Origin of the sequence: Campylobacter jejuni (assembly GCF_001457695.1) — a bacterium.
GTDB classification, from domain to species: Bacteria; Campylobacterota; Campylobacteria; order Campylobacterales; family Campylobacteraceae; genus Campylobacter_D; species Campylobacter_D jejuni.
On sequence record NZ_LN831025.1, the window covers coordinates 921,430 to 1,766,442 of the forward strand.

The 845,013-nt window shown below is 29.9% G+C and carries 801 protein-coding genes, 19 tRNA genes, 1 other RNA gene and 42 pseudogenes (1 of these 863 only partly in view); 374 read left to right on the top strand and 489 right to left on the bottom strand.

Annotated elements, in window-relative coordinates; all coding sequences use genetic code 11:
* The 3 genes in view from AT682_RS04795 to hemB are tightly spaced (each overlapping or abutting the next) and all read right to left on the bottom strand, a layout consistent with a single transcriptional unit that may run on beyond the window.
* On the bottom strand, nt 1-428 hold the 5' portion of the coding sequence (locus tag AT682_RS04795; protein ID WP_002883674.1) for a DUF2603 domain-containing protein. The gene continues 64 nt to the left of window position 1, outside the view; only the first 428 of its 492 coding nucleotides appear in the window; it begins with the start codon at nt 426-428; the stop codon falls past the left edge of the window.
* The gene (gene argF, locus AT682_RS04800; RefSeq protein WP_002883673.1) at nt 425-1,345 is read right to left on the bottom strand and encodes an ornithine carbamoyltransferase; all 921 of its coding nucleotides are present in this window, start codon (nt 1,343-1,345) and stop codon (nt 425-427) included. The genes AT682_RS04795 and argF overlap by 4 nt, the downstream gene beginning before the upstream one ends.
* Complete coding sequence (gene hemB, locus AT682_RS04805; protein ID WP_002853477.1) at nt 1,342-2,325, bottom strand: porphobilinogen synthase; 984 nt, start codon at nt 2,323-2,325, stop codon at nt 1,342-1,344. The genes argF and hemB overlap by 4 nt, the downstream gene beginning before the upstream one ends.
* 57 nt (nt 2,326-2,382) lie before the next feature.
* Here hemB and ribA point away from each other — a divergent pair, with 57 nt between their 5' ends.
* Both ribA and rsmG read left to right on the top strand, forming a co-directional pair.
* Nucleotides 2,383-2,943 (top strand): GTP cyclohydrolase II, encoded by a 561-nt coding sequence (gene ribA / locus AT682_RS04810; protein WP_002855920.1) that lies wholly within the window; start codon nt 2,383-2,385, stop codon nt 2,941-2,943.
* Nucleotides 2,944-3,510, top strand: coding sequence for a 16S rRNA (guanine(527)-N(7))-methyltransferase RsmG (gene rsmG / locus AT682_RS04815; RefSeq protein WP_002883670.1), 567 nt, complete (start codon nt 2,944-2,946; stop codon nt 3,508-3,510).
* 15 nt (nt 3,511-3,525) lie between these two features.
* Here rsmG and AT682_RS04820 read toward each other — a convergent pair whose 3' ends face one another.
* Both AT682_RS04820 and AT682_RS04825 read right to left on the bottom strand, forming a co-directional pair.
* The gene (locus AT682_RS04820) at nt 3,526-4,098 is read right to left on the bottom strand and encodes a hypothetical protein (protein WP_002883668.1); all 573 of its coding nucleotides are present in this window, start codon (nt 4,096-4,098) and stop codon (nt 3,526-3,528) included.
* Nucleotides 4,099-4,192: 94 nt separating this feature from the next.
* On the bottom strand, nt 4,193-5,290 hold the full coding sequence (locus AT682_RS04825) for a YeiH family protein (protein WP_002856085.1): 1,098 nt from the start codon (nt 5,288-5,290) through the stop codon (nt 4,193-4,195).
* A 112-nt stretch (nt 5,291-5,402) separates the two neighbouring features.
* Here AT682_RS04825 and AT682_RS04830 point away from each other — a divergent pair, with 112 nt between their 5' ends.
* Both AT682_RS04830 and rpoD read left to right on the top strand, forming a co-directional pair.
* Nucleotides 5,403-6,284 (top strand): LysR family transcriptional regulator, encoded by an 882-nt coding sequence (locus AT682_RS04830; RefSeq protein ID WP_002883007.1) that lies wholly within the window; start codon nt 5,403-5,405, stop codon nt 6,282-6,284.
* 79 nt (nt 6,285-6,363) lie between these two features.
* A complete protein-coding gene (gene rpoD, locus AT682_RS04835) occupies nt 6,364-8,232 on the top strand; it encodes an RNA polymerase sigma factor RpoD (protein WP_002883008.1) in 1,869 nt (622 codons plus the stop codon).
* Between the two features lie 14 nt (nt 8,233-8,246).
* On the opposite strand, the gene AT682_RS04840 is transcribed toward rpoD, so the two are convergent.
* Together AT682_RS04840 and AT682_RS04845 are read right to left on the bottom strand one after the other, a co-directional pair.
* Entirely contained in the window at nt 8,247-8,759 is a 513-nt protein-coding gene (locus AT682_RS04840; RefSeq protein WP_002883010.1) for a SixA phosphatase family protein, read from the bottom strand.
* Entirely contained in the window at nt 8,756-9,274 is a 519-nt protein-coding gene (locus AT682_RS04845; RefSeq protein WP_002883012.1) for a rhomboid family intramembrane serine protease, read from the bottom strand. Before AT682_RS04845 ends, AT682_RS04840 begins: the two co-directional genes overlap by 4 nt.
* Nucleotides 9,275-9,371: 97 nt before the next feature.
* On the opposite strand from AT682_RS04845, the gene AT682_RS04850 reads away from it, so the two are divergent.
* On the top strand, nt 9,372-9,788 hold the full coding sequence (locus AT682_RS04850; RefSeq protein WP_002856369.1) for a PepSY-like domain-containing protein: 417 nt from the start codon (nt 9,372-9,374) through the stop codon (nt 9,786-9,788).
* 7 nt (nt 9,789-9,795) lie between these two features.
* On the opposite strand, the gene AT682_RS04855 is transcribed toward AT682_RS04850, so the two are convergent.
* From AT682_RS04855 to AT682_RS04875, 5 genes are read right to left on the bottom strand one after another with little or no spacing between them, the layout of a single operon-like run.
* A complete protein-coding gene (locus AT682_RS04855) occupies nt 9,796-11,412 on the bottom strand; it encodes an AAA family ATPase (RefSeq protein ID WP_002856307.1) in 1,617 nt (538 codons plus the stop codon).
* Between the two features lie 3 nt (nt 11,413-11,415).
* The gene (gene mtaB / locus AT682_RS04860) at nt 11,416-12,666 is read right to left on the bottom strand and encodes a tRNA (N(6)-L-threonylcarbamoyladenosine(37)-C(2))-methylthiotransferase MtaB (protein ID WP_002856047.1); all 1,251 of its coding nucleotides are present in this window, start codon (nt 12,664-12,666) and stop codon (nt 11,416-11,418) included.
* Nucleotides 12,663-14,234: a mechanosensitive ion channel family protein gene (locus AT682_RS04865; RefSeq protein WP_002856191.1), complete on the bottom strand. Its 1,572-nt coding sequence runs from the start codon at nt 14,232-14,234 to the stop codon at nt 12,663-12,665. The genes mtaB and AT682_RS04865 overlap by 4 nt, the downstream gene beginning before the upstream one ends.
* On the bottom strand, nt 14,231-15,286 hold the full coding sequence (gene aroB, locus AT682_RS04870; RefSeq protein WP_002883017.1) for a 3-dehydroquinate synthase: 1,056 nt from the start codon (nt 15,284-15,286) through the stop codon (nt 14,231-14,233). Before aroB ends, AT682_RS04865 begins: the two co-directional genes overlap by 4 nt.
* 45 nt (nt 15,287-15,331) lie before the next feature.
* The gene (locus AT682_RS04875) at nt 15,332-16,732 is read right to left on the bottom strand and encodes a COG3400 family protein (protein WP_002883019.1); all 1,401 of its coding nucleotides are present in this window, start codon (nt 16,730-16,732) and stop codon (nt 15,332-15,334) included.
* Nucleotides 16,733-16,761: 29 nt separating this feature from the next.
* On the opposite strand from AT682_RS04875, the gene tgt reads away from it, so the two are divergent.
* The 7 genes and pseudogenes from tgt (at nt 16,762) to AT682_RS10005 (ending at nt 20,518) form a co-directional block, all read left to right on the top strand.
* On the top strand, nt 16,762-17,883 hold the full coding sequence (tgt, locus tag AT682_RS04880) for a tRNA guanosine(34) transglycosylase Tgt (protein WP_002883020.1): 1,122 nt from the start codon (nt 16,762-16,764) through the stop codon (nt 17,881-17,883).
* Nucleotide 17,884: 1 nt separating this feature from the next.
* Entirely contained in the window at nt 17,885-18,652 is a 768-nt protein-coding gene (locus AT682_RS04885) for a magnesium transporter CorA family protein (RefSeq protein WP_002883022.1), read from the top strand.
* A 52-nt stretch (nt 18,653-18,704) separates the two neighbouring features.
* Nucleotides 18,705-18,781 (top strand) — tRNA-Arg (locus tag AT682_RS04890).
* 335 nt (nt 18,782-19,116) lie between these two features.
* A pseudogene (locus tag AT682_RS09800) lies at nt 19,117-19,161 on the top strand (hypothetical protein); the annotation flags it as partial.
* 18 nt (nt 19,162-19,179) lie between these two features.
* A complete protein-coding gene (locus tag AT682_RS09805) occupies nt 19,180-19,476 on the top strand; it encodes a tyrosine-type recombinase/integrase (protein WP_002882488.1) in 297 nt (98 codons plus the stop codon).
* A gap of 41 nt (nt 19,477-19,517) precedes the next feature.
* A complete protein-coding gene (locus tag AT682_RS09810) occupies nt 19,518-20,144 on the top strand; it encodes a tyrosine-type recombinase/integrase (protein ID WP_002882487.1) in 627 nt (208 codons plus the stop codon).
* Nucleotides 20,141-20,518: pseudogene (locus AT682_RS10005) on the top strand (hypothetical protein). Before AT682_RS09810 ends, AT682_RS10005 begins: the two are co-directional and overlap by 4 nt.
* A gap of 42 nt (nt 20,519-20,560) precedes the next feature.
* Here the strand turns inward: AT682_RS10005 and AT682_RS04900 are convergent.
* Entirely contained in the window at nt 20,561-21,499 is a 939-nt protein-coding gene (locus AT682_RS04900) for a tyrosine-type recombinase/integrase (protein ID WP_002882485.1), read from the bottom strand.
* A gap of 159 nt (nt 21,500-21,658) precedes the next feature.
* Between AT682_RS04900 and AT682_RS04905 the strand changes: the two genes are divergently transcribed.
* Both AT682_RS04905 and AT682_RS04910 read left to right on the top strand, forming a co-directional pair.
* Entirely contained in the window at nt 21,659-21,889 is a 231-nt protein-coding gene (locus tag AT682_RS04905; protein ID WP_002834760.1) for a hypothetical protein, read from the top strand.
* Nucleotides 21,890-21,900: 11 nt separating this feature from the next.
* Nucleotides 21,901-22,125 (top strand): hypothetical protein, encoded by a 225-nt coding sequence (locus AT682_RS04910; protein ID WP_002884009.1) that lies wholly within the window; start codon nt 21,901-21,903, stop codon nt 22,123-22,125.
* Between the two features lie 8 nt (nt 22,126-22,133).
* Here the strand turns inward: AT682_RS04910 and AT682_RS04915 are convergent, their stop codons facing one another.
* From AT682_RS04915 to AT682_RS09815, 3 genes are all read right to left on the bottom strand, one after another.
* A complete protein-coding gene (locus AT682_RS04915; RefSeq protein ID WP_016818169.1) occupies nt 22,134-22,379 on the bottom strand; it encodes a hypothetical protein in 246 nt (81 codons plus the stop codon).
* A gap of 190 nt (nt 22,380-22,569) precedes the next feature.
* Nucleotides 22,570-22,713 carry a hypothetical protein gene (locus AT682_RS09545; RefSeq protein ID WP_002883096.1) on the bottom strand — a complete coding sequence of 48 codons (144 nt, stop codon included), beginning with the start codon at nt 22,711-22,713 and terminating at the stop codon, nt 22,570-22,572.
* A gap of 43 nt (nt 22,714-22,756) precedes the next feature.
* On the bottom strand, nt 22,757-22,891 hold the full coding sequence (locus tag AT682_RS09815; RefSeq protein WP_002883097.1) for a hypothetical protein: 135 nt from the start codon (nt 22,889-22,891) through the stop codon (nt 22,757-22,759).
* A gap of 694 nt (nt 22,892-23,585) precedes the next feature.
* Here AT682_RS09815 and AT682_RS04920 point away from each other — a divergent pair.
* Nucleotides 23,586-23,933: a hypothetical protein gene (locus AT682_RS04920; protein WP_002883098.1), complete on the top strand. Its 348-nt coding sequence runs from the start codon at nt 23,586-23,588 to the stop codon at nt 23,931-23,933.
* Between the two features lie 648 nt (nt 23,934-24,581).
* Here the strand turns inward: AT682_RS04920 and AT682_RS09820 are convergent.
* Genes AT682_RS09820 through AT682_RS09555 form a run of 4 tightly spaced genes read right to left on the bottom strand, consistent with a single transcriptional unit; the run spans nt 24,582 to nt 25,455 of the window.
* On the bottom strand, nt 24,582-24,731 hold the full coding sequence (locus tag AT682_RS09820) for a hypothetical protein (protein ID WP_016818168.1): 150 nt from the start codon (nt 24,729-24,731) through the stop codon (nt 24,582-24,584).
* Nucleotides 24,732-24,786: 55 nt separating this feature from the next.
* Nucleotides 24,787-25,077 carry a hypothetical protein gene (locus AT682_RS04930; RefSeq protein WP_002883101.1) on the bottom strand — a complete coding sequence of 97 codons (291 nt, stop codon included), beginning with the start codon at nt 25,075-25,077 and terminating at the stop codon, nt 24,787-24,789.
* A gap of 34 nt (nt 25,078-25,111) precedes the next feature.
* Complete coding sequence (locus AT682_RS04935) at nt 25,112-25,246, bottom strand: helix-turn-helix transcriptional regulator (protein WP_002813602.1); 135 nt, start codon at nt 25,244-25,246, stop codon at nt 25,112-25,114.
* A 47-nt stretch (nt 25,247-25,293) separates the two neighbouring features.
* Nucleotides 25,294-25,455 (bottom strand): hypothetical protein, encoded by a 162-nt coding sequence (locus AT682_RS09555; protein ID WP_002883106.1) that lies wholly within the window; start codon nt 25,453-25,455, stop codon nt 25,294-25,296.
* 994 nt (nt 25,456-26,449) lie between these two features.
* Between AT682_RS09555 and AT682_RS09825 the strand changes: the two genes are divergently transcribed.
* The 5 genes from AT682_RS09825 to AT682_RS04955 all read left to right on the top strand — a co-directional run bounded on the left by AT682_RS09825 (nt 26,450) and on the right by AT682_RS04955 (nt 31,427).
* Nucleotides 26,450-27,127, top strand: coding sequence for a Y-family DNA polymerase (locus AT682_RS09825; protein WP_224397708.1), 678 nt, complete (start codon nt 26,450-26,452; stop codon nt 27,125-27,127).
* Nucleotides 27,128-27,190: 63 nt separating this feature from the next.
* Nucleotides 27,191-27,694 (top strand): DinB/UmuC family translesion DNA polymerase, encoded by a 504-nt coding sequence (locus tag AT682_RS09830; protein WP_107702118.1) that lies wholly within the window; start codon nt 27,191-27,193, stop codon nt 27,692-27,694.
* A gap of 182 nt (nt 27,695-27,876) precedes the next feature.
* Nucleotides 27,877-28,068 (top strand): hypothetical protein, encoded by a 192-nt coding sequence (locus tag AT682_RS04945; RefSeq protein ID WP_002883107.1) that lies wholly within the window; start codon nt 27,877-27,879, stop codon nt 28,066-28,068.
* A 907-nt stretch (nt 28,069-28,975) separates the two neighbouring features.
* Nucleotides 28,976-29,407, top strand: a complete 432-nt coding sequence (locus tag AT682_RS04950; RefSeq protein ID WP_002883811.1) for a TNF domain-containing protein — start codon at nt 28,976-28,978, stop codon at nt 29,405-29,407.
* Nucleotides 29,408-30,419: 1,012 nt separating this feature from the next.
* On the top strand, nt 30,420-31,427 hold the full coding sequence (locus AT682_RS04955) for a DUF3825 domain-containing protein (protein ID WP_002883804.1): 1,008 nt from the start codon (nt 30,420-30,422) through the stop codon (nt 31,425-31,427).
* A gap of 364 nt (nt 31,428-31,791) precedes the next feature.
* Here the strand turns inward: AT682_RS04955 and AT682_RS04960 are convergent, their stop codons facing one another.
* Nucleotides 31,792-32,688: a DUF6685 family protein gene (locus AT682_RS04960; protein ID WP_002883326.1), complete on the bottom strand. Its 897-nt coding sequence runs from the start codon at nt 32,686-32,688 to the stop codon at nt 31,792-31,794.
* 659 nt (nt 32,689-33,347) lie between these two features.
* Here AT682_RS04960 and AT682_RS04965 point away from each other — a divergent pair.
* The 3 genes from AT682_RS04965 to AT682_RS04975 all read left to right on the top strand — a co-directional run bounded on the left by AT682_RS04965 (nt 33,348) and on the right by AT682_RS04975 (nt 34,264).
* The gene (locus tag AT682_RS04965) at nt 33,348-33,581 is read left to right on the top strand and encodes a hypothetical protein (protein ID WP_002883553.1); all 234 of its coding nucleotides are present in this window, start codon (nt 33,348-33,350) and stop codon (nt 33,579-33,581) included.
* Nucleotides 33,582-33,863, top strand: coding sequence for a type II toxin-antitoxin system RelE/ParE family toxin (locus AT682_RS04970; RefSeq protein ID WP_002883551.1), 282 nt, complete (start codon nt 33,582-33,584; stop codon nt 33,861-33,863).
* Between the two features lie 125 nt (nt 33,864-33,988).
* Complete coding sequence (locus tag AT682_RS04975; protein WP_002883305.1) at nt 33,989-34,264, top strand: hypothetical protein; 276 nt, start codon at nt 33,989-33,991, stop codon at nt 34,262-34,264.
* A 29-nt stretch (nt 34,265-34,293) separates the two neighbouring features.
* Here the strand turns inward: AT682_RS04975 and AT682_RS04980 are convergent.
* From AT682_RS04980 to AT682_RS05115, 26 genes and pseudogenes are all read right to left on the bottom strand, one after another.
* Nucleotides 34,294-36,939: pseudogene (locus tag AT682_RS04980) on the bottom strand (conjugal transfer protein TraG N-terminal domain-containing protein).
* A 671-nt stretch (nt 36,940-37,610) separates the two neighbouring features.
* Nucleotides 37,611-38,414 (bottom strand): hypothetical protein, encoded by an 804-nt coding sequence (locus AT682_RS04985; protein ID WP_002883137.1) that lies wholly within the window; start codon nt 38,412-38,414, stop codon nt 37,611-37,613.
* Nucleotides 38,415-38,436: 22 nt separating this feature from the next.
* Entirely contained in the window at nt 38,437-39,720 is a 1,284-nt protein-coding gene (locus AT682_RS04990; protein WP_058207852.1) for a hypothetical protein, read from the bottom strand.
* 10 nt (nt 39,721-39,730) lie between these two features.
* Nucleotides 39,731-43,228: pseudogene (locus AT682_RS10010) on the bottom strand (hypothetical protein).
* A complete protein-coding gene (locus AT682_RS05000) occupies nt 43,225-44,598 on the bottom strand; it encodes a hypothetical protein (protein ID WP_079754349.1) in 1,374 nt (457 codons plus the stop codon). The pseudogene AT682_RS10010 and the gene AT682_RS05000 overlap by 4 nt, the downstream one beginning before the upstream one ends.
* Nucleotides 44,588-45,886 carry a hypothetical protein gene (locus tag AT682_RS09850; RefSeq protein WP_002868010.1) on the bottom strand — a complete coding sequence of 433 codons (1,299 nt, stop codon included), beginning with the start codon at nt 45,884-45,886 and terminating at the stop codon, nt 44,588-44,590. The genes AT682_RS05000 and AT682_RS09850 overlap by 11 nt, the downstream gene beginning before the upstream one ends.
* 1,027 nt (nt 45,887-46,913) lie before the next feature.
* On the bottom strand, nt 46,914-48,143 hold the full coding sequence (locus AT682_RS05015) for a DUF5710 domain-containing protein (protein ID WP_002883461.1): 1,230 nt from the start codon (nt 48,141-48,143) through the stop codon (nt 46,914-46,916).
* A 118-nt stretch (nt 48,144-48,261) separates the two neighbouring features.
* Nucleotides 48,262-48,930 (bottom strand): hypothetical protein, encoded by a 669-nt coding sequence (locus AT682_RS10015; RefSeq protein WP_050552837.1) that lies wholly within the window; start codon nt 48,928-48,930, stop codon nt 48,262-48,264.
* A 114-nt stretch (nt 48,931-49,044) separates the two neighbouring features.
* Complete coding sequence (locus tag AT682_RS05025; RefSeq protein ID WP_002883459.1) at nt 49,045-49,458, bottom strand: type II toxin-antitoxin system VapC family toxin; 414 nt, start codon at nt 49,456-49,458, stop codon at nt 49,045-49,047.
* Entirely contained in the window at nt 49,455-50,327 is an 873-nt protein-coding gene (locus tag AT682_RS05030) for a replication/maintenance protein RepL (RefSeq protein WP_002883458.1), read from the bottom strand. The genes AT682_RS05025 and AT682_RS05030 overlap by 4 nt, the downstream gene beginning before the upstream one ends.
* 978 nt (nt 50,328-51,305) lie before the next feature.
* Nucleotides 51,306-52,109, bottom strand: coding sequence for a hypothetical protein (locus AT682_RS05035; RefSeq protein ID WP_052854253.1), 804 nt, complete (start codon nt 52,107-52,109; stop codon nt 51,306-51,308).
* A 22-nt stretch (nt 52,110-52,131) separates the two neighbouring features.
* Complete coding sequence (locus tag AT682_RS05040) at nt 52,132-53,418, bottom strand: hypothetical protein (RefSeq protein ID WP_058207853.1); 1,287 nt, start codon at nt 53,416-53,418, stop codon at nt 52,132-52,134.
* Between the two features lie 18 nt (nt 53,419-53,436).
* Nucleotides 53,437-57,351, bottom strand: coding sequence for a hypothetical protein (locus AT682_RS05045; protein ID WP_002883509.1), 3,915 nt, complete (start codon nt 57,349-57,351; stop codon nt 53,437-53,439).
* Between the two features lie 37 nt (nt 57,352-57,388).
* A complete protein-coding gene (locus AT682_RS05050; protein WP_052802512.1) occupies nt 57,389-58,144 on the bottom strand; it encodes a hypothetical protein in 756 nt (251 codons plus the stop codon).
* The gene (locus AT682_RS05055) at nt 58,134-59,729 is read right to left on the bottom strand and encodes a hypothetical protein (RefSeq protein WP_058207868.1); all 1,596 of its coding nucleotides are present in this window, start codon (nt 59,727-59,729) and stop codon (nt 58,134-58,136) included. Before AT682_RS05055 ends, AT682_RS05050 begins: the two co-directional genes overlap by 11 nt.
* A gap of 436 nt (nt 59,730-60,165) precedes the next feature.
* On the bottom strand, nt 60,166-60,579 hold the full coding sequence (locus AT682_RS05060; protein WP_002883939.1) for a hypothetical protein: 414 nt from the start codon (nt 60,577-60,579) through the stop codon (nt 60,166-60,168).
* 62 nt (nt 60,580-60,641) lie between these two features.
* Nucleotides 60,642-61,145, bottom strand: a complete 504-nt coding sequence (locus tag AT682_RS05065; RefSeq protein WP_016818324.1) for a hypothetical protein — start codon at nt 61,143-61,145, stop codon at nt 60,642-60,644.
* Entirely contained in the window at nt 61,146-61,277 is a 132-nt protein-coding gene (locus tag AT682_RS09860) for a hypothetical protein (protein ID WP_016818323.1), read from the bottom strand.
* The gene (locus tag AT682_RS05070) at nt 61,264-61,773 is read right to left on the bottom strand and encodes a hypothetical protein (protein WP_052854259.1); all 510 of its coding nucleotides are present in this window, start codon (nt 61,771-61,773) and stop codon (nt 61,264-61,266) included. The genes AT682_RS09860 and AT682_RS05070 overlap by 14 nt, the downstream gene beginning before the upstream one ends.
* Nucleotides 61,774-61,905, bottom strand: a complete 132-nt coding sequence (locus AT682_RS09865) for a hypothetical protein (RefSeq protein ID WP_016818322.1) — start codon at nt 61,903-61,905, stop codon at nt 61,774-61,776.
* On the bottom strand, nt 61,892-62,395 hold the full coding sequence (locus tag AT682_RS05075; protein ID WP_016818321.1) for a hypothetical protein: 504 nt from the start codon (nt 62,393-62,395) through the stop codon (nt 61,892-61,894). The genes AT682_RS09865 and AT682_RS05075 overlap by 14 nt, the downstream gene beginning before the upstream one ends.
* On the bottom strand, nt 62,396-63,928 hold the full coding sequence (locus tag AT682_RS05080) for a DUF6402 family protein (RefSeq protein WP_016818320.1): 1,533 nt from the start codon (nt 63,926-63,928) through the stop codon (nt 62,396-62,398).
* 144 nt (nt 63,929-64,072) lie between these two features.
* A complete protein-coding gene (locus tag AT682_RS05085; protein WP_016818319.1) occupies nt 64,073-64,390 on the bottom strand; it encodes a hypothetical protein in 318 nt (105 codons plus the stop codon).
* A gap of 7 nt (nt 64,391-64,397) precedes the next feature.
* A complete protein-coding gene (locus tag AT682_RS09405) occupies nt 64,398-65,921 on the bottom strand; it encodes an alpha/beta hydrolase family protein (RefSeq protein WP_002883539.1) in 1,524 nt (507 codons plus the stop codon).
* Nucleotides 65,922-66,177: 256 nt separating this feature from the next.
* On the bottom strand, nt 66,178-66,627 hold the full coding sequence (locus AT682_RS05100) for a hypothetical protein (protein ID WP_002883537.1): 450 nt from the start codon (nt 66,625-66,627) through the stop codon (nt 66,178-66,180).
* A gap of 851 nt (nt 66,628-67,478) precedes the next feature.
* Nucleotides 67,479-68,111, bottom strand: a complete 633-nt coding sequence (locus AT682_RS05115; protein WP_004307518.1) for a lipase family protein — start codon at nt 68,109-68,111, stop codon at nt 67,479-67,481.
* 493 nt (nt 68,112-68,604) lie between these two features.
* On the opposite strand from AT682_RS05115, the gene AT682_RS05120 reads away from it, so the two are divergent.
* The 4 genes from AT682_RS05120 to AT682_RS05135 all read left to right on the top strand — a co-directional run bounded on the left by AT682_RS05120 (nt 68,605) and on the right by AT682_RS05135 (nt 75,055).
* Nucleotides 68,605-69,186 (top strand): lysozyme, encoded by a 582-nt coding sequence (locus AT682_RS05120; RefSeq protein ID WP_197634167.1) that lies wholly within the window; start codon nt 68,605-68,607, stop codon nt 69,184-69,186.
* 28 nt (nt 69,187-69,214) lie between these two features.
* Nucleotides 69,215-69,574 (top strand): hypothetical protein, encoded by a 360-nt coding sequence (locus tag AT682_RS05125; RefSeq protein ID WP_002779560.1) that lies wholly within the window; start codon nt 69,215-69,217, stop codon nt 69,572-69,574.
* Between the two features lie 267 nt (nt 69,575-69,841).
* Nucleotides 69,842-73,756: a hypothetical protein gene (locus AT682_RS05130; protein WP_002883509.1), complete on the top strand. Its 3,915-nt coding sequence runs from the start codon at nt 69,842-69,844 to the stop codon at nt 73,754-73,756.
* Nucleotides 73,757-73,774: 18 nt separating this feature from the next.
* Complete coding sequence (locus tag AT682_RS05135) at nt 73,775-75,055, top strand: hypothetical protein (protein ID WP_058207854.1); 1,281 nt, start codon at nt 73,775-73,777, stop codon at nt 75,053-75,055.
* A gap of 3 nt (nt 75,056-75,058) precedes the next feature.
* On the opposite strand, the gene AT682_RS05140 is transcribed toward AT682_RS05135, so the two are convergent.
* Nucleotides 75,059-75,958 carry an FHA domain-containing protein gene (locus AT682_RS05140; protein ID WP_002882780.1) on the bottom strand — a complete coding sequence of 300 codons (900 nt, stop codon included), beginning with the start codon at nt 75,956-75,958 and terminating at the stop codon, nt 75,059-75,061.
* Nucleotides 75,955-79,482: a type VI secretion system membrane subunit TssM gene (gene tssM, locus AT682_RS05145; protein WP_002882779.1), complete on the bottom strand. Its 3,528-nt coding sequence runs from the start codon at nt 79,480-79,482 to the stop codon at nt 75,955-75,957. Before tssM ends, AT682_RS05140 begins: the two co-directional genes overlap by 4 nt.
* Nucleotides 79,483-79,599: 117 nt before the next feature.
* On the opposite strand from tssM, the gene AT682_RS05150 reads away from it, so the two are divergent.
* Nucleotides 79,600-80,115 (top strand): Hcp family type VI secretion system effector, encoded by a 516-nt coding sequence (locus AT682_RS05150; RefSeq protein WP_002779662.1) that lies wholly within the window; start codon nt 79,600-79,602, stop codon nt 80,113-80,115.
* A gap of 253 nt (nt 80,116-80,368) precedes the next feature.
* Here AT682_RS05150 and icmH read toward each other — a convergent pair whose 3' ends face one another.
* From icmH to tssJ, 3 genes are read right to left on the bottom strand one after another with little or no spacing between them, the layout of a single operon-like run.
* Nucleotides 80,369-81,142 carry a type IVB secretion system protein IcmH/DotU gene (icmH, locus tag AT682_RS05155; RefSeq protein WP_002882778.1) on the bottom strand — a complete coding sequence of 258 codons (774 nt, stop codon included), beginning with the start codon at nt 81,140-81,142 and terminating at the stop codon, nt 80,369-80,371.
* Nucleotides 81,139-82,536 carry a type VI secretion system baseplate subunit TssK gene (gene tssK / locus AT682_RS05160; RefSeq protein WP_002779660.1) on the bottom strand — a complete coding sequence of 466 codons (1,398 nt, stop codon included), beginning with the start codon at nt 82,534-82,536 and terminating at the stop codon, nt 81,139-81,141. Before tssK ends, icmH begins: the two co-directional genes overlap by 4 nt.
* A gap of 9 nt (nt 82,537-82,545) precedes the next feature.
* Entirely contained in the window at nt 82,546-82,992 is a 447-nt protein-coding gene (tssJ, locus tag AT682_RS05165) for a type VI secretion system lipoprotein TssJ (RefSeq protein WP_002779659.1), read from the bottom strand.
* A gap of 125 nt (nt 82,993-83,117) precedes the next feature.
* On the opposite strand from tssJ, the gene AT682_RS05170 reads away from it, so the two are divergent.
* The 49 genes and pseudogenes from AT682_RS05170 (at nt 83,118) to AT682_RS05415 (ending at nt 133,549) form a co-directional block, all read left to right on the top strand.
* The gene (locus AT682_RS05170; protein ID WP_002882777.1) at nt 83,118-84,365 is read left to right on the top strand and encodes a type VI secretion system domain-containing protein; all 1,248 of its coding nucleotides are present in this window, start codon (nt 83,118-83,120) and stop codon (nt 84,363-84,365) included.
* A gap of 68 nt (nt 84,366-84,433) precedes the next feature.
* Complete coding sequence (gene tssB / locus AT682_RS05175) at nt 84,434-84,919, top strand: type VI secretion system contractile sheath small subunit (RefSeq protein ID WP_002800584.1); 486 nt, start codon at nt 84,434-84,436, stop codon at nt 84,917-84,919.
* A gap of 1 nt (nt 84,920) precedes the next feature.
* A complete protein-coding gene (tssC, locus tag AT682_RS05180) occupies nt 84,921-86,375 on the top strand; it encodes a type VI secretion system contractile sheath large subunit (RefSeq protein ID WP_002800582.1) in 1,455 nt (484 codons plus the stop codon).
* Between the two features lie 2 nt (nt 86,376-86,377).
* Entirely contained in the window at nt 86,378-86,770 is a 393-nt protein-coding gene (gene tssE / locus AT682_RS05185) for a type VI secretion system baseplate subunit TssE (protein ID WP_002779655.1), read from the top strand.
* Nucleotides 86,767-88,488, top strand: coding sequence for a type VI secretion system baseplate subunit TssF (gene tssF / locus AT682_RS05190; RefSeq protein ID WP_002779654.1), 1,722 nt, complete (start codon nt 86,767-86,769; stop codon nt 88,486-88,488). The genes tssE and tssF overlap by 4 nt, the downstream gene beginning before the upstream one ends.
* A complete protein-coding gene (gene tssG, locus AT682_RS05195) occupies nt 88,485-89,393 on the top strand; it encodes a type VI secretion system baseplate subunit TssG (RefSeq protein WP_002779653.1) in 909 nt (302 codons plus the stop codon). Before tssF ends, tssG begins: the two co-directional genes overlap by 4 nt.
* Nucleotides 89,394-89,543: 150 nt before the next feature.
* Nucleotides 89,544-92,192, top strand: a complete 2,649-nt coding sequence (locus AT682_RS09665) for a type VI secretion system Vgr family protein (RefSeq protein WP_058207855.1) — start codon at nt 89,544-89,546, stop codon at nt 92,190-92,192.
* A gap of 65 nt (nt 92,193-92,257) precedes the next feature.
* Nucleotides 92,258-93,175 carry an ankyrin repeat domain-containing protein gene (locus AT682_RS05205; protein WP_016818295.1) on the top strand — a complete coding sequence of 306 codons (918 nt, stop codon included), beginning with the start codon at nt 92,258-92,260 and terminating at the stop codon, nt 93,173-93,175.
* Nucleotides 93,168-94,868: a putative toxin gene (locus AT682_RS05210; protein WP_016818296.1), complete on the top strand. Its 1,701-nt coding sequence runs from the start codon at nt 93,168-93,170 to the stop codon at nt 94,866-94,868. The genes AT682_RS05205 and AT682_RS05210 overlap by 8 nt, the downstream gene beginning before the upstream one ends.
* A 10-nt stretch (nt 94,869-94,878) precedes the next feature.
* The gene (locus tag AT682_RS05215) at nt 94,879-95,817 is read left to right on the top strand and encodes an ankyrin repeat domain-containing protein (protein ID WP_016818297.1); all 939 of its coding nucleotides are present in this window, start codon (nt 94,879-94,881) and stop codon (nt 95,815-95,817) included.
* A gap of 45 nt (nt 95,818-95,862) precedes the next feature.
* The gene (locus AT682_RS05220) at nt 95,863-96,327 is read left to right on the top strand and encodes a hypothetical protein (protein WP_002779732.1); all 465 of its coding nucleotides are present in this window, start codon (nt 95,863-95,865) and stop codon (nt 96,325-96,327) included.
* Complete coding sequence (locus AT682_RS05225; protein ID WP_002913744.1) at nt 96,324-97,574, top strand: hypothetical protein; 1,251 nt, start codon at nt 96,324-96,326, stop codon at nt 97,572-97,574. Before AT682_RS05220 ends, AT682_RS05225 begins: the two co-directional genes overlap by 4 nt.
* Nucleotides 97,567-98,343, top strand: coding sequence for an AHH domain-containing protein (locus AT682_RS09870; RefSeq protein ID WP_236843940.1), 777 nt, complete (start codon nt 97,567-97,569; stop codon nt 98,341-98,343). Before AT682_RS05225 ends, AT682_RS09870 begins: the two co-directional genes overlap by 8 nt.
* Nucleotides 98,343-98,909, top strand: coding sequence for an imm11 family protein (locus AT682_RS05235; protein WP_016818220.1), 567 nt, complete (start codon nt 98,343-98,345; stop codon nt 98,907-98,909). Before AT682_RS09870 ends, AT682_RS05235 begins: the two co-directional genes overlap by 1 nt.
* Before the next feature lie 78 nt (nt 98,910-98,987).
* Nucleotides 98,988-99,545 carry a hypothetical protein gene (locus AT682_RS05240; RefSeq protein WP_002883866.1) on the top strand — a complete coding sequence of 186 codons (558 nt, stop codon included), beginning with the start codon at nt 98,988-98,990 and terminating at the stop codon, nt 99,543-99,545.
* A 54-nt stretch (nt 99,546-99,599) separates the two neighbouring features.
* Nucleotides 99,600-100,556: a hypothetical protein gene (locus tag AT682_RS09580; RefSeq protein WP_170234848.1), complete on the top strand. Its 957-nt coding sequence runs from the start codon at nt 99,600-99,602 to the stop codon at nt 100,554-100,556.
* A complete protein-coding gene (locus AT682_RS05250; RefSeq protein WP_002782034.1) occupies nt 100,540-101,190 on the top strand; it encodes a PoNe immunity protein domain-containing protein in 651 nt (216 codons plus the stop codon). The genes AT682_RS09580 and AT682_RS05250 overlap by 17 nt, the downstream gene beginning before the upstream one ends.
* Nucleotides 101,191-101,235: 45 nt before the next feature.
* Entirely contained in the window at nt 101,236-101,586 is a 351-nt protein-coding gene (locus tag AT682_RS05255) for a DUF4299 family protein (RefSeq protein ID WP_002791053.1), read from the top strand.
* Nucleotides 101,586-102,224: a hypothetical protein gene (locus AT682_RS05260; protein ID WP_002883661.1), complete on the top strand. Its 639-nt coding sequence runs from the start codon at nt 101,586-101,588 to the stop codon at nt 102,222-102,224. Before AT682_RS05255 ends, AT682_RS05260 begins: the two co-directional genes overlap by 1 nt.
* Before the next feature lie 136 nt (nt 102,225-102,360).
* Nucleotides 102,361-105,009, top strand: coding sequence for a type VI secretion system Vgr family protein (locus AT682_RS09670; RefSeq protein ID WP_058207856.1), 2,649 nt, complete (start codon nt 102,361-102,363; stop codon nt 105,007-105,009).
* 85 nt (nt 105,010-105,094) lie between these two features.
* Complete coding sequence (locus AT682_RS05270) at nt 105,095-106,144, top strand: ankyrin repeat domain-containing protein (RefSeq protein WP_004306904.1); 1,050 nt, start codon at nt 105,095-105,097, stop codon at nt 106,142-106,144.
* A gap of 1 nt (nt 106,145) precedes the next feature.
* Nucleotides 106,146-107,555 (top strand): hypothetical protein, encoded by a 1,410-nt coding sequence (locus AT682_RS05275; protein ID WP_004306905.1) that lies wholly within the window; start codon nt 106,146-106,148, stop codon nt 107,553-107,555.
* Between the two features lie 9 nt (nt 107,556-107,564).
* Nucleotides 107,565-108,050 (top strand): hypothetical protein, encoded by a 486-nt coding sequence (locus tag AT682_RS05280; protein ID WP_004306906.1) that lies wholly within the window; start codon nt 107,565-107,567, stop codon nt 108,048-108,050.
* Nucleotides 108,047-109,300, top strand: a complete 1,254-nt coding sequence (locus AT682_RS05285) for a hypothetical protein (protein WP_058207857.1) — start codon at nt 108,047-108,049, stop codon at nt 109,298-109,300. Before AT682_RS05280 ends, AT682_RS05285 begins: the two co-directional genes overlap by 4 nt.
* The gene (locus tag AT682_RS09875) at nt 109,293-110,069 is read left to right on the top strand and encodes an AHH domain-containing protein (protein WP_236843941.1); all 777 of its coding nucleotides are present in this window, start codon (nt 109,293-109,295) and stop codon (nt 110,067-110,069) included. The genes AT682_RS05285 and AT682_RS09875 overlap by 8 nt, the downstream gene beginning before the upstream one ends.
* Nucleotides 110,069-110,635 (top strand): imm11 family protein, encoded by a 567-nt coding sequence (locus AT682_RS05295; protein WP_016818223.1) that lies wholly within the window; start codon nt 110,069-110,071, stop codon nt 110,633-110,635. The genes AT682_RS09875 and AT682_RS05295 overlap by 1 nt, the downstream gene beginning before the upstream one ends.
* Before the next feature lie 202 nt (nt 110,636-110,837).
* Nucleotides 110,838-111,215 (top strand): hypothetical protein, encoded by a 378-nt coding sequence (locus AT682_RS05300; RefSeq protein WP_002779723.1) that lies wholly within the window; start codon nt 110,838-110,840, stop codon nt 111,213-111,215.
* Between the two features lie 48 nt (nt 111,216-111,263).
* Nucleotides 111,264-112,220: a hypothetical protein gene (locus AT682_RS09595; RefSeq protein WP_170234848.1), complete on the top strand. Its 957-nt coding sequence runs from the start codon at nt 111,264-111,266 to the stop codon at nt 112,218-112,220.
* Complete coding sequence (locus AT682_RS05310; protein WP_002782034.1) at nt 112,204-112,854, top strand: PoNe immunity protein domain-containing protein; 651 nt, start codon at nt 112,204-112,206, stop codon at nt 112,852-112,854. Before AT682_RS09595 ends, AT682_RS05310 begins: the two co-directional genes overlap by 17 nt.
* A gap of 45 nt (nt 112,855-112,899) precedes the next feature.
* Complete coding sequence (locus AT682_RS05315; protein WP_002791053.1) at nt 112,900-113,250, top strand: DUF4299 family protein; 351 nt, start codon at nt 112,900-112,902, stop codon at nt 113,248-113,250.
* A complete protein-coding gene (locus AT682_RS05320; protein WP_002883661.1) occupies nt 113,250-113,888 on the top strand; it encodes a hypothetical protein in 639 nt (212 codons plus the stop codon). The genes AT682_RS05315 and AT682_RS05320 overlap by 1 nt, the downstream gene beginning before the upstream one ends.
* Before the next feature lie 136 nt (nt 113,889-114,024).
* Entirely contained in the window at nt 114,025-116,541 is a 2,517-nt protein-coding gene (locus AT682_RS05325) for a type VI secretion system Vgr family protein (protein WP_058207858.1), read from the top strand.
* Complete coding sequence (locus AT682_RS05330; RefSeq protein ID WP_016818225.1) at nt 116,541-118,532, top strand: DUF6402 family protein; 1,992 nt, start codon at nt 116,541-116,543, stop codon at nt 118,530-118,532. The genes AT682_RS05325 and AT682_RS05330 overlap by 1 nt, the downstream gene beginning before the upstream one ends.
* A 148-nt stretch (nt 118,533-118,680) precedes the next feature.
* Nucleotides 118,681-119,145, top strand: coding sequence for a hypothetical protein (locus AT682_RS05335; protein ID WP_167561469.1), 465 nt, complete (start codon nt 118,681-118,683; stop codon nt 119,143-119,145).
* A gap of 709 nt (nt 119,146-119,854) precedes the next feature.
* Nucleotides 119,855-120,156 (top strand): annotated as a pseudogene (locus AT682_RS05350) (lysozyme inhibitor LprI family protein); the annotation flags it as partial.
* A gap of 126 nt (nt 120,157-120,282) precedes the next feature.
* Nucleotides 120,283-122,082, top strand: a complete 1,800-nt coding sequence (locus tag AT682_RS09880) for a hypothetical protein (RefSeq protein ID WP_236017580.1) — start codon at nt 120,283-120,285, stop codon at nt 122,080-122,082.
* Nucleotides 122,049-122,279, top strand: a complete 231-nt coding sequence (locus AT682_RS05360; RefSeq protein WP_002883188.1) for a hypothetical protein — start codon at nt 122,049-122,051, stop codon at nt 122,277-122,279. Before AT682_RS09880 ends, AT682_RS05360 begins: the two co-directional genes overlap by 34 nt.
* Before the next feature lie 69 nt (nt 122,280-122,348).
* Nucleotides 122,349-123,053, top strand: a complete 705-nt coding sequence (locus tag AT682_RS05365; RefSeq protein WP_394349320.1) for a bacteriophage T4 gp5 trimerization domain-containing protein — start codon at nt 122,349-122,351, stop codon at nt 123,051-123,053.
* Nucleotides 123,054-123,123: 70 nt separating this feature from the next.
* Nucleotides 123,124-123,837 (top strand): hypothetical protein, encoded by a 714-nt coding sequence (locus AT682_RS05370; RefSeq protein WP_236017589.1) that lies wholly within the window; start codon nt 123,124-123,126, stop codon nt 123,835-123,837.
* 40 nt (nt 123,838-123,877) lie between these two features.
* Nucleotides 123,878-124,552: a hypothetical protein gene (locus AT682_RS05375; RefSeq protein ID WP_002801461.1), complete on the top strand. Its 675-nt coding sequence runs from the start codon at nt 123,878-123,880 to the stop codon at nt 124,550-124,552.
* 4 nt (nt 124,553-124,556) lie between these two features.
* Entirely contained in the window at nt 124,557-125,732 is a 1,176-nt protein-coding gene (locus AT682_RS05380; RefSeq protein WP_002882987.1) for a hypothetical protein, read from the top strand.
* 121 nt (nt 125,733-125,853) lie between these two features.
* A complete protein-coding gene (locus tag AT682_RS09600) occupies nt 125,854-126,294 on the top strand; it encodes a hypothetical protein (protein WP_002882983.1) in 441 nt (146 codons plus the stop codon).
* 93 nt (nt 126,295-126,387) lie between these two features.
* On the top strand, nt 126,388-126,711 hold the full coding sequence (locus tag AT682_RS09605; protein WP_169313240.1) for a hypothetical protein: 324 nt from the start codon (nt 126,388-126,390) through the stop codon (nt 126,709-126,711).
* Nucleotides 126,704-128,245: a hypothetical protein gene (locus AT682_RS09650; RefSeq protein ID WP_002882980.1), complete on the top strand. Its 1,542-nt coding sequence runs from the start codon at nt 126,704-126,706 to the stop codon at nt 128,243-128,245. The genes AT682_RS09605 and AT682_RS09650 overlap by 8 nt, the downstream gene beginning before the upstream one ends.
* 15 nt (nt 128,246-128,260) lie before the next feature.
* Complete coding sequence (locus AT682_RS05395) at nt 128,261-129,121, top strand: hypothetical protein (RefSeq protein ID WP_002873071.1); 861 nt, start codon at nt 128,261-128,263, stop codon at nt 129,119-129,121.
* Nucleotides 129,109-129,456 (top strand): hypothetical protein, encoded by a 348-nt coding sequence (locus AT682_RS09885; RefSeq protein WP_002882979.1) that lies wholly within the window; start codon nt 129,109-129,111, stop codon nt 129,454-129,456. Before AT682_RS05395 ends, AT682_RS09885 begins: the two co-directional genes overlap by 13 nt.
* A gap of 98 nt (nt 129,457-129,554) precedes the next feature.
* A complete protein-coding gene (locus AT682_RS09615) occupies nt 129,555-130,979 on the top strand; it encodes a hypothetical protein (RefSeq protein ID WP_002882977.1) in 1,425 nt (474 codons plus the stop codon).
* A gap of 209 nt (nt 130,980-131,188) precedes the next feature.
* Entirely contained in the window at nt 131,189-132,289 is a 1,101-nt protein-coding gene (locus AT682_RS05410; protein ID WP_224380188.1) for a hypothetical protein, read from the top strand.
* Between the two features lie 150 nt (nt 132,290-132,439).
* Nucleotides 132,440-133,549 (top strand): hypothetical protein, encoded by a 1,110-nt coding sequence (locus AT682_RS05415; protein WP_002882975.1) that lies wholly within the window; start codon nt 132,440-132,442, stop codon nt 133,547-133,549.
* A gap of 1,056 nt (nt 133,550-134,605) precedes the next feature.
* Here AT682_RS05415 and AT682_RS05420 read toward each other — a convergent pair.
* From AT682_RS05420 to lepA, 19 genes and pseudogenes are all read right to left on the bottom strand, one after another.
* Nucleotides 134,606-135,055, bottom strand: a complete 450-nt coding sequence (locus AT682_RS05420; protein WP_072238654.1) for a hypothetical protein — start codon at nt 135,053-135,055, stop codon at nt 134,606-134,608.
* A gap of 15 nt (nt 135,056-135,070) precedes the next feature.
* Nucleotides 135,071-138,316, bottom strand: a complete 3,246-nt coding sequence (locus AT682_RS05425; RefSeq protein WP_002883451.1) for a cytochrome c biogenesis protein — start codon at nt 138,314-138,316, stop codon at nt 135,071-135,073.
* Nucleotides 138,317-138,333: 17 nt separating this feature from the next.
* Nucleotides 138,334-139,029, bottom strand: coding sequence for an ABC transporter ATP-binding protein (gene livF / locus AT682_RS05430; RefSeq protein ID WP_002852965.1), 696 nt, complete (start codon nt 139,027-139,029; stop codon nt 138,334-138,336).
* Nucleotides 139,016-139,786, bottom strand: a complete 771-nt coding sequence (gene livG / locus AT682_RS05435; protein ID WP_002853599.1) for an ABC transporter ATP-binding protein — start codon at nt 139,784-139,786, stop codon at nt 139,016-139,018. The genes livF and livG overlap by 14 nt, the downstream gene beginning before the upstream one ends.
* On the bottom strand, nt 139,783-140,835 hold the full coding sequence (livM, locus tag AT682_RS05440) for a branched-chain amino acid ABC transporter permease (protein ID WP_016818204.1): 1,053 nt from the start codon (nt 140,833-140,835) through the stop codon (nt 139,783-139,785). The genes livG and livM overlap by 4 nt, the downstream gene beginning before the upstream one ends.
* The gene (gene livH / locus AT682_RS05445) at nt 140,835-141,731 is read right to left on the bottom strand and encodes a branched-chain amino acid ABC transporter permease (protein ID WP_002852952.1); all 897 of its coding nucleotides are present in this window, start codon (nt 141,729-141,731) and stop codon (nt 140,835-140,837) included. Before livH ends, livM begins: the two co-directional genes overlap by 1 nt.
* An 18-nt stretch (nt 141,732-141,749) precedes the next feature.
* Nucleotides 141,750-142,859 carry an ABC transporter substrate-binding protein gene (gene livK, locus AT682_RS05450; protein ID WP_002853905.1) on the bottom strand — a complete coding sequence of 370 codons (1,110 nt, stop codon included), beginning with the start codon at nt 142,857-142,859 and terminating at the stop codon, nt 141,750-141,752.
* Nucleotides 142,860-142,880: 21 nt separating this feature from the next.
* Nucleotides 142,881-143,996: an ABC transporter substrate-binding protein gene (gene livJ / locus AT682_RS05455; protein ID WP_016818203.1), complete on the bottom strand. Its 1,116-nt coding sequence runs from the start codon at nt 143,994-143,996 to the stop codon at nt 142,881-142,883.
* Nucleotides 143,997-144,026: 30 nt separating this feature from the next.
* Nucleotides 144,027-144,461, bottom strand: a complete 435-nt coding sequence (locus AT682_RS05460) for a c-type cytochrome (RefSeq protein WP_002882652.1) — start codon at nt 144,459-144,461, stop codon at nt 144,027-144,029.
* Nucleotides 144,462-144,469: 8 nt separating this feature from the next.
* Nucleotides 144,470-144,660: pseudogene (locus AT682_RS05465) on the bottom strand (mini-MOMP protein).
* Nucleotides 144,661-144,711: 51 nt separating this feature from the next.
* On the bottom strand, nt 144,712-145,218 hold the full coding sequence (locus AT682_RS05470; protein WP_002852919.1) for a YqhA family protein: 507 nt from the start codon (nt 145,216-145,218) through the stop codon (nt 144,712-144,714).
* A gap of 8 nt (nt 145,219-145,226) precedes the next feature.
* Entirely contained in the window at nt 145,227-146,258 is a 1,032-nt protein-coding gene (gene asd, locus AT682_RS05475; protein ID WP_002882650.1) for an aspartate-semialdehyde dehydrogenase, read from the bottom strand.
* Nucleotides 146,258-147,559, bottom strand: a complete 1,302-nt coding sequence (gene flgR, locus AT682_RS05480; RefSeq protein WP_002882649.1) for a sigma-54-dependent transcriptional regulator — start codon at nt 147,557-147,559, stop codon at nt 146,258-146,260. Before flgR ends, asd begins: the two co-directional genes overlap by 1 nt.
* Nucleotides 147,560-147,615: 56 nt before the next feature.
* Entirely contained in the window at nt 147,616-148,065 is a 450-nt protein-coding gene (flgQ, locus tag AT682_RS05485; RefSeq protein ID WP_002882648.1) for a flagellar assembly protein FlgQ, read from the bottom strand.
* Nucleotides 148,041-148,556 carry a flagellar assembly lipoprotein FlgP gene (gene flgP, locus AT682_RS05490; protein WP_002882646.1) on the bottom strand — a complete coding sequence of 172 codons (516 nt, stop codon included), beginning with the start codon at nt 148,554-148,556 and terminating at the stop codon, nt 148,041-148,043. The genes flgQ and flgP overlap by 25 nt, the downstream gene beginning before the upstream one ends.
* Nucleotides 148,557-148,622: 66 nt before the next feature.
* The gene (gene gyrA, locus AT682_RS05495; protein WP_002882645.1) at nt 148,623-151,211 is read right to left on the bottom strand and encodes a DNA topoisomerase (ATP-hydrolyzing) subunit A; all 2,589 of its coding nucleotides are present in this window, start codon (nt 151,209-151,211) and stop codon (nt 148,623-148,625) included.
* A 40-nt stretch (nt 151,212-151,251) separates the two neighbouring features.
* Nucleotides 151,252-151,827, bottom strand: a complete 576-nt coding sequence (locus AT682_RS05500; protein WP_002882644.1) for a ComF family protein — start codon at nt 151,825-151,827, stop codon at nt 151,252-151,254.
* A complete protein-coding gene (gene mapA / locus AT682_RS05505) occupies nt 151,824-152,468 on the bottom strand; it encodes an outer membrane lipoprotein MapA (protein ID WP_002882643.1) in 645 nt (214 codons plus the stop codon). The genes AT682_RS05500 and mapA overlap by 4 nt, the downstream gene beginning before the upstream one ends.
* Nucleotides 152,469-152,544: 76 nt before the next feature.
* On the bottom strand, nt 152,545-154,341 hold the full coding sequence (gene lepA, locus AT682_RS05510) for a translation elongation factor 4 (RefSeq protein ID WP_002882642.1): 1,797 nt from the start codon (nt 154,339-154,341) through the stop codon (nt 152,545-152,547).
* Between the two features lie 125 nt (nt 154,342-154,466).
* On the opposite strand from lepA, the gene cmeD reads away from it, so the two are divergent.
* From cmeD to cmeF, 3 genes are read left to right on the top strand one after another with little or no spacing between them, the layout of a single operon-like run.
* Nucleotides 154,467-155,741 carry a multidrug efflux RND transporter outer membrane subunit CmeD gene (gene cmeD / locus AT682_RS05515; RefSeq protein ID WP_002882641.1) on the top strand — a complete coding sequence of 425 codons (1,275 nt, stop codon included), beginning with the start codon at nt 154,467-154,469 and terminating at the stop codon, nt 155,739-155,741.
* Nucleotides 155,738-156,478 (top strand): multidrug efflux RND transporter periplasmic adaptor subunit CmeE, encoded by a 741-nt coding sequence (gene cmeE, locus AT682_RS05520; protein WP_002783305.1) that lies wholly within the window; start codon nt 155,738-155,740, stop codon nt 156,476-156,478. Before cmeD ends, cmeE begins: the two co-directional genes overlap by 4 nt.
* 2 nt (nt 156,479-156,480) lie before the next feature.
* Nucleotides 156,481-159,498, top strand: a complete 3,018-nt coding sequence (gene cmeF / locus AT682_RS05525) for a multidrug efflux RND transporter permease subunit CmeF (protein WP_002882640.1) — start codon at nt 156,481-156,483, stop codon at nt 159,496-159,498.
* Between the two features lie 23 nt (nt 159,499-159,521).
* Here cmeF and AT682_RS05530 read toward each other — a convergent pair whose 3' ends face one another.
* Genes AT682_RS05530 through pycA form a run of 4 tightly spaced genes read right to left on the bottom strand, consistent with a single transcriptional unit; the run spans nt 159,522 to nt 162,748 of the window.
* Complete coding sequence (locus AT682_RS05530; RefSeq protein ID WP_002882639.1) at nt 159,522-160,328, bottom strand: adenylosuccinate lyase; 807 nt, start codon at nt 160,326-160,328, stop codon at nt 159,522-159,524.
* Nucleotides 160,329-161,048 carry an arginyltransferase gene (ate, locus tag AT682_RS05535; RefSeq protein ID WP_002882638.1) on the bottom strand — a complete coding sequence of 240 codons (720 nt, stop codon included), beginning with the start codon at nt 161,046-161,048 and terminating at the stop codon, nt 160,329-160,331.
* Nucleotides 161,048-161,299: a hypothetical protein gene (locus AT682_RS05540; protein ID WP_002861766.1), complete on the bottom strand. Its 252-nt coding sequence runs from the start codon at nt 161,297-161,299 to the stop codon at nt 161,048-161,050. The genes ate and AT682_RS05540 overlap by 1 nt, the downstream gene beginning before the upstream one ends.
* A 3-nt stretch (nt 161,300-161,302) precedes the next feature.
* On the bottom strand, nt 161,303-162,748 hold the full coding sequence (gene pycA, locus AT682_RS05545; protein WP_002880746.1) for an acetyl-CoA carboxylase subunit A: 1,446 nt from the start codon (nt 162,746-162,748) through the stop codon (nt 161,303-161,305).
* Nucleotides 162,749-162,887: 139 nt separating this feature from the next.
* On the opposite strand from pycA, the gene ftsW reads away from it, so the two are divergent.
* Both ftsW and murG read left to right on the top strand, forming a co-directional pair.
* A complete protein-coding gene (gene ftsW / locus AT682_RS05550; protein WP_002860171.1) occupies nt 162,888-164,051 on the top strand; it encodes a putative lipid II flippase FtsW in 1,164 nt (387 codons plus the stop codon).
* Nucleotides 164,048-165,077, top strand: a pseudogene (murG, locus tag AT682_RS05555) (undecaprenyldiphospho-muramoylpentapeptide beta-N-acetylglucosaminyltransferase). The gene ftsW and the pseudogene murG overlap by 4 nt, the downstream one beginning before the upstream one ends.
* 304 nt (nt 165,078-165,381) lie before the next feature.
* On the opposite strand, the gene AT682_RS09890 reads toward murG, so the two are convergent.
* From AT682_RS09890 to ileS, 22 genes are all read right to left on the bottom strand, one after another.
* Nucleotides 165,382-165,669, bottom strand: coding sequence for an MFS transporter (locus AT682_RS09890; protein WP_116487163.1), 288 nt, complete (start codon nt 165,667-165,669; stop codon nt 165,382-165,384).
* Between the two features lie 162 nt (nt 165,670-165,831).
* Nucleotides 165,832-166,164, bottom strand: a complete 333-nt coding sequence (locus tag AT682_RS09895) for an MFS transporter (RefSeq protein WP_236017590.1) — start codon at nt 166,162-166,164, stop codon at nt 165,832-165,834.
* A 40-nt stretch (nt 166,165-166,204) separates the two neighbouring features.
* A complete protein-coding gene (locus AT682_RS05565) occupies nt 166,205-166,816 on the bottom strand; it encodes a thiamine phosphate synthase (RefSeq protein ID WP_002882636.1) in 612 nt (203 codons plus the stop codon).
* Complete coding sequence (gene thiH / locus AT682_RS05570) at nt 166,806-167,951, bottom strand: 2-iminoacetate synthase ThiH (RefSeq protein WP_002882635.1); 1,146 nt, start codon at nt 167,949-167,951, stop codon at nt 166,806-166,808. Before thiH ends, AT682_RS05565 begins: the two co-directional genes overlap by 11 nt.
* Nucleotides 167,952-167,953: 2 nt before the next feature.
* Nucleotides 167,954-168,721: a PDDEXK family nuclease gene (locus AT682_RS05575; protein WP_002882634.1), complete on the bottom strand. Its 768-nt coding sequence runs from the start codon at nt 168,719-168,721 to the stop codon at nt 167,954-167,956.
* Nucleotides 168,714-169,676 (bottom strand): DNA (cytosine-5-)-methyltransferase, encoded by a 963-nt coding sequence (dcm, locus tag AT682_RS05580; protein ID WP_002882633.1) that lies wholly within the window; start codon nt 169,674-169,676, stop codon nt 168,714-168,716. The genes AT682_RS05575 and dcm overlap by 8 nt, the downstream gene beginning before the upstream one ends.
* Nucleotides 169,677-169,678: 2 nt before the next feature.
* Nucleotides 169,679-170,479 (bottom strand): thiazole synthase, encoded by an 801-nt coding sequence (gene thiG / locus AT682_RS05585; protein WP_002882631.1) that lies wholly within the window; start codon nt 170,477-170,479, stop codon nt 169,679-169,681.
* A gap of 2 nt (nt 170,480-170,481) precedes the next feature.
* A complete protein-coding gene (thiF, locus tag AT682_RS05590) occupies nt 170,482-171,285 on the bottom strand; it encodes a thiamine biosynthesis protein ThiF (protein WP_016818201.1) in 804 nt (267 codons plus the stop codon).
* Nucleotides 171,282-171,473, bottom strand: coding sequence for a sulfur carrier protein ThiS (thiS, locus tag AT682_RS05595; protein WP_002853007.1), 192 nt, complete (start codon nt 171,471-171,473; stop codon nt 171,282-171,284). Before thiS ends, thiF begins: the two co-directional genes overlap by 4 nt.
* A 9-nt stretch (nt 171,474-171,482) precedes the next feature.
* Nucleotides 171,483-172,580 carry a succinyl-diaminopimelate desuccinylase gene (dapE, locus tag AT682_RS05600; RefSeq protein WP_002882627.1) on the bottom strand — a complete coding sequence of 366 codons (1,098 nt, stop codon included), beginning with the start codon at nt 172,578-172,580 and terminating at the stop codon, nt 171,483-171,485.
* A gap of 3 nt (nt 172,581-172,583) precedes the next feature.
* Nucleotides 172,584-173,183, bottom strand: coding sequence for a LysE family translocator (locus AT682_RS05605; protein WP_002855900.1), 600 nt, complete (start codon nt 173,181-173,183; stop codon nt 172,584-172,586).
* Entirely contained in the window at nt 173,176-173,877 is a 702-nt protein-coding gene (npdA, locus tag AT682_RS05610; RefSeq protein ID WP_002882626.1) for an SIR2 family NAD-dependent protein deacylase, read from the bottom strand. Before npdA ends, AT682_RS05605 begins: the two co-directional genes overlap by 8 nt.
* Nucleotides 173,874-176,084, bottom strand: a complete 2,211-nt coding sequence (mutS, locus tag AT682_RS05615) for an endonuclease MutS2 (protein ID WP_079263868.1) — start codon at nt 176,082-176,084, stop codon at nt 173,874-173,876. Before mutS ends, npdA begins: the two co-directional genes overlap by 4 nt.
* A complete protein-coding gene (locus AT682_RS05620) occupies nt 176,074-176,424 on the bottom strand; it encodes a hypothetical protein (protein WP_002805008.1) in 351 nt (116 codons plus the stop codon). The genes mutS and AT682_RS05620 overlap by 11 nt, the downstream gene beginning before the upstream one ends.
* On the bottom strand, nt 176,417-177,715 hold the full coding sequence (murC, locus tag AT682_RS05625) for a UDP-N-acetylmuramate--L-alanine ligase (RefSeq protein WP_079263867.1): 1,299 nt from the start codon (nt 177,713-177,715) through the stop codon (nt 176,417-176,419). Before murC ends, AT682_RS05620 begins: the two co-directional genes overlap by 8 nt.
* 63 nt (nt 177,716-177,778) lie before the next feature.
* Entirely contained in the window at nt 177,779-179,752 is a 1,974-nt protein-coding gene (locus tag AT682_RS05630; protein ID WP_002882623.1) for an LTA synthase family protein, read from the bottom strand.
* Complete coding sequence (locus tag AT682_RS05635; protein WP_002882622.1) at nt 179,718-180,539, bottom strand: carbon-nitrogen hydrolase family protein; 822 nt, start codon at nt 180,537-180,539, stop codon at nt 179,718-179,720. Before AT682_RS05635 ends, AT682_RS05630 begins: the two co-directional genes overlap by 35 nt.
* Entirely contained in the window at nt 180,532-180,705 is a 174-nt protein-coding gene (xseB, locus tag AT682_RS05640; protein WP_002853034.1) for an exodeoxyribonuclease VII small subunit, read from the bottom strand. Before xseB ends, AT682_RS05635 begins: the two co-directional genes overlap by 8 nt.
* Nucleotides 180,702-182,159: an IMP dehydrogenase gene (gene guaB / locus AT682_RS05645; protein WP_002882621.1), complete on the bottom strand. Its 1,458-nt coding sequence runs from the start codon at nt 182,157-182,159 to the stop codon at nt 180,702-180,704. The genes xseB and guaB overlap by 4 nt, the downstream gene beginning before the upstream one ends.
* A 9-nt stretch (nt 182,160-182,168) precedes the next feature.
* Entirely contained in the window at nt 182,169-183,530 is a 1,362-nt protein-coding gene (gene gatA, locus AT682_RS05650) for an Asp-tRNA(Asn)/Glu-tRNA(Gln) amidotransferase subunit GatA (RefSeq protein ID WP_002882620.1), read from the bottom strand.
* A complete protein-coding gene (locus AT682_RS05655; protein ID WP_002869114.1) occupies nt 183,527-183,637 on the bottom strand; it encodes a membrane protein in 111 nt (36 codons plus the stop codon). The genes gatA and AT682_RS05655 overlap by 4 nt, the downstream gene beginning before the upstream one ends.
* Entirely contained in the window at nt 183,631-186,384 is a 2,754-nt protein-coding gene (gene ileS, locus AT682_RS05660; protein WP_002882619.1) for an isoleucine--tRNA ligase, read from the bottom strand. The genes AT682_RS05655 and ileS overlap by 7 nt, the downstream gene beginning before the upstream one ends.
* Nucleotides 186,385-186,482: 98 nt before the next feature.
* Between ileS and AT682_RS05665 the strand changes: the two genes are divergently transcribed.
* From AT682_RS05665 to AT682_RS05695, 7 genes and pseudogenes are all read left to right on the top strand, one after another.
* Nucleotides 186,483-187,571: a CinA family protein gene (locus AT682_RS05665; protein ID WP_002882618.1), complete on the top strand. Its 1,089-nt coding sequence runs from the start codon at nt 186,483-186,485 to the stop codon at nt 187,569-187,571.
* A gap of 11 nt (nt 187,572-187,582) precedes the next feature.
* Nucleotides 187,583-188,003: pseudogene (locus AT682_RS05670) on the top strand (GNAT family N-acetyltransferase).
* A 64-nt stretch (nt 188,004-188,067) separates the two neighbouring features.
* Nucleotides 188,068-188,688 carry an NAD(P)H-dependent oxidoreductase gene (locus AT682_RS05675; RefSeq protein ID WP_002882617.1) on the top strand — a complete coding sequence of 207 codons (621 nt, stop codon included), beginning with the start codon at nt 188,068-188,070 and terminating at the stop codon, nt 188,686-188,688.
* Complete coding sequence (locus AT682_RS05680; RefSeq protein WP_002882616.1) at nt 188,688-189,293, top strand: NAD(P)H-dependent oxidoreductase; 606 nt, start codon at nt 188,688-188,690, stop codon at nt 189,291-189,293. Before AT682_RS05675 ends, AT682_RS05680 begins: the two co-directional genes overlap by 1 nt.
* Before the next feature lie 125 nt (nt 189,294-189,418).
* Nucleotides 189,419-189,955, top strand: a complete 537-nt coding sequence (pgsA, locus tag AT682_RS05685; protein WP_002882615.1) for a CDP-diacylglycerol--glycerol-3-phosphate 3-phosphatidyltransferase — start codon at nt 189,419-189,421, stop codon at nt 189,953-189,955.
* A complete protein-coding gene (gene rseP / locus AT682_RS05690) occupies nt 189,952-191,058 on the top strand; it encodes an RIP metalloprotease RseP (protein ID WP_002812870.1) in 1,107 nt (368 codons plus the stop codon). The genes pgsA and rseP overlap by 4 nt, the downstream gene beginning before the upstream one ends.
* Nucleotides 191,051-191,911, top strand: coding sequence for a VirK family antimicrobial peptide resistance protein (locus AT682_RS05695; RefSeq protein WP_002882614.1), 861 nt, complete (start codon nt 191,051-191,053; stop codon nt 191,909-191,911). Before rseP ends, AT682_RS05695 begins: the two co-directional genes overlap by 8 nt.
* 15 nt (nt 191,912-191,926) lie before the next feature.
* On the opposite strand, the gene AT682_RS09620 is transcribed toward AT682_RS05695, so the two are convergent.
* From AT682_RS09620 to AT682_RS10020, 3 genes and pseudogenes are all read right to left on the bottom strand, one after another.
* On the bottom strand, nt 191,927-192,328 hold the full coding sequence (locus AT682_RS09620; protein ID WP_172669976.1) for an IolE/MocC family protein: 402 nt from the start codon (nt 192,326-192,328) through the stop codon (nt 191,927-191,929).
* A 26-nt stretch (nt 192,329-192,354) separates the two neighbouring features.
* Nucleotides 192,355-192,903, bottom strand: coding sequence for a sugar phosphate isomerase/epimerase family protein (locus AT682_RS09625; protein ID WP_172669975.1), 549 nt, complete (start codon nt 192,901-192,903; stop codon nt 192,355-192,357).
* Nucleotides 192,900-194,004, bottom strand: a pseudogene (locus AT682_RS10020) (MFS transporter). The gene AT682_RS09625 and the pseudogene AT682_RS10020 overlap by 4 nt, the downstream one beginning before the upstream one ends.
* A gap of 253 nt (nt 194,005-194,257) precedes the next feature.
* Here AT682_RS10020 and rpsF point away from each other — a divergent pair.
* From rpsF to rpsR, 3 genes are read left to right on the top strand one after another with little or no spacing between them, the layout of a single operon-like run.
* Nucleotides 194,258-194,635 (top strand): 30S ribosomal protein S6, encoded by a 378-nt coding sequence (rpsF, locus tag AT682_RS05710; RefSeq protein ID WP_002812868.1) that lies wholly within the window; start codon nt 194,258-194,260, stop codon nt 194,633-194,635.
* Between the two features lie 8 nt (nt 194,636-194,643).
* A complete protein-coding gene (ssb, locus tag AT682_RS05715) occupies nt 194,644-195,198 on the top strand; it encodes a single-stranded DNA-binding protein (RefSeq protein WP_002882609.1) in 555 nt (184 codons plus the stop codon).
* Between the two features lie 10 nt (nt 195,199-195,208).
* Nucleotides 195,209-195,469: a 30S ribosomal protein S18 gene (gene rpsR, locus AT682_RS05720; RefSeq protein ID WP_002853032.1), complete on the top strand. Its 261-nt coding sequence runs from the start codon at nt 195,209-195,211 to the stop codon at nt 195,467-195,469.
* 60 nt (nt 195,470-195,529) lie between these two features.
* Here rpsR and lon read toward each other — a convergent pair whose 3' ends face one another.
* A complete protein-coding gene (gene lon, locus AT682_RS05725; RefSeq protein ID WP_002866098.1) occupies nt 195,530-197,905 on the bottom strand; it encodes an endopeptidase La in 2,376 nt (791 codons plus the stop codon).
* A 16-nt stretch (nt 197,906-197,921) separates the two neighbouring features.
* Nucleotides 197,922-198,569 (bottom strand): outer membrane protein assembly factor BamD, encoded by a 648-nt coding sequence (gene bamD / locus AT682_RS05730; RefSeq protein WP_002882608.1) that lies wholly within the window; start codon nt 198,567-198,569, stop codon nt 197,922-197,924.
* 160 nt (nt 198,570-198,729) lie between these two features.
* Here bamD and fliW point away from each other — a divergent pair, with 160 nt between their 5' ends.
* Genes fliW through AT682_RS05755 form a run of 5 tightly spaced genes read left to right on the top strand, consistent with a single transcriptional unit; the run spans nt 198,730 to nt 201,257 of the window.
* Nucleotides 198,730-199,119 (top strand): flagellar assembly protein FliW, encoded by a 390-nt coding sequence (gene fliW, locus AT682_RS05735; protein WP_002852982.1) that lies wholly within the window; start codon nt 198,730-198,732, stop codon nt 199,117-199,119.
* Nucleotides 199,119-199,850 (top strand): pyrroline-5-carboxylate reductase, encoded by a 732-nt coding sequence (gene proC, locus AT682_RS05740; protein ID WP_002882606.1) that lies wholly within the window; start codon nt 199,119-199,121, stop codon nt 199,848-199,850. Before fliW ends, proC begins: the two co-directional genes overlap by 1 nt.
* Nucleotides 199,847-200,149, top strand: a complete 303-nt coding sequence (locus tag AT682_RS05745; RefSeq protein WP_002855822.1) for a transformation system protein — start codon at nt 199,847-199,849, stop codon at nt 200,147-200,149. Before proC ends, AT682_RS05745 begins: the two co-directional genes overlap by 4 nt.
* On the top strand, nt 200,146-200,808 hold the full coding sequence (locus tag AT682_RS05750; RefSeq protein WP_002882605.1) for a hypothetical protein: 663 nt from the start codon (nt 200,146-200,148) through the stop codon (nt 200,806-200,808). Before AT682_RS05745 ends, AT682_RS05750 begins: the two co-directional genes overlap by 4 nt.
* Nucleotides 200,805-201,257, top strand: coding sequence for a hypothetical protein (locus tag AT682_RS05755; protein ID WP_002859148.1), 453 nt, complete (start codon nt 200,805-200,807; stop codon nt 201,255-201,257). The genes AT682_RS05750 and AT682_RS05755 overlap by 4 nt, the downstream gene beginning before the upstream one ends.
* Here AT682_RS05755 and hemD read toward each other — a convergent pair.
* Genes hemD through yajC form a run of 15 tightly spaced genes read right to left on the bottom strand, consistent with a single transcriptional unit; the run spans nt 201,254 to nt 217,190 of the window.
* On the bottom strand, nt 201,254-201,883 hold the full coding sequence (hemD, locus tag AT682_RS05760) for a uroporphyrinogen-III synthase (RefSeq protein WP_002882604.1): 630 nt from the start codon (nt 201,881-201,883) through the stop codon (nt 201,254-201,256). The two genes, AT682_RS05755 and hemD, sit on opposite strands and share 4 nt — an antisense overlap.
* Nucleotides 201,861-202,493 (bottom strand): thiamine phosphate synthase, encoded by a 633-nt coding sequence (thiE, locus tag AT682_RS05765; protein ID WP_002882603.1) that lies wholly within the window; start codon nt 202,491-202,493, stop codon nt 201,861-201,863. Before thiE ends, hemD begins: the two co-directional genes overlap by 23 nt.
* On the bottom strand, nt 202,483-203,295 hold the full coding sequence (thiD, locus tag AT682_RS05770) for a bifunctional hydroxymethylpyrimidine kinase/phosphomethylpyrimidine kinase (protein ID WP_002882602.1): 813 nt from the start codon (nt 203,293-203,295) through the stop codon (nt 202,483-202,485). Before thiD ends, thiE begins: the two co-directional genes overlap by 11 nt.
* Nucleotides 203,292-203,978, bottom strand: a complete 687-nt coding sequence (locus AT682_RS05775; RefSeq protein WP_002882601.1) for an endonuclease III domain-containing protein — start codon at nt 203,976-203,978, stop codon at nt 203,292-203,294. Before AT682_RS05775 ends, thiD begins: the two co-directional genes overlap by 4 nt.
* Nucleotides 203,975-204,736 (bottom strand): ATP-binding protein, encoded by a 762-nt coding sequence (locus AT682_RS05780; RefSeq protein ID WP_002882600.1) that lies wholly within the window; start codon nt 204,734-204,736, stop codon nt 203,975-203,977. Before AT682_RS05780 ends, AT682_RS05775 begins: the two co-directional genes overlap by 4 nt.
* A 1-nt stretch (nt 204,737) precedes the next feature.
* Nucleotides 204,738-207,674 (bottom strand): transcription-repair coupling factor, encoded by a 2,937-nt coding sequence (gene mfd, locus AT682_RS05785; protein WP_002882599.1) that lies wholly within the window; start codon nt 207,672-207,674, stop codon nt 204,738-204,740.
* On the bottom strand, nt 207,674-208,069 hold the full coding sequence (locus AT682_RS05790) for a bactofilin family protein (protein WP_002859143.1): 396 nt from the start codon (nt 208,067-208,069) through the stop codon (nt 207,674-207,676). Before AT682_RS05790 ends, mfd begins: the two co-directional genes overlap by 1 nt.
* Entirely contained in the window at nt 208,006-208,908 is a 903-nt protein-coding gene (gene pgp4, locus AT682_RS05795; protein WP_002852904.1) for a peptidoglycan metallopeptidase Pgp4, read from the bottom strand. The genes AT682_RS05790 and pgp4 overlap by 64 nt, the downstream gene beginning before the upstream one ends.
* Nucleotides 208,895-210,079, bottom strand: coding sequence for a folylpolyglutamate synthase/dihydrofolate synthase family protein (folC, locus tag AT682_RS05800; RefSeq protein ID WP_079263866.1), 1,185 nt, complete (start codon nt 210,077-210,079; stop codon nt 208,895-208,897). Before folC ends, pgp4 begins: the two co-directional genes overlap by 14 nt.
* Nucleotides 210,045-211,442: a hypothetical protein gene (locus tag AT682_RS05805; protein ID WP_002858150.1), complete on the bottom strand. Its 1,398-nt coding sequence runs from the start codon at nt 211,440-211,442 to the stop codon at nt 210,045-210,047. Before AT682_RS05805 ends, folC begins: the two co-directional genes overlap by 35 nt.
* On the bottom strand, nt 211,426-211,938 hold the full coding sequence (gene lptE / locus AT682_RS05810) for an LPS assembly lipoprotein LptE (RefSeq protein ID WP_002882597.1): 513 nt from the start codon (nt 211,936-211,938) through the stop codon (nt 211,426-211,428). Before lptE ends, AT682_RS05805 begins: the two co-directional genes overlap by 17 nt.
* Nucleotides 211,935-214,364 (bottom strand): leucine--tRNA ligase, encoded by a 2,430-nt coding sequence (leuS, locus tag AT682_RS05815; RefSeq protein ID WP_002882595.1) that lies wholly within the window; start codon nt 214,362-214,364, stop codon nt 211,935-211,937. Before leuS ends, lptE begins: the two co-directional genes overlap by 4 nt.
* Before the next feature lie 9 nt (nt 214,365-214,373).
* Nucleotides 214,374-215,345 (bottom strand): protein translocase subunit SecF, encoded by a 972-nt coding sequence (secF, locus tag AT682_RS05820; RefSeq protein ID WP_002882593.1) that lies wholly within the window; start codon nt 215,343-215,345, stop codon nt 214,374-214,376.
* Nucleotides 215,345-216,925, bottom strand: a complete 1,581-nt coding sequence (gene secD / locus AT682_RS05825; RefSeq protein ID WP_002882590.1) for a protein translocase subunit SecD — start codon at nt 216,923-216,925, stop codon at nt 215,345-215,347. Before secD ends, secF begins: the two co-directional genes overlap by 1 nt.
* The gene (yajC, locus tag AT682_RS05830) at nt 216,918-217,190 is read right to left on the bottom strand and encodes a preprotein translocase subunit YajC (protein WP_002786346.1); all 273 of its coding nucleotides are present in this window, start codon (nt 217,188-217,190) and stop codon (nt 216,918-216,920) included. The genes secD and yajC overlap by 8 nt, the downstream gene beginning before the upstream one ends.
* On the opposite strand from yajC, the gene lnt reads away from it, so the two are divergent.
* Complete coding sequence (gene lnt, locus AT682_RS05835) at nt 217,163-218,488, top strand: apolipoprotein N-acyltransferase (RefSeq protein ID WP_002882588.1); 1,326 nt, start codon at nt 217,163-217,165, stop codon at nt 218,486-218,488. The two genes, yajC and lnt, sit on opposite strands and share 28 nt — an antisense overlap.
* A gap of 236 nt (nt 218,489-218,724) precedes the next feature.
* Here the strand turns inward: lnt and metK are convergent, their stop codons facing one another.
* The gene (gene metK, locus AT682_RS05840) at nt 218,725-219,921 is read right to left on the bottom strand and encodes a methionine adenosyltransferase (RefSeq protein ID WP_002852836.1); all 1,197 of its coding nucleotides are present in this window, start codon (nt 219,919-219,921) and stop codon (nt 218,725-218,727) included.
* A 139-nt stretch (nt 219,922-220,060) separates the two neighbouring features.
* Here metK and sstT point away from each other — a divergent pair, with 139 nt between their 5' ends.
* From sstT to aat, 13 genes are read left to right on the top strand one after another with little or no spacing between them, the layout of a single operon-like run.
* Nucleotides 220,061-221,284 (top strand): serine/threonine transporter SstT, encoded by a 1,224-nt coding sequence (sstT, locus tag AT682_RS05845; RefSeq protein WP_002883434.1) that lies wholly within the window; start codon nt 220,061-220,063, stop codon nt 221,282-221,284.
* A 9-nt stretch (nt 221,285-221,293) separates the two neighbouring features.
* On the top strand, nt 221,294-222,181 hold the full coding sequence (gene pyrB, locus AT682_RS05850) for an aspartate carbamoyltransferase catalytic subunit (RefSeq protein WP_002883433.1): 888 nt from the start codon (nt 221,294-221,296) through the stop codon (nt 222,179-222,181).
* Nucleotides 222,182-222,184: 3 nt separating this feature from the next.
* Nucleotides 222,185-223,906: a M3 family oligoendopeptidase gene (locus AT682_RS05855; RefSeq protein WP_002883432.1), complete on the top strand. Its 1,722-nt coding sequence runs from the start codon at nt 222,185-222,187 to the stop codon at nt 223,904-223,906.
* Entirely contained in the window at nt 223,900-224,337 is a 438-nt protein-coding gene (locus AT682_RS05860) for a hypothetical protein (RefSeq protein ID WP_002867198.1), read from the top strand. The genes AT682_RS05855 and AT682_RS05860 overlap by 7 nt, the downstream gene beginning before the upstream one ends.
* Nucleotides 224,334-226,409, top strand: a complete 2,076-nt coding sequence (locus AT682_RS05865; protein WP_002883431.1) for an ATP-dependent helicase — start codon at nt 224,334-224,336, stop codon at nt 226,407-226,409. Before AT682_RS05860 ends, AT682_RS05865 begins: the two co-directional genes overlap by 4 nt.
* Nucleotides 226,406-227,224, top strand: a complete 819-nt coding sequence (gene truB, locus AT682_RS05870) for a tRNA pseudouridine(55) synthase TruB (RefSeq protein ID WP_002883429.1) — start codon at nt 226,406-226,408, stop codon at nt 227,222-227,224. Before AT682_RS05865 ends, truB begins: the two co-directional genes overlap by 4 nt.
* Nucleotides 227,218-227,445, top strand: coding sequence for a carbon storage regulator CsrA (csrA, locus tag AT682_RS05875; protein ID WP_002852854.1), 228 nt, complete (start codon nt 227,218-227,220; stop codon nt 227,443-227,445). Before truB ends, csrA begins: the two co-directional genes overlap by 7 nt.
* Nucleotides 227,442-228,209 (top strand): 4-(cytidine 5'-diphospho)-2-C-methyl-D-erythritol kinase, encoded by a 768-nt coding sequence (gene ispE / locus AT682_RS05880; protein ID WP_002883423.1) that lies wholly within the window; start codon nt 227,442-227,444, stop codon nt 228,207-228,209. Before csrA ends, ispE begins: the two co-directional genes overlap by 4 nt.
* Nucleotides 228,206-228,658, top strand: a complete 453-nt coding sequence (smpB, locus tag AT682_RS05885; protein ID WP_002860207.1) for an SsrA-binding protein SmpB — start codon at nt 228,206-228,208, stop codon at nt 228,656-228,658. The genes ispE and smpB overlap by 4 nt, the downstream gene beginning before the upstream one ends.
* A gap of 10 nt (nt 228,659-228,668) precedes the next feature.
* A complete protein-coding gene (locus AT682_RS05890; protein WP_002860208.1) occupies nt 228,669-229,271 on the top strand; it encodes a TlpA disulfide reductase family protein in 603 nt (200 codons plus the stop codon).
* A complete protein-coding gene (gene clpS / locus AT682_RS05895) occupies nt 229,271-229,561 on the top strand; it encodes an ATP-dependent Clp protease adaptor ClpS (RefSeq protein ID WP_002860209.1) in 291 nt (96 codons plus the stop codon). Before AT682_RS05890 ends, clpS begins: the two co-directional genes overlap by 1 nt.
* Nucleotides 229,558-231,687: an AAA family ATPase gene (clpA, locus tag AT682_RS05900; RefSeq protein WP_016818198.1), complete on the top strand. Its 2,130-nt coding sequence runs from the start codon at nt 229,558-229,560 to the stop codon at nt 231,685-231,687. Before clpS ends, clpA begins: the two co-directional genes overlap by 4 nt.
* Nucleotides 231,662-232,309, top strand: a complete 648-nt coding sequence (gene aat / locus AT682_RS05905) for a leucyl/phenylalanyl-tRNA--protein transferase (protein WP_002853966.1) — start codon at nt 231,662-231,664, stop codon at nt 232,307-232,309. Before clpA ends, aat begins: the two co-directional genes overlap by 26 nt.
* A gap of 22 nt (nt 232,310-232,331) precedes the next feature.
* On the opposite strand, the gene cetZ is transcribed toward aat, so the two are convergent.
* The 3 genes from cetZ to AT682_RS05920 form a co-directional block, all read right to left on the bottom strand.
* Entirely contained in the window at nt 232,332-233,621 is a 1,290-nt protein-coding gene (cetZ, locus tag AT682_RS05910) for an energy taxis response protein CetZ (protein ID WP_002882925.1), read from the bottom strand.
* Between the two features lie 81 nt (nt 233,622-233,702).
* Nucleotides 233,703-234,329, bottom strand: a complete 627-nt coding sequence (locus AT682_RS05915) for a MarC family protein (protein WP_074485595.1) — start codon at nt 234,327-234,329, stop codon at nt 233,703-233,705.
* 14 nt (nt 234,330-234,343) lie between these two features.
* Nucleotides 234,344-234,703 carry a methionine-R-sulfoxide reductase gene (locus AT682_RS05920; RefSeq protein ID WP_002853613.1) on the bottom strand — a complete coding sequence of 120 codons (360 nt, stop codon included), beginning with the start codon at nt 234,701-234,703 and terminating at the stop codon, nt 234,344-234,346.
* Between the two features lie 89 nt (nt 234,704-234,792).
* Here AT682_RS05920 and AT682_RS05925 point away from each other — a divergent pair, with 89 nt between their 5' ends.
* Nucleotides 234,793-235,590, top strand: a complete 798-nt coding sequence (locus AT682_RS05925) for a ferritin-like domain-containing protein (RefSeq protein ID WP_002853858.1) — start codon at nt 234,793-234,795, stop codon at nt 235,588-235,590.
* On the opposite strand, the gene pssA is transcribed toward AT682_RS05925, so the two are convergent.
* The 18 genes from pssA to AT682_RS06015 form a co-directional block, all read right to left on the bottom strand.
* Nucleotides 235,581-236,309, bottom strand: coding sequence for a CDP-diacylglycerol--serine O-phosphatidyltransferase (gene pssA / locus AT682_RS05930; RefSeq protein ID WP_002853992.1), 729 nt, complete (start codon nt 236,307-236,309; stop codon nt 235,581-235,583). The two genes, AT682_RS05925 and pssA, sit on opposite strands and share 10 nt — an antisense overlap.
* A 9-nt stretch (nt 236,310-236,318) precedes the next feature.
* Complete coding sequence (locus AT682_RS05935; RefSeq protein ID WP_002866132.1) at nt 236,319-236,936, bottom strand: phosphatidylserine decarboxylase; 618 nt, start codon at nt 236,934-236,936, stop codon at nt 236,319-236,321.
* On the bottom strand, nt 236,933-238,870 hold the full coding sequence (gene ftsH / locus AT682_RS05940) for an ATP-dependent zinc metalloprotease FtsH (RefSeq protein ID WP_002882927.1): 1,938 nt from the start codon (nt 238,868-238,870) through the stop codon (nt 236,933-236,935). Before ftsH ends, AT682_RS05935 begins: the two co-directional genes overlap by 4 nt.
* A 3-nt stretch (nt 238,871-238,873) precedes the next feature.
* The gene (prmA, locus tag AT682_RS05945; protein ID WP_002852657.1) at nt 238,874-239,719 is read right to left on the bottom strand and encodes a 50S ribosomal protein L11 methyltransferase; all 846 of its coding nucleotides are present in this window, start codon (nt 239,717-239,719) and stop codon (nt 238,874-238,876) included.
* A 22-nt stretch (nt 239,720-239,741) separates the two neighbouring features.
* Nucleotides 239,742-240,134, bottom strand: coding sequence for a chemotaxis response regulator CheY (gene cheY, locus AT682_RS05950; RefSeq protein WP_002866134.1), 393 nt, complete (start codon nt 240,132-240,134; stop codon nt 239,742-239,744).
* A gap of 112 nt (nt 240,135-240,246) precedes the next feature.
* The gene (gene pglG / locus AT682_RS05955) at nt 240,247-241,140 is read right to left on the bottom strand and encodes a PDC sensor domain-containing protein (RefSeq protein ID WP_002852871.1); all 894 of its coding nucleotides are present in this window, start codon (nt 241,138-241,140) and stop codon (nt 240,247-240,249) included.
* A complete protein-coding gene (pglF, locus tag AT682_RS05960) occupies nt 241,140-242,912 on the bottom strand; it encodes a UDP-N-acetylglucosamine 4,6-dehydratase (configuration-retaining) (RefSeq protein ID WP_002882931.1) in 1,773 nt (590 codons plus the stop codon). The genes pglG and pglF overlap by 1 nt, the downstream gene beginning before the upstream one ends.
* 1 nt (nt 242,913) lies before the next feature.
* Nucleotides 242,914-244,074 carry a UDP-N-acetylbacillosamine transaminase gene (pglE, locus tag AT682_RS05965; protein WP_002882933.1) on the bottom strand — a complete coding sequence of 387 codons (1,161 nt, stop codon included), beginning with the start codon at nt 244,072-244,074 and terminating at the stop codon, nt 242,914-242,916.
* A 97-nt stretch (nt 244,075-244,171) separates the two neighbouring features.
* Nucleotides 244,172-244,762 (bottom strand): UDP-N-acetylbacillosamine N-acetyltransferase, encoded by a 591-nt coding sequence (gene pglD, locus AT682_RS05970; RefSeq protein WP_002882934.1) that lies wholly within the window; start codon nt 244,760-244,762, stop codon nt 244,172-244,174.
* Nucleotides 244,749-245,351, bottom strand: a complete 603-nt coding sequence (gene pglC / locus AT682_RS05975) for an undecaprenyl phosphate N,N'-diacetylbacillosamine 1-phosphate transferase (protein WP_002882935.1) — start codon at nt 245,349-245,351, stop codon at nt 244,749-244,751. Before pglC ends, pglD begins: the two co-directional genes overlap by 14 nt.
* The gene (pglA, locus tag AT682_RS05980; RefSeq protein WP_002882937.1) at nt 245,344-246,474 is read right to left on the bottom strand and encodes a N,N'-diacetylbacillosaminyl-diphospho-undecaprenol alpha-1,3-N-acetylgalactosaminyltransferase; all 1,131 of its coding nucleotides are present in this window, start codon (nt 246,472-246,474) and stop codon (nt 245,344-245,346) included. The genes pglC and pglA overlap by 8 nt, the downstream gene beginning before the upstream one ends.
* 9 nt (nt 246,475-246,483) lie before the next feature.
* Nucleotides 246,484-248,625 carry an undecaprenyl-diphosphooligosaccharide--protein glycotransferase gene (pglB, locus tag AT682_RS05985; protein WP_002882938.1) on the bottom strand — a complete coding sequence of 714 codons (2,142 nt, stop codon included), beginning with the start codon at nt 248,623-248,625 and terminating at the stop codon, nt 246,484-246,486.
* A gap of 3 nt (nt 248,626-248,628) precedes the next feature.
* Nucleotides 248,629-249,726 carry an N-acetylgalactosamine-N,N'-diacetylbacillosaminyl-diphospho-undecaprenol 4-alpha-N-acetylgalactosaminyltransferase gene (gene pglJ / locus AT682_RS05990; RefSeq protein ID WP_002882939.1) on the bottom strand — a complete coding sequence of 366 codons (1,098 nt, stop codon included), beginning with the start codon at nt 249,724-249,726 and terminating at the stop codon, nt 248,629-248,631.
* On the bottom strand, nt 249,714-250,643 hold the full coding sequence (gene pglI, locus AT682_RS05995; RefSeq protein WP_002882940.1) for a GalNAc(5)-diNAcBac-PP-undecaprenol beta-1,3-glucosyltransferase: 930 nt from the start codon (nt 250,641-250,643) through the stop codon (nt 249,714-249,716). The genes pglJ and pglI overlap by 13 nt, the downstream gene beginning before the upstream one ends.
* Complete coding sequence (gene pglH, locus AT682_RS06000) at nt 250,636-251,715, bottom strand: GalNAc-alpha-(1->4)-GalNAc-alpha-(1->3)-diNAcBac-PP-undecaprenol alpha-1,4-N-acetyl-D-galactosaminyltransferase (protein WP_079460667.1); 1,080 nt, start codon at nt 251,713-251,715, stop codon at nt 250,636-250,638. Before pglH ends, pglI begins: the two co-directional genes overlap by 8 nt.
* Nucleotides 251,712-253,406: a BC-type lipopolysaccharide transporter PglK gene (gene pglK, locus AT682_RS06005; protein WP_002883263.1), complete on the bottom strand. Its 1,695-nt coding sequence runs from the start codon at nt 253,404-253,406 to the stop codon at nt 251,712-251,714. Before pglK ends, pglH begins: the two co-directional genes overlap by 4 nt.
* Nucleotides 253,400-254,386, bottom strand: coding sequence for a UDP-glucose 4-epimerase GalE (gene galE / locus AT682_RS06010; protein ID WP_002883265.1), 987 nt, complete (start codon nt 254,384-254,386; stop codon nt 253,400-253,402). The genes pglK and galE overlap by 7 nt, the downstream gene beginning before the upstream one ends.
* 57 nt (nt 254,387-254,443) lie before the next feature.
* On the bottom strand, nt 254,444-255,238 hold the full coding sequence (locus AT682_RS06015; RefSeq protein ID WP_002883266.1) for a 3'-5' exonuclease: 795 nt from the start codon (nt 255,236-255,238) through the stop codon (nt 254,444-254,446).
* 65 nt (nt 255,239-255,303) lie between these two features.
* Between AT682_RS06015 and waaC the strand changes: the two genes are divergently transcribed.
* The 5 genes from waaC to AT682_RS06040 are packed head-to-tail and all read left to right on the top strand — an operon-like array spanning nt 255,304 to nt 261,034.
* Nucleotides 255,304-256,332 carry a lipopolysaccharide heptosyltransferase I gene (waaC, locus tag AT682_RS06020; protein WP_002883267.1) on the top strand — a complete coding sequence of 343 codons (1,029 nt, stop codon included), beginning with the start codon at nt 255,304-255,306 and terminating at the stop codon, nt 256,330-256,332.
* On the top strand, nt 256,322-257,209 hold the full coding sequence (gene htrB / locus AT682_RS06025) for a lipid A biosynthesis lauroyl acyltransferase HtrB (RefSeq protein WP_002883268.1): 888 nt from the start codon (nt 256,322-256,324) through the stop codon (nt 257,207-257,209). The genes waaC and htrB overlap by 11 nt, the downstream gene beginning before the upstream one ends.
* A complete protein-coding gene (locus tag AT682_RS06030; protein WP_002883269.1) occupies nt 257,206-258,753 on the top strand; it encodes a glycosyltransferase family 2 protein in 1,548 nt (515 codons plus the stop codon). The genes htrB and AT682_RS06030 overlap by 4 nt, the downstream gene beginning before the upstream one ends.
* A 3-nt stretch (nt 258,754-258,756) precedes the next feature.
* Nucleotides 258,757-259,929 (top strand): glycosyltransferase family 2 protein, encoded by a 1,173-nt coding sequence (locus tag AT682_RS06035; protein WP_052802058.1) that lies wholly within the window; start codon nt 258,757-258,759, stop codon nt 259,927-259,929.
* Between the two features lie 43 nt (nt 259,930-259,972).
* Nucleotides 259,973-261,034: a beta-1,4-N-acetylgalactosaminyltransferase gene (locus AT682_RS06040; RefSeq protein WP_002882966.1), complete on the top strand. Its 1,062-nt coding sequence runs from the start codon at nt 259,973-259,975 to the stop codon at nt 261,032-261,034.
* On the opposite strand, the pseudogene AT682_RS09410 reads toward AT682_RS06040, so the two are convergent.
* A pseudogene (locus AT682_RS09410) lies at nt 261,006-261,901 on the bottom strand (glycosyltransferase family 2 protein). The gene AT682_RS06040 and the pseudogene AT682_RS09410 sit on opposite strands and share 29 nt — an antisense overlap.
* 88 nt (nt 261,902-261,989) lie before the next feature.
* Here AT682_RS09410 and AT682_RS06050 point away from each other — a divergent pair.
* From AT682_RS06050 to AT682_RS06075, 7 genes are read left to right on the top strand one after another with little or no spacing between them, the layout of a single operon-like run.
* Nucleotides 261,990-262,865, top strand: a complete 876-nt coding sequence (locus AT682_RS06050; protein ID WP_002882964.1) for an alpha-2,3-sialyltransferase — start codon at nt 261,990-261,992, stop codon at nt 262,863-262,865.
* A complete protein-coding gene (gene neuB / locus AT682_RS06055; protein WP_002882963.1) occupies nt 262,866-263,906 on the top strand; it encodes an N-acetylneuraminate synthase in 1,041 nt (346 codons plus the stop codon). It abuts the gene before it with no gap.
* Nucleotides 263,903-265,027 carry a UDP-N-acetylglucosamine 2-epimerase gene (neuC, locus tag AT682_RS06060; protein ID WP_002882962.1) on the top strand — a complete coding sequence of 375 codons (1,125 nt, stop codon included), beginning with the start codon at nt 263,903-263,905 and terminating at the stop codon, nt 265,025-265,027. Before neuB ends, neuC begins: the two co-directional genes overlap by 4 nt.
* Nucleotides 265,020-265,637: a glycosyltransferase gene (locus AT682_RS06065; protein ID WP_016818193.1), complete on the top strand. Its 618-nt coding sequence runs from the start codon at nt 265,020-265,022 to the stop codon at nt 265,635-265,637. The genes neuC and AT682_RS06065 overlap by 8 nt, the downstream gene beginning before the upstream one ends.
* Complete coding sequence (locus tag AT682_RS09630) at nt 265,634-265,966, top strand: hypothetical protein (RefSeq protein WP_016818192.1); 333 nt, start codon at nt 265,634-265,636, stop codon at nt 265,964-265,966. Before AT682_RS06065 ends, AT682_RS09630 begins: the two co-directional genes overlap by 4 nt.
* Nucleotides 265,963-266,628, top strand: a complete 666-nt coding sequence (locus AT682_RS06070) for an acylneuraminate cytidylyltransferase family protein (protein ID WP_002869017.1) — start codon at nt 265,963-265,965, stop codon at nt 266,626-266,628. The genes AT682_RS09630 and AT682_RS06070 overlap by 4 nt, the downstream gene beginning before the upstream one ends.
* Complete coding sequence (locus AT682_RS06075; RefSeq protein ID WP_002882959.1) at nt 266,616-267,449, top strand: CatB-related O-acetyltransferase; 834 nt, start codon at nt 266,616-266,618, stop codon at nt 267,447-267,449. The genes AT682_RS06070 and AT682_RS06075 overlap by 13 nt, the downstream gene beginning before the upstream one ends.
* Here the strand turns inward: AT682_RS06075 and AT682_RS06080 are convergent.
* Nucleotides 267,441-268,268, bottom strand: a complete 828-nt coding sequence (locus AT682_RS06080; protein ID WP_002869015.1) for a glycosyltransferase family 2 protein — start codon at nt 268,266-268,268, stop codon at nt 267,441-267,443. The genes AT682_RS06075 and AT682_RS06080 overlap by 9 nt on opposite strands.
* Before the next feature lie 58 nt (nt 268,269-268,326).
* Here AT682_RS06080 and waaF point away from each other — a divergent pair, with 58 nt between their 5' ends.
* Nucleotides 268,327-269,280: a glycosyltransferase family 9 protein gene (gene waaF, locus AT682_RS06085; RefSeq protein ID WP_002839071.1), complete on the top strand. Its 954-nt coding sequence runs from the start codon at nt 268,327-268,329 to the stop codon at nt 269,278-269,280.
* A 6-nt stretch (nt 269,281-269,286) separates the two neighbouring features.
* Here waaF and AT682_RS06090 read toward each other — a convergent pair whose 3' ends face one another.
* From AT682_RS06090 to gmhB, 5 genes are read right to left on the bottom strand one after another with little or no spacing between them, the layout of a single operon-like run.
* On the bottom strand, nt 269,287-270,042 hold the full coding sequence (locus AT682_RS06090; protein ID WP_002869013.1) for a glycosyltransferase family 25 protein: 756 nt from the start codon (nt 270,040-270,042) through the stop codon (nt 269,287-269,289).
* Entirely contained in the window at nt 270,042-270,602 is a 561-nt protein-coding gene (gene gmhA / locus AT682_RS06095; RefSeq protein WP_002869012.1) for a D-sedoheptulose 7-phosphate isomerase, read from the bottom strand. The genes AT682_RS06090 and gmhA overlap by 1 nt, the downstream gene beginning before the upstream one ends.
* Complete coding sequence (gene rfaE1, locus AT682_RS06100) at nt 270,599-271,984, bottom strand: D-glycero-beta-D-manno-heptose-7-phosphate kinase (RefSeq protein ID WP_002882955.1); 1,386 nt, start codon at nt 271,982-271,984, stop codon at nt 270,599-270,601. Before rfaE1 ends, gmhA begins: the two co-directional genes overlap by 4 nt.
* The gene (gene rfaD, locus AT682_RS06105; protein ID WP_002882954.1) at nt 271,977-272,930 is read right to left on the bottom strand and encodes an ADP-glyceromanno-heptose 6-epimerase; all 954 of its coding nucleotides are present in this window, start codon (nt 272,928-272,930) and stop codon (nt 271,977-271,979) included. Before rfaD ends, rfaE1 begins: the two co-directional genes overlap by 8 nt.
* Nucleotides 272,931-273,491 carry a D-glycero-alpha-D-manno-heptose-1,7-bisphosphate 7-phosphatase gene (gene gmhB, locus AT682_RS06110; RefSeq protein ID WP_002882953.1) on the bottom strand — a complete coding sequence of 187 codons (561 nt, stop codon included), beginning with the start codon at nt 273,489-273,491 and terminating at the stop codon, nt 272,931-272,933.
* A gap of 81 nt (nt 273,492-273,572) precedes the next feature.
* Between gmhB and AT682_RS06115 the strand changes: the two genes are divergently transcribed.
* Nucleotides 273,573-273,875 (top strand): c-type cytochrome, encoded by a 303-nt coding sequence (locus AT682_RS06115; protein WP_002852762.1) that lies wholly within the window; start codon nt 273,573-273,575, stop codon nt 273,873-273,875.
* Between the two features lie 22 nt (nt 273,876-273,897).
* Here the strand turns inward: AT682_RS06115 and ccoS are convergent, their stop codons facing one another.
* Both ccoS and AT682_RS06125 read right to left on the bottom strand, forming a co-directional pair.
* Entirely contained in the window at nt 273,898-274,104 is a 207-nt protein-coding gene (gene ccoS / locus AT682_RS06120) for a cbb3-type cytochrome oxidase assembly protein CcoS (protein ID WP_002852798.1), read from the bottom strand.
* Nucleotides 274,101-276,458 carry a heavy metal translocating P-type ATPase gene (locus tag AT682_RS06125; protein WP_079263880.1) on the bottom strand — a complete coding sequence of 786 codons (2,358 nt, stop codon included), beginning with the start codon at nt 276,456-276,458 and terminating at the stop codon, nt 274,101-274,103. Before AT682_RS06125 ends, ccoS begins: the two co-directional genes overlap by 4 nt.
* 108 nt (nt 276,459-276,566) lie before the next feature.
* On the opposite strand from AT682_RS06125, the gene rho reads away from it, so the two are divergent.
* The 3 genes from rho to AT682_RS06140 all read left to right on the top strand — a co-directional run bounded on the left by rho (nt 276,567) and on the right by AT682_RS06140 (nt 281,382).
* On the top strand, nt 276,567-277,865 hold the full coding sequence (rho, locus tag AT682_RS06130) for a transcription termination factor Rho (protein ID WP_002852852.1): 1,299 nt from the start codon (nt 276,567-276,569) through the stop codon (nt 277,863-277,865).
* 3 nt (nt 277,866-277,868) lie between these two features.
* On the top strand, nt 277,869-279,404 hold the full coding sequence (gene dnaX, locus AT682_RS06135; RefSeq protein WP_002858347.1) for a DNA polymerase III subunit gamma/tau: 1,536 nt from the start codon (nt 277,869-277,871) through the stop codon (nt 279,402-279,404).
* 76 nt (nt 279,405-279,480) lie between these two features.
* The gene (locus AT682_RS06140; protein WP_002882950.1) at nt 279,481-281,382 is read left to right on the top strand and encodes an NAD(P)/FAD-dependent oxidoreductase; all 1,902 of its coding nucleotides are present in this window, start codon (nt 279,481-279,483) and stop codon (nt 281,380-281,382) included.
* Here AT682_RS06140 and copA read toward each other — a convergent pair.
* The 6 genes from copA to AT682_RS06170 form a co-directional block, all read right to left on the bottom strand.
* Nucleotides 281,372-283,477, bottom strand: coding sequence for a copper-translocating P-type ATPase CopA (gene copA / locus AT682_RS06145; RefSeq protein WP_002894644.1), 2,106 nt, complete (start codon nt 283,475-283,477; stop codon nt 281,372-281,374). The two genes, AT682_RS06140 and copA, sit on opposite strands and share 11 nt — an antisense overlap.
* Nucleotides 283,477-283,671, bottom strand: coding sequence for a heavy-metal-associated domain-containing protein (locus AT682_RS06150; protein ID WP_002882808.1), 195 nt, complete (start codon nt 283,669-283,671; stop codon nt 283,477-283,479). Before AT682_RS06150 ends, copA begins: the two co-directional genes overlap by 1 nt.
* The gene (gene czcD, locus AT682_RS06155) at nt 283,661-284,611 is read right to left on the bottom strand and encodes a CDF family cation-efflux transporter CzcD (RefSeq protein WP_002882810.1); all 951 of its coding nucleotides are present in this window, start codon (nt 284,609-284,611) and stop codon (nt 283,661-283,663) included. Before czcD ends, AT682_RS06150 begins: the two co-directional genes overlap by 11 nt.
* Nucleotides 284,612-284,686: 75 nt before the next feature.
* Nucleotides 284,687-284,950: a TFIIB-type zinc ribbon-containing protein gene (locus tag AT682_RS06160; protein WP_002831611.1), complete on the bottom strand. Its 264-nt coding sequence runs from the start codon at nt 284,948-284,950 to the stop codon at nt 284,687-284,689.
* Between the two features lie 69 nt (nt 284,951-285,019).
* Nucleotides 285,020-285,514, bottom strand: a complete 495-nt coding sequence (locus AT682_RS06165; RefSeq protein WP_004306693.1) for a threonine/serine exporter family protein — start codon at nt 285,512-285,514, stop codon at nt 285,020-285,022.
* On the bottom strand, nt 285,511-286,287 hold the full coding sequence (locus AT682_RS06170) for a threonine/serine exporter family protein (protein ID WP_002853925.1): 777 nt from the start codon (nt 286,285-286,287) through the stop codon (nt 285,511-285,513). The genes AT682_RS06165 and AT682_RS06170 overlap by 4 nt, the downstream gene beginning before the upstream one ends.
* A gap of 66 nt (nt 286,288-286,353) precedes the next feature.
* Here AT682_RS06170 and ldh point away from each other — a divergent pair, with 66 nt between their 5' ends.
* Entirely contained in the window at nt 286,354-287,280 is a 927-nt protein-coding gene (ldh, locus tag AT682_RS06175; protein WP_002927732.1) for an L-lactate dehydrogenase, read from the top strand.
* Here the strand turns inward: ldh and AT682_RS06180 are convergent.
* The 5 genes from AT682_RS06180 to AT682_RS06200 form a co-directional block, all read right to left on the bottom strand.
* Complete coding sequence (locus AT682_RS06180) at nt 287,277-287,879, bottom strand: DedA family protein (protein WP_002822507.1); 603 nt, start codon at nt 287,877-287,879, stop codon at nt 287,277-287,279. The two genes, ldh and AT682_RS06180, sit on opposite strands and share 4 nt — an antisense overlap.
* Nucleotides 287,880-287,959: 80 nt before the next feature.
* A complete protein-coding gene (locus AT682_RS06185; protein WP_002822505.1) occupies nt 287,960-288,187 on the bottom strand; it encodes a hypothetical protein in 228 nt (75 codons plus the stop codon).
* Nucleotides 288,188-288,197: 10 nt separating this feature from the next.
* Nucleotides 288,198-289,613: an outer membrane tyrosine kinase gene (gene omp50, locus AT682_RS06190; protein WP_004306694.1), complete on the bottom strand. Its 1,416-nt coding sequence runs from the start codon at nt 289,611-289,613 to the stop codon at nt 288,198-288,200.
* A gap of 163 nt (nt 289,614-289,776) precedes the next feature.
* Nucleotides 289,777-290,259, bottom strand: coding sequence for a peptidylprolyl isomerase (ppi, locus tag AT682_RS06195; protein ID WP_004306695.1), 483 nt, complete (start codon nt 290,257-290,259; stop codon nt 289,777-289,779).
* A 9-nt stretch (nt 290,260-290,268) separates the two neighbouring features.
* Nucleotides 290,269-290,976, bottom strand: coding sequence for a YebC/PmpR family DNA-binding transcriptional regulator (locus tag AT682_RS06200; protein WP_002780603.1), 708 nt, complete (start codon nt 290,974-290,976; stop codon nt 290,269-290,271).
* A gap of 108 nt (nt 290,977-291,084) precedes the next feature.
* Here AT682_RS06200 and AT682_RS06205 point away from each other — a divergent pair, with 108 nt between their 5' ends.
* Nucleotides 291,085-291,426, top strand: a complete 342-nt coding sequence (locus tag AT682_RS06205) for a DMT family transporter (protein ID WP_002852742.1) — start codon at nt 291,085-291,087, stop codon at nt 291,424-291,426.
* Complete coding sequence (locus AT682_RS06210; RefSeq protein ID WP_002896692.1) at nt 291,426-291,734, top strand: DMT family transporter; 309 nt, start codon at nt 291,426-291,428, stop codon at nt 291,732-291,734. The genes AT682_RS06205 and AT682_RS06210 overlap by 1 nt, the downstream gene beginning before the upstream one ends.
* Before the next feature lie 17 nt (nt 291,735-291,751).
* Here the strand turns inward: AT682_RS06210 and argS are convergent, their stop codons facing one another.
* The 17 genes from argS to cetC form a co-directional block, all read right to left on the bottom strand.
* Entirely contained in the window at nt 291,752-293,344 is a 1,593-nt protein-coding gene (gene argS, locus AT682_RS06215) for an arginine--tRNA ligase (RefSeq protein ID WP_002930695.1), read from the bottom strand.
* An 11-nt stretch (nt 293,345-293,355) separates the two neighbouring features.
* Nucleotides 293,356-293,595, bottom strand: coding sequence for a twin-arginine translocase TatA/TatE family subunit (gene tatA / locus AT682_RS06220; RefSeq protein WP_002930696.1), 240 nt, complete (start codon nt 293,593-293,595; stop codon nt 293,356-293,358).
* A gap of 1 nt (nt 293,596) precedes the next feature.
* Nucleotides 293,597-294,220: a guanylate kinase gene (gene gmk, locus AT682_RS06225; RefSeq protein ID WP_079263873.1), complete on the bottom strand. Its 624-nt coding sequence runs from the start codon at nt 294,218-294,220 to the stop codon at nt 293,597-293,599.
* Nucleotides 294,217-295,803 carry a hypothetical protein gene (locus AT682_RS06230; RefSeq protein ID WP_016818190.1) on the bottom strand — a complete coding sequence of 529 codons (1,587 nt, stop codon included), beginning with the start codon at nt 295,801-295,803 and terminating at the stop codon, nt 294,217-294,219. Before AT682_RS06230 ends, gmk begins: the two co-directional genes overlap by 4 nt.
* A gap of 56 nt (nt 295,804-295,859) precedes the next feature.
* Nucleotides 295,860-296,627 (bottom strand): flagellar biosynthetic protein FliR, encoded by a 768-nt coding sequence (gene fliR, locus AT682_RS06235; RefSeq protein ID WP_002852712.1) that lies wholly within the window; start codon nt 296,625-296,627, stop codon nt 295,860-295,862.
* Nucleotides 296,614-297,249 carry an ABC transporter ATP-binding protein gene (locus AT682_RS06240; RefSeq protein ID WP_002852807.1) on the bottom strand — a complete coding sequence of 212 codons (636 nt, stop codon included), beginning with the start codon at nt 297,247-297,249 and terminating at the stop codon, nt 296,614-296,616. Before AT682_RS06240 ends, fliR begins: the two co-directional genes overlap by 14 nt.
* 12 nt (nt 297,250-297,261) lie before the next feature.
* Nucleotides 297,262-298,335, bottom strand: coding sequence for a translation elongation factor Ts (gene tsf, locus AT682_RS06245; protein WP_002883072.1), 1,074 nt, complete (start codon nt 298,333-298,335; stop codon nt 297,262-297,264).
* The gene (gene rpsB, locus AT682_RS06250; protein ID WP_002853455.1) at nt 298,335-299,126 is read right to left on the bottom strand and encodes a 30S ribosomal protein S2; all 792 of its coding nucleotides are present in this window, start codon (nt 299,124-299,126) and stop codon (nt 298,335-298,337) included. The genes tsf and rpsB overlap by 1 nt, the downstream gene beginning before the upstream one ends.
* A 115-nt stretch (nt 299,127-299,241) precedes the next feature.
* Complete coding sequence (gene cfa / locus AT682_RS06255; RefSeq protein WP_002883071.1) at nt 299,242-300,405, bottom strand: SAM-dependent methyltransferase; 1,164 nt, start codon at nt 300,403-300,405, stop codon at nt 299,242-299,244.
* A 127-nt stretch (nt 300,406-300,532) separates the two neighbouring features.
* On the bottom strand, nt 300,533-301,657 hold the full coding sequence (gene petC, locus AT682_RS06260; protein WP_002883070.1) for a cytochrome c1: 1,125 nt from the start codon (nt 301,655-301,657) through the stop codon (nt 300,533-300,535).
* A complete protein-coding gene (gene petB, locus AT682_RS06265) occupies nt 301,654-302,904 on the bottom strand; it encodes a cytochrome b (RefSeq protein ID WP_002852758.1) in 1,251 nt (416 codons plus the stop codon). Before petB ends, petC begins: the two co-directional genes overlap by 4 nt.
* Nucleotide 302,905: 1 nt before the next feature.
* The gene (gene petA / locus AT682_RS06270; protein WP_002852880.1) at nt 302,906-303,409 is read right to left on the bottom strand and encodes a ubiquinol-cytochrome c reductase iron-sulfur subunit; all 504 of its coding nucleotides are present in this window, start codon (nt 303,407-303,409) and stop codon (nt 302,906-302,908) included.
* Between the two features lie 89 nt (nt 303,410-303,498).
* Nucleotides 303,499-304,785, bottom strand: coding sequence for an arsenic transporter (gene arsB, locus AT682_RS06275; RefSeq protein ID WP_002883069.1), 1,287 nt, complete (start codon nt 304,783-304,785; stop codon nt 303,499-303,501).
* Nucleotides 304,786-306,645 carry a tRNA uridine-5-carboxymethylaminomethyl(34) synthesis enzyme MnmG gene (gene mnmG, locus AT682_RS06280; protein WP_002883068.1) on the bottom strand — a complete coding sequence of 620 codons (1,860 nt, stop codon included), beginning with the start codon at nt 306,643-306,645 and terminating at the stop codon, nt 304,786-304,788.
* An 87-nt stretch (nt 306,646-306,732) separates the two neighbouring features.
* Entirely contained in the window at nt 306,733-307,230 is a 498-nt protein-coding gene (gene cetB / locus AT682_RS06285) for a bipartate energy taxis response protein CetB (RefSeq protein WP_002873924.1), read from the bottom strand.
* A 17-nt stretch (nt 307,231-307,247) separates the two neighbouring features.
* The gene (gene cetA / locus AT682_RS06290) at nt 307,248-308,624 is read right to left on the bottom strand and encodes a bipartate energy taxis response protein CetA (protein WP_016818189.1); all 1,377 of its coding nucleotides are present in this window, start codon (nt 308,622-308,624) and stop codon (nt 307,248-307,250) included.
* A gap of 120 nt (nt 308,625-308,744) precedes the next feature.
* Entirely contained in the window at nt 308,745-309,239 is a 495-nt protein-coding gene (gene cetC, locus AT682_RS06295; protein ID WP_002790077.1) for an energy taxis response protein CetC, read from the bottom strand.
* 272 nt (nt 309,240-309,511) lie between these two features.
* Here cetC and dctA point away from each other — a divergent pair, with 272 nt between their 5' ends.
* Nucleotides 309,512-310,888 carry a cation:dicarboxylate symporter family transporter gene (gene dctA, locus AT682_RS06300; RefSeq protein WP_002882222.1) on the top strand — a complete coding sequence of 459 codons (1,377 nt, stop codon included), beginning with the start codon at nt 309,512-309,514 and terminating at the stop codon, nt 310,886-310,888.
* Here the strand turns inward: dctA and AT682_RS06305 are convergent.
* Entirely contained in the window at nt 310,885-311,691 is an 807-nt protein-coding gene (locus tag AT682_RS06305) for an inverse autotransporter beta domain-containing protein (protein ID WP_002882221.1), read from the bottom strand. The genes dctA and AT682_RS06305 overlap by 4 nt on opposite strands.
* 140 nt (nt 311,692-311,831) lie before the next feature.
* Here AT682_RS06305 and AT682_RS06310 point away from each other — a divergent pair, with 140 nt between their 5' ends.
* A complete protein-coding gene (locus AT682_RS06310; RefSeq protein ID WP_002882220.1) occupies nt 311,832-313,358 on the top strand; it encodes an inorganic phosphate transporter in 1,527 nt (508 codons plus the stop codon).
* A 7-nt stretch (nt 313,359-313,365) separates the two neighbouring features.
* Here AT682_RS06310 and AT682_RS06315 read toward each other — a convergent pair whose 3' ends face one another.
* From AT682_RS06315 to gatB, 3 genes are read right to left on the bottom strand one after another with little or no spacing between them, the layout of a single operon-like run.
* Nucleotides 313,366-314,544: a metal-dependent hydrolase gene (locus AT682_RS06315; RefSeq protein WP_002882219.1), complete on the bottom strand. Its 1,179-nt coding sequence runs from the start codon at nt 314,542-314,544 to the stop codon at nt 313,366-313,368.
* A 9-nt stretch (nt 314,545-314,553) separates the two neighbouring features.
* Complete coding sequence (gene gpsA / locus AT682_RS06320; RefSeq protein WP_079263844.1) at nt 314,554-315,450, bottom strand: NAD(P)H-dependent glycerol-3-phosphate dehydrogenase; 897 nt, start codon at nt 315,448-315,450, stop codon at nt 314,554-314,556.
* Nucleotides 315,447-316,865 (bottom strand): Asp-tRNA(Asn)/Glu-tRNA(Gln) amidotransferase subunit GatB, encoded by a 1,419-nt coding sequence (gene gatB, locus AT682_RS06325; protein WP_002856133.1) that lies wholly within the window; start codon nt 316,863-316,865, stop codon nt 315,447-315,449. Before gatB ends, gpsA begins: the two co-directional genes overlap by 4 nt.
* Before the next feature lie 114 nt (nt 316,866-316,979).
* Here gatB and luxS point away from each other — a divergent pair, with 114 nt between their 5' ends.
* From luxS to metF, 5 genes are all read left to right on the top strand, one after another.
* On the top strand, nt 316,980-317,474 hold the full coding sequence (gene luxS, locus AT682_RS06330; RefSeq protein ID WP_002855991.1) for an S-ribosylhomocysteine lyase: 495 nt from the start codon (nt 316,980-316,982) through the stop codon (nt 317,472-317,474).
* Between the two features lie 310 nt (nt 317,475-317,784).
* On the top strand, nt 317,785-318,777 hold the full coding sequence (locus tag AT682_RS06335; protein ID WP_002882217.1) for an isopenicillin N synthase family dioxygenase: 993 nt from the start codon (nt 317,785-317,787) through the stop codon (nt 318,775-318,777).
* A gap of 10 nt (nt 318,778-318,787) precedes the next feature.
* On the top strand, nt 318,788-319,558 hold the full coding sequence (locus AT682_RS06340) for a MetQ/NlpA family ABC transporter substrate-binding protein (RefSeq protein ID WP_002882216.1): 771 nt from the start codon (nt 318,788-318,790) through the stop codon (nt 319,556-319,558).
* Between the two features lie 11 nt (nt 319,559-319,569).
* Nucleotides 319,570-321,834 (top strand): 5-methyltetrahydropteroyltriglutamate--homocysteine S-methyltransferase, encoded by a 2,265-nt coding sequence (gene metE / locus AT682_RS06345; protein WP_002882215.1) that lies wholly within the window; start codon nt 319,570-319,572, stop codon nt 321,832-321,834.
* A gap of 9 nt (nt 321,835-321,843) precedes the next feature.
* Nucleotides 321,844-322,692, top strand: coding sequence for a methylenetetrahydrofolate reductase [NAD(P)H] (metF, locus tag AT682_RS06350; protein ID WP_002859283.1), 849 nt, complete (start codon nt 321,844-321,846; stop codon nt 322,690-322,692).
* Between the two features lie 21 nt (nt 322,693-322,713).
* Here metF and AT682_RS06355 read toward each other — a convergent pair whose 3' ends face one another.
* The 5 genes from AT682_RS06355 to AT682_RS06375 form a co-directional block, all read right to left on the bottom strand.
* Nucleotides 322,714-322,905 carry a membrane protein gene (locus AT682_RS06355; RefSeq protein WP_002852856.1) on the bottom strand — a complete coding sequence of 64 codons (192 nt, stop codon included), beginning with the start codon at nt 322,903-322,905 and terminating at the stop codon, nt 322,714-322,716.
* Nucleotides 322,902-323,582: a F0F1 ATP synthase subunit A gene (gene atpB / locus AT682_RS06360; protein WP_002852750.1), complete on the bottom strand. Its 681-nt coding sequence runs from the start codon at nt 323,580-323,582 to the stop codon at nt 322,902-322,904. The genes AT682_RS06355 and atpB overlap by 4 nt, the downstream gene beginning before the upstream one ends.
* Nucleotides 323,583-323,650: 68 nt before the next feature.
* Entirely contained in the window at nt 323,651-324,991 is a 1,341-nt protein-coding gene (gene radA, locus AT682_RS06365) for a DNA repair protein RadA (protein WP_002868570.1), read from the bottom strand.
* The gene (gene ftsY, locus AT682_RS06370) at nt 324,991-325,857 is read right to left on the bottom strand and encodes a signal recognition particle-docking protein FtsY (protein ID WP_002852840.1); all 867 of its coding nucleotides are present in this window, start codon (nt 325,855-325,857) and stop codon (nt 324,991-324,993) included. Before ftsY ends, radA begins: the two co-directional genes overlap by 1 nt.
* On the bottom strand, nt 325,857-326,414 hold the full coding sequence (locus AT682_RS06375) for a TlpA family protein disulfide reductase (protein ID WP_002882214.1): 558 nt from the start codon (nt 326,412-326,414) through the stop codon (nt 325,857-325,859). Before AT682_RS06375 ends, ftsY begins: the two co-directional genes overlap by 1 nt.
* An 82-nt stretch (nt 326,415-326,496) precedes the next feature.
* Between AT682_RS06375 and AT682_RS06380 the strand changes: the two genes are divergently transcribed.
* Genes AT682_RS06380 through AT682_RS06395 form a run of 4 tightly spaced genes read left to right on the top strand, consistent with a single transcriptional unit; the run spans nt 326,497 to nt 330,422 of the window.
* Nucleotides 326,497-327,123: a 5-formyltetrahydrofolate cyclo-ligase gene (locus tag AT682_RS06380; protein WP_002860439.1), complete on the top strand. Its 627-nt coding sequence runs from the start codon at nt 326,497-326,499 to the stop codon at nt 327,121-327,123.
* The gene (gene rny, locus AT682_RS06385) at nt 327,044-328,597 is read left to right on the top strand and encodes a ribonuclease Y (protein ID WP_002853829.1); all 1,554 of its coding nucleotides are present in this window, start codon (nt 327,044-327,046) and stop codon (nt 328,595-328,597) included. Before AT682_RS06380 ends, rny begins: the two co-directional genes overlap by 80 nt.
* Nucleotides 328,598-328,605: 8 nt before the next feature.
* A complete protein-coding gene (locus AT682_RS06390) occupies nt 328,606-329,163 on the top strand; it encodes a DedA family protein (protein WP_002882212.1) in 558 nt (185 codons plus the stop codon).
* Nucleotides 329,163-330,422 (top strand): ComEC/Rec2 family competence protein, encoded by a 1,260-nt coding sequence (locus tag AT682_RS06395; protein ID WP_002882211.1) that lies wholly within the window; start codon nt 329,163-329,165, stop codon nt 330,420-330,422. Before AT682_RS06390 ends, AT682_RS06395 begins: the two co-directional genes overlap by 1 nt.
* Here the strand turns inward: AT682_RS06395 and rbn are convergent.
* From rbn to AT682_RS06410, 3 genes are read right to left on the bottom strand one after another with little or no spacing between them, the layout of a single operon-like run.
* Nucleotides 330,366-331,172 carry a YihY/virulence factor BrkB family protein gene (rbn, locus tag AT682_RS06400; protein WP_002882210.1) on the bottom strand — a complete coding sequence of 269 codons (807 nt, stop codon included), beginning with the start codon at nt 331,170-331,172 and terminating at the stop codon, nt 330,366-330,368. The two genes, AT682_RS06395 and rbn, sit on opposite strands and share 57 nt — an antisense overlap.
* A 3-nt stretch (nt 331,173-331,175) precedes the next feature.
* Entirely contained in the window at nt 331,176-332,558 is a 1,383-nt protein-coding gene (gene glcD / locus AT682_RS06405) for an FAD-linked oxidase C-terminal domain-containing protein (protein WP_002882209.1), read from the bottom strand.
* Between the two features lie 2 nt (nt 332,559-332,560).
* Nucleotides 332,561-333,286 carry a plasminogen-binding N-terminal domain-containing protein gene (locus AT682_RS06410; protein WP_002882208.1) on the bottom strand — a complete coding sequence of 242 codons (726 nt, stop codon included), beginning with the start codon at nt 333,284-333,286 and terminating at the stop codon, nt 332,561-332,563.
* A 121-nt stretch (nt 333,287-333,407) separates the two neighbouring features.
* On the opposite strand from AT682_RS06410, the gene pgp5 reads away from it, so the two are divergent.
* Entirely contained in the window at nt 333,408-334,568 is a 1,161-nt protein-coding gene (gene pgp5, locus AT682_RS06415) for a peptidoglycan metallopeptidase Pgp5 (protein WP_002882206.1), read from the top strand.
* Here pgp5 and AT682_RS06420 read toward each other — a convergent pair.
* Genes AT682_RS06420 through AT682_RS06435 form a run of 4 tightly spaced genes read right to left on the bottom strand, consistent with a single transcriptional unit; the run spans nt 334,565 to nt 338,574 of the window.
* Nucleotides 334,565-334,768 (bottom strand): hypothetical protein, encoded by a 204-nt coding sequence (locus AT682_RS06420; protein WP_002853612.1) that lies wholly within the window; start codon nt 334,766-334,768, stop codon nt 334,565-334,567. The two genes, pgp5 and AT682_RS06420, sit on opposite strands and share 4 nt — an antisense overlap.
* A 1-nt stretch (nt 334,769) precedes the next feature.
* A complete protein-coding gene (locus tag AT682_RS06425) occupies nt 334,770-335,450 on the bottom strand; it encodes a purine nucleoside phosphorylase YfiH/LACC1 family protein (RefSeq protein ID WP_002882205.1) in 681 nt (226 codons plus the stop codon).
* Nucleotides 335,414-336,025, bottom strand: a complete 612-nt coding sequence (locus AT682_RS06430) for a riboflavin synthase (RefSeq protein ID WP_002882204.1) — start codon at nt 336,023-336,025, stop codon at nt 335,414-335,416. The genes AT682_RS06425 and AT682_RS06430 overlap by 37 nt, the downstream gene beginning before the upstream one ends.
* Before the next feature lie 8 nt (nt 336,026-336,033).
* Nucleotides 336,034-338,574, bottom strand: a complete 2,541-nt coding sequence (locus AT682_RS06435) for a translocation/assembly module TamB domain-containing protein (protein ID WP_002882203.1) — start codon at nt 338,572-338,574, stop codon at nt 336,034-336,036.
* Nucleotides 338,575-338,735: 161 nt separating this feature from the next.
* Between AT682_RS06435 and groES the strand changes: the two genes are divergently transcribed.
* Both groES and groL read left to right on the top strand, forming a co-directional pair.
* The gene (gene groES / locus AT682_RS06440) at nt 338,736-338,996 is read left to right on the top strand and encodes a co-chaperone GroES (protein WP_002825273.1); all 261 of its coding nucleotides are present in this window, start codon (nt 338,736-338,738) and stop codon (nt 338,994-338,996) included.
* 20 nt (nt 338,997-339,016) lie between these two features.
* The gene (groL, locus tag AT682_RS06445) at nt 339,017-340,654 is read left to right on the top strand and encodes a chaperonin GroEL (RefSeq protein ID WP_002853460.1); all 1,638 of its coding nucleotides are present in this window, start codon (nt 339,017-339,019) and stop codon (nt 340,652-340,654) included.
* Nucleotides 340,655-340,696: 42 nt separating this feature from the next.
* Here groL and dccS read toward each other — a convergent pair whose 3' ends face one another.
* Nucleotides 340,697-341,887, bottom strand: a complete 1,191-nt coding sequence (gene dccS, locus AT682_RS06450; protein WP_002882201.1) for a two-component system sensor histidine kinase DccS — start codon at nt 341,885-341,887, stop codon at nt 340,697-340,699.
* On the bottom strand, nt 341,880-342,545 hold the full coding sequence (dccR, locus tag AT682_RS06455; RefSeq protein ID WP_002882200.1) for a two-component system response regulator DccR: 666 nt from the start codon (nt 342,543-342,545) through the stop codon (nt 341,880-341,882). Before dccR ends, dccS begins: the two co-directional genes overlap by 8 nt.
* A 147-nt stretch (nt 342,546-342,692) precedes the next feature.
* Between dccR and AT682_RS06460 the strand changes: the two genes are divergently transcribed.
* Nucleotides 342,693-343,292: a bacteriohemerythrin gene (locus AT682_RS06460; RefSeq protein WP_002859294.1), complete on the top strand. Its 600-nt coding sequence runs from the start codon at nt 342,693-342,695 to the stop codon at nt 343,290-343,292.
* Nucleotides 343,293-343,302: 10 nt separating this feature from the next.
* Complete coding sequence (locus tag AT682_RS06465) at nt 343,303-343,551, top strand: ribbon-helix-helix domain-containing protein (RefSeq protein ID WP_002859295.1); 249 nt, start codon at nt 343,303-343,305, stop codon at nt 343,549-343,551.
* Between the two features lie 90 nt (nt 343,552-343,641).
* Here AT682_RS06465 and AT682_RS06470 read toward each other — a convergent pair.
* The 4 genes from AT682_RS06470 to htrA all read right to left on the bottom strand — a co-directional run bounded on the left by AT682_RS06470 (nt 343,642) and on the right by htrA (nt 347,220).
* A tRNA-Asn gene (locus AT682_RS06470) sits at nt 343,642-343,716 on the bottom strand.
* A gap of 91 nt (nt 343,717-343,807) precedes the next feature.
* Complete coding sequence (locus AT682_RS06475; RefSeq protein ID WP_002882199.1) at nt 343,808-345,055, bottom strand: ArsS family sensor histidine kinase; 1,248 nt, start codon at nt 345,053-345,055, stop codon at nt 343,808-343,810.
* On the bottom strand, nt 345,052-345,726 hold the full coding sequence (locus AT682_RS06480) for a response regulator transcription factor (RefSeq protein WP_002777451.1): 675 nt from the start codon (nt 345,724-345,726) through the stop codon (nt 345,052-345,054). Before AT682_RS06480 ends, AT682_RS06475 begins: the two co-directional genes overlap by 4 nt.
* 75 nt (nt 345,727-345,801) lie before the next feature.
* Entirely contained in the window at nt 345,802-347,220 is a 1,419-nt protein-coding gene (gene htrA / locus AT682_RS06485) for a serine protease HtrA (RefSeq protein WP_002882198.1), read from the bottom strand.
* A 199-nt stretch (nt 347,221-347,419) separates the two neighbouring features.
* Here htrA and cbpA point away from each other — a divergent pair, with 199 nt between their 5' ends.
* From cbpA to AT682_RS06525, 8 genes and pseudogenes are all read left to right on the top strand, one after another.
* On the top strand, nt 347,420-348,313 hold the full coding sequence (gene cbpA, locus AT682_RS06490) for a DnaJ family protein (RefSeq protein WP_002882197.1): 894 nt from the start codon (nt 347,420-347,422) through the stop codon (nt 348,311-348,313).
* 15 nt (nt 348,314-348,328) lie between these two features.
* Entirely contained in the window at nt 348,329-348,703 is a 375-nt protein-coding gene (gene hspR / locus AT682_RS06495) for a heat shock protein transcriptional repressor HspR (RefSeq protein WP_002853935.1), read from the top strand.
* A 6-nt stretch (nt 348,704-348,709) separates the two neighbouring features.
* A pseudogene (gene kefB, locus AT682_RS06500) lies at nt 348,710-350,288 on the top strand (cation:proton antiporter domain-containing protein).
* Between the two features lie 9 nt (nt 350,289-350,297).
* Complete coding sequence (locus AT682_RS06505; RefSeq protein ID WP_002865360.1) at nt 350,298-350,630, top strand: hypothetical protein; 333 nt, start codon at nt 350,298-350,300, stop codon at nt 350,628-350,630.
* Complete coding sequence (locus AT682_RS06510; RefSeq protein WP_002882196.1) at nt 350,627-351,247, top strand: HAD family hydrolase; 621 nt, start codon at nt 350,627-350,629, stop codon at nt 351,245-351,247. The genes AT682_RS06505 and AT682_RS06510 overlap by 4 nt, the downstream gene beginning before the upstream one ends.
* A gap of 55 nt (nt 351,248-351,302) precedes the next feature.
* Nucleotides 351,303-353,297: a glycine--tRNA ligase subunit beta gene (gene glyS / locus AT682_RS06515; protein WP_002882195.1), complete on the top strand. Its 1,995-nt coding sequence runs from the start codon at nt 351,303-351,305 to the stop codon at nt 353,295-353,297.
* The gene (gene pgp3 / locus AT682_RS06520; RefSeq protein WP_002882194.1) at nt 353,294-354,115 is read left to right on the top strand and encodes a peptidoglycan metallopeptidase Pgp3; all 822 of its coding nucleotides are present in this window, start codon (nt 353,294-353,296) and stop codon (nt 354,113-354,115) included. Before glyS ends, pgp3 begins: the two co-directional genes overlap by 4 nt.
* The gene (locus tag AT682_RS06525; RefSeq protein ID WP_002882193.1) at nt 354,112-355,062 is read left to right on the top strand and encodes an SAM-dependent methyltransferase; all 951 of its coding nucleotides are present in this window, start codon (nt 354,112-354,114) and stop codon (nt 355,060-355,062) included. Before pgp3 ends, AT682_RS06525 begins: the two co-directional genes overlap by 4 nt.
* Here the strand turns inward: AT682_RS06525 and AT682_RS06530 are convergent.
* A complete protein-coding gene (locus tag AT682_RS06530) occupies nt 355,059-356,033 on the bottom strand; it encodes a Ppx/GppA phosphatase family protein (protein ID WP_002882192.1) in 975 nt (324 codons plus the stop codon). The genes AT682_RS06525 and AT682_RS06530 overlap by 4 nt on opposite strands.
* A gap of 55 nt (nt 356,034-356,088) precedes the next feature.
* On the opposite strand from AT682_RS06530, the gene pdxJ reads away from it, so the two are divergent.
* Nucleotides 356,089-356,862 (top strand): pyridoxine 5'-phosphate synthase, encoded by a 774-nt coding sequence (gene pdxJ / locus AT682_RS06535; protein WP_002868556.1) that lies wholly within the window; start codon nt 356,089-356,091, stop codon nt 356,860-356,862.
* On the top strand, nt 356,859-357,953 hold the full coding sequence (gene pdxA, locus AT682_RS06540) for a 4-hydroxythreonine-4-phosphate dehydrogenase (protein ID WP_002876794.1): 1,095 nt from the start codon (nt 356,859-356,861) through the stop codon (nt 357,951-357,953). Before pdxJ ends, pdxA begins: the two co-directional genes overlap by 4 nt.
* Here the strand turns inward: pdxA and AT682_RS06545 are convergent.
* Nucleotides 357,936-358,545: pseudogene (locus tag AT682_RS06545) on the bottom strand (hypothetical protein). The gene pdxA and the pseudogene AT682_RS06545 overlap by 18 nt on opposite strands.
* A 112-nt stretch (nt 358,546-358,657) precedes the next feature.
* Between AT682_RS06545 and AT682_RS06550 the strand changes: the two are divergent.
* The 4 genes from AT682_RS06550 to AT682_RS06565 all read left to right on the top strand — a co-directional run bounded on the left by AT682_RS06550 (nt 358,658) and on the right by AT682_RS06565 (nt 362,333).
* The gene (locus tag AT682_RS06550; protein WP_002876792.1) at nt 358,658-359,857 is read left to right on the top strand and encodes an MFS transporter; all 1,200 of its coding nucleotides are present in this window, start codon (nt 358,658-358,660) and stop codon (nt 359,855-359,857) included.
* Between the two features lie 55 nt (nt 359,858-359,912).
* A complete protein-coding gene (ciaC, locus tag AT682_RS06555) occupies nt 359,913-360,233 on the top strand; it encodes an invasion antigen CiaC (protein ID WP_002876791.1) in 321 nt (106 codons plus the stop codon).
* A gap of 179 nt (nt 360,234-360,412) precedes the next feature.
* Complete coding sequence (gene hemE / locus AT682_RS06560; protein WP_002882190.1) at nt 360,413-361,456, top strand: uroporphyrinogen decarboxylase; 1,044 nt, start codon at nt 360,413-360,415, stop codon at nt 361,454-361,456.
* Nucleotides 361,431-362,333: a radical SAM protein gene (locus tag AT682_RS06565; protein WP_002805699.1), complete on the top strand. Its 903-nt coding sequence runs from the start codon at nt 361,431-361,433 to the stop codon at nt 362,331-362,333. Before hemE ends, AT682_RS06565 begins: the two co-directional genes overlap by 26 nt.
* On the opposite strand, the gene AT682_RS06570 is transcribed toward AT682_RS06565, so the two are convergent.
* Genes AT682_RS06570 through AT682_RS06580 form a run of 3 tightly spaced genes read right to left on the bottom strand, consistent with a single transcriptional unit; the run spans nt 362,330 to nt 365,817 of the window.
* On the bottom strand, nt 362,330-363,526 hold the full coding sequence (locus AT682_RS06570) for a hypothetical protein (protein WP_002882189.1): 1,197 nt from the start codon (nt 363,524-363,526) through the stop codon (nt 362,330-362,332). The two genes, AT682_RS06565 and AT682_RS06570, sit on opposite strands and share 4 nt — an antisense overlap.
* Before the next feature lies 1 nt (nt 363,527).
* Nucleotides 363,528-365,330, bottom strand: a complete 1,803-nt coding sequence (gene uvrC / locus AT682_RS06575; RefSeq protein ID WP_002882188.1) for an excinuclease ABC subunit UvrC — start codon at nt 365,328-365,330, stop codon at nt 363,528-363,530.
* Nucleotides 365,323-365,817, bottom strand: coding sequence for a hypothetical protein (locus AT682_RS06580; RefSeq protein ID WP_002882187.1), 495 nt, complete (start codon nt 365,815-365,817; stop codon nt 365,323-365,325). Before AT682_RS06580 ends, uvrC begins: the two co-directional genes overlap by 8 nt.
* Before the next feature lie 138 nt (nt 365,818-365,955).
* Here AT682_RS06580 and guaA point away from each other — a divergent pair, with 138 nt between their 5' ends.
* The 8 genes from guaA (at nt 365,956) to AT682_RS06620 (ending at nt 375,989) form a co-directional block, all read left to right on the top strand.
* Nucleotides 365,956-367,491 carry a glutamine-hydrolyzing GMP synthase gene (gene guaA, locus AT682_RS06585; RefSeq protein WP_002882186.1) on the top strand — a complete coding sequence of 512 codons (1,536 nt, stop codon included), beginning with the start codon at nt 365,956-365,958 and terminating at the stop codon, nt 367,489-367,491.
* Between the two features lie 85 nt (nt 367,492-367,576).
* A complete protein-coding gene (locus AT682_RS06590; RefSeq protein WP_002882185.1) occupies nt 367,577-369,037 on the top strand; it encodes a GumC domain-containing protein in 1,461 nt (486 codons plus the stop codon).
* A 239-nt stretch (nt 369,038-369,276) separates the two neighbouring features.
* Complete coding sequence (gene purD / locus AT682_RS06595) at nt 369,277-370,527, top strand: phosphoribosylamine--glycine ligase (RefSeq protein WP_002882184.1); 1,251 nt, start codon at nt 369,277-369,279, stop codon at nt 370,525-370,527.
* The gene (locus tag AT682_RS06600) at nt 370,524-370,976 is read left to right on the top strand and encodes an RDD family protein (RefSeq protein WP_002855813.1); all 453 of its coding nucleotides are present in this window, start codon (nt 370,524-370,526) and stop codon (nt 370,974-370,976) included. Before purD ends, AT682_RS06600 begins: the two co-directional genes overlap by 4 nt.
* A complete protein-coding gene (locus AT682_RS06605; RefSeq protein ID WP_002882183.1) occupies nt 370,966-373,014 on the top strand; it encodes an LPS-assembly protein LptD in 2,049 nt (682 codons plus the stop codon). The genes AT682_RS06600 and AT682_RS06605 overlap by 11 nt, the downstream gene beginning before the upstream one ends.
* A gap of 69 nt (nt 373,015-373,083) precedes the next feature.
* Nucleotides 373,084-375,243 (top strand): polyribonucleotide nucleotidyltransferase, encoded by a 2,160-nt coding sequence (gene pnp, locus AT682_RS06610; RefSeq protein WP_002882182.1) that lies wholly within the window; start codon nt 373,084-373,086, stop codon nt 375,241-375,243.
* The gene (locus tag AT682_RS06615) at nt 375,240-375,722 is read left to right on the top strand and encodes a DNA-deoxyinosine glycosylase (RefSeq protein ID WP_002882181.1); all 483 of its coding nucleotides are present in this window, start codon (nt 375,240-375,242) and stop codon (nt 375,720-375,722) included. Before pnp ends, AT682_RS06615 begins: the two co-directional genes overlap by 4 nt.
* A gap of 57 nt (nt 375,723-375,779) precedes the next feature.
* Complete coding sequence (locus AT682_RS06620) at nt 375,780-375,989, top strand: 2-hydroxymuconate tautomerase family protein (protein WP_002856364.1); 210 nt, start codon at nt 375,780-375,782, stop codon at nt 375,987-375,989.
* Here the strand turns inward: AT682_RS06620 and AT682_RS06625 are convergent.
* Entirely contained in the window at nt 375,986-376,648 is a 663-nt protein-coding gene (locus tag AT682_RS06625; RefSeq protein WP_002853958.1) for a DUF4230 domain-containing protein, read from the bottom strand. The genes AT682_RS06620 and AT682_RS06625 overlap by 4 nt on opposite strands.
* 17 nt (nt 376,649-376,665) lie before the next feature.
* Entirely contained in the window at nt 376,666-377,838 is a 1,173-nt protein-coding gene (locus tag AT682_RS06630; RefSeq protein WP_016818184.1) for an MFS transporter, read from the bottom strand.
* A 53-nt stretch (nt 377,839-377,891) separates the two neighbouring features.
* On the opposite strand from AT682_RS06630, the gene AT682_RS06635 reads away from it, so the two are divergent.
* Both AT682_RS06635 and porA read left to right on the top strand, forming a co-directional pair.
* A complete protein-coding gene (locus AT682_RS06635) occupies nt 377,892-378,347 on the top strand; it encodes a low molecular weight protein-tyrosine-phosphatase (protein ID WP_002853170.1) in 456 nt (151 codons plus the stop codon).
* 252 nt (nt 378,348-378,599) lie between these two features.
* Complete coding sequence (porA, locus tag AT682_RS06640) at nt 378,600-379,850, top strand: major outer membrane protein (RefSeq protein ID WP_002883833.1); 1,251 nt, start codon at nt 378,600-378,602, stop codon at nt 379,848-379,850.
* 114 nt (nt 379,851-379,964) lie between these two features.
* Here porA and dnaJ read toward each other — a convergent pair whose 3' ends face one another.
* Nucleotides 379,965-381,089 carry a molecular chaperone DnaJ gene (gene dnaJ / locus AT682_RS06645; protein WP_002883832.1) on the bottom strand — a complete coding sequence of 375 codons (1,125 nt, stop codon included), beginning with the start codon at nt 381,087-381,089 and terminating at the stop codon, nt 379,965-379,967.
* A gap of 156 nt (nt 381,090-381,245) precedes the next feature.
* Here dnaJ and racR point away from each other — a divergent pair, with 156 nt between their 5' ends.
* Genes racR through recR form a run of 3 tightly spaced genes read left to right on the top strand, consistent with a single transcriptional unit; the run spans nt 381,246 to nt 383,721 of the window.
* Nucleotides 381,246-381,917, top strand: a complete 672-nt coding sequence (gene racR, locus AT682_RS06650; protein WP_002883831.1) for a response regulator transcription factor — start codon at nt 381,246-381,248, stop codon at nt 381,915-381,917.
* Nucleotides 381,914-383,149 (top strand): ArsS family sensor histidine kinase, encoded by a 1,236-nt coding sequence (gene racS, locus AT682_RS06655; RefSeq protein WP_002883830.1) that lies wholly within the window; start codon nt 381,914-381,916, stop codon nt 383,147-383,149. Before racR ends, racS begins: the two co-directional genes overlap by 4 nt.
* Nucleotides 383,149-383,721 (top strand): recombination mediator RecR, encoded by a 573-nt coding sequence (gene recR, locus AT682_RS06660; RefSeq protein WP_052801995.1) that lies wholly within the window; start codon nt 383,149-383,151, stop codon nt 383,719-383,721. The genes racS and recR overlap by 1 nt, the downstream gene beginning before the upstream one ends.
* On the opposite strand, the gene hydD is transcribed toward recR, so the two are convergent.
* The 17 genes and pseudogenes from hydD to AT682_RS06745 form a co-directional block, all read right to left on the bottom strand.
* The gene (gene hydD, locus AT682_RS06665) at nt 383,718-384,254 is read right to left on the bottom strand and encodes a HyaD/HybD family hydrogenase maturation endopeptidase (RefSeq protein ID WP_002869666.1); all 537 of its coding nucleotides are present in this window, start codon (nt 384,252-384,254) and stop codon (nt 383,718-383,720) included. The two genes, recR and hydD, sit on opposite strands and share 4 nt — an antisense overlap.
* Nucleotides 384,251-384,943, bottom strand: a complete 693-nt coding sequence (cybH, locus tag AT682_RS06670; protein WP_002855770.1) for a Ni/Fe-hydrogenase, b-type cytochrome subunit — start codon at nt 384,941-384,943, stop codon at nt 384,251-384,253. The genes hydD and cybH overlap by 4 nt, the downstream gene beginning before the upstream one ends.
* A 10-nt stretch (nt 384,944-384,953) precedes the next feature.
* Nucleotides 384,954-386,669, bottom strand: a complete 1,716-nt coding sequence (gene hydB, locus AT682_RS06675) for a nickel-dependent hydrogenase large subunit (RefSeq protein ID WP_002869087.1) — start codon at nt 386,667-386,669, stop codon at nt 384,954-384,956.
* Between the two features lie 2 nt (nt 386,670-386,671).
* Entirely contained in the window at nt 386,672-387,811 is a 1,140-nt protein-coding gene (hydA, locus tag AT682_RS06680) for a hydrogenase small subunit (RefSeq protein ID WP_002853195.1), read from the bottom strand.
* A gap of 119 nt (nt 387,812-387,930) precedes the next feature.
* On the bottom strand, nt 387,931-389,772 hold the full coding sequence (gene mnmC / locus AT682_RS06685; protein WP_002882348.1) for a bifunctional tRNA (5-methylaminomethyl-2-thiouridine)(34)-methyltransferase MnmC2/FAD-dependent 5-carboxymethylaminomethyl-2-thiouridine(34) oxidoreductase MnmC1: 1,842 nt from the start codon (nt 389,770-389,772) through the stop codon (nt 387,931-387,933).
* Nucleotides 389,769-391,748: an N-acetylmuramoyl-L-alanine amidase family protein gene (amiA, locus tag AT682_RS06690; protein ID WP_002882349.1), complete on the bottom strand. Its 1,980-nt coding sequence runs from the start codon at nt 391,746-391,748 to the stop codon at nt 389,769-389,771. The genes mnmC and amiA overlap by 4 nt, the downstream gene beginning before the upstream one ends.
* Nucleotides 391,748-392,839 carry a nitronate monooxygenase gene (locus tag AT682_RS06695; RefSeq protein ID WP_002882350.1) on the bottom strand — a complete coding sequence of 364 codons (1,092 nt, stop codon included), beginning with the start codon at nt 392,837-392,839 and terminating at the stop codon, nt 391,748-391,750. The genes amiA and AT682_RS06695 overlap by 1 nt, the downstream gene beginning before the upstream one ends.
* Nucleotides 392,836-394,041 carry a tyrosine--tRNA ligase gene (tyrS, locus tag AT682_RS06700; protein ID WP_002882351.1) on the bottom strand — a complete coding sequence of 402 codons (1,206 nt, stop codon included), beginning with the start codon at nt 394,039-394,041 and terminating at the stop codon, nt 392,836-392,838. The genes AT682_RS06695 and tyrS overlap by 4 nt, the downstream gene beginning before the upstream one ends.
* Nucleotides 394,042-394,052: 11 nt before the next feature.
* Nucleotides 394,053-396,248: a RelA/SpoT family protein gene (gene spoT, locus AT682_RS06705; protein WP_002882352.1), complete on the bottom strand. Its 2,196-nt coding sequence runs from the start codon at nt 396,246-396,248 to the stop codon at nt 394,053-394,055.
* Nucleotides 396,232-396,456, bottom strand: coding sequence for a DNA-directed RNA polymerase subunit omega (gene rpoZ / locus AT682_RS06710; protein ID WP_002853464.1), 225 nt, complete (start codon nt 396,454-396,456; stop codon nt 396,232-396,234). The genes spoT and rpoZ overlap by 17 nt, the downstream gene beginning before the upstream one ends.
* Nucleotides 396,457-396,466: 10 nt before the next feature.
* Complete coding sequence (gene pyrH, locus AT682_RS06715; protein WP_002854049.1) at nt 396,467-397,186, bottom strand: UMP kinase; 720 nt, start codon at nt 397,184-397,186, stop codon at nt 396,467-396,469.
* Nucleotides 397,187-397,237: 51 nt separating this feature from the next.
* Nucleotides 397,238-398,432, bottom strand: a pseudogene (locus AT682_RS06720) (murein hydrolase activator EnvC family protein).
* Nucleotides 398,429-399,235, bottom strand: coding sequence for an FtsX-like permease family protein (locus tag AT682_RS06725; RefSeq protein WP_002853622.1), 807 nt, complete (start codon nt 399,233-399,235; stop codon nt 398,429-398,431). The pseudogene AT682_RS06720 and the gene AT682_RS06725 overlap by 4 nt, the downstream one beginning before the upstream one ends.
* Nucleotides 399,222-399,887: a cell division ATP-binding protein FtsE gene (locus tag AT682_RS06730; RefSeq protein ID WP_002853534.1), complete on the bottom strand. Its 666-nt coding sequence runs from the start codon at nt 399,885-399,887 to the stop codon at nt 399,222-399,224. Before AT682_RS06730 ends, AT682_RS06725 begins: the two co-directional genes overlap by 14 nt.
* Nucleotides 399,888-399,956: 69 nt before the next feature.
* Complete coding sequence (gene trmB, locus AT682_RS06735) at nt 399,957-401,135, bottom strand: tRNA (guanosine(46)-N7)-methyltransferase TrmB (RefSeq protein ID WP_002882354.1); 1,179 nt, start codon at nt 401,133-401,135, stop codon at nt 399,957-399,959.
* The gene (locus AT682_RS06740; protein ID WP_079263853.1) at nt 401,135-402,370 is read right to left on the bottom strand and encodes a fibronectin type III domain-containing protein; all 1,236 of its coding nucleotides are present in this window, start codon (nt 402,368-402,370) and stop codon (nt 401,135-401,137) included. Before AT682_RS06740 ends, trmB begins: the two co-directional genes overlap by 1 nt.
* A complete protein-coding gene (locus AT682_RS06745) occupies nt 402,315-403,283 on the bottom strand; it encodes an RluA family pseudouridine synthase (protein WP_002882356.1) in 969 nt (322 codons plus the stop codon). Before AT682_RS06745 ends, AT682_RS06740 begins: the two co-directional genes overlap by 56 nt.
* 77 nt (nt 403,284-403,360) lie before the next feature.
* Here AT682_RS06745 and mrdB point away from each other — a divergent pair, with 77 nt between their 5' ends.
* Nucleotides 403,361-404,461, top strand: a complete 1,101-nt coding sequence (gene mrdB / locus AT682_RS06750; protein WP_002882357.1) for an FtsW/RodA/SpoVE family cell cycle protein — start codon at nt 403,361-403,363, stop codon at nt 404,459-404,461.
* Nucleotides 404,462-404,514: 53 nt separating this feature from the next.
* Nucleotides 404,515-404,591, top strand: a tRNA-Ile gene (locus AT682_RS06755).
* 108 nt (nt 404,592-404,699) lie between these two features.
* Here the strand turns inward: AT682_RS06755 and AT682_RS06760 are convergent.
* Nucleotides 404,700-404,775 (bottom strand) — tRNA-Phe (locus AT682_RS06760).
* A 139-nt stretch (nt 404,776-404,914) separates the two neighbouring features.
* On the opposite strand from AT682_RS06760, the gene ktrB reads away from it, so the two are divergent.
* Together ktrB and ktrA are read left to right on the top strand one after the other, a co-directional pair.
* Nucleotides 404,915-406,258 carry a TrkH family potassium uptake protein gene (ktrB, locus tag AT682_RS06765; protein WP_002882358.1) on the top strand — a complete coding sequence of 448 codons (1,344 nt, stop codon included), beginning with the start codon at nt 404,915-404,917 and terminating at the stop codon, nt 406,256-406,258.
* Between the two features lie 10 nt (nt 406,259-406,268).
* A complete protein-coding gene (gene ktrA, locus AT682_RS06770) occupies nt 406,269-406,919 on the top strand; it encodes a potassium channel family protein (RefSeq protein WP_002853664.1) in 651 nt (216 codons plus the stop codon).
* On the opposite strand, the gene AT682_RS06775 is transcribed toward ktrA, so the two are convergent.
* From AT682_RS06775 to gltX, 4 genes are read right to left on the bottom strand one after another with little or no spacing between them, the layout of a single operon-like run.
* The gene (locus tag AT682_RS06775; protein ID WP_002882360.1) at nt 406,916-407,587 is read right to left on the bottom strand and encodes an MqnA/MqnD/SBP family protein; all 672 of its coding nucleotides are present in this window, start codon (nt 407,585-407,587) and stop codon (nt 406,916-406,918) included. The two genes, ktrA and AT682_RS06775, sit on opposite strands and share 4 nt — an antisense overlap.
* Nucleotides 407,588-407,592: 5 nt before the next feature.
* Nucleotides 407,593-408,219 carry a uracil phosphoribosyltransferase gene (gene upp, locus AT682_RS06780; protein ID WP_002882361.1) on the bottom strand — a complete coding sequence of 209 codons (627 nt, stop codon included), beginning with the start codon at nt 408,217-408,219 and terminating at the stop codon, nt 407,593-407,595.
* Entirely contained in the window at nt 408,216-409,451 is a 1,236-nt protein-coding gene (locus AT682_RS06785) for a malic enzyme-like NAD(P)-binding protein (RefSeq protein ID WP_002882362.1), read from the bottom strand. The genes upp and AT682_RS06785 overlap by 4 nt, the downstream gene beginning before the upstream one ends.
* Before the next feature lies 1 nt (nt 409,452).
* Entirely contained in the window at nt 409,453-410,844 is a 1,392-nt protein-coding gene (gltX, locus tag AT682_RS06790) for a glutamate--tRNA ligase (RefSeq protein ID WP_002882363.1), read from the bottom strand.
* Nucleotides 410,845-410,908: 64 nt separating this feature from the next.
* Here gltX and salC point away from each other — a divergent pair, with 64 nt between their 5' ends.
* Nucleotides 410,909-411,724 (top strand): peptidylprolyl isomerase SalC, encoded by an 816-nt coding sequence (gene salC, locus AT682_RS06795; protein ID WP_002882364.1) that lies wholly within the window; start codon nt 410,909-410,911, stop codon nt 411,722-411,724.
* A 36-nt stretch (nt 411,725-411,760) separates the two neighbouring features.
* Here salC and accC read toward each other — a convergent pair whose 3' ends face one another.
* Nucleotides 411,761-413,092, bottom strand: coding sequence for an acetyl-CoA carboxylase biotin carboxylase subunit (gene accC, locus AT682_RS06800; protein ID WP_002882365.1), 1,332 nt, complete (start codon nt 413,090-413,092; stop codon nt 411,761-411,763).
* A 1-nt stretch (nt 413,093) separates the two neighbouring features.
* Nucleotides 413,094-413,549 (bottom strand): acetyl-CoA carboxylase biotin carboxyl carrier protein, encoded by a 456-nt coding sequence (accB, locus tag AT682_RS06805; protein ID WP_002853623.1) that lies wholly within the window; start codon nt 413,547-413,549, stop codon nt 413,094-413,096.
* 148 nt (nt 413,550-413,697) lie between these two features.
* On the opposite strand from accB, the gene dcd reads away from it, so the two are divergent.
* From dcd to AT682_RS06860, 11 genes are read left to right on the top strand one after another with little or no spacing between them, the layout of a single operon-like run.
* Complete coding sequence (gene dcd / locus AT682_RS06810; RefSeq protein ID WP_002869981.1) at nt 413,698-414,258, top strand: dCTP deaminase; 561 nt, start codon at nt 413,698-413,700, stop codon at nt 414,256-414,258.
* Between the two features lie 48 nt (nt 414,259-414,306).
* Complete coding sequence (gene pseB, locus AT682_RS06815) at nt 414,307-415,311, top strand: UDP-N-acetylglucosamine 4,6-dehydratase (inverting) (RefSeq protein ID WP_002845077.1); 1,005 nt, start codon at nt 414,307-414,309, stop codon at nt 415,309-415,311.
* A gap of 1 nt (nt 415,312) precedes the next feature.
* Nucleotides 415,313-416,443 (top strand): UDP-4-amino-4,6-dideoxy-N-acetyl-beta-L-altrosamine transaminase, encoded by a 1,131-nt coding sequence (gene pseC / locus AT682_RS06820; protein ID WP_002882366.1) that lies wholly within the window; start codon nt 415,313-415,315, stop codon nt 416,441-416,443.
* Complete coding sequence (locus AT682_RS06825; RefSeq protein WP_058207859.1) at nt 416,436-417,743, top strand: DUF4910 domain-containing protein; 1,308 nt, start codon at nt 416,436-416,438, stop codon at nt 417,741-417,743. Before pseC ends, AT682_RS06825 begins: the two co-directional genes overlap by 8 nt.
* Nucleotides 417,740-418,531: an N-acetyltransferase LegH gene (legH, locus tag AT682_RS06830; protein ID WP_002882367.1), complete on the top strand. Its 792-nt coding sequence runs from the start codon at nt 417,740-417,742 to the stop codon at nt 418,529-418,531. Before AT682_RS06825 ends, legH begins: the two co-directional genes overlap by 4 nt.
* 30 nt (nt 418,532-418,561) lie before the next feature.
* The gene (locus AT682_RS06835; RefSeq protein ID WP_002882368.1) at nt 418,562-418,792 is read left to right on the top strand and encodes an acyl carrier protein; all 231 of its coding nucleotides are present in this window, start codon (nt 418,562-418,564) and stop codon (nt 418,790-418,792) included.
* Entirely contained in the window at nt 418,789-419,682 is an 894-nt protein-coding gene (locus AT682_RS06840; protein WP_002882369.1) for a class I SAM-dependent methyltransferase, read from the top strand. The genes AT682_RS06835 and AT682_RS06840 overlap by 4 nt, the downstream gene beginning before the upstream one ends.
* Nucleotides 419,675-420,091, top strand: coding sequence for a VOC family protein (locus tag AT682_RS06845; protein WP_002815238.1), 417 nt, complete (start codon nt 419,675-419,677; stop codon nt 420,089-420,091). Before AT682_RS06840 ends, AT682_RS06845 begins: the two co-directional genes overlap by 8 nt.
* Nucleotides 420,088-421,650, top strand: a complete 1,563-nt coding sequence (locus tag AT682_RS06850) for an HAD family hydrolase (protein WP_002882370.1) — start codon at nt 420,088-420,090, stop codon at nt 421,648-421,650. Before AT682_RS06845 ends, AT682_RS06850 begins: the two co-directional genes overlap by 4 nt.
* Nucleotides 421,640-422,701: a beta-ketoacyl-ACP synthase III gene (locus tag AT682_RS06855; RefSeq protein ID WP_002882371.1), complete on the top strand. Its 1,062-nt coding sequence runs from the start codon at nt 421,640-421,642 to the stop codon at nt 422,699-422,701. The genes AT682_RS06850 and AT682_RS06855 overlap by 11 nt, the downstream gene beginning before the upstream one ends.
* On the top strand, nt 422,701-422,922 hold the full coding sequence (locus tag AT682_RS06860; protein WP_002777644.1) for an acyl carrier protein: 222 nt from the start codon (nt 422,701-422,703) through the stop codon (nt 422,920-422,922). Before AT682_RS06855 ends, AT682_RS06860 begins: the two co-directional genes overlap by 1 nt.
* Nucleotides 422,923-422,935: 13 nt before the next feature.
* Here AT682_RS06860 and AT682_RS06865 read toward each other — a convergent pair.
* Both AT682_RS06865 and AT682_RS06870 read right to left on the bottom strand, forming a co-directional pair.
* Nucleotides 422,936-424,149, bottom strand: a pseudogene (locus AT682_RS06865) (DUF2920 family protein).
* A gap of 12 nt (nt 424,150-424,161) precedes the next feature.
* Entirely contained in the window at nt 424,162-425,370 is a 1,209-nt protein-coding gene (locus AT682_RS06870) for a DUF2920 family protein (protein WP_016818182.1), read from the bottom strand.
* Nucleotides 425,371-425,430: 60 nt separating this feature from the next.
* Between AT682_RS06870 and AT682_RS06875 the strand changes: the two genes are divergently transcribed.
* From AT682_RS06875 to AT682_RS06890, 4 genes and pseudogenes are all read left to right on the top strand, one after another.
* Complete coding sequence (locus AT682_RS06875) at nt 425,431-426,942, top strand: AMP-binding protein (RefSeq protein ID WP_002883643.1); 1,512 nt, start codon at nt 425,431-425,433, stop codon at nt 426,940-426,942.
* The gene (locus tag AT682_RS06880) at nt 426,929-427,654 is read left to right on the top strand and encodes a GNAT family N-acetyltransferase (RefSeq protein WP_002883642.1); all 726 of its coding nucleotides are present in this window, start codon (nt 426,929-426,931) and stop codon (nt 427,652-427,654) included. Before AT682_RS06875 ends, AT682_RS06880 begins: the two co-directional genes overlap by 14 nt.
* A pseudogene (locus tag AT682_RS10025) lies at nt 427,654-428,372 on the top strand (formyltransferase family protein). Before AT682_RS06880 ends, AT682_RS10025 begins: the two are co-directional and overlap by 1 nt.
* Nucleotides 428,373-428,374: 2 nt before the next feature.
* A complete protein-coding gene (locus AT682_RS06890; protein ID WP_002883639.1) occupies nt 428,375-428,599 on the top strand; it encodes a hypothetical protein in 225 nt (74 codons plus the stop codon).
* Here AT682_RS06890 and AT682_RS06895 read toward each other — a convergent pair.
* Nucleotides 428,592-429,818 (bottom strand): DUF2920 family protein, encoded by a 1,227-nt coding sequence (locus tag AT682_RS06895; protein WP_016818181.1) that lies wholly within the window; start codon nt 429,816-429,818, stop codon nt 428,592-428,594. The genes AT682_RS06890 and AT682_RS06895 overlap by 8 nt on opposite strands.
* Before the next feature lie 91 nt (nt 429,819-429,909).
* Between AT682_RS06895 and pseF the strand changes: the two genes are divergently transcribed.
* The 3 genes from pseF to pseH are packed head-to-tail and all read left to right on the top strand — an operon-like array spanning nt 429,910 to nt 431,886.
* Complete coding sequence (gene pseF, locus AT682_RS06900) at nt 429,910-430,608, top strand: pseudaminic acid cytidylyltransferase (RefSeq protein ID WP_002846670.1); 699 nt, start codon at nt 429,910-429,912, stop codon at nt 430,606-430,608.
* Nucleotides 430,592-431,416 carry a UDP-2,4-diacetamido-2,4,6-trideoxy-beta-L-altropyranose hydrolase gene (gene pseG / locus AT682_RS06905; RefSeq protein ID WP_002846669.1) on the top strand — a complete coding sequence of 275 codons (825 nt, stop codon included), beginning with the start codon at nt 430,592-430,594 and terminating at the stop codon, nt 431,414-431,416. Before pseF ends, pseG begins: the two co-directional genes overlap by 17 nt.
* Nucleotides 431,413-431,886 carry a UDP-4-amino-4,6-dideoxy-N-acetyl-beta-L-altrosamine N-acetyltransferase gene (pseH, locus tag AT682_RS06910; protein ID WP_002819174.1) on the top strand — a complete coding sequence of 158 codons (474 nt, stop codon included), beginning with the start codon at nt 431,413-431,415 and terminating at the stop codon, nt 431,884-431,886. The genes pseG and pseH overlap by 4 nt, the downstream gene beginning before the upstream one ends.
* Here pseH and wbuZ read toward each other — a convergent pair.
* The 3 genes from wbuZ to pseA are packed head-to-tail and all read right to left on the bottom strand — an operon-like array spanning nt 431,851 to nt 434,336.
* A complete protein-coding gene (gene wbuZ / locus AT682_RS06915) occupies nt 431,851-432,597 on the bottom strand; it encodes a glycosyl amidation-associated protein WbuZ (protein WP_002883076.1) in 747 nt (248 codons plus the stop codon). The genes pseH and wbuZ overlap by 36 nt on opposite strands.
* Nucleotides 432,598-433,203, bottom strand: coding sequence for an imidazole glycerol phosphate synthase subunit HisH (gene hisH / locus AT682_RS06920; RefSeq protein ID WP_079263882.1), 606 nt, complete (start codon nt 433,201-433,203; stop codon nt 432,598-432,600).
* Entirely contained in the window at nt 433,200-434,336 is a 1,137-nt protein-coding gene (gene pseA, locus AT682_RS06925) for a pseudaminic acid biosynthesis protein PseA (RefSeq protein ID WP_002883074.1), read from the bottom strand. The genes hisH (AT682_RS06920) and pseA overlap by 4 nt, the downstream gene beginning before the upstream one ends.
* 255 nt (nt 434,337-434,591) lie before the next feature.
* Here pseA and pseI point away from each other — a divergent pair, with 255 nt between their 5' ends.
* The 19 genes from pseI to pseE are packed head-to-tail and all read left to right on the top strand — an operon-like array spanning nt 434,592 to nt 457,182.
* Nucleotides 434,592-435,623: a pseudaminic acid synthase gene (pseI, locus tag AT682_RS06930; protein ID WP_002883968.1), complete on the top strand. Its 1,032-nt coding sequence runs from the start codon at nt 434,592-434,594 to the stop codon at nt 435,621-435,623.
* Nucleotides 435,620-437,566, top strand: a complete 1,947-nt coding sequence (locus AT682_RS06935; protein WP_058207860.1) for a motility associated factor glycosyltransferase family protein — start codon at nt 435,620-435,622, stop codon at nt 437,564-437,566. The genes pseI and AT682_RS06935 overlap by 4 nt, the downstream gene beginning before the upstream one ends.
* Nucleotides 437,563-438,534, top strand: a complete 972-nt coding sequence (gene legB / locus AT682_RS06940; protein WP_002883455.1) for a 4,6-dehydratase LegB — start codon at nt 437,563-437,565, stop codon at nt 438,532-438,534. Before AT682_RS06935 ends, legB begins: the two co-directional genes overlap by 4 nt.
* Nucleotides 438,527-439,669, top strand: coding sequence for an aminotransferase LegC (legC, locus tag AT682_RS06945; protein WP_002883456.1), 1,143 nt, complete (start codon nt 438,527-438,529; stop codon nt 439,667-439,669). Before legB ends, legC begins: the two co-directional genes overlap by 8 nt.
* A 43-nt stretch (nt 439,670-439,712) precedes the next feature.
* The gene (locus AT682_RS06950) at nt 439,713-440,432 is read left to right on the top strand and encodes a class I SAM-dependent methyltransferase (RefSeq protein ID WP_016818178.1); all 720 of its coding nucleotides are present in this window, start codon (nt 439,713-439,715) and stop codon (nt 440,430-440,432) included.
* Nucleotides 440,429-441,136: a class I SAM-dependent methyltransferase gene (locus AT682_RS06955; protein WP_014516834.1), complete on the top strand. Its 708-nt coding sequence runs from the start codon at nt 440,429-440,431 to the stop codon at nt 441,134-441,136. Before AT682_RS06950 ends, AT682_RS06955 begins: the two co-directional genes overlap by 4 nt.
* Nucleotides 441,129-442,094 carry a GNAT family N-acetyltransferase gene (locus AT682_RS06960; protein ID WP_002811468.1) on the top strand — a complete coding sequence of 322 codons (966 nt, stop codon included), beginning with the start codon at nt 441,129-441,131 and terminating at the stop codon, nt 442,092-442,094. Before AT682_RS06955 ends, AT682_RS06960 begins: the two co-directional genes overlap by 8 nt.
* A gap of 30 nt (nt 442,095-442,124) precedes the next feature.
* Nucleotides 442,125-443,246, top strand: a complete 1,122-nt coding sequence (locus tag AT682_RS06965; RefSeq protein WP_002882566.1) for an N-acetyl sugar amidotransferase — start codon at nt 442,125-442,127, stop codon at nt 443,244-443,246.
* A 17-nt stretch (nt 443,247-443,263) separates the two neighbouring features.
* Nucleotides 443,264-443,938 (top strand): class I SAM-dependent methyltransferase, encoded by a 675-nt coding sequence (locus AT682_RS06970; RefSeq protein ID WP_002882567.1) that lies wholly within the window; start codon nt 443,264-443,266, stop codon nt 443,936-443,938.
* A 39-nt stretch (nt 443,939-443,977) separates the two neighbouring features.
* Nucleotides 443,978-444,982 (top strand): N,N'-diacetyllegionaminate synthase, encoded by a 1,005-nt coding sequence (legI, locus tag AT682_RS06975; RefSeq protein WP_002807490.1) that lies wholly within the window; start codon nt 443,978-443,980, stop codon nt 444,980-444,982.
* Complete coding sequence (gene legG / locus AT682_RS06980; protein ID WP_002811473.1) at nt 444,975-446,129, top strand: GDP-N,N'-diacetylbacillosamine 2-epimerase (hydrolyzing); 1,155 nt, start codon at nt 444,975-444,977, stop codon at nt 446,127-446,129. The genes legI and legG overlap by 8 nt, the downstream gene beginning before the upstream one ends.
* Before the next feature lie 8 nt (nt 446,130-446,137).
* Complete coding sequence (locus AT682_RS06985) at nt 446,138-447,163, top strand: nucleotidyltransferase family protein (protein WP_002811475.1); 1,026 nt, start codon at nt 446,138-446,140, stop codon at nt 447,161-447,163.
* Nucleotides 447,160-448,065 carry an L-glutamine-D-fructose-6-phosphate isomerase subunit gene (gene ptmF / locus AT682_RS06990; RefSeq protein ID WP_002882571.1) on the top strand — a complete coding sequence of 302 codons (906 nt, stop codon included), beginning with the start codon at nt 447,160-447,162 and terminating at the stop codon, nt 448,063-448,065. Before AT682_RS06985 ends, ptmF begins: the two co-directional genes overlap by 4 nt.
* On the top strand, nt 448,058-448,765 hold the full coding sequence (gene legF / locus AT682_RS06995; RefSeq protein WP_002840071.1) for a CMP-N,N'-diacetyllegionaminic acid synthase: 708 nt from the start codon (nt 448,058-448,060) through the stop codon (nt 448,763-448,765). The genes ptmF and legF overlap by 8 nt, the downstream gene beginning before the upstream one ends.
* On the top strand, nt 448,765-449,535 hold the full coding sequence (gene ptmA, locus AT682_RS07000) for a flagellin modification protein PtmA (protein ID WP_002882575.1): 771 nt from the start codon (nt 448,765-448,767) through the stop codon (nt 449,533-449,535). Before legF ends, ptmA begins: the two co-directional genes overlap by 1 nt.
* On the top strand, nt 449,535-451,475 hold the full coding sequence (locus tag AT682_RS07005; protein ID WP_016818177.1) for a motility associated factor glycosyltransferase family protein: 1,941 nt from the start codon (nt 449,535-449,537) through the stop codon (nt 451,473-451,475). The genes ptmA and AT682_RS07005 overlap by 1 nt, the downstream gene beginning before the upstream one ends.
* Nucleotides 451,472-453,331: a motility associated factor glycosyltransferase family protein gene (locus tag AT682_RS07010; RefSeq protein WP_014516837.1), complete on the top strand. Its 1,860-nt coding sequence runs from the start codon at nt 451,472-451,474 to the stop codon at nt 453,329-453,331. The genes AT682_RS07005 and AT682_RS07010 overlap by 4 nt, the downstream gene beginning before the upstream one ends.
* A 12-nt stretch (nt 453,332-453,343) precedes the next feature.
* Entirely contained in the window at nt 453,344-455,296 is a 1,953-nt protein-coding gene (locus AT682_RS07015) for a motility associated factor glycosyltransferase family protein (RefSeq protein WP_058207861.1), read from the top strand.
* A complete protein-coding gene (gene pseE / locus AT682_RS07020; protein ID WP_039333200.1) occupies nt 455,272-457,182 on the top strand; it encodes a motility associated factor glycosyltransferase family protein in 1,911 nt (636 codons plus the stop codon). Before AT682_RS07015 ends, pseE begins: the two co-directional genes overlap by 25 nt.
* Before the next feature lie 30 nt (nt 457,183-457,212).
* On the opposite strand, the gene AT682_RS07025 is transcribed toward pseE, so the two are convergent.
* The 12 genes from AT682_RS07025 to AT682_RS07080 all read right to left on the bottom strand — a co-directional run bounded on the left by AT682_RS07025 (nt 457,213) and on the right by AT682_RS07080 (nt 472,143).
* On the bottom strand, nt 457,213-458,931 hold the full coding sequence (locus AT682_RS07025; RefSeq protein WP_058207862.1) for a flagellin A: 1,719 nt from the start codon (nt 458,929-458,931) through the stop codon (nt 457,213-457,215).
* A 144-nt stretch (nt 458,932-459,075) separates the two neighbouring features.
* Nucleotides 459,076-460,794, bottom strand: coding sequence for a flagellin A (locus tag AT682_RS07030; RefSeq protein WP_058207863.1), 1,719 nt, complete (start codon nt 460,792-460,794; stop codon nt 459,076-459,078).
* 96 nt (nt 460,795-460,890) lie between these two features.
* A complete protein-coding gene (locus AT682_RS07035) occupies nt 460,891-462,708 on the bottom strand; it encodes a motility associated factor glycosyltransferase family protein (protein ID WP_016818353.1) in 1,818 nt (605 codons plus the stop codon).
* Nucleotides 462,708-464,528, bottom strand: coding sequence for a motility associated factor glycosyltransferase family protein (locus tag AT682_RS07040; protein WP_016818352.1), 1,821 nt, complete (start codon nt 464,526-464,528; stop codon nt 462,708-462,710). Before AT682_RS07040 ends, AT682_RS07035 begins: the two co-directional genes overlap by 1 nt.
* A gap of 9 nt (nt 464,529-464,537) precedes the next feature.
* Nucleotides 464,538-465,779 carry a DUF2920 family protein gene (locus tag AT682_RS07045; RefSeq protein ID WP_002882706.1) on the bottom strand — a complete coding sequence of 414 codons (1,242 nt, stop codon included), beginning with the start codon at nt 465,777-465,779 and terminating at the stop codon, nt 464,538-464,540.
* The gene (locus AT682_RS07050; protein WP_002882705.1) at nt 465,779-466,294 is read right to left on the bottom strand and encodes a type II secretion system protein; all 516 of its coding nucleotides are present in this window, start codon (nt 466,292-466,294) and stop codon (nt 465,779-465,781) included. Before AT682_RS07050 ends, AT682_RS07045 begins: the two co-directional genes overlap by 1 nt.
* Nucleotides 466,295-467,302, bottom strand: a complete 1,008-nt coding sequence (gene tsaD, locus AT682_RS07055) for a tRNA (adenosine(37)-N6)-threonylcarbamoyltransferase complex transferase subunit TsaD (protein ID WP_002858276.1) — start codon at nt 467,300-467,302, stop codon at nt 466,295-466,297. It lies immediately after the preceding gene.
* Nucleotides 467,299-468,693: a peptidoglycan D,L-carboxypeptidase Pgp1 gene (pgp1, locus tag AT682_RS07060; RefSeq protein WP_002882704.1), complete on the bottom strand. Its 1,395-nt coding sequence runs from the start codon at nt 468,691-468,693 to the stop codon at nt 467,299-467,301. The genes tsaD and pgp1 overlap by 4 nt, the downstream gene beginning before the upstream one ends.
* Nucleotide 468,694: 1 nt before the next feature.
* Nucleotides 468,695-469,765 carry a 1-deoxy-D-xylulose-5-phosphate reductoisomerase gene (dxr, locus tag AT682_RS07065; protein ID WP_002853864.1) on the bottom strand — a complete coding sequence of 357 codons (1,071 nt, stop codon included), beginning with the start codon at nt 469,763-469,765 and terminating at the stop codon, nt 468,695-468,697.
* The gene (gene cdsA / locus AT682_RS07070; RefSeq protein ID WP_002882703.1) at nt 469,762-470,487 is read right to left on the bottom strand and encodes a phosphatidate cytidylyltransferase; all 726 of its coding nucleotides are present in this window, start codon (nt 470,485-470,487) and stop codon (nt 469,762-469,764) included. Before cdsA ends, dxr begins: the two co-directional genes overlap by 4 nt.
* An 8-nt stretch (nt 470,488-470,495) precedes the next feature.
* Nucleotides 470,496-470,834, bottom strand: coding sequence for a hypothetical protein (locus tag AT682_RS07075; protein ID WP_002852397.1), 339 nt, complete (start codon nt 470,832-470,834; stop codon nt 470,496-470,498).
* A gap of 1 nt (nt 470,835) precedes the next feature.
* The gene (locus AT682_RS07080) at nt 470,836-472,143 is read right to left on the bottom strand and encodes an NFACT RNA binding domain-containing protein (protein WP_002882702.1); all 1,308 of its coding nucleotides are present in this window, start codon (nt 472,141-472,143) and stop codon (nt 470,836-470,838) included.
* 62 nt (nt 472,144-472,205) lie between these two features.
* Between AT682_RS07080 and mobA the strand changes: the two genes are divergently transcribed.
* The 6 genes from mobA (at nt 472,206) to ceuE (ending at nt 477,509) form a co-directional block, all read left to right on the top strand.
* Nucleotides 472,206-472,781, top strand: a complete 576-nt coding sequence (gene mobA / locus AT682_RS07085; protein WP_002853737.1) for a molybdenum cofactor guanylyltransferase — start codon at nt 472,206-472,208, stop codon at nt 472,779-472,781.
* Nucleotides 472,778-473,767, top strand: coding sequence for a phospholipase A (pldA, locus tag AT682_RS07090; RefSeq protein WP_002882701.1), 990 nt, complete (start codon nt 472,778-472,780; stop codon nt 473,765-473,767). Before mobA ends, pldA begins: the two co-directional genes overlap by 4 nt.
* Nucleotides 473,768-473,852: 85 nt before the next feature.
* Nucleotides 473,853-474,821 carry an enterochelin ABC transporter permease CeuB gene (gene ceuB / locus AT682_RS07095; RefSeq protein WP_002882700.1) on the top strand — a complete coding sequence of 323 codons (969 nt, stop codon included), beginning with the start codon at nt 473,853-473,855 and terminating at the stop codon, nt 474,819-474,821.
* The gene (gene ceuC, locus AT682_RS07100; RefSeq protein ID WP_002882699.1) at nt 474,814-475,752 is read left to right on the top strand and encodes an enterochelin ABC transporter permease CeuC; all 939 of its coding nucleotides are present in this window, start codon (nt 474,814-474,816) and stop codon (nt 475,750-475,752) included. The genes ceuB and ceuC overlap by 8 nt, the downstream gene beginning before the upstream one ends.
* Nucleotides 475,749-476,504, top strand: a complete 756-nt coding sequence (gene ceuD, locus AT682_RS07105) for an enterochelin ABC transporter ATP-binding protein CeuD (RefSeq protein ID WP_002858409.1) — start codon at nt 475,749-475,751, stop codon at nt 476,502-476,504. The genes ceuC and ceuD overlap by 4 nt, the downstream gene beginning before the upstream one ends.
* A 12-nt stretch (nt 476,505-476,516) precedes the next feature.
* Complete coding sequence (gene ceuE / locus AT682_RS07110; protein WP_002882697.1) at nt 476,517-477,509, top strand: enterochelin ABC transporter substrate-binding protein CeuE; 993 nt, start codon at nt 476,517-476,519, stop codon at nt 477,507-477,509.
* Nucleotides 477,510-477,581: 72 nt separating this feature from the next.
* Here ceuE and AT682_RS07115 read toward each other — a convergent pair.
* The 4 genes from AT682_RS07115 to nrfH all read right to left on the bottom strand — a co-directional run bounded on the left by AT682_RS07115 (nt 477,582) and on the right by nrfH (nt 480,787).
* Nucleotides 477,582-477,671: transfer RNA gene (locus tag AT682_RS07115), tRNA-Ser, on the bottom strand.
* A 63-nt stretch (nt 477,672-477,734) separates the two neighbouring features.
* Nucleotides 477,735-478,289 carry a membrane protein gene (locus AT682_RS07120; RefSeq protein ID WP_002882696.1) on the bottom strand — a complete coding sequence of 185 codons (555 nt, stop codon included), beginning with the start codon at nt 478,287-478,289 and terminating at the stop codon, nt 477,735-477,737.
* A 135-nt stretch (nt 478,290-478,424) separates the two neighbouring features.
* Nucleotides 478,425-480,257, bottom strand: coding sequence for an ammonia-forming cytochrome c nitrite reductase subunit c552 (nrfA, locus tag AT682_RS07125; RefSeq protein WP_002882695.1), 1,833 nt, complete (start codon nt 480,255-480,257; stop codon nt 478,425-478,427).
* 14 nt (nt 480,258-480,271) lie between these two features.
* Complete coding sequence (gene nrfH / locus AT682_RS07130; RefSeq protein WP_010891930.1) at nt 480,272-480,787, bottom strand: cytochrome c nitrite reductase small subunit; 516 nt, start codon at nt 480,785-480,787, stop codon at nt 480,272-480,274.
* Between the two features lie 187 nt (nt 480,788-480,974).
* On the opposite strand from nrfH, the gene ppk reads away from it, so the two are divergent.
* Complete coding sequence (gene ppk / locus AT682_RS07135; protein ID WP_002860421.1) at nt 480,975-483,059, top strand: RNA degradosome polyphosphate kinase; 2,085 nt, start codon at nt 480,975-480,977, stop codon at nt 483,057-483,059.
* A gap of 142 nt (nt 483,060-483,201) precedes the next feature.
* Here the strand turns inward: ppk and AT682_RS09925 are convergent.
* The 4 genes and pseudogenes from AT682_RS09925 to AT682_RS07160 form a co-directional block, all read right to left on the bottom strand.
* A pseudogene (locus AT682_RS09925) lies at nt 483,202-485,174 on the bottom strand (autotransporter outer membrane beta-barrel domain-containing protein).
* A gap of 15 nt (nt 485,175-485,189) precedes the next feature.
* Complete coding sequence (locus AT682_RS07155) at nt 485,190-485,456, bottom strand: hypothetical protein (RefSeq protein ID WP_002882691.1); 267 nt, start codon at nt 485,454-485,456, stop codon at nt 485,190-485,192.
* Nucleotides 485,457-485,660: 204 nt separating this feature from the next.
* Nucleotides 485,661-486,018: a transfer-messenger RNA gene (gene ssrA / locus AT682_RS09290) on the bottom strand.
* A complete protein-coding gene (locus AT682_RS07160; RefSeq protein ID WP_002862036.1) occupies nt 486,019-486,429 on the bottom strand; it encodes a hypothetical protein in 411 nt (136 codons plus the stop codon). It lies immediately after the preceding tmRNA gene.
* A gap of 90 nt (nt 486,430-486,519) precedes the next feature.
* On the opposite strand from AT682_RS07160, the gene ruvB reads away from it, so the two are divergent.
* A complete protein-coding gene (gene ruvB / locus AT682_RS07165; protein ID WP_002882690.1) occupies nt 486,520-487,527 on the top strand; it encodes a Holliday junction branch migration DNA helicase RuvB in 1,008 nt (335 codons plus the stop codon).
* A gap of 3 nt (nt 487,528-487,530) precedes the next feature.
* Nucleotides 487,531-488,574 carry an AI-2E family transporter gene (gene amaA / locus AT682_RS07170; protein ID WP_002882689.1) on the top strand — a complete coding sequence of 348 codons (1,044 nt, stop codon included), beginning with the start codon at nt 487,531-487,533 and terminating at the stop codon, nt 488,572-488,574.
* A 29-nt stretch (nt 488,575-488,603) separates the two neighbouring features.
* On the opposite strand, the gene fumC is transcribed toward amaA, so the two are convergent.
* Genes fumC through AT682_RS07190 form a run of 4 tightly spaced genes read right to left on the bottom strand, consistent with a single transcriptional unit; the run spans nt 488,604 to nt 497,328 of the window.
* The gene (gene fumC, locus AT682_RS07175) at nt 488,604-489,995 is read right to left on the bottom strand and encodes a class II fumarate hydratase (protein ID WP_002856014.1); all 1,392 of its coding nucleotides are present in this window, start codon (nt 489,993-489,995) and stop codon (nt 488,604-488,606) included.
* A gap of 55 nt (nt 489,996-490,050) precedes the next feature.
* Complete coding sequence (locus AT682_RS07180) at nt 490,051-493,176, bottom strand: S8 family serine peptidase (protein WP_002858452.1); 3,126 nt, start codon at nt 493,174-493,176, stop codon at nt 490,051-490,053.
* A 2-nt stretch (nt 493,177-493,178) separates the two neighbouring features.
* On the bottom strand, nt 493,179-494,975 hold the full coding sequence (gene glmS, locus AT682_RS07185; RefSeq protein ID WP_002855784.1) for a glutamine--fructose-6-phosphate transaminase (isomerizing): 1,797 nt from the start codon (nt 494,973-494,975) through the stop codon (nt 493,179-493,181).
* 4 nt (nt 494,976-494,979) lie between these two features.
* Nucleotides 494,980-497,328, bottom strand: coding sequence for a nucleotidyltransferase (locus tag AT682_RS07190; protein ID WP_002882687.1), 2,349 nt, complete (start codon nt 497,326-497,328; stop codon nt 494,980-494,982).
* Nucleotides 497,329-497,462: 134 nt separating this feature from the next.
* Between AT682_RS07190 and mqnE the strand changes: the two genes are divergently transcribed.
* The 6 genes from mqnE to AT682_RS07220 are packed head-to-tail and all read left to right on the top strand — an operon-like array spanning nt 497,463 to nt 504,106.
* On the top strand, nt 497,463-498,527 hold the full coding sequence (gene mqnE / locus AT682_RS07195; RefSeq protein ID WP_002882685.1) for an aminofutalosine synthase MqnE: 1,065 nt from the start codon (nt 497,463-497,465) through the stop codon (nt 498,525-498,527).
* Between the two features lie 9 nt (nt 498,528-498,536).
* Nucleotides 498,537-499,856 carry an NCS2 family permease gene (locus AT682_RS07200; RefSeq protein WP_002882683.1) on the top strand — a complete coding sequence of 440 codons (1,320 nt, stop codon included), beginning with the start codon at nt 498,537-498,539 and terminating at the stop codon, nt 499,854-499,856.
* 13 nt (nt 499,857-499,869) lie between these two features.
* Nucleotides 499,870-500,313: a phosphoribosyltransferase gene (locus AT682_RS07205; RefSeq protein ID WP_002853580.1), complete on the top strand. Its 444-nt coding sequence runs from the start codon at nt 499,870-499,872 to the stop codon at nt 500,311-500,313.
* A 44-nt stretch (nt 500,314-500,357) separates the two neighbouring features.
* Nucleotides 500,358-501,056: an MlaA family lipoprotein gene (locus tag AT682_RS07210; protein ID WP_002882682.1), complete on the top strand. Its 699-nt coding sequence runs from the start codon at nt 500,358-500,360 to the stop codon at nt 501,054-501,056.
* A gap of 9 nt (nt 501,057-501,065) precedes the next feature.
* Nucleotides 501,066-501,635, top strand: coding sequence for a Tgt2/MlaC family protein (locus AT682_RS07215; protein ID WP_002882680.1), 570 nt, complete (start codon nt 501,066-501,068; stop codon nt 501,633-501,635).
* A complete protein-coding gene (locus AT682_RS07220; protein ID WP_002882679.1) occupies nt 501,635-504,106 on the top strand; it encodes an efflux RND transporter permease subunit in 2,472 nt (823 codons plus the stop codon). The genes AT682_RS07215 and AT682_RS07220 overlap by 1 nt, the downstream gene beginning before the upstream one ends.
* A 30-nt stretch (nt 504,107-504,136) precedes the next feature.
* Here AT682_RS07220 and rdgB read toward each other — a convergent pair whose 3' ends face one another.
* Entirely contained in the window at nt 504,137-504,739 is a 603-nt protein-coding gene (gene rdgB / locus AT682_RS07225; RefSeq protein WP_002855675.1) for an RdgB/HAM1 family non-canonical purine NTP pyrophosphatase, read from the bottom strand.
* Nucleotides 504,740-504,904: 165 nt separating this feature from the next.
* Here rdgB and AT682_RS07230 point away from each other — a divergent pair, with 165 nt between their 5' ends.
* Nucleotides 504,905-506,200: an MFS transporter gene (locus tag AT682_RS07230; protein ID WP_002882678.1), complete on the top strand. Its 1,296-nt coding sequence runs from the start codon at nt 504,905-504,907 to the stop codon at nt 506,198-506,200.
* Nucleotides 506,197-507,006: an alpha/beta hydrolase gene (locus tag AT682_RS07235; protein ID WP_002854148.1), complete on the top strand. Its 810-nt coding sequence runs from the start codon at nt 506,197-506,199 to the stop codon at nt 507,004-507,006. Before AT682_RS07230 ends, AT682_RS07235 begins: the two co-directional genes overlap by 4 nt.
* Here AT682_RS07235 and AT682_RS07240 read toward each other — a convergent pair.
* A complete protein-coding gene (locus AT682_RS07240; protein WP_002882677.1) occupies nt 506,999-508,660 on the bottom strand; it encodes a 4Fe-4S dicluster domain-containing protein in 1,662 nt (553 codons plus the stop codon). The two genes, AT682_RS07235 and AT682_RS07240, sit on opposite strands and share 8 nt — an antisense overlap.
* 77 nt (nt 508,661-508,737) lie before the next feature.
* Here AT682_RS07240 and selA point away from each other — a divergent pair, with 77 nt between their 5' ends.
* From selA to AT682_RS07260, 4 genes are read left to right on the top strand one after another with little or no spacing between them, the layout of a single operon-like run.
* On the top strand, nt 508,738-510,060 hold the full coding sequence (gene selA / locus AT682_RS07245; RefSeq protein ID WP_002882676.1) for an L-seryl-tRNA(Sec) selenium transferase: 1,323 nt from the start codon (nt 508,738-508,740) through the stop codon (nt 510,058-510,060).
* Entirely contained in the window at nt 510,057-511,862 is a 1,806-nt protein-coding gene (selB, locus tag AT682_RS07250; RefSeq protein ID WP_002882675.1) for a selenocysteine-specific translation elongation factor, read from the top strand. Before selA ends, selB begins: the two co-directional genes overlap by 4 nt.
* A 48-nt stretch (nt 511,863-511,910) precedes the next feature.
* A complete protein-coding gene (locus AT682_RS07255; protein ID WP_002882674.1) occupies nt 511,911-512,621 on the top strand; it encodes a bifunctional thiol oxidoreductase in 711 nt (236 codons plus the stop codon).
* A 5-nt stretch (nt 512,622-512,626) separates the two neighbouring features.
* Complete coding sequence (locus AT682_RS07260; RefSeq protein WP_002882673.1) at nt 512,627-513,157, top strand: hypothetical protein; 531 nt, start codon at nt 512,627-512,629, stop codon at nt 513,155-513,157.
* Between the two features lie 44 nt (nt 513,158-513,201).
* On the opposite strand, the gene fldA is transcribed toward AT682_RS07260, so the two are convergent.
* Genes fldA through AT682_RS07275 form a run of 3 tightly spaced genes read right to left on the bottom strand, consistent with a single transcriptional unit; the run spans nt 513,202 to nt 514,705 of the window.
* Nucleotides 513,202-513,693: a flavodoxin FldA gene (gene fldA, locus AT682_RS07265; protein WP_002855629.1), complete on the bottom strand. Its 492-nt coding sequence runs from the start codon at nt 513,691-513,693 to the stop codon at nt 513,202-513,204.
* On the bottom strand, nt 513,693-514,388 hold the full coding sequence (locus AT682_RS07270) for a hypothetical protein (RefSeq protein ID WP_002882672.1): 696 nt from the start codon (nt 514,386-514,388) through the stop codon (nt 513,693-513,695). The genes fldA and AT682_RS07270 overlap by 1 nt, the downstream gene beginning before the upstream one ends.
* A gap of 2 nt (nt 514,389-514,390) precedes the next feature.
* A complete protein-coding gene (locus AT682_RS07275; protein ID WP_002855637.1) occupies nt 514,391-514,705 on the bottom strand; it encodes a DUF2325 domain-containing protein in 315 nt (104 codons plus the stop codon).
* Nucleotides 514,706-514,875: 170 nt separating this feature from the next.
* Between AT682_RS07275 and katA the strand changes: the two genes are divergently transcribed.
* Both katA and AT682_RS07285 read left to right on the top strand, forming a co-directional pair.
* Complete coding sequence (gene katA / locus AT682_RS07280) at nt 514,876-516,300, top strand: catalase (RefSeq protein WP_002883883.1); 1,425 nt, start codon at nt 514,876-514,878, stop codon at nt 516,298-516,300.
* Between the two features lie 56 nt (nt 516,301-516,356).
* Complete coding sequence (locus AT682_RS07285) at nt 516,357-516,827, top strand: Cj1386 family hemin-binding protein (RefSeq protein ID WP_002858381.1); 471 nt, start codon at nt 516,357-516,359, stop codon at nt 516,825-516,827.
* Here AT682_RS07285 and AT682_RS07290 read toward each other — a convergent pair whose 3' ends face one another.
* Nucleotides 516,828-517,484, bottom strand: coding sequence for a helix-turn-helix transcriptional regulator (locus AT682_RS07290; protein WP_002858310.1), 657 nt, complete (start codon nt 517,482-517,484; stop codon nt 516,828-516,830).
* 167 nt (nt 517,485-517,651) lie between these two features.
* Between AT682_RS07290 and AT682_RS07295 the strand changes: the two genes are divergently transcribed.
* From AT682_RS07295 to feoB, 7 genes and pseudogenes are all read left to right on the top strand, one after another.
* The gene (locus AT682_RS07295; RefSeq protein WP_002852401.1) at nt 517,652-518,014 is read left to right on the top strand and encodes a RidA family protein; all 363 of its coding nucleotides are present in this window, start codon (nt 517,652-517,654) and stop codon (nt 518,012-518,014) included.
* A gap of 3 nt (nt 518,015-518,017) precedes the next feature.
* A pseudogene (dcuC, locus tag AT682_RS09420) lies at nt 518,018-519,457 on the top strand (C4-dicarboxylate transporter DcuC).
* 12 nt (nt 519,458-519,469) lie between these two features.
* Nucleotides 519,470-520,632, top strand: a pseudogene (locus tag AT682_RS07320) (trans-sulfuration enzyme family protein).
* Between the two features lie 9 nt (nt 520,633-520,641).
* Nucleotides 520,642-522,008 (top strand): annotated as a pseudogene (gene purB, locus AT682_RS07325) (adenylosuccinate lyase).
* An 8-nt stretch (nt 522,009-522,016) separates the two neighbouring features.
* A pseudogene (locus AT682_RS09425) lies at nt 522,017-523,357 on the top strand (MmgE/PrpD family protein).
* An 81-nt stretch (nt 523,358-523,438) separates the two neighbouring features.
* The gene (locus tag AT682_RS07335) at nt 523,439-523,663 is read left to right on the top strand and encodes a FeoA family protein (protein ID WP_002779147.1); all 225 of its coding nucleotides are present in this window, start codon (nt 523,439-523,441) and stop codon (nt 523,661-523,663) included.
* On the top strand, nt 523,660-525,501 hold the full coding sequence (gene feoB / locus AT682_RS07340; protein WP_002882483.1) for a ferrous iron transport protein B: 1,842 nt from the start codon (nt 523,660-523,662) through the stop codon (nt 525,499-525,501). Before AT682_RS07335 ends, feoB begins: the two co-directional genes overlap by 4 nt.
* Here feoB and AT682_RS07345 read toward each other — a convergent pair.
* Genes AT682_RS07345 through gap form a run of 5 tightly spaced genes read right to left on the bottom strand, consistent with a single transcriptional unit; the run spans nt 525,498 to nt 530,694 of the window.
* Nucleotides 525,498-526,991: a hydrogenase small subunit gene (locus tag AT682_RS07345; protein WP_002882481.1), complete on the bottom strand. Its 1,494-nt coding sequence runs from the start codon at nt 526,989-526,991 to the stop codon at nt 525,498-525,500. The genes feoB and AT682_RS07345 overlap by 4 nt on opposite strands.
* A gap of 3 nt (nt 526,992-526,994) precedes the next feature.
* Nucleotides 526,995-527,819: an enoyl-ACP reductase FabI gene (gene fabI, locus AT682_RS07350; protein WP_002882480.1), complete on the bottom strand. Its 825-nt coding sequence runs from the start codon at nt 527,817-527,819 to the stop codon at nt 526,995-526,997.
* Between the two features lie 3 nt (nt 527,820-527,822).
* Entirely contained in the window at nt 527,823-528,494 is a 672-nt protein-coding gene (gene tpiA, locus AT682_RS07355; RefSeq protein ID WP_002882479.1) for a triose-phosphate isomerase, read from the bottom strand.
* Nucleotides 528,491-529,693, bottom strand: a complete 1,203-nt coding sequence (gene pgk, locus AT682_RS07360) for a phosphoglycerate kinase (protein ID WP_002882478.1) — start codon at nt 529,691-529,693, stop codon at nt 528,491-528,493. The genes tpiA and pgk overlap by 4 nt, the downstream gene beginning before the upstream one ends.
* 2 nt (nt 529,694-529,695) lie before the next feature.
* On the bottom strand, nt 529,696-530,694 hold the full coding sequence (gap, locus tag AT682_RS07365; protein ID WP_002868484.1) for a type I glyceraldehyde-3-phosphate dehydrogenase: 999 nt from the start codon (nt 530,692-530,694) through the stop codon (nt 529,696-529,698).
* Between the two features lie 59 nt (nt 530,695-530,753).
* Between gap and nadD the strand changes: the two genes are divergently transcribed.
* Both nadD and rsfS read left to right on the top strand, forming a co-directional pair.
* Nucleotides 530,754-531,299 carry a nicotinate (nicotinamide) nucleotide adenylyltransferase gene (gene nadD / locus AT682_RS07370; protein WP_002882477.1) on the top strand — a complete coding sequence of 182 codons (546 nt, stop codon included), beginning with the start codon at nt 530,754-530,756 and terminating at the stop codon, nt 531,297-531,299.
* A gap of 27 nt (nt 531,300-531,326) precedes the next feature.
* Nucleotides 531,327-531,653, top strand: a complete 327-nt coding sequence (gene rsfS / locus AT682_RS07375) for a ribosome silencing factor (protein WP_002855339.1) — start codon at nt 531,327-531,329, stop codon at nt 531,651-531,653.
* Between the two features lie 30 nt (nt 531,654-531,683).
* Here the strand turns inward: rsfS and AT682_RS07380 are convergent, their stop codons facing one another.
* Both AT682_RS07380 and pgmL read right to left on the bottom strand, forming a co-directional pair.
* Nucleotides 531,684-532,061, bottom strand: coding sequence for a DUF1090 family protein (locus AT682_RS07380; protein WP_002860386.1), 378 nt, complete (start codon nt 532,059-532,061; stop codon nt 531,684-531,686).
* 46 nt (nt 532,062-532,107) lie between these two features.
* A complete protein-coding gene (pgmL, locus tag AT682_RS07385) occupies nt 532,108-533,496 on the bottom strand; it encodes a phosphoglucosamine mutase PgmL (protein WP_010891933.1) in 1,389 nt (462 codons plus the stop codon).
* Between the two features lie 102 nt (nt 533,497-533,598).
* Here pgmL and fliL point away from each other — a divergent pair, with 102 nt between their 5' ends.
* Both fliL and acpS read left to right on the top strand, forming a co-directional pair.
* On the top strand, nt 533,599-534,135 hold the full coding sequence (fliL, locus tag AT682_RS07390) for a flagellar basal body-associated protein FliL (RefSeq protein WP_002780442.1): 537 nt from the start codon (nt 533,599-533,601) through the stop codon (nt 534,133-534,135).
* Complete coding sequence (gene acpS, locus AT682_RS07395; RefSeq protein ID WP_002780441.1) at nt 534,135-534,482, top strand: holo-ACP synthase; 348 nt, start codon at nt 534,135-534,137, stop codon at nt 534,480-534,482. The genes fliL and acpS overlap by 1 nt, the downstream gene beginning before the upstream one ends.
* Here the strand turns inward: acpS and AT682_RS07400 are convergent, their stop codons facing one another.
* The 33 genes and pseudogenes from AT682_RS07400 to AT682_RS07555 form a co-directional block, all read right to left on the bottom strand.
* Entirely contained in the window at nt 534,483-534,902 is a 420-nt protein-coding gene (locus AT682_RS07400) for a hypothetical protein (RefSeq protein WP_002780440.1), read from the bottom strand. It abuts the gene before it with no gap.
* Entirely contained in the window at nt 534,899-536,260 is a 1,362-nt protein-coding gene (locus AT682_RS07405; RefSeq protein ID WP_002780438.1) for a cytochrome P450, read from the bottom strand. The genes AT682_RS07400 and AT682_RS07405 overlap by 4 nt, the downstream gene beginning before the upstream one ends.
* Complete coding sequence (locus AT682_RS07410; protein ID WP_002780436.1) at nt 536,257-537,378, bottom strand: hypothetical protein; 1,122 nt, start codon at nt 537,376-537,378, stop codon at nt 536,257-536,259. The genes AT682_RS07405 and AT682_RS07410 overlap by 4 nt, the downstream gene beginning before the upstream one ends.
* Before the next feature lie 72 nt (nt 537,379-537,450).
* On the bottom strand, nt 537,451-538,635 hold the full coding sequence (gene kpsS / locus AT682_RS07415) for a capsule polysaccharide modification protein KpsS (protein WP_002882476.1): 1,185 nt from the start codon (nt 538,633-538,635) through the stop codon (nt 537,451-537,453).
* Nucleotides 538,636-538,663: 28 nt separating this feature from the next.
* A complete protein-coding gene (gene kpsC, locus AT682_RS07420; protein WP_002882475.1) occupies nt 538,664-540,730 on the bottom strand; it encodes a capsule polysaccharide biogenesis protein in 2,067 nt (688 codons plus the stop codon).
* Nucleotides 540,727-541,239 (bottom strand): cytidine diphosphoramidate kinase, encoded by a 513-nt coding sequence (cysC, locus tag AT682_RS07425; RefSeq protein WP_002855668.1) that lies wholly within the window; start codon nt 541,237-541,239, stop codon nt 540,727-540,729. The genes kpsC and cysC overlap by 4 nt, the downstream gene beginning before the upstream one ends.
* On the bottom strand, nt 541,229-541,990 hold the full coding sequence (locus AT682_RS07430; protein ID WP_002825812.1) for a CTP:phosphoglutamine cytidylyltransferase: 762 nt from the start codon (nt 541,988-541,990) through the stop codon (nt 541,229-541,231). Before AT682_RS07430 ends, cysC begins: the two co-directional genes overlap by 11 nt.
* Before the next feature lies 1 nt (nt 541,991).
* Complete coding sequence (locus AT682_RS07435; RefSeq protein WP_002859688.1) at nt 541,992-542,594, bottom strand: gamma-glutamyl-CDP-amidate hydrolase; 603 nt, start codon at nt 542,592-542,594, stop codon at nt 541,992-541,994.
* Nucleotides 542,585-544,924, bottom strand: a complete 2,340-nt coding sequence (locus AT682_RS07440) for a PEP-utilizing enzyme (RefSeq protein ID WP_002874665.1) — start codon at nt 544,922-544,924, stop codon at nt 542,585-542,587. The genes AT682_RS07435 and AT682_RS07440 overlap by 10 nt, the downstream gene beginning before the upstream one ends.
* Before the next feature lie 14 nt (nt 544,925-544,938).
* Nucleotides 544,939-545,700, bottom strand: a complete 762-nt coding sequence (locus AT682_RS07445) for a class I SAM-dependent methyltransferase (RefSeq protein ID WP_002882474.1) — start codon at nt 545,698-545,700, stop codon at nt 544,939-544,941.
* Nucleotides 545,701-545,752: 52 nt separating this feature from the next.
* Nucleotides 545,753-546,526 (bottom strand): class I SAM-dependent methyltransferase, encoded by a 774-nt coding sequence (locus tag AT682_RS07450; RefSeq protein WP_058207864.1) that lies wholly within the window; start codon nt 546,524-546,526, stop codon nt 545,753-545,755.
* 51 nt (nt 546,527-546,577) lie between these two features.
* Nucleotides 546,578-548,356: an O-methyl phosphoramidate transferase gene (locus AT682_RS07455; RefSeq protein WP_058207865.1), complete on the bottom strand. Its 1,779-nt coding sequence runs from the start codon at nt 548,354-548,356 to the stop codon at nt 546,578-546,580.
* 12 nt (nt 548,357-548,368) lie between these two features.
* The gene (gene hddC / locus AT682_RS07460; protein ID WP_002883704.1) at nt 548,369-549,043 is read right to left on the bottom strand and encodes a D-glycero-D-manno-heptose 1-phosphate guanosyltransferase; all 675 of its coding nucleotides are present in this window, start codon (nt 549,041-549,043) and stop codon (nt 548,369-548,371) included.
* Nucleotides 549,031-549,636 carry a D-sedoheptulose 7-phosphate isomerase gene (gene gmhA2, locus AT682_RS07465; protein ID WP_002883705.1) on the bottom strand — a complete coding sequence of 202 codons (606 nt, stop codon included), beginning with the start codon at nt 549,634-549,636 and terminating at the stop codon, nt 549,031-549,033. Before gmhA2 ends, hddC begins: the two co-directional genes overlap by 13 nt.
* A complete protein-coding gene (gene hddA / locus AT682_RS07470) occupies nt 549,624-550,643 on the bottom strand; it encodes a D-glycero-D-manno-heptose 7-phosphate kinase (protein ID WP_002876275.1) in 1,020 nt (339 codons plus the stop codon). Before hddA ends, gmhA2 begins: the two co-directional genes overlap by 13 nt.
* A 74-nt stretch (nt 550,644-550,717) precedes the next feature.
* Nucleotides 550,718-551,656, bottom strand: coding sequence for a GDP-D-glycero-alpha-D-manno-heptose dehydrogenase (locus AT682_RS07475; protein WP_002860369.1), 939 nt, complete (start codon nt 551,654-551,656; stop codon nt 550,718-550,720).
* Nucleotides 551,657-551,679: 23 nt separating this feature from the next.
* Nucleotides 551,680-552,714: a GDP-mannose 4,6-dehydratase gene (locus AT682_RS07480; protein WP_002876274.1), complete on the bottom strand. Its 1,035-nt coding sequence runs from the start codon at nt 552,712-552,714 to the stop codon at nt 551,680-551,682.
* A gap of 8 nt (nt 552,715-552,722) precedes the next feature.
* Nucleotides 552,723-553,781 (bottom strand): GDP-L-fucose synthase family protein, encoded by a 1,059-nt coding sequence (locus AT682_RS07485; RefSeq protein ID WP_002883706.1) that lies wholly within the window; start codon nt 553,779-553,781, stop codon nt 552,723-552,725.
* Nucleotides 553,782-553,790: 9 nt separating this feature from the next.
* Nucleotides 553,791-554,714: an FkbM family methyltransferase gene (locus AT682_RS07490; RefSeq protein ID WP_002869410.1), complete on the bottom strand. Its 924-nt coding sequence runs from the start codon at nt 554,712-554,714 to the stop codon at nt 553,791-553,793.
* 2 nt (nt 554,715-554,716) lie between these two features.
* Nucleotides 554,717-555,262, bottom strand: a complete 546-nt coding sequence (locus AT682_RS07495) for a dTDP-4-dehydrorhamnose 3,5-epimerase family protein (protein ID WP_002860364.1) — start codon at nt 555,260-555,262, stop codon at nt 554,717-554,719.
* Nucleotides 555,262-556,962, bottom strand: a complete 1,701-nt coding sequence (locus AT682_RS07500) for a DUF8374 domain-containing protein (protein ID WP_002860363.1) — start codon at nt 556,960-556,962, stop codon at nt 555,262-555,264. The genes AT682_RS07495 and AT682_RS07500 overlap by 1 nt, the downstream gene beginning before the upstream one ends.
* Complete coding sequence (locus tag AT682_RS07505; protein ID WP_016818348.1) at nt 556,959-558,668, bottom strand: glycosyltransferase family 2 protein; 1,710 nt, start codon at nt 558,666-558,668, stop codon at nt 556,959-556,961. Before AT682_RS07505 ends, AT682_RS07500 begins: the two co-directional genes overlap by 4 nt.
* A 5-nt stretch (nt 558,669-558,673) precedes the next feature.
* Nucleotides 558,674-559,669 carry a DUF8374 domain-containing protein gene (locus AT682_RS10115; RefSeq protein ID WP_508605750.1) on the bottom strand — a complete coding sequence of 332 codons (996 nt, stop codon included), beginning with the start codon at nt 559,667-559,669 and terminating at the stop codon, nt 558,674-558,676.
* A 117-nt stretch (nt 559,670-559,786) separates the two neighbouring features.
* Nucleotides 559,787-560,155, bottom strand: a pseudogene (locus AT682_RS10060) (glycosyltransferase family 2 protein); the annotation flags it as partial.
* 5 nt (nt 560,156-560,160) lie between these two features.
* Nucleotides 560,161-561,366, bottom strand: coding sequence for a glycosyltransferase family 8 protein (locus tag AT682_RS07515; protein WP_236017586.1), 1,206 nt, complete (start codon nt 561,364-561,366; stop codon nt 560,161-560,163).
* 10 nt (nt 561,367-561,376) lie between these two features.
* The gene (locus AT682_RS10120; protein ID WP_058207866.1) at nt 561,377-563,188 is read right to left on the bottom strand and encodes an O-methyl phosphoramidate transferase; all 1,812 of its coding nucleotides are present in this window, start codon (nt 563,186-563,188) and stop codon (nt 561,377-561,379) included.
* Nucleotides 563,181-565,361, bottom strand: coding sequence for a capsular polysaccharide export protein, LipB/KpsS family (locus AT682_RS07525; protein WP_002883233.1), 2,181 nt, complete (start codon nt 565,359-565,361; stop codon nt 563,181-563,183). The genes AT682_RS10120 and AT682_RS07525 overlap by 8 nt, the downstream gene beginning before the upstream one ends.
* Nucleotides 565,358-566,305, bottom strand: coding sequence for a KpsF/GutQ family sugar-phosphate isomerase (kpsF, locus tag AT682_RS07530; protein WP_002883232.1), 948 nt, complete (start codon nt 566,303-566,305; stop codon nt 565,358-565,360). Before kpsF ends, AT682_RS07525 begins: the two co-directional genes overlap by 4 nt.
* Nucleotides 566,306-566,314: 9 nt before the next feature.
* Nucleotides 566,315-567,973, bottom strand: a complete 1,659-nt coding sequence (gene kpsD / locus AT682_RS07535) for a polysaccharide biosynthesis/export family protein (RefSeq protein ID WP_002883231.1) — start codon at nt 567,971-567,973, stop codon at nt 566,315-566,317.
* 1 nt (nt 567,974) lies between these two features.
* Nucleotides 567,975-569,093 carry a KpsE/RkpR family capsule polysaccharide export protein gene (gene kpsE, locus AT682_RS07540; protein WP_002883230.1) on the bottom strand — a complete coding sequence of 373 codons (1,119 nt, stop codon included), beginning with the start codon at nt 569,091-569,093 and terminating at the stop codon, nt 567,975-567,977.
* Nucleotides 569,093-569,755 carry an ABC transporter ATP-binding protein gene (gene kpsT, locus AT682_RS07545; protein WP_002883229.1) on the bottom strand — a complete coding sequence of 221 codons (663 nt, stop codon included), beginning with the start codon at nt 569,753-569,755 and terminating at the stop codon, nt 569,093-569,095. Before kpsT ends, kpsE begins: the two co-directional genes overlap by 1 nt.
* Entirely contained in the window at nt 569,752-570,534 is a 783-nt protein-coding gene (gene kpsM / locus AT682_RS07550) for a capsule polysaccharide transporter KpsM (protein ID WP_002883228.1), read from the bottom strand. Before kpsM ends, kpsT begins: the two co-directional genes overlap by 4 nt.
* A gap of 73 nt (nt 570,535-570,607) precedes the next feature.
* A complete protein-coding gene (locus tag AT682_RS07555; RefSeq protein ID WP_002781130.1) occupies nt 570,608-571,015 on the bottom strand; it encodes a hypothetical protein in 408 nt (135 codons plus the stop codon).
* Nucleotides 571,016-571,089: 74 nt separating this feature from the next.
* Here AT682_RS07555 and ciaI point away from each other — a divergent pair, with 74 nt between their 5' ends.
* From ciaI to AT682_RS07570, 3 genes are read left to right on the top strand one after another with little or no spacing between them, the layout of a single operon-like run.
* On the top strand, nt 571,090-571,677 hold the full coding sequence (gene ciaI, locus AT682_RS07560; RefSeq protein WP_016818345.1) for an intracellular survival protein CiaI: 588 nt from the start codon (nt 571,090-571,092) through the stop codon (nt 571,675-571,677).
* A gap of 35 nt (nt 571,678-571,712) precedes the next feature.
* Nucleotides 571,713-572,402 (top strand): dUTPase, encoded by a 690-nt coding sequence (gene dut / locus AT682_RS07565; RefSeq protein WP_002856332.1) that lies wholly within the window; start codon nt 571,713-571,715, stop codon nt 572,400-572,402.
* A 1-nt stretch (nt 572,403) separates the two neighbouring features.
* Nucleotides 572,404-573,117 (top strand): EI24 domain-containing protein, encoded by a 714-nt coding sequence (locus AT682_RS07570; protein WP_002883036.1) that lies wholly within the window; start codon nt 572,404-572,406, stop codon nt 573,115-573,117.
* Here AT682_RS07570 and tilS read toward each other — a convergent pair.
* Complete coding sequence (tilS, locus tag AT682_RS07575) at nt 573,100-574,065, bottom strand: tRNA lysidine(34) synthetase TilS (protein WP_002883035.1); 966 nt, start codon at nt 574,063-574,065, stop codon at nt 573,100-573,102. The genes AT682_RS07570 and tilS overlap by 18 nt on opposite strands.
* A complete protein-coding gene (rimO, locus tag AT682_RS07580; protein ID WP_002883033.1) occupies nt 574,055-575,374 on the bottom strand; it encodes a 30S ribosomal protein S12 methylthiotransferase RimO in 1,320 nt (439 codons plus the stop codon). Before rimO ends, tilS begins: the two co-directional genes overlap by 11 nt.
* A 73-nt stretch (nt 575,375-575,447) precedes the next feature.
* Between rimO and prfB the strand changes: the two genes are divergently transcribed.
* Both prfB and AT682_RS07590 read left to right on the top strand, forming a co-directional pair.
* A complete protein-coding gene (gene prfB, locus AT682_RS07585; RefSeq protein ID WP_002883032.1) occupies nt 575,448-576,545 on the top strand; it encodes a peptide chain release factor 2 in 1,098 nt (365 codons plus the stop codon).
* 14 nt (nt 576,546-576,559) lie between these two features.
* The gene (locus AT682_RS07590; protein WP_016818344.1) at nt 576,560-577,834 is read left to right on the top strand and encodes an alpha-2,3-sialyltransferase; all 1,275 of its coding nucleotides are present in this window, start codon (nt 576,560-576,562) and stop codon (nt 577,832-577,834) included.
* 160 nt (nt 577,835-577,994) lie between these two features.
* Here AT682_RS07590 and AT682_RS07595 read toward each other — a convergent pair.
* The 3 genes and pseudogenes from AT682_RS07595 to thiL form a co-directional block, all read right to left on the bottom strand.
* Nucleotides 577,995-578,307 (bottom strand): annotated as a pseudogene (locus tag AT682_RS07595) (hypothetical protein); the annotation flags it as partial.
* A gap of 121 nt (nt 578,308-578,428) precedes the next feature.
* Complete coding sequence (gene truD / locus AT682_RS07600) at nt 578,429-579,544, bottom strand: tRNA pseudouridine(13) synthase TruD (RefSeq protein ID WP_002883401.1); 1,116 nt, start codon at nt 579,542-579,544, stop codon at nt 578,429-578,431.
* Nucleotides 579,513-580,334 (bottom strand): thiamine-phosphate kinase, encoded by an 822-nt coding sequence (gene thiL, locus AT682_RS07605; RefSeq protein ID WP_002883403.1) that lies wholly within the window; start codon nt 580,332-580,334, stop codon nt 579,513-579,515. The genes truD and thiL overlap by 32 nt, the downstream gene beginning before the upstream one ends.
* A gap of 86 nt (nt 580,335-580,420) precedes the next feature.
* On the opposite strand from thiL, the gene AT682_RS07610 reads away from it, so the two are divergent.
* From AT682_RS07610 to rsmD, 3 genes are read left to right on the top strand one after another with little or no spacing between them, the layout of a single operon-like run.
* Nucleotides 580,421-581,494 carry a DUF5644 domain-containing protein gene (locus AT682_RS07610; RefSeq protein ID WP_002883405.1) on the top strand — a complete coding sequence of 358 codons (1,074 nt, stop codon included), beginning with the start codon at nt 580,421-580,423 and terminating at the stop codon, nt 581,492-581,494.
* Nucleotides 581,491-581,874 (top strand): hypothetical protein, encoded by a 384-nt coding sequence (locus tag AT682_RS07615; protein ID WP_002883406.1) that lies wholly within the window; start codon nt 581,491-581,493, stop codon nt 581,872-581,874. Before AT682_RS07610 ends, AT682_RS07615 begins: the two co-directional genes overlap by 4 nt.
* Complete coding sequence (rsmD, locus tag AT682_RS07620) at nt 581,867-582,553, top strand: 16S rRNA (guanine(966)-N(2))-methyltransferase RsmD (RefSeq protein ID WP_002883407.1); 687 nt, start codon at nt 581,867-581,869, stop codon at nt 582,551-582,553. Before AT682_RS07615 ends, rsmD begins: the two co-directional genes overlap by 8 nt.
* Here rsmD and AT682_RS09930 read toward each other — a convergent pair whose 3' ends face one another.
* From AT682_RS09930 to AT682_RS07655, 7 genes are all read right to left on the bottom strand, one after another.
* Nucleotides 582,554-583,639: a DUF8374 domain-containing protein gene (locus tag AT682_RS09930; RefSeq protein WP_016818341.1), complete on the bottom strand. Its 1,086-nt coding sequence runs from the start codon at nt 583,637-583,639 to the stop codon at nt 582,554-582,556. It abuts the gene before it with no gap.
* A 13-nt stretch (nt 583,640-583,652) separates the two neighbouring features.
* Complete coding sequence (locus tag AT682_RS07630; RefSeq protein ID WP_002882512.1) at nt 583,653-584,786, bottom strand: class I SAM-dependent methyltransferase; 1,134 nt, start codon at nt 584,784-584,786, stop codon at nt 583,653-583,655.
* Complete coding sequence (locus tag AT682_RS07635) at nt 584,779-585,726, bottom strand: radical SAM/SPASM domain-containing protein (RefSeq protein WP_236017584.1); 948 nt, start codon at nt 585,724-585,726, stop codon at nt 584,779-584,781. Before AT682_RS07635 ends, AT682_RS07630 begins: the two co-directional genes overlap by 8 nt.
* Before the next feature lie 90 nt (nt 585,727-585,816).
* Nucleotides 585,817-586,155 carry a nuclear transport factor 2 family protein gene (locus AT682_RS07640; RefSeq protein WP_004306486.1) on the bottom strand — a complete coding sequence of 113 codons (339 nt, stop codon included), beginning with the start codon at nt 586,153-586,155 and terminating at the stop codon, nt 585,817-585,819.
* The gene (locus AT682_RS07645; RefSeq protein WP_002856583.1) at nt 586,148-586,870 is read right to left on the bottom strand and encodes a glycosyltransferase family 2 protein; all 723 of its coding nucleotides are present in this window, start codon (nt 586,868-586,870) and stop codon (nt 586,148-586,150) included. Before AT682_RS07645 ends, AT682_RS07640 begins: the two co-directional genes overlap by 8 nt.
* Nucleotides 586,867-588,390 (bottom strand): hypothetical protein, encoded by a 1,524-nt coding sequence (locus tag AT682_RS07650; RefSeq protein WP_004306491.1) that lies wholly within the window; start codon nt 588,388-588,390, stop codon nt 586,867-586,869. The genes AT682_RS07645 and AT682_RS07650 overlap by 4 nt, the downstream gene beginning before the upstream one ends.
* Complete coding sequence (locus AT682_RS07655; protein WP_004306494.1) at nt 588,387-588,785, bottom strand: HAD family hydrolase; 399 nt, start codon at nt 588,783-588,785, stop codon at nt 588,387-588,389. Before AT682_RS07655 ends, AT682_RS07650 begins: the two co-directional genes overlap by 4 nt.
* Nucleotides 588,786-588,897: 112 nt before the next feature.
* On the opposite strand from AT682_RS07655, the gene AT682_RS09430 reads away from it, so the two are divergent.
* From AT682_RS09430 to AT682_RS07700, 9 genes and pseudogenes are all read left to right on the top strand, one after another.
* Nucleotides 588,898-589,182: a hypothetical protein gene (locus tag AT682_RS09430; protein WP_004306498.1), complete on the top strand. Its 285-nt coding sequence runs from the start codon at nt 588,898-588,900 to the stop codon at nt 589,180-589,182.
* Nucleotides 589,183-589,266: 84 nt separating this feature from the next.
* Nucleotides 589,267-590,100 (top strand): class I SAM-dependent methyltransferase, encoded by an 834-nt coding sequence (locus AT682_RS07665; RefSeq protein ID WP_004306503.1) that lies wholly within the window; start codon nt 589,267-589,269, stop codon nt 590,098-590,100.
* A gap of 95 nt (nt 590,101-590,195) precedes the next feature.
* Nucleotides 590,196-591,242, top strand: coding sequence for a flagellar basal body P-ring protein FlgI (gene flgI, locus AT682_RS07670; protein WP_004306506.1), 1,047 nt, complete (start codon nt 590,196-590,198; stop codon nt 591,240-591,242).
* The gene (locus AT682_RS07675; RefSeq protein WP_002869782.1) at nt 591,242-591,583 is read left to right on the top strand and encodes a hypothetical protein; all 342 of its coding nucleotides are present in this window, start codon (nt 591,242-591,244) and stop codon (nt 591,581-591,583) included. The genes flgI and AT682_RS07675 overlap by 1 nt, the downstream gene beginning before the upstream one ends.
* A gap of 62 nt (nt 591,584-591,645) precedes the next feature.
* Nucleotides 591,646-591,843: a flagellar biosynthesis anti-sigma factor FlgM gene (gene flgM / locus AT682_RS07680; protein WP_002855791.1), complete on the top strand. Its 198-nt coding sequence runs from the start codon at nt 591,646-591,648 to the stop codon at nt 591,841-591,843.
* A gap of 41 nt (nt 591,844-591,884) precedes the next feature.
* Complete coding sequence (locus AT682_RS07685; protein ID WP_002856482.1) at nt 591,885-592,319, top strand: flagellar protein FlgN; 435 nt, start codon at nt 591,885-591,887, stop codon at nt 592,317-592,319.
* Between the two features lie 9 nt (nt 592,320-592,328).
* Nucleotides 592,329-594,155 carry a flagellar hook-associated protein FlgK gene (gene flgK, locus AT682_RS07690; RefSeq protein ID WP_004306510.1) on the top strand — a complete coding sequence of 609 codons (1,827 nt, stop codon included), beginning with the start codon at nt 592,329-592,331 and terminating at the stop codon, nt 594,153-594,155.
* A 16-nt stretch (nt 594,156-594,171) separates the two neighbouring features.
* A pseudogene (locus AT682_RS07695) lies at nt 594,172-594,934 on the top strand (TIGR02757 family protein).
* A gap of 3 nt (nt 594,935-594,937) precedes the next feature.
* Nucleotides 594,938-595,702: a TSUP family transporter gene (locus tag AT682_RS07700; RefSeq protein WP_004306514.1), complete on the top strand. Its 765-nt coding sequence runs from the start codon at nt 594,938-594,940 to the stop codon at nt 595,700-595,702.
* Here the strand turns inward: AT682_RS07700 and AT682_RS07705 are convergent.
* From AT682_RS07705 to AT682_RS07850, 30 genes and pseudogenes are all read right to left on the bottom strand, one after another.
* Complete coding sequence (locus tag AT682_RS07705) at nt 595,695-596,876, bottom strand: type II secretion system F family protein (protein WP_004306516.1); 1,182 nt, start codon at nt 596,874-596,876, stop codon at nt 595,695-595,697. The two genes, AT682_RS07700 and AT682_RS07705, sit on opposite strands and share 8 nt — an antisense overlap.
* The gene (ctsE, locus tag AT682_RS07710; protein WP_016818338.1) at nt 596,873-598,432 is read right to left on the bottom strand and encodes a GspE/PulE family protein; all 1,560 of its coding nucleotides are present in this window, start codon (nt 598,430-598,432) and stop codon (nt 596,873-596,875) included. The genes AT682_RS07705 and ctsE overlap by 4 nt, the downstream gene beginning before the upstream one ends.
* Nucleotides 598,422-599,009: a hypothetical protein gene (locus AT682_RS07715; RefSeq protein WP_004306520.1), complete on the bottom strand. Its 588-nt coding sequence runs from the start codon at nt 599,007-599,009 to the stop codon at nt 598,422-598,424. The genes ctsE and AT682_RS07715 overlap by 11 nt, the downstream gene beginning before the upstream one ends.
* A gap of 3 nt (nt 599,010-599,012) precedes the next feature.
* Nucleotides 599,013-599,621, bottom strand: coding sequence for a P-loop NTPase family protein (gene ctsP, locus AT682_RS07720; protein WP_004306521.1), 609 nt, complete (start codon nt 599,619-599,621; stop codon nt 599,013-599,015).
* Complete coding sequence (mshL, locus tag AT682_RS07725; protein ID WP_004306523.1) at nt 599,614-601,026, bottom strand: pilus (MSHA type) biogenesis protein MshL; 1,413 nt, start codon at nt 601,024-601,026, stop codon at nt 599,614-599,616. Before mshL ends, ctsP begins: the two co-directional genes overlap by 8 nt.
* Nucleotides 601,004-601,315, bottom strand: coding sequence for a hypothetical protein (ctsR, locus tag AT682_RS07730; protein WP_002862131.1), 312 nt, complete (start codon nt 601,313-601,315; stop codon nt 601,004-601,006). The genes mshL and ctsR overlap by 23 nt, the downstream gene beginning before the upstream one ends.
* Nucleotides 601,316-601,338: 23 nt before the next feature.
* Complete coding sequence (gene nifJ, locus AT682_RS07735) at nt 601,339-604,899, bottom strand: pyruvate:ferredoxin (flavodoxin) oxidoreductase (RefSeq protein WP_004306526.1); 3,561 nt, start codon at nt 604,897-604,899, stop codon at nt 601,339-601,341.
* 92 nt (nt 604,900-604,991) lie between these two features.
* Nucleotides 604,992-605,633, bottom strand: coding sequence for an HAD family hydrolase (locus AT682_RS07740; RefSeq protein WP_004306528.1), 642 nt, complete (start codon nt 605,631-605,633; stop codon nt 604,992-604,994).
* Complete coding sequence (gene cadF, locus AT682_RS07745; protein WP_004306529.1) at nt 605,633-606,592, bottom strand: fibronectin-binding outer membrane protein CadF; 960 nt, start codon at nt 606,590-606,592, stop codon at nt 605,633-605,635. Before cadF ends, AT682_RS07740 begins: the two co-directional genes overlap by 1 nt.
* 123 nt (nt 606,593-606,715) lie before the next feature.
* Nucleotides 606,716-607,105 (bottom strand): 30S ribosomal protein S9, encoded by a 390-nt coding sequence (rpsI, locus tag AT682_RS07750; RefSeq protein WP_002851459.1) that lies wholly within the window; start codon nt 607,103-607,105, stop codon nt 606,716-606,718.
* A 2-nt stretch (nt 607,106-607,107) separates the two neighbouring features.
* Nucleotides 607,108-607,533 carry a 50S ribosomal protein L13 gene (rplM, locus tag AT682_RS07755; RefSeq protein ID WP_002779321.1) on the bottom strand — a complete coding sequence of 142 codons (426 nt, stop codon included), beginning with the start codon at nt 607,531-607,533 and terminating at the stop codon, nt 607,108-607,110.
* A gap of 83 nt (nt 607,534-607,616) precedes the next feature.
* A complete protein-coding gene (locus AT682_RS07760) occupies nt 607,617-610,382 on the bottom strand; it encodes a RecB-like helicase (RefSeq protein ID WP_004306532.1) in 2,766 nt (921 codons plus the stop codon).
* Nucleotides 610,379-612,745, bottom strand: a complete 2,367-nt coding sequence (locus AT682_RS07765; RefSeq protein WP_004306534.1) for a PD-(D/E)XK nuclease family protein — start codon at nt 612,743-612,745, stop codon at nt 610,379-610,381. Before AT682_RS07765 ends, AT682_RS07760 begins: the two co-directional genes overlap by 4 nt.
* Nucleotides 612,742-613,263, bottom strand: coding sequence for a FixH family protein (locus AT682_RS07770; protein ID WP_004306536.1), 522 nt, complete (start codon nt 613,261-613,263; stop codon nt 612,742-612,744). Before AT682_RS07770 ends, AT682_RS07765 begins: the two co-directional genes overlap by 4 nt.
* Nucleotides 613,250-613,852, bottom strand: coding sequence for a hypothetical protein (locus AT682_RS07775; RefSeq protein WP_004306537.1), 603 nt, complete (start codon nt 613,850-613,852; stop codon nt 613,250-613,252). The genes AT682_RS07770 and AT682_RS07775 overlap by 14 nt, the downstream gene beginning before the upstream one ends.
* Nucleotides 613,849-613,950, bottom strand: coding sequence for a hypothetical protein (locus AT682_RS07780; RefSeq protein WP_002868225.1), 102 nt, complete (start codon nt 613,948-613,950; stop codon nt 613,849-613,851). Before AT682_RS07780 ends, AT682_RS07775 begins: the two co-directional genes overlap by 4 nt.
* Nucleotides 613,947-614,168, bottom strand: a complete 222-nt coding sequence (locus AT682_RS07785) for a DUF4006 family protein (RefSeq protein WP_072224426.1) — start codon at nt 614,166-614,168, stop codon at nt 613,947-613,949. Before AT682_RS07785 ends, AT682_RS07780 begins: the two co-directional genes overlap by 4 nt.
* A complete protein-coding gene (gene ccoP, locus AT682_RS07790) occupies nt 614,165-615,028 on the bottom strand; it encodes a c-type cytochrome (RefSeq protein ID WP_004306540.1) in 864 nt (287 codons plus the stop codon). Before ccoP ends, AT682_RS07785 begins: the two co-directional genes overlap by 4 nt.
* On the bottom strand, nt 615,028-615,291 hold the full coding sequence (ccoQ, locus tag AT682_RS07795; protein WP_002851307.1) for a cytochrome c oxidase, cbb3-type, CcoQ subunit: 264 nt from the start codon (nt 615,289-615,291) through the stop codon (nt 615,028-615,030). The genes ccoP and ccoQ overlap by 1 nt, the downstream gene beginning before the upstream one ends.
* A 4-nt stretch (nt 615,292-615,295) precedes the next feature.
* The gene (gene ccoO / locus AT682_RS07800) at nt 615,296-615,961 is read right to left on the bottom strand and encodes a cytochrome-c oxidase, cbb3-type subunit II (RefSeq protein WP_002855439.1); all 666 of its coding nucleotides are present in this window, start codon (nt 615,959-615,961) and stop codon (nt 615,296-615,298) included.
* 12 nt (nt 615,962-615,973) lie between these two features.
* The gene (ccoN, locus tag AT682_RS07805) at nt 615,974-617,440 is read right to left on the bottom strand and encodes a cytochrome-c oxidase, cbb3-type subunit I (protein ID WP_004306543.1); all 1,467 of its coding nucleotides are present in this window, start codon (nt 617,438-617,440) and stop codon (nt 615,974-615,976) included.
* A 125-nt stretch (nt 617,441-617,565) separates the two neighbouring features.
* Nucleotides 617,566-618,246 (bottom strand): butyrate response regulator transcription factor BumR, encoded by a 681-nt coding sequence (gene bumR / locus AT682_RS07810; protein WP_004306545.1) that lies wholly within the window; start codon nt 618,244-618,246, stop codon nt 617,566-617,568.
* A 2-nt stretch (nt 618,247-618,248) separates the two neighbouring features.
* Nucleotides 618,249-619,461: pseudogene (gene bumS / locus AT682_RS07815) on the bottom strand (butyrate sensor histidiine kinase-like phosphatase BumS).
* On the bottom strand, nt 619,458-620,117 hold the full coding sequence (locus AT682_RS07820; protein WP_004306547.1) for a sulfite exporter TauE/SafE family protein: 660 nt from the start codon (nt 620,115-620,117) through the stop codon (nt 619,458-619,460). Before AT682_RS07820 ends, bumS begins: the two are co-directional and overlap by 4 nt.
* On the bottom strand, nt 620,114-621,232 hold the full coding sequence (gene carA, locus AT682_RS07825; protein WP_002920012.1) for a glutamine-hydrolyzing carbamoyl-phosphate synthase small subunit: 1,119 nt from the start codon (nt 621,230-621,232) through the stop codon (nt 620,114-620,116). The genes AT682_RS07820 and carA overlap by 4 nt, the downstream gene beginning before the upstream one ends.
* On the bottom strand, nt 621,232-621,783 hold the full coding sequence (locus AT682_RS07830; RefSeq protein WP_002851269.1) for a DUF507 family protein: 552 nt from the start codon (nt 621,781-621,783) through the stop codon (nt 621,232-621,234). The genes carA and AT682_RS07830 overlap by 1 nt, the downstream gene beginning before the upstream one ends.
* A 92-nt stretch (nt 621,784-621,875) precedes the next feature.
* On the bottom strand, nt 621,876-622,394 hold the full coding sequence (locus AT682_RS07835) for a MotE family protein (protein WP_004306549.1): 519 nt from the start codon (nt 622,392-622,394) through the stop codon (nt 621,876-621,878).
* The gene (locus AT682_RS07840) at nt 622,387-622,815 is read right to left on the bottom strand and encodes a flagellar export protein FliJ (RefSeq protein ID WP_002880459.1); all 429 of its coding nucleotides are present in this window, start codon (nt 622,813-622,815) and stop codon (nt 622,387-622,389) included. Before AT682_RS07840 ends, AT682_RS07835 begins: the two co-directional genes overlap by 8 nt.
* Nucleotides 622,812-624,062: an adenylosuccinate synthase gene (gene purA / locus AT682_RS07845; protein WP_002855302.1), complete on the bottom strand. Its 1,251-nt coding sequence runs from the start codon at nt 624,060-624,062 to the stop codon at nt 622,812-622,814. The genes AT682_RS07840 and purA overlap by 4 nt, the downstream gene beginning before the upstream one ends.
* A 27-nt stretch (nt 624,063-624,089) precedes the next feature.
* A tRNA-Sec gene (locus tag AT682_RS07850) sits at nt 624,090-624,187 on the bottom strand.
* 139 nt (nt 624,188-624,326) lie between these two features.
* Here AT682_RS07850 and yedE point away from each other — a divergent pair.
* Both yedE and yedF (AT682_RS07860) read left to right on the top strand, forming a co-directional pair.
* The gene (yedE, locus tag AT682_RS07855; protein ID WP_004306552.1) at nt 624,327-625,535 is read left to right on the top strand and encodes a selenium metabolism membrane protein YedE/FdhT; all 1,209 of its coding nucleotides are present in this window, start codon (nt 624,327-624,329) and stop codon (nt 625,533-625,535) included.
* 3 nt (nt 625,536-625,538) lie between these two features.
* Nucleotides 625,539-625,766: a sulfurtransferase-like selenium metabolism protein YedF gene (gene yedF, locus AT682_RS07860; protein ID WP_002867050.1), complete on the top strand. Its 228-nt coding sequence runs from the start codon at nt 625,539-625,541 to the stop codon at nt 625,764-625,766.
* Between the two features lie 71 nt (nt 625,767-625,837).
* Here yedF (AT682_RS07860) and AT682_RS07865 read toward each other — a convergent pair whose 3' ends face one another.
* From AT682_RS07865 to nspC, 16 genes are all read right to left on the bottom strand, one after another.
* Nucleotides 625,838-627,367, bottom strand: a complete 1,530-nt coding sequence (locus AT682_RS07865) for a type I restriction-modification system subunit M (RefSeq protein ID WP_004306557.1) — start codon at nt 627,365-627,367, stop codon at nt 625,838-625,840.
* Nucleotides 627,364-628,593 carry a restriction endonuclease subunit S gene (locus AT682_RS09435; RefSeq protein WP_016818336.1) on the bottom strand — a complete coding sequence of 410 codons (1,230 nt, stop codon included), beginning with the start codon at nt 628,591-628,593 and terminating at the stop codon, nt 627,364-627,366. The genes AT682_RS07865 and AT682_RS09435 overlap by 4 nt, the downstream gene beginning before the upstream one ends.
* The gene (locus AT682_RS07875; RefSeq protein WP_002883384.1) at nt 628,586-631,549 is read right to left on the bottom strand and encodes a type I restriction endonuclease subunit R; all 2,964 of its coding nucleotides are present in this window, start codon (nt 631,547-631,549) and stop codon (nt 628,586-628,588) included. Before AT682_RS07875 ends, AT682_RS09435 begins: the two co-directional genes overlap by 8 nt.
* A gap of 74 nt (nt 631,550-631,623) precedes the next feature.
* Nucleotides 631,624-633,093: a sodium/proline symporter PutP gene (gene putP / locus AT682_RS07880; RefSeq protein ID WP_002883385.1), complete on the bottom strand. Its 1,470-nt coding sequence runs from the start codon at nt 633,091-633,093 to the stop codon at nt 631,624-631,626.
* 17 nt (nt 633,094-633,110) lie between these two features.
* Nucleotides 633,111-636,599, bottom strand: coding sequence for a proline dehydrogenase family protein (gene putA, locus AT682_RS07885; protein ID WP_002883386.1), 3,489 nt, complete (start codon nt 636,597-636,599; stop codon nt 633,111-633,113).
* A 129-nt stretch (nt 636,600-636,728) separates the two neighbouring features.
* The gene (gene selD / locus AT682_RS07890) at nt 636,729-637,751 is read right to left on the bottom strand and encodes a selenide, water dikinase SelD (RefSeq protein WP_079263890.1); all 1,023 of its coding nucleotides are present in this window, start codon (nt 637,749-637,751) and stop codon (nt 636,729-636,731) included.
* Between the two features lie 9 nt (nt 637,752-637,760).
* Nucleotides 637,761-638,333 (bottom strand): sulfurtransferase-like selenium metabolism protein YedF, encoded by a 573-nt coding sequence (gene yedF, locus AT682_RS07895; protein WP_002872331.1) that lies wholly within the window; start codon nt 638,331-638,333, stop codon nt 637,761-637,763.
* Nucleotides 638,334-638,444: 111 nt separating this feature from the next.
* A complete protein-coding gene (gene ccaA, locus AT682_RS07900) occupies nt 638,445-640,547 on the bottom strand; it encodes an aspartate chemotaxis receptor CcaA (RefSeq protein WP_004307087.1) in 2,103 nt (700 codons plus the stop codon).
* A gap of 112 nt (nt 640,548-640,659) precedes the next feature.
* Nucleotides 640,660-641,397 (bottom strand): winged helix-turn-helix domain-containing protein, encoded by a 738-nt coding sequence (locus tag AT682_RS07905; protein ID WP_002855349.1) that lies wholly within the window; start codon nt 641,395-641,397, stop codon nt 640,660-640,662.
* A complete protein-coding gene (gene fdhD / locus AT682_RS07910; protein ID WP_004307090.1) occupies nt 641,390-642,172 on the bottom strand; it encodes a formate dehydrogenase accessory sulfurtransferase FdhD in 783 nt (260 codons plus the stop codon). Before fdhD ends, AT682_RS07905 begins: the two co-directional genes overlap by 8 nt.
* 166 nt (nt 642,173-642,338) lie before the next feature.
* Complete coding sequence (fdhC, locus tag AT682_RS07915) at nt 642,339-643,271, bottom strand: formate dehydrogenase subunit gamma (RefSeq protein ID WP_004307091.1); 933 nt, start codon at nt 643,269-643,271, stop codon at nt 642,339-642,341.
* On the bottom strand, nt 643,268-643,909 hold the full coding sequence (fdh3B, locus tag AT682_RS07920) for a formate dehydrogenase FDH3 subunit beta (RefSeq protein WP_004307093.1): 642 nt from the start codon (nt 643,907-643,909) through the stop codon (nt 643,268-643,270). The genes fdhC and fdh3B overlap by 4 nt, the downstream gene beginning before the upstream one ends.
* Entirely contained in the window at nt 643,906-646,710 is a 2,805-nt protein-coding gene (fdhA, locus tag AT682_RS07925) for a molybdopterin-dependent oxidoreductase (protein ID WP_079263891.1), read from the bottom strand. Before fdhA ends, fdh3B begins: the two co-directional genes overlap by 4 nt.
* Nucleotides 646,710-646,901 carry a twin-arginine translocation signal domain-containing protein gene (locus AT682_RS07935; protein ID WP_002851537.1) on the bottom strand — a complete coding sequence of 64 codons (192 nt, stop codon included), beginning with the start codon at nt 646,899-646,901 and terminating at the stop codon, nt 646,710-646,712. The genes fdhA and AT682_RS07935 overlap by 1 nt, the downstream gene beginning before the upstream one ends.
* The gene (locus tag AT682_RS07940; RefSeq protein ID WP_016818335.1) at nt 646,876-647,589 is read right to left on the bottom strand and encodes a TorD/DmsD family molecular chaperone; all 714 of its coding nucleotides are present in this window, start codon (nt 647,587-647,589) and stop codon (nt 646,876-646,878) included. Before AT682_RS07940 ends, AT682_RS07935 begins: the two co-directional genes overlap by 26 nt.
* A gap of 303 nt (nt 647,590-647,892) precedes the next feature.
* The gene (nspC, locus tag AT682_RS07945) at nt 647,893-649,041 is read right to left on the bottom strand and encodes a carboxynorspermidine decarboxylase (protein ID WP_002860691.1); all 1,149 of its coding nucleotides are present in this window, start codon (nt 649,039-649,041) and stop codon (nt 647,893-647,895) included.
* A gap of 123 nt (nt 649,042-649,164) precedes the next feature.
* Between nspC and cueO the strand changes: the two genes are divergently transcribed.
* Genes cueO through AT682_RS07965 form a run of 4 tightly spaced genes read left to right on the top strand, consistent with a single transcriptional unit; the run spans nt 649,165 to nt 652,570 of the window.
* Nucleotides 649,165-650,706 carry a multicopper oxidase CueO gene (gene cueO, locus AT682_RS07950; RefSeq protein ID WP_004307101.1) on the top strand — a complete coding sequence of 514 codons (1,542 nt, stop codon included), beginning with the start codon at nt 649,165-649,167 and terminating at the stop codon, nt 650,704-650,706.
* A 1-nt stretch (nt 650,707) separates the two neighbouring features.
* A complete protein-coding gene (gene moaD, locus AT682_RS07955) occupies nt 650,708-650,929 on the top strand; it encodes a MoaD/ThiS family protein (protein ID WP_002851547.1) in 222 nt (73 codons plus the stop codon).
* Nucleotides 650,930-651,376 carry a molybdopterin synthase catalytic subunit gene (gene moaE / locus AT682_RS07960; RefSeq protein ID WP_004307103.1) on the top strand — a complete coding sequence of 149 codons (447 nt, stop codon included), beginning with the start codon at nt 650,930-650,932 and terminating at the stop codon, nt 651,374-651,376.
* Nucleotides 651,377-651,379: 3 nt separating this feature from the next.
* Nucleotides 651,380-652,570, top strand: a complete 1,191-nt coding sequence (locus tag AT682_RS07965) for a molybdopterin molybdotransferase MoeA (RefSeq protein WP_004307105.1) — start codon at nt 651,380-651,382, stop codon at nt 652,568-652,570.
* A 365-nt stretch (nt 652,571-652,935) separates the two neighbouring features.
* Here the strand turns inward: AT682_RS07965 and cas2 are convergent, their stop codons facing one another.
* Genes cas2 through cas9 form a run of 3 tightly spaced genes read right to left on the bottom strand, consistent with a single transcriptional unit; the run spans nt 652,936 to nt 657,201 of the window.
* Nucleotides 652,936-653,367: a CRISPR-associated endonuclease Cas2 gene (gene cas2, locus AT682_RS07970; RefSeq protein ID WP_002797817.1), complete on the bottom strand. Its 432-nt coding sequence runs from the start codon at nt 653,365-653,367 to the stop codon at nt 652,936-652,938.
* Nucleotides 653,360-654,250: a type II CRISPR-associated endonuclease Cas1 gene (gene cas1 / locus AT682_RS07975; protein WP_002883591.1), complete on the bottom strand. Its 891-nt coding sequence runs from the start codon at nt 654,248-654,250 to the stop codon at nt 653,360-653,362. Before cas1 ends, cas2 begins: the two co-directional genes overlap by 8 nt.
* The gene (gene cas9, locus AT682_RS07980; RefSeq protein WP_002883590.1) at nt 654,247-657,201 is read right to left on the bottom strand and encodes a type II CRISPR RNA-guided endonuclease Cas9; all 2,955 of its coding nucleotides are present in this window, start codon (nt 657,199-657,201) and stop codon (nt 654,247-654,249) included. Before cas9 ends, cas1 begins: the two co-directional genes overlap by 4 nt.
* A gap of 172 nt (nt 657,202-657,373) precedes the next feature.
* Here cas9 and dcuC (AT682_RS07985) point away from each other — a divergent pair.
* Nucleotides 657,374-658,492 (top strand): annotated as a pseudogene (gene dcuC / locus AT682_RS07985) (C4-dicarboxylate transporter DcuC); the annotation flags it as partial.
* A 1,048-nt stretch (nt 658,493-659,540) separates the two neighbouring features.
* On the opposite strand, the pseudogene AT682_RS10075 reads toward dcuC (AT682_RS07985), so the two are convergent.
* Nucleotides 659,541-659,828, bottom strand: a pseudogene (locus AT682_RS10075) (hypothetical protein); the annotation flags it as partial.
* A 570-nt stretch (nt 659,829-660,398) separates the two neighbouring features.
* On the bottom strand, nt 660,399-661,388 hold the full coding sequence (gene purM / locus AT682_RS08010; protein WP_002855427.1) for a phosphoribosylformylglycinamidine cyclo-ligase: 990 nt from the start codon (nt 661,386-661,388) through the stop codon (nt 660,399-660,401).
* Between the two features lie 60 nt (nt 661,389-661,448).
* Here purM and coaE point away from each other — a divergent pair, with 60 nt between their 5' ends.
* The 3 genes from coaE to AT682_RS08025 are packed head-to-tail and all read left to right on the top strand — an operon-like array spanning nt 661,449 to nt 663,506.
* Nucleotides 661,449-662,054: a dephospho-CoA kinase gene (gene coaE / locus AT682_RS08015; protein ID WP_002882718.1), complete on the top strand. Its 606-nt coding sequence runs from the start codon at nt 661,449-661,451 to the stop codon at nt 662,052-662,054.
* Entirely contained in the window at nt 662,051-662,800 is a 750-nt protein-coding gene (dapF, locus tag AT682_RS08020; protein WP_002867218.1) for a diaminopimelate epimerase, read from the top strand. The genes coaE and dapF overlap by 4 nt, the downstream gene beginning before the upstream one ends.
* Nucleotides 662,775-663,506, top strand: a complete 732-nt coding sequence (locus AT682_RS08025; protein ID WP_002855377.1) for a glucosaminidase domain-containing protein — start codon at nt 662,775-662,777, stop codon at nt 663,504-663,506. Before dapF ends, AT682_RS08025 begins: the two co-directional genes overlap by 26 nt.
* Here the strand turns inward: AT682_RS08025 and AT682_RS08030 are convergent.
* The 7 genes from AT682_RS08030 to tupB all read right to left on the bottom strand — a co-directional run bounded on the left by AT682_RS08030 (nt 663,503) and on the right by tupB (nt 671,098).
* Nucleotides 663,503-664,540 (bottom strand): ATP-binding protein, encoded by a 1,038-nt coding sequence (locus tag AT682_RS08030; RefSeq protein ID WP_002855524.1) that lies wholly within the window; start codon nt 664,538-664,540, stop codon nt 663,503-663,505. The two genes, AT682_RS08025 and AT682_RS08030, sit on opposite strands and share 4 nt — an antisense overlap.
* Nucleotides 664,541-664,604: 64 nt before the next feature.
* Nucleotides 664,605-665,054 (bottom strand): Dps family protein, encoded by a 450-nt coding sequence (locus AT682_RS08035; RefSeq protein ID WP_002851546.1) that lies wholly within the window; start codon nt 665,052-665,054, stop codon nt 664,605-664,607.
* Nucleotides 665,055-665,184: 130 nt separating this feature from the next.
* Complete coding sequence (pgi, locus tag AT682_RS08040) at nt 665,185-666,405, bottom strand: glucose-6-phosphate isomerase (RefSeq protein WP_002882418.1); 1,221 nt, start codon at nt 666,403-666,405, stop codon at nt 665,185-665,187.
* The gene (gene galU / locus AT682_RS08045) at nt 666,399-667,223 is read right to left on the bottom strand and encodes a UTP--glucose-1-phosphate uridylyltransferase GalU (RefSeq protein ID WP_002871129.1); all 825 of its coding nucleotides are present in this window, start codon (nt 667,221-667,223) and stop codon (nt 666,399-666,401) included. The genes pgi and galU overlap by 7 nt, the downstream gene beginning before the upstream one ends.
* Before the next feature lie 80 nt (nt 667,224-667,303).
* The gene (acs, locus tag AT682_RS08050; RefSeq protein WP_002882420.1) at nt 667,304-669,277 is read right to left on the bottom strand and encodes an acetate--CoA ligase; all 1,974 of its coding nucleotides are present in this window, start codon (nt 669,275-669,277) and stop codon (nt 667,304-667,306) included.
* Nucleotides 669,278-669,414: 137 nt separating this feature from the next.
* Nucleotides 669,415-670,410 (bottom strand): tungstate ABC transporter ATP-binding protein TupC, encoded by a 996-nt coding sequence (tupC, locus tag AT682_RS08055; RefSeq protein ID WP_002882421.1) that lies wholly within the window; start codon nt 670,408-670,410, stop codon nt 669,415-669,417.
* A 1-nt stretch (nt 670,411) separates the two neighbouring features.
* Nucleotides 670,412-671,098, bottom strand: coding sequence for a tungstate ABC transporter permease TupB (gene tupB / locus AT682_RS08060; RefSeq protein WP_002882424.1), 687 nt, complete (start codon nt 671,096-671,098; stop codon nt 670,412-670,414).
* A gap of 78 nt (nt 671,099-671,176) precedes the next feature.
* Between tupB and tupA the strand changes: the two genes are divergently transcribed.
* From tupA to AT682_RS08080, 4 genes and pseudogenes are all read left to right on the top strand, one after another.
* Nucleotides 671,177-671,986: a tungstate ABC transporter substrate-binding protein TupA gene (gene tupA / locus AT682_RS08065; protein WP_002882425.1), complete on the top strand. Its 810-nt coding sequence runs from the start codon at nt 671,177-671,179 to the stop codon at nt 671,984-671,986.
* A 140-nt stretch (nt 671,987-672,126) separates the two neighbouring features.
* Nucleotides 672,127-672,894 (top strand): LamB/YcsF family protein, encoded by a 768-nt coding sequence (locus tag AT682_RS08070; RefSeq protein WP_002882426.1) that lies wholly within the window; start codon nt 672,127-672,129, stop codon nt 672,892-672,894.
* A gap of 9 nt (nt 672,895-672,903) precedes the next feature.
* On the top strand, nt 672,904-673,644 hold the full coding sequence (pxpB, locus tag AT682_RS08075) for a 5-oxoprolinase subunit PxpB (RefSeq protein ID WP_002882427.1): 741 nt from the start codon (nt 672,904-672,906) through the stop codon (nt 673,642-673,644).
* Nucleotides 673,625-674,590: pseudogene (locus AT682_RS08080) on the top strand (5-oxoprolinase subunit C family protein). Before pxpB ends, AT682_RS08080 begins: the two are co-directional and overlap by 20 nt.
* On the opposite strand, the gene AT682_RS08085 reads toward AT682_RS08080, so the two are convergent.
* Nucleotides 674,587-675,483, bottom strand: coding sequence for a DMT family transporter (locus AT682_RS08085; protein WP_002882428.1), 897 nt, complete (start codon nt 675,481-675,483; stop codon nt 674,587-674,589). The pseudogene AT682_RS08080 and the gene AT682_RS08085 sit on opposite strands and share 4 nt — an antisense overlap.
* 32 nt (nt 675,484-675,515) lie before the next feature.
* Nucleotides 675,516-676,094 (bottom strand): NAD(P)H-dependent oxidoreductase, encoded by a 579-nt coding sequence (locus tag AT682_RS08090; protein ID WP_002882429.1) that lies wholly within the window; start codon nt 676,092-676,094, stop codon nt 675,516-675,518.
* 99 nt (nt 676,095-676,193) lie between these two features.
* On the opposite strand from AT682_RS08090, the gene rrpA reads away from it, so the two are divergent.
* Nucleotides 676,194-676,541 (top strand): MarR family transcription factor RrpA, encoded by a 348-nt coding sequence (gene rrpA / locus AT682_RS08095; RefSeq protein WP_002855295.1) that lies wholly within the window; start codon nt 676,194-676,196, stop codon nt 676,539-676,541.
* A complete protein-coding gene (locus tag AT682_RS08100; RefSeq protein WP_016818332.1) occupies nt 676,529-676,978 on the top strand; it encodes a lipocalin family protein in 450 nt (149 codons plus the stop codon). The genes rrpA and AT682_RS08100 overlap by 13 nt, the downstream gene beginning before the upstream one ends.
* Before the next feature lies 1 nt (nt 676,979).
* Here the strand turns inward: AT682_RS08100 and AT682_RS08105 are convergent, their stop codons facing one another.
* Nucleotides 676,980-678,056, bottom strand: coding sequence for an NAD(P)-dependent alcohol dehydrogenase (locus tag AT682_RS08105; RefSeq protein WP_002882431.1), 1,077 nt, complete (start codon nt 678,054-678,056; stop codon nt 676,980-676,982).
* A gap of 102 nt (nt 678,057-678,158) precedes the next feature.
* Between AT682_RS08105 and hsdR the strand changes: the two genes are divergently transcribed.
* The 8 genes and pseudogenes from hsdR (at nt 678,159) to AT682_RS08135 (ending at nt 687,474) form a co-directional block, all read left to right on the top strand.
* A complete protein-coding gene (gene hsdR / locus AT682_RS08110; RefSeq protein ID WP_002882432.1) occupies nt 678,159-680,444 on the top strand; it encodes an EcoAI/FtnUII family type I restriction enzme subunit R in 2,286 nt (761 codons plus the stop codon).
* A 38-nt stretch (nt 680,445-680,482) separates the two neighbouring features.
* Nucleotides 680,483-681,427: a HamA C-terminal domain-containing protein gene (locus AT682_RS08115; RefSeq protein WP_002882433.1), complete on the top strand. Its 945-nt coding sequence runs from the start codon at nt 680,483-680,485 to the stop codon at nt 681,425-681,427.
* Nucleotides 681,417-683,537, top strand: coding sequence for a DEAD/DEAH box helicase (locus AT682_RS08120; RefSeq protein WP_002882434.1), 2,121 nt, complete (start codon nt 681,417-681,419; stop codon nt 683,535-683,537). The genes AT682_RS08115 and AT682_RS08120 overlap by 11 nt, the downstream gene beginning before the upstream one ends.
* A gap of 1 nt (nt 683,538) precedes the next feature.
* Nucleotides 683,539-684,024, top strand: a pseudogene (locus AT682_RS09940) (restriction endonuclease subunit S); the annotation flags it as partial.
* Nucleotides 684,010-684,231, top strand: a pseudogene (locus tag AT682_RS10125) (restriction endonuclease subunit S); the annotation flags it as partial. The pseudogenes AT682_RS09940 and AT682_RS10125, both read left to right, overlap by 15 nt.
* Nucleotides 684,228-684,791: a restriction endonuclease subunit S gene (locus AT682_RS09945; RefSeq protein ID WP_079263859.1), complete on the top strand. Its 564-nt coding sequence runs from the start codon at nt 684,228-684,230 to the stop codon at nt 684,789-684,791. The pseudogene AT682_RS10125 and the gene AT682_RS09945, both read left to right, overlap by 4 nt.
* A 119-nt stretch (nt 684,792-684,910) precedes the next feature.
* Nucleotides 684,911-685,981, top strand: coding sequence for a Fic family protein (locus AT682_RS08130; RefSeq protein ID WP_002882437.1), 1,071 nt, complete (start codon nt 684,911-684,913; stop codon nt 685,979-685,981).
* Nucleotides 685,981-687,474, top strand: a pseudogene (locus AT682_RS08135) (class I SAM-dependent DNA methyltransferase). Before AT682_RS08130 ends, AT682_RS08135 begins: the two are co-directional and overlap by 1 nt.
* Nucleotides 687,475-687,550: 76 nt before the next feature.
* Here the strand turns inward: AT682_RS08135 and AT682_RS10030 are convergent.
* Together AT682_RS10030 and AT682_RS08145 are read right to left on the bottom strand one after the other, a co-directional pair.
* A pseudogene (locus AT682_RS10030) lies at nt 687,551-687,924 on the bottom strand (carboxymuconolactone decarboxylase family protein); the annotation flags it as partial.
* A gap of 195 nt (nt 687,925-688,119) precedes the next feature.
* A complete protein-coding gene (locus tag AT682_RS08145) occupies nt 688,120-688,542 on the bottom strand; it encodes a cupin domain-containing protein (protein ID WP_002882439.1) in 423 nt (140 codons plus the stop codon).
* A 124-nt stretch (nt 688,543-688,666) separates the two neighbouring features.
* Between AT682_RS08145 and AT682_RS08150 the strand changes: the two are divergent.
* Nucleotides 688,667-688,807, top strand: a pseudogene (locus AT682_RS08150) (ArsR/SmtB family transcription factor); the annotation flags it as partial.
* 45 nt (nt 688,808-688,852) lie between these two features.
* Here the strand turns inward: AT682_RS08150 and AT682_RS08155 are convergent.
* Nucleotides 688,853-689,285, bottom strand: a pseudogene (locus AT682_RS08155) (MerR family transcriptional regulator).
* A 79-nt stretch (nt 689,286-689,364) separates the two neighbouring features.
* Between AT682_RS08155 and AT682_RS08160 the strand changes: the two are divergent.
* Complete coding sequence (locus tag AT682_RS08160; RefSeq protein ID WP_079754350.1) at nt 689,365-691,353, top strand: methyl-accepting chemotaxis protein; 1,989 nt, start codon at nt 689,365-689,367, stop codon at nt 691,351-691,353.
* A gap of 41 nt (nt 691,354-691,394) precedes the next feature.
* Here the strand turns inward: AT682_RS08160 and pflA are convergent, their stop codons facing one another.
* The 21 genes from pflA to AT682_RS08265 form a co-directional block, all read right to left on the bottom strand.
* Nucleotides 691,395-693,761: a DUF7494 domain-containing protein gene (gene pflA, locus AT682_RS08165; protein ID WP_002882851.1), complete on the bottom strand. Its 2,367-nt coding sequence runs from the start codon at nt 693,759-693,761 to the stop codon at nt 691,395-691,397.
* Between the two features lie 21 nt (nt 693,762-693,782).
* On the bottom strand, nt 693,783-695,171 hold the full coding sequence (gene nuoN / locus AT682_RS08170; RefSeq protein ID WP_002882850.1) for an NADH-quinone oxidoreductase subunit N: 1,389 nt from the start codon (nt 695,169-695,171) through the stop codon (nt 693,783-693,785).
* Nucleotides 695,161-696,648 carry an NADH-quinone oxidoreductase subunit M gene (gene nuoM, locus AT682_RS08175; protein ID WP_002882849.1) on the bottom strand — a complete coding sequence of 496 codons (1,488 nt, stop codon included), beginning with the start codon at nt 696,646-696,648 and terminating at the stop codon, nt 695,161-695,163. The genes nuoN and nuoM overlap by 11 nt, the downstream gene beginning before the upstream one ends.
* Before the next feature lies 1 nt (nt 696,649).
* Nucleotides 696,650-698,440 (bottom strand): NADH-quinone oxidoreductase subunit L, encoded by a 1,791-nt coding sequence (gene nuoL / locus AT682_RS08180; RefSeq protein WP_002882848.1) that lies wholly within the window; start codon nt 698,438-698,440, stop codon nt 696,650-696,652.
* A gap of 1 nt (nt 698,441) precedes the next feature.
* Nucleotides 698,442-698,738, bottom strand: a complete 297-nt coding sequence (nuoK, locus tag AT682_RS08185) for an NADH-quinone oxidoreductase subunit NuoK (RefSeq protein ID WP_002874498.1) — start codon at nt 698,736-698,738, stop codon at nt 698,442-698,444.
* Nucleotides 698,735-699,253 carry an NADH-quinone oxidoreductase subunit J gene (nuoJ, locus tag AT682_RS08190; protein ID WP_002856161.1) on the bottom strand — a complete coding sequence of 173 codons (519 nt, stop codon included), beginning with the start codon at nt 699,251-699,253 and terminating at the stop codon, nt 698,735-698,737. The genes nuoK and nuoJ overlap by 4 nt, the downstream gene beginning before the upstream one ends.
* Nucleotides 699,250-699,891 carry an NADH-quinone oxidoreductase subunit NuoI gene (gene nuoI / locus AT682_RS08195; RefSeq protein WP_002882846.1) on the bottom strand — a complete coding sequence of 214 codons (642 nt, stop codon included), beginning with the start codon at nt 699,889-699,891 and terminating at the stop codon, nt 699,250-699,252. Before nuoI ends, nuoJ begins: the two co-directional genes overlap by 4 nt.
* A gap of 9 nt (nt 699,892-699,900) precedes the next feature.
* Nucleotides 699,901-700,890 carry an NADH-quinone oxidoreductase subunit NuoH gene (nuoH, locus tag AT682_RS08200; RefSeq protein ID WP_002882845.1) on the bottom strand — a complete coding sequence of 330 codons (990 nt, stop codon included), beginning with the start codon at nt 700,888-700,890 and terminating at the stop codon, nt 699,901-699,903.
* On the bottom strand, nt 700,883-703,345 hold the full coding sequence (gene nuoG / locus AT682_RS08205; protein ID WP_002882844.1) for an NADH-quinone oxidoreductase subunit G: 2,463 nt from the start codon (nt 703,343-703,345) through the stop codon (nt 700,883-700,885). Before nuoG ends, nuoH begins: the two co-directional genes overlap by 8 nt.
* Nucleotides 703,342-704,034: a hypothetical protein gene (locus AT682_RS08210; RefSeq protein WP_002882843.1), complete on the bottom strand. Its 693-nt coding sequence runs from the start codon at nt 704,032-704,034 to the stop codon at nt 703,342-703,344. Before AT682_RS08210 ends, nuoG begins: the two co-directional genes overlap by 4 nt.
* Nucleotides 704,031-704,258: an NADH-ubiquinone oxidoreductase subunit E family protein gene (locus AT682_RS08215; protein WP_002824979.1), complete on the bottom strand. Its 228-nt coding sequence runs from the start codon at nt 704,256-704,258 to the stop codon at nt 704,031-704,033. The genes AT682_RS08210 and AT682_RS08215 overlap by 4 nt, the downstream gene beginning before the upstream one ends.
* Complete coding sequence (gene nuoD / locus AT682_RS08220) at nt 704,255-705,481, bottom strand: NADH dehydrogenase (quinone) subunit D (protein ID WP_002855665.1); 1,227 nt, start codon at nt 705,479-705,481, stop codon at nt 704,255-704,257. Before nuoD ends, AT682_RS08215 begins: the two co-directional genes overlap by 4 nt.
* Nucleotide 705,482: 1 nt before the next feature.
* Entirely contained in the window at nt 705,483-706,277 is a 795-nt protein-coding gene (nuoC, locus tag AT682_RS08225) for an NADH-quinone oxidoreductase subunit C (protein WP_010790693.1), read from the bottom strand.
* Entirely contained in the window at nt 706,274-706,777 is a 504-nt protein-coding gene (gene nuoB / locus AT682_RS08230) for a NuoB/complex I 20 kDa subunit family protein (protein ID WP_002851253.1), read from the bottom strand. The genes nuoC and nuoB overlap by 4 nt, the downstream gene beginning before the upstream one ends.
* Entirely contained in the window at nt 706,759-707,148 is a 390-nt protein-coding gene (gene nuoA, locus AT682_RS08235) for an NAD(P)H-quinone oxidoreductase subunit 3 (protein ID WP_002851275.1), read from the bottom strand. The genes nuoB and nuoA overlap by 19 nt, the downstream gene beginning before the upstream one ends.
* Before the next feature lie 112 nt (nt 707,149-707,260).
* Nucleotides 707,261-707,926, bottom strand: a complete 666-nt coding sequence (locus AT682_RS08240) for an ATP-binding cassette domain-containing protein (protein ID WP_002875185.1) — start codon at nt 707,924-707,926, stop codon at nt 707,261-707,263.
* The gene (locus AT682_RS08245; protein ID WP_016818313.1) at nt 707,919-708,629 is read right to left on the bottom strand and encodes an ATP-binding cassette domain-containing protein; all 711 of its coding nucleotides are present in this window, start codon (nt 708,627-708,629) and stop codon (nt 707,919-707,921) included. Before AT682_RS08245 ends, AT682_RS08240 begins: the two co-directional genes overlap by 8 nt.
* Nucleotides 708,626-709,420, bottom strand: a complete 795-nt coding sequence (locus AT682_RS08250; protein ID WP_072224413.1) for an ABC transporter permease — start codon at nt 709,418-709,420, stop codon at nt 708,626-708,628. The genes AT682_RS08245 and AT682_RS08250 overlap by 4 nt, the downstream gene beginning before the upstream one ends.
* Nucleotides 709,407-710,351 carry an ABC transporter permease gene (locus AT682_RS08255; RefSeq protein WP_002882840.1) on the bottom strand — a complete coding sequence of 315 codons (945 nt, stop codon included), beginning with the start codon at nt 710,349-710,351 and terminating at the stop codon, nt 709,407-709,409. Before AT682_RS08255 ends, AT682_RS08250 begins: the two co-directional genes overlap by 14 nt.
* Complete coding sequence (locus tag AT682_RS08260) at nt 710,351-711,886, bottom strand: ABC transporter substrate-binding protein (RefSeq protein ID WP_002882839.1); 1,536 nt, start codon at nt 711,884-711,886, stop codon at nt 710,351-710,353. Before AT682_RS08260 ends, AT682_RS08255 begins: the two co-directional genes overlap by 1 nt.
* Nucleotides 711,887-711,995: 109 nt before the next feature.
* Nucleotides 711,996-714,767 (bottom strand): FAD-binding and (Fe-S)-binding domain-containing protein, encoded by a 2,772-nt coding sequence (locus tag AT682_RS08265; RefSeq protein ID WP_002882837.1) that lies wholly within the window; start codon nt 714,765-714,767, stop codon nt 711,996-711,998.
* A gap of 152 nt (nt 714,768-714,919) precedes the next feature.
* Here AT682_RS08265 and cgb point away from each other — a divergent pair, with 152 nt between their 5' ends.
* A complete protein-coding gene (gene cgb / locus AT682_RS08270) occupies nt 714,920-715,342 on the top strand; it encodes a single-domain globin Cgb (protein ID WP_002814418.1) in 423 nt (140 codons plus the stop codon).
* A gap of 19 nt (nt 715,343-715,361) precedes the next feature.
* On the opposite strand, the gene AT682_RS08275 is transcribed toward cgb, so the two are convergent.
* The gene (locus AT682_RS08275; RefSeq protein WP_002882835.1) at nt 715,362-716,993 is read right to left on the bottom strand and encodes a multidrug ABC transporter permease/ATP-binding protein; all 1,632 of its coding nucleotides are present in this window, start codon (nt 716,991-716,993) and stop codon (nt 715,362-715,364) included.
* 49 nt (nt 716,994-717,042) lie between these two features.
* Nucleotides 717,043-718,338 carry an MFS transporter gene (locus AT682_RS08280; protein ID WP_016818312.1) on the bottom strand — a complete coding sequence of 432 codons (1,296 nt, stop codon included), beginning with the start codon at nt 718,336-718,338 and terminating at the stop codon, nt 717,043-717,045.
* 569 nt (nt 718,339-718,907) lie between these two features.
* On the opposite strand from AT682_RS08280, the gene AT682_RS09960 reads away from it, so the two are divergent.
* From AT682_RS09960 to AT682_RS08305, 4 genes and pseudogenes are all read left to right on the top strand, one after another.
* Nucleotides 718,908-719,318, top strand: a complete 411-nt coding sequence (locus tag AT682_RS09960) for a hypothetical protein (RefSeq protein WP_002883201.1) — start codon at nt 718,908-718,910, stop codon at nt 719,316-719,318.
* An 80-nt stretch (nt 719,319-719,398) separates the two neighbouring features.
* A complete protein-coding gene (locus AT682_RS08290; RefSeq protein WP_002883202.1) occupies nt 719,399-721,132 on the top strand; it encodes a hypothetical protein in 1,734 nt (577 codons plus the stop codon).
* A gap of 3 nt (nt 721,133-721,135) precedes the next feature.
* Nucleotides 721,136-721,972: a hypothetical protein gene (locus AT682_RS08295; protein ID WP_002883203.1), complete on the top strand. Its 837-nt coding sequence runs from the start codon at nt 721,136-721,138 to the stop codon at nt 721,970-721,972.
* Between the two features lie 497 nt (nt 721,973-722,469).
* Nucleotides 722,470-722,865: pseudogene (locus AT682_RS08305) on the top strand (helix-turn-helix transcriptional regulator); the annotation flags it as partial.
* Here AT682_RS08305 and AT682_RS10080 read toward each other — a convergent pair.
* A pseudogene (locus AT682_RS10080) lies at nt 722,851-722,946 on the bottom strand (hypothetical protein); the annotation flags it as partial. The pseudogenes AT682_RS08305 and AT682_RS10080 sit on opposite strands and share 15 nt — an antisense overlap.
* 87 nt (nt 722,947-723,033) lie before the next feature.
* Here AT682_RS10080 and AT682_RS09330 point away from each other — a divergent pair.
* From AT682_RS09330 to hisIE, 18 genes and pseudogenes are all read left to right on the top strand, one after another.
* Nucleotides 723,034-723,830: pseudogene (locus tag AT682_RS09330) on the top strand (MBL fold metallo-hydrolase).
* A gap of 87 nt (nt 723,831-723,917) precedes the next feature.
* A complete protein-coding gene (infA, locus tag AT682_RS08320) occupies nt 723,918-724,136 on the top strand; it encodes a translation initiation factor IF-1 (RefSeq protein WP_002781436.1) in 219 nt (72 codons plus the stop codon).
* A gap of 171 nt (nt 724,137-724,307) precedes the next feature.
* A complete protein-coding gene (gene rpmJ / locus AT682_RS08325) occupies nt 724,308-724,421 on the top strand; it encodes a 50S ribosomal protein L36 (RefSeq protein ID WP_002781429.1) in 114 nt (37 codons plus the stop codon).
* A gap of 2 nt (nt 724,422-724,423) precedes the next feature.
* A complete protein-coding gene (gene rpsM, locus AT682_RS08330; protein ID WP_002800121.1) occupies nt 724,424-724,789 on the top strand; it encodes a 30S ribosomal protein S13 in 366 nt (121 codons plus the stop codon).
* A 9-nt stretch (nt 724,790-724,798) separates the two neighbouring features.
* Nucleotides 724,799-725,191 (top strand): 30S ribosomal protein S11, encoded by a 393-nt coding sequence (gene rpsK, locus AT682_RS08335; protein ID WP_002779544.1) that lies wholly within the window; start codon nt 724,799-724,801, stop codon nt 725,189-725,191.
* Nucleotides 725,192-725,218: 27 nt separating this feature from the next.
* Nucleotides 725,219-725,845, top strand: a complete 627-nt coding sequence (gene rpsD / locus AT682_RS08340) for a 30S ribosomal protein S4 (RefSeq protein ID WP_002858938.1) — start codon at nt 725,219-725,221, stop codon at nt 725,843-725,845.
* A 12-nt stretch (nt 725,846-725,857) separates the two neighbouring features.
* Complete coding sequence (gene rpoA / locus AT682_RS08345) at nt 725,858-726,871, top strand: DNA-directed RNA polymerase subunit alpha (protein ID WP_002882763.1); 1,014 nt, start codon at nt 725,858-725,860, stop codon at nt 726,869-726,871.
* Nucleotides 726,872-726,874: 3 nt separating this feature from the next.
* Nucleotides 726,875-727,228 carry a 50S ribosomal protein L17 gene (gene rplQ, locus AT682_RS08350; RefSeq protein WP_002851332.1) on the top strand — a complete coding sequence of 118 codons (354 nt, stop codon included), beginning with the start codon at nt 726,875-726,877 and terminating at the stop codon, nt 727,226-727,228.
* A 172-nt stretch (nt 727,229-727,400) separates the two neighbouring features.
* Nucleotides 727,401-728,300, top strand: coding sequence for an ATP phosphoribosyltransferase (gene hisG / locus AT682_RS08355; protein WP_002872785.1), 900 nt, complete (start codon nt 727,401-727,403; stop codon nt 728,298-728,300).
* A 7-nt stretch (nt 728,301-728,307) separates the two neighbouring features.
* Entirely contained in the window at nt 728,308-729,594 is a 1,287-nt protein-coding gene (gene hisD, locus AT682_RS08360; protein ID WP_002882762.1) for a histidinol dehydrogenase, read from the top strand.
* Nucleotides 729,591-730,649 carry a bifunctional histidinol-phosphatase/imidazoleglycerol-phosphate dehydratase HisB gene (hisB, locus tag AT682_RS08365; RefSeq protein ID WP_002882761.1) on the top strand — a complete coding sequence of 353 codons (1,059 nt, stop codon included), beginning with the start codon at nt 729,591-729,593 and terminating at the stop codon, nt 730,647-730,649. The genes hisD and hisB overlap by 4 nt, the downstream gene beginning before the upstream one ends.
* Nucleotides 730,646-731,447 (top strand): annotated as a pseudogene (locus AT682_RS08370) (HpyAIV family type II restriction enzyme). Before hisB ends, AT682_RS08370 begins: the two are co-directional and overlap by 4 nt.
* A 2-nt stretch (nt 731,448-731,449) precedes the next feature.
* Complete coding sequence (locus tag AT682_RS08375; RefSeq protein WP_002882758.1) at nt 731,450-732,508, top strand: DNA-methyltransferase; 1,059 nt, start codon at nt 731,450-731,452, stop codon at nt 732,506-732,508.
* Entirely contained in the window at nt 732,505-733,092 is a 588-nt protein-coding gene (hisH, locus tag AT682_RS08380) for an imidazole glycerol phosphate synthase subunit HisH (protein ID WP_002882756.1), read from the top strand. The genes AT682_RS08375 and hisH (AT682_RS08380) overlap by 4 nt, the downstream gene beginning before the upstream one ends.
* Nucleotides 733,089-733,820, top strand: a complete 732-nt coding sequence (gene hisA, locus AT682_RS08385; protein WP_002882754.1) for a 1-(5-phosphoribosyl)-5-[(5-phosphoribosylamino)methylideneamino]imidazole-4-carboxamide isomerase — start codon at nt 733,089-733,091, stop codon at nt 733,818-733,820. The genes hisH (AT682_RS08380) and hisA overlap by 4 nt, the downstream gene beginning before the upstream one ends.
* A complete protein-coding gene (locus AT682_RS08390; protein ID WP_002814762.1) occupies nt 733,805-734,761 on the top strand; it encodes a COG2958 family protein in 957 nt (318 codons plus the stop codon). Before hisA ends, AT682_RS08390 begins: the two co-directional genes overlap by 16 nt.
* Nucleotides 734,762-735,529 carry an imidazole glycerol phosphate synthase subunit HisF gene (gene hisF, locus AT682_RS08395; RefSeq protein ID WP_002781415.1) on the top strand — a complete coding sequence of 256 codons (768 nt, stop codon included), beginning with the start codon at nt 734,762-734,764 and terminating at the stop codon, nt 735,527-735,529.
* 1 nt (nt 735,530) lies between these two features.
* Complete coding sequence (gene hisIE / locus AT682_RS08400; RefSeq protein ID WP_002882752.1) at nt 735,531-736,154, top strand: bifunctional phosphoribosyl-AMP cyclohydrolase/phosphoribosyl-ATP diphosphatase HisIE; 624 nt, start codon at nt 735,531-735,533, stop codon at nt 736,152-736,154.
* A gap of 23 nt (nt 736,155-736,177) precedes the next feature.
* On the opposite strand, the gene dapD is transcribed toward hisIE, so the two are convergent.
* Both dapD and mrp read right to left on the bottom strand, forming a co-directional pair.
* The gene (gene dapD / locus AT682_RS08405; RefSeq protein ID WP_002882748.1) at nt 736,178-737,338 is read right to left on the bottom strand and encodes a tetrahydrodipicolinate N-succinyltransferase N-terminal domain-containing protein; all 1,161 of its coding nucleotides are present in this window, start codon (nt 737,336-737,338) and stop codon (nt 736,178-736,180) included.
* A 25-nt stretch (nt 737,339-737,363) separates the two neighbouring features.
* The gene (mrp, locus tag AT682_RS08410; protein ID WP_002869767.1) at nt 737,364-738,470 is read right to left on the bottom strand and encodes an Mrp/NBP35 family ATP-binding protein; all 1,107 of its coding nucleotides are present in this window, start codon (nt 738,468-738,470) and stop codon (nt 737,364-737,366) included.
* Between the two features lie 123 nt (nt 738,471-738,593).
* Here mrp and ispDF point away from each other — a divergent pair, with 123 nt between their 5' ends.
* The 6 genes from ispDF (at nt 738,594) to prfA (ending at nt 743,664) form a co-directional block, all read left to right on the top strand.
* Complete coding sequence (gene ispDF, locus AT682_RS08415) at nt 738,594-739,709, top strand: bifunctional 2-C-methyl-D-erythritol 4-phosphate cytidylyltransferase/2-C-methyl-D-erythritol 2,4-cyclodiphosphate synthase (protein WP_002882747.1); 1,116 nt, start codon at nt 738,594-738,596, stop codon at nt 739,707-739,709.
* A complete protein-coding gene (locus AT682_RS08420) occupies nt 739,706-740,593 on the top strand; it encodes a DNA-binding transcriptional response regulator (protein ID WP_002882746.1) in 888 nt (295 codons plus the stop codon). Before ispDF ends, AT682_RS08420 begins: the two co-directional genes overlap by 4 nt.
* Nucleotides 740,571-741,731, top strand: a complete 1,161-nt coding sequence (locus AT682_RS08425; RefSeq protein ID WP_002882744.1) for a sulfate adenylyltransferase — start codon at nt 740,571-740,573, stop codon at nt 741,729-741,731. Before AT682_RS08420 ends, AT682_RS08425 begins: the two co-directional genes overlap by 23 nt.
* 4 nt (nt 741,732-741,735) lie before the next feature.
* Complete coding sequence (pgpA, locus tag AT682_RS08430) at nt 741,736-742,236, top strand: phosphatidylglycerophosphatase A family protein (protein ID WP_002882741.1); 501 nt, start codon at nt 741,736-741,738, stop codon at nt 742,234-742,236.
* Between the two features lie 78 nt (nt 742,237-742,314).
* Nucleotides 742,315-742,578, top strand: coding sequence for a 30S ribosomal protein S20 (gene rpsT / locus AT682_RS08435; RefSeq protein WP_002856547.1), 264 nt, complete (start codon nt 742,315-742,317; stop codon nt 742,576-742,578).
* Between the two features lie 18 nt (nt 742,579-742,596).
* Nucleotides 742,597-743,664, top strand: a complete 1,068-nt coding sequence (prfA, locus tag AT682_RS08440; RefSeq protein WP_002882740.1) for a peptide chain release factor 1 — start codon at nt 742,597-742,599, stop codon at nt 743,662-743,664.
* A 13-nt stretch (nt 743,665-743,677) separates the two neighbouring features.
* On the opposite strand, the gene AT682_RS08445 is transcribed toward prfA, so the two are convergent.
* The gene (locus tag AT682_RS08445) at nt 743,678-744,421 is read right to left on the bottom strand and encodes a HugZ family heme oxygenase (protein ID WP_002882739.1); all 744 of its coding nucleotides are present in this window, start codon (nt 744,419-744,421) and stop codon (nt 743,678-743,680) included.
* Between the two features lie 193 nt (nt 744,422-744,614).
* Between AT682_RS08445 and chuA the strand changes: the two genes are divergently transcribed.
* Genes chuA through chuD form a run of 4 tightly spaced genes read left to right on the top strand, consistent with a single transcriptional unit; the run spans nt 744,615 to nt 749,287 of the window.
* Complete coding sequence (gene chuA / locus AT682_RS08450) at nt 744,615-746,747, top strand: TonB-dependent receptor (protein WP_002882738.1); 2,133 nt, start codon at nt 744,615-744,617, stop codon at nt 746,745-746,747.
* Nucleotides 746,722-747,708 (top strand): FecCD family ABC transporter permease, encoded by a 987-nt coding sequence (chuB, locus tag AT682_RS08455; protein ID WP_002882737.1) that lies wholly within the window; start codon nt 746,722-746,724, stop codon nt 747,706-747,708. Before chuA ends, chuB begins: the two co-directional genes overlap by 26 nt.
* Nucleotides 747,708-748,484 carry an ABC transporter ATP-binding protein gene (gene chuC, locus AT682_RS08460; protein ID WP_002882736.1) on the top strand — a complete coding sequence of 259 codons (777 nt, stop codon included), beginning with the start codon at nt 747,708-747,710 and terminating at the stop codon, nt 748,482-748,484. Before chuB ends, chuC begins: the two co-directional genes overlap by 1 nt.
* Complete coding sequence (gene chuD, locus AT682_RS08465) at nt 748,481-749,287, top strand: ABC transporter substrate-binding protein (RefSeq protein ID WP_002882735.1); 807 nt, start codon at nt 748,481-748,483, stop codon at nt 749,285-749,287. Before chuC ends, chuD begins: the two co-directional genes overlap by 4 nt.
* Here the strand turns inward: chuD and AT682_RS08470 are convergent.
* A complete protein-coding gene (locus AT682_RS08470) occupies nt 749,284-750,141 on the bottom strand; it encodes a radical SAM/SPASM domain-containing protein (RefSeq protein WP_002882733.1) in 858 nt (285 codons plus the stop codon). The two genes, chuD and AT682_RS08470, sit on opposite strands and share 4 nt — an antisense overlap.
* A gap of 165 nt (nt 750,142-750,306) precedes the next feature.
* Here AT682_RS08470 and kgtP point away from each other — a divergent pair, with 165 nt between their 5' ends.
* Nucleotides 750,307-751,566: an MFS transporter gene (kgtP, locus tag AT682_RS08475; protein ID WP_002882732.1), complete on the top strand. Its 1,260-nt coding sequence runs from the start codon at nt 750,307-750,309 to the stop codon at nt 751,564-751,566.
* On the opposite strand, the gene mutY is transcribed toward kgtP, so the two are convergent.
* The gene (gene mutY, locus AT682_RS08480; RefSeq protein ID WP_002882731.1) at nt 751,552-752,571 is read right to left on the bottom strand and encodes an A/G-specific adenine glycosylase; all 1,020 of its coding nucleotides are present in this window, start codon (nt 752,569-752,571) and stop codon (nt 751,552-751,554) included. The two genes, kgtP and mutY, sit on opposite strands and share 15 nt — an antisense overlap.
* Nucleotides 752,572-752,643: 72 nt before the next feature.
* On the opposite strand from mutY, the gene AT682_RS08485 reads away from it, so the two are divergent.
* The 7 genes from AT682_RS08485 (at nt 752,644) to AT682_RS08515 (ending at nt 755,558) form a co-directional block, all read left to right on the top strand.
* The gene (locus AT682_RS08485) at nt 752,644-753,396 is read left to right on the top strand and encodes a hypothetical protein (protein WP_002882730.1); all 753 of its coding nucleotides are present in this window, start codon (nt 752,644-752,646) and stop codon (nt 753,394-753,396) included.
* Between the two features lie 71 nt (nt 753,397-753,467).
* Nucleotides 753,468-753,542: transfer RNA gene (locus tag AT682_RS08490), tRNA-Gly, on the top strand.
* A 9-nt stretch (nt 753,543-753,551) separates the two neighbouring features.
* Nucleotides 753,552-753,640 (top strand) — tRNA-Leu (locus AT682_RS08495).
* Between the two features lie 18 nt (nt 753,641-753,658).
* Nucleotides 753,659-753,732 (top strand) — tRNA-Cys (locus tag AT682_RS08500).
* Between the two features lie 21 nt (nt 753,733-753,753).
* Nucleotides 753,754-753,841 (top strand) — tRNA-Ser (locus tag AT682_RS08505).
* A 234-nt stretch (nt 753,842-754,075) separates the two neighbouring features.
* Nucleotides 754,076-755,056 (top strand): bifunctional diaminohydroxyphosphoribosylaminopyrimidine deaminase/5-amino-6-(5-phosphoribosylamino)uracil reductase RibD, encoded by a 981-nt coding sequence (gene ribD / locus AT682_RS08510; RefSeq protein WP_002860076.1) that lies wholly within the window; start codon nt 754,076-754,078, stop codon nt 755,054-755,056.
* On the top strand, nt 755,037-755,558 hold the full coding sequence (locus tag AT682_RS08515; RefSeq protein ID WP_002860077.1) for a hypothetical protein: 522 nt from the start codon (nt 755,037-755,039) through the stop codon (nt 755,556-755,558). Before ribD ends, AT682_RS08515 begins: the two co-directional genes overlap by 20 nt.
* Nucleotides 755,559-755,565: 7 nt before the next feature.
* Here AT682_RS08515 and sdaA read toward each other — a convergent pair whose 3' ends face one another.
* The 4 genes and pseudogenes from sdaA to AT682_RS08535 all read right to left on the bottom strand — a co-directional run bounded on the left by sdaA (nt 755,566) and on the right by AT682_RS08535 (nt 759,684).
* Nucleotides 755,566-756,930, bottom strand: a complete 1,365-nt coding sequence (sdaA, locus tag AT682_RS08520; RefSeq protein WP_002867558.1) for an L-serine ammonia-lyase — start codon at nt 756,928-756,930, stop codon at nt 755,566-755,568.
* A 14-nt stretch (nt 756,931-756,944) separates the two neighbouring features.
* The gene (gene sdaC / locus AT682_RS08525) at nt 756,945-758,195 is read right to left on the bottom strand and encodes an SLC5/6 family protein (RefSeq protein ID WP_002867557.1); all 1,251 of its coding nucleotides are present in this window, start codon (nt 758,193-758,195) and stop codon (nt 756,945-756,947) included.
* Between the two features lie 260 nt (nt 758,196-758,455).
* Nucleotides 758,456-758,872, bottom strand: coding sequence for a PepSY-like domain-containing protein (locus AT682_RS08530; protein ID WP_002843383.1), 417 nt, complete (start codon nt 758,870-758,872; stop codon nt 758,456-758,458).
* Nucleotides 758,873-758,939: 67 nt separating this feature from the next.
* Nucleotides 758,940-759,684 (bottom strand): annotated as a pseudogene (locus tag AT682_RS08535) (DUF4261 domain-containing protein).
* A 158-nt stretch (nt 759,685-759,842) separates the two neighbouring features.
* Here AT682_RS08535 and exbB point away from each other — a divergent pair.
* Genes exbB through AT682_RS08550 form a run of 3 tightly spaced genes read left to right on the top strand, consistent with a single transcriptional unit; the run spans nt 759,843 to nt 761,330 of the window.
* Nucleotides 759,843-760,268, top strand: coding sequence for a TonB-system energizer ExbB (gene exbB / locus AT682_RS08540; protein WP_002867555.1), 426 nt, complete (start codon nt 759,843-759,845; stop codon nt 760,266-760,268).
* The gene (exbD, locus tag AT682_RS08545) at nt 760,261-760,650 is read left to right on the top strand and encodes a TonB system transport protein ExbD (protein WP_002883123.1); all 390 of its coding nucleotides are present in this window, start codon (nt 760,261-760,263) and stop codon (nt 760,648-760,650) included. Before exbB ends, exbD begins: the two co-directional genes overlap by 8 nt.
* Nucleotides 760,647-761,330, top strand: coding sequence for an energy transducer TonB (locus tag AT682_RS08550; RefSeq protein WP_002883124.1), 684 nt, complete (start codon nt 760,647-760,649; stop codon nt 761,328-761,330). Before exbD ends, AT682_RS08550 begins: the two co-directional genes overlap by 4 nt.
* 12 nt (nt 761,331-761,342) lie before the next feature.
* On the opposite strand, the gene AT682_RS08555 is transcribed toward AT682_RS08550, so the two are convergent.
* Together AT682_RS08555 and AT682_RS08560 are read right to left on the bottom strand one after the other, a co-directional pair.
* Nucleotides 761,343-762,221: a hypothetical protein gene (locus tag AT682_RS08555; protein ID WP_002883125.1), complete on the bottom strand. Its 879-nt coding sequence runs from the start codon at nt 762,219-762,221 to the stop codon at nt 761,343-761,345.
* A gap of 53 nt (nt 762,222-762,274) precedes the next feature.
* Nucleotides 762,275-762,472, bottom strand: coding sequence for a hypothetical protein (locus AT682_RS08560; protein ID WP_002781938.1), 198 nt, complete (start codon nt 762,470-762,472; stop codon nt 762,275-762,277).
* A gap of 120 nt (nt 762,473-762,592) precedes the next feature.
* Between AT682_RS08560 and AT682_RS08565 the strand changes: the two genes are divergently transcribed.
* A complete protein-coding gene (locus AT682_RS08565; protein ID WP_002883127.1) occupies nt 762,593-763,576 on the top strand; it encodes an MnmA/TRMU family protein in 984 nt (327 codons plus the stop codon).
* Nucleotides 763,577-763,662: 86 nt separating this feature from the next.
* Here AT682_RS08565 and aroC read toward each other — a convergent pair whose 3' ends face one another.
* The 4 genes from aroC to AT682_RS08585 are packed head-to-tail and all read right to left on the bottom strand — an operon-like array spanning nt 763,663 to nt 766,825.
* Nucleotides 763,663-764,751 carry a chorismate synthase gene (aroC, locus tag AT682_RS08570; RefSeq protein WP_002883128.1) on the bottom strand — a complete coding sequence of 363 codons (1,089 nt, stop codon included), beginning with the start codon at nt 764,749-764,751 and terminating at the stop codon, nt 763,663-763,665.
* Nucleotides 764,751-765,425: a ribonuclease III gene (gene rnc, locus AT682_RS08575; RefSeq protein ID WP_002862275.1), complete on the bottom strand. Its 675-nt coding sequence runs from the start codon at nt 765,423-765,425 to the stop codon at nt 764,751-764,753. Before rnc ends, aroC begins: the two co-directional genes overlap by 1 nt.
* The gene (gene rnhA / locus AT682_RS08580) at nt 765,412-765,852 is read right to left on the bottom strand and encodes a ribonuclease HI (protein ID WP_002851277.1); all 441 of its coding nucleotides are present in this window, start codon (nt 765,850-765,852) and stop codon (nt 765,412-765,414) included. Before rnhA ends, rnc begins: the two co-directional genes overlap by 14 nt.
* Nucleotides 765,839-766,825, bottom strand: a complete 987-nt coding sequence (locus AT682_RS08585; RefSeq protein WP_002856468.1) for a CDC27 family protein — start codon at nt 766,823-766,825, stop codon at nt 765,839-765,841. The genes rnhA and AT682_RS08585 overlap by 14 nt, the downstream gene beginning before the upstream one ends.
* A gap of 69 nt (nt 766,826-766,894) precedes the next feature.
* Between AT682_RS08585 and dnaG the strand changes: the two genes are divergently transcribed.
* From dnaG to AT682_RS08650, 13 genes are all read left to right on the top strand, one after another.
* Entirely contained in the window at nt 766,895-768,712 is a 1,818-nt protein-coding gene (gene dnaG, locus AT682_RS08590) for a DNA primase (RefSeq protein WP_002855881.1), read from the top strand.
* A gap of 81 nt (nt 768,713-768,793) precedes the next feature.
* On the top strand, nt 768,794-769,066 hold the full coding sequence (locus tag AT682_RS08595; protein WP_002858971.1) for a NifU family protein: 273 nt from the start codon (nt 768,794-768,796) through the stop codon (nt 769,064-769,066).
* Complete coding sequence (locus AT682_RS08600; protein ID WP_002855727.1) at nt 769,053-769,604, top strand: hypothetical protein; 552 nt, start codon at nt 769,053-769,055, stop codon at nt 769,602-769,604. The genes AT682_RS08595 and AT682_RS08600 overlap by 14 nt, the downstream gene beginning before the upstream one ends.
* Nucleotides 769,588-770,871, top strand: coding sequence for a UDP-N-acetylmuramoyl-L-alanyl-D-glutamate--2,6-diaminopimelate ligase (murE, locus tag AT682_RS08605; protein WP_002856126.1), 1,284 nt, complete (start codon nt 769,588-769,590; stop codon nt 770,869-770,871). Before AT682_RS08600 ends, murE begins: the two co-directional genes overlap by 17 nt.
* 3 nt (nt 770,872-770,874) lie before the next feature.
* On the top strand, nt 770,875-771,186 hold the full coding sequence (locus AT682_RS08610) for a YbaB/EbfC family nucleoid-associated protein (RefSeq protein ID WP_002851172.1): 312 nt from the start codon (nt 770,875-770,877) through the stop codon (nt 771,184-771,186).
* Nucleotides 771,183-772,277: a DUF7488 domain-containing protein gene (locus AT682_RS08615; RefSeq protein ID WP_002867547.1), complete on the top strand. Its 1,095-nt coding sequence runs from the start codon at nt 771,183-771,185 to the stop codon at nt 772,275-772,277. Before AT682_RS08610 ends, AT682_RS08615 begins: the two co-directional genes overlap by 4 nt.
* Nucleotides 772,274-773,119 (top strand): polyprenyl synthetase family protein, encoded by an 846-nt coding sequence (gene ispA, locus AT682_RS08620; RefSeq protein WP_002883129.1) that lies wholly within the window; start codon nt 772,274-772,276, stop codon nt 773,117-773,119. Before AT682_RS08615 ends, ispA begins: the two co-directional genes overlap by 4 nt.
* Before the next feature lie 9 nt (nt 773,120-773,128).
* Nucleotides 773,129-775,027, top strand: a complete 1,899-nt coding sequence (gene tkt / locus AT682_RS08625) for a transketolase (RefSeq protein ID WP_002883130.1) — start codon at nt 773,129-773,131, stop codon at nt 775,025-775,027.
* A gap of 1 nt (nt 775,028) precedes the next feature.
* Nucleotides 775,029-776,138: an ABC transporter permease gene (gene iamB, locus AT682_RS08630; RefSeq protein WP_002883131.1), complete on the top strand. Its 1,110-nt coding sequence runs from the start codon at nt 775,029-775,031 to the stop codon at nt 776,136-776,138.
* The gene (gene iamA, locus AT682_RS08635) at nt 776,139-776,861 is read left to right on the top strand and encodes an ABC transporter ATP-binding protein (RefSeq protein ID WP_016818306.1); all 723 of its coding nucleotides are present in this window, start codon (nt 776,139-776,141) and stop codon (nt 776,859-776,861) included.
* A 2-nt stretch (nt 776,862-776,863) separates the two neighbouring features.
* Nucleotides 776,864-777,754: an MlaD family protein gene (locus AT682_RS08640; RefSeq protein ID WP_002856572.1), complete on the top strand. Its 891-nt coding sequence runs from the start codon at nt 776,864-776,866 to the stop codon at nt 777,752-777,754.
* Nucleotides 777,754-778,353 carry an ABC-type transport auxiliary lipoprotein family protein gene (locus AT682_RS08645; RefSeq protein WP_002855883.1) on the top strand — a complete coding sequence of 200 codons (600 nt, stop codon included), beginning with the start codon at nt 777,754-777,756 and terminating at the stop codon, nt 778,351-778,353. Before AT682_RS08640 ends, AT682_RS08645 begins: the two co-directional genes overlap by 1 nt.
* Before the next feature lie 55 nt (nt 778,354-778,408).
* Complete coding sequence (locus AT682_RS08650) at nt 778,409-778,909, top strand: flagellar FLiS export co-chaperone (RefSeq protein WP_002855995.1); 501 nt, start codon at nt 778,409-778,411, stop codon at nt 778,907-778,909.
* A gap of 371 nt (nt 778,910-779,280) precedes the next feature.
* Here AT682_RS08650 and map read toward each other — a convergent pair whose 3' ends face one another.
* From map to AT682_RS08680, 6 genes are all read right to left on the bottom strand, one after another.
* Nucleotides 779,281-780,039 carry a type I methionyl aminopeptidase gene (gene map / locus AT682_RS08655; protein ID WP_002856112.1) on the bottom strand — a complete coding sequence of 253 codons (759 nt, stop codon included), beginning with the start codon at nt 780,037-780,039 and terminating at the stop codon, nt 779,281-779,283.
* A gap of 9 nt (nt 780,040-780,048) precedes the next feature.
* Nucleotides 780,049-780,792 carry a glutamate racemase gene (murI, locus tag AT682_RS08660; protein ID WP_002856245.1) on the bottom strand — a complete coding sequence of 248 codons (744 nt, stop codon included), beginning with the start codon at nt 780,790-780,792 and terminating at the stop codon, nt 780,049-780,051.
* A 1-nt stretch (nt 780,793) separates the two neighbouring features.
* Entirely contained in the window at nt 780,794-781,255 is a 462-nt protein-coding gene (locus tag AT682_RS08665) for a C40 family peptidase (protein WP_002883573.1), read from the bottom strand.
* Nucleotides 781,256-781,263: 8 nt separating this feature from the next.
* On the bottom strand, nt 781,264-782,433 hold the full coding sequence (nhaA, locus tag AT682_RS08670; RefSeq protein ID WP_002855804.1) for a Na+/H+ antiporter NhaA: 1,170 nt from the start codon (nt 782,431-782,433) through the stop codon (nt 781,264-781,266).
* Nucleotides 782,430-783,578, bottom strand: coding sequence for a Na+/H+ antiporter NhaA (gene nhaA / locus AT682_RS08675; RefSeq protein ID WP_002855944.1), 1,149 nt, complete (start codon nt 783,576-783,578; stop codon nt 782,430-782,432). The genes nhaA (AT682_RS08670) and nhaA (AT682_RS08675) overlap by 4 nt, the downstream gene beginning before the upstream one ends.
* A gap of 142 nt (nt 783,579-783,720) precedes the next feature.
* On the bottom strand, nt 783,721-783,903 hold the full coding sequence (locus AT682_RS08680) for a YjfB family protein (RefSeq protein ID WP_002856010.1): 183 nt from the start codon (nt 783,901-783,903) through the stop codon (nt 783,721-783,723).
* 358 nt (nt 783,904-784,261) lie between these two features.
* Between AT682_RS08680 and AT682_RS09965 the strand changes: the two are divergent.
* From AT682_RS09965 to AT682_RS08725, 9 genes and pseudogenes are all read left to right on the top strand, one after another.
* Nucleotides 784,262-784,470: pseudogene (locus AT682_RS09965) on the top strand (hypothetical protein).
* A gap of 349 nt (nt 784,471-784,819) precedes the next feature.
* Entirely contained in the window at nt 784,820-786,910 is a 2,091-nt protein-coding gene (locus AT682_RS08690; protein WP_002882226.1) for an FTR1 family iron permease, read from the top strand.
* Nucleotides 786,907-787,446: an iron transporter gene (locus tag AT682_RS08695; RefSeq protein WP_002778842.1), complete on the top strand. Its 540-nt coding sequence runs from the start codon at nt 786,907-786,909 to the stop codon at nt 787,444-787,446. Before AT682_RS08690 ends, AT682_RS08695 begins: the two co-directional genes overlap by 4 nt.
* An 82-nt stretch (nt 787,447-787,528) precedes the next feature.
* Nucleotides 787,529-788,932: a Fe-S-containing protein gene (locus AT682_RS08700; protein WP_002882227.1), complete on the top strand. Its 1,404-nt coding sequence runs from the start codon at nt 787,529-787,531 to the stop codon at nt 788,930-788,932.
* Nucleotides 788,919-790,211, top strand: a complete 1,293-nt coding sequence (locus AT682_RS08705; protein ID WP_079263845.1) for an ABC transporter permease — start codon at nt 788,919-788,921, stop codon at nt 790,209-790,211. The genes AT682_RS08700 and AT682_RS08705 overlap by 14 nt, the downstream gene beginning before the upstream one ends.
* Entirely contained in the window at nt 790,201-791,319 is a 1,119-nt protein-coding gene (locus AT682_RS08710) for an ABC transporter permease (RefSeq protein ID WP_002882230.1), read from the top strand. The genes AT682_RS08705 and AT682_RS08710 overlap by 11 nt, the downstream gene beginning before the upstream one ends.
* Nucleotides 791,316-791,969 carry an ABC transporter ATP-binding protein gene (locus tag AT682_RS08715; protein ID WP_002860103.1) on the top strand — a complete coding sequence of 218 codons (654 nt, stop codon included), beginning with the start codon at nt 791,316-791,318 and terminating at the stop codon, nt 791,967-791,969. The genes AT682_RS08710 and AT682_RS08715 overlap by 4 nt, the downstream gene beginning before the upstream one ends.
* Nucleotides 791,966-792,454, top strand: coding sequence for a TlpA family protein disulfide reductase (locus tag AT682_RS08720; protein WP_002868869.1), 489 nt, complete (start codon nt 791,966-791,968; stop codon nt 792,452-792,454). The genes AT682_RS08715 and AT682_RS08720 overlap by 4 nt, the downstream gene beginning before the upstream one ends.
* Nucleotides 792,415-792,918, top strand: a complete 504-nt coding sequence (locus AT682_RS08725; RefSeq protein WP_002867533.1) for a TlpA family protein disulfide reductase — start codon at nt 792,415-792,417, stop codon at nt 792,916-792,918. Before AT682_RS08720 ends, AT682_RS08725 begins: the two co-directional genes overlap by 40 nt.
* Nucleotides 792,919-792,927: 9 nt before the next feature.
* Here AT682_RS08725 and AT682_RS08730 read toward each other — a convergent pair whose 3' ends face one another.
* From AT682_RS08730 to recA, 12 genes and pseudogenes are all read right to left on the bottom strand, one after another.
* Nucleotides 792,928-793,365 (bottom strand): DUF411 domain-containing protein, encoded by a 438-nt coding sequence (locus tag AT682_RS08730; protein ID WP_002868868.1) that lies wholly within the window; start codon nt 793,363-793,365, stop codon nt 792,928-792,930.
* A gap of 299 nt (nt 793,366-793,664) precedes the next feature.
* Nucleotides 793,665-794,079 (bottom strand): annotated as a pseudogene (locus AT682_RS09640) (hypothetical protein).
* 175 nt (nt 794,080-794,254) lie between these two features.
* Nucleotides 794,255-794,339, bottom strand: a tRNA-Leu gene (locus tag AT682_RS08740).
* A gap of 5 nt (nt 794,340-794,344) precedes the next feature.
* Nucleotides 794,345-794,421 (bottom strand) — tRNA-Arg (locus tag AT682_RS08745).
* A 14-nt stretch (nt 794,422-794,435) separates the two neighbouring features.
* Nucleotides 794,436-794,512 (bottom strand) — tRNA-Arg (locus AT682_RS08750).
* 4 nt (nt 794,513-794,516) lie between these two features.
* A tRNA-His gene (locus AT682_RS08755) sits at nt 794,517-794,593 on the bottom strand.
* A 24-nt stretch (nt 794,594-794,617) separates the two neighbouring features.
* Nucleotides 794,618-794,695, bottom strand: a tRNA-Pro gene (locus AT682_RS08760).
* A gap of 42 nt (nt 794,696-794,737) precedes the next feature.
* Nucleotides 794,738-795,586, bottom strand: a complete 849-nt coding sequence (locus tag AT682_RS08765) for a DNA ligase (protein ID WP_002882233.1) — start codon at nt 795,584-795,586, stop codon at nt 794,738-794,740.
* On the bottom strand, nt 795,586-796,248 hold the full coding sequence (gene cgpA, locus AT682_RS08770; RefSeq protein ID WP_002866836.1) for a glycoprotein CgpA: 663 nt from the start codon (nt 796,246-796,248) through the stop codon (nt 795,586-795,588). The genes AT682_RS08765 and cgpA overlap by 1 nt, the downstream gene beginning before the upstream one ends.
* Nucleotides 796,238-796,441, bottom strand: a complete 204-nt coding sequence (locus tag AT682_RS08775) for a hypothetical protein (RefSeq protein WP_002839177.1) — start codon at nt 796,439-796,441, stop codon at nt 796,238-796,240. The genes cgpA and AT682_RS08775 overlap by 11 nt, the downstream gene beginning before the upstream one ends.
* Before the next feature lie 65 nt (nt 796,442-796,506).
* Nucleotides 796,507-797,751, bottom strand: a complete 1,245-nt coding sequence (eno, locus tag AT682_RS08780) for a phosphopyruvate hydratase (RefSeq protein ID WP_002882234.1) — start codon at nt 797,749-797,751, stop codon at nt 796,507-796,509.
* Nucleotides 797,751-798,782 (bottom strand): recombinase RecA, encoded by a 1,032-nt coding sequence (gene recA, locus AT682_RS08785; protein WP_002851424.1) that lies wholly within the window; start codon nt 798,780-798,782, stop codon nt 797,751-797,753. Before recA ends, eno begins: the two co-directional genes overlap by 1 nt.
* A gap of 107 nt (nt 798,783-798,889) precedes the next feature.
* Between recA and AT682_RS08790 the strand changes: the two genes are divergently transcribed.
* The 3 genes from AT682_RS08790 to murB are packed head-to-tail and all read left to right on the top strand — an operon-like array spanning nt 798,890 to nt 800,804.
* On the top strand, nt 798,890-799,750 hold the full coding sequence (locus AT682_RS08790) for a menaquinone biosynthesis family protein (protein ID WP_002882235.1): 861 nt from the start codon (nt 798,890-798,892) through the stop codon (nt 799,748-799,750).
* A gap of 11 nt (nt 799,751-799,761) precedes the next feature.
* The gene (gene fliQ / locus AT682_RS08795) at nt 799,762-800,031 is read left to right on the top strand and encodes a flagellar biosynthesis protein FliQ (protein ID WP_002851290.1); all 270 of its coding nucleotides are present in this window, start codon (nt 799,762-799,764) and stop codon (nt 800,029-800,031) included.
* Nucleotides 800,028-800,804, top strand: a complete 777-nt coding sequence (gene murB, locus AT682_RS08800; RefSeq protein WP_002882236.1) for a UDP-N-acetylmuramate dehydrogenase — start codon at nt 800,028-800,030, stop codon at nt 800,802-800,804. Before fliQ ends, murB begins: the two co-directional genes overlap by 4 nt.
* A 22-nt stretch (nt 800,805-800,826) precedes the next feature.
* Here murB and AT682_RS08805 read toward each other — a convergent pair whose 3' ends face one another.
* The 6 genes from AT682_RS08805 to topA form a co-directional block, all read right to left on the bottom strand.
* Nucleotides 800,827-801,597: a hypothetical protein gene (locus AT682_RS08805; protein ID WP_079254198.1), complete on the bottom strand. Its 771-nt coding sequence runs from the start codon at nt 801,595-801,597 to the stop codon at nt 800,827-800,829.
* Between the two features lie 39 nt (nt 801,598-801,636).
* Nucleotides 801,637-802,401 carry a 3'(2'),5'-bisphosphate nucleotidase CysQ gene (gene cysQ / locus AT682_RS08810; RefSeq protein ID WP_002882237.1) on the bottom strand — a complete coding sequence of 255 codons (765 nt, stop codon included), beginning with the start codon at nt 802,399-802,401 and terminating at the stop codon, nt 801,637-801,639.
* Nucleotides 802,402-802,481: 80 nt separating this feature from the next.
* Nucleotides 802,482-803,750, bottom strand: coding sequence for a citrate synthase (gltA, locus tag AT682_RS08815; protein ID WP_002851494.1), 1,269 nt, complete (start codon nt 803,748-803,750; stop codon nt 802,482-802,484).
* Nucleotides 803,751-803,864: 114 nt separating this feature from the next.
* The gene (locus AT682_RS08820) at nt 803,865-805,040 is read right to left on the bottom strand and encodes a cation:proton antiporter (protein WP_002869286.1); all 1,176 of its coding nucleotides are present in this window, start codon (nt 805,038-805,040) and stop codon (nt 803,865-803,867) included.
* Nucleotides 805,021-805,857: a biotin synthase gene (gene bioB, locus AT682_RS08825; protein ID WP_002882238.1), complete on the bottom strand. Its 837-nt coding sequence runs from the start codon at nt 805,855-805,857 to the stop codon at nt 805,021-805,023. The genes AT682_RS08820 and bioB overlap by 20 nt, the downstream gene beginning before the upstream one ends.
* Before the next feature lies 1 nt (nt 805,858).
* A complete protein-coding gene (gene topA / locus AT682_RS08830; protein ID WP_002882239.1) occupies nt 805,859-807,961 on the bottom strand; it encodes a type I DNA topoisomerase in 2,103 nt (700 codons plus the stop codon).
* 195 nt (nt 807,962-808,156) lie between these two features.
* On the opposite strand from topA, the pseudogene AT682_RS08835 reads away from it, so the two are divergent.
* Nucleotides 808,157-809,427: pseudogene (locus AT682_RS08835) on the top strand (MFS transporter).
* A 67-nt stretch (nt 809,428-809,494) separates the two neighbouring features.
* On the opposite strand, the gene AT682_RS08840 reads toward AT682_RS08835, so the two are convergent.
* From AT682_RS08840 to rsmA, 28 genes are all read right to left on the bottom strand, one after another.
* Complete coding sequence (locus tag AT682_RS08840) at nt 809,495-811,507, bottom strand: CocE/NonD family hydrolase (protein WP_002882240.1); 2,013 nt, start codon at nt 811,505-811,507, stop codon at nt 809,495-809,497.
* A complete protein-coding gene (locus AT682_RS08845; protein WP_002882241.1) occupies nt 811,491-812,174 on the bottom strand; it encodes an MFS transporter in 684 nt (227 codons plus the stop codon). The genes AT682_RS08840 and AT682_RS08845 overlap by 17 nt, the downstream gene beginning before the upstream one ends.
* 14 nt (nt 812,175-812,188) lie before the next feature.
* Nucleotides 812,189-812,410: a hypothetical protein gene (locus AT682_RS09970; RefSeq protein ID WP_236017593.1), complete on the bottom strand. Its 222-nt coding sequence runs from the start codon at nt 812,408-812,410 to the stop codon at nt 812,189-812,191.
* Nucleotides 812,411-812,423: 13 nt separating this feature from the next.
* The gene (locus AT682_RS08850; RefSeq protein WP_002882243.1) at nt 812,424-812,696 is read right to left on the bottom strand and encodes an MFS transporter; all 273 of its coding nucleotides are present in this window, start codon (nt 812,694-812,696) and stop codon (nt 812,424-812,426) included.
* Between the two features lie 225 nt (nt 812,697-812,921).
* Nucleotides 812,922-814,187, bottom strand: coding sequence for a preprotein translocase subunit SecY (gene secY, locus AT682_RS08855; RefSeq protein ID WP_002860827.1), 1,266 nt, complete (start codon nt 814,185-814,187; stop codon nt 812,922-812,924).
* A complete protein-coding gene (gene rplO, locus AT682_RS08860) occupies nt 814,187-814,579 on the bottom strand; it encodes a 50S ribosomal protein L15 (protein ID WP_002851292.1) in 393 nt (130 codons plus the stop codon). Before rplO ends, secY begins: the two co-directional genes overlap by 1 nt.
* A 4-nt stretch (nt 814,580-814,583) precedes the next feature.
* On the bottom strand, nt 814,584-815,027 hold the full coding sequence (gene rpsE, locus AT682_RS08865) for a 30S ribosomal protein S5 (RefSeq protein WP_002779428.1): 444 nt from the start codon (nt 815,025-815,027) through the stop codon (nt 814,584-814,586).
* 11 nt (nt 815,028-815,038) lie between these two features.
* The gene (gene rplR / locus AT682_RS08870; RefSeq protein ID WP_002785535.1) at nt 815,039-815,395 is read right to left on the bottom strand and encodes a 50S ribosomal protein L18; all 357 of its coding nucleotides are present in this window, start codon (nt 815,393-815,395) and stop codon (nt 815,039-815,041) included.
* A gap of 9 nt (nt 815,396-815,404) precedes the next feature.
* Nucleotides 815,405-815,941 carry a 50S ribosomal protein L6 gene (gene rplF, locus AT682_RS08875; RefSeq protein WP_002851302.1) on the bottom strand — a complete coding sequence of 179 codons (537 nt, stop codon included), beginning with the start codon at nt 815,939-815,941 and terminating at the stop codon, nt 815,405-815,407.
* Between the two features lie 78 nt (nt 815,942-816,019).
* Nucleotides 816,020-816,415 (bottom strand): 30S ribosomal protein S8, encoded by a 396-nt coding sequence (gene rpsH, locus AT682_RS08880; protein ID WP_002851353.1) that lies wholly within the window; start codon nt 816,413-816,415, stop codon nt 816,020-816,022.
* A gap of 9 nt (nt 816,416-816,424) precedes the next feature.
* Nucleotides 816,425-816,610 (bottom strand): type Z 30S ribosomal protein S14, encoded by a 186-nt coding sequence (gene rpsN / locus AT682_RS08885; protein ID WP_002851478.1) that lies wholly within the window; start codon nt 816,608-816,610, stop codon nt 816,425-816,427.
* A 1-nt stretch (nt 816,611) separates the two neighbouring features.
* On the bottom strand, nt 816,612-817,157 hold the full coding sequence (rplE, locus tag AT682_RS08890) for a 50S ribosomal protein L5 (RefSeq protein ID WP_002851453.1): 546 nt from the start codon (nt 817,155-817,157) through the stop codon (nt 816,612-816,614).
* 3 nt (nt 817,158-817,160) lie between these two features.
* Nucleotides 817,161-817,394 carry a 50S ribosomal protein L24 gene (gene rplX / locus AT682_RS08895; RefSeq protein WP_002779437.1) on the bottom strand — a complete coding sequence of 78 codons (234 nt, stop codon included), beginning with the start codon at nt 817,392-817,394 and terminating at the stop codon, nt 817,161-817,163.
* On the bottom strand, nt 817,394-817,762 hold the full coding sequence (gene rplN / locus AT682_RS08900; protein ID WP_002779438.1) for a 50S ribosomal protein L14: 369 nt from the start codon (nt 817,760-817,762) through the stop codon (nt 817,394-817,396). Before rplN ends, rplX begins: the two co-directional genes overlap by 1 nt.
* The gene (gene rpsQ / locus AT682_RS08905) at nt 817,762-818,013 is read right to left on the bottom strand and encodes a 30S ribosomal protein S17 (protein ID WP_002851549.1); all 252 of its coding nucleotides are present in this window, start codon (nt 818,011-818,013) and stop codon (nt 817,762-817,764) included. The genes rplN and rpsQ overlap by 1 nt, the downstream gene beginning before the upstream one ends.
* Nucleotides 818,014-818,022: 9 nt before the next feature.
* On the bottom strand, nt 818,023-818,208 hold the full coding sequence (gene rpmC / locus AT682_RS08910; protein WP_002851566.1) for a 50S ribosomal protein L29: 186 nt from the start codon (nt 818,206-818,208) through the stop codon (nt 818,023-818,025).
* Entirely contained in the window at nt 818,195-818,620 is a 426-nt protein-coding gene (gene rplP / locus AT682_RS08915) for a 50S ribosomal protein L16 (protein ID WP_002779441.1), read from the bottom strand. Before rplP ends, rpmC begins: the two co-directional genes overlap by 14 nt.
* A gap of 2 nt (nt 818,621-818,622) precedes the next feature.
* A complete protein-coding gene (gene rpsC, locus AT682_RS08920) occupies nt 818,623-819,324 on the bottom strand; it encodes a 30S ribosomal protein S3 (protein WP_002851138.1) in 702 nt (233 codons plus the stop codon).
* Nucleotides 819,324-819,767 (bottom strand): 50S ribosomal protein L22, encoded by a 444-nt coding sequence (rplV, locus tag AT682_RS08925; RefSeq protein WP_002855723.1) that lies wholly within the window; start codon nt 819,765-819,767, stop codon nt 819,324-819,326. Before rplV ends, rpsC begins: the two co-directional genes overlap by 1 nt.
* A 10-nt stretch (nt 819,768-819,777) precedes the next feature.
* On the bottom strand, nt 819,778-820,059 hold the full coding sequence (rpsS, locus tag AT682_RS08930) for a 30S ribosomal protein S19 (RefSeq protein ID WP_002851509.1): 282 nt from the start codon (nt 820,057-820,059) through the stop codon (nt 819,778-819,780).
* Between the two features lies 1 nt (nt 820,060).
* Nucleotides 820,061-820,891 (bottom strand): 50S ribosomal protein L2, encoded by an 831-nt coding sequence (gene rplB / locus AT682_RS08935; protein ID WP_002869292.1) that lies wholly within the window; start codon nt 820,889-820,891, stop codon nt 820,061-820,063.
* Between the two features lies 1 nt (nt 820,892).
* On the bottom strand, nt 820,893-821,174 hold the full coding sequence (rplW, locus tag AT682_RS08940; RefSeq protein WP_002856384.1) for a 50S ribosomal protein L23: 282 nt from the start codon (nt 821,172-821,174) through the stop codon (nt 820,893-820,895).
* Nucleotides 821,175-821,176: 2 nt separating this feature from the next.
* On the bottom strand, nt 821,177-821,791 hold the full coding sequence (gene rplD / locus AT682_RS08945; RefSeq protein WP_002791636.1) for a 50S ribosomal protein L4: 615 nt from the start codon (nt 821,789-821,791) through the stop codon (nt 821,177-821,179).
* On the bottom strand, nt 821,788-822,363 hold the full coding sequence (gene rplC, locus AT682_RS08950) for a 50S ribosomal protein L3 (RefSeq protein WP_002779987.1): 576 nt from the start codon (nt 822,361-822,363) through the stop codon (nt 821,788-821,790). The genes rplD and rplC overlap by 4 nt, the downstream gene beginning before the upstream one ends.
* Before the next feature lie 9 nt (nt 822,364-822,372).
* Entirely contained in the window at nt 822,373-822,684 is a 312-nt protein-coding gene (gene rpsJ, locus AT682_RS08955; RefSeq protein WP_002779353.1) for a 30S ribosomal protein S10, read from the bottom strand.
* Between the two features lie 197 nt (nt 822,685-822,881).
* Nucleotides 822,882-823,643, bottom strand: a complete 762-nt coding sequence (locus AT682_RS08960; RefSeq protein ID WP_002873252.1) for a pseudouridine synthase — start codon at nt 823,641-823,643, stop codon at nt 822,882-822,884.
* Nucleotides 823,644-823,677: 34 nt separating this feature from the next.
* Entirely contained in the window at nt 823,678-825,672 is a 1,995-nt protein-coding gene (locus tag AT682_RS08965; RefSeq protein WP_079263846.1) for a ribonuclease J, read from the bottom strand.
* Nucleotides 825,641-826,441: a 16S rRNA (adenine(1518)-N(6)/adenine(1519)-N(6))-dimethyltransferase RsmA gene (rsmA, locus tag AT682_RS08970; RefSeq protein WP_002882245.1), complete on the bottom strand. Its 801-nt coding sequence runs from the start codon at nt 826,439-826,441 to the stop codon at nt 825,641-825,643. Before rsmA ends, AT682_RS08965 begins: the two co-directional genes overlap by 32 nt.
* Nucleotides 826,442-826,520: 79 nt before the next feature.
* Between rsmA and AT682_RS08975 the strand changes: the two genes are divergently transcribed.
* The 3 genes from AT682_RS08975 to AT682_RS08985 are packed head-to-tail and all read left to right on the top strand — an operon-like array spanning nt 826,521 to nt 828,245.
* A complete protein-coding gene (locus AT682_RS08975; RefSeq protein ID WP_002882246.1) occupies nt 826,521-827,057 on the top strand; it encodes a phosphorylase family protein in 537 nt (178 codons plus the stop codon).
* 22 nt (nt 827,058-827,079) lie between these two features.
* Nucleotides 827,080-828,150, top strand: coding sequence for a dual-specificity RNA methyltransferase RlmN (gene rlmN / locus AT682_RS08980; RefSeq protein WP_002869297.1), 1,071 nt, complete (start codon nt 827,080-827,082; stop codon nt 828,148-828,150).
* Nucleotides 828,147-828,245, top strand: coding sequence for a hypothetical protein (locus tag AT682_RS08985; RefSeq protein ID WP_002869298.1), 99 nt, complete (start codon nt 828,147-828,149; stop codon nt 828,243-828,245). The genes rlmN and AT682_RS08985 overlap by 4 nt, the downstream gene beginning before the upstream one ends.
* A gap of 13 nt (nt 828,246-828,258) precedes the next feature.
* Here the strand turns inward: AT682_RS08985 and AT682_RS08990 are convergent.
* Nucleotides 828,259-828,335: transfer RNA gene (locus AT682_RS08990), tRNA-Met, on the bottom strand.
* A gap of 135 nt (nt 828,336-828,470) precedes the next feature.
* On the opposite strand from AT682_RS08990, the gene AT682_RS08995 reads away from it, so the two are divergent.
* From AT682_RS08995 to AT682_RS09015, 5 genes are all read left to right on the top strand, one after another.
* Nucleotides 828,471-828,558, top strand: a tRNA-Ser gene (locus AT682_RS08995).
* 456 nt (nt 828,559-829,014) lie between these two features.
* Complete coding sequence (locus AT682_RS09975) at nt 829,015-829,566, top strand: glycosyl transferase family 90 (protein ID WP_002882247.1); 552 nt, start codon at nt 829,015-829,017, stop codon at nt 829,564-829,566.
* Between the two features lie 187 nt (nt 829,567-829,753).
* Nucleotides 829,754-829,829: transfer RNA gene (locus tag AT682_RS09005), tRNA-Ala, on the top strand.
* 3 nt (nt 829,830-829,832) lie between these two features.
* Nucleotides 829,833-829,908 (top strand) — tRNA-Val (locus tag AT682_RS09010).
* Nucleotides 829,909-829,935: 27 nt separating this feature from the next.
* Nucleotides 829,936-830,466 carry a GNAT family N-acetyltransferase gene (locus tag AT682_RS09015; RefSeq protein WP_009883153.1) on the top strand — a complete coding sequence of 177 codons (531 nt, stop codon included), beginning with the start codon at nt 829,936-829,938 and terminating at the stop codon, nt 830,464-830,466.
* Here AT682_RS09015 and leuD read toward each other — a convergent pair.
* From leuD to leuA, 4 genes are read right to left on the bottom strand one after another with little or no spacing between them, the layout of a single operon-like run.
* Entirely contained in the window at nt 830,446-831,048 is a 603-nt protein-coding gene (leuD, locus tag AT682_RS09020) for a 3-isopropylmalate dehydratase small subunit (RefSeq protein WP_002868998.1), read from the bottom strand. The two genes, AT682_RS09015 and leuD, sit on opposite strands and share 21 nt — an antisense overlap.
* Nucleotide 831,049: 1 nt before the next feature.
* Nucleotides 831,050-832,462, bottom strand: coding sequence for a 3-isopropylmalate dehydratase large subunit (gene leuC, locus AT682_RS09025; RefSeq protein ID WP_079263869.1), 1,413 nt, complete (start codon nt 832,460-832,462; stop codon nt 831,050-831,052).
* Complete coding sequence (gene leuB / locus AT682_RS09030; protein ID WP_002882655.1) at nt 832,449-833,525, bottom strand: 3-isopropylmalate dehydrogenase; 1,077 nt, start codon at nt 833,523-833,525, stop codon at nt 832,449-832,451. Before leuB ends, leuC begins: the two co-directional genes overlap by 14 nt.
* Nucleotides 833,522-835,057 carry a 2-isopropylmalate synthase gene (gene leuA, locus AT682_RS09035; protein ID WP_002870447.1) on the bottom strand — a complete coding sequence of 512 codons (1,536 nt, stop codon included), beginning with the start codon at nt 835,055-835,057 and terminating at the stop codon, nt 833,522-833,524. Before leuA ends, leuB begins: the two co-directional genes overlap by 4 nt.
* 319 nt (nt 835,058-835,376) lie before the next feature.
* Here leuA and AT682_RS09040 point away from each other — a divergent pair, with 319 nt between their 5' ends.
* Nucleotides 835,377-836,006: a hypothetical protein gene (locus tag AT682_RS09040; RefSeq protein WP_002853105.1), complete on the top strand. Its 630-nt coding sequence runs from the start codon at nt 835,377-835,379 to the stop codon at nt 836,004-836,006.
* Here AT682_RS09040 and AT682_RS09045 read toward each other — a convergent pair whose 3' ends face one another.
* From AT682_RS09045 to ruvC, 11 genes and pseudogenes are all read right to left on the bottom strand, one after another.
* Nucleotides 836,007-836,459, bottom strand: coding sequence for a Gfo/Idh/MocA family protein (locus AT682_RS09045; protein WP_376797767.1), 453 nt, complete (start codon nt 836,457-836,459; stop codon nt 836,007-836,009).
* Between the two features lie 108 nt (nt 836,460-836,567).
* A pseudogene (locus AT682_RS09050) lies at nt 836,568-836,922 on the bottom strand (Gfo/Idh/MocA family protein).
* 8 nt (nt 836,923-836,930) lie between these two features.
* Nucleotides 836,931-837,944 carry a DNA adenine methylase gene (locus AT682_RS09055; RefSeq protein ID WP_002857838.1) on the bottom strand — a complete coding sequence of 338 codons (1,014 nt, stop codon included), beginning with the start codon at nt 837,942-837,944 and terminating at the stop codon, nt 836,931-836,933.
* On the bottom strand, nt 837,944-839,089 hold the full coding sequence (locus AT682_RS09060; RefSeq protein WP_002882657.1) for a PDDEXK nuclease domain-containing protein: 1,146 nt from the start codon (nt 839,087-839,089) through the stop codon (nt 837,944-837,946). The genes AT682_RS09055 and AT682_RS09060 overlap by 1 nt, the downstream gene beginning before the upstream one ends.
* A gap of 1 nt (nt 839,090) precedes the next feature.
* Complete coding sequence (locus tag AT682_RS09065; protein ID WP_002882658.1) at nt 839,091-839,312, bottom strand: hypothetical protein; 222 nt, start codon at nt 839,310-839,312, stop codon at nt 839,091-839,093.
* 15 nt (nt 839,313-839,327) lie between these two features.
* Nucleotides 839,328-839,999 (bottom strand): NlaIII/IceA1 family type II restriction endonuclease, encoded by a 672-nt coding sequence (locus AT682_RS09070; RefSeq protein ID WP_002882659.1) that lies wholly within the window; start codon nt 839,997-839,999, stop codon nt 839,328-839,330.
* The gene (locus AT682_RS10085) at nt 839,986-840,129 is read right to left on the bottom strand and encodes an NlaIII/IceA1 family type II restriction endonuclease (RefSeq protein WP_107706383.1); all 144 of its coding nucleotides are present in this window, start codon (nt 840,127-840,129) and stop codon (nt 839,986-839,988) included. The genes AT682_RS09070 and AT682_RS10085 overlap by 14 nt, the downstream gene beginning before the upstream one ends.
* A gap of 83 nt (nt 840,130-840,212) precedes the next feature.
* Nucleotides 840,213-841,010: a DNA methyltransferase gene (locus tag AT682_RS09075; protein ID WP_002857659.1), complete on the bottom strand. Its 798-nt coding sequence runs from the start codon at nt 841,008-841,010 to the stop codon at nt 840,213-840,215.
* Nucleotides 841,007-841,390, bottom strand: coding sequence for a preQ(1) synthase (gene queF / locus AT682_RS09080; RefSeq protein ID WP_002834281.1), 384 nt, complete (start codon nt 841,388-841,390; stop codon nt 841,007-841,009). Before queF ends, AT682_RS09075 begins: the two co-directional genes overlap by 4 nt.
* A gap of 244 nt (nt 841,391-841,634) precedes the next feature.
* On the bottom strand, nt 841,635-844,232 hold the full coding sequence (gene flgE, locus AT682_RS09090) for a flagellar hook protein FlgE (protein WP_002882660.1): 2,598 nt from the start codon (nt 844,230-844,232) through the stop codon (nt 841,635-841,637).
* 203 nt (nt 844,233-844,435) lie between these two features.
* Nucleotides 844,436-844,918 carry a crossover junction endodeoxyribonuclease RuvC gene (gene ruvC, locus AT682_RS09095; protein WP_011050020.1) on the bottom strand — a complete coding sequence of 161 codons (483 nt, stop codon included), beginning with the start codon at nt 844,916-844,918 and terminating at the stop codon, nt 844,436-844,438.
* Nucleotides 844,919-845,013: the final 95 nt, after the last annotated feature.

Sequence of the window (845,013 nt, forward strand, 5' to 3'; positions counted from 1 at the left end):
TGCTCTTGCTTGATTTTAGAAATTAATTTTTCAAGATCAATACTAACTTCCATAGTACCATTTTGTGCCTTTTGCTTGATCTCATCCATGGCAACCGTCCAAACATCGTTAAAATCTACAGGAATTTGTTGATAAATCGCCTTTTCTAAACGCAATTCAAAATTCTCTTTTTGACTTTGTTTTAAATTTTCAAGTATATTCTTAAGACTTTGTAAAGAAAGCAAAGTGTGAATTTCATCGTTTTCATCGATCACAAACCAAGGCTCAGGAGAATCAAAACTTCCATTTTCAAGAACTAAACATTTTTCGTTTTCATTCTCGCTTTGCTTCATTTTAAAAATCGTTCTATCTTTTTTCTTTATTCCTAGATTTTGACTAAATTCATCAATGCGTTTTAAGCAAGTGCTATACTTTTCTAGCTCTTTCATTCTCTTCCTCTCTGATTATTCAAAAAGCAAAGCAAGGCTTTTACCACATAAAGGCGATTTCTTGCTTCTTCAAAAATCACATCTGCATGTTTTTCAAAAATTTCTTCACTCACTTCATAACCCCTATAAGCAGGCAAACAATGAAGCAATATCGCGTCTTTATTGGCAACGCTCATAGCCTTTTCATCGATCATAAATCCTTCAAATTCTTTAATCTTGCGTTCTTTTTCATTCTCTTCGCCCATGGAAACCCAAGTATCGGTGATGACTACATCTTTATCCTTTAAAGCTTCAAATTTATCATGGCCTAAGGAAATTTTAGCTCCTGAAATCAAAGCCTGTTTCATAGTAAATTCCCAAATTTCAGGGCTAATTTTATAGTTTTTTGGTATAGCTATACTAAATTCAAAGCCCAAAATCGCAGCCGCAATAAGCCAAGAATTGCACATATTATTACTATCTCCGATAAAAGCAACTTTTGCTATACCATTTTGCATTTTATTCCATTCTTTGATAGTAAGCAAATCTCCTAAAACCTGAGTAGGGTGATAAAGCTCACTTAAAGCATTGATCACAGGAGCTTTGGAATATCTTGCAAATTCGAGTAAAGTTTCATGCTTATTGACTCTCATCATTACAAAATCAACCATCGCTCCTATCACCCTAGCTGTATCCTTTACAGGCTCGCCACGACTAAGTTGTAAATCATTACTGCTTAAAAACAAAGCCTTTCCGCCAAGCTCTGTTATTGCGAGTTCAAAGGCCATTCTTGTTCTTGTAGAGTTTTTCTCAAAAATCATTGCTAAAGTTTTATCTTGTAAAAGTTTTTTAGGCTCTTTTTTAAGCTCACTAGCATGATTTACAAGGCTTAAAATTTCCTCCTTAGAAAAATCTCTTAAAGTTAAAAAATGTTTCATTTTTCTCCTTTTAACATTTTAGCTAATTCTTTAGCATGATAAGTGATGATAAGCTTTGCCCCTGCTCTTTTAAAAGCTATCATAGTTTCATACAAAACTTTTTCATAATCAATCACTCCTGTATTTTTAGCTGCCTTTAACATAGCATACTCTCCGCTTACATTATAAACACACAAAGGCAAGTTAGAATGAAAAGATATTTCTTTAACCACATCAAGATAAGCAAGAGCGGGTTTTACCATCAAAATATCAGCTCCTTGCGCTTCATCTTCTAAGCTTTCTTCTAAAGCTTCTTTACCATTAGCAAAATCCATTTGATAGCTTTTTCTATCTCCATAACTTGGAGCTGATTCTGCTACATCTCGAAATGGCCCATAATAACTTGAAGCAAATTTAGTAGAATACGCCATTATAGGCAAATTTTCAAAACCTTCCTTATCTAAAGCTTCGCGCAAAGTAGTGATAATACCATCCATCATTCCACTAGGTGCTATCATATCTACCCCTGCTCTTGCGTGAACTAAGGCTTGTTTGGCTGAAATTTCTAAAGTGGCATCATTATCCACACTTTTTGTTTTTGGATCGATAATCCCACAATGCCCGTGATCTGTGTATTCACAAAAACAAAGATCGCTGATTATAAAAAGATCTGGAAAATTTTTCTTAATCTCTCTTATACTTCTTGCAACAAGCCCTTCATCATCTAAAGCATCGCTTCCACAACTGTCTTTTTTCTCATTTTCTAAAACACCAAAAAGTATAATGGCTTTAATACCTAAGTTAACTACATTTTGACACTCTTTTAAAATTTCATCTAAACTCATTTGAAACACATCAGGCATAGAAGAAATTTCTTTTTTTATCCCCGTTCCATTAACCACAAAAAGCGGATAAATCAAGTCATTTACACTTAAAGAATTTTCCCTTACCATAGCTCTTAAGTTTTCATTAAGTCTTAATCTTCTAAATCTTTTAAACATTTTTTTGTCCTTTTTTTGCTAAAATCTTAACATAAATTTGATTATAGAGAGTAGTAAATGAAAATAAAAATTTCAGAAATTGCGAATTTACCTAGCAAATGGGGAAATTTCCAAATACAAAGTTTCAAAGAAAATGATAAAGAACATTTATGTATATTTAAAAATACTCCAAAAGACACACTCAATCTAAGAATTCATTCAGAGTGCTTAACAGGAGATGCTTTAGGAAGTTTAAAATGTGATTGTGGGGAACAGCTTGAATTTTCACTCAAATATATAGAAAAAAACGGCGGAATGGTGATTTATCTTAGGCAAGAAGGAAGAGGCATAGGGCTTTTTAATAAGGTTAATGCTTATGCTTTACAAGATAAAGGTTTTGATACGATTAAAGCAAATCATCAGCTTGGCTTTAAAGCCGATGAGAGAACTTATGAAATTGTAGAATTTATACTCAAACACTATGAAATTTCTAAGGTTAATTTACTCACAAATAACCCTGAAAAGCTAGATTCTATCAAAGAAAAAATCATCACACGCATACCGATTTTAATAGAACCTAACCGTTTTAATGTAGAGTATTTAAACATAAAACAAACTCAAATGGGACATCTTAAATAAATGATTTTTAAAGATTATGATTTTTTGCAAAACTACGATTTAAAAAACTTTGAAGAAAAGGTAAAAATTTATAAAGAATTATTATCTAAATTTAACCGCATTCACAATCTTACTCATTTAAAAAATATAGATGAAAATATCTTTGATAGTATTAAAATTTTAGATTTTTATGATTTTTCTAAAGCAAAAAATATTGCCGATATAGGAAGTGGCGCAGGATTTCCAGCTGTATTTTTAGCCTTTTTACTGCAAAGTAATTTTCATCTTTTCGAACCCAATCCCAAAAAAGCTGCATTTTTGCGGACACTAAAAATAGAATGTGAACTTTCAAATTTACATATTTACAAAGAAAAAGTTCAAGAATGCCAAAATACCTTTAAAGCCGATATCATCACTTCAAGAGCCTTAATGGATGTCAAGCCTTTGCTTGAAATTTGCAAAAATCTAAAAGATGACAATACGGTTTTTATTTTATGGAAAGGCAGTGAAGTTTATCAAGAACTTGAAAATATAAAAGATTATGAAATTTTTGAAAATAATTTAAGAAAATATTGTATTTTAAAGTAGCCCTAAGGCTACTTTTTATTCTGCTAAATCAGCATTAAAACTGATATCCACTAAAGGCCAAGAAATTCCACCATGTCCTGCAGCCACATCGCTTAATGCTTTTAATGCTTTAGAACCATTTTTAAAAGTATGCAAATCAAGTTGTCCTTTAGCTTCAAATTTATTATCTTTGATGGTATAAGTTAAAGGCACAATAGTACTTTTTTTATCCATAGTAATTTTTGCTGAAATAACGCCTTTATTTTCACCCGCAATCACATCTTGAAAAACAACTTTAATATCCGTATCTCCCAATAAAGCAGGGAAAAATACTTTTGTGATATTATTGGTTATAATATCATTGCCTTCACCCATAAAAGCATTACTTGGCTTTATGGTAGCTTTAGCGCCTTTAAGATAACTTGCCAAATCCTTTGTATTTTTAGAAAATTTATATTCTACATTTTTAAATTCACCTTTTATTCCTATCATATCTTTAGTTTTATATCCTTCAAAAGAAACCTTTAAACTATCTTCTTTAAAAGATACAGCACTTAAAGCCGAAGCTAACAAGCAAGAACTTAAAACACTTACAAGAATTTTTTTCATCTTTATTCCTTTTTAATAAATTTAATTAATGAATTAAATTATATTCTTAGTTGATTAATAAAATAAAATTTTCTAAAATAAAAAATAATTTTTATTACCAAAGTATACCTTTAAAAGCTAAGGTTAAAAAATATCCTCCAAAAATCAAAACAAGCCCTAAAACAAAAGCCAAGCCAAATACCCTAGAGCCACTTTTTAAAAATTTTTTAAAGTCAATTTGCAAGCCTAAAGCTGCCATAGCAAAAACGATACATAAAGTACAAAGTGTTTTACCTAAAGAGATAATATCACTCGTAGCAATACCTAAAATACTTTCTTTGCTTGCTAAATAAGTATTTAAAACTATCATGCCTAAAAATGCAAAAGCAAAATAAGGTATAGTGATACTTTTTGCAGTTTTTCCACTGCTTGAATGCTGATTTTTAGCGAAAAAATAAGTCACTATAAGCAAAAAAGGCACAAGTAAAATCACTCTCATCATTTTTATAATCACTGCAACATTAGAAGCACCTTGCTCAAATCCTGCCATATCCTTTGCCATTTCAGCAGCACCTGCGACATTTGCCACCTCATGCAAAGTAGCTCCCATAAAAACACCCATAGCATTTTGATCAAAAAAAGGAAAAAGATTTAAAGAAAAAGCTATGGGATATAAGAACATAAACACAAGTCCAAAAATCACCACCGTACCTACAGCTAAAATTCCCTTAAAAGGATCACTTTTCAAACTTGACTCTAGTGCTAAAACCGCTGCCGCACCGCAAATCGCACTTCCGGCTCCAACAAGCATAGAAGTTTCTTTATCGAGTTTAAAAATTTTCATTCCCACAAATAAAGCAATAATAAAAACAAAAAATATCACTATAGCAGAAAGCAAAAACCCTTTCAACCCTACACTTAAAAGCTCAGTTAAAGTGATATTAAAACCATATAAAACAATGCCAAGTCTTAAAAGTTTTTTCGCACTAAAATGCACTCCGGCTTGAAAATGATGTTGGTATTTAAAAAACCAAGGAGAAAGCAACACTCCTACGATGATAGCAAAAGCAGTCGCTGCTAAATGAGTGGTATCTTTGATACTTTGAACACTAGAAAGATACATAGCAAAAATCACTATACAAGCAGTAAAAAGCAAACCCTTAAAATTTGATCGCACTATAGCCACGCTATGTGCTAAAAAACTTGTTTTCATTTATTTTCCTTTTTGTAAATTTTGTGTTATTATATTTTTTTTATTAAAATTATAAAAATATATTATTCTAATTTTTATAATAAATTTTTTTTATTAAATAAAGGAATCACTCATGAAAATCAAAGATATGGAAATATTTTTAGATCTTTTAAACACTCAAAGTCCAACTCATACAGCCAACAATTTTTCCATAACCCAACCTAATGTTTCAATAGTAATTAAAAATTTAGAAAATAAATTTGATGGCATTTTATTTGAAAGACTTGGAAAAAAACTCTTACCTACACCAAAAGCTTTAGAACTAGGAAAAAATTGGTTAAAAATTATACAAGCCTACTACCAAAGCTTAGAAAAATTAAACGACGAAAGTATGCTCTTAGGGGAAATAAAAATAGCCTCAACTCAAAGCATTTCTGAACATTTTTTAGCTCCTATTTTATTTGATTTTAAGGCAGAATTTAAAAACATAGAAATTCGCTCTCAAACGCAGAATTCAAAAGAATGTTTAAATTTACTAAAAAACGGAAATATAGAATTTGCAATCATTGAAGCAGAACTTGATCCAGCTTTAATGGAGTATGAAAATTTAGAAATAAATTTTTGGCAAGATGATGAACTTATAGTAGCTACAAGTGATAAAAAACTCAATGAAAAAGAATTTTATATCGATGAACTTTTGGAACAAAAGTGGATTTTAAGAGAAGCAGGCTCAGGCTTAAGGGATAAATTTTTAAACGAAATTGGTGCAAGCTCAAAAAAACTTAATATTTTTCTTGAACTTGATAGAATGGCTGCAATTAAAGAACTTGTTTTACAAAAAAAAGCAATCTCTATTTTTTCCAAAAAAAGCATAGAAAAAGAATTAAAAAATTCAACACTTTATGAAATTAAATTAAAAAATATCGACCTAAAGCGTAAATTTTATACCTTAAAAAGAAAAAATTATAATTTTAACAGAGCTTTAGAAAAATTTGAAAAAATATTCAAATCATAAGCATAATAACCGATTTATATAGAAAGTTAAGCAATTTTTAGATAAAATCCAAAGCTTATATAAATTTCAAGGATAATCAATGAACGCCAAAACTCAAGAAGCTGAATTAGAAGAATTATTTCAAGAAAATGCAAAAGATTATATCACATATGAAAAATTGGTAAAATATCTTACAAAACAACCAAGTGCATCAACCGCTAAAAAAGTACAAGCATTAATGAAAAAACACAAAGTGCAACTTTTTTCAGCAGCCGAAATTGCACAAATGAAAAACATAGAAGATGCAAAAAGACTTCAAGAAGAAAAACAAAAACTCCAAGATACAAGCCTTGAGAACGAATTTGATTTAGCCAATGAAAACGATTTATTAGAATGGAGCAGATCAGACTCTCCTGTTCGTATGTATTTAAGAGAAATGGGACAAATTGCTTTATTAAACAAAGATGAAGAAATTGAAATTTCCAAAAAAATAGAACTTGGCGAAGATATTATCATTGATGCTTTTTGTTCTGTACCTTATTTGATAGATTTTATTTTAGATTATAAAGAACCTTTAATAAACAGAGAAAGAAGGGTAAAAGAACTATTTAAAAGCTTTGACGATGAAGAAAAAAGTGATGATAAACTTGATGAACTTGATATAGATGAAGATGAAGAAAACGAAACAGAATTAGAATCAGATGAAGAAAATACTAAAAAAAACAGCAAAAAAGAAGATGAAAGAACTTTAAAAGTTATAGAAAAATTTAAAGCTCTAGAAAAAGCTAAAAAAGATTGGCTAAAAACATCCAAAGACAAAGAAAGCGGAGATGAACTTTTAGATAAATTAAGCATTGCGTTCAAAAAAAATATTTTAAAAGAAAAATTAATGGATCTAGGCCCTACTTCAAAACTTATTAGTGAAATCGTAAAGTCAATGGAAACTGCACTAAAAAGCGATGAAGAATTTGACAAAGAACTTAAGCGTTTAGAATACCGCTTACCTATGTTTTCTGATGAACTTAAAAAACGCCATGCAGATATTTTAAAAGATATTACAAAATTGAGCAAAGAAGAAATCACAGAGCGAGCTTTAGAAACAACCATGGTAAGCACTTATATGGAAATTAAAAAACTATTTCAAACTAAAGAAGCTAGTGAAAAAAGCTTTGATCTTGAAAAATCACGTTTAAAAGAAATTTTAGAGCAAATTAAACGCGGTAAAAAAATCTCTGATGAAGCAAAAGGAAGAATGGCAAAATCAAACTTACGTCTTGTTGTAAGCATAGCTAAACGCTACACAAATCGTGGCCTACCTTTCTTAGATCTTATCCAAGAAGGAAATATAGGTTTAATGAAAGCTGTGGATAAATTTGAATACAAAAGGGGTTATAAATTTTCCACTTATGCAACTTGGTGGATCAGGCAAGCTATTTCAAGGGCTATAGCTGACCAAGCAAGAACCATAAGAATTCCAATCCACATGATAGAAACCATCAATCAAATTAACAAAATTATCCGCGAACATCTACAAAAAGATGGAAAAGAACCTGATGTCAGTGTTATAGCTAAAGAAGTAGGTTTAAGTATAGATAAAGTTAAACAAGTTATTAAAATCACAAAAGAACCAATTTCTCTTGAAGCCCCAATAGGAAATGAAGATGATGGTAAATTTGGAGATTTTGTTGAAGATAGAAATTCACTTTCTCCAATGGATCATATCTTAAAGGATGATTTAAAAGAACAAATTGATGAAGTTTTAGATCAATTAAACGATAGAGAAAAAGCGGTAATTCGTATGCGTTTTGGCTTAATGGATGATGAAAGTGATAGAACTTTAGAGGAAATTGGAAAAGAGCTTAATGTCACTCGAGAAAGAGTGAGACAAATAGAAAGCTCAGCTATAAAAAAACTCAAACACCCTAAAGTAGGAAGAAAACTAAAAAATTATATAGAAGGTTGGAAGTAAGAGTCAATCTCTTACTAAAAACCCAAATCTTTTTCTTCTTTTAACTTGCGTACATGTTCAAAAAAAACTAATTTTCCGCTATGTTTTTTTAAATTTTTAAATTCCTTAATATCAAATTCTAAACACAAGATAGAAGAAGTTGGAAAAGAAGCTAAACATAGCGAACTTAATAACTCTCCAAGCTCCATTAAACTAGGATTATGACCCACTAAAAATACTTCATTAAACTCATCATCAATATCTTGCAGAATTTTTAGCAAATTTTCAACATTACAAAGATACAATCTTTTATCAAAACAAATTTTATTTTTATCAAAATTATAAAATTTGGCTATTTTTTTCGCTGTTTTAGCGGTTCTAACAGCAGGACTTGATAGCACCAAATCAGGATGAATTTCATGCAAGGCAAGATTTTTAAAAAGCTTTTTTAAATCTTCCTTTCCACTCTTAGTAAGTTTTCTTTCAAAATCATCAATATCTCCACTCTTGCTTGCTTTTGCATGTCTTATAATATAAATTTTTTTCATTTTACCTCTTTTATTTTAGCTAAAATATAACCACACATAAACCCGAAAATATGACCATACCAAGCAACATTTACTCCTATAAGCAATGGCGCAAAACTCATAAGTAAAATTGCCACTATAAGTCCTTTTGTGCTATTTTTATCAAGAACAGCATAAAAGCCCATTAAAACACAAATTGCACCACTAGCGCCTATGACATTTATATTTTCTCCAAAATATTTAAAATCAAAATACACATAAAAAACACTTAAAAGCGAACATAACAACCCGCCAACAAAATAAATAAAAATAAAACGCAAAGCACCCAAATAAGTTTCTAATATACGCCCAAATTGAAACAAAACTATCATATTTAATATAAGATGAGTTAAATTTCCATGTAAAAACATTGAACTTAAAAGTTGCCAATAAGCTCCATTAAAAAATAAAATATTCAAACCAAGGATATTGTAATAATCATAAGAAATCAAAAAATAACATAAAATATTTAAAAAAATTAAAAAAATTGTAAGCAAAGTATAAAACCTTTATTTTTTATAATATTGTCTTAAAATTCACATAAAATTCATATAAATTCTTTACAATTTTACTAAAAAATAATTAGGAAAAATATTGAAAATTAAATTTTTAAGTATTATTACTATTTTAAGTTTATCTTTAAATGCTGATATAATAATTTCTGCTGATAATTTGCCAAGTGTTTCTAAAGAATTTTTACAACATAATTTCAAAGCACCTATAGGGATCGTACAAAAAGACAAAAATTCCTATGAAGTCTATCTTAGTGATGGGACAGAACTTGAATTTGACATAGATGGAACTTGGAAGGAAATTGAAAATAAAGCCTTTCCTTTTGATCTAGATTTTTTACCTCAAAATTTAGCCAATATCATTAAAAATGAATTTCCAAATATAAAAGCTAGAGAAATCGAAAGAAAAATCAACCATTACAAGATTAAACTTGATAACGATGTAAAAATTCTTATAGATTTCAATGGAACTATCTTGCACAAAGAAATTGATGATTAAAATATAATCAAACCTGCATTATATTTTTAACATCATCATGTTCTATCTTTTCTTTTTCAAGCAAAAGCTCTGATAATTTTAAAATTTTATCCTTCATAGAATTTAAAAATTCATCCATTTCTTTTTTTTGTTCATTTAAATTTGGCTCTTTTAACATATCAAAACTCAACATATAATCAAGCAATTCTTTAATCTTTAAAAAATCATCTTGTGAATTAGTATAACTTTCATTATAAATCAATCTCATAGCTCTAGAACCAGCCAAATAAACTTTTATACGATTGATAAGCTCTGATTTTGATTTTATATTATGCTCATATTCTTTAAAACGATCTTCAATGAGAGTTATTTTATCAAATCCTATGTCAAAATAATACGCACTCAAAGCTTTTGCAGCTTGATAAGTGGCTTGAATTTTTTTCTCTTCATCATTAAAACTCAAAATCTTTTTCTTGCCTAAAAGAACTTTATTTAATACAGCATAAAAATCACTTTCCTCAACTAAAGCACTATTTCTTCTTAAAGCATTAATCGCTGCTTCATTGACCAAAGTTTCAAGTCCTGCTCCACTAAAACCTACGCTTGCTTTAGCGATTTTATTTAAATTGACATTATTGTTTTTATCTTTCATATAAATTTCTAAAATTTTAAGTCTATCCTTAAAATCAGGCAAAGATAAAAAAATTCTCCTATCAAAACGCCCCGAACGCAATAAAGCAGGATCCATAAGTTCGATTTTATTTGTCGCAGCTATAACTATAACCCCACTATTGTCCTCAAAACCATCCATTTGAGTTAAAAGTTGATTTAAAGTGCTATCTCTTTCAACATTTGACATTTCTCCTCTTGCCTTACCTACAGCATCTATTTCATCGATAAAAACTATACTAGGAGCCATCATTTTAGCTTTTGAAAAAAGCTCTCTAACTCTTTTTGCACCCATACCTACATAAATTTCAACAAAACTTGAACCACTTTGATAAAAAAATGGCACCCCTGCTTCTCCTGCAACTGCTTTTGCTATCAATGTTTTTCCTACACCAGGTGGGCCTACCATTAAAACACCTTTTGGCATTTTTACACCAAATTCTTTATATTTTTTAGGATTTTGTAAAAAATCCACAAGTTCGCTTAGCTCCATTTTAACTTCATCAACACCTGCTACATCATTAAAAGTAATATTTGAAATCACAGGTTTTATATGGGAACTTTCTAAATTTATATTTGAATTTTGAGCTTGAGTGTGATTTTGATTCTTATTTGATATTGGATATTTAGCCAACTCTTTTTTACGAGCAAAATAACCAAGACTTATAAAAAGTGCGATAATAAAAATAAGTAAAACAAAAAACACCCAAAGCGTATTATCTTTTTTAACCTCTACGGGAACTTTTGATAAAAGTGTTTTTATATCTATGCCATCTTTTATAATTATGTAATTTTCACCTTCTGCCTTAAGCCAAATTTCGTCTTTATCAATCACAGCTTTTTGGATTAAATTTTGGCTTAATAGACTTTGATAAAGATTTTCATCTATATATTTAGGTTCATTTTTAAAATATAAAATTCCCAAAAGCATACATAAAACCATAAAAGATGCTAAAATTATCTTTTTATTTTTCATTATCTAGCCTTTTAAATTTACAAAGTTAGACTTTTCTTGTACTTCATATTCAGATATAACGATCCATTCTTTAGCTATATCTTTATTACTTTTAATTTTGATCTTATTAAAAAACTGATCATAACCCTCAAAAAAACCATCTTTTTGATTTTCTACCAAAACTTCAAGTGAAACTTGATTTTTTTTCCTAAATTCATAATTATTTTTTTCTACTATGGATTTTAAAGTGTTTAGCCTTTCTTTAGCTAAAGTTCCATTTATCACATCTTTCATGGTAGCAGAATGCGTGTTGTTTCTAGGACTAAAAATAAAAGCATGGATATGAGTGAGTGGAAATTCTTTAAAATTTCTTAAAGCTTCTTGCCATAGCTCTTCACTCTCGCCTGGATGAGCTACTATAAAATCCGTCCCTAAAGCATATCCTTTGCTTGCTATAGTATTAAAAAGCTTTAAATCATTATCCGTATGTGATCTTCTTCTCATTATACGAAGCATTTTTTCACTTGTATGTTGCAATGCAATATGCAAATGCCTTTCAAGCCAAGCTTCATCTAAGATTTCTAAAAAACTTTCATCAAGCTGTGCGGGTTCTAAACTACCTAACCTTATGCGTTTTATACCTGAAATTTGTCCCATTTTTTGCAAAAGCTTGCCTAAACTTGTGCCATTTTTAAGCCCATATGAACCTATATTAGTCCCTGTTAAAACAATTTCACTATAACCATTAGCTCCCAAAATTTCAACCTGTTTTAAAAGAGCTTTTTCATCCACACTTCTTGATTTTCCCCTCACGCTAGGGATAATACAATAAGAACAAGCAAAATCACAACCTTCTTGAATTTTCACAAAAGCTTTGGTATGATTTTCATACTCGCAAACTATATCTTTATCAATAAAATTTAAATTTCCAAGTTCATAAAAACTTGTCTTTGCTCCTAAAAATTCATTGATTTTATCTTTATTTGACGCTCCAAGCACTCCAAAAACTTGCTTTTTATCTAAAAGCTCCTTACCTTTGCTTACAGCACCACAACCTGTAAGTATAACTTTAATGCCTTTTTTTTGCATGGTATTTACATAAGACTTTATCCCGCTATCAGCTCCATTTGTAACCGTGCAAGAATTTACAACGATAATTTGTGCTTTATTCTCATCATTTATAATCTCATAATCTTTTACATAACTTTTTAAAAGCTCTGTATCATAAATATTTGTGCGACACCCAAAGGTTTTAAAAAAAACTTTTTCTTTCAATCTTTATTCCTTGCATGAAAATGCATATTTTCATGATGTTGTTCAAAATGATTTTGATTTAAATTTCCTAAATATAAATTTTGCGATGGATAAGCAATTTTTATATCTTTATGCTTATTAAATTCTTTTATAATCTCTTTACTAATCGTACTTCTTAATACCAAAGCCGCATAAGCATTGGTCATATACCATGCAGAAATTCGCATTCCCCAATGTTCAAAAAACATAAAAAACCTTGGCTCCACTTTAGGATTTTTAATACTATATTCATGTTGTAAACGAGCTATATTTTTTCTAGCAAGCTCAGTATAACCTTTGGCATGGCGTGTTACAATATTTTCTACAATTTCTTGTGCCTTATCAAGATTGCTATCAAAAGTAACACTTATATCAATGCCATCAAGCACGGTTTTCATACCATGATGAGTATAATTAGCAAGCAAATTTGTAAAAACATAGTTATTAGGAATAAATATAATACGCCCACTACGACGATTTTTATTATAAGTTTCAAGTGTAAGCTCTTCATAAAGAGTAATGCGTAAAAAAGAAATGTCTATAATATCTCCTATATAGGTAGTATCATTTTGAAAAACCTTTACACGATCCCCTACTCTAAAACTTCCACCAAAAATAATCACACACCATCCAAGCATAGACATAAACATATCTTTCATAGCAATAGCTAAGCCCGCAGAGGCAAAACCAAGTATAGTTACAAGATAAGTAATATTTTCTATATAAGCAAAGAGCAAAATAAGAAAAATAATATTTATATTAATAAAATTAATAATCTTCGTAGCAGTATAATATCTTTCACTATCTTTAATGTATTTTTTAGCAATAAATTTCAACATAAAAGCTATAGCTATAACAATAACAATAGCAACAAGTATATTTACAGCCCTTAAGCTTTGAACTTTAATCTCAGCACTTACTCGAGAAAGCTCTTCATCAATTTTTTTCTCATAAACAGAATAAGAAACACTAGCAAAATTTAAAGCTTGCTCAAATTCTTCCAACTTTTTATCCGAAGCTTTTAAAGCTTCTATATTCTCAACACTTGGTTTAAGCTCAACTAATTCCTTAAGTTCTGAGTTTTTTTCCCTGATTTTATCTACTAAATTTTTAAAATCATTAAATTTAAATATATATTCTTCCTTTTCTCCTTTTAATTTCTTAATATGAGAAAAAGCTCCTATAATAGCCAAAGGATTAGTAAGCTTAGATAAAGTTTCTATATTATCAGGGGCACTAAGACTTTGTGCAAAATTTAAATCTTTATATTCTTTAAGCAGGCTCAATTGCTCTTCTAAATTTGCTATCTTGCGTTTAAGTTCTTCTTGTTGGTGAATATCGGAAGTCTTTTTTAAATTAAGATTTAAAATGATTAATTCATCATTTATATCTTGATATTTTATAAAATTTTCATAACGTATATTCCAAATACTAGCACTGATTACAGTATTTAAAGTATTAATTTTCTCATTTATATTATTAATAATAGTCCGATTTACATCACCAAAAGCAAAAACAACAAAAAAGGTTAAAATAATAATTTTTTTCATTGGAATTCTCTTAAAGTTGCAATTATATCTTCTTTAGAAATATCACCTTTTATCAAACCCTTACCCAAAGGACTAGCAAGAACAAAATTGATTTTTTTATTAGAGCTTTTTTTATCCATGAAAAAAGCTTCATAAAATTCATCTACATTGTTGATTTTATATGATATTGGCAAACCGAATTTAAGTAAAATATCTTTTATTCTTTGACTTTGCATTTTATCCAAAAACCCTAAATTTAAAGCCAATTGATTTGCCATAACCATACCTATAGCCACCGCTTCTCCGTGTAAATAAAGCTTATAATCTGTAAAATTTTCTATAACATGAGCAAAAGTATGCCCATAATTTAAAAGCATTCTAAGCCCTGATTCTTTTTCATCTTGTTCAACAACCCTTGATTTAAGTTCTATGCTTCTTGCTATAATTTGAGTAAAAATTTCATTCTCACAAGTAGCATTTAAGAAACTTTTTTCATCAATTTTTTCTATAAAATCAAGTATACTATCATCAAACATTGCTGCCATTTTAATAAATTCAGCCATGCCTGCAGCAAGTTCTCTAGAGCTCAAAGTCTTTAAAAAAGAACCCTCACAATATACAGCTTTAGGTTGATAAAAAGTGCCAATAAGATTTTTACCAAAATTATTATTAACACCTGTTTTTCCACCTACTGCTGCATCAACGCAAGCTAAAAGTGTAGTAGGAATATTTATAAAATCAATACCTCTTTGATAAATACTAGCAGCAAATCCGCCCATATCACTAATCACGCCACCACCAAAACTTATAAGCACGCTTTTTCTATCCAATTTAGAATTAAACATTTGGTTTAAAATTTCTTCCATGGTGCTTAAATTTTTATATTCTTCACCATCTTTTACAGTGGCAATAAAAATTTCTTTTGCCTTAATTTTAGAAAGTAATGTTTTCAAATGAAGACCTGAAATCTTAGGATTTGAAAGTATAAAAACCTTACTATCAAATTCTAATTCTTCAAGTTCATCAATATAAACCTTATAAGCATTTTCTTTTAACTTAACTTCTACTTGCATTGAACTACTCTTTTTGCGTTTATTCTATCACATTTAATTAATTATTTATTCTACTGGTATGAAAAGTTGGTAATTTTGTCTCATTTTATAATAATGCCTATTTAAATTTGTACTTAAATTTCTGCCAAAATCTCTATTTAGTAATTCTTTTTGAAAACTCACAAATTGTAACAAATCTTCGCGATATTGCAAATTTAAAAGAGGGTTTTCATCATTTTTATTAATAATTTGTATATTTTTATCATAAAGCTTAGATAAACTTCTAAAATACTCCTCCATATCTGTAGTATTTTGAGAATTTGGATTATAATAATATAAAATAACTCCAAAATCAAGCTGTTTACTTAAATCAGTAATGACATTTGCATTGTTTTCAAGTTCACTCTCATCAGCACTTAAAATAATCGCTTCTTTAAGCTCATCAAAAGAAGCTTCACCCACTTTCATAATAGGAATTTTTAAATCAAAAAAAGCTTGTTTTTCTTTCTCAAAATTTTTTATATCAGTTACAACTAATCCTATATCATTATTTTGCAACCATGTGGAAATTTGTTTAAAATCCGTGTTGAAATAATCAAAAAACACACCTTCTTTATCCTCAGAAAGTTTTTTTAATTTTTCATACATTACCCCTAATTTAGGATTGATAACATGTATAAAAAATCTTTTTGCATTGCTTTTTTGAGTTAATTTTAAAGTAGTATCAAGCACTCTTTCTTGCATATTTTGATTCATATTTTTCATATCAATTAAAGCAAAAACATTACTTCCAAAAGGCATAGGAAATTGCCCTGCTTTGCCTCTTATATTATGAAAAATACTTTGTAAAACAACAGGATCTCCAACGATCAAAATGCTATCATTTGGCTCTAAAACAAAAGATGGTTTTACAAAATAAATTTTAGAATTTCTATAAATAAGGACTATGCGCCACCTTTTTTGTTGTATTGAACTTATGTGCCTATAAGCAAAAATAGACCCTGCTGGAATTTTTACTTCCATAATCTCTCCAACTCCAAGTCCTATATACTGAGCTGTTAAAGCAATATCTGGTAAAAAATCCATAAATCTACGGCTTAAAGTCATTCTAGCATCAGCTAAATTTGCATGAGTATCATTAACACTTAACCCCCAAAAATCCATTATTTCTATTTCTAAATTTGGATTTAAAGAACGCAAAGCCTCATAACTTTTTTTAGTTTCAAATTCATCTTGCATATAAATAAAAGCCTGTTTAAAATCTTTACTCATAATATTTTCAAGACGCGCTGTGCTTGTAGGATCAAAATAATGCAAGTCAATATACTCACTAGAAATATTTAAGTTATTTTTTTCACTATTTTGACACACTACTGTAAAAAAATAACCTAAGCCTTTTTCAAAACAAAGCCTTTCTAAGAAATGCTTTGCTAAAATACCATCTATTATAATTAAAATATCATTCATTTTAAACTCCAAAAAGGAAATTATAACAAATGGAATTTAAATTAAAGCATAAAGATGGAATGGCAAGGGTTTGTGAAATCACTACCGCACACAGCACTTTTTTAACCCCTGTTTTTATGCCTGTTGGCACAGTAGGAGCGGTTAAAAGTCTTGATGCTAATGATATGAAAAATGAGCTTGATGCAAAAATTATTTTAGCAAATACCTATCACATGTACTTGCGTCCAACTTCCAAAGTGGTAAAAGATTTTGGAGGTTTACATGGATTTACGAAATTTGATAGAAGTTTTTTAACCGATAGTGGTGGTTTTCAAGCTTTTTCTTTAAGTAAAAATTCCAAACATTTTAATGAAGGCATAGAATTTAAAAGTCACATTGATGGAAGTCGTCATCTTTTTACTCCAAAAAGTGTTTTAGATACCCAATATGATTTTAACTCTGATATTATGATGATTTTAGATGATTTAGTAGCCCTACCTGCAACCAAAGAAAGGGTTAAAATTTCTGTTGATCGCACTATACTTTGGGCAAAAGAGGCTATTACTTATCATAAAAATATGCAAAATAAAGGTATAGGTATAGGGCAAAATATTTTTGGTATTATCCAAGGTGGTACAGATTATGAAGAAAGAAAGCGTTGTACTTTAAGTTTAAACGAAATGCCATTTGATGGTTTAGCTATAGGTGGGCTTAGCGTGGGTGAAGAAAACGCCTTGATGTATGAAACAGTGCAAAACTTAAACCCTTATCTAGATGAAAATCGTCCAAGATATTTAATGGGCGTAGGAACGCCTGAAGATTTAGTAGAAAATGTTGAGCGAGGGGTAGATATGTTTGATTGCGTGATGCCAACTAGAAATGCAAGAAATGGAACATTTTTCACAAGTTTTGGAAAATTTAATATCAAAAAAGCAGAATTTATCAACGATCATGAAGCCATAGATCCTACTTGCTCATGTTATACTTGTCGTAATTTTTCAAGGGGTTATTTAAACCATCTTTTTAAAGCTAAAGAACTTACTTTTTTTCGTTTGGCAAGTTTACACAATCTACATTATTATCTTGAACTTGCAAGAAAGATGCGTGAAGCAATTTTAAACAATTCTTTTACGCAATTTAAAAGAAATTTTTATCACTTAAGAGGCAAATAAAATGCTAGAGCTACACGAAAATCTAAAAAAAATCATGCAAGCAAAGAATTTAGAAACTTTCTATAGTGAAATTTATGGACAAAAAATTTTTGTTTATGTGGGATTAAATTTGGAAACTTGGCTTTTTAACGATGAAAAAATTTATAAACTTCAAGATGAAGAATTTAAGCTTTCTAGCATAGAAGAATTTTCAAATTTTATTAAATCCATTTTAGAAGATTTTAAAGTACAAAATACTCATTTTCAAAACCTTTTAGAACACAAAGAAAGTATTATCTTAAAAGGTGGTTTTGTTAAAAATTTTTACAAAAAATCCTTTGTGTTAAGACAAAAAATCAACAAAAATCTAAAGCAAATTAATCTTCTAAGCGAAGCTTTTAATCTTTTGCTTAGTGAACAAGCACAATACAAAAAACATTTAAAAATTTTAAATTTATCCATCGGCATCTTAAGTAAAAACACCAAAGAACATCTAGCAAGAGTTGATACTCTTTATACATTAACAAGTGCAATTAAAAATGAAAAAATGAATAAAAGTATTTATCTTTTAAGTATACTTTCTTCTATTTTCTTACCTTTAAATTTGATCGTAGGATTTTTTGGAATGAATACTAATAATCTTTTTTTCAAAGATAGCCCTTATGGTACACTTTATATTTTTTCTTTGATTTGCTGTATTTTGATTGTGGGTTTTATATTTTATCATTCAAAAAAGACCAAAGAATTTGATTTAGATGAAGGTAAAAAAGCTAAAAAACAAACAAAATAAGCAAAATTTTGCTTATTTTAAGAATATTTATATATAATTTTAACTTATTTTTGCGCTCATAGCTCAGCTGGATAGAGCATTTGATTGCGGTTCAAAAGGCCAGAGGTTCAAATCCTCTTGAGCGCACCATCACTTCTTTTCTTAAATAATCTAAAGCATGATATAGCAATGTTTGAAAGCTTCTCAAATAATCTCAAATAATCAATTTTGACAATTTTAAAAGTATATGTTATAGTATATGTTAAATTTTAAAATTCAAAAATAACATATACTTTTTAACATAGGAATATTAAAAATGATTATTGTTAATGATAAGCAACTTAAAACTTTAATTGTAAAAAAAGAACATATATTAAAGATGCATACACAAAAAATCTCTACATCGAAGCAAAAGATTCGCTAAAAGGTACTATTATCTTTTTTATTTTAGATATAGGCTAAACAAAAAAATACAAAGTATTAAAATAGGAAAATACCCAACAACCACACTGTCAAGTGCAAGAGAAAAAGCAAATATTTTTAATAATATGTTAACTGAAAAAATTGATCCCAAGGAACAAATTCAAAAAGAAGATATAAAAAAATCAAAAACCCTAAAAGAAGTTTTTAAAGAGTGGGTTGAAAATTTTTATAAAGAAAAATCTAATTATAATACTCCACATAGAGTAGATATCCATATTATCTCAAAACTAGGAGATAAAGATATTACAACCTTAACAAGACAGGATATTATTGCAATATATGATAAACTACAAGCAGAGGGAAAGCTTGAAACTATAAAAAGATTTCTCAAGCCTTTAAAAGAATTATACTGTATGCCATAAATAAAGAATATATAGAAAATAGCAATATTTTAACTTTAGACGTGAAAGCTCTTTACGGCTCCCCTAAAAAACAAAATCTTAGAGCTATTACAAAAGAAGAAAGATTTAAGGAGTTGCTATTAGCAATAGAAAATTATAATGGAAATATATTCACAAAAGTAGCCTTGCAAATCAGCCCATATTTGTTTTTAAGAAGTGCTAATATCAGAAATTTAGAATGGAGTGAAATAGATTTCAAAAACTTAAAAATAATTATACCTCCAAACAAAATGAAAGGGGGTGAAGATTTTATTATACCACTAAATAAGAGCGTAATCAAGTTGTTTGAATTTATCAAACCTTTTTCATTCCACAATTCAAAATATGTTTTTCCAAGTGATATAAGCAAATCCAAAACTATGAGTGAAAACACATTAAATCAAGCCATCAAAAGATTAGGCTTTGGCGATGAAATGGTTTTTCATGGTTTTAGAACAACAGCTTCAACCTTGCTTTATGAGTTTAAAAATTTGCATGGACAAGATAGCGAAGTTATAGAGTTATGCTTAGATCATCGAGAAAGAAATAATGTTAAAGCTACTTATAATAGAAGCTTAAGACTAAATGATAGAAAACTCTTAATGCAATATTGGAGTGATTATATCGACAAATTAAAAGGAATAATATGAAAAACAAATATTTAAAAGAAGCATTCACTCGGCGGGGGGGGGGTTGAGTTTTTTGAAAATAAAGAAAATAGAGAAAAACTCATAAAAACCCTAATAATACACTTAAATTCTTATTTAGAGGCTGAAAATAATCTACAAAAAATCAAGATTTTAGTCAAAATATATCAAAATTTACAAAAATGTAGCCGAACTCCTGATCTTATTGATATAGAAGAACTTGAATTTAACAAAGAAGACATTTTCGAAGAATTGTTTTATGCTTTAGGCGGTTTAGGAGGTATGTATTCCGTAGAAATAATACAATCTAGAATGCAAATTTCATCAAAATACTTGGCGGAGAACCTAAACTTTTATTAGAAAGATTCACAGCATAGACTTCAAAAAGAAGTCTATGTAAATAATCAATTTTAGAAAAATTAACTATTCAATAACGCAGCTTTTACTGTATCATTTGTTGCTTTGGCATATATAGTAGTAGTATTTAGATTTGCATGTCTTAGAATTTTTTGTATGACCACAAGATTTGTTCCTTTAGCTGTTAATCTCATGGCTAAAGTGTGTCTAAGCAAATGAAGTCCTTTTTTGCTGATCAAAGCTTTAGCGTAAATATTATTTACAATCAAAAAAGCATTACTTCTATTTAAATGTTTTCCTGTGCTAGTTTGCATTATGTAATCACTATCTTGGATATTTTCTTTAAAATATTCAAGCTCATCATCTACTTCTTCTTTTTTAATAAATGCAAATTGTTCTTTACCGCCCTTGCCTATTATGGATATTTTTAATATTTCATCATCAACCTCTTCAAAATCACAAAGTTTTACATTTAAAGCTTCAGAAATTCTAAGTCCTCCATAAAGCATAAGTTTTATCAGCAAAGAGTTTCTAAAACTATTGTAAACTTCTTTTTTTGCTTTTTCTTTCTCTAAAACATTATTTAGCCTTATAATTTCATTTTCATTAAGATAATTTAATTTTTCTTCTGATTTTTCTGTTCTAAATCTAATTTTCTTCATATCAAAGGAAAAAACAAACAAATCATCATTATTATCGCTTATAAAAGAAAAAAAGCTAGTTAATACTCTCAAATAAGTTATTTTTGTTTTTTTTGATAGTTTATTGCCATTTTTTGAATTATTTTCTAAATAATTAAGAAAATTGACTAAAAAAGTCGTTTTTATATCGTTTATTTGCATTTCATCTTGATAATCTAAAGAATATTCTACAAATTCTAGTAAAATACGCCTATAAAGTAAAAAAGTATTATTTGAATAGGATAATGCTTGAATATGTTTCAAATAAGCTTCTATCCAACGCTCTAAATCTTCACTTATTGTAGTATTTTTAAGTTTCATTTTATTTATATCCTTTTTTTATAACATAATTAAATATTATGTTATATATTTTAAATTATATCATAAAAATATTTATATTTTTGCATTATTTGTATATTTATACAATTTTTTATTAATATTATGGTATAATTTATATATTTTAACAAATAAAGGATAAAAATGGAAAAAAATACAATAAATAATGAAAATATTCAAAAAAATGAAATATTAATTCCAAAAAGAGTATTATTTGATGAAAAAACATTAAAAATGATAGAAATGATGATTCCTGCTTACAAGGATGAAATTTCTAATGTAGCTAAAGAAAATGAGAAAATTAATCAAATGATTAAGCTTGCTATAGAAAAAATGTTTAAAAATGATTTTTTGAATAAAATAAATAATTTTTAATTAGGTTTTTTATGAATAATGTTTTGTTGCACAGAATAACTAAGAAAGGAAACATTCGCTATTATAGCATAGAAATTATTGCCACTCTATTTGAGGAATATATGGTTGAGAGAGTTTACAGAAATGTGCGTTTAAAAGTTGCACAGGAAGAAAAAATAATGTATTTCCAAGTTTTAATGAGGCACAAATTTTTTGAGAAGTTAAAGAAACAAAAAATGAAAAAAGAGTATACGTAAGTTTTTGCTCAAAAAATAAGAAAAAACATTGATAAAATAGGCTTTTGAGATAAGTCTATTTTATCAAAATTTTTAAAAGTTTCATGCTCTCCATTTTTCATTTCTTCTAAAGCCTTTTTCATAGAACTTTGTTTTTTCTCTTCTGGAGTATCACATTCTAACAAACAATAAGTAGCTTTTAGGCTTTTAGCTAAACTCTCAAAAACAGGTAAAAAATCCTTATCAAATCCACTAATTTCAATTTTTATAGCCATTTATATCCTTTCTTATATAATTTTTATTTTTATTATACCATAAAGGATTTTGTTGTAAAATTGGAAAAAACTTTTTTTATATATAAAATTACATAAATAAGACAATCAAAATACAATACAAAAGATTAAAGAATATAGTAAAAACGGTTTTTTAAAAAAACTAATATAAAATATATGGCTAATTATATAATTAATCCTCCTCTAAACCATCATTAATTCCTGCTTCTGCAAGTTCAAGCTGTTCTTTTTGATGCACTTTATCATCTTTAAAGGCTTCAAAACTTTTTTCCCATAAAACCTTTCTTTGCTCTATATATTCATGATCTTTACACATATTAATCCTTTTTATTTATCAGGTTTAAACCACTATCTAAAATTTATTTTTGCATTACACCTTTAAGATGATCAAAACGATTTAAAGCTTGCATATTGCTAACTCTAAGCAATCTTATTTTATCATCTTTTTTATAAAACACTTTAAAAACTTCATCACTTTGTTTGTGTTTTACCATATCATCTAAAGTAGGACTATCTATGAATTCATATTCTTTGGTAAAATCTTCATTTAAAACATCGAATAAATCTTGTTTATAAGCATTTGATGAATGGGGATCGCAAGAATGAACATCAATAATATAATCTTATATATTTTTTTGCATAGCAATCCTTTAAAAAATAGTATAAATTTTTATTTTTAGAATGACTTAAAATCTTTTTTAATTTTTATAAATATTAAGGATATTATTTTTTTATATTATGTTGATGATCTTTTTTATCAAAGTCATAAAATGTAACAAATATGGCTACGGCTATTGCAAAAGCTAAAATAATATATTGTCCTAATGAATGAGATAAATCCATATTGTTTCCTTTGTAATATGTTATTTTAACATATAAATTATAACAAAAAAAGAAAAAAATAAAATGAAAATAATAAGAAATTGATTTTTTATTATTTATTATAATAATCTTATTTGAGTACTTTAAAAAGCTTAGAATATAAAGTGTTGTGATATAGCTTTTAAAAAGAAGAATAAAAACAAAGAAGCAAAAAATACCCTTATAAAAATTATTAATTATATTCACTAACCATAGATGTAATAAAAAATATTGAGTAAAATATAATCAAAACAAATTTCTATTTATTTTTATAAAAACTGCATTTTTAAATTTGCTATGTTATAATTAAAAAAAGGTTGTATAAATATGAAAAATTATTATATTTCAGAAGGTGTAAAAGCTTTATTTTCTATCTATTTTAAAGATCAAACTGAAGAAAATTTCATTAAAGCTCTTAACGAATTTGCTAAAGAAAGCCAAATAAATTCTCAAGAAATAAAAGACAAATCTTTTAGAGAATTTAAAGAAGCCATTTCTAAATTACCAACTATAGATCTTTTGAATGCTAGATTTGATAAGCTTGAAAACAAACTAGATAGTTTTAAAAGAGAAGTTAGAACATATGTAATTATTCTTGCTGCTTTAATGTTTATTTTACAGCCTACAATTTTTGATTTAATTTTGTCTATCTTTAAATCATTTCTAAGACAATAAGGTTTTTAACTTTTACTTTCGTTAGTGTGTTTATCATTGAGATAATGAGCTACTAAAACCAATGTGCCAAAACGAGAGTGATAGCACCAATTAAAATAGCTATATTATAACCATCCATTTTTTCTCCTTTTTTCAAAAAAAGTTCAATCTTTAAGAAAGATTGATGATAATGCAACTACCGTTAAAATTAGCAAACTTTCGATGAGAATAATAAAAGCTCTACTATCGCCTGTATTTATAAACAATCCTATGCCAATAGATTCCATGAATCTTAAGATTGCTTTTGTGGGTATTTTTGTAAATATTACTATTTTTTTGAAAAAATCTTTCTTTTTTCTCCTTATCTTATAACAAAAAAATGCTAAAAGTCAAGGGATAAAATATCCCACCTTAGGGTTAAGTTACACTAGATTGTTTCTAGTGCGAGAGTATTATTTTTTAAGTGTTCTACCATAAAGTCCATTATTGCCCAAACACTTGAAATTATAGTGGCAATGCTAACAACACAAGCTCCTATAAGCCAATAGATTCCTTGTTGCTTTAATAAACTTACCGATAGTTTGATTTCGGCTTCAAGTCTTTTAATCTCAGATTGGAATAAATCCTTGCTAACCAACTCATTTCTTATTTGCTCAATGGCTTCTTGCTTTAAATTCTCAAAATTAAGCCTTTGCGTTGTTGCTCTATCATTAGCAAATTCTTCAAAAGCTTGAATGAGTTTTTAGCTTGATCAGTATCTGAAAAAATACTTTCCAATAATGCTTTAAAGCTCTCATTGAGTGTAATTTCTTTTTTCATGTCATATCCTTGCATGCTTAACTCCTAAATTATAACATATTTTTCATGTGCGTTCTTAGGTTACATTTCCAATTTGCTTCCACCATGTTTTTTTCTCAGAGTGAAATCTATAACCTAATTGCTTGATTTTTTCATTTAAACCATAGGTATTTCCTACAATCCAATAATAACCATCTTCATTTTTCACTTCGAGTCCCAAAGATAACAAAACTTGTCTTTCATCTTCGCTAAAAGTTGTAGCGTTTGATTGTGAAAAGTTTTGTGAGAAATCAACTTTCTTTTTGTTTTCATGAGTATTGTTTTGGCAAGCTTCAATATCGATAACAATATCGCTAGTTTCAGTCATTCCAACACCCATTTCTTCAGCAGAATATAATCCACTAAGTTGGAATTTTACCACTAGCCCAAGTATTTATTGTAGAAGCAGAGACATCTAATTGTCTTCCTAATTCAGTTTGAGTAATGTTTAACTCTTTACACACTTCTTTAATAATATTTTCTTTCTCTTCTGTCATGCTAATCCTTTATTTTAGATTAATATTTTTTAGTAATAATTTTTTCATTACTTTTCAGAAATGAAAGGATTTGGCTCATTTTTTGAGTTTCCCTGTCTTAGTGCAGGGCTTATTATATTTTCTACTATTTTATTTTTAATCATTTCAAAATATTCGTCATTGATTTTTCCTATGTAAGTTTTTATCCTTGTAGTATCAAAAACTCTCATTTGTCCTAAAAGTGCAACTTGTAAAGCGCCTTTATTGTCCTTAAATTTGTGAAATAAAAAGCCTTTTTTTGTTTTTAGTCTTAGAACTTAAAGGTACGCCTAAAATGTGCCATTATAAAAACTATTTATTACCAAAACAGGACGCGTAAAAAACTCATTTTTACCATAAACTTCAGCACCGATATTTAAACCAATGCTAAGCCAATAAATCTTTTTTACTAACTTTTCTGATTAATTTTACTTTGTTTAAGCTCTTTTTTCGTTCGTTCCAGCTGTCAAATTGCACTTCATTCATTTTATTCCTTTATATCTTTTGGCATAATGCTATGTATTACTGTAAGCAGAAGTTTCATCTTTAAATATTTCTTTTCTATATTTTTCTAAGTTTTTTCATTGTTTCTCCTGTCTTTTTAAAAATTAATTCTCGATTTGTTTTTCAACTAATTTTCTCTTTCTTTTTTTAATTTATTGGTATTTTGGTTTATGATTTATACAAAAAGCAAGATCCTTATTATAACAGTTCCATTTTTTTAAATAGCGAAAAATGAAAGGAGTGATAAAGATTTTGAGATTTTTCCATATATAAAATAAGGCAGATTTTTATTTTATCAATAGCAATTATTATTAAAAAAATAGCAGAAAATTTCATTTGCCTATATTAATGTAACTTTTTATTACAATCAGCATTTTCAAAAAACTTTATCATTATTTCAGCTTAAATTTTATCATTTAAAATTAAACTTGATATAAATCTTTTCGTATACTTTGCTCGCTCGATTTAAATATATAAAAGCATAATATTGAATAACCTCTTTTAATACTATGTAATTTTAAACAAGGCATGGTTTTTGATAAAATTTTTAGATGAAAAAATCTACAAGCTTGATTGTTTTATTGATTAATTCCAAAACAAGAACTAAAAATTAACAATCTTAGTCTATTAAAATTCTTTTTATACAATTAAAAAATAATTATTATATACAAATGTGAAAATATGGATAATACGCAAAAATATGCAGCTATAGATCTTAAGTCATTTTATGTTTCTGTTGAATGCATTTTAAGAAAATTAGATCCTCTAAATACCAATCTTGTAGTTGCGGATGAAAGCAGAACTGAAAAAACAATATGTCTTGCGGTATCTCCCGCATTAAGATCTTATAATATATCAGGCAGATTAAGACTATTTGAACTAATACAAAAAGTAAAAACAATCAATTGCGAGCGCTTAAAAATTGCTAAATATTTCAGTGCAAAATCATACAATCATCTTGAACTAATAAATAATCCCAATTTAGAGCTTGATTACATTGTCGCAAAACCTAGGATGTCAACATATATAGACTATAGTTCTAAAATCTACAGTATTTATTTAAAGTATTTTGATCCAAAAGACATTCATATTTACTCCATTGATGAAGTATTTATTGATTTAACTCCTTATATCAAACATTATAAGCTATCTGCTGACAAACTCATTGAAAACATATTATTTGAAATTTTAAAAACAACTCAAATAACAGCAACTGCGGGAATAGGAACAAATCTTTACTTAGCAAAAATTGCAATGGATATATTAGCCAAAAAACAAAATATTAATAAAGATGGACTTTGCATAGGGTATTTGGATGAAATGCTTTATAGAAGAAAATATGGCAACACACGCCCATAAATGATTTTTGGCGTATAGGCCAAAGGATATGTAATAAAACTAAAAAGCATAGGCATTAACAATATGGGAGATTTAGCAAGATACTCTCTTAATAACGAGGATAAACTTTATCAAATTTTTGGAGTAAATGCTGAGTTATTAATCGATCATGCTTGGGGGTTTGAAAGCTGTACAATGCAAGCCATTAAAGAATATAAAAGCAAACATATCTCTAAGGTAATGGCTAAGGTTTTGCCTAAGCCTTATAGTTTTAAAAAAGCTAGAGATATACTTAAAGAAATCGTCAATCGTATGGTTCTTGAGCTAATTGAGCAAAATTTAACATGCAATCAAATCGTTTTAGATGTACAATATGATAAAGAAAGCTTAGAAAAGGTACAAAGCTACAATGATCCAATGAGCAAAGATTCCTATGGAAGATCTACAATCAATTTGGATTACCACAGCTCTTCCTTAGAAACTATTTGCAATAAAGGTTTAGAATTGTTTGATTTAATAGTTAATGCTGATTTTTTAATTAGAAAAATAAGTCTTGCTCTTAATAATGTTGTAAAAAATACACGATAAAAAAATTAAAGAACCCAGTCTTTTTACTGACTTAGAACAGAAGGAAAATAAAAATTTTATAAAAGAAGAGAAATTACAAAAAGCTAGACTCGCGATTGTTCACAAATATGGAAAAAAATCTATTTTTAAAGCCTCGAGTCTTGAAAATGGCTTAAAAATTAATTCGCAAATAGGAGGACACAATGCCTAATAACCACGATGATATTATTAATATTAAATACAAAAAATCTACAAAATATCCTCTTATGCCATTAGAAAAAAGAGTGGCACAGTTTGCTCCATTTTCAGTGCTTAAAGGATTTGATGAAGCAATTGAAAAAAAGAAAAAAGAATTGGAAAGAAAGCTTGAAAAGTCTATCCATATAAACGAGTAATCATGTTTTTATGAGAAAAAATATTTTAGATATAAAAATCAATTAAAAACAAGTGAAAAAATAAGTATTTTTTTAATAGTGTATTTTTTATACCACTTTTATCTCTATATATTTTAGACTTAAAATAAAATTAATTAAAATTAGTATTAAAATTTTATCTTTTTTTCTGTGAATTTTCATATAAAAAATATTGTTTTTTAAATGATTTAAAAAAACAAAAAATTATCTTGTACTTTTCACGAGCAAAAATTCAAAGAGAAAATTACAGCAAAACTATATTTATTTTGATTTATTTTTTTGTTTTTTTATCTATCATTTTTTATTTTTATTTTTATTTTTATTTTTATTTTTATTTTTTTACCTATCTTTACTCTAAAATTTTTGTAAATTTTTCAATTAAAAAATACTCCAAATCCAAACCCACGAAAAGACAAAAAATAGTTTTAATTAAGCATTAAAAAGTCTAGCCTTTAGCAAGGGCATTTTTATACCTAACCTAAAGTAAAGAATACCTATTTTTAGGGACTTTATAGCATAGCTTATTGCGATTTGTCTTTTTTTTAATATTGCACCTAAAAAATTTTTGTACCCAACATTCATTAACTTCGTTAATAATATTGCCATTTTTATACCCAAGCTAAACCGTTTTCACCCCCCCCCCTTTTTTTTAAATAGAAAAGCTTTCTTCTCGCCCTTTATCACCTCATTTATTCCCCCTTCTTTATCCGCTACATTTCATTGAATAATTTTCATCATTTATTGCCTCATTCTTTCTCTCATTTACTCCCTATCTTTGCCACTTTTTAAACATATTTCTAGCATAAACTTTCTCTGATATATAAAAAACCCAAGTTAAATAAAAATACGGTTTAATTTCATAAAGCACTAAAACCACAGGAGAAAACTTATGTCTAAAACTAATACACGCCCAAGCGAAAAAAATAAAATGCACAAAGCCATAGAAACTTGGTTTACCAAAATATACCTAAACAAAATAATCCACAAAGAGAAAAACGACAAATTATTTGTCAATATAACTAGCTGTCTAGCATTCATACTCTCAATCTATGGCAAAACAGATGAAAACAAAAGCAAAATGACACCTGCTGTTATTGCTCATATTAACACCACTAAAAACACTTTCACCGCCAAACTAAAAAGAGTAAAAAACCATAAAAGCATTATCGATTTACAAGCCAAATACCCAAAGCTTGATATAGTTTCAGCCTATCAGTTTCTAATACTCAAAGACAAATTCAAAATTACCAAATCAGGAATCCAAGATTTTGAAATACTAATCGATATTCTTTCAAAAAACGCCCAAAAATCAAAAAAATAACCCTAAAACGAAAACCCATTAAAAAAATCATTTTAGCCTTTTAAAGGCTAATTCTGTCATTTTAAACCCTATATCCATTCAAGATACCCACTTGCAATCAAAAAAACACAAAAAACCTACAAAAATCGCAACACAAAACAAAAACCACAGCCCATTTCAAAACTGCAAAGCATTTTTGAAAATTCGCAAGAACTTCTAAAATAAGCCCTAGCTCTCATATTATCGCTATAAATCAAGCACAATCAAAAATACACGCCATGAAGAAAATTTTGCAGTTTTTAGCTCTAAAGTCTATTTTTGCCAAAAATCTTACACAATAACTCGATTATCAATAATGCTTAAAAACCTACAAAATAGATATTTTAAAAGCTTTTTACAAATCGCAAAATGTCGGTAAAACATTAGCATAATTTGCCTACAACAATAAGCTTTAAACGCCTATATTTAGGCTATATTATTGCATTATGTCCATTGGCTCAACTTTTTACATTTTTTTCAAAAAAGCAAAAGAGCCTAAAAATAAGGGTTTTAGCATAATAAGCCCTGAATATTGATATTTTATTTTTTATTACACTTTTTAGTATATTTTTTCAACAATAAAAATTAAATTAATATTAAAAAAACCCTATAAAATAGTATTTTAAATAAACTCTTTTTTGTAGTTAAGTTGTAATAAAGTTGCACTCAAGTTATAGTAAAAATAACATTAACTACATATTAACTACACTTTTACTTCAAAAAACATGCAAATTTTCACATTTTTGTAGTTAAAGTGTAATAAAGTTGAACTCAAATTGTAGTAAAAGTGTAGTGAAGTTGAAATAAAAATTACATATTGCTTGAAAACAACTTGTAATATATGTATTTTATTTAGTTGATTTGTAATTAACTCGCAACAACTTATATTTTAACTCCAACAGGAAAAGTAATAGGCACTCCTATTGAAGGAGCGGTTGATTCTGACATACTTTTTGGACTATTGAAAGGTTTAGAAGACAATTAGGTTTTTAGCGTGGAAAAAAACATAGAAAAATTAATTTTAGAAGCCTATGAAGATAGTAAAACTAAATTTAACCATGTTACTACAGGACATATCAGTCAATATTTGAAAAGAAAATATGATTTAAAAATCAATTGTAGTAAGGCATTAATAGAAGCAGGCTTTGATCTTGAAAAAGATGAAAACGAACCTTCTTTAGTTTATGTTAAAAAAGCTACCACAAGAAACAAGACTTCAAATCGTGATCAAATTCAAAACAAAGTTGAAGAGAAACCTTTGTTGTTTCAATTTGCCTATTTTCCAAATTTTCTAAATACACTCCAAGAGCTTTCTAATATAGCTCAAAAAGAATTTTGGGGAAACGGAAATAATATTTTATTTTCTTATCTATTTAAATATTTTGAGTTCATTTACGAAAATAAAAGCTATCCTGATATTATTACTTATAATAAAGACAAAACAAAGGCATGTTTCAATACAGGTTTGTATAGTACAGGTGTTTTTCCAATATTTGCATACTTTGAAAAGCAGGAAAATGGAGGATACATTTTTAGAAAATTTTGTTCTAATGGAGATAGAGTTTTAGATGATTTAGAAATACCTAAATCTTTAAGCGATTATGATACATTCAAAAATGAAATCATTTTTGATAGTAAATTAGATTTTAGAGTAAATCATTTGCATCTTTTTGAGAGAAAAGAGCGATTACCTGAAATTGTGAAAAAACTAAATGATAGGTTCATAGGACACATTATTAATGGTGAATTGAAAATCATCAAAGATAATTATAATCTTCAAAAGATGATTATTCCTGCAGCTTATAAGCAAAGGGTAGTTTTATACATTCCTTTGAAACTTCAAGAAGAATCAGTTGATACGATAGTTGTAGTTGAAAAAGAGGAGGTAAAAAACGAGCAGTATTACGCTGTGAGAACTATACTAAATCCGCATGATAATATTTACAAAACCGCAAGAGTTCTTTCGATAGTTGAATCTGAATGGGTTAAAAACACCATTTGAAAGTGAAAACATTGATAAAATAGGCTTTTGAGATAAGTCTATTTTACCATATAAACAATTAAGAATAGGCTAAAACAAAATTTTTGTAAAATAAAACAATACAAGATAATAAAAATTCATTTAAAAATACTATAATTAAAGCGTATTAAGTATGGCTACTCTTTCGGTTATAAGAAGGAGGCATGATGAGTAAGATCATTGAGTTTTTAGTTCTTGTCTTAGAATTAATTAACGAGATAATCAAACTCGTTGATTATCTCACTTAAAAAACCGAAATAATTATAAATAAACCACGCTTAGTCTTAGCTTAATACAATTGTAACAAAAAACATTGAACCGAAAGAGGCGTGGCTTTTGGTTTGCATTATTTTGGATTTGAATGCTTTTTTAATTCCCTATTCCAATAAAAGAAATACTTTGAATCTAGTTTATTTAGTATATTTAAAATAAAATTATTTATTTTATTTTTTTTGAAAACTATTGCATATGTCTTATCATTATTTAATTTGTAATTTTTATAATCTTGTGCTGTAAAAATTTGATTAAATAAAGAATTTATTTTATATATATTATCCTCATGGGTTATAAAAATTTCATACTCTTCTAAAAGTTTTTTTAAATTATATTGATTTAATTTTTCTATTTTTATCCTAGCTTTAACTTTATATTTATCTTGGTTATTCCTTAAGTGGTATAAAGCAACCGCAAAATGATGAGAACCATTATGATTATTCCATTCATACCAATCAGCCCACTCATAATAAGTGAATTCTAAAATTTTATCTTCTTGAAAATGTTTAATACATGACTGTAAATCCCATCCACCCTTTTTATTTAATGCTCGAAAAGTATCAAAACCAAATAAATAAATTATATCTCTAGGATCTATATTAGATTCATATAAATTAATATTAGCAAAATAATTAGTTTCGTTGTTAGATCTTGAGCAAGAAATTGATTTTACAACTCCTAAATCAAAATCATCTATTTCTTTATATTCATCTTGTTTAAATAAATTGCTAAGTAAACCAATAAAATCATCTTGCTTTTGTAGCCATTGTCCATCTTTAATATATACTAATGAAGATTTTATATAATATTCATTCAACTTTAATAACTTAATTATACCCCCAGAAAACGAGAAGCAATTAATATTATCATTCCAAGAATAGTTTAGTTCTTTTAAATCTAAATTTAATAATTCAAACAATACCTTTTGAATGCGATAGTTTTCCAGATACAATTTTATTTTTTCTAGCACTTTATTCCTTCAGCCACCAATAAATTAAGCCTTTCTATATTAATTATATAAAAAAAAGCTTTTGATATAATTAAACATTAAAATAAACAAATCATTAAAAATCTAATATTAATAAAATCAAGACAATCAATGCAATTAATTTTATAAAAACTACATTCATGATAAATCTTAAAAAATATTTTTAAACTATTCCTGAATATAATTCTTGCTATGTTTTAAAAATTATTTAGTTTAGAAAATTTTATAAAGGTTTTAACTATGAAAGAAAAAGAATATAGCATTGTGAATAATTTGCTTAATCTTGATTTTAATAAATGTGAAAATATATTTTCACTTCATGAATTAATAAAAAGAATTGCGACTATTGTTTTGTAAAGATGGTTCTAATGCTAGAAACAAAATAGCACATGCAAGATTTTCCCAAGATGCATTTGATGGGTATTATAGACTAGCGGATTATATGTGGATTTTTTTGATGGTGTTTTTTATTAAAAACCATAACAAAAAATAATATATTATATATGTCTGCATTTTCCCAAGTCAAATAAAAAAGAAATCCGTTTCAAACCCCTAAAAATAGGCATTTTATAGCATAAATACTTGCAAAAATTATTAAAAAATGGTATTATCATGTTAATAACTTTAAAAAGGAAATTATAATGCACACTATAACCATTACAAGTGATGATATTGATTTTATAAAAAGTTTAGAATGTTTGTCAAAAAATGCAGGAGCTATTTTTAAAATTTCTAAAAATGATTTAGAGGCTACTTTGGATAATTATGAAGATAATCGAACCATAGATGAAATAAAAAAAGAAGCTGAAGAAACTTTATTACACTATAAACAAGGAAAATTATCAGTAACTCCATTAGGTAGCGAATGGCTGTGAATGAAAATTGTGGAAAGTGATAAATTTAAAAAAGAACTTAATAATATTTTAGCCTTTATTGCTAAAGATAGTGTGAGTGCAAAAAATTATTTTTCAAAATCTTTAAAAGATGCTATTTTGTGTATTGACAATATGCCTTATAAATTTCGAAAATCTACTCTTTTTAATGATGAAAACATAAGAGATTTTATCTTTAAGAAATATGTCATTCCATATTATATAGATTTAAAAAACGATAAAATACTTTTAATTACGATTTACAAAAATAACCTTGTCAAATAAAAAAAAGAACCCCATTTGAACCACTAAAAAATAGGCATTTTATAGCAAAAATACTTGCAAAATTTATTAAAATATGGTATAATTTTATTAAAAATATGAATAAGTTATAATTGAAAGGAATAAAGATGGATAAAGCGCACTTAATTATTTATTTAGCAGTACTTGCATCTATTGTTAGTGTTTTAATAACTTGTTGTCTTTTGTATTTAATCAGAGATAGGTTAAGCAAATTGTTTTCTAAAAATACATTATTGAAAATCAAGAAGTTTTTAAAAGAGAATTTTGAAGATACTGATGACTCATTAAGATCACGCTCGTCAATTTTTGAAAGTGATTATATTAATGATCCAAAATATAGCTTTATGATAGGAAATATATACTATACTACTAATCGCCACTAAGCCTAGTTAAAACTAGACTCGGTGCATTATTATTTATAAGCATCATTGATTTTTTCATTTCTTTCTTCTATAGCAGTTCCTGTTTTAAATTCAGCTGCATTTGCTGCTTTTTGAATTCCACCTGCTAATCCTTCTGATTTAACATCATTAGGGGCATTTCTTGTTGCCATAAAGCCTTTTTGTCTTGAATTTAAATCATCTATGGCTTTATTGTGATCAGTCATAACACCTCTTGGATCATGATAATTGTGTTTTGATTGTCCAAACAATCCATTTGAATTGACATTAGAATCTACTCCTGCGTAATGTGATAATCCTTGCATATCCCCTCTTGCAGCCATATTTTCAACAGCATTCACAGCAGAAGCCACATTTTCTTTACTAACTACGCCACCATAATTTTCATTGATATAGCCTTGAACGATAGATGAGCCACCATCATAACCCACTGAATTATTAAGTGTTTTAGCTTCATTATAGCTATCCATAGAACTTTTAATACTAGCAGAATTTGTAACATTTCCTGTTTTAAGAAGATTGTTAAATGAAGCACTTGCATCTCTATTTTTGCCAATTTCATTAGAAAGACTTTCGTTAAAGGTTTTATTAAATGTTTCTTTTTGATCTTTGCTTAGATTTTGATACCAAGCTTCAGATTCTTGAGAATTTGTAGATAGTTCCCCACTAACACCGAAACTAATTCCAACTTTTCCACTTATAATATCATTATAAGCTTGTTTTACATCCACACCTGTTGCTTTAGAATAAGCATTAGCTAAAGCATGTTGCGTTGCATTAGTAATAGCACTTCTATCATTTTCTGATAAGGCTAAGCTATCTCCTTTTCCACTAGCAACTTCTAAAGCTCTTTGAGATAGGTTAGAATTTTGAATCACATCACTTAGAGCGTGTGCTCTTGTTTCTAAATTGCTTGCAGTCATACCCGCATTTAAACCTTTAATAGAAGCATTACCTATAGAACCATTAGCATTGATTACAGCTGAACTTCCTGTCATATTATCTTTAACTAATTCGCCACCATGTTGCATATCTCTTGTTCCCATAAAACTTCTACCGCTAACACCAAACGAAGATTGAAGAGTATTATAACCTGCACCCACAGCCCAAACTTCATCTCCTCTAGGAGCAGCAATGCTAGTTTGTGTAGATAAGGCTTGCTGATTTGCAAAGCTTCCAGCAGCTCTTGAAGCACCTGCTAGAGCTTGAGATAATCCAGAAGCAAAAGTTACAAATCCTTGTTCACTTGCTTTAGCTATAGCATAAGCTAAAACAGGAGTACTCATTACAAGATAATTCATGAAATTTGATCTATTTGCTACTTCTTTAAATATAAGCATATTATCTCCTAAGCTTAAAGCTGCTTTTCCACCTGTTATTACTTGTGCAACATTCATAAGATTAAAATCATTTAGATAATTAATAATACAAAGTATAGGAGTCCAAAGCACTATCCAAATACATAGAGTAAAAAACATCTTAATATGAGCGTAAGAGCCAAATACAATAGAAAGCAAAGCAACAAGCCAAGATAAACCTATAATAATAGCTGTTAAATAAGCTTTAGCTAAAGGCAAATAAGTTTGTGCCATGTGTCCTTGTGCTTGCATACTTGCATAAAATTGCTGATCCGCATAAGCAGTATTTGCAGCCACAGAAGCAGGATTTAATCCTACTGATTTAGCGGTATTAATGATTGCATCTTGAGAAGCAAGCATTATCATGGATTGCTGTAAATAAGATCTAGCACTTACAGCTTGTTCATTATAGATTTGTGCAGCGCCTAAGAACTTTTGCTCATAATTTGCCATATCATCTACCATACCAAGCAAAGCAGCATGAATCTTCATAGCTTCATCTGTATCTTTTTTAATCATTTCAACGATTTGAGGACCTGCATCAGAACAAGGCACAACACTTTGTTCTTCAATATTATTGTTATTTTTAAACAAAGGAGTAAGCTGAGAGCCATTGCCTATGTTTGTGAAAAGATCTTGCATTAAATTATCAGAGTTTTGAAAAAGATTTCTACCTTGTTGATTAAGCAAGATACCTACTGAAACGCAGTTTCTAAAGTAAAAATCAATATTTTTTTGCAAAGTTGCATCAATAGCCGAAAGCTTTACGCTTGGCAAAGTACTCATCACTTAAAGTGAAAAACCTAAACCTGCGTTAGAAAAATTTGTAGATTGTGGAGTTGAAAAATGTTTTTCCATAGCTTCTAGGATAACCTTCTCAAATTGTGTCATTAATGCAAAGCTTTTTCCTATGCCTATAGGAATTTGAGAAATGACATAATCTTTACTAGTGACTTCATCGTAAATCATGAAGCGGTGATTATTGTCATTTGGTGCTTTTAAAAACATGTACCAGACTACAGCAAAAAGTACAAACATTTTTCCAAATTCAAACACAGGGTTTGTTTGTCCATCCATTGCTTTTTTAATACTAAAAAGTAATAATGAAATAGCTAAGGCTGCATTAACGATATAATCTGTTTCAGTGGTTATTCCTTTAACCGCTTGCATGATTTCATTCATCACATCGCCATAACCCCAAGTATAAATTAGATTGCTATTAGCTATGTTTGTAGCACCAAATAAAAATGAAGGTGTAAAAAACAAAGTGCTAAAGAATAAAAAGTAAAATCTTTTCATGGACTGTTTTAAGAAGTTAAAGAGTTTATTTGGTATAATTATAAAAGGGTGCAACGCCAAAGGGCTGCAACCCTTTAGCGTTAATTTACCGCCCAGAAGGGAGGTGAGCTTAATGCTAACAAAAATTATCCTTATAATTATACTCTTAATGCTTTGCTATGTCAAGGCTTATTGAGTATCCCCTGCTTTTGCAGGGTTTAGGATAATCCCTTTGGCTTACACTAAACAAACTTTTAACTAAACCCTATCTTCCTTTCTATTGATTTATTTTCTTTTTTAATTTATATTTTTCTTGCTTATGCTAAAAGATAAGATTCAATCATAAATAAAATATATTAAGAAGTCAAAGAATTTGTTTGGTATAATTGCATTAAGGGTTTTGCCACAAGGCTGCAACCCTTTAGTGTTAATTTACCGCCCAGAAGGGAGGTGATTAAATTGTCCAATAAAATTATAGTAATTATTATACTATTATGTATAATAGTTGTCAAGTGTTATTAATACTTGATTTCCCCTTTTAAAGGGAAGCTATAATTTCCCTTTGGCTTACACCGAACAAACTTTTAACTAAGCTTCTCTTCTTTCTATTGAATTTCTATATTTTTTTATATTTTTATTTGAACTAAATAATAAACTTAACAAGATTTAAATTTACCAAATCTACTATCTTTTTATTTCAATCTCACATTCATAATCATATTAGATAAAAAGATACTATCTTTATCAAAGTCTTTTGAGTTATATTCATTTTTTGATTGTATATTTTGCATAGTTTGCATTAAAGTTGAAAGATTATATAAACTTAAACTTTCTAATATATTTATGAGTTCTATCTTACTCAAAGTATTAAAATCATTTAACAATCTAAGATAATTACTTATAATAGAAGAAGAGTGAATACTATGAAATAAAATTTTATTTTTTATATCTTTTTTAATAAAAAATTGATTATTTTTTATATAAAAATAACTTCTAAAATGATTATTGCTTATTATTTGATTATAAAAACTTAAAAGACTTTCTTTGCTGTTTAAGTCTATAAAATTAAGATAAAAATTCTTTTCTTCTAAGGCTAATTTTAAAGCATTAAGATTCGCAAAAGAAGCATTAAGATTTTCATTATTTTTTAAAGCAAAAACGATATTTTCTTGTTCTTGTTTTTGGGTAATAGCATATTGTAATAAAGGATTTTTATAATGTGTATCGCTATTGATTAAAACATTGATATAAAAAGCTTCTTTGCTTTTTTGAGTTAATTGAAGCAAAGATAAAAGTGTAGAAGGGATATAAAAAGAATCAAGCTTTAAATTTAAATACTTATCATAAGTATTTATATAAGTTAATTCTTGACTAAAATCCAAAGCTTGTTCTTTTAAATTTAAAAGCATTGTTCCACCTAATCCTAATAAAGCTAGATTTTTGAAATTCTCTAAAGCTTTTCTTTTTTCTAAATCGATTTGAAGTATTTTTTGCATTGTTTTTCCTTTCTTTTGTGGTTTACTCTTTGATATTATGCTCTTTAGCATAAGCTCTTATCTTAACTCGAAGTTCTTGCGGAAAATTATATCTATATATGGCAGGAATTCTTGGATCAAGGAGTTTGTCTAAATATCCTCTTTTATAAATCCATTCCAATCTTTCAGGGGTAAAATAATAAGGGGCATTAGGATAGCCTTGAGGAGGAGTTAAGGCTGCTAGTTTGGCATGTAATATTAAAGTATCATTAAAAAGTTGTGCACTTTCTTCACTCCGATCATTTGGAATATCATAACCATAAGCATTAATCATACCATTAGAATACCCATCCATATAACGATCAAATTCTCTTCTGCTTTCATAAGTAGAATCTATATCCCTTGGATCTTTTATTTTACCCTCAACTATATCACTTCTTAAGGCTTTATATATATCCCCAGATTCATCGCGAGCAATTCTATATTTATTATAATCAATCACCCAATCTACTCCCATAATCTCATCTATAAAAGGAAGCATACCAAATTCATCAGGTTTTAAAGTCTTAGCTAAGGTTTTAATCTCTTGTTCTCTTAAAGGATTTTTATGCACTCCTACTAAACCACTTCCTACAGCAATATCTGCATAACCATAAATAGCACCTAATAAATTAGGTTTATCTAATATACTACTTCCTCCACTTAATTGTATATAAAGTATAGTAGCTTGGATAAATCTTGCATTAAAACCATTTTGAAACATATCATTAGCTAGGTATTTATAATCACCTAATATTCCTGCTGCCATACCCCATTCATTATGAAATAAACTTGATCTTAGATTATGTTTATTATCATCTACTATTTTATATAATTTTTCATATTTAGGATCTACATTTCCTTTTTCATCTACAGCTCCTATAGCTTCATAAGGTATATCTATAACAACACTTCTTATACCACTTCTTATAACTAAATATTTATATCTTTCTTTTTTAGTTTTTAAAGATTTATAATAAGCTTTTTCTGCTTTAGTCCAAGGAGCTATGCTTCCTTTGATAGGATCTTTTAAATATATGCTTTGCCAATCTTTAAATTCAAGCAAAGTAGAACTTTGCCCTGTGTAAAGATTAGGATCTAAATATCTGGGTTGATAGTCTTTGTAAGGGGAGTTTTGTTTGATATTGTGTGCTTCAAACAAAGCTTTGGAATATTCTTGGGTGTATTTGCCTACCTTAGCTCCCCCATCATATAATAAAATTTTATTTGTTTTTTCTACATCTAATATAAGTCCATTAGGTGTATAAATCTCGTAAGTTTCACTCATTTTTATCCTTTCATCCTATATATAAACCATCTTCCATGATTATAGTTGTAGCTAGTCTGCCTATGAATTTATTAGAATAATCTTGTATTTTACCAATATCATCACTTTCTTCCACACCATCTTCATTTTTACTTTCATCTTTTTTCTTTTTTCTTTTTATCCCCTTATACATCACTTCTAAATTATGTTGTCCTATGGCTTCTAAATTTTCCATCAATCTTCTTGCCTTTTGCCTATCTTCTATGAACTTACCTCTTTCATCTTGAGTGGTATTATAAATCCCATTTGCATATTCATATAAAATTTGTATAGTATCATTATAAGCTAAGATAGGGTGTTGTTTTATCACTGGGTGTTGTATTTTATACTCTTCTTTTCTTTGAAAATGCTCTAGCTTATATATATTACAATTTCTAAGTTCTATATTGTTTTTTTCAAAAAATTCCATATCATTTAAGATATATTTGCCTTCATTGATTTTATCTTCCATAAAAGCACTTCTTTTTTCATCTAAAATAATATAAGATAAAAGTCTTTTTAAGGCAAATTCCCTAGCTTCACTTGAAGTTGTAGCACAAGCAATACTAGGATAATAATTAAGCCCACCCGTGCATAATAAAGAACCAAAAATAAACTCAGATAAATCAAAACTCATAAATCTAGAATTTATCAATAAAGGATAGGTTAAGTATTCTTCTTTTTTTACAGCTAAAGGAAAATCATAATTGTAAGTAAATTTTTCATACATTAGTTTTTCATATAAAATTTTCAATCTTTCATAATTTGTAGGCAAAAGTGTATCAATAAAAGATCCTACTAAATTTTTTAATATATCCACGCTCAAGTCTTTACTCATTTTAATAGAAAAATCAATAGCTAATTGTTTTTTTACTTTTGATATCAAATGAATTTGCTTAGCTTTATCCAATCTTGAAAAACTCTTTGACTTTTTTAATTCACTTGCATATTCTAATTGATTAAAATAATAATAATTTGTTCCTATTTGATATAAAAAAAGCTTATTGAGTGATTTTTTACTTTTTGGATTAATTTTTATAAAACGCCCCTTAGGGCTAAGCGCATAAAATATCCCTAGTTCTTTAAAAAAATGTGCTTTAAAACTAGAAAATAATTTATTACCATAATACTTTTTATCTAAGCTTGAATTTATAAAAAATAAAATCATTTTTTTAAAAAAATCAGGCTGACTCATAAAAAATTCTGTAAAAGGAAAAAGTTGCTTAATAATATTAAAAAAAGTAATATCTATAGATAATTTTGCAAGTTCATTATCAAGCATAATTTCTTGAATACTTTTATCTGAATCTTTTTTTGAAGGAAGAGTTTTGTCTGTTTGTATATTTTCTTCAAATTCAATCTCCTCATCAAAGCTTTCATTTAAGGTTTTTAAAAAATTTACATAAGTTTGATCTTCTTCTTCGAAATCATTTTCAAACATAGCTTTGGCTAATTCATCTAAATAAATAACTTCATCTTCTTTTTTATTTTTATTTAATTCTTTAGATAAAAAGATATAAATTTTTTTATCATTATCATAAAAATAAATATCATCAGGGATAAATAAGATATACTCATTAAAATAATTTGGTATTTTAATCCTTTGGTAATTAAGTGAAATTTCTTTATCGCCATAATCTGGATTTGGAATTACAATATTTTTAACACCAAGAGAATATTCTTGCGTAAAAGCTAAGTCTTTTTGTAAAACATACAAAGTTAAAGTCAATAAAACAACCGTTAAAGGTGAGTATTTCCTAAAATCTACATTTTCATATGTTTTGGATATTGATGAATCTAACTCAAGAAAAAATTGTATTTGATCATAGCAAGAATTGATATTGTCTAAATAATCATTAAAAAGCTCGACATATTCTTTTACTTTTTCTTTTTCTTTTTCGCTAATTTCTTCCAGTTCTTTAGGCAATTTAAAAAAGCTATCAATATAAGCAAAATCTTGCTTAACTTTTTCATATTCTAATCGTTCGTTTATATATTCTAATAAATAAAGTTTGACCCAAGAATATGTTTGATTATAAAAATTAAAATACTCTTTTATTTTTGATAAATCTGTCCATCAAGTTTCACAAAAGGACAAAGTTGCAACACAAAATCATCTTCCTTTTTAACATCTCTTTCTATAAAATAAGAGCCATAATCTCTTTTACTAGGAAATTGCTCTTTTAACCCAAGTTTTTCATTTTTTGTAAGAGCTTTTGGGCGATTTTTTATTATTGCTCCTAATTTTTTTTGATACAAGTCCTCACAAAGTCCTGCATTGTTAAGCTGTGGTGGATTAGTAATAAGCAAATAATTTTTACCCATTTTGGTTGTATTGATTTGATCAGTATTTTTTTTATCTAGTATCATTTCTACTAGCATGGAAGAATTTAAATCAGGATATTCTGCATAAAAGAAATGATTGAGTTTAGAGATATTTAAATTGATTGCTTTTTTTAATGTTGTATCAAAATTATTTAAACTAGAATTCACTAAAAGTGTATTATCTAACTTTTCATTTTCAAATTTTAGATTATTTTCTAAAAAATTATCAAAAATACCTTGAAATTCTTCATCTAAAATAACTTTATAAAAACTATTTTTATAAAGACTAATAGAAGGTACATTAGAATAAGATGAAAAATCTAATAATACTTTATCATCTATAATCAATACATCAGATAAAATTTCTTCATTGCACAAAGCGATAATAGGATAAAGCTTACTAGTAATAAGCTCTAAAAGTGGATAAGCAAAATCATAGTAATATTTTTGTTCCTTATACTCTTGATACTCAGCAGAAGAATTATAAGCTTCAAATAATGTATTTACAACAAAAACATAAGGATTTTTTTTTGACTAAAGAGACAGGTTTTTTAAGATTGGTTACAGAATCTAATATATTGATAAAAAATTTTGCTATAGCTCTAATAATTTGCTTATATTCATCATCATTAGATTGAGTAATATTTTTTAAAAGTGTATTAAAAAGTGTATCTAGGGTAAGTTGTATCTTTGGTTTAATTTCTTGCTCAAAATAGTTAGATTCTTTGATATTTTTTAATAATATATTTAATTCTTTTTGAATTTCTTTTAAAAAATTTTCAATATTTTCTACATTGTTTTCATCAATAATTTTATTGAGCGTTTTATTTTCATTTTGATTAATTGCATTATTTAAAAATTTTAAATTATTAAAGATAATTTTTTTAATGCTAGATAAATTTTTATCAGAGCTAAATTTTTGTTCTTTTGTGATTTCGTCTTTATTGGCTTGATTTAAATGTATGATTTTAAAAGTTTTTGTATTATCAATTTTAAAATTATCTTCAATAGTATGTAGTGTCTTATACAAAGAATTCTTAGCTTCTTTATATCCATCAAAATCACTGCATATAAAAATAATTTTATTAGCATTTTTGGTAAGATTTTTTAACTCGATTTCTAAATTATGATTTGATGCAATTAAAGTAAAATTTTTTATTTTCATATTTTAACCCCATTTACCACCACAAATTTACAAACATAAAGCTCTTGTTTTCTATCTTCATCTTCTAAGATTTCATCTAGTCCTTGTGCGATTTGAAGTTTTAAATTTTGCATTTTTGCAGGAGCTAAAAAACTAAAATGATATTCATTTAATTCTTTATTATCTTCTAAAGCATTTTTGATGATTTTATCATACTCATGTAGCTGTGTAAAATACCCTGCTCCTAAATCTTTATTTTCAAATTCCTTATAAGCACTTTTATAAGCTTTAGCAATGTTTTTTGGGATAATAAAATAAAGTTTGATTAAATTAGTATCAAAGCTAAGATTTAATTCTTTAAATTCATAATCTTTACTAAAGTCTTGTTTGAATTGATTAAGAATATTTATATCCTCTATATCTTTTAAATCTTTTAAATCTTTTAAATCTATATTAAATTCATTTAAAGCCTTATCTTGTTCTTTTTTTTCATTATTGATTAAAAGATTATAGATAAGTAAATTATCTTTTTGAAATCTATCACTTTTATAATGAAGTCTTATTATAGGCTCTTTTAACTCTATTTGATTTTTACTTTGTTCTCCTAAGCCCTCTTTAGGATCAAAGCTGTGATCAAATTTAAACTTAGTAGGAGTAAAGCTTACTTTTAAAGCAAAGCCTTTATCTGTTTTACAAGCTGAGATGAGTTCTTGTAAGATTACATATTCATTATTGACTTTCTTTTGAGATAAGGATCCTTTTACATTAACAACTTTAGTACAAGGAACACTTACACCTGCTATAGTATTAGGACAAGCTACTATACTAGAGTTTAATAAATCACTTTCTAGCATTATAGGCACACCATCATCTTTAAAAGTTTTTCCTTTGTTTGATTTAAGTATGACTTTACCTCCATGGATACATTCTAGGTTTTGATTTTCTAAAAGAGCATGAAGTTTAGCTATAGCTTGTTTTTTATCTACTTGTGTGGTTTTTTGTTCTTTTAAAGTGTTTGAAATTAAGTCTTTATACTCTAAGCTTTGTTTGCTTAAACATTCTAATTTGATATTTAAAGAATTTTCTATAATAGAATAATTAAGCAAGCAAAGTTCATCATTTTTATAAAAGATGCTAAGTCTTCCTTTGCCACTGCTTTCATCTTTAGGAGAAAAATAATAACTAGGTGTATCTTGTTTTATAGTATTATCTTGATCTAATTCTCCAAAGTAAAAAGGATTATTAGGAAGTTCATTTGAGCCTGTAAGGAGTATACCTTGAAAATAAATTTTAGAATGAGTTAAATCAACATTTTTAGCCCTTAAGACTTCACAATCAATCACTTCTTTATCATAAGCAAAAATTGTTTCTTTTACTTTTTCAAGAGGCATGAATTTTCCTTAAATTTTTAGTCATTTTATGATAACTTAAACTCCAGTATTTATCGCTTTTTTCTCCTGCTAAAACATTAAAATAAAATTCATTTCTATCTTTTTGATATTCTTGTGAGATATTACCATAATCATATTTATGATAAAGCATTCTTGAAAGCATTTCATCTTTAGGTATAAAAATAAAAGGATAAAACTTACTCACACTAAAATTATTATATTTTTGACTCAAATCTAAATCTTGTATCGCAATAGCTTCATAATCATTATCTGCTTTTAAAAGTTTAATTTGTCTATCTTTTCTATCGAAATAAATCAATTCAAAATCGCCTTTTATGCTTGTATTAAATTTTTTAGTGATAGATTCCAAACAAAAATCTAATTTATTATATATACTTTTAAGTTGGGAGGCTTTATCATAAAATTTTTTAATACTTTCATAATATCTTTGATTTTCTATATCTTTTTTACAAAAAGTTTGTATTTTCTTTTCTAAATTTTCCTGATTTACATAACATATATAATTATTATCTAGCATAGATCTAGTCCAAGTAATAAAAGCTCTTGCACCTTTTACACTTTGTAAATTATCATCAATGTTTTGAAATTTCAAAAAGATAGAGTGAAGAGATTTGATCAAGCCAAAGATATCTATCAAATTTCCAGGCACTTTATATTCATCATCAATAAGCTCTATTCCTATATCAGAAAGTTTTTGAATAACCCAAGTAACGCAGTTGTTTTCAAGAAGCTTATAGGTAAATTCTTCATTGATTGGTTCTTTGCTATTAGGTGTAATTTCTTTTGTAGTATTAAAATCATTTTTAATATTTGCAAGTAGGATTTCATATTGTTCTTTAGAAAGTTCTAAAGTGCAACGATTAGAGGGTTTGAAAGCTTGGGGGCTTCTTAGTTTTTTAATAATATAACAATTTTTATCAATATTGCTATCTAATACATATTGGTTATTGTTAAATACTTTGCCAGGAGATCCTATAAGAGATTCTGCAACATTAGCAATTCCAGTTCCAAAACCCCAAAAACCATCATTGAATTCATTAGGTTCTTTAGCTTCATACCATTTTTGATCTATCTTGTCCCATTCTTTGTTTTTAAGATATTCTTGTCTTAATGTTTCATCTGCTTTATCAAGCTCATCAGGACTTTTGCCTTTGGTAAGTCCTAAGAAAGCGTGGGTGAAATCTTCTCTTTGCCAGTAACACTGATTTTTAAAATCCAAAAAACATTCTACCAATGGATCAATATAAATCGTAACATAATATTTCATTTATAAAATCCTCCTAATAACTCAAATATATATACCATAGCCACTAAAAAAATATATCCACATAAAAAAGTTATTAAAATTCTCCAAGCTCTTAAAAAGATAAAAATTACAGGTGCAAAAATAAAAAATAAAATTTTAAAATTATAGATAAACTCATGATATTTCATATATATAAATATTAATATCACAAGCAACAATAATGCAAAAAAATTTTTAATATAAAGCATATTCAATATAAAAATAAATAACATAATAAATAAAATAGTGAATTGATCATAATTGTTACTGATATAAAAATATACCATAGGAATGATAAAAATCCCTACACTACACACAAACCAAGCAATTTGCCCACTTGATATATTGTCTATTCCTTTGCTTTCTAGTTTTTCTTTGAGTTTAGAATAAATAGGAATTTGCAAATTTACTCCTAATATAGATAAATTGTTTTATTATAACCAATCTACTTAATACTTTTAATTAATTTAAATTCTTTGTTTTTAAGATATTCTTGTCTTAATGTTTCATCTGCTTTATCAAGCTCATCAGGACTTTTGCCTTTGGTAAGTCCTAAGAAAGCGTGGGTGGAAGTCGATTTGCTTTATGCTTTCACCCAGGGTTTGAAAAAGATCATTCATTTATATTTTCTCTACTTGTTCCATAAGTTCTTTTGTACTTACTTGTGGTTTGTAATTAAATGATTTAGAATAACTTGAAGCATTTGCACATTCTTTGATTTTAGATTCTAACTCTGTAGCATTTTTTGGATCTTCATAGTATTACATACTTTTTTGGCTCTGAAGAGCAAGCAGAAAAAACACAAGCAGTAACTATATTTAATAAACTAGTTTAATTAAATTTTGCATAAAAGTTCTTTTTTTCTATAATTTTATATATATTTATAGTAACTATAATATACTAATATTTATTAATATATAATAAAATTAATTTTAAATAATAATATTATTATATAATATTTCACAAAATAATTATAAGAAATAATTATTTTTTATTTTAATATGATGAATTATCTTGTTATATCTTTTTGAGATATTGTTTTTGTAGGATTTTCAAAGGTATTAAGCTTATTATGAAAATCAATAAAATTTAATTGTTTTTTGACTTCATCAAGCCCTTTATTTAAAAAAATGTCATTGAAATCACTTATTCCTTGTTCTGCTTCTTGATTACTGATTTTTGGAATAATAACTTTAATATCTGAAAATTTTTGTTGAATTTCTTTTGCAGTTTCCACGCCGACATTAGAAAGACCTTTTAATTCTCTTTTTTTATCATTATCGGCTATTAAGGTAATAGGAGTGTTTTGAAATTTGTTTTTTAGGGTTTCAACGATTTTTGATAAGTTTCCAGCATCTATACCCATTATTACAGGCTTATTGAGTGCTTTGTATATAGTTGCAGCAGTAGCAAAGCCTTCTGCTATGATAAATTCTTTGCAATATTCTAGGTTTTTTGCACCTATTAGGTGAAAACATCCAGATTTTTTTGCAGAATATTCAATGCCTTGCTCTTTTTCTTCTTTAGTTTTAATTACACCAATAATTTTATCACCATTTGGGAATATTCTTTGCACAGACCATAATTTGCCATTTTCATCTTTTAAGGGAATAAGTAAAGAACCTTTGTTATCCTGCTTAAGATAAAAGTTTTCACTAAAACCTTTTTTCTTTAAATAAGGATGATTTGAATGAGCCCAATTAGCTTGATTATATTCTTCTTCAATTTTTAATGCTGTTTTTTGCTGAAGCTCTAAAATGTCTTGTTTCGTATTATTGCTTGTAGAATTATGTAATCTTTTTTGACTAGGAGTTTGATAACTTACAATGTTTTGTTTTGCATTTTCTAAAGGCATTTTCCAATTTTCTTTAATACCTGTTTTAAAATTTTGAATAAAACCAGCAGGGTATTCATCTAAAAATCCACTATAAGCTCCACTCATTTCTCTGCCTTTATCTGTTGTTGTTTTTACTCTGTGGATTTTGCCATCCATGATAGGTAAGCCTTCAATAATTAAACCTTGATTTTCTAAAGCAGATTTAAAAGTAGTTAAAACTTCATTTTCATCAAATGAAAATTCTTTATTTTGGTGCGGATAAAGCCATTGTGAGAAAATATTTTTATCTAAGCTTTTTGGAGCAAACCATTTTTTTTCTTTATCATCCCACATTGCCCCTAATGATTTTACTTTTTCTTTGTCTTTAAATGGAACATAAAGATAAATTCTTTTTTGTGGCATCGTATATCCTTTTAACTTTGTTTAATGTTTTGTCAGTATAATTACAATGAAATTCAAAGGGCTTCCTAGTAGCCCACCTTTTAAATTCGAGGGACTCCTTGTGTCCCATTTTTTAATCTTAACAATATTCCAAAATTTTTTCGTTAAAAGTTTTAATTAAATCACTTAAGAAAAAATCTATTTTTTGCGGATCTACTCCTATATGTGTGTTTTTAATCTTTGTTGTTAATCTTGGGTAATGTTTGCCATTTTTTTCTGTTGTTTTTAAAATATTTTCCCAATGATAACTTCTATTTCTTAGATTTTGTAATAAGCTAAGAACTATATCCACTTTATATATATTTCCAAAGTTTCTTTTTTTACCATTTTTTAAAAAGAAATTTCTATTATATTGATTGTAATTTCTAAAATTGATATTTTTTAAATCCATTATAGAATCTTGCATTCTATTTTCTTTAATAAGATAAATAATAGTTCCTAAGCTCATACGAGAAAGATATTGATGATGAGATAAAATTCTATTTTTTTCCCTATGCTCAATTTCTTCTTTGGATTTTTTAATCTTTTCATCATTAGAGTTTTTTATCCAATCATTATCTTTCTCTGATAATTTATTATCTAATTTATTTCTAAGAATAATTTCTAATGTAGCAATTTTTGGAGTGATTTTTCCTACAAGTTTAAGATTATCATAATGCTTTACAATATCATCATTATAGGAAGATAATCTTATCTGCGATAGCAGCTCATGAAATTTTACCTTATTTAGTGATTTTTTTGAATATATATTATTTTATCTATATAAAATAATATATATTCTACTATGTTTTTATTTTTTTTCATATTATCCTCTAATTTCTGAATATTTTAAATATCTTAACACGAGATAGATGAAATATTATTATATGTTTGTATCACCATATCTTTTTATAGGTATTTTTAAATTTGGAAAATTTTTATCCATAGTATAAATTGCACAGCAATTTTCTTTTTCTGCACAAAAGTATTGCAAATAATCTTCAAAATCACCTTTATTCTGCAAATGAAAATCACAAGCCATATTAATAACACTTGAGCCAAACGATACTATTTCAAAATATGGGTTTGTTATTGTGCTTTTAAAAAAAGACATAAGAGCTGGTAGCTTGTTTTTGTCTATTAAATAGGCAATAGTTGAAATCATATCTTCAGAAAATACGATTTTTATTTCATTTGATATTAAAAAATATATTAATTGCTTAGCTTGCTCATTATTTACCCTTATTTCATCAAAAAAATCAATAAAAATATTTGTATCAAGAAATACTTTTTTCATATATTACCCTCTTTTAAATCATTCTCTAAAGATTCTTTTTTCATTTCTTTAACTGTTTTGCTCGGATGAAAAGCTCCATTAAACATACCTGCAAATTTATTAATAAAAGCTTTTGCATTTTGTTCATTTTTATTTTCAACAAAAAGAGCAGGTTGCTCTTCTTTGTTATCATCCACTTTAACATCAATTATTTCTTCTTTTGGATAATCTTGATCGTTGTCTTTTTCAAAAATAATAACTTGATTTTCTATTGTATTCTTATTTGAGGCTATTTGTTTGACTTCCTCAATAACATAATTATCTGGATTTTTCTTAACCTGTTCAAATCCTTCATATTCACTCTCAACTGATATTTCTTGTTTAAATTCTAAATTATCAAAATCAAAAGTTTTAACAACAGTTTGTCTTAATTTTTTAAGATCTTTAAAAGAACCTTTGCCTATGATCTGCGGATTCATAATATATGAATTTGAACCTATGATATCATATTCTTTTCTTTGTTCTTCTGTTACTTTAAAAATAACTTGCTTGTCTTCAAGTTCTTTTATTGCACGATAAACACTCGACTTCCCTAAAATCTTTTTACTTTCGAAATAATGAACAAAATCGCTATTATAGTTAAAGACATTTTGGTAATTTAAATTTTTAACCATCATCAAAACAACCCTTAAAGCAGGATTTGAAAGATTATCAGTAAGAAAACTAATGTTTTCAACAAATAATTTAATAAAATCATCTTTAGTTTTTTCTCTTTGTAAAAAAGAACTTATTACGGTAGTAACTTCTCCAGTTGTAGCATCAATTTTTTCCTGAACACTACTATATAATTTTTTAGTATCTCTATTCTCTAAATTAACTATTTTTGCCATTATTAACCTTTTCCCAAAAAATAAAATACATTATAACACATTTTTCCCAAAAAATGATAATTTCCCAAATAAAAACACAAATTATAATTCATATGATGAAATTTATTAATTATTTTGGGAAAAACTACTTTTTAATTTTTTTCCACCACGAGCAGTTTTTCTCCCACTGATGGGAAAGTCAAAAACCTTTACAAACAGCTATTTTATAGATATTTAGAAGTATTTTTCATTTAACCTTTTTTTAAAAAATAGTTTTTGTCTTTTTTCTTATCTTCTAGATTATCTATAGCTTTATTATTTTAGATATTTTGAGTTTCTTTATAAGCTTTTAAAAATTCTAAGAAGCAGTAAAAGTGTAAGAATAAATGAAAACAATTTAGAAAAATCTTTCAAAGATATTTCATTAAATGTTGAAAAATTATCTAAAGAGCTAGAAAAAATAATTATTAAAAATAATAAAAGAGTTTAATGTCAAGACTCAAAATCTGGTAAGGGCAACCTTGTGTCGGTTCGAGTCCGACCTCAGGCACCATTTGTTTTTTACTCTCAAGTGTTATTTTTTGGCAATTTATATTAAAATCTTAAAAAAAGAGTTTTTATATTTTCAAAAATAGCTTTCTGATTATACTATGTAAGTTTTATAATATCTTCTAAAGCTTTGAAAAATCACTAGGAACTTTGATAATCAAATTTTCATTTTTAAGTTTAATTTCTTAAATAATAGGTTTTATTATCATAGGAAAAACTTTGGTTTAAAAATACTTTTTTTTAAAAAATGCATAGTCTTTATAGAAAAAACTTCTTGATAAATTTTATTTAAATTTATATCTACTAAAATTCAGTTGCATTCAATTGCATTACCCAAATTCTTTAAATTTTCTCTCTTGTATTGCTTTTTTAAAACCTTGCTATTTTTTCAAATTAATTGAAGATGTATATTTTCATTAACAAATCACACCTGCTAAATCTACTATCTTTTTATTTCAATCTCACATTCATAATCATATTAGATAAAAAGATACTATCTTTATCAAAGTCTTTTGAGTTATATTCATTTTTTGATTGTATATTTTGCATAGTTTGCATTAAAGTTGAAAGATTATATAAACTTAAACTTTCTAATATATTTATGAGTTCTATCTTACTCAAAGTATTAAAATCATTTAACAATCTAAGATAATTACTTATAATAGAAGAAGAGTGAATACTATGAAATAAAATTTTATTTTTTATATCTTTTTTAATAAAAAATTGATTATTTTTTATATAAAAATAATTTCTAAAATGATTATTGCTTATTATTTGATTATAAAAACTTAAAAGACTTTCTTTGCTGTTTAAGTCTATAAAATTAAGATAAAAATTCTTTTCTTCTAAGGCTAATTTTAAAGCATTAAGATTCGCAAAAGAAGCATTAAGATTTTCATTATTTTTTAAAGCAAAAACGATATTTTCTTGTTCTTGTTTTTGGGTAATAGCATATTGTAATAAAGGATTTTTATAATGTGTATCGCTATTGATTAAAACATTGATATAAAAAGCTTCTTTGCTTTTTTGAGTTAATTGAAGCAAAGATAAAAGTGTAGAAGGGATATAAAAAGAATCAAGCTTTAAATTTAAATACTTATCATAAGTATTTATATAAGTTAATTCTTGACTAAAATCCAAAGCTTGTTCTTTTAAATTTAAAAGCATTGTTCCACCTAATCCTAATAAAGCTAGATTTTTGAAATTCTCTAAAGCTTTTCTTTTTTCTAAATCGATTTGAAGTATTTTTTGCATTGTTTTTCCTTTCTTTTGTGGTTTACTCTTTGATATTATGCTCTTTAGCATAAGCTCTTATCTTAACTCGAAGTTCTTGCGGAAAATTATATCTATATATGGCAGGAATTCTTGGATCAAGGAGTTTGTCTAAATATCCTCTTTTATAAATCCATTCCAATCTTTCAGGGGTAAAATAATAAGGGGCATTAGGATAGCCTTGAGGAGGAGTTAAGGCTGCTAGTTTGGCGCTTAATACTAGAGTATCTCTATCTAAAGCAGCTTGTTGTTCACTCCAATCATTTGGAGTATCTACATCAAATCTTGTTACCATTCCATTTTCGTATCCATCCATAGCATCATCAAATTCATTTCTACTTTCAGGAGTAGAATCTATATCTCTTGGATCTTTTAATTTACCTTTTTCAATATCATTATATAAAGCCCAAATGATCCTGCCTTCTTCATCATAGGCAAAATCATATTTATTTAAATCAATCACCCAATCTACTCCTATAATCTCATCTATAAAAGGAAGCATACCAAATTCATCAGGCTGTATAGTTTTAGCTAAATCTTTTACTAATTTAGCCCTTAAAGGATTTTTATGTATCCCTGCCATACCTATACCTATTTCTAAAAGATTATCGGCATAATTATAAATTCCTCTTTTTATACCTAATTCTTCATATCCTCCACCTGTGAGTTGAATATATAAAATAAAACATTGTATCATTCTGGCATTAAAGCCATGATTTTTAGAACGCACAAAATATTCAGGTTTTCCTAGTATTCCTGCTGCTATACCCCATTCTTGTCTAAAAAGAGAAGATTTTAAGGTTTCTTTATTATTGTTAACTTCATCATAAATATAGGCGTATTCTTCATTGATTAAATTTCCTTTTTCATCTACATTAGCATAAGCATCATAGGGTATATCTATAACCACAGATCTTAATCCACTTCTTATTGCTAAATATTTATATCTTTCTCTTTTAGTTTTTAAAGATTTATAATAAGCTTTTTCTGCTTTAGTCCAAGGAGCTATAGCTCCTTTTATAGGATCTTTTAAATAAATACTTTGCCATTCTTTAAATTCAAGTAAAGTAGAACTTTGCCCTGTATAAAAGTTAGGATCTAGGTATTGGGGTTTATAGTCTTTGTAGGGGGAGTTTTTCATAATATGATAAGATTTAAAAACCGCTTTGGAATATTCTTCGGTATAGTTGCCTGTGGGCTTAACATTTTCTTTAAAGAGTATTTTATTGGTATCTTTTTCCACATCTAATGTTAATCCATTAGGTGTATAAATCTCATAAGTCTCACTCATTATTTATCCTTTCGTAATTTATCCCATATATAAACCATCTTCTATGATTATAGTAGTGGCTAGTCTGCCTATGAAATTAGGCGGAGTTTTTGTTTCTGATGTGATATCAGCATTTGCACTTGCTTTGCTAGTGTTATTTTCTCTTTTGCCTATAGCTTTCAAGCTTTCTTTATTTTCATTTATCCCCATATACATAGCCTTAAGATTGTTTTGTCCTATGATATTGAGTTTTTCTAGTAATCTTCTGGTTTTATTTTTATCTTCTATATATCTTCCTGTTTTATCTTTACTTGTATTGTAAATTCCATTAGCAAAATCTTGTAAAATTTGTAAAGCTTCATTGTAAGCTTGAATGGCTGTTAAATTGATTTCATCATTAACTTCTTTATAATACTTTTCTAATGCAGTATTTTTTAGGATATAAATTTCAGATTTAATGAGTTCTATACTATTTAAACTTTGATTAAAAAAAGTATAATCATCTCTTTCTTGTATAGTTTCATTTTCATCTTTTGTTATCCTTAAAGCGGATCTTTTCTCATCAATAATCAAATAAGATAAAAGTCTTTTTAAAAGAAATTCTTTATTTTCTTCAAGCTTTTGATCTATTTCATAATGAAAGGAAAAATGAGTGTCAAAAACTCCTGTGCAAAGATCTATGCCATAAAAAATTTTCTTTAAATCAAAGCTAATGAATTTCGAATTGATTGCAAAAGGATAAGTTATAAAATGATCTCTTATAACCGCTAAAGGAGAATCATCTTTAAAGGTGTAAAGCTGATAAACAATGCTTTCATATTGTTCTTGTAGGGCTTTAAAATTTGTTGGAAAGAGATAATTTAAAAAAATACCCACAAATTCTCCAGTCACAATAGAAGCAAGGTCAAGTTTATTTAGCTTAGCATAAGTATAAATAGTATATTTTTGAGTTTGTATATCTATGCTATGCATAAGAGCAATTTTAGATATATTGCTTTCTTGATTAGAGTATATAAATAATTGCTTCATATATTTATCACTCCAATAAATCTTAATTTGTTTTTCATTAAAGTATTCTTTTATCTTTGTGATAAATAGATTTAAACCGGATGTATTTTTTTGTATTATTAAATTGGATTTTATCTCTTGTGCTAAAATCATTTGGATTTTAGTATGAATTAATTCTTTTTCTATTTGTTGCAAGCGTGCTTTTATTATTAAATTAGATTTTATGTGTATATGATATATACTATTCTTTTTTGGAGGTGCAAAAATACCAAGCTGTTCTTTAAAAAATTCTTTAAATCCTTCTTTGTTTATTTTAATACAAGCTTGAATAACATATTCTATTGTTTTTAAAAAATTAAAATCCCACAACATTTGAGCTGTAAAGCTGATAAAAGGACTAGCACTTAATAAAATTTTTAACATTGCATAAGTAAATATTTCACTTGTTTTTTGTTCTTTTGCCTTATTTAAATATTCTTTTCCATACATCTGTTCCAAAAGCTTTGATAAATCTGATATTTGTTTCTCTATATCCATCCATGCAACAAAAGCTCGTTGCGTTTCTTCGTCTAAATTCATAAATTCTTTAATGCATTTTTGTTCATCTAAATGATACATTTGCTTTAATTTGATTATTTTTTTATCTAATGTATTTGTTGTATCTAAATCTTTTGATAATTCATTAAAAAAATCATCTATAGTTATCGAACTATCATTTTCCACAAAAGAATAATCTTTTTTGTCAAGTATTTGTAATAATTGCGATACAACTTCATATGCTGTAATATTTGTTGGCTCATTATTTACATATATTGGACATTCATCTGTCCATAAAACATAAGTTTCCTCTAAGTATTTTATATATACAAAATTACTGCCTCCATATTTTTTCAAATCCAAATTGATATTTGGAAAAATAAGCTTAGCTTGATACAAGACAAATGAAATGAATAAACATTCCATTAAAGAATAGTTCCCAAATGAAGATTTATCCGATTTTTCAAAAAACTCTTTTTTCAAAAAAGTTAAATATTGATGAGCTATCTTCTTTTCTTTTTCTATGATGGATTCTTTGGCTTCGTTTTGTTTAAAGAATTTTTTGATATAAAAATAAGGAAGCCATTTTTTATCATTTATTTTTTTATTGTAGTCAATATAAGCTAAAATGTTTATTCGTTCGCAATGTCGTAAATTTTCCGTCTTTTTTACTATTTCTATCATTGGCTCATTTTCTGATATTGCTAATTTTTCTTTAGCTGTTTTTGCGAATTCTGGTAGCTTCTGCGGTGTAGCAACAAAATTTGTTAAATATTTATAAACCTTTTGCATATCTTCATAAGCTTTTTTACTATTCTCATAAGCTTCTTTGGATATTTTCACAAAAGGGCTTAATTGTAAAATATAAGGTTCATTTTCATCTTGTGGCATTTCTATGCTATATTCGCTATAATCTCTTGTGCTGTCATAAGTTTTTTTTGAAGTATCAATATTTTTTTTAATTCTTCTGTATTTATCTTGTATATTATAATTGGCGATTTCTTGAGTTAAACTTTCACTAAGTCCTGCATTGTATTTATTGGGGATATTTGAAATAATCAAATAATTTTTACTCATTTTAGTTGTATTTAAATCTATTTGTGCATTTTGATTTTTTTGTGCGAAAAATTCAGCTAGTTTACTTGAGTTAAAATTTGGACTTTCTATATAGGAAAAATAAATAAATTGTTTAATATCTTCTTGCAAATTCTTTAAAATAGCATTGTTTTTTAAATACAAATTAGATAATTTTTGCGTTGAAATGAAAGCGGGTAAATTGCTCGATTTTGAATCATTGGGTGTATTTTTATACCCCTTGTCTTTTTGTTCTGAGTTTAAAAAGATTTCACTAAAAATATTTTCAATGCTTTTTATTTCTTCGCTTAAAGTGATTTTATAAGCCAAATTCGAAGCGATATTGCTTTCATCACTTCCAAGATATAATCCAAAACCACTTAAATCAATAATTTCTTTTTTATCAATAATTAAAACACAAGATAACAAGCGAGAATTAATATAATGAATAAACATAGCACATCTAGTGGCTAAAAATGCGGCTAAAGGCGTTAAAAGTGTGCCATAATCTCTTTGAGCAAATTCATAATACTCGCTTGCAGAACCCATTAAAGAAAATAAACCAGCAGCCAAAATAGCTAATCCTGCCCCACCTGTAAGAACAGCTACCACTGTGGCTATTGCAACACCCGCTATAGCACTTAGTATGATTTTAATTTTTTCATATTCTTTTTCTTCGGCAAGTTTTTTAATGTGTTCTAACAACTCATTGATAAATTTTTCATAAGTATTTTTTAAAGTGGGACTTATGCTATTTTTGAAAAAATCCGATTCTATGACATTTCCAATCTTTTCTAAAACTTTTTTCTTAAAATCATCAAATTTCTCACTGCTTATATCATCAGGATCAATGTTTTCGATTAACTCGTCTAAGGTTGTTATATCTTCAGAATCTTTGGCTAGTTCTTTTAAAGTATTGATAAATTCGATACAAAGATTATTTTTATCTGTATGATAAAAAAGATTAAAATCTTTACCTTGTTTCTTGTCTTGAATTTCTTCTTCTAAGTCTTCTAAATAAACTTTAGTGCAAATTTCACTGCTTGATAAATCTTTTAAATTTACATTTTGTCCAGCATCAAGCTCATTAAGGGTATGGATATTTATTTCTATATTATTGTGATTATCGCAAGTTTGTTTTAAAATTTCTAGTATTTCCATAGTCAATATTTGATTTTTAGATAGCATTTTTCTTTGATGAAAATCAATATTTTTTAATATAGCGTGTAGAATAGAAAAATTAGGATAAATAAAATCAATCTGTTTAACTTCTTTATTGTTGATTGTTAAATTTTTAATAGTTTGAATTAACTCTGTTTTAGAACTTATAAACATAAAAGATTCCTTATATAAAGCATTATTATATCATTTTTTATTTGCTAATATTTTTTGTCTCTCTATTAATCTCTCCTATCCACCTAAGCACATTACCCTTATCATCAATCTCAACTTCTAAATCTTTGTATTTGTTGTAAAATTTAGGAGCTAAGATTTCTTGGAAGTATTTTGTGCCTTTTGGGGTTGTTGCTATCCAGATATTGTATTGTGACCAATATTGTGGTGTATCCCAAGAAACATCATTTAAAATAAGACTATATCCACCCTCGTCTAATGTTTCAGGATCGTCCAAATCTCTAATAAATTTGTCTTGATAAAAGAAATTATCTCTAAAATATATCCAAGCTTGATATTTATCTTCTTTATAATAAGATAAGTTTGAGGGATAATCTATTTTATTTCTATCTTCATCACAATAAGATCCAAAATCTATATAACCTGCTAGAAAAAGTTGCCCCAAGACATTAATATATTCACTTATATAGGTAGGTTTGGGTGTATTTAAATAAAATGGACTGCTAATATTATCGATGCTGTAAGTATCTAATAAAATTAAATTATTACATTCCCATCTTGAGACACCCATGCTTTTTCCACAAATAAGCAAAATATAATATTCAAATAGTTCTAAAATACCGACCTTATCTTTTAAATGAGATGATATAATTAAAGTTGGATTAGCATAATCATTCTCTAAAAGCTGGGTTTTTTTCCATATATCAAAATCTATATCAGGAAAAAAAATAGCACACTTTTCGTTTTCATCCCATTTTATATACCTATATTTCATTTTTTATCCCATTTTCTATATGTATTGTTTTAAGATTTCCTCTTGGCTTATTGGAATTTATCTCTATGGTCTCACCCCCGCTTTTAGAAGTTTTCTTATATTGTATAATAGTTTGATCATCTAGTTTTCTCATATAAATCGGCTGTCCGTATTTTTTATCTACTTTATTTTCAAACTCTTCAGAATTTTTAGTTAACTTTTTCCATAATTTGTCTAATTCCTCTTTATTTTCAACTATTCTCCTGCGTTTATCTCGAACATTTTTTGGCAGTTTATCTACTATCTGCAACACTTCATCTTTAGTCAATGTTCTGGGTTTTAAATACTCAGTATCTTTAAAAAATTGCTTTATCCCTCTTAAAGCCGGAACAAATGTATAACTCACATCTTCCAAAGGTTTATCATTGAGTTCTAATTGACTAGGAAATACTATCTCAATAAACTCCCCACTGCCATCTTGTGTTTGTATTCTTATAACATTATCAGGGATAATTTCTTGAGTATTGTTTTCACTAACCCCATTTACCACCACAAATTTACAAACATAAAGCTCTTGTTTTCTATCTTCATCTTCTAAGATTTCATCTAGTCCTTGTGCGATTTGAAGTTTTAAATTTTGCATTTTTGCAGGAGCTAAAAAACTAAAATGATATTCATTTAATTCTTTATTATCTTCTAGGGAATTTTTGATGATTTTATCATACTCATGTAGCTGTGTAAAATACCCTACTCCTAAATCTTTATTTTCAAATTCCTTATAAGCACTTTTATAAACTTTAGCAATGTTTTTTGGGATAATAAAATAAAGTTTGATTAAATTAGTATCAAAGCTAAGATTTAATTCTTTAAATTCATAATCTTTACTAAAGTCTTGTTTGAATTGATTAAGAATATTTATATCCTCTATATCTTTTAAATCTTTTAAATCTATATTAAATTCATTTAAAGCCTTATTTTGTTCTTTTTTTTCATTATTGATTAAAAGATTATAGATAGGTAAATTATCTTTTTGAAATCTATCACTTTTATAATGAAGTCTTATTATAGGCTCTTTTAACTCTATTTGATTTTTACTTTGTTCTCCTAAGCCCTCTTTAGGATCAAAGCTGTGATCAAATTTAAACTTAGTAGGAGTAAAGCTTACTTTTAAAGCAAAGCCTTTATCTGTTTTACAAGCTGAGATGAGTTCTTGTAAGATTACATATTCATTATTGACTTTCTTTTGAGATAAGGATCCTTTTACATTAACAACTTTAGTACAAGGAACACTTACACCTGCTATAGTATTAGGACAAGCTACTATACTAGAGTTTAATAAATCACTTTCTAGCATTATAGGCACACCATCATCTTTAAAAGTTTTTCCTTTGTTTGATTTAAGTATGACTTTACCTCCATGGATACATTCTAGGTTTTGATTTTCTAAAAGAGCATGAAGTTTAGCTATAGCTTGTTTTTTATCTACTTGTGTGGTTTTTTGTTCTTTTAAAGTGTTTGAAATTAAGTCTTTATACTCTAAGCTTTGTTTGCTTAAACATTCTAATTTGATATTTAAAGAATTTTCTATAATAGAATAATTAAGCAAGCAAAGTTCATCATTTTTATAAAAGATGCTAAGTCTTCCTTTGCCACTGCTTTCATCTTTAGGAGAAAAATAATAACTAGGTGTATCTTGTTTTATAGTATTATCTTGATCTAATTCTCCAAAGTAAAAAGGATTATTAGGAAGTTCATTTGAGCCTGTAAGGAGGGTGGAGTTTAGGAAGATTTTTATATCTAAACTTTTAAAATCTATTTGATATTTTTCTTCTATGTCCTTTATATCCAAAACACTTCTATCTTTTGCAAAAATATCACAATGATTATCATAAATATGGATCAAATTTGACATAGAGATGAAAGAAGTATTGTTAGAATTATCTTGCAAATCTTGTAAATTTACTTTATCTAAGAATATGATTTTTATATTATTTGTCTTTAATACTATGGTATTGGTATTTTTATCATAAAATTGCTCTATGTTAAATACTTCGTTTAAAATTAACATCATTTTCCTTAGTATTAAAGCTTTGATTATTTAGATTATCTTGTAAGGAAATTTCTTTATTTAAATAGTCTTGGATATCTTTTATTTTTTCATTTCTTTTTTCTTTTAAAGTATTGATAGATTTATAAAGCCTTTTTCTAGCATCAAGATAGGTATCATTGAGCTTTTCTTTATCTAGGATGAAGATTTTTGTGAAAGTAGAATTATAGCCTAGATTGTTTATAGCGGTAGCTTGGGTGAAAAGCTCTTCTTGATTATAATTTATAGCTATGGAATTTTCACATTGATATAAGGCTTTTAAGTATGCTATGGATGAATTTTTATCTATTGTGTCTATTTCATCATTGTTTATAAAAGCAAGCCTTGTTATAAATAATTCTCTATCCATTTTTTTCTAAATATTTAAGATAAATGAATATTATATCAAATATATTAAATTTTTGATAGTCTTTAAAGATTTTCATATATCACATAAACACTTGAGATCAATATAGGAACATTACACACAAACCCTATAAACCAACTTAATTTTTTGCATTTTTCTCCTGTACTATGGCATTTAAATAAATAAGCCTGTAATAAACAAGGAAGTATAAAAAAAGTGATCGCTAAAAAGACAATGGTGATACCACTTAAAAATCCAAAATAATTATACGCTTTATACTCTTGTGGTGATAATTTTTCAATTTCTGGAGGACCAAGTAATACAAGCCCTCTAGAGGTTTCAAGATCATAAGTAAGATAAAATATGATAACAATAGCCATAAAAAAGATAATAAAAGATATTAAAAAATAAGATTTTACAAATTCTTTTATGTTAATTCTCATCCAATAATTTAAAATAGAAAAGGCAATAAGAATACTTAAAGTTATAAGATAAATTCTTACAGTAGCAAAACTAGCAATAAACAAAATCAAACCCCAGCCAATAGAAAGTGCAATACTATCTCCCATTTAAACTCCTGTATTATAAAGCACATTATAAGCTTTATTTTTAAAATCAAGCTTAGTGATAAAATCTTTACTATAAAGTCTAAAATCCAAACCATAAGGAGTGAATTTTTGATAGTCTTTAAAGATTTTCATATACCACATACACACTCGCAATTAATATAATAATATTACACACAAACCCTATAAACCAACTTAATTTTTTGTGTTTTTCTCCTGTGCTATAACATTTAAAAAAATAAGCTTGTAATAAACAAGGAAGTATAATAAATGTGATTGTAAAAAAAATAAAATTTATAAAGATTAAAAATTTAGAACACTTATATACTATATATTCTTGTGGTGATAATTCTTCAGCTTCTGGAGGACCGAGCATTACATATCCTCTATAAGTTTCAAGATCATAGCTAAGATAAAATATGATAATAATAGCTGTAAAAAAGATAATAAAATATATTGAAAAATAAGATTTTAAAAATTCTTTTATGTTAATTCTCATCCAATAATTTATAATAGAAAAGGCAATAAGAACGCTTAAGGCTGTAATATAAAGTATTGTATCAATAGCAACAAGCCTAAAAATAAATCCTACCAAACCCCAAAAAATAGAAAATGTAATATCTTCTCCCATTTAAACTCCTGTATTATAAAGCACATTATAAGCTTTATCTTTAAAATCAAGCTTAGTGATAAAATCTTTACTATAAAGTCTAAAATCCAAACCATAAGGAGTGAATTTTTGATAGTCTTTAAAGATTTTCATATACCACATACACACTCGCAATTAATAAAAAGATATTACACACAAACCCTATAAGCCAACTTAATTTTTTGCGTTTTTCTCCTGTGCTATAACATTTAAATAAATAAGCTTGTAATAAACAAGGAAATATGATAAATGTGATTACTAAAAAAAACATAGTTGCAAAGGTTAAAAATTTAAAATAATTACGCACTCTATATTCTTGCGGTGATAATTTTTCAATTTCTGGAGGATCAAGTAATACAAGCGATTTATAAAATTCAAGATCATAGCTAAGATAAAATATGATAACAATAGCCATAAAAAAGATAATAAAAGATATTAAAAAATAAGATTTTACAAATTCTTTTATGTTAATTTTAATCCAATAATTTAAAATAGAAAAGACAACAAGAACACTTAAAGTTGTAAGATAAAATTTTATATTAGTAAAAGCAAGAATAAATCCAAATAAACCCCAAAAAATAGAAAGTATAATATCTTCTCCCATTTAAACTCCTGTATTATAAAGCACATTATAAGCTTCATCTTTAAAATCAAGTTTAGTGATAAAATCTTTACTATAAAGTTTAAAGTCCAAACCATAAGGAGTGAATTTTTGATAGTCTTGATAATCTTGATTGTAAAGATAGTATTGTTTGGTTTTTGGAGATTGCAGAATTCTTTGAGGGCTTATTGAACAATCAATTTTATATCCATCTATTTCCCATTCAAGCCATTCTCTATAAGTTGCCATTTGATATAAAGAACCTTCTATGCTAAAAGTTTTCGTATTAAAATCCCAAGCTCCAACAGGTTGTCCTAGCTTGATAAAATTTCCCTTATCATCAAATTCATGTCCTTGATCTAAAAAATCAAAGCTATCATAAACATAAACAAGCATTTCATCAACGCGGTATGATACCTTTTCTCTATCTCCTTGAATTTCTTTTTTAATGCTTAATTTTGAAGGAACAAAATTAAAAGAAAATTTACCACTACAAGCATAAAGAGATAGATCTTGCATGAGTTCATCATAAGTTTGCTCTAAAGTCTCATATGTATTATAAGTAAGTCCAAATGGCGATGTCGCAAAAATAAATTTATCAAGTCTAGCATAAGAAAAATCTACCTTAAATTTCTCTGCAATATTTATACCTAAATTTTGCCAAATTTGTCTGAAAAACTCATCATCACCCACACCTATATATTGACAATTTAAAGTATCAAGCTCATAGGGCTTACAGTCTAAAATGCGTTTATAATCTTTTGAAATTTCATCATTTTCTTTAATGATGAAATAAGATTCTTCATTTTTATCGCTTCGATTTTCTTTTATATCGATCGCAAAATCAAATTTATATTCTCCTTGAGGCAAATTTTTTAATATCAAAATATTATGAGTTTTTTGTAAGATTATTTCTATTTGCTTTGTAAAATTTTGAGTGTATATGTCTTCTTTTGTATGAAATTTTTTACTTAGTCTTTTTATTATAGGAAAATGAGAATAAAACTTATCCCAATCTAGCGTAGTGTAAAATTTAATAGAACGCCTTTCTTCTCTTACTTCATTTGTTTTATTATCTACATGGTGCGAAAAACGCTCTGAATTTTGCCTTAGTCTTTTCATCTCTTGGGTTTGTGTGTTGTTTGGATAAGGGGTATAATGTAAAATAAGAGGTTCTATACCTTTACTTTGTAAGAAATTTTGTATTTCTTTTAGTCTTTGTTCTGCTTGGGGATTATTAGGCTTATTTTGTTTTACGGGGAGATGATAATTTTGTATTGTATCTATCTTAGGGCTATTTTGCCACAATACTTGAAGTTGATAGCTAATAGCCCAACCTAGTGTTGCTATTTCATTATTGCTTTTTTGATAGTATTTAAATTCATTATAACAACACTCTAATTCTGTAGGTAACACTGTTTCATCATATTGTAAAGTGCTAAAATTTATATTATTAATATAAATTTGGCTCTTTAAAGTTTCTTCATTAATATGTCCTACTGGAACAATGTTTTCCCAAAAAAGTTCTTCATCCATTATTTCATCCTATTGTTTTTATATTTTTTTAGAAATTCCTTAAGCATGTTCTCATTTAAATTTATAGAATACCTAGTCCAGCACATTCTAGCATATTTATAAAGTTTCATATATTTGGCTTGTTTTCATATATTATTTTATCCTTTATGATTTGCATTTGAATTCATTACTAGGAGAAAAATAATAACTAGGTGTATCTTGTTTTATAGTATTATCTTGATCTAATTCTCCAAAGTAAAAAGGATTATTAGGAAGTTCATTTGAGCCTGTAAGGAGAGTGGAGTTTAGGAAGATATAAGCTTGGTAGTTTTGAAGTTCTTCAAAAGTAAAATCTGTCGTTGCTTCTAATTTATAAAGTTCATCATAAATACTTTGACAATCAATTATGCTTTTATTTTCACAAAACAAATAAATACTTTTTTTATCTTTATGAATAGAATATAAAAAGTCTTTACCTATCATAATTTTCCTAAATAATACCTATTTTAGCTTTTCCATTAAAATATAAAGCTTGTGATATTTTACAAACTCCACCTAAATATTGCTCATCCCAAATTTGATCTTTTATTTTATAACTTTTTGAATTATATCCGTATATTTTTGTTATATTATTAATATTTTCAAGACATTTCATATCTTTATAAACCACAATAAAAATTCTAAATTCCCCAATGGCAATTTTATGAGCTAAGTTTTCTTGATTATTAATAAAGGAACAATCTTTTCTGTATTTATTAAAATCATTTTTATCAAGAATTAAAATATATTTTTCTTTTTCTTGCGCCTTTAAAATAAAATCTATGATTTTTGTTTGACTAATGGTAGGAGCTTTATAGCTTGCATAATAATTATCTCCAAGCTCTTCTAAAATACCATTTGTTTCTTGCATTATAGTGGCTATTAATGAAAGAGAATACTCAAAGTGGTTAATCTTTTCTGGATGGTTTTTATTGAACCCAAAAGAGCTATTTTTATTAGTAGTATTATTTTTTAACACAAAAGTTTCTGTATATATTTGAATATTTTTCATAAAATGATTAAGATACTCTATACACTCACTAAAACTTTTATCTTTGACTTTGTTATGGTTAGCATCTAATTCTAAAAGATAGGAGTAGAAGTAAAGAGTTTGAGTTAGGGGGATTATGGAGTGAGAATCTTTACCCGTATAGATAGGCAGTCTATTGTGTGAGCCATATTGAGCAGAAGCGATGATATTTATACCACCGCTGTCATAGACACAATATACTTTTTGAGGATTTAAGACTTGCTCCATAATATTTTTATCTAATAATGCTGCCAAAGCCCGCATTAGCATATTATCAATCTCATCAATAGCAGGAGAATTAAAAGTATAGACTTGCGATGCCATAAATTTGATTGCATTAAATTGTGTATTTAAGCTCCTATCAATAGTATCGCAAAATTGCATTGCTATAACTGCTAAATATCCGCCTAAAGAATGCCCTATAAAAATAATATTATTTGAATCTACTTTGTTTAAAATAGGTGCTATGTCTAATAAAAATTGCTTTAAAGCATTAAGTTGAAAATCGCCCTTACCAAAGGTAAGCCCTATATCCGCCAAAGTATCCATACTCCAAAGTCCCTCTGTCCCCCTAAACCCTACTACAAACTTATCTTTTTCTTTATCATAAAACAAAGTAGCACTAAAGCCAGAAGCCGTATTTGGTTGGTGGAATTTAATCTCATATTTTTTAGCAAAGTTTTTAGCTTGAATCTCCCCAAATTCTCCATTAAGTGTCGGATATAGTGCAATGGAATCATCATAAATAAAATAATCTTTATATTTTTTAGATAAGGTCTTTGTATATTCTAAATTTTCTATATTGTCTTTATCTTTAGGGAATCTATTTTGCCCTATTTTATAACTATCCATTTCTCGCTCATCGTTATTGATATACATAAAGTTAAAATAACTTGCTTGGGCCAACTCGGCATAGTCTCTTAGATTGTTGATTAATTCTTTCATTTAGTCTCCTAAAGTTAATTTAGCACCAAAAACAGAGCAAATGCCAAAGGGTAATATAAAAACAATATTAAAAAATTCCTTAAATATTTTTTAATTCTTGTTATTCCAAAAAGCCATAGATTGGCTATCATTAGTGGAAAGACTATCCAACCAAGCATTATAAAAAACTCCTCAACCCTATTTGGATTATGTCCAACAATAGGAGATATAAACCAACCTACAACACATAATATAATCCAACAAATATAAAGTATTTTTAGAATCCGCATTCTGTTTCCCTAAACCACACCACGAAACCATCTTTGTGTGTATCATAGAACAAAGCAGCAGAAAAGCCACTTGTAGTGTTAGGCTGATGAAATTGAACCTCATATCTTTGAATGAAATTTTTAGTCTGTAATTCTCCAAATTCTCCGTTTAGTTTATCAAAATTTGTCTTTTCATCAAAGAAATTTAACATTTTTGATTGCCAAGCATCATCTTGTCTTAAATCAATCAATACTTTTTTATCTTTATGTTTTTGACTGACAACATGTTCTAAATTTACCTTTATTTCTCTATAGCCTCTAAGAGAATTTTCTTCTTGAATTTTTTCTTGATTAAAATCTAACTCAAATATATTTCTAGTATTTAAAAAATCAAAATAAAAATAACTAGCCCATGCAAGTTCTGCATAATCTTTTAAATTATTGATTTGAGTTTTCATTTTTATTTCTTTTAATTAAATAAATTATTGCAAATATTATAATATGTATCACAATAATAATTAAGCACAGCTCAAAATTACTATTATTTCTATTAATCAATAGTAGCAACAAATAGCAACAAATGTATTTTTTGTTTTTCTTGCTTTTTTATAAATCAAATAATAAAAATAAGGCAATAATGGAAAAAGATAAAGTATAACAAGAAAAAAGAACATTTTAGTAAAAGTTGCATCATATCCCATATAATAACCTAAAATAGCCCCAAATCCCCAAATTATAATCCAAATAATATATAGATTTTTTAGTATTATCACACTACTTCCCTTTTTTGTTGAAATTTAAATTATTATTAAAAAATCAAAAAAACCAATCTATACAAGTTTAGCATAATTTTTGAGATTGTTAATTTTAAAAAATAAAAAGATACAAAAAATGTATAAAAAAATACAAAATAATAAAGAAAAATAATAAGAAAGTTCTTTTCTAAATTTAATAGATATTATTAAAAATAATATTGTATAAATACCTAATGTTATTACATAATTAAAAAATCCTCCCGAGATAAAGAAAAATAAAGAAAAATATTTTTGGATTTAATAGTTTCTTGTAGTGTTAAATATGATATGTAAGGTAACAATGGATAAGAATATATAAAAAATGCAATCTTTAACATATCACCAAAAAATTCTATATCACTAAAATAAGCATATAAAGAACTAAACAAAAAAATAATTCCCCAAAATACCCCCCCCCAAGCAATGTATATTTTTTTCAATAGACCCATTTATTTTCCTTTTTAATATTTTTAATAAAATTATTCTACTTTTTTAAAAATTAAAATATAACTACACTAGGAACCATTCCAACCATAAACACTAGGGGCATTAAAAGTATAAACTTCATTAGGGCTAAAAGATAATTTGTCTTTATATTTAATATCGCAATATATCAAAGCCATTTGAGCTAAATACCCACCCAATGAATGTCCTACAAATATAATTCTTTTGTGTTTGTTTTTGATTATTTTATTTACTTGTTCTAAAAATTCTAAAAGAAAAGAAGATTGGATATTGCCATTGAGGGATAGAGTTATGTCTTGAGCTATGTCTTGAACCAAGTCAATAAAATTATCAGTTTCCGTCCCTCTAAATCCCGCTATAAATTTATCTTTTTGTTTATCATAAAACAAAGTAGCAGAAAAGCTTGACTCTGTATTTGGTTGATGGATTAATAAATCATAGCGAGAAAAGAATTGTTTAGCTTGGAGTGGGGAGAAGTCGCCATCGAGTTTGCCGATTTTAAATCCTCTTTCATCAATAATTTTAGAGTTTTTATAGGTAATATCTAAAACATTTTCAAAGGTAACAATTTTATCTTCATCTTTTATATCAAATTTATTATCAGCATAATGAAAATATCCATAACTTGCCTGTGCAAGTTCTGCCATGTCCCTTAGTTTATTGATTTGTTGTTTATTATCCATATAATTCTCCTAATAAGCTTCTGCAATCTATTTCACCGTCAAGCTTTAATCTAAAATCCATATTACCCTCATTACCATAAATATTTGGTGCATAGTTTTTCCATATTGGTCTAAAATATATTTTATTAATATTTTTAAAAGTTAATGTTTTGTTATTTGGATTCTTATAATAAATATATATACCTAAATCTATTCTATTACTATAACCTATTTTTGCATAACCATTTTTTCCTATACTACCATCTAAACTCTTATCAAAAATAAGCTAAGATTCTATTATATTTTTCCTCACTTTTTGGATAATTATTTAATTTACATAACCTTCTAAATTCCCAATAGCTAGGATATAAAAAGGGGTATAAAATAATATAATTAAAATTATTGGTGATAATAGCACTAAAATCTTTTTATATTTTTCATTCTATCACCTTGACTAGATGAAATCTTAGAAGATGAAGATAGAAAACAAGAGCTTTATGTTGGTAAATTTGTGGTGGTAAATGGGGTTAGTGAAAACAAAATAAAAGAAAATAAAGATGTAAATATAAATAATGGCACAAAATACACAAACACTACAAAAAGCAATAATATAAGTTCTAGTGAAAACAATACTCAAGAAAAAATCACTCATCTAAGCAATGATGGTCAAAATCTTTTAAAAAATATAGAGAAGCTAAGACTCAAACCTTATAATGATCAAAATGGAAAAGAAATTACTTCATATGTTAAAGGTGCAACTATCGGATATGGACATCTTATAGGGCAAAATGAATGGGATTTGTATAAAAATGGTATTACTTTACAAGAAGCGGATAAATTGTTTAAAAGCGATTTGTTACCCTTTGAAAATGCTGTAAAAAATTCAATAAACTCTTCCTTGGCACAGAATGAATTTGATGCCTTGGTTATATTATGTTTTAATATAGGGATTGATAATTTTAAAAACTCTTTTGTTGCTAAAATCATCAATGCAGAGAAAACGGGTTACAAAACATTAAAGGAAGCTTGGATGGCATGGAACAAAAGTCAAAATAAAGTAATGCAGGGACTAATTAATAGGAGAAATGCTGAATAAAGCTTTACACTCAAGGAGGTTATGAAAAATGGTAATTTTTAAAAATATATTATTGTTTTTATTTTTTAGTACTTATTTGTTAGCACAAGAGGATTTTACTCCACTAGAGCAATGTACCTATGAAAATGAAAAGTTTTGGATAAAAATTTTAAATCTATGTCCAGAGGGTAATATAACTTGTGATAAGGTTGTATATGTGGGTGTCAATAAAAATAATGGAAAATATATTGTCTTAAACGGTAAGTCTATTAGTGATGTAAATATGAATTTTAAAGGATATGTTTTTAAAAATGGTATTTATGAATACAATATTTTTAATAATTTTTTATATATTTCTAAAAACAAGCAGATTATACAAGAATATCGTCTGAAATTATGTGAAAAATAGACGCAACAAAGGCAGCAAGCAACAACAAATACCTAGAATATGTAAAAAGTTAAAAGATACAATAAGAATTACAAGAAGTTTTTAAAGTTATAAAAATCCTAATTAATGAAATCTTAGCTCCTAAATTTTACAACAAATACAAAGATTTAGAAGTTGAGATTGATGATAAGGGTAATGTGCTTAGGTGGATAGGAGAGATTAATAGAGAGACAAAAAATATTAGCAAATAAAAAATGATATAATAATGCTTTATATAAGGAATCTTTTATGTTTATAAGTTCTAAAACAGAGTTAATTCAAACTATTAAAAATTTAACAATCAACAATAAAGAAGTTAAACAGATTGATTTTATTTATCCTAATTTTTCTATTCTACACGCTATATTAAAAAATATTGATTTTCATCAAAGAAAAATGCTATCTAAAAATCAAATATTGACTATGGAAATACTAGAAATTTTAAAACAAACTTGCGATAATCACAATAATATAGAAATAAATATCCATACCCTTAATGAGCTTGATGCTGGACAAAATGTAAATTTAAAAGATTTATCAAGCAGTGAAATTTGCACTAAAGTTTATTTAGAAGACTTAGAAGAAGAAATTCAAGACAAGAAACAAGGTAAAGATTTTAATCTTTTTTATCATACAGATAAAAATAATCTTTGTATCGAATTTATCAATACTTTAAAAGAACTAGCCAAAGATTCTGAAGATATAACAACCTTAGACGAGTTAATCGAAAACATTGATCCTGATGATATAAGCAGTGAGAAATTTGATGATTTTAAGAAAAAAGTTTTAGAAAAGATTGGAAATGTCATAGAATCGGATTTTTTCAAAAATAGCATAAGTCCCACTTTAAAAAATACTTATGAAAAATTTATCAATGAGTTGTTAGAACACATTAAAAAACTTGCCGAAGAAAAAGAATATGAAAAAATTAAAATCATACTAAGTGCTATAGCGGGTGTTGCAATAGCCACAGTGGTAGCTGTTCTTACAGGTGGGGCAGGATTAGCTATTTTGGCTGCTGGTTTATTTTCTTTAATGGGTTCTGCAAGCGAGTATTATGAATTTGCTCAAAGAGATTATGGCACACTTTTAACGCCTTTAGCCGCATTTTTAGCCACTAGATGTGCTATGTTTATTCATTATATTAATTCTCGCTTGTTATCTTGTGTTTTAATTATTGATAAAAAAGAAATTATTGATTTAAGTGGTTTTGGATTATATCTTGGAAGTGATGAAAGCAATATCGCTTCGAATTTGGCTTATAAAATCACTTTAAGCGAAGAAATAAAAAGCATTGAAAATATTTTTAGTGAAATCTTTTTAAACTCAGAACAAAAAGACAAGGGGTATAAAAATACACCCAATGATTCAAAATCGAGCAATTTACCCGCTTTCATTTCAACGCAAAAATTATCTAATTTGTATTTAAAAAACAATGCTATTTTAAAGAATTTGCAAGAAGATATTAAACAATTTATTTATTTTTCCTATATAGAAAGTCCAAATTTTAACTCAAGTAAACTAGCTGAATTTTTCGCACAAAAAAATCAAAATGCACAAATAGATTTAAATACAACTAAAATGAGTAAAAATTATTTGATTATTTCAAATATCCCCAATAAATACAATGCAGGACTTAGTGAAAGTTTAACTCAAGAAATCGCCAATTATAATATACAAGATAAATACAGAAGAATTAAAAAAAATATTGATACTTCAAAAAAAACTTATGACAGCACAAGAGATTATAGCGAATATAGCATAGAAATGCCACAAGATGAAAATGAACCTTATATTTTACAATTAAGCCCTTTTGTGAAAATATCCAAAGAAGCTTATGAGAATAGTAAAAAAGCTTATGAAGATATGCAAAAGGTTTATAAATATTTAACAAATTTTGTTGCTACACCGCAGAAGCTACCAGAATTCGCAAAAACAGCTAAAGAAAAATTAGCAATATCAGAAAATGAGCCAATGATAGAAATAGTAAAAAAGACGGAAAATTTACGACATTGCGAACGAATAAACATTTTAGCTTATATTGACTACAATAAAAAAATAAATGATAAAAAATGGCTTCCTTATTTTTATATCAAAAAATTCTTTAAACAAAACGAAGCCAAAGAATCCATCATAGAAAAAGAAAAGAAGATAGCTCATCAATATTTAACTTTTTTGAAAAAAGAGTTTTTTGAAAAATCGGATAAATCTTCATTTGGGAACTATTCTTTAATGGAATGTTTATTCATTTCATTTGTCTTGTATCAAGCTAAGCTTATTTTTCCAAATATCAATTTGGATTTGAAAAAATATGGAGGCAGTAATTTTGTATATATAAAATACTTAGAGGAAACTTATGTTTTATGGACAGATGAATGTCCAATATATGTAAATAATGAGCCAACAAATATTACAGCATATGAAGTTGTATCGCAATTATTACAAATACTTGACAAAAAAGATTATTCTTTTGTGGAAAATGATAGTTCGATAACTATAGATGATTTTTTTAATGAATTATCAAAAGATTTAGATACAACAAATACATTAGATAAAAAAATAATCAAATTAAAGCAAATGTATCATTTAGATGAACAAAAATGCATTAAAGAATTTATGAATTTAGACGAAGAAACGCAACGAGCTTTTGTTGCATGGATGGATATAGAGAAACAAATATCAGATTTATCAAAGCTTTTGGAACAGATGTATGGAAAAGAATATTTAAATAAGGCAAAAGAACAAAAAACAAGTGAAATATTTACTTATGCAATGTTAAAAATTTTATTAAGTGCTAGTCCTTTTATCAGCTTTACAGCTCAAATGTTGTGGGATTTTAATTTTTTAAAAACAATAGAATATGTTATTCAAGCTTGTATTAAAATAAACAAAGAAGGATTTAAAGAATTTTTTAAAGAACAGCTTGGTATTTTTGCACCTCCAAAAAAGAATAGTATATATCATATACACATAAAATCTAATTTAATAATAAAAGCACGCTTGCAACAAATAGAAAAAGAATTAATTCATACTAAAATCCAAATGATTTTAGCACAAGAGATAAAATCCAATTTAATAATACAAAAAAATACATCCGGTTTAAATCTATTTATCACAAAGATAAAAGAATACTTTAATGAAAAACAAATTAAGATTTATTGGAGTGATAAATATATGAAGCAATTATTTATATACTCTAATCAAGAAAGCAATATATCTAAAATTGCTCTTATGCATAGCATAGATATACAAACTCAAAAATATACTATTTATACTTATGCTAAGCTAAATAAACTTGACCTTGCTTCTATTGTGACTGGAGAATTTGTGGGTATTTTTTTAAATTATCTCTTTCCAACAAATTTTAAAGCCCTACAAGAACAATATGAAAGCATTGTTTATCAGCTTTACACCTTTAAAGATGATTCTCCTTTAGCGGTTATAAGAGATCATTTTATAACTTATCCTTTTGCAATCAATTCGAAATTCATTAGCTTTGATTTAAAGAAAATTTTTTATGGCATAGATCTTTGCACAGGAGTTTTTGACACTCATTTTTCCTTTCATTATGAAATAGATCAAAAGCTTGAAGAAAATAAAGAATTTCTTTTAAAAAGACTTTTATCTTATTTGATTATTGATGAGAAAAGATCCGCTTTAAGGATAACAAAAGATGAAAATGAAACTATACAAGAAAGAGATGATTATACTTTTTTTAATCAAAGTTTAAATAGTATAGAACTCATTAAATCTGAAATTTATATCCTAAAAAATACTGCATTAGAAAAGTATTATAAAGAAGTTAATGATGAAATCAATTTAACAGCCATTCAAGCTTACAATGAAGCTTTACAAATTTTACAAGATTTTGCTAATGGAATTTACAATACAAGTAAAGATAAAACAGGAAGATATATAGAAGATAAAAATAAAACCAGAAGATTACTAGAAAAACTCAATATCATAGGACAAAACAATCTTAAGGCTATGTATATGGGGATAAATGAAAATAAAGAAAGCTTGAAAGCTATAGGCAAAAGAGAAAATAACACTAGCAAAGCAAGTGCAAATGCTGATATCACATCAGAAACAAAAACTCCGCCTAATTTCATAGGCAGACTAGCCACTACTATAATCATAGAAGATGGTTTATATATGGGATAAATTACGAAAGGATAAATAATGAGTGAGACTTATAAAATTTATACACCTAATGGAATAGCTGTAAAAGTAGATAAAGAAACAAACAAAATATATTTTGTAGAAAGTTTAGATTCACATCCACCAGCAAAGGGCAATTATACCGAAGAATATTCCAAAGCTTTGTTTGAAGCACACAACATTAAACGAAACTCCCCCTACAAAGACTATAAACCCCAATACCTAGATCCTAACTTTTATACAGGGCAAAGTTCTACTTTACTTGAATTTAAAGAATGGCAAAGTATTTATTTAAAAGATCCTATAAAAGGAGCTATAGCTCCTTGGACTAAAGCAGAAAAAGCTTATTATAAATCTTTAAAAACTAAAAGAGAAAGATATAAATATTTAGCAATAAGAAGTGGATTAAGATCTGTGGTTATAGATATACCCTATGATGCTTATGCTAATGTAGATGAAAAAGGAAATTTAATCAATGAAGAATACGCTTATATTTACGATGAAGTAAGTTCTCATCGTGGAACATTAAAATCTTATTCTTTCTTTAATGAATGGGAATTGTCTGCTTTACTTTTGGGAAATATTAAAGCTAGTCCTACAGCTGCCGTAGGATTTAAAGCAAGACAACAACAAGCATTGTTCTTACAAGCTCAACTTGGAGATAAAAATGCTTTTAAAAGTTTAGGTTTAGCAGTATTGTGTTCTAATTCTTTTCTTACAGGGCAACATTGGAATAAGCTTAGAGCAAAAATGATTTACGATTTACACGATTATCATTATGAGAGTTTATTAGATGAATTTGGTATGATACCTTTTTTAGATGAGATTATAGGAGTAGATTGGGTGATTGATTTAAATCGATATAAATTTGCTCTTGATGAAGAAGGTAGAATCATTTGGGCTTTATATGATGATATTGAAAAAGGTAAATTAAAAGATCCAAGAGATGTGGATTCTACTTCTGAAAGCAGGAAAGAATTTGATCATTATATGGATGGATATGTAAATGGAATGGAAACTAGATTTGATGCTGATATTCCAAATGATTGGGGTGATCGACAAGCCACTTTATTCAAAGATACTCTAGTATTAAGCGCCAAACTAGCAGCCTTAACTCCTCCTCAAGGCTATCCTAATGCTCCAAGATACTATAGCCCTGAAAGACTAGAAATTATTTATAAAAGACATAAGCTTGATAAACTTCTTGACCCAAGAATTCCTGCTATTTATAGATATAATTTTCCAGAGGATTTAAGAGTTAAGATACTAGCTTATGCTAAAGAGCATAATATCAAAGAGTAAAAATCACTCAAAATCTTTAATATACTTTTCCAATGCTTTGATGGTAAGATTTTCAAAAAGAATCTTATCTTCTTTGATATTGTTTTGTATGGCAGCTTCAATATATTTAATAAACATATTTTCTTCCATTTCTTCAAATATTGGAGTATATAATTCTTTTGCGATTAGGCTAAGGGCTAAAATATTGATCAATCTTGTGGATTTGATTAAGGGTATATTATTAATAATACTTTCAAAATCTTTGATACTAATAGAAGAATAATCTTTATTTAATTTAGAGCTTTGTTGTTTTGTTTTAATATCTTTTAAATTTTTTACCAAACTTTTTAAAACATTTTCATATTCTAATGAATTTGGATTTTTTTGAATTATTTCTTTTAAAAAGCTATCATCTGCCTTTTCTTCTTCAATAAATTTATAATCATTATTTTCTAAAATCTCTTTTAACTCTTTGTTTTTGTCAAAATTTATACTTGTTTTTCCTCTAGGTTTAATTTCAATTTCATCAAAATGATTGCGTTTTTCAATATCTTCTAAGTATTTTTTATTTTCTTTAATGCTTGCTTCAATGCTTTTTGCATCTACAAATCTAAATTCTAAATTACCGATTTTAAAAATATCGCCTATGCTGATTATTATTTCATAGCCACTTGGCATTCTAGAAAAGGACTTATTATAATAAATGTCAGAATCTTCAAAAGCTGCAATTGTAAAAGATCCTTCTTCATAAGATACTATGGCATGGGTATTTTTGATTTGTTCTAGTTTATCTTGAATACGAAAAGTGCAATCATCACCGCTTCCTATAGTTCCACCCTTTGTGTTAAATACAAATGTTTTAGAACCACTAATACATTCGTCATAATTCTCAATAGCAATTCCTATCTCTTCTTTTTCTATCATTGTTTATTTACCCCTGTAATATTTTCTACTATTTTAAGATTATTTAAAATATAAACTATATTATTTAATTCACTAGCACCGTTAATAATTTCAAAGTCAAAATATAAGTTTTTATTATTGTTAAATATAATGCTGTATATAGAATTACTTTTATTATCTTTTATAAACTTATACCATGCCCATTCTCCTTTATATGATTTTGTATAATTTAAATTAGGATTAGAGTAGTTATAGGCTGTAAAATTTAAACTTGTTCCATTATTGAATTTTTCTGCTACAATTTGTAGGGTTTGATTAAGAGTATGATCGTATTGGATATTTTTATTATCATAGCCAAGCTTTATAAAGGAAAAATCCGCACTTAAATCAAGGCTTTGAATAGTAAAATTAACTTTTATATTATCATTACCATTTAGTATGAGACTAGAGAGATTGCCTGCATTGGTGATAAAATCTAAAAATTCTTTAGAGAAATTTAATTTTGAAGCAAATTGAGAATTGATAGAATAGTTATTTTTTCTTTTTACTAAAACATTGTTCAAGTATTTTTTATAAAAACTATTTAATGTCCCATTTCTTCCAAAAAATGTTTTAAAACTATCCATACTAAGATCTGCTACACTCTCATCATTAAAAGGATAATATGGTGCAATATCATTAACAAATGGATTATACACTTCATTAATCCAAGCAGTATTAAATAAAGAAATACCATGATTTTCTATAAAATTCCACGAATAATTAGAAAGCTGACCATAATATCTCTCTAAATCATTAGGTAATTTTTTTATGTTCATTTGAAATACAGCAAAAGGATCATTGGCATCTTTATTGCCTCCAAGAGCATATGAAATTTTTTCTTCAGCACTTTGGTTATTATTAGAACTAAAATCTATAATTTTATTGGACATATTTGTAATATTTGTATTAAGAATATCTAATATTTTTTCATCATCAGTGCCTTTGCCCACTTCTATATTACCAACACTCAAAAGTGTATTTTTGTTTACTAGCTTATGATATTGTGTGAAAGCATTGCTTACCCCAATAAAATTTGATCTAATTTCCCCAGCATTTAATCCTAAATTGTAGGCTTGAGTTAGTAAAACTGCATCATTTAAATTTGTATTAGAACTAACAATTTTTAACAAAGAATATAAAGGGTTTTCTTTTTTTGATAAGATATTAAGCTCATTAAGTATTGCCTCTTTGGTATTATACCTAACAGGTTGCAATGAAGCGAGTAGATTTTGCCAAGCATTTTGGTATTCACTTAAGTATAATTTTAAAATACCCATAGTCAAAGTGTTTTTATTTTCTTTAAAATTGTTATCTAGCATCCAAGATTCAATATTGATTGCGGTGTCAACTTGTTGATTTAAATCATTTAAAAAGTCCATCATACCAACTTTTGTATATATTTTATCTATAGAAGTTATTTGAGAATTATTTGAAAATACACTATTTGCAGCAAAACCTAAATCCTCTTTTATAAGATATTTTTCTTTAGGTTTATCGCTATTTAAAAAATTAAGAAGAATGTAAATTCTTTGAGTTCTACTTATACTCTCAAGTTTTCTTTTTCCTGTATGTATACTGTTTTCATCTTCTGTAAAAGATTTAAGATTAAATTGTTTAAGCTCATCCACCCCTTCTAGAAAGTCATCTTTAGAGATTGAATACTTACTTAAAGTATTCCAATTCTCGTTAATCCAAATTTTTAGTATCTCTTTATTAAAATATTTTTGTTCAAACAAAGATCTATACATATATAATGTTTTGATTAAATTTTCTTTATTTGTATCGGTAAGTAAAGTATATTCCATTTCTTTTAATAAAGTATTTTTTAACACATCTTCATTCAGTTTGTAATAAAGTTGTTTAGCTTCTTTAAATCCTTTGTATGAGAGATTTAGATTTAAATATTGAAATATATTATTATCTTGCCAAAGTTCAGGATAAGTATTTAAAATATTTCTCAATTCAATTAAGAAGTCAGCTTTTTGTTTAATATTTAAATTTTGATAATCTTGATCTTTAAGAAGCAATTGTAAAGATCTTAAGGTGTTTTGGCTTTTTTCGAATTCTTTATTGTTTTTACTTATAAAATAAGAAGATATAGCATATGTTCCAAAGCTTATGATTAAAATTATAATTAAAAAAGATAATTTTTTAGAATAAGATTTCATAGTGCTTAAAGAATAATCTGTAAAAATTAAATCTTCGAGCAGTGATTTAACAAAATAGCTTTGTTTATTATGTATAATATTGGATTTTGATAATACTTTTTTGCAGTTATATTTCTCACATATGGCATCGAGTAAGAAATTTCTAGGAATATTTTCTTGATAGGCACTAACAAAATAAACTCCTCTAAGATAAGAATTATTTTTAAGCTTATTTTCTTCTTGCACTTCCAAAATAAAAGTCTTTGCTAATGCAAATAAATTATCAAGTTGTTTTAAAAATAAGTAGCTTTTATTTTTATTTTCTATATTATAAATATGGGAGTTTTTACTCATCAAGGAACATAATAATGAATCACTTAATTCTTTAAATTCATTATTTAAAAATTCTTCACTTAAGATTTTATCAAAAGATAATCCTAAAATTTTATCTGAAATTTTTTTATCGAAAATATCAAAATACTCTTTCATGCCTTCGATCAAGTCGAGTTTTGAAAAAACTATATAAATAGGCAGTTTTAAATTTAAAGTTTTTTCACATTCATTTACTCTTTTTGTTAGATATCTAATAAGATTTTTGGAATACTCCTTAGGATTATTTAAGAAAATTATAGTGTCAACAACTAAAATAATTCCATTTAGTTTGCTATGAAAAAAATTTTTATTGAGAAAAGTAAGGAATTTTTTCCATATATTTTTTTTAATTAAAAAATCTCTATTTTTATCTATATCATCTTCGGGTATTTCATCGCTACTTGTAGGCTTAAAAAATTCTTCTTGTGAAAAATAGTTTCCTTCTGTATCTAACAAAGCACCTTTTTTTGATACATAAAGTGCAAAATTTCTAGTAGACTTATGGAATTTTTTATAAGACTCTAAACTATCACTAAGTGGGTATTCGATGTCAGAATAATTAATAAAAGTGCTTTTTCCAGATCCTTCATTTCCTATGATGATAATTAAGGGTAAATTTTTTGTTTTTAAATCATTCTTCCATGTTTCTTTGGCATCTTTAAGAGATAAAAAGAAGTTTCTTTTAGATTTGTAAATGAACTCATCAGCTTCTTTTTTTAGGACTTTAAATTTTAATCTTTTTTCACTTTTTAAAGAAGATATAAAATTTATAATAGGCTTTAATAAAAAAAACAAAAAAACAATAAGCCAAATTATCAAAATAATACTAAATCTTAAAAATGAACTACTAAAAATATATATGTCATTAAAAGCTACCAAAGAACCCCAAAACCAAAATAAAATACTCAAAAGAAAAATACAACAAAGCAAAAAAGCAGTTATAAATAATCTTGATTTCACAAAATCAAATATTTTTTTAAACATCATTATTCCTTAGTAAAGTAAAAACAAATTAATATGCAAATATTTTGCAAAAATTTAATAGATTAAGATTAAAATGATACAATTTTGAATGTTAAAAAAAATTAAAGGAGTTTTTTTATGGCTGAACCAGCGTTTATAAAAATTGAAGGTTCCACACAAGGTTTGATTTCAAGCGGTGCATCTACTGAAGCGAGTATTGGCAATAGATATAAATCGGGTCATGAAGATGAAATCATGGCTCAAGAGGTATCTCATATTGTAACCGTACCTGTTGATCAGCAAAGTGGACAACCTTCTGGACAAAGAGTTCATAAGCCTTTTTCTTTTACTTGCTCATTAAATAAATCTGTGCCTTTGCTATATAATGCACTTACCAAAGGAGAAAGACTTCCAACAGTCGAAGTTCATTGGTTTAGAACCGCAACAAGTGGCGGATCTGAACATTTTTTTACTACAAAATTGGAAGATGCAATTATTACAAATATTGAATTAATAATGCCAAATGCACAAGAGTCAAGTAATCATGATAAAACCGAGCTTTTAAAAGTTTCAATGAGCTATAGAAAAGTAGTTTGGGAACATACTGCTGCTGGAACTAGCGGAAGTGATGATTGGAGAGAGGGCAAAGCTTAATTATAATTTATCTTAAATAATCCTGACTAAAATACATAATTATAGTTGGGATTGTATCGTGAATTATATCCATGGCATAATTATGATACGACCTTATACTTATTTGTACTAATAATTTGCATAATTAAAGCTTGTTTTTATATTATTTTTATCCTTTTATAGGTTTTGCATTTGATTTTTATTCTAGCAGTAAAACAATTTTTATTTAATTTTACTCATAACAAATAAATTGATATTTAAAAATTTAGTATATTTATTCTATATGTGTTAAATTTTTTATCAATACAGATATATTATTATCCACTTTAAGATTATTGGTTTCTAAATTGAAAATTGCATAGCTTAATACTCCTAATATAATCAATACTGGCACAACGATAATAAGTTTTTTAAAATACAATCTTATAAATTTTTGCCAAATATTTTCTTTCAAACCAGTTTTATATGCTTTATTAAAAGCTAACTCTTCTTCTATCTTATAAACCGGTTTTAAAGATGTGGCAATATTATTGCAAAAATGAATTATTTTTTCATCTCTATCCTTAGTCTCATTATATTTTCCTTTATAACCAAGAATCAAACAAGCATAGATAAATTCCAAAAAATCTTTAAACTTAAAAGGGTTATTAATCCAAGATGATGCAATATCATAAAAATTATTTCCACCTAAAGTTTCATCAAATAACCTTACAGTTAGAGTATTGTGAGCCCAAAAATTAATAAAAAGTTCATTTTTCATTAAGCTTTCATCTATAAAGACACAAAGACAATATTTGAATTTAATAATTTCTTTTTCATCATATTCTTTACATATACTTAATTTAGCGGTTATATCTAAAATTTTATTGATCAATGTTTCTCTAAGTTGATTAATATTACTTGTATCCATAGAGCTTATTTTTGAAAGTCTATAAGAAAGCAAAAGCAACTCCAAAGAATAATCAATAATTTTATTGTTTTTTAAACCATCAAAATCTGAATCAAGAAGTAAGCTTAATGCCTTTTTTTCTTCATTTATTTCTTTCATTGAAATACCGCCCACATTATAATATCAGGGTTTTTTATATTGTTGGTCAAGTACATACTAATGATACTTTCATTTTTAAAATCTTTAAACAGTTGATCTCTTTTATCTAATTTATAATAAACATAACCATTTAAATAAGGAATGCTAGATGGAACATTAGGTACTTGATCTACATTTAAGCCCTCAAGCTGAGTTGCGACTATATTTTTAATTTTACTTTGAGTATGTATCTTGCTTTGAATTTTAAAATTATTAAGTAGATATTCTGTAGTAACATCTGCACGAATTGCGAAATAAATTTCACTTTCTTCTAAAATTCCCGAATTATCAAAAATAAAATCATAAAAACCATTGCCGTTAATACTGGTCTTAGCTATAAAATATTTAGGGCTTGTGATTTTAGAAAATAACAATCTTAGATTATTCATCATATTTAAAAAAGTATTATAAAGATTATCGTGTTTATAAGGAATAAAATCTAAAAAAGATTCTTCGTTGCTAAAAGCTGCAAGCTCTCCTTGAAATTCTAAAAATTTTTCGTATAAAAATTCAGGATGTATTTTATCTTTTTTTGATAGATGTGAAAATATTAAATACCATTTTTTTAAAAGATTAAGGGATAAAAAAGTGCTAAAATCCAATGTATTTTTTGTTTGATCGATTCCTTTAAAAACATTAGATAGAACTTTTTTATGTTGATTGATTGAAAAAATAATTTCTTCCAAAAAGGATCTTATGGTAGATATTTTGCTGATATTTAAGCAAGTGGGTATAAAATCACTTTCTAATTCAATTTTTTTATTGATATCAATATTTTTAATTTTTGCAATTGGTAATTCAAGTTCATCAGGAGTTGAATTACCTAAAATGCCAAGTTTTAATCTTAAACTAGCAAGAAGTAAATCTTTTTTCTCTTGTGTAAAAGTCAGATTTTCAAGTTCGTACTCATCTTCAATTTTGTCCATTACATTAGATTTTGAATCATCATAATTTCTTAAAGCAATACTATTTCTAAGACATATAAACTTTGAATTTGGAAAAGTATTTCTTAAAGATAAATCAGCAATATCAGTAACTCCGATAGGAATTTTTAATACCACAACTGAATCAATTAAAGATTCATAATTGATTTCAATAGGCTCAGGCAACAAATCTTGCTCAGGTGCATTAAAAATGCTTCCATCTTGTGCGATACCTGAAATTTTAGAAAGTGCAATTTTTCCTTGCAATAACATCTCTTGAGAAAATTCCAAGTCTATTATTCCATATAAATTACTATATATATTTATAGTTTTAAGATCTATATTTCTATTAAAAAATCTTTCTTGCTGCTCAAAATGGGTTTGTCCAATATTAAGTCCATCAAACCAAGCAACTTTTAATTTATTTGCCATATATTATTCCTATTTAATTCTTTTGATACCTTCTTTGGATATTTCAAATTTTAAATACTTATTCTTCCCAAACCCATTTGCATCTTCGGTCTTTGCCCATATTTTTGTTGTTTTTTTTGTATTATTTGCAAATAATACAAGAATGCCTACATAAGGAACCTCTTCTTCATCTACTTTAACCGCGATAATATTGTCTTTAGGTGCAATTTGCGTTTTAATAGAATCAAGTTTATCCTTGCCTAGTACCCCCTCTTCTCTAGTAGCCAAATCTATATCACTTGCTTCTTCAAATTTTTTAATATCCTTAAGTTGATATACAATAGCCGTAACAGGAACATCATCATGTCTATTATTAAGATTGGAATTCTCTACATTATTTATCTTAACGCTAACAACACTTGAGCAAGCGCAAAAGAATAATGGCAATAAAAAAAATAAGCTTTTTTTACAAAACATGAAACTAAAGTATCCTTTCTATCTTAGAATATATAATTTATGATTAATTGAGTAATTTTTTTAAAAAATTAACATAATATTTTTTAAAATTTAATTATAATGAGGCAAATTTTTGGAGGAATTAAATGTATTTTTGTGATCAATTGAAAAATAATTTAGATGAACTACAAGAATTTCAGTTGCTTGAAGATGAGATGTCAAAATATAAGACTTTAAACCATGAAAATATTTCTTGGGATAAAGTTTATCAATATTCTCAGTTTATATTATTAAATCATTCTTTAGATTTTAAAATTTGCAACTATTTTCTTTTATCGTGTTTTAACTTAAACAATGAAGAATGCTTTGAAAAGCTTTTGCTTCTTTTTCAACATTTAAAAAAACTTATAGATGAAAATAATGCTTATATATTAGCTCAAAAGCGAAAAATTCAAATTTTTATTCAAAATTTTATTCAAGAATACAATAAAACAAAAGTGCGTATATCATCTGAGATTGTTAATCAATTTATTACTTTATTTTCCGAATTTGAAGATTTACTATCTTGCAATTTTGCAAAAATTGAAATTGCTCAAGTTGCACCACAACTTCCAAAACCTCCTGTAACTCAAGTCTCTGTAAACATTAGAAGCGATAATATTAACTCTTTAAACGAGAGAGAATATAAAAATTTTTATCAAAAACTTGCATTTGAGCTTTTGGAAGAGGATGAAAATAATCTCAATATCTACGCTTTATTCACCCAAGCAATGTGGGGAAAAATCAGGTGTTTGCCTGAATGTAATAATGAAAAAATTACTAAAATAAGAAAACCTGATGCAGATATAATTCGCATATTACTTTCTGATAAAGAAAATGACATAGAACATATTAAATGTTTTATGCATGAACTTATTTTAAATCCTTTTTGGATAGAGGGTGTGCAACTCTTTTGTGATTTTTTAGAAAAAAAGAAAAAAAATAAACAATTAGACATTCTTATAATATTAACAAGTGATTTTATTTCTAAATTTGATACTATTGAACTTCTCCGTTTTCAAAATGGTGATTTTATCTGCAAAGAAGAAGTTTATAAATATTTTGTTAAATCCAAAGAAAATAAAAAAAGTTTTTTTTCAAGTAAAAAAACTGACAAAGAACATACACTACAAGATTTTGAGCAAATGCTGATGAATATTGATAAAGAAAATTTTAATAATTCTATTATGAATAATATTAATTCCTTGCTAGATATGGTAAAAATTTTTGAGTCAAAAGGAATGAAAAAGAACTCTAAAATTTTAAATATATACTTAGTAGAGTTAATGGAGAAAACTCTACTAAAAGATTATCTAGCCGAAGAATACGAAAACGCAAAAAGTAAAATTAAGTGATACAAGATTAAATTTAGTAAATTTTAATATAATTATTAAACTAAAAATTTTGTTTTTAAGGATTTTAAATGTCAGATGGATCTTATGCTCCAAAAGAGCGGATTAATATTACATATAAAGCTAAAACTAATGGACAAAATGAGGATGTGGAGTTGCCGTTAAAATTAATGGTAATGGCAAATTTAAAAGGAAAAAACGAAACTCCTTTAGAGGAAAGAGAAATTTTGCAAATTAATAAGATTAATTTTGATCAAGTCATGAGAAAACTCAATATAACAACAAGTTTTAGCGTAAAAAACACTCTTGGAACAGGAGCTGAAGAGCTTGATGTTAAGCTCAATATTGCTAGTATGAAGGATTTTTCTCCAGATAGCTTAGCTAAACAAATACCCGAGCTAAACAAATTATTGCAGCTAAGAGAAGCATTAATGGCTTTAAAAGGTCCTATGGGTAATATTCCTGATTTTAGAAAAGCTGTTTTAGAAGCGTTAAAAAATGAAAAAACTAAAGAAAAATTACTTTTAGAAATTAAACAAGAAGAGCAAGGAAATTAAGATGGCAAATACTAAAGCAGTTGATATGCCAATTATTGAACAAATTATGGAGAAAAGCAAATACTCTAAAACCGATGAAAGTTATAGTATTGCTAAAAGAGGTGTTGCTGAATTTATTTCAGAAATTGTAAAAAGCGACAATGCTGAAGAAAAAATCAATAAATTTGCACTTGATGAAATGATAGCCCATATTGATTATTTACTCTCAAAACAAATGGATGAAGTTTTACATAATGAAGAATTTCAAAAACTTGAATCTACTTGGCGTGGACTTAGATTTCTAGTTGAAAGAACTGATTTTAATGAAAATATAAAAATTGACCTATTTGATATAAGAAAAGAAGAAGCTTTAGAGGATTTTGAAAACAATCCAGATATAACACAAAGCGTTGTTTATAAAAATATATATTCTTCAGAATATGGACAATTTGGAGGAGAGCCTGTAGGAGCAATCATTGGAGATTATCAACTTGGATCAGCAAGTCCTGATATGACTTTTTTAAATAAAATGGCTAGTATTGCGGCTATGAGTCATTCTCCCTTTTTAACATCTTTTGGACCAAAATTTTTTGGGCTTGATGATTATTCTGAACTTGCGAATATTCAAGATTTGCAAGGTTTGCTAGAAGGTCCTCAATATACAAGGTGGAGAACTTTTAGAGAAAATGAAGACTCTAAATATACAGGCTTACTAGTGACAAGATTTTTAGCAAGAAGCCCTTATGATCCTGAAGAAAACCCTATTAAAAGCTTTAACTATAAAGAAAATGTTCATGCTTCGCATAATCATTTATTGTGGGCTAATTCTTCGTATACTTTTTGTACAAGATTAACAGAAAGCTTTGCTAAATATAGATGGTGTGGAAATATTATAGGACCAAAAAGTGGAGGGACTGTTAAGGATCTGCCTACTTATCTTTATGAAAATTTTGGAACTATACAATCAAAAATACCTACAGAAGTTTTGATTACAGATAGGAGAGAGTATGAACTTGCCGAAGCAGGTTTTATAACCTTAACATTAAGAAGAGATAGTAATAATGCAGCATTTTTTTCAGCAAATTCTCCGTTAAAACCAAAATTATTTCAAAATACCCCAGAAGGTAAAGAAGCTGAAACAAATTACAGATTAGGAACTCAACTTCCATATATCTTTTTAATTTCAAGATTGGCACACTATTTAAAGGTTTTACAACGAGAAGAAATAGGGAGCTGGAAAGAAAGAAGCGATATTGAAAATGGACTTAATGAATGGATTAGACAATATATTTCCGATCAAGAAAATCCACCTTCTGAAGTAAGAAGTCGTCGTCCATTTAGAGCAGCACAAGTGAAAGTTAATGATATACCAGGAGAGCCAGGATGGTATAAAATAGGACTAAGTGTCCGACCTCATTTTAAATATATGGGCGGTAATTTTGAACTTTCTTTAGTAGGAAAATTAGATAAAGAATAACAATGTCCTTGCTAGATAAACTAATCCATAATTTAGATGAGCAAAACATTCATATTCCATTCTATCAAAATGATTTTGAGGATGTAAAAAACAATATAAAGGTTTTGCTCAATGCAAAAATTAATGATTGTTATGCTGTAAAAAATTTAGGAATGCCTAATATGGCTGATATTAATCTTAACTCTAATGAATTATGCGTATCAATGGCCAAGGAAATAAGAAAACTAATTGATAACTATGAAAAAAGAATATGTGTAGTTTCTATCACTTATGATAATAATTTAAGTCCTTGGCAACTTTCTTTTATTGTAAAATGTTTTTTTCAGGATGATCGTTTTAAAGAATTTAATATAGAAATCATCTTTAAAAACAATAGATATTGCGAGGTTAAATGAAGGATAATATTTTTTATTATCAAAAAGAGCTTGAATATCTATATGAAAAAAGAGAGTATTTTATAAAAAATTATCCAAAGTTAACACCATTTTTGGCATATGATAGCAAAGATCCTGATATAGAAAGAATTATTGAAAATTTAGCTATTTTAAGCTCTAAAATCCATCAAGAGCTTGATGAAAATATACCACACATTGCAGAATCTTTGATTAATATTGTTTCTCCAAATTATACAAATCCTTTACCTTCTTTATGCATGCAAGAATTTAAATTTGAACAAAATAGTAAAGAAAATAATTTAATTATTCCCAAAGGAACTCTTATTAAATCAAAACCAATAGACAAATGTGTTTGTGAATTTAAAACAGTATATGATGTTTATCTTTATTCTATCTCCATCAGCGAAGTTTTTATATCTAGTAAAAATCAAGATTATACTTTCAATTTAACTTTGCAAGTCAATAAGGCAGAAACGAAAATATGTGATTTGGGTTTGGAAAAAATTAATTTATATCTAGGCAATGATACCTATATGTCTAGTACTTTATTATTATACATGCATTCTTATTTAAAAGAATTAAAAATTCAAAGTTTAGATACTGATGAAGAATTTTTTCTTAATACCTATAATATTGAAAAAATAGGATTGAATCCAGACGAAAGTAGTTTATCTTATAATGATTTAGGTTTTGAAGCATTTTCCTTACTAAGAGAATATTTTTTCATGCCACATAAATTTAATTTTTTAAGAATCAATGGTTTGGATATTTTAAATAATTGCCAAGGAAAGACAATTAATATTGAATTTAAATTCTCTAAACCATTTCCTGCAAATTGTATTTTTAGAAAAGAATTACTTTCTTTAAGCATGACACCTATTATCAATATCTTTACAAAAAGTGCAGAACCTCTTATAAATAATCACAAAAAAGATAGTTATAGAATTTTTGTGGATAGAAGCCAACCTAAAGCTTACGAAATCATACAGACACTACAGGTTAAAGCACATAATAGTGAAGGCGGCAAAAGGTTATTAAAAAACTATAAAAGTTTTGAACGCTTTGAATTTTTAAAAGATAATCAAAAGGATTTTTATAGCGTAAATACTAAAAAGAATTCCAAAGGAGAAGTATTTAGCGAAATTTCTTTCTTTTCCTCTTATATAATGGATGAAACTATAAGTATTGATCTTTTGTGCTCCAATGGAGATTTACCTTCAAAATTAAAAATAGGTGATATTAATACCTGCGATCTAAAAGGTGTCGATACCAAAAATGTGGAAATTCCAAGCGAAACAAGAAGATGTAGTGTTGATGGTAATTTATTATGGAAGCTTGTTTCTGTGTTATCTTTTTCATATCAAACAATATTGAGCAAAAAAGCTTTTTTTGGTGTGTTGGAAAGCTATAGCTTTTTAGATAATCAATCAAATTGGAAGATTTATAAGCTTTTGCAAGAATCTATAATCGATATTCAAAGTAAAAGCACTTATTTAATAGATGAAAATATCACAAAAAAAGGGACCTTAGCTATTTTTAGTATTAAAGATTCGAAGTTTTACACTTTAGGCGAGGTATATTTATTGGGATTGATTATATCTAAATTTTTAGCTTCTTTTGCTAGTATTAACTCCTTTTGTGAGTTAAAAATAAGATGCCTCGACTCAAAAGAAATTTTACATTACCCTGCTTCTTTTGGAAAAAAAGCTTTAATATGAATAATCTTACTTCATATAGTTTTTTTAAATTAATAAAAAAATTAGAAAAAGACTATGGAAGAAAGAATATATTTTTAAGAACAAATAAAAGTTTAAAACATCCAAATAAAGATATAGAAAAAATCATTTTTTCAGAACACGAACAATCAGTTATAGAATTGTTTATAAATTTCATGGGGCTACATGGAGTCTCTTCACAACTTCCTTCATTTATGCTAGATAAACTGTCAAGAAATGAAGATGGCGACCAAGGTTGGACTCTATTCTTTGATTTCTTTAATCATTATTTGCTTTGGATATTTTTTGATGTAATAAGCTTAAAAAATTATCCACGATCTTTTAATGAAAATTTTAAAGATTCTATTTCAAAAATTTTATTTAGCATGTTGGGAATTAAAGAATACGATATTGCAAAAAAATATTTACCATTTGCACCTTTACTACTAAGTTTAAGACGACCTAAAACACACATTGAAAGAGTTTTACAGGTCAATTTTAAACTTAAGGATAAATTATCAATTATTGAAAATTTACCCCATCAAATTTTAATTTCAAATTCGCAAAAAAATAACTTAGGAATAAAGAACAATATTTTAGGAAATAATTTTATATTGGGCGATAAATTTATCTCTTATCAAAACAAAATAGCGATCTATATAAAGGATATTTCATATCAAGAAGCGGTTAAATTTATGCCCAATGGAACCAAACACGATGATTTAAAAAATAGCATAATGTTTTTAACAAATAATGAATTTTGTGTTGATTTATATCTTAAAATCAACTATTCTTCAGAAATGAAGTTTGTGTTAGGAGAAGAAAATACTGCCAAACTTGGTTGGGCAAAAATTTTAGGTAATACGCAAAAAAAATATACAATAGTATATATGAAACTATGTGAATAAGCTAACACAAAAATATGTTTAAAAAAATCACAACCTCTCTTCACCCATAAACCATACCCTAAAATAAACTTTATTTTACCCACTTTATGTTAAAATAAATCACATAAGCTTATAGGCTATTAATCATCAACAAACCCAAAAGGATCATCAATGTCCCTTAATTCTTACATGAGTCTTAATATATCAAATTCTACTTCAAATCCCCTACCCTTTAAAATCACTAAAGCCCTCATCAAAGAAAGTCTTGAAGAGCTTTTTTCTATAGAATGTGAAGGCTTTTTTGAAAGTTTAGAACAAGATTTATTTTCTTTAAATACTTTAACCAATGCTTCATCTCATCCAAGCACCCCTACAACTTTTAATTTTCATCCTAATGTTTTAATCGATCAAGAAGCTATTTTAAGTATCCATAATCCTTATGAGAATAATACCTTAAACTTTGATAACAATGAAGTAAAAAACTATAAGGGAATTATCACTTATATAAAATATCTAGGTATTAATCATGAAAGTGCTTTAAATATTAACGATAGCACTTCAAATACTAAGCAAATACAATACAAGCATTTTTTTTCTTTTAAGCTTCAATCAGTCTTGATAAGACTTTCTTTAAATAAAGCCAATCGTATTTATACTCATACTAATATTATAGAAGTGATTAAACAAACCCTTGGTTTTTATCAAGATATCTTACATAAAGAAATTGATTATTCTAATATACATTTTAATTATGAAGAACAAGAACTCATCTCTCAATACAATGAAAGTGATTTAGACTTTATTACAAGATTAAGCCATAATAATGGAATCTTTTTTTATGAAGATGAGAACACTATTTATTTTTGTGATGTGTATAAAAATGTAAAAAATAAAGAAATTGAGTATAATCCTAATATTAATAATATTTTAAATCAAGCTTGTATTTCTTCTATTTATAAAGAGCAAAGCTTAAGAACTAATTCTTTTACACATTCTAGTATTAATGCCAATACTCCTTTAAATCTTTTATCTTTACACTCTAGTAAAGTTCCTTATGAACAAGAACTTAATAACAAAGCTTGTTATAATGAACATTTTTATGAGAGTGAATATTCTTTTACAAAAAGCATTGATTTAAAGACTAAGCCTTCTCTTAAAGAAAAAAGAGCCTTAGTATTAAATGAAAGCTTACTAGCAAAAAGTAATATTTATCATCTTAGCTTAGGAGATTTTATCACTTTAAATTATAAGGAGTTTAATCATCAAGAAGAAATAAAAAATCAAGATGAAGAAAAACAAGATAAAGCTTCTTTGCTTAAAGACTTTATTATTATCACTAATACTCAAATCTTAATTGATGATGCCATCTTAGCTAATTCTATTAATACTAATGATCATTTAAATTTAAAAGATTTAAATTTAAGTAAATCTTATTCTAATACTTTAACTTTACTAAAAAAGAATATTATCTTTACTCCAAGTTTTAAAGCTAAACCTAAAGCTCCTAATAGCACTCAAGGTATTGTTATAGGAGAGAGTAAGGATATAGAAAGTGAGAGAAATACTATTTATACTGATGAGCATGGAAGGGTTAAGGTAAGGATTAATCTTTATGCCAATCAAGAAGAATTAGATAATGATACTTTTATTGCAAATGATATAGATACAAATTCTTCTAATTTATCAAGCAATACTTATAAATCTTATCATCACACTCCTTTTTTAAGAGTAGCTTCTCATATAGCAAGTAATCATTCAGGTTTTTTTCATACTCCAAGAATAGGAGATGAAGTGATTATTTCTTTTTTAGATGATGATATAGATAAACCTTATGTAAGTGGAAGTTTGTATAATGGGGCTACAACAATGCCCCAATATAATTATCCAAGATATAAAAGAGAAATCGCTACAAATGCATTGAGTTATTTAAGCGTAGTTCCTGCTATGATTGATAAAGGTTTAGATACATTAAAACTTCAAGAAAATACTGATTATGAATTAAGCTCTATAAACAATCATTATCTTACTTTGGCTAATTCCACAGTAGGAGTGGATAACACCGATGCAAGAGCAAGGAATGAAATTACCCTAAAAAACGACAAAGACAAAGAAGAAATTTATATCCTAGCACAAAAAGATTATAAAGAAGAAATAGGTAATAATTATGAGCAAACCATAAAAAATAATAAAACTTCAGAAGTGGGAGCCTTATATACCGAATTTATTACTTTAGGACATATGCAAAATATCATAGGTTTTAAAAATGTCAATGTAGGAGCTGAATATTTAGAAAATACCCTACTTTCTAAAGATACTAATGTGGGCTTAAGTAATACTTTAAATGTAGGAATCAGCAATGAAGTCAATATCGGACAAAACCACGAAGAAAAGATAGGAAATGATAAAAGAGTAATAATCAATAACAATCTAGAGCAAGATATCAAAAATGATTTTATCCAAAGAATAGGACATAACAAAAATGAAACCATAAAAGGTTCTTATGTGCTTCAAACCAATCAAAGTATAAAATTTTATTCCAAACAAGATCTAAGCATAGAAACAAATGAGTATTTCAAAGCTGAAGCTGATGATTCTATTAGTTTTAAAGCCAAGAAAAATTGCTCTTTTACAGCTGATAATGTAAATACTATGGCAAATCAAGAAAGTGTTTTAACAGCACAAAAACAAATCGTTTCTAGGGTAGGAAATACAACTATTACACAAACAAAAGATAAAATTATACTACAAGTAGGAACAACACAAGTGATTATAGATAGCAAAGGTTTAAGAGTAAAAGGAGGTGATTTAAGAGCGGATTAAAAGCAATTTTCTTAAAATTAAAACTAAAATCATAAAAAACCCAATTTACAAAGAAAGGAAAAACAATGAAAAAACTAGAAGATATCAAAGCTATGAGCTATCAAGAAAAAGATGAGTTAGAAGATTTAGTTCTTGAAATTATAGATGATAATGATTTAGTTAAGCTAAAAGATATTTTAAAGGATTATCCTGTAAAAATATCTTGTTATGAGCTTAATATTAAAGATGAGGATGGAGACTTTCCTTTATTTGATCCTTTTAATCTAATAATAAGAGCTGCACATGCTTGTGAAGATAATAATAATGATTTTTCTATTTTAGACTATTTATTTGATGAGTATGGATTAAGTTTAAAAGATCCTAAATATAATTTTGTTCTTATTGACATGAAACACATCAAAGAAGCTAATGATAAATATATCTTAATGGAAGAAGTAGAAGATGATCCTTGTATTTATCAAAACGCTCTAATTTATGATTATATACTCAATGCTGATAATCCAAATTCTCAAATCATTAAGTATCTAGTCAATCGTGGAGCTAAATTTGAAGTGCATAAAGATGGCTTTGGTTGGACTCCTATGCATTTTTGGGTTATGCAAAATAATTATGAATTATTAGAATTAGCTATTAAAGGAGGAGCTAATGTAGATATGCAAACCTTGCTTGATCCAAAAAGCGAATACAATGAAACCCTTTTATTTGAAGCTGTAAAAGAAGCAGAAACCTATAGGGTTACACAGCTTTTAATCGAACTTGGAGCTAATGTAAATTTTATCACCCCAACATCTCCTTTAGATAATGCAAAAGGATCTAGAAATAAAAAGCTTTTAAAAGATGCAGGAGCAATGACTTCAGCTCAACTTGACAAAAAATACAATATATACTGGGATAGTGAAGAGTGCGAAAAAGATGAAAGCTATATGGAAAAATATTGTAAATTACTAAACGATGCTATAAAAAAGGCTAAAGAAAGTGAATGAGGGAATAAAAATTGACTTTGCTAAAGTCAATTTTCATATCAAAGAATTCCAAAAAGTTTATATATTAGAAAATTGTAAATTATGTTTTTACAGTCCTTTTCATTTGCAAACACAAAATGGAAAAGAAGTGAAAAAAATAGAAAAAAAAGGCAAATCTAAAATTTATCTTATAGATGAGGATGGAAAAACTGTAGATATTGATAAAACTTCAGAGCAAAACAAAATAAAAGCAAGAGAAGAAAAAAGAAAAAAAGAAGAAAAAAGTAAAAATGTATTATTTAGCAATGATGAAAAGGGAAATGATGCAATCAATGCTTATTTTGGTGAGAAGAATATTGATACGCTAAATAAAGCCTATGAAGAAAGAGAAGCCAAGCCTTTATCAAGAAATACAGAAAATTTTAAAGACTATGATATATTTTACGATGTTTATACAAGTAAAGATAATGATATCAAAAGTTTAAATGAAGAGCTAGGATATGATGGCTTTGAAGTAAAAAATGGTATAGCTAAAGTTGGAGCAGAATTTTTTGATAAATGCTTTGAAAAAGGAATTTATGTTTTAATACCAAGATTAGTATCTTTAGATAAAAATGAAACATTACACTTTGATCCTGTGCCTTTAGAAGATAAGGGCTTTGTAGTGACTGATTTTAGAAAAGGAAGAAAGGAAGAAAAAAATATAGATTTAAGCTTTCAAAGAAATATAGCTAAAATAAAAAATCCTAATTTAACTTTACAAAGCCCTAAAGAATTCCTACAAGCCTTAAATGAAAATAAAGAATTTACAGAAGATGATAAAATACAACAAGCACAAGCTATTAAAAAAGCTTGTGGAAAAAAAGCAGATGAAATAACCAAAATCTTGCTTAAAGATGATAAAAGTTTAAAAGATATTATTACAGATAAAGAAAAATTAGAGGAAAGAATTGGCAGATTGCAAGATAATAAAAACAAATCACCTAAAGAACTAAATCTACTAGGTAGACTTGAATTTTTACAAAGAAATCAAAAAAAAGTTAAAGATTATAAAGACATTATAAAAGTTCTTCAAAACCCTCAACAAACTAGTAATGCCAATAAAAATAACACTGATGATAACAAGAAAAAGAAACTGACTAAAAAAAATCAAAACCAAGAAGAACAAAAAAATAAAAATATCAATTCAAAAGATATAGGAGATGCAGGTGAATATGCTGCTTCTATGCTTTTTGCTAAAAGATCAACTAGGTATTTATCCAATAGAAGAAAAATAGATGCAAATTTTAATACCCATAGTTTTAATCATACCATACCTGATTTTTTAGTAACCTTAAATGATTACCCTACTTTAGTAGAGGTTAAAAATGTCCAAGATCAAGCTTTAACAGAACAAATAAGCTTTGAGTTAAAACTTGCTAGAGAATATGAGCTTGATTATTTATTTTTATGCAATCATTACACAAAATTAATAGATAATATAACTAATCTAGAGATATTTAATAAAGACAATAAAAACCATAAAGGATCAAGAAGTGGTTTTATCTACCACAGACATGCTCACAGAAGCATAAAAACAATATTTAAAGAAATGTATCTACATCACATAAAAGGAGCAGCACCTAATAAAATTATCATAAAAAGATTAAATTTAAATAATTCTGCTAATATAGAAGAAGAATTAAACAAAAACAAACAAATACAAAAAAATTAAAGGAAAAACAATGAAAAAACTAGAAGATATCAAAGCTATGAGTTACAAACAAAAAGATGAATTAGAAGATTTAGTTCTTGAAATTATAGATAATAATGATTTAGTTAAGCTAAAAGATATTTTAAAGGATTATCCTGTAAAAATATCTTGTTATGAGCTTCATTTTAAAAATAAAGATAATGAATACCCTTTATTTGAACCTATGAATTTAATATTAAGAGCTGCATTTGCTTGTGAAGATAATAATAATGATTTTTCTATTTTAGATTATTTATTTGATGAGTATGGTTTAAGTTTAAAAGATCCTAAATATAATTTTTATCATAGTGATATGAAATATATTAAAGAAGCTAATGATAAATATATCTTAATGGAAGAAGTAGAAGATACCATTATTTATCAAAACGCCCTAATTTATGATTATATATTAAGTGCTGATAATCCAAATTCTCAAATCATTAAGTATCTAGTCAATCGTGGAGCTAAATTTGAAGTGCATGAAGATGACTTTGGTTGGACTCCTATGCATTTTTGGGCTAGACGCAATAATTATGAATTATTAGAACTAGCTATTAAAGGAGGAGCTAATGTAGATATGCAAACTTTTAGTAAATTAAGAAAATACAGCAAAACTCTTTTATTTGAAGCTGTAAGCGAACCTGAAACTTATAAGGTTACACAGCTTTTAATCGAACTTGGAGCTAATGTGAATTTTGCTACCCCAAGAACTCCTTTAGATGATGCAAAAGGATCTAGAAATAAAAAACTTTTAAAAGATGCAGGAGCAATGACTTCAAATGAAATTAGAAAAAAATATAATTTACCAGCATATGATGATTCTCATTGTGAAATTGATGGAAAAACTGATTTTGATTTATTGGGTAAATATCGTGATGAATGCTCCAAACTTTTAAACGATGCTATAAAAAAGGCTAAAGAAAGTGAATGAGGGAATAGAAATTCACTTTGCTAAAATAAATTATAAGGAAAGATAATGAAAAATAAAAAATTATTGGATGATGAATATATACAAGAAGTGTTTAAATACTATCTTAAAAATGACAATTATTTAAAAGATGCTTTATATGGTTTAAAAAAATACGAACGAAGAGCTTTTATAAGTAGCATTTTAAGCTATGAATATAAAAATTTAGTAGAAAATGGCAATTTAAAAGTTGATGCAAAATATAAAGTTACCTTGCCGCCTAATCTTATTGCTGTTTTAGAATATGATAAAAGTGAATTTAATGGCGTAAATCTTCGAAATTTTATAAATGATTTGGAATTTGAATTAGAACATATAGAAATGGAACTTTATGACGATCCTGCTGACTTTGAAGGGGGAGATTATTATAATGAAGATAGCGATTGTGATGAAGATTATACAGTAGAAGATTGGGTAGAAGATCAAGTAAGTGATATTAAAGACTTTTTATATGCTTTAAAAGATTTTAAATGAAACAAACATTAAGCTCTAATCGAGTAAGCTTTTATCTTTTTTCTACTAAAACTTTTAGTGATGAAAAATATCTTAATGCTTGGAGCTTAAAAGGCGAGCGTTTAAATGCCAAAGATTGGTTTGAATTTAAACAAGCCAATAAAGACAAATTTTATAATAAGCATTTAGAAAATACCTTAAAAACTATGCAAGAGTTTAAAGCTTATTTTAGTGTTGATCAATTTGAAGGCATAAATCTACATGGTGATGATGAATGGCTTGATTTTTTGCCTTCAAATTATACTCAATTTTATAATCGTTTATGTAGAGATAAAAGTAAATATATTTTACATCGATATTATCAAAAAAATGATTTGACAGAGATTGGTATGCTTAAAAATCTTTCTCCTAATTTTCCTTTTTGGGATGAAAAAGGAGAAAATTTTTCTCAAAATCAAATTGATATTTTTATAGAAAAAGATAATTTAGCACCCTGCTTTAATAAATATGATATTTATTTTAATTCTTCACTTGAGCTAAGCTTTAATTTTAGTGATGAAAGCTTAGAATATTTAATTAACAATTATAATCACAGAATCAATCATACTTTTACTCCAAAAAGTCAAGATGAGATACAAAAAGAATTAAATTTAAGCAAAGAAGATAAAATCATTTTAGAACTTGAAAATATGTTTTTAAATCTTTGTAAAGGAATCAGTGCTGATTATGCTTTTATGGATTTTTCTTATTTTTTTGTAGGATATGATCATACTTTAGATTCTAAAAATAATACTTTAAAATCTTATCCCATTAATCAAGATAAATTAATTCATAAAAGAAGTTTTAAAGAATATATAGAAGAATACGCAAATACTTACTTTTTAAATTATTATTCTAAAGAGTTTTTAAATGAACTTGACAATCAAGAATTAAACAAAGATAGACTTAATTATTATCTTATTAATTACAACAAAATTCCAAAAAACACAGAAGAAGAAAACATACAAGGCATACTTTCTAAACAAAAAGATATAGATATCAATTTTGTAAATTTTATAGATTATAAAGACTATGTTTATAAAAATAAAGATGATTTTTGGGAGTTTTCAGCAAAAGAAAATTCTATACTTTGGGAAAAATTTCTAAGTAAAAATACCCTAAAACCTTTTCCTTTAAATTTTGATTGCTCTTTAGAAGAAAAGCTTCTTTATGCTAAAGATGAACAACTAGAAAACATACTTAAAACCCACAAGACTTTTCATGGCTAAAAAAAGAACAATCCTTATTCCTAGAATAGAAGATATTAATATAACTCCTGATACTTCTTGTTTGCATCCTATCTTAGAAGATAATACTTTAGTATGCTTACATGGAGGTAGAGTTAAGTTAAAAGCAAAAAAAGCTAAAAGAATAAAATCAGACAATGTTCCTATTATGCTTGATAATGAAATACAAGGAGCCAGTATAAGTGGATGTTTAAATCCACCTATACTAGGAGGACCTTGTACTAAAGTAGCTATGGTATTTGCTTATACTTATTCAGATCATAAAGTTAATAATAAACATTCTGTGTTACAAATGGGTTTGATAGGAATGAGTATAAAAGGTTATCCTATATTTGCTATACCCAAAAAGAATAAGATTAAATTTGCTTTAGCTAAAATACAAGCTAGTCCTCTTGCTAAGATTAAATTTGATAGGATAAGATGGGAAGGGGGAGGAAGCGATAACAAACAACCACCAATTCAAACCCATCATATTGCCACTGATAAGAATAAAAAATATACTCCAAAATTTCAAGAGATACTTAATTCATATGATTTAAAACTAAATGGAGATTGGAATAAAGTTAAAATGCCACATCGCGGAAGACATCCTAATGAATATCATGAATATATTCTTGAAAAAATGAGTAAAATTGATAAAATAGCAAGAGGAGATAAGGATAAATTCTTAAAAGAATTTGAAAAACTAAAAGAAGAAATCAAAAATAATCCTGCTATACTTCGCAAAGAATACTATAAGGAGAGAAAATAATGAAATATTATAAAATGATGTATAATGGACAACATAATGACGTTGATAATTGGATAAATTGTATTAAACCAGATATAAAAAATAATGACAAATATGCACTTTTAGAATCCAAACCTATCACAAATTGGCAAACACCTAGTTTTGAAATCGATAAAGATGATGGTAAAATACTGACCGATTTAATATCTAATGTATATAATTGGCGTATAGTCTCTCCTAAATTTATAAATTTAATGCAAGATTTAATTAAAGATTGTGTGCAATATTTAGATGTAGAAATTAAAAGTCAGGAAATAAATTATTATGATTGTAAAATTATGCATGTAACAAAATCACTTGAGGCTTTAGATTATGAACATTCTGTATATACTTATATGGGTGATAATGATGAATATTTAAGTATTACTAAAGCTGTTTTAAAAAAATCAAAACTTGATGGAAGCCATATATTTAGAATTAAAGATGATGAAGTACCTGTTTTTGTATCAAGTGAATTTAGAAAAATAGTAAGAGAAAACAATTTATTAGGTTTTAGTTTTAGTGAAGTTATGGTATATGAAAATTAATCATATGAAAATATTGCAATTATAAACTATATAATTTATTAGGTTTTATCAAACAAATACCATAATAAAGGATAAAAAATGACAAGAGAACAAGCAGAATTAATTATAGAAGAAGAAAAGTTGATTGATACAGATTGGTATCCTTCTTATAAACATTCAGGAGAATACCATCTTACTATGTGGTTTGATTCTGATAATAATAAATACGAAGCTGTTTATATTGGAGAAAGGGGAAGTGTTGAACTTGAGTATTCTTTTGATAGTGAAAAAGAAGCCATTGATAAAATGTTGCAGATGAATTATGAACAAAAAAAATACAATGGAAAAGACATTAAAGAATATCTAACAAAAGAAGTAGCACTAAGAATCATCAAAGAAGAAAAGTTAGAAGTGATTTGGTATGATGAAGCACTTAAACCTTTATGTGCAGGTATTAAACACGATAAACAAAGAGATAAATACATTTCTTTTATCACTAATGCTAAAGCAGAGCTTATAGAATATAGAAGTATTGAATTTGATGGGGATAGATACAGTGAAACCTTTAAGGAAATGCTTAACGATGAATTTCTAGCCCTTTATGCTCTTATCAATCGTGCTAGAATGATTAAACAAAATAGAATTAGCTTTGTATAAATGTTTTATGATTTAATTTAATCTTAGCGAGTTTAAAAACCCACAAGACTTTTCATGGCTAAAAAAAGAACAATCCTTATTCCTAGAATAGAAGATATTAATATAACTCCTGATACTTCTTGTATGCATCCTATCTTAGAAGATAATACTTTAGTATGCTTACATGGAGGTAGAGTTAAGTTAAAAGCAAAAAAAGCTAAAAGAATAAAATCAGACAATGTTCCTATTATGCTTGATAATGAAATACAAGGAGCCAGTATAAGTGGATGTTTAAATCCACCTATACTAGGAGGACCTTGTACTAAAGTAGCTATGGTATTTGCTTATACTTATTCAGATCATAAAGTTAATAATAAACATTCTGTGTTACAAATGGGTTTGATAGGAATGAGTATAAAAGGTTATCCTATATTTGCTATACCCAAAAAGAATAAGATTAAATTTGCTTTAGCTAAAATACAAGCTAGTCCTCTTGCTAAGATTAAATATGATAGGATAAGATGGGAAGGGATGGGAGGTAAAAGAAATAAGAAAAATAAAAATGATAAAGCAAGGCAAATACAAGCATTAAAAAATAATCGGCAAAAAGGTAATTATACTGAAATGCAAATGGATAAATATTACAAAGCTAAAGGCTATAAAAGAATTAGTTTAAATAAAGTTCAAGGACTTGATGATAAAATTCATCATGGAATTGATGGAATTTATTACAATCCAAATAAAAACCCAAAATATATCATTGCAGAAGCTAAGTTTAGAACAAGCAAATTAGATATAAAAACTAAGCAAATGAGTGATGAATGGATAACAGAAAAGAGTAGAAATAGACTTGGCATTGTAGATGAAAAACATAGAAAAGAAATAAAAGAACTTCTTAAAAAAAATAGCAATGAAGTCAGAAAAGATTTATTTCATGTTGATAAAAAAGGCAATGTGAGTATTAAAGAATTAGATAAAAATGCAAAAACCAAAAACTTAATAGAAAGGATAGAAAATGGCAAGAGATACTAGCAAAGATGAAGCGTATTTTACGAAACATATAATAGAGTGGGAAGAAGAAATTAAAGAAGATGAAAAAAAACTCTTAGAACTTCCACTAGGAGATGCAAGAAGGGAAAATTATTTTTTTTCTATAACAGATGGAAAAAAATGTATTGCTATAGATAAATACTCTCGTGGTGATGATATAAATCTAGTTAAAAAAGATTTAGAAGCATACATACTATTAAAACAAAAAAATCGTTTAGAATTTGCAATTGATATTGGTTATTATAGAGGAAATGCTCTTGAACTTTGTATTAGAGTATTGCTAGATATGGATACTGCTTGTGTATTAGAATTAATAGAAGAAGATGAGAGAAAAAGAAGAGATATTCTCAATAGGGACTGGTTTTTGCATTTTATAGGATCTAAGGGTAAGAATTTAAATTTAGAACGCAAATGTATTCGCAAAGAACACGAGCTTATTAAAGAATTTGTAGCCACTAAGGATATTGAGTTTTTACATCAATATATGAAAAAACATACAAGATTAAGAGATCCTCTAGATACTTGGGATCTTGAAGGTGCAGCAATTGTAAAGCTAATGAATTTAGATAAAGAAGAATTTAAACAATACAAATACTTTCCTTATGATTTAATATAAAAAGATTTTTAGTTATAATTTCATTTTATATTTAAGGAAAAATTTATGGAAGATTTAAAACTTTTACAAAGGCGTTGGGAAGAAGCTTATGAAGCTATGCCTAAACTTTATGAAACACCCGATGGGTTAATAATAAATTTCACCCTAAGTGAAGATACAGATACTATTCTTTTTAAAAAACCTTGGGAAAATTTTGAATTAGATGATGAAGATAAAGAAACCAAATGGAGGCTGAGTTTTTTTAGCATTAGCAAAGATGAGCCTTTGGGGTATTTAGAGTATAAAGAAGCTTTAGAGAAATTGCAAGATTTTTCTTTAATTCAATCAGAAGAAAGGATTTTAATTAGAGCAATGAGTTTAGAAGAGCTTGAAAGCTTAGAGCTTAAAGGGTGGTAATGCTTCCTCAACCTATATTTTTAAATAAACTTATAGAATTTTTATCTGATGAAAATTTAGATATTGTAAATATGAAAAAAGGTGTAGATAAAATTTTTTCTAAAAAAGATTTTTACGCTATATTAGAATTAAATATTAAAATTATGAATATAGCGAAATTAATTTTTAAAAGTGATGAACAATTAAATATATTATTACCACAAGCTTCTAATTATAAGAATACAAATTATTTTCCTCAAGAATTAGAGTTAAAAAAAGAAATGGATGTTAATCTTAATGATTTAAAAAATTGTGATAATAAAAAAATAATAGAAATAATTAAGCAAGAATATCAAAATAATCTGATTAAAGAATTGGATATTAATTCTCAAAAAGAAAAAATCAAAATACTTTTTATTATTAATGAAGTGCCAAAATTTTTAAAATCAATCTATAAAGAATGTGAGTTTAAAGAATATGGATTAGCAAATTATTTGGAATTTGATGAAATTTGGGGTTTTTATGAAAATAATACTAGATATTTTACTATTTTAACTCCCATGGGTGCAAATAAAATAAAATTGCGTTTAGAAAATACACAAAACAGCGAAAAAGAACTCAATATCATAGAAGTAAATTTAGATAAAAATAGATTTTAATAACAAAAATAAGCAATTTCTTTTTCTACTCAAATTTAGGCTATTTGTGTTAAAATAATAAATATAAAAATTAAAAACATAGTGGATTTATACCAAATTATAAACACCATAAACTCAACCCCCAAAAGGATCATCAATGTCCCTTAATTCTTACATGAGTCTTGATATTTTAAATTCTACTTCAAATCCCCTACCCTTTAAAATCACTAAAGCCCTCATCAAAGAAAGTCTTGAAGAGCTTTTTTCTATAGAATGTGAAGGCTTTTTTGAAAGTTTAGAACAAGATTTATTTTCTTTAAATACTTTAACCAATGCTTCATCTCATCCAAGCACCCCTACAACTTTTAATTTTCATCCTAATGTTTTAATCGATCAAGAAGCTATTTTAAGTATCCATAATCCTTATGAGAATAATACCTTAAACTTTGATAACAATGAAGTAAAAAACTATAAGGGAATTATCACTTATATAAAATATCTAGGTATTAATCATGAAAGTGCTTTAAATATTAACGATAGCACTTCAAATACTAAGCAAATACAATACAAGCATTTTTTTTCTTTTAAGCTTCAATCAGTCTTGATAAGACTTTCTTTAAATAAAGCCAATCGTATTTATACTCATACTAATATTATAGAAGTGATTAAACAAACCCTTGGTTTTTATCAAGATATCTTACATAAAGAAATTGATTATTCTAATATACATTTTAATTATGAAGAACAAGAACTCATCTCTCAATACAATGAAAGTGATTTAGACTTTATTACAAGATTAAGCCATAATAATGGAATCTTTTTTTATGAAGATGAGAACACTATTTATTTTTGTGATGTGTATAAAAATGTAAAAAATAAAGAAATTGAGTATAATCCTAATATTAATAATATTTTAAATCAAGCTTGTATTTCTTCTATTTATAAAGAGCAAAGCTTAAGAACTAATTCTTTTACACATTCTAGTATTAATGCCAATACTCCTTTAAATCTTTTATCTTTACACTCTAGTAAAGTTCCTTATGAACAAGAACTTAATAACAAAGCTTGTTATAATGAACATTTTTATGAGAGTGAATATTCTTTTACAAAAAGCATTGATTTAAAGACTAAGCCTTCTCTTAAAGAAAAAAGAGCCTTAGTATTAAATGAAAGCTTACTAGCAAAAAGTAATATTTATCATCTTAGCTTAGGAGATTTTATCACTTTAAATTATAAGGAGTTTAATCATCAAGAAGAAATAAAAAATCAAGATGAAGAAAAACAAGATAAAGCTTCTTTGCTTAAAGACTTTATTATTATCACTAATACTCAAATCTTAATTGATGATGCCATCTTAGCTAATTCTATTAATACTAATGATCATTTAAATTTAAAAGATTTAAATTTAAGTAAATCTTATTCTAATACTTTAACTTTACTAAAAAAGAATATTATCTTTACTCCAAGTTTTAAAGCTAAACCTAAAGCTCCTAATAGCACTCAAGGTATTGTTATAGGAGAGAGTAAGGATATAGAAAGTGAGAGAAATACTATTTATACTGATGAGCATGGAAGGGTTAAGGTAAGGATTAATCTTTATGCCAATCAAGAAGAATTAGATAATGATACTTTTATTGCAAATGATATAGATACAAATTCTTCTAATTTATCAAGCAATACTTATAAATCTTATCATCACACTCCTTTTTTAAGAGTAGCTTCTCATATAGCAAGTAATCATTCAGGTTTTTTTCATACTCCAAGAATAGGAGATGAAGTGATTATTTCTTTTTTAGATGATGATATAGATAAACCTTATGTAAGTGGAAGTTTGTATAATGGGGCTACAACAATGCCTCAATATAATTATCCAAGATATAAAAGAGAAATCGCTACAAATGCATTGAGTTATTTAAGCGTAGTTCCTGCTATGATTGATAAAGGTTTAGATACATTAAAACTTCAAGAAAATACTGATTATGAATTAAGCTCTATAAACAATCATTATCTTACTTTGGCTAATTCCACAGTAGGAGTGGATAACACCGATGCAAGAGCAAGGAATGAAATTACCCTAAAAAACGACAAAGACAAAGAAGAAATTTATATCCTAGCACAAAAAGATTATAAAGAAGAAATAGGTAATAATTATGAGCAAACCATAAAAAATAATAAAACTTCAGAAGTGGGAGCCTTATATACCGAATTTATTACTTTAGGACATATGCAAAATATCATAGGTTTTAAAAATGTCAATGTAGGAGCTGAATATTTAGAAAATACCCTACTTTCTAAAGATACTAATGTGGGCTTAAGTAATACTTTAAATGTAGGAACAGATCAAGAAGTAAAAATCCATAAAAATAGCTATGAAAAAGTAGGAGAAAATAAAAAGGTAGAAATAGGCACAAACTACGAAGAAAGAATTACAGGAGAACACACAAGTTCTGTATCATCTAATAGAAAAACATTTATTAGAGGTTATCATCATACACAAAGTCAAGGAAAATATAGTGTTTATACAGATTCTGAACTTGTAACAGAAGCAAAAGGTAATATTCAAGAGCATACAGAAAAATCTATCTTTATGGTTGCTAAAAAAGATCACTGTGTTAATGCAGAAAATGTTTCATCTTTAGCACAAAAAGACAATACTATTGTAGCGCACAATAGAATAATTAATCAAGTAAAATCCACTTCTATAACAACTACAGCTAAAGAAGTTATTATCCAAGTTGGAGGGGTTCAAGTGATTATAGATAATAAAGGATTGAGAGTTAAAGGAGGAGATTTAAGAGCAGATTAAGTGATATAAATTTATAAATAGTCAAAATTTTTAAAAATTTAAAAATTTGTTATTAAAAATAAAAAATTATAAAAAAGGAAATAAAATGACTAAAGAAAAAATCATCTCTTATGAAGAAGTTCAAGCTAATCCTATGCTTAAATGGTTTTTTGACCGAGAAATCAAACATAGCATTAAAGATAAATATTATAAAGAATGGCAAGAATTTATCCATAAAGAAGGTATAAATGTAGTTTGCATCATAGAAGATCCAAAAGGTAAGGATATTTATGAATTAGATCTATGGTATAGAAGTACAATATTAGATCCATTATTTCACCTTGCTTGGTGTTATGATTATGAATTTTTTGAATTTATTTTACAATTTGTAAAAGATCAAACATGGTTGAATTTTTTACTTGGATGTAATGCAATTGGTTGGAGTGAAGATGAGCTAGATTTAGAGCATACAAAAAAAATTATTAAACTTTTAGTGGATAAAGGAGCTAATATCAATGCTTATTTTTATGATAGCGATGGACAATACAAACCTATAATCTTTCATACTATCCCCTTAGGCCTTGCCAGTAAAACAGAAAGAGCTAATAAATTAGAACTTTTACATTTTTTATTAGAATTAGGAGCAGATCCTAATCTTAAAAATTCAGAGGGTGAAAATTTATTACATAGATTTCTTCTTTCAGAAGAGCAAAAATTTGCTAATGCTTTAATCGATAGTGGTAAAATAAAAGATATCAATGAAATCATAGAATATAATAAAGGGGCTATTAATTACGGAGAGAGTGCTTTGATATTGGCTGTAGAAGAATGTTATTCTAGCACAGTTAAAAAACTCATTGAAGCAGAAGCCAATGTGAATGTTTTTGATCATTTTGGAGAATCAGCTCTTGATCTTATAGAAAATAAAAGCGAAACCATAAAAAAATACCTTCTTAAAGCAGGAGCTAAAAGTTCTTTAGAACTTTTAGGCAGTGAAGAAAAACTTAGAGAATTTAAAGATGAAATGCGGGATAAAAGAAAAATACAAGAAAAAATAGGAAAAGAGCGCAAAAAACAACTTAAGGAAAACTACCGAGCTATCGTAGAAAAAACTCCTTTAGTGTTTCATAGAGATATAGAAGTGACTAAGGCATAAAATGATCACTATACATACAGGAGAGATTGAGTTAATGCTGTGTGAGGAGGCACATTTTCATGAGGATTATGAAAATAAGATCAAAAATATCCCTATCATAGGAGCTAAGGTAAAAATATATGATAAAGATAAAAAGACACTCCTGTATGATAATACTGCCAATGATCAAGGAAAAATAGAAATTTCTAATAGTGAGATTAAAGATGAGGAATTAAGTTTTTATATAGAATTAGAACATCCTGACTTTGATGAAAAACCTATAGGAGGACATGTTTTTTTAAGAAAAGGTTTAGAAAAACAAGAAAATCCTATTTATTTTAGAAGGACTAAACTAAGATTAAAACATACTCCTTTTGAGAAATTACAAACTCCTAAAGAATTCAAAGAAGCTCTTGAGGTGAGTGATGAAGAAAGAAAACATTATCAAGAAAAAGATGGAGAATTAGATCAAGATCTAAATAGTTTAAAAGCTAAAGCAGAAGAAATTTTAGCAAGAAATGAAGCCATCATTGAAAAAACTTATGAAGAGGAAATGAAAAAAGCAAACGAGCAATTACAACAAGCTACAACTAACAAAGAGAAAGATGAAATCAAGAAAAAAATAGATAAAATTGAAAATGATAGAGAAGCTAAGGTTAAAAGACATAATAAACAAACAGTTGATTTGAAAGATATTGTTAATAACAAAAACACTAAAAAACTTAAAAATTTCATCAATAAAAGAGCAGGAGCTGACTATGCTGAATGGGTTGTTTCTCTTGCTCTTTTAAGACATGCTCCTCATCTTTATCATCAAAGAATCAATGCAGATGGTGTTTTTAAAGAAGATGGAATTCGTAGTGGAAAAGGTAGTGATCCTGACTTTATTATCACACTTAAGGATAAAAAAAGAATGATAGTAGAGGTTAAAAACTATGCTTATAGTAGCGCTTTAAATTTAACCGATCAAATTTCTTATCAATTAAAATGTGTAAGATTATATGGAATGGACTATGCTATAGCTTGCAATAAAAGCACAGAAATAACCGATCATGGTAAGAATTATAAGTCTGTTTTTAAAGAACCAAACAATCAAGCAAAAGCTAAAACTAAAGAAGAAAAAGAGTATTCTATAAATTTTAATAAAAAACGTTTTAAAGAGCCAGAAAATCAAACAAAGGAAGAGGCTGAAAATCTTTTAAAAGATGAAGAGAAAGGTTTAAGATCTGCACTTATAAGAATGTATAAGGAAGCTTTGAATGGAGGGCCTAGTTGGGTTTTTATCAAAAGACTTAATTTTAGAAGCAATTTAGGAAAAATCAATGGGGAAGATTTTAATCTGGATAAACATTTTGTGAATTTTTATGCTAATTTACATTCTCAAGATAGAAAAGAAATCAGTGCTGATTTTCAAGTTATTTTAGAACCTTAGGAGGAAAAAATGGTAAAAGAAATTGATTATGATTTACTTATAGCAATTGAAGAATCTGATGTAAGAAAGTTTCAAATTGTTTTAGAAAAAGGAGCTAATATTAATGGTATTGTGAATAAAGAATACAAAGAATATGGAGATTTTAAATCAAGTTGTGGTTTTACATTTTTAGCCGTAGCCGCGGAAATAGCATTATACGAGACTATAAATGCTCATCATGACAAAAAAGGTTTTAATAAAGAAGAATATGAAAAAGAATACAGCGATGCTTTTGAAATTTTTAATACCTTAAAAGCTTTAAAACCAAATGAAAACCAAGAAGGTTGCACCAGTGCAAAAATTTGCATAGAAAACATTGCCCAAACAAGAGAAATGGAGCTTTATGATGATCCTTATTGTTATGGATATGATGAATTTGATGAAGAAATGAGTGAAGATGAATGGATAAGTGAAGATCCTGCTATAGAATATTTAAAAAGTTTTAAATTTGAATGAAAACACAAAATATAAGTGCCAATCAAATTAGCTTTCATCTTTTTTCTACTAAAACTTTTAGTGATGAAAAATATCTTAATGCTTGGAGCTTAAAAGGCGAGCGTTTAAATGCCAAAGATTGGTTTGAATTTAAACAAGCCAATAAAGACAAATTTTATAATAAGCATTTAGAAAATACCTTAAAAACTATGCAAGAGTTTAAAGCTTATTTTAGTGTTGATCAATTTGAAGGCATAAATCTACATGGTGATGATGAATGGCTTGATTTTTTGCCTTCAAATTATACTCAATTTTATAATCGTTTATGTAGAGATAAAAGTAAATATATTTTACATCGATATTATCAAAAAAATGATTTGACAGAGATTGGTATGCTTAAAAATCTTTCTCCTAATTTTCCTTTTTGGGATGAAAAAGGAGAAAATTTTTCTCAAAATCAAATTGATATTTTTATAGAAAAAGATAATTTAGCACCCTGCTTTAATAAATATGATATTTATTTTAATTCTTCACTTGAGCTAAGCTTTAATTTTAGTGATGAAAGCTTAGAATATTTAATTAACAATTATAATCACAGAATCAATCATACTTTTACTCCAAAAAGTCAAGATGAGATACAAAAAGAATTAAATTTAAGCAAAGAAGATAAAATCATTTTAGAACTTGAAAATATGTTTTTAAATCTTTGTAAAAGAATCAGTGCTGATTATGCTTTTATGGATTTTTCTTATTTTTTTGTAGGATATGATCATACTTTAGATTCTAAAAATAATACTTTAAAATCTTATCCCATTAATCAAGATAAATTAATTCATAAAAGAAGTTTTAAAGAATATATAGAAGAATACGCAAATACTTACTTTTTAAATTATTATTCTAAAGAGTTTTTAAATGAACTTGACAATCAAGAATTAAACAAAGATAGACTTAATTATTATCTTATTAATTACAACAAAATTCCAAAAAACACAGAAGAAGAAAACATACAAGGCATACTTTCTAAACAAAAAGATATAGATATCAATTTTGTAAATTTTATAGATTATAAAGACTATGTTTATAAAAATAAAGATGATTTTTGGGAGTTTTCAGCAAAAGAAAATTCTATACTTTGGGAAAAATTTCTAAGTAAAAATACCCTAAAACCTTTTCCTTTAAATTTTGATTGCTCTTTAGAAGAAAAGCTTCTTTATGCTAAAGATGAACAACTAGAAAACATACTTAAAACCCACAAGACTTTTCATGGCTAAAAAAAGAACAATCCTTATTCCTAGAATAGAAGATATTAATATAACTCCTGATACTTCTTGTTTGCATCCTATCTTAGAAGATAATACTTTAGTATGCTTACATGGAGGTAGAGTTAAGTTAAAAGCAAAAAAAGCTAAAAGAATAAAATCAGACAATGTTCCTATTATGCTTGATAATGAAATACAAGGAGCCAGTATAAGTGGATGTTTAAATCCACCTATACTAGGAGGACCTTGTACTAAAGTAGCTATGGTATTTGCTTATACTTATTCAGATCATAAAGTTAATAATAAACATTCTGTGTTACAAATGGGTTTGATAGGAATGAGTATAAAAGGTTATCCTATATTTGCTATACCCAAAAAGAATAAGATTAAATTTGCTTTAGCTAAAATACAAGCTAGTCCTCTTGCTAAGATTAAATTTGACAGGATAAGATGGGAAGGGGGAGGAAGCGATAACAAACAACCACCAATTCAAACCCATCATATTGCCACTGATAAGAATAAAAGATTTACTAAAGAATTTCAAAAAATAACAAAAAAATATAGCTTGGAATTAGATGGAGATTGGAATAAAGTTAAAATGCCACATCGCGGAAGACATCCTAATGAATATCATGAATATATTCTTGAAAAAATGAGTAAAATTGATAAAATAGCAAGAGGAGATAAGAATAAATTCTTAAAAGAATTTGAAAAACTAAAAGAAGAAGTCAAAAACAATCCTGCTATACTTCATAAAGATTACTATAAGGAGAGAAAATAATGAAATATTATAAAATGATGTATAACTATAATCATAATGATGTGGATAATTGGTACTCTTGTGATCTTGTAGATATAAAAAATAATGATGAATATGCACTTTTAGAATCCAAACCTATCACAAATTGGCAAACACCTAGTTTTGAAATAGACAAAAATGAAGGAGACATATTAACTGATCTTATACACAATGACTGTGGTTGGCGTATAGTCTCTCCTAAATTTATAAATTTAATGCAAGATTTAATTAAAGATTGTGTGCAATATTTAGATGTAGAAATTAAAAGTCAGGAAATAAATTATTATGATTGTAAAATTATGCATGTAATAAAATCACTTGAAGCTTTAGATTATGAACATTCTGTATATACTTATATGGGTGATAATAATGAATATCTAAGTATTACTAAGGCTGTTTTAAAAAAATCAAAACTTGATGGAAGCCATATATTTAGAATTAAAGATGATGAAATACCTGTTTTTGTATCAAGTGAATTTAGAAAAATAGTGAGAGAAAACAATTTATTAGGTTTTAGTTTTAGTGAAGTTATGGTATATGAAAATTAATCATATGAAAATATTGCAATTATAAACTATATAATTTATTAGGTTTTATCAAACAAATACAATTCGAAAGAAAAAGCTTATGAGGCAGTTGTAAAAAAAATAGAAAAAGATTATGTAAGCGGTAAAGTTTCTGAAAATTTTATATAAGGGCATATTATAAACATTAATGGATTTAATATTGAAGTAAGAGGAGTTATAAAAAATGGAGAATCAAAAATTGGAACAATGTTTCTATCTAGAACATTTAATTAATATTCAAGAATTGGAGAAAAAAATTATTGAATATTTTTCCAAAGAACAAAAATTACTTTTAGATCATTTTAGACATGCTAATATTGTTTCTAGAAAAGCTGATGAGTGTGGATATTTTGCTAATATAAAAACTGATCCCGCAAGACCAAAAATTCAAGTCAATGGTTTTACTAATTCTTTAAATCTATGTTTAAATGGTGTTGTGATAGGTGGAGCTATGATTTATATTGAAAATGGTTTATTATCAATGATTGAGTGTTACTCTTGGGATGATAATGATATTTTTATTAAGTTATTATCAGACACTAATAAAAAAGTGTATTTGTAAAAATTTTCAAAAAATTTAAGATTACCTTAAAAACCCACAAGACTTTTCATGGCTAAAAAAAGAACAATCCTTATTCCTAGAATAGAAGATATTAATATAACTCCTGATACTTCTTGTATGCATCCTATCTTAGAAGATAATACTTTAGTATGCTTACATGGAGGTAGAGTTAAGTTAAAAGCAAAAAAAGCTAAAAGAATAAAATCAGACAATGTTCCTATTATGCTTGATAATGAAATACAAGGAGCTAGTATAAGTGGATGTTTAAATCCACCTATACTAGGAGGACCTTGTACTAAAGTAGCTATGGTATTTGCTTATACTTATTCAGATCATAAAGTTAATAATAAACATTCTGTGTTACAAATGGGTTTGATAGGAATGAGTATAAAAGGTTATCCTATATTTGCTATACCCAAAAAGAATAAGATTAAATTTGCTTTAGCTAAAATACAAGCTAGTCCTCTTGCTAAGATTAAATATGATAGGATAAGATGGGAAGGGATGGGAGGTAAAAGAAATAAGAAAAATAAAAATGATAAAGCAAGGCAAATACAAGCATTAAAAAATAATCGGCAAAAAGGTAATTATACTGAAATGCAAATGGATAAATATTACAAAGCTAAAGGCTATAAAAGAATTAGTTTAAATAAAGTTCAAGGACTTGATGATAAAATTCATCATGGAATTGATGGAATTTATTACAATCCAAATAAAAACCCAAAATATATCATTGCAGAAGCTAAGTTTAGAACAAGCAAATTAGATATAAAAACTAAGCAAATGAGTGATGAATGGATAACAGAAAAGAGTAGAAATAGACTTGGCATTGTAGATGAAAAACATAGAAAAGAAATAAAAGAACTTCTTAAAAAAAATAGCAATGAAGTCAGAAAAGATTTATTTCATGTTGATAAAAAAGGCAATGTGAGTATTAAAGAATTAGATAAAAATGCAAAAACCAAAAACTTAATAGAAAGGATAGAAAATGGCAAGAGATACTAGCAAAGATGAAGCGTATTTTACGAAACATATAATAGAGTGGGAAGAAGAAATTAAAGAAGATGAAAAAAAACTCTTAGAACTTCCACTAGGAGATGCAAGAAGGGAAAATTATTTTTTTTCTATAACAGATGGAAAAAAATGTATTGCTATAGATAAATACTCTCGTGGTGATGATATAAATCTAGTTAAAAAAGATTTAGAAGCATACATACTATTAAAACAAAAAAATCGTTTAGAATTTGCAATTGATATTGGTTATTATAGAGGAAATGCTCTTGAACTTTGTATTAGAGTATTGCTAGATATGGATACTGCTTGTGTATTAGAATTAATAGAAGAAGATGAGAGAAAAAGAAGAGATATTCTCAATAGGGACTGGTTTTTGCATTTTATAGGATCTAAGGGTAAGAATTTAAATTTAGAACGCAAATGTATTCGCAAAGAACACGAGCTTATTAAAGAATTTGTAGCCACTAAGGATATTGAGTTTTTACATCAATATATGAAAAAACATACAAGATTAAGAGATCCTCTAGATACTTGGGATCTTGAAGGTGCAGCAATTGTAAAGCTAATGAATTTAGATAAAGAAGAATTTAAACAATACAAATACTTTCCTTATGATTTAATATAAAAAGATTTTTAGTTATAATTTCATTTTATATTTAAGGAAAAATTTATGGAAGATTTAAAACTTTTACAAAGGCGTTGGGAAGAAGCTTATGAAGCTATGCCTAAACTTTATGAAACACCCGATGGGTTAATAATAAATTTCACCCTAAGTGAAGATACAGATACTATTCTTTTTAAAAAACCTTGGGAAAATTTTGAATTAGATGATGAAGATAAAGAAACCAAATGGAGGCTGAGTTTTTTTAGCATTAGCAAAGATGAGCCTTTGGGGTATTTAGAGTATAAAGAAGCTTTAGAGAAATTGCAAGATTTTTCTTTAATTCAATCAGAAGAAAGGATTTTAATTAGAGCAATGAGTTTAGAAGAGCTTGAAAGCTTAGAGCTTAAAGGGTGGTAATGCTTCCTCAACCTATATTTTTAAATAAACTTATAGAATTTTTATCTGATGAAAATTTAGATATTGTAAATATGAAAAAAGGTGTAGATAAAATTTTTTCTAAAAAAGATTTTTACGCTATATTAGAATTAAATATTAAAATTATGAATATAGCGAAATTAATTTTTAAAAGTGATGAACAATTAAATATATTATTACCACAAGCTTCTAATTATAAGAATACAAATTATTTTCCTCAAGAATTAGAGTTAAAAAAAGAAATGGATGTTAATCTTAATGATTTAAAAAATTGTGATAATAAAAAAATAATAGAAATAATTAAGCAAGAATATCAAAATAATCTGATTAAAGAATTGGATATTAATTCTCAAAAAGAAAAAATCAAAATACTTTTTATTATTAATGAAGTGCCAAAATTTTTAAAATCAATCTATAAAGAATGTGAGTTTAAAGAATATGGATTAGCAAATTATTTGGAATTTGATGAAATTTGGGGTTTTTATGAAAATAATACTAGATATTTTACTATTTTAACTCCCATGGGTGCAAATAAAATAAAATTGCGTTTAGAAAATACACAAAACAGCGAAAAAGAACTCAATATCATAGAAGTAAATTTAGATAAAAATAGATTTTAATAACAAAAATAAGCAATTTCTTTTTCTACTCAAATTTAGGCTATTTGTGTTAAAATAATAAATATAAAAATTAAAAACATAGTGGATTTATACCAAATTATAAACACCATAAACTCAACCCCCAAAAGGATCATCAATGTCCCTTAATTCTTACATGAGTCTTGATATTTTAAATTCTACTTCAAATCCCCTACCCTTTAAAATCACTAAAGCCCTCATCAAAGAAAGTCTTGAAGAGCTTTTTTCTATAGAATGTGAAGGCTTTTTTGAAAGTTTAGAACAAGATTTATTTTCTTTAAATACTTTAACCAATGCTTCATCTCATCCAAGCACCCCTACAACTTTTAATTTTCATCCTAATGTTTTAATCGATCAAGAAGCTATTTTAAGTATCCATAATCCTTATGAGAATAATACCTTAAACTTTGATAACAATGAAGTAAAAAACTATAAGGGAATTATCACTTATATAAAATATCTAGGTATTAATCATGAAAGTGCTTTAAATATTAACGATAGCACTTCAAATACTAAGCAAATACAATACAAGCATTTTTTTTCTTTTAAGCTTCAATCAGTCTTGATAAGACTTTCTTTAAATAAAGCCAATCGTATTTATACTCATACTAATATTATAGAAGTGATTAAACAAACCCTTGGTTTTTATCAAGATATCTTACATAAAGAAATTGATTATTCTAATATACATTTTAATTATGAAGAACAAGAACTCATCTCTCAATACAATGAAAGTGATTTAGACTTTATTACAAGATTAAGCCATAATAATGGAATCTTTTTTTATGAAGATGAGAACACTATTTATTTTTGTGATGTGTATAAAAATGTAAAAAATAAAGAAATTGAGTATAATCCTAATATTAATAATATTTTAAATCAAGCTTGTATTTCTTCTATTTATAAAGAGCAAAGCTTAAGAACTAATTCTTTTACACATTCTAGTATTAATGCCAATACTCCTTTAAATCTTTTATCTTTACACTCTAGTAAAGTTCCTTATGAACAAGAACTTAATAACAAAGCTTGTTATAATGAACATTTTTATGAGAGTGAATATTCTTTTACAAAAAGCATTGATTTAAAGACTAAGCCTTCTCTTAAAGAAAAAAGAGCCTTAGTATTAAATGAAAGCTTACTAGCAAAAAGTAATATTTATCATCTTAGCTTAGGAGATTTTATCACTTTAAATTATAAGGAGTTTAATCATCAAGAAGAAATAAAAAATCAAGATGAAGAAAAACAAGATAAAGCTTCTTTGCTTAAAGACTTTATTATTATCACTAATACTCAAATCTTAATTGATGATGCCATCTTAGCTAATTCTATTAATACTAATGATCATTTAAATTTAAAAGATTTAAATTTAAGTAAATCTTATTCTAATACTTTAACTTTACTAAAAAAGAATATTATCTTTACTCCAAGTTTTAAAGCTAAACCTAAAGCTCCTAATAGCACTCAAGGTATTGTTATAGGAGAGAGTAAGGATATAGAAAGTGAGAGAAATACTATTTATACTGATGAGCATGGAAGGGTTAAGGTAAGGATTAATCTTTATGCCAATCAAGAAGAATTAGATAATGATACTTTTATTGCAAATGATATAGATATAAATTCTTCTAATTTATCAAGCAATACTTATAAATCTTATCATCACACTCCTTTTTTAAGAGTAGCTTCTCATATAGCAAGCAATCATTCAGGTTTTTTTCATACTCCAAGAATAGGAGATGAAGTGATTATTTCTTTTTTAGATGATGATATAGATAAACCTTATGTAAGTGGAAGTTTGTATAATGGGGCTAATCCAAGTTTAGTAAATCTTCCTTTTAATGATCACCAAACTTCTCTTTCTTCTAAAACCATAGGTGTTAATGAAGAAGGTTATAATGAACTTACCCTCTCAAATATAAAAGATAAAGAACAAATTTATTTAAAAGCCCAAAAGGATTATGATGAATTAGTACAACATAATTTCACTCAAAGAATTTTAAATGATAAAGATTCTATAGTGGATGGAATTTATAATGAAAGGATTAAAAAGGTTCATACTCAAACCATAGACTTAGCTAAAAATGTCAATGTAGGAGGAGAATACTTAACTAATGTAGGTTTATCTAAAGATACCATAGTAGGATTAAGCAATACCTTAAATGTAGGAGTAGATAATAAAGTAAGAGTGGCTAAAAACTCTCATGAGTTTGTAGGAGAAAACAAAGATATAGAAATAGGTGCTAATCAAAATACTATTATCCATAAAGATGAGATAAGGAATGTGAAGGGAAATAAAAAGGAAGTGGTTGAGGGGCATTATGATATTAATATAAAAGAAACATTAAAAATCCAAACAGAAAAAGAGACTTCTATAAGAAGCAAAAATAATCTACTAATCACCACCAATGCTTCAATGGGCTTTGAAACAGATAAAAATAATACCTTTGTATCTGATAATTCATTATCGCAAACAAAAACAGATTATGAAGTAAAAGCAGGCAATCAAATCCTCCACCAAGTAGGCGATACTCAAATTGTTACTAAGGGAGATTATGTGATTATTAAAGCAGGTGGAGTAGAAGTAGTGATAGATTCTAATGGGCTTGTGGTCAAAGGTGGAGAGATTAGGGCAGAGTAATGGAAGCACTTAATCAAAAAAATAGTTTAAATATTAGGCTTTTAAGTTCTAATAATATTCTTCTGCATAATCAAGAATTTAAGCTTTATGAAATAGCACAGGGCAATAAAAATGAAATCAAGACTATTTTTACAACCAATAGAATGGGGGAAGCTCATTTAAATGCTAGTGAAATTTTTAGCAAAGAAGCACAAAGCTTTGAATTAATTTTAAACCAATCTAGTGTTTATAAAAACAAACCCATCTATAATCATAGATTTTTATTAAGAAGTTATGAGTATGGGCATTGGTGTGAAATAAAATTTGAAAGAAAGGCAGATAAAGGCTCTATAAACTCTATTAGGCTAAAATCCAAAGAATTTACCTTAGAAAATAATGAAAAAATAGTGCGTAATTTCTATACTTTTGGCGATATAGTAGAATTTGAAGCTATTTATGAGGATACAAAAATCAAAGAAGAGCAAATTAAATGGGGTTATGTTTTTATTCAGGATAAAAACACCTTAGATAAGTTAAACAAAAACCAATTAACTAATGACAAAAAGGAAAGTTCTTTATTTGATGAAGAAATTTTAAAAGATTGTTTTTATATTGAAAAAGAAGAAGATAAAGCCCTATTATCTTCTTCTATCATTTATAGACATTTAGAAAACAACAAAGCTTATTGTGGAAAACATCTTAGTTTGCAACTACCAAACCCTAAAGACACACAAGAGCAAAAAACACTATTAGTCTTTGCTTATAAAGAAATACCCAATTATAATGCCTCTTATCTTATAAGAATTAATGATTATCCACAAATTACCATTGATTGCACTCTAGCAGAAACACTAAGGGCACATACAAACAAAGATGAAATCTCAAGGCTTGGTTGGGGGGTAAGCTATATCTGTCAAAGATTATGGCATGATAATCCAAGTGATGCTAAAGAATTAAAAGATTTAACCTTTAGAAGCTCTACTTCACAAGATTTTATAGATACTATCCCTAATGAAACAATGAAAACAATAGTAAAGGAGATATTGCCTAGAGTAGAGATGCAACAATTAAAGACTGACAACACAAAATCAAGAGATAAAGCAAGATTTTATGCGGAATTAGATTGGGATAGTTTTTATATGAAGTTTCCTATAATGCAAGAGCTAAAGGGCGAGTATATGAATCTCAAAAAGCTTTTTGGAGAAGAATCTGATTTTCAAAAACAATTCGAAGATTTTCTTAATGATACTTTACTAGATATAAAAAACATTAAAAATACACAAGAATATACAATGGCACTCAATATCCAAGCAATAAAAGAGAATAAGACGAAGAATGCAGAAGTCTTTAAGCTATATAAAAAAGAGGAAACACTCCCAGAAACTCATAAAGCTATAAAAGACTTACAAAAACCATCAGATATTATCGATAATAGTTTATATTTTCAAAGGTTTGATATAAAAAATGATGTGTTTTTACCGCATTTAGGCTTAAGTAAATTTGATGCATTTTCATTGCAAAACTCCATACAACATGAAAAAGAAGTTTTAGATAAATTCCACTCTAACCCAAAATACAAGCAGAATTTTGCTCTATACTCTATCGCAGGGGCTTTTAATATCTTATATATACCAAGCCTTATACAAATCACGAGAGTTACAAGATTCTATAATTACCATTCTTTATATGCTGCGTGCAAAAAGGTGCGTGCTTTTATCATTGATACTGTGAATTTTAATAATAATGGTAGCGATCAGCCTATTGGGGCATGGGATTATGAGAAGGTAGGATTTGATTTATATAATTCGATAATGCAATACCGAAATACAAAATTTCATTTTAAATATACCTCACCAAAATCATTCTTATTTCCCTTATATAATTCAGACTTTCTAAAAACAAAACAGTATTTTAATCTAGGCTTAGATTTCTTTTTATATAGCTCTACATTTTTGGATATGGATTTTAGTCATACGCAAATGCAAGATACTGCTTTTATAGTGGGGAAGTAAGATGTTTTTTGCTGGTGGTGATTATGAGCCTTTTATATATGGGCTTAGTCTTATTGCATACTATTTTCTACCCCTTTATTGTCTGACGCTTTTATTGTATAAATATAAGCCTCAATATGTGAATCTTACTCTACATATTGGAGCTTCAGTGTTGTTATACTTAGCTATGTGGGTAATATTTGTCGATACAACTATTATCAGCCTTTTTGAAATTTTTCAAATGTTTTTAATCCCCATTATCTTGCAAATTATACATCTTACCTTTATACTCTATGCTATTATCTATACTTATTTTGATATGCAAAAGATTTCATTTACAAAGAGACTAGGCAGATATATCGTTTCATTTTTTATTGGGATTGGACTACTTATCCTTTCTTTTGTAATGATGTATGCTATTGGATATTATATCAGCTCATGGTGTGATAGATATTATCTTAAAATCGATGAGAGAAATGAGGCGATTCGCACTATAACTTTTTATGTTCTTGTTGTGGTTTTTCCCAGTATAATTGCACTACTCCTTAGCTATATCCTCTATAAAAATCATAAGTCATTTTTTACTAAGATTCTATATAGAATCTTATCTATGATAGGCAAGGACAAACCATAATGCAAAAACTTATATATCAAAACCACGACTACCAACAAATACAAATCCAACAAACACAGAAACATTTCAATCTTGGTTGTGATTTTATAGTTACAAGCAAAGGTTTTAAAAATATTAAGATTCCAAATAATTTGGATATAAAGAATCTATTGAGGATTATAGTAAAAAGTGAGGCGAGATAATGACTGATGGATTTGGGTTTTTAGCATATGTCTTTACATTGCCTGTATTGATTCTTGGTGGTATATCTTATGTATGTATAGTATTTTTGATAAGATTTCAAAGCTTTTGTGGGTTTGTATGTTCAAAAAGTTTTTGGATTGCTTGGCTTTTTTCATATTATTTATTATTTTTGATTATCTGCATTACTTGTAAATGGGAGTTATTAATAATGTATATCTGTGGTATTTCTTTACCTTTGGTATATTTTTTAAGAAAATTTTTTATGCAATCACATTCAAATCTAGCTCTAAACGAATTTTCATTATGGATTATCCCAATGAGTATTTTCTCTCTTTGTATTCATAGTAGCCTGTGCGTTGCTATTGCATGGATGTTAATATTTTTTCAAACAAATTATGATACCCAAACACTTCAATCTTGGCTTAGATTTCTTTTTATATAGCTCTATATTTTTAGATATTGTGCTAGAGGAGTAGTTATTATGTTTGAAGCGACAAAAAATACAGAGTAAATTAAAGGAGTTCTTATGCAAAAGTTTTTAATAGTTTTAAGGATTTGTGTTACTTTAAGTATTAATATTAATGCTCAATCTCCAGAAGAAGCTAAACCTAGGTTTAATTGTGCTAAAGCAAAAAGCAAGGTTGAAAAGATGATTTGTAGTGATAAAAGTGGGGAGTTACAAAAACTTGATAGATTATATTCTAAACTCTATTTTTCAATACTAAAGAGTATCCCTAAAGATACAAAAAGGGGCAAAAAACAAGAGAAAAACTGAAATATTTTAATCATTCTGTTATGAGTAATAGAAATATATTTCAATGCTATTTTGCAAAATAATATAAAAATCTACAACCAAAATCCTGAAAATATCAACCAAAAACTTAATGAAAATATGGTTTTTGAGCTTGCAGATAATGAAGCAAAAGAAGTTAAAAAATCATTTCTTTTGAGAAAATGCATAATCTAAGAAAAAAACTTCAAAAATGGAATGCAAACTATCTTACTTCTTTTAGTAAGACAGAATTAACCAATCCACAAGAGTTTATTCCCTTATTGTCTATTTATTATCAGCGTCCAGCAAGATTTAACCCAGAGAGTGGACTCATCTTGCTTCAAAAAACCCTTAAAGATAAGAATAGATTCTTAGCGTGGTTTTCTGTGCGTTATTATGCTGATATACGACAATTCAAAAACCCTTATTATTCTCGCAGAATCCAAGAAGCCACTATGTTTGGCTTAAGCAATAAGAATCAAAATAATAATATTGAATATTTTTCAACAAGTCTTGATATTTTCTCTTATCTTAATTTTAACTTTAGAGAAGCCAATGCCAAGCAAGGACTGAAGCTGTCAGATAAATACACTTACCTTTCTTTTATGCAAACTTATAAGAAATGCAAAGAAGTTGATGAAAAAGCAGAGTATCTCTTAAGAGAATACAATACATATTATACTAAAGACAAACACTATTATTCTTATGTTGCTAAAGAAGAATTTCAGGGTATAGCTGATATTCTCTCCCCCTATCTATCCTACCTAAACACCCTCACTCAAAAAAATTTTAGCTTAGATAATATTTATTGTATTGCTAATTATTGTGAGAATTTAGGCGCTAATAAATTGGATAATGTTGCCTTGCTTAATAAAACTTTAAGACAAAAGTTTGAAAAACTAGAAGCAAATACACCCCATAATATTCTTATCCTCTATCCAAATCCCACTCCATCTATTATACAAATAGAACAACCTAAAAATACTTTTATTACCCTACTTATAGGAGCAAAAGCAAAAATAGATTGCACTAAATTGATAGAAGATCAATGTGAGCTAATGTATTTAAAATATGATCCAACACAAGAAGAACAACAAGCAATTAATCCACAAGCTTTTTCTTGTAGCACCCAAGAAGAACTTATTTTAAAAAAAGAAAATGAAATATACTTTAAAGCAGTAAAAAACAATATATCATATTTTATTAATAAAAACGATGGAATTTTAAAAGTTGCTCTTACTGGCAATGAAGAAAATGCTATAGAATTATACAGTTTTGCTAAAGAAAATCAATTTAAAATTTTACAAGATAAAGCTTCAAAGATGCTAAAAATCTATTTAAAACTAGAAAGATATAGTAGCGAAGAGATTTTATCGCATAGAGGGGGAAATTTTGAATTAACACTTAATAATCTTAAGATTTTAGATAAAAATGGAAATAATCATGAAACCATCACTAAAATATTTCTTCATAATTGTGAGAATAGAAGGATTTATGAAAGTTTAAAGCTAGAGTATCAAGAAGGCATTTATAAGAGCAGTTTTAAAATTGATTTAATTTTAGATGAAAACTCTTCTTTTTTTAAAAGGGCTACAAAATGTATTATAGCTACAAAAACCTTAGAAGGCTTTAGCACAAGTCAAATACATAAAATTGGAAATGTGGCAATAGTCTCTTTAAACTCTGCAGATAAGCAAGGAGGTTATTATACTTTTACAAATAAAGTAAGCATGCAAGATTTTGGAGAAAATCTTTATTTAGATACTGAGGCAAATGGATATGAAAAACAAATAAAAAATTCAAGAAAGAATTTATATATCACAAGTTTGCAAGCTTATAAAGAAAAAGAACAGCAAAATACTACTGATAAAATCCCTTACAATGAAACTATTTTTATTAGAGCCTACTTAAATAATGAGGAGAAATTTTTCTTCGATGAGTCAATTAAATGGGCATATTGTATAAAAAAGAAGAGGAATTAGAATGCAATCAATCTAAAATTAAAATTTTAGAAAATCTTCAAGGAAATGATATAACCTTTAATACTTCTATGCTTTCACAAGATGATAGGAATAAACTTTATAATATGAATGAAAAATATCAATTAATCTTATTTGCTTATTTTAGTGCAACTGCATTTAAAACAACACAAGGAATAACGCATTTAGTGTTAAAATGACTAAAGATTTAAACTATACAAAACAAAGCCATTGAACTTACCCTCTCAAATATAAAAGATAAAGAACAAATTTATTTAAAAGCCCAAAAGGATTATGATGAATTAGTACAACATAATTTCACTCAAAGAATTTTAAATGATAAAGATTCTATAGTGGATGGAATTTATAATGAAAGGATTAAAAAGGTTCATACTCAAACCATAGACTTAGCTAAAAATGTCAATGTAGGAGGAGAATACTTAACTAATGTAGGTTTATCTAAAGATACCATAGTAGGATTAAGCAATACCTTAAATGTAGGAGTAGATAATAAAGTAAGAGTGGCTAAAAACTCTCATGAGTTTGTAGGAGAAAACAAAGATATAGAAATAGGTGCTAATCAAAATACTATTATCCATAAAGATGAGATAAGGAATGTGAAGGGAAATAAAAAGGAAGTGGTTGAGGGGCATTATGATATTAATGTCAGTGATAAAATGCAAGTGTTAAGCGAGAAAGAGATGGATTATAAAAGCAAAGACAATATTCTTTTTACAAGTAATGAATCCATAGGATTTGAAAGTGATAAAAATACAAGCATGGTAGCTGATAATATCACAACTTACGCAAAAACTATTCATGAGTTAAAAGCCGATAGCGAAGCGACTATACAGGTAGGAGAAACAATTATTAATGCAAAACCTGATTGTGTTATCATTAAAGCAGGTGGAGTAGAAGTAATTATAGACTCTAATGGACTTGTGGTTAAAGGTGGAGAGCTTAAAGCAGAGTAAAGGATAAACAATAAAAAAACCTTTTTACAAACTTAAAAGATTTTATATACCTTGTGGTGTGCTTATAGCTTTGATTATTTTTATAAGCTTAACTTATCATTTTTTACAACGCCCTTTAGAGCTTATCTTTTGGGATAGATATTATTATGAAAAAGAAAAGCAAATTGTAGATAGTATATTTGATTTATCTACTGATAGCAAAGAAGAATTTAAAAAAGTTTTTAAAGAACAAAACTTAAATGAAGAATTAAAAACAAATCAAAAAGAATTATTAAATTATATGCATCATTTCAAAAGAGATTTTAAATTTATGCAAATTTTAGGTTTGGATAATGCTTATTTAGTAGCTCTTAAAAATAAGGATGTATTGTTTGGTTTGCAAATGCAAAACAATCTTGATTATTTTTATCTCGCATCCAATAGCACTGATTTGGAAGAAATTAATAATTATTTAAATGTTGCGGATGAATTGCTTGTCTTTATGAGTGAAATTGAAAAATTACCATCTAAGTATAATCCAGGTAAAATAATGTTTGAGTTTACTTTTGTAAATTACAACACTTTGTTTTTTGGATTTACTTTAGATATAAATTTTATGTGTTCTATACCTCAAAAAGAACAATTATTAGATAATATGATAAATTCTTATGAAAAAATGAATTTATTTCATGATGTGGATTTAAAATTTCAAGACGAAGAATTATACGAAGCAATATATGGCGCTAAAAAACCTAATCATCTAATAAATTTTGCTAAAGGAAGATTGAATGCATGCGGAAGATAATTTAAATTTTAGATACAATATTATAAATTAAGGAGTAATTATGAATTTATTTTACAAAATTTATTTTTTTATTTTATACCACCCTATAAAAGCTTTTTTTATTCTTGTCCTTATTGTGAGTTCTTTTTCTTTTGTTGATAAATTTATTCTACCTAAAAAAGAAAGGGAGCTATCTCCAATTATACAAATTGTAATAAAAGATTCTGAAAGCATCCCTGATTATATAAGCAATACCAAAAGCAAAGAAGTTTTTCTTTCCCAAAACCCAAGCTTAAAAGATTTATTTGAAAAAATGGCCACAGAATATCCTTTAAAATCAGGACTTAATTTTGGAAAACCTGAATACATTGCAGGAGTTGCCACTGTAGAAAAGGATTGGGGAGAATATATGGAAAAAATTTTAAAAGAAGATAGCGAAGAGCTCTTGAAAAAAGCTAACTCTTGTAAAATTATAGATGTAAAAAGTAAAATGCAATGTTTTATAGAAAAGATAAATTATGTTTTTAAGATTATAGACTCTCAAAGTGAAAATTGCACTCTTAATCTTATTAATAATAAAGATTTTTATAATAATCTTTATGAAGTAATTTACTTTGCTTTTTATGATGATGAATACGATAAAAATTTGAAAAAAGAAGAATATTTCTTTTCAAAAGCTTACTATGCAGCAAGGGTTTATTTTTTAGCAAACAAACAATGCTTCATAATGGAGTAAAATAATGGCTAGCTTAAGCGAATTAAGAGAATCATTGACTTATGTCATACCACTACAAGAATTGTTAGAAAACGAAGATATTCTAGGAGAAGCTGTTAATAGATATATTAAAAAATCACTTAGCCATCTGGATTTAGTAACAAATTTTATAGAATCAGAAGAAGTATATCATAAGACTAAGAATTTTAGAAAAGCTGTAGTTCATTTTACAAGTAATTTAGTTAGCGGCCCAATTATTGCAGTAGGTATTGTAGGTGGCATAAGAACTGGTCAAGTAGAAGTTGCTGTAATTACAATTATTTATGCAAATGATATTCCTGTCGCAATCGAGAATGCAACCAATAAAGCTTTCGACATTTATGATAATACTTTAGATGCAACATTAAAATTTATTTTTGATGGTATAGCTTCTCGCATAATAACAAATTTTCTTAATTCTACATATGAAAAATTTCTTGCACCAAGAAATTTTAAGCAAATTTGCAATAGTCCAGAAGAATGTCAAATTTTACAACAAGATAATTTTCAAATTCTCATAAACGGTTTATCCCTCTTCACCCCACACCCCTACCCTAGCTATTCTAAAGAATACGAATTTGTCCTAGCAAAGAAAAAAGAACTTATAACTAAAACAAGCATAGCTTCTAATTCCTATAATTTTATGGATGAAGAGTATTTAAAAAACATACAAGATTTACAAGAACAAGATCAAATCATTGATCAAGAAGAACAAAAATATCAACTTGCTTTAAAACTTTACAAAGAAGATAGTAAAATCAAAAATGAGATTTTTAATTCTTTATTTAAATCCTTAAATGAAAATCTAAGCTTTCAATTAAAACAAGAAAGAAATACTTTTTTAAATCCAAATCAAAGTTTAAACATTATCGCTACTAAAAAATACTCATTAAAGACTTTAAATTTACAAGATATTGATAATATTAATATCAACTCAGAATTTGCTTATTTAAGAACTTTGTTTTTATGTGAAGCTTTTTTAGTTTTAGATAATAATGATGAAGCTTTATTAAATGAAAAAATAGCTAAAGAAATTTTAGAATATGATGAAGATGAATATATTCTTTTTATTTTCCACAAAGCCAAACTAAACGATACTTATTTAAAAGCAAGAAAAGAGCTTTATAAAAGTATTGATGAATTTAAAAAAACTTGGCTTTAAAGATTTAGAAAATGCTTATCAAACTTATATTAATTCTTTGATTGTAAATAAAAAAATAAAGATGACAATTTTATAATTAATGTTATAATGCAAAATAATATTATTTTTAAGGATAAAACCTTTGTTTAAATTCTCAAAAAAATCTTGGATTATCATTTTCATCTTGGTGGTTTTATATGTAGTTATTAGCAATATTTATGAATTGTTTAATTCTATGGAAGCTGATAATAACAAAGCAAGAGAAAATCTTAGTGCTTTAATCAAGTGGAGCAAAAACGAAGGCAAGGAAGAATTAGAGTATGCTAAGAATTTAAGCAAAGAAAACTATAATCAAGAAAAAGTTACACAAATGATTATTAAAAATCTTAAGATGATACAAGCTAGTATTGAAGATATGAAAACTTTAACCTCTTACTATCCTACAGAAGAAGATGTTGAGCTTATGAGACAAGCTGGACATGTTACAACAAATTCAAATACTGATATTATACTTTATCTTTTATACAATGAAAGAAATATCACAAATCATAAAACTTATTTTTTATTTGACAAGGAAAGATAAGATTTTTTATTTTTTCTAAATACTCGTTTAGAAGAGGATTTTTTACAAAAAGATATTCATAAGTTTGATAGCTTTGATGTAGTTAGAATCGGAATGTATATTAACGACCTAATTGGCTATAATAGTGGATTTACTAGTATGTATTTGAGTGAATTTTCTCAAGATTATATTTGTGATTTAAATACCCCTAAAACTATGACAATTTTAAATGGTATGAGCAAAATTGATTTTACTTCTAATAGAATTTTATTATTTTTTAATAAAGAATTAGAAAAATATGCTTATACTGATGATAATAATTTAATAAAAAACCTTCAAAAATTGATCTATATTTTTAAAAAATTCAAACTTAACCAAAAACAAACTAATAAACTTAAATCCATACAAACCAAACTAAAAGAATGCACAAATGAATGAGATAGAACTTAACACTCAAAATAAAACCTTAAACGAAACAGAAAAAGAATTGCAAATTCTTTTAAAAAATGCAGGTGTAGATGAAATAGGAGAAAAACTACTTAAAGAAGTAGAAGATGTAAATAAAACGGAAAATTTTATGCATCAAAATGAAATTCAAACCATGAAAGATGCTACTGGATTTATAAGTAATGCAAAGGATACAATATCTAGCTTTTTCAAAGACCTCGAACCTTACCTACTCCCTTTTAAAATCATCATAAAAAGAGCAGGTAATACCCTTAGTGGAATTGATGCTTTAATAGAATATCAAAAAACAAAAGATGGTTTAAAAGTTTCTGTAAAAATTGGTTCTGAAATTATTGCTTCACAAATTTTTAAAATAGGAATACCGATAATAAGCACAGCAGCCATTACAACTTATAGTGCGATAGCAATTACAAGCAGCATCTTATTAGGTGTTTTAGCAGCCATTAGTATTGTTGGCATTGGTATGATAATTCTTTGGTGGATTAATTCTAAAATAGAAGATTGGTTAAAAGATAGTGGTATTTCTTTTATTGATTTTATAAGAGAGTATGAAACTCATTTAAGTTCTGAAGAAAAATATTATCATAACTTAGCACATTGTCATCAAACACAAATTAAAAATATGCAAAGAATTCAGTTGTATTATAATGGCAAAATTTCAGAAGATTTAAAGCATTATTATTATCCTTTTTATGACTTTAAAAAAGCTCCTATACTTGATGGTAAAGATATTATTAAAAGAATCAATGAGTTGCAAAATAATTACAAAATATTAAGCCCAAAAGATACAATAGATAATATCCACATTGATTCAGAATTTTATTTATTAAAAGCTTTATATTTTTGTGAAAGCTTTACGAGTCTTAATCAAAACAATCAAGCTTTATTAAGCATACCATATATAGAAGAAAAATTTCCTTATCATTCTAGCTTTTATATTATATTCTTGCTACACAAAGATAAAATCACAGATACTTATTTAAATGCAAGAAAAGAACTTTATAAGAACGTTATGAGCTTTAATCAAATTCAAAATAAGAATATATTAGAACAAAATAAACAAGATTTTCAAGAATACAAACCAACCTCTCATTCTAAAAACCTAAACCATTTCATCTTAGAAAATAAAGACAAAAATAAAAAAATTATCTTTTTAAATAATGCTTCATCGATGTCAAATTTAATCCATATTTATGATAGTCATTGCGATATTTTTATTAAAAATGAATCTTTACTTGACATTAAAAGAATAGAAAAAGAATATGATATTAAATTTAAAGAATTTAACACAAGAGTATTTTTTTATGAAAAACTTCTTTTAGGTGCAAAAGAAAATAATGAGTTTTCATTTGAAGATAAAGAAGAAAATTTGCTTTATTATTTTAAATACGATAAAGAGGATTTAAATTCTCTAGGGGATTTGAATATAAAATATAACAATCATAATGCAAAGATTAAAAATTATTCTAGTGGTTATTGTAAGTATTATTGTAAAATAGCTTAGATTTTAGGATTATAAATGAAAAAACTTTTTTATAGACTTAATTTTTTATTTAATACAAAATTAAAAAAATTAACTTGGATTGTGGCTATATTATTTATCGGATATAAATTACTTTTTTATACCGAAATTAAAAATGGTTATGTAAAAGTGACTTTACGTCCTATAGTAACACTTAATCAAGAGGGTTATTGCATAAAAGAAGGTAGAAGATTAAGCCAAAATGAATTATTTGAAAGAGCTACTAAAGATTGGCTTGAAAAACTTTATAACCAAGCACATGATCCACTAGTTATGAATGCAGATGGAGATTGGCTTGATATCACTAATTGCTATTATTCAAGCAAAGAAAAAGCAAAGAAAGGTTTAAATTGTCAATTTTACAGCAACGGCAAACAATTTGGTATCGATGATATTGCAAAACAAATTGATCTTAATAAAAGCCAAGAAGAAAATATGCAAAAAATAATGCAAGGCTTTAGCATTGTAAGACCTTTTGAGGAGGAAAAAATTTTAACAGATGATTTAGAGCTTAAATATTCTTTACTCTTACAAGATAGGTTAGGTGATTTTACTTTTATGCCTTATGATATTAGATTTATTGTCGTTGGTGGTGATACTGGTTATTATTCAAAATTTGGTTATTCTGTTTTTGCTTTAATGATACAAAAATATTTTATTGGAAACGACCATGACTTTAAATTTAAAAAAGGCACTGTAGAATATTGGAAAAATAAAGATAATAAAAACAATCATGAATACATATATTATCCCATTACAAATTGTGGCGAAGTTGAAATGCGTTATGACTTTGATCCTCCTGGATTATATTATCAATTATTTCATGATATGCAATGGAGGGATGAATGGCATCGTTAAATTTAAAAGGCGATTATGGAGTAGAAATTTTATCCTATTATCTTTGGGGGCAAAGCACACCGCCAAGTGATTTAGCCAGAAAAGATAACCGTGTGCTTATAGGTAAAGATTATCAAGCAAGAGATGAAAAAGAAATAATCATACAAGCTTCAGCACTTGATTATATGAAATATGTAGATAGATATACCAATGCTACAAATTTTGGGATATTTCAAAATTTTTTCAAAAGTGTTTTTAGTGAAAAAGAACTTGGGGAATTTAAAGATAAAATAGAAAATGAAACATATATTTTAGAATTAGACGATATCATAAAACTAAGATATATAGAGGTGTAAATCCGTTTCTTGATGAAGATAATAAGAATAAAGATAAAAGCACTAAAGATAAAGAAAATAATGAAGAAAATAAATACGAAAAATACGATGAAAATAAAATGGCAGTTAGAATAATTCATTATTATTTAGATACAAATTCAGGCAATTATGCTAAAAGAGCTTTTGCTTTTGGAAGCACAAGTATAGCATTTAATAAAGATGTAAAATTTCATATTAGTGCTAAAACTTATGAACCTGTTTGTATTTCCAATCTAAAACTTTATCCTTTAAAGGATAATTTTGATTTTGAAAGTGATAGCAGTCTTGCAGAATTTGTAAATTTCTTTCTAGAAAAGGAATTAGATCCCTTAAAAATAGGTAGAACGGTTAATATTCATTTTATAGATCAAGAAAAGATTACACCTATGGTTATTTATAAAAGAGTATTTCAAATACTTCAAAACCAATCTTTTAATTCTTTAACTCCTTCTATAACTTCACTTCGTGAATATTATAAAACCCGTATCCTGCCATCTGGGGTATTATATTTGCAAGATGACAATACAAACTCTCAAACCAATTTAGAACAGACTATCCTCTACAACAATACAAGTTTTAACAAAATTTCAAAAGAACCCTTAAATGAATCCTCATCCAGTGCTAAAAAACCTTGCTTTATCACTTTATATTTAAAAGATGAACACAATAAACCCATTGCTAATGCTAAAATCATTATCAAAGGTTTTAAACATGATGAAGCTTTAAGAGTAGTTAATCTAAAAAGACGCAGTGATGAAAAGGGTAAAATAAAATTTGATAAAGAAAAGTATTTTAGTGATTGTTATAGCTTTAAAGTAAAGCTTGATGAAAGTGAAGCTTATTTTCCTACTCCTTTACAAAATGCTAAAAGGATATTTAATAATTATACCCATCACAAAGTTGGACTCATGCTTAAATTTAAAGCAAAAGATCATTTAGTTTATGATGGATTTAATCTCTATCATTATAAAGGAAATGAATTAATTAATTCTTATATGGCAAGAAGTGGTACTGCTAAGGCAGATAATGAAAAAAGAAGTAAAAAGCAAATTGCAAATTATTTTTACCAAGATGAAAAAGATACAAGTAAAGATAAAAAAGCTTATTTTTATTATGATGATGAAAGTATTAAAGATAGATTTGGCACTTTGCCTGAAGGAGAATATTATTTAAAGATTAATGAAATAGCTAAAGATACTAACCCTAGCTTTTTAAAAGATTATCCCTTTGAAATAGGAAAAACTTGGGGAAAATGTTGTGTAAGATTATATACCAATAAAGAATGTTCTAAAACTTTTAAAGAATTAAAAATAAAAGAAAGTAATGAAAAAGAAAATAAAAAAAGCAAAAAAGAACAAAGTATAATAAAAGATAATCTATATCTTTACTCTATCAATGAAAAGGGAGAATTTGGCAGTAATGGTAGCATAGGTATGGCACAAGCACAGTTATTAGAGGATTTAAGTAAGCAGGTTAAGTTTGTGCAGAGTGAGGGGAAAATATAATCTCACTCAAAGTGGCTTACCCTGAAAAAATAGATAATAAAATTATATTTGTAGGAAAAGTTTATAAATAAAACACTAATATTTCATGAAAATTCCCATATCGATTTAAATGCTTCTTTTGCACCAGGGACTTATGTAGAATTGCAATTAGAAAAAGAAAGCGATAAAACGCTAAATTGGAGTTATGTAGAGTGCAATAGTGAGAAAAAATGCGATATTTGTTGGATGCTGATTGTCGTTCTATTGAAGCTAAAGATCTTAAATTTATAGCGAGTTTTAAAGGTAATATTTGTGGATTTCATTTACCTATAAGTAGAGATAATGAACCAATAAAAGATATAAAAGATTATAAATATTACATCATAGTCTTTGCTTATGATGAAAAAAAGGCTATACCTAGTTTAGAAGATTTTCATATAGTTATAGATATGAGCTTTAGAGTAGGAGTTGGAAGGGATGAGGATGTAAAAGAAAGCAAACCAAGGAATGATTTTAATAGTGATATAATTCAAACAAATTGTATTTTTAGTGTTCTTGAGGCTGTAGAGTTTTTAAAAGCTTGCCAAAGTTTTAAAGAAAAAGCAAAAGAAACAAATAATTATGAATTTTTTAAAAATTATCCCCAACTTGCAGGAAAAATTGCTTATATTTATTATAGATTTGATTTAGCTAATGAAAAATTTATTAAAAGTGTAAGTGATGGAGATAAGTATTTAAAAGAAAGAGAGAAATTTGTTAAAAAATTTATAGATGTTTATTCTGATGAGAAATTTTTTATCATACCAAGCTATAAAGCAAAATTTAGTGAATTTTCAAACAAAAGTGATGAGGAAAAAATTATGTTTTTTCAAGAATTTCTTGAAGATTTGGTAAAAGCTTTTGACATAGAACCACCAATTCCAACTATTTATAAAGAGTTTAAACAATACAATAACGGATCTTATAATAGTGTAGGAAAAAAAGCATTATATTTGAATTTAAAAAACAAAAAAGAACAGATATTATCAACTTTTTTTCACAAATTTAGACATTTTTATATTGATAAAAATAATTCTAAAGAAATAAAAAATCAACATACAGAAAGCATTTTTAAACTCATATATTCTAATGGATATTTTAAATTTGAAAATGTTGTTATGTTTTGGGCGTATGATAAAAAATGCATAATTAGTAATAATTATACAGATTGTGTCGGAGTTAAACCTTATAAATACAGTATATTTTCAGATAAGCCTGCAATTTATTGGTTTTCTCCAAGTGAAAGAGATGCGAGAATAAGCACATTTTATTTTGAAAAATATAGGGGTTGATATGTTAGAAGTAGCCATAAAGAATATATTTAAACATAAAGATTTCTTACAAACCAGAAAAGAACCTTATGCTATTTAGCCATAAATACAAACATAAAAAGTTATAATAATATTTGTCCTAGCGAGCAATATTTTTGGAAATTTAATGATATGAATGAGCTTGAATGCTATAATCCAAAATTTGGCATATATCTTGGTAAAATTGTTTTTGATAAAAAAGGCAACAAACTCATCCCAAAATACATACCCGCTAAATTTGAAAATTTAGAAGAAGAAGTTAAAAAGATAAAAAATCCTTTATGGCTTGCTAATAAAAATCCTAATTATATTAAACCTAAATTTTATGATGGTATGGGTGGGGGTTATTATTTTGAAAGTCCAAATAATTTAGAGTATCAATGTAAAATAGAAAAAGACACTCAAATTTTAAGCCAAGAACAAATCATTTCCTATGTGAAAGAACTTTATAGTAAAAACACAATGATAATAAAAAATTATATTGATGCAATCAATAAAAACCATGGCATAAAACCTTTCGTATTTAGTGATGAAATTTATGATCAATTAGGAGAAGTTGGCATTCTTACAAAAGAACAAGCTAATAATTTTAAAGATAAAAGTTATATTAAAAAAAATCCAATATTGCTTGCTATGCTTGATTATTTAGCAAAACAAAATAAAAAAGATGAAGATTATTTAATCACTTTTGATGATGAGTATTTTTATGCTTATTTGGTTTGGAGTTTAAAAGATTTCTTATTAGAGCTTTCTTATGGTTTGTTTCAAGATGAAACCAAGCTTCTTTTTAATCCTGCAGCTTATATGGATGACACAAAAATAGATTATAAAAATTTAAACGAAGAAATAAATAAGCGTTATGAAAAAATATTGCTTGATATGGGATTTGAAGGAGAAAATGGTTATTTTAATGATTATTATGATTATAGCTTTGGCAATAATGGTATTTTTAAATTTAACATATATGATTATTTTGCTTATGATGAAATAGGAGTGCAACCAATTCAACAAAGCCCATATGTTTCTCCTAGAAGCCCTTTTGATAGCCCTAATTTTGTCTATTCTGATGGAAATTATCACGGAGATGCAAAGCTTATCCCTTCTGCTTTAGGAAAGTATTATTTTGAGCTTTCCTATCAGAAAGGAGTTTATATAGAACTTTTACGCCCTTATTATCCAAGCATAAAAGATTTACCAGAAGGTTGGAACAATAAAATGCTAGAAAAAGCTAATTTAAAATAAATATGAGCATCCGTGAATAAACCCTTCTACAAACTTAAAAGATTTTATATACCTTGTGGTATGCTTATAGCTTTGATTATTTTATAAGCTTAACTTATCATTTTTTACAACGACCTTTAGAGCTTATCTTTTGGGATAGATATGATATATCGAAATTATCTATTAATAACGAAGAGAAAAATTTTAAAACAATGAAAACTGTGAATTACTCCTACTTTCGCTAACGCTTAGAAGTAGGAGCTTCCTAACTAAAGCCAAGTATTCTTAGCTAGCTCGAAAGGCTTCTTGTTTATAGCTTACACCTAAATTTTCATATAAAATATTAAAACTTATACAAAAATCTTTCATAAATTGTTTCAGAAGTTAAAGAGTTTGTTTAGTAAATTACATTAAGGGTTTAAGCCGCAGGCTGACCCCCTACGGCTAAATTGTGAAACCCCTGAAAGGAGGTACATAAAACTCATTCTAGTGGTTATTATACTGCTTTGTTTATTTATAGTCAAGGCATATTAACCAAGCTCAATTTTTGGGGCAACTGGAGTGGGTTACCTGCGGTATCAAACAAACTTTTAACTAAGCTTATCTCCTTTATATTGAATTATTTTATTTTTTAATTTATATTTTTCTTGCTTATGCTAAAAGATAAGAATCAATTATAAACAAAATGTATTAAGAAGCTAAAGAGTTTGTTTGGTATAATTATAAAAGGTAGATGCCAAAGGGCTGCAACCCTTTAGCGTTAATTTACCGCCCAGAAGGGAGGTGATTAAATTGCTAAACAAAATTATAGTAATAATTATACTACTTTGTATAATTATAGTCAAGTGTTATTAATACTTGATTTCCCATTTTTTAAAGGGGATCTATAATTTTCCCTTTGGCTTACCAAACAAACTTTTAACTAAACTTCTCTTCTTCTATTGATTTTCTATATTTGAAAAATTTTATTTTTTAAAAAGTATATGTTAAAGTATATGTTTTTTGTATTATTAATTTTTCAAGTATGTTCTTTTGGTTATTTTAACTATAAATCACAGTCCTCTTGAGCGCACCATATTATTTATCTTCTTTAATTTTTCTTTTAGCCAATCCCATATGCTCGTAAGCATCAATTTCTTTTTTGTAAGATCCAGAAATTTTCTTAAGTTCTTTATTTAAGTAACTTACTGTTTGTGCACTTGCATTAATATTTGCAGCCAAAGCAGAAACAAATTCTAGTTTCTTTTTTGTTGCTTCATCTAATTCTTTAGAAGTTTTTGAACCAAGTTTATGTGTCTGCACATAAAGTTTGGCAAGTTCTTTTAATTCAATATCCGTTAGCTTAACATCGGAAGCAGCAATTATCATTTTATCTAAGTCTGTATCAAATTTTTTAGTCTTTTCAGCTACATGCTGCTTTTGGCTAGTTTTTTGCTTTTTAATTGTTTTTTTGCCATCACTTGTAATAAGATAAGCAATCATGCCTAAAAACAATAAAAGCGCTAAAGCAGCACAAAAAATAACCAAAAAAATATGGCTCATTTACAGTTTGCCTACAAAATTTCGCTTCCTTCTTGCAAAAAGAGCTAAAACCACCATCAATGCAAATCCCCAATAAACATAATTAGGAATTTGAGCCGCTTCGCCTGCAGCGTAAGAATGAAGTCCTGTTAAAAAGTAATTTACTCCAAAATAAGTCATAATAATAACCCAATAAGCAAACATACTCCATAAAGCAAACACAAATTGATTACAATATTTTGGAATCATTCTAAGATGTAAAATTGCTGCATAAACCAAAATACTAACTAAAGCCCAAGTTTCCTTAGAATCCCAACTCCAATATCTCCCCCAACTTTCATTTGCCCAAATTGCACCTAAAAAATTTCCTACAGTAAGTAAACAAAGTCCAAAAATCATTGCCATTTCATTAATTCTTGTAGCCTCTGTAATATTTCTCAAAATATTAAGATTATATTTTCCATCTTTCTTAAGAAAACACATTAAGAACAATGTAAAGATACCAAGTAAGGCACAAAGTCCTAAAAATCCATAACTAGCAGTAATAACAGATACATGAATACTAAGCCAATAAGAATTGAGCACAGGAACAAGATTTGTAATTTGCGGATTCATTTCGCTTAAATGTGCAACCATTAATACAACACCGGATAAAATAGAAGTTAATGACAAGGCTATAGGACTTTTTCTAGAGAAAAATATACCCGACAAAGACAATGCCCAAGCTATATACACCATACTTTCATAGCCATTACTCCATGGAGCATGACCTGATAAATAAGCACGAAGTCCAAGACCTACTGTATGAATTACAAAAGCTAAAACATTTAAAACATATACCACTTTAAATATAAAAGAGATTTTTAAATTCGGTATGACCATTTTAGAAAAAACAAGAATCAAAAGTAAAAAACCCGCAATTAAATATACAGGAGCGAGTTTAACGAAAATTTCAGCCTTATTAGAAAAAATTTCCATTTCAACCTTGGTTTTACTAGGCATGACTTTATATCCTATTTTTTCTTGATATTCTTTGATAAATTTCAAGCCTTCATCAGCTCTAGTCCAATTACCATCTTTAAAAGCATTTTCCACGGCACTAAAATAATTCTGTATTAAAGCCAAAACAATATGCCCTTCATCCCCCTTAAGAGTAGTTACAGCAGAAAAAGGTGCAAGCCAAACATTATTTGGATTATTTTGAACAGGAATAAATTTAAATAATTCACCACTAAAAACTAAATTTACAACATTAGCTCTTTCATCTAGTTTTATAATTTCCTTATCAAAAACTCCTCTTGCATTTGGGTTTTTACGATTTGCATTTTCAACATATTTTTGAAGTTTATATCGGTTATTCTCATCAAAGAAATCTTTATAAGAAATATATTTAGCGCTAGGAATTTCTAAAATATTTGCAATAGCATCACGAACTGCTTGATTTTGTGGCATTAAAATAAAAGGTTCCATTTGCCATTTATCTACATCAACGAGCATGGAAAGCATAACAGCGTTAGAATTTTGACCCTTATAGCTATCACTTTGATGAATTTTTTCTAAAATTTCTCTTGATAGCGTATCAAAAGGCACCATTCTTCCATCTGCTGATTTTTGAACTATTAAAGCGGCAAGGGCTTTAGCATGATTAGTATTTACCATAGGTAAGGTCGAATTTAAATCTTGAGCAAAAGTCTTTTCAGAACCAAAAGATAACAATAAAATAAAAATAATTACACTTGTATGTTTTAAAGTGTCTTTATTAATCAATCTTGCCAAAGTTCTAAATCTAGAATGTGGATTTAAAAAATTCATAAACATTCCAAGACAAAGCAAAAAATAACCCATATAAGTTGGTATTTTACCTGGATCTTTATTTACAGATAAAACAGTCCCTTTTTCATCTTGATCATAAGAACTTTGATAAAATCTATAGCCATTATAATCTAAAACATTATTCATAAAAATTCTATAATCAAAATTTTCATTATTATTTTTTACGGTAATTTCACTTGCATAAGAAGCTGGAGACATAGAACCTGGATAACGATCTAATACAAAATCTCTTAAATAAATATCAAAAGGCAATTGTTCATAAGAAAGTGCCCAAGAAATAAAGAATTTTTGACCTGCAAGTTCTATCATAATAGGTTTATTATATTCAAAAATATAAAATTCTTTACTTTCATTTTTATAGCTTAATTCTAATTTTAAAGCATTAGAGCCAGTTAATTCTAAGTTTTTATTCTCATTGCTTAAGGCAAAATCTTTAAAATGCAACAATAAAGAATTTTTCCAATTTTGAGGCTCCCCAAAAGTAGAAATCAACATAGTTCTACCCACTTCTAACCAAGCAGATTTAAACCATAACCAAAAACTTTCATCTTGAGGTCTATTGGAACCTTCTAAAGCTTCTTGCGCATGCAAAGAAGCAGCTTTAACTACAAAACTAATATCATTAATTTCATAAAGCCTTCTTTCCTTAGCATTTGCCTTTTCTCCAATTTTAAGGTCTAAATTTTGTCCATCTAGCATACTTAGAAAATGTAAGTTTTCACTTGAACTTAAAGTTAAATTTTCATCAATTTTTACAAAAGGTGCTTTAACATTATCATCCATAAAAGCAAAGTTAACCCCTTCTATATTCTTAACTTCACCTTTTTCAAATTTAACATCAACACCTTGAGATCCTTTTTGAGAAAGCATCAAAACCAATAAAGGATCAGAATTATTATTTTCTTTATAAGTATAATGAGCATTTAAGATTAAATCTTTATATTTTAATTCAGCTTGATCATCACCTAAATTAAGTTTTAGTTTAAAAGAATTAGCAAAAGGCAAATTTCCTATATAACGATCATTAACCGCACTATAGCGTTCTCCATCTTTTATAGCAGAAATACGCAAAGAAGTCTTAGAACTTTCTATAAGTGAATTTTGAGTATGCTCTCTAATAGGTAAGATACCTTCAAAACCAGCATATCTTGTCATTGCAGAACCCACTAAAATAAATAAAAAAGAAATATGAAAAATCATTAAAGGCAATTTTTTAAGCCCAAACATTTTATAACGAAACATCCCGCATAGTAAATTAATACCAAGTAAAAGTTGTATATATTCAAACCAAAAAGTATCATAAACCATTGCCCAAGCCGTAGGAGTTCCATAAGCACTTTCAATAAAAGTTGCCAAAGCACAAAAAAGCGCAAAAAGCAAAAACAATACAACCGAAACTCTTAAATCCCCTATGCTTTTTATTATATTTTTCATTCTTTTTCCTTTAAATTTTAAAGCCCTAAATATTTCTTTCTAATCTCATCATCACCTATTAAATTTTTAGCCTCGTTTTCCATTACAATGCGACCATTTTCCAAAACATAAGCATAATCACTTATTTTTAATGCAGAATAAGCATTTTGCTCTACCAAAAGAATAGTTATACCCTCTTCTTTTAAACGCACAATAATATCAAAAACTTCACCCACAATCTTTGGAGCAAGTCCCAAAGAAGGCTCATCCAACATCAAAAGTTTTGGTTCACTCATTAAAGCCCTTGAAATCGCAAGCATTTGCGCTTCCCCTCCACTCAATGTTCCAGCTAAAGCATGCTTTTTACTTGCAAGTCTTGGAAAAAGTTTATACATTTGCTCTCTTAAATGCTCATAATTTTCAGCATTATTAAAAGCACCTATTTTTAAATTTTCCTCTACGCTTAAATTAATAAAAACACGCCTTCCTTCAGGAACTAAAGCTATACCTTTTTGAACTAAAGTATGAGTTAAATGTCTTTTAGTATCATAACCTAAGAAATTAACCTCACCAGTTCTTTTAACTGAGTTTAAAAGCGCATTTAAAGTTGAAGTTTTACCTGCTCCATTTGAACCTATAAGAGAAACAATATGACCTGTTTCCACTTTAAAATCAATCCCTTTAACAGCTTCAATTAATCCATAATAAACATGCAAATCTTTAACTATTAGCATCAAAATCCCCTAAATACGCAGCAATTACTTCTTTATGATTTACAGCATCGCAAAGTTTACCTTCAAAAATTGTTTTTCCATAATCAAGCACCAATACGCGATCACACAATTTATTGACAAATTTCATATCATGCTCTATAAGCAAAACGCTAATTTTATAATCTTTTCGTAATTTAAAAATGAGCTCAGCAAGTTCATCACTCTCAGAGCTATTCATCCCAGCGGCTGGCTCATCGAGCAATAATAATCTTGGCTGAGTAGCCATTGCTCTTGCAATCTCAACTTTTCTTTGTTGTCCATAACTCAAACTAGTAGCCTTTTCATAGGCAAATTCTGCAATACCAAGTTCTTCTAATATTGCATAAGCCTTCTCTTTAAATACTTGTTCTATTTTTCCAAAACGCCCTAAATGCAAAAAGGCTTCAAAAATATTATATTTCATTTGTTTATTAAAACCAATAAGAACATTTTCAAGCACATTCATGCTTGAAAAAAGCCTAATATTTTGAAATGTTCTAGCTATTCCTAAATGCACAATCTTATGAGGTTTTAAGTGATCAATTCTTTCTCCTAGAAATTCAACCGAACCTGAACTAGGTTTATAGTTACCTGTTATAATATTAAAAAGAGTTGTTTTGCCAGCCCCATTAGGTCCAATTAAAGCAAAAATTTCACCCTCATTGATTTTAAAAGAAGTTTCATTAATAGCCTTAACACTACCAAAACTTTTTGAAATTTGTTTTAATTCCAAAATCATTTTTTGCTCCTTTTAAAACGCTTTTTAATCCCTCTAATCACATCACTCAACTCATAATAACCCATTATGCCTTTTCTTGCAAAAAGCATTACTAAAATCAGAACAATAGAAAAAACAACCATTCTAAGCCCTGGCGTTGATTGGATATCAAGATTTAAAGAATCTATTTTTATATTTAACTCATCTAAAAATCTAAGCCACTCACTTCCACCAATAACCAATATCGCACCTATAATAGCACCTGTAGTAGAACCAAGTCCACCTAAAACAATAATAATCAAAAGCTGAAAAGTAAGTAAAAAATCAAATTGAGTTGGAGATACGGTAGTCAACAGACAAGCTAAAAGTCCGCCACCTACACCTTCTAAAAATGCTGAAGTGCTAAAAGCTAAAGTTTTTATCCAAAAAGTATTTATTCCCATAGCACTTGCAGCATCTTCATCATCTCTTATAGCCTTCATTGCACGACCATATTTAGAATAAACTATATTTAAAATTAAAATAACCGCTACAATAGCAATACCACCTGTCCAATAGATCGTGGAAAATTGTGGAATATCTGCCAGTCCTCTTGAGCCATTAGTAATAGAAGGAAAATTAATAGCAGCTATTTTAATAATTATTCCAAAGCCTAAAGTTACAATAGCCAAATAATCCCCTCTCACGCGAAATACAGCAAAAGCCAAAATCAGGGCAAGTAAAGATGAACAAATTCCAGCCACAATTAAAGCTAGAATAAAGGAATTTGAATGGATGGCTAAAATAAAAGAACTAGGACCATCTAAAAAAAACTGATCATTTTTCGCATCAGCACTTAAAAGAACTAAAGCAGCCGCATAAGCTCCAATCGCAACAAATCCATTGGGTTCTAGTGAAAATTGTCCAGTTACACCATTAATAAGGTTGTAACTCACAGCCAAAATAATAAAAATAGCAATTTGATTAACAATGTTTAATCCATAGTCCCCAAAAATATAAGGAGAAATGAAAATAAAAATAATTGAAGCAATTAAAAAGATTAAATGTGAAACCTTAATTTTAACCATCATTAAAACCTACTCTTTTCAAAATTTATACCTAAAATTCCCGTAGGCCTAAATAACAATATAAACACCAAAAAAATAAAAGCAAATGCATCTTTAAAGCCTGATAAATCTGGAAAAAAAGCCACAACAACAACTTCGGTAAATCCTATAATAAGTCCACCCAAAACTGCACCTACTACAGAACCTATACCTCCTAAAACTGCAGCAGCAAAAGCTTTTAAACCTATTAAAGTTCCCATAGTAGGTTCAACAGAGTAATAATTTGCAGCCCAAAAAACACCCCCAACTGCTGCCAAAGCTGAACCTAGGGCAAAAACTATAGCAATAATACGATTTGCATCTATACCCATTAAATTTACTGTTTGTATATCAAATGCCAAAGCACGAATAGCTATACCATATTTGCTTTTATACAAAATCCATAACACTGCTATTAAAATAACAAATGTAAGAGCAGGAACCATTAAAGAACCATAAGTTGTTATCACTCCGCCAAAATTAACACTTTCCTCAAAATAACTTGGCGGTGTAAAAGTTCTAGGTGTTGAAGTAAAAAGCATATTAAAAAGATTTTGCAAGAAAAAACTAATACCAATTGCTGTAATCAACAATGAAATTCTAGGAGCCTGTCTTAAAGGTTTATAGGCGATTCTATCTGTAGCTATTCCAACACAAGCAGCAAAAATCATTGCCAAAGACAAAGCTCCTAGAAAAGGAACATTTAGATTAGTCATGCAAAAAAGAGCTGCATAAGCACCAACCATCATAATATCGCCGTGAGCAAAATTAATAAGTCTTAGCACGCCATAAACCATAGTATAGCCAACAGCAATAAGGGCATACATACTGCCCAAACTAAGTCCATTAACAAGTTGTTGTAAAAATAAAGTAGAATCCATAATCTTTCTATTTTTCCTTTAAGGATTGATAATATCTTTATAATTTTGCTTTTGATTTTTAATTTCTTTAACCACTACAGAACGAGTTGCATTTCCTGTTTGATCAATACTGATAACACCAGAAACACCTTGATAATTTTTAGTTTGGTGAATTTTTTCATTGACACACTTACTAGTAAGATTTTCAACGCAAGCATTCATAGCGTTTAGCATTACAAAATACGCATCAGCCCCCATAGCTGAAAAATTTGGAACTTCTTTTGTTCCTTTAGCTTTTTCATAAACACTGATAAATTCTTTGCTTAATTTTGTAGTTGGATTATTAGCATCAAAACTATCTGTGAAAATATAACCCTCGCTTGCATCTCCAGCTAAACTAATAAAAGTTTGATCTGCAACTCCGTCTGCAGAACCCATAGGAATATTTAAACCTGCAAGTTTTGATTGTCTTGCAAATAAAGAAGCTTCACTATAATAAAGCGGTAAAAAAATAAATTCTGGATTTAAACTTTTAACTTGAGCTACAATAGCTCTAAAATCTTTATCACCTGAATTAACTCTTAAAATTCTAAGAATTTGACCACCATTAGACTTGTACTGTTTTTCAAAAGCTTTTGCTAAACCTAAGGAATAGTCAGTACTTTGATCTACTACAATAACAGCACTTTTGTAATTAAGTTTTGAAAAAACATATTTTGCTAAAGATGAACCTTGAAAACTATCCATAAAACATACTCGAGAAGAATATATTTTTTTATCAAGCAATCTATCACCAGTTGCAGCAGGAGCGATCAATGGAATTTTATTATCTTCTGCTACGCGCATAACTTGCAATGTATTAGCAGTAACCATTTCCCCTATAAGACCTATAACTTTATCTTGAGAAACTAAACGATTTGCTCCACTCGAAGATTCTAATTTATCACCTTTAGTATCAATAATAGCAAGAGAAACCTTATCTCCATTACTTAAAGTTGATTGCATTGAATTTGCAAGTTTAATCCCTTCTAGTGCACTTTGTCCATATGCTGCAGTAGCTCCGCTAAGTGGTAAAACAACTCCTATTTTGACTTCCGCAGCACTTAAACTTAAACTTAGAATACTTGCTAAAATTAAACTTTTTTTCATTCTCTACCTTTATTTTAGTAATTATGGATTTATAATTGTTTTATAATTTTGTTTTTGATTTTGAATTTCTTTAATCACAACAGAACGAATGGCATTACCGCTTTCATCTATGGTAATCACACCACCAACAGCTTGAAAATCTTTAGTTTGATGAATTTTGCTATTAATACATTCGCTGCTAAGATTATCAACGCAAGCATTCATAGCATTCAACATTACAAAATACGCATCAGCCCCCATAGCCGAAAATGCTGGAAGTTCTTTTGTTCCTTTAACTTTCTCATAAGCTGCAACAAAATCTTTTCCTAATTGTGTAGATGGATTGTTATAATCAAAACTATCAGTGAAAATTACTCCATTGACAGCACTTCCGCCAAGATCTATAAAAGTTTGATTATTAACACCATCTCCTGCTGCTAAAAGTTTATCAAAACCAATTTGTCTTGCTTGTCTCGCAATTAAAGCAGCTTCAGGATGATAAATAGGCATATAAACAAAATCAGGATTTAAACTCTTAAGTTGAGAAACCACAGCTCTAAAATCTTTATCTCCTGAATTAATAACAAGTTTTTTTATAATTTTCCCACCATTATTCTTAAAAGAATTTTCAAAAGCTCTTGCCAAACCTAAAGAATAAACATTACTTTGATCTATGATGATAACAGCATTTTTAAGCCCTAAATCCTTAGATACATAAGTAGCAAATTTATCTCCTTGAAAACTGTCTTTAAAACAAACTCTACTTGCATATTTCTTTTTATCTAGCAATTTATCTCCAGATGCCACTGGAGCTATTAGAGGAATTTTTTTCTCTTCTGCTATAGAAATAGCTTGAATGGTATTTGGAGTTGTAGCTTCACCAATAATCCCAAGGACTTTATCTGTTGCTATTAAACGATTAACTCCGTTTGAAGTTTCAAGTTTATCTCCTTTTGTATCTATTGTGATAAGTTTAATAACATCTCCATTTGAAAGTTTTGGTTGTAGCTTATTAGCCAGTTCAATTCCGTTAAAAACATCTTGCCCATAAGCTGCCACAGTTCCAGTTAAAGGTAAAACTACCCCTATATTAATATCCTTAGCATATAAACAATTTACCATAGTTAAAACACTTAAAGTTAAAGTTAGTTTTTTCATAGCATTCCTTTTAATTATAGTTTTTACATTTTATTTTAGAAATATATTATGTTTTGTTTTTTGCACAGGTTCTTCTTCAAGAAGGTCTTTTACTTGCAAATCAAGCGCAAAATTTCCACCTTTAATATAAGCAATAATATTATCTATATCCTCGTGGCTTAAATTTCTAGCATAAAAAGCCATTTGAGAAGCTGTTGTAGAACTGCTACTATCAAGAGTATAACCTATCAAAGCTCCTTTAATATCCTCAGGAGACATATCTTTTAAAATTCTAGATCCTATAACACTCTTTTCAGCATTATCTCCATGGCAAGTATTGCATTTATTTTGAAAATACAAAGCCTTCGCTTTTTCCATATCATATTGCTTATTTGCATCAAAGGTATAAGTAAAAAATGATTTCAAGTTAATACCAAAAAGCGCAACAACAAATATTGAACTAATAAACAACCATCGTATAATCATGATTTTCCTTATTTTATTGTAATTTCCGTTTGTGTTTTATTTTGATATCTATGTGTTTTTTTGTTGTATTTTTTTCTTTTTTAATATCATAGCGATAACGAACAGTCCCTGAAACTTCTATATCTTTAAAGACTTCATCTAACGGAGCTGCAAAAACAAAATGATTTAAAATCATACCAATTAAAAATATTTTTTTCATTTTTATTCTTTAAACACAAAAAACGATTATATCAAAAAAAGATAATCCTTGTTAATGACCACCTTTATGTAAAAAATAAAGTCCTACACAAAGAGCTAAAATCGATCCAGCAAGAAAAGCCATATCCACAGGAGTAGCAAATTTCATCTGCAAAACCCTTTGAAAGAAATTTACCACTAAGACCATAATGATAACTTTTGCAAGCTTGTCTTTTAATTGATCTAAGCTATGCACCTCTAAAACCTTGCTTTGTTTTGTTTGTTTAAATTCTTCTATTTCGCTGATAAAAAGCTCATAAACTCCAAAAGAAAAAATAAACAAAACTAAAGCCATAAGATAAAGATCAACAGCTCCTATAATTAAAGCCACCACATCCTCATGCAAATCCACATTAGAACCTGCATCAAAAAAATAATTATAAGTATAAAATATAACTTTTAAAACATCATAACTTGCAATAAAAAACAATACAAAAGCTCCAATTAAACCAAAAATTACGGGTAAAATTGTAACAATACGACTTCTAACAAGTAAAGATTCAAATATTTTCTCTAACATTTTTTTCCTTATTTATTTTTTAATTCTAACCATTTTTGCGCAATACGCACAGCATTTGTTGCAGCACCTACACGAATTTGATCTGCCACACACCAAAGATGGAGTATTTTTTTATCATACACATCAGCACGAATTCTTCCTACATAAGTTTCATTAGTATCGCTAGTCATTAAAGGCATAGGGTATTTTTTATTTTTAAGATCATCTATGACAACAACACTTGGTGCTTTTTCTAAAATTTCTTTAGCTTTTTTTACATCTATTTCTTTTTCAAAATGCATAGTAATAGCTTCGCTATGACTTCTTAAAACAGGCACTCTTACACAAGTTGCTGAAACTTCTAAATTTTTATGTAAAATTTTTTGAGTTTCATTGACCATTTTAAGTTCTTCTTTAGTGTAATCATTATCCATAAAAACATCAATTTGTGGAATAAGATTAAGTGCTAAAGTATAAGGAAAAGTTTGAGGTTCAAATTCATCAAGTTTAAAAGCAAAAAAACTTTGCATGGCTTCAACCAATTCTTGCATTCCTTCTTTTCCTGCTCCACTTGCAGCCTGATAGGTACTTACATCAACACGCTTTAAATTAAATGCATCATTTAAAGGTTTTAAAACTTGTACCATTTGTATAGTAGAACAATTTGGATTAGCAATAATCCCTGTTTTTTTCCAATCTTTAATATCCTCAGGATTGCATTCAGGAACCACCAAAGGAACATCTTTTTCCATTCTAAAATGACTTGTATTATCAATAACAACAGCACCCGATTCTACTGCAAATTTAGCATATTTTTCACTCACACTTCCACCTGCGCTAAAAAAAGCAATATCAATAGGATTTTCTTTAAATACATTTTCAGTAAGTTCTTTGACTTTATAAGCTTTGCCTTTAAATTCTACTTCACTACCTACACTTTTTGCACTTGCTAAAGGTAAAATACTTTCCACTGGAAAATCAAGTTCATCTAAAACATTTAAAAGCTCTTCCCCAACCGCACCAGTAGCACCCACAATGGCTATTTTTTGTTTTTTTGACATTACCTATCCTTTATTTGATATTTTTTAATTTTTTCATTTAAAATTTTTATATCCATGCCTAAAATTTGAGAAGCTTGATCCTTGTCATAATCTACACTTAAAAGAACTTCACAAATCAATTCTTTCTCTAAATTCTTTACATCTTTTTTTATACTTCTAGCTTCTAAGAACAAGTCTTCACTTGAAATTTCATCATTTTCACTTAAAATACAAGCTCTTTGTACAACGGATATTAATTCTCTAATATTACCAGGAAAATCATATTCAAGCAAAGCATTTTTAGCTTCTTGGCTGAGCTGTTTTTCCTTAAAATCATATTCTTTACAAGTATCTTCTAAAACCTTTTGAGCTATACCTAAAATTTCTTCTTTACGCTCTCTTAAAGGCGGGATATTAATAGGAACAGTGTTTAAACGATAATATAAATCTGAGCGAAATTCGCCATTTTTTATTTTTTCATCCAAATTTGCATTAGTTGCACTGATAATTCTTACATCTATTTTGATGCTTTTCGTACTTCCAAGTCGCGTAATTTCTTTTTCTTGCAAAGCTCTTAAAAGTTTGGCTTGAATTTCATAAGGCATTTCGCCAATTTCATCTAAAAACAAAGTACCCTCATTAGCCATTTCAAAAAGCCCTATTTTAGTTGCATTGGCATCAGTAAAAGCACCTTTTTCAAAACCAAAAAGCTCACTTTCAATCAAATTTGCAGGAATAGCTGCCATATTAATAGCAACAAAAGGCTTATTAGAGCGTTTAGAATGAGTGTGAATATAAAGAGAAAATACCTCTTTTCCTACTCCACTCTCTCCAAAAAACATTACAGAGGCATCAGTTTTAGCCGCTTTTTGACTTAAATTTAATGTTTTTTCCAAATTAGGAGAAGTTGAAAAAAAATCTTTATTTTCTTCTTTTTTTTCATTTTTTTTGCTTTTTTTATCGGCTATTTTTTCTCTTATGATTTTAGCACGCTTAATAGCCTCGACTAAAGTATCAACATCAAAAGGTTTGGTTAGAAAATCTTTTACTCCCAAACGAACCGCTTCTATAGCACGGCTTAAAGTAGCATTTCCTGTCATAATAATAAAATCATATTTATTTTCACAGGCTTTAACAAATTCTATGCCATCAATTCCTGGCATATTAATATCTGTAATAATCAAATCTGTATTCTCATCTATTTTTTTTAAAGCTTCAGTAGCAGATTTATAAGATTTAATATTAAATTCTTCATACTCTGCTAATGCAATTTCTAAGGATTTGCGCATATTAATATCATCTTCTACTATGACTAAATTCATCCTAAGCCTTTTAAAAAATTTCTGCTATAGTATCCAATTTGCGCTTAATTTTGAATTTACTTTTTTTTAAGATAATAAATTATCGCATTTTGTTCGCCAAATTCCACGGTAAAACGCAAGGGTAAAATTTTAATATAAGTTTCACTTTGAGCACGTAATAAGTCGGTATTAACAATATCCTTAACACTGATTTTAGCTCCTATAAAGCAATCACTTAACTCATCTTTATGAGAATTTAAAAAATTAAATTTAATTGTTTTTAGCATATTATCATCAATTAATCCTAAAGAAGTTCGAGGTAAAACTTTTAAATCTTGATCACTATAAGAAATTTCACATACCCATTGTTCTTCAACATTTTCACTTTGCGTCATTGCTAAGGATAAATTTTGATTTTGATGAAAGAGAATGAAATTTTTACTAGAAAGCTCTGCCCAAAAAATAAATTCATCTTGGGCAAAAAGCTTAAAGCTAAGAAAAATTAATAAGCAAACAATTCTTTCCACTTGTCTGCATCGATTTTAAGTTCTAAGTTTACTCTATAAAGCCCTTGATTAAAATTCTCATCAATAATACTTGCATTTTTTATCAAACCATTTACTTGCGCAGTAATAGTTGAACTTCTAAGCATTGCATCTTTTACAGTGTCTTTACCATTCACTTTCACACCATAAAGCTTACTTGCAAGCTGTCTGTAAGCATCTGTAATCGCTGCTCTTTTTGCTAAAGCTAGGGCTTGAGCAGTAGAAACTGTATTCATCGGAGCAATCCCTTCACCAACTGCTGTAAAACTAAGTTCCGTTTCACTAGCGTCTGGAGCTAACATTTTTTCTTCTCTGATAATATCACGCACATCATCTTTGTCGACTTTTTGCACGATAACATCTTGAGATGGAGCAGTGCTATTTGCACTTGAATTTTTAGTTGTACTGTTTGCACTTGGTACACAACCAGCGAAAATTCCTGCTATTGCTAGCATAAAATAAATTTTTTTCATTTTTACACCTTCAAAATATTGTAATTAGTAAAATAAAAAGCAATAAGCGTTCCAACTTTAAACTTATTACAAATCTAAACCAAAGTTTTCATCGCTTAACTCATCCTCATCATTTTCCTCTTTAGGACACTTAGCGATGCTAACCACCTCGTCATTTTCCACATTAACAACGATGACGCCACTTGTATTACGCCCTGCTTTTCTAATACTTTGCATATCAACACGTATCATCTTGCCTGAACTTGTAAGAGCCATCAAATCCATAGTTTCATCTACTATAACTACGCTAATAAGATCTTTGGTTTTTTCTGTAAGTTTCATGCAAATTACACCCTTGCCACCTCTACTTTGCAATCTATATTCTCCAGCATTGGTGCGTTTTCCTATACCTTTTGCACTTATGCTTAAAATTTCTTGCTCATCATTTTCTATAACAACTGCACCTACTAATTCGTCATTTTTCTCTTTAAACTTAATAGCGGTCACCCCACGACTTACACGGCCGATTTCACGCACTTTAGCAAGTGGGAATTTGATACACATACCTTTTTTGGTTACTGCAAAGAGCATTTTACCTTGTGTGTTTACACTTTCTTCATTTTCAAAATTTTCATCATCTAAATTTTCAATTTCTCGATTTTCTAAATTTTCTTCACCACCACTGGCAAAAATTTCATTTTCATCTCTTTGAACAATAATAGCAGTTACCAACTCATCATTTTCATCCAAGTTGATCGCTCTAACTCCTACACTTCTGATATTTTGATATTCACTCAAATTTGTACGCTTTACAATACCATTTTTAGTAAAGAAACATAAAGATTTGCTCTCATCAAAATCCGTGGTTGGAATAATAGCCATGATTTTTTCTTCAGCTTGTAAATTGATAAGATTTACCACTGCTTTTCCTTTAGCCGTTCTTGAGCCTTCAGGAATTTTATAAACTTTAAGCCAATAAAGCTGTCCACGATCTGTTACAAACATAAGCGTATCATGTGTATTTGCCGTAAAGAAACTTTCTATAAAATCATCATCATAAGTCGTAACGGCTAATTTTCCTTTTCCACCTCGTTTTTGTTTTTCATATTGTTTACTAGGCACACGCTTAATATAACCACGATGTGTGATAGTTACAACCATATTTTCATTAGGAATCAAATCTTCAATATCAATATCATCGTAATCATCTTCAATTTGAGTAATACGTGGCACATCAAATTTACTTCTAATTTCTTTTAATTCATCGCGAATTAAATTTTCAAGCAAGGTTTCACTTTTTAAAATTTCTTCAAGTCTTGCAATTTCTTTCATTAATTCTGCAAGTTCATTTTCGATTTTTTCTCTTTCAAGTCCTGTTAAACGACCAAGTTTCATATCCAAAATAGCATTGGCTTGAAGCTCACTAAGACCAAATTTAGCTACTAAAGAATCTCTTGCGGTATTATTATCAGAACTATTTTTAATTAAAGCAATCACTTCATCTATATTATCAAGTGCAATTTTAAGACCTTCTAAAATATGAGCTCTTGCTCTTGCCTTTTGAAGTTCAAAAATCGTTCTTCTAATAATAACTGTTTTTCTATGAGTTAAGAAAAGATTTAAAAGTTCCAACAAAGAGAAAATTTTAGGTTCTTTATTATGAATTGCCAACATAATCACACCAAAAGTACTTTCCATAGTGGTAGATTTAAATAGATTATTTAAAACAATTTCACTCATAGCCTCACGTTTAAGCTCTATAACAACGCGGATTCCTTCTTTATTACTCTCATCTCTTACTTCAGATATTCCTTCAATTTGCCTTTCTTTAACAAGCTCTGCAATCTGCTCTATAAGCCTAGCTTTATTGGTTTGATAAGGAAGCTCATCGATAACAATAACATCTTTATTTGTCTTTTTTTCAATATGAGTTTTAGCTCGCACTTTCACGCGACCACGTCCTGTGCGATAAGCTTCTATAATACCTTTTTTACCATAAATTATTCCACCTGTTGGAAAATCTGGACCTTTGATAAACTGCATAATCTCTTCTAGGCTTGCATCTTTATTATCAAGCAAATATAAAAGTCCATCTATCAACTCATTTAAACTATGAGGTGGGATGTTTGTCGCCATACCTACAGCTATACCACTTGAACCATTTAATAATAAATTTGGAACCCTAGAAGGTAAAACATCAGGTTCGCTTTCTGAACCATCATAATTTGGAACAAAATCGACCGTATCTTTATCTATATCTTTTAAAAGCTCATGAGAAAGTTTACTCATTTTTGCTTCAGTATAACGCATCGCAGCGGCACTATCACCATCTATAGATCCAAAGTTGCCTTGTCCTGTAATACTTGGATATCTCATAGAAAAATCTTGAGCCATTCTAACCAAAGCATCATAAACTGCTGTATCTCCATGTGGGTGATAACGACCTATAACAGCACCCACTATACGGGCTGATTTGACAAAATCTGTTCTACTTTTTGCCTCATCATTTTGCATAGCATATAAAATTCTTCTATGAACAGGCTTTAAACCATCTCTTGCGTCAGGCAAAGCACGACCTATAATAACACTCATAGAATAGTCTAAATAACTACTTTTTATAGAATTTTCTATATCTACAAGTTCAATATCAGAATCTTTGCTAAAAATATTCTCCATAAAAATCCTTCTATTAGTTCAAAGTTTTGATTATAGCATATTAAACTTTTGCATCAGCTAAAACAAGAGCAAAAAGTACAGAAATTTTATTTTCTTCTAAAACTTTTTTAGCTTCCAAAAGGCTAGAACCAGTTGTTACAATATCATCTACTAAAATTACAGGTTCGTGAATGGTTTTTAAGAGTTTGTAATTTCTTTTATGTTTTTGACGAAATTCTAAACTTTTTCCAGAATATTTCACAGAATTTTGTGCTTTTAAAACATTAAAAACAGGTTTTACAAATTTTGTTTTAAGATATCTAGCTAAAATAGCAGAATGTGAATAAAGCATATCTTCAACCTTATCATCTAAAGCTATAACATTAATTGTCATTCTAGGATCAAAAAAATCTTTAAATTTTGCAAAACTTAATTTAGCAAGCATTTTATAAACAAAATAACCATAAAAATAATGTTTAGAGTGAAGCAAGTGTTGTATTTCATGGTATTTATAAAAAGAATAAACTTTGAAATTATTATCAAGCTTTCTTACATTTAAGGAAAATTCAGAAAGCTCTAGCTCACATAAATCACAAAAGCAGAGCAGAGCAAAAGCTCCGCAATTTATACACCTCAAAGTTCAGAGATTAAACTAGCTGCTTTATTTGCCATTTGTTTTATTAACAAATGAGTATAAAAAGTTGTTTCTTTTAGATCATCAAAACCTTGTACATCTTGCTTGGTGCGGATTGTAAATTTCTTATTTTTGTTTATATCGCTAACTTGTAAAACTCCTACTAGTTTTGAATGTAATCCTGTAGCATCTTGAGTTGCTCCATAAGATATAAATTCTAAATCAATCTTACTCACATAAGGTGAATTTTGATCGTTATTGTCAAGCACAACTATTCCTCTAGCTTCAAGTTCTTGCTTTAAATAAGTATAAAATACCGCATTAAAATTCACATCAACAAATAACTTTTTCCCTTTAGCATTTAAAACTTTTTGCCCTTCTTTTAAATCATAAAATCTATGCAAATAAACCTTTTTTAAAGCAATACCAGTGTCTAAAGTGCGTTTATTGGCACAACATTGAATTCCAACATCGCTAATGTATAAAAGCCCTTTAATCTTTGCTTCAAAGCCATCAGGACTTTCACAAGAACTGCATTGAGAATTTTTAGAAATTTGATTAACTTGAGCAAAAGTATCTTGTTTAGTTGCACAAGCACTCAAAAATAAAATAGGCACTATAAAAATCAAAAATTTTTTAAACATTTTTTCTCCTTAGAAAATTATTTTAAAATTGTATTAAAAATACAAGCAAATTTCAAGCCAAGTTTTAAATTTATCATCAATCTATCTTTAAAACACTCAAAAAAGCCTCTTGAGGTAAATTTACCTTACCTATAGCTTTCATTCTTTTTTTACCTTCTTTTTGCTTTTCTAAAAGCTTTCTTTTTCTAGTAATATCCCCACCATAACATTTTGCTGTCACATTTTTACCCATGGATTTAACGGTTTCCCTTGCGATGATTTTATTTCCAATACTTGCTTGAATGGCCACTTCAAAAAGCTGTCTAGGAACTATTTCTTTCATAGCACTAACAAGCTCTCTTCCTTTACTTTGTGCTTTTTCATTAGGCACGATAATGCTTAAGGCATCAACATTTTCACCCGCCACTTTAATATCAAGTTTTACCAAATCCCCTACTCTAAATTCTATAGGCTCATAATCAAAACTCGCATAGCCTTTTGTTAAGGACTTTAATTTATCATAAAAATCCATCACAATCTCATTTAAAGGCACATCATATTCTAGCAAAACGCGCTCAGGTGTGATATAGTCCATTTTAACCTGTACTCCTCTTTTGCGATTTAAAAGAGTGATTAAATTCCCTAAAAATTCACTTGGAGTAATGATAGTGGCTTTAACATAAGGCTCTTTTATATGATCGATTTTATTAACAGGAGGAAGCTCGCTAGGATTTTGAATTTTAACAAGCTCTCCATCGGTTTGATAAATTTCATAAGTCACAGTTGGAGCTGTAGCAATCAAATCAAGATTAAATTCTCTCTCAAGCCTTTCTTTAATCACTTCCATATGTAAAAGTCCTAAAAACCCTACCCTAAAGCCAAAGCCTAAAGCCAAAGAAGTTTCAGGCTCATAAGTAATAGAACTATCGTTAAGCTTTAGCTTATCCAAAGCATCTCTTAAATCTTCAAATTTATCCGTTTCTATGGGATAAAGTCCTGCGAACACAAAAGCTTTAGCCTTTTCAAAACCCCCTATAGCTTCTTTAGCTTTATTTTTTACTAAAGTAATAGTATCGCCTACTTGTACATCACCTACGGTTTTAAGCCCTAAAACCACCACGCCTACTTCACCTGATTGTAAAGATTGAGTTTTAATTGGACTTAAAGGGTGGGGATAAAAAAGATCTTGAACTATATGTTTTTTATCTGTACTCATAACTAAAACTTCATCGTTTTTAGCTATACTTCCTTCATAAATCCTAACCAAAGCCAAAGCACCCAAATAATTATCAAACCAAGAATCATAAATTAAAGCCTTAGTAGGAGCTTCATCATCTGTTTTTGGTGCAGGGATTTTAGTGATAATTGTTTCTATAAGCTCTTTTATACCCACTCCTGTTTTTGCACTCACGCAAATGGCATCTTTGCAATCTATACCTATAATATACTCGATTTCATGCTTTACTTTTTCAACATCAGCATTAGGTAAATCGATTTTATTAATTACAGGAATGATTTCAAGATTATTTTCAAGTGCTATATAAACATTAGCTATAGTCTGTGCTTCAACACCTTGAGAAGCATCTACTACAAGCAAAGCCCCTTCACAACTTGCCAAAGAACGACTCACTTCATAAGAAAAATCTACATGACCAGGAGTATCAATAAGATTTAAAACAAAATTTTCATTATTAAATTTATAATTTAAACGCACTGATTGTGCTTTTATGGTGATACCACGCTCTTTTTCTATATCCATAGTATCCATAACTTGCGAACTCATCTGCCTATCGCTAATAGCACCACACTCACTAATAATCCTATCTGCAAGAGTAGATTTTCCATGATCTATATGAGCTATAATAGAAAAATTTCTAATATTTTTTACCGACAAAATTTCATCCTAAATATAAAATTTTAAAGCTAGGATTTTAACAAAATTTATGTTTAAAACAAATAAATTTTATTTTATATAAAAAACTTCAATTGAAATTTATATAAAGCATATTAAAATATCAAATGCTTGAAAAATATTTAAAATCAGCTATATTTTTAGCTCTTTATCCCTTAGCAATGTTAGCTTCTAATTTGCACGAATTTATAGCACTAAGTCAAAATAATGAATCCTATCTCATTAAGCAAATGCAAAGCGAACAAGCAAATTTAGACAAAGAACAAGCTTTTAGAAATTACCTACCCTCTCTTAGTCTAAACTCAGCTTATGTAGCCAACAATAAAGATCGCTTCATTATCGATCCACAAGAAAGTTTATTTGCTAAAGTTTCTCTTAATTTTTTACTTTTTGATGGGGGTGCTAGAGAGGCTAATTTAAGAGCTTTAGAAAGCAAAAAAAAATTAAGCCTTTTAGACAAAGAACAAAGCAAAAATTACCTTGCCTTAAATGCAATCACACTTTATTTTAACACCCTAAGTCTTAAAAAAATTTTACTAGCAAATCAACAAAAAGTAGCTTTTTTAAAATCAACTTTTGAAAGATTGCAAAAATTTTACGACGCAGGACTTAGCCCTAAAGATGAACTTGAAAGCATTAAAGCTAAATACCATTTAAGCTTATTAGAACTCAGTCAAAATGAATTAAAACTTGCCAATATACAAAAAGAGATTAAAATTTTAAGTGATACAGATTTTAAAGTGCAAGGGAATGCTTTTTTAGAAAATCCGCAACAAGAAAAAAGTCAAAACTATGAAGTAATGATAGCTAAAGAACAAATCAATCTTGCTAAAGAAAGTGTAAATTTAGCAAAAGCTGAATATTTTCCAAAATTTTATATTCAAGATAATTTTAACTTTTATAAAAACAATTATAATCCAAAAGTTCCAGCTCCTTTTGTAAACTTAGCAGATCAATTCTTAGAAAAATATTCTCAAGGTAATCAGTTTATTTTAGGTATGGAATGGAAAATTTTTGATTTCAATGCAAGGGCTAAAGAAGTTGAAAAAGAGCGTTTAAACGTTCAAATAGCCAATGCAAACGCAAGATTTAGTGAGAGAAAAAATAAAGAAGAATTAAATTATTTAGACAAAAGTTTAAAAGTTTTACAAGAACAAATTTTAGCTCTTAATCTTAGCTTAAATGCTGCAAATTTGGCTTTTGAAAGTGTAGATAAAAAATACCAAGCAGGACTTGTTTCTTATGTGGAATATCTTCAAGCTTTAGAGGCTAAATTTAAAGCACAAAGCGATTTAGAGCTTGCTAAAAATGAATTTGAAATTACTAAAGCAAATTATTATTTTAATGCGGGTATAGATCTTAATTCAAAGGTTAAAGAATGAAAAAAATTATATTTTTACTTCTTGCTTTTAATTACGCCTTTGGCGAAGAAATTTACGCGAGTTTCAATGTAGAAGCATCAAAACAAAGCAAGCTTGCCCTTGAAAGCATAGGTTTAGTTCAAAAAATTCCTGTAGAAATTGGACAAAAAGTCAGCAAAGGAGAACTTTTACTTGCTCTTGATCAAGAAAGTGAAAAAATAGCTCTTCAAAATGCTCAAAATTCTTATCAACTTGCCCTTGTAGAATACGAAAATACCAAAAGCAGAATGCAAAAAATCAAAGCTGTAGAAAATGTTATAGACAAACAAAGCTATGAAGATATGAAAGCTAAATTTGATGCAGCTAATTTAAATTTAATCAAAGCAAAAATCAATATAGCTTATTATAAAAATATCATGGCAAAAAAAGAATTGCGTGCACCTTATGATGCTATTATCGCAAACAAATTTATACAAGTGGGCGAAGGAGTAGGAGGAGTAGCTCAACCTTTAATAGAAATTTTTTCCTATCCGCAAAGCAAACTGATTTTAAGTTTTGATGAAAAATACAAAGATAAAGTTAAATTAGGTGATGATTTCTTTTATAAAATCGATCAAAATGGCACAGAATTTAAAGGACAAATCAGTCTTATTTATCCAAGTATAGAGGTAAAAACAAGAAAAATTTATGCTGAAGTGCAAACCACAAATTTAACACCAGGGCTTTTTGGTGAAGGTAGAATTATCACTAAAGATTAAAAATGTTTAAACTAGCTATAAACCGACCTATTACCGTGCTGATGTTTTTCTTAGCTTTCATGATTTTTGGGCTAATCTCTGCTTTTAGCATGAGTGTGAATTTATTTCCTAATGTTTCCATACCTCTTATAAAGATTACAAGCAAGGTAAATGGAGATTTAAATTTCGTAGAATCAAAAGTCACCAAAGAGATAGAAAATGCTTTAAGTGAAATTGATGGAGTAAAAACCATAACCTCAGCTGCGTATGATAATTTTAGTGTGAGTGTAGTGGAGTTTAAACTGGGTAAAAATCTTGAAGTAGCTGCTAATGATGTGCGTGATAAAATAGGAACTTTAAGCCTACCTTCTAAGCCTGAAATTGAAAAAATCGGTTCAGATTCTGGTTCTGCTATTTCGCTTTTTTTATATTCTAAAGATAAATTACAACTCATGCGTGAAATCAATGATAAAATAAAACCTTTTTTGCAAAGAGTTGAAGGGGTAGGTAAAATCGAAGCTAAGGGTTTTTTGGAACCTCAAATTCGCATAGAATTAAAACCAAATGAACTTAGAAAATACAATCTTAACGCCCTTGATGTAGCGAATATCATCAAAAGTCAAAATTTTAAACAAGCCCTAGGCGAACTTAATAACAATCAAGATAACTATATCATCAAAGGCTATTTTGAAGCCACAAATTTAGAAGAACTTAGCAATCTTCGCATAAAAACAGGAGTATTTTTAAGCGATATTGCTAATATTTCAAGCCTTTATGAAGATGAAAAACAAAGTGCTTTATACGAAGGTAAAGAAGGGGTGCTTTTAGAACTCGGAAAAATCACAAATTATAACACCCTTGAAATGATTAAAAATGTCAAAAATGCCTTGCCTATTTTAGAAAAACAAATTCCAAAAGATATAAGCATTAATATGCTTTATGATAAAAGCTTAAATATCCACAAGCACCTTTCTCAAGTGATTTTTGATATGGTTTTGGGGATTTTTCTAACCCTTGTTATCGTGTTTTTATTTTTAAGAAATTTAAGTGCAACTCTCATTGCTTGCATAGCTATACCTACTTCTATCATTTCAACTTTTTTTATTATCGATCTTTTAGGCTATGATTTAAACCGCTTAACTTTTATAGCTTTAACCTTAAGCATAGGAATTTTTATCGATGATGCTATAGTAGTGATTGAAAATATTGCTAAAAAACTAAAAACCTATCCGCCTTTACAAGCTGCTTTTTTAGGTATCAATGAAATAGGTTTTAGCGTTTTAAGCATCAGTATAGTTTTACTTTGTGTTTTTATCCCTATTTCTTATATGAACTCTATACCAGGGCTTTTTTTCAATGCCTTAGGCATAAGCGTTGCAAGTGGGATAGTTATAAGCTTTTTGGTTTCTGTATTTTTAATACCTAGTATTGGGGCAAGATTTTTAAATCCAAAAGAAAGCAAGTTTTATGAAAAAACAGAAGCTTTTTTTGAAAAAATAGAGCAAAAGTATGAAAATTTACTCTATAAAATTTTACAAAATAAAGCAAAATTTATCCTAGCCACTCTTGTTTTTGTAGGGCTTTCTTTTGCTTTAGCTACTCGTATAGGGCTTGATTTTTTACCTATGGAAGATGATAGCGAAATTCAAGTTTTGCTTGAAAGCAAAAAGGATTTAAGCTTAGAAGCCATGAAAGAAAAAAGTTTAAATTTGCTTGAAAAAATCAAAAATGATAGCAATGTCAAATACGCTTTTTTACTTGTAGGCTATGATGATGCCAAAGATGCTACAAAGGCTAAAATTTATGTTAAACTTAAAAATTTAGACGAAAGAAATTTAAGACAAAGCACTATAGTAAGTTTATATCGTCAAAAATTTCAAGATGAGAGTTTAAAAATCAAAATTTTAGAACTTCCAAAGATAGAAGGTGCAGGCATTGATGATCCCGTGCAGTTTTTAATCTTAGGAGATGATTTAAACACTCTAAAAGAAGCAGCTTCTCGGGCAAAAGAAATTTTAGATACTAATGCACGCATTGTAGATATAAGCGATAATGCTAATACTACAAAAGATGAAGTAGCCTTACACATCAACAAAGAAAAAGCTAAACTTTTAGATGTCAATCCTGAATATATCGCTGGGGTTTTAGGGTATTCCTTCTCGCAACTTAGCGTAGGAAGTATGGATAGAGGCAATTCAAAAGATGATATTATCCTAAGTTTTGCTCCAGAATTTAAAAAAGACATAGAAGCTTTAAAACGCATTAGTATTAAAAACAACCAAGGTGTAAATTTAGAACTTTCAAGCGTGGTGGATTTTATATACAGTAAGGATTTAAAAACTATCAATCGTTACAATAAAAACCGCTCTGTGAAAATCACAGCTGGAGTAAATGATCTTTCCTTAGGAGCGGTGCAAAAACTTTTACTAGATAATATGGATAAAATTTTAAATAATAATGCAAGTCTTAGCTATGCTTTTTCAGGCTTTATCAATCTTTTAGGTGAAACCGTGCAAGGTTTTGCTATGGCAGTAGTACTTGCTTTTGTTTTAATTTATCTTGTTTTAGCCGCACTTTATGAAAGTTTTATTCTGCCTTTAATCATCATGATAACCATGCCTTTAGCCTTTGGCGGAGCTTCTATAGGGCTTTTTATCACAGGGCATAATTTTTCGCTTTTTGTACTTATTGCCATCATCTTGCTTTTTGGTATGGTGGGGAAAAATGCTATTTTACTTGTGGATGTGGCCAATAAAAAATGCCATGAAGGTTTAGATCCTGATAAAGCTCTTTTAATCGCTGGAAAATCACGCTTAAGGGCTATATTGATGACAACTTTTGCTATGATTTTTGCCATGCTCCCACTCGCTCTTTCAAGGGGTGCGGGCTATGAAGCTAATTCTCCTATGGCAATAGCCATTATCTTTGGACTTATAAGTTCGACTTTGCTTACCTTACTCGTAGTACCTGCACTTTTTAAATTTTGTTTTAAACTAGATAGCAAATTAAGAAAAATTTATGAGAGAGAAAAATTAAATTAACCAAAATGATTAATTTATTTTTTTTAAGTATTATTCTTATAAAGTGCTTTTAAGTTATCATAGGCGATTTGTATTTTTTCAAACTGTTCTCTTGCGTAAGCTTTTTCTATTGCACTTTTTCCTTGATGAAAATCAGGATGATAAAGTTTTACCAAAATCAAATATTTTTGTCTGATTTCACTAAGATCATTTTGCGGAGTACATTCTAAAGTATTAAAATAATTACTAAAAAGCTTAGCTAAAGCATTAAATTTCCATTTCATATTTTCTTTATTGTGAATATTTTGGCGAAATTTTTTATACTCTTCGCGGTCAACTTCAAAATTCACGCAATATTTTAAATGCTCGCTCTCATCTGCAAAAGCTTCAAAAAGTTCAAGGGTATTCTCGTTTTTATATTCTAAAATTAGAATATTTGTCATTTCATTGTATTCTATATTATAATCTTGAAAATAATTTCTTATATAGGTAACAAATAATTTTTCATTAGAGCTTAACTTCATCAAAATTCTACCCGCAGCAAAATCAATCTTGATAAACAACATAGGCTTAAGCATATTATTTTGCTCAAAATTTAATCTAAAAGTTTTAAAATGAGCATCTTGTAAATTCTCTATACCTTCATTTGTACTTTTGCGATATTTTTGATCTAAAACTTTTAAGAAATAACGACGCTGTGGAATTTCATTTTCTTCAAAAAAAGAAAAAATTTTATTTTTTCGTCCTATGACCTTTGTGAAATTTTTGGTAATCAAGTCTTTAAAATACTGAAATACGCTAATATCATCTGTATTAACATTGATAGTTTCTAAAGTTTGCACGATTTGCATCTATTTCTCCCATAAAACCTCATTTTCAAAAAGCTCTTTAGTGCCTTTTAAAATTTCATTGGGTGTATAATCGGCTTTATAAGATAAAGATTGACACTTTTTTACAAAATACCCAAGATAAATATAATCTAAGTTCATTTTTTTAGCTATTTGTATTTCATTGAGCAAAGAAAATTTACCCAAAGAAAAATACGAAAAATCAGGATCATAAAAACAATAAATGCTTGAAATTCCATCCTCTAAAATATCAATCAAATCAATACAAACGAGCTTATCTTCTATATAAAATGCAAGCTCATATCCAAAATTCATAAAACCATCAACATAAAGATTATAATACTGTTTAAAGCTTAAATCATAACGCTTCCAGTTCTTTTTTTCTTCCATAAAACGATGGTATTTATCATATAAAAACAAATGTTCATTGCTTAAATTGGGTGTTCTAAGTATAACTTTGGTATTAATATTTTTATTTATAACCCTTCTTTCACTTCTTGAAAAATTATATTCATTAACTAAAATTCTAAAACTTAAACATTCATCACAATCTTTACAAATAGGGCGTGAAAAATACCTACCAAAACGACGCCAACCTCGTTTTATTAGCTCATTATTGATTTCTTTAGGGCAATTTTCAATGTATTTATACTCTATTCTTGAGCGTTTATCTTTTAAGTAAGGACACTGATCTTCAAGAGTACAAAAACCAATCTCAAGCATTAAATTTTCTTAATATCTGCATTTTTGATAAATTCGGAAAATTCATCCTGTAGTTTTTCTTGCTTTAAGAAAATTTCTTGCATTTCCTTATCTATGTTTGTTTCTTGATTTTTTTCGCGAATATCTTTAGCTAGTTTTTCTAAATTTTTTACGCTTGCCCCACTCTTGCTTGATTTCTTTGCTAATTTTGGGGTATTGGTGTTAGCTTGCATTTCTTTTTTAATACTTTTAAGACTGTCTAAAAAATCCATCTATTATTCTCTACTTTCTCGTATTTTTTTAAGCGTAGCAGCTATTGCAGCTATAACTTCTTCTTTATTTTCTTGATGACGATCTTCTGTTTTTTCTAATAATTCTTGCATATGTGTTTCTATGAAAGAGGTGTCTAAATACCCTCTTCTAAATTCTCTTGTTTTTGTAATAGCGATTAAAAATGGTATTGTTGTTCTAATATCATCAATCACAAATTCCTTCAAAGCACGCTCAAGTTTATTAACCGCTAAATCATAACTTGTTGCTTTAATAATAAGCTTTGCAAGCATGGAATCATAATAAGGCGGTACAGTATAGTCTTTATAAATATGACTATCAACCCTAACAGATGGTCCAAGAGCTGGGTAGTATTCTCCTATTTTTCCAGGACTTGGAATAAAATTTTTCCATACATTTTCAGCAGTAATTCTAGCTTCAATAGCAAAACCCCTAGGTTTAATATCGCTTTGTTCTAAGTCCAAAATTTCTCCTGCTGCAATACGAATTTGTCTTACAATAAGATCAATACCTGTAATTTCTTCAGTAATTGGATGCTCAACTTGAATTCTTGTATTCATTTCCATAAAATAAAAGCGATTGTAATCATCAAGCAAAAACTCTATAGTTCCAGCATTTGTATAACCTACAGCCTTAGCAGCTGCCACAGCTGTAACACCCATGGTTTTTCTAAGATTATCTGAAATTCCAGGGCAAGGTGCTATCTCAATTACCTTTTGATGTCTTCTTTGGATAGAACAATCCCTTTCACAAAGATGTATAATATTTCCATAGTTATCTCCTAAAATTTGAAATTCTATATGTCTAGGATTAACTACATATTTTTCCATAAATACTTCATCATTATTAAAGTATGTTAAAGCTTCTCTTTTGCAAGATTCAAAAGCATTTTCAAGATCTTGTTCTTTATGAACAACGCGAATTCCGCGTCCGCCTCCACCACCTGAAGCTTTTAAAATAACAGGATAACCAATCTTCTCAGCAAAAATTTTAACTTCTTCCATGCTATAGGAATTTAATTTTTCAGTCCCTGGAACAATAGGTATGCCATTTTTAGCCATTAACTTACGAGCGATATTTTTATTTCCCATCTTATGGATTACTTCAGATTTTGGACCTATAAAAATAATTCCAGCATCTTCACAAGCCTTAGCAAATTCGTAATTCTCGCTTAAAAATCCATAACCAGGATGGATCGCATCAGCACCACAAGCCTTAGCAATCTCGACAATACGAGCAACATCTAAATATCCTCTTATAGCATCCGTTCCTATACGATATGCCTCATCTGCGATTTTTACATGCAAACATTCACGATCAGGCTCTGTAAAAACTGCAACACTTTTAATATGCAAATCTCTACAAGCACGGATTACTCTAACAGCTATTTCAGCTCTATTTGCTATGAGAATTTTATGGATTTGATTCATAATTTGCCTTTTTTGTTATATTTTTATTGTTAATTTTAGCAAATTTTCCTTACAAAAACTTAGCAAAAAATTTAATTTATTTTAGTTATAATAAAACTTTTTAAAATTTTAATTCCAATAAAGAAAAGTTATAATTATAATGGTTGCTGATAAAAGATTATTTTATTTAAGTTGTATTTTAATCACCATAGGAATAGTATTTTCATACTCTCTTACAGCTTTTACTGTTCTTTTTCTTGACTATAGCGAGTTTCATTTTTTTATTCGTCAGCTTTTTTTTGGAATTAGTGGAATACTTATAATGTTTTTTATTTCTCGATTGGATCCTGATAAAGCACTTTCTAAAAAAATTATTTTAGCTATTTTGATTGTTTCTTTTATCTTTATCATCATTTTACCATTTTTACCTTCTGCACTAGCAACAGCTAGCGGAGGAGCTAAACGCTGGATACGCTTAGGTCCACTCTCTATCTCTCCTGTAGAATTTTTCAAAATAGGATTGATTTATTTTTTAGCATGGAGCTATACAAGGCGTATTGATGATAGCAAAAAAGCCATCAGACACGAGGCTTTAATTCTTCTGCCTTATTGTATCTTAGCTTCTATAGTTATAGGATATATTTATATCACTCAAAACGATTTAGGACAAAGCGTAATTTCTTTCTTTTTGATTCTAGCTTTAGCTTTTTTTGCAGGAGCTAGTAAAAGGCTTTTTGCTTTTGGAACTTTAATCATTATGATGATAGGTATAATGGTAATTTTTAGCAACCAAAGAAGAATTCAAAGAATCGCTTCTTGGTGGGGGAATATACAAGATGCTTTTTTACCTATGCTTCCTGATTGGCTGGCAAATGCTTTAAGAGTAAGTAGCAACAGCGAGCCTTATCAAATTTCACACTCTTTAAATGCTATAGCCCATGGAGGAATGTTTGGCGAAGGCCTAGGACTTGGAACTTTTAAATTAGGCTTTTTAAGTGAAGTGCATACTGACTTTGTTCTTTCAGGAATTACTGAAGAAATAGGACTTTTAGGTCTTGGGGTTATTTGCTATATTTATCTTTGGATGATTTTAAGAATTTTTAGAATTGCAGGAAGATGTGAAGCTAAACAAGATTTTATTTTTTGTTCAGGCATAGCCTTACTTTTACTTTTTTCTTTCTTTATGAATGCTTTTGGTATTATTTCTCTTACTCCACTAAAAGGTGTAGCGGTTCCACTTTTAAGCTATGGAGGAAGTTCAATGTGGGCAATTTGCATAGGCATAGGATATGTATTAATGATTTCAAAAAAGGTTAAATTATGACAATAGCTTTAACAGGTGGCGGAACTGGAGGGCATTTAGCCATAGTGCGTTGCTTATTAGAAAGTGCGATTAAAAAAAATATAGAATGTATATACATAGGCAGTCAAAATGGTCAAGATAAAGCTTGGTTCGAAAATGAAGTACGCTTTAAGGAAAAATTTTTTTTAAGCTCTAAAGGAGTGGTTAATCAAAGCAAATTTGGCAAAATCAGTTCTTTACTCCACACCTTAAAACTCTCCAAAGATTGTAGAGAAATTTTTAAAAAATACCACATCCAAGCCGTTTTTAGTGTAGGTGGATATAGTGCAGCTCCTGCATCTTTTGCGGCTTTATTCTCACATTTGCCTCTTTTTATACATGAGCAAAATTCAAAAAGCGGCTCTTTAAATATGCTTTTAAAACCTTTCGCTACAAAATTTTTTAGTGCCTTTGAAAAAGAATGCAGCCCTTATCCTGTGGCAAATAAATTTTTTGATAATGCTAGGATTCGCAAAGAATTAAAAAACATTATTTTCCTAGGAGGATCACAAGGAGCTAGCTTTATAAACGAACTAGCTTTAAATCTCGCCCCAAAGCTTCAAGAACAAAATATCAAAATCATCCATCAATGCGGAAAAAATGATTTTGAAAAATGCAAAAAACACTACCAAAGCTTAAACATCCAAGCTGATGTTTTTGACTTTAGTTCAAATTTGGAAGAAAAAATGAAAAATGCAGATCTAGCTATATCAAGAGCAGGTGCAAGCACCCTTTTTGAACTTTGTGCTAACACCTTGCCTGCTATTTTCATACCTTATCCCTATGCAGCTAAAAATCATCAATACTTTAATGCTAAATTTTTACAAGATCAAGCTTTATGTCAAATTTTCACGCAAGATTCGATCAATCTTGATGATTTTTTCAAAGCAATGTTAAAACTTAACTTAGAAGATATTTCCACAAGATTACAAAATATAGCACAAAAAAACGGTGGAGATATTTTACTAGAAAAAGCACTTATCTGATAACTTGGCTTTTATACGATAAATATCCAAAGATATTTACCAAAATCCCCACAAAAATCAACATCAAAATAGCAAGTGAAAAATTCTCAAATTTATCATGTAAAAAGCCTATAATCCACTGCCCTTGTGCTGCGATTAAATATCCAAAACCTTGAGCTAAAGCAGAAATCTTTGCTGCTACTTGGGTATTTGAACTTTTTTGTGCGATAAAAAGCAATGCAATACCAAAAACCCCACCCCATGGAAAGCCCATGATAAAAGCACTAATGATAATAGAAGTTTTACTATCAAAAACAAAAAGCATAACAAAAGCGATCACATATATACTACACAAACTTGCTATAAGGAGTATGTAAATTTTGCCTTAATTTTCCTAAAAGCAATGGGCCAAAAAGGGACACTGGGGCTGCAACAAGTTGAGCAAAAAGAACCATATTTGTAGCAAATTCTTTATCAAAACCTTTTTCTACAACGATTTGAACATACCAAAAAAACAAAGAATAAGCTAAAAAACTTTGAAATCCCATAAAAAGGGTAATCTTCCAAGTAATTGCATTTGTAAAAAGATTGATTTTTTTTAGAGCTTTTTTTCTTAGCACGAAAAAATCTACCATTTTTGGCTTGAGGATAGTAAACTACTAAAGCTACAAAAGAAAAAATCGCCCAAAAAAACATAGCACCCGCTAAATCAAACACACTAAGCAAAGGTATAGCTAAAGCCACCCCTGCTATAGAAGAAATGCTTAAAATAAGACTATAAACCCCCATCATACTTGCTATTTTTTAGAAAATTTCTCTTTAATAAAACTAGGCAATAAAACATTAGCGATTGCTATACCACAACCTATGCCTAACATACCCAAAAATAAACCATACATCCCTGTATAAGAACGCAAAATTTCGCCAATAAAGATCAAAAAAATCCCCACGATAATCGCTCTAATGGGTGAAAAATATCCCACTATAAAAGAAATACTTCCAAAGGCTATTAAAGGCAAGCTTGTAAGCACTCCTGCGAAAGTAGAATTTAACCCATACACATCTTTAATCACATCTATCATAGGTCCTATAGCCGTAATAGGAGCACGCAGATTAAAAGCTACAATCACAACGATAAAAAATTAAGCCAAAAAAATCTTTTTTTGAACACTACTCATGATATAATCTTTCTTTGCAAACTTGGATATATGTTTTTAAATCTTTTTCTTTCATTAAAATTTCACGCATACAAACGCCTGCTATATTTATATCTTTAAAATTTTCTATATTTTGAGCATTGATACCGCCTATAGCATAAAGTGGAATTTGACTAAATTTAAGCAAGGATTTTAAAAAATCAAGCCCTTTAGGTTCTAAACCCACCTTACAAGAACTTTCAAAAATATGCCCTACAAAAGCATAATTTACCTTATAACTCATCGCCTCTAAAAGCTCTTCTTTGCTATGGACTGAAGTGCCAAGTATATGAAAATATTTTACTAATTTAGGCTCTTTTCTTAATAAAGAAAGCGGTGCGTGAAAATAACGATGTCCTAATTTTAAACACTCCCTATCAAAAAAATGCAAAAAACAAGTCACTTTTTGCTTTGTGCAAATGCTTAAAACTTCTTTTGCTAAATCATAATACTCAAACTCGCTTAAATCTTTTTCTCTTAAAACTATAGCATCTACCTTAGCCTTAGCAAGTTTTTCAATCTGCTTTAAAAAGTCTATTTCTACACATTTTCTATCGCTTATAGCGATGATTTTTTTATCCCACATAAATGCTATCGCTCATCACAGCTTGTAAATTTGATCTTTTAAGCATGGCTAAAATTTCATCTACACTCCTATCATCTGAAATTTCAAACTGCTCATCGCCCTTTTTCTCGCCCTTATGCTCACCTATACCCACACTCACTCCTGCACTCATTTTAGTAGCGCCAAGCTTGATAACCTCATCTCTAAAACCTATTCTTTCACGACTTGAAATGATAATACCCGCAAAAGGTAAAAAAAGTCTATAAGCACAAAGCACTTGCAAAAGGCGTTTTTCACTCACATCTTTAGGATGGATTTTGGCATTATTGATAATAGGTCTTAAACGAGGCACCGAAATAGAAATTTCAGCATGCGGATAAGCTTGTTGTAAAAAATGCGCATGAAGTGCCGTAGCAAGCGCGTCTTTTCTAAAATCATCTATGCCTAAAAGTGCCCCAAAAGCCACTCCACGCATACCCGCTTTTAAAGCCCTTTCTTGAGCGTTAAAGCGATAAGGGAAAATGCGTTTTTCACCCGCTAAATGAATTTTAGAATATTTTAAAGCATTGTAAGTTTCTTGAAAAACAGTCACATAATCACAACCCTTTTCATGCAAAATTTTATATTCATCTTCATTCATAGGATAAATTTCAACGCCTACAACCTTAAAATACTCTCTAGCTATTTTACAAGCATTTGCTATATATTCTACACTTGCAAACTCCCTACCCTCACCTGTTAGCATTAAAATTTCTTCTAAACCACTTTTAGCAATGGCTTGCATTTCTTCGTGAATTTCAGCTTCACTTAGCTTGGCTCTTGCGATTTTATTGCCTTTTTGAAAACCACAATAAACACATTTAGAATTGCAATAATTTGACAAATAAAGCGGGGTAAAAAGAGAGATAGAATTTCCAAAATATTTTTGCTTGACTTTAGCGGATTTAAAGGCTAATTCTTCTATGAAATCTTCTGCTGTGCTTGAAAGCAAAGCTTTTAAATGTTCTATACTTAAATGCGTTTGATTTAAAGCATTTTTAACATCTTTGGCGCTAAATTGACTCTCATCATAGCTTTGAACTTGAGTTAAAACCTTGTTTAAAATTTCGCTTTTTATTTCCTGCATGTGAGGTAAATACTGCATATAATCTTGCATGATCAATCCCTTTTAATAATTTCAGTAAATAATTCACAAGGATTAATTTTAAATTGCAACATATTTGCACTTATTCTTCCGTTATCTCCACCTTTTCTTTGCATAGTAATCTTACCGATTTTTAAACTTCCCCTATCCGTAATAAGTACTTCCCCGCTATAAAAATTTATCACTTCATTAATAGGTTTTAAAAGCCATTTTAAATCTTGTTTTTCAATCTTTAAAATCACTAAAAACCATTCGCTAGCAAATTGTCCTCTACCTTTTAAAATATCATTAACAATTAAGGCTTGATTTTTAATAAAGAAGTTTATAACCTGCTCTTGCTCTTCTTTTGTGAATTCAGTTAAAAACATTCTTCTTTTATCTTTAGGATTTTTTATTTTTGGACTTTTTTCACCCGTAAAATATTGTAAAATCTCCAAAAGCTCACTAGGAAAATTCCACAATTCATTATAATTTTTTAGCCATCTCTTATCAACTTGATTAAAGCCTTGTGGATTTGATACTAATTTTACTTGTATATTTTGCACATCTTGCAAATTCTGTAATTTAATTTGAACTAAAATAACAACTTGAACATCAGCTTTAAAGCTCCCTTTAATTTTTTGTGCTTTAACATTTTGGATATCGTTTATATTGTAATTCATAGCTTTTAGCCAAGATTGTGCCAAAGTATCATTTTGCCAATTATTAAAAGTATTAACTACGAAATTTTCATTTTTAAAACCATTTTTAGCTGTATTTGAGCCAAGCTCTACCTTATTCATCAATTTGCTCCTTTAAACTTTTAGCAATACTTTCTATCACATTTACGCTCATTGCATTGCCACATTGTCTTAATATATCGCTTTGTTTTATATTTTTTATTTTATCTTCTAAATTATTTATTTTTCCAAAACCTTGAAGTTTTAATGCTTCAATTTTGCTTAAGATATAGAAATTTTTATTATAAACATATAAAATTCCTTGCCTATCTCTTCTAAGTGTTGGAATTTTATCTTGATAACATCTTAAATCACTTTGCCTAGTATCTAGTATCAAGAAATCATTTTCTAATAATTCTTCTAAACAAAAACGATTTTTATTGTATTTATTTTGTAAATATCTTAAAAAAGTTTCATATTTATTTCTATTTAAAATATTTTCATCATTAGGATTTAAAAAATCTTTTATATTAGGCTTTTTTTTCTCTTTAAAATCAAATTTAAAAATCTTATTTAAAGATTTTTTTATTCCTATAAAATAAACCCTTTCTCTGCTTTGAGCCAAAGAAAAATCAAGACTATTTAAGAGCTTTGTGCTTACTTCATAATCTAAAGACTTTAAAAGTTCTAAAATTTTTTGAAATGTTTGCCCTTTATCGTGATTTAATAAACCTTTTACATTTTCAAGTATAAAAAAATTAGGTTGTTTTATCTTTAAAATATCTGCTAAATAAAAAATAACCTGTCCTTTTTCTTTATTATCCAAACCTTCTCTTTTACCAACGATACTAAAACTTTGACAAGGAAAACCACTAATTAATAAATCAAAATCAGGTAAAATTTCAGGATTAATTTTAGTTAAATCACCTAATTCAAGCTCATTTTTAGTATCAAACAATCTTTTATAAGTTTTTATAGCAGCCTTGTCAATCTCACTAAAAGCTATACAAGTAAATCCCGCTTTTTCCAAGCCAAGTCGCCCACCGCCAATACCGCTACAAAAATCTATAAATTTCACCCTTAATCCCTTAAAAAGCCTGTTAATGGAGAACTTGCTTTAGCTTCACTCACACTTGCTAAACCTGCTAAAAAAGCCACTCTTCCTGCATTTACCGCCAAAGAAAAAGCTCTAGCCATCAAGGCTATATCTTTTGCTTCAGCTATGGCTGTATTTATCATCACCGCACTTACTCCCATTTGCATAGCTTCACAAGCTTGTGCAGGACTTCCAATACCCGCATCTACAATGATAGGCAAATCAATTTCATTAAGCAAAATTTGTATAAATTCCTTAGCACATAAGCCTTTATTGCTCCCAATAGGCGCTGCCAAAGGCATGATAGCTGCAGCTCCTGCATCACGCATAGCTCTAGCTGCGTAAAGATCAGCATGCATGTAAGGTAGGGGTGTAAAACCCTCTTTAGCTAAAAGCTCACAAGCTTTAATCGTTTCATAATTATCAGGCAATAAATACCTACTATCGCTTATCACTTCTATCTTGATAAGTTCTCCACAACCAAGCTCTCTTGAAAGCCTTGCAATGCGTAAGGCTTCATCGGCGTTTCTTGCGCCTGAAGTGTTGGGTAAAAGTGTGATATTTTTAGGGATATAATCAAGTATATTAGCAATTTCCCCTGTATTTGCACGGCGTAAGGCTAAAGTGATGATCTCTGCCTTTGCTTCTTCTATGGCTGATTTTATAAGCTCTAGTGAATATTTTCCAGAACCTAAAATAAATCTTGAATCAAACTCGTATTTGCCTATTTTTAATTTATCGTATTTACCTATTTTTAATTTATCGTTTTTTAAATTTTCTTGCATTTTTACTCCTTATTTGCTAAAAGCTCTAAAATAAGGTTGCTTTGATGTCCTGCACAAATATTTACCCTTGGTGCCATAAGTCCATTTCCTAGCTTAGCACCATTTACCAAATCCCCACACACATAGAAATTTTTAGCAATTTTTCTTGTTTGTATACTATTACTATCACCATAGCCCGCAAGTCCTGAAGCACAGATTAAAATGCTATCTTTGTAAAATCTATGAAAATTTTGTGCTATCATCGCTTTTGCGATAGCACCATCAAAGGCTTCACAAACTATATCCATATCTTTAAACAAAGACTTTAAATTATCCTCATCGATTTTTAAAGTACAAATTTCAACGCTGATATAAGGGTTAATCTCGCTAATTTGCTCTTTTAAAGCTTCGGTTTTAAATTTACCCAAATCACTTACACGATAAGCTTGACGATTCAAATTACTAGGCTCAATCACATCAAAATCAATCAGCTTTAAATACCCCACTCCACTTCTTGCCAAATTTATCGCTATATGCGATCCAAGCCCACCTAAACCACAAACTGCCACGCGCCCATTTTTAAGTTTATCATGAAGTTTTGGAGTGTGTCTTGCTCTCATCATAGCATCTAGTGCATCTTTTGGAGGTAAAGTATTTTTTTCTATGCAAAAAAGCTCATCATCTTCGTTTAAAGCGATATTCTCTTTTGTTGCAAAACCATTGATAATCCACACATCATTTTCATTTTTGCTGATATTTTCAAAAAATTCCAAACTTGTTTTAAAGTCTGTATCAAGTTCTTTGCCATTAAATTTCACTCTCATCATCCACCCCCTACAAAGCTTACAATTTCAGCTTTATCGTTTTCTTTTAAAATCAAATTTTCAAACTCACTTTTTGGTATGATTTCTCCATTTAATTCTAAGGCGATAAGTTCTATTTTCAAGCCTTTTTCTTTGATAAAATCCATAAATTTAAGCTCTTTTAACTCAAGCTTTTGTCCATTGATAATCATTTTAAACCTTTAAAAATTTTCTATCAAGTCTTTAAAAACAAGGCAAAGTTTTTCAAATTCTTCTATGCTTACTCTTTCATCAATAGCGTGAATTCTATCATTACAAACCCCAAATTCCACTACTTTTACACCATATTTTGCAAAATACCTTGCATCACTTGTGCCGCCTTTAGTATTAAGCTCTGGCACTTCATGAGTGATTTTTTGAACGATTTCATTCATTTTTTGAACGATTTTATTATCGATATTTGTCAAAAAAGCTTCGCTTGATTGTTTTAGCTCTAACTCATAGTTTAAACCATGACAAATTTTTTCTACATAGTTTTTTACATCTTCTAAGCTTGTATCAGGGGAATTGCGAACATTAAACATAAGTTTTAAATCATTTGGCGTAACATTACACACCCCCATACCTCCGCGAATATCGGTAATAACAATTTTTGAAGGACTAAATTCAGCACTTCCAGGATCGAGATCAAAACCCGCTAAAAGCTTTAAAACTGGTGCAAAATCATGCACAGGATTGATACATTTTTCAGGATAAGCAACATGCCCTTGTTTTCCACGGATTAAAAGTTTTCCATTGATAGAACCACGACGCCCTATTTTAATACTATCGCCGATTTTTTTAACACAGGTTGGCTCGGCAACCACAGCATAATCAGGTAGCATATCTCTTTCTTGCATCCATTCTAAAACAGCCTTAGTTCCATATATAGCTTCACCTTCTTCATCACTTGTTAAAATAAGACTCAGTCTTGCTCCTTTAAAATCTACATTCTTTGCCGCATCTACAAAGGCTGCTACTCCACTTTTCATATCTTGAGCACCTCTTGCATAGATAAAGCCTTCTTTTTCCATAGGCACGAAAGCATCGCTACTCCAACCCTCGCCTGCAGGCACCACATCTACATGCCCACCAAAAGCTAAATGCTCACCCTCATCTTTAAATTTTTTAGTGAGTAAAAGGTTTTTAATGCCTTCTTTTTCTATAAAAAAAGCTTCAAAATCACTCAGTTCCATAGCGATGAAATTTAAAGCTCCATCATCATTTGGCGTAACAGATTTAAATTTTAAAAGTTCGATTAAAAATTCTTTTGCATTCATTTTTTATCCTAAGAAAGTTTTATATAATAAATTAAGAGCAAAATACTCTATAATTATAGCTGAAATTATATTGATTATAAAAACAACTTTTGCACTAAAAACATGACTATATCTTGCCACCACAAAGGCTAAAGCACTTACCCAAAAAAGTATAGCCACAACAAGCCCTAAAGTCATCAAATAAGCATGATCGCTGCTTAAAACCACACTTGCAGCACTAAGCCAAAATCCTATCACAAAAGGATTTGAACCATTTAAAAAAGCTCCTTTAATATAACTTTTCAAAAGACTTTCTTTAAATTCTTTATGCTCTAAATTTAAGCTTTCTTTCTTTTTTCTTAGCATCAAATACGCCATATAAGTTAAAAAACAAAAACCAAAAATCGCCAAAGAACGCATAAAAATAACATTACCTAAAAAATTTAAAAGCCCAAATTGAAGCAAAAAAAGATAAAGCATATCTATACTAAATGCTCCAAGTCCTACAGCTATGGAATTTTTAAAAGCTTTTAGTGCATAAGTTAAAATCAAAATATTTACAGGTCCAAAAGGCACACTCACTCCAAAGCCCAAAAAAACTCCACTTAAAAAAGAATCAAACATTACCATCTTTCATAAAATTTTCTATATCAAGTGCGATTTTATCAATAGCGCTTATAATATCTTCTATATAGATTTTATCAAAATACCACTCTAAATTCGCATCTTTTTCGTAGATATTTAAAATACTTTTTTCGCACATTGAAGCATAACGCCCTACAGGCAAAACCGCCCCACTTGTGCCTACGCTGATAAAAAGCGAAGTTTGATTTAGCAAAGAATAAAGCGTAGCATAAGCAGGGGCTTGCTCTTCAAACATGACTATATTGTGTCTTAAATCCTTGCTTTTGCATTTTGGGCATTGTTTATCTGTGATTTTTTCATAACCTATATTAAAAATTTCTTCGCATTTTAAGCGGCGAAGTTCAGACAAAAAGCCATGCAAATGTACTACATCTTTACACCCTGCACGCTCTAGCAAATCATCTACATTTTGCGTGATGACAAAAAGGTTTTTACCCCATTTTTCTTTTAACTGTGCGATTTTTTCATGAGCATGATTTGGCTTTACATTTTGAAGTTGCGCTCTTCTTGCATCGTAAAAATCAAGTACTTTTTTAGGATTTTTTCTAAAACCTGTTGCAGAGCAAACCTCCATCACATCGTATTCTTCCCAAAGTCCATCATTATCTCTAAAAGTTTTAAGTCCACTTGGAGCAGACAAACCTGCTCCGCTTAATATCATAATGTTTTTCATAATCTCACCACCTTAACACCAAAGCCACCTTGATTAATCGGTGCGTCATTAAAACCTTTAACGCTTTTATGGGTTTTTAAAAACTCTCTTACCGCAAAGGCAAGCTTTCCTGTGCCTATACCATGATAAATCAAAACCTCATCAAAGCCTGCAAGCAAAGCATCTGAAATAAATTTATCAAGCTTTGAAATAGCCTCATCACTCCTAAGTCCATGCAAATCCAAAGTTACACTTAGATTGCTTGGTTTGCTTACGCTTATACTTGTTTTTGCTACTTTTTTTGGCATTACACCACTTTTTTTAAGTAGTTTTAAAGGCACACGAAGTTTAATCCCATCACTTTCAACCATAGCATCGTTTTTAGAAATGCTTATGATTTTACCCTTAATTTTTTCATATTTTACAAAATCCCCCACACGCAATTCTTCGTTTTGCTCCATACTTGGCAAGATGATTTCTTTTTTAAGTTCATTGACTTTATTAAGACTTCTTTGCTTATCTTTTATATCTTTAAGCTGTATGGTTTTTTTAGCTTCTTCTATGGCTTTGTGAAATTTAAATTCTAAATTTCTCAAACTCGTACGCAATTCTTGTTCATTTTTTTCTTTTTGCTCTTTTAAAGAAAGTAAAATTTCATCGACTTTTTGCTCTTTTTTCTCGACATTTTCAAGCTTAGCTTTTAGTTCTAATTCGAGATTGATATTTTTACCCACAAGTTCCTCTAAATTTTCTTTATCCTCGCCATAAAGCTTTTTAGCCTCGCTAACTAAATTCGGCAGAATCTGATAACGCAAAGCGGTTTCAAAGGCATAAGATTTTCCTATAGTACCTTTTAAAAACTCATATTTTGGGCGTGAAAGCTCTTCATCATATAAAGCAGCAATGAGTTCAACTTGCTCATTCTTTGCTAAAAGCATAGCAAGGCGTTTGTGGTGCGTGGTGATGATGATTTTAAGATTATTAGCTATGAGTTTTGAAATTAACACACTATACAAACAAGCCGCTTCTTCAAAATCTGTTCCAAGCTCTATTTCATCAATACCTAAAAGCAAATTTTTCTTAGAAAAAAGCCTAGAAAAATGCAACATTCTTCCTGCAAAAGTTGAAATGTCATTTTTAACATTTTGCGGATCTTCTATGATGGCATCAAATTCTTTAAAAGCACCGATTTTACTTTCACTTGCTTTGATATGCATAGGCAAAAGATGTTTAGCTAAAAATGCTGCGCTTAGCATGGATTTTAAAAGCATGGATTTTCCACCTGCATTTACCCCTGTGATAATTAAAACTTGTTTTTTAAATTCCAAACTCACGCTTTTTGGATTTTTTAAAGCAGGATGAGCGAAATTTTTAAGAACCAAATCTGTACTTTGATCACACAAAACAAATTCAAAATCCCTTTTTTTAGCAAGCAAAACCCTAGCACTATAATGATCAAAAAGATCAAAGGCTGTATTGATAAATTTTAAAAAAGGTAGGTTTTTTGCTAAAAAAGCTGAGAAATTTTTAGCGTATTCATAATAAATTTCTTCTTTTTGATTTTTGATTTTTTCTATATCATTTTGCAAATTTTCAACACTTAAAGGCACGATATAAAAGCCACCGCCACTACTTCTACCTATGATTTTTGCTTTAATAGCGTGATTAAACCCGCCTCTTACAAGCAAGGCTTCAAGATTGTTTATAAGATGGATTTGTGTATCGATAAGATAAGGCATTAAAGCTTTTGTATAGCAAAATTTCTTAAACTCAGCTATTATGCTTTCATTTTTTAATCTTAGAGCGGCATTAAGATTTACAAGTCTTTCATCTAAACTTTCTTTTAATTCCCCTTTTTCATCGAAATTCAAACAAAGCTCCAAAGCCCCGCTAACAAATTCTATCTTTTGTAGCCAAGAGTCTAAATTTGTTCCTAGTTTTATTTTTTTTAACTTTTCAAAATAACGAAAAATTTTTACAAATTCAAAGATTTCATCTAAATGTAAAATTCCTTGCTTACTTAAATGTACTAAGGCTTTATCAAGATTGCTAAGCTCTGGCATAGTAGGAAATTCCACCTCACAAAGCTCATGTATGCGTTTAAAATGAAGGTTAGAATCTCCTTGCAAAAAAATCTCCTTATCTCTTGCAAAAAGGGCTTTAAACTCTTCTAAATAGCTGTTTAAATCAAGCTTTGAGATCAATTCTTCTTTTGTATCATTCATCATTTAACCTACAATCTTTAATATCTATGATTAAAGAATTAAAACTTTGATTATTATCTTTTGAAATAAAACTTCCTGTACCAAATTCATAATTAAAATACGCCTTAGAAACATTGATATCTTTACATAAAATATTTTTATTTTGATTAAAAGCTACGATAATATCTGTTCTTAAATGACTTTTTTGTGTGTTTTCAAATTCAAAAAATACCGCTAAAACAATAAAAATCACAAGTAAAATACCAAAAAAAGGTTTGGTTTTTTTACCTAATTTTTCACGCAAAGCAAAAGTGATTAAGGCTAAAATTAAAATAATTAAAAGATATAAAAAAAACCTACTCATTTTTTTGCCTTAATTTATTACTGATATCTCCTGCGCCAAAACCTATAATAAGCCCTTCTTCAAAAACCTGCCCCTTAGAAGCCACCAAAAATTTACCCTCTCTTTTGATATCTTCTACAAATAAAGCCTTAGGAAAAACCGCCTTTAAATCAAGTTCTATAGGCTCTTCTCCTGCAGCATAAACAGGTAAAATTATAAGCTCATCAACACCTTCAAAAGCCTTTGCAAATTCCTTTAAATTTGCAGCCAAACGCGTGTAGCGGTGGGGTTCAAAGATAGCTGTGATTTTTTTATATCCGCCTAATCTTGCGTATTCTTGTGCTGCACTTAAAGTCGCTTTTATTTCGGTAGGATGATGACCATAATCATCGATTAAAACCAAATTTTCATCAGCATGTAAAATATCAAAACGCTTTTTAATACCTTGATAATTTTTAAGCCTAGTTCTTATCGTTTCTATATCTAAGAAATTTAAAGCCGCTAAAATCGCCAAAGACGCATCAAGGGCTAAATGATATCCCATGCCAAAAACTTTAAACTCACCTAAATCTTTCAACTCAAAGCTTGTAAAAGGTTTGAAATTTTCTATACACATGGTGCAGTTTTTGATATCTTTGCTCGGATAAAGCTTGATTGACTCATTGTTATAATTTTTCAAAAACTCATCTTCAGCATTAATCACGCGAATTTTAGCCGTGTCTAAAAACTCTGTATAAGCATGATGGAGTTTTGAAACTTCATTACCATAATGATCTAAATGCTCCGCTTCTGCATTGGTAACTATAGCCAAATAAGGATTTGAATTTAAAAAAGAACTATCGCTCTCATCAGCTTCAAAAACAAGGTTTTGGCTTTCCTTATAAATCATATTTGAACCAAATTCTTTTAAAATCGCTCCGATGATCACAGAAGCATCATCAATCAAAGAGGCTAAAATACTTGAAGTCGTGCTTTTTCCGTGTGCTCCTGCAACTGCAAAAACACGCTTATCTTCTAAAATAAGAGGCAAAGCCTCCTTGCGTGAAAGACACTTAATACCTAATTCTTTAGCGTATTTAAATTCAGGATTTTCTTCTTTGATAGCAGCAGAATAAATAACTAAATCTTTGTTTAAAATATTATCTTTATGATGAGGGATACTGACCTTAACCCCTTCTTTTTCTAGTTCTTTAGTGATTTTACTCTCTTTAAGATCACTTCCGCTAATCTTAAAACCTTTTTCTTTTAAAAATCTTGCTAAAGCGGAAATTCCTATACCGCCTATGCCGATAAAATGGATATTTTGCATCATTTAAACCTTTATACTTTAAAGGCTAAATTTTAGCACTTTTTTACTAAAAAGAAAATATAAATCCTATTTTGAAATGCCTAAACGCTCGGCTAATTGATATAAATTTAACTCTCTATAAAATTTATCAAAGTCTTTAGTATAATCATCAAGGTTAAAAGCTTTATTCATATCTTTTAAAGTATCATTACTTTCAAAATAATACCCTTTACCGCCACTATAAATACCTTTTTTATCAATCCATACAGCATCGTTGATCCCAAATTCTAATTTCTCATCATTTGGTCTTGCTAACATATTTCTTCCGCCTACGCTTAAATACTTAACATTATTTAAACTTAAAGCATAAAGAGTTGGAAAAATATCTTTATGAGATCCTACACGATCTTTATCATAATAAATATTATCTTGCAAATCCTTAGGAATATAGAGATAAAAAGGCACACTATAAGCAAAAGCTTTTTGGGAATTTAAATCCATACTCATCTCGCGTACTCTATGATCTCCAGTTGCTGCTATAATGACATTATCTTTAAAAGAACTCTGTTTTACTTTATCTAGAAATTTTCCAAATTCATTATTTGCATAAGTATAAGCTTTGATAATATTGTCTTGTTTATCTTTTTCATAAGGAAGCATATTAAGCAAAGTTTGTGGAATGTTTTGTAATTTTGGCAAATCATTTTGTGGAATTTTATAAGGTGGATGATTGGACATGGTAAGAGCAATTATAAGGATGTTGTGTGGATTTTTTTGAAGTAAGTCATAAACTTTTTTATATAAAAACTCATCAGCTACCCCATAACCATTTTCGCTATCTTTTGCTCCATTATACTCTTTCATTAAAATATTTTCATCTATAATCTCATCTACTCCCAAAATACTGAGATAATTTTTAATATTTTGCCAAGATCCATTACCTGCACTTACAAAAATCACCTTATATCCTGCTTTCTTATAAACAGCAATAGGTGTTAAATCCAAATAAGTTTTCTGAAATTTGCTTGTAGAAATATTAGAAAATGGACTTACAAAAAATAAGTTTGCAAAACTTGGTATAGTTCCATTACTAGAACTCAAAAAACGTTTGAATAAAAAATCTTGCTTAAAATGTTTATCTAACGAACCTAAAAAATTATGTTCTGTATTTGTAAAATCAGCCAAATTAAGCCCAAAACTTTCCATTAAGTTGACAAATACACTAGGATAATTCTTTTCAGCTTTTAGATTTATAGGACTTTGATGCAAATAATCAAAAAGTTTTTCTTTAAGTTCTTGTGCTTTCAAAGGTGTGATAACCTTCAAAGCCGCTTCTTCTTTATATTGTTTTAAAGCCCAAGAAAATGCCATAATTGGATTTAACATTGTATCATTTACAACACTATACTCACTAAAAGAATAATTTTGTACATTTATAGCCACATGCTTAAAGGGACCCCTTAAGGCTATAACATAAACAATAATTAATATTAAATTTAAAGCTATTAAGGGAAATAATCTTAAATTAACAGGTTTTAGCTTTAAATTTAATATTTTCAAATTTAAAAAAACTACAAAAACTCCAAAAATCAACATTAAAGCTAAAATTTTTAAAATTGGATAATCGTGATAAATAATACTTAAAATAGTTTTTGTATTATCATCTTTTAGAGTAAACATAAAAATATCAAATTTAGTCTTGTAAATTTCGTAATAATAGTATTTTGCATAAGAAAATCCTATACAAAGACAAGAAAGAACAATTATATAAATGCTTGAAAAAATGAAATAAAAATTTTTACTATATATTACTAATTTATTATTTATTTTTATATTAGAAAAAATTAAACTTAAAAAACCACAAAGCAAGAATGGTAAAAACGCTGCACTTAAAAATCTTATATCATGAAAAACACCTAAAAGATACATTAAAAAGATTTCATTTTTATCACTAATTAAACCAGTAGGGATGAAAGAATTTTGCATTAAAATACGATTAATGGTAAAAGTTGCTATAAATAATACACTAAAAATAAAAATTTGAAGTAAAATTTTTCTCATATTCACCTTTTTTAAAATTCTTAAGAATTTTATCAAAACCCCAAAGTTTTCTTGCTTCATCACTTTTTTTAGGCTCTATAATAAGCATTTCTTCTTCAGAACCTAATTTACTTTCTATCTCACCAAAAGCATTGATAAACAGAGTATCGCCGTAAAAATTCCACTCATCTTTTGTTTTGCCTATGCGATTTACTCTTAAAATGCTTGTAGAATTTAAAAAAGCTCTTGTTTTTAAAAGTTCTTCCCATCTTTGTTTGCTTTCAAAGGTACAAGCACTAGGAACGATAACCAAATCAATTTTTTTCGCCATAATCTGCTGCCAAAAGATATCAAAATGGGTCTCAAAACCAAAAAGTAAGGCGCATTTTAATTTTTCATAATTAAAAGTAAAAATTTTTAATTCTGATGGAGTTTTGTTGCTGAAAAATTTTTCTTCATTCCAATGTTCATAAGGCATTAAAATTTGCTGTTCATAGCTTTTCACACCATTTGGAGTAACTTTTAAGCAGAGTTTTTTATAACTTTTAGCTTCAACGCTAACATAAGGAGCGATGATTTCTAATTCGTATTTTTTAGCAAGTTTAATCAAGCTTTCTTTTTTAGCTTCGCTTTGTTCTTTTATCATATTTTTTGGCATATGCAAAAGTTCTGTAAAAAAACTATTAATCACATATTCTCCCAAAACTACTAAATTTGTCCCATTGTCTTTTGAAGCTTTAAGATAATAATCAAGCCTTGATTCACTTAAAGCTAAAGTTGGAAACTGTAAAGCTGCTATTTTACTCATCGATTTGCTCCACTTCTAATTTTGCTTTTTCAAGCTCAAGTCTTGCTTTTTTGATACTCTCTAAACCTTCTTTATAAATTTTTACACTTTCATCTAAGGCAAGCTCTTGATTATTTAATTTTTCCAAAGATTCATTAGCGTGTTTTAAATTTTCTTCAAAACTCATTGATGATTAACCTTGTAGTTTGGTGCTTCATGAGTGATAGTAACATCATGCACGTGACTTTCTTTAAGCCCTGCAGTGGTAATTTCAACAAATTCGGCTCTTTTTTGAAAATCTTCTATATCTTTAGCCCCAACATAACCCATAGAAGAACGCAAACCTCCTAAAAGTTGATGCACCACGCTTCTTATACTTCCCACATAAGGAACACGCCCTTCTATACCTTCAGGAACGAGTTTATCTTGAGCAGTACCTTGCTGAAAATATCTATCCGAACTTCCCTTTTGCATAGCCCCAAGTGAGCCCATACCACGATAAGACTTATATTGTCTTCCTTGATAAGTAAAAAGCTCTCCTGGACTTTCATCTGTTCCAGCTAAAAGCGATCCTATCATAACAGAACTCGCACCTACAGCTAAAGCTTTTGCGATATCACCTGAATATTTAATCCCGCCATCAGCTATCACAGGAACGCCAAATTTATTTGCTTCTTCCACGCACTCATCAATGGCTGAAATTTGAGGCACACCCACACCTGAAACAATACGCGTAGTACAAATACTTCCTGGCCCAATACCTACTTTAACCGCATCTACCCCTGCTTCGCAAAGTGCTTTTGCTGCGGCTGCAGTAGCGATATTTCCTGCGATAAGATCTAAATTTGGATATTTAGTTTTAATCGCTTTTACCGTATCAATAATACCCTTAGAATGTCCATGCGCAGAATCAAGCACAACAACATCAACGCCAGCTTCAACTAAAGCATCCACACGATCCATTTGCCCTACTCCTATAGCCGCACCCACGCGTAATCTTCCAAAATTATCTTTATTGGCATCAGGATATTCTTTGCGTTTTTTAAGATCTTTTATAGTGATAAGTCCTTCCAAGCGTTCTTGTTCATCAACTATAGGAAGTTTTTCTACTTTGTTGGTGCTGAAAATTTTTTCCGCATCATCTAAAGTACAACCCTTTGGAGCAGTGATTAAAGGCATTTTAGTCATAACATTTTCAACCAAATTTGAAAAATCACTCTCAAATCTTAAATCACGATTGGTAAGTATGCCTATTAGTTTCTTATCTTCATCTACTACAGGAACACCTGAAATTCTATACTCCGCCATGATTTCTAAAGCTTCCGCAACACTTGCTTTAGGACTTACAAAAATAGGATCGATAATAACTCCGCTTTCGCTTTTTTTCACTCTTTTTACTTCTCTAACTTGTGAAGCTATATCCATATTTTTATGAATAACCCCAAGTCCTCCAAGTCTTGCCATCATGATAGCAGCTCTATGTTCAGTAACGGTATCCATAGCCGCAGAGATTAAAGGCATATTTAAAGTGATATTTTTTGTCAGTTTAGTATGAATTTTTACTTCCTTAGGTAGAACTTCAGAATACCCAGGACGCAATAATACATCTTCAAAAGTTAAAGCTCTTTTTACAATTTTCATCTTTCATCCTTAATTTTTAATCATTTGTTCTAAACTTAAAGCCCCGTCTAACAAGGTTTGTTCATCATAAGCTTTGCAAATCAGTTGTGCTGATATATTAAGCCCTTCTTTATCTTTTGCAACAGGCACACTAATGCCTCCAAGCCCTGCTAAATTTACAGAGATAGTATAAACATCTTCTAAATAAGTTTGCATAGGGCTTTTTTGAGTATCAAATTTAAAAGCCGTTGTAGGAGTTACAGGCATAAAAATAAGATCACAATCTTGTAAAATTTCTTCATATTTTGCCTTGATAAAAGCTCTAGCTCTTTGCGCTTTGATATAATACGCATCATAATATCCACTGCTTAAAACAAAAGTTCCTAACAAAATTCTTCTTTTTACTTCTTCGCCAAAACCTTCGCTGCGTGTATTTACATACATTTCTTTTAAATTTTGGATATTTTCGGAACGCTTACCATAACGCACCCCATCATAACGACTTAAATTTGCACTTGCTTCAGCTGTTGCGATGATATAATACGCTGCAATATCAAACTTAGAATCAAGTAAATTTTTATATACAATCTCATGTCCATTAGCTTTTAACATATCTATAGTTTTTAAAAGTGCGTTTTTTACTTCACTATCTGCATCATTGACATAATTTTCAATCACTGCGATTTTTAATTTTTTATTTGCATTTAAATTTGGAGCGGTTTTGATAAACTCGATATTTGCACTTGTGCTATCCATTTTGTCATATCCTGCGATCGCATCATATAAAATTGCCGCATCTTCTACATTTTGCGTTAAAACCCCGATTTGATCCAAACTTGAAGAATAAGAAGCCAAACCATAGCGACTCACTCTTCCATAACTCGGTTTAAATCCTACACAACCACAAAAAGCTGCGGGTTGACGTACAGATCCTCCTGTATCAGAACCCAAACTTGCCAAAGCCAAGCCACCCGCTACCGCAGCAGCACTTCCACCACTTGAACCACCTGGCACACGCTCAAAATTTAAAGGATTTAAAGTTTTGCCATAATAAGAACTCGCTGTTGAACTTCCCATAGCAAATTCATCCATATTACAACGCCCAAAAGGAGAAAAACCATTAGCTTTTAAATTAACAATCGCACTTGCATCATAAGGAGCGATATAACCTTGTAAAATCTTACTCGCACTAGTAAGCTCCCAGCCCTTTACACTGATATTATCTTTTATAGCTATAGGCACACCTTCACCTGAAACACTTAAGTCTTTATCTAAAAATTGTTCGATATAAACACCTAATTTTTTTTCTTTTTTTGCTTTTTCATTGAGTTCTTTTTTTAAATTTTCAAGTTCTTCTTTGGAGTATTTTAAAGCTTCTTTTAAAGTTATCATTTATTTTCCTTTGTTTTTTTGATCAAAAATACCGCTAAAGCACTAAAAGCTAAAACCACCGCTATAGTTGTGATGATAATGCTATTTGGAATAGGATTTTCTAGCATTGAATCCCTTTTAAAACTTCTTCACATCTTAAACAAGGTGTTTCTTCATTTTTACTTTGAAGTTTCCAACATCTTGGGCATTTACAAAGTGAAGCTTTGGTGATTTTAAATTTCTCATTCTCTACTTCAAATTCAGCCAAAATTTCTTCATTTTCATTGCTGATTTGACTTACCATAAACCAATCGGCTAATTCCTCATTTGGGAATTTATTAAAACTGATGTTTAAATTTAATTCCAAAGTAGATTTAATGATTTTATCTTTTTTAAGTATATCAATTTGTTCAAAAAATTTCTCTCTAGCGCTCATTAAAAATGTATCATCTATACCAAAATCATAATCAAAATCTTGAGTTAAATTTAGATCAAATACATCTTTTGCATCACCTTTAATTAAAACATTAGCATGTTCTAAAGCCTCATCTACACTATAGCTTAAATTTGGAGCAAGCAAATTTAAAAGCTCTTTTGCTATCAAAGCCATAGCTACTTGAGCAGATTTTCTTCTTTGGACATTTTCACTATCGCAATAAAGTCTATCTTTACTGATATCAAGATAAATCCCACTTAAATCCGCACTTAAGAAATTTAAAAGCAAACTAAAACCTTTAGCAAATTCATAAGCAAAAAATGCTTCTTTACTTGCTTTAAAAACTTTAGTTGCACGGCTTAATATCCATTTATCAATAAAGCTAAATTCTTTAACTTCTAAATCTTTTAAATCATTAGTATTAGCAAGTAAAAATCTTATAGTGTTTCTTATTTTGCGGTATTGTTCGCCTACTTGTTTTAAGATATTGTCTGAAATTTTTAAATCACTTGAATAATCACTTAAAAGCATCCAAAGTCTTAAAATTTCAACTCCATAGGTTTTTGCTACATATTCAGGAGCAATCACATTGCCTTTAGATTTAGACATTTTTTGCCCTTTTTCATCAGTGGTAAAACCATGAGTTAAAATGCTTTCATAAGGTGCACTTTCATTGATCGCTGTACCTACAAGCAAAGAGCTTTGAAACCAACCACGATGCTGATCGCTTCCTTCTAAATACATACTTGCTCTTTTTTCTCCTGCGTCATAAAGTCCGCTATTTAAAACCGCATTAAAAGTACTTCCACTATCAAACCAAACATCTAAAATATCATATACTTTTTCTAAATTTTCAGTGTTGTATTTTGAGTTTGTAGGAATTAAATCTTTGATTTCAAACTCCCACCACGCATCAGCACCGTGTTTTTCAAAAATAGCTGCTACAAAGTCAAAAAGTTCATCATCAAAAATCACTTCTTTAGTGTTTTTATCTCTAAAAAAGGCTATAGGCGTTCCCCAGTCTCTTTGTCTTGAAATACACCAATCTGGGCGATTTTCCACCATAGAGCCTATTCTTTTTACTCCACTTTGTGGATAAAAAGTTGTTTTTAAAAGTTGTTCTATTGCACACTCTCTTAAAGTTTTTCCTTGAAGTTTTGGCTCATCCATTAAAATAAACCATTGTTTAGTAGCTCTATAGATTACAGGCTTATGTGTTCTCCAGCAAAACGGATAAGAGTGTATAAATTTAGAAGAATGCAACAGTTTTGCGCCTAAAAGTTCTAAAATTTTTTCATTGGCCTTAAAAATATGAAGACCTATAAACTCTTCAAGCAAATGAGAAGGCAAAAGCTCTTTAGCTCTTAAAGTTTCATCATAACATCCACCATCATCAACAGGCATTAAAACTTCAATGTCATATTTCAAACAAGCATAATAATCATCTTCGCCATGTCCTGGTGCAGTATGCACAAGTCCACTTCCACCATCCATCAATACATGCTCACCCATGATTAAAACAGATTTTCTTCCATTTAAAGGATTGATAGCTTCAAGTTTTTCAAATTCTTTTGCGTTTAGTTCTTTTTGAATTTCTCCACTTGTAAGTCCTTTTTCTACCATGCTTTTAAGTAAAGCACTTGCAAAAACCAAACCCTCTTTAGTGATCACATAATTTTCATTAGGATTTAAAGCTATAGCTTGATTAGCCACCAAAGTCCAAGGCGTAGTTGTCCATATCACTGCACTTGCTTTTGAAACGCCTAATTTTTCACAAGCTTTTACATCCAAATCAAAAGCCACAAAGATAGAATAATCTTCTTTATCTTGATATTCTACCTCAGCTTCTGCCAAAGCTGACTTTGCCGCCCAACTCCAAAAAACAGGTTTAGAACGCTCACAAAGTAAGCCTTTTTTAGCAATCTCGCATAAAGTTCTATAAATCGCTGCTTCAAACTCAAATTTCATAGTCAAATAAGGCTTATCCCAATCCGCAATAATGCCTAAATTTTTAAATTCTTCTCTTTGGATATCTACAAATTCACTCGCATGTTGTCTGCAAAACTCACGAATTTCTTTCTTGCTTAAGCTTTTTTTCTTTTCTCCAAGCTTTACTTCTACTTGTTGTTCTATAGGTAAACCATGACAATCCCACCCTGGAGTAAAACGCACACTCTCACCTTTAAAATAATGCGTTTTGATAATAGTTTCTTTTAAAATTTTATTTAAAGCATGTCCTATATGGATATGTCCGTTAGCATAAGGGGGGCCATCGTGTAAGGTAAAACTTTTTTTCGCATTTTTGCGATTTTCTTTCATTTTTTCATAAGCATAATTTTGCTCAAACCATTTTTTAAATCTTTGCGGTTCAAGTTCCGCTAAATTCGCCCGCATAGCAAAAGTAGTGCTGGGCAAAAGTAGAGTTTCTTTGTAGTCCATTTTTTCCACCTAATTTTTAATAATCTTAAATTCTACTCAAATTAGCTTTAATTTCTACTTTGTTTTTGGCTATAATTATAAGAAAAAAAGGAAAATTTATGAAACATTTGCTTTATCTTATAGGAGATGAGCTTACTATAAACGAAAAATTCAAAAATTATATTTATAGAACTTATGAAGAAAAATTTAAAGAAATTAACGAAATTCGCATACAAAATAAAACCGATAAAGATTTACCCTTTTTGCTTGAAAATCTCTTAAATCAGTATGATTTTATCACTTTATTTACAAGCCCTTTGCATTATGCGACTGTTGCTAAAATTTTAGCAACTTTAAATGATGATAATCTTATCTTAAAAGATGATACCTTGGTTCCAGATAAAGCAGAATTTAGTAAAAATAGCTTTGTGTGTAATTTTTCAAATTCAAAAATCAATGTCGTTAAAATAAATCCAAGCGAAAAATTACCCAATCTTCTTGGGCATATAAAATTAAATTTTGCATATTTTTGCATTTTTGGCATGGATGATGAAAGTGCTATATTACTACTGCAAACCCTAACAAAATCTTATGAGATAAGTATAAAATCAACCAAGCTTTTAGATAATCTTGTGCTTATTAAGGCCACTTGCGCTAATTTTGGAAAACTTGATGGTTTTTTAAATAGCGTAAAAAATCTTTTTGGACAAAAGGTGTTTTTAGGTAAAGATCCTATACATTTTATAAGCTCTAAACTTTTAGAAAAAAAAATAAAAATTTCTTTTGCTGAAAGTTGCACAGGTGGACTTTGTGCAAGCACCTTAACCAAAATTTCAGGTGTAAGTGAAATTTTTGAAGGTTCTATTGTAAGTTATTCCAACCGCATCAAACACGAATGGCTTGGAATTAGCGAAAGCGTCTTAGAAAATAATGGCGAATACAGTGAACGTTGTGTTTATTTTATGCTAAAAGGTATTTTTAAAACGGCTAATCCTGATTTTGCCTTAGCTATTAGCGGAGTAGTTGGCGAAAAAGATGAGGGAAAAATAAAATCAGGCACTATTTATATAGGTGCAATGTTTAGAGATGGAACTTTTATCCAAGAAACGCTTTATTTAGATGGAGATCGTGAATTTATGCAAGAACAAGCTGTTTTGGCAACTTTTTGCTTACTTTTAAAATTAAAACCTGAAATTTTTGAAATTTAAGGGATTTAAAAATGAAAGAAATTAAGCTAAAAGAAGACTTGGAAAAAATTTATCCCTTGATAAAACAATTAAGAAATAACCTATCTTTGAAAGATTTTTTAGACAAAATCCAACTTGCTACACAAACTCAACATTATAAACTTTTTACCTATGAAAATGAGGGAAGCTACAAAGCAGCTTGTGGAGTCATGCCCTTTACTTTATCATAATCATTGTCTTTATATTTGTGATTTTGTCGTAGATGAAGCTTTAAGAGGAAAAGGTATAGGTCAAGCTTTTTTGAAAAAAATCCAAATTTGGGCAAAAGATCAAGGATATGAAGAATTAGAACTAAGTTCAAGTTTTTTTAGAACACAAGCTCATGAATTTTATATCCAAAAAATGGGTTTTGCAAAATCCGGTTTTGTTTTTAAGAAAAATATCAAACTATAATATTTTTTGATTAAGCTTTACATTTTATAATTAATATTATTATTTTTTGATTTTAAGGAATAAAATGAATTTTAAAGAACTAATTTCAAAACGCAGAGCTTGTAAACTTTTTAATGATAAAAAAATCAATGAAAAGGATTTGCATTTTATCTTAGAAAGTGGAGTCTTAGCCCCAAGCTCACATGGATTTGAGCCTTGGAAATTTGTAGTATTGGAACAAAAAGAACACAATCTTAAACTCTCAACTCTATGTTACAATCAACAAAATGTAGCAAGTGCGAGTCATAATATCATTTTTCTAGCAAGAAAAGATCTTCAAAGCAAAGATGAATTTGCACAAAAACAAGTGCGTCGTTTCTCAGATTCTAGCGAAGAAAATTTTCAAAAAATTTTAGAAATTTACACCCATAAAACCAATGCAATGAATGATAATGAACTCTATCATTACGCACAACTTCAATGCTATCTTGCTATGATGCAAATGTCACTAGCTGCAATGAGCTTAGGTATTGATTCTTGTATGATAGGTGGCTTTGAAAAAGCTAAAGTTGATGATTTTCTTAATTTAACTTATCCTTTTGAAACTGCTGTAATTTTATCCTTAGGATATAAAGCCTATGAACCAAAATATTCTACTCAACGCTTAAATTTTAATGAAGTCGTCGAATTTTACAAGGAAAAATAATGAAAAAAGAACTTGAAATTTTTAGCACAAGATATTCTTGTAGAAATTTTAAAAATGAAAAACTCAAAAAAGAGGATTTAAATTCTATTTTAGAAATAGCAAGATTAAGCCCAAGCTCCTTAGGACTGGAACCTTGGAAATTTATAGTAGTGCAAGATGAGAAAAGAAAAGAAGAACTTTCTAAAATTTGCAACCAGCAAAAACATGTAAAAGATTGCGCTGCGTTAATTATCATCATTTCAAGACTTGATTTTTTGGATTATTTTGAAGAAAAACTTAGAAAAAGAGATATGAGTGAAACAGAAATTCAAAAACGCTTAGATGCTTATATGCCTTTTTTAAAATCTCTAAATCAAGAAGAAAAAATATCTTATGCAAGAGAACAAGCTCATATAGCTCTAGCTAGCATACTTTACAGTGCTAATGCTTTAAATATAGCAAGTTGCACTATAGGTGGTTTTGATAAAGAAAAGCTTGATTCTTATTTATCACTTGATATTCAAAAAGAAAGATCAAGTTTGGTGGTAGCTTTAGGATATTGCAACGATGAAAAAAATCCTCAAAAAAATCGTTTTAGTTTTGATGAAGTTGTAAAATTTATTTAAATTTTGCTTTTAAGCAAAATTTAAATAAAAATAAACTGATTCTTTTTTTGTATTTTTACTAAGTCTTTGCTTAAATTTTATACAATTTTGATTATAATTTTACATTTAATTTCACAAGGCTTGTTATGAATTTACCCAATATCTTGGCGATTTTTAGAATGGTTTTAGCGCCTTTGCTATTTTTTTTATTAATTCATCATTTTGAAAATATTCATCAAAGTTGGATTAACTATTTTGCTGCTTTAACTTTTTCATTAGCGGCTTTAAGTGATTTTTTTGATGGATACATCGCAAGAACTTGGAAACAAACCACAAAACTGGGTGGAATCTTAGATCCATTAGCCGATAAAATGCTTGTTTTATCAGCTTTTTTAGGGCTTTTACTTACAGGAAAAGCTAATGAATGGGTAATTTATATTATATTAGTAAGGGAATTTTTTATCACAGGTTTTAGAGTTGTAATGATTAGCGAAAATTTAAATGTCAATGCTTCTTTTGCAGGCAAACTTAAAACCGCTTTTCAAATGACTGCGATAGGATTTTTAATCATGGAGTGGATAGGCGGTGAAATTCTACTTTACATAGCTTTGATTTTAACTCTTTATTCTGGATTTGAATACATCTATACTTATATAAAAGCTCAAAAAAAAGGAGAAAAATGAGATCTTTATTGCTTTTAATTGTTATTTTGATTTTGGGAATTAAATTTTATTCTATTGAATTTTTAGCAACTGTTTTAGTCATCTCATTTTTAATTTTCTTTCACGAATTAGGACATTTTTTAGCTGCAAGATCTTTGGGTGTAAAAGTTGAAGTCTTTAGCATAGGATTTGGAAAAAGTCTTATAGAGCGTGAATTTAAAGGCACGAACTATCGCTTAAGTGCTTTGCCACTTGGAGGATATGTTAAACTTAAAGGACAAGATGATATGCGTCCTGGTTTTGAAAATCTAGACAAAGATAGCTATAGCATTTTAAGTCCTTTAAAAAAGATTTATATTCTTTTTGCTGGACCATTTTTTAATCTAATTTTAGCTTTTTTTCTTTATATTATCATAGGAAATTTAGGTCTAAACAAACTTGCTCCGCAAATAGGAAACATAGCGCCAAACTCTGCTGCACAAGAAATAGGACTTCAAAAAAATGATACTATCTTAGAAATTAACGGTGTAAAAATTCAAAGCTTTGATGAAATTTCAAAGCATTTAAGTTTAGAGCCTTTGAAAATATTAATCGATAGAGAAGGAAAAAATTTAGAATTTACCCTAACTCCAAAAATAGGACAAGGATATAATGACTTTGGACAAATCGTTGAAAAACCTCAACTTGGAGTCAGTCCAAATGGGACAAGCACTCTTGTAAAACATCAAGGTTTAGAAAGTTTTAAATATGCCATACAAGAAAGTTTTCAAGCTTCTACACTCATCATCAAGGGTATAATAAAACTCATAAGTGGTGAAGTTGAAGCAAAAAATTTAGGCGGTATTATCACCATGACTGAAATTACCTCAAAGGCTGCACAAAATAGCTTTACTTTGCTTTTATTTATCACTGCTTTAATTTCTATAAATTTAGGCATTTTAAATCTTTTACCTATTCCTATGCTTGATGGAGGACATATACTTTTTAATCTTTATGAAATGATTTTTAGACGCAAGGTTCCACAGCGTGCTTTTGAATACTTAAGTTACGCAGGCATGGCAATACTTTTAAGCTTAATGCTCTTTGCAACTTATAATGATATATCAAGGATTGCAGGTGAATAAAAAATTTTCCTACCCTATTCCAAATTTTACTGATAGAAGAAAAAGTATCATCTTTTGGCGCTATTTACGTTTTCAAGCAAGAAAAATTCTATATTTTCCTCAAGTAAGGCTTCTAGAAAAAACGCTTAATGAAGAAAAAAATAAACATTTAAAAGACTTTTTCTCTCAAAGACCCTATGCTTGCTACAATGCTATAAGAAGATTTTGCGATAAAAGTTTTAAAGCAAATGAACGCGTTAAAACACTTATTTATGATGTTGATAAGGGACTTACTTGTTTTAAATTTCTTCCCGAAGAACAAATGATTTTTTCTTTTGATGAAGATTTTGAGCTTTTTTTAGGATATAACCATAATGTTTACGAAGAAGGTTTTTGGGCTTTTTCTTTAAAATTTAAAAAATACACTATTTCACAATGTAATTTTTGCTTTACTTTAGAAAATAATCTTCTACTTTCTTGCATACAAGGATATAAATACAAAGATTTTAATATTTTAGAAATTAATAAAATTTTAACTAAAAAATGTCATGGTTTGCGCCCTGTTGCTTTACTTATAGAATGCTCTAAGATGCTTTGTGAAATTTTAAAACTTCAAGCTACTTTAGGTGTACATGAAAAAAATCAAATCCGTTCTCAAAAAGGAAAAGAAAAAGGATATTTTGTAGATTATCAAAAAATTTGGCTAGAAAATGGTGGAGAATTAATAAAAATCGATAAACACAAATACTACAAGCTCCACCACTCGCAAAAAAACCTAGAAGAAATCCCTTCACAAAAACGCTCCATGTATAAAAAACGTTTTGCCATGCTTGAAAATATTAAACAAAATTTATTCCAAATTTTATCTAAATAATACTTTTTAAATATTCTACACTTTTCTCACAACCTTTTTTTGAAGTTTTAAAAGCCTCTCTAAGCATTCTTGAGATACTTCTTGAGGATAATAATACTGCATAGCTTTTAAATCTTCAAACAAAGATTTTTCTATCTTAAAAGCCCCTTTACCTAATTCTTTAACCCCGCCTGTTCCTTTTTCTCTTTTAAAAGTCGCACAATAAGGATAACATTGCTCTACATTAATACGGTCAAGTCCTTCTTTTTTAAGAATTTCTACACAAGTTTTAATGTCTAAATTTCCTTCTCCCAAAGGAACGCCGCAAACATATTCTACACCCTCTTCAATGAAAACTATATGATCCTTACAATGCGTGCTAAAAGTATATTTAGCCATGTCTTTGCAAGCTTTTATAGGATCTTCATAGGCCATCATGGAATTTCCAAAATCATATAAAAATCCTATTTTAGATGATTGATCAATTTCAACAAATCAAGCAAATCCTCTGAAGTTTGATACTCATGATTTTCTATAGCAAGTTTTAAATCATATTTTTCCAAAATCGGTATCAAAGCTTTTATTTTATCCTTTGTAGCTAAAAAATCTTCTTTATCGAATCTAGCAGTAATTTTAGAATCATCATAAGCCCCATCGCTAGCATGTTTAACCTTTTTATTTTTATCGGTTAAGGGCACATAAGAGCGTATAATTTTAGCACCTAAAATAGAAGCTACTTTAGCAATTTTTTCAAATTTATCCCTATTAAAACCCTTAGAGTCAATCTCACAATACATATTGTATTCATCCAATTTGGCTTTAATTTTTTTAAGATGATTTTCGTCATCGCTTCCTAAGCATCCCCATTCTTCATCCAAACCAAAATCTTTAATGATATTTATAATCACACCCTCACAGCCCAAATTTTTAGCAAAATCGATATAAGAAAATATATCCATCCTGCCATTTTGAAACCATAAATACATGCTTTCAGTTTCTAAACCTATTTTCATGATACCACTCCTTTTAATGCTTTTTTTCTAGCTATCATCTTAAGTAAAATCGTAGTTACAATCACACCACAAATAGCAAAAATCCCCATTAACGCAAAAACAATTTGATAGCTTAATAAACCTTTAAAACGATCGATCATAAAACCATAAAGTGCAAAACAAAAAAGTTGTGGAGAATAACCAAAAACACAAGCTATACTCATAGCAGCTCCACTAATTTCTCTAGGTACTTCTATCTCATCCACAGAGCAAAAAATGTTGCACGCATAGTAAAAACAAGAGCGGCAAAACCTAAGGTTAAACTCATACCAAAATAAATATTTAATTTCTCATGAGGCATAAAAACAAAAATTAATATGGCCAAGGCTGCTAAAATCAAAGCAAAACGCAAATATCTTGTTGAAGATTTAAAGGTTTTATCTGCTAAATATCCCCCATAAAAATGGTCAAAGATACCACCCAAATTTCAGGAGTTTTAATCGCTTTAATAACTCCATTCCAAGCGGCTTTGTTTTTACTGATTTCATTTCCTTGCTCATCTTGGGTATTAATTTTGTCATCTTCAAGTAGAAAATATGCCAAAATACCTGCTATAATCACACAAGCGCTATAAAATAATATAGCAGCCTTAAGTCCACCTGCGCCAGACCCTAAAAGTAAAAAAATTCCCAAAGCACTAAAAGCAACTATAGTATCTATAACACCACGTCCTGCTTCTAAAAATCCAAAAAGTCTTCCTTGTTGAGTAGAATCTCCAAGCAAGCGAATGGCTTTAAGCAAAACAGGCCAATACACAACTTCTCCAAATAAAGAAAGCAAACCCCAAGCTATTAAAATTCCATAAAAAGAAGGAAAAGTAGAAATATAAATTCCAACCAAACCCACACAAACCAATGAAAAAGGAATGAGTATTTTTTTAGAAAATCTATCTGCTATATAAATGGATGCAAAATTTCCCACCGTTTGCACTATGCCATAAACTGAGAGCGCGAGTCCAATTTGTGTATTGCTAAGATTCATAAATTCTTGCATAGGCACATAAAAGGCATCTTTTAAAGAGGAAAGTTTAAAAACAGTTCCTCCACCAATAACTAAAACGATAAAAGTAAACTAACGAATAGGTTTTGTACTATTCATATTTACCCTCCTTTTTTAACAATTCGCAACTTAAATTAATTATATCACGGATTAAGATAAAAGGTTTAAATTTCACCTTTAAATTATAAACAGGTAATTACAAAAAGTTACAACACTTATTGAAGTATAAATTAAGTATATTTTGATATAATTTAGTCTTGCTTTATGCAAAATCCTTGCTCATGAAAATGGGCTTTAATATCCATAAGGAGAAAAGATGAAACATTATGAGGTTTTATTTATCTTAAAACCAACACTTACCGAAGAGGAAGTGAATGCGAAGTTGGAATTTGTTAAAGAAGTCCTAACCAAAAATGGTGCAGAAATTGAAACTGTTGTTCCAATGGGCACTAGAAAATTAGCGTATAAAATCAAAAAATACGAAAGAGGAACTTATTTTGTGATTTATTTCAAAGCTCCTACAAACTTGATCGCTGAGCTTGAAAGGGTGTTAAGAATCACTGAAGAAGTAATAAGATTTTTAATCGTAAAATATGAAAATAAAAAAGAAATTGCAGCTTGGGAAAAACTAAGCCACGGGATTAAGCAATCTAAAAAAGAAATCAAACCTTTAGATGCTCCTGAAATTCAATAAGGAAAAAGATGTTTAACAAAGTTGTTTTGGTTGGAAATCTTACACGCGATATAGAAATGCGTTATGCACAAAGCGGTAGTGCTATTGGAGCTTCCGCTATAGCAGTAACAAGAAGATTTACCACAAATGGAGAAAAAAGAGAAGAAACTTGCTTTATTGATATAAGCTTTTATGGTCGCACCGCAGAAGTTGCAAACCAATACCTTACAAAAGGTTCAAAAGTACTCATAGAAGGACGTTTGAGATTTGAACAATGGAATGATCAAAATGGACAAAATCGCTCTAAGCATAGCATTCAAGTTGAAAATATGGAAATGCTTGGCGGCAATTCCAATGCTCCACAACAAGGTGGAAATTTTGGCAATAATAGCTTTTCAAACAACAATTATAGTGGAAACTATGAAAATCAAAGCTATGATCCTTATATGAGTGAAAATCAAAATTTTAATAAAGCAAAAGCAAACCCTGCTCCACAAAGAAACCAAAACCCACAACACGAAGAAAAATTAAAAGAAATTGATATCGATGCTTATGATAGCGATGATACTAATTTACCATTTTAAAGGATAAACTATGGCAGAAAAAAGAAAATACTCTCGCAAATATTGCAAATACACTGAAGCAAAAGTTGAATTTATTGATTATAAAGATACAGCAATGTTAAAACATGCTTTATCTGAAAGATTTAAAATCATGCCACGCCGTTTAACAGGTACAAGCAAAAAATACCAAGAAATGGTAGAAGTTGCAATCAAACGTGCAAGACATGTAGCTCTTATCCCTTATATAGTAGATAGAAAAGAAGTAATCAATAATCCTTTTGAAGGACTATAATCTTTTAAAAGCAAACTTGTAAAAAGTTTGCTTTCTTATACATTTATTCTCAAAATAAAATTAAACCAAAGTATATTCTAAAACATCACTAAAAGTATCAACAGCAATGATTTCCATATTGTCTCTAACCTCACTAGGAATATCTTTTAAATCCCTTTCGTAATTTTTTCTTGGGATTAAAGCTGTTTTTATATCTGCTTTATAAGCTGCAATTAATTTTTCTTTTAATCCGCCTATTGGTAAAACTTTTCCTTTTAAATCTATTTCACCTGTCATTGCAACATCTGCTTTAACCTTTTTATCACTAAAAATAGAAGCAATAGCTGTGCTTATCGTAATGCCTGCACTTGGGCCATCTTTTGGAGTAGCTCCATCTGGCACATGTATATGAATATTATAACTATCATAAACATTAACTTTAGGATCGATAATTATTTTTTTAGGTATTTTTATTTTTCCTTCATCGATTAAAACTTTTATCATGCTAAAAGCAATTCTAGCTGATTCTTTCATTACATCACCCAAACTTCCCGTGAGCGTTAATTCTCCTTTACCTTTAATTTTTACAGCCTCTACTTTTAAAACATCTCCACCTACACTTGTCCAAGCCAAACCATTAACCTGACCTACTTGATTTTCTCCATTATTTTTTTCTATTTCAAAAACTTTTTTATCTAAAAATTCATTCAAATTTTTTGTATTAATAATGACTTTTTTAATATTTTCTAAAAGTAGTTTTTTAGCACTCTTACGACACAACTCTGCCACTTTGCGACGCAAATTTCTGACTCCTGATTCACGAGTATAATCACTAATGATTAGCTCTATAGTTTCATCATCAATAGATAATTCATTGGATTTTAAGCCATGTTTTTTAAGCTCATCTGGAATTAAATATTTTTTCATTATATGAAATTTTTCACTTGGAGTATAAGAGCTAAGTTCTATAAATTCCATTCTATCTCTTAAAGGTGCAGGAATATTGCTAATATCATTTGCCGTTGCTATAAAAATGACTTTACTTAAATCAATATTAAAATTTAAATAATAATCCCTAAATTTAGAATTTTGCTCTGGATCTAAAATTTCTAAAAGCACCGCACTTGGATCGCCTCTAAAACTGCGATTTAATTTATCAATTTCATCCAATACAATTACAGGATTAATTTGTTTTGCCTCTATGAGTCCTTGGGTAATACGTCCAGGCATAGCGCCTATATAAGTTCTACGATGACCACGTAGCTCATTAACATCTTCAAGTCCGCCTAAGGCTATGCGAATAAGCTCTCTTTTTAAAGCTTTTGAAACAGAATTTGCCAGTGAAGTTTTACCCACGCCAGGAGGTCCATAAAGACAAAGTATAACTTTAGCACCATCTTTTTCTGCTATTTTTCTTTTTTCTAAAAGTTCCCTAACTGCAAAATATTCTTCTATGCGTTCTTTTGGTTTGTTTAATGCATAATGATCATGGTTGAGCTGTTTTGAAACTTCTTTAATATCAAGTTTTTTCTTAGAAATTTTTTCAAAAGGAATATCTAATGCTGTTTCTATGTAAGTTTGAATCATCGATGCTTCGGAATTATCTTGATGAATGCGTTCGAATTTTTCAATTTGTTTTTTGATTTCTTTATAAGCGTCTTCGTGCATAAATTTCTTCTTTAACTCCAGACGCTTTTGATACTCTCTAACCTCATCTTCTTTTTGTGTGTCAGAACCAAGCTCTTTTTGAATTTGTCTTAATTGTTCTTTTAAAAAATATTCTTTATTTACCTTATCAATACGAGAATGTACTTTATTTTTAATTTCTTTTTGAATTTTATTGGCTTCTATTTCTTGGGCAATTAAATCTATTAATTTTACTAATTTTTGCTCAAGATCTGTTAAAACAAAAAACTCATAAGCAACTTGTTTTTTAATACGCACAGTATTTAAAATCAAATCACAAATCCTAGACGCATCAAAACCTTCTTCAATTGTTCTTAAAAGATCTGGAGAAAAATAATGACTAATATTTGCCAAATTTTTTACCTTCTCTTTTAAAACTTCAAGAAGCGCTTCTTTTTTAGTTCCTTCTAAAAAGTCTTCTTTTATAAGTTCTATCTTGGCTTCTAAAGGTTTATTAGAAATTTGCTCTATAATTTTACCCTTAGCATATCCTTGAAAAAGTATTTTCACCCTTCCATCGGGTAAAGGAACTTTTCGCATGATAGTCCCAATCACTCCGCAATTATAAATTTCATCAAAATTTCTTCCATTTTCCAACCTTGAAGGTGCAACAAAAAGCATGCTATCATTTTTAATCGCAAGATCTAAAGCTTTCATATTGGATGAATCGTTAATAAAAATAGGAGTTATCATAAAAGGATATAAAAATAATTCATCTTCAACCAATACTGGTAAATTTGCTGGATAATTTTGTATCTCTTCAATCTGCATTTATTTTCCTTGTTTATTAAAATCTTTCAAATATACTTCTATACCAAGGGAGCTCAGGTTTGATAATACTTTGCTGATAAAATTCACTTTCTTGAAGTCTTTGTTTATAAATTTGCACACTTTCATCATGCCCTATGCGCTGGTATAGATTTTCTATAGTACTATTAAGATAAAAAACCGCTAAATTAAATTTTGTAAGCATTGTTTGAACCAAAGGTTCATATTCTGTATAAGGATAATCTTTCAAAAAAGTATCTATTTCTTTTTGGCTTTCAAGCATTAAAGCCTGATTACGATTTGGCACTGCAAATGCATCAAATTTTGCTTTAATTTTAAGATAACGAATATAATCAGCATTGCGTGAATTTCCAAATTTTTTATTATATTCATCTAAATAAAATTCAGCTAACTTATATTCCTCTTCATCCATATGAGCTTGTGCTAAAATAATTAAAGTAGTTTCCAATAAAGGATCGGCAACGTGCTCACTTGCCATACCATTATAATGATCATCGGCTTTTTCCAAATCCTTGTCCTGTAAATCTTTAATAATTTGTTTATACCACTCACTAGCACTAAGATTGTATAAACCTTCATCATTTTTCGTACTACACGCATTAAAAAAAACACTTAAAAAAACCAATAAAAAAATACCCTTTTTCATGCTTCACCTTGATTTATATTCTCAAAAATCTATATTTTAACGATTTTATAATTATGTTCTTCTAAAATTATAATAAAATTAATTAAATAATTTAAAATTTTGGAATGATTATTGCTTATTTTATGTTAAAATATTAAACATTATAACTTGAGGAGAAAACATGACCCTAGCTGTTAAATGCCCTATCTTAGGTTTTGAAGAAACCAAAAATATGGAATTTTCAACTATCGATGAAGTATTTGTAAGACTTAAAAGTCTTGATGGTAAAGACTTTTCTTTTGTTTTAATTAATCCTTATTTGATTAGACCTGATTATGAATTTGATATACCAACTTATTATCAAGAGCTTCTTTCTTTAACACCTGAATCTAATATGAAAATTTTTAATATAGTAGCCATAGCAAAAAGCATTGAAGAATCGACAGTGAATTTTCTAGCTCCAGTAGTCATTAATCTTGATAATAATACTATGGTACAAGTGATACTAGATACAGTTAATTATCCGGACTTTTTTCAAGCTGATCAAATTGCTAATTATATTAAAAAATAATGCTCTATATACTTGCAAATGGAGCTATGGCAACAGCCTTAGCCTATGGATTAAAAGATGATTATGAAATTTGTATAGTAGGAAGAAGTATAGAAAAACTTCAAGCCCTCACCAAAGAAGGCTTTAAAACCTTACTTTACAAAGATTTTAACATAGAAGGTAAAGATGTTATTTTAGCATTTAAACCCTATGCTTTAGAAAATATTGCTCAAGTGCTAAAAGGACAAGCACGTATCTTAATCTCTGTTTTAGCCAATGTTGATTTTGAAAAACTACAAACCATCAAAGCTCAAAATTATGTCAGAATAATGCCCAATACAGCAGCTAAATATAAGGCTTCAACCACACCATATATACTTAAAAACTCTCATTTTGAAAATGAAATTTTAGACATTTTAAAAACTTTTGGCTCGGCTTATAAGTTAGATAATGAAATACAAATGAATGCAGCTATGGCGATTAGCGGTTGCGCTCCTGCTTTTTTAGCACTTATAGCAGAAAGTATTGCTAATGCTGGAGTTTATGAAGGTTTGTCAAAAGAACTTAGTCTCAATCTTACGTGCTCTTTATTTAAAAGCTCTAGTGCTTTACTAGAACATGAACATCCAGCTATTATCAAAGAAAATATTTGCTCCCCTGGCGGAGTTACAATAAAAGGCATAAAAATACTCGAACAAAAAGGAATTCGCGGAAGTTTTTTTGAAGCCATAAATGCTAGCAGCGCTAAATGAAAAAGGCTTTCATACTTATAGAAAGTATTAGTGCTATAACGATCATATCTTTAATTTTCATTGGCATTTTTTATTACTATACTCAACTTTACAAAAACTATGAAAATTTAAATATTTTTGAAAGACTCTATAAACTTCAAGAAGAATTATATGAAAAGCCCATTTTTAAAACCATCATACTTCAAACTTCAGCCTTAAAACCTATAGTTTTACAAGAACAGTTTGTTAATGATGGTATATTTCAATTTCAAAAATTATACTTTCAAGATCAAAATTATAGCGTTTATTTTAAAGAATGAGCAAAGCTTTTACACTTTTTGAACTTATAATATCACTAATACTTTTTACTTTTATAACTAGCTTACTTTCAAAACCTTTAATGGATTTTTATCATTTAAATTTCACTGCTTTACATACAAACAATCTTATCACTCAAGCACATTTAAACTTGCTTAAAATAGAAAAATTAATACAAAATTGTATTAATATTACATTTTCACAAAATACATTAAAATGTCTTTTAAAAGATGAGTTAATTAGCCTAAAAGATAATAAACTTTATCTTATTAATTCTGCTCTTATTTTAGAAAATAATCATACACTTTATTCACCTCATTCTGATTTTAAAGCACAACTCCAAAATAGAAAAGATTTATATAATGACAATGAGCATATTGGCTATGCTTATAAAATTAATAAGATTGAAAAAATATCTATCTTGGAAAATGGTATATCTGTAAATTTTACAGGTAGTTTTATTCCTTTGCAAGCTCAAATAGTTATCAAATTGCAAAATGGAGAACTTATATATGAAATAAAGCCAAAATTTAACGAACAATTAAGCCAACAAGGATTGATTTCTAAAAACATAAGCTCATTTAACCTGCAAAACAATAAATTAAAAATTTGCCTAAAAAGACAAACAAAATATTGCCTTGAAAAAAGAATTTTACTATGAAAAAAGCTTATGTTTTAATTTGGACAATTTTTTTAATACTACTAATAAGTCTATGGATGAGCTTGACCTTAAACATATCCAGCTATACTCCAAAAATAATCCAAGATAGTTATTACTACCTTCAAGCTCAAATTTTAAGTCACAATGCAACACAATTTTCTAAATATTTTTTATATCAAGCAAAGCAAGAAAATAAAGAATGTTTAGATAATATATATTTTAATTACACAAAAGCTTTGATTAAAATAAAATATTTTTATCCTATTGCACAATGTGTTAATTTTAAATTTTCCAACTTCAATCCCGATGCAAATTTAAGCAAAGATGGCGTTATCATAGCCCACATTAGTATTGCTTTAAATCGTGATAAAAATGTCAATGATGAAATTTTACTCACAAAAAGCATTATTATTTATCCCAAAGAAAATTTTTGGAATTTAAAAAATTAAACCAAAGTCTTAGCAAGCTTAACACACTCTAAAAGACTTTGATTTTCGCATATATAAAGATTTTTAAAATTTAAAAGCTTCTTTGCTGTACTTTGCCCTATAACCACAACCTTATCTTCTTCTTTTAAGCTATAAAATTTTAAAAAATTTTCCACACTTAAAGGAGAGACAAATATAAAAATAGCAGGATAAGTAAGTTTTTTGTCACCTTTTTTAAAAACATTTTCATAAACAATCACTTCATCTAAATCCACACCTGCATTTTTAAGATCCAAATTTAAAGTTGAAACAATATTTTTAGCCCTCAAATACAAACATTTTTGCGTTTTTAATTCCTCTTTAAATTCAAAAAAAAGATCTTTTCCGTAAGCCTTTGATGGAATTTTAATCTTTTTAAAACCTAAATTTTTAGCGTATTGAGCTGTACTTTGTCCTACAGCGTATAAATTGAGTTTGAAATTTAAAGTGATTTTTGCATGTTGTAAAGCTTTTAAAGCATTTTTTGAAGTACAGATTAAAGCATCATACAAACTCAAATCTATACTAAAATCATAAAAAACAATCTCATTTAAAATAAGATTTTCCACCCCTTTAAAAGGAGTTTCATTTAAGAGATAAATTTTCATAGATTTTACACTTTAACTCTTTAGCTGCCAAAAAAGCATCTTTAGCATCCATGATCGCCCTAACCACAGCCACGCCGCTTAAATTTATACCCTTTAACTCATCAAGCACTGCTTTATCAACCCCTCCTATAGCTACAACCCCTATAGGACTTTTATCACAAATTTGACTTAAAAGCTCAAGGCTTAAAAGCGAACTTTCTTTAGTAGGCGTTGCCTTAATAGCTCCACAACCTAGATAATTTGCTCCTTGTATGAACTCAAGTTGTTCTAGTTTTTTAAGGCTTAGGCCTATGATTTTTTCATCTCCTAAAAGCTTTCTAGCTAGTTTTACTTCTAAATCTTCCTGCCCTAAATGCACCCCATCAGCATCTAAGGCTAAAGCTATATCCACCCTATCGTTAATCAAAAAAGGTATTTTATAAGCCTTGCAAAGTTTTTGCACCTTTAAACCTAGTTTATAAAATTCTCTTGCATTAAGCTCTTTTTCACGAAGTTGTATGATACTTACTCCGCCTTTTATAGCATTTTCTAAAGTATTTAAAAAACACTCCTCGCTTTTATTTCCCTGAGAGGCAACTAGATAAAGACTAAGATCTAATTTATTTTTCATCTAAAAACTTGAAAAAATGATTTGTAGGACCACAACCTTTTCCAAGATTGAGTGAATAATAAATCGCATTTCTTACATATTCTTTAGCTTCACTAACGGCATGAAATAAATCCTTGCCCTTAGCTAAATTACTAGCAATAGCCGAAGAAAGCGTACAACCTGTACCGTGAGTATTTTTAGTTTCTATGCGTTCGCCTTTTAAAATATAAATTTCTTTTCCATCATAAAGCACATCATTGGCATTTATTTCACTATGTCCGCCTTTAAGTAAAACTGCCTTAGCCCCCAAGCTGCATAAATGCTTAGCTGCTTTTATCATCTGCTCTTCATTAGCGATCTTAAAACCGCATAAAAACTCTGCTTCAGGAATATTAGGCGTAAGAATGTCTGCAAATTTTACTATGGTTTGCTTGAAAAAATCACAATTTTCTTGCGGCATTAAAGCATAGCCATTTTTAGCAAACATTACAGGATCGATCACTATGTTTTGAGGTTTAAACTCGCTTAAATTTTTAGCTACACAGCTCATTAATTCACAAGAACCTATCATTCCGATTTTAGTTGCCTTTGGCACTATATCTTCAAATACGGCAAGCATTTGTTCATCTACGCTTTGAGTAGGTATATCGTGTACAGAAATCACCCTTGCGGTATTTTCAGCTACTACACTTAAAACCACACTCATACCAAAAAGATTGTGCGCACTAAAGGTTTTAAGATCGGCTTGTATCCCCGCTCCACCACTACAATCGCTTCCTGCTATAGTTAAAACAGGTATAAGTTCGCTTCCTTTTGCTTTCATAAATCTTCCTTTAAAATTTTAATCCATTCTTCACCCTTAGGGCTTAATTTTTGTCCTTTAAAACTCTGTTTTGCAAAAGCTACAATCAAAGCATGAAAAATTTGATAAAGTTCATAAAGTTCGCATTTTCTCCCTAAAATTTTACACAAATTTTCTTGCTCACTCTCTATACTACTTTGAAAAAATTCTCTTAATTCTTCATAATTTTCAAACTCATAACCTAAGTGAAAAGCCAAACGCAAGCTATAACTATCTACAACCAAAATCTCTCTTTTGCAAAGATAGTTTAATATCCCATCAACACTTTCAAAACCCAAACCTTTGATATTTAAAAGCCATTTTCTGCTTACATTTGTTTTAAAATTTTCTAAATTTTCATAAGTGTTTATGATACTTTCTACTAAGCCTTTTAAACGCTTGGCTTTGGTATTATAAAACCCGCTAGGCTTAATTAAAGTTGCAAGTTCTAAATTGGATAAAGTATTAATTTGTTCTAAACTTGCAATATTTTCCTTTTTTAAATTTTCTAAAGCTTTTAAGACATTTTTCCAATTTGTATTTTGAGTTAAAATCACAGAAATTAAAAGCTCAAATTCACTCAATCCTTGATTTTCAAGCCAATCAAAATCATGATAATTTAAATCTAAATTTAAAAACTTGGTAAAAATTTGTGCTCCAGTCATTTAAAATTCTCCTTAAAAGCCAAATAAAATTGCTTTGCAGTACGACCACTTCTACTTGCTCTTAGATTAGCAAATTCTTTAGCTTTAGCGTGTAAAAGCTCTTTATCACAAGAATAATCTTTAAAATAAAAATCTATCATCTTTAAATACTCTTCTAAATTTCCCTGATAAAAACTTAACCACAAACCAAATCTATCACTCAAGCTTAATCTTTCTTCAGCGGCATCACTTAAATGAAGTTCTGTATGTGCAATTTGCGTATCAAGATTATCAGCAATGCTTTCACTTAATAAATGCCTACGATTTGAACTCGCATAAATAATTACATTATTTGGGGCTTTTTCTATGCTTCCTTCAAGTAAAGGTTTTAAAAATTTATAACTATCATCTCCCTTCTCAAAAGAAAAATCATCACAAAAAAGTATAAATTTAAAATTTTCTAATCTGATTTCATCGATGATATCTGCCAAGGCAAATAAATCTTCTTTATTTAATTCGACAAGTCTTAAGCCCTGTTCTTTAAATTCATTAAATATAGCTTTAATTAAACTTGATTTTCCAGTGCCCTTGGATCCCCATAAAAGTGCGTGATTTGCCCCTTTATTTTGAATAAAATTTAAAGTATTTTCATAAAGTGCTTTTTTTTGACTTTCCATAGCTACTAAATCTTTTAAAGTGATAGGATCGATTTCAAAAATAGGCTTTAAATAATCTTTTCTTGCTCTATAAATTGCTGCATAAGTTTTATTCCAATCCATTTTAAGCCTTTCTTAAATGCGTTAAAATTGCCTCTAAAATATCATCATCATCTTTGCTTTTTGCCTTGATGAGTTCTTTTTCATCATTTAAAGCAATAAATTGAATATTTTGCTCATAGTTGCTAATACTTTTAAATTTATTTAAAGCTAAAATTTTAATAGTAATCAAAGATAAAAATTGCTTAGTATAAATGTCAAGTTTTCCAAAGCGATCTTCAATTTCACCTTCGATCTCATAAACCTCATGAACTTGCTCACACTTGCTAAGTCTTCTATAAAGTTCTAATCTTAAGCGATCTTCGCTGATAAGTTCGCTGTTTAAAAAGGCATTAACATTGAGTTTTAAATCAAGTTTATTTTCTTTTTGATCCACTTCATTTTTACTTAAAGCATTAAGTTCATCTTCTAACATTTTAAGATATAAACTATATCCAATTTGCTCGATATGTCCACTTTGATCCACGCCTAATAAATTTCCACCGCCACGAATTTCAAGATCATGATAAGCCAAAATAGAACCTGCACCTAAAAAAGAATTACTTTCTAAGGAAACAAGACGCTTTAAGGCATCTTTTGTGATAGCATTTTTATCTTCGATTAAAAAATAACAATAGCCTTGCTTATCACTTCTTCCCACACGCCCACGCAATTGGTGTAAATCAGCCATACCAAAACGATCGCTTTTTTCTACTATAATAGTATTTGCATTGGGCAAATCAATCCCACTTTCTACGATAGAAGTACTTAAAAGCAAATCATATTCTTTATTTTCAAATTTTAACATTTCTTCTTCTTGCACCTTAGCATCAATTTTAGAATGTAAAATCAAAATACGCAAAGTAGAAAAAAGTTCTAATAAATGCTTTTTACACTGCTCTATGCTTGCAATATGATTATGAATATAAAAAATTTGTCCGCCGCGTCTTAACTCTCTTGCTATAGCTTCTTTTAAAAGCGCGTCATCATTTTCTTTAACAAAAGTTCTTACATCCATCCTATCTTCTGGTGGAGTTTGCAAAACACTATAAGATTTTATAGAACTTAAAGCTTGATTTAAGCTTCTTGGTATAGGGGTTGCTGACATGGATAAAATATGTGAATTTTGAGTGATTTCTTTAAGCTTTTCTTTTTGCTTCACTCCAAATTTATGCTCTTCATCAATAATAACAAGGGCTAAATTTTCACATTCTACACTTAAAAGCACATGAGTTCCTACAACTACACAAGCTTTATTTTCTTTTAAATTTTGTAAAACTTGTTTTTTTTCTGCACTACTTGTAAAGCGATCAAGTTTAAAAACCTTTATATCAAAAGGATCAAAACGCTTTTTTAAGGTTTTATAATGCTGATGAGAAAGCAAAGTTGTAGGCGCAAATAAAAATGCACAAAATCCACTTTTAACTACTGGATAAATAGCATTCATAGCGACTTCTGTTTTTCCAAAACCCACATCACCGCTTAAAAGCCTATCCATGACTTTTCCACTTTGAAAATCTTGCAAAATTTCATGACAGGCTTTATCTTGATCACTTGTATAAACAAAACCCGCACTAGCTATAAAATCAGTCTGTCTATTTAAATCCACTGTAATTTTTTTTGCTTGCACCAAAGATCTTTTAGCCGCCATAATAACAATTTCAGAAGCTATGGCTAAAAGTTTAGTCTTTAATTTTTCTTTAAGTTTAATAAAGCTTGTTTTACCTAGTTTATCTAAGCTTGGAATAGATCCACTCACGCCCAAATATTTATCAATCAAATAAAGATTTTCCACTGGTAATAAAAGCTTGTCAGAATTTTGATACTCTATAGCAACAAACTCTTTTTTTGCTCCGCTTATCACTATCATCTCAAGACCTAAAAATTTACCTACCCCATAATCTTCGTGTACTATATAATCCCCATTTTTAAGCTCATCTATAATCAAACTAGCTTTTTTTCTTGTTTTTTGTTTTTTGTTTTGATTTAAAGAAATGATTAGCTCTTCAGGACTAATAAGATTAAGCCTTAAATCACTTTTTACAAAATGGATATTTTGAGTATCTTCAAGCTCTAAAGCTTTAAATAAAGCTTCGTTTTTAGCTAAAAGTGTGATTTTTTTATTTTTATGAAATTCAAAAAAATCTTTATTATAAGAACTTTGTAATTCTTTAAATTTTTTAGCTTGAGGTAAAATTTTTGCATTCACAAAACTTATATCTTTTTCATATTCATTAATATCAAACTTTTCACAAGCTAAAAAATCAAGTTCTAAATAATCAAAAAAATCATCAATACACCAAAACCCTAAAGAATTGATATCATGTATTAAAGTATCGCTTTGAAAATCTTCTAATTTGTCCTTAAAAATTTCATAATTTTCTTTGTCAAAATATTTTAAAAAAGGACAAATTTCAAAATGTTCTAGTTCGTTAGGAATAGACTTTTGACTTTGCAAATCAAAATATCTTATACTTTCAATCTCTTCGCCAAAAAGCAAAATTCTAATAGGATTTTCTTCATTGATACAAAAAATATCAATAATATCCGCACGAATTGAAATTTCACCTTTATCCTGAACTATATCTACAAATTCGTATCCCAATCTTGAAATTTCATCTTCAAAACATTTCAAATCAAAATTTTGTTTTTTATCGATATGATAATTTTGCAAATGTTTTTTTGAAGGAAGTTTTTTTAAAACAGTATTTAAAGGAGAAATAAGGATTTTTTTTTCTTCTTCTTTATGATAAGCATTTAAAATCTTACAAAGATCAAAAAGTTCTTTAGAAAAAGCCCTTAAATCATCTCCAAACTGCGCTCTAAAATCAGGTAAAACAAAGGTTTTTAAACCCTTAAATCGTGAAACTTGAGCGAGTAAATCTGCTTGTTTTTCATCTTTACAAAGAAAAAGTTCACAAATTTTTGGATTTTGTAAGTATTCATAAAATGAAGCTTGCATTATTCTTCGTTGTTATTTTCAATAAGTTTGATAGTATCTTCTTTAATTTTACTAGTTCCATTAAAGCGACCGCCATTTTCTATAGAAATTTTTTGCGTTGAAATATCGCCATTAACAACTCCGCCCGCTAAAATTTCTAAACTATTGGCCTCAAGTTGCCCTTCAAAACACCCATTTACTACAATTTTATCTGCTTGTAATTCACCTTTTAAATTTCCATTTTTTCCGATAACCACAATGCTTTCAGAATGAATAATACCACTTAACTCTCCATCAACATGAAGCATAGAAGCAAAATAAAATTTACCCTCAATTCTCGCACCTGAAGAAATTACTGTTGTTTCTGAGCTAGAGCTGGATGTTGGGCTGATACCGCCTTTATTAAAGATTGCCATGGAACTCTCCTTTCTTGATTAAAAAAATCATTCATATTTTTTCTTTGCAAATTTAAAAAATACAAAGGTTCTAAAGTTTTATTAATAAACCTTACCTCATAGTGCAAATGCGGCCCCGTAGAAAGACCCGTATTGCCACTATAACCTATCAACTGCCCTTTATTAACAAATTGACCTGCTTTGACCACTTCTTTGCGCATCATATGAGCAAATACTGTTTTAAAACCAAAATTATGCAATAAAATTACATTATAGCCATAGCCATTATCGCTATAACCTGAAAATTCCACTACTCCACTTGCTGGTGCATAAATAGGAGTACCAATTTCTGCTCTTAAATCAATACCAGGATGAAATTCCCTTCTTTTTAAAAGCGGATGCTCTCTCCAGCCAAAATTTCCTGTAATGCCTTTATTTTCAATAGGCCATCCATTAGGAATTTGCCCCAAAATTCCAAGTTGCTGCTCATTGGTAAGCTGAAGATTATCAAGTCTTGCACTAATTGTAAGATTATTTTCTGCTTCTAAGCCCAAAGCCTCTTCAAAAGAAGCTATTTTATCTTCTATAGCTGCATACTGCTGAGTTTTTTCTTCTATGCTTTTTTGCATTTGCGAATTAGATAATTCCAATTCTTTGCTTTTTTTCAAAAGCTCCTCACGCTTTTCACTGATATCACTAAGTTTGCTATCGAGATATTTGATATAAAAACCACTAAAAACTAAAAATAAAACAATAAAAGCAATAATATAAAAAACTATTTTTTTGATTATTTGATTTAAATAAAAATGTCTTGAACCGTTAATATCTGTAATGGTAATAGTGAATTTATTTTTTACCACACCACTCCTTTAAAAAATTTTCTACCAGCATAAAAGAACCAAAAACTAGATTTTTTTTATTCTCTTCTAATTTTACAAATTCTTTACATTGTATGCCTAGCTTTGATGCAATACTATAAATTTCATCATCGGCCAGCTTTCGTTCTGCACTTTTATATTTATATATTTGTATTGTATCAATAATAGGCTTTAATGTATTTAAAATTTGAAAAATATCCTTATCCAAATAAGCATTATAAATAAGATTTATTTTTTCTCCTTGAAATTTATCAAGCATGGCCTTAGCAGCCATGGGATTATGACCCACATCAACAAAAAAATTTGGAGAAATTTCTTGGCATCTTCCTTGTAAATTTAACTCTTGTAACTTTTTTAAAGCTTCTAAGGTTTTGTCTTGCGAAGTTAAAATTTCACAAGCCTTTAATGCAAGCTTTAAATTATGCTTTAAAAAATAAGGTAAAACAAACTTTTTACAATAAATCTCAAATTTTTCTTTCAAAAAAGGATTTAAGGAGGAAACTTGCAAATTAGCTTTTTTTAAAAAAGCAATTTTTTTTGCTAAATTTAAAACATTTTGCTCTTGCTCATCACTTATAAGTGCTATAGGTGCCATAACTTTAAGCTTGGTTCTTGCAATATCTTCTAAAGAATTGCCCAAAATTTGAATATGGTCAAATCCAATTCTTGTAAAAATACTCATCCTTCTTTCAAAAACAGAAGTAGCATCATATTCTCCACCCACTCCTGCTTCTAAAACAATGAAATCGCATTTTTGAAATAAAATCATAGCTAAAAAAGTAGCATATTCGAAATAACTTAATTTTTGCAAGTCTTGTTTAAAAATTTCTTCAAGTCTTATATGAGCTTGTTCTAATTCTTCATCATTCGCAATCTTACCATCAAGATAAAATCTTTCATTAAAACTGAAAATGTGCGGGCTAGTATAATGCCCTATTTTATAATTTAAATTTTCTAAAAGTTGGGTTAAATATCTACCCGTGCTACCTTTACCATTTGTGCCTATAAGTTGGATTATGGGAATATTTTTAAAATATTTCTTATATTTTTCATACATTCTAAACATCAAAAAACGATCAATTTTATCGTAATTTATACTTTTTTGAGCTAAAAAATTCTCAACTTTCATTATGTTGTTCATTAACCGCTGCAATTTGCTTTATTAACTCATCTAAAATATTAATACTTGGCTTACTTTGCTTATCAAGATAAGCCACGTGAATTTTAGGAGTTATAATATCTTGCTTATAAATAAATCTAAAATTTTCTATAGTTTTAAGATTTGTATTTACAAGCTGTGTAATTTCATCTTTGCTTTTTCCTGGCGAAACAATCAAATAACTCTTTTCATCTATCATCCACAGTTCATCAAATTCACTACAAGAATCTTTTAAAATTTTTTTAAATCGAACAAAAATTTCATTCAAACTTCCCATACCATATTTTTCCATAATGAAACGGTAATTTACTATAGAAAATAAAGCTAAAGAATAATTAACTTTATACTTATTAAAATTTTCATCCATTTTATCAAGCTCTTTAAGAACACTCCAAGCCTCTCTCTCTTCTAAGCTTTGCGTGAATTCAATTTGATTATTTAAAGATGTAATTTTTTCTCCAAGTTGTTTAAATTTTAGTTTTAAATCCTCAAAACTAAGTTTTACTTCCCCATTTTCATCTGGTTTTAAGGTATTGATAAAATCCATATTTTTTTCATTCGATTTATTAAGTAAGACAAGCAATTCATAGATTTTTTTTAGATTATCATTAAAAAAATTTAAATTTTTTTGGACATACATATTATCAACCATTATACGATGATTTATAAATTCCATTAGTTCATTTTTAAAATTTTCTTCGCCTATTACAAAAGGCTTTTGTGTTAAATTTTGTATAAAACCTTGAATTTTTAAATCTTCTACCAATGAAGGATTTAAACCCAAGCATAATAATTCACTAAAGTGCTCATAACTACGCTCTTCAAGCTTGACTAAGAGTTTTTTAATCACGCTATCATAATCATCATATTTACTAATGCCATATTTACGAGCTTGTTCTTCTAAGTCATTTTCATCATAATTTCTTTCAAGCTCTTTCCATTTTTTAGTAAGCAAGTAAATACTTTCACTATCCATAGTTTTAGAAATTCTAATCGAAGTCACCTTAGCCAAATCTCTTATCTTTTTATCCTTACTTATTTGCAAAGTTTTAGATATGGTATATAAAAAATCAAAAAATTCACTAAATTGTTTTCCGCTTTGTCTATTTAAAACAGAAATTAAAAAACTAATTAGTTCTTCTAAACTTCTTATAGTTTTAGAATTTAATTCTTGTTGATAAATCGGCAAAAGCAAGGTTTTGTATTTGTCAAGTTTAGCTTTATTTGAGCTTGTGATACCATATTTTAAAGATAATTCTTCAAAAATTTCCGTATAATTTTCAGGAGTTGGTTTTAGTTTTCTTTCTTTTAATGCAATTAAAGTTTGCTTTGCTATTTCATTAGTATTTGGAATCACGTTTTTGCCCTTTAATAGCAATTACGGAAATAAACTCATCAAATGCCTCGCTTGAAGCTGCTCGAATAGCCTCATACCTTGCAGAATCACTAATAATACTATTTGGAGAAATTTCAAAATTATAACTTCCACTTGTACTAAAAGCCTGACTTGAACCATCTTTAAAGACAACATTAAAATCTAAATTTAATTTAGCTTTATAACTAATAACATAGCCATTTTTATCATAAGCTAAAGGAATAAATTCTAAATTATTCATTTTAACATTAATTACATCATCTGCCTCGTGTTTTAAAGCAAGTTTACGCCCTAATTTTGAAATTACCATTTCTTTTAAAGTATCGGCAACATAGATACTATTTTTTGGGTCTTGTTGACTTAATTCAACATTAACATAAACCTTCTCATCGAAAATATTATTAGCGATTTTTGATATAGGAATATATCCACAAGCGCCTAAAAATAAACCTATACAAAAAATTAAAATCTTTTTCATTTAATCACTAGATTAACTAGCTTTCCTTCCACATAAATTTCTTTAACTATACTCTTACCTTCAAGCCATTTAGCAGTATTTTCTTTTGCAAAAGCTAAAATTTCTTCTTTACTCGCACTACTTGAAATTTCAAATTCAGCCCTTTTTTTACCATTAATACTTACAGCTAAATTTAAAGTATCTTTTACAAAAACCTCTTCTTTGAGTTCTAATTTTTTGAAATTTTTACATTTAAAAAGCTCCTCGCTAAGCTCAAAACAAACATGAGGAATAATAGGCTCTAAGATATTTAAAATAATATAAAAAGCCTCTTGCTCCAAAGCTTCATTTTTACAAAGTGCTAAAGCATTTAAAGCTTCCATGCAAGCTGCAATTAAAGTATTGAAAGCAAAACTTTGATGATAAACTTCAAAAGATTTTTTCAAAGCTTCATATACCTTTAATCTTGCATATTTTTCTTCTTTGTTTAAATTTTCTTGTTTTAATTCTACAAGCTCACCTTTTTTAACATTTTGCGCCCTATCATAGAGTTTGCAAATAAATCTATAAGCCCCTTCAACCGCATCATCATTCCATTCAAGCTCTTTAGCCGGAGGCGCAGCAAAAAGTATAAAAAGTCTTGCGGTATCAGCACCGTATTTTTCTATAATCTTATCAGGATCTACAACATTGCCTTTTGATTTTGACATTTTAGCACCATCTTTTAACACCATACCCTGAGTTAAAAGTCTATCAAAAGGTTCATTTTGTGTTAAATAACCCAAATCTCTTAAAGCTTTTTGGAAAAATCTCGCATAAAGTAAATGCAAGATTGCATGTTCAATACCACCTATATATTGATCCACACTCATCCAATACTTTACACTTTTTTCATCTAAAGCTTTTTCCTGCCAAGTTTTCTCATCACTTGCAAAACGTGCAAAATACCAAGAACTTTCAAAAAAAGTATCTAAAGTATCACTTTCTTTTTGAGCCTCTTTGCCACATTTGGGACAAATACAATTTTTCCAAGTTGGATGTTTATCAAGTGGATTACCCTCACCTGTAATTTGCACATCTTCAGGTAGGGTAATAGGTAAATTTTCTAGTTTTTGAGGCACTATACCACAAATTTGACATTTAATCATAGGAATAGGCGCACCCCAATATCTTTGGCGTGAAACACCCCAATCACGAATTTTAAAATTTACAACCCTTTTTCCTATATTTTTAGCTTCAAACTGAGAAATGATTTTTAATCTTGCTTCATTACAATCAAGATTATCAAATTCTTGACTATTAATTAATTTTCCTAATTTTTGCATATAAGGTAAATTTTCTTGAGTTTGAATAACTTGTTTGATGGCAAGATTATATTTTGTTGCAAATTCAAAATCTCTTTCATCATGAGCTGGAACAGCCATAACCGCTCCGCTACCATAATCAGCCAAGACAAAATTAGCCACCCATAAAGGAATTTTTTCTCCGCTTAAAGGATGAATGGCATAAATTCCTAAAAAATAACCTTCTTTTTCAGAACTTTGTCTTTCTCTTGGGCTTTGATTTTGAATAACTTTGATTTTATTTAATACATCTTGATTTAATAAATTTTGCGAAAGCAAATTTTGAACAATTTTATGTTCTGGAGCTAAAGCGATATACGAAACTCCATAAATTGTATCTGCTCTTGTAGTAAAAACTTCTAAAGAACTTTCTTTGGTTTTTTGCTTGCTTTCTTCGTCTAAATTTAAAGAAAATTCCAAACCTTCGCTTTTACCAATCCAATTTTCTTGCATAGTTAAAACTTGATTAGGCCATTTATCTTTTAATTCTTCTAAATCTTTTAAAAGTTCCTCAGCATAAGCAGTGATTTTTACATAATAACCTGGCATTTTTTTCTGCACCACTTCATGACCACAACGCCAACATTTTCCGTCTTCAACTTGCTCATTAGCCAAAACCGTTTGATCTTGCTCACACCAATTTACATTTGCTTCTTTAGTGTAAATCAAACCTTTTTCAAACATCTTAATAAAAAATTCTTGCTCAAATTTTGTATAAAGTGGATCTGAAGTAGCAAGCATTCTTTTTTTAGAAAAAGAAAAACCTAAAGAAAAAAGTTCTTTTTTCATATAAGCTATATTTTCATAAGTCCATGACTTAGGATGAATTTTATGTTTAATAGCTGCATTTTCAGCAGGCATACCAAAACTATCAAAACCTATAGGATGTAAAACATTAAAACCTATCTTGCGATAATATCTTGCTAAAGCGTCACCTATAGTATAATTTCTTACATGCCCCATGTGAATGCGTCCGCTAGGATAAGGGAACATCGATAAAATATATTTTTTAGGCAAATTTAAATCATCTTTTGGCTCAAAATATTCATTTTCATCCCAAATTTTTTGCCATTTTTTTTCTATTAAACTTGCTTCATAAGCCATAAATTCTCCTTACACTGTTCCTTTTTCATACATTGCACGATTGCGTTCTTTATCTTGTTTTCTTTTTGCTTTTTCAATTTCTTTATTTCTAAACTCAAGCACACTAAATTTAAACCATAATAATGTCGGACTTGCAACAAAAATAGAGCTTAAAGTTCCCGCTATAATACCTACAATTAAAGCCAAAGAAAATCCTTGTATCATTTCCCCGCCAAAGAAATAAAGTATCACAACGGTTGCTAAAGTTAACCCTGAAGTTAAAACCGTTCTTGATAAAGTTGCTGAAACACTTTCATTGATAATAGGTGCAAGTTCGGTTTTTTTACTTGTTTTAATGCCTTCTCTGATTCTATCAAAAATAATAATTGTATCATTCAAAGAGTACCCAAGCACAGTTAAAACAGCAGCCAAAGTATCTAAATTGACATCAATTTTAAATAAAGAAATTGCCCCTAAAGTAATCACAACATCATGAATTTCACTGATTATAGCCGCAAGAGCAAAACGCCACTCAAAACGCAACGCTATATAAATTAAAATTGCTATCAAAGATACAGCTATAGCCATAAGTCCTTTATTTCTAAGTTCATCACCTACTTTTGGACCTACCACATCAGCACGACGCACTTCAAATTTTCCCGTATCCTTTAAAAGAGTGCTTATATGCTCACCTATATCATTGCTTACATTATCATTACTTCCTAAAAAGCGTATGATTACTTCTTCATTGCTTCCAAATTCAGTTACAGATAAATTTTGAAAAGTTCCTTGATTTTCTAAAATTTCTCGAATTTGTGTTATAGGAGCTGCATTTTCATATTTAAGCTGAACTAAAGTTCCTCCGCTAAAATCAATGCCATATTGCAAACCCCTATCCCAAAGCAAATAAATAGAACCAAAAAACAAAATAAAAGAAAGAGAAATAGCAGCAAAACGCATTCTCATAAAATCATAAATTTTCTTTTCGCTAAAAAACTGCATTATCTTCTCCTGTAACCAAACCAAAATCTTGTATTATTACTTTTTTCTATGCGTTGCATAAAATAATCAAACATTCCGTGAGTTCCTAAAATAGCTGTAATCATAGAAACAACAATACCAATTCCCAAAGTCACAGCAAAACCTTTAACTGCTCCTGTTCCATAGGCATAAAGCGCTACCGAAGTAACTAAAGAAGTGATATTTGAATCTATAATCGCACTCATAGCATTTTTATAACCTTGTTCTATACTAGCTCTTATATTTACTCCATCTCGCAAGAGTTCTCGTATGCGCTCATTGATAATCACATTTGCATCTACTGCCATACCCACAGTTAAAACAAGTCCTGCCATCCCTGGTAAAGTTAAAGTTGCTCCAAACATAGCCATAACAGCCACTACTACCAAAACATTAACTAACATTGCAATATTTGCAAAAATTCCTGCCACACCGTAATACATCATCATAAATATTACAATAAAAGCCGATGCACCAATTAAGGCTATCATACTCATTTTAATACTATCAGCACCTAAAGATGGTCCTATGCTTCTTTGTTCAAGTAATTTTACAGGCGCAAGCAAAGCTCCACTTCTTAAAGCTACCGCCACATCGCGTGCTTCTTCTTGAGTAAAAGCTCCACTGATTTGCCCACTACCTCCGCCTATGCGTTCATTGATAGATGGAGCAGAATATACTTTATTATCAAGTACAATAGCAAGACGCTTTCCAACATTTGCTCCTGTATAATCAGCAAATTTTTTAGAACCCTCGGCATTTAAAGTAAAATTAATCACAGGATAATTACTCTTATCGCTAAGTCCTACTCTAGCATCAGTAAGCATAGATCCATCTAAAATAGGTATACTTTTTAAGGTATATTTTAAATTTGGATTTCTAGAATCAGGCACTAAAATCAGTCCATAACTCGCAGCCTCAGCATCGCTCATTGTAGAAGCTTGACCCATTTTAGAATCATCAACTTCCATAAGTTGCAAATGTGCTGCTTTTGTGATGCGTTCTTTTGCTCTTAGTTCATCTTCTTTGGTTTTAATCCCTGCAAGTTCAACCAAAATCTTATCATCACCTTGTTTAGCAACTGTTGGCTCTGCTAAACCAAATTGATCAAGCCTATTTCTTATGGTTTCAACTGCTTGCAAAAGTGCAAAATTTTCTATATTTTTTACTTCTTCTGAGGTAAAAGAAATTTTATAGTGCATATTTTCACTTTGTATATTAATTCCTTTTATTTCTTTAAGCAAATTTTCAACTTTTGCAATATCTGCATTATCAAGCAAAGTAAATTCTAAAATATCATCATGGGTATTTAAGCCATCATTTAAAATATTTTCTTTATTAAAAGAATAACTCAATGAAGATGCAATTGATTTTATTTTAGATTTTACAGCTTCTTCATTATCTACACCTAAGAGCATATAAAGCCCACCTTGCAAATCAAGCCCTAAATTAATCTTCGCACCACGTTCTGACTGCAAAAAAGAAGGGAGTGAAAAAGCCACTCCAAAAATAAATACCGCTATAAAAATAATCAAGCGATAATTGATTTTAGAATTACGCATCAATTTTCTTTGCTATAAATTCTCTTGAAATTTTTGCAGTAACATTGTCTTCATTAAGCTTAACTTTGATAAAATCCTCCTCTGGTTTTACGACTTCACAAATAAGTCCGCCATTGGTGATGATTTTATCTCCTTTTTGCAAAGACTCAAGCATTTGTTTATGTGCTTTTGCTTGTTTTTGTTGTGGTCTAATTACCAAGAAATAAAAAATTGCAAATAACACTACAAGAGGTAACAATGAAGTTAAAATTGAATTTTCTGCCATATTTTTCCTTTATTCCAAAAAAATTAAACACTAATTCTATCATTTTTAAAATAATAAAAGTCTTTTTTATTGCAATTTTACTTTCAAATTCTATTTATCTATCATTTTTTGAAAATATTTTTACACAAACCATTAGTCCATTTTTAGCTATTTGGGGGTTAGTTTTACTTCTAAAAAGTAAAACTTCTAAACAATATTTTTGGATAGGTTTTTTTGTAGGGATTCTTTGGTTTTGGTGGATTGGTTTATCTTCAATTTATTTTAATCTAAACTATTTAGTACCAATTATACCAATTATCATTGGTTTTATTTATGGGCTACTTTTTAGATTATGTTATTTATTAAAATTTGATTTTTTAAGGCTTTGTGGAATTTTTTGCATAAGTTTTATCCATCCTTTAGGATTTGATTGGTTTAATTGGGGGATTTTTACAGTTTATGGTTTTTTTGACCCAAGTTATCGTGGCATTATTTGCATATTTTTAATAGCATATTTCATCTATGAGGGTTATATATCAAGATATTATAAAATAGCAATTGTTCTTATTTTATTCTTTAGTGGATTTCAATATAATGAAAAACAAGCTCAAACTCTTAATTTAAACTACAAACTCATCAATACTAATATCTCTCAAGATCAAAAATTTTTACAAGAAAATTTAAAATCAAATTCTGATATCTTAATTCAAGATATACTTCAAGCTATAAATGAAAAAAAAGAACTTGTAATCTTGCCTGAAACCGCTTTTGCTTTTGATTTAAAAAATACCAAATATGAACTTATGCTTAAAGAATTATCTTATAAAATTACCATTATTACGGGAGCATTTCATGTTGAAAAAGAACATACTTACAATAGCACTTATATCTTTAAAAAAGGCAATGTCTATATTTTAAATAAGCATTTTTTAGTTCCCTTTGGTGAAGAAATTCCATTTTTTAGAGGCTTAATAAAAAAATATTTTCTCAAAAATATTGAAGAATTTTCCAAAGGTCCTATACAAAGCAAATATAAATTAGATAATCAAATTATCACAAATGCAATTTGTTATGAAGCTACCAAAGAACAAAACTATCAAAATTCACAAATTATTATAGCCCTAAGCAACAATGCTTGGTTTAATAATAGTAGCGAATACAAACTCCAGCAACTCTTAATGAAATTTTATGCAAGTAAATATGGGGTTAGTGTTTATCATACTACAAATGGCAAAGAGAATATAGTTATACTCCCTAAAAAGCTTTTAAGCAAAGATTGGAAAAATTTATCCAAAGAAATATTTAATGATAAAAAATAATATTAAAATTTTAATTTTAAAGTAATTTAAGTTATTTTATATTATAATTCTGTCAAACAATATTTTGACTTAGAGGGGTTTTTACCCCAAAGCTAAATTAATTTAGCTTCCTTCCTAACTTTTATATTTATGAGGGATATTGAAAAATATCCCTCTAAGTCACAAATTAATATAACTTTATTAATTCTTTATAATTATACAAGCCTTGTTTAAGCTTGTATAATATTGTTAATTTTTTAAAGTAGCTTTTTAAACTGTTCTAGAGCATCAAGTTTTTCCCAAGGATAGTCCTTTTGTCCTACTTGCCCACGAGCTGCTACATCTGCATAAAGAAAAGTTTCTTTACTTGGTTTATCCAGATGAAATTTATCACGAATCCAATTTGGTGTTAAAGAGAAATTTTGCATAACAAAATCACTTAAAACATCGTCATTTACACTAGTATTTGTGCCCATGCAATCCACACTTACCGAAGTAGGTTTTGCAACACCTATAGCATAGCTAAGTTGAACAATACATTTTTTAGCAAGCCCTGCTGCAACTATGTTTTTAGCTAGCCATCTACCTGCATAAAGCCCACTTCTATCAACCTTAGTATAATCTTTGCTCGATTGCGCACCACCACCTATTGGAGAATAACCTCCAAAACTATCTACTATAAGTTTTCTTCCTGTTAAACCACTATCATGTAAAGAAGAGTGATTGACATATTTACCAGTTGGATTGATTAAAATTCTAGTTTTATTAGGATCAAAAAGTTCTTTTGGTAAATTACTATCTAAGATAAGTTTCATCACTAAAGATCTTAAATCTTCTATTTTCATACTTTCAACACAAGGTGCAGAAACTACTATAGTATGGATACTTTGCGGTTTGCAATTTTCAAAATTCGCCTTAGTGCCATAATCAATAGTTACTTGAGTTTTAATATCCACTCCAAGTTCATGTGGATTTGCTTTTGCATAAGCATAAACTCTATCGCATAGCATTCTTGCATAACTAATAGCTGCTGGCATGTATTCTTCAGCTTCGCAACTTGCAAAACCAAACATAATACCTTGATCACCTGCTCCTGTTTCGCCATCTTCTTGATCGACACCTTGATTGATATCAGGGCTTTGTTCATTTAAAAACACCATAACATCAACTTCATCAGGATGCAAACACTGCTCTTTGCTAAAATGCCCTGCTCCGTCATAACCAATGTTTTTTAAAACATCTTTAACTAAATTATCGTAATCAGCTTTACTAAGTTTGTGATTTGACTTAACTTCGCCTCCTATCACAACCTTATTTCCTGCGACAAAAACCTCGCTCGCCACCCTTGAATTTTTGTCATTTTTCAAGAGTATATCCACTATCGTATCAGCGATTATATCAGCACACTTGTCTGGATGACCTGCACTTACGACTTCTGAAGTGAATAGATACATAAAAAGTCCTTTCATTTAAAATGAACCACAATTGTATCCAAATAAACTTATCAAAGCTTGATAAATTAAAAATTCTCTAAAATTAAGCAAAAGTTAGTTAAAATCAACTTCTGATATAAAAAATATTTAAAAGGTTTTTATGTTTTCTAAAATCATTCAAAGCTACGCTAAAGGCAACCTCATAGTTCAAATTTGTATAGGTATAGCACTAGGAATGCTTATAGGCATTAGTTCTAAAGAAATATCTGAAATTGCAAATTTACTCGGAATACTTTTTACAAGTGCCTTAAAAGCTATCGCTCCTATGCTTGTTTTTATTTTAATTTTAACCTCAATTTGCACCAAAGATTTTTCTCAAAGTGGTGCTAAGATCAAAAATATTATTATTTTGTATATAGTAGGCACCTTTCTTGCTTCAGCTTGTGCGGTTCTTGCTAATTTTTTCTTCCCTGTAAAGCTTGTTTTAGATGGAGTTCAAACCGCTACAAACTCATCTCCAACCCACATGAGTGAGATTTTCAAAGATCTTTTATTTAAAATTGTCGATAATCCTATAAATGCTCTTTCAAGTGGAAATTATTTAGGAATTTTAACTTGGGCAATAGCTGGAGGTATAGCATTAAAACACTGTTCTAACGAAGCAAAACAAGTTTTTATAGATATCAATGAAGGGGTTTTAAAAATTGTTAAATTTATAGTAAAACTTGCTCCTTTTGGAATTTTTGGACTTGTAGCTAATTCTGTAGCACAAACAGGAGCGCAAGGTTTACTAAGCTATGTAAAACTTTTAATTTTACTTGTAGCTACTATGCTTTTTGTTACTTTTGTTATCAATGCCTTAATAGTCTTTTTTTATACAAGAAAAAATCCTTTTCCTTTAATTTTTATCTGCTTAAGGCACAGTGCATTTTTTGCTTTTTTTACAAGAAGTTCAGCAGCAAATATTCCTGTAAATATGGCACTTTGCGCCAAACTTGGTATAGATAAAGAATTTTATGGCATTTCTATACCCTTAGGAGCTACTATCAACATGGCAGGAGCGGCAGTTACTATAGCTATTTTAAGCCTTACTGCGGCTAATACCGTTGGTATAGAAATCAGTCTTTTACAAGCCTTTTTATTAAGCATTATTGCTACCTTTGCAGCTTGTGGGGCTAGCGGAGTTGCGGGCGGATCTTTACTGCTTATACCTTTGGCTTGTTCTTTATTTAATATAGACTATGATATTGCTATGAAGGTAGTTGCCATAGGTTTTATTATAGGGGTTATTCAAGATAGTGTTGAAACTGCTTTAAATAGTTCTACAGATGTTCTTTTTACAGCAATTTGTTCTAAAAATGAATTAAATTACAATATCAAATAAGGTAAAAACATGCGTCATCTCATCACTACAAAGGATTTTAATAAAGTCGAAATTATGGAGCTTTTTAAAGAAGCAAGTGATTTCTTAGATGAAAAACCTAGAACTTTTCTTAAAGGAAAAAGTATCACGACAATTTTTTTTGAAAACTCTACACGCACCCTTTCATCTTTTGAAAGCGCTGCAAGAAGATTAGGTGCTAGGGTTTTACGCCTTGATATTTCAAGATCAAGCTCTAGCAAAGGAGAAACTCTTTATGATACTGCTGCTAATTTAGATGCCATGAGTCCTAATGCTATTGTTGTAAGACACGCAAACTCAGGAGTTCCTTTGATATTAGCAAAGCATATGCATTGTCCAGTTGTTAATGGAGGAGATGGAAAACACGCCCATCCTACCCAAGCTTTGCTAGATTTATTCACTATTTATAATCATTTTCAAGGCGATGTCGAAGGTAAGAAAATTTGCATCGTAGGTGATATCAAAAATTCCCGCGTTGCAGCGTCCAATATAGAACTTTTAAGCAGATTTAATCTTGATATTACCCTAGTAGCTCCACCACATTTTATGCCTAATACCCATCTTAAAAAACATTATAAGCTTGATGAGAATATCATAGCAAATTCAGATATTATCATGAATCTTAGAACACAAACAGAAAGACATAATAAAACCGTTTATGCTTCACTTAAAGACTATGCAAATGATTTTTGCATTCAAAAAAGCTTAGTAAAAGATAAAAAGCTTATTTTACTACATCCAGGCCCTGTAAATCGCAATATTGACATAAGCGATGAAATGATGAGCGATGAAAGGACTTTAGTTTTAAAACAAGTTAAAAATGGAGTGGCCATTAGAATGGCTGTTCTTAAAAAACTCATATTAGAAAATGAAGGATAAAAAATGTTAGAATGGGATTTAAGTGCTTTATTTCACGATAAAGAAGCGTTGCAAAATTTTACACAAGATCAAATCCAACAAAGTTTAAATTTCAAAAAAAACTATGAAAATAAACTTTATACATTAAATGCTAATGAGTTTTTACAAGCTTTAAAAGATTATGAAATTTTAAATCAAGCTCTTGGCAAAATCATGACTTATACTTATTTGCTTTTTGCTAAAAACACTCAAAATGGTTCTTTTTACGCACAATACGAAGAAGAATGCAAAAAAATAGAAGAAAATTTACTCTTTTTCGAGCTTGAATTTTGCGAGTTAGCTCCTGAGAAAAGTCAAAAATTTACAACTTTTTGCAAAGATTATGATTTTTATCTTTCTAATTTATTGCAAAACAAACGCTATAATCTTAGCAAAAACGAAGAACGCATTATGCTCTATCTTTCCAATACAGGTGCAAATGCTTTTAGTAGACTTTTTGATGAAAGTATGAGTGCTTTAAAAATCCCTTTTGAAGGTAAAAAACTTAGCGAAGAAGAAGTTCTAAGCAAAATGTATGATGAAGATAGAAAAATACGCAAAAAAGCTGCTAAAAAATTCAGTAAAGTTTTGCAAAAAAATAGCAGACTTTTAAGTTTTATTATCAATATGATAAAAACAGAAAGAAAAAACATAAGCTTATTAAGAGGTTATGAAAATGCTGAAATTTCAAGACATATCAGCAATCAAATTTCACAAAAAAGCGTTGATTCTTTGATAGCAAGTGCGCAAAAACATTTTAACTTAGTATCGCAATTTTACAAAAGAAAAAAACAAATTTTAGGCTATGATGAGCTTAAAGACTATGACAGATATGCACCCATAGGAAAAGAAGCAAGTTTTGATTTTAAAACAAGTAAAAATATTGTTTTAGAGGCATTTCAAGCTTTTTCTCCTCAATTTTATGATATAGCAAAAAATGCTTTTGATCAAGGTTGGATTGATGTTTATCCGCAAGAAAATAAACAAGGGGGTGCTTTTTCGCATTCTGCAACTTCTGATGCACATCCTTTTGTTTTATTAAACTACACCAATAAAAGACGCGATCTTTTTACACTTGCACATGAATTAGGACACACTATCCATCAAAAACTTTCTTATAATGTAAGCTATTTAAATCAAAACACGCCTTTAACCACCGCAGAAACAGCTTCAGTTTTTGCCGAAATGCTCGTATTTGATTTTATTAAAGATAAGTTAAAAAAAGAAGAACTCTTATCTTTATATGCAAATAAAATCGAAGATATTTTTGCAACTTTTTATAGACAGATTAATTTTACTTGTTTTGAAAGACGCTTACATGCTCAAGAAAATGAACTTAGCACCGAAGAAATCAATAAAATTTGGATGGAAGAATCTCAAAAGATGTTTCAAGACAGCGTAAAACTTACAAAAAATTATGCTTCTTGGTGGAGTTATATTCCTCATTTTATCCATTCTCCTTTCTACTGCTATGCTTATGCTTATGCACAACTTTTAGTTTTAGCTCTTTATGGACTTTACAAAAGTAAAAAATGTGAAAATTTTAAAGAACTTTATATCAAAATGCTTTCTTTAGGCGGAAGTGTGAGTCCAAAAGAACTAGTAGGAATGTTTAGCTTTGATATAGAAGATGAAAATTTTTGGGAAATAGGCATAAAAGAAATTCAAAAACTCATCAATGAATTTATGGAGTTACAATCATGCTAGAAAAAATTTTAAAAAATGAAAATTTTATCCATACCATGCAAAAGCATTGCCATGAGATTATTTCACATCTTATAGAAGAAAATATAGAATTTTCAATAGTTGCAAATACAAATTTCATAGATTTTAATCCTGAACTTCCCAAAGAGCTTGATGTTAAACAAAATCCTTATGCTCTTTTTGCTCTTGGAGGATACACCTTTGAATCCATACAACTAAATAAAGATTTCATTCAATTTCACGCAGGTTTTGGCAATGATGATTTTGATAGTTTTGTAAAGGTTGATTTAGGAGCTATCACGCAAATTCAAATAGAAAATAGCATTTTATTTGTTAATTTTAGCCTTTATAAACGCGAAGATAGCAAAAATTTACAAAAATCGAAAAATATATTTTTAAATAATCCAAAAAATAAAGATATTTTCAAAAAATGAATCTATTTGAAGATTTAAATGATAGTCAAAAACAAGCAGTAAGCCACATTGATGGAGCTATGCTTATCCTAGCAGGTGCAGGTAGTGGAAAAACCAAAACTATCACCACTCGTCTTGCTTATCTTATCGGTGAAGTAGGCATCCCCTCGTATAACACTCTTACTCTTACTTTTACAAATAAAGCAGCTAGTGTTATGCGTCATAGAGCATTAAATTTTCTACAAGGCAATCACAATCCTTTGCTTTGCACCTTTCATAAATTTGGACTTTTATTTTTAAAACTCCATTTTGAAAGATTGGAGCGTAAAAATAGTTTTATTGTTATCGATACAGATGATACAAAAAAAATAATTAAAGACTTAATCCATGATAAAAACAAAGATAATGTCTATGATATTATCAAATACATATCTTATTGCAAAAATGAAGGCAAAAGAGTAAGCAATGTCTTTGAAGATTTAAATTTACTAAAAGAACATAATTTTGAAAAATATCAAAATGAATACAAATTTGCCAACTATTACCGTGCTTATGAAGAATACTTATTAAAACAAAATTTTGTAGATTTTGATGATCTTTTATTGCTAAGCAATCTCATTTTGGAAAATGATATAAATTTTGCCAAAGAACAAAGCTTACTTTATAATTACATTACAGTTGATGAGTATCAAGATACTAATACCTTACAATATAAAATTCTAAAAAATCTATGTTGTATGCATGAAAATATCACAGTTGTTGGTGATGATGATCAAAGTATTTATAGTTGGCGTGGAGCAAAAATTGAAAATATTTTAAATTTTCAAAACGATTTTAAAAATGTTAAACTTGTAAAACTTGAACAAAATTATCGTTCAGTAGGGACTATTTTACAAGCAGCAAATAATCTCATATCTCACAATGAACAACGACTTGGAAAAACTTTAATCTGCACTAAAGATACTGGGGAAAATATTAAAATATTAAAAAACGAAAACGAAAAAGATGAAGGTTTATATATCGCTCAAGAAGTAAAAAAATTGCTAAATTCTGGAGTAGAAGCTAAAGAGATCGCCGTTTTATTTCGAGTTAATGCACTATCAAGAGCAATAGAAGAAGCATTTATGAAGGAAAAAATTTCTTATAAACTGCTTAGTGGTATGCGTTTTTATGAAAGATTAGAAATAAAAGATTTAATCTCGTATCTTAGACTTATCTTAAATCCAAATGATGATTTGTCGTTTAGGCGCATTATTAATCGCCCCAAAAGATCCATAGGAGAAAAAACCCTAAAAAATTTAGAAGAATATGCAAAAAAACGTCAAATTTCACTTTTTGATGCCTTATGTGAAAGCGATGGTGGTGTAGGAATTTTAACAACAAAAAAAGCACAAAATGAAGCAAATATTTTTATACAAAATATTCACACTCTAAAAAGCTACGATAATGCAAAAAAAGTTTTTGACAATATAGAAGAATTATTTAAAATCAAAGATTATTTTTCAGAGCAAGATGATGGAGATGAAAGAATCAGAAATCTTGATGAGTTTTATGCTAATCTAAGAGAAAAACTCAAAGAAGATCCCGAAGCTTCTTTAGAAGATCTACTTAGTGAAATTTCTTTATTAAGTGATCAAGATAATTTAGATGAAGAATGTGTTTGCTTGATGAGTATTCATGCTAGCAAAGGTTTGGAATTTGATTATGTTTTTATAATAGGCTTTGATGAAGGATTTTTTCCTTTAAATAGCGAAGAAAATCTCGAAGAAGAACGCCGTCTTGCTTATGTTGCCATCACTCGCGCCAAGAAATTTCTCACAATAAGTGTTGCAAATTCTCGTTTTTATCATGGTTCAAGAGCAAATATCAATCCTAGTCGCTTCTTAGAAGAAAGTAAATTAATCAATGAAAAATCAAAAAATCAAAATATACAAAAAACTAGTTTTTGCAAAGGAGATCTAGTTAAACATAAAATTTTTGGCATTGGCAGGGTTGTTGAAGTTAATAAAAGCGGAAAAGAGGAAAAGCTTAATATTAATTTTGGTGGCATAATGCGTGTAATCATGGCAAGCTTTGTGGAAAAAGCAGTATGAACAAGATCTTTGCAGCCTTTAAACCAAGGAGTTTGAGCTCTAATGCCTTTTTAAGCACTTTAAAGAAAAAATATAAAAATAAAAAAGCAGGATATTCTGGCACTCTTGATCCTTTCGCCAAAGGGGTTTTAATCGTTGCATTTGGACAATACACAAAACTTTTCCGTTTTTTAAAAAAAACTCCAAAAACCTATAAAGCTACTTTATGGCTTGGAGTTTACTCTTTAAGTCTTGATGATCAAAATATAAAAGAAATTCAAAATATAAAAGAATTTGATCTTACAAATTTAAAACAAATCATTAATCAAATGCAAGGAATTATCTCCTATACACCACCGCAATTTAGCGCCAAAAGAATCAATGGAACTCGCGCCTATGAACTTGCAAAAAAAGGTATAGAAGTAAATTTAAAACCTTGTCAAATGGAAGTATTTGATTGCAAGATTTTAAGCTATAATCATCCTTTTTTAAATATCGAAATCACAGTCAGTGAAGGTGCTTATATAAGATCTTATTGTGAACTTTTTGCTAGAAAACTAGGTATTAATGCGACTTTAAGCTCTTTAGAGCGCATTAAAGAAGGTAAATTTGTTTATAATAATGAGAAAAGCTTAAATGTGTTAAAATACATTGACCTAAAACCAAATTTTATCAAGGATTTAAATAAACTAGAAAATGGTGCTAAAATTTTTGTCGAAGAATTAGAATTTCATGATGAAGGAGATTATTATATTGAAACAGAGAAATATTTTAGCATAATTAATATTAAAGAAAATACAGTAAAATATCTTCTAAATAAGGTTGAAAAATGTTAATATTATCAAGAAAAGAAAATGAAAGTATAATTATCGGAGAAGGTATAGAAATCAAAGTCGTTCAAACAGGGAAAGGATATGCCAAAATAGGCATAGAAGCTCCAAAATCCCTTATGATACTTAGAAAAGAACTTGTTCAACAAGTAAAGGATGAAAATTTACATTCTGTTGTTCAGAATGATATTAAACTTGATGACTTAAGCAAAAAACTAATCAAATGAAAGCTTACGCTAAAGCAAATATTTTTTTAAAACTTACCGGTTTTGACTCAAGAAAATATCATCTTTTAGAATCACGATTTATACTTTTAAAAGATCTTTTTGATGAGCTTGAGCTTGTTGATAAAGAATCAGACTCTAAAAAAGAATTTGAAATCATTAGTAATTTTAAATGCGAAAATAATATTATTCAAAAGGCTTATTTGCTACTTTCTAAAAGATATAATAACGAATTAAAAGAATTATTTAGCAAAAAAAGCCTAAAACTCACAAAAAATATCCCAGTATGTGCTGGACTTGGCGGTGGAAGTAGCGATTGTGCGAGTTTTTTACTGCTAATGAATGAAACCCTAAATTTAAAATTAAACCTACAAGAACTTATAAATTTAAGCATGCAACTAGGAAGTGATATTGCTTTTTTTTTAAGTGGCTTTCACTCTGCTAATGTAAGTGGCTGTGGTGAAATTATAAAAGAATTTGAAGATGACATACCTAATTTAAAATGGACTTTTCCACAAATATTTTGCCAAACTAAAGCTGTTTATGATGAATTTGATAGAGAAATATTTGACTTTCAAAAAAACAATAATCAAGCGCAAATCTACAAAAAACTCAGCACAAAAGAGTTGTTACAAAACTTTAAAAACAAAGAATTAAATGATTTATTTACTCCTTGTGCAACTTTATATCCTAAAATGAAGTCTTACTTGCAAGAAGATTTTTTTCTAAGCGGTAGCGGTAGTAGTGTTTTTAAGGTTGATCAATGAAAATTATTGCGAGAAATAAAAAAGCTTTATTTGATTATAGCATCATAGAACGCTTTGAAGCCGGAATTGTCCTTAAAGGAAGTGAAGTTGTAGCCTTAAGAGCAGGAAGAGCAAATCTTAAAGACTCTTTTGTTCGCATTATAAAAAATGAGATTTTTTTACTTAATTCTCATATTTCATTGCTTCATACTACACATTCTTTCTATAAACACGAAGAAAGAGGTGCTAGAAAGCTTTTAATGCATAGAAAGCAAATTGATAAATTATTAGGTAAAGTAAGTATAGAAGGATATACTATCGTTGCATTAGATCTTTATTTTAACACAAAAAATAAAGTAAAAGCTACCCTTGCTTTAGCTAAAGGGAAAAATTTGCACGACAAGCGTGAAACTTTAAAGAAAAAGCAAGCCGATTTAGAAGCTAAAGCTGCTATGAAAAATTACAAATAAAGGAAAATAAATGAAAAAAATTTTAGCCCTAATTTTAATAAGTTTAGCATTTTTTCTTAATGCTTGCTCCAAGGAAGAAGAAATTCAAAATGATTTTATGTTTGAAGAGTATCACAAAGGAGATAAAATAGTCTTAAATAGTGTAAATGGTGGAAGCAAAACTTTAATAAGAACAGATAAAGGTTTTGTGGTAGAAGGAGAGGAAGGAAAAGTTCTAATGTTTGATTTTTTTGGCACTTTTTGCACCCCATGTAAAGAAGAAGCTTTAGATCTTAGCAAACTTTGGAAAAATAATTCTAGCAAATTTATCATTATAGGACTTACACATTTTGAAGATGTTAGCGATGAAACAGTTAAAAAATTCGCGGATGATTATGGTGCTTACTATTTTCTAAGCAATGGCAGCTCTAATGATCGTATTATTGCTCAAATTTTAAAAGATATAGACTATCAAAATATGGAGCAACTTCCTTTTAAAGTTGTTTTAAAAAATGGAATTTATCAAAAAATAAGCGATTACTGGAATAATAATACTCCAACAAATTTTTATCTTGGTAAAATTCCAACAGAACTCATGCAAGAAGATTTAAATAAAATCTACAAAGGAAAATAATGCCAAAAACCCAAACTCTAGAGCAAACAAAACTTAGTGAACCAAAAATGTATAAAGTTATACTCTTAAATGATGATGTAACAACCATGGATTTTGTTATAGAAATTTTGATGAATATTTTTCATCAAAACCTTGAGAAAGCAAGTCAAACAATGTTAGAAATTCACCACAATGGTTCTGGAATTTGTGGCATTTACACCCAGGAAATAGCTCTTTCAAAACAAAAAAAAGTTATAGATTCGGCTAAACTTGCCAATTTTCCGCTACAAGCAAAGGTAGAAGAAGAATGAAATACCAAGAAAATTTACAAAAATATCTTGATAATGCCAAAAATCTAAGCTTAATAAACCACCATGAATTTGTTACCTGTGAGCATGTACTGTTTGCATTACTAAAACTAAGCACTGATTTTAAGGATATATTTGAAGAATTTTCAGATGGAGATCTTGAACTTCTAGAAACTGAATTAAAAAATTACATTTCTCAAAACAATCAAGTTATTAAACAAGAAATAGAACCTACAATATCTGTTGTTTTAGATGAAATCTTACTTTCATCTAAAAATAAAAATAATGAAATTAAAATTATAGATTTTTTAGAAAAGCTCATACACGATTCAAGAAGTTATTCTAGCTATCTCTTAAAAAAACACAACATAAATCTTAACAAAATTCAAGAACTTCAAAATCATGAAAATATACAAAATTTAAGCAACCACACAAGTGATTTAACACTTTTAGCTCAAAATGGCACGATTGATCCTTTAATAGGAAGAAAATTTGAACTTGAAAGAATGATGCAAATTCTTTCACGTCGCAAGAAAAATAATCCTATTTTAGTAGGAGAAGCAGGAGTTGGCAAAACGGCCATTGTGGAAGGATTAGCATTGGCTATTGCGAAAAAAAAGGTGCCTAAAAACTTACAAAATGCAAAAATTTTTAGCCTTGATATGGCTAGTATACTTGCGGGAACAAAATACCGTGGAGATTTTGAGAAAAGAATTAAAGAAATTTTAAATGAACTTGAGAAAATACCTAATGCTATTTTATTTATTGATGAAATTCACACTATAGTAGGAGCTGGAAGTACAGGAGAATCTCATACTGATTTTTCCAATCTTTTAAAACCAGCTCTAAGTAATGGAACTTTAAAATGCATAGGTGCAACAACTTTTATGGAATATAAAAATACTTTTGATAAAAATAAACCCCTAAGTCGCCGTTTTGCTAAAATAAATGTAGATGAACCAAGCCAAGAAGAAAGCTTGCAAATTCTGAAAGGATTAAAAAACAAATATGAAGAATTTCATCATATAAAATTAAACGATGAAATTCTTCAATATGCTGTAATTTGGGGTAAAAAATTTTTTAATGATAAATTTTTACCTGATTGTGCTATAGATCTGATCGATGAACTTGGGGCTTCTTTTGCTTTAAATCCAAAAGCTAAAAAAAATGCCAATTTAAAAGATTTAGAAAATGTTTTAGTAAAAATGACCCACCATCATAAAATGTTTGAATTCGATCAAAACAAAGCTTTAATGAATTTAAAAACAAATTTAAAAGCAAAAATTTTTGGCCAAGATGAAGTTATAGATAGCCTTGTTTCATCACTTAAGCAAAGTTTCGCAGGATTTAAAAATTCCAATACACCACGCGGAGTGTTTTTGTTTACTGGATCAAGTGGAGTTGGAAAAACAGAACTTTGCAAATCTTTAGCTGAATTTTTAGGTTTAAATTTAGAACGCTTTGATATGAGTGAATATGCAGAAAAACATGCTATAAGTAAACTAATAGGATCTCCAGCTGGATATATAGGTTTTGAAGAGGGTGGACTTTTAAGCAATGCTATTCGCAAAAATCCTTTCAGTCTTGTTCTTTTTGACGAAATAGAAAAGGCTCATCCTGATTTAAGCAATACCTTTTTACAGATTTTTGACAATGCTGAACTCACCGACAATAGCGGTCTTAAAGTAGATTTTAAAAATACAATCATTATTATGACATCTAATCTAGGACTTAAAGAAAGCAATGAGCTTGGTTTTTTAAGTAAAAATGAAGAAAAAAGTAATCGTGCTATCAAAGACTTTTTTGCTCCAGAATTTATTAATCGTATTGATAAAATTTTACATTTTAATGATTTAAACGATGCTATACTTGTTAAAATTATCGAAAAAGAACTTGATGAAATTTCTAAAAATTTAAATAATATAAAGTTATCAGTGGATGATAAAGCTAAAATTTATTTAGCTAAAAAAGCCTATAATAAAGAATTTGGAGTAAGGCTTTTAAAACGCATAATCTCTGAGGAGATAGGAGAAAAAATCAGTGATGAAATTTTATTCGGAAAGCTTAAAAAAGGCGGTATAGCTAAAATCAAACTTGGTAAAAATGGAAAGCTCGAATTTATATTCTAAATTACTCAATGCACCTAAAAATGCTCCTGTATTTTTAAGTCAAAATTTAGAAGCTGATTTTATTGTAAAAGCTTATACTTTTGGTCTATTCCCATGGACAAGTAAACCTGTAACTTGGTGGTGTCCAGATCCTAGATGCATTTTAATTCCAAATCAAATTCACATCCAAAAAAATATGAAAAAATTTATTAATCTCTATCAAATTAAACTTGATTATGATTTTTTAAAATTAATTACATTATGTCGCGATACACGCTCTCAAAGCTGGATAGATGATGAATTTATTACCACTTATTATAAGTTATTTACCCAAGGCTATGCACATAGCCTTGAACTTTATGAAAATAATGAACTTATAGGTGGAATTTATGGTTTAATTTTAGGCAAGGTTTTCTTTGGTGAAAGCATGGTAAGCATTAAAAAAAATGCATCTAAAATTGCTATGATTAAACTTTGTGATTTATTAAAACCTTATGATTTTATCATAGATTGTCAAGTTTATAACCAACATTTAGAATTTATGGGCGCTCATAATATTTCTAGGAAAGAATTTTTAAATATTTTAAAAGAAAAATGCAACCAAGAAAGTGGTTTTAAAAATTTTAAAGATTTAATTACTTAAAAAATAAGCGTGAAAATCACGCTTATGACATCGCTTTAGCAACTTCAGCAGAGCTTTCACGAATTTTCTCCATACACTCTCTTGCTTCTTTTGCAAGTTCAACACTCTGATTAACATCCTCTAAACCGCTTTTAATACTCTCAACCACTTGTGATGTAACATTACGAATAGAATTAATCGTAGTGGTAATTTCATTAACCGAATGCCCTGTTCTTTCAGCTAAATTTCTTACTTCATCAGCAACAACAGCAAAGCCTCTACCATGTTCACCAGCACGTGCTGCCTCAATAGCAGCATTTAAAGCAAGCAGATTAGTTTGATCAGCGATATCACTAATAGTCTGAATAATAGATTTAATTTCATCTGATTGTTGATTTAATGAGGAAACAAGATTTGAACTTTGAGACATCATATCAGCAATATTCTGAACATTTGAAACAGTGTTTTCAATTACACGATCTCCATCTTGAGTAAGATTATCATTTTTTTCTGCAAGTTCGCTTATGAGGCAAAGTTTTTCTTGATCTTTTTTAACTTGTTCGCTTATATCTGTAGCAAATTTAATAACCTTGTAAATTTTTCCATCATCATTTTTAACCGGATTATAACTTGCTTCAAGGTATACTTTTTTATTATTTCTTCCGTATCTTATATATTTACCTGATTGAAATTTGCCCTCTCTTAAATCTTCCCAAAATTGAACATAGTCCTTAGAGTGTCTATAATTAGAATCACAGAACATGCTATGATGCTTTCCTTTAATCTCATCAATATTAAAATCCATAGTTCTTAAAAAATTTTCATTAGCCGTAATAATAGTCCCATCAGGTTTAAATTCAATAATAGCCATAGAACGATTAGCAGCAGCAATAGTATTTCTAAGATCAAGCATTTCATAATGTCTTTGAGTTATATCATTGGCAAATTTAATAATTTTATAAACATAACCATTATTATCACTAATTGGGAGATAATTTGCTTCTAAATAAACATCTATCCCTCCCTTAGCTATACGTCTAAAAAGACCACTTCTAGCTTTTCCATCTCTTAAATCTTTCCAAAAATCATTATATGCTGAAGAATTAACAACTTCAGGCAAACAAAACATACTATGATGCTTACCCTTGATCTCTGAAAGGGAGTATTTCATAGTTGTTAAAAAATTTTGATTTGCCTCTAAAATAACGCCATCGGTGGTAAATTCAATTACCGCCATAGTATTCCCAATAGATCTTAAAATATCTTCTAAACCATTACACTTTTTTTCAAGTTGTTCAATTATTTCAGTATTATTTTTCTTAGCACCAAACATAAAACTCACCTTTTTAATAATAAATTATTTTAAAATTATATCATAGTTTATATAGTATTATTTACTTAAAATTATATTAATTTATAAGTTAAATATATCCTTTAAACCTATAATAATCATCTTAAACCCCATAGCAGCAATAAATACTTGTGCTATACGAGAAAAAACATGTAAAATCAGTTTTCCAACTATTTTTTCTATAGTAGCTGCAAAATGAAAAAGTATAAACATAAAAATAAAAGCTATCATCACCCCACCAAGAGCAACATCAAGCCCACCATCTTCGGCTATAACGATAACACTAGCTAAAGTTCCAGGCCCAACAAGCATAGGAAATGCCATAGGTATTAAACTCTGTCTTAAAATTTCCTTATCATCCATATCCTGATAAGAACTAAAATCCTTAGTTGCAATTTTTGTTGAAAAAAGTAAATTTTTAATAGCCATTATAATAAGAACCAAACCACCAGAAACCCTTAAATCATCTAATGACACCCTAAAAATATAGTTCATAAACAAAGGTCCTGATAATAAAAATACCAAAACTATAGTAAAAGCTGTATAGAGAATAGTTCTAAAAAGTTTTTTTCGAAGCATTAAAGGCAATCCATCACTCATAGCCAAAAATTGAGTTAAATTACCAAAAGGATTTAATATGGCAAGCAAAGTAATTGCAGCAAAAAACATCAAATAAAGCTCAGAACCCATACTAAAAAACACTATCAATCCTTAGTTTTTACAAATTCCAAAGAAATAGAATTTACACAATGTCTTACATTTTTAGCAGAAAATCCTTCTCCTTCAAAAACATGACCTAAATGTCCATTGCAGTTTGCACATACAATCTCGGTTCTAATCCCATCTTTATCAGGAATTCTTTTAATAGCCCCTTTTATTTCATCATCAAAGCTAGGCCATCCGCAACCTGATTTAAATTTATCTTCGGATTTATAAAGCGAAGCTCCACATTGCTTGCATTGATAGATTCCTTTTTCATAAAAATCATTATATTTCCCACTAAAAGGAGCTTCTGTTCCTTTATTTAAAATTACTTTTTTTTCTTCTTCATTTAATTCTTTCATGATCTGCCCTTGTAAAATAATTTTTATATTATATAATTAAAATTTCAATTTTAAATGATAAATTTTTATAATTTTCAAGAAAGTTTTAAATGCAAAAAGAATTTTTTCAAGAACTTCAAGATATTTTATATGAAAAAAATATAACTATAAAATTTCACTCTTTTCAAAATTTTTATGAAGACTTTAAAAGCCACAAATTTATTTTTAATCACGAGCATCAAAGCATTTTCAAAAAAAATACATCGCAACAAATTACCTTGCTTCATCCTACGCGTATAAGAAGGCCTAAATTTCTCAATTCAACTCATGCGCTTGCTAAAATAATTCATTCAGTCGCTCATATAGAATTTAATGCAATTAACCTGGCTTTAGATGCGAGTTATCGCTTTAAAAATCTACCTTTGCAATTTTATTACGATTGGCTGGAGGTGGCAGATGAGGAAATTAAACATTTCAAACTTTTAAATTCAGCACTTGAAGAACTTGGTTACAAATATGGAGATTTTCCAGTGCATGATAATTTAGAATCTGCTCTAGAAGCTACAAAAGACTCTTTAAGCTTTAGAATGGGAATAGTTCATAGAGGTTTAGAAGCTAAAGGGCTTGATGCCAACCCCTTTGTTGTTCAAAAACTTCAAAGTTCCAATCATTCCATTAAAAATCTTTTAATGGAATATCTTGAAATTATACTTAATGATGAAATAAAACACGTTAAAAAAGGAGATACTTGGTGGAAATTTGCAAACCAAAACAAGTATAATTTTATCGAGCTTTGCAAAACATTTAAACAATTCTCTCTTGCAGGAAAAAAACTTAACATTCAAGCAAGAATCAAAGCTGGCTTCACTCAAGAAGAATGCGAAGTCATTGAAAAATTTTACTCTTGATTTCTTGTCTTAAATTTTGAAACGATAATAGTATATAAAACTCGAATAATTCCATAAAGCACATACAAGCTTGCTAAAATTACTAAACTTTCAAGAGGGTAAAGATATAAAAATGAAAATATTATAATTAAAATAATCAAAACTTTTAAAACACTAGAACGATTAAAATCAAGCTTTTTAAAGCTAGGATAGCGTATATTACTTACCATTAAAAGCCCTAAAATTGCTTGAAGCACCAAAAAAACTACACCATAAGGCTTTAAAAAATCATAACTGATAAATGCATAAGTCCATATAGCACTCACAACTGCTGCAGTAGGTATAGGAAGACCTATAAAAACGGAGGGTTCATAAGTGCCTGTGGTGACATTAAATCTCGCCAAACGAATAGCTCCAAAAACCACAAAAAAAGCTGTAATCAAAGATCCAAGCTTTCCAAAATCATAACCTATAGCCATATAAAAAAGAACCGCTGGAGCAACTCCAAAAGCTACTAGATCAGCTAAAGAATCAAATTCTACTCCAAATTTTGAAGTAGAATTTGTAAGTCTTGCAACGCGGCCATCAAGCCCATCGCAAATCAAAGATAAAATAATATAAATCAAAGCTGTATAATAATTTCCATGTATTGAAGCTATAATAGAAATAACCCCTAAAAAAGCTGAAGCAGCTGTAAAAAGATTGGGTAAAATATAAATTAGTTGCGGTCTGTTATTCATTATTTTTCCTTACGCAAAATAGCCTAGCAATGAGCCTGCTTTAATTTCATCATTTAAGCCTATATGAATTCTAGTATCTTTTGGTAAAAGTAAACTTATGGAGCCATTGATTAAAAAACCCATTCTATCTCCTGCTTTTAAATCATGAGAAATATTATCAAGCTTTAATTTTCTATCAAAAGAACCTGCATAGATTCGCAAGGCTATCGTTTTATTCTCTTTAACTTTTGCCAAAATAAAAGCTCTTTCATTCATCATTTTTGCAGATTTTAATTCACTGCACAAAAAAAGCCCATGTCGTAAACGAATATCTATTATAGACATTGCAAAAGGTGTATTAAAATTCCCAGCATCATAAAGAGCATTTTTAATAGTAATTTCAACACATTCACCCAAATCTTTATGATGAATATTTTCTATTTTAGTAACCCTACCATCCATAGGTGCAAAAATAGCTTTTTCATCACTACAAACAAGTTCTCTTTTGGGCGCTCTAAAAAGAAAAATACAAATTACAATTAATGCTAATAGCAAGATGGAAAAAGAATAAAAAATCCACACAAAAATAAAAATTAAGCTTAAAATAATAAGACTTAAATATCCATCTTTTGCAATAAAATCTTTCATTCTTCTACTTTAACTTCAGTTTTAACTTCTTCGAGTTCTTGTAAACGAGTTGGTAAACCATTTTGATCCTCAAACTCTTTAATAATCTCACGCACTTTATTACCTTCAATAGTTTCTTCTTCATAAAGGGCTGCAACCATAGTCTCAATCGCTCCCTTATAAGTATTTAAAGTATCTTTAACATCTTTATAGCGTTCATCTAAGGTTTTCTTTACATAATCATCTAAAGATTCTGCCATCTTTTCAGAATAGTCTTTTATAGTTTGCCCACCACTTAAGAAAGTATTTCTTTGTTTTTCAAGCACCATAAGTCCTGCAATTTCACTCATACCATACATAGAAATCATAGCTTTTATGATATCGGTTGCTCTTTCTAAATCATTACTTGCACCCGTTGAAATTTCACCTATAAATACTTCTTCAGCCGCACGACCACCCAAAAGTACATCTACTTCAGCGATAAGTTCATGTTTTTGCATTAAAAATTTATTTTCTTCAGGGGTGTTTAATGTGTATCCTAAAGCCGCAAGACCACGTGGAATCACAGAAACTTTACTTACACGCTTTGCACCTTTGGTAGTTTCAGCAATCAAGGCATGACCACATTCATGATAAGTAACAATTTTCTTTTCTTTTTCATTAATACGACGTGATTTCTTCTCAAGTCCTGCTATAGCTCTTTCAACAGCTTCAACTAAATCATTTTGTTCTACATATTTTTTAGAATCCCTACCCGCTAAAAGCGCTGCTTCATTAATAATATTTGCAAGATCAGCTCCTGCAAGTCCTGCGGTTAAACGTGCTATATCTTCTACTTTAACTTTTGGGGATATTTTGACATCTTTCATGTGTACTTTTAAAATATCACACCTACCTTTAAAATCAGGTTTATCAACTAAAACTTGTCTATCAAACCTTCCTGGTCTTAAAAGCGCTGCATCTAAAACTTCTGGGCGATTTGTTGCTGCTAAAACAATGACTGGGGAACTTTCTGTCCCAAAGCCATCCATTTCAGCCAAAAGCTGATTTAAAGTTTGCTCTCTTTCATCGTTTCCACCCATCATGCCACTTGCTGCACGACTTTTACCAATAGCATCTATTTCATCTATAAAAACAATAGCAGGAGCTTCTTTTTTTGCATTTTCAAACAAATCTCTCACACGAGAAGCACCTACACCCACAAACATTTCTATAAAAGATGAACCTGAAACACTAAAAAACGGCACATCAGCTTCACCTGCAACTGCTTTTGCAAGCAAAGTTTTTCCTGTACCTGGAGGCCCAACAAGTAAAAGCCCTTTTGGAATTTTAGCTCCCAATTTAATATATCTTTCAGGATACTTTAAAAAATCTACAATTTCTTTTACTTCTTCTTTAGCTTCTTCAACACCAGCTACATCGCTAAATTTTACTTTAGGTTTTTCTGAATTTACAAGCTTCTTAGAACTTCCTATACCCAATATAGAACTTCCCATATTTTTTTGCATACGACTTGCCAAAAACATCCAAATACCAAAGAAAATAAATACTGGCAAAACCCATGAAAAAAGTATATCCGTAAACCAATTTGTTTCAGAATACGCACCATAAGCGATATTTTTACTATCTAGTAAACTCACAAGCTCAGGATCATTAACTTTTTTTGCTGTATAAACAGTATTGTGAGAGCTTGAAATCGCTTTGATTGTTGTTTGTCCTATGCTAACTTGATTGATTTGTCCACTTTCAATAAGCTTTTTTAACTCAGAATAAGGGACATTTTTATTTACTTCATTGCCATTCAATGCCCCGCCAAAAGAACCATTGCCATCAAAAAATCCCTTAAAAATAATTATCATTACAATTGCAAAAATCGCAAAAATAAAAATGGGATTTTTGTTAAAAAAATTATTACCCTGCGGATTACCCTTATTATTTGGGGTATTATTATTCATTACTTATCCTTTTTTATTATTTTTATATACAAAACTACACCACTCATTGATTTGCATTTCATCAATGAGTTCCAAATCTTGAAATTTTTCTTTAATTCTTGTTGAATATTTATCTAAAATTCCTGACAAAATAAGTATAGCATTATCTTCTAAATGGTTTTTAATATCTTTTTCTAAAATTAAAATCACATCTGCAATGATATTTGCAACAATTAGATTATATAAACCATTTGCTTTATCTATAGATCCACACCAAGCCTTGTGAAAATCGACACCATTTAATCTTGCATTTTCTAAAGAACTATCAATAGCCAACTCATCAGTATCACAAATTTCAACATTACAGCCAAACTTTGCCATAATAATACCCAAAATTCCACTACCACAACCAAGATCTAAGGCTCTTAATTTACTTTTAGAAAATTTTTGTAAAAATTTTACACAAGAATATGTGCTTTCGTGATGTCCTGAGCCAAAGGCTAAGGCTGGATTAATCTTTATATTTATACAATTCTTCTTTTCTTCTTGCCAAGTTGTATGGATGTAAACATTATCCACTAAGATAGGTTTTATGCCTTTTTTATATTCTTGTATCCAGTCCTTGTTTTCTTTCTCTACAAGACTTAAATTAGAAATAATTTTATGATTTAAATTGAAAGTAGTTGTAAGTTTTTGAGCAAATATTTCAAGTGCCCATGAAAACTCTTCTAAACTCTCATGGGATCTAATGTAAACACCATTATCTTTCTCTTCTATGGCTTCTATACCTAAATCAAAAGCAAAATCAAGAAATAAATTTTTATACTGCTCTTCTACGATAAAGAACAATTCATAATATTTTTTTTGCATTTAGAATTTTAAAAATCAGCCTTTACTCAGCTGCACCTTCTCCACTTCCTGTTCCTAAAACATCTTCAAGTTTTTCCTTTAAAACTTGTGGAGTAAAAGGTTTTACAATATAGTTATTTACGCCAGCTTTTAAAGCAGTAATCACTTCAGCTTTTCCGCCCTCAGTTGTAACCATGATGATAGGCATATCTTCATATTTTTTCTCTGCTCTTACTTTTTTTACCAACTCCAAGCCATTCATTTCTGGCATATTCCAATCTGTAATTAAAACTTTTACATCTTCATTTTTAGTTAATAAATCCCAAGCTTCAACGCCATGCTCAGCTTCTAAAACATCATCGTGTCCAAGTCTTGTTAGGGTATTTTTAATAATCCTTCTCATAGTAGAACTGTCATCAACAACTAACAATTTCACAATTTCGTCCTTTCAAAGTTTTTATAGTTTTATTTTACCCTTTTTAGCCTTATTAATCAAGCTAAAAAATTTTAAAAAACAGCATTATATCATCTTTTACTTAAATTTTTACTCAAATATTATTATTTTTATACTTAACCGTAAATAAATATACACTTAAACCTAAAAGAAGCAAGCTCACTCCACCGATAAGATAAATCGCATAAATCATCTGAGAAAGATCACCAATAGCAAGTTTAAATACCAACATCAAAGCTTCTATAGCTAAAGCAATGATAATAGAACCCAAAAATCTCACCATAGTTTTTTGAATTCCACCTTCTTCTTTTTTCGTCCTTCCTAATACTTCTTGTTCGATCAAAGTTTTTGCCAAATCAAAAATAGCTAAAGCCAAAGTTATAGCGATGGTACTTTCAAACATATGTTCTATACCTATAGCTTGATTATCAAAAAGACTAAAAAAACCTTTTTGAAATAAAAAACAAGTAATCACAAATAAAACCAGTGCGAAGCAAAAATATACCAAACGACTAAACTGAGTAAAAACAAACTCAAATTTTCCTGCTTGAATAATCTTTAAAATATCTTCAAGCTTGATATCAATACAAACAACAAAAAGCAAGTTATTTTTATCATCGTAAATTGGCATAGAAGCTGTCACGCAAAGCTCATTATTTAAAACCGAAGGATAAGGATCGCTCAAAACACATCGTCTTAATTTTACAGCTCTATAAAAATAAGAACGAGTACTTCTATCCTCACCCTGCCCTATTTCATGAGCTTTATTTAAGGAAATCGCATTTTCTATTTGCATGCCTGAAATATCTAAAATATACAAAGCATCAAAAACAACAACTTCATGAGCTATTTTATCCAAAGCTGTTTTAATCGTTTCAAGGTGAATGTCAGGAAGTTTATTGGGCAGATTTCTTGTTAAAATATAACTCATATAAGCTCTAGCACGATAGCGGTTATCTTCAAATCTTTGTATATCTTTTATATACATTATACACCTTCTTTATTGTGTTTAAATTCAGGTACAATCTTTAATAAAGCCTCTGAAATATCTTCACATATTTGTAAATTTTCTATCTCTTTATTAAGCCAATTAAGATCAACCTTCTCATTCTTTGCTACAAAAATACTCTCATAATGTGTTTTAGCATCATTTTCATCAATCAAAAGCTCTTCATAAAGCTTCTCACCTTTTCTTAAGCCTGTGATTTTAATTTCTAAATCATTGCGATTAGAAAGTAAAAGCATTTTTTTAGCTAAATCTATGATTTTCACAGGCTTACCCATATCCAAAACAAAAAGTTCTCCCCCTTTTGCGATAGCTCCAGCTTGTAAAACAAGTTGCACTGCCTCAGCCACAAGCATAAAATAACGCACTATATCAGGGTGCGTTAAAGTTAAAGGCTCATTATTGGCAATTTGTGCTTTAAATTTCGGTATCACACTACCACTAGAACCTAAAACATTACCAAAACGCACACAAGCAACTTCAAAATTTTCATCACTCATACTTAAAGTATAAAGCTCGCAAACTCTCTTAGTGCAACCCATAATATTTGTTGGTCGCACTGCTTTATCTGTACTTATCATCACAAATTTAGCTACTTTGTTTTCTTTAGCACTATCGCATAAAATTTTAGTTCCTAAAATATTATTGATTACTGCTGAATGTGGATTTTGTTCGCAAAGAGGCACATGTTTATAAGCGGCTGCATGTAAAATAAGATCGGGTTTATAAGTTTTTAATACCTCATCTAAACTTTGCTTATCTAAAATACTCAGTAAAATAGGAGTAATTTTTTCTTTATATAAATTTAAATCATCATTGATCTTATAAAGATTATACTCACTATGATCAACCATGATAAGATGCTTAGCACCAAATTTAATACATTGCTTACAAAGTTCACTGCCTATAGTTCCACCTGCTCCACTTACCAAAACTACCTTGTCTTTTAAAAAAGCCGCCACAGCACTATCATCTAAATCTTTTGGTTTTCTAGCAAGCAAGTCTTCTATACTGATATCTCTTGCTTCGTTTCTTGTAAAAGAAAATATTTTTACATCGCAAATACCATAAGCTACAAGTTCTTCAAAAAGTTTTTTAAGCTCTTCTTGTTCAAGTCTTAAAGCAATAATGGCAGTTTTTACCCCTTGTTCTACATAAGATTTTATTTTTTCTTTTTCTTCTACAATAAATTTATCACAATAAGTCCCTATAAGCTCTTTTCTCGCATCAACTACGCCTACAGGAAAAAGCCCTAAAGAACCTTCTTTTGCACCTTTTAACAAATGCAAAGCCTTAGAAGTTGCCCCTACTACAATACAAGGAGTTTCTTCTTCTTTCATTCTAGAAGGTTTAAAATCCACAAGCATTCTTTTGCTAATTCTTAAAGTACCTATAAACATATAAGAAAGAACAAAATCTATCACAATAGCACTTCTTGGAAAAGGATTAAAAAAATCACTAAAAAAATAAAAAATAAGAAAAAAACAAAACTCAGCTAAAAGCAAAGCGATAAAAATTTTTCTTGCTTCATTGAGAGAAAAAAATCTCCAAGCTACTTTATAAATTCTAAAAACAAACAAAAATGAAAGTTTTAAAACAAGCAAAATAATAGCAGAAACCATCATACCATGATAAAAAATACTCGGAATATCTCCACTAAATCTCAAAGAAAAAGCCAGATAAACGCTAAGTAAAATTAAAACAATATCTGAAGTTAAAAAAAATGCTAATCTTTTGCTTTTATAAAAAATCATTTTAAGCCTTTATGCTCTTTAAGATCAGTTTTGAAATTTCATAAACATCATCTTTACTCATCGCCGTGCCACTTGGCAAACAAATTCCTTTTTGGAAAAATAACTCACTATTGCCATTAAGATAAGCCTTAGCTCCTTTAAATACTTCTTGAGTGTGCATAGCTTTCCATAATGGTCTTGTTTCTATTTGTTTATTTTTCAAATCTTCTATGAGTTTTGAAATTTTTGGATGCAAAGTAATATTTTTTTGACTGATATTTATATCTTTTTGACAAGCATTAAGTTCATTTTTATCAAAATTAATCAAAGCTGTACTTAACCAGCGATTGCTTCTTGAATTTTCCAATTCATCTAAAAAGCTAAAATACTCTCCTAAAAATTCTTTATACCACTCATAAATTTCTCTTTTTTTAAGCACTCTTTGTTCTAAAACCTCCATTTGCGCTACGCCAATAGCTCCTAAAACATTGCTTAAACGGTAATTATAACCATAATCTAAATGTTCATAATGCAAACAATTTTCCCTAGCTTGAGTGCTATAAAATCTTGCTTTTTCAATCTTTTCTTTATTTTTTCCTATAAGCATACCTCCACCTGAAGTGGTAATAATTTTATTACCATTATAAGAATAAACTCCAAATTCTCCAAAAGTTCCTAAGGCTTTATTCTTATAAAAACTTCCTAAAGCTTCAGCAGCATCTTCAATTAAAACAATGTCATTTTCTTTGCAAATTTCAACAATTTCATCCATTTTAGCCGCATTGCCATAAAGATGAGTTAAAATCAATGCTTTTGGTTTTTTTTCGCATTCTTTAATGGCAAGTTTTAACAAATCTACATCGATATTATAAGTTTCATCACAATCTATAAATACAGGTTTTGCTTTAAGATAACAAATAGGCGCCACTGAAGCAATAAAAGTAAAAGAAGAAGCCAAAACAATATCATCTTGTTTTACCCCTGCCACCCTTAAAGCTAAATGCAAAGCCGCTGTGGCTGAATTTAAAGCTAAGGCATTTTCACTTTTGCTATAATCTTTTACACTTTGTTCAAAGCGATTTACAAATTCACCCAAAGGTGCTATATAATTGCTTTTAAAAACTTCTTCTATGTATTTTAATTCATTACCGCCCATATGCGGAGGAGAAAGAAAAAATCTCATGATTTATCCTTTGTATAAAACAAAATTTTTATAAATTAACTCTATTTTACCTAAAAAAATTTACAAAGAATCAAACAAAAATCTTTTTATAATCATTTCATATTTTTCTTTTTGCAGGCACTCCCACAAAAACACCTTTTTCATCTTGACTTTTAACCAAAGTTGCTCCACCACCTAAAATACTATCATCTGCTAAGCTTAAATTAGGCAAAACACAAGAATTAATCCCTAAAAAACAATTTTTACCAATTTTTACATTACCCGCACATTTAGCTCCCACACTCACATGAGAAAATTCCCCTATCACACATTCATGCTCAATTACGCTTGAAGTATTTAAAATCACACCTTTTTCTATTTTAGCTTTAGCGTTAATCACTACATAAGGCATGATTAAAATTCCTGCATTTTCTTCCACGATTGCGCTAGGACTTATAAGTGCACTTTTATGGATAAGATTGACAATTTTAAAGCCATTTTCTGAAATTTTTTGATAAATCTTTTTTCGAATTTCATTGTTTCCTATGGCTATAAAAAAATCATATTTAGGTAAGGTGTTTTCAAATTTCATTCCTTTAAAATCATCTAAAAAAATACATTCTTTATAACCCATATTTTTAGCCACATCTTCACAAACAAGCCCATGACCACTAGCACCATAAATATAAATTTTTTCAGTTCTTGCCATTAAATTTCTCTGTTGTAACATGGCCTTCTTTGCTTACCCCACTTCGTTTTAAAACCTTTAAAGCTGTTAAAAACATGATTTTTAAATCAAGCAAAAAAGAAATATTTTTCACATAATACACATCGAGTTCGAATTTTTTCTGCCAAGAAATAGCATTTCTACCATTTACCTGTGCCCACCCTGTTATACCTGGACGCACTTTATGACGCAATTTTTGCTCTCCATTATAAAGGGATAAATACTCAACCAAAAGAGGTCTAGGCCCCACAAAACTCATATCCCCTTTTAAAACATTAAAAAGTTGCAAAAGCTCATCCAAACTTAAGCTTCTAACAATTTTTCCAAAGGCTTTCAAACGCAATTCATCGCTCAATAACTCACCCTTTTCATCTCTTTCATCACTCATGGTTTTAAATTTATAAATTTTAAAAATTTTTTCATCTAACCCGGGACGATTTTGGGTAAAAATCACACCTCCTTGAGTGATTTTTAAAAGTAAAGCAGTGATTAAAATCACCGGAGAAAAAAGTACTAAAAGCACTAAAGCTAAAATAAAATCAAAAATTCTTTTAAAAACTTTTTCATACATTCTTAATTACCCTATCATAAAGTTTTAAATAACGCTGTGTGATATTATTTTCATCGTATTGTAAAGCATCTTGGGCGGCATTTTTAGCTAAATTTAATCTTAATTTTTCATCTTCTAATAAAAGTGAAATTTTTTCGCTTAAATCCTTAGCATTTTTTGTTTTTGCCCAAAGTCCATCATAAGCATTAGAAATAGCCTCTACACAACCTTCGCAGTCACTTACCACTATAGCCTTACCACAAGCTTTTGCCTCCAAAACACTTACAGGAAAGCCTTCTTTATAGCTTGGTAAAACAAAAATATCACAATTTTGCAAAAGCTCGACTATATCACTTCTAGCACCCAAATAATGCACCACACCCGAGTTTAAAAACTCCAAACTCGCACAAGAAGGATTTTCATCTCTTCCACCAACTAAAACAAAATTTGCTTTGTCTTTTAGCATAGTAGCACTTTCATAAAATTCTTTTACACCTTTATGCCATAAAGCTCTTGCTATCATAAGCACAATGGGTTTTTTATCTATGTTTAAATTTTTCCAAAAAAGCTCTTTTTTTTCCGATTCTACATAAATAGGAAAAAATTTTTTTAAATTGATACCTACAGATTTTATCACACAAATTTTACTTTCCTTAAGTCCTAAATTCCGCATAAACTCAGCATTACTTTCATTGACAAAAATAAATTGGTGTGCAAATTTAAAACTTAATTTATAAAGATTATTAATAAAAAAACGCACTAAATTTGCCTTAAAACCTTGATCTATATAAAAAGATCCCAAGCCTTCTACCAAAGCAAAACGATAAGGAATTTTTGCCCATTTTGCTGCTAAAATTCCAAAGGTATTGCTTTTGTGTGCCGCACTTTGAATAAGATCAAGATTTAAATTTTTCAAAACCTTAGCAAGATAAAAAAAATTCTTTAAAACCACAAAAGGATTTAAACTAGCTCTTGAAAGCTCGTAAACAATTACTTTCAAGCCAATATCTCTAAGTTTTTGCGTGTATTCATCTTGTGGCACTATAACAAAAACTTCATCTTTTCTATCTTTTAATGCTTTTATAATAGGCATTCTAAAATGATAAATACTTGCTCCTGCATGTGATAAAAATCCTATTCTCATTTTCAACCCTTAAATTTTAAGTTTAAAAACCTTAGCATCTCTAGAATTAATCACTAAGTCAAATAAATTCTTATCATAATTTCCTAAAAAAAACATTTGCACATAAGCACTATTAAACATGGTTTTATCCATTAAAATAAATTGTGCGTAAGGAATAGCACTATCCTTTAAATAAAAAATATAAAACTGAGCCTTATCATCGATTGGAGTGATTTTGTATTCACCTTGTTTAATAGAATTAATCTCTACGATACTATTTACAGAAACCACATTATCGCCTATTTTAAAACTTCTAAAATCATCGCTTAAAACCACTCCGTTGCTAAGATAAATTTCTCCATTTTTAACATCAAGTGGATAAGCTGTGCTAAAGGTAAAAGGTTTATCCAAAACTCCTGTATCTAAATTAATAAAAGAAAAACTAGCCACCGTAGAAAAAATCAAAGACATTCTAGCGGGCATATAAAGATAAATATCACGAGTTTTTGGCGTATCGATTTTAAAATCAGGTTTTGATAATGAAGCTAGAAACAAATCCACATTGCTTTGATTATAATCTTTCATCATGGCTTGTAAAATGTCTGTTTTTAAAATATCATTTTGCGGAGCATAAAAGCTTTTTTCTGTATATTCTACACTAAGTCTTGCCATATTAGCTGCAGCTTGTTCATCTTTGCTTAAAGCAAAAGAAGGGAAAAAATTATCCTTACCTAAATGCTTTCCACCATCTACTAAAGTTTTCACATCGCTATAATAACGCACAGGATAACCATAATCCCACCAAGTTACCACATAATCTTCTCTATTGGCTATATTTTTTAATTGATTTAATAATGATGCTTCATTTTGAGAAAAAACTGTTGGCGCTTTATAGTTGTAAATATGGATAAATACTGGAGTTAAATTCAAAACAGTTGTAAAAACAATACAAATATTTGAAGTTAATTGGCTATATTTTTTAACCAATATAGCCTTAAACTCGCTCAATAAAAAACCAAATCCTAAAGCCATTACAGGTACAGAATAAATGGTAAATCTAAGCCCCCCTTTTAAGGCTAAAAACCCAAGCACCAATATAGGTAAAGCTATAATCATACTTTTATGTTTTCTCAAAAGCCATACAAAACCAAACAAAGAAAACAAAAAAACAATTTCACTACCACTAATTCTTCGCATAAATTCGCTAAGATCTACATTTTCAACTTCTTGTATGGTTTGATTGACATTAAAATACATAAAACCCTGTGTTAAATTCGCACTTTCATCACTTCTAAAAATATAAAATTTAAGCTGATAAAGTATAGGATCAACCCCACCACTTAAAATCAAAAATATCAAGGTTACACTACCTAAAATTCCTATAATCATAAAATTTAAGCGTTTTTGCTCTAAGGCGAATAAAGCAAAAAGTATTACTATAATGGCACTTTGATAAAACCATGCTATATTTGAAAGAGTAAGAGAAGACAAAATCACAGCTATATAAAAAATCTTTTCTTTTCTATGAAAAATAAGTGTATAAATTAAAAAAAGTCCAATTAAAGCTACATTTAAAGTATAACTTGAAGGATACCACCAAAGATAAATTCCTATAAATAACGGCAAGGCAATCAATGAAAAAAAGTCTTTTTTTAAAATCATTCTTACCATAAAAAATAAAATAAACATAGGTAAAACAATTACCAGCATATCCGTATCATAATACCCGCTCATAGTGCGATTATAATAACTGTTTGCTATACTTGCTAAAAGAGCAGCTACAAAGCCCATTAAAGGACGTTTGTATTCATTAGCTAGCAAAATAATAGGAATCACCACCAAAGAAGATAAAAAAGTACTCATATATAAAATGATACTTTCAAAAGAAAAAGGTGTGATTTTATAAAGCCAATAAGTAAGCGTAGATAAAGAAGATCCATAGTAACTCAAATCATTAGGCTGATGAAAACCTGCTATCATATCTCTTGCACCCTCAGCAAAAGCATAGCCATCATTTGAAATGATCATTAATTGATTATTGAAAAAATACTCATTAAACTCACTTGCCCACCAAACCCAATAAAACCTGCAAAATACACTAAAAACATAAGCTAATATAATCATCGCAAACAAAACTAAATAAGGGTTTTTTAAATACTCTTTTTTCAACATCTTTTATCCTAATAAATATTTCAAAGCATCGCGTGCAATTTTTACTTTATCAAAGGCCTTAGCCCTAGTTTTAGCCTTATTTTTATACGCTTTTCTTAATTTATCGTCTTCAAGCATAGTCTTTAAACCCTGAAACATGGAGTTTTCATTATCTACTTCTACTAAAAGTCCAAATTCATCATCGCCAAAAAGCTCTCTTGCACCACTTTTATGATCAGTGCAAACCACCGCACAAGAACAAGCTAAGCTTTCAATTAAAACATTTGAAAAGCCTTCAAATACAGAAGCAAAAGCAAAAAATTCGCATTTAGCCATGTATTTATAAGGATTATTATCAAATCCTAAAAGCAAAACCTTTTCTTCTAAATTTAACTCTTTAATCAAAGCTAAAAGCTCATCTTTAAGCACACCTTCACCTAAAATCACAAGCTTTAAATCTATTTTCAATCTCGCATAAGCACGAATTAACAAAGCATGATTTTTACCTTTATCAAGCCTGCCTACACTTAAAATAAATTTATCTTTTAAAGCTATGTCTTCAAGGGCTTTTTGCCCTATGTTTTCTAAATCGATGGCATTGTATAAAATTTCACATTTTTTTGGATTTATACTAAAATTTTGCACCAAATCTTCTAAATTTCCCTTAGAATTAGGCAAGATTAAATCAGCTTTTGGGTAAAGCAAAGAAATTAAAAATTTATTTACCAAAGAATTAAAATTATTTTTCATATACATCACACTTGGCGTAGTGCATTCATTGATCACAAGGCGAGTTTTGTTTCCAAACATTCTTGCCATTAAAGCTATATAATTAGGTCGATTTAAAAAAACAAATTCTGTATCAATACCTAAATTTCTGCAAAGTTTTTTGTATTTTAAAGCCAAAAAAGGTAGTTTTAAAAATTTCAAAATAGGATTTTCACTAGGTTTTGAACATTCTAAAAAATGAATTTGACACTCTGGAATTTCATAAGAAATTTTATCATTCATCAAGATCAAATGCACTTCAAATTTCAAACTTAAAATAGGCAATAAAGTCGCCACAACTCTTTCAGCACCACCACTTCCTAAAGAATAAATAAAAATGCCTAATTTTTGCATAAAGCCACCCGAATTTTTGATAATTTTTCAATCATATTATTTGGAATTATACTTAAAATGAGTAATATCAAAGCAGGAGCGTTGATTTTTATACTTAGGCTTTTAAACAAACATTTGTAAAGGGCTTTATAATTTTTTGCAAGTTTTGCATAATAAGCTGCCATTTTATAATAACTCGCACAAGTTTTTTTATAATCTTTATCCTTACTCATTCTAAGTTCATTTTCTAAATTTTTAGCAAGCTCTAAATATCCCAAATACACCCTATAAGCATTTTTACTCGCCCCTAAAGTCACGCTATCTTGCCTAAAAATTCTATAAATCCTAAAAGCCTTATGGATATAAAAACTTTTTTCCTTGTATAAATTTACCCAAAGCGTGGCTTCATTGCCATAAAATTCTTCATTAAAACGCTTATTTTCAAGTAGGGATTTTTTAAAAACAGAAAAAAACTCTCCGCTAAATTTAGCCATTAAAAAATCTTTTTTAGAAATTTCACTATCTTTTTCCAAGCCCTTGCCGCTAAATTCCTTGCTTAAATTTCCTTCTTTTTCTATCAAACAATTTCCAAAAACATGAGCATAACCCTCATTTGCTTTTTGCATCAAGGTACTTAAAGCCCCAGATAAAAGCTCATCATCATCATCTAAAAAAGTTACAAACTCGCCACTTGCTTGATCTAAGCCATTGTTTTTATTGCCATTTGGACCTTGTTTGTAATTTTGATTTAAAAAATACTTAATGCGATCATCATCTTTTTGTAAATTTTGCACCACACTTTTAGTATCATCGCTAGAATTATCATCGCTTACAATAATTTCTAAATCTTTAAAATCTTGATTTTGTATGCTTTTAATAGCCTTTTCTAACAAAACTTGACGATTAAAAGTTGGTACTATAACAGAAAGTTTAGGCATTTTTAACCTCGGCTATAAGCTTAAGCCATTCTTCTTTGATATGAGAAATTTCAAAGTCTTTACACCTTTGTTTGGCATTATTTACAAGTTCTTTTCTAAAATTTTCATCATTTAAAACAAGTTCAAGTTTTTTAGCAAGTGCTATTTCATCATCACAACCTACCAAAAGCCCATCATGATTATCTTTGATTAAATCCTTAGCACCATTATAATAAGAACTTGAAATTCTACAAACCTCAAAATACAAACTTTCAATTAAAACCGTTGGCAAACCCTCTACAAAAGAACAAAGGCAAAGCACTTTTGCTTTTTCATAAAGAGCCTTGACATTTTCAACGCGTCCTAAAAAATCAACTTTTATTCCTAAAGATTTTACCTTGTATTCAAGTTCTTGCCTTAACTCTCCATCTCCTGCTATAACAAATTTATAATTTTCTTGTAAATTTTTATCCAAATGCGCTATAGCTTTTAAAAACATTACAGGGTTTTTGTTGTGATCTAAACGCCCTATAAAAAGAACCAAATTTTCCTTTTCAAAACTAGAATCAAAAGGAATTTCATCGCTAAAATGACAAGGGTTTAATAAAAGCTTAACCCTTTTTACAAATCTTTCATAATACACCTTATCACTGCTTCCAAGCACACTTAAAGCATCACAAAAAGGATAGCTTACCCTTCTTAAAAAACGCCAAATTTTAGGTTTTAAATACGCTTCATTACTATGCTCACTTATAATGAGTGGAGCTTTAAGCCCTATTTTCGCAGCAATACAAGCAATATTAGTCGTATCCAAAAAAGAAATAAAAACATCAGCCTTGCTTTCTTTCAAAGCCTTTCTTAAAGCAAAAAATTTCTTAAAACGACTTGCGATTTTATGATAAAGTGTGTCAAATCTAAATTGTTCCAAACTTGTAACTTTAACTTCATTTTCAAGCTTATAAAAAGATTCTCCTGCATGAAATTTAATAATACTTACTTCATGCTCTTTGCAAAGTGCATTAGCTAAGGTTACTAAAACACGCTCAGCGCCTCCTGAATTTAAAGTTGCGATAATAAAGCTTATTTTCATCATTTCTCCTCTTTAAGCTTACCGTGTTCTAAACGATAAACCTTATCACATTGTGTTATCGTAGAAAGGCGATGTGCGATAATAATCATGGTTTTATCTTTAGAAATTTTATAAATTTCATCCATAATTTTTGCTTCACTTTGAGTATCAAGCGCAGAAGTTGCTTCATCAAGCACTAAAATTTCAGGCTCTAAATATAAAGCTCTTGCTATAGCTATGCGTTGTTTTTGTCCCCCGCTTAAATTACTCCCCCCATCGCCCACTTTTGTTTGCACTCCTTGAGGTAAATTTTTTATAAAATGCTCTAAATTTGCTTGTTTGATAACCCTATTAAGTTTTTCTTCATCAACCGCATCTCCAAAAGTGATATTTTTAGCTATACTGTCATTAAAAAGATAGATATTTTGCGGGATATAGCCTATTTTTTGGCGATAATTTTTTGTATTATTTGCATTTAATTCTTGCTCATCAATTAAAATTTGCCCTTCTTTTGGTTTTAAAAGTCCTATGATAAGATCTACTAAGGTACTTTTTCCACAACCACTCTCCCCTATAAAAGCGATTTTTTCGCCTTTTTTAATATTTAAGTTAAGATTTTTAAATAAATATTTTTTTCCCTCATAACCAAAGCTAAGATTGCAAATTTTAAGCTCTTGATTAAAGCTTAATTTTTCCTCGCCCAAATTTTCTTCTTCTTGTCTTAAATTTTGATAAATAATATCCAAAGAAGAATGATAATAAAGCAAATCATGATAACTTGTAATAATACGATTTACACTTGGCATTAAGCGATAAAGCGCTAAAACAAAAATAGAAATCGTGGATAAAATACCTGAAATATCACTTTCATTTTTCAAAACCAAAAATACCACGATAAAAACAAGTACGCAAAAGCCTATTCCTTCAAGATAAATTCTAGGTACCGCAGCTACGCTTTCATTGGTAATATTTGCTTTAGAAAAAGCTTCACTTTGCGCTTTAAAAAGACTTAATACTCCATCTTCTTTGGTTTTAAGCTTAATAAATTTGAAATTATTTAAATTTGTATTTAAAATTTCAAAGAAATTTTTCATCGCTTCTTCGCGTCTTACTCCTGCTTTTTTAATGATAGGGCTTAAAATTTTCACTAAAATAAAGGCATTTAACACCATAAAAATACTTAAAAATAAAGTGATTTTATAATTAATCAAAAGCATTAAAGCATAAAGCAAAAGCACTACAAAAATTTCACTCATCAAAAGTAAAAATGATGAAATCATAGTGCTTAGATTATAAACTTCCCCTGTAATGGACTTTAAAATTTCAGATTGATTTTTTTGAGTAAATTTTTCATAATTAATATTTAAAAATTTAGAAAAAACCTTATAAGCGATCGCATGATAACGTCCTTTAGAAAATCTTGCCAAAAGATGAAAATAATACGCATTTAACAAAGCTCTAAATACATAAAAAACAATAAGCCCCACTCCAAAATAAACAATAATTTCAAAAACAGGGATATTAAGATATTCTTTTAAGCTGATTAAATATTTATTGCGATCAAAATAAGAAAAATCACTAGCCAAAGTGATAAAAGGCATTACCAAAGAAATCGCAAAAGTTTCTATAAAAGAAACAAATACTGAAAAAACAAGCAAGAAAAATAAAAAATTTTTATCTTCCTTGCTTAAAATAAAAAAAAGTTTTTTTAGCACTGTTTTTCCCAATCAAAAGCAGATTTACAAATAAGCTCTAAATCATCATATTTAGGCTGCCAAGAAGTAAGATTTCTGATTTTACTTGCATCAGAAATCAACACACTAGGATCACCCGAACGGCGTGGGGCAAGCTCTACTTTAAAATCCACTCCGCTAACTTTTTTCATCGCTTCAATCACTTCTTTTACACTAAAACCATATCCATAACCTACATTAAAAACATTGCTTTCATTCCCTTTTAAATAATCCAAAGCCGCTAAATGCGCACTTGAAATATCATCTACATGGATAAAATCTCTTATACAAGTACCATCTTTTGTATCATAATCATCGCCAAATATGAAAAGTTTATCACGTTTTCCTGCGGCACATTCGGCTGCAACTTTTATAAGCAAAGTCGCTTTTGGATAGCGTTGTCCTAAAGTATAATCCATACAAGCGCCTGCAACATTAAAATATCTTAAAATACAATGCTTAAATTCAGGGTTTGCCATACTTGCATCACGCAAAACCTCTTCGCTCATAAGCTTACTACGCCCATAAGGATTAATAGGTGCTAAAGGACTTGTTTCGCTCACAACGGGAGTTTGTGGTTCGCCATAAGTGGCTGCCGTTGAAGAAAATATAAATTTATTTACTCCAGTTTGTAAACAAGTTTCGATAAGATTTGTCGTATTAACAGTGTTGTTCATATAATATTTTAAAGGGTTTTGCATACTTTCAAAAACTTCAATGCTTGCTGCAAAATGCACAATAGCGTCAAATTTTTCTCTCTCAAACAATGCTTTTACGCCTTGAAAATCACTTAAATCTTGTTCAAAAAATTTAAAAGCTCTTATTTTTTGCAAATCTTCTATTGCGATTTTAGAACCCTTAGAAAGATTATCTAAAACACAAATTTCATGATCTGTTTTTAAAAATTGTCTTAAAGTATGAGAACCTATATAACCTGCACCACCGCTAATAAGAATTTTCACCATCATTCCTTTTTTTAAAAATGTCAAAAATAAATTTTAATATATTTTCTTAAATACTTAAGATCGAACTTTTGAAATTTCACTCTCACAAGCTTTTGCAAAAACTTCTGTATAAGAACGATCTGATTTTTTTGAACGCAAAAAATCTCTCATATAAGAAAGAAAATCAACATAATCTTCTTCACTAACATTAGCTTTAATAAGTTCATATTTTAAAAAAAGCATATAGGTGTTTAAAACATCACTTTCACAATATTCGTGGATTTTTTCAAGTTCATTTTCATAAAAAAGTTTCATCACCTCATCGCCATGCACATCATATTTTCCTGGCAAACCCACCATAGAGCAAAGTGTATCAAGCTTTATTCCACGCCCATTAGATCCTAAGGATTCCAACAAATCGCAATGTTTTAATTCTGAAAATCTTGTTTTATAATTATTCCATTTATCGCTTTGAGTATCCAAATAAGTTGCTGCTTTTAAATTGTATTTTAAAGCCCTTAAAACAAGAACAGGCATATCGAAATTTTTACCATTAAAGCTGACTAATTTTGGCTCATAATTTTCTATAAAATTGAAAAAATTCTCAATCATTTCTTTTTCATTTTGCCCATCAATTTTATTTACTTTGATAAATTTTCCAAAATTATCACTTAAAACCGCACAAATACTGATGATTTTATGATAAGGCAAAGGCAAAAACTCACTCCCGCTTTGTTCTTTTTGCCACTGAAGTGCTTTTAAACTTACCTCCAAATCACTTCCTTCAAAACCTAAAGTTTTACGGATAAGCTCAACATCTGGCACACTCTCACAATCAAAAACACAAATATAACCTTCATTTTTTGCCATTTTTAACCTTTTTTTAAATAATTTCGCTAAAATCATAGCAAAAATTTTAAAATATTAGGCTTTTAATGAAAATAGCAATTGTTCGTTTATCAGCACTTGGTGATATTATCCAAAGTGCCGTGGTTTTGCAATTTATCAAAAATTTTAAAAAAGATATAGAAATTCATTGGTTTGTAGATGAAAAATTTGAAGGCATACTTAAAAACCATCCTTTAATAAACAAACTCTATGCCCTGCCCTTAAAAGACAAAAAAATTTTGAAAAGCCTAAAAATTCTTCTTAAAGCAAAAAAAAACAACTATAATGCAGTAATAGATCTACAAGGGCTTATAAAATCTGCTATTATAAGTCGAATTTTAAGTAGAAATAATTTTGGTTTTGATAAAAATAGCCTTAAAGAAAGTTTTGCTCATAATTTTTACAACCAAAAACTTGAGTTAGATTACAATGAAAATGTATTTGTAAGATACTTAAGTCTTACCTCCTTTATGTTAAATACTGATTTTAATGTCAAAAATTTAGCCTTTAAACAAGATGTTTTCAATGTAGATGAAAATTTAAAACAACTCTTAAACAATAAACTCAAGCTCGGTAAAAACGAAAAAAACATACTTATACATGTGGGTTCAAGTGTAGAAAATAAAATCTACCCTAAAACCAAACTTGCTATACTTTGCAAACTTTTAATCAATGAATTTCAACAAGCAAAAATTTGGCTCGCTTGGGGAAATGTAAAAGAATATGAATTTGCCAAAGAGGTTTTAAATCTTAGTGGTATTGATGAAACACATATAGAATTAGCGCCAAAATTTAGCCTTGAAGAGTTAATGGCTTTTACAAAAATGGTGGATCTTATCATAGGAAATGATAGTGGTCCAACACATTTAGCTTTTGCTTTAAACAAAGCATCTATTACGATTTTTGGTGCAACACCAAGCTACCGCAATGCTTTTCAAACCCATATCAATAAAATCATTGATGCAGGTAAAAAAATCCAAAATGCCAAGCATATCGATAAAAGTGATTTTTGTATCACGCGTATAGAAGAAGGAGATATCTTCAAACTTGCCAAAGGCTTACTTAATGAAAAATAGCGATAGAATATATCTTAGTCTTTATTATATTTTGAAATTTTTTGTTACTTTTATGCCTGAGTGTATCTTGCATTTTTTAGCTTTGATTGTAGCAAGAATCACTTTTTATCTTAACAAAAAACATCGCAAAATCATCGATACAAATTTGCAAATCTGCTTCCCTCAATACACTCAAAAAGAACGAGATAAATTGTCTTTGAAAATTTATGAAAATTTTGCTCAATTTGGAATTGATTGTTTGCAAAATCAAAACACCACCAAGGAAAAAATTCTCAATAAAGTAAATTTTATCAATGAAAATTTTCTTACAGACGCTCTAGCTTTAAAGCGTCCTATTATCTTCACAACTGCACACTATGGAAACTGGGAAATTTTAAGCCTTGCTTATGCAGCTAAATATGGTGCGATCTCCATAGTGGGAAAAAAGTTAAAAAGTGAAGTTATGTATGAAATTTTAAGCCAAAGTCGCACCCAATTTGACATAGAACTTATCGACAAAAAAGGCGGTATAAGACAAATGCTAAGTGCTCTAAAAAAAGAGCGAGCTTTGGGAATTTTAACCGATCAAGACTGCGTAGAAAACGAAAGCGTAAGATTAAAATTTTTTAACAAAGAAGTGAATTATCAAATGGGAGCAAGCCTTATCGCACAAAGAAGCAATGCTTTGATCATCCCTGTTTATGCCTATAAAGAAGATGGTAAATTTTGCATAGAGTTTTTTAAAGCAAAAGATTCTCAAAATGCAAGTTTAGAAGAACTGACACTTTATCAAGCACAAAGTTGCGAAGAAATGATTAAAAAAAGACCTTGGGAATACTTTTTTTTCCATAGACGCTTTGCAAGTTATAATGAGGAAATTTACAAGGATGCAAAATGAATCTAAAGCAAATAAGCGTTATTATCATCGTAAAAAATGCAGAGCAAACCTTGCTTGAGTGTTTAAATTCTTTAAAAGATTTTGATGAAATTATTTTACTTAACAATGAAAGTAGTGATAATACCCTAAATATAGCTAATGAATTTAAAAAAGATTTTGCTAATTTGTACATTTACCACAGTGCTTTTATAGGTTTTGGAGCTTTAAAAAATCTTGCTTTAAGCTATGCAAAAAATGATTGGATTTTAAGCATTGATGCTGATGAAGTACTTGAAAATGAGTGTATTAAAGAGCTTAAAAATTTAGAACTTCAAGAAGATAATATCATCGCACTTAGTCGGAAAAATCTCTATAAAGGCGAATGGATAAAGGCTTGTGGTTGGTCGCCTGATTATGTTTTAAGAATTTTTAATAAAAATTTCACTCGTTTTAATGATAATTTAGTGCATGAAAGCCTTGTTTTACCAAGTAATGTTAAAAAAATTCATCTTAAAAATGGATTAAGGCATTATGCTTTTAGAGATATTTCTCACTTAATCAATAAAATGCAGTACTACTCAAGCCTTTGGGCAAAACAAAATATACATAAAAAAAGTGGTGTTTTAAAAGCAAATTTAAGAGCTTTTTGGACTTTTTTTAGAAATTATTTTTTAAAAAATGGCTTTTTGTATGGTTATCAAGGCTTTACGATCAGCGTTTGCAATGCCTTAGGGACTTTTTTTAAATATATGAAATTATATGAACTTCAAAAGCAAAAGCCAAAAACTTGTGCTTTAATAATAACAACCTATAATCAAAAAGAACGCCTTAAATTAGTGCTTGATAGTGTTAAAAATCTAACCTTTTTACCCAATGAAGTTTTAATCGCAGATGATGGTAGCAAAGAAGATACAGCAAGGCTTATTGAAGAATATCAAAAAGATTTTCCTTGCTCTTTAAAACACATTTGGCAAGAAGATGAGGGTTTTCGCGCTGCAAAAAATAGAAATAATGCCATTAGAGTTTCTAAAAGTGAATATATAATTTTAATTGACGGTGATATGATTTTAGAAAAAGACTTTATAAAAAATCATTTCGAATTTGCGAAACGCAAAGTAATTTTACAAGGTTCAAGAGTAATTTTAAATAAAAATGAAAGCGAAGAAATCTTAAAAAATGATGATTATAGTTTAGCTTTTAGTAAAAAAGATTTTAAAAGCTATAAAAATTCTTTTTTAGCCAAAATTATCTATAAAATTTCAAAAATAGATCAAAAATTTTTTAATACCAAAGAAATAATAAAGGGAAGTAAAACCTGCAATATGAGTTTTTTTAAAGCCGATTTTGATGAACTTGATGGTTTTAATGAAAATTTTATTGGTTGGGGTAGAGAAGATAGTGAATTTGTGGCTAGATTTTTATTTAATAAAGGCATTTTTAGACGCTTAAAATTTAAAGCTATTGCTTATCATATTTATCATGAAGAAAATAGCAAAAAAATGCTCGAAAGCAATCATCAAACTTATTTAGATACCATCAAAAATAAAAAAATTTCTTGGAGATAAAACATGAAGAAAATAGGTGTAGTTATACCAATATACAACGTAGAAGAATATTTGAGAGAATGTTTAGACAGCGTCATCAATCAAACTTATACTAACTTAGAAATCATACTTGTAAATGATGGTAGTACAGATGAAAACTCACTCAATATAGCCAAAGAATATACTTTAAAAGATGAAAGATTTATACTTTTTGATAAGAAAAATGGGGGTTTAAGTTCAGCTAGAAATGTAGGTATAGAATACTTTAGTGGGGAGTATAAATTAAAAAACAAAACTCAACATATAAAAGAAAATTCTTTAATAGAATTTCAATTGGATGGTAATAATCCTTATAATATATATAAAGCATATAAAAGCTCTCAAGCTTTTAATAATGAAAAAGATTTAACTAATTTTACTTATCCTAATATAGATTATATTATATTTTTAGATAGTGATGATTATTGGGAGTTAAACTGCATAGAAGAATGTGTTATAAGAATGAAAAATGTGGATGTATTGTGGTTTGACCATGATTGCACCTATGAAGACAATATAAAAAATAAGCACAAAAAAACAAGGATGGAAATTTTTGATTTTAAAAAAGAATGTATAATCACTCCAAAAGAATATGCAAATCGAGCATTAAGTGTAGGATCTAGAGATATTTCTTTTGGATGGAATGGAATGATTGATTTTAATTTTTTAAAGAAAATTAAACTTAAATTTATAAATTTTATTATCAATGAAGATATACACTTTGGGATAATTTTGTTTGCTAGTGCTAATAAAATTTATGTTTTATCACAAAAGTTGTATTTATGCCGTTTAAGAGCAAACAGTATATCAAATCATGATAAGAAGATTACAAAAGCAAATGTGTCAGAGTATTTTAAAGATATATATGAAACTTTCGGGGAAAACGCTAAGGAAGCAAAAAATTATTTAAAAGCAGCAAGCAGGGTTACAACTGCTTTAAAATTGATAGAATTTTTTAAAGATCAAAAAAGCGAAAATGCACTTGCTATAAAAGAAACATTTTTACCTTGCTATGCCAAAAAAGCTTTAATGATTAAAAAATTTAAAAAAGATCCTTTAAATTTAAAGGAACAATTAGTTTTAATTAAGCCTTTTATTCAAACAAAACTTCCTTACGATATTTGGAAATTTTGGCAAAAAATAAAAAAAATTAATTAATTTTTAGGTATAATCACTATAATTATAGGAGAAAATATTTTATATGCTATTTCAATCATACTTTGTGAAAATAATTTGCTTATTCATTCCTTTTAGAAAAATTAGACATAAAATAAAAAAAACATTTTTACTAAAAAACATACAACGAGATAAAATCGATTCTTATCTACCAAAAAAAATTCTTATACAAATTAATAAATACAACAATGAAGATTTAATTAAACTTAATAAAGCTATTACAGGAGGGGGGGGGCATAAAGGATATTTTAATTATGATGAAAAATCTAAAGATCCAAAATCTCCTTTGAATCCTTGGGCTTTTATACGAGTAAAAAATGAAGCTATTACCTTAAAAGCTTCTCTTGAAAGTATATTGCCTGCTATCCAAAGAGGTGTTATAGGATATAATGATTGTACCGATGGAAGTGAAGAAATAATTCTAGAATTTTGCAAACAATATCCTTCATTTATACCAATAAAATATCCTTATGAAATTCAAATTCAAAACCCAAAATCAGAAGAAAATAAACTCTATAGCTATTATAATTATGTTGCAAGTTTTATACCAAAAGATGAGTGGCTTATAAAAATAGATGTGGATCATTATTATGATGCAAAAAAATTATATAAGAGTTTTTATATACCTAGAAAAAATTATCATGTAATTAGTTACTCTAGGATAGATTTTATATTTAATGAAGAAAAATTTTATGTTTATCGGAATAAGGAGGGGGAGATTTTAAAAGCTCCTGGAGATTGTTTAGCAATACAAAACACTAACTTATTTTGGAAAGAAATACTTATTGAAGATGATACATTTAAGTGGAATACTGCAAAAAATAATATAGAGAATGCAAAATCATATGAAATTTTAAAAGTTAGAAATAGAATTTATTTTACTACAGAACTTAATAATTATCATTTTCCATTTATAAAAAATTATAGAAAAAATGATTATAAGCAGTTAAATTGGGTTAGCTTAGATGATTTTATTAAAAATTATAAAGAAAAATTAAAAAATCAAATAGATTTTAAAATGCTAGAATACAAAACATTAAAAAAAGTGTACGAAAAGCTTACATCTTCAGCAAGCGATAAAATTTAAATTGGATTTTTTTAAAAAAAATATTGATTTTAAAACAAAGAACATTTCGCTTGCTTGATAATGAGTATTTTTCAATTAATAAAAAATACTCAATTAATTTAAGCAAAGTTAAGTTAAAATTGTAATTATATTGCATCTTCTTTAGAAGATATAGAACATTATCTTGTTCTTGTATATTTGTTTTTATATTTTGCAATGTTAATGTTTTGGTTATAGAGAAATTATTTATTTGATAATTGTATAAATTTTTACTCAAGTGAAATATAGTATTTGAAATATTTATCAAAGGGTAGTATAATAAAACATCTTCAGCCATATTTATTTTAGCATTTTCTAGCGATATTAAACCAACAGCCTTGAGATATAATTCTTTTTTTATAACTTTTGCCCACACTGTCCAAAATAAATTTTTAGTTTTTAATAGTTCTTTTAAAAAATCTTTTTTTGCATAACATTTTTCTTGAAAATTCAACTTTCTTTCTATTTTATTATTATTTTCCAATACAAATGCATTAAAAAAATAATAAATCTATTTCATTGTTTTTTAAAATTTTCATACATTCTTCACAAGCATTAAGTTCTAAATAATCATCAGGGTCTAAAAACATAATATATCCCCCCCCCAGCTGCCTTAACTCCTTCATATCTAGCTCTTAAAAGACCTAAATTTTCTTCATTGTGAATTATTTTTATTCTTTCATCTTTTTTGGCATATTCTTTAGCTATATCTATACTTTCATCACTCCCACAATCATCAACTACAATTATTTCTATATTTTTAAAAGTCTGATTGATACAACTTTCTATTGCCCTTGCTATATATTGTTCCACATTATAAGTTGGTAAGATGATTGAAATTTTAAACATATTTATTCCTTATTTTATTATAATTTAATTATAACATAAAATCTATTTTGATAAAATCGTTAAAAATAAATCTTGATGGAAAATAATCATGAAAAAAGTTATTATTTCTGGAAATGGACCAAGTTTAAAAGAAATTGATTATTCAAGACTACCAAATGATTTTGATGTATTTAGATGTAATCAATTTTATTTTGAAGATAAATACTATCTTGGTAAAAAATGCAAAGCAGTATTTTACAATCCTAGTCTTTTTTTTGAACAATACTACACTTTAAAACATTTAATCCAAAATCAAGAATATAAGATCGAACTAATTATGTGTTCTAATTACAACCAAGCTCATCTAGAAAATGAAAATTTTGTAAAAACTTTTTACGATTATTTTCCTGATGCTCATTTGGGATATGATTTTTTCAAACAACTTAAAGAATTCAATGCTTATTTTAAATTTCACGAAATTTATTTCAATCAAAGAATTACCTCAGGGGTCTATATGTGCACAGTAGCCATAGCCCTAGGATACAAAGAAATTTATCTTTCTGGAATTGATTTTTATGATAATGGGGGGGGGTATGCTTTTGATACCAAACAAAAAAATCTTTTAAAATTGGCTCCTAATTTTAAAAATGATAATTCACACTATATCGGACATAGTAAAAATACAGATATAAAAGCTTTAGAATTTCTAGAAAAAACTTACGAAATAAAGCTATATTGTTTATGTCCTAACAGTCTTTTAGCAAATTTTATAGAACTAGCACCAAATTTAAATTCAAATTTTATCATACAAGAAAAAAATAACTATACTAAAGATATACTCATACCTTCTAGTGAGGCTTATGGAAAATTTACAAAAAATATTAATTTTAAAAAAATAAAAATTAAAGAAAATATTTATTACAAGTTGATAAAAGATTTATTAAAATTACCTAGCGATATAAAGCATTATTTCAAAGGAAAATAAATGAAAGAAATAAAAATACAAAATATAATCATAAGTGAAGAAAAAGCACCCTTAGTCGTACCTGAAATAGGCATTAATCACAATGGCAGTTTAGAACTAGCTAAAATTATGGTAGATGCAGCCTTTAGCGCAGGTGCTAAGATTATAAAGCATCAAACCCATATCGTTGAAGATGAGATGAGTAAGGCCGCTAAAAAAGTAATTCCTGGTAATGCAAAAATAAGCATTTATGAGATTATGCAAAAATGCGCTTTGGATTATAAAGATGAGCTAGCACTTAAAGAATACACAGAAAAATTAGGTCTTGTTTATCTTAGCACACCTTTTTCTCGTGCAGGTGCAAACCGCTTAGAAGATATGGGAGTTAGTGCTTTTAAGATTGGTTCAGGTGAGTGTAATAATTATCCACTTATTAAACACATAGCAGCCTTTAAAAAGCCTATGATAGTTAGCACAGGAATGAATAGTATTGAAAGTATAAAACCAACTGTAAAAATCTTATTAGACAATGAAATTCCCTTTGTTTTAATGCACACGACCAATCTTTACCCAACCCCGCATAATCTTGTAAGATTAAACGCTATGCTTGAATTAAAAAAAGAATTTTCTTGTATGGTAGGCTTAAGCGACCACACAACAGATAATCTTGCGTGTTTAGGTGCAGTTGCACTTAGAGCTTGCGTACTTGAAAGACATTTTACTGATAGTATGCATAGAAGTGGCCCTGATATAGTTTGTTCTATGGATACACAGGCTTTAAAAGAGCTTATTATACAAAGTGAGCAAATGGCTATAATGAGAGGAAATAATGAAAGCAAAAAAGCAGCTAAGCAAGAACAAGTTACAATTGATTTTGCCTTTGCAAGCGTAGTTAGTATTAAAGATATTAAAAAAGGCGAAGTTTTATCTATGGACAATATCTGGGTTAAAAGACCTGGACTTGGTGGAATTAGTGCGGCTGAATTTGAAAATATTTTAGGCAAAAAAGCATTAAGAGATATAGAAAATGATACTCAGTTAAGCTATGAGGATTTTGCGTGAAAAAAATCCTTTTTATAACAGGTACTAGGGCTGATTATTCTAAGATTAAATCTTTAATGTATAGGGTGCAAAACTCAAGCGAATTTGAGCTTTACATCTTTGCAACAGGAATGCACTTAAGCAAAAATTTTGGCTATACAGTTAAAGAGCTTTATAAAAATGGCTTTAAAAATATTTATGAATTTATAAATTATGATAAATATTATCAAACTGATAAGGCTTTAGCTACTACAATTGATGGATTTTCAAGGTATGTAAATGAGCTAAAACCTGATTTAATCGTAGTGCATGGAGATAGAATCGAGCCTTTAGCAGCAGCTATTGTTGGAGTATTAAATAATATCTTAGTAGCACATATTGAAGGTGGAGAGATTTCAGGAACTATTGATGATAGCTTACGCCACGCTATATCAAAACTAGCTCATATTCATTTAGTAAATGATGAGTTTGCAAAAAGGCGTTTAATGCAGCTTGGAGAAGATGGAAAATCTATTTTTATCATAGGTTCGCCTGATTTAGAACTTTTAAACAATAATAAAATTTCACTTAATGAAGCAAAAAAATATTATGATATAAATTATGAAAACTACGCTTTGCTTATGTTTCATCCTGTTACAACTGAAATTACTAGCATTAAAAATCAAGCAGATAATTTAGTAAAAGCACTGATACAAAGTAATAAAAATTATATTGTTATTTATCCAAATAATGATTTAGGTTTTGAATTAATCTTGCAAAGCTATGAAGAGCTTAAAAACAATCCTAGATTTAAGCTTTTTCCATCGCTTAGATTTGAGTATTTTATAACTTTGTTAAAAAATGCTGATTTTATAATAGGTAATTCAAGTTGTATTTTAAAAGAGGCCTTATACTTAAAAACAGCAGGGATTTTAGTTGGCTCAAGACAAAATGGAAGACTTGGCAATGAAAATACACTAAAAGTTAATGCAAATAGTGATGAAATACTAAAAGCTATTAACACCATTCATAAAAAACAAGATTTATTTAGCACTAAGTTAGAGATTTTAGATAGCTCAAAATTATTTTTTGAATATTTATTAAGCGGAGAATTTTTTAAACTCAGCACACAAAAAGTTTTTAAGGATATAAAACATGCTTAAAAAAATCATTTCTTTATATAAAAGATACTCGATTTCTAAAAAATTGGTTTTAGATAATGAGCATTTCATTAAGGAAAATAAAAACATCTATGGAAAAAAACATAAGGGCTTTTTTGACTTTGATGAAAAGGCTAAGGATGTGAAATCACCCCTTAATCCTTGGGGATTTATCAGGGTTAAAAATGAAGCTTTAACCCTAAGAGTTTCTTTAGAAAGTATACTACCTGCTTTACAAAGAGGAATTATAGCTTACAACGACTGTGATGATGGGAGTGAAGAGCTTATTTTAGAATTTTGCAAGCAATATCCCAACTTCATTGCTAAAAAATATCCTTATAAAGTAGATCTAGAAAATCCTAAAAATGAAGAAAATAAACTTTACTCTTATTACAATTGGGCAGCATCTTTTATACCCTTAGATGAGTGGTTTATAAAAATCGATGTGGATCATTACTACGATGCCAAGAAGCTTTATAAGAGTTTTTATAGGATTGATCAAGAAAATAAAGCCTTATGCTACCCAAGAATTAATTTTATAATCTTAAATGGAAATATTTATGTGCAAAATAGTGGAAATTATGGATTCATAGGGGGGGGGATCAACTCTTGATTAAAAGAAGAAATAGTAGCTTTATAGAAAGAAGGGTTTCAAAAAAAAGCCAATGGATAGATCCTAAGGGACTTATAGAAGAACTCTACTCCGAGCAACAAGTCTTATCTCAAGGAGTGAAAATACTACAAGCTCCCCTACTTCAGTGGCATTTTCCTGCCTTAAAATACCGCCGAAACGATTACCAACAATATTTAGATATCTTGAGTTTAGAAGAATTTCAGACCTTTCATCGTAAGAGCAAAGAGGCTAAAAAAATAGACTTTGCCATGCTAAAACGCCCTGTAATCGAGCAAATATTAAAGAAATTTCAAGGAGAGATAAAATGAGCTTAGCAATAATCCCTGCTCGTGGTGGCTCAAAGGGTATTAAAAATAAAAATTTGGTTTTATTAAATAATAAACCTTTAATTTATTACACCATTAAAGCTGCACTAAATGCTAAAAGCATTAGTAAAGTTGTTGTAAGCAGTGATAGTGATGAAATTTTAAATTATGCAAAAAGCCAAAATGTTGATATTTTAAAACGCCCAATTAGCCTTGCACAAGATGATACTACAAGCGATAAAGTGCTTTTACATGCTCTAAAATTTTACAAAGATTATGAAGATGTAGTTTTTTTACAACCCACTTCGCCGCTAAGAACAAATATTCATATTGATAAAGCTTTTAATCTTTATAAAAATAGCAATGCAAATGCCCTAATTAGCGTAAGCGAATGTGATAATAAAATTCTAAAAGCCTTTGTTTGTAATGATTATGGCGATTTAGCAGGGATTTGTAATGATGAATATCCTTTTATGCCAAGGCAAAAATTGCCTAAAACTTATATGAGCAATGGTGCAATTTATATTTTAAAGATAAAAGAATTTTTAAACAATCCTAGCTTTTTGCAAAACAAAACCAAGCATTTTTTAATGGATGAAAGCTCAAGTTTAGATATTGACTGTTTAGAGGATTTAAAAAAGGTTGAACAGATATGGAAAAAATAACCTTAAAATGCAATAAAAATATATTAAATTTATTAAAGCAATATAATATTTATACAAAAACTTACATAGAAAATCCTAGAAGATTTTCAAGACTAAAAACCAAAGATTTTATAACCATTCCATTGAAAAACAATCAATTAGAGAGTGCGGCGGGGCTGGGGATAGAAGAATATTGTGCTTTTAAATTTAGCAATATCTTACATGAAATGGGTTCATTTTCTTTTAGCGGATCTTTTCTACCTCATTATGCAAAAGTTGGAAGGTATTGTTCAATTGCTGATGGGGTTTCTATGTTTAACTTTCAACACCCTATAGATAGAATCAGCACTGCAAGTTTTACCTATGAAACAAATCATAGTTTTATTAACGATGCTTGCCAAAATCACATCAACAAAACATTTCCTATAGTTAACCATAATCCAAGCTCATCAATAACGCATTTAATTATACAAGATGATGTTTGGATAGGAAAAGATGTTTTGCTTAAACAGGGTATCACACTTGGGACTGGATGTGTCATAGGACAAAGAGCTGTAGTTACTAAAGATGTACCACCTTATGCTATAGTTGCAGGAATTCCAGCCAAAATTATCAAATATAGATTTGATGAAAAAACAATAGAAAGATTATTAAAAATTCAATGGTGGAGATATCATTTTGCTGATTTTTATGATATTGATCTTAATTTAAAAATAAACCAATATCTTGACCTACTAGAAGAAAAAATCATAAAAAAATCAATTTCCTACTATAATCCAAATAAACTTTATTTTAGAGATATTTTAGAACTAAAATCAAAAAAAATTTTTAATCTATTTTAATCTATTTTTCACCCCTACTTCCTCTCTCTCCAAAACTTCAAATAATTTCTGATGAAATTCATCATGTAAAAACTCTTTGGAGAGTCTTTTTATGATTTCATTACTTTTCTTTTTATCATAATAATTTTGATTTAAAATTTCTTTATTTTTATTCTCATATCTTCCATTTGGATTAAATTCGTAATGATAAATGCAAGTTTTAAAAACAGCTATTTTCTCGCAAAACATAAAATAAATATAACAAAAAAGCACATCTTCGCCGTAACTCAAACGCTCATCGATTTTAACCTTTTCAAATTTAACCTTTTCAAAATTTTTTAAGATGATATCTTTTCTAAAACACTTCGCCCAAACTGACCAGCAAAAATGCCTTTGTTTGCTTAAGAATTCTAAAAATTCTTTTTGATTAAAAACTCCATCTTGTTTAAAACGATAAAATTGTTTGGTTTTTACCCTATGTACAAAGGCATCAAAACAAAGCAAATCAAAACCTTTTTTCATCTCTTTAAACGCTATTTCACAAGCACCAGGTGTCAAAAAATCATCACTATCTAAAAACATTATAAAATCAGAACTAGAATGCAAAACTCCTAAATTTCTACTTGCAAAAGTGCCTAAATTTTCTTCATTTTGAAAGATTTTTATCCTTGGATCTTTTTTAGCAAATTCTAAAACCATATTTAAACTATTATCTTTACTTTTATCATCGATAATCAAAATTTCAATATCTTTTAAAGTCTGATTTATACAACTTTGCAAAGCTCTTAAGATAAAATCACAAGAATTAAAAAGCGGGATTATGATCGAAAGTTGTGGCATATTTTTCCTAAATTTTGTTAAAATAATAAAAACAATTCTATCAAAGTTTAGGAAATTTATGAAAATTTTTATACATCTTCCCACTTGGCTAGGCGATGCAGTGATGGCTTCGCCTGCTTTATACGCTATAAAAGAACATTTTAAAAATGCCCAATTTATCCTTTATGGCTCTTTGGTTTCCACAGCACTTTTTAAAGAATTTCCTAATTCTAAAATCATCATAGAAAATAAACAATCTCGCTATAAACAAGCCCTATCTTTACGCAAAGAACTTGGCAAAATCGATTTTAGCTTTGCTTTTAGGTCTGCGTTTTCTTCTAAGATTATCTTGCATATTCTTAAAACGAAACAAAGATATTTTTTTGACAAAAACAAGCACAAAGAAGAACATCAAGTTTTAAAATACCTTTATTTTATAGAAAACTCACTTAGTATAAAAGCTCATTTTAAAGACTTAAAGCTTCCCTTTAAGCTAAAATTTCAAAACCCTCTTGTCTTAAAAAATGGTAAAAAAATTCTAGGACTCAACCCTGGTGCAAGCTTTGGAAGTGCAAAAAGATGGGATGTGAGTTATTTTGCTAAAGTGGCTTTAAATTTCAGCCAAAGTCATGAGATTTTAATCTTTGGTGCAGGAAAAGCCGAACAAGAACTTTGTAATGAAATTTATCAAATTTTAAAAGAACAAAACATAAAAGTAAAAAATCTTTGCAATAAAACTACCATCAAAACCCTTTGTCAAAATATCGCTTTTTGCGATCTTTTCATCACAAATGACAGTGGACCTATGCACATAAGTGCGGTTTATAAGGTAAAAACCGTGGCTATTTTTGGCCCTACGAAATTTACTCAAACTTCACCTTGGCAAAATGAAAATGCAAGATGGGTGCATTTAAATCTAGCTTGTATGCCTTGTATGCAAAAAACCTGCCCTTTAAAACACCACAAATGCATGAAAGATTTAAAACCAGAAATCATCATAGAAGTAAGTAAACAATTGCTATTTCTAAATTAATTAAAATTATACTTCACGTCTTAAAAATTTTATTGCCTTTTGTTTATATGTAAATTTTAAATAAATAAAATACAACCTACAAATTTCTTTAATTATTCTTTTAAAAATAGGTCTTTTGTCTTTTTTTCTCTCTTCAATAGTGGAATTAATATCTGTTGTCTTTAGTAAAAGAGGAGTGTAAGTTATAGTAAAAACTTTACTATAATAATACATATCCATAACATTATCCACTGGTTTAATCCAAAATTTTAAATTATCAATAAATTTTAAAGCCGAAATAGGTTTTATAAGATACCCTTGTGTTCCGCCAATACTATCCAAAGTAAACAAAAAATTATCATTAAGCTTCAACATTTTACCTTGTGTTAAATAACAAAGTCTTATATATTCATACTTACTCTTTAACAATTCATCTATATATTCTGCCCCATTATTTAAAAATTCATCGCTAAATTCCACATCATCTTCTAGGATGATTATAGGCTCATCAAGCTTCACACATTCTTGCCAAAGTTTATAATGACTAGCAAAACAAGCTTTTTCTCCATCAGAAAGCTCTCTGCCCAGCACCCAAGAACCCCACCAAGGAAAATGATCTTTAAATTCCAAATGTTCTTTATTTTTAGCATCAATAGCCTTAAAGAAAATAAATTCTAATTTATTTTTTAAACTAAGATTTTTTTCAAAAAGCTTTTGAATTTGTTTTTGTATATGCTCTTTTCTATCTAAAGAACGCTCTAAGTTGATGATAAAAACTTTCATTAAAAACCCTCATCTATGATCTGACAAAGTGTGTGTATGATCAAAATGTGCATTTCTTGAATTCTAGCCGTATCATCACTTGGCACGACAAGATTGTGATCGCAAAGCTTATTCATCATTCCACCACCCTTTCCACTAAGCCCTAGACAAAGCATATTAAGTTCTTTTGCTTTTTTAAAAGCTTCTAAAACATTAGGGCTTTTTCCACTGGTTGAAATACCGATTAAAACATCATTTTCATTTCCTAAAGCTTCCACTTGTCTTGAAAAAACAAACTCAAAACCATAGTCATTTCCTATAGCACTAAGTGCTGAAGTATCGGTTGTAAGCGCTATACCTGCTAAAGCCTTGCGTTCTTTTTTATAACGCCCGCTAAGTTCAGCCGCAAAATGCTGAGCATCAGCTGCGCTTCCACCATTTCCGCAAATCAAAATCTTGCCGCCTTTTTTAAGACATTCGCACAAAAGTTCGCCTACTTTAGCGATTTGTCCTTTTAAAATTTCACTGGCTTGAGCTATTTTTTGATGTTCTTGCCATTCTTTTTCTACTAAACTTATCATTTTTTATCCTTTATTTTTTCTATGATCTTGCTTGTACTAAATCCTTCTTCAAAGTCGATTAATTCAACCTTTGAAACAATATCCGCACCCACAACAATTTTATCTTTATAATCAGCTCCTTTAACCAAAATATCAGGCTTTAAAAAGCTTATAAGTTCCAAAGGCGTATCTTCATCAAAAACTACTACAAAATCTACAAAATAAAAAGCTGCCAACATACAAGCTCTTTGAAACTCTGAATTTACAGGACGACTCTCGCCTTTGAGGCTTTTCACACTCGCATCTGAGTTTAAGCCCACAACCAAAACATCGCCCAATCTTTTAGCTTTCTCAAGATATTTTATATGTCCAAAATGCACTATATCAAAACAACCATTTGTAAAAACGATCTTTTTATCATTTTGTTTTAAAAGTGCCAAAAGTTCTTCTTTGCTTTTGATTTTTTTCTCAAAATCCACGTGCTTAAAACTTTTAATCTCATCAAAACTCACACTCACACTACCTATTTTACTTACCACAACAGCTGCGGCTTCATTGGCAAGTTCGCAAGCTTTAAAAATTTCAATTTCATTTGCCAAACAAAAAGCCAAAACGGCAATCACACTATCGCCCGCCCCTGTTACATCATAAACTTCTAAAGCTTTAGCAGGTGCGATTTTTAAATTCTCATCAAAAAGTGCAATCCCCGCTTCTGAAAGAGTGATGATAGAATAACGCAAAGCAAAATCTTCTTTTAATTTTTTAATCCCTTTTTCTAAATTTTTACCCTCTAAATTTTCAAATTTCAAAGCCTCTAAAGCTTCTTTTTTATTAGGCGTGAGTAGGGTTGCACCACTATATTTACTAAAATCACTCCCCTTAGGATCAACCAAAACAGGGATATTTAAAGCCTTAGCCTTTTCTATCACAGCCTTACAAACTTTAGGGGTTAAAACACCTTTAGCATAATCGCTTAAAACCACAGCCTTAAAGTCTTTAATCTTTTCATCAAACAAAGCAATAAGCTCATTTTCGAGCAAAATTGCACTTGTATCTTCTTCATCTAGTCTTAAAACCTGCTGATTGTGCGCCATAATGCGATTTTTAAAAGGGGTTTTGCGTCCTTTTTGGATCAAAAATTCTCCTTTTAAATTTTCTTGTAAAAATTTCCCACTCTTATCATCACCCACAACACCAAGCGCAAAAACATCAGCTCCCAAGCTTTTTAAATTTGCATAAACATTCGCAGCCCCGCCTAATCTTTTATCTTCTTTAAGAGTTTTAGCTACCAAAACAGGGGCTTCAGGGCTGATACGTGAACAATCACACCAAGTGTAATTATCCACCATAAAATCCCCTATAATTAAAATTTTAGGTTTTTGCTGACTTAAAAACTCAAGCATTTACTTCCTTTTCAAAAAGTCTTTTTATCTCGCCTAAATAATCTTTTATCCCCTCTTCAAGACTAAATTTTGGCTGATAATCCCAAGTTTGATCTAGCTTTGCTTCAGTGTGGAATTGATAAGATTTTACATAAGGATTTGGGATATATTCGCAAGGCAAATCAGTCTTTAACTCTTTTTGCAAAATATCAACTATATCTTGAAAGGTTCTTGCTTTACCACTGCCTACATTATAAACCCCGCATTTTGAATCAAGGGCGATTAAATTGGCACTAATAACATCTTTAATATAAGTAAAATCTCTATAAATTTGATCACTTCCTTCAAACAAGCGTGGATTTTTTCCTGCTAAAATTTGATGGCCAAATTGCAAAACCATAGAAGCGGTTTTGTTTTTATAAAATTCGCCTTTTCCATAAACATTAAAATATCTAAGTCCTACTAAATGGGCTTTATCATAGTATTTTTTCGCTAGCTTATCCATCATCAATTTTGAAAAAGCATAAGGATTTTTTGGTTCTTCATCTTTACCTACGGTTTGTGGACTTTTTGCATCACCATAAACCGAAGCTGAACTTGCATAAATAAGCTTTGCATTAAGATCTATGCTAAGTTCTATAAAGTCTTTAAAAGTATTTAAATTGGTTTGTAAAACCTTAGTTTGATCAAAAACCGTAGTGTCTGAAATTGCTGCTTGATGAAAAATAATCTCTGGTTTAAAATCTTCAATCTTTTTTAAAACTTTTTCATCGTTAATATCGCCTGCAAAAAGCTCTCCATCAAATTCAAGTAAATTTTTAAAATGCCCAAAACTTTGTAAATTTCCATTTTCAAAAGTCGCACTACTACGCATTTTATCTATGATTAAAATTTCATGTTTTTCTTGCAAATTTAAAGCCAGTTGCGAACCTATAAATCCTGCACCACCTGTGATTACTACTCTCATTTAAATGTCCTTTTCTTTAAAAAAACTCAAAATTTCTTTTAAATTTTTAAATTGTCTAAAAAAATCACCTTCTTTTTTTTCTTCATTTACTAAAACCAAAGTGCCAATATTAGCATTTAACCCTGCTTGCATATCGCTTAGATTATCTCCGATAAAGATAGAATTTTTCATATCTAAATCAAACTCATCTTTTGCTTTTAAAAGCATGCCTGCTTTAGGTTTGCGACACTCACAACCTTCTAAATGCGGACAATGATAAATTTTATCAATTTTTATATCTTGCTTGGCAAATTCTTTAAGCATATAATCACAAAGCTTAAAAAAATCACTTTCTTTATAATATCCTCTTGCAATGCCTGATTGGTTTGTCGCTATAAAAAGCAAATAATTTCTAGCTAAAAAATATCTACAAAGTTCAAAAATTCCATCACAAAATTCGAAATCTTCTATTTTATAAACATATTTTTTATCTATATTAATCACACCGTCTCTATCTAAAAATAATGCTTTTGTTTTCATAAAAACATTATAATATAGCTTTTTTAAAAAGAAAATAAACATTATCTTTAATTTCTTAAGATTTTTATTAAAAATAAAGATATATAATACCTAGCAATCTAATTTTTACTAAGGAGAAAACAAATGAAAAAATTATTAGTAGTTTCTGCTTTGGCATGTCTTGGTGTTTCTGCTTTTGCTGCAGATGGTGCTACACTTTTTAAAAAATGCGCAGTATGCCATGGTGCAAATGCTGACAAAGTTTACTTAAACAAAGTTCCAGCTTTAAAAACTCTTTCTTCTGCTGAAAGACTTCAATACATGAAAGAATATTCAGAAGGTAAAAGAAATGCTTATGGTCAAGGTGCGATCATGAAACTTAACCTTAAAGGTTTAACTGAAGAAGATTTTAAAGCTATCGAAGCTCATATTGAAACTTTAAAATAATTTCTAAAAAAGGCTTTTCTTTTTAAGAAAGCCTTTTTTTATCCAAAGCTTCTTTTTTACGTCTTTCTAATTCTATAGCATCACGTAAAGAATCCTCATCATCATTTAAAGTAGTAAATTTATAATCATCATCAAATTGCTTATTTTTAATCCCCCAAAGCAAAGTTGCCAAAATGATAAAAAACGCTAAGATAGAAACTCCTATCATCATCATGATTATACTATTCATTCTTTGATCCTTAAAGCATTTAAAACGACTATTATACTACTAAAAGACATAGAAATAGCAGCAAATAAAGGATTTATCATACCCAAAAAAGCCAAAGGTATGGTACAAGCATTATAAAACAAAGAAAAAGCAAGATTTTGCTTGATAATTTTAAAGGTATTTTTAGATAATTTGATGGCTTTTTTTAAAGAAAGCAAGTCATTTTTTAAAAGCAAGACATCGCTACTCTCGATGGCTAGATCACTTCCTTCTCTTAAAGTCATCGAAACACTTGCATATTTTAAAGCTAGTGCGTCATTTACCCCATCACCTACAAATAAAACTTTGTAATTTTTGCTTAAATTTTCTATAGTTTTCATCTTATCTTCTGGTAAACAAGAAGCTTGATAATTTTGAATTTCTAATTTTCTAGCTATTTTTTCCACTGCTTTTTGATGATCGCCACTTAGTATCATTAATTCTTTTTTTTCTTTTTTAAGATAAGTGATAAGCTCTTTTGCACCTTCTCTTAAAACACTATCAAACTCAAAAAAAGCTAAAATTTTACCTTCCTTGGCAAAAATAAAATGCGTATTATCAAATTCTTTAGCCACAATACCCTTTTCTTGCAAAAATTTAGAACTTCCGCCTAAAAGCAACCCTTCATTTAACTCAGCACTTAAACCTTTAGCTTGAATGCTTGAATGCTTTTTAAAATCCAAATTTAAATCCTTAGCTCCTTTTTGCTTTAAATACGACGCAATATTTTGAGATATAGGATGTTTAGAAAGTTTTACAAAATTATAAAGCACGTTTAAATCAAGCACTTTATCCAAAAAAACCTCTTTAAGTTCAAGCTCTATTTTAGTCAAAATACCCGTTTTATCAAACACCACACAATCACATTTGCTTAAATCTTCTATCACACTAGAACTTTTAAACAAAATATGTTTTTTTAAAGCCCTACCTAAAGCTACAAGATTGCTCACTGGCGTTGCTAAAGCCAAAGCACAAGGACAAGCGATAATCAAAACTGCAATCGCATTGACTAAAGAAATTTCAAAACTTGCATCTTTATAAAAAAACCAAAAAGCAAAACAAATAAAAGCGATCAATAAAACCGTTCTAGAAAAATAAGCCGAAAGACTATTGACCAAACTTTCAAGTTTTGCTTTTTTAGAACTTGCAAGTTCTAAAAGCTGGATAATTTGACTGAGTTTTGAATCTTTGTAAAGCTTTGTTGCTTCATACTCCACACTTCCATCAAGCACTATACAAGCTGAAAAAATTTCATTTTCTTTTTGTATGAGTTTTGGGGTATTTTCTCCATTTAAAGAAGAAGTATCTACGCTCATTTCACCACTTTTACAAATCCCATCGATTAAAATTTTATCTCCAGTTTTAAGCAAAATTCTATCCCCCAAACAAACCTTTTGCACTTCTTTAGAGACAAATTCTTTACCATTGAAAACTAAAACTTCATTTTGCAAAAAATCATTAAGCCCATCTATAGTATCTAAAGCACGCTTTTTGCTAAACATCTCAAGATATTTACCTATAAAAACAAAGCAAATTATCATCGCCACAGAGTCAAAATACACTTCCCCTACCCTAAAAAACATGGCCCATAAAGAATAAACATAAGCCAAACTCGCTCCGCTAATCACCAATACATCCATATTTAAACTATGCATTTTTAAAGTTTTAAAAGCACTTTTATAAAAATGAGATCCCGTATAAAAAAGCACAGGAGAACAAAGGATAAATTCAGCAAAATTTAAAATATCCTTAGTGTCCTTATCCATACCGCTAAAAAATCCTGCGTATTTTGCCACTGCTATCCACATGATATTCATCACACAAGCTATAGCCACAACAAGCTTAGAATAAAATTCCCTTTTTAATAAATCCGCTTTTTTTGAAGCCTTGCTCGCATCATAAGCACTCGCTTTATAACCTATGCTTTCAATAAGTCTTAAAATTTGCACCAAAGAAATGCTTTGTTCATCAAAAACAATGCGTGCTTTATGGTTTAAATGATTAATATCAAGTTCTAAAATTCCTTCTTGCTTGGTTAAAATTTTCTCATTAAGCCACACACAAGCTGCACATTCTATACCGTGTATCATGAGATAAATTTCACTAAATCCTTCTTTGGTTTTAGTGATAAACTCATCATAATTTTTCATTTCATTTTGAAAATTTACAGGGCTTAAGGTTTGATTTCCAAGCTTTTCATAAAACTCATCTAATCCACTTTCATGTAAAATTTCCCAAACGCTCTCACAACCCTTGCAACAAAAAAATTTACCCTTATACTCTATCATTTGGGCTTGTTTATAATCAAGTCTGCAATGTTCACATTTCATAATCATTCTTTAAAAAAATATTTTTTATAATTATAGACAAATTTGACAAAAAGTGTATTTTTTTACTAAAATCACACTTTACAAAAAATATTCTGCTAAATCTTACGAGGACTTATGGAAAAAGAAAAAAAACAACATCAAAGAACCCACGTTCCAGTGGAAGGTTATAAAATTGAAGAATTAAAATTATTAGATTTAGAAAATCTAGTTAAAATCGCCAATGAATGTGAAATCGAAAACCCAAGAGAATTTCGCCGCCAAGAACTTATTTTTGAAATTTTAAAAGCACAAACAAAAAAAGGTGGTTTCATACTTTTTACAGGGATTTTAGAAATTTCTTCTGAAGGTTATGGCTTTTTAAGAGGCATGGACTCCAATCTTAGTGATAGCGTTAATGACGCTTATGTTTCAAACTCACAAATTAAAAAATTTGCTCTGCGTGTAGGCGATATCGTTACAGGACAAGTTAGAGAACCAAAAGATCAAGAAAAATACTACGCTCTTTTAAAAATCGAAGCGATCAATTATCTGCCTTTACAAGAAGCCAAAGAAAGACCTTTGTTTGATAACTTAACCCCTATTTTTCCAACAGAAAAAATCAAACTCGAATACGATGCGATGAAGCTTACAGGTCGTGTTTTGGATCTTTTTACTCCTATAGGAAAAGGACAACGCGGGCTTATCGTTGCTCCACCACGCACAGGTAAAACAGAACTTATGAAAGAACTTGCTACTGCTATTGCAAAAAACCACCCAGAAATGCATTTAATCGTACTTTTAGTCGATGAAAGGCCTGAAGAAGTTACCGATATGCAAAGATGTGTAAAAGGCGAAGTTTTTAGTTCTACTTTTGATTTACCTGCTTATAATCATGTGCGTGTAGCTGAACTCGTGATAGAAAAAGCCAAAAGAATGGTAGAAACAGGCAAAGATGTTATCATCTTGCTTGATAGTATCACAAGACTGGCACGTGCTTATAACACCGCAACTCCAAGCAGCGGAAAAGTCCTAAGCGGCGGGGTGGATGCTAATGCCCTACACAAACCAAAACGCTTCTTTGGTGCAGCTAGAAATATAGAAAATGGAGGCTCTTTAACTATAGTTGCTACAGCTTTAATTGATACAGGTTCAAGAATGGATGATGTGATTTTTGAAGAATTTAAAGGCACAGGAAATAGCGAAATAGTTCTTGATAGAAATATCGCCGATAGAAGAATTTATCCTGCGATTAATATCATCAAATCAGGAACAAGAAAAGAAGAATTACTCCAAGGCGTAGCAAATCTTCAAAAAATTTGGGCGATCCGTTCAGCGATTTCTCAAATGGATGATGTTGAAGCGTTGAAATTTTTATATTCTAAAATGCTTAAAACCAAAGACAATGTAGAACTTTTATCTATAATGAACGAGTAAAAAATGCTTCAAGCTTTAGCGATTAAATACAGACCAAAAACTTTTGATGAACTTATAGGACAAAAGACAGTTAGCGTAAGTTTAAAATACGCCCTAAATCATAATCGCTTAGCTCATGCTTATCTTTTTTCAGGACTTAGAGGAAGTGGAAAAACTTCAAGTGCTAGAATTTTTTCTCGTGCTTTAGTTTGCGAACAAGGACCAAGTGATACTCCATGTGGCACTTGCAAACACTGTCTTGCAGCACTTGAAGGCAAACATATAGACATTATAGAAATGGATGCTGCAAGCAACCGTGGGCTTGAAGATATACAAGCCTTAATCGAACAAACCAAATACACCCCTTCTATGGCAAGATTTAAAATTTTCATCATTGATGAAGTACATATGCTTACCCCACAGGCTGCAAATGCGCTTTTAAAAACCTTAGAAGAACCCCCAAGTTATGTTAAATTTATACTTGCAACCACAGATCCTTTAAAACTTCCAGCTACTGTGCTTTCAAGAACACAACATTTTCGCTTTAAACAAATTCCACAGAGTGAAATTTTAAATCATCTTAAAGAAATTTTACTTAAAGAAAATGTTAAATTTGAAGAAGAAGCTTTAAAATTTATAGCAAGAAGCGGCAATGGATCTTTAAGAGATACTTTAACCTTGCTTGACCAAGCTATTATTTTTTGTCAAAATGAAATCAGCATTAGTAAAATTACAGATATGTTAGGCTTTTTAGATCCTCAAAAAATCAAAACCTTTTATCAGGCTATCTTAACAAAAGACAAGGAAAAAGTTTTTGCGTATTTAGAGGAATTACAAGACTATGAAGCCTCAAGCGTGATTGATGAAATGCTTTTTTATTTAAAAGAAAGTTTTTTTGCAAAAAGTACAGAATTTTCTACTTTAATTTATGAAAGATTTTTCCGTATTTTATCAAAAGCTAAGAATATGCTTTGCGATGATGATGGCTTTACGCTTTGTGTTATGGCTTTTATGATGATGGAAGCAAGTCATTTAAAAGAAATTGACGCACAAATCCAAGAAATCAAACAAGAAAATATGACAAATATTACACCTAGGATCACACCTGCTCCTATCATACCTAATCTTGAGAAAAAAATAGAAAAAAATGCTTATGAAATCTTGCTTGATAGTATTTATGATAGGGATTTTAATCTTGCAGAATGCTTTAAACAAAGCACAAAATTTATTAGTTTTGAAAACAATACTTTAAATATAAGCTCAAACGCACAAGGACAAAATCGCGATACACTCAATAAAGGTTTTAAACTCATACAAGAACTTTTTAAAGCTAAATTTGGGGAAAATGCAAAAATTAATGTGCAAAAAGCACTAACAATTGATGAAAATAAGCTTCAATCCTTAACTCAAGAATTACCAAACAATGAAAATAAAAACATAGATATTCAAAGTTCTATTAATATGCTTAAAGAAGGGGCTAAAAAATTTGACCCACAAGAAGATCTTAAAGAGGCTCTTAAAGATTGCTTTGGCAATCCTCAAATCCAAAATATAGATTAAGATATTGCTTAATAATAATATAATTAATCTTTAGCTACAATATTTTTTTATAAATTATTTAGAAAGAAGAATAAAAATGCAAAGAAGAGACTTTCTTAATGGCATGGCCTTAGCTGTCGTTGCAGGCATGACACCCTTACAATTACTCTATGGAAAAGATAGTAAAATTGAAGACTTTACAAAAGAATACTATCCTCCCAATCTACTTGGATTAAGAGGTAGTAATAATAAAAGCTATAAATACGCTCACATGTTAAGAGATGGAGATAAATTTGGTTTTAGCAGTATAAAACCTAAAGAAAATTATGATTTAGTAATCGTTGGAGCTGGAATCAGTGGACTAGCTGCAGCTTGTTTTTATCAACAAAAATTTGGGGAAAATAAAAAAATTTTAATTCTTGACAATCATGATGATTTTGGAGGACATGCTAGACGCAATGAAATACAACTTGATGAAGGAACCATTTTAAGTTACGGAGGAAGTGAAAGTTTTCAATCCCCAAAAGCACTTTATTCTAAAGAAGTAATCGAACTCTTAAAATCACTTGGAGTCAGTATAGATGAATTAGCAAAACGATTTGATGTAAATTTTTACCCAGATTTAAAATTAAGCAGAGGGGTATATTTTTCAAAAGAAAATTTTGGTGTTGATAAAGTTGTCAATGGAAATCCTAGAAAAGTTATTTGTGATGATATCCCAGATTCTAAAAATAATGGAAAAAGTATTGAAAATTTTATTAAAGATTTTCCTATGACTTCTAAAGATAAAAGAGAGTTAATATCCCTTTTTAAAAGCAATAAAGACTATCTCAAAGGTTTAAGCAAAGAGGAAAAAGAAGAATATATGGCTAAAACAAGTTATAAAAAATTCTTAGAAGAAAAAGTAAAATTATCCCAAAAAGCTATAACATTTTTCGAGGGAATGACGGATGATTTTTTAGCTTTAGGTATAGATGCAATCTCTTGTGAGGATGCAAGAATTTCTTTTTTACCTGGGTTTGATAAATTAGGACTTGATCCTATCGAAGGAGAAGCTTTGGCCGAAATGGAAGAACCTTACATTTATCATTGTGCCGATGGAAATGCTACAGTAGCAAGATTAATGGTAAGAAAGCTGATTCCTACAGTGTCACAAAAAGGTAAAGATATGGACGATATCACCTTAGCTCATTTTGACTACTCAAAACTTGATGACCCTAATAATAAAGTTCGTTTACGATTAAATAGTACTGTTATTCATGTAGAAAATACAAAAAATGGAACCTTAATAAGCTATATCAATCAAGGAAAAAAATATAGAATTAAAGCAAAAAATGTTGTAATGGCTAATTATAACAATATGATTCCTTATATTATCCCTAGTTTACCTAAAGAACAAAAAGAAGCCTTAAGTAAAAATGTAAAAACATCTCTACTTCACACCAAAGTAATTATAAGCAATTGGGAATCATTTATTAAACTAGGGGTTCATGAAATTTATTCACCAAAAATGCCTTACGCTAGAACAAAACTTGATTATCCGGTTGATATGGGTGGCTATCATCATCCAAGAGATCCAAAAAAACCTATATGTATTCATATGGTTTGCTCTCCTTTAGCTCTAGCCAATATTCAAGGTATTGATCTTGAAGGGCTTGATGCAAGAGATAGAGCCAGAGTAGGTAGAAATCTATTGTTTACCATGAGTTTTGAAGAACATGAAAAAATCATTAGGGGGCAGCTTCAAGGAATGTTGGGAACTGCAGGTTTTAACCACGAAAAAGATATATTAGCAATTGTTGTAAATCGCTGGGGACATTGTTACTCCTATACAGAAAATAGTCTTTATGATGATCCTAAAATTGCAGAGCAAACCAGGCTTATAGCTAGAAAACCTTTTGGCAATATTGTTATAGCTAATTCAGATTCAGATTGGTCAGCTTATATGCATTCAGCTATCGACCAAGCTTATCGCGCTATTAATGAGATCAAGGCTTAGATTTTCTAAGCCTTAAAGAATTAAACACTACAGTAACAGAACTAAAACACATTGCAAGTGCTGCTATATGAGGACTTAAAGCGATAAAAGGTACAAATCCTGCTGCGATGGGAATGCAAAGTACATTATAAATAAAAGCCCAAAAAAGATTTAGCTTAATAATACTGCGTGTTTTTTTAGCAAGCTTAAAGCATTTAAAAATAGCTGATAAATCATCTTTTATCAAGATAAAATCCCCTGTTTTTTTTGCAAGTTCATTTGCCTTTGAAAAACTTATACTCACACTTGCAGCAGATAAAGCTGCCGCATCATTGATCCCATCTCCTACAAAAAGAGTTTTTTCAAATTTTTGAATGATTTGTAGTTTTTCTTCACTCTTAAGTTGAGCATAAAATTCGTCTATTTGTAATTCTTTGGCTATTTTTTCTACATTTTTTACATGATCGCCGCTTAAAATAAAAGTTTTAAGATTTTGCTCTTTCAAATTTAACACAAGCTCTTTAGCCTCATCTTTTAAAGCATTACTTAATAAAACACCGCCTAAACACTTTTTATTCTTAGCAAAATACACCCTAACATATTCTTTAAAAGAGTCAAAAAAGATATCACTTTCTTTTGTATCAATTTCATTTTCGTGCAAAAACTGCGCACTGCCTGCAAGATAAATATCACTATCTTCTTTATATTTTATGCCAGAACCCACAATCACTCTTCCCTCACCCTTTAAATCACAAATTTGATCTTTATGTAAAGCCTTAGCTATAGGATGAGAGCTTAAACTTTCAATTTGACATAATTTATCAAAATCATCTTTAGAAAGATTGTGTTTAAAAACACTCAATTTTTCCTTTGTTAATGTACCCGTTTTATCAAAAAAAGCATACTTAACTAAGGCTAATTTTTCTAAAGCAGCAGGATTTTTAATAAGAATGAAATTTTTTGCCGCATTTGTGCTTGCCACAACCAAAGCTATAGGTGTTGCAAGCCCTAAAGCACAAGGACAAGAGATCAAAAGCACAGCACAAGCGTGTAAAAAAGCCGTATTTAAATCTGTTTTTGCCGCCCAAAAAACAAAAACTAAAAAAGCAAAAAATATTATACCCCCTACAAAGTATTTAGAAATTTGATCTGCTAAATTTGCCAAAGGACTTTTGATATTTCCTGCTTCAAAAACTAGATTTTTGATTTGTTCTAAAGTGCTATCCATAGCCTTTTTATTTGCCTTAATCCTTAAAGCACCATTTAAAACCACTCCTCCTGCTTGAACTTCATCGCCTTCTTTTTTTAAAACAGGTAAAAACTCCCCATTTAAAAAACTCATATCAAGCTCTGCACTTCCTAAAAGCACCACTCCATCTGCGACAATGCTTTCTCCTTCTTTTACCAAAAGCACATCACCACTTTTGACAAAAGAACTTGGAATTTCTTTGATACTTTCATCTTCAAGCAAAATTTTTGTCTTTTTTGTGTCTATATTTTCTAAAATTCTTTGATAATCTTGTGCTTTAAATTTGGCCTTACTTTCAAGATATTTTCCTAAAAGCACAAAAGAAATAATCATCATTGCACCGCTAAAATACAAATCTTCTTCTTTAAAAATTTGCAAATACACCAAAAAAGAATACACAAAAGCACTCAAAGTCCCTAAAGCTACAAGGGTATTCATATCTAAATTTTTGCTTTTAAGTCCCAAAAAAGCATGAGAAAAAAAGTCTCTCCCACAATAAAATATCCCAAAAAAACTCAAAGCCATTTGAATATTTTGCGAAAAAGAACTTCTAACAAACATTTCAAAATACATAATAATCACACTCAAAACTATACTTAAGAGCAAATTTTTTCTTAATTCTAAGTGTTTTTTTGCCTTGTATGCGTTCAAGTTTTGTTCATCTTCTAAAATTTCAAAGCCTAAATTTTGAATTTTTGCGATGATATCTTTGCGTTTTTCTTGATCTTCAAGTAAAAAAACCCCGCTAGAATTCACATAAGAAACGCTAGCATCTTTAACACCATCAATTTTTTTACAAGCTTTTTCTATAGCATTAGAACAATTAACGCAAGTCATTTTGCCTATTTTTATACGCAATTCTTCCATTATAAACGCTCTACGATCTCAAAACCTAAATCTTGAAATTCTTTTGTAAAATTTGATACTTGATTTTCTTCTAAATTTAAACTTAAAATTTTTTGATCCAAATCCACTTCTATATTTCCAAATTCATCTTCGAGAGAATTTTTGATCAAATTTACACAATTCATGCAATTAACATTTTTTACTTTAAATTTCATTTTCACTCCTTATAGGTTGTATAGTAATGTGCCCGATTTCAAATTCATATAGTAACTTATGGGATAAATCCTGAGATAGTTTTTCAAATTCCTTTAGATCGTAAACTTTCACTTTTAAATGCATGGAAGCTACTAGCATTTTATTAGTGATTTGAGTGATATGCAAATCCACCACCTCATCCACGCTAGGATTTAAAAGCAAAACTTGTCTTACTTTTTCTATATCCACAGGAGAACTTTCAAGCAAGACATTAGCGCTTTGTTTAAGTAAGATAATCGCCCATCTTAAAAGCAAGATTGATAATACAATAGCTAAAATCGTATCTATATAAACAATACCGCTAAAATACACCACGATCCCACCTATGATAACCGCTAAAGAACCCAATAAATCGCTCATCATATGTAAAAAAGCGGACTTCATATTGACATTTTCTAAATTTGCACCCTTAAACATCATCAAAGCATTAATCCCATTTACCAAAAAGCCCAAAATAGCTACAATTATCATGGTTTTAGCGTCAATTTCTTTTGGATTGATAAATTTTTCTATAGCCTCATAAATGATAAATAAAGCCGATAAAATAATGGTTAAAGCATTGATAAAAGCCACTAAAACTTCAAGACGAAAATACCCAAAGGTCTTTTGATGATCTTGCCATTTTTCTACAGCTATAATGGCTAAAAAACTAAGAGCTAAGGCAAAAACATCAGAAAACATATGCAAAGTATCGCTTAAAAGTGCCAAAGAATTTGAAAGGATTGAATAAATAAATTGCACAAGCATCATAGAAAAAGTCATTAAAAGAGAAATTGTTAAAATCTTTTTATCCACACTCCTTGCATCAGCATGGGAATGATGATGTTCATGAGAATGTTCTTCGTGATTATGATGACAAGATTTGTTAGCTAAAGGCTCGTGTGATAAAAATTTATACATCTTATATCCTTTTTTGCTTGACATTTTAAGATATTAAGCTAAAAAGGATATAAATATTTGTTATTTTTATAAAAATTAAAAGTCAAAAAGCTCGCCTAGCCAACTTTCTTTCTTTTTCTTTTTATAATAGTCATTGTGCTGATGATAAGCTGAGTCATTATATCTTGACTCTTGTCTTGGAGCTTGGTTAAAATTTGCTGTATTAGGGACACTGCGTTCTATGATTTTGTCAAGTTCTCCACGATCAAGCCAAACGCCACGACACTTTGGACAATAATCAATCTCAACTCCACTCCTATCGCTCATAACCAAATCTACATTACAAACTGGACATAACATACAATACCTTTTTTTAAATTTTTGACTTAAAATTATAAAAAGAAATATTAAACAAATTTACAACAAGTTTTAATGTTTTTTTACATGTCTAGTCATCATAAAACTTTGTTCAAAAAATATAAGCAAGGTAACACTCACTCCTATAGCTAGAGCCAAAGTCACAGAAACAGTTGTAAAAAAATAATCAAAAAATTGAACTAAAAATTCAGACTTAGCCTTCAAATCATCACTGCGTATAAAAGAAATAAGATACAAAATCGCTTTATAAGCATAAATTCCAGGTATCATAGGAATAAGAGCAGGGAAAGCGATAATTTCAGCAGGGGTTTTGATAATTTTTGCTAAAGCAATTCCTAAACATCCTATGCAAAATGAAGCAACAAAAGTTGCAATTGCTAAAGTTTGAAAATGAAAATATTCCACCAAGGTAAAACGAAGCCCATGTGCAATTGCCGCTAAAAGAGCAGATAAAATAAGGGTTTTTAAAGGTGGATTACAAGCATAAGCAAACCCAAATCCCGCCACAGCAGCAAAAAACATATCTCTTAAAATAAATTCAATCATCTTAAAATCCCAAAATCCGAAATACTAAGCGTCATGTAAATTCCAAGTGCTATACAACAAATCAAAATAGCCACGCTGATAATACGGCTAAGCCCCATTAAAATATGATCTTTTAATATATCAATCACAGAATTTATAAAAAATACCCCTGGTATAAGATACAAGATACTAGAACCCAAAGCCACATCAGAAGTATTGGTATATCCCATATCCAGTCCAAAAAATACAAACCATGATGAGATAAAAGAACAAAGGATGTATTGAATTCTTAAATCAATCTTTGCTTTAGTTAAAATATATCTTAATAACAATCCCACAAAAGTTGCAAAAAATACTAAATTTCCAGCACCAAAATCACCACCAAAAAGCCTGCAAAAAGCCGAATTTGCCATAGAAACAAATAAAAGATTAAGCAAATAAGAATGCTTTTTTTGTTGAGAAATTTGCTCAAAAACGACTTTTGCTTTTTCAAGATCGTATTTGTGATCATATATAGCCCAGCTTAAAGCACTTAAATCAAAAATAAGTTTAAAATTAACATGGGCATGATGATTGGGTATAACATAAGTTCTTTGAATGGAGTTATCATCCATATCTACAACATTTAAAGTAATATGATGAAAAAAGAAATTGATATTTATCTCATAGCCATAAACCTCAGCTATTCTTCCTACGCATTTTGCCACCCTAGCTGTATAAGTTCCAGCACCTAGCAAAGTTTTAGTATATACGATTAAAAAATTAGTTAATCTTTGTATATCAGGTTTTTCCATATTTTAATAATCTTTGATTGAATTTGTTATAATTATAGCAAATTTTAAAATAAATAAGGAGAAAAAATGGCAAAAATCGGTATAGTTGGTTTAGGTTATGTAGGAGCTGCTAGTGCTTATAGTATAGTTACTCAAGGAATTTGTTCAGAACTTTACTTATATGATATAAAACAAGATTTAGCTCTAGCTCATGCAAGAGATTTGGAAGATATGTCAGCCATTCATTTTTCTTATACAAAAATTTTTCATGCACTAAATTTAGAAAATTTAGCTTCTTGCGATATTATCATTTTAGCTTTTAGAAAAGAAAGCTTAAAAGAATTACCTAGTCGCTTAGTAGAACTTCAAAACAATATCCTCGAACTTAAAGACATTGTCTTAACCTTAAAAAATGCTAATTTTAAAGGCAAATACATCGTCGCAACAAATCCAAATGACACCATAACTTACTACACTCAAGTATTAAGCCAATTACCTAAAAATCATGTTTTTGGTAGTGGAACAAATTTAGATAGTTCAAGACTTAAGAAATTTTTAGCCAAAGATTTAAACATAAATTCAAAAGATATTTTTGCTTGTATGATTGGTGAACATGGAGATTCTCAGTTTGCAGCACTTTCTAATGCAAGCGTTTTAGGACAAAATTTATTAGATTTTTACAAGCAAAAATTAGGCAAAGATTTAGACATACAAGAACTCGAAAAAGCCGTGATTAGCGAGGGATATTTCATCTATGAACGCAAAGGAAGAACAGAATTTGGCATAGGAACTTCTTGTGCAAATTTGGCCAAAGCCATCCTAGAAGATAGAAAAAGTTTACATCCTGTAAGTGTGGTTTTTGATGATATAGCTTTTTCAATGCCCGCTATCATAGGAAAAGATGGTATAGAAAAGGTTTTTGAATTAAAATTCAATGAAAAAGAAAAAACAAAATTAGAAAATTCAAAACAACAAATCAAAAACGCCATACAAAGCGTAAAAGATAAAATTTAAGCCTTTTTAAAAGGCTTTTTGATTTTGATATAAATTAAACTTGCTAAAATCACAAAAACAATTATAATGATTAAAATTTGAGTTAAATAAGTTTTAATCAACTCTTCATTTTGTCCTATATAATAACCCAAAAATACAAGTATAGCCACCCAAATAGCACTACCAAGTGCAGTAAAAAGTATAAAATTTACAAGTTTCATTTTTACCAAACCTGCGGGCATAGAGATGTACTGACGAATTCCTGGTAAAAGACGACAAGTAAAGGTTGAAAATTCCCCGTGTTTGTTAAAAAATTCTTCGAATTTAGCAAATTTGACTTCATTTATACCAAAATACTTACCCCATTTTAATACAAAATTTTTACCCCAAAAAAAGCAAATATAGTAATTAATCAAAGCCCCTAAAACAGAACCTAAAGTCCCACTAAGTATACAAAGAGTGATATCAAGTTCGCCTTTATGTGCCAAATATCCAGCAGGTATCATAACAACTTCACTTGGAAAAGGTATAAAACAACTCTCTAAGGTCATTAAGATAATAATACCCAAATACCCCCAAGCACTAGCCGTCTCAACAATAAAAGAAATGATTTCTTGCATATTAGCCTTATTTGAAGAAAATTTTAAAAAATTGTAGCTTAAAAGATTAAACAGTAAAAAGCGGTTTTATACCGCTTTTTTTATTTACCTGCAACTGAAACTTGATTTGGATTGTCCGCTGCACGAGCGATCATACACTCTTTTAAAACAGCAGCATCAGCTGGATCGCTAACTTTTTTATTAATCCAGCGTTCAACTTGTTTCATTGTTTTTGACTCTGGCTCTGGAGCTTCGTATTTTGCCATCAAACTTGCACAATCAGCTAAAGCAATGATAGGTAATAAACTTGCAAAAAGTATTTTTCTCATCTTTTGCTCCTTAGAATTTTACATTATACATTAACATGATATTATCAGCTCTTGCTTTATCTTTTTTCGCTCCACCAAATGGTAAGCCACGATTACCCCAAATATTTTGGATATTAGTATAACTTAAGCGTAAGAATTGATATCTATCGAGTTGATAAATCACATAAAAATCATGTGCCGTTCCTCTTGTCATTCTTATATTAAGCGGATCGTTGATACTTGGACGGCTCATAGTATACCAGTATCTACTTCCCCAGAAGAACTCATACCCTACTTTTAAAGCCTTGGTAAAATCATAGCGTCCGCCTACATGCACAGCATAGCCATCTTTTTCATTGAACTTACCATTACCATAACCTTTACCTTGAAGAGCTGCACTTAATAATGGATTTATCTCATTATTGCTTCCATTAGAATATCCCAAAGATGCGAACCAATTAAAATTTGTTCCAAAAGCTTTGTAATTTTCAAAATGAATATTAGCTAAAGTAAGATTACCTAAATTAACAACTTCATCATCATCCAATAATATCGATCCTGGAATAGGCAATGCAAAATCAGTCATATGAGCCACATTGAAGATAATAAGATTATCTCCCATGCCTTCTATAGGAAGTTCTCCTTCTACTGCAGCATAGTAAAGATTTGCATCAGCATCTTTTTGATCGCTCATCCAGTCTCTTACCTTGCCTTCTTCATCCCATTGATAAGTTTTACCATAAGCTGCACGGATAGCTACCTTATGATCTTGCAAACTTTCAGGCTTATAAGTGATCACTGCTGCATCACCTAGAGCGTTGATTGCTAAGGCTGGATAAGTTGATTGTCTTAAAGCATTGTTTCTAAGGTTGCTTCCTGGGCCATCGGTTCCTGGCTGTCTTCCTATGGTTGCAATCCACTCAGGTGTGATATAGTAGTCAAGATAAGCTCTATCTACATAAAGCACAGGTCCGCTTGATCTTGTGTTTCTTCCTGCATCTAAGTCATAAGGGCTTCCACTCCAACCCATTTGAGACCAGTTTTTAGCCATAGATAAACGACCATAGAATTTGGTTTTATCATTAATATCAGCATTCATATTTAAATGAAGCTCATTCATCCATTTGTTATTAGCGCTATAATCTTGTCCGCTAACTTTATAGTTTGTATTTGAAACCGCTGTTGAAAACTCAAGTCCAAATTTAACCTTGCTCAAAGCAGCTTGAAATTCTGTTTCATCGGCTCTATCATTAAGATCAGCAAGTTCAGCTTTTACAGCTTCATTTTGCTTAGCTTGAGCTTCCCTTTCTTTTCTGATTTGTGCAAGTTCAGCTTGAATTTGCGCAAGCTGTTTTTGAAGCTTGGTTATCTCATCATCTGTATTTTTAGCAAAAAGTGAAGATGAAAGAAGACAAGCACTTAAAATAAGTGAAAACTTAGTTTTCATAATCATAACTCCTTGTAATTTTGTTACATTTAGTAAATTAAAATTGTGATTATAGAAAAAAAAGTTTAAAAAAAAATTATATATTAATCATTTTTAGCTAGTCAAACTTATGACTAGCTTTGTAAATATTGTAGTTTCAAAAAAGTTTTAAAATTTTAAATTTTTAAATTTTATCGCAAATTTTTATGTCTAAAATTTTATCTCCTTGGCGTATGGAGTCTAAAACTTCTAAACTTTCTTCATCTTTTGGATCAATTTGCCCAAAAACAGTATGAACTCCATCTAAATGAGCTTGAGGGCTGTGACAAATAAAAAATTGAGAACCACCCGTATCGCGTCCTGCGTGTGCCATAGATAAGGTTCCACGCTCATGTTTATGTTCTTGATCACCACATTCGCAAATGATTTCATATCCAGGCCCACCTATACCATTGCCGTGTGGACAACCCCCTTGTATGATAAAATTTGGGATCACACGATGGAAATTTAAATCTTTATAAAATCCTTCATTAGCTAAAGTAGCAAAATTACAAACCGTTTGTGGAGCCTCATCGCCAAAAAGTTTTAGTTTCATTGTACCTTTTTCAGTTTCTATAAGAGCAAATTTATATTCGTTTACTTTGCTTGTGTCGATTGTTTTTATCATTATTTCTCCTTAATCTATATTTGTATAAACAGCTTGAACATCATCATCATCTTCTAACTTATCTAAAAGTTTTTCTATATCGCTAAGCTGTTCTTCGCTAAAGCTTACAGGATTGTTTGGTATATACTCAAGTCCTGCTTTTTTAAGAACTAAACCCTTAGCTTCTATAGCAGAACTTAGCTCACCAAAGGCAGTATAATCACCGCTAATTACTAACTCTTCTTCATTTTGTTCTAATTCTTCAAGCCCTGCATCAATCAAATCAAGTTCTAATTCTTCTAAATCTCCTGCAAATTTTTCAAGATGAAAAACCGCTTTTCTAGTAAACATAAAGCCTAAAGATCCATTTTGTAAAACTTCTCCACCATTTTTGCTAAAAATAGCTTTTACATTAGCCACGGTGCGTGTAGGGTTATCGCTCATACATTCAACTATAACCAAAGCTCCATGTGCAGCTTTTCCTTCATAATGAATGTTTTTAATATCTGCGCTATCCTTTCCACTCGCACGCTTAATAGCCGCATCTATATTATCTTTTGGCATATTATTTGCTTTTGCTGTAGCTATAGCACTTCTTAATTTTGGATTCATATCAGGATCAGTGCCACCTTCTTTAGCAGCTACTTGTATGGCTTTAGCAAGCTTAGGAAAAAGCTTACTCATTTTATCCCATCTAGCCTCTTTAGAAGCTCTTCGGTATTCAAACGCTCGTCCCATAAATTCTCACTTTCTTTAAAGATTTTTAAACTTAAAAGTATAAACTAAAAAGGCTAATTAAAGCTTTAAATGGTATGATTTTACCATTTATTTTTGGGGAGAAACTTTTTGAATATCGCAAAAAAAGAACTTTTTATTGCTTGGTTTTTCTTGATTGCTGCTATTGTATTTGAAGTTTTAGGTACTAGTTTTTTAAAAATGGAAAATCAAATTTTAGGCTATATATTTATGGCTTTATTTATAGCTTTTTCTTATTTTTTTATGGGCAAGGCGATTAAAAAAATTCAAGTAGGCATAGCCTATGCTGTATGGGAACTTTTAGGGATTATTCTTATACTTTTAGTTTCTTTTATAGTTTTTAAAGAGAGTTTAACCTTAACTCAAATTCTAGGCATTGTTCTTTCTATCGTTGGAATTATCATGATTAACATAGGCGAGGTTAAAGAATAATGTATATTTTTATCATTGTTCTATCGGCATTGTTAGATATCGTAGCAAATTTATTGCTAAAAAAATCAGATGGTTTTAAGCATAAAATTTGGGGCTTGGCTGCGATTATCAATGCTATACTTGCTTTTTTTCTGCTTTCTTTTTCTTTAAAATATGTTCCTTTAAGCATAGCTTACTCAACTTGGGGTGCTATAGGCATTATAGGAACTTGTCTTGGTGGATGGATTTTATATAAAGAAAAATTAAACAAAATAGGAATTTTAGGTATCATTATCGTGATAATAGCAGTATTTTTACTAAACTATTAAAACAGCAAAATGCGGTTTTAATGTTCCATTTTGTTTTTTGCTTCAATACCCATTAAAGAAAATGCGGTTTTAATACCAAGAGCAACCAAAGAAAATAATTTAAGCAAATCATTTTCATTTGCAGAGCCTACAACTTTATTTTCATTGTAGAATTTATGAAAATTTGCAGCTAAATTTTTAAGATAATCAGGAATTTTTTGCAAAGCTCTAGCCTCAAAAGCATCGTTTAAAATAGCCTTTAAATTCAAAGCTTCAAAAAGCAAATTTACGCCATCTTGATTTAAACTTTGCAAATCAGCTTTCATTACATCATCGATTTTTTTACCAGCTTTAGCAAACACTTGATGAATTCTAGCGTGTGCATAGTTGATATAGTATACAGGATTAGAGCTATCTTCTTTTTGCAAATCACTAATATCAAATTCCAAATGAGTATCGCATTTTTTACTCAAAAAGATATAACGCAAAGCATCACTTCCTATCTCATCAACTACATCGCTCATCAAGATAAAATTTCCTGCTCTTTTGCTCATTTTATAAGGCTCTCCATCTTTAAGCAAGGAAACCATTTGTGCTAAAATAATCTCAAGATTATTAGAGTCAAATCCCAAAAACTCCATCGCAGCTTTCATTCTAGGGATATAACCATGATGATCTGCTCCCCAAATATTAATACACTTTCCATAACCACGACTCATTTTATCTTTATGATAAACAATATCTGCTGCCAAATAAGTCCCGCGTCCATCTTCACGGATAATTACCCTATCTTTTTCATCGCCTTTTTGCGAAGAAGCAAGCCAAATTTTACCTTCTTGCTCGTAAATTCCTTTATGCTCTTTTAAAGATTCTAAAGTTGCATTTAAAGCATCATAATACGATCTTTCGCTTACATAGCTGTCAATTTTAATCTTTGCTTGTTCTAAATTTTGTTTAATCAAAACAAGCATTTTATCTTTTGCCCAATCAGCCAAACTAGGGATATTTTCTTCGCTAAAAAATTCTTTACCAAATTTTTCAAAAGCTTCTTTTGCCAAATCCGCTATATACTCGCCTTTGTAATATTGCTCTGGATATTCAACATTTTCATGAAGTGTATTTTCTTTCACACTTAGTAAAATAGAAAGCCCTAGTAAATAAATTTGATTACCCGCATCATTAACATAGTATTCTGTATCGAATTTATAACCCAAATGTCTTGCAAGTCTTGTTAAGGTGTCTCCAAAAACAGCACCTCTTGCATGTCCTATGTGTAAAGGCCCAGTAGGATTTGCACTCACATATTCAAGCAAAAAACTTTCTTGTTTTTTTTCTCCTTTAGCAAAATCATTTGGATTTGTTAAAGCCTGATTTGCAAGTTCATTTAAAAAAGTTTTGGAAATTCTAAAATTTAAATACCCATTTACAGCTTCAACTGATTCAAAACAATCATGATTTTGAAATTTGCTCGCTAAGTCACTAGCGATCAACATAGGAGATTTTTTTAACTCCTTAGCCAGTGAAAAAGCCAAAGGGGTAGCAAAATGTGCTAAATTTTTATCCTTTGGATTTTCAAGTGCAAAATCACACTCTAAAATCTTTTTAATTTCATTAAAAATAATACTTTTCAAAAGACTAAACCTTAAGCTTTTTTTGTTTCGTCTATACTTGCATCAGTATTTGTATTATTAGTTGTGTTTTTATTTTCTTCTATTTTTTGAGTATTTTTTGCTACTTCATCATCATTATTCATTTCATCTTTAAAAGTTTTAATACCTTTACCTAAACCCTTTGCAAGTTCTGGAATTTTTTTTGCTCCAAAAAGCAATACAACAATCAATAAAATAATCAACCAATGACTTGGACTTGACCAACCACCCATTTTATTCTCCTTCATTCCAAATATTTTGAATTTGCCCTAGATTCTGCCCTTTGGTTCTAAATTTATGGGCGATTAAAATCGCTCGCAATGCTTCATAACTTTGCTTTAACTCATTGTTAATGATAAGATAATCATACTCACTAAGCTCTTTCATTTCATCACTAGCGTTTTGTAATCTTTTTTCTAGTTGTATTATTGTATCAGTATTTCGCTTAATAAGTCTTTTTTTTAGCTCATCTTTATTTTTTGTAGTAATAAAAACAGAAACAATCTTATCAGCCATTTTTTTTCTGGCTATTTTAAATCCTTGCACATCAATATCAAAAACAACTATTTTTCCATTATCTAAAGCATTTTGAGTGTGCTTTAAAGAAGTACCATAAAAATTTTCATGCACTCTAGCCCATTCTAGAAAATGATCACTATCTATACCTTTTTGAAATTCTTCATGGGATATAAAATGATAATGTATTCCATTTTTTTCACCCTCTCTTGGTTTGCGAGTTGTTGAAGAAATAGAAAAATAAAGCTCATCTTCAAATTCATCAAAAAGTTTTTTTAAAAGAGTTGATTTTCCAGCACCACTAGGACCTGAAATCAACAAAACAAAACCTTGCAATTTCAATCCTCTTTAAAACTAATGTTTATATTTATATTCATATTCATACCCTTAAGAGCAGCTTTTAAGGTATCATCTTTAATACTTGAAGTGATCGCTCCTGCTATGCTTTGGCTAAGCTCATTAACTATCTCTTCGCTATTATCATCTTTAGTTGCATCACTTGCTATAGGCTCTTCATTTTTTTCTAAGATTTCCTCTCCAAGAGCTTCTTGTATATCACTTTCTTTCAATGCATCAAAATCACTTATATTTAAATTTGGCACAACCACTTCCTCTTCATTTGTTCCTAATTCTTTATCGTCTAGAATTGGTTCATCTTTAAAATCTTCTAAAACCTTGCTACTATTTTCACTATCAATACCATAATCAAGCTCATCAAGTTGAGCTAGTTCTTCTTTGATTTGATCTTGAGTACTCAAATTTGAAGCAAAATCATCTATTTCATCTTGAACATCTTCTTCCACAACAGGAGCAAACTCCTCTAAAACTTCCTCTGATTCTTCATTATCTTTTGCTTGACCTAAAAATTCAGCATCCTCAGGAAGATCATCAAAATCCATTTCTTTTTCTTGCTCTTCAACCACAGGAAGATCATCAAAGTCGCTTATATTAGCTTGTAATTCTTTGTTATCTCCTAAATCTTCATCATTTTTATCATCTAGCTCATCTAAACTAGGCTCAGTATCCAAAGCTGTATGTTCTTGGCTTAAGTCTTCTTTTTCGCTTTCACCATCTTCTAAAGTTAAATCTAAATCAGTTTGAATGTCTTCTTGAGTCTGTTCTTTAGTTGTTTCTTGTTCTAAATTTTCATGTTCTAAATTTTGAGTTTCTAAAGTTTTGTTTGCATTATCATCTTGAGATTCGCTAAGCTCTTCTTGCTTTTCTATTTCTTTATTTTTATCATCTTCTTTGATTTCTAAATCTTCATCATTTTTATCATCTAGCTCATCTAAACTAGGCTCAGTATCCAAAGCTGTATGTTCTTGGCTTAAGTCTTCTTTTTCGCTTTCACCATCTTCTAAAGTTAAATCTAAATCAATTTGAGTGTCTTCTTGAGTCTGTTCTTTAATTGTTTCATGTTCTAAATTTTGAGTTTCTAAAGTTTTGTTTGCATTATCATCTTGAGCATCATCATCAAAACTCAAATCTTCCATTCCCTCTGAATTTATATCTAAAGAATTTTCATCAGGCAAATCATCTAAATTTAAATTATCTAAATCCAAGCTTATATCAGCATAAGGATTTTCATCATTGCTTAACATTGGCAAATCAATAGATGTATGCTTGTTCGCATCTTTATTATTAAGTAAATTTAAAAAATCTGTAGGTAAAAAAGGTTTTTGTAAAATTTGCGCATCTATATCTTCTACATTTTGATTTCGCGGGGCTAAAAAAATCAATCTATCGCATTTTTCTTTAAGAATTTTTAAAGGTGCTGGAGTATCACTATCTACAACAATCACATCATAATTACCCAAATTTTCACTATAAGCATTAAGTTCTTCAAAATCATAAGACATTTTTTTAGCACTAAGGCTTACAAGTCTTGAAACTACAGGGTTTTCATTTAAAAGTAAAATTTTCATCACTTTAATCCTTAAAAAATAATCGCTATTTTACGATAATTTCATTTATCCTTTCCTTAGAAGAAAAAAAGAGTTTGCATATGAGTAAAAAGTTCTAAAATTAAATTTTTAAAATATTGCATCATAACTAGTAAAATAGCAATCAAAACTACAAAACCTAGAGCTATCTTTATAGGATAGCCAATAACTAAAAGATTAAATTGTGGCATTGTTTTCATCAAAAGTCCAAAAATAACATCGGCTAAAAGTGAAATTCCAAGTATAGGAAAGCTCATAGTAAAACCTATGATGAAAATATTAAACATACCCATATTTAAATAATGCATTAAATTCTCATGCGGATAAAATCCACCTAAACTAATATAACCCAAAGAATGACTTAAAAACAAAAGCATTAAATGATGGCCATCAAAAGCAAGAAAAAACATCAAAGCAAGTAAATTTAAAATTTGAGATGTGATAGGCATACTCGTTCCAGAACTTGGATCTAATATACTTGCCATAGTAAATCCCATAGTAAAAGCAATCTGCTCACCTGCCATCATAATAATAGCAAAAATAATTTGAAGCATTAATCCTGCTATCATTCCAAAAATCACTTCACTAATAAGCTGTAAAACAAAAAAACTATCTAAATGCAAAGATTCTAATCTAGCCAAAGGATATAAATACATAGTCAAAAATAAAACTATAGTACTTTTTATCACCATAGGAATAGAATTATGTGAAAAAAAAGGAAAAAAAACTATAAGACCACCCATTCTAGCAAGAAGCAACATAAAAGTTACAACATTTTTATCACCTAAATAATTAACAAATTCCATTGGCGTTTATAGTATAAGTTTTATCACAAAAACTTGCGAGCTTGCTATCGTGAGTTACAAAAAATAAAGCTGCATCATTTTCTTTAACATAGGAAATTAAAAGCTCGATAACATTTTTAGCATTATCAAAATCCAAATTTCCAGTTGCTTCATCAGCAAAAATAATCTTTGGTTTTTTACAAAGCACACGCGCGATACTCACACGCTGTTGTTGTCCGCCGCTAAGCTTTCCTATTTTTTGATGTAAAAGCGTATCAATACCTAACCTTTTTAAAATTTTCTCATCTAAATCTTGACCTGATAAAACACTAGCAAGTTCGATATTTTCTAAAGCTGAAAAACCTTTAAAAAGATAATGTGTCTGAAAAATAATACCAAAATCATAACGGCGAATTTTTAATCTTTCGTTTTCATCTATCTGATAAAGACTAGAACCTTTAAAAAAAACTTCACCTTTTTTTGGAATCAATAAAGAAGAAAGTATGTGCAAAAGAGTAGATTTACCACAACCGCTGCTCCCTTGAATAGCAATGCAATCTTTGGTATTTAAAGTAAGATTTAAACCCTCAAAAAGCGGATAATCAAAACTATGGCTTAAATTTTCCGCTCTTAAGAGTTCCATTTTTAACCGTTTTTAAAGTTGTGCAGCAACTTCAGCCGCAAAATCTTCAGTTTTCTTTTCTAAACCTTCGCCAACTTCAAAGCAAATAAATTCAACAATTTTAATTTTTCCGCCAAATTCTTTTTCTTTTTCAGAGATCACTTGTTCTACAGTTTTTTTATCATCCATTACATAAAACTGACCCATTAAAGTAAGTTTGCTATCGAGTTGAGAATTATCAGCTATAAAACTATTCATTTTGCCCGGGATAATATTGTCCCAAATTTTTTCAGGTTTACCTTGAGCTTTAAGTTCTTCTTTGATTTTTTCTTCAGCTTCTTTTAAAATTGCATCGCTTAATTGTTTGCGACTTGCAAATTGAGGAATTTTATGTTCAGGTTTATTTGGATCTTTAAGTCTGCGTCTTTCTTCATTTTCTTTTTCAAGTTCAGCGACCAAGGCTTTGTATTCATTTTCAACAAAAGTCATATCCAAATCTTCATAACTTAAATAACTTGGTCTCATTGCTGCAATATGCATACAAATTTGTCTTAATAAATCTCTTGATTTTGAAGCTACTTCAGCACTATCACAAGCTGCAGCGATCACAACACCAACACGGCCATTTGTATGAATATAACCATTTACAACGCCGTTAGCACCTGCTTTTAAAGTTGCAAATCTTCTTACAACTAAGTTTTCTCCTATAGTTGCAATTTGACTTTTTAAATATTCTTCAAATTTTACGCCATTGATTGTGCTTGAATGAAGTTCTTCCACACTTTGCAAGCTATTGCTTTGAATATGAGCTGTAGTATCTTTTGTTAAAGCGATAAACTGATCATTTTTTGCCACAAAATCTGTTTCGGAATTAATCTCACTTACAGTTGCACTTGTAAAATCATCACTTACTTTTACACTTACCAAACCTTCTGCAGCAAGTCTATCTGCTTTTTTAGCAGCCTTACCTAAACCTTTTTCTCTTAAAAGTTGTACTGCTTTATCAAAATCTCCATTAGTTTCACTCAAAGCATTTTTACAATCCATCATCCCCGCGCCTGTACTTTCGCGGAGTTCTTTTACCATTGCAGCAGTAATTTCAGCCATTATTCTTGCTCCTCACCGAAGTCTTCTTCGCTCATCGCTTCATCTAAAACTTCTTTTTTCTCTTCATCGGTGATTTCTTTTTCTTCATTTGCCAAAGCTTCACCATCTTGTTCTCTTAAAGCTTTTCCTTCATTAATCGCTTCAGCCATTTCTTGGCAGAAAAGTTGCACTGAACGAATTGCATCATCATTTCCTGGAATAGGATAAGTTACCAAATCAGGATCGCAGTTTGTATCTAGTGGAGCTACAACAGGAATTCTTAATCTATTTGCTTCTTGAACAGCTATTTTTTCTTTTACTGTGTCAATAACAAAGATCATATCAGGTTGAGTTTTCATATAACGAATTCCACCTAAATAAGCTAATAATTTTTCTTTTTTTCTTGTAAGCATTAAAGCCTCTTTTTTAGTTAAAAGTTTAATACTTCCATCTTCTTCCATTTTTTCAATTACTTCTAATTTTCTAATTGATTGGCGAATGGTACCAAAATTTGTCATCATACCGCCAAGCCATCTATGATTTACATAAGGCATACCGCATTTTTCAGCGTATTCTTTAATCGCTCCACCTGCTTGTTTTTTTGTTCCAACAAAAAGTATAGTTTTTCCTTCAGCGGCAGCGTCACGAACGATATTATAGGTATATCTAAAATATCTTAAAGTTTTTTGCAAATCAATTACATAAATACCTTTTCTCTCGCCAAAAATGAATTTTTTCATCTTTGGATTCCAGCGTCTTGTTTGGTGTCCAAAATGCACACCGCATTCTAATAAATCTCTCATACTAACCATGAGTTTCTCCTTATAAATTTAGCTTTATTCCTCCACATCCCTTAATTTACACAAGCTAAAAAGGATTGATGTGTGTGAAATGAAGCTAATATTTTATCAAATTTAAGTTTAGTTTTTACTTATATATGTAGTCCTTGGTAAGGCTTAGATTATTATTGATTTCTTTTGTGATTAAAAATTGGAACAAATCCACGCTTCCAACACGAAAAGCAGAGGCACAAGAACGAAGGTACAAATCCCACATTCTTATAAATTCTTCATCATATTTTTCCCTTACCTTGTCTAATACTTTGTTAAAATTTTCATCCCATAAATCTAAAGTTTTCGCATAGTGCATTCTTAAACTTTCTGCTAAAAGAAGATGAAAATCCCACTCGCTCATAGCACTTACAACCTCTCTTAAAGAAGGTAAATATCCTCCTGGAAAAATATATTTATCTATCCAAGCATTTGTTTTTCCTTCAAACATGGCTAAAATAGAATGTAAAAGCATAGAACCTCCAGGTTTTAACACTTGTTTTACTTTCATGAAATAAAGTCCTAAATTCTCTTTACCTACATGTTCAAACATACCCACAGAAACAACTTTATCAAAATAATTTTCAAATTCTAAATCTTGATAATTTTGAAGTCTTATTTCTATTTTATCTTCAAGACCAAGTTCTTTTACTCTTTCCTTAGCTTTTTTACACTGCTCCTCTGAAATAGTAGTTCCAACAACCTTAACTCCATACTTTTGAGCCGCCACAATAGAAAGCCAACCCCAGCCACAACCTATATCTAAAAGCTTTTCTCCTTCTTTTAAATCAAGTTTTTTAAGAGTATGTTCTATTTTGTTAATTTGAGCTTCATAAAGAGTATTATTAGGCTCTTTAAAATAAGCGCAAGAATAGCTCATAGTATCATCAAGCCAAAGCTTATAAAAATCATTACCTATATCATAATGACTTTTGATATTTTTACTTTCTTGCTTTTGAGTTATTTTACTCAATACATCTTTTTTGGTTTTAAAAAATTGCTGATTAGAAAAATAGTATAACACCCTAGCCATTTCATCATAATCGCCCTCTATGTCAAGTTTTGCCTGCATATAATGTCTTGCAAAAACCAAACTTGTATCACCAAATAACTCCAAAAAAGGAATTTTTTCTTTGAAAATTAAAGAAAATTTAGCAGGCTGACTACCCACATGAAATTCTTCTTGATCCCAAAATACGATTCTAAAATTTCCATAATTCCATTTTGAAAGAATAAATTTAATCATTTGTTTTTCAAGCATGACATACTCCAATTAATAAAAATTATTATTTGATAGTATATATTAATTAGGTTTAAAATTTAATAAAATCGAAGAAAAGATAGAATTTTTGCCACAGATATAAAATAGTGGCAAAAATTTTATAATATTAATGTAATTTAGACCAAACAGAACGCTTCCAACCTATAGCAAAAATACTTAAAATTACAAAGAATATCATTACATAAATTCCTGTAGTTTTTCTTTCTTCTTTTTTGCTATCACCCACTTGATCAATATAAGATACAACCTTAGCCTGTGCAGCTTCTGTTAAACCTACTCTTGGCATAGCGGTTCCTGGAAGAAGTTTTTGAGTATTATTAATAAAATCATGTAAATATTGCTCACCACGAGATCTTATCATCATAGAAAGATCAGGCGGAACAGAACCTAAATAAGTTTTTAAATCATTTTGATTTGATGGAGTAAAAAAGCTATCGTATTTCATATCATGACAACGTCCGCAAGCCTCAATAAAAGTTGCTTTATCTTTAGCAAATTTTATATCTTTTTCCATTAAAGCTGCTTTTTGAGCACTATTTTCCATTTTAGCATATTTTGCCTCAACATCTTTCTTAATAGTAGCATCTTCATTGGCTTCAAATTTAACACTCACATCTTTAAGATAAGCAATTACATTGGCTATATTTGCATTTGTAGCTTCTTCACTTTCTCCTGAAGTATCTTTATTGTAAGCTGTCATAATAAAAGCATCACCAAATTTATGATCTACTTTTAAAGCAAGCGCAGGATGCATAATCAAAGCTGCTAAAAATTTTTCATCAAAAATAGTACCAGCTGCACTAAGATCAGGTGGTATTACTCCCATAGAAGAATCAGTAATATTAGCTGCTATTCCATCTTCTTTTACACCATGACATGCAAAACAGTTATTTTCAAAAAATTCTTTACCTTTTTTTGCATCACCCTTAGCAAAATCGATCTTTGCAACATCTGCCCAAAGTGTTTCAACCTTGCTTAATTCTTCTTTTGCTTTTTCAAGTTCTTTGTTTGCACTCTCTATTCTTTTAGCATCTCCTGAAGCTTGTGCATCTTTTAGAGCTAATTCTTTAGCTTCAACTATACCTTTTGCAAAAGTAGTATCTTCAACAGCAAAATCAAAATTTGCAGGAGCAACATGAGGTTTCATCACTGAATGAGCATAAGGCTCTACCCCCCAATATACAAGTGCAGTAAAAACTACTACAACTAAAAATATTTTTATTTCTCTCATTGTTTAGCTCCTTTTCTCTCCATAATAGTAATAACCGGTAAAACTACAATAAGTAAAAGTAAAAATACTATAGAAGCATAAAATCCTACCCAAGCATTTACACCTGTTGGAGGTAATTTTCCATAAACTGTTAAAACAATTAAATCAATAAGCAATATCCAAAACCAAATGAAAAATAAAGGTCTTTCATGAGCTGGTTTTACAACATCACTTCTATCAAGCCAAGGAAGCAAGAAGAAAATCACTTGAGCAATACCAAATGCAGCCAAACCTATATCAAAAGCTTTAATACCTGCAATATCAAAGAAAAATCCTCTTAAAACTTCATAGCTCCATAAGAAATACCACTCAGGATAAATATGAGCTGGTGTTTTAAGCGCATTAGCTGGATCAAAATTAATTGGATCCATTGCAAATTCAAATTTAAAACAGACCAAATAAAAGAAGAAAATCATAAAAAAGCTTATATACATAAAATCTTTTGATAAAAATCCTGGCCAAAAAGGAATCACTTTAGAACCCTTTGTGTCACCTGCCATGTATTTTTCAGCCTCTAAATCAAAGTCAAGTTCTTCAGAAATTTCATTATTAACATGAGGAATTCTTAAAGAATAGAAGTGAAATGCTATAATAGCAATGATAACTATAGGAAGCAAGCACACATGAAGCATAAAAAATCTTGTTAAAGTTGGATCAGAAACCGCATAATCTCCACGAATCCAAATCACAAGCTCAGGGCCAATAAATGGTATCCCTCCAAAAAGATTAGTGATTACTTGGGCTGCCCAATAACTCATTTGTCCCCAAGGAAGCATATACCCACTAAAAGCTTCAGCAGAAAATACAACAAACAAAAGCATACCGCTAACCCAAATCATCTCACGACCTTTCTTATAAGAACCGTAATAAATTCCTGTTAGCATATGTATGTATATAATCAAAAATACAACAGAAGCAGCAACACCATGCATGTGACGCCAAAGCCATCCATAATCCACCTCTTGCATAATAGTCTTATTCACACTATCAAAAGCAAGTGCAGTATCTGGTTTATAATACATTACGAGTAAAAGTCCTGTAACAAAAAGCACTGCAAAAAGAGTGGTTAAAATAACCCCCATTGCCCAAAGAAAGTTAATTTGCTTTGGTATCCAATACTTTACCATTAAAACATCAAGTAGTTTATGTACTGCAAGTCTTTGATCAAGCCAATCTACAAGACCATTAGCTTTTCTAATTTGTGCCATCTTAAGCCTCCGCTATCATTTTTTTATATTCAGGACCCTCTTCGCCTAAAACAAGTTTGGTTCCATCGATCTTAAAAGGAGGAATTTCAAGAGGCTTTGGAGGAGGTCCAAAGACATTTTTTCCACTTGTGTCAAATTCTCCACCATGACAGGCACATTTAAACAATTGCTCACTTGGTTGGTAAGCAGGTATACAACCCAAATGCGTACAAAGTCCTATAACCACAGTATAAGCTGCGTTATCTACCACAACATCACGTTTTTCATCTTTTGGCATACTCGCATCTTTTTTTAATATAAAAATAGGCTTTTTACGCCATTCTATAGTTCTAAGCTCTCCATCTTGCATTCCTGATAAATCTACTGTAGTAAAACCTGCAGCTTTGACACTTGGAAGCGGATCCCAAGTTTTTTTCATCGCAACAAGCGAGAAAACACCGCCTACAGCAGCTACGCTTCCAAATGCAAAGCCCATAAAGCTTCGTCTACTCTCAGATGTAGCCATAACTTGTCCTTTCGATTTTATTTTTTAACCAAGTTAAAAGTTTATCGAAATTAAAATAAATTTTTTCTTTGTTTAACAAGTTTTGATATTTAGACAATAAGAGCAAAAAGAGAAAAAACAAGCACGGGTAAAGTTATCAAAAAGCCAAATTTACAATATTGCCAAAAAGAAATATTAATGCCTTTTCTAGCTAAAACTCCAAGCCAAAGCAAAGTTGCCAAAGAACCTATTGGTGTAAGTTTTGGGCCTATATTTACCCCCAAAAGATGTGCATAAATCATCAAAGAATCAAAAGAAAAATTCTCAAAATATTCTTTTAATGCCAAATCTCCGATTAAAACCATAGGCAAATTATTAAACACAGAAGATCCAAAAGCTGAAATCAAAGCCACACTAAAAATTCCACTCTTATCTTGCATCAAAAAAGCATAGCTTTTAACCAAAATTTCACTCACACCTATTTTATGTAAAGCAAAAACCACCATATAAAGCCCAAAACTAAAAAGCAAAACTCCATAAGGTGCTTCAAAAAGAATTTTAACACTTTTTTTACCTTGAATTTTTAAAACAATAAGCCAAAAAATTCCCGCCCAAAGCAAAGCAAAAAAACTTATTTTAATATCAAAAATTTCACCTATAAAAAAACTGATCACAAAAAGAAGTAAAAATACTATGCAAAGAAAAAACAATTTCAATGAAATTTGCTCTTTTTTGACTAATTTAAATTCAAGCCTTTTAGGCAAAACTCTCACATAAAACATAAAAACCATAACTATAGTAGAAAGCAAAACAAAAAAATTTGGCAAAAACATATTTTTAGCAAATTCTAAAAATTCTATCTTAAAATAATTTGCTGTAATGATATTGGTTAAATTTGAAATAACCAAAGCGTTTGAACTTGCATCACATAAAAAAGAAAGGCTAAGTAAAAAAGAACTTAAAATAAAAGCATGATTTTTACAATCTTTAAGAGTTGAAAATAAAGCTATAATAATAGGTGTAATGATTAAAATCGCTCCATCGTTAGCAAAAAATGCAGAAAGAAAAAAGACAAAAATCAACAAAAATAACATCAATTTTTTTGTGCTGATATAAATTTTTTCTTGATTTTTCTCTCTAGAAAAATGCAAAATTTTACTCGCAATAAAATAAAAAAATCCTAAAGCTTCCAAGCTAAAAGAAAGGATAATCAACCCAACTAAAGTTAAAGAACTATCCCAAACCAAAGAAAAAACAAAATAAGCATCTTTAAAATCTATCAATTGAAAAATAAAAACAAAAAAAGCCCCCAAACTAGAAAATACCCAAATAGGTAAATTCCATGGACGCCAAAAAAGTAAAACTAAAGTAGATAAAAAAATAAAAAAAGCAAGCATTTAAGCTTTTTTCTTTTGCATTTTGATATAAATTTGTAAAATATCTAACGCTGCAGGAGTAATTCCACTGATTTGACTTGCAGCAAAAATGGTTGGAGGTTTATGATGATTAAGTTTTTCTACAACCTCATTACTCAAACCGCTTACACTTTTAAAATCAAAATTTTCAGGAATTTTAAGCTCACTAAGATTTTTCATTTTTTCTACTTGAGCTTTTTGCATACTGATATAATGATAATACTTTGCCTCATTTAAAATTTCTCTTAAAGAATAATTATCCATGGTTTCAAATATAGGGTCAAGTTTTTTTAATTTTTCTATATCAAAACTTGCTCTTGCAACAATTTTTTGAAGATTGACTATAGAAGAAATTTTATCTTCTCCTAAACTCTCTAAAAAAGCATTATTTTGGTTATTAGGCGTAAATTCTTTAGAAAGTAAAAATTCAAGTCCTTTTTGAAGATTGTTTGCGATATTTTGTATATAAGTAAAATCTTGCTCGCTTAAAAGCCCTAAATCATAGCCATATTTTCCAAGTCTAAGTATAGCATTTTCTTCCCTTAAAAGCAGTCTAAATTCCGCTCTTGAAGTAAACATTCTATAAGGTTCTTTTGTGCCTTTTACTACCAAATCATCGATTAAAACTCCTATATAAGCTTCATCACGCCTTAAAATCAAAGGCTCTTTCATATCTATGCTTAAACTTGCATTGATTCCTGCCATAAAGCCTTGTGCTGCAGCCTCTTCATAACCTGTAGTTCCATTAATCTGTCCTGCACAATAAAGATTTTTAATGTTTTTAAGTTCTAAAGTATGCTTAAGTTCAGTTGGCTCTATATAATCATATTCTATAGCATAACCAAAACGGGTTATTTTAGCATCTTCAAAACCCTTTACAGAACGCAGCATTTGAATTTGTACCTCATAAGGCAAAGAAGTAGAAAAACCGTTGATATAATACTCCGTCGCATCGATAGTTTGAGGTTCTATAAAAAGATGATGACTTTCTTTGTCGCTAAAACGATTGATTTTATCTTCTATAGAAGGACAATACCTTGGCCCTACACCTTCAATTTGTCCTGTAAAAAGTGGAGCACGATAAAAATTATTCTTAATAATCTCATGTGTAGTTGTATTAGTGCGTGCGATATAACAAGGAAGTTGAGTAGGATTAAAATTTTTTGAACGAAAGCTAAAAGCTTTAGGATTTACATCACCATTTTGAATTTCAAGCACGCTAAAATCAATGCTTTTTGCATCCACTCTTGGGCAAGTTCCTGTTTTTAAACGCCCCATTTTTAAACCCAAAGTCTGTAGATAATTTCCTAAATTTACCGAAGCAAGCTCCCCTACCCTTCCTGCTTGAAGTTTATTTTCACCTACATGAATAAGTCCATTTAAAAAAGTTCCTGTTGTTAGGATCACTTTTTTGGCAAAATATGTATTTTCTAAATTTGTTTTTACGCCTTTAACTTCATCATTTTCTATGATTAAAACACTCGCTTGTTCTTGAGAAATTTCTAAATTTGGAAGTTTTAAAAGTTTATTACGTGCAATGATACGGTATTTATCCATATCAATTTGTGCCCTACTTCCTTGAACGGCTACACCCTTACTCTCATTTAAAATGCGAAATTGTATCCCTGCTTCATCGGTGATTTCACCCATAAGACCACCCATGGCATCAAGTTCTTTTACCAAATGCCCTTTAGCAAGCCCACCTATAGCTGGATTACAGCTTGCTGCTCCTATTTGTTCAATCAATGTAGTTAAAAGTAAGGTTTTTTTACCCATTCTAGCAGCAGCAGCACTTGCTTCAACACCTGCATGTCCACCGCCTATAACAATGATATCAAACATATTTTGCCTTGAGAAATGTGAATTTTAAAAAGAAGGATTATATAATATTTAGACTTAAAACAAACTCGTTTTAAGTCTAACAAAAATTCATTTAGCTTCTTGAAGAGAGAAAATTAACTCATTATAAGTTTTATCTGCATCTTTACAGAAATTTTCAAGCATCTCAACACCCTTGTTTAAGCCTTGTTGCTGTTCTACTCTTAAAAGATCACTATAAAGGCTTTCTATTGTGGAAATAGCACTTTTATTTGGCATACGACGAACAGAATAATAACCTATGATATTGTTATTAATGTCTATTGATGGGGTTACATTTGCAAAAACCCAATAGTAATTGTTATCTTTGGTTTTATTTTTTACATAAGCAAAAATTTCTTTGCCTTCTTTCATATAATCCCATAAATATTTAAAAACAGTTTTTGGCATCTCTTTATGTCTTACTATGTTATGAGGTTTATTTAAAACTTCACCCATGGTATAACCTGCATATTTTAAAAAATCATCATTTGCATAAACTATTTTACCTTTTAAATCTGTTTTAGAAGTAATTAAACTATCTTCTTGTAAAAAAATTTCTCTTGACATTTTCCCACCCTCTTAATTTATATTTTTAATTTTGCTAAGATTTCAGCACTTCTTTGCTCTAGTGATTTAATATCATTTACAATCGCATCATAAGCTTTTTGATCGATATAATCTTGACTTGATTCTTCTATTGCTTTTTTAGCGTTATCTTTTATAAATTCTTTAGCTAAATTTAACTCAGTTTCAGAACTAAGCTCATTAATAACACCTTGAGCTCTCTCATCTTGACAAAGATTAGAAATTGGATCTACACTTTCAAGATTGAAATTTTGAGCCCCATTTAAATTTAAATATATATTTGATTTATAAAGAATATGATCGATTTTAACTACAGATAAAATCAATCTCTTTGCAAAGGATCCAAAATTAACACCAAGAGCACTACTATTTTCTTCTAGACGTTTAAAAGCTTGAGAAAATTTATTAATTCTTTCTTCAGATTCACTAACAATGTTAAAAACTTGCTCACTGCCACTTTGGATATTTACAAAATCTTGTTGCATAGTCTGAATTGCAATAGAAATTTCGCTTGTAGATCTTTGAGTTCTTTCTGCTAACTTTCTAACTTCATCAGCCACAACCGCAAAGCCTCTACCATGCTCTCCTGCACGCGCAGCTTCAATGGCGGCATTTAAAGCTAGAAGATTGGTTTGATCAGCTATATCGCGTATAACTTCAACCACTGAAGTAATATTTTGGGAATTAGCCACAAAAGTTTGCACTGTTTCCTTGCTTGAATTTACAACATCCATTAAAGTGCCCATAGCACTTTGTAAAGAATCCACTTCTGAGCCATTTTCTGTAGCTGTATGAGTAATGGCATCAACTGTACCATATACATTTTTCATCATACTAATATCTTGATTTAACGAGTTAGAAATTTGAGACATATCTTTATTTTGATTTCCAAGGCTTAAATCCATTAAAGTTCTTGATAAAGCATTTTTAAAAGTAGATCTTGCTGTCACTTCTATGTTTGCTAAAGCTTTATTTATAAATTCGATATTATGAGCAAAAATTCCTTTTAAACCTTCAGGCAAAGCCTTGCGATAAAATTCACCTTTTTGAGAACATGAAATAGAAGTATTAATTTCCCTTAAGTAAGCTTCTAGCCCATCAATAGTATTGTTAAGATTATCTGCTATTTCGGCTAATTTTTTGCTTTTTGTTTTTACATAGATGATTCTATTGTCGAAATTTCCTTCTTTTAACTCTCTACAAAGAATCAAAAGTTTATCTATCATTATTTGCTCATCTTTGTGTTGTCTAAGCAAATAAATCATTAAAACAGCGATTAAAACAAAAATTATCGCTCCAACAAAATATGAATAAAAGACACCTAAAACACCGATAACACTTAGAAAAATAGTTAATAATAATCCATTTTTCACCATAAATTTACCCCTTTTTATTGAAAATTTTTTGAAATCATAAATCAAAACAATACTTTAATAATATATTACTTTAATTTCTAGGTGAAAATTATACAATAAAAAAGATTAAATATATCTTATTTAATTATTTTCTTGTAAGTTAAAAATAAGTTCATTATAAGTCATTTTATAAGAACTTACAATATCCATTAAAGCTGAAACTCCAGCATTAATGCCTGATTTTTGCTCTTTTTCAAGTAAAATTTTATAAACTTCTTCAATTATAGAAAGAGATTTTCTATTGGGTGCACGACGAACAGAATAATAATTGATGATATCTCCATTAGCATCAAATGAAGCACTTACATTTGCAAAAACCCAGTAAAAATTACCATCTTTGGCTTTATTTTTCACAAATGCAAAAATTTCATCTCCTTTTTGAATATAATCCCAAAGACATTTAAATACAGTGCGTGGCATATCTTCATGTCTTACTATATTATGAGATTTATACAAAAGTTCATCAACTTTATAACCTGCGTATTTTAAAAAGTCATTATTGGCATAAATGATATTCCCCTTAAGATCTGTTTTAGAAGTAATTAAAGCATTTTCAGACAAAACTATTTCTTTCATAATTTAAAACATCCCAATAAAACAAATAAATCAAAAATAGAATTATTACCAATAACAAACAACAAAAAGCAAACTGAATTGCAAAATTATAAAATTTTCAAAACATATTTTAAAATTCATAATATGCAAATAATGAGAAATTTTGTAACATATATATAAAAAATTGTCATATCATAATAAAAGAAAGTATTTCTAGATTTGTTTTTTTGTTAAAATTTACAATACGCATTGTTAAAATTATATTTTACAAAGATCAAAAGGAGTGAATAAACTTGGAAACTTTAAGTCAAACTTTAGCTGAAAGAAAACCGCCTTTATATAAACGTATTATCAAAAGTCTTGGATTTTGGGTGATTATAGGCATTATTGCAGGTATTGTACTTGGCTATACAGATAAAGAATTAGCCATTGCTAGCAAACCAGGAGTTGATTATTTTATAGGTGCTTTAAAGGTTCTTATAGGCCCTATTATTTTTGTTACTTTGGTTTTGGGCATCATTAGTCTTGAAAGTTTAAAAAAAGTAGGTAGCATTGGTGCTAAAGCGGTTATTTACTTTGAAGTTGTAAGTACTTTAGCACTTGCTATAGGTATTTTTATGGCAAATGTTATGCAACCAGGCCATGGAATGAATCTTGATCCAAGTCAACTTGATACAAAAAGCGTTCAAAAATACATTTCTCAAACCACAGAAGTAAGTGCGAGCTCTGAGATTATGCATATTTTAAAAGATGCTATGCCTACTGATATTATCACGCCTTTTACAGAAGGAAAAACCATACAAGTTTTAGTTATTGCTATAATTACTGCTTTGATTATTTCTTTAATGAGAATAGAAGACAAACAGGCAATTCAAAGAGTTTTTGAAGTGGTGCAAAATTTTGTTTTTAAAATTTTACAAATCATTATGTATTTTAGTCCTATTGCCGCCTTTTCAGCAATGGCTGTACTCATAGCTCAATATGGAATTGGCTCTTTGATCAACTTGGCATATTTACTTTTAGTAATGCTGATTTCATGTCTTGTTTTTATATTTGGAATCTTAGGTCTGATTTGTTATTTTGCAAAAGTAAATATCTTCAAATTTATGAGATTTATCTCAAGAGAAGTATTGATCGTTTTTGCAACCAGTTCAAGCGAGTCTGCACTTGCTCCTTTAATGAGAAAACTAGAAAAAGCAGGACTTTCTAAAGCAACAGTCGGACTTGTTTTACCAACGGGATATAGTTTTAATCTTGATTGTACAAATATTTATCTAGCTATGAGCTTAATCTTTCTAGCACAAGCTTTCAATGTAAATTTAAGTTTAGCACACGAAATCAGTATTTTAATAGTATTAATGATAGCCTCAAAAGGTGCAGTAGGTGTAACTGGATCAGGTTTTATAGTGCTTGGAAGTACGCTTGCAGCTCTAGGAAATATGGAAATTTCTGAAGCAAATGCAACCTTAGCACAAGTTCTACCAGTAGCTGCTATAGGTGTTCTTTTAGGTGTTGATAAATTTATGTCTGAAATGAGAGCGGTTGGAAATCTTTGTGGAAATTCAGTAGCAGCCTTAATCGTTGCCATCTGGGATAAACAAATTGATTGGGAAAAATTCCGCTATGCTATGGATAATCCGGAAAAATTCCATAATGCTGGAATGAACTAATGGGTTCTTTGGAGGAAATCATATCGATTAACCTCCTCTAAAGTATTATCTTTTTTCCTAAATTGTTTTAAAAAACTTTCATTAAAATTAAAACTAAATCCAACTTGAACAACGGTATCATCAATAGTCTCTCTTGCACTATAATCACGACGCAATAAACTTAAACTAAATACACTATAAGGAGAGTAAGATACTTGATAATTAGTTTTATCATTATCCTTACTTATATCAAAAGCAAAAGCGGTATAAGTTGGAATTACAAAACTCATTCCAAGCTGTAAATTTTTTTCTGCTTCATTGGGTATATAATAATTACTATAAGCCTTTATAAATTTACTATAACCAAACTCTGTACCAAAGCTTTTAGTATCTTTTTGTTCCTTTTGTTTATCAATAAAACCATTAACTCCAAATAAAAAATCATCTTTTTCATAACGATTGATTAAACCCCATGAGTAATTATAATTATCTTGAGCCACAAAAAGTTCTTTTTGAAAAAGCAAAGAATTATTCTCCCCCTCATAAAGAGAACTTAAATTTTTAACCTGTGCGTTTTCATTTTGAAAATCTAAATTCCCATCTGTTTTATCTATACCATTATTATTTTCTAAAGTTTTTGAAAGTAAGCTATCAAAAGTGCTTTTAAAATCCACATTCTCTTCTTGAATTTTTGGAGCTTCTTTGGTATTTTTATAATCAAAGTGCTCCCAAGAATTTTGATTATTATTTTTTGCTAAAGCCTCTGTAAGTTCATCGGCATTGAGTAAAGAAAACAATGCTATTATATAAAAAATACCCCTCATTATTCTTATATTCCTTATTATTTCTTGTTTGAGTATTTATTATAAAAAAATAATATAAATAAAATTCCACAAAGACTAAAAAATAAAATTAGCAAATTTAAAGTAAATAAGTGTATAATTAAAATAAAAAAGGGTTATTAATGCAAAAAGACAACCTCATAGCTTTTGTTATTTTTATTATCAGTACTATCGCATTTGTTATTTGGGGATTTGGTTATATTTCGCAACATCAACTGATTCTTTTTATTCTTGCTTCTATATTTGGTATTTTTATGGCATTTAATATAGGTGGAAATGATGTAGCCAATTCTTTTGGAACAAGCGTTGGCGCAAAAACAGTAACCATTAAACAAGCTTTAATTATAGCAGCTGTTTTTGAGCTAAGCGGGGCAATCTTCGCAGGTGCAGAAGTTACTAAGACCATACGCAGCGGTATTGTTATTTTTCCAAATTCTTTAGATCCTATGCTTTTTGTTATCATTATGCTTGCTGCACTTTTAAGCTCTGGGGTTTGGATTTTTATTGCAACCAAGAAAGGCTTACCTGTATCAACCACACACAGTATAGTTGGTGGAATTGTAGGTGCTAGCATTATGATGGGGCTTTTAAAATTTGATGGGATCCAAACACTCTCTATGGTTAAATGGAGTGAAATTTTAAGAATAGCTATTTCTTGGGTAGCCTCGCCTCTTTTAGGGGGTATTGTAGCTTATATTATTTATTCATATATTGATAAGAAAATTTTAAAACCATCAGAAAAACTAAATGATGATTTGAAAAATATCAAAAAAGAAAGAAAAAAATTCAAAGAAGAATATTTTTTAAATTTAAAAACAAAACCCCAAGAAGAACAAATCAAAGAGCTTTCCGCTATAGCTTTAGATGAGGAAGAACAAGAAAATAATTTCTATAGAAATAAAATGAAGGAATTTAAGGATCAAGAAAAAGATATAGATATTTACTCTATTTTAAAAACTCATATGCCAATCATTGCTTGTATTGCTGCTGCTATCATTTCGGCAATGTTTTTATTTAAAGGTTTAAATAATGTTAGCACTTTGGATATTTTACAAAACTTTTGGATTATCGGAATTATAGGAACTATAAGTTATGTTGTAACATTTGCTATAGTCAAAATCGTTAAAAAAACAGAACTTAATAAAACTACTGATAGAATTTTCTCATGGTTTCAAATATTTACAGCCTCTAGTTTTGCATTTTCACACGGAGCCAATGATATAGCCAATGCTATAGGTCCTTTTGCAGCGATTTTAGATGTCTTAAAAAACGGCACAATTAACGCGACTTCTCCTGTACCTTTTGCTGCTTTAGCTATGTTTGGAGTTGCTCTAGTTGTAGGACTTTGGTTTTTAGGTAAAGAAGTGATTACTACAGTGGGTTCAAAACTTGCAACCATACGCCCTACTACTGGATTTTCTGCAGAACTTGGTGCAAGCATAGTTATACTCTTAGCTACACAATTTGGAATTCCTGTTAGCTCCACCCATATACTCATAGGTGCTATATTGGGTATAGGAGTGTATAATAAAAACGCAAATTGGATTATGATGAAGCCTATAGGATTGGCTTGGATTATCACTTTACCAGCTGCTGGTATTATGGCAGCACTTGTATTTTTAGGATTTAAACTATCTTTAGGAATTTAAGTAAAGCTTATTTTTCTAAAATATTTTTTCCTTTAATTATATGCATCTTAATCTTTCCAAAAAGTTTATCCTCAGAATAAAGAGAACTTTTTGGAGCAAAAATTTCTTCATTCTCATCAAAAAGAACTAGATTAGCTTCTTTGCCAACTTCTATAACTCCACTATTTAAACCTAAAAATTCACTAGGGTTTTTACTTGTAAATTGACAAAGCTCTTGCCAGCTTAAAAATCCTTCTTTGATTAAAAAAGTATAGCAAAGACTTATAAATTCGCATACGCTATGGATTCCAAAGGCCGCTTCATCAAAAGCTAAATCTTTTAAAGAAATTGATTTTGCACTATGTAGGGAAGTTAAAAAGCTAATCTTTCCTTCTTTTAAAGCCTCTCTTAAAGCCAAAACATCTTCTTTGCTTCTTAAAGGTGGCATAAGTTTCGCAGCCGTATTAAAATCTTCACAAGCACTATCATCTTTGATAAGATGATGAATACTTACAAGTTTTAAATCTTTTTCATCTAATAATACTAAAGAATCTTTCAAACTTAAAAGATCAAAAATGACCTTATTTTTATAAAATTTAGCCAATTCTTTCATTTTAGCCATCTGGCTAGTTTCAGCGATTTTACTCATACCTATAAGCCCTAGCTCAAAACTCATTTCACAATCATTCATCACTCCATTATCATCAAAATCCTTATCATAACAACGCACAAAAATTGGAGAGTCTTTCATAAAAGCATATTGTGAACTTACTTTTAAAGTATTTGCATCTAAAGAGCTGTCAAGTTCTAGAGCACAAGCACCTTTATTTAAAAGAGTGGCTAAATTTTTAAGCTTGCCGTTTGTATCCTTAACCCGCACACTTGAAAAAATTTGCATCTTTCTTTGAGCTAAATTTTGTAAAAATAAAGCAAAACTTTCTTCATCAAAATCCATGCAATCACGCAAAACTATACTAGAAATTCCTCCTTTTAGACACTCATTTTCCAAAAGCTCTAAATTAGCTAAAGAAAATTTATCGTTTTTTAAACTCACACACAAATCCACAAAAGATGGAAGTAAAGTCATACCTTTAGCATCTAAAATTTCTTCGCCTTGTAAATTAGAACCAATATTGGTAATTTTTCCTTCTTTAACCTCTATATCTTGTAAAGAATCTGCATAAATTTTTGCATTTTTAATTATCATGATTTTTCCTTAATCATTTTGCTTTAATAAATTCTGCGTTGCTTCTTGCACGCTTTTACCCTTAAAAATTGCCACTACTTCATTTACAATAGGTGTATAAATTCCTTTCATTTTTGCTAGTTTTTCTATAGCATAAGCAGTTTTTACACCTTCTGCTACTTCATTAAGTTCGGCTAAAATACTATCTAATTTTTGATTTTGCGCCAGTTTTAAACCCACTCTATAATTTCTTGATAAAACACTAGTTGCAGTTAAAAACAAATCCCCTGCCCCACTCAATCCTAAAAAAGTTTCTTCTTTAGCACCAAAAAATTTACCAAAACGGTGCATTTCTATAAGTCCTCTTGAAATCAGTGCCGCTCTTGCATTATTACCAAGTTTTAACCCATCACCAATCCCACTTGCAATTGCTAAAACATTCTTATAAGCGCCACAAATTTCAGCACCACGAACATCATTATCAATATAAGTTTTAATAAAATCAGGGAAAAAACTTGCAAATTTTTTACAAAGCTCTTGATTTATCCCGCTAATCATCAAAGCAGTAGGAAGTTTTTGCATTACTTCAGCAGCAAAAGAAGGACCGCTTAAAACACAAAAATTTTCTTTTGGTACAAAATCTAAAAAAATTTCATCTAAAAATTGACAACTTTGATCTTCTATGCCTTTTGAAGCAATTAAAATTTTTTGTCCCTTGTTGATGAAATTTTCTTTAAGCCAAGCACGCATCCCTTGAGAACTTAAAGCAAAAATAAGATATTCACATTCTAAAGCTTCTTTTATGCTAACAAAATCTTCTAAATCACGCTGATGCAAAGAACTGATAAAACAATTGTGATTTTCTTTTAAGGCTAGATGTAAAGCACTGCCCCATTTTCCCGCACCAATAACCGCTATACGCATCAACCAAGCTTTGTTTTTAAAATTTCATTTACTTTTGCAGGATTAAAAGCTCCTTTGCCTTCTTTCATTGTTTGACCCACAAAAAATCCAAAAAGCTTGTCTTTACCACTTTTATACTCTGCAACCTTATTGGCATTTGCATTTAAAATTTGTTCAATCACCGCTTCTATGGCTGAATCATCACTTACTTGCTTAAGTCCTAGCTTTTCTATAGCTTCATCAATTTCCACACTAGTATTTTCAAATACAAAAGCTAGGACATCTTTAGCCGCTTTTGCACTGATGGTGCCATCTTCTATACGTTTAATTAAAACTCCAAGCTTTTGAGCATCTACGGGAGAATTTTCTATAGTCAATTCTCCTTTTAAAAGTCCCATAAGTTCAGTATTTAACCAATTTACACAAAGCTTAGGATTTAAATTTTGAGAAATAAGACTTTCAAAAAAACGACTCATTTCTAAAGAACTGATTAAAACCTCAGCATCACTTTCTTTTATACCAAGCTCGTCTATAAAGCGTGCTTTCTTCTCATCAGGAAGTTCAGGAATTTTAATATCCAAAAACTCATCTTTTAACAAAACAGGAAGCAAGTCAGGGTCTGGAAAATAACGATATTCAGCCGCTTCTTCTTTACCACGCATACTTCTTGTAACTAAATTTGTTGTATCAAAAAGTCTGGTTTCTTGAACTACTTCTTGTTCGTAAGTTCCATCTTCCCAAGCCTCACTTTGTCTTTTTACCTCATATTCTATAGCTTTTTGGATAAAACGAAAAGAATTAAGATTTTTAATCTCTACCCTAGTATAAAGTTTTGTATCACCCTTAGGTCTTATGCTAACATTTGCATCGCATCTAAAACTTCCTTCTTGCATATTTGCATCTGAAATGTCTAAAAAGCGTATAATAGAATGAAGTTTTTTAAGATAAGCTACTGCCTCATCACTACTTCTAAGCTCAGGTTCACTGACAATCTCAAGCAAAGGAGTTCCTGCACGATTTAAGTCCACTTTAGAAAAATTATTTTCGTGGATATTTTTACCTGCATCTTCTTCTAAGTGTGCTCTTGTAATACCTATGCGTTTATTTTCACCCTTTACATTGATAAAAAGCTCACCCTTTTCTACTATAGGGATATCAAATTGTGAAATTTGATAGGCTTTAGGTAAATCTGGATAAAAATAATTCTTACGGTTAAAAACACTTTTTTTATTAATTGCTGCATTGACAGCTTTTCCAAAAGCTATAGCTTTTTTTACAGCCTCTTCATTTAAAACAGGCAAAGCTCCTGGTAAGGCCAAACAAGTGGGACAAACATTAGTATTTGGAGCTTCTCCAAAAGAAGTTGCGCATGAGCAAAAGATTTTTGTTTTTGTATTTAACTGAGTATGAACTTCAAGACCTATAACTACTTCGAACATAAAATTTCCTTGAATTTTTAAATGTTTTATTTTATCTTTTTTTCTTTTAGAAAGGCTTTAAATATTAACTTTAAATGCTATAATTCTTAGACAATTTATATTTAAGGAGTTAAAATGCCATTATTAGATAGTTTTAAAGTTGATCATACCAAAATGCCAGCGCCCGCTGTGCGTTTAGCTAAAGTTATGAAAACACCTAAGGGTGATGATATTAGTGTATTTGATTTGCGTTTTTGCGTACCAAATAAAGACATTATGAGCGAAAAAGGTACACATACCTTAGAACATTTATTTGCAGGATTTATGAGAGATCATCTTAATTCAGATTCGGTTGAAATCATTGATATTTCACCTATGGGCTGTCGTACGGGTTTTTATATGAGTTTAATTGGAACACCAGATGAAAAAAGTGTTGCAAAAGCTTGGGAAGAAGCTATGAAAGATGTTTTAAGCGTAAGCGATCAAAGCAAAATTCCTGAACTTAATATCTATCAATGCGGAACTTGTGCAATGCATTCTTTAGATGAAGCCAAACAAATTGCCCAAAAGGTTTTAAATCTAGGTATTAGCATAATGAATAACAAAGAATTAAAACTCGAGAATGCTTAAAAAGAATCTTTATTTTTTAGACGATTAAGCTTTAATTAATATATTTTTATATATGATTTTGAAATTTTATTATTTTAAAAGGAGAAAAAATGAAACTGATGTGCGAGATGTGTAGTATCTAGTGCGTCCTTTGGCTTAACATTATGTTTCCAAAGGTCCAAAAAGTGGATAAGGAGATATAATGTGTAAGAAAGTCAAAAAAGTTTATTTTTTCAAAATACTCATTTAAAATCTTAACTTACAAAAATTTCTCTAATAAAATTTAATTCAAAATATCTTCTTATCCTTAATTTTAATTTAAGGAGCAAAAATGAACTTACCTATACTTGATTTACAAGCTTATGAAAAAGATAAAAGCACTTTTCTTAAAAATTTAAGAGAAATTGCTTCTAAAATAGGTTTTTTTTATCTTATCAATACCAGTATAGATAAAAATTTAAACGAGAAATTATTCAAACTTGGCAAAGAATTTTTTAATCTTTCTAGAAGTTCGAAAGAGCTTATTTCTATGGTACATTCTCCTCAATTTAGAGGTTATACTAGCGAAGGTTTTGAATACACAGCAGGATCTAAGGATTATAGAGAACAACTGGATATAGGCACAGAAAGAGATGCTTTAAACTGGAATTTAAACTCACCCTTATGGCAAAGACTAGAAGGTCCTAATCTTTGGCCTAGTGAAATTCCAGAACTTAAAAAAACTTTCTTAACTTGGCACAAACAAACCAAAAAAGCTTGTTTAAAGCTTTTAAAAGCCTTCGCTCAAGCTCTTGATCTACCCAACAATGCTTTTGATAAACTTTATGGAGAAAATTCTTACGAACATTGTAAAATCATACATTATCCAAAAAGCTCAAAAAATATCACTCAAGGCGTAGGTTCACATAAAGATGGTGGGCTTATCACTTTTGTTTTTCAAGAAAAACAAAGCGGACTTGAAGCTTTTATAGATGGTAAATGGCTTAGTATACCCCCACTTGAAAATAGCGTTGTAGTTAATATAGGAGAATTTTTAGAACTAGCTACCAATGGCTATTTAAAAGCTACTATTCACCGCGTGAATTTAAGCCCAAAAGAACGCTTTAGCATAGCTTATTTTCTTGGAGTGCAGCTTGATAAAGACATACCCATTTTTAAATTAAACCCAGAGCTTGCTAAAGAAAGTAAAGGTGTGGATACTGATCCTAAAAATCCACTTTTAAGAAATGTTGCAAGTAATTATTTTAAAAGAATGATACGCTCTCATCCTGATGTGGCAAGTATTTATCATAGTGACTTGATAGAAAAATTTAATTTTGCGTAAAGGAGAAAAAATGACTTTATTTACTAAAGCTTTTTGCGTCGCTACTCTTTTTACCGGTTTTGCATGGGCAAATGAAGAACTTAAAGTTGGTTCTTCTATAACACCTCATGCAGATATTTTAAGATTTATAAAACCAGCACTTCAAAAACAAGGTTATGATTTAAAAATTTATGAATTCAATGATGGAGTAATCCCTAATGTAATGGTTGAAAATGGTGAGTTAGATGCTAATTATTTTCAGCATGAACCCTATTTAAAAGAATTCAATCAAAGACAAGGCACCCATCTTGTAAAAGTTGCCAGTATCCATATAGAACCTATGGCGGTGTATTCTAAAAAACATAAAAAATTTAACCCCAAGGAAGGACAAAGCATTTCTATACCCAATAATCCTACAAATGAAAGCCGTGCTTTACGCATTGTAGCAAGCAAAGGACTTATAGAAGTTAAGGATAATGAGCTCATCACTCCTTTAGATATCACTAAAAATCCTAAGAAGCTTAAATTTGTAGAGTTAAAAGACGCTCAACTTACAAGGAGTTTAAATGATGTAGATTATTCTCTTATTAATAGCAATTTTGCTATTTTAGCAGGTTTAAACCCTGTAAAAGATGGGCTTTATACAGAAAGTAAATATAGTGAATATGGCAATATCATCGCCGTTAAAGAAGGTAATGAAAACCTTCCTAAAATCAAAGCCCTAGTAAAGGCTTTGCAAAGTGATGAAGTTAAAAAATTTATAGAAGAAAAATATCAGGGTGCTTTAATCCCTACATTTTAAGGAGAACAAATATGAAAAATTCAATCATTTCTTACCCAAGAATAGGTGCAAATAGAGAATTAAAATTTGCTATTGAAAAATACTTTAAAAACCAAAGTTCAAAAGAGGAGCTTTTAAAAAGTGCTAAGGATTTAAGGATTAGACACTGGCAAGAAATTCAAAAAGCTGGCATTGATTTTATCCCTAGTAATGATTTTTCACTTTATGATAATGTCTTAGATGCAGCTGTGCTTTTTAATATTGTTCATACAAAGTATAAAAATTTAAATTTAGATGCTTTAGATGAATACTTTGCTCAAAGTCGAGGTTATCAAGGAGAAAATGGAGATGTTACAGCCTTAGCAATGAAAAAATGGTTCAATACAAATTATCATTATTTGGTGCCTGAGTGCGATAATGCTGATATTATAGCTTTAACAGGGGATAAAATTTTTAAAGAATATCTCGAAGCTAAAGAGCTTGGCATAGAAAGCAAGCCTGTTTTAATAGGCATTTTCACACTTTTTAAACTCATTGCCTTTAAAGATGAAAAAACTCAAAAACTCGCTAAAGAAAAGCTTTTAAACGCTTACATAGAGCTTTTTGATAAACTAAATGAACTTAAAGTGACATGGCTTGAACTTGATGAGCCTTATTTGGTTTATGATTTAAGCAAGGAAGATATCGCTTTGTTTGAAGAATTTTACCAAGAACTTTTAAATCACAAAAAAGATCTTAAAATTTTACTTCAAAGCTATTTTGGAGACTTAAGAGATATTTATCCTAAACTTTTAGAAAGCAAATTTGATGCTTTGGGTCTTGATTTTATCGAAGGTAAACAAAGCTTAGCCTTGGTTCAAAAATACGGCTTTGCTAAAGATAAAATCCTTTTTGCAGGTCTTATTAACGGCAAAAATATCTATGCTAATGATTATGCTAAAAGTCTAAAGCTTGTTAAAGAGCTTCAAAAATATACACAAAATATCGTCTTAAACACCTCTTGTTCGCTTTTGCATGTGCCTTATAGCACTGAATTTGAAAGCAAATTAGATTCAAACTATCTTAAACTTTTTGCCTTTGCTAAAGAAAAACTTCAAGAACTTAAAGATTTAAAAGAAATCTTAAATTCTAGCGAAGAAAATCCGCTCTTTAGAGCCAATCAAGAGCTTTTTAAAAATATCCCGGAGCGTTTAGATGAAAAAGTCAAAGCAAGGCTTAAGGCTTTAAAAAAAGAAGATTTTACCAGAACGCCTAGTTTTAAAGAACGCGCCTTAATCCAAAAAGAATTTTTAAAACTCCCTCTTTTACCAACCACAACCATAGGTTCCTTTCCTCAAAGTGCCGATGTAAGATCTAATCGCCTTGCCTTTAAGCAAGAAAAAATTTCAGCTCAAAACTACACTGAATTTAACCAACAAAAAATCAAAGAATGCATACAAATTCAAGAAGAAATAGGACTTGATGTTTTAGTGCATGGAGAATTTGAAAGAAATGATATGGTGGAGTATTTTGGAGAGAATCTAAAGGGCTTTTTATTTACTCAAAATGGTTGGGTGCAAAGCTATGGCACAAGGTGCGTTAAACCTCCTGTGATTTGGGGTGATGTATCACGCACAAAGCCTATCACCTTAGCTTGGTCTAAATTTGCACAAAGTTTAAGTCAAAAAATCGTAAAAGGTATGCTAACTGGACCTGTAACCATACTTAATTGGTCCTTTCCAAGAGAAGACATTAGTCTAAAAGAAAGCACTGAGCAAATTGCCTTAGCTATAAGAGATGAAGTATTAGATCTTGAAAATGCAGGTATAAAAATCATACAAATTGATGAAGCGGCTTTGCGTGAAAAACTGCCTTTAAGAAAAAGTGATTGGCATAGTGAGTATTTAAATTGGGCTATTCCTGCTTTTAATCTTGTGCATAGCGGGGTAAAAGCTAAAACTCAAATTCACACTCATATGTGTTATAGTGAATTTAGTGATATCTTAAAAGAAATTGACGCTATGGATGCTGATGTGATTTCTTTTGAAGCTTCAAGATCAAACTTAAGTCTTTTAGATACCCTAAAAGCTATTCGTTTTAAAACTGAAGTGGGACCAGGAGTTTATGATATACATAGCCCTAGAGTTCCAAGCGTAGAAGAATTAAGTTTAACTATAGAAAAAATTTTAAACAAATTACCTAAGGAGCAAATTTGGATCAATCCAGACTGCGGACTTAAAACAAGAGCCTATGAAGAAGTTATAGCCTCTCTTAAAAATTTAGTTACGGCTACGCAAAAAATACGAGAACAATTATAAGGAGTTTTCATGTGTAGTTTTTCTTTTGAAGTTTTTCCACCAAGAAAGGATGAAAATATCAAAAATCTTCATGCTATCTTAGATGATTTAGGGCAATTAAGCCCTAATTTTATCAGCGTAACCTTTGGAGCTGGAGGCTCTATTAACTCACAAAATACTTTAGAAGTTGCAAGCTTAATCCAGGAAGAATATCAAATTCCTAGCATAGTACATTTACCTTGCATCCATTCTAGTAAAGAAAAAATCACTCAGATACTTCAAAAATGCAAAGAAAAAAATCTTAATCAAATTCTTGCTCTAAGAGGCGATATATGTGAAAATTTAGAAAAAAGTAAAGATTTTTCTTATGCTAGTGATTTAATTTCTTTTATAAAAAAACAAGAATACTTTGAAATTTATGCCGCATGCTATCCTGAAAAACATAATGAATCTAAAAATTTCATCGAGGATATACACCATCTTAAAACTAAGGTAAATGCAGGAACAGACAAGCTCATTACTCAACTTTTTTACGATAATGAAGATTTTTATACTTTTAAACAAAATTGTGCTTTAGCAGGTATTGACATACCTATTTACGCAGGTATTATGCCTATTACTAACAAAAGACAGGTTTTAAAAATTTCTCAACTTTGCGGAGCTAAAATCCCTCCTAAATTTGTTAAAATTTTAGAAAAATATGAAAATAATGCTTTGGCTTTAGAAGATGCAGGTATCGCTTATGCTTGCGATCAAATTGTCGATTTAATCACAAGTGGCGTAGATGGAATTCATCTTTATACTATGAATAAATCCAAAGCGGCTATTAAAATTTATGAAGCTGTAAAGCATTTGCTTAAAGAAGAGCTTCATGCTTAGAAAATAAACTATTTTTTGCTTTTATCTTAACTTATTTTCATTTTTTAGCTTATGGTTTTCTATAAGTAAAACAAAAATTAAAGATAAAAGCAAACCTGGTATAATACCCAAGCAAAGATAGAAAAAAGAATTATATTTAAAAAAGAAGAAAAGTGCACCAAAAAGCATTAAAGCTAAAGATGCACCTTTGAAAAATTCTAAAATATAGATCAATGACCTTCCTCAACAACAGTTGCACCCGCTAAATATACATAAGTTAAAATCATAAAAATAAAAGCTTGTAAAAATGCCATAAAAGTTAAAAGCACATAAGCAGGAAGTGGAGCTATATAAGGAACTAAAGCTAAAATTACCATCAAAAATAAATCGTCACCTTTAATATTTCCAAACAAACGGAAGGACAAAGAAACCACACGAGAAAGATGAGAGACTATCTCTATAGGAAACATCAAAGGAGCTAAAAGTTTAATAGGTCCCATGAAATGAGCAAAATACTTTACAAAACCTTGTGCCCTAATACCCTCAAAATGATAATATACAAAAACTATAATAGCCAAGGACAAAGTCAAATTTAAACTTGCAGTTGGAGAGTGAAAACCAGGTATTATGCCTATAATATTACTAAAAAACACTATAATCCCCAAAGTTGCAACCAAAGGAAGATATTTTCTTGCACCTTTTTCACTTCCCATGGTATCTCTACCCATAGATAAAACTCCCTCTAAAAAAGCCTCGCCTAAATTTTGCATACCGCGTGGAACAAGTTGCATAGAACGAGTAGCCATCATAGCCACTATAACAGCAATTAAAGCTACCAAACCTATGTGAAAAAAATAAGAAAAAGTATGACTTGCATCAAGCAAAGAGCTAAATAAAAATAAATCTTTCATGGTTTCCTCAAAAATTTTATTCTAAACTCGGAATTTTAGCAAAATCTTACTTATATTTTAATGAAAATTTACATCCATTCTAAAACTTGTGAAAGTTCTTTGGCAACAAAACACTTAAGCCCTATATCTTCCAAAGGCTTAGAAGGAATAATGGCATTTTTAAATTTTTGCATTTTAGCTTCTTTTAAACGCGTATCAAGGCTAAAAACCTCTCTAATTTCTCCATTTAAACTAAGCTCTCCTATAAAAATACTATCTTTGCTCAAAGGGCGATTTTTAAAACTTGAAATAATCGCAGCAACCACAGCCAAATCCGCAGCAGTTTCACTTACTTTTACTCCGCCGCTAATATTTACAAATACATCATAATGCCCTAAAGGAATTCCAAGTTTTCTTTCAAGCAAAGCCAAAAGCATATCTAAGCGATTTTTTTCATATCCTGTAGCGCTGCGTTTTGGATAAGAACTTTCACACACTAAAGCTTGAACTTCTAAAACCAAGGCACGAGATCCTTCCATCACAACACCTAAAGCACTTCCTGAAATAGCCTTTCCACGAGTAAAAAAACGATTTGCCAAATCTTTTGCACTGATCAAACCCTTAGCAGTCATCTCAAAAATACCTACTTCATTCGTTCCACCAAAACGATTTTTAAAGCCTCTTAAAAGTCTGATTTCTTTAGTAGCATCTCCTTCAAAATAAAGCACCACATCTACCATATGCTCAAGAACCCTAGGCCCTGCTATAGCACCTTCTTTAGTAATATGCCCTATGATAAAAGTACTGATATTATAAGCCTTGCTAACACGCATAAGTTCAAAAGTAATCTCACGCACCTGAGTGATGCTTCCTGCTGCTGAAGTGATTTTATTTGAATATAGAGTTTGTATAGAATCAACGATAAGAATGCTATAATCTTTTTTGTGCAATTCTTCTAAAATATTTTCAAGGCAAAGTTCAGTAAGTAAAAATAAATTCGGAGTATTAGCCTCAAGACGATCAGCTCTTAATTTAATCTGGGCTTTACTTTCTTCGCCACTTACATAAAGGACTTTTTTACCCTGTTTAGCTAAATTTGAAGCAATTTTTAACAAAAGCGTAGATTTTCCGACACCTGGACTTCCACCTATAAGCACTAAAGAACCTTCAACAAGTCCTCCACCTAAAACCAAATCAAGCTCATTATCATCTGTGCTGTATCTTGTAAAATGTTCTAACTCCACATCTTCAATACAAACAGCTTCACTTGTTTTCATACTAACTTGCGCAAGCTCTTTTAAAACTTTAATCTGCTCAGCTTTTAATTCTACAAAACTATCCCAAGCTCCACAATCAGGACATTTTCCAAGCCATTTACTTTGTTGATTTCCACAGGCTTGACATTCAAAAAGTGCTTTATTTTTTGCCATTATTCAAAAATAGGATCTAATAAAGTATCTAAGTAAGCACTTGCATTAAATTCTTGTAAATCCGTCATTTGCTCACCCACGCCTACATAAAAAATAGGAAGCTCAAGCTCTCTTGCTATACTAAAAAGTGCACCCCCTTTAGCTGTCCCATCAAGCTTTGTAATAATCACACCATCAAGTTTTACAAGCTCATTAAAAGCTTTAGCTTGTAAAATTCCAGCATTTCCCTGTGTTCCATCTAAAACTAAAATTTTTCTATGGGGTGCACCTTCTAAAGCTTTGTTTGAAATTCTCACAATTTTTTCAAGCTCATGGGCTAAATTTTTTTGATTTTGCAAACGCCCTGCTGTATCGATAATAACTCTATCAAAATCCTTTGCTTTTGCTTTAGAGATAGTATCAAAAGCAACCGCTGAAGGATCATGCCCTTGTGCAGTTAAAACTATATCTACATCCACTTTTTGCGCCCAAAGTTTTAATTGTTCAATCGCACCTGCTCTAAAAGTATCACACGCTCCTAAAATCACTTTTTGATTTTGGTTTTTATATAAATAAGCAAGTTTGGCAATACTTGTTGTTTTTCCTGCTCCATTTACTCCTAAAATAAGCTCTACAAAAGGTTTTTCTTGATTGGTTTCTTTTTTTTCATAAAGAAAATAAGAACCCATAACACGCTTTAAATCTTCTTTTTTTACTTCATTTTGAGGTGGTAAATAATAAATTATCTCTTCAACTATTTCATAACTTACATCTGCTTCAAGCAAAATTTCTTCAAGCAAATCTTTGGTTATCTTTTTATTCTCTCCTTTAATCCCAACAATATTTTCAAGAGTTTTTGCAAGTCCTTTTTTAAAAAAATTAAACATTAAAGTATAGCCTTTTGTATATCGATTTCTAGCATTTCTTCAGGAATAAGCCCTAAATACTGATTAATCAATTTAGAATGCTTATTGTAAAGAAACATGGTAGGAATTCCATTTACCCCACCTAAAGCTTTAGCTAAAAGATAGTTATTTTCACCATTAGCGACTTTATAAGATATTTTATGCTGTTCTATAAATTTTTGAATCTCATCGTTAGATTTATCTTCTAATAAAACCCCAACTATATTAAAATCATTATTATACTTTTCTTGTAATTTATTAAGATGAGGGATTTCAGCAATGCAAGGGGTACACCAAGTGGTAAAAAATACAAACAAAGTTGCCTTATCTTCATCGTTGAAATTTAAAACGACATTTTCTTTTTTAACTGAAATTGATCCTCCATCAATCAAATTAAGTTTAAAATTCATATCATCACTTTGATTGATACTTGCCTCGGTGCTTAAATTTACATCATTTTGCTGCTTTTCTTTATCATTGCTACAAGCAACAAACAAACAAGATATTGCCACTAGTAAAAGTATTTTTTTAATCTTCATTATTTATCAATCCTTTATTCTTCTTTATAAAAATGCTAAAATTATAACATACATAAGATAATATTTTTTTAAAGGCATATTAATGGAAAAAACAGATTTTAGGGCATTGCAAAAAATACGCCTTTTCAAACATTCAAAACTAAATTTCAAACAAGATTATAAAATATTTAAAGAATGTCTTAAAATAATAAAGCTATTTAAAGCTAAAAATATTTTAATTTTTATTCCTTTGCATTATGAACCAAACTTAATAAAATTTCGCCATATTCTAAATAAAAATTACAAACTTTTTGTTCCATTTATGCAAGATAAAAGTTTAAAAATTGTAAAATTAAGATTGCCTTTTATTAAAAAAAGGTTTGGGGTTTTAGAGCCTATAGATTCTTTTTTTAAAGCAAAAATTGATTTAGCTATTGTGCCTGTAATTGGCGTCGATAAAAATTTAAAAAGAATAGGACATGGGCAAGGTTTTTATGATAGATTTTTTGAAAATTTAAATTACAAGCCTCATATAATATTTGTCCAAAGTATAGATGCTTTAAGTCAAAATAATCTAACACAAAAGCATGATATTTCAGGAAAATTATACATAAACCCTTATAAAAAATATTACAAGAAAGAAAGAAAAAATGATAGAATCACTTATCGCACTTATAGCCGCTATAGTCGGACTCGGTATAGGATATTTAGTTGCAAAAAAAATCAATGATGCCAAATATGAAATTTTCGTAGAACAAGCCAAAGCTAAAGCCAAAGCTATAGAATACGAAGCGGAGCTTATTTTAAAAGATGCAAAAAATTCAATTCTTAATGCAGAATTAGAAGTTAAAAAAAAATACGAAGAAAAAACTCACAAAATTCAAAAAGATTTTAATCAAAAATTTGATGATCTTTCTAAAAAAGAACAAAAACTTCAGCAAGAAGAAGAAAAACTAAAAGAAGATAAAGAATACCTTTGCAAGTCACAAAAACACATTCAAGACTTACAATCTGATGTTGATAAATTAAAAAATAAATATCAAGAAAAACTTGACGATGTTTTAAAAATTTTAGAACATTCTACAGGACTTACGCAAAATGAAGCCAAAGAAATCATTCTTAAAAAAGTAGAAGAAAATTCTCGCGAGCAAATTGCACATATAGTAAGAAAATATGAAGAAGAAGCAAAAAATGAAGCCAAAAGAAAAGCTAACTTCATCATTGCTCAAGCTACTTCTCGTTTTGCAGGTGAATTTGCAGCTGAAAGACTTATCAATGTTATTAACATTAAAAACGATGAACTTAAAGGACGTATCATTGGTAAAGAAGGGCGCAATGTTAAAACCTTAGAAATGGTTTTAGGTGTTGATATTATCATCGATGATACACCAGGTGCTATTATAGTAAGTTGTTTTAATCTTTATCGCCGTGCTATTGCTACAAAAGTTATAGAACTTTTAGTTGAAGATGGCAGAATTCAACCCGCGCGCATAGAAGAAATTCACGAAAAAGTGTGCAAAGAATTTGATAGTGCCATTCTAGAAGAAGGCGAAACCATAGTTATGGATCTAGGTTTAAATAAAATACACCCTGAAATTGTAAAACTCATAGGAAAACTCAAATACCGAGCAAGCTATGGACAAAACGCTTTAGCACATTCTTTGGAAGTGGCTCACCTTGCAGGAATCATTGCTGCTGAGTGTGGTGGGGATGAGAATTTAGCACGTCGTGCGGGAATTTTACATGATATAGGAAAAGCATTAACCCATGATTTTGAAGGATCTCATGTGGATTTAGGCGCAGAACTTTGCAAACGCTATAAAGAGCATCCTGTAGTAATCAATGCTATTTACGCACATCATGGACACGAAGAAGCTACAAGCATAGAATCAGCAGCTGTTTGTGCAGCAGATACTTTAAGTGCTGCACGACCTGGAGCTAGAAGAGAAGTATTAGAAGCTTTCTTAAAAAGAGTCAGTGAGCTAGAAGATATCGCTAAAAGTAAAGAAGGAATTAAAAATGCCTATGCAATCAATGCCGGAAGAGAAATTCGCGTCATAGCCAATGCTCAGCTTGTTAATGATGATGAAAGTGTACTTTTGGCTAAAGAAATAGCAGCTGAAATTCAAGAAAAAATGCAATATCCTGGTGAAATTAAAGTCAATGTTATACGTGAACTTAGAGCTGTAGAATACGCTAAATAAGGTTTATCATGCAAGATATGATTGATACTTTAATAAAATATGGTTATATTGTTTTATTCTTTTACTCTTTAGGGGGCGGAATGGTTGGAATTTTAGCTGCAGGAGTTTTAAGTTCTCAAGGAAAAATGGATCTTAGTTTTTGCATTACTCTTGCTTTTATTGCTAATACCATAGGTTCAACTTTGCTTTTTATACTTGGGAAATATTATAAAAAAGATATTATGCCTTATTTTAAAAAACACCGACGCAAGCTAGCCCTTGCTATGATGAAAACAAAACAACACGGAATTATTTTACTTGTAACTCAAAAATTTATTTATGGTTTAAAAACTTTCATTCCTATAGCTGCAGGTATGGCAAAATATAATTTTATTAAATTTTTTATTATCAATACTCTAGCTAGTTTGGCATGGGCTATTGTTCTAGGTTTTGCTGCTTATACTTTTGGATATGTTATTGAAGCAATTTTTGATAAACTGAGTTTATATCCTTATGCCGCTCCTTTATTTTTATTATTTTTAGCTGGAATAATTTGGCTTTATTTAAGTAAATTTTCCAAAAAATAATGTCTCTATGGAATTCTTTTTTTTACTCTTTTAAAGAATTTCATTATTTATTTTTATCTGTTGTTATTATTTTTATTTTTAATATCCTTTTAGAATATAATAATTTTTTAAACTTTAAAAACCAAAAACATTACTTTATAAATAACGCTCTATTAACGCACCAATATATAAAATATAATAAAAAAAATAAAAAATATTGGGTTTTAAAGCTACAAACTGAAAACTTCACTTTTTATACTACAAGTTTTAAGGATTTAAATTTAAGCAAGAATCAACTTTTAAGCCTTAGAATTATCACCCATAATATTAACTTTAGAGACTATCTGAGCAAAAGTTTTTATGCACCTTCTTATGATTTTGAAAAATTAAAAGAAAAAGAATACAATCCCATTATATCTTACTTCTTAAATCAACATACAAATGAAAAAATTAAAGAATTTTATGGTGCTTTATTTTTTGCACTGCCCATATCTTTAGAGCTTAGAAACGATGTAAATTACTATGGCATAGCACACCTTATAGCAATTAGCGGTTATCACATAGGCTTGCTTTTTAGTTTAATTTTCTTTATTTTAGCTCCAATTTATAGTTTTTTCCAAAAAAGATATTTTCCTTATAGAAATTTACGTTTAGATTTAAGTATTTTAATTTTTACACTGCTTTTAGCTTATGCTTGTTTAATAGGATTTGTCCCTTCTTTTGTGCGCTCCTTGATTATGGCTTTTTGGGTTTTTTATCTATTGTGTAAAAATATAAAAATTATTAATTTCTTTACGCTTTTTTGTAGTATTTTATTATGCATTTCTCTTTACCCTAGACTTTTATTTAGTATTGGATTTTTATTTTCTATTTTAGGTGTTTTTTATATTTTTTTATATATGCATCATTTTGCAAATAAATTTAATAATCTTATAAATATTATTTTGCTTAATATTTGGACTTTTTTTGCTATGGTTTTACCTGTGCTTTATTTTTTTCCACTTATAAGCTACCAACAAATTTTAGGTATTATTTTGAGTGGAATTTTTGTAATATTTTATCCTTTAGTATTATTTTTGCATCTTATAAACTATGGAGATTTGCTCAATTTTATCTTAGATGAATTTTTTAAATTTAAAATTTATGGAACTAATATCCATATCCCATTTTGGATTTTTATAAGTTATCTTATTGCTTCTTTAATCTCTGTGCGATTTAAATATCTAGCTTTTCTTTGTATTTTTGCGAATTTTATTCCCTTCATTATGGTTGTGATTTAGAAAATAATAGAGTTTAAGCCCAAAAAGATAAATAATCCAAGAAATATAAATCCAAATAAAAAAGAATAAAATAGTAGAAAAAGATCCATAAACACTAGCGTATGTTTTATTATATACCACATAATATACAAATAAATTTTTTCCTATATACCAAATAGCACCCGCTCCAAAAGATACTAAAGCTAAACTTTTAAGAGTTCCCCTATGAACAGAACTTGAATAAGATATAAAAAATAAACCCCAAATAATTACAAAGGGTAAAATTTCAAAAAAATTAAACCCTATTTTATAATCATCTAAAGTTTGTTGGATAAAACCTGAAATATAAAAACTAAGCCCAAGTCCCAAAGGAACAAGAGTCAAAAGGGTCCAATAAGAACTAATACTTTGCCAAAGTCCTTTAGGTTCATTTTTAGTAATACGATTGATTACAAAATCATAGCCTGAAAAAAAAGCTAAAGAAGTAAATGCCATAGCAATAAGACCTACAATACCCAAATTTACACTATTTTTTAAAAAAGTATCGATGTAAGTAGCAACAACATCTTGTTGCGTTGGTATTAAAAAAGCAAAAATTACTTGCTTTGCTTTTTCATAATAAGCTTTAAAACTGGAAATTTGCGTAAAAACAGAAAAACATACAAATAAAATAGGTATTAAAGATAATACAGTATAAAAACTAAGCGCTGCTGCATAATTTAAAATTTCCTTATCACGCAAATTTAGTAAAATAGTAAAAAAATTTTTCACCTTCTAAAGTCCCATTTTAAAAGGATTTAGTATATTATTTGGATCAAAAGCTTTTTTAACATTTCTCATTAAATTCATTTCGGCTTCAGAAAAAGCTAAATTCATAAAAGGTGCCTTAGAGAGTCCGATACCATGCTCTCCGCTTAAAGTTCCTCCAAGTTTCACTGTTAATTTAAAAATCTCTTCCACAGCTTCATAGCCTTTTTTCACCTGCTCTTTATCATTTTTATCAGGAACCATAACATTAGTATGCACATTTCCATCCCCTGTATGCCCAAAACAAGGAATTTTAAAACCATATTTTTTAGAAATCTCATCTATACCTTCAAGCAAAGTAGGTAGTTTAGAACGCGGAACTGTAATATCTTCATTAAGTTTTAAAGTTCCATACATAGCAATGCTTTGAGAACAATTTCTTCTAGCAAACCAAATATCTGCGGTTTCTTGTTCATCTTTTGCTATTTTAAATTCACTAGCTCCAGCTTCTAAAAAATAATGTTCTAAATTTCTTAAATCCTCATCAATAGCCTCTTTAACATTACCATCCACATCAGCAATCAAAATAGCTCCAGCTTCTATAGGCAAACCTTTATTAAATTTGCTCTCAACCGCTCTAATGCTAAGATTGTCTAAAAATTCCATAGATACAGGACTTACACCGCTAGCAAGGCTTTTATAAACCGCATTCATAGCACTTTTTACACTTGGAAAAATAGCAAAAGCAGTTTTTTTGAATTTAGGTAAAGGTATTAATTTTAAAGTAAGCTCACTTAAAACTGCTAAAGAACCTTCACTAGCGATTAAAATTCCTGCCAAATTATAACCTGCCACATCTTTAATAGTGCGTTTTCCTGCACGAATGATTTCTCCGCTAGGCAAAACAGCCCTTAAAGCCATCACATAATCTTTTGTAATGCCATATTTTGCAGCTCTCATTCCCCCAGCATTTTCGCTTACATTACCCCCTAAGCTAGAATACTCCATGCTAGCAGGATCAGGTGGATAAAAAAGTCCGTATTTGGCTACTTCTTTTTGTAAATGTATATTAATAACCCCAGGTTGCACAACAGCCACTAAATTTTCAAGATCAATTTCTAAAATTTTATTCATATGCTTTTCAAAAGCAAGCACCACCCCGCCATTAACAGCTAAAGCTCCTCCTGTAAAACCAGATCCTGAGCCTCGCGGTATGACTATGATATTATTTTCATTACAAAATTTTAAAATTCGAGCAATATCTTCTTCATTTCTTGGAAAAAGAACCCCATCGGGTAAATAATGTTTTTTTGTCGCATCATAGCTATAAGCTCTTTTGTGAATTTCATCAAAATAAGCGTTTTCTTCTCCTAAAAATCGTTTAAAATATTGTTCAAATTCTTTTTTCATGTTTATTGCACCTTAGGAAAATTAATCAAAGCATCATAATATCTATAATAATTTCCTATTTCTTGAGAGTTAAAATCAAAAAAATTACTTTTATATCCACCTATACGAGAATAAAAAGGAACCTGAACGCTAGTTGGCTTGCTTATAGGCACTTCATAAAGCTTATTAAAATCTTGACAATCTACAACTTCTGCTTGATTTTCCAAAGCCACAACCAAAATGCCAACCGCATTATCATCACAAAATTGCCTGAAATCTGAACGCTTAGGAGAAAGAGTGGCCGTTCTAATTAATTGTGCTCCAAAAATGTCAATATGGGTAAAATATATCTGCGGAAATTCTCTAACAAGTTCATTATAAGTTTGTTCATCAGGAGCAATTACCAATCCTCTATCATAAAGAAAATTTAAAACAACCTCATCACCTACTTTAGGTAAAACATTTGGCAAAGGCAAAGCATCTTGCTTAAGAGCTGAGAAAATGCTAAATTCTAATTTTGCCAAACCATTTTTTTTATCTATAACACTTGCTCTAGCGATGATACTTTGCGAATTGCTAAAATGTTGTACTACTACGCCACTTGAATAAAGTTTTATATCATCACTATCTTTAATATAACCATAAATATCATCAACTTTTACAAGTTCACTTTTTATAGGTTTTAAATCAAATCCAACCGCAAAGAGGCTAAGGTTTAAAGCTAAAAAACACACTATAGTTTTAAACAAATTTGCTCCTTAAATAAAAATTTATAGAATTATAATCCTTTTTTGTTAAGCAATTGTAAGAAAAATAAAGTAAAATATAGCTTTCAAATTTCAAAATTCTTTTAAAAATTAAGGTCATCTCATGAAAAAATTATTGCTTTTATTTATTTTTGTTGTTCAAAGTTTTGCAGCTTTAAGTGTTGAAGAGCTAACTTGGGATAATGGAGATACCTTGCTTAAATTCTTACAAAGAAATTCCATACCTATGTCGCTTTATTATGGACTTGATAAAGAAGATCAAGAACTTGCTTCTGATATAGCCTATAAAATAAAATATCAAGTTTTAAAAGATGAAAACAACAACATAGAACAAGTTTTAATTCCAATTAGTGATGATTTACAAATTCATATCTATAAAGATAAAGATGGACAATACACTCTTACTTTTACTCCTGTATCTTATCAAAAAGAAGATAGAATTTTACATTTAACCATTAAAAGCTCTGCTTATCAAGATGTCTATGAAGAAAGTGGTAGCAGTACTTTAGCTCGTGCTATGGTTCGTGCTTTTCGAGGAAGTATAAATTTTCGCAATATCCAAAAAGGTGATGAAGTAACCCTATATTATGAACAAAAAAGACGCATGGGTAAACTTTGGGGTGATATAAATATAAAAATGGCAATGGTAGAAATCAATAAAAGCGCTAGAGAAGTCTTTTCTTATAATGATATATTCTATGATCGCGATGGTAAGGAATTAGAATCTTTTTTACTTACAAAACCTGTGAACTACACTAGAATTTCCTCTCCTTTTACAACAGCAAGATATCATCCTATATTAAAACGCTATCGTGCTCATCTTGGTATAGACTATGCTGCACCTACTGGAACTCCTGTGAAAAGTGCTGGCAAAGGAGTAGTAACCTTTATAGGCACAAAAGGTGGTTATGGAAATGTAATTCAAATCAAGCATGACTCAGGTTATATGACTTTATATGCTCATCTTAGTCGTTTTGCAAAAATTAAAAACGGACAAAAGGTAAATCAAGGACAAGTAATTGCATATGTTGGTTCAACAGGTATGAGCACAGGTCCTCATTTGCATTTTGGAGTATATTTAAATAATAAAGCTATAAATCCTGCATCTGTTGTAAAAATCGCCAAATCAGAACTTAGTGGAAAAGCGAAAGAGAATTTTAAACATATCATAGCTGGATACGAGCAGGTTGTTAAAGAAGCCCTAGCCTCGAATCAACCTAATCCTCCAAAAGAAGAAGATTTTGAAAACTATATAGAATTTTAATTACTCAACAACGCTTTATCTTTTGCATTGATTAAAGAATTTAGAAGAGTTGCAAGCTCTTCTTTTTCTTTTTCATTAATTTCACAAAAATCTGCATCAATCAATTGTTTTACCAAAGCTTCATTTAACAAATCTCCATCGCCAAATTCTCTAGCTTTTTGAATGATTTTTAACACCCTTAAATCTTTTCTTTCATACATTTTAATCCTTTAAATAAACCACACTCACAAAACGCTTAGTCGTTTTATCACGACGATAAGAAAAAAAACTCTCATCATCAAAGCTACAAATTCCACAATCTTTAATATTTTCAATGCCTAAATTTTGCGCTTGAAATTTTACTAAAGCTTTTAAATCAAGTTTATCATCTTGAACAAATTCTTTAAATTCTTTTTTAGCAAATTCTAAAATTTCTCCATCTATTTCATAATTTTTAGCACAAATTCCAGGCAGGATAAAAAGATGAAATTTATTCTTATCTAAATGTGAATTTTGCATAGTAATTTGATCAACGCATTCTTTTAGGATATTTTCAAAGCTTCCTTTTCTACCTGAATGCAAAGCTGCTATAATACCACTTTCATGATATAAAATCAAAGGCAGACAATCCGCACTTAAAACACAAAGAGCGATATTTTTTTCCTTGCTTATAAGTCCATCACAACTGAGATTTTTTAAATTTTTTTCATAAATGATAACTTTATGAGAATGAATTTGATCCATAAAAACACATTTTTCAATATCTTTAAAACCTAAATGAGAAAATAAATTCTCATTATGAATTTTAGCTCTAAAAACATTATAATCCTTATCAAAAGCACAAAAAATACCGACTTTATCATTTTCTAATAAAGATAAGAAATTCTTTCGACTTCTTCCCATGATAATCCTTTGTTTTTACCTTGTAATTGTGCATAAATATAACGAGCAAGCAAATCACTTTCTATGTTGATTTTTCTACCTACTTGATAGTCTTTAAAAAGCGTTTCTTTAAAAGTAATAGGAATAATAGTAAGCCTAATACCATTTTTTAAAATTTCATTGATAGTAAGACTTACCCCATCAACGCCTATACTTCCTTTTTCTGCCATAAATTTCATAGCTTCTTTAGGTAAAGATATATAAAAATCCACTCCATTTTCATCTTTTTGAATCTTTTCAAGTATGCCAATAAAATCAATATGCCCTTGCATAAGATGTCCATCAATTCTATCGCCATATCTTAAAGCAGGTTCTATATGAACTTTATCTTTTAAATTCTCTATAACTATATGAGTGCGACTTTCACGAGAAAGCTCCACTTCAAAACCCCCTTCATAAAGTTTTGTTACACTTAAACAAGCTCCATTTACGGCTATGCTATCGCCAAGATTTGGGCGATATTTTGCTTTTAAGCTTAAAGTATTGTTTTGATAAGATTGAACTTTAGCAATTTCTCTTATGAGTCCATTAAACATTTTTTACCTTAAAAAATCTTATTTAATAATTTATTCACCGCTTTATCTACTTTATCACCTGTACTTTTAGCACCGTCACTCACACCGCCGCCTACTACATTTTTAATAGAATTTAACACGCTTCCTGCATTTAAATTTACTTTAGGATTTTCCGTAGTTCCTGTAATACTTCCTTTAAAATTAGCTCTATCGAGTTTAATATCAAAAGGCAAATTTAAAGCCCCGCTTTTAGAATTTAAAGCTCCTGATTGTACTAAAATATAAGAACGATCTGCTTGCATATTAAGATCAAGCTTGATATTTTCTTTTTTAATCAAAGCTTTAGCATTAGCAGTGCGATAAACATCATTGGTAATATCTTTTAGTGTTAAAATTTTTAAAGCATTGGTAATAAGATTTGGTTTTAATTTACCCTCTTTCATATCCAAATTAACCTCGCCTTCTTCGCTTAAAAGATTATAATTTGCCTTCACATCTGCCTTACCTTGATAAACATCCATAAAATCTAAACCTTGAGCCAGACTACTTAAATCCACTCCATTTAAATCAGCAAGCAAAAGGTTATCTTTAAGTGTGCTTTGAAGCTTTCCTTCAAATAAATTCGGACTATTTACAACAAAATTTAAATTCTTATCAAAACCTACCTTTCCATTAAATTCTGCCTTACCTTTAAGTTTTCTATCCAACAAAAAACCTAGTTTTGAAAAATCATTTATCTTTAGATTAAAATCCGAATTTAAAAGCATTTTGCTTATATCAAAACTTCCTTGTAGTTTTGTAAGATCAGCTAAAGATGAATTTAAAACAGAATCAAATTGAGCGATATTGTTTTTAAAATTAATTTTGGTATTTAAATCATAACTTGTATTGTTTGGAAAATTTTTATTTAAAATTTTACTTAAAGTTGCGGCATTTAAAATACCCTTAGCTTCTAAATTTGCTTTACCATTAAGATTGCTAAAATCGATATTATCTAAATTAACTTTTGCATTAATAATCCCACTGGCATAATTTGGCATACCTGCTATAACAAAAAGCTTAGATAAATCAAGTTTATCAATGTTTAAATCAAGTTTTTTACCATTTGAATCAGCCTTGATTACACCATCTGCCAAATTTGCATTTGCATTTAAATTTTGTATTTGAGTGCCTATAATATGAGCTTTTGCAGTAAGATCTGCCTTACCTTGTAATTTTTGTCCTGCTATAACACTAAACTGGGACAAGTCATCAATAAAAGCATTTAAATCTGTATTTAACTCACTATTTTTTAAATTATAAGTTCCTTGAAGTTTTTTGATATTAAGCAAATTTGAAGCAAGCAAAGCATTGTAAGCAATATTGCTATTTTTTGCATTTGCTTTAGCATCAAAACTAAAAATTGTATTTGAAAGCTCTATTTTAGCTATTTTTTTAAGCTCATTGGTGTTAATCTTTGCATTGTTTATTTTTGCTTCAAGATCAAAATTAGAAAAATCCAAATCCGCATTTAGAAGTTTAGCATTTAAATTTCCAGAAACCAAAGCTCCATATCCTGCAAGAGCTAATAATTTTTCCAAACTTGCTTCATTAATATCTGCAAAAATTTTATTATTTTTCAAACTTGCCTTTATTTCTCCACCAAGTCCAATAACTTGAGCATTTAAACTTGATAGGATATTATTTACAACGCTTACTTGACCTACCACACCCAAACTACCATTTAATCTAGTTTTTGTAAGTTTTTCAAGCTTTACAAGAGAAGGAATACTTAAATTAAAATCAGTACTTAAAGCATTCTTGCTAATATCATAAAGAGTTTTTTGGGTTTGTAAGTTAAGATAATCATTGTAAATTTTACTTACAGCATAAATCTTATCTTCTTTAACATTGGCCAAAATTTCCGCTTTAGGATTAGAATTTAAAGGCAAGTCTAAAGAAAAATCTTTTTTTATCGCCTCATAATTTATATAACTTGTATCAAGTTTTATGATAATATTTCCATCAGGTTTTAAATTCTGTGCTGAAATTTTTGCTTGAGCATTTAAAAAACCTTTAGCGTAACTAGAGTAAGATAAAAGATGAAGTATTTCTTCTATCTTAAGATTTTGCGCATCTAAATTTAAAGCAATAGGGCTGTAATTATACATTCTTGCATTTAAAAGTACATTTGAACCTAGTAAATAACCCTTTCCATCTAAAGTAAAATCACTTGCTTTACCTTGAATCTTACCGCCAAAAGAAAGGTTTTGATTTAAATTTAAACCTAAATTTTTAGCATAATTTTGATTTAAAGAAATAAGATAGTCAAGATCAAATCCAAGCTTAAAAGGACTCAAAGCTCCCTTAAGATTAAAATCTGCCATATTTGCGATATTTGCTTGCAATTCAAGACTTGAAAAACGTAAATTAAAATGCGTGATATTTACATCTAATCCCGCACTTTCTTTGATCTTTTTTTGCGCTATATTTGCCACTATATTATTACCAAAACTTGTGAAAAGTATGGTATAAATAGCAATCAAAAGCACAACAACAAAAGCTATAACTCCATAAAAAATCTTTTTCATTTTTATCCTTTAGTTTATTTTATAAAATAACTTTAGTCTATAAAACTAAACTTTTATAAATATTTTAATTTAAAGTATTGACAAAATTCATTTTTTATAGTATGATATTATCACTCTAAATAAAAGAGTGCTAAAATCAATATTTTTAAGGATGGACAAAAATGAATTTTCAACCTTTAGGAAAGCGTGTTCTAGTTAAACGCGTAGAAGAAACTAAAACAACAGCCTCAGGCATAATTATACCAGATAATGCTAAAGAAAAGCCTTTAATGGGTGAAGTAGTAGCAGTAAGTAAAGAAATCACTGATATTGCAAATGGTGATAAAATCGTGTTTGCTAAATACGGTGGAACAGAAATTAAACTTGATAATAATGAATATTTAGTTTTAAATTTAGATGATATCTTAGGAATTTTAAAATAATTTATAAAAAAGGATAAAAAATGGCAAAAGAAATTATTTTTTCAGATGAAGCAAGAAATAAACTTTATGAGGGCGTTAAAAAACTTAATGACGCGGTAAAAGTAACTATGGGGCCAAGAGGACGCAATGTTTTAATCCAAAAAAGCTTTGGTGCTCCAAGCATTACTAAAGATGGCGTAAGTGTTGCTAAAGAAGTAGAGCTTAAAGATAGTCTTGAAAATATGGGCGCTTCACTTGTAAGAGAAGTAGCGAGTAAAACAGCTGATCAAGCAGGCGATGGAACAACTACTGCAACGGTTTTAGCTCATGCAATTTTCAAAGAAGGTTTAAGAAATATCACAGCAGGTGCAAATCCTATCGAGGTAAAACGCGGTATGGATAAAGCTTGCGAAGCTATAGTAGGCGAACTTAAAAAACTTTCTCGCGAAGTAAAAGACAAAAAAGAAATCGCACAAGTTGCTACAATTTCAGCCAATTCTGATGAAAAAATCGGAAATTTAATCGCTGATGCTATGGAAAAAGTGGGCAAAGATGGTGTTATCACTGTTGAAGAGGCAAAATCAATCAATGATGAATTAAATGTAGTTGAAGGTATGCAATTTGACAGAGGTTATCTAAGTCCTTATTTTATCACTAATGCAGAAAAAATGACTGTAGAGCTTTCAAGCCCTTATATCTTGCTTTTTGATAAAAAAATTGCAAATTTAAAAGATTTATTACCGGTTTTAGAACAAATTCAAAAAACAGGCAAACCACTTTTAATTATCGCTGAAGATATTGAAGGTGAAGCACTTGCAACTTTGGTTGTAAATAAACTTCGCGGTGTTCTTAATATTTCAGCAGTAAAAGCTCCAGGTTTTGGCGATAGAAGAAAAGCTATGCTTGAAGATATAGCGATTTTAACAGGCGGAGAAGTGATTTCTGAAGAACTTGGAAGAACTCTTGAAAGTGCGACCATACAAGATCTTGGACAAGCTTCTAGCGTAATCATCGATAAAGACAATACAACCATAGTAAATGGTGCAGGTGAAAAAGCAAATATCGATGCAAGAGTAAATCAAATCAAAGCACAAATTGCTGAAACAACTTCAGATTATGACAGAGAAAAATTACAAGAAAGACTTGCAAAATTAAGCGGCGGTGTTGCAGTTATTAAAGTAGGTGCAGCAACTGAAACTGAAATGAAAGAGAAAAAAGATCGCGTTGATGATGCTTTAAGTGCTACTAAAGCAGCAGTTGAAGAAGGTATAGTAATTGGTGGTGGTGCAGCGCTTATCAAAGCAAAAGCTAAAATCAAACTTGATCTACAAGGTGATGAAGCAATCGGCGCAGCTATCGTTGAAAGAGCTTTAAGAGCACCTTTAAGACAAATTGCTGAAAATGCAGGATTTGATGCAGGTGTGGTTGTAAATAGCGTAGAAAATGCTAAAGATGAAAACACAGGATTTGATGCTGCAAAAGGTGAATATGTTAATATGCTTGAAAGTGGAATTATCGATCCTGTTAAAGTAGAAAGAGTAGCTTTACTTAATGCAGTTTCTGTAGCTAGTATGCTTTTAACCACAGAAGCAACAATTAGTGAAATTAAAGAAGATAAACCTGCTATGCCAGATATGAGCGGTATGGGAGGAATGGGTGGCATGGGAGGAATGATGTAATATCTGCTCTAACCTCTTATCAGCAAGGATTTTCCTTGCTGATTACCAATTTAATTTAAAAACACTCCCTTGATTTTCTACAGATTTGCAAATAATCTTAATATCATTATCATCACAAACTTTTTTTACCAAAGAAAGCCCTATACCAAATCCTCCTTGATCGGTATTAAATCTTGTATATCTATCAAAAATATGATTTAAATTTGACTTTGAAATTCCACAACCTGTATCCGCAATACTTAAAAAATTGGCTTTTAAAATTATAGAAATTACTCCACCTTTTTTATTGTATTTAATAGCATTGCTTATAAGATTATCAATCAATTTAGAAATTTGACTTTTAGGAGCAAAAATATTTGCTTGATTTAAATCAAGCTTTAGTGTAATTTTTTTTTGCTCAAAAAATACTTTAAAATATTCCAATCTTTCTTCAAGTAGTATTCTTAAATCAAATTTTTGTTTTTCTGTTTCTAGGGTATTAGGGAAATTATAAAAAACAAGATCAGAATACACTTGAGACAAACTTTTTGCAGCAAGCTTAATCCTTGTAAATTTAGCATTATCTCCTAAATTTTGATGCTCAAGTTGTTCTATACTCATCAAAATAACACTTAATGGGGTATTGAGTTCATGAGTTGAATCTTTAATGAAACGATTTAGTGTGCTGATTTTATCCTCTAAAGGCTTTAGAGCAATTTTTACTAAAATATAAGATATTAAACCCAATATGCAAAAAGCCATAATAGCAAAACCAAAAACTTTCGTTCTAATCCAAAAAAGATCTTTGCCAACATCTTCACCCTGTATTAAAATTTGCAAACCATCGTTAGTATTTACTTCTTCATTGCTAGTATGTCTTAAAAAATAATGATCTGCACTCATAGGAGCAAGGAAAAAAACCTTATTATCACAAATACCTCTACCTTTAAGCTCTATCTTTGCTTTTCTTAAATTAAAATCTATATTACTAAAAAGAATCTTTTTAGCATCAAATATAGCAAATTTTAGTGCTGTGCTTTGAGCAATATTTTTTGCACTTATATCTATAGGGGTAAAACGAGAATTTAAGATGCTTATAACAATGTTTCTATGATTTTCTCTCAAAGTGGCACCCTTTAAAACAACTAATTCTTCATATAATTTTTGATACCATAATGCAAAAAAAATAGTTAAAAAAATACCTGTAGTTGTTAGGTAGATTAATAAAATTTGCCTAATGACTTTTTTAGCCATAGCAATATCCCCTGCCTCTTTGATTTATAATTTTTTCTTTTCCTAAAATTTTACGTAAATTTTTCACATAAGCCCTTAAACTTAGCTCACTAGGCTCCTCATCATAATCCCAGAGTTCTTCAAAAATTCTCTCTGTACTTAAAAAGTTGTTTTTATTTTTAAGTAATAAAGACAAAAGCTTAATTTCTTTACTCGGTAAAGTCAAGGTTTTATTATTATGGTAAAGAATTTGTGTAGTAAATTCAAATCTAAATCCATCTCCTAAATCTTCAAAATCTTCATTTTTATGTGAAAAAGCTCTTTTAAGCAAAGCTTTAACCCTGATAGATAACTCGGCAAGTTCAAAAGGTTTTTTTATATAATCATCACAACCTGCGTCAAAGCCTTGTTTTAAATCGTTTGTTGTGTTTAAAGAAGTCATGAAAATTGCTGGAGTTTGCTTTCCGCTTTTTCTTAATTCTTTAAGTAATGAAAATCCATCTCCTAAAGGAACTTTTACATCTAAAATCCAAAGATCAAAATATCTTTCATAAGCCATATCTAAAGCTTCTTGCGCATTATCGCATAAAAATACTTCATATCCCTCATCGTTTAAAAACTCTTCAATGATCTCACTCAAGCTCAAATCATCTTCTAAAAGTAAAATTTTAGCAGCCATAATTTAAATCTTTCTAACTTCAAATCTCTTAAATATATATCATTGTATCAAAATTCTTATCAATTATTTAATAAAATTTCATTTTTATTTAATTTATTTTTATCTATAATCCTTTCATACAAATAAATTTTTCCTTAAGGAGTTAAAATGCTTCCAAAATGGGATAACAGCTATAGTGTGCACAATGCTAAAATTGATGAGCAGCATAAAAAGCTTTTTAAACTTGCTGCAAAAGTTGAAGTTGTATCAGATAGATCTGTAAGTAAAAATGAAGTCAAAGAACTTTTGGCTGAATTTTTTAATTATATGAAAGATCACTTTAATGATGAAGAAAAATACATGCAGCTAATAGGCTATCCAAATTTAGAAGAACATCGAAAAATACATAAAGAAATCATCCAAACCATGATTAATTTAATCAAAGATATCAAATCAACCAATGATCTTAAAGAAAAACTTTATATAGTGGCTAAAAAGTGGCTTTTAGAACACATACTATATGAAGACATGAAAGTTGAAAAATGGAGAAGTTCTTCTTTGTCTACAGATGATGGTGGCGATGTTAGCTTTGAAGCAGCAGAAGATGAAGATAATGAGCATCCACAATTTTATCTTTATACCTGTAATTGTCCTGGTAAAATTCACGATGTTCCTTATAGCATTCATCAAAAAATAGAATTACAAGGTCATAAATTTACTTGTAAAACTTGTAAACAAGCTATAAAATTTTACAAAAAATATTCTTAAGGAGGATAAAATGAAACGCAATGTAAAAACTTATTCTTTTAGAATGCCTTTAGAGCTTAAGGAGCGTTTGGATAATTTAAGTAAAAATCTTTCTAAACCAAAATCAACCATAGCAAAAGAAGCCATAGAGGCTTATCTTAATGAAGTTGAAGATTTTTCTTTTGCTGTTAATGCCCTAGAAGAACTTAAAGATGGGGATTATCAAAAGGCAAGTAAAAAAATAGATAAAATTGTCAAAAATCTTAAACAAACAAAATAAAAAACTTTATCACAATTTTTTTGTGATAAAGACTTATTAATTTTTTATATTAAAATACATTTATGAATATTAAAAATGGAGTTAAAAAAGTGGCTCCGGATGTAGGATTCGAACCTACGACCAATCGGTTAACAGCCGACTACTCTACCGCTGAGCTAATCCGGAATATTTAAAAGTAAAATGTGATTATAGTGAAATTAAAAAACTTTGTCAAGGGTTTTTTCACAAAAATGCATTTTTTATGTAAAAAATTAATTTATTCCTTAACAATAACACTTTTTAAATTTCTAAAATAAAACAAATTTACCCCATCTTCATATAAATAATCAAGCTTCATTCCATGTGTTTCTAAAATAGTATTTACAATATAAAGCCCTAATCCAAAACTTGATTTTTGTTTTGATCCTTGAGTAAAAGCTTGAGTATAGTATTCTAAAGTATTGTTAAGCTCAGGACCACGATTTTTAAAACAAATATAATCATCTATAATATCAATTTGCACAAACCCATCTTCAGAATGTTTAATACCATTATCTATCATATTTTTAATCGCCGTAGTAAAAAGTTTAAAATCCACATTTACAAAAAAACTTTCTTCCATAAAAATACGTATATTGCTATCATCTCGCATTGCAATTTCTTTGGCTTCATCTAAAACATCTAAAATATTGTATTTTTTTCTATTTATAAAAGCAGCCCCTGAAGTAATTTGCTCAATAGCAGCAAATTCATTAATTAAAATTTCAAGTCTAGTAAAAACCCCATTTAAACGCTCTTTATATTTATTATCTTCTATCATTTCTAAAGTTAAGAGCCCCTTAGTAATAGGAGTTTTGAGTTCATGCATAATATTTCTTAAAAAAAACTGACGAGATTGGTTTAGCTTTCGAATTTGAACAATGGCTTGATAAAAAGCTTCACTTACTTGTGAAATTTCATCCATCCCAGTGCTTACATCTTCTATATCATTAAGCTTTCCTTGGGCAAATTTATCAATTTGTTTTTTAAGCCTTTTAAGGGGTTTTAATTTCTTAAATATATAAATATAAAGCAATACAAGAATACAAATCACGGCTACAGCTATAGCTTTGATAATAAAATACCTATAGGTTTGATAATCTTGATCCTTATAAAGATAAACCTTTCCATCATAAATAATATTTAAATACACCTGTCTATTATAAGAAATAATCTCGATTAAGCCATTATTAACCTCAACCCTAGCTAAAACATCACCTCTAAAAAGAATTTTACGGATCTGCTTTGCTTCTGTTATCTCATCCATTTTATTATAATTTTTTGTCTGCTCTTCAAATTCTTTTTCGCTGATAACTCCTGCAAAATTTAAGAGCCTTGCATTAGCTATCAAAGAATATTTTGTATTTAATTCTCTAGTATAATTTTGCTGATCGTATTCTATAAGCCACAAAAAGCCTAGTATAACACTAACCCCAGCAAAAATAAAAATAAAAGTTATAGTATAAAAAATCGAAGATTTATTCATTGAGTAAGCTTATAACCTATTCCACGTATAGAGTGAATATATTTTGGAGTTTTTGGATCATCTCCCATCTTTTGACGAATTCTACTAATAATAACGTCTATACTTTTATTGCTAGAATCCTCACTAATAGAAGAACAATTATAAACAAGCTCTTCACGACTTACCACTCCACCCTCTTTTTTAATCAAATAGCTTAAAATATCAAATTCAGCATTAGTTAAAGTAAGCTCTTGTCCTTTCATGGTAATAATATGCTTATATTGATCATAAACAAGATCTTTTACACTTTTTGCTATGGCGCTTTTTGTATTTGAAATACGTCTTAAATGACTTTTAATACGTGCTTGTAATTCTTTTGGATTATAAGGTTTTGGTAGATAATCATCTGCTCCAAGCTCTAAAGCATTAACCTTATCTGTAATATCATGTCTTGCACTTGAAATAATAATAGGTGTATCATACTTTTTACGAATCTCTTCACACACTTCAAGCCCATCAAGCCCTGGCAAAGAAAGGTCTAAAATGATAAGCTGATATTCTTTTAATGCAAGCTTAGAAAGACCTATATAAGGCTCATGAGCTATATCAACTTTCATATCAAATTTTTCCAAATATTCAGCTGTAATTTCTGCTAATTCTAAATCGTCTTCTATCATAAGAATATTTGTCATAGTTTTCCTTTATTTTAAACTTAATTTTAATTTTAAACTAAAATTTATAACAAAAGGAAAATCCTTCCGTTATTTTTATTTAAGCACAAGCAAAGTCGCAAAACCATTGCGATATACCCAAACTTTGGTAAATTCTTTTTTATTAACTTGTTTTAAAGCTTGTTCTAAATCTTTTAAATTTTTAATTTCACTTTGTCCAACACCTATGATAATATCACCCTCTTGGAAACCAGAATTTTTTCCTTTGCTCTTTTCTTTAACACTATCAACCAAAACACCATTAACATCTTTTGGAATTTGCAAACGATCCTTAAGTCTTGGATCTAAATTTCTCAAACTCAAACCATCAATCAAATCACTTTGTACGCCTTTAGGATTTTCTTTTTCACCTTTAAGAGTAAAACTTGTTTGCTTATTTACTCCATCTCTTTCGTAACTTAATGAAATTTTTTGACCAATCTCTAAAGTTCCTATATAATTTTTAAGATCAATAGGACTTTTTATAACCTTATCATTAACTTTAGTAACTAAATCTCCACGCTTAATCCCTGCTTCATCAGCACTTGAACCTTTTTGAACATCAGTGATTAAAGCTCCTTCTTGATTTTTGTAAGCTTTTTTAGTATCACCTTGCAAAGCTGAAATAGTCACACCTAAAAATCCTCTATCGATCTTGCCTTTTTCAATAAGTTTTTTAGCTATATCCTTTACCATATTTGAAGGTATAGCAAAACCTATACCGTTATTTCCACCTCCACGAGAAAGAATAGCTGAATTAATACCTACTAAATATCCACGACTATCTACCAAAGCTCCGCCTGAATTTCCTGGATTGATAGAAGCATCTGTTTGTATAAAATTTTCATATTGATTTAAACCTATATTGTCTTTGTTTAAAGCAGATATTATCCCACTTGTAACACTAAAACCAACTCCAAAAGGATTTCCAAGTGCAAAAACAACATCTCCTTCCATTAAATCATCAGAATTTGTAAAAGTAATAGCTGAAAGATTATTAGCCTCTATTTTTATAACAGCCAAATCTGTTTTTGGATCTTTGCCTATAAGTTTTGCTTTATATTCTGTGTCGCTTCCTGGCAAATTCACTGTAATCGTATCAGCATCATCTACAACGTGATTATTTGTTACTATATAACCATCTTTTGAAATAATCACTCCCGATCCCAAAGAACTTACCACTTCTTTATCATTCTTTCCTTTTCTTTGAGGAAAATCAAAATCAAAAAATTGTTTAAAATAAGGATCATTAAAAAAATCATCCAAAGGACTTGGACGATTCGATCTTGTAATAGTTTTTGAGGTGGAAATATTAACCACTGATTTTTTTGCATCTTTAATAGAATCATGATAAGAAAGCACTGCATTTCCAGCAGCAGGATTCACACGATTAGCCGTTGTAGTTGATTCGTTAAAATTAATACTTGCAGCAAATAAAGCACTTGCTAAACTTAATGATAAAAAAATCTTTTTCATCTCATTTCCTTTTGTCTTTAAAAATAAATCATCTCGTAAAATATTTTACTGTCTTCATAGTATAAAACCGAAAATTTACAAAATTGTAAATAAAACCTTGAGTGATAAAAATTTATAAAACTTGATTGACTTAGGCTAAAGTTTATGTTATAATTTAATCCTTTATATAATCAAGTAAAAATTTTTAAGGAAATATAACATGAATAGTTTATACGAAACTCTTGAAGTTAGCAAAAACGCTAGTGCAGATGAAATAAAAAAAGCTTACCGTCGCCTAGCTAGAAAATATCATCCTGATATCAACAAAGAAAAAGGCGCGGAAGAAAAATTTAAAGAAATTAATGCTGCTTATGAAATTTTAAGTGACGAAAAAAAACGAGCTCAGTATGACCAATACGGCGATTCTATGTTTGGTGGACAAAGTTTTCATGATTTTTCAAGAAATACTGGTGGGGTAAATTTAGACGATATTTTAAAAGATCTCTTTGGAGGAGGCTTTGGTGGACGCTCAAGAGGGGGTTTTAACGGCTTTTCTTCAAAAGGCTTTAGCAGTGGTTTTGGAGGATTTGGAGGTTTTGAAGAAGAAAATTTAGACAGTAATCTAGAGCTTCATATTCCTTTCGAAAAAGCTGTTAAAGGCGGGGAACATAGTTTTAATTTTCAAGGCGAAACCATTAAATTTAAAATTCCACACGGTATAAAAGAAGGCGAGAAACTAAGAATTCGCTCTAAAGGAAAACAAAGCAGAAATGGAGCTAGAGGCGATTTAATCATTATTGTAAAAATAGAAGAAAGTCCTATTTACACAAGAGAAGATGATGATTTATATCAAAAGGTTGATATTTCTTTAAAAACTGCACTTTTTGGTGGAAAAATAAATATAAAAACACTCAAAGAAGGCAAGGAAGAAGCGACAATTAACATAACGCCTAATTCAAAAAATAATCAAAAAATTCGTTTAAAAGGTTATGGAGTGCAAAATAGAAAAAGTGATATTTATGGGGATATGTATTTGATTTTAAATGTTGTTTTGCCAAATTTAGATACTCTTGATGAAAAATTTATAAAACTCTTAAAAGAAAAATTACCTTAAAAAAAGGAATAAAATATGGAACACCATTATGATGAACCTGTATATTTAATCAGTGTTGTAGCTAAAGTTTTAAGCATACATCCACAAACCTTAAGGCAATACGAAAGAGAAGGATTGATAGAGCCAAGTAGAACCGATGGCAAAATAAGACTTTATTCTCAAAGAGATATTGACCGTATTAAACTTATATTGCGTTTAACAAGAGATATGGGAATCAATCTTGCTGGGGTAGATGTTATCTTAAAATTGAAAAACCAACTTCACGAATTTGAAAATTTAATTGATGAACTACGCTTAGAATTAAGCAAACAACAAGATAAAGAAGCGGCTAGTAAAGCCGTTGTCAAGCATAAAAATAGCTTTGATTTGATTTTTTATAAGAAAAAATAAAAAATAATGGATAATTTTTTAGAAATTTTTTTAATCACCGTTGCTATAGCTATAGTTTTAAATGTCATATTTAAAAAATTTGAAATTCCAACTATCATTGGATATATAGCTGCTGGAGAAATCATTTCTGAAATTTATCATTTAAGTGGCAAAGGCGAAATCACCCATATAGCCGAATTTGGTATAGTGTTTTTAATGTTTACCATAGGGCTTGAATTTTCTTTTAAGCATTTAATGGCAATGAAACAAGAAGTTTTTTTAAACGGCTCTTTGCAGATGCTTACTTGTGGCTTTGTTTTTATGCTACTTGCTATAGGAATTTTAGGACTTGGAGATAAAAGTGCTACCATAGTAGGCTTTGCACTAGCACTTTCTTCAACCGCAGTGGTACTTAAAATTTTAAATGATAATGGCGATATAAATGAGCAATATGGCAGAAAAGCATTGGGAATTTTGCTTTTTCAAGATATAGCTGTTATTCCTTTGCTTTTGCTTGTAGATATTTTTTCATCCAACAATCAAAACATAGAAAAACTCCTTTTTACCACTTTAATTTCAGCACTTATTTTAATCACTTTATTATTTTTCATAGGTAAATATCTAGTGGATAGAATTTTTAGACTCATTATCCATACTTCTTCTCAGGAAATTTTTATTAGTACTGTTTTATTTATGGTTATTGGAGCAAGTTTTTTAGCAAATTATTTTGGATTTTCTTATTCTTTGGGTGCTTTTATAGCAGGTGCTTTGATAGCAGAAACAAAATATAAACACAAAATAGAAGCAGACTTAATCCCATTTAGAGATTTGCTTTTAGGGCTTTTTTTCATAACTGTAGGCATGCAAATTCAACTTGATGTAGTGGCGCAAAATTGGTTTTTAATCATAGTTTTAACCCTTCTTGTAATGGCTTTAAAATTTGGCATAGTTTTTGGCTTTTTATTTCTTTACACCAAAAAAAGAGTAGCGCTTAAAACAGCTTTTGCCATAGCTCAAATTGGCGAATTCGCCCTAGCAATTTTTTCTCTTTTACAAGCAAAAAATATGCTTGATACCAAAACTTCACAAATTTTAATTGTTGTTTCTATTTTAACCATGATTATCACGCCTTTTATTTTAAACAATATAAGAAAAATTACCAATGTTGTAGAAGATATAGCACTTAATACCAACGCTGTGCAAAATATTGACAGCAATATCAAGCTTAAAAATCATCTTGTTGTTTTTGGCTATGGACGCTTAGACAAGAATGTACAAAAATCAAAACACAGTACTTATCTTGTTTAGAAGTGATTAATTAGTAGAACTTGAGTTAGTCGAGTGAAATGTCGTTTTGCATGCTGCTCAGAGAACTATATATAGAAGAATGCGACATATAGTACAATGAAGCTAAACTTGAAATTTATGTCAAGTGCTAGCTAATTATCCAAAACCTATAGACACCATCATTCATGTAAATGGAACTTTAAAAAAGATGCTTTTTTCTAGCATAGATGAAAATATACGCATCATTCGCTCTGAAAAAGTAATCGCTAGAAATTTAGTTCAAGAAGCGCTAGAATGCCGCATTCACAAAAATACCTAAGGAAGAATTTTGACAAAAAATGAAGAAAAAGCCTTACGCGTAAAATACCTAAGAAATCTTGAAAAATTTTTCAATGGTGCTATATCTGCACTTAAAAAAGAAGATTTTGATAAAACTAAATTTGAAGAAAGAATGTTAAAAAATGCTAAATTTTTTGAAAAAAATCCCGTGGTAAATCTTAACTCAACTTACGCAAAAAATCTTGAATTTTTTGTCAATGCTTGTTTAGATTTTTCCAAAGAAAAAAGCGAACTTTTAAATCTTGCCAATGCTTTAGATAAGCAAAAAAAACAAGGTGAGAAAAAAGAAAAACACAAAAATTATTTAAAGGATTATGAATGATTAATGTATTTTTTGATATGGATGGAACTTTAATCGATAGTGCAAATGCCATTTCTTGTACAGTCAATGAAATAAGACAGGATTTAAACCTAGCCCCACTTTCAAGAGAAATCATTATGCAAACCATCAATACTCCCAATATTGACTGGGCAAAAGAACTTTATAATATAGAAAATTTCCATCATTCTAGTTTTAAAGAAGGCTATGAAAAATATTTTGTCAAACACTATAAACAAAGCGTGGTACTTTTTGAAGGAGTGAAAGAACTTTTAGAATTTTTAAAAAACAAAAATTGTTTTTTAGCTATTGCTACTAACGCCCCACAAAGCTCACTTTCAAGCATACTTAAAAAACATCAAATCATTCCTTATTTTGATAAAATTTTAGGCGTAAGTTTAGGCATAGAACCCAAACCTCATCCTATGATGCTAGAGCTTTTAAAAAGCGAAGCTCCATATAAAACAAGCGTTTTTATAGGGGATAGTCAAAAAGATAAAGAATGTGCTAAAAATGCCAATTTGCCTTATTTTCATGCCAAATGGTATCAAAAAAATTTAAAAGAAAATGAATTTAGCAACGCTAGTGAACTTAAAGGCTTTTTGCAAAAGTATTTATAAGTTTTTTAATGAAATTTTAGTTAAAATTAGAAATAAATTTTAAAAAGAGTAAATTATGAGTGAATTATTAATAGAAATTGGTACAGAAGAATTACCTGCTATTCCTTTGCTAAAAGAATTAGCTAATATAGAAAAAAAATGGAACAATGTTTTAGAAGAATACCGCTTGGTAAGTGATTTTAAATTTTATTATACTCCGCGTCGTTTAGTTTTTTTTCATGAAAATTTTGCAGACAAACAAGAAGATAGCTTTGCTGAATTTATAGGAGCACCTAAAAATGTTGCTTATAAAGATGGAGTTTTAACTCCTGCGGGACAAAGCTTCCTGCAAAAAGCAAGGATCAGTGAAAATGAACTCTCTTTTAAAGAAATCAAAGGCAAGGAAGTTTTGTACCATCAAAAAGCTATTAAAGGTTTGCAAAGTCAAGAAATTTTAGGAGAAATGGTAGAAAAATTTCTAAAAAGTCTTAGTTTTGGCAAAAGTATGCGCTGGGGTGCAAATTCTTTTGAATTCATCCGTGCGATCCGTTCTATAGCTTGCATTTTAAATGATGAGCTTGTTAATTTTCAAAGCTATGGAGTAAAAAGTACTAAAAAAACTTTCATTCACAGAAGCGTAAGTTATGATTTGCAAGATTTTAACAATGCAAAAGAATATTTTGAACTACTAGAAAAAAACTATATCATCCTTGATCCAATCAAAAGAAAGGAAAAAATACTTGAGCAATTTAAACTCATAGAAAGTCAAAAAAATATACAAATTGGAGAAGATGAAGAGCTTTTAGCTGAAGTAGTTGCTATCACAGAATATCCTAATGCACTTTTAGGAAGTTTTGAAGAAGAATTTTTAGAAATTCCTAGCGAAGTAATCATCACTTCAATGAGAGAAAATCAACGTTATTTTGCAGTTTTTAACGATAAAGGCTTAAGTAATCATTTTATAGTAGTAAGTAATGCAGCATGTAAGGATTATTCAAAAATCATACATGGAAATGAAAGAGTTTTGCGTGCAAGACTTAGCGATGCAATGTTTTTTTATCAAAATGATTTACAAAATGGCTTAAAACCTGAAAAACTTGCCAAAATGACCTATCTTGAAGGTTTAGGCACAATGCAAGATAAAAGTTTAAGAGAGATTAAAATTGCTGAAATTTTATGTCAAATGCTCCATAATGATAAAATCGAAAATATCAGCACAGCACTAAAATACGCCAAAGCAGACTTAGCCACACAAATGGTTTATGAATTTACTGATTTGCAAGGCATTATGGGAAGTTATTATGCGCAAAAAATGGGCTTAGATTATCAAATTTGCTTAGCCATCAAAGAACAATATCTTCCTAATTCCGAACAAGCTCCACTTCCAAGTACAGAATTTTCAAGCATAGTAGCCCTTGCAAACAAGCTTGATACCCTTATAGGACTTTTTAGCATAGGAAAAATTCCAAGCGGAACAAAGGATCCTTATGCCTTAAGAAGAGCTGCCAATGGGATCATTAAAATTGCTTTAAATTTAAATAAAGAATTTGATATCCAAATTTTATTAGAAAAACTTTCAAATCATTATAAAAGCTTTGATATGCAAATTTTAAAAGATTTTATTTTTGAAAGACTTTATACTTTTTATACAGTCAATGCTTCTTTTGTAAAAGCGGTTTTAAGCTCACACAATACAGATCTTATCCATATCAATCAAAGCGTAAATGCTCTTATAAAACTTAGCAAAAAAGATAATTTTAATGAAAATTTTGCAACCTTTAAAAGACTAGCCAATATCGCCACTAAAAATCCTCATAAAGTTGATGAAAGTCTTTTTGTTCAAGAAGCAGAAAGTAAACTTTACAAAGCTTTTCAAGAAAAAACTAAAGCCAACTCTTTACAAGAAAAACTTGAAAATCTTTTTGCACTTAAGCCTTTTATTGATGAGTTTTTTAATCAAGTGATGATTAATGCTGAAGATGAAAAACTTAAAAATAATCGCCAAGCTTTGGTTTATGAAATTTATGCGGAGTTTTTAAAAATCGCCGATCTTAAAGAGTTAAGCCTATGAAAGCCTTATGGCTTTTTTTAAGCTTTACTCTTTGGCTTTTTGGAGCTCAAAATTTAGAACTCATCAAAGGTCAAGCTTTATTTTTGGAACTAGATAAGAAAGATTTTTTATCTTTGAAAAATAATGATAAAAATATTCCCACCTTTGCACATCCTAAAAATCAAGAAAAAATTCTAGCTATTTTTTCCTTACCTTACAAAAATCCCCCGCAAAATACAAAACTTATCGCATTTTATAAAGATAAAAAAGAAGAAATTTTCATAAAAACTTTAGAAGGTAATTATAAAAGTGAAAAATTGCAAGTTGAAAACAAAAAGATTTTTCCACCAAAAACCATACAAGAACGCATCGCTAAAGAATTAAAAGAAGCCAATGCGATTTATAGTTCTTATACTCCAAAAGCTTTATTTAACGGTGCTTTTAATATACCTTTAAATTCTTTTATCACAAGTGATTTTGGCAAAGCAAGAACTTTTAATGAAAAAGTAGCAAGTTATCATAGTGGAACGGACTTTAGAGCCGCCACAGGAACGCCTATTTATGCAGCCAATTCAGGTGTAGTAAAAATTGCAAAAGATCGTTATTTCGCAGGAAATTCAGTAGTCATTGATCATGGTTTTGGAATTTATTCACAATATTATCATCTTTCTAAAATCGATGTTAAAGTAGGACAAAAGATAAAAAAAGGTGAACTTATAGGACTTAGTGGGGCTAGTGGTAGGGTAAGTGGGCCGCATTTGCATTTTGGAATTTTAGCTGGAGGCAAACAAGTTGATCCTTTGGATTTTGTATCCAAATTTAATGCTATTTTTCAATGAAATTTAGTGACTTTTTCCATGCTTGGCTCCATGAAAGCTATTATAAAAATGCTGTAAGTATAGGAAAAAACGGAGATTTTTTTACTGCTGTAAGCGTAGGAAATCTTTTTGGCACACTTTTAGCCAAGCATTTTTTAAATTTAATAGATAAAAAAATTTTACAACTCCCTTTAGAACTTGTAGAAATAGGTGCTAATGAAGGATATTTAAGTCGTGATTTTTTATCCGCTTTGCTTGAATTAAGACCTGAAATTTTTTCTCAAATTTCTTTTTTCGTCATAGAACCGCATGAAAAATTAAGAACTTTACAAAAAAAGACTTTAGAAGGAGTGGAATTTACTCACAAAAATAGTCTTAAAGAATGCCATTTTAAGAACGCTTTTTTCTTTTGCAATGAACTTTTTGATAGTTTTGCTTGCGAACTTATAGATCATGATAAAATGGCATTTGTAGAAAATTTTAAACTTATTTTTAAAAATATGGATGAAAATTTAATCACAAAATGCAAAGCTTTAAATCTTAAAAAAGGTGAACTCAGTTTAGAGCTTGAAAATTTTTTTAAAGATTTAAACCAAACTTGTGAGAGATTTATATTTGCGGGATTTGACTATGGAACTTTAAATCCACAAAGTTTTAACTTAAGAATCTATCAAAAGCACGAAGTTTTTAGCCCTTTTGAAGTATCTTTAAAAGATTTTTTCGGCAAAAGCGATCTAACTTATAATGTCAATTTTACTCATCTTCAAAAACTCATCAAAGAATATGATTTTAAACCTTTAGCTTTTAAAAAACAAAGTCTTGCTTTCATGGATTTTGGTTTTGAAGATTTATTAGAATACGCAAAAAATAAAAACATTAAAACTTACGAAAGTTTTTTATCTCAAGCTAAAATTTTATTTTTTAATTTTGATGAAAAATTTCATTTTTTCGAATTTCAAAAAAACTAAAATTTTATATTTTTCATACTTGCTAAACAAACCCCCTCTCTTAAACCCTCATCAATGACTAGAAGTTTATGTTTATCAAACAAAGCATAAAACAGCAAACAACCTGCACTCAAATAATTTTTTCTCATCGTGCCTACTTCTTTTATAGCTTTTTTTTCTTCCATATGAAAAAGTTTAATAGCATAATTTAAAAAATCCTTATGGTAAAGTTTTTTACCATTTACTTTAGTTGCTTCATACTTTTCATAGCTTATATTTTGTTTTAATGCGCTAAGTGTGGTAGGAACTCCGGAATTTAAAACCACCGTTTTAGCCCCTAAAGAACGAAGTTCCTTTTTAATCATAGCCACCTCATCAAAAGCCCTAAAAGCTAGATGCTTTAAATAGGGATTTGCAATTAAAAAATGAATTTTAAGTTTTTTATCTTTAATATTTATGATAAATTTAGGATATTTTTTTATTAATTTTTTATAAGAAATACAAGATTTATAATAAGAATGGTAATTTTTTTCATAAAAACTAATAATACCAAAATCAAAACTTTTAAAACTTTTTCCAAAAGAAAGCTCACAAGAAGCCCCTCCTAAATCACAATACGCAAACTCTCCCCAAATTTTAAGCCTTCTTAAACCTGATTGCATACCTAAAACACTGATCTTAGCTTCACTTTTGGCATCTATAAGCTTAAAATCAATCCCAAATTCTTTTTTTAAATGGGCAAAAATTTCATTTGTATTGCTTGCCTTTCTAAAAGCTGCAGTCGCTACAGCTCTCGCTTTGCTTAAATCTTGCTCTTTAGCTAAAATACTCAAAGTATTTTTTAATCTTTGTATGGCTTCTTTAGAAATTTCTCCACTTTGATTTAGATTTTTCGCTGCCCCAATAACAAATTCATATTCTTTTAATTTATTTAATTTTTCATCCATTTGTACTGCTCTTAAAGTATTTGAACCAAGATCTATACCTAACATGACTTTCCTTATTTGATTTTATAGTATAATAGCAAAAAAGTTCTAAAGGAAAAATATGCTTTTAGGTGTAAATATCGATCATATTGCAGTGTTAAGACAAGCTAGAATGGTAAATGATCCTGATCTTTTAGAAGCTGCTTTTATAGTAGCTAGACACGGAGATCAAATCACTTTGCATGTAAGAGAAGATCGCCGTCATGCTCAGGATTTTGACTTGGAAAATATTATAAAATTTTGCAAAAGCCCTATCAATTTAGAATGTGCTTTAAATGATGAAATTTTAAATTTAGCTCTTAAACTCAAACCTCACCGCGTTACTTTAGTGCCTGAAAAAAGAGAAGAGCTTACTACAGAAGGGGGGCTTTGTTTAAATCATGCTAAATTAAGACAAAGCATAGAAAAACTTCAAAATGCAAACATTGAAGTTTCACTTTTTATTAATCCTAGTTTAGAAGATATAGAAAAATCAAAAATTTTAAAAGCCCAATTCATAGAGCTTCATACAGGACATTATGCGAATTTGCACAACGCACTTTTCAGCAATATCTCTCATACTGCTTTTGCCTTAAAAGAACTCAATCAAGATAAAAAAACCTTGCAAGCTCAATTTGAAAAAGAATTACAAAATTTAGAACTCTGTGCCAAAAAAGGCCTAGAACTTGGCTTAAAAGTAGCCGCGGGACATGGTTTAAATTACAAAAATGTAAAACCCGTAGTAAAAATTAAAGAAATTTGCGAGCTAAATATAGGACAAAGCATTGTAGCAAGATCTGTATTTACAGGACTTCAAAACGCTATTTTGGAAATGAAAGAACTTATTAAAAGATGAAAAAACTAGCCATTAGCATAGGCGATATAAACAGCATAGGACTTGAAATTTTAGTGCGTTCTCATGAAGAACTAAGCAAAATCTGCACACCTTTTTATTTTATCCACGAAAACTTGCTTGATAAAGCTTCAAAACTTTTAAATTTAAAACTTTTTAATGCAAAAATCGTAGCTTTTAAAGATGGAAAAGACTATGAATTTAATTTTATAAAAAAAGAAAATTCTCTTGAAATTTACTCTTTTTGCCTTCCTTTAGGCTTTAAAGTGGATGAAAATTTTGAAATCAAAGCCGGAGAAATAGATGCAAAAAGTGGACTTTATGGTTTTTTAAGTTTTAAGGCGGCAAGTTATTTTGTCTATGAAAAACACGCCCATGCCTTGCTTACTCTACCTATACACAAAAAAGCTTGGGAAGATGCAGGACTTAAATACAAAGGACATACCGATGCTTTAAGGGATTTTTTTAAAAAAAATGCCATTATGATATTAGGTTGTAAAGAACTTTTTGTAGGGCTTTTTAGCGAACATATACCTTTAGCTAAGGTGAGTAAAAAAATCACTTTTAAAAATTTAAGCATCTTTTTAAAAGATTTTTACAAAGAAACGCATTTTAAAAAAATAGGACTTTTAGGTTTTAATCCTCACGCTGGAGATTATGGAGTTATAGGTGGAGAAGAAGAAAAAATCATGGAAAAAGCTATAGCCTTTGTCAATGCCTTTTTATACTCTAAAAAAGATGAAAAATTTTTCAAAAAAGCCTTAAAAGATGAAAATTTACAAAAAGAATTGCTTTTAAATTTTAAAGGCAAGGGCGTTTATCTACCCTATCCTTTAGTAGCTGATACAGCTTTTACCAAGGCTGGTTTAAAAAACTGCAATCGTTTAGTAGCTATGTATCACGATCTTGCCCTTGCTCCTTTAAAGGCCTTGTATTTTGATAAAAGCATCAATGTGAGTTTAAATTTACCCATCATACGCGTCAGCGTTGATCATGGCACGGCCTTTGATAAGGCCTATAAAAATGCTAAAATCAACACTAAAAGTTATTTTGAAGCGGCTAAATTTGCAATCAATTTAAACCCTAAAGCTTAAATTTAGCCTAGAATCAATCAAATCTTCTTTAGCCAAGCTGTCTATAAAATCTTGCAAATCTTTATTGGTATTTAAACTTTGAGTGAGTAAATTTTCATATTTATCAACTTTATTTTTAAAAATTTGCTCTAAAACTTCTTTAATCTTTGTATCTTTTTTTGCTCTTTGCATAAGTTCTAATAAAGCTTTAGCATAAGCTTCTTGCATGCAATCACTTGCATTGAGTAAAGGTAAAATAGGATTTTCCTCTGCTTTTGTATTTTGCATATTTTTTATACAAATTTTTCTTTCTTTAATCATCTTTTTTGAAATTGGCTTTAAAATCTTTTTTCGTCTTTTTATCTGCTTTTTTTGAAATATTTTGATACAAACTGCTATAGATGTTATCTACTAAAGCAAGTTTTTTATTTTCAAATTCATTACGCACACCAATTTTATTGCATATCATAAGCTCATCATCACTTTTGCCATCATATTTGATTTTAGAGCAATCAAAACTAGGTTTTACTTCATCTTTATAAATAAGCTCATCAAAACTCAAAGCCCCTAAACTCGCCAAACTTAAACCAAGCAATAAAATAATTTTTTTCATTATTTACCTTTAAAATTTTTATTTTATTTTAACAAAAATATTTTGAATTTTTTAAGGAAATTAAGCCTTTATTTTATTATAATGCGTTTTTATTTTTTATAAGGAACTTAAAATGCAAAATTACAAAAAAGCTCTTTTTGCACTAGCTCTTAGTGCTTTTTGTATGGGCGTAACCGAATTTGTTATGGCAGGAGTTTTGGTTGATGTTGAAGCGTATTTTAGCGTAGATGCAAAAACCGCGGGCTATCTTACAACCTTATATGCCATAGGTGTTGTTATAGGCGCTCCTCTTATTACTATACCTTTAAGTCGTTTTCATAGACACATACAACTTTTAAGTAATCTTGGAATTTTTGCTCTAGCAAATTTCATTATCTTTTTTAGCCAAAATTTCTATCTTACAGCATTTGCGCGTTTTATAGCAGGAACACAACATGGGGTATTTTTTGTCATTGCTACCTTAGCTGTAAGTGCTATAACCCCAGATGATAAAAAATCAAGCGCTCTAGCTATAATGGTCACAGGACTTACTGTAGCCTTAGTTACTGGAGTACCGCTTGGAACTTTCATAGGACATTATTTTGGCTTTAAATTTATCTTTTTACTTATTTTTATCATTACAAGCTTAGCATTTTTTGGAGTATGGCATATGATGCCCAAAAATTTACATCCTAGCCCAACAAGTCTTAAAAATTTAATCCCTGCTTTTTCGCATCAAAATTTGTTAAAAACTTATACTATAACCATTTGTAGTTGTGGGGCTCAATTTGTTCTTTATACTTATTTACAAAAATTACTTGTAGAAATAAGCGGTTTTAAAGTCCAAGATACAGCTTATATCTTGCTCTTATATGGAATTTGCGCAATTTGTGGGAATTTATGGGGCGGAAAAATAGTAGATAAAAAAGGTGCTATTTTTTCTTTGCGTCTTATTTTAAGCATACAAGTTCTAGTATTTTTAAGCGTATTTCTCACCATGCATTCTAAAATTTTAATCATTTTTAGCGTAGCTTTGATAGGATTTTTTGCCTTTTCAACCATACCTGCGCTAAAAATGCTTAGCATTACTAAAGCTAAACGCCACACTTATAAAGTCATAGACAGCACAGTAAGTGTGAATGAAGCAGCTTTTAATGTAGGCATAGCTTTAGCAAGTTTTTTAGGTGGGATTGTTTTAGCAGGATTGGGTATAGAATTTAATGCTTTATTTTCGGCACTTTTTGTAAGCCCTGCTTTGATTTTTGCCTTACTTTTTGCCAAAGATAAATTAAATTATAAAAAATTTCAAAGAAAAAGTTTTAAAAAGATATAAATTGGAATAGAAATTGCTTGTTTGTTTAATGTAAAGTTAAATAAAGGAGGAGAAAATGGTAGTAGATAATACTCAAAAAACATCAAATGCTATCTTTAGTACCACAACAAAGGTTAAAGAGAAAAATACTTCAGCAGATGAATTTCAAGCCACATTAAATGAAGTAAAAAACAAAGAAGAAAAGGAAGAAGAAAAAACAAGCTCAAGCAAATTTACTAACGAAGATATTGATCTTAGTGCTGCTAGAGAAGATTTTAGATCTTATGCTTGGCAAAAAATGAGAGAAGATCAATACAAAAAAAATGAGGAGACTTTGCTAAATAAGCTTTTTGCTACAATTGACGCAGGAAATGCCACAAACAATACAAAGGCTTAATATACAAATCAAAACTCAAACTACACAAACGAGAATTCCAATAATTCTCGTAAAATTTCTCATAACTCTGGATAAAATGAAAAAATTTATTATTTCCTCCATATGAAGAAAATATAGAAAAATTGACCAATTTAATTTATCAAATTCTGTTATAATTTTGCTAAAAACAAAGGAAAATAATGATTTTTATTGATGCTTGCTTTAAAAAACCTACACCTTACACCCCTATTTGGATGATGCGTCAAGCAGGAAGATATTTGCCAGAATATATGGAAGTAAGAAAACAAGCGGGTGATTTTCTCTCTTTATGCAAAGACTATAAAAAAGCTTCTGAAGTTTCTTTACAGCCTATTGATATTTTAGATGTAGATGCAGCAATCATTTTTTCAGATATCTTAGTTGTTCCTCTTGAAATGGGTATGAATTTACGTTTTGAAAAAGGAGAAGGGCCTGTTTTTGATAATCCTATTTCAACCCTAGAAGACTTAGAAAAACTTGACGATCAAAATGCACATAAAAAATTAAATTATGTCTATGATGCCTTAAAGCTTACTAGAGAAAAATTATCTCAAAACAAGGCTTTAATAGGATTTTGCGGAAGCCCTTGGACTATAGCTACCTATATGATAGAAGGAAGTGGAAGTAAAAATTATGCAAAGTGTAAAAAAATGCTTTATCAAAACCCAGAACTTTTACATAAAATTCTAAACAAACTAACTCAAGTTTTAAAACTTTATTTAGAAGAGCAAATTAAAGCAGGTGCTAATGCTATACAAATTTTTGATAGCTGGGCAAGTGCTTTAGAATACGATAAGTTTTTTGAATTCTCTTTTAATTATATGCTTGAAATTTCAAATTTTATTAAAGGCAAATACCCAAATATACCTGTAATTTTATTCCCTAAAGGCATTAGCGGTTATTTGGATAGAATCGATGGTAATTTTGATGTTTTTGGGGTTGATTGGAGCACTCCGCTTGATTTAGCACGTGATAAACTATCACACAAATACACTCTTCAAGGCAACATGGAGCCTTGTAGACTTTATGATAAAAATGCCATCAAAGAAGGAGTGGAAAAAATACTAAAAACCATGCAAAATAAAGCTCATATTTTCAACTTAGGACATGGGATCTTGCCTGATATTCCTGTTGAAAATGCAAAATATTTTATCAAGCTTGTACAAGAAAGTCAGCTAAATGAAAATACTCTTTGGTCCTGTTAGCTCAAGGCGTTTTGGAAGATCTTTGGGTATAGATTTAAGCCCTAGCAAAAAACAATGCAATTTTGATTGTGTTTATTGTGAGCTTGATCCAAAAAAAGCCCAAGAAAAACAAGATGAAATTATCAGCATAGATAAAATTATCTCCGAAGTTAAAGTTGTGCTTGAAAAAAATGTTGAATTTGATTTTCTTACCCTTACTGCCAACGGAGAGCCTAGTCTTTATCCTCATTTAAATGAGCTTATTTTATCTTTACGCAGCATTGCTAAAGATAAAAAATTGCTTATTTTAAGCAATGGTACAGCTGTATTAGATGGAGACAAATTTAATGCTTTACTAAAACTAGATGTGGTCAAATTTAGCCTAGATAGTGCAGTTGCTAAAACTTTTTATCGTATTGATAGAGCTTTAAAAAACATTGACTTAGAAAAAATGATAGAAAAAATGGCAGATTTTAGAGCTAGGTTTAATGGAGATTTGATTATGGAAATTCTAGTTGTTAAAGATCTTAACGACAATGAAGAAGAATTTAAAGCACTCAATCAAGCTTTAAAAAAAATCATGCCTTTAAGGGTTGATCTAAGTACCATAGATAGACCTCCTGCTTATGCCGTTAAAAAAGTAAGCGAAGAAAAACTTTTAGAACTTTCTAAACTTATAGATTCTACTCCCGTACTCTTAGCCAAAAGACATTATGAAGGTGAAAAACTAAGCTTCAATGAAGAAGAATTATTAAAAATGCTTCATCTACGCTCACAAAGCGAAATAGACATTGAAGTAAAATTTGATGAACAATCCAAAACTCTCTTAAATCAACTTATCAAAGAAAAAAAGGTAAAAATTCTCGATTTAGCTGGAGTTAAATTTTATAAAGTTTAGGCCTTTGGCAAATACTTTCTAAGTAAAGTTATAAGATCATTTCTACTTACATCACTTAAAACTTCACTCACACAATCAAAATCCCTAATTTTTTCCTTTGAAAAAAAGATAATATGGCTTTGTGGATGCTGTTTTTTATAAGCACTTAGCAAATTTCTCATTTGCTCAAGATCAAATTTAATTAATTCATAATCAAGTAAAATCAAACGATAAGTCTCTTTACTTAATTCTTGTTTTAATTGACTAAAAGAATTTATACATATATTTTTATCGCATTGTTTTTCTATTATATTAAAAAATAAGGTTGCATCAAAATCATTTTGTTTAAAAAGCAATACATTATTTTGATAAGGGGTTTTAAATTTTAAAGTGCAAACCTTATCAAGCTTGTTTTGCAAAATATTTTCAAGATCTTTTTTTTCAAAAGGTAAAGTTAAAAAATACTCATAATGTGTATTTTTATGGCGACCCATCACTATAAAATCATAGTTTTTCTTTACATTTTCATTTAAAATTTTATCCTTGATAAAAATCAAATGAAAGTCATTAACATCAAAACTTAAATTTTTAAAACAAGTGCTTTCTATGCCAAAATACGAAAGTAAATTTGCAAGTAAAAAATTCTCAAGCTCATCATTATTAACTATAGCCACACTTGCTTCAAATTGCAAAACCTTTCCATGAGATGTCCCTATAATGCTTTTAAGATGCTCTAAAGCCTCATTTAATTCTAATCTAATTTGATCTTTTTGAGAATTTAAGGCATTTAAAATCAAAGAATTAATTTCTTTATTATACCCTTCATTTAAGCAACGCATTGCATTGGATATATTTCCAAGCTGATATAAATTTTCCTCTAATAAATGCAAATATCTATCTTTTTCATGGGATATTTTAGTTAAATTTTGTCCTGTAGTTTCAAATTTTTCCTTTAACAAATCAAGTGCACTATCAACATCAATCTTTTTTTGAAAATTTAAAAAATCATTTTGCATGCAAAAAATTTTTTGATATATTTTGTTTATATTTCTATTTTGCCTAAAAGCAAAAATAAAAAGTGTTAAAGATAAAACAAAAATGCTAGAAAACATACCTATTTTCAGTTGTTCAGTAACACTATCAAGCTTTGAGATATCAATACTTAAATACGCTAAAATTAGATTAAAAATAAAAATTATCCCTGCTAATATCAAATCAATTTTCCCTTATCTTTCGTGCCGCTTTCTTGCCTACAAGCATTGTAAGATCTTTAAAATCAGCCTTATATATAGATTCAAAATTTCCATAATACGCTAAAAGTTTTTGTATAACCCCTGAACTAAGTCCTAAATTTGCAAGCTTAGAACTTTTCAAGTCCTGTTTTTTCTTAGTATTTTGATGAAAACTGATAGCAAAACGGTGTGCTTCGTCTCTTAATTTCTGTAAGAATTGTAGTTTTTTATCGTTAATACTTAAGCTAAATTCTCCTTTTAAGGAATGAATTTTATCCCTAGCACCTCCTTTAGCTCTATGTGCTTTTGCATCGATTTTTTCTTTTGAAATAGCTAAAATATCGACATTTGCCCCACTACTTACAATGATTTCTTTAGCCAAATCAAGCAAAGCCTTTCCCCCATCTATAAGCCATAAATCAGGAGGAGGTATTTTATCAAAGTCCAAAGCCCTACGCGTTAAAACTTCACACATTTGATCATAGTCATTTTTATGTTTTAAATGAAATTTTCTATATTTTGACTTATCCCAAGAATTTATTCTATAAGTTACCATAGCTCCAACATTTGCCACGCCTTGCAAATGAGAATTGTCAAAAATTTCTATATCATTTGGTAAATTTTCAAGCTCAAAATAAGACTTTAATTCTTTTTGTATAGTAAAATCATGATTTTTTTGCTCTTTTTCTATATTTAAAAGGGCATTTTGAAAAGCCAAATCACAAATTCTTCTTTTTTCTCCTATTTTAGGAATTTTAATACTGATTTTTTTATCAAACCTTTGGCTTAAAATTTCTTCTAGAAGCACTCTATCTTCAAATTCTTCATAAACATAAATAACATTTGCAAGCAAAGGAATATCCATGCTAAAATTTTCTAAAATCAGTTGCTTATAAATTTCATTTTTATCCCATTGTATATCATTTTTTATAGGAGTAATCTTAGAATTTGCACTGATAATTTTTCCATTTTGCACTACAAAACGCAAGGTTGAAAGCATGGAATTTTCAAAAGCTAAAGCAAATACTTCAAAATCTTCTAATTTTGCAATATCTATTTCAACCTTAACTTCCAAATCTTTAATCATTGCAATCTGATCTCTTACTTTAGCTGCTTCTTCGTAATTTTCATTTTGTGCTAAATGTATCATTTGTTTTTCTAAATTTTTTATTAAAATACTAGGATTTAAAAGTGCGTGCATAGCCTCATCTAAAATTTCAAGGTATTTTTCCTCGCTAATGCGTTTATCGCAAGGTGCAAGACAACGAGAAATTTGATAAAAAATACAAGGGGATTTACAACTTGCTTTTTGCTTTAAAGGATAGTATAAATAAAGCGCATCTAAAAGCTCTCTAGCGCCTTTAAAAAAAGGGCCAAAATATTTAATTTTGCTTTTTTTTACTAATTTTCTAGTGATCTCAAAGCGTGGAAATTCTTCTTCAAAATCCACATAAATATAAGGATAAGTTTTATCATCTCTTAGTAAAATATTATATTTTGGATGCAGTTGTTTGATAAAAGAATTTTCCAAAATCAAAGCATCAGCCTCTGAATTAGTAGTGATAAATTCCAAATGCACTGTTTCTTCAATCATTTTTTGAATTCTTAAAGAATTTCTTGGGTTTGCATGTAAATTTGGAGTAAAAGCGAAATAAGATTTGACACGATTTTTAAGATTTTTAGCCTTGCCTACATACAAAAGCTTTCCTTCTTGATTGAAGTATTGATAAACTCCAGTGCTATTGGGAAGAGTTTTTAACTCATTTTCTAAATTCTCTTTAGTCAAGATTAGAACCTTTTTTTATAAGCTCTCTTAAATCTTCAAATTTCTTAAATAATTTTTCATCTTTAAAGCAATTTTTAAATTTACCCTTAGAAAGCTCCAAATAAGAATTTTTAGAGAGTTTTTCATCATTTTTGTTTTTATTTGCCGCATAAGTGTATTTTTGAGAAAAGATTTTTATATCTTTTATATCAACAAATCCACTTAAAGGATATTTCTGTCCATATGCTTTTATGAGAAATTTAATATAAATTTTGCTATCATCATGATTTAATTCTTGATAAGCTGCTGGATGTAAGGTTATTATATTTAAAATATGATTTTTTACATAAATTTTAGCAATCAAACGTTGCTTAGCAAGCGGAAAAGAACTTAAAAAATCTTTGCAAAAAAATAAGGTTTTTAAAGGCTTATAATGAGGTTTATCCATCAATTCATTAATAACAGCACTAGCGTTTTTAGTCATCTTAATATTATTTCTTTTTCCCATAAGATGATTTTAGCATTTCTTTTCTTAATTTTCTTCTGTGCTTGCGGATATAAAGGCAACCCTCAATACACAAGCTATGAACAAAATGGTTCGGTAAAAACCATTAAAAAATACGAACAATTACATAGGTGGTAAATAATGAAAAAAGCAGATATTTTAGTTTTAGACTTTGGCTCTCAATACACTCAGCTTATAGCAAGACGCTTAAGGGAACAAGGAGTTTATGCAGAAATTTTACCTTTTAATGTAAGCTTGGCTGATATTAAGGCGAAAGAACCAAAAGGTATTATTTTAAGCGGAGGTCCAGCAAGCGTATATGCAACTGATGCGTATTTTTGCGATAAAGGCATATTTGACTTAAATCTACCTATTCTTGGAATTTGTTATGGTATGCAACTCATGGCACATCATTACAAAGCTACAGTAGCACCTGCAGGACATAAAGAATACGGCAAAGCAAACATAGAAGTTAAAAAAGATAGCGCTTTATTTAAAAATCTTCCAAAAAAACAAACCGTTTGGATGAGTCATTCTGATAAAGTAGAAAATTTACCTCAAGGTTTTGAAGTTTTAGCCACAAGTGAAAATAGCCCTTTTTGTGTTTTTGGAAATGAGGATAAAAAATTCTTTGCTCTACAATTTCACCCAGAAGTACAACACAGCGAATTTGGCAAAAATATCTTAAAAAATTTTGCTAAATACGCTTGTAATTGTGAAAGCGTTTGGAATATGGGTTCTTTTGCAAAAACTCAAGCAGAAAAAATCCGCGAAGAAGTAGGCAATGATAAAGTGCTTTGTGCTGTAAGTGGCGGAGTAGATAGTAGCGTAGTTGCTGCACTTTTAGCTAGCGCTATAAAAGAGCAAGTTATAGTAGTTTTTGTAGATAATGGACTTTTAAGAAGTGGAGAAAAAGAACAAGTTGAATTTATGTTTAAAAACACTTTAGGTATCGATCTTATCAGTATTGATGCAAGTGAAATTTTCCTAAGTCGCTTAGCTAATGTCACAGATCCTGAGCAAAAAAGAAAAATCATAGGAAATACCTTTATAGAAGTTTTTGAAGAAGAAGCAAAAAAACATAAAGATGTAAAATATCTCGCTCAAGGCACACTTTATACTGATATCATAGAAAGTTCTGTTGTAGGTGCAAGCAAAACCATTAAAAGCCATCATAATGTAGGGGGCTTACCTGAAAAAATGAATCTTAAACTCATAGAGCCTTTAAAAGAAATTTTTAAAGATGAAGTGCGTGCTTTAGGGCTTGAGCTTGGACTTAGCAAAGAAGTGGTTTATCGCCATCCTTTCCCTGGGCCAGGGCTTGCTATACGCATTATGGGAGAAGTAAATCGCCCTAGCTTGGAACTATTGCGCAAGGCTGATGTAATTTTACTTGAGGAACTTAAAAGTACAGGTTGGTATGATAAAACTTGGCAAGCATTTTGCGTGCTTTTAAATGTTAAAAGCGTTGGGGTTATGGGGGATAACCGCACTTATGATAATGCAGTTTGTATACGCGTTGTAGATGCAAGTGATGGTATGACAGCTACCTTCTCGCATTTACCTTACGAAATTTTAGAAAACATAAGTCGCCGTATTATCAATGAAGTAGAAGGTATAAATCGCGTTGTTTATGATATCTCAAGCAAACCACCTGCAACTATAGAATGGGAATAATCCATTTTTTCTAGCTCTTATTTTTAATATAAAATTTTTATAAAAATAAGGCTAGAATTTATTTAAGAAATTTCAAGGAAGAAATATGCATGGAAAAATAGCTATTTATATGGATTCTACAGGACGTGGAACCGTTACAAACTCAGCAAATACCTTTTTTGACTTTAATCGCCAAATTTGGAATGATAAAAAAAGTATGCCAAGTGTTGGTATGCTTGTGGAATTTAGAACTCTTTCTAGCGAAAAAAAAGCAGAAGACGGCAAACTCGTTCAAACAAGCAAAACCATAACAGGTATAAAACCTTCAAAATTTCAAGAATTCAAAGAAGGGGATTTTATCACTGAGCATGATTTTTGGAAAACTGATAATGATGATGAATTAGAAGACTTGCAAAACTCAAGAAGAAGTGCTTATATAACAGAACTCTATAGAACGACAGACTTTGACACTATAGAAAAAATTCCTCTTTCTTTTACTATACCTCAAGCTATACAAAAATATTTTGCCCATGAAATTTTATCCGTAGAAACGCTTCAAGCCAATCTACAAGATGAAAAGGAAATTCCTTGCATACTTGATTATCTTATACTTAAAAGATTTTTATTTAAAGCTTATGATACTTTAATTTTTATGGATAATAGCATAGACCAAACCCAATTTAGTGCATTAAAAAGCATCATGATGCATTTAGAGAATTCATATAAGCAAATAATAGCTGATCAAAAACCAAATATCTCTAAAATTTTTAACGAAACTTTTTTATCTTTGCAGTGTCATTACCAAGCTTTAGTAGCTACTATAGATACAAGAAAAAATCGTCTAGCCTCACTTGAAGCACAAATGAAAACTTTACAATCTGAAATAAATCTTAAAAGCAATGCGGCCAATGCAGACCCTGAAAAACTTAAAGCACAACAAGAAAGATTAACTAAACTACAAAAAGAAGTAGAATACTACAAAACAACACTAAAAAGACTTGATGCTATAAAAGAAGATTTTTATAAGAAAAATTATAATATTTTCGAAAATGCTTTTAAGCTTTCGCGAGAAAAACTCTTTAAAAAAATTATCACAGGTTTAAACCTATGTGCAACCATAATGGATGTTAAAATTTGGCACTTATCTTTAAAATCATCAGGAGTTAAAAATTCTTATTTTACTATGAGTAATATAGAAAATTCTTTCTGTTCTCTTTCTTTTGCAGAACATTACTTAAGTCGCTTAAATAAATCCGCTCTAAATCCTTTTGATCAAAAACTTTTAATGTATATTCAAAAAATCACAAAAGAACAAAGAAAAAAATTTTTAGTTGTCACATCGGATTTAGATTTATTATGCAAATTAAAAATTGAAAACTTTTCACAAAATCCGTATTATTTAGTAAAATACGCACCTAAAAAAGTAAATTATCAATCTTTAATGCGTGATAACACCTTTGATATAGTCTATATTGATGAAAAACATGTTTGGGAAAATGTTGCCGATATTATTTTACAAGGAAAGCATTTTGACAAATCAGGAAAAACCAAATTTAAACTGATTTAAGACATAGAAATTTAAGCTAAATTAAGTTATAATTTCCTTGCCTAAACAGTTTGTGGTATTTAAAGTGATCCAACACATTTTTATTAACTGCGATTGTGTGATTTACCGTGTTCTGTGGCATCGTTTGAGCTTTGAAAAAAGTGAGAAGTTGCAGCCTTTAAAAATTACCTAGCGGTTTTCTTTGACTTTTTGGGGTCAATCTTTGTTAAACGGCTGTTTGGGTTTAAAAGGAGATATAAATGAAAATAATGATTTTGGGTAGTGGTGCAAGAGAATACTCTATTGCTTTAGCCTTAAGAAGAGTAGACAAAAATTTAGAGTTTTATTTTGCTCCTGGAAATGGCGCTACCGAAAGTCTTGGAACAAATTTAAACCTAAAAGATCCAATAGTTTTAGCAACCTATGCAAAAGAAAAAGGTTTTGATCTTTGTATAGCAGGAAGTGAAAGTTTTTTAGCTGAAGGGGTTGTAGATATTTTTAAACAACAAGGACTTGCTATTTTTGGGCCAAGTAAAGCTGCTGCAATGCTTGAAACCTCAAAATCTTTTATGAAAAGCTTTCTTAAAAAATACCGCATCAAAACAGCCAAATTTTTAAACACAAATGACATTGAAAAAGCAAAAAATTTTATATATAGTTTAACCCCTCCTATAGTAGTAAAAGCCGATGGACTTTGTGCAGGAAAAGGTGTTATTATAACTAAGACTCATGAAGAAGCCATAGAAGAAACAGCTAAAATGCTGAGCGGAGAAAGCTTTGGAGATGCTGGAAAACTCGTTGTAATTGAAGAATTTTTAGATGGTTATGAATTAAGCATTTTTGCAGTATGTGATGGCAATGATTTTGTTTTACTTCCTGCAGCACAAGATCACAAAAAATTACTCGATAATGATCAAGGGCCAAATACTGGTGGAATGGGTGCTTACGCCCCTAGCTCTTTGGCGAATGAAAGCTTGCTTAGAAAAGTTCAAAAAGATATTATTTTACCGACTTTAGCAGGTATGAAAAAAGAAGGAGCGGAATTTTGTGGTGTTTTATTTATAGGTGCTATGATCGTTGGAAATAAACCTTATGTATTAGAATTTAATGTTCGCTTTGGCGATCCTGAATGTGAAGTTTTAATGCCTTTAATCGAAGATCCTTTAGAACTTATTTTAGCTGCTACTCAAAGACGCTTAAGACACGCAAAAATCAAAATCAAAAAAGAATTTGCAGTAGGGGTTGTATGCGCGAGTGAAAACTATCCTTACAAAAGTTCACCAAAAAGTGAAATTACTGTAGATAACATTCCTGAAAACTCTCATATTTCTTATGCTGGAGTAAGCCTAGAAGATGGCAAATTAATGGCTGATGGTGGAAGAGTTTTAGTTTGCGTTGGCACAGGAAAAAGTATAGAAGAAGCGCAAAAAAATGCTTATAAACTTTGTGATAATGTAAATTTCAAAGGAAAACAATACAGAAAAGACATCGCTCATCAGGTTCTTAAATGAAAGAAAATTTACAAGACCGCTTAGAGCGTGAAAATCTAAAAATAGCAAGTTTTGGAAAAAGGGTTCTAGCTTTTTTAATCGATGATATGGTTATTTCTTTGATTGTGTTTATCATTTTTTATGATCGTCTAATCCAAGCAAAAGATTTATTTGAAACGACTCAAATTATAGGAAATTTTTATCTTGGCTTCATCTTGCTTCATTTTAGTTATCAAGCAATTTTTACTTATCTTTATGGGGCAAGTTTGGGAAAAATATTATGCAAAATTATCATCTTGGATGAAAATCTTCTTGACAAACCCAATCTCATCCAAAGTTGCATCAGATCTGCCATAAGACAAGTTAGTGCTATGGCGTTTATGCTTGGGTTTGCTTGGGCTTTAAGCAATGATTTACGCAAAGCTTGGGAGGATTATCTAGCAAGGACAATAGTAGTTGATGTGGCATAAATTTTCCCTATTGCTAGGAACTAGCATAGCTTTAAGTGCAGCACAAGTTGATATTTACGCTCTTGATGCAAAAAAAGAAGGTGATATTCTTACTGCAAACAATGATGTTATTATTTTTTCTGATTTTTATTTCATCACTGCCAATAAAGCAATTTACAATGAAAAAACCGGAGATGTTGAGCTTTTTGGCGATGTTAACATCCTAAGGGGACAAAACGAAAGATCACATTCTGATTATGCTAAAATCAACCTAAATTCCAATCAAGCCGATTTTAGTAATTTTTTCTTTTCCAATAACAATCTTGAAGTATGGTTTCAAAGCAAAACAAGCCATCTAAATGATAAAGTCTTTGAAAGTAAAATTTCAGCAGTTTCAAGCTGCAATGTTGAAGATCCTGATTGGGAAATTCGTTTTTCAAAAGGCTGGCTTAACCGGGAAACCAATTTTGTTCATCTTTACAATGCAAGATTATATGTTAAAAATACCCCAGTTTTTTATCTACCTTATTTTGGATTTAGCACTGATACTCATAGACAAAGCGGGCTTTTAATCCCAAAAATCGTTTTAAAAAGTAGCGAAGGCTTATACTATGAACAACCTATTTATATAGCCACTCAAGAAAATTGGGATTTAGAACTTGATCCGCAAATTCGAACAAACCGTGGCTTTGGACTTTATTCTACTTTAAGATTTCTTGATTCTCCATATTCAACAGGAGAATTAAATTTTGGTGCTTTTAGGGAAAATAGCTCCTATTTTCACGATGAAAATTTGAAAAATCAAACCCACTATGGAATAGAACTAAAATACTCAAGAGATGATTTAATCAAATCTTTACTCAGTGATAATTTTCAAGAAGGCCTATGGATAGATGCAACCTATCTCAACGATGTGGATTATTTAAATTTAGGAAGTAGGGATTATCGAGATCTTAACTCGCTTGTAACCTCCAAAATCAATTATTTTTTAGCCGATGAAAACAATTTTTACGGAGCTTATGCAAGATATTATATCGACACATCTAAACTTAGCAATAATACAACCTTACAAGAATATCCAAGCTTTCAATATCATAGATTTTTAAATAACCTTTTTGATGAACGCTTGCGTTATTCATTTGATGCTTCATTTCATAATTTTTACCGACCTGCTGGTTCTTATGCAAATGAGCTAAATTTAGACTTGCCTATCTCGTATCACAACGCTTTTTTTGGAGACTTTTTACACTTTACTTTTACAGAAAGATTTTATGCTTCTTTTGTAAATTATAGCAACGATCCCGAAAGAAACCATGAGCATTATTTCAGAAACACTCATGATTTTAATCTCTACACCGATCTTTCAAAAGCTTATGAAAATTTCTTTCATACTTTAAATTTAGGGGTGAATTACGTTTTACCAGGAGCAAAATCAGGTAAAATCACGCAAGATTATCTTGAAGAATACGACAAAGAAAACGAACATACAAGTCTTTATGCTGTGCAATATTTCTATAACAACGGAGGACAAAAAAAACTCAAACACAGAATTTCGCTTGACTATCTCAATAAACAAAATGAATTCTATGAACTTGAAAATCTTTTAACTTATTATTTTAATGAAAATATCAATCTCAACAGCGAAGTGCTTTACTCTTATGAGCAAAGTCGCTTTACCAATGTCATCAGCCAAATAGAAGTCAATGCAAATTCAAAATTTAATTGGATGTTTTCTCATGCTTATCAAAACGATGAGTATGGAAAATATAGCTTTATTGGTACAAGAGCAAATTATATTGCCACACCTAATTACAATTTATTTGGTGGAATTTGGTTTGATACTCAAAGAGCTCATGCAAACATGTGGGAACTTGGCTATACCTACCAAAGAAAATGTTGGAACTATTCTTTAATGTATAGAGAAAGAATCGATCCACAACTCACAAGTGGTGGCATCACAGCTAAAAATCAAAGCGGAGTTTATTTTATTTTCAACTTCTATCCTTTAGGAGGAGTAAAATACGATTTCTCTTTAGCAGAAAGTGAAAACAAAATTTAAAAAGGATGAAATTTGCTAAATATTTTAAAAAATTTTACGAATTTATTATCTGGTAAAAAAGGAAAAATAATGCAATACAGCATAGAAATTAACAAAAATACAGAAATATTTGATATAGACAAAGTTGCCAAACAAGCTGCCGGTGCTGTTTTAATGAGACAAGGCAAAAGCGTTGTTCTAGCTACAGTTGCAAGAGAAGAAAAACAAGTTGAAGAAGATTTTTTACCTCTAACCGTCCAATACATCGAAAAAGCTTATGCCGCAGGAAAAATCCCTGGTGGTTATGTCAAAAGAGAAACCAAGCCAAGCGATGCAGAAACCTTAACAGCACGCATTATTGATAGAAGCTTACGCCCTCTTTTTCCAAAAGGCTATGCTTATCCGACTCAAATCGTTGTGATGGTTCTCTCAGCTGATCCTAAAGTAGATTTGCAAGTAATGAGCTTAAATGCCGCAAGCGTGGCACTTTATCTTAGTGATATACCTATGAAAGCTCCAATATGTGGTGTGCGTATAGGAAAGATAGATGGAAATTTCATACTCAATCCAAACAATGAAGAGCTTCAAAATAGTACCCTAGATCTCTATGTAGCAGGTGTAAAAGATGAGCTTTTGATGATAGAAATGAGAGCCTTACCTGATCAAAAAGAAAATGAAATCTTTATCGAAGCTCCTTACGCTGATGTTTTAACTCAAACCACTTCACAAAATATGAATGAACTTAGCGAAGATGAAATTTTAGAAGCTCTAAATTTAGCTCAAAAAGCTATATTAAATGGTTCAAATGCTTATGAAGAAGCCTTTAGCAAACACAAAAAAAATTCTCAAATCGAACTAAAAAATGAGATTGAACATCCTAAAATTTTAGCTTTTATAGAAAATAATTTCCAAAAACAAATCAAAGAAGCCATCAATCAAATGGCAAAAAGCGAAAGAGCGAGCGAACTAAATAAAATCGCTAAAGAAATTTTAAATCTTGAAATTGCTAAAGACTGGAGCGAAGAAAGTGTCTTAAATACCTTAGCTAAAGTCAAACGCAAACTTATTCGTGAGCAAATTTTAAATGAAGGCAAAAGAGCTGATGGTAGAAGTTTAAATGAGGTTCGTCCTATCAGTATAGAAACCAATATCTTGCCAAACGCTCATGGCTCTTGTCTTTTCACTCGTGGACAAACTCAAGCCCTAGTGATTGCAACCTTAGGCGGAGAAAACGATGCTCAAATGATAGACTTGCTTACAGAAAAAAATCCTATAAGCGAACGCTTTATGGTAAATTATAATTTTCCAGGTTTTTCAGTAGGCGAAGCAAGTCCTATCAAAGCTCCAGGAAGAAGAGAACTAGGACATGGAAATTTAGCCAAAAGAGCACTTTATCCAAGCGTGGATGAAAATTATCCTTATGTAATCCGCTTAGTCAGTGAAATTTTAGAAAGCAATGGCTCAAGTTCTATGGCAACGGTTTGTGGCGGATCTTTAGCCTTAAAAGCAGCAGGAGTGCCAAGCTTAAAACTTGTTGCAGGAGTAGCCATGGGGCTTATCTTTGAAGATAACAAATATGCTGTTTTAACAGATATCATGGGACTTGAAGATCATGATGGGGATATGGATTTTAAAGTAGCAGGAAGCAAAGACGGCATTACGGCTCTTCAAATGGATATAAAACTAGGTGGAATCGATCAAGAAACACTCAAAAAAGCTTTATATCAAGCCAAAGAAGGAAGACTTCATATCTTAAGCATTATGGAAGAAGCTGCAAAAGAAATCATAGTCAATGAAGAAGTTTTACCTAAACTTGAGCTTTTTAGCGTTGATCCTTCAAAAATCGTTGATATCATAGGGCAAGCTGGAAAAACCATCAAAGAAATCATAGAAAAATTTGGCGTTTCTATAGACTTAGATCGCGAAAAAGGTGAAGTAAAGATAGCAGGGAGTCAAAACGAGCAAATCAAAGCTGCAAAAAACTACATCATAAACATCACAAGCTCTCAAAAAGGAACTAAAAAAGGCTCTAAAGACAAAGATATATCAGGCTTTGAACTTGGACAAGAATTTCAAGGTATTGTTAAAAAAATCGCTCCTTTTGGAGCCTTTGTGGAACTTAAAAATGGTGTTGATGGTTTATTGCATAGTTCAAAAAGCAAGCATCTTAATTTAACTGAAAACCAAAGTTTAAAGGTGAAAATCAGCGAAATTAAAAACGGAAAAATTTCTGTGGATTTGTGCGAGTGAGTGAATTTTTAACTCATCCTTTTAAGCCTTTTTTTGACAAAGATTCTAAAATCTTAATTTTAGGATCTTTTCCTTCTATTAAATCAAGACAAGATGGCTTTTATTATCAACACCCAAGAAATCGTTTTTGGCCTATACTAGAAACACTTTTTAATGCAAAATTAGAAAATATCACAGAACAACAAGCCTTTTTAAGAAAAAAACATATCGCTCTTTGGGATGTACTTCAAAGTTGCAAGATAAAAAATTCAGATGATAAAACCATAAGTTATGCAAAAGCCAATGATTTAAGCCTGATCCTTTCTCAAACCAAAATCCAAGCCATTTTTACTACAGGACAAAGTGCTTATAGATTTTTTGTTAAATTCCACCCTCACTTAGAAGCCATAGCCCTACCCTCAACTTCTCCTGCAAATTTAAATTTTTCTTTTGAACAGCTTTTACAAAACTATGAAATAATCAAAAAATTTACAAAATAAAAGAATATTTTAATTTTTTAGATTTTAGAATAATTATAAAAATTTAAGGAGTTAAAAATGCCTTTTGTAAATATACGCATCACCAAAGAAAACGGAGAGCCTACAACAGAACAAAAACAAGAGCTTATCGCGGGAGTAACGGATTTACTTGCTAAGGTTTTAAACAAAAATAAAAGCTCGACTGTGGTAATTATCGATGAAATCGATACGGATAATTACGGACTAGGTGGAAAAAGCATTACCCAAGTAAGAAAAGAAAAAAGCTAGTTTACATCTAGCTTTTGCGTGTTATCCTTGAATTCAAATTCCACTCTCTTAGCTCCAAAACCTTTAGCAATAGCTTCTAAAGTATCCTTAGCACTTTTATGAATTTTGCTTTCTAAATTTTGGATAAGATTTAAAGACAAGTCTTTAACCTCATCTTTGGCTTCTTTTATGAGTTTGTTTTTATCACTTTCGCTAAAACTAATCCCCGTACTATTGATAGAATCAGGCAGCAAAAAAGGTAAAAATTTAGCATTTTTTTCATCATAAAATTTCATATCTATGATGCTGTGTTTGTATCTACACTCTGGCATGATGATCTTATAAGCATCGTCCCCTAAAGGCAAAATATCAAAGTTTTTATCCCTTAAATCATACAAGAAAGTGATCTCAAATTCAAAAATCAAAGCAATCTGTCTTTCACTTAAAGACCATCCTAAAAGATTTTTCCAAATTCCATTAAAAGCACTATCTTTTTTAGTAACAATCTCTTTACTAAAAACTTGAAAAACACTTAATTCTCCTATGGATTTAAGCTGCATGATATCGCTAAAACTTTGCGTACTTTTTTCTTCTATTTTAGGGCTTTTATACTGCCTAAAAAGCACTACAAACAAAAGCACAAGCAAAATCATCACTAAAACAAATAAAATCATTTCCATTTTAAACCTTTCTAAATTTATAAACCTTGATTTGAAAAGATATATTTTTTCTCAAACGCTAAGAAAATAAAAGCATTAATGATAAAAATCAAACACACAAAAGTAAAAACAAATTCCACACTAAAATGTGAAGCCATAAGCCCTCCTCCAAAAGCACCGCAAAAATTTCCCAAAAATTGACAAGTTTGATTAAAACCAAAAATCACACTTAAATTTTTAGCACTCACACTTTTTTTAAGCAAGGCATTCACACAAGGCAAAAGTCCTCCAAGTCCTACACCTATAAGCAAACACACGAAAATAAGCGTATAAACATTACTTGCTACAGCCTGCAAATAAAAGCAAATTCCACAAAATATCAAAGCTCTAAAAATAATCTTACTAGGCCCTATCTTATCAGCGATTTTTCCAAGTTTTGGTGCGAAAAAAAGATTGCTAATCCCATTTGCAGCCACCACTATACCCACCCAAAGAGCCAAATTTCCACCTTGATGAATTTGCTCAACATAGATACTTAAAATCGGCATCACTCCAAAAATACCAAATTGTATCACAAAAGTAGTGATAAAAAGAACGATGATAAGGGTTTTGTTTTCTTTCACTTTTTGAGTATTTTTCTTCGCCTCTTTTTGAATTTTTCTCCCATGGATGAAAAAATAAATCGTCACAAAAGAACAAGTGATCAAAAAAGCCACCACATCAAAAACCGCACTAATACTAAAAAATTCAGCCACAAAGCCACCAAACAAAGGCTCAAGTAAACTTCCACTTATAGAAGCCGTAGAAAGAGTTCCTAAAGCATAAGCCACTTTTTCTTTAGGTGCTATCACGGCGATAAACACGACAGCAGCAGAAGTAAAACCTGAAATTATCCCTGTTAAACCCCGCACAAAAACCACTTCTAAAGCACTATGAGCAAAGCTAAAAACGGACATCCCAAAACTTGCACGAAGAAGCATATTTTTATAACCATACTTTGCGCCCAAAAAAGCCCACAAAGGTGAAAAAACAGCCATAAAAAGCGGAGTGATCCCAAAAGCAAGTCCTGAATAAAACGCTATCTCACTCATATCAACATGTCCTAGTTCTTTGATATAAAAAGGCAAAATCGGAGCGATTTGACTAAGCCCCATACTTGTGGTAAAAACACCAAACCAACACACAAGCAAAGTTCTATTGAAATTTTCCATGGGTTTATTGTATGATATTTTTTATAATTTTTAATTAAAACTCAAGGATAAAAATGAAAAAAATACTCTTTATATGCTTAGGCAATATATGCCGTTCACCTATGGCAGAATTTATCATGAAAGATCTTGTCAAAAAAGCAAATTTAGAAAAAGAATTTTTTATAAGCAGTGCTGGAACTTCAGGAGAACACGATGGAGAAGGTATGCACTATGGCACCAAAAACAAACTTGCCCAACTTAACATAGAACACAAAAACTTCACAAGCAAAAAACTCACTCAAAAGCTTTGCGATGAAAGCGATTTTTTAATCACCATGGACAATTCTAACTTCAAAAATGTTTTAAAAAACTTCACCAACACCCAAAACAAAGTTTTAAAAATCACTGATTTTAGTCCTAGTCTAAACTACGATGAAGTCCCTGATCCTTGGTATAGTGGGAATTTTGATGAAACTTATAAAATTTTATCCCTAGCTTGTAAAAATTTACTTGTTTTTTTATCAAAATAATTTAAAACAACTATATATTACTTCTCGTTTACTTTTTAGGCTTATACTTCTAAACGAACCGAAAAACATTCATAAGAAAAACTCCTTAAAATTACACGCCTAGCTTAAATCCCTTTAGCTAGGCTTTTCTTTAAGATGTTTTTATCCTTCGGATTTAAAATTTTTACTATTTTAAGTGCTTCTTAAGAAAAAACTCCAAATTTATGTGCTACAATTACGATGTTTTATTAATTTTTGACAAGGAGAATTCTCATGAAACTAGTTAAACTTAGTTTAGTTGCAGCTCTTGCTGCAGGTGCTTTTTCAGCAGCTAACGCTACTCCACTTGAAGAAGCGATCAAAGATGTTGATGTATCAGGTGTATTAAGATACAGATACGATACAGGTAATTTTGATAAAAATTTCGTTGACAACTTAAATTTAAACAACAGCAAACAAGATCACAAATATAGAGCACAGGTTAACTTCAGTGCTGCTATAGCTGATAACTTCAAAGCTTTTGTTCAATTTGACTATAATGCTGCTGATGGTGGTTATGGTGCTAATGGAATAAAAAATGATCAAAAAGGACTTTTTGTTCGTCAATTATACTTAACTTATACAAATGAAGATGTTGCTACAAGTGTAATCGCTGGTAAACAACAACTAAACATTATCTGGACTGACAATGGAGTTGATGGTTTAGTAGGAACAGGTATCAAAGTAGTAAACAACAGCATCGATGGTTTAACTCTAGCTGCTTTTGCTGTAGATAGCTTCATGGCTGCAGAACAAGGTTCAGATTTAGTAGGAGCAAACGGTAGTGCATTTAAAGTAGATTCAATTGGAAATCTTTACGGTGCTGCTGCTGTAGGTTCTTATGATCTTGCTGGCGGACAATTCAACCCACAATTATGGTTAGCTTACTGGGATCAAGTAGCATTCTTCTATGCTTTAGATGCATCTTATAGCACAACTATCTTTGATGGAATCAACTGGACACTTGAAGGTGCTTACTTAGGAAATAGCCTTGATAGCGAACTTGATAAAACATACGCTAATGGCAATTTATTTGCTTTAAAAGGTAGCATTGAAGTAAATGGTTGGGATGCTAGCCTTGGTGGTTTATACTACGGTGATAAAGAAAAAGCTTCTACAGTTGCAATCGAAGATCAAGGCAATATTGGTTCTTTACTTGCAGGTGAGGAAATTTTCTATACTACTGGTTCAAGACTAAATGGTGATACTGGTAGAAATATCTTCGGTTATGTAACTGGTGGATATACTTTCAACGAAACAGTTCGCGTTGGTGCTGACTTCGTATACGGTGGAACAAAAACAGAAGCTACTAATCATTTAGGTGGTGGTAAAAAACTTGAAGCTGTTGCAAGAGTAGATTACAAATACTCTCCAAAACTTAACTTCTCAGCATTCTATTCTTATGTGAACCTAGATCAAGGTAAAAACACTAATGAAAGTGCTGATCATAGCACTGTAAGACTTCAAGCTCTTTACAAATTCTAAGAAGCTTTCAAGTCTAACTTCAAGGCGGAGTTTTGCTCCGCCTTTTTTTATGCCTGATTTTTAAAACTTAAATTTATATAAAAAATTTTCCCAAGCTAAAACGCTTTAGGAAAATTAAGATTTAAACCAATTAGTGATTTTTTCAAAAAGCCCTTTTTGCTCTTGATGCATACCATCTTTGATGCCAAAACTTTCACTTAGTTTTTCTAAAAGTTCTTTTTGCTCATCGTTTAAAGAAGTTGGGAATTTGATAGAAATTTGAACGATTTGATTTCCCATGCGAGAACTATGAACATCTTTTACCCCTTCTTTTTCAAGAACAAATCTTTGTCCATCTTTAGCACCCTTTGGTAAATTTAAGGTCGCTTCACCGCGTATGGTGGGTACTTTTATACTCTCTCCTAAGATAGCTTGAGTAAAAAACACTGGAAATTCTATATATATATCATCATCATCTCTGATAAAAGTATCATCTTCAGCGGCGATGATCTTAACATACATATCCCCTCTAGTACCATTTTTTAAGATATTACCTTTAGCATTGACACGAAGCTTCATACCTGTATCTACACCTTCTGGGATATTAAGCTCGACACTATCTTTGCTTTCATTATAACCCAAACCTTTACAATCACTACATTTTTCACTAGCTTTTTCTCCACTTCCTTGACAATCAGGACAAGTTTGTGCAAAAGTGATAAAACCTTGAGAAACTCCAACTTGTCCCCTACCTTGACATTTTGGACAAGTTTGAAGTTTTCCATCTTTAGCCCCTGTTCCATTACAAGTTTTACAAGAGCATTTATAAGTAAAGTCTATATTTTTCTTACAACCAAAAACCGCTTCTTTAAAACTTAATTTTAAATTAAAGATAAAATCTGAAGGGATTTTTTCATCATTTGAACTTTTTCTACGACGCGATGATGAACCAAAGCCCTCTCCAAAAAAATTAGAAAATATATCTCCTAAATCCTCAAAACCACCAAAACCTGAGCTATTAGAACCAAATCCACCGCCTTTTAAAGCATCTTTTCCGTATCTATCATAAATAGCTCGCTTTTCATCATTGCTTAAAACTTCATAGGCTTCATTAACAAGCTTGAATTTATCTTCTGCTTCTTTATCGCCCTGATTTCTATCAGGATGGTATTTTAAAGCCATTTTTCTATAGGCCTTTTTTATAGTTTCTTTATCAGCATTTTGCGTGATTTCAAGAAGTTCATAATAACTTATTTCCACATTATTCCTTTAAAAAATTTAAAATTTTACTAGAATTTTAATTTTAAAAATTCAAAAATATAATTTTAGCAAAAATAAAATCAATAATTTATCAAATTTTAAATAAAATTATGTAAAGATTTTAAAGACTACATAAAAATTTACAAGGACACTAGAATGATTAATGTGTTGATGATAGAAGATGATCCTGACTTTGCACAATTATTATCTGAATATTTAGCGCAATTTAATATTAAAATCACAAATTTTGAAAATCCTAAAAGTGCTTTAAATGTGGGTATTCAAGGCTATGATTGTCTGATTTTAGATTTAACTTTACCTGGAATTGATGGTCTTGAAGTTTGTAGAGAAATCCGACAAAAAAGCAATATTCCTATTATTATCTCATCAGCTAGAGGTGACTTAAGCGATAAAGTTGTGGGGCTTCAAATCGGCGCTGATGATTATCTACCAAAGCCTTACAATCCAAAAGAAATGTATGCAAGGATTATGAGTCTTATTCGTCGCACAAAAAGAATTGAACACGCTAATAATGAAAATATTAACTCTGCTTTCAAAATCGATGAAAGAAGACATGAGATCACCTATGAAGATAAGGTTTTAACACTTACTCCTGCTGAATTTGAAATTTTAGAATACCTTATCCAACAACACGGATATAGTGTTTCAAGAGAACAGCTTGTAAGTCGCTGTAAAAATCTAAAAGATAAAGATTCTAAAAGCCTTGATGTTATCATCGGTCGCCTAAGGGTAAAAATAGGAGATAGTTCAAAATCTCCAAAACATATTTTTTCTGTTAGAGGTATAGGATATAAACTGATAGGATGACAAAAAATTATTCTATTTATACCAAACTGATTATTTTATTTGTTGTTACTTTTTTCTTGGTTTGTGTGCTTTTTATCGTTCTTTTAAAAATAGAAAGGAATGCCTATAATGAAGAAGAAAGTTTAAAACAAGAAAATCTTATAAAAAATTTACTCATCTCCTATGAAAACACTTCAGGTGTTGAAATAGGAGCTTATCTTGGAAACAGCGGTTTTAATGCTATACAAAATCCCCATCTTGTAAAAGCTATAAGAAATAATGGACAATCACTTTTTAAAGCAGGCGGAGAGCTTTGTACTCTTTCTTCTTTAAAATATCATAGCAATCTTTATTTTGATGTTCAATGTAAAGATTTTGATAGCTTGTATGAAGAAAATACTAGTGATAGGGTTTATAATCTTTTATTGATAGGATTTTTCTCTTTTTCTTTGTTGGTTGTTTTTATGTATTTTTCTGTATTAAGATCCTTAGAACCTTTAAAAAAATTAAGAAGACAAGTTGCCGAAGTTGTAAATGGGGAACAACCTGATTTTCTAGACTATCGAGAAGATGAAGTAGGCAAGATCGCCTTTGAATTTCAAAAAGCTTTCAAGAAAAATCAAGAATTAATCCAATCAAGACAACTTTTCCTAAGAACAATTATGCATGAGTTAAAAACCCCTATAGGAAAAGGGAGAATCATTTCTGAAATGATCAAAGAAGACAGACAAAAAGAAAGACTTATCGCTATATTTTTACGCATGGATTCTTTGATCAATGAATTTGCCAAAATCGAAAATTTATTTTCAAAAAACTACAACTTACACTTTAAACCTAGTCGTTTTAGTGCTATACTTGAAGAAGCTAAAGAGCACCTTATGAGAGATGATTTTAATAAAGTTGTAAAAGTCGATATAAGATATGATGCTTTAATTAATGTTGATATGGAAATTTTCTCTGTAATTTTAAAAAATCTTATCGATAATGCCTTAAAATACTCAAGTAATGGCACTTGTGAGCTTTTTTGTTGTAAAGAATGTTTTACCATTAAAAATCCAGGTAAGCCTTTAGCGGAGCCTATAGAGCATTATCTTGAAGCTTTTACAAGAGAAAAACACAATCAAGTCAAAGGTATGGGACTAGGACTTTATATAGTTTCAGAGGTATGTAAACTGCATAATTTTGATTTGATTTATTTTTATGATGATGGAAAGCATTGCTTTAAAATTTTCTTTGGAGATAAAGAAAAATAATGGCAAAAGGCCTAGAAAAATTCAATGAACTTGTTGAAAGTTTTGCAAATTTACCTACCATAGGAAAAAAAACCGCCATAAGACTTGCTTATCACCTTTGCATAAATAATCAAATCGATGGTATGAAACTCGCACACAATATAGAAAATGCTATCCGCTTTATAAAACTTTGCGAACAATGCGGTGCTTTAAGCGAAAATGAGCTTTGCGAAATTTGTAGCGATGAAGAAAGAAATAAAAACATTTTATGTATAGTTGAAAGCCCAAAAGATATACTAACACTCGAAGAGAGTCAAAGTTATAATGGGCTATATTTTGTTTTAGATGAGTTAAATGAAGAAAAACTTGAAAAACTAAAGCAAATCATACTTAAGCTAAATATCTCTGAGCTCATTTTTGCATTGACACATAGCATTAATTCTGATGCAACTATCTTTTTTATAGAAGATAAATTTAAAGGCTTAAACCTAACTTTTAGTAAAATCGCTCAAGGAATTCCAAGTGGTGTAAATTTAGAAAATGTGGATTTAATTTCTTTAAATAAAGCTATGAATTTTAGAACAAAAATTTAGTAATTTTTATAAGAAATATCGGCTAATTCTTGCAAAGAAAAATCCGCAATCTTTTCATAAGTAAAACCTTCCTTGCTTAAAAAGTCAAGTAAAGTTTTTTCCATGATTTTAGCTCCTTGTATAAGCTCATCTGAGAGCTTAAAACTCATCGCTTCAATACGCTTTGGCACACAAGCTAAGATATGTGTTTTAGGCAAATCTCCTGCAAGTTCCATGTATTGTAAGGTTTGAAGCATTTCTATTTCATGGGCACTTCCACTCCAGCTAATTTTATTAGGCATAGCATCATAAGGAAAGAAAAATACATCTCCTATACTCGCACCTTGCGCTTCTATACAGTCTAAAACGATAAGTCTATCGTACCTAGCGATGATATAGCTAAGCTGCAAAGCCAAAGTTCCACCATCAACAAAATCTAAAGTAAATTCAGAATGAGTGAATTTGTAGTTTTTTTCAAGTTGTTTGCAAAGATGAACGCCTAAGCCTTCATCTGCAAACATGATATTGCCTATTCCAAGGACTAAGAATTTCAATGCTTTTCTTCTTTTACAAATTTATATCCGCTAATAATAGCATCCATAGCACCATCTTTACCTTTTACTGCGTTAAAAATCGCCATGTAAATATGTACTGGCACAAAAATCATAATCACCCACATCAAAATTCTATGATAAGTTCTTACATCGGCCAAACCGCCCATTGCAGCTTCAAGCGGTCTTAAAATATGATATAAAAGCCCACCTAAGCCCTCATGGTAAGTATGAGTATAAAGAATAAGCCCTGTAAGAATGATACCTAACATCACAAGATAAAAGAAAAAATAAGTTACAAATTGCAAAGGATTATAAACCCCTTTTAAATGCGGATGTTTTCCTAAGAAAATGTAAAATTTTACTTGTTCTATCCATAATTTGATATTAAAAATATCCCATACACTTCTGCGTTCTTTTGCGCTTACCTTATCGCAGAAAAACAAATATACTTTAAAAATAATACAAGCGATTAAAACAAAACCCACTGCTTGATGTACTAAGCGGTATTTTGCTTGCATAAAATTTACGGGTTCGCCGTTACTAATAGGACTTTGGAACACATAGGAAAGATAATACCCTGTGCCAATAAGAATCACTATAGCAATAGCTCTTACCCAGTGCGTTAAACGCAAACCTATGCTAAATTCATATTCAGCTTTTCTTTGCAATTTTTCTTCTTTGTTTTGCATGAAAGCCTCCTTATAAATTGACATTCACTTTATATTCACTTAGATTATTGCCCTTAGTATCCATTACATGCACCGCACAAGCAATACAGGGATCATAAGAGTGAATTTTTCTAATGATTTCAAGTGGTTGTTTTACATCAGCGATTTTAAGTCCTATCAAACATTGCTCATAACTTCCACCTACGCCATTTGCGTCTTTTGGACTTGCATTCCAAGTAGAAGGCACCACAGCTTGCCAGTTTTCAATGACGCCATTTTTAATTCTACACCAATGGCTTAATGTTCCGCGTGGCACATGCCCCATATAGCGTCCTTTGTATTCTTTAGAATTATCGATCACATAAGGAGCACAAGTACTCTGATCTACTTTTAAATTTTCAACTAAATTATTAAACGCTTTTAAAGCATTATTTGCAACGATTTTTGCTTCAATACAACGCGCAGCTGTTCTTCCAAGTGTGCTAAATACAGCATTTAAAGGAAGTCCTGTTTCTTTTAAGAACTCATCTACCACAGGAACAACATTTGGATTACCCTTAGCATAATTTACAACGATATTTGCTAAAGGTCCTACTTGCATAGGGTTTCCTTCATAGCGTGGAGCTTTAATCCAACTATATTTACCCTTAGTATCAAACACTTTAGAATGAACATTATTTCCATGATGATCTACGCTTTCTCCATCTACAAGTCCTGTATAATTTGGATTTGTTTTGCCATCATAAGGATGTAAAGGTTCATTGTCTGCATACCAAGAATGAGTTGCCTCTTCAGTAATCTTATCTTCTTCTACTTCATAAACCTTGCTTAAATCTCCATTTTTGATAATACCACTTTCAAAAAGCCATTCATCTCTTCCGATTTGAAATTCTTTAAAGGTGTAAAGATTATTTACCCCTATATCATTTAAAACACTTGCTTCATGTGCATAAGCTTTTCCTGCCATCACAAGATCAGGATAATACGCACGATTAACAAAGTCTTGTACTTCTTGGAATTTAACCATATATTCACCCATTCTTGCAGGATCAAGCAAATCCATAACGCAAGTTACACCACCAACGGTTAAGCTTTGTGGATGTGGGTTTTTAGCTCCAAAAATCGCCATACATTGAGCAATGATTCTTTGAATTCTTAAACATTCTAAATAGTGAGAAAGAACGATTAAATTTTGCTCAGGAGTTAAACGATAAGTTGGATGACCATAGTACGCATTAGCAAAAGGTCCTAAATTTCCTTTATCTACAAAAGTTTTAAGTCTTTGTTGCACTTCAAGAAGTTTATCTGCACCTGTTGCATAAGGATTTGGAGTGTATTTAAAAGCTTCATCGCTTGCTTTTTTAACATCAGCACTTAAAGCACTTACCACATCAGCCCAATCAAGCCCATGAAGTTGATAAAAATGCACAATATGATCGTGTAAAAATAAAGCTGCATTCATTAAAGTTCTTGTTAAAAGCGCATTTAAAGGCGGAGTAATACCTAAAGCATTTTCAACAGCAACTATACCTGCTTTATAATGTGAAAAAGTACAAACTCCACAAATTCTTTGCGTCATAAAACCCGCATCTCTTGGATCACGCCCTTTTACTATGGTTTCAATACCACGCCACAAAGTAGAGCCCGCATAAGCTTCTTTTACCACATTGTTATCATCAACAACAACTTCAACTCTTAAATGCCCTTCAATTCTTGTAATAGGATCTACGATTATTTTTTGACTCATTTTTATTCCTTATCTTTTTGCATGGAAGATATAACTGCGTGTGCTGCTATAGCAACGCCTGTGAGTGTAAGCACACCTATACCGATTTTATCTGAAACACTATCCGCACCCAAACCAAAAACAGTATCAAATTTACGACTAGCCATAGGCTCTTCAAAAGGTCCCATAGTATCCCAAAAATTAGGCTCAGAACAACCTATACAACCATGCCCTGCTTGAATAGGCCAAGAAGTGTGCTGGTTAAATCTCTCTCTTGAGCAGTTATTAAAAGTATAAGGTCCTTTACAACCTACTTTATAAAGACAAAAACCTTGTTTTGCTCCTTCATCTCCAAAAGCATGTACAAATTCACCCGCATCAAAATGTCCGCGTCTTTCACAAAGATCATGAATTCTTAAACCATAAGCCCATTTTGGTCTATTATACACATCAAGTGCTGGTAACTCACCAAATAATAAATAATGAAGTACATTACCCACTATATTTTTTTCACTTGGAGGACAGCCTGGAACATTGATCACAGTTTTACTTGTTACTTTGCTTAAAGGCTGTGCGTTGCTAGGATTTGGTCTTGCGGCTTGAATTCCTCCAAAGCTAGAACAGGTTCCTATAGCAAAAATTGCCAAAGCATTTTCACTTGCCATTTTTGAAAGCTCATAGCCTGTTTTTCCATGTGCACCTATGGTTAAAAAATGCTCTGTATCACCCATAGGGATACCACCTTCAACCATTAAAATGTATTTATTTTTATGCTTTTGAATGGCACTTTCTAAATTTTCTTCAGCTTGCCAACCTGCTGCAGCCATCACTGTTTCGTGATATTCTAAAGAAATATAATCAAAAATCAAACTATCAATCGTTGGAGTATCACTTCTTAACAAACTCTCGCTACAGCCTGTACACTCAGCCATATGAAGCCACACAACAGGAAGCCTATCAGCAAGCTCAGCAGCTTTTGCCACCATAGGAGTAAAACTCGCTGGCAAAGCCAAAAATGCAGTCATAGCACCTGCCCATTTCATAAAATCCCTTCTAGAAAAACCTGACTTTTCTAATGCTTTTGTAATACTATCATTGTCTTTCAAAGAAGGAAGCTTTTCAAGAGCCGATAAACGCGACTCTATTTGATGATAATCAATCATTATATTTCCTTTATAACATGAAATTTATTCTCTATAATAATAAAATAAAGAAAGTTAAAATAAAGTTAAAAACTTACTCTCATAAGCAAATATTAGTATCACTCTTAATTAAAGCTTAATCATAAACCTTTTTTGAGTTTGCGAATCAAAAATCTTGCAGGGTGAATAGCGTGGATGTATTTTTTTTCTAAACACAAGGGTTCATTATTTATCAATGCACACAAATACCTTGCCGCTAAAACACTTGTGCTAAAACCCCTTGATCCATGAGCAAAATTAAAATACAAATTACAAGACATTTTAGCTGGTTTTTGCTCCTTGTTTTTTGTCCATAATAAAGCTTTATATTCTTCTTTATAAAACACTTCATCATAGGCATTTCCAACTATCATAAAGCGATCACTCGAATAAGATCTAAAGCCTACCTTAGAACCTATGATTTCTAATTTTGTATTTTTATCTATAAATTCGGCTATATTTTCTATATTTTGTTTATCATCTTCTTCTTTTGATTCTAAACTTGCATTAAGCCTATCATAACTTGCTCCAATCACTTGCAAATCATCTTTTACAGGGCAAATATAAGCCTTAGAAGATAAAGCAAATGAGGTATCTAAAAAAGGTTTTAGATGTGTAACTTGACCTCTTACTTTGCTTAATTTCATCTCATCATAAAAAACAAAATCTTTTGTATCTGCACCCATAGCATAAATCAAAACCGCATAATCACTTTTAACAATATCATTTTTAAATTTTAAAGTAAAACACTCATTTTCAAATTTATAAGCTTGAAATTCATGATTAAAATATATACAAGCTTTACTTTTTTCAAAAAGATTTTTAACCAAATTTTTTGGAAAAATCACTCCACCCTCTTCTAAAAAAGCTTGATTTTTTGAAATTTTAAACAAAACATTTTCTCTTTGTGTGTCAAATCTTTCTTGCATCAAATCATTATGTGCAAACTCCACCACACCCTTAAATTCTAAATCTAAAATTTGTCTATAAAAACGGCTTGCTTCTATAAAAGAAAGCTCTGAAAACTCCCCTAAATTTACCTTAGGTTTTAAGATTAAAGAGCTTAAAATTCCACTTTCATTTCCACTTGCACCCTTGCCTAATTCTAAATATTTTTCAAAAACATCTATCTCAAAACCCCTTAAACTAAGCTCATAAGCTAAAACAGCACTTGATATACCCGCACCAATAATAGCTACTTTTTTATTTTTTAAAGATGAAAATGTTCTTGAAAAATACGCTTCTTTGTCTTTAAACTCAAGCTCATTTTCCAAATAAGCTTTAATCATTTCTCTTTTTCTAAAACCTTTGGTTTTTTCTACTCTAAAACCATATTTTTTTAAATTTTTTTGCAAAAAACTTGCCGAAGAAAAGGTGCAAATTTGTGTATTTTTTTTAGAAAGTCTTGCCACTTCAAAGATTAAATTTTCATCAAACATTTGCAAGTTTTTATTTGGAGAAAATCCATCTAAATACCAAACATCAGCTTTAAAATCCAATTCTTTTAAAACAGCTATATCTTCAAAAACAAGATCTAAAAAACAATCTTCAAAATAAAAACGATAAATTCCTTCTTTAGCCTTAGGATAAAATTTTAAAAATTGTTCTAAAAGCTCTTTAAACTCTTCATAAAATTCTAGTTTTTGATAAATTTCTCTTAATTGTTCTTTTTCGATATAAAAAGCTTCTACGCTAATATAAAAAAGTTTTTTAGGACGCTTAGAAGGGGTAGTTTCTAAAAAGCGTTTCAAAGTAAGAAAAAAATTTAAACCTATACCAAAACCACTCTCTGCGATAATAAAATTTTCTTGATTTTTCCATTCAAAAGAATGAGTGTAAACAAATTTGCTTTCATTTAAGCCATCTTTGGAATTAAAATAAAAATCATCAAAATCCAAAGAAAAAGGAGTATTATCCTTAAAAATTAGCTTAGCTTTTTTCATCGGTTGTTATAAAAATAACTCTCAACTCCATCGGCAATACCCTTAACCAATAAATCTTGAAAAGCTTTATTGGCGATTCTTTTGCCTTCATTTGGATGTGTAATATAGCCAATTTCAATCAAAATTGCAGGCATTTGCGCACCTACTAAAACCCAAAAAGGTGCTTCTCTTACACCGCCATCTACAATTTTATACTTTTTGCGTGTTTGAGTGAGTATATTTTTTTGTACATCAATGGCTAGTTTATTTGAAGCAACGATTTTTTCACGATTTAAGAAATTTAAAATACTTTGTTTTGAGAAATAATTAATCTCTTCAAAATCCCCTTGATTTTCTTTTTCTGCTGCCTTTTTACTTCTTTCACTTCTTGCAGGACTTAAAAAGAAAGTTTCCACGCCTTCGCTACTTTTGGCTTTTGTGGCATTTGGTGCTGCGTTAGCATGTATAGAAATAAACAAATCCGCTCTTTTATCATTGGCATATTTGGTTCTATCACGAAGATTGATAAATTTATCCGAACTTCTAGTATAAAGCACTTTATAACCGCGTTTTTTAAGTTCATTTCCAAGTTTTAAAGCCATACTTAAAACTATATCTTTTTCTTTTAAACTTCCTTTTTTATCACTTAAAGCACCACTATCTTTTCCACCATGCCCCGCATCGATAACCACAAGCTTTCCTAATTTGTAATTTGTATTTAAAGTTTTACTAGAACTTTGAGTTGCTTTTTTGTTTGCATTTTGATTTGTAGTTTGTATATAAAAACCTAAAGTGAGATTATTATTATCCAACTCCTTTAAAAGTTTAAATTCTTTAGGAGCACTCAAAACCACACGAACGGTTTTTGGATTGTATTGAGTAACTGTAATCACATTTTGTCCAAAAGTAAAGCTTTTTCTATTACCTTCTAACACACCCTTAAAACTTACAACATATCGGAATTTTTGATCTTTGGTATCAAATACTGCTATTTCTTTTTCATCTAAATCATCGCTTAAATTCAACACCACAGCATTAGAAATTTTATCCACATCTAAAACATATAAAGGTTCTTGATTTTCTTTTTCTTTATTGTTTTTTTTATCTTGTTTTTTTGTTTCTAAAACTTTGGTTTTAATTTCTGTTTTTTGATCTTGCTTTTTCTCTGAAATTTTACTAACTTGCTCAGTCTTTTTTTGGCTAGTGGTTTCTTTTGAAAAAATTATTTTTTCTTCTTTAAAAGATATATCAATAGGAATTTTTTCTTTAGCATAAACCACTATGCGTATGGTTTTGGGATTAAATTGTGAAATCACTAAACGATAGTCATCAAATTTAAACTCTTTTTTACCCCCTTCTAAAACCCCATCAAAATCACTAATAAAACGATAATTTCCTTTTTCGTCTAAAGCAAAACTTTTTAATTGATCCTTATCCAAATCTGCATTTAGTTTAAACTCTACACCTTGGTTTGTTTTACTTGACTTTAAAACATAAATTTTATCATCGCTTTTTGCTTTAGAAACGATACTGCTCTTTGGTGCTTGCGAAGTTTTAGAATTTGTTTTTTCTGTATTTTTTATTTGTTCGTTAGATGATTTTTTTTCATTTTTTTGAACTGTTTTTATAGGTTCAAAAGTTGATTTTTCAGTGTCTTGAGAAATATTTTGAACCTTAATATCTTTAATAACAGCCTTTCTTAAAGCATTAATACTTGCTTCACTTATACCACTTTCTTTTAACTCATTAGCATATGACTTGTCATCTAAATTTAAGGTATTTGAACTGATGATCAATCTTTTTAAAATTTCAATTTTAGTTTTTTCATCTTCATTAATAACACTTTGTATATAAAGGCTTTTGAGTTGATGGTGAAATTTTACTTGCACTTCACTTTTAGAACCGATAAAATTTTTATCAAAATTTGCAAGTTCATTTTCATAAACTCCAAAAAGAGTTGTGAAAACAAATACTAAAAATACAAAAATTTTAGCCATTATTCACCATTAACCAATTTTTCCATAAGTTCTTTAACACTGATAAGCTTATCTAAACGATATCCATTTGCACCTGTAAAGAAAAGTCCTGTTTCTTTTTTGCCTGACCACGCATCAAAAAGCCTATCTGCTATACAATACCCTACTTTAGTCGCCTCTTTTCCACGTCCACAAGGCGCTACACAATTGCTTATACAATTAATCTTTGGACCCATTCTTTTATCTACCAAATTTAAAAGATGGGTTCTAACTCCACGAGCAGGATAACCCACAGGAGATTTAATAAGCTCTATATCTTCTTCTTTAGAAGCTAGCAAAACGCTTTTAAACTCTTCACTCGCATCGCATTCAAAAGTTCCTATGAAACGCGTTCCCATTTGAACACCACTAGCCCCTAAAGAAATAGCATTTTCTATATCTTTTTTATCCCAAATTCCACCTGCAGCAATCACGGGAAAAGACCCCCAATTTTTAGCCTCTTCTACCACAGGAGCGATTAATTTTTCTAGCTGATAATTCGGATCTAAGCACTGCTCATAAGTAAAACCTTGATGACCTCCACTTTTTGGCCCTTCTAAAACCACTGCATCAGGTAAGCGATTGTAACGGCTTTGCCATCTTTTGCAAATAATTTTTAAAGCCTTTGCAGATGAAATGATAGGCACTAAAGCCACATCAGGAAAATCTGCAGTAAATTCAGGTAAATTTGTAGGAAGTCCAGCGCCTGAAACAATCACATTAAAACCAACCTCACAAGCATCGCGTGCTATTCTTGCATAATCATTACTTGCACATAAGATATTACACCCCAAAGGTGCATCGCCACAAACTTTTCTTGCATTATTAATCAAAGCTTGCAAACCCTTGCGTGAGTAAAAATTTTCACTTCCATAAGGCTTAGCGTTTAATTCTTTACTTGCATACTTTCTTTCTTCATAATATCCTGTTCCCACAGAAGAAATAATCCCAAGTCCACCATTTAAAGAAACTGCAGAAGCTAATCTATCCCAGCTTATGCCTAGTCCCATTCCTCCTTGAAAAATGGGATATTTTATAGTATGTTTTCCTATTTGTAAGGGTTGTAAATTCATTCTTTTACCTTTAATTTTGCAAATTTTCTTTTACCTATTTGTAAGATGTATTCTCCTTGTTCTAAATACATTTGCTCGTCGCTAACTTTTTGAGAATTTACACTTACTGCATTAGCACTGATGCTTCTTCTTGCCGCAGAAGTAGAACTTTCCAAACCACATTCAACTAAAGCCTTAGCAAGCCAAATTTTTCCTTGTATTTCAAACTCAGCCATATCGCTTGGCAAAGCATTTTGAGAATGAATTTTATCAAATTCAGACTTAGCATTATTAGCCTCTTCTTTGGAGTGAAAACGCTCCGTAATCTCTAAAGCTAAATTTTCTTTAGCTTTTTTAGGATGTAAATTGCCTTTTTCTATATCTTTTTTTATTTGTGCGATTTCTTCTAAGCTTTTTTGACTTAAAAGTTCATAATATCTAAACATCAATTCATCACTAATACTTAAAATTTTAGCATACATATCATTAGCTTTTTCTGTAACACCAATGTAATTATTTAAACTCTTACTCATTTTGTTTACACCGTCTAAACCTTCGAGTAAAGGCATCATAATCACAGCTTGTTCTTTTCCTATGTTATAAACTCTTTGAAGCTGTCTTCCCATTAAAAGATTAAATTTTTGATCCGTTCCACCCATTTCAATATCGCTTTTTAAAGCCACGCTATCATATCCTTGAAGTAAGGGATATAAAAACTCACAAATCGAAATAGGGCTTTGCTCTTTAAATCTCTTGGTAAAATCGTCACGCTCAAGCATTCTAGCTACACTAAAAGTTGAAGTAAGCTCTACTATACCCGCGGCTCCAAGTTCATTAAGCCAAGTAGAATTAAACTTAATCTGTGTTTTTTCTTTATCCAAAACCTTAAAAACCTGCGTTTCATAAGTTTTAGCATTGATTAAAACTTGCTCTTTATCCAGCTTTTTACGCGTTGCACTTTTTCCACTTGGATCGCCAATTTGTCCTGTAAAATCTCCAATCAAAAACTGCACAATAGCTCCATGTTTTTGCAAAAAAGCCATTTTTGTTAAAACCACGCTATGGCCTAAATGTAAATCAGGCGCTGTAGGATCAAACCCTGCCTTTATAAAGAAATTGTCACCCTTTTCATAATAATTTTTAATTAAATTTTCTATTCTTTCTTCATCAATAAGCTCTGCACAACCACGCTTAACTTCTGCTAATATTTTTTTTATATCCATAATAAACCTTTTTAACCTTCTTTATAAGCATCATTTAAAGATGTAAAATCTAAAATTTTACAACGAGATTTTAACCTATCCTTGACACTATCTGGATTGATATTATCAGGAATTTCCATTGTAATCTCAAAATAATCTACCGCCGAATTTAAATCACTTGATAAATTAATTGTTAATAAATTTATCTGCATTTTAGCTAAAAATGCCAAAAATTCCGCTAAAATACCTTTTTTATTTTCCAAAGAAAAAATCAATTTATAAGATTTAGGGATGTTAGAATCCCATTTTATAAATACCATATCTTGATTATTATCTATCATTTTATCAGCTCTATCGCAAAGCTTATGATGGACAATAGCGTTACCACCTTTAACAAAAGCTAAAACAGCATCACCTCTTTTTGGATGGCAGCAAAAATCAAAATCCACATTAGCGATTTTATGGTTACAATATAGAGTAAAATTTCCTATTTTTTGCTCTTTAATCTCATATTTATCAAACCAATATGACTTCTTGGCGTATTTTTTAAGACCATTAACTATATCTTTCAAATAAGCACTATCTGTTGCTACTTGTCTAATACGTCTGGCTAAATTTTCTTTTTCTATCCAAGTTTCAATTCTGTTTTTATCAACTCCAAAAATAAAACTTAACATATTAATAGAGCTTGCTAGATTAATCTCTCTGATTTTTTGCTTACAAAATTCCCTTATACTTGCTTTTGCTTTTCCTGTTTTAACACTATCTATCCAAGAACAGCGATAAAATTTATCATTGCTAGTAACCACTCGCACAATATCGCCATTTTTAAGCTCGGTTAACAAAGGCACTTTAATACGATTTACATAAGCACTTTTTGCATGAAGCCCTACTTTAGTATGCACTTCATAGGCAAAATCAAGAACCGTTGCACCACGAGGCAAAGTGAAAATTTCTCCCTTAGGAGAATAAACTGCGACATCTTCAACATAAAGACTATCTTTAGCATATTCATAAAGTTCAATAGCATTATAATCTTCTGCATTTTCAAGATTGTTTATACTTTGCATTGAAATATCTGTAAGCCAATCAAGACGAGGTGCAACCACACTGCCATCTTCTTTATATTTCCAATGTGCTGCTATACCAAATTCCGCAATTTTATGCATATCAAAAGTTCGAATTTGTGCTTCTATAATACTTTTAGCATCAAAAAGTGTGGTATGTATGGTTTGATAACCATTTTGTTTAGGCAAGGCTATATAATCCTTAAAACGCGAAACCAAGGGATTAAAATGTGTATGTAAAATTCCCAAAGCTAAATAACAATCACTTACTTTTTCAACCAAAATTCTTACCCCAAGCAAATCAAGAACTTCTTCAATACCAATGCCTTTTCTTTGCATTTTAAGATAAATAGAATAACTATGCTTAATGCGTTTTTGAATTTCAAAACTACCTTGTCTAAAGCCATTGCTCAAAAATAAAAGTTCGATTTTGGAAATAAATTCATTTAAACCTAATTGCATTTCTTGATTATTGGAGTTGATATAATTGTCAATAAGCCTATACTCATCTGGCATAAGATATTTAAAACTAAGATCTTCCAAATAATTTTTTATGCTTGAAATACCAAGTCTATGGGCTATTGGGGCATATACAACTAAAGTTTCTTCGCTGATTCTTTTTTGCTTATCTTCTCTTAGAATATCAAGAGTAAGCATATTATGCAGCCTATCGCATAACTTCACAATCAAAACCCCAACATCTTCAATACTTGCTAAAAGCATATTTCTGAAAGTCAAGGCTGATTTAGTTAAACTTTTTTTAGATTTTGATGAAATGAGATTATCTTCTCTAATTTCTATAATTTTAGTAAGTCCTAAAACAAGTTTTAAAACCTCAGAACCAAACTGCTCTCTAAGTTCTTCTTCAGTGCAGTTTGTATCTTCAATCACATCATGCAATAAAGCAGCTAAAATATTGCTTTTATTTTCACTTAAAAATCCAACCAGTGTTGCTACTAAAATAGGATGTACCGCATAAGGCTCTCCACTTTTTCTAAACTGCCCTTCATGGCAAAATATACAGTAATCTACCGCTTTTTCAAGAATGGCATCATGGCCACAAATTTCGAAAAGCAAAGCCTTAGCAGCTTCTAAATCTTTACAATTTTTTACATTATCGATTAATTGTTCAAGCAATAATTCTTCATCGATTGGTTTCAACTAAACCCTCTAAAGTGATTTTATTTTCTGCAATTTCATATAAAGCTATATCTGCAAGTTTATTTTTATTTTTATCAAAGTCTACCAAAGGGGTTGCTCCATTTGCCAATTGTTCCGCTCTTTTTGCTACCACTAAAGAAAGGCGATATCTATCATTACCCATTTTTTCCAAAGCTTTTGCCGCTACTTCTTCTATTCTTTTATCCATAATTTTCTCCTTAATTATTTTTAACGATTGAACAAAGGCTAGTATCACCTTGTATGATTTTAAGTAAATTACCCTCTTCAAACATATTACAAACCACAATAGGAAGTTTGTTATCTTTAGCTAAAGCTATAGCTGTATCATCCATCACTTTAATATTATCTTGCATAGCCTCATCATAACTCAAAGTATTTAAAAATACTGCATCATCAAATTGTTTTGGATCTTTATCATAAACTCCATTAACTTTTGTAGCTTTTATTACCATATCTGCATCAATTTCCACAGCTCTTAAAATAGCTGTTGTATCCGTAGTAAAATAAGGGTTTCCAGTACCTGCAGCAAAAACCACAACACGACCTTTTTCTAAGTGTCTTTGTGCTCTTCTCATAATATAAGTTTCACAAAATGCTTCCATCTGAATGGCGCTTTGAACCCTAACTTCAAGTCCAGAGCTTTCCAAAGCTTCTTGTATAGCAATAGCATTGATAACTGTAGCAAGCATTCCCATATGATCTCCACTTGTCCTTTTAATCAATCCGCCCTTAGCAGCACTTACTCCGCGAATAATATTACCACCGCCTATAACTATGCCTACTTCTATTTGATTTTTTATAAGTTCTTTAATCTCTGAAGCTATGAATTTTAAAATAGAATTTTCTATACCAAAGCCATTTTCACCTGCTAAAGCCTCTCCTGAAAATTTTACTAAAACTCTTTTTCTCTCTTGCATTATTTCTCCTTATTTAACTTGAAATTATATTTTAAATTCCATTAAATTTAGCTAATTTAAGCTAATGAGTTCCAAAGGATTGATATGAAAATTTTTTTGAGTTACTTCAAAAGTAAGATCATTTTTTATTCTACCCACTACGGCACCTTTTTTAATATTCTTACCAACTTTAATATTAGGAGCAATCTTATCTAAATGTGCGTATATTGTATGTATGCCATTATCATGTTCAACAATAACAACTCGAGCTAGCATACTAGTATCTTTAGCAAAAACTATTTTTCCATCTAGCACATTTTTAACAACTGCATCGCTTTTATTGCTTCTTAAAACTACATTCTCGTTAAAAATTTTAAGATTGTAAACAGGATCAACATAATTTCCAAATTTTTGCTTCACAGTAAAAGAATCCAATGGAGCTATGGTTTTTTTTCCTGTGTAACGCTTGACTGAACTTCCTTGATAGCTTGAACCCAATTGTCTTATTTTTTGATTATTTTTTACTACTTTAGCATCATTTTTGTTTGAATTTGCATCTTCTTTATCATCAATAATTTTTAATTGATTTAATGTTTTTCTAAGCTCTTCTTGCTGAGCTTGCAAATCATCGAGTTTTTTTGCATATATAGCTCGATCTGTTTTTTGTTTATTAATTTCGCTAATTTGTTTTTGTTTTAAACTTTGAAGCTTGGCTAATTGAGCGTTGTAATCCTTAAGACTTTCATTGATTTTCTTAATCTGAGCTTGTTTATCATCAATAAGCCTGCTTACTCCCTCATAATCTTTAGAAATTTTAAAAATTTCTTCATTTAAAACTTTGTTTAAACTTCCTAAAATTTCAAAAGCCATAAAACTTTCTTCACTTTCAATATAGCCTTGAGGGATAGGTAAATCATAAGCAAAATCTTTAGCCATTAAAGATATAAGCTTACCTTCCATATTTGATTTACTTTTAAGCAAATCTTCATTTTGGCTTGTAAGGGTGTTTAACTCTTGATTTTGAGCCTTAGCACTTGCTTCAAGCTTAGAAGTTTGTGAATTTAAGCTTTCAATTTGCAAACTTAGATCTTTCAAACTTTTTTCACCATTTAAAATATCGCTAGCCAAATCTTCAAGTTTTTTATTTAACTGTTCTTGTATGCGTTTATTTTCTTCTAAACTTTTTGTTTTTTCATTTATAGCGTTTGCTAAACTTATATCAACAAACAAAAAAAAAACAAAAAAAGATAAGAATATTTTTTCTCATCTTTTAACCTTAAACATAACCGTATTTACACACAACAAGCAAATAAACAAAGTAGCTAAAAAAATTAAAGTCAAATGTAAAATAAAGTTAATAGGTGGAAAAATAATATCTACAGCCTTTAAACTTTCTTGGATAATAGAAAGATCAAAAATTTGGGTAAAAAAGGCAAGTAAAATAACAAAAGCAATAAAACAATCAACCACAACCACCTTATAAAGCATAAAAGATCTAAACCAAAACGGAGCTCCAAATAAACACATAATTTCAATACGATCGGTATGTTCATAAAGCCAAATTCTCATCTGTTTTAAAAACAAAACAAAGGCAAGTAAAATAATGATAAACAAAAATAACCAAAAAACAAATTTCATCAAAATAAGCAAAGAGTATATCTTATCATGGGTTTTGGAAAAAGTTTCAACCTTACTAACACCTACAATATTTAAAAGTTGATTTTTAATCGAATTGAGTTCATTTTGATCGGGTAAAGAATTTAATTTTAAAGTATAAAATTTTGGCAGAGAATCTTTTAAAACTTTCAAATTCTTTTCAGAAACATCATTTTTCAAACGATCAATTAAATCCTTAGGATCTAAAGATTCAAGTCCAGCAAAAAATGGTACTTTTGTTTTTACTACATTCTGATCAAGTTCAGTTTTGCTGACAACTATAATATTATAATCTTTATTAACAAGTTCTTCATAATGCTTCAAAGTTGCATTTGTAATCAAAATAAATTCAAAAGCAAACATCATAAAAAGTAAAGGTAAAATTAAAGATAAATGTGTTTTAAAAAATTTCATTCATTTTTCCATTTTCTATATTAAAACGACGATAATCCACTCTTAAATTACTAGGAATTCTATGTGTTACCACTATAACACAAGTTCCTAAAAGCTCTCTAGCAGACTTTAAAAGAGTCCATATAATATCAGAAGAATACTCGTCCAAATTTCCCGTTGGCTCATCGCAAAGCAAAAGCTTTGGATTATGAGCTAAAGCCCTAGCCATAGCGACGCGTTGTTGCTCACCACCGCTAAGTTGATTAGGCAATTTATCTGCTTTAAAAGTTAAATTTACATGCTTTAAAAGCTTAGTAGCTTGATCATGGCATACTTTTTTGCTATAACCTTTAATCATTAAAGGCAACATAACATTTTTTTCAACACTATATTCTTGTACAAGTTTATAATCTTGAAAAATAATCCCTATTCTTTGACGCAATTTTAAAAGTTCTAAATTTCCAATTTTATTCATCAAAGATCCACATACTTCAAGCTTACCAGAAATAGGTTCTAAATCTCCATAAAAAGACTTTAAAAGCGTACTCTTACCACTCCCACTTTTACCCGTAATAAAAACAAAATCATCATCCTTAAAAGCAAAACTTGCTTCTTTAATAACTAGTTCATCATAACCTAAAGTAAGTTTATTTGCTTGGATTAAATTAGGCATCCTTTTTCCTTAATTTCCCTTTTTAAATTTTTAAATTATGCTTTATTTTTGCTTAATTTTCAAGAAAAATTATATTTTAAACTGAACTTTTAAAATTTCTTTTAATTCATTTATTGCTTTAATATTTTCTTGAATTTTAAATGGTTCTTTAAAAGCAAAATCGATCGTTTTATCAAGATGCAAATAACAATGTTCAGGCTTATTAAAAGCTCCAAAAGCAACCTTTAAAAGCAAATTCTCATCTTGTTTATAGATGCTTTCAAAATGCAAGAAAAAATCATCTTTTTTTATAGTAATATTTTTAAAGTTCTGCTCTATTTTTTTCAAATCCTCTTTAGAAAGTTCAACCGATGAGAGATTAAATTCATTTAACTCATAGTTTTTACACTCTTGGTTAAAATTCCATACCCAAAGATCATATATATTTTTTTCTTGCTTTTTCCATCTATCTTCATATTTGCTTGAAATTTCTAAATTTTCATTTTTTCTAAGACTAAATTTTGGAGCAGGAAAAGTCAAAAATTGTTCTAGAGTAAAATTAAAATACTCAAAACTATCTGTTCTAAGCTCAAAACGACCATTTTGGGTTAAAACCCTAGCACATTCTTTGCAAAAATCTTTCCCAATAACTCGCCTATGAGGCTTTTTGTCCCAAGGAACAGGAAAATGTAAAAAAATCTTTTCAACTGATTTTGATTTTAATACACTCAATAACAATCTCGCATCACTTTGGATTAGCAAAATATTATTTACATTTTGTGCTTTAGCAAGTTTGGCCACTTGAGTTAAAGCTGGGTTGTAAATTTCCACCCCTAAAATTAAAACATTTGGATTTTCTTTTGCTTGATAAAGCAAATGTCTTCCTGATCCAAAGCCTATTTCTATATAAATTTTACCTTGAAGTCTAGATAAAAGCTCATTAAAATTATCAACGATAAATGGTGTTTTTTCAATTAAAGCATTATTTTTAAGTCCAAAAGCTTCATTGATAATATCCTCACAAAAACCTTCTTTAAAGATTTTTAAAGCCTTTTGCAAATAACCTATTTTAGAAGGTTTTGTATGTTTATCGCCTTTAATCACAAAACCATTTTGTGCTTTTTTAATCTGCAGAAAAAAACTCTCTTCTTGAACCTTTGTATAAATAAGACTAACATTATCATTCTTAGCAAGCCAAAGAAATTCAACATCATCCTTGCTATAAGGCAGATTTATTTCTTTGATCTTTTTGCTTTTAAAATTTGGCACTACTGAGCTACCTTAACTTTGCTTGAAGGTTCTGAACGAAGCCCGGCTGAATCAATAGCAATAACTTCATAACTATATTCCACCCCTGGCAAAGCTTTTACATCTTTTAATCGCTTTTCTTTAATGCCTTTAAAAACTGCATTTTGCTCCCCGCCATAGCGTCTTACTTCATACTCAACAGCTCTAGTATCATTATCACTCCATTCTAAATTTATCCCTTCGCTTGTGCTTTGAGCCAAAATAATACTAGGAGCCAAAGGGTTGCCCAAAGTTTTACCTTCTACACCATCTTTTGACATAGGACTTTCAAGACCATCTTTATCCACCATTGTTACTTTATAATACTTGCTTTTACCTGCTCCTTCTACTATATCCTCATAAGAATTTTTATCAGTCTTTGCCAAAACACTAAAAGGAAGGAAACTTGAGCTCGTAGAATAAACTTTATAATAAGAAAAATCTTCATATGTAGGAGCATCCCAAGTTAAAATGATTTTATTAGAACCATCTGTGCTAGCACTTAAATGCTCAACTTGAGGAGGCAAAGCCTTGCTTGTAGAACTTACAACTTGACTTGGCTCACTCTTTATCCCATTAAAACTCACAGCAATAATTCTATAACTTGAATTTTCATTAGGTTTTAAATCACTATCGATGTATTCAGCGTTTAAACGATTTTTTACTTCTGCAATTTTTTTAAATTCTTTATCATCACCTTTGGTTCTTTCAATAATATAAGAATCAACCCTAAAATCAGGATGCGGACGCCAAATAAGTTTAATACAATTAGGCAAATTAGTCACAGCTTGAACAAAAGGAACAGCTTCAAGTCTTGGAGCTGTGCTCACTTCTATAACCTTGCCATCTTCTGAAATTTGTCCTTGCTCATTAAAGCTTTTCATCATATAACGATACTTAGTACCAGGCTCTAATTTAGTATCTACATAATGAGTTTGAAACTTATCTTTAATCGTGCCTACAAGTTTAAAATCAGGATTTTCATCACTAGAACGATACAAATAAAATCCTTTAATATTTTCATTATATAAAGGCTCCCATTCAAAAGCAATATTACTCATATCACTAAGACTTTTTAAACTTTCAACCTTTGGCAAGCTTTCATTTACAGCAGACTCTTTACTTGAAGCTAGCGAATTCATTTGCGAAACACTACAAGCACTAAGCAAAAGAGTTAAAAAACTCAAGTAAAAACTCAAGCGAAATCTTTTCATCATTCTCTCCTAAATTAATTTGTTCAAACATAATGTTTTTAAAATCTTCCATCAAAGGTGCTTTAACAAAAATTTGCTCTTTGGTTTTTGGATGGATAAAATACAAAAAATAAGCATGCAACATTATCCTACAATCATACTTACCCTTATAACCATACAAACTATCGCCTAAAATATGGCGATTTAAACTAGCCAAATGCGCTCTAATTTGATGAGTTCTTCCTGTAAAAAGCTTAGCAGCCATCAAAGTTAAATTTTCAGTTTTTACTACATTTATAAAAGCTGATTTTGCGTTTTTACTGAATTTATTTTCCTTATCTATGGCTATTTTTTTAATAGCATTAGAAGGCGAACGCATTAAAAATTTTTCTACTATAATTTTATCTTCTTTTAGTGGCAAATCAATTAACGCAAGGTAAATTCTTCCCATGCTTTTATCTGCAAGCTGTTCGCTTAATTTTTGATGGGTGAAGTTATTTTTCGCTATCAGTATAGCTCCGCTTGTATCTTTATCTAATCTATGAACAAGACCAGCTCTTATCTCTCCTCCTAAATTTGATAAAGTATATTTTTTTTCTATTAACCAATCCACCAAAGTGGCATTTTTAACGCTACTTGCTCCATGAACGACTAAATTTGAAGGTTTATTTAAAACAAGCAAGTCTTCATCTTCGTATAACACATCAATATCAAAATCCACTTCAAACTGGGGTTTTATCCCATCACAAGGCTTTAAACTTATAATAGAAATAATATCACCATTTTTAAGCTTAAATGAATTTTTATCTTGAATTTTATCATTAACCTGTACGCAATCTTTTTCTATAAGTAAAGCAATTTGATTGCGACTTTGGTTTAATTTTTTAGCCAAAAACACATCAAGCCTTGAATTTTCATCTACTAAAAAAGTTTGCATTTTTTCCTTAGAGGTTTTGATAAATTTAAAATTTTAGTTTATAATTATAGCTTTATATTACCAACTGAAGGCAAATTTTGTTTAGATTAGATAGAAGAATTTTAACTCATTTTGACTATATGCAACCCATTTTATTTTTACCCATAATTCTTATTTCATTTTTCTTGATCTTTGAAGCTAATCCTTTTTTAGCAGAAAAACAGTTTGTTTATGCCTGTGTGGGATTGTTTGCTTTTATGGTTTTTTTCTTCTTTCCCATAAGGAAATTTATTTGGATTATTCCTGTTGCTTATTGGATTAATATTTTTTTATTGCTAAGCGTAGATATTTTTGGGGTTGAAAAATTAGGTGCTAAAAGATGGCTTGAAATTCCTTTTACTCACTTTACTATACAACCTTCTGAAATTTTTAAACCTAGTTTTATTTTAATGCTTGCCTATCTTATTTATCAAAATCCTCCTCCAAAAAATGGATACAAACTTAAACAATTCATCAAACTTAGCTTTTACATCATCTTGCCTTTTTTACTAATTGCAAAAGAACCTGATTTAGGAAGCGCTATGGTTTTACTACTTGTTGGTTTTGGAGTGCTTTTTATCATGGGAGTTCATTATAAAATTTGGTTAAGTATTGTTATAGCTATAAGTGTTAGCTCTCCTATTATTTATACACATCTTTTAAAGCCCTACCAAAAGCAAAGAATTCATGATTTTATTTCAGAAAAACCAAGTTATCAAGTAGCCCAATCAATGATAGCTATTGGAAATGGTGGTTTAACCGGAAAATCTCAAGATGAAGCTACGCAAACTCATTTTAAATTTTTACCTATTTCAACTAGTGATTTTATTTTCGCTTACATGATAGAAAGATTTGGATTTATTGGGGGATTGACATTAATTATATTTTATATTTTACTTATTTTTCATCTACTTAGTTTAAATTATAAACTTAAAGATGATTATTTTGCTAGAGTTGCTATTAATTGTGTTGCATTATTTATTTTTATTTATGCGGCAGTAAATATCTCAATGACTATAAGTTTTGCACCAGTAGTTGGAATCCCTTTGCCTTTTTTTAGTTATGGTGGAAGTTCTTTTACTATTTTTATGATTTTTTTTGGAATTTTACAGCATTTAATCACTTTTAGATATTTTTGGACGGATATAAAGGCTAAATAAAATATTTTTAAGCATTAATAAGATATAATTTTATCTTTTAATTCAACTTAGGCGGATTTATAGCTCAGTTGGTTAGAGCAACCGGCTCATAACCGGTTGGTCGCAGGTTCGAGTCCTGCTAAATCCACCATTCTACATATAAGCTATAGACTCTTTCTTTAAAATAATAATTTTTAGTTCTTTAAATATTTCAATCTTATATAAAAAAGTATGTGATGTGATTTTTTGAAAGATAAAATGGTGGTTAGAGGCAGAATCGAACTGCCGACACGCAGATTTTCAGTCTGCTGCTCTACCGACTGAGCTATCCAACCACAATGTTTGATAAATTAAAAATGTAATTGTATCTTTTTTTCTTTAATTTAAGTTTAAATACAAAAATAAAATTTTATTTCCCTTAAAGTTTTAATAAGATAGAATACCCGCTTTAGATCATTATCAAATGGAAATTTTTTGAAACAATTTGGACTAGATAGACGAACTTTTAAAATTTTACTAGCTGGTTATATTATTATTGCATTGTTTGGGGCTTTATTGCTACATTCAAGCTGGGCACATACAACTCCTATTGATTTTTTAGATGCCTTTTTTACAAGCACATCTGCTGTTAGTATGACAGGATTAGTAGTTAAGAACACTGCGGTTGATTTTACCTTAGCAGGGCAAATTATTATCTTAGTTTTGGTGCAAATTGGAGGCTTGGGATATATGGGTATAGGTTTATTTGTTTATATACTCATACGCAAAAAAGTTGGTTTTAGTGCAAGAAATTTACTAAAAGAGTCTTTATTTTATCCATCAATGGATGGTTTATTTAAATTTTTTAAAAAGGTTTTGCTGTTCATTTTTACTATAGAATTGATAGGTGCTATACTTCTCACCATGCGTTTTGCTCTTGAAATGAATTTTAAGAAAGCTTTATGGTTTGGAATTTTTCATTCTATTAGTGCTTTTAATAATTCTGGATTTACTATATTTGAACATGGGCTTATAGCTTATAAACATGATATAGCAATTAATCTTATTATCACTTCTTTGATTATTATTGGTGGGCTTGGATATTTTGTTTTGGTTGAATTATACTTTTTTCAAAGAAAAAAATTACAAAATTTAAGCTTACATACAAAAATGGTTGTTGTTGCAAGTATTTTTCTTATTTTCTCTTCAACGCTTATTATTTTTGCTTTTGAATACTCAAATCCTCAAACTATAGGACATTTTTCATTTTTCGATAAAATTTTAAGCTCATATTTTATCGCTATTAATTACCGCACAGCAGGATTTAACACCTTAGATATGGGACATTTACATGATGCAAGCTTATTTTTTGGATCATTGTTTATGGTTATTGGTGGTGCACCAGGTGGAACAGCTGGGGGTATGAAAGTAACAACTGTAATGGTTTTATTGCTCTATGCTTATTGGAGTATCCGCGATGGAAGAGTTAGAATTTTTGGACATGAAATTCCAAGAGAAACTATATCTAAAGCTTTTATTATAGCTGTAGGTTCAGCTGTTTATATAGTAATAGCTGTTATTTTGCTTTCCTTGCTAGAGTCAAAATTTGATTTTATAGCCTTGCTTTTTGAAACTTCTTCAGCTTTTGCAACCGTAGGAATTTCAGTAGGAAATGGTGGAACTTTATCTTTATGTGCTTTATTTAGTGATCCTAGCAAGGTGATTATCATCATTATGATGCTAAGTGGCAGGATAGGTGTTTTTGCTTTTTTACTCTCGGTATTCAAACAAGACAAAGCTATTCATTTAAAATTCCCTGAAGGAAAGGTTAATTTATAAAGGTAAAATCGTGAAAAATCTTAATTATGGAATTATAGGACTTGGAAAATTTGGCTCAGTTGTAGCAGATGAACTCATTGCTGGAGGTCATACTGTTATCGTTGCGGATAAAGATGAGGAAGCTTTAAAAAGCATACAAAATCCTCCAAGCTATGCTTATATTTTAGATTCTACAAATATTTCAGCCCTAAAAGAAGCAGGCTTTCATGATGTTGAAGTTGTTATTGTTAGCATAGGAGAAAATGTTGAAAAATCAATCCTTACTCTTATGGCGCTTAAAGATATAGGTGTTAAAAATATCATTGCTAAAGCAACCTCTAATATCCATGGTCAAATTCTTTCTAAGTTAGGTGCAACAAAGGTTATTTATCCTGAAAAAGAAAGTGCTAAAAGACTAGTAAAAGAATTTTTAACTAAAGATGCTGATTATGAAGTTTTTGATCTTTCAGCAAATACTATACGAGCTATTAAGATCAATATAGATGAAAAATTAGCAGGAAATTCTTTAAAACATGTAGCACAAAATATGAAAGTGATTTCTTATAAAAAATTAAATAGCGACTGGGAAATACTACCTGATTTAGAAACCACGACAGTTTATAGTGGAGATGTTGTAATACTCCTTGGAACAGTTAAAGAACTTAGAGAATTTGAACACTAAGCAAGATTTAAAGCCTTACAAGCCTTTACAAAACGCTTTAAGGCTGTTTTTTCTTTGGTAGAAATTTTATGATATATAACTTCATCTAAATAATATCTAACATCTTTTATATCTAAATCCCTTGTTTTGGCATAATTTTGCAGTATATAATAAGGAATTTTAATCTTTGTTTTTGGAAATTTTTTCAAAATTTGTTTATATAAAGCTTTTTTTTGCACACAAGAAAATCTAGCAAAAACAAAAGGCAATCCTGTTTTTTCGCGCCATTTTGCACATAAATCGATATATTTAGAAGGATCTTTTAGATAAAGCTTTAAAGCCTTATCGCCTATAATTACTTTTCCATCTTGTTTTAATACTTTAGCTAAAGCATTTGAAGTTGCTGAACTTGGATCTTTGGCATTTGATGTATTTTTTTCTACCAAAACACTTAAAACTCTTTTATTAGCACAAATACCCAAATCTAAATTTTTATATTTTTTTCTAGCACTTTCTATGCTTGAAATGATAGCTGCATCAATTCTTCTATAAAATAAATCTTTATTTAGCTTACTTGGAACTCCTTTTTTATACTCCATACTTGCTTTATAACCATTAGGTAAGGGATATTTCTTAAGATATATATGTAAAGGTAAAAGATTAATATAATCAATTTTTCCAAAAATCATCTCTTTTAAAGAGTGTTAAACACTCTATCTCCTGCATCTCCAAGCCCTGGGATAATATAACCTTTTTCATTTAAACCTTCATCAATACAAGCCACAAAAACTTCTACATCATCATGCATTTGGCTAAATTTTTTCAAACCTTGTGGAGCAGCAAGCATGGATATAAATTTTATTTTTTTAACTCCTTGGCTTTTTAAAAAATTACAAGCCTCTATAGCAGTCCCACCTGTAGCAAACATAGGATCTATAACAATAGCAGTGCGTTTTTTTGCATCTTTGGGAAGTTTTTGAAAATAAAAATCCGCCTTTAAAGTTTCTTCATTTCTTACAAATCCCAAAAATCCAACACTTGCATCAGGAATCATCTTAAAAACACTTTCAAGCATTCCTAATGCAGCTCTTAAAATAGGACAAATCATAATTTTTTCATCAAGTTTTTTTACTGTAGTTTTTTGTATAGGTGTTGAAATTTCAATTTCTTTTAAAGAAAAATCTTTACTCGCTTCAAAAAGCAAAAAAGATGAAATTTCATCGATTAACATACGAAATTGAAAGGGCTTTGTCTCTTTAGCCCTTAAAATTCCTAATTTATGTTCGATCAATGGATGATTGATACAATGAATATTTTTCATTTTAAGCTTTCAAAATAAGCTTTCTCGTTAAAATTTTTCACCTTAGCCACACCATCTTTTACCGCAGCTGCTGCTACAGCTGTACTTACTGCAGCTTTTACTCTTTCATCAAAAGGTTTTGGTATAACATAATCTCTTCCAAATTCTAAAGTGCTTAGATTGTAAGCTTTTTTAACTGCATCACTTACAGAAAGTTTTGCAAGATCTGCTAATGCTTTAGCAGCGGCTACTTTCATATTTTCAGTGATTTTACTTGCACGCACATCTAAAGCCCCACGGAAAATAAAAGGAAAACCTAAAACATTATTGATTTGATTTGGATAATCACTTCTTCCTGTTCCTACAATCGCATCTTTTCTAAGTCTAGCTACATCTTCAGGCATCACTTCAGGAATAGGATTTGCCAAAGCAAAAATCACAGGATCTTTTGCCATGCTTAAAACCATTTCATCATCAAGAATTTTTGGCGCACTAAGCCCTAGGAAAACATCAGCTCCTTTTAAAACTTCTTTTAAAGTCTTTTCCTTAGAATCAACAGCAAATTCAAGCTTTTGAGGAGTTAAATCATTTCTATCTTTAGAAATCACTCCTTTGCTGTCTACTAAAATAATATTTTCAACCCCTAAATTTCTATACATCTTAGCACTTGCTATACCTGCGGCACCTGCGCCACTTACAACCACCTTAATGTCTTTAAATTTTTTACCACTTATCTCCATAGCATTCATAAGCCCTGCAGTTGAAATAATAGCTGTTCCGTGCTGATCATCATGCATTACAGGAATTCCTAAATCTTGCAAAGCTGCTTCGATTTCAAAACATTTTGGAGCAGCTATATCTTCTAAATTTATCCCACCCACAGTCGGAGCCAAAGCCTTGCAAAAATTTACAATCTCTTCTATACTATGAACATTAATTTCTATATCATAAGCATTTACATTTGCAAATTTTTTAAACAAACAAGCCTTACCTTCCATAACAGGTTTTGAAGCCTGTGCTCCTATGTTTCCAAGTCCTAAAACAGCAGAACCATCACTAACTATAGCTACCAAATTAGCCTTATTTGTATAAGTATAAGCAAGCTCATTATCTTTAGCGATTTCAAGGCAAGGTTCTGCAACTCCTGGGCTATACGCCAAAGATAGATCATAACTTGTAGCCATTGGCTTACTTGGTACAATATCAATTTTCCCACCTAAATGGTATTTTAAAGCTTCTTCTTTTAAATTCATTTTATTTTCCTCTAACTTTTAAAAAATTTTCTATTCTTTTTTTACACTCATCAACCCCTAAAAATTCTAATACTTCAAAAATACTAGGACTTACCGCACTCCCTATTAAAGCTATGCGTATAGGCTGAGCCAAATCTTTTAACTTTGCTTCTTTTTTTTCTAAAAAATCATTTGTAAAATCTTCAAAATCTTTACCTGTTTTTTGATCTTTAAGTGTATTAGCAAATGCTTGGAGCAATTCTAAATTATTTTTGTTAATAAATTTTTGTACTGCATTTTCATCATAATTTTGCGGTGCATTAACTATACTTTTTGCACCATTGATAATATCATGCAAGGTTTTTGCACGCTCTCTTAATAAATCAAGTAAAAATCCTGCCTTTTCATAAACAGATAAATCAAAGCCAAGATCTTTAAGCTGACGGTTAATCTCTTCAAAAGGCAAAGTTTTAATATAATGAGCATTAAGCCATTCAAGCTTTTTAGCATTATAACAAGATGCGCTTTTATTAATATGATAAGGATCAAAAAGTTTTTTCAAATCTTCTAGTGAAAAAACCTCGTCATCGCCATGACTCCAACCTAAACGCACAAGAAAATTAAGCAAAGCTTGAGGTAAAATTCCCATTTCTTTGTATTCCATAACATCAGTTGCCCCATGTCTTTTTGAAAGCTTTTTACCATCTTCTCCATGTATCATAGCCACATGAAAAAATTTAGGAATTTTAAAACCCAATGCTTCATAAAGCACAATTTGTTTAGGAGTATTTGAAAGATGATCATCCCCACGAATCACATCACTTACCCCCATTAAAGCATCATCAATAACAACAGTAAAATTATAAGTTGGAGTTCCATCACTTCTTGCAATGATAAAATCATCCATTATATCCTCTGCTTTAAATCTCACCTCGCCTTTAACCCCATCTTCAAAAACAATCTCACTGCTTTGAGGTGCTTTAATACGCACAACAGGCACTATACCCTGAGGTGGCGTGCCTGTAAATTCTCTATATCTTCCATCATATCTTGGGCGTTCTTTGGCGGCTTCTTGCTTGGCGCGCAATTCTTCTAATTCTTCTTTACTCATATAACAATAATACGCCTTGCCTTCATCTAAAAGCTTTTTGACATATTCTTTATAAAGATCAAAACGCTCTGATTGGTAAGTTACTTCTCCATCATGTTCTAAACCGCACCATTTAAAAGCTTCGATAATTGCTTTAGTAGCTTCTTTGGAATTTCTTTTTAAATCCGTATCTTCAATACGAAGTAAAAAATTTCCACCATTTTTTCTAGCGTATAAATAATTATAAAGAGCTGTTCTAAGTCCACCTATGTGCAAATACCCTGTTGGGCTTGGAGCAAAACGCGTTGTAAGTTTTTCGTGCATTTTTTGCCTTTTCTTAAATTTTTATTGATATAATGCGATATTTATACTTAAATAAAGGTTTGAAATGAAAAAAATTTTATTAAGTTTTGCATTTTTTGCAAGTTTAGCTAGTGCAAATACCATTAATGCTATAGCTGTAGTTGTAGACAAAGAGCCTATCACAACTTATGATATAGATCAAACTATGAAAGCACTTAAAATTGATAGAAATAAAGCTTTAGGCGTACTCATCAATGAAAAAATGGAAATTTCACAAATGAAACAACTAGGTATTGTAGTCAATGATCTAGAGCTTGATGATGCTATAAATAAAATGCTTGCTCAAAACAAAACGACTTTAAATGCTTTCAAAGCAAATTTAAAATCCAAAAATCAAAGCTATGAACAATTTCATGCAAATTTTAAAAAAGACTTAGAAAAAAGAAAGCTTTATGAAAAAATCGCAAGTATGGCAAAAACTGATTTTAGTGATGATGGAGCAAAAAAATTTTTCGAACAAAATAAAGATAAATTCACTTTTTATACACAAATTAATGCAAATATTTATCTATCAAACAATCCTCAAACTTTAGAAAATATCAAAAATACAAAAAAAATAATCCTTAAACCACAAAATGCATCTTTAAACACAAGTAATGCCGATCCAAGACTTTTAGGGCTTTTATCACAAATTCCTGTTGGAGGCTTTTCCCCTGTTTTAAATGGAAAAAATGGCTATGAACTCTATGAAGTTAAAAGCAAAGATGGGGCACAAACTCCTGAATATGAACAAGTTAAAAATGAAGTTTTAAACGCTTATGTAAGCGAACAAAGACAAAATTTCATACAGGATTATTTTGATAAACTCCGCTCTAAAATCAATATAGAATATTTAAGATAAAAATTACAATTAAAATTTCCCTTTAATAGGGAAATTTTAATGTCTTGCAAGATAATTTGTATCGTAATTATTATTAATAAAATCAGGATTTTCCATCATAGAAAGATGAAAATCTTTGGTTGTTTTTATCCCACTTATAAGCAACTCATCTAAAGCTACTTTCATTTTTGCAATAGCTTTATTACGATCTTCTGCCCAAACTACAAGTTTGCCTATCATAGAATCATAATAAGGAGGCACGCTATAGTCTTGATAACAATGACTTTCCATTCTTACATTGCGTCCTGCTGGTGGAATGTATTTAGTAATCTTACCTGGACTTGGCAAGAAAGTTTTGGAATCTTCGGCTGTGATTCTACATTCTATAGAATGCCCATTTAATTTAATACTTTCTTGAGATGGTAAAGCATAACCTTCTGCTACTTTAATCATTTGTTCTATGATATCAATCCCACTTACCATTTCACTTACACAGTGTTCAACTTGCAAACGCGTATTCATTTCTATAAAATAAAAATCCAAATTTTTATCTACTAAAAACTCAAAAGTTCCCGCACCTTCATATCCTATAGCTTTAGCTGCCTTAATAGCAGTTTCATGAAGCCTAGTGCGTGTTTTTTCATCAAGCAAAATCGCAGGGGATTCTTCTATAAGTTTTTGATGGCGTCTTTGCATAGAACAATCTCTTTCGCCCACATGAATCACATTGCCAAAACTATCTCCTATAACCTGCACTTCTATATGGCGTGGATTTTGTATGTATTTTTCCATATACATAGTTCCATCGCCAAATGCTGTCATAGCCTCACTTTCAGCTGACCAATACGCTTTTTCAAGATCTTTTTCATTTTCAACCACACGCATACCACGACCACCACCACCTGCAGCTGCTTTTAAAATCACAGGATAACCTATTTCTTTGGCAAGTTTTTTAGCCACTTCAGCTCCTGCCAAAGCTCCATCGCTTCCTGGGATCACAGGTACACCTGCTCTTTGCATGACTTGTTTTGCTTTTGATTTATCACTCATTAAATTCATAGCTTCCACAGAAGGACCTATAAATTTAATGTTATGTTTAGCACAAATTTCAACAAAATTTTGATTTTCACTTAAAAATCCATATCCTGGAAAAATCGCATCTGCTTCAGCAATTTCAGCTGCTGTAATAATAGCTGGGATATTTAAATAGCTTTCAGAACTTCTTGCTTTGCCTATACAAATGCTTGCATCAGCGTATTTTAAATACAAAGCATCTTTATCTGCTTCAGAGTACACACAAATTGCTTTTTTACCCATTTCTTTAATCGTTCTTAAAGCACGCAGTGCTATTTCTCCACGATTAGCAATTAATATGCTTTTAATTTCCATTTTATAATTTCTCCACCGCAAATAAAGGCATTCCAAATTCTACAGGCTGACCATCAGCAACTAAAATTTCAGCGATCCTACAATCAAATTCCGCTTCAATTTCATTCATGATTTTCATCGCTTCGATAATAGCTATAGTATCGCCTTTTTTAACCGTACTACCTACTTTTACAAAAGGTGCTGCACCTGGACTTGGAGCTTGATAGAAAGTTCCTACCATAGGGCTATTTATACTTGGTTTGTTTGATTTTACACTTTGACTAGGTTGAGCTTCGTTTACAACGCTTACATTGATAGGTTGTGGAGCTGGAACTGGAGGACAAACAGGGGCTGGAACATCGCAGCACATATCTCTTTCAAGTTCTATTTCAAAACCATCTTGTTCTTTGATCTTAATTTTACTAATATTTGCTTCAGCAAAAAGGTTTACTAACTCTTTAATTTCTTCTTTTGTCATAAAATTCTCCTACAAAATTTAAGAACTTAACCTTGTATTATATAAAAAAACTTGAAATTTAACTTTAAAAAAGAAAAAAATCATAAAAAATATAGATTTTTTAGGTTATAATCCTTACAAACAATTACAAATATTAAAAAGGTTAAAAATGGGCTTAAAAGCGGATAATTGGATAAGAAAAATGGCATTAGAACACAAGATGATCGAACCATTTTGCGAAGCAAATATAGGAAAAGGTGTGGTAAGCTATGGACTTTCAAGCTATGGTTATGATATACGCGTAGGGCGTGAGTTTAAAATTTTTACCAATGTTAATTCAACTGTAGTGGATCCAAAAAATTTCGTAGAAGAAAATGTAGTAGATTTTGAAGGCGATGTATGTATAGTTCCTGCAAATTCTTTTGCCCTAGCTAGAACTATAGAGTATTTTAAAATGCCTGATGATGTTTTAGCTATTTGCCTTGGCAAAAGCACTTATGCAAGATGTGGCATCATCGTCAATGTTACTCCTTTTGAACCAGGTTTTGAAGGACATATCACTATAGAAATTTCAAACACTACACCTTTACCTGCAAAAATTTATGCTAATGAAGGCATAGCACAAGTGTTGTTTTTACAAGGCGATGAAAAATGCGACACCACTTACAAAGATAAAAAAGGCAAGTATCAAGCTCAAACGGGCATAACCTTGCCAAGAATTTTAAAATAGGAACACTTGTTGCTTTAATTTTAAAAAACTTAAGCAAAGGAAGGCAAAATGTTTAACGGAAAAAATATCTTAATCACAGGCGGAACAGGCTCTTTTGGAAAAACCTATACTAAGGTTTTGCTAGAAAATTATAAACCTAATAAAATCATCATTTATTCTCGTGATGAGCTTAAACAATTTGAAATGGCAAGCGTTTTTAACGCTCCTTGCATGCGTTATTTCATAGGAGATGTAAGAGACAAAGAGCGTTTAAGCACTGCTATGCGTGATGTGGATTTTGTTATACATGCTGCTGCGATGAAGCATGTGCCTATTGCTGAATATAACCCTATGGAATGTATAAAAACAAACATCCACGGCGCGCAAAATGTCATAGATGCTTGTTTTGAAAATGGGGTTAAAAAATGTATTGCTCTTAGTACGGATAAGGCTTGCAATCCTGTAAATTTATACGGTGCAACCAAACTTGCAAGCGATAAGCTTTTTGTCGCTGCAAACAACATAGCAGGTAACAAGCAAACACGCTTTGGTGTTACAAGATATGGCAATGTTGTAGGTTCAAGAGGTTCAGTGGTGCCTTTCTTTAAAAAACTCATCAGTGAAGGAGCTAAAGAACTTCCTATCACCGATACGAGAATGACTCGTTTTTGGATCAGCCTTGAAGATGGAGTAAAATTTGTGCTGAGTAATTTTGAAAGAATGCATGGAGGAGAAATCTTTATCCCTAAAATTCCTTCGATGAAAATCACCGATCTAGCCCATGCTCTAGCTCCTAATTTAAGCCATAAAATCATAGGCATAAGAGCAGGAGAAAAACTACATGAAATCATGATTTCAAGCGATGATAGCCATTTAACCTATGAATTTGAAAACTACTATGCTATAAGCCCGAGTATTAAATTTGTAGATAAAGATAATGACTTTAGTATCAATGCCCTAGGCGAAAAAGGGCAAAAGGTAAAAGATGGTTTTTCTTATAGCTCGGATAATAATCCTTTATGGGCAAGCGAAAAAGAACTTTTAGAAATCATCAATCACACCGAGGGTTTTTAAAATGCTTACTTATTCTCATCAAAACATCGATCAAAGCGATATAGATACGCTTACAGAAGCTTTAAAAGATGAAATTTTAACGGGAGGTAAAAAGGTAGATGAATTTGAAGAAGCCCTTTGCGAATATGTGGGCGTAAAACACGCTTGTGTATTAAACTCAGCTACTTCAGCTCTTCATCTTGCCTACACAGCACTAGACGTCAAAGAAAAAATCGTTTTAACCACTCCTTTAACCTTCGCTGCTACGGCTAATGCAGCCTTAATAGCTGGAGCTAAGGTAGAGTTTATCGACATTAAAAACGATGGCAATATTGACGAAAAAAAACTAGAAGCAAGACTTTTAAAAGATAGTAAAAATATAGGAGCTATTAGCGTGGTGGATTTTGGGGGAAATAGCGTTGAAATAGATGAAATTTCAAGCCTTGCTAAAAAATACAATATCCCTTTAATCGATGATGCAAGCCATGCTTTAGGTGCCTTATATAAAAGTGAAAAAGTAGGAAAAAAAGCCGATCTTTCTATCTTTTCTTTTCATCCTGTTAAACCCATCACTACTTTTGAAGGCGGGGCTGTGGTGAGTGATAATGAAGAGCTTATCACCAAAATCAAGCTTTTAAGAAGCCATGGTATCATTAAAAAAAGGCTTTGGGATAGCGATATGATAGAACTTGGCTATAATTACCGCTTAAGCGATGTTGCTTGTGCTTTAGGGATAAACCAGCTTAAAAAACTCGATCACAATCTTGAAAAAAGAGAAGAAATTGCAAGTTTTTACGATAAAGAATTTGAAAAAAATCCTTATTTTTCCACGATAAAAATCAAAAATTATAAAAAAAGCTCAAGACATTTATACCCTATCTTGCTTTTTCCTGAATTTTATTGTCAAAAAGAAGAGCTTTTTGAAAGCTTGCTTCATGCAGGAGTTGGTGTACAGGTGCATTACAAACCTACTTATGAGTTTAGTTTTTATAAAAAACTCTTAGGAGAAATAAAACTCCAAAATGCGGATAATTTTTACAAAGCCGAGCTTAGCATACCTTGTCATCAAGAAATGAATCTAAAAGATGCAAAATTTGTAAAAGATACTTTATTTAGCATTCTTGAAAAAGTTAAAAAGGGATATTGTGGATAAGCTAGACTTTAGAAGCCAAGATTTTAGCCAAACTGGAAAGGCTATGTATGAACTAGCTTGTGAACTTTTTCCCATCCCTAGAAGTATCACAGGACAAGGTTTTAGAGCTAGTTTAGAACTTTTAAATAAAACTCTGGGGGGGGGGATACTCAAATTTCACTCTATAAAAAGTGGCACAAAAGTTTTTGACTGGATAGTCCCTGATGAATGGAACGCCAAAGAAGCCTATATCATCACTCCAGAAGGAGAAAAAATTTGTGATTTTAAAAAGCATAACTTACACCTTCTAAACTATAGCGAAGCTATCGATAAAGAAATCGAACTTGAAGAACTTCAAAATCATCTTTACTCCATAGAAGAAATGCCCGATGCTATCCCTTATGTAACGAGTTATTACAAAAGGCGTTGGGGATTTTGTCTCACACACAACGAAAGAAAAAAACTCAAAAAAGGCAAATACAAAGTCTATATCGATGCAAAACACGATGAAAATGGGGTTTTGGATTATGCTGATTTTATCCTACCTAGTACGCAAAACTCAAAAGATGAAATTTTAATTTCAACCTATCTTTGCCACCCTTCCATGGCAAATAATGAGCTTAGTGGCCCTGTAGTGAGTATTTTCTTAGCAAAATGGCTTTTGAGTTTAAAAGAAAGAAGATATAATTACCGCTTTGTCATCATCCCTGAAACCATAGGCTCTATAGTCTACCTTAGCAAACATTTAGAACATTTAAAAAAACATGTTAAAGCAGGCTTTGTGCTTTCTTGCTTAGGCGATGATCATGCTTACTCACTCATACACACACCCAAAGAAAACACTCTAAGCGATAAAGTCGCCCTGCATACGCTCAAAAATAAAGAAAATTTCAAAGCTTTTAGTTTTCTAGATCGTGGAAGCGATGAAAGACAATACAATGCTCCACTTGTAAATCTTGGCATAGTAGGGGTATGTCGCACAAGATACGGTGACTATGATGGATATCATAACTCAAAAGACGATCTCAATTTTATCTCTGAAAAAGGTTTAATGGGTGGACTTCAAAGCATACAAGAAATGATTTTAAATCTAGAAATCAACGCCGTATATAAAAACACCATAGTATGCGAACCCAATCTTGGCAAAAGAGGACTATATCATACCCTTAGCACTGTCAATGACACTCCTTTGGCTTGTAATTTTCTAGCTTACTGTGATGGAGAGAATGATATCATCGATATAGCCAATATCTTAAATATGCAAGCTTATGAATTTAAAGAACTTTTGGAAAAAATAAAATTTTATGGACTAGTAAAATGAAATATTTTTTAGAACACAATGGCAAAAAATACTCCGATAAAGATTTAATAGATGCTTTTTATCAACTAGGTATAAAAAGAGGCGATATTTTATGCGTACATACAGAACTTTTTAACTTTGGCATGCCTTTGCTTTCTAGAAATGAATTTTTACAGACTATACTCAATTGCTTTTTTGAAGTTATAGGCAAAGAAGGCACTTTGATCATGCCAACCTTTACTTATAGTTTTTGCAAAAATGAAGTTTATGACAAAATAAATTCCAAAACAAAAATGGGAGCATTGAATGAATATTTTCGCAAACAAACAGGAGTAAAACGCACAAACGATCCTATATTTTCTTTTGCTATAAAAGGAGCAAAAGAAGAATTATTTTTAAAAGATACAACAAGTTGTTTTGGAGAAAATTGTGTTTATGAGGTTTTAACTAAAGAGAATGGAAAATATATGACATTTGGAGGCCAAGGACATACACTAACACATTATGCAGAAGAACAATTTAATGTATTTTACAGATATCATAAAATTTTCTCTGGAATTTTAATTGATGAAAACAATATATCATACAATAAAACCATTAGTTATTATGTTAGAAAACTTGACATATCTTCTGAGCCCAATTTAATTAACATTATCAATATTGTTAATAATACTAAAAATTTTAAAAAAAACAATTTTGCAGGAGATCATATAAATATTTACAACGCTAAAGAATATATAGAAATTTTATGGAAAAAATTAGATATAAACCAAACAATTCTAATAGAAAATTATGATACAATATATTAATTTTCAACATTCTCAAGAAAGTGGTATACAATGGAAAAACAATTTTATGAAATTTTAGAAAATATACTTGAAACCAAAGTAGATGAAAATACAAATTTAAGCATGGAAAACTGCAAGAACTGGACTTCTTTAGCCCATATTGATATCATCATGAGTTTAGAAGAAGAATTTGAAATCAAATTCAACAAAGAAGATTTAAATCTCTTAAAATCTCAAAACGCTTTACTAGAAAAAATTCAAATCCTAAAGGCTGAAAAATGAAAGAAAATATTGAAAAATTATTTCAAGCCATCGCTCAAAAAAATCCTATCCATTCTAAATATCTTAAAAAAATTGAATTTTCACAAGAAGACGAAGAAGAATTTGATAAATTAATTTCTTATTATATTCAAGATAGTATCAGTATAAAAGAACAATGCGATTGTTATTTATTGATCCTTAATGATACTTTAGAAGAAACAAAATTTTTCATAGAAAGTGGGACTTATCGTTATTCTAGCTTTGATGAAGTTAAGGATAAGGTTTATTTTAATGAAAGCTATATGAAACAATACATGATAGGTCTAGCTCTTTCTTCTTTTGTCTGGATAGCTCATATTAAAGTAAGAAAGTATTTTTCACAATATTTAAAAAATTTTACTCCAAAAACAACTTATTTTGAAATAGGCCCTGGTCATGGAGAATATTTTGCAAGAGCAGTTAAAAGTGGTAAATTTTCAGCCTTTTATGGACTTGATATCTCTCCAACAAGTTGTGAACTTACTCAAAAAATGGTAAAACAACAAGTAGGAGGATTGATTACAAAATGTGATTTTTTATGTCAAGATTTTTTTACTTATGATTTTGATAAAAAAGCTGATTTAATAGTGATTGGAGAAGTACTAGAACATGTAGAAAAGCCTCTTGAATTTCTTAAAAGATCCAAAGAGCTTCTTAGCGATGGAGGAGAAATTTTTGCAACTATTCCTATCAATGCTCCTGCTATTGATCATATTTATTTATTTTCCCATCCTGATGAAGTTAAAAATCTGATAGAAAAATCGGGCTTAAAGCTTAAGACTTATGAATGTTTTATGGCAAATGATTATAGTTTAGAAAAAGCATTGAAATTTAAAAATGCTATCACTATGGCAGTAGTTTTAAATGCTTGATAAAACACTCAATTTACCCCTTCATCATATAGGTGTGGCTTGTAAAAATTTAGAAAAAGAAAGGGAATGTTTTTTTAAACTAGGTTTTTATAAAGAAGCAGAATTTATAGATGAAAAACAAGGGGTAAGAGGCGAATTTATCATTCCTTGCAATGAAGCATTTCCACAGTATAGATTTGAACTTTTGCAAAATTTAAACGATAAAGGTCCGCTAGATAGCTATTTGAAAAATAATACCAAAATGTATCATTTAGCCTATGAAAGTAAAAATATCACCCAAGATTTAATTCTTTTGGAACAACAAGGAGGTATTTGTATTGTTCCTATTATGCAAGCAAGCTATTTTGCTAAACTTTGTTTTATCATGATGCCAAATAGGCTTTTAATCGAACTTGTGGAGCTAAAATGAATCTTTTTTCACCCCATTTAAAACGCAATGAGCTTATAAAATTTGCCAAAGAATTAGACTTTAGTAAAAGTCAAGATCTTCTTATCAATATCCATAGAAATCATGCTTTTGAAGGAGTGCAAAGTATCATTGCTCCTTTTTTACATTTTGCTAATTTAAAAGCTGAGTTTAATTTCAGCTCTTATGATGATAGCTTGAGTTTTGATAATTTTAAAGAAGCTAATTTAGAACTTTTATGGGTGGATTTAACCCGCTATAAAAATAATGTGCAAAATTTTCTAGAAGAAAGACTTTTAGAACTAAGAAAAATTTCACAAAGCCCTATTTTAGTCCTTAGTTTAGGAGAATTTAAAACAGATAAAAAAATTTTAAATTGCGAAATTTTTAACATAGAAAAACTCATAAAAGAGTATTTTGATGAAGAGGATATTTTAGACCTAGCTAAAGAAGAACTTACAGGCTCTAAGCTTAATAATAAAGCCTTGATTTTCTTAGCACAAATTTTAGGACTTAGCCTCATCCCTGCACTCGTAAAACCCGCTCTTAAAGCTCTTGTACTTGATCTTGATAATACCTTGTATCAAGGAATTTTAGGTGAAGAGGGCATAGATAATCTTAATTTAAGTCCTTTGCACAAAACCTTACAAGAAAAAATTAAAACTTTTAAAAAACAAGGCTTTTTACTTGCCCTAGCTTCAAAAAATGAAGAAAAAGACGCAAAAAAACTTTTTGAAACAAGGAAAGATTTTATCTTGCAATGGGATGATTTTGATGCTAAAATGATCAATTGGGAGCCAAAGGGTGAAAATATCTTAAAAATTGCTAAAAAATTTAATATAAATACTAATGCTATACTTTTTATAGATGATAATATCGCTGAGCTTGAAAATACCAAATTTACAGGTGTTAAAACACTTTTATGCGATGAAAATATACTTTATAAAATCAAGCTTTTTCCTAATCTTTTAAAACTTTCAAACACCAAAGAAGATCAAATTCGTGCCAAAGATATAGCAGCCAATGCTTTAAGAGAAGAGCTTAAAAGTTTAAGCGATGAAGAATATTTTCAAAATCTTGAAATCAGCTTAAATTTTAGCAAAAATGATCTGCAAAATATCCCTCGCATTAGCGAACTTTTAGGCAAAACCAATCAATTTATCGCTAATTACACACGCTTAAATCAAGAAAAAGTCGCACAACACATGCAAAAAGAACTCATTGTAAGTGTGAGCATGAGTGATAAATTAAGCGATAGTGGGATTATCGCTATTTTTGTTTTTTCTTGCAAAGAAGGAAATTTATTTATCGATGATCTTTGCATTTCTTGTAGGGCTTTAGGTAGAAAACTTGAAACTAGAATGTTTTTTAAAGCCTTTGAACTAGCTTTACATTTCTTTGATCTTAAAAACAATAATGTAAGGCTTTATTATCAAAAAGGCGAAAGAAATATGCCATTCTTAAGCTTTTTAGAACAAATTTCCAAAGAATTTGAAAAAAACTCAGCCCTTGTTTCATTTCAAAATTTAAATTTTAAAGGACTTATAATCCATGAAAACTAGATTTGATAAAGCTAAAATTTCAGGCATTTGCGTAAGCGTACCTGAACATAAAATTTGCATTGATGATGAGTTAGAAAGCGTTTTTTCAAACGATATCAAAACCCTTAAAAGAATGAAAAAAGTCATAGGTTTAAACACGCGTTATATTTGCGATGAAAACACTTGCGTAAGCGATCTTGGAAAACACGCAGCCAATACACTTTTGCAAGGTTTAAATATAGATAAAAATAGCCTTGATGCACTCATCGTAGTAACTCAAAGTCCTGATTTTTTCATGCCTTCTACGGCTTGTTATTTACACCAACTTTTAAATTTAAGCTCTAAAACCATAGCTTTTGATTTAGGGCAAGCTTGTGCAGGGTATTTATACGGCTTATTTGTCGCTCATTCTTTAATACAAAGTGGCCTAGGTAAAATTTTGCTCGTTTGTGGGGATACTTTAAGCAAATTCATCCATCCTAAAAATATGAATTTAGCTCCAATTTTTGGCGATGGAGTAAGTGCAACTTTGATTGAAAAAACGGATTTTAATGAAGCCTTTTTTGAACTTGGAAGCGATGGAAGACATTTTGATAAACTCATCATTCCAAAAGGTGCGATGAGAATACCTAAAGCAGATATTTTTAACGATGATTCGCTCATGCAAACTGAGGAGTTTAGACAATTAGAAAATCTTTATATGGACGGAGCAAATATTTTTAATATGGCTTTAGAATGCGAACCTAAAAGCTTTAAAGAAATTTTAGAATTTTCCAAGGTAGATGAAAAAGACATTGCTTTTCATCTTTTTCATCAATCCAATGCGTATTTGGTTGATTGCATTAAAGAAGAATTAAAACTTAATGATAATAAAGTTCCTAATTTCATCATGGAAAAATACGCTAATTTAAGCGCTTGTTCACTACCTGCCCTACTTTGCGAACTAGATACTCCAAAAGAATTTAAAGCGAGTTTAAGTGCTTTTGGTGCAGGGCTTAGCTGGGGAAGTGCGGTGTTGAATTTCAAAGATTTATACACAAAAGATATTTTAATTTACATAAAGGAGAAATAATGACAAAAACTGAATTTTTAGAAGAGCTTAAAGAAGCTATGCATAGAGATGAAGACTTAAACGAGGATATGCTACTTGATGATATAGATGAGTGGGATAGTTTGGCTTTTGTATCTGTGATGGTGCTTTACAAAAATCTTTTTGCTTTAAAAATCACAGCTGAGGACTTGAAAAATTGTCAAAAAGTAAGTGATTTAATCAATTTAGCAAAGCTTGATTAAAACCTTTAAGGTTTTAATCTTTTATCGTTAATTCAAATTTATCTCCCACATCTTTAAATATAAACACTTTATTTCCACAAGGATAAGAGATGGAATTTTCTTGCATTAAAGATTTTCTTTTTTGCAATTTTTCAAGCATTAAAGGAAGTTCTTTTCTAAATAAGGCTTTATCACTTATTCTCATACCATGATTTAAATCTTTTATAAATCTTCCATCAATCTCACTTTCATCTTTTATCAAATGTAAAGTAGCATCATATCCTAGTTCTTTATACGCTAAAAAAAGAGTTTGTTTATCTTTTGCTGTATTAAATGGATCTTTTAAACTATGATAAGATACTAAAATAATATTTTTGTTAATATTAGCTTGTATAGTTAAATGAGCTAAATTAGGAATTATTCTAATTAAATAATTCTCGGTATGAAAAAAATATTTTGAACTAACATCCGCATTCCAATAAGTTTTAATAAAAAATCCTATTTTATTATGTGGATATTCCTCAAAATAATCATATTGTCCACTTTCTCTTTCTAAAATAAACATGGGAGAAGGCAAAGCCGAACCCGAATTATCAATCACACCATCCACATACCAAGGAGCTATTTTTGCTATGAGTAAAGATAGGTATCCTCCATAAGACCCCCCCCATAAATTTTTGGTAAATCTGCAAATTTTGGAAAACGTTTAACTAGATCTTTTAAAGCATTGATATGATCAAGTGCTGCCATAATACCATAGTTTTGATAGTCTCCATTAGGTGGGATAATAGTTGAAGTAAAATTTAATTTAAAGTTATAATCGAGTTTATTTTGCATTTTTAAATTTTCTACATGCTTTACCAAAGAATTTGCTAAAAAAAGTGCATTATCATTATTTATTTCACCATAAGAAAAATGAAACCGATTTAATAAATTTTTAATATTTTCAATGTCTTCATCTTGAAAAAATTTATATGCACTGTATTTCTCAACATTTGATCTTCTATGACAAAAACAATGATAAAAAACATGCACCACTGCAACATCAAAATTTTTAGCGATATATTCTCTATCAAAATCTAAAAAAGAAATATTTGCATTGGCTCCAAAGCCACCCACTATAAAAACTATAGCTTTGACATCTTTTTCATCATCATAACTTATGCGGTATTCAAGCTTACTAGTTCTTTTAATACCTAGTTCTACATCATCACAAGAATCGATTTCAAAGGTTTGGTTTATAAGCATATATTTTCCTTTTTAATTAATGATCAATTTTAACTGATTTTCTACATCTTTAAAAGTAAACACTTTATTTCCACAAGGATAAGAGATGGAATTTTCTTGCATTAAAGATTTTCTTTTTTGCAATTTTTCAAGCATTAAAGGAAGTTCTTTTCTAAATAAGGCTTTATCAGGTATACCACAACCATGATCTAAATTTTTAATAAATTTTCCATCAATTTTATTTTCATCTATCAAATTTAAGCTTACATCATATCCTAAAATTTTTAATATTTGCATGGTTTGTTCTTTAAAATTTGCTGGAGTTAAAGGATCTTCTTTGCTATGATAACTCACATAAATGATATTTTTATTTTTTTCACTTTGTAAAATCAAATGATCTTTATTTAACAATGTTCTAATAAAATAATTTTCATTATTAAAAAAATAAGGTGAATTTTCTTTACGCGTCCAATGGGTTTTTAGAAAACATTCTATTAAAGTATTTGGATCATTAAATACATAATCACAACCACCCTCCATTTCTCTTCCTAAAATATAAATCAAAGGTGGAACAGCCGAACCCGAATTATCAATCACACCATCCACATACCAAGGAGCTATTTTTGCTATAAGCAAGGCTAAGTATCCTCCATAAGACCCCCCCCCATAAATTTTTGGTAAATCTGCAAATTTTGGAAAGCGTTTAACTAAATCTTTTAAAGCATTGATATGATCAATAGCTGCCATAATGCCATAGTTTTGATAGTCTCCATTGGGTGGGACAAAAGTTGAGGTAAATTTCGCTTGATAATTTTGTGCTAGTTTTCCTTGTGATTTTAAAGTAGTAATATTCTGATTAAGTAATTCATAACATTGTTGTGCGTTCTCAAGATTAACATTAATATTAACACCTATTTCCAATAAAACCTGAGATAAATTTGACACATCATCTTTTGTAAATATTGTAAAAGCACTATACTTTTCAACATCCGAACGCCTTTGACAAAAACAATGATAAAAAACATGCACTGCTACAACATCAAAATTTTTAGCAATATAATTTCTATAAGAGTCTAAAAAATATATATTTGCATTGGCTCCATAACCTCCTATTATAAAAACTATAGCTTTAATCTCTTTTTCATCATCATAACTGATGCGGTATTCAAGTTTGCTAGTTCTTTTTATATTTAATTCTACATCATCACAAGAATCGATTTCAAAGCTTTGGTTTATGAGCATATAAAGGCCTTTTTTATTAATTTATCGATATTATATTACAAAAAATTAAAAAGGTAAATCATGACAACTCATATCTATGATTTTTTAGAAAAAAGTTTAATCAAATTTAGCGAAAAAACTGCTTTTGTAGAACCCTTTGCCAAGGAAAGAAAAGAAATCACTTACAAAGACTTTGATCTTTTTTCTAAAAAACTAGCCAGTGAAATTTTAAAAACTTTAAAAAATGATGAACCTATTCCAGCTCCTGTTTTAATCATCTTGCCTAAGGGGATTGATTGTTTGATTTCATTTTTTGGAGTGGCACTCAGTGGAAATTTTTACACCCTTTTAGATGAAAAAAGTCCTAAAGAAAGAGTAGAAAAAGTTATAGAGGTTTTAAAGCCTAAACTTTTTATCACTTCAAAGGACTTAAATTTTAACTTAGATTTACCTACGCTTTATACACAAGACTTTGAAAGTTTTAATATAGATGAGAATTTAATAAAAAATGCCAAAGAAAAACATATAGATACAAATTTACTCTATGTTTTCTTTACAAGTGGGAGCACAGGCATTCCTAAAGGAGTAAGCATAGCACATAGGAGTGTGATTGATTATGCCTTTCACTTTTGCGAGGCTTTTGAAGTTGATGAAAATGAAATTATTGCCAATCAAGCTCCTTTATATGTAGATGCTTCTTTGCCTGATATACTTGCAACTATCAAACCATCAGCAACATTACATCTAATACCCAATCACCTTTTTGCCTTTCCAAATAAAATTTTAGATTATTTAGAACAAGAAAAAATTACCATGATTTTTTGGAAACCTACAGTCTTGATTTATTTTATAAAAGATCAAGATAATTTAAAAAACTATCCTTTAAAAAATTTAAATAAAATTTTAATAGGCGGAGAAATAATGCCTATTAAACAACTTAATATTTGGAGAAAACACCTTCCAAATGCTTTATTTGCTAATTGTTATGGTCCAACTGAAATCACTGATGTATGTTGCTATTATATCCTAGATAGAGAATTTTCAGAAAATGAAATTCTGCCTATAGGTAAAGCTTATAAAAACACAGAACTTTTAGTTTTTGATGAAAATATGAATTTCATAAGCCCTAAGCAAATAGGTGTTAAAGGGGAGCTTTTCGTGCGTGGAACTTCTTTATCTTTAGGCTATTATAATGACAAAGAAAAAACCAAACAAGCTTTTATTCAAAATCCTTTGCATGATAATTATTTAGATTTACTCTATAAAACAGGAGATATCGTTTCTTATAATGAATTTGGAGAGCTTTTGTGCTACGGAAGAAATGATAATAGAATTAAATTCATGGGGCATAGGATAGAACTTGGAGAAATAGAAAGTGTGATTAATTCTCATAGTAAAATCATTTTATGTGCTTGCATTTTTAAAGAAAAAATCATTTGTTTTTACGAAAGTGATGAAGAGCTTGACTTTAAAGCTTTTTTAAAAGACAAATTACCTTCTTATATGATCCCAAAAAATTTTATTAAAATCGAAAAATTTAAGCTTAATCAAAACAGTAAAATCGATAGAAAAGCCTTACATGAACTCATTTGAAAAAGCCTTTTATGAAGGATTTAAATTAAGCAATTGTTATGATAATTTTAATCTAATCCAAGAGAAAATTTTAAAACAAGAGCTCATCTTAGAAAAACATGAAAATAATAATTTTTTCTTTTTTAATCGCACAGATGGTTTGTTGTATTATTTTATCAACGATTTGCAAGATTATGATTTAAAAGCATGTTATATAAAAATCTTAAGCAAAGCCCCTAAGCATGCTTTACATGATGAATTTTTAAAACTTAATCATTTTAAAAAAATACTCAATCACAAACAAATGGTGCTTAACAAAGAGATAAAACCGAGTAAATTTTGCTTTATCTCCAAAGCCTTACATGAAGATAGCAAAGAACTTTATAACTTTTTTAGAAAATATTTTGATCCATATTTGTTTTATTTTTCACAAAAAAATCTTAAAGAAAAAATACCCAATATACTTGTTTATAAAGAAAATGAAAAAATTCACGCTGCTTTGATCTACACTCAAACTCTCAATGCTAATTTTTTAGATTTTATAGCTGTAGATAGAAATTTAAAGCATAAAAATGTGGCTTTTGCTTTACTAAATCATTATTTTGCAGCCAATACTCAAAATAAATTCTTTAAACTTTTTGTAGAAGAAAAAAATCAAAAAGCCATTAATTTTTATAAAAGGGCGGGTTTTTGTTTTAATCATATTAATTTAAAATTTTATAAGAATTTCTAATGACTTACTCACACATTTATATCATAGGTACAGGAAAAGTCACTAAAGAATGCCAAAAAATAGCTAGTGATTTTTTTAAGCAAGAAGTGATTTTTGCAAAAAATATAGAAAATTTAGATGATTTTTGTAAAAATCTTAAAAATTGCCTTATTATTAGTGCAAATAATTCTTATATTTTCAAAAAAGAATGAGTGCAAAATAATACCATTATAAATTATCATAATGCTTTATTACCTTTTCATAAAGGATGTAATGCAAGAATTTGGAACATATGGGAAAATGATAAAAAACAGGCATTACTTGGCACATGGTTGAAGAAAGTATCGATACGGGTGCGATTTTAACTCAAAAAGAAATAAAGCTTGATGATAATTTTACCGCCTTAAGTCTTTTAGATACCCAACACAAACTTGCTATAGCTTCATTTAAAGAAGCTTTAAAGAATTTAGAAAATAAGATCTTTAAAATTCAAACTTTAGGGGCGGGGTATCACAAAAAATTGGCTTTGCCAAATGAGGGTTATTTAGATCTTACTTGGGATAAAGAAAAAATTTCTCGCTTTTTAAGAGCTATGGACTGTGGCGCTTTAATCGGAGTGCCTAAGGCTAGATTGAAAATCTTAGGAGAGGAAAAAGAAATTTTGTTTTATGAGATCAATGAACTTGATTTAATTTTAAATTTAAGCGATAATACCATTTTAAAAATCACAAAGGAATAAAAATGCAAGAAATCAAACAATTTTTTATCAACATAGATAGAGCCGATATCGATGAGAACATGCAAGATTTAGTCAGTGAAGATCTTATCGATAGTATCGATATCATGGCTTTGGTTGCTGAAATAGAAAAATTTTATAAAAAACCCTTAAAAGCAGAATTTATCACACCTGAAAATTTTGAAAGCTTTCAAGCCATTAAAAACATGATAGAACAAGCTTTTATTTGATACATAAAACAAATTTATCTCCCACATCTTTAAATATAAACACTTTATTTCCACAAGGATAAGAGATGGAATTTTCTTGCATTAAAGATTTTCTTTTTTGCAATTTTTCAAGCATTAAAGGAAGTTCTTTTCTAAATAAGGCTTTATCAGGTATACCACAACCATGATCTAAATTTTTAATAAATTTTCCATCAATTTTATTTTCATCTATCAAATTTAAGCTTACATCGTAACCTAAAATTTTTAATATTTGCATGGTTTGTTCTTTAAAATTTGCTGGAGTTAAAGGATCTTCTTTACTATGATAACTCACATAAATAATATTTTTATTTTTTTCACTTTGTAAAATCAAATGATCTTTATTTAACAATGTTCTAATAAAATAATTTTCATTATTAAAAAAATAAGGTGAATTTTCTTTACGCGTCCAGTGGGTTTTTAGAAAACAACTCACAAAAAAATGATCGCCCTGCATATACATATCCCCATTAGTATCTTTGCTTTTAAATTCCAACTCTCTACCAATAATATAATTAAGCGGTGGAACAGCCGAACCTGAATTATCAATCACACCATCCACATACCAAGGAGCTATTTTTGCTATAAGCAAGGCTAAGTATCCTCCATAAGACCCCCCGCCATAAATTTTTGGTAAATCTGCAAGTTTTGGAAAGCGTTTAACTAGATCTTTTAAAGCATTGATATGATCAATAGCTGCCATAATGCCAAAATTTTGATATTCTCCACGCGAAGGAATAAAAGTTGCACTTAGTCTTTCTTCAAAATCATAAGGCAATCGATTTAACATTTTTAATTCTGTCATAATCTCGCTCAAATATTCACAATGACTAACTACAGTATTATTGGCTAATTGATCACATGGAATATTGTATTTACGAAGCACTTTTTCTATTAATTTTAAATCATCTTTTGTAAAATCTGCTAATGTTGAATACTTTTCAACATCCGAACGCCTTTGACAAAAACAATGATAAAAAACATGCACTGCTACAACATCAAAATTTTTAGCAATATAATTTCTATAAGAGTCTAAAAAATATATATTTGCATTGGCTCCATAACCTCCTATTATAAAAACTATAGCTTTAATCTCTTTTTCATCATCATAACTGATGCGGTATTCAAGTTTGCTAGTTCTTTTTATATTTAATTCTACATCATCACAAGAATCAATTTCAAAGGTTTGATTTATGAGCATTATTCCACCCCATTTGCATTATTTTATTGTATTTTAAAGACAATTATACTTAAATTTTAGTAAAATAAAACACAAAAAACAAGGCTTAGCTATGAAAAATCTTTGTATCATCCCTGCTCGTGGTGGATCAAAAAGAATTCCTAGAAAAAATATCATTGATTTTCTAGGTAAACCTTTAATCGCTTATAGCATAGAAAATGCTTTAAATTCAGGTATTTTTGATGAAGTGGTGCTTTCAAGCGACGATGAAGAAATCATAGAAGTAGCCTTAAAATACGGTGCAAAAACTCCATTTGTGCGTGATAAAAACTTAAGCGATGATTATGCTTCAAGCACTGCTGTAGTGCAAAATGCCATAGAAATTTTACAAAGCCAAAATCAAATTTATGATAATGTCTGTTGCCTTTATGCTACCGCTCCTTTGTTAAATAAAGACATTTTAAAACAAGCCTATGAAAAATTTATCCAAAATCAAAGCAAGTTTTTATTTGCTGCTACTGAGTTTGAGTATCCTATACAAAGGGCTTTTTATTTAAATAAAAACAATCAAGTTTATATGTTTGATGAAAAACATTACAAAAGTCGCTCACAAGATTTAACAAAAGCTTATCATGATGCAGGGGCTTTTTATTTTGGTACAAGCAAAGCTTGGCTTGAGGAAGATTTTATATTTAAACCTCATTCTAGTGTATTTGTATTGCCAAGAAATTTAGTTTGCGATATAGACACCATACAAGATTTGGAATTTGCAAAAATACTTTATAAGGTAAATCATGAAAGTACTTTTTAGAAGCGATAGCTCCAGTCAAATAGGCTTTGGACATATTAAACGCGATCTAGTCCTAGCTAAACAATATGATGACGTAAGTTTTGCTTGCTTGCCTTTAGAAGGCTCCTTGATCGATGAAATTCCTTATCCTGTTTATGAGCTTAGTAGCGAAAGTATCTACGAGCTTATCAATCTCATCAAAGAAGAAAAATTTGAACTTCTAATCATCGATCACTATGGCATCAGTGTAGATGATGAAAAGCTGATCAAACTTGAAACAGGGGTGAAAATTCTAAGCTTTGATGATGAAATAAAGCCTCATCATTGTGACATTTTACTCAATGTCAATGCCTATGCAAAAGCAAGTGATTATGAAGGTTTAGTGCCTTTTAAATGCGAAGTAAGATGTGGTTTTTCTTATGCTTTAATCAGGGAAGAATTTTATCAAGAGGCCAAAGAAAATAGAGAAAAAAAATATGATTTTTTCATTTGCATGGGTGGAACTGATATAAAAAATCTTTCTTTACAAATCGCCAGCGAATTACCTAAAACAAAAATCATAAGCATTGCAACCAGCTCTTCTAATCCCAATCTTAAAAAATTGCAAAAATTTGCAAAATTGCATAACAATATTAGATTATTTATCGATCATGAAAATATTGCAAAATTGATGAATGAGAGCAATAAACTCATCATCAGTGCAAGTTCTTTAGTCAATGAAGCCTTACTTTTAAAAGCAAATTTTAAAGCCATCTGTGTTGCTAAAAATCAAGAAAAACTAGCCAATTGGCTTGCTAAAAAAGGCTATGAAGTGGAGTATAGGTATTGATAAAACTTAAAAATTTCACAGAACTTAATTCTCAAGAAATAGAGCTGATTTTTAAATGGCGCAATCACCCCGATATCAGTCAATTTATGAAAACAAAATATATTGATTTTGAAGAACATTTAAGATTTTTAAAAAATTTACATCAAGATTCTAGCAAAAAATATTTTTTAGTTTTTCAAGATGAACAGATTATCGGTGTGATTGATTTTGTCAATATCACAACTAAATCTTGCGAATTTGGACTTTACGCAAAACCTAATTTAAAAGGCGTAGGACAAATTTTAATGAATGAAATTATAAAATACGCTTTTGAAAACTTAAAAGTAAATACTCTTAAAGCTTATATCTTCAAAGACAATCGCAAAGCTTTAAAATTATATCAACAAAATCATTTTACTATTTATGATGAAGATAAAGATTTTTACCATATTTGCCTAAAGCAATCTGACTGCAAAGCCTTGCCTAGCTAATTCTTCTTTTACATCTTTAGGGGTATACTTAGAAAAATGAAAAATATAAGCACCCGCTAAAGCATCAGCACCCAAATTTAAAGCCTTAACTCCATCACTTGGCTTACCAAGTCCTCCATTGATAATAAGAGGAATTTTAAGTTTATTTTGAAAGATCTTTAAAAGTTCTAAATCATAACCCTTTGCCCTTCCTTCAAAATCCACAGAAGTTAAAAGAAGCTCTCCAGCTCCTTTTTTTTCATATTCTAAAGCAAGTTCTAAAGGACTTTTTTCGAGTAAATTTCCCCTATCATAAACACAAAATTGCCCTCCTTTTCTTTTAACATCTATAGAACAAACTATACATTGAGAACCAAAACGATTAGCCGCTTTACTTATAAAATCCATATCTTCTAAGGCCTTAGAATTGATAGAAATTTTATCCGCACCTAAATTTAAAATCTTTTGTATATCTTCAAGAGTTTTTATGCCTCCACCTATAGTTAAGGGCATAAAACATTCTTTAGCAAGATCTTCTATACTTTCAAAATCTATTTCTCCGCTTTTTGAAGCATCTATATCTAAGATAATAAGTTCATCAACATTGCGTGCATTATAAATTCTCATTGTTGAAGTTAAGTGTCCTATAGTACGAAAATCTTTAAACTCTATACTTTTAACAAGTTGAGAATTTTTTAATAACACACAAGGGATAATTCTAGTTTTTAACATTTAAAGCCTTATGAAATTTTCTAAAAGTTTTAAGCCTAAATTTTGACTTTTTTCAGGATGAAACTGCGTCGCAAAAATATGATCTTTTTGTAAAGATGCAACAAATCTATGCCCATATTGTGCTTTAGCACTTACAAACTCATCTTTGCATTTCACATAAAAAGAATGCACAAAATAAAAATCACTCTTATCATCTATGCCTTGATACAAAGGTTCTTGTTTTAAAATTTCAAGTTCATTCCAACCCATGTGTGGGATTTTTAAATTTAAATCCTCTTCAAATTTGACTACTTCACCTTCTATAAAACCAAGTCCTTCGCAAACTCCACCTTCATAGCCCCTTTCTAAAAAAAGCTGCATTCCCAAACAAATGCCTAAAATAGGTTTTTTTTGCACCAAAACTTGCTCTTTTAAAGCTTCTATAAAACCAAGTTCTTTTAAATTTTTCATCGCTTCTTTAAAAGATCCCACTCCGGGTAAAAGCAATTTATCTGCTTTTTGCAAATCTTTTGGATTTTTAGCTATGAAATTTGTAGCTCCTATTTTTTCAAAAGCCTTAGCAACGGAGTTTAAATTTCCCGCCTTGTAGTCAATCAGCGCTATCATTTTAAAACACACTCGTCTTTTCTTACTAAAGAACCATCATAATCTCTTATAAATTTGCCATTTTCATCACGTTTAAAGATTTTTTTATTAGTAAAAGAATCTACGATTTTTTGAAATTCTTCTTCACTAAAACCACTGAATTCAAGGTATTTTTTAATAGCCTTTTTAGGGGGCTTGCCATCGTATTTTTGCACCAAACGCACCCCTTCTTCACGGCTGATATAGCCTAAACGAATATCCAAACAAGCATTATCTGTTGCTCTACCAAAGCCATATTTGCAGTATTTTAAATAATCATGCACATGATTAGAATAACAATCTAAATTTTCAAAATTTTCATAAGTAGTCTCAACGGGATGATCTAGAGTTAAAAAACCATATTTTTTAGAAATTTCAAGAATTTTTTTATAGTCCCATTTAAAATAATACCCTAAAAATAGTCCCGTAACCCCTACTCTTTGAAGTTCTTCATCACTTGGATAAGTATATAAAAACAAATCTTTTTCAGTGATGCCATTCACCCCAAGCATATCAGAAGCACGGTTTCCTAAAAGTCCGCCAAATTCTTCAAGCCACTCTCTGCCTAAAATATTTTTATTTTTACTACTCGCAGGACCGCCATACTCTATCTGGGGACTCTCCCCCCAGATGATCAAAGGCACTCCAAAATTTACCGCTATGCGTGGAACAGAAGTAAAAATTCCCAAATGGTTTTGCCACTCATTATCCCCTGTTCTTACAAAAGCTTCACGGGCAAGTTTTTGATAAACTTTTGGATCACGCTTGATATGGATCAAATCCACGCCCAAATGATTTAAATTGTCTAAATTTTTGCGCCCTATTTTCGTAGGCACACTAGGCTCAAAACACACACACAAAGGATTAAGTCCGAGTTCAAGCATTTTAACTACTTGAAAAGTAGAATCTTTTCCGCCACTTACTCCGATAACACAATCATAAACAGGATGTTTTTTGTATTTTTTTATAAGCTCAAAAAATTCTTTTTCTCTTTCTTGCCAATTGATTTTTTTATTTTTAGCTTCTTGAGAATGACAAGCATCACAAATCCCTTCTTCATCAAAATGTAAATCAGGTTTAGTATCGGGCATCACACATTTTTTGCAAAATCTCATAAATTTCCTTTAGTTAGTCTTGAATATATATCGTTATAATTAAATTTTATTTTATAATTTTATGTATTTATATTATATAAAAATTAAAAAATGAATGAATTCTATGATTTAAATCCCTATCGCATTTTTTGAATAAAATCAAGCAAAATCATAACAAAGTCGTAATATTTATATAATATAAATATATAAATTGAAGAAATATATAATATAATTATATATCATTTTTAGTAGGAAATTTACCAAAGAAAGAAATACATGCAAATAGGAAATTTTAACACCGATAAAAAAGTTTTTATCATAGCAGAACTTAGTGCCAATCACACAGGAAGTCTTGAAATGGCACTTCAAAGTATAAAAGCTGCCAAAAAAGCAGGTGCTGATGCGATAAAAATCCAAACTTACACTCCAGATAGCCTCACACTAAATAGCGATAAAGAAGATTTTATCATCAAAGGAGGACTTTGGGACAAAAGAAAACTTTACGAGCTTTATCAAAGTGCAAAAACCCCTTATGAATGGCATTCTCAAATCTTTGAAACCGCACAAAATGAAGGCATACTTTGTTTTTCAAGTCCCTTTGCTAAAGAAGATGTAGAATTTCTTAAACGCTTTGATCCTATAGCCTATAAAATCGCTTCTTTTGAAGCCAATGATGAAAATTTCGTGCGTTTAATCGCCAAAGAAAAAAAACCTACTATCGTTTCAACAGGCATTGCTACAGAAGAAGAACTTTTTAAAATCTGTGAAATTTTTAAAGAAGAAAAAAATCCTGACTTGATCTTTTTAAAATGCACTTCAGCTTATCCCGCTGCCATAGAAGATATGAATTTAAAAGGTATAGTAAGTTTAAAAGAAAAATTTAATGTTGAAGTGGGATTAAGCGATCATAGTTTTGGTTTTTTAGCACCTGTTATGGCAGTAGCACTTGGAGCTAGAGTGATAGAAAAGCATTTTATGTTAGATAAAAATATAGAAAGTGAAGACAGTAAATTTAGTCTTGATTTTGATGAATTTAAAGCTATGGTAGATGCAGTAAGACAAGCTGAAAGTGCTTTAGGCGATGATAAGTTAGACTTAGATGAAAAAGCTCTTAAAAACCGTGTTTTTGCAAGAAGCTTATACGCAAGTAAGGATATCAAAAAAGGTGAAATTTTCAGCGAAGAAAATGTAAAATCCGTGCGTCCCTCTTTTGGGTTGCATCCTAAATTTTATCAAGAACTTTTAGGAAAAAAAGCCAGTAAAGATATAAAATTTGGCGATGCTTTAAAACAAGGAGATTTCCAATGACCTTCACCCCTACCCAAAAAGAACTCTTTAACAAAAACATTGAGGCTTTAGGTAATATTCTTTTAAAAGAAAGTTTAAAAGAAATCAAGTCTAGTAAATTTGAACTTATCTTAGGTAAAGATAATCTAGATATCAATTTAAAAGATACAAGTATAAAAAATAATGGGGGGGGGTATAATGAAAATTTACTTTATCAAGATCCCATTAAAGAGTTGCAAGCTATGTTAAACACTTACAACGACAAATACCTACTTTATCCTGTATTGTATTTTTATGGTTTTGGAAATGGAGTTTTATTTAAAGCTTTATTACAAAATAAAAATCATCAGCATATTGTTGTTTTTGAAAAAGATATAGAAATCATTTGGATCATGTTTCATATCTTAGATTTTTCAAATGAATTGCAAAGTGCAAGATTGATGATTTTGGAAAATGATAAATTACAAACTCAAGATTATAATGAACTTTGTTCTTTTAAACCTTTCTTTCAATTTTCTAGAATTTATTTTTTAGAATTAATGAGTCATTATTATGAAAGATTTCATGAAGATGTTTTGGAGTTAAATAAAAAGCTAGTACAGTATTTTAAAGATTCTATTATTTCTCATGGTAATGATTCAACAGATACTCTTCAAGGCATAGAACAATTTGTTTATAACTTACCTCAAATGATCACTCATCCTAGTTATACAAAACTCCTTTCTAAAAGAAAAAATTTAAGTGATACAGCTATTATTGTTTCTACAGGACCATCTCTTACTAAACAACTTCCTTTGTTAAAAAAATATGCTAATACAGCTACGATTTTTTGTGCAGATTCTTCTTATCCTATTTTAGCTAAACATGATATCAAGCCTGATTATGTTTGCATGCTTGAAAGAAGTGAATTTACGGCTGAATTTTTTAATCATGATTTTGGGGAATTTGATAGGGATATTGTATTTATTTGTGCTGGTGTTGTTCATCCAAAGGCGATTGAGTATTTAAAGGGTAGAAATTTAGTCATCACTCAAAAAGTTCTTGGTTTACCATATTATATAAATCTTAAAGATTTTTCTTATGCTGCCGTAGGATTTAGCGTTGCACATATGTTAGCCTACCTAGCAACTTATCTCAATCATAAAAATATCATTTTCATAGGACAGGATTTAGCTTATGCTGAAAATGGCAATTCTCATCCTGATGATTATCAAAATTCAGCTAACTATGAAAGTCAAATGTATGAGCACATTTTAACCAAAGCTTATGGCGAGAAAGAAGAAGTTAAAACTCACGCTATATGGATTTTGTTTAAAAACTATTTTGAAAATGAAATAATTCCAAACACTATAAAAATGGGTATCACCACCTACAACTGCACCGAAGGTGGAGCAAGGATAGAAGGAACTATAGAAAAACCTTTTTTATGGGCTTGTGAGAATTTACTTGATAAAGATTTAAATAAACCTTTTGAAAAATTAGAACCTTTAAGTTTAAATAAACAAAATGAGTTTTTACTTAAGGCTTATTATAAAGTTTATCAAAGTATTAAGCATTGTAGAGATTTTAATAAAATTCTAAGTAATGATTTTGAAAATATACAAAGTATATATTTGAGTTTAAATGAAAAAGAAGAGGATATCAATTTAGCTATTGAAAAAATAGATGAGTTTAAAAACAAACTTGAAGATATAAAACAAATGCAAGATTTGTATGATATCTTGCAATCTTTATTCATACAATTTGAACTTAATCTTGCTAGAATTTATGTTTTAAATCCTAAAACCAAAGAAGATGCTTTTAATAAAAGTATTCTTTGGATAAAAGAACATTTAGAATTTATGGAATTAGTTTATGGACATATTAAAGCACAAGAAAATGCTTTGATTAAAAATATACTTCCTTTAGAAGAAAAACTTAAAGAAAGAAAATTAGATAAATGGATGGAAAGGGTGAGAAGGTGAGAAATATTTTAGTTACAGGTGCTGATGGTTTTATAGGTTCTCATCTTTGTGAAAGTTTGGTCAAAAAAGGTTTTAAAGTCAGAGCTTTAAGCCAATATAATTCTTTTAATTTTTGGGGACATTTAGAAAAAAGTCCTTTTTTAAAAGACATGGAAGTTATAAGCGGGGATTTAAGAGATAGCTTTTTTTGCGAAAAAATTACCAAAAACATAGATGCGATCTTTCATCTTGGTGCTTTAATCGCCATCCCCTACTCCTACGCAGCCCCACAAAGCTATGTGGATACCAATGTTAATGGTACTTTAAATATGCTCGAAGCAGCTAAAAAAAACAAGATTTCACATTTTATCCACACCTCAACAAGCGAAGTTTATGGTACGGCCTTTTATGTGCCTATCGATGAAAAACACCCTTTACAACCTCAAAGCCCTTATTCTGCAAGTAAGATCGCTGCAGATATGATGGCACTAAGTTATTATAATTCTTTTAATTTAAATGTCAATATTGCACGCCCTTTTAACACCTATGGCCCAAGACAAAGCGCAAGAGCCATCATACCTACCATCATCACACAAATTTTAAGCGGAGCAAAGGAAATCAAACTAGGAGATTTAAGCCCTAAAAGGGATTTAAATTTTGTGCTAGATACTTGTGAAGGTTTTATCTCTCTTTTAAATTTAAAACATTTTGGAGAAGTTTATAATATAGGCTCAGGAGTGGAATACTCCATGCAAGAAGTACTTGATCTCATACAAAAAATTTTAGATTCTAAGGTAAAAATCATCCAAGATGAGCAAAGATTGCGTCCTAAAAATAGCGAAGTTTTTAGACTTTGTTGCGATGCAAACAAGCTTAAAAAAGCTACAAATTGGCAAAGCAAAATAAGTCTAGAAGAAGGTTTAAGACAAAGTATAGAGTATTTTAAAGAAAATTTAGAAAATTATAAAAGTGAACTTTATAATGTTTGAAAAAGAAATTTCTTTTATAAAAAGTCTTTTCAATAAAGAAAATATCGCCCTACATGAGCCTTGCTTTATAGGCAATGAGAAAAAATATCTCTTAGAATGTATCGATAGCGGTTTTGTTTCAAGCGTAGGAGAATTTGTAACGCGTTTTGAAGAAGCTTTAAAAGAAAAAACCAAAGCACGCTTTGTCATCGCTACAAATACAGGCACAGCAGCCCTTCATATCGCTTTACTAGCCAATGGTATCGATGAAAACTGCGAAGTCATCACTCAAAGCATAAGCTTTGTCGCCACGGCCAATGCTATCGCTTACACAGGCGCAAAGCCCGTTTTTTTAGACATAGATGAAAATACTCTAAGTTTAAGTCCTAAGGCTTTAGAGCATTTTTTAGAAAATCAAACTTATCAAAAAAATGGTTTTAGCTATAACAAAACTACACATAAACCCATCAAAGCTTGTGTTATCATGCATACCTTTGGTTTAAGCGCTCATATCAAAGCCCTCAAAGAGCTTTGTGAAAAATACCGCATTCTTTTAATCGAAGATGCTGCAGAAGCCTTAGGAAGCACTTATGAAAATAAGGCCTTAGGCACTTTTGGAAAATGTGGAATTTTAAGCTTTAATGGCAATAAAATCATCACAGGCGGATGTGGTGGAGCGATACTAAGCGATGATGAAAATTTAGCTAAGCTTGCAAGACACCTTAGCACCACAGCCAAAATCCCCCATCCTTACGAATACGATCATGACATGATAGCTTATAATTACCGTCTTTGTAATGTAAACGCAGCGATCTTGCTTGCAGGACTTGAAAATTTAGAACCTTTTTTAGAAAACAAAAGAGAACTTGCTAAAATTTACAAGGATTTTTTTAAAAATCACGATAAATGCGAATTTATCGATGAAAAAAGCAATGAAAAAAGCAATTTTTGGCTCAATACCTTGCTTTTTAAGGATGAAAATTTAAGAAATATCTTTTTAGAAGAATGCTTGAAAAATAATATTTTTGTTCGCCCTGTATGGAAAAGCTTACCAAGTTTAAAAGCTTTTCAAGATTGTCAAAGCGATGAGCTTATAAATACCAAAAATTTAGAAAAACGCTTGGTTAATTTACCTAGCAGTGTCAGAAGAAAATAAACAATTTATGTTAAAATGAAAACTTTTTAAAATGGGAGCGTTAATGAAAAAATATATTAGCAATGAAGAAATTTCAAACAATTTGGGAAGCAATGAAAAAATTTGGGAACAAATTTTTTCTAAAAAAGAATGGGGCAAGTATCCAAGTGAAAATGTTATAAGATTTATAGCAAGGAATTTTTATAATGTGCAAGATAGAAGTAAAATCAATATTTTAGAACTTGGTTTTGGAACAGGAGCTAATTTATGGTTTTGTGCAAAAGAAGGTTTTAGTGTAAGTGGTATAGAATGGAGCAAAACAGGATTAGAGCGTTTTAAAGCTCGTATGAAAGATGAGAATTTAAGTGATAAAATCAAGCAAATTGAACTGGGTGATTATATCGATAAATTAGATAGTTTTAAAGATGATAGTTTTGATGCGTGGATGGATAATTATTCCTTAGCTTACAATGATTTTGATAAAACTAAAAAGATTATAGACAAAGCGATGAAAAAACTCAAAAAAGGTGGGAAATTTCTTTCTGTAACTCCAAGTCTTTACAATGATGGTTTTGAAAAAGATGAGAGTTTGGGGTATCATTTAGTAAAACCTACAAGTGGAAGTGATGCTTGCACAGGTATTATAAGGTATTGTGATGAAAAAGATTTACGAAAACTTTATGAGAGTGCAACCTATAGTATTAGTGATATAAAAATTCACATACAAAAAAATTTAACCAAACAATTAAATGAACTTTTTATAGTTGAAGGATATAAAATATGAATATATGGGAACAAATTTTTTCTAAAAAAGAATGGGGCAAGTATCCAAGTGAAAATGTTATAAGATTTATAGCAAGGAATTTTTATAATGTGCAAGATAGAAGTAAAATCAATATTTTAGAACTTGGTTTTGGAACAGGAGCTAATTTATGGTTTTGTGCAAAAGAAGGTTTTAGTGTAAGTGGTATAGAATGGAGCAAAACAGGATTAGAGCGTTTTAAAGCTCGTATGAAAGATGAGAATTTAAGTGATAAAATCAAGCAAATTGAACTGGGTGATTATATCGATAAATTAGATAGTTTTAAAGATGATAGTTTTGATGCCATTATAGATGTGGCATCGCTTTGTTGCAACGATAGAGAAAAGTCAAAAAATATTTTCACAAAAGCCGTTAGAAAACTTAAAAAGGGTGGCAAGTTTTATTCTAGTGCTTTATCCAAGCAAGTTTTTGGATATGAAGCTGACAAAGGAGATTTTTTCGAGCCAAATCACGGAATTTACATCAAAATGGGTTCTTTGCGTTTTGATGATGAAAAAAGCTTAAAAGAACTTTATAAAGAATTAAAATGTATCAATTTTTATACCCAAACCTTAAAGGATAAGCAAAGTATCAAAGAAGAAATTTTAATCTTTGAAGGTGAAAAAAGCTCTACAGAAGCTATGGGGGGGGGGATTATCAAAAACAAGGCTTTGGAAAATGAGTAAAATTCTACTTGAAAAATTAGATGATCATTTCTTTTGTGATGATTTTGGCGAGGACATTTATTTTCAAAAAGAATATGCAAAATTTTATGGAAAAGTTTTTGAATTTGTTTATAAAGAAAATGGAAATTTTTTAAAAATTGTAGCCAATAAAAAAAGTATAAAGAATACTTCTTTTTTTGATTTGCAAAGTCCTTATGGGTATGGTGGAATTTATAGCAATAGCATGGATAAAGCCTTTTTAACGAGAGCTTTAGAGAATTTAAGACAGCGTGCTTTGAAGGAAAATATCGTTGCTTTTTTTATAAGATTTCATCCTTTTGATAAAAATTTAAGTTTTTATGAAAAAAAGCTTGATTTTTTCTTAAAAGAAAGAAAGATAGTCATAGTGCCAATCTATAAAAATTTAGAACAAATCAGAGCCAATTATAGTCCAAGAATAAAAACTTATGTGAAAAAAGCAAGAAAAGAACTTGAAATTTCAAAGGCAAAGGCAAGTGATGCTAAGGATTTTAAAAGACTTTACGATGAAACCATGAGAAGAAATCAAGCAGGTGAGTTTTATTTTTTTGATGATGATTATTTTAAAGAGCTTTTTAATTTTAAACAAAGCTTAATCTTAAAAGCAAGTTATAGGGGTGAAATTTTAGCCTATGCTAGTTTTTTCTTAGGTAAGAAATTTGCCTACTATCATCTTAGTGCAAATAAAAATGAAAAAAATGCCAATGCGGCTTTACTTGATTTTTCTTTTGAACTTTGTTTAAACAAAAATATTGATTTTATCCTACTTGGCGGTGGGGTGAAGGATGATGATAATTTGTTTTATTTTAAGCAAAAATTTTCAACACTTGAAAGCTTTTTTTACATAGGTGGGATAGTTTTTGATGTTTTAAATTATAAAAAATTTTGTAAAGATTATAAAAATAATTTTTTCCTCAAATACCGCAATGGGGGGGGGTAGTTATTTTTACAATCTTTATATGGAGTAAAAATGAAATATTGTGATTATTGTGTTATGCCAGATACCAGACCCGGACTTAAATTTTTTAAAGATGAAAATGGCAAAAATATATGCAGTGCTTGTGTTAATCATAAAAATAAAGAAAATATTGATTATAAAGCAAGATTTAAAGAGCTTGAAGCCTTATGCGATAAATACCGCAGAATGAATGGAAAATTTGAATATGATTGTGCTATTGCCGTAAGTGGAGGTAAAGATTCGCATTTTCAAGTGCATATCATGAAAGAAAAACTTGAAATGAATCCTATTCTTTTTAGCGTTGAAGATAATTTCACCATGACTGAAGCAGGTAAGAAAAATCTTAAAAATTTAAGTGAAACTTTTGGTTGTCATATCATTAGCTTAAAACCTGATATCAAAACTCAAAAAAAAGTTATGCTAAAAACCTTTGAAAAATATGGAAAACCCACTTGGTTTATTGATAGACTGATTTACAGCTATCCTTTTGCTATGGCTTTAAAATTTAATACACCTTTATTGGTTTATGGAGAAAATGTTAGTTATGAATATGGAGGTAGTGATACCGAAGAAACTCCTAGCGCCAAAGAAATATTTTTAAATGGTGTAGCTAGTGATTTAGATATAAATGAATTTATAGACGATGAAATCAAAGAAGAAAATTTGCAACTTTTTTTCAATCCAAGCAAAGATAAACTCGATAAACTTGATCCTATTTATCTGAGCTATTTTATAAAATGGAATTCTTACTCAAATTATATCTTTGCTAAAAGTCGTGGATTTAGCGATTTGCAAGATGAGTGGGATAGAAGTCATTGTGCAGAAAATTTTGATCAAGTTGATAGTATAGGCTATATCCTACACGCTTGGATGAAATATCCCAAATTTGGTCATGCTATGGCAAGTGATTATGCAGCTCGTTTTGTGCGCTATGGGCTTTTAAGCAGAAAAGAAGCCATTGAACTCGTGCAAAAAAGAGATCATAAGCTTGACAATAAATGTGTTGAAGATTTTTGCAACTTCATAGGTATTAGCAAAACCACATTTTGGAAAATAGTAGAAAAACACTATAATATGGATTTATTTTATAAAAATGATTTTGGAGAATTTAAATTAAAAAATAAATTACAATAAAAATATAAAGGAAAGAAATGCAAAACTCATTAGAAACTTATACAATGAAATATAATGAAAATGGATACGGATTACTTTTTCCAGATGCTCATGTAGTACGTTTTTATGAAAGAATTTTAAAATACAAACTAAATAAAATAAATGGAAATTTACTTGATTTTGGTTGTGGCAATGGTGTACATTCAGCGTATTTTCAAAGCAAAGGGTTTAAAACCTTCGGAATAGATATAGTTCCAAGTTTAAAAGAAATTTGGGAGCAAAATATTAGGGGGGGGGGATATTGTAAAATTATAGAACCAAATTCTAGTATCAAAGGACTTTTTGATGAAAATATGGATATCATCTTTGCAAATCAAAGTCTTTACTATATACCCTTAAAAGAACTTAAACAAAATATTTTAGAATTTTACGAACTTTTAAACACGGGTGGAATACTTTTTGCTACAATGATGAGCAAGAAAAATTATTATTTTTCCCACAGTCAAAAAGAAGAAAAAAATGGCTTGAGTAAAGTTGAAATTAATGGAAGATTAAATGAAACAAGCTTTATACATTTTATTGATAAAGCCCAAGATCTAGAAAATCTTTTTCAACCTTTTGAAACTTTATTTTTAGGAGATTATGATCCTATTAATTTTTATAATTTTGAAGGATCAGCACACCATTACATTTATGTAGGTATTAAAAAATAAAATTTTGCCTTTATTTTAAGGCAAAATAAAGGCAAAACTATGAAAAAAACTCTTATCATCGCAGAAGCAGGGGTTAATCACAATGGTGATTTAAATTTGGCTAAAAAGTTAATAGAAGTCGCAGCAGACTCAGGGGCTGATTTTGTTAAATTTCAAAGTTTTAAAGCCAAAAACTGCATCAGTATAAAGGCTAAAAAAGCACCCTATCAGCTTAAAACCACAGCTAGCGATGAGAGTCAACTTCAAATGGTGCAAAAACTTGAACTCGATCTTAAAGCTCACAAAGAGCTTATCTTGCACGCAAAAAAATGCAATATCGCCTTTCTTTCTACTCCTTTTGATCTTGAAAGTGTAGATCTTTTAAATGAGTTAGGCTTAAAAATCTTTAAAATTCCAAGCGGAGAAATCACCAATCTACCCTATCTTAAAAAAATTGCAAAACTTGATAAAAAAATCATACTTTCAACCGGCATGGCAAATTTAGGCGAGATAGAACAAGCTTTAAATGTGCTTTGCAAAAACGGTACTAAACGCCAAAACATCACTCTTTTACACTGCACTACAGAATACCCTGCCCCTTTTGATGAGGTCAATCTGAAAGCCATGCAAAGCTTAAAAGATGCTTTTAAACTTGATGTGGGCTATTCTGATCACACAAGGGGCATACACATTTCCCTAGCTGCGGTTGCCTTAGGAGCTTGTGTGATAGAAAAGCATTTTACCCTAGATAAAAATATGTCAGGACCTGATCATAAAGCAAGTTTAGAACCTCAAGAACTAAAAATGCTTTGCACCCAAATAAGACAAATACAAAAGGCAATGGGTGATGGCATAAAAAAAGCAAGTAAAAGCGAACAAAAAAATATCAACATAGTAAGAAAAAGTTTAGTCGCTAAAAAAGATATCCAAAAAGGAGAAATTTTTAACGAAGGAAATCTTACTACCAAACGCCCCGCAAATGGTATAAGTGCTATGAGATATGAAGAGTTTTTAGGTAAAATTGCTACTAAAAACTACAAAGAAGATGAGCTTATCCGTGAGTAAAAGAAAAATTTGTATAGTCAGTGCAACAAGGGCTGAATGGTATCTTTTAAGAAATTTATGTCATGAAATTCAAAACGATAAAGATCTAAGCCTTCAAATCATCGCTACAGGAGCACATTTAAGCCCTGAGTTTGGACTCACTTATAAAGAAATAGAAAAAGAATTTAAAATCACTAAGAAAATTCCTATCCTACTTGCAAATGATGATAAAATAAGCCTTTGCAAAAGCATGAGTTTAGCTTTTAGTGCTTTTAGCGATGCTTTTGAAGACTTAAAACCTGATATGGTGGTAATTTTAGGCGATCGTTATGAAATGCTTAGCGTAGCAAGTGTATGTCTTTTGATGCACATACCTTTAGTGCATTTATGTGGCGGGGAGCTTACTTTAGGGGCTATTGATGATAGTATAAGACACAGCATTTCAAAAATGTCACATTTACATTTTGTAAGTCATGAAATTTATAAAAAAAGGCTTTTGCAACTTGGAGAAGAAGAAAAAAGGGTTTTTAATATAGGTTCTTTAGCTTCTACTATCATAAAAAATATGAATTTTTTAAACAAAAAAGATTTAGAAAAAGCCTTAGAAATGAAACTAGATAAAGAACTTTACTTAATCACTTATCATCCTTTAACCTTAAATGTAAAAAATACTCAAAAAGAGATTAAAACCTTACTTAAAAAACTTGACACCCTTAAAAACGCAAGTTTGATTTTTACCAAAGCAAATGCCGATGAAAATGGACTTTTAATCAATGAAATTTTGCAAAATTACTGCCAAAAAAACTCACACAAGGCTAAACTTTTTGATAATCTTGGCTCACAAAAATACCTAAGTCTTATGAAAATAGCCAAAGCCATGATAGGCAATTCTTCAAGCGGTATTAGTGAAAGTCCTTTTTTTAAAACTCCTTGCATTAATATAGGCGATAGACAAAAAGGGCGTTTAAGAACTCAAAATATCATTGATTGCGAAATCAACGATCTTGATCAAGCTTTTGAAAAATTAGAAAGCAAAGAATTTAAACAAAATTTAAAAAATTTTAAAAACCCTTATGATAATGATAAAAATCCCAATAAATTCATAAAAACTTGCCTAAAAAATGCAAATTTAGATACAATTTTACATAAAAATTTCATCGATTTATAAGGCTTAGTGTGGATATAAACAAACTCAAACTCACCCCTGATTCAAGCATAGAAGAAGCTTTAAAAATAGTCGGGCAAGAACGCGTTAGACTAGGCATTATAGTTGATAAAAAGGATAAATTTTTAGGAGTCATTAGCGATTCAAACATCAGAAAAGCTTTAATTAGTGGCAAAACTTTAAAAGATAGTATCAAGGATATTTACACTAAAAATCCCATCACCATAAAAGAAAACACAAGCAAAGAACAGCTTTTAAAAATTTCTGCTAAAACCGATATTTATGATTTTCCTGTTTTAGATGAAAAAGGGCAAATTCTTTCCATAAAATCTGTCTCATCGCTCTTAAAAGCCAATCCAAACTCCATTATCATCATGGCTGGTGGCTTAGGCTCTCGCTTAAAAGAGCTGACTAAAGATACTCCAAAACCCATGCTAAAAGTAGGCAAAAAGCCTATTTTAGAAAGTATAGTCCAAAGGCTTAAAAATCAAAATTTTGAAAATTTTATCTTTTGTGTGAATTATAAAAAACAAATCATAGAAGATTATTTTCAAAAAGGGCAAAAATTTGGGGTTAAAATTTCTTATATTAAAGAGCGTAAAAAACTAGGCACAGCAGGAGCTTTAAGCCTTATAAAACAAGAATTTAAAGAAAGTTTTATCGTTATGAATGCAGACATTTTAACCGAGCTTGATTTTAATGATCTTTTAAAAGCGCATAAAAAATCAAAAGCTTTAATGAGCGTTTGCGTGCGTGAGTTTGAGCAACAAATTCCTTATGGAGTGATCACTCAAAAACAAGGTTTTATAGAAAATATAGAAGAAAAACCTACCCAAAAATTCCTAGTAAGTGCGGGGATTTATGTACTTGAAAATGAAATTTTAAATTTAATTGCTAAAAATGAATACCTAGATATGCCAGAACTCATCAAACTCGCTCTGCAAAAAGGTAAGGTAAATACCTATATCATCAATGATTATTGGATCGACATTGGAAGGCCAGATGAGTTTTTAAAAGCCAATGAGGATTTTAAATGAAAGTCTTAATCATAGGCTTTGGAAGCATAGGAAAAAAGCATTTTTTAGCCTTAAAAAATTTAAAGTATGAAGTAAGTTTGCTTTCTTTAAGTGCTAAAAAAGAAGAGTTTGAAAAAACTCAAATCTATCGTTCCTTAAAAGAATGTCATTTAAATGAATTTGATCTTTTTATCATCGCAAATATCACCACAGAGCATTTTAACACCTTAAAAGCTTTAAATGAGCTCGTAAAAGATAAAATCATACTCGTAGAAAAACCTTTATTTGAAAAGGTGCAAAATTTCACAAGCTCAAAAAATCACATTTATGTAGCGTATTTACTGCGTTTTCATCCTGTGATTGTAGCTTTAAAAAAACTTTTAAAAGGTGAAAAAATTTATTTTGCTAGTTTGGTTTGCAATTCTTATTTGCCCCATTGGAGGGCTTTAGACTACAGGCAAAATTACAGCGCTAAAAAAGAGCTAGGTGGTGGGGTTTTACTCGATCTTTCTCATGAAATCGATCTAGCCTTTTTTCTTTTTGGAAACTTAGAGCTTATATACTCCCAAAATGCTAAAATTTCAGAGCTTGACATAACAAGCGATGATTTTGCCTTTTTGGCTTTAAAAAATTCACAAGAAGCTAAAATTCATATAGAATTAGACTATTTTTCTAAATTTAACAAAAGAGAAATTACCATTCACACTTTAGAAAAAAGCTTTAAAGCCGATTTAATAAACAATAAAATCGAAATTTATCACAAAGATCAAAGTCAAAAAATCTTAAATTTTGAAAACGATACGATAAAAACCCTTCAAAATTTACATCAAGCAATCTCTGAAAAAGACAAAGAACTTTGCGATCTTAAGCAAGCTTTAAAAGTACTTGAACTTTGTGATGAAGTAAGGAAAAAAAATGGCTGAAATTTTATGCACCATTTGTGCTAGAGGTGGAAGTAAAGGCGTTAAAAACAAAAATATTAGAAAGATTAACGAACTTGAAATGATAGCTTATAGCATCATACAAGCTCAAAATTCAAAGCTTTTTAAACACATAGTCATAAGTACTGATAGTGATGAAATCGCAAGTGTAGCCCAAAAATACGATGCTGAAGTTTTTTTTAAAAGAGAAGCCCATCTTGCCAATGATCAGGCTGCAAAACTTCCTGTCATGCGTGATGCCTTGCTAAGAAGTGAAGAGCACTTTAAAACGCGTTTTGAAACTCTCATAGACTTAGATGCTTCAGCCCCGCTTCGCTCAAGCCTTGATATAAAAAAAGCTTATGAAAGTTTTGTTAAAAATGATAATTCCAATCTCATCACCGCAGTTCCTGCTAGACGCAATCCTTATTTTAACCTCGTAGAAATACAAAATAACAAGGTAGTAAAATCCAAAGAAGGAAATTTTACCACTCGCCAAAGTGCCCCAAAATGCTACGATATGAACGCTAGTATTTATATCTTTAAAAGGGATTATCTTTTAGAAAATGATAGTGTTTTTGGAGAAAAAACAGGGCTTTTTGTAATGGATGAAAGCACGGCTTTTGATATTGATAGCGAGCTTGATTTTAAAATCGTAGAGTTTTTAATCTCTTTAAAAAATTTATCTCCAAAGGATTTTTAATGCTTGAAAATAAGATCATCTTTGTAACAGGAGCTTGCGGACGCATAGGTAAAGCGCTTTGCAAAAAAATACTTCTTAGCAAAGGTATCCCTATACTCGCAGATATCAACAAAGAATGCTTAAATAAATTGCAAGAAAATTTAGAAACAAATTTTAAAACAAAACTTTTAAGCTTAGAACTTGACATCACCAAACAAGAAAGTTTACAAATTGCCCTTCAAAAAAGTCAAGAAAGATACGGCAAAATCGATGCTTTTGTTAACTCAAGCTATCCTTTTGGCAAAGATTGGGGTAAAACGCCTTATTATGAACTCAAATACGAACAAATTTGTGAAAGTTTAAATTTACATTTAGCAGGCTTTATGCTGGCTGCTCAAGAATTTGTGAAATTTTTTAAACAACAAGGCTATGGCAATATCATCAATCTTAGCTCCATCATGGGAGTTTATGCGCCAAAATTTGAAAACTATGAAGGCACTTCCATGCAAAGCTCTTTAGAATATAGCGTGATAAAAGCAGGGATTAACCACATGGGTACTTGGCTAGCTAAAGAGCTTTTTAATCAAAACATACGCGTTAATACCCTAGCAAGCGGGGGAATTTTAGACAATCAAAACGAACTTTTTTTAAAAGCTTATAGAAAATGTTGTGCGAGTAAAGGCATGTTAGATGCAGATGATATATGTGGAACTTTGGTGTTTTTGCTTAGTGATGAGAGTAGATTTATCACAGGGCAAACCTTAGTGGTAGATGATGGATGGGGCTTATGATGACCTTCACCCCTACTCAAAAAGAACTCTTTAACAAAAACATTGAGGCTTTAAGTAATATTCTTTTAAAAGAAAGTTTAAAAGAAATTAAATCAAGTAAATTTGAACTTATCTTAGGTAAAGATAATCTAGATATCAATCTAAAAGATACAAGTGATAATACTTTTCTTTATGAAAATGTTATTGATGAATTAAACTCTATGCTAAATACTTATAATGATAAATATCTACTTTATCCTGTATTATATTTTTATGGTTTTGGAAATGGAATTTTATTTAAAGCTTTATTGCAAAATAAAAATCATCAGCATATTGTTGTTTTTGAAAAAGATATAGAAATCATTTGGATCATGTTTCATATCTTAGATTTTTCAAATGAATTGCAAAATTCAAGATTGATGATTTTGCAAACAAGTTCTTTGGATATAGAATTTTTTTCTAATTTTTGCTCTAGCAAACCTTTCTTTCAATTTTCTAGAATTTATTTTTTAGAACTGATGAGTCATTATTATGAAAGATTTCATGAGGATGTTTTAGAATTGAATAAGAAATTAGCAGAAACTTTTAAATATTCTATTGTTTCTCATGGTAATGATCCTCTGGATGCTCTTCAAGGCATAGAGCAATTTGTTTATAACTTACCTCAAATGATCACTCATCCTAGTTATACAAAACTCCTTTCTAAAAGAAAAAATTTAAGTGATACAGCTATTATTGTTTCTACAGGACCATCTCTTACTAAACAACTTCCTTTGTTAAAAAAATATGCTAATAAAGCTACAATTTTTTGTGCCGATAGTGCTTATCCTATTTTGGCTAAACATGATATCAAGCCTGATTATGTTTGCATGCTTGAAAGAAGTGAATTTACGGCTGAATTTTTTAATCATGATTTTGGGGAATTTGATAGGGAGGTTTGTTTTATTATTAAATCTGTAGTACACCCTAATGCCATAAATTACCTAACCAAAAAAACCGATAATTTTACCCTAGTTTCAACCTATGCAAGTTTTATAAATTATTTAAAACTGGATCATTTTGGGTATTTTAATATGGGATTTAGCGTTGCACATATGGCTTGTTATCTTTCTTTGCATTTAAAACATAAAAACATCATTTTCATAGGACAGGATTTAGCCTATGCAAAAAATGGTAATTCTCATCCTGATGATTATCAAAACTCAGCCACCTATGAAAGTAAGGCGCATGAACCTATTTTAACTAAGGCTTATGGGGGGAAAGGAGAAGTTAAAACTCATCATGTTTGGCTTATGTTTAAACAAAATTTAGAACAAGACATAGAAAAAATACAAAAATATTTAGATACTAAAGTTTACAACTGCACCGAAGGGGGAGCAAGGATAAAAGGAGCCATAGAAAAACCTTTTCTTTGGGCTTGTGAGAATTTACTTGATAAAGATTTAAATAAACCTTTTGAAAAATTAGAACCTTTAAGTTTAAATAAACAAAATGAGTTTTTACTTAAGGCTTATTATAAAGTTTATCAAAGTATTAAGCATTGTAGAGATTTTAACGATAATTTTATTAAAGTTTATGATAAAATAAAAAACTCTTTTATGAGTTTACAAAATTCTCAAAAAAATGAAATTTTTATTCAAGAAATTATTCAAGATATAGACAAAACCAAAACTCAAATAGATGAACTTTACAATACTCAAAAAGATTTGATACAAATTTTAGGTCCTTTACTGACACAATTTGAACTTAATCTTGCTAGAATTTATGTTTTAAATCCTAAAACCAAAGAAGATGCTTTTAATAAAAGTATTCTTTGGATAAAAGAACATTTAGAATTTATGGAATTAGTTTATGGACATATTAAAGCACAAGAAAATGCTTTGATTAAAAATATACTTCCTTTAGAAGAAAAACTTAAAGAAAGAAAATTAGATAAATGGATGGAAAGGGTGAGAAGGTGAGAGAAGAGCTTTTTTTAAAAAATACTCAAGCTTTGTTTGAGGTCGATGAGTTGTTAGCTTGTAGACTGAGATCACTTAAATACTTAACTTTTGCACTTATCCAAGATGAAAATGGAATAAATTTTAAAAAAGATGATATTTTTCTTTATGAAAATCCCAATAAAGAGCTTTTGGAAAACCTTACTCTGTTTAAAACCGAATATAACAAATATCCTGTTTTGTTTTTTTATGGCTTTGGAAATGGAATGTTTTATAAAACTTTATGTAAAAACAAACAACATAAACACATTATCATTTTTGAAGACAATCTTGAAATTTTAACTTTAGCTTTTCATTTATTTGATTTTAGCGAAGAATTAAAAAAAGAACAACTAATACTTTTTTATACTCCAAATATTAATACAGCACAACTCACCACACTTTTTACTTATGAAATCATTCAAAAAAGTGTAAAAATTTTTAATCTTTTCATCCATAGTGATTTTTATCAAAATTTCCAAAATACACAAATACAAAATACAAATGCCCAGCTCATAGAAATGATACGATTTATCGTTTTAAACAAAGGTAATGATCCGCATGATTCTTTAGTTGGAATCAAACATACCCTAGACAATCTCCCTAAAATGTTAAATCATGGAATTTTTCAAGAATTTCTCAAAGAAAGAAGAGCTAAGGTTAAAAATGCTATCATTGTTTCTACAGGACCATCTCTTACTAAACAACTTCCTTTATTAAAAAAGTATGCTAATAAAGCTACGATTTTTTGTGCAGATAGTGCTTATGTTATCCTTGGAAAATACGGTATAAAGCCTGATTATGTTTGCATGCTAGAACGTGATGATATAGTTTCTAAATGTTTTGATAATGATTTTGGCGATTTTAACAAAGGCATACTTTTTATACTTGCTTCTGTAGTTCATAAAGAAGTATTAGATTTTTTAGAAAAAGATCAAAGAACTTATATGCTTGTACATCGCCCTTTAAATTTTGCAGCTAGTTTAAAACTTGATGAATATGGATATCTTGGAGTAGGACACAGTGTTTCAAATATGATCTATGAACTAGCCGGAGCCTTAAGATTTGAAAATATCATTTTTATAGGACAAGATTTAGCTTATAGCGAGGATGGAAGTTCACATCCTAAAGAGCATATACATGGAAGTCAAGGTGAAGAAATCAGAGGAGAAAAATATACACTAGCTTATGGAGGAAAAGGCAAAGTAAGAACTCAACTCACTTGGAATTTATTTCGTCAAGCTTTTGAAAAAGATATATTTTGGGCAAAAGAAAAACTCAATATCACCACCTACAACTGCACCGAAGGTGGAGCAAGAATAGAAGGAACTATAGAAAAACCTTTTTTATGGGCTTGTGAGAATTTACTTGATAAAGATTTAGATAAACCTTTTGATTTTCCAAATTTTCTAGATAAAAAACTAGCCGAAAATAAACTAGAAAAAACAAAAAAATATCTCCAAAAAAGCATTTTAGAATCTAAAGAATTTATAAAAAAAACTCAAACTCAGCTTCAAAAGCTTAGATACACTTTAGAAAAAAATGACAAAGATTTTCAAACTCTTGAAAAAATCAAAAATGATCTTTTAAATCTTTTTAAAGAATTTAAAAAACTCAAGCTTTTTAATGAACTTTGTCAAGCTATTTATTTTCATAACGAATGCGAAATTTTAAAATTTGAAGTTTTAAACATAAATAAGCAAAAAGAAAATTTAATAGACTTTTTGAAAATACAACACAATTGGTTTATCCAAGGTTTAGGATACCTTGATGCTCAAAACCAAACCATAGAAAAAAGTTTAGAAAATTGGAATTTTGACGATATAGCTAAAAAATAATTAGGATTTCCAATGACCTTCACCCCTACCCAAAAAGAACTCTTTAACAAAAACATTGAGGCTTTAGGTAATATTCTTTTAAAAGAAAGTTTAAAAGAAATCAAGTCTAGTAAATTTGAACTTATCTTAGGTAAAGATAATCTAGATATCAATTTAAAAGATACAAGTATAAAAAATAATGGGGGGGGGTATAATGAAAATTTACTTTATCAAGATCCCATTAAAGAGTTGCAAGCTATGTTAAACACTTACAACGACAAATACCTACTTTATCCTGTATTGTATTTTTATGGTTTTGGAAATGGAGTTTTATTTAAAGCTTTATTACAAAATAAAAATCATCAGCATATTGTTGTTTTTGAAAAAGATATAGAAATCATTTGGATCATGTTTCATATCTTAGATTTTTCAAATGAATTGCAAAGTGCAAGATTGATGATTTTGGAAAATGATAAATTACAAACTCAAGATTATAATGAACTTTGTTCTTTTAAACCTTTCTTTCAATTTTCTAGAATTTATTTTTTAGAATTAATGAGTCATTATTATGAAAGATTTCATGAAGATGTTTTGGAGTTAAATAAAAAGCTAGTACAGTATTTTAAAGATTCTATTATTTCTCATGGTAATGATTCAACAGATACTCTTCAAGGCATAGAACAATTTGTTTATAACTTACCTCAAATGATCACTCATCCTAGTTATAAAGAATTACTTTCTAAAAGAAAAAATTTAAGTGATACAGCTATTATTGTTTCTACAGGACCATCTCTTACTAAACAACTTCCTTTGTTAAAAAAATATGCTAATACAGCTACGATTTTTTGTGCAGATTCTTCTTATCCTATTTTAGCTAAACATGATATCAAGCCTGATTATGTACTTTCTTTAGAAAGGATTCCTTTAACTTCTGAATTTTTTAATAATGATTTTGGGGAATTTGATAGGGATGTTTTGTTTGTTTGTGTAAGTTGGGTCTATCCACAAACTATAAAATATCTTCAAAAAAATAATAGAAATTTCATGCTTATTTCAAGACCTTCTGATTTCATTAAAAATATTAATTTTCATCAATATGGCTATGTAGGCTATGGGCCAAGCGTTGCACATATGGCTTATGAATTTGCAACTCATCTAAACTATAAAAATATCATTTTCATAGGACAAGATTTAGCTTATGCTAAAGATGGATTTTCTCATACCAAAGATTATAGCAATCTTGATAAACATGAAGGACATTTTCAAAGAGATAAGGGAAAATTTCAATGTCTAGCCTATGGAGGCAACGGAAAGGTTGAAAGTTCAGGAATTTGGACTATGTTTAGATTCTCTTTGCAAAATACCATTTCAAGAAATATTATTTCAACCACCTACAACTGCACCGAAGGTGGAGCAAGGATAGAAGGAACTATAGAAAAACCTTTTTTATGGGCTTGTGAGAATTTACTTGATAAAGATTTAAATAAACCTTTTGAAAAATTAGAACCTTTAAGTTTAAATAAACAAAATGAGTTTTTACTTAAGGCTTATTATAAAGTTTATCAAAGTATTAAGCATTGTAGAGATTTTAATAAAATTCTAAGTAATGATTTTGAAAATATACAAAGTATATATTTGAGTTTAAATGAAAAAGAAGAGGATATCAATTTAGCTATTGAAAAAATAGATGAGTTTAAAAACAAACTTGAAGATATAAAACAAATGCAAGATTTGTATGATATCTTGCAATCTTTATTCATACAATTTGAACTTAATCTTGCTAGAATTTATGTTTTAAATCCTAAAACCAAAGAAGATGCTTTTAATAAAAGTATTCTTTGGATAAAAGAACATTTAGAATTTATGGAATTAGTTTATGGACATATTAAAGCACAAGAAAATGCTTTGATTAAAAATATACTTCCTTTAGAAGAAAAACTTAAAGAAAGAAAATTAGATAAATGGATGGAAAGGGTGAGAAGGTGAGAAAAAAGGAAATTAATTTTGAAAAAAATATCAAAGCTTTAAGTGGCTCTGAGTATGATAATCTACGCAAAAAGCTTCAAGATCTTAAAGAACTTAAACATTTTAGTTTTACCCAAGGAAAAGATAATCTTGATATCAATATCATCAAAAAAAGAAATTTAAAAAAAATGTATCAAGATCCCATCAAAGAACTTGAAAAAAATTTAGAATATTTTAAAGATTTTACACGCTATCCTGTGCTTTTTTTTTATGGTTTTGGAAATGGAATTTTATATAAAATTCTACTTCAAAATCAAGCACTTAAAAGAATAATCATCTTTGAAAAAGAATTAGAACTTATCTTTTTGGCTTTAAATTTCATAGATTTTAGCAAAGATTTAAGCTTAGGGCGACTCATTATTTTACATCATGATGATATTAATCTTCCTAAAATGGATAAAGTTTTTCGTTTGATAGGGGATTTGTTTTATCGTTCTTATAACCTACACATTGCTAATGATTTTTATGAACACTATAAAGAAGATATTTTAAAACTTAATAAACTCAATATGCAAATCATCAAAAATCACAATCTTATGCGTGGAAATGATCCTAAAGATGCCATGCAAGGTATAGAACAATTTGTTTATAATCTTCCTGAAATGATTACCCATCCTAGTTATAAAGAATTACTTTCTAAAAGAAAGGGTATAAGTGATACAGCTATCATTGTTTCTACAGGACCATCTCTTACTAAACAACTTCCTTTGTTAAAAAAATATGCTAATAAAGCTACAATTTTTTGTGCGGATTCTTCTTATCCTATTTTAGCTAAACATGGTATAAAGCCTGATTATGTTTGCATGTTGGAACGCGATGAAATAGTAGCTGAATGTTTTAATAATGATTTTGGGGAATTGGATAAAGATATTATTTTTTTAATTGCTTCCTTGGTGCATAAAAAAACCATTTCTTATCTTGAAAAAAATCAAAGAAAATACATTTTAATTATAAAAGGCCAGCCTTTTGCTAGATACTTGGAACTAGACGATTATGGATATATTAACGCGGGTATGAGTGTATCTCATATGGCTTACGAACTGGCTGAAAATTTAGGACATAAAAACATCATTCTCATAGGTCAGGATTTAGCTTATGCCAAAGATGGACAAACACACTCTCAAGGTTTTATCCATGCTAATTTACATAATGGAGACTATGAAAGGGACTTAGATAGATTTAGCACTACAGCTTATGGAGGAAATGGAAAAGTTCAAAGTTCTGAAATTTGGACACTTTTTAGACAAATTTTTGAAAATTTCATTGCTTTTAGCAAAAGTAAAACTTATAATTGCACCGAAGGAGGTGCTAGAATAGAAAGCGCTATAGAAAAACCTTTTAAAGAACTTTGTGAAGATTTACTCGAAAATAAAAAAGATAAAAAATTTAAAAAATTACAAGTTTTAAATACTAAAGAACAAGTAAAACTCGGATTAAAAATCTATCAAAAAATCAAAAAAAATATGAATCTATCCTTGAATTTTAAAAAAGAGTGTAAAAAAGTTCAAAAACAAATTCACAATCTTACCCATGGAAAAAACAAGCTCTCTCTTGAACAAATAAATCAAAATATAGACAAAATCAAAGAAAAACTTTCAAATAAAAAATATCTCTTTTTGCAAGAAATTTTAGGCCCTACTTTACATCATGAACAAAGTATATTAACGCCTTTATATCTTAAAAATATCAAAGATGAATCTGATAAACAAAATAAACTTTTTGCTTGGGTTTATGCGCACGAAGCTTTGATGGAAAATATCATAGAACTTTTAGAAGCTCAAGATAAAAGACTTAAAATCGCTATTTTACCTTTGCAAGACTTCTTAGAAAAGAAAAAAGCACTTTAAAAGCTTAGATGCATAAAAGCATCTAAGAAATTATTGAAGAAGTTTTAAAACATTTTGCTGCACTGCATTAGCCTGACTCATAGCATAAGAACCTGACTGTGCAAGGATGTTATATTTAGAAAAATTTGCACTTTCAGCTGCAAAATCTACATCTCTTATGGTTGATTCGGCTGCTTTAACATTTACCTGAGTTACAGTGATGTTGTTTATAGTCACTTGAAGTTGATTTTGCACTGAACCAATGTCGGCTCTGATTTGATCAAGATTTGTTGTAGCTGTTTCAGCTATATCCATCACAGCCATAGCACCTTTAAGTGTAGTTACACCTGCTGTTTCATCTTTTACTCCAAAAGCAGTTGTTTTCATAGTTGCAAACTGAGAAAGATTTGATCCTGATGAAAAACCTGAACCTGCAGAAACATTATATACCTTAGAAAGTTGCGAAGCAGCTGAAATAGTTGTTGCATTAGCAGTAAGTACAGCAGAATAATTTTTGGTACTACCTACAGAATAACCTGAACCTGCCGAAAATCCACTTCCTGCAGCACTCATATAAGCACTGACAGAAGAATAAGCTAACACAACTCCTTTGTTTACAGAACCAAATCCCATAGCATCAGCGATATTAGCATCAAATCTTCCTTTTGATTCTCTTAAAGAAACAGAAGCTTGAGAGATAAATTGAGTTGTGCCAAAGCCTGCAGAAGAAAGACTGTTACCGCTGATTAAAATATCTTTACCATCATTTTTAACTAAAGACAAGCGGCCATAGTTTTCTTTCATATCAGTATTGATAAAGGCACCTCCACCTATATTACCATCGATTTTAATCCCTCTTCCTTCTCTTGAGCTAAGCAAAAGCTGTCCATTAGCATCGATTGAAGCTTCAACTCCAGTGGTATCTTTAACCGAATTGATTGCAGCAACTAAGGCTCCATTAGCATCACCATCTTTGTAATCTACTTGACCAATTTTTACCCCATTGATAGCAAAATCATCTGAAGTAGTTCCTGCTCTAACTGCAGCCATACCTCTAGTTTCTACTGTAAAAGTAGCTCTAACACCGGTTTGATCAGCACTTTTATTGATCTCTTCAGCTAAAGCTCCAAGTCCTGTTCCAACTGAAGTTGAAATCACAACTTTTTGAAACTTAAAATCATCTATACCATTGTAATTTTTAAGAGTAAATTGCACTTCACCACTAGATGAAATTCTTCCTCCTGTTTCAAAGCGTGTTAAACCTATCTTAGAAGATTGAGTTGCTCCTATGGTAGCTTTTACAGTTTGATTTGAACTAGCACCGATTTGAAATTCTTGATTGATAAAATTTCCACTTAAAAGTTGTTTACCGTTAAATGAAGTAGTATTTGCGATATTATCAAGTTCTTCCATTAAACGGTTGATATCTGCTTGAAGCATGGTTCTTGTTTTTAAACTTTGTCCATCTTGAGCTGCTTGAGTTGCCTTAGTTTTAATTGTATCTAAGATTTTAAGTTGCTCATCCATAGCCTTATCAGCAGTTTGTAAGATACCTATAGCATCATTACCATTGTTGATAGCTTGACCTAAAGTGGCTGCTTGTGAACGCAAAGAATCTGCTATCGCCATCCCTGAAGCATCATCTGCTGCGGAGTTGATTCTAAGACCTGAACTAAGTCTGCTTAAAGACTTATCCAGTTCTCTAGCATTAACAACTGAATTTGCATGTGCGTTTAATGCACCGATGTTGGTGTTTATCCTAAAACCCATTTTAAATCCTTTCAAAATATTGCATCGAAAAGATTAAAGCAAAAAGTGTTCCAAGTTTTAGTTTAATTAAAAATTTTAGAGTTTAAAATAAAAAAGCCTAGCATTAAACTAGGCTTTGATTTGTATATATTACAGCTTTTTAAACTACTGTAGTAATCTTAAAACATTTTGTTGAACAGAATTAGCCTGTGCCATGGCATAAGAGCCGCTTTGAGCTAAGATATTTGCTTTAGAGTAGTTTGCACTCTCGGCTGCAAAGTCTACATCACGGATTTGCGATTCTGCTGCTTTAACATTTACCTGAGTTACAGTGATGTTGTTTATAGTTGATGTAACTTGATTTTGCACCGAACCAATGTCGGCTCTGATTTGATCAAGATTTGTTGTAGCTGTTTCAGCTATATCCATCACAGCCATAGCACCTTTAAGTGTAGTTACACCTGCTGTTTCATCTTTTACTCCAAAAGCAGTTGTTTTCATAGTTGCAAACTGAGAAAGATTTGATCCTGATGAAAAACCTGAACCTGCAGAAACATTATATACCTTAGAAAGTTGCGAAGCAGCTGAAATAGTTATTGTATTAGCAGAAAGTATAGCAGAATAATTTTTGGTACTACCTACAGAATAACCTGAACCTGCCGAAAATCCACTTCCTGCAGCACTCATATAAGCACTGACAGAAGAATAAGCTAACACAACTCCTTTGTTTACAGAACCAAATCCCATAGCATCAGCGATATTAGCATCAATTTGTCCTTTTGATTCTCTTAAAGAAACAGAAGCTTGAGAGATAAATTGAGTTGTGCCAAAGCCTGCAGAAGAAAGACTGTTACCGCTGATTAAAATATCTTTACCATCATTTTTAACTAAAGACAAGCGGCCATAGTTTTCTTTCATATCAGTATTGATAAAGGCACCTCCACCTATATTACCTTCGATTTTAATCCCTCTTCCTTCTCTTGAGCTAAGCAAAAGTTGTCCATTAGCATCGATTGAAGCTTCAACTCCAGTGGTATCTTTAACCGAATTGATTGCAGCAACTAAGGCTCCATTAGCATCACCATCTTTGTAATCTACTTGACCAATTTTTACCCCATTGATAGCAAAATCATCTGAAGTAGTTCCTGCTCTAACTGCAGCCATACCTCTAGTTTCTACTGTAAAAGTAGCTCTAACACCGGTTTGATCAGCACTTTTATTGATCTCTTCAGCTAAAGCTCCAAGTCCTGTTCCAACTGAAGTTGAAATCACAACTTTTTGAAACTTAAAATCATCTATACCATTGTAATTTTTAAGAGTAAATTGCACTTCACCACTAGATGAAATTCTTCCTCCTGTTTCAAAGCGTGTTAAACCTATCTTAGAAGATTGAGTTGCTCCTATGGTAGCTTTTACAGTTTGATTTGAACTAGCACCGATTTGAAATTCTTGATTGATAAAATTTCCACTTAAAAGTTGTTTACCGTTAAATGAAGTAGTATTTGCGATATTATCAAGTTCTTCCATTAAACGGTTGATATCTGCTTGAAGCATGGTTCTTGTTTTTAAACTTTGTCCATCTTGAGCTGCTTGAGTTGCCTTAGTTTTAATTGTATCTAAGATTTTAAGTTGCTCATCCATAGCCTTATCAGCAGTTTGTAAGATACCTATAGCATCATTACCATTGTTGATAGCTTGACCTAAAGTGGCTGCTTGTGAACGCAAAGAATCTGCTATCGCCATCCCTGAAGCATCATCTGCTGCGGAGTTGATTCTAAGACCTGAACTAAGTCTACTTAAAGAAGCATCTAAACTTTTACTATTTAAATCAGCGTTTGCTTTAGCATTTAAAGCTGCAACATTGGTGTTAATACGAAATCCCATTTTAAATCCTTTTAAAAAAATTCAAGCTCATCCATGAACTTGTTAAATACCATATCGTGCAATCAAAAAAATATTTTATACTTTAGCAATAAAATTTCATACTTTTGACAAAGACTTGTATTTTTGTTCTAATTTTTCTATAAAATAAAGCAACCATTCATGGTAAGCTTTGATGTAAGCTGTGATGAAATGCGTTTTATCTTGTATATGAAGTTTTAATACATCGGAAATTAATTTTCCACGATAAGCAAAGGCTCCTCTTAAAGTTTCATCCTGTATAAACTCATCTGTATCTAAAGAGTGATTGAAATTTTCTATGTTTTGATAGACTTTTTCTAAAAATTCTAAAGGTAAAAGAAAATCTTTACTGAGTATATTTTCTAAAATTTGTTTTAAAGCTAAAGCATCATTTAAAAATCTTTTAGCATTTTCTTGATCTTTTTGTATTTTTTCTTTGAATTTAACTAGGAGTTTATCACTTCTGTTTGGGGTTAAACTTTTTGGAATATCAAATTTGGGTTTTTCTTTTGTAAGGAGTTTTTCACAACATTCTTTAAAGGAAAGTTCCTCAGTAAAATGAATCCTTGCTCCACCTTCAGTGGCATTGTAAAATTTAGCTTCTTTGCTGTTGCAAGCAAAAAGGTATTCAAGCTTTATGCGATAATCATTCCAAGTTATATGGGTTAAAACTTCTCCTTTGCCTGCATAGGCTTGGGTTTTTAAGGTAGGCACAGTTTTTTCTCCGCTAAATTGCTCGCCATAACTAAAACCTTTTGAGTGTGAATTTCCTTTTTCATCAAAGGCTAAATCTTGTCCTATCAGGATGATATTTTTAAATCCTAAAGCCAAAGCTAAAGTATAAGAAAAATGACTCACATGAGTACCTGTATCGATATAGCCAAAGTCATTAAGATTGAAGCGTTGATAAAGAGCTTTATTTCTTAAAATAATCATACAATTTTCAGCCTTTAAACTACGCGCGACATTAGGATGTGTAGCACACTCAAGAGTAATAATGCTTTGTTTTAAATTTTCTTTATTTTGAAAAAATTTCATTGCTAGATCAGTAAAATCTAAATTCGTCACATAATCAGGCACGATGCCTTCTTTTTCAAGCATGCTTAAAGCCCCATCAGCACAAAAGATCACTGCTTTTTCTTGATAAGCTTTAAGTAAAGGAAGTTGTTTAGCTAAGCTTGGTCCTGCAGAAACTACTATAGCATTTTCAAATTGGTTTTTTCTTTGGCTTAAGATTCTTTGAAAAGGAATGCTTTCAAGCATGGAAGGGATGTTTTGTAAAAATTGTCCGTGTGTCAGTAAAGGTAAAAAACATGTAATATCTGCATTTCTTATCGCTACACTTGCACTTTTAATACAAAGTTCATTCAAAGATAAAATAGAAGTTTCATAGTATTTAAGATAATAATGCGAGCTAATAAACATTTCATACAAGCTTAGATGCTCTAAAATGCTTTGTTGATCAAAAATCATAGCAATATGAATTTCCACATCCTTGACTGCTGCATCAAACAATATCACTTGATAAGTTTTTAGCTCTTCACTCAAATCTAGCACACTTAAAGCCAGGATGAAAAGTTCTATTTCGCTTTCAAATACAAAAAGATGTTTATAGTGTTTAGCTAAATTTTTAATCAGTAAAGCATTGCCTATACCATAAATACATATAAAAGGATATCTAGGAGTTTTTTCTAAAATACTTTGATAGAAAAAATTTAATTCTTCTTCTAAGTTTTCATACATGAAAATATTATGAGTTTTATCAAAGATATTTAAATTTTCATCTATATTAAAATGAGAACAAGTTTTATTTTGTATGAAATTTAAAAGTTTATTTCCTAAGGGTTCATTTACTCCACTTAATAAAGCTTGTATGTTTTTTTCTAGTAGGCTCATTAGCTTTCCTTAAAAGAATTGATAATAATATTTATTCTTTGCTCTAATTTTTCTATAAAATAAAGCAACCATTCATCATAAGCCTTGATATAAGCGCTGATGAAACTAGCATGATCTAAAATATTTTCTTTATAAACTAAGCTTATCCTAAGTCCTCGTTCATAAATCACTGCTTTTAAAATACCATCCTGTATAAACTCATCTGTATCTAAAGAGTGATTGAAATTTTCTATATTTTGATAAACTTTTTCTAAAAATTCCAAAGGCAAGATAAAATCTTTACTGAGTATGTTTTCTAAAATTTGTTTTAAAGCTAAGGCATCGTTTAAAAATCTTTTAGCATTTTCTTGATCTTTTTGTATTTTTTCTTTGAATTTAACTAGGAGTTTATCACTTCTATTTTTAGTTAAACTTTTTGGAAGTTCAAACTTGGGTTTAAATTTTGTAAGGAGTTTGTCACAACATTCTTTAAAGGAAAGTTCTTCAGTAAAATTAATCCTTGCTCCACCTTCAGTAGCATTGTAAAATTTAGCTTCTTTACTGTTGCAAGCAAAAAGATATTCAAGCTTTATGCGATAATCATTCCAAGCAATATGAGTTAAAACTTCACCTTTGCCTGCATAGGCGGTGACTTGTAAAGTTGGTAAATTAAGAGTATGGTCTATCCTTTCACCCAAAGCAAAACCTTTTGAGTGTGAATTTCCTTTTTCATCAAAAGCTAAATCTTGTCCTATCATGATAATATTTTTAAATCCTAAAGCCAAAGCTAAGGTATAAGAAAAATGACTTACATGAGTACCTGTATCAATATAGCCAAAGTCATTAAGATTGAAGCGTTGGTATAAAGGATCATCTCTTAAAATCACACTTTTATTATCTAGTACACGAACCAAACTAGGATGCGTGGCGCATGAAAGCATATTTAAAGAAGTTTTATTTTCTTTATTTTGAAAAAATCTTAAAGGCAAGTCTTCAAAGTCAATATTTAAAACATAATCAGGTATTATGCCTTCTTTTTCAAGCATGCTTAAAGCCCCATCAGCACAAAAGATCACTGCTTTATCTTGATAAGCTTTAAGTAAAGGAAGTTGTTTAGCTAAACTAGGTCCTGCAGAAACTACTATAGCATTTTCAAATTTGTTTTTTCTTTCACTTAAGATTCTTTGAAAAGGAATGCTTTCAAGCATAGAAGGGATGTTTTGTAAAAGATGAGAATAACACTCAAAACCGATACATAAACTAGAATTTAAATTTCTTATCACAACTTTTATATTTTTCTCGCAAAGCTCATCTGCTTTATGCCAGACATCCTCATAAAACTTTTTATAATAAACATTATTCACAAACATCTCATACAAACTTAAGTACTCAAACATATCTTTCATATCAAAAAGTATAAGCAGTTGAATATCTACTCTTTCTTCTTCGATATCCACAAGATAAATTTTTCCACTACAAAGCTCTTCACTCAAATCTAGCACACTTAAAGCCAGGATGAAAAGTTCTATTTCGCTTTCAAATACAAAAAGATGTTTATAGTGTTTAGCTAAATTTTTAATCAGTAAAGCATTGCCTATACCATAAATACATATAAAAGGATATCTAGGAGTTTTTTCTAAAATACTTTGATAGAAAAAATTTAATTCTTCTTCTAAGTTTTCATACATGAAAATATTATGAGTTTTATCAAAGATATTTAAATTTTCATCTATATTAAAATGAGAACAAGTTTTATTTTGTATGAAATTTAAAAGTTTATTTCCTAAGGGTTCATTTACTCCACTTAATAAAGCTTGTATGTTTTTTTCTAGTAGGGTCATTAGCTTTCCTTAAATTTTATCTATTTTTAGTGACATTTTGTCATCTTTTTCGCTAAATTGATACAACAAATCCTCGCAAGGATAAGAGATACATTTTTCTTTATAATCTTTTTTTGAATTTTGTTTTATTTTTTCTAGCATTAAAGGAAGTTCTTTCTTAATCAAAAGTTTTACCGGAATTCCCATGCCATGATTTAAGTTTTTAATAAATTTTCCATCAACTTGAGATTCTTTAGTAACAGAACACAAAGTTACATCAAAACCAAGTTTCTCAAGCTCTTCATAGAACATAGTTTTTTCTTTTAAAGAAACATACTCATCATATAACGAATGATAACTTATAAAGCAAGTTTTTAAACATTTTGATTGTTCTAAAAGATGATCTTCCTCTAAAAGATTTCGAATTTTTCTTCTTGCGGGAGAAAAAAAACGAGGCGATGAAGAATTACTTGTCCAAAAAGTTTTTGTCGAACAGTGTGTATTGATATGATGGAAAAAATCAAAAGTAGAAAATTCACTACACTGCATAAAATCTATTTCCTTTCCAAAACCTACAACTCTCCATAAAAACTTCGCGTATGCAGAATTATCCAACACTCCATCTACTAACCAAGGTGCAATCTTAGCCGCCAAATGTGCTAAATATCCCCCATGAGAACTACCTATCATAATAACGGGTATACCCCCCCCCATAGTATCAAAAGGAGCATGTTTTTTAAGGTAAAGTGTGACATTTAAAAGATCTTGAGCTTGCATGATTCCAAAATTTTGATACTCGTTTTTTGTAGGTTGCAAACTCACATGTAAATTTAAAAAATAATTTGGTGTAAAATTACCTTTTTGCTTGCCTTGGACAATGCTATAGTTAATAAAATGAAAAATTTCACTCATTTGTTTATAGTCTTGAATTTTATCAACATCATAAGGAAGCTTGATATCCGCAGCTTCACAACTTGCTTTTAAAATAAGCTTGTCTATATCATCTAAATAAAAAGTTGATCCAGTTTGAGGACGATTGCCAATACAATGATAATTTACTCCAACTACAGCAGTATTAAATTGCCTTACCATATAATCACCAACATATTGGATCGATGATATATCATCACCCATACCTTGCACCACAAACACCAAGGCTTCAGGTGTTTTTTCATCATCATACCAAAGCTTAAATTCAAGCTTTGATTCTCTTTTTATACCAAGCTCTACATCATCACAAGAGTCAATCTCATAAGCTTTGCTCACTATCATTACATTTCCCCTATTAAAAGATAAGTTTTACTTGCTAGGTTTTTAAAATTTTCATTCTTACTTAAGATCACACAAGCTTTATTGCTAGAAGAGCTTGTAAAGTCTATATTTTCTAAATCTTCATGGCTTTGATTGGCTGCGTTGATGATAGCATTTTTGCTTGCTTCATTACTTGAAATTCCCATGAGTATAAAATCCGCTCTATCTATAAAAACAAGTTTTAAGCATTCTTTATCATCGCCTACGCGAAAATTTACTTCTTTTGTGCCATTGAAATTGCCAAGATCGACATTTTCAACCCCACTTACATTACTCATCGTTTTTATAGAGCTTAAATGATCATTTTTTAAAGTATAAATGCTTATATCATTGATCAAAGTTTTAAGGTTGTTTAAAGACTTGCTAACTTCAGCTTCATCCTTACTTGAACTCATTTTTGGCAAAGCAATAGCGGCTAAAATTCCCAAAATAACGATCACAAAAACAAGTTCTAATATAGTAAAAGCTTTTCTCATCTATATCCTTGAAAAATTTTTATTTTTAGGGCTTAAAATATCTTCTTCTACACTTACAAATTCCTTTTTTTCATAAGCATCAACTGCGGCTCTTGCTATCATCAAAGCATTATCAGAGCAGAATTTTAAAGGAGCTAGTTTTAAATTTGCATTATATTTTTGACATAAATTTTGCAAACGCGAACGCAAGTTAAGATTTGCACTCGCTCCACCTACAACGCCAAAATTTTTAAATTTATAAAGATTAAAAATTTTTTCTAATTTATCCATGATATGATCACAAGCTGTATTTTCAAAGGCATAAGCTATTTCTGCTTTTATATCATCGCTTAAATTTTTATGCTTTAAAATTTCTAAACGCACTGCATTTTTAAGCCCTGAAAAACTGAAAGCGAGTTCTTTAGAATGCTTTAAAGGTGTGTTAAAAGAGATATTTTTAAGTTTGGCATTTTTTGCTAAATTTTCTATGATAACCCCACCAGGATAACCTAAATTCATCATTTTAGCCACTTTATCAAAACTTTCTCCAAAGCTATCATCATTTGTGCTTGCTAAAAGCTCTAAGTTTGCATCATCTTTAAGATAAAGCACCATAGTATGCCCACCACTGACAAGCAAAATTCCCCTATCTAAAGAAATTTTTTCTTCCAAAAAAAGACTATAAATATGACCTTTAAGATGATTTATAGGGATTAAAGGTAAATTTAGAGCACTTGCTAAGGTTTTTGCCATAGAAATTCCACTGAGCAAAGAAACACTAAGTCCAGGTTCATTTGTCACAGCTATGGCACAAAGATTTTTAAAATGCTCTTTGCATTGCGTAAGTATCTTTGGTAAAGCCTCACTATGAAGCCTTGCAGCAAGTTCAGGCACCACTCCTCCATAGATACTATGATCTAATTCTTGGGAAATTTTTTTATGAAATTTACATTCTAAGGTATTTTTATCAATGATAGCTATAGAACTATCATCACAAGAACTTTCTATAGCTAGGATAAGATTTTTCATTCAAATTCCACTAAAATAGAACCTAAGAATTTATCTTTTGATCTTGCCATTTTAAGAGTGTTTAAATCCAAATTTTTAGCATTTTTGATCAACTTGCTATTGGTATTTGCTTCTAAAAGTTGTTGCAAATTCGCCCCTCTTAACTCATAAAATTCCACTCTATAAATTTTACCTGCCATATCTAAAGAATATTGTGTTTGCATATTTTTTTTATGAACTAAAATACCACTTTCATCTTTTGAGTGATCAAAGCCTATGATATTTACGCGCACATTAGCGATCTTTGGAATAAGAAAATTCTCTTTTACTTTCACCTTGGTTCCAAAAGGAACGGTGGTTTCATTGCCATCAACTTGAAAAGTTACCTCATTAAAAGCATCGCTAAATTCTAAATACTCAGGATATAATCTTGTTTGAAAACGATTGCCATACTGGATATAAAAAGAATTTCCTTCTGCGATAATAGCCGTAAGTTCATTGCTTGTGTTATAATTTAACTCTTTATTTACCGGAAAAGGCACATAGTTGATAAGCTTTCTTGGATTTTTTAAAGAAAGTAAAATTCTATCATCAAAAAGTTTCACTTCAAGCTCTTTATTTATGACTTTATCAACCTCTTGTGGAGTGAGTTCGAAATCTCTGCTAAATTCAATTCCTGCAGTTTTTAAATAATTTTCAATTGCCAAAAGATGATAATAAGCTCTTAAATTTACAGGCAGATTTTTACTCGCTTCATTTGCAAAAGCGGCTTTGTGATTTGAAATCACAAAATAAGTCAAAGCTTTAAGCATTTCCATATCGCCAAGCTCTTGGGTTTTGGTGTTTTTAAGATGATAAGCATGCTTTGGATCAGCAAGTGAAGAATTGACACTATTTACGGTTTGAGTGGCGATATTTTCAAGATCAGGGTATTTGCTTGCATTGATTTCACTTGTGTCAATCACGCTTGAATTTCCCCAACGCTTAGGATTTTGCATCGCATCGATATAAGTAGGTTTATAAAAACCCCAACCATCGTGAAGATTGATCACCATACTAACTTCAGGAAGTAAAATAAGCTCTTTAATGCGTTGCACGGTTTTATAATCAGGATCCTTTGGGCTAATGCTTGCAAATTTACGGTTTAAATCCCCATTATTCCCACGCGAACGCTTGATAATGCTATCAAAAGCTAAATTTGGAGCCACTATAATCTTACCCTTGGTGATATTATAATCACTCAAAAGCAAACTTGCCGCATGAAATCCACCAGGCTCATCACCTTGAATTCCACCAAAAATTAAAACTGTATTATTATCATCTAGACTTTTTCCATTTTCTCCTACGCTAAAGTCTAGCTCTAAAGCAAAAATGCTTGTTATAAAAAATAAAATTGTTAAAAAAATTTTCATTTTAACTCCTTAAATACTCTCTTGTTTTAAAATCATACTCAAAAACCTCTTCTATACTTGAAATTTTAGGCACTCCAAAATGATCAAGGGCTTTAAAAATGCATTTAGTGATACCTAAAAATCCACTTTTATTTTCTAAAAAATTATAAACACCAACTTCATTAGCAGCATTGATGATAACACCTAAATTTGGCTCTTTTAAAAATGTATTTTTAAGCTTAAAAATAGGATATTTTTTTGTGCTGATTGGATGAAATTTTAAAGCAGGCATTTTGCTAAAATCAACAGCCTCTAAAATAGGCGTATCTTGTTTTTCAAATATAGCATCTGAAATAGCTAGTTTCATATCTGCTTTTGAAAAATACGCCGTGCTAGCTCCATTTTTAAATTCACACATTGCATGCACTAAAGATCTTGGTTCTATTAAAGCATCAATTTCTTTAAAATCATATAAATGATAAGCCTCTATAATCTCAAAAAGCTTATTTGCCATAGTCGCACTATCTATAGTGATCTTTGCTCCCATGTTCCAATTAGGATGTTTTAAAGCATCTTTGACACTGACTTGATTTAAATCTTTGATTTTATACCTATAAAAAGCTCCACCACTTGCTGTGATATAAAGTTTTGCTATATTTTTTTTACCTTCGAGTAAAAATTTTAAAGCTGCATGCTCACTATCAACGGGTAAAAATTTAGCCCCTTTCAAAAAACTCCCAGCTACTACAAGACTTTCTTTGTTAGCTAAAGCTATGTTTTTGCCAAGCTCTTTAGCCTTTAAAGTGCTTTTAAGTCCTGCAAAACCTACAATGGCATTGAGTAAAAGCTTATCTTGACATTCTGTTAAAATTTGCTCTAAACCTTCTTGCCCTATAAAAACTCTATCGTGTTTAACTAAATGCTTATTTTTTGAATCTTTTATGGCAACAAATTTGGGTTTAAACCTTGCGATTTGCTCATTTAAAAGAGCGATGTTATCCCCACAAGCTAAAGCAGAAATGGGAATGTTTTTTAAAGCAGCAAGTTTAAGAGCATTTACTCCTATACTGCCCGTACTTCCAAAAAGTATCATAAAAGAGCAACCATCACAAAAGTAGCAATGATCACCGCATCGATCCTATCGAGCACACCCCCATGACCAGGGATAAGATCTCCACTATCTTTTACACCTGCTTCTCTTTTAAAATAACTCTCAAGCAAATCTCCAATCACTGCAAAAATCGCTACAAAAAACGAACAAAGTAAAGAAAGCCAAAAACTATAAACAAAAATTCCCAAAATAGTTCCAATAACACTCGCACAAATCAAACCACCTATAACACCTTCTAAAGTTTTGTTTGGACTTGTTGGAGAAAAAGGAGTTTTTCCCATAAATTTTCCGATAAAATACGCCCCACTATCACAAGCTGCAACGATAATGATAAGCCAAAAAAGTGCAAACATACCCTGATCTAAATACACTTGCCAAAGTGCTAAAATAGGCAAACTAGGATAAATATAAATAAGAGCTGGTTTTAAGGAAGCCTTTTTATAAACCAAATATCCAACGACTAATAACAAAGCTAAAATCCCAAAAAGCAAAGCTTTATGCGATAAACTTCCCAAAATAAAAGCTATAGCCAAAGGGATAATAGAGATATTTTCTAAAGCAAAAAGTTTTTTTGCTTCACTAAAAGATAAATACAATAAAACCGCAAAAACGATAAAATTGATAAAAAATTGATCAATCAACGCGATAATAATAATAGCCCCTATCATCACAAGAGCTGAAATAATTCTAGTTGTATTAAACATATTTTTCCTTATATACTAATATCTAAGCGATGAATGCTTTGTGCGTCTTTAAAATTTGGATCTTTAGACTCATCTTCTTCATTTTTCTCATCATCGCTGGTTTTAGCTTCTTGATTGTGTTTTTTCTTTTTTTCTTCTTGTTCGGCTTTTTCTTTGATCTCTTCTTTGATTTCATGAGTCTCATTGACTTTTTCAAGCTTGTTCAAAGTTTTTTCTTTTTCATTAAATTCAGCCATATTTAGCGTAGCTGCAAAACCTTCTTTTGCAAGCTCATTGCTTGCTTGTGTAGCTGGATAAGCCATATTCTGATTTATATAATTGATATTTCCTAAAGGGCTAACTGGCATTTTAATCCTTTGTGATATTAATACTTTTAAAATTTGTATAATTTACAAACGCCTTTTGCTGAACCTTGACAAAATTTTTTAAGGTATAATCGACCCAATACGAACCTTTCTTTAACTTAGAAAAGCTTACACAAAGCCTTGCAGCAAATTCTATCACATCGAGGCTGATTTTTTGCTTGTTTGATACAATCAAAGTATGTGCACTAGGAATATCCCTTACATGAAGCCACAAATCATCTTTTTTAGCATTTTTAAGTAAAAATTCATTGCCTTTTTCATTTTTACCCACGCAAATTTTAAACTCGTTAAAATAAAAATTTGCCACAAGATCTTCTTGTTTATGATCTTGATTTTTTTTGCTATTTTTTTTAGGTAGTAAAATTTCAAGCTCTATCTCACTCTTAGCTTGAAGCAATAATTCTTTCAAACTCAAGGTAAAATCTAACTTTTCTTTTAAATTTTGTCTTTGTATGTTTAAATTTTTAGCTTTTTGTTCTAATTTTTTAGCATTTTTATAATATAAATTAGCGCTTTGCTTAGGATTAAATTCAAGCTTAAATTCAAGCTCTTTGCCTTCAAAATCATCAAGCTTAAATTCCCTTTCATAATCTTTTAAAACACTCAAATTTGCAAACAATACATCAGCCCTTTTTCTGTATTCTAAAGCTTTTAAGAATAAAGAATTTTCTTCATCTAGACTGGAAAAAAGTTCTTGTAAATTTTGTATTTTTTTATCCACTTGTGCAAGTTTTAAATTTTTTATTTGTTTGATTTTACTCTCATAAATACTTGTAAATTTGCGAGAAAAATAATCTGCAAAGTCTTTAATTTCCTCAAAATTTTCATCCATTTTATAAGGCTTTAAAGACTCTAAAATCAGATTAGGTTTTACAATGCGATAACTTTTATCAATGTGCCTTAAAGCCTCTATGATCAAATCTTTTTCATCTGTAAGAATAACATTGGTATTTTTACCCGTAAATTCAAAATAAATTTTACTCTCATAGCTTTTATAAGCCTTATTAGCTTTTACACTAAAACATAAAATACGATTGCCTTCAAGGACTTTAACTTCCTTTATAAAAGCATTGCTAAAATACTTTTTAAGCATAAAATCAAAAGGTGCATTATAATTTTTTGCATTAAATTTAGCTGTATAAATCGCACTCATTGCACGAGTAAGATCAAAAATAAATCTTTCTCTATCAAAGCTTAATTCCAAAATATTGTCATTGATACGCTTGATAAAATCGATTTTTTTAAACTGAGAAAAAAAAGTTTGTAATTGTAAAAGTTCTGTGTATTTCATAAAAGAAATTATAAAATATTTTGGCGAATTTTGTGGTAGAATTACATTAAAAAAGGAAATTTGTGCAGCTTAATGAGCTAAATTGCGTGATTTTATGTGGTGGTAAATCTAGTCGTATGGGACAAGATAAAAGCAAATTGATTCTTAAAAATCAAAATTTAACTCAATTTCAAGTAAATAAATTTTCTAAAATTTTTAAAAATGTCTATGTGAGTGCGAAAGAAGACAAATTTGAAAACCATTTTAGCTTGATAAAAGATTCTTTAGAATTTGAAGTTTACTCTCCTATGCTTGCGCTTTACTCTATACTTTCAAATTTTAAAAATGAATTTGTTTTTGTTTTAAGTGTAGATAGTCCTAAAGTAGGTAAAAATGAGCTTTTAAAAATGCTTCCTTTTTTAGAGCAAAACTATAAAATAATCATAGCCAAAACCCCTTTACATAAACATCCCTTATGTGGCTTTTATCACAGCTCTTTAGCTCAAACTTGTAAAAATTTCTTAGAAAAAAATGAACAAAAAATAGGACTTTTATTTTCTGAGATTAAAACCAAATTTGTAGAATTTGAAGATGAAGATGCTTTTTTAAATCTTAATTTTTATGAAGAATATGAAAAATTTAAAAGCGAGTTAAGATGAGAAAAATTGCTTTATTTTTAAGCTTATGTGTTTTTATATGGGCTAGTGATTTACAACAAGCTTTAAAGTATGAAAAACAAGGCGATTATAAAAAAGCTATGGAAATTTACAAAAAACTCGCTTTAAAAAATTCACCTGTTTTGATTTCTCAAGAACAAAACAACTCAAGTCAAGCAACACAAACGCAAAATTCTATCACTATAAAAAAAGAAGAAAAACAAGACTTTTCTCGCTTAGCTTTAGCTAATTATCTTGGTGAAAATGAAAGCTTTAATCCCCTTGGCATTAGCTCTTATAAGATGAATTATTTTTTACCTTTAGCTTATAGTTTTAATTCTTTAGGAGCAAATAATAATAAGAGTGAGGCGAAATTCCAACTTAGTGTTAAAAAAAGACTTTTTGAAAATTTACTAGGACTAGATGAAAAATATTATATAGCCTATACTCAAACTTCTTGGTGGCAAATTTATGAGCATTCTTCTCCTTTTAGAGAAACCAACTATCAACCAGAATTTTTTATAGATTTTCCTTTGTATCTTAAAGATTATGAATTTTTTAACAATCTACGCGTAGGTATATTGCATGAAAGCAATGGCAAGGGAGATGAGAATTTACAATCTCGCTCATGGAATAGAATTTATGTATCTACTGCTATTTTATATAATAAATTTTTATTTGTTCCACGCCTTTGGTATAGAATTCCTGAAAACAAAAAAGATGATGATAATCCTGCCATCTTGCATTATATGGGAAATTTTGATGTGAATTTAGCGTATTTAGGTGATGATTATTTTATCAATCTTATGCTAAGAAACAATCTTAAATTCCACAATAACAAAGGCGCTATACAAGTTGATCTAGGATATGATATTTTTAATAACGGAATTTATTGGTATTTACAATACTTTAATGGCTATGGAGAAAGCCTTATAGACTATAACAAACACTTACAAAGACTTTCCACTGGATTTTTGATTTCTTACTAAAATATCCTTTGTAGTTTTATCATTTCTTAAAACAATTTTCATTACAATTTCATTTTTGATAATTATTATTACTATAAGGAAAGATTTGTTTTTTAAGCATATATTGAGTTTAAAAGTACTTATAGCTTTACTTTTATTCTTTGGAATGATAAGTTTATTTATAGGAGTTATCAGTATCAATGTAAAAGATATCCTTAATCTTAACTCCACTCAACTAGAAATCATAACCCTTACAAGAATTCCTAGACTTATAGCGATTTTACTCACAGGAATGAGTCTTAGTATATGCGGGCTTATCATGCAACAACTCACGCAAAATAAATTCGTTTCTCCAACTACGGCAGGAACTATGGATTGTGCTAAATTTGGCATACTTATTTCTTTAATATTTTTTACTGGAGCATCTTTTTTCACTCAAGCTATCATTGCTTCTATATTTGCACTTTTGGGTTCTTTTATATTTATCCAAATTTTAAGAAAAATCAAACTCAAAGATGTGATTTTTGTACCTTTGATAGGCTTGATGTTTGGAGGCATTATTAGTGCTATAACCACTTTTTTTGCCTATGCTTTAAATTATATACAAAATATCCAAGGCTGGCTACAAGGCAGTATGGCAAATGTTATGCAGGGAAATTATGAATTACTTTACATTTCTTTGCCACTTTTTATACTTGCTTATTTTTTAGCTCACAAAATCACCATAGTTGGCATGGGCGAAGATATAGCTTTAAATCTTGGAATTTCTTATAATGGGATATTATTTTTAGGCTTGATGATTGTAAGCATTATCACTAGCTTAGTGATTGTAAGCGTTGGAATTATCCCTTTTTTAGGGCTAATTATCCCAAATTTAGTAGCTCTTTATCTAGGTGATAATCTTAGAAAAAATCTTATCTATATAGCACTTTGTGGAGCTTTGTTTTTACTTGTTTGCGATATCATTTCAAGACTTGTCATCTTTCCTTTTGAAATGCCTTTAAGTATCACTACAGGTGTTTTAGGATCTTTAATCTTTATCTTTCTTTTGCTAAAAAGGAAAGCTTATGCGTAAAAAAATGCTGATTTTAAGCTTTTTAACACTTAGTATGATAGGGATTTTTATACTTGTGGGTTTAAATGGCTTTGATGAGTATGCCTTAAAAAGTCGTTTTTTACAAATTGCAGCTATTATCATAGTAGCTATTTGTATCGCTGTTTCAACAGTAATCTTTCAAACTTTATGCAATAACAAAATTCTAACCCCTGCTATCATAGGATTAGATTCTTTATATATGTTACTTCAAAGTGCTCTTATCTTTTCTTTTGGTGCAGCTAATTTAAGTGTTTATAAAAACGATATCAATTTTTTAATCACTCTAGTTTGTATGGTGGTTTTTTCACTAGGACTTTATAAAATTTTATTTAGTAGCGATAGAAGTATTTATCTTATCATGCTTTTAGGCTTAGTTTTTGGAACACTTTTTAGCACTTTAAGCTCTTTTTTTGAAGTATTAATCGACCCTGATGAATTCATGGTAATACAAGGAAGAATGTTTGCTAGTTTCGATAATATTGCTTTTGATGTTTTAATTCTTGCTTATATCATTAGCTTTTTAAGTTTTATATGGATTTTTCGCTATATGAAATTTTTAGATCCTTTAAATTTAGGCAAAGATTTAGCGATAAATTTAGGGATAAATTATCAAAAAATTTCAAAACAATTGATGATTATCATAGCTATTTTAACTTCTATTAGCACCGCACTTGTAGGTCCTATAACCTTTTTAGGGCTTTTGGTGGTAAATATCACTTATGAACTATTTAAAACTGCAAAGCATAGTATTTTGCTAAGCGCTTGTATACTTATTAGTATTTTGGCTTTGCTTGGAGGGGTGTTTTTTGTCTCTAGAGTTTTTGATTATAATGCCACTATAAGCATGGTTATTAATTTCTTAGGTGGGATATATTTTATCTATCTTGTATTAAAGGGTAATAAATTATGATTAAACTAAAAAATATCACCAAATTTTATGATAATAAAGTCATTATTTCAGATCTTAGCCTTGATTTTCATAAAGGCAAAATCACTTCTATAATAGGAGCCAATGGCGCTGGAAAATCCACTCTTTTAGCTCTAGCAAGTCGTTTGATAAAACCTAGTAGTGGAGAAATTTATATCGATGGAATGAATTTAAAAAATTATAAAGAGCAAATCTTAGCACAAAAAATTTCCATTCTCAAACAACAAAACAATATCAATTTAAGATTAAAAGTTGAAGAACTAGTCGCTTTTGGGCGTTTTCCGCATTCTCAAGGAAGACTTAATACAAACGATAAAATCAAAATCAATGAAGCTTTAGAATACATGGAACTTAGCAACTTAAGAAATGAATTTTTAGATACATTAAGCGGCGGACAAAAACAAAGAGCTTTTATAGCCATGATCATCGCTCAGGATACTGAATTTATAATGTTTGATGAACCTTTGAACAATCTTGATATGAAGCATAGCGTACAAATCATGCAACTAATGAAAAATTTAGTCAAAGACTTTAACAAAAGTATAGCTGTTGTATTACATGATATTAATTTTGCTTCGATTTATTCTGATGAAATCATAGCCTTAAAAGATGGGAAGCTTTTAAAACAAGGCTCAAAAGATGAAATCATCAATCAAGAAAATTTAAAACAAATTTATGATATGGATATACCCGTAAGTCAAATTAATGGTAAGAAAATTTGTATTTATTTTTAAAAAGGAGAAAATATGAAAAAATCTTTAGTTTTTGCATTTTTTGCATTTTTTTTAAGTCTAATCTTAACAGCTTGTAATTCAAACTCAAATGAAAACAACGCAAGTTCTACAATAAAAACCAACACTGCTACGGTGAAAGTTTTGCCTATTAGTATGAGCGATGAGGGTGATAGTTTTTTAGTGAAGGATAGTCTAGGAGAAAATAAAATCCCTAAAAATCCTTCTAAGGTAGTGATCTTAGATCTTGGAATTTTAGATACTTTTGATGCTTTAAAATTAAATGATAAAGTCGCGGGCGTTCCTGCTAAAAATTTACCAAAATACCTACAACAATTTAAAAACAAACCTAGTGTAGGTGGAGTACAACAAGTTGATTTTGAAGCCATTAATGCTTTAAAACCTGATCTTATCATCATTTCTGGACGCCAAAGTAAATTTTATGATAAGTTAAAAGAAATAGCTCCAACTTTATTTGTAGGTCTTGATAATGCAAATTTTTTAAGCTCTTTTGAAAACAATGTCTTAAGCGTTGCAAAACTTTATGGTTTAGAAAAAGAAGCTTTGGAAAAAATTTCAGATATTAAAAATGAAATTGAAAAAGCCAAAAGTATAGTTGATGAAGATAAAAAAGCTCTTATCATTCTTACAAATTCTAACAAAATTTCAGCCTTTGGTCCTCAATCTCGCTTTGAGATTATTCACGATGTTTTAGGGATTAACGCAGTAGATGAGAATATAAAAGTAGGCACTCACGGCAAAAGTATCAATTCTGAATTTATACTAGAAAAAAATCCTGATTATATTTTTGTTATTGATAGAAATATCATTGTAGGCAACAAAGAACGCGCTCAAGGCATACTCGATAATGCACTTGTCGCTAAAACCAAAGCAGCACAAAACAAAAAGATCATCTATCTTGATCCAGAATACTGGTATTTAGCAAGTGGAAATGGACTAGAGTCTTTAAAAACTATGATTTTAGAAATCAAAAACGCTGTAAAATAATATAACTTCGCAAGGGCTAGTCTCTTGCTTCGATACCTAATAAAATACTTGGGATTTTCAAGAAAGTTTTAGTGGCGGACAGAGAGGGATTTGAACCCTCGAGACCCGTTAAGATCTGCACCCTTAGCAGGGGTGTGGTTTCAGCCACTCACCCATCTGTCCAATAAAGTAAAGTATGATTATACAAAAAAATAAATAATACCTAGCTTAAAAAGCTAGGAAAAATCAAAGGCTAAGATAAGCCAAAAGCAAAGTTACAACAACCCCTACTCCAAGAACTGCAAATTGCTTACTTCTATCTTTTTTATTTGCAAACAAAGTAATCATAAGCCCTGAAATATAAAGCATAAATAAAGTAATACCAAAGCCTACACTAAGCACAGAAAAATACCAAGCACCCTTATCTTTATGAAGCATAATCATATCGCCAAGTAAAGATCTTGTTTTTAAGGTAATATTGTATTCATTAGTAGATTTTTGAGTTATATTAGCACTATAATGAGTTCCACCTATTGTTATACCTTTATCTTTACTTTTAATTATATTTGTATTAGATGGTACTTTTAAACCATTTGTTTTTAAATACTCTATTAAAGCTTCTCTTTCTTTACCACTTTCTATAACTTTTGACAATTGATACTGCTCAACTTTTAAGCCCACATCTTGATTAATACCAAAAATATACGCTATACCCGTTAAAGCAAAAAGCAAAGCACAAGGCAAAAAGAACAAACTAAGATAGATATGAACCTGTCTAAACAATTTATTTTTATTGATCATTTTAACTCCTTTTTGATTATCAAAATTTGTGATATTTTGACAAAACAAAGTGAAGCAAAAGTGAATTTTAAATAAAAAGTTTATATTTTTTAAAACAAAGAAAAGAAAAAGCCCTATGATTATAGGGCTTAAGAATTATTTTTTATCAATCACTTGATAATTATAAGGAGCAAGCTCTTTATCATGCTCTAAAAGTTCTTTTGGAGGATTGCCATTAACATCTTTTTCATCTGCATAGTAACGCTCTCCAGCTTTATGATTATTAACATCTACTTTATAATAAAGCTCTCCTGGATTAAATTTTTGAATATCTTCAAAACCTAAATTTGAAGTTTTAAAATCTTTAATTCCATTTGCCGCTGCAATTTCTACAAGTTTAGTTTGTCCCATTCTTGCCATATCAACAGCTTGCAATAACATTCTTGAAGCTTCGCGAGGATTATGGAAACCAGTTGAGTTTTCAGCATTAACAAAATCCGCTCTCATTTGAGCTTTACGATGAAGTTCTAAAACTTCTTTTAGTTCTTCGCTAATTTTTTTCGCATCAGCTTTTCCATCGCTTTGGAATTTTTCCATATTACCTAGTTCATCGCGTAGTTTTTTAGTATCCATAATCAAACTAACAATTGCATACTCTGCAGTTCTTTGATCATGCGCAACGCTGTTTTGTATGTCAAGCACTTGAGCTTTTAAATAATCTTCGCTTTGTTTATGACAAGACTTACAAGCAGAGTTAATATCTCTTAAAGGAGAAGTGATATTGTGTTGAGTAACCTTTTTAGCTCCTTCTCTAACATAAGGCATATGACAATCCACGCAACTTACCCCATTTGCAGCATGCACACCGCCACTATAAAGTTCGCTTTCTGGATGTTGAATTTTAATAATTTGTGCCCCTGTTAATTTATGAGTAAAATCAGCTCCAAATACTCCACGAACTTTATCATAATAATCATCTAGCATTTCAATTCTAAATGGCTGTCCTTTTTTCCACTCACTCCAAGGAAAAGTTAAAACTATACCATCGGTTTCAATCTCTTTAGCTTTATTACCATCTCTCCAAAATTCATACTCATCATAATTTTTCTGAGTTCCATTCCACCATTTTTTAGAACTATCATCTACAATAGTTTCACCCATTACTTTTACTTTTTCCCCTGTTGGCTTAAAATAGTATTCAACATGGCATTGAGAGCAAACCAAAGTTCTCATTTCTTCTCTTGTAGCTTTTACACCTTGCACTGGATCTTTTTCATATCCTCTAGAAACTAAAGCATTAATAGCTGCTGGACGAGTAAGTCTTAAACTCATATCATTTGGATTGTGACAATCTGCACAAGTTACACCCATTCTTTTACCACCATGTGGGCCTGCATGTTCAGGTGAATTTTCTACTATACCATCAACAGCTGGGATATTTTTAATCATAGTCCAATAATTTGTAGAGTTAAAAGCAGTAAAATCTCCTTTAGCAACATTTTTTATAAGCCATGGAGTCCATCCACTATGACAATTCATACAAGCTGCGGGTTGACCTTTAAAAGCAGCAAGTCCATGGGCATTAAGAAAATCTTTGTTATTTCTTGCTGTTTTCATTTGATCTACTTGAACCCAAAAATGCCCTCTTTCTTCATTGAAATCAAGGCTAAAAGGATATCCTGCCCAAAGTATAGTTAATTGAGGAAAGCGAATCAATTTTGAATAAGCTAAATTACCACCAAATTCAGTAGTCTTAGGCTCTTCTTTTTCAACCGTTAAATACATTTTTAGCTGCTCTGGAAAAACCTTACCCCATTTTTCAAAATTTGGATCATCATCACTAAGCAAAGAAAAATCAGCATTTGCTGCAATGGCATTTTTATTTGCTTCATCTTCTTTTTTTTGATTGATATCATTATTTAGCCATAAAACTCCCGCTATAAGTAAAACCAAAACGACAATACCTAAGCGTAAAATATTTTTTTTCATTCATCTTCTCCTTATTAAATTCCGTGTTTATGTCCAACATCTTTATGACAAGAAGCACAATTTAATGACTTGTCTGCATGTGGATTTGTTGTAGCATTGATAGCTGTTTGAGCAAAATCTGCATGACAGCGTATGCAGTTTTCTTGCACCATTTTTCTGCTTTTTTCAGTCGCACTCAAATTTGTAGGCAACTCATCAAGTTTAAAAGTAAAAGCATAAGCATGTCCTAAACCACTTTGCGCTTTAGCTATCCACTTAGCTACAAAATTATGTGGCAAATGACAATCCACACAAGTTGCTCTTGGTTCGCCTTTGACTTTTTGAGAGTGTGGTCCTGCCATGTATTCGTTATAAACTTCATTCATAATATGGCAGTTATTACAAGATTCACTTGCATTGCTTAAATAAGATGTGCCCTTAGCGTTATAAAAAGTATAAAACCCAACCGCAAAGAAAACAAAAAGCAAAACAAGAAAAATAGTAAAAAGATTCGAAGTTTTCTTCAAAATTTTCCTCCTTAAAATTATCATTTCTTAAAATCTTCAATGAAACAACAATGTCACAGAATTTCCCAGAAATAAATTTTGTGATTTTAACATAGATGAATTTAATATAATTTTAAAGATATATTTACTCTTAATTAACCTAAAAAATTTAAAACTTTTATTCAATAATTTCAAAATAAATGATAAAATACAACTAAAAAAGGAAAAATTAATGCAAACAAGTCCTGATATGTTTATCAATCGCGAACTTTCTTGGCTTCGCTTTAATTCTCGTGTTTTAGACCAATGTTCTAAAAATTTACCCTTGTTAGAAAAATTAAAATTTATAGCTATATATTGCACTAATTTAGATGAATTTTATATGATACGCGTCGCAGGCTTAAAACAACTTTTTTCAGCTGGAGTTAATGCAAGCAGTAGCGATGAAATGACCCCGTTACAACAATTAAAAGCCATACGCAAATACTTACACCAAGAAAAAGAGCTTTTGGAGCGTTATTTTAATGAAATCACAAGTGAATTAGAAAAAGAAAATCTTTTCATAAAACATTATGAGAATTTAGATGAAAATTTAAAACAAAAATGTGATGAGTATTTTTTCTCCAATATTTTTCCTGTTATTGTTCCAATAGCTGTTGATGCTACTCACCCTTTTCCGCATTTAAACAACTTATCTTTTTCACTAGCGGTTAAAATTTGTGATAAAGCACATCCTGAACTTGTAAAATTTGGAATGATTAGAATTCCAAGAGTTTTACCTCGTTTTTATGAAGTAAGTGCAAATATTTATGTTCCTATAGAAAGTATAGTCCATCAACACGCAGAAGAAATTTTTCCAGGCTATAAACTTTTAGCTTCAGCAGCATTTAGAGTGACTAGAAATGCAGATATGGTAATAGAAGAGGAAGAAGCTGATGATTTTATGATGATTTTAGAACAAGGCTTAAAACTTCGCAGAAAAGGAGCTTTTGTAAGATTACAAATTCAAAAAGATGCAGATGAGCAAATCGTAGAATTTCTTAATACCCACATGAAAATTTTTCATAAAGATGTTTATGAATATTCTATTTTACTCAATCTTCCTAGCCTTTGGCAAATCGCAGGAAATAAAACCTTTACGCATCTTTTAAGCCCACTTTACACACCTAAAACTTTACCACCTTTTGATGAGAATTTATCTATTTTTGATGCTGTAGAAAAAGAAGATATACTCATCATACAACCTTTTGAAAGTTTTGATCCAGTTTATAAATTTATCAAAGAAGCAAGCAAAGATCCTGAAGTAATTTCCATAAGAATGACACTTTATAGAGTTGAAAAAAATTCCAATATAGTTCAAGCTTTAATTGATGCTGCAAGCGATGGAAAACAAGTAACTGTGATGGTAGAATTAAAAGCACGCTTTGATGAAGAAAATAATCTTCATTGGGCGAAAGCTTTAGAAAATGCCGGAGCTCATGTTATTTATGGCATTACAGGTTTTAAAGTCCACGCTAAGGTTTCTCAAGTCATACGCAAACAAGGAGATAAACTTAAATTTTATATGCATTTAAGCACAGGAAATTATAATGCAAGCAGTGCTAAAATCTATACTGATGTGAGTTATTTTACAAGCAAAGCAGAATTTGCAAGAGATACGACAAGCTTTTTCCACATCTTATCGGGCTTTAGTAAAAATCGTCGCCTTCAAACTCTTTCAATGAGCCCAAATCAAATCAAAGAAAAAGTTTTAGAAATGATACGCATTGAAACAAGCAAGAAAAATGAAGGTGTGATTGTAGCTAAAATGAATTCTCTTGTGGATAGTGATATCATACAAGCGCTTTATGAAGCAAGTATGGAAGGAGTGCAAATCGATCTTATCATACGCGGAATTTGTTGCTTAAAACCTGATGAAGAATACAGCAAAAACATACGCGTTAGAAGCATCATAGGAAAATACTTAGAACATGCTAGAGTATTTTATTTTAAACATAGTGAGCCAAATTATTTTATATCGAGTGCAGATTGGATGCCAAGAAATTTAGAACGCCGTTTAGAACTTATGACTCCTATATATGATGAAAGAAGCAAAGCTAAATTAGCTCAATTTTTACGCTTGCAACTTAGTGATAATGTTTTAGCTTATGAGCTTAAAAATAATGGAGAATATGAAAAAATTCCTTCTTCTGAAAAAATCATAGATTCTCAACAAACCTTAGAAGAATATGTAAGTAAAATTTATAAAACACTTAAAAAAGATACAGATCAAAGTCGTGCAACGCACTTAGCTTCCAAACTTTTCAAAGAAAACTAAAAGTTTTTAGGGTTTTTTACTCTAAAGACTTATTTACTTGTTTGTTATAAAAAAGGGCTTTAAGATAAAGCCCTAGGAGATTTCCCATAGAAATAAACAATTATTTCTAAACTATAAAAAGATTTAGAAATGATTTTTAAGATTAAAATTTATACTTAAGTCCTACTTGACCACTTAAGTAAGTTTCATTTTTATTATCTACTTTACCTGCTAGTATTTGTTTAGCACCAAAGCCAAGATTCATACTGAGTTGATTTGTAAAATCTACATTACCCCCTACGATAATTTGTCCGTATGTTTTTTTCTTGTTGTTAGCTTCTACACTAGTAAAGAAAGCATTATTTACAGCTAGGTTAGCTGTGTAATCATCACCGCTATTGATAACAAATTGTTCTATTTTTGGAGTTACAAAAATATAAGAGTTTTCATTCATATATTTTCTAAATTCAGCACCCACTTCAACACTTACAGAATTGTTTTTCATAGAATCAATATCTTTAGCAATAGCACCATTTTCTGTATGAGATGGAGTATAACTAAAATAATAATTTACTCCCGCAAAAGGTTTAATAAATAAAGTATTATCACTAAAGTCAAACACACGACCTGCATTAGCACTAAGTCCTAAGAATTTACTTGTATAATCTGAGTTATATGCACCATCTATTTGAACATTGTCTTGTTTAGTTGGAGAAACTTGAGCATAAGCTTTAAGATTAAGTTCCCATTGTGGAGCTATATTGATAGTAGAATACATACCTAATTGGAAGTTATCACTTTTTTGTTCTAGATTATTGTCTTTGATTTTAGCATTTGCATAAGTAAAATAAGCACCCCATAAAACATCATCATTAGCTTGTTTATCTACACCTATAGTAGCACCATACATTGCACCACTATCTCCATTGATAATGTTAGCACCACCAAAAGCATTAGCCTAAACACTATTGGTATATTCATTTACATAGCTTGGTCTCATATCACTATCTAAAGCAGCAAATTTAAGACCATTCATTTTAGAAGCATAAGTTCCAAAAGGATTGTTTAGCATTGCTACACGAGAACCTATAGAAACATCATTAGAAATATTCATAGTGGTATTTACTGCACTAGAAGCTGAATTGAGATTAGATACAGATTTACCTGTATTGTCTGTGTCTTTTTTGATTTGTAGGGCTAGTTTTACACCTTCTCTACTTGCTAAATCTGCTCCTATACTTCCTAATTGTTCTGTGATAGAACGAAGTGCTAGGATAGAAGCTTTATCATTAGCACTAAGATTTAAATTTGAATTTTTATTTACTAAATCAATGTATTTTTCATCATCGATTTTACCGCCATTTTTCTCAGCTTCTTGTTTGAGTTGTTCAAGTTCGGTTTTTTGTTGTTGTAGGGTTTTTTTGGCTTGCTCATTATCTAAACCATCTATGATTCTAGTGATAGCTTCAAGATCTACTGCGATTTGATTAGTTAAATTTTTAGCCGCTGCAGTAGCACCTCCATTAATCACTAAGCATTTATCACCACCACAGTTTTTAAGGCTAAGTTTATAATCCACAAAGGCACCGCCATACTTCTTATCATCTATAACATCAAGATAAGCAGCATAATCATCACCATTCAGCAAGCTTTCATTTATATAAGAACTTGCAGTTTTTAAAATCAAAGCTCCTGCGTTAGTTTCATCATTAAGCTTATCTGTTTTTATGTCTTTTGCTCTTAAAGCAATAAAATCATTTACATCTAAATTAGAATAAGATTGAGATAAAAATCTAAGACCTGCTTCTTTAAGCGTTGCTGTTCCATTGACTTTAAAAGTATCGCTTTTCATTGAAACAATAGTACTATTTGTTGTGCTAAAGTCTCCATTTACAGTTAAGCCGGTATTTACAGTATCGTTAGTATTTTCTCTACTACCATTAAAATTAACAAAAATGAAGCTTTATTTTTATCTATATTGCCAAGATCAAAATCTTCACCTGAACCTTCCATTGTAAAATTAGCATTAATAATTCCTGCATTAAAATAACTAAGTCCTATATCAGTAGTTTTAAAATCTTTGGCATCTACATTGAAATTTCTTACTAAAGCAGCAGTTTTGCCTTGATAATCCATTTGGTTTTTCAAAGTTCAAGAATTATTGCCTAAATCAATGTTGATTTTAGTATCTTCAGGGGCATCATCAAAAGCTGAAGTGCTGATATTAAAAGTTACATCTTGCTTGTTTTTATAATCTTCATTTTTAAAAATAGCAACATTGTCTTTTTCATTAATGTCAAAGTGTGTATTTAAATCATTATCACTGTTAAAAGTAATCTCTGCTGCAAAAGCACCCGAATAAAGCAAAGTTGCTACACCTAAGCTTGGCAATATCTTGCTCGAAGCATTTTTCTTCATAAGTTTCTCCTTCAATAAATTTAAACTGAAGGAAAAATTATACCCCTTCCTAAAAATAAGCTTAAAAATAAAACTATAAATTTTTAATGAAAAATTATAAAACTTAATATATCAAAGTTTTAAGGGTAATAAATCGATCTTAACTTCATATAAAAAATTCTAAAAATTTGAAATAAACTTATGATTTACTTAAAATTAGCGTGATGGTGGAAGCGAGGGGAATCGAACCCCTGTCCAAAAATAATCCCACAAAGACCTCTACATGCTTAGCAAAGATGACTACTTCACCCTACTTCGCTCATCTTCCAAAACTCAAAAGCAAGGCTAAGACTTTATTTCACCTCAACGCTTGTCAAACGCAAGGCTACACTATCAAAAATGACCGAAAATTAAGCTAGATAGTATGACTTAATTTCAGGCTCAACTGAACTTACGCAGCTTTAGCGTAAGCAGGAGCGAATTTAACGTTGTTTGCGTTTAATTTTATTTGGGCTTTTTACGCTTTGCCCAAAGCGACATGCCATCTAAGCAGACTTACTCCTGTCGAAGCCAAGTCGCTCCCTTATTTAGAAATAATATTTGGAACATTAACAATTAAAGGATTAAAAACCGCTAAAACAGAATCATCATTTTCATATGAACGACAATATTTTTCAAATTGATCACTCATCAAAAGCATCCAATCCGTAAATTCATCACTAGCAGGCCCGTTAAAGCGATTTGCTTGCACCATCATCTCTTCACAAAATACACAAAAATCAGTCACTTCTTCAAGATTTAAGCGTCTTGCTGCCCAAGCGGTATTGTGTGCTAAAGTTTCAAGCTCTTTTATGGCTTCTTTATAACGCACACTATCGCTTCCAAGCTTGATGATTAAAGGTTCAAACCTATCGCACATGGTTCTAAAAAATTGTAAAAATTTTTCTATATCGTCAATTTCATAATCTAATTCTAATTTTGTTAAAATTCCCATTTTTAAACCATAATCATTGAAGTTTAATGTAAATTCTAGCAAATTTTAGCTAAAATCTTATTTTAATTTTTCCAAAATATAAGCAAAGATATGGATAGAATAGTAGAAATAGAAAAATACTCCTTTGATGAAACTTACGAAACTTCGTTGCGTCCTTCAAATTTTGATGGTTATATAGGTCAAGAAAGCATTAAAAAAAATTTAAATATCTTTATAGCTGCAGCTAAAAAACGCAATGAATGTTTAGATCATATACTTTTTAGTGGTCCTGCAGGACTTGGAAAAACAACACTAGCTAATATCATCTCCTATGAAATGGGTGCAAATATCAAAACAACCGCCGCTCCTATGATAGAAAAAAGCGGAGATTTAGCCGCTATTTTAACCAATCTTAGCGAAGGAGATATACTTTTTATCGATGAAATTCACCGCTTAAGCCCTGCTATCGAAGAAGTGCTTTACCCTGCAATGGAGGATTACCGCCTTGATATCATTATAGGTAGTGGTCCAGCTGCTCAAACCATAAAAATCGATTTACCAAAATTTACTCTTATAGGGGCTACAACTCGTGCAGGTATGCTTAGCAATCCTTTGCGCGATCGTTTTGGTATGCAATTTAGATTAGAATTTTACAAAGACAGCGAACTTGCCCTAATCTTGCAAAAAGCAGCTTTAAAACTTAATAAAACTTGCGAAGAAAAAGCCGCACTTGAGATCGCTAAAAGAAGTCGTTCAACCCCTAGAATAGCTCTAAGGCTTTTAAAAAGGGTAAGAGATTTTGCCGATGTTAATGATGAAGAAATTATCACAGAAAAAAGAGCTAATGAGGCCTTAAATTCTTTAGGAGTTAATGAGCTTGGTTTTGATGCGATGGATTTAAGATATCTTGAACTTTTAACCGCTGCTAAGCAAAAACCTATCGGACTTGCAAGCATTGCTGCGGCTTTAAGTGAAGATGAAAATACCATAGAAGATGTAATCGAGCCTTATTTATTAGCTAATGGCTATATAGAACGCACTGCAAAAGGGCGTATAGCAAGCACGAAAAGCTATAGTGCTTTAAAATTAAACTATGAAAAAACTTTATTTGAGGAGTAAATTTTGCAAAATGGAAAATTCTTTCTTATAAGCTTTATTTTAGTCATTTTATTTCTTTTGCTTTACCTTTTTAAAGGTTTTTTACTTGTAATTATCATAGCTAGTTTAATGGCGGTAGCTACCTCAAATATCAATGCGAAATTTTTAAATCTTACTAAAGGGCATAAATTTTTAGCTTCCATTCTTACAACAACTTGTATGGTTTTGCTTTTCTTTGCACCTTTTGTTTATGCTATGATAGAACTTGCCAAAGCTTTAAAGAATTTTGATATTAATTTAGTTACACAAACACTTGATTATGTCAAAAACTATCAATTTACCTTGCCCGAAAGCTTTAATTTTTTAGAACCTAAAATCAAAGAATTTTTAGCTTCTATAGATTTAAATAGCATTTCTAAACAAATTCTAAGCTATGCTTCAAGTTTTACAAAATCAGGAGCTAAATTTCTTATAGATATGGTTTTAATTTGTGTGTTTTATTTCTTTGCAAATCTATATGGAACAGAACTTGTTATCTATCTTAAATCCATCATTCCTATTGATAAAAAAGAACTCGATGATGTTTTAAGCGAAGTGGGTAATGTTATGGCTGTTGTGCTTTACTCTATGGTAATTGTAGCAATATTTCAAGGTGCACTTTTTGGTTTAATCACAATGTTTTATGGTTATGATGGAATTTTAATGGGAGTAATTTTTGCTGTAAGTTCTCTCATACCTGCTATAGGAGGAGCTTTAATTTATGTGCCTGTAAGTCTTTATGAATTTGCCTCAAACAATCTTAACTCAGCTCTTGCTATTTTTATTTATTCTGTAATTGTAATTTCTTTTATAGCAGATACTTTAATCAAACCTTTAATCATCAAATGGATCAACAAAAAACTTGTAAAAACCCCTACCAAAATCAACGAACTTTTAATTTTCTTGGCCATGATAGCAGGAATTTCAACCTTTGGTTTTTGGGGTATTATACTAGGTCCTGCGATTTTAACTTTTTTTGTATCAACTTTAAGAATGTATGTGATTTTAAAAGATAAGAATTTAATTTAACTTGCCTTAAAAAAGGCAAGTTTTATGTTCTAGGCTTTTGGGCCTATCATTTTAGTAGGATCAACAAATTTATTGAAATCTTCTTCGCTAACCAAACCAAGCTCCATTGCGCTTTCTTTTAAAGAAATACCTTTTTTATGAGCATTTTTGGCTACTTTAGCAGCGTTTTCATAACCTATGTGTGGATTTAGAGCGGTAACTAGCATTAAAGAATTATGAAGATTATGATCGATTTTTGCACGATTTGGTTCTATGCCTACAGCACAATGGATATTGAATGAATGCATAGAATCAGCCAACAAATCAAGACTTTGCAAGAAATTATAAATAATCACAGGCTTAAACACATTAAGTTCAAAATTTCCTTGACTTGCTGCAAATCCGATAGCTGCATCATTTCCCATCACTTGTACAGCAACCATAGTAACAGCTTCGCACTGGGTAGGATTTACCTTACCTGGCATAATCGAACTTCCTGGCTCATTTTCAGGAATGATAAGCTCACCAAGACCACATCTTGGACCCGAAGCTAACCATCTTATATCATTTGCAATTTTCATTAAATTTGCAGCCAAACCTTTCATAGCTCCATGAGTAAAATTAATCGCATCATGACTTGTTAAAGCATGAAATTTATTTGGACTTGAAATAAATTTTGTACCTATAAGTTGAGTTAGCTCTTCACTTACTTTTTGGCTTAATTCTGGATGTGCATTAAGCCCTGTTCCTACTGCAGTTCCTCCTATGGCAAGCTCTCTTAAAGTTGGTAAAGAAGCGATGATTTGCTCTTTTGAATGTAAAAGCATAGAAAGATATCCACTAAATTCTTGCGCTAGAGTAAGTGGAGTAGCATCTTGTAAATGCGTGCGTCCTATCTTGATAATACCATCAAATTCTTTTACTTTTTTTTCAAAAGTTGCAATAAGCTCATCAAGCGCAGGGATAAGCTTTTTCTCTACTTGCTCAACCGCAACGATACTCATAGCTGTTGGAAAAGTATCATTTGAACTTTGACTCATATTAACATGATCATTTGGATGTACAAGCTTTTCTTTGCGAAAATCCCCGCCCATGATTTCAGTGGCACGATTTGCAATAACTTCATTCATATTCATATTACTTTGTGTGCCTGAACCTGTTTGCCAAATCGCAAGTGGAAAATTATCATCAAATTTACCTGCGATAATCTCATCGCAAGCTTGAACTATAGCATTTTTCTTAGCATCATCAAGTTTGCCAAGTTTGTTATTGACCAAAGCTAAAGATTTTTTAAGATTTGCAAAAGCATAGATTAAAACCTTTGGCATTTTCTCGCAACCGATTTTGAAATTTTCAAAACTTCTTTCAGTTTGAGCTCCCCAATATTTGTCATTTGGAACCTTAACTTCACCCATGGTATCATGTTCAACTCTGTATTCCATAATTTTTTCCTTTGATTAAAATTTTATTTATTATAAGCTAAAAAAATAAATACTTTCAAAAACGTTTTCCCACTGAACTCATTAAATGCAATTCATAGGCATTATGAGAAAATCTATTCATTAACATAAACTGCCAAAATACATTGTTTTTATATAAAAATTCTGAATTAAAACCTTGACTTAAAATATTATCTTTTAATTTATATTTTTGAATAAAAGCAATAGGAAAATCAACAAAACTAGCCTTATTTTCTAAAGTTCTTCCATAAATTCTTTTTTCAAAAATTACAAAAGTAGAAAAAGAAGCTTGATAATCATCTTGCTCTATATTTTTAGCAAGATTAAAACCTAAATTTGCATTTATGCTATGATGTTTTAAACTTTCATAATTTTTAGCAAAAGGACTTTTATTTTCTTTAAAATCTTCTTGATAAAAAAAACTATGTGTAAAATACATTAAAGGATTAAAAATAAAATCTTGACCTAAAATAATATCTTTAGTTACACCAAGCTGGGCTGAAGTTTGCAATGTTTTATATTTGCCTTCAATTGGCTGCTCTACTACAAAACGATTAAGAGTATTAAATCCTACACCTATACCTAATCCACTTAATATTTTTATAAAATCTAAATCATGGTTATAATTAAGCAATAAATCCATGTTATAACTCTTCAAATCACTACCATTATTAAAATTAAATTTAGCGCTAGAAAGAGATAAAGCATAAGCTAAAAAGCCTGATGAGAAATTTTCTCCTAAAGAGATATTAGCACCTGTTTTTTGACCTGAAAAATCTTTATCTTTATAGTATTTATAACTTGGAGTAAGATGCCAAAAATATTCTTCATTGCTAAAAATTCTAGGTAAATAAGTACTAGCAAGTAAGATATTATTGTTTTGTGCAAAATTATTAATATTAAGAGGATGAAGGGTAAATAACATATTATTTTGCATTAAATTAGATTGATTATGATTACTAAAAGTGCTTAAATACCCTGAACCTTCTATTCTATTTAATTTAGTCTTTACATCTATTCCATTATCTAAAGAAGCAAAAAATTCCTGATAAGTCTGACTCAAGTCTGCCCTAGATCGCAATTGTCTTAAAGCATTTCCCAAGCTTGTATTAGGAATTTCGTAAGCATTTGGCTTTAAATTAGGTTTTATTAAGGTTTTATTAATACTCACTAAATCATCACTTAAAACAAAATCAAAATTTAAAGCATAGGTATTTTGTATCAAAACATGATTAAAAGATGATAAACTTTTTTCCAAATCTCCCAAATTAATTTTCACTGGCTTATTTAAGATATAGTATTTAGGTAAAGGAATATATTCTAAATTCCCGCTCTTAATATCATAAGTTTTTGCAATCAGTTTAGAATTTTTATAATTACCAAAATCAAGTTGCAATTTAGAATCAACTCCTTCTTGAGTATAAGTTCCTTGCACGGTTAAATCATTCAAATCTTCATTTCCAGGTCTAACTATGCCTTTATTGTTTAAATTTTGCCCTACAATACCATTACCGCTTAATATTGCTTTTTGTTCTACATAAGCATTATTTTTAACTTTTCCTTTAAGCTTTAATTCTCCTTGTTTGATTAAAGTTGCACCCTCATAAGTATTTTGACCACTGATAATCAAAATACCTTCACCTTCTTTCGATAATCCTATGTTAAGATTAGCTAAATGTGTAGGTTTATTAATAGCACTTGATAAATGAGTACTTTCATCCCATTTTCTTTGACTAATATCATTAGAAAATTCAGCATCATAACCTGCAGTGTTTATAGTATAATAAGCTGTATTAGGTTCTTGCTCATATTTTAATACATCCTGATCACTGAGTCTGTTTGCATCTAAAATACTCAGTCCTTTTAACGCCTTTTGTGCATCTAAAATTCCTTGTCCAAATAATTCTTCTTTCTCAACTCTAACTACTCCATTAATAGAACTAATAGTGGAAGTATTAAGTTTTTGTGACTGCGCACTATCTCTATTATCCCAAATATAATCACTATAATCAATCCATTGTCCATTAACTTGAACTTGTATTCCATTGTAAAGCTGTTTTAAATCCCGTTTTATTTCATCTTCTATCCCAGGTGGATCTTGCGAAATATACACAATAAGAAATTTAGGTTGATTTGTTCCATCGGTTACTTGTTTAACAGTAAATTTTGGAGCCTTATAATTTTTATTTGCTGTACTTAATAGTATATCAGCAATTTGCTTACCATCCAAAAAGGGGAAATTTTGCTTGACCAGTGCCGCTGTTCCACTTACCATAGGTGCTGCCATAGAAGTTCCACTTTTTTTTGTAAACTTATCATTAGTGCTTGAATCAACATTATTAATATTTACTCCAGCAGCAACTAAAGAAAAATTCGTAGCTCCCTTAAAACCATTACTAAAATCAGCCAAACCTTGACTTTTAATTATTAAAGTCCCATCTGATTCTAAAGTAATCTCATTTGCATCCAAAGCTCCAACAGCCAACCAAGCTCTTAAAGATTCATCATAACTTGGTAAAATCGCATGCAAAGCAGGGCTAAGAATTCCTTCATTACCAGCAGCAAATACATTTAATACTCCCTTGTCCTTGCTAAGCCTCATCATATCATTAGCAACCTTATCTGCTTTCATAACATATTCCAAAGGAGTATTACAGATATTATAGCTTGTCCCTTGATTAGTTTGAGTACAATCTACTAATCCAGAATTTGAAGCCTTAAGATTAAAATAAGGATAAAAATTAATACCCCAGCTATTATTAATAATACTCACATCTTTGAAAAAATTATAAATATCAGGAATTTGAGTGTAAGAGCCATTTGGAAACACCCCAGCTCCATAAAATTTTGCCCCATAAGCCACTCCATAAGGTTTGCTATCGCCTATCTTTGCTCCAACAGCTATACCTGCTACATGACTTCCGTGTGTTGATTTTTTCAAATCAGGTATAAGCTGTTTCCCAGCTGTATCAGTAGGATAAGTAGACTTTAAAATCTTATCCTTTAAACTAATATGATCTTGATTAAAAGCATCATCGGCTACACCTATTATAATAGTATCTCCGCTATACCCTAGCTTATGTACTTTATCAATATGATGAAGTTCAAATTCGCTTAAAGCAAAAAGTTTACAAACTAAAGTTAAACAAAAAAATTTTTTCATTTCTATTCTACCGTTACGCTTTTAGCCAAATTCCTTGGCATATCCACATCATTGCCAAGTCTTATGGAAATTTCCATCGCTAAAAGTTGAGTAATTACCATCATTTCAAAAAATTCACACATATAATGATCTTGCTCATTGGTTTTTATAAAATCATCACTTAAATCAAATTCTAAAGGTGAAATGCTAAGCACTGTAGAATCCCTAGCAATAAGCTCTTCAACATTTGATTTTGTTTTTTCATAAAGCATATGCTTTGGCATTAAAGCTATAGTATAAAGTTTAGAATCAGCCAGAGCAATAGGGCCGTGTTTCATCTCTCCTGCAGGATAACCCTCAGCGTGAAGATAAGATAATTCTTTAAGTTTCAAAGCTCCTTCTAAGGCCAAAGGATAAAACACATCTCTGCCTATAAAGAAAAAGCCATGTCCATCTAAATAACGCTTAGATAAACGATGAATTTTTTCATGTAAAGCCTGTTTTACACTCACGCAATTTGGAGTATGTAAAAGTGCTTTAATTTCAGCAGAAACATTTAAATTTCTTTTTTGTGCCATAAAAATAGCAAGCATCCAAAGTGTTAAAACCTGAGTGGCAAAAGCTTTAGTTGAAGCAACTCCTTTTTCTATACCCGCACGAGTTAAAAGACTTAGGTGTGCTAAACGCACTATATTAGAATTATCCACATTGCAAATTGCAAAAGTCTTAGCACCCTGCTCTTTTGCAATCTTTAAAGCCTCTAAAGTGTCTGCTGTTTCTCCACTTTGAGAAATAACGATAAATAAAGAATCTTTTTTTATAATTGCTTCACGGTAGCGAAATTCACTTGCAATTTCTACTTTAGCTTTAACTTTAGCAATTCTTTCAAACAAATAAGCACTTGCCATTGCAGCATGATAGCTTGTTCCACAAGCACAAAGCGTGATTTCATCTACTTGACTTAAATCTTCATTGTTTAGCTCATCAAAAACGACTTCATCGCCTTGAATACGCCCCATTAAAACTTCACTCATCACGCGACTTTGTTCATAAATTTCTTTTTCCATAAAAAAACGAAAGCCGTCTTTTTTTGCATAAGCCTTATCACCTGAAAGCTTAGAAAAACAAAGTGATTTTAAAATATCATTTTCATAAACGACAAGCTCATCTTTACTCGCGTATCCCAAGCTTAAATCTTCAAGATACATTACCTCATCACAACTTCCTATCAAAGGCGCATCACCTGAAGAAAAATACCATTCTTTATTTGCATTTTTACCGATAATCAAAGGAGCAGCATTTTTTGCAAAATACACATGATTGGGATCTTTTTTTGTTACTAACAAAGTAGCAAAAGCACCGCGAAGTTCTTTGATGGTTTTTTGCCAAGCTTCAAAAACTCCCAAATTTCTTGCATAAAATTCAAAAAGCTGAACAATCACTTCTGTATCTGTTTGACTTAAAAAACTCACGCCTTCTTTTTCAAGTTTATCTTTAATTTCTTTATAATTTTCTATAATACCATTGTGAATCACGCAAGAATACTGTCCTAAATGAGGGTGTGCGTTGATTTCAGTAGGTTTACCATGGGTTGCCCATCTTGTATGACCTACAGCAAAACCATAACCTTGACTTTCAAAATCTGTGCATTTATTCGCCAAATTTTCAAGCTTTCCTACAGCTTTAAAAAAACTAAGTTCGCCTTCTTGCATCACTGCCATACCCGCACTATCATAGCCACGATATTCTAATTCTTTAAGTCCATTTAGTATAATTTGTTTTTTTTCATTATTTCCTATATAGCCTACGATTCCACACATTTTTTTACTCACTTATTAATAAATTAACTAACTTTTGCTCGCTATGTTCTAATTTTTCATTCTTTTGAAAAATAAAAATATTACGCGTCCTTTGTCTTATGGTTTGAATTTTTGCTGCACATAAAACAAGTTCAAGTTCATTAAAAACATTCATCAAATACGCCATTAAACCTTGCTGATCTTTAGTATTAAGACCTAATTTGGCATACATTTTAGAATAGTTTAAGTCTAATTTTAACTCCTCTTTTTTAATGATTGGCTTTTTAATTTTTTTCAAATTAAAACCAGAAAGATTTGAATTTAAAAGCTCACAAAGTTTTAGTTTTTGCTCATCACTGATAATATTATCATATTCAAACCTTAAATAAATTTTATCATCAAAAAGTTCAAAAAAATTCATAAAAATAAGATTTAAATTTGTTAAAGAACTTAAAATAATGGCAATATTAAAATGAAGTGGTGCAACAATTTGCAAACTAAGATTTGTTTCATTACTAAACCAAAATTTAAAATCATTTTCTTTGGCTAATTTAGAAATCATAACAATATCTTCAAAAGTATTTTTTATAATAAAAAGATTTGATTTGATATGTATGATTTTATCCTGCAAAATTTCATCTTGCTCTAAAAAAATCTTACTTCTTTTAAGTGTTAATTCTTTTTTTACCCTTCTTGCACTTTCTTCAAGTAGATTTTCATCTTCAAAACCTTGTTTTGCATTTTCTAAAAGTTTATCAAGAACTCTAAAATAAAAAGCATTATAATTTAAAGCCTTAGCCTTTAGCCAAGTTAAAGTATATAAAAGCTCTAAATTTTCTAAATTTTCTAGCTTAGAAACCAAACTACTTACAACAATAGGATTGTATATATCTTCTTTTTCTACAAGATCTTTTAAGGCATTATTGTTTTTAAATATTTTAAGACCCCATTCTAAAATTTCATTCTTTAAATCAAATTTGGAACAATACGCTCTATATATGCCTGCTAAAGAAATTTCATTTTCACTTTCTATAGCACTTAAAAGTATCACAAGCTTTAAAATCATTTTTTCATCGGTTTTAAGTTTTTGGAGTACCTCAAGCTCATCTTCGTATTTTTCAAATTCACTTAACATAAGAAAAACTTGCTCATCAAAACTATAATTTCCTTCTTCATCGCTTAAAAAACGAACTGTCCAAAAAGGCTTGCATAAATCTTTTAAAATTCCACTATCAAGCAAAAGTTTTAAAACACAAAAACTATGCCTTTTATAAAAAATTTTCTCAAAAAGTATTAAAGCTTTTTCTATATCTTTTTTACCGTATTTCAATCTTCTTAGGGCAAAAACCAAGTGAAGATCGAAAATAACCTGTTTATCTTCAAGTTTTAATAAGTATTCTAAAACTTCCACAAGAGTTTTAAATTTATATTCTTGTTTAAGAGTATGATTTAATCCATCTTGAATTTGCTTTGCTAAAAAGTGTGTATAAAAACCTATAGTATGCATACTTTGTAAAGCCTTTTGAACCAACAACTCATTTGCTCCAAAATGTTTTTTAGCTTTTTTATACATTAATTCACTCAAATCATGAACATTAATAAGTAAAAACTCATCCTCATCTTTAGCACTTAATAAATTCATCGCTGATTTTAAAGAAAGTAAAAAATCTCCAGCTAAACGCAACTCGCTTAAATTTTTTTCATCTATAAAATTTAAAGCATAATTTTTTGGAGAAGTCTTAAAAAGAACAAGCAAACTCTCTAAGGATCTTAAATGATTTAATCCGCCAAAATCTTTTAAGATATTAAATTCCTGCTTTATAAATGGAATATCAAATTCTTTAAAATTTTCTAGCAAAAGCTTGGCAAAATCATTTTTATTTTCTTTTAAAATACTCTCAAATTTTGTCTTAATCCCTTTAAATAAAATCCTAGAACCACATATGAAACGAGTTTGTATTATAGAAGTCTTAAGCTCATTGCTAGCATTATAAAGTCCGTTAAATTCTAAGATAACAGAGTCAATTTGCAAATGCGCATCATTTAAAATTTCGATAAAAGCCTTAATCATAGGTTTTAAATGAAAAGCCTTAATATCTTTATAAACAAAAATCAAAGAAATACTTTCATTAAAACAAAGACTATTATTTGCATATGCTTTGCTTGCTAAAACACAAAAAGGGATATTATCACCTGGAGGTGAAAAATCATCAAAATAATCTTTAAGAACTATATCATAAGCTTTTTTTATGAAATTATCCATATTTTTAGAATGATATAAGCTAAACGCCCCTTGCTTAAGAAAAAATTTTCTACAACTTTGGGTATAGGAACTAAGATTTTTTTTAAAAATTTCTAATTCTTTATTTAACAAAATTTCTACTCTCTTTAAATTTTAATAATAATCTTAACAAAAATATCTTTTATTTTGGCTTTTTCTATAAACTCTTTTTCAGTAAGCAAAAATTATAATGCTTTATTTAAAAACAGCAAAAGAGTAAAATTAAAATGAAAAATTTAATTACCAAACTAGAAAATGAAGAAAGATTAAACCAAGAAGAAGCCAATGCACTTTGGGATCTAGATCTTTTTACCTTAGGCAAATACGCTCACAAAAAACGCACTAAACTTCATGGAAAAAAAGTCTATTTTAATATCAATCGTCATATCAATCCAACTAATATCTGTGCAGATACCTGTAAATTTTGTGCCTTTTCAGCACACCGAAAAAATCCTAATCCTTATTTGATGACTCATGAAGAAATCATGAAAATTGTTGATGAAACCGTAAAACGAGAAACTAAAGAAGTGCATATCGTTTCAGCTCACAACAAAGATACAACTTGGCAGTGGTATTTAGAAATTTTTAAAATGATAAAAGAAAAATATCCCAATCTTCATGTAAAAGCTATGACTGCTGCTGAGATTGATTTTTTACATCGCCGTTTTAAAATGAGCTATGAAGAAGTGATAGAAAAAATGCTTGAATACGGCGTTGATTCTATGCCTGGGGGTGGAGCTGAAATTTTTGATGAAGAAGTGCGTAAGAAAATTTGTCATGGAAAAGTTAGCAGTGAAAATTGGCTTAAAATTCATAAACTTTGGCATGAAAAAGGCAAGCAAAGTAATGCTACCATGCTTTTTGGGCATATAGAAGAAAGACATCACAGGATCGATCATATGTTAAGACTGCGTGATCTTCAAGATCAAACCGGTGGATTTAATGCTTTTATCCCTCTAGTTTGGCAAAGGGATAATAGCTTTATACAAACTGATAAAATCATGGATAGTGAAGAAATTTTAAAAACCATTGCCATTGCTCGTTTAGTGCTTGATAATATTAAAAATATCAAAGCTTACTGGGCAACAATGACTTTAAATTTAGCCATGGTAGCACAAGAATTTGGAGCTAATGATTTAGACGGTACCATAGAAAAAGAAAGCATACAGAGTGCAGGTGGTGCAAAATCTGCTAAAGGCACAAGTTTAAAAACTTTTGTCGATATGATAAAAACTTCAAATCTTATTCCTGTAGAACGCGATAGTTTATACAACGAGCTAAAAACCTACTAAGGAGAAAAAATGGACTTTTTTAAACTCAAAGAAAACAATACGAGTTTTAAAACTGAAGTTATAGCAGGGCTTACTACTTTTTTGGCTATGGTTTACATTATCCCCGTAAATTCTAGCATAGTAGGAAATACAGGAATGCCCATAGAAGCTTTAATCACCGCAACAGCTTTAATCACCATAGTTGCAAGTGCTTTTAATGCTTTTTTTGCCAATACTCCTGTAGCTATGAGTGTAGGAATGGGTTTAAATGCTTATTTTACCTTTGCGGTTTGTTTAGGTCAAAACATAGCTTGGCAAAGTGCCTTAGGAGCTGTTTTTATTTCAAGTATTATTTTTCTCATACTTTCTTTTACGCATTTTCGTCTTTGGGTAATCCGCAATATCCCAAAAGATTTACGCCTTGCAATTTGTGCGGGCATAGGTTGTTTTATTGCATTTTTAGGCTTGAGTCAAATGGGTGTGATAATGCATAATAAAGATACTTTAGTCAGTATAGGAAATTTCAAAAGCCCTCATGTGCTTTTTGGAATTTTCACTCTAGCTTTAATCATCTTTTTTTGGGCTATAAAACTTCGCGGAGCTTTTATTTTGGGGGTATTAGTAAGCTCTATTATTGCTTGGATTTTCCATTTAGACAATGCAAGTTTTCCTGTGCAAATCTTTTCTTGGCCAAATTTTAGCATGGAAAATGGTTTAGGGGCCATCTTTTTACAACTTGATATCAAAAGTGCCTTAAATATTACTATGATACCTATAATTCTTACTTTTTTTATCACTCAACTTTTTGATAGCATAGGAACTATCACAGGTGTGGGTGAAAGAGGAAAGATTTTTGATGATCCCAAAAATGGAGAAAAAAAACTAAGCAAAACCTTAATGGCAGATGCAACAGGATCAGCCTTAGGAGCTATGACAGGCACTTCTACAGTTACAGCTTTTGTTGAAAGCACTACAGGAGTTGAAAGCGGAGGAAGAACGGGGCTTACAGCTTTAGTTGTAGCTATTTGTTTTGCTTTTACACTTTTTTTACTGCCACTTTTTAAAGCTATTCCTGCAAACGCAATATACCCAGTACTTGTAATGGTTGGAATTTTAATGTTCATGGAAGTTAAAAATATAGATTTTAAAGATAGTGCTATAGCCGTAGCAAGCTTTTTTACTATTATCATGATGCCTTTTACTTACTCCATCACCACAGGTTTTGCTTTTGGTTTTCTTTCTTATTTACTTGTAAGAATTTTTAAACGCGAATGGGATAAAATCAACCTTGGCATTATAGTTTTAAGTTTATTATCTTTGGGTAATTTTCTACTTATAGCACTACAATAAATAAGGATATATAATGATATTTTACTCCTATGAAGAATTTAAAGAAGATGTAAAAATTCTTGCTAAAGAAATTAAAAAAGATTTTAATCCTGATGCACTTTTAGCTATAGCAAGAGGAGGGATGAGTTTAGGACACTCTTTAGCAGTGGCTTTAAAAACGCGTCAGCTTTTTGCTTTAAACTCAATTCATTACGATAATACAAAAAAACTTGATACTATTGAAATTTTCAACATTCCTGATTTAAGCAAGCACAAAAAAATTCTACTCATTGATGATATAGTAGATAGTGGAGAAAGTTTAGCAGAAATAAAAAAAGTTTTGCTTGAAAAATTTCCTCATATAGAACTTAAAATTGCAACCATTTTTTATAAAAAAACTGCTCTTTTAGAGCCTGATTTTAAAGTAAAAGAAGCTACTGAATGGGTGGATTTTTACTGGGATATAAATCTTGATTAAAAATTTGCTATAATTTTACTTTTAAAATTTTTAGGAGTTTTTGCTTGAGAATAAAATTTATATCTTTTATTTTAATTTTTTTTACTATTTTTGCTTTTGCTAAAGAACAAAATTTAGATGATTTTGAACAAGAATACCAAAACTATCAAGTAAACGATCCACTTTCAGGATATAACAAAGCTATGACAAGCTTTAATGTGGCTTTGTATGATTATGGTTTGCGTCCCGTTCTTAAGGGCTATAACGCTATCACTCCTGAATTTATAAGATTAGGAGTAAGAAATTTCTTTGATAATTTACTTGCTCCTTTGCGTTTTATAGGCAATGTTTTGCAGTTTAAATTTGAAGAAGCGGGAGAAGAATTTAAAAGATTTACCGCCAATACCATTATGGGCTTTGGTGGACTTATGGATGTGGCATCAAAAATGGGTCTTAAAAAACATCCCGCGGACTTAGGAACCGTTTTGGCTCACTGGGGTGTAGGAAGCGGTTTTCATATTGTCTTACCTATACTCGGCCCTAGTAATCTTAGAGATACTCTTGCTTTACCTGCAACTTGGTATGCAAGTTTTACCGCTTACATTGATCCTACTTGGGCAAGTATAGCTATAAGTGCTTATGGATTTGGTAATGAACTTAGTTTTAGACTTGATGAAATTGATGAAATTTATCACAACACGCCTAATTTATATCCATTCTTGCGTGATGCTTACGAGCAAAGACGCAATGAACTTAGCAAATAAAGGAAAATAATGAAAAAAATATTTCTAATCTTGGCTTTATTTTTTAATGCTTTTGCCTTACAGCTAGATGAAATTTCTAGTACTATGCAAAAAAACATTGATGCAAGCTTAAAACTTTTACAAGATAGCAAAGAAGACAAAAAACAAGCTGCTGATGGAATTTTTAAACTTTTTGATAGCATAATAGATTATAAACTCATGGCAAAACTCAGTCTTTCAAAAAATTATTCTAAATTAACCCCAAAAGAACAAGAAAAATTTACCACAGCCTTTGAAACAAGTCTTAAAAAAAGTTTTACCGATAAACTCAGTCTTTATAAAGATCAGGTTTTAAAGGTCAAAAATGGTGAGTTAAAAAATGAAAAACGCTATTTTTTAACTACTTCTATGGTAGTAGATGGGGAAGAAAAAAATATCATTTTTAAATTTTACAATGATAATAATAACTGGCTTATTTATGATGTAGATGTTTTAGGTGTGAGTATAGTACAAACTTATAGATCACAATTTGGAGATATTTTAGCCAACCAAGGCTTTGATGCCCTACTTCAAAAACTTGAAAGTATTGCCATAGAATAATGTTTGCAAAGCTTTTAAAGTTTTTTATTTCTCGTCCAAAAAGTACTTTTTTTGGAACCTTGTTTATATGCCTGTTTTTAAGCTTTTTTGCTTTTAAGCTTAGTGTAGATGCAAGTGCTGAAAGTTTACTTTTGGAAGATGATGCAGATTTAAAAACTTTTAGAGAAATTTCAAAACATTATAAAAGTGATAATTTTTTACTTTTAGCCTTCAAACCCTATGATGAAAAACCTTTTTCAAATGAAAATTTAGCCAAATTAAAAAAACTTCATGAAGAATTAGAAAAGGCTCCTTTAGTAGAACGCGTTTTTAGTATCATCAATGCCCCTTTGCTTCAAAGTTCTCAAAATACGGATTTAAAAGAACTTTTAAAAAATATCCCAAACATAGAAAGCCAAGATATAAACCGCACAAAAGCCCGAAATGAAATTTTAAATAGTCCCTTTTATAAAAATAATATCATCTCAAAAGATGGAAAAGTAACAGGGCTTATTATTTACTTAAAGCCTGATACAGTTTATAATAATCTTATAGAAAAACGCGATCTTGCTACCGATGAAAAAGAAAAAGATCAAATTCGTCTTGCCATAAAAGAACATCAAGACAAGCAAAAAGTTATCACGAAACAAAGTCTAGATACTATTAAAAGCATAGTTCGAAATTATGAAAAAAATAAAGATACGCTCTACCTTGGTGGCGTAAGCATGATCGCTGATGATATGATAGCTTATATAAAATCTGATCTTGTGCTTTATGGTGTTTCTCTTGTATTTTTACTAGGACTTGCACTTTATTATTTTTTCCGTTCATGGCGCTTTGTTTTTTTACCTCTTTTTATTTGTTTTATAAGCTTAAGTGCGGCTAGTGGAGTTTTTGCACTTTTAAATTTTCAAATCACGGTTATTTCATCAAATTACGTTGCTTTGGTTTTAATTATCACCTTAAGTGTAGTTGTTCATTTGATCACGCATTTTATCGAAAGCACCCAAAATCATCCCAAAGCTAAAGTTGAGCGCATAGTGCTTGAAACCTTACTAGCCAAAGCAAATCCTAGCCTTTATGCCATTGTTACAACAATGATAGGATTTTTTTCTTTAATCCTATCAAATATCGAACCTATCATAAAACTTGGTATTATGATGAGTATAGGTATAGGTTTAGCTCTTATCTTTAGTTATTTATTTTTAGCAAGTATCTTGGTTCTTTTAAAACCAAAAAATTATCATAAAAAAGAGTTTAAATTTAATCTTTTAGCCTTTTGTGCCAAAACCGCTCTTGATCCTAAAAAACGTCGCATGATTTATGGAATTTCAGTTCTTGCTATAATCTTAGCTTTAATAGGCATTTCAAAACTCAGGGTTGAAAATTCTTTTGTCAATTATTTCAAAGATGGTAGTGAAATCAAAAAAGGACTTTTGGTTATTGATAAAAATCTAGGTGGAACCTTGCCTTTAGAAGTGATCATTCGTTTTCCAAATAATAAAAACGATCAAAATACAAGCGATACTCTTGATAGTTTTGAAAGTGAATTTGAAAATTTAGCCACACAAGAAACTTATTGGTTTGACTCTAAAAAAACACGCATTGCAAAAAAAGTTCATGAATTTTTAGAAAACAAAGAATTTGTAGGCTCGGTTTTAAGTCTTAATAGTCTTTTAACCCTGGGGAAAAATATCAACGATGGAAAAGAGTTAGATGATTTTGCTCTTGCATTTTTAAATGAGAATTTACCTGCTAAATTTAAACAAGACTTACTCTCACCTTTTGTAAGTATAGAAAATAACGAGTTAAGATTTAGCATGCGTATTGTTGATTCTGATCCGAATTTAAGACGTAATAAGTTTTTAATAGATCTTAAAAAACAGCTTAACGAGCTTGTAAAAAACGATGGAGTAGAAGTGCAAATCACAGGCATAATGGTGCTTTATAATAATATGCTTCAAAGTCTTTTTTCATCGCAATTTGATACTCTTATATTTGTAATTTTAGCTATTTTTATACTTTTTATCATTGTTTTTAGAGATTTAAAATTTTCAGTTGCGGCTATATTCGTAAATGTTATTCCTTTAAGCGTGGTTTTTGCTCTTATGGGACTTTTAGGTATTCCTTTGGATATGATGAGTATCACTATAGCTGCTATTGCTATAGGTATAGGCGTTGATGATGCTATACATTATATTTATCGTTTTAGAGAAGAAATTAAAAACAAAAGCCTAGAAGAAGCCATTATGATTTCTCACCTTAGTATAGGTTCGGCACTTTATTATACCACAATTAGCATAGTTTTAGGTTTTAGTGTTATGGTGAGTAGTAATTTCATTCCAACAATTTATTTTGGAATTTTAACCGTTTTTGTAATGATTTTGCTTTTAAGTGGAAGTTTGTTCTTATTACCAAGCTTTTTAATCACTATTTATTCTAAGAAAACCAAGTTTCCAAACCAACATAAAGAGCATATATTAAAACAATAATAGCTATATATTTTAAAAAATTTTTCATTTTTATCCTTTATTTAAAATCTTTAAAATGATTTTTGCAAGCTCTAAAGCTTTAAAACGATGAGAGATATTATTCTTCTCATCCACGCTAAGCTGGGCTAAGGTTTTATCAAAACCCTTTGGAATAAAAAGGCTATCATAACCAAAACCATTTTCACCTTTTTCTGTATCTATTACTTTTCCATGCATGGTTCCATGCGTACTAAATTCCCCCATCAAACCTACCATAGCAATAGCAGCAACATAATGCGCCTTACTTTGTTTAAAACCTTTTTTTATCATTTCATTGACAAGTTTATCACGGTTACTTTTATCATCGCCCTTACCGCTAAATCGAGCAGAATAAATTCCTGGATTTCCTTCTAAAACATCTACACAAATGCCACTATCATCACTTAAAGCGATAAAATCTTTTTTTTGCTTTTCATCCAAAGCATTAAAAACTGCTCTTGCTTTAATCAAGGCGTTTTCTTTAAAAGTTTTTCCATTTTCTTCAATCTCAAAAGGCATTAAAACTTCATCAAAGGCATAAATTTCAAAATCTTTCAAAATTTCTTTAAGTTCTAAAACCTTATGCTTATTGCTCGTAGCTAGGATAATCTTCATAACAAAAGCTCCAAAATAATATCAAAACAAAAATATGATTTTATAAAATTTATCCTTGTGCGTAGCTTTTAAATATCAAATGATAAAACGATGTTAATCAATGCTTAATCCATTTCATAGTAAAATTATCCTAATTTAAATTTCAAATTTAATAGGAAATTGATAATGCTAAATAATGTCTTACCCTTATCTTTCATAGTTGGAACAAGATTTTTTGGGCTTTTTATAGTTTTGCCAGTTTTAAGTCTTTATGCTTTAAAACTTGAAGGTGCTAATGAATTTTTAGTGGGACTTTTAGTTGGTGTTTATGCCTTAACCCAAATGATTTTACAAATGCCTTTTGGGATTTTAAGTGATAAAATTGGTCGTAAAAAAACCATGCTCATTGGACTGATTATTTTTATAATAGGCTCTTTAATCTGCTCTTTTGCGGAAAATATCTACATCATGCTTTTAGGGAGAATGCTCCAAGGTGCAGGGGCCATTGGAGCAGTAGCTACAGCAATGATAAGTGATTTTATCACAGAAGAAAATCGTGGTAAAGCCATGGCGGTAATGGGTTCTTTTATAGGACTTAGTTTTGCAGCCTCTATGGTCATTTCTCCTCTAATGAGTGCAAAATGGGGTTTATCTAGCCTTTTTGATCTTAGTGCGGCTTTGTCTCTTTTATGTATAATTTTACTTTATACCGTTGTACCTAAAGAAAATAAAATCACTCATGAAAATGAAAAAACTCCTTTTTTTCATCTTATTAAACAAAAAAATTTAGCCCTTATGAATCTTACTAATTTCATGCAAAAAATGCTTATGAGTATAGCATTTTTAAGTATTCCTATTATTCTAGTAAAACATTTAGGCTTTGCTTCTGATAAACTTTGGATTGTTTATAGCGCTTCTATGGTAGCAGGTTTTATCGCTATGGGCTTTGCTGGAAGTTTAGGCGAAAAAAGAGGTTTAGCTAAACAAATTTTACTCTTAGGAATTGTTTTTTTCATACTTTCTTATCTTTTTTTTACTTTTAGTAATTCTATTGATTTTTTTATCATAGCAGTTGTGATTTTTTTTATAGGTTTTAATTTACATGAGCCTATTATGCAAAGTTGTGCATCAAAATTTTGTAAAGTTCATGAAAAAGGTGCAGCATTAGGGTTGTTTAATGCTTTTGGATATGGTGGAAGTTTTATAGGTGGTATTATCGGAGGGATATTTTTACATCTAGATACCTTAAATCTTTTAGCTATTATTTTAGTAATTTTAGCTCTAATTTGGCTTGTGGCATTATTTTTCTTAAAAAATCCAGCTGATTTTAAAAACCTTTATCTACCTTTAGAAACGCCTTTAAATTTCAGTACTTTTGGTGAAAATTTAGGGGTTGTAGATATTTATAAAAACTCTAAAAATCTTGTTGTTAAATTTGATAGCAAACTTACAAGTAAAGAAGAATTAGAAGGCAAATTATGAAAAAAATATTATTTTTATTCTGTTCTTTTTTTCTAGCTTTTGCAAAACCAAGTCTAGAGATACCCAAGCTCTCAAAACAAGCAAAACAAAACTTTATTTTAGAAAATGTCAAATTTAATTATAATGGCACAATATATAAAATTTTTATAGCTAAAAACAAGAATGAAAACTCAAATTATAAATATAAAATCATTTATTTACTCGATGGAAATGCCTTTTTTCCTCTTTTTTTAAATCTTTTCAACACTCCTGTCAAAGAAAATCTTTTAATTATTGGAATAGGTTATGATAATAATTTAGCTTTTGATACACAAAAACGCACTAAAGATTATACGCCTACAACAAATTTAAATAAACAAGGTGGAGGTAGTAAAGAATTTAGAAATTTCTTAACAACCCAACTCATCCCTTATATCAACAAAATGTATCCTATTGATTTTAGCCATCAAATTCTCTTTGGACATTCTTTTGGAGGACTTTTTGCCATTGATACACTTCTTTATGATAGTAAGATTTTTAGTCATTATTTTATTATTTCACCTTCTTTATGGTGGGATAATAGTGAGTTTTTACCTAATATCATAAAATTACAAACTTGCCCTAAAATTTACATCGGATTAGGTTCATTGGAAACAAATTCAAGTATTATCAAAGGTGTAGCTAAGCTCAATGCTCAAAAACTTAGCGAAAAAATATCCAAAGAAACTAATTGTAAAACTCATTTTAAACTTTTTAAAAATGAAACTCATGGAAGTGTCATATCTAAAGCTATGCTGTGGATGAAAAAGCTTCTTGATCTTAATTAATCATTGCTTTTATCATCACTTTTGCCTTGCAATCTGCACAGCAATAAAGTGTTTTGATTTTATTCTCATCATTACCAAATTTAGGTTTCATTAAATTGGCTATTTTTTCTACGGCTTTTTTGGTCGCAAATTCTTTACCACATTCTATACAGGCAAAAAGCTCATCTTTTGCCATGGTTTGATATTCAAAATAAGAAGCTCTAAACTCCATTCCACTACGAAATAATTTTAAAGTATCTTTTTCGGCACAACTTAACTCACAATACCCACAAGTCGTACAAAGAGAAGCATTGAATTTCAAAGCATTTTCTTGTTTATCAGCGATTAAAGCTCCTACATTACAGGCACCAACGCAAGAAAGACAAAGCGTACAGGTGTTAGGATTGATTTCTACCTTACCATAACGCAACCATTCGCCACTTTCTATACTACCAAAATCTTCATTTTTTATCATTTCTTGCATTCTTTTGGCAAAATTTTCTCTTGTAGTTAAGGTGTTATTATGAAAATCATATTTTAAATCTTGTATGAATTCTTGCTCTTTTAAAACATTTTGCAATTCTTTTTCATCTTTAGCAACAAAAATAGCTTTTTTTTGAAATTTTCTCTCAAAAAAAGTATTTAAAAGCGTAATGGCTTCATTGCTACCACGAGATACAAAGTCCGTATAAAAAACCAAATTTGCACCACTATTTTGCAAAAGTGTTAAAAAATGCATAGAAGAAAGCCATTTTTCACCCTCTATCATAAAGGGTAAAACATCTTTTGGTAAAGCAAGATTTAAATTTTCTAAAGACATTTTTTTAGGAATGATTAAAATTTTTTTATCTTTATAAAACTCGCAAAGGATAAAAAAACTTTCTCTTGGCATAGGAGCATAATCAAGCGATCCGCTAGGACACACGCTAATACATCCTCCACAACCCAAACAATCCACTTGAGAAAATTCCAAATGTTTATTTTCATCATCTTTTAAAATCGCCACAGTAGGACAAATTTCAGCACATTTTGCACAATGCTCACTGCGTCTTTCGTGGTATTGACACACGCTAGCATTATAGCTAATATAAGTTTTATAAGGATATTTTGGACTTTTGCTTTGTAAAAACTCAAGCAATACTTCAAGATTTTCAAAATTTAAAAGATTATAACATCCACTTTGTCTTGTAAAATCTTTACGCACAACGCTTAAATCTTCAGCTTTAAAAAGTAAAAAATCAAAATCTATTTCCACTTCTTCGCCTTGATTTTTAACCACAGCACAAAGCTCCCCTACACTTCCAAAAACAGCTAAAATTTCTGCACTACTTAAAGCAATAACCTTAAATCCATGTTCTTTTAAAAACTCTACGGTTTGAGTATCACTATCTACTAAAATCAAACGATTTTGCACTTCTTTGCTTTGTTCTAAATCAAGCCCTAAATCATAAACACTAGCTCTTGCTTCATAAAGCGTTAAAACATTTTTACTTTGCTCTAAAATTTCATCTTGAGAATTTTTAAGATAAAAATTAATCTCAGGGGCATAAATTTGTGCTTTTTGATTTTTATCATTGCAAATTAATACTTCTTTATCATTTATCTGATCTAAAATTTCAATAGCATCAGGCAAAGGGATTAAAACATCATTTTTTATATAAACAAAATCTTGCATTGTCTTCCTTAATCTCTTTAAAACATCATTTTATAAATTCTATGTTAAAATAACCAAATATTTTCTTAAGGCTTAAGATGAACAAATTTAGAACTTTTCCACAGATTAACACTCTTATTGAAGATGAGAGTTTAAAATCCTATCCTTTTTATATCAAAGCATTTTTTTGTAAAAAAGTTGTCGCAAAACTAAAAGAAAATTTTTCCCAAGATGAAATTTCTAAAGATAAACTACTTTTAGAAATCAAAAAAGAAATCAAAACTTTTTACCGCAAAGATTTACAAAGTGTGATTAATGCAAGCGGAGTGGTTATACACACAAACCTTGGTAGAAGTGTAATCCATGAAGAACTTTATGAAGCGTGTAAAGATATCATTTGTAATTATTCTAATGTAGAGTTTGATTTAGAAAATGGAAAAAGAGGCTCTCGCTATGCTTTGGTGTTGGAAAAACTTAAAATGCTTTTTGAATGCGAAGATGCTTTAGTAGTCAATAACAACGCTGCGGCAGTTTTTTTAGTGCTTAATTCTCTTTGTTATGATAAAGAAGTCATAAGCTCAAGAGGAGAACTTGTAGAAATTGGCGGAAGTTTTCGTGTGCCTGAAGTGATAAAAGCTGCAGGTGTAAAGCTTTGCGAAGTTGGAACTAGTAACAAAACACACTTAAAAGACTATGAACAAGCTATCGGTGAAAATACCGCTCTAATTTTAAAAACCCACAAGTCTAATTTCGCTCTTATGGGTTTTCACAGTGAAGTAAATATAAAAGATCTACATGAACTAGCAAAAGAAAAAGGGCTTTTGAGTTATTATGATCTAGGTTCTGGCTGGTGTGAAAATTTAAATGAAAAGCTGATTAAAAATGAACCTAAAATCAAAAAACTCGTACAAGAATGTGATATTTTAAGTTTTAGTGGAGATAAACTTTTTGGTAGTGCGCAAGCAGGCATTATACTTGGAAAAAAAGAACTCATAGAAAAACTTAAACAAAATCAACTTTTAAGAATGCTAAGAGTGGATAAATTAACCCTATCTTTTTTAAACGAAAGCTTAAAAGCTTATTTGCAAAAAGATTATAAAAAAATTATTACCTTAAAACTTTTAAATGATGACTTATCCTTTATAGAAAAAAAAGCTTTAAGAGTGCAAAAAGAATTAAATTTTCAAACCCAGCTTAAAAAAAGCAAAAGTTTAGTAGGAGGAGGTTCTATGCCTGATAAAAGTTTAGATACTTATATACTAACTTTTCAAGGAGATGCTTTAAAACTACAAACTCGATTTAGAAAAGAAAATATTATAGGACGCATTGAAAATGATGAATTTGTTCTTGATTTTAGAACTATACGAGAAAATGAACTTCAAAAACTTATTCTTACAATCAATCAAATGGAAAACTTATGAAATCTGTTATTATAGGAACTGCAGGACATATTGATCATGGAAAAACTTCACTCATTAAAGCTTTAAATGGTTTTGAAGGCGATAGTTTAAAAGAAGAACAAGAAAGACAAATCACCATTAATTTAAGTTTTTCAAATCTTAAATTAAAAGATAAAAACATTTCTTTTATCGATGTTCCAGGACATAAAGATTTGGTTAAAACTATGGTAAGTGGAGCTTTTGGCTTTAGTGTTTGTTTATTTGTCGTAGATATTAACGAAGGTTTAAAAGAACAAAGTTTAGAACATTTAGAAATTTTAAAAATTCTTGATATTAAAAATATCATTTTAGTGCTTAGCAAATGCGATCTTTGTGAAAATATAGAGCAAAAAAGTGTAGAAATTTTAGAAGAGTTAAAAAATTTAGATTATCCCATTTTAAAAGTATTTCGCACCAGTATAAAAAATAATCAAGGCATAGAAGAATTAAAAAATTATCTTTATACCATAGAAAACAAAGAAAACGAAGAAGAGCTGATTTTTCATTATTATATCGATAGAGTTTTTTCTCTAAAAGGCATAGGAACCGTCGTTACAGGCAGCTTGAATGAAGGAAGTATCACTTTAAATGAAAAAATCATCTGCTTAGACACTCAAAAAGAACTCATTGTTAAAAATATACAAAATCACGATATCAATCTAGAACAAATCAAAGCTTGTAACCGTGTGGCTTTGAGTTTAAATTGTGATTATAAAGAGTTAAAAAAAGGTTATTTGCTAAGTAAAAAAGGTTATTTTAAAGCCTTTAAAGAATGCGATGCTTTAGTTAAAGCAAAAAATTTACAAAATATCAAAATGATTTTTTGCGTGGGTTCAAGACAAATAGAATGCAAAATAAATATATTAAAAAAACTAGAAAATGATGAATTTTTTGTGCATTTTAGTTTTGATAAAAATGTATTTTTAAGTTTTGATGAGGCTTTTATTTTATTACAAAACAATCGTGTTATAGGCGGTGGTAAGGTTTTAAATCCTTTAAGCGAACCTTTAAAAAAAGAACAAAAAAATAAATTTTTAATGTTTTTGAAAAATAAAGATTTTAAAGCAGCTTTTTCTTTCTTAAAAGACGCACATAAATATGGTTTTGGTTTGCTTTCAAGCTATCAAAGATTTAAACTCTCTCATCAAAAAGCATTGAAATTAGCAAAAGAATTAAATCAAGTATTTGTCGATGAAAAAAATCTTAATATATATCATTTACAAAGCCTAGAAGAAATTAAAAATTTCATCAAATTCATACTTGAAAAAAATCCTTATGCCATGCTTTCAGCACATTCTTTAGCTTTAAGGATTACTTGGGCAAGTGAAAATTTTTGCGAACTTGGGCTTAAAGAGATGTCAAATTTATTGGATTTTCAAAATGGAATTTATTTTAAAAAAGGCATAGATTTTGAAAAACTTCAAGAAAAAAACAATAATCAATTATATGAAATTTTAAAAAAACAAGGTATTAAACCCGAAGCTCCTTATAATCTTTATGATTTTTTAGAACTTGATAGAAAAAGCGGGGACAATATACTCAAAAAACTTACCCAAAAAGGCTTGGTTGTAAGACTTTCACACAATCTTTTTATAGAAAAACAAGCTCTTGAAAAACTTATGCAAGAATGTTTAAATTTATTAAAAAATCAAAGTCTTGATGTGCAAAGTATGAAAGAATATTTTAATCTTTCAAGAAAGTATGCTATTGCTTATTTAGAATACTTAGACAAATTTCCTCAAGTAAGTAAAGAAGCTGAAAAAAGATTTTTAACAAACATTTAGAAAATCATTATAGAATTAAACATAATTTATTTAAAGGATTTATAAACTATGAAAAAATTAAGTTTAATTCTTGCCTGTTCAGCATCTTTGTTTGCTGCAAGTAATTCAGAAATTAGTGATTTTTATTCAAAAAGCATTAAAGCACAATTTCCAAATGCTACCGTTAGTGTATCAAATCGTCAAAAGATTGGTAATACGGGTTTTGAAAGTGTTATTGTAAGCGTTGAATTAAATGGACAAAAACAAGAAAATATTCTTTTTACAAAAGATAGTCTTATTACCCCTGATCTTATCGACTTGAAAACGGGAATTTCTTATGCTCAAGAATATGAAATGAAAAAATTTCAAGAAGCAAGAGAAAATTTTACAAAAAATGCTAAAGCTGTAGCACAAAAAGAAACCATGGTAATAGCTTTGGGAGATAAAAATAAACCTGCAATTTATGTTTTTTCAGATCCTGAATGCCCTTATTGTAGAGAACATTTAGCTCAAATTGATGATGAACTTAAAAACTATCAAGTTAATTATATTTTAACTCCAGTACATGGAAAATCTGCTTTTGAAAAATCCGCTCTAATCTACAAGGAAGCAAAAAAAGCAAAAAATGATAAAGAAAAAATCGCAATTTTAAACAAATACTATGATGCAAATATCAAAAATTATCCAAAAGTAAGCGATGCAGAATTAAAAGAAGTTTTTTCTTTATATGAAAAATATCGCTCATTAGGTCTTAGTGCTACTCCAACTATTATTAAATAAACCTAATGTCTAAAATTACTTTAATTGTAAGCTTTTTTATAGCACTCTTTATGAGTGCTTGCACCAATGCAACTTTCATACAAAGCTTTATTCAAACAAGTAATGAAGGCATTTTTATCAGATCACAAAAACAACAAAGTTTTAAAATTTCCTTTCAAAATCCTAGTCAACTTCGAACTACTTTGGATAGAGATTTGGCTTTAAAACTTAAAAATTTAGGCTTAAAAGAAGCAAAAGAGAATGCAGATTATGAAATTTTAATCAATCTTATAGATATGAAAAAGCATTCTTATGCTCAAAAAATCACAACTTCAGCAAGATTTTTTTATGATTTTGATCCTTTGGAAAGTGATGGAGAATGGATGGTAGAAAACTACTATACTATGCAAGTTAATTTACAAATCAACTCTAAAAATCACAATTCTCAAAAAACAAGTCTTCTTGCAAGAACAGCTTATCTTGGAAATAAAGAACGCTGTCAATTATCTTTAGAAAATAAAATTATAAATCAAATAGTGAGTTTTTTTTATTTTTAAGAAAAGACAATCAAGAGTATAAAGACTCTTGATTTTAAGAATTATTAAGCAAAATAAGGTTTAATTTGTTCTACCCAAGCATCAATTCTTGATTCAGTTTGATCTTCTTGATTATCATTGTCAAGAGCAAGTCCAACAAATTTACCATCTACAACCGCATCGCTTGCTTCAAATGTATAACCATCAGTTGAAACTTCTCCTACCAAATTTGCACCTGCATCTTTTAAATTTTGAGCTAATTTACCCATGCCACCACAAAAAGTGTCAGAATAACTTTCACTATCACCCATACCAAATACAGCTACAGTTTTTCCACCAAGACTAAGCCCTGAAAAATCAAAACCATCCCAATCATCTTGTAAATCACCACTTCCCCAAGTTGAAGTTCCACAAATTAATTTATCGTAAGAATTCATTTTAGCTGCATCAATATCTGAGATATTAAAAACATCACTAATTCCAAGTTTTGAAGCAATTGTATTAGCCGCTCCTTCTGTATTTCCCATAGCACTACCATAGATTACTGCTACTGACATTATTTTCTCCTTATAATTTGATTTGATATTTTATACGGAACTAATTTTAACATAGTTTTGTTTAAATCACACAAAAAATGTTTTATTTCAATAAAATGTGTGAAATTTTTGTTACGCGGACAAACAATATAAAATTTTTCAAAATTGTTTTCTTTTATTAAATTCAATAATTCATGAATTTCATTTTCAATTTTTAAATTATATGTATTAATCTCTTTGCAAAGTGGTAAAATTGCAAATTTCTTATCTATTATAATAAGATTACCATCTTGATCTATATTTTTTCCATTATTTTGAAAAGAAACCTTATCATAAACATAAGAGCTAAATAAAATTTGTGCATCAAAACAAATACCATAAAGATAAATTCTTAAAAGTCTTAAAAGATCGATATTCTTAGATATTTTAGTATTAAAAATCAAGCTTTTTCTTTTTTGAAAGTAAAAAGCGTATGTATTAAGCTTGATATTTATATTTTGAATCTTACCAAATGAAACATGCATTATATCATGTAAAAAATTTCCAAATATCATTTTTAAACTCTTGGTATTTTTTGCATATAAAAGAGGAATTTTTAGAGCGCTATCAACACTCGCATTATATTGAGTTAAAAAAGTCAACATAAGCTCTTGATTGTTTAAATAGCGATAAATTTGCGGTATAAATTCTCGCTTATCATCAAATCCAAATAACATCTTTAACCTTTATAGCAAGAAAATTCTTTATTAAGATTAAAAATTTTACAATATTCACAATACACACAACTTACACTTCTTTTTGCACAAACTAATGGAATTTTACGCTTTTTAGCTTCATTTTTGATTTTTTTCATAGTATTATGATTTAAAAAGCTTGTTAACATTACTATACATTCTGTATCACAAGGAATCGGCTTGCGGTTAACTCTATTTTCATTACGCGCATCCCAGTGTTCTATTTTTTTAGCACCTAAATCATGTAAAACAGCTCTAATAGGAGTGATTTCATCTGCACCAATAACCAAAACTGACATAAATTCTCCTTTGTGATTTTTAAAATATATTTTGATAATTATTATTATAATATAAAAAAACTAAATTTATTTTGAAATTTATCATCAATAAAATGCAATTATTCAGTTAATTTTAATTTTTAATAGATATAATTTACTAGTTAATAAAATTTATTATTTAGGAGAAAACAATGAAAAAATTAACTAACGATTTTGGAAACATTATAGCCGATAATCAAAATTCATTAAGTGCAGGCACAAAAGGACCTTTACTTATGCAAGATTATCTTTTGCTTGAAAAACTTGCTCATCAAAATAGAGAAAGAATTCCAGAAAGAACCGTTCATGCTAAGGGAAGTGGAGCTTATGGCGAAATAAAAATCACTGCTGATTTATCTGCTTATACTAAGGCAAAAATATTTCAAAAAGGAGAAATAACTCCTCTTTTTCTACGCTTTTCAACAGTAGCAGGTGAAGCAGGTGCAGCAGATGCTGAACGCGATGTGAGAGGTTTTGCTATTAAATTTTACACCAAAGAAGGAAACTGGGACTTGGTAGGAAATAACACTCCGACATTCTTCATCCGTGATGCTTATAAATTTCCTGATTTCATCCATACTCAAAAAAGAGATCCAAGAACTCATCTAAGAAGTAATAATGCTGCTTGGGATTTTTGGAGTTTATGTCCTGAAAGTTTACATCAAGTAACCATTCTTATGAGCGATAGAGGAATTCCTGCAAGTTATCGTCATATGCATGGATTTGGAAGCCATACTTATAGTTTTATTAATGATAAAAATGAAAGATTTTGGGTGAAATTCCATTTTAAAACCCAACAAGGGATTAAAAATCTTACCAACCAAGAAGCTGCCGAGCTTATAGCAAAAGATAGAGAAAGTCATCAAAGAGATCTCTATAATGCTATAGAAAATAAAGATTTTCCAAAATGGAAAGTTCAAGTTCAAATTCTTGCTGAAAAAGATATAGAAAAACTTGGATTTAATCCTTTTGATTTAACAAAAATTTGGCCTCATAGTCTTGTGCCTTTGATGGATATAGGCGAAATGATTCTAAACAAAAATCCTCAAAATTATTTTAATGAAGTTGAACAAGCTGCCTTTAGTCCAAGCAATATCGTTCCTGGAATTGGCTTTAGCCCTGATAAAATGTTGCAAGCTAGAATTTTTTCATATCCTGATGCACAAAGATATAGAATAGGAACTAATTATCATCTTTTGCCCGTAAATCGTGCAAAAAGCGAAGTGAATACTTACAATGTCGCTGGTGCTATGAATTTTGATAGTTATAAAAATGATGCAGCTTATTATGAACCAAACAGCTATGATAATAGCCCAAAAGAAGACAAAAGCTATCTTGAACCTGATTTAGTCTTAGAAGGCGTAGCACAAAGATATGCTCCACTAGATAATGACTTTTATACTCAACCAAGAGCTTTATTTAATCTTATGAATGATGATCAAAAAACTCAACTTTTTCATAATATCGCCACTTCTATGGAGGGAGTTGATGAAAAAATTATCACTAGAGCTTTAGAACATTTTGAAAAAATTTCACCTGATTATGCAAAAGGAATTAAAAAAGCTTTAGAAAAATAATTTTTACTTGCCACTTTTGGTGGCAAACTAAAGATTATAATAATTAAGGAAAAACAATGACAACTCTTAGTTTAGAAGAAGAAAAAAGATTTGAAGAGCTTTGCAAAATGGCTTTTAATTTTGCAAGAAATAATGAATGTGAAAATCTTAAAATCATGATAGAAGCAGGTTTAAATGTAAATTTAAAAACTCATAAAGGCGATAGCTTGCTTATGCTTGCAGCTTATAATAATTCTTATGAAAGCGCTAAAATGCTTTTAGAAAAAGGTGCAAAAGTGGATGAAAAAAATGATCGCGGACAAACCCCATTAGCGGGAGTTTGTTTTAAAGGATACTTACCTATGTGTGAACTTTTAGTTAAATATGGAGCAAATATTGATGAAAACAATGGTTTAGGAATGACACCTTATACTTTTGCTATTATGTTTGGACGCAAAGATGTGGCAGAATTTTTACTCAAAAAATCTAAAAATAATTTTTTAAAGAAAATAAGCCTAAAAATACTAAAATTTATCAAAAAATTTTAGTTATTTTTTAAATTTCTTCAGATACCTATAGACACTAGGTTCTGAAATTTTTAAAAATTTTGCTACGATAGGAACCGCCCCTTTTATATTAAAAATACCTTTTTCATATAGCTTTTCAGCAATTTCTTCTTTTTGAGTAATGCTTAATTGATAATCAGAATTTAAATAACTAGAATCTACGCTTTGAACTAAAATATCCTCTATCGAGTGACTTAATGTTTCTATACTTGAATCATTTTGAGAAAAACTAATATTTCCTAAAATATCACCCATATCTCCAATTTTTTCTAAATCAATCATCTTGCATATTAAATCTCTCATAATGCTAGTATCATGATTGATACACAAAATACCTACTAATTTGTCATGATTTTTAATAAAAAAAGTAGATCCTCTAATTAATTTTGATTTTCCAACAAGAGCCTTATAATCACATAAAAAATCTTTTTCTAAATATTTTTTATTTTGCATAAGCTCACTTGCAAAAGCAGTCAAGGGAGAATCTAAACTTCTTCCACTAATATGACTGTTAGCAATTGCTGCAATATAGGCCCCATCTTCAGTAATTACATGAAAAACTATCTCATATTGCTCACCTAAAACTTCTCCTAAAAAATATGTCAACTTTATAAATTGTTGTTTTTGTCCCTCATCCATAAAACTGCCTTCAATAAAAAATTAATATAATATTAAATTCTACTCTTTATACTTTAAAACATTTCTTAAAAATAAAATTTTATTATTATGATAATAAACTATTGACAAATTATTATTGTAGTGATAAAATGCATTCTGCTTAATCTATATTTAACAAAGGAGAATTCATGTCAAACTATCCAAAGGCCATTGGTCCATACTCAGCTTACAGAGAAGTAAATGGACTTTTATTTATATCAGGACAACTTCCTATCAACCCTGCTTCAGGAGAAATAGAAAGCTCTGATATCAAAGAACAAACCAAACAATCTTTAAAAAATATCGGTGCTATCTTAGAAGAAAATGGTATCAGTTATGATAAAGTGATTAAAACCACTTGCTTTTTAGCTGATATTAATGATTTTGTAGCATTCAATGAAATTTATGCTGAATTTTTTAAAGCTCCTTATCCAGCAAGAAGTGCTTTTGCGGTAAAAGATCTACCAAAAAAAGCTAAAGTAGAGATAGAGATCATCGCTCAAAAAGGATAAAACATGCTAGGTATTGTTTTTTCTTTATTTAGTGTTTTTTTGCTTGTTTTTATGCTTTATAAAAAAATCAATGCTCACATGGCATTGCTTTTAAGTGGTTTACTTTTACTTTCCTTAGCTGCTCTTTTTGGACTTTCTCCACATATTGTCGCTAAAGGTTCTTTAAATTTAGGTTTTTTTGATATTTTTCAAGTTTTCAATCAAACCATGTCAAGTACATTAGCAGGGCTTGGACTTACACTTATGACTATAGCAGGTTTTTCTGCTTATATGGATCATGTTGGGGCTTCTTATACACTCTTTAAAGTTTTTGAAAAACCTTTAAAAATGGTAAAGTCCCCTTATATCTTACTTTTAGTTGCATATTTTATCGTGCAATTTTTGGTTCTTTTTATCCCTTCTCACGCAGGTTTGGCACTTTTACTTATGGTTACTATGTATCCTATACTTGTACTTCTGGTGTTTCAAAACTTTCTGCCTTAAGTGTGATTGCGATTTGTCAATATATCGATCATGGACCTGGAAGTGGAAATGTGATCATGGCATCAAAAGTAGCTGAAGTTGATCCTGCAATTTATTTTGTTCATTATCAACTCCCTACAACCTTGCCTATCATTATAGCTGTAGGTATTGCGATATATCTTTGCAATAAATTTTTTGACAAAAAAGATAATTTTGCCTTCAATGCACAAGAAATTGAAAAAGAACTAAATGAAAATGAAGGTAAAGAAAAAGAACTTAAAAAGCCTCCTAGAATTTATGCGATTTTACCTATAATTCCTTTGGTTTTAATCCTAGGATTTAGTTCCGTGCTTGATAGCATCTTGGTTTTAATGGGAATAAGTAGTGCCCAAGAAGTTAAAGCAGCTGCTAGCACTGCAATTAAAATGAATGTTCCAGTAAGCAATGGTGATTTCAACTTTTGTGGCTATTATTTTTGAAATGATACGCTATAAAAGCGTTGTAGAAACTCTTAATTCTATTATGATTTTCTTTAAAGGAATGGGACATTTATTTGTTATCACAGTTTCACTCATCGTTTGCGGTCAAGTATTTGCAAGTGGTCTTTTATCTGTAGGTTTTGTAGATACTTTAATAGAATTTTGCAAAAATGCAGGATTTGGAGTTTTGGCTATTATTATCGCCGTTTCAATCTTGCTTGCGGTTTGTGCTTTCTTAATGGGTTCAGGAAATGCGGCATTTTTTAGCTTTGCTCCACTTATCCCAAATATAGCAAAACACTTTGGAGTTGAAACTATCACCATGATAGCACCAATTCAAATTATGACGGGCTTTGGAAGATGTGTTAGTCCTATTGCACCAGCGATCTTAGCTATCTCAGCTATTGCAAAAGTAAGTCCTTTTGCCGTAGTTAAAAGAACAGCTATTCCTATGCTTGTAGCGGCTATTGTAAATGTTATTATGACTTATATTTATCTTTAAAAAGGAGAAAAAATGAACTCAAAAACTAAACTTATTCATTGTGGCAGAGGCGATCAAGGTGCTGAAGTAAGATCAGTCAATCCTACACTTATGCGTGCATCAACCATACTTTTTAAAGATCACGCAACTTGGAAAAATACAGAGAATTAAGAAAAACAGATCGTGTTTTAAGCTATGGAGCTAGAGGAACAACAACCAATTTTGAACTTGAAAAACTTATTTGCACTCTAGAGGGTGGTTATAGAGCACAACTTTTTCCAACAGGACTTGCAGCATTAGCCATGGTACTTTTAAACTATGCAAGCAAAGATGCACATTTTTTAATCACTGATGCAATTTATGGGCCTGTAAGAACGATTTGCGAATTATTTTTAGACAAAATAGGCGTTGAAATTGATTTTTTAAAAGCTGATGCAAGTGATATAGAAGAAAAAATCAAACCTAATACCAAGCTTATCCTATGCGAAAGTCCAGGTTCTATACTTTATGAAATCATAGATTTACCAAAACTTTGCAAAATTGCTCATGCATATAATATCCCTGTAGCTATTGACAATACTTATTCTAGTGGATATTTTCTAAATCCTTTAGAACTTGGAGTAGACATTTCAGTTATCGCCGCTACAAAATATCTTAGCGGACACTCTGATGTAACCATGGGTATAGTAGTAATCAACGAAAAAGAATGGAAAAATTTTGACAAACTTCCAGAAGCTTTAGGCTTTACAACAAGTCCTGATGATGCTTACTTAGTACTTCGTGGTATGAGAACACTAGATGTAAGAATGAAAGCTCATGAAAAAAGTGCTGATGAAATTGTAGAGTTTTTACAAAGCAGAAAAGAAATTAAAACAATTTTCTATCCAAAACTCAAATCCCACCCAAATCATGAAATTTTCATGCGTGATCATAAAGGTGCAAATGGTATGATTACCATAGAATTTGCAGAAGGTTATAACAAAGATGATGCTATTAAATTTGTAGATAAACTAGAATACTTTTCAATTGGTGCTAGCTGGGGTGGATATGAAAGCTTAACCACCGTAACTACTCCGCCTAGAACTGCAACAGACCTAAGTGCAAGAGGGCTATTTGTAAGATTTCATATAGGTCTTGAAGATACTAAAGATTTAATTGCTGATTTAACACAAGCTTTTGATAGTATTAAAAAATAAGGAGATAAGATGACAGGAATTAGCGTATTTGATCATAGATTACTAGCAGACTCATGGAGCACGCAGGAAATGCGTGCTATTTTTTGCGAACAAAACCGCATACAAAAATGGCTCGATGTTGAAGCAGCTTTAGCAAAAGCACAAGCAAAACTTAAAATTATCCCTAAAAAAGCAGCTGATGAGATCGCAAAAAAGCTCATTATAAATTTATGGATATGGACTTTATCTTTGCTGAATTTAAAAAGACCAAACACCCTTTAGTTCCTACTGTAAGAGGATTAGAAAAAGCTTGCGATAATAATTTAGGCGAATATGTACATTTTAGAGTAACCACTCAAGATATCATCGATACAGGACTGGTTTTACAATTTAAAGAAGCAATGACTCTTGTAAAAAGCGAATTAAAAGCTATCGCAAAAGCCTTAGCGAAACTAGCTAAAACCCATAAAAACACTGCTATGATGGGAAGAACTCTTGCTTTACAAGCTTTACCGATCACCTTTGGGCATAAGGTAGCCATCTGGCTTAGCGAGCTTGATCGTCATTTTGAAAGAATACTTGAACTTGAAAAAAGACTTTATGTAGGCAGCATAGTAGGAGCTGTTGGAACCAAGGCGAGTTTAAGCGATGAATGCAACGAAGTAGAAAAGCTAACTTTAGAGAATTTAGGACTTGAAGTGCCTAATATCTCTTGGCAGAGCACACGTGATCGCTTTATAGAGCTTGGTTTTGTACTAGGCAATATCAATGCAACTTTTAACAAAATCGCTCATCAATTACTCATACTCTCACACAATGAAATCGATGAAGTAGCAGAACCTTTTGGCAAAGGACAAGTAGGATCTAGCACTATGCCACACAAAAGAAATCCTGCAGTAAGCGAAAATGCAGTTACAGTAAGCAATGCCTTTAAGGCAAATTTAGCCATTTTAAGCGATATTGAAAGACACGAGCATGAAAGAGATGGGCAAGTTTGGAAAATGGAATGGAAACTTTTACCTGAAATGTTTTTAATGCTTTCTGTGGTTTTAGCAAATATGAAATTTGCTCTTAGTGACCTAGAAGTTAAAAAAGATAAAATGCTTAAAAATCTTGACACTCTTAAAGGCTTTGTACTGGCAGAACGCGTTATGTTTGCACTAAGCGATCATTACGGCAAACAACACGCTCATGAAATCGTTTATGAAAACGCTATGCTAGGTATCGAACAACAAAAAACTTTCAAAGAAGTATTGCTTGCAGATACAAGAGTATCTCAAGTCTTAAAAGAAAAAGATATCGATGCTTTACTTGATGCAACAACCTATGTAGGATATGCACCTAAACTAGTAGATGAATTTTTAGAGAAAATTCAAAATCATGCTATTTTACAATAGGAAAAACGATGTTGTATAGCGAAATTTTGGCGGATTTTATTTTCAATCTTCAGTATGAAAATATCCCTAATACAGTTGTTCAAAGAGCTAAAGAGCTTATGCTTGATAGCCTTGGAACGGCTATAGCAGCGAGTAAGGAAGAATGCGTTTTAAATGCCTTTAAAGCTTTTGAAAATTTAAGCACAGAAAAAAATACCCCTGTATGGGTACATGATAAAAAATTAGATCCCATTTATGCAGCCATGCTAAATGGCATTGCTTCTCATGCACTTGATTTTGATGATACGCATACAGAAGCTATTTTGCACGCAAGTGCGATTTTAACTCCTCTTTGTTTAAGTTATGGTTTTCATGTTAGCAAAGATGCGAAAAAAATCATCAAAGCTTTTATAATAGGCTGGGAAATTGCAGCTAGAGTAGGCATTGCAAGCAAAGGCACTTTTCATAAGCGTGGTTTTCATACCACTGCTATTGCAGGAATTTTTGGAAGTGTGAGTGCAAGTGCAATCTTGCTGGATCTTAACAAAGAACAAATCATCAATGCTTTAGGACTTGCTGGAAGTTTTGCAAGTGGGATTAATGAGTTCTTATCCAATGGCTCTAATTCAAAAGTCTTACATATAGCAAATGCCATTAAAAATGGAATTTTAATCGCTAACTTTGCTAAAAATAACATGAGTGAACCTCTAAGCATTTTTAAAGGTAGGGATAATATCTTTAAATGTTTTGGTATAGAACAAGAATGCGATAAAACAGAACTTGATAAAGGCTTGGGTGAAATTTAGCAAAGTATGCAAGTTTCTATAAAGCCTTATCCAAGCTGCCATTTTGCTCATGGTCTTATTGATTGTGCCATAGCTTTAAAAAATGATGGCTTAAAAGCAGATGAAATCAAAAGCATTCGTTGTTTTGTAGATGAAGTTCCTATTTCTTTTATTTGCGATCCTTTAGAAGCAAAATACACTCCAAACAGTGCTTATGAGGCCAAATTTTCCATGCCTTTTTTAATGGCTCTAGGATTCTTTGATGGTAAAATCACTCTTGAATCTTATGAAAATTTAAAGCGTGAAGAAGTACTAGAATTTGCTAAAAAAATCAGTTACAAAAAAAGGAAATCTCAAGGCTTTCCAAAATATTTTCCAGGGCATTTAGAAGCCAGTTTGCAAGATGGACGCATAATCCAAAAAGATGTTTTTATCAATAAAGGTAATTTTGATAATCCACTAAGTTTTGAAGAATTAAAAGCTAAATTTTTAGCCAATGCACAAATTTACCTTGATAATACTAAAGCTAACAAAATTCTAGATCAAATCATCAATCTAGAAAATTTAAACCACTTTTCTTTTTAAATATTTATCCTTCTTTTTACAAGAAGGATAATTTCATTACACTTTTTTATTATAATATTTATTATTAATTTAGGAATTACAATGACTTTAAACGAGTTAAAAGATGGACAAAAAGCTATTATTGTCAATTTAAACGCTCACAAAGAACTCAAAAATAGACTTTTAAGCTTTGGATTTATTAAAAATAAAAACTTGAAAAAAATTCACTCCTCTTTAAAAAATGCCACCATAATGGTAGAACTTGATACAAGTTGTGTTATCCTAAGATCTGATGAAGCTAAAACCATAGAAGTGAATCTTATATGAAAAAAATCAAAATAGCTCTTGTAGGTCAGCCTAATGTAGGCAAAAGTCTTCTTATTAATGCACTTTGCAAAGCCAATATGAAAGTAGGAAATTTTAGCGGAGTTACTATAGAAAAAGCAAGCGCAAAAACTTTTTATAAAAACTATGAATTTGAAGTCATTGATTTGCCAGGAACTTATTCTTTAGATGGATATAGCGAAGAAGAAAAAATCGCACGTCATTTTTTAAATCAAAATGACTATGATGTTATTGTTAATGTTTTAGATGCTACCAATTTAGAACGCAATCTTATCCTTAGTGCAGAACTTTTAAGCCTTAATAAAAAAATGCTTTTAGCTTTAAATATGTGCGATGAAGCCAAAAAAGAAGGTATAGAGCTTGACACTTCTATTTTAAGCCAAGAATTTCAAAGTCAAGTTGTTGAAATTTCAGCAAAAACAAAAGAAAATTTAGAACTTTTGCTGCAAAAAATTATTATTTTATTTGAAAGTAAATTTATTCCAAGATTTCAATTTTACACTCCGCTTTGCGAAAAAAGTCCGGAAAAAGAAGATTTATTATATTTTATTAATGAACTTTCAAAAAAAATTATTACACACAAAAAAGAAGAAAGAAATTTAACCAAAAAAATCGATGCCTTACTTATCCATAAATTCTTTGGCTTACCTATATTTTTATTTTTAATGTGGCTTTTATTTCAACTCACCTTTAGCTTAGGGCAAATTCCTATGGATTATATAGAATCGGGCTTTAATACCTTAGGTGAATTTGTTAAAAACAATATTTCTAATACCTTTATCGCTTCAGCTTTGGCTGATGGGATTATCGCAGGTGTTGGTGCTGTGATACTTTTTTTGCCTAATATAATGATTTTATTTTTAGGCATAGCTCTTTTAGAAACCACAGGCTATATGTCAAGAGTAGCTTTTTTACTTGATGGGATTTTACATAAATTTGGTTTGCATGGTAAAAGTTTTATTCCGCTAATCACTGGTTTTGGTTGTTCGGTACCTGCTTTTATGGCTACACGCACTCTTAAGAACAAAAGAGATAGGCTTTTAACTCTTTTTGTGATCAATTTTATGAGTTGTGGGGCAAGACTTCCTGTATATGTGCTTTTTATCGGTGCTTTTTTTCCAAGTGAAAAAGCAGGAAATTATCTTTTTGGAATTTATATTTTAGGTGCGATTTTAGGACTTTGTGCTGCAAAATTTTTAAGAATGACAGCATTTCGTGGACTTGATGAACCTTTTGTTATGGAAATGCCAAAATATCGTATGCCAAATTGGCATTTAGTTTGGTTTATGGTTTATAATAAAGCCAAAATGTATCTTAAAAAAGCAGGAACTTTCATACTTTTGGCCTCTTTGCTCATATGGTTTGCTAGCAATTTTCCAAAAAATGAAGAAAATTTAAATGATTTTAACGCTCAAGAAAGAGCTATAGAACAAAGTTATCTAGGACAATTTGGCAAAGGCATAGAACCTATTTTTAAACCCCTTGAGTTAGATTGGAAATTAAGCGTATCTTTAATCAGTGGTTTGGCCGCTAAAGAAGTGATGATTTCAACTATGGGAGTACTTTATTCACTAGGAAAAGATGTAGATGAAACAAATAATGATTTAAAAGGAATTATTGCCAAAAATATACCTATACCAAGTGCAGTGGCTTTTATTTTATTTGTAATGATTTATAATCCCTGCTTTGCAGCAACTATAGTTTTTTCAAAAGAAAGTGGAAAGCTAAAATATACTCTCTTTCTCTTTCTTTTTACCTGCACAAGTGCTTATATAGTAGCTTTTATAGGGCTTCATATTGCTAAAATTTTATTAAATTAACTTGCTTTTAATGATGAAATTTTAGTGATATTATCCCCAAAAGTTTTTAAAATACTATAAGCAATACCTTCAAAATCAAGCTCACCGCAAAGATAGATCAAAGTCATACGAAAAGATTTACTCACATCAAGCTTTGGTTTTTCAGCGTTCATATTTAACTTAAAATCATAAGGACTTGCATGTTTAAAAGCATAATTTTTTGCCGCAATTAAAAAATCATTCTTATCTTTTAAAAACTCACCTTTAACCAAAATAAAACTCATCTCAAGATATTTGCAAAAATCTTTTGAAGGCATAGGATTTTCATCAAAATTTTGTTCTATAAAAGCATAGTTTTTCTCAAAGGATTTTTTATAATTTTCTACAAGCAAAGCACCTAATTTATTTTTAGCTATATTTTGTAAAATAAGTTTTATATTGCTTTCAAATTCAAAATCTATTTGTTCTAAAATTTTAATTTGCTCTTCTAGAAAAAATTCTTGTTTTAACTCTTCATTGCAAAGTTTAGCGTAAGAAAAAATATTTGCCATAGGCTTTTCATAATTTCCAAACTCATCCCAAAAATTTTTCTCACTACAGGCTATACAACCATGTCCTGCAGCCACTGGCCAAGAAGTTTTAGCATTAAATTTCACTTTAGGACAGTTGTTGTAAGTATAAGGTCCTTTACAACCTATCTTAAATAAACAAGCTCCATTCTTCGCAGCTTCATCATCAAAATGTTCAGCAAAAATCCCACTTTCAAATTTTGCCTTTCTTTCACACATATCATGCAAACATTTACCATAAGCCCACACGGGACGATTTTGCCCATCAAGTTCAGGCAAAACTCCAAATAAAGCAAAAAAACTTAAAGTCGCAATGATATTTATATCACTTGGAGGACAACCTGGGATATTTACTACTTTCTGACTTAAAACTTCGCTAATACCACAAGTTTTACTAGGATTTGGATAAGCAGCTTGAATACCACCATAACTTGAACAAGTACCCACTGCAAAGATAGCCTTGGCTTTAGCGGCTAGTTTGTCTAAAATTTCATAGCCACTCTCTCCTTGCGCTCCTATAGTAAGAAAAAAGGTATCAATGGCTGCAACACCACCTTCAACCGCTAAAATAAAATCTTCTTCTAAAACATGTTCTAAAAGCTCTTCAGCCTTAGTGCCATTTGCTGCCATTAAAGTTTCATGATATTCTAAAGAAAAAAAATCAAAAATAAGCTCATCAAAACTTGGCAACTCAGAACGCAACAAACTCTCACTACACCCTGTACATTCACAAAGATGAAGCCATACTAACTTTGTTTTAGGTGCGATTTGAAAAAATCTTTGTGCAAGAACTGGAATTTCATTACCTAAAGATAAATGCTTAGCAAGAATTTTTACACTTTCTTCATTGATAACCTTATCCTCTTTTAAAGTAGAATTTTCAAGTTTTTTAATGCGATCTTCAAGTATATTTTTTAATTCTTCATTGCTAAGCTTTGCCATCTTTTATCCTTTTTGATTATCCCAACAAAGAACAGTTTGCCCTTCTTCATTTTTTTCAACATCACCCATACCCATGATGTTATATCCTGCATCAACATAATGTATTTCACCTGTAACACCATTTGCCAAATCGCTAAGTAAATACATAGCCGAATTTCCTACATCTTCTATACTAACATTGCGTTTTAAAGGAGAATTGATTTCATTGTATTTTAAAATCATTCTAAAATCCCCTATTCCACTTGCTGCTAAAGTTTTAATAGGACCTGCTGAAATAGCATTAACGCGGATTCCTTTTACTCCTAAATCTCTTGCTAAATAACGCACAGAACTTTCAAGTGCAGCTTTTGCTACACCCATAACATTATAATGAGGTACATATTTAACCCCACCAAGATAACTTAAAGTCAAAATCGAACCCTTATCTTTTAAAATAGGTAAAACCGCACGTGTTAAAGAAAGTAAAGAATACACAGAAGTTTGCATAGCTATATCAAAAGCTTCTTTTGAAGTTTCTAAAAAAGAATTTTCTAAAGCTTCTTTTGGAGCAAAAGCAACCGCATGCACTACAAAATCAATCTCACCTAAATCTTTTTTGATTTTTTCAGCAATAGAATCTAAATGCTCGTTATTGTTTACATCAAGCTCATAAACAAAATTAGAATTCAACTCTTGTGCTATAGGTTCTACGCGTTTTTTTAAAGCATCATTCAAAAAAGTAAAAGCAAGCTGGGCTCCTTGATCAAAACATGCTTTTGCTATGCCATAAGCGATAGATTTATTATTCGCAACCCCTACAATAAGGCCTTTTTTACCCTTCATAATCATCTTTTATCCTTTGATTAATTTTATAAAATTTTCTACTTTTAAAGCTGCAGAGCCTATCAAAACTCCACCACAATGATTTACGCTTAAAATTTCTTTGATATTATTTTCATTCACGCTTCCACCATAAAGCAAAGGCACCTTGGTTAAACTCGCTAAAAATTCAAGCACTTTAGCGATATCTGTACTTTGTGCACTCACTCCCGTTCCTATAGAATAAATAGGCTCATAAGCGATAATGAGTCTTTCATAATTTAAATCAATCATTTCAAGTTGTTTTTTTAAAAACTCTAAAGTCTTGCCTGAATTTTTTGTATCTAAATTTTCACCTATACAAAAAACAATTTTATAGCCATGCTCTTTAGCGAAATCAAATTTAGCCTTAATAAATTCTTCATCTCCTAAAGCTCTTCTTTCAGAATGCCCGATTAAAACACATTTGATCCCAAATTCGTCCAAATGTTCTTTTCCAAGCTCGCCTGTAAAAGCGCCATTAACACAAGGATAAAAATTTTGCGCTCCTTGTATGAAGTTATTTTCATTTTCTAAAAATGCTACACTAGGTGGGAAAACGATAATATCATCACATTTTGCTCCCATAGTTTTATTTAAAATTTCAGCATAAATTTTAAAACTTGCTCTTGTGTGATTGCATTTTAAATTTGCAGCAAAGATCATTCATTTTCCTTAGATCTTAAAGCTTTTACGCCTGGAAGTTCTTTGCCTTCTATAAGCTCAAGAGAAGCACCCCCTCCAGTAGAAATAAAAGTCATTTCATCTGCATCACCTGCGCGCGCAACCACATCAGCCGTATCACCGCCTCCAACAACAGAAGTTGCATGTCCTTCGCTGATATAATGACTCATTTTAATGCTACCTTTTGAAAATTTATCAATTTCAAAAACACCCATAGGTCCATTCCACCAAATCGTTTGCGCATCAGAAATCACCTCTTTAAAAAGTCTCACACTCGCAGGTCCTATATCTAAACCCATCCAACCATTTGGAATTTCTTGTGCTGGAACAAATTTCATCGGCGCATCTTGTGAGCACGCAGGAGCGGCTACAACGTCTACTGGAAGATAAATTTTCACTCCTAAATTTTTACCCTTGGTAAGAATTTTATTAGCTTCTTCTAAAAGTTCTTCTTCTAAAAGTGAATTTCCTATATCATAACCTAAAGCTTTTAAAAAAGTAAATGCCATACCTCCGCCTATGATTAATTTATCTACCTTTGGTAATAAATTTGTCAATGCTTGAAGTTTTCCACTTACCTTTGAACCTCCAACAACAGCGACAAAAGGACGTGCTGGATGTTTGATAAGATTGCTTGCAAAATCAATTTCTTTTTGGAGTAAAAATCCTGCACCTTTGTGTTTTTCATCAAAAAATTTAGCAATCGCCTCCACACTAGAATGTGCTCTATGGCATACTCCAAAAGCATCATTGATATAAACTTGAACCATAGAAGCAAGTTCTTTGGCTAAATTTTCATCATTTTTAGTTTCGCCTTTTTCAAAACGCAAATTTTCAAGAAGTAAAATTTCACCCGCTTTTAAATTCATAGCTTTAGTTTTTGCATCTTCTCCGATAACATCTTTTGCCATAATAATTTCTTTATCTAAAAGTCTAGTAAGACGCTTAGCAACAGGTTCTAAAGAATACTTGGAACTAATTTCTTTTGGACGCCCTAAATGAGAGGCTAAAATCACACTACAACCATTATCCAAACAATATCTTATCGTAGGAATAGCTGATCTTATGCGTCTATCATCAGTGATATTTAAAAAATCATCTTGGGGAACATTAAAATCACATCTTACAAAAACTTTTTTCTTGGCTAAATCAATGTCTTTTATAGAAATAATATCACTCATGATTAAGCCTTATTTGCAATATATACTGCCATATCTACTAGACGACTTGAATAGCCCCATTCATTATCATACCAAGCAATCACCTTGATAAAATCATCCGCAATCACTTGAGTTAAATCACTTGCCACAATTGCTCCATAAGAACAAGTGATAAAATCGCTTGAAACTCTTTCATCATCATCTACCATTAAAATGCCTTTTAAATTTGTAGTTGCAGCTTTTCTAAAAGCTTCATTGATTTCATCTTTGCTAACTTTACGGCTTAGTTGTGCGGTTAAATCCACGCTTGATACATCAATCACTGGCACACGCATACTTTGTCCGTGAAGCTTGCCATTAAGCTCAGGCATAACAAGCTTCATAGCTTTTGCTGCGCCTGTAGAAGTTGGAATGATATTTTGTGCTGCAGCACGAGAACGGCGTTTATCTTTAGCTTTAGCATCAATAATACTTTGTCCATTTGTATAAGCATGTATTGTTGTCATAAGTCCTTTTTCGATACCAAAATTATCTTGTAAAACACGACAAACAGGACCTAAACAATTTGTTGTACAACTTGCATTAGAAATAATGCTTTCACCCTTGTAAAGTTCTGAATTTACTCCTAAAACATAAGTAGGAGTATCATCTTTTGCAGGAGCACTCATGATCACTTTTTGCACTCCCATATCTATAAATTCTTGACATTTTGCCATAGTTAAATGCGCTCCTGTGCACTCTAAAACAATTTGTGCACCGTGTTTTGCAAAGTCAAGATCTTTTACATTGCGACTTTTAAATACTTTGATTTTTTTACCATTTACCACTAAATCATCGCCTTCACTATCAACACTGCCTTTAAATTCACCATGTACTGTATCGTATTTAAAAAGGTATTTTGTAAGTTCAATATCCGTAGTATCATTTATCGCCACAAGCTCAATATCATTTCTTTCTAAGATGATTCTTGCAACACATCTGCCTATGCGTCCAAAACCATTTATAGCAACTTTTACAGCCATTTAATTTCCTTTTGCAAAATATAATGCTAATATTCTACAAAAAAAAGGTTAAAAATTTAATGAAGATAGCACTTTTTGGTGGCAGTTTTGATCCACCACATAATGGTCATAATAGCGTTGTTTTAGAGGCTTTGGAAAAATTAGATATTGATAAGCTTATTATTATGCCTACTTATATCAACCCTTTTAAACAAAGTTTTAGTGCTGATGAAAAGCAAAGATTTTTATGGGTTAAAAAACTTTGGGGACATTTGCCAAAAGTTGAAATTTGTGATTTTGAAACCAAGCAAAAACGCCCTGTTCCTAGTATAGAAAGCGTTAAGTATCTTTATAAGCTTTACAATCCTAGTACATTTTACCTTTTAATTGGTGCTGATCATTTAGAAAAACTTCATCTTTGGCATGATTTTAAAAAACTTAATTCTTTGGTAGAATTTGTTATTGCTAATCGCAACGATATAGAAATTCCTAAGAATTTCAAAGATTTAAAAACCGATAAAAAAATCGCTTCTTCTTTCATACGCAACACTTTAAATACAAATGAAGTCTGCGAAGAAATTAAAGATGAAGTAAAAAAATATTATGAAAAATTACAAAAAAATTGATACAATTTCAAAAATTAAAGGAAAATAATGCAAGAAAGAATAGATTTAATCGTTAAAATTTTAGATGAAAAAAAAGCTGAAGATATCAAAACCATTGACATGAGCGAGCAAGAATACTTTGTAAAATATGTCATTATCGCAGCTACTTTAGGAGAAAGACACGCTCTATCCTTGATCGATGAGCTTAAAACACAACTTAAAGCCAAAGGGGAGGAATTTTTAAACATAGATAGTAGCGAAGAATGGAGTGTGATTGATCTTGGTGATATTTTAATCCATCTTTTAACACCAGAACACAGAGGAATTTATAATATAGAAGAATTATTAGAAAATCTTAAAAAAGGTAGGGTTTAAAAAGGCTAAATTTAATTAGCCTTTTAATTTTTAGAGATTATCAATATATTCTTTAATTTCTTTTTTGATTTTCTCTTTTTGTTCTTTTAAAGCTTCTTTTTTAGCTTTATACTCAGCCTTACTCATATAATCTTTTTGTTCTTTCAAGGCATCGAGTTCTTTTTCGATTTTTTCCACTTCTTGTTCTTTAAGTTTTTTAGCTTCTAACTTTTTATCATAAAACATAGGATCTTTAGCACAATCATTTTGTACTTGTTTTAAAGCAAGCTCTAAGCTTAAAGTTCTAGCTGTATCATTATGCGCTTTAGAAAAACTGATTTCTTTATTGATACGATCGATTTTTCTATCACATTCACTTGCACCAAAAGCAAAAGCACATAGTGTAAGTAAAATAAGTATTTTTTTCATTTTTAATTCCTTTTTAAAATAAATTAAATCGCGGAATATTATCTCATCAATTCTTAAATCTAGCTTTTATATCATTAAACAAAGTAAATACCATACTTTCAAGCTCTTTTGCTCTTTCTAAAGATGTTGCCTCAAAGCGTGTGATAAGATAAGGGCTGGTATTAGATGCACGAAGTAAAGCCCATCCATCGCCAAAATCTATCCTAGCTCCATCAATTTCACAAAGACTTTTAACACCTTTTAAAGCTCCTTTTTCAATCTCTTTTTGAAATTCTTCCACAAGTTTGAATTTTTCTTCTTCATTTACAGGAATTTTAATTTCAGGTGTAGTATAAAGTTTTGGTAAAGCTTTAATCATACTTTCTAGATCAAAACCTTTATAAACAAGCTCCAAGGCTCTTAAAAATGCATAAATTCCATCATCATAACCAAAATATCTATGTTTAAAGAAAATATGCCCACTCACTTCAGCAGCTAAATCAATATCTTTTTCTTTCATCATTTTTTTGATATTAGAATGTCCTGTTTTTCCCATAAAAATAGTTCCAAATTTAGCCACTTCATCAAAAAGATTTTTAGAACATTTTACCTCACCTAAAATGCGTGGATTAGGGATATCTTTAGCAAACAAATAACAAAGCTCATCCCCACAAAATACATGAGTTTTACTTAAAGCAACCATTCTATCAGCATCCCCATCAAAAGCAAAAGCCAAAGAATAATCTTGATTTTGATTTAAAAATTCTCTAATCGCACTTAAGTTTTCTTCTTCTGTAGGATCTGGAGCATGGTTTGGAAACTGTCCATCGGGCTCTGCAAACATTACATGAGCTTTTAAATTTAAAGCCTTGATTAAAGGCTTTATCACCACTCCAGCCGCACCATTTGTGCAATCAACACCAAATTTATAATTAAAATCCTTTAAAAAGCTAAATTGCTCGCACATAAATTTCACATAAAGGTTTAAAATATCGTATTTTTCTACTTCTAAATTTTCTTCAATATCATCATCTAAATGCTTATAAACTTCTTTTGAAAACTCTTTTAATTCTACACCAAAAAAACTTTCTTTATTAATAGTAATTTTAAAACCATTATAATCTTTTGGGTTATGAGAGCCTGTTATCATAACATTTGCATCAAATTTTAAGCCCTCATAAAGACTAAAATATCCCAATGGAGTTGGTACAAGCCCTATATCATAGATTTTTATTCCCGCTTTGTTAAGTCCACTCACTAGATAATTAAAAAGTTCATTTGCACTATATCTTGCATCATAGCCCACGCTTACATTTTTACAACCCCTATTTAACATAGTTTGTCCCAAACAAAAACCTATAGCTTTAACGCTTTTTTCATTCAATTCTTTGTCGTAAAGTCCTCTTATATCATATTCTCTAAAAATCACATCTAACATTTTTTCCTTCAAATTCATCTCTTCTTTGACCTAAATTTATCGTTTTTCTAAAGCAAATTTGGATAGAAAAGAAATTTTTGCTACAATTTTACATTAATTTCACTAAATGAAGGAAAATTTATGGATGAAGAATTAGAAAACGAAGAAACAAAAAAGAAAAAAGGTGGTTCACTTGTAATTATTATTGTTATTTTACTTTTTGTTTTACTTCTTAGTATTATGGGAGTAATTGCTTGGCTTATTTCAAGCAGTTCAAGTGATGAAAGTGAAGTCAAAGAAGCTCCAAAAGAAGAGGCAAAAGCCGATAAACCTAAAGTTTCAGCTCCTGCTCAGCGAGGTAGTGATTTTGCTAATATAGGTCCTATGTATCCACTTGATCCTTTTACCCTAAATTTGCTTAGCGATAGCGGCTCAAGATATGTAAAATGCACTATAGAACTAGAACAAAATAGCGAACTTTTAAAACCTGAACTTGATAAAAAAGTCCCAGTCATTCGTGATATTATTATTCGTACATTAACAGCTAAAACTTTTGAAGAAGTAAGTACACAAAAAGGCAAAGAACGTTTAAAAGATGAGCTAGTTGGAAAAATCAATGAAATTTTAACCGATGGCTTTATTAAAAATGTTTATTTTACGGATTTTGTAGTTTCTTAATGCGTGTAGGCTGTGATATCATCGCCATTTCTAGAATAGAAAAAATTCATTCTAGACATGGCAAAAATTTTTTGGATAAATTTCTAAGCCCAAAAGAACAAATACTCATTAAAAATCCAGCAACTCTAGCAGGTCTTTGGGCTGCTAAAGAAGCCGCTAGCAAGGCTTTGGGTGTTGGAATTTGTGAATTATGCAGTTTTTTTGATATTGAAATATCAAAAGATGAAAAAAACGCGCCTAAATTAAAATATTCTCAAAAAATTACAAAAGATTTTAATATCACTCAAACTTCCCTAAGTATTTCTCATGATAATGGTTTTGCTATAGCCATAGTGGCTGTAGTTTGATTATTTTCCTATAGTTTGCTTGTCTAAATTTCTTGAAAGTATGAAATCCACCACAGGTTGTTCTCTTTTGTTTGCTCTTTTACAATGATCTTTTTGAAAAAAATCTGTGATTTTTATAACAATCCTTGCCCATTTTTTGCGATTTCTTTCACGCCACGCATGAGAAGAAACGCTCTCCCAAGCATAGCCATTAAACAAGCTTGCATTTACAAAATGATCTAAGGCTCTAACACCCTGTCTTGCTCGTGCGGTATTAAAAAAAATTCCTATAATCACGATAAAAAGATATCCTAAAACTGCTAAAGGTACTATTGCACAAAGCAGAATAGTCCCTGCTAATTTTTCTTTTAAGCTTCCTTTTAAAGTGCGTTTTACACGACGACGAAAATTGGCGCGAATTTTAGTTCTAACTCTTTTCATAGCTTTCTTTTGCTAAATTTTATCCTCATACCATTAGCCGAACGCACTGTTAAACGCCCTACTACATCAGGTACAAAACCTTCTTCAAGTTCTAGTTTGTAAGTTTTTAAAATATTAGCCAAAATCAAAATCGCTTCTTGCATAGCAAAACCTTGTCCTATACAAATTCTTTCCCCTACCCCAAAAGGCAAATAAGCATCTTTTTTGTACTCTCCTTCAAAACGAGAAGGATTAAATCCATGCGGATTTGTCCAAAATTCTTCATGTCTGTGTATCAGCCAAGGAGCAATCACCACCCCAGAACCTTTTTTAATAAGCTTATCTCTAACTTGAGTATCTTTTTTTGCCTCTCTTGCAAAAAACCCAACAGGAGGATAAAGTCTTAAAGATTCTTTAAAAATATTTGTTAAGTATTTAAACTGTCTTAGATGCGAAATTTCAATGACTCCACCCTGTAAAACCTGAGTAATCTCCTCGTAAGCTTTTTCTTGCTCCTTAGGATAAAGACTAAGCAAATAAAGCGTCCATGTCAAAGAACTTGCTGTGGTTTCATGTCCTGCTAAAAAAAGCATAGCCACTTGATCTAAAATTTCCTCAAAAGAAAAACGCTTATTTGTATCAGCATCCACTACTAAAAGCAAAGATCCTAAAATATCTTCAAATTCTGCATTATCTGCCATATCATATCTTGGTTTTATGATATCACTTAAAACCTGTCTGATCACATCTCCGGCCTTAGCACGCTTACAATCTCCTAACACATAAGAAAGCCATTTTGGAAAACGAAACATACGACGCATGGCTGTATGCACGCTTTGCTCTTGAAAAGTCACAAATGCGTTTAAGATTTTTTTACCTTTTTCCTCATCGAGTTTTGAAGACATAATGGTGCGAAAAATCACATCAGCGGTAATAAAAGTCATAGCTTCATCTACTTCGATAACAGCATGATTTGGATACTTGCTAAAACGATCCATCATATCTGCCACAGCTTCACTCATAAGATTAAACACTTTATTGATACGAGTCATTTCAAAACTTGGACGCAAAAGCTCTCTTTGTTTTTTCCAAACTTCACCATTTGTAGTAAAAATACTCTCCCCTAAAAGCGGACTTAAAAGCTCATGTAAAAATGCACTTTTAGGAAATTCTCTAACCTCATCAACCATCATTCTTTTAACTTCTTTAGTGTCATTTATGACATAAAGATCAAAATTTGGCATCTTCACATAGCCTGTTTGCATTTTATAACTACGCTCATAAAGCCCGTCAAGCCAAGATCTACGCTTTAACAAAAAAGTTAAAAGCGTAGAAGCTTTATTTTTATAAGGTTTTGGAAAAAAGGGGCATTCACTCATATTTTTACCTTTTCTTCTAAAAATTTAGGCATTATGATGAAAGAAAAAAAATCATAATCACCTTTAACACTAATACTATAAAGATATAAAAAGTGCGCTTTGTTTTTATCTCTTTTTATTTTTTTATACTCATGTTTTTCATATAAAGTGTGAAATTTAGCACTTAAAAATGGGGGTGTAAATTTAGCATTTACGCCACTCGTGCGGAAAAAATCCACTTGAGGAAAACATGCTCCATCAATAATCGATGTGTAATCATACCATTTTAAATCAAACCTTGAAACAAATTCAAGCTTCTTTCTAAATTCATCCGCTTTTTTTTGATAACTCACTAAAGGAATGCATTCTCCTAAAGTAAGAATTTTTAATTTACGAAGTAAAGATAAATCTAAATTTTGTCTTAAAATACACTCCAAAACTTCTATACAAACTATAGTTCCAACACTATGTGCTACTAAAACAAGTTCATAATCTTGTTTATTTTCATTTTGTTTTAGCTTATCTACTATGGTATTCGCAAAAAGCTTGATTCTTTCTTGCATAGTGCCTGTTTTTTTGTCTTGCCAAGTAGCACAAAAAGCACAAATTCTTGCTATCCAAAATACAGCTAATTTCTTACCTAATTTAAATAAAAAATGATTTAGTAAAAATCCTAAAAAACATCCTATGATAATAGCTAAAGAAAAATGCATATAATTTTGCAAAAAAGCAAAACTTCCAAAAGCCAAAACCAAAGAAAATAGTAAAGAAAATAACACATAAAAAAAAGGATAATAACCTGTGATAAGTTGATAAATCGACTCTTTGCCAAATTTGATAAAAAGCCCTGTGATAGTATAAATTCTAAAAAAACTATAACAATCTGCCAAAGCATCTTTATAATTTTCTGACCAATTTTTCTTAACAATATCATTCCATGTTAAAAAATGATATTTAGTTTGTACTCCTTCGCAAGAAATTTGAAAAAAAGGAAATTGCTCATTTTTTTCAATTTTACTTAAATCAACTTTAATGTTAAAAACATGAGAATAATCTTTTAGGTTTTTTTTAAATAAATCATAATAAAATCTATAACTTTTAGGATCATATCCTGCTATATAAAATACTTCCCTATCCATACAATAATTTCTTTTTGCTTTTAATTATAACAACTTTGCTTTAAAAGCTCTCTTAATCAAAGCTTTTTAGTCTTATTTGTCTAAAAAGAAATTTTTATAAAAATTGCCGTTGAATTGATTAGTTTGTAAAAGATATTTTTTAAAATTACATACCAAAACAGGATTGGGTTTATAAGCATGAGCTTCACGCCAAAAAAATTGAAGTTTTTTTGGATAAGATAAGCCTTCAAAATCATAAAAAGCATTGCCACAAACCTTAGTCGGACAGCCTTCTAAAATAGCACTAAGGCCTACTGTTGAATTTATAGTAATACAACCCAAAGCCTTTCTTAAAAGAACTGGCAAGTGGGTATCATGAACATATAAAACCCTTCCTTCTACATGATATTTTTGACTTAAATCATTTATGAGTTTAGAATAATTCTTATAGCCCCTATCCATGGGATGGTGTTTAAAAACTAGATAAGATTTAGCTCTTGCATGGTTTGCAAAAGAAAGTATGGTTTCCTCTATAAAGTGCTCTATGCTTTTTTTGTAATGATATTTAATTTGCGTATCGCTATAAACTTGTAAAATCGCCAAAAAGTACTTTTTTTCTAAATTATAAATCTTTTCATTTAGTTTTTTTTCTGTAATCTTATAAAGATACTTTCTATACAATGATCTAAACCAAAATAAAAATTCAAAAGGATATAAAGTGCGATGATGAAGTTTGTTGTTAAAAAATGGAGCCAAAATAAAAGCAAACAACCAATACAAAAAAGCATCAAAAGCCATAAATTTAAATCCACCTGGAATTTCTTTTATGCTTTCTTTGGTAAAAATATTTTGAGAAAGATAAAAATTTTTATCACGCGGTAAAGAAGAATTTGCATTCACCCCATCTTTTTCCAAAGTAATACAATAAGGCCTTAAATATCCTTCTTCAAAAATCCATATTTCAATTCCTAATTCTTTAGCCACTTTAATAGCCTTAGCATGGATAATACGACAATCATTATACATTAAAATAGCATCGATTTTTTTGCTTTGAAAAAAATCTCTATAGAAATTTTCAAGATCTTTTTCATCGCACTTACACCTCGTTCCACTAGGATAGAAAAAAAAATCTCCACCGTTAAAATTGAGTTTAAAAACTTTGGTTTGTTTTTTTTTCATTTTTATTGCAAGATGATGAAAAAAATTTCCCACAGGCCCTTGCAAGAGTAAAACATTTTTACTAGTAAATTCTTGCTGCAATTTTTTAGAAATTTTCATAAATTCGTAATCCCCCCCCCCGTCCGTATTATTTTATGATATTTTCAACAATGCGTCTCATACGTCTTAATAAAAAATTTCTTAAATCTATAATTATTTTAAGATAAGATTTAGAAAAATAATCTTTTTGTAAATTTAGCATTATATCTAAACAAACTTCAATTTCACATAAAATTTTTGTTTTAGGATTTATATATCTTGGATATGTGATTAAAGCACCTGCTACAAGCTCTTCTAGGCTTAGTTTTCTTGTTCTTCTTTCGCATTTATGTTTATCTTTTGTTAAACCCCAGCCTGCATAAAAAGGCATACCATAAGTAAAAACTTTTTTAGCTCTTAAAAGAGCATCAAAACCACTTGTAGAAGTAATAGTGTGAATTTCATCAGCAATTTTTATAGCACTATCAATACTGCAATCTTTTACAATCTCATCGCAAAATTCCAAGATAAGCTTTTCATCTTTTAAACCCACACGGTTACCACTTAACACATCAGGATGTGGCTTAAAGATGATATAAGCATCTTGATTTTTAGCACGCACCTCCTTAAGCAAATCAAGAGTAGATAAGCCAAAACCTCCTAAAATCATCGAAGCATCATCTTCAACTTGAGCAGGGATTAAAATAATCTTTTGTCCTATTTTGGCATTGATCTTTAAATTTTCATGCTTTAAGCCATTATATTTTGAAAAGCGGTTCTCAAGTAAGATTTTTATAATATTTTTTGCCCTATTTAGCATATTTTCATCAAAAATTTCATTTTGCAAAAGCTCTTCTAATTTGCTTGCTTTATTTGGATCTATGTAAAGTCCTTTATCATCAACGATTAAAGAAAAAGGGCGCGTAAGATCAGAACCTAAAGAAATTGAACGGATAAAACCATCTTCAACTAAAGAAATTTTAGGACTAAAATTAGTTAAATTTTGCTCTTTTGCCTTTGTTAAAAGCAAATTTTTAAGAGTATTTTCATCATATTTTTTACCCCAAATAAAGAATTTATCATCTTCTTTAAGCTTGTATCTAACTAAAGATTTAATAGAATTTAAAAAAATAATTTCATTATCTTTAGCTTTAAAAAAAGGCTTGATAAAATGCCTTTTCCATAAGGTAAAGCCTAGCATAAAAAGCCTGTTAGAATTTACCTTTTCTATATCTTTATATTTTGCTAAAGTTTGAATAGTATCAAAAATATTACTTTTTTGATTTAAACAAGGATTAAAATACTCGCTATAAAGTATATAAGCAGCATAGAAAACTTCTTCTAAACTTCTTTTTTGCATCCTTCTTTTACACTCTAATTTATCTTTTGTTAGACCCCAGCCCGCATAAAAAGGCATGCCATAACAAATACACTCACATTCTTGCATCAAAGCTTCAAAACCCATACCAGAAGTTTTGGTATAAACCTTATCAAAAAACTCAAGCAAGGCTATGGGATTAAAATTTTCAGTGATTAAAATACATTCTTTAGGCAAGGAATTTATATCTAAATCACTTTGTTTTTTACCACTTAAAACATCAGGATGGATTTTTATATAAATTTTAGAATCAGGATTTTCTTTTATGGCATCTTTTATCATATCGACAGTTTTAAAATCTTTAGCAAGCCCAAATTCAAGCGAGGCATCATTGGCTGTTTGAGTGATGATTAAAACCCTTTTTTCATCTTTTTGAAAATAATCATCTGGGATATCAAGATTGTTATTATACTTGCTAATTTTATATTTTTTGATAAGCTCTATAGCTTTTTTAGCTTGCTTGATTTCTTCATCTTTAAATTCATAAGTATTTAAAAGATTTTCAAGCTTTGAGGGCATTGTTCCATCATAATAAATGCCTATATCATCTTTAACCATAGAAAAACTTGGGCTATTTTCAACCCCTAAGTTTAATGATCGGATAAATCCATCTTCTAAAAGTATGAATTTAGCCTTATGTTTTTTTGCCAAATTCATAGCTTTTAAACCTGATTTTTTGCGCCCCCAGCCAAAGAAAAGATCATCTTTGTTGATTTTTAAATTTCTCTTATATAAAAAAATGCTGTAAAAATTTCTAACATTAGCGATAAGTTTTTTTGATGTTGAGTAATACTTCACAATGCCAATTTCTTTATTATAAGTTCAACTTTTTCTTCTAAATTATTTCGACAAGAATTATTGATCACTAAATCAGCCTCTGGTTTATCAAATTCTATATCAACACCAACTACATTATCAATTTCTTTATTTAAAGCCTTAGTATAAAGCCCTTTTTGATCTCTTTGCATTAATTCATGCATATCGCATTCTATATAAATTTCATAATAATTTTTTAATTGCTTTCTATTGTAATCATAAATCTCATTAAACATTGAAATCGTAGTGACAATAACTATCATACCTTGATCGTTTAAAAATTTTGCAAATTTAGCTCTTTTCAAAGCCATATCTATGCGACCTTGTCTATCGTATGCATAATGTCCTAATATTTCTCTTAACTCATCTCCATCGAGATAAATAAGGTTTTTATATTTTAGTTTTAATTTTTCATACAAAGCTTGACCTATAGTTGTTTTTCCGCTTCCAGCTAAACCAGTAAGCCAAATAATATAAGGACTATTTATCAATTTGCACCTCTAAATCACTCATAAAATCAATTTCACACCAATTGCCATCAATTTCCACTGCTTTTGCGTTGTTGTATTTTTCAATTAAAGCTTGCAAAAAACTTGTCATGTACATATTTTCAAAATTTTTATTATCATATAAAATATCTCGATCAAGCATTTCATAAAAAGCAATAACTTCGGAAAGAAATTGATAAGAAAATTTAAAAAGTCCTATATATTGAGCTTCTATCTCATCATAGGCATTAGCTTTTTTTCCAAGTTCTATAATATAACCATTTGTCATCTTTAATGTTTCAGCATCTTCTAAAGGATTTGCAAAGCGTTTGCTCCAAAGCTTACGCCAAGACTTATCAACTACTATAGCAAGTTCTTCTTTGGCATTTATAAGCTTTTGCACGCAATCTTGAAAATAAACAATATCCGCATAAGAAATAATCAAATCTTGTTTTTCTTCGATGCATTTTAATATAAAATCTTTAGCGCAAAAAAAAGTATGAACCATATTGGTTTTATCATATTTTGAATTAATAAAAAAATGCTCGATATCATATTTATTAAGATAATTTTTTAGCACTTCGTTTAAATATCCACCCACAACAGCTATTTCATTTATACCTGCTGATTTTAAAGCTTCGATTTCATAATCTATGATTTTTTTATTCTTATACTCAACCATACACTTTGGTTGATCTTTTGTTAAAGGCATCAGCCTTGATCCAAAACCTGCTGCTAAGATAATTGCATTCATATTATTCCTTGATTAAACTAAACCACTCTCTTAAAATTTGAATATTATTAAGCCCATTTTCTCTTTCAATATGCCACATAATACCAAAAATATTTTCATACTTATGTTTAAAAGCTTCTATGGTATTATCTTCTGCTAAGCAAAGTTCTACAAGATCTTCGCCTAATTTTTCAATAGCAAAATTATGAAAAGAATTGCTTATAAATTTTTCTTTTGAGAAAAATACTTCATGTTTGCCTATATGATTTTCACAAGGACTTATATGGCTGTTAAAATAATGAGCTATCATCTGAGCCCCTCTGCAAATTCCTAAAAGTGGTATTTTTTCTTCTAAACAAATTTCTATAACTTGCTTTTCATATAAATCCCTCTTTTTAGATAAAACATTAGGACTATAAAAACTTAAATCATTGCCACCGCTTAATATCACAGCTTTTATTAGATGTTTATAATGAGAAAAATCTATTTCATAGCTAAGAGGAAGAGGAGTAAAATTTTTAAATAAATCTTTATTAAATAATTTTCCCCAATCCAAAGCCAAACATTCTCTTTCTTCATGATAACTTTCGTTGCAAATAAGCCTTTGAGTAATACCTATAAACAAAATATTTGCTCACTTTCACATTCTATATTTATTTTTTTAGCTTTTAAATATTTTTCAAAATTTTCTTCTCCAACTCCTATAACAGCAGGCATTCCAAGTTCTGAGGCACGAATGGCCATATGTGAATTAGCACCCCCATAACATGTAATAAGTCCTGCTATATTTTTTGTAAATAAATAATCATATCCAGGATCTGCTGCATAAATTAAAACAATCTTTCCTTCTAAATCTTTATCATTTTCCTTCGCCGTAAATGCAGTGATGTTCTTTTGTGTAATGAAATTTGGAATAATACTATGATTATAAAAAGAAAAAATTTCATCGGCATTGCAAAGTAAAGAAGGAAGTTTTATAGCTTGTGTAAGTTCATATTCTTTTTTATTGCGATTAATTTCTTCTACAAACTGCTCTTTTGGATTTATAGAATAAAGACTAGAATAAAGATTTAAAATGCTTTTTATATCAAGATGAGCCAAATCTTCTTTTTCAATACCATAATATTTGCCTAATTCTTCTATATAAACTATAGCCTTAGAAAGCAATCTAGTGAATTCAAATTTAACGAGCTCTCTACCCTCGATAGCCTGCTTTAAAAAATCAAAAAATTCACAAGCATTAATCTCTAGTCCATGTTCTCTAAGTAAGGCATTTAAAGCTTTTGTCTTTTCTTCTGAAAAAACAAAAGCTTTATCTTGTAAATAAACTTTACTATCTTTTTGATCCACATCAAAATAAAGCTCAAAATCTTCATCATACCTTGGCGATAAAATATTATAAGTTCCTGCTCTTAAATGTCCAAAATCTTTCAAAAATTGATCTTTGTTGTGAAAATTAAGATGGTTTGTTTGTTTGCTTAAATTTTTACTCACTGTATTGAGTGAATTTAAAAAATCATCTTTTTCCTCTTTAGTTATAAAATCAATCTCAACTAAAGAATTTAAAAGTTGCATTGCTACAAATGCAGCCCTAGCCACTCCCGCAAAAGGCAAGGTTCCATAACGCTTGCATTCTTCAATAAGCCAATAAATTTTATCAATTAAAGAAAAATTAGAATTAATAATACCATCATATCTTTCTTTTAGCTTATAAGCTTTTTGTATATCTTTTAAATAAAGCCCTGATCTAGGATTAATAATCTTATTTGTAAGTTCTAATAATGAAAATTCTAATCTTTTGATTTCATTTTCATTAAAACCATGATTTAAAAGTTCTTCTAATTTTTTAGAACTATTAAAGTCATAACAAGAATAAACAATATTAAATTCAATCTTATCGTGCAATTCATGATTTTTATTAAGCTTATCTAAGTAAAAATTGACAAGTTTTTGTGCGATATTTTCATCTAATTTTTTTGGTATAAAAGAATTAAAAGATAATCTTACATCCACATAAGGAATGCCTAAAAAAGAATGGATTAAAGGATGGGATCTTAGATCTCTATAACCATAATTATCTCTTTGATACGCCCAGATATTATCCGTAATGATTTCTTTATATAAACTAAAAGCTAAACGCTTAGGTCTTAACCCTATGATTTCAGCTGGATTCCAATCAGGCATTACCCCAAAAATGGCTTTATCTCCCAAAACTCTAGATCTTGATTCTTTTAAAGACTCAAAACGTTTATAAAATCTATATAAAGCTTCTTTTGGTAAAGAATGAAATAAATTATTTTTTTCATGCATAACCAAAGGACGCACTTGTAAGCAAAAAAGTTCTTCCTTATCATCTTGAATAGCAAATGCAAATTCAACATCTAAAAAATGACAATCATATAAAACTTCTAATTCTTTTATAAGTTCTATAATTTTTTGAAGTCTAATATCTTTAAATTCTAAATAATTTCTGTAATGATAGTAAGTTTTTGCACTCTTACTGCTTCCATCTGTAATAGAGCTATTTGAACCATTTTCATCATATTGAAGACAAAAATAAGGGGAAAAATTATCCTTATCAACACTAAAACCAACGCCACAAAGAGTAATGTTTTCAAGCATAGGTTGAACTAAAATTTCATCGCTTTTTGATGGCATAGAATTGGCAACTTCATATAAAGCTTTTAATAATTCATCTTTAGAATCAGCTTTAATATTTGCCAAAGAAAGAAAAGCACCTGCATTGGAGTTTTTCATACTATCTTCACTTAAAGAAGAACTTCTTATAATGAGTCTATTAGCCTTTAAGGTTTGAATGTCCTGTAAAACTTTATCCTCATTTGATATTAATTCTTCAAGCGAAGTTAAAACCAAAGGTAGAACTTTTGCTTTTTTTAATTTTGTTTGTAAATTTTTTAAATTTTGTGCTTTGGTTTTAAATTTTAACTCCGCCATATTTTTCCTTAGTTTTATATTTTTTTAGCACTCCAACAACGAGTGGTATATTTTATGCTAAATTCCTTAGGAAGTCTTTGTGAAATTTTATTACTAATTTTATTAAAAAGTTCATTTCCCTCATCAGTCTCCAAATCCCAATAAGGATTTTTAACACTTTTCCATGCATTAATATAATTTTCAATGCTTTGATGAAAATAAAAATCCTCTTCAATATAAACAATATTATCAAAAAGATCCTTTCGACTCTCTATAATTGGTCTTTGATCTTCTCTTCTTGTTCCCCTTGTATAATTTGGTACAAATTCTACAATAGTATCTTCAGCTATTTTTTGCACAGGATCGTTTAAATCCCTGTGATTCCACATACAAGAAAAATATCCCTCTGATTTTAATAAGCGATGTGCTTCCTCTAAAGCTTCATTTCTATCCATTACATTAAAACTGCTACCAAAAGTCACCCAATCAAATTCACTATTTTGAAGTGTTGAGTTTAAACCTGTTGCCCTAACCCAATCAATCTTCTCACCTTTAGTTCTTTCTATCCCGATCTCACGCATCGCATCATTTGGTTCTACAGATACTACCTTACATCCTCTTTCTAAAAGCATAATGCTTAGATTTCCAGTTCCTGCACCGATATCAGCGACTTTAATATCTTTTTTTCCAACTAAACTAATAAGCATATCTATAGTTTTTGGAGCATAATTTGGTCTATAGCTATAAAATTTAGCATGCTTGGTATAATCCCACACTTGTTCTACTAGTTTTTGCATTTTATTTCCTTTTTTTTCATCTTTGACAAGCTTGATGAAAAAAGGAGGTATTTTATGCTTTTCTAGCTGTCCATGCTCTTATTTTATAAGGAATCTCTATACTTTGTATATGAGAAATTTTAGCTTCTATCATCTCTAAAATTTCCTTCCATCTTTTTTCACCTGCTTGTGCTTGTATATCATTTACAGAATGCCAAGCTCCAAGATAACGCTCTTTATCCCAAAACTCTTTATAGTCACACTCCATAAAAAAGCAGTCTGTGAAATCTCCTGTTGAAACAAGAATTTCTTCCCATTTTTTAACATTTTGAGTGCCACTGCTTACACGAGCAAGCTCTGGAACAATATGTTTAATCTCCTTTTCGATTTCATCAAAAACCGAACCCTCTACAATGTGGCGAGGATTCCAAATCGCAGTGAAATACCCCCCCCCTGTTAATATACGATTAAATTCTGGGAGAGATTTTTTAGGATCTGTCCAATGAAAAGAACTAGCCATGATGACCCAATCAGCTTGATTATTGCTCATGCAGGTTTCTTCACCACTTCCTTTGTGCCAAGAAATATTTGATAAATTTTGTGTAAATTTTTGCCCTTCTTCACGCATATTATCATTTGGCTCCACAGCACTAATTTGGCATCCAAATATTTCTCCCAACATCTTAGTAAGTTTTCCAGTTCCAGCTCCTACTTCAACAATATTTAAATCTTTTAAATTTTTATTTTTATCATTGATACAAGCTACAAGTTTTTCAAGTAAAAACGGACTATAAGCAGGTCTATTATGATAATGCTTTGCAACCTCTGTAAAATCTCCTTGTTTCATATTGATTCCTTTCTCTAATTTAAAACACAATTATATCTTTTTTTTATTAATTTACAAATCTTTTTCCTGAATATCACCATCCAACTCTTTGCACATTTTTTCAAATTCTTGATAGTATTTCCAAGATGCTACTATATCTGGACGATATTGTTTGATAAATTTTAACTCTTTGTGTAGCATATTAAAGACTTTATTTCTTATTAATTTATTATTTTTAAATTCACTTAAAATATCATTTTCTGACCATTTTTTATTTTCAATATCTTTTATTTTTTTATTTAAAACGTCTAGAAAATCTTTTTGAAAATCATTTATTTGTTTTATTAGTGGATTGTTTAAATACTCAAAATCTAATTTTGATATTGAAAATACAATATCTTGCAATAAATCATGTTTATATTTTAACATACAATTTAAATTTATATTTCCATTAGTCACTCTATCTTTTAATTCTATATAAACTTTAATATTTATATTTTCAAACGAAAAATTTATTATAAGCGGTAAAATATATCTATATGGACCAAAAATTATTTTTTGTATTATTTCCAAATTATCTATATTATTTAATTTAAATTTAAACTTTAAATCAACAAAAGTTGATAAAATTTTATTTGGCATAAGCTCCTCCATATCCAAAAAATATATTTTCTCTTTGCATATATTTTTAATGATAGAATCATACCGCCATACACCATGATTTATCCAATAATTTAACATATGTTCTAATGTTATTTGCTCAAAAAAAGGATATTGCACCCTATCTAATATTTTTTGGATAGGGATATTACTATCGACTATATCGTAACTATTACAACCTTTTTTATATCCACCATGATTTAATCCTGTTTTAAATTTTGATATAGGATCTCGAATTAAAAATATAGTAGTGATTCGTGGAAGTAAATTTATATATTTAAAACTCTTATTAAAATCATTTCTATCTAAAAAAAGTATATGTATGCAATCATAACTATGCTCAAAATTATCCAAATACAACATTTTATAGTCATTGGAATACCATTGCAATCTAACACCATGATAAACTAAAGCTCTTAACAGGATACTATGTCCAGTTAATCCAAAAGTAAATAGATTAAACTTATACCCATCAGGTAAAGGTAAATTCATCTCCCATGCAAGTTCAGCAGGTATATTTTTATAATTAATTTTTTCGTTTTCATCATTTAGTTTCTTGGGATCAAGTAAAGAAGGATAAGGATGACTTCCTTTTTTATATCTTTCATTAAAATCATCTGATAACAACCATTCTTCTATAAGATCAAAATTTTGTATAAAATAATTAAAGTTGTGAAAGATATTATCTAGTATTGCTTTATAGTCTTGATGAATTTTTAATATATTTTTTATTCTTGGAAATTCTTTTAGGAATAGTTGTTTATTATTTATCAATCCTTCAAGAATGCTAGAGTTAATCTGATCAAATTCTTTAAAAATTTCTCTAAAAATTTGAAATTCTTTATTGGCTTTTTTAATATCATTTTTTAGTTTAAATCCACTTCCTTTATGCCAAGTTTTATCAGCCTTGATTAAAACTTCACCCAGCATATAGGACAAATGAAATTTATATCTTAAAGCTTGTTCATAATCACCACATGTTTCTAAACTTGGATATTTGAGCTGAGGAAAGATTTGTATAGTTTGTTGATAAATTTTTTGTTCTTTTTTGTGTTGCTTTTTAATTTTATAAAGTTTTTTAAATAATGCTATATACCCCCCCCCATTGTTTGTAAAGTCAATCATAGCTTGACCTAGTTTATAAGCAAGATGATTTTTTACTCTTTCTATAGCTGAGTTTGGGTTATACATAGGGTTTCTCCTTTAAAAATAGCTTTGGTTGCTTGTAAAATTATAATAATCCTCAGGCACGCCAATATCTATAAAATAATCATCAAAAATACAAGCTCTAGCCTTTAGCTTTTTATAATTTTCTTGTAAAAACTCTTCAAAAGAAAATTTTTCCTGCAAAGCAAAATCATTAAAAATATCTTTAGTTAAAAGATAAATTCCACCATTGATTAAACCTTGCTTTTTGAATACCTTTTCCTTAAAGGAAATCACAAGCCCATGCTTATCAATATTTATCGTGCCGTATCTATCAAAATCATTCATTTGCTTTAAGGCAAGACAAATTTTACTTTTATCTAGCTTTAATTTACTTAAATCTATGTCAAAAAAAGTATCGCCGTTTAAAACATAAAGCTCGTTTTTTATAAATTTCAAAGCCTGTTTTATAGCTCCACCTGTTCCTAGAGGCTCTTTTTCGATGCTGTATTTTATTTTTATGCCTAAAAACTCATCTTTAAAATATTCTTGTATCACTTCATATTTGTATGATACTGCTAAGATAATTTCTTTTACGCTTTGTTTTTTAAGATACTTAAAAATAAATTCTAAAAAAGGCTTATCATTTATCGGTGCCATAGGCTTTGGAATGTCTTTTATAACACTTTTAAGTCTTGTTCCTAAGCCGCCACAAAGTATTATTGCTTGCAAGAAAAACCTTTACTGAAAAGCTCTTCTTCGACAATAGCACAAATAATATGTCCTATTAAAATATGTGCTTCTTGAATTCTTGGCGTGCAAGTTGAAGGCACTTTTATACAATAATCACAAAGTTCATTCATAGCCCCGCCATTAGCTCCGCTTAAGCCTATACTTATGATTTCTTTTTGTTTGCAAAGCTCTAAAGCCTTTAAAATATTTTTACTATTTCCACTTGTAGAAATTCCTATAAAAACATCTCCCTTAACTCCTTGAGCTTGCACTTGTCTAGCAAACAAATTTGCATAACCATAATCATTCCCGATAGCTGTTAATACGCTAGTATCTGTCGTAAGTGCAATACTTGCGATCCCTGGTCTATCAAAATAAAACCTACTTACAAATTCCCCTGCGATGTGCTGTGCATCAGCCGCACTACCACCGTTTCCTGCTAATAAAGTTTTGTTACCATTTTTATAAGCTTTTATGACTTCTAATGAAGCATTCTTAATAAGAGTTATTAAATTCTCATCTTTTAAAATTTGCTCTTTTACTAAAATTGATTCTTGAAAATGTCCTTTTATATAGGAATTTAAATTCTCCATGATTTAACTCCCTCTTTTGTAAATGAAAAATCTTGCACATAACCTTGCTCTTTGCTTAAAGCTTTGATTAGGTTGTATTTTTTAGTAGGATCTACAAAGAAAAACATAAATCCACCTGCTCCTGCTCCACTAGTTTTGCCACTATAAGCTCCATTATCTATAGCTAGTTTATAAATTCTTTCAAGCTCATCATTGCTAACGATTTCTGAAATGATTTTTTTTGACTGCCAAGACTTGCCTAAAATTTTCGCCAAAGTATCAAAATCCGCCTTAAATAAAGCTTCTTTCATCTTTATAGCATCTTGTTTTATAGCGTGCATAGCTTCAAGGGATTTTTCATCTCCGAGCTTTCCTTTTTTATGCTCTTCTATATCTTTTGCTTCTCTTGTGATATTTGTAAAATAAAGCACAATTCTAGCTTCAAGCTCACTAGCTATCCAGTTTTTAATACGCAAAGGATTAACGATTACTCTTTTATTATCATAAAATTCCATAAAATTAAAGCCACCAAAAGTTGCGGCGTATTGATCTTGTGCTCCGCCTACTATGCCTAAATCTTCTCTTTCTATCTCATAAGCAAGCTTAGCGATTTCATATTCTCCTAAAGGTAGATTAAGCCATTCTGCAAAAGCCTTTATAACTCCTACAACTAAGGTTGAACTTCCACCTAGCCCACTACCACTTGGTACATCTGAGTATGTATGCAAAGAAAAACTTAAAGGTTTTTTTGTAAAATCTTTTACAATGCGATTATAAATACTTTTAAAAATATCTAATTTTCCATCATCTCCTAAGAATTCTTTACTTTCGTACTCAGAGTAAGAATTTGTATCAGGAGAATCAAAAATGATCTTTCCATCTTCTCTTTCGATCAAAGTGCAATGTATGTATAAAGATATAGTCGCATTTAAAACATAACCTGTGTATTTATCACAATATAAATTTATATCAGTTCCTCCGCCTGCTAGACCGAGACGAAGAGGAGTTTGTGTGCGTATGGTTTTCATCGAATTACTACTTATTTTGCTATAATTTATTATAAAAATTATAGCAAAATATACTTAACTTCTATTAATATCACTTAAACATTTGCAAAGCGATTAACTTTCATCATTTTAAATGCTCTTAAAAGTTCTTCAATGCCATCTTCTAAAGTATTATCTGGTTTCCAACCTGTAGCCTCTAATTTAGCATTTGAAACCAAATAATCTCTTTTATCCGGATCTTCACCTATACTAGCTGAATGGATATAAAAATCAGGAACATACTTTTTAATCGTTTCAGCAAGCTGTCTTTTAGTCAAATTTGCAGAACTTAATCCCATATTATAAGCCTGACCCTTCATCTTATCATAATTCTCAATTCCATGAATAAATCCTTTAACCACATCACGAACATGAATATAATTGCGTCTAAAATGCTCTTCAAAAAGTACTATAAATTTATCTTTATATGCACGATAGGTAAAATCATTAACAAGTAAATCAAGTCTCATTCTAGGTGAAATTCCAAAAACAGTAGCCAAACGAAAAGTTACACAATTTCCTTTATCAAGCAAATATTGCTCCGCATGCACTTTATCAATCCCATATTCTGAGATAGGACGCAAGGGAGATTCTTCAGTGCACATTGCATCTTTTTCTCCTATACCATAACCGCTATTTGTATTGGGATAAATAAATATTTGAGAAGGACTTGCAAAATCGCTTATCATTTTTACAGCTTCATAATTGATCATTTTGGCTAATTTTGGATTTCTTTTGCAAAGTGGAGCTCCAACCAAAGCAGCTAGGGGAATAATAATATCAGCTTTTGCTACCTCTTGTCTAATAAGATTTTCATCCATAGCATCACCATTTATAAAAGTAAAATTTTTATTATGAGAACAAGATAAAAGAGAGATTTGATCAAACATCAAATTATCAATCACACAAACTTCATAACCTTTTTCAAGTAAAATCGGTGTTAAAACCGAACCTATATAACCTGCACCACCTGTAATTAAAACTTTTTTTGACATATTTTTCCTTTAAATCGATGGTTTTATCGATTTAAAGGAATTCTGCCTCTCTTAATTTCATTTCTCCAATGATTTAGCAAATCTTTAAGCATTTGTCTAACAGGAATTTCAGCTTTCCAATCGATAAAACTCTTTATTTTACCATTATCAAACATTTGATAGTCAGCATCAATAGGACGCATCCTATCTTCAACTTGTCTTACCTCAATACCCCCCCCCATATCACTAAAATTTAGCAATATATCTATAACTTCAGGAAGTTTAAAGGCTTCTTCTCCTGCTATATTAAAAGCTTCCCCACAAGGAACTTTTCCTTTTTCACTTTCAAGAGAAAGTAGATAATAAGCCCTTATAGCATCTCTGGCATCTTGAAAAGTTCTTACGCTTGAGAGATTTCCAACCTTGATAACAGGCTCTTGATAACCCGCTTCAATTAAAGCAATTTGTTTTGCAACTGTGCTTTCAAAAAACACATCAGAACGTCTTGGGCCACTATGTGTTCCCATTCTTGTAACAAAAGTGCGAATGTTATAAGCTTCGCCATAAAATCTTCCCAAATAATCAGTGCCAATTTTGCTTATACTGTAAGGACTTGCACCGTGAAAAGCTGTTTCTTCATTAAGCTTAACACCTGCTTTTGCTTTACCATAAACTTCACTTGAAGAGCAAATATGCACTACAGGGTCATATCCATCTTTTGCCTTTAAAATTCTAATGTTTTCCAAAATATTTGCTGTGCCTATTATGTTAGTCTGTAAAGTTTCTATAGGTATATCAAAAGAAGTTTTTGGATAAGACTGAGCTGCTAGGTGAAAAATCACATCAGGCCTTTGACTCTCAAAAAGTTTTTGAAGACTAGAGTAATCATTTAAATCTGCATAAAAAATACTGATTCTATCTTTTTTATTGATCCTATCACTTAAATGATAGATATTATCCATAGGTTCTTGCCAACGCATCATACCTATAACATCATAGTCTGTGTTTTCTAGCAAGAAATCTGCCATTTGAGAACCAACTTGCCCTGTAAATCCTGTAATTAACGCTGTTTTTTTCATGATTTATCCTATTGTCTTATATTTTGCTCTTTTAAATACCATTTATACATCATCTTAATGCCATCTTCAAGTTCAATTTTATGTTTCCAGCCTAAAGAATGAATTTTTGAGCAATCTGTAAATTTCTGCATTGCTCCATCTGGACGATTTAAATTAAAAACTAATTTTCCCTTAAATCCCACTATATTTTTGATTAATTCTGCTAATTCTTTGATAGTGATATTCTTATGTGGGCCTATATTTAAATGAGTATTGATAATCTCAGTATTATCACTTTTTAAATCTTTAAAATCTATATTATTCATAATAAACAAGCAAGCGTTTGCTAAATCTTGACTATGTAAAAATTCTCTTGTCGGTTTTCCGCTACCCCAAATTTCAACATTATCCTTATCTACGCCAAATTTTTTTAAATAATTCTTAGCTTCTTCAATGGAATCAAATTTTAAATCATTTAATAAGTCCTCGTATCGCTTTTCATTTAAAAGCTTGGCTAAATGCATTTTTCTTAAAATTCCAGGCAATACATGAGATTTTTCAAGATCAAATTTGTCATTATTACCATATAAATTTGTAGGAGTGATTGCTATAAAATTTGTATTGTATTGCAAATTATAACTTTCACAAAGCATCAAGCCTGAAATTTTAGCGATTGCGTAAGGTTTGTTAGTATACTCAAGATCTCCACTTAACATTTGCTCTTCACTAGTTGGCAATGTTGCATTTTTAGGATAAACCGTAGTTGAAGCTATGAAAAGTAGCTTTTTTACTTTATGTAAATAAGCATTATGAATAACATTGCACTCTATCATTAAATTTTGATAAATAAAATCAGCACGATAAGTATTATTAGCTAGAATTCCACCTGCTTTAGCTGCTGCTAAAATAACATACTCTGGCTTTTCTCTCTCAAAAAAATCAGCCACAGCTTTTTGATTTGTTAAATCGAGCTCAAAGTGAGTTTTAAAAACAAGATTTTTATAACCTTGTTGCTTAAGTTCATTAAGTATAGCACTACCAACAAGACCACTATGACCCGCTATATAAATTTTAGAATCTTTTTGCATCATTTATCCTTAAAATCTTAATGGAATTTCAGGATTAGATGGCCAAACTGGAAAATCTAAATTTTGCAAATTTCCGCATTCTTTTCTGTAATGTAAACCCTGCATTAAATTTAACTCATTTCTTCTTAGATAACTTACTTCTAAGGTAGTGCTAAAAAATAATCCCTTAGAATAAAAAATCTTTCCGTGATTATTTAAATGTGTATGTATTGGAATAAAATATTCATTAAGTTTTTTTAGTAAACTTATTCTTTTTTCAACCCCATCTTGCTCTTCAGGATTACACCCATGAAATTCAAATATAACTTGTGAAAAATATTTATTTAAAATACTTATATCAATATTTTCAAGCATATCCCATTCACAATTTTCAATATCACATTGCAAAATATTTGGCCTACTCTCATCTAAATTATTATCTTTTAAAGCTTGTGCTAAAGTAATTGTATTTTCGTTGTTTATATTGCCTATAAATTTTTTATGAAAAATAATATTTTCATGACTATAAGGACATTTTTCTATGCTAGCATCATATTCAATTACCTTAAATCCTCTTTGAGCCATTTCCAAATCCCAAGGAGAACTGTCTGAAACACCTAAAGAAAGAGCTTTCGCATCAATATTGCTCATATACCCCCCCCCATTATACATTACATAACCACCATCTCCATTACCACCAATTCTTAGTAAATCATACAAAGGCAGTTCCAAAGGTCGAATAAGATTTAAATAATTTACAATATTCCTATAACACTGCTCATTGTTATTTATGCGAATATAATTTCTATCTCTATCTTGTAATAATAGGAATAAAATTTCTTTATCTCTTTTATCAATATCTAAATTTGAAATAATATTTGACATTAAAATTTGATAAGACAATTGATTACCAACTTTAATATTAACATTTAACTCTTGTAATAATTTTTCCATATTTATCCTTTATTTTTAGTTGCTAAAATATCACGTTCTGAAAGAATAGGAGAATTTGTTGGCCAATCTATACCGATTCTTTCATCATTCCATGCATAAGTAAATTGATCAGGCGCATCCACATAATCTCCTTTATAAGCACATTTATAGTAATAAACTGCACTTTCACTAGTAACATAATGAGCATTTCCAAAACCTGCTGGCACTAAGATGATTTGCTGATTATCTTGATTTATGATGAATTTTTCATACTTTAAATAGGTTGGCGAATCTTTTCTGCAATCTACCACCACCTGATGAATTTCCCCATAAACACAAGTTGCAAGCTTATAAGTTTTTACATCGCCATGGATACCGCGAATAACATTGTGTTTTGAGTGTATAAATTTATCGTGTATAAATTTTAATCCATTTGGTAAAAGCTTATCTACAGCCTTGCTTGTAAAAGCTGTCCAAATTTCACCTCTTAAATCTCTAAATTTATTAGGAGTTATGATATACACTCCCTTTAAAATTTTTGATTCTTGTATATTAAATTCTATTGCCATTATTTGCCTTTTTTATTTTTATATTCTTTTTTAAGTTTATATAAATCAAACCAAAATTTAATATATCCACCTTTATACCAATTCTTATGAGCTTTAATCAAAATCAAACCTAATTTGTAAGAAAAATAATTTTTTATTTTTAAAGCCTCGCCATAATCTAAACAATTTTCAATTTTAATATTATATGGTATTAATTGATTTCTTTTATGAGAATCAACGATATTTTTTAAATCTAAAGGTAGCTCAATTATATCTAAAATTGATTTTGTTTGCACAATACGTTTTCCTAGCTTATAGGATAAATGTTGTTTTACTAAAAATACGGCAAATAAATTTAATTTTATAATTTCAGTGATAATATAGAAAATATTTGGATATAAATATTTAATATTATATATCCTTTGGCTATAATTTAAAAAATCTGAAAGTATGTTTAAATATACATAACCTCCCCAATTTGTAGAGAATAAAGTAGATAAAAAAATATCTTTTCTATAAGACATTATAATACTTAAATATCTTTCTAATATTTTAAATTTATTATTACATAACAACATATATATTATGTGAATTCTATATTTATCATTATCTAAATCATAAATTAAAGCTTTTTTTAAATACTTTATTGAAGTATCGCACGTATCTTTGTTTTTAAAACTTAATAAATACATATGAAATAAAGAAAAAGCTTTTTGAGAATTATGTGTTTGTGAAAAAAACGGATTATATTTTTTAAAATATTGATATTGTTCTTGCTCGTTAAATACATTGTAATTGTTTTGAAGTATTTTATTTTTCCCTATAATAGAAGATAATAAAACCAAAGCACTATATGTTCCATAAATTTTAGAAGAGTTGGACATAAAAACCACATCAAAAATTAATAATTCCAAATTAGATAAATTATCATCTCTGAAATCTGAAATATGAAAAACTCTATTTGATTTAAAAATATCTTTGAGCATCTGTGTAGAAGTTAAATCATCACCTACAATTACTATATTATCATATTTATTTTTAGCTATAATAGCTGCAGCCAACTCTAATGGTGTTGCATGATAAACACCCTCTAAATTAAATTTTCTAGCATTAGAATAATTATAAATAATATCTCCACTTCTAACATGAACAATGATAAATTTATCAAGATTATTACTTTTTTGATTTGCATTTAAAATTTGCTGCTTTAAGCATTGATTGAAATCTATATACGACCACATCTCTTTTAGCTTATTTTTATATTGATTATTTGATTCGATTCCATGAAACTGTAAACTTAAGTCATGTTGGTGTACATAAATGTATTTATTATTTAACACTTGCTCTAATAAATATGCATAGTTTTTATTAAATCCCATTCTTAATAAATCAAGCGTATGGCTTGGATATGAAGCATTTTTATCGTATGCCATATTAGTGGTATAAAGATATTTATTTTCTAAATAATGTTTTTTAATAAAGTTGGAACTAAAAATAGACTCAACTTTACCTACGCTTTGACCAATTATATTGCAATTTTCAAATTTCCTTGAATTATTGTTTATATAGTAATTGCCAAATAATACAATTTCATCATTCCAAAAAAATCTCATATTTCTTATATCATAAAATTTATCAGCTAAATACATAGCATTTAAGATTGAAAGCAATCTTGTAGCAACACCATCATCTCTAACAGATATAAATAATTTTTCTTTCATTGTTCCCTCTTTAACTTTTTAATCTTAAGTCGCAACTTGATATACCCCCCCCCATACCAATTCTTACTAGCTTTAATAAATTCTTCTCCTAGTTTATAAGTAAAACATTCTTTTTCTTTTAAAGCTTCATTATAATCAGGATAAGCTACTAAAGGAGGTAAAGCTAAATTTGGATTTTTCTTTACTTTAAATTTATAAGCCTTTTGTTCTTGTTTATGTGAAATAACAATACTTAATATTATAAAAGGTAAAGATAAATAGCCTAATACACTTTTAGAATTTATAATCAAAGCCTGTCCTAGTTTATAGGATAGATGGTTTTGGATTCTTGCTTTGGCTGTACCGTAATGATTTTGGAAATTTAGTAGGTTTTGTTTTGCAATTAATAATTGATTTTTATTTTCCAAGGTTGTATTTAAATTATAAATTTGGTTAGTTTGTGTAGTCAAAATTTTGTCTTTATTTTCTAGGATTTGATTTAAATATATTTGATCTTTGGTAAGATTATTTTTTATTATGGTTAAATCAGAAAAAAACACACTTATAAATTTTAACAAATGTAAGCAAGAATTTTGCTCCAAAAAGTTGATTCTTTGCAAGGTATTTTCAAACATAAATTCAAGATATTGTTCTGGAAAGGATAAAATTTCATTTCTCCATGATTTTAATTTTTGCATAAAAATTTGTTCAAAAAGCTTTATATTGGGCAAATCTTGATGGGTTTGTGTAAATTGATATACCATGCAAGCAGTTATCAAAAGGCTGCTGGAGCGATAAAATTCTTTAACAAGTTTTGCATCATGATTTAAATTTTTATAAATTTTTCTTATATATACAGGAGTATTTTCAAAAGAAGGGTTATCTCTTGAGGTCATAATACTATTTGCTCTTTGGCGATAATAATAAAGTTTTGTTTTTAATACATAAATTTTATTTGCCTGAGCAAATAATAATTTTGCAAAATAATGATCTTCATGTAGAACTTGATTTAAAAATTTTAAGTGGATTGATTTTAAGTGGTTAAAATCAATCATGCCATGCCATCCAAACCAAAAAGAAGAATATTGAAAAGTTAACATTCCATTAAGCCATTCTTTTTGTTTTATTATACACGAGTGATTAAATTTATAACTTTCCAAAATCGTTTTAGGTATTATATCTGGTTGTTCTATATCATCATAATAAAAATAATGATCAAACCAGACCACTTCAACCCCATCCATTCTAGGAACACATTCTTCTATGCAGTTTAACTCCCAATAATCATCAGAATCTAAAAATATAATATAATCTATATTGGGGTAAGTGAAATTGCCTAAATCTTTTTCATTATTAAAAGCTTTATAGCTTTTATATACAGTATATATTTCATAAGGATTATTACCTTCTATGTTAAATTCTATTAAAGAATTTTCTTTAATTTGTGTAGTTATATTTTTAAGTTTATATTCTCCGCTAAAATATTCTATACCTACATTTCTAGCACTGCTTAATCCACCATTTTCCTTATCAAATAGTATAAATCTTTTATCTTTTAAAGTATATTCTTTTGCAATATTGAGTGAGTTTTCATCTGTACTACCATCATTTACAAGTATGATTTCTAAGTTAATATAAGTTTGATTGATGACACTGTCTAAACATTCTTTTAAATATTTTTCTACATTATAGATTGGTATAACTACACCGACTATTTTAGTTTGCATAAAAACTACCTTTTTGTCCTTTTGTGTTTTTTATATATGGACACTAACTCAAATGGTAGTTTGAGCAATCTTCCTTTATACCAATATTTAAATGATAAAACAATGGCATTTCCTAATTTATAAGAAAGATGATTTTTGATTTTTAATGCCTCATGATAGTCTATATATTCTTTCAAGTCAAATTTTTTATAATGAGATATAAATTTATCTTGATTTTTTATATCGTATAATGCTTTTATTATATTAAAGATAAATAATATTTTTTTCTTTTTGCATAATAATTCCCCAATTCTATATTCTAAACTAAATTTAATAATATTTGAAGCATTTATTAATGGATATTTAAATGCAAATGATTGTTTATTTAATAAAAACTTGTCTTTTATCCGCATAGGATCGCTATTAAATTTTAATAAAATTAATCCCGCGTTAAAATATTTATTTATAAAAGCGTATATTATTGTATCCATAAAACATCTGTTTTTACTTTTTAAAAAATCTAGTAACGTGTTGCAAGTAATAATCCAGCTCGCATAAATATAATATTTTTTCGCCATAAAATAATTATGATTAAAATCTTTTAATATATAATCTAAGTATAAAGGAAAACTAGTTTTATTAAAATTCCCATCATGATTTGAACTGCTATTTTGACGTAATCGATATTTATATTTTTTACTTTTAATAATATAGATCATTTTAGATAAGGAAAATAATATTATGCTAAAATGATGATCTTCCGCATATATTCCATTGATAAACCTTAAAGTATTTAGTTCAATTAAAGCAAAATCTATCATGCAATAAGTAGCAGATGAAAAACCAAAGATATCTTCTTTAGTAATTCGAGCTATGATATCATTGAAATTTGTATATTGATTTTCTGTATATCTTAAATATTCTAAATCTGTTTTATGATCATTATAATTCCAAACATTTTTTCCATCTATACCGTCTAAGAATATTTCAAAATCAAACCAGACCACTTCAACCCCATCCATTCTAGGAACACATTCTTCTATACAATTTAATTCCCAATAATCATCAGAATCTAAAAAGATAATATAATCAATATCAGGGGCTCTAAAATTTAAAAGTTCATCTTTGTTTTTAAAGAAATTTGAGCTTTTATATATTTTATAAATATTATAAGGATTATCTTCATTGCTTAGTTTAAATTCTACTAAAGAGTTTTCTTTTAATTCTTGGGTGATGTTTTTAAAATGATATTCTTTGCTAAAGAATTCTATACCTACATTTCTAGCAGTGCTTTGTCCCCCATTCTCCTTATCAAAAAGAGTTATTCTTTTATCTTTTAAGGTATATTCTTTTGCAATATTGAGTGAGTTTTCATCTGTACTACCATCATTTACAAGTATGATTTCTAAGTTAATATAAGTTTGATTGATGACACTGTCTAAACATTCTTTTAAATATTTTTCTACATTATAGATTGGTATAACTACACCGACTATTTTAGTTTGCATAAAAACTACCTTTTTGTTCTTTTGTGTTTTTTATATATGGACACTAACTCAAATGGTAGTTTGAGCAATCTTCCTTTATACCAATATTTAAATGATAAAACAATGGCATTTCCTAATTTATAAGAAAGATGATTTTTGATTTTTTTTATACTATCAATATCATAAGATGAATATAAAACATTTGATGAATTTTTATCACCATTTTTTAAAATCCATTCTATGGTGTTAAGTTGTCTATTTAAATGTTTACTATCCAAGGAATTTTTCAAAAAATAAAATTCTTCCTTGAATTCTTCTAAATTTAAGGCTATTTCCCACCAAACATTTCTTTCATTAAAGTCGACTTTATTATTTTTATAATATAAATTCCACCAAGGTTTTGCGGCACAAAAATGAACTATTTTTTTATTTTTCATGGCTTCTTCAAATTCGCTTCTTGTATAGGCTAAGTTATATTCTGAAATTTCATCTAGGCAATTAACTACATAATGTCTTTCGTATCCATCAAGTAAAATATATTCTGGAACTATAAGATTCCAATTTAATGGTAGTTTATAAGTTAACTCTTTGAGAGCTATGTTTAAATAACTTTGATCAGCTAATCCCCCATGATCATAAATATTAAAAGCATCAATACATTTATTTTTTATATCATGTTTTTTCCATTGATTTAAATCTATCAATATAACACCCGCATTAAAATACATTAGTGGATCGAATTCTATATAAGATGATGTTTTATTATCTTTGGTATACAATTTTGTCCATAATCTTGAGCAAGAATCTGTAACTACTCCGGCAACTTTATTATTTAATTCCATATAAAATAATTCTCTTATATCTCCACATACCAATACATCTGCGTCTAAATATAAACATTTATTTCCTTCAACAATATCAGCTATCTCAAATCTATAGTAAGTGGCATGATTAACATGCCAAGCTTTTGGAAATCTGTGAAATTTGGAATCATCTATTTTATGGATTATTAATTCGCAATTATAATAGCTATTTGACAAATGTTGAATTAACTTTTTTAATTTCAAGATATTATTTTTGCTAATATCATTAGATAATATATAAAATTTATACGGATATTCTTTTAACTGAGAATTTATTTTTGTGTTTTTTATAATACTTGCTATGACAACAGCCACATATTTTACATAGTTATTATCACAAGATATAACTATATTATAAGATAATAACACAATTCGCCTCCTATGTTTTAATTTCTTTATAACTATACCAATTTTTACCTTTATCACTATTTAAGAAATCAAAAAACTCATATTCTATCAATTGTTTAAAAAATCTAGAAGACTCATAATTTTTAGATAAAATTTCTAAGATATCATTGTCTTTTATAGACTCTTTTTTAAACATATTTATCATGTTATTAATTTTATCTAAAAATATATTTATGTTTAATTTAATTTCATATAAAAGATCTCCATTACAAAGAATTTCATATAAATGATTTTTTTTGATTGATATAAAAATATTATTCATATGCAATTCTTTATTTTTAAAGTTAAACATGTTTGTAATATCATAAAAATTTTTATTAATCATATTATAGCTACCATATAAATAAATTTCTATGAATTTATTATTAAAGTAATGTTTGTAAATAATTGGTTTTTTAATATCAAAAATAAATCTTAAATAATGTGTATAACTAAGATTATTAATTAGCTTGTCATCATTAGGCATATTAAATCCGATAATTTTACTTAACCTATATAAAGTTTCATATGCCTTATTGTTGGAAATTTCAGACACATCAATATAATAAACATGAGAAATATTTTTTAAATTTTTTAAATGGGTTCTGGCTATATATGTAAATCTTATGTGTTTATTAATATTTTTAATATTATTTATTCCATTTTCAATTTCTTTCTTAGAGGCGATGGTTTTGTTTTTTGTTACAGCGTAATAATAATTATCAAATAGATGATCAGTGCAATTTAAATTACTAAAAGTTAGATTATCTTTATTTTTTAAGATTTTATAATTATAAACACTGGTCATTATTTTAATAGGATCTCTTACTAAACATATTGCTGGAACATGTTTATTTATCATATGCAAGTATTTATCATATTGATAAAAATTACATTCTAAGATAGGTATGCATGCAATATAATTATTTTTTATCTTTAAGTTACCATAAAAAGCTTTATATCTATCCAGTCCATTATCATACCAAATATTTTTTTCTAAAATTTTAACATTACATCTGGAAAGCATTTCTTGAAAAGCTTTCTCTCCTGTTCCATGGCCTCCTATTAAAACAAACTTATACCCATCAGGTAAAGGTAAATTCATCTCCCATGCAAGTTCAGCTGGTATGTTTTTATAGTTTATTTTTTCTTTTTCATCATTTAGTTTTTTAGGATCAAGTAATGAAGGATAAGGATGGTTTTCTTTTTTATATTTTTCATTAAAATCATTTGATAATAGCCATTCTTCTATAAGATTAAAATTTTGTATAAAATAATTAAAATTATGGAAAATATTATCAAGTATAGGTTGATAATCTTGATGAATTTTTAATATATTTTGTATTCTTGGAAGTTCTTTTAAAAAGGCTTGCTTATTTTTAGAGATTATTTTAATGATATTTGGACTTAATTTCGCAAAATTATTAAAAATTTCTTTAAATATTTTAAATTCTTTATTGGCTTTTTTAATATCATTTTTTAGTTTAAATCCACTTCCTTTATGCCAAGTTTTATCAGCCTTGATTAAAACTTCACCAAGCATATAAGATAAATGAAATTTATATTTTAAAGCCTGCTCATAATCGCTGCATGTTTCTAAATTTGGATATTTGAGTTGAGGAAAAACTTGTATGGTTTGTTGATAAATTTTTTGTTCTTTTTTGTGTTGTTTTTTGATTTTATAGAGTTTTTTAAATAATGCTATATACCCCCCCCCATTGTTTGTAAACTCAATCATAGCTTGACCTAGTTTATAAGCAAGATGATTTTTTACTCTTTCTATAGCTGAGTTTGGGTTATGCATAGGGTTTCTCCTTATTTTTATTTTTTCTATCTCTAAAAAATTCTTTTCTATGAAACAAAAATTTTTTCAATATTCTGTAGAATTTCATATGCGATATCTTTGTTTTGATAAAATCAGGTATTAAGATATTGAATAATTTTATAAAAATATTTTTGTTATATAATTCAAACTTATAAGGGGTGTAAATTAAAGATTGAAAATTATATGAAACTTTATCAATATTTTTAACATCTAAAAAACATTGATTTTCTAAAACTATTTTATAAAAATCTATTTTATAAACTTTATTATAGAATCTACCATTGTTAAAACTTTTTTTATAATAAGATTTTCCAAAACTATAAAAATTATTTTTTAGATACCATATAAATTTTAAAACTTTATTATAATCAATTTTCAAATCTGAAACCAAAAATCTCAAAAGTTCATCGCTGTTATGAGCTTGAAAATTTAAACCTTGAAAGTTATAAAATGCATTAGCACAATTTATACAAGGCTTATTCATTATCATAGCATAAAGCCCAACACCCGAATTCAACGTAACCACCACATCACACAAACTAATTGCATCGATAATATTTGTCTTATTTGAAATAAAATTTAAATTCTTATACTTAGATTTCGCTATTTTTAAGCTAAGAGGATGCTTTTTCACTAAAAAAATATGAGTTTGTCTTAATTTAAAAGCCGTATCATTTATTATATCTAAAAAACCACTCCAATCAAAAGGTTTATATGTAAAATATTTTATAACAGTATCGCTTTCAACTTGCAACGGAACAAAAACTATCTTTTTATCGTTAACAAAAAATTTATCTTTCAAATAGTTAAAATTTCTTTTTCCTTGCTTTTCTAAAAAATTATTTCCATCTATAATACTATTGATATATTCTTTACATTCTAAAATTTGAGATTTACTTAAAACTTTATTCCAATTTTCTTCATTATATAAATTTGAATCATAATTAAAACCATTGGTATCAAAAAACCAACTATCAGGCAATGCTCCTCTGTCAAAACATACAAAATCAATATTTTCTGATTTTGCAAATTTATATATTTTTAATCTTTTTTCATTTCCATAAGGATTTGGAAATAAAATCTTGTTTATGTTATTTTGCTTTAAAAAATCTAACAATTTATCTTGATTAAATTTTTCATCTTCAAAAAAATAGTTTTCATTTTTACTTATTACATTGCCTATATATACAAGAGCACTATGTAAAGAATTTAATATTAATTTTTCCTTAGAACAAAGCAATAAAATATTATTTTTTAAAGCATCTTTATCAAGCAATGGTTTAATTTGATAATTTTTTAAATTGGCCAAATTCTTATAAAATATTTTATGATTTTTATGTCTATAAGACATATAATTATTTTGATTAGGCTCTTCATGATAAAAATGATACATATAAATTCCATGAAAGCTCATTTCATACCCAAGTAAAGAGAACCAAGCTCTAAAACCTTTAAATTTTCTTATATTCCAAGTTCCCTCATCATAACACAATGCTTTTGGAGTATTTGAAAAATTTGTTGTATAAAAAAGCAATCTTGCAAAAAAATCATGATCCTCATAACTATGACCTATAAAATTATGATTATTACCCCCTAATACTAAGAATTTATATCTATTTACGATAATGGAACTTGAAATAAGAGAAAAATATTTAATCAATTTTCTTTTTCCGGTGATTAAATCATGTTTGATAATTTCATCCCATAAGTATTTATCCTCTTTATAAATTTTCTCACTACCACTTTGACTTAAATACACTACAGGTAAAACCAATAATTCATTGATATTTTGAGCAATATTTTTAACTTTAATAAGATTTAAAATTTTTTCTAAAGATAATAAACTAATATAACAATCAACATCTAAAAACATTATAACTTTAGAATTTGCATAAACAGCGCCCAAATTTCTACATTTTCCTTGGGAAAAATAATCTTTTTGGTCGTCATCTTTTAAATAAATATGACCACTATTTTCTATGATTTGTTTTAAATTGTTTTTCAAAGATGAATATCCTTCAACGAAAATAAACTCCATATTCTCATCGCTTTGAAAAAATTTAGCTTTTTGAAGAACCCTTTCTTCTATATAAGAACGTTCCTTGCTTAATCCAAAAGGAATAACAACTGATAACAAAGGTATAACTTTCACACATTTCCTATTGCATAAAGTTGAATAATGCCTACAACCTTATCTTCTTTAGATACAACAATTTCTTTGATTTTATGTTTTAGCATGATCTCCTCTGCTTCACTTGCCATAGCATCAGCATCGACTACTTTAGGATTTGTACTCATGATTTCTTTAGCCTTAAAATCAAATCTTGGCTTATCGCTTGTCTTTAAAGCACGACGCAAATCCCCATCAGTGATGATACCAATCAATTTTTCATTTTCAAGCACCACACAAAGCCCTAGCTTGCCACTAGTCATCACATCAACAAGATCGTTAAATTCGGTATCAGGATGCACTATAGGAAGGTTACTTGAAACCATAAGATCTTTTACCTTGGTTAAAAGCTTACGTCCCAAACTTCCCCCTGGATGAAAAAGAGCAAAATCATCAGGCTTGAAATTTCTTACCTTCATCAAAGCAGCCGCTAAAGCATCCCCCATAACCAAAGTTGCCGTTGTCGAAGACATAGGGGCAAGCTGCAAAGGACAAGCTTCCTTTTCTACGGATATATTTAAAAATATATCGCCTTGCTTTACAAGGGTGGAATTTTTTTTACCACACATTACTATAAGTGGAATTTTGCGCTTTTTTATAGCAGGAATGATTTTTAAAATTTCTTCAGTTTCTCCTGAATTTGAAATAGCAATTAAAACATCTTCGGGAGTTAACATTCCAAGATCTCCATGCAAAGCCTCTCCTGGATGGATGAAAAAGCTTGGCGTTCCTGTACTTGCTAAAGTAGCTGCTATCTTAGCGCCTATATGACCTGATTTACCCATGCCACTAACTATACAACGCCCTTTGGTATTTAACATCAAATTCACAGCTTGATTAAAATTTTCATCTAAATTTTTAGCCAAATCCAAAATAGCTTGCGCTTCTTTTTCAAAAACTTCTTTGGCTATTTCAAGAATATTCATTTTTAAACCTTAAAGATTAAGCACAACATTGGTTGCGATAGCAATCTGATAAAGAATTTGAGTTAACATTGAAAAAATTTGCAAATTCTCACTATCCACTTTTGGCAATACCAACACAGAATCGCCTGGTTTCATATCTATACCACTATGATATTTTTCAGCTTTTCCATTGCTTCGTATCACCAAAACTTTTGAAGTATCCGCTCTTTCTCCATAACCTCCTGCAAGATTGATATAATATCTTAAATCTTTTCCTTTATCATACACAAAAGCCCCTGGCAAAGAAACTTCACCTTGAACTATGATGAGATTATTCTTACTTGGTACATTAATAGTATCACCATCTTCTAAAATAACCGAATTATAAGACTTTGGATTATCGATGACAATTTGACCCTTAGGCTCTACTTGCTTAGCTCTTTGGATAAATTCTAAAATCGTTTTTGCTTGTTGAGCTCTTATAGCTGCGCCTTGAGCTGTAACAGAACTGCTAGTTAAAGCTAGAGTTTCAAGCTCTTTAAGCTGAGCATTGATAAGTTCTTTTTGAGTTCTAGCTACACTTTTTCTAAATACTTGCAAAGCTTGCATATTTGATTGCGGATTAGCCTTGATTAGTTTAGAAATATCTTCCAAAGTCGTTCCTTTGCCCACAACTAAAGTTTTTAAACCATTATGCTCGCCATTTACACTTATAGTTATATTTTCAGAAACATACTCAGGGTGAAATTCTACCTCATCTCCCGTTCTAAGTAAAACTTTTGAAAATTGCATTTTATTATAAGCACTGACATCAAGTTTATGATCTTCACCATAACTTTTTACGATAGCATTAGTCACGATAGGTTTAGCACCTGATACTCTAGCTAAGTCAGCTAAAGTTTTAATATCATTTGAAAGTTCAAAACGAAAAGGTCTTTGCACATCACCGTTAACAAAAGCGTAATTTTGAACATTTCCTACTAAAATAACATCTCCGCTTCTAAAAGGAAAAAGATCCATTTGCCCCTTTAGTAAAAAATCATATAAATCGATATTTTTTATCACACTGTTATTGCGCAAAATTTGAATATCTCTAAAACTTCCATATTCTAAATTTATACCCCTTGCTTTATCAAGATACTGTATTACTGAATCCGAACTAAGTCCTTGATAAAGTCCTGGAGCATTAACGCTTCCTGTTACAAAAACACTGACATTTTGATAAGCATTCATATCTGCATAAACAAAAACATTGCTTTTATAGATTTTATTAACACGTGCTTTTATAACACTTACAAGGGCACTATTTTTCACACCTAGTAAATTTACAGCTCCTACTTTAGGGATAAAAATATTTCCTTGAGAATCCACCACTAAAACTTGCGAAAACTCAACAGCTCCCCAAATTTTAAGACTGATTTGATCACCGACTGCGATCTTATAATCTGGGTTATAAACTCTTTGATTGTAATTTTTAAAATTTCCATTAAAAAGATGAGCACCAAATACTAAAATTTGATGAATTTTTGTAAGATTATTTTCTTTATTTGCTATATCATAATTTGAGCTTAAATTTTGATCTATACTAGTTGTAGTAGAACCTTGATCTTCCGCTGAAATGATTTGTGAAACATCCACAGCTCCAAAACATAAAATACAACTAAAAAATAAAATTAATATTTTCTTCATTTTAATACTTATGCTCCTCTATTATCATTTTAATAAATTTAACAATCCCAAAAATCAAAGATAATACAATAAATGCTGTTAAAATATCATAAATTCTTTCAGGATATTTTGCACTTTCTGGAATATCTGGACTTTGAATGATGACAAGTTGTTTTATTTTTCTTAATGCTTCTATTCTAGCACTTTCATAAGCTTTTAAAGCTGCTTCATAAGCTTTTTGCGCAAAAGTAGCTTCTATAGTTAAATCCTGAAATTTAGCAGCCAAGTCATTTAATTTTTGAGCAGGATTATTGGCTGAGATTTTAGATTTTTCCCTTAAAAGTTGTTTTTTGATTGCTTCAATTTCTGCTTTAAGTGCTACTACTTCAGGTGCTGCATCATTCATATAGCTTTGTAAGGTTAAAAGTTTGGCTTCTTTTTGAGCTAGATTAGCCTCAATTTGTGCAACCAAACTCGCTTTAGTTTCAGCTTGCTTTAAAGGATCGAAAACTCCGTATTTATTTTGAAAAGCAATCAAATCGTTTTGTGCTTTTTGATATCGTTCTTTGTATTTTTGTACTTCATTTTCAGCAAAAGCCATTTGTTCTCTAGCTGCTTTATGAGAGATTTCGTTGATAAACTTTTCGCTTTCTTGCATAATAGTTTGAGCAATCAAATGAGCTGATTTAGGTGTAAAACCCTCTACTTCAACTTTTAAAAGTTTAGTGGTTTCATCCGTATGAACCTTAACTCTTGCTTGGTAGTATTTAAGATAAGATTCTATCGAGCTTGAATCCCAAATTTTAAAAGGTAAATCTATATGTTGCTCTTGATAAAGATTTTTAAGTTTAATTTTCTCATCTAAAATCTTTAACATATCACTTGATTCTATATAACCTTTTAGATAATTTAAATCTTCGCTTGCTGTAGAAGTACTACTAAGCAAAGACAAGATTCCACTTGTTTGAGCACTTTCTCCACTTGTTGATCTAACATCTAAAATCATCGTGCTTACATATCTTGGTGCTGCAATCAATGTATAATAAATCACAACAAAAATCATTATAAACCAAACAATTTTAAAAGAATCAAATATACTTAAATCTTTGATTTGTTCTAATAAAGTTTTATTTTCTTCCATTAAGCTTTTCCTTGATATACAGCTATTCCTTCATCTACATCATCATAAACCGTAATTTGTCCATTTTTCATATAAATTATTTTATCACACCATTCTTTAATTTCAGCTACATTATGAGATACCATAATCACTTTTGATTTGCTTAATCTTTCTCTATATAATTTCACACTTTTTTCCCTAAAAGCAGGATCTCCAACAGCTCCAGCCTCATCGATCAAATAATAATCAAAATCAAAAGCCATGCTAAGTCCAAAAGCTATCCTAGCACTCATTCCTGAAGAATAAGTCTTCATAGGCTCATCAAAAAATTTCCCAAGCTCTGCAAAATCTTCTACAAATTTTACTTTTTCTTGAAGTTCTTGTCCTTTATAACCATATACTCTAGCTACAAATTTAGCATTATCTCTGGCGGTTAAAGAACCTTGAAAAGCTCCATTTAATCCCAAAGGCCAAGATAATTTTTTATTAGTAATTATCTTGCCACTATCAGGAAGCTCTGCTCCGCTTAAAAGTCTCATGAGAGTGGACTTACCTGCACCATTACCCCCCATCAATCCTATACTACAATTTTCAGGAAATTCAAAAGTAAAATTTTTAAAAACATAATGCCTCCCACCGCTAAATAAAGGATAAGATTTTGTTAGATTGATTAACTTTATCATTCTTTTTTTGCCGCCGTTAAAGCTTGTCTGTTATAGTAATAGACAAAAAGTCCTATAAATAAAACAAGTAAAATCCAAAATATAGCATAAAAATAACTATATTCATCTTGCAAAGGATAATTCTCAAAAAAATTAAATCTTAAAAGCTCCATTATGTGAAGCAAAGGATTATAATAAAATATATCAAGCAAAAGTCTTGGCATAAGCCAAGTAGGAAATATAATCCCAGAACTCCAATAAAACACTATGCTAAAATAAGCTAATAAAGTTCTTAAAGGTTCTACAAAGTGCCAAATAATAGCAAAACAAATCCCTAAAGCAAAAGCTGAGCATATGAGTAAAAAAATACAAAATAAAACTCCAAGTAAATGAACAGGAAATACATCAAATCTAAAAAACCATCCTGCAAAAAAAAGCACAGTGATAAAAATCACAAAATAAATACAAAATTCGAGCAAAGTTCTAGCAATAAATACATGTATAGGCTTTACAGGTTTATAAGCAAAAAGAGCCAAATTTGCCTGAGTACCATTCATAAGCTGGGTTACTATACTTCTAAACATAAAAAAAGGCATAATGCCTGAAATCAAAAACATAAAAATAGAAATTCCCTCAGGCATAACTTGATGATGATATTCTCTTATAATGGTGAGAATTACCGTGATCGCAAGCGTTATTGACATTGGTTCTCCAACTACCCAAAGATAACCCAAATGCCTATTAACACCAAATCTAGTTTTTAACTCTCTAAAAAATAAAGCGTGAATTACATTTAACATTTATTTTCTATAACCTAACAATTTTACATAAACCATAATCATAACTCATTTTTTTAAACAAAATCATAAAAATTTATTTTTTACAAAACTCAAGCTTTTTACTAAGTCCTAAAGCATTGTTAGTAAATTTAAGCCAAAAAAGCTCTAAGGCATAAATTTTTGCACTTTTATCAAGTTTAGCAAAGGGAAATTTAGAAAAATAAATTTTCATTTGCTCCTTGCTTGCCATTTTAAACTCGGCCTTAGCTTGCACACCTTTTAAAAAGGCTATTTTACTTTCTTTGGCTATATTAAGTGCTATACTTGAATTTTCACTGGCTAATCTTATATGCTTAGTATCTTCATGAGAAGCGATAATAAAAGCTAAATTCTTCTCATCAAAAGCATAAAAAGCACTAGCTGTATAAACACCTTTTTCATCAATCATAGCCCAAGATAAAAGCTGCTCATTTTTTATAAATTCTAAAATTCTTTCATCCATATTGTAAAAATTATACTAAAATATTTTTAAAAATAACCGATTTTTAATTTAAACTATAAATATAAGGGGAAGAAATGCAAATTGATGCTAGCAAAAACCAAAGTTTTTCGATGGATTATACAACAAAAAGTGGCAAACATTTAGCCTTATCTATGTATGATAATCAAAGCGTAAGTTATGCAAACAATGAAGAAGGCAAGACTCTTAATCTTAAGCGTCAGTATGGCTTTAGTTTTACTTTTGAAGGCTCTAAGCTCACACAAAATGATCTTGATGAGATTAAAAATGCTATGAAAGAAGTTGAACCTATGATCAAAGACTTTTTAGCAAATTCTAAAGTCGGAGAGTTAAAGCCAAAAGAAATTATAGAATCAGCTATGCAAATGGCAAATGTTCTACCAACACCAAATGATGAAAACCATCAAAATGCTATTATGAATAATTTTACAAATAAACTCAGTGATTTACTAAAACAAAATCAAACAGATGATAAAGATATCAATGCTTCTATGCTTGAAGATAGCAAAAAACTTCTCGATGAAGTTTTAGAACAAATGAAAAAACAACTTGAAAAACAACTTGAAAAACAACTTGAAAAACAACAAGAAAAAGCCAAGGAAAATCAAGATAAGACAGATGATAGTTTAAATCTTTACGCTTAAATCATATAATATTAAAAATTATCAAGGAGTTTTAAATGACAAATATCGAAATTTTAGAAAATATGCTCAAACTCCAACAAAAACTCAACGATGAAACAAACGGCTTAAATTGGGAAAATGGCTATACCAAAGAAGGAAAACTGATCAGTTGGAGACGCTGTATTTATATGGAATGTGCAGAACTTATAGACTCTTTTGCATGGAAACATTGGAAAAACATTTCAAGTCCAACAAATTGGGAAAATGTACGCATAGAGATTGTTGATATTTGGCATTTTATCTTAAGTCTTTTACTTGAAGAATATCGCAATAAAAATGGAAACAATTTTAAAATTATAGCCAATGAAGTGATTTCAGTGAGTGTATTTCAGGATTTTTGCAAAGAAGAAGAGCATCCTAATGAGAGTGATATTTATGGTATTTTAAATGACATAGAGCTTATTATCCATAAATGCAGTGGCTTTGGATTTAATCTTGGAGAATTGCTTTCAACCTATTTTACCCTAGCTATTAAATGTGGGCTAAATCTTGAAATTCTTTATAAAACCTACATAGGTAAAAATGTTTTAAATATTTTTAGACAAAACAATGGTTACAAAGATGGTAGCTATAAAAAAACTTGGAATGGTAAAGAAGATAATGAAGTTTTAGCTCAAATTTTAGAACAAGAGCTTGATTTTGATGCTATTTATAAAAAACTAGAAGAATGCTACAAAAAGGCATAATTTGGATATTTTAAAACTTGCGATCAAAGATTTTTTAAGTCTTAAATTTTTAAAATTTGCCTTAATTCCTTTGATTTTTAGCCTTGTACTTATGCTTTTTTTAGGAGTACTTGGCTTTTCGGCTTTGCTGGATTATTTTAATTCTTTATTTAGCGTTGGAGAGGATTCGTTTTGGGCGTGGTTTTATGCCCTTCATTTTGTGCAAATTTTAATCACCATCATAAGCTTTTTATTTTCAGGTTTTATTGTTGTTTTTGCTTCGGTTTTTTTAGCCCTTTTTATCACTTCTTTTCTCACTCCTTTTATCGCTAAAGAAATCAACCAAAAATATTACCATTATGATAATACAAACGAAGTTTCAACCCTAAAAACTATCTTTGAAATTTTTAAAATATTTATAAAATTTATAGGGATTTTTTTACTTTGCACCTTGGCTTTATTTTTACCTTTTATCAATATTTTTGTATATTATCTTGCCTTTTATTATCTCTTTCACAAACTTTTAATGATTGATATTACAAGCACGATTTTAGACAAAGAAAGTTTTAAAAGCTTTCATTCTGATTTTTCGCCTTTAGAGTTTAAATTTAGCACTCTTTGTTTTTATCTACTCTCATCAGTACCACTTTTAGGACTTTTTTTACAAGTGTTTTTTATGATTTTTCTCACACATTTAGGCTATCAAAGAATTTTAAAACTAAAAGCTAAGGCTTGAAATATCGATTTTATGATTATATAAATAAGCTCTTAAAAGTCTTGGAATTTTAGCTATTCTGCATTCTTCTTTAAAATTTTTAGGTAATTTTTGACAAGTTTCATACTCAAAAACAATAGCTTGTTCGTTTTTATATACAAGTGCTATTTTACCACCTAAAACACAATCACCCCTTAAAAGCTCCTTTCTTTGTGCTGTGCTTAAAAGTAAACCTTTAATTTTCACCGCTCTAGCGATCAAGCTTTCATTTTTAGGGCAAATAAGAAGTCCTTGAATTTCTTTGATATTTTCAAAATCATAAAGTTTTTTCCTATCTTCATCAAGATAAGAAAAACTTCTTTTTAAACCCTGATGAAATTTACTCACAAAGGCATTAGAGAATTTTTTTCTTATATAATTTCTAAAATATTTTTCATTTTCATTACTTTCATCATGGAAATAAAAAATATCTTTTTCTTTTAAAAAAGATGAAATTTCATCTTTACTTATAAAGAGTAAAGGGCGTAAAAGTGTATAATTTTGGCGTTTTTCACACTCTTGCATACCTAAAATTTCAGCCAAACCTGCTCCTCGTGAAAGTTGCATCAAAAACCATTCAAATTGATCGTTTAAATGATGGGCTAAGATAAGATGATCATAATCTTGCTCAAGACAAATTTTTTCAAAAAAATCATAGCGAAAATCTCTGGCTTTTTTTTCAAAATTACTTTGAAATTTAGGAGCGTGTTTTATGAAAATTTTTTTATGAAATCTTAAAGCAAGTTCTTTGGCTTTTAACTCTTCTAAATCACTATTTTTTCTTGTTTTGTAATTTATCATCACAAGATCAAAGTCGATCTTTTCTTGCATTAAAAGATAAAAAAGCGCACTAGAATCACTTCCATAAGAAAAAGCGAGTAAATTTTTACCCTTTTTTAAAAGGGCTAAAATTTCATCTTTAATTTGCATCTACTTTTCTTAAAGCCTTAGCAAGGAGCTTTTTATCAAGGTTTTGTAAAATTTCACATTCATAAATTTGCCCCATTTCTAAATTTCCACATTCGCTTTCATTGATAAGAATTTCTCCATCAATCTCTCTATCCCATCTTAAATCTTTAGCTGCGATAAAAAACTCTCCCTCACTACTTTCTCCTGTGCAAACTACTAAACGCTTTTGCCCTACTTCTTTTTCAAAACTTTTTTCTATCACTTCATCAACAATTTTTTCTATGATTTTAAGCCTTTTATTGATCACTTTAAAAGACACTTGCTCCATATCAAAAGCGGCTGTATCTTCTTCCTTAGAATACGCAAAAACGCTTATCCTATCAAAACCAAAGTCTTTAACAAACGCACAAAGCTCTTCAAAATCCGCCTCACTTTCACCTGGATGCCCTACGATAAAGCCCGTGCGTAAAAAACTATTTGGCACACTTTTCATTAAATTTAGCATTTCTTTAAGTCTTGTGCTATTTGCCCCACGCTTCATGATTTTAAGCATATTATCACTTATGTGTTGTAAAGGCATATCAAAATAATTTACAAAAATTTCAGAAGCTATAATGCGTTTGATCAAAGCTTCACTCGCACTCGTAGGATAAAGATATAAAATTCTAGCCGCTCTTATGCCTTTGATTTTTTCCACCTCATCGATTAAGCGTATAAGCCCATCTTTTTCACCCTTATCAAACAAATAAGAACTCGTATCTTGTGCAATAAAAGAAAAGTCCTTATAACCTCTAGCCACCAAATCTTTAAGCTCAGCTATAATGCTACTTATTTCGCGAGATTTTAACTTGCCTTTAAAACTTGGGATGGCACAAAAAGAGCATTTTTGATTACAACCTTCGGCGATTTTTATAAAAGCATGGGAATTTGAACCTGTGATAATGCGTTTGGAATTTTCACCCTGCAAATAAGTCGAATTGGAAAATAAATTTGTTTTTTTAAGTATCATTTCATCAATTCTTTCATAATCACCCACACCTGTGAAAAGATCAACCTCAGGAAGTTCTTTCATAAGTTCTTCGCGGTAACGCTGCATCAAACAACCCGTAACCACCAAAAGAGAATCTTTTTTTCTTTGTTCGTGCAAATCCAAAATCGCATTAATGCTTTCTTTTTTTGCACTATCGATAAAACCACAGGTATTTACGATCAAAACATCGGCTTTGCTTGGTTCATCGCAAAGCTCATAAGCACTAAGGCGTCCTAGCATGATCTCACTATCGACTAAATTTTTATTACAACCTAAAGACATAAGATAAAGTTTTGACATTTTTTTCCTATATTAAAGTTTTCTTTTGATATAATTTTTGATTTTAAAAATATAATTATAGCAAAGAAATTTTATGGATAATTACGAATTTAGCGAACTTTTAAAAACTTTAAAAAACAAAGTCGGCAACATAGCCTCCATCATCAAGCCTGAAAATATCCAAACAAGGCTTAAAGAAATCGAAGAACTTGAAAATTCTCCTTCTTTTTGGAGTGATGTGAAACAAGCAGGGATCATAGGAAAAGAAAAAACCAAAATCACCAATCTACTTAAAAACTATGAAAATGCTTTTAATGCACTAAATGACGCAAACGAACTTTTCGATCTAGCCAATAGCGAAAACGATACAGAAACGCTTGAAGCTTTATTTAATGATGCACCAAAACTTGAAGATACTATCACAAGTCTTGAAATTTCCATGCTTTTAAGTGGGGAAAATGATGGTAAAAATGCCATTGTTTCCATTCATCCAGGTGCGGGCGGAACAGAAAGTAATGACTGGGCAAGCATACTTTATAGAATGTATTTAAGATTTTGCGAAAGAGAAGGTTTTAAAGTCGAAACTCTAGACTTTCAAGAAGGCGAAGAAGCAGGGCTTAAAGATGTGAGCTTTTTAGTTAAAGGCGAAAATGCTTATGGTTATTTAAAGGCTGAAAATGGTATCCATCGTTTGGTAAGAACTTCTCCTTTTGATAGTGCAGGACGCCGCCATACAAGCTTTTCAAGTGTTATGGTAAGTCCTGAACTTGATGATGATATAGAAATTGAAATCGAAGAAAAAGATATAAGAATAGATTATTACAGAGCAAGTGGTGCAGGCGGACAACATGTTAATAAAACAGAATCAGCTGTGAGAATCACGCATTTTCCAACTGGTATAGTTGTACAATGCCAAAATGACAGAAGTCAGCACAAAAACAAAGCTACCGCTTTTAAAATGCTAAAATCTCGCCTTTATGAACTTGAACTCATGAAACAACAAGATAGTGCTAATGCTGGAGAAAAAAGCGAGATAGGCTGGGGGCATCAAATCCGCTCTTATGTGCTTTTCCCTTATCAGCAAGTCAAAGACAATCGCAGTGGAGAAGCTTTTTCTCAAGTGGATAATATCCTTGATGGGGATATTAAGAAAATGATAGAAGGCGTTTTGATTGCTTTAAAAGCGGAGTAATGACAAGGACTAGAATGGAAAATGAACTCATTGTTAGTAAAAATATGCAAAATATAATCATAGCAGGAAATGGACCTAGCCTAAAAAATATTAATTATAAAAGACTGCCTAGAGAATATGATGTTTTTAGGTGTAACCAGTTTTATTTTGAAGATAAGTATTATTTAGGAAAAAAGATTAAAGCAGTATTTTTTAATCCTGGTGTCTTTTTACAACAGTATCACACTGCAAAACAACTTATACTAAAAAATGAGTATGAAATAAAAAATATTTTTTGCTCTACATTTAATTTATCTTTTATTGAAAGCAATGATTTTTTACATCAATTTTATAATTTTTTCCCCGATGCAAAACTTGGCTATGAAGTTATTGAAAACCTTAAAGAATTTTATGCTTATATAAAATACAATGAAATTTATTTCAATAAAAGAATTACTTCAGGCGTCTATATGTGTGCAATTGCTATTGCATTAGGATATAAAACCATCTATTTATGTGGCATTGATTTTTATGAAGGAGATGTTATTTATCCTTTTGAAGCTATGAGTACAAATATAAAAACAATCTTTCCTGGAATAAAAGATTTCAAACCTTCAAATTGTCATTCTAAGGAATACGATATAGAAGCATTAAAATTGTTAAAATCAATATACAAAGTTAATATCTACGCATTGTGTGATGATTCTATTTTGGCAAATCATTTTCCTTTATCAATTAATATTAATAACAATTTCACTTTAGAAAATAAGCATAATAATTCTATAAATGATATTTTATTGACTGACAATACTCCTGGCGTAAGTTTTTATAAAAATCAACTTAAAGCTGATAATAAAATTATGCTTGATTTTTATAATATTCTTCATTCTAAAGATAATTTAATTAAATTTTTAAACAAAGAAATTGCGGTATTAAAAAAACAAACCACTCAACGAGCTAAAACAAGAATTCAAAACCATCTATCCTATAAACTAGGACAGGCTTTGATTATAAATTCTAAAAGTGTATTAGGCTATTTATCTTTACCTTTTATAATATTAAGTATTGTTATTTCACATAAACAAGAACAAAAGGCTTATAAATTTAAAGTAAAGAAAAATCCAAATTTAGCCTTACCTCCTTTAGAAACTTATCCTGATTATAAAGAAGCTTTAAAAGAAAAAGAATGTTTTACTTATAAACTAGGAGAAGAATTTATTAAAGCTAGTAAGAATTGGTATGGGGGGGGGTATATCAAGTTTTACTTCAAAGATGTGTCTAGGTTAAAGAGAGAAATAAAAGAAAAATAAGTAATTTCTGCAAAATGTCGGTATAAAAAAATCGGTATAAAAAAATTAGAAAGATAGCGGGACTTTCCCGCTTGTTTTATTATCTTACATAAATTCTATAGGCATCAACTACAGGACAATAAATTCTTTTTTTAAGATCACTATCGCAACGAACATAAACAACTTTATAGTCTTTTTTATCGTTTGGATTTAATAAGAAAACATAGTTTGAATATGGATATTTATCTATTTCTAAATCACGCTTCATTTCTTTGATTTTACCTTCTGGGTCTTTGAAATCACTAATTGCTCTGACTGAAGTATAATCATGAAGCTTATAATTTGGATATTTTTTTCATAATCTCTTGATTACCTAAATCAAACATAGCTTGATCGTTGCCATTGTTTTTTAATTCGACTAAACCGCCATCGCCACAACCTATAATTAAAGTCATAGCTCCCAAAGCCAAAGCACTTGTTAAAATCTTTTTCATTATTTTTGCTCCTAGTTTTAAAATTAAATTAATATAACTATACCTAAATTTAAAATTTAAATATCATTTTTGCAATAAATTCTAAAGTAAAAATCACATAAAAATTTAACTCATAATCATTTCACTCAAACAAATTTTTATGCAAAATTTCTTCTAAAACCACAGTAGCATAAGAGCCTTTTTGCAAGAAAAACTCTATACAAAAATGAGCTTTTTCTTCATCATAACGCCATTTTAACCCTTCTAAATATCCCCACATAAAGCGTCTTGAACCTTGCATTTTAGCCTTAAACTCCAAAGCATCTTTAAAAATTTCATTTTCTAAATTTAAAGCCAAACCTTCTCCTGTTTCATAAGCCTTAGCACCGATTAAAAGTCCCATAGCGCTAATGTCTCTTGCTCTAAAACGCTCAAGCTCAGCACTCAAATCCTCACATAAAAAACACTTTCCAAAAGGATAATGCCCTAAAACCTCGCCTTTTAAAAGTTTAAAAAATTGCTCTTGTTTTTTAAGTTCCTTGGCTTCTTTAGAAATTTTATAAATTTGGATCAATTCTTTTTCGCTAAAATCATTTGCAAAATGTGATAACTCCACTCTTTTACTCAAATAGCGATTAAAAAGCTCACTTTGAAAAGCTGAAATTAAAAACTCTTTCATTTTTACATTTTTCATCTTTTTGCCACGCAAAATTTCAAACCCTTCTTTGTAATTATCCCCAAATTTTCCAAAACGCTGATAACCAAAATAATTCGCAAAACCTTGTTTATCCAAATTCATCAAAGCTTGTTCTAGTTTTAAAGCATCACTTGGTAAAACTTTTTTTAAGCGTATGAAAAAAGAATTTCCTTTTAAATGCCCTATCCTTAGCTTGTTTTCATGGATAAAAGTTTCTAAAATTTTAAGTTTAGGATGAGAAAAATTTGACAAAAAACTCTCAAATTTTTTAGGCATAGAAAGGTATTGAAAGGTTGATCCTTGCTTGTCTTTAAGCCCTGCATAACCAAAATCTCTTATTTTAACCCCACTTGCTTCGCTTAAAATTTTTAAAGCTTCATTTGTGGTTAAATCTTTTTTATTGATATGCAAAATAAGATGCTCGCCCTTACCACTAAATTCATACAAAGGTCTTTCACGCACTACAAAATCATCGCTATTTTTACTAAAATACGCATTAATAGGGCTGTGTTTTAAACTATACAAAGGCTTAAAAATGGTGTTCTCTTCCGCTAAATCCATATTTTCCTTTCACTGCTTTTCCAAAGATATTTAATTTCACGCCGTGTTTTTTGGCTATTGTTTTTATATTTTGACGCTCTTTTTCATCAAAAGCAAACAAAATTTCATATTCTTCTCCACTATAAAGCGTATAATCATCAAGTTTTTTAAACCAAGAAATACCACATTTATTTAAGGCTAAAAGCCTTGATAAATCTTTGCTTAAACCATCTGAAATATCCATAGCACAAGAAATTAAAGGTGCGATTTCATAAAAAAAACTAGCTCTTAATTTTGGCTTTATAAATACATGGTTTGGTTTTAAAGCACCCCCATTTTGTAAAATTTCAAGCCCTTTTAAACTTCGCCCTAATTTTCCTGTATAAGCAAGCAAATGTCCCTTTTTTAAACCTTTTCTAAAAACAGCTTTATTGTTAATCTTTGAAATGATAGTAAGACTAATGTCTATTTTATCATTGCTTATAGTATCGCCGCCTATGATTTTTATATTAAATTTCCTAGATGTTTTTAAGAAGCCTTTTTGCAAGGCTTTGATCTCATTTTCGCTTAAATTTTTTGGTAAAGCAAGTCCTAAAAGTGCGTATTTTGGCACAGCATTCATCGCAATAGCATCTGAGATATTAACAAGCATTGCTTTTGTAGCAATTTGCTCTAAGCTAAGCCACTCTCTTTTAAAATGCACGTTTTCAAAAAACAAATCCTTACTAAAACACCAATCATCAATAACAGCTCCATCATCGCCATTTTTTTCATTTAAAAAAGCTTTGATAATAAAATCTTCTTTGTTCATAATGCGTGATTTTATAAAATTTCCTTTTAAATTCTAGTGAATTTTAGAAAAATTTTATATAATATAGAAATATTTAAGGAAAAACCATGAAAAAATTAGAATTAAGAATTTTTAGATTTGATAAAACCAAGGATTATGAGGCTTATTATAAACCTTATATTTATGATAATTATGAAAATTTTGCAAGCTTTTATGATCTGCTTTTGCAAGTTCAAGATGATGATATTTATTTTGATTTTGATAAAGATGAAGATACTTACATAGTTGTAAATAAGCAAATCATACCACTTTTTACACCTTTGGAAAAAATAGCAAAAGAATTTGATTTTAGTCTTTGTATCGAACCTTTAAGCACAAAAAGAGCTATTAAAGATCTTATCATGGATAAAAATGATTTTTTAGACAAATACAAATATCTTGAAAAATTTGGCGATGAAGAAGATAAAAAGCTTTATGCAAAATATGATTATTTATATTATGCAAGTGAAATTTTAGACTATCTTCCTGAATATATGGGCGATGGAGTGTTTTATTTGGCTTCAAAAATGATAGAAAAATATCCTGAAAAAAAGATAGAAATTTTAAAAACTTTAGCAGATAAAGAAAAGGGTATTTTTTATCATCTTGAAAGCAAAAATGAAATTTTAGAAACAACGATCAAAAACCTACAAAATGAAATTTTAAATTTAGGGCTTTTTGATAAAAATATTTTACACTTTGATTTACCTAAAACCAATGCTTTTGATAATGAGATCAAAGAACTTAAAGAAATTAAACATAATTTTAAAGATTTCAATATAGCTTTTTATGGTTTTAATGCTTGCGATACTTTAAAATCCAAACTTAAGGCTAAATTTATTTCCTATGAAAACAGTACAAAAAATAATGGCTTTAGCTTGCTTAATCTAAATCCTACGCTAAGCTATAAAATGGCTGCAGATATTGTTTTGGACGCTTATGATAGCGGGGCTGATTTTATGGTAGTAAAAGAAGAAAAAGATTTTTATCTTTTTGATACTTGTGCTAAAAAACTTATGCAAACAAGCGGAAGGGAATTTGAAGACTTTTATATTTTGAGCCATTTTGAGTTTTTAGCCCTTATCGAAGGCATACAAGCTCCATCATTAAAAAATCACACTTTAAAGGTTAGTTTGATATGAAAATCTCTTTAGAATGTAAAGATCTCATCATAGAAAAAACTTTAGAACTTTTTTTAAAAGATCATTTGGTAATGAAAAAAGATTGTGATTTCATCATTAGCGATGAAAAAATTCACACCGCAAAACCCTTATTTATCATCTCTAAAAACTCTCCATTTTTAAGCATACCATTTAGCAAAGAAGTCTTGTTTGAGTCTTTAAATGAATTTGATAATGCCTTAAAAGCAGCAGCTTTGCAACTTGCACTTGAACAAAAAAGACTGCTTGAAGAAAAAATTGACGCTATTGCTTTGGAATTTAAAAAAGATTATGAAAATAAAATCGATCTTGCCATAAAAGATCTTAAAAACAAACTCGTAAAAGCACTTAATGATGAATGATGAATTTATAAGCGTTAAAGACTTTTTTAATCACAATGAAAAAAGAAAAAAATTTCTTCAAAAACAAGAAATTAGTTCCCCTAAAGAAAAAATAAAAAAAGTCAAAGAAACAAAGCTTTATACAAATATAGAAAGTGGTAAATACAAAGGAAAAAAACTACTTTTACCTAGCCTTACAACAACAAGAAGTACTAAAAGCATAGTAAAAAGTTGTGTTTTTAATGTAATAAGGGAAGATTTAAGAGATAAAATTTTCATTGAAGCCTTTGGCGGAAGTGCTTTGATGGCGGCTGAAGCACTAAGTAATCATGCTTTAAAATCTTATGCTATAGAATTTGATGTAAAAGCTTATAAAATTGCTTTAGAAAATGCTAAAAATATAGATCCAAATTTAGAAGTTATCCACGCAAATACTTTTGAAATTTTACCTAAACTCATAGAAAATTCAAAAAATGAAATCATCTTATATCTTGATCCACCTTTTGATATCAGGGAAGGTTTTAGCGATATTTATGAAAAAATTTATCATTTTTTAGAAAATTTAGATTTAAAGACTTTAAATTTAATCATTTTTGAACACCACTCAACCATAAAAACTCCCGAAAAAATCCAAAATTTTCAAAAAGTCAAAGAAAAGAAATTTGGATCAACAAGTTTAAGTTTTTATAGCCTAAACTAATTATCTCTTCCTAAACTCCCTCTTCAACCTAGGCACATCTTTGAATGCAAATTTGATATACCCCCCCCCATACCAATTCTTACTTGCTTGTATCAAAGCTTCTCCTAATTTATAAGTAAAACATTCTTTTTCTTTTAAAGCTTCATTATAATCAGGATAAGTTTCTAAAGGAGGTAAGGCTAAATTTGGATTTTCTTTTATTTTTTCTTCATAGGCTTTTTGTTCAAATTTATGTTTGTCTTTTATATATAATAATACATAAGGCATTCTTATATATCCTAATATACTTTTTGAATTTTCTATCAAAGCTTGTCCTAGTTTATAGGATAGATGATTTTGGATACGGGATTTGGCTTTTCTATAATGATTTTTATCGGTTTGATTTGAAGGTTTATTTTTATTATTTACTTTTAAAACCTGCGACTCTCTTAAAATATCATATTCACTTAATACATTATAACTTAATATAATTTTTAAGAGATTATCTGTTTCTGTATAAGCCTCATTATACTCTATATCGGAATTAGAGAAAAAAAACAACGTCCCTTCATTAATGTATCGAAAATCAATAACACCGAGCCTAAATAACGAAGTTGAAAAAAAACAAAATCTATTACTTAATGGAAAATGAGATAATTCTCCGTTTTTATATAAATTTAAATAATAATCTATTGACATTTCTTTATGAAATAACATATCAAATCTTGTAGTTAATATTATATCATATTTAATATTCATCATCTTTTCATATTTTTTTCTTAATTCCCTACCTTTATTATAAGAAGCTAACATTCCATGTTCATTTTCGGGCAATTCTGAAATCTCATATAATTTAGGGTTATATATTTTCAAAAGTGTTGTTATATCATTTTGAGACAACTTTTTATTATTCATAGTTGGAAAAGAAATATCATGATCATGCCATGATTTGGTTTTTCGATTAAATTCATTCCATGTATAAAAAAATATATCTACCTTATACCCATCTTTTAAATTTGGGTTTACTATATTCTTAAAAAAATTTTTACTTGTATACTCAAAAGTTCTCACATGACCATAAAGCTGTATTGCCAATCTTTTTTTCAAAGCTTATCCTTTATTAACATTTTAAAATCCTTATGTTTTTATTAACATTCTCCAAAATATCTTTTTCTATTTCATCATTATAAACACCAGCATTTAAAACCACCAAGGAGTCATCTTGATCTTTTAAGATTTTTGGCGATTTCACTATAAATTTCGTTCCATAAAGTCTTTTTTCTTGTTTACTTGGATTATTATCTAAAATATTTATAATTTTTTCAGCATTTAAACCTTGAAAAATCAAATATTGCCCAAATAAATGTGCTCCAAAAAGATAAACTTTTTTAGTAGTATTTTCTAAAATTTCATTTAGATATAAAATTTTCTCTTGATAATATTTTTTCATATCCAAAAATAATTTTTTATTTTTCTCATATTCATTTTTCAAAACTATATTTTGAGTATTGATGTTTTCATCTTTGCAAACATGATAAAAAATACTGTGTTCTTTAAAATACTGCTTTTGAATTATCTTAAACTTATGTTTTTGTAATAAAAACTCTAAAATATTTTCATTTAAAAATATGGTATGTTCAAAATTAAGACAATTTGTAAATTTATTTTCAAGCCATTTTTCCATATTTGGCAGTGAAAATATCATCTTACCCCCCATCAAAACAGAAGAAATTTCTTCTAAAAATTCATGAGGATTATAAATATGCTCAAAAGTATGACTATGGACAATAGTATCAAAACATCTATTATTAAAAATTTCTTTATGAAAAAATCCATCTATATAATCAACATTTTTATGTTTATTTTTCGAATTAGGCTCGACTATAGTCCATTTTATATCGGCTAAATTTAAGCAATTTTGTGAAAGCTTTCCGTGTCCTCCACCTATCTCTAAAACACTCTTAGAATTATTTTTTATGATAAAATCTGCAAATTCTCTATGATGCTCTTCCCAAAGAGCTCCAACAACCCCAGCATCATGTCCATTTGCATATAAAATTTCTAAAGGAGTAAGATTTTTAAGTTGAATCACACCTTCTTTAGAAATAACCCATTCTTGCTCACAAATCAAATCGTCTTTTAAATCACTTTTAACACAACCACAAAACAAAGGAAATTCATCTCTAGATAAAAGCTCTAATTCCGTGTCATTTATAGTACATTTTTGACGCTTAATAAATTTTATATCATTCATACAAAGCACCTTCAACACATTTTTTGCAAATAGAATGTTTATAATACTTACAATTTTTATGCAAATCTCTCAATGAATTAATCTTGGTATGATTCCAAAAATATTCTATAATACCCTTAGTTTTTGCCTCTTCACTCTTTAAAAAATCATGTATATTCCCCATTGGCATTTCATCGCCATAAAATGTACAACAAGGAAGAACATTTCCTTCAGCCGTGATTACTAAATTTTTATATGGAAATGAACACTGGAATTCAGATTTTTTTTCAGTAGTTTTACTTTTTATTTCTTTTTTACTCCTAGGAGGTTTAACCATCTCTTGAACACCTATCATATCTGCCTTATCTTTCCAAAAAGACATAAAATTATCCAATTCATGTTCATTAATTTCAGTTCGAACAAAATTTACACGAACCAAAGGAGTTAAACTTTGCATTGATTTTTTCAACTCAATCAAATTTAAAACATTATCAACAACTTTTTTATAATTACTTCCAGGTCTCATTTGCTCATAAAGTTCTTGCGAGTTTGCATCTAAGGATATTTGAATTCTATCAAGACCTGCTTCAATTAATTTCTTTGCTCTCTCTTTAGTTAATAAAGTTCCATTAGTAGAAAAATAAATATCCAACACTCCTTTATCCTTAGCATAACGAATAAAGTTTTCTAAATCGTCTCTTAGTAAAGGTTCATTTAAATAATTAAGTCTTATAGACTGTAAACCATTTACTACACCTTCATCGATAATTTTACAAAATAAATCATAAGAAATTTGAAAATGTTTTTTTTCATTATTTGACTCCACAGATAAAGGACACATTGGACACCTAAGATTACAAGTGGCATTTAACTCAAAATCAATTTGAATAGGAAAATTTGGAACCAACTCTAATTTAGAAGCCTTATCATACATTTCCCTATATGAAACCCATTTTTTCATCTTTAATCTTAGCAAGATTATTCATATTTTCACTACCATAAACACCTGTAAATGATGTCTTATTTCTTTTTAATTCACTCATTTTTCTCCTTAGTTTTTATTTTGAGTATCCAAATAAGCACGAAGCTCAACAATTTTTCCATCTTTCCATTCTATAATATCCACACCTTCAAGTCTAATACCATCAAGCATTAAGATAAATTCTATAAAAGTTGTATCTTTGTCTTGAAAAATATTTTTTGCACTAAAGTTTAACTCTTTACAACTTTTAAAAATATTTTGTATTGCTAATAAACATTTATCCTTACCTTCTATTCTTTTTACAACTGGATCCTCTAGTACAAAATTATCATTTAACAAATTCGCTATTTCTTTTAAATTTTTATCATTAAAAGCAGTAATATATTTTTTTGTTAATTCCCTAAGCATCTTTTATCCTTTCATATTCATCTGGGGTTCCACAAAATATAATTTCATCTAATGAAATTATGTGATATTTTATAATTAAGCCTTTTTTTATAAGATAATTATACATAGGAGCTACATATAATTCTCCCTTGCTAAAATCATTTTCAGTTTTCATTCTATCAAAAATTTCTTTAAAATCTTTTGTTTTTTTAAAATAATAAAGTCCGCTGCTACAAAGACTTGAAATTCTTTCTTTCTCAGCAGTTTTAATCACATTGTCATTTTCATCAGCTAAAACAAAACTCCATTGTTCTCCATCTGCCTCAAATACCTCTAAATAGCCATCAATTTTACAAAAATCCAAGGTAGTAGGTAAAGAAAAATTTGGCCTAAAGGTATCGATATTAAAAATTAAAATACTCTTATCATCTTTAATATTTGCCCTTTCTAATCCAAGTCTTACCGTATGAGCTTGACCTAAAGTTTCTTGTTCTAATCTTACACTTTCGTAAGATTTTATTCCTAATTTTTCACATTCTTCTTTTATAAAATTGCTAGTATTCTCAATATCTCTATACACAAAAAGAAATTTGAAATCTTTAAAATATTTTTTAAAACTATTTACAGCGTGAAAAAATACACTATTTCCTTTTAAATCAAGCATATATTTAGGTTTATCATAGCCCGCGTTTGCAAAACGACTACTTAGTCCTGCCATAGGAAATATTATAATCATTTGCTCTCCTTAAAAAATTTATCATAAAGTATAAAAGCATTTGCTAAAAAAGCCATTTGTTTTTCTTTAAAATCATTATGTAAAGGCAACATAGATAAAAACAAATGCAAAGTCAAAGCTTTAATATTATCATCTATATTAAATATATTTAAAAATTCTTTTTGAATATCCAAAATATTTTTATCTTCTTCTATAAAAAACTCTATATTATCGCTATTAATTTTACACTCAAAAAATCCTGCAATAATAAAATCATAAAGCCCAAAAACAGAATGAACCAATTTTGCAAAATCATATTTTTTATCTCCATAAGGAGTAATTTTTCCATTAAAATCAAACCCTCTTGGATCAAAGGTTTTTATAGCACCAGCTCTAAAATCATACATAATATTTGAAAAACAAAAATCTCCATGTATTAATGAAAATTCATTTATATCGTTCATATAAAAATCTAGCTTATCTACTAGAGTCAAAATACTTGGATAAGATTTTGAATTGATAACAATATTTTTGTGCAAATCAATTCCGCTTTGTTTACTAAATTCTTGCAATCTTTTTAAAGTTTTTTCCTTGCAATTAAAATTTATATCTTTATCATTGCTTTTAAAAGAATGCAACTTATCTAAAAATTCTTTTAAAGATTTAAATATTCTTTTCCAAACATAACTAGGTAATTTTCCAAAAACATATAATTCTGCTAAAGTATTATTGCAAAGATATTCTATTTCATAACTATCCTTGCAAGTTACAACTTTAGGAGTATAAATAAATAGTTCTTTAGGCAAATTATCAAACCAATTAATCTCTGCTTTTATTTTTTCTTGCCAAGAAGAAGACTTTTTTATATAGCCATTTGAAATATCTATATTGTTAAAATTTCTTTGCGTGCTTACAGCTTTTTTAGAGTGGAAATAACTTGTTATAAGACCAAAATCAAGCCAAGTATTATTTTTCATAATATCAAAAGCATAAACTTTAGAATAAGATTTCATGCCGTCCACAAAAGAATAACCACTTTCAACTATACATTTTATCAAAAACTGAGGATGAGAAAAACTATAAGCTCCTGCTAAAATCAAATCATCTTCTAATGTTTTTGACAGTATATTAAATTCATCATTCAAATAAGCCCAATCATAATTTTCCTTAACTTTTGCAACCTGTAAAGAGTTTTCTTTGAATACAAGTTCTTTGAAAAAAGTATCCCCGTGTAAAATATAAAGTTTTTCATCAAAAGCACAACAAACATTTAAACAGTAAACCACAGATTCACCTAAAGATAAATTATTTGGCACAAATAAAATTTCAACATTAAGTTCTTTTAATTTTTTCTCATCAAATTTGCTTAACTTAAAATCACTGGGTAAAGATAAAAAAAATTTTTGATTAAAATTTTTAAAAAGCTCTATTTGATATTCATACAATCTTTTATTACCAAGCGGTAAAAAAGATGGAGGAATTTTTCCAAATTCTAAAGTAAAATCAGAAGATGAATATTTTGCAGAAGTTATGAGTATCATTTATTACCACCATCTTTATGAGGGTTTTCTTTTTTTAAAAGCTCTTTAATTTGCTCATAATTTAAGCTTATAAATTCAGACGGACGAATGGCTTTATCATCAACATAAAATCCATCATACCCACACCAAGGTTTACCTATGATTATCTCATCATACGGCACATCATGTTTTTGAAGCCAAGTAGTAATTGTAGATAAGGTATGAGTTTTAATTTTTTCAAGATCACCATCAAATGTACGCATGTTACGACTTGTAAAAATATTGATTTTAAAGCCTTGTTTTTTATACTCTTTTAAAGTTTTGATTAAAATAATATTTGGTTTTTTATCAATATAATCAACATGTTCTTCATCAATTGTTAAAGTTCCATCTAAATCAATAAGTAATGTTTTCATAATTTTACACTTGTTTTTTATAATTTTATATTTATTTTTTTATACAAACATATTAACATAATTTAGTATAATAATGGAAAAATCTAAGAGAATTTTATAAAAAAGGGAAATTATGTATTGCCCATTATGCCAAAGTAAAAATAATCAAAAAGAACTTTTTAAGACTTTAAATGCTTTTACTTCAACTGTAAAATTTGATACCAAACAACTTATTAATAATCTTGATGATAGTGATAGCGGGGGGGGGTATTGTAAAGGTGATAATATTATCACTCTAGTACAATGTAAAAGTTGTGGCTATGTATTTAATTCTACATTCGACTTAAATAAAATCTCACAAGAATATCAAAACAAAACCTACCTTTCTAGAAAAGATAGTATCAAAAGCTATGAATAATACGATAAAATTAATCGAAGAAAATTGTTTAAAATATATTAACAAAACAGTACTTGTTTAGAAATCGCTCCAGGAAGCGGAGACATGGTAAATGCTCTCATACATGATGTAAAATCTATGTACACCATTGATCCATCTTTAGTTTCTTTAGAAATGGAAAATATAAATAATCTTAAACATATACAAGGGTTTTTTAATTTTAATACATTAAAAACAACATTAAAAGATAAAATTGATTTAATAATTTTTAGACATTTATTAGAACATATTAATACTCCATTTGATTTCTTAAGTGATGTTGCAAAACTACTGAAAAATGATGGATTAGTGTATATAGAAATTCCAAATTTTTCAAAATCGGTTCAATACTCTAGGTTTTATGATATTTATAATGATCATTGTGGATACTACTCAAAAAACACAATTATTAATGTGATGTTAAAACTTAATTTTACTTTACTAGAAGATATAATTTTACATAATGGCGATATATTAGGCTTAATTTTTAAAAAAGAGTTATCTAAACCACAGAATATCCTATATCCAATAGAATTATTTGATAATACTGCCGAGAAATTTAGTTTAAACATTCAAAAATTAAATAATTTATTAAATAACTATAACTCTATAGGAATCTATGGAGCTGGCTCTCAAGGTTGCTCTTTGCCTTGCTATATCAATCAAGCAAATTGTATTAAAATCAAAAAATGCTTTGATCTTGATATAAGAAAACAAGGAATGTATTTACAAAATTCTTCAATTATGATTCAAGATCCAAATATAGAAAATTTTAAAGACCTTGAAGCCATTATCATAGCAGCACCTTTATATGAAGAAGAAATTATAAGATCTTTAAGAGAAAAAGGATATAAAGGAGATATTATTGCCACAGAAAAAAATATTTTACTTCAAAAATAATTTTTATAACCAAAGCAAAACTTTTTTCTTTGGTTTAAATTTTTGGAACACTTCTTGCTTGATCTATCATCAACAATAGATTAAAGGAAGAATCCATGAGAGTTTTAACGATATTTTTACTCTTTATGACAAGCATTTTTGCAGTGCAAATCAAGGATGTAGCAAACACTGTAGGTGTAAGAGATAACCAACTCATAGGTTATGGACTTGTTGTAGGACTTAATGGAAGTGGCGATGGAACAAGCTCTAAATTTACACTACAATCCATCTCAAACCTTTTGCAAGGTATGAATATCAAAGTAGATCCTAACGATATCAAATCAAAAAATACCGCAGCTGTTATGGTTACAGCCAAACTTCCAGCCTTTGCAAAAAGCGGAGATAAACTTGATATTACCGTTTCATCTATGGGTGATGCAAAATCTTTACAAGGCGGAACACTTTTACTGACTGCACTTCGTGGGATTGATGGTGAAATTTATGCTATAGCACAAGGCTCTATCTCAACAGGAGGTTTAACACCTAGACCAGGAGGAGCAGGTTCTCACTCAACTGCTGCAACCGTAATTGGCGGAGCTAATGTAGAAAGAGAAATTCCACAAAATTTTAGCCAAAATAATGATCTAACCTTAAGCTTAAAAGTAGCGGACTTTAAAACCGCAAATGATATAGAAAGAGTTTTAAATACCGTTTTTGGCGAAGAAGTGGCTAAAGCCATCGACTCTCGCACAGTAAAACTCAAAAAACCTGAAGATCTTTCAAATGTTGATTTTATGGCAAGAGTTTTAGAACAAGATATAGCTTATAAACCACAAAGCAAAGTTATCATCGATGAAAGAACAGGAACAGTGATTGCTGGAGTTGATGTAGAGGTGGAACCTGTTTTAATCACTCATAAAGATATCACCATAAAAATAGATCCAAACAATAACGCAGTAGCTAATCAAAATGAAATCGATATGAAAGATGGTGGTTTTGTAGATCCAAGTTCAAATACCTTAAGAATCAACAATGCAAAAAGCACAGTTGCAAATATAGCTAGAATGCTGAACAAGCTTGGAGCAACCCCAAATGACATTATCGCTATTATGGAAAATTTAAAGCGCGCAGGTGCAATTAACGCGGATTTGGAGATCATCTAATGAAAATGGATAATTTTTTAAATACTTATAATATGAATAGTGCTTTACTTGATCGTGCAGCCAAAGCAAGAAGTTTAGAATCAAGCATCAAAATAAATGACAATGATATAGTTACAAAGAGCAAAGAAGATGAAGCCTTAAAAGAACAAACGGATGCTTTTGAAGCATTTTTTTTAAAGCAAGTTTTAGACGTATCTTTAAAAAGTCAAAATTCACTCTTTGGAAAAGATGCCAGCGATGAAATATACTCTTCCATGTATAACGATACCATGAGTAAAGCTTTAAGTGGAGGTATGGGTTTTTCAAAATTATTATACGATTTTTTAAAAGAAAGGGGTTAAGTTTTTTAAATTTAGGTCGATATGGTTTGTAGAGGATTATAACTAAGATCAAGGAGGCAGAAATGATCAATCCTATACAACAAAGTTATGTGGCAAATACCACATTAAATACAAATAGAATAGATAAAGAAACTAAAACAAACGATACTCAAAAAACGGAAAATGATAAAGCGAGTAAAATCGCAGAGCAGATTAAAAACGGTACTTATAAAATCGATACAAAAGCTACGGCTTCTGCGATTGCTGACTCTTTAATCTAAAACTTTCATTCTCCTTTTTTTGAGAGAGAAAAGGAGAAAATATGCTTAAACAAAGACTTGATGAAGTAAATGCTATCTTAGCAAAACTTATTGCTTTAACCGAAGAAGATATAGAAAATATCAAAGTGGCTAAACATGAGAGTGTAACGCCAAGTGTAGAAGAAAAAAACAAACTTATCGCCGAATTTATTACAGCTAAAAAACAACTTGATGTTGCCTTGGTTGAGCTAAATAATAGCTCTACAAAAGGGCTTAGTGAACTCTTAGATGATGAAGATAAACAAAAACTAGATCTACTTAAAAAAAATCTTCAAAACCTTCATAGTAAAAACAAAGAGTATGCTAAATTTGTTCTTATTGTCAAAGATTTTCTTGATAGCTTAGTAAATAAAATGTTTGATATCAATGATGGAACAAATAATGCTTATGGAGATAAAAAGACAAATCCAGAGTCAATTTTCAAGATCAATGTATAAGGATTTATAATGGGTATTTTTGGAACATTATACACAGGTGTTACAGGCTTAAAGGCAAGCGAAGTTCAAATCGCAACAACTGGAAACAATATCTCAAATGCTAATGCAACTTTTTATACACGCCAAAGAGTAGTGCAAACTACAAATGGGTATATTACCACAGGTGGAGTTCAAGTAGGCACAGGAACTGCTATAGAAAGTATAGTGCGTTTGCATGATGAGTATTCTTACTATAAATTAAAAGGTGCATCAAACCAACTAGAATACACTAAATATATGGCTTCAACCTTACAAGAAATCGCTCAGCGTTTTCCAGACTTACAAAATACTGGAATTTTGAAAGATTTAGAAAATTATAACAAAGCTTGGAATGATTTTGCATCTAACCCCAATGAAAATGCCACAAAAATAGCCCTTGTAAAAGCTTCTCAAACCTTAACAGAAAGCGTTAATAACACTTTTGCAACCTTGGATAAAATCCAAAAAAAAGTAAATGATGATATTAAAAATACGGTTGATGAGATTAATAGAATCGGTGAAGAAATTGCTACTATAAATAAACAAATTTATGGACAAGAAGCCTTACCAACAGAACACGCAAATGAGCTTAGGGATAGAAGAGATGAACTTGAACTTACCCTTTCAAAGCTAGTTAGTGCAGTTGCAAGCAAAAATGAAATCAATCAAGACAATCGCCTTGATACAACCATCACTGATCCAGGACATCAATACAATCTAAGTATAGAAGGTTTTAGTATAGTAGATGGGATAAATTTTCATCCTTTAAAGCTTAATTATGATGATAAAAATAAATCTTATAGCATTTATTATGAAACTCCTGATGAAAAAGTTCGCGATCTTACTGCAAAGATTAACGGTGGACAGCTTGGTGCTCAACTTGACTTACGCGGTAGAAACTATAGCAAAAGCAAAGGAAAATATGAAGATGGAATTATCCAAGGTTATATGGATTCTTTAGATACTTTTGCTAAGACCATGATCAATGAAACTAACAATCTTTATGCGAGTTCTGCGAAAAGTTCTGTTACTTCTGATTATCTATCTGGACTTAAGGGAGATATTCCTTTAGTTAATTACGACAGAACCATACAACCAGGAAGTTTTGATATAGTCATTTATGATGATAAAGGCGATAAAAAACTCACCAAAACCATCACCATAGATGTAAATACAACCATGAATGATATCATGCGTCAAATCAATGCCAATACAGATGATAATGACAATAAAAATTCAAACGATGATGTTGATGATCATATCAATGCAAGTTTTAGCTACGATGCAAAAACTGGAGATGGTTTATTCCAAATCAATGCAAAATCAGGCTTTAAGGTAGCCATTGAAGATAAAGGCACAAATTTCGCAGGTGCGTTTAGCATAGGTGGTTTTTTCAGCGGAACTGATGCAAGTGATATGAAAGTAAAAGATTCTATCTTAAATGATCCAAGCACAGTAAGAGCAAGCTCAAATGGGGTTGATAGTGGCAATGACATGGCAAATAAAATCATCCAACTTCAATATGAAAAAGTTAATTTTTATAATGAAGATGGCACTATCGATAATCTTACTATGGAAGAATATTACCGCAAACTTACAGGTAAAATAGCCTCAGATGGTGAAAATAACAATGTTGTAAATTCAAGCAATGAAACTCTTTATAATTCTGTTTATAGCGAATACCAATCTAAAAGTGGTGTAAATACAAATGAAGAATTAGCCGCTCTTATACAATATCAATCAAGTTACGGCGCAGCAGCAAAAATCGTCTCAACTGTAGATCAAATGCTTGATACCTTACTAGGACTTAAATCTTAAGCTCTAGTAATATCAAGTGAAAAATTTTATCCATCTTAAAGCCAAGCTTGATTTTTTAGCCAATCAAAAAAACACCAATCATTCCCTTTTTGAAACTCCAGATCCTTTGCAAATTGCTAAAATTCACAATGATGAATTTACTGCCTTAATTTGTGCTTTATTTGCCTATGGAAATGCTAAAAATATAGTAAATTTTCTAAAAAAACTTGATTTTTCTTTATTAAACCTTCAAGAAAAACAAATAAAAAAAGAACTTAAAAATTTAAAATACCGCTTCCAAAATGAGAAAGATATACAAGAAATTTTTATCACTCTTTCAAGACTGAAAAATGAAATTTCACTCTACGAACTTTTTTATCAAGCCTATGAAAAAAGAGAAAATACCACAGATGCCATCTTAGCTTTTATACAAAAAATCAAAACCTTAAATTCATATTCAAGTTATGGGTATGATTTTTTCTTTGGAAAAATTTGGCAAAACACCCCTAATTCACCTCTTAAACGCTATAATATGTATCTAAGATGGATGGTTAGAAAAGATGAACTTGATCTTGGACTTTTTACCAAAATTCACACCAAAGATCTTTTAATTCCACTTGATACACATACACATAAAATTTCCTTGACTTTAGGACTTCTAAAGCGTAAAATATATGATTATAAAAGTGTTTTAGAACTCACGCAAAATTTAAAAAAATTAGATGCAAATGATCCCATAAAATATGACTTTGCACTCTATCGTTTAGGGCAAAGTAAGGAAAGACAAATTTAAGGAGTGAAAAATGGGCTTTGAGCACTTAGATACAATTTATTATTTCATACTTTTTTTTGTAGCTCTTTTTGCTGGTTTTATAGATTCTATTGTAGGTGGAGGAGGGCTTATTACTCTACCAGCACTCATAGCCTGTGGGATTCCTGCGCATTTATCTTTAGCAACAAACAAACTCCAAAGCGTCTTTGGTTCTTTTACGGCTACTTTAACTTATTTTAAATCCACCACTCTACCTCATCTTGCTTGGGGTGTTTTTTCTACAGCCTTAGGAGCAGCTATAGGAAGCTATAGCGTTCTTTTTGTAAAAGATGAGCAATTAAAGCTTATTATCTTAATCTTTTTAACTCTTACTTTCTTATATACAGCCTTACGTCCTAACTTAGGCAAACACGAAAGCGAACCTAAAATAAAAAATATCAAAATTTTTCATTTAATTTGTGGCTTAACTTTAGGATTTTATGATGGATTTTTAGGGCCTGGAACGGGTTCATTTTGGATTTTTGCTTGTGTGATGCTACTAGGTTTTAATATGAGAAAAGCAAGCATTAATACTAAAATTTTAAATTTCACTAGTAATATCATTGCTCTTGCTATATTTTTATGGCAATACGAACTTTTATGGGCTGTAGGCTTGCTTATGGGCGTAGGACAAGTTTTAGGAGCTTATTTAGGCTCAAAACTTGTATTAAAAACTAATGGAAAGTTTATAAAAACTTTATTTTTAATCGTTGTAGGAGCTACTATCATTAAAGTAGCTTGGGATTATTTTAGTTAAAATTGATCCCTGAGCTAAGCTCCCACATAGGTAAAAATATACCTAAAGCCAAAAACAAAACTAAAAGCGCCACAAATAAAGTCATCATAGGCTCTAAAAAAATCAAAAATCTATCCATTAAATTTTCACTTTTTTGTTGATAATATTTGGCAATTTCTTCACTTAACACTTCAAGTCTTCCGCTTTTCATCGCAACACTAAGCATAGAAAATACCAAAGAATCAAAAATATCAATCTTTTTAAAAGCCTGACTTAACTCAAGACCAGAATCTATAAAACTAAAAAGTTTTTTATACTGAAAAATTAAAAATTTATTTTCAAGCCCTATAATAGCTAAATCAAAAGCTTTAGATATTGAAATTCCATTTTTTAAAAGCAAAGAAAAAACCATAAAAAAATAATAATTTTGATTATAAATAATCAAACGAGAAATCAAAGGTATTTTTAAAAATAAAAAATCGCAAGAAAAAGCAAAAGAATGAAAATTTTTATAAGCTAAAATAAGCATAACAATAAAAATAACAAACAAAAATATGCAAAAAATTCCATAGTCATCTAAAAAATTATAAATTTCTAACATTACATGCGTGATAAAAGGCAAACTCGTGCCTAAATTTTCAAATAAATCTTTAAAATTAGGCACTACAAAAAGCATTAAAAACAAAAATGCTCCGATAATACTTAAAAAAACCAAAGTAGGATATCTAAAAGCCTTTTTCAATTGTTTTTGACTCTCTAAGCTTTTTTCTCGAAGTTTAGAAATTTGACTAAACACTTCGCTGATTTTTCCTGTCTTTTCAGCCGTTTTTATCAAAGCTAGCTCCGCACGATTTAATCCAAAATTAGCATTTTCAAAAGCTTGATTTAGATTTTGGGCTAAAATTAAATTGTCTAATATTTTTTTCATAATCTTGCAAGAATGCATAAGATATAATTCTCTAATCGCTTCTTGAACACTTAATCCAACTTCACACAACAAAGCCAGCTCTTTAAAAAAGAGTATAAAATTTTCATCTTTTAATCTCTGAAAATTAGATTTTTGAATTTCTTTTATATCAATGATTTTCCAATTCTTTGATAAGGCTTTTGCTTGTGCTGTATTTAAATTTTCAGCTTTTATAGTTTTTGTATAATTTTGATTGTTTTTAAGAAATTCCACTTCATAAAATTTCATCTTACAACCCTTAAAAGCTCATCTATACTTGTAAGACCTTCTTTGGCTTTTTTTAAACCTTGTTCAAACATAGTTTGAAAGCCATATTTTTTTGCAAGCTCCATTAAAATCGTTTTATCTTGATTTTCCCTAATTGCACAAGATAAATCTTCATTGATCTCTAAGCACTCAGCGATTAATTCTCTGCCAAAAAATCCACTATGATGACAACGCTCACATCCTTTTGGTTCAAAAAATTCACCTTCAAATTCAATATAATGTTTTTTGCTTTTTTGCTTACACCAAGGACAAAGTTTTCTAACCAAACGCTGTGCTATAACAAGACTCAAAGCCGATGCTATCAAGTAACTTTTTGCTTGCATATCCAAAAGCCTATCAATGGTGCTAAGAGCATCATTAGTATGCAAGGTGCTTAAAAGCAAATGACCTGTTAAAGAAGCTTTAAGTGCAATATCTAAACTTTCTTCATCGCGAATTTCTCCTATCATGATAATATCAGGATCTTGCCTTAAAATTGCTCTTAAAACACTATTAAACTCGACTCCAACTTTTGAATTGAGCAAAATTTGCTGCACTAAAGGAATTTTATATTCTATAGGATCTTCTGCGGAGATAATCTTTTTTTCAATACTTTTCAACTCATTTAAACACGCGTATAAAGTTGTGCTTTTACCACTACCTGTAGGACCGGTTAATAAAATCATTCCATTGGGACGATGTAAAATCTTTTTTAAAATTTTTAAATTTTTATCTCCAAGATTTAGTTTATGCAAATCCAAAATTTCTTTATCATGTTTTAAAATTCTTATAACAACACTTTCGCCATAAATCAAAGGCAAACATGAAACACGAAAATCATATCTTTCATTTTCAAAATCTAATTCAAAACTTCCATCTTGCGTTTTTCTTGATTCAGCTAAATTCAAACAAGCTAAAAATTTGACATGAAAAACCAAAGCTTCATAAATATCCTTCTCAAAAATAGCAAATTCACGCAAAATTCCATCAACCCTAAACCTAATCAAAGCATCATCATTCCTTGCTTCTATATGAATATCACTCGCATGAAAAGATAAAATTTCATGTAATAAAAAATCAAAAATTTGACTGATGCAACTTTGATCATCTCTTTTGTGATTTTCTTGCCATTCAAGTCTAAGCTTAATGCTTAATCTTTTAATCTCCTCTTGAATGCGAATTTGATTTAAAATTTTAGCTATCTTTAATTCATCGGCAATTACAGTGTCGATTTTTTCACAAATCATAAAAGTCTTAACTTGCTCTAAAAGCTCTAAAGAACAAGGTTTGGATCTAATAATCATAAAGCCATCATTGTTTTTAATAAGCAGAAATTTAAATTTTAAAAGTAAAGAAAAAGGTATACCTTCATAAATAAAATCATTATCTTCATCTAAATCAACAAAATGTAAATTACAAAAATTTGCTAATTTGTTAAAAAAATCCCAAGAAGTGATATTAAATTTAGTGCAAATTTCATCAAGACTTATTTCATTATCAATATAAGCTTGAAAAATTTTATCCATTCTACTTTCCATCTAATTCCATTAAACCATAATAATTTATATAAGCATCTAAAGCACTTTGAGCTTCTTTTTCTCCACCTAAAGCTCTTTTAGCCTGAGCAAAAATCAGCCAAGAATCTTGTTTTTGCCTGTCAAGTTCATTGGCTTTTAAAGCCCAAAATATTGTCTTTTGATAAGCTTTAATATCAAAATACTTCTTAGCTAAATTTAATGCCTTTTCATAGCTTGGATTTTGATAAAAAGATTTTTTTAAATCAGAAATATTTAAAATTTTAGAATCAATTTCTATCTTACTAATGTATGTATTTTCCTGCACTGCTTTAACTTCTTCCAATTCTTTATATAACTTTTCTCTAGAAATCTTATTTTTTTCTTGTAAAATTTGCGCTTGAAGAATCTTTTGCTCTAAATGCTTTTTATGTTCAATAGCTTGCAAATAAATATTTTTTTGCTTATTATATTTTTGCATTAGCACAAAAAAACAAAATGCTATTAATGATATTAGAATAATTAAAAATAAATATTTTAAATATCTTTTAAGTAAAAAATATTTATACCTAAGCTCAAGCTCTTTAATTCTTTCTTGCATATCTTACCTTAATAAACCATTCTCTAAAGCACTAAGCTTTAAAATATGCTCTTGACTTTTGTTTTTATCAAAAAAACTATTTATCTCATAAAAACTTTTTAAAGTTTTATCAATATATCTTAAATTTCCTTGAGAAATTTTTTGCAAAAACTTAAGACATTTATTTGAAAAATTCATTCCAAATTTCAATTTAATATAATCATCAAGCTCTAAAAGACTAATATTTTTCAATTCAAAACAAGCACTTAAACGACTTTTAAAATGCTCTTTTTTAAGTATATTTAACTTTTTATGAGAACTTAAAACAAAACTTATAGAATCACTATAAATCCTGACACTTTCTAACATTGCATAATCATACATTCCCACTTCATCAAGAATGATTAAACTCTGACCTTGTGAAATCAAAAACTCAATTTTTTCTTTTAAGAAACTCTGATCTTTAAAATTTTCATTAATAAAATCAACATTATATTTTTTTGCCAATCTTTGCAACAATACACTTTTACCACTACCACTTTTTCCCCATAAAAAAATAAAAGCTTTTTGGCTTTCTAAAATTTGATTGATTTGATGAAAAATTTCTTCTCTAAATGGAATAATTTTACTCATAATGCTTAAATCCTAGATCTTTAAGACTTGGAGCATTTACGCTATCTACTATACTTGGAGTGATAATAAAAACAATTTCGGTTGCTTTAGAATTTAAAACTTCTCCTTTAAACAAAGAACCTAGGATTGGAATTTTTGATAGAAAATTGATAGAATTTTTCTCATTAGATTTATCGTGAGAAATCAATCCACCTAAAATTAAAGTTTGATTATTCTCTACTTGCACAACACTAGAAAGCTTTTTTTGTATGGTATCAGGAGCAATAGTTCTTGGTTCTTTTTGTCGTTTATTATCTTCTGGATACTTAAAATCACTTAAGCTTGGATTAATCCTAAGCATTATTTTTCCATCATCAGAAATTTCAGGCAAGATATTGAGTAAAATGCCTACAAAAATAGAATAATTATTATAACTTTCACTAACAGTAGTCCCATTTTCAGTACCTTTAGAACTTTCTTTAACTTGATAATTTATAGTATCGCCTACAGAAATAATGGCTTGTTGGTTATTTAAAGCCATAAGCTTTGGATTAGAAAGCACGCTAGTTTTTCCATTTTGAGAAAGAAAGTTAATAATAGAATCAAAATTTAAATTCGCCCTTAAACCCAAATTCTTAACAAAACCTTGCCCATTTTGAAACTGAATAAAAGAATTTTCATTATTTACTTGTGAATTTAAACCTATATTAAAATTTTGCCAATTAATCCCACTAGAATGGCTTTCATTTAAACTCACAGCAAGTATGCTAACATCAATAATAACTTGTTTTTTAAGACGATTTTCTAGTTTTTGCAAATAATTTTTCACACTTTTTAACTGAGAATTTGTTCCAGTTACTATAATAAGACCTGCATTGGGATTTATAATGGGAGTTTTAGCCTCATAATCTTCATGAGAATTTTTTAATAATACAATAATCTCTTTTTCTATATTTTGCCAAAAATCAAATTTTTCCATACTTTTAATCATATTGTCTTCTGCATCATCAAAACTACCGCTATATTCACTTTGCCTTGGTTTAGCGTCTACAGACGCTTTAGTTATGCTTTGTCCTTCTCTGATAGAAGTGATATAACTTATCTTAAAAATCTTCGTATTAATGCCTGAAATTCTTAAAATTTTACCATCAAAATCATAGCTAAGATCATGCTCTTTGATAAAAAAATTAAAAATTTCGTCCAAACTCATTTGATGAATATTGACAGAATTTTGCAATGTTTCTAATTTTTCTTTGGCAATTTTATCTTTAACAATAATACTAAAAGAACAATATTTTGCAAACTCATCAAGACTTTCTTCTATGCTTAATTTTTCATTAATACTGATATCAAAAAGACGCTTTTGACAATCTAAAGCATAAAGATAATGGCAAAAAAGAATGTTAATTAATATTAATCTTATCATTTTTATTTATTTGGATTGCAATTTCTAAATTATCATATTGGAATTTAATCTCTTTAGTATTTATTTCATGTATTATAGCATCATCAATCATATCACCTTTTTTATACCATCGATCATAAATTTTTACTTTATCAAGCATAATTGCAGTAATTTTAATATGTCTTAATTTTTCAAAAGTAGGATTCACAAATGGGTTTTGAAGAGTATTAAAATTTATGCGATTTTCTTTATCTATAAGTTTAAAATACTCTTCAAAATTATCTTGTGCAAACAAAGTGCTAAAACACAATGTTGCACTAAAAATATATTTTATCAGCTTTCAACCTCATTGCTATAATCAGCCATAGCGATACGCTTAAGCTGTCTATAGCGACGTTGAGCGTCTTTTTTATTGCGTTCAAAAAGCTCAGCAGCGTGTTCAGGATTTGCTTTTTTAAGTGAATTATAACGCACTTCATTCATTAAAAATTGCTCATATAAATCCCAATCAGGCTCTTTTCCTGTTAGAGTTAAAGGATTTTTTCCTTGCTCTTCTAAACGAGGATCAAAGGTATAAAGTGGCCAATAACCACATTTTGTAGCAAGCTCACCTTGCTCTCCTGAGTAACCAAGCCCACCTTTAATACCATGAGCTATACAAGGAGAATAACAAATCACCAAAGATGGTCCATCATAGGCCTCAGCTGCAGTGATAGCTTTGATAAGATGAGTATAATTTGCCGTTGAATTTACTTGTGCTACAAAAATATAGCCATAAGTCATAGCAATTTGACCTAGATCTTTTTTCTGTATAGGTTTACCTGCTGCTGCAAACTGTGCTACAGCTCCTGTTCTAGAAGATTTTGAACTTTGACCGCCTGTATTAGAATAAACTTCTGTATCAAGCACTAAAATATTTACATTTTCTCCACTTGCTAAAACATGATCAAGTCCGCCATAGCCTATATCATAAGCCCAACCATCACCACCAAAAATCCAGTGAGATTTTTTACTTAAATACTGTTTAAGCTCTAATATATCTTGCACCGCTTTAATATTTTTATTTTGCTCTAAAATAGGGATCATTTTATCTTTAATTTCCACAGACATAGCACCATTGTCTTTATTTGCAATCCAATCTTTAAAAAGGGCTGATAAAGCATTTGGAACTTCTTGCATGCTTTCATTCATGATATGTTCAATGCGGTGTCTTGTGTTTTCAGTTGCAATTTTCATGCCCAAACCAAACTCAGCATTGTCTTCAAAAAGTGAATTTCCCCAAGCAGGACCATATCCATTTTTCACACTTTTTCTATAAGGAGTTGATGGAGCTGAACCCCCATAAATAGAACTACAACCTGTCGCATTAGCCACAATCATTCTTTCACCGAACAATCTTGTAATTAAAGTAATATAAGGAGTTTCCCCACATCCAGGACATGCTCCATGAAATTCAAATAAAGGTTGGGCAAATTGCGCTCCTTTTGTGGTTTCTTTATTTAAAATATCATCTTTATAAGTGATTTCTTTAAATAAATAATCCGCATTCTCTTGCTCACCAAAATCCATCTCTTCTTGAAGTGGTACCATAACCAAAGATTTTTCTTTAGTAGGACACTCATGAACACAAAGCTCACAGCCTGTACAATCAAGCGGAGAAACTTGAATTTTAAAGCTTAATTTTTCTCCTTTGGTTCCTTTAGCTTCTAAAGCATGATCTTTTACACCGCGAGGTGCATTTGCCATTTCTTCATCATTGATCAAAAATGGCCTGATAACAGCATGCGGACAAACTGAAGCACATTGATTACATTGAATACAATTTGCCTCTATCCATCTTGGCACCATAACCCCGACACCGCGTTTTTCATATTCGGTTGTGCCGTGTTCAAAACTTCCATCTTCATAACCTAAAAAGGCTGAAACAGGTAAATCATCACCCTTAGCTGCGTTCATAGGTTTTACGATTTTTTCAACAAATTCAGTGCCTTTATAGGCATTGGTTTGTTCTTTTTCTTTAAGCTCTAAATTTTTCCAATTTGGATCCACTTCAACTTTTACAAGTCCATCAGCACCCACATCAATAGCTTTGTAATTCATTTCTACAATAGCATCGCCTTTTTTACTATAAGATTTATACGCAAGCTCTTTCATGTATTTTTGTGCGTCTTCATAAGGAATGATTTTTGCAAGTTTGAAAAAAGCTGATTGCATAATGGTATTTGTACGATTTCCCAAACCTATATCACGAGCTAGTTTGGTTGCATTGATGATATAAAAATTTACTTCTTTTTCAGCTAAAGTTTTCTTTACTGCATCTGGAAGTTGTCTTATGGTTTCTTCAGCATTCCAAATACTATTTAAAAGGAAAGTTCCTCCTTTACGAATTCCTGCTAAAACATCATAAATTTCCAAATAAGCCGCTACCGAACAAGCGATAAAATGCGGAGTTGAAACAAGATAAGTTGAACGGATAGGTTTTTTAGAAAATCTTAAATGGCTTCTTGTATAACCCCCTGATTTTTTAGAATCATAAGCAAAATAAGCTTGAGCGTAAAAATCCGTTTTATCCCCGATAATTTTAATCGAGTTTTTATTTGCACCCACAGTTCCATCAGCACCAAGTCCGTAAAATAAACATTCGATCGTACTTTCATCTCCAAGTGAAATTTTCTCTCCAGTACTCAGTGAAGTATGAGTTACATCATCAACTATACCTACAGTAAAGCCATCTTTTGGATTATCAAGTTTAAGATTTTCAAATACTGCTATCATTTGAGCAGGATCAACATCCTTTGAAGAAAGTCCGTATCTTCCACCTACTATAACAGGAGCATTTTCTCTTCCATAGAAAGCTGATTTTACATCAAGATAAAGTGGCTCCCCAAGACTTCCTGGTTCTTTGGTTCTATCTAAAACTGCGATTTTTTTCACTGATTTTGGCATAACATCAAAGAAATATTTTAAACTAAATGGACGATAAAGATAAACTTTTAAAATCCCTACCTTTTCACCCTTGGCATTAAGATAGTCCACCACTTCTTCAAGTGCTTGAGTTACAGAACCCATAGCAACAATCACACACTCTGGCTCTTTGTGACCATAATAAGTGAATGGCTTATATTCTCTACCTGTAATTTTTGAAATTTCTTGCATATATTCATTAACAACATCAGGTAAAGCATCATAAAAACGATTGCTTACTTCTCTAGTTTGAAAATAAATATCATCATTTTGTGCTGTTCCACGTGTTTTTGGATTTTCTGGATTTAAAGCATTATTTCTAAATTCAAGCAAAGCTTCTCTATCCAATAATCTATCAAAATGCGCATAATCCATTACTTCAACTTTTTGAATTTCATGGCTTGTTCTAAAACCATCAAAAAAATGTAAAAATGGTACTCTTCCCTTAATTGCAGCTAAATGTGCTACACCAGCTAAGTCCATGGTTTCTTGCACAGAATGCGAACAAAGCATAGCAAAACCAATTTGTCTTGCCGCATAAATATCTTGATGATCACCAAAGATAGACAAAGATTGAGCAGCCAAAGAACGCGCTGCTACATGGATTACACAGGGGAGTAATTGACCTGCTATTTTATACATATTTGGAATTTTAAGGAGTAATCCTTGAGAAGCTGTATAAGTTGTAGTCAAAGCCCCAACCTGTAAAGATCCATGCACACTACCTGCAGCTCCTGCTTCACTTTGCATTTCTACGATTTTTACAGGAACTCCAAAAAGATTTTTTTTACCTGCAGCTGCCCACATATCGGTATAATCAGCCATAGGAGAACTAGGTGTAATAGGATAAATTCCAGCAACTTCAGTAAAAGCATACGCAGCGTATGCAGCAGCCTCATTTCCGTCCATAGTTTTCATAATTTTACCCATTGAGACCTTCCTTTATATTGATAATTTTTATAATTTTTTAGCTATCAATTTACTATAAATTCTCTTAAAAGGCGTTTAACGAAAACTTGAAATTAGTTTAATCTAGCTATATAATTAACAGCCTCATATGCGTTTAAAAATACCATAGAATGGGTTTTTAATTCATTTTCATTGCCATAGCCACAAGTTAAGGTCAAAGGAGTGATATTAGCAGAAATTGCAGCTTGAATATCTAATATTGTATCGCCTATCATATAGGCATTTTCTTGAGTTTTATTGAGTCTTTTTAAGGCTAAAATTATAGGTTCGGAACTTGGCTTTGGATTTGTGACATCTTCAAGAGTAATTAAAGTTTTAAAGAATTTTTTAACTCCCAAATAATCAAGTAAAATCGGAGTAAATTTACCTCCTTTTGTTGTAACTATACCAAGATCTGCAATTTCGTTTCCAAGTTCTAATGCTTCTTTTGCTTTAGGCAAAAGAGTGGTTTGTTCTAAATAAATTTGTGCATAAATTTCACGATAAGCTAATACAAATTCTTTACTTAAATTTACTTTATCTGGATAAAGCATTCTAAACATTTGTTCTAAAGGATAACCTATGAGATTTTTGATTTCTTCATTATTTTTAGAAGTTAATCCAAGGGCTTTAAAAGCTCCTTGGAAAGAATTTAAAATAGCATCAGTAGAATCAATTAAAGTGCCATCTAAATCAAATAAAATAGTTTTATTCATTATCTTAAAATAAATTTAGCATCCACTCTTCTATTATCCGCTCTACCTTCTTTAGTGTCATTGCTTGAGCGAGGATTATCTTGACCATAACCTACTGTTTTGATGCGACTTTTTTCTACACCATATTTTTCAAGTTCATTAGCAACACTTTTAGCACGTCTTTCAGAAAGCTTTTGATTATAAGCTCTTGAACCGATATTATCTGTATGTCCTTCAAGAATAGTATCATATCTTTCATTTTCATCTAAAACTTTTGCAATTTCTTTGATTTTTTCTTGAAAAGTTGGATTTATAGTAGTTTTATCAAAACCAAAATGACCTTCCAAAGAAATAGTTTTTTCGCAACCATTTTCATCTAACAAAGCACCTTCTCTTGGTTCTACAGGACATTTTGCTTGTGGAGCTGGACGAGTATCAGCAACTTCTTCTACAGCTTTTTCCTTTTTGCTACCAAAACCAAAACTAATACCTAAAGTTGAAACCCAATTATGGTTTGCATGATTGAAATTAATTTGATCTCTAGTTTCAAGTCTTAAAGCCAAAGAATCACTAAGACGGAATTTTACACCCGCACCATAATGTCCAAATCCACCGCTTTTATTATCATAAGCAGCATTTGAAAAATCCTCATATCCTCCACCTGCTAAACCATAAAAATAAAATTTCTCACCCACATCAATACCTTTAATAGCACTCAAATAAGTTCTTGTAATATCTGTAGTTTTATTTGTATTTGTATATTTAACATCAGAATAATGCTCTAAGCCAAATTCTAATTGATCAAGCCAAAAATCGTCAAAATGATAACCAAGTCTAACACCTGGTGCATAACGATTATCCATATCTAAATTACCTTCAAAGTAATTATAGTTTAAAGTTGGAGTGATTTCAAATTTTACATTGTTATCAGCACCGAATAAAACACTTGCCAAACCTAAACATAATAATATTTTTTTCATAGAAAAACCTTTCATTGTGTTATAAAATAAAAATTTAAATTTTGCAATTATAACATAAATGATAGAAAAAAGGATGAGTTTTATAAAAAATTGTAGAAAGGTGGGAAAATCCCACCAAAAATATTAACGTTTAGAGAATTGTGGGCTTCTTCTTGCTTTGCGGCGTCCGTATTTTTTACGCTCAACAGTTCTACTATCTCTAGTAAGAAGTCCTTTAGGTTTTAATAAGGCTCTAAAATCAGCATCCATAGCTGCTAAAGCTCTTGAAATTCCATGTCTTAAAGCTTCAGCTTGAGCACTATAACCCCCGCCTAAAGTGGTTGCTTTAATATCCATTGAAGTTTCTTGTTTAGTCACAAGTAAAGGTTGAACCACTTTAAGCTTAATCGCCTCGTGTCCACCAAGCCAAGTGTTTAAATCAACTCCATTAACACTAATTTTACCACTACCTGGTTTTACCCATACCTTTGCGATAGCAGTTTTTCTCTTACCTGTTGCGTATGTTGTTGCCATGATTATTTTCCTTCTTTAGCAATTTGTGCAGTGTGTGGGTGCTCACTACCCGCATAGATTTTTAATTTTTTAAGCATAGCTCTGCCCAAATTTGTTTTAGGAAGCATACCTCTAACTGCTAATTTATATAATTTTGCAGGATTTTTTTCAAGTAAATCACCAAATTTTTCGCTTTTTACACTTCCAAAATATCCTGAATGTCTATGATAAAGCTTATCTTCTGCTTTATTAGCACCTGTAAATACAGCTTTTGAAGCATTGATGATAATTACATAATCACCACAATCAACATTTGGAGTAAAGCAAGGCTTGTTTTTACCTCTCAAAATTGTTGCTACTTCAGTTAAAAGACGACCAAAGCGTTTGCCTTCTGCGTCTAAAACAATCCATTCTCGTTTTACTTCGTTTGGCTTTGTTATCTTTGTCATAATTTTTACCTTTGCCAAAAATTTAAAATGTGATTGTATAAAAAATAATATTAATTTTTACTTAATTTAAGTAAAAATAAAGTTTATATTTCCAAAATTTGAATTTCATTTTCCAAACAATAAACTATAAAAGCACGTACTTTATCTTTTTTCAAAATTTCACCAATGGCGATCTTATAAGTTCTTACCTGCTCTTTATGTTTATCTTGCATAGCAAGACCTGTTTTATAATCAATTATAAAAGTTTCTTCATCTTTTAAGGCAAGCAAGTCTAATTGTTTAATTTCTGCATTAAAACTCAAAGCTTGTTCTTTTAAAAGCTTTCCATCACCAATCAAATTTTGAAATTGAGTATTTTTAAGTAAAATTTCAATTCTTTTAAAAAGCTTTTCAAAATCACTCTCATCCAAAAAATGTCTAAATTTGCTCTTGCATCTTTGAGTAAGTATTTGAAAATTTTCACCCTTAGGAAGTTTTAAATTTTGCATAAAAAAGTGAAAAGCATTTCCAAAATATAGCTCTTTACTATCAAGCCTTTCTTCACTTTGAATTTCTTGCGAGGTAATTTTTTCAAATTTTTGTAAAGCTTGAATACTTTCTTTTTTAACACTTAAAATTTGTTCTTTGCTTTCTAAAAAACCTCTCTCTTGAGAGTGTATATTTAAAAATCCCCCCTTAAAATAACTTGGATAATTTCCATTTACACTTTCTTCGTTTCTTTTTATGATAATCAAACTTTCCTTAGCTCTTGTAAAAGCCACATAAAGTTTATTAATATCATCTTCATAATTTGCTCTTGTAATATTTTCTTTAAAAAGAGTATAAATAGGCTCTTTAGTAAGCTCTCGAATTTTATCTTTAATATGGAGTTGCCAACCTTGATTAATATCATATTCAAGCATGATATCTTCATTGTTTGAATTGTTTTTAGATAAACTATCAAGTAAAATCACATGATCAAATTCCAAACCCTTAGATTTATGCACACTCATAATACTAATTCCCATATTTTGTTCGCTTACTATTTTCAAAGCACAAGGCTCAAATAAAAGCTTTAAAAAATTCTCCTTAGTTTTAGCATATTCGATAAATTGTATTAAAGCGATATCATTTAAATCAAGTTTTAATTCTTTTATTAAAAAAAGTACATTTTCCATAGCATTTTTTGAAAAATCAAGGGTAATTTTTCTGGGCTCAAAACCTAAAAGTTCCTTTAAAAATACCAAGTAAAACTCATCACCAAAAATACAATATTTAGCATATTCTAAAACAAGTCTTACACTTGCTTTATTTTCAAGTAAAACATTGCTTTGAGTAAATGCAGGAATATTTTGCTCTCTTAAAAAATCCAAAACCATATCTGCATCGCTATTTTTCCAACACAAAATACAAATATCATCATAAGAAATATTTTTAGATCTTAAAAAATTAATTTGCTCAAATAAAGTTTCTAAAGTCTTTTCCTTAATTTCTTGGGCTTGGTTTTTAACCTTTTGTTCCTTAGACTCCACAATACGCACAAAACCGCCTTTTTTACTTTCTAAGGCAAATTGTTCTTTATAATCTTTGATTTTTTCTTTAAAAGTTTCATTAACAAAATCAACCAAAAGCTCTTTAGAACGATAATTAGTATTTAAATTATCACTTTTAATTTGACTAAATTCTTGTTTTAACAAATCAAATAATTCTTTTTTTCCTTTACGAAAGCGATAAATACTTTGTTTTTTATCTCCTACATAAAAAAAAGTGCGATTTTTCTTAACCCCTTCTCCTGAAACAAGCTCAGCGATCAAAGGGCGTAAAATTTGATATTGGATCACGCTTGTATCTTGAAATTCATCAATAAGCAAATGCGAAATAAAACCATCTAAACGAAAATAAATCATATCCTTAAATTCACTGGTTATTAACTCATAAACTTTTTTACTCACATCTTGGAAATTTAAGGTATTTTTATCTTTATGAAATATATTTTTAGCTTCACTATAATGATTTAAAAGATTCATTAAATTAGCAATTTTATAATTTTCAAGCTCTATAGCATAAGTATTTAAAGCATTTATAAGCTCCATTCTCTTTGCGCTAAAATGCAAGTTAGTGCTTTCTAAATCTTGCAAATATTTTGTACTTTCAAATTTTATCATAAAGCTTGATTGCATAAACACGGATAAATCTAAAACTTCGCTTTTAAAATTGTCACACAAATTTTTATAATTTTTTACATGAGTAAGACCCAAACAATAACTTCTTAACTCACTATAAGCTTTATTGATATAAGCTTTAGATGGATTTGGAATTTTAGGACGATTTTGAAAATAAGCATTCTCATAAAATTTTTCAAGCTCGTTAAAAAAATTTTCTTTCTCATCAACTAAATTAATATAATAAGCCAAATCTTTTAATTCATCTTTTTTAAGAAGTTTTAAAAAAATCTCTCTTACATCAAGTCTCTCTTCACTCATTGTAAAATCACTACTTAAGCCCAAATTTAAAGCAAAAACACGCAAAATTTTTCCGAAAAAAGCATCAAAAGTACTGATTTTTAACTCTGTTCTTAAAAATTCTTCTTTTTTAGCATCTCTTAAAGAAATAAGCTCTTCTTTATCTTTATCTAAAAGCTTGCAAAGTTCATTGCATTCACTGGTTTTATTTTCTTTTTCTAAATTTAAAAAAGTCTCAATAATTCTTTTTTGCATTTCATTAGCAGCTTTTTTGGTAAAAGTCAAAGCTAAAATTTCATTAATCCTAGCTCCTTTTAAAATAAGTGCTACAAAACGCACACTCAAAGCAAAGGTTTTTCCACTTCCCGCACTCGCTTCCAATGCCAAAAAAGGCTCAAATTGACTCATTTTAATTCCTTTTTATAAATGAGTTTATAAGGACAGTACTCATCTTGTTCATTTTCAAACTCTATTTCTTTCTTGCTCATAAGAACTAAGTCTTTAAGTCTTTCTTTCAGCTCATCTAAACTTTTAGCTTTTTGGTGCAATATTTGCATACTATTTAAATCATAAAAACCCACGCTTGCATTTTCATCATATAAAGCTTGGTAAAAAGCAAGTTGATAAGAATTGCTTGGTATTTTTCCACTTTTATAATCAATGATCAAATTACCTTCTTTTGAACTATCGATACGATCTATAGTGCCCTTAAGTTTTATACTATCTGCTCCAAGCTTTAAAATATTGTTTAACTCAAGCTCTGTATGTACGACATAAAAGCCTTTTGAAAAATGCTCTTTTTCATTTTTAGCAAATTGTATAAATTTTAATTTAAATACTTCAAGATCAAGTTCACTGATATTGTATTTTTGATATTCTTTATCCAATAAATTCACAAAAACTTTTATATCAAAATCATTATTTACATAATTTTTATAATAAATTTCAAGCATTTTATGGATGAAATTTCCTTGATTTTTCGCTTTGCTTTCCTCGCTTAAAACCCTAGGTTCTGCTAAATTTAAAATATAACGATAATAATAAGTTCTTTTTTGATTTTCCAATAAATTAAAACGACTAAAAGAAAGCGGAAACTCAAAAGGATTATGCTTTAAAATAGGAGCTTTTATAGGAGTTAAATTAGGTTTTATGCCTTCATAGTCTAATTTTAAAGCATTAAGATAAGCTTTTTGATGGATATGAGTTTCATAAAAAAAGTCAAAATCAAGTTCATCTAAAAAACGTGATTTGCTTTTTTCTTCATTTTCCACAAAGCAAATACTTATTTCTAAAGCATTTTTCATCAAGCTTTCATAATAAAATCTTTGTAAATTTTCTCTTCTATCATAGCTAATCAATCCTGCTTTTTTACGCACTTCATTGTTTAAAAAAAGCTCATTAACACTTCTTTTAGGAATAAATTCTTCATTAAAATCAACCAAAATTACCCCATCAAAACAAAGCCCACGACTTTCTAAAAGTCCCATTACCGTAACCTTACCTCCACCTACATCACTAAGGGAAAGTTGTGAAATTTGCATGAAAAAAAGATGAATCAACTCTTTAAGAGTTAAAGACTGATTTTTCAATAAATCTTTAATAAAATAAAGTTCTTTTCGTATCAAATAAATAAGCTCTTGCTTTTCATTTTCTAAAAACAAAGCAAGTAATTTTTCAAAATATTCAAAATCACATTTCTCATCAAAATACTTTTTAAACTCTATAAAATCAAGCTTTAAAGAATGTAAAAACGTATTGTGATAATCAAAAATCATCTGCGTGTCTTCAAAATAATCCTCTTGATTTTTATAGACAAAAGAAGCACTACTAGCACTTTCATAAAGTGCTTGAAATTTTTGATAAAATAAACTTTCTTTAATACTAATCCCACTTGCAAAATTAAGCATATTGTCTTTATCAAAAAGTCTTAAAAACTCACAAAAACTTTCATCTGGGGTTATAACTACAATATTTTCAGGCTTTAAGCCTTTGCGTACAAAATGTGAAATTTCATCCATAACAAAGGCACATTGTAAAGCCCTTAATTCAAAAGATTTGAGTTTAATTTTTGAATTTCTTGTTTTAAAAATTTCTTCTTTTAAGATCTCTTGTTTTGAAAGGTTGATTTCATAATAAGTGTTTATTTTTAAATCAAATGTTTTTAAAAAATCAAGTTTTAAAAGATATTCGAGATTAAATTTACTCGTTTTAAAACTTAAAACCACTTCTTTAATCTGAGAAATTTCACTTAATAAATTTTCTTCAAATTTACTCAAAAAACCTTGCAAATCATAAACTATAGCTTCATACTCATCTAAAAAATCTTTATTAAGAGTGTAATTTTTAGGCAAAGAAAGATCATCATAAAAAGAATTCTTTTCAAGCAAAGCAAGATAATTCTTATATACCTCATCTAAAATTTCCAAATGTTCATTATAGGTAGCATAATAATCATTGTTTTTAAGATCTTCTATGCTTTTTTTTTCTAAACTAAGTTCTTTGAAAAAAGAAAAAAGATATTCGTTATTTTTCAAAAAAGCAAAAAATTCTACCGAAATTCCTAGTTTTTTTTCTAAATCCTTACTTTTTAGACAAGCTTCTTGCATTAAAAGCAAACTTTCATAAGAACTTGCCTTATGAAAATTACTCAAACAAACTTTATCTAAAAATTCACCTATATGAATAGCACTATCTAATAAAGCATTTTGCTGTTTTTTTTGGTTGTAATACTCTCTAATTTGTCTTGAAGAACTAAAAATTCTTAATTTCATTGAGCATTTAATTCGTAGCTAAAAAAACCCACTGTTTCTTGATTTGCATAAAACTTTAGCTTAAGCTCCCATCTACCTTTATCTAGTTTAGGTAAAGCGATACTTAAAATTCCATTTTTAACTCGTCCTTCTAACTTTTGATCAAAATTTTTAGTGAATGGTCTTGTAAGAAGAACTTGAACTTTTAAATCATCAGAATTTATATTTTGTAATGCAGAAATTTTAAAATTTGCAACATAAGAATTTTGATCCACTTCATAACTAGGAATTTTTCTTTTACCTATAAAAGTGATTTTATCATTTTGAAAATTTACTTTAAAAAATTTATCAAAATTTACTTGTTGTTTTTGTATTTGATTGTAATTATTTTCAACATTTTGATAAGAGTCAAAATAAAAATCATCCTCATACACAGGATGATGACTTGCTATAAAAATCGTTACAATACAAGCAATAATTATAGCCAAAAGTGAAAGCAAAATACCATAAGGCCAAAAACTTTTTTTAGTTTCTAACATTTTTTTTCCTCTTTATTCTTCTTTGTGCATAGTATAACAATGCAAAGCAAATAAATCCATAGATAAGTATTCTTAAGATATTGATAGTATCACGATTTGCATTACCTATAGAATGTTCTAATTGTAATCCCAAGGATTTTGCCACACGATCTACAATATCTGCATAACCATTAAGTATAGCAGCATTATAAATATCACCTTTATTTGTAGCTAATATCGGCAAAATAGATCCTGTTCCAGGATAAGGACTAAGCACAGCTTCTTTATCAATCAAAGCTAAAGCACCTTTTGAGCCCACTATATCAACTTTGTGAGAATTTTTCGACAAAAGAAGCAATATATAAGATTGAGGAAGTTCTTTTTGTTTATTTAATAAAGTTTCAATTTCAGTTTTATCACCAATCATAACACCGATAAAAATATTACTTTTTTGGTAAAGCTCTTTTCCTATAAGATTAATCTCATTACTTACTTTTTGACTTAAAATATTTTCATTAAAAAGTACAGCATCAAGAGCAAAAACCCTAGAAGGCAATAAAACAAAGAAGAAGATGGCTAAAAAAAAGCCATCTTGTAATATTTTTTTCATCCTATATGAAGATGATTTACAGTTAAAACCGACCAAGCGGTGATTGCAGCAGCAGCAACTAAACCAATAACAATTAAATATTCCAAAGCCTTACTCATTGTGCTTCCTTTATACTTCTATGATCTTGTTCTTTTGAACCAAACATCTTTACACTTTGTACATCTTTAAGACTATATGGCTTTTGCATCACTTCTTGCTGAGCTTTAAGACCCCAAATAGTTAAAACTACTAAGATAGCAAGTAACAAAACCGTAGCAATTAACATACCTGTAACACCTGAAAGAGAAAACACGCATCTATTATTATTTTCCATCATTCACCCCTTGAAAGAGAAATTACATACTCGCCAACAGCTTCTTTTTGAATATCATTAAGTGTTGGAAAGCTCGGCATTGTTCCTATAAAACCAGCCTTACCACTATGTAAAACATCTACTACAAAAGCTGCAGAACCGTATTTTGTAAGATCTGGGAATATTCCATCTTGACCTTTTCCATCTTCTCCATGGCATGCTGCACAAGTTGCATAAGCTTCTTTACCTTTTGCTACTAAATTTTCATTTGCGGTTTTCTTAATAGCTGAAAGATCTTTTGCTACATAAGCAGCAATAGCAGGGATATCTTCTTCTGCCACACCTAAATCAGCAGCACCAAGCATTTCTCCACCTGGAAAATTCATACCTTTTGAACCATGTTTAATTACATTGATTATACCTTCTTCGCTACCCCAAATATTTAAATTTTGAGCTTTACCATTGATACCATCGCCTGTAATTCCATGACAAGCTGAACACTGAACTAAAAAGATATTTTGACCCATTGCTATTTTATCTTCAGGAGATAAATTTTTAAATTTTTCTTCAAATTTTGTATTATGAGTTGCTACTTCTTCATTGTATTGACCTATACTTGAAAAAGAATTTAAAGGATATCCCCATAGAAAATACCAAATAACCCAAACAATAGTCAGGAAAAATACCACAGCCCAACCAGTAGGAACAGCATTTTTATACTCTCCTATTCCATCCCAACTATGTTCACTAAGCTCTGAATCGCCTTTTTTTTCTTTCATTTGCTTAAACATTCTACCCACAATAACTAGTGTGATTAAAATGATAAGAATAGCTCCAATTAAAGATAAGAGATTAACATTATCTTCTAAATTTAACCATTGCATTAAGCACTCCTTTTACTTTCTAATACACTATCATCAATATCATCTTTTAAGGCAAGGTTTGCATAATTTTCATAATTTCTCTCGCCTTTTTTTTCTGTTCTATATAAATGATACCAATACGCATATAATACTATTGACAAAAACATCACGAGTGCAAAAAAACCATAACCTTGGAAAATCTCCCACTCATGTTTTTGAACTGTTGCTAAATCAAATGTGATTAAATTTTTAATCACATCAAAAACTATTGATAAATGTTCCATCATCTTACTTTAAGCTATTTAAATAAGCGATCAAAGCAACTATTTCTTTGATTTCACCTTTAGCAAAAGCATCTTTTACTTCTTGATTTTTCATTTGATCAACTATAGCCTGAGCTTCAGCTTTTACTTCAGCTTGTGCATCCTCCCAAGAACCAAGTTTTGTTCCATTTTCTGTATCATAAGGAACATTGAAAACTTTTTTCACAGTTAAAGCCTCAGCATAAGCAGTTTCAATATCTGCATTATTTTTAAACATATGCTTATATGAAGGCATAATAGAATCTGGAACAACAGAAGTAGGATCCCACATATGATTTTCATGCCAATCAGCCGTTCTATAATTTCCTACACGAGCAAGATCAGGTCCTGTTCTTTTTGAACCCCAAAGAAAAGGTCTATCATAAGCAAATTCACCACTTACAGAATACATACCATAACGATCTGTTTCTGATTTAAATGGACGAATAAGCTGTGAATGACAAGCATTGCAACTATCTTTAATATATACTGCACGCCCTGCAAGTTGTAAAACCGTATAAGGTTTTTTACCTTCAATTGGTCTTGCATTTTCTGCAAAATTTGGTAAAACTTCAACTATGCCTGCATAAGCAATCACTACAAAAACAGCTACAGCAAAAAAGAATGGATTTTTTTCTAACCAACTAAACATATTTTCTCCTTTTTATGCTGCCATAGGTGAAGCGCTTTTTGGTTCTTTATCAAGCACTCTTCCACAAGCAATTGTTTTGTAAATATTATAAGTAAACATAAAGAAACCGATAAGATACAACAATCCACCAATCGCTCTAATCCAATAATAAGGAACAATAGCCACAACAGTATCAATAAAGCTATAAAGCAAGTTACCATACTCATCTGTCGCTCTCCACATCATACCTTGAGTGATACCCGCAATCCACATTGAAGCAAAATAAAGAACTATACCTGTGGTTTGGATCCAAAATTGAGCTTCCATTAAAGATTTGCTATAAAGCTCTCTTTTGAAAACTCTAGGAGTCATATGATAAAGCGCAGCCATAGTCATAAATCCTACCCAACCTAATGTTCCATCATGAACATGTCCTGGAATCCAATCTGTAAAGTGTGCTAAAGCATTAACAGACTTAATTGAAAGAATTGGCCCTTCAAGTGTTGAGAACATATAGAAAGTTGATGCCAAAATCATAAATTTAATCAACGGACTCTCGCGAAGCTGGCTCCACTCACCTTTCATAGTAAGTAAGATATTAATCGCTGAACCCCAAGAAGGTAAAATCAATACTATAGAGAAAACCGAACCCATAGTTTGCATCCAATCAGGTACAGTTGAATAAATCAAATGGTGACCACCTGCCCAAAGATAAACAAACATTAAGCCCCAAAATGCAAATAAAGAGAGTTTATAAGAGAAAATCGGCTGACCACTTTCTTTTGGCAAGAAGTAATAAATTTGAGCAATAATACCCACAGTAAATACAAATGCCACAGCATTATGTCCATACCACCATTGTACTAAAGCATCATTTGTTCCTGCATACATTGATACACTATGCCACCATTTACCCATTCCAGTAACAAAATAAGTTGGTACTTCCATGTTGTTAAAAAGATAAAGCATAGCTATACCTAAAAATGTAGCTATATAATACCATAGAGAAATATAAAGGGTTTTTTCACGGCGAATTCCAATAAGTCCAAAAATACTTACACCCCATAAAACCCAAACAAGAACAACAAGAATATCTAAAGGCCACTCAAGCTCTGCATATTCTTTAGATGTAGTCACACCCATAAACAAAGATATAACAGCTAAAACCATAGTAAGCATATAAAGCCAAAAATGAAGCTTACCAACAGCCATTAAAAATCTTGACTCAGCCATACTCACTTTAAGAACACGCTGACCTATATAATACCAAGTTGCCCAAATCCCTGAAAGCATAAAACCAAAAATCACACCTGAAGTATGAAGTGGTCTAAGTCTTGAAAAAGTGGCATATTCTCCTGCTAAATAATTTAAATTAGGATATGCCATTTGAAAAGCTATAAGAGTTCCTATAGCCATACCAACAATGCCGAACAATATGGTCGCAAACATAAAATATCTTGCAACCGTATAGTCGTAATTTAATACATTACCTGGATGCATCGACTTTCTCCTTAAAATTTTTGATAACAAGAGAATATTATAGAATATTAATTATACATTTTTTCTTAAAAATGATAATTTTGTTAATCATTTGTTATGCTTTATATTTTAAGGCTAAATCAGTCTTATTTATTGATATTTATCTTATAACCTAAACTTGGCACATTTTTTATAAAATCTTCACCCACTTTATCTCTTACTCTTTTTATAAATGTTCGAACAGCAGTATCGCTCACATGCTCACCTATCCAAACATTTTTCTTAATATCTTCATGCAAAACCAAAACCCCAGGTTGTTTTAAAAGCAAAGAAATAAAAGCCAATTCTTTTTTAGTTAAAACAATCTCTTTACCATTATGAATCAAAGTTCGTTTAGTTTTGTTAAATTGATATTCTTCGGAAATTTTTACAAGCATGTTTGCTTCAATTGTTTCACCTACTAAACAATCTAAGACTTTGAATAATTCTTCTATATCAACAGGTTTAATTAAATATTTATCTATACCGATATCAATGGAACGCAAAAGTCTCTCTTTCTCTGAATACGTACTAAGAACAACAATTGGGACATCATCTGAAATTTCTTTAATCTCTCTTGCCATATCCAGTCCATCCATAATAGGCATAGCAATATCTGTGATAACTAAATCCGGTTTAAATTTTTTAAATTTTTTAAGCCCTTCATCTCCATTTTGAGCTCCGATTACTTTACTAAAGCGTTCGCTTAATACATTAATCAATGATTCTCTAGTCTTAATTTCATCTTCAACTACTAATATTATCAATTCTTTACATTCTTGTGACATTTTTACTCTACCCTCTCTTTTAGCTTTAAAAATACTTCAAAACAAGCCCCATCTTTTTCATTCTTAACTTTTATTTTTCCTTGGAAACTTTCGATAATTTGTCTACTTATATAAAGTCCTACTCCTATACCCTGACTAGGATGTTTTGTTGTAAAATAAGGTTGAAAAATTTCATCTAAGTTTTCTTTATCAATCCCACCAGCATTATCTTTTATTGTAATTTTCAGATAATTTTTTCCAAATTTTGAAAAAGCTATTGTTATGATTTTTCTTTTTTTGTTTTTAAATGCTTCTATTGAATTTAAAATCAAGTTAAGAAAAACTCTTATTAAACCATTCTCATATGCCAAAACTTCATAATCACTTTTCGAAACAATATTGATATTTACATGATTTTTTTTCTATAGTTTCAAAAGCAATTTCTAAGGCTTTATTTAAAGTCTCTTTTATAAATACACACTGTTCTACCCCCTTATTAAACAAAGTTCTAAACACATCAATTGTTTCTGACATATTTTTAATCATATCTTTTGATTGTGAATAAATCTCAGCAAATCCTTTTTCATCTTTAAGATTTTGTTTCATTTGAAACATAGCAATACCAAGCTCATTTAACGGTTGCCTCCATTGATGAGCTATATCACTAATCATTTGCTCTAATGAAGATTTCAAAATCTCTTCATAGACTATTTTAATATCTTTTTCATTTTTTTCCAAGGCAATTTGCATTTTTTTCTCAAATTTTTTACCTAACTGTATAAATTCTTGTTGGTGATTTTTAACTGTATTTTCAAGATTAATACTTAATTCTCTTAATTTAGCGTGATTTAGAGCAAGCTCTTCATTAAGCTTAAAAGAATTACTAACATCATGAGAGAATGCTACTATTTCTATTAATTCATTATTTTTATCCAATATGGGGATTAATAAAGTTTTAAGATAGAAAGTTTTGCCTAATTTATCAATATTTTTAAAAATAACTTGATAAGGTTTTTTATATGAAAGTTTTTTTAAAAGTTCCTCAATATAACATTCCTCAACATCTGGATGTTTAAATATTGAATGTTTTTTTCCTATAAGCTCTTTTTTACTATATCCACTTATTTGACAAAGCTTATCACTGACAAAAATTAAATTTCCTTGAACATCAGCTCTTGAAAAAATTATATTTTTTTCAAGAGCTTTAAAAAACTGATCTTTAAAAAAATCTTTCATTGAAAAGCCTTAAAACCTATATAGGCAAGATTTATACCGTAACAAACAATAACGCCATACGATAAATAATTAAATAAATTTTTCAAAAAATCACTAAAAAACTGTGAAATTTTAGAAAAAAATAACATCGCTGGTAAAGTTGATATTCCAAAAATCATCATTACCAAAATACCTTCAAAAATATTTTGCTTACTCATTGCATTGGCTATAAAAAAATACACCAATCCACAAGGAACAAAACCATTTGAAAATCCTAAAAATATGGCTGATTTTAATCCTTTAAAATTTTTAGATTTTTTAATAATTTTCTTTACAAAACTATCAAAAAAAACATTATTTTCAATAAAAGATAACATATTGCCTCTAAAAATAAGAGCAAAACCCAAAATCATCATAAATATACCAAGAATAAAAAATGACAAACTTTGAACCTTAGCATTGATTGCCAAGATATTCCCAAAAGTTCCAAAAATTATCCCTAAAGCAATATAAGCAAAAATTCTAAACAAATGATAAATAAAAGTTAATAAAAATAAATTATTGCTTTTTGAATTCAAATTTATAAAAAGTAAATTAAAACCACCACACATAGAATAGCAGTGTCCAAAACTAGATAAAAAAGCAACGCTGATAATAGCTAAAAAATCTATACTCACATCAAATTCATAAATTCTTTAAAAATATACTTACTTTCATGAGGACCTGAAGAACTTTCTGGGTGATGTTGCACTGAAATAATAGGATAGTCTTTATATCTTACTCCTTCAACATTGTCGCCAAATAAATTTCTATGAGTGATATGAGCCACTTGAGCTAGTTCTTCTGGAACATTATAATTATGATTTTGTGCGGTAATTTCTACTGTTCTTGTATCAAGATTGATCACAGGATGATTTGCTCCATGTTGTCCAAATTTCATTTTATAAGTTTCATATCCAAAAGCATTACTTAAAAGCTGGTGACCTAAGCAAATTCCAAGCATGGGAATTTTAGCTTCTGCAAGTTTTTTAATCTCTGCAATCTCTTGTTTTAAAATCCTTGGCTCACCTGGACCATTAGAAAGAAACACACCTTGAATTTCACCTTTTTTATACAGAGTAATCAATTCATCCGCTTTAACATTATATGGATAAACTTCTACTTCAAAACCTACTTCTACAAGTTCATTTAGAATATTTGTTTTAACACCATAGTCTATAACAGCAACTTTTTTCTCACTTCTTTTAGCATCATTAAATTTTTGAAAACTAGCGTTCCAAACACCTTGTTTATGAGAATAATTTTTCTTAGTGCTAACTTCTTTTACAAAATTTACTTCATCAATTTTTGCTGATTTTTCTAAGGCGATTTTTAAATCTTCTTTATTTGAAATTTCAGTTGAAATTACAGCTCTTAAATTGCCATTATTTCTTATCATTTTTACTAGATATCTCGTATCAAGTTCATAAATTCCTATTTTTCCATGTTTTTCAAGATAATCTTGCAGACTTTCTTTAGCGCGAAAATTTGAAAAACTAGAACTTAATTCACGCATTAAAACACCACTTGCAAAAATTTCCTTACTTTCATTATCATTTTCATTGGTTCCCACTATACCAATTTCTGGCATGGAAAATACGATAAATTGCCCCGCATAAGAAGGATCTGAAATAATTTCTTGATACCCTGTTAAAGAAGTGTTAAATACAAGCTCTCCAAAAAAAGTACCGCTCTTTCCAAAAGCCTTGGCACTTAAAAAAATATCATTTTCTAAATAAATATAAGCCTTCATTAAAACATACCTTTTTTTCTAAGCTCTTCTTGATAGAGTTTTTCAAAGATAAGATCGTATTCTTCGCTACCTGGAATAGGTTTTGTTTTATAATTGCTAATTTTCTCATAAACCTCATCTTCAAGTTTTTCATAAATTTTAAGATAAGACTCTATGCTTGAAAAGATTAAATTTTTAACTCTATTTTCACTCACTATAAAATTAATATAATCATTCTCTACAAGTTCTTCTAAAATTTGATGCGCTAGATGATTATGTCTATCTTCAGAATCTAAAATCACATTAAATTCAGGAGCTAACTTTTTCTTCACAAGCCAAAACATATTTTTACGATCTACTTGCATAAGCTCCATTTCATCTTCTTGTTGCTCCAAAAGCTCTTTTACTCTTTCATCTAATTTTCTTTCATTTAGAATATCTTTCTCTAAAACTTCTATTATACATACCTTAAGCTTTTCTAATTGATCTTTAATTTCTACAAAAGAAGAATTAGCTATATCTAACATCATTTTATTTGCGATATAAGGAATATGTGGTAATTTTATACGCATCTTGAAAACCTTTTATTTAATAATGTTTGAAATAATAGCTTATTTTTGGTAAAAGAATGTTAAAAATGAAAAATTTTCATTCTTTTAATCGCCTAATTACTAGCATTATTATCTAAATTTTTCAAAAGCAAAGTAAGCTCGCTAGCTTTTTTTGGATCCATTTTAGATAAAACACCTGAAATTTTACGCGATTCCAAAGAAAGCATTATTTTGCTTGCATCCTCTGCATCCATTTGACTTAAAACATCTGCAATGGCTGCATCTTTCATTTGGGAATAAATTTCTTTAACCCTACCTTGAGTTTTATCATTGATTGAATTTAAAATCTTTTGTTGTTCTTCTACAAGCCTTGCGTTTTCAAGCTTTAATTCTTCAATTTTTGCCAAAGTTGCATTAACCTCAGCCTCTTTTTTTTCTAAATTTTCAAGCCTTTCTTTTTGCAAAGCTTCAAAAGAGGCTTTATAAGCTTCTAAAGATTGTCTTGCTTCATCAAATTCTCTAGTTTGCAATTCAATTTGAGCTTTTCTAGCTTCAAAATACTGGTCACAATCTTGTTCAGCTCCAAAAATTACACTTGAAATAAAAACTAACAATATAAATTTTTTAATCATCTTTTTCCCCTTTGAAAAAACGACTGATTGCAATTTCATCTAAAAATTTTTCTTCAGCCTTCGCAAGTTCTTTTTGTTTTTGTTTAATTTCTTCAGTTTCCAAAGCCTTCATTTTTTCATAATCTAAATGCGCTTTTTGATATAAAAACTGATAATGATTCATTTCTTTTTTAGAAAGTTCTACTTTCTCCTTAGCTCTTGCCAAAGCCTCGCGTCCTACTTGTGCCATACTTAAATTTGATCTTAACTCTGCTATAGATCCTGATTTTGGCAATACGCCTAAACTTTCACACTCTTGGCGTGAAAGTTCATAAGCTTTTTCATGTTCAAGCTGTCTTTGTTTGGCTTGATTAAGATTTGATTCTGCTTTATCAAGTTGTTGTTTTCTTACTTTTACAACAGAATTATATTTACTTTTCATAAGATGATAGTATCATCTCTTTCAGGGCTAGTGGAAATATACTTTACTTTAACCCCTGCAAGCTCTTCAAGTCTTGCTATATATTTTTTAGCATTTTCTGGCAATAAATCATAATCTTTTATACCAAAAACTTTATCCCAACCATCCATTTCTTCATAAATAGGTTGAACATTTTCTAAATCACTTGGTATATAGTCGATTTCCATGCCCTTATATTCATAAGCACGACAAATTTTTATCTTTTCAAAACCATCTAAAACATCAAGCTTCATCAAAGATAAAGCATCAAGACCATTAAGCCTTGCTGTATATCTTACAGCAACCGCATCAAACCATCCACAGCGTCTTTTACGTCCCGTGCTTACGCCAATCTCTTTTCCAATTTGTGCAATTTTTTCTCCATCTTCACCCTTATCCTCAGTAGGAAAAGCTCCATTTCCCACACGCGTTGCATAAGCTTTTACAATACCTATAATATTTCCCGCTTCTTTAGGATTTAACCCAAGTCCTGTTAAAGCGCCTGCTGAAATAGTACTTGAACTTGTAACATAAGGATAAGTTCCATGATCAATATCAAGCATAGAACCCTGAGCTCCTTCTAAAAGTACTCTTTTATCTTCATCTAAAGCCTTCCAAAGCATTCTTGTAGTATCTGTAATATAAGGAGTTAAAATTTCATTAAAGCGTTTTAAATCAGCAAGCAATTCTTCAGCACTTGGAATTTCAATTTCAAGCATTTCAAAAAAAGTTTTATTAGCTTCAAAATCTTTTATCAAAGCCTCACAAAGTCTTTGTGGTTCTAAAAGCTCACCAACTCTATGTCCTGTACGATTAATCTTATCTGCATAAGAAGGTCCTATACCCTTACCTGTTGTTCCTATGGCATTTTTGCCTTTGAGTTTTTCTTTTGCAATGTCTATTAAAGAATGATGTTTTAAATTTAAATGAGCTCTATCACTGATATATAATCTACCTTTTAAATTTTCAAATTGAGCCATTTCAGCGATCAATACTTCAGGAGAAACCACAACTCCATTTCCGATAATATTAATACATCTTGGATGCAAAACTCCACTTGGCATAAGATGAAGCGCATATCTTACACCATTTACCCAAATCGTATGTCCTGCATTGTGTCCACCTGCACTTCTGCAAACAAAATCATAATTTTCACATAATTTATCAACCACCTTACCTTTTCCTTCATCGCCCCATTGAATGCCGACAATAATATCTGCTTTGCTCATAAAAATTTCCTTGATTTTACTTAATATTGGCGAGAAGATGAGAGAATCGAACTCCCCAAAGAATAGTCAACTATCCTTTCATCTGATTTGAAGTCAGTGGCGATCACCAGATACGCTAATCTTCCAAAGTGATAATTATAGCGATTTTTAATGAAAAACAAAATAAATTTATCAATATTCTTTTTGACTTCATATTAAATTTAAGCTATAATCTCACTCTTTTTTAGCATCAAGTTTTGATGATTACATTTTTAGGATCTTTCTTTGAATTTTTTTAAACAAAAATATTTAATCAATTTTTGGGACAATTCCCGTTCTATGATTGCACTTGGAATTTTAAGCGCAGTGTATTTTGGGATTTTTGGTGGCGTTTGGGCTGTTACTGGAGAAATGACGCGTTGGGGCGGTGAATTTTTAGAACTTTTAGGTATGAATTTAGATGGATATTCTTATTACCAAAAGCAAAATTTAAATGGAACCCCTTTAACAAGAACTGATGGTATTATGCTCATAGGTATGTTTATAGGTTGTTTAGTAGCCGCACTTTTAGCTAACAAAGTCAAATTTCGTCTACCTGCTAGCAATATAAGAATTTTTCAAGCAATAGTAGGTGGAATTCTTTCAGGATATGGAGCAAGACTTGCATTTGGATGCAATTTAGCTAATTTTTTTACAGGTTTACCTTATTTTTCTTTACACACTTGGCTTTTTACTGTTTTTATGGTTTTAGGAATTTATCTAGGAGTAAAAATTTGCAACACTTCCTTTTTTAAACCTAAAGCTAAATTAGAACGGGTAAATAAAGAAAACTTGCCGCTAAACAAGCAAAGTTTGCGTACAAAACTATATTTTAACTTAGGCATATTGCTTTTCATGGCCTTTTTAGTTTGGGTGTTTTATCTTGTTTTTACAAATGGCAATATCAGCACACAAAACAAACAAAGTCTTCTAGCTTTAGCACTGATTTTTGGTTTTGTTTTTGGCTTTATTATTTCTAGAGGACAAATTTGTTTTACTTCTTGCTTTAGAGATTTATTTTTATTTGGTAGAGATAATGCTATAAAAGGCGCATTAATTGGCATGATTATCGCTTCTTTAATCGCTTTTGCTTTTATCTTGCAAGGTCATACTAGCAAACTCATAGAACTTTCTCCTGCTGTAGCTGTGGGAGCATTTTTGTTTGGTTTTGGCATAGTTTTTGCCGGAGGTTGTGAGTGTGGTTGGGCTTATCGTGCCTTTGAAGGGCAAAGTCATTTTATGATAGTAGGAATTGCAAATATAATAGGAACTATGATTTTAGCCTTAAGTTATGACTTTTTACCAAAGGCTCTTAAAGAAGGTGTAAAAATCAATCTTTTAACTGAATTTGGAAATTTAAATGGATTTTTTATCAACCTTATTTTATTCATCTTAATGTTTGCTTTTGTGGTATTTTATAAAAAACACTTCTTTAAAAATCAACTTAAAGGATAAACAATGAAAATTACTTATAGTTTAAATTTGCAAGGTGAAGCTTGCCCTTATCCTGCTATAGCAACACTTGATGTCTTACCTAAGCTTCAAAGTGGAGAAATTTTAGAAGTACTTTGTGATTGTCCACAAAGTATCAATTCCATACCTCAAGATGCAAAAAACCGTGGTTTTAAAGTACTTGAAATCGACCAAAGTGGACCCACACTAAGATTTTTAATCCAAAAGCCTTGAAAATATTAATTTTTAAGCTTTAAAAAATAGTGAGAATATTCATCTAAAATTATTCTCACTCTAAACCTTAATCATTCAAGCTCACGCACCAAGCTATCAATTCTATTTCTTAAAACACTTTGGCGTTTTACAATCTCTTCTATTTCTTTATTTAGTGCTTTTATGTCGATTATCTCTCTTGTATCTTTTGCTTCTACATAGCTTGATACGCTTAAGTTATAATCATTTTTTGCGATCTCTTCAATGCTTACAAGCTTAGTTAAATGTGGCACTTCTTTTCTATCTTTATAAAGTTTTAAGATATTTTCTAAGTTTTCCTTGCTTAGCATATTTTTATTAGTTACTTTGATAAATTCTTCATTTGCATTGATAAATAGTGTATTTTTATCAGTTTTATTCTTTCTAAGCACCAAAATACACACCGCAATGCTTGTGCCAAAAAAGAGATTTGGTGCTAGAGAGATCACACAATCTACAAAGTTTTCTTCTATCATATATTTTCTTATATCTCTCTCTGCTCCACCTCTATACATTACCCCAGGAAAGCAGACAATCGCTGCACTTCCTTTCTCGCTAAGCCAAGAGAGTGAGTGCATCACAAAAGCCAAGTCAGCTTTTGAAGTGGGTGCTAAAACCCCTGCTTTGTTAAATCTCTCATCATTGATTAAAAGTGCATTGTCTTTGCCCTCCCATTTGGTACTATAAGGCGGATTGCTAACAATTGCGTCAAAAGGCTCTAGCTCTTTATGATTTTCACTAGGATTTATCAAAGTATCGCCGTGTGCGATATCAAAGCGTGTGTAATTTACATCATGTAAGAACATATTCATTCTAGCAAGGTTGTAGGTAGTGATATTGATCTCTTGCCCAAAATAGCCCTTTTTAGGATCGCTTTTTAGTGATTTTTTGTATTGCAAAAGTAGCGATCCACTCCCACAAGCAGGATCGTAGACTTTATTTGGCTTAGCATTATTATACAAAGTAATTTCTACCAAAAGTTTGCTTACTTCTTGTGGAGTGAAAAACTCTCCCCCGCTTTTACCCGCATTACTTGCATACATTGTCATTAAAAACTCATAAGCATCACCAAAAGCATCGATCTCATTTTCATTATAGTGCAAATCAAGCTCACTTATTGTTTCCATAATCTTTAAAATCTTTTTATTACGCTCTTTATTATCCGCTCCAAGTTTATTAGAATACAAATCTAAATCATCAAAAAGCCCCTTAAAGCTCTTTTCACTCTCACTTCCATTAGCACTAGATTCTATCTCTTTAAAAACTACACTTAGTTTTTCATTTAAATTTTCTAATTTTGCATTTTTAAATATATTTGAAAAAAGATGGCTTGGCTTTATAAAAAATCCTTTAGCATTAATGATTGTATCTCTACCATTTTCTGCCATCTCATCGCTTAAATTTTCATAATCTTGCTCAAAAGATTTTAAAACATAATTTTTTAGATTCTCGCAGATAAAATAATAAAATAAAAATCCCAAAACATAACTTTTAAAATCCCAACCATCGACACTTCCACGCAAATCATTTGCTATCTTCCAAATGGTTTTGTGTAATTCTTCTCTCTCTACAACGCTTTTCATATGGCTTCCTTAAAAGTTAATAATTGATTTCTATAATATTCATATTGCTTTTTTCTTGCTTCTATCTCTGCGGGGATTCCACTTTGTAAATCCGTGGTAAGTGCGTGGAATTGATCTAAAATATTTACAATTTTTTCTTGTGTTGCAAGGGGTGGGATTGGGATTTGAAATCTATCTGTATCAGCTACTGCTAATTGTGGGATTTTAACCGCATTAGCTCTTGCTATTTTTTGAAAATATTCAACTTTGTTTTTAAGGTAGTAAAAAATAAATTTTAAATTTATATCTTTTGTATCTGGATTTAAAGAGTAAGACCACAATTCATTTTTATGTGTAAAAGGTTTTGCATAATATTCAAAATCCACATAACCGCGAGATTTTACAATTATGCTAGTTTTTTTAAGAATATTTTGCTCTTGCAATAATTCCATCTTGGTATCAATAAAAGTTTTACCACCTGCAAAGATTCTAATATCGCCATTTTGGATTGCGATTTTTTCCATTTCTCCCGCAGTGATATTGATACCTTTTTGTCTTTCACATATTTCACCTAGCATTTTTAGCTCATACCCCCCCCCATTAGTTTTTAGATACTCAAAAGATAAAAGCTTGTTGCGATAATACTCATATTGACGGCGGCGCGCTTCTAGCTCTGCTTCTAGCTCTGCTTCTAGCTCTGTAAAAGTATCTAGAATCTTAACTATCTCTTCTTGAATTTCAAGCGGCGGAATTGGGATTTGGAGATTTTTCCACTTGGGTTGAGTTAAACCAAATCTAGTAATTCCTTGTGCATTTTTTAAAATTTGTTTTCGCAGATTCTCAGAATCAAAACAATATCTCAAAAAATAAGGATTAATTTGTCTATTGAAAATCCTAAAACGCATAATATGATAACTATAACAAACATTAGGCATATCTTCAATTGCAACAGAAGCAAAACCAATTTCATTAATATTCTCAGACGATGGAGTAATAAATAAATCATTTTTTAAAATATTACATTTTTGTATTTCAGCTTCTGAGGCAGTTACTTTCATTGAAGGAATATTTTTATTAATATAGTGATTATTCATCACATCTAAAAAATTTAAAAGAAAAACTTCTTTTTGGTTTTCTCTTATTTTTTTATCAACTCCTGTATTTGATAACTCCCCAATTTCCCATAAATTCTTAAACTCCACGCCATTAGGACAAAGCTCGTTTAATAATTTTTCTATTTTATTCATTCTCTTCCTTTTTAAGAAAAACTACAAATTTATCAAAAAAACTTTTAAGTTTATCAATGATTTGCTGTCGTTTTTCGTCATTTCCTTCACTCTTTGGAGCAAAAGGATTAATAAGCGGTAAAAGTCTTCCTATGCCCTCTCCTTTATCTTGGAAGAAATTTAGCTCAAAGGCTTCATCTAAATATTCTTTTGTCAAATTTCCATTTAAATTCTCATCTTTTATGATTTGTTGTAATTCTTGCTCTTTTTTTCTTTGCATAAAACTCTCAAAAAGGCTTTTATAATCGCTATTTTTATTATGATCAATCTCGTTTAAAAACTCTTGTATTAGCTCTTTTTTATCCCTTAAGCTTGGGTTTGAAATAATGGTTTTTAAAATATTTTCTTTTGTCTTTTCTTTGGAATCTTTGTGATACTCTTCAAGCAAGAACAATATAAAGTCTACATTGATCTCATTTTGTTTAATCAGCTCGATTTCAAAGATTAAATCATCATTGATATTTTCTTTTTCTTTCTCTTTTCTTAGAGTGTTGTAAAGCTCTAAATAATGGCTTTGATAGTCTTGTTTATCTCTGATATCTAAAGGATTTTTAAATTCATCAAAAAGATTTAAAATATTTTCAAGCTTTAGAATCTCATTGAAAATTTTAATGAATTCTCGTTGCTCTTTTTCGCTTTTTAATGGAAAATTTAAAAGTTCAAATTTTTGTTTTAATTCATCCACTAACGCACTATATTTTTCAAAATAAAAAGCAAAATTTTCTAGCAAAACAATGCTTGATGCTTTTTCATCACCAAACATTTTTAAGCTTTCATTTGTGGCATTTTCTAAATCTCTAAAACACACGACATTGCCGCAATTTTTTTGCTCATTTAAGATTCTATTGGTGCGTGAAAAAGCCTGGAGTAGTCCGTGGTATTTGAGATTTTTATCCACATAAAGAGTATTGATCGTTTTAGAATCAAAGCCTGTTAAAAACATATTAACAACTATAAGCAAATCTAGCTCTTTGTTTTTAAGCTTTTGGGATATATCTTTATAATAATTATCAAATTTTTCTAAGCTAAAATCACTTTTAAAATGGCTATTATAATCTTTTATCGCATTGCTTAAAAACTCTTTTGCACTTTGACTATCACTTGCAAACTCATCTAAATCTTCATTTTGTTCATAAGAGTAAATAATGCCAACTTTTAAATCTTGTTTGTTTTGTTTTAATTGTCTGCTAAATTCTTCATAATATTTTTTGGCAAAATCCACACTAGCGGTAGCAAAAATAGCGTTAAAACCTTGCACTCTTTGATTTTTAAGCGTGTAGGCACTTTGTCTTTTGGTATGGCGGTTAAAATTCTCTAAAATATAGCTTGTGATTTTTTCTATTCTTTCATCATTTAAAAGGCTTGATTCTCTATCAATGGTTAGAATTTTCTTATCTGAATCACTTTCAATTTGCTTCATTGTAGAATGATAACTTACTTTAAAAGGTAAGACATTTTTATCTTTTATCGCATTTAAAATCGTGTAAGAGTGCAAACAAACACCAAAAGTGCTTTGAGTGGTTTTAAGCTCTAAATTTTTATCATTATTAACAAAATAATTTTTGCTAGCATTTTCTTCAAAAATCGGCGTGCCAGTAAAACCAAAAATATAGTATTTTTTAAATTTTTTGATAATTTGTTCGTGCATTAAGCCAAATTGACTTCTATGGCATTCATCAAAAATAAAGACGATTTCAGAATCAAAAATGCGAGAATTTTCATATTTTTGCACGAATTTTGAAAGCTTTTGAATTGTGGTAATGATAATTTTCTCATCTTCTTTTGTGCTTTCTATGCGATGCTTTAGCTCATTGGTATTTTTAGTGGCATTAGCTGCACCTTTTTCAAATTTATCATATTCTTTTTGCGTTTGATAGTCTAAATCTTTCCTATCTACAACAAAAAGCACTTTTTGAATAAAGTTTAGTTTTGTGGCTAAAATCGCTGTTTTAAAGGAAGTTAAAGTCTTTCCGCTTCCTGTGCTATGCCATATATAGCCCCCTGCTTCTACACTACCATAATGTTTGTGATTATGGGCGATTTTAATTTTATCTATAATCCTCTCACTTGCTGCAATTTGATAAGGACGCATGATAAGCAATTCATTATCTGCATTAAAAACACAATATTTTGTAAGAATATTAAGTAAATTTCTTTTAGCTAAAAAGGTTTTTGCAAAGTCTTCTAAATCTTCGATAATATTGTTTTTAGCATCTGAAAAACTCATACAAAAAGCATAATTATCGTTTTGTGATTTTTTAGCTTTGTGCTGGTTTGTGTTGCTATAGTATTTAGTAAGTGTGCCATTTGAAATAATAAAAATTTGCACAAATTCATAAAGTGCATTGCCCTCTAAAAAGCTTTCTTTTTGATAACGCCTGATTTGATTGAAAGCTTCTTTTAGATTCACCCCACGCCTTTTTAGCTCAATATGCACTAAAGGCAGTCCATTTACTAAAATGCTAACATCATAGCGATTTTTAAACTCACCATTTTCATTTTTTAGCTGCGAGATAACTTGAAGGTGATTATTAATAGGATTAACTCTATCTATCAAAATAATATTTTTCTTGCTTCCATCTTCTTTTTCAAGTGTAAGTGTAAAACCATCACTTTGAAGCATTTTAGTTTTATCTTCAAAAGTTAGCTTAAGATTAGTGATATTTTGCCTATAAAAACTTTCCCATTCTGTCGGTGAAAAAGAGATATTATTAAGCCTTTGAAGTTGTAATTTAAAATTAGATTCAAGATCGTTTATATCGCTTAAATTTAATCGCTCATAGCCTTGAAGTGTAAGTTCTTTAATAAGAAATTTTTCTAAATCCTCTTCGCTTTGATAAGCTTTTGGCTCTTTCGGTGTGAATTTGTATTCTGTAATAATAGTAGTGTTGTCATTTTGCGTCATTAAATTATTCATAAAAAAAACCTAAAAATATAATTTAGGAAATTATACACAATTATCCCTACAAAAGTAGGGATTTTTAGAGATTTTCAAAGCTCTTTTAACATCCTTTCATAAGCAGCTTTAGTTCCTGAGCGGACATTAGTAAGTAAACTTGCAATAATAATCACCACCGAAGCTGCTAAAAATCCTGGAACTATTTCATAAAGACCCGAATTTGCAAAATTCTTCCAAAGCACCACAGTAGCAGCTCCCGTTATCATACCTAAGATCGCTCCTACTCTTGTCATCCTACTCCAAAATAAAGAAAAAAGCATTACAGAACCAAAAGAAGCTCCAAATCCAGCCCATGCATAAGAAACTATACTCAAAACACTTGAATTTTTATCAGTAGAAATCAAAAACGCTATTACAGCTACTAGTAAAACACCTAATTTACCTAAATTTAATACAACATGACTTGGCGCATCTTCTCTAAAAATCTTTTTATAAAAATCTTCCACTATAGTAGAACTTGAAACCAGCAATTGTGAACTTGCCGTACTCATAATAGCCGCTAAAATAGCACTGAGTAAAATACCTGCTATCCAAGGATTAAATAAAAGCTGCGACATCACGATGAAAATCTTTTCAGGATCTTGCAAACTTAATTCAAATTTATGCACATAAGCTATGCCCAAAATACCTATCATACAAGCACTTAAAAGACAAACCACCATCCAAGCAATACCTATAAAAGTGGCCATAGTAATATCTTTAGTAGAACGAATCGACATAAAACGCACTAAAATATGTGGTTGACCAAAATAACCCAAACCCCAAGCAAGTGCAGATATAATGCTTATAACTCCTACTCCTTCGCCCATAGATAAAGCTTGTGGCTTTATTTCTCTTACTATATTCATCGCTTCACCAAAGCCACCTAAATGATAAAGCATAACCAAAGGCACAATGATTAAAGCCATCATCATTAAAAGCCCTTGTATCATATCCGTCCAACAAACTGCCTTATATCCACCTAAAAAAGTATAAGCAACAATAATAATCGTTCCAGTAGTTAAAGCATAATCATATCTGATACCAAAAGTACTTTCAAAAAGTTTTGCTCCACTTACAAGCCCTGATGAAACATAAAAGGTAAAAAATATCAAAATTACCACCGCACATACGATGCGCAGTATATGTTTATCATCATCAAAACGAGTTTCAAAATAATCAGGAATAGTCAAAGAATTTGCAATCACACTGGTATAAATTCTAAGTCTTTTTGCCACAAAAATCCAATTTAAACTAGCTCCTATAGTAAGCCCAATTGCAATATAAGAATCTATAAAACCACTTACATATAAAGCTCCTGGTAATCCCATTAAAAGCCAACCACTCATATCAGAAGCCCCTGCGCTAAGCGCAGATATCACAGGCCCCATAGTACGCCCACCTAAAAAATAATCTTCTGAATTTTTATTTTGCTTATAAAAATAAAAACCTATATAAAGCATCAATAAGGCATAAACTACAAACATCACTGCTATTGGGGTATTAATTTGAACCACTTCCATCAATCTCTCCTTGATCATTAAGATATTGCTCTAATGCCTAAATTTCCATAGCGATGAAAAGATATACTTAAAGCTTTTTCATTAAAATAATTTAAAAGTTCAAAACGACCATTTAACAATGGCTTTTCTCTTATGATGATTTTAGCAAGCTTTGCAGCCTCTTTATAAATCTCATCATTTACATCTGGCTTTGCTAAATAACGCACTCTTTCATATTCTTTAATACTCTTGATAAAATTTTCTTTATTTTCTTTTAAAAACAATACTTTTGCTCCTATGCTTTGAACAATTCGTTCTATCATACTAACATCTTGTTCATCATAACTGATACTTAGATCAATATTTGCAATATTTGCACCTAAAACCACACCTAAAACATCTTTTAAGCTTTCATTTCCACAAAGTCTTAAAACCATATTCTTTATTTTAGTATAAGAAAAAAGATTATCTTCTCCACGAATATTGACATAATCTTTTGAAACACTAAACTCATTTTTATAATGATAAGCATAAGATTGAGACATTTGAATTAAATCGTTCATAAAATCTTGTGCTTCTTTTAAATCTATTTGTGCTAATTTTTTTGAAAATTTATCTTCAATTAAATGATCATCAAAATCTTCTTGCTTAATCTCTAAAAATTGAGTGATATAATTATAAATTCCCACTTTTCTACCCAAACCTATGGCAGATTTTTTAATCCCACCAAAAGGTTGACGCAGCACTATAGCCCCTGTGGTTGGTTTGTTAATATAAATATTTCCTGCTTCTATGTAAGTGTGAAAATACTCCCATTCTCTTTCATCTAAGCTTTCAAAACCTGCAGTTAAACCATAACCTGTGGAATTTACTATATCAATAGCTTCTTTTAAGTCTTTAGCCTTCATTACACTTAAAATCGGTATAAAAAGTTCATTCATATGAGTAAAATCACCCTTTTTAGTGCCATATTTTATGCCTGGAGTCATCAAATAAGGATTATCCTTTAAAAACTTAGGTTTTAATGCCCATTCTTCATAAGGTTGTAATTCATCTAAGGCCTTTTGAACTTTAGAACTTGGCTTATCAGCTAAAGTACCTAATTTATTTTTAAATTCAAAAGGATTGCCTACTGCCATAGAACTTGCAGCATCTACTAAAGTCTTTTTAAATTCTTCATCATGATAAACTTCTTCTTCTAAGACTAGCAAAGAAGTAGCTGAACATTTTTGACCGCTATTGCTAAAAGCAGAATGAATGATATTTTTAATCGCACTATCACGATCAGCAAATTTAGAAACTATAGTCGCATTCTTTCCGCCCGTTTCAGCACTTAAAAGCAAGGTTGGATTAGCTTTTAACATAGCATAAGCAGTATCCTCTCCTCCTGTAAGAATTGAAAATTTAATCGCTTCATCAACAAGTAAATATTTAGAAATATCACTTCCTTTTGAAGGTAAGAAAATCAAAGCGTCTTTTGGAATACCTGCATCCCAAAAACACTTACAAAGCATATAACCTGTTAGAGTTGAAAGTGAAGAAGGTTTGTAAATCACCACATTACCTGCAGCTAGTGGTGCAGCTATGGTGCCCACTGAAATCCCTACAGGAAAATTCCAAGGAGCTATGGTAACCCCTATGCCCTTAGGTGCGAATTTAACTTTTGGATTTTGTTTTTTAAGCTCTTCTAAAGAGTGCGGATAAAACTCTATAAAATCAATAGCCTCGCTTACTTCAGGATCGATCTCTAAAAAGGTTTTGCCCACTTCTAAAGCTGCCAAACCTATTAAATCTCCCCTTCTTTCTCTCATAAGTTTTGCGCTTTTGGCTAAAATTTGATAAATTTCATCATGACTTTTTTGTGTAAATTTGGAATTTTTAGCTACTTCTAAAGCTTGTTTGATTTCTTTTTCTCCTGCTAAATAAGCCTTTCCTATCACTCTATCTTCAATCTTATCTTTAACTTCTAAAACATTTAAATTTTCTGCTTTAAAATCAAGCTCACCTATAACAGGATAAACATCATAATCTTTTAAATTTTCATATTTAGCTTTAATTTCTTTAGCCCAAACTCTATTTTGCACTAAAATAAAATCTGTATCACTTTCATTGCTAAATTTTTTACTCTCGTAAGAACTTGTGATATTTTGCTCTTTATTTCTATCTTGCTTACGATGTGTAGTATTATCAAGAGTTTTTATACCTTCTAAAGATTTTAAAAAAAGTTCTTTTTGGATATTCCAGTTTTTATCTCCTACTTTAAGATTGAAAAAATAACGCATAAAATTATCTTCACTTGTATTTTCATCAAGGCGTCTTACAAGATAAGCAATAGCATTGTTAAAATGTGCTTCATCACAAACTGGGGCATAAAGGATTAAATCATGCATTTTGGATAATTGATAAGAACATTGCAAACTCATACCTTCAAGCATTTCAAAAGTAAAAGAATCTAAAGCACCCGCTTCACTTATGCGTGTATAAGCATAAGCAATCTCAAAGATATTATGACTTGCAATTCCTATGTTGATGTATTTATAATTATCTCCTTCAAGAATAAAATCAAGCATTTTATTATAATTGCTATCAGTATCTATTTTTTTGTAAAAAGTAGGAAGCTCCCAGCCTTTTTGAGATGCAATAGTTTCTTCACTTTCCATATTAGCACCCTTAACAAAACGGATCTTAATAGGCTTCATACCTTTTAAAACCCTCTCTTTTGAAAAAGCAAAAAGTTTTTTAAGATACTCATAAGAATCAGGAATATAAGCTTGCAAAACAATCCCCGCTTTAATATCAAATTTAGCCACACTTTCCATAAAAGCTGCAACAGTAAGTTCTAAATCTCTAAATTCTTCCATATCCAGATTGATAAATTTAGATACACCTTGTTTTTTCTCTTCTTCTAAGGCTAAAGCATAAAGATAATCTAGTCTTTTTACTACCTCTTCTTTGGAATAATCAAAATCTATAATATTAATTTGTGAAAAAATCGTAGTAATTTTTATGGAAATATAAGTGATATAACTTGATTTTAAAGCGTCTTCATATTTTTGCATACGATATTTACTCTCAGCTTCACCTAAAACCTCTTCGCCGATTAAATTCACATTTAAAGTGATTTTATCTTGCTCTTTTCTTTTTTTAATATGCGGCTCTAAAACACTAGGGTTTGCATCTAGAACCATAGCTTTAGTATCTTCTCTTAAATGTTTGACAAAAAAAGGTACACTTAAATTAGGAGCAAATTTGCCAAAATTTAAAAAGCTAAAAAGTAGGAATTTTTCAAAAGTGCTAAAAAAATCCGCTATGCCATATTTACTCAAAGTATATTCTATAAGCTCAAAACTTGCATTTTTATCTTTACATCTAAAAGAACGATCTAAAAGTTCTATAAGCATAACTTTATTTTTGGGATTATTAAGAAGTTTTTGCATTTTAGCATGAAATTCTTTTTCAGAATTTGAAATATTGGCTTCTATTTGTCCTTGCAATTCTTCAGCTAAGGCTAAAGCTTTTTGTATCATTTCGTATCTCCTAAGATAAAATAAATTTTAATAAATAATATATAAATAAGATAAAAATAATATTTTAAATCATATAAAATGTATAAAAAATGATAAAAAAAATTTTAATGGGTATATAAGTAACAAAAATTAAGAAATGATAATATCATTTTCTTGCTTATTTACAACCTTGGCAATAATTTTAGCTTGAATATTTTCATCTTCTAGTTTTTTTAAACATTCTAAGGATTCTTTTTCACTTATAGAAATTAAAAGTCCTCCTGAAGTTTGCGGATCACAAAGTAATAATTTTTCTTCATTTAAATCAGGGATAAGTTCTTTTATAAATTCTAAATTTTTATAAGCTCCAGCAGGAATTAAACCCATATTAAAATACTCTTTTACTCCATCTAAAAAAGGAAGTTCACTTTCAAAAATTTCAAAAGAAATATTTTTATTTAGCATTTCTTTTAAATGTCCTAAAAGTCCAAAACCTGTGACATCACTCATGGCATTTGGATGAAATTTAAGAGCAATTTGACTGGCTTTATAATTTAACTCCATCATACTTTTAAGCATTATATCTAAATGTTTTTGATTTAACATTTGTGCCTTTAAAGCTGTACTTAAAATTCCTGTTCCTAAAGGCTTGGTTAAAATGATACAATCTCCAACTTTAGCCGTATTATTAGCAATAAATTTACCAGGATGTACTTTTCCTGTAACACTAAGTCCAAAAAAAAGCTCAGTGCTTTCTATAGTATGGCCACCCACAACTAAAGCATTGCATTCTTGAACCTTATCATTTGCACCTTCTAAAAGCTCTTTTAAGATATTTACATCATGATTACAAGTATCAAAACCTACTATATTTAAGGCATTAATTACCTCTGCACCCATAGCAAAAACATCGCTTAAAGCATTTGCTGCAGCAATAGCACCAAAATGATAAGCACTATCTACTATAGGAGTGATAAAATCAAGCGTTTGCACCAAAGCTAAATCGGGACTGATTTGATATACGCTTGCATCTTCATTATTTCCGATATCACTAAGTAAAGCAGGAGTTTTTTGCATGAAATTTAAAATTGTTTTAAGACCACCCGGGCTTAATTTCGCTGCTCAACCTGCTGCTTTAACAAAATGCGTTAAATTTTGATTTTTATATTGCAGTGTTTTTCCTTATAGAGTGATGATTTTTGCTTTACCAAAAAGCTCGTTTAAAATTTCATAAGCATTGCCTATATTTCCTATTTTAAGTTCTTTACTTTTATTAAAAAATTCTAGACAAGCTCCACAACTTATGATCTCAATACCTAAATTTTCAAGTTCTTTCATAGCTAAATGTGCTTTATGATTTTCATCAACATTGATTAAAACACTTTCATTTACGCAAAGAATTTTACTTGGAGCATGATCTAAATTTGTTAAGGTACTTAAAAATCCTACAAGTAAATTTTGTCCCAATTCACCCTCACCCACTTTGTCGGTTTTTAAAAATAAAACATTATAATCGTGAATATTTACTTCACTAGAATTAAAATTCTTTTTTTGTACTTTGATGCAAAACTCTTGTGCATTTTCATCTATAATAGGATTTAAATTTAAAGAGTTAAGAAATTTTACAACATTATTTTTTGAAATAATAGAATTTAAAACAATTTCTAAAATTTCATTTTCTTGAAGTTTTTCAAGAGCGTTTTTTGTTTCAACTATAGGCTGAGGACAAGAAAGATTGCGACAATCAATTTTCATTATTTTTCCTTGATATTAGCTTTGAAAAATAATATTATTTTATTACTTGTTTTGTGTTTAAAAATTTTAAATAATATAGAAAAAATTTAAAAGCTCAAAAATGAGCTTTTTTTAAAATCTTTTTTTATTCACATCTTCAAGAATTGCCGCAGCAATTTGATTAACTTCATTTGTTATATTATTGGTAACATTTGCAACTTCGACATTTTCCTTAGTTACAGTTTCAAGTTGTGCTATAGCATCGTTAATCTGTGTGATTCCTGCTGTTTGTTCTTTTACAGATTCTGCTACTTCATTTACGCTTTGAACAAGTATATTAATATTTGCCTCGATTTCAGATAAGGATTTTCCTGTTCTTTCCGCAAGCTGTCTTACCTCATCTGCAACAACTGCAAAACCACGCCCATGTTCTCCAGCACGTGCAGCTTCAATAGCTGCATTTAAAGCAAGAAGATTCGTTTGCTCAGCGATATCTTTAATCACATTGACAATATTTTTTATATCATCAGCTTGCGAAGCAACCTCAACTGTTTTTCCACTTACATTTTGCATAGAAGAATTAATCTCCTCTACAGCTGCAGCCGATTGTTCTAAAGAACTCGCTTGTGCATTAGAGCCATCAGCAAGTTTTTGCATAGAATTTTTTAACTCTTCTGACTGATTGGCTAAATCTTTAGCAAAATTTGAAGAAGCTACAAGCATCTTTTTAATTTCTTTACCTAAAATATTAGTTGTAATCTCAACTTCGCCTTTAGCATCAAGTACCTCTGTGCTAAAATCAAGCGCTTTATAACTATCAAAAACTCTATTAATTTCATTCATATTAGAACCAATTTTACTTTGCAAAACATCAAGCATTCTATTAAGAACATTTTTAAGTTCTACTAATTGAGGGTTTATAGGATTTTTAGTAATTCTTGCAGTTAAATTACCTTTTTCGATTTCTCTAGCAGTTTGCACCGATTCATCTACAGCATTTTGATCTTGTTCTAAAGATATTTGAATCTTTTCAATATTTTCATTTATGATTCTGCCCATTGCTCCTAGCTCATCATTGGCACGAATTTCAATAGCCTTAGGTTCAATTTTTTCATGGTTTAAAAAACGGAAAAATGATTCTAAAGAACTAAGAATCACAGGCAATCTAGATGCGACAATTTTTCTTACGCAATAATAAACCACTCCTAAAACAATAAAAATAAAAATAAAAGATGCACCAATAATAATTAATTGTAATTTTTTCAAAGGTTCAAAAACTGAATATTTAGGGGCAGTTACCAAAACCGTCCAAGAACTATCTTGCACTTTAAAACTATTAATCGCAGCATAAGAATCATCACCGTCAAAAGCTATATAGTTAAAAACTCCATTTTTTCCTTCACTCATAGCCTTATAAGTCTCTTGTGCACCTTTATTAGGATTGACATCTTTTAAATTTTTTAAAACCAAATTTTTATTAGGATGAATTGCAACAAGACCATCTGAATTTAAAAGAATTCTTAATTCTCCATTATATTTTTGACTCTTAGGGTCTAAAAGATAAGTAGCAATAGCCGAAAAATCCAAAGTCATACCGATAACACCTACAACTTGATTTTTTCGATCAAAAATAGGCATAGCAACATTTACAGCATCAAAATCTTGACCTTCTAAATTCATCTTAATAGAACGGCCTATATATACTTTATTTTCCCCATATTTTGCTTTTTTTAATATATCTTGCACAACTTGCAGATTAGCTATTTCATCACTAGCTTGTATTGCTTTTATTCCGCCTTTATTATCCTTTTCTTCATCAGCGTAAAGCATGACAAATTTTCCGCTTTGAGTATTGAAAAATTTACTCTCTTCTTTAAAGTATTCTGGCGGATCGATAAGATACAAATAAGTAAAATTAGAATAAGCACTATTATCAAAAGTATTGGTTATAATATTTGTTATATTATCTATATCTAAATCTTCTTTAGAGGTTGATCTAAACATTTCTGTTAAAGTACCTGAAATACTTTTATTTAAAGCGATCATTTCCCCAAAAATTCCTTGAGTTTGGGTAGCATATTCTTTCGTGATAGAAGCAAGAATATCTTCTGTATTTTTAGTAATATTTTGACTTACTTGTTTTGTGATTAATGATATTAAAATAACAAGTCCAATAACAACAACAGTTGCCACAGAAAAAATAAGTTTTAAACCTATATTTAAAGATTTAAACATCTTATAACTCCTAAAAAATAAAAAATTTAGATTCTAATTTTAACATATTTTTAAAAAAATAATATTAATTAATTATAAAAATATTATGTATTAGTATTTTTTGATAGAAGATTTATTTTTTTCCTTTTAAAAACAGTTCTTTAAAGCGTTTATTAGCGTATTCTTCTATATCTTTTTGTAAAATAGAGTAATTTTCCATTAATTCCAAAGCTCTAGGAGTAAGTTTTGTTCCTGATTCTTTAGAGCGTCCTTGTCTTGTGCTAACTAAGATTTCTTGAGAATTTTTTTGTAAGGTTTGTAAATGCATCCAAGCTTTTTTATAATTAATCCCCATAAGTTTAGAAGCATGCAATAAACTACCTGTTTGTCCGATAAGTTCTAAAAGTTCTGTTTTTCCTCGTCCAAAAAGCAAATCTCCATCCGCATTTTCAATCCAAGTTTTTGTTCTTACTATAAATTGCTTACCTTTTTTTTCTTTAAAACAACCAAGTTGACAATACTTTACATCAACCTTATAAGCTTTTAAAGCTGAACGCATACTTTTAAGCCCACAACCTTCTTTAGCAATATCTCTTGCATCTTTACAAAAAATTCTACGCTTTTCATCTAAACTAGGTTCTATTTTTTTAAGCACTTCGATCTTTGCTTTTTCAAAATCTAAATGTCCAAATTGCCCCAACTCGCAATTATCAATTCTCATGTGATTTTCATCGGCTAATTGTCCGATTTTTTCTATATTTACATTAAATTTCTTTGCAATTTTAAAAGCTGTACCACAATCTAATTTTTCATTACTATTTAACAATTCTCTCATATATGAGATGATTTCTTTTTCTTGATTTTTATCCATGAATTCTAAATTCTCCACTATAAATATTGATCTTATTTTCTCTAGCAAAACCACAAAGCGTTAAATCAAATTTTCTTGCTATCATAACTCCTAGACAAGTAGGAGCCGTGCGTGAAACAAGCACTGGAATTTTATGCATAACTGCTTTAGCTACCATTTCAGAACTTAGCCTTCCACTAACCATTAAAAAACATTGACTTAAATCAACCCCAGCTAAACGCGCTTTTCCTAAAGCTTTATCTATGGTATTATGCTGAGCTATATCTTCACCTATAAAAAAAGTTTTCTCATCTACAAAAAGCTTAGCCGTATGTACACAGCCTGTTTTCTCATAAAGCTCGCATTGAGTATAAAAAGTACTCATTTGTTTTAAAATTTCATCTTTGCTAAATTTTGCATCAGAACTAATTTTACTCGCTTCAATAGCTTCTGGATCGATATTGGCAGTATGTGCTCTACCGCAACCACTTATAACTACACCTTGGGCATTAAGCTTTGCTAAATTTTCTTTATCAATCTTTGCTTTAATATGCACACTCATACCATCATCTTTTGTTTCTATGCTCTCAATATCGCTTACTTTCGCAATGATATTTTCACTCATTAAATATCCTATTGCTAATGCCTGTTCATCTACAGGAGTTGCCATTAAAGCACCTACTTTTTCATCATTAATAAAAATTTCAAGTTTAATTTCACGCACTAAAGTATCATCGCATGTAAAAGATTCATCACCTTTATATTTTAAAATTTGAGTTGTAAATAACGGATCCATACCTTATCCTTTAAATATCTTTAAATAATATTATATCAAAAAAACATAAATAACAAATTTATATATGGAAAAATAGATTTTAGATTCAACTTATAAAAGAAAATTCGTTCTATTTATTTCAAAAAAGCTTAAAACTACCGCTATGTAATAACATAGCGGTTAAAGATTAAATTTTTACATTAGGATCATAAGAAAAACTAGGTTCAATTTGCTTTTTATTGCTTAATTCTTTATACCAATAAGAATGTAAAATATAAACCTCTTCTTCTTCTTTATAACCACTAATCATAGAATGGATACTGCCTTTGATTGCAAATACTGCCATATAAATATGCACGCCAAAAAACACTGCACACACTATACCCAAGAAATTATGCACTATAGCTGAAATTCTTAAAAGTTCAATTTGAGTTAAACCAAAAAGACCTTGAATTGCCGTGGAATTAAAATCAAGAAAATACATAAATCCACCTGTAATTATCATCAAAAATCCACCAAATACAGCTATATAATACCAAGATTTTTGACCAAAATTAAACTTACCTGCAGGTACAGGACGTTTTACTTTGCTTAAATAACCACCTACTATCATCATCCATCTGATATCATAACTTGCAGGAAGCATTCTTTTAATCCACCATAAAAACATAGGGATTATAGAGATGATAAATAAAATCGTTGCAAAAGCATGTAAATTTTTACAAACCCTTACAAAAAGTCCGCCTCCAAAAGTCGCCCCAAACATCATCACAAAACCAGTTGGCACTAAAATCACCCAAGAAATTGCCGCGATAAAATGAAAAAGTCTTTCAAATAATGTAAAAGCATAAATTTTCTTTCCATCGTGTGAAAATTGCTTAGGTCCTATAACCATATAATGCAAAGCAAATGCAGATAATACCGCAATAACAGCGATTAAAGCTATAGTAGCTATATATTCACCTTGCAAAGTTGTCCAAAGTTTGCCAAAAGTATCATAATTTGGGATATTTGTAATACGATGAAAATCCCAAATTTGAGTATCTTGTCCCATTCTCTCGCTACCATAAGCAAATAAACTCACTACGCTTAATAAAAGCGTTACAAATACTTTTCTCATAAGCGTTCCTTTCCTGTGTAAGCAATCTTCCATTCCAAACTTTCCGAAGGATTTGGAATGCCATAATTTCTATTCATAAGTCTATTATGATAAATCTCTTCTATTTTAGAACTTTCACCTACTAAAAGTGCTTTTGTTGAACACATCGCAGCACATACAGGGACTTTTCCTTCTGCGATACGATTTTGACCATAAAGTTCTCTTTCTTTTTCTGAATTCGTTGCTTCAGGGCCACCTGCACACATAGTACATTTATCCATAATGCCTTTATTTCCAAAAACACTATCTTTTGGAAATTGTGGTGCACCAAAAGGACAAGCATAAAGACAATATCCACAACCTATGCAAATTTCTTTATCATGCAAAACAATACCATCAGCACGGATGTAAAAACAATCCACAGGACAAACGATAGAACAAGGAGCATCATCACAATGCATACAAGAAATAGAAGTTGAAACTTCTTTTCCTTGAATTCCTTCATTTAAAGTAATCACACGGCGGCGGCGAATATGAATAGGAAGCTCGTGTGCTTCATCACAAGCTATCGCACAACCATTACAATCAATACAACGCTCATTATCACAAAAGAATTTCAAGCGTTCTTTTTCTAAATTTGCAAAATTTACCTTACTCATTTTCCATCCTTACTGATTCTACAAAGCCCACCTTTAGTCTCTGGAATCTGACACATGATATCATAACCATAATTTGTTACCGTATTAGCACTTTCTCCGCTTGCATAAGGCTTAGTTCCTTCTGGGAAATTGTGCGTTAAATCCACGCCTTGCATAACTCCTGTAAAATGGAAGGGCAAGAAAATCATGTCTTTTGCCACGCCCGGATTTACTTTCACTCTAACATGAATCTTGGTTCCCTCTGGAGAATGCACCCAAATCCTATCTCCTGCTTTGATGTTTTGTTCTTTTGCCAGTTCAGGATTGATCTCACAAAACATTTCAGGCGTTAAACGCGTTAGATACATAGACGCTCTATTTTCCATACCTGCACCATTTAAATTCACAAGCCTTGCAGTTACCAAATTTAGTGGGAATTCTTTAGAATAATCCTTAGCTTGTTGCACAGAAACAAATTTAGTATCCACACGATAAAGTGCTTTTTGGTCTTCAAAACTTGGGTATTTTTGCACCAAATCATTTCTTGGAGAGTGCAAAGGTTCACGGTGGAGTGGAATTTTATCTTTAAAGGTCCAAACTACAGCTCTAGCTTTAGCATTTCCATAAGGAACTATGCCTTTTTCTATACATTTAGTTGCTATGATATTGCTATCATCATAAGACCAAGTTGATCCCATTTTAGCTTTTTCTTCTGCACTTAAAGTGATGCCTAAAACTTTTTCTATATTATCTTTAGTAATTTGCGGATAACCTGTATTAATAGGCGAATTTAAAGGTGCATTGTTAGCCAGCAAACTTTCTCCTTCATACTCAAGTCCAAAATTGTTTCTAAAGCCCATACCGCCTTTTGCTACTTCAATGTCGGTATTATAAAGCACAGGAGAACCTGGATGCTTATCACTCCAGCAAGGCCAAGGAAGCCCGTAATACTCGCCCGCAAGTTCGTCTTTTCCTTCTAAAGTTACCTCATCAAATTTATCCCAATGTAAAGTATGTTTTTTAAGCCTTTGGGGACTCCAGCCATTAAGTCCTATGCTTCTAACTGCTTTTGCAATTTCTCTTGTTGCATTTTCAGGCCAAACGATCTCACCTTTTTCATCGCGTAAAGTTTTGGTAAAGTCTTCATAAAAGCCTAATTTTTTAGCAAGTTCAAATAAAATTTCTTGATCTTCCATGCTTTCATAAAGTGGGTCTATAACCTTAAATCTCCATTGCCCACTACGATTTGTAGCCGTTACACTTCCGCTTGTTTCAAACTGTGTTGCTGCAGGTAAAAGATAAATTCCATCTTTTCTTTCTGCGATAATCCCTGCTTCATTGACAAAAGGATCAGCCAAAACTAAAAGCTCTAAAGCTTCCAAACCTTCTTTAACTTTTACTTGTTGTGCAGTCGAAGTGATACCATTTCCCATAACTACCAAAGCTTTTAAAGGTGTTCCTGCATTATCGATAGCATCATTTCCATCTTTTCCATTTAAAGCTGCTGCCCACCATCTAGCAAGTGAAAGTCCGGTTTTATGCATCCAATCTTTACTTACAAAATTTCCCAAAAGCCACTCATAATCCACACCCCAAATTTTGGCATAGTATCTCCAAGTCGCTTCATTTAAAGGATAATAACCAGGTAAATTTTCACTCAAACAAGCCATATCCGAAGCACCTTGAACATTATCGTGTCCGCGTAAGATATTAACTCCGCCACCAAATTTACCTATATTTCCAAGTACCATTTGCACAATAGGTGCTAAACGTGTATTTGAAGTTCCTACAGTATGTTGAGTTAAACCCATAGCCCAAATAAGCGTAGTTGGTTTGTTTTTAGCTACTTCGTGAGTGATTTGCACCAAAAGTTCTTTAGAAATTCCCGTAACATTTTCTACTTCTTCGGCTGTCCATTTTGCTGCTTCTTCGCGAATTTTATCAATTCCAAAAACTCTTTCATCAAGATATTTTGTATCTTCCAAGCCTTCATCAAAAATGATTTTTAACATTCCATACATGAAAGCAATGTCAGTTCCTGGACGAATTCTTGCATAAATATCCGCTTTTGCTGCACTTTTTGTAAATCTAGGATCTACAACGATAAGCTTTGCACCTTTTTCTTTTGCTTTTAAGAAATGTCTAAAACCCACAGGGTGATTTACCGCTGGATTTGCTCCAATGATAATGATACATTTACTTCTTTGGATGTCTCCAAGATGGTTTGTCATAGCGCCATAACCAAATGTATTCGCCACACCGGCGACTGTTGCGCTGTGTCAAATTCTAGCTTGATGATCTACATTGTTCGTTCCAAAAAATGCTGCAAATTTTCTTATATAATAAGCTTGTTCATTATTAAGTTTTGCAGAACCTAAAAACATAACACTTTCAGGATTTTCTTTACGATAAGCAGCTAGTTTTTCTCCGATCTCACTTAAAGCTTGCTCATAACTTATGCGTTTCCATTCTCCATTTTCTTTTTTCATAGGATATTTTAAACGCACATGTGAACGCACCATATCGATCATATCAGATCCCTTGCAGCAATGTCCACCTGAACTCACAGGATGATCTTGAGCGATTTCTTGACGCACCCAAACACCATTTTGCACTTCTGCAATAATCCCACAGCCTACAGAACAGGCTGTACAAACTGTTTTTACTTTTTTACTACCTTCATAAGCTTCTTTAAGCTCATCAGCACTCGCTTCTCTTAAAGTTTCACTTCTAGCAAGCAACGGTGTTGCTAGGCTTGAAAGTGCTGCCATTTTAAGAAAAGAACGACGCGTAAGCTTGATATTTTCACCTACACTTGACATTACTCAGCCTTTATATAATAATTTTCCCAATTAGCACTTCTTTGAAAAAGCACTTCTTTTTTCTTACTTTTACCTTTAACCAAATCTTTTCTTTCTTCATCTTTAGCTAGAGCTAAAGTTGTGCTACCAAGCACTCCAGCAGCCCCTAAGGCAAAAGCGGATTTTTTAAGAAATTCTCTGCGATTTTTCACGAGTCCTCCTTTGTTTATTTGCTTCTCTTCTTAAAAATTCTGAACGCGATAGATCGTTTTGCACTTTTTTAGAATTTATTTTTGCAGGTTTTTCCACTTCAAAGCAAAGTCTTTCAAATTCCATAAAAGCCGATGCAATACTTGCAATTTCCTTATATAAATTCGCATTTTTATTCATGAAAACATCGCCTAAAAACTCATCAATGCTTTTATTGATCACTTTTTCAAAAAGCTCTTTGGCTAAATCATCTTCATTTTGCCTTAAAAATTCACTCATCAACAATAAACAAAATCCAACACTATCTTCACTTTCTTTAAAAAATTTTTCATTGCGTCTTATTTTACTTTTGACTAAAATTTGACGCACGCAAAGTAAAGGATTTGAATTTTCAAAACCTTCTTCTATGTAAGAAAAAGTCGTTGGAATGCTATTTTTAAGACTTAAAAAAAGCAAATCATATTCTTTAAAAAATGCTTGTATAGAATTTTCATCATCTAAATGCTTAAGCAAGATATCAAAATTTGATTTTAAATTTTCATCAAATAAACATTCTTGCATTGTCTTTAAATACTCTTGTAATTTTGACAATCTTTCTTCAGAAAATGAAAAAACAAAAAGCTCTCCTAGACATTGATAATAAAGACTTCTAGCTAATCTTAATTTTTCCAAATCCATTAAAGCTCCCATGCATTCAAAATTTTCAAAAATAGCTTTAAATTTTGCTTGAATGAATATTATGCAAAATATACCTAATATTCATTTTAAAGCCGATTTTTAAATCGATTTATCTTAATACTATTTGATTTAAAAATCACTGAATTTCAATAAAATTCCACAAGGATTTAAAATATTAAAAAATCATACCAAAGTATTGAAAATTAGATATTTGAGTTGATTTTATATTTGAAAAAATAAAATACTTTGCATAAAATTTACATCTTTGATTCTCTTCCGAGTAAAATTAACATTTTATGCAAATTATAAATAATACTAATTTCTTAAAGAATAATCCTTATAAGAAAATTCTCTTATCATTTGAAGTTCATTTTTTGCATTTAAAAGCATGAGATTTGGAAGTCTTATACCATTAAAAGTTGTGTTTTTCACAATGGTGTAATGAATTTGATCTAAAAAAACAATTTTATCGCCGATTTTAAGCTTTTTATCAAAGGCGTATTCTCCCATTACATCACCCGCTAAACAAGTATTTCCAGTAAGCAAATAGGAAAATTCGCTTTCTTTTAAGTCTGAAATTTTTTCATTTTCTCTTGTGGCTAAAATTCTAGCATTTAAAACTTCACTTGTATAAGGCATGATGATAGTATCTGGCATATGTGCTTCGCTTGAAGTATCTAAAATAGCAATTTGTTTTTCATTTTCTATGATATCTACTACACTAGCCACCAAATTTCCTGTTTGCCAACCCACCGCTTCGCCTGGTTCAAGATAAACTTGCACGCCATATTTATCACTGAAATTTTTACACAAAGCAATAAGCTTTTCAACATCATAGCCTTTTTTAGTGATGTGATGTCCTCCTCCAAAATTCACCCATTTCATTTGCCCTATCCATTTGCCAAATTTCTCTTCAAAAGCCTTTAAAACTGCTTCTAAAGCATCAGCACTTTCTTCACAAAGTGCGTGAAAATGAAGTCCTTCTATAGCATTTAAATCCACATTTTCAAAATCTTTAGCACGAATTCCAAGTCTTGAGTATCTTCCACAAGGATTGTAAAGTTCTTTTGGGGCTAGAGAAAATTCAACATTACAACGAAGACCTAAGGAATTTTTTTGTGTTTTAGCTTGAAATTTATGAAATTGGGCTAAAGAGTTAAACACTATATGATGAGATAAACTGGCTATTTCACCTATTTCATCTTCTTTAAAAGCAGGTGAATAAGTATGAATTTCTTTATCCATGTATTCTTTAGCAAATTTTGCTTCCCAAAGTCCGCTACAAGTACAACCTTTTAGGTATTCTCCAACAATTTTCATCGCTCCTGAAAAAGCAAAACCTTTTAAAGCTAAAAGCACTTTAGCACCACTTTTTTCACCAACACTTGCTAAAAGCTCACAATTTTTTCTTAATTTATCTTCTTCTAAAATATAAGCTGGAGTTTGAATTTTTTCATAAAACATTATTTTTCCTTGATTAAATTGCTAAAATCATAACAAAATTAAACCAAATTTTCAAAATAAATATTTACTAAAGTTAAAAAAATAATGACTATAATACAAAAAATCAAGCAAAAGGAAAAACTAATGAATAGAAGAAATTTTTTAAAATTTAATGCACTTACTCTAGCAAGTATGGGTGTAGCCTATGCAAATCCTATGCACGATATGCACTCCATGCATAAAAATCATTCTATAAATCATGACTTAGATACTTCTTTTATAAACTTTGCTCCAAAAAATTTAAAGCTTTTAGATCCAAAACAATTCCCCCAAGGAGAAATTTTAAAAGCCTTGCCTTTACTCAAAAATGAAAGTAAAGAAAAAAATATTTTTCATGCTACCCTAGAAATCAAAGAAAATCATATAGAGCTTATCAAAGGTAAAAAAACCTTATTTTATACTTACAATGGCCTCGTGCCTGCTCCAAAAATAGAAGTTTTTGAAGGAGATAAACTTGAAATTTTAGTCAAAAACAAACTCAAAGAAGCTACAACTATACATTGGCATGGCGTTCCTGTGCCACCTGATCAAGATGGAAGCCCACATGATCCTATCTTAGCAGGAGAAGAAAGAATATATCGTTTTGAAATTCCTCAAGATAGCGCAGGAACTTACTGGTATCATCCACATCCTCATTATACGGCTTCTAAACAAGTTTTTATGGGTTTAGCGGGGGCTTTTGTGATCAAAGCAAAAAAAGATGCTTTAAGTCATTTAAAAGAAAAAGATTTAATGATTAGCGATTTGCGTCTTGATGAAAACGCTCAAATTCCAAACAACAACCTAAATGATTGGCTAAATGGTAGAGAAGGAGAATTTGTACTCATCAATGGACAATTTAAACCTAAAATCAAACTCGCCACAAACGAACGCATACGCATTTATAATGCTACTGCAGCAAGATATTTAAATTTACGCATACAAGGAGCTAAGTTTATACTTGTTGGTACTGATGGCGGACTTATAGAAAAAACTATTTATAAAGAAGAACTTTTCTTAAGTCCTGCTTCTCGTGTAGAAGTTTTAATCGACGCTCCAAAAGATGGGAATTTTAAGCTAGAAAGTGCTTATTATGATAGGGATAAAATGATGGTAAAAGAAGAACCTAATACCCTATTTCTAGCCAATATTAACCTAAAAAAAGAAAATGTAGAACTTCCAAAAAATTTAAAAATTTTCAAACCTTCAGAAGAACCTAAGGAATTTAAAGAAATAATCATGAGTGAAGATCATATGCAAATGCATGGTATGATGGGAAAAAGTGAAGGCGAATTAAAAATCGCTCTTGCGTCTATGTTTTTAATCAATGGCAAAAGCTATGATTTAAAACGCATTGATTTAAGCTCCAAACTTGGAGTAGTTGAAGACTGGATAGTGATAAACAAATCTCACATGGATCATCCTTTCCATATACATGGCACGCAATTTGAACTCATCTCATCAAAACTCAATGGCAAAGTTCAAAAAGCCGAATTTAGAGCCTTAAGAGATACTATAAATGTGCGTCCTAATGAAGAGTTAAGACTTAGAATGAAACAAGATTTTAAAGGACTTAGAATGTATCATTGTCATATTTTAGAACATGAAGATTTAGGAATGATGGGAAATTTAGAAGTAAAGGAATAAAATGGTAAAAGTGGAATTTTTAGGCCCCATAAATAAAGAAAATTTAGAACTTGAGGTAAAAAATTTAAAAGAATTAAAAGAAATTTTGCAAAAAGATGAGAGTTTAAAAGAATGGCTAGAACTTTGTGCGGTATCTTTAAATGATGAAATCATTTTTGATGAAAACACTAAGTTAAAAACTGGTGATAAAATAGCACTTTTACCGCCAGTTTGCGGGGGTTAAATGGAACATTTTACACTCTATCAAGATTCTTTAGATATTCCTAAAATTTATAGCCAATGGTATGAATTTGCCAAGGATAAAAACTGCGGTGCTTTGCTGACTTTTTGTGGTATTGTGCGTGAAGAAGGAGGCATTGAGGCACTTAGTTTTGATATTTATGAACCGCTTTTAAAAAAATGGTTTAATGAGTGGCAAAAAAGAGTAGATTTTGATGGTATTACCTTGCTTTTTGCTCACTCTATAGGTGATGTAGCGGTTCATGAAAGCTCTTATTTTGCAGGAATTTTAAGCAAACAAAGAAAATTAGGACTTAAACTTCTTAATGAATTTGTTGAAGATTTTAAAGCAAGTGCACCCATTTGGAAGTATGATGTAATAAACAAAGAAAGAATTTATGCCAAAGAAAGATCAACCAAACTTTGCGGTGCAGGACTTTTAAAAGGATAAAAAATGTTAATGTCTTATGAAGAAAGTTTAAAAATTTTACATTCTCATATCAAAACCTATGAAAAGATTGAAAAAATAGCTCTTACAGAGTGTTTAGGACGCATTTTAGCTCAAGACATAAAAGCCCCTAAAAACCAACCTGAATTTCCAACTTCGGCTATGGATGGTTATGCGATCAAATTTGAAGATCAAGATAAGCCTTTAAAAATTTTAGGCCTCACACCTGCGGGCACTATGCCACAATTTAGCGTGCAAAATGGTACTTGTGTAAAAACCTTTACAGGCTCACTCATGAGCGAAGGAAGCGATACTTTAGTCCCTGTTGAAAATGTACGCGTAGAAAATGATACTCTTTTTATAGAAAAAAAAGTTCCTCAAGCTTTTGCCGTGCGTGCGGTAGGAGAAAACTATAAAAAAGATGAAATTTTACTCAAAAAAGGCACAAGGTTAAATTATAGCGAGATAGCTCTTTTAGCTGAACTTGGATTTTTTCACATTAGTGTGTTTATAAAGCCTATTGTAGGGGTTTTAAGTAGTGGAAGTGAGATCAAGGATCTAGGAGAAGCCTTGGAAAATCCTGCTCAAATCCGCTCTTCAAATCATATCGCCATAGCTAATTTAGCTAAAAATTTAAATTGCGATACAAGGGTTTTTCCTCTTTTAAAAGATGATGAGAAAGCCACTTTTTCCACCCTTGAAAGTGCTTTGCAAAGTTGTGATATTTTGGTTACAACGGGCGGGGTTTCTATGGGAGATTTTGACTTTTTAAAAAAAGCCATCAAAGAATACGAAATCATCATCGATAAAGCCGACATAAAACCAGGTAGACATATCAAAATAGCTAAGGCTAATGAAAAATTCATCATCGCCTTACCAGGTTTTCCTTACTCGGCTATGGTAATGTTTAATCTTTACGCAAGAGAGATTTTAAACTCTTGGTTACTTCAGCCTAAAGACTATATTTGCAAAGCCTTTTTACAAGGAAGTTACAAGAAAAAAACACCTTATTTGGAATTTGTCGCTTGTAACATAAAGTTTGAAAATGGACGCATTTTAGCCAATCTTGAAGGCAAAAAAGAAGGCTCTAGTGCGATTATAAACAATCTTAACAATAAAGCTGCCCTTATGGTGGTGCCAAAAGAATGTGAAATGTTAGAAAATGAAAGTTTAGTAGATATTATCTTTATGCCTTAAAATTATTTAAATAATTTTATTTCGATTTTAATCAACCCTAAATTTCAATAAGTTTCAAATTCGCAACCTCCTTTTAGTGGAGTAATTAGCCCTAGCGGAGTTTCAATCCACTAGGGTTTATTTTAGTCCCTTTTTAAATTTCTTTATGGTAAAATCTGCCATCTCATTTTCAAATAAAGCACTAAGTTTTAGTCCCTTTTTAAATTTCTTTATGGTAAAATAGATATTTACCAGATAATGAAAATTTCGGGGTTTTTTCATGAAAAATAGCAAAAATTATGCTATAATCTCATAAGAAATTTAAAAAGGGACTAAAATAAAGAGTTTGCGGGACTCTGCGGGGTTACAATCCCCTAAAACCGCTTTTAAAATTCAAATAAATTTTGCTGATGATATTTTTCTTGTTTTTTGTTTATTTGAATTTCTTCATTATTTGAATTTTTATATTTAAATTCTCCATGACTATCTATATCAAAAAGCGTTAAATTGGTTTCGTTATTAACTTTTTCGTTAAAAACTATGCCACCAAGCAAAAGCTCCATTTTATCAAATTGCTTTTCAGTGATGATTAAAGCCCTTACATTTCCATAAGGTGGCAAAATCTTTTTTACATTTTCAATAGAACTTTTTGCAGAACTTAAACCCTTGCAAATACGCATATAAACACTAAATTGCAGCATAAAATAACCTAATTTTATAAGATTATTTCTAAATTTACTTGCTAGTTTTTGCTCTTTTTTACTTTTAGTTGGCACATCAAACATCAAAAGCACACGCATAAATTTATCTTCAATCATCAAATTTCACTATCTTTAGTTCATCTTCATACAATAAAGCATTTTTAAAATTTGCCACATAATGATTTATCGCTCTGTTTAAAGGATAATTTTGCCCATCAAAATTGATTTTACTTTGTAAATTGCCAATCAACGCTCTTTTGTCATCTTTGCTTAAAAACTCACTTTCACCCTTAAGCTTTAAAACACAATCATCAACACTAGCCCTAAACACTTCTATCAAATCATCACAAAGCGCAAAAGAATTATAAATATTATCGTGCTTTATGCCAAGCCAAGGCAAAAGCCCACTTATGCAAACTGCTCTAATAATACAAGCCCTAATGATTGCATAGCCATAATTTAAAGCAGAATTTTCAAAGCAAAGCTCATCTCTTGAAAAAGAAGTACCAAACAAAGTTTTAAAATAAAGCGCCGCCGCAACAGCTTCAATATTTTTACTATCATTTAAGCTTACTTTTTTAGCCAAATTTATAAGCTCATTGCTTTGCTCTATTTTATTGTGTTTTTTTAAGATAAAGGCTTGATTTAGGATTTTATTTTTAATGATTTTTTGCCATAAAATAGCCTTTTTTTGAGCACTTACATTCATTTGCTCTTTTGCGATTTTTGCACTTTGAAAATGCCCTAAAAAAGGAGTAAAAACGCCATTTATACTATGAGTTTCATCGCAGGTTAGCAAGATGATTTTATGCCTTGCAAAGGCATTAAAAAGTGCGGAACTAAGGCTTGCTTGTAAGCTTTCTAAAACGATGATATTTATATCTTTTAAAAACAATTTGGCTATATTTTCATCTTGCTTAATCACAAGATGATTTAGCTCTAAATTTAGCTTGGCATTAGAGCTAATAAGCAGTGTTTTAAAAGCTTCATCGTAACTCATTTTTTAAAATCTTCTCTTTGTCTAAACTCAGCCTTTGTAACTTCCCCAAGTGCTGAAACTATGTATTTTTCAAATACTTTTAGATTTTGAATTCCTATGCTTTTTGCGATTACTTCTTTTTCATTTGCATTTTTAAACAATATTTTTTGATTTTTGCTTAGCGTTTCAAATTTATTATCGTGTTTTGAAACAATCAAACTAACAGTAGAGCTTGTAAAAGCATTATAATAAACAAATTCTGGCTCTTGCATATCTTTAGTTTGAATTAAAATCAAACTATCTTTGTATAAAGAAAAGCAAAACTCATAATTTTCATCCATTAAAATCCAGTCTTTTATCTCACCTTTTTTACTTCGTGCTACAGCTTTATTTGGTAATACTTTTAAAGCAAAATCCATAGTATAAATTGGCACAGCATAAAATTTATTTGTCTTTTTGTGTTTAAAAATATCCACTCTAAACATATCGCCATTTTTAACTATTTTACCATTTACTTTGCGGATTTTACCAAGCTCTAGGGCTTTTAAAACTCCTTCTTTTCCGCCGTATGATTGATAGAATTCTTCTTCTTTTCTAAATGTTTCTTCATGTAAGGCTCCGCTTGGCTTTTTTCTCTCAGGTTTTGAGACAAAAATTTCATCAATTTTATCTAAAACCTTTTGCCTAAAACCACTAAAAGGCTCAAAAAACTTCCTTTTGTTTTTATAATCTAATTCACTAATTTTTTTTGCATAAAGTTCTGCACTGTTGCTTTCTTGCTCTTTTTTAAAATCTGAAAAAGCCTTTACGATAGAGTTGTTTGCATAAGCAATAATTACTGCATCGATGGTGTGATGAAGATGGTTATTTCTATCCTTAGCGCTAAAGCCCCAAGTGTGTCTTAAAGCCGATGTAAGCATACCGCTTTTTGCTTCTACATGCACTTTTGAGCCTTTTTGTGTGTCGTTTAACTTTGTATTTTCATCATCGCTTAAAGGTAAAAAATCTAAATAATCTTTAGTGTAGTTTAAAACAAGCCTTGCTATGTAGCGAGTATCGTTTAGATTTCTATCTTTAAAGTTTTTTTGCTCTTTGTCTTTGTAATTTTTATCTAAAATTCTTTTTTGCTTTTTAGTAGGCAAATTTTTTGCTAAAACTTCAATTTTCTGCCATTTTGCACTATCATTGCCAAAGGCTTCAAAGGGGGTTTGATTAAGTTTTTCTTGATTTTGCTTGGTAAAAACTAAAACTTTATTCATATAAGAATCATCAAAACTTCTAGAATAAGGGTAAATGTGATCAATTTCAAGCATTTTTTCATCTTGCAAATCACTAATTTTAATCTTTTCTCCACTATAAGCACAAAATTCTTTTTGTTCTTTAAATAATCTTAATTTTAAAATATTTTTGCTATTTATTTTTAAGCCTAGTTTTTCACATTCAAGTTCGGCGTCTTTTTTGGCCTTGTAGTTTTCATTTTGCTCTTTTTCTATTTTAGCTCTTTGGCTGTAATTTTTACCTACTTCTCTTGCTAATTCAATGTTTATTTTATGCACTTTGCCGTATTTTTTAAGTAAAGCATTTAAGACCTTTCTGTATTCTTTAATCGCTCTTAAAACCACAGGATTAGTTACCTCATCTTTATAATAAGTTTCATTAAATGCGGGTAAAAAATCTTTTTTATCTTCATTGATTGCTACTTTTAAATTAAGCTCATTACAAGCTTCATCGTATTTTTTACCTTCAAGCATTAAAGGAGTGATAAGTTTTAAGGCTTTAAAACTTATATTTAAATGGTCTTTAAATTCCAATTTGCTTAAACTATCAATTTGATTTTGATTTAAATCATATTTTGCTAAAGCCTTTTTAAGCTTAATCTCATCTTTTATAAGGGTAATATCTTTTGCTATTTCATTTAAATCATCTTGGCTTAAACTATGATCACCTAGAGCTTTTATAAATTCTTTATATTTTTTAAACTCAATAAAATAAGTTCCTTTTTCCCCTTTAAATTCATAATCATCGCTTAAGCCTAAAAGCTTTTTTGTTTGTTTATAAGTTAGAGTGCCGTTTTTTAAAACTTCATTCAAAAGGGCGTTTAAATCATCTTTTGTATATAAAATTCCTTCAGTATTTTTAAGATTGTTTAAAAGATTGATAATTCTTGTAAGTGCTACAAACATAAAAGCTAAGGGCGAATTTTTTGGCGCTCTTTTTTCATCGGTAAAAAAACTACAATTTCCCACCAAATGAGAAAAATCTTTTAAAGCCCTTTTATAAAATGCTACACTAAGCACCTCTTCTTCAAATTTTTTTGAAAAAGAAAAGCCAAATTCTCTTTGTTTTTTAAAAATAAGCTTTAATTCATCTTTTAAAAAACTTTGCGCTATGCAGCGTTCATAACTTTCTTTTTTATTTCTAACATTTGTAAATTCTTTGGAATTTTCTTTGAATTTTTGAAAATACTCTTTATAAAGATACTCGCCCACACTTTGATAATTTGCTAGTTTTTCTTCATTTTGCTTGATAGCTTTTAAAATCGCACCTTTTTCTTTATCATCACTATTTTTAATATCATCATAGCCACGCCTTTTTGCAATATGTAAAATCACTCTTGCAAAATCTTGCTTACTTAAAAGCTCGTTTAAAGCTCTAAATCTTAACTCATAAGGGCTAATTAAAGATCCTTTATAAGCCTTGGCTAAACTTTCATCAAAGCTTTGATAATCTTCGTAATTTAACTTAAATTCATTTGCGATTAAATGTTTTAAGTGATTTAGCCTTGCTTTGCGTCTAGCAAGGCGTTTTCTAGCACTTCTTGCAAGGCGTCTTGGCAAGGCTAAGGATTCTCCTGTTTTGGGATTTTCAGCCTTTGTAAAAATCCTAACTCCACAATCTTTTAACTCATCATTTTCACTAAATGCCCAGCCAATAGAGCTTATTCCTATATCAAATGCCAAAATTCTTGCCACACTAGATCCTTTTTAATATTTATGATTTGTGTATAATTATAATACAAAAATCATTTTTTAAACAAACATAAACTTTTCAGTAACCAAACTATATATGTTAATTTTATAATACAAAAAACAAGTAATTTTTAAATAAAAAATATTTTTTATTTAAAAATTTAGATAAAATCCAATTTATTGTAAATTCAATAGACCCTATGCTAATTTTTATGATATACTCAAAAAAATACGATCCCATTTTTGTATTTTTCTTTCAAATATTATCTTGCTTATTTTTGCTTTTTATATCACAGGAACACCTATACCAAAAGCTCCAAGCAGAGAGTATACAAGCTTTTAAATGTTTTACTTGATAGTTATGCTTTTATCACAGCGACTTTTAAAAGTCAGCTTTCTGGAGTAGGACTTATTATCATGAGTGTGGCAGGTTTTGCTGCTTATATGAAACATATTAATGCTTCAGCAAAACTTGCTTTTTTAGCAAATAAACCCTTAGGAAAAATCAAAAATAAATACTTGATTTTAAGTGGAACTTTTGTTGTTGGAATGGCTTTAAAAATCGTCATTTCTAGCTATGCTGGATTGCTTTTGCTTTTGTTAGCATGTATTTATCCTGTTTTAATCTCACTTAAAATCCGTCCTATTACAACTGTATGTGCGCTTTCTTTAATTGCACTTGATTATGGTCCAAAAGATGGAAATTCAATCAATATGGCAGATATGGTAGGACAAAGTGATAATGTCGTAGGGCTTTTTTTAAATTACCAAATTTATAGTGTGATTGCCTATGTTGTAGTTATTGCCATCTTGATTCCTTTTTATTTTGCTTGGATTGATAAAAGAGATAAAGAAAAAGGTGTTTTAAATGATGAAGTTGAAATTCCGCAAATCATTGATCCTAAATGTCCTACTTTTTACATACTCTTTCCTTGGTTACCTGTTGTATTTTTATTTACAGCGTATTTTTTTACTATCAAGCTCGATGTTGTAACAGCAAATTTTGTAAGCATTTCTTTAGTTTTTCTTGTTGAATTTGCAAGACACAGAAATGCTAGAAAATTAGGCGAAGATATGATGGTGATTTTAAAAGACTATGGCTGAAATTTTTATCTTAGTCGTAAGCATAATCATCGCCGCTGGAGTATGTGCTAAAGGCATTAAAGCACTTGGTGGAGTTAATATCCTTACTAACGCGGTTTCAAATCTTGGAACAGGAAATTTTGCATGGTTTGGAATTCTTTTGAGTATAGCTATTTTAAGCTTTTTAGTTTATTTTGCCAATGCTATATTGAATAGGATTTGCATCAAAATTTAAAAGTATAAATATTGAAGAAAGTTTTTTGCAAGTTCTATCCAAATCTTTTGTGAAAAAATCAAACCCTCTATATTTACTATTAATTTGAAAAAGTATTAATATTTATAATTTTTTCATATTTAATATCAATTTAACTAAAAATTCATCACTTAATTTTGTATCACGAGGCAAAAAGTCTTTAATTTAAGTAAAATCAATCTATTTAAATTTCTTATCAAAATATTTAGTATCAACTGCTCTAACTAACTTTAAAGCAATTTCACTCATATGTTTTCTAGCTCTAAAAAATGAAAAAAGAGATGATCAAATTTTTAGAAGTTAAACTATAAAATGTGGATAAACTATATATTTTTTAATTTTTAAATATTATAATTACTTAACACCCCATAAAGAGCTTTAAGACATACGAATATATCCTAATAAACATCTACGTAAAATAGTATTTTTTCATCATTCTAACATATTTTTACATTTTTTTGTCCTTTAAGCATAAGCCAAACAATTAAAAATGAAACGAAATAAACAACTTGAAAAAGTAATTTATAATTATCTATGAGCATCTTTATAGGACTTTTTGTAAATATATAATAGTTATCAACCATCATAAAAATAAAGAAAATTAATATTATCAAAATTTCTATGCAAACATAAAATGCAAAAATAAGATAAAAAAGTTTTTCCTTTGTAATTTGAATCAAAATTTTAAAAAATAAAAAAGCAAAAATAATATAGCATAGACTTAATATTATGTTTAAACTTCCATATACAATTTGTTGATCTACCATAAAATCAGGAATAAAAAGAAGATGACTACCAAAAACACTTAAACCTTGCCATATGAAAAAATAAATAAAAAGTTTGTAATTTTTTATCTTTTTACAAAACAAAAACACACTAAGCAAAGCTAGGATTATGGCTGTGTAAAATAAAGTTTTTTTTGTGTAGTAAAACCTAAAATCTTCAAAGCTAATAACTTCTAATATAAACGAAAATGTTAAAACGAGCAAGTTTAAAATTATAAATGAAGCCATTGTGATTTTAATCCATTTTAAATCAAAATCAAAAACCTTTTTTTGTGCTTTTGCCAATCTTTCTTCTAAATTTGAAAGTTCTTGCTCATCAAATTCTTTAAATTTGACCCACGCTAAAATCCAAAAAACCAAACTTGCTAGCAAAAACACCAAGCCTATGCCGATAATCAAAGTAAGAAGCCCTAATAAAAGGTATTAAAAGCATAAGTGAAATACTTTTGCTTTGTTGTTCTAGCAATTTCATAGTAAAAAGCTTTCAAAAAAGGAAAAATTAAAGCCAAAATAGCAAAATGTAATACTAAAAATATAGCAATAGCCATAAAAATATTATCTTGATTAAAATAAAGCCCACCAAAAATGCCAGTTCTAGGCTTTAGCATTGCAAATAAAATACTTGTATTAACAAGAATACCAAAAAATCCAATCCCTACACTAATAAGGAAATTCTTAAACAAATTTTTAGCACCACCATAGATTTTTAAATCATAAAGCACAATAAAAAATAAAATCCAACTCGCAAGAACAAATAAAACTCCAAGATAAGGAATGATACCTAAAAACCCACAAATAATACTCGCTATTGCTTTTAAGCGAATTTCTTTTATCTTTTTTTGAAACAAAGCTTCATTTAAATTGTGCATTTTACCCTTTATTTAATACATTCGAACAAAAATATTTCGTTTTATCATCTTTGGCAATTTTTATCAAAACCGCCCACTTCCACACATTAACTCTAAAAATTTTATCTTTCTTATTTACATAAGAAAGATAAAATTTTAGTTTGTCTTTATGGGCTTTTATGGGCAAAATTACATACATTTTAGCACATAAATAATCATAATAATTTGTTTTCACTCTAAAACAATACCTTCATTAATGCAAATTTCGCCAATAATAAAGGCATCTGAATTTTCTAAAACCTTACTTACATTAGAAGGATCTACAACCATTACTAAACCCACTCCCATGTTAAAGCTTCTATACATTTCGCTTTCTTCTACAGCCTGTCCTATAGTATAAAAAATTTCAGGAGTTTTAAGATGATGTTTGCGTATAGTTGCACCCATACCACGAGGCAAAACGCGTGGTAAATTTTCTACTAAACCACCCCCTGTAATATGAGCTAGAGCACTAATATAAGGCTTTAATGTAAGAAAATCACGCACATAAATCCTTGTAGGCTCTAATAAAATATCAATTAAATTTTTACCCTCTATCTTGTCATCAAATTTTAATTTTAAACTTTCAAAAAGTACTTTTCTAGCTAAAGAATAACCATTTGAATGAAGTCCTGAACTAGGAAGTGCCAATAAAATATCACCATTTTTAACAAATTTACTTCTATCGATCTCATCTTCTTCAGCCATACCCACTGCAAAACCCGCAAGATCAAAATCATCTTTTGCATACATTCCAGGCATTTCAGCAGTTTCTCCGCCGATTAATGCACAATTTGCCATCTTACATCCCTTGGCAATGCCTGATACAACAGCCTTTGCTACTTCTACTTCGAGCTTGGCTGTAGCATAATAATCTAGGAAAAACAAAGGCGTAGCAAAATTACAAATCAAATCATTCACACACATTGCTACTAAATCTTGCCCTATAGTATCATATTTTTTAGCATCAATTGCCAAGCGAAGCTTGGTACCAACACCATCTGTTGCACCTAAAATCACAGGCTTTTTAAAACCACTTGGCATTCTAAAAGCACCAGCAAAAGAACCAATTCCGCCTACAACATTATCATTAAAAGTTTCTTTAACCAAAGGTTTTATAGCCTCTACAAAGGCATTTCCATTATCTATACTTACGCCTGCATCTTCATATGAAATTTTCATTTATTTTCCTTTAAGAACTAAAAAGGTATTTTAACGAAAAAAGTTTTAATAAGGCATAAGATGAAAAATGCTTTTTTTGTAACCGCTTCAATTGCTTGTGGTAAAAGCACTTTTATAGAAATAGCGAATTCTTTAGGCTTTAAAAGCATTAGCGCAGACAAAATCGCTCATAAAATTTTAGATGAAAATGCTTTAGAACTTGAAAAGATTTTTTCTCCCTTTAACTTAAAAAATTTACTCACAAAAGAAAAGAAAATCGATAGAAAAATCCTTAGAGAAATTGTTTTTAACAACAAAGAAGCTAAAAAAACCTTAGAAAATTTCACTCATCCTAAAATTCGAGCTAAAATTTTAGAACAAATGCAAATTCTAGATAAAGAAAATAAAGCTTTTTTTGTAGAAATTCCTCTTTTTTTTGAAAGCGGTGCTTATGAAAATTTAGGCAAAGTCATTGTAATTTACACACCTAAAGAATTAAGCCTTAAAAGAATCATGCAAAGAGATAAGCTCAGCTTAGAAGCTGCAAAAGTGAGACTTGATTCTCAAATAGATATTGAAGAAAAACTTAAAAAAGCAGATTTTATCATTAAAAATACTAATTCTTATGTCGATTTTAGGCAAGAATGTGTTAAAGTAATACAAGAAATTTCTAAAGGAAAAATGTGAAATTTTATAAATATTGTGCAAGTGGGAATGATTTTGTCATAACAAATGCTGATAGAAAAGAAGATAGAAGTGCTTTAGCTAAAGAACTTTGCAATCGTTATGAGGGCATAGGTGGGGATGGCTTTATCGTGATATTGCCTCATGAAAAATACGACTTTGAATGGGAATTTTATAATAACGATGGCTCAAGGGCTGCTATGTGTGGCAATGGCTCAAGGGCTGCGGCACATTTTGCACATCATATTAACAAAATAAATCCTAACATGAGTTTTTTAACCGGTGCAGGAATAATAAAAGCAAAGGTAAATCAAGATAAAGTTGAAGTATCTTTAGGCAAAATAAAAAGCGTGCAAAATACTTTTGAAGAATTAGGAAAAACTTGGCAACTTTGCGACACTGGAGTTCCACATCTAGTGCATTTTTGTCAAAATTTAGATGAATTTGATACAATACTTTGTCAAAAAATGAGACAAAAATATAATGCCAATGTTAATTTTGTAAAAATTTTAGATGAAAATCATTTAAAAGTTCGTACCTATGAACGCGGAGTTGAAGATGAAACCTTAGCTTGTGGCACAGGAATGGGGGCTTGTTTTTATCTGGCATTTTTAAATAAAAAAGTACAAAATAAAGTTAAAATAACTCCTAAAAGTGGTGAAGAGGTTGGGTTTACATATAAAAATGAAGAATTGTTTTTTGAAGGAAAGGTAAAGTATTGTTTTGAAGCCAATTATAATTTTTCTTAGTCTTTTTCTAATCCCACTTTTTGCTGATGATCTAAAAAATGGCTTTGGAGAGGAATATTACAAACTTGATATAGATCAAAAAAGACAAATTTTTTTTATAAAAATGAATGAAATGTTTGATCAAAGCTTTAAAAAAATTGAACAAGAAAGAGCTTTTATCGAAGCCTTTTTTAAAGATGCTTACAAAACAGGCTTTAGGACTTCAAATCAAACAAATCTTGAAAAACTTATCACGATAAAAAACAAATATCGCATTGAAAATCTTTATGATTTTGCAGAATATAAAAAACGTATTCAAAAAATTCCAAAATCCATGGGTATAGCCCAAGCTTTAGTTGAAAGTGCTACAGGTACAAGTCGCTTCGCAAGAGAAGCAAATAATCTTTTTGGAGAATGGACTTGGGGTGAGAAAGGTTTAATTCCTGATTTAAGACATCCAGATAAAAAACATAAAATTAAGATTTTTGATAGTCTGCAAGATAGTGTTTACTCTTATGTTTTAAATTTAAATCGTCATTTTGCTTATGAAAAGTTTCGCGATGCAAGAGCTAAATTTGCAAGCGAAGGCAAAGAGATAACAGGACTAGAGGCTATTAAAACTTTAGATTCTTATTCTGAACGCAAGGGATATTATATCAATCTTATTACAAAAATCATCAAACGATACAACCTTGAAAAATACGATACAAACTCAAACAACACCTAAAATCCAAGTGAAAATTTATCAAAAGATATGACTTCAAATTTAACCCCTTGCTCAAAAAAACTATCCTCGCTTGAAAGAGTGATAAAAATCACATGAAAAATTCCAAGTTCTAAAGCCTTTGGTAAAATTTTCTTAGCACGTAATTTAATCAAATCAATATCTAAAGTTGGACTTGAAATATAAGCAATTTTAGATATTTGGCTATAAAAGTTAAAGTATTTGTTATAAAAAAATTCTTCTTTAAATTTAAACAACTCGCTTAAAACTAAATTTTCAAATAAATGTGAAAAATCCTTTGAAATACAAAGATTATTTCTTAGGCCAAAATCTTTAAAATAAATCTTTTGAAGTTTTTTTTCATCATGTTTTAAGGTATAAATCACATAAGTATTTTCTAATTTTTTGATAGCTTGATAAACACTATCTTTTGAAGTTTTTAATCTTTTTTTGAGTTCTATAAATATCTTAGAAATACTGATTTGCTGACCCAAATTTAAAGCTAAATACTTTAAAATTTCTAATTCTAAAAGAGTAAAGCTTTGTCTTAGAAGTATGTTTTTTTCTCCAAATTTACTGCGTCCACTTTGCAAAAAAAGACCTACTAAATTATTTATAGGTAAATTTTTCTTACTTACACTAATAAATTCTTCAAAATCAAAATAATCAAGTTCAAGCTCTTCAAACCCATTTACATTTAAATCTTTTATATTTGTACTTAAGATGATGGGAATGTTAATTTTTTCTAAATTAGGGATAAAATCCAAATTATAAAGGCAAAGAATTTTAATTTGTAAATTTTCATTCAGAAAATCAGCAAGTCTTTCTAAACTTTGTTTTTCAAAGCGTGTATCATATAAATCTAAAAACAAAATTTCACTTGCTTTAAATTGAGATAAAAAATTAAAAATAAGTGTTTTTTTACCACAAAATCGTGGGCCTTTTATGATAATATTTGGTTTTGAAATTTGATTTTTTCTTTCATAACTTACTTCAAATTTAGGGTGGTTTTCATAAAAAAAATTAAGTACTTTCAATTTTATCCTTTAAAAAAGGATATTATAACCTAGTTTGTATAATTGGGGCATAAAGCCCCTTAAATTACATTTTGCAAGCACCTTGTAAAGTAGCGCCTATCATCCAAAGACTTTTTTCATATTTTGCGATATTTTCTTGTGCAAAAGCAGCTGTTGTAGTATCACTTTCTTTTTCTGCTGCTTCATTGAGTTTTTTAAATTCTGCTAAAAGATATTCATAATCTTGTTTGATCAGTTCTATGACTTCAAGCGGAGTAAAGCAATCTTTTGCAACTTTTGGACTTTTTGCATTTTCCATTAAAACTTTTTGGCAAGTGATAGCTTTTTCGCCAAGTTGTAAAACTCTTTCAGCACAACTATCAAAAAGTTCTGCCATTTCTTCATAAGCTTTTTCTGTGTACTCGTGTATAGAAAAAAATTGCAAACCTTTTACATTCCAGTGATAATTATGAAATTTAACCCATAAATGATGAGCATCTGCTTGCATTTGTAATAATTGTTTTGTAACTGACATGATTGACTCCTTTTTTTTAATTTTTAAAATTATAACATAAAATTCTTAAATAATAATTATTATTATTAATTAAAAATTTTTATTATAATTTTAACTTAAAATCATTATACTCTTTTTTAATGAATTTTGATTAAGAATTTAATATATTTTTTAAGATCAACTTTCCAACTTCCACACCAGGTTGATCATAAGTGTTAATCCCTAGCATAACACCGCAAGTTGAAGTAAAAAGTTCATAATAATACATCAAATATCCCGCATGCCAAGCGTCAAGTTTTTCAAGTTCTATCACATCAACACTCAAATTTTCAGCGATTAAAGCGTGCATAGTTGCATCACATTGAGCGTTTAAAAGTTCGTGAAGATTGACTTTATTACTTAAAGAATCTAAAAATTTAAAATGAATATCAGGGATAATAGGCGCTTTTTGAGCGTCTTTGATTTTTAAAAAAGTTACAGTTTTATTTTTAGGTCCATCCATGATGAGTTGTAAAAAACTATGTTGATCTCTTGCGCCAATGAGTGCAATAGGAGTTAAACCTATGCGTTTATAGCCTTGCTTTTTACCTAAACTTTCAGCAATAAGCTGGATATACCATTCATTAAAGCCTTTAAAAGCATCGCTATATGAAAAAAGTACATTGATATTGGCATTTTTGTGTGTACAATAATGATAGGCTTTTTGTAAAATTTCATCTTTTTTGTGAGTAAAAAAATCTTCAAAACAAGCTTTAGCTCCTTCTAAAAGAGCTTTGGCATTATAGCCACAAAAACAAAGCGGAACTATACCTACGGCTGAAAGTATGCTAAAACGACCTCCTACATTTGCAGGGATAAAAAAGCATTTAATACCTAAATTTTCACCTTCTTGATGAAGTTTTGAATCCTTATCGGTAATAAAAACAAAGTATTTTTTTAATTCTTGCATATCAAGTTTAAAATGTTCAATAAGAAGTTTAAAAAGCGATACAACTTCTATAGTACTACCTGTTTTGCTGATGATTAAAAACAAACTTTCCTCAAGCTTGATTTTTTCTAAAGTCTTATTAAAAGAATGTGAACTTGTGTTATCGAGTATAAAAAGTTCTCTTTGGTTGCTTTTTTCATTAAAAAGCATATCACGCAAGGCTTTTACACCACAACTTGAACCACCCATTCCCACTAAAACGATATTTTTTATGTGTTCTTTGTCTTTGATAAAAGCCAAACTCTCATCAATTAAATTCAAACTTGTATCAATAAGATGATAATACCCTATATCTCCACTTTTTACCTCATCATTAATACGATTTGCATAAGAACTTATAGTGTGAATTTCACTTTGCTTAAAAAAAAGTGTATTGTTTAACATTTACTTTTCTCGTAAAAATAATTTGTCGCTTCTACAAAGCCTTCTACACTTCCACAATCAAAGCGTTTTCCTTGAAATTTATAAGCTAAAACCATACCATTGGTTGCTTGAGTTAAAAGCGCGTCGGTAAGTTGAATTTCGCCATTTTTTCCTGCTTTAGTATTTTCTAAAATTCCAAAAATATCAGGAGTTAAAATATATCTTCCTATGATAGCAAGATTACTTGGAGCTTCATCAGGACTTGGTTTTTCTATCATAGAATTAACCATAATAAGATTTTCTTCTACAAAATTTCCAGAAATTACTCCATAGTTTGAAACTTGTTCTTTTGGTACTTCCATCACAGCTATGATGGTGCAGCGATATTTTTCATAAATTTTTACCATTTGAGCCATAACATTTAAGCCTTCTTCATTAACACACAAATCATCAGCCAAAATTACGCCAAAAGCTTCATCGCCAACTAAAGGCTTACCTTTTAAAACCGCATCACCTAAGCCTTTCATTTGATTTTGTCTTGTAAAAGTAAAGGTGCAACGATTGATCAAAGAGCGAATTTCATCAAGTAAGTATTCTTTTTTTGTACCTGAAATTTGATGCTCAAGTTCATAAGAAATATCAAAATAATCCTCCAAAGCTCTTTTTCCACGCCCTGTGACAAAGCCCATATTTTCCATTCCTGCTTCCAAAGCTTCATCAACCCCATAATGGATCAAAGGTTTGGTTAAGATAGGTAACATCTCTTTAGGTAAAGTTTTTGTTGCAGGTAAAAATCTTGTCCCATAACCTGCCGCAGGGAAAATACAAGTTTGAAGCATAAAAATTTCCTTTTATTTTTTTATCATTATAGCTTATTTTTATGAATTTTTATGAACAAGGCAAAGTTCTTTTTGCCTTGTTATTCAAACTCTGCCTTAGCTAATTTAACAATAGTTTCTACTACTCCAGAATCTTCGAGCGTTGAAATATCCTGTTTGATTTCTTCACCTCTTGCTATAGTTCTTAAAATTCTTCTCATTATTTTACCACTTCTAGTTTTTGGCAAACCTGGAGTATAAAGAATTTTTTCTATTTTAGCTATAGGTCCTATCTCTACTCTTAAAATGTCATTAAGTTCTTTTAAAGTTTCTATAGCTCCGCCAAGATCACAACTGGATGTAGGACTTAAAACCACAAAAGCAAACAGTGACTCGCCCTTAATCGCATCCAAAATACTCACTACAGCTGATTCTGCTACACTTGGATGTTTAGCAATAGCGCTTTCAATTTCAGCCGTTCCTATACGATGTCCTGCAACATTAACCACATCATCTGTTCTTCCTGTGATGGTAATATAACCATTTTTATCATAAAAAGCACCATCGCCACTAAAATATACAGCTTTTCCATCTTTTCTAGCTTGAGAAAAATAACTTTCTATATAGCGTTCATCATTACCCCAAATTCCACGAATCATCGAAGGCCAAGGTTTGGTTATACAAAGCAATCCATCTTCACCTTCATCTTTTTTATTGCCTTCTTCATCAATAACTTCTGCAAAAATTCCTGGCAAAGGCAAGGTAGCACAACCTGGTTTTAAAGGAGTAGCGCCTGGTAAAGGCGTGATCATATGCCCACCTGTTTCTGTTTGCCACCAAGTATCGACTATAGGACTTTTAGTTCCCCCTATTTCATCATAAAACCACTTCCAAGCACTAGGATTGATAGGCTCTCCAACCGTTCCAAGCACTTCAAGCGTACTTAAATCATATTTTCTTGGCTCATCAGGTGCATCAGCATGAAGCATTCTTATAGCAGTTGGCGAAGTGTAGAATTTGCTTATTTGATACTCTTCTATCATTCTCCACCAACGCCCAGAATTTGGATAAGTAGGAGTTCCTTCATGCATTATAGTCGTTGCTCCACATGCTAAAGGCCCATAAACTACATAAGTATGTCCTGTAATCCAACCCACATCAGCACTACACCAATAATTATCATAATCTTTAATATCAAAAACCCATTCCATAGTCATTTGTGCCCAAAGTATATATCCTGCACTTGCATGCATAACTCCTTTTGGCTTGCCCGTTGATCCTGAAGTGTAAAGCAAAAATAACAAATCCTCGCTATCCATGATTTCAGGTTCACACTTATAAGATTCATTTTTCACAAGTTCGTTATAAACATAGTCCCTTCCTTTAATATATTCTATAGGCTCATTATTGCGTATAACTATAAGTACTTTTTCTACACTTTCACACCCTTCACTTAAAGCCTTATCTACTGCAGGTTTTAACATATAAGGTTTTCCACGACGAAAAGCACCATCAGCCGTTACTACAAGTTTAGCTCCTGCATCTATAATTCTATCTCTTAAGGCTTCAGGAGAAAACCCTCCAAATACCACACTATGAATAGCCCCAATCCTTGCACAAGCTAACATTACTATAGCTGTTTCTGGAATCATAGGCATATAAATTACAACCCTATCGCCTTTTTTTACTCCGAATTTTTTAAGCAAATTGGCCGCCTTGCAAGTTTCATGCAATAATCTTCTATAAGTATAAACTTCATAATCCCCCATTTCACCTTCAAAAATCAAAGCAGCTTTATTGCGTCTTGTTTTCATATGACGATCAAGACATTGATAACTTACATTTAAAGTTCCACCTTCAAACCATTTATAAAATGGAGCTTTATCCTCATTTAACACTCTTGAAAAAGGCGAAAACCACTCGATCTTCTCAAGTGATTGTCTTTTCCAAAAACCTTCAAAATCTTCCTTGGCTTCATCGCATAAATCATAATATTCACATAAATTTTTTATACGAGCATTACGAGAAAATTCTTTACTTGGCTTAAAAAGCTCTTGATTATTTTGATTAAGCATAAAAACTCCTTTATGGTTATTTTTAAACATTATATAAGAGTTTATTTGTATTAAATACAAATTTAAAAAATAATTAAGATAAATTTTATAAAAAATGGGAATATTTGTAATATTTTATTTAAAATTTATAATGTATGTTAATTTAAGAAACATATTGCATCTTCACAAAAATAAAGACTGAGTTCTTCGTATAATTTTAAATCGAATTTTAAAAATTCTTGTTTTTCTAAGGCAAATTCTAAAATTTTATCCATACAACTTACCCTTATAAAAACATCACTTTTCCTGCTTCTAAGTGCTATAATATAACATTTTTCTAAAATAAACTCATAATTATTTTTTGGGATATTTTTAGAATTAAAAAAAGAAATTTTATAAGGATCAATAGCAATTTTACTTGGAGGTTTTTTAAAATCTTTATATTTTTTACAATTACTAAAATCTATAAAATTACAAAATTTCACACCTTGATTTTTTAGTTCAAAAACATTGGTATTTTCAAACTCTAAAATTTCTCCACTGTGTAAATAAAGCTTTTTTTGTGCTAAAGAATCTAAAAAATATTTATCATGACTTGCAATTAAAAAACCTGTATTGAAATTTTCATGCATTTTAAGAATAGCTTCTTTAAATAAAAGTGTAGTATTTTTATCCAAAAAAGCACTCGGTTCATCAAGTAAATAATACTTCGCTCTTACGCTTAAAGCTATGGCAAAAGCTATTTTTTGACTTTGTCCTGATGAAAGTTCATTAGGATATTTGCTTAAAAGACTTTCATCTAAATTTAAACGCATCAAACTTTCTTTTATGCGCTCTTCAATATCTTCTTTAATCCCATAAGTTTTTAAAGTAAATAAAAAATTTGCCCTTACGCTACGATTTAACAAAATAGGCTCTGGAAAAAGCAAATAAATTTCACGCTTTTGTTTATTATTAAGTTTAAAATTTCCAAAATAAGAAATATTTTTTGAAAAATCTCCTTCTAAAAATTTTAATATTCTTAAAAATGTAGATTTTCCACTTCCATTCGCTCCCATTAAGATGCTAATTTTACTCGTATCAAGTTTTAAATTTTTGATTTTTAAAACTTCTTTGTTTTGATAGTTGAAAAAAAGATTAGAAATTTCTATCATTTTATGTTCTTTTGAGTTTGTGTGTGATGAAATTTAAACAAAAGACAATGAGAATTAAAACCAAAGCCAAAGCTATACCGCTAGCAAATTCGCCTTTGTTAGTTTCAAGTGAAATAGCTGTGGTTATGGTTCTAGTGTCGTATTTGATATTTCCACCTACTATCATCGCTACTCCTACTTCTGCTACAATGCGTCCATAAGCTAGTGCAACGACGCTAATCAAAGCAAAGCGTAATTCATAAATCATCATTAAAACAAGTTTTAAAGGACTTAGGTGAAAAGATTTTATAAGTAAAAAATGTTTTTTATTCATATTTTCTATCAAATTTGAAAAAAGTGCAATCACTATAGGAAGCGCTAAGATAAACTGCCCTAAAATTAAAGCCTTTATAGTAAAAAGTAGTCCAAATTCTCCCAAAGGTCCTCGACTTGAAATCAGTGCATAAAGTATAAGTCCTACTGCAACTGTTGGAAAAGAAAGGCTAGTATCTATGATAAGTTTTATAAAGCGTTTGAATTTAAAATCAAAAAAGCCTAAGATAAATCCCAAAGGAAAACCTATAAGCAAAGCCAAAACTATAGAAATACTTGAGCTTAAAAGTGTAGTTTTTATAGCTGAAATTACGCTTTCATCGGCATTGAAAAGTAAAAATAAAGCTTGTTTAAAACCATCAAAAATATAATCCAAAAATATCCTTTTTAAAATAAGTAATTTTAGCATAATTATGCTAAAATATTTTTTTATGTAAATTTATAAGGAGAAAAAATGAAAAAAATCATTTCTTTAGCCCTTGCTTTAGCTTTAAGTGCAAGTGCAGCAGAACTTAAAATGGCAACCACAACAAGCACTGACAATACAGGACTTTTAGATGCTCTAAAACCCCTTTATGAAAAAGAAAGTGGCAATACCTTAAAATGGGTTGCGGTAGGAACAGGTGCGGCTTTAAAAATGGGTGAAGATTGCAATGCTGATGTGCTTTTTGTGCATTCTCCAAAGGCTGAAAAAGAATTTATGAAAAAAGGTTTTGGTGTAGATAGAACTCCTGTGATGTATAATGATTTTATCATCATCGCAGATAAATCTTTAGCTTCTAAATTTAAAGGTAAAAATTTAAAAGAAAGCTTAGAACTTATCAAAAATGAAAAACTCACTTTCATCTCAAGAGGTGATAAATCAGGCACTGATAATAAAGAAAAAAGTCTTTGGAAAAATCTTGGAGGTGTACCTGAAAAACAAAGCTGGTATCAACAAAGCGGACAAGGTATGCTAGCAAGCATTAAAATCGCTGAAGAAAAAAAAGGTGTGATTTTAACCGATCGTGGCACTTATATCAAATACGAAGCCAATGAAAAAGGCAAGCCAAACTTAGTAATCGTAAATGAAGGCGATGATAGTCTTAAAAATTTTTATTCTGTTATAGCAACAAATCCTAAGCATTGTAAAAATGTAAATTATACAGAAGCTAGCAAATTTATCAAATGGGTAACAAGTGATAAGACTTTAAATTTCATTGCTGATTTTAAACTTCTTGATAAACCTTTATTTGTAATTGATGCAAAAACAAGAAAAGACTAAAAATTAAGCAGGTTTTAGCCTGCTTAAAATATCATTTTTACTTATTGTAACTTTTTTATTTATTTTTCAAAACTTTTAGCTTATTTAAAATTCTTCTTTAGATATAATAAAATCAATAATTAAATATACAAGGTCAAATAATGTTCAAAGTGGATTTAAATAGTGATTTAGGGGAAAGTTTTGGCGCCTATAAAATGGGAATGGATGAAGAAATTTTAAAATTTGTAAGTTCAGTAAATGTTGCTTGTGGCTTTCATGCGGGTGATCCTTGTGTGATGGATAAAACCTTAAATTTAGCCAAGCAAAATGGTGTTTGCATAGGAGCACACCCATCTTATCCTGATCTTTTGGGTTTTGGAAGACGCAATATGCAAATAAGCTTTGAAGAGGCTAAAAACTATGCCTTGTATCAACTAGGAGCTTTATTTGGCTTTGCTAAGGCAAAAGGTATGAAAATACAGCATTTTAAAGCCCATGGTGCACTTTATAATATGGCAGCTATTGATGAAAATTTAGCCTTAGCACTTTGTGAGGCAGTAGCGAGTTTTGATGAAAATATTATTTTTCTAGGGCTTAGTAATTCTGCTATGAATGAAGCAGCTAAGAAAAAAGGCTTAAGATATGCTAATGAAGTTTTTGCGGATCGTGCTTATAATGATGATGGCACTTTAGTTTCAAGAAAATTAGAAGGGGCGTTAATACACGATGAAAATTTAGCCATCAAACGCGTGATAAAAATGATAAAAGAAAGCAAAGTTACAAGCATAAATGGCAAAGAAATCGATTTAAAAGCGGATAGCATTTGTGTTCATGGGGATAATGTAAAAGCTCTAGAATTTGTTAAAAAAATCAAAGAAAATTTAGAAAAAGAGCAAATTCAAATTTGTGCTTTGGAAAATTTTATATAGGTTTTAGCAATGTTTAGTGTGCATTTTAGTGGAAGCAAGGCTTTGCTTTTGCATTTTGAGCAAGAAATTTCACCTCAAATCAATGCTTATGTTTTAAGCACAGAACAAAGGATACAAAAAGCCCCAAAAGAAGGTGAAATTTATGGGATTGATGAGTTGGTAAGTGCTTATGCAAGCTTGCTTATATATTTTAATCCTTGCGTGCTTTCTTTAAATTCCTTGCTTGATTTTTTAGAAAAAATTAAAAAGGATATTAAACTTACAGAGCAAAACTCAAGTCTTTGTATAGAAGTTCCACTTTGTTATGATGAAGAATTTGGACTGGATTTAGAATTTGTGTGCAAACACAATCAAATTTCAAAAGAAGAGCTTATATCTCTTCACACTAAGCCTTATTATCTTGTTTTTATGCTAGGTTTTATGGCAGGTTTTCCTTATCTTGGAGGTTTGAACGAAAGACTTTTTACCCCACGCCTTTCAAGCCCTAGAGCAAAAATAGAAGCTGGAAGTGTAGGCATAGCTGATAAGCAAACAGGAGTTTATCCTATATCAAGCCCAGGGGGTTGGCAAATCATTGCTAGAACACCTTTGGAATTTTTTGATAAAGAAGATGAAAAAAATCCTACTCTTTTAAAAGCGGGTATGTTTTTAAAATTTAAAGCCATTTCAAAAGATGAATTTTTCAAGATCCAAGAACAAGTTGCTAAAAAAGTCTATCAAAAGGAAATTTATGAGTATAAAAATCATTGAAGCGTCTATAAATTCAAGTTTACAAGACTTTGGTAGAAAAAAATTTGCTAAATTTGGCATAGCAAGAAGTGGGGCTATGGATGAAGATGCTTTAAGAATGGCAAATATCTTACTTGGAAACAAACAAGATGAAGCAGGAGTTGAACTTTGTTTAAAAGGTGGAAAATACGAATTTTTAGATGAGAATTATTTTGTTTTAAGTGGGGCTGAATTTGAGGCAAAGTTTAATAATCAAAAAATCAAAACTTATAAAGTATATAAAGCAAATAAAGGCGATATTTTAGAACTTGGTTTAGCAAAAATAGGTTTTCGTGGGTATTTATGCGTAGCAGGTGGCTTTGAAGCAAAAAGTTTTTTAAACTCTAAATCCAGCGATGCTAAAATGGGAGTTGGAGTTTTTGAAGGAAGAGCTTTGCAAAAAGATGATATTTTAAATACTCATAATACTTTTATACCTTTTAATTTAGAAGCTAGAGAATGTGAAAATCCCTTTTTTAAAAGTCCTAAAGAGCCTATTATACGCGTTATTTTAGGAACAAATGAAGATGCTTTTACCCAAAAAGGCATAGAAACTTTTTTAAATACTACTTATAAAGTGGGTTAAAAAAGCGATAGAATGGCAATTTATGCAGAATCTAGTGAAAGTATAGAGCATAAAAACTCAGCAGATATTATCTCAGATCCTGCAGTTTTTGGAAGCATACAAGTGCCAAAAAATGGCATTCCTATCATTTTAATGGCGGCAAGACAAAGCACAGGAGGCTATACAAAAATAGCCACGGTTATAGAAAATGATCTAAGCTTACTTGCACAAGCTAAGTTAGGCTCTAGCTTTAAATTTCAAAGCATTAGCATGCAAGAAGCTTTAGAGCTTTATAAACAAAGAGAAATGAAATTTAAAATTATGGATCAAAAAATCAATCTTGATTTTGAAAATTTAATCTAAGCTTTTTTACCATAAATATTGATAAAATATATAGCACCTATAGCCAAGGCACAACCTAACAAAGTAAGTGCATTTGGCACCTCATCTAGTATAAAATAACTACAAATTAAAGCACTAGCAGGGGTAATTAAAACAAAAGAATTTGCCTTAACGCTTCCTAAAATGTGAATCCCGTAATAATAAATACTAGTTCCTATAATAGTTGATAAAAAAGCCACGACAAACATACTGATCCAAAATTTAAATTCAAAATGAAAAATTTCATAACTTTTTGCATCAAACAATACCCAAGAAAACATTAAAATAGAAATGAGATTAATATAAAAGTTAATCGCCAAAGGGTGAGCTCCTTTGGCTTTATGATTAAACACTGCCATCAAAGCCCAAATAAAAGAACAAGTTAAAAATAAAATATTAAATTTACCAAATAAATCTTCTAAACTCCCTAAATTTAGCAAACAAAATCCAGATAATAAACCTAAAAATAAGCCTAGAATTTCACTCTTTGTGATCTTGTGAGTTGATTTTTTATCTTTTTGAAATAATATCGCTATCATAAATATCAAATAAGAAAAAATAGGAATCATAGTGGTTACTAAAACTCCTCCTTTGCCTGCCAAGCCGTGCTTTATAGCGATAAAAAATACAAAGGCATAAAGCCCATTTAAAACTCCTGCTATCAATACCCATTTTAAGGCAGTTTTTTCGATTTTAAGAGGAATTTTTAAGAAGTTTAAAACAAAAAATGAACCCAATACAACAAAGAAAAAACGCCAAAAAGTAATCACAGAAGTATCAGCATAAGCTGATAAAATCTTAGAAGTAGGCCAAGATGAGCCCCATAAAAACATAGCTAAAACAAGCAAGATATACAAATACTTTGTTCGAGTCAATGTTACACCTTGAAATTTTTAAGTCAAATTTTTTAAAAAATTTTTTTCAAGTGTAGTTCATACTCGTTTAGATATTTTTCCACTTGAGGATTTTTTACCACATCATTACACATAAAAGTTGGTAAAGCTTTCATACCTATAAATTCATGAGCCTTATGCAAATGCCAATACACCATATCTACACCCTTTCCTTCAAAAAATTCATTTTTATCATTAAAGGCTTCAAGAGGTGCATTCCAAGTGAGAGAAAACATGTATTTTTTACCATGATCTAAACCACCTTTTCCATAGTTTTTACTAGGATTTTCATGAGTTCTTCCATCATTTTTAAAAAGCACTCCAGCACCCAAACCAAACACTTCATCGATATATTTTTTAACTATCCAAGGCTCGCCCATCCACCAAGCTGGCATTTGATAGATCACAGCATCAGCTTTTATAAATTTTTGTATCTCTTCTTTAGGATCATATCCTTGATCTATGTGAGTTTGATCTACTTCGCATCCTAATGTCTTTAAAATTTCTAAAGCATGATTATGCAATGTCAAATTAAGCTGTCCTTTTGAATTTCCAAATTCTTTAGTGCCATTAAGTAAGAGTATATTTTTCATTTTTATCCTTTTTTAAATTTTATGATACAATTATAACTTAGCATAATATCATTTTCAATACAGAAAATAAAGTAATATACTATACTAAAGGAATGTTAAATGACTAAAGAGAATTCTCCGTGCAATTTCGAAGAATGTGGATTTAACTATACTCTAGCATTAATTAATGGAAAATATAAAATGAGTATTTTATACTGCTTATTTCGCTATGAAATCGTGCGTTATAATGAACTCAAACGCTTTTTAAGCTCCATATCTTTTAAAACTTTAACCAATACCTTAAGAGAACTAGAAAACGATGGTTTAATTATCAGAAAAGAATACGCTCAAATTCCACCCAAGGTAGAATATAGTTTATCCAAACGTGGACAAAGTTTAATTCCCATTTTACAAGCTATGAGCAAATGGGGCAAGAAAGACAAAAAAGGGAAAAAATGCTTGAATTAATTGGCGAACTTTCTTTGCAAAATTATATGGGAGAATGGCTTGAAATGGCTAGAAAACCGGCCTTTTTTCAAAAATCTTGCCTAAATTCAAAGGCAAAATACGAGCTTAAATACAAAAATGGCATTCCTTATGTAGAAATTGAGAATTTTTGCAGTAAAAAAAATGAAATTTCAAGTATAAAGGGTAAGGCAAAAATCGTTTCAAATAGGCAATTAGCAGTGAGATTTAACATCTTTATGAACCTTTTTAATAAAGTAAATTATGAAATCATTTTTGTTGATAGCGAGTATAAAGTTGCCATTGTGGGTAGTCCTGATAAAAAATATCTTTGGATTTTAGCAAGAAATATAATAGATGAAAAAAATATAAAAGAGTTTTTAAACATCGCTAAGCAAAGGGGATTTGACATTAGCGATGTGGTTTTTGATAAGTATTAAATTATTCTTTTGTCATATCAATGACATAGCGAAATTTAGCCTTTCCTGAGGTTAGATTTTCATAAGCTTTATCGATTTCTTGTGGGGTGATAAGCTCGGTTTCTGGATAAATTCCGTGTTTTAAAGAAAAATCAAGCATTTCTTGAGTTTCAGCAATACCGCCAATTAGCGAGCCATAAACCTTTTTACCTGCCTTATGTACAAGCTCGTTTATGCCTATATTTACCTTATCTTCCACAGGAGGTAAGCCAACTATAGCCATTTCGCCACCAAATTTAAGCAAATCCAAATAAATAGCAGGATTATAAGGAGTTGGAATGGTTGAGATGATTAAATCAAAGCGTTCTTTTACAGCGTTTTTATCGCAGCTTGTGTAAAATGAGCTTACACCCATTGCTAAAGCGTCGGCTTTTTTGTTTTCATTTCTAGCAAAAACGCTAACCTTTGCACCCATTTTAACAGCGTATTTTACAGCCATCATACCAAGTCCGCCAAATCCTGCTATAGCAACGCTTGAGCCTTCTTTTATCTTAGAAAATTTTAAAGGCGAGTAAGTGGTAATTCCTGCACAAAGCAAAGGTGCAACCTTATGCATCGGTGCATTTTTTGGCACACAAATGGCAAATTTTTCACTTACAACTATGTTGTTTGAGTAACCCCCATAGGTGTTTTCATTGCCGTGAAATACATCGCAACTATTGTAAGTAAAGATGGTTTTGCCATTTTCGCAAAACTGCTCTTGTGAGCGTTTGCAAGCATCGCACTCACCGCATGAATTTACCATACAACCAACCCCTGCGTAATCTCCCACTTTAAATTTACTCACATTTTTACCCACAGCGATAACTTCTCCTGCTATCTCATGCCCAGGCACGCAAGGATAAGTAGCTTCTCCCCACTCGCTTCTTGCGGTGTGAATATCGCTATGACAAATGCCTGCATATAGGATTTTAATCAAAATATCATTATCGCCAATAGCATGGCGGCTAAATTCAAAGGGTGTAAATTTCGCATCCTTGCTAAGCATTGCATAGCCTTTACTTGCGATGCGATTGTTTTCTAAAATTTTGTATTGCATCTTTGCTCCTTTTTTGATTTTTTATAATTATAAAATTATAAAGTAATCGTTATTCAAATTAAAATATGTTATTATTGTTTTAAAATTAATTTAGGGTTAAAAATGAATTTTTCAGAGCAGGATACAAGGGTTAAAATTATAGATGAGAAATTAAAATTAGCTTTATGGAATGAAGAAAACATAATAAGAGAATACTATTTTAACGCAGGAAAAAAATTCATAGGCGGCAAAAGAGGGCAAAGAAAATTCGTTGATTATTTACTTAAATTTCAAAACAAACATCTAGCTATCATTGAAGCAAAGAAATTAAGCAAAGACCCGCTTGATGGACTTTCTCAAGCACAAGAATATGCAAAAAATTTAGATGTGCGTTTTGTGTATTGCACAAATGGAGAAAAGATTTATGAATACGATATGCAAAATGCAAGGGGCGAGTATGTGCAAAATTTTGCTAGTCCGCAAGTTTTATTTGAGCGTGTTTTTGGGAATTTAAAAGAATGGCAACACAAACTTCTTACACAAAAAGACTTATTTATCCCACAAAAAGAATTAAGATATTATCAAAAAATAGCCGTTGAAAGAGTGATAAAGGCTTTGATTGAGCAAAAAGATAGAATTTTGCTAACTCTTGCTACTGGTACAGGAAAAACTACGATTGCTTTTGCTTTGTGTTATCGTTTGCTTGAAGCTAGATGGAATAAAAATAATAAAGATAAAAAGCCAAGAATTTTATTTTTAAGCGATAGAGTAAGCTTAAGAGACCAAGCTTTAGGCGAGTTTAATTATATTGAGCAAGATTGTAAAAAGATTGATACAAAAGAGCTTAAAAAATCATTCACTCTTCCATCTGCAAATGTGTATTTTGGGATTTATCAAAGTTTAAGTGCTGAAAGTGATATAAACGATGAAGAAAATAAATTTTATTTACTTTTTCCAAAAGATTTTTTTGACCTTGTGATTATTGATGAATGCCATAGAGGTGGGGCAAATGAAGAAGGTAGTTGGAAGGAAGTTTTAGAGCATTTTTCTTGCGCTACGCATTTAGGACTTACTGCAACGCCTAAGCAAAAAGATAATGTAGATACTTATAAATATTTTGGCGAAAGTGTTTATGAATACAGCCTTAAAGATGGGATTGAAGATGGTTTTTTAACCCCTTATAAAGTAAAATTAGTTACTACAAGTTTAAGCGGTGGTTATACTTATAATCCTAATGATATCATTGAAGGAAAGCTTGAAAAAGGGCATTTTGATATAAAAGAATTTGAAAGAAATATAAGCATTCCACAATACAATGAATTTATTGCAAAAGAACTTTTAAAGCTTATAAATCCTATGGATAAAACGATTATTTTTTGTGTCAATCAAGCTCATGCGAGTGAGATAAAAAGGGATATTGACAAGCATAAAAGCATAAAGCACAATGATTATTGTGTGCGTGTTACAAGCGATGAAGGAATAATCGGGCTAAACTACTTAAAAAGTTTTCAAGATAATGATAAAGCCTTTCCAGTAATTTTAACTAGTTCAAAAATGCTAACAACAGGCGTTGATGCAAGAAATGTAAGAAATATCGTGCTTTTAGCAAATATTGGCTCTATGATAGAGTTTAAGCAAATTATTGGGCGTGGAACTAGGGTGTATGAAGGTAAAGACTTTTTTACTATTATAGATTTTGTAGGAGCGACAAAGCTTTTTTATGACCCAAAATGGGACGGGCAAAGAATACTAGAAGATAACAAAGAGCAAAAAGAAGAAGAAAGTAAAAAAGAAAATAACAAAAATGAAAATGAAAGTAAAATAAAGAAAAAAGAAAAAATTACTGTGCATATTAAAGGTACAAAACTTGCGATTTATGATATAAAAACAAGTTATATCGGAGAAAATGATAAACCTTTAGATGCTAAAGAGTTTTTGGAATTTCTTTTTGGAAAATTAGCAAAATATTATCAAAATGAAGCAAAATTGCGTGAGATTTGGAGTGATTTAAATACTAGAAAAGAGTTTTTAAAAAAGCTAGAAAATGATGGAATCTCAAAAGATGCCCTGCAGGATTTAGCATTGATGTTTGAAAAGGATTGCGATTTATATGATGTTTTAGCGCATTTAAGCTTTAATACTGAGCTAAAAACAAGAAAAGAGCGTGTGCAGAATGTAAAAAATAGTTCTTTTTTAAAATCCTTTCACAATGAAAAAGCTTTAAGACTTATGAATTTTTTATTAGATAAATACGAAAATGTAGGCATTGAAGAATTTGAAAAAGGTTTAAAACCATTAATTGAATTAAGTTCTTTAGGAAATATAAAAGAACTTAGTATTGAATTTGGCGGAATAAATGAACTTATGCAAAGTTTTGCTACTTTACAAAGAGAGCTTTATGCGGGATAATGTAATATAAAATTTTTATGATTTACAAAGGGAGATTTATGCAGGGCAAAGAGATAGAAAATATAACAACAATAAACACTTATGTGAAAAATAAAGATAATAGTAATTTTACAATAATGTTAAATGAAACACTATGTCGTCAATATCATCATTTTTTACTATCTATTTCAAATCAATTTGAAAGCAAAAAGTGGAAAATGAAAAATTTTAGAAATTTTATTATTACTAATTTAAAAGAGTGTGCTTTAACAGAACAAGAAAGGCAAAGTTTAGCAGGCAACGAAGGCGAAATTTTAGATAAAGCTATCTCAAAACTAAAAATAGATGACAAAAGTGGAGAGGTAGGAGAAATTTTTCTCCATGGTATCATGAGAGAATATTACAATGCTCTATCCATTGTGCCTAAGATTTTTCATAAACAAAATCGTAATATGGAGGCATTAGGATTTGATAGCGTCCATCTAACTATAGAAAACCAAGAATGCCATTTGTGGCTAGGCGAATCAAAGCTATATGATAATTTAAATGGAGCTATAACAAATGTTATAAAATCTATAAAAGACAATTTAAGTGACGAAATCATTCTTAATGAAGCTAGAATAATTGCAAATCCACATGAATTAGATAATCTAGCAGAACATCATAATATTCAGACAAGCACATTGACAAATTTCAAGAAAATTATTAATGGGAATATTAATCTTGATGAATTAAAAAGCATTTTACATGTGCCAATATCTATTATTTACGATTGTAATTATACAAAAAGCATTGAGGAAATTACCGACGATTATAAAACAGCGATAAAAAACTTTCATAAGAAAAATGGCAATAAAATATCAGAGAAAATCAAAAAACTTTCAAATGAAATTACATATATCGATAGAATAAAATTTCACATAATTTTATTTCCTGTTCCTGATAAGAAGGAAATTATGAGCAAAATAAATCAAATTTTTAGGAGTTATAGAAATGCTAACTAACGAACAAATTTTTGATGAATGTGTAAAGATATATGAAAATCTAAATGATAACAACAAAGAAACAGAAGCTAAAGAAAAGCTTTTTTATTTGCTTGATGAAATTCAAGATAAAGCTTTATATCCACCTATATTAAATCATCTTATCAGACAATTTGGGTTATATCCCTATATGAATCAAGATACTTCAATTTTAACAGATAGATTCTTACTAGAATGCTTTAAAACAGATATCGGAGAAGATGAACCAAAAGTTTTACATAGAGAACAATCAAGAGTTTTAAAAAGACTTTTAAGCAATGAAAGTCTTATTCTTTCTGCTCCAACAAGTTTTGGCAAAAGCTTTATTATCGATGCTCTAATAGCTATGAAAAAGCCAAAAAATGTATTAATCATTGTCCCTACTATTTCTTTGTTAGATGAAGCTAGAAGAAGACTTGTAAGGAAATTTACACCTGATTACAACATAATTACAACATCGGGTGCTGCTCCAAAAGAAAATAATATATTCATATTAACCCAAGAAAGAGTTTTGGAATATTTAGACTTTATAAAAGCCAATAGAATTGATTTATTTATCGTAGATGAGTTTTATAAAATTGTCGGGGATATAACAAGGTCAGATATCTTACAAAATGCAATAAAGCAAGTAAGTTCTTATTCCAAACAATCATACTATCTGTGTCCAAATGTCAAACAATTTAAAGAAAATTCATTAAAATATCAATTTTTGAAAAATATAGAAAAAGTCTCAATTGATTTTAATACTGTAATATTAAACATACATGATTTAAGCCACAAAAAAGAAAAGAAAGAATATATATTAAAAAACATATTAAATGAAAATAAAAATCAAAAAACAATGATTTATGTAAAAAGCAAACCAGAATCAAGAGAAGTTTGCAAGTATATAAAAGAATATGTTACTACAAATAATGATCAATTAAACAACTTTTCAAATTGGTTAAAAAAGCATTATTGGCAAGACTGGGACTTTGCTAACTATTTAGCAAATGGTATAGGACAACACAATTCCGCTATGCATAGATTTATCCAACAACTTCAAGTTAAACTATTTTCAGAAAATGAATATATGAATATTATGGCAACTACCACTTCTTTAATAGAAGGTGTAAATACCGCAACAAAAAATATAATTATATGGAATGATTCTGTTGAGGGGAATAAAGATAAATTAACAAGTATGCAATATAAAAATATTATAGGTAGATGCGGGAGAATGTTTAAATATTTTGTTGGTAATGTATATTTATTAGAAAGCAACAAAGAAACATTAAAAAATGAGCAAGAAACTATGGAAATAATTCCTCAAGAAGAATTTTTATACAGAAACGACTTAGAAACATTTGATGTAAAAACAGAAATGGAAAAAAACTTAAAAAACTTACTTAATAATGAAAACAAATTTCATCAAATTATGTCAAAAATGAAAAATTACACTATTTTAATGGATTTAGAAAGTATTGTAACAATTGTTAAAAATGCCGAACTTTTTGAAAAAAGCATTAGATATTTAAATAGCGATAAACCTGATGAATGGGGATTTATCAAAAAGAAAGAGATACAAGAGATTGTTTTTGAAATATTGAATGAGAAATCTAAAAATGCTTATTTTAAAATAATTGATTATGGCAAATATAATTATTGTGGTGTAAAACAAACCATCGATAATATAAACAAAAAAGCAAGACAAGAGTGGTATAAAATTGACATTAATAAATATTTTAATATTGAGAGAATAATTAGTTTTGATATTGCTAGTTTTTTCAATGATTTAAACCAAATTATGCAAATACTCTATCCTGAAAAAAAGATAGATATTTCAAGTTTTGTTACAAAACTTTCAAATGTCTTTTTACCATCAGTGGTATATACTCTTGAAGAATTTGGGTTACCTAGAATCATTTCTAAAAAACTTCACCAATGTGGATTTATTGATTTTGAAAATAATGATTTAACAATAGAGCAAGCGTTAAACAAATTTAAAGAATGCACAGCTATTGATACAGTTAATATTCTAAAAGAAAATAGTCTATATGATGATTTTGAAGACTATATATTAAATTATTTTTATGATGGCTTAGGACAATAAAATGACAAATTTACCGCAGGGTTGGGAAGTTAAAACGCTTGGAAGTATAGGCTTTTTTATAAGAGGAGTTTCTTATAAAAAAGAGCAATTATTATCCATAAAAGATGAAAAGTCCGTGTATTTATTGAGAGCAAATAATATTCAAAATGAATTAATTTTAGATGATTTGCAAATAATCCCCAAAGAATTAGCGGTTGATAAGATTATTCAAAACAATGATATATTATTTGCGATGAGTAGCGGAAGTAAGCATATTGTTGGAAAAAATATACTTTTAAATGATTTAAATGACTTTACCTTCGGGGCTTTTTGTGGATTATTTAGAATTAATAATTTAAATATTTCTTATAAATTTTTAGCTTTTTATTTAAAAAGTAGTTTTTATAAAAATTATATTTTGAATATTTCTAAAGGTTCTAATATAAATAATTTAAGATTTGCTGATTTAGAAAATTTACAAATCCCATTACCACCACTAAAAGAGCAAGAAAGGATAGTGGGGATTTTGGATTTTGCTTTTAGTAAGATTGATGAAAATATCAAAAAAGCAAAAGAAAATTTAGCAAATATTGATGAGCTTATGCAAAGTGCTTTGCAAAAGGCTTTTAATCCACTTAACGATAATACTAAAAAAATTATCAACTCCCGCAATCTTGGGAATGGAAAAGTTTAGGGGAAATTTCAAATTTAATCCAAAATGGCTTCGCCGCTAGTAAAAATAATGAAATTCCAAGTGGATATGTGCATTTAAGAACACATAATATTTCAATGGATGGAAGTTTAAAATTTGATACTTTAATAAGAATTAAAGAAGAATTTATCAAAGAAAAGCAATCGTTTATTGAGAGAAATGATATTTTATTTAACAATACTAATAGCACAGAATTGGTTGGCAAAACTGCACTAGTGACACAGAATTATAATTATGCTTTTAGTAATCACTTAACAAAAATAAAATTAAAAAATCAATATAATTCCAAATTAGTTGTATTTTATTTTGTTTTATTATTGAAAAATAAATATTTTGAAAAAATATGTCACCAATGGATAGGGCAAAGTGGGATAAATATAGATAAATTAAAGAAAATTCAAATCCCCCTACCACCTTTACAAGAGCAAGAGCAAATCGCAGAGCATTTAGATTTTGTCTTTGAAAAGGCAAAGGCTTTAAAAGAGCTTTACACTAAAGAGCTAAAAGATTATGAAGAGCTTAAGCAATCCTTGCTTGATAAAGCTTTTAAAGGAGAATTATAATGTTAAAAAATTTGCCAAATTTTAACACATCGGCTTGATATGTTAAAAATTTTTGATTTTTTTAACATATTCTTTTATAATGTTAAAAATTTTTAGAAATTTTAACATATGGAAAAATCATGAAAGAATTCATACCATCAAAACTACCCTTAAATATAGAATTAAATACAGCTATTTATAGTCTTATTATTAAAGCTTCAAGAAAATTAGCAGAGTTAAATGGGCTTAGTAAAAGCATCCCTAATCCAAACATTTTAATCAACGCTTTGATTTTACAAGAAGCAAAAGATTCAAACGAGATAGAAAATATCATCACAACACATGATGAACTTTTTTTATCACGAGTTGATGAAAGCAAACTCACAAGAGCAGCAAAAGAAGTAAAAGATTATGAAAGTGCTTTAAAAAAGGGGTATGAGCTTTTAAAAAAAGAGCAATTATTAAGAAACGCACATATTTTAGAAATTCAAAAAAGATTAGAAAGAAATAATGCGGGTTTTAGAAAACAAAGTGGAACTATACTTAAAAATCCTATCACAGGAGAAATCAAACACATACCACCTCAAAATCCTAATGATATACAAGAACTTATGGGAAATTTAGAACTATACATTAACGATGATAGTTTAGATGAATTTGATTTTTTAGTAAAGATGGCAATTATACATTATCAATTTGAAAGCATTCATCCTTTTTATGATGGCAATGGCAGAACGGGTAGGATTATAAATATACTTTATTTAGTATATAAAGGACTTTTGGATTTTCCTATTTTATATCTTAGTGCCTACATAGTAAAAAATAAAGATGAGTATTACACACTTTTACAAAAAGTGCGTGATGAAGGAGCTATTTTAGAATGGATAGAATACATACTTAAAGGCATAGAGCAAACCGCTGTAAAGACTATTGAAACTATTATTACGATAGAAAAAATGATGCTAAATGTAAGCGAAATTTTACAAAATAAAACGAATTTTTATAGTAAAGATTTTGTGGAGCTTTTGTTTTCTCATCCTTATACAAAGATAGAATTTTTAATAAAAACATTAAATATTTCTAGACAAAGTGCTTCAAAATATCTTAAAATTTGTGAAAATTTAGGGGTATTAGAGTGTATTAAAATGGGTAGAAATAATTATTATATTAATATAGAACTTTTAAAACTTTTCAAAAAAGGAATTTTTTAATGCAAAATAAAATAGATAAAATCACAGATATTTTAAGAAGAGATGATGGTATAAGCGGTGCTATGCACTATACAGAGCAAATTAGCTGGATACTTTTTTTAAAATTTTTAGATGATTATGAAGAAGAATTAAAGCTTGAAGCAATCTTAAACAATCAAGAATATAAAAGCATTTTAGAAGAAAAATTTAGCTGAAAGGTATGGGCAGCACCAAAAACAAGCGAAGGAAAGATTGATTTTAACAAGGCTTTAAGTGGGCAAGATTTACTTAATTTTGTAAATAAAGAGCTTTTTGTCTATCTTAAAAACTTTAAAAACAATGAAGATTTTAAAAGTATAGAGTATAAAATCGGTGGAATTTTTGAGTTTATAGATAATCGCATTGCAAATGGGCATACTTTAAGAGAAGTAATCAATATCATTGATGAGCTTAGTTTTAGTAAAGAAAGTGATGTATTTGCTTTGGGCGAAGTTTATGAAAAACTGCTTAAAGATATGGGTAGTGATGGTGGAAATAGTGGAGAATTTTACACCCCGCGTCCTTTGATAAAGGCTATGGTGGAAGTGATAAATCCTAGAGCAAAAGAAAGGATTTACGACCCATCTTGTGGGAGTTGTGGCTTTTTGGTTGAGAGTTTTTTACATATTTTATATAAAGATGAGAGTAGAAAAACAAAGGCTAGTTTGAGTGTAGAAGAGTTAGAGTTTTTACACAATGATGCTTTATTTGACAAGGAAAAAACTCCGCTAAGCTATGCAATGGGCGTGATGAATATGATTTTACACGGGGTAAAATCTCCAAATATCATAAAAACAAATACGCTAAGTAAGAAAATCACAGATATTACAGAAAGTGATAAATATGAAGTGATACTTGCAAATCCACCCTTTGGTGGTAAAGAAAAAGAGCAAATTCAAAACAATTTTACAGTTGTTTCAAATGCTACGGAGCTTTTGTTTTTGCAACACATTTTAAAATCTTTGAGAAACAATGCTAGATGTGCGATCATCGTGCCTGAAGGCGTGCTTTTTCAAAATTCAAATGCCTTTGTGAGCGTAAAGGCTGATTTAGTGCAAAATTATAATCTTGAATGTGTTTTAAGCCTGCCTAGTGGAGTGTTTTTGCCTTATAGTGCGGTAAAAACAAATGTGCTTTTTTTCTCAAAAGGCTTAAATAGTATTTTAAAAGCAAATGATGATAAGGTGTATTATTACGAACTTATACCACCTTATAAACTTACTAAAAACAAGCCTTTAGAATACGCACATTTTAAAGAATTTCTAAAATGCTACAAAGAAAGAAAAATCACTGCTAATTCTTGGCTGCTTAGCAAAAAAGAGCTTGAAGAAAGAAACTATAATCTAAGTGCTAAAAATCCAAATGTAAAAGAAGAAAAAATCCTAAGAACTAGCAAAGAGATTTTAAATTCTTTAGAAAAAAATCTAAAAACACAACAAAAATATCTAAATGAGCTTAAAAGCATACTAAAATGATTGCAAGTTTTTTGATAAAAACTAATTTACAAATAACTTCTAAGCTCAATTTACAATAAATATTTATTGTTGCATTCTACTTTTTAATATCATCAAGCAAATTTAGGGCATTTAAAGCCCTTGGATAACCGATATATGGAATAAGAGCTGCAATGATATTTAGCAAATCTTTTCTGCTTTGCCCCATATTAAGATTGCCTTGTATGTGAGCTTTTACTTGATTGTCTAGCCCACCAAGTGAGATAAGATATACAAGGGTTAAAAGCTCCCTAGTTTTTAGATCAAGCCCATGCGTGTATAGTAGTCTCCAAAACAATTCGCACTCAAAAAATCATTTATAAAAGCTTTATCTTCTGGGGTAGATTCTATCATTTTAGTGATATTAGCTTCACTAAAAATAGCATTTTGTATTTCCCTGCCTTTTATTTTGCGATTTTCTTGCGTAATAGTGTCTTTCATCACTTGCAAAAAGTTGATCCTTTTTTGCTCCTCCTAAGAGTTTTTCAAAAATTTCTCTTGCTTTTTGTCTTAATTGCATGGTTTTATCCTTTATGGTTTTTAAAATTTGTGAAAAAAGAGCATTTAAAGATACTCCAAAAACATAAAAGTTTTTATAAAATTTTTGTGTTTTATTTACAAATTTCTTTACTCTCTTGCTTCTTTTAAGGTATTTTCATATTCTTCATCGCTTACAAGCTCAAGCCATTCTACATTTTTACCCTCTTTCTCGCCTGTAAGTGCTATGTGTGCTCCACTACTTGTATTAGTTGCACCATGAAAATGCTTTACTCCTATAGGACAGCTTATCGCATCGCCTTTTTTAGCTATAAAGGCTTTTTGCCCTGGAACTTTTGTGATGATTTCACCCTCTGTTACGATTAAGGTTTGTCCTTGAGGATGAGTATGCCATGCACTTCTAGCACTGGCTTCAAATTCAACTAAAGCCTCACTAAAATTTCTCCACTCATTTGATTTAAACATCATAGAAACTTTTACATTTTTGCTAAAAAATTTACTATCGCCTTTAAAACTTCCATGAATTCCTGCTTTTTTAGTATTATAAAACATGAGAGCTACTCTAAGTCAAGTAAAAATTTAAAATCTTAATTTCATTTTTTCTATCCTACTTCTTACAAAAATCATGATAATTCCTAAAATCAACAAAACAATAGTATTTACGATAATATAACGCGTAAAAATTTTAAAAGATGCGGGTTTTTTGTATGTAAGGCGTCAAGGAACTTGGGCGTATTATGGGATTAATGATGAGCTTTTAAAGCTGCATTTAGATCTTTTTGAAAATATCAAAAATTTAGAGCTTAAAAATGTTATTAAAAAAATGAAAATATTATTACCCAAATTTGCCCTTAATATAAAATCAACCCTTAAACTTATGCAATTTATCACAAGGTTGATAGTCCTTGCTTTCTGGATTAAACCCATCGACTTCATTTGCAAGCATTTCTTCATAAATTTTTATCTTTTTGCTTAAAACTTTTTCACTTTCTTTTAATGTTTTAATCTGGTTTTGTAATTTTTTCTTTGTTTGCTTTAACATCTCTTGTCTTTCTTTGGCAGTTTTTATACCCAAAGAGCAAAGTTTTATATAATGTTTGATTTGTTCTATTGGCATACCTGAAATTCTAAGCCATTCTATCCATTTTGCCCATTCTATATCGCTTTTTGAAAAATATTTCACACTATTTTCATCTTTTTGAACAAAAGGAAACAAACCTTTTTTAGCCCAAAATCTTAAAGTATGAGCGCTAATTTTTGTTTCTTTTTCTACCTCTTTTCATAGTATAAACCATATTTTCTCCTTTTTAAAATAAAAATAAAAAATTTATTTTTATTTTTTTGTGATAAAATAATAGCCAAATTATTAGTTTTATACTAAAAATAACAAAAATTAAAAGGAAAATAATGAATAGTATTAAAATCAAACTTTCTCTCATTGCAAATTTAATTGCAATTTTTGCCTTAATTGTTCTAGGTATTGTAAGTTTTTATTTTACAAAAACCTCACTATATGAAAGCACTCTTAAAAATCAAACTGACCTACTTAAAGTCACACAATCTACCGTTGAAGATTTCCGTTCCACAAATCAATCTTTTATTAGAGCTTTAGAAAAAGATATCGCGAACTTACCTTATCAATCTTTAATCACTGAAGAAAATATTATTAACAATGTTGGTCCGATATTGAAATATTATCGTCATAGTATAAATGCACTAAATGTTTATTTAGGTTTAAACAATGGAAAAGTTTTACTTAGTCAAAAATCTAATGATGCAAAAATGCCTGAATTACGTGATGATTTAGATATAAAGACAAAAGATTGGTATCAAGAAGCTTTAAAAACAAATGATATTTTTGATACACCAGCATATTTAGATACAAATTTAAAACAATATGTAATAACATATTCAAAAGCTATTTATAAAGATGGCAAAATCATAGGAGTACTGGGTGTCGATATACCATCAGAAGATTTGCAAAATTTAGTTGCAAACACTCCTGGAAATACTTTTTTATTTGATCAAAAAAATAAAATATTTGCAGCAACCAATAAAGAATTATTAAATCCATCCATTGATCATTCTCCTGTTCTAAATGCATATAAAACACATGGAGACCATAACTTTTTTAATTATGGATTAGACGGCAAAGAAAGACTTGGAGCTTGTACTAAAGTCTTTGCTTATACAGCTTGTATTACCGAAAGTGCTGATATTATAAATAAACCTATTTATAAAGCTGCATTTATTCAAGCCATTGTTGTCATTATTGTAGTAGTATTTAGCGTCATCCTCCTTTATTTCATCGTATCAAAATACCTCTCCCCACTTGCAGCTATCCAAACAGGTTTAACTTCATTCTTTGATTTTATCAACCATAAAACAAAAAATGTTTCTACTATAGAAGTAAAAAGCAATGATGAATTTGGACAAATCTCAAATGCTATCAATGAAAACATTCTTGCTACTAAAAGAGGTTTAGAACAAGACAATCAAGCCGTTAAAGAATCAGTTGAAACTGTTCATGTAGTAGAAGGTGGTAATTTAACAGCAAGAATTACTGCTAATCCAAGAAACCCACAATTAATAGAATTAAAAAATGTTCTAAATAGACTTCTTGATGCTTTACAAGCTAGAGTAGGTTCTGATATGAATGAAATTCAAAGAGTATTTAATAGTTATAAATCTCTTGACTTTACCACTGAAGTAAAAGATGCCAATGGAGCTGTAGAGGTAACTACTAATGCACTAGGACAAGAAATCATTAAAATGCTAAAACAAAGTTCAGACTTTGCTAATGCTTTAGCTAATGAAAGTGGAAAATTACAAACTGCTGTTCAAAGCTTAACTACTTCTTCAAATTCTCAAGCAGCTTCTTTAGAAGAAACTGCAGCAGCTTTAGAAGAGATCACTTCTTCTATGCAAAATGTTTCAGTTAAAACTAGTGATGTTATCGCTCAATCTGAAGAGATTAAAAATGTTACAGGTATTATAGGTGATATTGCAGATCAAATCAATCTTTTAGCTTTAAATGCAGCTATTGAAGCAGCTCGTGCTGGAGAACATGGTAGAGGCTTTGCGGTTGTGGCTGATGAAGTTAGAAAACTAGCTGAAAGAACTCAAAAGTCTTTATCAGAAATTGAAGCTAATACTAATTTACTTGTTCAATCTATCAATGATATGGCAGAAAGTATTAAAGAACAAACTGCAGGTATCACTCAAATCAATGATAGTGTAGCTCAAATTGATCAAACTACTAAAGATAATGTTGAAATTGCTAATGAATCAGCTATTATTTCTAGTACAGTAAGTGATATAGCTAATAATATCTTAGAAGATGTTAAGAAGAAGAGGTTTTAATCTTAGATAACTAGCTAAAAAGCTAGTTATCTCTAATTTACTTATTGATTTAAAATTTGATTTTTACTCTTACATAAATTCTGCCAATTTGAAACACCTTTGATTTCAAGACATTGTTTTAAACTTTCTTTTTCAGCTTGTATATTTTGCATTCTTTCATAAGTTAAAGCTTGGATATATAAAGCTCTTGCCTTATCCTTATCTGAAAGTTTTAATTTAAGCAAATCTGTTAAAACAGCTAAACTTTCTTCATTTTTATTGATTTTAGCCAAAGTATCAAGATACATAAATTCCAAATTAGGACTAAAAAGATTTATACCTTTAAAATTTTGATAGTCAATGGCCTTAGGTGCGTAAGTTAAAATCGTTGTTTGCATATTGTGATCATTAGCATAAGAAAGTAAAGCATCGTAGGCTTCTACCATACTAAAATTCATTGGAAAACTTTCTAAAATTTGCAAAATTTTAATGGCTTGATTGTAGTCATTTAAACGCAACAAAGACAAAAATTGCAAATAATAAGCCTTAAAATTCTCATCATCGCTTTTTAAAATTCTAGAATTAGCTATATCTTTAGAAATTTTAATCACCTGAGGATATTGTTTATTATCAAAAAGAATAGATGCTTTTTGAAGACCGTAAAATATAGAATCTTCATTATAATTTTTATCTATATAATCAAGTGCTTGTTCAACATTAGAAGTTCTGATAAGACAAGCTAACATTTGTTTTTTATTCTCAATTTTCTGACCTATATCATAAGCACTAAAACGCATAAAAATATTTGCAGCATTGATACAATTATCAGCTTTTATGGCATTTTTTAAATCATTAATGGCTGCTTTCTCTAAAAATTGAGTAGCATTTGGAATTTTTTTACTTTCTATAAGATCTTTATAAGCTAAAATGGCACTAAAATTTCCCTCTTTATAATAAAGTGCAACATCTTCATCTAAAGCTTTATTTGCAATATTCTCATCTTTATTTGCATATTGCTTCATTAAATCTGTATAACGCTGATGCAAAAAGCTTGCATTATTATCACCTAAAGCAAAGAATACCTCATCACTTGCTTTTTTAATTTCATCTAAATACTTACCATCTAAATAATCATCCATATACAAATCAAGGTATTTTTTAGCATCACTAGATCTGTTAGCATGTGATAAAACCAAGGCTAAATCTTTTAAAGTTTCTTCATAACTTGGATCAAGTTTGGACATTTTAGCAAAGGCATCTTCATAAATACTTGCACTTATATCAAATTGTCCTTTTTGATTAAATAATTTAGCAAGTTCTAAAGATCTTGGAATATCTTTTCCAAAATATTCAGGATTGGCTTTTAAAATGGTATTAATATATTCTATAGCTTTATTTACTTGCTCATTTGAAAGCAAATTCTTTGCCAAACTCATAGCTGCTCTTGCAGCTAAATCTAAATTTTTTGTATTAAAATAAGTATTTTCATAGATATTTACAGCTTTTTCTTTTTCATTTAAATTATAAATATAATCTGCATAATCAAGTTTTGATAACTGAGTAAAATAATTATTAGGTTGTTCATTATCCAAAATCGACATTGTATACTCTACATCAGCACGCTGAGCTAAAGCGATATAAGTTTTTAACATTATATGTAAAACTTCTGAAAAATTTTTATCACTTGTAAAAGTACGCATCCAATTTTTAGCATCATCAATCATCTTTTCTAAAATTTGCTGATCGCGTATACTTGGATCTTGAGTGTAAAGTTTATTTTGAGCTCTTAATTTATAAAGTATAAATTCACTAGTAAAAATACTGCTACGATATCTATTGATAGCATTTTGTGCATCAATCACCACTTGATTGTAATTAGCCTTATCGTATTCTTTTTTGATGCGTAAATAAGTATTGATATCTGCACTTTGAGGAATAACAACAGGATCAGAATTTAAATCCAAAGCTCCAACATAAGGCAAACTCTCATGTGGAAAATTGATATTAAAATCAAGTCCATCATAGTCTTTAATAGGTGCTAGTTCTGGTGTAAAAATAAAAGTAAAAGCCTTACTTTTATGCGAACTTGATGAACTGAGTTCTTTATCTATATAAATATTTTGAGAAGTGTCAAACATTCTTGCTTGTATTTTTGGCAAAATGATCATTTTAATTTTTTGAGCTTCTTGTATAAATTTTAAATCAAAAGCAGAAAAACTCTGATCTTTTAATTTATTATCAACCATACCTGCAATATCACATTCAAAATGAACTTTTGCTTCGGTAATAAATTTTTGACATGTAAATTCTAAATCATTACTCGCATGTAAAACTGCAAAAGCTTGATTATTTTCGCGACCCGTGTTTAAAACAAGCTCAAAAGCAAAAGCATTTAAAAAACTTAATAAAATTAAAAATAATATTCTCATAAAATAATTATAGCAAAACTCTTATAACATTAACAATATAGCAAAAGTGCTTACACAAACACAAAAAGCTAAAATAAAATTTTGTATAAAACTAAACTTAATATTATGAACCCTATCATTTTTCATAAATAAAACATGAATTAAAATCTTTAAATACGCATAAAGCATAATAACAGAAGATAAAGCCACAAAAAGCGCCAAATACCAATATCCATTTAAAATTACTGTATTTAAAATCATAAATTTACCCCAAAATACTCCAAAAGGCGGGATACCTGCTAAAGAAAGCACACTAATGCTTAAACAAAAAGCAATTAAAGGTTTTTTAACCAAAAGCCCATTTAAACTCTCATAAGAATTATTCTCATAATTGCTTAAAATCATAAATACAGCATAATTTGCAAAAGCAAATAAAGTCCAATATCCAAAAATAGCAAGCAAAATTCCATCAAAATTTTGTTCTTTTAATAAAGGAATGCAAGCTACCAAAACCAAAGAAGAATGCACTACAGAACTATAAGCAAACATTTTTTTGATATTGTTTTGACTTAGAGCCGCAAAAGCACCTATAAGCATAGAAAAAATCGCTAGAACTATTATGATATATTCAAAACCTGTATTATTTAAAAAATCAAACAAACGAATAACCACAACCAACATGGCAACTTTTGGCACAACTGAAATAAAAGCAACCAAATTTGTATGTGCTGCATAATACACGTCTTTGAGCCAAAAATGAAAAGGTGCCAAAGAAAGCTTGATTGCACAAAGAACAAAAATCATCACTCCAACACCCAAAAGCATAGGATCTTTTTGAAACTCATTTTTTAACGCTAAATTAGCATATAAATCTAAAGTTCCTGTTTTTAAATAAATAAAAGCTACAGCCATAACAAAAAACCCAGCTCCTACAGCCGCTACACTAAAGTATTTTATCGCACTTGAAATAGCATTATCACTTTCACGCATTGCTATTAAAGTATAAAGTGCTAAAGAAGAACTTTCAAGTCCTATAAAAATAAGTACTAAATTTGAGCTTGAAACCATCAAAAGCAAAGATGCAATCATAAATAAAAATAAAGCATAAAATTCACCTTGATTTTCTTCTTTTTGCATTAAAAGATATAAAAATGAAAAACACAAAATCACTAAAGAAGCATAAAATGAAACAATATCATTATTTAAAGTAGCCAAAAAAGCTTTTGCTTCTAAACCTTGAGCATTTGCATTATTTAAAATCAAAAAAGCACTTACAATTAAAGATAAAGAACTTATACCGATATAAAACGATCGATGAAATTTCCAAAAACCAGAGCAAAGCAAAAGAACTATTGCAGTTGTAATTAAAAATAAAAATGGATAAGATAAGCTTATATTTAAAAGTTCTAAATTTAAAAAATTATTTAACATTTGCCTCTCCTATTTTAGATAAAAAATCTAAAGTATTTTGCTCAACAGCTCTAATATTCATTGTTTTTATAAGATTATCCACATCTTTTTGTATCGGCTTTAAAAGTATATTTGGCATAAGCCCTAGTCCAAAAATCATTACTACAATACACACAAGCGCTACTATTTCTCTAAAACGTAAAGAAAAACCCTCTATAAAGCTTTGTTTTTGCATGAAAAATATTTTTCTAAATACTGCGAACATATAAATCGCTCCTAAAATAATCACCAAACCTGCCAACAAAGCGTAAAATAAATTAATCTTTGCTATACCTAAAAGAATTAAAAACTCTCCCACAAAAGAAACAGTTAAAGGCAAAGAAACGCTTGCGAGTAAAATTAACATAAAGAAAATTGAAAATAAAGGTGCTTTTTTGGCCAAAGAATGGTAAAAAGAAATATCATAAGTATGATATCTTTGGTATAAAAGTTCAACCATTAAAAATAAAGTTCCTGTTACAATACCGTGTGCAAACATATAAAAAACTGCACCACTAATACCCAAAGCATTTAAAGAAAAAATTCCCAAAATCATCACACCAAGATGTGAAATAGAACTATAAGCAATCAATTCTTTAATATTTTCTGCTCTATAAGCAATTAAAGCATTATAAACGATACTTACTATACATAAAGCTACAATTAAAGGCATAAAATACACACTCGCATCTGGAAAAAGTGGTAAACAAAAAAGTAAAAATCCAAAAGGAGCCATTTTAAAAACTACAAGCATTACAGAAACAAGTATAGGCGAATTTGCATAAACCTTAGGTGCCCAAGTATGAAGTGGAAATAAAGGAGCTTTGATAGCAAAAGCGATAAAAAATGCTCCAAAAAGTAAAAGTTGCTCTGTAAAATTTGCTGCTGAGGCATTATTTTTCCAAATTTCCAAGTCAAAAGTGAAGATATTTAAAAGCTGATAATTTAAATAAGCTTGATAAATCAATGCTACAAGCATTAAAATTGAACCCGCAAAAGCATAGATAAAAAATTTCACCCCTGCTCTAAAATCTTTACCATAAACTCCCATAATATAAAGCAAAGGCAAAAGAGAAAATTCCCAAAAAACATAAAACAACAAACCATCTTTTGCGCTAAAAAGTCCCATAATAGCAAATTCTAAAAAGAATATACAAGATATAAGCGCTTTTTGTTCTAGTTTCAAAAATAAAAAGCTTAAAAATATCATCAAAGAACTTAAAAGCATCAATACAAGTGCAATACTGTCTACTCCTACATGAAAGCTAAAAAATTTCAAAATTTTAAAAGAGAGATTATAATCAAAGCTTACCCCTTGTAAAAAATCCGCAAAAATATCCAAATTTAAAGCCAAAATCATAAAACTTACAACAACGCTAAAAACCTTAACGCCTCCGCGATTTAATAGCAAAACCACAAAAGCAGAAATTAAAGGAAAAAATATCAAATAATTTAGCATTTTACACCATCCATACTAAAATCAACAAAATCACAAAAGCTGCCACCAAAAACCTAAGCATTAAGTTTAAGCTGTTTGGCATAATCATTTTTTGTGAAATATTTTGAGAATACAAAGCAATTTTTTCAACTATTCTATCAAAAATATAAAGATCACAATGCTTTAAAATCGCACATAAGCTTTCATATTTTGAAACGATAAATTGATGATAAAATCTAGGAATAAAATAATCATTACTTAAAAGTTTATGAATTTTATTTTCTTCAATACTTTCCTTAAACCAAGAATTTTTATAAGCAAAAATAGCCAAAATTGCACCCAAAATAGCTGCTACACTCGCACAAATCATTACAATTTGATTTTGCGCATCAATAAAAACTAATTTTGTGCTTAAATATTCAAAAAAACTATGTTCGAAAAATCCTGCAATAATAGCTAAAACCATCAAAGGACTCATAGCCAAAAGTGCGATTTTACTTGCTTCATGTGGATGTTCATCATGTCTTGCAGGGGTAAAAAATACCAACATTAAAAGTCTAAAGCTATAAAATGCTGTTAAAAAAGCTGCGATTAAGAGCACTAAAAAAATACCATGGTGAAAAGAAATGAAAGAATATCCCAAAATCAAATCTTTAGAGAAAAATCCTGCAAAAGGATAAATTCCTGCTAAAGCTAAAGATCCTATACACATTAAAATAGCTGTAATTTTTAAAGGTTTAAAAAGTCCACCCATTTTTTTAATATCTAATTTATCATTCATAGCATGCATTACATTTCCAGTGCCTAAGAAAAGTAAAGATTTAAAAAAAGCATGCGTAGCTAAGTGAAATAAAGCTATACCATAAGCCCCAAGTCCTGCAGCCACAAACATATATCCAAGTTGCGATAAGGTAGAGTAAGCAATAATACGTTTTAAATCCCTAACCACCAAAGCCATAGAGGCTGCAAAAATCGCTACAAAAGCTCCGAGTAAGGCAATAATATAAGAAACTTCAGGAACTAAATCATAAAGCGTGCTAGCACGAATTACCAAATAAACCCCCGCTGTTACCATGGTTGCTGCATGGATTAATGCAGAAACAGGAGTTGGCCCTGCCATAGCATCAGCAAGCCAAGTGTGAAAAGGAAATTGTGCAGATTTTCCCATAGCCCCTATAAATAAACAAGTTGCGATTAAGATCAAAGCATTGTGATCTAGGCTTTGTGCCATGGAAAAAACTTCATCATATTTTAAAGTTCCTGCTTGCAAATAAAGCCAAAAAATTCCTAAAAGCATACCCAAATCCGCAATACGGTTCATAATAAAAGCTTCATTAGCCGCAAAAGAATAAGTATCATTTTTATACCAAAAACCTATAAGCAACCAAGAGCAAAGCCCAACGCCTTCCCAACCTACGAAAAGTCCTAAGAAATTATCACTCATAACTAAAAAAAGCATAGAAAAGACAAAAAGCCCCAAATAAGCAAAAAATTTATTAAAACCCTCATCATGAGCCATATAAAAAATACTATAAAAATGCACACAAGTAGCTACAATACCTACAACACTCATCATAGTAAGCGAAATGGCATCTATATCAAAGCCAAAATTTACTCCAGCAAACCATTCAAACAAACTCACATTAAAAGCTTCATTGCAAAAAAGCAAATACAAAGAACAAAAAGCACTCAAAGCAACTAGAAGTGAACAAATTATCCCTACAAATTGTTTTTTCTCACTCAAAGCAAAACAACTTGCAAACAAAAAAGCTATAAAAGGACTAAAAAGAGAAATCAAAGCTAAATTTTGCATACTAAGCCTCCACTTCTTTTAAGCTTTTTAATTCCAAAGTGCCTTTTCTTCTATACCAAAGCACACACAAAGCTACACCAACAGCTACTTCACAAGCCGCTACACCCATGATAAAAAGCACAAAAACCTGCCCATTTAAATCATTGTGCATTTTAGAAGCCGCTACTAAGGCTAAATTAGCACTATTTAATAAAATTTCACTCGAAATAAAAAGCATGATGAGATTTTGTCTTTTTAAAATACCTACAAGCCCTATGACAAACATTAAAATAGCTATAAAAAAATACTTTTCTATCATTGTTTTTCCTTTGTTAGCTCTTTATGAGTAAGAGTGATAGCACACACTAAAGCAATCAAAAGTAAAATAGCTATAAACTCAAAAGCCAAAAGATATTTTGAAAAAATCGCTAAAGCCAGTTGTTTATTAAAATCAAACAAAGCAGGATCGTTTAAAGGCAAATCCGTGCTGATATTTTGGTATTTAAAACCTATAAGCATGGCCAAAAGTAAAATCGCACTTAAAACCACCAAAGTAAAAAAACTTTTTTTAGCTTTAAGTTGTTCTTTAAATTCTTTAGAAGCATCAAAAAACATCATCGCAAAACTATAAAGTCCAAGCACAGCTCCACTATAAACAATAATTTGTATCACACCTAAAAACTCTGCATCAAGTAAAAAATAAAATCCCGATAAAAACACCATTCCACCCGCTAAAGCCGAAAGAGAATAAAGCATATTTTTACTTAAAACCGCAATGCCAAAAAAGCCTAAAACCACTACACTAAAAAATACAAAAGCCAAATTTTCTATCATTTGTTTTCTCCTTGCTCTTGTGTGTTTTGATTTTCTAAGGCACTTTCAAGCATCGCATCGTAATAATTTGGCGTTTTTATCACCAATAAATCAGCATCTTTTCTAAGGCTTCCCGCTCCTTCAAATTCAACTTGATTTTTAAGCTTATCAATAGGAGTTAAAAAATCTTGCTTATAGCCAAAATAAGACCTTTGCTCGGCTGCATTTTCATACTCTGTGCCATGCACTATAGCAAGTTCAGGACAAACCTCAGCGCAAAAACCACAATAAATACAACGCCCTAAATTAATACTATAATTTCCTACTTTTTTACGCCCATTTTCATCTAAAGAAGTTTCCATTCTAATACAATTGCTAATGCAAATTTTTTCGCAAAGCCCACAACCTATACATCTTTCGTTTTCACTTTCTATAAAACGCATCAGACGATGAACAGCACGGTAACGATTGTCAAGCTTTACCTTTTCAAAAGGATATTTAATCGTAGCGCTATTATTTCTCTTAAGTAATTCTCTCATCATCACAAAAAGCCCTACAAAAAGCTCTAGTTTAACGCTTCTACGCAAAGCTTGTGAAATTTTCTCCCAAGTGCTAATAGGAGTTTTTCTTTTCTCATCCACTAAATAATAATTTTTCATATCAAACTCCTATAAAAGAACTGCCAAAGCAGTGATTAAAAGGTTTAAAACCGCTAAAGGGATTAAGATCAAATAGCACATTTTCATCACTTGATCTGGACGCAATTGCGGAAAAGCAGCTCTTGCCCAAAAATACCAAAAGAAAATAAAACTTGATTTTACTATCATCATAATCCAACCAGGAATAATCCAAAAGCTATTAAAACCCCCTAAAAACAAAAGAGTTACCAAAATAGCTCCAGCTATCATAGAAGCATATTCACCTATAAAAAACATACCCCATCTTAAACCCGAATACTCCGTTCCATAACCCGCTACAATTTCAGCATCATTTTCCGTCAAACAAAGCGGAGTTCTATTAGTCTCTATAAATAAAGCAATTATAAAAAGCACAAAAGCCAAAGGCTGTTTAAAAATAAGCCAAGAAAAAAATCCATCGCTTTGATAATTGTTGATATCCACCAAAGAAAAAGAACCTACAAGCATTACAATAGCAATCAAAGCTAAAGCTCCTACGCTTTCATAGGAGATAATCGCTACAAGCCCTCTTGCAGCCCCTAAAATCGACCATTTATTATTACTTGCAAGTCCACCCAAAAACACCGCATAAAAACAAATTCCTGAAGTACCGATGACAAAAAGCAAAGCTACATTGATATCTGCCACTATAGGCTGAATTACCTTTCCAAATAAAGTAAATTCAGGTAGCATAGGAATAGCTGCTAAAGAAACAAAAGCACAAATAGCAGAAATTAAAGGTGCTATAGCAAAAATAAATTTTTGCGAATTTGAAGGGATTATATCTTCTTTAGTAAAAAGTTTTATCATATCAGCTACAAGTTGAATAAGCCCAAAAGGCCCTACCATATCAGGCCCTATGCGTCTTTGAAAATAAGCTAAAACCTTTCTTTCAGCATAAGTTGCAAGACCTGCTAAACTCGCAAATATTGCAATGATAATAATACATTTAATCAAAGCCTCTAAAGCAAAATCACTCATGGTTTGCTCCTAATTTTTCTAAATTCGCCACAACAAATCTTTCATCAAAAAAACTTAGCGTGTCAAGCTTTTCATCAAAATACGGCAAGAAAGCTCCATTTTTTATGTCCTTATCCACACGCACACTAAGGCTTAATTCTTTATCTTTTATTTTAAGTTTTACAAGATCTTTATCTTTTAAATTTTTTTCTTTAGCTAAATTTTCACTTACAGCTAAAAAAATCACCTCATTAATCGCACTAGCACGATTTGAAAATCTACCAAATTGATAGCTAGGATTAGCACTATAAAGCAAAATTTCATCTTCTTTTAGGCTTAAATTTTCAAAATTTGGAGAGATGAAATCTTTTTTAGCAACTTGTTTGAAACATTCTAAATTAAGCTCATATCCCCTTTTGCAATCGCCTGCATTGGTATAAAAATTGTCTAAATGATCAAAATCAATCGGAGAAAAACCTTTATTTATAGGGAGTCTCTTAGTATAATTTATAGTATATTCCTCATCAAAACCTAAAGCATTAGCCAAATCATTTAAAAAATATCCCTTAAATTCTAAAGCAGCGTTAGTTGGTACCACTCTTTTATCATAATTTAAAAAAGTTCCTTCTTGCTGATTTAAACTCGCACTAGCTAAATTTGCATGCTCTTCATAAGAAAAACTAAAATCACCTTTTTCATTGTAGCCTAAAGTCTTGCCTTCTTGCGTGTTTTTATCCAAATCACAAATTATAGCCACACCTAAGGTATTAGTATGCGTAGGATTTAAAAAGACTTTAAAAGGAGTGGTATTTTGGATCAAAGCAAGTAATTTAGCAAGTTTTTTCGCATTTTTATGAAAATAAAAATCACTCCCTACAACAAGAGTAAAATTTGCTTTTTTAAGCAATAAATCTTCTAATTTATCTTCATCTATGCCTAAATTTTTAGCAAAAATAGAGCGTTGCACTTCTATGATTTTTTTCACTTTCTTAGGCACGACTTTTTTTACTTCTTTTTGAATTTCATTGCCTTCTTCATCTTTTTCTATGACTTGTTCTACAACTTCTTCGTTGATACTTTCTTCTATTTCTTTATTTTCACTAATAAAAAACTCTGCTAAATGAGTTTTGATACCTTCATCTTGGCTAAATTTTTGAAGTAAAAAATATAAAATTTGCTCTTCATCGCCATTTTTATGAATGTGCGGGATAAAATTTTTAGAATATTTTGCTATACCCATATCTTCCATAGGATGAAAATAAAGCCCTGAGCCTTTATTCATCACTAAAGCATTATTGATTTTATAGCTAAGCGTTGGAGCATCATATCTTAAAAGCATTCCAGCTACAACCAAAAAATCACTTTTTGTTATATCTTGAGTATTAGCGCTATAAAACTCACCAGAATTAGCGATAAATTCTTGTAAAAATTCTTTAAATTTCAAAGCTTCTTCATTGATCAAAGAAAGATTAAATTTCTTTTTTAAATTTTGCAAAATCAAAGCTTCTTCATTGGTAATAAAACTATTAAATTTAATGTTTTTAATTTCATTTTTCTCAAAAAGTTCCACAAGTTCTTTAAAGGCTTTTTCGTCTTTATCCGCCTCATTTTGCGTATCAAAAGCAAATCTTGCAGCCTTATTTAAACTCGCAAAGGCAAAATCATTACTCACTCGATAAATTTTTTCTTTTTGATTGCTAATGCCGCTTTGCTTAATATCATAATACATCAACTCACAATCGCTTGAATGCGGATTTGAAGCAGGGATTCTTTTAAGTTCCCAAATATTTGAAGTATATTGAAATTTCGAACCTATCAAAGCTCCTGTTGGACACACGCTTGTACATTCTCCACAAAATGAACAATCAAGCGTATCACCATTTGCAGGACCTATCAAACTTTTTTGAAATTTAGTCCAAATCGCATAAGCATCTTTTCCCATGCTCTCTTTAAAGCTATTATCCACACTATCTCCGCCACGAGGAACAGTCTTTAAAGCACTTTCTCCGATTTTATCCTTACAAACTGTAATACAACGCTCACATACTATGCAAAGCGCGGGATCGTAATTAATCATTCCCCAATGTTTATGCGGTTTATGCGTGTCTTTAATCCAATGCTTTTGAACATTTACACGGCTTTTATGGGTGAAATTTTGCAATTCACACTCGCCTGATTTATCGCAAACCCCACATTCTAAAGGATGATTGATGCAATAAGTTTGCATGATATCATTTCTTTCATCCCAAAGATTTTGTAAATCACTTTCTACAATCATACCCTCTTTTGCTTTAGTATTGCAAGAATATACCTTTTTACCATCAGCTTCAACCATACACATACGACAAGCCAAAGTAGGACTACAGCCTGAAAGATAGCAAATCGCTGGGATAAAAATATCATTTCTTCTTGCTATATTTAAAATATATTCGCCTTCTTCAAAGGCGCAATCTATACCATTAATCTTAACTGTCATTTTGCTTCCTTTATGCGAATTGGAGTAAAATCAAAACCATTGTTTTCATAATTTAAAAAAGCTATGGTGCCTTGTAAATTTTCATCTAAACAAAGTTTGGTTTTAAGACTAAAATCTTTAGCCAAAATTTCAACTTCACTTTGATCTTTGCATTTTGCAATTTGTAAAAATTGCCTCGAACAATGTAAATTTTTATCTTGCAAATTTACTCTAAAAAGCACTAAACCATCATAATTATCGAGTTCTTTTAGAGTGCTTAATTTTGCCTTTTTAAAATCGCATTCTTCTTCATCGCTATCTAAAATCTTTAATTCATATTTTATGCTTAAGAAATTCAAAAAATATTTGATATTTTCACTATCTTTATAAGAATGGATATTTTTATCTATAATTAAATACTTAGCCTCTTTTAAAAAAGCAAGCACTTCACCTGCTTCTTCCTCTCCAAAGCAAGATTCAGCACTTAAATATCCCTCATCTAAATCGCAAAAATGCCCTTCATCGCTTAATTTACAAAGCAAGGCTAAAACAAAACTCAAACTTGCAATTTCGCATTTGTAAAATTTAGCTTTTAAGTTTTTATCTTCCAAACAAGAAATATTCATGCTATTTACACCTATTTTTTCACATAAATTTTTGTTTTTAAGACTTGGCATATCTAAAAAACAAAGAGCATTATCATAAATCATACCCTCTCCTTTTTTATAACAATAGTCCAATCCACTTGATTAAATTTCAAAGAATTTAAAAGCTCACAGCCTTGTTCTTTTACAAAAGAAAAACTTTTTTCAACAGGAGAAAAATCGCCGATTTCAAAAAGCACCACTAAAACCTCGCCTTGTTTTGCTTCTTTTATGATTTGTGCTAAATCTTCAAAAAGCTCTTTGCTTTTTCTTAAATCTACTCTTCTCATCGATCTATCTCACCTAAAACTATATTTACATTACCCATAATGGCTACAACATCAGCTAAATAAGTACCTACAAGCATTTCTTCAAAAAACGCACAATGCCAATAACTAGGCGTTCTAGCCTTTAAACGATAAGGTCTTCCTGTACCATCACTATGGATAAAAAAGCCAAGCTCACCTTTTGGACTTTCAGTAGGCACATAAACTTCGCCTTTAGGAGGTTTTAAACCTTGGGTGATTAAAACAAAATGCTGCATTAAAGAATAATTCTGTGTTAAAATTTGTTCCTTTGAAGCACTTACATACTCAGGATGCGTAGCTAAAATTTCAGGTGGAGTATCTTTATAAAGCGTGGCACATTGTCTAAGGATTTTCAAACTTTCACGAAATTCTTGCATATAAACTTTATATCTTGCATAAGAATCCCCTTGCGTAGCATAAGGCACGCCAAATTCGACTTCATTATAAAGCAAATAAGGCTCTTCTTTGCGTATATCGTATTTTATGCCACTTCCTCTTAGCATCACACCCGTACAACCCCAGTTTAAAGCTTGTTCTTTAGTAACTACACCTACATTTTCAGTTCTTAAACGCCAAATTCTATTATCATCTAAAAGATCTTCATAATCTTTTAAATCATTTGGAAATTTATCGCAAAATGCAAGCATTTCTTCTAAATAATTCTCAGGTAAATCAAGCATAACCCCACCTATTCTCATAGAAGAATGCGTAAGCCTTGCACCGCAATACTTTTCTATCAAATCCAAAACATATTCTCGTTCTCTAAAGCAGTATAAAAACACACTCATCGCACCAATATCAAGCGCATGAGTGGCAAGCCAAAGCAAATGTGATGTGATACGGTTTAATTCTAAAAGTATCATGCGTATGACTGCGGCACGGCGTGGAATCTCTAAACCACAAAGCTTTTCAACCGCTGCACAATAAGCATAATTATTCGCTGAAGCAGCGATATAATCCATTCTATCAGTAGTAGGAATAAACTCTTGATAAATCATATTTTCAGCCATTTTTTCCATACCACGATGCATATAACCTATACAAGGACGCGCTTTTACAACTTGCTCTCCATCAAGTTCTAAAATAAGGCGTAAATTTCCGTGTGCTGAAGGGTGTTGAGGGCCTAAATTGATAATCATTTTTGAGTCTTCTTGCTCAAAAGCTATATTTTCATAATAAGGTTTTAATTTGCTAGGAATTTGCATTTTAACGCCTTTTCTCTAAAATTTTTGCTTCATCACGTTTTACTTTTTTTACAAAAGCCACGCCTTCATCTTCTTGATATTCTTGTTTAAAGGAAATTTCCTTCTTTTGACCACCTTTTGGCACTTCATGATAAAGTCTTGCAAAATTTAGCGTATCTTTATCATCAGCAAAACCAGAATCTCTTTGTTCTTCGCCCACTACTTCGCGGTATTCTTTGCCAAAAATTTTATCAATCTCATACCATCTTGCAAACTCATCGCCCTTTAAAGGATAAGTCTTTAAAAGCGGATGTCCAAACCAATCATCAGGCATTAAAATGCGTTTTAAATTGGGATGATTTATGATGAAAATTCCAAACATATCATAAATTTCTCTCTCACTCCAATTTGCTCCTTTAAAAATATGAGCCACGCTTTGCAAACGCTCTTTTACGCCTACAAAAGTTTTTATTCTCACTCTTAATTTTTTTTCTAAATTTAAAAGCTGATAAAACACTTCAAAACCATTTTTATCTGCTATAAAATCAATAGCACTTGCTTCTGTAAAACTTAAATAACCTAAAGTTTTAAGCATTTGCAAGGTTTTAACATTGTCTTCTTTTTTAATTTCTATTACCCAAAAATCAAGCTCTACAAAGGAATTTAAAATTTCTACTTGAGTTTTTAAAACTTCAAAATCCTCTTTAAAAACACTTTCATTAACATCAGATTTTACAGTGTGTGGTGCGTGATAAAATCTATCTTTGTAGTAATTTTGAGTTTGAGCATTTTTTTTATCGCTATACTTTCTCATCATATCAACCTTTTAGGTGCGATCTTGCGACTTGCTTTTTCTTTGCGAATCTTTTTTTGCAAAATCATCAAAGCAAACTGAAAACTTTCGGGGCGTGGAGCACAGCCTGGCACATAAATATCTACAGGTATAATTCTATCCACTCCTTGAACAGTAGAATAAGTATTAAACATACCGCCTGTATTGGCACAACTTCCCATAGAAATCACCCATTTAGGATCAGGCATTTGATCATAAAGTCTTCTTGTAAATTCAGCGTGCTTTTTACACAAAGTTCCTGCGATAATCATCACTTCACTGTGGCGTGGTGAAGCTCTAAAAATCGTTCCAAATCTATCAAAATCATATCTTGAACCCCCAGCCGCCATCATCTCAATCGCACAACAGGCAAGTCCATAAGATAAAGCCCATAAAGAATTACTCCTGCCCCATTGAACTAGCTTATCCACACTGGTTAAAACTACGGGCAAACCACTTGCATAATTTACTTGATGCTCTGCCATGCAAACGCTCCTTTTTTATAAGCATATAAAAATCCAACTCCTAAAAGTACGATAAAAACAAAAACTTCTAAAAATCCAAACCAACCTAAATCTTTAAAAATCAAAGCCCAAGGAAATAAAAACACAACTTCTATATCCAAAAGTATGAAGATTAAGGCGATGATGAAAAATTGAGAGTTAATCTTGTTAGCTTGTTTAACAGGAATAGGACCACATTCATAAATTCCAAGTCCTAATTTTTTGCGATTTTTTGCGGCAAAATTATTACCGATTTTTGAAGCTAAAAAAACCAGTCCAAAAAAAATAACACTAGCAAGTACTAGCATTAAAAAAATACCAAAATAAGGATGCGAAGCATCTATATGAGACATTTATTCTCCTTTTTTAAAGCACTTTAATCACTCCACAACAAAAATTAAATTTACACTTTTCTTTATTTTACTCTAAACTTTCTATATTGAAACTTATATTAAAAAATATTTTTTAAAGTTTTAATTTTTTATGATTAAATTTATAAAAAAGATCACTTTGATGGGTTATAAATATATAAGAAATATTATTTTTTTGCTGATAGTCATATAAAAAAGTTAAAATTTCTTTAGAAGTTTTAATATCAAGTGCTGAAGTAATTTCATCTAAAATCAACAATTTAGGATTTAAAATCAAAGCACGGATAAGACCTACACGTGTGGCTTCTCCTCCGCTTAACTCATAGGGTTTTTGTTCTAAAATTTGTTTTTTTAGACTAAAAAAATCAAAAAATTCTAAAATCAAGTCATCATTCTTTTGTAAATTAAAATTTTCCAAACCATCTTGTATAAGATTTTTGATTTTTTTATAAGGGTTTAAAGCCATTTTTTGATCTTGAAAGCAATACTGAATTTGCTTTCTTAAAAGTCTTTGTTTGTTTTTATCAAGCTTGTGTAAGTTAAGATTTTCATACCATACCTCACCCTCACTTGGATCTTCTAAAAAACAAAGAATTCTAGCTAATGTGCTTTTACCTGCACCACTTTTACCTAAAATTATTAAATTGTCATTTTCATTTAAAGAAAAATTGATATTATCAAAAATAATATGTCTTTCTTTTTTTAAATACCAATGCTTTTTAAGCTCATAAAACTTACTTAAATTACAAACTTTAAGCATTATAATACCTTAAAAACTCATTTAAGCTATATAAATTTGAACTATTTTTTTCTAGCATAAGAATTTCATCTGCTAAAGAATTTACCAAATTTAAATCATGAGTGATGCAAACTAAGGCTGTAGTATTTTTTAATTCTTTTAAAATCGATATAATCTTAGAAGCGTTTTCTTTATCCAAAGAAGCTGTGATTTCATCACAAATTAAAATTTGGGGTTGATTTAATAATGCCAAAGCTAGGCTCACCCTTCTTGCCATACCCAAACTTAATTCATTAGCATAAGAATGCCACAAACGATCAAGATTTTCAAATCCTAATTTTTGAAAATAAGAAAAAGCGTAATCTTTTCTTTCTTTTTGTTTTAATTTTGTATGAGTTTTTAAAACAAGATGACATAAATTTCCAATATCCAAATAAGGATAAAGACTAAGCTCTGCATCTTGCAAAACAAGTGCCACCTTAGAACGAAAATTTCTAAGTTCTTCTTTATTAAAATTAAAAATACAAGAATTATGAAAACTTAATTCATCAAAACTTATTGTGAAATTAGAATCTAAAAGTCTTACCAAAGCTTTTCCTAACAAACTTTTGCCCACTCCACTTTGTCCTAGTATCATTAAAGTTTTACCTGTTTTTATATCTAAATTAATATCCTTAAGCAATAAATTATTCTTCAAACTGATATTTAAATTTCTTACCTTCAAGATCTTATACCCCAAATTTTTTGTAAAAAATTACCCAACCATAAAAGAGGTAAAAACAACAAAAGCAAGCTTAAAAGTGGAAAAAGTATCATCCACCAAGCGCCTATAAAAACTGCTTTTGAAGACTCACTCAAAAGAGTACCTAAAGTTGGAATTTCAAATCCTAAACCCAGTCCAAAAAAACTCAAAGTAGCTTCTGTGGCTATAGCATGAACGATATTAAATATAAAAAGTGTAAAAATCAGTGTTTTTAAAGCAGGTATTAAATCTTTAAAAAAAGCTCTAAATTTAGTTCTTCCAAGCACTATATTTGCTTTGTAAAAATCTAAATTTTCAAGTCTTTTTAATTCACTTTCTATAATTCTTGCTATGAAACACCAATGAATTAAAGCGATTAAAAAAATCATCAAAAACACATCAGAAGTTATCATACTTTGAAAAAACATCATAAGTAAAAAAGCAGGCAAGGCTAAAAAAAACTCTAAAATACGCATCCAAAAAACATAAAAAAAACATCGCGCTAAAAACAAATAACACAAAGCAAAGATAATAGACAATAAAGATCCACCAACACCTATAAGCAAAGAATTTCTCAAAGCAAAAAGCAAACGAGAAAACAAATCCCTGCCTAAAAAATCAGTCCCTAAAATATAAGTAAAATTAGGAGCTTGATGCAAATTTTCTAAATGAGTACTTAAAATATCAAAAGGAGTCAAAAAAGGTGCAAACAAGGCGCATAAAAACAAAAAAATTAAAGGCGCAAGAATGATAAGAAATTTAAACAAAATCAAGCCTTCTTAATCTAGGATTTAAAATCCTAGCTACAATATCACTTAAAAATGTAAAAAATGCTGCAAGCAAAACGCTAAAAAATATAAGTGCAAGCACAACAGGATAATCTTTAAAAATAATACTTTTAAAAAGTAAAGATCCAAGCCCCTCGTAAGCAAAGACACTTTCTACCACATAAGTTCCCATCATAAAACTTAAAGCACTTCCCCCAAAATAAGCCACAATAGGGCTTAAAGAATATTTCAGAACTAAAAAATAAATATCTTTCTCCCTTAAAGCCCTAGCGTATAAATTTTGAATAAAAATTTGAGAAAAACTTTCATTGATAAAATTTCTAGCAATCCTTAAAAATAACGCCAAATGTGATAAAACGAGCACCAAAACAGGCAAAATCAAATGCTCTAAACGATTTAAAAAATCATCTTCAAAGCCTATATCACTACTTCCCATAACAGGTAAAATTTTCCAAAAAATTCCAAAAATCAAAACAAACAATAAAGCCAAAACAAAAGGAGGTAAAGCAAAAAAATTAAAAGCTAAAAAAGTGATGATTTTATCTATAAAACTTTCTTTATAATAATATCCCAAAAGTGCCAAAAAAACACTGAGTAAAAATAAAAGCATTAAGGCACTAAAACCCAAAATAAAAGTATTAAAAATTCTTTCTTTTATAAGCTTTAAAACACTTTCTCCACTTAAAAAAGAAACCCCTAAATCTCCTTTTAAAGCCTTAAAAAGCCAAATTTTATACTGCTCTAGCAAAGGCTTATCAAGCCCTAAATTTTGTTCTATTCTTTGAACAAATTCTTTACTTTGTGAATTAACTCCATTAGCATAAGCTATACTACCTTTACTAAAATGAAGTAAAACAAAACATAAAAAAGTACTAAAAAATGCTATGAAAATACTAAAAACTAAGCGTTTTAGCACTATTTACTCCACTCATAAACATTCCAAGTAAAACCCACTCCGTGATGACCTAAAGTCCTTGTTTTGATACCTTTTAAATCTTTATTATAAACTAAAGCAAAATCAAGATAGGCTAAGAAAATAAAAGGAGGATTTTCATACAAAGCATCTATAAAATCTTTATAATATTTTTTTCTCTCTTCTAAATTTGAAGTATTTCTTGCTTTTTGTAAGGCTATATCCACTTTTTTATCATGATAATGTCCAAAATTCCAACCCTCATCATTTAAAGCACTATCTTGCGAACTTTCAAATACCCTAAAAGTGTGAAAATCAGGATCTAAAGGACTTCCCCAGCCTATTAAAAAACTATCTACTTTAGAATAATCAAAACTTCCAGCAGGTTTAGCCACCACCTTGCTTACAACTCCTATTTTTCTAAATTCGCTTTGCAAAATTCCAGCTAAACTTACCCTTAAAGGATCATTACTCATCGCCCAAATTTCAAATTCTAAAATTTTCCCATCTTTTTCAAAATTTCCATCTTTATTTTTCTTAAAACCTGCACCTACAAGCAAATCCTCGGCTTTTTTAGGATCATATTTGTAAATTTTAAAATTCTTAGAATTTGCCCAAGAACGCTCTAAAGGGTGATTGGCTACAAAAGCATAATCATGTAAAAGATTTTTTACTATACTTTCTTTATCAACTGCGTAATTTAAAGCTTGTCTTACTTTCAAATCTTTTAAAAATTCATTATCAAAATTAAACATTAAAGCCCGATAATCAGCCGATTTTTCACGTAAAATTCCAAAATTTTCATCATTTTTAAAAATATTTAGCAAAGAAACATCGATTAAAGCTGCGTCTATCTTGCCATTTTTAAGCTCAGCACTAGCTATAGAAGGATCAAAAATGTGTTTTATAATAAGTCTTGGAGTTTTTACCTTATCAAGATAAAAATGTTCATTGGCTTTAAATTCAACATATTCACCTTTTTTCCATTTTACAAATTTATAAGGACCTGTACCTATAGGATTTTGATTAAAAGAACTTGTGTTTAAATTCTCATTTTCAAGTAAATGCTTAGGAAGTATTCCTATGCTTAAAGCATCTAAAAATGCAGGATAAGGTTTAAAGAGTGTGATTTTTACATGAGAAGGATTTAAAATTTCCACACTTTTAATGTCTTCAAAATTGACATAAACAGAAGAATTGTTTTTAGGATTTTTAAAGGCTTCTATACTAAATTTCACATCATCAGCACTAAATTTGACTCCATCATGCCATAAAACATCATCTCTTAAAAAAATATCATAAACAAGCCCGTCTTTACTAACATCCCAAGACTTAGCCAAATCAGGTTTTAAACTCATATTTTCATCAAAACTCGTAAGCCCTGAAAATACAAGATTAATCACTGCATCATGATCCTCACTATAAGCAGGATTTATCCTTGCGATTTCATTTTCAACTGCTATAATAAGTGTATCTTTTGGAATTTTAGCCTCAAGATTGAAAAACAATAAAAATAGTAAAACAAACCATCTAAGCACTTGTAACTCCTCAAATTTAAAATTTTAAAGAATTATAAAATAAAAAATAAGAAGCCACAAGCTCTATGGGGGGATAATTTGCTTTAAATTATGGAGTTTTATTTATCAATTAAATTGCTTCACTGCATTCATCCAATAAATACGCTATATGCTGCCAAGATATACCCGTAGCATCGCTTAATCCTATCTCGCAAGTGCTTGATGTACTAAACCCGCGCTTAATATTTGTTTTGGCATAAAATTTTTTAAAGCCTTTTGTAGCACTAATATTTAATTGAGGCTTGAAAAAGCCCTTGTATCCAGCAAACCCACAACAATAGGTATCATTATCTATTAATACTTTTCCATTCGTACATAGCTTTGTAAGCTTAATTATATTTTCATTTAAACCAAGCTTTCTAGCAGCACACATGATATATAATCCTACATTCTCATTGATTTTATCAATGCGTAACTTGGGAGCAATAAATTTTAATAAATACTCGCTTAAATCATAAATTTCATACTTTGAATGATCACTAATTAACTTAGCACTACAAGCACTATGATCTAACACTATGGGTGAGTCTATATTGCTTAAAAAGTCATTGATTTTTTGTATATTTTTATCTTGAATATCTTGAAAATTCTCATAAGCCTTACCACAACATAAATCATTGGGTGCATAAATAATGCCTATATTTGCTTTTTTACACAAGCTTTCAAATACTTCTTGCAAACTTCTTTTATCATGCATTTTTTCATTTGGTTTAAAGCTTTTATTAAGACAGCTTGTAAAATAAACCACATTGCAAACTCTTTTATGACTTTTTAGCTCATAATCATTCACCTTAGGCAAATACGCCCTAGTTCTTGGTATAATGCTAAGAAAATTGCTTGCTTTTTCAAGCTTATTATCAAGACTTAAATTATCAAATTTATTTGCGATACTTAATGAAAATTTAGCAATTTTTAGAGTTTTTTCATGATTTTTATATGCTAGATTTCCTAAAATTTTAGATATAAATCCTATATTATTTTTTCTATATTTTAATGAAAAATCAGCAAAATTAATCCCCAAAGGACATGAAAAAGAGCACACCCCACAAGCAGCACAAGAGCTGTCTACTAAATGATTGTAATATTTTTTAATATCCTTTAATTTTGCTTTTGACTCATCATCATTTAAGCTTTCAAGGCGTTTAATCTCTCGTAAGATCGCAATTCTTTGTCTTGGAGTAATTGTATATTCATTTGATGGACAAAATCTTTCGCAAAATCCACATTCCATACAGGTATTTAATTTCTCATCAATCCAACTGACTTGTTTGATATTTTTCTTATAAATATCTTTATCATCGCTAATGATTACATCGGGATTAAATAAACTATCCTTATCAAAGATACTTTTGATTTTTTTATTGATCAAATAAGCTTGCTTACCCCACTCTACCTCCACAAAAGGTGCCACCATACGCCCTGTGCCGTGTTCAGCTTTTATACTTCCACCATAAGAAGCTACTATATTAGACATTTCTTTAACTAGATTTGAAAAATTATCAAATTCAAGCTTATTGTTTAAATCCGGTGTGATAATAAAATGGATATTGCCTGCTAATGCATGGCCAAAAATGATTCCATTATCACCAAAGCCATATTTATAAAACAATTCTTGAATGCTTTTAATTCCATCGGCTAAATCCTCGATATTAAAACACACATCTTCAGTAATTACCGTTGAACCTGCCTTTCTAAGACTAGCTGCTATAGGCAAGAGTGCTTTTCTAATCTTCCACCATAAATCATATTCGGCCTTATTCTTGCTAAAATATGACTTATAAGCCAGTTTGGAAATTTCTTTTATTTTATTTATATTTTCATCAAGCTTAAGCTCATTACTATGCTCACTTTGGATCAATACACAAGTATTACCCTCTTTAATATCAGCTAAAATATCTCTTAACTCATCATAATTTGATGCAGCTTTTAAACTTGCATAGTCCATTATTTCAGCAGAACTTACAAAATCAACTTTAGCAAATTCTTTTATAGTGTTTGCAGCATTATTGATATTATCAAAAAACAATAAAGCACAGGCCTTAAATTCCAAATCATCCAAAACAGCAAGCTTAACTTCGCTTACAAATCCCAAAGTTCCTTCAGAGCCAATAAGCAAGTGTGCTAAAATATCTATTTCATCATCATAATCAACAAAGGCATTAAGGCTATAACCTGTGGTGTTTTTGATTTTAAATTTTTTGATTATTAAATCTTTTAATTCTTTATTGGCATTAATCTCTTCTTTGATCTCTCTAAGTTCATTAATTAATTTTTTATTTTCATCTTTAAATCGAGCCACGCTTAAAGCATCGCTGGTATCAAGCATACTACCATTTGCCAAAATCACCCTAATACTTCTTAAGGTTTTATAGCTATTATCCTTAGTTCCACAGCACATTCCGCTTGAATTGTTATTTATAATCCCTCCAATTAAAGCTGAATTTATAGTAGCTGGATCAGGTCCTATTTTTTTCTTCAAAAAAGCAAGACTTTCATTAGCATGAATGCCTACTACACCGCATCCTAAAGTAATTTCGTTAGCGTCTTTGTTAATTTTTATTTTTTTAAAGGCAAATTTAATCACTACAAGTACTCCATCACAAGAGCTTTGTCCACTTAAACTTGTACCTGCTGCTCTAAATGTTATAGGAGTTTTATAAGTATTTGCTAATTGAATAATTTGCTTAATTTCATCTTCATTTTTAGCAATAATCACTATTTTTGGAATATAAAAATAACACGACGCATCAATGCCATAAGCATAGCATCTAGCATAATCATTAAAAATTCTATCCTTAAAAATATACTTAGCCTCATTATAAAAAGCTTTAAAATTTGCCATAGTCCCTCTTTTTAATTTATTATCAATTATATAATTTAATAATTTAAAGATAATTTTAAATTTATATTTTTGAGCATAATTTTAACACAAGTCAATTTTTTTCTCCTTTTTAAGATATAAAATATCTCTTTTACAACAAAAAAGGAGAAACTATGACAAAAGAACAAATTCAAATCATCAAAGATTGTGTGCCTATTTTGCAAAAAAATGGAGAGGATTTAACCAATGAGTTTTATAAAATAATGTTTAATGATTATCCTGAGGTAAAACCTATGTTTAATATGGAAAAACAAATTTCAGGAGAACAACCAAAAGCTTTAGCGATGGCGATTTTAATGGCAGCCAAAAATATAGAAAATTTGGAAAATATGAGAAGCTTTGTTGATAAAGTTGCCATAACTCATGTTAATTTAGGAGTTAAAGAAGAGCATTATCCTATAGTTGGAGCTTGCCTTTTAAAGGCTATTAAAAATCTTTTAAATCCTGATGAAGCCACTCTTAAAGCTTGGGAAGTTGCTTATGGAAAAATTGCTAAATTTTATATCGATATAGAAAAAAAGCTCTATGATAAATAATATAAGCCCATTTTGGGCTTTAATCAAATTTTTCTACTAAATTTTTAGCTAATTCCTTTATATTCTCACCCTTTAATTCGCTGATTTCACCATTTTGAGCCAAGAAAATTCTATCAGCACTATCAAAATATACATCATCATGTGTGATAGCAAAGATTGTTTTACCTTGCTCTTTTAGCAAAGGTAAAAGTTTTTTATAAAAAAATCTTCTAAAAACAGGATCTTGATCAGCCGCCCATTCATCAAGCACTAAAATATCCCTTTCTTCAAGCAAGGCTATAAGCATAGCTAAACGCTTTTTTTGCCCTGTAGAAAGTTTGGTTAAGGTCAGTTCATTATCTTTGACACTTGTTTTATTTTTAAGTTCTAAAAACTCCAACCAAAAAGCAATTTTTTCTTCGCTTGCAAAATTTTCTTTATTTAAGGTTTTAGTAAAAAGATGAAAATCGCTAAAAACAGCAGAAATAAGAGATCTATACTCATCTAAATTTTTATCATCTATAAGCGTATCATCAACATAAATTCCGCCTTTGCTTGGCTTAAAAAGTCCTGTCAAAAGCATACAAAAAGTGGATTTACCACTTCCATTTTTACCTATTAAAAATACCAATTCACCTTTTTTAAGTTCTATATTTACAGGATTTAAGTGAAAATTTTCTTCATAAGCAAATTGAGTATTTCTAAAAGAAATTTTTTTCCATTCGCTAATATAATGTGTTTTTTTAAAACCTTCTATATAATCATCTAATTCCAATTTTGCGATCTTATCCAAAGCAATTTTTGCCAAAAGCAAAGTAGGAAAAGATCCTATCATAGATACTAAAGGGGTTCGTAAAAACAAAATAGAAAGAGCTATAGTTGTAGCATCTGCAACACTTGCCCATTCAAATTTTAAAGCTAAGTAAAACTCTACACCCACTAAAGCCAAAAGAGTTACATTTGTCCAGTTGTTTGAGAGATTGTTAAAAAGATTGCCTAAAGTACTATTTTTCTTTTTCAATCTTGCATTATTTTCAAATTCATCTTCATAGTAAAGTTTGGCTCTATCACGATTGATCAAAAGTTCTTTATGTCCATCTAGTATATTTTGGTAATTATTTTGCAAAGCATCATCATTTTCCCTTGCCTTTCTAAAATACTGATATACTTTCATCATCAAAAAATTATTAGTAATAAAAATAACCATAATCCATACCACACACAAAGCAAAAATTTGTGGTGAAAGATAACATAAATAAACACTAGTGCATAAAATCAATATACTTGATTGTAAAAAATCAGGCAATCTTAAAAGCCCAAAAGATATATTTCTCACATCACTTCCTAAAGAAGCTAAAATTCTAGCCTTACCTACTTTAGCCACTCTTAACAAAGGGGTATCTAATATCTGCTTTACTACACGCCTTTGCATTTTAAAAATAAAATTTTGTCCAAAAATACTAAGTCCAAGTTCAACTATGGTAGAACTTATAAAAAATATCAAAAGCAAAACAATAAAATAAAAAATAGGAATGTTTTGTGCATTTTTAAGCAAATAATCATTGATAAAAACAAGAGTTAAAACTCCAACAGCACTTGTAATAAAAGAAAAAAGCAAAAAAGAAATCAACTTTAATTTATTTTGTTTAAGTAATTCCATAATAAAAGGCATTTATAAACTCCAAAATATAATTTTAATTATAACATTTTAAGAGTGATTATCAAAATTTTATTTTATCTTTTACTATAAAAACAGCACAAATAGCCAATAACGCTAAAAAAATCATATATATACTCATACCATATAAAAATGGATTTTCATTTTTACTCGCGAGTGTATTAAGCCAAAAAACGAGTTGCGGAGTAATACCGCCTGAAATTGCATAAGCAATATTATAAGAAAAAGAAATTCCTGAAAATCTTATTTTAGCTCTAAAAACTTCACTCATTAAAATAGGTGCAAACACATTAATTCCACCTAAAAAACAAACAATCGAATACAAAATACACACCAAAACCAAATTTTTAAGCTCATATAAAGCATAAAAATATAAAAAAGAAAAAAATACAAAAGTTAAAGAAAAGAAAATGCAAATTTTAAATAAACCAAATTTATCTACAAGATAACCCATAAAAGCCCCGCCTAAAGCTATTCCCAAAATTCCTAATATCTGTAAATAACTTCCTTCAACCCCACTTAAATTTAAAATACTAGGCATAAATTTAGGCATTAATAAAACAAGCACAATAACACAACCTGTTAAAACCCAAGTCATCATCATTGATGAAAATAATTTTTTTACAATATCCTTTTCTTTAAATAAATCTTTAAGCGGAAAAGAACTAAGCGATGATTCTTTTTTCATTTGTTTAAAAACAGGAGTTTCTTGCAAAAATCTACGCAAATAAATAGAAATAATCCCAAAAATTCCACCTACAAAAAAAGCAATACGCCATGCATAAGTAGCAATTTCTTCTATACTAAAAAAAGCATTAATGATTAAAAATACTATACTTCCCAACAAAATTCCTAAAGCCATAGCTGAATTTAAACAGCTTAAAAAGAAAGCTTTTTGTTTTTCTTGACAATGTTCTCTTACAAAAACCCAAGCTCCAGGCAATTCTCCACCTATAGCTATGCCTTGAAAAATTCTTATAAGTATCAATAAAACAGGAGCTAAAAACCCAAGAGTTTCATAACCTGGAATAAAAGCTAAGACAAAGGTGGGAAGAACCATTAGTAAAATACTTAGCATAAACATATTTTTACGCCCAAATTTATCTCCAAAATGTGCCATAACTATACCACCTAAAGGACGTGCTAAATATCCAGCTGCAAATGCTCCATAAGTATTTAATAAAGCCCAAAATTCACCCATATCTTTAGGAAAAAATACATTGGCTATATATTCAGCAAAAAAGACAAAAATAATAAAATCATAAAATTCTAAAGTTCCTCCTAGTGAAGAAAGTCCTAAGATCTTAATTTCCTTTGTTCCAAATTTTGATTTTCTCATTGATTAATTACCTTAAAGAATTTTAAAAATAACCATTATACTACAAATATTTATAAAGAAAACAATCATTTTCAATTTAATTTAACCCACTTTGATGATAAAAATCATAAAACATAGCTTAAGTAAAAATTTTTAATAATTTTTCAAAAACGACACAAGCTGTCATATAAATACTTTATACTTTTTTGAAATTAAAACTAAGGAGGAAATACATACTCAAAATTTAAAAGCTTTAAATGCTTTTTATAAGATAAGAAAAATTGTATTTCTATCTAGAGTAAAATATTATCATAGGAATTTTGCGACTTATCATTAACACAGTTTTGTTGACTTATAAAATAGGTTTTGTTTAGATTTGTATTTTAGGGGGCAATTTTAGATTTAAACGAGAGTTATCATATAGTAGCACTTATATACTTTTTATAGTGCTTAATTTATTATTGATTTATAAATTATAAGGAGAAAAAATGAAGAAATTAGCTTTTTTAAGCCAGAAATTTTGCACTATGTTATTAAGTTTTATTTTATCTTAACTAAAGTTCTAAATAATATGAAGCAAAGGAGCTTTAATGCTAGAAAATTTAAAAGAAATTTATGAAGAATTTGAGCTTTTAATTGCTCAATTTTCAAGCTATTTTAATGATGAAGAATTTTTAAATTTTAAAAAGGATTTTGATGTAAAAAATGTTTTAAATTATCATGATTTTGAAGAATTTACCCTAGAAGAAACAGACAAAGAAAGGCTTAAAGATATACAAGGTTGCTTGCTAGCTTATATCAATTTTTGTAGTAGTAAAGATATAGAAGAACAGATGGCAGAAGTGATTTCTAAAATTTTTATGCCTATGTTTCTTATTTCTAGATTATATTTTATATTAAAAGAAGAGAAGCTAGATATACAAATTCGCAAAATACTTAAAGAAAAAAATAAGTTGACAAAGGAAAAATCTTTATGGGTTTCCAAAGTCCTACCTTTTTAATAATTCTTAATAAAAACTTAAGATATATTGATTTTTAGTAAACAAAATATTATAATTTATAAAAATTTTAAGGAGAGAAAATGGAAAATGATATCATCAAAAAATTTATAAATACAGATTATAAGCTTTTAGAAAAAGAACTAGAAGAATTATCCAAAAAAGATAAGCTAAGACTTGAAATTGATCAAGGACTAGATGAAGCCCTGAAAGATCTTGAGATAATAAGTGCCAAAATGCCACAAGAACAAACACAAAAGCTTTTTGATCAATGTACCAATAATGCAATGGATGCAATTATGGGACATTTTGGATTTGCGGCGGTGATTTTAGATGCTAAAGATGGAGGAAATGTTAATACCACTCACAATGTCAGAAAAGGTATCTATGCTAGCGAAAAAGAAAGACAAAGATACGCTAATCGTGGTGAGTATGATTCAGATTACTATCACAAAGACAGCGATTACATAAAAATCAATAAAGAACAAAGCCAGCTAAAAAAACAAGGGAAATTAGAAGATTATATGACAGGTAAAAAAATCGAAGCAAATGCAGACACTGATTTAGATCATATAGTTGCTGCAAAAACAATACATGATGATCCTGCTAGAGTTTTAGCTGAAATGGATGGTGCAAAATTAGCTAACACAGAAAGCAATCTAAAAATGACAGATAGTTCATTAAATCGTTCTAAAAAGGATAAAAGCGCTGAAGAATTTCTAGCAAAAAGAGATGAAAGATTAAAAATTCTAGAAGAACAAGAAAAAAAGGGAATCTTAACCCCAAGTCAACAAAAAGAAAAGGAGAAATTGTTAAAACAAAAAGAAATTCAAGATGAAAAATTTAAAGAACAGTATAAACAAAATGAAAAAGAAATTAATAGAGAAGTTGACAAAAAATACTATACAAGTTCTAAGCCTTATAAGGAGGCTTTAATTACAGGTGCTCAAGATGCTGCTAAAATGGCTGCTTATTCAGCTTTAGGTATTGTTTTAAAAGATTTTATTAAAGCTATTATTATTGAGCTTAAAGTTACTTTTAAAGAATTTGGTAATGAAAGCCTAAAAGAAATTTTAATGCGTTTTAAATATAGAATTTGTAAGGTTTGGGAAGAATTAAAAATTAAATGGAAAGATATTTTGAAAGGTTCTTTTGAGAGAGCTTTACAAACATTTTTTTCAAATTTAGTAGTATTTATTATTAATATTTTTGCTACTGCTCTAAAAAGTATCGTGCAAATTGTTAGAGCTGGTTTTACATCTTTATGGCAAGCAATGAAAATAATAACAAATCCCCCAAAAGATATGCCAAATGAGGATATTTATTATGAAGCTTCAAAAATTATGATTACAGGTTTAATAAGTGCTGTAACAATGCTTGGAAGCGAAAGTATTAAAAATTTTCTTTTGATTATTCCGGTTTTTAATGCTTTATTATTTTTTCCTATTCCATTTACAGAGCAAACTATAGGAGATGCACTTTCTTTGTGTATTACTTCAGCTTGTGGAGCGATACTTAGCACTATTGCGATTTTTTATATGGATAAATGGAGAAATGATTCTAAAATAGGTAGACTTCAAATTCAGCTTGTAGCACAAAATGGCGTGATAATGCATTACAAAATTGCACAAACTTGGTTTGTTTTGGGTGATGCGTATAACTTATTTGAGCAAGTAGTGGAACGAGGAAATAAAAATTTAACAATGCTTAAAAATAACATTAATCAAGCTAAAAATACATTAAAACAAGTAGAAAAAGAGAGGCAAGAAATAATGTCAGAATGTATTAATCAACTTAGAAATTTAAGAGGGGAATAAATAATGGATAATAAAAAATTAGTAATTAATCCAAAGAAAATTTTACAGAATTTAAAAGATATTGAAGAAGTTCAAGGACAAATTAAAAATTGCACACCTGAAGAATTAAAAATTTTAGCCAAAGAACAAGCTAAACAAATTGATGTAAAAATTCAGGAAGTTTCAAGAAAAATAGTAGAGGCTAAAAAGTTAGCTCATGAAACAAAAAATATAAAAAATTCATTTCTTGAAACTCTAAATCCATTTGCTAAAAGTGAAGCAGATAAGAAATTTGAAGCATTGTCTACAGCTGATATAGCTAATTCTGAGGCTATAGGAGCTCAAAACGAACTTATACAAGAAACTATTAAGCTTATTTGTTGTGATATGTTTTTTGCAAATTTAATGATAGAAGAAATGTCATTGATAATTGCAGAACAAAATAACACTCATAGGAGTTTTGCATCTAATCTTTCAGATGACACTAAACAAACAACAAAGGAACTTACACAAACAATTATATATCAAGCACAACAACGCATTGTTGAAATGCAAAAAACTAAACAAGAAATACAAGAAACCAAAGAAGATATCAAGGATATGGAAGATGATATAAAAAAGCTTGAAGAAGGATTAAATAAAAAGCGACAGGTTGATGATGAACAACACAGATTAATAGAGATGCATTATCAAGAATTTATTAATTTCAAAATACAAATGGAAAATATAAAAGAGAAAGAAAATAAAATTAGTGATTTAGAATTTAAAATTAGTAAGAAAAATGCAATTATTTCTATTTTGTTTTCAAGTTTGGCTTTAATTGTTAGCATTGTTACAATAATTTTGCAATTTATTAAATAACTAAGGAGTTTTTGTAGGATTTTTGGATAATTAAAGAAAAAAGAACTTGAAGCTTCAGAAGCGGTAAAAAAGACAACTTCTGCAACAGAGGTTGTTATGGATACAGCTTAAAAATTAAATATACAACTAATTGGCATGCAGGAGAATTCAAAATGAAGAGGATAAGCCTAAAGGCTTTTTTCAAAAGTTTATCATGATTGTGGAAAATATATCACAAAAACTAAACATTTTTCAACTAAACATTATGATTTGTAGAACCCTAGTAGGTGTCGTGGATATAGGGTGTATGAACTATGTCAACATAAACAATATGATGATTTTTATAATTTATGAAAAAACGGATAAAATGGAAAAATGCACTTTATATGGACATGAGAGAATTAATAAATAAAAACATGAATGGACATGACTAAAGAGAATAAAATTACTTTTAAAATTTGTAGAGATGGTCAATCTAGAGTAAGGATAGAATAATTTATAGCTACAATAAACTTGCAATGTGTTTAGCTCATATTTTATGCACTTCAATGATGAGGAAAGATTTAATCTAGAAGAATTAGCAAATGAATTTAATGTAGATATTAGAACCATACAAAGAGATTTAAACCAAAGTCTTTTCTTTTTTACCTATACAAAAAGAAAATGGAAAGTATTTTTTAGAGTCTTTTGCACTCAGTAAGCTTAATTTTAAAGATATACAAAATTTTGCTATGTTAAGCGAGATTCAAGAGCTTTATCCAAAACTACATAAAGATTTTTTGCTAAACCCTAAAATAAATAGCATTTTTATGATAAAAAACAATGGCTTTGAAAAAGTTGATTATGAAAATTTTGAAATCATCAGTATTGCAATTGTAAAACACAATATTTTAAGTTTTGATTACAAAAGACAAAAATAATAAAATTAAAGTTCCTCCTAGTGAAGAAAGTCCTAAGATCTTAATTTCCTTTGTTCCAAATTTTGATTTTCTCATTGATTAATTACCTTAAATTTTAAAAACATTGTTTTTATTATACTATAATCATTTCCAAAATATTATCTAAAAAATTTAAGGATAAATATGTTTAATTTTATAACCACCCTTTTTAAAAACCAATCTTTATTTTTTAGAAGAAAAAACCACAAGCAAAAGTTCAAATCAAACCCATATAATCTCGCTTAAACAATCTGATGATGAATTTTTAAATTTATTATTTTCTTTTTTAGTGCCACAAAGCGATGAAGATAAAAATTTTATAGAAAAAACTCGCACAAAAATCAAAAGAAATGAGCATAATATTGCTCTGATAAAAAATCCAAATTTTAATGCTTTAATAGACACAGGGTTTTTAGATACTATTGATACATTAAAAGAAAAATTGCATATCCACAAAACCGATTTAAAGATATCACTCTATTATCTTAACACACGCGCATCCTGATCATATAGGAGCTTTAATGAGCGAAGAAAATCTTTTTCCAAAAGCTCAAATTTTAATCGATAAAAAAGAATATGATTTTTGGATCAAAAGCGATAGACAAGAAATTAAAAACACCTTGCTTAAACTTAAAAATATAGAATTTATTAACCACTCTAAAGATTTGATCTTTCAAAATTCAGGCATTAAAGCCATACCTGCTTACGGGCATACCCCAGGTCAAAATGCTATCATAATTGATGATAAAATAGTCTTTTGGGGAGATTTACTTCATCTTTATGATATACAAATCCCAAAACCTAAAATCGCTATAAAATTTGATATAAATCAAAATGAGGCTATACAAACAATGGAAAAACTACTTAAAGAATTTAAAGAAAGAAAACTCAAAGTTATAGGGACTCATGCATCTTTTATCGAACCTGAATTTTTAGATTAATTACTTAAAAATTACTAAAAATTAAGTAAAAATTTTAATAATTTTTGCTAAAATTATAGCCTTTTTATTTCATGAAAGGAGAAAATTTTGGCAAAAGATGATGTAATTGAAATTGATGGCACCGTACTTGAAGCATTGCCTAATGCAAATTTCAAGGTTGAACTTGACAACAAACATGTAATTTTATGTCATATTGCAGGAAAAATGCGTATGCATTATATAAGAATAATGCCAGGTGATAAAGTAAAAGTAGAACTTACACCTTATAGCCTTGATAAAGGGCGTATAACTTTTAGATATAAATAATCTAAGTTATTTAAAAGCTAATTTTAGATAAAATTAGAGTTTTTGCGACAAATTACATCGAACTATATGAAGAAGTATTTTTAAAATCCACCACTTATTTTGAAAATAGTTGGTTATTCATAAAACCTGATGTAGTCGTAAATCAAGTGGAATTCATTCAAGGAGACGCTCATGAAAGTGAGACCATCGGTTAAAAAGATGTGCGACAAGTGCAAAGTAGTTCGCCGTAAAGGCGTGGTTCGCATTATTTGCGAAAATCCAAAACATAAACAAAGACAAGGATAAACATGGCTCGTATTGCAGGTGTGGATTTACCAAAGAAAAAAAGAATTGAGTATGGACTAACCTATATTTATGGTATAGGACTTTTCACTTCAAGAAAAATTCTAGATAAAGTAGGAATTTCTTATGATAAAAGAGTTCATGAGTTAAGTGAAGATGAAGCAGCAGCTATCCGTAAAGAAATTCAAGAAAACTATATGGTTGAAGGGGACTTGAGAAAACAAGTTGCTATGGATATTAAAGCACTTATGGATTTAGGAAGCTTTAGAGGCTTAAGACACAGAAAAGGCTTACCAGTTCGCGGACAAAAAACAAAAACAAACGCAAGAACTAGAAAAGGTAAGAGAAAAACTGTTGGTGCAAAATCATAAGGATAAATCATGGCAAAAAGAAAAATCGTAAAGAAAAAAGTAGTTAAAAAAAATATAGCAAAAGGTATTGTTTATATCAGTGCGACTTTTAACAATACTATGGTTACAGTGACTGATGAAATGGGAAATGCTATCGCTTGGAGTAGTGCAGGTGGTTTAGGATTTAAAGGTTCTAAAAAATCAACTCCTTATGCAGCACAACAAGCAGTAGAAGACGCTTTAAATAAAGCAAAAGAACACGGAATTAAAGAAGTAGGCATTAAAGTACAAGGACCAGGAAGCGGTAGAGAAACTGCTGTTAAGAGTGTAGGTGCTATGGAAGGAATCAAAGTAACTTTCTTAAAAGATATCACTCCATTAGCTCACAATGGTTGCAGACCGCCTAAGCGTCGTCGTGTCTAAGATATAAGAAAAATTTAGGAGAATATTATGGCAAGATATAGAGGACCAGTAGAAAAATTAGAAAGACGCTTTGGTGTTAGCTTAGCATTAAAAGGAGAAAGAAGACTAGCTGGCAAAAGTGCACTAGACAAACGCCCTTATGCGCCAGGACAACACGGAGCAAGAAAAGGTAAAATTAGTGAGTATGGACTTCAATTAAGAGAAAAACAAAAAGCTAAATTTATGTATGGAGTAAGCGAAAAGCAATTCCGTCGTTTATTTGCTGAAGCAGCAAGAAGAGAAGGAAATACAGGGGTATTACTTATCCAACTTTTAGAACAAAGATTAGACAATGTGGTATATAGAATGGGTTTTGCTACAACACGTCGTTTTGCAAGACAACTTGTAACACATGGACATATTTTAGTAAATGGTAAAAGAGTGGATATTCCTAGCTTTAGAGTAGAAGCAGGTGCTAAAATCGAAATCATCGAAAAAAGCAAAAACAATCCTCAAATAACAAGAGCTATCGAACTTACAGCACAAACTGGAATCGTTGCTTGGGTTGATGTTGAAAAAGATAAGAGATTTGGAATTTTCACAAGAAAACCTGAAAGAGAAGAAGTTGTCATTCCGGTTGAGGAAAGATTTATCGTTGAGCTTTACTCTAAGTAATAGGGGCTAAATATGAGAAATATTACAACATCTGCTTATACGCCAACAGAATTTACAATAGAAAACATTAGTGATACTGTGGCTAAAATCAGTGCTTGGCCTTTTGAGATCGGCTATGGAATCACCCTAGCCCATCCTTTACGCCGTTTGCTTTACACTAGCACCATAGGATATGCTCCAACTGCGATCCATATTGATGGCGTAGCTCATGAATTTGATAGCATGCGTGGTATGCTTGAAGATGTAGCACTTTTTATCATTAATCTAAAAAAACTACGCTTTAAAATTAAAGGCGAATCAAATAAAGAAATAGTAGAATTTAGCTTTAAAGGCTCAAAAGAAATTTACGGCAAAGATCTAAATAATGATCAAGTAGAAGTAGTAAACAAAGACGCCTATCTAGCAACTATCAACGAAGATGCTGAACTCAAATTCACATTGATCGTTGAAAAAGGTATTGGCTATATACCAAGCGAAGAAATTAAAGAGCTTATAAATGATCCTAAATTTATAGCTTTAGATGCTTTCTTTACACCTGTAAGAGAAGCAACCTATGATATTGAAAAAGTTTTATTTGAAGATAATCCTGATTATGAAAAAGTGGTTTTAACCGTAACAACTGATGGACAAATCACTCCAAATGAAGCTTTTCAAAATGCTCTAGAAGCTATGTATAAACAATTATCAGTATTTGATAAAATCACCAATGTTAGAAGCGTAATTAAAAATCAAGCAACAAGCAATGAACTAGAAAATACTAAATTATTGCAAAACATTACAGATTTAAATTTAAGTGCTAGAAGTTATAATTGTCTTGAAAAAGCAGGAGTAGTTTACATAGGCGAGCTTGCTTTGATGAGTGTAAGTGAACTTGCAGGGCTTAAAAATTTAGGTAAAAAATCTCTTGATGAAATTAAAAACATCATGGAAAGCATAGGTTTTCCTGTGGGAACTTCTAAGCTTAGCGATAATAAAGAAATACTTAAAAATAAAATCGCAGAATTAAAAGCACAAAACGAAGGATAAAGAATGAGACATAAACATGGATATAGAAAACTTGGCAGAACTTCATCTCATCGTGCTGCCTTATTAAAAAATTTAACTATAGCTTTAGTAAATAGCGGAAAAATCGAAACTACTCTACCAAAAGCTAAAGAATTAAGAGGTTATGTAGAAAGATTGATTACTAGAGCAAGACTTGGAGATTTTAACGCTCATAGAGCAGTTTTTGCTTCATTACAAGATAAAAACGCTACTAATAAATTAGTGACTGAAATTGCTCCAAAATTCAAAGATCGCAATGGTGGATATACAAGAATCATCAAAACAAGAATTCGCCGTGGTGATGCTGCTGAAATGGCTTTCATCGAATTTGTAGCTTAATCAAATCCTAGCTTTTGCTAGGATTAATACTTCAATTAAATACCTTAAAAATAAAAAGTTTTAAATAATTATTTTAAATAAAATTAAATTTATTTATTTTCTAAAACCCTTGCTAAAAATTCAACTACTTATGCTAATATAAGTTTTTAATTTTTAATTTCAAGGATATGTTATGCAAGAAAACACTCGTTTACGCATTGCAATACAAAAATCAGGTAGACTTTCAAAAGAATCCATAGAGCTTCTTTCAGAATGTGGTGTTAAAATGCATATCCATGAACAAAGTTTGATCGCTTTTTCTACAAATTTACCCATAGATATTTTACGCGTTAGAGATGATGATATCCCTGGGCTTATTTTTGATGGGGTTGTAGATTTAGGCATTATAGGGGAAAATGTTTTAGAAGAAAATGAACTTGAACGCCAGTCTTTAGGAGAAAATCCAAGTTATAAGCTTTTAAAAAAGCTAGATTTTGGCTTTTGTCGTCTTTCTCTTGCCTTACCTCAAGAAAATAAATTTCAAAATTTGAAAGATTTTGAAGGCTTAAGGATAGCTACTTCTTATCCACAACTTTTAAAGCGTTTTATGAAAGAAAATGGGATTAATTATAAAAATTGTATGCTTACAGGTTCTGTTGAAGTAGCCCCTAGGGCAAATTTAGCCGATGCAATTTGCGATCTTGTTTCAAGCGGGGCAACTTTACAAGCAAATAATCTTAAAGAAGTGAAAGTCATTTATGAATCTCGTGCTTGTTTGATTCAAAAAGAAAATGCTTTAAGTAAAGAAAAACAAGCCTTAGTGGATAAAATTATGTTGCGTGTAGCAGGAGTAATGCAAGCAAGAGAATCTAAATACATTATGCTTCATGCTCCAAAAGAAAAGCTTGATAAAATTCAAGCCCTGCTTCCAGGAGTTGAAAGACCGACTATCTTACCTTTAGCACACGATGAAAAAAATGTAGCTTTACATATGGTAAGTAAAGAAAATCTTTTTTGGGAAACCATGGAGGCTTTAAAAGAAGAAGGTGCAAGTTCGATTTTAGTTCTGCCTATAGAAAAAATGTTAAAGTGAGTAAAAAATGCAAATTTTAGTATATGATAATTTAGATGAAAAACAAAAAGAAGAAGCGTTAAAACGCCCTGCTATAAGCGCGAAAGATGAAATTTCAAAAATAGTAAGTTCTATCATTAAAGAAGTGCAAGAAAAAGGTGATGAAGCTTTGATAGAACAAGCTTTAAAATTTGATAAGGCTGAAATTTCTAATATTAAAATCACTCAAGAAGAAATTGCTCAAGCAAGCAATCGTTTAGATAAAGATTTACAAGATGCTATTTTAGTAGCTTATGAAAATATCAAAAAATTCCACGAAGCCCAAATCCCGCATGAAATCACTCTTGAAACTACAAAAGGCGTTAAATGTGAGGTTTTAACACGCCCTATAGAAAAAGTAGGACTTTACATACCAGGAGGTTTAGCACCTTTGTTTTCAACGGCTTTAATGCTAGCTATCCCTGCAAAAATTGCAGGTTGTGAAAAAATCGTTTTAGCAAGTCCTGCAAAAATCAATGATGCTGTGCTTTTTTGTGCTAAGCTTTGCGGCGTGGATGAAATTTATCAAATGGGTGGTGCAGGAGCCATAGCAGCTTTGGCTTACGGTACGCAAAGTGTTTTAAAGGTGGATAAAATTTTTGGCCCAGGAAATGCCTTTGTAACCGAAGCAAAACGCCAAGTAAGTAGCGATATAAACGGAGTAGCTATTGATATGCAAGCAGGACCTAGTGAAGTTTTAGTAATAGCTGATGATTTGGCTAATGAAAAATTTGTAGCTAGTGATTTGCTTTCACAAGCTGAACATGGTGCAGATTCTCAAGTAATTTTGGTGTGTTTAAGTCAAGATTTTGCTAAAAAAGCAAGTGATGAAGTCCAAAGTCAATTAGAACTTTTGCCTCGCAAAGAACTTGCAAGCAAAAGCATTGCCAATTCACGCATTATCATAGCTAAAGATTTAAATCAAGCCTTAGAAATTTCGAATCTTTACGCCCCTGAACATTTGATCATACAAACTCAAAATCCACGAGAACTTTTAAAAGGTGTAAAACACGCAGGATCAGTATTTTTAGGAGCTTATTCCCCAGAGTCTATGGGTGATTATGCAAGTGGGACAAATCATGTTTTACCTACTTATGGACTTACTAAAACGCATTCTAGTTTAGGTTTGGCAGATTTTAGTAAAAGAATGACCGTTCAAGAGTTAAGTAAAGAAGGTTTTTTAGCTTTAGGTAAAAGTGTTGAAATTTTAGCACAAAATGAGCATTTAGACGCGCACAAAAATGCAGTAACTTTTCGTTTAGAGAGCTTAAAATGAGTCAAAAAATCCTTTTTATAGATAGAGATGGCACTTTAATAGAGGAGCCAAAAAGCGATTTTCAAATCGATACTCTTGAAAAATTGCGTTTTGAAAAAGATGCTATTCCCACTCTTTTAAAACTAAAAAATTTTGGATTTAAATTTGTCATGGTAAGCAATCAAGATGGTCTTGGAACGCCAAGTTTTCCAAAGGAAAATTTTGAAATCGCTCATGAAAAAATGCTTGATATTTTAAAAAGTTGCGGTATAGAATTTCAAGATATTTTTATTTGTCCGCATTTTGAAAATGAAAATTGTGCTTGTAGAAAACCTAAAACTGCTATGTTAGAAGAGTATATCAAACACGAACTTTACGATAAAGAACAAAGTTTTGTTATCGGAGATCGTGAGAGTGATATGATCTTAGCTTCAAATTTAGGTGTGCGTGGTTTAAGATATGGCGAACTTTCTTGGAAAGAAATAGAAAATGAAATTTTAAGTTCTTTTAGAAGTGCGAGTTATCAAAGAACTACTAAAGAAACAGATATAAAAGTGAAAGTGTGCTTAAATGGGGGCAAGGTTAGCATTAAAACAGGCATTGATTTTTTTGATCACATGTTAGAGCAAATCGCTGTACATGGAGGTATAGGGCTTGAAATTTCTTGTAAAGGGGATTTAGAAATCGATGAGCATCATAGTGTTGAAGATGTAGCCTTAGCACTTGGAGCTTGTATCAAAAAAGCTTTAGGGGATAAAATCGGCATTGCAAGATATGGTTTTGCTTTACCTATGGATGAGTGTTTGGCAAGTTGTGCGATGGATTTTTGCAATCGTCCCCATTTAGTCTATAAAGCCAAATTTAAAAAATCTCATTTAGGGGCTTTAAGCACGGAAATGATCGAGCACTTTTTTTATTCTTTAAGCTATGCTATGGGCGTGAGTTTGCATTTAAAAGTTAAAGGCAAAAACGATCATCATAAAGCTGAAGGGCTTTTTAAAGCCTTTGCTAAAGCTTTGAAAATGGCAGTAAAAATAGAAAGTGAAAATTTAGCCAGCTCTAAAGGAGTGATATGACTTATCAAAATTTTAAAAATAAACTTGATACAAAAATTTTTGGCGAAGATTTAAATTATGAAATTCTACTTACAGTGCTAAATAACCCTAAACGCTATATAGGATTATTTAGGATTACAAATGCTAAAACAAAACTAATACAAAATATAACTCAAAGTTGTGAAATTAAATTTGGTGATTTTATAGAAGAGATTTTAAGTGAATATATTATTGAAATGGGATATAAAGCATTAGATAAAAATATAGGATTTGATGAAGAAAATAATAAACTTAATGCCGATCAAGTTTTCAATGATGAACATAATATTTACCTTATTGAACAAAAAATTAGAGATGATCATGATAGTACAAAAAAACGAGGACAATATGCAAATTTAATTAAAAAAATCAAAGCTTTAAAACAAAAATTCTCAAATTATCGCATTATTGCTTGTATGTGGTTTAGTGATGATAGTTTAAAGAAAAATAAAAAATTTTATGAAGAACAAATTAACAACAATACAGATGAAAAAGTTGACATTTTTATTTTCTATGGAAAAGAATTGTTTGAAAATCTTTTTCAAAGAATAGATATTTACAATGAACTTATTTCACATCTTAAGAAAAACAAACAAAAAAGAAGTAAGGATATTTTAAATGTTCCAGATTTTGATATAAGCGAAGAAATAAAAAATGCACTTTTAAAAACTAAGAAAAATTACCCAAAAATTAATACAAAAGCTACTTTCCGACAAAGAAGAATTTGTAGAACTTAGAAAAGAACTTTTTCCAACAGGTAAAAATTTAAAAGGTTTATAATAATGCAAAAAGATATTATTTTTCAAGGTAATTGTTTAGAAATTTTAAAAACCATTCCGGATAAAAGCATTGATTTGATTTTTGCAGATCCACCTTATTTTATGCAAACACAAGGTGAAGTTTTTAGCGGTGTAAATGATGATTGGGATAAATTTGAATCTTTAAAAGCCTATGATGATTTTTGTAAAATTTGGCTTAGCGAATGTAGACGAATTTTAAAAGACGATGCAAGTATTTGGGTTATAGGATCTTTTCAAAATATTTTTAGACTAGGATATATAATGCAAGATTTGGGCTTTTGGATTCTAAATGATATTATTTGGAACAAACCAAATCCTGTTCCAAATTTTAAAGGGACAAGATTTTGCAATTCCCATGAAACTCTTATTTGGTGTTCTAAACATAAAAATTCAAAATATACTTTTAATTATAAAACTATGAAATTTTTAAATAATAACAAAAAAGAAAAGTCAGTTTGGAATATAGGAATCTGCATAGGGAATGAAAGATTAAAAGGAATAGATGGTAAAAAAATTCACTCTACTCAAAAACCTGAAATTTTGCTTGAAAAAATAATCTTATCAAGTACAAAAAAAGGGGATTTAATTTTAGATCCTTTTTTTGGCACAGGAACTACAGGAGCTATTGCTAAAAAATTGGGGAGATATTATATAGGTATAGAGCAAGAGAAATTCTATGTTAAAATAGCAGAATCTCGAATTAGACAAATAAATATAATTGACAATGAAATTACCAGAAACGAACTCGAAACAAAACCCCCAAAAGTAAGCTTAGAAGAGCTTTTGAATGCTGGATTTTTAAGTGAAAATGAAAAATTCTATGATAAAAATAAAAATTATATTTGTTATTTAGTTAATGGTAATAAAGTAAGCGATGAGAACGAAATTTTAAGCATACATAAAATGGCAGCAAAATATTTAAACAAAGAAAATCATAATGGCTGGAGTTATTTTTATATTTTTAAGAATGAAAATTTTATAAGTATCGATTCTTTAAGATATGAGTATAAAAATTTTATAAATCTTGAAGGAGTGATATGAAAATCATCATCATCGATACAGCCTGTGCGAATTTGGCATCTTTGAAATTTTGTTTAGATAGATTAGGTTTTAATGCAACTATCAGTAGGGATTTAAAAGAACTTGAAAGTGCGGATAAGCTTTTTTTACCTGGAGTGGGTACCGCAAAAGAAGCAATGAAAAATTTAGAACAATTTAATCTTATTGATTTTATTCAAAATACCAAAAAACCTTTGCTTGGTATTTGTTTAGGTATGCAAATTTTAGGAAATTTTTCTGAAGAATTAAATCAAGAAACCTTAAAACTCATAGATTTTACAACTCAAAAATTTAAAGCTAAAGAAGGCTTTACTTTTCCACATATGGGATGGAATCAAGTTCATAGCTCTCATGCTTTGTTTAAAGGCTTAGAAGGGGCTTATTTTTATTTTGTGCATAGTTATTGTGTAGGACTTGGGGAATACACTATAGCAGATTGTGAGTATTCGCAAAAATTTAGCGCAAGCGTAATGAAAGATAATTTTTACGGGGTGCAATTTCACCCTGAAAGAAGCAGTGAAGCGGGGGAAATTTTAATTTCAAATTTTATTAAGGATATAGGATGACTCAAATCATACCCGCACTTGATCTTATAGATGGCGAAGTGGTGCGTCTTGTAAAAGGGGATTACGAACAAAAAAAAGTATATAAATACAATCCCTTAAAGAAATTCAAAGAATACGAAAAAGCAGGAGCGAAAGAACTTCATCTTGTAGATCTTACAGGTGCAAAAGATCCTAGCAAAAGACAACTTGCTTTGATAGAAAAATTAGCTAAAGAAGTCAGTGTCAATTTACAAGTAGGTGGAGGCATACGCTCTAAAGAAGAAGTTAAAGCTTTGCTTGATTGTGGAGTAAAAAGAGTAGTTATAGGATCTATGGCGATTAAAGATGCGACTTTATGTCTTGAAATTTTAAAAGAATTTGGCAATGAAGCTATAGTTTTAGCCTTAGATACGATTTTAAAAGAAGATTATGTTGTGGCTGTAAATGCTTGGCAAGAAGCAAGCGATAAAAAGCTTATGGAAGTTTTAGATTTTTATAGCAATAAAGGCTTAAAACACATACTTTGCACAGATATTTCAAAAGATGGCACCATGCAAGGAGTAAATGTAAGACTTTACAAACTTATCCATGAAATTTTTCCTCATATTTGCATTCAGGCAAGTGGTGGAGTAGCGAGCTTAAAAGACCTTGAAAACTTAAAAGGAATTTGTAGTGGGGTTATCGTAGGAAAAGCTTTATTAGACGGAGTTTTTAGTGTAGAAGAAGGGATAAGATGTCTAGTAAATTAAGCTACAAAGAACTTGCTTTAGAAATTTTAAAACAAAGCGATAAGCCTTTAAATGCTAATGAAATTTGGCAAAAAGCTCTTGAAAAAGGCTTAGATAAAAAGCTTTCTAGTATAGGGCAAACTCCAATTGCTACTTTAGGAGCTAGGATATATGTGGATATAAAAGAATTACAACACAATTCTTTATTTATTAAAGCTTCCCAAAAACCCAGAACTTTTTGGTTAAAAGAAAGAGAAAATGAACTTTTAAAGCTTGATGATAAAAATGAAATTACCAATGAAAAACAAGAAAAAAATAAATTTCATGAAAGAGATTTACACCCCTTGCTTGTAAAATTTTTATATGAAAATTTAGATTTTAATTTAAATTGCAAAACAATTTACCACGAACAAAGCAAAAAGGGTAAGGGCGGGGAAGATAAGTGGAATTATCCTGATATTGTAGGGGTTTATTTTCCTTACGATGATTATGAAAAAGAAACCATAACACTTTTAGAAAATATCAAACAAAATAGCTATAAACTTTTTTCTTTTGAACTTAAAATTGCTTTAAATTTTTCAAATTTAAAAGAATGCTATTTTCAAGCTGTAAGCAATTCTAGCTGGGCAAATGAGGGCTATTTGGTTGTTTTACAAGAAATTGATAGCGAAGTTTTAAGTGAGTTAAGACGCTTAAATCAAAGTTTTGGCATAGGAGTGATAAAACTTGAAAAAGATATTTCAAATTCTCAAATTTTAATTAGTGCAAAAGAAAAAGAACTTGATATTCAAACACTAAATATGCTGATTAATAAAAATCCAAATTTTAAAGAATTTATTGATGATATAAATAAACAAATTAAAGTGGGCAAAGAAGCAAAAATTCAAGCTAATTTTGATGAAATTAAAAGCGATGAAGAAATGGAAAAATATCTTAAAGAAAAATGTATTTTGGAGAAATAAATGCTTACAAAACGCATAATTGCATGTTTAGATGTCAAAGATGGCAGAGTAGTAAAAGGAACACAATTTAAAAACCATAAAGATATGGGAGATATCATAGAACTTGCTAGGTATTATTCTCAAAATGGTATTGATGAGCTTGTTTTTTATGATATTACTGCAAGTGCTAGAAAAGAACGCATATCAAGAGAATGGGTAAGTGAAGTAGCAAAAAATATCAATATTCCTTTTTGTGTTGCAGGGGGTATTAAAAGCGAAGAAGATGCAGCTGAACTTTTGGCTAATGGGGCAGATAAAATTTCTATCAATTCTCCTGCTTTAAATGATCCAAGTTTAACCACACGCCTTGCTAAAAGTTTTGGCGTGCAATGCGTGGTAGTAGGGATTGATAGTTTCAAAGATGAAAATGGAAATTTAAAAGTATTTCAATACACAGGCGATGAAAAAACAAGCAAACATAGTGGAAAAAGCACTTTAGAATGGGTTAAAGAAGTGCAAGATCTAGGCGCAGGTGAAATTGTTTTAAATATGATGAATCAAGATGGTGTTAAAAATGGCTATGATTTAGAACAATTAGAAGCTGTATATAAAATTTGTAAAGTACCTTTGATCGCAAGCGGGGGAGCGGGAAAAATGGAGCATTTTTTAGAAGCTTTTGAACTAGGTATAGATGGGGCTTTAGCTGCTTCTGTTTTTCATCAAAAACTTATAGACATTAAAGAATTAAAAATTTATCTTAAAAATCAAGGCTTAAGTATAAGGATATAATATGCAAAATTTCAAAGAACTTAATGAAAAAATCGCTTGGCAAAAAGTGGATCATCTTTTACCTGTCATCATCCAAGATGCAAAAACTTGCGAAGTTTTAATGCTAGGCTTTATGAATAATGAAGCCTTAGAAAAAAGCTTAGAAAGTGGCAAAGTAGTCTTTTTTTCACGCACAAAACAGCGTCTTTGGATGAAGGGTGAAGAAAGTGGAAATTTCTTAAATATCATAGATTTAAGCTTAGATTGTGATAATGACACGCTTTTAATTTTAGCAAATCCTGTAGGGCCTACTTGTCATACGGGCGATGTTTCTTGTTTTGAAAAAATTTCTAAAAATGCGGATTTTGTTTTTCTAGCCAGACTTGAAAAGCTTATCAATGCACGCAAAAATGCCGATGAAAATACTTCTTATACAGCAAAACTTTTCAAAAGTGGCACAAAACGCATCGCACAAAAAGTTGGTGAAGAAGGCGTAGAAACAGCTTTAGCAGCGACAGTAAAAGATAAAGAAGAGCTTATTTGTGAAGCAGCGGATTTAATGTATCATTTAAGTGTTTTACTTGCAGATGCAAATCTTAGTTTCTCAGATGTGATTTCAAAGTTGAAAGAAAGGCATAAAGCTTAAAGCTTTATGTAAATGAATTTATATCAATGCAAGGCTTCGTTAAGTTTGACTGCTTTTTTATTTAAAGCTACTATCATAGCACCGCTTATAGAATCTTGACGGAAATGTAGCCCATTTAAACCTTTAAGCTCTAAGCCTTTGTAAATTTCTTTATCAAAATTAAAATAAGGATTAAGTTTAGCAAGTTCCTCAGCATCTTTGAGCAAAAATTTTGTTCCTTCTAGCACCGCAATACCTGCATCAACTATACAATTATCCCCTAAAGGAATTCCTGTCACTGAATTAGCCCCTAAAAGACAAGCCTTACCTACGCTTATAGCATTGCCACTTGTTCCACTTAAAACACCTAAAATCGAAGCTCCGCCACCCACATCAGAACCTTCTCCTACTATAGCACTCGAGCTAATACGCCCTTCAACCATACAAGCTCCTGTTGTGCCTGCATTAAAATTCACATAACTTGCCCCTGGCATGATGGTTGTTCCTGCTGCTAAAGATGCACCCATTCTTACTTTAGAACTTTCCAAAATTCTTGTATTATCCTCAGGGATAATATGCGCTAAAAATCTTGGGAATTTATCAACAAAATCAATTTTTGGATATTGATTGCTCATTTTTAAACGCATTTCATTTGCTCTTAAATACTCAAGCTCGATAGGCTTATCATCACTCCAAGCTACATTGCTTAAAAGTCCAAAAGCTCCATTTAGATTGATACTTCTTAAAGATACTTTTTTAGTAGAAAGCAAATAAAGTTTTAGATAAACACTTTCTACACTTAAAGGTTCTTTATCTTCAAAAAGACAAACAAAAGCAAATTCATCGTCTTTAAATTTATCTTTGATAATCTTTAATAAATCGATATTTTGATGCCCCTCTTCTTCTAAAAAAGGTTTAAAACAAGAAAGTGCAAAATCAATATCTTCTAATTTTAAAGTTTGCACAAACTCGCTCGCATTAAAATCAATCTCCACACCCCTTTGCATAAAAGCTTCAAGCATGATTGCCGCTGAGCCAAAATTTTGCTCGTAATTAATTAAAGCAAAACTTGCTTGCAAGATTTTATTTTTATTTAGCTGTCCTCTATCAAGCCTTGCTATACCAAAAGCTTTAGGTTTTTTATAGCCACTTTTTTGCTCGATTTGTTTGATTAAAAGTAAAAAATCTTCTTTAGTATTAATCATTTTCTTTTCCTTATCCACTTAATTTTTAATGCGAACACGCACTTTTTCCATTCATCACAGGTTGTATAGCAGAATTATCCGCACCACCTTCATTGTTAATCTTTTCTATAAAGCTCCAAATTTTTTCAGCCGCCATTAAATAACGCTTTGAACTCACACTTTCAGGGTGATAAAAACTCACAGGCTTGCCTTCATCTCCACCTTCTCTTACTATCATTTCTATAGGAATTTGCGCTAAAACTTCACTTTTATAAGCTTTTGCCATATCCTCAGCCGTTCCTTTGCCAAAAATATCATACTCTTTACCATTATCAGGACATAAAAATCCACTCATATTTTCAATCACACCCGCTATAGGAATGTGAAGCTTATTAAACATATCTAAAGCTCTTTTGCTATCGTCTAAAGATACGGTTTGAGGTGTGCTTACACAAACTCCTGCAGTAATAGGAATACTTTGTGCAGAAGTAATTTGTGCATCGCCTGTTCCTGGAGGCATATCTAAAAACAATACATCAAGTTCAGGCCAAATCACATCAGCTAAAAGTTGCTCGATTGCTTTCATAATCATAGCTCCACGCCACATAAGGCCTTGACCCTCTTCGATCAAAACCCCCATACTCATCATATAAACACCATGAGTTAAAATAGGCTTTAATCTCTGCCCTACTACTTCAGGCTGAGTTTTGGTTTCACCTAGCATTCTTGGAATATTTGGCCCATAAATATCCGCGTCTAAAATACCTACTCTTTTTCCCATTTTAGCCATGGAAATTGCTAAATTTACTGTAGTTGTAGATTTGCCCACACCACCTTTTCCACTTGAAACCATGATGAAATTTTTTACTTGTGGAGCGATATTTTTTCCACTTCTTGAATTACTTTTTTCTTCAGGAATTTTTGGAGTGATGATATTAAGTTCGATATTTTTTAAAGCCAAACTCGATAAAGCTTCAATAGTATTTTTACGAATTTCATTAGCTACTTCAGGATTTGCTGAAACGATTTCTATATCAATAAATACACCATCATCTTGAATTTTAATATCTTTTACAAAGTTAAAACTCACTATATCCTTTTCAAAACCAGGATATTTTACAGTTTTTAATTTCTCTAAAATTTGTTCTTTCATATTTTTTCCTTGTCTTTTAAAAAAATCAATTTTACTAATAAAATGATAAAATTTAGCTTTTTATAAGTGTATAATATGGTAACATTATAAAAACCAACAATATTAAAAAGAGGAATGAAAAAAATGAGTGAAATGAGCCTCATTATGTTAGCAGCTGGAAATTCTACTCGTTTTAACACAAAGGTAAAAAAACAATTTTTACGACTTGGAAATGACCCTCTTTGGCTTTATGCAACAAAAAATTTAAGCTCTTTTTATCCTTTTAAAAAAATAGTTGTTACCTCTAGTAATATCACTTATATGAAAAAATTTACTAAAAACTATGAATTCATAGAAGGTGGTGATACCAGAGCAGAATCCTTAAAAAAAGCCTTAGAGCTCATAGATAGCGAATTTGTTATGGTAAGTGATGTAGCAAGGGTATTGGTGAGTAAAAATTTGTTTGATCGTTTGATTGAAAATTTAGATAAAGCAGATTGTATTACCCCTGCTTTAAAAGTTGCAGATACAACACTTTTTGACAATGAAGCCTTGCAAAGAGAAAAAATCAAACTCATTCAAACCCCGCAAATTTCTAAAACCAAATTGCTTAAAAAAGCCTTGGATCAAAACCTAGAATTTACAGATGATAGCACAGCTATAGCTGCAATGGGTGGAAAAATTTGGTTTGTTGAAGGTGAAGAAAATGCAAGCAAACTAACCTTTAAAGAAGATCTTAAAAAGCTTGATTTACCTAAACCTAGCTTTGAAATTTTTACTGGCAATGGTTTTGATGTGCATGAATTTGGAGAGAATCGCCCTTTGCTTTTAGCAGGAGTGCAAATTCATCCTACTATGGGGCTTAAAGCACATAGCGATGGAGATGTTTTAGCTCACTCTTTAACCGATGCGATTTTAGGTGCTGCAGGACTTGGAGATATAGGAGAGCTTTATCCTGATACTGATATGAAATTTAAAAATGCCAACTCCATGGAGCTTTTAAAACAGGCTTATGATAAAGTCAGAGAAATAGGTTTTGAACTCATCAATATAGACATTTGCGTCATGGCACAAAGCCCTAAACTTAAAGACTTTAAACAAGCTATGCAAAGCAATATAGCTCATACCTTAGATTTAGATGAATTTAGAATCAATGTTAAAGCCACAACAACGGAAAAATTGGGTTTTATTGGAAGAAAAGAAGGTATGGCGGTGCTTAGTAGTGTAAATTTAAAATATTTTGATTGGACAAGATTATGAAAGTTTTAATTATTGAAAATGAAATTTATCTAGCGCAAAGCATTAGCATTAAACTAAGTGATGCTGGATATAGCTGTGAAATTATTAACTCGTTTGATGAATACAATGGTGAAAAATACTATGATATTGTACTGCTTTCTACAAATACTAATAATTTTCTAAAAGCCGTAGGTCAGTTTAAACATAGTATTATTATTTTGCTTATTTCTTATATAAGTACAGATACAGTTTCAAATCCTTTGAAATTAGGTGCTAGTGATTATATTCAAAAACCCTTTATGATAGAAGAGCTGATTAGAAAAATAAAGCATTATCAGGATTTTAGAAAACTTTCAATCCTTAATAAAGCTTATCAAAGCTATATCAAATCAAGATTAGAAACAATCAAAATTCCAGAGTATAATTATAAAAAATTAAAACTTCCATTGATATTAAAATCCAACAAGCAAAGCAGTACTGATGCTTTTGTTTTTAATTATGCAAATGAATGTGACATTACTCTTTCTTTTATTGATTTAACATCTACAAATTCAGTTGAAAAAGTTATGAAACTTCCCACAGAAAATAATCTTTTATTTTTAAGTAATTTTCAAGCATTAAAAGCAGCAGAAAAGGAAAAACTCCTAGATTTTATACAAAACAAAAATGTTATTTTGCATACCAATTCAAATACAGATGATTTAAAAATAAACTGCATTAATTTAAATGATAATGAAAAAAATATCGATAGCAATGAAATTTTAACCATAGATGAGTATGTAAAATATGTTATTATAAATTACCAAAATATATTTCCTGATACTGATCTTTCAAAAAAATTAGGCATTTCGCGTAAATCTTTATGGGAAAAAAGGAAGAAATATGAAATCAGCAAGAAAAAATAAAAACATTATCATAGATCAAAATGAATTTGGCATCTTGTCACTTATTAAAGAAGGTTTGCTAGGCACTTGCACTCATTTAATGAATGAAAAAGAAGTCAATGAAATCATTAAATCAGGAAAATTTAAAGGAGAAAGTTTTCCCTATCCCTTAAGCTTTGCACCAAAAAATGCTGAAGAAGCACTAAATGATATAAAATCTGGCGATAGAATCGATCTCATACTAGACGAAAAAGTAGTAGGACATATAGATTTTAAAAGCCAATTTAAAAATAATAAAAATTTTTCTGATATTTTCAGTCCTAACACTTGCTCTTTAGAAGACATGGGAACAACTTGCATAAGTGGAAAAATAGAAATTTATAATTCTCAAATTAAAAAAATAAAAGAAAATTTTCAACAAATCAAAAACAATCTTAATGCACAAAAAATTACCGCTATAGTTTCAAGTTTTGATCCTTTGCATCGTGCCCATGAAAGAATGTTTCGTTGGACTATTGATAAAGCAGATTTAGTTGTAATTTTTCTTGTAGAATCTTTTGATGCAAATGGGTTTGAATTCGAACTTAAAGAAGCATATTTGAAAAAATTTATTCAAAACTATCTTCCACCGGATAGAATTTTCATTTTTCCATTAAAAAATATTAATATTTTTCACGCTCATTTAAATCCTGGCTTAGAAAGCATTATCGCAAAAAGTCTAGGTTGTACCAAACTAGTAGTAGGACAAAATCATACAGGACTTGGAATGTTTTATGATGATAATCAACCAAAAACTATACTTGATGATTTTTCCAAGGACTATGGCATAGAAGTGATTGTTTTACCTGAATTTGTATTTTGCGATCAATGTCGCATGATTGTTAGCACAAGATCTTGCCCTCATGGTTGTCATCACCATTTGCACTATAATTCTCAGTCTTTAAAAGATTTACTAAGAGCGGGTATCATTCCTCCAGCAATTTTCATGCGCAAGGAAGTATCTAGTGTTATTTTAACTTCTCTTTTTCCAAATAGATTAAAAAATATGCAAAAAATTTATAATGAGCTTTTTCCAACTGATGGAATTTTAGAATACAAAAATGATGAAGAATTTTATCAAAAACTTTTAGAAATTCATCAAATGTCTTATATGGTGTAATAAAATGCAAAAATTATTTTTAACTTTTTTTTATTCAGGTTCTATAAAAAAGGCAAGTGGGACTTTTGGTACTATCGCTGCTTTAATACCTGCTTTTTTTATACTTAAATATCTCGGGATTAATACTTTGTTTTTACTAAGCATTTTAATTTTTGTTGCAAGTATTCGTGTTATAGATGATTATGAAAAAAAAACAGGAATTCACGATGATAAACACATAGTTATCGATGAAGTTGCTGGAGTTTTTCTTGCTTGTGCTATTGCAGCAAGTGTTGAAAACTCGATAGTCAATTTTGTTTTGGCTTTTGTTTTATTTAGACTCTTTGACATTACAAAACCTTCTATTATTGGCAAGATAGATAAAAAAGTCAAAGGCGGACTAGGTGTAATGCTTGATGATATACTAGCAGGATTGTTTGCTGGACTTTTAAGTGCGGTAATTTACGGATTTTTACTTAAATTTAATTTAGTTTTTTGGGATATAAATTTAAAAGATTTATTTTGAAATTTTGCTTAAATTAATTAAATTTTAAATTTTATTCTTATATAATTTAGTCTTTAATTTCAAAAAAGGAAAATATAAATGGCAAACCATAAATCTGCTGAAAAAAGAGCAAGACAAACTATTAAAAAAACAGAAAGAAATAGATTCTATAGAACAAGACTTAAAAATATAACTAAAGCCGTAAGAGAAGCTGCAGCAAATGGAGATAAAAATGCTGCTAATGAAGCTTTAAAAGTAGCTAATAAAAGCATTCATGCTATGGTAAGTCGCGGTTTCATTAAAAAACAAACTGCTTCTCGCCGTGTAAGCCGCTTAGCCCTTTTAGTAAATAAAATCGCATAATTTTCTATATAGTTTTTAATGTTAGCTAGCAAACTAGATCCTTTTTTAAAACGCTTTGAAGAGTTAAATTCTCTTCTTAGCAGTTCTGATATACTCAACGATATCAGTAAAATGACTACACTCTCTAAAGAACAAAAAAATTTAGAACCTATCGTTTCAAAAGCTAAAGAGTATTTAAAAACTTTAGACAATATAGAAGAAAATAAAGCTTTGCTAAACGATCCAGAACTTGGGGAACTTGCAAAAGAAGAACTAAAAACTTTAGAAGAATTAAAACCAAAACTTGAAGAAGAGATTAAAATTTTACTTCTTCCTAAGGATCCCAATGATGAAAGAAATATTTTTCTTGAAATTCGTGCAGGCACAGGTGGAGATGAGGCATCTTTATTTGTAGGAGATCTTGTAAAAGCTTATGCAAGATATGCTGAAAATCGCGGCTATAAACTTGAGATTGTAAACTCTAGCGAAGGAAGTGTAGGTGGATTTAAAGAAATCATCATGCTTGTTAAAGGAACAGGGGCTTATTCAAGACTTAAATATGAAGGTGGAACGCACCGTGTTCAAAGAGTTCCTCAAACAGAATCCCAAGGACGCGTGCATACTTCTGCTATCACCGTGGCAGTAATGCCAGAAGTTGATGATATAGAAATCGAAATCAATCCAAACGATCTTAAAGTTGATGTTATGCGATCTTCAGGACATGGTGGACAAAGTGTAAATACTACTGATTCAGCTGTTCGTATCACTCATATCCCTACAGGTATAGTTGTAGTCAATCAAGATGGAAAAAGCCAACACAAAAATAAAGAAAGTGCGATGAAAGTCCTAAAAGCAAGGCTTTATGAAATGCAAGAAAGTGAAAGACTGGCAAAAGAAAGTGAAGCAAGAAAATCTCAAGTAGGAAGCGGAGATAGAAGCGAACGCATTCGCACTTACAATTTTCCACAAAATCGTATCAGCGATCATAGAATAAATCTTACTTTATATCGCTTAGATGCCATTATGCAAGATGGGCTTTTTGATGAAATCATAGAACCTTTAATCACTCATCATCAAGCCCAAGCTTTACAAGAACAAAATTTATAAGACTTTATATAAATTAATGCTTATGTCGATTTCCACTAGCACCTATATGTGCGACATTTCCATTTTCTATATCATAAGCTTGACCAAAACCTTTTACAAAGCGTCCTTTTTTAAATTCAAGCTTTACTAGATGAAAATCAAGCATCTTGCGTATAGTTTTAATGCCTCCTTCTCCTCCGGTTTGTTTTTCAAACTCATCATAAATTTGATCAAATCTTTCACCTCTCTCTAAAAAACTTGCATCTACTCTATAGCGCAATCTTTTACGAAGTATAACAGAAGCGGCTTTACTCTCATCCTCTAAAAACATTATTTCTATATTGTTTGGATTTGCTTTGATGTTGTTAAAATGTTCGCTTACTTCACTTATATAAATATAATTTCCCCATTGTGTGCTTACAAAAGGTGCATACGAGCAAACAACTTCTCCATTTGCATTTAAAGTTGCCAAAGCTACAGAATTAAAACTTAGCATAAATTCATTTAATTCTTTTTCTACTCCACTAAAATTTTGCTCGCTCTTTGCACTCATGCAAAGGGATATTATAGTATCTTTAATCGTGTTTTCATCGGCTTTTTTAGGAAATTCCACTCGTAAATTTTCTTTATCATTGTAAACAAGATCCAAGCCATTAAAATCAACACTTTTTAGAAAAACATCTTGCACTTGCTCAATACCACCAAATTTTTTACAAAGATCAACTAAATTTGATTTATGATGATCATTCATATGAAAAATAATGCTTTCAAAATTCATTTTTATCCTTTCTTGATTTTAAAATAAAATATTAAAAAAAATGGTATCAATTATCAAATTAAAAATAACTTAAAATATAAAAATTATCTATTTTATCAAAAATTTATACTAAATTAAGTTAATAAAGGATAAATTTCATCCTAAATTATTATGATATAAATTATCATTATTTATTTTATTTAAGGAGTAAAATTTGCACCCAAATAAAAAAGCTTTTAACTTATCTTTATTTGCATTATTACTAATAACTAATTTAAATGCACAAGAATCAAATGAAGCTATCAATCTACAAAAAGTTGTTGTTAGTGCAACAGGTTTTGAACAAGATGCAGACTCAAATTTACGCAATGTAATCAGCATTGAAGGCAAAGATCTGCAAAATAAAGGTTATGTTTCCTTAGAACAAGCCTTAGAAAGAATTTCAGGCATTAGTTTTGTAAATTTTGGACTTGGACGCAATATAGACATGCGTGGACAAGGAAATAAGTCCAATATAGCTGTAAAAGTTATGATCGATGGGCGTGCTATTAATGTTCTTGATAATTCCCATGGTGTAACCCCGCTAGATAGTATCAATTTAGATAATGTAGAACGCATAGAAATCATACCTGGGGGTGGATCTGTGCTTTATGGAAGTGGTACTAGAGGGGGCGTGATTAATATCATTACAAAAAAACAAAAATCAGATGCTTTTGCTATAAATTTAAAAAGCAGTGCCTATGATCATGGTGGACTAGGTGGAAATTTAGGTATCAATGGCGCCAAACAAATAAATGAAAATTTAGCTTTTAGCTTTGATATACAAAGTTTTAACCTTGATGGATATCAAGAAGGTTATAATGAAAAAGGTTATTTTATCAACACAAAAACCTATATTGATATCAATGATAATAGCGATTTAACTTTGGGTTATAATTATTTTAAAAGCAAAAATACCAGCAGTGGCTATCTAACAAAAGCACAAGCTCAAAGCGATCCAACCCAAAAAGGCAATAGTGACAATATCACACAAATCAATCGCCCTGAAATTTCTTTGGATTATCATTACTATTTTGATGATATATGGGAATTTAACCTAGAAGCTTTTTGGCAAAATCAAAAGATCAATTATCTAAAAGATGAAATTTCTATGATGGGAACTACAGCTTATCAAAATGGAAGTGGTTTTGAAGACACACTTACAGGGATAAGTTTAAAAAACAAGCTAAATTATGCAAATAATTCTTATTTTATTTTTGGTTATGAATTTACAAACCATGATGCAAAAAGAAAGAGTTTGGTGTATTATAGCGTTCCAGGTGTCATAAATTATCACAGGATGACAACTTTAATGGATATGACTAAACAAAGCCATTCTATTTTCGCTCTTGATTCTCATAATTTTAATGAATTTTTCACTTTATCCGGTGGAGCTAGATATGAATTTAGCACTTATAATACCAATAGATCTTATAGAAATGAAATGAGTATGAACGGAAGACCGCCATCATCAAATCCTATAATCACAGACTCAACAACCCTTTTTGATACCGATAAAAACACCAATAATTTTGCTTTTGAAATCACCCCTAACTTTAAATACTCTGACACAGGCAATCTTTATCTTAAATACGAAAGAGGTTTTGTTTCTCCTACACCTGCTCAATTTGTCAATCGCAACAAAACTGGTAATGGAATACCACCCTATTATTCGTCGAACCTAAAAGCTGAGATCTTTGATACCTTTGAACTAGGTATTGATGATTTTTGGTGGGATTTTTACGGCTTTAATCTAACTTTATTTTACACTCTAAGCAAAGATGAAATTTCTTATCTTGGAAACCCTCATTCTACTAGTGGATCTTGGTGGAAATATTATAATATAGATCAAACTCGCCGTTTAGGAGTAGAATTAAGTCTGAGTCAAAATTTTTTAGATGATGATTTAATCTTTAGAGAAAGTCTAACTTATCTTGATGCTAAAATTTCTAAAGGTGTTAATGACGGCATGAGAATTCCTTATGTTTCAAAAATCAAAGCCACAGCTGGGCTTGAATACGCTTGGAATAAAAATTTCTCAAATTTTGTTGATTTAACCTATTTTTCTAGAGCAAAAGATGGTGGAACTATAAATGAAAATACAGGAAAAATGTCTAAAAATTCTTGGATAAGGGATTATTTTTTAACAGATATTGGCATGAAATATAATTATAAAAAATTACAAATTTTAGCAGGAATTCGCAATCTTTTCGATAAAAGATACTACACCTATCAAGACAGTATAAATGATCAATACCTAGTTGGGAATGGCAGAAACTACTATGTTGAATTTAAATACGCATTCTAAAATTTTAGTGATTATAGGGCTTTTGGTAGCTTATATAATCGCTTCTTTTATAGCACTTTGCTTAGGAGATGAGAATTTAAACCCAAAAGAACTTTTTTCATATATCTTTAGCCAAGATGAAATTTTAAGACAAATCATCATAGATGGACGCTTACCACGCATTATAATGGCGATTTTAATCGGTATGCTTTTAGCTAGTAGTGGGGCTATCACTCAAAATGTATTTTCAAATCCTATAGCTGATCCTTATATCATAGGTATAGCTTCTGCGGCAACCTTTGGAGCGGTTTTGGCGTATTTGTTAAAATTGAATGATTATTATTATGGAATTTTAGGTTTTGTTTGCTCTGCCTTTTTTGCCCTAGGAGTTTTTAAAATTTCTTCTAAAGCTTCTATAGCGACTTTACTCATTATCGGCATAGCAGCTTCATCTTTTTTAGGAGCTTTTACTTCTTTTTTCACTTATCTTATAGGCGAGGATTCTTTTAAAATAGTCGCTTGGCTTATGGGAAATATAGGCAATGCTTCTTGGTTTCGTGTGGGAATTTTAATCTTGCCTTTAATTTTTTGTTTGTTTTATTTTTACGCTCATAAAAACGAATTAAACATACTTTTAAGCGGAGATGATGAAGCTAGAAATCTAGGGGTAAATGCTCAAAAATTAAAGATAAATTTACTCATCGTCTCATCCTTGGCTGTATCTTTTGCGGTTGCTTTTAGCGGACTTATAGGCTTTGTTGGACTCATCATTCCTCATACTATAAGACTTTTGCTTAAAAATTATGATAATGCCTTAGTTATCCCTTTATGTACAGCATTTGGAGGATTATTTTTACTTATTTGTGATACTTTAGCAAGAACTCTTTTAGCCCCTGTACAAATTCCGATTGGAATTTTAACTGCATTTTTTGGAGCTCCTATTTTTTTATACTTGGCTTTAAGTGCTAGGAGATTTTTATAATGCTAAAAATACAAGATTTAAGCTTTGCTTATCACCAAAAAGATTTACTAAAAAACATTCATTTAGAACTTAAAAATCAGGCTTTTATAGGAATTTTAGGGCCAAATGGCTCAGGCAAAAGCACTCTTTTAAAACTTATACTTAAAAATTTAAGTCCAAATAAAGGAGAAATAAGTCTTTTTAATACAAATATCAAAGATTTTTCTCTTAAGGAATTTGCCAAAATTTGTGGCTTTGTGCCTCAAAAATCAGAATTAAACACCCCTTTAAAAGTCATCGATGTGCTTTTAATGAGTAAATATGCGAATTTAAAACACGCTTTTAGTTCTTATTCTAAAGAAGATATTTTAGAAATTAAAGAATTTGCTAAGGATTTAAGACTTGAAAATTTTCTAGAAAGAAGCATACTTTCTTTAAGTGGGGGTGAATTTCAAAGAATGCTTTTAGCAAGAGCTTTGCTTAAAAAGCCAAAAATTCTTTTTTTAGATGAACCCACTTCAGCCCTTGATTTAAACTATGCTATAGAGCTTTTAAGCCTTTGCGAAAAACGAGTTAAAGAAAAAAATATAGCCGTTGTTGCTATCTTGCATGATTTAAATTTAGCTTCTATGTTTTGCGATAAAATCCTTTTTTTAAAAGAAGGGGAAATAAAGTATTTTGGAACGAGTAAAGAGCTTTTTACTCAAGAAATTTTAAAAGAAATTTATGATTTAAACTGCGAGATTATTTATAAAAATTCTAAACCTTATATTTTAGCTTTAAAGGAGAAAAAATGAAAAAAATTTTAATTATTATGAGTTTGTTTTTAATCACACTAAATGCAAAAGAACGCCTTGTAGTGCTTGATCCTGCAAGCATAGAAACCCTTTTTATGCTTAAGGCTGAAGATCAAATCGTAGGCATTGCCACTTTACAACACTCAAATATCTATCCTAAAGATCAAACCTCAAAACTTACAAGCGTAGGCACTTTTTCAAATCCTTCACTTGAAAAAATAGTAGCATTAAAACCAAGTTTGGTGATTTTAAGCTCTTATTCTTTAAATTTAGAAGAAGGACTTAAAAATTTTGGTATCAAAAGCATCAATTTAAAAGCCGAGCATTTAGAAGATATAACAAAAAATATCACAACCTTAGGTCAAATCACGAAAAAAGAAAAAGAAGCAGAGCTTTTAAAACAAGAATTTAACCAAAAATTTAAAAAATTAAGCGATAAACCCCTAAATAAAAGTGCGATTTATCTTTATTCTAGCAACCCTTTAATGGCCTTTAATGATAATTCTTTAATAGCTGATATTTTAAGACTCATAGGGATTAAAAATTTAAGTCCGCAAAGTCAAATTTCAAGACCTGTTATATCAGCAGAATATATACTGAAACAAAATCCAGACATACTCATTCTTGGAATGAATGCCAAAAACAATCTTTTAGATACAAATGCTTTATTGAAAAATACCAAAGCAGTTAAAACAGGAAGTATTTATTTTAACAAAGATACACCTATATTATTACGCCTTAGTCCTAAGATAATAGATAGAATTCAAGAATTTAAAACAAAGCTAGAAAATAACAATTTTTAATCACCCAATCTTGCTTTAAAAAATTCGCAAGTTTGACAAAGTTTTTCTATGCGTTTATCTTCTTCAAAAGCTTTTTTCATCATCTTTATACGCGATGATTTAAAAAGCTTATCAAAGTTATTTTCAAAAACATTTCCCAAGTTAATATCTGCTTTAGTATCCAAACAGCAAGGCACTAAACTTCCATCACTTAAAATCCCAATTTGCTCTTTTAAAGCATGACATTTTCCTTTTTTATAAAGGGGTTCATCTTTTAAATTTGGCCATTTAAAAAGTTTATTTTGATGAAGCAAAATATGTCTTTGCAAGCGATTTTTACTTAAGTTTGTATCGATCTTAACTTCAAATTCTTTAGCTAAAAACTCATAAATTTTTAAATTTGACTTAGGTGCTTTAAAATTAGCATCTAAATTCCAAAGTCTTAGATTGATAAAAGAAAGGCTTTTTTGCTCTAAATGCTTTTTGCAAAGTTCTAAAATAGGCTTAAAATACTGTTCTAAAGAAATTTTGCTTTGACTTAAAAAAGACATTAAAGAAATATTGATTTGATGGATATTCTCATACCCTAACAATAAAGCTTGATTTTTAGAATTTAGATAAAAGCCACTTGTAGTGATTTCAAGTTTCATAGCTTCATCTTTTGCGATTTTTAGATAATTTTCCAAATTAGGTAAAAGCAAAGGATCGCCCAAAAGATGAAAGGTAAAAAGCTCAGCTTTATTAGAAATTTCATAAGCTAAGTTTTGAAATTTTTCTTCACTCATTACCCCGCGAATTCCTTTTTGAGAAGGACAAAAATCACATTTTAAACCACAAATATCACTTAATTCTATATATATTTTTTTAAATTTCATTATATTTCCTAGAGTAAACATTTTACCAAAATTTATGAAATTTATTAAAATATGTAACATTTTTATCGATATTTTTATCTTTTTTATTTCTCTTCTTTATTTTTAAATATATTAAACAAAAATCACACTATACTTAAATAAAAATCTAAAATTAAGGAAGGGTTTATGCAAGAGCTTACTCGCACGAAAAAAATTCGCTCTATTATTGCTGCAAGTAGCGGAAATTTAGTAGAGTGGTTTGATTTTTATATCTATGCTTTTACAGCAACTTATTTTGCTCATACTTTTTCAACTTCAGATAATCCTGTTATCCAGCAAATCAATGCCTTTGGGGTTTTTGCAGCAGGGTTTTTTATGCGTCCTATAGGCTCTTGGCTTTTTGGCTCTTTAGCTGATAAAGTAGGTCGTAAAAAATCTATGGTTATATCAGTGGTTTTAATGGCTTTGGGCTCTTTTATGATAGCAGCCTTACCAAGCAAAGATACAGTGGGCGATCTTGCTATTATCTTACTTTTAATAGCAAGACTCATTCAAGGTCTTAGTGTAGGCGGGGAGTATGGCATAGCAGCTACTTATCTTTCAGAACTTGCTACAGAAGGAAAACGCGGTTTTTACTCATCTTTTCAGTATGTAACACTAATAGGTGGTCAACTTTTGGCCGTTGCAAGCATTAGTATAATGTTTTTATTTTTTAGCATTGATGATATGAAAGATTATACTTGGAGAATACTTTTTGTAATAGGCGGAATTTTAGCACTAGGCTCGCTTTTTGTAAGAAAAATGATGAATGAAAGTGCTACAAAACTTCACCAGCATGAAGATCGTGGTACTTTAAAAGCATTATGCAAATCTTGGAAACCTTTTTTAATGGTGCTTGGGGTTACTTCTGGAGGTTCTTTAGCTTTTTATACTATTACAACTTATACTAAAACTTTTATGGAAAATACGGGTATGGATAAAATGCTTGTTAATAATCTTTTCTTAGGTGCTTTATTTATACTAATGATCATTCAACCTCTTTTTGGATATATAGGAGATAAAATAGGACACAAACGATCTTTAATTGTATTTTGTATTTTGGCATTGGTAGGAATTTATCCTATTTTTTCACTTATAGCCAATAACGCACAAAATAATCCTTCTTTGACATTTATGTTGGTGGTATTATTGTTTGTTATTTTAAGTTTTTATACTTCAGTTGCTGGGATTTTTAAAGCAAAACTTTTTCCTGAACATGTAAGAGCTTTAGGGACAGGTTTGGGTTATGCTATTTCAAATGCTGTTTTTGGAGGATCTGCTCCTTGGGTTGCTTTACAATTTAAAAATGCAGGTATAGAAAATGGCTTTTTTATCTATATAGCTATTTTTACAATCATCATGCTTATAGCTACTTTATGTTTGCCTAAAAAATCAGAGCTTAATTAATTTTAACGCTTTTAAAGAAAGTGCCGAAAGTGCAGTACTTTCTAACTCTTTTAAGGTTTTAAATTCATAATTTTTATTTTCATTATTTAAAATTTGATGATAAACCTTGATATTAAGTTTATACTTAGTATAGCTGTGCTTAAACTCCCCTACAAAACTCATATCTTTAGAAAGTTTATACCCTCCTTCTTTAAAAAAAGGAAAATTATACATACCCTTATAAAGCTTATCTTGATTTTGCCCTATGGCAAATTTTTTATTAAATTCAAACAAAAAAAGATTTAAATTTACACTCTCATAAAGTATTTTTTTAGCTCTTGGATAAAGCTCTGTATGAAATTTGCCTTGACAAAAATCATACAAAGGACAAATCCCACACTTTGCATTTTTACTCACACAAACCAAAGCCCCTATATCAAGCAAAGCTTGGTTATGATCAAAGGCATGATTTACATTTAAAAGCTCTTTAGCTCTTTTTTCAAGTTCTTTCATGCTAGGATTTTCCAAAGCAAAAAGACGAGAAAGCACACGGCGTATATTGCCATCAACAAAAGAAACCTTTTGATCATAACCAAAACAAGCTATAGCTCCTGCTGTATAAGCTCCTATACCGCTTAATTTTTTTAGATCCTCAACTTCTTTGGGTAATTTAGCCCCAAACTTATCCACACATTCTAAAGCTGCCTTTTTTAAATTTCTAGCACGAGTGTAATAACCAAGTCCTTGCCAAGCCTTTAAAAGCTCATCTTCATTAGCATTAGCCAAACTTTCTAAAGTAGGAAATTTTTGCAAAAAAGGGAAATAAAACCTTTCCAAAACTGATTTAACTTGAGTTTGCTGAAGCATAATTTCACTGATATAAACCCCATAAGCTCTATCAATATGCTTTAAACTTTCATCACAATTTTGACTTTGCAAATTACGCCAAGGTAAAGTTTTGCGTCCATTTTTTTCATACCAAAGAAGTAAATTTTCTTGTAGTTTTTCAAGCTCTTTTTTTTGCATAAATGAGAGTATAACAAAAAATTTTAAAATTTTTTGCTAAAATTAGCTCAAATTAAATTATTAAGGATATCCATGTTAGCTTTTTTTAAAGGTTTAGGTATAGGTTTTTTATGTTTATTACTTTTTGTTGCAGGAGTAGTTTTTAATGTAGAATTTTTAGGCAAAAAAGACTCTAATCATGATTTATATTTTTCAAGAAATATAGAAGTAAGCAATACACTAAAACCCGATATTTTATATGCAAATATTAATTTTTGGGCAAATGAAAATTTAAGTTCAAAAATTACATTAGACAATAGTGAAAAAGCTGAAATCACAAATACTTTCAATCAAATTTTAGAACGCTCAAAAAAAGAAAATTTTTGTAGCGGAGGAAGTTTTTCTTTAGAACCTAATTTTTCCTATAAAGATGGTATACAAACTCCAAAAGGTCAAAGATTTGATGCGAATTTAGAATGTGAATTTAAAGAAAACCAACTTGCAGATTTTAACAATCTTTTAAATGACATCAATTCTATCATAGCTAAAAATAATTTCATCAGCGTTTCAACACCAGCTATACAAACAAAATTTTCAAAAGATACACTAAACAACAACAAAGAAAATCTCTACAAAGAGCTTTTAAAAACATCATACGAATATGAAAAAACTTACTCTTTAGATCTTAATAAAACTTGTGTATTGAAAAATTTACAAGTAAATGCCAATACCAATATCGCACCTAGAATGCTAAATGCAAAATCTGATAATATAGAACTTTCATCTCCAATTATCAGCGAAAAAGAACAAATTTTAAACGCGAAAGCTTTATTTATTTGCAAATAACTTAAGGCAAAATAAACTCCTTTTAAGTTTATTTTGCTATACTTTTATCTTCAAATCTTTCAGAAATTTATGCGGGAATAGCTCAGGGGTAGAGCACAACCTTGCCAAGGTTGGGGTCGCGAGTTCGAATCTCGTTTCCCGCTCCATAATCACCCGCCCGGGTGGTGGAATTGGTAGACACAAGGGACTTAAAATCCCTCGGAATTTTTCTTCCGTGCCGGTTCAAGTCCGGCCTCGGGCACCACTTTTTCAACATTATCAGGGCGACATAGCCAAGCGGTAAGGCATGGGCCTGCAAAGCCTTGATCTCCGGTTCGAATCCGGATGTCGCCTCCAAAAGGCAAAACTTTACTTTATCGGGAGATGGCTGAGTGGTCGAAAGCGGCGGTCTTGAAAACCGTTGAGGGTCACACCTCCAGGGGTTCGAATCCCTTTCTCCCGGCCACCAAGACTTTCTAGTTTATTAAGCTTATATCATTCCTGAAATTATAAAGGATACTACAAATGAAAAATAATACTTCGGTCTTACTATTTTTGTTATATCCTAAAAAACTTAGAAAAACTATGACTAATATAATTAAAAATAAGAAATACAAATGGAAAATTTAGAATTTATTATTTTAAAACAAAAATATAAAATTTTAAAAATATGTCAAATTTTAAAATACAAGGTAGCTAAATGAAAGAATTTTATATGAATTTAGCTTTAAATGAGGCTTGGAAATATCAGTTTTTAACCTATCCAAATCCAGCCGTAGGCTGTGTAATCTTAGATAAAAATGAAAAAATTTTAGCCATAAAAGCTCATGAAAAAGCTGGATTGGCTCATGCAGAACTTAATGCCATAGCTCATGCTTTTAAAAGCTTAAGACCTGAAATTTCATTGCCTAAAGAAGTAAACGCCTTACATGAGTTTATTTGCAAAAACCATCAAGGTGTATTTAAAGATAGTATAGCTTTTGTCACACTTGAGCCTTGCTCTCATCAAGGAAAAACGCCTCCTTGCGCAAAACTCTTTAGCGAGCTAGGTTTTAAAAAAATTTTCATCAGCGTTAAAGATGAAAATAAAATCGCAAGTGGTGGAGCTGAATTTTTAAAAAAACAAGGCATAGAAGTTGAATTTGACATACTTAAAGAAGAAGGAAAAAAACTTTTAAAACCTTTTTTAAAATGGCAAAAAGGGCAATTTAAACTTTTTAAATTAGCCCTTTCTATGAATGGCTCACCTTTTGGCAAAATCGTAAGCAATAAGCTAAGTCGCACTTATGCACATAAAATTAGAGCGGTGATTGATTTGCTTGTAGTCGGTGGAGAAACCATAAGAAAAGATCGCCCTATACTAGATACTAGGCTTTGCAAAGCAAAAGCGCCTAATCTTTGTATCTTAAGCCGTCAAAATATAGATAATTTTGATAAAAATATCCCTTTATTTAAAGTTCCAAACCGCCAAATTTATACCCAAATTCCAAGTGAGGCTAAATTTTTAATGTATGAGGGTGGAGAAAATTTTCTCAAAATCTTTAAAGATGGAATAGATATGTTTTTGATTTTTCAAAGTTCAAGTTTAAATGATGAAAAAAATGTTACAATACCTTTAAATTTCAAGCCACTTTATAGGAATTTTTTAGGGAGTGATACTTATGGCATTTATGAACTTTAGTGGATTTTTTTATGCAAGAAATGATTTAAGATTATTTAAAATAGAAAAGAAAAATGAATTAAAATCCTTTTTTTACAAAGACTACACCTTATCAAGCTACAAAGATGATTTAAATTTAAACAATGAAATCTTTTTTTATCAAAGTTTAAAAGAAGGCTTATTTAAAGAAAATGATGAAATTTTAGTTTCAAATTTGGGTAAAAAGATCATACTTTTTAGAAATTTCACTCAAAATTGCGATAATTTTAATGAGGCAAAATTAAAACAAATATTGCTTTTATTTTTTTTGTTATTAGCGAGCGTATTTTTTGCAAGTTTGGCTATGATTAATGAATTTGGAGCCATAGATCTTGTTTTTTTAATGATTTGCTTATTGCTTTTAGTGATGGGAGTAATCAATCTTGGCTTGCTTTTTAAGCAAATTCGTATTCTTAAAAGTTTTTCCAAAGAAGAAATGAAAGAATTTTTAAGTCTAAGAATGAAAAAATACACTAAAGTGTAAAAACACTTTAGCATACTGTTTTTAAATTTGTAGCAAGACCACCTAAAGAAGTTTCTTTGTATTTATAATTCATATCTTTTCCTGTTTCATACATGGTTTCTATAACCTCATCAAGGCTTACCATAGGAGTAGATTTGCGTGTCATTGCCATTCTAGCAGCACTTATAGCCTTAATAGCTCCAAAGGCATTTCTTTCTATGCAAGGAATTTGCACAAGCCCTGCAACTGGATCGCAAGTTAAACCTAGATGATGTTCCATTGCCATTTCAGCAGCGTTGCATGCTTTAAAAGCATTAGCCCCTAAAACTGTTGCCATAGCTGCAGCTGCCATAGAGCTAGCACTACCAATTTCTGCTTGACAGCCTGCTTCTGCTCCGCTAATGCTTGCATTTTTCTTATAAAAAGAACCTATAAGCATTGCTGTTAATAAAAACTCTATAGCCTTTTCATCACTAAAACCTATAGTATGGTTTTTAAGATAAAGCATAACAGCAGGGATAACAGCACATGCTCCATTTGTTGGTGCGGTTACAACTTTTGCTCCGCTAGCATTTTCTTCAGCAATCGCAATAGCATATAAAGAAATAAAATCGATAATGCCCATAGGATCAGCTGTCATCGCCACTCTTTCTTTAAGTCCTTTAGCTCTACGCTTTAAATGAAGTTTTCCAGGCAAATAATCTTCATTTGGATGAGTGCCATTATAATACACTTCTTGCATTACTTCCCAAATTTCAAGACAATAAGCACGAATTTCCTCTTTAGTGTGAAATTGCAATTCGTAACGATAAGAAAGCTCTGCTAAATCCCAATCTCTTTTATCGCAAAGCTCTAAAGCTTCTTTTGCATTGTTAAGCTCTATATCTAGTTTTTTCTTTTTATTTTGGTTGGAATTTTTACCTTTTTTTTCTAATTGTGCAGCTGTTAAAACAAAGCCTCCACCTACAGAATAATAAGTTTCTTCATCAACTAACCCACCTTTACAATCATAAGCTTTAATCTTCATACCATTCTCATGTAAAGGTAAAAAATCTTTGGAAAATATCAAATCTTTTTCATAATTAAAACAAAGTTTTTTCTCACCACAAAAATCAATTTGAGCATTTTCAATAGCATTTTTATTTACTTCATCTTGTATTGCTGTGCTTAAATTTTTAGCTTCTAGGCCATTTAACCCCCAAATTACAGCCTTATCACTCAAGTGTCCTTTACCTGTTAATGACAAAGAACCATAAAGAGTAACCTCAACTCTATCAATTTCATCAAGCTTTTTAGCGACTTTTTTACAAAATAAATTTCCAGCAAGCATAGGCCCTAAAGTATGAGAAGAAGAAGGACCAACACCTATTTTAAAAATGCTTAAATTACTCATTTTTTATCCTTAATTTATAAAAGATCATGAATTGCAGCAGAAATTGCAACTATCCCCATTACCAAAATAAAAAGATCTAAAAATTTATTACGAAATCTTGCCAAAATATCAAAACGATAAATACAATAAAGTGGCATTAAGAAAAGCAAAATAGCCAAAACAGGGCCACCAATAGCCTCGATAATTCCTATAACACTTGGATTTTTATACGCAACAAGCCAAGCAATAGCAAAGGTAATGATCGCTGTTAAAGTTTGAGCGAATTTACCTTGAATTCTACCATTACTTGCTTTATATAAAATGCCATTTAAGCCTTCTTGAGAACCAAGATAATGTCCTAAGAAACTTTTGCTAATAGCCACAAGTGCAACAATAGGTCCAACATAAGCTAGTAAAGAAACTTCAGGAAATTTATTTGCTATAAAAGTAAGAATATTGATATTTTGATCTTTTGCTGATGCAAAATCTTCTGGTGTAAAGGTTAAAGCACAAGAAAAAACAAAAAACATTACAACAAAAACCATAAGAATAATTGCCAAAGAAATAATTTTTCTAGCGCGAGGTTCAGCATAATCACCATATTCTTTTTTACAATAACAAGCAAGTGAAGAAATAATAGGAGAGTGATTAAAACTAAATACCATCACAGGAATAACAAGCCATAAAGTAACCCAAAAATTACTTGTTGAAATTACGGAAAAATCAACATTTGCAAATAATGATGAATTCCATTGTGGAATTAAAAGCAATGAAAAAATAAATAAAAATATAATAAAAGGAAAAACAAGAAAACTCATTGCTTTTGTTACAACATTTTCACCAAGAATAGAAATCAAAACCAAAACTCCAACAATCAAAAAACTCACCCACCAACGAGCAGCATGAGTAAGATCTGCATTGAAATTGAACTGATTGATTAAGAACTCAAGCAAAGTTGTTGTAAGATTAGCACTATAAACCAATAAAATAGGCAAAATAGCAAAAAAATACAAAAGTGTAATTAAAAATCCACCGCCTTTGCCAAAATAACTTTCTGCAACAAAAGTAATATCATCTTTTGGATTAGAACTTGAAAGCACAAAGCGACATAAATTTCTATGAGCTAAGTAAGTCATAGGAAAAGCTAAAACAAGTATAACTAACAAAGGTATCAATCCACCAAGCCCAGCACTAATAGGTAACAAAAGTACGCCGGCTCCAATAGCTGTTCCAAAAAGAGATAAAACCCACCTTGTATCGTGACTAGTCCATTTAGGAGTATTCATTATTCTTCCTTAAATTTAAGATTACATCTCTTTTATTTTAGCAAAATATTTATAAATAATTATTTTTTAAAAAAAAATATTTTAAATCTTATGTAACATTTTGTAAATTTAATTTTATAAAAAAACAATCACTTGTATCAATAAAGTATTATTTTAAAACTAAATATATTTTGGGTTTTACAATCAAAAAATAAAAATTTGGAAGACTATGCTTCCAAATTTTTGCATCAAATTTTCTAAGGGAGTTAAATTTTCAAAAATTAATCTAATTTTTGACCTAGGATATTTCCTTGCATATCTGTATAAACTTCCATATTGTTATTAAACTTAAATTTATAACCATTAATTTCTTTGTCTACTTCAAGAATTTGAGCATTTGGTTGAGTTGCACTCACTTTTTTCATAACATTAGGTAAGATAGTATGTGGCAAAGCCTTATATTTTCCATCAACTTCTTTCCACTCTCCATTGATCATAAAATCAATTTCAGTTCCATCATTTAAAATCACATCATAAGAATCTATGTCTTTTTTCACCAAACCAATTTGAGCGGTTTTAAAATTTTTAGAAATAAATTCTTTGGCATTATTTGGAAGTTCGCTAGCAGGAACAACCATATCTTTAGCTAAAAGCACCGTAGTACCCAACAAAGCAAGTAAAGTTAGTTTTGCTTTCATAATTTCTCCTTTTTTTTTGTCTTGGTTGGCGAAAGTTTAACTCAAAACTGTGAAGTGAATGTGAAACTTAAAAAATAATTTTCAAGCTTTCATTCTCAACACTTATACCTTGACTTTTTATAAATTTTATTTCTTTTCCATCTTCAAATTTTAAAATATCTTTATCTTTTAGATTAATATCATAAGTTAAAATATGCAAAACAATATCATAAATACAAAAGAAAAGTTCTTTTTCTTCTATGTTTAAATCACAAACTTCAAGTTCTAATTTATCAAAATTTCTAAGCCCATAAGTATAAGCATTAACTCCATTTTCACTAGGATAAACACTAACATATTATCCAATTATATACCGGCAAGCAATTATCATCTAACATTTTTGCATTTTCTATATAAAAACTGGGCTCTAAAACAACTGCACCTGTATAAAAACCTAAAGCATGTTTATTATCCAAACATAAAGCTGCAATTTTCGTAAACATTTTAGCTTGTTCTAATTTGCTTTGATCTTGACTTAGCACCGCTATAAGAAGATGAGCTTTATGTTTTTTAGTTTGCTCTAAGGCATCTTTCCACATAAAATTAAAATTTGCATAGTATTCTGCTTCGTGATTAGGTATAGGATTTTTAATCAAATTTAGAGTAATCAACATATTTTCATATGAAAAAATCACTCCCTCTTTGGTAAAATTTTCATCAGCTATTTTTATATTAAATTTATCTTCTAAAATGCTTTTTAACTCCGAAAAATTAAAATCAACTTCATCAAGAAGAACAAAAGAGGTAAAATTGTGATTTAAATCTATAGTCATGTTAAATCCTATTTAAATTTTTATAAATTATAACCTAATAAAAATAAAAACTATAAACAAGAATTTCTTAAAAATTATGATAATTGATATTAATTATAAATTTATTTTTTATATAGTATAATTTTTTAAAATTTATAAGTATATTTTTGGAGAAAAATGTGGAATTTCTAAAAGATTACATCGATTTAATTATCTTTTTAATTCTAGGAATTATGGCATTTATAGCTTTTTGGTGTGTCGTAGAAAGAATGCTATTTTTTAGAAAAATTAACTTTAAAAATTATGAGAATCAAGAGCAATTTGATGATGCGATTAGTGAAAATTTAACCACTATATATATCATCTATTCCAATGCCCCTTATATAGGACTTTTAGGCACTGTAATAGGCATTATGGTTACATTTTACGAAATGGGCTTGGCGGGCAATATAGATGTCAAATCCATAGTCGTGGGACTTTCTTTAGCTCTTAAAGCTACAGCCTTAGGACTTTTGGTTGCTATTCCTGCTTTAATGGCTTATAATGCCTTACTTAGAAGAGTTTCTCTCTTAAGCAATGCTTATAAGGCAAATAAAAATGCTTAAACTACCAAAAAATGAAGGTTTGAATATAGTTCCATTTATAGATATTATGCTTGTTTTGCTTGCTATAGTGCTTAGTATTTCAACCTTTATTGCGCATGGAAAAATTCAAATCTCACTTCCTTCAAGTGAAAATGCTACCAATATAAACAATAATGAAAAAAAACTTCTTATAACCATAGACGAAAAAAATACTTTTTATTTAAATGATAAATTAGCTGATTTAAATGAAGTTCAAAATGCTATTTTTTCACTTGATAAAAAAACTATAGTAGAACTAAAAAGCGATAAAAATGCTAAATTTGAAAGCTTTGTAAAAATTATAGATTTTTTAAAAGCCAAAGAACATGAAAATTTTCAGATTCTTGCTGAGAAAAACAAATGAAAACTTTATTTTTAAATCATAAATACCAAGCTTCTTATATAACTTTTATAGTCTTTATACCTTTACTTTTTGTCATTTTTCACTCAAATGACTTTTTTAAAATGGAAATTAAAAATGAAGATTCTTTTTCTTTAGCAATAAAACAATTTACCCAAACTAATCCAACAAATGAGACTAAACCAACAGAATCCATTATAGAACCTATCAAACCAAAACCTCAGCCAAAAGTTATTAAAAAAACTCCTGAAAAAATTCAAAAAAAGGTAAAAAAAATACCTCCACACCCAATACCAAATAAAACCCCAATAGCACCAACTCAAGAAGTTAAAACTTTTGCAAAAACAACTGATACAAATGTCAAACCTAAGATCACTCAATTAACACAAGGAAAAGATAATCACCCTGTATTAAAAGAAATCCAAAAAGCTATACGACAAGCACAATTTTATCCAAGGCAAGCAAAAAAAATGCGTATGCAAGGAACTGTAAAAGTAGAATTTTTATGGAAAGAAAACAAAACTTTAGCAGATTTAAAAATCATCGAAAGCTCAGGATATGATTTATTAGATAAAAGTGCTTTAGAAAGCATAAGAAAAGCTTCTTTAAATTTTCCACAGTATAATGGGGATTTAAGAATTACACTACCTATTATATATGATTTTAAAACCCTAAGAGGATAAAATTATAATTTGCTACACTCTCTTATCTACAATTTGTGCTTCTTGATTTTCAATTTTATTTTGAAAATCTTTACTTAAATTCTGACTTAATTCTTGCAAAGATTTTTGCTTCAGTTTTTCAAATTCTTCAGGATTGCTAGCCTCAAGCTTTGCCTGCTCATCAGCACTTAAAGCACTTAAACCTTTTTCTTGAGCTTTTTGAAGCAAATCTTCGTCTTCTTTTTCTTTGATATTATTTTCCTTATCATCTTTTTTATTGATTTTTTGCGGATCTATGGTTTTCATAGCATTAGCTCCACCACCTGATGCTTCTTTAATGTCGCTTAAAATTTCTCTCATGCTAGGTTCTTTAACATCACTATCATCAACTTTACCATCTTTATTTACATCTTTATCAATAAAAAAATTTAATTTTTCTTCTATATTTGCATCATCAGATATTTTTTCATCGCTTGTTTTAAAGCCTAAATTTTGCATACTTTGTTGAAGGGTACTTGTATTAAAATTTAATTTTACACTTTGTTGTTTATTATTTAAATTTGAATTTAAAGAACCAAAATTATCTTTTACACTTTCAAACCAATTTGAAACAAATTGATTTGCTTCGCCATTAAGCCTTATACTACCATCATTTCTAGCAACATAATTCGTATAAGAACCGAAATTTTTTTGTAAACTACTATAATTTTCATCACTTAAATTTAAAGCTATAAGTTCACCTTGCTTATTTTCAAAAACAACCTTAACACCATCGCTATTTAAACTCGAAAGATCTTGCACGGGAATTTTATCTTTCTCTTCTTTTTTTAATTCTAAAATTTCTTTACGATTTGTAACATTTTGAGAACTTGGTAAAGAAACATTAAAATCATTGATTGTTAATTTATCCATAATAACTCCTTAGAAATTTTAAAGCCCAAGCATTTAACTTGGACTTGTTTATTTTATTTACAAGCTGCAAATAAGCCCAAACGACACATTTGTCTTTGATATTGAGTAGGCAAAGAATTGCATCGTTTCAATCTTATTTCATAATCAACGCAAGAACTTCTAACTTGTGGGCTTTTATTATTCTCAGTTTTGCCATAAGCAAAAGAACCAATAAAGCAAGCAACTAGTGCAACAGAGAGTAATTTTCTCATAGTAAACCTTCAAAAATAATTGTAATCTTAAAATTATTTGATACAATTACAAATTTGATATCGGCAAAAAAATCAAATTTATTTATACTAACAAAATTATTTTTTAAAAAAGGAACATAAATGAAAGCATTAGCTCTTTTTAGCGGTGGGCTTGATAGTATGCTTGCAATGAAACTCATCACTGCACAAGGCATAGAAGTTAAAGCTCTAAATATCAACATAGGTTTTGGAAGCACAAGTGATAAAAGCGAAATCATGAAAAAGCGTGCGGCAATGGTAGGTGCAGATTTTGAAATGATAGATGTAAGAAATTCCTATCTTCAAGAAGTGCTTTTTAATCCACAATATGGCTATGGCAAACATTTTAATCCTTGTATAGATTGTCATGCTTTTATGTTTAAAACTGCTCTTGCTATGTTAAAAGAAGAAAATGCAAGTTTTATCATCACAGGAGAAGTTTTAGGACAACGCCCTATGAGTCAAAGAAGTGATGCGATGGCAAAGGTTAAAAAACTTGCTCTTGATGAAGAAGATCTGATCTTGCGTCCTATGTGTGCAAAAAACCTACCTCTAACCAAACCTGAAAGAGAAGGTTGGGTAGATAGAGAAAAACTCGAAGGTATTAGTGGAAGAAGTCGTAAAAGACAACTTGAACTTGCAGCTAAATTTGGCTTAGAAGACTTTGAAAGCCCAGGTGGAGGTTGTTTGCTAACTCTTGATAGTTTTGCTAAAAAAATTCGAGATTTTATAGAATTTGACAAAGATATGCAGGTTAATGACGCACAACTTTTAAAATATGGTCGTCATTTAAGATTACCCAATGGAGCTAAAATGATCATAGGTAGAAATGAACTTGAAAATACTCTTTTAAAAGGTTTAAAAACTCCTAAATATGAAGTAATAGAACTTGGAGATTTAATCGGAGCTTACTCTTTGGTAGATGAAAAAATTTCAGAAAAAGACTTAGAACTTGCCTTAAAAATAGCCCTTGCCTATACTAAACACGAAGTAGGAAAAAGCTATGAACTTAAATTTAAAAATCAAGCTTATACAAGTATAGCTTTTGAAAATAAGGCTGATATTAATCAATTTTTTATTAGTTAAAGTATAAAGTATTTAGCAAAACAAGCGATATAGTATTTGAATCTTTTCAAAATATTGCAACTAAGGCCCATGAAAATGGGCTTTTTTTATTTTAATCCATAAGCATTTTTTAAATTGTTTAAATTCGCACTCGTATTTAAAAGCAGACAATCAGCCACAACTAAACGCACCATAGCACTAGCTACAACACTTCCTCTAACACCTACACAAGGATCATGCCTACCTTTGAGTTCAAATTCCAAATTATTGCCAAATTTATCTATACTTTCTTGCTTAGCAAAAATAGAAGGAGTAGGTTTAAAATAAGTTTTTAAAATAAGATTTTCTCCATTTGAAATTCCTCCTAAAATTCCTCCGCTATGATTGCTTAAAAACTTGCCATCTTTTAAAGCATCATTATTACACGATCCGCGCATTTTGCTTGCATTAATACCTTCGCCTATTTCAACTGCTTTAACAGCATTAACTCCCATTAAAGCATGAGCTAATTTAGAGTCTAGCTTATCATAAAGAACTTCTCCAAGTCCCACAAGCATACCGCTAACTTTTGTAAAAACAGCAGCGCCTACACTATCTTTTGAATTTCTAGCATTTAAAATTTCATTTTTAAAGTCACTTTCTAGTTTTGGATCAAGGCAAAAAATTTCACTTTTCTTAGCAAATTCAAAATCAAATTCTTCTTCTTTCAAATTTGATACAAAAGTTCCTACTCCAAAAACACCACTTTGAACACAAATATCAAATTCACGCAAAAGCATCGCTGCAACTGCACCACCAGCCACTTTAGCAACACTTTCCCTAGCACTTGATCTACCCCCACCCCTATGATCTCTTATGCCATATTTATAAAAATAAGTAAAATCCGCATGAGCAGGACGAAATAGATCTTTTAAATTATCATAATCTTTAGAATGAGCATTTTCATTAAAAACTACTATAGCTATGGGATGACCCGTTGTATATCCTTCAAAAACCCCGCTTAAAACCTGAGCTTTATCGCTTTCTTTTCTTGGTGTTGCAAATTTACTTCCGCCTTTGCGTTTATCAAGCTCATTTTGCAAAAATTCTTCATCAAATTTAACCCCAGCAGGCATTCCATCAATAATACATCCAACAGCCACACCATGAGACTCACCAAAACTTGTAAATTTCAATCTCGTACCAAAGGTATTCACTATAAAGCTCCTAATTTCTCAAGTGCAATTTTTGCTGCCATTTGCTGTGCTTCTTTTTTGCTTCCCGCAATAGCTCTTGCAAGTTCTTTACCATCAAGCATTAAAGCGATTTCAAATTGCTTTAAATGATCAGGACCAAAAGCACGCACTGTTTCATACTGCGGAGTTTGTCCGATTTTTCCCTGTGTAATCTCTTGTAATTTTGTTTTATAATCTTTTATAAGAATTTTTGCATCAATTTGAGGGAAATTTTTTTCTATAAGTCTTAAAGCAATAGTTTTTGCAAACTCAAACCCAGCTTCTAAATGTATAGCACCTATAATGGCTTCTAACGCATCTGAAAGTATAGAAGGCTTTTCTTTTCCTCCATTGTTTTCCTCAGCAACACTCATAAAAATAAAATCACCCAAATTTAAACTATTTGCAATTTTTGCAAAAGACTTTTCATTCACTAAAGCCGCTCTAAGCTTAGATAAATCTCCTTCGGCATCTTTAGCGAATTTATGAAAAAGGTATTCACCCACAACTAAATCAAGCACAGCATCACCTAAAAATTCCAAGCGTTCGTTGTTGTAAGATTTTTTAAAACTTTTATGGGTTAAAGCATGTATAAGAAGATTTTTATCTTTAAATTCATAAGTTAAACTCTGCTCTAGTTTTTCAATGTTTTTCATCATTTTCCCTTGCAATTTTCAAAGCAGCTTCACGTGCCAATGTATCACATCTTTCATTTTCCAAATGTCCATTATGTGCTTTTACCCAAAAAGCCTTAATCTTATGAGATTTTGCCACTTTAATATATTCCTTCCATAAATCTATATTTTTTTTACCTTTAAAATCCTTTTTTATCCATCCTTCTAGCCATTCATTAATACTTTGAACCATTAGGTTAGAATCTGTAAAAAGCGAAATTTCACAAGGCTCTTTTAAAGCCTTCAAAGATTCAATAATTGCCATTAGCTCCATTCTATTGTTAGTGGTATTAGCCTCAGCTCCAAAACCTTCCTTTTGATACTCCTTATAACGCAAAATATAAGCCCATCCGCCAAAACCTGGATTATTAAGACATGAACCATCTGTATAAATTTCAATGTGTTTCATTGTTTTTCACTTCATAAATAATTTTACAAGTATTAAACTCATAACAAACAGGACAGTGATAAAAAAACAAAGGCATAACATTTTTACACTCAGAACAACGGTATGAAAATTCTAACCCCGCATTAAAAGAATTATCTTTTAAAATTTTTAACATTTTAAAATTAGAATTTTTAAAAACAAACTGATGCGTATCATCATGCTTTGAAATTTTACCCAAAGCATAAAAGAATTCTAAAAAATCTTGATTTTCTAAATTAAACGCTTCATTTTCTCTATAAAGCAAATCACAAATATCAAAAAAATTTTGCCCTAAAAACATATGATATTTTTCAAAAACTAAACGCCCTAACATAGGATTATCTTCTATTTTAAATTCTAAAAGTTTTTTCTTTTTTTCTTCATCAGTGATATTAAAAGTACAAAGTTCTAAAGCTTTGATAAAATCATGTTCTTTTTGTACATCTTCATTAAGCTCAAAAAGACATTCTAAAAGTTCTAAATTTTCTTTATAAGAACGAAGTTTTAAATAAACAATTTTTAAAAGTTTTAAGGCTTGTATATTTCTTGGACGCAGTTTTAAAGCTTGTAATAAAACTTCTTTTGCACGCTCTAAAAATCCTGCTTTAAAATAAACTTTTGCTAAAGAAAGGAAAATAAATTCTCTTTCTTGTTTATCTTTACATTTTTCAAGAGCAATCAAATAAATTTGAGTTGCTTTTTCAAATTCCCCGCTTTTAGTAAAAATTTCAGCCAAAAAACTTAAATTTCCAAAACTCAAGCTACTATTTCTTAACAACTCTTTATGAGCATTATCCATTTCAAATTTTTTTATAAATTTTTCAAGCTTTTGTTCTTCATCTTTGCTAGCAAATATTTTCCAAATATAATTTGCAACAGCTACAATAAATACTAAAATAGTTAAAATTATAAGCCCTACTAAAGGGTCTCTGTATTCTACAAAGAAAAAATCCATGGTCTCGCTCTAAAAATTTTATGCCAAATTATAGCCAAATCTTTGTATAATTTTAACAAGGTTTGTAAAATGATAACTAAAGAAAGTATAGAAAATTTATCCCAAAGACTTAATATTGTTGATATTATAGAAAATTATATTGAAGTAAAAAAACAAGGCTCTAGTTTTGTATGTATCTGTCCTTTTCATGCAGATAAAAACCCGTCTATGCATATCAATCCTACCAAAGGTTTTTATCATTGTTTTGCTTGCAAAGCTGGTGGAGATGCTTTTAAATTTGTAATGGATTATGAAAAATTAAGTTTTGCCGATGCAGTTGAAAAAGTTGCAAGCCTTAGTAATTTTACTTTGAGTTATACAAAAGAAAAACAAGAAAACAAAAAAGAGCTAAAGTCTATACTACCAAGCTTAAATGCGTATTTTAAAGATAATCTCAAACACCACAAAGAAATTTTAACCTATCTTTACCAAAGAGCTTTAAATGACAAAGATATAGCCAAATTCGAATTAGGTTTTGCAGGAGCAAGTGAAGATAGTATAAGATTATTGCAAAATCAAAAAATTCCTTTAGAAGATGCTATGAGTGTTGGAGCTTTAAAAAAAGATGAAAATAATGAATTTTACGCAAGTTTTATATGGCGTATCACCTTTCCAATCTACGATCATAAAGACTTATTGGTAGGGTTTGGAGGGCGCACTTTAAATCCCAATGCACCGGCAAAGTATGTAAATTCACCCCAAAATATACTTTTTGATAAAAGTAGAATTTTTTATGCTTTTAACATCGCTAAAGAAAATATAGCCAAAAAAAAAGAAATAATAGTATGTGAAGGCTACATGGATGCAATAGCTTTTCACAAAGCAGGATTTAATAATGCTGTAGCAGTTCTTGGAACAGCATTAACCGAACATCATCTACCCTTAATCCGCCGTTATGATGCAAAAGTGATTTTATGTTTTGACAATGATGAGGCAGGGTTAAAAGCTGCGACACGATCTGCATTTTTATTAAGCACAAACAAAATAGACGGTAAAGTGGCAATTTTACAAGGCGGAAAAGATCCTGCTGAGCTCGTAGCAAAAAATGAAAGCGCAAAACTCCATAATATACTCGATGAAGGAATAGAGCTTGGTGAATTTTATATCAGACGCTTAATATCCACTCATTCCATAATTTCTGCTCTTGACAAACAAAAAGCTTTAGAAACTATACAAAAATTTACCTTTAATCTTGAACCTTTAGTGGCAAATTCTTACACTAGTCTAGTTTCAAATTTATTAAAAGTGGATGAAAAATTTATTGTCTTATCACAAAATTCAAAAAAAACCATACAAACCCCTTTAATTTCTCAAAATAAATACAATTTTCCTAAAGAAAAAATTCACATTGCAGAATTAGAACTTATAGCTTTTTTAAAACAGCATCCAGATATATGTAACGATTTTAAGCAAATTAGTGATAGTGTTTGTTTTAAGCATAAGATTTTATTGGATAAAATTTTAGAAAAAAAAGGTTATGAAGATAGTGATATTAGAGAATTTGAAAATAAAAATATTCGAAAAAATTTAAACTATAGCGAATTCTTGTTAGGTATTTGCAAGGTTAATTTAGCTTTTTTAAACAATGTAAAAATTAAAAATTCTACACTCGCATTAAAAAAACAACTTTTTACGCTTATTGATAAAAATTTAAATCTTTTAATTAAAAATTTAAATACCGAAGAATTAAATAATTTTTTAAAAGAATATTTAAGCTTCTTAAAATATGAAAAAAACGAAGAAATTCTGCAACAATCATTTAGAAACTTAAATGGAATTTTTGGTAACAAAAACTTTACAGCTTATGATTTAGGATTTAGCATACAAAATAATGACGAACCTTTTTAATTTATTTAAATTTCAAGCCTTAATTTACCTTTTTTTAAACACAATCACGCTAAAGTATATAAAAATTTTTAAGGATAAATTATGATGCCTTTTAGTGATGAAGAGCTTATAAATCCTGTTAAAGCAAGTTTAGAAAAGAGCTTGCCTATGCTTGAACGTGATGGCGGAGGGCTTGAATTTTTAGGAATTAAAAATGGAATCGTTTATGTCCATTTAATAGGAGCTTGTAAAGGCTGTGCATCGAGTGGAACAACGCTAAAATACGGTCTTGAAAGGCAACTTAAGATCGATATTCATCCGGAAATCACTATAATCAATTTAAACGGCGGAGCAGACGAATTTGCAAAATTATAAAAAACTTGGAATTGAACATTTTTACAAGAAAGATTTTAAAACTGCAAAAATGTATTTTTCTATGGCTTATGAAAAACGCAAAAATAAACGCTTGCTAAATTTTATCTGCCTTTGTGATCTTGCTTTAAAATCTCCTAAAGAAGCTTCTTTACTTTTTGATTTTTATATAGAACATTACAAAATCTCTAGCATTGATAAAGACTTAGAAGAAATTTTAAGTACAATTGAATTTAAAAAACAAGAAAACAAACAGGAAAACGAATTTGAAGATGGGCATGCGCTAAATTATCAAGATTTTTTAAAAAGCGAAGAAGAACTTGGCTTTCAAAAAAGTTTTGAAAATATCATTAATAGCACTAAATTAGTTATTGATAATCGTGATGATTTTTTAGATTTTTTGGAAAAATTACTTGATAATGGCTATAAAGATATGACTTTAAATTATATAGAAAATGTTATGCCTCATTTTTGGGCAAATGATAGATTTATCAAACTCCAAGAAAAACTCATAGGATTTAAAAGTGAAATTAAAACTTGAAAATTCATTCATTACAGATAATACCTTAGAGTGTGAAAAAGAATGCTTTTTTTTACAAACCACACAAAATGCTAAATTTCAGGCTCAAGCCTTAGAAAAAGGTGCAAAAATCATTGATGTAAATGAGTGTAAAAAACTTTTAAAAATCGATGAAAAGATTCAAATCATAGGAATCACAGGAACCAATGGCAAAACCACAACCGCAGCAGCGATTTATTCTATCTTATTGGATTTAGGTTATAAGTGTGGGCTTTGCGGAACAAGAGGAGCTTTTATCAACGATGAACAAATTGATGAAAAATCCTTAACCACCTCCCCTATTCTTAAAACCTTAGAGTATCTACAAATAGCCACTCAAAAAAAATGTGATTTTTTCATCATGGAAGTAAGCTCACACGCACTCGTTCAAAACCGCATCGAAGGCTTAAAATTTGTTGCTAAAATTTTTACCAATATCACTCAAGATCATTTAGATTTTCACGGTACTTTTGAAAATTACAAAGAAGCAAAAGAGCTTTTTTTTACAGATGAGAGCTTAAAATTTATCAACAAAGATGCTTTGGCTATTAAATTTAATGTGCGTAACGCTTTTACTTACGGCATAGAAAATCCTGCTTTATATCAAATCAAAGCTTATTCTTTAGAAGAAGGCATTAGTGCTATTGTAACAAATAAAAATCAAACTTTTCACATAGACTCGCCCTTACTAGGACTTTTTAATCTTTACAATCTTCTAGTTGCTAGTGCTTGTGTGAATGAACTCGTAAAGCCTGATTTAAAAGACTTGGAAAAAGCTATCAGTGAATTTGGCGGGGTTTGTGGTAGAGTAGAACAAGTAGCAAAAGGTGTGATCGTGGATTTTGCTCATACGCCTGATGGCATTGAAAAAGTACTTGACACTCTTAAAAATAAAAAACTCATCGTTGTTTTTGGAGCAGGTGGAGATAGAGATAAAACCAAACGCCCTTTAATGGGAAAAATCGTCGAACATTTTGCAAAAATTGCTATCATTACAAGTGATAATCCACGCAGCGAAGAACCAAAAACCATCATGGAAGAAATTTTATCAGGCTTTGCTAAAAAAGAAAAAGTTTTAACGATAGAAGATAGAAAAGAAGCCATAAAAAAAGCTTTAGAACTAAAAGAAAATGACGATTTAGTCGTTATTTTAGGCAAAGGTGATGAAACTACTCAAGAAATTAAAGGGATAAAATATCCTTTTAGTGATAAAGTAGTTGTTAATGAAATTTTAAAAAATCAAGGATAATCAATGTTTGAAAATATGGATTTTTCTAAAATGGGTGAACTTTTAAATCAAGTTCAAGAAAAAGCAAAAAATATAGAACTAGAACTTGCAAATCGTGAATTTAGCGCCAAAAGTGGAGCAGGACTTGTTAAAGTAAGCGCTAATGGAAAAGGCGAGATTATCGATGTTAGCATTGATGATTCTTTACTTGAAGATAAAGAATCCTTGCAAATTTTACTTATTTCTGCAATTAATGATGTTTTGGCTATGGTTGCGCAAAATCGCTCAAGTATGGCGAATGATGTTTTAGGCGGTTTTGGAGGTATGAAATTATGAAAAAAATTTTAATTATTTGTATGCTTTTTACTTTGTCTTTTGGTATAGAAAGACCTAAATTTGAAGATTTTTTAGCAGGTTATGAAAGAAATAAGGCAAGCATGCTTAACTATGAAGGAATGCCAGCTTTTGCACTCAGTGAAAATTTACTTGCTGTGTTAAAACAGCCTAATACTAAGCTTAACAAATATGTAAAATACGATCCATTTTTAAATTTATACCTTGTAAGAACTGACTTTAGCCTAATCCCTACTCCTATGGGTGATGAAGAAAAACTTACTCGTAATGATTGGGTTGGAATTTGGGATCCTAATAAACCCTATATAGGACATATTAAGTATTTAGCTCAAAATATTGATGAAAAAGATCAACTTGATTTTAATTCTAAAATAGGACTTTTAGGGACTCCGTGCTGTGAAATGATGGGGATTGCTTTAAATAATAGCTCTTTTATAGGCAATCGCTATTTAAAACATTTTATGAAATATAACGATGTTTATTGGGGGGATATTGGCGTTGATTTTGTTATTCGAGAAAATAAAATTTATGTTAACAATGTAAGAAAAAATCCACAATTTTTAATCAACGATCAAGTTATAAGTGTTGATGGCTTGCCCGCCAATGATTTAAGAAAACTCAATGAAAAAATTCTTTTTGCAGATCGCGGAAGCACTCTTTATTTTCAAGTGTTGCGTGATAATATGGATTTAAATATTTCTACTGAAGTTTTTGCAAAAGATTTGAGCAAATTTAACCTTCCTGATTCTAAACCAAAACCAAAAATTACAAATTTCACAAGCAATCTTGGTTTAACGGTTAATACTAGTCTTGTTGTAACCAAAATAGATCCAAAATCAAAAGCATCAAATGCAGGATTTATGGTAGGAGATAAAATTTTACGCGTTAATAATATTATTTTAAATAATTTTAAAGAATTACAAAATATTTTAAGTGCTGGTAATGACTTTAGCATCTTAATTGAACGCAAAAGTACTAAATTACCTTTATCAAATTTCAACAATGAACTAGGCGGAAATGCCAACTCAGGTGGCGATGGTAAATTTCAATTTTTCATAAGGCTTACTAAGTGAATTTAAAAGAACTTTTTATCCATCACTTAGAAAAAAATCTACCTAAAGTTGAAAGCTTTCATCCTTTTTTTAATGAAGCTTTAGCCCTTATGCTAAAAGCGGGAGGAAAGCATTTTCGTGCACAATTGCTTTTAAGCGTAGTACAAAGCAATAAACCTGAACTTTTAAATCAAGCTTTAGATGTGGCTTTAGCTTTGGAATTTATCCATACTTATTCACTCATACACGATGATTTACCCGCTATGGATAATGCGGATTTTAGACGAGGAATTCCAACCTTACACAAAAGCTACGATGAAACTACAGCCATCTTAGTTGGCGATGCTTTAAATACTGAAGCTTTTTTAGTTCTAAGTCATGCTCATTTAAAAGATGAAATCAAAATCAAACTCATCAAAACCCTTGCCTTTAATGCAGGACTTAATGGAATGGTTATAGGACAAGCTATTGATTGTTTTTTTGAAGACAAAAGACTGAGTTTAAATGAACTTGAGTTTTTACACACACATAAAACCGCAAAATTGATCGCTGCAGCTTTAAAAATGGGTTGTGAAATTTGCGAACTTAACAACGAAGAAAGCAATCAAATTTACAAACTTGGTTTAAAACTAGGACTGATTTTTCAAATCAATGATGATATTATCGATGTAACTACAAGTCAAGAACAAAGCGGAAAGCCTACTAATAACGATATTCATAAAAATTCTTTTGTCAATTTGCTTGGACTTGAACAAGCCATAAAAACAAAAGAAAATCTTCTTAGTGAATGCGAACAAGATTTAGAAAAACTTAATGAAAAACTCGCACAAATGATACAAAATTTAATAATTCAATACTTATAAAGGCAAAAAATGGACATTCAAATTTTACAAGAACAGGCAAATACTCTAAGATTTTTAAGTGCCGATATGGTGCAAAAAGCAAACTCAGGACACCCAGGTGCACCTTTGGGCTTAGCAGATATTTTAAGTGTTTTAAGTTATCATTTAAAACACAATCCCAAAAATCCAACTTGGCTAAACCGTGATAGACTTGTATTTTCAGGTGGACATGCAAGTGCTTTACTTTATAGTTTTTTACATTTAAGTGGCTATGATTTAAGCCTAGAAGATCTTAAAAATTTCCGCCAACTTCATTCTAAAACCCCAGGACACCCTGAAATTTCAACTCTTGGAGTAGAGATTGCTACAGGCCCTTTAGGACAAGGCGTTGCCAATGCTGTAGGCTTTGCTATGGCGGCAAAAAAAGCACAAAATTTACTAGGTAGTGATTTAATCGATCATAAAATTTATTGTCTTTGCGGAGATGGAGATTTGCAAGAAGGCATTTCTTATGAAGCTTGTTCTTTAGCAGGACTTCACAAACTTGATAATTTCATACTTATTTATGATAGCAACGATATCTCCATAGAAGGCGATGTAGGTTTAGCCTTTAACGAAAATGTAAAAATGCGTTTTGAAGCACAAGGATTTGAAGTTTTAAGTATAAATGGACACGATTATGAAGAAATTAATAAAGCCTTAGAACAAGCTAAAAAATCCACAAAACCTTGTCTTATCATCGCAAAAACAACTATAGCAAAGGGTGCAGGAGAGCTTGAAGGCAGTCATAAAAGCCATGGTGCACCTTTGGGTGAAGAAGTGATTAAAAAAGCTAAAGAACAAGCAAGTTTTGATCCAAATATCAGTTTTCATATCCCACAAGCAAGCAAAATCCGCTTTGAAAGTGCTGTAGAACTTGGGGATTTAGAAGAAACAAAATGGAAAGATAAGCTTGAAAAAAGTGGTAAAAAAGAACTTTTAGAAAGGCTATTAAATCCCGATTTTAGCAAGATAGCTTATCCTGATTTTAAAGGAAAAGATCTTGCTACAAGAGATAGTAATGGTGAAATTTTAAATGTTTTAGCTAAAAATTTAGAAGGATTTTTAGGTGGAAGTGCAGATTTAGGCCCTTCAAACAAAACAGAACTTCACGGCATGGGAGACTTTGTAGAAGGTAAAAATATCCATTTTGGTATCAGAGAACACGCTATGGCAGCGATTAACAATGCTTTTGCAAGATATGGAATTTTCTTACCATTTTCGGCAACTTTTTTCATCTTTAGCGAGTACTTAAAACCTGCCGCAAGAATAGCAGCCTTAATGAAAATCAAACATTTTTTCATTTTCACGCACGATAGTATAGGCGTGGGCGAAGATGGGCCAACACACCAGCCTATAGAACAACTTAGCACTTTTAGAGCTATGCCAAATTTTTTAACCTTTAGACCTGCTGATGGAGTAGAAAATGTCAAAGCTTGGCAAATAGCTCTAAATGCTGATATTCCGAGTGCTTTTGTGCTTTCACGCCAAAAACTCAAAGCTCTAAATGAACCTGTTTTTGGAGATGTAAAAAATGGAGCGTATTTACTTAAAGAAAGCAAAGATGCTAAATTTACACTTTTAGCAAGTGGAAGTGAAGTTTGGCTTTGTCTAGAAAGTGCAAATGAACTTGAAAAACAAGGTTTTGCTTGTAATGTTGTTTCCATGCCTTGTTTTGAATTTTTTGAAAAACAAGATAAAGCTTATCAAGAAAGATTGTTAAAAGGTGAAGTTATAGGTGTTGAAGCAGCACATTCTAATGAACTTTATAAATTTTGCCATAAAGTGTATGGCATAGAAAGTTTTGGAGAAAGTGGCAAAGACAAAGATGTATTTGAACACTTTGGATTTAGCGTTTCAAAGCTTGTAAATTTTATCCTTAGCAAATAAAATGAATACAAATTTCAAATTTCAAAATAACACTCTTTTCATCTTTGGAATTTGGGATAAAACAAACATTTATAAGTTAAAAATAAAAGATTTTTTAGCTTTGATTCAAAGCAAGGAAGTGATTTTTGATTTTAAAGATCTAAAAGCAATCGATACCGCTGGAGTGAGATTTTTCCTTGCTTTGGAAAACGACCTTAAAGATAAAAATATTAAAATCACCAAAGAAGGCTTAAATTCACGCTTTCAAACCCTTTTTGAACTTTGTGAAAAAAACTACCAAAGACTAAGCAAAACAAAAAAATCACATAAAAATTTCAGTGAATACTTTATCGATCTTGGAAAATTAAGTTTAGAACTTTTAAAAATTTTAAGAAAATTCATCAATTTCACAGGAGTTTTTTTCACAAGTCTTTTTTTATGCCTTAAAAATCCTAAAAATTTTCGCTTTATTGCTTTTTTATATCATATAGAAAATTCTGCTTTTAAAGCTTTGCCTATAGTTATTTTAACCGCTCTTTTAGTAGGAGTGGTTTTAGCCTATCAGGCTGCTTATCAACTCGCACAATTTGGAGCCAATATTTTCATAGTGGATTTGATGGGAATTTCAGCCACTAGAGAACTTGCACCTTTAATCGCTGCCATAGTAATCGCGGGAAGAAGTGCAAGTTCTTATACCGCACAAATTGGAGTGATGAAAATTACTGATGAAATTGCAGCTATGAATACTATGGGTTTTCGTTCTTTTGAATTTATTATTATTCCACGTGTCATGGCTTTGGTAGTGGCCATGCCTTTAATCGTTGCCATTAGCGATGCAATCAGTATTATAGGCGGAATGATGATTGCAAAATTAAATCTTGATATTTCTTTTGTCGAATTTTTAAGACGCTTTAGAGAAGCTGTCGATATAAAACATATCTTTATAGGACTTGCAAAAGCACCTATTTTTGGATTTTTAATAGGACTTATTGCTTGTTTTCGTGGTTTTGAGGTAAAAAACACTACACAAAGCATAGGAATTTATACAACAAAAAGCGTTGTAAATGCTATTTTTTGGGTGATAGCTTTTGATGCTTTATTCTCTGTTGTTTTAACTTCTGCAGGAATTTAAATGGTTGTTAAAGCGCAAAATATCATTACAAAATTTGGAGAAAAAATTGTCCATGATGGCGTAAGTTTTGAAATCAAAAAAAATGAAATTTTTGGTATTTTAGGAGGTAGTGGAAGTGGAAAATCCGTCCTTTTAAAACAAATGCTTATGCTTGAACATTTTGATGGTGGAGAATATGAAATTTTAGGCTATAAACTTAAAAATATCAACGAAGAAGATGCACTTGCTTTGCGTAAAAAATGGGGTGTGGTTTTTCAGTTTGCTGCACTTTTTAGCTTTTTTAATGTTTATGAAAATATCGCCATTCCTTTAAAAGAATACACTCATTTAGATGAAAATAGCATACAAGAACTGGTTTTAATGAAGCTAAAAATGGTAGGCTTAAACGAAAGTGTTTTAAAACAATTTCCAAGTGAACTTAGTGGCGGTATGCAAAAAAGAGTGGCAATTGCTAGAGCTTTAGCACTTGATAGTAAATTGCTTTTTTTAGATGAACCTACTTCAGGACTTGACCCTCATAGTAGTCGTGAATTTGACGATTTGGTTTTAGAGTTAAAAAAAAGTTTTGATTTAAATATCATTTTGGTTACACATGATAAAGAAAGTATGAAAAATTTACTCGATCGTTTTATCATTTTAGAAAATAAAAAAGTTGGATTTTGCGGCACTTATGAAGAATTACGCCTGCAAAATGAACGACTTTTTAAAAGATTTATGGAGTAAAAGTGGAAAATAGAGCAAATTATTTTTTTGTAGGACTTTTTGTTTTTGGAGTATTTTTTGCAAGCCTTGGTTTCATACTTTGGCTTGGTGGATACTCTAAAGAAGAAAGTTTTAAGTATTATGAAATTCACACACAAGAATCCGTTGCAGGACTTGGCATAAAAGCACCCGTAAGGCTTTTGGGCGTGGAAGTAGGTAGCGTAGAAGAAATCAGCATTTACAATCAAGATGAACTCGGCGTTAACATACGCATCAAGGTCAAAAATAACACCCCTATAAAAGAAGATACTTTTGCTACTTTGCAACTTCAAGGTATCACAGGACTTAAATTTGTCCAACTTCAAGGCGGAAGTAAAAATAGCAAAGATTTAGTATCTATACAGGGAAAACTTCCAGTCATTCCTTTTAAAGAAAGTTTTTTAGCAACTATAGATAGACAAAGTGAACATATTTTTTCTTTAGTTAAAACGGCCGATGATAAATCAAAAGAACTTTTAAGCGAAAAAAATCTTAAAAATCTAGAAATCCTTTTGCAAAATCTAGCAGAATTAAGTGCAAATTTAAACGCTAATTCTAAAAATTTAAGCCTTAATCTTTCAAACGCAAGTTTAAAAATAGGAAAAATGGCTGATAATATAAGCCTTAGTGCGCAAAATTTCAACTCCAGTCTTAAAGACATAAAAGAAAGTACGATGATTTTAAAAAATTTCATAAAAAAAGCTGATGAAAAATTAAACACTTATGATGATATTAAAGCATCTTTGATGCAAAATTTAGAGCTTTTTAAACGAGTTTTAATTGAAAGCAATATTCTAATAGAAAATTTACAAAACAGCCCTGCTGATTTGATTTTTAAAGAAACCAAACCTAAACTAGGACCAGGAGAAAAATAATGCTAAAGCAATTATTCTGTATTTTGACTTTTATTTTTATGTTATGCGGATGCTCTTTAAGACACGAAACCATCAACAAAAATGAAAATATCATATTAAAAGATGAAGGAATAGATTCAAATATTTTTTTTAAAAAAACCGGTAAAATTCTTAAAATTCGCAATGCAAATGCACCTTTGTATTTAAACTCGCGAGCTATTGTTTATATAGATAATGGTTTTAGCAACAAATACGCACATTATTTCTGGGGAGATTTACCAAGCAATCTTTATTCTTTTTTAATTTTGTCAAAATTTGAACAAAGCAATATTTTTACAACCCTACTTTCTTCAACAAGCTCTTTAAGTGCGGATTATGCTCTTGAAAGCAGGATTAACTCTTTTGAGCAAATTCTTAATAACAATGAAAACTACGCTCAAATTTCTATAAGCGTAAATTTCATAAATCTTGAAAACAATCAAATAATAGCTCATAAAATTTTCAATACTAAAGAAAAAATAGAAAAAAAAGACATCCACTCTACTTATAATGCTTTTCAAAAAGCCTTGAATAAAATTGGCAATGAGATTGTTTTTTGGGTAAATTCTAACTTATCCTAATTTAGGAACACTTTTTGCTTTTTAAATATTTAGCAATATTTTTGAAAGGTAAACAATGAAAAGTGATTTAGATATATTTAAAAAACACTTAGGTGAAATTCAAGGCGTGAATGAATTTAAAGCAAATCAAATTTGCTCTCAAATCAATGATGCAAATGATTTTATAGGAGCGCTTCAAGTGCTTGATATGTCTTTAAAAAAAATAGAAAAAAGCATTCTAGAAAGAATAGATGAAAATTCAGATGATATGCAAAAAAGAACTCTTGATGCCACAGCATCACAACTTATACAAAACTGCTCTTTCATGGGAACAGCTCTTTTTGGAAATATTTTCAATGTTTATGTTGGTAAAAAACTTTTTGAATTTGAAATTGCTAATCCACTTTTAATTCTTCAAACAAGTAATTACGAAGGTGTATTGGCCTATATACAAGATAAAAGAGATGAAATAAAAATCATTCTATCAGAGTTAGCAACCGCAATCACCATGGGCGAAACTATAGATAATACTGGAATTTATAACTCTACAATGGATTTTAAAAATTTATTTAAATAAGAAATAGTAATCGTTTGTTCTCTTTAAGCAAATATAATATATTTTAGCTTAAAGAGATTTTCCAAACTCTTAAAAGAGAGTTAGGCTACGAATAAAAAGGGGAGGGAAATAGCCTAACCCAAAAGAGATCTTAAAAGATCTCTTTAAACCAAAATAAATATTTAGATAATTTAACAATTTTTATTAAATTATATAAACCATATTTATGTTTTAGTTTAATACGATGTGACATTTTATTCTAAAAACACTTAATCTGCTATAAAAATATCATTTAGTAACTTAAATTATTAAAGAATATTACTACAATATTATTTAAAAAATTTTAAATTTTTAGGATTTTAAGAAAAAAATATTATTTTTATAATTTAATATCATATCATAGAAAGAATTTCAGCACGCCCATTAATCACGGCAACACAATGTTCATAATGAGCCGCATTCAGCCCATCAATACTTCCAGCATCCCATTTTCCATTATAATGCTTTGGTGTTCCATCTTTTTGGCATATCATAGGCTCTATGCAAAACACCATTCCATTTTTAATTTTAGGGCCACTTTTTGCACTCGCACCTTTTTCTAAATAGTTTAAAATTTCAGGCTCTCCATGGGGCTTTCGTCCTATACCATGCCCGCAATATCCACGAAGCGGGACAAAACCTCTTGCATGGATAAATTCGCCTAAAGCAGCTGAAAGTTCCTTAAAACGCATTCCATCATGAATAATATCTATAGCATGATATAACGCATCTTTAGCACAAGAGATTAAAGCTTTATCAGTGGGTGAAACTTCTCCTATAGCAATAGTTCTTGCTGCATCCCCATAATACCCATCAATCAAACTTCCCACATCAAGACCTAAAATATCACCCTCTTTGATAATTTTATCATCTGGAATTCCATGGATACAAACTTGATTTAAAGATGTGCAAATGGCACCTGGAAAACCATAAAGTCCCTTAAATGATGGCTTGGCACCAAGGCTTAAAATATAATCTTCTGCCATTTTATCAATTTGTTTTAAGCTCATTCCTATTTTAATTTCATTCTCTAAAAAATTTAAAGTTTTTGCTACAATTTGATTTGCTATTCTTAATTTTTCTATTTCATCTGGTTTTTTCAATTCTATCATTTTATTTCCTTATAAATTTAGCCAAATTTTAGCAGTATTTTTTAAAGATTCAACATCGCTTGAAGCATAAAAATGTAATTTTGCTTTATGATTTTTCAAATCTATATTTTCTCTTTCTTTAAGAAATTCAACTATGGCATCTCCTGAATGAATTAATTTTGTTTTATCGCCAAAATACTTACTTAAAGAACGACCTAGTAAAGGGAAATGAGTGCAAGCGAGTATCAAAGCATCTGGAGTTGTGATATTTTTAAAATAATACTCCATAGCACTTTGCAAAAAATCTCCTTCAAAAATACCTTCTTCAACCATAGGCACAAAAAGCCCTGTAGCTAAAGCATTTATATTTGTATATCCTTGAGATAACAAACGCTTTTGGTATTCTTCGGATTTAATGGTTGCTTTTGTCGCAATGACTAAAATTTCTTTATTTTTATCATGCAAAGCTTTTATCGTTGCTTCAACCCCTGCATCAATTACACCATATACTGGAAAATGTGCTTTTGTCCTTAAAGCATCTAAAGCATAAGCACTAGCGGTATTACATGCAATGATAAGCATATCAATTTGAAATTGTTCAAAAAATTCCAATGCTTCAAGACAGAACTTTATAATAGTATCTTTATCTTTTACTCCATAAGGAACTCTTGCGGTATCTCCATAATAGATAATTTCATCAAAAAGTCTAGCTTCATAAAGAGATTTTAAAACGCTAAGCCCCCCTACCCCGCTATCAAATACACCTATTTTCACTTTAATACCTTCTTGCTCCTATATAACGAGCCTTCCAATAAGAACTATTTAGCTCGACTTCTTTTACTCCACCTTTAGTAGATAAATGTATAAATTTTCCCTTGCTCATATAAATACCAACATGCATACCATTTGGCCCTCTACCTGTCTTAAAAAATACCAAATCTCCTGTTTGCAATTTTGATTTAGAAACTTTTCTCCCAGAACCTAATTGAGTTTTTGTGGTGCGAGGTATGCGTATATTAAGCTGAGCTAATGCACTCTGTGTAAATCCTGAACAATCAGCACCTTTTTTAGTAGTTCCACCTAAAACATAAGGAGTTTTTTTCCATTCATGTGCTATAGTCTTAAGTTTTGTTTCTTTATTTGTATTATAAATTGGACGAGTATAGTTTAAATTCTGATAAAAACTACATCCGCTTATAAAGAATATAATCGTGATGATGAAAAAAATATGCCTCATCAATCCCCTTAAGATCGAGCAGCAAAGAATTTAAGATAAATAAAACCCCAAATCCCAGAACAAAATGAAGCTATGAGAATAGCTAAATTATCTGCATAATTAAAAATATCGCTAACTTCATACGCCAAGCCATCGATAAACAAACTCATTGTAAAACCAATACCTGTAAGTATACAAACCCCATAAAGTTGTTTCAAATTTGAACCTTGGGGCAAGGCTGCAAATTTAAAGCGAATTGCCAAATAAGAAAACAAAAATACACCCACTTGTTTACCCACAAAAAGCCCCAAGAAAATACCTATACTTACACCTGAAAAAATTGCTCCTATATCGATATTGGATAAATTTACCCCAGCGTTAGCAAAAGCAAATAAAGGCAAGATAACAAAAGCGAGCCAAAATTTTAGACTTTCATAGATTTCTTCTAAAAATGCTTCTCCATTTTTAGTTTGCATCGGTATAAAAAATGCTGTTATAATTCCAGCTAAAGTTGCATGCACACCACTTTTTAAAACACTAATCCAAAGAATAACTGAGCAAATAAAATAAAAAGACTTTCTTGTTATTCCTAAAATATTTAAAACAAGCATTGCCAAAATAGCAATTCCTGCAACGACAAAAGCAGCTATTGATAATTTTGTCGTATAAAAAATAGCTATAATTAAAATAGCACCCACATCATCAAAAATAGCCAAAGAAAGTAAGAAAATTTTTAAACTTGATGGAATATGCTTGCCACACATCATTAAAATCGCTAAGGCAAACGCTGTATCTGTAGCTGTAGGTATAGCCCAACCTTTTAAAGTATAAGCATCTCCTATATTTACCAAAGCAAACAACATCGCAGGTATAAGTATACCCCCTAAAGCAGCCATAAAAGGTAAAACAATATTTTTAGGATTTTTAAAATCCCCATGCAAAAATTCCTTCTTAAGCTCAAGCCCTATAGCAAAGAAAAATATAGATATAAGCCCATCATTTATCCAAAGTAAAAAAGGCTTGTTAAGCTCAAATTCACCTACACTAAATCCGACTTTTAAATTTAGAAATTCTCGATAATGTTCGCTAAAAGACCCGTTTTGCACAAGCAAAGCAAGCAAAGTACAAACTATAAGTAAAACACCACCAAAAGCCTCGTTTAAAACTAAAGTTTTTAATTTATGTACTATATTATTCATTTAACAATCTTAAGATAAATAAAACCAACAATGGCACTTAAAAAACTTGCTATTAAAATAGCAAGTTTATCCGCATGTTCAAAAATATCACTATTTTTATAAGCCAAACCATCAATAAACAAACTCATCGTAAAACCAATGCCTGTTAAAATACATATACCATAAAATTTTCCATATTTAATATTTTCAGGTAGTTTTGCAAGCTTAAGTTTGATAGCAATAAAACAAAAAGTAAAAACACCTAGTTGCTTTCCTAAAAATAATCCTAGAATAATTCCAAGGCTTACAGGCGAAAATACCGAACCAAGATGCATATCTCTGATATCAATCCCAGCATTAGCAAAAGCAAATAAAGGCAAGATAAAATAAACCACCCAAGGATTTAAATCCTTAAGAACTTCATGCAAATAAGGTTTTTTATTTTTTGTATCAAGCGGTATAAATAAAGAAATAATCACACCAGCCAAAGTCGCATGTACTCCACTTTTAAGCATAGCTATCCACAATACAACACCTACTAACACATACAAAGAAAGATGGGTGATGTGATAATAATTTAACAAAAGCAGAGCAAATATACAAAACAAACAAATAATAATCGCCAAAGCTGAAAGCTGATCTGTATAAAATAAAGCAATAATAACAATAGCACCCAAATCATCAAAAATAGCTAAAGAAAGTAAAAAAAGCTTTAAACTTGTAGGAATTTTATTTCCTAAAAGCATCAAAATACCCACTGCAAAAGCTATATCGGTTGCTGTAGGTATTGCCCAACCTTTCATAGCAAAATCATGGGAATAATTAATAGCAGCAAAAATTAAAGCAGGAGTAATCATACCCCCCAAAGCTCCAAATATAGGTAAAGATACAGCTCTTATATTTTTAAGCTGTCCGCGTAAAATTTCATATTTTAACTCAAGCCCTATACATAGAAAAAATATAGCTATCAAACCATCATTTATCCATAAATCCAACGATTTTGAAATTTGAAAATGATCAAATCCTACTGTAAAATTAGCATGAAAAAAATCTGTATAAATAACACTTAAGGAAGAATTTTTACATAATAAGGCTAAAAATGTAAAAAATATAAGCAAAATACCAGGGAAAGTTTCACTTAAAACCATCTTCTTTATCATTTGCATCCTTGCTCCTAAATAAATATTATAAAAAATTTAATACGATAAATAAAATGGCAAAATTATAACGAAAAAATACTAAAGAAATAATTATTTAAAAAAACAAGCCCAAGATACCAAAAAGTTCTTAAGCTTGTTCTTAAGATATTTAAGCGTAAATATCCAAACCACTAGAGCTAGAAACTTGTGGAGCGGAGGCTTGAGAGACACCTTCCATACCTTCGATGAGTTCATTCATCAATGCCTCGTTTGTGTCCATAGATTTTTTCAAAACTGAAGTATTAACAGCAGTCATTAAATTAGCATTACCCATAGAAACATCTGAAACCATATCATCCTCCTTTTAGATTGAGTCTTAAGACTTTATTTAAATCGGATGATATTTTTAAAACTTAATATTTTTTACTAAACTTTTTAAAATTTTTCAAGGAAGCCAATATCTGAAATTAAAAATCATAAATTTTTAAGATAAAATCCTATTTTAAAAATTTTTACACTATGAAACAATAAGCAAAATATAAATGGTTGATACTTTTAGAAGCAAATGAAATAGATAAAATTTTACTTCAATAAATTTAAGTTTTATCTTATTTATACGATTTATAATATAATCTAAAAATTACAACTTAAAGAAAAAAATAAAAAATATCTTAAGTTTAGTAAACATTGCAAACTAAGAGGTTAATGAAATGATACTGATGACACCTTGTGGCGTTATAGATACCACAAATTTTGGCAAAAGTGAAGTAAATAGGCAAACTATAAACTTTTCTTTAAAATTTCAAGAAAAAAAGAAAAAGTAGAAGCTAAAGCTGAGAAAGAAGCAAATAAAGACAATAGCGATTCTACAAACATAGATATCAATAAAAAAGATAAACTTTTGGATATATCTGCTTAATCTAAAATATGCTATAACCATCTCCTTGAAGAATACACAATAAATGATTTTTTGATTTTTATTAAGCTTTTAAAACATCAAAAAAGGAAAAATTAAAAATACAAAAACAATATCCCAAAGTGCATAGCTTAAAAGAAAGCCTTGCGATACTTAAAAACAACCCATATTAAATCACAAAAATAAGATATATTTAAAAATTTATTAAAATATATCTTAAATATAATTAATAAAAAATATTATCGATACAAAAGCTTATTTTTTAGTTCTATTTAAGATTTTTAATATTATACTAGCCATTATTTATTTTGATAATAAATATTATTTTTATCAAAAACCAAGGATAATGATAATGAAAATTTTTAAAATTATATTTTTAATTATAAGTATTTCTTTATCAAGCTCAGCTTTTGCTAGAGTAGATGATTATATTAATGAAGCAAATCTTATCAAAGACATGCTAAAACAAAGCATAGAAACTTACAAAAAGGGTGATAATCTAGGTGCTAAAAAGCTTAGCGAAGATGCGTATTTTCAACATTTTGAAAATATGGAAGGCCCTATAGGAAGAAACATAGGAAGAAAAGCCATCACCATGGAGCGTAAATTTGTAAATTTGCGTCGTATGTATAAAGATGAAGCTCCTTTGACACAAATTAATGCTTTAATTGATAGTCTTTATTATGATCTTGATGAAGTAGCCCCAATCTTACAAAATGGATATCGTTTAAAAGCAGAAGCAAGCGATACAAACTATGATAAGGCTAAAGCTGAAAAATCAAGCCTAGAAGCCAATGCCAAACGCGAAGCTGATGCAGAAGCTTTAATCGCACAAATGATGGGCGTGGATAAAAAAGATTTAGCACAAAGTTCTTTAACCACCCAAGCTCCTATACCTGCAAACGACGACACAAGCAAACTTACAGATGATAATGCAAGCGCTGATTTACAAGCTGCCGCTGCAATGGACGCAAGATTGCAATTTATACTAGATAATATCTCTACCAAATTTTCACAGGCTGCTAATGCTTTTAAAGAAAAAAACTACCAAGCTAGTAAAGATTTTTTAAATGATGCCTTATTTAGTGATTATCGCAATACCAAAGTAGAAATTTTAGTAAATAAATTTACCAAAGCAGGAAACGATCAAAAAATTCAACAAGCCATACGCACCCTTATACGCCAAATCAACGATGCAAAAATAGATGAAAAAGACTTAAGAGATGACTTAGATAACATAGAAGAACAAATTTTTGATGTTTTCTTGCAAATTCCAAATTCAGAACTTTCAAGTTTGCAAATTTCAGGCTTTAATGATGAAACAAAAGGCAAAGATTATGCCAAAGTTTCTAATGATATCAAACTTGCTTTAGATGGAATTTTAAAAAATTATGATGGCTTTAGTGCTTCTATAGTAGATGATTTACAAGGAATTTATCTAGATATTTTTGAAGCAAGCGGTATGGAAAATAAAATCGGTGCTGTAGATAGCGGCTTAAAACTTAAAATAGAAAGTTTATTTTCCAAAGGTGTGGCACTGATTAAAGCAAGTGCAGATAAAAAAGAGCTTGAATCTACTTTTAATGACTTAGAACAACTCATAGCAAGCAGTGTGGATAAAATTCAAGATTCTACTCCTTATTCGCTGTTTATATGGGCTTTAAGTATTATTTTGCGTGAAGGCTTGGAAGCTTTGATTATCGTTGTAGCCATTGTTTCTTATCTTGTACAAAGTGGCAACAAAAATCGTTTAAATATCGCCTATAGTGCTCTTTTTACAGGAGTGATTTTAAGTTTTGTTACCGCTTTTGGAGTTTCTTGGCTATTCAAAGAAAATGCAGGACAAAGTAGAGAGCTTATAGAGGGTATTGCCATGCTTATAGCCGTATTACTACTCTTTTATGTGGGCTTTTGGCTACTTTCAAACGCACAAAATAAAAAATGGACAAGCTTTATCAAACAAGGTGCTATAGATGCTATATCAAACAATAGTGCAAAAACCCTTTGGATCACCGTATTTTTAGCTGTTTATAGAGAAGGTGCAGAAACTGTGCTTTTTTATCAAGCCTTGCTTTTTGATGCTAAAACAAGCACTGATTTTGGTGCTGTTTTTGGCGGGCTTGGACTTGGAATTTTAATACTTATTGTTTTATATTTTCTTTTAAAAGCAGGAGCCATTCGCATACCTGTAAAACAATTTTTCTATATCACTTCTTACATTATTTTTTACATGGTTTTTGTTTTTACAGGCAAAGGCATAGCTGAACTCATAGAAGGAAAAGTCATTATTCCTAGTCTTATACCTATGAATTTTGAACCGATTTTATGGCTTGGAATTTATCCTTACTATGAAACTTTAATCCCCCAATTTATAGTTTTGACAATGCTAATTATTGGCATTTTGATAACAAAACAAATTTCAAAAAAAGGAGTAAAATCATGATAAAAAAAGTTTTATCAGTAGTTGCTGCAGCTGCGGTTATTAGTACAAATTTATTTGCAGGCGAAGTGCCAATTGGCGATCCAAAAGAACTTAATGGTATGGAAATAGCCGCTGTTTATTTACAACCTATTGAAATGGAGCCAAGAGGTATTGATCTAGCTGCGTCTTTAGCAGATATTCATCTAGAAGCTGACATTCACGCACTTAAAAACAATCCAAATGGTTTTCCAGAAGGTTTTTGGATGCCTTATTTAACTATAGCTTATGAACTTAAAAATACCGACACAGGTGCAATTAAACGCGGAACTTTGATGCCTATGGTGGCTGATGATGGTCCTCACTATGGTGCAAATATTGCTATGGAAAAAGATAAAAAAGGTGGCTTTGGCGTAGGAAATTATGAACTTACTTTTTATATCTCAAATCCAGAAAAACAAGGTTTTGGACGCCATGTTGATGAAGAAACAGGCGTGGGTAAGTGGTTTGAACCTTTTAAAGTAGATTATAAATTCAAATACACAGGCACGCCAAAATGATTTTACACTCGGATTTTCCGAGTGTTTAAATATTTTTATTTTTATTTGAAAAATTAAAATAACAATGTTTAAAGAGTAAATTATGAGTATATATTTTGTGCATTTTCTTATCAGTGTTTTACCACTAAGTATTTTAATGGCCTTTATCGCTTCTGATAAAAAATATATTTTTAAAAGTTTTTTAGTAGTTTTTTTGGGCTTTTTATTTGGATATTTTGCTTTTTTTATCGCAGCACAATTTTTAAAAACCGAAAATTTAATCTTTAATTTTGATTTTGTTTTTATAGGTTTATTGCTAGTAAGCTTTATATTTTATTTTTGGAAAAAAATTGAAATTTTAAATTTTATTTTATTGGGAATTTTAAGTTTTTGCACCGCTTTGCATTATTATTTTTTAAGTCAAGATTTCCCTATTTTTACTAGCTCTTTAATCGATAGCGAAGGTATAAGTTCTTTAGGTTTTATTGCTTTAGCCTTGCTTGTTTGTATTTTGATTTTCTTCTTTTTAAAATGGCAAAAAAATTTTAATCAAAAAACAAGCTTTATGCTGTTTTTACTGCTTATCCTTATAGAAAGCGATAAAGCTCTAGCCAATATCTTGCTTACTTTAATGCGAAATTCCATCATAGAAACTCATACTTTTTTGGTGAGTTTTGTAGGAAAAAGTAATTATTTTGGCGTTTTTGGAATTTATATTTATTTAATTTTCATCGCTTTTTTAGCATTCTTAAGCTTAAAAATTCGCAAAAAAAATATAAACAAAAAACAAATTTTAGATATAAATTATCGCAAAAACGAAGCTAAAACAAGTCTTATTAATCGTTATTTTTCCAGCGTTTTTATCTCCTGTGTTATAAGTTTTTGCATTATTTTATACTTTTTTATGGTAAGCTCTAAGCCTTTAATCATAGATGAGCCTAAAGAAATTTTACCCGATAAGAATGGCAAATTTATCTTTGATATAGCTCTTTTAAGGGACAACAAACTCCACCGCTTTGCTTATATCAGTGCTGAAGGCAAAGTGATAAGGTTTTTTCTTATCAACAAAAGAGAAGATAGGGATTCCCCTGTAGCTGTTTTTGATGCTTGTATGATTTGTGGAGATATGGGCTATATCAAAAAAGATGGACAACTTATTTGCATTTCTTGCAATGTGCGTATTTTCTTGCCTAGTGTAGGCAAAAGCGGAGGTTGCAATCCTATCCCACTCAAATACGAATACGATGGTAAAAAAATCACCATAGATGTTAAAGATGTAATAGCAGGATCTAATTATTTTAGTCAAATCAAAGAAATTGAAGTGCAAGATCCTGTATCAAAAACAAAGGTTATAAACACCCAAGCTCCTTTTTCTTATAGCTATAAAGGGATTACTTATTATTTTTCAAATCAAAACAACTATGAAGAATTTAAAAAAGATCCTACAAAATATGTAGAAGAAAACGAAGCCCAATTTTTAATCCAAAGGAGAAATGATGTTGGCTAAAATGATTTTTAACTCTATATTTAAAAACAAAATTCAAAAATTTTTAGCCTTTCTTACTTGTTTTTTAGCCACGCTTTTGCTCTCTACTATGCTAAATATTACCCTAAGTATAGGCGATGAAGTAACTAAACAACTCAAAAGTTATGGCTCTAATATCCTTGTTTTACCCAAAGGCTCAAGTCTTAGTATAGAAATAGGTAATGAACTTTATGAACCCTTAAAAAACAAAAACTACCTAGAAGAAAAAAATTTATATATGATTAAAGACATTTATTGGCGTAACAACATCACCGCACTTGCTCCTTTTTTAGAAGGTAAAATCACAATTGAAAACTCCCAGCAAAAAGCACTTATTTATGGCACTTATTTTCAAAAAGCCATAAAAATTAAAGATGATGATGATTTTATCACAGGTATAAAAAGTCTTTATCCTTATTTAGCAGTCCAAGGAGAATGGGCAAAAGATGATAGCAATGAAATCATGCTAGGCGAAGACTTTGCTAAAAACAATAAATTAAAATTAGGAGATACTATCAAACTCATAGGAGAAAACAATCAAAGCAAAGAAGCAAAAATCGTAGGTATTTTGCTTCATGCCAATCCTAAAATGTCAAATAAAATCATCGCTCCTTTAAATTTAGCTCAAGATTTACTCAACAAACAAGGACTTTACTCAAGTGCAGAAGTAAGAGCTTTTACCATACCTGAATCAGCCCTTTCTGAAAAAGTGCGTCGCATGGGCGAAGAAAAATTAGATCAATTAGAATATGACAAATGGTATTGCTCAGCCTATGTAGGCTCAATCGCTAGTCAAATTAGCGATGGCTTACCAGGTGCTGATGCAAAAGCTCTAAATGCTATAAGCGATGCTCAAAGCTTGGTGGTTAAAAAGATCCAATCCTTAATGGGCATTACTTGCATTATTTGTCTTATTGTTGCAAGTATTGCGATTTCAAGTCTAATGAGTTCTGAAATTCATCGTAGAAAAAAAGAAATAGGACTTTTAAAAGTACTTGGTGCTAATACTTTTCAAATTTATCTCATCTTTGCTGGTGAAAATTTAATCGTAGCTTTATTTGCTGCTTTATTTGGATTTATTTTTGGCACAGCACTTTCTCAAATCATCAGCCTTAGTATTTTTGGATATTTTATTGATATAGCCTTTATAGCTTTACCTTTAAGCTTTATTTTTGCAGGACTTATTGCCTTACTAGGTTGCTTGCTTCCTATAAAAAATATCACACAACTTTCAGCTGCAGGAGTGCTTTATGGTAGATAAGTTTTTCCTTAATGAACTTTTTAAAAGCATTAACTTTTCTTATCAAAGACTTTTTATTATAGTTTTAAGTGTTTTTATAGGAGCACTTACTTGCTCAGCTTTTTTAAATATTTATTTTGATATTGACACCAAACTTTCTAAAGAATTAAAAGCTTATGGAGCAAATGTAATGATAAGCCCTAAACAGGATGAAAATTTTATCTCCAATGCTGAGTATGAAAAAATAAAAGAAATTTTAAAGGCTAGAGCTTTAACTCCTTTTTTGTATGATTTTTTAAATTTAGGCAGTACAAGCGGAGTAGTTTTAGGCACTGATTTTAGGGCTTTAAAAATCACTAAACCTTTTTTAGAAGTTAAAGAAGGAAGCTTTTCTCTAAATGATTTTGATGAAAATTCAGCCTTTTTAGGAGTTAATTTAGCCAAGCAACTAGGCCTAAAAACAGGCAATGAACTTCAAATTTACAATCCAAACAATGGAAAAAGCATAAAACTTACCATAAAAGGCATACTTTCAAGCAATGATGAATTTGATAGCATTGTTTTAGCCCCTTTAAGCGTGGTGCAAAATTTAAGCGATAGAGCCGGTATTAACTATGCTAATGCTGTAGTTTATGGAAATTTTGATGAAGTTAAAGCCAAAACACAAGCAATCAACAATGAATTCATCGATGCAAAACCTATATCTTCAGTATCCTTAAGTGAAGGTTTAGTACTTGGAAAAATCAAAGCTTTAATGTTTTTAATCATACTTGTAGTATTGATCATAGTCACTACTAGCGTTAATACAACTTTAAGCTCTATTATATTTTCTCGCAAAAAAGAAATCGCACTGCGTTTAGCCTTGGGTGCGAAAAAAAGTGAAATTTTTAAACTTTTTGCTAGTGAATGCTTTATAGTAAGTTTTTTTGCTAGTTTAATCGGAGCTTTTTGTGGGATATTTTTAGCCAATGTCTTTGGTTATTTGATTTTTAATTCTAGTATTGATTTTAGATTTATAGCTGTTTTTATAGCCTTAATCATTTCTTTGATTTTTGCCTTTTTGGCTGCATTTTTTCCTATAAAAAGAGCATTAAAAATCAATGTGTGTGAAAATTTGAAAGGTGAATGATGAAAAAAGAACTTATTAAAATAAACAACTTAAATAAAGAATTTGGCAAAGTTAAAGCCTTAAACAATATCAACTTAAGCGTCTATGAAGGAGAATGGCTTGCCATCATGGGTCCATCAGGAAGTGGAAAATCAACGCTTTTAAACATACTATCACTCATGGATACTCCAAGCTCTGGGGAGTATATCTTGGATAATGAAAACCTAGAGCAAATGGATGAGGAGCAAAAAATCACCTTGCGTCGTGAAAAAATAGGACTTGTCTTTCAACAATTTCATCTTATCCCCTATCTTAACGCCTTAGAAAATGTTATGCTTTCTCAGTATTATCACTCAAGCGTAGATGAAGAAGATGCTAAAATGGTTCTTGAAAAAGTAGGACTTTCGCATAGACTCACTCATTTACCTAGCCAATTAAGTGGCGGAGAGCAACAAAGAGTTTGCATAGCAAGAGCTTTGATTAATAACCCAGAGCTTTTACTCGCAGATGAACCCACAGGAAATTTAGATGAAGCCAATGAACAAATCGTTCTTCAAACCTTGCAAAAATTAAAAAATGAAGGCAAAACCATAGTTTTAATCACACACAATCCTGATTTAGCCAAATTCGCAGATCGAACCCTTATCTTACAACATGGGGTGTTAAAATGAAAAAAAACCTTTTAATCTTAAGCATTTTGTTCTTGCTCAATGCTTGTTCTTTTGAAAATTCAAAAGATACTGGAAAAGTTGGAGAAAAAAGCGCTGAAATTTCAGCTAAAGATACCTTAGGAAAAGCTGTAAAACTTGCTGATGATAATACAAGTTTAAAAGTCTTAGTCTTTTTTCAAAATGGTTGCCCTTCTTGCTTAAAAGAACTCCCTTCTTTAGATGAATTCATACAAAATCACCCCAATAAAATCAGTGTTTATGCTATAAATTCCATCGATAATGCCAATGTGGTTAAAGTTTTAGCCGAACAATTTGACTTTAAAAATGTAAAAGTTTTAAAAGACGATCTTAAAATCACCAATGATCGTTACGCTGTGTTTGCAACCCCTACTACCATCATCATTAAAGATGGGATGATAAAAGATAGAATTTTAGGAGAAAAACCATGGGAATTTTTCGAATCCAAGCTTATTTCTTTGCTTTAATCATAGCTTTATTTTTTGTAGCTTGTGATAGTGGAGAAAATTTTAAAGCTTTAAATAGTGATAAAACCTATAATTTTGCCTACAATGGTTTTGAAAAAAGCCTAAAACTAAATGATAAAGCACAAAATTTTGCCTTAATATTTTTCACAAAAGATTGTGGAGTTTGTAAAGAACAAATTCCTATTTTACAGAATTTGGCTAAAAATTATGATTTTAATATCTTTGTGGTTTTAGGTGATGCAAATGATGCAAATGATGCAAAAGCTTGGGCTGATGAAAAAGGTTTATCTAATTTAGCAATGTTTTATGAAAAAAGAGCAGCTAAATACCTTTCAAGTGCCATTGGGGAAATATATGGAGTGCCTGTGCTTAGTTTTTTCAAAGAAGGAAAAATGGATGAAAAATTCATAGGCTTAACTCCTTATAGCATACTTGAAAAAGAAATCAAAAAAGTAAAAAGCTAAGAATTTACTTTAAAGCTTTTTATCTCCTATAAAATATCCATAAAGCTCATAGCTTCCATCTTTTTTCATCAAAATTACAGGATATTTTTCACTATAACCTTGTTCCATTCCTGGGCTTCCTTGCGGCATGCCAGGAGCTGAAATTCCTATAACATCTTTAGGTTTGTTTTCAAGCAACCATGCTATAGCACTTTCAGGAACATGCCCTTCAATAGCATAGCCTTCGATCACACCCGTATGGCAACTTTGATACTCATCTTTTATACCCATTTTTTCTTTGATTTTAAGAAAATCATTGGTTTTGTGAACACTAACCTCATAACCCTTAGCTTTCATATAATCAGCCCAAAGATCACAACAGCCACAAGTAGGACTTTCATAAACTTGTATTTCCTTAGCTTGCGTAAGAGTGAGTAAAAAAAGAATGGTTAAAATTATTTTTTTCATAATTGCTATCCTAAGTAAAAAATATATAATAATACTTTTATAAAGTTAATACCATCACATTTTTAACACTAAAAATGAATTTACAAAAATTTAATCAAGAAAAAGATTTTTAATGAGTGCTGATTTTGTCTTTACAGTAAAGATATAAAAGATAAAACGATTTAAAAAACTAGAAATTTTTAACTTAAAAAGCTTAAAATTTAGATATACTTTATACTTACTATGTTTTTTCATAGTATGTTCTAATAGTGGATTTCCACTAAGAGTGAAAACTCAAGGCGGATTTTTATTTGCAATATTTACTTAATAGAATAATTATGATCGCTTGTTCCTCCACATAAATACCCCTTCTTATCAAAACTTGCAATTTCGCAAGAAAGAGTAGAGAGCTTAGCTCTTTTACCATCACTAGTTAATATAAGAACTGTCTTATAATAAACATATTTGCTTTTATCTAAATATTCTTTTTATATTATAGCTTGAGTTGAATTATATTCTTTTGGATCAACTTTTGCAACAATATCTGCTTCATAAAAAGTTGCCTTTTTAAAAAGTGGCTGATCTATAATTGGTTTGATACTCTCTTGGAAATATTTGTTTTGCATTTCGCTTGCTGAAACTGGAACTAAATTTTTTATTAATAACTATCAAATCTGCAAATGCTGACACATTTAAAGCAACTAAAGCTGCTAAAGCTAAAGCTAATTTTTTCATTTTAATCTCCTTGAATTGAATTTTGTATATTTTAATTATTTTTCAAATCTTTTGCAAGATAATTTTTAAATTTATCTAAATTAAATTTGCATTTTATCTAACAATCATAAGAAATTTTAAAATGAAATAAAAATTTATGAGAAATCAACTCTTGTTTGAAAATGATAAAAGTAAGTGGTGCGGATGAAAGGACTTGAACCTTCACGCATTGCTGCACCAGATCCTAAGTCTGGCGTGTCTGCCAATTTCACCACATCCGCTAAAGTGGTACGCCCAAGAGGATTCGAACCTCTGACCTACGGCTTAGAAGGCCGTTGCTCTATCCAGCTGAGCTATGAACGCATATAAAATCTTGGTGGTGCGCCCGATAGGAATCGAACCCATAACCTACAGATCCGAAGTCTGTCGCTCTATCCAGTTGAGCTACGAGCGCTTAGTGGGGTGAGTGATGGGAATTGAACCCACGACCCTCAGGACCACAATCTGATGCTCTAACCGACTGAGCTACACTCACCATTTTGTATAAATTTATAAAAAATGGTCGGGGTGAAAGGATTCGAACCTTCGGCCCCTTGGTCCCAAACCAAGTGCGCTAACCAGACTGCGCTACACCCCGAATAAATAAAAGGAAATATTTTATCACAAAATAATTTTAAAGTCAAGGATTTTCATCTCTTATTCTTAAAAAAACCGGAAAGCGAGGTAAGGAATTTTTGGTCAATCCATTAAATTTATAAGTCACAATACTACCAATTTTTGGAGGATTTTTTCTATCTTCATCTTTTAAACCACTGCCGATTTTAATGATTTGTCCATTAGGCATTTTACAAAGTAAGGCACCTACTTGATTTTCAAATTTACCCTTGCCCTTGCGAAATCCTACTAACTCACACTCTGCATCATCATAGGGTTTTAATTTCATAGCATTTTTACTTCTGCCTTTTTCATAAGGACTTAAATTTTTGCGTATGACAATACCTTCACCTTGATTTTTTATAATGCTTTCGTAAAATTGATTTAAATTATTTTGATTTTCAACTGGAATTTGAGGAATAATTTTTATATAGGCACTAGGATATTTTTGCAAATACTCTTCTAAAACAGCCAAACGATTTTTAAGGGTGCAAGTAGAAATTTTAAATTCTTCGCAAGCATTTGGCACATCAAAAATATTATAAGTTACTTCCTTCCATAAGGTCAAATTGCTATCGCCACTACGAATTAAAGCTGAAATTTCATCAAATTTATTTCTTGCTATCCAAAGCTCACCATCAATAGTAAAAGGAGGGAAATTTTTTGTAAAAAAGTCAGGAGTTTTTATTTTGTAATTTTGGCGAGTTTTTAGATATTTTCCATCCCAAATTCCACGCACCCCATCGAGTTTTTCGCTCATCAAATAAGTATTAAAATCTTTAGAGTTAAAATCTTGCTTATCGAATTTGCTAAGAAGTAAAATTTCATTAGCAAAAACTAAACAAGCACAACATATTAAAAAAACAAACCTCATCAAAGCAGATTAATCATATATCCAGTTGCATCTTTTTGAATATTATAATTATAAGTTCCATCAAGATATATTACAAGTCGATAATATCCTTTATGAGATCCAAAGTCTATGCGTTTAAAAATAGAATTGCTAAGGCGTATGTTTTTTGTAGGGCTAATCAAATTAGATCTAAAATCTATAACGATTTTGCTTGGATTTCCTACTGAAAAATCTGTGATCATTTCATCACTAGTGTTAAGTTTTATTTTGTTTTTATAAACCGCGTAAGAAATAAAATCATAAATCTTTGCAACCTGTAAAGGTATTTCAACATTAGCTGTTGAGTTTGATTCTTGTTTAGAGCTATTTTTTTCAGGTATAGTAACTGAAACATCAAGTACTTTTGAAGGATCAGGGCTTTTAAATCTTGATATAGTATAAGTATCGTGCCAATCAATACTTTTATTGACATCTAAATCGATCTTATCTTCACTTCCGTCTAAATTGATATAATTAAAAGTGATGCTTTTTAAAATTCTTGCACTAGAATTAAATTTAACTTCCTCTTTTTGAAATTCAGGTGGAGCAACCAAGGTTATATTTTGATCTGTCTTGAAAGGATTTTCATCAGCATATAAAAGAGAGGTAAAAATAAAAAATATTGCCAAAATTCTAGTTTTCATTTGGGTATAATCCTTTTAATTCAAAATAATCTTTTTGTGCTTTAGCATTTTGTTCTTTGAGCAAAATAATCTTTTTATTAAGCTCTTCTTTGGTATTTTCTAAGCTTAATAAAGTATCTAAAGAATACTGCCCAAAAAACATATTGCCAAAATAAATCGCTCCAATTACAACAAGAAAAGCCCAAAAAATCATTTTTATAACATGGGTATAAAAACTTTTTTTTCTTGTGCTTTCGTCGTATTCTTTAAGTAAATCACTCAGAGCTTTTCTCCTAAGTATTCATCGCTTTCAAGTTCAATTTCAAGTAAGCGATTGTATTTTGCGGTTCTTTCACCTCTTGCTAGGGCTCCTGTTTTGATTTGTCCTGTATTTAAAGCTACAGCAAAATCTGCTATAAAAGCATCTTCACTTTCGCCACTTCTATGACTCATCACACATTTATAGTTATTTCTTTGCGCTAAACGCACAGTTCTCATAGTTTGGGTAATAGTTCCGATTTGATTTGGTTTAATAAGCACAGCATTTGCCATTTTTTTGATGATGCCTTCTCTTAAAATATCTTCATTAGTTACAAATAAATCATCGCCTACAAGCTGAATTTTATTGCCCAATTTTTCAGTAAGCTTGATCCAACCTTCAAAGTCATTTTCAGCTAAGCCATCTTCGATACTGCAAATTGGATATTTTGCACAAAGTTCTACATAGCGTTCGATCAAATCCTCACTTGAAAAAGCCTTGCCTTCCATGTGATATTTGCCATCTTTGAAAAATTCTGTACTTGCTACATCAAGAGCGATTTTTACACGATTTTCATAACCTGCTTTTTTGATACAAGTCATTAAAAGATCGATAGGTTCTGTGTTGTTAGCTAAATTTGGAGCAAAACCGCCTTCATCACCTAAAGCCGTAGAATGTCCAGAATTTGCGAGTTCTTTTTTTAATATCGCATAAATTTCACAAACTGAACGCAAAGCTTCTTTAAAACTGGTAAAACCGAAAGGCATGATCATAAATTCTTGAAAATCTACATTGTTGTTTGCATGAGCACCGCCATTTATGATATTACACATTGGTACAGGTAAAATGCTCGCATTTGCACCACCTAAGTAGCGATACAAAGGCATTCCCAAAGCAGCCGCAGCCGCACGAGCTGTTGCCATGGATACGCCTAAAGTCGCATTTGCACCTAAATTTGAGTAATTATTTGTTCCATCAAGCTCACGCAAAGTATCATCAAGTTGAATTTGATTAAAAGCATCTAGTCCTAAAATTTCATCTGCAATGCTCTCATTGATATTTGCAACAGCTTTTAAAACGCCTTTTCCGCCAAATCTTTCATCATTATCACGCAATTCTAAGGCTTCTTTTGAACCTGTACTTGCACCACTTGGAACTATGGCCGCACCTACACTTCCATCGCTTAGCGTAACTTCGGCTTTTACGGTTGGATTTCCTCTGCTATCAAGAACTTCATAGGCTCTAACATCTTCAATTACTAACATTATTCTTCTCCTTCGTCATCTTCGCTACCGCTGATCATACCTTCTATTCCCATAGAATTTTGAATCGCTTTTGTGATTTCATCTGCAATTTCAGGGTTTTCTTTTAAGAAAGCTTTTGAATTTTCTCTACCTTGTCCAAGTTTTTTATCTTTATAAGAAAACCACGCACCACTTTTATCTACGATATCAAGTTTTACACCATAATCGATCAATTCACCTTCACGGCTTAAACCCTCTCCAAACATCACATCAAATTCAGCTTGTCTGAATGGAGGAGCAACTTTATTTTTAACTACTTTTACTTTAACGCGGTTTCCTATAGGTTCTTCGTTTTGTTTTAAGGTTGCTACTTTTCTAACATCTAAACGCACAGAAGCATAAAATTTTAATGCATTTCCACCTGTTGTGGTTTCAGGAGTACCATAACCCATAGCACCGATTTTCATACGAATTTGGTTGATGAAAATTACTGTGGTATTCATTTTATGAACTATACCTGTAAGTTTTCTTAGAGCTTGAGACATAAGTCTTGCTTGAAGTCCTACATGTTGATCGCCCATATCGCCTTCAATTTCTGCTTTTGGGGTAAGTGCTGCAACGCTATCTACTACAATAAGATCTACTGCACCACTTCTTGCTATAGTTTCTACAATTTCTAAGGCTTGCTCTCCAAAATCAGGTTGAGAAACATACAAATCATCTGTATTTACACCTAAATTTTTAGCATATTTCACATCAAGTGCATGTTCTGCATCGATAAAAGCACAAACCCCACCTGCTTTTTGGCATTCTGCGATAATGTGTAGAGTTAGAGTAGTTTTACCTGAACTTTCAGGCCCATAAATTTCTATAATTCTTCCTTTTGGAACACCGCCTATACCTAAAGCAAGATCAAGTCCAACTGAACCTGTGCCTATGCTATCGATTTGCTCGACTTCTTTATCCCCTAGTCTTAAGATAGTGCCTTTTCCAAAGGTTTTATCTAAACTTTTTAGGGCAGCGTCTAGAGATTTTCTTTTATTATCATCCATAACTTTCCTTAAAATTCTAAAGATTTTTGGCTAGAATTCTAACAAAATAAAATTAAATAATGATTTATTTTGCTAGAATTAAAGCAAAGATTTACAAGGAAGCATAGATGAAAAAAATTACTATTGCACATTCTCCTGATGCTGATGATATTTTTATGTATATGGCTATTAAATTGGGGTGGATAGGGAATGATTTTGCTTATGAAAATACAGCTTTAGATATACAAACTTTAAATGAATTTGCCTTGAAAAATGAATTTGATGCTACGGCTATTTCTTTTGGGCTTTATCCTTTAATTGCTTCTGAGTATGCGCTTTTAAGCACAGCAGTGAGTTTTGGTGAAGGTTATGGGCCAAAACTCATCAAGAAAAAAGACACGCATTTAAAAAGAAATTTTAAAGTCGCTTTGAGTGGAGCAAATACCACCAATGCTTTGATTTTTCGTATGAAATACCCTGAAGCAAGAATTATTTATAAGAATTTTTTAGACATTGAAAATGCAGTTTTAAGTGGTGAAGTAGATGCAGGAGTTTTGATCCATGAAAGCATTTTAGAATTTGATCAAAGTCTTTGCGTGGAAGCAGAACTTTGGGATATATGGCTTGAATTTGCTAAAGAAAATTTACCTTTGCCTTTAGGTGGAATGGCTTTGCGTCGCTCTTTGCCTTTAAGCGATGCGATTAAGATCGAAAGAGATTTAACCAATGCTGTAAAAATTGCCGATGCAAATCGTAAAATTTTAGCCCCCATGCTTATGGAAAGAAAACTTATCCGTGTTAATGAAGAAAAACTTGATACTTATCTTAATTTATATGCCAATAAAAACTCTATTAGCATGAATCAAACTCAACTTTTAGCTGTAGATACGCTTTTTAAACTAGGATATGATTATAAATTTTATGATAAAATCATACATGTAAATGATTATCTTATCCCTAGCGAATACGAAGAAGCTAGAAATTCTTAAAAAGGATAAAAATGGACGAAAGTACCTTAGTTGCTCTTGGAGTGCAAACCTTTAAAATCACACTTTTACTTTCCTTGCCTATGCTTTTAGCAGGGCTTATTGCAGGGCTTGTAATCAGCATTTTTCAAGCAACTACACAGATTAACGAAATGACACTTTCTTTTGTTCCTAAAATCATCTTGGTTGTAGTTATTTTAATCTTTTTAATGCCTTGGATGACTACAACTATGATTGATTTTACTGAGAATATACTAAATCAAATTCCAACTTTTATCAAATGATCATTGATTTTAAAAAATACTCTTCTGTGCGTATAGGAAATGAATTTGAAGTTTTAGTTTTGGATCAAATTTGTGATTTTGATGGTTTTTTAATAGGTGGTGCAAATAACCTTTTAGTTAGCCCAAAACCTAAAAATATAGGAATTTTAGGAGATGGTTTTGATTTTATACAAATTTTAGATCAAAATAAAGATTTTATACATCTTCGCATAGGCTGTAAAACAAAATCAAGTAAAATATATCGCTTTGCTAAAGAAAATAATCTTAAGGGTTTTGAGTATTTAAGCAAAATTCCTGGCACACTTGGTGGGCTTTTGAAAATGAATGCAGGGCTTAAAGGAGAGTGTATCAGTCAAAATTTAATCAAAATTGCTACTTCTCAAGGCGAAATTCTAAGAGAAAATATAAATTTTGATTATCGTTTTTGTCCTTTAAATATGCCTTTTTTTTGGGCCGAATTTAAACTAAATTTTGGCTTTGATACCCTTAAAGATGAAGCTTTAAAAAATGCAAGAAGCAACCAACCTAGTGGAGCAAGCTTTGGCTCTATCTTTAAAAATCCAAAAAACGACTTTGCAGGACGTTTAATCGAAGCTGTAGGACTTAAAGGATTTAGCAAGGGAGATGCTATGTTAAGCGATAAACACGCAAATTTTTTAATCAATAAAAAAAATGCAAGTTTTGAAGATGCGTTTTTTCTTATCGAATTGGCTAGAAAAAAAGTCTTTGAGGAATTTGGCATAAACTTAGAAAATGAAGTGATTATTATCTAAAAATTTTCAATATATCTTTAAATTAATTGATAGTTAATTTTAATTTTTTTATTTCATTATCTATAACACTAGCTAACATTTTTGGCATTTGATTTACAATATCTTGATAATTTTGTTTTGCATCTTGATTTTTTAATGTCAAATTTAATTCTGCATTTTTTGCTACAAGAATTTTTCCATTGCTTGTAGAAATAATTTTAAAATTAACATTAGCTACACCCTCTTTACTAGTTGTGATAAAATAATTTGTAATATTTACATAAAAATCTTGCAAATTTACCACCACAACATAATCTGTAAATTTAGCATACATTTTAGCCTTATCTTTTTCTTGTGTTAAAAAAGGACTTACATTTATAAGTTTTGCATCATTAGGGCTAAAATATGACAAAGTTTTAGGACTTTGATAAATACCATTTGCAGCAGAATTAACCCAATTAAGCTTTAAACTTTGAATCAAATTTTTAGCAAATAATGTAGAAAATTCCTTATCACTCACCCTAAAACCATCTAAAAAATAACCGAAATTTTTCCTAGAAGTTAATACAATAGCAAAATCAATATCCTTATCTTTAGTGATTTGCGATTTTTTTTCAATTAAAGTAGAACTATCAAACAATGCTTTTTGTTGATTTAAATTTGGATTTGCAACATTTTGATTTAGATCTATTACTTCAAAGCTATCTGCACTTTTTTCAATTTTAATAACTTTTTTCTGAGAAAAATTATTTGCTAAAAGATTAGAACTTAAAACTAAACTTAAAAACAAAATGAAACAATACCTCATCTTCATCCTTATAAACTATTTAAATATAAAATTATACTCTTTATTTTATAAAAAATCTTGTAAAAAATTCCTAGATGAAACACAAATAAAAGGACTGGATTTATAATTTAAAGGGTTATATAAAATGTATTTTTTAGAAAAATCCCCCATAAATCCTCCATTTTGATTAATCAAAAAATCTCCTGCTACAATATCCCAAATATTAAGCTTTTCAAATCTTTTATAAACTCCTGCCCTAGCCTCTAAAATAGCACAAAATTTCAATCCAGAGCCTATATTAATAGCTTCTAATTGATGCTCTTTTGCAAAGTCTTCATCTTCTTTGCTAAGATGATTAACACTCAATAAGGCTTTATATTTATTTTTCTCGTATTCTTGCTGGTCAATTTGCAAAGGTTTATCGTTTTTATAAACCTTGGTTTTTGCATGAGCATAGAATATATCACCTTTTGATGGATTTTGTATAAGCGATAAAACAGGGCGATTGTCATGAACCAAACTTATCATAATGCAAAATTCATCACTGCCTTTTAAAAAACCACTTGTTCCATCAAGAGGATCGATAAGCCAAAAAGTTTTTAATTCTTCACACTCTTCTTTGCTGAGTAATTTTTCTTCTGATAAAATTTTAATATCCGTAGAACCTAAAATATCATTTAGAATTTTATTAGAAGCAAGATCTGCTGATGTAAGTGGGCTTTTATCTTCTTTTTCCCAAGTTTTGAAATTTTTTCTCTCTTCCAAAATAGCTTTAGAAGCTTGATTGCTAGCATTTATAGCAATTTCTAAAAATTTATCAAGATTAAGCATGATTATAAGACTTTCTATAAGATTTTTTAAAATTATACAAGAAGATTTTGTGGAATTTTTAATTTCCACAAAAATTTTAATTAAATTTTACTAGTTTCACCCAAATAAAGTTGTCTTGGACGGACTATTTTAAGACTTTCTTGCTCTTTTTGTTCTATCCACTGAGCTATCCATCCTGGGGTGCGTCCTATAACAAATAAAGTAGCAAACATTTCATTTGGAATACCTAAGGCTTTTAAAATAAGTCCACTATGAAAATCAACATTCGGATATAGCCCTCTTTGAACAAAATAATCATCGCTTAAAGCAATCTCTTCTATACGCGTTGCTACTTTAATAAGATTGGTATCAATACCCAACTCATCAATAAGTTGATCACGAAGTTTTTTAAGTACTTTTGCTCTAGGATCAAAATTTTTATAAACCCTATGCCCAAAGCCCATCAAGCGGAAAGGATCATTTTTATCCTTAGCTCTTTTGATGAATTCATCTACCCTATCAACACTACCTATTTGCTCAAGCATTCTAATAACACCTTCATTAGCTCCACCATGTGCATGACCCCAAAGCGCACCAATACCTGCTGCTATACAAGCATAAGGATGAGCGTGAGTTGAACCCACAGCACGAACTGTTGAAGTTGAAGCATTTTGCTCATGATCTGCATGAAGCATAAAAACTGTATCAAGTGCTTTTACTTCTATAGGTTTAAGCTCTACATGATCGTAAGGATAGGTTCTTAACATATATAAGAAATTTTCTGTAAAACCACGATCTAAATTTGGATAAGCCATAGGAAAGCCGTGTTTATATCTATAAGCAGTGGCCACTATAGTAGGGATTTTAGCTACTATTCTAGCTGCCATTTCCATATATTCTTCTTTTACATTCATGTTTAAATGATCAGGATAAAAAGCACTAAGCGATGAAACAGCACCTTGTAAAACTGCCATAGGATGAGCATTATCAGGGAAAGAATCAAAAAGACGATGCATACCTTCATGGATAAAAGAACGTTTTTTCATTTCATAACGAAATGCTTCAAGACGCGTAGCATCAGGCAATTCTTTATAAAGTAAAAGATGAACCACATCTAAATAAAGTTTGTTTTCAGCAAGCCACTCTATAGGATAGCCACGGTGCATTAAAATTCCGTTTTCTCCATCAATATAAGTGATTTTTGATTTACAAGTAGCTGTAGAAGTCAAGCCCTCATCATAAGAAAACATTCCTGTTTGTTTATAAAAACTTGACATATCTACAACGCTTGGCCCAGTTGTACCGTCATATATAGGAAATTCATAGCTTTTTCCATTTCTATTATCGGTTATAGTAACGGAATTTGACATTTTCGCTCCTTTTATTGTTACTTTTATTAATTCTAACAAAAAAGTACGATTATGAGTTTTTTTATTATTAAATTTTTAAGATTTTATTTGCTTTTTTGAGTAAAAAAGTAACTTTCATTTTTTAGAATTAGAAAGAAATTTAATCATACTCATAACAATAACAGCCTCAAATAACGCTGTTAAAATAAGTGCTGAATAAAGCTTCTCATCAATAACCTTGCCCGAATAACCCAGAGTAGCTGTTGCTATAAGCAAGGTTAAAGGCATAGAATGACTAAGACCAAATAAAATCATATTTTTAAAACCAATTCTTTTTAAAAAAACACTTGCACATAAAATTCTTAAACCCACCATAACAAACATAAGTAAAAATGCTTGTAAAACGATTTTATAATCTAAAATCATTTTAAGATCAAAGGTTGAACCTATATGGATAAAAAAAATAGGGATTAAAAACCCGTGTCCAAAAGTAGAAAGCTTGTGCTCAAGATCTTTTTTATGATCAAAAAAAGTAGCTATAAATGAACCTGCTATAAAAGAACCAAGAACGATTTCAAGTTTTGTAATAACCATAGCAACAATGATCAGTATAAAAATGGCCATACAAAATCTTATATCTTTTTCATTTTTATCTTCCCATGGCATAAGCACAACTTTAAGCTGAGGATACCACCAAAAAAGCACACCAAGCATTTTAAATCCAAGCAAACAAAGCCCCAAAAAGATATTAAGATATAAAATACTTTGCGCTACATCAATAATACCTGTTCCTTCGCGCAAAAAAGCTCCCGCTATAGTCAAAAGCACAATAGAAATCACCTCAGCTAAAGTAGCTACTATCATAGCAATATTTAGCCAATAACACTCTTTTCCAAAATCCTTAAAAAGTAAAGATAAAAGCCCTACACTCATCACAGGTATAATGATAACAAATACTAAAGAAAGTCCAAAAATCCATACTATAAAAGAAGATAAAGTATAAAGTAAAAAAATATAAAAAAAACTTTTTTTGGCGACTTCTTTATCCATATTAAAAAAGGCTCTTAAATTTACCTCCATACCCGCTATAAACATTAGATAATAAAAACCTACATTGGCTAAAAGTGCAAAATTTTCACTTTTTCCTATGAAACCAAAATACGCTATTATTGCCCCTAAAATAATTTCAGTAGCTGAAAGAGGCAAGCGTAAAATTCTCGCAATATGCGGAGAAAAAAGTAAGCATAAAGCTATAACAATAAGAATTTTTAGATCAATTAAACCTTGTGGATCAATGACACTCTGATGCAAAAGTAAATCCCATTTCTTTTAATTTTATTATATCTTGACTTGGTTCTTCACCTTTAGTGGTTAAATAATCCCCTATAACAATAGCCCCAGCACCTGCTTGAAAAATTTCATACTGCCTTTCTCGCAACACCACTTCACGCCCACCTGCTACCATTACCACGCTTTGCGGTAAAGCCTCTTTGGTATCACGAACAATTTTTAAGGCTTCATCAGCATTAAGTCTTGGAACTTGTAGTTTTAAATTTTCATTGGCTATAAAAAAATTAATAGGACTTGAAAAAGGCTGTAATTCTTGCAAAGATTTTCTAAAACTTAGTCTATCTTCTTCACTCTCACCCATACCATAAATTCCACCACAACAAAGCATAAGTCCTGCTTCTTTAGCGTTTAAATTGGTTTGAAATCTACTTTCCCAAGTATGAGTGGTGCAAATTTGTGGAAAAAATTCCTTAGAAGTTTCAAGATTGTGATTATAAGAAAAAATTCCTGCTTTTTTAAGTTCTTTGAGTTGCTCCACGCTTGCCATACCATTACAGGCAATTAAAAGCAAGTTAGGCACTTCTTTTTGCACAGCCTTAGCAGCCTCACAAACATACTCAAGCTTTTCATCATCAAGTCCAAGTCCTGCTGTAACCAAACAAAAACCCAAGGCTTCATTTTTCTTTGCCATTTTTGCTTCTAAAACGATTTGTGAAAGTTCTTTACGACGATATTTTTGAATATCTGTTTTTACATGGGCACTTTGGGTACAGTATTTACAGTCTTCTGAACAATTTCCACTCGCTATATTTGAAATAGCACAAAGCATGATTTGCATTCTAATCCTTCATTTCTTTTTTGATTTTACACTTTAAACATTCTAAAAATGTACCTTTTTTAAGCTCTTTTATCACTAAAGTTTCGCCACACTCTTCGCATTTTTCTTCACTTGGTTTGTATTTGCTTATAAAATTGCATTTTGGATAAGCACTACAACCATAAAATTTACCGCGTTTTGAAAAGCGTTCTACGATTTCACCTTTTTGACAACTTGGACAAGTAATACCTGTACCATTAGCTTTAGCTTTTGCAGCAGTATTTTCGCTTTCATTTTTACTTTCACTTTTTAAATTTCTTGAATACTTACATTTTGGGAAATTTAAACACGCTACAAATTCTCCAAAACGCCCTTTTCTAATAGCAAGCTCCCCGCCACAATCAGGACAACTTTCGCCTAGCTTTGTGACAGTTTTTTGACTAGCTATTTTTGTTTTTCCTTCTTCGATTTTTCTCATAAAAGGATAGTAAAATTCTTTTAAAGTTTCTTGCCAATCTGCCTTATCTTCTGCGATTTCATCTAAGGTATTTTCAAGGTTTGAAGTAAATTTACTATCTACTATATCGCTAAAATTTTTTTCAAGCACTTCGGTTACATTAAAAGCAACATCGCTAGGAATGAGTTGTTTTTTATCTATTTTTACATAATCACGGCTTGTAAGTATAGAAATGGTTGGCGCATAGGTAGAAGGGCGACCTATGCCTAAACTTTCAAGTTTTTTTACAAGTCCTGCTTCTGAATACCTTGAAGGTGGTTCGGTAAAATGTGAGTTCATTTCTAAATTTTGTATTTTTAAATTTTCACCTATTTTAAAATTTGGTAAAATTTTATCCTTATCCATATCACCATAAACTTTATAATATCCATCAAAAAGGATTTTTCTACCGCTTATTTTAAAAACTGCTCTATCATTTTTTACAAATACATTTTGAGTTTGAGAGATAGCAGGATTCATCTGACAGGCTAAAAAGCGATTGTAAATAAGTGTGTAAAGTTTTAACTCATCTTTGTCTAAAAATTTGGCCGCAATTTCTGGAGTAAAACTTAAATTTGTAGGACGTATAGCTTCATGAGCTTCTTGAGCACCTTTGGCTTTTGTAGTGTATACATTTGCTTTACTTGGAAGATAGTCTTTGCCAAAATTTGCTTGTATGAATTTTCTTGCATTCTCTATAGCTTCTTTGGCCAAATTTAAACTATCGGTTCTCATGTAGGTAATAACCCCCATCACGCCTTCATGGGTATTTACTCCCTCATAGAGTTTTTGAGCTATCATCATGGTTTTTTTAGGGTTAAAACCAAGGCGATTGCTAGCACTTTGCTGCAAGGTTGAAGTCATAAAAGGAGGCGGTGGGGCGATTTTTCTTTCTTTACTTTCAATATCATTTATATTATAAGCTTCATTTTTACAAGCCTCTAGTATGAGTTTAGCACGATCTTTGTTAGTAATGGTAAGTTTTTCTATCTTGGCTTTATCAAACTCAACTAGTTCTGCATCTAAATCTTTTTGAAAAATCATATCTATGCTAAAGTATTCTAGGGGTACAAAGGCACGAATTTCTTTTTCACGATCGACTATGATCTTTAAAGCTGCACTTTGAACACGCCCGGCACTAAGTCCTCTTTGAATTTTTTGTCCCAATAAAGGGCTGAGCTTATACCCTACAATGCGATCTAAAAGGCGTCTAGTTTGCTGAGCATTTACAGAGTGCATATCTAATTTTCTTGGATTTTTTAAAGCATTTTCTATAGCGTTTTTAGTGATTTCATGAAAAACAATACGTGGTAAGGTGTTTTCATCTTTTCCTATAGCTTTTGCAATATGATAGGCTATAGCCTCTCCTTCTCTATCCTCATCCGTTGCAAGATAGACTTCTTTGGCATCTTTGGCTTTGCTTTTAAGTTCTTTAACTAAGGCGCTATGATCACTTGTGATTCTATACTCAGGGATAAATTCATCATCTTCTATTTTAATCCCAAAGCTTGATTTAGGCAAATCTCTAATATGTCCTTTGGAAGCGATAACTTCATAATCTTTTCCCAAAAAATTTCCTATGGTTTTAGCTTTTGCAGGAGATTCTACTATGATTAAATTTTTCTTCATTTTGCACCCTTGTTAAATAAAAAGCTGAATTTAGCTAAAAATATTTAAAATTCTACTTATAAAATATATTTTAATCAAGCTAAAATATTTTAAAAACAAAACTATCATAACAAAATAAATAAAATATAATTTTAAGTAATTTTAAATACAAACCATAATTTTTAGAGTATAATAAAACAAAAAAAGGCAAAAATTATGAATGGTAAAACTTATAAATTTCATCCAAATGACACGAAAATGGATAAAAAAATAATTCAAATTACTGAAAAGTTCGGATTTAAAGCGGCTGTGTTTTCTATGGCCGCTATGACTATGCTAGGAAGCGTGGTCATTTCATCTGCTCTGCCTGCTATCAACAGACATTTTGAAGAACTTTTAACCCAAAGTGGCGCTACTCTTGCTTCAAATTTCACATTAGCTCATCTTGATATACTTGTTCGCTTAGTTTTAACCATCCCTGCTATTTTTGTTGTCATTTTATCTCCATTTGCTGGTATTTTAATGGATAAATTTGGCAAATTAAAATTCATTCTTCCAGCTATGGTGGTTTGGACTATTTCTGGAGTAAGTGGCTTTTTCTTAAATGATATTTATGCTATACTGACTTCAAGAGCTATTTTTGGTATGGCAACTGCTTTTATAATGACAGGCGCTTCGGCTTTACTTGGAGATTATTATAGTCGTGGTGGCTTTAATCGCAGAGAAAATGCTTTAAGTCTTCAAGGATTTTTTTGTGCGGTAGGGGGTGCTGTTTTTATTTCTATTGCAGGATTTGTTTCGAGTTATTCTTGGCGTTATCCTTTTTTAGTATATGGACTTGGAATTTTAATTACCTTAATGGCTATCATTTATCTTTTTGAACCTAGAAAATTTAAATTCTATAATCATACAAAAATAGAAGCAAAAACAAATTATTGGCAATTTTTCCCTATCTATTTTATAGGTTTTTTTATCATGGTAGTTTATTATATTTCGCCAACTCAACTTCCTTACTATATAGAAGAACATTTAGGATTGGATCCTAAATATATAGGTATTTCGATGTCTGTATCTGCACTATGTTATGGTTTTTTCTCTCTAAGCTATAGATATATTATAAAATTCTTAAGTATTAAAACTATCTATGTTTTAACTCTTTTTATCGTATCTTGTTCTTTTTTGCTGCTTTTTTAGTAGATAGCTTTTTTACAGTTTTAATCGCCTTAGCTTTGCTTGGAATGGGCGGAGGTATTATGCTTGTAAATAATACGGCTTATCTTTTTTCAATCTGTCCTGAAAATGCTCGCGCTAGGGCTTATGGAATTTTAGCAAGTTGTATATTTTTAGGACAATTTTTAAGTCCTATTATCTCTCAACCTATCGTTAGACAAATGGGTCTTGTAGATGCTTTTTTAATATGGTCAATAGTAATTTTTATAATGTGCATTGTGTTTTTATTTTTAAAGCAAAAACCTAGGATAAATTAATTCAATTAATTATATTCTTCATAATTTTTAATTAAACCTGATAAATTTAGGTTTAATTATCTAGGATTTACAAACTCTTTCGTAGAGTTTTATAATTATAATTTTTATCAAAGACAAGTTTTTCATTTTCCTTAACCTGCATTTTACCCTTGATATAAAAATACTCCTTATCACTGGTTTGAGTAAGAATAATATCAGCATCCATCATGCAATTTTCCCTACCAATTTTCATCTTTTGAGTGATAGTGTGTTTAGCACTTAGAGGATCTTCATTTTGAAGGACTAGCTCTCTTTTAAGATTGTGTTCTACTAAAACATCAATCTCATCAAATCTATAAATACCTTCGCCAAAAACTCCACCCACTCCATCGGTTATACAAGCGTAAGTATCGCTTAAAATATCATAAGTTATACTCCTATCTACCCTACCTTCTTTAAGCAAAGTAAGAGGAGTTAAAGGAGCACTTTGAGCTTCTAAATTCACTTTATTGCTATCCTTGCCACTAAAAACAGGTAAAGCAAAATCGCATTCATTTAAATCCAAAGTCAAGGTCACATTTTCAGGCATAGGCCAAAACATAGGCCAAAAGGTTGTAGCCAAAGAAAGTCTTATCTTAGATCCCTTAGCAAAACGATATCCACAACAATCAAGCCTTAGCTCTCTTTGGATCCATTCATTTTTTATCAAGGGTGTAAATTCACTTCTTTCTTTATTTAAGGCTAAATTTAAAACCCCATAGATCACCCTTTGTACAAAGCCATCTTCCCTTACTTCACTAAGTTGTGCAAAAAGCATAGCTTTAGGCTTATCGCTATTTAATTTCACTTTTAACAAGGGATAACCTAAAACATCAAACTCATCTTGCAAAATTTCACTTTCAAAAACCACAGCTAAACCATCATCTAATCTTTGATCTGCAGGACTTTCTCCCAAAACGACTGCTCCCATCCACTCTCCAGCTAAAAGTCCATGATTTTGTGGGGTATTAATCTTAATGCTTTGCTTGCTTTTTTCTTGAGTGAGTCTATAAGGATTTAAAAAATAGGCATGATAATTTATATCCTTACTAGGATAACTTTCTAATCCCACAAAACGCCCTTTAACCTCACTCACTTTAGAACTAGGTTTTAAAGGATCTTCTATATAAGCTTGTATCATAGGACAATCAAGAACATTATTATCTTCATCTTTTAGCCATTTATCCCACCATTTTAAAGCTTCTTGTAAAAATCCCATAGCAGGAGCTGGAAAACCATCGTGCGGATAAACATGAGCCCAAGGGCCTATAATGGCTTTTCTTGGAACCTTTAAACCTTGCATGAGAGTAAAAACAGGATTGGTATAAGAATCAGCCCATCCATCTAAAGCAAAAACAGGTGCTTGTATATCCTCATAATTTTCACTCACCGAGCCATGTTTCCAATACTTATCCTTTAAATTATGTTCCATCCATAAAGCAGGCCATAAAGGCATATTTTCAAGTCTATGAAGCCATTTCTCTCTTCCATTTGGATCAATTTTTGGATCTACAAAACGGGCTTGATAAGCAAGCATGATATTGCCCCACCAAAAATTATCATTGAGCAAACACCCGCCTTTATAATGTATATCTTCATTGTATCTATCATCGGTAAAACCCACCACTATAATGGCTTTTAAATTCTTAGGTCTTCTAGCAGCCACTTGCAAAGAATTAAAACCACCCCAAGACTTACCCATCATGCCTACTTTGCCATTGCACCATTCTTGTTTGGCTATCCATTCTATAAGCTCTAAGGCATCATCTTGTTCTTGCTTTAAATACTCATCTTTTAAGAGCCCATCAGATTCCCCACTGCCTCTCATATCCACTCTTACAACAACATAACCATTGCCTGCAAAATAGCCATGCATAGGTTCATCTCTTGTTCTTGTACCATCATTTTTTCTATAAGGAATGTATTCTAAAATAGCAGGAAGTTTCTCATCGGTTTGTGGAAACCAAATTCTAGAAGAAAGCCTTGTGCCATCCTTTAAAGTAATCCAAATATTTTCTATCACTTTCACTTTAAATTTAAAATCTTTAATTATTTTCTTCATATTTTTTTCCTTTTTTATTGTATTTTTTTATCCAAAACAAACAAAAATTAGCACCCATAATAGCCATAGCAATCATGATACTAAAATAGATATGAAAACCCTTTACTCCTTGATATTTATCAAGCAAATCTCCGGCTAAAACAGGTGCAAAAACTTCAGGCAAATATCCAAAAGTAGAAACTATACCTATGGCCATACCAGCTAAATGTACAGGAATTTTACCCTCGCTTAATAAAGAATAATAAATACTAAAATTAGAATACATAGCCACATAAACAATCACACAAGCTAAGGTTAAAGCCACCATTTGTATAAAACCACCCCAATAAGCACTAAACATTAAAAGCACCACTCCAAGTCCCATGGTTACAAAACCCACTAACATAACCTTAGCCTTTCCAAAACCATCAGCTACAAAACCACCTACTATAGAAACAATGGGGCGTATATAAGAGGCTAAAACCGCTAAAATAGCTGCAAATACAGCAGAAGTACCTATAACATTACTCGCATAAGGGGTAAAATAATAAAAACTCATATTGAAAAAATAAGTACAAAAAGTGATGGCCACCACAAGCCATAAAGCAGGATTTTTAATAAGAGATAAAAAATCACTCCATTTTAAATTTTCACTTTTTTCATGCTTACTCTCTTTTAAAAGAAACAAAATCACTGCACTAATTATAGAGCTAAAGAATAAAAAATGATAATCATCTCTATACCCTTAGAAGCTAAAGCCTTGGTTTGAAAATAGCCAAAAATAGCCGTAGCAATAGCTAAATGTATAGTGCTAACCACACCACGACCCCCTTCAAAGACCCCATAAGCTCTTGCTTGCTGGCTAAAGTGCGTATGATTTTCATCAAAGAAGGCCAAAAAGTAAGAAGCGAAGTAATACCCCAAAGCCCATAAATAATCATAAGAGCCTTAAGCGAAGTAAAATAAAGATGAAGCAAACCCCCACATCCTGTAGCACCAAAGAAAAGATCAAAAGCTTCTTAGGAGCAAAACGATCTGCTAAATATCCACCCAAAGCATAAGAAAAAAGTCCTAACAAACCATAAGCACTACCTAATAAACCCATTTGAAAATTATCTAAATGATACAAAGCCATATAATCATCATAATAATACTTTCTAAAATAAGGCAAACCATAAATAATAGAACCACAAAAAGAAAGCAAAATCAAAGTGAAAAAATTCTTTTTTAAAAGTATTCTTCATGGCTTCTCCTAAACAAATCTAATTTTAGTATTACATATTTTTAGTATTTTTTTAAAAAAATTAGAAAAATTTTAAAAGCTAATTTAAATTTTTGTAGATTATTTACACATTTGACAAAAATAAAACATACAAGAAAAAGAATAAAATAAAAAAATTATTTCAACAAGGAAAATTACCCTTGTTGAAATATATTACAAACCTACCGCACTTAAAGTTTGGTATTTACTCATATAAATTTGAGCTTCAATTTTTCTCATCGTATCAAGTGCTACTTGAACTACAATAAGTACGGAAGTACCGCCAAAATGAAAAGGCACACCCATAAATTTCACCAAAACCCAAGGCAAGGTTGCAACAAGTCCTAAATAAATAGAACCTGATAAAGTTAAACGAGAAGCCACTTCGTTAAGATAATTTGAAGTTCCCTCACCTGGACGAATTCCAGGGATAAAACCGCCTTGTTTTTTCAAATTTTCTGCTATATCTTTAGCGTTAAATACAATAGAAGCATAAAAATAAGCAAAGAAAATTACAAACAAGAAAGTTAAAACATGAAACAAATAACCATTTGGATTTAAAAAGTCATTAATGGCTTGTAGATAAGGATTTGTACTAGTTTGTAAAATTGTTGTTGGAAACATCAAAATCGCACTAGCAAAAATCGGTGGAATAACCCCACTAAGATTGAGTTTAATAGGAATATAATTCATAATGCGTTTGTTTTGATTTTGCATTACAACTTTACGAGAATAAGAAATAGGAATTCTTCTTTCTCCAAGTTCTACATAAATAATCACGCCTATAGTGATTAAAATCAAAGCAAAAATTGCAAAAGCGGTCAAGAAATTCATCTCGCCTGAATTGATTTGCCCTACAGTTCCTGAAATCGCTCTTGGAATACCTGAAACAATACCTGCAAAAATGATTAAAGAAATACCATTTCCTATACCTCTTTGTGTGATTTGTTCGCCAAGCCACATTAAAAGCATAGTTCCTGCAAGCATAGAAATAGCACAAAGTGCGATAAACATATTTAAATCTTCTACCATTATAGCCCCTGCACCACCACGACCGTGCAAGCTTTGCAAACCTATAGCAACGCCTATACTTTGAACCAAAGTAATCACAATAGTCGCATAACGGATAATTTGCATATATTTTTGCATACTATCACGCTCTTTTTTCATCTTACCAATATTTGGAAAAGTTGCTGCAAGAAGCTCCATAATAATAGAAGCAGTGATATAAGGCATAATACCTAAAGAAATGATAGAAAAGCGTTCAGCCGCTCCACCACTAAAAACATTAAATAAACCCAAAGCATTGTTTTGATTGTTATTAAAAAATTCCGCAATCACATCAGCATTGACGCCAGGAACTGGCACATAAGCCAGAACCCTATAAGCAAATAAAAATGCTAAGGTGATTAAAATCTTATTCGTCAATGCTCTATTCATTATTTTGATCCGGTGACGCTAATATTCTCGTCTTTGATTTTTGATACTAAGTCTTTTGCACTTGCACCAATTAATTTGATTTTATTCACAGATTTTGAAATTTTGTGAACACTTTTAATGCTCTCAAATGTAATTTCACTAAGCTCTTTTACAGCTGTGATTTTTTCAACATTGATCACATAAGGTTTTTGAATTTTAGAAGTAAAACCTACTTTTGGTAGTCTTCTTTGAAGTGGTTGTTGACCCCCTTCAAAACCTCTTTTTTCATTATAACCTTTTCTAGCAGTTTGACCTTTACCCCCTTTAGTAGCAGTCTTACCCATGCCAGAACCTTGACCACGGCCAATTCTTTTAGTTTTATGCGTTGAACCCGCTGCTTTTGTTAAATTCATCTTCTTATCCTTTTAACATTGTTAAAGCTTTGATTGTAGCACGAACCACATTAGCTGAATTATTTGAACCCAAAGACTTGGTTAAGATGTCTTTAATACCTGCAAGTTCCACGATAGGGCGTGTAGAACCACCTGCAATAACTCCTGTACCTTCACTAGCTGGTTTAAGTAAAATTCTACTTGCGTTATATTTTACCTCTACATCGTGAGCGATAGTTGAGCCTTTAGTTTTAACTTCAACGATATTTTTAAACGCATCGTCAACAGCTTTACGGATGGCATCTGGAACTTCCTTAGCCTTACCATAACCAACACCTACTAAACCTTTGCGGTTTCCAACGATAACTAAAGCAGTAAATCTAAATCTTCTACCACCTTTAACAACCTTAGTAACTCTGCCGATATCGACGATTACTTCTTCAAATTCTTCTCTATTATATTTTTCCATCGATTTACCCCTTATAGCCTAATGCCATTTTCTCTTAAAGATTCAGCCAATGCTGCGATAACACCATGATATACATAACCATTTCTATCAAAAACAGCTTGTTCTATCTTTTTAGCTTTTAAAGTTTTAGCAAATTCAGCAGCGATTTTTTTAGCACCTTCTTTATTTGCTTTAACGCCAAGTTTGCGTCCATCAACTGCTGCTAAAGTTACAGCTTTTACATCATCAATCGCTTGGATATATAGAGTTCTGTTTGATTTAAATACAGAAATTCTTGGAAAATTTTCACAACCTGAAATTTTCGCTCTAATTCTTTTTTTTCTTTTGATTCTTAAAGTTAGTTTTCTTTTTAATACATTTGCTCTCATATTCTACCCTTACTTCTTAGATGTCTTACCAGCTTTGCGGATAATGCGTTCATCAGAATACTTAACGCCTTTTCCTTTATATGGCTCTGGTGGTCTAAATTCACGAATTTGAGCAGCAACTTGACCTACAACTTGTTTATCACTTCCTTTAACTGCAATAGTATTTTTATCCACTACAATTTCAATTCCTTCTGGAATATCATAATTAATAGGATGAGAAAAACCAAGGCTTAGTTCTAAAACTTTACCTTTTAAAGCTGCTTTATAACCAACTCCATTGATTTCAAGAGTTTTTGAAAAACCTTGAGTTAAACCTACAACGATATTGTAAGCTAAAGCTCTGTAAGTTCCCCAATAAGCTCTACTTTGTCTGTCTTCACCTTTTGGAGAAAAAAGAATATTATTATCTTTAATCTCAACATTTACATTTGCTTTAGTATCAAGTTCTTTTGCTAAATTTCCTTTTTTAAATTTAAGCAAATTTCCTTCTAATTTTACTTCTACTCCTGCTGGAATAGCAATCGGTTGTTTACCTATACGAGACATATTTTTCCTTTTTATTTGTCTAGGATATTTCTACTTTTTTAAAAGAATGGATACCCAATGCCATAAAAAGCAGATTTTTTACCAAATGGTACATAAAATTTCGCCGCCAACACCTGCTTTATAAGCTTCATCATTAGCTAAAACGCCATGACTTGTGCTAACTACGATAGTACCATAACCATTTTTAAAACGCTTGATTTCATCTTTACCTTTATAAACACGACGACCAGGCTTAGAAATTCTTTTAAGCTCATTGATAACACTCTTACCTTTTTCATCGTATTTTAAAACTACATTGATAAATTTCTTTTTATCTTCTTCAATAACATTAAAACTCTCAATATAGCCCTTAGCTTGAAAAATTCCAACTAAAGCTTCTACAACTTTAGAATGTAAAAGCTTGGTTGTTTCAAGCTTTCTCATTCCTGCATTTCTGATACGAGTGAGTGAATCTGAAATAATATCATTTATCATATTTTATCCTTACCAACTTGCTTTCTTAAGACCTGGAATCAAACCTTCGTTGCCCATTTTTCTTAAGCAAACTCTGCAAATTCCAAAATCTCTATAAACCGAATGCGGACGCCCACAAATTTGGCATCTTGTATAAGCTCTAACTTTAAATTTAGGCTTGCGTGCCGCTTTTGCAATCATTGATTTTTTAGCCATCTTACTTTCCTTTTGTAAATGGCACACCGATAAGTTCTAATAACTTTTGTGCCTGTTTGTCATTTTGTGCTGTTGTAACTATAGAAATGTTCATACCATGAGTTCTTAAAATTTTATCATACTCCACTTCTGGGAACATCAACTGCTCATCAAGACCGAAGTTATAGTTTCCGCGTCCATCAAAACCATCTCTACTTAAACCTCTAAAGTCTTTCACCCTTGGCAAAGCAATAGAAATTAATTTATCAAGAAAAGCATACATATTTTCTTTTCTTAAAGTTACCATTACACCCACAGGAAAACCTTCGCGAACTTTAAATCCTGCAACTGATTTTTTAGCTTTAGTAATCACAGCCTTTTGTCCTGCAATTAAAGAAATAGTATCTGCAACATTTTGCAATACTTTTTGATCTTTAGCCAACTCACCAGCACCTACGCTGATAACTACTTTTTCGATCACAGGGATAAGCATAGGATTTTTAATATCAAATTCTTTAACCAATGCAGGTTTAATGCTTTGATTATATTTTTCTTTTAATCTCATCATCGCTTACTCCTGAACTTTTGCCACATTGGAAATATCCATTGGCATTTCTTTATTGATAAAACCACCATTTGGGTTTTTCTCACTCGGCTTAATAGCTTTTTTAGCGATTTTACATCCTTCAACTACCACTTTAAGTGTTTTTGGATATACCGCTAAAACTTTACCTGTTTTACCTTTATCATCGCCTGTGATAACCTTAACGCTATCACCTTTTTTGATTTTTAATTTAACCGCCATTATAATACCTCCGGTGCTAGTGAAACGATTTTCATAAAGCCACCATATCTAACTTCTCTGCCCACTGGCCCAAAGATACGAGTTCCGATAGGCTCTCTTTTGTTGTCAAGAATAACCGCAGCATTTTCATCAAAACGAATCAAAGAACCATTATCTCTATGAATTTCTTTTTTAGTTCTAACGATAACCGCTTTTACCACTTGACCTTTTTTAACTTTTCCATTTGGTAAAGCTTTTTTAACAGATGCAACGATTACATCACCTACGGTAGCGTATCTTCTTTTGCTACCCCCTAAAACCTTGATACACATTAATTCTTTTGCACCGCTATTATCAGCAACTGCAAGTCTTGTAAAACTTTGAATCATTACTCAACTCCTGTAGCTAATACAGATTTTAAGCGAAATGATTTTCTTTTTGAAAGTGGTCTGCATTCTACTGCAACAACAGTATCACCCACTTTAACTTCATTTCTCTCATCATGAATTAGATATTTTTTAAAGCGTTTAACAATTTTTCTATATCTTGGATGAACCACTTTTCTTTCAACCAAAACACTTGCGGTTTTTTCACCAGCGATTTTAACAACAACGCCTTGAATTTCTCTTTTAAATGCCATTTTCTATCCTTATCTTAAAGCGTTAATTGCTGTATTTATTCTAGCAATGTCTTTTTTTACTTGGCTAATCTCTTTTGGATTAGTAAGTTGCATTGTTTTTAGCTTTTGTTTTAAAGTGAATAAAAGCACCTTTTTTTCTTTTAGCATTGTTGCAAGCTCAGCTGCTGTTTTATCTTTAATCTCAGTATATTTCATTTTGGCTCTCTCTTGTAACAAACTTAGTTTTAAATGGAAGTTTATGCATAGCTAAAGTCAATGCTTCTCTTGCCATTTCTTCGCTTACTCCTGCCATTTCATAAATAATACGACCTGGCTTGATATTCATTACCCATTCTTCAACAGCACCTTTACCTTTACCCATACGAGTTTCTAAAGGTTTTTTTGTCAAAGGCTTATCTGGGAAAACTCTAATCCAAGTTTTTCCTTGTCTTTTAACAAAACGAGTTAAAGCGATACGCGCTGCTTCGATTTGGCGTGAGTTAATGCGTCCTGCTTCAGTTGCTTTTAATGCAAATTCACCAAAAGTAAATTCTGTTCCACGATTAGCATAACCTCTGTTACGCCCTTTCATCATTTTGCGATATTTAGTTCTTTTTGGCATTAACATGATTATTTACCCCTTCTTGTGCGTCTTGGCTTTTTAGCTGGAGCACTTTCTTCAGTTTTTTCAGGTTGCATACCTTTGTGCAATACTTCACCTTTAAAGATCCATACTTTAACCCCTATGTTTCCATAAGTAGTTCTAGCTTCTGCAAAACCATAATCAATTTTTGCTCTTAAAGTATGAAGTGGAACGCGTCCTTCAAGATACCATTCTGTTCTTGCCATTTCAGCACCGCCTAAACGACCAGAAACTGAAACTTTAATCCCTTTAGCACCTGCTTTTTGCGCACCTTGAATTACTTTTTTCATCGCTCTTCTAAAAGCAATTCTTTTTTCAAGTTGAGTTGCAACACTTTCAGCAGCAAGTTGAGCTGAAGCTCCTGCTTTTCTTTCTTCTTTAATATTGATATTTACATCTTTACCGATTAAATCTTGCAATTCTTTTCTTAAATTATCAACATCACTACCTTTTTTACCGATGATGATACCTGGTCTTGCGGCAACTACAGTAACGCGAAGTTTTTTAGCAGTTCTTTCTACTAAAATTTGACTGATTCCTGCGTAATAAAGTTTTCTTTTTAAGAAAGCTCTGATTTTGTAATCTTCACCGATATTTTCTACTAAATTTGCTTTAGTCGGAAACCATCTTGATTCCCAATTTCTATTGATTCCTAGTCTTAGACCAATTGGATTAACTTTTTGTCCCATTAGCTTTCCTTTTTCGCTGTTGCTTTTTTAGTGCTTGTTGTTTTTTTAGCTGGAGCTTTTGTTGTAGTAGTCTTTTTAGCTGCTGGAGCTTTTTTAGCTACTGTTTTTTTCTCTTCAGCTTTCACTTCTGCTTTTGCCACTTCTACTAAAATATGTGAAGTTGGTTTTCTAATACGACTTGCACTTCCTCTAGCTCTTGGTCTAAATCTTTTTAATACCGCAGCTGCGTCAACACGACAACTTTTTACAACCACTTCGTTTGCTTCAAAGCCACCATTTGCTACTGCACTTGAAATTGCATTTGCGATGTATTTTGCACCTTTATTTGGCATAAATTTTAAACTAGCCATAGCTAATTCTGCATTCATCCCCTGAACTTCTCTAGCAATCAATCTTGCTTTAGTTGGAGATAATCTTATGAATTTAATTAATGCTTTACTCATATCTTATCCCTTACTTACCAATTTTCTTTTGCACAGAGCCTTTATGCCCTTTGAATGTGCGTGTTGGAGCAAATTCACCAAGTTTATAACCGATGTGATTTTCAGTAATATAAACCGGAATGAAGCTTTTACCATTATGAACATTAAATGTAAGTCCTATCATATCAGGAGTAATTGTGCTTCTTCTTGACCAAGTTTTAATTGGTTTATTATCATTAGCCTTTTTAGCAGCGATGACTTTTTTCATTACATGATCATCAACAAAAGGACCTTTTTTTAGTGATCTAGCCATCTTACTTTCCTTTTCTTCTTGAAATTATTAGCTTATCGCTAGCTTTTTTACGACGAGTTTTCGCACCTTTAGTTGGTTTACCCCATGGAGTTACTGGATGACGGCCTGAATTTTTCTTACCTTCACCCCCACCGTGCGGGTGATCTACTGGGTTCATTGCAGAACCACGAGTTTGCGGGCGGATACCTCTATGGCGATTTCTACCTGCTTTACCGATAGTTACATTAGCCCATTCTTCGTTACCTACTTCGCCGATACTTGCCATACATTCAGCTAAAACTTGTCTCATTTCGCCGCTTGCAAGTCTTAAAATAACATATTTTTCTTCTTTACCCATAAGTTGTGCGTAAGCACCCGCAGAACGAATCATTTGACCGCCTTTACCTGGCTTTAACTCAACATTATGAACAATAGTACCCACAGGAATGTTTTTAAGTTTCATTGCGTTACCTGGTTTAATATCAAGTCCGCTTTCAGCAGCTGCAACGATATCGCCAACGCTTAATCCACGTGGTTGAAGAATATATCTTTTTTCCCCATCTTTATAAGCAATCAAAGCAATTCTACAATTTCTATATGGATCATACTCGATTGCTTCTACTTTGCCTTCTATACCGAATTTACGACGTTTAAAATCAATAATTCTGTAAAGTTTTTTAGCACCCGCTTCTTTATGACGACTTGTAATTCTTCCATAGCTATTACGACCTGCGTGCACTGGAAGTTTAACAAGTAGTGAGCGCACACTTGGTTTAGCTGTAATATCTTCAGAACTTAAACCTGTGATATATCTTCTACTTGGAGTATATGGTTTATAAGTTTTAATTGCCATCTTAAGCCTCCGTATTTTCTAAGCTAACACCTTCAGGTAGCTTAACATAGAATTTTTTGTAATCGTTTCTTTGACCTAAACGACCTCTAAAACGCTTAACTTTTCCATCCATTCTTAATGAATTGATGCTTTTTGGAGTTACACCAAAATACTCTTTTAAAACCGCTTTTAAGCCTGTTTTAGTCATCTTTGGTGAAGTTTGAATAACTACGACACCTTGCTCTTGCAAATTCAAACTTTTTTCTGTGTAAAGTATAGTCTTTATATCAGTAATATCTGCCATAATTATCCCTCTTTTGTAATAGATTCTAACGCTGATTTTTCTATGATAACAGCATTAAATACAGATACTAAATAAGCATTTACTTCAGTTACATCAACTACATAGCAATTTGCTAAATTTCTGTAAGCTAAAAGTGTTTTTTCATCTAGTAAATCTTTAACGATTAAAGCATCTTTGACGCCAAGTTTTTTAATCACAGCGTTTGCATCTTTTGTTTTACCACTTTCAATAGCCAAAGAATCAGCAGTAAATAACGCTCCCTTAGCTGCTTTATCTGCTAAAGCTCTTTCAAGCGCCAATCTTTTTTGTTTTTTATTTACTTTTTGGAAGTAGTTTCTTTCATTTGTTGGACCAAAAGCAACCGCACCGCCTACCCAAACGTTAGTTCTTGTTGAACCCGCTCTAGCACCGCCACGACCTTTTTGTCTCCAAGGTTTTTTACCACCACCACTTACATCACTTCTACCTTTAGTATGAGCTGTATTTGCTCTTAAACTTGCAAGGTAAGATTTTACATATAAGTAAAGATTGTGTGGATTTACTTCCGCATATTTTGAAGGTAAATCAAGTTCACCTGCTTTTTCTAATTTATCATTTAAAACAACTACTTTACTCATTTTGCAATCCTTATTTTACCCATAGCACCATTATAACCTGGTACTGCACCTTTAACTACTAAAATTTTGTTTTCAGCATCATAAGATACAACTTCGTTTTTAACGGTCACTTTAGTATTTCCATAGTGTCCTGCCATTTTCATACCTGGTTGAACACGACCTGGCCATTCTCTATTGCCAATAGATCCGTGGCGTCTGTGAAATCTAGAACCGTGACTTGCTGGACCCCCTGCGAAGTTATGTCTTTTCATAACACCGCTATAACCTCTACCTTTAGTGTTAAAGCTTACTTTTAAAATTTTTGCTTCATTTAATGGAGTTTCATCTAAATCTCCTGCTTCAGTATTTGCTACTTCTAAAGTCGCAAATCTATTGTATTCTGCAGAAAGATTATACTTTTTTTGTTGTCCTGCGACACATTTATTACTTGCTTTACCTTTTGGATATGCTACTAAAGCCTTTCCGCCTTCAACTTCACATACTTTTGCATTTACAACTCTTAGTAAAGTTACAGCGATACTTGGATTAGTAATTGTTCTGCTCATTCCGATTTTTTCTACAATATATTCCATATCTTATCCTTACTTACCCATAGCTCTTACTTCAACGCTTACTTCTGGCGCTAAATCAAGCTTAGTTAAAGAATCAACTGTATCTGGAGTCGCTGCTACTATATCTAGCATACGTGCGTGAATTCTTATTTCAAACTGCTCACGAGAATCTTTGTTAATGTGTGGAGATTTTAAAACTGTATAGCGTTTGATTTTAGTAGGCATTGGTATCGGACCTCTGATATCCGCACCTGTTCTTTTAACAGCTTCTACGATTGCTGCAACTGTTCTGTCTAGTACTCGATGGTCATAAGCTTTTAGCTTAAGCCTAATTCTTTCCATAATATTTCCTTTAAAAAGAACTCGTTAGTTAAAAACTAACCAATTTATAAAAATTGAAATGAGAGTATATAAAATCTTGTTTTCAAAGTCAAGGAATTTGATGAAATTTTTCTATTATTTTCCTTTTAAAAAGGATAAAAATAGAATTTTTAGAATTTAAAAATTATCATTATTTTTTAAATTTTTGCATATAATGGTCAATATCTTATTTCATTAAATTTCAAAAAATCTCTTAATTTTTCATATTCTCCATTTTCCAAATAGCGATGTTTTCCCACCTTTAACATACCAAGATCTAAAGCCCCAAAAGCAACACGCTTAAGATCCATGACTTCAAGATCAAAATGTCCAAAAAAGCGTCTAAGCTCTCTATTTTTACCTTCATTTATAACCACTCTAAGCTTAGTATAACCTCCACTTGATCCAAAAATTTCAAAGTCTATAAAAGGAGCAAAACTCATAGAGGTGATTTTGGTTTTTGCGTGTGCGCCTTTTTTTTCATTTTTAATCTCAAGCCCATTTTGCATGGCTTCGATGACTTGTTTGCTCACCGTACCTTTAACTTTAAGGTAGTATTCTCTTTCTAAATCGCTATGCATTAAAGCATCAGCAATCACAGGAGAATCTGTAAGCAAAAGCAAGCCCTCGCTTGCATAATCCAGCCTACCTACGCTAAGCCAAGTACTAAATTGTCTTGGCAAGGTATCGTATATAGTTTTTCTTCCACGATCGTCTTTTTTACTGACAATTTCACCTTTTTGTTTATGGTAGATTATCACGCTAAATTGCGTTCTTTTTTGCACTCTTTTGCCCTTAACAAAGACTTTATCATCAAATTTAACTTCATCGCTTAAAAGGGCAATTTTGTTGTTTATTTTTACTAAGCCTTGTTTGATAAGTTCATCAGCTTCACGGCGTGAATAACGAGTGTTATGGGATATAAATTTATTAATTCTCATTTGATCTTCCTTAAAAGGGCGTTTTTGCCCTTTTTTACATTACAAAAATAGTTGGAACTATGGTTGGGTATTTTTTAATCTTTCTAAAGATATGTTTTCTTAAGACTTGGCGGATTTGATTTTCTAAAAATCTTGGATCATTGAGTACTTCATCTTTAACATTGATGAAAAATTGTCCTAAAACTTCAGCCATATCTTTGCTAAAAGCATGATCGTGTTTGTCAGCTACTAACCCATAGCTAAATACTCTTGGTTTATTGATCAGTGTTTTTGTGGCTTTGTCAATTTGTGCGATAATAACCACTATGCCACTATCTGCAAGTTTTTGGCGATCTATAACTACATCATCGGCGATTTGTTTGTTGATTTGATTATCTACAAAAACTTTACCTGTTTTTACGGTTTTTATGCGTTTGACATATTTTTGGCAAAGTTCTACTTGATCGCCATCACTCATAAGATAAATATTTCTTTCAGGGATACCGCACTTCATCGCTGTTTCTTTGTGTTTAGTGATGTGATTGTATTCTCCATGAACCGGTAAGAAAAATTTAGGTTTGGTAAGGGTTAGCATAAGTTTTTGCTCTTCTATACTAGCGTGTCCGCTTACATGAATTTCACTAAATTCTTGATACGCTACTTTAGCTCCTGCTTTTAAAAGATAGTCAAGCACCGCAGAAACACTTGCTTCATTTCCTGGTATGGCTTTAGCTGAAATAATCACTTGATCTGTAGGTTTGATTTTTATAAATTTATGCTCATCAGTTGCCATTCTATAAAGCGCACTCATGGTTTCGCCTTGACTTCCTGTAGTTACGATAAGCACTTCATTGTCTTTATATTTGCTTACTTCATCAGCATCGATGAAAATTTTTCTATCAAGTTTGATGTAGCCTAATTCCATAGTGGTATAAAGATTTCTTTCCATAGAACGACCGATCACACAAACTTTTCTGCCGTATTTTAAACCATAAGTGATAGCCTGATAAACACGGTGGATATTAGAACTAAAAGTACTCATGATCACCCTGCCTTTGGTACGTGCAAAAATTTGATCAAAAGTTGGCCCTACAGAGCTTTCACTTTTTGTATAACCTTCTTTGTACGAATTTGTACTATCGCTTAAAAGACATAAAACCCCTTCTTCTCCATAATGTGCCAAACGTCCTAAGTCTGTTGGATAGCCATCGATTGGGGTTTGATCAATTTTAAAATCACCTGTGTGGATAATAGTTCCTGCTTTTGTTTTGATCGCAAGTGCTGAAGCATCAATGATAGAATGTGTGATATGAATCCACTCTATATCAAATTCGCCTATCTCATAAACACGGCGTTTTTCTACAGGGCGAAACCATTTGCGTTCTGCTTTTAAGCCATGTTCTTCAAATTTGTTTGAAATCATTCCTAAAGCCAAAGGTGTAGCGTAGATAGGAAATTGGAATTCTTTAAAGAAATAAGGCACTGCACCGATATGATCTTCGTGTGCATGAGTGATCACTATACCACGAATTTTATCTTTAATTTTTCTTACATAGTCAAAATCAGGGATGATAATATCTACCCCATGCATAGTTCCATCAGGAAAACTCATACCTATATCTACTATAATTGCGTCTTTATTGGTTTCAAAAACACTGATATTTCCACCAATTTCTCCTAAACCTCCTAAAGGAGTGATGCGGATTTTATGCTCGCTAGAATTATTATATTTTAAAGGGTGTAAGCGGTTTTCATGTGAAACACGGTTAGCTTCTATACATTCTGCAAGAGCGATTTGCCAATCTTCATTACCTGTGAGTTTTGAAGGAAGATTGCGATTTTTCTTCTTTTTTTTCTCAGTTTTATTTTCTGAGTTTTCAGAATTTTCCTTGTTGGAATTTTGATCAATTTTTGGAGTATCATTTTCATTTTGCAAAGAATCAGCTAATTTTTTTCTACGATTTTTATATTTATAGCGTTTATTGTTTTTTGAATTTGAGTTCGGATTTTGTTTGTTTTTATTTATCTCTTTGTTTTCGTCCATATTTATCCTTTAATTTGTCATAAATTTTAAGGTATGAATCAACGCAAATTTCATGTGGTCTGATGTTTTCTTTTAAGCCAAGGGTGCTTAAAACTTCTAAAACTTTTGCTTTATATGTTTTTAAATTTCCTAAGAGTTGTTTTCTAGGAGCTTTAAAACAGTCTTTTAGAAAATTTTTGAAATTTTCTATTTCGCAAAGTTCATTAAAATCCTTAGTTTTAATCAAACTCATTACCGCTGATATAACTTTTGGCGGCGGATTAAAACATTGTGGATCAACATCAAAAAGTATTTTTCTTTCGCAAATCATTGCACTTAAAACACCTAAGGAAGAAAACTCACTATTTCCTTCTTTAGCGCAGAATTTTTCAGCCATTTCTTTTTGCACCATTACAATAAGCCCTAGACAATTTTTATCTTCTAAAGCTTTTAATATAATGTGACTTGCAACATAATAAGGCAAATTTGCAACCAAAAAATATGGTTTTTCATCAAGACTAGGATTAAAAGCTTCGCTTGCGTCTTGATGGATCAAGTTAAATTTTCCACATTCAAGTTCTTTTTGAAATTTCTTTTTTAAAATAGGTATAAGATCATTATCGATTTCATAAGCTTTTACTTGAGAAATTTTTAAAAGTTCTTGCGTTAAATCACCTAAGCCAGGCCCAATCTCAATGATATTGTTCATCTCTTTGGGTATGGCTTGGATGATTTTTGCTAATACGCTTTTATCGATTAAAAAATTTTGTCCGTATTGTTTTTTTGCTTTAACCATAAGAAATAATTTTATCTAAAAATTCTTAATTAAGTCTTTTTAGGTAGAATTATTTTTGTAAAATTTCATAAGGATCAAAATGATTGTTTGTGCGGGTGGAAATGAAAATTTTTCTTTTGCAAAAGCTATAGGTATAGGTTTGGTTGAATCAGCTTTTCATTTGGGTCAACTTTGCTTCAAAGAAAAACCATCAAAACTTATATTTATAGGAACTTGTGGGCTTTATGATAAAGGAGAAATTTTAGAAATTTATAGAAGTTCATATGCTTTTAATGTAGAATTTTCTAAAATTTCACACGCTTTTTATACTCCTACAAAATATGAAATTTGTTTAGAAAAAGAAAATGTTTCTCGTGAAACAATCAAGATCAATTCTTCAAATTATATTTGTCAAAATTCAAAAGCAGCAAAAGAATTTTCGAAATTAGGTTTTTTTGCAGAAAATATGGAAGCCTTTTCTGTTTTGAGCGTAGCTAAAAATTTAAATATTGATGCAGAGTGTATTTTGTGTGCAACAAATTTTTGCAATGAAAATGCTCACGAAGATTTTATAAAAAATCATCAAAAGGCAAAAGAAAAATTAGAAGAATACTTAAAAAAATATCATTATATTTAAAAATTCAAAAAGGAAAATAATTTTGAAAGAGCTTGTTAATATTTTAGATTTTTTACCTGAAGAATTAGGAGAAAAAATCAAACCGATGTTTCGCGTGAAACAAATTTATCAATGGATTTATCAAAAATACGCCAATAATTTTTCTGATATGTCAAGTTTACCAAAAGATCTACGTTTAGAACTTGCGCAAAATTTTCATTTCTCTCCTGTAAAATGTGTTAAAAATGAGCAAAGTAAAGATGGAAGTATAAAATATCTTTTTGAACTTATCGATGGTTTAAGGGTAGAAAGCGTGCTTTTACCTATGAAAAAAGAAAAAATAAACACAGAAGGCAAAAGAATTTCTCATGCGAGATACACTATCTGTGTTTCTTCTCAAGTGGGTTGTAAAAGTGGCTGTAGTTTTTGTCTTACCGCTAAAGGTGGCTTGAAAAGAAATTTAAGCACAGGAGAGATAGTTGGACAAATTTTATGGATCAAAAAACAAAACAATATCCCTTACGAACGCCGTGTAAATATAGTATATATGGGTATGGGCGAGCCTTTGGATAATCTTAAAAATGTTTCTAAAGCGGTAAAAATTTTAGCACAAAATGATGGGCTTGCCATAAGTCCTCGCCGTCAAACCATCAGTACTAGCGGTTTGGCAAAACAAATCAAAGAATTAGGTCAAATGAATTTAGGTGTTTTACTTGCTATATCATTGCATGCAGTTAATGATGAGCTTCGAACCGAACTTATGCCTATCAATAAAGCTTATAATATCGCTGCGATTATGGATGCGGTGCGTGAATTTCCTATAGATCAAAGAAAAAGGGTAATGTTTGAATATCTTTTAATTGATGGTATCAATGATAAGCTTGAACACGCTAAAGAATTAGTCAAGCTTTTAAATGGCATTAAAGCTAAAGTGAATTTAATACTCTTTAATCCGCATGAAGGAAGCTTATATAAACGCCCTAGTTTAGAAAACGCGATTAAATTTCAAGATTTACTCAGCAATAAAGGTGTAACTTGTACTATAAGAGAAAGTAAAGGGCTTGATATCTCAGCTGCTTGTGGACAGCTTAAAGAAAGGGCAAAAGAACAATGACAATGCTAGATATTTTTGAAATCGTTTTTATAACAGCTGTTGTGATTATAGGTTTTGGTGGAATTGTTTTTGTAGTAACAAAAGAAAAAAAATAATTATTACATTTAATGGTGTCAAGGGGGAGACTTGAACTCCCGACCTCCGGCTTATGAGACCAGCGCTCTAACCAGCTGAGCTACCCTGACTAAAAATAAAAATATAATTATACTACTTTTTACTAAAAATTTTCTGATTTTTTAAAAAAATAATTTTATTTTCAATATTTAAAAAATTTCTTTATTTTTAAAGCTTTTATAGATATAATGAACGCTTTATTTCATAGACAGGTGTCCGAGCGGTTGAAGGAGCACGCCTGGAACGCGTGTAAAGTGCAAGCTTTCGAGGGTTCGAATCCCTTCCTGTCTGCCATTCTTATTTTTAATATTTAAAATATTATTGTTTTGTCAAAAGTTATTTTATTGTTTATAAATTCTTAAATTTTTGATAAAATATTAAAAATTTTATTTATTAGGTTTTTTATAATGCTACAATCAAGACTTTTAATGAATTTAAAAGGAATAGGAATATCTTTTATACCAAGATATTTTTCAAATAAATTTAGATAAAATTTTTAATGATATTTTAAAATACAATATTAAAGACTTAGAAGAAATACAAACTCGAGTTAAATATTATAATCAAATAAATGAATTTTTTACACCTACAGCAAAGGAAAAAATAGGAAAATTTCCTTTTAAAAGCACCTCTTATGCTTTTGATGCTTATGAAATCAGTAAATACTTTAAAGATGAATTTTTATGGAATAAAGAATTTGGCGATGTAAGACATACTTTTAAAGAAGCAACTATTTGCAAATCGAGATCTTTGGAAAATAATATAAATAATATTTTATTAAAACTTGATAAAAATAGGCACTTTTGCTTTTTAAAAGATAACATAAACTATGAAAATAAAAAGGATATAGCGATATTTAGAGGAGCAGTATATCAAAAACATCGAAAAGAATTTTTTGATTCTTATTTTGGTAGAACTTTTTGCGATATAGGAGATACTTCAAAACAACCTAGCCAATGGAAAAAAAACTTTTTAAACAAAAAAGAACAAATGAAATATAAATTTATAATTTCTTTAGAGGGTAACGATGTAGCAAGCAACTTAAAATGGGCTATGAATTCTAATTCTTTAGTTTTAGCTCCAAAAATAACTTGCGAAACTTGGTTTATGGAAGGAACTTTAAAACAAAATTATCACTTTGCTTTGATTGATAATGAGAATTTGTCAGCAGTAATTGAATATTTTAAAAGTCGCCCAAAAGATGCATTGGAAATTATTAATAATGCTCATCAATATATTAAGAAATTTTTAAGAATTCCATATAGGAATTTTGGTTTTGACCAAATATTTTTATTACTCTAGACAACTTGAACTTAACAAAAAAAGAGATATTTTAGAATTAATCAAATAGTAAATTACTCTCATTAATTCTCTAATTTTTCATAAAAAATAAATCTTTTTATACATATATTACATCATAAATTAAAAATTTGATTTTAGTTTTCAGCCAAAAACAAGTAATATTGCGATAAAATCTCAGACTTATAAAGGGGCATTAGCTCAGCTGGGAGAGCACAACGCTGGCAGCGTTGGGGTCAGCGGTTCGAACCCGCTATGCTCCACCATATGGTTCCGTAGCTCAGCTGGTAGAGCACTACCTTGACATGGTAGTGGCCGTTGGTTCAAGTCCAATCGGAGCCACCATCACCCTTCCTTATACAAAGGATTATCATGCAAAACACTATCATACAAAAAGCCATCCATAAAGATTTAAATTCTATACTTGAAATCACAAAAGATGCTTTAAATGCTATGAAAACTATGAATTTTCACCAATGGGATGAGAATTATCCCAATGAAATAGTTTTTCAAGAAGATATACAAGCACAAGAACTTTATGTGTTTAAAGAAAATGATGAAATTTTAGGCTTTATCTGTATCAATGAAAAATTTGAACCTGAATTTTACAAACAAGTTATTTTTAACAAAAATTATGATGATAAAGCCTTTTATCTACACCGTTTAGCCGTCAAACAAAATGCAAAAGGCAAAGGCGTGGCACAAAAACTTTTAAATTTTTGCGAAAATTTTGCCTTGGAAAATCACAAGGCAAGTTTAAGAGCAGATACTCATAGTAAAAATTTTCCTATGAATTCGCTTTTTAAAAAGCTTGATTTTAATTTTTGTGGAAACTTTGACATACCTAATTACCAAGATCCTTTTTTAGCTTATGAAAAAATTCTAAACCAAAAAGCTTTTTGAGTTTTTTTCATAGGCTTTGATTTGTGCTTCATGTTTTAAAGTTAAAGCTATATTATCAAGTCCTTCCAAAAGACAAATTCTGTGAAAATCATCTAAATCAAAAGAAAAAATCTTATCTTTAAAAAATACTCTTTTTTCCAACAAAGAAATTTCTATATTTTTATCTTGGGATTTTTTTAACTCATCAACTATTCCCAAAACCTCATCTTTAGCAAGTTCTATGGTAAGCAAACCATTTCCTAAGGCATTGTTTTTAAAAATATCCGCAAAAGAAGGTGCGATAATAGCTCTAATACCATAATCAACCAAAGCCCAAGGCGCATGCTCTCTTGAAGAGCCACTACCAAAATTTTCAAAACTTACCAAAATAGAGCTATTTTGATATTCTTTTTTATTGAGATTAAAATCCATATTTAAAACACTTTCTTTATCATCTAAATAACGCAAATCATGGAACAAATGCTTGCCAAAACCTTGCTTAGACACTGCAAGTAAAAATTGTTTAGGTATAATTTGATCTGTGTCTATGTTGGCATATTCTAAAGGACAAGCTATACCTTTATGTATAATAAATTTTTGCATATTAAACTCCTAAATACTTTCTATTATCACAAATAACACCTTCTATGGCACAAGCTGCCGCACTTGCAGGACTCATCAAATGAGTGATAGAACCTTTACCTTGTCTGCCTACAAAGTTACGATTTGAAGTTGAAGCAACTCTTTGACCTGAATTTGCTTTGTCATCATTCATACCAAGACACATAGAACACCCTGCATATCTCCACTCACACCCTGCCTCGATAAAAATCTTATCAAGTCCTAAATTTTCAGCTTCTTTTCTTACTTGCATTGAACCAGGCACGATTAAAGCTTTAACATTTTTATGAATTTTGCGCCCTTTTAAGATATCAGCAGCTATTTTAAGATCTTCTAAACGCCCATTTGTGCAAGATCCTATAAATACAATGTCGATTTTTACCCCTTCTATAACTTGATCTTGCTCTAAATTTACATAATATAAAGCATCAAGCAAAGATTTTTGCTCGCTTTGATTTTTAAAATCACTTATTTTTGGAATTTTTTCATCTATGCCAATCACTTGCGAAGGATTTGTTCCATAGCTAATTTGTGGTTTTATCTTGCTTACATCTAGAGTAATACTCGCATCATATTTTGCTCCTTCATCACTTCTTAAACTCTTCCAATACTCACAATACTTTTGAAATTCTTCTCCTTTAGGTGCAAATTCCTTTCCCTTAATATACTCAAAAGTGATCTCATCAGGAGCTATCATACCTACTTTCGCTCCAAATTCTATAGCCATATTACAAAGAGTCATTCTAGCTTCCATACTTAGATTTCTTATAAGTTCTCCGCAAAATTCTATAGCATAGCCTGTGCCTTTTGCCGTGCCGTATTGTGCGATCAAATATAAAATCAAATCCTTAGCATAAACGCCTTTTTGAAACTGCCCTTTACATTCGATTTTCATAGTTTTAAGTTTGGCTTGTTTTAAAGTTTGCGTTGCCATGACATGCTCTACTTCACTCGTGCCTATACCAAAGGCTAAAGCTCCAAAAGCCCCATGTGTTGCCGTATGAGAATCCCCACAAACTAAAGTAACCCCAGGTAAAGTAAAGCCAAGCTCAGGACTTACTATATGAACTATGCCTTGATTTTTATCTCCAAGTCCTAAAAGCCTTACTCCAAATTCCTTAGTATTTTGCATCAAAGTTGTAATTTGCTCTTTTGCCATATCAGAACAAGCATTTAAATCCACACTTTTAGTTGAAACATCATGATCTATAGTAGCCAAAGTTAAATCCGCTCTTGCCATTCTACGCTTAGCCATTTTAAGCCCTGAAAATGCTTGAGGGCTTGTTACTTCATGGATTAAATGTCTATCGATATAAAGTATAGGAAGTTCGTTTTTGCCTTCATAAACCACATGAGCATCAAAGACTTTCTCATATAAAGTTTTAGCCATTATTATTCTCCTTTAAAATTTCTAAAATACAATCCCCCATTTCATCGGTATTTAAATACGACTTAGCATTTAAATCCTTAGTCATTTTTCCTTGTGCCAATGCTAAAGATATAGCATTTTCTATATCCTGTGCGGCTTGTTCTTCTTTGAAACTATACTTTAACATCAAAGCCGCACTTAAAATTTGAGCTATGGGATTGGCTATATTTAAATGAGCTATATCAGGCGCACTTCCACCTGCTGGCTCATAAAGTCCAAAACCTTTATCGTTTAAACTTGCTGAACTTAACAAACCCAAAGATCCATTAATGGCAGCTAACTCATCACTCAAAATATCACCAAAAAGATTTGAACAAAGCATAACATCAAAAATGCTAGGATTTTTTACAATCTGCATCGCAGCATTATCCACATACATATACTCTAAGCTTATATCTTTATAATCTTTTGCAACATTTGCCACCACTTCTCGCCACAAAATAGAACTTGCTAAAACATTCGCCTTGTCGATTAAATGCACTTTTTTCTTTCTTATTCTTGCACTTTCAAAAGCGATATGAGTTATCCTTTCTATCTCTTTTTTAGTGTAAATTTCAGTATCATACGCACTTTCTTTGCCTAAATCTTGCTTGCCAAAATAAATCCCACCTGTAAGCTCTCTAACACATAAAATATCCACTCCTTTTTGGATAATCTCATTTTTTAAAGGTGAAGCATGAGTTAAACTTTCATAAATTTTACAAGGACGCAAATTTGCAAACAAATTAAAATGCTTTCTTAAAGGCAAAAGCGAGGCTCTTTCAGGTCTTTGATCTATGGGCAAATTATCCCATTTAGGCCCACCCACAGAACCAAATAAAATCGCATCACTTTGCTCACAAAGCTTTAAAGTTTCATCACTTAAAGCCACTCCATAAGCATCTATACTTGCACCGCCTATTTTAGCTTCATTAAATTCAAAACTAAAATTGTATTTTTGTGAGATAAAAGTTAAAATTTTTAAAGCTTCTTTCATCACCAAAGGCCCTATGCCATCTCCTGCTAAGACAGCTACTTTATAAGTTTTCATGCCATTTTCCTTTCTTCTACTTTTAAAGAGCGATAAATCGCATTGTAAGCACTCACAAAAGCTTGTGCTGAAGCTTCTATAACATCTGTTGAAAGTCCTTTTCCATGGAATTTTCTCCCTTTAAATTCCAAATCCACATCCACTTGCCCTTGAGCATCTACTCCTGAACTTTTTGCATTGATACTATAAGCTTTTAACACAGGCTTTAAATTTGTTATCCTAGCAATGCAGTTAAAAACTGCTTCAACAGGACCATTTCCTGTGCAAGCTTCAGTTTTTAGCTCTTCTTTGATACGCATACAAACACAAGCGGTTGGGATATTTCCACTGATCACACTTAATTTTTCAAGTATAAATTCATTTTCTTCTTCATTTTCATAGCTTAAAAACATCAAAGCTTCTAAATCATAATCATATACTTGACCCTTTTTATCCGCAAGGCGTAAAAAACGCTCATAAACATCATCTAAATTATAAGTATTTTCATCATAGCCTAAATTTTCAAGGCAAGTTTTTATCATAGCCCTTCCACTTCTTGCTGTCATTAACATACGATTTTCATGAATTCCTATGGCACTAGGGCTTATGATCTCGTAAGTTTGCCTATTTTTAAGCACTCCATCTTGATGAATGCCTGAACTATGAGAAAACGCATTGCTACCCACTATAGCTTTATGCGAAGGTATGCTTTCATTAGTGATAGCTGAAACCAATTTTGAAGTTTTAGAGATATTTTCACATTTAATATCAGTATAAAAACCTTTTAAATAATCTTTCCTAGTTTTTATCGCCATAACCACTTCTTCTAAAGCACAATTGCCCGCCCTTTCGCCAAGTCCATTTATAGTGCACTCTATCTGTCTTGCACCTTGTAAAATAGCACTTAAGCTATTGCCCGTTGCCATACCTAAGTCATTGTGACAATGCACAGAAATGATAGCTTTGTCTATATTTGGCACTTTGTTAAATAAAATTTTGATGATATTAGCAAATTCACTTGGCAAGGTATAGCCTACGGTATCTGGGATATTTATAGTTTTAGCGCCTGCTTTTATCGCATTTTCCACCATAAAACAAAGATTATCTATAGGAGTTCTTCCTGCATCTTCGCATGAAAATTCTACATCATCAGTATAAGATCTTGCTCTTATAATCGCTCTTTTTGCCATAGACAAAATTTCATCAAAATCTTTTTTTAATTTATCTTGTATATGCAAAGTTGAAGTGGCTATAAAAGTATGAATTCTAAAATGCTTTGCCACTTTTAAAGCTTCATAAGCCATATCTATATCTTTATCCAATGCTCTAGAAAGTGCACAAATAGTTGAGTTTTTAACCTTAGAAGCGATCTTTTGCACCGCTTTAAAATCCCCTTGTGAAGATACCGGAAAACCTGCTTCTATAACATCTACGCCTAAATTTTCAAGCGCTAATGCAATTTGTAATTTTTGATTGATACCCAAAGAACTGCCTAAAGCTTGTTCTCCATCTCGCAAAGTGGTATCAAAGATTATGATTTTATTATCTTTCATGATTTAATCCTTTAAAACCAAACAGACTGAATGAATTAAAAATTCAAAAACTTAACAACAACAATAAAAAATTAAAAATGTAAAAAATGATTAAAAATAAAATTGAGTTTTAGAGTGAAAGTTGCAGTAGCAGATTAAAAGTATTGTCTTTACTTTTTTGTTGGACTGAATTTGAAATTTCAAAAATTTGTTTCATCTTTTCCTCCTTTGTTAAAATTAATACTTAATGTATCATATTTTTAGTAAATGTGTTTGTAAAATTCTTAAATTAAGAAAATTATTGATATAATTGTAATTTTAAGTAACAAAAAGGAAGTTGATGTTAAAAGAACTCTTAGAGATTAAAAAAGAAATGGAACCTGTTATCCACGAAGCCAACGTGAAATTAAATGTCCTAGCTCGTGAAGTCATAGTCCGAAAAAAAGAATACGAAATTTATGGGCCTATGGTAGATCGTGTTTATCTTGATAATGCCATTTATGTTAAAGTTATGTCAAGTGGACGCGATGTAAAAACAGACAATGTGACTATAAAAAATGGTTTTTATATGGTTTTTGTTGCCCCTGAAAAAGAAAGTACAAAAGATATCAAAAATAAACTCAAAGTAGCTTATGAAGGACTTGATAACAAATTTATCGCTACACTTATACGATCTTGCCAACGCTTTAAAGAGATCATAAACAAAACCCAAGCTACACTTGCTAAAGCTTCTAAAATGAATGTGGTAGTAAAAACGAATTTAGGTGAAGCAAGTGCTGCTCTAAAATTTAACATCACTATAGAATATACTAAAGAGAATCAAAAACTCACTCGTGAAAATTCAAAATCAGCAGGAAGTTTCAGAGATACTAAAACTTATATCAATCTTGTAGTAGAAAAAAATACAGATTCTCAAATTTGTGAAAAACTACTTGATGATGTTGAAAAATACTTTATCGGTGGAGGTTGATCACTCACCGATAAATTTTACCCCCATAATCTTACGCAACTTATCCATCAAAGACATCACTTTTAAAATCTCATCATGTTTCATTGCGTCGCATTCTATCTTGCCTTGCTCTAAGGCCTCAAAACAAGCTTTAAATTCATACTCAAAACCATTGATTTGATTTGGCACAGCTAAGCTTTTGATACATTTTCTATTTTGATTATAAAGCTCTATAAGAGTAGGGTTGTTGATATTATCCACGCTTATATAACCTTTTGTCCCATTGATAGTTCCTTTGCGATCATTTATCATAGCCACACTCGAATTTAAAAAAGTAAAAGTTCCTTTACTAAACTCTAAAATCACCCCATTACTCTCATCTACACCGCTAGGCATTTTTTTACAAGTTGCCATTATATTTTTAATCTCATCTTGTATAAAACTAAGGGCAAAATTTAAAGTATAAACTCCCACATCAAGCAAAGCCCCACCCCAAGCTCTAAGCTTTGTATGCGGTATATATCCTTAACATTATAAGCTAGATTTGCTTCTATACTTACTAACTCTCCTATAAAACTTGCTCTACCAAATGCCTTCAGCCAAAAGCAAATTTTTAGCTCTTGCTAATTCTATAAGCTCTTTAGCCTCTTTGGAATTTAGTGTAAAAGACTTTTCACAAAGCACATTTTTAGCATTTTGAAGGCAAAGTTTTATGTGAGAGTAATGCAAAGAATGCGGGGTAAACAAGATCAATATTTTCATCTTTTACAAGCTCTTCATAATTTGTATAAAATTTAGAAAAACCATAAGCACTAGCAAATTCCTTAGCATTACTTAAAGATCCTACAGCATAAGGAGTAAAACCGGCTTGTTTTAGCATAGGTGCGACTTTAGAAGCTATGGCTCCTGCACCTAAAAAAGCGACATTTCTTCTCATTTATTTCCTTAAAATTTTTCTAAAATATGTAAATATTCTATAGTTTTATTTTGTTGACAAATACGCTTAGAATCTGCTTTAAAACGCTGATAAATTTGGCTTTTAAAATCATATTTTCCATATTTTTCAAAGATTTGTCTAATTTGCTCTAAAGAAAGCAAACCTTCATCGTTATAACTTAAAAAAATGAATTTAAAATCAGCATTTTTAATTAAATCTTCTAAAGCATCAAAAACCAAATTTTTCTTACACCAAGCAGATTTTTCATAGGCTCTTAAGCCCGTTTTTCCTTGTGGGATAAAATCATCATACATTGCAATGGAATTAAGCACATGATAATTTGCTCCATATTCTCTAGAATTGTAAGGCGGATCAAGATAAAGAATATCACCTTTGATTTTTTTGATTAAATCATTTGCATTTTCATTAAAAACCAAGTGTTTTGTATGGGTGCATTCAAATTCTGCAGGCAATAATATAAGTTCTTTTTGTGCTGATGGTTTAAGATGTTTTAAAAAAGCCCCATAAACAGATGCTGTATTGGCTACTTTATCAGCACTTTCCAACAAAGAGGCTAACAAAAAATAACATTCTTTTTCGTTAATAAAATTATCGTATTTCCACTCTGATATTTTAATACGCATACTATCAATTTTCATTGCATTAAAATCGCTAAAATACTGCCTATTTTCGCCACCACCTAAAGAATAATGTTTATATATTTTTCCTTTTATAGGATTAATTTTTGCAATATTATTTAATTCCTTAATTAATTCTTTGCTACGCTTTATTTTTACAGTGTTTTCTATATAATTCTTAGCTAAAACAAAACTATAAAATTCTTTATCATTAGAAATCACTTTTTCAACTTTATTTTTAAATTTTTTCCCAACAGCTGAAGTTCCAGCAAATAAATCTATAAAAGTACATTGTTCTAAATTAATATCGCTTTTTGCTAAAATATCATTAATACTCTCAAATAAAAAATCTAAAAGTTTTACTTTAGAGCCAATATAGTTCATTAAAATATTCTTTCAAATTGAATTTGATTTTCAGATATAAAAAACTCTATATAAATCAAAGGTAAAGTATTATTATTAATACTAAATTTCTGCACTTCTTCATAAAAAATTTTATAATTTGTAGAATTTTTATTAGTTTTTCTACATATAATTACCGGTAATATAGAGGATTGATGATTAGGGACATAATATTGATTTAGCCAATTAATATATCTTTGCATTTGCAGTATTATTTCAGGATAAACTTCACAAGATTTTAATTCTACGGGAATAACTTTTTTGTATATAAGTCCATTTATATTTATAGAGCTAGAAGCCATTATATCAATACTTTGCATACCAACTCCACAACCTACTTCATTACCCAACCATTCTATATGCTCATTTGATAAAAGTCCAAAAAAATGTGTTTTATAAAATTCTTGTAAAATATAAACCTGTAGATGCATTTCAAATTGTTTACCATCATAATATTTTTGAAATAATCTAGGCAATATATTAATTTTTTCCATTCTGCCACTATAATTCAAACTAAAATTAGTATTTATTATTTTCTGTAAATATACATCAAAACTATATCTATTATAAGATAAATTAACAAAATTATTTTTTTTTCTTATTAAATTTATTAATCTATCACTTTCATACATAGTAATCATAGTATTTCCACGATTACCTTTTAATTTTCTATAAATTAAACTCCATAGCATCTGATTTGGTGAAATAATATCTTTAATTTCATCTAAAGCTTCCCATTCTGTAATACCTTCTGCATAAACTTCACAAGGTTCAATAAAACAACGAAAAGTTAAAGATTTTTTCAACTCATCTTTTAAAAATTGTTTATCATCATTATTATTATCTAAAAACACCAATGAACTAATCTTAAAAAAACCATAAAATTTTCCTTCATAAATACCATTCTCGCAATTTTGCTGTAAATAAAAAATTACTAAATCACCAATTTGCACTCTTGAAAAATCTGCAATTAAACATAAAATGGAATTTTCACTTGTTGGATGCAAAGATGTATTGTAGTTATTATTAAAGTCCACATAATAGTCTTTATTTCCAGTGCCAACAAACCCATATTCTAAATGATATTTAAAAGTATTAACATCTACTATAAAAACATGAGTTGTCATATTATTTCAACTTTCTATGAATAGTATTTTTATCACATTTATTGCAAAATTTTATCTGACAAAACCTATTAGGATTATTTGGATCACTTTCAAACTCATATCCGTCTTTTCTTAAATCTCTAATAATAGCAGCAGATTGAGAAGATAATTTTCCAAAATCACAAATAGAACAATGCCATTCTTTATCTTTTACAATATCCAATATTTTTTCTTTATTATTCATATTTTATCCTTAAATTCATTTCATATTAAATTTATTTAATATAAACTCTTCTACTTCTTTGGAAATTCTTTTAATACTTTCTTTTCTATAAGCGACAGGATCATATTGATAACAACCGATACAGCCTAATTCTTTGGTATAATTTTCATCTCCTTTATAAAAATTATAAGGATTTCCTAAAATATTTCTAGCATCCCATCTTATATTTGTTTCTTTACATCTTTTACAAATTTGTCTTTTAATATCATTAGCGGCTTTACATAAAGGTTGAAAATCTTCTAATTTTTGCAAGTTAATATTAGATACTCTTAAATCTTGTTTTCTTCCATCTTTATGGTCGATTTCTATTTTCGTATTTTCAGATTTTCCATTAATTCCAAGCATAACACAATTTTTATTTTTATAAAAATCTTTAATATCTTTCCTTATATTTTGATTAAATTGCGTTTGTGTATTAAAACCTGCGAGTCTTATTCTATCAATAGAATTTCCATTGCTCTTGGTCTTATCAAATTCTATCTTATATTTTTTTGCTAAAGCACTACTAGTACGACACCAACTTCCACCATTTCCAAGTTGTAAATTTTTGTATTTATTAACAAATTCTTTTACATCTACCCAACGAGAAAAACCGTTTTCATTCGGCAAAGCAATTTCTAAAAATAACTCCATTTTAGTTACTTTCATTTTTGAATCCTTCAAATTTTATCCTATCAACAGAATTTCCTTTTGTTATATTCGTATCTTTTGTTATTATATATGTTTTACTTAAATAACTGGTCTTTCTAGTAGATGGAAATCCATTTATCTGCTTTATTAATTTGTTCTCTAGCTATCCACTTGGAACAACCATTTTCATTTAAATTTGCTAATTTCAACAATTTTTTTCATCTTCTGTCATTAAAACTCCTTTTTAAATACAAAAATATACTCATGCTTAAAAATATAATAATCACTCCTTAATGCTCTATATCTCCATATAGCATTAATACCTAGTTTTCCACGATTTCCTTCTATATTTTTAATAACAATTCCCTTTAGTTTAACTTTAAAATTTTGTTTTATTAAATTCATAAGCTCAAAACCCAAAGGGACAATTTCGCTATTTCTATATAAATCTGCTATCACTAAAGCAAAATAACGATTTTTTTCTAAGTATTTTAACAAATTTTGACAAGTAAGTAAAATTTTATCTTTAAATTCTTTCAAATCTGAAATTTGACTTAAATCCTCTTTTTTCTCACTAAATTTAACTATATCCATATAAGGTGGATGTAAAATAATAAACTGAGATTTTTTGCTTTCAAGTTTATTCAAAGCATTTTCTAACAACTCATCAACTTTTTTTATATCAGTATTATCACAATTTCCTAAAAAATAGCGCTTATTATCAAAATTTATCCCGAAGTTGTCTAATACAAATTCCAAAATGCTCTCATTAATATCAAATCCTATGCATTTTCTATTTAATTTTTCACATTCATAAAGCGTTGTTCCGCTTCCTAAAAAAGGATCTATAATTAAATCATCTTTTTTTGTATAACGACGGATGAGCTGATTAGGAATTTGTGGTATAAAATTACCATGATAAATATTTCTATGCTTTCCACTTTTATCACGACTAGCAATAAGCCATAAAGAATCTGTATTTATATCACAACTTTTCCAGTTGTTCAAATCAAGATCGTTAAATTTCACTTTGGCACTACCATATCGCTACGACATTCTATCACCGTATGCACATTTCCACGCGGGTTAAAATCCCCCACAACTTTAATCCATTTTGGTTTTAATTTATCTTTTAAAGTATTATAAATTTCATTGATACTTGCTTCATGTGAAACATTTCTATACATAAAAGTATTGATATAAAGTTTTATAGCCTTAAGCTCAACCACAAATTTATCAGGCATATACTCAAGATAAATCGTCGCAAAGTCAGGATAACCCGAACGCGGACAACAACACATAAATTCAGGCAAAGTGATTTTAATGATATAGTCATTTTTCGCATCATTTGGCCAAATTTCCATATTTTCTACATCAAATTCTTTGATTTCCTTTTCACCATAACGCATAAATTTCCTTAAATTTAAATTCGAGCAAAAATTATAACAAAATAAGTTTTTAAAACGATTATGATACAGATAAGAAAATGCAATTTTATTGCAACTCACCCCTAGCAAGAGTGAGTTAGCAATAAATTGAAGGCAGTTCAAGCCTAAGCCTAGTATTACAAGACTACCAAGATAGGCTTGTAAAGCAAGGCTTGCTCCCTTAAAGGGAGCAAAAAACAATATTTTATAGAATACTAAGCTTAAATTATTGTTTAAGCTGGATTAGAGTTTGGAGCATTTGATCACTCGTTGAAATGGTTTTTGAGTTTGCTTGATAACCTCTTTGAATGATAATAAGCTCTGTTAAAGAACGACTTAAATCCACATTTGACATTTCAAGAGCTGAGGTTTTCATCTCACCACGACCTCCTGTTCCTGCTTCACCTACTACGATATTACCACTATTTGCAGTGACTTTAAAAAGATTTCCACCAATTTCCTCAAGACCTGAGTTATTTGCCACTGAAGCCATTGCGATTTTTGCTACAGCAAAGGTTTTGCCATTAGTAAATTCACCTAAGATATTACCTTTATCATCCACACGGATAGCATCAGGTTTTAAGTTACCTGAAGTATAACCATCAGTTGCCTGTCCTGTTAGAGTTGAAGCAGAATTTGAGCTTACAAGGCCGTCATTGCTTCCACTTGTTCCAAAGGAAAGTTTGATTTGTTGATTTGGTGCGGCACCATTGTTTGGTGAGAAATTTATCGTTCTTGGTGTATAACTAGCTAAAGAGCCGTCATTGTTAAATCTAGCTGTTCCTACGATGATATTGTTTGGTCCTTCGCCTGTAGTGTTAATCTCTGCAGGTTCAGGTACACGGATGATCATTTGCCATTCATTACCCCCATCTTGAGTGGTGCTTTGCTTAACAAACTGCACTTCTAAAGTGTGTTTTGAACCTAAAGAATCATAAATTTCAAGCCCCGCCGAAAAAGCAGAAAGCTTAAGTTGTTCGCTTTCTTTGATCTGATTTCCTATAACCAAAGGACCATCGAAAGCTTTAAAAATAGCAGTGAAAGCATCATTAGTACTTACAGTTCCTTGTTTGTTACTATAAGCTGTTATATTAAAACTCATATTTTTTGGATCTGTTGTAGTGGCATTTCCTACACCATTAATAGCATTTGGTGGAACAGTTGATTGTTCATTAGCATTGGAAATAGCAAAATGTCCATCTGCCGTTACTACTACTTTTATATTTTGATTAATATCAGCTGCAGCAAAAGTTCCACTTCCATCATAATCAACCCCATATCTAGCATCCCTTTGTAAAAGTTCTCTTAAATCTTCTGTGGTTCTAAAAGTTCTTACATTAGTATTTAAAAGTCCACCATTAACAGCATCCCAATAAGCTGCTGAACCTGGTTCAGTTGGTCTTGTAGTTGCATTAGCACCAGGCTGGAATGCTGGTCCACCGTCAGGATTATACATAGGACCTATATCCACAGGGTTTGAACTATAAATATATTTATGTGCTGTTATTATTTGTGCATTTAGTCCACCAGTAAGCTGAACATTCGTAGCTGCTTGAGGAGGTTGTGGTGTAAATGTAATATTTGTAGCTGTCCACAAAGAAGAACCATTTTTATTAATAGTCGGTGTTCCAGCCTGTCCATTACCATTATTATTAAATGTAAATGTTTGATTGTTGTTATTCCATACAGCATTCCAAAGCTCACCTGCTGTATTGGTATTGGCAACCACAAGATTGATATTTTTCATATTATCTGTTGTGCCATCAGCATTATCATTGACAAAATCAATTCCACTACCATCCTTATTTTTAACCGCTTTTACACCTGTTCCATCCCTTGTATCCGTTGGTGCAGTAAAGGTATTGATATAAGCAATAGCATCATCAATACTTTGAATATCAGCATTTTGAATTCTAACCCCATTTAAAGTTATATCTAAATTCACTTTTTGATTAGCTGTTCCCCAAAAAGCAGCAGTTTGATTTTGCTGTAAATTTGGATCAAAAGCATTTACTCCTACTTTATTGGTAGAATATGTTGCATCTGCATAAGATACCCAAATTCCTTGTCCATCTCTAAGATTAAGTCCTTGTCCTTTCGCGTTAAAAAGTGATCCCGCATCCACACCCTTTTCTGTCACTTCTACAGAATTCTTAGAAGTCGTATAAAACTGAGTAGTTCCTGTATCATTTTCATCTTCTGCTCTTTGGGTTTTAGTATTCCATCCATGAACAGAATCAAGTGCATAAAGATTTCTACTTGAAGTTCCTATATTTAAACCACTATTTAAATTCGCTTTGATAGCAACTTCAGTAGATTTTGCTGCAGGGATATGCATACCTGGATCGATAAAAATATTTTGTGGAGTTCTTGAACTATCTATAGTTTGATCATCCCAGTTGATATTCCACCCTTGGACAACAAAACCTGCATTATTAACAAAATTTCCATAAGCATCTAGTTTAAAATCCCCGCTCCTTGTAAGATAGTTTGTAAGACCACCATCATCGCTTACCATAAAAAAACCATCGCCATTTATAGCAACGTCAGTGTTTTTATCTGTGGTTTGAACTGAACCTTGAGAATGAATTCTAGTTGTAGAACTTACTGAAACGCCAAGACCGATTTGAAGTGGATTAGATCCGCCTCTTCCATCAGTTGGAGCTGTAGCGATTTTCACAGTTTGGCTAAACATAGTCCCAAAATCTGCACGAGAATATTTAAAACCAGTGGTATTAACATTTGAAATGTTATTACCTTCAACATCCATCGCAACTTGATGTGCTTGTAGTCCGCTTACGCCAGACCAAAGTGATCTCATCATCTTAAATCCTTTATAAAATATTGCTTTAAAAAATTTAACGCTTTGGCTTTAAAAAACTTTTGCGTTTATGTGAAGTTTACAAGCAAGTTCTGTTCCAACTTTTGAAATTTTTTATGAATTTTTTAAAAATTTATAGAAAAAATTTAAAGGTATTTTGGGAGTTTATGAAGCTTTGGGCTTTTGTGTAATGAAAATTACCAAAATCACACCCTAACTCTTAAATTTGCCGCATGGGTTAAAGCCACTGCGATAGCATCTGTGATATCCAAAGGCTTGATATCTTTACTAAGTCCTAAAAGCCTTTTTACCATAAAAGCAACTTGTTCTTTAGTTGCTTTGGCTTTTCCTGTAACGGCTTTTTTTACTTGTAAGGGAGTGTATTCTGCAAAGTCTCCATGAATTTGAAGAATTTTTAAAGATAGGGCTCCGCGAAATTGTGCGAGTTTTAAAACGGTTTTTGGATTGTAAGCAAAAAAGATATCTTCTATAGCCACCTCATCAAAAGAATGATTTTTAAAAATCAAGTCCAAACCCTCGCAAAGCTCTGTGATTTGATACTGTAAGGTACTTGGCTTTATCTTTATAAGTCCTGCTTCTATGAGAATGTTTTTTCCTTTGTTGGCTTCTATGATAGCATAACCGCAATTTCTTGAACCTGGATCTATACCTAAAATTTTCAAATTCATACCTTTTGAAAAATAAAATACAAAAGCGGATTTTAACCTTTTTTTATGAAATTTAAGATAAAATTTATACATTATGCAAAATTTAAAGAGAGATT

Excerpts from the sequence above, each read along its gene's own strand:
- argF (WP_002883673.1), bottom strand. The coding sequence starts at position 1,345 with ATGAAACATTTTTTAACTTTAAGAGATTTTTCTAAGGAGGAAATTTTA.
- hemB (WP_002853477.1), bottom strand. The coding sequence starts at position 2,325 with ATGTTTAAAAGATTTAGAAGATTAAGACTTAATGAAAACTTAAGAGCT.
- ribA (WP_002855920.1), top strand. The coding sequence starts at position 2,383 with ATGAAAATAAAAATTTCAGAAATTGCGAATTTACCTAGCAAATGGGGA.
- rsmG (WP_002883670.1), top strand. The coding sequence starts at position 2,944 with ATGATTTTTAAAGATTATGATTTTTTGCAAAACTACGATTTAAAAAAC.
- AT682_RS04820 (WP_002883668.1), bottom strand. The coding sequence starts at position 4,098 with ATGAAAAAAATTCTTGTAAGTGTTTTAAGTTCTTGCTTGTTAGCTTCG.
- AT682_RS04825 (WP_002856085.1), bottom strand. The coding sequence starts at position 5,290 with ATGAAAACAAGTTTTTTAGCACATAGCGTGGCTATAGTGCGATCAAAT.
- AT682_RS04830 (WP_002883007.1), top strand. The coding sequence starts at position 5,403 with ATGAAAATCAAAGATATGGAAATATTTTTAGATCTTTTAAACACTCAA.
- rpoD (WP_002883008.1), top strand. The coding sequence starts at position 6,364 with ATGAACGCCAAAACTCAAGAAGCTGAATTAGAAGAATTATTTCAAGAA.
- AT682_RS04840 (WP_002883010.1), bottom strand. The coding sequence starts at position 8,759 with ATGAAAAAAATTTATATTATAAGACATGCAAAAGCAAGCAAGAGTGGA.
- AT682_RS04855 (WP_002856307.1), bottom strand. The coding sequence starts at position 11,412 with ATGAAAAATAAAAAGATAATTTTAGCATCTTTTATGGTTTTATGTATG.
- AT682_RS04865 (WP_002856191.1), bottom strand. The coding sequence starts at position 14,234 with ATGAAAAAAATTATTATTTTAACCTTTTTTGTTGTTTTTGCTTTTGGT.
- aroB (WP_002883017.1), bottom strand. The coding sequence starts at position 15,286 with ATGCAAGTAGAAGTTAAGTTAAAAGAAAATGCTTATAAGGTTTATATT.
- AT682_RS04875 (WP_002883019.1), bottom strand. The coding sequence starts at position 16,732 with ATGAATGATATTTTAATTATAATAGATGGTATTTTAGCAAAGCATTTC.
- tgt (WP_002883020.1), top strand. The coding sequence starts at position 16,762 with ATGGAATTTAAATTAAAGCATAAAGATGGAATGGCAAGGGTTTGTGAA.
- AT682_RS04885 (WP_002883022.1), top strand. The coding sequence starts at position 17,885 with ATGCTAGAGCTACACGAAAATCTAAAAAAAATCATGCAAGCAAAGAAT.
- AT682_RS09805 (WP_002882488.1), top strand. The coding sequence starts at position 19,180 with ATGTTAACTGAAAAAATTGATCCCAAGGAACAAATTCAAAAAGAAGAT.
- AT682_RS04900 (WP_002882485.1), bottom strand. The coding sequence starts at position 21,499 with ATGAAACTTAAAAATACTACAATAAGTGAAGATTTAGAGCGTTGGATA.
- AT682_RS04905 (WP_002834760.1), top strand. The coding sequence starts at position 21,659 with ATGGAAAAAAATACAATAAATAATGAAAATATTCAAAAAAATGAAATA.
- AT682_RS04910 (WP_002884009.1), top strand. The coding sequence starts at position 21,901 with ATGAATAATGTTTTGTTGCACAGAATAACTAAGAAAGGAAACATTCGC.
- AT682_RS04915 (WP_016818169.1), bottom strand. The coding sequence starts at position 22,379 with ATGGCTATAAAAATTGAAATTAGTGGATTTGATAAGGATTTTTTACCT.
- AT682_RS09545 (WP_002883096.1), bottom strand. The coding sequence starts at position 22,713 with ATGTGTAAAGATCATGAATATATAGAGCAAAGAAAGGTTTTATGGGAA.
- AT682_RS09815 (WP_002883097.1), bottom strand. The coding sequence starts at position 22,891 with ATGGTAAAACACAAACAAAGTGATGAAGTTTTTAAAGTGTTTTATAAA.
- AT682_RS04920 (WP_002883098.1), top strand. The coding sequence starts at position 23,586 with ATGAAAAATTATTATATTTCAGAAGGTGTAAAAGCTTTATTTTCTATC.
- AT682_RS09820 (WP_016818168.1), bottom strand. The coding sequence starts at position 24,731 with ATGAAAAAAGAAATTACACTCAATGAGAGCTTTAAAGCATTATTGGAA.
- AT682_RS04930 (WP_002883101.1), bottom strand. The coding sequence starts at position 25,077 with ATGACTGAAACTAGCGATATTGTTATCGATATTGAAGCTTGCCAAAAC.
- AT682_RS04935 (WP_002813602.1), bottom strand. The coding sequence starts at position 25,246 with ATGACAGAAGAGAAAGAAAATATTATTAAAGAAGTGTGTAAAGAGTTA.
- AT682_RS09555 (WP_002883106.1), bottom strand. The coding sequence starts at position 25,455 with ATGAGAGTTTTTGATACTACAAGGATAAAAACTTACATAGGAAAAATC.
- AT682_RS09825 (WP_224397708.1), top strand. The coding sequence starts at position 26,450 with ATGGATAATACGCAAAAATATGCAGCTATAGATCTTAAGTCATTTTAT.
- AT682_RS09830 (WP_107702118.1), top strand. The coding sequence starts at position 27,191 with ATGGGAGATTTAGCAAGATACTCTCTTAATAACGAGGATAAACTTTAT.
- AT682_RS04945 (WP_002883107.1), top strand. The coding sequence starts at position 27,877 with ATGCCTAATAACCACGATGATATTATTAATATTAAATACAAAAAATCT.
- AT682_RS04950 (WP_002883811.1), top strand. The coding sequence starts at position 28,976 with ATGTCTAAAACTAATACACGCCCAAGCGAAAAAAATAAAATGCACAAA.
- AT682_RS04965 (WP_002883553.1), top strand. The coding sequence starts at position 33,348 with ATGCACACTATAACCATTACAAGTGATGATATTGATTTTATAAAAAGT.
- AT682_RS04970 (WP_002883551.1), top strand. The coding sequence starts at position 33,582 with ATGAAAATTGTGGAAAGTGATAAATTTAAAAAAGAACTTAATAATATT.
- AT682_RS04975 (WP_002883305.1), top strand. The coding sequence starts at position 33,989 with ATGGATAAAGCGCACTTAATTATTTATTTAGCAGTACTTGCATCTATT.
- AT682_RS04985 (WP_002883137.1), bottom strand. The coding sequence starts at position 38,414 with ATGCAAAAAATACTTCAAATCGATTTAGAAAAAAGAAAAGCTTTAGAG.
- AT682_RS04990 (WP_058207852.1), bottom strand. The coding sequence starts at position 39,720 with ATGAGTGAAACTTACGAGATTTATACACCTAATGGACTTATATTAGAT.
- AT682_RS05000 (WP_079754349.1), bottom strand. The coding sequence starts at position 44,598 with ATGCCTCTTGAAAAAGTAAAAGAAACAATTTTTGCTTATGATAAAGAA.
- AT682_RS09850 (WP_002868010.1), bottom strand. The coding sequence starts at position 45,886 with ATGAAATATTATGTTACGATTTATATTGATCCATTGGTAGAATGTTTT.
- AT682_RS05015 (WP_002883461.1), bottom strand. The coding sequence starts at position 48,143 with ATGCCACAAAAAAGAATTTATCTTTATGTTCCATTTAAAGACAAAGAA.
- AT682_RS05025 (WP_002883459.1), bottom strand. The coding sequence starts at position 49,458 with ATGAAAAAAGTATTTCTTGATACAAATATTTTTATTGATTTTTTTGAT.
- AT682_RS05030 (WP_002883458.1), bottom strand. The coding sequence starts at position 50,327 with ATGGCAAAAATAGTTAATTTAGAGAATAGAGATACTAAAAAATTATAT.
- AT682_RS05035 (WP_052854253.1), bottom strand. The coding sequence starts at position 52,109 with ATGCAAAAAATACTTCAAATCGATTTAGAAAAAAGAAAAGCTTTAGAG.
- AT682_RS05040 (WP_058207853.1), bottom strand. The coding sequence starts at position 53,418 with ATGAGTGAGACTTATGAGATTTATACACCTAATGGATTAACATTAGAT.
- AT682_RS05045 (WP_002883509.1), bottom strand. The coding sequence starts at position 57,351 with ATGTTTATAAGTTCTAAAACAGAGTTAATTCAAACTATTAAAAATTTA.
- AT682_RS05050 (WP_052802512.1), bottom strand. The coding sequence starts at position 58,144 with ATGAAATATAGGTATATAAAATGGGATGAAAACGAAAAGTGTGCTATT.
- AT682_RS05060 (WP_002883939.1), bottom strand. The coding sequence starts at position 60,579 with ATGGATAGAGAATTATTTATAACAAGGCTTGCTTTTATAAACAATGAT.
- AT682_RS05065 (WP_016818324.1), bottom strand. The coding sequence starts at position 61,145 with ATGGGAGATAGTATTGCACTTTCTATTGGCTGGGGTTTGATTTTGTTT.
- AT682_RS09860 (WP_016818323.1), bottom strand. The coding sequence starts at position 61,277 with ATGAAAATCTTTAAAGACTATCAAAAATTCACTCCTTATGGTTTGGAT.
- AT682_RS05070 (WP_052854259.1), bottom strand. The coding sequence starts at position 61,773 with ATGGGAGAAGATATTACATTTTCTATTTTTTGGGGTTTGGTAGGATTT.
- AT682_RS09865 (WP_016818322.1), bottom strand. The coding sequence starts at position 61,905 with ATGAAAATCTTTAAAGACTATCAAAAATTCACTCCTTATGGTTTGGAT.
- AT682_RS05075 (WP_016818321.1), bottom strand. The coding sequence starts at position 62,395 with ATGGGAGAAGATATTATACTTTCTATTTTTTGGGGTTTATTTGGATTT.
- AT682_RS05080 (WP_016818320.1), bottom strand. The coding sequence starts at position 63,928 with ATGGATGAAGAACTTTTTTGGGAAAACATTGTTCCAGTAGGACATATT.
- AT682_RS05085 (WP_016818319.1), bottom strand. The coding sequence starts at position 64,390 with ATGATAGGTAAAGACTTTTTATATTCTATTCATAAAGATAAAAAAAGT.
- AT682_RS09405 (WP_002883539.1), bottom strand. The coding sequence starts at position 65,921 with ATGAAAGAATTAATCAACAATCTAAGAGACTATGCCGAGTTGGCCCAA.
- AT682_RS05100 (WP_002883537.1), bottom strand. The coding sequence starts at position 66,627 with ATGAAAACTCAAATCAATAATTTAAAAGATTATGCAGAACTTGCATGG.
- AT682_RS05115 (WP_004307518.1), bottom strand. The coding sequence starts at position 68,111 with ATGGATAATAAACAACAAATCAATAAACTAAGGGACATGGCAGAACTT.
- AT682_RS05125 (WP_002779560.1), top strand. The coding sequence starts at position 69,215 with ATGGTAATTTTTAAAAATATATTATTGTTTTTATTTTTTAGTACTTAT.
- AT682_RS05130 (WP_002883509.1), top strand. The coding sequence starts at position 69,842 with ATGTTTATAAGTTCTAAAACAGAGTTAATTCAAACTATTAAAAATTTA.
- AT682_RS05135 (WP_058207854.1), top strand. The coding sequence starts at position 73,775 with ATGAGTGAGACTTATAAAATTTATACACCTAATGGAATAGCTGTAAAA.
- AT682_RS05140 (WP_002882780.1), bottom strand. The coding sequence starts at position 75,958 with ATGATAGAAAAAGAAGAGATAGGAATTGCTATTGAGAATTATGACGAA.
- tssM (WP_002882779.1), bottom strand. The coding sequence starts at position 79,482 with ATGTTTAAAAAAATATTTGATTTTGTGAAATCAAGATTATTTATAACT.
- AT682_RS05150 (WP_002779662.1), top strand. The coding sequence starts at position 79,600 with ATGGCTGAACCAGCGTTTATAAAAATTGAAGGTTCCACACAAGGTTTG.
- icmH (WP_002882778.1), bottom strand. The coding sequence starts at position 81,142 with ATGAAAGAAATAAATGAAGAAAAAAAGGCATTAAGCTTACTTCTTGAT.
- tssK (WP_002779660.1), bottom strand. The coding sequence starts at position 82,536 with ATGGCAAATAAATTAAAAGTTGCTTGGTTTGATGGACTTAATATTGGA.
- tssJ (WP_002779659.1), bottom strand. The coding sequence starts at position 82,992 with ATGTTTTGTAAAAAAAGCTTATTTTTTTTATTGCCATTATTCTTTTGC.
- AT682_RS05170 (WP_002882777.1), top strand. The coding sequence starts at position 83,118 with ATGTATTTTTGTGATCAATTGAAAAATAATTTAGATGAACTACAAGAA.
- tssB (WP_002800584.1), top strand. The coding sequence starts at position 84,434 with ATGTCAGATGGATCTTATGCTCCAAAAGAGCGGATTAATATTACATAT.
- tssC (WP_002800582.1), top strand. The coding sequence starts at position 84,921 with ATGGCAAATACTAAAGCAGTTGATATGCCAATTATTGAACAAATTATG.
- tssE (WP_002779655.1), top strand. The coding sequence starts at position 86,378 with ATGTCCTTGCTAGATAAACTAATCCATAATTTAGATGAGCAAAACATT.
- tssF (WP_002779654.1), top strand. The coding sequence starts at position 86,767 with ATGAAGGATAATATTTTTTATTATCAAAAAGAGCTTGAATATCTATAT.
- tssG (WP_002779653.1), top strand. The coding sequence starts at position 88,485 with ATGAATAATCTTACTTCATATAGTTTTTTTAAATTAATAAAAAAATTA.
- AT682_RS09665 (WP_058207855.1), top strand. The coding sequence starts at position 89,544 with ATGTCCCTTAATTCTTACATGAGTCTTAATATATCAAATTCTACTTCA.
- AT682_RS05205 (WP_016818295.1), top strand. The coding sequence starts at position 92,258 with ATGAAAAAACTAGAAGATATCAAAGCTATGAGCTATCAAGAAAAAGAT.
- AT682_RS05215 (WP_016818297.1), top strand. The coding sequence starts at position 94,879 with ATGAAAAAACTAGAAGATATCAAAGCTATGAGTTACAAACAAAAAGAT.
- AT682_RS05220 (WP_002779732.1), top strand. The coding sequence starts at position 95,863 with ATGAAAAATAAAAAATTATTGGATGATGAATATATACAAGAAGTGTTT.
- AT682_RS05225 (WP_002913744.1), top strand. The coding sequence starts at position 96,324 with ATGAAACAAACATTAAGCTCTAATCGAGTAAGCTTTTATCTTTTTTCT.
- AT682_RS09870 (WP_236843940.1), top strand. The coding sequence starts at position 97,567 with ATGGCTAAAAAAAGAACAATCCTTATTCCTAGAATAGAAGATATTAAT.
- AT682_RS05235 (WP_016818220.1), top strand. The coding sequence starts at position 98,343 with ATGAAATATTATAAAATGATGTATAATGGACAACATAATGACGTTGAT.
- AT682_RS05240 (WP_002883866.1), top strand. The coding sequence starts at position 98,988 with ATGACAAGAGAACAAGCAGAATTAATTATAGAAGAAGAAAAGTTGATT.
- AT682_RS09580 (WP_170234848.1), top strand. The coding sequence starts at position 99,600 with ATGGCTAAAAAAAGAACAATCCTTATTCCTAGAATAGAAGATATTAAT.
- AT682_RS05250 (WP_002782034.1), top strand. The coding sequence starts at position 100,540 with ATGGCAAGAGATACTAGCAAAGATGAAGCGTATTTTACGAAACATATA.
- AT682_RS05255 (WP_002791053.1), top strand. The coding sequence starts at position 101,236 with ATGGAAGATTTAAAACTTTTACAAAGGCGTTGGGAAGAAGCTTATGAA.
- AT682_RS05260 (WP_002883661.1), top strand. The coding sequence starts at position 101,586 with ATGCTTCCTCAACCTATATTTTTAAATAAACTTATAGAATTTTTATCT.
- AT682_RS09670 (WP_058207856.1), top strand. The coding sequence starts at position 102,361 with ATGTCCCTTAATTCTTACATGAGTCTTGATATTTTAAATTCTACTTCA.
- AT682_RS05270 (WP_004306904.1), top strand. The coding sequence starts at position 105,095 with ATGACTAAAGAAAAAATCATCTCTTATGAAGAAGTTCAAGCTAATCCT.
- AT682_RS05275 (WP_004306905.1), top strand. The coding sequence starts at position 106,146 with ATGATCACTATACATACAGGAGAGATTGAGTTAATGCTGTGTGAGGAG.
- AT682_RS05280 (WP_004306906.1), top strand. The coding sequence starts at position 107,565 with ATGGTAAAAGAAATTGATTATGATTTACTTATAGCAATTGAAGAATCT.
- AT682_RS05285 (WP_058207857.1), top strand. The coding sequence starts at position 108,047 with ATGAAAACACAAAATATAAGTGCCAATCAAATTAGCTTTCATCTTTTT.
- AT682_RS09875 (WP_236843941.1), top strand. The coding sequence starts at position 109,293 with ATGGCTAAAAAAAGAACAATCCTTATTCCTAGAATAGAAGATATTAAT.
- AT682_RS05295 (WP_016818223.1), top strand. The coding sequence starts at position 110,069 with ATGAAATATTATAAAATGATGTATAACTATAATCATAATGATGTGGAT.
- AT682_RS05300 (WP_002779723.1), top strand. The coding sequence starts at position 110,838 with ATGGAGAATCAAAAATTGGAACAATGTTTCTATCTAGAACATTTAATT.
- AT682_RS09595 (WP_170234848.1), top strand. The coding sequence starts at position 111,264 with ATGGCTAAAAAAAGAACAATCCTTATTCCTAGAATAGAAGATATTAAT.
- AT682_RS05310 (WP_002782034.1), top strand. The coding sequence starts at position 112,204 with ATGGCAAGAGATACTAGCAAAGATGAAGCGTATTTTACGAAACATATA.
- AT682_RS05315 (WP_002791053.1), top strand. The coding sequence starts at position 112,900 with ATGGAAGATTTAAAACTTTTACAAAGGCGTTGGGAAGAAGCTTATGAA.
- AT682_RS05320 (WP_002883661.1), top strand. The coding sequence starts at position 113,250 with ATGCTTCCTCAACCTATATTTTTAAATAAACTTATAGAATTTTTATCT.
- AT682_RS05325 (WP_058207858.1), top strand. The coding sequence starts at position 114,025 with ATGTCCCTTAATTCTTACATGAGTCTTGATATTTTAAATTCTACTTCA.
- AT682_RS05330 (WP_016818225.1), top strand. The coding sequence starts at position 116,541 with ATGGAAGCACTTAATCAAAAAAATAGTTTAAATATTAGGCTTTTAAGT.
- AT682_RS09880 (WP_236017580.1), top strand. The coding sequence starts at position 120,283 with ATGCATAATCTAAGAAAAAAACTTCAAAAATGGAATGCAAACTATCTT.
- AT682_RS05360 (WP_002883188.1), top strand. The coding sequence starts at position 122,049 with ATGGGCATATTGTATAAAAAAGAAGAGGAATTAGAATGCAATCAATCT.
- AT682_RS05375 (WP_002801461.1), top strand. The coding sequence starts at position 123,878 with ATGAATTTATTTTACAAAATTTATTTTTTTATTTTATACCACCCTATA.
- AT682_RS05380 (WP_002882987.1), top strand. The coding sequence starts at position 124,557 with ATGGCTAGCTTAAGCGAATTAAGAGAATCATTGACTTATGTCATACCA.
- AT682_RS09605 (WP_169313240.1), top strand. The coding sequence starts at position 126,388 with ATGTATATTAACGACCTAATTGGCTATAATAGTGGATTTACTAGTATG.
- AT682_RS09650 (WP_002882980.1), top strand. The coding sequence starts at position 126,704 with ATGAATGAGATAGAACTTAACACTCAAAATAAAACCTTAAACGAAACA.
- AT682_RS05395 (WP_002873071.1), top strand. The coding sequence starts at position 128,261 with ATGAAAAAACTTTTTTATAGACTTAATTTTTTATTTAATACAAAATTA.
- AT682_RS09885 (WP_002882979.1), top strand. The coding sequence starts at position 129,109 with ATGGCATCGTTAAATTTAAAAGGCGATTATGGAGTAGAAATTTTATCC.
- AT682_RS09615 (WP_002882977.1), top strand. The coding sequence starts at position 129,555 with ATGGCAGTTAGAATAATTCATTATTATTTAGATACAAATTCAGGCAAT.
- AT682_RS05410 (WP_224380188.1), top strand. The coding sequence starts at position 131,189 with ATGCGATATTTGTTGGATGCTGATTGTCGTTCTATTGAAGCTAAAGAT.
- AT682_RS05415 (WP_002882975.1), top strand. The coding sequence starts at position 132,440 with ATGAATGAGCTTGAATGCTATAATCCAAAATTTGGCATATATCTTGGT.
- AT682_RS05425 (WP_002883451.1), bottom strand. The coding sequence starts at position 138,316 with ATGAAAAATATAATAAAAAGCATAGGGGATTTAAGAGTTTCGGTTGTA.
- livF (WP_002852965.1), bottom strand. The coding sequence starts at position 139,029 with ATGCTAATAGTTAAAGATTTGCATGTTTATTATGGATTAATTGAAGCT.
- livG (WP_002853599.1), bottom strand. The coding sequence starts at position 139,786 with ATGATTTTGGAATTAAAACAAATTTCAAAAAGTTTTGGTAGTGTTAAG.
- livM (WP_016818204.1), bottom strand. The coding sequence starts at position 140,835 with ATGATGGTTAAAATTAAGGTTTCACATTTAATCTTTTTAATTGCTTCA.
- livH (WP_002852952.1), bottom strand. The coding sequence starts at position 141,731 with ATGGATTCTACTTTATTTTTACAACAACTTGTTAATGGACTTAGTTTG.
- livK (WP_002853905.1), bottom strand. The coding sequence starts at position 142,859 with ATGAAAAAAAGTTTAATTTTAGCAAGTATTCTAAGTTTAAGTTTAAGT.
- livJ (WP_016818203.1), bottom strand. The coding sequence starts at position 143,996 with ATGAAAAAACTAACTTTAACTTTAAGTGTTTTAACTATGGTAAATTGT.
- AT682_RS05460 (WP_002882652.1), bottom strand. The coding sequence starts at position 144,461 with ATGATTATACGATGGTTGTTTATTAGTTCAATATTTGTTGTTGCGCTT.
- AT682_RS05470 (WP_002852919.1), bottom strand. The coding sequence starts at position 145,218 with ATGTTAGAGAAAATATTTGAATCTTTACTTGTTAGAAGTCGTATTGTT.
- asd (WP_002882650.1), bottom strand. The coding sequence starts at position 146,258 with ATGTCAAAAAAACAAAAAATAGCCATTGTGGGTGCTACTGGTGCGGTT.
- flgR (WP_002882649.1), bottom strand. The coding sequence starts at position 147,559 with ATGAATTTAGTCATAGTAGAAGATGATATTAATATGCGCAAATCCTTA.
- flgP (WP_002882646.1), bottom strand. The coding sequence starts at position 148,556 with ATGAAAAAAATTTATTTTATGCTAGCAATAGCAGGAATTTTCGCTGGT.
- gyrA (WP_002882645.1), bottom strand. The coding sequence starts at position 151,211 with ATGGAGAATATTTTTAGCAAAGATTCTGATATTGAACTTGTAGATATA.
- mapA (WP_002882643.1), bottom strand. The coding sequence starts at position 152,468 with ATGTTTAAAAAATTTTTGATTTTTATAGTGCCTATTTTATTTTTGAGT.
- cmeD (WP_002882641.1), top strand. The coding sequence starts at position 154,467 with ATGCTTGAAAAATATTTAAAATCAGCTATATTTTTAGCTCTTTATCCC.
- cmeE (WP_002783305.1), top strand. The coding sequence starts at position 155,738 with ATGAAAAAAATTATATTTTTACTTCTTGCTTTTAATTACGCCTTTGGC.
- cmeF (WP_002882640.1), top strand. The coding sequence starts at position 156,481 with ATGTTTAAACTAGCTATAAACCGACCTATTACCGTGCTGATGTTTTTC.
- AT682_RS05530 (WP_002882639.1), bottom strand. The coding sequence starts at position 160,328 with ATGCAAATCGTGCAAACTTTAGAAACTATCAATGTTAATACAGATGAT.
- ate (WP_002882638.1), bottom strand. The coding sequence starts at position 161,048 with ATGCTTGAGATTGGTTTTTGTACTCTTGAAGATCAGTGTCCTTACTTA.
- AT682_RS05540 (WP_002861766.1), bottom strand. The coding sequence starts at position 161,299 with ATGGATTTTTTAGACAGTCTTAAAAGTATTAAAAAAGAAATGCAAGCT.
- pycA (WP_002880746.1), bottom strand. The coding sequence starts at position 162,748 with ATGAATCAAATCCATAAAATTCTCATAGCAAATAGAGCTGAAATAGCT.
- ftsW (WP_002860171.1), top strand. The coding sequence starts at position 162,888 with ATGGTTGCTGATAAAAGATTATTTTATTTAAGTTGTATTTTAATCACC.
- AT682_RS09890 (WP_116487163.1), bottom strand. The coding sequence starts at position 165,669 with ATGGTAGATTTTTTCGTGCTAAGAAAAAAAGCTCTAAAAAAAATCAAT.
- AT682_RS05565 (WP_002882636.1), bottom strand. The coding sequence starts at position 166,816 with ATGTGGGATAAAAAAATCATCGCTATAAGCGATAGAAAATGTGTAGAA.
- thiH (WP_002882635.1), bottom strand. The coding sequence starts at position 167,951 with ATGCAAGATTATATGCAGTATTTACCTCACATGCAGGAAATAAAAAGC.
- AT682_RS05575 (WP_002882634.1), bottom strand. The coding sequence starts at position 168,721 with ATGAATAAGGTAGAGCTTGGCTCAAATACAGCTAAAAATGGTTTTAAA.
- thiG (WP_002882631.1), bottom strand. The coding sequence starts at position 170,479 with ATGCAAGAAAATTTAAAAAACGATAAATTAAAAATAGGTAAATACGAT.
- thiF (WP_016818201.1), bottom strand. The coding sequence starts at position 171,285 with ATGATGAGAGTGAAATTTAATGGCAAAGAACTTGATACAGACTTTAAA.
- thiS (WP_002853007.1), bottom strand. The coding sequence starts at position 171,473 with ATGATTATCAATGGACAAAAGCTTGAGTTAAAAGAGCTTAAATTTATG.
- dapE (WP_002882627.1), bottom strand. The coding sequence starts at position 172,580 with ATGAATGCAAAAGAATTTTTAATCGAACTTTTAAAATTTAAATCTGTT.
- AT682_RS05605 (WP_002855900.1), bottom strand. The coding sequence starts at position 173,183 with ATGTTTGATTCTTTTTTAAGTGGAGTTTTTTTGGGCTTTGGAGTGAGT.
- npdA (WP_002882626.1), bottom strand. The coding sequence starts at position 173,877 with ATGAAAAACATTATGATATTAAGCGGAGCAGGTTTGTCTGCTCCAAGT.
- mutS (WP_079263868.1), bottom strand. The coding sequence starts at position 176,084 with ATGATGAATGATACAAAAGAAGAATTGATCTCAAAGCTTGATTTAAAC.
- AT682_RS05620 (WP_002805008.1), bottom strand. The coding sequence starts at position 176,424 with ATGAGTAGGTTTTTTTTATATCTTTTAATTATTTTAATTTTAGCCTTA.
- murC (WP_079263867.1), bottom strand. The coding sequence starts at position 177,715 with ATGATGCAAAATATCCATTTTATCGGCATAGGCGGTATAGGAATTTCC.
- AT682_RS05630 (WP_002882623.1), bottom strand. The coding sequence starts at position 179,752 with ATGAGAAAAATTTTACTTCAAATTTTTATTTTTAGTGTATTATTTATA.
- AT682_RS05635 (WP_002882622.1), bottom strand. The coding sequence starts at position 180,539 with ATGAGTAAAATAGCAGCTTTACAGTTTCCAACTTTAGCTTTAAGTGAA.
- xseB (WP_002853034.1), bottom strand. The coding sequence starts at position 180,705 with ATGAGTTTTGAAGAAAATTTAAAACACGCTAATGAATCTTTGGAAAAA.
- guaB (WP_002882621.1), bottom strand. The coding sequence starts at position 182,159 with ATGAAAATTGTAAAAAGAGCTTTAACTTTTGAAGATGTATTATTGCGT.
- gatA (WP_002882620.1), bottom strand. The coding sequence starts at position 183,530 with ATGATAACTTTAAAAGAAGCTTTAAAATACTCCAAAGAAGAACTTGAA.
- AT682_RS05655 (WP_002869114.1), bottom strand. The coding sequence starts at position 183,637 with ATGCTAGAAAATCCTATTCCAAATAGCATTATCATCACAACTATAGCG.
- ileS (WP_002882619.1), bottom strand. The coding sequence starts at position 186,384 with ATGGACTACAAAGAAACTCTACTTTTGCCCAGCACTACTTTTGCTATG.
- AT682_RS05665 (WP_002882618.1), top strand. The coding sequence starts at position 186,483 with ATGAAACATTTGCTTTATCTTATAGGAGATGAGCTTACTATAAACGAA.
- AT682_RS05675 (WP_002882617.1), top strand. The coding sequence starts at position 188,068 with ATGAATTTTAAAGAACTAATTTCAAAACGCAGAGCTTGTAAACTTTTT.
- AT682_RS05680 (WP_002882616.1), top strand. The coding sequence starts at position 188,688 with ATGAAAAAAGAACTTGAAATTTTTAGCACAAGATATTCTTGTAGAAAT.
- pgsA (WP_002882615.1), top strand. The coding sequence starts at position 189,419 with ATGAATTTACCCAATATCTTGGCGATTTTTAGAATGGTTTTAGCGCCT.
- rseP (WP_002812870.1), top strand. The coding sequence starts at position 189,952 with ATGAGATCTTTATTGCTTTTAATTGTTATTTTGATTTTGGGAATTAAA.
- AT682_RS09620 (WP_172669976.1), bottom strand. The coding sequence starts at position 192,328 with ATGATGGCCTATGAAGATCCTATAAAAGCTTGCAAAGACATGGCTAAA.
- AT682_RS09625 (WP_172669975.1), bottom strand. The coding sequence starts at position 192,903 with ATGAAAATAGGTTTAGAAACTGAAAGCATGTATTTATGGTTTCAAAAT.
- rpsF (WP_002812868.1), top strand. The coding sequence starts at position 194,258 with ATGAAACATTATGAGGTTTTATTTATCTTAAAACCAACACTTACCGAA.
- ssb (WP_002882609.1), top strand. The coding sequence starts at position 194,644 with ATGTTTAACAAAGTTGTTTTGGTTGGAAATCTTACACGCGATATAGAA.
- rpsR (WP_002853032.1), top strand. The coding sequence starts at position 195,209 with ATGGCAGAAAAAAGAAAATACTCTCGCAAATATTGCAAATACACTGAA.
- lon (WP_002866098.1), bottom strand. The coding sequence starts at position 197,905 with ATGCAGATTGAAGAGATACAAAATTATCCAGCAAATTTACCAGTATTG.
- bamD (WP_002882608.1), bottom strand. The coding sequence starts at position 198,569 with ATGAAAAAGGGTATTTTTTTATTGGTTTTTTTAAGTGTTTTTTTTAAT.
- fliW (WP_002852982.1), top strand. The coding sequence starts at position 198,730 with ATGACCCTAGCTGTTAAATGCCCTATCTTAGGTTTTGAAGAAACCAAA.
- proC (WP_002882606.1), top strand. The coding sequence starts at position 199,119 with ATGCTCTATATACTTGCAAATGGAGCTATGGCAACAGCCTTAGCCTAT.
- AT682_RS05745 (WP_002855822.1), top strand. The coding sequence starts at position 199,847 with ATGAAAAAGGCTTTCATACTTATAGAAAGTATTAGTGCTATAACGATC.
- AT682_RS05750 (WP_002882605.1), top strand. The coding sequence starts at position 200,146 with ATGAGCAAAGCTTTTACACTTTTTGAACTTATAATATCACTAATACTT.
- AT682_RS05755 (WP_002859148.1), top strand. The coding sequence starts at position 200,805 with ATGAAAAAAGCTTATGTTTTAATTTGGACAATTTTTTTAATACTACTA.
- hemD (WP_002882604.1), bottom strand. The coding sequence starts at position 201,883 with ATGAAAATTTATCTCTTAAATGAAACTCCTTTTAAAGGGGTGGAAAAT.
- thiE (WP_002882603.1), bottom strand. The coding sequence starts at position 202,493 with ATGAAAAATAAATTAGATCTTAGTCTTTATCTAGTTGCCTCTCAGGGA.
- thiD (WP_002882602.1), bottom strand. The coding sequence starts at position 203,295 with ATGAAAGCAAAAGGAAGCGAACTTATACCTGTTTTAACTATAGCAGGA.
- AT682_RS05775 (WP_002882601.1), bottom strand. The coding sequence starts at position 203,978 with ATGACTGGAGCACAAATTTTTACCAAGTTTTTAAATTTAGATTTAAAT.
- AT682_RS05780 (WP_002882600.1), bottom strand. The coding sequence starts at position 204,736 with ATGGATTGGAATAAAACTTATGCAGCAATTTATAGAGCAAGAAAAGAT.
- mfd (WP_002882599.1), bottom strand. The coding sequence starts at position 207,674 with ATGCAAGCTTCATTTTATGAATACTTACAAAATCCAAAAATTTGTGAA.
- AT682_RS05790 (WP_002859143.1), bottom strand. The coding sequence starts at position 208,069 with ATGGCAATCTTTAATAAAGGCGGTATCAGCCCAACATCCAGCTCTAGC.
- lptE (WP_002882597.1), bottom strand. The coding sequence starts at position 211,938 with ATGAAAAAGATTTTAATTTTTTGTATAGGTTTATTTTTAGGCGCTTGT.
- leuS (WP_002882595.1), bottom strand. The coding sequence starts at position 214,364 with ATGGCTTATGAAGCAAGTTTAATAGAAAAAAAATGGCAAAAAATTTGG.
- secF (WP_002882593.1), bottom strand. The coding sequence starts at position 215,345 with ATGCAGTTTTTTAGCGAAAAGAAAATTTATGATTTTATGAGAATGCGT.
- secD (WP_002882590.1), bottom strand. The coding sequence starts at position 216,925 with ATGCGTAATTCTAAAATCAATTATCGCTTGATTATTTTTATAGCGGTA.
- lnt (WP_002882588.1), top strand. The coding sequence starts at position 217,163 with ATGAAGTTAAAATTGAATTTTCTGCCATATTTTTCCTTTATTCCAAAA.
- yajC (WP_002786346.1), bottom strand. The coding sequence starts at position 217,190 with ATGGCAGAAAATTCAATTTTAACTTCATTGTTACCTCTTGTAGTGTTA.
- metK (WP_002852836.1), bottom strand. The coding sequence starts at position 219,921 with ATGTATCTATTCACTTCAGAAGTCGTAAGTGCAGGTCATCCAGACAAG.
- sstT (WP_002883434.1), top strand. The coding sequence starts at position 220,061 with ATGTTTTCTAAAATCATTCAAAGCTACGCTAAAGGCAACCTCATAGTT.
- pyrB (WP_002883433.1), top strand. The coding sequence starts at position 221,294 with ATGCGTCATCTCATCACTACAAAGGATTTTAATAAAGTCGAAATTATG.
- AT682_RS05855 (WP_002883432.1), top strand. The coding sequence starts at position 222,185 with ATGTTAGAATGGGATTTAAGTGCTTTATTTCACGATAAAGAAGCGTTG.
- AT682_RS05860 (WP_002867198.1), top strand. The coding sequence starts at position 223,900 with ATGCTAGAAAAAATTTTAAAAAATGAAAATTTTATCCATACCATGCAA.
- AT682_RS05865 (WP_002883431.1), top strand. The coding sequence starts at position 224,334 with ATGAATCTATTTGAAGATTTAAATGATAGTCAAAAACAAGCAGTAAGC.
- truB (WP_002883429.1), top strand. The coding sequence starts at position 226,406 with ATGAACAAGATCTTTGCAGCCTTTAAACCAAGGAGTTTGAGCTCTAAT.
- csrA (WP_002852854.1), top strand. The coding sequence starts at position 227,218 with ATGTTAATATTATCAAGAAAAGAAAATGAAAGTATAATTATCGGAGAA.
- ispE (WP_002883423.1), top strand. The coding sequence starts at position 227,442 with ATGAAAGCTTACGCTAAAGCAAATATTTTTTTAAAACTTACCGGTTTT.
- smpB (WP_002860207.1), top strand. The coding sequence starts at position 228,206 with ATGAAAATTATTGCGAGAAATAAAAAAGCTTTATTTGATTATAGCATC.
- AT682_RS05890 (WP_002860208.1), top strand. The coding sequence starts at position 228,669 with ATGAAAAAAATTTTAGCCCTAATTTTAATAAGTTTAGCATTTTTTCTT.
- clpS (WP_002860209.1), top strand. The coding sequence starts at position 229,271 with ATGCCAAAAACCCAAACTCTAGAGCAAACAAAACTTAGTGAACCAAAA.
- clpA (WP_016818198.1), top strand. The coding sequence starts at position 229,558 with ATGAAATACCAAGAAAATTTACAAAAATATCTTGATAATGCCAAAAAT.
- aat (WP_002853966.1), top strand. The coding sequence starts at position 231,662 with ATGGAAAGCTCGAATTTATATTCTAAATTACTCAATGCACCTAAAAAT.
- cetZ (WP_002882925.1), bottom strand. The coding sequence starts at position 233,621 with ATGTTTGGTGCTAAGAAAAATAATACTGAAATAATTGAACAACTTGAA.
- AT682_RS05915 (WP_074485595.1), bottom strand. The coding sequence starts at position 234,329 with ATGGGTTCTGAGCTTTATTTGATGTTTTTTGCTGCAATTACTTTGCTT.
- AT682_RS05920 (WP_002853613.1), bottom strand. The coding sequence starts at position 234,703 with ATGAAAGAATTAAATGAAGAAGAAAAAAAAGTAATTTTAAATAAAGGA.
- AT682_RS05925 (WP_002853858.1), top strand. The coding sequence starts at position 234,793 with ATGCAAAAAGAATTTTTTCAAGAACTTCAAGATATTTTATATGAAAAA.
- pssA (WP_002853992.1), bottom strand. The coding sequence starts at position 236,309 with ATGAATAACAGACCGCAACTAATTTATATTTTACCCAATCTTTTTACA.
- AT682_RS05935 (WP_002866132.1), bottom strand. The coding sequence starts at position 236,936 with ATGAAAGATTTTATTGCAAAAGATGGATATTTAAGTCTTATTATTTTA.
- ftsH (WP_002882927.1), bottom strand. The coding sequence starts at position 238,870 with ATGAATAATAATACCCCAAATAATAAGGGTAATCCGCAGGGTAATAAT.
- prmA (WP_002852657.1), bottom strand. The coding sequence starts at position 239,719 with ATGCAAAAAAAATATTATGAATTGTTCTTTATCGTAGAAGAGCAGTAT.
- pglG (WP_002852871.1), bottom strand. The coding sequence starts at position 241,140 with ATGTATATAAAAGATATACAAAGATTTGAAGATAACCGCTATCGTGCT.
- pglF (WP_002882931.1), bottom strand. The coding sequence starts at position 242,912 with ATGATTTTTTATAAAAGCAAAAGATTAGCATTTTTTTTAACTTCAGAT.
- pglE (WP_002882933.1), bottom strand. The coding sequence starts at position 244,074 with ATGAGATTTTTTCTTTCTCCTCCGCATATGGGCGGTAATGAATTAAAA.
- pglD (WP_002882934.1), bottom strand. The coding sequence starts at position 244,762 with ATGGCAAGAACTGAAAAAATTTATATTTATGGTGCTAGTGGTCATGGG.
- pglC (WP_002882935.1), bottom strand. The coding sequence starts at position 245,351 with ATGTATGAAAAAGTTTTTAAAAGAATTTTTGATTTTATTTTAGCTTTA.
- pglA (WP_002882937.1), bottom strand. The coding sequence starts at position 246,474 with ATGAGAATAGGATTTTTATCACATGCAGGAGCAAGTATTTATCATTTT.
- pglB (WP_002882938.1), bottom strand. The coding sequence starts at position 248,625 with ATGTTGAAAAAAGAGTATTTAAAAAACCCTTATTTAGTTTTGTTTGCG.
- pglJ (WP_002882939.1), bottom strand. The coding sequence starts at position 249,726 with ATGCAAAAATTAGGCATTTTTATTTATTCTTTAGGAAGTGGTGGTGCT.
- pglI (WP_002882940.1), bottom strand. The coding sequence starts at position 250,643 with ATGCCTAAACTTTCTGTTATAGTACCAACTTTTAATCGTCAAGTTTTG.
- pglH (WP_079460667.1), bottom strand. The coding sequence starts at position 251,715 with ATGATGAAAATAAGCTTTATTATCGCAACTTTAAATTCAGGAGGCGCT.
- AT682_RS06015 (WP_002883266.1), bottom strand. The coding sequence starts at position 255,238 with ATGGCAAAAAATGAAGGTTATATTTGTGTTTTTGATTGTGAGAGTGTG.
- waaC (WP_002883267.1), top strand. The coding sequence starts at position 255,304 with ATGAAAATAGCAATTGTTCGTTTATCAGCACTTGGTGATATTATCCAA.
- htrB (WP_002883268.1), top strand. The coding sequence starts at position 256,322 with ATGAAAAATAGCGATAGAATATATCTTAGTCTTTATTATATTTTGAAA.
- AT682_RS06030 (WP_002883269.1), top strand. The coding sequence starts at position 257,206 with ATGAATCTAAAGCAAATAAGCGTTATTATCATCGTAAAAAATGCAGAG.
- AT682_RS06035 (WP_052802058.1), top strand. The coding sequence starts at position 258,757 with ATGAAGAAAATAGGTGTAGTTATACCAATATACAACGTAGAAGAATAT.
- AT682_RS06040 (WP_002882966.1), top strand. The coding sequence starts at position 259,973 with ATGCTATTTCAATCATACTTTGTGAAAATAATTTGCTTATTCATTCCT.
- AT682_RS06050 (WP_002882964.1), top strand. The coding sequence starts at position 261,990 with ATGAAAAAAGTTATTATTTCTGGAAATGGACCAAGTTTAAAAGAAATT.
- neuB (WP_002882963.1), top strand. The coding sequence starts at position 262,866 with ATGAAAGAAATAAAAATACAAAATATAATCATAAGTGAAGAAAAAGCA.
- AT682_RS06065 (WP_016818193.1), top strand. The coding sequence starts at position 265,020 with ATGCTTAAAAAAATCATTTCTTTATATAAAAGATACTCGATTTCTAAA.
- AT682_RS06070 (WP_002869017.1), top strand. The coding sequence starts at position 265,963 with ATGAGCTTAGCAATAATCCCTGCTCGTGGTGGCTCAAAGGGTATTAAA.
- AT682_RS06075 (WP_002882959.1), top strand. The coding sequence starts at position 266,616 with ATGGAAAAAATAACCTTAAAATGCAATAAAAATATATTAAATTTATTA.
- AT682_RS06080 (WP_002869015.1), bottom strand. The coding sequence starts at position 268,268 with ATGCCACAACTTTCGATCATAATCCCGCTTTTTAATTCTTGTGATTTT.
- waaF (WP_002839071.1), top strand. The coding sequence starts at position 268,327 with ATGAAAATTTTTATACATCTTCCCACTTGGCTAGGCGATGCAGTGATG.
- AT682_RS06090 (WP_002869013.1), bottom strand. The coding sequence starts at position 270,042 with ATGAAAGTTTTTATCATCAACTTAGAGCGTTCTTTAGATAGAAAAGAG.
- gmhA (WP_002869012.1), bottom strand. The coding sequence starts at position 270,602 with ATGATAAGTTTAGTAGAAAAAGAATGGCAAGAACATCAAAAAATAGCT.
- rfaE1 (WP_002882955.1), bottom strand. The coding sequence starts at position 271,984 with ATGCTTGAGTTTTTAAGTCAGCAAAAACCTAAAATTTTAATTATAGGG.
- rfaD (WP_002882954.1), bottom strand. The coding sequence starts at position 272,930 with ATGAGAGTAGTAATCACAGGTGGTGCAGGATTTATAGGTTCGCAACTG.
- gmhB (WP_002882953.1), bottom strand. The coding sequence starts at position 273,491 with ATGTTTATTTTCTTTTTAAAAAAGCTATATTATAATGTTTTTATGAAA.
- AT682_RS06115 (WP_002852762.1), top strand. The coding sequence starts at position 273,573 with ATGAAAAAATTATTAGTAGTTTCTGCTTTGGCATGTCTTGGTGTTTCT.
- ccoS (WP_002852798.1), bottom strand. The coding sequence starts at position 274,104 with ATGAATAGTATAATCATGATGATGATAGGAGTTTCTATCTTAGCGTTT.
- AT682_RS06125 (WP_079263880.1), bottom strand. The coding sequence starts at position 276,458 with ATGATTATGAAATGTGAACATTGCAGACTTGATTATAAACAAGCCCAA.
- rho (WP_002852852.1), top strand. The coding sequence starts at position 276,567 with ATGGAAAAAGAAAAAAAACAACATCAAAGAACCCACGTTCCAGTGGAA.
- dnaX (WP_002858347.1), top strand. The coding sequence starts at position 277,869 with ATGCTTCAAGCTTTAGCGATTAAATACAGACCAAAAACTTTTGATGAA.
- AT682_RS06140 (WP_002882950.1), top strand. The coding sequence starts at position 279,481 with ATGCAAAGAAGAGACTTTCTTAATGGCATGGCCTTAGCTGTCGTTGCA.
- copA (WP_002894644.1), bottom strand. The coding sequence starts at position 283,477 with ATGGAAGAATTGCGTATAAAAATAGGCAAAATGACTTGCGTTAATTGT.
- AT682_RS06150 (WP_002882808.1), bottom strand. The coding sequence starts at position 283,671 with ATGAAATTTAAAGTAAAAAATGTTAATTGCATGAATTGTGTAAATTTG.
- czcD (WP_002882810.1), bottom strand. The coding sequence starts at position 284,611 with ATGTATAAATTTTTATCACACGAGCCTTTAGCTAACAAATCTTGTCAT.
- AT682_RS06160 (WP_002831611.1), bottom strand. The coding sequence starts at position 284,950 with ATGTTATGTCCAGTTTGTAATGTAGATTTGGTTATGAGCGATAGGAGT.
- AT682_RS06165 (WP_004306693.1), bottom strand. The coding sequence starts at position 285,514 with ATGATTGAATTTATTTTAAGAGATATGTTTTTTGCTGCTGTGGCGGGA.
- AT682_RS06170 (WP_002853925.1), bottom strand. The coding sequence starts at position 286,287 with ATGGAAAAACCTGATATACAAAGATTAACTAATTTTTTAATCGTATAT.
- ldh (WP_002927732.1), top strand. The coding sequence starts at position 286,354 with ATGGCAAAAATCGGTATAGTTGGTTTAGGTTATGTAGGAGCTGCTAGT.
- AT682_RS06180 (WP_002822507.1), bottom strand. The coding sequence starts at position 287,879 with ATGCAAGAAATCATTTCTTTTATTGTTGAGACGGCTAGTGCTTGGGGG.
- AT682_RS06185 (WP_002822505.1), bottom strand. The coding sequence starts at position 288,187 with ATGAGAAAAATACTTTTTGCAAGTTTATTACCTATCATTGCTTTAGCT.
- omp50 (WP_004306694.1), bottom strand. The coding sequence starts at position 289,613 with ATGAAAACTAAGTTTTCACTTATTTTAAGTGCTTGTCTTCTTTCATCT.
- ppi (WP_004306695.1), bottom strand. The coding sequence starts at position 290,259 with ATGATAAAAACAATCGACACAAGCAAAGTAAACGAATATAAATTTGCT.
- AT682_RS06200 (WP_002780603.1), bottom strand. The coding sequence starts at position 290,976 with ATGGGACGAGCGTTTGAATACCGAAGAGCTTCTAAAGAGGCTAGATGG.
- AT682_RS06210 (WP_002896692.1), top strand. The coding sequence starts at position 291,426 with ATGTATATTTTTATCATTGTTCTATCGGCATTGTTAGATATCGTAGCA.
- tatA (WP_002930696.1), bottom strand. The coding sequence starts at position 293,595 with ATGGGTGGTTGGTCAAGTCCAAGTCATTGGTTGATTATTTTATTGATT.
- AT682_RS06230 (WP_016818190.1), bottom strand. The coding sequence starts at position 295,803 with ATGAAAATTTTACTTTTAAATGAAAACCCTGTAGTTTCAAGACTTGTA.
- fliR (WP_002852712.1), bottom strand. The coding sequence starts at position 296,627 with ATGGAATTTGTTAATTATTTAGGTGATAAAAATGTTGTAACTTTTATG.
- AT682_RS06240 (WP_002852807.1), bottom strand. The coding sequence starts at position 297,249 with ATGGAACTCTTAAGAGCGGAAAATTTAAGCCATAGTTTTGATTATCCG.
- tsf (WP_002883072.1), bottom strand. The coding sequence starts at position 298,335 with ATGGCTGAAATTACTGCTGCAATGGTAAAAGAACTCCGCGAAAGTACA.
- rpsB (WP_002853455.1), bottom strand. The coding sequence starts at position 299,126 with ATGGTTAGTATGAGAGATTTATTAGAATGCGGTGTGCATTTTGGACAC.
- cfa (WP_002883071.1), bottom strand. The coding sequence starts at position 300,405 with ATGCTTGAAAAACAAATGATTAAATTTATTCTTTCAAAATGGAATTAT.
- petC (WP_002883070.1), bottom strand. The coding sequence starts at position 301,657 with ATGAGAGAAATAAAAATATTTTTAGTTGTAGTAGTTTTTACTGCACTT.
- petB (WP_002852758.1), bottom strand. The coding sequence starts at position 302,904 with ATGGCACAAATTAGAAAAGCTAATGGTCTTGTAGATTGGCTTGATCAA.
- petA (WP_002852880.1), bottom strand. The coding sequence starts at position 303,409 with ATGGCTACATCTGAGAGTAGACGAAGCTTTATGGGCTTTGCATTTGGA.
- arsB (WP_002883069.1), bottom strand. The coding sequence starts at position 304,785 with ATGCTTGCTTTTTTTATTTTTTTATCTACTTTAGTTTTACTTTTTTGG.
- mnmG (WP_002883068.1), bottom strand. The coding sequence starts at position 306,645 with ATGTTTGATATCATTGTTATAGGCGGTGGACATGCAGGTGTTGAAGCA.
- cetB (WP_002873924.1), bottom strand. The coding sequence starts at position 307,230 with ATGTCAAGAGAAATTTTTTTACAAGAAGATAGTTTAATTACTTCTAAA.
- cetA (WP_016818189.1), bottom strand. The coding sequence starts at position 308,624 with ATGGTGAAAAATGGATTATTATTAACTATTTTTCTAAGTGTTATCGGT.
- cetC (WP_002790077.1), bottom strand. The coding sequence starts at position 309,239 with ATGAAAGAAATAGTTTTGTCTGAAAATGCTTTAATTACTTCTAAAACA.
- AT682_RS06305 (WP_002882221.1), bottom strand. The coding sequence starts at position 311,691 with ATGAGGGGTATTTTTTATATAATAGCATTGTTTTCTTTACTCAATGCC.
- AT682_RS06310 (WP_002882220.1), top strand. The coding sequence starts at position 311,832 with ATGCAAAAAGACAACCTCATAGCTTTTGTTATTTTTATTATCAGTACT.
- AT682_RS06315 (WP_002882219.1), bottom strand. The coding sequence starts at position 314,544 with ATGATAATTAAAAATGCAAAAATTTATGCAGATTCTTTACAAGATATA.
- gatB (WP_002856133.1), bottom strand. The coding sequence starts at position 316,865 with ATGTTCGAAGTAGTTATAGGTCTTGAAGTTCATACTCAGTTAAATACA.
- luxS (WP_002855991.1), top strand. The coding sequence starts at position 316,980 with ATGCCATTATTAGATAGTTTTAAAGTTGATCATACCAAAATGCCAGCG.
- AT682_RS06335 (WP_002882217.1), top strand. The coding sequence starts at position 317,785 with ATGAACTTACCTATACTTGATTTACAAGCTTATGAAAAAGATAAAAGC.
- AT682_RS06340 (WP_002882216.1), top strand. The coding sequence starts at position 318,788 with ATGACTTTATTTACTAAAGCTTTTTGCGTCGCTACTCTTTTTACCGGT.
- metE (WP_002882215.1), top strand. The coding sequence starts at position 319,570 with ATGAAAAATTCAATCATTTCTTACCCAAGAATAGGTGCAAATAGAGAA.
- metF (WP_002859283.1), top strand. The coding sequence starts at position 321,844 with ATGTGTAGTTTTTCTTTTGAAGTTTTTCCACCAAGAAAGGATGAAAAT.
- atpB (WP_002852750.1), bottom strand. The coding sequence starts at position 323,582 with ATGAAAGATTTATTTTTATTTAGCTCTTTGCTTGATGCAAGTCATACT.
- radA (WP_002868570.1), bottom strand. The coding sequence starts at position 324,991 with ATGGCAAAAAATAAAGCACTTTTTGAATGTCAAGCCTGTGGAAATCAA.
- ftsY (WP_002852840.1), bottom strand. The coding sequence starts at position 325,857 with ATGTTTAATTTTTTTAAAAAAGGACTTGCAAAAACTCTTGAAAATATT.
- AT682_RS06375 (WP_002882214.1), bottom strand. The coding sequence starts at position 326,414 with ATGAAGATTAAAAAAATACTTTTACTAGTGGCAATATCTTGTTTGTTT.
- AT682_RS06380 (WP_002860439.1), top strand. The coding sequence starts at position 326,497 with ATGGAAAAAACAGATTTTAGGGCATTGCAAAAAATACGCCTTTTCAAA.
- rny (WP_002853829.1), top strand. The coding sequence starts at position 327,044 with ATGATAGAATCACTTATCGCACTTATAGCCGCTATAGTCGGACTCGGT.
- AT682_RS06390 (WP_002882212.1), top strand. The coding sequence starts at position 328,606 with ATGCAAGATATGATTGATACTTTAATAAAATATGGTTATATTGTTTTA.
- AT682_RS06395 (WP_002882211.1), top strand. The coding sequence starts at position 329,163 with ATGTCTCTATGGAATTCTTTTTTTTACTCTTTTAAAGAATTTCATTAT.
- glcD (WP_002882209.1), bottom strand. The coding sequence starts at position 332,558 with ATGAAAAAAGAATTTGAACAATATTTTAAACGATTTTTAGGAGAAGAA.
- pgp5 (WP_002882206.1), top strand. The coding sequence starts at position 333,408 with ATGAAAAAATTATTGCTTTTATTTATTTTTGTTGTTCAAAGTTTTGCA.
- AT682_RS06420 (WP_002853612.1), bottom strand. The coding sequence starts at position 334,768 with ATGTATGAAAGAAAAGATTTAAGGGTGTTAAAAATCATTCAAAAAGCT.
- AT682_RS06425 (WP_002882205.1), bottom strand. The coding sequence starts at position 335,450 with ATGGGAAGAAGTCGAAAGAATTTCTTATCTTTATTAGAAAATGATAAA.
- AT682_RS06430 (WP_002882204.1), bottom strand. The coding sequence starts at position 336,025 with ATGTTTAATGGACTCATAAGAGAAATTGCTAAAGTTCAATCTTATCAA.
- AT682_RS06435 (WP_002882203.1), bottom strand. The coding sequence starts at position 338,574 with ATGAAAAAGATTTTTTATGGAGTTATAGCTTTTGTTGTTGTGCTTTTG.
- groES (WP_002825273.1), top strand. The coding sequence starts at position 338,736 with ATGAATTTTCAACCTTTAGGAAAGCGTGTTCTAGTTAAACGCGTAGAA.
- groL (WP_002853460.1), top strand. The coding sequence starts at position 339,017 with ATGGCAAAAGAAATTATTTTTTCAGATGAAGCAAGAAATAAACTTTAT.
- dccS (WP_002882201.1), bottom strand. The coding sequence starts at position 341,887 with ATGGCTAAAAAAGTCATTAGGCAAATTTTATTAATCTACCTAACAACT.
- dccR (WP_002882200.1), bottom strand. The coding sequence starts at position 342,545 with ATGGCTGCTAAAATTTTACTTTTAGAAGATGATTTGAGCTTGAGTGAG.
- AT682_RS06460 (WP_002859294.1), top strand. The coding sequence starts at position 342,693 with ATGCTTCCAAAATGGGATAACAGCTATAGTGTGCACAATGCTAAAATT.
- AT682_RS06465 (WP_002859295.1), top strand. The coding sequence starts at position 343,303 with ATGAAACGCAATGTAAAAACTTATTCTTTTAGAATGCCTTTAGAGCTT.
- AT682_RS06475 (WP_002882199.1), bottom strand. The coding sequence starts at position 345,055 with ATGAATAAATCTTCGATTTTTTATACTATAACTTTTATTTTTATTTTT.
- AT682_RS06480 (WP_002777451.1), bottom strand. The coding sequence starts at position 345,726 with ATGACAAATATTCTTATGATAGAAGACGATTTAGAATTAGCAGAAATT.
- htrA (WP_002882198.1), bottom strand. The coding sequence starts at position 347,220 with ATGAAAAAGATTTTTTTATCATTAAGTTTAGCAAGTGCTTTATTTGCT.
- cbpA (WP_002882197.1), top strand. The coding sequence starts at position 347,420 with ATGAATAGTTTATACGAAACTCTTGAAGTTAGCAAAAACGCTAGTGCA.
- hspR (WP_002853935.1), top strand. The coding sequence starts at position 348,329 with ATGGAACACCATTATGATGAACCTGTATATTTAATCAGTGTTGTAGCT.
- AT682_RS06510 (WP_002882196.1), top strand. The coding sequence starts at position 350,627 with ATGATTAATGTATTTTTTGATATGGATGGAACTTTAATCGATAGTGCA.
- glyS (WP_002882195.1), top strand. The coding sequence starts at position 351,303 with ATGAGTGAATTATTAATAGAAATTGGTACAGAAGAATTACCTGCTATT.
- pgp3 (WP_002882194.1), top strand. The coding sequence starts at position 353,294 with ATGAAAGCCTTATGGCTTTTTTTAAGCTTTACTCTTTGGCTTTTTGGA.
- AT682_RS06525 (WP_002882193.1), top strand. The coding sequence starts at position 354,112 with ATGAAATTTAGTGACTTTTTCCATGCTTGGCTCCATGAAAGCTATTAT.
- AT682_RS06530 (WP_002882192.1), bottom strand. The coding sequence starts at position 356,033 with ATGTTAGGTATAGATCTTGGTTCAAATACTTTAAGAGCAGTACAAATG.
- pdxJ (WP_002868556.1), top strand. The coding sequence starts at position 356,089 with ATGCTTTTAGGTGTAAATATCGATCATATTGCAGTGTTAAGACAAGCT.
- pdxA (WP_002876794.1), top strand. The coding sequence starts at position 356,859 with ATGAAAAAACTAGCCATTAGCATAGGCGATATAAACAGCATAGGACTT.
- AT682_RS06550 (WP_002876792.1), top strand. The coding sequence starts at position 358,658 with ATGCAAAATTACAAAAAAGCTCTTTTTGCACTAGCTCTTAGTGCTTTT.
- ciaC (WP_002876791.1), top strand. The coding sequence starts at position 359,913 with ATGGTAGTAGATAATACTCAAAAAACATCAAATGCTATCTTTAGTACC.
- hemE (WP_002882190.1), top strand. The coding sequence starts at position 360,413 with ATGATTTTTATTGATGCTTGCTTTAAAAAACCTACACCTTACACCCCT.
- AT682_RS06565 (WP_002805699.1), top strand. The coding sequence starts at position 361,431 with ATGAAAATACTCTTTGGTCCTGTTAGCTCAAGGCGTTTTGGAAGATCT.
- AT682_RS06580 (WP_002882187.1), bottom strand. The coding sequence starts at position 365,817 with ATGGGAAAAAGAAATAATATTAAGATGACTAAAAACGCTAGTGCTGTT.
- guaA (WP_002882186.1), top strand. The coding sequence starts at position 365,956 with ATGAAAAAAGCAGATATTTTAGTTTTAGACTTTGGCTCTCAATACACT.
- AT682_RS06590 (WP_002882185.1), top strand. The coding sequence starts at position 367,577 with ATGCATGGAAAAATAGCTATTTATATGGATTCTACAGGACGTGGAACC.
- purD (WP_002882184.1), top strand. The coding sequence starts at position 369,277 with ATGAAAATAATGATTTTGGGTAGTGGTGCAAGAGAATACTCTATTGCT.
- AT682_RS06600 (WP_002855813.1), top strand. The coding sequence starts at position 370,524 with ATGAAAGAAAATTTACAAGACCGCTTAGAGCGTGAAAATCTAAAAATA.
- AT682_RS06605 (WP_002882183.1), top strand. The coding sequence starts at position 370,966 with ATGTGGCATAAATTTTCCCTATTGCTAGGAACTAGCATAGCTTTAAGT.
- pnp (WP_002882182.1), top strand. The coding sequence starts at position 373,084 with ATGCAATACAGCATAGAAATTAACAAAAATACAGAAATATTTGATATA.
- AT682_RS06620 (WP_002856364.1), top strand. The coding sequence starts at position 375,780 with ATGCCTTTTGTAAATATACGCATCACCAAAGAAAACGGAGAGCCTACA.
- AT682_RS06625 (WP_002853958.1), bottom strand. The coding sequence starts at position 376,648 with ATGGAAATGATTTTATTTGTTTTAGTGATGATTTTGCTTGTGCTTTTG.
- AT682_RS06630 (WP_016818184.1), bottom strand. The coding sequence starts at position 377,838 with ATGGAAAATTTCAATAGAACTTTGCTTGTGTGTTGGTTTGGTGTTTTT.
- AT682_RS06635 (WP_002853170.1), top strand. The coding sequence starts at position 377,892 with ATGAAAAAAATACTCTTTATATGCTTAGGCAATATATGCCGTTCACCT.
- porA (WP_002883833.1), top strand. The coding sequence starts at position 378,600 with ATGAAACTAGTTAAACTTAGTTTAGTTGCAGCTCTTGCTGCAGGTGCT.
- racR (WP_002883831.1), top strand. The coding sequence starts at position 381,246 with ATGATTAATGTGTTGATGATAGAAGATGATCCTGACTTTGCACAATTA.
- racS (WP_002883830.1), top strand. The coding sequence starts at position 381,914 with ATGACAAAAAATTATTCTATTTATACCAAACTGATTATTTTATTTGTT.
- recR (WP_052801995.1), top strand. The coding sequence starts at position 383,149 with ATGGCAAAAGGCCTAGAAAAATTCAATGAACTTGTTGAAAGTTTTGCA.
- cybH (WP_002855770.1), bottom strand. The coding sequence starts at position 384,943 with ATGCAAAACAAAGAAGAAAAATTGCAAAGAAAAGCTGAATATGAATTT.
- hydB (WP_002869087.1), bottom strand. The coding sequence starts at position 386,669 with ATGAGTCAAAAAATAATCGTAGATCCTATTACAAGAATTGAAGGGCAT.
- hydA (WP_002853195.1), bottom strand. The coding sequence starts at position 387,811 with ATGATTGATTATCATCAAATAGAGTCGCGTTTATCGGCTCTTGAAAAG.
- mnmC (WP_002882348.1), bottom strand. The coding sequence starts at position 389,772 with ATGAAAAAAGCTAAGCTAATTTTTAAGGATAATACTCCTTTTTCTTTG.
- amiA (WP_002882349.1), bottom strand. The coding sequence starts at position 391,748 with ATGGCTAAAATTTTTGTATTTTTAGTATTTGTTTTCACAACTCTTTTT.
- AT682_RS06695 (WP_002882350.1), bottom strand. The coding sequence starts at position 392,839 with ATGAATTTACAACCCTTACAAATAGGAAAACATACTATAAAATATCCC.
- tyrS (WP_002882351.1), bottom strand. The coding sequence starts at position 394,041 with ATGGATATAAAAAAAATATTAGCAGAAGTTAAGCGTGGTTGTGCAGAG.
- rpoZ (WP_002853464.1), bottom strand. The coding sequence starts at position 396,456 with ATGGATAAAAGAATAGAAGAAGTAGCGGCAAAAGCTTTGGAAAAAATG.
- pyrH (WP_002854049.1), bottom strand. The coding sequence starts at position 397,186 with ATGCAAGAGAGAAAAAGAGTTTTAGTAAAATTTTCAGGAGAGGCTTTA.
- AT682_RS06725 (WP_002853622.1), bottom strand. The coding sequence starts at position 399,235 with ATGAAATTTTTTAAAACACATTTATCTTTAATTTTACCTTTACTTTTT.
- AT682_RS06730 (WP_002853534.1), bottom strand. The coding sequence starts at position 399,887 with ATGCCTAATTTAATCCAAGCAAATAAACTTACTTTAGGTTATGATGAA.
- AT682_RS06740 (WP_079263853.1), bottom strand. The coding sequence starts at position 402,370 with ATGATGAAAAGATTTCGCTTGAGTTTTTACTTGAGTTTTTTAACTCTT.
- AT682_RS06745 (WP_002882356.1), bottom strand. The coding sequence starts at position 403,283 with ATGCAAACTTTTTTAGTAGATGAAAATTCAAGGCTTGATGTGTTTTTG.
- AT682_RS06775 (WP_002882360.1), bottom strand. The coding sequence starts at position 407,587 with ATGATTTTTGGAAAAATTGATTATATTAATCTTTTACCTTTACATATA.
- upp (WP_002882361.1), bottom strand. The coding sequence starts at position 408,219 with ATGAAAAATATTCATTGTATCAATCATCCATTGATCGAACATAAATTA.
- AT682_RS06785 (WP_002882362.1), bottom strand. The coding sequence starts at position 409,451 with ATGAATTTAAAAGAAGAAGCTTTAAAATACCATTTAGGTGGGAAAATT.
- gltX (WP_002882363.1), bottom strand. The coding sequence starts at position 410,844 with ATGCACGAAAAACTTACAACGCGTTTTGCTCCAAGCCCAACAGGGTAT.
- salC (WP_002882364.1), top strand. The coding sequence starts at position 410,909 with ATGAAAAAAATTTTATTAAGTTTTGCATTTTTTGCAAGTTTAGCTAGT.
- accC (WP_002882365.1), bottom strand. The coding sequence starts at position 413,092 with ATGGAAATTAAAAGCATATTAATTGCTAATCGTGGAGAAATAGCACTG.
- accB (WP_002853623.1), bottom strand. The coding sequence starts at position 413,549 with ATGACAAAAGAAGAAATTAAAGAGTTAGTAAACCTTTTTGCTGAAGCA.
- dcd (WP_002869981.1), top strand. The coding sequence starts at position 413,698 with ATGGGCTTAAAAGCGGATAATTGGATAAGAAAAATGGCATTAGAACAC.
- pseB (WP_002845077.1), top strand. The coding sequence starts at position 414,307 with ATGTTTAACGGAAAAAATATCTTAATCACAGGCGGAACAGGCTCTTTT.
- pseC (WP_002882366.1), top strand. The coding sequence starts at position 415,313 with ATGCTTACTTATTCTCATCAAAACATCGATCAAAGCGATATAGATACG.
- legH (WP_002882367.1), top strand. The coding sequence starts at position 417,740 with ATGAAATATTTTTTAGAACACAATGGCAAAAAATACTCCGATAAAGAT.
- AT682_RS06835 (WP_002882368.1), top strand. The coding sequence starts at position 418,562 with ATGGAAAAACAATTTTATGAAATTTTAGAAAATATACTTGAAACCAAA.
- AT682_RS06840 (WP_002882369.1), top strand. The coding sequence starts at position 418,789 with ATGAAAGAAAATATTGAAAAATTATTTCAAGCCATCGCTCAAAAAAAT.
- AT682_RS06845 (WP_002815238.1), top strand. The coding sequence starts at position 419,675 with ATGCTTGATAAAACACTCAATTTACCCCTTCATCATATAGGTGTGGCT.
- AT682_RS06850 (WP_002882370.1), top strand. The coding sequence starts at position 420,088 with ATGAATCTTTTTTCACCCCATTTAAAACGCAATGAGCTTATAAAATTT.
- AT682_RS06855 (WP_002882371.1), top strand. The coding sequence starts at position 421,640 with ATGAAAACTAGATTTGATAAAGCTAAAATTTCAGGCATTTGCGTAAGC.
- AT682_RS06860 (WP_002777644.1), top strand. The coding sequence starts at position 422,701 with ATGACAAAAACTGAATTTTTAGAAGAGCTTAAAGAAGCTATGCATAGA.
- AT682_RS06870 (WP_016818182.1), bottom strand. The coding sequence starts at position 425,370 with ATGCTCATAAACCAAAGCTTTGAAATCGATTCTTGTGATGATGTAGAA.
- AT682_RS06875 (WP_002883643.1), top strand. The coding sequence starts at position 425,431 with ATGACAACTCATATCTATGATTTTTTAGAAAAAAGTTTAATCAAATTT.
- AT682_RS06880 (WP_002883642.1), top strand. The coding sequence starts at position 426,929 with ATGAACTCATTTGAAAAAGCCTTTTATGAAGGATTTAAATTAAGCAAT.
- AT682_RS06890 (WP_002883639.1), top strand. The coding sequence starts at position 428,375 with ATGCAAGAAATCAAACAATTTTTTATCAACATAGATAGAGCCGATATC.
- AT682_RS06895 (WP_016818181.1), bottom strand. The coding sequence starts at position 429,818 with ATGCTCATAAATCAAACCTTTGAAATTGATTCTTGTGATGATGTAGAA.
- pseF (WP_002846670.1), top strand. The coding sequence starts at position 429,910 with ATGAAAAATCTTTGTATCATCCCTGCTCGTGGTGGATCAAAAAGAATT.
- pseG (WP_002846669.1), top strand. The coding sequence starts at position 430,592 with ATGAAAGTACTTTTTAGAAGCGATAGCTCCAGTCAAATAGGCTTTGGA.
- wbuZ (WP_002883076.1), bottom strand. The coding sequence starts at position 432,597 with ATGTTAAAAACTAGAATTATCCCTTGTGTGTTATTAAAAAATTCTCAA.
- hisH (WP_079263882.1), bottom strand. The coding sequence starts at position 433,203 with ATGATAGCGCTGATTGACTACAAGGCGGGAAATTTAAACTCCGTTGCT.
- pseA (WP_002883074.1), bottom strand. The coding sequence starts at position 434,336 with ATGAGATTTTGCAAAAAATGTGTGATGCCCGATACTAAACCTGATTTA.
- pseI (WP_002883968.1), top strand. The coding sequence starts at position 434,592 with ATGCAAATAGGAAATTTTAACACCGATAAAAAAGTTTTTATCATAGCA.
- AT682_RS06935 (WP_058207860.1), top strand. The coding sequence starts at position 435,620 with ATGACCTTCACCCCTACCCAAAAAGAACTCTTTAACAAAAACATTGAG.
- legC (WP_002883456.1), top strand. The coding sequence starts at position 438,527 with ATGTTTGAAAAAGAAATTTCTTTTATAAAAAGTCTTTTCAATAAAGAA.
- AT682_RS06950 (WP_016818178.1), top strand. The coding sequence starts at position 439,713 with ATGAAAAAATATATTAGCAATGAAGAAATTTCAAACAATTTGGGAAGC.
- AT682_RS06955 (WP_014516834.1), top strand. The coding sequence starts at position 440,429 with ATGAATATATGGGAACAAATTTTTTCTAAAAAAGAATGGGGCAAGTAT.
- AT682_RS06960 (WP_002811468.1), top strand. The coding sequence starts at position 441,129 with ATGAGTAAAATTCTACTTGAAAAATTAGATGATCATTTCTTTTGTGAT.
- AT682_RS06965 (WP_002882566.1), top strand. The coding sequence starts at position 442,125 with ATGAAATATTGTGATTATTGTGTTATGCCAGATACCAGACCCGGACTT.
- AT682_RS06970 (WP_002882567.1), top strand. The coding sequence starts at position 443,264 with ATGCAAAACTCATTAGAAACTTATACAATGAAATATAATGAAAATGGA.
- legI (WP_002807490.1), top strand. The coding sequence starts at position 443,978 with ATGAAAAAAACTCTTATCATCGCAGAAGCAGGGGTTAATCACAATGGT.
- ptmF (WP_002882571.1), top strand. The coding sequence starts at position 447,160 with ATGAAAGTCTTAATCATAGGCTTTGGAAGCATAGGAAAAAAGCATTTT.
- legF (WP_002840071.1), top strand. The coding sequence starts at position 448,058 with ATGGCTGAAATTTTATGCACCATTTGTGCTAGAGGTGGAAGTAAAGGC.
- ptmA (WP_002882575.1), top strand. The coding sequence starts at position 448,765 with ATGCTTGAAAATAAGATCATCTTTGTAACAGGAGCTTGCGGACGCATA.
- AT682_RS07005 (WP_016818177.1), top strand. The coding sequence starts at position 449,535 with ATGACCTTCACCCCTACTCAAAAAGAACTCTTTAACAAAAACATTGAG.
- AT682_RS07015 (WP_058207861.1), top strand. The coding sequence starts at position 453,344 with ATGACCTTCACCCCTACCCAAAAAGAACTCTTTAACAAAAACATTGAG.
- pseE (WP_039333200.1), top strand. The coding sequence starts at position 455,272 with ATGGATGGAAAGGGTGAGAAGGTGAGAAAAAAGGAAATTAATTTTGAA.
- AT682_RS07025 (WP_058207862.1), bottom strand. The coding sequence starts at position 458,931 with ATGGGTTTTAGGATAAACACCAACATCGGTGCATTAAACGCACATGCA.
- AT682_RS07030 (WP_058207863.1), bottom strand. The coding sequence starts at position 460,794 with ATGGGATTTCGTATTAACACCAATGTTGCAGCTTTAAATGCTAAAGCA.
- AT682_RS07035 (WP_016818353.1), bottom strand. The coding sequence starts at position 462,708 with ATGAGCCTACTAGAAAAAAACATACAAGCTTTATTAAGTGGAGTAAAT.
- AT682_RS07040 (WP_016818352.1), bottom strand. The coding sequence starts at position 464,528 with ATGACCCTACTAGAAAAAAACATACAAGCTTTATTAAGTGGAGTAAAT.
- AT682_RS07045 (WP_002882706.1), bottom strand. The coding sequence starts at position 465,779 with ATGATAGTGAGCAAAGCTTATGAGATTGACTCTTGTGATGATGTAGAG.
- AT682_RS07050 (WP_002882705.1), bottom strand. The coding sequence starts at position 466,294 with ATGAGAAAAGCTTTTACTATATTAGAACTTGTTTTTGTGATCGTTATT.
- tsaD (WP_002858276.1), bottom strand. The coding sequence starts at position 467,302 with ATGAAAAATCTTATCCTAGCTATAGAAAGTTCTTGTGATGATAGTTCT.
- pgp1 (WP_002882704.1), bottom strand. The coding sequence starts at position 468,693 with ATGAAAATTTTTTTAACAATTTTATTTTTTATAACAAGCATTTTTGCT.
- dxr (WP_002853864.1), bottom strand. The coding sequence starts at position 469,765 with ATGATACTTTTTGGAAGTACGGGCAGTATAGGAGTAAATGCTCTTAAA.
- cdsA (WP_002882703.1), bottom strand. The coding sequence starts at position 470,487 with ATGTTTAATACAACTAGAATTATTTCAGCTCTTGTGATGATAGGGGCT.
- AT682_RS07075 (WP_002852397.1), bottom strand. The coding sequence starts at position 470,834 with ATGCCAGTTAGCCCTTTAGGAAATATCAATTATATAAATCAGAATATG.
- AT682_RS07080 (WP_002882702.1), bottom strand. The coding sequence starts at position 472,143 with ATGAAATACACAGAACTTTTACAATTACAAACTTTTTTTTCTCAGTTT.
- pldA (WP_002882701.1), top strand. The coding sequence starts at position 472,778 with ATGAGAAAAATTGCTTTATTTTTAAGCTTATGTGTTTTTATATGGGCT.
- ceuC (WP_002882699.1), top strand. The coding sequence starts at position 474,814 with ATGCGTAAAAAAATGCTGATTTTAAGCTTTTTAACACTTAGTATGATA.
- ceuD (WP_002858409.1), top strand. The coding sequence starts at position 475,749 with ATGATTAAACTAAAAAATATCACCAAATTTTATGATAATAAAGTCATT.
- ceuE (WP_002882697.1), top strand. The coding sequence starts at position 476,517 with ATGAAAAAATCTTTAGTTTTTGCATTTTTTGCATTTTTTTTAAGTCTA.
- AT682_RS07120 (WP_002882696.1), bottom strand. The coding sequence starts at position 478,289 with ATGATCAATAAAAATAAATTGTTTAGACAGGTTCATATCTATCTTAGT.
- nrfA (WP_002882695.1), bottom strand. The coding sequence starts at position 480,257 with ATGAAAAAAAATATTTTACGCTTAGGTATTGTCGTTTTGGTTTTACTT.
- nrfH (WP_010891930.1), bottom strand. The coding sequence starts at position 480,787 with ATGATAATTTTAAGGAGGAAAATTTTGAAGAAAACTTCGAATCTTTTT.
- ppk (WP_002860421.1), top strand. The coding sequence starts at position 480,975 with ATGCAAACAAGTCCTGATATGTTTATCAATCGCGAACTTTCTTGGCTT.
- AT682_RS07155 (WP_002882691.1), bottom strand. The coding sequence starts at position 485,456 with ATGAAGAAAAATGCTTCGAGCAAGATATTGCCAAGCTTAGGTGTAGCA.
- AT682_RS07160 (WP_002862036.1), bottom strand. The coding sequence starts at position 486,429 with ATGGGAATTTTAACAAAATTAGAATTAGATTATGAAATTGACGATATA.
- ruvB (WP_002882690.1), top strand. The coding sequence starts at position 486,520 with ATGGATAGAATAGTAGAAATAGAAAAATACTCCTTTGATGAAACTTAC.
- fumC (WP_002856014.1), bottom strand. The coding sequence starts at position 489,995 with ATGGAATACAGAGTTGAACATGATACCATGGGTGAAGTTAAGGTTCCA.
- AT682_RS07180 (WP_002858452.1), bottom strand. The coding sequence starts at position 493,176 with ATGAAAAAATTTTTTTGTTTAACTTTAGTTTGTAAACTTTTTGCTTTA.
- glmS (WP_002855784.1), bottom strand. The coding sequence starts at position 494,975 with ATGTGTGGAATCGTAGGCTATATAGGAAATAATGAAAAAAAACAAATT.
- mqnE (WP_002882685.1), top strand. The coding sequence starts at position 497,463 with ATGAAAAATTTAATTACCAAACTAGAAAATGAAGAAAGATTAAACCAA.
- AT682_RS07200 (WP_002882683.1), top strand. The coding sequence starts at position 498,537 with ATGGACTTTTTTAAACTCAAAGAAAACAATACGAGTTTTAAAACTGAA.
- AT682_RS07205 (WP_002853580.1), top strand. The coding sequence starts at position 499,870 with ATGATATTTTACTCCTATGAAGAATTTAAAGAAGATGTAAAAATTCTT.
- AT682_RS07215 (WP_002882680.1), top strand. The coding sequence starts at position 501,066 with ATGAAAAAAATATTTCTAATCTTGGCTTTATTTTTTAATGCTTTTGCC.
- AT682_RS07220 (WP_002882679.1), top strand. The coding sequence starts at position 501,635 with ATGTTTGCAAAGCTTTTAAAGTTTTTTATTTCTCGTCCAAAAAGTACT.
- rdgB (WP_002855675.1), bottom strand. The coding sequence starts at position 504,739 with ATGAAGATTATCCTAGCTACGAGCAATAAGCATAAGGTTTTAGAACTT.
- AT682_RS07230 (WP_002882678.1), top strand. The coding sequence starts at position 504,905 with ATGCTAAATAATGTCTTACCCTTATCTTTCATAGTTGGAACAAGATTT.
- AT682_RS07235 (WP_002854148.1), top strand. The coding sequence starts at position 506,197 with ATGAAAAAAATATTATTTTTATTCTGTTCTTTTTTTCTAGCTTTTGCA.
- AT682_RS07240 (WP_002882677.1), bottom strand. The coding sequence starts at position 508,660 with ATGCAAGATTTTGTTTATATAAAAAATGATGTTTTAATCCCTTTGCCT.
- selA (WP_002882676.1), top strand. The coding sequence starts at position 508,738 with ATGAACAAATTTAGAACTTTTCCACAGATTAACACTCTTATTGAAGAT.
- selB (WP_002882675.1), top strand. The coding sequence starts at position 510,057 with ATGAAATCTGTTATTATAGGAACTGCAGGACATATTGATCATGGAAAA.
- AT682_RS07255 (WP_002882674.1), top strand. The coding sequence starts at position 511,911 with ATGAAAAAATTAAGTTTAATTCTTGCCTGTTCAGCATCTTTGTTTGCT.
- AT682_RS07260 (WP_002882673.1), top strand. The coding sequence starts at position 512,627 with ATGTCTAAAATTACTTTAATTGTAAGCTTTTTTATAGCACTCTTTATG.
- fldA (WP_002855629.1), bottom strand. The coding sequence starts at position 513,693 with ATGTCAGTAGCAGTAATCTATGGTAGTGCTATGGGAAATACAGAAGGA.
- AT682_RS07270 (WP_002882672.1), bottom strand. The coding sequence starts at position 514,388 with ATGTTATTTGGATTTGATGATAAGCGAGAATTTATACCGCAAATTTAT.
- AT682_RS07275 (WP_002855637.1), bottom strand. The coding sequence starts at position 514,705 with ATGTCAGTTTTGGTTATTGGTGCAGATGAAATCACTCCTATTAGAGCT.
- katA (WP_002883883.1), top strand. The coding sequence starts at position 514,876 with ATGAAAAAATTAACTAACGATTTTGGAAACATTATAGCCGATAATCAA.
- AT682_RS07285 (WP_002858381.1), top strand. The coding sequence starts at position 516,357 with ATGACAACTCTTAGTTTAGAAGAAGAAAAAAGATTTGAAGAGCTTTGC.
- AT682_RS07290 (WP_002858310.1), bottom strand. The coding sequence starts at position 517,484 with ATGGATGAGGGACAAAAACAACAATTTATAAAGTTGACATATTTTTTA.
- AT682_RS07295 (WP_002852401.1), top strand. The coding sequence starts at position 517,652 with ATGTCAAACTATCCAAAGGCCATTGGTCCATACTCAGCTTACAGAGAA.
- AT682_RS07335 (WP_002779147.1), top strand. The coding sequence starts at position 523,439 with ATGACTTTAAACGAGTTAAAAGATGGACAAAAAGCTATTATTGTCAAT.
- feoB (WP_002882483.1), top strand. The coding sequence starts at position 523,660 with ATGAAAAAAATCAAAATAGCTCTTGTAGGTCAGCCTAATGTAGGCAAA.
- AT682_RS07345 (WP_002882481.1), bottom strand. The coding sequence starts at position 526,991 with ATGGCAAAGCTTAGCAATGAAGAATTAAAAAATATACTTGAAGATCGC.
- fabI (WP_002882480.1), bottom strand. The coding sequence starts at position 527,819 with ATGATTATGAAGGGTAAAAAAGGCCTTATTGTAGGGGTTGCGAATAAT.
- tpiA (WP_002882479.1), bottom strand. The coding sequence starts at position 528,494 with ATGATCTTTGCTGCAAATTTAAAATGCAATCACACAAGAGCAAGTTTT.
- pgk (WP_002882478.1), bottom strand. The coding sequence starts at position 529,693 with ATGAGTGATATTATTTCTATAAAAGACATTGATTTAGCCAAGAAAAAA.
- gap (WP_002868484.1), bottom strand. The coding sequence starts at position 530,694 with ATGGCTGTAAAAGTTGCTATAAATGGTTTTGGACGCATAGGCAGATGT.
- nadD (WP_002882477.1), top strand. The coding sequence starts at position 530,754 with ATGAAGATAGCACTTTTTGGTGGCAGTTTTGATCCACCACATAATGGT.
- rsfS (WP_002855339.1), top strand. The coding sequence starts at position 531,327 with ATGCAAGAAAGAATAGATTTAATCGTTAAAATTTTAGATGAAAAAAAA.
- AT682_RS07380 (WP_002860386.1), bottom strand. The coding sequence starts at position 532,061 with ATGAAAAAAATACTTATTTTACTTACACTATGTGCTTTTGCTTTTGGT.
- pgmL (WP_010891933.1), bottom strand. The coding sequence starts at position 533,496 with ATGAATTTGAAGGAAAAAATGTTAGATGTGATTTTTAGAGAATATGAT.
- fliL (WP_002780442.1), top strand. The coding sequence starts at position 533,599 with ATGGATGAAGAATTAGAAAACGAAGAAACAAAAAAGAAAAAAGGTGGT.
- acpS (WP_002780441.1), top strand. The coding sequence starts at position 534,135 with ATGCGTGTAGGCTGTGATATCATCGCCATTTCTAGAATAGAAAAAATT.
- AT682_RS07400 (WP_002780440.1), bottom strand. The coding sequence starts at position 534,902 with ATGAAAAGAGTTAGAACTAAAATTCGCGCCAATTTTCGTCGTCGTGTA.
- AT682_RS07405 (WP_002780438.1), bottom strand. The coding sequence starts at position 536,260 with ATGAGTGAATGCCCCTTTTTTCCAAAACCTTATAAAAATAAAGCTTCT.
- AT682_RS07410 (WP_002780436.1), bottom strand. The coding sequence starts at position 537,378 with ATGGATAGGGAAGTATTTTATATAGCAGGATATGATCCTAAAAGTTAT.
- kpsS (WP_002882476.1), bottom strand. The coding sequence starts at position 538,635 with ATGAAAATTTCTAAAAAATTGCAGCAAGAATTTACTAGTAAAAATGTT.
- AT682_RS07430 (WP_002825812.1), bottom strand. The coding sequence starts at position 541,990 with ATGAATGCAATTATCTTAGCAGCAGGTTTTGGATCAAGGCTGATGCCT.
- AT682_RS07440 (WP_002874665.1), bottom strand. The coding sequence starts at position 544,924 with ATGGCGGAGTTAAAATTTAAAACCAAAGCACAAAATTTAAAAAATTTA.
- AT682_RS07445 (WP_002882474.1), bottom strand. The coding sequence starts at position 545,700 with ATGCAAAAACTAGTAGAACAAGTGTGGGATTATACCAAGCATGCTAAA.
- AT682_RS07450 (WP_058207864.1), bottom strand. The coding sequence starts at position 546,526 with ATGAAACAAGGAGATTTTACAGAGGTTGCAAAGCATTATCATAATAGA.
- AT682_RS07455 (WP_058207865.1), bottom strand. The coding sequence starts at position 548,356 with ATGTATAACCCAAACTCAGCTATAGAAAGAGTAAAAAATCATCTTGCT.
- gmhA2 (WP_002883705.1), bottom strand. The coding sequence starts at position 549,636 with ATGGAGAATTTAAATTCCTATATAAAAGGACATTTTCAAGAATCAATT.
- hddA (WP_002876275.1), bottom strand. The coding sequence starts at position 550,643 with ATGAAAACCATACGCACACAAACTCCTCTTCGTCTCGGTCTAGCAGGC.
- AT682_RS07475 (WP_002860369.1), bottom strand. The coding sequence starts at position 551,656 with ATGTCAAAAAAAGTTTTAATTACAGGTGGTGCAGGTTATATAGGTTCG.
- AT682_RS07480 (WP_002876274.1), bottom strand. The coding sequence starts at position 552,714 with ATGAAAAAAACAGCGTTAATTACAGGATTTACAGGGCAAGTTGGTTCT.
- AT682_RS07485 (WP_002883706.1), bottom strand. The coding sequence starts at position 553,781 with ATGCAAAAAGATTCTAAAATTTATATAGCGGGTCATAGTGGTCTTGTT.
- AT682_RS07490 (WP_002869410.1), bottom strand. The coding sequence starts at position 554,714 with ATGGAAAAATTATTACAAGAGTTAAATGTTAATATTAAAGTTGGTAAT.
- AT682_RS07495 (WP_002860364.1), bottom strand. The coding sequence starts at position 555,262 with ATGGCAATAGAATTTAATATACAAGAATCAAAAATTTTAAAGGGAGTG.
- AT682_RS07500 (WP_002860363.1), bottom strand. The coding sequence starts at position 556,962 with ATGAAAGAAAAATTATTTATATCTGTTAGAGATGATGGTGTTGCTACA.
- AT682_RS07505 (WP_016818348.1), bottom strand. The coding sequence starts at position 558,668 with ATGCAAACTAAAATAGTCGGTGTAGTTATACCAATCTATAATGTAGAA.
- AT682_RS10115 (WP_508605750.1), bottom strand. The coding sequence starts at position 559,669 with ATGGATGGGGTTGAAGTGGTCTGGTTTGATTTTGAAATATTCTTAGAC.
- AT682_RS10120 (WP_058207866.1), bottom strand. The coding sequence starts at position 563,188 with ATGCATAACCCAAACTCAGCTATAGAAAGAGTAAAAAATCATCTTGCT.
- kpsF (WP_002883232.1), bottom strand. The coding sequence starts at position 566,305 with ATGAATATTCTTGAAATAGCCAAAGAAGTTTTTGAAAAAGAAGCGCAA.
- kpsD (WP_002883231.1), bottom strand. The coding sequence starts at position 567,973 with ATGAAGAAAATATTAATTTTATTTTTTAGTTGTATTTTATGTTTTGGA.
- kpsE (WP_002883230.1), bottom strand. The coding sequence starts at position 569,093 with ATGGAAGAAAATAAAACTTTATTAGAACAAATCAAAGATTTAAGTATA.
- kpsT (WP_002883229.1), bottom strand. The coding sequence starts at position 569,755 with ATGATAAAGTTAATCAATCTAACAAAATCTTATCCTTTATTTAGCGGT.
- kpsM (WP_002883228.1), bottom strand. The coding sequence starts at position 570,534 with ATGTTAAATGTAATTCACGCTTTATTTTTTAGAGAGTTAAAAACTAGA.
- AT682_RS07555 (WP_002781130.1), bottom strand. The coding sequence starts at position 571,015 with ATGGATGAAAGAATTTTAGAATTTATAAAAAATGAGCAGCTTTTATCT.
- ciaI (WP_016818345.1), top strand. The coding sequence starts at position 571,090 with ATGCAAATTGATGCTAGCAAAAACCAAAGTTTTTCGATGGATTATACA.
- dut (WP_002856332.1), top strand. The coding sequence starts at position 571,713 with ATGACAAATATCGAAATTTTAGAAAATATGCTCAAACTCCAACAAAAA.
- tilS (WP_002883035.1), bottom strand. The coding sequence starts at position 574,065 with ATGCAAATTAAAGATGAAATTTTAGCCCTTTTAAAAAAGGGTAAAAAT.
- rimO (WP_002883033.1), bottom strand. The coding sequence starts at position 575,374 with ATGTCAAAACTTTATCTTATGTCTTTAGGTTGTAATAAAAATTTAGTC.
- prfB (WP_002883032.1), top strand. The coding sequence starts at position 575,448 with ATGGATAATTACGAATTTAGCGAACTTTTAAAAACTTTAAAAAACAAA.
- AT682_RS07590 (WP_016818344.1), top strand. The coding sequence starts at position 576,560 with ATGGAAAATGAACTCATTGTTAGTAAAAATATGCAAAATATAATCATA.
- truD (WP_002883401.1), bottom strand. The coding sequence starts at position 579,544 with ATGGATTTAGCGGAAGAGAACACCATTTTTAAGCCTTTGTATAGTTTA.
- thiL (WP_002883403.1), bottom strand. The coding sequence starts at position 580,334 with ATGAACAAAGAAGATTTTATTATCAAAGCTTTTTTAAATGAAAAAAAT.
- AT682_RS07610 (WP_002883405.1), top strand. The coding sequence starts at position 580,421 with ATGAAAAAATTAGAATTAAGAATTTTTAGATTTGATAAAACCAAGGAT.
- AT682_RS07615 (WP_002883406.1), top strand. The coding sequence starts at position 581,491 with ATGAAAATCTCTTTAGAATGTAAAGATCTCATCATAGAAAAAACTTTA.
- rsmD (WP_002883407.1), top strand. The coding sequence starts at position 581,867 with ATGAATGATGAATTTATAAGCGTTAAAGACTTTTTTAATCACAATGAA.
- AT682_RS07630 (WP_002882512.1), bottom strand. The coding sequence starts at position 584,786 with ATGAATGATATAAAATTTATTAAGCGTCAAAAATGTACTATAAATGAC.
- AT682_RS07635 (WP_236017584.1), bottom strand. The coding sequence starts at position 585,726 with ATGAAAAAATGGGTTTCATATAGGGAAATGTATGATAAGGCTTCTAAA.
- AT682_RS07640 (WP_004306486.1), bottom strand. The coding sequence starts at position 586,155 with ATGCTTAGGGAATTAACAAAAAAATATATTACTGCTTTTAATGATAAA.
- AT682_RS07645 (WP_002856583.1), bottom strand. The coding sequence starts at position 586,870 with ATGATTATAATATTTCCTATGGCAGGACTAAGTAGTCGTTTTGCAAAC.
- AT682_RS07650 (WP_004306491.1), bottom strand. The coding sequence starts at position 588,390 with ATGATACTCATAACTTCTGCAAAATATTCATCTTCTGATTTTACTTTA.
- AT682_RS07655 (WP_004306494.1), bottom strand. The coding sequence starts at position 588,785 with ATGAAAACATTACTTATTGATTTAGATGGAACTTTAACAATTGATGAA.
- AT682_RS09430 (WP_004306498.1), top strand. The coding sequence starts at position 588,898 with ATGTATTGCCCATTATGCCAAAGTAAAAATAATCAAAAAGAACTTTTT.
- AT682_RS07665 (WP_004306503.1), top strand. The coding sequence starts at position 589,267 with ATGGTAAATGCTCTCATACATGATGTAAAATCTATGTACACCATTGAT.
- flgI (WP_004306506.1), top strand. The coding sequence starts at position 590,196 with ATGAGAGTTTTAACGATATTTTTACTCTTTATGACAAGCATTTTTGCA.
- AT682_RS07675 (WP_002869782.1), top strand. The coding sequence starts at position 591,242 with ATGAAAATGGATAATTTTTTAAATACTTATAATATGAATAGTGCTTTA.
- flgM (WP_002855791.1), top strand. The coding sequence starts at position 591,646 with ATGATCAATCCTATACAACAAAGTTATGTGGCAAATACCACATTAAAT.
- AT682_RS07685 (WP_002856482.1), top strand. The coding sequence starts at position 591,885 with ATGCTTAAACAAAGACTTGATGAAGTAAATGCTATCTTAGCAAAACTT.
- flgK (WP_004306510.1), top strand. The coding sequence starts at position 592,329 with ATGGGTATTTTTGGAACATTATACACAGGTGTTACAGGCTTAAAGGCA.
- AT682_RS07700 (WP_004306514.1), top strand. The coding sequence starts at position 594,938 with ATGGGCTTTGAGCACTTAGATACAATTTATTATTTCATACTTTTTTTT.
- AT682_RS07705 (WP_004306516.1), bottom strand. The coding sequence starts at position 596,876 with ATGAAATTTTATGAAGTGGAATTTCTTAAAAACAATCAAAATTATACA.
- ctsE (WP_016818338.1), bottom strand. The coding sequence starts at position 598,432 with ATGGAAAGTAGAATGGATAAAATTTTTCAAGCTTATATTGATAATGAA.
- AT682_RS07715 (WP_004306520.1), bottom strand. The coding sequence starts at position 599,009 with ATGCAAGAAAGAATTAAAGAGCTTGAGCTTAGGTATAAATATTTTTTA.
- ctsP (WP_004306521.1), bottom strand. The coding sequence starts at position 599,621 with ATGAGTAAAATTATTCCATTTAGAGAAGAAATTTTTCATCAAATCAAT.
- mshL (WP_004306523.1), bottom strand. The coding sequence starts at position 601,026 with ATGATAAGATTAATATTAATTAACATTCTTTTTTGCCATTATCTTTAT.
- nifJ (WP_004306526.1), bottom strand. The coding sequence starts at position 604,899 with ATGGGTAAAATTATGAAAACTATGGACGGAAATGAGGCTGCTGCATAC.
- AT682_RS07740 (WP_004306528.1), bottom strand. The coding sequence starts at position 605,633 with ATGAATAAAACTATTTTATTTGATTTAGATGGCACTTTAATTGATTCT.
- cadF (WP_004306529.1), bottom strand. The coding sequence starts at position 606,592 with ATGAAAAAAATATTATTATGTTTAGGTTTGGCAAGTGTTTTATTCGGT.
- rpsI (WP_002851459.1), bottom strand. The coding sequence starts at position 607,105 with ATGGCAACAACATACGCAACAGGTAAGAGAAAAACTGCTATCGCAAAG.
- rplM (WP_002779321.1), bottom strand. The coding sequence starts at position 607,533 with ATGACAAAGATAACAAAGCCAAACGAAGTAAAACGAGAATGGATTGTT.
- AT682_RS07760 (WP_004306532.1), bottom strand. The coding sequence starts at position 610,382 with ATGAGTCAATTTGAGCCTTTTTTGGCATTGGAAGCGAGTGCGGGAAGT.
- AT682_RS07765 (WP_004306534.1), bottom strand. The coding sequence starts at position 612,745 with ATGAAATTAAGAATTTTTAGTTCTTCAAGACAAATTAGAGAGTATTAC.
- AT682_RS07770 (WP_004306536.1), bottom strand. The coding sequence starts at position 613,263 with ATGTTAGAAACTAAAAAAAGTTTTTGGCCTTATGGTATTTTGCTTTCA.
- AT682_RS07775 (WP_004306537.1), bottom strand. The coding sequence starts at position 613,852 with ATGAAAAAAATATTACAAGATGGCTTTTTTTTAGCCATCTTCTTCTTT.
- AT682_RS07780 (WP_002868225.1), bottom strand. The coding sequence starts at position 613,950 with ATGAGTAAGGCTTTGGAATATTTAATTGTTATTGGTTTAGTTGCTGCT.
- AT682_RS07785 (WP_072224426.1), bottom strand. The coding sequence starts at position 614,168 with ATGATGGAAAATAATAATAGATGCGTGTTTTCTCTTTCAGGTGTTACA.
- ccoP (WP_004306540.1), bottom strand. The coding sequence starts at position 615,028 with ATGCAATGGTTAAATTTAGAAGATAATGTTAATCTCTTATCTTTAATT.
- ccoQ (WP_002851307.1), bottom strand. The coding sequence starts at position 615,291 with ATGGAACATTTATCAATAGTTTTTGATGTGATTAAAAATTTAATCACA.
- ccoO (WP_002855439.1), bottom strand. The coding sequence starts at position 615,961 with ATGTTTAGTTGGTTAGAAAAAAATCCATTCTTTTTTGCTGTAGCTGTT.
- ccoN (WP_004306543.1), bottom strand. The coding sequence starts at position 617,440 with ATGCATCCAGGTAATGTATTAAATTACGACTATACGGTTGCAAGATAT.
- bumR (WP_004306545.1), bottom strand. The coding sequence starts at position 618,246 with ATGTCACAAGAATGTAAAGAATTGATAATATTAGTAGTTGAAGATGAA.
- carA (WP_002920012.1), bottom strand. The coding sequence starts at position 621,232 with ATGAAGGCTTATATTTATTTAGAAAATGATATTTTTTTAAGTGCCAAG.
- AT682_RS07830 (WP_002851269.1), bottom strand. The coding sequence starts at position 621,783 with ATGCGTATAAAATTACCACATATTCCTTATATCGCAAATAAAATGATG.
- AT682_RS07835 (WP_004306549.1), bottom strand. The coding sequence starts at position 622,394 with ATGATTAAAAAATTTATATTGTTAGTTTTTATTTCAAGTGTAATTTTT.
- AT682_RS07840 (WP_002880459.1), bottom strand. The coding sequence starts at position 622,815 with ATGAAAAGTAAATATAATTCTGTTGTAAAAGTAAGAAAACAACAACTT.
- purA (WP_002855302.1), bottom strand. The coding sequence starts at position 624,062 with ATGAGCAAAGCAGATATTATTGTCGGCATTCAATGGGGCGATGAAGGA.
- yedF (WP_002867050.1), top strand. The coding sequence starts at position 625,539 with ATGAAAATTACTTATAGTTTAAATTTGCAAGGTGAAGCTTGCCCTTAT.
- AT682_RS07865 (WP_004306557.1), bottom strand. The coding sequence starts at position 627,367 with ATGAAAAGCGTTGTAGAGAGAGAAGAATTACACAAAACCATTTGGAAG.
- AT682_RS09435 (WP_016818336.1), bottom strand. The coding sequence starts at position 628,593 with ATGAATAAAATAGAAAAATTATTAAACGAGCTTTGTCCTAATGGCGTG.
- AT682_RS07875 (WP_002883384.1), bottom strand. The coding sequence starts at position 631,549 with ATGAATAATTTAATGACGCAAAATGACAACACTACTATTATTACAGAA.
- putP (WP_002883385.1), bottom strand. The coding sequence starts at position 633,093 with ATGGAAGTGGTTCAAATTAATACCCCAATAGCAGTGATGTTTGTAGTT.
- putA (WP_002883386.1), bottom strand. The coding sequence starts at position 636,599 with ATGATACAAAAAGCTTTAGCCTTAGCTGAAGAATTGCAAGGACAAATA.
- yedF (WP_002872331.1), bottom strand. The coding sequence starts at position 638,333 with ATGAAAATTGATTGTCGCAATCTTTCTTGTCCTCAGCCTATAGTTGAA.
- ccaA (WP_004307087.1), bottom strand. The coding sequence starts at position 640,547 with ATGTTTAAATCTTTAAATATAGGTTTAAAACTTATTTTTTCTGTGGCA.
- AT682_RS07905 (WP_002855349.1), bottom strand. The coding sequence starts at position 641,397 with ATGGATAAAAATCAAGAAAAAGAAATCATCTCATATATGAGAGAATTG.
- fdhD (WP_004307090.1), bottom strand. The coding sequence starts at position 642,172 with ATGGATCCGTTATTTACAACTCAAATTTTAAAATATAAAGGTGATGAA.
- fdhC (WP_004307091.1), bottom strand. The coding sequence starts at position 643,271 with ATGAGAAAAGTATTTGTAACGCTTTTATTAAGCGTAGTGAGTTTATTT.
- fdh3B (WP_004307093.1), bottom strand. The coding sequence starts at position 643,909 with ATGAGTAAGGTAAATTTTGCAAATTTAGAAAAAGAACGCTTGAAATTC.
- AT682_RS07940 (WP_016818335.1), bottom strand. The coding sequence starts at position 647,589 with ATGGGAGCTTTAATGGATTTGGAAAAATTAAGATTAGCTAGAAGTCTT.
- nspC (WP_002860691.1), bottom strand. The coding sequence starts at position 649,041 with ATGTTTTATGAAAAAATTCAAACTCCAGCTTATATTTTAGAAGAAGAT.
- cueO (WP_004307101.1), top strand. The coding sequence starts at position 649,165 with ATGAATAGAAGAAATTTTTTAAAATTTAATGCACTTACTCTAGCAAGT.
- moaD (WP_002851547.1), top strand. The coding sequence starts at position 650,708 with ATGGTAAAAGTGGAATTTTTAGGCCCCATAAATAAAGAAAATTTAGAA.
- moaE (WP_004307103.1), top strand. The coding sequence starts at position 650,930 with ATGGAACATTTTACACTCTATCAAGATTCTTTAGATATTCCTAAAATT.
- AT682_RS07965 (WP_004307105.1), top strand. The coding sequence starts at position 651,380 with ATGTTAATGTCTTATGAAGAAAGTTTAAAAATTTTACATTCTCATATC.
- cas2 (WP_002797817.1), bottom strand. The coding sequence starts at position 653,367 with ATGATTGAAGATAAATTTATGCGTGTGCTTTTGATGTTTGATGTGCCA.
- cas1 (WP_002883591.1), bottom strand. The coding sequence starts at position 654,250 with ATGAGTTACGATGAAGCTTTTAAAACACTGCTTATTAGCTCTAATGCC.
- purM (WP_002855427.1), bottom strand. The coding sequence starts at position 661,388 with ATGAAAATTTCATATGAAGATGCAGGCGTAAGTATAGATAATGGAAAT.
- coaE (WP_002882718.1), top strand. The coding sequence starts at position 661,449 with ATGAAAAATGCTTTTTTTGTAACCGCTTCAATTGCTTGTGGTAAAAGC.
- AT682_RS08035 (WP_002851546.1), bottom strand. The coding sequence starts at position 665,054 with ATGTCAGTTACAAAACAATTATTACAAATGCAAGCAGATGCTCATCAT.
- pgi (WP_002882418.1), bottom strand. The coding sequence starts at position 666,405 with ATGTTAAACAATACACTTTTTTTTAAGCAAAGTGAAATTCACACTATA.
- galU (WP_002871129.1), bottom strand. The coding sequence starts at position 667,223 with ATGCTTCAAACTTGTATTTTCCCTGCGGCAGGTTATGGGACAAGATTT.
- acs (WP_002882420.1), bottom strand. The coding sequence starts at position 669,277 with ATGCTTAATCAAAATAATCAAGAGCTTTTTAAGCCAAGTAAAGAATTT.
- tupC (WP_002882421.1), bottom strand. The coding sequence starts at position 670,410 with ATGATAGAAATTTCTAATCTTTTTTTCAACTATCAAAACAAAGAAGTT.
- tupA (WP_002882425.1), top strand. The coding sequence starts at position 671,177 with ATGAAAAAAATCATTTCTTTAGCCCTTGCTTTAGCTTTAAGTGCAAGT.
- AT682_RS08070 (WP_002882426.1), top strand. The coding sequence starts at position 672,127 with ATGTTCAAAGTGGATTTAAATAGTGATTTAGGGGAAAGTTTTGGCGCC.
- pxpB (WP_002882427.1), top strand. The coding sequence starts at position 672,904 with ATGTTTAGTGTGCATTTTAGTGGAAGCAAGGCTTTGCTTTTGCATTTT.
- AT682_RS08090 (WP_002882429.1), bottom strand. The coding sequence starts at position 676,094 with ATGAAAAATATACTCTTACTTAATGGCACTAAAGAATTTGGAAATTCA.
- rrpA (WP_002855295.1), top strand. The coding sequence starts at position 676,194 with ATGACTAAAGAGAATTCTCCGTGCAATTTCGAAGAATGTGGATTTAAC.
- AT682_RS08100 (WP_016818332.1), top strand. The coding sequence starts at position 676,529 with ATGCTTGAATTAATTGGCGAACTTTCTTTGCAAAATTATATGGGAGAA.
- AT682_RS08105 (WP_002882431.1), bottom strand. The coding sequence starts at position 678,056 with ATGCAATACAAAATTTTAGAAAACAATCGCATCGCAAGTAAAGGCTAT.
- hsdR (WP_002882432.1), top strand. The coding sequence starts at position 678,159 with ATGAATTTTTCAGAGCAGGATACAAGGGTTAAAATTATAGATGAGAAA.
- AT682_RS08115 (WP_002882433.1), top strand. The coding sequence starts at position 680,483 with ATGCAGGGCAAAGAGATAGAAAATATAACAACAATAAACACTTATGTG.
- AT682_RS08120 (WP_002882434.1), top strand. The coding sequence starts at position 681,417 with ATGCTAACTAACGAACAAATTTTTGATGAATGTGTAAAGATATATGAA.
- AT682_RS08130 (WP_002882437.1), top strand. The coding sequence starts at position 684,911 with ATGAAAGAATTCATACCATCAAAACTACCCTTAAATATAGAATTAAAT.
- AT682_RS08145 (WP_002882439.1), bottom strand. The coding sequence starts at position 688,542 with ATGTTTTATAATACTAAAAAAGCAGGAATTCATGGAAGTTTTAAAGGC.
- pflA (WP_002882851.1), bottom strand. The coding sequence starts at position 693,761 with ATGAGAATATTATTTTTAATTTTATTAAGTTTTTTAAATGCTTTTGCT.
- nuoN (WP_002882850.1), bottom strand. The coding sequence starts at position 695,171 with ATGTTAAATAATTTTTTAAATTTAGAACTTTTAAATATAAGCTTATCT.
- nuoM (WP_002882849.1), bottom strand. The coding sequence starts at position 696,648 with ATGCTAAATTATTTGATATTTTTTCCTTTAATTTCTGCTTTTGTGGTT.
- nuoL (WP_002882848.1), bottom strand. The coding sequence starts at position 698,440 with ATGCAAAATTTAGCTTTGATTTCTCTTTTTAGTCCTTTTATAGCTTTT.
- nuoK (WP_002874498.1), bottom strand. The coding sequence starts at position 698,738 with ATGATAGAAAAGTATTTTTTTATAGCTATTTTAATGTTTGTCATAGGG.
- nuoJ (WP_002856161.1), bottom strand. The coding sequence starts at position 699,253 with ATGATAGAAAATTTGGCTTTTGTATTTTTTAGTGTAGTGGTTTTAGGC.
- nuoI (WP_002882846.1), bottom strand. The coding sequence starts at position 699,891 with ATGAAAAATTATTATTTAGTGGATGAGAAAAGAAAAACTCCTATTAGC.
- nuoH (WP_002882845.1), bottom strand. The coding sequence starts at position 700,890 with ATGAGTGATTTTGCTTTAGAGGCTTTGATTAAATGTATTATTATCATT.
- nuoG (WP_002882844.1), bottom strand. The coding sequence starts at position 703,345 with ATGACAGTTAAGATTAATGGTATAGATTGCGCCTTTGAAGAAGGCGAA.
- AT682_RS08210 (WP_002882843.1), bottom strand. The coding sequence starts at position 704,034 with ATGATTTATGATAATGCTCTTTGTTTTTTAGATATGCCAAGTCTTAAA.
- AT682_RS08215 (WP_002824979.1), bottom strand. The coding sequence starts at position 704,258 with ATGAGAAGAGTAGATTTAAGAAAAAGCAAAGAGCTTTTTGAAGATTTA.
- nuoD (WP_002855665.1), bottom strand. The coding sequence starts at position 705,481 with ATGCAAATTCCTAGCAAATTAAAACCTTATTATGAAAATATAGCTTTT.
- nuoC (WP_010790693.1), bottom strand. The coding sequence starts at position 706,277 with ATGATGAGAAAGTATAGCGATAAAAAAAATGCTCAAACTCAAAATTAC.
- nuoB (WP_002851253.1), bottom strand. The coding sequence starts at position 706,777 with ATGGCAGAGCATCAAGTAAATTATGCAAGTGGTTTGCCCGTAGTTTTA.
- nuoA (WP_002851275.1), bottom strand. The coding sequence starts at position 707,148 with ATGTCTCATATAGATGCTTCGCATCCTTATTTTGGTATTTTTTTAATG.
- AT682_RS08240 (WP_002875185.1), bottom strand. The coding sequence starts at position 707,926 with ATGCTTAAAGTTTGTAATTTAAGTAAGTTTTATGAGCTTAAAAAGCAT.
- AT682_RS08265 (WP_002882837.1), bottom strand. The coding sequence starts at position 714,767 with ATGGCAAATTTTAAAGCTTTTTATAATGAGGCTAAGTATATTTTTAAG.
- cgb (WP_002814418.1), top strand. The coding sequence starts at position 714,920 with ATGACAAAAGAACAAATTCAAATCATCAAAGATTGTGTGCCTATTTTG.
- AT682_RS08275 (WP_002882835.1), bottom strand. The coding sequence starts at position 716,993 with ATGCCTTTTATTATGGAATTACTTAAACAAAATAAATTAAAGTTGATT.
- AT682_RS08280 (WP_016818312.1), bottom strand. The coding sequence starts at position 718,338 with ATGAGAAAATCAAAATTTGGAACAAAGGAAATTAAGATCTTAGGACTT.
- AT682_RS09960 (WP_002883201.1), top strand. The coding sequence starts at position 718,908 with ATGCTAGAAAATTTAAAAGAAATTTATGAAGAATTTGAGCTTTTAATT.
- AT682_RS08290 (WP_002883202.1), top strand. The coding sequence starts at position 719,399 with ATGGAAAATGATATCATCAAAAAATTTATAAATACAGATTATAAGCTT.
- AT682_RS08295 (WP_002883203.1), top strand. The coding sequence starts at position 721,136 with ATGGATAATAAAAAATTAGTAATTAATCCAAAGAAAATTTTACAGAAT.
- rpmJ (WP_002781429.1), top strand. The coding sequence starts at position 724,308 with ATGAAAGTGAGACCATCGGTTAAAAAGATGTGCGACAAGTGCAAAGTA.
- rpsM (WP_002800121.1), top strand. The coding sequence starts at position 724,424 with ATGGCTCGTATTGCAGGTGTGGATTTACCAAAGAAAAAAAGAATTGAG.
- rpsK (WP_002779544.1), top strand. The coding sequence starts at position 724,799 with ATGGCAAAAAGAAAAATCGTAAAGAAAAAAGTAGTTAAAAAAAATATA.
- rpsD (WP_002858938.1), top strand. The coding sequence starts at position 725,219 with ATGGCAAGATATAGAGGACCAGTAGAAAAATTAGAAAGACGCTTTGGT.
- rpoA (WP_002882763.1), top strand. The coding sequence starts at position 725,858 with ATGAGAAATATTACAACATCTGCTTATACGCCAACAGAATTTACAATA.
- rplQ (WP_002851332.1), top strand. The coding sequence starts at position 726,875 with ATGAGACATAAACATGGATATAGAAAACTTGGCAGAACTTCATCTCAT.
- hisG (WP_002872785.1), top strand. The coding sequence starts at position 727,401 with ATGCAAGAAAACACTCGTTTACGCATTGCAATACAAAAATCAGGTAGA.
- hisD (WP_002882762.1), top strand. The coding sequence starts at position 728,308 with ATGCAAATTTTAGTATATGATAATTTAGATGAAAAACAAAAAGAAGAA.
- hisB (WP_002882761.1), top strand. The coding sequence starts at position 729,591 with ATGAGTCAAAAAATCCTTTTTATAGATAGAGATGGCACTTTAATAGAG.
- AT682_RS08375 (WP_002882758.1), top strand. The coding sequence starts at position 731,450 with ATGCAAAAAGATATTATTTTTCAAGGTAATTGTTTAGAAATTTTAAAA.
- hisH (WP_002882756.1), top strand. The coding sequence starts at position 732,505 with ATGAAAATCATCATCATCGATACAGCCTGTGCGAATTTGGCATCTTTG.
- hisA (WP_002882754.1), top strand. The coding sequence starts at position 733,089 with ATGACTCAAATCATACCCGCACTTGATCTTATAGATGGCGAAGTGGTG.
- AT682_RS08390 (WP_002814762.1), top strand. The coding sequence starts at position 733,805 with ATGTCTAGTAAATTAAGCTACAAAGAACTTGCTTTAGAAATTTTAAAA.
- hisF (WP_002781415.1), top strand. The coding sequence starts at position 734,762 with ATGCTTACAAAACGCATAATTGCATGTTTAGATGTCAAAGATGGCAGA.
- hisIE (WP_002882752.1), top strand. The coding sequence starts at position 735,531 with ATGCAAAATTTCAAAGAACTTAATGAAAAAATCGCTTGGCAAAAAGTG.
- dapD (WP_002882748.1), bottom strand. The coding sequence starts at position 737,338 with ATGATTAATACTAAAGAAGATTTTTTACTTTTAATCAAACAAATCGAG.
- mrp (WP_002869767.1), bottom strand. The coding sequence starts at position 738,470 with ATGAAAGAACAAATTTTAGAGAAATTAAAAACTGTAAAATATCCTGGT.
- ispDF (WP_002882747.1), top strand. The coding sequence starts at position 738,594 with ATGAGTGAAATGAGCCTCATTATGTTAGCAGCTGGAAATTCTACTCGT.
- AT682_RS08420 (WP_002882746.1), top strand. The coding sequence starts at position 739,706 with ATGAAAGTTTTAATTATTGAAAATGAAATTTATCTAGCGCAAAGCATT.
- AT682_RS08425 (WP_002882744.1), top strand. The coding sequence starts at position 740,571 with ATGAAATCAGCAAGAAAAAATAAAAACATTATCATAGATCAAAATGAA.
- pgpA (WP_002882741.1), top strand. The coding sequence starts at position 741,736 with ATGCAAAAATTATTTTTAACTTTTTTTTATTCAGGTTCTATAAAAAAG.
- rpsT (WP_002856547.1), top strand. The coding sequence starts at position 742,315 with ATGGCAAACCATAAATCTGCTGAAAAAAGAGCAAGACAAACTATTAAA.
- prfA (WP_002882740.1), top strand. The coding sequence starts at position 742,597 with ATGTTAGCTAGCAAACTAGATCCTTTTTTAAAACGCTTTGAAGAGTTA.
- AT682_RS08445 (WP_002882739.1), bottom strand. The coding sequence starts at position 744,421 with ATGAATTTTGAAAGCATTATTTTTCATATGAATGATCATCATAAATCA.
- chuB (WP_002882737.1), top strand. The coding sequence starts at position 746,722 with ATGTTGAATTTAAATACGCATTCTAAAATTTTAGTGATTATAGGGCTT.
- chuC (WP_002882736.1), top strand. The coding sequence starts at position 747,708 with ATGCTAAAAATACAAGATTTAAGCTTTGCTTATCACCAAAAAGATTTA.
- chuD (WP_002882735.1), top strand. The coding sequence starts at position 748,481 with ATGAAAAAAATTTTAATTATTATGAGTTTGTTTTTAATCACACTAAAT.
- AT682_RS08470 (WP_002882733.1), bottom strand. The coding sequence starts at position 750,141 with ATGAAATTTAAAAAAATATATATAGAATTAAGTGATATTTGTGGTTTA.
- kgtP (WP_002882732.1), top strand. The coding sequence starts at position 750,307 with ATGCAAGAGCTTACTCGCACGAAAAAAATTCGCTCTATTATTGCTGCA.
- mutY (WP_002882731.1), bottom strand. The coding sequence starts at position 752,571 with ATGCAAAAAAAAGAGCTTGAAAAACTACAAGAAAATTTACTTCTTTGG.
- AT682_RS08485 (WP_002882730.1), top strand. The coding sequence starts at position 752,644 with ATGTTAGCTTTTTTTAAAGGTTTAGGTATAGGTTTTTTATGTTTATTA.
- ribD (WP_002860076.1), top strand. The coding sequence starts at position 754,076 with ATGAAAGAATTTTATATGAATTTAGCTTTAAATGAGGCTTGGAAATAT.
- AT682_RS08515 (WP_002860077.1), top strand. The coding sequence starts at position 755,037 with ATGGCATTTATGAACTTTAGTGGATTTTTTTATGCAAGAAATGATTTA.
- sdaA (WP_002867558.1), bottom strand. The coding sequence starts at position 756,930 with ATGAGTAATTTAAGCATTTTTAAAATAGGTGTTGGTCCTTCTTCTTCT.
- sdaC (WP_002867557.1), bottom strand. The coding sequence starts at position 758,195 with ATGAATACTCCTAAATGGACTAGTCACGATACAAGGTGGGTTTTATCT.
- AT682_RS08530 (WP_002843383.1), bottom strand. The coding sequence starts at position 758,872 with ATGAAAGCAAAACTAACTTTACTTGCTTTGTTGGGTACTACGGTGCTT.
- exbD (WP_002883123.1), top strand. The coding sequence starts at position 760,261 with ATGCTTAAACTACCAAAAAATGAAGGTTTGAATATAGTTCCATTTATA.
- AT682_RS08550 (WP_002883124.1), top strand. The coding sequence starts at position 760,647 with ATGAAAACTTTATTTTTAAATCATAAATACCAAGCTTCTTATATAACT.
- AT682_RS08555 (WP_002883125.1), bottom strand. The coding sequence starts at position 762,221 with ATGGATAAATTAACAATCAATGATTTTAATGTTTCTTTACCAAGTTCT.
- AT682_RS08560 (WP_002781938.1), bottom strand. The coding sequence starts at position 762,472 with ATGAGAAAATTACTCTCTGTTGCACTAGTTGCTTGCTTTATTGGTTCT.
- AT682_RS08565 (WP_002883127.1), top strand. The coding sequence starts at position 762,593 with ATGAAAGCATTAGCTCTTTTTAGCGGTGGGCTTGATAGTATGCTTGCA.
- rnc (WP_002862275.1), bottom strand. The coding sequence starts at position 765,425 with ATGAAAAACATTGAAAAACTAGAGCAGAGTTTAACTTATGAATTTAAA.
- rnhA (WP_002851277.1), bottom strand. The coding sequence starts at position 765,852 with ATGAAACACATTGAAATTTATACAGATGGTTCATGTCTTAATAATCCA.
- AT682_RS08585 (WP_002856468.1), bottom strand. The coding sequence starts at position 766,825 with ATGGATTTTTTCTTTGTAGAATACAGAGACCCTTTAGTAGGGCTTATA.
- dnaG (WP_002855881.1), top strand. The coding sequence starts at position 766,895 with ATGATAACTAAAGAAAGTATAGAAAATTTATCCCAAAGACTTAATATT.
- AT682_RS08595 (WP_002858971.1), top strand. The coding sequence starts at position 768,794 with ATGATGCCTTTTAGTGATGAAGAGCTTATAAATCCTGTTAAAGCAAGT.
- AT682_RS08610 (WP_002851172.1), top strand. The coding sequence starts at position 770,875 with ATGTTTGAAAATATGGATTTTTCTAAAATGGGTGAACTTTTAAATCAA.
- AT682_RS08615 (WP_002867547.1), top strand. The coding sequence starts at position 771,183 with ATGAAAAAAATTTTAATTATTTGTATGCTTTTTACTTTGTCTTTTGGT.
- tkt (WP_002883130.1), top strand. The coding sequence starts at position 773,129 with ATGGACATTCAAATTTTACAAGAACAGGCAAATACTCTAAGATTTTTA.
- iamB (WP_002883131.1), top strand. The coding sequence starts at position 775,029 with ATGAATACAAATTTCAAATTTCAAAATAACACTCTTTTCATCTTTGGA.
- iamA (WP_016818306.1), top strand. The coding sequence starts at position 776,139 with ATGGTTGTTAAAGCGCAAAATATCATTACAAAATTTGGAGAAAAAATT.
- AT682_RS08645 (WP_002855883.1), top strand. The coding sequence starts at position 777,754 with ATGCTAAAGCAATTATTCTGTATTTTGACTTTTATTTTTATGTTATGC.
- AT682_RS08650 (WP_002855995.1), top strand. The coding sequence starts at position 778,409 with ATGAAAAGTGATTTAGATATATTTAAAAAACACTTAGGTGAAATTCAA.
- map (WP_002856112.1), bottom strand. The coding sequence starts at position 780,039 with ATGATAGAATTGAAAAAACCAGATGAAATAGAAAAATTAAGAATAGCA.
- AT682_RS08665 (WP_002883573.1), bottom strand. The coding sequence starts at position 781,255 with ATGAGGCATATTTTTTTCATCATCACGATTATATTCTTTATAAGCGGA.
- nhaA (WP_002855804.1), bottom strand. The coding sequence starts at position 782,433 with ATGAATAATATAGTACATAAATTAAAAACTTTAGTTTTAAACGAGGCT.
- nhaA (WP_002855944.1), bottom strand. The coding sequence starts at position 783,578 with ATGCAAATGATAAAGAAGATGGTTTTAAGTGAAACTTTCCCTGGTATT.
- AT682_RS08680 (WP_002856010.1), bottom strand. The coding sequence starts at position 783,903 with ATGGTTTCAGATGTTTCTATGGGTAATGCTAATTTAATGACTGCTGTT.
- AT682_RS08690 (WP_002882226.1), top strand. The coding sequence starts at position 784,820 with ATGAAAATTTTTAAAATTATATTTTTAATTATAAGTATTTCTTTATCA.
- AT682_RS08695 (WP_002778842.1), top strand. The coding sequence starts at position 786,907 with ATGATAAAAAAAGTTTTATCAGTAGTTGCTGCAGCTGCGGTTATTAGT.
- AT682_RS08700 (WP_002882227.1), top strand. The coding sequence starts at position 787,529 with ATGAGTATATATTTTGTGCATTTTCTTATCAGTGTTTTACCACTAAGT.
- AT682_RS08705 (WP_079263845.1), top strand. The coding sequence starts at position 788,919 with ATGATGTTGGCTAAAATGATTTTTAACTCTATATTTAAAAACAAAATT.
- AT682_RS08710 (WP_002882230.1), top strand. The coding sequence starts at position 790,201 with ATGGTAGATAAGTTTTTCCTTAATGAACTTTTTAAAAGCATTAACTTT.
- AT682_RS08715 (WP_002860103.1), top strand. The coding sequence starts at position 791,316 with ATGATGAAAAAAGAACTTATTAAAATAAACAACTTAAATAAAGAATTT.
- AT682_RS08720 (WP_002868869.1), top strand. The coding sequence starts at position 791,966 with ATGAAAAAAAACCTTTTAATCTTAAGCATTTTGTTCTTGCTCAATGCT.
- AT682_RS08725 (WP_002867533.1), top strand. The coding sequence starts at position 792,415 with ATGGGAATTTTTCGAATCCAAGCTTATTTCTTTGCTTTAATCATAGCT.
- AT682_RS08730 (WP_002868868.1), bottom strand. The coding sequence starts at position 793,365 with ATGAAAAAAATAATTTTAACCATTCTTTTTTTACTCACTCTTACGCAA.
- AT682_RS08765 (WP_002882233.1), bottom strand. The coding sequence starts at position 795,586 with ATGAGGTTTGTTTTTTTAATATGTTGTGCTTGTTTAGTTTTTGCTAAT.
- cgpA (WP_002866836.1), bottom strand. The coding sequence starts at position 796,248 with ATGAAAACTAGAATTTTGGCAATATTTTTTATTTTTACCTCTCTTTTA.
- AT682_RS08775 (WP_002839177.1), bottom strand. The coding sequence starts at position 796,441 with ATGATTTTTTGGGCTTTTCTTGTTGTAATTGGAGCGATTTATTTTGGC.
- eno (WP_002882234.1), bottom strand. The coding sequence starts at position 797,751 with ATGTTAGTAATTGAAGATGTTAGAGCCTATGAAGTTCTTGATAGCAGA.
- recA (WP_002851424.1), bottom strand. The coding sequence starts at position 798,782 with ATGGATGATAATAAAAGAAAATCTCTAGACGCTGCCCTAAAAAGTTTA.
- AT682_RS08790 (WP_002882235.1), top strand. The coding sequence starts at position 798,890 with ATGAAAAAAATTACTATTGCACATTCTCCTGATGCTGATGATATTTTT.
- fliQ (WP_002851290.1), top strand. The coding sequence starts at position 799,762 with ATGGACGAAAGTACCTTAGTTGCTCTTGGAGTGCAAACCTTTAAAATC.
- murB (WP_002882236.1), top strand. The coding sequence starts at position 800,028 with ATGATCATTGATTTTAAAAAATACTCTTCTGTGCGTATAGGAAATGAA.
- AT682_RS08805 (WP_079254198.1), bottom strand. The coding sequence starts at position 801,597 with ATGAAGATGAGGTATTGTTTCATTTTGTTTTTAAGTTTAGTTTTAAGT.
- cysQ (WP_002882237.1), bottom strand. The coding sequence starts at position 802,401 with ATGCTTAATCTTGATAAATTTTTAGAAATTGCTATAAATGCTAGCAAT.
- gltA (WP_002851494.1), bottom strand. The coding sequence starts at position 803,750 with ATGTCAAATTCCGTTACTATAACCGATAATAGAAATGGAAAAAGCTAT.
- bioB (WP_002882238.1), bottom strand. The coding sequence starts at position 805,857 with ATGCAAATCATGCTTTGTGCTATTTCAAATATAGCGAGTGGAAATTGT.
- topA (WP_002882239.1), bottom strand. The coding sequence starts at position 807,961 with ATGAAGAAAAATTTAATCATAGTAGAATCTCCTGCAAAAGCTAAAACC.
- AT682_RS08840 (WP_002882240.1), bottom strand. The coding sequence starts at position 811,507 with ATGAAGAAAATAATTAAAGATTTTAAATTTAAAGTGAAAGTGATAGAA.
- secY (WP_002860827.1), bottom strand. The coding sequence starts at position 814,187 with ATGAATAGAGCATTGACGAATAAGATTTTAATCACCTTAGCATTTTTA.
- rplO (WP_002851292.1), bottom strand. The coding sequence starts at position 814,579 with ATGAATTTAACAAAAGCAGCGGGTTCAACGCATAAAACTAAAAGAATT.
- rpsE (WP_002779428.1), bottom strand. The coding sequence starts at position 815,027 with ATGGAAAAATATAATAGAGAAGAATTTGAAGAAGTAATCGTCGATATC.
- rplR (WP_002785535.1), bottom strand. The coding sequence starts at position 815,395 with ATGAGAGCAAATGTATTAAAAAGAAAACTAACTTTAAGAATCAAAAGA.
- rplF (WP_002851302.1), bottom strand. The coding sequence starts at position 815,941 with ATGTCTCGTATAGGTAAACAACCGATTGCTATTCCAGCAGGAGTAGAA.
- rpsH (WP_002851353.1), bottom strand. The coding sequence starts at position 816,415 with ATGATAAATGATATTATTTCAGATTCACTCACTCGTATCAGAAATGCA.
- rpsN (WP_002851478.1), bottom strand. The coding sequence starts at position 816,610 with ATGGCTAAAAAATCAATGATTGCAAAAGCGGCACGCAAGCCTAAATTT.
- rplE (WP_002851453.1), bottom strand. The coding sequence starts at position 817,157 with ATGATGAGATTAAAAGAAAAATATAATCAAAGCATTAAACCTGCATTG.
- rplX (WP_002779437.1), bottom strand. The coding sequence starts at position 817,394 with ATGGCGGTTAAATTAAAAATCAAAAAAGGTGATAGCGTTAAGGTTATC.
- rplN (WP_002779438.1), bottom strand. The coding sequence starts at position 817,762 with ATGATTCAAAGTTTTACAAGACTTGCAGTTGCTGATAATAGCGGTGCA.
- rpsQ (WP_002851549.1), bottom strand. The coding sequence starts at position 818,013 with ATGGCATTTAAAAGAGAAATTCAAGGCGTTGTTGTTAAAATCGCTGGT.
- rpmC (WP_002851566.1), bottom strand. The coding sequence starts at position 818,208 with ATGAAATATACTGAGATTAAAGATAAAACAGCAGCTGAGCTTGCAACA.
- rplP (WP_002779441.1), bottom strand. The coding sequence starts at position 818,620 with ATGTTAATGCCAAAAAGAACTAAATATCGCAAAATGATGAAAGGGCGT.
- rpsC (WP_002851138.1), bottom strand. The coding sequence starts at position 819,324 with ATGGGACAAAAAGTTAATCCAATTGGTCTAAGACTAGGAATCAATAGA.
- rplV (WP_002855723.1), bottom strand. The coding sequence starts at position 819,767 with ATGAGTAAAGCATTAATTAAATTCATAAGATTATCTCCAACTAAAGCA.
- rpsS (WP_002851509.1), bottom strand. The coding sequence starts at position 820,059 with ATGGCTAGATCACTAAAAAAAGGTCCTTTTGTTGATGATCATGTAATG.
- rplB (WP_002869292.1), bottom strand. The coding sequence starts at position 820,891 with ATGGCAATTAAAACTTATAAACCATATACTCCAAGTAGAAGATATATC.
- rplW (WP_002856384.1), bottom strand. The coding sequence starts at position 821,174 with ATGGCAGATATTACTGATATAAAGACTATACTTTACACAGAAAAAAGT.
- rplD (WP_002791636.1), bottom strand. The coding sequence starts at position 821,791 with ATGAGTAAAGTAGTTGTTTTAAATGATAAATTAGAAAAAGCAGGTGAA.
- rplC (WP_002779987.1), bottom strand. The coding sequence starts at position 822,363 with ATGGAATATATTGTAGAAAAAATCGGAATGAGCAGAACAATTACTAAT.
- rpsJ (WP_002779353.1), bottom strand. The coding sequence starts at position 822,684 with ATGGAAAGAATTAGGCTTAAGCTAAAAGCTTATGACCATCGAGTACTA.
- AT682_RS08960 (WP_002873252.1), bottom strand. The coding sequence starts at position 823,643 with ATGAGAATTAATAAATTTATATCCCATAACACTCGTTATTCACGCCGT.
- rsmA (WP_002882245.1), bottom strand. The coding sequence starts at position 826,441 with ATGGTTAAAGCAAAAAAACAATACGGACAAAATTTTTTAATCGATAAA.
- AT682_RS08975 (WP_002882246.1), top strand. The coding sequence starts at position 826,521 with ATGATTGTTTGTGCGGGTGGAAATGAAAATTTTTCTTTTGCAAAAGCT.
- AT682_RS08985 (WP_002869298.1), top strand. The coding sequence starts at position 828,147 with ATGACAATGCTAGATATTTTTGAAATCGTTTTTATAACAGCTGTTGTG.
- AT682_RS09015 (WP_009883153.1), top strand. The coding sequence starts at position 829,936 with ATGCAAAACACTATCATACAAAAAGCCATCCATAAAGATTTAAATTCT.
- leuD (WP_002868998.1), bottom strand. The coding sequence starts at position 831,048 with ATGCAAAAATTTATTATACATAAAGGTATAGCTTGTCCTTTAGAATAT.
- leuB (WP_002882655.1), bottom strand. The coding sequence starts at position 833,525 with ATGAAAACTTATAAAGTAGCTGTCTTAGCAGGAGATGGCATAGGGCCT.
- leuA (WP_002870447.1), bottom strand. The coding sequence starts at position 835,057 with ATGAAAGATAATAAAATCATAATCTTTGATACCACTTTGCGAGATGGA.
- AT682_RS09040 (WP_002853105.1), top strand. The coding sequence starts at position 835,377 with ATGTTAAAAGAACTCTTAGAGATTAAAAAAGAAATGGAACCTGTTATC.
- AT682_RS09055 (WP_002857838.1), bottom strand. The coding sequence starts at position 837,944 with ATGAACTATATTGGCTCTAAAGTAAAACTTTTAGATTTTTTATTTGAG.
- AT682_RS09060 (WP_002882657.1), bottom strand. The coding sequence starts at position 839,089 with ATGACAACTCATGTTTTTATAGTAGATGTTAATACTTTTAAATATCAT.
- AT682_RS09065 (WP_002882658.1), bottom strand. The coding sequence starts at position 839,312 with ATGAATAATAAAGAAAAAATATTGGATATTGTAAAAGATAAAGAATGG.
- AT682_RS09070 (WP_002882659.1), bottom strand. The coding sequence starts at position 839,999 with ATGAAAGTAACTAAAATGGAGTTATTTTTAGAAATTGCTTTGCCGAAT.
- queF (WP_002834281.1), bottom strand. The coding sequence starts at position 841,390 with ATGCGTTATGGTGAAAAGGAAATCAAAGAATTTGATGTAGAAAATATG.
- flgE (WP_002882660.1), bottom strand. The coding sequence starts at position 844,232 with ATGATGAGATCACTTTGGTCTGGCGTAAGCGGACTACAAGCACATCAA.
- ruvC (WP_011050020.1), bottom strand. The coding sequence starts at position 844,918 with ATGAATTTGAAAATTTTAGGTATAGATCCAGGTTCAAGAAATTGCGGT.